The organism is Dictyobacter vulcani (assembly GCF_008974265.1).
Classification (GTDB): Bacteria; Chloroflexota; Ktedonobacteria; order Ktedonobacterales; family Ktedonobacteraceae; genus Dictyobacter; species Dictyobacter vulcani.
On the sequence record NZ_BKZW01000001.1, the window covers coordinates 1,557,132 to 2,479,877 of the forward strand.

Consider the following 922,746-nt stretch of genomic DNA (forward strand, 5'->3'; position numbering starts at 1 on the left):
CGTCGGCCTGCCTCATTTAAATCTGCCAGATTGTTAATCGTCATGCCCAGCGTCGCTTCGGCCTCGGGCTGATTGGGAGTCAAAGCCGTCACACCCTGGAAACGGAAAAGCGAGCCATGCGCATCAACGACGACAACTTTGTTGAGCTCTCTGGCTACAGGTATGCAGATATCAATAATCTCAGGACTGATCATGCCATTTTCATAATCCGAAAGAACCACGGCATCAATCGCTGGCAGCACACGCTTGATATAATCGATGATCTGACCTTTACAAGGGTCGGCAATATCCGACGTATCAACCCGATCCACACGCACAATATGCTGCTGTACAATCTGTGGACTGCCCGCGAGGATACGCGTTTTTGTTGAAGTTGGACGCGTCGGATCTGAGATCACCCCGTCTTGATTCATATGGAGTGCGGCAATCGCCTGCCGTAATTTCTGACCGGCAATATCATTACCAATCACACCAGCCAGAAAGACCTCGGACTTCAAGGCGCAGGCATTGACCGCAACGTTGCTGGCCCCACCAGGAACCGTACGTTCTTCCGCCAGTTCCAGAATAAGTACTGGAGCCTCACGCGAGATCCGTGTCGGACGGCCAATCAAATATTCATCAGCCACCATGTCTCCGATAACCAGCACACGCTTGCCAGCAAATTCCTGAATCAAGGAACGCAGAGCGGCACTGGATGGAAGAGAGGTGGAGGCTTCAAGCTTCATGGGGATTACTTCCTTTTCGTATGACTTGTAGAACGAACTGAGGCAGGGCTAACATGCGTCGCCAGCGCCATGGCTCACGATATAAGCGATAGAGCCACTCAAGACCAATGCGACGCATCCATAGAGGAGCGCGGCGCTGACGTCCCGCGAGAAAATCAAAAGAGCCGCCCACGCCCATCGCGAGAGAGGCCGGGATGCGTTGCAAATTGCGAAAGATCCAGAGATCTTGCGCCGGGGCCCCATAGGCCACACAAACAATATCCGCCTGAGCGCTACGAATACGCTCCAGGATCTCATTCTCTTCTTCAGGGGCAGGTGAACCAGCATAAGTGCCCGCAATTTGCACGCCCGGAACCAGTTCCTGTAAACGGGCTCCAGCGCTCTCTGCCACACCAGGAGCAGCCCCCAGCAAATAAAGGCGATACCCGTGCTCAGCAGCGAGTCTGGCCAACTCCACCAGCGTATCAACACCAGTCACACGTTCAGCAATCGGCTGGCGCAAAAAACGAGCCGCCAGTACGATGCCGATACCATCGGCCAGCACCAGTGCAGCTTGATTAATACATTGACGAAAGACGGTATTCTGTTGAGCAGCCATCACAAATTCGGGATTGACAGTGACGATTTGCTGACAGGATGCATGGGAAGAAGAAAGAACTTCCTTCAGGGCTATAAGTACCTGCGATTGGGTCAGGCGATCCACACGCACCCCAAGCACATATACCGGCGATGGTACATCGAACGGTAAAAAATTGCGCATTTGTGCCATATATTTACCAATGAATTATTTCTTTTTCAAAAGCGGAGATCACCACATCCGGACGCGTCTCTTCAATATAACGTCGGACGTGCTCAAGTACTTCACCAGCATGCTGGCTACTATTGCTAACATAACTCAGTCCGATTTTCGCGATTTGCCAGATGTCATTTTCACCGACTTCAGCAATCGAGACTTCGAACTGATTACGTACACGAGCCATCACAGATTTTATGATTTGCCGTTTATCTTTTAATGAGTGCGCTCCCGGCAAATGTAATGTAATTTCAGCGGCAGCAATAACCATGCGTGTAGTATAGCATAAAGGCCCCTCCCTTTCCCTCAATACTTGACCTATGGACTATTCCCGAGGACTCAATCCTCTAATCAGGCGCATGGAGGTAACAGACTCGACTCCTATAGCTAACTCTGATACAATTCTGAGTAAATTCGCTTTGATATATTAATGAGGTTACAAACATGTTTGGAACAAGTCCACAGGGTGATGGGTCAAAATTACCCATGCAGGGCATACCTCAACCCAGTCGAGAAGAGGTATTGAAACTGCCACGTGTCCACATTTCAACCCACCCAGTCATGGCTCATAAAATGACCTTGCTGCGCAATAAAAATACACCACCACCTCAGTTCTATCAACTGGTCAAAGAAATTGGGGCATTACTCGCCTATGAAGCAACAGAAACACTCTCTTTAGAGAAAAGCATCATTGAAACTCCATTACAGTCAATGACTGGCTATCGCCTGGCTGGTGGCATCGGGGTTACTCCCGTCTTACGTGCGGGTCTCGGTCTGGCCGAGGGATTTCGCCAGGTGATTCCTGATGTGCAGGTCTGGCATCTGGGCCTACGACGGGATGAAGAAACGCTCCAGGCAACCGAGTATTATAATCGCTTGCCTCATCAGGTAGATTTACAGGTTGTTTACGCCGTCGATCCCATGCTGGCCACAGGTGGTTCAGCAATCGATGCCATCAATATTCTGAAACGCCGTGGCATTCCACGACTTTCCTATCTGGGTATCATTGCAGCCCCCTATGGACTCATGAGGCTGGCTCAGGCACATCCCGATATCGATATTTATGTTGCCGAGTTAGATGAGGCACTCAACGATAATGGTTATATTGTTCCGGGTCTGGGAGATGCCGGAGATCGCCAATTTGGGACATTCTAGGTCCTGTTGAATCTGCCCATCGATTGTCATTACAGCAGATGTAAAGGATGAACTTCTGTGTCCACGCCATCAGATTCGTTTTCAGCAGAGGACTCAGCCAGCGAAAGACCACAGCCTGAGCAAGATAATACACCCGCCGGCGATGGTCTCGAACTTGCTGCGACACCCACAGCCGATGCTCCTGAGTCTCCAGGCTCTCAATTGCCACCAGAAGCACAGGGAGAAACCAATGGGGGTCCGCTTGGTTGCTGTCTGGGTACCATGGTTGGTATGCTACTCAGTTTAAGTGTCGCCATCTTTGGCCGCTTTTACGCTGAGTCGCTGGCCGGGTTGCTCCATAGCAGCCTGAGCACAACCATACGTATTGTCATGGTCATTGTTGCCATTATTGCGGTGATCATTTGTGGCTATCTGGGTTGGAAAATAGGGAAACGCCTGTACCGAGAATATGATCCGCCTCCGATCAAGAGGCGTCGTGCACGCGCACGCAGGCGCTAACAGACACGTGCACATTTTTCTTGTGAATGCTTTTTCAAAAGACACTCATGACAGGCAAAGGTTGTACAACACTTTTCTGGTCACCTTCTGGTCGGTCGCACCAGTTAAAAGCGCGGGCATACCTTTGCCTGTCATGATAACACTACATTCAGTGACTACTTTGTCGTATAATTGTAAGTGAATATAGGTCCATTTTTTTCCTGGCAGGTCTCATATATGAAGGTTGGTGGAAGCGATTTGTATGTCTCCTTGTTGTACTTACATGCATGTGTACATTATTTTGCTTATTGATGTTACAATACAGAAGCACAGCCATCCCAACTGCAAGGAGATCGAAATATGAACCAGGATCATACAAATAAAGCTCCGTTAAAAAACATACTGATTGTCGAAGACGATCCAAATAATGGGGAGTTTCTTTCTCTTGTCATCTCACAGGAGACGGACTATACGCCATTTCTCGCCATCAATGCTGAAGAAGCACTCAAGGTGGTCCAGAAAATGACGCCGGACTTATTCATTCTTGATTACTTTCTTCCACCAGGCATCAATGGCTTTGAACTCTACAAACAACTTCACACGACCATCGGCTTGCAGGATGTTCCAACCATTTTCCTGAGTGCCAGTACAGAGAAAGATGTCATCAAACAAAATAATATTCTTTTCTTAGAAAAACCCTTCGAGCTAGATGAACTCTTAAAAACTATTGATGAGCTTGTTCGCACTTCTAGTTCACCTCGTAATGTCAGCGCCGAAGGATAACATGCTGATACACACGCAGATACGCTCGTACTGGCCCGTTGCAATCGAAATATAAAGCACAAAAACATAATTTTCAATATTTTCTACAATTACCATCAACTGAAACGGTCACCCTTCGGATCACGTACCTAATATGACCTTATTTCTTTTATGCGATTCAAAAAAGGGAGTGAACCTATGCCAAATAAGCCAGCAACAACCCCTGACGAATCAGTGGCGAAAAAATCCATCCTTATCGTTGAAGATGATACGGACATCGGGGAATTCATTGTGCATGCCTTTCAACAAGAGACACCGTACCATGCATTTCTTGCGGAAGATGCCTTCAAAGCGCTGGATGTAATCAAAAAGAGCAAACCTGGTATGTTTTTGCTCGATTATCAGCTTCCTGGCATGGATGGCCTTGAACTCTATAATCTGCTTCATACAACCGAAGGCCTTGAGGATACGCCTGTTCTGTTTATGAGCGCCAATTTTTCAGAGAAAGAGTTGGATCGGCTTCGCCTGCCCTATATAGAAAAGCCCTTTGAATTGGATGATCTACTAAAAGAGGTGGACAACATCTTAAACAGGTAAATTTCTCTCTTGCTCAAAAAATAATTTTTCAATGCGCACCATTGGTGCGCGTTTTTTTGTGTAAATATGAGACAAGCTGTCTCATATTTACACACCTAGATCAAACCTGAGCCTCTGCTTACACACCGTATAGGGCTACTAAGGGTACAAAGTACTAGATCCGCTTTATCAGATTTAAGGATAGTAGTATGATACAAAGTAATACATAAAAGAGCGCTGGTAGGGATATTTTTAAACCACATAGATCGTTATTCAAAAAACGTTGTCTCTCAGAAATCACAAACATCAAACTAGCCGATCTGCACTAAGGGAAAGAGAGAAGGCATGCGAGTCGTTATTTTCTGTGATATGGAAGGTATCTCTTGTATTCAAACGTGGGAACAGGTCAACGCGGGAAACGCATTCTACGAAGAGTGCCGCAAACTTTATACCGATGAAATGAATGCAGCGGTCAGGGGAGCACGGGCCGCAGGTGCACGTGAAGTAATTGTCGTGGATTGTCATGGTGCTGGTGGTGCCTATAGTTTTAAAAGTTTCTTGCCTTCGCGTTTAGAATCTGGCGCAGAATATGTCTTTGGTTATCCATGGGCCCGTTATATCGATGCTTTTAAAAAAGGATGTGATGCGATTCTTTTTGTCGGCGCACACGCCATGGCCGGCACACCCAATGGGGTACTTTCTCATACAGTCTCAACTGAAGAGTGGCATAACGCCTGGATCAACGATACCCTCGTTGGTGAGAGTGGTATCCTGGCCGCGATTGCCGGTTGCTGGAATGTTCCAGCTATATTTGCGTCCGGTGATGAAGCTACCTGCCAGGAAGTGAAGGCACTGCTGGGTGAAGAAATTGTCACCGCACAGGTCAAACAAGGCCTGGGCCGCTATAGCGCGAAAAATCTCGCCCCACAAGATGCCTGTTCACTCATTGAAATGGAAGTGGCTCGAGCCTTAAGCCAGAGAGCCCTCTGGCCCCAACCCTATAAACCAGTTGGACCAGTCACATTCCGGGTCGAGCTGGCCACCCCAGAGGATGCTAATAGCTTCATTGGCCGCGAAGGCGTGAAGATTGAGCAAGCACGTATGGTTTCAGCAACCGGAGATACCTTCTGGGAAGCCTGGGACCATTTCTGGTATCGACACTAAGAGACTCGACAATGTAGGATTGGCAGGTTGATCAAACCAGATCAGCGGCACTAAAATAAAAGGAAATAAGGAAAGGGCAACAATGGATAGTATTGCTCTCTCACATAATATGCATGAACTTTATTCATCACTTTTCGCGGCAACAACACATGCGCTGGATGCGATGGAAATAGATACGACCGAAACAGCCTTAAGTGCCTATGAACAGGCTATTACGCTGGCACCACGTGAAGCTGTTTTACATTATCATAAAGGTCAGGTACTCAAACAACTCGGGAGAAATGCAGAAGCCCAAACCGCCTATGAAGCTGCACGCAGCCTGGGCTATGAATGTTAATAGGATGCGAACAGTACTATTGCTCGCGCAAATGGATTAAAGCCAGGCGCGCGCGCAACGTATTGGTATATTCAACCAGACGATTGGTAGATTGCTGCATTTCACGCATATGACGGGTAACATCACCCGTCATACGCAAGATCTCTGTAATGGCTGCAACCACTAATTGTGAACCTTGAGATTGATTTTCAGCGGTTGAACAAATACCATCAATCAAGTGCGTCAACTGATCGGTCACCACTCCAATCGCATCCAGCGCCACCCCCGTCTGCATTACCAGTTCAGTCTGCTTGACTACTTCTTGCGTGCTCTGCTCCACGCGTTGGGATGCTTTAGTTGTCTCTTGTTGAATAACATGAATATAATCGCCCACCTTGCGTGCAACGTCAGAACTACTCATAGCCAGCGCCCGAATCTCCTGCGCGATGACAGTAAAGCCTTGTCCTTGCTCACCAGCACGGGTAGCCTCGATTGCCGCGTTTAAAGCCAGCAAATGCATCCTCATCGTCAGGTCGTTCATGCTGGTAATCGTCGCGTTGATCTCCTGACCGCTCTCACTCAGATTCTTCATCGTACGCGCTGACTGCAACGTTGCTTCACGAACCAGGCTCATACCCTCAACCGTCCGATCCACCGTCGTCTGTGCCTCATTGGTCACATCCACCCCATCCAAAGCCGTGTTCGAGAGATTAGCCGCGCGCTCAGAGATTCTGCTCATCATCTGGGCAAAATCATTAATAGTACGCGAAATCTGATCAACCTGCATTTCCTGAACATGGGTATCATGAACCAGCAATTCTGAATTCTGCTGGACAATTTGTGTATGCCCCTCAACCGCCTCGGCCACAGCCTGCATATTCCATAACAAACCACTGATACGATCAATGGTTGTGTTTAAAGAGTCCGCAATTGGCTGTAAAAGTGGATGTTGAGATGAAATTTGCGGGCGCATGTCTCCCTGAGACAAAAGCTGAATATCTTCACTTAACGCCCGGATTCCTGTCTCCAAGGCTTTATGCTCAGTCTCACGATCATGAAAAAGACGGGCGTTATCAATGGCAATGGATGCCTTATTAGCAAAAAGCTCAATTACCTCGACCGCCTCTTCCGTAGGGACTCTACCATCTTCAGGATCATCTAATGAGAGAAAACCCAGCAATTCTTCTTCACGCGGACTGTACAGCGGCACAAAAAACATATCTTCAGGATGCCATTCTCCTGGTTCATATTGTTCATGGTCCACTTCTCTGACAGATACTATTGGCATATCTGTAGACAGCGAGTACTGACCATGAGGAATATGGTAACTTTGACTAATGCAAAATTCAGGCAACATCATACTGGTAAATGTCTCAATGGAAAAGGGATTTTCACGTAGTATGCGTACATTTTCCTCAGTGGTGCCGGTAACAGCTACTGAAGACAACATTTTGCCACTTTGATCTAGTAAATTTACATTGAGGGCTCGAAATCCTGTACAGGCAGCGGTAGAAGCGACAATCTGCTGCAATGCCTCTTCCAGACTAAGATCGGCGCGCAATAAGCCACATAATCTTACCAGTTCTTTGACCTGCCTGGCATGCCGTTCTTTTTCCCGATCAGGATTAACGGTAGAAATTTGCTCTGGCTTATGATTCACAGAGTGCTCCTGCGTAATACTAGCCGCTTCACGTCCCTGAGAAGGATGATCACTGGTCGGTCGTATTCGGACGCGTAGAGGGCGTAGAGGGATGTATCTTGAATGCATTTTCCGTTCTGACATAATTTGCGCCTTTTTTTGACTGAAAATCAAGGTGATTGTATTCAGCAGGATAACATACCATATTCGGGTCGACAAGGTCCTGTACCAGGCGTAAATATCGCTCGCTTATGATTAGCTTCACTATCGCGATTTTATGACATAGAGCGGCACAATAAAAGAAGCTCAGCACTGGTAATACTGAGCTTGTGCGTACAACATGAATGAACTATGGTTCGGCCGTGGAGTATGAGAGGAAATATCCACGCAATGAGCGATGGATACGCCCCACAATATGCACTCCATCTTCCAGATGCTCTTCTTGTAAAATGTTCCCGCGACGATGAAAAAGTTCTACCAGATCGCCTTTGCGGTAGGGAATCAACACATCCACCAGTTCCATGCTATCGGCCAGTACCTGCGCAATGGTTGTCAGCAGATCATCCAGACCCTGGTTTTTGAGGGCAGATACAGGGACTGCATTCTCATACAGGCTCGTGTCGATATCCTCAGGATTAGCCACCAGGTCAATTTTGTTGAGCGCAGTAACCCTCGGTTTGTCCAGCGCTTCTATCTCATCCAGAATCTCGGTGACGGTCTCGCTTTGCTCGATCGCGTTTTCATGACTGATGTCCACTACTTCGAGCAGCATATCGGCCTCAACCACTTCTTCTAGCGTGGCCCGAAAAGCTGCGATCAGTTTCGTCGGGAGCTTTTGAATGAAGCCAACGGTATCGGTGAACAAAACTTCCTGGTGATTGGGAAGTACAATATAGCGGGTAACTGGATCTAACGTGGCAAACAACATATTCTCTGCCAACACCCCTGCCTCGGTCAGAGTATTAAACAGTGTGGATTTGCCAGCATTCGTATAACCAACCACGGCAACGACAGGCATAGCCTGAGCCTCACGCTGCCTGCGATGGATAGCGCGTTGTTTGCGCACATCCTCAATGGCTTCCTTCAGATCTGAGATCCGACTACGTATTCGACGGCGATCGATCTCGAGTTTCGTTTCACCGGGTCCACGAACACCAATAGCTCCACCAACACCACCCATTGCTCCCCGCGAACCACCGGCCTGCCGTGTAAATTCCACATCCTGATTACTCAAGCGTGGGAGCCGATACTCCATTTGTGCCAACTCTACCTGAAGGATACCTTCACGAGAGCGGGCATGCTGGGCAAAAATGTCGAGGATCAGGGCCGTTCGATCAACAACACGGGCATTAAGAAGCTTTTCCAGATTGCGTTGCTGTGTCGGCGAGAGTTCATCATCAAAGATGACAAGATCACAGTTCAATTGTTTTTCAATATCACTGAGCTCTTGTACGCGACCTTTTCCCAGATAGGTATGTGAATCTGGATGTGGCAAACGCTGCTGCATCGTCCCGACAACCTCGGCACCAGCGGTGCAGGCTAAGGCCCCCAGTTCGCTTAATGAATCTTCGACACTCCAAACACTATCAGTAGAGGTCGAATCCACAGCTACCAGGTAAGCACGTTCAGGACCGCTATGAGCGCCTGTATCAAAAAAACGTTCAGATTTTGTCGTATGAAACCTCCGGTCTTTTGCTAGCACAAACAGCCATATATGTATTGTATGAACTAGACCGAAAGAACGCAAGTTTCATACACAAATCCAAACGTCATCTACAATAGTGGTTATATGGTCCATCAACATTATGGCAGGCTTGGAAGAGATTTGATAAAAAAGCCATTCACTCTGGCGAACACACTGTTCGTCACTGCTTGATTATAAAAATCATGCCAGCCCTGTAATTGATCTATATGAATATTAAAACCTGGAACCAGGCTCGAACCTTGTACGAGAGAGGTCTGCAAGTTTCCTAAAAAAGCTCCCAGAACAATCAGTAAAAAGAGCCAGAGCAACCATGCTTCGACAAAACCAATCGCACCACCTAATAAGGTATCGCCCTGACTGATAAGCGGTATACTCTTTACCGCGCCACGAATAAAATTGCCCACAATATGGACTAAAAACACAGTGCCAAAGAACAAGACGATATACGTGATAAGAGGCGTCGCCGAAATGCCATTTGATGCCAATGTACGCGTAAACTGCGGACCATATGTATACGCAACCCACAAACCCACCGGGAGTCCAAGCAAGCTCACCAGACTAAAGACAGCTCCATTACGAAAACCATTAAACACTAACAACGCCACTGTAGCAAGAAAGAGAATATCAATCCAGCTTAAAGACATCGTTTTATTCCTCCCGGACTCATATTACATACGCTCAACTGCTGGCCTAATATTATACATACTGATACAACGAGCAAAGGTTCCAAATAACAAATAGGATGTGAGCAATTTCACATCCTATTTGTTATTTGGTTGCCGGATAGGATAATGGTTATGCTCCCGTAATACCTGTGAAATTGAAGCTGTCCGTACGCAGTGCGGGCGCAACAATGGTCAGGTAATCAGTGTATTGGATGCGTTCACGCCCAAGCGCTGAGGTGCCACGCAAAACGTCAAGAATACTCTGGGTAAAGCGCAGATTTTTGATGGGACGTGTTAGCTCACCATGCTCAATCAGAAAAGTGCCATCACGGGTCATGCCTGTTAACAGTGTTTTTACTGGATGCAAAGGATTGGTGTAGTGAAAGCGTGTGACATAGATACCATGATCGACCCCTTTGATTAATTCTTCCAGTGTGGCATCTCCAGCAGCTAACATGGTATGCAACGGCATCGGACCTTCGCTATTCGGTGCGGGCATAGCATGGCCGGTATTTGGTTTGCCTTCACGGGCAGCGGTAAAAGAATCATAGACGACAGCATTGGCCACGCCGTTCTCGATGATATTGACGCGCTGCTTCGGCACGCCCTCATAATCAAAGGCCTGTGGCAAGCCAGCACCATCGTGTCCATCATCATAGAGGGTGATTTTGGGATCAACGATCTGCTTGCCGAACTGTCCATTCATAAAGCTGCGTTCTTCCTGGACGGCGGTGGCTGAGATACCCATAAAAATAAGGTTCTGTAACATGTCGGCCACCGCATAAGCATCCAGCACGACTGGATACTCACCCAGCTCGATATCGATCGGATTACGACTGCGCTCCGCTTTATACACAGCTTCACGAGCCATGGCTTCAAAGTCCAGCTTATCCGCGTTGGTCTCCATGCGTTGAGTATAGCCAGAACCATGGGCATCCGCCATAACGACGGCATGGCATTCGGCATCTGTACGTGGCTCGTAAGCAAAGATGCCTAAAGAGTTGGCCACCGCCGCATAGTGCGTATTCGTCGAGAATGCACCGGCGGACTCCAGCTTACGCTCTTTCGCCAATTGGACAATCGTCCCCACGCGCCTGGCCCGCTCCTCAGGAGTAAAGCGGGCGGTGCGCTCACAGTAGCCAGCCGCCGGTGTGATGGGCTGGAAGGTTGGCAGGGAATGAAACTCAGGATTCTCGGGTTGAATACGCGCAATCTCAAGCGCCTGGGCCGTCACACGACGTAAGGATTCCTCATCCAGCCGATTAGTCGTAGCCACCCCTACACGCTTGCCAACCACAGCTCGTATGCGGATCTCATGGTCGCTTTCCGCCACATTCTGGTGGATATGATTGGTCGCGAAACGAGTAAGTGCACTCTCCGTTGCTGTAAATACTACCTCGGTCTGATCCGCCTGGGAATAGTGCAGAACTTTTTCCAACAACGTGCGGACGCTTGCCTCATCAGAATACATACCTATTATCCCTCTCGTATTATGACCAACGACCCACGCCCACCTGAACGTTGCGGAAGCGGGCCGGGGCCGCTCCGTGTCCGGTGCGCATAACTTGCATCGGTTCGCCTTTGCCGCAATTGGGTGTACCCCAGACATTCCAATCATCAGGACCACAGATAGCATCACATGAGCCCAGAACTGTGGTGTGATCCCGGTGTACGTTGCGTTTTTATAGAGCTGCCCGAGCTTGCCATTCTTGATCTCATAAGCCAGCTCAACGCCAAATTGGAAATTCAGGCGGCGATCATCAATACTCCAACTTTTATTGATGCTCATATAGATACCATCATCAGTATCAGCAATCAGATCATCGAATTTCCAGCTACCTGGCTCAAGACTCACATTGGTCATACGAATCATGGGGAGACGATTCCAGCTATCAGCTCGCACACAGCCATTGCTACTCAAACCAATCAAGGGGGCTGTATCCCGCGACATCAAATAGCCGCTAAAAATACCCTGTGCGACAATTGGCGTGCGCTGAGCAGGCACACCCTCATCATCCCAGCCAAAGGTGCCTAACGCGCCTGGAATAGTGGCGTCCGCGGTCAAATTAACCACATCTGATCCATAGCGATAATTGCTTGTCAGTTTGTCGGTGGTTAAAAAGCTTTTGCCCACAAAACCTGCCTCATAACCAAGCACACGATCCAGTTCAATAGGATGACCACAGGACTCATGAATCTGTAGTGCGGTCTGGGGACCATCCAGAATGATGGTTTTGATCCCACTGGGGCACTGTGGGGCCGTAAGCAGACGTACAGCTTCTTCACCAATCCTTGCACCATGGTTCACCAGATCCATTGCCTCGATGAACTCATAACCAACTGTCCCGGCCTGACGCCCAAAGGAATTGGGATAGGAACGTGTCTGGATCTCACTACTGTCAGGATCGACCGCAGTAGCCGAGATGGCAGCACCTGTGTCAAATAATTCTTGCTCAATTTCGCTACCTTCGGAACTGGCAAAAAATTTATGTTCGCGCGAATATTCCATACTCGCACTGGTGATCGCAACACCTTTAACACTTTGCATGGCGGCATCTGCATCTAATAGAAGTTGCACCTTCTGATGAAGTGGAACAGAAAAAGGATCAATCTGCATCGGCGTACGATATGATCCTTTTTGGGGAGGTAAAGCTGAGAGGCGCACAGGAGCACCATCAACAAGGGCGCTGGCACGAGCTATCTGTACTGCCATTTGAGCAATACGCTCAACCTCTGTATTATCCATACGGGCACTGCTAGCAAATCCCCAGGACCCATTAACAAGCACACGGACATTGAAGCCGCTACTCGTCCCATTAGAAACACCCTCGACTCGACCGTTTTTCACCTCTATGCCTTCGGTGGTACGTTCCATTACCCGCACATCAACATAACTCGCACCAAATTGTCGGGCGGCATTGATCGCTCTGATTGCGAGATCACGCATAGGTTGCTCTTTCTTTCTTAAAATGAACGTTGTCGTAGACAATGTGCATAAGGCCAGATTCCTCATACTCATTGTGTTTGATCGGAAGGCAGGATAGCAGGCGCACAGAAAAAAGCACCTGCACAAAGCTTGTTGTTGGATAGTATGGTGGCACCCACACTGTTATCGCAGACAATGTTGCCATGTTACAACCTATTGTACGTATTTTCTCAACCTCTGTCCACTATAACACAGCAACTGGAACAGGATTAAGCCAATTAGTATAAATCTCGATTTTTGTCCACAGGATTGAGATGCATGTTATAATATGCCTATTATTATCGTGTATTTAATCAAAATCAATCATACAAACAGCAATTTCTTCACAGTAAGGATTATAATGGAACACGGACTGGTCAAACAGCCCCAGTATGGGAGTATGCACTTACCCAATGGCACGATTGAGCTCCCGGTTTTTATGCCTGATGCCACTCTGGGCGTGGTACGCGCCACCGATGCCAGCGATCTGCGCAATAGCCGCATCCAGGCCCTCGTAATGAACACATTTCATTTGATGCAGCGCCCCGGTACTTCTACAATTCAAGCTCTGGGTGGTTTACACACCATGAGTGGCTGGACTGGTCCGATTATCACGGATTCTGGTGGCTTCCAGGCGTATTCTCTGATTCAACAAAATGCGAAATTTGGTTCATTGAGCAGTGATGGCATCACATTTAAACCTGAGAGTTCGGATCGTAAATTTCAACTCACCCCCGAAAAAGCTATCCAGTTACAGATGAGCTATGGGTCCGATATCATTATGTGCCTGGATTATTGTACCCACGTTGATGCACCTGCTGAGATTCAAGAGGATGCGGTCAAACATACTATTGCCTGGGCCAGACGCAGTAAAAAGGAATTTGAACACCTGCTTAAACAGAAAAAACTGGCTGAAGACAAACGCCCCTTGCTCTTTGGGGTCATCCAGGGTGGTGGCTCTGAGGAGTTGCGCAAACGTTGTGCCGAGGCGCTCCTGGAAATCGGCTTTGATGGCTTTGGCTATGGTGGCTGGCCATTAGATAAACATGGAAAACTACTCACGGATATCATCACCTACACCCGAGAACTGATACCAGCACAGTATCAGATGCACGCGTTAGGGGTTGGTCATCCAAACAGTATTGTGGAACTGACACGGCTTGGTTATGGTATCTTTGATTGCGCCATGCCAACCCGCGATGCTCGCCATGCCCGCCTGTATACGTTTAGCGATGCGGTCTCTTCTTTCGCTCCGAGCGAAAAATGGTTCAGCTATAGCTACCTTAATGACGATAAATACATCAAGAATGATCGCCCGGTCTCTACTCATTGTGACTGTCTCTGCTGTAGCAATTATTCAGCAGGCTACCTGCATCATTTATTCAAAATTAACGACACGCTCTTTTTCCGCCTGGCAACCATCCATAACCTGCGCTTTATGACGATGCTTACAGAACGCCTGAGAGAGCTTTATTATGCTCAAGACAGATAAGACCCTCGCACTGCCACAGTTGCTTGAGGCAGTGCTGAGCAGTAGCAAATATCAGGATATTTGTCCTGAGCTTGTCAGCGCCATCGGGACCCAGGAACTGGTGAAGCGCCGCAACCTTAAAGAAGCGATTAAGGGTACGAAAAATAAGCTGCATCAGGTTGGTGGCGCGTACCTGGATGGTCATGATAACCAGCGTCTCTGGCTCTCCAGCATCGCAGAAGCGCGCAGGTCAAAAGATCCTGAGACGCTCAAACAGGTTTGTCGCCAGATTATGGCCTACCATGTCTCTACACGAGAACGCCTCCCCATCCTCGACGATTTTTATCGCACTCTTTTTGCTCAACTCCCACCCATCCAAAGTATTATTGACATCGCCTGTGGTCTCAACCCCCTTACCTTACCCTGGATGTCAGTCACAGAAACACTGCCACTTAGCTATTTTGCCTACGATATCTATCAACATATCATGGATTTTCTGGCGCACTATTTCACCCTCCAATCCATCTCTGGCGAGGCCCACGTCTGCGATGTGATTCAATCCTGTCCTACCCGGCGCGTAGATCTGGCCCTGGTACTCAAAGTCCTGCCGTGCCTGGAGCAGATCGATAAACACGCTGCCTATCATCTCCTGCATACACTGAATGCCCAGCATATCATCGTCTCTTACCCCATCCATAGCCTGGGTGGCAGAGACAAAGGTATGGCGAAATATTATCTGGAGCACTTTAAAAATCTGGTGAAAGATGATGATTGGGACATTCAACAGCTGGAGTTTGCCACTGAGCTGGTGTTTATCATCGATACCCGCCGCACTTAACACCAGTCGAAGGAGGATGCGGTTATCCATGGTTCATGGATAACCGCACCCTCCTTTTTACAAGATTTGGCAGCAATAGAGATCAACTCAACCTTCGTCCTCATGATCAGTTCTTTCCGATTGATCTTTCTGCTTCTGCTCTTGTTCGGCTACGGCATTCGCTTTATTCTCATTCACACCTTGAATATAGTGGACGCCCCACCAGCAAAAGGCAAGTAAACTGGCGGCCACAATAAAGATTAAAGGCGTAAAACCAATCAAGGTTGTAAAGGCACCGGCGAACAACAGGACTGGAATAGTGCCGGCGCTATAAATCATAAATTGTAAGGATAAGACACGGGCACGGCCACTCTCGGGCGCTCGCTCTTGCATCAAGGTTTGCGTTGGAATATTCACACAGGCCATCGCGACACCCAGGATGATTAAGACCAGAATGACTCCCAGTAAAATACCTAGAGATTCGGTTCCATGCTTGGGATCAATAAAATGACCTAACCATTGCAGCCCCGGCAGCAAGATAAAACCCGCAGCCAGAGCAATAAAACCGATCACCGTCAAACGAAGACGTCCAACTTTTTCGACAAAGCGGGTCATCAAAATGGAAGCACCAACCAGACCAACAGCCGCTGGTGTCAGGATGATTGACATATCTTCTGGTGGTCGATTGAGCACCTGTTGCACAAATGTACCTGCCAGTTCACCAATCAACTGCATCAACACACCCACCAATGAGAGCTGTATCACGGAGAAAAACAAGAGCCGGTCAGCACGTACAATCCTCCAACCAGTCACCATATCTTTCCAGAGTGTATGCAGTGCCTGACTGGCAGCAGAATAGGCATCATCCTGCTGATGTTTGTGCTTGTGTTTGTGTACATGATCGCCTTGAAAGGCTTTTTTAGGAATGGCCAGAATCAATCCGACACAAACGATATACATCACAGCGACAATCACAAAAAGCATATCCGTTGACTCAACGTGAAAGGTATGTCCTCCAAGCGCGAATGAAAAGGCAGGGAAAAGCTTGGTAACGAGGCTACCCAGCACCAGGAAACCGATGGCTTGCGATAATGTCATGGAGATATTAAACAGGGACAGTGCTGGCATCAATTCTCGCTCACCAACGAGCAACGGAATAGATGAACCTTCGGCAGGAATAAAAAATTGGCCGATCAGCGAAGTCAAGAACATCAGGCCAAAGAGCGGCCAGACATTATTACGGTCGATCAAGACTGATACAAACATCAGCAACATGGTCACCATACGCAATAAGTTACTTACCCAGAGGACCAGACGCTTATCGATGCGATCCACAATCGCACCAGCGATGGCGCTGAAGGGTATAGCTGGTAATGTGAAGGCGATGATCGCCAGACCTGCCATAAACGCTCCATTGGGCGGCTTATTGACAAGGACGATCAATCCAAAATTCGCGGCATTCAAGATGGTCAGTGAAATCAACTGGGCCATCCATAATAACAAGAAATTGCGATTCTTCAAGACATGACGAAAACTCGCCATATTTGCTTGCTGCTCAGAGCTAGCAGGTTTCTCTGTTTGCTCAGTAGGAATAGACATAATGCATCTGGCTCTCTTCCATGATGATCTTGTACCCGGGCTTTTTTATAAATGCCCCCCTCTATTCGGTATACGTATGATTATAAGCAAAAGTAAGACAGGATGGTATGTCAAATGGCCTATCTTTTCTCTATTTCGTATCTTATTGCATTACTTTCCACTTTCGGAAAGCTGTCCTGTATATATAAAAGGAAAAGAAGTTTTGCGGACAGGAGCTTGATTGAGCGTATATTGGAAAGGGTGGAACGATGCCAGACAATAATTACGATGAGTTACGCAATACCTGGATCTATCAGGAAATCCAGCAACATATCCAGACTCAATTACAACAACAGGACCGTGAGAAACAATATCAGGCACTGTACATAATAGTACAGGCACGTTTTCCACGTCTCCTGGCTCTGGTTGAACAAAAAGCTACCACTACACATAATGCCAGACAGTTACAAACTCTGGTGATCCATGTAGCTTCAGCACGGACCGAGAAAGAGGCCCGGCGTCAATTATTGGATGCGGCATCCCCATCATAAGGAGTAAAGCTATTACGAATATAGCCAATTCGTGCTATAATGAAGCCATGACCATGACACCGAATTCATCCACACAACCAAAGACGGATCTCCTCGCCTTAACGTTGCCACAACTACAACAATGGCTTAAAGAACGTGGTGAGGCACCATTCCGCGCTAAACAATTGTTTAACTGGCTTTATCGCCAGCTTGAAAACGACTTCTCGGCGATGTCGAATCTGCCGCTATCGCTACGTGAGCGCCTGGCCGAAGAAGCGTGTATTGGGCCCACGATTATTCGTAGCGAACTGCATTCTAAAGATGATCGCACACGCAAAATTCTGCTAGAGCTGTCTGATGGCAAACTGGTCGAATCGGTGTTGATGTTATATCCGCCGATTGGCGACAGCAGTTCACGGGCAACAGTGTGCGTTTCCAGTCAGGCTGGTTGCGCATATGGCTGTACATTCTGCGCGACAGGCCAGATGGGCTTTGATCGCCACCTCTCAGCGGGAGAAATTGTGGCCCAGGTGCTCTTTTTTGCGCGTGAACTACGCAAAGAACCCTGGACAGCGGCGGGCTTGCCTGGCACAGCGGCCATTGATCATATTACCAATATTGTCCTGATGGGCATGGGAGAGCCACTCCATAACTATACGAATGTGCTCCAGGCCCTGCGGATCCTGAATAGCTCTGATGGCTTTAATCTGGGGGCACGCCACATGACTGTCTCTACGGTTGGATTGGTACCGGCTATTCGCAAGCTGAGTCAGGAGAATCTGCAGGTCAATCTGGCCATCTCGCTGCACGCGCCAACCGATGAACTGCGCAGTCAGACTATGCCGGTGAACCGCAAGTATCCTTTGAGCGAGTTGATGGCTGCCTGTAAAGACTACATCGCCAGTACCCGACGTCAGGTGACATTTGAGTATGTACTACTATCGGGCGTTAACGATACCATGGAATATGGACAAAAACTGGCAGAACTACTGGCGCCACTCAAGCAGTTTGCTCATGTGAACTGTATTCCGGTGAATGTGACGACCGCCAGCTATCAAACACCTGGACCAGATGCAATCCGCGCCTTCCGCAATATTCTGTTTGAGCACGGTATCAGTAATAGCGTTCGGGCTGAGCGTGGAGACGATATCGCGGCCGCCTGTGGACAATTGCGGACGCGTTTTGAAAACAGTCGTAAAAAAACGGAGCTTCCCGTCGTTACGCCATAAGTACTAATTAAAAAAAAAGCAGGGATGCGACAGCACCACTGCTCACACAAGGAAGCCCCCTACAGCAGGTAGTATGTATAACGCCAGTAGAACTGGCAGCTATTAACTTACTGTAGGGGTTTTCCTTAATGCGTATTTCATGCATATGTGAACTAGCGCTCTTTAGGCAGCTTGCTCATGGTTCGTAAGCAGCGGGTGCAAATGTTGACCATGCGGGGTGAACCATTAACCTGAATACGACGGCGCTGTACGTTAAGCACAAAACGACGGCGTGTGCGATGCTGCGAAAAGGGAACATTGTTGCCATACATTGGCTTGCGCTCACAGATATCACAACGTCCTGCTGACATTTCTCTTCTTCCTCCCGGAGAATTGCATTGGACACAAAATAATTCCTTCCTTAGCGGAAGGTGCTTATCATTGCCCTTGTATTCGTTTACTTGATTATCCTCGAAGCCTCTGGTATACTGCATCAAGTAAACTCGTGCGTACACCGCTTGGATAATCCAAACATGTTATGCGAGTATAACCGATATTGGCTATTTTGGCAAGAGAGAAGACACATGCGTATGCCAAAAGCATCTGCGATACAGCCGCAACCCGGCTCACACCCTCTCGGGAAAATAGAAGTATTACCAAATGCAATTCACTCCATTGCAGTTGAAGCAACCCTGACCTGCTATGGCGTTCTGGGTATCGCCTCACCGCACCTACGCAATGGACAAGCAGTACTCCTGACACCCGAGCATAGCAATCAAGGGGTACGAATTCAAATTCTTGACGATCAGCTGACGATTGACGTTTATGTCGCACTTGAATATGGATTGCGTATTTCCGAAATTGCACACAATATTATGAGTACCGTCAAATTCTCAACCGAGAAGATGCTGGGTATTCCGGTCACACAGGTTAACGTTAATGTCCAGGGACTTATACATGGACCAGGATCACCTGAAAAGAAATAAAGGACAGAGGTAGCACAGCGGCTATGGAGGAAAACATACAACGCCCAGCACTACGTCAACGGCCCAGACGCATTAGTGTCTTTGATGGTCAAGATTTACGGAAGGCGATTTTAGCGGGCGCTGCCTGGCTAGATGTCAACCGCGAAACCATTAATGCACTAAATGTTTTTCCGGTTCCCGATGGAGATACAGGCTCAAACATGGCAGCGACGATGAAATCCGCTATTCGGAATATCACCGAAAGTCAGGAGAAGTCGGCGGCGGCTATCGCCAAGCAAGTTGCCCATGATGCATTATTGGGAGCACGTGGTAACTCAGGCGTTATCTTGTCGCAAACACTGCGCGGCATAGCCGCTGGTCTTGAGAATAAGGCCACGTTCAATGCTCAAGATCTGGCCGAGGCTTTTCAGAAAGCTTCACAACTGGCATATCGGGCAGTTATTAAACCGGTTGAAGGCACTATCCTGACGGTTGTGCGTGAGACAGCGGACGCTGCACTCAAGAGTGCGGAACGGCAGAATGATCTTGTCGTAGAAATGCAAGATATTGTAGCTGCCGCCCGTCAGGCGGTTGCGCGCACCCCCGATTTACTTCCAACCCTGAAACAGGCTGGCGTTGTCGACGCTGGTGGTCAGGGCTTCTGCACCATTTTAGAGGGTATCTTACGCTATATGCGTGGCGAGTCCATCAGCAGTACGGCCACCTCACATGAAACATCAACCACTGCCACTCAGATTGCACAGGAAGCTCATACGAAAAAGGGCCGTGTAACCATTGAGGAGGAGTTTGGGTACGAGGTTGTGTTCTTGCTGCGTGGTGCTAACCTGGATGTCGAAGGCATTCGTCAGACCATCATTGATATGGGGGGCGTCTCCACAGTGGTTGCTGGCGATGAGACCATGCTTAAGGTTCATACCCATACGGAAGCCCCTGGAAAAATTCTGGATTATGGGGTTGGCCTGGGCAGCTTGCTCGATATTAATATCGAAAATCTGCAGGAACAAAGCCTGACCTATGCTGCTGAGAGTAAAGCAGAACACGCAGATGATGATGCAAATGAGCAAGAAGCTATCAATAGTGACCAATTAGCTACCGTCGCCGTCGTTTCTGGTGATGGCTTTGAAAAAGTCTTTCGGGGCCTGGGAGTCACCTCAGTGGTCTCCGGCGGACAGACGATGAATCCGAGCATTGAAGAGCTTCTGGATGCAGTCGAAAAAAATCCGGCCCAAAAAATCATTATTTTACCCAACAACAGCAATGTCATCTTAAGTGCCCAGCAAGTAGTAGGTCTGAGCAGTAAAGAAGTGTATGTTGTGCCGTGCAAAACACTTCCACAGGGAATCGCCGCACTGATCAGTATTAACTATGCAGCAGATTTCACCACTAACTGCCAGATGATGACTGAGGCTGCCCGCACCATTCAGACTGCAGAAATCACAACAGCTGTACGTTCAGTACAACTGGGTACTTTGCATGTGCGTGAAGGAGATTTTATTGGTGTTATCAATGGTAATCTCTCGGTCGCCAATCAAAGTATGGAAGCTACGCTGAGCGACACATTACAGCGCATGAACATCGACACGTACGAAATTGTTACTGTCTATTATGGTGAGGATATCACAGAAGAGCAGGCGCAAGAGACAGCCCGGCGCATTAAAACAACCCATTCACAACTGGAAATAGAAGTGGTGAATGGTGGCCAGCCTTACTACGCATATATTATTTCTGTTGAATAAACCCGGGTCTCTTATTCGATACCCGCACATCCATACAGTATCAATTTACGTGGTACAACAGGTACCAGAAAAAGTAGCAATCCGCAGCATCAACAGAACTCTTCTGGCTGCGGATTCACTTTAATAGTTTATATTTTTCCCCAGGAGGCCTGCGATGACCATTCGCCTTGTTACAGATAGCACTGTTGATATTTCGCCAGAGACGGCAGAATCATTAGGGATTACCATGGTCCCGCTGACTGTTTTTTTTGATGAGGAGACATATCAAGATAACGTTGATATTGATAATGCCACCTTCTATCAAAAATTACAGGCAAGCAAGGTGTTACCACGCACCTCACAACCTGCCCCGGCACTTTTTCAGGAAACATATAAGCGCTTGATTCAAGAAGGCGCGACCGGCATTCTGTCAATCCACCTGTCATCTCAACTCAGTGGCACCTACCAATCAGCTTGCACTGCCTGGGAGTCCCTACCTGAAGAGGAACGTACAATCCCTTTTGAGGCTATCGACTCAAAGAACATCAGTGCGGCAATGTTCATCACCCTGAAAAAATTGTCTGAAATGAACAAAGAGGGTAGCAGCCTTGCAGAGCTCAAAGCTTATGCAGAGGATCGCTTCTTCCGTACACATCTTTTAGCAGTTCTCGATACCCTGGAATTTGTGAAGCGCGGCGGCCGCATCGGTGGCGCCAAAGCATTGCTCGGCAATATGCTCAGCGTCAAACCAATCATCACCTTGAATAGAGAAGGTGCAGTGGTTCCGGTTGAACAGCCGCGCACACGCACAAAAGCCTTTGCCCGTATCAGTCAGCTGATAAAAGAAAGTGGACCCATCGAAGAGATGGCCATTGCTGAGTCCAATGAAGAGGTAGGCTTACAACTGGCAGAGGCACTAAAAACAGTCTATACTGGAGAAATTGCTCGCCAGACACTGGGAGCCGCCCTCGGCACCCATACAGGTCCCGGCACAGTCGCGGTTGCGTTTGTGACTGCCAAACAATAAGTAACCCTTCTCACATAAAAAAGATTTAGAGTGTGTCTGAGGTTCACGCTGATTGGGGTGATAACGTTCAGCCACACTCGGGCACTAACGTGCCCATCCTTCTATAAGTGTGTGATGAAAAATATCGCGCGGTGCGCGATATTTTTCATCACACACTTATATTTTTGCCCGCTGCAGGCGCGAATCCTCAGAACGCAAGATTCCCATAGCAGTAAACCTCAAATATATTCTCATCTGAAGCCTGAAAACTCATCTATCCACAGCCACCATAGCTCTTGCAGGGCCTTCCTGTCTATTTACGCAATATATAGTAATAGATGATTGAATGGCCTCCTGACCATTGACTATACACAGGTCGTCACGTACAATAGTAGTACCAACGTGTGTCTTCTTGTATACACAGTTGAAACGCCCGGCGTGTTGTATGTGTTGTATGCGCACGCATATGTCCAGCTTATATAAGGAAGGGCCATAGCACCCTGAGTGCGCAAATATGGCAGACATATGCACAGCAAAACTGAGTTTTGCGTAGTTTGTTAAACTGAACAATAGTAGCTACAAGCATGAAGTAGCGCAGGAAAACAACCGATTTTCGTTGGCATCAGCCATGCAGCAAACATGGCGTAAACTGCGAAGGAGGAACGACTGTGGGAATGTTACGGGTGATGTCACGGCGCGGCGACGACCGCCTCATATGGGATGAGCAAAAAATTCAAGCAGGTGATCCCGAAGCTGTCGCTGCCATCCGCGAAGCGGAACGAATCTTCGAGCAAGAAAAAGCGAAAGGTGCAACAGCTTTTCGCGTCTCCGATGGTAAAGCGGTACAACGCATTGATAAATTCGATGCCACAGCTGAACAAATAGTTTTGGTACCACGAGTCGTTGGCGGATGAACTTCGCGTCCCTGGTCATCTCGATCCTGTGTTGGATGATCATAGCTCTTGCGATCACACCGGTGGTATGGCTGTTCTTACTCCCATACCTCAAAGGATGGTCCCGCGCTGAACGCCGGGCGGCTAATCTGTTACGCGATATGCTAACGCCAGAGCAACTCCGCCAACTCCTCTGGCGTGGCTACCTGGAAATACCCAGCCCGACTGAACCCAAACGAACATATCGCGTACCCAGAAGCAAAGGCTATGTCCAGGTCCTTGAAAATGGCCATGCAATTATGCGTTTATGTCTACAACCTGCCGAGTATCTACCAGATGCTGATGTTGTAGTACTGCATAAGCTCATGATAGAGGCCAACGAAGAGCTGTACTTACAAAAAGCTAATAAGTACACATGCCATGACTGACATAGGAAAGAATGATGTCCGGGGTACGTTGTACCATTTGGTATGCGCCAGACAAAAACACCCCGAGGGGCGTACAATTATACGCCCCTATTCTGGCTTTAGCTGGAACACATACGCGCCCTCTTATCCCTCAGGCTCACCACCTTCAAAATCTTCAATCTGAACGATTTCACGATGCCCGTTCTGTTTAACGCACGCATGAGGTCCTCCGTCCAATGGCGCATGGCATAGAGGACACACAGGGCGACCCGCAGTGATAACGACCTGAATGGCAGTTGAGAGATCCTGCGCCTGCTGCTGGGTGAAAGCACAGGAAATCTGCTCTTCTTCAGCCATGGTCACTTCTGGTTCCCTGTTCAGTTCTTGCTCCACATTGAGTGGGGTAATCAGCAATGTGAAAAAAGCATCCTGCTCATCAAAGCTAAGGCGCATCTGACCGACCTGAGCATCATAAGTGGGATAACGTGGGAAGTCAACCGGTATGGCCTCAATCAGCGGCTCTCCGCCAGCACGAGCCTCTGTACGTAGCACCTGACCTTCAGTAATCAGAGCCAATGTACGGTCCAACGCCTCGGCCAATCCAGCCAGTTGCTCCTTTTCCATCCACATCACCATAGACGCCCAGGTATTGCGGGCAAAAAGCCGAAAGCGCCGCTGTCCAGGCTGACCAACGGCATCAGCGCCCAGCACCGATACGAGTCCTAAATCTGTACTCATTTTTCTACCTCATCAATATCCACGTGCCGGATCATAGCGATTTCGCAGTGGTTCTCCGGCCCGATAGCGTCGTAGATTTTCCGCAAACAACTCGGTCAAACGCTGATCATAGTGCACACTATCGCCAGAGATATGGGGGGTCAGAATGACGTTTGGCAATGAGAACAAAGGACTGTCCGGCGGCAGTGGTTCTTCCTGCGTGACATCCAGGCCAGCTCCAGCGATCCAACCTTCTCGCAACGCACGAATCAACATTTTCTCATCGACAATCTGTCCACGCGCGACATTGACCAGATACGTGTGGGGTCGCATAGCACGCAACTCGGGTTCACCAATCAACTTTTCAGTTTGTGGAGTCAGGGGAACCGCGAGCACCACATAATCACTCTGGCGTAGCATGTCATGCAAACGCTCCATTGGATAGAGCAGATCAACATCAGGATCACGCATGCCCTGGTCAACGTTACGTCTGGTGGCCACGACACGCATGCCAAAGGCGTGTCCTAACTGTGCCACTCGACGCCCAATACTGCCCAGACCGATGATGCCTAAGGTCTGATTGACAAGTTCACGCCCCCTTAGTTTATACCAGTTTGCGCTATGCGGCCAGACATGGCGATCCTGCAGGCGTACCATCTCCGGCCAGGTCCGGTTGAACATGAGCATACTCCCAAAGACATATTCGCCAATGGTCGATGCATGAATACCAACCGCAGTCGTCACGGTAACCACATCGGGTTCATCCAGAATTCCAGTAGGACGTAAACCATCAACACCAGCACCTGAGGCCTGTAGCCAGCGTAGGTGTGGTGCCAGGACTCGCCAGTTATTGGGAACCCAATATGAACAGAGGATCTCAGCTTCCTGCAACCGCGCAAGAAACTCCTCGTTATTGGCAATACAGAGTACGTCTGTCTGGGCGGCCTCGCGTAAGATGGCCTGTGATGTCGGGGTAAACTGGAACGTGCTAATTACTTTCCGATGTTCTGGCATACAGCCTCCTCCTTAAGTTCAGTGCGTTCAGCGGTCTGTGGCTTTTATACCACCAGATTCCGGTTATCTAAAGCTGAAGCTACTAACACTACTATTATAAACCTTAAAATCTTTTTTTAACTATCTTGCTTAACCATTGGTTTATACAAGTCCTATAAACAGGGATGGTGAAACTCGACGAATTTTCTAGATGGCATGCCATTCAATTGTGTGAGCGAAGCCGCTTGCTCTTGTTGTGCTGTGGCGAATTCGCTAGCCGCGAGTGAGCGGCGTTCACAATTGACTTTCAATAGCATGCCATTCAATTGTGTGACAGACACTATGGGAGGCTACATTTTTTGGCTGTCTAAAAAGTGTAGCTACTGTTGCAACCAGAATGTTTCCTGTGCTATAATCCGACTGGTATTATTGAGAAGAACAGAGATGGGACAATAAGGATGAAACAGAGACCGCCTTCCCCTACTGTGTTAAATACGCTGGGAGCGTTGAGCGGCATGGGCTTCACAGTAGCCATCCCCATCGCCCTTGGAGCCATTCTAGGGAATTACCTGGATGGCCTTCTTCATACCGGACCATTGTTTATACTTCTCGGGCTGCTGCTTGGCCTGATTTCGGGGATTTATGGTGCATACCGTTTATATAAGAGTGTCTTTCAGTAAGGCCAAACGGATCCCTTAAGCACATCGAACCAGACCTGGCAGAGCTCGGCATATAGGGAGGACAGCCGAGTGAATCTGTGGAAACTTCCAGCGATCACGATTGCCCCGGAAGTAATTATTCCTGGCACGTGGATCACCAACACTCTGCTATGTACGTGGATATCCATTATTTGCTTACTCGTAGTATTTTTTATTGGTACACGACGGCGCGATCTGGTTCCAGCAGGATTACAAAATGCCCTTGAGTGGCTCGTTGAGTTTCTGCAGAATCTGGTGGAGAGTGTGGCGGGTAAAGAGCGTGGAAAACGCTTCCTACCTCTCGTAGCTACATTCTTTATCTTCATTTTATTCTGCAATTTGCTCGACGTTATTCCTGGTGTCGATACCATCGGTATCGTTCATTTAGATGAGGCGCACGCCAATGCGGTCGTTAATGGCCCATTGTTGTGGGGTGATCTCTCTAATCAAATTATTCCCTGGTTACGTCCTGGTACGACTGACCTGAACCTGACCCTATCGATGGCTCTGGTCTCAGTAGTAGTGACGCAGATTCTGGGTTTCTCGATGCTCGGTTTTAAAGATCAGGCCAGTAAGTATCTGAACTTTAAAGCGATCAAAGACAAAGGTGGCATGGGCCTGGTTGACTTCCTGGTAGGCGTACTTGAAATTATCAGTGAACTCGGACGTTTGATTTCTTTCTCCTTCCGTCTCTTTGGTAATATCTTCGCTGGTAGCGTACTGCTCGCAGTCTTCGCTTATCTGCTGCCTGTAGTCGCCAACGTCATCTTTGTTCCATTCGAGCTTTTTGTTGCCGTCATCCAGGCGTTTGTTTTCGCCTTCTTGACCTTGCTCTTCATGCAAGTTGGTACCACCAGCCACTCACATCACGATGAGGGTGAGCATGAGGTCCATCATGAGTATGAGGGCAGTGCTGTCGCTAGCCACTAGTCACACAGCACACATCACACTTGCTTGCTACTCACAGATATCTATCTGTGATTGCATAAATAAACTGAATCATAATTACACACACATATGTCCTTAAGGAGGATTTTTACACATGAACCTGTCTCCACTCGCAGCAGCTCTCGCTATTGGTATTGGTGCTATCGGACCCGGCCTCGCCATTGGTATTCTGGCTGCTAAAGCCATGGAAGCCATCGGCCGCAATCCTGAGGCTGCTCCTGTTATTCAGACAAATATGATCCTGGCTATCGTGTTCGCTGAAGCTATCGCTATTTATGCTCTGGTAGTCGCCCTGCTGATCAAATTCATCTAAGTAATACTTTTTCATATTGTAATGTGGAGACGTAGCGCGTCCAATCTGCTTTCCTCTTCTTTCTTTCCAACTGTAAAAAAAGGGAGAAACAGGTGATGCCGCGTCTCCGCGTTACGTACGGAACATTGCTTATTACTTTTGACGGAAAGGAAGCGCTATCGTGAACATAACCCTTACCCTGGCTTCAGCCGCGCTCGCCCATGCCGAAGGCGGAAAAAGCGGACTGGACGCATTGGGTATCAATGCAGCCGCATTTCTTTCGCAGCTGGTTACCTTTCTGGTCGTTTTCGTTCTTCTCTGGAAGTATTTCTTGCCCGTAATTCAGCGCACGCTTGAGAAGCGGCAGGCATTAATCCGTGAAGGCATCGAGAACGCAGAGAAGGCCAAGCGCGATCTGGCAGAAGCAACCAGCAACGCCGAGCGTATCATCCTTGACGCCAAGCGTCAGGCCCAGGATACCATTGAGCGTGCGACCAAGAATGCCAGTCAGGTTGCTCAGCAAATCGAAGTCGAAGCTCGTGAACGTGCGGAAAAAATTGGCCAGCAGCAAATTGCTCGTATCCAGCAAGAGGCAAATCGTGCTCGCATGGAACTGAGCCGTGATGTTGTCAATCTTTCCATTGACGCCGCCAGCAAAGTTATCAGCCGGTCAGTTGATAGCAATGACAACCGCCGATTGGTCGAAGAGTTTGTCACGGCTAGTGACCAGGCGAGGAACAACTAATGCTTAAAGGAGCGATCGCACGTCGCTATGCAGGAGCGATCTTTGAGATTGCGCGGAAACAGAACACCATGGACCGCACACTCGAAGATGTCAAAGGTATCGCAGAGGTCTTTGCTCATCGCAAACTGGCCTACTTGTTACGCGAGCCTAAGATCCCTGCTCAGCGCAAAGAGACAGCTTTACGCCAGGCTTTAGCCGCAAAAGTGCTGCCTACGTCGCTCAACCTTGCCCTGCTCATCGTCCAGCGTGAGTTGGTCGATGTTATGCCAAATATTGCAACCGAGTTCGAACACCTCGTGCTTGACTATCGCAATCAGGCAGTCGCAGAGGTCACAACAGCAGCGCAATTAGACGATGCCCAGAAGGCAGTCGTTAAAAGAGCGCTTGAGCAGAAGACTGGCAAAAGCATTTTGATTGAGACTCGGGTTGATCCGAGTATTCTGGGTGGTGTTATCGCACGTGTAGGAGATGAGATCATCGATGGTAGTGTCCGCAATCGCTTGCATGTTTTACAGCAGCAGTTGCTCTCAGGCATTACCGTCACCAACACTGATGAATTTGCTTCTGAAGATGTTGCTGAAGCAGCAAACAGATAGCGACGGCATCTCACCAACACCATAGTCACAACTATCTCGATCTATTGTACAGGTATATCCGGGTCGGGAGCGTAATCTGAACCAGTTGACCCCCGTACCAGAGTCCACCTGAAAAAGCTCTTACGAGAAAAAAACACGTAGATCGATAAAACAAATACAACGACAAACGTAACAAGCCACTAGGAAACACTAGGAGGAACGCGATGGCATCTTGGGCTGATGAAATCAGTGCCATCATAGAGAAAAACATCGCAGGCTTTGGAGCTGATACCACCTCGACCGCGAGTGTCGGTACCGTAATCGCGGTACAAGACGGTGTCGCCCGTATTTATGGCCTGCAAGATGTGAAATATCTTGAGTTGGTAGAATTTCCCCGTACGGGGCTTTATGGCATGGCCTTCAACCTCGAAGAGGAAGCGGTCAGTTGCCCAATTCTGGGTGATTATACTCAGATTCGTGAAGATGATGAAGTTCGCACAACCGGACGCATCATCCAGGTTCCAGTTGGCGATGCACTGCTCGGCCGTGTGGTCAATCCAATTGGTCAACCCCTCGACGATCGTGGTCCGATCGCTACCGAGAAATTCCGCCCGATCGAGCGTGTCGCCCCTGGCGTTATTACTCGTCAGTCGGTGAGCCAGCCAGTACAAACTGGTATTAAAGCGATCGATAGCATGATCCCGGTTGGCCGTGGCCAGCGTGAGCTGATCATTGGTGACCGCCAGACTGGTAAGACCGCTGTCGCAATCGACACGATCATTAACCAGAAGGGCAAAGACCTGATCTGTATCTACGTGGCAATTGGTCAGAAGAATTCTTCGATTGCTCGTACCCGCGCCATCCTGGAAGAGCATGGTGCTATGGATTACACGATCATCGTGGCTTCAAGCGCCTCTGATCCTGCTCCTTTGAAATACATCGCCCCTTACGCCGGTTGTGCGATTGGCGAAGAATTCATGGAGAGCGGGCGCGATGCTATGATCGTTTATGATGATCTGACCAAGCACGCAGAAGCATACCGTAACATTTCACTGATCATTCGCCGCCCTCCTGGACGCGAAGCATATCCCGGTGACGTGTTCTACCTGCACTCCCGTCTGCTGGAGCGCGCTGCTCGCTTGAACAAAGATTACGGCGGTGGTTCTTTGACCGCTCTGCCAATCATTGAGACCAAAGCGAATGACGTTTCGGCTTACATTCCAACCAACCTGATCTCGATCACCGATGGTCAGATCTTCCTGGAAACTGACCTTTTTAACGCTGGTCAGCGCCCTGCTCTGAATACCGGTATCTCGGTATCCCGCGTAGGTAGTAGCGCACAGACAAAAGGTATGAGCCAGGTTGCCGGTACCCTGCGTCTGGACCTCGCCCAGTTCCGTGAATTGGAAGCGTTCTCACAGTTCGCATCCGACCTGGATAGAGCCACCAGGTCCCGTATCGATCGCGGTCGCCGTATCCTGGAAGTCCTGAAACAGCCACAGTATCAGCCTGTCTCAGTTGAGCGCCAGGTTATGATCCTTTACGCAGTCACCAATGGCTACCTGGATGAGGTTCCCCTGAACCAGGTCAGCGCCTGGGAGTCCGGTTTCTATCGTTTCATCGATGCTAATTACCAGGACCTGCAAAACGAGCTTGTCGAGAGCTCGATCACAGGCCGTAACAAAATGAGCAAAGATCTGATGAACAAACTGGGTGCTGCAATCGAAGATTATCAGAAAACAGCCGCACCACGTGAAGAGCAAAAGCGCTAGGAGGCAGATAGATGCCATCAACCCGAGAAATTCGGCAGCGCATACGATCAGTAAAAAATACAGCGAAAATCACTAAAGCCATGCAAATGGTGGCGAGTAGTAAGATGCGTCGGGCGCAGGAGCGAGTGGAACAAGCTCGCCCCTTCGCCGATCAGATCCGCGAACTCGTCTCTCGCCTGGCAACAGCGGCCTCTAATGGCAATGAGGATCTGGCTGAGGATCTGGTATTGCTGAAGCAGCGTCCAGTGAGAAATATTGGCATTGTGCTGATCTCTCCTGATCGCGGCCTCTGCGGTGCCTTACCTTCAAACATTAATCGTCAGGCTGCTTTGACCGCAAGGAATGAGAGTCGCCGTTTGTCAGAGCAGGGCGGTAGCCCAAACGTTGAGTACGTCGCAGTCGGTCGTAAAGGCCGGGATTTCGTCGTACGTAGCGAGCTCGATATGATCGCTGAGTTCACCAATTATGGTGATCGACCCGGCATCGGGGATGCTACGGCCATCGCACAAGTGGCTGTGGATGCCTTCCTGAAAGGGGAGGTCGATGTTGTTTATCTGGTCTATGCAAAATTCGTCAATACGGTGACACAAACACCGGTGACGGTGCAATTGCTGCCTGTACAGCCACCCGAAAAAAAGGAAGGTGACGAGCCGGAAGGCAAGGCAAGTGAATATATTTACGAGCCTGATGAGCAGACGATATTCAAAGCTTTGCTCCCACGCTACGTAGATATTCTGGTCTATCAGGCCCTGCTTGAAGCCGTTGCCAGTCAGCAGTCAGCACAGATGGTTGCGATGAAAAACGCAACCGACAATGCCAACGACCTGATTCAGGATCTCACCTTGACGTATAACAAGGTCCGCCAGGCCGCGATTACCACACAGATTCTTGAGGTGGTAGCGGGTGCTGAGGCGCTCTAAAGAGATATCTGTGCAGGGGGAAGACAAAAGAGATCCCTGCAATGGAGAAATACATGACAGTAACACAAACTGGCGCGAAGGGTAAAGTCGTGCAGGTATTGGGAGCTGTGGTAGACGTTGAGTTTCCCCAGGACCAATTACCAGAAATTTATAACCAGGTGCTGACCCGCCCTGCTGGTGCTACAGAGGACCTCGCCCTTGAGGTTGAGCAGCACCTTGGTAACAACTGGGTCCGCTGCGTTGCCATGGGTCCAACCGATGGTTTGCAGCGTGGTACCGATGCTATCAACACCGGCGCTCCTATTAGCGTTCCTGTCGGTCCTAAAACACTGGGCCGTATCTTCAACGTTCTGGGTCGTGCTATCGATAACAAGCCAGAAGTAGAGGATGTTCCTCGCTATCCAATTCACCGCCATGCTCCTACGCTGGAAGATCAGTCTTCTAACGTTGAGGTTTTCGAGACCGGCATTAAAGTTATTGACCTGATCTGCCCCTTCATGAAAGGTGGTAAGATTGGTGCCTTCGGTGGTGCTGGCGTCGGCAAGACCGTCGTTATTCAGGAACTGATCAATAACATTGCTAAAGGTCACGGTGGTTATAGCGTTTTTGCTGGTGTGGGTGAGCGCACCCGCGAAGGTAATGACCTGTACCATGAGATGCAGGAAGCTAAGGTTATTGACCGTCTGGCCATGGTCTTTGGTCAGATGAATGAGCCTCCCGGATCTCGTCTGCGTGTGGCGCTGAGCGGTCTGGCGATTGCTGAGTACTTCCGCGACGAAGAGCATAAAGACGTTCTGCTCTTCATCGATAACATTTTCCGCTTCACTCAGGCTGGTGCTGAGGTATCTGCTCTGCTCGGTCGTATGCCGTCAGCTGTAGGTTACCAGCCAAACCTGGCTGAAGAGATGGGTGAACTGCAGGAGCGCATTACCTCCACGAAGCAGGGTTCGATCACTTCGATGCAGGCCGTCTACGTGCCCGCTGACGACTACACTGATCCTGCTCCAGCTACAACCTTTGCTCACCTTGACTCAACCATCGTGTTGGAGCGCTCAATCGCGCAGAAGGGTATCTACCCTGCGGTAGATCCACTGAACTCCACCAGCCGTATTCTTGATCCCCAGGTTGTGGGCGAGGAGCATTATGGCGTTACCCGTGGCGTACAGACTGTTCTCCAGCGCTATAAAGAGTTACAGGACATCATCGCCATTCTGGGTGTTGATGAACTGTCTGACGATGATAAGCTGATCGTGGCTCGTGCTCGTAAGTTGGAGCGCTTCTGCTCACAGCCTTTCACCGTTGCTGAGGTCTTCACCGGCCTGCCTGGTAAATATGTGAAGCTGCAGGATACCATTCGTAGCTTTAAAGCTATTCTGGACGGCGAAGTGGACCATATTCCTGAGACATACTTCCTGTCACAGGGAGCAATTGAGGATGTGATTGCAGCGTACGACGCCGATCAGAAGAAGGGTTAAACGATGGCGACACGCAATACACTGCATGTCGAGGTAGTAACCGCGGAGCATGAGCTCTACAATGGTGAGGCCGAAATCGTGGACGCACCTGGAGCAGATGGGCAGTTAGGTATTTTACCTGAACACGCCCCCCTGCTGGCCCTGCTGGGACCGGGACCTTTACAGATTAAATTGCATGGAAATGATAGCATCTTTTTCGTTTCCGGCGGTTTTCTTGAGGTCTCCAACGATCGCGTGACCATTCTGGCTGATACCGCAGAGCAAGCGGAAGAGATTGACGAGGCACGTGCCCAAGCAGCACGCCGCCAGGCCGAAGAGCGCCTGCAAGATGCGCAGTCCCGTACCGAGCGTGCGGAACTCCAGGCAGCTCTGATGCGCGCACTCAGTCGCCTGAAGGTGGTTGAGATCGCACGTCGTAGTGGTCGCGTCCGCTAGCCACCGCATTGATATGCAAACTGCTACTTAGCAGCAAAGAGCAAGGCGCAGGTTTCATTGAGACCTGCGCCTTGCTCTTTGTTCATATCCGGGTATTTTTATATCCTTAACCAGGATGGTCCGCGGTTAGAAGCTAGCGTTAGAAATTGCCACTGGCTCCGCCACCAAAATCTCCACCACCACCGCTGTCTCCGCCTCCGAAGCCTCCATCTCCTCCTCCACCAAAGCCACTGTCTCCGCCTCCGAAGTCGCCGCTGGCACCTCCACCAAAGTCTCCTCCGCCACCACCGCCGAAGCCGCCATCTCCTCCGCCAAAGTCTCCACTGGCGCCGCCACCAAAGTCTCCACCATTATTATCACGTTCACGCTCACCAGCGTTTTTACCTAATTCGTAACCAGCCAGTCCACCCGCGGCAGCACCCAGGCCACCGGCCGCCCAGGGATTCATACCCTGATTCTGAGGGGGATAAGGTCCCTGATAATTGGGAGGATAGTTCCCCTGGTTATAGGGCTGATTGAACGGCGTCTGATTGGGACGGCGATTGAAGAAGCCACCACCAAAGCCACCATTACCAAAACCGCCAGCCATGCCACCACGGCGTCGGCGCAGAATGGCAAAGGCCGCAATCGCCAGCAGTGCAATCAAGCCAACACAACACAATGTGCCAGCACCAAACGAACTACCACCACCACCAACCCCAGGAATAAACGAGCCGCTATTATTACGGCCATTTAATGCCCCATTCAGAGAGTTAATCGCGGCGACAGTTGCATTGGTATAGTTCCTGTCGTTTTTCATTGAGCCAGTGAACGCATTTGTGGCATCTTGATACTGACTGGTAGACAGGCCTACATTTTTGCCGCCAACAATGGCGACATGACCGGAGTTAAATGCGATCACAATCATATCCGCGTTTTTGATACTACGTTTCGCTGTCTGGTCAAATGCAGAGTTTGAAGTGCTTGAATTGACAGCATAGATATCAATCGGCTTTGATAATGATGAGGCCGCGCTCTGGACCTGGGATCTATTTAATACGCCGGCAGTGTCATAAATGTTTACAGAATTCGCCAATGCAGCCGTGGCTGAGATCACGATCAGGCACAAGGCAGCAAAAGTGGCGAGTACCCCTTTGCTTGATCTCCTCATCAAGGAGTCTGAAGATGTCTTGTCCATATAAATCCTTCCGTTGGCAACGTTCTTGAAACATAGGTGCAACCTGCGAAGACCTTCCCTATCGACTTCAAGCACAACTGTTGCGTTAAATAATCTATCTGTAAGTAAGATAAACGTGCCTCAAGTGGCTCTATCCAATCACAACCCGAACATCAACTTCCCGGTAACGCTCTTACGTTATCTCAGCACTGGTCATTGACTCATTATATCTACGATCTACATCGGACATGGTTGTGGGATCTTTATGGTTCAAATTATTCATACAGAGACAGAGAGACGTTTCATCTGTTCTATCAGGAACACGCGACAAACCGTACAATAGATACACAGCCACGGGCCATACGAAGCGACCAGAACACTGTGCTACAATGAAAAGATAAACCATTGTTTGAGCTTATAGCATTGTGGAGTAGAAAAATCACATGAGCACGACACCTTCCGGACGGAAACACCCTTTTGTTCTGATTATTATGGATGGATGGGGTATCAATCCACGCAAGGAGGGCAACGCGATTGCCCTGGCCCGCACGCCTAATATCGATAAAATTGCGCGCGAATGGCCCAATACTGTGGTCAAAACCTCGGGGGCCGCGGTCGGTTTACCAGACGGCCAGATGGGCAACTCGGAGGTAGGACATCAGAATATCGGCGCTGGCAAACGCGTTCTCCAGGACTACACCCGCGTCAGTGAAGCGATCCAGGACGGTAGTTTCTTCGAGAATCCAGCTTTTCTAAAAGCCATTGAACATGTGAAGAAAAATCAATCCCAACTCCATATTTGTGGCTTGCTGGGCAATGGCGGCGTGCATGCCCATGAGACTCATCTGGAAGCGCTCCTGCGCCTGGCAACCAAGCACAATATCGAGCGTGTCTATATTCATGCATTTACCGATGGCCGTGATACCTCTCCCACCGGCGGTATCGAGTTTATGCAGCGTCTACAGGCGCGCGCGCAAGAAATTGGTGGCGAGCATCCAGCTAAAGTGGCAACGGTCACCGGACGCTACTATGCGATGGATCGTGACAACCGCTGGGAGCGTACAGGGGCGACATACTGGGCGATGGTCCGAGGCGAGGCCAAACAGCAGGCAACGTCTCCACTCAGTGCCATCCAACAATCTTATGATGCGGGCGTCACCGACGAATTTATTTTGCCAACTGTCATCATGGAAGATGGACATCCTGTAGCAACTATCGGGGCAGGTGACGCTGTAATCCATTATAACTTCCGACCGGACCGGGCACGGCAATTAACCAAGGCCTTTGTGATGGAAGATCTTCCCCCACAGGCTGAAGGCAAATTTGAGCGTGGATCCCGTATTCCTGATCTGGTGTATGTGATGATGACCCGCTTCGAAGAAGGATTGGAAGCTGAAGTAGCTTATAAAGCGGATGAGGTAGAGATGCCACTGGCACGAGTCATTGCTGACCAGGGCATGGCACAATTCCATACCGCCGAGACAGAAAAATACGCCCACGTGACCTTCTTTATTAATGGTCGCCGTGAGGTACCGTTCAAAGGTGAGGATCGCATTCTGGTTCCTTCACCAAAGGTTCCTACCTATGATCTACAGCCTGAGATGAGCGCCGCGGGTGTTACCAATGCAGCCATCGAACGCATCCAGAGCGGACTGTATGATCTGATTATTATGAACTATGCCAATGCTGATATGGTTGGTCATACTGGCGTTATTGACGCTGCGATTAAGGCCGTGGAAGCCGTGGATACAGGAGTAGGCCGTGTTGTCGAGGCGACATTAGCCGCTGGTGGTAGTGCCTTGATTACCGCCGACCATGGCAATGCAGAAAAACTCATCGATTATGCTACTAACAAACCATTTACGGCCCATACAACCTTCCCGGTGCCGCTCTACTTTGTATCGCCTCGCTTCGCTCAGGCAAAACTACGCAGCGACGGTATTCTGGCCGATGTCTCCCCCACGGTCTTACAGGCCATGAATATTCCACAACCAAAGGATATGCAGGGCCACTCCCTCATTTTACCTTAGCTTAATCAGTCCATTACAGTGCATTAAAGATGTATCGAGGGTTATCCACATTTTTATTGAGGATGTGGATAACCCTCGATAATGTGGATAACTTTATTAGCTGATGCGCTCAATCAAAGTCGATGGCACGACTTCAAAAGATCCATCTTCCAGACGTAATCGTACAGCGCGCGCACGAATACCCGAAGCAAAAGATTGTTCATACGCAAAGAAATAATCAATCACACCCACCATGCCGATCTGCTTACCGGCACAAATACGCACTTGAGAACCAAGCGCCAGAGTGATATCCGGTTGGACCGGCTGCCAACCTTTTTCTAGCTCGCCTAATGGTATCGAAATCGCTAATTCGGGGAATTGTCCATCGCGTAAGGAGAATGCTCCTGACAGCAATGCTATTGATCCTTGATATTGATGCAGAAGACTCAAAATATGGGCAGGCATGATCGCTGAACCAATACCCTCGGTCAGAAGGATTGTCAAAGGTGGCAACTGCTCAAGCATATGTTCACGATTAAAGCTTCTGAGCAATTGTAAATAATCAGTGCGCAAGAAACCTTCGAGATCCCGCAAAGTGATACTGCTGGCAACGACACCAACCACACCAGAGTTCAGTGCCTGGTGCAATAACGCAAAGGTCAGTGAGCCTGGGACAACCAGAATAGCGCCAGGGGGAATTGGCTGAGGACTATAGATACTGGGAGTGCGCCACATGGTTAGTACGCCTGCAACCTGGCGGCCCGCTCCGACTGCACCTTGTAGGAGCGCTGCATGACTCTCAATCACCACTCCCCCACGAGGTGTAAAACCGATCACACGGCCGTGGAGTCCAGATGGAATGTCGATGTCTGAGGAAGGGTTAAAAAGAGTTGGTGAAGAAGAGAAGGACCGCGCATGAGCAGAGTCAGCATTTGCCGCTTTCTGCTCATGCGCTACTATGTTTTCAGGCGTTGATATTCGCAACACAGGTTGATCCGGCACCACTTCCTGCTCGCGATAAACTAACGGGATGCTCTTGCCCGTATATCCCTCTGGCCAACGTTCACGTTTGATGATAGTCCGCGGGAGCACAGGCCACCCTGACGAATAAGTCATGGCAAGAACCTCCCAGTCGAGTAATCTTCCCGATTACGCCCCCAGCGCTTGAGACCATTGAAGTAAACGCGCCTGCCGCTCAGTATCATCAACGGGTAAGGCCAGCGGACGACCGCGGGCATCAATGATAAGTCCGATCAGACCACCATCGATCTCTTCAGCGGCGCGTGCACGTTCTCCAGGTCCAAGCCCAACATCGACCGTTGGAGCCGGGAATAATGTTAACAGAGCTTGTTCGTTCATCTGTAATGGTATTACTTCGATTGAACCACCCATCACATCAACGTTCAATTGTCTGCCATTACTATATTCTACCCCAACGCGCACAGCCAGTTGGCCCTGCTGAACATTACCGAAAGGAATCACGCAGGTCCCGAGTCGATGCGAGACAGCATCATTTTCATTGACCTGCACCGCCATTACGGGAGCCGCCGTAGCAACTGCCCCCAGTTGTGAAATCAACATAGTGCTATCAACAACCAGAGAAGTAACACCACGTGGCTGCAAAGCATCCAGCAGCATCATCGCCACCTGACCATATTTGGGTGCGTGCGAGAGTACACCACCAGTGGCCAGAATAAGATCAGTATCGGGCAATTCCAGCTGGCTACTTTTGCGAGCCGCTTCGACCGTCAGTGCAATTGCTTCACGGGCAAATGCCTGCATCAGGGCCAGTTCCCGCGAATCTGTCGGCAAAGTCTGAGGATGAAGCATATGGTTCAGCACGAATTGGCGAACTTCATCCTCTGTGATCAAGAATGGAAGCCAGCGCGTAATACGCTGTAACCCTACTTTTTGTAAGATATCACCGATATTCGTTCCCACGCCGATGCCTGAATTGACCATGGGAATAAATTCACCCTGCTCACCTGCTAGCATAACAGTGGTGGTACTACCACCAACATCAACCGCGGTAACATTCATCGCGTAATGCTGGGCCAGGAAGCGCACCAGACTACTGAGAGAGGTTGCTGAGGCTACAGGAGTCGTCAGAGACCAGTTACGGAGTCGATCATAGCCAGGCACCTGCTGTAGTCCTTCTTGTTCATGAAGTGAGCCAATGGCGGCACTGACTGCACTGAGTTGCGTGGCACTACTTAAAGGCTCAACCCGTACGATATCCGCGACATTTTGCAGCATGCGGCGCACAGCCTCTACATATTGGGGTGCGCCTGCATAGACAACCGAGTAGCGTTTTGGTGTGCCATCGGCTGCAACCGCATTACCTTGCCTGGCATTCTCCTGGGCAGCACTGATTAACAACTGACAGGCCTCTTGCAAAGGTGCAGGCCCGGCTGGACCATCTGCTGTGCCAACAACTAAGGCTGCTTGCGGCTGCATTTCGCGCAGACGCCCGACCTGACGCTCCCACTCCATCGCCACGCGCTCCTGAGTCCAGGCGGCATTGCCACCAGGTCCTCCAGTGGGCACACCAGCGTTGGCAGAAGTAGTTGCAGCCACATACGAAGGAGAAGGGACCGTTTGTACCTGAGCATACAAGCCAGAAACAGCCTGAGAAGCTAAACTATCTAATTCAGGAGTAACTGCACCCAGGGTAGCTACACGCAGAGGATCACCGGCGCTCACAGTAGCAATAAAAACATCAACACCCTCTCCATCAGGTCTCTCGGGTGAAATAATCTGCTTATCCGCGACGAATTTTCTTCCAGTCACAAATTCAACCACGTTAATGGCTTGAATAATGCCTTCAGAAACATCCTCTAGAGGAGGTTTAACCGTTGATGGCGCTTCCCCACGCGCCATCAAACGATATTGGCCTTCAACCAGGCCAAAGAGCGAGACCTTTGTAAAAACGGCCCCACAATCAGCGACCAGCAGAGAGTTAGGGGTCGCTGAATTCTGTTGAGCTGGACCCTGTCCACCCTCTGGATAGGGTTGTGTATACATTTCCGGTATCCTTCTTCTCTCCGACTAACGAGAAAGCCACTCGCGAATTGCCTCGAACAATCCACGTTTTTTGTTGTTCTTTTGATCAGCCGCAGGATCAGACGACGCTGACGACGCTGCTGATTGAGGATAGGCATTGCTAGAATAGGATGGGGCTGCATTCAATGGTGAGTTCGTGTTAAACGAAGGCTGACCACTCATCGCAGGATTACCTCCCATAGCTGGATTGCCCTGTCCCTGGCCTGGATAATTATTGCCATACCCTCCCGAAAGACTATTGCCTGCGGCATAGTTCTGTGGGAATACTCCACTCATACTCTGAGGAGTATTCGGCATACTACCCATATTTGCCTGTGATCCCATGGATCCAGGTTGATTCATCTGACCATATGCGTTGCCCTGAGCAGATTGCCCAAAGCTATTGCTCTGGTTTGGTTGTCCAAATGGATTATTTGCCTGGCCTGGCTGATTGCTTTGTCCAAATGGATTCCCCTGACCGGGTTGTTCCATCGATGGCTGCTGCTGTTGCTGCTGCGCAGGATAATTAGGAGTTGCTGACGCCACACCAAGCATAGATGCAAAAACGTTAGCCGCCAATTCACTGCTCTCATTAGGATTGACTTCGCCACGCGGTCGGCTTGGGACACGCATGTTCTCTGGACGCGGAGGCACACCATATGCACCAGGTCGGACACCAGAATTCATCCCCTGCTGAGGTGATGACTGGCCAGAAGCCGAGCGCATCCATTCAGGCAATGCATTAGGATCAATAAAGGATGCGGCAGATAGCTGATTACCATCAGGCTGGGCACCCGTTACCGGCGGCGTCTGCATTGGTGGCTGAAGGCCCGCTGCAGGTTGCTGATTACCCTGGGGCCACGCTGCATTAGATGCTGGTGCTGGCCAGGCCGCGCTTTGGGCGGCTGGAGCCGGCGGATTATTTCGCGGCTGTTGACCAGAATTTTTGCCACCCTCCTGTAGCCATTGAGGAAGGGCATCAACATCTAACAAAGATGAAGCCGAAAAACCTGTCTGGCCAGGCACAGGTCCACTCGGTGCTGGCTGGCTCTGATTCATAGGAAAAGAGCTACCGGTATTGCTACCACGCTCATTTTGCGGCTGTGACTGCATCCATGATGGTAATGATTGCTTGTCAATCAGATCTTTTGCCGAAAAACCTGTCTGGCCAGGCGCTGGTGCGCTCGGTGCTGGCTGACTCTGATTCGTGGGAAAAGAGCTACCTATATTGCCACCACGCTCATTTTGTGGCTGTGACTGCATCCATGATGGTAATGATTGCTTGTCGATCAGATCTTGCGCCGAAAAACCCGCTGCAAAAGATGGAGCAGGGGAGGTCGGTGGCTGCGGCTGCTGAGGCGCAACCTGCTGCGGAACAGGATTGACCTTCGGAGCTGGTTGCTGTTGTTGCAGGGTCCGCATCCAGTCAGGCACATTATCTGGTTGAATCAGGCTGGATGCCGCCACACTTCCAGGCGCGGAAGGTTCTGGAGCGGCTTTTGACTTCCCCTCTTGCATCCAGGACGGCAATGATTTCTCATCAATTAAAGATTGGGCTGCAAATCCCTGAGATGGAACCTCTCCACTTGCAGGTATCTGATCCGACTGAGAGGCGGAACGCGCAGATACTGGAGGGTTGGATGCGGTATTATCACGCGAATCCCCACGCTCCGAGCGCATCCAGCTTGGAAAAGCCCCTTCTTCAATCAAATCAGCAGGAGAGAAATTTCCCGGGTTATTGGCAGGTGGCGCCGAGCGCTCACCGGCACGCAACGACTCCAACCAGGCTGGTAATTCTGGTTGGTCTTGAAATCCCATACGTTGGGCTGGCCCATTTTCAACCATGCCAGCGAGTGGTGCGCCACATGCCTGACAAACTGCGCCAGCAGGGGTCATATTTCCACAGCGGTTACACTTGATCACTTTTACTCCTCACTTTCGCCAGGCCTCGTTCTTGGCAGTGTATCACTCTTTCTCCAGCTTGACAACGCTCATGATTTACAAGATAAGACATGGTGATATGATACAATACGCACGGTATCACTTATTCCAAAAGTACTATACAGGCAGGAGAAAGCTATGGATGAGCACAAACAAGCGCAGGGAGGACAGGTTTATCTATCTCCTCCACGGCTCTGTCTGACCCTTCCATTACCACCAAGCATCAATCAACAATATGCGACTGTTAATGGCCACAGGGTTAGTACCCAGGTTGCTCGACGCTTTAAACGCGATGTGCGCAGCCTGTTACGCCAACTCGAACAACAGGGAAAACTCTCTGAAGCATTACGCGTCCAGTTCCAACAAAGTCACCTGGCACTCCTGCTGGATTTTTATTTCGCCACACCGCTTCGCCGGGACCTCGATGGAGGCCTGAAAATCACGCAAGACGCAATCTGTGAAGGATTGGGACTTAACGACAATCGTGTGGTGGACATTCATTTAATGAAACATATCGACCCACTTCATCCTCACCTCTACGTCGAGTTGGAAACGATACTCGACTGGCAGTTTGACAAAGAGTATGTTCTTCTTACATAAAGAGCGATACTTGCTTTGTACTACGCCTTCTTTAAGATAAAACTGATAACAACTGATTTCTGTAACAAAAGTCGTATCAATTTTTGATGAGGTACTATTGTATGTCTACTCTATCCAATTTTCTGCGGCGATTCTCTTCCCTCCGGAAGCCAGCTAGCAGAAACGAAAAACAACAGACAGGACTCCGTTTAGGCCTGGGACTCCTGTTTAGTAGTGGTATTGGTTTACTGGCTTATAAACGACACTCGTTAAGCCGTAGTGGTATCCTGGGTGCGGTTACCACGGGTACCACTACTTTTGGTCTGGGTGGTTCCCCATGGGGATTATCCCTGATCTTCTTTTTTGTCTCCTCAAGCCTCTTTTCACACTTTCGGGCGGCCGACAAAGCAGAGACTGCGGCCGATAAATTTAGCAAAGGGTCACAACGTGATCTGGCACAGGTAACTGCTAATGGTGGCGTGGCCACAGCTATGGCGTTAGGATATGGATTAAGCCAGGCTCCTGCTTTACGTTCTAGTTTTGAAGCGGGCTTCATAGGTGCTCTGGCAACAGCAAATGCAGACACCTGGGCAACGGAAATTGGTGTGCTAAGTCAGCAACCACCACGTCTTATTACTACGGGTCAACCTACTGTACCGGGTACATCGGGTGGTGTAAGTCCTCTGGGTGCTGGCGCGGCTGCCACAGGTGCCTTCACGCTAGGCCTGGTTTTTACATTGCTTAAGCGCCAATCTTCATTCTCCCTTCCTCCCATTGCCCTGGTCAGCGGTCTGGCTGGTAGTATGTTCGATAGCCTGCTCGGTGCCACCGTACAAGCCATTTATTACTGTCCTGTTTGCCAGAAAGAGACCGAACGCCGCGTACATAGCTGCGGCACCACGACCGATCATCTGCGTGGTTGGAACTGGATGGATAATGATGTGGTCAATCTACTCGCCACGCTATGTGGAAGCCTGACAGCTATATTGCTCCATTTACCCTTTCGACCTACGAAAACACGTCACTAGTACACTGTCAACGTTCATGCGAAAGGCAGGGGTGCAGGGGATGAACATCCCCGGACTGGGTTCCAGGGCTGTGCCCTGGCCTCCCTCCCCTCTCCCGCCAGCTGCGGCGAGCCTTTTCAGTGAAGCCTGACAAAGTACTAGAAGAGAACAGGTAACGACCCTTGTTTGAAAAGTGCAGGTGACTTGTTCAACATGGGTGATAAAAAAGGAACCATTATGCTGAATACCATACAAAAACTTATTACACCCACATGGCGTCCTGGAAAAGCGGCCCTAGTTGGTACAGTGGCGACTGCCGCATACAGTATCGCCATGGAGGGTGACAAATTTCTGATTGGCAATCGCTTTAGTGATGTGCGTTTCATCCAGGGGCTGCTGGAAGGGGAAAAGCAAACCCGAGCAATTTCTTTGCTATCGTGGTTCATCCATTTTCTGAATGGCGCTATCCTGGCTGAAATCTATGCCGCAGTACTGAAACGCTTTCTGCCGGGTCCTGACTGGCTTAAAGGGGCCATCTTTGGTGAAATTTTCATTGTCAGCGCCTGGTGGCTTACCCCCCTGGCAGACAAACATCATCCGTTAATCAAGAACAAAGAATTGCCCGAATTAGCCAACTGGACATCTTTCTGGCAAAACATTGTGCGTCATCTCGTATTCGGGCTGACACTGGGACTCCTCTATAAAGAAAACTCATAGGGCCACGCTCGGGCGCTAAAGCATCAAGCTTTCTGTTAATATGGGATGTCAAAGACTAAAATAAATGGTGCGATTGATGAGCAATCGCACCATTTACGTCGATTTAGATCCATTTACTTATAAATGGCAGCCGATAATCCGGCCGAACCCAGGCCATAACCATTAACCAGATCCAGAGGATAAACCATGTCCACATCAGAATGCGTAACAAGAGTCCCAGGCCAAACGAAGTTAAAATACCCAGAAGAGGAATCCATGACAAAGTGGTATTTAACATCGTAACACCAAATATGAGTAACGAGAGTGTGCCAAATGTGATTAAAGATTGCCTCGCATGCCAACGCACATTTTCATTCTTCTCAGCCATTAATAGCACAAATCCCGATACCCAGAATAACGAATACGCCAGAACGCGCTCAATGCGCTCATTGAGTCCAAGTGTCGTCATTCTACGCATCATTCCAATGCCTCTCAGTTCTGCAAAATATGGACCACTACTCACAGCAGGCCCATGGCCCTTTGACCATTATCTCTACAGCTATATATACGTATAAAGCCAGATGACGTTGCAATTTCTCAATAGCTCACAGCTATAGCCATTATATAAAATGTGCCTGTACCACAAATTTTTTGTTTTCCTCATAACAGACAAAGGCAAAAAAATTTGTTATAACAGAATCAGAATAAAGAAGTACTGTCAATGCAACCATTTAAAACCATTAAACGTTTGATCATATGGATAAACCTTAGAATACAATAAGAACGCGATCAGCATGCTCTAAAAATCTTACTTGTCTTGCGTTTATCTATAGGAAGGGGTATCGGGAAATCGGTACTATTCCAAATACATCACACTGTCAGACAAGGTACAATAAGATCAATGGAAATACTTATTCAGGAATCTGATAATATCTTGTAGAGATATAAAAAAACATTGTTTACCAGGGAACTCAATAACCCGGTGAGACGATAAATAAAGTAGAATACTTCGAAATGCTAGTGGCGCCACTGAGGGAGGACATTCACATCATACTTATAATTCTGAGAAATGATGTGATGAATGAAGAACTTTATGCAGACAGAAATGAAACATCCAACAATGAAATCTGATCGCATGCGACATGTGATTCGTTACCTGACCGGTCTTGTCACTGCACTGGTTGGTTTATCGGATATGTTATCAGCCATTGTTCCCAGATTTAGCTGGAGCTTTTTCCTGGGCGCCTGGCCAATTCTAAATCATCGTGTGCCCGCGCAAACCTTTACCGTTGTGGTCGGTTTCTTTCTGATGGTACTTTCTTATGGACTGGCGCGAGGCAAGAAGCATGCCTGGAATATAACGCTTATTCTTTTAATACTTTCAATACTACTCCATATCAGGCGTAGCGGTTCCGTGCTGGCGACAATCATTGCGCTGGTGATGGCGATTGCTCTCTGCTCATTAGCCGGTTTCTTTCGAGCGAAAAGTGATCCACCTTCCGCTCGACGTGGGTATGTTGCACTTTGCCTGGGCTTGGGAATCGTTGTCTTCTATGCTATTGGTGGTTTTATCGCCCTTTATGATGATTTTGCGCCATGGATTGATCGTATTGGTATTCATGGTGTCATCCTGCACATCTTCGCCCATGGTAACTTACGAATTCCTCGTGGTACAGAAGCATTTTTCTTCCAGCACGCCTTACCAGTACTCTGTATTAGCGGCATCCTCTACGGTATGGTTCAGATCTTCCGACCTGTCGCAGCCGTTTTAATACCAGATACAACCACGCGGGACAAAGTAAACGAGATAGTCCAGCTTTATGGTACGAACTCCATCAGTTACTTCGCGCTCAGCGAAGAAAAATCCTACTACTTCTCCGAATCCGGTAAATCTGTCATCAGTTATGTCCTGCGTGGCAGCACGGCGGTTGTGGCTGGGGATCCGATCGGCCCGGAGGCCGAGTTGCCACTGATGATCAAACAATTCGTAAAATTCTGTCACGAACAGGACTGGTCTATTGTCTTCTGGCAGATCCGAGACAAGACAGCGTCCCTGTATCGCGCGGCTGGCTTCCGGTTGCTCAAGATTGGTGAGGACGCGATCATTGATGCTCAAAACTTCACGCTCAAAGGTGGAGCAATGGCAAATGTACGCTCCAGCGCCAAGCGGGCGGAAAAAGACGGCTTGCAGGTCATCTTTTATCGCGGCCACGTCACTGATCACGAACAGTTGAAACAGATGGAACAAATTTCGCAATACTGGCTGGCCGAAAAAGGTGGCTCTGAGATGGGCTTTAGCCTGGGTCACTTTGATGCCCAGGGAGATCCGCAACAGATCTATTCATTGGCTGTCGATGCACAAAACAAGGTCCATGCCTTTGTGTCATTCATTCCTGTCTATGGTCGCCAGGGCTGGGGACTCGACTTAATGCGACGTGCTGAGCAATGCGCGCCTGGTACCATGGAGCTTTTGTTAGCCCGTACCATTGAGCAATTGAAGAGTAATGGGTCCAAGATGATCAGCCTTGGAGTGGCACCATTGAGCAATGCCAATCAGGAAGACGATACCTTCCTGGGTACCAGCATTGACTTCCTGACCGATCGCTTTGGCAATCCCAGCAAAAATCAATCGCTCTTCAACTTCAAAAAGAAGTTCCAACCAACCTGGGAAAGTCGCTATCTGGTCTACTCAGACGCCTTAAGCCTGCCAAAGATTGGCTGGGCCCTCTACAACGCGCACCAAACTGATGCGTCGCTGCTGCACACGCTGCTGAAAACCGTCGCAGAATGGTTACAGACACGCAATGCCGACGAAAAAAATCGCGTCAATGTTCCTGAGGCTGCAAAAGTCTGAATAGAGCAACCAGAACATACATCAGCGATCTAAGAAGGGAGGTTGCAGGCAAGCCCGCTTGTAACCTCCCCTTCTTGTCTACAGTCGGCGGATGTGTTGTCAGAAAAGTTAAAACTGCCGTATAATTAGAACGATATGTGCACTTTATTTCAAAATTATTTATCCTCAGGAGGCTTCACTTACTATGGTCATTAGCGCGCTCTCTTTAGATCAAGTCACCATTGGCGCCTTTTTTGGGCTGCTGATCTCATTGCCCATCGCTCTTTTCCTGGTATTCTGGTTGAGTGCGGTAAAAAATCGCACAGCCGTCATCCTGGGCGGTCTGGCCGGAGCGGTTATTGCGTTCCTGGTTATTCTAGCCTGGGCTGGCACACTCATCCACTCTTCCCCAATGGAGGGAGCCAATGGTGCTTCCGCATTCTTTGGCGGACTCCTACTCTGCTCTGCGGCAGGCCTGGTTGGTGGTATTATTGTTGATCTGATCGTCGCAAGTCGCAATAGCCGCGACTATCGCCGACAGGTTTCACACGAATAATGGTTACTGGCAATGTTCTATCTTTTACATGGTGAAGACGAGTTTACCAGTCGTGAACACTTAAAACAGCTGCGTTCCCAGGGTGACTTTGGCTTTAATCAAGAAGTTTATATGGGAACCGATGTCGATATAAAATCTGTTATTATGACAAGCAATACGCTCCCTTTCTTGAGTGAGCAACGATTACTTGTAATCGATGGCTTACCCAAAAAGAAGCGAGGAGAAAGTGCGACCTCAGTAGAAGATAAGAGCAAAGGTGGCAAAACAAAAAAGGGCCGCAAAAGTAGTAAAAGTGCTACTGGTCGGGCTGGCTTCGAAAAAGAGTTAGCCGAAAATATTGCCACTATGCCAGAAACCACGGTTCTGATTGTCCTTTTAGAAGAGGTGCTTGAAAGTAATAGCCCTCTTTTAAAGGCGGCGGAAAAACACGGCAAGGCGATACAGAGTATGTTGCCCAGGGGTGCAGCATTAGATAAATGGATCACTGGCCGTGCTAAAGCTATCGGTGTGAAGATTGCGCCAGAGGCATTAAGCCTGCTGGGTAACTTCATCGGCAATAACTTGCGTCTCCTGGCGAATGAGTTGGATAAGCTGGCGATGTATGTTGGCATTGGTAATACCATCAATGTTGATGATGTCCGCAAGCTCTCAGCACAGGTTCAGGAGGCGCGCATTTTTGACCTGACAGATGCGTTAGCACAACGCAATCGTAAGCAGGCGCTCAATATTCTGCATGATCTGCTGGCGGATGGTGAGGCGCCACTCAAACTTATCAGTACCATTACATTTCAGGTGCGTTCGTTGCTGCTGGTCAAAGAATTAGCACAAAAAGGAATGCGTGGCGGACAGATTGCCTCAACGCTGGGTATGGCCCCTTTTATCGCAGATAAAGCCTTACGGCAGGTGGGAAACTTTAATCCCGCCCAGCTAGAAAACACCTATCGACAGTTACTGGCAGCCGATGCCGCACTCAAGCGTAGCCGTTTAACACCCGAACTGGCCCTCGATCTACTCGTCGTCAATTTCGGCCTCTAACCAGGATGCAGGCTTTTTTCAGGCCTGCACTCCCCTTGACAGTCCCCAACCCGTTGCCCACAATACAGAGAAGAAATAGCCACGTCATACATCCGATGACGTTGGATCCTGGGAGAGATTTTTTCAGTATGCAAGTATCTTCAGCACTACAACAACGTATTCTTGAACGTATTCAGGACGAGGGACCGATCTCATTTGCGACATATATGCGCATGGCACTCTATGAGCCTGGCTTTGGCTACTATGTAACAGGTGAGGCGAAGATGGGCTGGGAGGGTGATTATTATACCAGTACCGATGTCGCGAACTTTTTTGCCCATAGTATGGGCCGACAATTGCAGCAGATGTGGGAACAACTGGGGCGGCCCGCGCATTTTGGTGTGCTTGAGCAAGGCTCTGGTCGAGGCGATCTGGCCCGACAGATTCAAAAATGGGCAACACAAGAGGCTCCTGATTTTCTAGCAGCCCTACGCTACCAGGTAGCGGATATCAACACGGGAGAAGATGCCCTTACCACCCTGGCCAGTGATTTTGAACCTTCTGTCATTCTATCGAATGAATTGGTCGATGCTTTTCCAGTTCATGTGGTAGAAAAACAGGGTGAGCACCTCTACGAAGTTCATGTTACCAGCCAGAATGGCCGCTTGCGGGAAATAGCTGATGAGTATGAAAATCCCGCCCTGAACACTTATCTGGATAGCTTTAAGATTCCCTGGCGTACATTTGCAGATGGCTGGCGGGCAGAAATTAATCTGGACGCACTGGTCTGGATGAAACGTACCAGCCAGCTCTTACTAGGCACCAATCCCAGACGTAAACGCCGTGGCTTTATCCTCGCCATTGATTATGGAGATACCGCACGTCAACTTTATATTAATGATCGACATCATGGAACGCTGACCTGTTACTATCAACATCAACTCAGCGATCGTCCCCTGGTGCGCCCGGGTGAACAGGATATTACCGCCCACGTCAACTTCACCGCCCTGATACGTACCGCCCGCGAACAGGGATTACGCCTGCAGACCCTCACCACCCAGCGACAATGGCTGATGGATCATGGTATTTATGAGGAATTAGAACGCCTCCACCAGCAGCACTTTGGCAAAATTGATACTGACCGCGCCAGCGATCAAGGACAAATAGCTTTATTGCAGTGGTATAATTTGCGCCAGCGCGTCTCCGTCCTCACGAATCCAATGAGTATGGGAAACTTTAAAGTGCTGATTATGAAACGCTAATCAAGCCAGGCCGAAAACAGTGCCGCTGAAGAACTACTTACTCATATTGCAGCACAAAATTACCCGAACTACGCCTCTGAGGAGTCCTTTTGCTAGTCCTTTCGAAAAGGAACGTCTCATTTAGAAGATAAAAGGAGGACTCCATGGTGCTTAGACGAATTGAACCAGGACCCGGTCAGGAATCAGTATGGGACTATCCCCGTCCTCCACGCCTGGAAGACAGTCAGAAATTGATACAGATAGTTTTTAATGGCATTGTAATTGCTCATACCCAACATGCCAGACGCATTCTGGAAACAAGTCATCCACCGGTCTACTATATTCCACCCGAGGATGTCAAAATGGAATATTTCATCCCTACCAGCAAACATTCTTATTGTGAATGGAAGGGTGAGGCATCCTATTACACCGTCACGGTTAATGACAAATCGATCCCTGACGGTGCCTGGTATTATCCACAGCCCACAAAAGGCTATGAGACCATCGCTAACTATATCGCGATCTACCCCTCCCTCATGGATGCCTGTTACGTCAACGGAGAACAGGTACAGCCACAAGAAGGGGATTTCTATGGCGGATGGATTACCAGTGACATTGTAGGTCCTTTCAAAGGCGGTAGAGGAACATTCGGTTGGTAATAGAGCACGCCTGTGTTGTTCACAGGACGGCTATTATGGATAACAGGCACCGCCTAAGCGTCTCCCCACTTACCCACTCTATCGTGTACCTAAGAAGACAGCCCTATAGGTAGACTGGTAAAAGGAGTGAATATATGAATACAACAGACAACACACCTTCAAATATAGTGAGAAACTTTATGACGGCCCTGGACAGCAATGAGCTCGACACTGCCGCCAACTTCCTGGCAGATGATTTTGTGTTTAGCGGCTGGACACCTAAACCGCTCAATAAACAGGCATTTTTAACCCTGCTAGAAAATATTAAAGAGGGCATCCCTGGCCTGTCTTTTAATATCCACAATGTGCTGGAACAAAACACAAGCATTACCGGGACGATCCAGGTTCAGGGTTATCAGACTGATAGCTTTATTATTCCTGCCCTTGGGACACCACCAATACCTCAGACAGCCAGCAGTGTCTCGCTTCCAATGGAAGAAGTTACCTACCGACTACACGATGACCTGATTACAGCTATGGACGTGGAACATACAACGGGTGGTGGTATATCAGGCTTGTTGAAACAATTAGGCATCGAATTACCACTGGCACAATAATCGATCTTCAGAATAACACTATTCCCCTGATGGTCCTGAAAGAGGCCAGAAGTTGAAGATCAACATAAAATAAAGTAAAGAATACAATATACCTCTTGCCGAGTCTTGCCACAGGACCCGTGAGTTGCCACCAGAGGCCACAAGAGGTATACCGTATTCTTATATAACTACTACATTTATAACTACTACTTAACGCGACCGCGAGCCAGCCACATCTTTCGCATTTTGATCATGATACTGCCTTCCCCGCCAGTCCACACCACGTTTCGTAATCACCCGCCATGCGGATTGCCCCAATATGCCTGTAAAGGTTGCACCTGCCAGCGGATGGGTCAGAGCATAATACCAGGGGACCTGCATCTGGCCGTTAAGCCAGACTCGATACGCCAGCAAAGGACCTAACTCGAGGCCCGTGGCCAGCGCAGCTTCGCGGGATGAGATGCCGGGATGCTGCTTACTGCGTGTGAAGCGAGCGAATAACGGCAATAAAAAGGGGATGATAGAGATCATCGGGAGACCCCACAGTTGAGTCAGAACAAAGGGTATACCACCTCGATTACCAAGATAGGCATTTTTGCGCCAGCCACGCCAGATATCGGCCAGACTACGATACATATGAACATGGACCAGGCCATCGCTATCAATAAAACGCAGGCTATAGTGATGTGACTTTACCAGCTGCGCCAGATCTCGATCATCGAGCAGGGTATTTCTCATCTCTGGCCGATCATAACCACCCAGATCTTCATAAACACTACGGCGAATCAGGATATACTGTCCATTGGCCACTGCCAGAGGACTCGCAGGATCATTGACAAGGCGCGGTGGATACAGCATGCTGATGCCAAGATACGCCATCGGCATCAACACCCGATCCCAGAAGGTTGGCAGCTCTTGTTCAGCACCCAATGTGAAGAGGTCTACCCGTTCGGAGACTGCCTGGGTGATGGCTGAACGCAAACTGTTGGGAGCATGCCAGGTATCGGCATCCGTAAAAAGAAACCAATCACCCTGAGCCTCTTGCACACCACTGTGAATCGCATGTGGCTTTCCAGCCCAACCAGCGGGTAACTCATCCCGCAGTTGCAATACCCATAAACGCTTACCATGGACATGTGTCTGCGCCAGTTCATCCAGGATAGCCGCGGTCTGATCTGTCGAACCATCGTCAACCACAATCACTTCATAGTACGTATAATCTTGTTCGAGCAAAGATTGTACACAACGGCGAATATTGTTCTCTTCATTACGAGCCGGTACGATAACCGACACAAGCGGCTCAGCGATTGGTTCATCAGTACGTTCGCGTCCATCAATCAAATTCTTTTCAAGTGGAGGAAGGACGTGTAAGCGATCCTCTTTTCGCGGTGACGTACGCCACCAGAGAATACCATAAAAACCCACCACCCCGATCACATGTGACCATAAAACAAAGCGTGACCAGCTCTGCCACCAATACTTTTTTTTCATAATTACAACTCTTTATCAGGATAAAATCTGTTTCTATCTATTATAATCAAAAGGGTAGATCGCAACAAATCGGTCGATCGTATGTTGCGAGCACCAGCATGCTGGTGTACAATCAGAGTTATTCATAATGCGCCATTAAGTGGCATGCATGCTATGGAAAAGGCCGCCACCACAGCCCAGTTTTGGATGTTCCACTATGACGCATGTTATCTTAGAACGCAGGCATTTGCAATTTTTAGCATGCTATTGAATAGCAGACAACTCCCTTTTTTATCGAGGCGTGCCATATCTGAAGAAAACATATGCGACAAAGACGATTGCTCATTATTCCCATAGCACTGCTTCTGAGCTTTCTGGGGTATTTCTGCATGACGCTTTTGGTGTCACCAACAGCAGCCCAGGCGCATGCCTACGTCATTGGCTCTGATCCAGTCGATGGGTCTACGATCGGAAAAGTGCCAGCCGAAGTGCATATATATTTTAATGCACCCATTAGCTCTATCAGTAATGCACATATTTACTCAATCCAGAATGGAAATCTGAATGAGGTAAATGCAGCGCCCAGTCGTGTTTCTCCAACCAACGCCCAGGAGTTAATCACCTCTATCAAGACGCCCGATACACAGCCAGAAGGTAGCTATGAAGTAATTTGGACCGCGATAGCCAATAACGATGGCAATACAACCTATGGCATCATTGGCTTTGATGTGGGCTATTCAGGTACAGGCGTAGATGGAACAACCACGCTGGGTCCAGGCAGCAGTAATAATCTGGAAAGCGTGCAGAAAATAGATACAACTGCGATCCTCTCGATAGCCTGGGAGTGGTTTACCATCATGGCACTGACCTTCTGGATCGGGCTCCTGGTGGTTGAACAATTGGTTCTTTCCGCTGGACGGGGTTCAGGAATATTTGCTCAGGTCAGAAAACGGACCTATGCCTTAGAATGGCTTAGTCTCTCTGTGCTATTGTGTGGCGAGATCCTTTCTTTAATTCTGAGGATGGTTCGCCTGGCTAATGCACTGCAGCAACTGGATGTCAGTATACTCTTACGACTGATTCCAGAGACAGCGTATGGCTCGATCTGGCTCCTGCGCGTGCTCCTGATTATTACCGCTATGCTCTTTTTATATTTCACACACCGCCATAAACAGGTACAGTTACCAGAACCTGAGCCAGAACCTATCACCAACTTTGAACGGCTTTCAACGGAAGAAATGAAGGCGATTAATCCAAGAAAAACACGGCTGCTGCTGGAGACATCCACAGCCGAACCGATACCCGCTCCGCGCCATAACCTGATCTGGTTACTCCTGGCGGGTTTGATTACCCTTACATTTGTCTTCACCAGTTCAGTCGTCCAGGTACTTACGCCCCATGCCAGTGCCATTGTTTTTTCCTGGCTGTATCTCATCGCCCAGGGTATCTGGCTGGGAGGCTTTGCATACCTGGCCTACGTTCTTCTGCCGCTTCTGAGTAGCGCTGAACTTGAATATAATACTGAGACACTCACTTTTCTGCTACGCCGTCTGACGCCGATCCTATTAGCAGGAATGGGTATTCAATTAGTCGCCGGTCTTTTCATTGGAGAAGCCAGTATTAATGATCCACAGCAGTTAGTTACCAATCCTTTCGGGCGCACACTCCTGATACAAATTGTTGTGACCGTAATCACAGCTTGCTTAAGCGTGTATGCCATCTGCTGGATTCGTCCAAAGCTCACCCATCAGGCCTTGCTCTTACCTGTCGTCAAAGCTGACCTTCCCGCCAGACGTACACGGCAATCAGAGCTGAATGGTACAAGACGGCAGCTAAAACTCACCGCCAGATCATTGGTCGTGTGCGGCGCGCTTATCTTATTGTGCACAGCCCTGCAACAGTTTTTCGCGCCTCCCATTGAGTTTCCGAATGTGAAGTATGATAGGCAGCCGATAACCCAGCAGAACAGGCCGGTAACATCCCAGACACGGCAAATAGGAGATCTCTCAGTCAATCTGCAGTTATTACCGGGCCGTGTTGGCTATGCACATACAGTAATTATCCTGATTAACGATAACAAAGGCAGACCCGTTACCAATGCTCAGGTCAACCTGACCGTCAATATGCAGTTAATGGACATGGGAGAAGGACAGGCCAGTGTTCAGGGTGGCAATCCTGTTTACATAGCAACCTTTGATAAGCATGCAGCCTTCAGTATGGCGGGATTGTGGGATATTAAAGTGGAGATTCAGCGGCCCAATCAAAAAACGCTGACTGAAACCTTTAAAATCACCCTGACAGCCTGAATCTTTGCAACAAAAAACAGGATCATTATCGAAGTAATAATGATCCTGTTTTATTTTACGCTTGTTCCGCTTGATGTTCCTGAGCCAACTCAACATAATGTTGAGCACTCAATGTTAGAGCAGTCCGCTCATTGTCGTTCAGGCTACGCGCCACACGCGCAGGCATACCAAGGGCCAGCACATGTTCAGGAATATGTTTATGCTCACCCACCAGCGCACTGGCGCCAATCACACTCTCAGCAGCAATGCTGGCATGCGAAAGCACAACCGCGTTCATGCCAATCAGTACCCGAGCACCCAGGGTCGCTCCATGGACCACAGCGTTATGTCCAATCGTGCACTCTTCGCCAATAACCAGAGGAGCATCAGCATCCACATGTAAAGTGCAGTTGTCCTGGATATTGCTGCGGCGTCCAACCACGATTGAGGCGCTATCGGCACGCAAAACCGCGTTATACCAGATACTGACATCATCCTCAAGCACGACATTCCCGATGACCATCGCGCCCGGAGCAATAAAAACATTTTTTCCCAGCTTTGGCCAGATTCCCTTATATGGTAAAACAGGCATATACGCTCCTATCAGGATTGTAGTAATTAGCGCCAGCTATTTGTCACCACAAACATCAGGTTGGCTGGACGCTCAGCCATACGCCGCATGAGGTAGGGATACCAGTGTGAACCATAAGGCACATACACACGCATATTATACCCTTGTCTTACCAGTTTTTCCTGCAGGTCGCGACGGATACCATAAAGCATCTGGAACTCAAAAGAGGTTTTACTGATTCCATGATCGCGCACAAATTTACAGGCGGCATCAATAATCGCTTCGTCATGGGAGGCAATGGCAGGAAAATTACCCCGGGCCAGCAAGATCTGCATTAACTGTATGTAGTTTTTATCAACATCAGCCTTCTCTTGATATGCTACGCTCTGAGGCTCTTTATAGGCACCCTTCACCAGTCGAATCCGCACCCCTTGATCTACCAGTTGATTAATATCATCATGGCTACGGTACAGATAGGATTGTATTACTGTGCCAACTTGCTTATATTGCTCATAGGCGTTCCTGGCCATAGTAACAGTCTGTTCAGTGTAGTCAGAGGCTTCCATATCAATACACACAAAAACATTGTGCTGATGACCGCATTCTAAGATAGTGAGCAGATTTTTTTCACATAAATCGGGAGATATATCCAGACCCAGGGCCGTCAGCTTGATCGAAATATTCGCATCAATCTGCGTCCTGCCAATTAATTCAATTGCATTCATATATGCTTGAGTCGCTTCGGCGGCCTCTTCTTTGAGAGCCACATTCTCACCCAGCAAATCCAGCGCGACCTGAATCCCACGCTCATTGAGGGCACGCGTAGCATGTACGGCATCCTCTAACACCTCACCGGCAACAAAACGACGGGAGGCAGTGCGTGTGATTTTATTCTGGACCACAAAGTCACGCAAACGCTGATTCTGAGCAAGATATAATAACGTATCCTTAATCACCATTGACATCCTTTCGCGAGGGAAGCAAAGAATGAATGATTAGTAGTCTCTCTCGTAGACAACATCATTCCTGGCACCAGTTGCAAAAATATTTACTATAAATATCATAGCACAAGCAAGCATCATCCTAGTATAGGAAGATTACCAATGCATTGTCCGACGAATAAGTCGATCCCATAAAGCATCAGGCACAAAACGCCTGAGCACCATTACGACATTAGTAGATTGGGGAACACCATAGCGAGCGCGAGGATGGGAACTCTCCAGGATGCGTACAACGGTGTCCGCGAATTTCTGTACAGGAAAGCCCTTTTGCATGGATTGGGTTGCCGATTTCTCCGCCATAGTTACCAGACGAGCATAATCGCTGCTACGGCCGGCAGCCCCGATATGCTCTGTTGAACGCTGCAGACTGGTCTTCCAGATACTGGTCGGGCTTGAGGAAGGCTCGATCAAGACCAGGCGCACACCAAAGGGAGCTAGCTCTATCCGCCAGGCATCACTCAATGCTTCCAGCGCATACTTGCTGGCAGAATACACGCCCGTGACCGGAATTGATATCCGACCGGAAATACTGCTGACATTGATAATAGTGCCGCGCGCGGCTTTCAAGAGCGGCAAAAAGGCCTGCGTTACGCCTACATGAGCAATCACATTGATCTCAAACTGCGCACGAATATCTTCCAGAGGCACCAATTCAACCGGCCCTCCATAGGCCGTACCGGCATTGTTCAACAGAGCATCCAATCGGAGTGCTTGTCCTTGTGTCGACTCTGCTTCTGCACGTAGCAATTGCTCCACTTCACTCACCAGATGAGCCACCTGATCATCCTGCGTAATATCACAGAGGAGTGGGATAATATTCGCCTGACACTTTTGCAGTTCTGCTTCTTGCAATAAAGATACTTTATCCGTCTCCTGACGGACCGTGGCGAAAACACGCCAGTTACGACGAGCCAGTTCCAAAGCCGTACAGCGACCAAAGCCACTGGAACAACCAGTAATCACAATTGATTTTTGGGTCATTTCTATGTCCCTTCTTACCCGATACGATTCCATAATCCCAGACGCACAAGCTCATTGCGTGCCTCGAAGCCAAACAACTCAGGATCCATCCCCCGACCATGGCGAAGCACCAATCCACGAAGCATCTCAATTAACTCAGCCTTACATGCGAGATCCCGCTCAAAAGGAATATGCTGCGCCAATTGTTCAATAGCTTGCCTGTTATACCATTGTTCTTGCGTTTCTGCCATAGAACGAAAAAAGGATCCTTTCTACTACAACCTGCTAACACAACATACTTATAAGAGTGTGTCTGACTTCCATCCCCATAGGCGTATGCCAACCTGGGGGTGCTGACGCCCCCAATCTCTTTTTTTATGGTGGTGCATCAGGAGCGTATTGCGCTCCTGATGCACCACCATAAAACACTATGTGAGCGCCGTGTGGCGCGAGACTCATACACAGTGACCAGGATCAAACACTATCTAAAGGTATGGCGCTTTAGTGCCCCGGTACGCCCTGAAGAGATTACCTCTAAGTATGTACATAAAAAGAGCCTGGAAGATGTTATAACTGTTGTAGTAATAAATACGTCAAAAAATCACAAAAATAAGCCTGTCACAAATCCATGGTAGCACCCGGAAAAGAGCAGGCGCAAGTACAAAAATATCCTGCCTTTTTTTGACATATCCTGATGCATAATGGAGAGATGCGGACTATATATAGCCATTTTGCCCTAAAGAAAGCAGCAAAACTTGATCGTAGTGGGAGTTAAATGTTACTGTGATGTAGTATAAATTTGTGTTAACAATAATAGATAGAAGTATATTTGCAAAAACTTCTACGAGGTAGGCGAGGAAAATGTTCTGTACCTTTTGTAAAGCAGCTCGTGTGGCGAATGAAGCACCATGCCCTAATTGTGGAGCTCCATCACCACTACTGGAAAACCCTCAACAAACTGGCTGGGGAACAGGAGCTCCTGGTTCAGCGTCCTGGGGTGGCCCCCAAATGCAAAGCGGCACACCATATGGAGGACAATGGGAGCAGTCACAGGTTCCTCAAATGCCTTTTAACACAGCCGCTGCTCCCTGGCAATCAGATGAGTTAGCCAATGCATCAGCCAATCATGGCTGGCAGGCCGATCCCAATCCGATGCCTTCCTGGCAACAACCTTCTGGAACACAGAATCCTTTACCATCCTGGCAACAACAACCAACCGGACAAACTGGTCCACAAAACAATGATGCCCGATCAAATCAACAGGCCATGCTTCCGGTTCCTTATCAGGGTGGCATGGAGTTGCAACCCGGGGGCCGCCAACCCACAATTTCACTCCAACTGGTACCCCAGCAAGCAGTTGAGCACCTGCTACCAGCAGAGCCGCTCTCACCAGACGTGGTCCATGTTCCACCAATGTTTACCAAGCCACGACCAATCGTGCCAAAATATCGCGTCATCAGTGGACTGTTGAGCGTGATCATTGTCACCGTGTTGCTGTGTACAGGTGCAGGCTACTATGCTAAAGCCAGTGGTACCTGGGATCGCATGGTTGCAATCTACACTGGAGGACCAACCGTCCACGACGTGCCAACATCTAAGGTAAAAATTCAAGATCCACCAGCACTTACAGCAAAGGACAGTGGTCCGGCGCAAGCGATTATTCCATCAGCATCACTGACTTTGAACGTTGATAAAAATCTCCAGCCAATCCAGGGACAACAGGTAATCTTCATGCCAGACCAACAATTTTACCTGACCTTTAGCGCGCAACCACAACAGGGTCAACAAGGAAAAGTAACGACCAAATGGTATACGAATAATAAGCCATATATATCGAAGCCAGTCCAGGATAGGTCAAACAAGGATATCATCATTAAGTATGATCCTCAACGAATACAAAACTTTGACATAACGATGCAATTCCATAACCAGCTATCGGGTTATGTTGAGATTTATTGGAACGATCAGTTTGCGCGGCGGCTCTACTTCGCCGTTCGCTAAAAGCGAAGCAGAAAAGCAAATAAAGAACCCCGGTCAGAAGAGATTATATAATAATACTAGAAAATCTCTGGTCCGGGGTTCTTTATTTGCTCATAATTACAAAGAGCATTATTTACACTGGGTATCGACTGTGACGTCGTCAAAAACCTGTACCTGGCAGGCGAGGCGCATGTTGGGGTTCTTCTTAAGGTCACTGCGCAACCAGAATTTCTCCATAAATGTCAATTCGTTGGTGCTGGTAGCAGGGGAGACCGCGACGCGATCGGTGCCGCAGAAGCCATTGCCATGGCAGTTGGCAAACTTATAGATTCCACAGTAAACGGGAACGTCATTTTCTAACGCTGGATATCGGACGGTATCTCCTTCGGGTACGTCCACCCGTACATTTTCGCGTACATATGTAATGGTTGGCACGACTCTATCCTCCGCAAAAATAATAGCTTATTTATATAGCATACTCTTGAAAAACAATCGTGAACGCCGCTCAATCGCGGCTAGCGCAGTTGCCACAACTCAGCACTTGCAAGTTGATCAGTTGTGCGGAAACGTTGCAGCCTGCCAGGCGACTACACTCACACGATTGAATGGCATAGCGTGATTATGCCTTGTCAGACTATAGCACAGACAGGAAAGAGCGTCAATAAAATACCCAGCATCCCCCTGTAGACGCTGCTCAGGCGCTCCTGGATGCCCTCCAACGCCCAATTTTCTGGGGTTGATAGGAACAGGAAAATCGAGCGTAAAGGTTACTTCGTTTTTTGAGGACTCGCAGTGGAAGTGGGCGTGGGTATGTCCTTATTAAGGATAGTTACCTGGACTTTCTGCTGTAAACTGATAGAGCCGGGCGCGACCGCGTTGATCAGGATGGTTGCAGAGGATAGCTTTAATCCTGCAACCGGGACATGTAATCCGACTGTTAGCGTCGCGCTCTCTCCGGGTTTTAACGTTCCTTTAGCCGGCGTCACCGTAAGGATGCTGCTATCAATACCGGCTATCGTAGCTGACCATTGAAGGTCTGTGTTACCAGTATTATGTAGGGATAGCGTTTGGGCAGGCGGATTCTGACCATTCTGCACCACAAAGCTAAGGTTGGCAGGCTGGACGTTGATCGCAGGGGTTACAGGTGCCGAAACAACCAGTGAGATAGCAATTTGTCGGCTATTGCCACTGGAAGAGGTAAAGGTAACCAGACCCTGATACGAGCCGGGATGAAGTTGTCTGGCGTCAGCACTCACAGTTACGGTGGTTTGCGCACCTCCAACCAACGTGCCCTGTGCAGGGGTCACTTGCAACCATTTTCCCTGGTCAACCATGCTGACATTTCCTTCCCAATTCAAAAGCAGGCCGCCGCTGTTTTGTAGCGTTACTGTCTGGCCTGACGCTGTTTGACCAGCCTGAGCAGTGAGATTCAGCGCTGACGCCGATAGGACCAGATTTCCCGCTTCTACAACGTTCATAGACACACTCACCCGGGCAGTAGAGCCGCCGGCAAATTGAATGCTTCCCTGATACGAACCGACAGCCAGATGATATGAATAGGCCTTGACTGCAATAGTCACGCTGGCATCAGGTGCGATTTGTCCATGGTCAGGGCTCACCGTAAACCAGGCCGCCTTATCACCAGTTTCAAGGGTACTGGACCAATTTGCAGCTTGCGCTCCGCTATTGTGCAAAGTAATATACTGCACTCCTGGATCCTGACTGTTGCTGGCGGAATAATTTAAGGCTGCTACCGAAAGATCCAGGGCGGCCGGGGCGGGCGTCACTTTCATCGCGACATGAAGTGGAACCGTCATTCCCCCTTCCCCCTTCTGGGTAAAGGTTAAATGGCCGCTATAGGACTGTGGAGACAAATGGCCCCGATTTACTGTTACCTGAACGCTCTGGCTGCCAGAGAACGTGCCGCTGGCAGGTGTGGTACTTAACCAATCCTGATCACTGGCGACACTCCAGCTAATCTTTCCGCCACCCTCATTCGAAAGCACAATCGATTGACTGGAAACAATGCCTGGAGCAGCCCCCGGAAAAAGGCATTCTGGCTGTGAAAGCTGTAACATTGGTTTCTGGACAGGTGGTATCTGCACAGTAATCTGTGTCACCGCATTAATACCACGTGTACTATCTACCGCATTTATCTGATGCTGTCCCACATTCCAATCCACAGGAACCTGCACTGAAAACGTGAAGTTTCCATGCTCATCCGTTTGAACCGTTAATGGCTGGTGATTTTCGTCCAGGAAAACCTGATTGTTATCGTGAAAGAAAGAAACCTTACTATGGAACGAGAAGCCTCGGCCAGCTAAGGTAAAGGTATCATTTGCACGCAAAGTCGCGGGCGTCGCTTGAATAACGGCGATCGCAATAGTGGAACGTTGTCCAATAAATGCAAAAGCAATAATGCTTGCCGCCAGCAATAAAAAGATACAGGATATTGTGAGCAGTGATGAGATAGTGCGGTTGGAAAACCAGGGTTTTGACTGTGTTGGAACAGGCCAGCGTGGTTGTACCTGACCGGCACTCGTAGTTTTATGTTGTTGGCGCAAGAGAGCCGCCCGCTGTGCTTTGAGTACTGGCGCTTCCTGGGTAGACGGAAAGACAATCAACTCAGGCACCTGCTTGCCACGATACAGCGCATCCTTTGCATCAGCAAGCGGCCGCTGCTGAGCAGCCAACATACTGGATTGATAGGGTTGATCCTCTGGATGCAAACCAAAGGTATGCCCGGCCCGGTGGGTAGAAGCCTGGATTTGTACTTTCGGCCCAACAGCGCGTGGAACGGGGGCTGATAAATCGTGTCCACAGCGACTGCATCTCTGTGCATCAGCCCGCTGTAAAGCCTCACAATACGCACAACGTCTGGTATCCATAACGCATCTATTGAGATAAGGCTGAGCGCAAAGGGAACTCGCCCTATCTCCTCCTTAACTAGCAATGCTGAACGGCATATAATTGCAAAACAACGATGAATGCCACTCATGCGCGGCTGACTTTGCTCACAAATCGGGTGGCGGTATCAAAAAATTGCTGACTGACCCTCACAGGCACTCTACTTCATTTAGACGTATAAATTATCCACACGTCAAATGCCTGCTTTTTTCTATCCATACTCTCTTACTAAGTATACGTTTGACAAGATGGTAATGCACATATCTATTACGTCAGGCCTATTTTGAATAGCAAAGAGAAAATCTATTATAAACAGCCAGTTCAGATATTCGAAATATCTGAACTGGCTGTTATGACTATAACCACATACAATCAATAACAATCAAGGCGTGGGAGTTGCACTACTTCCAGCAAAGACATTTATACTCGTTGTCACGACGGTTCCCGTCACTGAAATCGAACCATCACCCGAGTATGAAACCTGACCAACATCAGTGCCATTGGCTGTAATCTTATACGTTCCAATTGGAATATTATTAAAGACAGCCACACCATTGGCATCGGCAGTTTTACTGGCGATAAGATTGCCAGATCCATCATAAAGCGAGACCTGAGCACCAGGCAAAACAACAGGCACAGTACAATCCACAACGGCACAGGAATTAATGGTCACATTGACGGTCGCGCCAGTAACGGTTAAGATCACAGGAATCTGTGGCTTCCCATCGACTGGAGCGCCGTTGTTTCCAGCAGGGCTGATAGTAATAATACCGTTATAAGTACCAATACCCAGGCCACTGGCATCTACCGAGACGCCAAGCGTACTCCCCTGTCCATTATCACTCCCCGATGGTGAGGCGATTTGGATCCAACTACTATCTGCCGTCGCGGTCCATCCAACCGGCAAGATGCAGGTTCCAGATAAGCTTAATGGAATGCTTTGACCGCCAGTCCCCTGGCCTTGAGTGACTGAGAAATTCAGTCCCGCAGAGGTAGCCTGAAGCGTACATGGTTGCTGGACCCCCATATCGATACCAAGAGATTGAGGGCTACCTGGAACTGACTGGCCAGTATTATCAGTCGCGGAAATGTTGATCACATCATGATAACTTCCCCCAGCCAGACCAGCATTACTGGGACTCACCATAATAGAAACTGATTGACCACTAGTCGTAAGTGTATATGAGTTAGTCGCATTATCTGAACCCGTATACTTGAGCCAGTTCGCGGACGAACTATGAGCCAGATTTACTGTCAACGGCCAGCTACAATTCCCCGAAGCGCTAAAGGTAAATTGCTGCGCGACAGGATCTGGGGCACCCTGGGTAGTATTAAAGACCAATGATGTGGCTGAAGGTGACACCAATGTACAGGGAGCATACACAGTAAAGGTTACTCCCACTGTCTGCGGACTTCCACCCGCAGGATTGCCATTGGAATCAACACCACTCAATGCGATCTGACCAGAATAAATGCCTGGAGTCAGGCCACTGGCATCCACATTCACCAGCACGTTACCTGTATCGCCAGCGGCCAGTACGCTCTTACTTTGGATCACAGTTAACCAGCTAGATAGTGGCTTAGGAACGACTGTCCAGGTAAGCCCACTATGTCCAGTATTAGCAATCGTAATACTTTGCGCTGGTGGGTTTGGCTGTCCTTTGGTCATACTAAAATTAAGATTTAGCGGCGAGGCACCAAGGATGGGCGCCGAAGGCGACGGCGGAGCCTGCACCAACAACTGTGCCAGCACAGTCTGGGTATTTTGACCCAGGGTGATTGTGATAGTGCCATTATATGTACCTGGCTGCAAGCCAGCCGCATTCACAGTGGCCGTTATGGATCCGGTCGCAGCATCCTGCAATGATCCACTACTTGGAGCCATAGTCAGCCAGTGGACGGAAGAGGTTGCCTGCCAGCTAGCACCACTACTACAACTTGCATTGCCAAACAAATTAATCACCTGACTACTGGAACTCGTTTGACCAGCCACCGCCGTAAATAGCAGACTACCAGTGTTCAATGCAAGACCACAGCGAGGCTGCACTGTCAGGGAGACGCCTACGGTCTGGGGACTATTTAAAGCACCATTGCCAGCAGTAAATGTTAACACCTGATTATAAGTACCTGGCAATAAATTGAAACTATGAACATTAATTTTTACAGAACCCATTCCCCCTGGCGCAACCTGACCAGAAGTGACATCTGGCTTTAACCACTGGGAAGCCATGTTTACCAGATTGTATGTATAAGCTCCGGTGTTAGTCTGCGCAAGCGGCGACTGGCCTTTGATGGCCCAATTCAATGGTTTCTTACCAGGATTAGAAATCGTCAAAGATTGTGAAGCGGGATCTCCCATACCATCAATAGCAGTAAAGGATATCAAGGCTGGAGAAACACTTAAGACGGCACCGACATTGGCAGGCAACGGCAATACTTTCATATGCACAGCCACATCCTGGGGTGCGCTGACATTAGAAGAAAAGGTAATCTTCCCATCATAATCGCCAGCCTTCAATTTGTTACGATCAACCGCAATTTGAATAGTTTGATGATCACTAAACATGCCGTGATTAGGTGTAAGCATTAACCAGGCATCACTACTACTGGCAGCCCATGAGATAATACCCCCACCACCATTACTCAAGGTCAACGTTTTTAAAGAATTGGCTCCCTCCAGTGAGGCACCAAAATCTACATTCAGGGTTTCCAGTTGTAAATGTGCCGGTCGACTCGGATCATTGCCAATCATCAACATAGCACTGGCAGTATAACGTGTCGTCATATCCTCGGCAGTAATAGTATGTGAGCCTGATTCCAAATTGTTATCGATGACAACAACCACATCTTTTGAGCCTTGAGCATCCACATGTACAATACCCTTCTCATTAAGCATGCTTAATGGCTCTTGAATGTCATGTGACAGCACAACGCCTGCCATTGGGGAAAAATCTTTAAGATGAAGCGTGACCTGCTCGCCCTGATCAGCGATACGTGTTGATAGCGTGATCGTCGGTGGCAAACCAGAGGCGAATGGTAGATCGGCATGTCCTGCAAATGTGGCCACAGCTGCGTCGGTAACCAGAGCAACAATTGTCAGTAGACATACCCCAATAAATATGAGCCGCCAGCGATGTCGCGATGAATGCCGCGCCTCCTGGAAGATTCGCCGTAATCCCCGACCAGTTAAAAGTCGTTGCAATTTAGAACCGGTAGGCAATGTACGAGCCAGTAAGGGGTCAGTACGGTCTACCCAATCATCTTTATCCTCATCAATCTCTACCATATGTAACCAGGGCCAGAGATCAGGCAGAGGCTCCTCCTCTTTTAATACATCACGCGTCCCAAATTCAGTACTAAACGCTGTGTTTGGTAGAGGAGTGCTATCTCGACGAATATCGGCAGAAATATCGCGTAATGGAGCCAGCCGAGATGCGCGCGGCCCACGTCCTCCATTCTGAGCAGTCTCACTTTCATCCGCTTCAGCCATCATACGAGCAGCATCATTCAGTAATTGCAAAGACTGAATTGATGAATCTGCATATTTAACTGCATATTTAACTGCATCTTGCGCATCTTGCTCATCGAAGCTTTCTTGGAAGAGATCTTCAGCATCAGGATTCAGGGTTTCCATGGGAACGGTTGCATGAAATGCCTGGGGCTGAGCGTCCTTTACCTTATCCGCTGAAGGCAAAAATAAATCACGCTGCATAAAACGGGCGTCTTCACCCTTCTGATTGACCGCCTTCAACTTCTCAGTAGGAACAAACTCTACATCAGACGGAGCATCCACCCCATCCGCCTCGCCTCGCTGACCTGACTGTTGTAGTTGAGCACGGCATTGATCACATAACATTGCCGAAGCACTACAAGGCCGGTTACAACGTAAACATTGATTCATTCTTTAAGCTCTTCTTGAAAAAATAAGGACCATAACTATACATGCCAATTATTTATTGTCTCGGGTATAGATACAAAGCCTGCTGGCAACCACAACTCTCCACTTTCTTTGATCAAAACATGGCACAATCGTAGTCAACTTCCATTGATTAAACGATGTCCTTGCATGTTGGTCACACAAAGTGAAAAATTAGGTATTTTGATCTATATCTTCCAGATGTCGTTAACCAGTTGCTTCCAATGCACAAAAAGCACTTCAGGTAAAATAGCGGTAATGCAAAGCTGTACAATAAAGAAAGTTATATTTTACAAACATACACACTATAAAATGTTTTCAATGCTAGTTGCAACTATACAAGCTCAAAATTATTTTTATGTAGCCATAAATACCTAAATAAATTATTGACTGATATAAATATAGACATAGAAGATGGATAACTATTCTATACAATAATGAAAAAAGGATCCATGTCGAAAGCATGACCTGCCTTCGACATGGATCCCCTCTACATATCAAAGCTGGAGCTAGCGCAATACCGCTCCAAAATCCTCATTGAGGAGGCGAATGATACGCTCCTGGAGTTCATTAGCCTCGGTATCTTTTAGAGTACGATCCTGGGCCTGATAAACCAGGGTATAGGTCAAATTCTTTTTACCGGCAGGAATGGGATCGCCAGTATAGACATCGAACAAGGCAATCGAGTGCAATAACTTACCAGCATGGCGCACGATAGTATCCTGAATATCCTGAGCGGCAATACGCTGATCAACAACCAGGGCCAGATCACGCGTCAATTCTTGATGCCGTGAAATAGGCTGATAGTTAATCTGTTGCGGTACGGCTGCATAGAGATGCTCCAGATCTAATTCGCACAGATAGGCACGATGAGGCAGATCATAGCGCTGCTGAACCAGAGGGTGTACTTCACCCAGAACTCCAATCGGACTGAAAGCCTCGTCGCCGCTCTCGTTCTCATAGGCCAGTTCCAACAAGGCGCAACGGCCTGGATGGAAGGTTGGATGTTGCGTAGGCGTGAAACGGTAACGGCGTATCTTTAAACCTGAGAGCAGGGCTTCTACTACGCCTTTAAGATCATAGAAATCAGCCGGACGGGCCAGTTCTGGCAGCCAGGTATTTTCTGCCGGACCACACAAAGCAAACGCAGCCGTACGACGCTCATCCGGTAACTGAGATTTCGTTTCCGCCGGCAGATAGCGACGTCCCACTTCGAAGAAGCGCAAACCGGATTTGTTATGCTTGCTGTTTTCCTGAATAATCTCCAGCAAATTACTCATCAAAGTGAGGCGCAATACTTCTTGATCCGCAGTGAGCGGATTGACAAGCGCCACGGCTGGCAGTGTATGCGGATCAAAACTGGTCGTGGCTGTCGATGTGTTGGATGCCTGAATACGAGCCTCTTCCTGGGCCGCCGAGCGATTCGGTGCGCGCAAGAGAACACTCGCAGAGGCCAGATCAGTCTGCGCCAGCAATTTCACCATCCGCGTCCGGCTGATCAGGGTATAGGTCACAATTTCATTCAAACCCGCACCAATCAAGAGGTTACGAATCTGTTGCTCACGCTCAAACCAGCGGTCGATGGTCTGCTCTGGCAGCGGACCGTCAGGAATAGTGCTGGGAATATGTTCGTAGCCGATCAGGCGAATAACCTCTTCAACCAGATCCGCTTCCTGCGTCACATCGGTACGGTACGTTGGAACCGTAACCTGCATCCTTTTCCCGTCTTCAGCCGCAGCCACAGTGAAATTCAGGGCATTTAATGCATCGCTGGCTTCACTCTGAGTCACTTTCATCGAGGTTAGCCATTCGACATCATCCGTCGAGAAATCCAGCACGCGCGGCTGAACCGGGTTGGGATAATGATCCACGACACCAGGATGCGCCAAGCCACCAGCCAGTTCTGTCAACAACTGTACGGCACGATTGGTACCAGCCAGCGCCAACTCTGGATCCAGGCCCTTCTCGAAATGACTGGAAGCATCGGTACGCAAGCCCAGCGTGGACGAGGTACGTCGCACACTACCGCCCTTGAAGTTTGCCGATTCCAGCAGGACCGTGGTGGTCTTGTCGCTCACCTCACTACGGGCTCCTCCCATCACGCCAGCAATAGCGGTCGGGCCGGTTGGATCAGCAATCACCAGCATCTCTGGCGTCAGTTTACGCTTCACATCATCCAGCGTTTTCATCTCTTCGCCAGCATGGGCGCGACGCACAATAATATGATGGTCAGGCACCAGATCATAGTCAAAACTGTGCAATGGTTGACCAAATTCTAACAGAACATAATTGGTGATATCCACCACATTACTGATCGGTCGCAGTCCAGCCGCCAGCAAACGCCGGGCCATCCAGGCAGGTGAAGGACCAACCTGGATATTGCTCAACACGCGAGCAGTATAGCGTGGACAGAGCTCACTGTCCTCAACGCTAACCTTGACCAGATCGCTCGCCGGAGTGCCCTGCTCCTGAAAACGAGGTTCAGGAAGACGTAAAGGCTGTTTGGTCAGGGCCGCAACCTCGCGCGCAATACCAATAATCGAAGATAGATCACCACGATGCGCCTTGATCGAAAAATCCAGGACAATCTCACCCAGCAGATCCATCAGAGGCTGACCTAACTTAGTCTCTGGCTCCAAAATATAGATACCAGAATGATCGTTACCCATGCCTAATTCCCGTGGGGAGCAGAGCATACCCTGTGAAACATAGCCAAATTTGCGCGTCTCACTGATGGTGATATCCCCCACCTGGGCACCAGGCAATGCCAGCGGCACTTTATCACCCAGTTGAATATTGGGTGCGCCACAAATGACATTGATCTGACCGCTACCAGTATTGATTTTGGTGTAATTAAGGTGATCCGATCCCTCAACTTTTTCCAGATGATCAATCTGGGCCGTAATAATCTTGTCGCCCCAGCTTTTACCGATATATTCGATCGCCTCAACCTCTAAACCGGCCATGGTCAGTGTGTGGGCCAGTTCTTCCGGTGACTGCGTAATCTCAACATACTCTTTGAGCCAGCTCAAAGGAACTCTCATTGCGTCTTCTCCTTCTTAAAATCGCCGCGTATACTCCACTTCATACAGTCCACTACAACTGGCGTAAGAAGCGCAGATCATTGCCGGAGAAGAGGCGTATCTCTCCGATGCCATATTTCAACATGGCGATTCGCTCTACACCGACCCCGAAGGCGAAGCCACGATACTTTTTAGGATCATATCCTACATTGCGCAGCACATTGGGATGCACCATACCGGAACCCAATACCTCAAGCCAGCCGCTATACTTACACGAGCGGCAGCCTTTGCCATCGCACAGACCACAGCTAATATCTACTTCAGCGCTTGGCTCAGTGAATGGGAAGTAGCTACCACGGAAACGCAAGCGGCGCTCAGGACCGAACAGCTCATGGACAAAGCGCTCCAGACAGCCTTTAAGGTCAGCCATGGTACATACTTCATCAATCAACAGGCCCTCGATCTGATGGAACATCGCCTCATGCGTCGCATCCACATCCTCATTACGATAGACCTTACCTGGCACCACCACACGCACAGGTGGCTGTAACTGCTCCATCGTCCGGATCTGCATCGGAGACGTCTGGGTGCGCAGCAATACCTCTCCTGGCGAGACCCAGAAGGTATCCTGCATATCACGTGCGGGATGGTCAGTAGGAATGTTGAGTGCTTGGAAATTATGATAATCGGTCTCAACTTCCAATCCCTGCAGCACGCTGAAGCCCATGCGCACAAAGATATCGGTAATCTCTTGAATCGTACGCGACAGCGGATGCATCGTACCAGCCGGCAACATACGCCCCGGTAGTGTCACATCAATGCGCTCTTGTTCCAGAGCCAACAGCAACTCACGCTGCTTTAACTCTTCACGCTTCTCATTTAAGCGGCGCTCTAACTCCGACTTTACCGCATTAATCTTCTGACCAACAATAGGCCGCTCTTCCTTGGACAGCTTTGGCATCACAGAAGAAAGACTCTTCAGCTCGCCACGATTGCGTCCCAGGTAACGCGTATCCCAATCCTCTAGACCTGCAGATGTGTTGATCGGCTCCAGTTCCTCAATCGCTCGCACTCGTAGCGTATCAAGTTGTCCGAGCAACTGTTCGAGTTGTCCAATCATACAACCTCCCAAAAAATCAAAAAACCGACATTCGTCAACAGGGACGAAGTTGTCGGTATAGCAAGCTCCGTGGTACCACCCGTATTGAATGATGAGGGTAGGCCAGAATTCAGTCATACACACGCAAAAGCGCGAGATAACGAATGGCGGATAACTCAACATTCCACTCGGTTTGATCCAATAACGGTGACCGGCCGGGGCTATCTACTATACACCAGGAGTTCAATAGCCAGCTCCGGGGTGAACTTCAGCGAAGCAATACGCAAAAGGGCTTACAGTCGGCGGCCCTCTCTCCCTGAGCGCATCTAAACGCTTACTCTCCCCATCATCGCATTTCACTGCAGCAAGCAGCACAATAAATTTTCTTCTTTAAAGTATAGCAGATGAACGGGCAAAAGTCTATCAAAAAAATTCGTGTAAAAATGCTTGACGTGCCTTTTCCTTTCTGCTATACTTGTGCCTGTTCCAATAAGAACGGCGGGGTGTAGCGCAGCCCGGTAGCGCACTACAATGGGGTTGTAGAGGTCGGAGGTTCAAATCCTCTCACCCCGACCAATCGATAAGGCTGGAAGTTATTCTATATGCTAACTTTCAGCCTTATTTTATTTATTCGATATCAAAAAAAGCGACGAAGCCCATCAAAGCATTTAGAGACAAACAGGAGCACATAATCAGAGCAGGAAAAAGCCAAACTGTAGATCTATCATAGTACCGAACCGTGTTATAATAGAGAAAGCATGAAAGTATGCCGCTAAAAGTCAAAAAGCTTAAAGCAGCCCTGGCACGAGCAGGATTTATACAACGACCATCAAAGGGAAGCCACACTATGTGGGTACATCCTGCACTGCCTGAACATCCTATCACAATCTCAGGTAAAGACGGAGATGATGCGCAGAAATATCAAATCAAAGATGTACGCAACGCCCTCAAAAAGGTAGGTGAAGAGCTATGAATCCTGCACACTATTCACTCCTTATTCAATGGGATGAAGAAGACAAAATCTATGTCGTTACGGTGCCTGAACTTCCAGGAGCAAAAACACACGGTAAAACACAGGAAGAAGCTATCAAAAACGCTTATGAAGTGATTGAATTATGGCTAGAAACAGCTAAAGCGTTAGGCTGGAATATTCCCAAACCTCAAATTATAGCCGCATAGTAAAAACTCAAGAAACTAGTAAAAAAAAGCATAAATTCAAACCCTCTCACCCCGACCAATCGATAAGGCCAGAAGCTTTCATCTACGAGAGCTTCTGGCCTCGTTTTATATCGCCTACATAAAAACACAGCAGATCAAAAAACCACGCATGGAGCAGAACTGGGGGGTATAACAAGGCTTCATGCCCAATCGGGGAATACAAGGCGATAGCACGATTTGAGCACATCAGGATTTTGCCTGTAACAAACCTTGCCACGCCTTGTATGTAGTCAAATGCCACGCGGTGGTTACGCGGCCCAGACGACGATCTGGTTGCTGCTAGCTGAAGACTCGCTAGTGGCTATAGAGCGGCCATCGGGTGACCAGGAGGCTGAGAAGATCGTCCGGTTCTGGCTTATATAGAGCCCAACCTGCGCTCCAGTGTCCGCGTCGAGTATGGTTACTTTGCTGGCTTTTGTCCCGGAGAATGGATTAGCGAAAGGCGAGGTGTACACCGCCAGTTCCTTCCCATCAGGCGACCAGGCGAAGGCCGAAAGCACTTTATAGGTCTTGAGTAGCTTTTGTGCGTTTACGTCCCAGAGCTCAATAGAGGTAAATGTACTTCGCGCCAGGTTATGGGTACCAGGCTGCCACGCAATGGTCATAGCCTGGGCATTGCCCAGCACAAAAACAACTTGTTGCGTAGCAACGCTCCAAACCACAATTTTTGAGTCATTCGAGTAGGACACGGCCAGGTACTTCCCATCGCTGGAAAAGGCCAGCGCGAGCCCGATGGGCGCCGCCTGCGCGCTGAAAGTGGTTTTTACCGCACCGGTCCGCGGATCTAGCAACACAACGTTCCCCGAGGTGATATTGGATACATCGACCGCTAGAGACGCGCCATCCGGGCTCCAGGCCACGGAATAAAAGCCAAACCCGCCACCAAGCGAGACGGCACTGGAAAGTAGGGACTGATGCACGCCAGAGACGTTGAAGGCCGTCGGCTCCTGATAATTGATAGTTTTGACAATCGCACCAGTCTGGCTGTCGACAATCACAATGGTCTGCAGATTGCTCAGCACCAGGTACTTGCCCGTCGGTGACCACAAAACATTACCAAGATCCGCCACGTCTAGAGGAATCGTCATGAGATTCTTTCCACTTGCGGCGTTCCAAATGTACAGCAGCGTCCTGGCAGTTTTCAGATCTATAGCCGACGTGACCATGCGCATGCCATCTGGCGACCACGCGGCTGAGCCGAAATTGGTTCCCGCCGGGGATTTTTGCGTATAGAGTATCGTGCCAACGGACACTGGCGTAGGCCTGGGCGCACTGGTCGCAGTCGCCTTTGCTCTGCTAATACCCTGGCTGCCCTGCTGGCCGCGATTGAGGGTCAGAACCACAGCTAGCGTGCTCACCAGCAGTACGGCTACCAGGACTGCTGCCAGCAAACCGAGGCTGCGAGACAACCTTCTGGCCGTGGACTGCTCCGCTGAATGGGAAGATTGCATCTTACGAGTCCTTTCTTGAGAAAAACGTAGTATAGAGGCGGAATCCATCGGGCTCCGCGCCTGATTAACATCATATTTAGCGAACTGGTGAGCTGCTATCCGCCGCCTGGCGCGCGCAAGGAAAGCTCGGTTTTGCTCGTAATCAGCCTGGTAAACGGCTTGGAGCCTCTTGACCAGACGCGCCGATGCGTCCTGCCCATCCTCGTTCGCTGGCTGGTGCGAGGAAAACTGCTCAATCTGCTCATCCACGCTCTCAGGTGTGAAAAAATCGCGATTCTGTGTCATAAATGAGCCTCTTCCTGCTCCTTTTCGTAGAGCGTGCGCAAGAAATTGAGCGCGCGAGCCATGAGCGAACGCACGCTCCCTTCGCGTTTGCCCATCAACATCGCAATCTCCGAACTGCGCAGGCCATGGGCGAAACGCAGCTGGATAGCCCTTCGCTGGCCAGGAGAAAGCCTATCCAGGTAGGTCTGTAAAAGTGCGGACTCCTCTCGCTGCAGCATAATCAGCTCGGGAGAGCGTTCCTTATCGTCGATATAGTCAGCTACCAGGCTCAGATCAAGCCCACGCCTGATGTGCGAGCGGCGATAAGCGTCCACCGCCTTGTTCCGTGTTACCCGCCAGAGCCAGGACACCTGCTCTTTTCCGCTCATCAGGACAAACTTCTCCGTCTCAAGCGCGGCCACGAATACTTCCACTAGTACATCCTCCGCGACCTCGTGCGAGCCGGTCTGTTGACTCAGATAAGCAAAAAGCGCCGGACCATGTTGCTCATAGAGACGGCCCACCGGCGAGCCATCCGCAGCGACGTTATGTGAGAGTTCCATGCTTTTCCTCTCAGTGTTTTTTGAGATCTCACCTTTCCATCGCACGAAGATAGAAAAACGTTGCATCCCTACCCATCCGTCTTTTTCTTCTGCCAAAAAGAGGAGGCATAAACAGCGACAAATACGCTTCAATGAGGGAATTGGTGAGAGGGAGACAATGCGCGCAAGGGATCGTCATCGCTACATTCCGTACCAACGAGCGGCATTTGAGGCGCTGGGGCGATGCTGCGCACATGCCCCTCTTGTAAATCTTTTTATTGCATGGCTCATGTGCAATTTGGGGGAAATGAAGAGCTTACCGCATGGTTCCCTTTCAGAAATGTGCTCAAGAAATCGATTGGAAAGAGGCCTCATTTAACTAAATTTCCATCCATACTTACCATTCGCCTTTATGGTTTGTCATCTGGAGGAAACACACCGTCCCATGTATACACCACCTCTTTTTGCATAGATGGGAACAGATGCGAATACGTTCGCAGCGTGATCGATATATCGCTATGCCCTAGCAATTCCTGTATAACCTTGATGTTCACCTCCATGCACAACAGGATAGACGCAGCACTGTGGCGAAGATCGTGAAAGCGAATATGAGATAAACCGACCTCTTTTAACAGCTTTCTGAACTTTTCCCCCATGTGATTAGGATGCATATACTCGCCGCTCAAGTTAGGGAACACCAGGTCATTATCTGCCCACTTCTTAGCAACTTCGCGCGCTGCCAATTGCTGAACGCGATGCTTTTCTAGCATATCGAGAAGGAAAGAGGGAAGGCTAATCAAGCGTTTACCCGCTGTCGTCTTGGGCTTATCCTCAATGTAACCATAGTGGGCGATAAAATCAACGGAGTGCATCACCAGTAAACGCCGCCGCTCGAAATCCACATCAGACCAGCGCAAAGACAGCAGTTCGCCACGACGCATACCAGTGACAACGACCATAGCTAGCAAGACCTCCAGGAGATGCCCTGACAATTCCTAATATAGCCTTGCACAAGTTGATAATGTTGCTCATCATATTACAGTCAGAGGTATTATATACTGTAGCTCTGGAGCGGAACCTTGCCAGTAGATAGCGCCGGTATGAGCATTCATGGCATAGATCGTACTTTTGCCATCGCCGCCGATACGCGCAAAATAGAGCACATTATCAACTATTGTTATGGGCGTAAATTCAACGCTCTGGCTGGCACCGAGAGATTGATGCCAGATGACTTTGCCGGTGGCGGCATTAAGGGCATAGGGACCATCTATATTGATATACAAAACGCCGTTCGCACTGGTAGCAGCATTGTACGCTGAAGAAGCAGACTTGTAGCGCCAGCGTAGCGCACCGCTATTGGCTTGCCGCGCATCGAGAGAGTGATCACCCGAACTGACATAGGCCAGATCCTTATACAAACTCACGCCACCATAGTAACTCATCGCAACTTTCCAGCTCAGCGAGCCATTTGCGCTATTGAGTACATATAATCCACCCTGAACTGTCGTATCAGCGGACGACTCCGTGCCAAAGTACACGCGCTTGTTACCTGCAATCAACTTTGCAGTAACGGGAGCAAAGTTTGGTATCTGATAATGCCAGCGAATCGCTCCATCTTTTGCGTTAAGTGCATAGACCTTAACTTCTCCCGCGGCATAGAGTACGCCATCGTCCAGCGCTTGAAACGCAGTGTCAGCCGGAGTGGACCAGAGCAGTTTCCCATCCTGTGTTCGCAGCGCATCTGAACCAGCATAGACGACATTATGATAGACCAGAGGAACGTCATTGCCCATAACTGGATCGGGGGCAGTGGCGCAATTAGACTTTGTGCTCCAGAGCAGGGAGCCATCCCGGGCACGAAAAGCATACATATATCCCTGATAACCTGAAGCACATACATAGGCAACGCCACCAACCACTGCAGGCTCGCCAAAATTCATAAACGGACCAGCAGGACAGGACCCAGGACAGGGAAAATTGCCTGTAATACTCACCTTCTTGCACCAGAGCAGTGCACCATTGCGAGCGCTAAGAGCATAGAGGTTTCCAGAACTGGCTGTATACATCACATGGGTATCAGATGCAGGCAAGGGAGTAGTAACTGAGAAACTGGAGAAATGCTCAGGGCAGTTACTGAGGACAACCGAATGAGGCTGTTGTGTCTGTTGCATGCTCTGACTATTTAAGCCACAAGCGCTCAAAGTAAACAGGAACAGACAACAGAGAAAGGCAGAGAATAGGCGGTACTTCATCGTAAATCCTTTTATCCAGAAGCGAATAATACATATTAACGATAGGTGGTATATCAAACCTCGTCTTATGGAATTAGCGACCTCCAGATCCATTTTTTCACAGGAAAGAAAGTAATCCCGTCTAATGACGTTTTTTTGTTCCTACCACTAATCCCGATGATCTGCACGCTCATAGTATTTAGCTATACTCTTTATCTGAATCGCTCGAAGTTCAGGCGCTAACAATTGCTAGACTTTTCAAGCTTGTCAGTTAAGGGATATCATCCAACTCTAAATAGACTTTTCTGTAAATATCTTTTACGCGGAGAGTTACTTCAATACATTCAAGGTTAATAACATCTTCATCATTCACGTACAATGTGTCTTCCCAGCTACGCATATTCACACGATGATAGTGCTTGATTGAGCGCCGCCTGGAGTCAATTAGTAATATTTCTTGAATGGTGGGATAGCGTTGATATGCGTCAAGTTTCTCCAGTTTATCTGTATTTTCTGTTGTTGGTGAAAGTATTTCTACCACTACGGATGGAGCTTCTATATATTTTCGGCGTGTCCAATCGGCTGGATCACAGGACACCGAGGCATCGGGAAGATAAACACGGCTATCTGAAAGATGCAGGACAACGTCTGAGTTGTATACGACACATTCTGAGTCTATTAAGGCTGAGTCAAGCAATGAAGCGATACGAGCACCGATTTGTGCATGTGCAGGACTACCACCGGTCATCATACGGATATCGCCATCAATATACTCGTACTTACGGCCTGGATGGGCATCAACCAGTGCCCAATACTCATCTGTAGTAAATTTACGCTGTGGATCATACATAGTGCACCTCTACCTCCACCAGAACAACAAAATGACCTTAATAAGCTGTCATGTACACCATACACTACGTCACTATAACATGCAACAAGCAGACGTTTTCTATCCGAGCCTTCCAGGAGAGCGCTGGCTGGCTATTTCAACCAACGCTCTCCTGGTTAAGGGGATCAGCGTTTCTTGACGGCGCTGATCAAGGTGGCTCCTGGGGTAAGCAGGCGGTGTTCGCGGATGTTTTCCATGCCACATTCTTCAAGCCATGCGCGTACTTCGGAGAATGGATAGCAGGTGCCGCCGACGATGGCCATGGTGAGTGCCATGAGCTGGACCATCTGGTTGGCAAGGCGCGAGTAAGGGGTCTGGCCGGTGACCTGGTCGACAAAAAAGATTTGGCCGCCGGGTTTGAGGCTGCGCACTACTTTCTTTAAGAGCAGCAGGTTCTGTTCTGGCTGTAGCAGATGGGCGATCTGAAAGTAGAAGGCAGCATCAAATGTTGCACCAAACTGCTGGTCAAAATCATCTTTGATGATATCTCCACAGACAAAGCGCATACGCTTCTCCAGCTTTTGCTGTTTGGCAGTCCGTACTCCAGCTTCGATGCCCGGCTGAATATCCAGGATGGTGGCCTGGAGGTTGGGATATTTATGGCACAGCATGGCACTGTAAGCGGCGTGTGAGCCTCCTACATCCAATAAGGTGGTAGGGCAAGCGGGAAGCTTAATCTTGCGGATCACTTCCCCTCCCAGCGCGGTTGCCAAGGCCGCCAGACCCGCATAGTGTCGGGCCAATGCGCGCTGCATTTCGGGATCACGGGCATCCTCGTCATAGGGCATGCGCATCGCTTGCTTGTTGGTGCGAATTGTTTCCGGTAGATGTTTCCAGATATCGACAATATCGGGACTGTGAATAATATATGGAGCAACCGAAGCAGGAGATTTCGAGGTGAGCCAGCGCTGCGCCATACGTGAGTTGCGGTACAGTCCTTTGCGCTGACGGACATAGCCTGCGCTGACCAGGAGATTTAATGCCAGCTCTAATCCTCGCGGATGACATTCAAGCTGATCCGCTAGAGCATCCAGTGAAAGCGCTTTTCTATCCAATGCATCAAAGAGACCCAGTTCACAGGTGGTTACCACTACCTGGGCAATACCAGGCACCAGGGGTGTATCAAATAAAGGGATGGGCAAGAGATTAAAGCGAAACAGAACCGAGTCGAGCAGGGACAAGCGTAACGGCATAAACGAGACCTTTCGTCGAGAACACGTGTGTCCAATTCATTTAGAGGGAACAGGCACCATTTCTATGCACAGTCTATCAGACCAGCAAGGTACTTGCCAGCCAGCCACTCGCCAGCACAAGACATGTGCCAACCACCAGGAGAAAATAACGCTTTCCTGCTTGAGGCATACCTGTATGCACAGGCTGGAAAATAATTAATCCGATACCGATCAGGACCAGGCCTGAAGTAAGCCAGAAAATCAATGGCTGAACAAAAACGACATTGGTCAGGGTAAAGATAGCGACCAGCAAGGCGGCCAGAAAGATGAGGAGTGGGCAGAGCAAACGTGTACGCTGCTCACCCAGGGCTACAGCCAGAGTATGAGCCTGGTTGGCTGCGTCTTCGGCTAAATCTGGCAGGGAATTCGCCAGATTTAAAGCAACGCCCAGTAAGGCAGCAACAGGAATCAGACAAAAGATAAAGGGAGAGATGTGTCCGACAGCCACAAAGGCATAGACTGGAATTAATGGTATCGCCAGCGCAAATACAATACCGCTCCAGGGCGTTGATTTGAGTCCCAGATTATAACCCTGACCCAGGATCAGGTAGAGTGTTGAGATCAGGATGGCGAGCCAGTTGAGAGGTAGGAGGAGCAGATACATGAGGACAATCCACAACCAGCCAAAGATCAGAGCTTCACGTGGCGAGACGATGCCACGGGCAAGTGGCTTATCGCGTTTACTCACCATATCCAGTTCCCGATCACAGTAATCATTGAGTACAGCAATAGAGCATTGCATGGCACAGTGAGCTGCGATGACCAGAAATAAGGTTCCCCAGACCAGGTGAGGCCAGGCCGCCAGCAAGGCAAAAATGGAGACGGCCAGGGTATGCAATAAAACAGGACCTGGATGGCAGAGTAAAAAAAAGCCTGGTATTTTGCTGCCAGGCTGACGCTGCTTAAGGGCTCCCATCTCGTCTGCCTCCCTTATAAAGCATGCATTTTTTAATACTGAGATGGTCTACCAGACCGGTAAACGATCAACCACGGCTCGATACCATTGATCACGTACATCGGAACCTGCGACCGCCAGAGTAATCCAGACACCTAGCAGGGTTCCAAGCACCCATAAGCAGGCCATCAATGTATCTGTGTTTGTAGTCGCCAGGGTATTCCAGAAGGAGTACACGAAAAGGGCTATCGGATCATTTCCATTACCAATGGGCAATATTCCCTTGACGGCCGGCTGATCCATGGTGATCACGAACATAGTAAAGGTCGCCAGGACGATGGCAATACATAACTCAGAGAGCAATGGACGAAAGACAGAAAATTCCTGCTTGCGTGCTTTCACCTGTTGAGGGCTAAAAGCCACTCGTTGCATAATATTTGTGGTCAAATCAGCCGGTTCCGCAACCATTTCTATTTGCTGAAGCGACTGCTCAATCTCCTCTAATAAAATATATTCCCGAGAACACGCAGGACAATTAGAGAGATGCATCTCCAGGGCGCGCGTTTGCGTCAGGTTGAGCTGTTTATCAATATACAGCTGCAATTGGTAGGTTGCTTTTGCACAATGCATGACTAACCTCTCGTTTTCCACTCTTGATCAAACGCCTCAAGCCGCTCCTTCAGCAAATTCCGTGCTCGAAAGAGATGCGTTTTTATTGTCCCGATCGGCATAGTCAATATCTCAGCCATTTCCTCATATGTCATTTCTTGCAGATGTCTCAGCACCAGTACAATACGATATTTGGCTGGTAAGGTCGAGATATGCTCACGAACAACAGCTTGTCGATCATGAGCTTCCAGTTCAGCACCGATACGCTCATCGCTATCAACTGCCTCTGCCTGGATAGCAACCTGTAATGCTGCATCCTTTTTCCTTTGTTCTATCTGTTTTAAGGCACAGTTATAGGCAATGCGGTGCAACCAGGTCGAAAATCGAGCATCACCCCGAAAAGAATGTAAGCCTTGCCACGCAGCGAGAAACGCATCCTGCGTTACCTCATTGGCTTCATCATAATTCTGAAGCATGCGATAAACAAGATTAAACACTCTCCGCTGATGCCGTTGGACCAGGATTGCAAAAGCATCCTGGTTCCCTGCCTTGCTTGACATAACAAGTTCGGCGTCGTCCTGTTCAGCAGGTGTAGAATTTATACCTGGGAGCGATATTCCCATGCTGTGTGGTGGCTGCAATAGATACTCACTCATCATAATATTATTAGAGGTTCAATCAAAGCAATATGTTTCATCAATCTGACGAAACATATTGCGCTATTCATGGTATCTTATCATACAGAAAGATATCCCGTATAAAGAGGTAGCCCAAAATGTCATACAATGTTTTAGCACTTTTAATTGGTTGGCTCATAGCCATGGCCATATTCCTGGGATTTATCATCCTGCTACGATACATTCAATATCGTGAACGGATGGCAATGCTCAGACATGGTATCCGTCCACCCATGTCACGTCGACAACGCCGGAATCGCGGCATCCTGCGCGCGGGCTTGATTACCATGATGGTTGGGGTTACCCTGACAATTGGTCTATACCCGGTTGGTTTCCTGTTACCAAATACATTTACTTCAACTCCCTTTCACATTGGACCCTGGCTACTTCCGGGCCTCATTCCATTTGGTGTAGGGGCGGCCTTGACAGGAAGCTATTACCTGGAGCAAAATGCGCAGAGTGATATGGAAGACACACAAAATGAGGATACTCACAAAAAAGACAAGAGCAATGTCATTCCATGGAACGAACGTAAAGAAGGCCCGCATGCCTGATTTTTTTGGATTTTCCAAATTGGTGTAAAAAAGCTTGACAGAAAAGCCGGTCAGTGTTAATATCTCTCTTGCGCCCGACAGCAAAGTCTGAGGCGCCTACATAGCGAAAGCAACTGTAGGAACATGAACAACTGAAGAGTGGTAAGGAAACAGACAAATATTAAGCCAGTCAATTGCTTTGATGAGCTTGCCTGAATAAGAATAGTAAATCTCTTTAGAGGGATTTGCATATATAAAATTTGTATGGCGAGTTTGATCCTGGCTCAGGATAAACGCTGGCGGCGTGCCTAACACATGCAAGTCGAACGCTCTGCGCAAGCAGGGAGTGGCGGACGGGTGAGTAACACGTGGGCAATCTACCATCAGGTGAGGAATACCGGCGAGAAATCGCCGACAATACCGCATAGGCTCGCAAGAGCAAAGCTCGTAAGGGCGCCTGAGGATGAGCCTGCGCTCGATTAGTTAGTTGGTGAGGTAATGGCTTACCAAGACGACGATCGATAGCTGGTCTGAGAGGACGATCAGCCACACTGGGATTGAGAACGGCCCAGACTCCTACGGGGGGCAGCAGTGAGGAATTTTCGTCAATGGGGGCAACCCTGAACGAGCAACGCCGCGTGCAGGATGAAGGTTTTCGGATCGTAAACTGCTTTTCTCTGGGACGAGAACGGACGGTACCAGAGGAATCAGCCCCGGCTAACTACGTGCCAGCAGCCGCGGTAATACGTAGGGGGCAAGCGTTGTCCGGATTTATTGGGCGTAAAGCGCACGCAGGCGGTCAGATTAGTCTGGAGTGACAGTCGTTGGCTCAACCAACGAAGTACTTCGGATACTGTCTGACTTGAGGGCTTCAGAGGGACACGGAATTCCGGGTGGAGTGGTGAAATGCGTAGATATCCGGAGGAACACCGATGGCGAAGGCAGTGTCCTGGGAAGCATCTGACGCTCAGGTGCGAAAGCTAGGGGAGCGAACAGGATTAGATACCCTGGTAGTCCTAGCCGTAAACGATGACCACTAGACGTTGGGGGTATCGACCCCCTCAGTGTCGCAGTTAACACAAGAAGTGGTCCGCCTGGGGAGTACGGTCGCAAGATTAAAACTCAAAGGAATTGACGGGGACCCGCACAAGCAGCGGAGCGTGTGGTTTAATTCGATGCAACGCGAAGAACCTTACCAAGGCTTGACATGGATTTGCACCAACCGTAACTGGTTGTCCCTTCGGGGCGGATCCACAGGTGCTGCATGGCTGTCGTCAGCTCGTGTCGTGAGATGTTGGGTTAAGTCCCGCAACGAGCGCAACCCCTGTCGTTAGTTGAATTTCTCTAGCGAAACTGCCATTTTAAAATGGAGGAAGGCGGGGATGACGTCAAGTCAGCACGGCCCTTACGCTTTGGGCGACACACACGCTACAATGGTCAGGACAAAGAGTCGCGAACTCGCGAGAGGGAGCCAATCTCGTCAAACCTGGCCTCAGTTCAGATTGGAGGCTGCAACCCGCCTCCATGAAGTTGGAGTTGCTAGTAACCGTAGGTCAGCACACTACGGTGAATACGTTCCCGGGTCTTGTACACACCGCCCGTCACACCACGAAAGTTGGCAACACTTGAAGCCGCTGGGCTAACTCGCAAGAGAGGCAAGCGTCGAGGGTGGGGTCAGTGATTGGGGTGAAGTCGTAACAAGGTAGCCGTACCGGAAGGTGCGGCTGGATCACCTCCTTTCTAGGGAGCTTTGATGGGTGTCTTTCACCGAAAGACGTTTATACTCATCACACTTCCAGGTCGGTCTTACTTCACAAAGTAAGAGATCTAGTAAGCTTGTCAAAGACTGGTTATTTGACTGCTCCGCCTTACCACTCTTTAGTTGTTCAGGTTCAGCCAGTAATATGTAGAGGTAAACACATACCGCAGACATGCGGGCTTTTAGCTCAGGTGGTTAGAGCGCAGTCCTGATAAGACTGAGGTCCCTGGTTCGAGTCCAGGAAGGCCCATTTGGGGACGTAGCTTAGTTGGTAGAGCGCCGCCTTTGCACGGCGGAGGTCAGGAGTTCGAATCTCCTCGTCTCCATTCATACTCTCTCACTCGCGTTTGTACACGCGGGTGGGATGGTGACTTTAGCGGAAGAGAAATACCCGTTCCCATCCCGAACACGGAAGTTAAGCCTTCCAGCCCTGATGATACTACGTGGGCAACTGCGTGGGAAAATAAGACGTCGCCGTTCCACCCGCTTGTATAAACCAGACAAGAGATATGCGGGCTTTTAGCTCAGGTGGTTAGAGCGCAGTCCTGATAAGACTGAGGTCCCTGGTTCGAGTCCAGGAAGGCCCATTTTTGACTATCCCGATAAGACGGCTTTGGCGGTCTTATTTTTTTGACCCGATTCTTTATTCGTCAAAAGATAAAGAGTACATATACGGGCTTTTAGCTCAGGTGGTTAGAGCGCAGTCCTGATAAGACTGAGGTCCCTGGTTCGAGTCCAGGAAGGCCCACTTCTCAAAAAAGACAGCTAAAAATTAGCTGTCTTTTTTGTATTATGGAGGTTCGGCTCTTTCTTAAAATTCAAGATGAGTAACTCGCTGCCTGCAGCAGCAGGAAATAAATGAGGATCGAAAAATGTGGGCAACGGCCCACATTTTTCGATCCTCATTTATGGATTGAAGCTACCTACGGCACTTGAGCATATCAAGTCTAACGAAATACGGGTGTCTATTTGCGATAGTGGCGAATACGGTTGTAGATGATGCGCAGGCCTTCAAGGGGGAGATATTGATTTACATATTGGATCTCAGGAATAATCGGAGCCATCTGCTGAGCCATACCGCCATGCGCAATGATCTTGATCTCACTCTCGCTGGTCACATCTGGTATCTCTCTGCACAAACGCGAGATGAGCCCCTGGACCAGTCCGACATGGCCATAGATAATACCAGATTGCATGTTTTCAATAGTATTTTTGCCCAGCGCTGAACGAGGCGGCGTCATATTGACACGATAGAGCTGCGAGGCGGCAGAGCTTAAGGCTTCAGCGGAAATAGCCAGGCCGGGTGCAATCGCTCCACCAAGGAAATCCCCTTCAGCCGAGACAACATCAAAGGTGGTAGCGGTACTAAATGCGATGACGATGGCAGGCCCTCCATACAAATGGTGGGCAGCGATAATCGTCATAATGCGATCTGAACCTACTTCCCAGGGATTATCAACCAGTAATTTAATACCAAGATCAAGCATGTGGTTGACCACTAGTGCTTCTCGATTGCAATAACGCGTCGCCAGGTCCTGAAAAACGGGTGTTAATGGGGGAACCACGCTTGACATGATGATGTCTTCAATATCAGTGAAGGTATAACCAGCATGCCTCAGGAGATCATTTAAGACCATGGCATATTCATCTGTAGTCCGCTGTCTCGCCGTTGAGACAACCCAGCGATGCTTCATTACTTCCTGGTCATACAGACCAAATTTGATATTTGTATTGCTGATATCCAGTGCAAGCAGCATAAATGTATCCCTTCAATGATCTACCAGTACAGGTTATTTTTGCATGACTTCCATGCCACGGACCGCGGCCACATGTTGCTTGAGTACAGCCGCAATCATAAAGGGATCACCAAAAGCATTATCATTGACGACGGTTACTTCAGTATCGGTGCGATCATCGATAAACGCTAATGAGCTTGGCGTACGTACGCGTTTGCGCCTCTGCTTCTGGCCGGATTCTGTGACACCTCGACCAAAGATAAAGCCCATAATATTTTCTGCCGGTCCCTGGATACCTCCCACGCCGTTCTCATCTGCAGATGGATTGCGATCGATTGGAGCACGTCCACGCGCCGTTACATGTCGAATATTCTCCAGCGGCACCTGAGTGATCTTCGCTCCCTCGCGCTTCACAAAATCAGTTTTCGTCAGCACAATTATATGCTGTCCGGCCTGGCGTAAACGCAAGCAATCAATCACGAACATATAAAAACTTCCGATCAGAATAAACACCAGTATGCCAAGCAAAATTGTGGTTAGAATGATCGAAAATGTGCCGCGCTGATAATTAAAAGGGATAACTATCGGGGCGATCAGGGCCAGCAAGACGCTGCCCATCAAAATACCAAAAATCCAACCTACGATACCCGAGATTACTTTTCCTTTCTGTAAAGGGAATGCATACCAGCCTTCGGGAAGTTCCGCGCTCGTGCTCGCCTGTGCGAAAATCTCTTCTGCGTCCATTTTGAATTTCCTCGTTAAAAAATATGGTACCGTCTTATATCAGGCATTATTATACCAGACATTGATCTATTTGGAAAAAGGTCAGCATAATTATGTCTATCGGAAATGTCCCCTCTTGAAAAACAACAGACTGTCAAAAGTCGCAGACAGGTGCCGAATGCGGTATAATAGGGTAAGACATGTTGTAAATAGCAAGCAGATGAGTTGAAATCGCCTCGTCTTCGCTCTAGACGCCGGGAGCGCAATGTGGATAATGTATTACGCCTGAATGTTGAGGCAGCCGCACGCCTTGTTCTTTCCAAATATCGAGCCACCCATCCCACATGGACCGATGATGTAACCCCCATTGATGATTTAGCCTCCTGGCTAGGACTCAATATCGCGACCTTTGATGTTAAGGACTACGCGCACGGCACCTATGGCTTTATGGATCCAGATGAGGATGAAGATCTGATTTGGATCTGTCGTCGACTGGCGGAGACATTTCGGCGCTTTACACTGGCTCATGAAATAGGACACGCCTTACTGCATTGTCGCGAAGGTCGTCGCTTCCAGATATTATCTGCCCGGCAGGATCCTTTACTGGTCGCCCGGGATAAGTATGCCTCTGTTCCTGATCCCTCCCCTACCAATCCCTGTCATGATCAGGATATTCAGGAAGATATGGCCAGCCTGCTTGAGCAAGAACAGGTTCTGGAAAAACTGGGTGGGACACATGGCTATGATCCGCGTAGTGAGCGTGAACTGGCGGCGAATATCTTTGCGGCTGAATTGCTCATGCCAGCCAATCGCCTTTATACACTCTATGTCAATGAAGGATTGCCCGCGCACCAATTGGCGACCCGCTTCTTTGTCTCCCCTACCGCTTTATTGAATCGATTGGCTGGTTTTCTCGATCAAGCACCGATAGAGCCAGAAGTTCAGGTCGAAGACAGTGAGCCGGCAAAAACGACGCCGCCGAACACAATGCCAGCCAAAAAAGCGTATGATGAATTTCAACAGGCTGCTATTGAAACAACCACACCGGCTTTAATAGTCGCCGGACCGGGCAGCGGCAAAACAAGTACGTTGATTGGACGAGTAGACTATCTTGTACGCGTCCAGAACATTGCGCCACAACATATTCTGGCCTTAACCTTTTCACGCAAAGCTACCACTGAAATGGAAGAGCGCTTACAACAATTGCTCTCCGATAGCGAGTATGCGATGCCAAAGGTCAGTACATTTCATGCGTTTTGCGCGGAACTTTTGCGTCGCCATGGTTCATTGGTCGGACTACGCTCGGATTTCACACTGATCGACGAGGCCGAGGGATACGATATTTTATTAAGACAGGCCAACGCCTTGCGCCTGCGTCACTATGGTCCTCTTCCCGCGCCTACCCGCTATTTTCCCGATATCCTCAAAGCAATCTCGCGCGCCAAAGATGAATTGACCAGCCCGGAAGAGTATGCACGTCTGGCCCAAAGCGAACTTGCCCTGGCCAGCGATGAAAAGTCCTTGATTAAAGCACAGCAGGATATGGAGATAGCCCAGGCGTACACACTCTATCAACAAGAATTACAACGACGCGGTGATAGCGATTATGGCGGCTTATTAATATCAGCGATCCAACTTCTTGAAGAACATTCAGATGTGCTGGCAGAGTTGCAGCAGACGTTTGAACAGATTCTGGTTGACGAGTTTCAGGATGTTAATCGTGCCAGTGGTGTGCTACTGCGCGTCCTGGCAGGTGAGGCACGACGGGTCTGGGTGGTTGGCGATGCCAATCAGGCGATCTATGGCTTCCGAGGGGCATCACCCGCGAATATCAGCCAGTTTGAGCAGGATTTTCCTGAGGCCCGCGTGCTGCCACTCAGCCGTAACTATCGCTCGCGCCCCGATCTGGTGGCCCTGGCGGAAGCATTTCGCTGCCAGCAATTAGAGCAGGGACAGGATGTTGGAAAAAATGAACCGGTTCGACTGACCCACCCGGATACCTATGTCACGATTGCGACAGCGCCCGATGGCAATAGTGAAGTCGCTGGCTTGATTGCGGATATCCAGCAGAAGCATGCTCAGGGCTATGCCTATAGAGATATGGCGATTCTCTGTCGTCGCCGTAGTCTGGTCAAAAAGATTACCAATGCCCTCATCCAAGCCAATATTCCTGTCATCGAGCAGGGAGGAATGCTTGATCGCGATTATGTCAAAAATGTGCTGGCGCTCCCACTCTTGATGATTGATCCCAGCAGTATGGGACTCATGAGGGCCGCCCTCCAACCGGAGCATCCTCTGAGCCAGCAGGATATCGAGGCCTTGCTCCTGGCCGCCCGCGAACCCGGTAGTAGTCCACGCTTGCTCCTGATGACTGGCGAAGCGCCATTGGAGATGAGCGTTGAAGGTCGCCGTGCCTTGCTGCACCTTTCCCAGATCCTGCAATCATTGCTCAGAACAACCAATATCTGGTCGTTACTGGCACAATATTTGTTGATCGAAACCTCGCTGATTCGTAATTTACTGGCCCATCCAGAACACAAACAAAATAGCATTCAACTCGCAGACTATCGACAGTTACTGCAACTGGCCAGACATTATGATCAACAACAACTCTTACACCAACAACTTGCCCGTCAGGAGCACCAGAAGACGGAGGGCACGCCCGAACAAGAGGTGGGCGACAGTTCTCCCACCATACCAATTGAAGAACAAGCCAGGGGGTTCCTACAATATATTCGCTTGCTCGCACTCTTGCGTCAGGATAATGCCAATCGTCAGGAAAATACTGAAAGTAGCGCAGAACCCATCGATACAATCAGTGTGATGACGATTCATGCCAGCAAAGGACTCGAGTTCCCGGTGGTCTATATGCCGGAATTGATGGAGCGCCGCTTTCCCGCGCAACGCCAGCATTCACCGGTCACCCCGCCTGAAGGCATGCTGGCAAGTGCTATAAATAGCCATGAAGTTGCCGAGTCTTGCCTGTTTTATGTTGGCGTCACCCGTGCACGCGATCAATTAGTCTTAAGCTATAGTGAACGCTACAAAACTCAGGCCTATAAACGCTCATTGTATCTGGATACGTTGGAGGCTGGCCTGCCCGAGGAACGTATTGTCAAACGCTACTGGCAACCCGCCGCCACGACTATCCAGGAAGACGAGCCAGAGAGTCTGGTAGCACCAGGAGCACAGCCAGGACTGGATTTCATTGCGGCCATGCGCTCACCTACCCTGAGTGCCAGCGCAGTGGAAAACTATATGCGCTGTCCCAGGCAATACGCCTATGGCTCAATCTATCACTTTGAGGATGAGCCTAATGGCTATCGGCTTTTTCGGCAGGCAACACAGAAGACCGAAGAAATTCTGCATCGGGAACTCGGTGGCGCGCAAGATCTCACCCAACTTCCTACGCAGAAAGAGATACAGCAGTTATATACCCAACACTGGCAAGATCTCGGTGGAGACAACGATCCATTTTCATCTATGTATGAAGAGCATGGACATGAGGTCGTGGAGTCGATACGGCGCACACTTACAACCCAGGAAGAGCTAGATTGGAATCTGCGTTCAGGCTATAATATAGATGTTGCCGGCACGAATATCCATGTACGGGTAGATCGCGTAGAGTCGGCTAACGAACAGTCACCTCAACCAGTCAGGTTTGTTCGCACCAGTTATGGGAGCTCAAAAAGCAAACCCGAAGCAAAGGTCAAAGATCTTTTTTATACCTTAGCCTATCGCCAGCAATATCCCGGTCAAAATGTAGAATTACACAGTCATAATATGAGTACTGGCGAGAGCGTTCCAATCACCATCGGCAGCCGCAAGGAAAAAAATCTTTATCAGAAAATAGAGCAAGCGGTCAAAGGTCTGGAGAACAATGAGTATCCAGCCAGACCAGAGGATCAACAAGGCTGTCCTAAGTGTCCATTTTTCTTTATTTGTCCGACTTAAAAGTTGTCAAAACGTATCTATTCATACTGTACATTGCGTGTTATAGATTGTGCAGTATAGAAATTGCAGATCAGCGATAGAGGAAAGCCATGAACGATCAAGAAATTCTTCAACATATTCAGGAACTTGTCAATGAAGAACACCATCTTCTTAAATTAGAAGAAGATGGCAAAATCCAGGGAGACCAGCGTCAACGCGTAAAAGATCTGGAAGTAGGCCTCGATCAGTGCTGGGATCTTCTCCGGCAGAGGCGTGCCCGCAGAAACGCTGGCCAGAATCCTGATGATGCCCAACCACGCGATGCCAGCATAGTAGAAAACTATAAGCAATAAAATTCACAAAGGTACGTTAAAAAGAGAGCCTCCCTGGTCATATATCAGGGAGGCTCTCTTTTTATTTCGGTACTGGTAGCACTCAAGACTGAAACGTGCTTAGTTCACCGAGGTGGTATCAATGGATGGTGGTGTGGTAGCATTATCCGCATATTCACCACGATAGCGCTCAGGCAACATCTCCGCGATACGTTGCATCACCTGTTCGGTCGCATCAGCAATATCTTCACGCGTAATCTTGTTACCTTTGGGCTTTAGCAACATCGGCTCTCCATAAGAGATGGTCACATGGGCGCCAAATTTTTTCAGGGCGTTCTCACTACCCCAGATTGCCACAGGAATTACCGGCACGCCTGAACGCAAGGCAATCATACCCAGGCCAGCGTGTGCTTTTCCTAGTGTATGGGTTTTGCTGCGCGTTCCCTCAGGAAAGATGATAAAGACTTTTTTCTGCTTCAACTGTTCCTGTGCGGCGCGGATCGCCTGGCGATCACCTTCACCACGCTTAACCGGGAAAGCACCGAGAAAGCGAACCAACCAGCCTACCTTGCTATGGAAACTTTCTTCCTTGGCCATGTAGACAACTTTACCAGGAACATAAGAAGGCACCAATGGAACGTCCGTCCATGAAATATGGTTCGAGGCGATAATATATGGACCTTTTTTCGGCAAATTGTAGCGTCCACGCAAATGGACACGTGCTACCAGAAAGAAAACCGCTTTGGCCAGGAAACGAATCGCTTCATACAACACACGTGGGGTTGAATAGGGCTCATATAAGTTTTTTTCTGGCTTCTTTGGTGATTGGTTTTTTGCAGTAGCGGCTGCGTTTGTTGAAGAATCGGCAGCATTTATGTCCTGCTTCATACTGTATCCTCCACATATGGGGCGAGAGTAGCTAATACCTGCGGCACAGTCAAATAATCGGTCTCAATCACGATAGCATCAATCGCAGGCTGCATATTATCATGATCGATAGCATCTCGACGCTCAATATCAGCCATGAGAACTTCCGCCGAGGGAACATTATCAGCGTTGCCACCTGCTCGCTCAACTAGCTCCGCATGCCGCCGCCGTGCCCGTTCAGCCAGACTGGCAGTTAAATAAATTTTGAGTTCAGCATCAGGTAGGACCACCGCGCCGATATCCCGCCCAACCATCACCACTTGTCCTTCCCTGGCCATAGCCTGCTGTTGAGTAATCAACAGTTTGCGTACTTCAGGATGGGAAGAGACAGCCGAGACTGAACGTGTAACATTCGCATCGCGAATATCCCAGGTGATATCTCGTCCATCTACCTGTACGGTATATTGCCGCCCGTCATTGATATGGGGATGGCTAATCACGATATTAGCTTGCTGTGCCAGCTCTCCCAGGGCAGGACCATCATTAATATCCACATCCTTATGAAGCGCAAGCCAGGCCACTGCACGATACATAGCCCCAGTATCTACATAAAGATAGCCCAATTGACGGGCAAGTTGTTCACCTACAGTACTTTTTCCCGAGCCTGCCGGTCCGTCTATTGCTATACATTGTGGCCCAGACATGAATCCTCCGCGTATTGATGATAATCATAACTGAACCGATTATATCATATGTAGCCACGTTGGGAGGGAGGATTATGATTGCTTCTCAGGAACATGTTCTTTTGTCAGCTGGTGTATTTCCGCAGCGGTGAGGTGTCGCCATTGGCCCTGTGCCACGCCTTTAAGGGTCAGATTTCCCACACCGACGCGAATCAATTGCCGCACAGGATATCCTACTGCACGTAACATCCGACGCACCTGGCGTTTATGGCCTTCGTGCAACGTTAAAATCAGGCTGGTCCCTGCTCCACTCTGCCGCAATACCCGTACCTGTGCTGGCGAGGTCTGATAGAGGCTACCATCATCTTCATGGATCGTGACACCCTGGCGCAGAGCTTCCAGTGCTTCTGGCGTTGGATTGCCCTGGACCAGCGCTTCATAGTGTTTCTGGGTTGAATAGCGGGGATGGGTTAATTGTAAGGCAAAGTCCCCATCATTGGTCAACAATAATAACCCACTGGTATCAATATCCAGCCGGCCCACAGGATAGACGCGCAGACGGCGGATCTCAGGCGGTACCAGAGCAAGGACCGTTGGCCGATGCTGCGGATCATGAGCTGTGCTGACATAACCAGCGGGCTTATGGACCAATAGATAAACTTTCTGCGTGGCCGCCTGGATAACTTTGCCATCCACACTGATCTGATCCTGCTCGGGATCAATACGGACACCCTGGGCTGTAATGGTTTGACCGTTAACTTGCACTCGCCCGGCGGTAATTAACTCTTCAGCATGACGACGCGATGCCACGCCGGCATGGGCTAAAAAGCGCGATAGCCGTTCACCGGCTACCGTATTTTCGGACTCGGATTTTTGCTCTGGTTTCTGCTCGCTCATAGACTCAGCTTTCCTATCATGCAGTTATCAGCACGCTTGTTGCGGCAGTTCTGGTGATAGCTTCAAGATATATACAACATTCCAACACACAACCAGAAAGTTGGCGATGGAGCGCTCTTTAAACTACACCATCTCAGCGGATTCGGCAAGTTAGCAGCTATTGGTCCATTGAAGTTGGCTATCCACGCTTGAAATCATCAGGATTCACGAAGAGCTGAACATTCCCACAATTTGTGCAGACCAGAGCTGAAACATTTGAGCCCATGAAGGTATGTGCATCACTCAGTACTCTTAGATGATCGCCATGTCCCGTGATGTTTCGCCATTGCCGAAAACTACCATCTACACTGCATAACGGACAGGGTGGTAACGGTGTTGATTGATTGTTCATTATGATTATCTCGCTTCTATTTATATATTTTTCACGCTTGACAATTAAGATAGACGCAGCGAGATTCCAAAGATAAAGCGAGCTCAAATGCGCTGAATGCCCAACATACAATTGCTACAGAGCTTCTCACGGCAGGTGTGTTGATAGATATAGTGTAATCCTTGCTGCCGGCAACTTCCACGTGGTTCTCTGGATAATCCTAGCTGCAGGCACATACTGCGTGTAATGCGATTGGATGAGAGTCCGGGATGCTGCAGATAGAGGGATTGGACACGCTCAGCCAGGAGCGTATGCTGTTCGAGCAGAGCGACGGCATAGGCAAAAGGCAAGACAGCATTGCACAATACGATATCGGTGCGCGCAAGACTCAGACCCAGTTCACAAAAGCCTGCCCTCAGGTCTGATAACAGAGCTGTATCAGTTTTTGCGACTTCAGGAAGCAAGTTACGACGCAAGGTGTGCCAGATACCAGGCACCCGCCAGCGCTCAAATAGCCTGGACAGCATCTGAAGGCGCGCGCGATCCAGGGGCGAGGGTCGGAGCGTATGTCCTGACGGCTCAGGCAAGGGGACATGTTTCCAGAGGAGTTGGGCTCCCAGTGCACGAAATAGCTCTCGATCGCGACCATAGCCCAGGCTCTCAGCCAGTGCCAGGAAAAGACAGGTATCATAGATATCCAGCTCTGACCTTGCTGAGTACCCTTTGTGCAATTCTTCAAGAAAATGATGGCTCTTTTCTTCGAAACGCAGCAGGCCAGCCCGCTGTAATAAACGCTCTTGCTCCTGAATGCTCAATCCGCTCAATCGGCGCTGGCAGGGCCAACCATCAAGCTGGATGGCGATAGCCGGTAGAGTACGTCTTCTATTGCTGCTGATGACAACGTCAGCCAATGAGCAGACGGGAATCTCCACTCCATCCTGGCGGCGCGTGGGTCTGGCATCATCACAGAAGAGGACCACATGCAGAAGAACGGTATTATACCGGGCATCATATTCATGACGATGGACACGCCAATCGCTGGTATGAACATGAAATTCCACATCCCCAACAACCTGTTCATGAGCACCAGGTTCAGAGTTATTGATATCGACAGGGGCAGGCAGGAAACGTACGATAGCATCTCGTACATCAGGTCCCACGGCTCCCCCTGGCCGGCCAGCAAAGAGAATCTGACACCAGCTACCATTCTGTAGGGGTAGACAGGTTAAACGCGGTATTGCCCACCAACGCTCGACCACCTCACGTTCATATGGCGCTTTGCGCTCATAAATCTGATCTCTGGCCAGGGCCAACCGTACAGGTGGCATCTCAGCCAGAGCGCTATTGCACCTCTGGATCGTGCTCATTATCATCATCTCGCTCTTCTAACCCCTCTTCCACATTCTTGAGCAGGGACCGCGTATGGGTCACTTCCATCTCGGCAGCGCACAAAGCGCGTACCGCATCGTCTCCAGTCAGCGTCCCTTCCTCAACAGCTGCACGAACCAGCGCTAATGTATGCTGCGCCTGCTTGAGCAATGCCTGAATATCCTGTGTATGCTCACGACCAGCCCCTAGTAAAGCCTCAGATTCCGCCGCCTGATCGGCTTCGGCATCTGCGAGGATAAGTGAGGCAACTGCGGCAAAGGCATCTTCGTCTTTATCAATGCTGTCAAACATACCATTGTTCTCCAGTATTTCTTCGTTGCTAATCTCTCCACCAGTAGAAAATTCTTCGACTTCACTGTCTACAAAAATATTATCCCCCTCGGGTACAAAAGTTGAAAGCAGCTGCTCGGTCTCTTCGGCTGCCTGGGCCGTCTCACGGGCAAAAATTTGCGCTCGTTCGGCCTCCGTCTGCATGCGCTCATATTCTTCCCCGAGGTGCCGTCCCATACTGGATTGTTCGAGGCGCAACTCAGCATACTCAGCACGTTCAACAGCCAGACGGGCAGCGTCTTCAGCCAGCAGCGCAATCTCCCGCGCATCGCGGGCCAGGGCTTGAGCCTCCTGCACTATCTCTGCGGCCCGCTCGTTGACGTGCTCTTCATGTACTGATATAGACACAACATCCCCAGCAAATACAGATGATCCACTCCCGATCCGTTCCACAAAAGCCTGCCTATCTTTGCCCTTCCGGTTAGCATTCAGTTCTTGCAGCCGATGCTCTAGCCTCTGTACACGTACTACTTTGACCTGTAATCGTTCCTGCACCAGACGTAAACGCTCCTCGCTTCTTTCTTGCGCGGCACGAGCTTTCTGCAAACGCTCTTCCAAGTGTCGCTTGCGCTTGTTAAACTTTTTCTTGCTGTAAATTGCTTTCTCTTTCGGGGAAGACGAGTGAGAACTGCTCATATAGGCCATCCTCCAGGCGGTGTGTGCAAACTCTACTTCATACAAAGTAGTCAAAGAACGTACCAATACGCCAACCATCAACCAACCTCACTCATTAACACTCCCCGACAACCAGAAGGTAGACGCATTCCAGCATACCATACTTATTCGTACCTTTTCTAAAGATGCTGCCCCTTATTTCCTATGCAAAGCATCTATAAATTTACATTTTTATCGTTCATATACGTCTTAACGTATACCAAAGCGATGGAAACATTTCCTTGAGAGCTAAAAGAAACATGCATGAGTCTCGCGCCACACGGTGCTCTCACAGTGGTTTTTATGGTGTTGCGTCAGGCTCACTACTCCTATTGGGATGGGAGCCAGATATTCTCTGAGAAATTCAGTTGTAAAAGTAGACAAGCGCGATAGACTACGGTATGATGACTTGCAGACAAACAGGAACAATCCAGGAATAAGATACAAAAGAAAGATTTACGCAAGCAAACTTTTTACCCCCATGAGGAAACGACTTTGCAACGCTACAACAGTAGAAGCCAATCTTTCTATGCAGCGAAATGTATGTGCAAATTGGTATGATACATCTTCTCGATATCAATGAGAAGCAAGAGGTCATAATGCGTAACACATTTTTTATGGCACTATTCTATTCAGTAAAAAGAAAAAAACTGGTCCTTTCTCTTTCTATAGTCCTTCTTTCTATTTTCAGCATTCTTCTGGCTCCAGGCCGAGCCCTGGCAGAAACAACACCGGGTGGAGATGTCTCTAATCCAGTTATACGTGCAGTGGATATCGCAAAACCCGCAGTGGTACGCATTATTACCACTCTCGGTGGCCGGTTGACAGTCCATTTTACCGATCAGCAAAGCGCGACATTCCCTCTTAGCGGAGGGAATTATAACCTGAAACTTTCCGGGAGTGGAACGTTTATTAGCTCTCACGGCGATATTCTGACGGCCGACCATGTCATCCAGCCTCCACGTGATAAATCGATGGATGATGTTCTAGAGATGACGGCAGCGAAGGATGTCGCTGACTACGTCAATCAGACATTCCATCCAACTACCCCATACACTGATCAAGATACATATGCAAATATGCATTATGGCATTTTTCGCTCGACGTCCAGCTATAAGAAGCCAACCAGTGAGGTGTATCTCAGCAAAGACTATGCCGGCGTCATAAATGCCACCAAACTCTCTGAGGTTTCACAGAATCTCCATGCAAGTGTCGATCAGATCAAAAAAGAGAGCGCAGTTGATGAGAAAGATGTCGCAATCATTCATATCAATATGGATGATACCCCATCGGTTCACCTTGGCGATTCCTCGAATGTATCACAACAAGATGAGTTAACAATTATTGGCTTTCCTGGCAATGGTGATCTGGGTGATCCTCAGACGCCTGATCCAACATCTTTTCTCACCTCTTCTGTCAATAAAATCTATGTCAGCTCAATTAAAACATCTGGGGGGGTGGTCAGGTTATTCAGGTAGGGGGAAATGTAGAGCATGGCGATAGCGGTGGCCCTGCGCTCGATAAACAGGGAAATATCGTCGGCGTGGTCAGCTTTTACAATCAATTTGCACAGGCACCCATTGGTACGAGCTTCCTACAGGCAGGTAACAGTGCCAACCAGTTATTGACCGGTCTTAATCTGGATCTCAAACCTGGCAAATTTCAACAAGCCTGGGAACAGGCATTCAAAAGCTATACCAGCAATGGCAACAATCACTGGCATCAAGCATATGCGGGTTTCCATAAATTACAACAAGATTATCCTGATTTCCAGGCAGTCAATCCGTTCATGGATTATACGTCCAGCCAATCCTTGCACGAAAAGCTACCAGAAAAATCCACACCCAATAACTATCTGATGCCCCTGATTACTGCGTTAATCATCATCGGTATTGTAATTCTCTTGCTCGCAATCCTGATCTGGTTCGTCTGGTCGCGTCGGCCCAAACCACAACTGGCCTATCAGACCAATACGCAAACGGCACCTACAGGTACTACATATCCAGCCTATCCAACTGGTTACGCAGGCTATACAGGCAATGGAGTACAACCCCAGCCACCACAAGTACCAGGATTTTATCATCAGACAGCTACACCAGCCCGGCCGATGGAGTTTGCTCAGCCACAGGTGCCACAAACTCCACAACCAGTGCCTGGTTGGCAAAATTCACAACAGCATTCTTACCCGGTGCAACCATCAGATGATCATGTAGCGATTGCTGAGCCCACACATTCTTCCAATGAGGCAAATACACAGCAGCAAGCATTTGAGGGCCCCAATAACGCTGATAATCCCGTACAAGCATACTTTCCAACTGGAGAGAGTGAAGGGGATAATGGGATCCACGCGAACAATACTCAGGTTGAAAGAATGGAACAGTGGCCGGTAGAGATACCAGATCAGCACATAGGCCATGAAGATGCTCCTACTATGGCCGCTGCAACCGCTGCTCCGGTGACCGGAAACGAAAAAGATCTGGAACTGACCAACCAACAGGCGCAGCCCGAGAAAATCGAGATGACACAAAAACTTCCCCGGATACGGGTGCCATCTGCAAAGATAACGGGTAATCTCAATCATCAAATTGACTCGCCTCAGCCAACAAATGACTAACAAGAGTATCATTATTCCTTGATGAGGCAGTGGTAGAGATAAAAAGCGTGCGTCTGGTGAAATGCCAGACGCACGCTTTTTATCTCTACCACTATACATATGTCTTTACTCAGACGCCTCGCTCCAGCAGCGCTCACGCTATTTTTGTGTGGGAGCAATTACTTTAATTTGTGCACCGCAACCGCATCGCGCTGGGTGTGGAGAACAATTTGAGCCTGGGGATATCTACCATAACTCAGGTGACCGAAATCATTTGTGACCGGTCCAGTGCTATTATCAAGGATCAAGTGAAAAGCTGCCGTTGATGGTAATGACAGATTGATTGGTCCGTTCGTAGTCGTGAAACGATAGCTGCCGTTTCGCTCAAGGCTCCCATTAAAAGTAATCGCGCCATTGCCAACGACCGCTGAGGATTGATTACTGAGTTGCACCTGATGCTCTTCTACATCTCCCTGGCTCGTTTTCATGATTAATTGGCCTTTGACGTTATGCGCCGCAATAGATCCTGTTTCCGCCTGAAGCGTCATCCGACCACTACTATTCTCTACCTCAATTGAGCCAGTATTTGTCCGAGCAGAAACCTGGCCAACTGTGCCAGTCACAGTAATGGTGCCCGTGATGGTATATGCCTCCACCTCAGCCGTTTGCGGCACAGCTACATCAATATCAATTCCACGCGAACCAGCAAACGCAAAGTCTGGCTGTAAGCGAGCATTGACAATAGTCTTAGCTCCATCCTGGTTGTACGTTACTTCTGAACTGATTAAACCCAGTCCCATGCCCTCAGAATATTTGCTGACCTGAAAGCCAAACGGTCCCGTGAGCTGACCATGGATATGGATCGCGCCGGTATCATTATTGATAATAATTTTCTGACGTGCCTGTGGTTGAAAAAAGTAATTTTCAGTCGCATTTTGGGTACCCATTTTATTGATCAAGCCCACCACAAGCAGTCCAGCAACCAGCGCGATCGCCAGTGTTATCAGCAGAATACGCCCCAGACCGTTCTCCTCTGTTCGTGAGAAACGCCAATCGCGGGCGGGCGGGCGACCAGCAAAACCATATGGGGATGTTATGTTTGCATTCGGTGGAGGTGGTATGGGTGTTCCTGCCTCCATAGCAGCCGGTTGTTCTGCCACTCCATGTTCGGCTGGCTCAATCAGCCCATTTTCTGATGCATCAATCGGTGCGCTCGCAACAGGTTCTATAGCAGCGGCTTCAGCTACCTCTGGTTCAGTCACAACCTCGTCAGAAGCAGGATCATGAGCAATCAGCGGTTCCTGTATTTCCGTCTGCTCTGCCTGATCCTTCGACTGAGAAGCCTTTTTCTGTTGTTTCTGCCTTCTAGTAGCTTTTTCGCCTGTTTCAAGATAAAAGGAATCTGGTTTACTCATTACTTGCCCCTCCATGTGTTTCTAAGCAAGCAGAACTGCAGTTTTCCATAGACTGGATAAGGTTATGCATGTTCTGAATGCCAGACCCACAGCATAATTCGACCCTACAACCTGCGCCCCTACTACCCACAATCGGAGTGGCAAGAACAAAACTAAAGACAACATTGATCAGATGGGGAGCTTAATTATTTTCATTGATCTCCACATTGCCAGATATGGAAACAATCTCAATCTGCGCACGTGGGACAGGGCCGACAAAAGCACTTTCAAAGGCATTATCCACAGCACCACTTCCAGCAAAAATGTGTAAGGCAAAGCTGGCGGTGGAGGGAAGTGAAACCTCGACAGCTCCCGTTCGAGTCCCAAAGCTATAGGTACTTTCAGGATCTACATTGCCATCAAAGGCAATTTTGCCATCCTGGGTATTCATGCGCGAAAGGCCTGTCAGGTGGGCATTGACAACTTCTATATGCCCCTGATATGTCGTGAAAAAAGCCTGACCCCCAAGCTGGTCAACATCGATTGCTCCATCATGCGATTTAAAAGTGATCCGCCCACTGGCGCTATTCACATTTTGCGCGTTAATCGAGCCGCTGGCCTCGATATTCATGGTTCCCCTGACACCTTCAATGTGTACGGAACCATGCTGGACGATAGCTTGAATATCGATTCCTGGCGGCACTGCCACATCCAGATTGATCCCCTGCTCATTCTGTTGAGCATGCTCTTCCGTCCTTGCTACATTGATGAGCACGGTATGACCATTATCAACCACATTCTCATCTACATTCATGCCAGGTCTGGCACCAAAGCTCCAGGCTGGAGTCGCTCTGTTCGTGGTAATGGTAACCATATTTGCACTACCGGTATGAATATGCACCTGACCACGTTGACTACGGATAAGCACACGAGCTGGCAGGCTAATTGGCACATGTTGGACGATGGGTATTTTAGCGAGGACCAGCCCTTTAAGCAGATTACCGCCGCCAGAAAACAGAAAAATGAGGAGAAATATAATCAGGGCCGGAGGAATAAACTTTATACAGGTACTGATAATCGAAGAACGCCGGACAGGAATCAGTTTTTCGCCAGAGGCCTGGTGGTGAGAAAAACCGTCTGCGGAGCCTTTATAGCCATCTGACAATTGAAGAGAAGGGACAGTTTCTTGCTCCTCCCAGTGTAGTTGCCGATAGGAATCAACATTAATGGGATGGGTAGGATCTGCATGTCCCCTGAAAGGTGGCCTGGATTCGGGTGAATCTTCAAATGATGCTTTTTGATTGTCCATGCTTGCTCCCCACTTCTACAACATACCGGAAATCACAATCAAATTGGTAAGCTTCTGTTAACCCACATCCATACATCTCATGTATGATTTTTTGCTACCACTCACTCAAATAAAATATAAGTAGATGTTATGTTTACCAGCAAAACGAGAAGACAAATCCCATCCTGCTTCGTCAGATGTGTTTACCAGTATTGTACTACATTACAACGAAGTAGGATGGGAAAAAGGGACCTTGCCTGACTATTTAGACGCCCTCATGAGCATCGCTCACACAATTGCTTTTCGCTAGCAAATTTATTTTTTCCTGGGAGCCAGCGAGGCCTGAGTATCTTTGGTATGGTTGGTCATAGCAAATGGAATACGCCAGACAAACAAGAAGACCAGATTGGTCACCAATGTGACGAGACCAAAAGTCAGGGCGGATACGACGGTAGGCAGATGTTGCTCAAAAATAAAGTGCAGCACAACACCAAGTGGCCATGCAGCAACCCAGGCCTGACCTGTTTTGCGCGCCATTTGCTTGGGCTCGTTCATGAGTTCACGACGAAAAGCTCCCATAAAAGGAGCAATCAAAAACCAGCTTAACGCAAAAGGCAATGCGGTCCAGATGACGCGCAGGAATGCGCTAAGACCAGTATCTTCCCCATGGCTCTGGCGACCAATTACCGCGAAAATAATAAAGACCAGAATGTCACCAAATACCACTGTCCAGAGGCGGCGTGCCTCTAATTTATTGGTGGGCTTGCTGGCCTGGATCGCCGAGGTAGTTTCACGTGTGTTCTCTTTTACAACCATGTTAATCCTCTTTCTCTTGCTGATACTCGCGTACCAGTTCTTCTACGGCAGCCAGTTCGGTACGGACGCCACGGAGCCGCATGGCTAAGACGGCCAGATAAAGGCAGATGGCCAGCCAGGCAACGATATAAGCAATGATCAAATATGTTTGCACGATTTTTGTCCTCTTTATTTATTCCACACTGGCACGCAATTGCTGCGCCAATGCCTGTAAGCGCTGTAACTGGTAAGCCTGTACCATCATAAATGCATAGAGCAGGGTAATCGCCACCAGTGCAACCAGCAAGGTTATCACGGCCTGCGGTGGAAGATCCCCTTTTGGATTCAACTGGGCAGCTGGATGCTGTCCACGCCACCAGTTGACTGAGAGATAAATAATCGGCACGTCGATGGCTCCGATAATGCCAATCACAGCACCAGCGCGTGCCCCTTCACTGCCAGGTCCCATATAGCTGCGTAACATGATGTAGCCAACGTACATAAACCAGAGAATCAACGTCGCGGTCAGGCGTGCATCCCAGACCCACCAGGCACCCCAGATGGGTTTGCCCCATAATGAGCCAAGGATCAACGTAATCGTCAGAAAAACCACCCCGACTTCTGCCGCCGCCCGTGCCAGCCAGTCCAGTCGCTCGTCTGCTTTGAAGAGATAAATAATGCCGCAAACCGCAAGGATAATAAATGAAAGCATTCCCACCCAGGCCGTTGGCACGTGAAAATAAAAGATGCGCTGAGTCACACCTTGTAGGGCATCCACAGGAGTATAGAAAAAAATCATCCAGAGTGACAGGGACAACGTGATTGCGGTCAGTCCTCCCAGGATGAGCGAAACAAGCGGCCAGCGCGACTGTCCTTGTGCGGATTGGCGACGCTGGACAGGTTGCCCCTTTGCATCAGGTAGCTGATTTGCTAAAGCCATAAAAATGCTCCTCAACAGGACTCCTATGGCCAGATACGACACCGTCTAGAGTCCTCATAGTCTTAGCTTGATTATTCCTCGACAATATATTGAAATAGCAGCGTTGAGACGCTGAGAAAAATCACATCAAAGGCGATCAACAGACCCACCCATGGCGGCTCGTTGACCGATGGCACCAGTAACAGGGTGGTGGCCCGCACAGCGCTGATCACAACAGGCACAACCAGTGGAAAAACCAGAATCGGCAATAATAATTCTTTGGCCTGTGTGGTCGCCGCCATGACCGAAAACAGCGTTCCCACCGCGGCGATGCCCAGGGCTCCAAGCAATACAATCGGGATCAATGCCAGCAAGGTTGTTCCCTGCCAGATGGGCAAATTAAACAGGATCGCGAAAACTGGCAACGCAATAATTTCGACTACTCCGATAAATAGCAAATTTCCCAGTAGTTTCGCAAGATAGATAGCTTTACGATCCACCGGTGTCAACAACAACCGATCCAGCATCCCCTGCTCACGTTCCGCCGCCACTGTCCTCCCCAGGCCTAACAGGCTGGCAAAAATAAAGGCTACCCAGAGTGCCCCGGGAGCGATAGAGGTCACAGTACTGGCATGCAGATCAAAGGTGAAGTTAAAAATCACCAGGACCAACAGGGCGAACATCCCCATCCCGATCCAGGTCTGTTTGCTGCGTAGCTCATAACGAATATCCTTCCACAGGACCGCCCAGAGCTGGCTAAAAAAGAGCCGTGCCATCATCTGACAACCTCCTGATAGCGCTGGACGAGTTCTTCATGGGTCAGGCTGGCAGTCTCATGCTGATAGACGACGCGTCCACCAGCCAGAATAACAATGCGATCACTCCAGGACAGGGCGCGTTCCAGATTATGGGTGGTGAAAAGCATACTCCCACCCCGAGCGGTATGTTCGTCCAGCAAGGCCTGGACCAGCTGGTTACCATTCTGATCCAGTCCGGTATCAGGCTCATCCAACAACAACAGACTCGGCGCATGCAGTAAGGCTCTGGCCCAGGCAACACGCTGTACCTGTCCGCGTGACAGGGCACGAATCCTCTCGTTAGAGCGTCGTTCCATCCCCACACGCTGCAAGAGCATCATGGCTCGCTCGCGTGTCTGCGCGACAGCATAAAGCTGGCCAAAGAACAACAAATTCTCCAGCACCGTCAATTCTTCATACAGATAAGGCTGATGGGCCACAAAACCAATCTGGCGTCGGATCTCCTGTAGCTCATAGCGGCTGTCCAGTCCCTCGATAAAGACCGTACCAGAACCAGCTTTGCTTAATCCAGCCAGGATGCGCAGAAGAGTGGTTTTTCCTGCTCCATTTGCACCCAGCAGAGCCAGCCTTTGGCCACGCGGCAAGACCAGATCAATATTGCGCAACACAGGCTTCAGGGCATAGCTCTTCTTCAGATGAGAAAGCTCAATCGCCATGGCGACCGTAGTTTTCTCATCTGAAGCCGCAAGATCTAATGGCTGGACAGCTGCTGTACCCTTCACAGGCCTGCTCATCGCTGCGCACTCTCCTTTTCGCTCATCAGCGTCCGCAAACGAGCCTTGGTCTTATTGCGCTCTTTTTCATAGCGCTCCTGATTGATTTTGCCAGCTTCATATTCTTTGTCAAGTGCCAGTAGTTCCTGTAACAGGGTCTGTTCAGCACTGCCCTCGGCCTCGGGAGCCTTCGTGTTCGTAATTTTCTGTTGAGCTGGACTGACCTGACGTTTACGTCGAGCTCGTACCAGAAATAAGATCATCACCACCAACGCCACCAGGACCAGCAATCCGACAAATAACCAGATCAAGCCTGCGTTAAATGAAGGCGAATTATCATTAGCGGTGGGCACCACCAATCCATCTAGCGCCAGCGTGACGCGACTATGGGCAGGTAGAACCGAACTTTTAAAGGCATGATAAGCATGATTATCGGCATTGACGACCCCACTAGAGGTCACATCTTTAGAACTGGCATGCAAGCCTGGATCAACGAGCATGGAGAGTACAACCGTTGGATATAAGGTTTGATAGGTAAAGTTATAGGTGGAACTGCTATAAGGTACCTCATACGAATAGGAGAATTCGTTCGTACCGGGCTGCAAGGCTGCATCCGAAGCAAAGCCTTCTGGCACCTGAAGCACCTGGTAGCCGGAGAATCCATTACCCAGCGTGATATTTTTAACGCCAGCTGGTAAGGAGAAAAAGAGCGCGTTGGGCTTGCCTTTACTGGCGTTCAATGATCCAACATAGGTCTTCTTATCCAGATTCTGGAAAGAGAAAAGCTGCGACACATTGAGCACACCCCTGGACGGATCTGCCTGGCGGATCAAAACAGTGGATTGGACAATGGCCACATTAGCAGTACTGGTAGTAGCTTCATAGACCTCAACATCGGCCACCTGACTGGATTTATCATTCAGCGTCACTGCTTTGCTGATATATTGGGCATTCTGAAAACGCGTGTAGAGTACATAACTGATGGTCTGGTCGGTTGCCAGTTTGGTAAAAGAGAATTTTCCCTGTGCATCGGTTTTGACTGAACCCACATCCCGCGAATTGCTCCCCTGTGCCATCTGTAAGGTCACCAGCTGGTTAGCAACCGGAGCGCGTTGATTGGTCAGATCCAGAACCCGACCAGAGATCTGGCCAGTCTCAGCTGCATACGCCACAGGATTCTGCCAGAATACCAGTAAAAGCGAGAGCAGTGAGAGAACAAGCATGCTACTCTTGATCAGTTTTCGCATAGGACTCCTTTAATTTTTGTAACTGCTCTTCAATCTCTGTATCAATCTCCTGCTCTCGCTCATAGCGAGACTTCAAGGCGGTGAGGGCTCGACGCATATAGCGCTCGCGTAAAGAGCGATAATCGGTCTCCTCAATGTTCCCTAGCTGATAATCCAGCTCGACTTCTTGAATAGCCGAACGGGCTGAATGTTCGCGCTCCACCAGCTCGGTCGCGGCTACCGTTGACTCGGCCTCGACGACATCGGCCTGCTTACGTTTCACCGGCAGTCGATATAAGGGATAAAGCACAAAGGCGAGGGCCAGCATACCCAGTACAATTGCGAATATCAACGCCATCAGTTTGCCTCCTTTATGGATCGGCTGAAAAGCGGATCATCGCTAGCAAGTTCTTGTTCCAGTTGTGCACGATAGCGCTCTAGTTCAGCATCTTCCTCACTCAGGGACGCTGAATTTGCGCCGCCAGCAGCCGGTTGTGGCCTGGCTAAACCTGCTGGAGCAAGACCAGGATCTTTGCGCCAATCGCGTACGACCAGGAAGAGGAAGAGAAAGCCGGCCAGCAGCAGTCCAATCGGGACAAGCCAGGCCAGCAGGGTAAAGCCCTGCCATTGTGGTACCCAGACAATATTGCCTTCGCCATAACGGCTGGAAAAATATTGGATAATCTCTGAATCAGATTTGCCCGCCAGGACCTGCTGGCGAATAATGCCACGCATCTGCAACGCCAGTCCTGATGGGGCATCCGCGACCGACTCTCCCTGACAAACCGGACAACGCAACTGGGATGCAATGTCATGCACCCGCTGATCAACTGATGGCTGGCTGGGTGTTGCAAAGAACAACCAGGACCAGACAGCCGCGATCAGAGCCACAGTAGCCAGTAAGAGTAAGAGTGAACGTTTCTGCTGTAAACTATTTCTTGCCTTCATGCGATCACCCCTCCATCTGCAACCTCAGCCGGCTTCTCCACTACTGACTCTGGCTTTTTCGTTTCACGTGTTCGCACCGCGCTAGCCAATCGGCGACGAGCAGGCCACCAGCAAAGGATGCCACCCAGAATCATCAAGAGTCCTCCCCACCAGACAAATGGGACCAGAGGATTAATAAAGACACGGATCGTAGCCTGGGCGGCCCCTTGCCAATCCGCCAGATACACATAGACATCAGTGGCCACAAAGGTCTTGATCTCAATGGCGCTGGTTGGCTGATCAGGATAAGTAGCGTAGATTACACGCCCGGGATACAGATAGCCTTGCAACTGGCCGTCACGCCAGACCTGTACCTGGGACGAGATCGTCTCTTTATCGCTGGCCTTTTCGTCAATATTGCCCAGATAGGTAAAGCGATATCCCGCCACGCTCATATCCTGTCCCGGTTTGAGTGTGGCATCTTTCTGCTGCTGGAAGTAGTGTGAACCGATAATGCCAGCTACCAGGAAGACCAGTCCCAGATGCACAATATAACCACCATAACGCTGCCGATAGCGCTGGAAGAGCATATAGACCGCTTTGGGATAGGATTCACCATGGCGATGGCGTACCCTGGCACCGCGCCAGATTTCATACAGAATAGCCCCACCTGTAAAGGTACAGACGGTAAAGCCAATATTGGCCGCCACATCCGTCACACCCAGCAGAGGTAAGATCAGGGCACACAACGCCGCCAGGATGGCGGGCACGCTGATGTTGCGCCAGAGGGCCGATAGCGAGGTGCGCCGCCAGGCCAGGAGCGGTCCAATCCCCATCGCCAGGACCAGCAGGACAATCATCGGCGCGATCACCTGATTATAGAATGGTGGTCCCATCGTCATGGTCTGGCCTCTGAACGCAGCCGAGATCAGTGGAAAGAGCGTTCCCCATAAAGTTGCGAAAGTGATACCAATCAGCAAGAGATTATTCAGCAGAAACACGCCCTCGCGTGAAACGATGGAGTCAAACTCCTGCTCGGCACGCAAGGCAGGCAGGCGGAAAAAGAAGAGGGCACTCGAAAACAGGATTATCACTGCCAGGAAGCCAAAGAAATAAGCCCCGATATCCGAATAGGCAAACGAGTGGACCGAACTGATCAGGCCACTACGCACCTCAAAGGTACCAAAAATAGAGAGGGCAAAGCAGGCAATGACCAGTGAAAGATTCCAGACCTTTAACATCCCGCGTCGCTCTTGTACCATTGTTGAGTGCAGGAAGGCCGTCGCCGTTAACCATGGCAATAGCGCTGCATTCTCAACCGGATCCCAGCTCCAATAGCCACCCCAACCCAGCACATGATAGGCCCACCAGGCTCCTAGCAGCAATCCAGCAGTCTGCAAGGTCCAGGCAGCCAGCATCCAACGGCGAATCGAACGCAACCACTCAGCATTCAGGCGTCCAGTAATCAGGGCCGCTACAGCAAAGGCAAAAGGCAACGAAAAACTCATGTAGCCCATCAACAGCATCGGCGGATGCACCAGCATACCCGGATCCATCAACAAAGGATTCAAGCCAGCGCCGTCTTTTGGAGCCACGGCCGAACGCACAAAGGGATTCGACAGGGTCGCCAGCATAAATAGGAAGAAGCTTTCAATTCCCATCAAGGTCGCCATGACATAGGGAACAAGCGCCGCTGGTGCCCGTTTAGAAGTGATGACAAATAAGGCAGAGAAGAGCGAGAGTACAAATGCCCAGTAGAGCAGTGAACCTTCCTGCCCGCCATAGAAGGCCGCCGTGACAAAGTACCAGGACATCGAGCTACTCGAATGCTCGGCGACATAGTTCACCCCGAAATCATGCGTTAAAAACGAGACCACCAGGGCACCCGAGGCCAGCAAGAGAAAGAAGGTCACGGCCAGCAGGCTACGCTTTGCACTGGCTACCAATGGTGGCGCAGAACGCATTGCCCCGATAATTGAGGCAATGACAGTGTACAGAGCAAAGCCCAGGGCCAGAATAAGAGCGATAATGCCAAGATCTGAAAAATACACAGTCAATCCTTATTTCGCTGTAGGAGTCGCAGACTGAAACTTCGATGGACACTTGGCCAGCAAGGTCTGAGCCTCGAATGGGCCACTGCCAGTATAATGTCCCTCTACGACCACCTGAACGCCAGGCTTGAAAATGTCTGGCACAACACCGCTATAGGTGACAGGTAACGTCTGATTGCTATCCGTAATAGAGAAAGAGACGCTCTGAGTCTGATCATTCCGTTTAATAGTATTCTTTTCCACGATCCCCGAGACACGCACCGAGCGGGCCACGCAGTCCGCGCAATGATGCAATTCAGGTACCGTCAAATAATAGACAGCGCTACTCTGGGTGTTCGCATACACCAGATAAATCATCGCACCAAGAATAGCGATACCAGCCAGAATAAAGCTAAACGGAACACGCTTACGCGGCTGTGCCGTCTTCTTCTGCCCGTCCGTAGAAACATTTAAAGCAGGCTGCACAATACGACCTCCATCAATGTAATGCTGTTCAATCGTGTGAGCGAAGCTAGCCGCGATAAAGCGGCGTTCACGATTGCTTTTTCATAGTATGTCGTTCAATAGCGCGCAATCGCCAGTTCAAAAAGCGAATTGAGTAGCGCGCCAAGGATAAATACCAGGATGCCCAGGGCTAACATCAGTTGTGGTGCGGCCTTCGAGAGTCGCGTCGTGCGCCGGGCCAGACGCCGGATATTGCTTTGTCCCAGATACATTGCCAGTACAAACAGTCCCAATGCTCCCCAAACCTTGAGGGCCAGCACAATGATATAAGGTAAGCCCAGGTTAGTCTGTGTGAGCCGATCAAAAGCGAGATACACTCCACTCAGCAACAGCACACCGACACAGATATTGACCATGCTCTTAAAGAGTTGCGCGACTTTTGCCGCGACCGCCGGTGCGGGTCCTCCACTACGTAAAGCCGGGATCACCACAACCAGATACATAAAACTACCACCTACCCAGGCGCTTGCAGCCAGAATATGCACAAGGCGCACAAACCACTGTATCTCCCACATATTACCTGTGGCCTCATTTTCCCTGAAGTTTTGCTAATTCTTGTTGCAGACCTGCTGCATCAATCTCGCCAATCCAGTGGGCAACAACCTTACCGTTACGATCAATGAAGAACGTTTCAGGCTTATTTGTAACCCCATAAGAGATAAGTGTATCACCACCTACGGTATCTGCAACATTGGTGTAGCCTACACCATATTTCTGTAAGAATTTGATGCCCGCGCTGCTCGGTTCCCCACCATCCACGCCTAATAACTCTATGCCTTTGGATTGGAGATCAGGCCAGGAGCGCTGCAAGAAAGGCGTCTCACGCACGCAGGGATCGCACCAGGATGCCCAGAAGTTGATGATCACTGGCTTGCCCTTATAGTCGGCCAGACTAACACTTTTATTATTGCCATTAATGGTGGACAATGCAAAAGAGGGAGCCGCCTTACCGATCAAAGGACTCGGGGCATCGCCTGCGCTAATCAACGTATCATCTGGCGATGTATGCCGCGTGGCATTCGATGCGGGTGTGGTTAACTGCGTCCATAGCAAGACCAGCACGCCAATAATTAAAATATTTGTCACGACAAAGACAATAATACTGCGCTTACGCGATTTAGGATTGGTTGTCGCTTGATTTGTTTCCATACAATGTCCGATTCTCGCATACTAAAAAACAACAGTTTGATTATGGTGCTTGAGCCTGATAGTCAACTTGCAAGCCTTCACCAGCACCTTACAAAGACCTGAACGTTTTTGTGCTCAGCCTGCCGTATAAAGAAACAAAAAAAAGAGCTTCACCGTTGTCAATTGACATGGTGAAGCTCTTTTTTTGTTAAGCAGTCATCTCAGGCTGAGATAATATCCTGTGGTGACTGTGTACTGCTCGATGCCGAGATCGCACCCTTCTCTTTGTATTCAGCAAAGAGAGAGACAATCGCCGCATTAAAGGCTGGCAGATCCTGAGGACTGCGACTGGTGACCAGGTTACGGTCACGGACAACCTCTTTATCTACCCAATTAGCGCCTGCATTGCGGATATCATCCTGTATCGTGTAGTAGCTGGTTAAAGTACGTCCTTTGGCACATCCCGATGAGATGAGCAGCCACGGCGCGTGACAGATCACAGCCATGGGCCGACCACTTTTATCTATCTGCTGCACAAAATCCCGCGCTTTCGGCTCCATACGTATAGTGTCTGCATTGATCGCGCCACCAGGAAGGAGGACTGCATCAAAATCGCTGGGATTAGCCTGATCGAGGGTCATATCAACAGGAAAGCTATCTGCTTTCTCGTCATGGTTTACACCTTGTACCTGACCAGCTTTAGGGGCGATAATCTTTGTGGTCGCACCAGCCTGATCAAGTGCCTTACGTGGCTCGGTCATTTCTGCCTGTTCAAAATCATCGGAAACCAGAATAGCCACACGTAATCCATCTAATTTTTTACCACTCGTTTGCATAGTTCTACCTTTCTCCATCTACCTGACTCTACATTGAACTATTGACATGTCTTATACGGGCCATCAAAGAGAAAGGTGTCTCAGCAATATCATTTGTAAAGGTCCTTCACCATATGAAGGAATGGATGCTGATAGATCTGCACCACTTTGTCTTGCTGATAGTTAAGATGCTGGTAGAGACGATAAGCGCGGTAATTGTCTTTGTCTACCAGCAAGGCGATTTTAGCCTCACCATCAGCAGGTCGGACACGCTCCTCAGCGGCCTCGATTAAAGCCGTAGCGATACCGCGACCAGCGTAAGTAGGAGAAACCGAGAGGGTATCAATATACCACTCATCTTCATCAGCCTCTTTATCCAGCGTCAATGAAGGATCCTGCTTCAGCTGACGTAAACGCTCAATCAGCGGACGATCCAAAACGGCTGCCTGGCTGCCGTGATACAAAATCAAGATGCCAACCGCATGCCCATCCTCTTCCGCCACCAGTGTATTTTGATAGCTTAAGCGATTTTCCTCGCCCTCAAAGAAAGAAGTCATGATCTGCAGAATTTCCGGCATCTGGTCACTTCCAGTTAAGGTGGTCGCGATATCACCATTTGCTTGCAATATCAATGGAATCGCCATGGCGGAATCAGCTTTGCGGGCAGGTCGAATCTCCATCCAATATATCCTTTCAAGTCTGCTGGCTACCTATCGCCATCAGCATATCCCAGCGAGAAGTGAAATCGCAACCCGGTATTCATGGCAGCATACATCCAAATTTTGCAGGCTTAAGGCAAGGTTCAAAGAAAGGCCAATGGTTTCTTTATTTGCCAACACTAAAAGCGATCTCGGGGGCTTTCTCGACTTGAGAGTGAGAACCCAGCGTCCAGAGCAGGAGTCCGGTGACGATGATGGCGAGGCCAATTAAGACAATCGCAAACTGCCAGACTAACCCGATAAGCGCCAGAAAGACACCAGCCGCGGTCAGGGCAGGCCAGATGCTGGGAGGGCTATCTTTGTGATATGCCGCCAGTAGCACGGCTTCGGCCTGGGCCAGGCGTTCGTTCTGCTCGCGTATGCGGGCCTGCAAGAGATGATCAACACCCTCGTGCAATGCACGCGCATCAAACGGCTTACTGACACTGACATACTGAGGTGTGGAGGTCAATGCCTCACGCGGCTCCGCCATGGGGGCATCCCAGGAGAGCACAACTGAGGGTAGATCTGAGAGTTCTGGATGGGACTGCACGGCTTCCAGCAGCGTCCAATCACAGGTAACGCCATCATCGACGTCCAGGATCAGTAGATCCAGCGCCTGTAGATCGGTTGAAGAAATAGTTGCTAAAGATGTCGCCTCGATTACCTCTAAACCCCGATGCCGTAAACCAAGTGTAATCAGGCGACGCATCAAAGGGTCAGCTTCCAGCACTAGTACCGTTGCAGCTGATAATTTCTGCCCTTGCGACATATATGCACCTCGATCGCTACAAAGTCAATCAGACAAATAGTGTTGCTTTACTTCCTTAAGCATACGAGGCATACATTACAATATCTTTGCTTCCCGGCAAGATCCCCTTACAACAACCTGAATGTTTTTTAAGTATAGAATAATTTAACTGAATTTACCACCGGGCTAATTTATAACCAACATCAGGTACTGTCAGGATATATTCAGGTCGGCGCGAGTTGGACTCTATTTTACGGCGCAAACGGCTGATATAGACCCAGATAAAATCAATATCGCGATTATATTCAGGTCCCCAGACTTTCTCAAGCAGCAGTTCGTGAGTAACCACCATGCCGACATTCTGGGCCAGTGTACTTAACAGTTTATACTCGGTGCGACTGAGCTGCACAGCGCTCCCACGCACGGTCACCAGATGCTGAGCATAGTCGATGGTCAATTCGCCGGTACTGAAGATGGTCTGGTTCTGTGTATGTTCGGAAGGCGGTGCCTGCCGGCGCAAGATAGCGCGCACACGGGCCAGCAACTCTTTCATACCAAAGGGCTTGAGGACCAGATCATCACCACCCAGGTCTAAAAGCTGGACACGTTCATCTTCTTCACAGGCATCACAAAGCATCATCACAGGAGCATTTGAGAACTCACGCATACGTTGTAGCAGTTCAATACCACTCATATCTGCCAGCCGTGTCGAGAGCAGGATGATATCTGGCTCCTCCATCTCCAGCTGGCGTAAAAACTGGATGCCATGACTGACTACCTGAACACGATATTGTTGTTCTTCCAGATTGGCGCGGATATAGCGGGCCAGGCGACCATCGTTCTCAGCCAGCAAGACACGCACATAGCGTCCCGGATTTAAGGATGAAGTGCGCGTCTTACGTTGCTGCGCAGTGGCTACTTCGGGCTCATCCAGCACTGCTGTCTGTGGCAGGACGCGCTGTGAGGTCAGAGGCAGGGTAAAGGAGAAGGTTGCGCCCTGACCAGGACCAGCCGAGTCAGCCCAGATGCGTCCATGATGGGCCTCGATGGTCGCCCGCGCCGAGGAGAGTCCGAGACCACTGCCATTCTGCTGACCAGCACTGGCTGGCTCGCGACGAGCCGGACCAAAGGTGTGCGCTTTGCTGGCATGTTCGATGCGATAAAAGCGATCAAAAATACGATCCAGATGCTCGCTCGCAATACCGACACCCTCATCGTTGACGCTGATCCGCACCTCTTCCTCATTCGAGTCCAGCAGGATACGAACAATCTTGCCCGCCGCCGAGTATGTGGCCGCATTATTGAGGAGATGATTCAAGACTTGCTCGATACGCAGGGCGTCACAGGTAATGGCAGGCAATCCCTCGGACAGATCCAGCACGAAACGATGGTCTGGAGCCTGGTTCTGCCAGCGCTTGACCAGTTGCATCAACAATTCTGAAAGTTGTACCTGGGAAAGGCGTAAGGGCTGCGTGCCAGCGTCAAAACGCCAGACATCCAGCAAGGTATTCAACACATCATACAGGCGATCAGACTGGGCATCAATCATCTGCAACATCTCACGCTGCATCGCGGGATCCCAGCGAGCGGAGCCTCCCAGCAAAGTGGTGGCGCACCCTTTGATAATGGCCAGTGGGGTCTTAAACTCGTGGGCCGCCATCATCAGTGTCTCGGCACGGGAATCTGAGGCCGAGCGTTCCAGGGTTACATCATCGAGCAGGACACCACGACCCAGCAAGGTACCTTGCTCGTCACGGACAGGAAAACTGCGTACTCGTAGCCAGTTCGCGGCCGCATCGGCCAGTGAAAGATCGGCGGAATATTCTTGATCCAGGTGTTGCCAGACCTGATCCAATTCTGGCTGCGCCTGCTGTGGATCGGCGGCCAGAGACAGCAAATGTTTATGCACATCAAAATGCTGCAAGGTAGCAGGATCAGAGCCCGCGACCCGCAACAAGCGTAACGCGCTTTCATTTGAGTATGTGACACGCTCATGAGGATTCAGCAGCATAAAGCCACTGCTCATACTCGCGCACATTTCGGCAAGCGCTTGATACTCGCGTGTAAATCCTGCCGGAATGCGTTCAGTACTCCTCGCAACATCTTTAGCAAGTGTCAGCGCATTTTCGGCAATCCACAGACCGCCGGAATTTTTATCGTGATTTTGTTCAGTGAAAGAGGACATCCAAAGCAACCCTTTCCCGCCTGGTAATGAAGTGTAACTGGCTCCTCATATTCTAGCAAAAAGAGTCAACCATGTACAACTCAACCAATGGGGCTGAAAGAGCCTGTCAGGACGCTTTAGCATGCTTAAGTGGGGTATTCAGTGTCTTACTATCTGGTACTCAAAGATGCGAGTGCCCTACTTAAGACCTACAATCATGACAACAAGCATGAGGTGAAGCAGCATAGCAATAAAGAGGGAGACGGCAATAAAAATAATCATACGCCGATCATTAATATAGTCGCGCACACGAGTAGAGTAGGCATGAGGCCAGTGTTCGGACGCAACCATACCCATCGCAATCCGCAAACGCAAAGGCGAGCTTACAGGAGAACGCTCCATCTCGGTCTGTAAGAATTGGTGGCAGGATTTACATAATGTCCATGAGAGACGAGGCTCAGGCACACCTTCCGGCTCCCTCACATCTACTGGATCCACCCAGATGCGACTTGTACATATCGAACAGTATTGAGATGCTGAACTTTTCCGTTTGCGCACGTCACTATGCTGAACGGCAACGCCAGGCTCTCCACCGTGCATTGCATCTTTCATACCACTGTCCTTTCTTGCTCAAAAACGGGACGATCTACGGGAAGGCTAGCTTGCTTTCTCATTGTAACATACGTATCTTTGTAACACGGTGATAAAGAAGCTGTGGATCCAGAAAACGGGTAAGAATAATTTGAAGGGTTTTTTATCGTCTATGCGACGATAAAAAACCCTTCAGCAGACACTTCTATCGGAAAGATAGACTTAGCGGAACAATGGCACCAGGTAAACGAGCGTAAACACGAAGACCCAGACCACATCCACGAAGTGCCAGTACATCTCGGCAGCTTCAACGGCGAAGTGATTCTCCTTGGTGAAGTGACCACGCAGAGAGCGTACCAGCACCACCAGCAAGAAGATCGCACCGATCGTTACGTGCAGACCATGGAAGCCCGTCAACGTAAAGAACGCTGATCCGAAAATGCTCGAAGAAATCGTAGTGTGTTCGTTCACAATCAGGTTGGTATACTCATAAGCCTGACAACCCAGGAAGATCGCTCCCAGAATTATCGTGCCAGTCAGGCCAATGATCAGGTTTCTCCGATTGCCTTTGCGAATACCGGAACCCGCCATATGCACAAAGCCACTGCTAGAAAGCAGAAGCGCCGTAGCAAAAAAAGGTATCCAGCTAACTGGCAGTTCCCAGCCCACACCACCATTGCGGATTTCCAGATAGAGGAAAGCAGCGATCAGGTTGGCAAAGATCAGAGCTTCTGAGGCAATGAAGAAAACCATGCCCCACCAGTTGAGGCCGCGTCCAGTCTCCTGGCCATGCTCTTCCAGTATCCTTACCTGCTCGCCATGAGCAGTACTCATACAAGTAACTCCCTAACTCTACAAAGATGAGGCTCGCCCGGCGAGCGACTCATCTTTAGCGACGCTCTAAAATCCAACCCAGACAACAGACAAGCAGAAGGACAACGCCGATCCCAAGAAAAATTGGGCCAGCAATGACACCAAACAAGACAAACGCGATCGAAAACGCCATGCCCAGCGGCCAGATACTTGGTCGCGGCATCACCTCTTCGGCGTTGACCAGCCGGCCTCGGGCCCTGGTCCGTTTCTTGCCTGTTGTGCCACGTTTGGTCGCTCCCTCCGTCGTAGTGGTCCCCTCGGCTGCCACCGGCTCTTTTTCAACTGGCGCAGAGTCGGGGGACGGTGTGCTGTTGAGGGGAGCGGCAGTAACGTCGCTCTCCTCAGCCTGCACTGACTGCTCCACGTGGTCTTTTTGTTCTTGAGACACCTTATACCTCTACTAGTCTTGTTCCACCGGAGTGGATCGTCATTTCGGATTAATGTTCAACGACAGATTTCCAGTCAGCATGTTCTGGATACTTTTTGTCATAGAAGGGACGGCGGCTGCGTACAACCGGAATCTCCAGGAAGTTATATTTCTTCGGAGGAGAGGTAGTATCCCATTCCAATGTAAAGGCATCCCAGGGATCGTCACCTGAGGGCTGTCCATACTTCAAGCTCTTGATGAAGTTGATCATGAACATGATCACGCCAACGCCGATAATCAATGCACCGATCGAAGCCATCAGGTTCAGATCATTCCAACCCAGATTGGCAGGATAGGTGTACACACGGCGAGGCATACCCAGAATTCCCATGATGTGCATTGGGAAGAAGGTCAGGTTCAGACCCAGGAAGGTCACCCAGAAGTGCCACTTACCCAGGCGATCATCCATCAGCTTGCCTGTAAACTTGGGGAACCAGTAATAGATACCCGCGAAGACGGCCAGCGCTGTACCACCAAAGAGTACATAGTGGATGTGTGCCACCACAAAGTAGCTGTCAGTGATCTGATAATCGAATGGAACAACCGCCAGAGCAGCGCCATTCAAACCACCGATCAAGAACATAGCGATAAAGCCCAATGCAAAGAGCATCGGAGTGTAGAGTCGGATCTTACCCTGGAAGATGGTCGCCAGCCAGTTAAAGATTTTTACCGCCGTCGGAATAGCGATCAGCGTTGTGCTGGTAGCAAAGAAGGCCTGAGCGATCGAAGGCAGACCCACAGCGAACATGTGGTGAGCCCATACGGTAAAGCTCAAGAAACCAATTGCCACACCCGACCAGGCGATGAAGGTATAACCGAAAATTGGCTTGCGCGAGAAGACCGGCAAAATTTCAGAGATAATACCAAAGGCTGGTAGGATCAGGATGTACACCTCAGGGTGTCCAAATGACCAGAACAAGTGCTGCCAGAGCAGGGGATCACCACCGTTGCCATACTGATAGAAATGACTGCCCATGTGGCGGTCCAGCAGCAGCAGTACGCTGGCCACAGTCAGACTGGGCAGAGCGAACAGCAACAGGAAGGACATCACCAGGATCATCCATGAGAACAGAGGCATGCGGTTGATGCTCATACCAGGAGCGCGCAATTTGAAGATGGTTACGACAAAGTTGAGCGAACCAGTAATCGATGAGATACCCAGCAGGGTAGTACCCAGCAGCCAGAAGTCGGCATTCATATGCGGGGTCGCCTCGAAGGCATGACCAGCCACCAGTTCACTCAATGGTGCATACATAAACCAGCCGCCGTTTGGTGCCTGACCAATCAGGAAGCTGGACTGCATGAAGATACCACCAAGGAGCAACAGCCAGAAACCAAAGGCATTCATACGTGGATACGCCATATCACGCGCACCCAGCATCAGCGGCACAACATAGTTACCAAATCCCGAGAGTACCGGAATAACGAACAAGAAAATCATGGTCGTACCGTGCATGGTAAAGATCTGGTTATAAACCTGAGGTGACAGAACTTTACCATCCGGCAAGGCCAACTGTGTGCGGATCAGGAGCGCTTCCATACCGCCCACGACAAAGAAAAAGAAGCCGGTGATCAGATACATCAAACCGAGCTGCTTATGGTCGGTCGTTGTGATCCACTCACCAATGTAGCTTTCGCTAAAACGCTTTCGGCGAACACCTGTTGTTGTCACAGTTGTGTGTTCACCGATGGTGCGAGTTGCCATGCGCAAATCCTCCAGTGTCTAGCTCTCAACAAAGAGCAACAGGGCAAGGCAGGTTATTTTAAACCTTCAAGATAAGCAACCAACTGTTGAATCTGGTCATTGGTGAGTTCACCGATGGCCATGTCATTCCCAGGTTTGACGCCCTGAGGATCCTTCAACCATTTTGCCAGGTTACATTCTTGCAGCAAGTTGGGATTATTGGGATTACACTTGTCAGCGTTATTATCCAATACGCCACCTGCAATCAGACTACGGCTACCAAAGTGGGTCAGGTTAGGTCCAAGCTGACACTCTGGAGTGCCATTAGCCTTACCACCAGGAGCATCCGTACATTCTTTCTGCGTATCATAGTATTGTTTGACATTCACACCAACAATACCATGGCAAGAAGCGCACTGATTTTTAAACAGCTCTTGACCCTTCTGAGCAAGAGAATCAGTTGGGCTGACAGCAGCCTGCTGTTGCGTCGACATCCAGGATTTAAAAGCATCACTGGATACTACCTTGACGTTGAAACGCATATTCGCATGCTGGGTACCACAATACTCGGCACAGATACCTAAGTACGTTCCCTCTTTTTCAGCCACGAACCACTTTTTGTTCTCGTGACCAGGTACCAGGTCAGTCTTACCAGTCAGCGCGGGAACCCAGAAACTGTGAATTACGTTGTTTGAGAACAGATTGACATGGATAGTTGCATTAACAGGCACTTCTAATGTATCAGCTGTTGTCACATTGTAATTCGGATAATGGAACTCCCACCACCACTGGTGACCAATTGCAGTCACTTCGATCCTTGGCTGGGCGGCTGTTGGAGCCGGCTCGTTCTCTGGTGCTACCTGTAAAAGACCACGAATGGTAAAGAAAAGGATCACAAAGAGTACGAGTGTCGGAATAACAGTCCAGATCAGCTCTAAAGTCATATTACCGTGGCGCTGGAACGGATTTGGCATCCCAGGGCGCTCACGATAGCGAGCAATAGAGAAAATCAATATACCCTCAACCAGGATAAAGATGACGACCGAAATCCACAGGATAATCCAGAACAAGCCGCTCTCGCTTGCTGCTACGGGCCCTGCAGTATTTAAGATAGAGGGTGAGTTTTCGCCACATGCGGCGAAAAGAATAGAGAACAATGGCAGACAGCCGAGCAGAGCTATCCAGCGCTTTGTTCTGGGAAATACTGGCATCCTCACGTCTAAATCTCTCCTAAAAAATTGATTGACGATGGACGATGATGTCTTGTTTTAAGGCGACATTTTTCCACTGTACTGGTGTAGTGTAGCGATGGAGCCTAACACAAAACTTGCAATTAAAAAAATTAACCTTACAAGCACCTGAACGAAGAGGCAGTGTCCTGCCTGCATTCAGGGATTAAAGGCTGATCGCTTAATTGGATAGTAAGGTCATTAATATTCTTATAAAGACACGTCACCAGCGGGCAATTGTTTAGCCGCCGTTGCCTCTTCTTCAACCTCAGCATCATCTTCGGCTTCAGTGTCGTACAACAGTGCCTCTTCCTGCCTTTGCCTGGCATCCTGAGCTTGCATCCAACGAATAAAAAAGACGCTCGCCACAATAATGTAAGCAATATTGGCTGGTATCCACATAATCAGTCCTCCCAGCTGCTGATCAGTGGCAGGTGAGAGACCCCATGCACGCGGTGCATGAATATAAGGTTCATATAAAGGATTCGTAAATGTCAGTCCGGCTCCCAGTAACACCGTTGGCATGCCGCCCAGAAAGATATACATCAGTTGGCCCACCATCGGGAGCCGCGGCCATCCTTCTGAAAGCGGACTAAAGACTGGCCACCAGTAGATGACGCCAGTGATGATGTACGTTATATGCTCTAAAATGTGGAGATTAGGATCATACAGCGTCGCATCATACAGCGCCGGCGCATGCCAGAGCCAGAAATTAGCATTGAAAAGGACAAAAGCTACCGCTGGATACGTGAAGAATTTACCAATTCGATAGATCAGGCGTTTTTGCAACAAGGGCTGCAATAACCAGTCCGGCAATCCCACGATCAGCAGCGGAGGAGCAACGATGGTGATTAACAGGTGTTGTACCATATGCGCGCTAAAGAGATAGGCATCACCTAGCTCATCTAGTGGTGAGACAAGGGCGAAAAAGATACAGTAGACACCGGCAAAGAATAATACCGCCTGGCGGGTTTTTACCGGTGCTCCCAGGTGATGTTTTTCGCGAAATGGTCCGACCAGATAGACATAGAGGCCAAGGATGATTATGGTCCCCAGAATAATTGATGGCTGCCAGTTCCATTGGGTGAGCCAAAAGTTTAATCCGACATCAGCTCGCATGTTTGATGACCTTTCCAGAAAATCCTCTTACATACTATAGCAGGACTACGAAAGAGCGACAAGTAAATTTTGCTCAGAGTTGGAAGTACTTAACGCCTCGCGCCTGCGGCGCTCGCTTTTTTTTTATGGTGGTTCTGCGGGGCGGCTCAGCCCCCCCGCAGAACCACCATAAATTTTGAGGTGGAGGAATTCACCCACGCCATCCACGATGGTGAGAAACCATCCTAATCCTGGATGAGTGTTTGGACAAACACATGTATATGCCCTTACCAGGAAACGTTCAGGCAATTGTAAGGTAGAAGAAACTGGTTGCAAGGGTGATATCAGGAATGAGGCCGACAATAGGGAGCGTCAAACTTTATAGACTAAAGGGAGCCCATGCATGAAGGTATTAAGCCATAATGAGCTTGAAGAGCCAAAAGAGGTCAGTCCATTTCGTCAGACTCTTTCAGCTTACATCAATTTGATGAAACCGCACGTGACGGTTCTGTTGCTAGGTACGACGGTGGCCGCTATGGCGATTGCTGGTCGTGGCCTTCCCAATCTGGGATTAGTGCTGGCAACGTTGCTGGGTGGCGCGATGGCGGCTGGTAGCGCCAATGCCATTAACTGTTATATTGATCGCGATATCGACCAGATTATGGGCCGCACCCAACGCCGCTCATTACCCTCCGGTCGGGTCCAGCCTACGCAGGCATTGATCTTTGGCGTTGGACTGGGTGTTGCTTCATTCGCCGTCCTGGCCTTGCTGGTCAATCTACTGAGCGCGGCACTGGCGATGGGATTCTGTTCTATGTATTTGTGTATACGCTGGGCTTGAAGCGCACCAGTGCCCAGAATATTGTGATTGGTGGTGCCGCTGGCTCTGTACCCGTCCTCGTGGGCTGGGCCGCTGCAACCAATAGCCTCTCACTGGCCGCCATCTGGCTGTTTGCTATTATCTTTTACTGGACGCCCCCCCACTTCTGGGCCCTCTCCCTCCTGATTAAGAAGGACTACGAGAAGGCGCACGTACCAATGATGCCGGTCGTACTGGGCGAAGCCGAGACACGCCGCCAGATCTTTTTCTACTCACTCTTATTGTTTGCCGTGACCATGATGCTCTTCCTGATGCACACCATGAGCTATCTTTACCTGATCGGTGCCGTAATCCTGGGTGGCATTCTGATTTATATGTCCATTCGCTTACTTACCGACCACAAAAAAAATTGGGCACGCACTATTTTCTGGTACTCTAACTGCTATCTGGCTGCAATCTTCGCAATCATGGTCGTAGATCGAGTCCTTTTCTAGTTATCAGGGTCAAAATATTATGAGTATGCGTATGAGTTGGCGACTTGCTTCACGGTTATCTGTCATCACGCTGGCAATTCTGGTCGTCATTATTGTTACCGTTATCCAACAAAAGCAGAGCCAGCACGTTCAGACAGCCAGCACAGCTGCTACCAGTCCATCTGGCTTGCAAGGAACTGATCTGGGTGGCACACCTGCGCCTAATTTTCAGCTGACAGACCAGTATGGTAAACCTGTTTCGCTGGCACAGTTTCATGGTAAACCTGTGGTAGTCACCTTTCTCTATACCCATTGCCCTGATGTCTGCCCATTAACAGCCGAAAATCTGCATACAACCCTGCAACAGATGGGCAGTGATGCAAAAAACGTTGCCATTATAGCAGTCAGCACAGATCCCAAGCGGGATACAACCGCGGAAGCGCTCAAGTTTTCAACTGAGCATAATATGCAAGCCTACTGGCACTTCCTGACCGGCACGCAAAAAGAGCTTTCTCCCATCTGGTCTAGCTACAGTATCTATGCACAACAGATGCAGCAGAAAGTGAATCACAGTACCGCCCTCTATCTCATTGATAAGCAAGGCAAAGAGCGAGTGTATATGGGTGATGACTTCAAGCCCGCACAGATGGCCGCCAACTTACAACAATTGTTGAAAGAGAAATAACGACTATAGTCCTGGTTTGACATAAAGGATGAGGTCCCGATTTACTCAGGACTTCGTCCTTTTTTGTTTGCTTGCTTATTATACGATGATGACGTGGAGAGGACGCTCTGGAAGCTCACGCAAGCACAGCATTTCTAGTAAAATTGTAGTTGCACGAACCTCATATATTTGGTATGCTTAAATGTACAGGACCACTATTATGAAATACAAATAAGAGTCCTTGCTGATTGTAAACCATTCGCGGAGGAGAGCGAGAGCGTATGGAAACATCTCTTCAAAAAACAAATCTCGCAGTGGACGATGTTAATTCGTCCCTTGAGTCATATCAGGATGTCGAAGAGGCTGAGCACCATATCCATATGCCTGGACCCAGTATGTGGCCATTTGTCTTAAGCGTTGCCATACTGGTTGCCGTGGCCGGTCTGTTGTTTATCCCTGACGCCCCCTGGCTGACACTTGTCGCTGCTGTATTTGTACTCTGGGGTATTTTAGGCTGGGCTCTGGAAGATCCCATGGCCACTTCCCATGATGAGGTTGCTGTGCGAAAGCCGCTGGTCTCACTACCTGCACATGAGGTATTGGATCGTGCACGTGCTACGGCAGAGCAAATTGTCACCCTGGGCAGTACGGCCTTCAGCAATCATCCTGTTAAAGTTGAAATCGAAAACGAGACCCCCGAAGGCGTTGTGCTGGCCCTTTATGGCAAAATCGAACTGGAAGTCCAGCGCGAGCGCCTTGAGGCAGAACTCACCCAACTTCCTGGTGTCGCAGGTGTACGCAACTTCATTGTGGCTGAAGATACCATCTTGAATGCTGCTTATACACGCGTCGAGAATTTGAAGGAACAGGGAAAACTGGATGGCGCCCAGAATATTTCTATCCTGGTAGAGAATTACATCTTGCACCTCTATGGGGATGTACCGAAGACCAGTATGAAGTATGCGCTGGAGCGAGAGGTTGTTGGTATTCCTGGTGTCCGCGTGGTTGTAAACCATATCGGGCTGAACAAGGATATTCCTGGCAATCTGGGTAAGACTCGTAACGCCTAAAGCGAGTCAAACTTTCTCAACCACACAACAAAAACAGCGGGCCGCTTGTGTTAAGCGGCCCGCTGTTTTTGTTGTGCGTAGATTAACGCTTGCGTAAGAAGGCTGGAATGTCGATAACATCACCAGATGGTGTATTACGATTCCCACGCGAAAGTTCAGATGCGGCGCCCCGATCTAAACGTCGTACATGCCGATGAGGTTGACCGTCCGGACGGGGACGTACAGCCTGGTCTTCTAACTCTGGTGCTGGCAGCACATCCATATCGGGGGTGGGCAGACTCTCCATAGAGCGATCCAACACATCCTCGTCACTATCCAGTCCAGCATTATTCATCATGGGCATCGAAGCAGGCGCGGGCGTATACCCTGTACCCGGTACACGTGGCCGACCGGAATCAGAGGCAAATGGTGGCAGCGCGGGATTCGATGCTGAAGCTGGCCTGGCGGCCTGATTGCGCTGACTGGCCGGTGACTGCTGATTACGCTGGCTGGCAGGCGGCTGCTGATTACGTTGAGCCGCTGGCATTGGTCCAGTTGGATGGTTGGCAACCTGGTGTACTGATGGTGTAACCGGTGACTGATAGCCCTGAGATGAGCCTGAGCGGGCCGGTATATTACCAGGAGTGCTACCACTGGCCTGAGCTGGATTAGAGACAGTATAGAGACGACCACGATCGTACTCTGGCCGTGGTGTATTCGTAAACGTATGCACTCCAGTCGCCGAACGGCTTGTTGGAGCCTGATCAAAACCAGTAGCGATAACCGTGATTTTGACTTTCCCTTCGTAATTTGGATCCTGGACCGCTCCAAAGATGATATTAGCCTCTGGATGGGCCGCCTGACTGATAATGTCGGCTGCCTCATTGACCTCAAACAGGGTCATATCCATGCCACCAGTGATATTGAAGAGCACGCCACGAGCACCGCTGATATCGATATCCAGCAAAGGACTGGAGATCGCGATATGCGCGGCATCGGTAGCCCGACTCTCACCATTGGCTTCACCAATTGCCATCAATGCTGAACCGGCCGCCGACATAATCGTCTTAACGTCCGCAAAGTCCAGGTTAATTAACCCGGGCACGGTGATCAAATCACTGATACCCTGGATACCCTGACGCAGGACATCGTCGGCTAACCGGAAGGCGTCGGCAAGCGGTGTACGCTTATCTGCAACCTGCAACAGACGATCATTGGGCACGGTAATCAAAGTATCAACATGTTGTTTCAGATTGTTGATACCCTCTTCAGCTGAAAGCAAGCGCTTCTTGCCCTCAAAGGTAAAGGGGCGGGTGACTACCCCCACGGTTAACGCACCAACCTCACGCGCGATCTGTGCCACAACCGGGCTCGCGCCAGTGCCAGTACCACCACCCATGCCAGCCGTGATAAACACCATATCAGACCCTTTCAGGGCCTCATAGATATCTTCCGCATTCTCCTCTGCGGCCTTCATACCCACGCCAGGGTTGCCGCCTGCGCCAAGGCCACGTGTCAGCTTATCGCCAATACGGATGCGATGCGGTGCCTCTGTAAGCAGTAAGGCCTGGGCATCTGTATTGATAGCGATAAATTCGATACCCGTCATACCGGCCTGAATCATACGGTTCACCGCATTACTGCCACCTCCCCCAACACCGATCACACGGATTTGGGCGAAGCCTTCAAGTTGATGATTTCCCATTGGTAACATTTCCTTCGTGGCCCCCTTTCGAGTTTCTCCTTTATAGATGAACACCTCTTATGTGTACAACGAACGACAAGCGTTTTGTTGCAGTTATGTTCTTTTCCTTAATGCGGCTGTCCGCCTATAAATGAGTCCCATCGCTTAAGGAATAAATGCACGTAGCCAGCGCCCAAACCGAGAGACAAGATTACTGTCAACATCTACATCGGGCAGCTCTTCTTCTTCCATGAGGAGCGAGGTATTACTCAATCCCCATAGCAGCAAACCAACCGCCGTCGAAAAAGCTGGCCGGTTAATAGAGTCAGATAAACCATGGAGTCCCAGAGGAGATCCGATACGAGCCGGTAGATCTAAAATCTGGCCTGCCAGTTCTAAAATACCTGGTAGCTCGGCTGTTCCTCCAGTAATCACAATACCCGCGGGCAATAATCCATCATACCCAGATTTTTTGATCTCTTCATGCACCATACTGAAGATCTCGTCCACACGCGCCTGGATGATTTCAGCCAGCAGCTTGCGTGGCACCAGATCGTCACAGTCTGGCATGAATTGTGACAGATCGATCATATCGTCTTCATCTATAGTTGACGGATCAGAATGTCCATACGTAATTTTGAGTTCCTCAGCCACTCCAACTGGAAGCCGTAGGCCGATGGCGATATCGCTGGTAATCAGATTACCACCGACGGGCAACACGATGGTGTGCCAGATAGCGCCATCCGTATAGACCGCGACATCGGTGGTGCCTCCACCAATATCAACCAGGGCAACCCCCAGATCGGTCTCGCCTTCTTCTAAAACAGCATCGCCGGAAGCCAGGGGCTCCAGCACGAGATCCTCAATCTCAACATGCGCTTTATGCACGCATTTAATCAAATTGTGCATCGAGGACACTGAACCGGTGATGATATGCGCCTCCACCTCCAGGCGGAAACCAGACATACCGATTGGATTTTTGATGCCCTCTTGTCCATCGACAACATAACCCCGCGGAATAACGTGAATCAATTCTCGATTCGCGGGAATAGCGATTGCACGGGCAACCTCGAAGGCACGGCTAATGTCGTTTTGTTCAATATCCCGATTCTTCGGGGAGATAGCGACAAAGCCCTTGCTGTTCTCCGAGGTAATATGGCTCCCGGCAATACCCACATACGCAGAGGTAATCTTCTTACCTGATAAGCGTTCAGCACGATCAAGCGCCGCTGCAATTGAAGTGACGGTCTCTTCAATGTTTACCACCACCCCACGGCGCAACCCCTGTGAAGGGCAGGTGCCAACGCCAACAATATTCAGCTTCCCGTCACGATCCAGTTCGCCGACCAGGACACAGATTTTTGTTGTTCCGACGTCGATACCGACAATCACCCGCTCTTGCACGATCTACGCTCCTATTGGGCGGTACACTTGTGAGACGCACTACGAATACAGTAATTGAGACCTGTCATGTGTATTATTCACGATCTTAGTGTTGTAGAGTAAAGACTGGTCGCAGGCCATAACGTAAATCAATAGTGGCAATATTCATTTGCTGCTGGCGTGCAAGCTTTACAATTTCATTTAATTCTTTGAGCCGATTGTCCAGCGAGTTCGTATCCTGCGAATTGCCTAAATACGCCTTCCAACCGTTCGGACTTTCAATGATATATGATCCGCTACTACTCGCCATGCCATGTGTTGGTCCGGTAGTACTAGCATATATTGTACCATCGTAATACAGTTTGAACGTATCAATACCTGCGACTTTAGGAACTCGCTGCCAAACATTACTTGCAAATACAATATCAATGTTCTTTAAATACGTTCCAGGATGCAATGACGGCACAGTTTGTGCGCTTTTTTGCAAAACAGGTTGTTGTTCGGTAAGGTCGACGACGGTTGCTAGCTGTGTCGTATCCGTCGTCGCACTTACCGGAGCAATCACGATGCCTTGCTGATCAACGCTAAATGTGCCCTGCGCATTCTGCCACAAAACTTTCGCCTGGCGCTCTTTAATGGTTACCAGCAGTTGATCAGGAAATTGCTTTTTGATTTCAACTGCTGCGACCAATGAAGACGTTTGAATACGCTTCTGTAAGCTATCTGTGTCAATCAGGAAAATGTTCTGTCCCTGAGCCCCCATATGTTGGATACTTTGCATCAAGGCTGCGTTCTGGGTACCCACAACTTCAACATGCTTGAGGCGAAAGTAATCACTGGTCAGGGCAAAGTTAATGGCGGCCACGATACAGACAATCGCCGCCAGGGCACCACAAACTTTCCAGAAGAGACCACGGCGAGCGACTCGACGACCGCTACGCCTTGGAATCGATGATTTATAGGGCAGTGGTCGCCGTGGCGTATGAATACGTCCGTTGCTTGCTCGTATGCCCGTCTGAACCAGTGTGCGTGGAACCAGCTTGACCGGCTTTTGGGCTCGCGAGCGTACCTGACGCAGTTGGACCTGACGCTGATCAAACGTATGCCATGCTGCCGAAGGATCTGCCTCTGGGACCGTAACTACACGTTTTGACGAGCGAGAAGAAACCAGCATGTTGCGCGCGGTTCCTTGCTTTACATCTCTACGCGGAGCATAAACTTTTTCCAGCTTATTATAGCTCCGCGTTGCCCGGTGCGACGGTAGCATTTTCCTTTCTGTCATGTCATAGTGCCTTCCACTCCCCGCGCAACTCGACCTCTAACTCTAAATCAATACCAAAGCGCTCATAGACACGCTGGTGCGCTTCTTTAATTAGAGTGGCAACGTCGCCTGCACGTGCTCCACCTACATTGACAATAAAATTGGCATGACGCTCAGAAATCTGGGCTCCCCCCTCAATCGTTCCCTTCAAACCAACGGCTTCGATCAGCCGTCCTGAATAGTCACCTTGTGGATTTTTAAACATCGAGCCTGCGCTCTGTTGCGGTGGCTGGGTACGTTTACGATATTGCTTATGCTCATCGATTGCGGCCCGCAACTTCTGGGGATCTTCCCGGTGCAACCGGATACCCAATTGCATCACAATCTCCGCTGGCTCAATCAACTTGTGTAGAGCGGCAACAGGATTCCCCTCGGCATCAAACTGGACGCGTCGCTGAGCCCGAAAACGGCTATGCCGGTATGTCAGGTCCAGTTCATCGTGTTGATAACGCACCACGGTAGGGGCGATGGCTTGCTCCTCGCACTGGCGTGCGTCAACGATGTCAACCCACTCCAGTACCTGTCCCAGATCGTGACCATGGACACCCGCATTACTGACAACTCCACCACCTAATGTGCCTGGAATGCCAGGGCCAAACTCCAAACCACCCCATCCCATGGGAGTAAGCTCATTGATGATACGTGGCCAGCTGATACCCGCACCTACGGTCAAAAAGGCACTGTCTGGACCACGCTCTTCAATGGTATAGGTATTGATGGCTACTCGCGCGACCACACCGCGCACACCTGCATCAGCATACAGGACGTTGGTGCCATTACCGGTGATCAGCAATGGCCAGCGGTGTTCCGCGCAGAGAGTGACCAGGCCCACAAGATCTTCGGGTTTATCAACTGAGACCCATACATCAGCGGGACCACCGACGCCAAAGGTGCAGTGGCGGGCTAATGGCTCATTCCGGCGCACACGGCTACCGAAGCGGGCGAACAGTTCGTTATAGGCTATCTCAGCATCAAATATCATGTCTTTTCCTCTAGGCCTGTTGTGTATTTTTCAGCAAATTTTCTGTGACGACGTAAATATCTCCCGCACCCATGATCACGGCCATATCGCCTGAGCGCAATGTCTCGGCCAGCAGCGCGCTGGTCTCGGCGACGCTGCCGCCGTGCAGTACCTGTACGCGCCCCTGCACAAAAGCGGGTTGCTGCGCCAGCGCTTCCACCAGATCGCGCGAATGGATTAATCCGGTATCACGTTCACGTGCCGGAAAAATGTCGGCGATAATGACGATATCGGCTGCATCGAAAGCACGTAGAAATTGCTGAAAGAAAGTTTTGGTACGGCTATACATATGCGGCTGATAGACCGCGATAAGACGCTGACCAGGATAACGCCGACGTGTGGCTTCCAGGGTCGCAGCAATGGCGGTAGGATGATGGGCGTAATCATCCACCAGTGTGACATCCAGCACGCGCTCCTGCACCTTTAGCGGACCTTGCTGGCGGATATCAAAGCGCCGCCGGGTACCACGGAATTCGGCCAGCGATCGGGCAATACTCTCAGACTTCACACCGAGCAGATGTGCGGCGCTCAAAGCGGCAAGCGCATTCTCGATATTGTAAGCGCCGGGCAAGGGCAAGCTGAAAACCTGTTCGTCTGGCATCACCGGACCCATTTGGGAACGGACGCGGAACGTGGTCTGACCATCCAGCTTAATATCATATGCTTCAAAGGTGGCTGGACCCTGTTCGGGTGCTGCATGATTACCGACCGAGTACGTCAGGATCCGTCCGGGCCAATCCTGCAGGCGTGCGCGCAGATCCCAACAGCCTGGGCTATCCGCGTTCAGGATGACCGTGGGTGGCACTGGCCACTCGCGCTCCATATCCATGCCGCGAATAAAGTGCTCAAAAGCATTCAGGAAGGCCGCATAGTCGGCAAAGAATTCTGGATGCTCGAACTCGATCGAGGTTACAATCACCAGGCGTGGATGATAATGCCAGAAGTTATGATTAAACTCATCGGCCTCATTCACAAAATAAGCGCTGTTCCCCAGACGATAATTGGCTCCAAAGCGTGGCACCACTGCCCCGATCTCACAGGTGGGATCCAATCCGGCATCTACCAGCATCAGTGAGAGCATGGCGGTAGTTGTACCCTTACCATGCACACCGCTAATTGAGAGCACACATTTGTCCAGCATCAATTCTCCCAGAATTTCCTGCCAGGTCACAACGCGTAAGCCACGCTGCTGAGCGGCCAGCAATTCGGGATTATGAGGATCCAGTGCGGGAACGGCGGGACTGATGACCAGCGTGTCAACATCGGTGAGATGGTCAGCGCTATGTCCAATCTGGATGGCAATCCCTGCCTCGCGTAAGGCACGCACGGTTGCGGATTCGCGTTGATCGCAACCTGTGACAATATCTCCAGCCGCCAGCGCCATCTGCGCAACGGCTGAAATGCCCTGGCCTCCAATACCCATAAAATGCAAGCGTGACTTGTTCAAGCGTTTCTCCCTTTGTGTTCTGGCACGCGCGCTCTTGTGCCTTGTGCCAGCTCTACTACTGCTGCCGCGATATCCTGTGTGGCGTCAGGCCGGGCAAAATCTTTCAACGCCCGCGCCATTTCAAGCAGACTAGCAGAGTTTATATCATGTTGTACACGACTGATCAATAACCCCGGCTTCAATGCATCGTTGCGGATAACCTCTGCAGCGTGTGCACTGCGGAAAGTTTCGGCATTAATCTCCTGTGGCGAACTTCCTAACGCTGGAGGCAGCGGAACCAGGATACTGGGCTTCTCCAGCACTGCCAGTTCACTCAGGGTAGCCGCACCCGCCCGGCAGACTACCAGTTCAGATGCCTGCAAAGCCAGTGGCATCTCATCCGAAAGATAAGGCACCAGGCGATAGCGCTGACGTAATCCTTCTTCTAACTCAGCCATAGTACTTTCAGCCAGCGTCTGTGTTTCAGCAAAGAGCTTCTGGCCGCTGATCTGCAACACCTGGCAGAACTTGAGTAGCTCAGGCAAGGCCCGTGCCACCACTTGATTTAAATGACGCGCCCCCTGACTTCCACCCGTCACCAACAGTAAAGGCAACGCTGGATCCAGTCCCAGTTTACTGCGCGCCTCATGTACACTGACCTGACGCACATCCAGGATCTCTTGCCGAATGGGATTCCCCAGCAGCAATGTCTTGTCGGCTGGAAAATATTTCTGCGAGTCGGCAAAGGCGATCGAGATACGGCTGGCCAATGGTCCAATCAATTTATTCGAGAGATTAGGTGGCACGTCCTGCTGATGCAGCAAGAGTGGAACCCCATTAACCTTCGAAGCCAGTCCTGCAGGCACCGCGACATAACCACCGCTGGTGAAAGTCGCATCAGGCCGGAACTTGCGTACGATACCCAGAGCCTGAACCAGACCAACCGGGACCCGGGCAATGCCCTTGACGGTCTTAACCGAAACATAGCGTTGAAGCTTGCCCGCTTTAATCGTCGCCATCTGAAAACCGGCGGCCGGTACCAGTTGCGTCTCCAGGCCATCATCACTACCTAGATAAAGAATTTCCGCATTATATGTATTGCGCAGGTGGGTCGCCACAGCGAGGGCCGGATAGATATGGCCCCCGGTTCCACCCCCCGAGATAAGAATTCGCATAACTCTGTTCCATGACCGATAAAAGCACCCGAGTAACTCGGAGCTCTATCGGGCTTCTTTCCTTTTTAACCTTTTTGTAGGCAGCCTTTTTGTAATCGTCTGCCGCGACAGCGCAGGATCTTCTGGCTCCTGGCTATAGCGCGAGATATTGAGCAGGACACCGATCCCGGCCAGTGAGATCACCAGCGAGGTACCACCAAAACTGATAAAGGGTAACGGGACGCCCGTATACGGTATTGAACCAGTGGTTGCACCAATATTAATCATGGCCTGCACGACAATCCAGGTAGTGATACCTGTCGCCAATAAAGCACCATACACGTCCTGCGTACGCCGGGCCAGACGAAATCCACGAAAGGCCAGTAGCATAAACAAAACAACCACAACCATACAGCCAATATATCCCATCTCTTCACCAATAATGGCAAATATGGAGTCGATGTAGGGCAAGGGCAGATACCCTGTCTTCTGCCGACTTGCACCCAGGCCAACCCCAAGCCAGGAGCCAGATCCAAGCGCTAGCAGCGATTGATACAGCTGCAAATTAATGTCTGTCGTATACTTAAACGGATTAAGGAAACCAATCAAACGGTAATAGCGATATCCGCTAAATGCCTGGGACAAAAAGATTAAGAAACCACAGCCCATTGCCAGTAAGAATTGTAGAATATTGGCACCGGCAGTGAAAAACATCACGGTGGTCAGGACAGCAATGACGCTGGCCGTTCCCATATCTTTTTGCAGCAGGACAACTCCGATGACCAGACCAACCAGCAGCACAAAGGGGGTTAACCCATAGAGAAATGTGCCTACTTGCTTTCCTTTACGAGCCAGCCAGTCAGCAATATACAAGGCCAGGACTAATTTAATCAACTCACTGGGCTGAAATGAGAAAAAGGACCCAAAGACCAGCCAGCGCGATGCGCCATAGGCGTTCGTCCCGACAAACAGGACCGCCACTAATAAGGGCAGCCCGATGGCTAATCCCAGAAGTGAGAAGCGCCGCCAGATGCGATAATCAATTCGCATCGTCACCAGCATCACCACAACACCCAGTACCATGCCCAGTAACTGCTTTTGAAAGTAGTATGAGGCATCGCCAAAATAGCGCGCAGACGTAAATGAGCTGGCGCTATAGACCATGATCATCCCGATGCAGAGCAAAGCCAGCACTACTACCAGCAAGATGGAATCCGGCTTGCCAGGTACACGCGGCAGGAGCATCTCCAGAGAAGCTAATTTCTGCTGCTCTTCTTCACTGATTACCTGCAGGGGTATACTGGGCCGTACCGGCGGGTGGCGCAGAAGATCAGCCGTCTGTCGGGGTAAAAAGGGCCTTCCCGAGGATCCACGCCTGCCCGCTAAAACTTCTAATGGCTCTTCAGGCGTCACCTGCTCAAGTTCGGATTGCTCTGGCGCTGGCGATGCGGCCGGGCTTAAGGGCTTGCTTCTCAGACGTGGCAAGCTTTTATGCAAATTACTCTTGTCAGCCAGCACATCTTCTGCCGCATAGCTCATCTGGACACGCCGGGCTGGCACCCTGGGTTTTACCAGTTTCGCCCCATGGGTGGGCGGGGGTAAAGCCGCACGGCGCTTTCCCTTCTCAGCCTGTATCCGATTCTTCTGTTCTAACGAGTCAAGCGCAGGGGAACGAAAGGTAGGCGGAGCTAGTTCTCTACGCCGCGTACCTTTGATACTTCTCTCGTCCGCTGGCTTTCCTCGCTTGAGTTTATCTTGTGGCATGAAGCTTCTTTTCTTTATTTCCTGGCGCAAATCCCAAAACCTGACAGCTTATGGCCTTGACATAGAACATATTTTCTAGTACACTGGAAACCAGCAAGGTTCCCAAGTTAGTGCTGCTTTGACGATGAACCCTCGTCATCTTGCTGAGCGGATTGCTCTTGCATAACCTGGAGCATCTGCTCGACTTCTTTATCGCTAATTTGCAAACGGGTTTTGTGTAAATCTACAACTTCAACACCCTTTGCTTGGATTAACGTACTCCAGGGGTCACTTTCGAGGGTTGGGATGCCGGATTCGGCATCTTTTTGTTCCTCAGGGTCTTTTTTGGCTTTTTCTGGCCCGGCGGAAACCCGATGCCCTAAGAGCTCTTGCCAGGTCTCACTCAATTCTGTCTGTTCTATAGATGCATCATCTTGCCGTGAACGCTTCTTTTTATCTTTCATCTCTCACACCTTTTCAACACTCTATATGCCATGCACACAGCCACTTCCACTTATCATGCCATTCAATCGTGTGAGTTATGTTCGCCACAGATGAGCGGCATCACGATTGTTTTTCAATGGCCAGCCAGAACAGGTTAACTGGTCAATCCTCACGCTTGTCACACATTGATCCTTGCCTGTCAGGCGGGATCATCTGGTGGAATACTATATTGCCACATCAGTTGTTGCGCGATGGCTTTCCAGGTCGGTCCAGCTGCACTTCCTCCATAGATAGTCGCTGTCGGGTGATCAATTTTCACCAGAATAACAAATTGTGGGTTTGAAACAGGCAGGAAACCAGCCATTGAGGCGTCGGTATTCGTGTCTGCCAGACTTTGATTGGTTGCGGTTCCTGTCTTGACGGCTGTGCGATAGCCAGGAACTGTGTTGTCATTGAACTTTGCCGTACTCTCCAACATCGATGCCAGAGCTCTGGCTGCCTCTGGACTGATAACCTTGTGCTCCTCCTGGGGCTGAAAGGTTGTTGGATGCTCTTTATCTTGAATCGAGGAGACAAGATAGGGTTTCATCTTGACACCATCATTCGCGATAGCCTGGTAGGCCGACGCCATTTGCAAGGGTGTGACCAGGATGCTCTGGCCAAAGGATTGTCGTGCCAGATCACTGGGTGACCAATCCTTGGAGGTTGGGATTCGATACATACCTGCTGCCTCTGGCTGCAAGACACCTGTTGCTTGCCCAAAGCCAAATTGTTGCAAATAGGGATAGAACCGTTTGGCCCCCAGTTTCTGAGTTGCGACCCAGGCGGCTCCAACATTGGCCGAATGCTCCAACACCTGAGTCATCGATTCAGTACCATAGCCTTTATGCATCCAGTTGGTAACCGCCGGCGTCCCATCCGTAAAAGCCAGATAACCTGGATCCTGGATGGCATCAGTCGGCTTAATCAGATGCTGATCCAGGCCAGCAGCCATGGTAATGGCTTTCATGGTTGAGCCTGGTTCATAAGCACAGTAGAGTGCTGGATTGCTATAAACTTCAAGCTGACCACGGCAACCGGTGCTGGATGCATACTTGCCATAGTCATTGGGATCAAATGAGGGAGCACCTGCCAGCGCAACAATTGCGCCCGTGCGAGCATTGAGTACAACAGCGGTTCCGCTCTCAGCCCCCATCTGCTTGACGCGCTCCTCCAATGCAGTCTGCACTTTATACTGAATAGTGCTATTGATCGTCAGGGTTACATCAGCACCATCAACCATATCTTGCTCAGAGCTTGAGCCGACATTTAAAGGATTGCCATTGAGATCGGTCTCAGCAACAAAACTGCCTGCCTTACCAGAAAGCTGTTTATTATACATTTTTTCAATGCCGTACACCCCTTTGGGAGAAGAGCCTGCGGCATCTTCCTGGACATAACCAATGATCTGGGCCGCCAGATCTCCAGCAGGATACGTCCTCCAGGTACGCGGCTCTAGAAATGTATAAGGCAGATGTAGATCGCGTAGTTTCTGGCTTTGATCTGGCGTAATGGAGGTCGCAATGAGCACAGTTGGCACGGAAGAATTGAAAGCACTCTTCAATTTCTCAGGCGCGATATCATTCAGCACAGCATGCAACTTTTGGACCAGGCTCTCGCGCTCGCTCTGATAGGTATCTGGATAATCGGTCACCAGTTGCGATGGCTCGATATACACGTCGTCACGTACAACGTTGGTTGCCAACAATTGGCCAGTTGCATCGTAAATACGGCCACGCGGCGCGTTAACGGTCTGGGTCTGGATATGTTCAGCATTAGCAGCCTGAGCCAGACGAGGTCCGTTGATGACTTGCCAGTAGTAGAGCCTGCCAGACAGAATAACCATGCCCGCGCAAACCAGCAGAAAGATCACCATCTGGCGGTTACGTGCACGGCGTAATTCTGTACTCATCTACGGCCTCCTCATTCAGACATCGTATAGTTATCTACCTTGATTTTGATCGTGTAGCGGCTGCAAACCTGGAATCTTGATCACTTTCACCCGCGCGGGATCAGCCGGGACCATGCCGGATTTTTTGGCGTGGTCAGTGATATAAGCCGGGGAACGCTCAATAGCAATACTCTGGGCCAGGTCCTGATTTTTTCGCTGCAGGGCTGATTGTTCACTGCGAATTTGTTGTAGCTGCTGATTGGCTACCGCAGCCTGACCTACCTGTGCCAGATAAAGTACCGCCATCAGTGCGACCAGCAGCACGCTGGTGATCGCCAGGGCAGCCGGACCCATATGAAAGAAAAATGGGCGTAGCTGTCGCCTTCTTTTCGCGGCAAAGACCGGCCTGGCTGAGGCCAAACTCACCTGGCGGACATTGTTATTGCGCTTCTTCAGGTCATCCATCATACGTTGCGTTCCTTCGAGATGTTGAAGCATCCATGTGATGCATTCATAGCAGGAACTCCTGCATCCTTACACCCCCTACATATGACGCGCTACGAATCGATAGCTATTTCAGCGGCTCGTAATTTGGCGCTACGAGCGCGAGGATTACGTGTAATCTCCTGCTCACTTGCCACGACAGGCTTATTTGTCAGGTTACGTAATCGTGCCTTATGACCACACATACACACAGGAAGACGAGGGGGGCAAATACAATCCTTTGCCTCACGCCGAATAAATTCTTTGACAATGCGATCTTCTAGCGAATGGAATGCGATAATCACCATCCTCCCCGCACCCATACCATCCTCATCGCTCTTTTTCTCTCGCTCAAGGACATTCACAATCTGAGGTAGCACTGTCTCCAGGCGCTCTAATTCACGATTCACAGCTATACGAAGGGCCTGAAAGGCACGGGTCGCGGGATGGATAGCACCTGGCTTGTGTGGAACGCCAGCCGCGAGCAGCTTCGCCAGTTGGGACGTTCGAGTGATGGCACCTTTTTCGCGTTCACGGACAATACGGCGCGCCATGGGTCGAGAACGGGTCTCTTCACCATAACGCCAGAAAATATCCGCCAGCTCCTGCTCACTGGCACCATTGACCAGATCGGCCGCCGTCAACGGCAAGCTTTGATCAAGACGCATATCTAATGGACCATCCGCACTAAAAGCGAAACCGCGTTCAGGGTTATCCATCTGATCAGATGAGAATCCTAAGTCTAACAGGATGCCCTGGATTGCCTGACCGGCCCCAAAACCGGTTTCATTGACAATGTCCTCTAGATCAGAAAAATTACCATGCGCTAACACCAGACGGCCACTGGCCACAAATTCTGCCAGCCGTTCGCCCACCCGAGCCAGGGCCTGCGTATCGGTATCGATACCCAAAACCTTCCCATCAGGGGCCGACCGCTCTAAGAGAGCTGCAGTATGGCCTCCACCGCCTAATGTACCATCGATGTAGAGTCCTCCTGGCCTGGGCTGAAGATACTCTAACACCTCATCTAACATTACCGACACATGTTGTGTATGTTCCATAGTCATCAATTATTAAAAATTCTAGATATGATTTGGCTTACTTTTTAAAAAGGAATCTTACTTCCTTCAGCATCGAGTCGTTCTTGATACTCCTGCCATGTGACACGATCCCATATTTCAATGTGGTCACGCACACCTGCAATTGTAACTTCACTACGAAGATTGGCATACGCTCTGAGTTTGGCGGGAAGAATCATACGTCCCTGTGCATCTAAATCGATTTCACTGGCACTGGGATAGATGCGTCTCTCAAAGTCGCGTAGCTCATCACTCAACATTCCAGACACTAGCTCGTTCGAACGTTGCTCCCAATGATTGGCAGTATAAATCGACAGACAGGCACCCATGCCTTTACTGACAACAGCACCTTTGTCCATCTGCGCGCGGAACCTGGCTGGAATAGCCATGCGCCCTTTTGCATCGATTGTATGCTCGTATTCACCAAGAAACATAGAGAACGTCCATACTTTCTCAACGTTACGTTGCGAGAATGTCTCCTCTGAAATCAGTGAGATATTTTATGTTCATTTGCAATACATCCCTATCTTCATCCTGAAAATACAACTTCACCAAAATTCCCCACTTTTCCCCACTTCATTGTAACACTTCTTGGGCATGTGCGGAAAGAGTCCTGGCAACCAATTTTGCTCTCATTGGTGGAAAACTTGTGGAAAACTTTTTTCTATCCCTTCCGCGGAATAGGGTGATATGAGTCATCCCGAATTTTCGGGATGCTTTTCTAACACCTTTTATCTGACAAAGACTGTAATGTCTGGATATTGGGAGCCAAAAGGTAGCCAAGGCTTGGACGATAGTCGTCCCACAGACGGCTGATCGCCCAACGTAAGCGGTAAAGCGGTGCAATAGCTTTTTTGCATCGCTTTCCGGTTCTTTTGCACTTCAAATGCAAGATCATTTCAACAAGATCCCCGTGGATAGGAGTGAGTAAATGGAGGAGAAAAGCATAAACAAGTGTCACGATACCTAACAGCTTGAGTCGGTTTTCCATCGCGTACAAACGCGGACTCTCCATCGCCAGCTCACTCTTTCCATAGCGGAATACGAGTTCTATTTGCCAACGTCTCCGATAAGCAAAAACAATCTCCCAAGCCTGCTCTGCAGTTCGAATACGCTCATTAGTTACCAGATACCAGACTTTCTTATTCACGCGAACTTTTACGAGATAAAGTTGATACTCGTATTGCTCATGCCATATCGGCGCCCACCAAACATCACAAGGCATCTTTTCACCAGTATGGCTATCACGTATTTCTTTATGAGATAAATACTTTTTATGTAATCCAATCTGCCATAATTTCTTCTTTTCCCCTTTCTCATTGAAAAAGAAATGCCCTTTTTTCCAGCGAATCACAAAACGCACACGTAATTTCTGTAACACTTGTATCCAAGGGCCTGATGCTGCTCCACGATCAAATATGTGAAGGAGCTGATCCCCCCATTTCCGAACAACTTTTCTCAATAACTTTTCTTGTTGTTCTCTTAACTTTGTCGCATCATCACCTCTGGTAGTCCACCAGCTCATCACTGCTACTTTTACCCTTCCTTCCATTCCTATGATCAATGCTGCTGTCCACTGCATTCCTGCCACTGTAATCGCTTTCTTTGGTGGAAAATTAAAGACCAGGCCTTTTTTTGAGCGCTGCAATCTTTTCGCTTTACTAGAAGTTACTGGACAGATTCCTTCTAATTTCTCGCTTTCTGCTTTTTCTATGACACTCTCATCCCAAGGGCAAATAATCCTTTTCCCTTGTTCTCTCATACGTGTCACCTCTTTATCAGCTTCTTCTAGTAAATAGTGATCTATCTGCAAAAAATTCCATTTTATGGAGCGAAGCAGGTTTCCCACTCTCTTCGTTCCAGCAGTCGCTGTTTTTGATTGCTGCGCATATCCATCGAGGTAGGAACCTAATTCACTCAAAAGTAGTCCCTGCTTGTTATTTCTGAAACGAATAATTGCAACGCATACCTGTACTAACGTTCGCACTAACCTCTTATCTATCAGCCTATCAAGCACAATCAAAAGTGGCATAAGAAATTCTTCAAGCAATTGAGCTAATTCCTGTGATGCTCTCTGCGCATCTTGTTCCTCGGGTTGAAGTATGTCATACTGAAATGGCATGAGTTGGGGGCCTCCTGGTTTTTTGCTGTCAGTTGAATTTTTAACAGTTTAACTCAGGAGACCCCTCTTTGCCTAGTTCTTACTTTTCCGGTTTTCTCTCTTTCTTTCCGGCTAGAAATGTTCCTCAAAAATTCGGGATGACTCATACTGGTATCGTTCAGGGTACTTATCTCGGTAATCCTGGTCCTAGAACGACAAAATAGATAAACAGTGCGACAATACCAAGCCCGATCCAAAACCAGCTACGAGTAGGGGTTAAGGAAATTTCTGGTGTCGTAGCAAGAGGCTTCCGCACAAACAAGTTAATAAACATTAGAAAAGCTGTTCCACCAAAACTTGCGGCTGCCCCCGAAATCAGAATAAGTAGTGGGCTGACGGGGTTAAAGATAGCGGAGAGTGTCAAGGCAGCACTTCCTGCCAGATAGGATGTGAATGTTAACGTGACACGTCGTTTGCGTCGCGCGTCTGGTCCTGTGGTATCACGTCCAGCAAATGGCTCAAGATTGTGCACTCCCAGGTAAAGGCCCAGCAGTGAGATGAGAACACCAAGGAGTGTGAGTCCTATCTTCCATACCAGAGGTGATGTCATTCCCTGGACGAAACTATCCCAATCCCCAAAGCCTGCAAATGTCAAAACCATGAGGTAGCCTCCGGGGATGATAAGATTGATCGTTGAGAAGAGCCAGAGGAAGTAGCGCGTGGCTGCACTGCCTTTTTGTGTCAGGCGCATCAACCCCAGGGTAAGAAGCGCCACCACAAGTTGAGCACCGCACCCTGCTGCATCAACAATTCGTCTCTCCCAGTCAGGAACTCCGACATAGCTGACAGAAAGATCTACAGAGGAAACGTGTTGGATAGGGAGGCCGAGAAGAAAAGCTGCCAGTCCGTGGCCGAGTGCTTCATGGATTATTGAAGCGAGAAGATACGTAAAAATAGCGATTGCCGCAACAGTAATTACATCGATTTTTGCTCGTGCTTCTTGTTGCGCTGCTTTTGTTGAGTCCATCAGGGGTGCTTCCATTGCAAAAATTTCCTTAGAATGTGGCTTAGCCCGAATAACATGCTGATAAAAAAGAATTCACAAGAGACCGATTTGGATAACGTTGTTCCTTAACAAGTGGTATACCTACTAGGCAGTATACCTGCTGTCTATAGAAGAATCAATCGCTTGCAAAGCTGTATCACTGTCTTTCGACCTCCTGAGTCAAAAATTTCATTAACGAACGTTTTCTACCTGCTACCCCCTTTGCAAAAATTTGTAGGCCCCAGAGCACCTCAATCCGGCACCGCAGGCACCAAAAAGAAGCATTAAAAACCATGGAGAAAAAGGGCTGAGATTTGACAGATATCCTTTAGGAAAAATACAATTCAGGAGGATATTGCCATTATTGAATGTTTTATCGATCTGGCCTTTAAGGATTGGACCCTATGACACAACAGCATTCCCTGGAATTAACAGACCAAACTCCTGCCCCTATCGCTCGTAAAGTCGCGGACCATATCTGGCAGCTTACCCTCCCGATCCCTGTTCCATTGAAAACCGTCAATGTTTATGCGCTGGAAGGTAAGACTGGCTGGGTGCTGGTAGATGCTGGTATGGGTGTCCCTGAAACCCGAGACGCTTTTTATACTGGCATGGCCCAGGCTGGCCTGCAACTCCAGGATTTGCAAGCGATTGTGCTTACACATCTGCATCCTGACCATATTGGACTCGCAGGTGAACTCCATGAGCTGACTCAGGCTCCGGTTATGATGCATCCACTGGATGAAGCCGCCTTACATAGAACCTGGGCAGATCAGATACAAACATATATCGAAACCAGTAATCAGTTTCTTGCCCCGCATGGTTTATCGTCTGCGAAACACTGGTCAGCCAATATGTCACCAGAATTGCTGCACTCAATCTTACGTATCCCCCACGCTCAGCTTTTCTTCCAATTGAAGATGGACAACTGGTACAACTCGCCGATGAAACCTATCAGGTACTCTGGGTACCCGGCCATTCCGATGGGCAGATTGGCTTGTTCCGCGAGCGCGATGGAGTCTTTCTTTCTGCGGATCATGTGTTGCCACGCATTACACCAAATATTGGACTCTACTCGCCTCAGGATCGTCCCGATCCACTTGAAGATTTTTTTCAGTCTTTAACGAAAATTTCTTCTTTACCTGCAAAATGTATATTACCCGGACATGGTGAAGCATTCACCGATCTTGCAACCAGAATTACAGAAATTATGGAACACCATCAGCGCAGATTAACACAAATTATAGATTTAATCGCAAAGCAACCACAATCTGCAACTCAACTTACAAAACACCTTTTTGGCCCTCGCCTTAAGAACCATGAGGCCCTGCGTCTTGCAGTTGCAGAGATCCTGGCTCATCTGGAATATTTACGTCTACGGCAACAACTTATGCAACAACAAACCCAAGCAGGCATTCTATATTATGTCGTTTCCACGACATTGCCATGAAAGCAGGTGCTTCTTTTTCTAAGAAGGCTTCGAATAGCAGAGTTTAGCGAATAAAAATGATAAGTACAGTCGCACAATATTCTAGAAAAGAACAACCTTATATAGAGCTATTTCTCAAATTTTTTTGGTCCATAATTATAGGCATAGATGCCCTTCCCAGGCTGTTTCACGCCATATCTCCTACTTTTAGGGATAGTGCGACGCTTGTATTTCTCAAAATCGCGTGCTATACTCCTAATCGGCAGTGAGGTTGTAACGCCGCTCTACAAGCCCGGCAAAGTGCCTTTGGGTAATCAAGCGACGTGTGTTGATAGTTGCAAGGAGGAAATCGAACCTATGGCCGAATCTAAGACCGAACAGGCAGCGGGACAAACCGTTGGTCGGCAAGAGCTTTCTAAGCGCATTGCCAAAGAAGTGAAGCTTTCTCAAAAACAAGCTTCAGAGGTGCTAGAGGCTACACTGACTGCGATTCGCGAAGCACTTCAGAATGGTGACGAGGTCCGTCTAGTAGGCTTTGGCTCCTTTAAGGTCCGTCAAAGTGCTGCGCGCAAAGGTGTAAATCCACGCGACCGCAAACCTATCGAAGTGCCCGCCAAAGAGCGTGTCCGCTTTTTCCCCGGCAAAGAACTCTCGGAAGCTGTTATCAAGAAATAGTAAGTTGTAACTCGTGTCTCACTGCCAAACCAACATAGCCCATTAAGCATCGCTGCTCAAGAGAAACCGGACACTGCAACGCAGGGGTCCCAGAACAATTATTTCTCTGCCTTAAAAGCAACGCGAAGAGGTCTGTTGCCTTCGATGCTTATCAGGGCTATGTTTCATTACAAAAAATAGCCGTCCCATCTTAAACAATCCTCGCGCCCATAAATAATTAGTACACGACGAGTATAATGATCCCCCTAACACGAGATGGATATTTTGATGACAACTCATAAAATTGATGGCGTCACCCTGACCTTACAACAAGGAAATATCGTTGCAGTGGCGGTCGATGCGATTGTCAATGCCGCCAATGCCTCTCTGGCAGGTGGTGGTGGAGTCGATGGAGCAATCCATCGCGCTGGCGGCCCTACCATCATGCAGGAATGCCGCAAGCTCGGGGGCTGTCCTACGGGCAGTGCGGTAGCTACTTCTGCTGGCAATCTCCAGGCTCGCTATATCTTTCATGCCGTTGGACCTATTTATCGAGACCATAGCAATGAAGCACAACTCTTAAAAGGAGCCTATCAAAGCTGCCTGGATCTGGCCGAGCAGTATCAAATCACAAGCCTGGCTTTCCCATCTTTGAGTACAGGTGCTTATGGGTATCCACGGCATCTGGCCGCACCCATCGCGCTACAAACAGTTATTGAGCACCTCCACAAACCTACCAGTCTACAACAGGTCATTTTCGTGCTCTTTGATGAGAAAACTCTGCAAGCTTATCAGAAAGCACTTCAACCGTTACTTGCAGACGACAAACAATAACAAGTCATACAACAACACGTACAACATTGTTCAGGTTGCGCTTTCTCCTCTGACAGAGATAATATTGATGCGTATCTATTATCAATTGCAGTGTGCAGAGGACAGAGAATATATGCAAGATCAGAGACAAAATCTGAAATCTGAAGCAGAAATTGCCTGTATGCGTCAGGCTGGTTTGTTGACCTGGCAGGCTCATCAAGTGGCAGAGTCGATGATCCATCCCGGTATCACTACAGCTGAAATCAATGCAGCCATGGAAGCGTTCATGGATGAACATGACGCTGATCCTCTTTTCAAAGGCGTACCTGACAATACAGGCAACGCACCATTTCCAGCGGTTGCCTGTATCTCTGTGAATGAGCAGGTGGTCCATGGTTTGCCTGGCCCACGCCGTCTTCAGGAAGGCGATATCGTGAGTATTGATACCGGTGTACGCTACCAGGGCTGGTGTGGGGATGCCGCAGTGACCCATGCAGTAGGTAAGATTGACGCAGCCACACAGCGCCTGCTGGATGTGACTGAGGGTACGTTACGTCTGGCTATTGAGCTGATTCCACAGCGCCAGTGGTGGAGCGAGGTGGCACGTGAGCTTGAAGCATATGTCAAACAGGCTGGTTTTGCCGTGGTGGAAGGATTAGTTGGACACAGTATTGGACGCGAGATGTGGGAGTCCCCACAGGTTCCTAATTACTTTACCTTACAATATCAGGCCCTCGGCGATTTTGTGCTGCAACCTGGTGTGGTAATCGCGGTTGAACCAATGGTAGCCATGACCTCCAGACATGTTCAGACACTGGCGGATCACTGGACCATTGTGGCGCAGGATGGTCTGCCAGCAGCGCATTTTGAACATACCCTGGCTATTACCGCCACAGGCGTCCAGATACTCACATCTGGTCCAGATGGTCAGGCCTGGGCGCTACCAGAAAAATAATACTGGCTAAGCACTATTGGCCTGACTATCCAATCCTGCCTGTATCGATTAAGCCACAAGCAAGACTTGTGAGCGCGATACTATATCGCGATATCCTTGCACGATGCATTCCATCGCCTCGTGCCAGGAACGCTCAGCCGCCTGGCTCTCAGCCAACTGACCCATTGAGACACGTTCCGGCGTATTGAGAACCAACTGGGTCAGATACGCACGATAGCCGGCAATCTGTTCATTTTCCTGCAAATTGTCAGCATCTAGCAAGAGTCCTGTCTTCTGATGCTGTACCAGATCACAGACTCCCTCAGAACGTACACCAACCACCGGCAAGCCAGAGGACATCGCTTCCAGCACCACCTGACCAAAAGTTTCTGTATACGAAGGAAAAGCGAAGACATCCGCGGACGCATAAGCCATAGCCAGTTCTTCACCACTCAGGTATCCAGTAAATGTGACCGGAACCTGCTCAAGATCCTGTTGGATCTCATTGTAGGCTGGTCCCTGGCCAACAATGACCAGATGGCAACGCGAATGATCCATCTGGCTATAGGCTTGAATTAACAGGCGCAGATTCTTTTCCCAGGAGACACGTCCAACATACAGTAATATCGTTTTGTCCTCTGGTATCTCACGCTCTCGCAACCATGCGTTACGCACTTCCTGGCTTCGACGGCCTGAGTGAAACAACGTTCGCTCCACCCCACGTGGCCAGAGGCGTAGATGCTCAAAGCCCTGCTTCGCCAACATCGTAGCCGTCGATGCAGAGGGACAAAATGTTAAGGCGCATTGATTATGTACAAAGCGGTTATACAACCACATGGGTTTCGTTAAGAGGGAGAAGCCAAAATGACCGCAGTAGGCCGCCAGATTTGTGTGGTACGATGAGATGATTGGTATATTAAGTACTCTGGCTGCCGCTAAGCCGGTGGCCCCGAGAATTACGGGATCAACCACGTGAATAATATCAGGTCGAAACTCGGCCAGGCGACGCATGAATAACGGGCGAAAGAAATTAAACTTTAATTCAGGATAGAAAGGAAAAGGTAGCCCGGCGGTGCCTATGACCTCTGCGCCTGCATATTCGTCCATACCGCATTCAGGACCCAGCAAGAGAGCCTGGTGCCCATTTGTGTCTAAGTGTTCAAGTAAGCGTGATACTGTTCTGGTGACTCCATCAAGTTTTGGTAAAAAGTTTTCTGTAATTATGGCAACACGCATTGGTTCATCACCTGCTCCAACTACAAATCGCTTGCAGTAAGCAATGCGCTCACGCTCTATATGATACTTTTCAAGCACATAAGCGACATTCACGCTTGCTTTGCAATTGCATGCCATTCAAATATATGAGCGAAAGTCTCCTGAAAAGCGCTAACGTTATCAGCAATATGATCAACGCCAGACTGCTAAACTGAGAGACCACGCTCGCAGCAAGTGAGCAGCATGCCAATCGACAACACGCGATTAGACAAATGGGTGACCGATGTGCCCCTCTTCCACAGTAACACGTTCTATTTAGAGGATAATTAAGGCTTGTTTACAGTTGTGTAAACCAGAGGATAACAGTCTATTAAATAGTCACATTCGCATGCATATAAATAATAATGATCGATATATAAAGAAAACGGTCATCTCCGTGAATATTTACGCTGATATACGTTATACTGACTAGAAAGTGTATCTTTTTGTATCATTCTGCTATAGTATTAATACAATAAAATACCATATTTATAAATGCGGCACTAAAGAGGGGCTGTAGTATAACGGCGAAGGGAAAAGCCCGCAGGGCAATAAGTATATATTTCAAAGAACAAGGAAGCAGGTACAGCAGGTGAAAAATCAATTTGTCAATCGGCCTTCTCAGGAGGGTTCTATCGATCAGCAAAAAGCTTCACCGGGGGCAGCAACAAAACTCACTAACAGTGGTCAGCAGGATGCTGGTAAGACACCTGTTAAAAGTGGACTCGTGACGAAATGGAAGACAGGCCAGCTTCAACCTCCTACGCAGGCCGCCAAAACGGTTCAGACAGGAAACTTGACTGACCACTCGGGTATTGATCCACTCAGTAAACGCCAGATGCCTGGACGCCAATCACCTGTGACGAATCCTTTTTCTATGTACGCGGATGAGGTACCAACGCTTCAACAACCAGCGATGCCTGATAGACCCAGAGCTCTTCACAAGTCACGTATTACCAGAGATCTTAATGGTTGGGGACAACGGCCAGATACAGGTCAATTGGGAAATCCAATGGTCAATGGTGCAGGCTTTGGTTCAGGACAATATAGTAATCCTGGCCCGATGAATGCACAACATTTCAATACAGGTCAACCAGGCAAACCAAAAGCGCCAGGGCATTCCAACTTTCGTAGCTTACTACCTGGCTTGGTACAGATACCAGCCAGCATCTCCACCAGGACGCAATCCAAACGCCACATCCCACTGTGGGCACGCGGAGTAATTGGTCTGCTGGCCTTTTTCATTATTGTTGGTGGAGGAGCCTTTGCCTATTATCAATTTACCTTCGCTGGTTCCGTGGATAGCATTACTGGTCAGGGTGCCATCCACGATAATACATCAAAGTTCGCACCAGAACCAGCCAACATTGATCCTTTAACGCAACGTACCAACATTGTCCTGCTGGGCAGCGATACAGACGGCAAGAACAATGATCCTGAACATGGCCAACCACTGGCACAAACCGTGATTGTGATTACGATTGATCCCACAACCAATAAGGTTGGTATGCTCTCTATTCCACGCGATATGCAGGTCACTGATAGCGTCTATGATGGCACGTATCCCTATTCAAAAATTGATCAGGCTTTTGAACATGCCTGGCAAGGGAAAGATGCACAGGACAAAGCCAGGCGCGCTGCTGGTCATATGATGGATGTGATTGAAGCCAACTATGGTATCCATATCGATCACTATGCCTGGGTGGGATTACAGGGTTTTATTAAAGTCATCGACACGATCGGGGGGTGGATGTGGATATCAGTCATCCTATGTTCGACGATCTGTATCCAGATGATACAGGTAACAGCAAAGACAAATATGACTATAAACGTCTCTCAATTGCTCCAGGTCCCCAACACCTCACAGGACTGCAAGCATTAGAATACGTACGTACCCGCCATGCCGATCTGGGTGGGGACTTCGGTCGTACTGATCGCCAACAACAAGTATTAAGCCAGGTCAAAGTGAAACTGACAAATGCCGATACCATTACGAAAGCACCGGCCTTGCTCAACGATTTAAATGGCTTTTTAATGACCGATTTGAGCCTCAACCAGCTCTATACGTTTGCGCAAATAGCCAAAGGCATTGACATCAACAAGCTTAATCGTGTTTCACTGACCAATAACTATACGACTCCGATAAAATCTAATCCCTACAACAATTTTGCACCAAATTGTAATGTCATTGTCCCAAAAATTCGTGAGATGTTTGGTGTTAAAAATCCCGCCTGTCTATCTCAAGGATCCACACAAAACAATCCAGGCACCAGCGTTGCCAGCGCTCAGCCAGATACTTCAAACAAGGCTACTACAACTCTCTTAACAGATCAACAAACAACTGCAAACAGCATGAAGGTATCCAGCAGCAGCCAGACAACTGTCACACAGGTAAGTAACTCCTCCACCCTCAATAATTTGCTGGATCTGATGTTGCTTACAACGTCTGGATCATTTACTGCCATGCAAAATTAGTGTATTTTCAGGTGTAATGCTTGTACATTGAAAGCAAGCACTATACCTGAAAATATTCCCAACCAGAACCTTATAGCGATGGTTTGACCGTTGCACGCATTATATAGGATAGGTTAAGGCACAACGTCCCTGGTGCGATGTATACCTGCATCGCTCCATTATTTTCTAGATAATTAAGAATGTAGTATGAAAAGATATCCACAATGGCAGCTCTTTCTCCTCTTCATCTTGCTCGCGCTAAGCTTGCAGGGATGTCTGGGGGGAGCTGATGACAATTATCAGAGTGTCACCAAAGGAAAAAATGGTGATGTGAAAATCAACACTCAGCAAGCGGCGTTCAAAGGGAAAATGTATTTCACGTTAGATCGCAATCTCTACATGCTGGATGGAAAAGATAAAGAGCATCCGAAACAATTGACCAGAGGCATGGATATACGTGATCCTGCAGTCTCGCCGGATGGTAAGTGGATAGCTTTTATTATTCGCTATAAAGATTATTCAGATCTGGCGTATATGCCTACCGGTGGGGGAAAACCGGTGATCATTGCAGATGGGTATGGCAAATACATCCCCACGGGAGACACGCCAAAAAGTACTCATCATTGGTTTGCTCAGCCGAGTTGGGATAGTGATAATCAACACATCTACTTCCTGGGGGACAACCAGAAGTATTTCTGGAATCCCAAACTGGTAGGAAACTATGATGCCGCGATTCTGGATATGCAGGTGTTCAGGGTATCTATGCATGATAAATTAAATACAGAGGATACGATAGAGGATGCCCAGCCCGTAGCGTACACAACTATTGGCGCAGGTGGCCTACGGGATCCTGCTTATCGACCCGGCCATAAAAATCAATTGGTCTATACGAGCTATAAATATACGGCACCTGATTATTCTAAACTGGCGGTACAACTCAATCTGATAGATACCAACGCCATACAAGATATCATCACCCAATTTCCTGACCAGTATAACCAGAAATATCATCCAGGGGCATATCAAAGTGAGGTTGATCCTGGAGTCGCGCTGACTCCTGAAAAGGCGGATTTGATGAATATGCAACCAACCTTTTCGCCAGATGGCAATACCATCCTGTATGTGCGTCGCGAGGATGCAACCCATATGAGTTTCTATGCAATGCCCGTCGTCGAGGGTATAACCAGCGATCCGAATAATCCTGCCTTTGATCCCAATAGTAATGCCAATATCACAAAAGGGCTCTCACTGTATGCGAAATCGCAGAAGCTTATGACGGGACAATATCTCAGCCAACCTGTCTGGTCTCCTGATGGCTCACAGATCGCCTACTATGATTATCATGACACCACATTTGATCTGTGGCTGGCCCAGACAGTGAAGGATCCGAAAACCGGCACCTACTCGATTCAGAAGGATAGTCAGGTACAACTTACCCAGGCAAACGGCAGCCTGGACGCTGATTCCCATCCAGTCTGGTCAAACTGATCACCTTGATCCCATTCCAGTTTCTCCACCTCAGGTAGAGAAACTGGAACCCTCTTTCCAGGCACTAATCCCATAAAAAATCTTCTATATTCCCCTCCGGATATGTGAAATAAGAAATAGACGCTGGTCATGTAGCACTCGACGACATAACTCATTAATGGTATACTACCCACTGAAACAGGAATTTCTAAATAAAGTATTCGCCCAGGTCGCTTGAGGTGAGACGTTGAACCAATTTGAAGGCACACTGATCGCTGGACGGTACGAGATTCGTGAGCATATCGCCACTGGCGGTATGGCGAGCGTCTTCAAAACCTGGGATCACCGCGTAGAGCGCATAGTGGCGATCAAAGTGTTACGATCCCTGGATAAAAATGATCTTCGTGCAGTCGAGCGTTTTCGTCGAGAAGCTCGCGCTGCCGCAGCGCTTGCACATCCGAATGCCGTTACTATCTATGACTTTGTTGAGGAAATGGGCCAGTATTTCCTGGTAATGGAATATATTCATGGTCCGACATTAAAACAACTTGTTGCGCAACGCCGGCAGTTACAGCCACGCGAGGCAATCGAAATCGCAGCTCAGGTCTGCGCAGTATTACAAGTTGCACATGCGCGAGGTTTTATCCATCGCGATATCAAACCACAAAATATCATGTTGGCGTGGAGTGGAGGAACAGGGAGCCTCGGTGATGGAGGCGCATGGGTGAAGCTAACCGACTTTGGTATTGTACGTGTGGCAGAGGATGCTGGATTAACAAATAGTGGTATCGTGCTCGGCACTGCCGACTACTTGTCTCCAGAACAGGCTCGTGGCGAGACCTTGACCGCTTCTTCTGATCTTTACTCGCTTGGTGTGGTGATGTTTGAGATGCTCACAGGCCGCCCCCCTTTTGTGGGTCCGACCGCGGTTTCTATCGCGATGCAGCATGCTTCGACCAATCCACCGCCCTTACGTCAATTTAGTCCACAGGTTCCTGCAGTGCTTGAACAACTGGTGAATCGCACTCTGCAGAAAGAGCCTGATGAACGCTTTAATTCAGCTGCTGAGATGCAAAAAGCCTTGCGTGCCTGTGCAAAAGAACTCACGCGCGGCAAGCCTGCATCGCTACCGAGTAACCCATCCTATCAGTCACGTTTTAGTGATGGGAAAGGTCAGTATCCACCTTCGGGACACGGTCAATTCTGATCGCGGTCCTCTGGTATAAAGAATAGACCAGGTAAGGGACACGCAAAAATCATTGGCGTGTCCTTTCACTGTCTCTTCATCACACATAGGATCCTTTTTTACATTCTTTTTTGGCCATATTTAATAAAGAGCGCAAGATAGCATTCGCGTCTACTTGCCCAATGATGGGGAACACACATGGAATATACAAAGATTAGCACCTCCGAAGCACCAGCAGCTATTGGTCCATATAATCAGGCTATGCGTTGCGGACAATTCCTTTACACTTCTGGCCAGATTCCCCTGGATCCAGCTACCGGCGAGATGGTTGGCGACGATGTTAAAACACAGACACATCGTGTATTGCAAAACCTCCAGGCAGTGCTACAGGCCGGAGGCGCATCGCTCAACAGTGTAATTAAAACGACGGTTTTCCTGACCAGCATGGGCGATTTCCAGGCGATGAATGAGGTCTATGCCACCTATTTCAGTCAGGTTGCTCCAGCCCGTTCAACGGTCGCTGTTGTAGAACTTCCTCGTAAATCGCTGGTCGAGATCGAGTGTGTCGCGCTCATCCAGGACTAGGGCATGGGGGAATAACGGTGAATACCGCTACTATCTGGCGTACGACCCTGACACAACTGGATATGACTCCTATTGATGCTCTCACCAAAACATGGTTGCAAGATGCGCATCTCATTGAGCTGCCCGCGAACGCACGCCATGAGCTGGCTCCCGATATTCCAGAGGAGAGTCTGGCTTTCGCTCTACAGGTTCCAAATGATCTGGCCTGCGATGTCATTACAACGCGCTGGCAACATGTATTGGAAGATGTATTGAGCGATATGCTGGGCCAACCGGCAGCGCTGGTCGTCAGAAATTCTACATATACAGCTGTTCCTGCGTCTGAAGCGATACCTCCTCTGCATGAACGGGAGAGTGGACGCGATGCACAGCCAATACGCCCGCCGCATCTACCGGTTCGGCAGCATGCACCACCACAGCAAAATGCCAATGGCTATTATGAGGATACATCACGCCCACCACTGCAAAATGAATTTTCCTATGCCTCACCGAACACACTGGAAGACTGGGAAAATGAGCAGCGCGCTAATATGCTGGCCCATAACCGCTTGAATGCACGTTATACGTTTGATGCGTTTATCGTTGGTAACAGCAATCGACTGGCGCATGCCGCCTCCCTGGCGGTCGCTGAGGCTCCTGGTGAGTCCTATAATCCTCTCTTCCTCTATGGAGGCGTAGGATTGGGAAAGACCCACTTGCTGCATGCTATTGGCCATCAGGGCGTGCAGACAGGTCTGGCAGTGTTGTATGTCTCTTCAGAACAATTTACAAATGAGATTGTAAATGCGATCCGCTATCGCACCACTGAAGAGTTTCGCGCCAAGTATCGCTCGGTCGATATTCTACTGGTGGATGATATTCAATTTATCGCTGGCAAAGAATCAACTGAGGAAGAGTTCTTCCATACTTTTAATAGTTTGTATGAGATGAGCAAGCAGATTGTGATCTGTAGTGATCGTCCCCCAAAGCTATTCTTAGCCTGGAGGAACGCTTACGTTCGCGCTTTGAGTGGGGATTGATCGCGGACATCCAGCCACCTGATCTGGAGACCAGAATGGCGATTTTGCGTGTCAAAGCTGATCTTTTACACTATCATGTGCCTGATGAGATCATCGCCTACATTGCTGGTCGTGTACAGACCAATATTCGTGAGTTAGAGGGCTGTCTGAATCGTTTGATGGCCTATCAGCAGTTGCACCGCGTTGAACTCACCATGGATGTAGCTCGCTCTGCCATCTCTTCCCTGGGTACCGATACACGTGAGCCAACGCTCAACAGTCGTCAGATCGCTCAGGCCGTGGCGGACTACTATCACATTTCGCTCGAAGCGATGTGTGGTAAGCAGCGGGACAAATATATTGTCACGCCGCGCCAGATCGCTATGTATCTTATTCGCCAGGAAACCTCGACCTCGCTGCTGGAGATCGGCCAACTCTTTGGTGGCCGGGACCACAGCACCGTCCTGCATTCCTGCGAAAAGATTGATCGCACCATCAATATCAATCAGACTCTACGCCGCGAAATCGTTGCGATTCGTGACCAGTTGATGCGTGAGTAATCTTTCAACCTTGTACTGGCAGCGCTGGTCGCTGCGACCAGTCGACGCACGAGCATATTCCTGGAAACGATGACCCGTTTCCGTTTGACGCCGCTTCCCCTGTCGGGCTGAGCGTTCCCAGGCAAAGTTATAGAGCTGCGAAGGGAACTCGTGTATGGCTTTGCCTGTTCAGACGCGAACTGATCGCAGCGACCAGCGCTGCCGGTACAAATACAAGAGGAGAAAACAAAGCCACTATGCTACCACATATACAGGATTTGACCACCTACCTGATTGACCTGGATGGCGTTGTCTATCGCGGTGATGCCCTGATCCAGGGGGCTAAAGAATTTATCAACTGGCTGGATGCTAATCAGAAAAAGTATTTGTTTCTGACCAACAACTCCTTTGCCAGCGAGGCTCAGGTAGTGGCCAAATTGGCCAGATTGGGCATTGAGACTGATAAAACCCATGTCATGGGAGCAGCCCAGGCCGCAGTGCAGAGTATCGAGCATCGTTTTCCAGGCGCATCTGTCTATGTGATCGGCGAAGAGCCACTGTTCGATCTGGTCAACGAACATCATCTCAAGGTAGCAAATGAGGATTGGCGTAGCGCCGACGTGGTTTTTGTGGGCCTGGATCGTACCTTTGATTATAAGAAACTGACCGAGGCGGTGCTGGCGATCCGTAAGGGCGCAACATTCATTGCCATCAATCGTGATCCCCTGCTGCCAATAGCCGGTGGTGAATTAACCGCTGGATGCGGTACTATGGTGGCCGCGATCGAGGCTGGCAGCGAAACGGTCCCGGAGGTTATCGGCAAGCCCGAACCTGCTCTACTGCAAGAAGCTATGCGCAAATTGCAGAGTACTCCTGCCGAAACAGTTATGATTGGCGATAATCTGGGGGTAGATATTAAGGCCGGGATCGCGGCCGAAACCCGTACCATGCTGGTCTTCTCGGGCAAAGACACGCCCGCCAGTCTGGAAAAATCTACCCTCAAACCAGATTATGTGTATGAGGATCTTGCGGCAGTTATGCAAGAGCTTAAGAGCTAAGCAGAGATCCTACTGACCTTTGAGGAGCGGATCTCCCCCATCGGGAGGACGATCAACCACAGCCACGGTACAGCGCGAGATACAGATCAGTTTCTCGCGCTCATCGCTGATGCGCACATCCCAGACATGCGTGCTTCGTCCCAGATGAATGGGAGTCGCAACCGCCCGCAATTCACCATCACGCTTCGGACGCAGATGATTGGCATTGATCTCCAGACCAAAAGCCATCTGGCGTGTACTATCAATATGCATGACACTGGCCAGCGAGGCGACGGTCTCTGCCAGTAACACTGAGACTCCACCATGCAGATAGCCGACCAGTTGTAGGTGATTGGGACCAATCGGCATTGAGGCCGCCACTTTTTCTTTGGTCGCCTCCACCACCGTAATATTCAAAGCCTCCAGGACCGTGCCCTGCCCACTGGCATTCAAACGCTCCAATAATTCCTGCTGCGCGGCGTCCATTCCTTGTCCTTCTCTTTCTCAATTCCTACGACACGTCTCACTAAAAGTGAGATAAAAAACTTACTTTGAGATGGTTGGGGCATGCTTTGAAACCGTTGCGCCCTCTGACTCTTCTTCAGTCCGCTCAAGCACAAATGGAGTCTGTTTCGCTTTCCACCAGAACAAAGCAAAGCCGACAAAAAAGGCGACCAGCCACATAACAATGGTTGCAACCACAGAAGCTGGCACATTCTGCCAGACCTGATATGAACCATTGGTCATGCCACCAGAAATATCGCGACAGATGCTGAACAAAGGAACACCAGCCAGCAAGACCCAGGAGAACCAGCGAGCTTTACCGGACCAGAAGCGCCAGATCAGCAGGTAACCAAGGCTACCATAAATAAAAATGGGGGTCAGATAGAATGGCAGAGGTACGTGGAGCACGTTCAGCGACTTCAGAAACAGGTTGGAAAATTGAACCTGAAAGTCATTGGGATTATGCAAACCGGTTTGTACAAATTCGTAGTGCCACCAGCGGCTGGCATAAGCAATAAGGTCAACGAATATATTGATGACGCCCATCACCAATCCGCCCAGCAATGAAGCCAACAAAACAGGCTTCGGCGGACGAATAAATAAAACAAACGCGCCATAAACCATAAGCAAAAATGGCACAACATAAAGCAGGAAGATAAAAGCTTCCATGTGAGACAAACTCCTTGTATGTGTAAAAAAAGATCTCGTATGAATATCATAACGCGAAGAAGCGCCCTTGCCCAGATCAATATGCCATCCGGACTGATACTCAAAAGCTATTATCCCCTATGCTGCAAGTCTATGCCATTCAATCGTGTGAGTAGAGCTAGCCGCGTGTGAGCGGCGTTCACGATTGCTTTTGAAAAAGCCTGCATGCTATTGTTCTTTCAGGCAAATTCTTTGTATCAAACCAGCCAGCAATGGTCCACGCTGGGAAATTGAGGCTACCTGCATATGTTCGCGATCCAGATTATGCATGCCTCCTCCGACAAGACCCAGCGTGTCCAGGGTGGGGATACCAGCAGACATCAGGACGTTGGCATCCGAGACGCCACCTTTGGGTTCGGCTTTGAGCGCGATGTCCAGGGCCTGTCCCTCAAGCACGGCCTTCTCTACCAGCCATTGTACACCAGCAGTTGGTTCATAAGGATGGCGGCCTGGATGACGCGTCAGGGTCGTGTAGGTGTCTGGTATATTATGATTGGAGGCGATATGTTGCAGGGCCGCTGCGGCCGCGTCCAATCCATGTGGACTAAATGAGCGCACAGAGATCGCGCAACTGGCCAGATCGGGGACGACATTGAGTTGTTCATTACTCTGGAGCCTGGTGATGTTGAAGGTGACACCTGGAAATAAGGCGTGCAAATTTTGGATGGCCAGAATTTTATGCGCCAGTTCCACCACGGCCGAGCGCCCCTTGAAAGGTTCGACTCCAGAGTGGGCCGGGATTCCTTGCACTTTCAGTAAATATTTATCGGTCCCCTTGCGCGAATGAGTCAGCGAGGTTGTCTTGCCTGCAGGCTCTAACACCAACGCATAGTCAACCTCGCGCGCAATTTCACGGATCAAAGCTGTACTTCCTGGCGAGCCAATTTCTTCATCATTATTAAAAAGAAAAATCAGTTCGCCATAGTGATCGAAATCAGCTTCCAACAACGCACGCACGGCATAGATACCCAGGATTACGCCAGATTTCATATCCAGTACCCCGGGACCCCAGGCAGATCCATCTCGTATGGCAAATGGCTGCTTGTCTACAGCTCCTGCCGGATACACTGTATCCACATGGCCCACAAGCAAGATACGCTGTTTGCCACGTCCCTTTCGTCGCGCCACCAGGTTATTTCCATATTCAGAGGATGGATGCAATGTGACCGTGAAATCATACTCACTCAACCACTGTTTCAGATGATCCATGATACGGTTCACACCCTCAATCTGTCCTGTGCCCGAATCAATATTGACCAGTGTACTTAAACGCTGCAGGTATTCTTCCTGATAAGCTGCAAAGCTTGAGAGGTAGTTTTGTGCATAGGTAGCAGTCTGTGACATAAATAACAATCCTTCGTCGTGCGTGGTGTAACATCAACAGTGAGGTTAGCCTGCTGCCATTGTATCACAGCGTGTGGGGAGACCCTCTGTGAAAAGACCGGCAGGTAAAACTATCCATGCCGGCCTTCCCCAGGAAGAAAAAGATTTAGAATAATGACGTTACATGAAATCCTGCTCGTGATACTGAAATGTCTGGCGCAACCGCTTGTATGCCATACTCAGTGAGGCAGCATGTCGACTGCGCTCCAGAGGATCACGCGAGAGTGTGCAACGATACGCCCGTAAATCGATGCCGACTGCTTGAAACGCACTCAGTAACTGGCTGGTCTCTCCACTTAGATCCGCATGATTGGCCAGATCAATCAAAAGAGCAGTGCGCTGCTTGATTGGAAAATCCACGATCAGGCGTGCCAGGGCCATGAGTACCGAGATACGCATCAGACTATCCAACGCTATTTCTGAAGGATCAACATCATCCCCATTTGCGAGCAGATAGGAAATCTCACCAATCGGGTTGAGGCATGGACGACCATCAGGCGCAATTTCCGGCGGCGAAGATCACGAAAATGATTGTGCGCCACGGTCCGCCCAAAACACAAGTCATCGAATGAATAGGGCATCCCCACGCCCCATTTTCAGCCCAGTCCGCGTATATTTTAAGTCGAATAACCGCCTCCTTGCAATATATCCCATCCCAGCCAGATATCCAGTTCCTGAACCCATGCCAGGACCGTTACCTTCCCAGAGGGAATATACAACAGAAGTATAAGCCGCAAATGTACTGTAAAAGTTATAGACAAGAATTCGAAACATGAGAAGCCAGAGCGCGATGAACGCCAGGGCGCGCCTGTGCGTCAAAAGACCCTTGATCCCAGCGATCCGCACACGCCGGTTGGCTGCGTATTTTGACGGCTGAATTGAGGCGTGGCTATCGTGCTGGGATGAGCGCCACCCGCCACCGGAGCCAACCGCCGCCGCAAACGGTTCGTCCCAAACAAAGATTTCAATCCAGAATAACGCATCAGACACATCGCTGACTGATTGGCGATCATTGGTCTGCACAACTGGTCGATAAACAGCCATAAGTTGTAACCTCCAGAAAAGATAGGTCAGCCTCAGAAAACCTATCTAAAATGTGGCGCCTCTTTATAATGCTTGCTTCTTGCCACCAGATATTATTCTCTATCTCACCCATACGTGTTGCATTCACACTAATTGTCCTCACCTAAAACTCTTCTCACCGCTCTTATCATCGACTTATCCTTATCAATTTTATAGCATACTAGAGTTAGTAATTCAATGTTTTCTCATGGTTTGACAAATATTTTTATATTTTTGGCCAAAAACGTCAATAAATATAAGCATCCAGGCAACCAAATTATGACCATTATGGTTAGATTACCTTACCACTACATAAGAAAACATGAATATTTCAAAAATTGGTGGTATGGTATAGAACAAGTCTGACCAGACAAGTTGCTTTCTTAGCGAGTAAAGTGATATATAGTAATCTTTTTCAAGCATACACACAGTTTTTTTAATACACCAATCGCCAAAACGTCATATACAGGTGTACAAGCTATTCGAGCATGTGTTATGATAGGCAGGAATTTTGAAATACGTGGGCATTCCCCACCGTATTTTTTTAAGGAAATAATGGTGATGGACGAGCGCAACCTACAACGAATCGCCAGACATCTCAAAGATGAGGCGGCGCAACGACGAGTTCACCACAACATTCTGCGCGGGCGCAACGAAGTCACAGTGACAATTGGAAGGGCATCACGCCTGTTTGGCTTTAGTGAAAGTCAACTACGTGATTGGGAGAAGATGGGGTTGATTAAGCCAATACGCCCAATAGAAGGTACGGATTCGCGCCAGATAACGGGACAGCGTCAGTATTCATTTGCCGAGTTAGATAAACTCGCGATTATCCGTGAATTGCTTGATGAGGCACACTTAACGCCAGGGGCAATTCCAGCGAATATCGATGAAATCTGGTCAACGCTGGCCTCCCCACCTTATGCACCAGAGAATCAGGGGTTGGAAGAGGATAGGGACTATACAACTTCACTGACAACCATTCCAGGCTCACAGTATGACAATATCAATAAGCGCATCACCATTGCTTACCGCGACCTCATGGCCTGGCGTTTCTATGCAGCGCGGGTCCTCTGGCTCGGCTTGCTTTTAATCTATGAGGATGTACCAGGCTTCTATGCAGGCCTGGTTCTACCTGCGCATGAGCATAATCTGGATGAAGCCATACGCGATCCCGGTCAATTACAAATGGTTGGTGAATCATTAGTAGGTTGGCTCGGTCAAACGCGTTCGTTTTTTACCTTTCTTACGCCAGCTCCCACGTTTGAATATCCTAGCGATTATATTGTACTGCCATTATGTCCCCCCGAACTAAGGATGAGGTTTCCTGGTTCAGTCGCCAATCGTACACTGATTGTGGTACAGCGTGATGAAGTCCCGCATGTACGCCGTCAGGAAAAGGCTATACGCACCGTGTTGCGCCTGCTGGAGCCACTCTATCAGGATCAACAGCTATGGCATCACTATCTTGGCGAAGGAATGCAGGATCTGGTTACGCCATCCATGGACTTTACCCCCAAACTTACGGATGCACTGCTCACAGGACTTACTGATATGGTTATACGTCTTGGGGGGAAAGCTTTTGATGGACAAGATCACTGGCAGGATTGTTGCATTCTTTTACCCGGCAATACAAGTCTCCCTCTACAACAGCGTAGCCTGGTTGTTCGCGCCAAGAGCCGCAATGCGCGTCACACTGTTGGTGTAACTTCAGTGGCACCTGAACGCCATGTGACAAACTTGAGTATCCGCGCTTACCAGGGTAGCCATATCATTTATCGGTCCGAACTGGCTCGTGAAGATATTATGGCGATCTCACGCGAAATAGAGGGACCGATCCAGTCGAACATTGCGGTTCCAATTGGGGGTGAGAGCGGCCAACCGCTGGGTGTCCTTTATGTCACATCCTATAATCAGAATGCCTTCAGCGAGGAAGATCAACGCATTTTACGCATTATCGCCAAGATCGCTGAAGAACTACTTTATACCTATCAAATCCGGCAACATATCGCTGATACGCTGCCCGATCTACTGGAAAATCCTAGTATTGTCGATCCTCTTTTTAAAGACTTTGCTTCGGAAAATGATTTTCTCTATGACCTGGGGGAAATCCTGACCACGATCAAAGAGCAGGTGGAACGAAGCCAGGAGAATATCATCCCCACGGAGATGGATGGTCCGGTGAAAGAAATTTCTTTTATCGCGATAGATATCGATAGTAATGTACAAGAATCGATTGCCAATAGTTATGGTGATTCAACGTTGCACAATCTCTCAATGGCCATTGGGTTGCGCATCCACGATCTCTTGCCCGCGCTCTTTTCAAATCATTTGAACTGCAAGCTCTACCATATCTATGGCAGTATATATTGTCTCCTGCTACGTGGTTTTACCCTGGAACGCACAAAGAGCAATGCCGAACGCCTGCGCAAGGCTTTAGAGGGAAGTATCGCGGTCAAACAATCAGAACTACCAGGCGGCACACTCACCCTACCGGATATATCGGTACACCTGGGTGTTACCTGGTATCCTTATGACAAACTTGCAGAATTCCTTGCCCCTCATCATATGCGATCAGTGACCGATGTACGTTCAACCTTGTATCATTCATTGGATTTTGCGCTGAAATTAGGAACAGATACCGGAGGCAATGTCATCTATGGCTGGGATCCTGTAACCCAGACCTATACACCGCATCAATCAGGGGAGGAACAAAAAAAATAGATATATGCTAAGGCACAGATGGAAGATGGAGGAGTGTGATTGATGTTAGTGAAGATATTTGTTTTAGGGCGGCCTGGTAGTGGAAAGACGACTGCAATTCATCATCTTCTTACGTTAGCACGCCAGCACAATTACTCTGCCCAGAGTATAGATGACTATAGTATTCTTTACCGTATGTCACGCGATGAGGCACATCGTGAACAGTTTCGCAGTACGGCCTATGGTGGCTTTGATGTGCTCGATCTCTCAATTTTTGATACTGCCCTCGAGATCCTGGAACAACAGGTTCGCACGATGTCAGATCAGGAGAGCGATGGCATTATCACGATTGAGTTTGCCCGCAATGATTATTGTCAGGCCTTGAGTAAATTTAGTCCCGATTTTTTGAAAGATGCCTATGTCTTTTTTGTCGATGCAGACCTGGATACGTGCATTGAACGCATTTATCAACGCGTGACTTCACCCCTGGCAACCAATAATCACTTTGTCTCGGACTATATTATGCATACTTACTATAGCAATGATAACTGGTCCTATGTGAGTACACAGTTAAAATCCGCTCATCATATCTACAAAGATGTACGGTCATTCCGCAATACTGGCAATCTACCGCAATTATTGAATGCGGTCGAGGATTTTGCAGAGATGATTTTTCACACAGAATTTTGCCAGGAGGTGGAGGCAGATCAAGCCAAACAATTAGCCCACGTTTAAAGCAATAACGAAACGCCCGTGTAACGAGAGGCTCCGTTGCCTCTCGCCCAGCGGGCGTTGAAAAATTCTTTTATGAGCGCAAAGCCAGTACTAGACTTGCACCTCGTGCTTCAGGCGCTTGTAGGCAATGCTACGTAACGCTGCATCTCGTCCCCGGACCGTTGGATCCTCAGGACGAGGTCGTTTATAATCACTGAGCTGAAGTCCAACATCGGATAGGGCTTGCTCTAATAATGATGGCTCTCCATCTAAATCGGACATATTTGCCAGGTCCGTGAGCAGGGCTACTTTTTGTCCGCGTGGGAATCTGGCCACGACCTGGGCAACAGATATGATGATTGAGTCCAGCATTAAATGATCTAGCGCTATTTGGGCAGCATCAACGACATCCGCTGCGCTGATATTGCTATCAAACGTCTGCTGCTCATTTTCATCCAGGGTCGGGCGTACCAGGCACCAATCTTTTTTGCGCCAGTCACGAAAATAATTAAGCGCAATAACACGGCTGAGCGCCTTGAGAGAACCAATCGGCCCTCGATCTTCGCGCTGATGATAACGAAAGGTGCGCATAACCGCTTCATGGGAAATATCTTCTGCAATTTCTCTCTGTTGACCATACCAGGATGACACACGAGAATCACGTACCCATATCTCGACAAGCGGCAAGAGCCAGTTGTAGAGATCGTACCACGCCTGCCCATCAATTACGTCGTATGTATCCAGGCGAGCAGTTGTTGCATCTTTTAGCATAAGATGTACCTCCCAGGCATGTCATCCAATCGTATACATCAAACCTGTCGTGCTCAAATGGCGTTTATGACTGGTTTTCCGCACCTACGGTCTCAATCAGCTTGTGCTACAACACCGACACGACGTATTGCTGAAAATAAACTTGAACCGTTCAAAGAAAATGAACAACCGGGCTCTGCTAAGACGACGGTAGTAAATTTTTTAATCAATAGAAGATTTTTCTGAAGAATGTTTACAATCAAGAAGAAAATTGCTATATTTAATGTATATGGTACCTGAGAAGAAGTTTTTTGTCAATAGTCTGCAAGAAAGTTCCAGATTATTATGAGCGAAAGGTTATCTTTATCAAGTTTCCTCATGACCATATCAACTTTTCTAAGATAACTGTTCTTGTCCTGAGAAAATCTTCTTGCATCGATAGTATTCTATTCAATTCAGCAAAAAACCTCATATGTCTGGTCTAAAATAGGTATACAAACTGATACAATTGTGGTAACATTAAGCCTGTGTTGCATCAGCCCTGAGTTTTTCTGCACTTTTTCAGGGAGGCAAAGATGGATGTGCGAAGTAAGCAATCAATACAAGAACACTTGCAAAAAGCGGATGTACAGCAGCGCATTTTGCAAAATATCCATAGAGGGCGTGATGAAGCGACGGTAACGATCAGTCGAGCCGCCGAATTATTTGGTATTACAGAAAACAAGTTACGCGACTGGGAAGAATATGGATTTCTCAATCCACTTCGCCCTGGTGGTCCTAAGGGACGACGCCTCTATACACCAACTGAATTAGATAAGCTCGCGATTATCCGTGAGCTCATCAATGCAGGCTATTCTGCCAGTGATATTCCCCCGGATATTGATAAACTCTGGCTAACCATTCGCTCTCTTAACGAACTCGTCGCGCCATCCACGGCTGCCATAGGACCCATAAATCCGGCAGACGAACTCTCAATCAATCAACGCATTGCCCGCGGCCGGGATGAGGTTTTCTGGAGTTTTTTTGTGCCTCGAGCGCTACGACTGGCGCTTAAACTGATCAGTGGAGATATGCCCAACACTATGGCTGGACTTATCTTGCCGCTATCATCAGAGGTAAAGTCTGAGGTGATCCATCGCGTTGAGGATCTGGAAATGTTGGGGGAGTCGCTGGTAGGCTGGCTCAGTCAGAGTGGTTCATCGCATACTTTGTTGACCTCGCGCCCCTGGTTCCAATATGCCTCCGACTTTCGCGTTGAGCCGCTTCAGGAGCTGCGGTCCGCTCCATCACAGGACCAGCACAGCCGGGATAATACATTTATCATTTTGCAACGCGAGACAAGTCCACTCACCTTAAGTAATGAGATCGTTGAGACGATACATCGCTTACTCCAACCACTGTATGAGAATGTAGAACATTCCCGCACCTGCCTGGGAACAGGGACACGCGATATTATTGATTCCGCGACCGATCTCTACAATAGCATGAACTATGATGACGCGATCCTCAATGGTCTGGCCGATATGGTCATACGCCTGGGCGGCATCAGTGGTACTGGCCAACCACGCTGGCGCTTTTGTTGGATCTTGCTACCACGAGACATCTCTTATCCGACCAATATGAGTAATATGACGATCCGGGCACAAAATCAAGATACGACCTATACAGGAAAGGTAAGCTTTTCTGTCCTGGATAAACAAATGAGTTACCCGTATATTCGCGCCCTGCATAGTCGCCATACTATTTATGAGCCAAATATTCCGGCTTCAGATACCCAGGCAGTACTGCGTGATCTGGATATACCGCTGCGTTCCTCAATCTCGATGCCTATTTCAGGTGAAGATGGTATTCCACTCGGGGTGCTTTATGTCTCGTCTCATCTGCCCGATGCTTTTACGACAGATGATCAACGCCTCCTGCGCATCATTTGCCGCATGACCGAGGAGTTGCTCAAGACCTATTGGATTCGCCAGCAATCAATCAAACATCTAACCAGTTTAATCAAGAAACCAACCGTGGTTGATACGCTCTTTGAGGGCTTCGCTTCTGAAACTGATTTTAATAAGGATGTTGAGGCTTTACTCAATACCCTGCAAGTTAATCGGCAAACAAAGGGCAAGAAAGAAAAAATACTGGATAAGACGGTCTCCTTTATTGCGCTGGATATCGATAAATATAGTAGCCTGGCCAATAAGTATGGCGAACGCCTGGCTCGCAACCTGACGCGAGAAGTTGGTCTGCGCATTCAGGAACAAATTCGGACCTTCTTCAAGGAATATCCAGAGTGCCAGCTTTATCATATCTATGCCGATCGCTTCTTTATCCTGCTGAGAAATACTTCGCTGGAACAGACACGCGAACATGCTGAACGCCTGCGCGTCGGCGCTATGGGTCCATATAAACTGGATGCGCTGCGCGTCTTCGCCGATCAACAATCACGCCCGGAAAGCCTGATTGAATTGACTGGCATCACGGTTCGCTTTGGGATTACCTCATATGCCTATCTCAAGCTAGATGAAATTCTTCACGAACATACGCCTGAATTCGCTGTGGCCGAAATTCGTTCAATCATCACGTCCGCGCTGGATGTAGCTCTGGTGAAAGGACAGGTCGAAGGGGGCAATGTCGTTGTGAGTTGGGATTATGATCAGCGAAACTTTATTCGCTGGTCGCCACAAAAAACAAAGTAATCTCTTCTGTAAGTTTTACGGCTTTCATTTTCTATCGAGGATATATTTCCTTACATCCCAATAACTCTTATCAATCCTATTTACAGTTACCTCCCATGATATATACGCGTTACGTGTATATTAACAATACCAGCGCCTCTTCCATCCTTCACTTACAACAACGCACATCAATCTATGTATGGATTCATTTATCGTTTGACGAGAGTAAGAGGTGGTATTACAAGATGGGAGAATAGCCTTTATGGCGATCACTATTTTTTTATTAGGACGACCTGGTTCTGGCAAGTCAACGGCGGCTCGATACATACATCTCTTGACCAAAAGATACGGGTGGTCGGCCATGCACATCAATGATTATCCTTTTTTGTTTGCACAGTTTAAGGCTGATATTCACCATCACAAATTCAAACCCTCGGGCTGTGGTGGCTTTGATGTGACGGATTTTTCGGTGCTAGATGTCGCGTTACATGCTATCGAGCAAGAAGCGCAAAAATATTTAGCCCAACCACATAAATTGCTGCTCCTCGAGTTCGCACGCAATGATTATATACAGGCCCTCAAGCAGTTCCAGCCTGCGTTTCTGCGCAATTCTTACTTCATTTTTTTTGAGGCAAATCTCGATATCTGCGTGAATCGCGTCTACGAAAGAGCCTATCATCCGACCAACCGGGATGATCATTTTATTTCTGAGGAGATGATCAGAAGTTACTATCAAGAAGAAAATGATGAGTTGCTTATCTATCAATTACTGGCGCAATATGGTATTAGTAAGAAGAGGATATGCATTATTCAGAATACTGGAACCCGGAAGAAGTTTTATGAACACCTGCGGTACTTTGTCTCTGGCTTCTTGAGTAAGAAATCGGATGAGCCAACGCATACGCAAGAACCTCAATCCGATTGTAAAGAATACTCGATGGTCTATTCGACACCTTCGGCAGCACACCAGGCATACGAATGGCAATCTCAACCTAATGATTCAGATGCATCACAGATTTGACGTGTGTGGTACAGTATGATTGAAGTATCCCCCTAGTAGTTGATAGGAGATCCATGACGAGTGGCATCTACACATACTCCCTTTGAGAAGCTAACTCCGATCCACCCTAATCGTCGTATTACTTTAGAAACTGGGAAACAACCGATAGCGCCACGCATGATTGATCTTCTGGTGCCGCTCGGCTTTGGACAGCGCGCACTGATCGTTGCTCCTCCCCAGGCAGGCAAAACGACGATTCTTCGCCAGATCGCAGCAGCCACGCTTCAGAATTTTCCCGAGGCACGCCTCTACCTTTGCCTGGTCGATGAACGACCCGAGGAGGTGACGGATTGGCGCACAGAGGTACGCGGTTCGCAGGTGCGACTCTATGCCTCTAGTTTTGATCAAGAGTCTTCCCGCCATGGGCGCATTGTGGAACAGGCACTACAAGATGCCAGGCGTGAAGCAGCGCAGGGCCGCGATGTGGTTATTATACTTGATTCTTTGACGCGTCTGGCACGCGCTCATAATCTAAACTCTGATATGTGGCAAATGCCACGTAATCAGCGCGGTGGTGGCTATGGTGGCGGTAGTCGAACACTATCTGGCGGTATTGATGCTCATGCGCTTGAGATCGGTCGTCGTGTATTTGGTGCGGCCAGAGCGCTTGAGGAAGGTGGCAGCCTGACTATTGTAGCCAGTTGTCTGGTTGAAACCGGCAGTCGCCTGGATGAAGTGGTGTATGAGGAATTTAAGAGCACAGGCAATCTAGAGATTCGTCTGTCTCGCGAGATGGCTGACCGCCGCATCTTCCCGGCCATGGATATTACTGCATCCAGTACACGCCAGGAGGAGCGCCTTCTTTCATCCACCGAACTAAATGCCACGTCTATCGTGCGCCGTCGCATGGCGGATATACCCCGTCGCGATGCATCCGAGCAAGTCATCCAACTCTTTGAAAAAACACCTTCTAACACCCAATTGATAGAAGCGATCGTCAAACAAGGATAAGATTGTAAACACGAAAAAACGCCTGAAATTGTCAGGCGTTTTTTCGTGTTTACAGCACTCAGCCGCACGCGGGCACTAAAGTGCCCATACTTCTTTTATTATGTTGTGTCAAAAAGTGTGCGCTGCACACTTTTTGACACAACATAATAAAACCCTTGTTCGCACCGCGGGTGAGAAAGTCCATGGCGAGAAGCTATGGAGCACACGGGAATCAAACACAAACTAAAGATAAAGCTGCGGTAGCGATGTGGTACAATACAGCAAAAAGTGTTTTATTATTCTGGTTCATGCGCATAGCATTGGATATGAATGCGTCAAATCTCGTCATATTTATGTAGCACTCAGTTGATTATAATTTCTGTTTATCTACATCCAGACTGGAGAAAAAACCTATGCGTTGCCCCCATTGCGGTGGACTAAATCCAGATAATACCAGTTACTGCATACGCTGTGGCCGTAATTTTACGCCTCAGCAACAAAATGCCGGTCGCCCTAACCAACAACGAGCCGTCTATCCTCCTAATCCGGCCCGACCTTTTGTTCCATCTACTTCACAGCAACCAGTATATCCTCCTGTACAGCCTCGGCCAGCCGTGACGCCTCCAGCACGCCCGACAGTGACCCCACAACCTCCGCGTCAGACAGCGAATCAACCTGCCTATGCACCACCCTCTGCCTATCCTCCTGTGCAGCCTTACCCTCCTGTACAGCCTTACCCTCCTGTCCGACAGCCTGCCCAACGTCCCACACGGGTGATTCAGGAGAATGGCTGGCCGGTGGAGAAGCCGTTACCGCCTGCTCCAGAGCCACCTGCTCCATTTCCACCACATACCCTGGCTCAGCTCAAAAAATTGGAAGAGGGGGCACTGGATTATAAAGTTTTGCATGAGGATGATGGTTATGGCCAGAAAAAGGTGATCCGCATCCTTTTCCAGCATTGTGTCCAGTGGCAACAGATTGCAACCTTGTCGAAGGCCTTCAGAGAGCTTGACGATAAAAAATTTGAGACAATTGTTATACAGGGTGTGTATAATCAAGAGCGCAACGTCTATGAGTACACCAATGGGCAACTCATTTTCGATCGCAACGTGCGCCTGGGTAGCCAGACCCAGCGACGCTTTCAGCTTGAAACGGATAATGGCTATTCAATGGAAGCGTTGCGCATCGTGCTATCTGAGTAGCTGGCAATAACAATTGGAATAACGGCATATGCAAACGGTTGAACTTATTACCAGGAAGAGGGATGGGGGAACATTCAGTACAGAAGAGATTCGCTGGCTGATTGCGGGATACACGCAGGGAACGATTCCTGATTATCAGATGGCCGCCCTTTTGATGGCGATCTATTTGCGTGGCATGGATGCGCGTGAGACAAGCGATTTGACATTGGCTATGGTCAACTCTGGTGAGCAGCTGCGGGTGAACACGCAGGTATCACCAGTGGTTGATAAACATAGCACCGGTGGCGTTGGCGATAAAGTGACGCTGGCGGTAGCTCCACTGGTGGCTGCTTGCGGTGTCGCTGTGGGCAAGATGACGGGCCGTGGCCTGGGCCATACCGGCGGTACAGTTGATAAACTGGAATCAGTAACAGGGTTTCATGTGGAACTTTCACGTGCTGATTTTATGCGCATCTTACAGGAACATCAGATTGTGCTTGCCGGACAATCCAGTGATCTGGCACCTGCCGATGGTAAATTGTATGCGTTGCGCGATGTAACGGGCACGATCGAGAGTATTCCGCTGATTGCTTCCAGTATCATGAGCAAAAAGATGGCGGTTGGGGCTTCACATCTGTTGCTGGATGTGAAGTTTGGCTCCGGCGCGTTCATGAAAAATAGAGAGCAGGCACGCCAGCTGGCTCTGGCGATGGTTGAGATTGGTCGTGCGGCAAACCTGCATACCGTGGCAGCGATCACGTCAATGGAGCAGCCACTGGGATATGCGATTGGTAACGCGATTGAGTTACGCGAGGCGATTGATATCCTTCATGGCCGTGGTCCTGCAGATGTGTCGGAACTCTGTTATCATGAGGCCGCCGAGCTACTGGTGATGACAGGTAAAGCTGCAGATCTGGAGACAGCTGATCAATTAGTGACCGCTGCTATTCAATCCGGAGCAGCCGTTAAAAAGCTGGCGGAAGTTATTGCCGCTCAGGGTGGCGATGCCCGGCAAATAGAAAATCCAGACCTCCTGCCAACCGCGCCGATCCGTGTTATGGTTCCGGCACCACAAAGCGGCTATATCGCGGCCATCAACGCCGAAGGAATAGGTCTGGCCAGCATGAGTCTGGGAGCTGGACGCTTCAAAAAAGGCGATCCTGTCGACCATCGTACAGGCTTGCTGCTAAAAGCCAAGATCGGCGACTATGTGCAGGCAGGTGCGCCACTGATCGAGATTCATGCCCGCAATCCAGAGGAGGCCCAGAACATTCAATCGGCCCTGCTGGCCTGCTATCAGTGGAGCGAGAGGCCAGTACAGGTTCTGCCATTGATCTGTGATATTATTCGTCCTCAAAAGTAACCAGGAAGGTAATAAAGAAGTCCACCCACTGTCATACTGGTGGACTTCTTTTTGTCGGGCAGAATAATCAATGAAAACACAAAAAAAGCGGAGCTACTTCAGAAGTAACTCCACTTTTTTGCTGGTAGCGCATACGGGATTCGAACCCGTGATCTCCGCCTTGAGAGGGCGATGTCCTAAACCGCTAGACGAATGCGCCTTATGTTATGTCATAGGGGTTCCACACTAAGTCATGCTTGCTTTCCCTACGGCTCATGTATTATGCCATGGCTCTGGTGATTTTGTCAAGAGGGTATTTCCATGATAATGTATCCGTGGCTAAGGGTTGAGATTCCAGACTTCAAAGAAGAGATCGTGAGAGGTTTTCCACCAACTTTCCCCAGTCCATCGAGCATGGAGCCGTCGAACTTGCAGATAGATGGCTACCTCGGCTCCTCTCTGGCTCCCGAAGGTCACTGCCTGAAAGAACTTGCGGCGCAGCTCCCGATTCGTGCGCTCTAAGAGAGAAGTCGTGCGCATCCATTGAGGAGCCAGGCCGATAATCGCATAGAAAACGAGTGTTTGCTCGAAATCACGTTCAAACGTTGCGACCGATTGGGGAGCTCGCTCTCGCCACTGCTTACTCCATTGAACCAGGCGCTTGCAGGCATCACTGGCATTTTCCGCTTGATAGACAGCAGCAGCTTGCTCCATCAATTGCTTTCGCAGATCGTGGTTGTCTTTGCCTTTGAGTTCACTGCGACACTTCGTCGCCACATTCTGCAATTTGTGAAAGATACACCGCTGCTCAGGTACTGTGGCCCCATAAACCAGGGCTAAAGCCTCTCCTAACCCTCCACTGCCATCACGTACAACGAGTTGCAATCCCTGTTCCGGTTGGCATCCACGCTTCCAGAGTCGATGGACCAGCACTTCCCACTTCTGATGGCCTTCGCTCCGCGCTATCTGCCAATCTAGCACCTCCCGTCTGCCATCCAGCCAGAAGCCAATGGCTACCAGGACCACCATCTTTTTGCCGCTTCGTTGACGTCGTTGCCTCTTCCGTGCATCTGGTTTGATCTTCTCCTGTTGGCTTTGGATCGTGATCCAGATGCCATCCAATTGGATGACAGGAGGAACATCGCTGATCGGTTCCGTGTGCACGTGCGCGACCAAAGGCTCGATCTGATTGATCCGTTCATTGAGCGTGCGCAGTCCCACGCTTCCCTCTACCGTAGCGCTCCACCGTTCTTGTAGCTGCCGCAAACTCTGGCAAAAGCCACTCCCGAAGAGTACATCCTGATCCAGATCCATCCAAAACCGTCGATATTTTTCGACAATAGCAAAGTGGCAGACCACATCATGCTGGCATGCTTGGCATTCTAGCATGGGAACACGCACGTCGCTCAGGTGACCCCAGCCCGTTGAGAGACTCCGGCGGTAATGGCCGTCGCGCGTCATCTGATTGGCGTCGATGCATCCGCAGTGGCCGCACTGCCAATCAATTGGGCGCGGTTGCCCGCTGATCCGGCGACTTTCCCCTTTCTCCCGTCCCAGTTTGACGCTCACTTCGGCTTCCAGAAACGCTTCCAGGATTGGCTTGATAGCTGCTCTGGCGGCGGCTCTCGCTTGCTCTTGTACGGTTTGGAGCACCTACCTACGCTCCTGACTCTGTAACTTTCCTTGTGAAAACGGTAGACGCATGGGACTGAAGACTCCTTGGGGTGTAGATAATGTGGGGTGTCAGGGAATTCGGCGTTCGTGTTCTGTTGGCTCTTTCGCGCCAGAGTGCCAGGATGTCAAACCCATCATGACAATCATGAAGCACGCATCGCTGATACTTGAAACACGATGGTCGTGAAGACAGCGGCCAGGGATACATCACGTTTGCCCTGGCCGCTTCTTTTTTAAGAGCGCGTCTGCTCTTGATACCAACGGACAGTGGTATACAGAGCCTCATCCAGCGGAGTGCTGTGCAGACCGAATGTGTGTTCCATTGCACGCGCATCCACGATGTGTGGCTCGGTATATTGATAGAAGAGTTCGCGATACTCTGAAGCAAAGGTCTCGTCGAAAATGCCCAGTTCGCGTGCCTGGTCAATGGAAGTGACGGAGAAAAGGGACAACGGATGCCCCAGTGCTTGCTCAATCAACCGGCTCACTTTACGTGTTGAGATCGCAGGAGCAACGGGCAACAGCCAATCGTGGCCAAGAGCCTCTTCATATTCTCCCAGGACAGCTAGGCCCTTGGCAATATCTGGCATATAACTGTAGCTGTGAGGCAGATCGATATTGCCAAGGGTCAGGATCGGCTGGCTGGAGAGCGCGGCGGGAAAGACATACTGACCCAGCGCTGAATGAAGCACACGCGGGCCGAAGAAATCAGCGGCCCGTCCCAGCGCGACACGAATCTTGCCGGTGCGATGGGCTTGCAGGTAACCCCAGGCGAGCTCGGCACGCAGACGCCCTTTGCGCGATGTCGCTGCGTAAGGCGTCTCTTCTGTCATGGGCTGCCCATGCGTTTCTCCATACACGTAGAGGGTATCGATCACCACCAACTTCGCTCCAGTGGTGGCAGCGCTCTCGATCATATTCTCCTGTAAACGGGGAAGGACCTCCGGCCACTGTTCGTAGGGGGCATGGGTGGCATTGTAGATGACAGATGCGCCTCGACAGAGTTCCTGGGCGATAGCGAGCCTGGAGGCATCACCGGCAACCAGTTCTGCTCCAGCAGGAATTCGTCCCTTTCCACTTCGATTGACGAGGCGAACGCGTTTGCCTCTGGCAAGCAGTTCCTCCGCGAGCGACAGTCCGACCGGACCGGTTCCGAAAATGACATGCAGTTCGTTTGAGCGGTTCATGATAATTCTCCTGTTTCTGATAATACAATGGTTTTTCACATGGTCCGACACGCGAAACATGCCACCGTTAGCCCGCGACGGTGCGTGTTCGCATCTGTGCTCGCAAATGCCTTCCCACGAGAGCCTGAATGACCTCTTCAAGAGTAGCGGCGGCTCCAAACTCCTGACATAAGGTGGAGACCAGACTCGCGGTAGAGGCCAGGGTGGCAGAACGCGCGCGCTTTGGCACGAGCATTTGAAGCGTTTGTAAGGTATGGATATGGCATGCTAACTGTTCAAGCGAGTTGGTACCCATCATGGTGTTCCCTTTCGGTAATGGGCTTCCTTGCTGGCTCTTTCCTGGATCTAACTAACGACAACTAAAAAACCTAACTAAGTTAGATAACAAGCAAATAAAAACAACTAGCTTGCCCGCAAGGAGAAACTCCAGGCTGTCAAAAGACTCTGGATGGTTCGCCAAGCCAGCCGTTCAGCTCGGTGATCCTCTTCCTGGGGACGATCAACAATATACAGGCTGACCACTCCGTGCAGAACGGCCCAGAGCGTCTCCACTGCCTCAGCGGGATCATCCAGCGTGACGCTCCTGGTCTGCGTCCAGAGGGTTAACGCTTCCAAAACGATCTGGCAGATCTCCTGGGCAGCAAGCATCCGCTCTTGTGCATCGAGGGGAACTCCTCCCAGGCCATGCATCATCTGGTACAGCTCAGGATACATATGGGCAAACTGGCAATATGCTTCCCCGATTCTGAGCAATCGTTCTTCGCCATCCTCGGTTGCCTCAAAGGCGCGCTGCATGGCCGCGGCTAACAGACGAAATCCTCCGCGCAAGAGTTCCAGATGCAGATCCTCTTTACTGGCAAAGTACTCATACACCATTGGGGGACTGTACTCGATCTGCTCGGCGATCTTGCGAATCGTGACTGCCGACCAGCCCTCTTGCCGAGCGAGGTGGCGTGCAGCTTCAAGAATTCCCTCCCGCATAGCTTGCTTTTCCCGTTCGCGTCGTTGTTTCAGACCCAACTTCTACCTCCATTCAAAAATCTAACTTTGTTAGAAACACTATACCAGCGAAAGAGCAGAAAGTCAAGCCCATTTTCCTGGCCGATTTCTCCACCTGGTTTCTTCTCCCAACGCGATCCGTCTTGCTCTCTCGTTTGTGAGTTCTCCCTTTTCTCCACCCTTAACCAAGGACACATTACCTTTCCATCAAAAACTGAGGGGTATTTTCCCCTCTCGACGGGTCATTTACAATAGCTGAGAGACACTACTATGAGAGGAAAAAAGGATGCAAGATAATCTTCTATTATTCAGTAATTCGCACACACATGGCATGCGTATGTTTGAACATGCACGTGCTGCGCTCAGCGAGTTTCTCGCGGATCACCACACGGTGTATTTCGCACCCTATGCTGGCTCGGATTATGATGGTTATACCAACACAATCAAGACTGCTCTTGAACCGTTTGGAGTAACAGTAATCGGTCTCCATACCGTTTCTAATCTTCAGCAGACATTACAGGACGCAGAGGTGTTATTTGTAGGTGGCGGCAATAGTTTTCGCCTGTTAAAAACGCTTGAACAATTGGAGATGCTGGCTCCGGTCAGGGCCCGCGTCACCAGTGGAGAGTTGCGCTACATGGGTTCAAGTGCAGGCACCAATATGTCCTGTCCCACCATGCGTACGACCAACGATATGCCGATCGTGCAGCCAGAATCATTCAACGCCTTCAATCTTATTCCTTTCCAGATCAATCCACACTATCAGGATCCTTTATCCAACTCTACGCATATGGGGGAGACGCGTGAGGATCGTATCAGAGAGTTTCTGGAAGAGAATGATGTGCCGGTGCTGGGATTGCGTGAGGGCTCCTGGCTGCGGAAGCGTGGTTCGCAGTTACACCTGGATGGACTGGCAGATGCCAGACTCTTTAGACGCGGGACTGAGCCTCAGGAATACAAACCAGGCACAGATCTTTCCTGGCTACTCACAGAAAAAGCTACCTTCGATCAAAAAGCTTAGTCAAAAAGGCATCAGTCTACCCGGGGCAGACTGATGCCTTTTTCAGATCTCATGTCAGAGAACAGAACCTTATTTGATTCTGGCCTCAAGCGCGCCTAATTGATCGCGCAATTTGCGATTCTCCTCACGGATCTCATCCAGATCGTTGCGTAGCTGTTTAAGCTGCGTTCCGTCTTTGTCTTCCGTGCTGAGTGTCTGAGCAGACAAGCGGAAGCGGCGTTGTATACCTGAATCCAGTTCGGTTTCAGCGCGCTTCTGCAGGATCGATATGGCACGTTTGTCACCAAACTCTGTCAGTCCCATGGCAGCAGTAGATCGGCAAGGTCCCCAGGTATCATGCTCAACGGTATTGATCAGGGCAGTAACGGCATGCTGACGGGCCGCCTGGCTGTACTCACCATGTTGTTGCCCGACAACCAGCAAGCCAGTCAGCGCGGAACGGCGCAGGGTAGGATGGCTCTCTGGATTGCGCGCATACTCTGCCATCAGATCAACCACGCGATCTTCACCGCTGAAAGCCAATCCTCGGAAGATTCCACGCTGAACAATATTGATCCAACTGGGGCGATCTAACTGCTTGATTAAGAAATCAACACTGCCTTCCGTACGTGTGCGCCCCAACGCTTCAGCGGCATTAAATTCAACCAGATAGCTGATATCCCCACGACTGAGCAGGTCGCGCAAGGCCTCTGCGGACCGCTGTGCCAGCTCGCTCTGTACTGGAGTCTGATAGCGACCCAGCGCCAGGGCGATGGCCGCACGGGCTTTAGAGGATTTCGTGGGATCCAGTTCTGCCAGCGCCTTGATCAAGGCTGTCTGAGCCTTCTCATTGCCCAGAGTTGCCAATGCTTTGGCGGCGGTCACCTGTACACCCCAGAAAGGATCTTTGTTCAGTGCGGTCACTAATGCATCCAGGCTACTCTCGTCCTGCTGTTTGCTCAGTTCCTGGGCAGCCTCAACCCGACCCAGGACATCTGGATCGTGAGCTAACTGGTACTGCAACATGCGACTGGAACGCTCAAATTTCAACGTTTTGAGCAGCCAGCCATCTGGATCAATGCGTACCATCACTGGCTCACGCTCCAATGGCAGATAAAAGCTCTGCTCCGCCTGTCCATCTTCACCGAGCTGTACCTGCATCGTAACCGTACGCGTCTGTTTGACCTGCTCTTTCGCGGCTTCTTTATCTGAGGCGGGCAAGGTAAAGGCGATGTCCAGCGGTGTGTAGAAGCAAGCAGTTAAATTATCCACCTTCTGGGTCTGCTTGATTTTCACTCTAGCCAGCTTGCGCTCAGCATCCCAGCTATAGTTCACCTCTAAATCTGGATGTCCACCACCATGAACCCATTGCTGGAAGAAGCGCTCCAGACTACGGCCGGTCACTTCTTCGAGGGTGCGCAGGAGATCAGCGGTCACGACGGCTTTGCCGCGATACGTTTCCACATAGGCTTTCATACCACGGCGGAAACTCTGCTCCCCCAGCTGGTGGCGCAGCATATGCAGTACCCAGGCACCTTTGTTATACAGGTGGCGGTCAAACAGCTCAAAACCACGATCATGATAGACATAATAGACGATCGGACGTCGATAATGGCTGTCCTCATCCAGGTAGCCCAGCTTCTCCTGCAACATCGAGTATTTAAACTCATCATTGCCGAGATCATGCTGTTCCCACATCTGTTCAAAGTAGGTGGCAAAGCCTTCCTTCAGCCAGCCATTCGCCAGATCCCGACAGGTGAGCAGATCGCCAAACCATTGGTGAGCCAGTTCATGGGCCACCACGGGCACCACATCCATATCCAATGCAGCACGCTTATCCGGTAATAATGAAAAGCTGTGTGTGGTGGTTGTGGTATGCTCCATCGCACCGGTGTAGATCTCGACGACGGTCTGGGCATATTTATCATAGGGATAATCTACACCGATGAACTCTGAGAAGAAGCGCATCATCTGTGGTGTTTTGCCCATGAGCAATTGCGCATCTTCCGCACGGTCCTTGCGCACATAGTAGTTGACTGGCTTGCCGTTGTAAGAGTCTTCGATCACCGCAAAGTCGCCGACTACCAGCGAGATAAGATAAGCGGCGTGAGGAACATCGTGCCGCCAGTGGTGGGTTCTGGTTGCGCCATTATCTTTGACGTCGAGCAAGTTGCCATTGGAAATAGTCATAAATTGGGCTGGCACGGTGACGATGATCTCAGTAGTCGCCTGATCATTCAGATCATCATGGCAGGGTAGCCAGTGACTGTTATAACGTGTCTCTCCAAAGGTCCAGGCATGCACTGGCCGGGTTGGATCTTCGGGGACGGGTTTCATAAAATGCAGGCCAATCCGTGGTTTCGCATGATAGGTTACTGCTACTGTGAACTGCTCGCCATGCTTGTATGGCCGATCCAGAATCACCAGGAGCTTGCGGCTGGTTGTGGAATACTCGAGCCGCGTGCCATCCTCAAGTGCGACTTTCTCGATCTGCAATTCTTCAGCATCCAGAGAAATGGTTCGCACCTCTTCATACAGAGCTGCAAAGGTTGTATATGCGGTGCCACTGATGGTCTCCTGGTCAAAGTCCAGCGTGATATCCAATTTCACATGCTGCACATCTGCAGGTCGATCAGGGGCGAACTGCAATTGATCACCAGGCAACTCAAAAGAGCGCGACTTCGGTGATGGGAGTGATTGTTGCTCATTAAAGAACATAAGGCCGTAGCCATTACCCAGTTCAAGGGCTTCCCCACGATGACAGGTAAACAAAATGTTACTCCTACTCTAGTATGAATGTGTCGAACACTGCTATGTATCGATCACAGAGAACATTACCTCTACATCATATTATGATTAGTACTTTTAATCAAACTGAGGCGAAAGCACAGATCATAGAAAGTGGCTGATGCGCAGAATTTAGTGCTTATATGACTGCTCGCAGATACAATCTGGTGAAAAAAGACGCTACCCCAGAGCATGACTCAAGCGTATATGTGTAAAGAAGGAAAAAGAATCCGTCAGGTGGATCTGGCTTTGTTTCCAGCCACTTGCGACAGTGCCATAAAAAAAACTTTGCGAGGCTGATTAATGCAGAAAAAAATACCGCGTGTGAATAGATTTTCGCAGTTCATTCGCTCTTTCAGAGTGGTAAGATTACTGCTCTGGACCCTCTGGGTTATTTATCGCGAACGGCAGCGTGTGGTAAAAGCACGCGAACGCGGAAATTATGAGATCCAGCCCAATACTGATGTTTTAATTGAGGTGCTGGTGGCTTTCCGTCAGACGGCCATTAAACTGGGCGTGTTGATGATTAAGCTGGGACAGTTTATGAGTACCCGCGCCGACCTGCTACCAGAACGTGCACTGGCCGTCCTTACTTCACTACAGGATGAGGTACCCCCGGAATCTTTTGATCACGTGGTGAACGCGATTGAGTCAGAATATAAGAAGCCAGTGGGTGAGTTGTTCAGTCATATAGAGACCGATTGCGCGGCGGCCGCTTCTCTGGGTCAGGTACATAAAGCCGTTCTGGCCAAAACCGGTGAAACAGTGGCGGTGAAAATTCAGCGTCCCAATATTGATCAATTAGTGGCGATGGACTTAAATAGTCTGCGCTTTGTGATCTGGGTGATTACAAAATTTGTCGATACCCGTTTCATCGATCTCAGGGGCTTCTACCGCGAGTTCCGGCGCACAGTCTATGAGGAGATTGATTTTGTCACCGAGGCGACCAATGCCAGACGCTTTAAAGAGATGTTTAAAGATGATCCTACCATCTATATTCCTACTATCTATGAAGAATATATTACGCGCCGTGTGCTGGTCATTGAGTGGATCGATGGAGTCAAGTTAAATGATTACGCAGCCCTGGATGCGGCAAAAATTGATCGTTTACAGGTCGCGAACCGAACCGTCAATGCTTATTTCTATCAATTCTTTGAAGCAGGTTTCTTTCATGCCGATCCACATCCTGGTAATATCTTTGTGAAGGCCGGATCCTCACCAGAGGCACCAGTGATTGCCTTTCTAGATTTTGGCATGGTGGGCTCAATCACCAAAGGTATGAAGCGTTCTATACGCGATATCTTTCTAGGTTTTATTATGCGGGACGCCCATATGATCGTTCAGGCTCTGAGTCGTCTGGGTTTTATCGGCGAGGGAGCCAATCCAGTAGCAATTGAGAAGGCGATTACGCTCTTCATGGAACAATATCATGGGGCAACTCTGGCACAAATGCGCGATTTAGATATGGGCGAAATTGCGCAGGATATGGTTAATCTCCTCTATGACCAACCTTTCCATATTCCCGCTCAGTTCGCTTTTACTGGTCGCGCAGTCAGTACATTGGTGGGTGTCTCAACCGGCCTGGCTCCTGACTTTAATTTTCTTGAGATCGCGACCCCCTATGCACGCTCCTTCCTGGGGCTGGACGCCAACTCGGCACGCGAGACGATGCAAGAAGTATTAACTCAATTATTAGAGAACGGCAAGGTCCTGATGAACCTGCCACGTTCAGTGGAAAACCTGATTACGCGCCTTGATTCGGGACAGGTAGAGGTCAAACTGGCCAATCTGCCTCAAACCAAAACCAGGCGCGGACGCAATGGGAGTATCAGTGTGCAGATAGCTGGTAGCGGCAGCCGCATATCGCTGCTCTTCATGTTTCTGGCATCTATGGGTGGCGGCATCTATCTCACCAATATACACATGGAAGCTCCCGGTTGGTTCTGCCTGGGCCTGGCCGCACTAACAGCCCTGGGCACGCTTTTCAGACGCTAAACGCTTACTAAGTAATATCATCTATACATACACAGCAAAAGTCCAAAAGGGACAAAAAATCGGCGGTACAACATAAGAAGCCAGTTCTTCACCTGAGGCATTACTCTTCAGGTGAAGAACTGGCTTCTTTCCATCTGTATACAGAGTGATGGGCTGTGAGTCACCTGTGGTTCAGGATAAGAAACGCCAGCCTTCGCTATCTATATGTTGTACGCGGCCCTCTCGCTCTAATTTGAGCAGATGGGCAGTAACGGATTGGGCGGCGATTGGATGGAGTTGTGGATCAACGTCCCGATAGATCTGGTCCACAATAGCAGTCAGGCTGATACCAGCAGGATATTGCTGTAGCGTATTGAGGATCTGTTGTTCGCGTTCCAGACGGTGCTCAATATACATGCTTAGCCGCTTCTGTGGATTAGGAATGCGCGGGCCATGCGCAGGAACAATCGCTGCTAGATCCAGCTTTTGGAGCCGCTGCAGGGATTGGAGATAGTCCAGCATATCTCCTTCGGGTGGCGCAATGACAACGGTACCAGTACCCGCTAAGAGATCGCCCCCAAACAGGATACGTTCCTTCTCCAGTAAAAAGCAGAGATGGTCGAAACGATGGCCCGGGGTGTGGATTGCGCGCAAGGTATCATCACCGGCCGGGATGATCACCCCATCCTGTAACTCTTCATCAGCACAGGACACTCCATCACGACTGAATGCATAAATATAAATGTGTAGCATCCGGCGTAGTTCCTCAGCGCCATCCAGATGATCTGGATGACCATGGGTGATCAGGATACGCCGAATGCCCCCACGCTCCTCGCCAGCGCTGATAATCGCCTCTAGATGCTGCTTATCAGCGGATCCTGGATCGATCACTGTGGCACCTTCGATCCCACCACCCAGTACGATGGTATTAGTGCCTGCTCCAGTCATGATTGATGCATTGGGGGCTAGAATAGTTGTAAATGGCTCACTCATAAATTTCTATTCTCCTGTGCCAGTCAGCAAGCTTTCAGGCTAAGATTGAGCCTTCTCTCCCGGTAAAACAATCTGGCTCTCACCGCCTTCTTTCACGATCACGGGCCGATGGGTCTGCACATACTGCTGCCCGGCTGTAGCGAGAGCCTCGGCCACAGAGGTAAAGGCGGCAAGTTCACGCAATTGATAGATGGTGGGAAAAGCCAGGTCAAAAGAACCAGCCTCATGCCGTTCTAAAGCCTGTCCAGCCCCGATCCAGATGCCATCACTGGTCTCGATTTGATCATAGGCCGCCTCCTGTTTGGCTGGACCTGGAGCCAGAAAGAAATGGGTATCATAGCGTTTAGGTGATACTTCAGGCGTAATCCAATGTGAAAAATAATACAATTGATCGGTTGCCAGAACCAGTCGCTCCTCGCGCAATAATTGCTCCATTGATCCCTGCTGCTTATGGAAGGTCTGACGATGCGACTTAAAACGGGAAAGTGCGCTTTCCTCGATAGCTAGCATACGCTGCTCATTGGTATAGGCAAGCAAGATATTCGCTTCTTCAAACAACTCGCGCAGTGCCGCCACCCGCAGGCCAGTCCCCAGCCTGGTTCGTCCCTCTGGATCAGCCCCAGAGTTAGCTACCGGCCAACAAAGTTCTGTCTGGACCTCAATATGGTGATCTTCTTCCGCAACCGCGCCACCTGGAAAGACATAAACGTCTGGCATAAAGGCACTTTTTGACGAACGCCTGACCATAAATATTTCTAAGCCTGATTGGGTATCACGAAGCAGCATCACTGCTGCTGACGGTCTAGGTTGTACGGGCATCCCTGATTCTCCAATTCTTCATCCGCTATGCTAAAAAACCAGACGTATCCAGCAGAGGACATCCAGCGTCCTTTCAGTGTGAGCAAGCGGTTAAACTCAGCAAGATCTATAAAAACCGACCATGCTTATGTATAGTACCATAGAGGCGTTAATCGGATGCTAAAAGCGGGTTTCATCGGATGCGTTTCAACCGTGTGAGTTGCACTGGCCATAATTGAACCACGTTCATACTGAACTTTCAAGAGCATGCAAGCCTGCGGTGTATGCCGGGGAAATAATAGTCCCTGATTGTAGACGTGAATTGAACTATTTCTGGTATAATTTATAGCAGAAGCTATCAGGCGAACTCACGATCGCCTTCAACATATAGAAAATGGTGCATGATGTCTATGAATAAGCAGACGTTAGTGCAAACAGTCCAACAATACCATGTGGGCTTGATTGGTGATCCTGTGGCGCATTCTTTCTCGCCACGCTTTCAGCAGCCCGCTTTTGATGCATTGGGAATTCCAGCACACTACGAGCTCTGGCATACACCCGCCAAACAGCTCGTTGAACGCATACGCTCTCTCTGTGAGCCACAATGCCTGGGAGCCAATGTGACCATACCGCACAAAGAAGCTGTAATGCCTTTGATCGACAAGCTTGATCCTCTGGCAGAACGCATTGGTGCGATCAATACCATCGTTCATCGCGATGACTATCTGTATGGCTATAATACAGATGCGCTGGGACTCCTTTATGCACTGCACGAACATGGTCTGGGCGTGATGCATCAGCAAAAAGTTTCGTTAAAAGGCCATACCGCCATCCTGTTAGGAGCCGGTGGGGCGGCTCGTGCAGCAGCGTTCGCATTGGTCGAGGCAGGAATTGAACAACTTATTATCCTTAATCGCCATATGGAGCGTGCCCAGATGCTGGCGGCTGATCTGCTTCAATACTATGATCGGCCAATCTTTACCTTAAATGATCCTTCCTTCCTGATACCACGTAGCTCGTCGATCATTATTAATGCAACGTCTGTAGGGCTACACGAAGATATCAGTCCATTACCCCCCGAGATCCTCTCGCACTTTGATCCGGATACCTTTATCTATGATATGATCTATAATCCTTCACAGACCTTTTTACTCTGTCAGGCACGCCTGATGGGCTTTGAGACCGCCAATGGACTCTCGATGCTCCTCCACCAGGGAGCCCTGGCCTTTACACTCTGGACCAATCAACCAGCTCCGCTTGAGGTGATGCGCCAATCATTAATCATTTAACGCTCTGGTTCACGTGCGAGTATCCTCGTGGAGGGTAATCTTCTCTTTTTCTGTGAACACTGTCACATTTGTTTATGTTCACTTTGACCTATGCCTTAATTGTCTATGGAATCGTACTGTATGGTTCCATTATTGACGATACTGATCTGATAGATTTTGCGACCGGGAAAAGCTTGATGGAGTTGTGCATATTGGGCGGGCTCACCGGCCAATGCATAGATCACATCGTTGTGCAGAACAGGATCATTAATGGGGAAAAGCACCATCTGATAGAAGACATAGTTGTTGGTCACCACAATGGCATGATGAAATTGAGGTTGATAGATTGCAGCCATGTCAATCTGATAGTTGGCGGGTAATCCATTATAATCTTTATGCACTTCTATCTGACGTGGCAAGAAGTACAACAGGTTGCATGCCAGTAGACTGCCCACCAGCAAGACTGTGCTCAGGCTCCAGCGCGGTGCTGCGAGGGAGACGTGATTGGTGGCGGTATCCTTACTCCACTGAACGATACTATGACCCGGCTTTCGTCCCAGCGCGGCCAGCGTTACAATTCCCCTTGCCGTCAAACCCAGGAGAAACGGTAAGGTCTCAAACAGGTAGCGCGGTCCCAGGTAGATGCCATGATAAAAGTATCCAATATAAGCTCCCGCCATAAGCACCAGACACAGTAACAGCAACCAATCAATTAATCTGGCTTGCCGGGTAAGAAAAGGGATCGCCATAAATGCCAGGGTGGTATAAAAAGGCCAGCCGTAGAGATCAATAGCCAGACTGGTTAAATTCTCGTCAAGATTAACCAGACCAGCCGCCAGGGTATGTTGACCATAAAAACCAATGCCGCTGCCAAATCCCCAGGTATCGGGCGCATAAAACAGGCTCCGTGGTGAGAGCAATGGATCATGGGTGAGCAGTTGATTGAAACCCAGGCTGATACCAACAAAGCAGAGGGCAAGACCCAGAGCAACCAGGAAAGGTAGCCACCAACGCCGCCAGGACAGGCGAACCTGTGACCAACAAAGATAGATGCTGATCGCTGTAACCAGTACGATCCATAAAACACCAACCAGGTCACGTGTTAATGCAGCCAGGCCAAAGCACATGGTGGCTAGCCAGATGTTCCAGGCAGCTCCGCCTTGAAGGAAGCGCAACAATGCCCACCATCCCCAGACCAGATAGAAAAGAGCAATGGCATGGCTGAGATAGCTGGCGGCCAGATAACTATAAAAAGGCGAGAGGGTACCAAGTATCACGGCTAAGGTTGCGACCTGCCGATTATAGAGACGGGCCAGAATCAAGCCAATACCCAGCAAGGACAATGTGCCACACACTGGTTCAACCATCCAGGGATGTCCCAGCCACATACCAGGCATCAGTGTCAGGGCTGTACCTGGTGGATACTGGGCAAACCATTGTCCGCCATATTGCAACATAAAAGGACCTGGAAAAAGTGAGGCCGCCGGTGGTAGTGGAGCACTCAGCTGGCCATGCGCATACATTTTGGCGGCAAAAAAATAGGCATTGGCATCATAGATATGTGGCATGCCATGATATTGCACCCTGGCAATCCACAGGATAAAGCAGAGGGAGCCAATCAGACACAGCAGTCCTGATGGGTGTATAGCGGTGGTCAGGGCCTCCCATACTCTCCTCACGGCATTTTTGTTTTGAACTGATTGACGCAGGATGGCATGTTCATTCTTATATGATCTCAAAAATTGCCAGCGGCCAGTTGCTTGTTTATTCAGAAGGGCAATCACACTATCTCCAACTATGACCAGCATCAATAAAGCCAGGGACCATAACAGGGTGCGAATAATAAAGCTAATCACCATGGCAGCAAAAGGCAAAGGATCTTGCGGAAAATAAGTTCGTCCAATCTCTTTCTCGTTAAACAGATCAGGAGAATTGTGGATTACGTTAATAAAACGATCATTACGATTTAAGGTGATATGCACGCTTGAATGGTCTGCCAGCACCAGATTAAGTGTACGCGGCGTCTCAGGACGTTGTAACTGGACATGGATATTCAAAACCGCCTCGCCTGATAGTGGAATAGGAACCCCTGGTTTCAACGGAATTGTATGTATTTGAGCTTTATGCGGTTGCTCTATTTGTAGATCACGCCATAAACTGGTTCCATCCAGATCTCGCATCCAGGCTTGAAAACGGTAGTAGGGTGAGCTAGCAATATGTTGGAAATAAGTGGGATCCAGGCTGAAATTATTCGTGCTATCGGTCCCATCCATCTGATACTCATGCAGGACCGGATCCTCATCTGCAAAGATAAGATATTGAGGTGTTCCAACCTTCCCAACGTTAAGCGTCGTAGTTCCCACGCGCACTTGCAAAGATTGATGACGTATCTCCAACGTAACAGGAACAGTAATGTGATAACATACCCGATCGAGCAAGCATAAAAATATCGTAAGTAATAGCAGCCCGGCGACCTTCCGCCATCCATACGTTGAAAACCACTGCATATAACATTATTTCTCTAAAATAGATTCCATAATTAAGCCACACAAGCCTGTGATTGAGATCAACTATTCAACCCATCCACATGCGCGCATCATTATATGCATGAATAGTTGAGTCTGTCAAAAAAGGATAGTGAGCATTTTACTGCCGGGGTGTGCTCAAGAGTGACCGCCTCAGATATTGTAGAATGAGTGATACCATTCCTACCTGCCAGGTAGCAACAAGCGTTAAAAGGAGATATGTTTTCGTGAGATTGGTCAGCTTTTTTAATCAGACAAATAACACCATCCGTCCCGGGCTTGTAGAGCAAGAGGTGGTTATCGATATCCAGCATGCTAAAAAACTTCTTCAGCTCACAGTGCCGGATTCGATCCAGGAAATTATTGAACACTATGCCACTGCACACAAGGATTTACAGTTCATTGCTGAAACAGCCAGACAGGGAAGGCTGAATGAGGCTAGTTATACCCTCAAGGATGTGAGTTTAACTGCTCCTATTCCCCGTCCGCGCAAAAATATTATGTGTCTGGCAGTCAACTATACAGAACATGCGAAAGAGACGGCTGCCTTGCGTGAGCATGGTGGTAAAGCCCCAACGCAACCAGTCATGTTTACCAAGGCACCCACCAGCGTCAATGGTCCATATGGCAACATCGTCATTAATCCAGCGGTCTCACAGCAGATTGACTGGGAAGTTGAGCTTGGTGTCATCATCGGAAAAAAAGGCATCAATATTCATGAAGATGAGGCCATGAACTATGTCTTTGGCTATACGGTGCTAAATGATGTGACGGCCCGTGACCTGCAGTCCCGCCATAAGCAGTTCTTTAAAGGCAAAAGCCTGGATGGCTCGTGTCCGATGGGACCCTGTATCGTGACGGCGGACGAGATCAGCGATCCGCACAATCTGGCTTTGCGCTTGCGGGTAAATGGAGAAATCAAACAGGATGGCAATACCACACAGATGATTTTCTCTATTCCTGATATGATTGCTACCCTCTCACTGGGCATGACACTGGAGCCCGGAGATATCATCGCGACTGGTACACCCAGCGGTGTGGGTTTCTCACGCGTCCCACCCGAATTTCTACAGCCCGGCGACATCATGGAATCCGAGGTTGAAGGAATCGGCACGCTACGTAATCCCATTGTAAGTAGCCAGCAGTAGAATAACGCTACAGCAAAAAGAGGTCGTCCGTAGTTGGCGACCTCTTAACAATACTTTTTCTGTACTCTCGGTTAGACCTGGACCTCTTCACGCAGCCATGATGGCAGCATCCCCCAGACATTCAGGGCCATAGCCCGCGTATGCCAGAGACGTGGTGGTGTGGTTACGTCTCGATCATAGTATTGCTGCATACCAGTAGACAATTCAATATGAATGCCATCAGCATCCACACAGCGAATAAAGAGATCACCACTGGCTCCATGGCGTCCAGGACCCCAGACCAGAGGGATCTGCTGTTGACTTAAGCGGTCAGCCCAATGCAATAGCTCGTTGCCATCGGCAACGTTGAAACCGATATGGTCAATGCCTGGTTTGCCTTGCAGCAGCATCAATGTATGGTGGTTTTGATTACAGCGTAACCAGGCGCGCTCACGTAACAACCAGTCTGAAATATCAAAACCCAGAGCTTCCGTATAAAACTCTACCATGGACTCCAGATGGGAAGTGTATAACGCGATATGTTGGAGTCCTTGTGGTCGCCAGCCCGCGCCACGGTTATGGGTTTGGGGAAGCAATGCATCCGCCCGGGCGGCGATTTCGATACGGTTCCCATCAGGATCACTAAACCAGAGCGTATCGCTCAGGTCTGTGTCTCCATCACGTGGCTGCAGGTTTAGATCGACACCAGCCATTTTGAGGCGTGCCGCCAATGCAGCCAGTTCAGCATCACTATCAACTTCAAAGGAAAGGTGATGAAGAGGCGTCTTCTGTACAGGTCGACGACCATTAGTGGCGGTCGGACGGTTATCATTAAAAAATCCCAGGCTATGGAACTCTTCACCCAGACCCAGGAATACGTTTGCGTCCTCTAATTCAACATCATCATCTGTCGTACTCTCAACAGTTGAGCGCACATCCAGCCCCAGGACCTGATGGTAGAAACGTGCCTCTGCGGGCACATCTGTCGTCCATATACCAACATGTGCCAGGCGCTTTACCTTTACCTTCTGTATCTGCTGGTTGCTCACGGGAGCCTCCTCAATTACCTATCTGCTGCTACGTGCATAAAATCTGCCTGTTATCATACTTCTCTCATATAGATAGGTCAATAAAATGAGCCGAAGGTCATAGGTATAGCTTAACCTGACCAGAATACTGACAAATGCGTATTTTTAGTCCACTATAGGGTTGCGATATTTTTGTTTCTTACTCGAGCATCTATATCTTTCGTATTCGTTGCTTGAGGCTTGATATCCAGAAAATGTTTGACATTCGTAGAGGATAAATCTATTGTCTCCAGGACGCGTATGAGTGGCGTATCTGGAATAGGCATTGGCGTCTCAGGAAAACTAAAAAATCCTGAAGCCTGGGTCTGTGGAATACGCTGACCAATATTCGTGGCTTGCAGTGATTGACTGATCTTTGAAATGGGTATACCAGCAAACGATGAATTGACCACATGCATAAATGGCTGAGATGGCTTATGCTGCTGCTTGCGCTCGGTCCTGATATAATCAACCACAGCTGTTGTAGCCACACACAGTGCAGCAAACAAGACAAATGTTATCCAGTGATGGAGTAACATTACCCAATCATAGATAGCTGTCAGCACAAAGGCTACACCAATCACAGTAAAGACAATTCCTCCCTGTACGATACGACTTAACGTCATATATCGGGAGACTACATACATAGCATGTATACGTAAAAGACCAAGCGTATCAATCCAATTGATGCCGGTCATAATCACCAGTCGACGTTGCTGCGCCGCCTGATTCGTGTGCACACAACGCTGCATACTGACAGGCCAGATGGCTTTGCTTGCACCTGGATGGAGCTGATAGCGCCCCTTATGTGTACGGAGCATTCTGGGCTCTCGTAAACCCCTACTCACCACCTTATACCTCGGTAGAAATGACTGAAGCATAGCGACAATTCCTTTCGCAGCCTGTCTCTTCGGTTGATTGAAAGGCGCGTAACCAAAGAATCAAACATTACTGCGCATACCTTTTGCCAGATTTATCACTACACGAACGTAAAACGTCCTGAATGGTACAGATATAATTGCTCTATTAAACGCAAGAGATAGCTATTCATAATGCTCATCGACGGGATAATCCTGCGCGCTCTCATACTATACATCGTAACTAGCTGCATAAGGCTTATTCTCATATCGCTATGGTATTAACTTCCTATCGCGCCAATGAAGTGCCGGCATACACCGGACAACTCCAGTGCCAGGTGTCAAAACATATTCACCATACGCCCGACCCGGCCAGGGGAAAATAGTTGTAGTGCTGTACACAGAACCTTTTCTGTTGCTATAACGCCACTTCCCAACAACCACACTCCATATCACAGTCCTCTTGACGAAGCTGTCCGACTATCACTGATACCACTATCACCACCCAACACTACCAATCAGCAATAGGGCTAGACATCCTGTCAGAAAAACTGGTTATAGAACAAACAGGGATTCACTGTACGCATATACAACAAGCTGGTGAGCTTTGAGAAAGAGGGAAGTTAAAATGGCGACCGGCAAAAACTGGCAGGACATTTCCCCTTCGACTTTCCCATATCAACCCTTGTCCAATGTACGGCTGCAACGTCTCTATCCCGGCACTTCACTGACGCGCTAGCCCGCTGACTTCCAGTTTGCTTTCTCTACAGAGAAATGCTGCATCCAGAAAACAAATCTGTAATCATGTTAGTTATTATACACCGATATACGCATAATACAAGTTAAAAAGCCATAAAGATCAAGATAATGATGAAAAATACAGAAGACTGATTCTTCGTTGCTTATGCACACATCTCAACATCAATATATACAAGATGTACCATATGCAGGTGAAAAGAGGAAAACAAGCTCGGAGAGCGTGGAGCATCCGAAAAGGGTGCCCCCGCGTAGGAGTTGCGCCGTTAGCACAAAAAATTATTGCTTATGCTTGCTCATCGTCTGTCGTATCGACATGCACGGTCCCATGAAGCACATTCGAGTTCGGGGTATGCGAAGGCGGATCCCACTCAAACGTTATTTTTTCGCGTTTGATGGGCATGTTGGCCAATAACTTTTCCGCACCACCTTCATGCGCCAGATTAACCTGCACCTGATCTTCATCAATGGCCAGACGACGTGAAACGACCGACAGAATTTCACCACGAATAAGCTCTAATAATTCAGGATTCAGCTTGAGACGATCATGCGCCAGCACGACCTTCAAACGCTCTTTGGCGACCTCACCAGGGCTGGGCTTTTTCTTGCCAGCCATAAATTCAAAAACACCCATTGTTTGCCCCCTCCTAAGAAGACTGAGAGCGTACAGGTTTCTCGCCCAATGCAGGACCAAATCCCATTAAGCGACGTAGTCGTTCCAGTAGGGATGTTGATTCTACCAGATCATCTAACGGTACCTCTTCACCCAGGATGCGTTGGGCGGCGTGCGTAAAGGCGCGACCGGCCCGGGTACGTTTATCATAGACAGCAGGCTCACCTTTGTTGGTGGCGATGATGATCGCTTCATCCTCTGGTACCACACCCAGTAAGTCGATGCTCAGAACTTCTAACACGTCGGTCACAGCCATCATGTCGCCACGCTTCACCATCTCCGCGCGCAGACGATTCAAGATGAGCCGGGGTTCTGGCTTTCCAGCGGCTTCTACCAGACCAATAATGCGGTCGGCATCGCGCACTGAGGCCATTTCCGGGTTGGCAACAATGATGATCTCATCAGCTCCGACAATCGAGTTACGGAATCCCTGCTCGATGCCAGCAGGCGAATCGATCAGCACAAAATCAAATTCCTGGCGCAACTGTTGGCAAAGTTGCTCCATCTGCACACTATTCACCGCATTTTTATCGCGTGTCTGTGCAGCAGGCAATAAATACAGTTCTTCCTGGCGTTTATCTTTAATTAAAGCTTGACGCAGACGACACTGCCCCTCGACAACATCTACCAGATCATAGACAATGTGATTCTCTAAACCCAGGACGGCATCCAGATTGCGCAATCCGATATCACCGTCGATAACAACGACCTTTTTCCCTTGCATCGCCAAAGCGGTCCCTAAATTCGCAGTCGTTGTGGTTTTGCCCACCCCGCCTTTTCCCGATGTAATAGTGATTACCCGGCTATCCATGCTATACTCCCTCTGAAGAACTTTTCAGGCTGCTGTATTGGCTCATACAGTCTTTTAGTATATCACGAACTTTTGACTGAAGTAGATACGTGTCATCCAACTTCACGAATACAGCATCGGCACATTATTTGCGAGGAGGCCGTCCACTCACCCAGGTCTCAACAACAATTTGTCCCTGGCGAATAGTGGCAACTTCTGGGCGGGGCTGCGCTTCAAAGCCTTCGGGAGGACGAGAGAGCAAATGAGCTATACGCAACTGCACCGGTGATAATTGCAAGGAACAGACAATCGCATTCTCATTATCTGGATAGCCCGCATGTACCATGCCACGCAATACACCCCAGACAATAATATCCCCCCCAGCCACAATCTCCGCACCTGGATTGACATCACCCAGAACAACCACGTTGCTCTGATGATGAATAGCCTGTCCTGAACGCACCGTGCGTCGCAAAAAGAGAGTATCCATAGAGTCACGTGCATCTTTCTGCACCTGCCCATTCTGTTCTACTGGAGTCGGTGCTATTGGAGTTGATGCTATCTGAGTCGGTACTATTGGAGTGGGGGCAATCTCTTTTGTTACGGTTGCTTCTATGCCAGTATCTGGAGAAGGAAGAGAAATTGTCCTGGCTGCGCGACGTTTGTCGGCGACAGTCTCAACCGCGGAAACTGACATGTGGTAACGCGCCAGCAAATCTTCCAGTTGCACACGCTCATTATTGCGTAGAGACCGCTGCGTTGTATCGACGGTAAGAGATGCTCCTCGAAAAAAAGAGGGTGACTCCGCGAGCCGACCTGCCAGCGCAGCAATTAAATCACTAAAGGGGGTCGCTGGTTCTAGCGTTAGAAGCAGGCCATTACGGGTTCCCTTGATTGCTATATGTCCTGTCACAGACTGGATTTCCTCCTTGTGCAGCCTGTCTGTATCTACATATGACCGTGCCGTCGACGCTTCTTTACCTGAATTATCTCCCATACCTTTTGATCCCCATATGTGCCGGAAGCTGGACGAATATAATGATACAGTGGTAACAATGAATATCGTACATATGTGTAGATACATATGCACCCTGATATCATACAGTATAAACACATGACTTTCAAAACACAATAGGTCCTGCCTGCCACTAGCCTGATATGTTCAAGTTGACTTGTTCAACCATTCCAGAATTTTCGCAGTATACTATGCATAAGCAACCGTCAGGACGAGCAATAAGAAAGGAGGAGGAAACTGGAAGAGCTAGAATCTGGTTCCCGCGCCGAATTGGAAACTGTGGCCGAGCTGGTTGAGCACTATGCGCTGGGTGTGGTTCATTCCATCACAGATCTGGGCGGGATGTACAATTTAAATGCGCGCTTACATACTGAGACGGGCGATTATGTGCTACGCATCCATCGACCCTGGGTGACAATGCCACGGCTGGCGTTTGAACAACACATCAAACGGTTGCTGGCCGGTGCCGGCTTTCCAGTTGTGCTCCCCATTCCTACAATCAAAGGTGCCGATGTACTCTCTCATCAGCAACGGCTGATTGAGCTGGAATCATTTATTGCCAATGATACCCCCATCAAGCGCTGGGAGCATTTTCCGGCTATGTTTACCTTGCTGGGTGATCTCCATACCTTTCTGGCGCAGGAGTTCCCACTTTCAAACGTTGTGCCTCCTGTGGTGAGCAATTATGCGACCCCTGTCCAACTGATCGAGCAGGTAGAACAAACGGCAGAGCTCATCGCCAATTCTCCATCGAGCGCTAAAATGATAGAGATACAACAGGCCGGTGAGATCTGTCAGGTCGTATTGCAAATGCTCGCGCAACAATTGCCCTGGTGGTATGCTGAAGGACAACATCTGCCACTCAGGCTGACCCACGGGGATTATGGTATGGACAATGTCCTTTTTTGCGAGGATAGGATTGTGGCACTGCTGGATTTTGATTTTCTGGATGTGCGTGAACGCATCTTTGATCTGGCCTATATGATCTATTGGATCTACTGGCGGCTGGAGGATGTGCGCTATCCTGAATTAGCTCCCTGGCAACGTGTACGCACATTGTTGGATGCTTACAACCAGGCCAGTGATCAACCTTTGTCTACCGAAGAAATACAGGCACTACCACTGGAGCTGATACGTGTCCCGTTGTATTGGATTGCCGAAGCGGGCTTTTTGCCCGATCCTGTGCAGGCGGTATTACAGCAAAAGGATGCTATCGCCTATGCACTCCGGCTGTTTCAGCAACGCGATGCTCTTGGAAAAGCCTTTGCGCTATCCTGATAAATGGATCAGGTATATATACTGGATGATGATGCCCGGCCGATAGCAATACCGGGCTGATAACTATTTTAACCTGGAGTAGTAACGCTATGACGTTTACGCAATTTCCGATGCAACGAGAAATCGTGCTTACAGCGGGCAATACAAAAATAGGAGTAATGCCAGAAATTAGTCTGGTTTCACATTTTCAAGTAGGAGATTGGCCTGTACTCTATCGAGCCAGTGAGACAGGCAATGTCAAACGCTGGGGCATGCCTTTGATGATTCCCAATTTCTCGCGCTTAAAACAGGGCATCTTTCAAGAAAAAGGTACCAGTTTGCCCGCCCATGGTTTTGGACGCAATCTTCCCTGGACAGTGACGCAACAGGATGCCTCAAGCATTACCATTCAATTGATCAGTAATGAGCAGACGCGTTCGCAGTATCCGTATGAATTTGTTTTTACCGCCCATATCGTGGCTGGCGAAGGCACACTTACATATACGCTGACCATGGAAAACCGTAGCGATGAGACCATGCCGATTGCACCTGGTTTCCATCCCTACTTTACCGTTGCTCAGCAGGATAAAGCGCAGATCGGTGTTGAAGGATTACCTGAGGTTGATCCACCAACCATCCAGTGGGCGACCCAACCACCTAATGATCCATATCCTTTTCCGCACAAAGTCACACTCACAATCCCCAAAGGTGGCATCCTGACTATTGCTGAAGAGCCGGTGAATGGTAACTATGCCTTAGCCACCATGCAAGTCTGGTCCGAGCCTTCAACCGCGCCCGATCATGACTTTGTTTGCTTCGAGCCAGTCGTCACCAGCGAAGACGGACTCAATCGCCCCGCCGATCGCTTGAATATCCCACCCCACAGTTCACAACAGCTTATCCTTCAGCTTACAGCCAGGCCCGCATAATCACACAAAAAGTGCCAACCGCTATGTAGTATAGCGGTTGGCACGAGCTGGATAGATGCGTAACATGCACTTTGCAGCACATACTTATTTTGCTGAGCGATCCATCCAACGCTTTTTATAGACGGTATATGTTCGCGTCTGATCAGTCTCTGTATCTTCCAGCGTACATTCCTGCCATTGTGCCTCGATTCCCTGCCCACGCAGGGTCCTGATAGCCACATTGATCAGCGCAGTATCCTGCTTCAGATTCACCCCCGCCAGTTGCTCCGGCGTCAATGTTCCCTCTTGCTCAACTGATTGTTCTTGCCGCACACCACGCAACTTATAATGAATAGCCATACTTCTTTTCTCTCCAATGATCTGGTTTGACCACCACCGTTCTTACTCAACTGGTAGCTCGCTTCTCAATACCTTGTTACAAACAAAAAAAGAAAGCTCGCTTACACTGAACATGGTAATCAACATATAACCCCCATCATAGCATAACCACCATAGATATGTGCGTAGAAACACCGTCGATCCACTACTGCTCTGTCAAAGTTGATGAGAAAGGCAGGGGTGCAACGGGTTACCTTTTGTCATAACGCCAGACAGCATCCGATAGCTTATAATAAACAAGATAGTATATCTGGTAAAACAGCATTCTAAATATTCTATATAACATACAAGCTATTAAGCAGGCGTGACTTGACGCCGACTTATTCCTTAGTTACCCGACCGGCGTGGGAAAGCCCCCCGTCATTTATGCGGGGGATGAGAGCGCAGTTCCTTTGAAGCTGGTTGGGTGGGGTGGACTGAACTGTTGATAATGTACAACATACGTAGTATACTCTTTCAAACGCAGGACAGGTAGGCCAGGATACCATTCAGCAGTCTCTTGAAAGGCAAAGCACACCATGAAGCGAGCTAAGACACCGACCTTTCTCATCGAATTGCCCCTCCAGCTCGATTGGAGCCAGGAAGCCGATCTACGTGCTCACCTGGAAGCGGCTCGGTGTCTGTATAACGCTCTGCTTTCTGAGTGCAATAAGCGGCTCAGAGGTATGCGCCATGATCCGGCATGGGTACAGGCTCGTGCCATCCCTCACGCACACAAACAGGAAAGGGCACATGCCTTTTCTGTGCTGCGTAAAAGGTACCACTTCTCGGAATACGCGTTGCACGAGTATGCAAAGCGTGCCCGTGTCTCGTGGATCGCTGACCATATCGATAGCACGATGGCGCAAACCCTGGCCACACGAGCCTATCAAGCCACCAATCGTGTCTGCACCGGCGGCGGCAAACGGGTACGCTTTCGGAGTAAGGGCCGCGGCATTGATAGCGTGGAGGGCAAGCGGAACAATGTCGGCATGCGCTTTGTGCTCGATCCCAATGCGGGCGATGGCGGCTTTCTGATCTGGAATAAGCACGTCATCCCGGCCCTTATCGACTGGCGTGATCCGGTGGTGCAACATGGCATGCGCCACCCCATCAAGTATGTACGCCTGGTGCGCCGCAAAGCTTCTTCTCCACAAGCTCAGGGGGCCGATAGAAACGGCAACCGCTATTGGGTGCAACTGGTCTTAGAGGGCCATGCTTTCATCAAACCAAAGCACGAAAAGGTGGGGCAGGATACCATCGGCCTGGACATTGGCCCATCCACTCTTGCTCTTGTGCCACGCCAGGGATCAGCGGACCTGGTCACATTCTGCCAAGAAGTCGCGCCCAATACCAGCAAAAAACGCCGATTACAGCGCAAGATGGAGCGCCAAAGACGCGCCACGAACCCCGAGAACTATGACGATGCAGGTCGTGTGAAAAAGGGTCGCTTGCGCTGGAAGGAGAGTAAGCGGTACCAGGCAACCAGGCGACAACACGCCAATACCGAAAGAAGACTCGCCGCTCACCGTAAGAGTCTGCATGGGCATCTGGCTCATCGCGTCGCGCAGATGGGTACGACCATCACCATAGAAAAGACGTCATTCAAAGGATGGCAGAAGCAGTATGGTCGAAGCATGGGTATTCGAGCACCAGGGATGTTTATAGCACATTTGGCCCGCATAGTTGCAAAAACTGGCGGCTCCCTCAACGAAATCTCTGCATTCAAGACAAAACTGAGTCAGTACTGCCATCAGTGTGGGAACTATGTCAAGAAGATGCGATCACAACGCTGGCACGCTTGCTCCTGCGGTTGCGGGCCAGTGCAGCGTGATCTGTACTCGGCCTTCTTGCTTGCCCACCTGGAATCAGAGCAAACCATTCCCTCTATCACTCAGCCTGTCTGGGAAGGTGCGGAACCGCGCCTGTGAGCCGTGATGGAGGGCCTGCAACAACGTGCAAATGAGGGGCAAACCTTGCCTCGAAGCATGGGCTTGTCGGCTTCTCGCAAAGCTGCCCGTGCCGGAGCGCGTCGGCTCAAAAGTCTTGCCTATCCCCACCAAGAGCCGGTTGCTCCTGTGGAGCGAGCGGAAGCGTTGGGTGAGTAACAGGAACCCCCGTGCATGTATGCCGGGGAGGTCTCATATACAATTCAGGTAACATCAACAAGATAGGTAGATAGCAAGTAAAGGGGGGTTGGGTCGCGATGATACCTTCTAAAAATCCATTGACGCTGGAAAATAGTCTGCATGACGGACAAACATTACACAATGGCGAGTATCTCATTAAGCAGTTGCTCATACAGGGAGAAACTGACAACATCTATCTGGCCACTCACACAACGCTTTCGACATCACTAACACTCAAACAAGTACCTGCGGATCAGCCACTGCCCGAAAATGTTCGGGCGGAACTGGATTATATTCTGCATGGGGGTAATATTTCACAACGCGCGGCCCCTGCACATACGCAAGAAATTATGTTTCCAAGCAGCGGTGGCAAATATACAGACCGTTTTCTACGCGAAGCGCTCTTCATGGCGCGCTTGCAACATCCTGCCCTGCCAACGCTCTACGATTATTTTTCCGAGGATGGCTACTGGTATCTGGTGATGGATGCTATGTGTGGTCAATCATTGCAGCACTATCTGCAATGCACTGCCCCGCTGAACTCCCTGGAAGCACTGGGCTATGCCATGCAGTTGTGTGACATACTGGACTACCTCCATCACCAACAACCACCGGTGATTTTTTGTATGCTCCATCCGGATACTATTATGTTACTGCCTGACAAATCCTTGATGCTCTTCAACTTTAGTGGCGCACGCTATTTTAAAGAGCCACGCCCAATCAAACAGCTCTCTGATGATATCCAACCTGTTAACTATGCTGCTCCTGAGCTGTTTATACCACAGGGAACGCTTGATGTACGGGCAGATCTCTATAGCCTGGGCTGTATCCTACGGGAAATGATTATGGGACAGCAAGCAGCGAATGATGATGATGGAAAAGAACAACTGGTCCCCATTTCGACTATGCTCAATGGTCTGATCAAGTTAGCGATTCGGGAAGAGGTCGCTGAACGCTTTCAAAGCGCGCCTGTCTTTTATCTGGCACTGGAACGTGCGTATCGTATTGAGGAGCGTTTACACTATCAACGTCAGCTATTCAATGCGTCATTACAGCCTGCAACCAGACAACACCAGGAGGAGCCAGCGAGTGTTCCTGCCACTGTCGGTGAGCCTGATCCTGATGATGAAACCGAGGTCACGGCCTGCGTACCCGATCTGGAACAACGCCGCCTGACGCGTGAGTCATTACAAAAAACACGCCTGGAACGTTTAGAACAAGAACAATTAGAAGTACATTTTGCGTCGGTGGATGAAAGCCTGCAACGGCGCTCCAGCACCACCCTTTCCCACCTATCCTTGCACACCCTGGAAGCTCCACCTCAACGTCCTGAGCGTGCTCATCTTCTGACAGGCAACCTCTTACACCGCTTGATTCAGGTGTGCTTTATGCTAGCCCTGCTCATCTTTATGTTTTTATCGTCGCTCCTCATCTATACACGTATCCTGCAGCCAGCACAAAAGCATACAGAGATCATCAATTTACCTGCGCAGAAACTGAATACCCCTTTACCAGGCCAGCCCGCAACACTCAGTAATAGCTGGCTGCGGCTTCCCTCACTTCCCCGGGAGCAAGCGGATAACGCTGCGGTCTATGTTGAGGAGCAGGGCCATACGTATGTCTATATGAATGGCGCCTATCACAGTCCCAAACGTCCTTCGTACGATCGCAATCTGTATCGCTACGATGTTGCCACCACTCAATGGGAAGTTGTACCGCTGCAATCTTTTCCAGGTATGATCAATAATGCGGCTGCCGTTGATGAAAAAAATAGTATTTTTTTTACTGCTGGCTATTCATCGGATACCTATACTGTTCCGTCACTACTGTACTGGTATACCTCATTGTAGACTTCGCGTCACTACTTACAGGTATCAGCGACCAACGCCAGATCAAAAAAATTGTGCCCCCACCAACAATCAGCCTTGGTTTTGCCGGCTCGCTTTTTGCGGATAAACAGGGACATCTGTATCTGACACAGGGTTTTATGCAAGCCGGCAATCCCAATACCAGCGCTGGTACTGGCTGGTATCGTTATGATATCGCGACAGAACATTGGCAACGTCTGGCGGATTTACCCGTTGGATTGGGTTATACCGTGCTGGTTGGAGATACGCAGGGACACCTGTTAATTTTTGGCGGATCGGAAGATGCTGGACAGCAGAAGCAAACGAATCACATTTACCGCTATGATATTGCCAGTAACCTCTGGTCCCAGGCACCTACCAGTATGCCTGTGGCTGTCAGTGCTGCCTCCGGCTGTACGGTCATTCCCGGTAAGGTGCTGCTGGTTGGTGGTTATGATAGTACACGTCAACAAGGCAAAGATTCCACCTGGCTGATTGATACACAAACACTTCAGGCTCAGCCCCTGGTACCCTTTACTGCAGGAGGGTCTGTGCTGGGAGCCAGTACCTGTGATGGCCAGGGACGCGCCTACGTGATCCGTGGAGCTGACGATCCACACGTGCCAACCCGTGACTTCTGGCAACTACGGCTTACCGAGCAAAGCCAGACTACTCCCTAGTCTGGCTTCCTCGCTTGCAGCACGTATACCCTTATACGATTTTATGAAAGGTATGCATGCTGCGTATTGAGCTGTTTATCGCTGTTTTTTGTAATGGCTAATCATCATGGTTGTTACTGGCATGTGCAAGCAGATGATTGACACGCTGAAGGTCTAGCTGTGCTTTCTCATTCCTGAAAATGTCACGTGCCTCGTGGAGAGATTGCAGGGCGAGAGCATGGTTTTCAGGAGTGCAAGGACTGGGCCGTAAGAGTATGCCAGCATAACTCTGCAATGAACGCGCATACTCCAGGTTCATTTTGTAATCCCGTGCCTGTTCAATCGAGTAGCGAAGTTGTTCATGGGCTCGCTCATACTGCCCCTGGAAACCCAGGCTACAACCCATAATACAGGTTAAGCGTGGTGTCAGCCAGACAATACCCAGGCGTGCAATCTCTTGCTGGATCGCTGTGGCACCGGCCGCTGCCTGTTCATGCTCTCCTGATAACAATAACACCTCTAACAGGCACACCTGAGCTTCACAATGCGTCTCTGCCTCAATACCATTCATATGTATAACATGCTCAAGGGTATGCCTGGCCCGACTGAGCAAACGCTGCCGCTCATGGGTAAAAAGAGTGGTACCCATAGTACCATAATCCAGTGTTCTGGCCTGCATTAAGCGAATATAACTTAACGTGATCAAGGTTGTTCCTAAATACGGAGGTATGCGCAATGGTCGTACAAGCTTTAAAGAGAGACATAACATTTTTTGTGCCTCAGACAGCTTACCTTGATCCGTCAGAATAAGGGCAAAATAAGAATAAATAAGAACTTTGGCCAGCACAGCATCAAAACGATCGAGCCCTTTCATGGCTTCTTTCATTTCAACTTCAGCATCGCTCAAATCACCACACCTGGCGGCAACCAGGGCCAGATTACATGTGATAAAAGTGGCAAGTGGAAGCTCCTGGATATTCTGAGCTTCAACCAACGCTCTTCTGAATACCTGCATTGCCTGCGTATATTCCGCCCGTCTGAGATAAACATCACCTATATTACAATCCACAATCACCATCTGACGCTTGCAATCGTGTCGTTGAAAAATGCCAGATGCGGCGTGCATATGTCTCAACCCTTCAGTATATTGACCCATCGCACCGGCAATGGTCCCTAAAAGACCATAGATATCCGCCAGATCAATTTCATGTCCGTAGAGAGTGCGTCGCAAAGGAGAGATCTGGGAGTGATTTTTCAGTTCACAGATGGCTTTCTGCTGTTCGAGTACATCTGCCAGGAGTTCACAGGATTGCATGGCGTAAAATTGTGCCTGCTCATAAGAGCCGCTGAGCCTGTAGGCGTAACTATGTTGAAAGTATAGGTGGGCCAGGGCTGCTCCGGCAACTATGCCGTTGGCTTTTAGTAGCAATTCGCCCTGTTCGTAGAAAAGATGTGCTTGCTGGATATTGCCCTGATCATAATTCGCCCGCCCAATGCGGCCCAGCAGGAGAGCTTGAATCTCGATATCCTGTTCTTTTTCTGGACTTGATAACGGTAGCGTCTGCAACTGGTGCAATTCAAGGATGTGAATATAAATAGCACAGGACTCACGAAAGCGCCCTTGCATCCGCAAACATTCGGCCAGATATTCTTGCAACTCAACCATATGCTGCTGATCCGCTTCGGAGGTTTTAAGGCTCTCATTCATACAGAGTTCCAGCTGTTGGATCGCCAGACGATAGTAACGCTCGGCCTCACCATAGGCAAAGAGGGCATAGGCACGATTACCCGCCAGTTGTGCGTAGCGTACAATCAAGGCGGACTCACCACCGCCTTGCTGTAGATGATGAACAATAAGGGCAGCCCCTTCTTCCTCACGATGGGCATATTCACCTATCAGCGCCTGACTGGCACGCTTATGCAGCAATGCTCTTCGAGCAGCAAAGATACTTTCGTAGACGTGATGTGTTAAAAGCGGATGCCAGAAGTGAAAGGTTATATTATGTCCACTACCTTGCTCTGTTAATAAACCAGAGTTCAGGCCTTCCTCCAGAAGCGTCAGCACCTCTTCTTCGTCCAGTTGTTTATCACCAGACTGGAGCATCACCTGGATTGCAACAAATGAGAATGAGCCACCCAGGACTGCACCAGCCCGTAAAAGTTGTAAACAACACGAAGTCAACAATTCCAGACGCTGATTAAAAAGTGCGGTAATGGTCTTGGTCAGAGGAATACGATCAACACTCTTCTGGGAAGCATCTCGCTCTTGCATATTGACCATACGCGCCAGCTCTTCCGCAAAAAAAGGATTACCTGAGGCCAGAGATTGAATCCGTTGTACCAGGACCGGTTCTTTGACTGTCTCTACCAGGCAAGCAATCTGATTGTCCGTCAAAGCGGCGAGGTGGAGTACATTAACCAGCAGTTCTCGATGTAATTGCATCACCTGAGCTCTAAATGGATAGAATGAGGAGAAACTGGTCTCACGGCAGGTACCTAAAAATACCACCGGATGCTCTACCAGGTGGCGGCTAAGATAACTGATCATTTCACAACTGCCCTGGTCAGCCCACTGCAAATCATCCAATACAATCAGGACAGGCCCTTGCTTACTGATATCGGTCAATACAGCCAGTACTGCATCCCAGAGTTTGAGCGGCGCCATATCTGTGTAAGTGGCTGTGCTATCTGACGGCCTCTGAAGGGGAAGTAGAGCGAGTTCAGGTAGCAGAACCATTAAAGGCTGATAAATGGAAGGGATCGATTCTTTTTTGACATCAAACCAGAGATGCTGCTTCATAGCCTGCCGTAAGATATCTATCCACAACTGATAAGGAGCGCCTTCTTGCGCATAGGCCCGGCTCCAGAGGATAAACCAGCCACGTTGATAGGCATCACGGCTGGCCTCTTCAGCCAGTCGGGTCTTGCCAATGCCCACATCACCTGAGAGCACCAGCAATGGTGAGCGCGCCGGTGTGACCCAGGAAAGTCCTGAGGCATAATCTGTGACGGCTTCTGGTGTCCTGGTATAACGCTCAGCGACAAGTAAGGTCTGATGTATGGTACTGAACTCTTGCTGACGCCCAACCAGAGGTCTTTGCCGGGTACGTCCAATGGCAACAATCTCTTCCGAAATAGTATTTTCGGCCTGCTGTGACTCAAGCGCATCTCTGAGGGCAGTGACAAAATCCAGCACATTGGGAAAACGCTCACGTGGATCTTTGGCCAGCGCCTTAAAGACAATTTTCTCTACTCTGGGTGGAATCTCAGGACTGAGCTTACGCAATGAAGGCGGCGCGGCCATCACCTGTTGAACGGCGATACCTGTAGTTGATCCCGTAAATGGCAGTGTACCCGTTAACCACTCATAGATCACAATGCCTAACGCATATTGATCACTGGCAGGACATGGATAGCCCTGTAACTGTTCAGGTGCCATATAGGCAACCGTCCCGGCAATATCTCTTGGACGCGACTGATTTTCACGCGCAAAAACGGCAATGCCAAAATCGCTCAAAAGTAATTCATCACGCGCGCCCAGTAACATATTTTCTGGTTTTACATCTCGATGCACAACACCGTGGGCATGGGCATGTTGTAATGCTTCAGCCACATTTGCACTGTACGTAATAATTTTTTCGGCTGGTAAAGGATGCCCTGGCTTACAGAGGGTGCGCACGCTACCATGAGGAGCATGAGACATAACCAGAAAAGGGGCTCCTTCGTGGATGCCAAAGTCCCACGGGATGCGCAACGAGGTAAACTCAGGCAATGGAATCAATTGAAAACCTCAACAGGAAAAGGAAAGGAAGCAAAAGCCTTGCATCGATAGACTTCGATGAAGAGGTGATGCCCAGCCAGCAGCGCATCGGAAGGGTTGCCAAAGACAGGAAAAAAGGCTTACGCGACGGCTTGAGCAGGAGGGCCAAACGTTTCGAAGAAGCGGACGGGCAGGCCATGTAAAAGAACAGAGAGCCTGGGAGCATCAGCGGAACGGGCATTGCGAGCGAGGCGCTGGGACCAGGAGAGCCGATAATGAGCACGCTGCTCGCGAGTCAGCAGCGTCTCGTCTGGCTTCAGAGGATGTGCTGGCTGTGAGGACTGAGGGCAAGCTTCCCAGGAAAAGGTGGCTGTTTCTCGCCGTAGGAGCTGGGTCCAGTGACGGCGCACAGAGCGACGAGGCCAATCGCGCCAGAGCAAGGGAGCCGACGGAGACACGACGGGAACATGCGGCAAGGATGGCACCGCAGGAGCAGAGAGCGGATCAGGAGGCAGAGGCCAGAAGACGGCACTGACGCGGCGTGGTTTTTTGGTGGAAGGATGTTCTTGACACTGCTCGCGCAAGGGGCAAGCCCGACAGAAGCCAATGCGGCCCGCATACAAGACACGCAGAGAGCCATCATGTTCGGGTCGACGCTCTTGCGCGTACAGCGGATGATCAGCGGGACAGCGCAAGGTACCGTCGGGTTGCAGCGTAAACACTGAGCCAGGAAAACCGCCGGTAAACGAGCGTTTGGCCCACTGCGCAGGACCATAGATTACCGGAGCGGCTGACCCACTGGGAACGGCTGGCTCACTGAGAGCGACTGGCAAAACTGCGTGAGCCGGAGCAAATTCGGTCGTGCGCACTGTTGCGGGAGTCAGATGCAGGCCGAGTTCCATCCGCAGGTTCCAGAGCCACTGAACCAGGATCTGGAAGCATTCCTGTCCCCAGGCCGTGTGAGAGACCCAACGGTCAGCGTCCTGTTCACCATCTTCATCCGCCAGCACGGTTTCAAAAGAACCGCGATGCAGATACACATCCAGGACATCTTTGGCGCTGAAGGCAGGGCAAGGCAGCGTTGAAACAAAGAGCTCGTAGACAGTCTCCGCTCGCTGCTCCCCAACGGAGGGAGGGTCTGAGGTGGCTGGATGGGTCGCCACGATCACGCGTACCAGAGGCCCCGTAGGGGAAAGCGGGACGGCTGGACAATCAAACAGGGTCCGGGTCATCTGGCTTTCGGGGTGCGTACAGGTGGCAGCGGGAGCGGCAGCCAACACGGCCTGCATTTCCGCCACATCCAGCAGGTGGTAATCCTTGTGGCGGGCCACCACTGCCAGGCCCGAGGTGAGGACATCGCAGAGAGGAGCAGCATTGCCATACAGGCCGTCGAGGCGGATGACGATCTGCTGGGCAGGTACACCAACCTGCTTTCCATAGTCGAGCAGAACCTGGATCGCTCGCAGCAGTTCGCCCCGGTAATCGCCGTTGCCCGACCCTCCAAAGGTTCCCAGAAACTGATGGGTATGAGCTTGGAGCACCACGGTCCTGGTGCGTACGACTTCCCCGCGCTTGCGGCCCTGATACCCTTTGGCGCACACCTGGTCAAAGCGACGGCGCGCAGCAGGCAGCGACTCGGCCTGGGGCAAGGCGCGTTGGCGAGCGACCTTTCGGGTGCCATCCACATCCGCGACCAGCCAGCTCTGCCCACACCGATCGATGATCCCGCCGGGATCAGGAAACGACGTGCGGGCCTGCACGTCTTGCTGGAAGAGGGTACGCATGTTTTCGACGCTGGCCTGATCCAGCGCCGCCAAAAAGCGAGAGAGCGCGGAGCGCGAGGGCAAACGCTGGCGGCCAAAGAAGGCCATGAACTCGTCGGCAAACGGCACAAGGCGCTCGTAAAAGGCTTGCAAGGTCGGTTCACCGGAAAGCGCGTAGCCGACGAGGACCACGACAAAATCGATGAGATCGTAGGTCCCCATCCGGGCGCGCGCGAAGCGGACTCGTTGGGTGATAGCCGTGAGAATACCCGTCTGGGTGAGGCTCTGAGCAAAAGCTGCCGCTTCTCCCATCCAATTGGGAGTGGAAGGTTGCGACTCTGGAGTCGTCTGGACGGTGGTGGTCGAATGCGTCATACTAGAAAGGTGTCCTCCTTCTGAGAAAAATTTTGAGGTTTCTTCTCTTATAGGAGACACTTTTTTTTAGCGTTTCGCCAGTCTCTGCGGATCAGTTACAAATCTCGTTGCGCATCCCGTGGGAAAGTCGTGGATCTTAACGATGTTTGGGTGATCCAGATATGCGATAATGCGTGCCTCCGTTAAAAAGCGTTTGCTGTGTTCTTCTGAAAGCTGTATACGTGCTACTTTTAAAGCAGCATGGGTATGCAGATAGATATGTTCTCCCAGATACACATCAGCGAAGCCCCCCTGTCCAAGTAAGCGCATCAGCAGATAATTGCCCAGTTGTTGTTCATACGAAGCATTCATAATCAATCCTCAGATTGTATTACTATAGTTGCCACAAATCTTCTTTCCCACCATGGAAAGATACTCTGACTTTTCCAGGTATTTCAAGAATTCAGGACATTCAGGTATTGATCTTAACCAGCACAGCAATATTTCATAGGGGCAAAAGTCTGGCGGGGAGAGACCTATGCCCTCTCCAAAGGTGGTATACTTATGGTGAGTTTGGGCAATGAGTGAGCCTTAAACCACCAATTCTTCACTAGTAGTAGGGAGTTTTCATGACTGACAATGTAGCACTACAGTTATATACTGTACGAGATGAAACTGCGAAAAATTTCAAAGAGACCCTGCGCGCGGTTGCAGAGATTGGTTATCACGGTGTCGAGTTTGCTGGTTATGGCGATTTCACGTCGAAAGAACTGGCGGCAGTTCTCGCCGAGCTTGGCTTGAAGACGGTTGGTAGCCATGTTGGATTACAACAGGTTGAGCAGGATATTGAACGAGAACTTCATTACTGTCTGGAGATCGGTAGCCCCTATTTGATTATTCCCTGGATCAATAAAGACCTCCTTACCCAGGAAGATTCTTTCAAGAAATTTACTGATCAGCTTAATGAATATGGTCGTGTAACGAAAGAGCATGGCCTGACGTTGGCTTATCACAATCATGATTTCGAGTTTGCCAGAGTTGGTGACGAGACATTGCTCGATCGTATGATCGCTGCGACAGATCCTGCACTGGTCAAATTTGAACTGGATACGTACTGGGCCGCATTTGCGGGGGTTAATCCAATTGCCTTCATTAACAAGCATAGCAGCCGGATCGCGACTTTACATTTGAAAGATATGACTCCCGATCGTAAGTTTACTGAGGTTGGCTCTGGCACACTTGATATTGCTGGCTTCATTGAGGCTGGTCAGGCTGCCGGCGCGACAGCTTTTATTGTTGAGAATGATCAGCCTGCTATTCCATCGCTGGAAAGTGCCCGCCGTTCTTTCGAGAATTTACATAGAAGCTTGACCTAGTTATGCATCTGGAGCGGTATGGGGAGGATTTAGCACACTGAATTTCTTCCTGGCCGCTCCACCAGCGTGCCCACACGGCAGGATGCGGTTCGCCTGTATGGATTTCTGGCACGATAAGGATATCATTCCAGTTCCGTTACATCCTGATATCCATCAAGAGGAGAGCTAAGCATGACTGACCTGACATCGATCCCTGATTTTGATGAAGTGACTGCCTTCATTAAAGAGCGCGTTGAAGCCATGCGCACACCCGCAAGTCAATGGGCGGATCTTGCCAGGCTGGCAATTCAGGGACTCCCACACGATGTACATCGTCTGGCCGAATTGGAGAAGCGCATCAATGCGATTCGTGGCGAACTGCGTCGCGTGGTTCTTGCCGCCTCTGAACATTTCTCAGAAGAACAATTGAATGATCTGCGTAAACGTGTGGGCATGAGCAAGACCGCCTGGCGCGCCGCCAAGTCTAAACGGGCCGTAACTATCAAACATGGTTTTTCACTCGTCATTTATTGAGTATGCATTTTCTAAGTATCACCTTGCCCACAATTAAAGGAAGTAACTGGCATGGAAATTGATGTCGATCGACAGCAAAAGGCTCGTGAATATGCTCGCACGCGCCGCCGTCTCTCGTTTGTAAGTATGGGCATCGGGGTGCTCAGTATTCTGGTTGTGCTAGGGGCAGGACTGGATAAGTGGTTTCGGAACGTTATTGAGGGCGCTGGCAACCAGTTGCCGTTCTTGAGCTGGCAACCACACCCGGATTGGTTTCCCTGGCAAATTGCTGTCTATTGTTTACTGATCACGGTCCTCTATGAAGTACTCACCTTTCCACTGGCATATTACTCCGGTTTTGTACTGCCACGACGCTATGGCATCTCGGTGATGAGTATTGGCGCCTGGTTCCGTGAATTAGGCCTGGGACTGATTTTAAGCCTGATATTTGAGGTCGTTTTCGTCTCACTGATTTATACATTGCTGGCCTTCCAACCACAACTCTGGTGGCTCTGGACCGCGCTACTGATCCTCTTCTTCTCGGTGGTGATGGCTAACCTGGCCCCTATCCTGCTTTATCCTCTCTTCTATAAGTTCACGCCTTTACCTGAGGGTGAGTTGACGCAACGCCTTTTACAGCTGGCGCAACAGGCACACACCAGGGTGCGTGGCGTCTACTCGATGAAGATGAGTAATAAGACTACAGGAACTAATGCCGCCTTGATGGGATTGGGCAATACACGGCGCATCGTGCTGGGCGATACGATGACTGATCGCTATACGGTTGATGAGATTGAGGTGGTACTGGCCCATGAGTTGGGACATCATGTGCATCGTGATATCTGGAAGTTGATTGCCAGCCAGGCATTGTTGATGCTGGTGGGGCTATTTCTGGGGAATCTGGTGCTGCATTGGGTCATTGATCAGCAACATTATTATCGCTCTCTCACTGATCCTGCTACCCTACCTTTCTTTTTTACGCTACTGGGTATCTTTAGCTTTATTATTATGCCACTCAGCAATGGCTATAGCCGTTTGATTGAATATCAGGCAGATGAGTATGCACTCCAATCTACCCATAAAATTGAGGCCTTTAAAAGTGCGATGAGGCGCCTGGCCGATCAGAATTTATCTGAACTTGAGCCGGCGCCTATCGTAGAATTTCTCTTCCACTCACATCCATCGATCAAGAAACGTCTTGAACATGCGGACGAGTTTGCAACACGCCAGGACTATGCTGGTAGCGCATCTTTGAGTGCTGAAAGTTGAGCGGCTGTTTCTTCGGGTGAGCCTTCGGGCATGGTCAACAATGGTTCGTCCACGCCCATGGCCGCCCAGCTAGCAACCTTAGCAGCACACTCGCTGGCAGTTCCGACAATAGTGGTTGTCTCCAGTAAGCGCGGGCTGACTGCCTCAACGGCGGATTTCATGCCTTGCTGCCAGCCAGCCAGCACGGCCTGCACATCTTCCTCGAAACCATTACGTGCCAGCATCTGGGCATAATAGACACCCATTTTACCAATATAGTAGGCCAGCGGTGAGGCAGCCTTAAATTGCGCGGCCCGCCGCTCCTCTTCACTGGCATCATCGCGCAAGATAACGGTAGTGATATAGGGAGCAATGGCAGCACTATGGGCAGGTCGGCCAGCCTTCTGCGAGCCAGCATCCAGTTGTTCACGCAACGCCTGCCATCTGGTCGCTGGCCAGTACACAGGCAGGACACCATCCGCAATCTCACCTGTCTGCAAAATATTTTTCGGTCCCATCGCCGCAACATAAATAGGGAGATCTGGTCGCGTGGCCTTGAACCGCAGCTTAAAGCCACGCTCCAATTGGAAAATCTCGCCCTGATGGACCAATTTCTCGCCCCGCAGGATCGTCCGAATAATCTCGACATACTCACGAGTACGCTGCAGGGGTTTCTCAAAAGGCACACCATGCCAGTGCTCAACCACCTGTGCTCCCGAGGGTCCCAATCCCAGCAAGATACGTCCTTCCGAACGCTCATCCAGGGTCGCCACTGTACTGGCAATTAAGGCTGGACTACGCGAATAAATATTTGCGATTCCGGCACCAATCTTGATGCGTTTGGTGGCTCGCACCAGATCTGACATTGAGGTAAATAGTTCATATCCCCAGGACTCACCCAGCCAGACTGAATCATAGCCCAGTTCATCAGCCAGACGAACTTTTTCAACCACTTGATCCCATGCAGCGGGAAAATTGGGTGAATCCGCGACCAGTCCGATGCGGGAACGATAAGAGGGGGGATTGTGCTCAGCACCATTGCCTGTTTCACTAGCAGTCGTCATATCTGTCCTTCCAGTAGTGTCAATACGCACAATGAACGTGTTTGTTCTTTATTATAGCGTATCTAGCACTAGCTCTGCGTCCGAATCAGATGATTATTGCTCGTATGCCTGCACGCGAGCCCACATAGCACGGATATCATCGTAATCCTCATCACGTACAGCGACCAGGCGCTCTATTTCTCCTGCCTGTAGTAACTCTGCCTGCACAGGATCCAGGTGCATGTGCGTCAAAATATCCTGTAGCTTCTGCTTTAGCTGGCTGGGAAGCCTACGTGCGACCACAATTGGCGGAATAGAGGAAGGTCCCAGATGATCAATACGATGCAGTTGTGAGGCCAGCCCACGATCTTTCTGCAGTATTACCTCTAACACGTGTGAGTCAATGGCGGCAGCATCAGCCAGTCCGGCCAGGACAAGCTGCAAAGATTGCGTATGCGCACCAGATTTCACTGTTCGCCCAAAATAGTTGGTATGGCCTTGCCGCTCCAGTAAACTATACTGTACCAGGTTATACCCTGAATGAGAGACCTCTTCGTTGTATGCCCAGGTACAACCACGCAAATCTGCAAAAGATCGAAAGGGACTATCCCGTCGTACCACCACATCCGAAAAATAGTCTGGCCGCCCTTGATAGCGGCTCCCACGCAATACCGGAGCCGCCAGCAATTCGACAGGATTTTCCTCAGTAGCGCTCAAGCGCACATATAACAGACCACAGAGAAAGCTCACATCGGCATGGCCGGTGCCAAACGCGCTCGCGTCCTGACCGATGGCTAAATCGATTGGTATATCCAATTGTTGGCCTGCATATGTCGCAATGGCCATATAAGTATCCTGTAATAATGGCGAGAGAAAATTAGCAAAATGCAGGCGTGCAGGCACATGAGCGTTCTGTGGCATCAGATATCCTTTAATGATGATTTAGTAGACAGCCTCGTACAGCTGAAAGTTTTTCAGTGTAGCGGTAAAAGCATAGTGCCTGGTCTTGATCAGTTGTGGCGTATTTTTTGCCAGTCCACCCGGGAAGATGCCACTATGGATACGAATCCAATCATAGGCGCGTGGTCCCAGTTGATATGCCGCATGCTGATGCATATCGATCTTCTTCAGGTCTGACTTGACTTCAAAAGACTGCATCACAACCAGATTATACCAGCGACCGGGCTGCAATTCTAGCGAAGAATAAGCCAGCAGACCAGGAATATGTGTTAATTTGGTCAGCATCTGCTGATCAGCCTGCAATAGTTCCGCACTCAGGTCCAGATCAATTGCAGGTTGCCGACCACTGACAAAGCCCACAAAGGAAAGCGTCTCCTCACCAAAGAGTTGCGCAGGTCGATAAAACAACATGCGATGCAAACTTGTATGACGCTCGGTCAGCTGATAGCGTAGCGGAAAAACAGCGTCACTGGCTCCATCAATAGTCAAAAGCGTCAGTCGCAGTTGCCGGGCCATATGGCGCAGGACAATTAAATCAGTCCGGCCTTTCAACACATTATTCTTCTCTAAAGCATGTATCTCTTGTACCTGTACAGGCAATGAATATTGTAACATCTGATACACCATCCACTCTATCATAGTCAACACGTAAAAATAAAAAAGCGCACGTATAAAAGGAGGGCCCGCATAAAAATGATTACCAATAACAAGCAAGCTATGTTTAGAGACAAAGGATAGTAAGGTAGCTCAGCCAGACGTAGCACAGTCCGAAATTGCGGTAGAGCATCCCGGACAATTAATAAACAGGAAAAAAAAGTCTCTATAACAATGGATGCGGGTGGAAAACTCGGAAAAGGAGTTATCGACAGTGAGGACAACACATAGACATGGACATAGGCAGGGGAGAGCCAGTAAAAACAGAGGATGCAATGAGGCAGCCAGAAACATTGTCAGCTATATCACCTGGGATGGTCGTTCGTAGCCGCGACCAATAAACGTGTATTGTTGCCATCTTACAGTAACTCCATATCTCTGTGTAGTAAATTGTTACTTTCCAATTAAAAAGTAACAATGGTTACAGTAGAGTGTAAAATAAAGACCGCCAACTGTCAATAGCTATACGCACTCAATTGGGATACCAGATTGGTATCTGGACAACTTGTCAGGCGAAAGTAACAGTATGCTTATATGCAATAAAACACAGCGGTAGCCTGCTAACTACCGCTGTGTTAGTAAGTAAAGAGCTATATACAGTACTATCAGGTGTTATTTAACAACGATAGTAACAGGCACATCGATAATATGCATGGGGCACATAGCGCCAGGCTTACATATCGGCCGACTACTGAAATGGAGCTGATGGGTGCCAGCTTTATCAGCATTGAAACGCCAGACACATACTTTATCGCTCTTCAATGCATAGCCTGCTGGATGCTGTAAGGTAAGGCCCTCTGGAGCCGCTGTCGGTCCTCCCCATCTTTGGCCAAACGGGAAACGGAGCTCGACGACATCACCGGTATGAGCAGAAACTGTTGGTACGTTTCCATTAGAGGATAGGACTGTAACGTTCGCTTTAGCGGCATTGGTCACAACCGCATCACTTGGACATCCCTGGGCTGTGCCATAACCAGCCACTTGCGTGGGTGTAGAACCAGCGGACTGCGTAGGGGTAGGAGTAGGCTGGGACGCCGTACTGCCGCCAGAGTTTCCATTATTCTGCGATTGAGCATCGCTATTTCCACAACCGGTCAGGAGTAGCAGCGCGATAATAAGCAATAGACCCAACAGACCTACCGTAAATTTATTTTTATCAAAAAGTGTCCGAACCATACACATTATTCACTCCTTTTCAGCAACCCATTCATTCTTTATAAGATTACCTATCAACATGACGCTATATCTATGTCAAAAGTTCCTCAAGCTGAATCCTGGCTAGCTGTAGCAAGCTTTATCCTATAATATTCGAGATTCCTCACAAGAAATACAACTGGATACAACCTCACAAAATACGTTTCAGACTAGTATTTTTGTGCTGGAAACTTTTTAACTTTATTGATCAACTTAAATAGCTAGAATCCCCTTCTCAGGCCCTTCCACCCACTTTTTAACTGGTCCCATGAGATAATTTAACACTTGTATAACAATCGCTTAAAAATACTCATACATAATCGACTTGAGCACATACTAACAATTGTAAAGTAGCTCACTAAAAAACCTCCACGCATTATGGAGAACTTGTCCAAAGGATTATTGTTATGCTATCTAAGAAAGCCCATACCGGACGGCACTCTACAGGTGCACGGAAATTCATGATGGGCGGCACATCTCTGTTTCTCTTTCTCTTTTTAGCTTCTCTCCTAACCGGATGCGCTGGAAATACACAGGACTCGCAAGATTTAAGTGGGAAGTTGAGTATAAGTGGTTCAACAGCACTAAAACCGCTGGTCGATGTGGCGGCTAAAGAGTTTATGCATCAGCATCCTCAGGTGACAATAAAGGTGGCAGGTGGAGGAAGTAAAACAGGACTCAAAAATGTCAATGACAAAGTCTCTGATATCGGAAATTCAGATATTTATGTCGATCCGGCACTGTATCCGGATCCAAATATGACCGATCACATTATTTGCGTTGCGCCATTTGTGATGATTGTCCATCCAGATATTACGGTAAAATCTCTCTCTAAAGAACAACTTATCGATATACTGTCGAATGGAAAAATTACGAATTGGAATCAAATAGAGGGTGGAAAAGATCAGCCAATTCACCCGATTGTCCGACCTGCCACTTCCGGCACACGCGCAACCTTCCGTAAGTATATTTTAGGTGGAGCAGATGAGTTGGTAGGAACACCCCTGAATGCGGACGACACCGATGCTGTTGTGAATAAAGTAGCCACCACCCCTGGAGCTATCGGCTACATTGGCCTTTCAGCCTTAAAACCTACAGTGAAAACTGTTGCCATCGACAATTACACACCAACTGCACAAACTATCAGCGATGGTAAATACAACTTCTGGTCCTATGAGCATATGTACACCCTGGGAGATAATACTCCCTTGCTTACACAATTTTTAGCTTTTATGACCAGTCCGGCGATACAGAAAAAAGCGCATGATTTAAGCTATATCACAACTGAAGAAATAAAGCCTCCCAAAGCAGCAATACTGCCTGAGCAACCATTTAACCGCTCATCCTTAGCGCTCTCGTTCTCTCATGAAAGCGAGGTTACACGCCGTGAATCATACAACTAAGCCAGCTACGTCATCGAGTCCTGGCCCATCTCAATCAGGAACACCAATGTTGCCAAATACCCAGCCCTTTAGAGGAAATGATCAGCTCCGTATCCGCTCCTCGTTCAGACGTGGAGGTTCACTGTTAATTGATCTGCCGATTGGTACCCGCCTCACTCTCGGCTTCCTGACTGCTGCCTTGCTTGCCTCCCTGGTAGTTGGAGCGATCGGATTGCAGCGTTCTCAATCTTTAAGTCGGCAATCTGAATTTTATCGCAGTATTTTAACAACCAATACGAATTTAAATACAGGCACTCAATATTTACAGCTCATCAAAACTGAATCGCAAGCAATTGTAGATCAGTTGCAGGCACCACAACCATCTATTGAGACTTTGAAAAGTGACAAACTTGCACTTAAAAATCTGATCCAACGTTATGATACTCTGTTGACCGGATATCTGAATAAAGATGTTTTAGCGAAACACCCTGAACAGCAGTCAATTCTGGCAATTACCGGACAAGATGCCACGATTACTCATCAGCAAGATGTTTTAGCAGGGAGTGCCCAGCGTACCTGGCTTACCCATAAAACAGCGCTAGTTGAGATTATGCGCTATTTTGATAACAATGATGTGGCAAAAGCCCGATATCTACAGCAGGTTCAGGTTGAACTTACCAATAGCGACGCCTCTAGCGCCACGCGAGCGTTGATTCAGTTCAACGGACGCCTGACGGACTCGATTCAGCAGGCGGAAACAATTGAGTCGCAAAATCAGATTATCACAACCGTCATCGGATCAGTTATTGCCTTTATCTTGATCGTAATTATTGGTCTGGTGATCTCTGGCACGATTATTCGCCGTCTGAAACAATTGCGAGAAGTAACCCAGGCCGTTGAACAGGGACAACTCAATCGTCGTGTTAATGTGATTGGACGTGATGAAATCGCGGATGTATCGGGATCAGTTAACGCTATGTTGGAGGCGATCGTCGGTTTGCTGGATGAAACACGGAATCAGCGTGACGCCCTGACTAATGCCGCCGAACATCTGTTTTCAGATATGCGCGTTGTAAGCGCCGGTGACTTACGTATTAATGCTCCCGTCAGTAATGATCCGATCGGTATGCTGGCTAACGCCTTTAACTTTACCGTGGGTCGCTTCCGGCGTTTCTTGCAGCGTACAAAAACAACAGCAGAGCAGATGGATGTCGTTGCTCGCCAGCAGATTGAGCGCTCAGAAAGCTTTACGCAAGCCCTGCTCCAGTTGAAGTCTGGCAGCAAAACAACATGGTCCCAGCCAGGAAAAGAATTGGAAGTAGCTGGTAATTCAATGGCAGGAATGAAAACCGATAACCAGCAGATTGCTTTACTCAATCAATTGCGCCAGACACGTGAGCGCATTCAGCAGATTGCCAATGAAGAGATTATGCAACGCTTCCAGAACACGTTGATGTTGGCCGAGCAAACAACCAGTACAATTGAGCACTTGACCAACCTACCACAGACAGCCAGTACACTTAATATGCGGCCTAACGATTTGCGTACTCACTTCCAGGATGATTTGCACACATTACATGCGTTAAATCAGCGTATGACCCAGGAGATTCAGCGTTCACAGGAAATGAGCACCCGGGGATTTCAGGAAATTGAGCAAGAAATGACCCGGCTTACAAACAAAACACGACAACTCAAAGCTCAAAATGCTGATATCCCTACACCACGAGCTAACCAGGACATGCTACAGGAAATAATTAAGCAAAGTACCCATTTTGCTAATGACGTCCATGCCATGGGCCGTCAGGTCAATCATATAGCGCAGGAAGTTCGCACAAGTATTGTTAACTTCCAATTGGATACGGTCGATAGTGGAGCCAACCTGCCAGCACTATCACAGCCTGGTTCGGCACAGTCCGGCTCTTCCCCCAATCGTCCTGCATTGCCTAAACGCCAGAATAGCACTGGTCTACTGGAAATGCGGCACTAGCGCTCTGGGAAAGGCAGGGGTGCTGGGGATGCAATCCCCTGATTGGGTTCCAGGGCTGTGCCCTGGCCTCCCCCTCTCCCCGAGAGCAAACATGAGTCATCCCAGATTTTAGGGATGAGCTTGTGAAAGAAGCGAGCATTTCTCCTCAAGAAGTGGAGAAATGCTCGCTTCAGTTCTCTCCAAGAAAAGCGGTTGATGAAGTGCTTCTTGCTGGTGATCTCCTTCTCCTAGAAAACCAACGGGAGAAAAGAGAACAGAACGAAGACGTGTTCACACCAAGAGCATCACCTCGGTTTCCAGCGAGAAAACAGGCATCCATGTTTTGTGTGCGATCGCTCCATATGCTGGTTGCGATCGTTGTGCTGGATGAACACCGGTCACACGCCCCCGCGGTCAGGCAGTCCTGGCCATGGAATGGTTCAGCGGTGGTGCAGGCTCAACGCCTCATCAGAGCATGGTCACCGAGACCGTTGGCTGGCCTCGGCCCGACAGGGACTCCCAGTGCGGAGGCACACTTTGCCACAGCCGGCTCAGCGCCATGCGCATCCGCGCAAAGGGAGCATGAGCCTGTCGGCAATGGCGACCCGTTCGATGACAGTAGCGGCGCAGCAGCCAGCGGCGCAAGAGCGTGTAAAACGGCGCCAGCAAGGTGAGCAGAAATGCGTACGCCAGTGCTGCCAGCAGCAAGAGTTTTTCCCGTGGTTCCCACTCCCACACACGGGGGCTTTGGAAGGCCAACTCACTTTTGTTCTCTTTCCAGGTTAATTCGATTTGCCAGCGACGGGCATACGCAAACATGATCCTCCAAGCATCGTCCGCATTGGCGATCGGCTCAGCGGTGAGCAGATACCAAGGGAGGCCACCTTTGCGTCGGGCTACCACCAACCACAATGGTTGTTCACGATGGTCTGGGTGCGTAACGGGCAAAGCGAGAATGCTGGCCATGACCCACTGGTGACGACGGCAATCCCAGACCAGACGTTGTTGCCATCCCCGTTTGCCACGTGCGATTTTCCAGGCAGCGCGCCGTTGGCCTTGTTCATCCACCAGCTGATAGTCTTTTTTCCAACGCAATACAAAACGAAGCGAGAAGGCCACGAGCAAACCAAGCCAGAAACTGCTGGCGAAGCCTTGGTCAAAGACATGCATCACCTCGCGCCCCCAGAGCAGAACTCCTTGCAGCAACAGCTTGGCTTGCTCATCGCGTTTGAAGGAGGCACGCGCCCCGCGGCTGGTCCACCAGCGCATGCAGGCCAACGCTGGAGGGTCAGCCGACTGGTCGCAGCCCACCAGGACTACCGCTAGCCAATGAAGGCCAGGCACAAAAATGGGGCCACGAGGCGGGGTGTAGTAGCCCTTCTTCACATGGGTAAGTCGAGCCGCCTTACTGGAGCGCACCGGACCAAGATCGTCAGAAGCGATACTTTCCGGCTTCTCCCAAGCGCTCTCATCCCAGAGCGCCAGCGCATCCATTCCAGCCTGTTTCCACGTCGCCAAACGTTGGGTGGCTCGATGCCAGAGATAGGATCGGATCAGCTCGGCAGACCATTTGGAACAATGCAACAGACGCGAAAGGCGCTTGGTGCCAGCTGGGGCTTTGTCTGGCGTGTCGAGATAGCCACCCATTTCTGAGAGGAGCAAGCCATTCACTCGATCACGGAAAGTCAAAATCACCACCACGGTTTGCAACAACGTTCGCACGAGCCGCTTATCAATGCGGGTATCGACTTCGATGAGCAAGGGTGCAAGAAACTGAGCAAGACTCCCATACAATCCCTGGGCCATCTTGTCTGGAGGATATGGTGGAACTTGTGGCTCCTCAAGCCGTGTGAGATACTGAGAAGACATGAAAAACACCTCCTGGATTGACTGAATATTCGTTACTTTCTTCAGTCTCTCTCGGAAGGTGTCTTTTTACAAGCCCGACCTTAAAATTCGGGATGACTCATGTTTGTTATTTGAAGTTGCCTGTCAGGACAAAACCAAGAAAGGATATCAAGCCACACTCATCAACATGGCCAGAAGCTCCTCTGCATCCTGCAGAAAGCGCCCTGGAGCAAGAACCTGGTGTACCAGTCCTAAATGCATTGCTGCCCGCGCCTTGACGGTCTCAGAGCTTTTTATAAGATGCTCCAATTCCTGTTTGCTGATTACAGCTGGCAGGAGTGCCAATGTACGTGAAAAAATACGTTTCTGTTCCTCAGGTAATTGGAACTCGGCATCCTCGCGCGCAAGAACAGTTTCACAGAGCAAGGCCAACTCACAACCAGCATCCAAAGCCGCCCCCTTGACCAGCGCGACAGTTGGAATGCCTTGCTGATGAATTAGTGCGAGCCACTCCTCTATCTTCTGGGCCGCCTGCAACAGCGCCTGCCGTTGAACTGGTGTGCTATCTGCGGGTAAGTCCACCCCTGCACAGAATGCATCTTCACCCATTCCGGTCAGGACAATGAGGCGTGGGGGCTTGTTACTAGCTTTGAGCAGGGCTTCTGAGAGTTGCTCAAGCATCGTTGCGGTCAACATATTTCGTGGATGTCTGTCAAGAATGAGCCAGAGAATGCCATTACGTTGACGGACATGAATATCCGGCATGGGGTGGTGTATCCTTAATGTTAACTTGCCATGATCTGCTGTATTCTATACAAACAGAACAGCGCGTATCCATCGTTTAGCTGCTATATATACAGTGTAGCAACCTACAAAACGATTTACGATTGTTGTAAGTATATCCTCATCTTCGCACAAATTCAAGCAGCCATTTTTCCTGTTTCTCGTTGCCAGGTCTTTCATACCGCCTGAATGCTCAAACAATGCATATTAAAGATACAAAAAAAGCGCCCCGTAGGGCGCTTATGATCGAAAAAGCTTAGCCCATAATTGTATGGACGTAGTTCTGTGTCTCAAGTGGCGTATACGATAACCAGGCAGCACCACCAGCGGCCACTGCATTATTTACATTGCCAGGTCCAGCATTATAGGCTGCCAGAGCTTTGGCATAATCACCACCATATTGATTGGAGAGGTTAGCCATCATACGAGCCGCTCCATAAAGCGCATCAACTGGATCATATGGATTGACACCCATGCCCGCAGCAGTCGAGGGCAAAAACTGTGCAATACCAACGGCACCCACAGGAGACATAGCGTATGGATTAAAACCACTTTCCTGGTTGATCTGGCGCTCAAAATAATATGGACTGATACCATATTTGGCGGCAGCAGCATCGGCGATGGCAACATACTGGCTCTTTGGCAAATTCGTATTGACTGGAGGAGCCGGGACAACCGGAGCAACAGGGGCGGCCGGGTTCGCCTGCTTCACAACTGGTACAGGTCGGCCTGCTGCCATATCCCAGCTGATTTGTTGCGTCTGTACCCACTGTACCGCACCATCAAATAAAGGAATACCACTCTGTCCACTACCCAAAGGGGTCATAGAGAGCATAGTAAACATCAGGACACACAGTGAGGCTGCCATAGCCAGGGCGTGACGCACATGGGGATTAAGACTATGATGCTGCCCCTGCTGTAAACGCATAGCCTCCGTCGTGCGCTCGCGCTTTTTTTCTGCTGGAATGATCAATGGCGCTCGGACACCCTTTTTTACCTGAGGCTGCATAGTCGACTGCAGGGCAAGCACCAGAGATTGGGTTGTCTGCGCATTCTGGATCACGATAGGATTGTAGCTATCGGTATTTCTGGTCTGTAACGCGGGCAACTGTTCAGTGCTGGTAAATCCTGGAAAAGGGGGTGTGTAACCATTCCGGGCGGCATCTTCACCCATCATTGCAGCAATCGTTGTTACACCTGGGACGTGCTCTCCTGTAGATCCGGTCTCATCGTCCTTAAACGATCGCAGGGAGTGAAATTGTGCCATTAACCTTACCTCTTAACCAAAATATTTAATACTGTATTTTACTTACTACATGTGAGTCTAACTAAATAAACTAAAGGTCGTCAATTCGTTACGCACGTCGTAGGCCAAAAGTCATAGAAGGACGTCAATGAATTCTTAACCTTCTATTTTCACTATCTGGTCTTTGAAGTGTGGTCCGACGTTCAGTTGAGGGTCCCATCGCTCCCATTTTTCCCATAAAAAAAGCTCGGCACCCGGTGGGTACCAAGCTTTTTTTATGGGAAGAATGAGGTGATAGATGTTCAGGCGTGACGAGCTACATAGTTGAGCTCTGGCATGCGTTCAATAATAGGTTCTTTGCGCCTGGAATTCTTTCTTTCAGGTTGGCGCAATAAACGTGTCGGGATGTAGGGCTGCATGGCTTTTAAAGCGTTGATATATACTTGCTGCTGCTCATGAATGACACGATCAGGACCTAATCCCCACCATTCATTAGGTGTGAAGTATGCGGAGACTTCGGCCTCTGGACCACTCTTACCGTACCATTGGATTAAATGCAGGTTGTCGGATTGGGTCAGCCAGATGGCCAGGTCGATCAGTTCATCGTTTCCAGTAAGTTGCGCCATACCATACACTTCACCCATCAATTGGAGGATGGTTTTCTGTGCCTCGTTTCCCAGGAAAAACTCCATTCCGCCGCTTCCTGCCCAGGTAGTAGGGAAAACTGGCAGTGGCAAATAATTGGTATGCTCTTGCTGACGATCAATGATTTGACTGGCGGTATAGGTGTTAACTCCCCGCTGTTTCAATTCACCGGGCAAGGCACGCATAAAATCAAAGATTCCACTATCCTGCCGATGGTGTTCACCAAAGGTTTCAAAATCCCAGCCTAACAGGAGCATGTCTCCCCAGGTGTTGGCGATCCAATCGGCATAGGTACTGGCATACAGTGGATAACCCTCCCAACCACGATTGGAGAAGCGATAACCCACATCGTCGCTTAACTCAACATGACGCGTTAGTAAATAGGGACTGTTTGTACGTGGCTCTTGCCCTTCGAACCCTTTGCGGCCTGAACGCCGAACGCGCTTAGCTTCAATTGGCAGTGCATAAGGGCCATCATCACCATTACGATAGAGATGGGTACTCTCACGCCATCCCATCACCCAGGGTCGCCCGTCCATTAAGGCTCCACGAAAACCAGCTACATCCAGTGCATCATAGAGCGAGGCTGACATACACATTTCAGTGGTATCTGTGATCACTGGTCGCTTGCCAAAAATAGACTCCAGGTTGGTCGCCATATCTTGCATCCAGGTGACAAATGCCGGCATGTCTAGCAGGAAAAGAAAGCTATGATATGGTTCTACCCCTATCAATTCAACATTTTCATGCGCAACCAGTTCTCGGAAAAGATCCAACAGGGCGGGATCCCAGGTGGTTGCCTGGCGTACAAATGAAAGCGAGAAACCAATGGATAGTTTCATGCCCTTCCGTACCAGATCCAAAAACATCTGTGCCGCTGGATAATAGCTATATTGCGCCACTTTTCTAAAATAGCGTTCATTCATCCGTTCATCGAACAGACAGTGGGCAATTTCCTTCGGCGTCGCACCACGTGGAATGGGTTGTGCGGGAAGCTTTAAACGCCGGGGTTGATGAACTACTGTGTAGACCGCCAGATCCGCAACCATACTCGTCATCCTCTCATCCTATCTGGCATACAAGCCATTACTGCCAATACCACCCACCTCACACCCCGAGGAGGACTCCATTGTATCTCCACTCTGTATGCTCAAGAGCGATACTATGTTTACTGCAGGCGCTACCATCCACGGCTAACCTATGATTGCATTAAGTGTTCATAGTAATCAACAATCAATACAATCATAAGTAGCTCTTATTGATGGAAGATGTATGCCAGAAAAAGTAGTCTTACAATTAAACAATACTACTATGCTTGGTACCGGCAGCCCTGGACGCTACACCTACCTCTTGCGCGACCGTCTTTTGCACAGGAGCATCAGCCACTACATCCATCATACCGGCTGCGGGCAAAACAATATTTTGCTTCCGCGCCAGGAACTCAAGTTTTCCAACCATATTTTCAATGACACGATCCCATAAGAATTGTTTGGCAGTATACTGACTGGCCTGACGCATCTGCTCTTGTTTCTCTGGATGGCGACGCAGATAGAGGAGATAGCCAACAATCTCATCTGGATCTTCGGTCTCGGTGACAATGGCATTTTCAAAGGAGACCGCATAGTCCTCACCGGTTGAGCCAGTAACAGCAATACCCTGGGCCGCCATCACTTCCAATGCAACCAGCCCAAAAGGCTCGTGTCCGCTATTGGCCAATGTGGCATCAGCTGCAGCATATGTGGTACGTACAAATTCTTCGGGCAAGAAGAAACGCAGATTATAAATATCTGCCGGACCCGCCTGCTCAATCGCGTCCAGACACTGCTCTAAATTGGGACGCTGGGCTACGACATCCTGAATGTGCAGCCCACGGTGATAAGCATGGCGGAACACATCAGCCCCATGCGGCTCAATACCACCACGTACAAACAGCGTAACTGGATGACCGGCTTCTTTTAAACGCGCAACGGCCTCCATGGCCATGATCCAACGCTTATCGGGATCAAAGCGACCAATCTTGAACAGGAAGAAACGATTGGGATCACCACGCCGTGCGATGGTGCGTAGACGCTGCACCGCCTCAGGATCAACTGGATTGAGGTGACGGGCCGGAATACCATTAGGAATTACCAGCGGGTTTACTCCCAGATTCCACATCTTGTGCTTCATGTATTTACTGACAGTACACAGCGTGGTCACAAAATTGAGCCGCCCCCAATCAATCCGCTGGAGCGACATTAAGCTGTTCAAGTTCCATAACATCAAGACCTTCTGACGCACACCAAACCAGTGCAACAAATCAGAGGTACGGCACATCACTTCCGCCGTATGCCAGTCTTCGCCCATCACCACCACGGTCTTACCTTCGGTTACTGCAGGGCGCACGATCTCACTGAAAATATGATAAGGCACACTCTCGTTATAATCGTATAGCTTCTGTTCCTCACCATCATAAACACCATTTGGATAATATTTGCTTACCCACTGCGACCAACGCTTCAAGATCAAACGTCCATCTATCCGATGTTCAACCGCAGGTTTATAAGGGTCGCCAATATAAATAAGATGTGTTGTATAGCCTTGAGTCGCGAGCGCTTCACCCAGTTCCGAGACACGAGTACCCAGACCACCCGCAGTAGAGTAGACATCAGGCCCTTCAAAACAGAGCAGGACAAATAACGTGTTCTCTGGTGAGATTGCTCCGTCTAATTTCATCATGATAAGTCGTCCTCATTCTTTAATTTTTCATTTTGAGAAGGGAAACATAGACACCTTTATTGAACTTTAAGGCCAGCAGAACGCAATGTCTTGAACACTGAGTGTAAGCAGATGCGCGGAACTCCACTCGTTTGGAGGCCACTAACCCTGCAATGCCTGATCGTTGTTCATCACTACCGTTCATGTGTCTACTATCTGGCAAAATGACAGATAGATATCAAATCTTCTACATGAAGTATAGCACGTTGTTCATAACCAACGTCGTTCTGCCATAGAGTATACCATATACTATATGTTTTATGTTTAAATAGACTCAACAATTGCATTCATCCTGACCACTGGCATTAAAGCTTGTACACGCGCTCATGCAGCACCACAAGAGTAGTTAATGGGCTGAACAACGCGGAAATGGGATTTTTTTGAATGTATACTCTATAATTACACTTTGAATATATACAAAAAGAGCATGATTCCTGTAAATCATGTGGCCAGATAACTTTTTCGCTAGAAATTTATGAAATAGTATTCATGATCCATGCTTATGAAAATACGAATATAACCTGCATTTTTTATGATTTATTTAAGGAAAACACAAAGGTGGATTAAAAATAGAACTATCTACACATGAGGTATGTTGCATAGTATATATTTGACTTTATAAACGGAAAGAGGATGTGCCTGATAGCACATCCTCTTTCCGTTTATAAAGTCATTACTAATTCGCATGTATCTATGGAGTCGGCGTCGGCGTTGGTAACACAGGTAGTGTCGGCGTCGGCGTTGGTAACACAGGTAGTGTCGGCGTTGGAGTCGGCGCCGGTACTGGCGTGGCCGTCGGTTTAGGAGCCGGTACCGGTGTTGGCGTGGGCTGTGGTCCAGCAGGAACCGTTGGCGTGGGCGCTGTTCCTGGCTGCCCTGGTGCCGTTGGCGCATCTGTCCAGTTCGTGACATACAACGTCAAAACCTGACCATCTGGCAATGTTTTACCAGGTGCTGGATCTGTCCGTGTAATGGTATTAGGATCGCGATTAGGATCGGTTTTATCCAGGTCATCTACTTTGGGAACAAATTTAATTCCCAGGGCATTTAATTTGGTTTTCGCACCGTCTAATGACATTCCAATCAGGTCCGAAGGCACAACCGTGGTGGCATCCAGCTCAGCCTGAATGGTTGATCCTCGCTGGGCATAGCTGCCCGGTGGAAGGGATTGACGTTTGACAACACCAACTCTGGCATCATTTTGTGTAGAGAACTTAAAACCTTTATCCTCTGCCAGTTTTTTGGCACTCTGATAATTCAGGTTTCGCAGGTCTGGAACCTGAACCTGTTGGTGAGTGGCGGTCGGTGAAGGCCGGTTGTTAGTGGAAAATGGCAGGCTAATAAATTTAAGTTGGCTGGCTAGATAAATACTAAACGCCAGTAATAATACCGTGGCAACCAGAATAAGAATAGCAAACACACCAGCCATCCGACTTCCTCGCTGATCTCGGATGACGCCCGCACGTCCACCATTCATAGCGTCTCTTTGAATAGGGCGCGTAGATCCCGCTTCCATCTCTCCCATGGTGCTCATGGGCACAATCTGTTGCTGTTCCATCGCGGTCGTCGCGCTGGCTGGATCAACGGGAACGGGGGCAAAACCTTGATCAGAATGTAACGCGGTGGCGGCACCATTTTCAGGTACACCATTAGGACCTAAGACAACGGGGTCCAGTTGATGGTTTGGCGAAGAATTTTGCCTGGCCGCCTGACCGGCGCCACTGTTAAAACCACCCGCCTGCCGGAAAGAAGCACCAGAACCTCCGTGGGGTCCTGATCCATTTCCAGGGAGGGAATTTGGCGATTGAACCGTCGGACTATTTTCTTCACCCAACAGCTCGAGTGCCCGCGCCAGCGTATTCCCATCCCGGAAACGCATCTCAGGAATTTTTTCCAGGCAGCGCAGGATAATTTCTTCCAGCGCCGGCGGGATATTTGGATTTAACTGGCTGGGTGGTATTGGTGAATCTTGAATGTGCTGCATGGCCACAGCTACCGGGGTATCTCCATCAAAGGGAGTCCGGCCCGTGACCATCTCATACATCACAATACCTAACGCATAAACGTCAGCCGCCGGGCTGACAATCTCACCCTGCGCCTGCTCTGGTGCATAATATTGTACGGTACCCAGTGTCATACCGGTTGTCGTTAAACGCTCGGCATTAATGTCCTTATACACACTGGCAATACCAAAATCTGTAAGTTTGATAGATCCATCACGACCCACCAGAATATTTTGTGGCTTTACATCACGATGGACAATACTTCGTCGATGGGCCGCTCCCAGACCGAGAGCGACATCGTGCGCGATAATGACCGCCCTATCCATGGCGAGGACACCCCGTGAGCGCAAATAGCGGCGCAGATCCGTGCCTTCAACCAGTTCCATTACGATGAAATAATTGCCATCGCTCTGACCATAGTCGTAGACCTGCACAATATTGGGGTGCTGCAATGCCGATGCAGCTTTCGCCTCTCGCTGAAAGCGCGTCACAAACTTTGGGTCGGTACTATATACTTCGCGCAGCACTTTAATAGCTACGGTTCGGTCCATGCGCATATCATGGCCCCGATAGATCGTAGCCATACCACCACGCCCGATGGGGTCTTGTAATTGGTATCGCTCACCCAAAACTTCGATTTGCATAGCTCTCCGCACTGTTTGGGCGACTGTTTTCAGTGCCCTTCCCCTTGTCTGTTGGACAATCTTCCTGCCACAGTACCTGTTGTCGGCATTGCCAGGAAACTGGCGCTTCCATCAGGTGTCTTCTGGTATCAAGCGAGTGTCAAACAAGGATTACGCATACCTTAACCAGAAACGCAATGTGACGCACCAGCATTAATCAGGTGGTCCATTGCTCTCCCCGTAATCAGGGGAAGGCAAAAACGCATTGCGCAACTATTTTAACTTATTCTACATCAGAATGGAACACTCTACAGAAAAGTAGGAGTTCTCATCGGGTCATTTGCTTTTTGTCTCTGCTTTTCCATCTTAATTGGCCTGCATAGCAAACTAATTTTTTTGAGTACAATATGGCGCTGTGCCTGGGATACGCTCATCGCCCAGACGCTGAGTGAGCCGTAGTGCATCCATATGTTCAAGTAGAGGCAAGATATATTTACGCGTTGTTCCCAATACATCACGCGCCTCGGCAACGGTTATTTTGCCGTGTGCATGCATATAGGATACTATTTTTGAAAGTGCCGTGGTATAAGCGGTGTTTGAAAAGAGCAGACCATCGCCTATTTTTACCAGTTTTCCCTGCTCTAGCAAGGCACCAATTACATCAACACCTGCCATCGCCTCAGCTTCACTGCGCGTAGGCGGCTGATATGGTTGCGCCTGAAAAAGTTGGAGTAACTGGTCAACCTGTCGCTGTTGAACAGGAGTAAAATATGGGATAAAACCGGGTACCCGAATTAACCCGGCGGTTCGAGCAAGCACCTGCCTATCGGTACGCTCATCCCCACCTGCGACCTCCACATTTTCCAGATATTCTTGTTCCAGTAACACTGCAAACACGTCAGCGGCCAGCTTTGGCTGTAAACCAAGGCGCGCACGCCATTCTTCTTTAGAGAGTCCGCTACGCAATGGATACTGCTGATGAAAATCCTGGACAAGGCGGAGGGCCCGATCAATTAATGTGTTCCAGACGGTTTGTGCAAACCAGTATACACCAATTTTATACACTCTTCCTTCTGATAACAACGTCTCTAGTGTCTGTTGCGTCACATCATAAGCCAGATTAGACTGTTTCGTTATTTCTTCGTGCGTATAGCCCATTGGATTATGTGTAGTTCGCGTTACTACTGCTGCTTTTGTCATGAGAGGTCGATCCAGGACAGCGAGCACGAGTTCTTCGGGAGTGCCCTGCTCTAATTGCGCCAGTGCAGCGAGCACGGCGGCCTGATGTCGGCGATGGTAGCGTGGCGTAACATCAATGATCTCTCCTCCCCCGATCGTCATACCGGGGATGGGATACGCAGGATAAAGCGATCGCGCCGGGCTACCACAGCGGCACTGTTCAGACGCAATTGTACCCAGGCACTTTGACCGGGTAGTAACTCATCTGTATCCAGCAAACGCACACGGGCAGCTACTTCCTGCGAGCCGCTGTAAAAATCGACAGCGGTATTATGCACCAGGGACCGAGGGGCCTCTGACCATAAATGCAGGCGAGCATCTATGAGCATGGTAGGATGCAACTGTCCGGGCAAAGCAATCACGTTGCCACGTTCAAGTTCAGTTCGGGCAATACTGGCCAGATTGATAGCGACGCGCCGGCCCGGCACAGTCTCCTCCAGTTGCTGCTTATGAGTCTGCAAGCTACGAATCCGAGACTTCTTGCCCTGGGGCAAAATCTCCACCTCTTGTCCTACTTTCAACACACCATCTAACAACGTTCCTGTGACAATTGTCCCGAATCCTGTTAATGAAAAGACTCGATCAATTGGTAAACGGGGACGCGCGATGTTTTTGCGCTCAGATGCTGTGTGTAGCAGAGTTTCCAGGGTAGAGAGCAGTTCAGGCAGGCCTTGTCCTGTATAAGCCGAGACGGGAATAATTGGAGCATCAGCCAGGATGGTTGGCTTAAGATATTCGGCAACCTCATCCCGTACCAGTTCTAGCCATTCTTCATCTACCAGATCAGCCTTGGTCAAAACCACGATACCACGCGACACGCGCAAAAGATCCAGGATCGCCAGATGCTCACGCGTCTGTGGCATAATACCTTCATCCGCAGCAATGACCAATAAGGCCGCATCGATCCCACCCACGCCTGCGAGCATATTTTTAATAAAGCTCTCATGGCCTGGAACATCCACAATACTGACCTCTTGTCCATCTGGCAGTTTTAACCAGGCAAAACCAAGATCAATGGTCATGCCACGTTCTTTTTCTTCTGTCAGATGATCTGGATCAATACCCGTGAGCGCTTTTACCAGGGTAGATTTTCCATGATCTACATGGCCAGCGGTACCAATACAACTCATTTTAACCAACTAGTATAGATGACTGATGGACAATAACATCTCCAGTATACCGCAAACAACGGCTTCTGGCTATTTAATAAGACAGAAAGAGGACCTCTTCATCTCTCCATCGACACCCATGCTCCAACGCGATATAATAAGAGCACGAAAACACTCTACACTTCAATCAGACATATAACAGCTTGCTTTCCAAGGTTGAATAGATGAACGAAAAAATCCAGTCGGTTCTTAATTCTCTCCCGCATAAGCCTGGCATCTACCTGATGAAGGATGCCGAGGGAACAATCATCTATGTTGGTAAGGCGATCTCGCTTTTCAACCGGGTCAGATCCTATTTTCAGGAATCGACCGATCATAGTCCGAAAAATCGGAGTATGGTCTCAAAAATTGATGATATTGAGTTCCTGGTCGTCCAGAATGAGGTCGAGGCACTGGTTCTGGAAAGCAATTTTATCAAACAGAACCGCCCCAAATATAATGTGCTCTTGCGGGATGATAAGAGCTATCCTTATATCAAGGTTGCCCTGACAGAGGATTTTCCACGCGTCTATCGGGTGCGCAGTTTTCACCACGATGGCAATCGTTACTTTGGTCCTTATACGAATTCAGGCTCTGTCGATGCGACACTGGACCTGCTCAATAAATTGTTTGCATTTCGTACCTGCCGCTATGATGGTAGTGCCTGGGCTCCTCCAGCTAAAGGTGAACCACCTGCCAACTGGAAGCTCAAACTGCTGTCGCGTCCCTGCACTCAATACTATATTCATCGCTGTACCGCCCCCTGTGTGGCCTATACCACACGCGAAGAATATAACGCTATCATTAAGCAGGTGATCCTTTTCCTTGAGGGCCGCCATGAGGAAGTATTGAAAGATCTTCAGGCTCAGATGGAGAAGGCATCGGAGGATCTTAACTTCGAGGAGGCCGCCAGACTACGGGATCGTATTCAAGCGGTTGAGCGCGTGCTGGAGAAGCAACGCATCATCAATACCGATGCACAGGATGATCAGGATGTGATCGCCCTGGCCAGTGAGGATGATGAGACGTGCGCGCAGGTCTTTTTCTTCCGCGGCGGCAAGATGGTTGGCCGGGAGTACTTTATCTTGCAGGGTACCCGCGATTCCAGCGCGAGCGAGGTCATGACTTCGTTTATTCAACAATTTTATCAGAGTTCACCCCATGTGCCACCTGAAATCATTGTTGAGGTTGAACCAGAGGATCGGCAGATTCTGCAAACCTGGCTGAAAGAGAAGCGCAAAGGAGCAGGTGCGACTGGCGGCAAGACTTCTGTGACTATTACGGCACCGCGTCGCGGCGATAAGGTTGAGATGGTCAAAATGGTCAAACATAATGCTCAACTCGTCCTTGAACAGCAGCGCATCAAGTGGCTCACGGATACCCAGAAGACACAACTGGCCCTGGAAGAGTTACAGACGGTGCTGAATTTAGCCACGGTTCCATTGCGTATCGAATGCTATGATATCTCAAATACCCAGGGTACCGACTCGGTTGGAGCCATGGTGGTCTTTGAGGGAGGACGCCCCCAAGAATAGCGAGTATCGCCGTTTTAAAATCAAGCAGGTCGAAGGTCCCAATGACTATGCCAGCCATCAAGAAGTGTTGCGCCGCCGCTTTCGTAAAGCCGCCACGCATGCCACGTCCCTACCAGCCAAACCAGATGATGATATCAGCCTTCCCGTCGGGGAGACGATAGAAGACATCATCCAGGATGACGAACCAGCAACGACCGAAAAACCCGCCGCGGTGACTCAACATGACTGGGCGATGCCGGATCTGGTGATCATCGACGGCGGAAAAGGACATCTGAATGCGGCCCTTGAGGTCATGCGCGAACTGGATCTGGATATTCCAACGATTGGTGTGGCTAAAGAAGAAGGGTCACATAGCAAGCTGAATACCGCCGAGGAAATTTATATTCCAGGTGCCAGTGATCCCATCAGCCTGCCACGCAACTCGCAAGGACTCTATCTCCTCCAGCGTATTCGCGATGAGGCCCATCGCTTTGGCATTACCTATCACCGCAAACTGCGCTCGAACCGCACCTTCAAATCGGTCCTGGATGAGATTCCAGGTATTGGGCCGAAGCGTAAGCAGGCATTGCTCAAGCATTTTGGCTCTGTTCGGGCCATCAGTAATGCCAGCCTGGATGACCTGGCTGCCCTGGATGGTATGTCCCGCGATGCCGCCGAAAAAGTCAAAGAATATATTGGTCGCGTGGAATAAATCACGCTCAAATACTCGTTTAAATGTATAGAAGTTATGTTTGTGAGACTGCTAGCAGTCTCACAAATTGATTGACAACCCGGCCATTTCACGGTACTATTAATGCATAGGACGGCCAGCCCGGTCGCCCTCTTTCTCTATATCAAAATTTCTTCATCATCACAAATACGGACAACTAAAATGGGGATCACCTATAAAGATCACCGCCATCGTCCACAAGGGTGTTGAGCGTGTATAACGCGTTCGATACAATCTAAGAGGTAATTGGTATATGCCAACGTACGAGTATCTTTGTCAAACATGTAGCCACCGCTTCGAGACGTGGCAGAAAATGACCGATGAGCCTTTGACTGTTTGCCCTGAGTGCGGCCAGCATATCCGCCGAGTCCTTTTCCCGGCCGGAGTGGTGTTTAAAGGTTCTGGTTTCTATAAAACCGACTATAGCAATGGCAAAACCCTTGCTCCCACCAATGGAGACACCAAAAAAGCGGAAGGCACCAGTGAGAGCAAACCGTCAACAGAGAGCAAATCTTCCGAAAGCAGCCCCGGCACAACAAATACCAGTTCAACTTCAAGCACGACACCTGCAGCCAGCAAGTAAGATGTGAGGGTGAAACAATGGGAGAATCAGCAATCGCCGCCATTCAACGGCAACAAATAGAGATTGCAATTGGTGAGTTACTTCTCACCTCCGATTACTATATGCGCCAATCTACAGTTGAGCGCCTGCGCCATTTAATCTCTCACGCCGATCCAACACTGGATACCAATAAATTCAGTGAGATGGCCCGAGAAGAACTCAGCGAACTCAATCTTCTGCGAGCCAACTGACAAAAGCGTAACCCGCCGCAAGCCGCTGTGGTTTAAACCCAGGCGGATAGGCGGGTTTCTCGTGGGCTTTAGCCCTTGCTTGTTGCATAGAATGCATGGTTGGATTATACTGCATAGGTGCAACGAAGGCACGACAGCACAGGCTGTACGGCCTTAGGAAGTGTTGCCAGGCAAAATCGTTCAAGAAAAGCCTCCCACTGATGCATGCATCAGTTTTCGAAAGAGAAAGGTGTTCACCCTTTCCAGGTCGCCAAACACCCGACGTTGGCTGCACACCCGCCGGGTACGGCATGAAACGGTGAACAGGCATGGCACCGCCCTTCAAGCGAGCAGATGTGTGGATCTGTGCTTGAGTGTATTCCTCACCCACTACGGTCTTCAACGAGTTGCCTCAACGAGGCACCGACTCAGGGGGCCGACTACGTAGGAGTGCAAGAAGCCGCCGCCCCTTCAGGGCGTGCGGAGTGTCACAAAAGCCAAAAAGCTCATTCCATAAATATCTGGGATGAGCTTTTTTTGTGGACATGGAATGGGGCAAAAGCTCTATTCTACAAAAGGGGAAGAGGATAGACTTATCTTTTCCCCAAAAGTCAGCATTAACATACCCACTTTTCCTATTGGATGGCCATTCACAACCATATGCGCGTCGTACGAGTGTATACTGGTATTACACAATCCCTAAGAATGGCTATGGCTATGCCAGTTGCGAGGAGAGAGAGGTCATGCAGCTTCAAAGCGAAAAAACACAAGAACAGATAATTCAAGAACTTCAACAGCGTGTAGATGATTTAAAGGCGGAAAATCTCCATTTGCAAGATCAGCTGGCACATAAAGAACAGTCGACTGCGATGATCGCACATGATCTACGAGGTCCCCTTTCACCGATTATTAATTATGCTCAGATGATTTCCCGTCATGCCAACCCCTCGAAGAATGGCGAAAAAAGCTCTGCCCAGCAAACAGCTAAGAAACAAGCTGCCATTAAGCGCAACACAAATATTATTATTGGTCAGGCTCAGCGCATGAGCCGTCTGGTTAATGATCTGCTTGACTCTTCTCATCTTGCTTCTGGTAAGTTCTCATTGATCTGCGAAGATTGCGATATTGTACAGCTGGCTACCGAGATGGTGGAACAATTACGTCCGGTCGCCCCTTACCATACGCTTACCATCATCAAACCAGCTAAACCCATTATCGGTCAGTGGGATAAAGGGCGTCTGCAACAGGCGCTGGGCAATTTGTTGGATAATGCTATTAAATATTCTGATGAACATACAACCATTACAGTGACCGTGACCCGGACTGAGAAAAGCGTGCGTGTCAGTGTCCATAATCAGGGAGCCAGTATCCCTTCTGCGGAGATTGGTCAGCTCTTCCGACCGTATACACGGCTGCCAACGGCTAGCTCACGCCGTGGCTCGGGGCTTGGCTTGTTTATCACCAAGTCGATTATTGAGGCTCATCAGGGTAGCTTACAGCTTGAACCCCATGGCGAGGAAAATAGTGGTGAGGAAGCTCGCGGTACCACCTTTACGTTTGAGCTCCCTCTCGCATAATTGAGTAAGATGAGCTGTTACCCAGCTCATCTTAATGGCTGCTAGCGATTCAGGAAATCGTTCAGAGCGGTTACGGAGTGTACAAGCAAGTCTGCACCACGCTGGCGATACAAGTCGATTTCTTGCTCATGCACAACCATTGCTGCCAGGATGGTTGGCTCATTGCTGGTCTTTGTAGCTTTATAGCGTCGCACCAGATCAAAATCATCGGCGGTATCTCCAATATACAATCCACCTCTGGCTCCCACCTGATCGATAGCAAAGCGGAGCGCAGCTGGATCTGGCTTGGCATGAACATCAGCTGGCACAACCACGTCCCACCAGCGCTGACCGCTATAGGCTTCCATGCGCTCGATGGCGATATCGACTTCGGCTCCAACACGACCGGTAATCATACCCAGATGGGCAATACCACGGCGACGCAGGCGCTCGAAGAAATCGGGGGCGTATAACATTTTCTCATTGTGCACATAACCAGGTGCATCTGGCATATAACGGGGCTCGCGACCCAGGCGATTGCGCAGTTCTCTGGCTCCCCAATAACTTTCATTAAAGACGTCTACCACCACTTCATAAGAGGTACGGGCGCTGGCAGGAAATGTCGCATCCACCCACGCACGGCCACCCTGACCCGTCAGAGCCGCCTCATGGGCCAGTACACCCCATTCCCGGGTACTTCGCTCCGCCAATGAGCTATCCCGCCACTCACGCAACCGTGCGGTCGTCAGAGACGATAAGAGATAACACATATCCCAGTCACTATTAAAGCCACCAGCCTGCTTAAAGATCGTGATATCTTCCTGTGTCACCGGACCTTGCTGTTCGTGCTGGTCCCATTCCAGTCCGTTGAGGGTCCCTACAATATATTTAGTTACAGCAATATTTGCTGCTCTAAAGGAAGCTACTGTTTCAATTAAGACACCGTCCACATCAAAGAACAGGGTATCAAAAGGTTTGGGTAATACTAGATCGGGGCGCTGCCAAATTACCGGAGCACTCATCATCACATAGGCCCTTTCAACAAAGAAGGCACTATCAGCTAGTGCCTGCGACAAAATAATCTCTTGCATACCTTTTTATTGTATAACTTTTAGATTAAGAGAATGCAAAATGAAGGAGAGGGGGGAAGCGTCTTTACCAGTTTAGAGGAACCGCAAGCGAAGCCCCCTAAAACCTTATACGTTTAGTCTGGCTTTAAAGTGACTGTGTTTATGCTGTAGATATGTATACTATTGACCACGATGTGTATGTTCTTGCGCGAACGTCTCACGCATGTGAAGCTTGCTTATTTATCTAAAGAGAGTGTTTGATTACCATCCTCATCGGGGAGGGTGCAGCCAGCCACACTCGGGCGCTAAAGCGCCCATATTTCTTTTAAGCGTGCGGTGAAATGGTGCGTTTTGCGCACCATTTCACCGCACGCTTAAAACATGGTATCTATAACACGCGACTTAAGAAGTTGCGTGTGCGTTCGTTTTCACATTCACCAAAGATCTGTTCGGGTGGACCCTGCTCCACAATCTGGGCTTTATCCATGAAGACAACATGGTCGGCCACGTCGCGGGCAAAGCCCATCTCGTGGGTCACAGCAACCATTGTCATGCCTTCTTCTGCTAGCTGACGCATGACTTTCAACACCTCACCGACCAGTTCGGGATCGAGCGCCGAGGTGGCTTCGTCAAATAGCATCAGTTTGGGATTCATGGCCAGGGCACGCGCAATGGCAACACGCTGCTGTTGACCACCAGAGAGGCGGTGTGGATATGCATCCTCTTTGTCGGCCAGACCTACTTTGTCCAATAGCACTCGGGCACGCTCGACGACCTGATCTTTCGGTTGGCGTAGCACATGGATCGGGGCCTCAATAATATTTTCGAGCGCCGTTTTGTGGGCGAAAAGGTTAAAACGCTGGAAGACAAAGCCAATCTGGGAGCGCAAGCGAGCAATATTCGCCTCGCTATCCTCAACCAGTCTGCCTTTTTCCTCCCGGTATCCAACCAGTTGGCCGTCGATGTAAATACGACCGTCATCAATCTTTTCGAGATGATTGAGGCAACGCAGCAACGTGGTCTTACCAGAACCACTCGGTCCGATTACAACCACAGCCTGGCCGCGCTTCACGTGAAAGTCAATACCGTTCAATACTATATTGTCACCAAAACGCTTGACCAATTGCTCGGTGCGTACCATCTCGACGTTCTGGCTGCCCTCAAAATCATTAGTAGTTACATCTGTATTCATTGGCCGTATGTACCTCCTCAATCTTATCTGGCAGTCTGCGCACCTAAACCGGTCAGGCGTTTCATCGTACTTTTCTCTTGTGCGGCAGCGATCGCGACATTGGCACGATCAGGATCAAAACGATTCTCAATCCAACGCTGTACAAATTCCCAGATTGTGGTCAGTACCAGGTAGTAGATCGTGGCTACAATCAAAAGTTCAAAAATGGTAAAGTTTTGAGAACCAAAGTCCCGGGCGGTTCCTGTTAGTTCTTCAACACCAATGACGGTGGCAATCGAGGTGGTTTTAAGCATGTTGTTAAATTCGTTGCCCAGGGGAGGGATAATCACGCGCATAGCTTGAGGAATCACGATACGGCGCATGGCCAGATTATTGCGCATACCCAGCGCCTTAGCTGCTTCCATCTGGCCTGGATCCACCGATCCCAATGCAGCTCGGATGATTTCAGACATGTAGGCCCCTTCGTTCAACGAAAAGGCTACCAGAATACAGGCCCAGGCTGGCAGCAATGCATTTGGAAATATCTTTGGTAGACCAGCCCATAATAACAAGACCTGCACCAACAGAGGACTACCCCGAAAGAACCAGAGATAGGCGCGTGCCGGCCACACCAGAAATACATATTTCGATGTTCGCATCAGCGCTAAAATGAAGCCCAGGACAATTCCTATCGCTTGCGCTACCACAGAGATCCATAAGGTGATCCATGCAGCCTGCAAGAAATAGAGGTTGGGATCCTGAAAAAGATAATACCATACTTGGTCCCAACGAAACATGGCAATCCTCCGAAGAAAACTATGTGCTCCCTACCTCTGTAAAAAAGCAGAGGTAGGGAGCAATAAATGATGATAACTTGATCAGCGGCATGCTTACTTGCATCTACATTTAAGCAAGTGTGGCTTGCTGCTTGATATAAGCAACTTTTTGCTGATCAGAGAAGCCCCATTTTTGAAAGAGATTATTGTAGGTGCCGTCGCTTTTTACAGCGGCAAAAGCTTTCTGCATTGCAGTCAACATCGAGCTGTCGCCCTTGCGAATAGCGATTCCATAGGGGGCTGCATTTACAACTGACCCGCCGACCTCGAACTGACCTGGATTGATTTTGTTATAGTAGTCGGTAACTGGCGAGTCCTGATAGGTTGCGTCAACCCGGCCATTTGCCAGCAATTGTATCACATCTGTTTGCGACTGCAATACTGTCTGCTTGATATCACCCTTGCCAGCCTTCTTACAGTCCTTGGTAGCAGCATCCAGATCATCTTTCTCCACTGTACCTGTCTGCACTCCAATATTGAGGCCACACAGATCGGTGACGGATTTTAAATGTTTGGGATTGCCTTTGGCTACCAGCAAGGACTCACCGGCATTAAAATAAGGCACAAAGTCAAATGTTTGTTTACGCTTATCATTGATAGTGACAGAGGAGATCACCACATCAAAGCGCTTATTTTTCAGGTCGTCGAAAATCGTATCAAAACCCGTTTTCTGAATAACAACATTCAAACCCATACGCTGTCCCATGGCCCGTATCAGGTCGAGATCAAAACCTGTATATTTATTCGTTTGGGTATCAAGGAACTCCATTGGGGTATAGGTGGTATCACTACCAACGGTTAAAGTCCCTTGTTTAATTAATGAGGATGGAGCGGCTACATTTGGTTTTGCTGCTGGGGTACTGGCAGTAGAAGAGGTACCGGGATCACTATTACCACAGGCGGCCAATAATAAGGATAAGAATGAGGCCAGTAACAGCCCTACCAGAGGTAGGCGCTTGATTGGCGTACGAGTAGGTGATGGCATGGAAATTAAACCTCCATTTTACCGATTAAATAGTCCATTCGTGCTGAAAGTACAAAGGGATTCAGGACAGTTTCAACCATGGCTCTCGTAGCAACATCGCTGTTCCTAAAGAAAAAGAGAATGTTCTCTGTCACGATCGAGAAGCTCAGCAAGCAGCTGAGCAGATGCTTATTATGTAATCTACGTTCAATTAAACCTGCTATCTCACAAGAAACAGGGGCTTGTGGAAATTATAACTGAAAAAAAGGGGGAGTGTGGGGAAGATGACGCGTAATCAGCAGCGCGAACAATGGTTTTATTATGTGGTGTCAAAAATGTGTAAAGCACATTTTTGACACCACATAATAAAAGAAGTATGGGCGCTTTTAGCTATGATAGTTTTTGTTGCGGTGAGAAACTCCACTTGCTAAACAGTTTATCGTAAGTTCCGTCACTGCGCACAGCCTTAAAAGCATTAGTAACAGCATTTAGAGTACTGTTATCACCTTTGCGCACCACAATACCATAGGTGGCGGATGTGACCACTGAACCTCCTACTTCAAACTGACCCGGATTAATTTTATTGTAGTAATCAGTAACTGGCGAATCCTGGTAGGTGGCATCAACGCGGCGGTTGGCCAGTAACTGTATCACATCGGTCTGAGATTGCAGCACGGTCTGGGCTATGGTAGCCTTGCCGTTTTTCTGGCAGGTTTTACTGGCAGCGGTCAGATCTGTGTTTTCGACCGTGCCCGTTTGCACACCAACTTTCCGACCACAGAGATCTGCCACTGACTTGATGCTCAGAGGATTCCCTTTCTGGACCAACAGGGATTCTCCCGCACGAAAATAGGGCACAAAATCATACTTGACTTTGCGTTCATCATTGATAGTTACAGCGGCCAGCACTATATCGAAACGCTTGTTAGTCAGATCCTCAAGCAAGGTATCAAAACCGGTACGCTTGACATCTAGCTTGAGCCCCATATGCTGCGCCAGGGTATTCGACATATCGATATCAAAACCAATAAACTGGTTATTGGCGGTATCAAGATATTCCATGGGAATGTATGAAGGATCAGTTCCCACGGTCAATGAGCCAGCCGTGATCAGATTTCCTGGCGCGGCAACCGTTGCGGCAGGTGTAGGTAAAACAGTACCTTGAGGACTGGCGACTCCGCTATTCTGGTTTGGTGTACCACATGCGCTACTCAACAATAAACAACACAAACAGGCTGCCAGACGCAAGATAGATCGTCGACGAAAAACGGATACCATTGGAATAAAACCTCCATGAAAATAGCCTCTCTTTGCTTACCTTCACGTCTCATTGGCACGGTTTGTCACAGCCAGGATCATTCCAACAAAAAAAATGGTACCCCGAATAGCAATGTAATGACTGCTCTCAACACGAGTCACAACGTTTATGCTTGTTCTTCAATATACGCCAGCAGGCAAATTTTCAGGAAGGTTGCTGGTTCACATCGATAGCAATTTCAGGAAATGGATGTTGCTCATCCAGCATATGGATCAACTTCCAGTCCTCCTGCTGCACGTCCTGGCGTGCCTGCTGCATCAGGTCAAGGTGATATTTAATCACCGGTTCACCCACAATGCGTCCGCGTGCCTGATGTTGATCATATTGGAGGCAGGTTTCCAGCGAGATATTAAACATAAAAAGGCAGGTAAAATAATTATGTTGGGCAGCCACATCTAGCAATCGCCGACGAGCATCAGCCTGCAAGGCCGTACTATCCGCAATCGTTAAACGTCCATGATTCATACGCTTATGAATAATATAGTGAAAAAGTTCAAATGTATCTTTATTAACTTGCTGGTTTGTCTCATCATCACAGACAATGGCCCGACAATAGTCAGATGACACAATGGCAGTAGATCGATATCCCAGTTGCTTATGCTGTTCAACAAAGGCCCGGGCAAAAGTACTTTTGCCGGCACCCGCTGGTCCACATAACACCATCAAAGTGCGCTCAGGCAGGAGAATGCGCTGAACCCCATGCGCTGAAACTTTTTCCATAAGACCTCGACTCCTTTACGGCTTGTAATTCTACTAGTAGGTTTTTCCATGGCACCATATCATAATCTTTTGACTAGCTGGCAACTATGGATTTAATAAAGTACCATTCTTCCATACTATATAACCTGAACAGAAAAAATTCCCCCTATTGACGCAATATTCCGACGCTACCACCTCAGAAAAATGGGTTATTTTGTCTCTAATTCTTCTTGCACTACAATATTTCATGTATATAAGAAAAAAAACAATAGGAGCCTATATTCTCTTTTCTTTATCGGAAGTACATTTACAATGAAAACAAGCTACCCGGGCTGCTGGCCGGGCACAAAAAATACAGTAATCCTTATTATGAGGAGTTATCTCTATGCGAAGTTTTCCTGGCATTTCTGATCGCAACAGACGCAACCTATTCTGCTTCTGCCTGTTAAGTCTTTTCGTCAGTGGAGCAACTTTGCTACACACCATACAACCCTCGCTGGCAGGTGGCATACAACAATATAATGAGTTCTGGCAACAGCAAAGTGGCCAGGATTTTCAACACTGGCAACAGCATGGTGTCAGCGTCACAAACGGGATGACAGCAGCCAATGTCCAGTTGGACAGACAAAAAAATCTAGCCTGTAATACCCGGGATATTGATGGTGGATCGGTCAGCTACGTAGAACAGGTTGGACTCTGTCAGGGTAAGGATCCATATCCAGCCAGGGGTTATGTACAGGGACAGAATTATTATAATGGCGGTGCATTCTACTTTGGTACGTTGACATCTCCGATCAATGTGGTACACCAGCCATTTACCAGCCTGGTAGCATCCTGGAATGCCACGACACCGGCAGGAACATGGCTGGAGTTCCATGTTCGCGTATTGGAAAAGCGGTTCTGGACCCATTGGTACAGGCTGCCAATCTGGGCCAGCGATAGCAGTATGATTACCCGCCATAGCAATAGCGGTCAAAGCGACAGGACCGGTGCGGTGGAAACGGATACATTTGTGACCGGAAAACAGCCAGCGCGGGCGTATCAAATAGCGGTAACACTTTTCTCCATGACCGCCAATAACAGTCCACATCTTAAGCGCGTCAGCGTGATTGCCTCATATGATACCAATGCTCAAACCACTCCAGTCATTGCACCTCTCAAAGCGGCCTGGGGCATTAATCTGGCGGTGCCACAACGCTCACAAATGCTTGATGCATATCGACAACTGGGATTTGGCGGTGGAGGCGAGGCCTGGTGTAGTCCTACTTCGACCAGCATGGTGATGGCGTACTGGGCCCAAAAACTGGGGCAAGCTGATCTGCGGCAAGCAGTTCCCGATGCGGCCCGGGCCAGCTTTGATTATACGTACCAGGGTACCGGCAACTGGCCCTTTAACACTGCTTATGCGGGCAGTTATAATTTGAAAAGTTTTGTGACCAGGCTGTACTCTATGAGTCAGGTTGAAAGCTGGATTCAAGCTGGTATACCACTGGTGATCAGCGTTGCATATCAGCCTGGAGCCTTGCCTGACTCACCTATTGCAAGCTCAACAGGACACTTGCTGGTGGTGCGTGGCTTTACCCCTCATGGCGATGTGATTACCAATGATCCCGCTGCCTCCTCCGATGATCACGTACAAATCATTTATTCACGCACCCGTCTGCAAACAGTCTGGCTGAATGCCTCGCATGGGACCGTTTATGTCATCTATCCTGAGAAGTGGCTGATACCGACCCTCAATCGTTTAAATTCCTGGTGAACATCATCAGTAAACATGTACGACCTGGAAAAAAACAACGGTCATGCACCGTAATTATCCCTGCAGGCCGCTATATGATCTTTATTCCTGCTAAATACAGGGATATCTTTTCTGATGCCTTTCTCACCCATTAGCAGAGACGGCAGCGATACGCGCCTTTAAACAAATGCAGAACATGTGGAACAGCTTCATTACTGTAGACATTCTGGTGTAGAAATTGATATACTACCCTGTGGGCAACGCTCAAAAGATTACGCTCCATAGGTATTCTTTTTTTCCCGATCTGGCACTTGCCGCGACCCGTTATTACTAACAGGGCAACGACGAACATTGTTGCCAATCTATTATGCATTACCATATGTGGAATGTCGTCAGGTAACCACATTCCATCCATCATAAACCCATTACCGAGGAGGATGCTGTGTCTGTTGATACGACCCTGACAGGGACCGAAATACGTGCACGTTTCCTGGATTTTTATGCCAGCCAGGATCACGTGAAAATGCCTAGTTCATCTCTCGTGCCGCATAATGACCCCACTGTATTGTTGACCACCGCTGGGATGCAGCAGATGATCCCTTACTTTCTGGGCCGTGAGACTCCTCCTGCGGTACGTATGACTTCTTCGCAGAAATGTTTCCGCACAACGGACATCGATAAAGTAGGCAATCAGCGTACGCTGACCTTTTTTGAGATGCTGGGAAACTTTTCGGTTGGGGATTATTTTAAGCGCGAGGCGATTACTTTTGCCTGGGAGTTCCTCACAAAAGTATTACATCTGCCCGCCGATCGCCTGCATCCAACGGTCCATCCTGAGGATGATGAGGCACCTCAACTCTGGCATGAGATAGCTGGTTACGCTGATGAAGCGATTGTACGTCTGGATGAAAACTGGTGGGGACCTCCGGGAGCCTCTGGTCCTTGTGGTCCTGACTCTGAAATTTATTATGATCGCGGCGTTGAATATGGCTGCGGCGAGGCAGATTGTAAGCCAGGCTGTGAATGTGAGCGTTTCCTGGAGATCTGGAACCTGGTTTTCATGCAATTCTATCAGGATCTCGATGGTAGCCGGACGCCACTGCCACGCCGCAATATCGACACCGGTATGGGCCTGGAGCGTCTGACAATGGTGCTACAGGGCAAGGAGTCGGTGTTCGAGACAGATCTGCTTCGCACGATTATCGACCGCTTTGCCGCTATCACTGAAACTCCCTATGGACAAAATCCGAAAAGTGATGCCTCTCTCCGTGTAATTGCCGACCATGGACGCTCACTGGTCTTCCTGGCCGCCGATGGTGTGCTCCCCAGCAATGAAGGTCGCGGCTATATTTTCCGCCGTATCCTGCGCCGAGCGGTCCGCCATGGCAAACTGCTTGGGCTGGATAAACCATTCCTGGCTGAGGCGGCTAATACGGTCATTGATTTGATGGGCACCTATTACACAGAATTGAAAACACAGCGTGAACGCATCATCGAGGTGTTAAGCCTGGAAGAGAAAAAGTTCAGCCAGACCTTGAATACTGGCCTGAGCCTGCTCAATGAGCGCCTGCAAGATCTAAAGGAACGCCAGCAGACCGTGATTCCTGGCGAGGAAGTTTTCCGCCTGTATGATACCCATGGCTTTCCAGTTGAGTTGACGCAGGAGATCGCGGCAGAACAAGGCTTTAGCATCGATACCGCTGGCTTTGAGCAATCTATGCAACGCCAGCAGGAGCGCAGCCGCGCCGGTGCCAGCAACACGTTCGCGCAGGCTCAGGATGATCGCGCTCTCACCGAGATCCTGAAGCGCCAGGGTACCACCGAGTTTCTCGGCTATGATGGCCTGGTCGGTAGCAGTAAAGTAGTGGCTCTGGTCGTCAATGGCGAAGAGGTTCAGGATATTAGCGCGCCCCAACAAGCCCTCGTAGTGCTGGATAAAACCCCATTCTACGCGGAAAGCGGTGGCCAGATTGGTGACCATGGCGATCTGACCGGTCCGATGGGCAATTTCCAGGTTCAGGACACACGACGTCCACTCAAAGGACTGATCGTGCATTATGGTGAGTTGAACGAAGGCCATCTGCGCGTTGGTGATACGGTGCAAGCGGATGTGATCGAGCAACGCCGGGCCGATACGATGCGCAATCACAGCGCGACCCACCTGTTGCACAAAGCATTGCGGGACCTGCTGGGACCACAGGTACAACAGCGTGGCTCGCTGGTCGAGCCTGAGCGTCTGCGCTTTGACTTCACCAGTCCACGTGCCCTGACCAGTGCTGATCTCTCGCATATTGACGGCCAGATCAATGCATGGATTCGTGCAAATTATCCTGTACAGACCAGAATCATGCCGATCCAGGATGCGATGGAGACGGGTGCGATGGCGCTTTTCGGTGAAAAGTACGATGATATGGTCCGTGTAGTCTCAATGGGAAATAGTATTGAGCTCTGCGGTGGTACACACTGTGCGACCACAGGCCAGATCGGTAGCTATATCACGGTGCAGGAAACCAGTGTCGCCGCCGGTATTCGGCGTATTGAGGCCTTGACGGGTCGGGCAGCTGATGCCTATCTACGCCAACGCCGCGAGACCGTCGATCGTATCGCTTCACTGCTACAGGTCCAGTCAGATCAGGTTGAGACACGAATCGAACAGGTGCTACAGGATCTCGCGGCAGCGCGCCGCCAGATCACGCAATACCAACGCAATGAAGCTCAAACGCAGGCACTCAGCCTGGTCCAGCAAGCACAGGACATCTCTGGCATTCCGGTCGTCGCGGCTATGGTCAGCGCACCGGACGCAAAAGTCCTACGCGACATGGGTGAGATCATTCGCGGCAAACTTCCGCAGGGTGTCGTCGTTCTGGCCAGTGATCTGGGAGAGCGCATCGCTCTTCAAGTGAATATCGATCCTGCTTTAACCAAACGTGGACTCCACGCTGGCAAGATTGCTGGTACCGTTGGAGAGCGACTGGGCGGAAAAGGTGGTGGTCGTCCCGACTCGGCACAGGGTGGTGGCAAGGACAAAACGGCTATAGATTCAGCTTTGGAACTTGCAAAAGCCTTCGTGCGTGATAATCTCAAGTAGGCTTGCTGCCGCAACAGGGGGCGATGCTTGCCATCGCCTCTTATCTCTGTCAATGAGATGGGCTTCTCAGGGCTTTGAAACAAACGGATAGGGACATTTCTACCTGACATACAACGAGATTAGGTGTTTATTCGTTATACAGTCATTGGGCAGTATGTATTTTAATGACTGGCACACTTACCTCTCTCAATGCAATTATACAAACAGAAAACCAGAACTTGACTGGTGTAAAGTCAGTTTTGCTAATAAAGCCATTTTTGTGCTATAAAATAAACGAATGCCTTAGATCGCCCAACACACGAGGAAGCTGCTCTAGCAGAGCTGGCAGCAAGTGGAGCAATAATTTTGGGATGGATACATGAAAAATCTCTTGCAACGTCTGCGTGACATGTTTACGGGGTCACGGGCAGATGACTATGCAGACCTGGAACAAGATTATGCATATGATGAAGAATATGATGAAGAGGATCCAGGTGACATAGATGGCCAGCGTCAGCTCTTTACAGCACTCGATATTGGTACAGCTTTTGCCAAGGCGATGATCGTTGAAGTAAGTGGAGATCACGCAGAAGTACTGGGTGTTGGGCGTCACCCGCAGAGCTACGCACATATGTCTGATGGCATTGTCACTGATATTCCCGGTGTGATCGCCAATTGTAATGAAGCCTTGCTGAAAGCGGAACAGGCCGCGGGTGGTGTGATTGCACCATCGGCGGTGATTGGTATTGCCGGTGAGCTGGTCAAGGGTAGTTCAACGACGGTGAGCAAACAACGAGCTCAGCCTACCAAACAGATTACGGCCGAAGAATTGGAATCCTTGATCACCGCGGCCCAGGAACGCCTACTCAAGATGGCCAAGGAGCGGATTGCTGCTGAGACCGGCTATGGCAATATCGATGTGCGCTTAACCAATGCCGCCGTGATCTCGGTACGTATCGATGGACAACTTGTGACGAATCCCATCGGTTTCCGCGGTCGCCATTTTGCCCTGACGCTCTTCAGTGCCTTCGCACCATTAACCCAGCTGGGCGCAATCGAGACGGTCGCCCAGGGTCTTGATCTGACATTGGTCACGATTGTCGCCGAACCCTATGCCCTGGCCCGTTGCTTAAGTAGCAATGCCAGTGCCGATAGTGGCGCCATCTTTATTGATGTCGGAGGTGGTACCACTGACATCGCCCTGGTTCGTCAGGGTGGTATTGAAGAGACCCGTGTCTTTGCGCTTGGCGGTCGGGCATTTACGCGCCGTATCGCTACCAGCAAGGGTATTCCTATCAAAGAAGCCGAACGACTAAAAATCAGCTATAGTAATGGAGACCTCAATGGGAACAGCCACGATGAAATTCAGGCGATTCTGGCTCCCGAATGCCAGACCTGGATGGACAGTGTCGAGTTGTTAATTGAGGAACTCTCTAAAGGCGAACTTTTGCCGCCTGCTATCTATATCGTTGGTGGTGGATCAGCTCTGATAGATTTGCATCAACGTCTGGAATCCTTTCCCTGGACTGAGCGCTTGCCATTTTCGCGTCAGCCGATTATTCGCGCCGTCCAACCAGAAATGGTGGGCAGTATTCTGGATCATGCGGGCATGCTGGTGAGTGGCCAGGATATTACGCCAATGGCGCTGGCCTACCAGGCCGTTGAGCTCAATAATGATAACAATGTGCTGGAGCGGGCACTCGATCGAGTGATTAACGCAATGCATATTTAAGAAACTCTCATTGTAAAATACGCGGAGCACACAATAAAGTGCTCCTCATTATTATCAATACTATACATACAAAAGGGCAAGTCTGAGAATATGTTTTGCAGGCCTGACAGGCTCTCAGCACGCACAATTGTCTGTCAGACTTCAAACGTTTACAAGCATGATGCGATTCAATCAGCTCAGCCGTACAGCACAAATTGTACTGGCGGCTTTCCTGATTGTAGTTTAGGGGATTGACATGCCATTAGGGGGTGAAAGGGCTTATGAGTGATGAGCAAACAATCTATATTAGCCCGGAAGATGATTTAACAACTGTGCGTGAACGTCTGGAACAAATCCAGACACGTAAAGTAACCCTGGTTGTACCCGCACAGACACAATTGCGCAGTCATGTGGCCTGGAAGCTGTTATATGCTCGTGCACGCGAATTGGGAAAGGATGTCCTGATTGTCAGCTCAGATCCTCAGGTACGTTCGGTAGCTCACGCGGTAAAATTTAATGTTGCCCATTCTCTTGAGTCCTCTCAACAAGGACGCTCACGTCCTACGGGCCGTCCTGTACGCAATGCACCAGCCACCAGTCGTACTAAAACAGCAAATCCAAATCAACGTGCAGCATCCACGCGCTCCACGCGGAGTACCAATGGATTGCGTGAGCGCAAGCCCAATGCACGCCTTTCATCTGAGCTTTCCAATCAGGGGCGCGAACCAGTCAACTATCAGATGCCCGATGCTCAGTTCGAGCATGATGTGGAGGATATTTCCCCATCCACATTCCATTCATCCGAGCATGCTTTTGAGCGCCCATATAATACACCACAGATTCGACCACTGGATCCAGATCAGATTGAAGATCCTGATTTACTGGTTGAGGATTATACGCTGAGTCAAAATATCCGTCAGGCCGCCGGTGAGTCTTCCAGCCAACCTGATTTCATTCCACCAACGCCGCAGACGAAGCCAAGCAAAAAGTCAAAATCACCGAAATCACAGGCAACCTACCAATCATTAGATGACGATGATGATCCTTTTGCTCTACTGGAGGATAAACAACCACCTCCGATGGCAGAGCAGCGAGGCGGGGCGGTCATTGAGCCTCAGGAGCCATATGACCATGTCATTCAGGACGTTGCGGAAATGCCAACCAGCGTCATTGATGGTGATTTTAACTTTGGCGGTGAGGGTGATGAGACTATCCCTCCTCCCCAACGTGGCGCACGCAAGCGCCAGACAACCAAAGGGAAATCTAATCAGCAGACCGCTCAACCCCAACCAGCCGCCGAACGTCCACGCCAGCGGCGCTCTGGAAAAATGGCGCCACCAGCAACTCCTCCAGCAGCACCACGTTTACGGGCCGAGGAGCTAGACGATGATGATTTGCCACCAGTAGAGGATCGTCCAACCAGGATCCAGGATCGCGACACCTTTAGTTATGAACCGACCTCACGTTCCGGCAATAAAAATCCCGATCTGATTTCTCTTCCAGGTGAGCGGCCACGGAATTATGGTGCCCGTAGTGGCTCTACGCAACGCCCGGCTCCTTCGCAGCGTCCTGCTCCTTTACAACGGACCGGAGGTGGATCTTCACAACGTCCCCCCACCCGGCCATCGGGCGTACTCAAACCTGCGCCACGACCCTCACAGGATTTACGCTCACGTAAACAACTACCAGCCGATAGGCAACATAAAAAAAATAACAATGCACTGATCTGGATTATTGCAGCTATCTTCATCTTTATCATGCTTGTACTGGCCCTGGGAGCTTTTTTTGGTCCTACCGCAACCGCGACTATCACGATTGCGGCACGCAATTATTCACATCCCGTCAGTATCCTCGCCAGCAGCAATGCTCAACCCGCCAGTATTCCAGCGCAGGAACTTGTGCATGATTTCACCCGCCAGGCTTCAGAGCCAGCCACCGGTAGTAAGCTCGTGGGAACTGCTAAAGCTACTGGCAATGTCTGCTTTAGCAATGGTAGCGACGCTGCCGTGATTATCCCAACTGGCACCAATGTTTCTTCCACAGGTGCCAATGGGATCCTGTTCAAAACAACTGCAGAGGTATCAATTAACAAACAGACCTCATGTGCAGTCGTTCCTCTGCTGGTTCCAATCGAAGCGCTCAAGCCTGGCGAAACCGGCAATATGCAGGCAGGCACCATCACAATTGTTCCAGATAGCAGTCTGGATAGCATCGCCAAATATAATAACACCACCGCAGCCAAACTCAAGCTGACGGTCGTTAATATTGGCGATGTCAAAGGTGGCGGTATGCAACCGGTACCAACAGTGATGCAAAAAGATCTGGACAATGCCACCAATGATCTACACAAAAAATTACAAGGTGAGATCGATAGCTGGGTAAAAAGTCTGCCTCACGATGGCACATTGGGTCAACTCAACGTCACCGCTGCCCTGGTCAATCCACCAGCCAGAGACTCGATCGTCGAGAACGGCAATACCTTTCCAGCCCAGCTCAAAGTAACGACACGCATCCTCTATGTCTCTCATAATGATTTACAAAATGCTGCTCGCACACAACTCAATGCCGCCATGAAGAACGACAAAGCCTTCGCCAATGATATTGTCCTGAACAATAGCCAGCAAGGTATTATCATAACCAATCTTAAACAAAAAATACCTGATAAAAACTCGCTCAAGTTGGATTTTACGGCTACGGCCAATGTTGCAGGTACCTTCAAAAAAGACGAACTGATAGGAATGATCTCGTTACAAACACCGGATGCAGCCAGCCAGAAGCTCAAAGCTCAGTTCCATAATATTCAAGATGTGAAAATTACGGTCTGGCCAGAATTCATACCCGTGTTACCTGTGAATCATAATAATATTACCATTAACGTTGTCCCTGGTGCTGTTCCAGCTAAACATTAACAATAGCAAACGTTAACACTGTATTGCCTTCTGTCATGCTCATCCGAGCATGACAGAAGGCAATACAGTGTTAACAATTATCAGAAAATGTACCAGATTCTGCTACCAGAACAGGGTAGACTGGACAGAATAAACCAGGCTTAGTTACAATGCTGTATGTTGGATCAATTCTGTCTTGCGCTATGCAACAGAGACAGCATAAGCAAAATTTATACTAGCTTGATGATCCGACAGGAACATAAACGGTCACCATATGGTTGACCAGACGCACAAACAGCAGCGAAAATGTTAGGAATACATGCATGACTCGATTGATAGCTTTGGATGTAGGCGAGGCAAGGATCGGGGTCGCGACCTGTGATACAACAGGTTTTCTGGCCTCCCCCTGCACCACCATCCACGTAACACGCAATGAACAACAAACCTGGGCCGCCATCCAAGAGCTTATCAACGAACTGGACGCAGAAGGCCTTGTAGTAGGTTTACCAATTAGTTTGGATGGTCAAATCCATGCACAGGGAGAGAAAATCCAGGCTTTTGTTGAACGTATGCAAAAATATATTACCCTCCCGGTTACTTTCTGGGATGAACGCCTTTCAACGGTAGAGGCTCAACGCCTGCTTACCCAACGTGGACAGAATGGAGGGGAAAAACGTCAAAAACGCGGTGAGGGTCGGCAAGGCTCTCAGGCCAAAAAACGTCGACGCGGTCAAGAAATTGATGCGTTAGCCGCGACAGTCATTCTCCAGGACTATCTGGATCATCTGGGTAAATAAACCCATGAGGGGAAAAAACGTATGAGACGACCAAGATCACGAGCAGCTATTTTCTCAATCCTTGTGGTGGGCATCTTAATATTTTTAGGGGTACTCTATGCCTGGAATACAGCAAACGATATTTTTCTAAGACCTACTGGCACCAGTAAAACGAATGTGACGGTTGATATTCAACCCGGTGAAACAACCGCTGAAATCGCGGCTGATTTGCAAAAGAAGGGTGTCATCCGCAATGCCTATGCTTTTATTATCTGGGCGCGCGTTAAAGGCCTGGATAAAAAGTTAGAGGCTGGCGTCTATAAAAAAATTAATTCCAGCATGACCATTAGCGATATTATTGATAACCTGCAAAATGGACGCCCAGATGAGATATTGGTCCGGGTGAAAGAAGGCAAGCGTATTGAAGAGATTGCCAATATTGCGGCCGCTGCCAATCTGCCAAATTTCAATAAAGAGCAATTTTTAACCTACGCCAAAAATGTCAATAAATATCCAGATGCTAACAAATATCCGCTCCTGCTGAATAGCGTTCCAGATGGCGGCAGTATGGAAGGTTTGCTCTTCCCCGACACCTATGAACTGGCTCCTACAGCAACGGCACGTGACCTTCTAAAGAGTATGTTAACCGAGATGACCGATAATGTCACCAAAAATCATCTGGACCAGGAAGCCAAAAAACGCAATATGGGGGTCTATGACTTTCTGACACTGGCCTCGATCGTCGAGCGTGAAGCTGGTCTCCACGATGATAAATCTAAAATTGCCAGCGTCTATTGGAATCGCCTTTATACTGATAGTGGAAAAGCCCAGACAGTTGGTAAACTTCAGGCCGATCCAACCGTTCAGTATGCACGCGACAGCGAAAAAACACCGGATAAGTACTGGTTACCCCTGGAAGACAGTGGCGCAAATATCGCTCCTAATAGTAGATGGAATACATATAGTGTCGTTGGACTGCCACCCAGCCCAATCTGCAGTCCAGGACTGGACAGCTTAAAGGCGGCCGCTAATCCAGCCAACACCAATTTTGTCTACTTCTTTACCGCCAAAGATGGGAAAACCTATTATCAGGCAACCTTACAACAGTTCCAGGACGAAATGGCTAAGCATCCACTCCAATAGGACGGCGATTTCTTCTACCAAAAGAGAGTAAAATTATATGGACCTAATGAAATTTATTCAAACCGTAGTGCTGGCTCTGTTGCAGGGTGTAACAGAGCTTTTCCCGATCAGTAGTCTGGGACATACAGTGCTTATTCCTGGCCTGGTAGGTTGGGGAGATTTAAATGCGAGCAAAAACTTCTTACCTGTGATCGTGGCACTTCACCTTGGTACCAGTATTGCATTGATTATTTATTTCTGGCGCGATTGGCTCCAGGTAGTAAAAACCCTGGGCAATACCGTAGTGACACGCAAGATTACCCGTGGCACTGAGGAATGGGTGAGCTGGCTGATTATTGCTGGTACCATCCCAACTGGAATATTGGGAATACTTTTAAAGCACCGTCTGGAGGCGCTTTTCTCTTCACCATTGATCGTCGCGGCTTTCCTCTTCTTAAATGGTTCGGTATTATTTGTTGGTGAGGCCTTGCGTCGGCGCTCAGAGAACAATTTAAAAAACTTATCGCCAATTGAACGCGAATCGCATTTCCGATCACTGAAAACTCTCTCAATCAAAGAGGCTTTATTAGTCGGACTGGCGCAATCGCTGGCCTTGATTCCTGGCTTCTCTCGCTCAGGTACGACTATCGTAGCTGGCTTAGGTGTACGCCTGACCCACGAAGATGCCGCCCGCTTCTCTTTCTTGCTTGGCACACCCATTATTCTGGCGGCGGCTGCCCTTGAAGTACCACTGCTCTTTCATCAGAATGAGTTCCCATTCTGGTTGATCTTATTTGGGATGGCGCTCTCCGGTGTTGCCGCTTATCTAAGCACCATCTTCCTGACCAAATACTTTGAGAAAGGCCGCCTCGATCCATTTGCTTATTATTGCTGGATCGCCGGCATCATTTGTATTATTGTTTTCTCGACTATTCGCGCCTAGGATTTATCAGCCATCAACCCACAAGCAAAGAGAGAACAGGTACTATTAAGCCAGTACCTGCTCTCTCTTTATGCATGATCCAACTCGAACATCCCACCGTACCGACAGCACTTGTAGGCAATACGTTTCGCTTAAGCCCAGGGACGGTTTGATCCCTAGAGGAGATGAACGAAAGTAGGTTCGACCCTTTGGGTCGATTGGTTCCCTTCATACTATCCTTGCTTGACCATGAGCAAGCTATGCCATGTTAGGCACTGCGTTCGTGTGGGGAGAGACAATCGACCCAAAGGGTCGAACCTACCATTTGTATCTCTCTTGATCATTTTTGCATGCGTTGCTTCATGATCATGCCACCATTGTAGCCATTCCATCCATAACCGAAATGTATCCCACATTCCGCAGTTTCAATCTGAAAAAAAATAGAATTGTTGATAGGCTGGTCCCAGTAACGAAAGGATCTTTTGATGCAGTGGCTGCAAGCGGAGGACAACCGACTCCGTTCTGGTTCCTGTGCGGATCTGCAACAATTCAATGCCTTCAAAGCATTGGAACACCCAGCGCATCGTTGGTCGAGCCGTAGGCTTGTTGACTTGATTGGGGATCGTTTGCCCGCTTGCCAGCAATTGCTCACGCAAGCGATGTTCAGCCAGACGGTACACCAACAACGCGAGCACCATGATCAAGCTCAATGCCACAATGCGTTCTGGTTTTTTTACAAAGACCGAGGAGGCCAGAAACAAGGGATCTTTCAAGAAACGGAAGCCCCGTTCTACGCTGCCCTGCTCCAGATACAGGCTGATCACCTCCTCATTGGAGGTGTCCGCTTCATCCACGACATTGGTGGCGATGACAAAACAGGCTTTGCGCTGAGCGTAGGCCAGCAGCTTCGTTTCGTTGAGGATGACCTGCGATGTGACACTCCAGCGCAGCCCGCTTGGCTCCGCATCCCGAGCAGGACGGCCTCGTCCTTCAAAGACCGCCTGGCTCTTGAGTTCCACCGAGACTTCCAGCCACTCCGGCAGGCCTTTCAAGCTCTGCTCCCAGGCCTGTTGCGCATCCTCTCGACAGGCAAACGACTTGGTGCTCACATGCCACAGCTTCTTTGCCCACGCGTCTACCTGCTTGTCAGCTTGCTTGCGAGCCGTCTGCAACGCGCGCTTGACCCCATCGACACTGCGAACCACGATCCAACGCTCCGGTCCTTGCGGCAGATCCATCTGCTGCACAATCATGCTGCGTGTCCCATCAGCGCTGGGCTGCCACGCATCCTCGGCTTGGATCACGGCAGCTTTGGCTTCTTTGCTGGTTTCAGGAACACGACTGACCCACCTCACCCCAGCTTGATTGAGCTGGCGCACATTTGCCGTACTGTAGAGACCACTATCGGAGACGTAGATGGTTTTTTCTTCGGGCTCTTGCTGCCGCAATTGAGCATGCAGATCCGCAATAACCTTAACCAGGCTCTCTTTATCGCTGCTGTTCCCCGAAAGAGGCTGCAAAAAGAGCGGAATATCTCCCTGATGCGTGGTCGCCAGTGCCAACATCCACTGTTTGAGATCTTCGCGATGATCCCGCGAGTAGCCATGGGTAATGGCAATCACGTGCTCGTTTTCCTGGTTGGTTTCGTAGGCTCCATTGACCGAAAAGGAAGTGGTATCCACATGAAGATGCCGTGCTTTCACCCCAAAGCGTTGGCGGGCCTGATGGGCGATGCCAGCGAACACGGTGGTCACATCTTGCGCGTAGAGCCAATCCAGGGTACGTCCCAGGCAATCGTCGTTGAGCATATCAGCGCTGATACCTGCTCCCAGCAGGTGGGCAACCGGCTTGTTCTCGAAGAATTGTGGGACCAGATAGAGTTGGCGATTGGCAAAACCCAAGCCGTTGAGAATCATGGCGACGGTTGCAGTTCCATAACTCACCACACGTTGCTGTTTCGGTTCCAAGGCATCCAACCACGCGGCCAAGCCTATTTCCTGACAGACTCCCGCGACAATACCCAAATGATCCAACCGTTCGTTCTGGTAATCCTCAGCTCGTTGCATGCTCTTTTTCTGCTCCTTTTTGTGCTGAGACTACCTTATCGAATTTTAGATTTCCTGTCAATTACCCTGCGGAATGTGGGATGTATTGGCACTTGTAGGCAATATTTTTCGTTGAAGCGCTTTTGTGGCCATAAAAATAGTGGAGAGGGCGCCACACGCGGAGGCCAGCATGCGGCGTTCTCGTAGAGCGAGGTGCTCAAAGAGCATCGCATGCCTGTGGCGCCTACACCGCGACGGATCCTGTTTCGTGATCCTCTCCGAGAAGGTACGGGGAGGATCCACACGATCCCTGTAGGCGCCACAGCACTGCGAAGTCGTTCTTGCACGCTGGCCTGCGCAAACGCAGCAGTGCGGCCTCCGCGTGTGGCGCCCTCTCCACGTACACATGGCTTGCTGGTCACGTCGAACCATCTCTCAACGTGTCGCTAACCGAAAAGTATTGCCCACAAGTGCTAATACTTTTCGGTTAGCGACACGTTTGGTGGATGATACGATGTACCAGCAACGCTGGTCGCAATCCCAAAGTACCGGCAGCGCTGGTCGCTGCGATCAGTGCACGTCCGAGCCAGCAACACGAAGAGAGGAATGGGTCATCGTTTCCAGGGACATGCTCGTACTCCAACAGATCGCAGCGACCATTCGTACCAGCAGTTTTTTACGTTGTCTGGCGCTTACGCAATGGGGATATCAGCAGCGGTGCAGCAGCCAGCAACATGCCGATGGAGCCGTAGAGCAGGGTTAAGCGTACATCGTTAATGGCCTGGCTACATAAGCCCGCCACAATCGCTCCTAGCGGCCCGATACCGTTCTGTATCAAGTGCATACAGGCATTGATACGCCCCTGGAATTTTTCTGGTACCTGGGTCTGTCGCCAGCTCATTTCATTGACCATGTAAATCGTCAGGGCACAATCCCCTAGCAGTTGCGTCAGCGCTAGCACCACTAGCAACCACCAGACTGGTCCAGCCGCCAAAGGTGTCCCTAAAGCCGTCACTCCAAACAATAATGCACAGGCGATCATCGTTCTACCCCCACCATAGCGACGGGCCACCCGGCTGGCAAGCATAGCTCCCAGCAGGTTTCCAATACCTCCCATGGCTACCATCAAACCATAGGCAATTAGCGGCAAATGCAGGTTACTGATGAGATAAAGCATGTAGAGGGTAGCAAAGCTCCCACCAAAGAAGTTAAAGAGGCCACTGTAGGCCGCCATAGCCCTTAGATAAGGCTGTCGCCACAGAAGTTGTACTCCCTCTAGCAAGTCCTGCCAGAAGCGCTGAGGAGCCTCTGCTGGCTCTAAGAGCCCTTCAGGCGCGTGGATACACCAGATAGAGACGGCAGAGAGCAAAAAGGTGCCTGCATCCAACAGGATCGCTAGTGGGGCGTGCAAGAGTTGGATCAGCCAGGCGGCCGATGGTGGACCGGCAATTTCGGCCAGGGCTTCACTTACTCCAAGCTGGCTATTGCCTTCAATCAAATCTTGTTCCTGCAACAATGCGGGCAACCATGAACGTTGAGCTACCTCGAAAAAGATCGTCAAGATGCTGATCAGGAACGTTACCAGATACAGCAACTCTATGCGCAATCCACCTAGCAGAGCAGCTAGAGGAATCGCCCCTAGCAATAACCCCCGCCCAAAATCTGATAGGATCATAATTGGTCGGCGCGGCCAGCGATCAATCCAGACGCCGGCCAATAAGCTTAGCAGCAAGACAGGCAGCGAGTTGCAGGCTACCAGCAATCCCAGTTGCAGTGAACTGGCTTGCAGCAGTTCAAGCGCCACAATGGGCAAACCGGCCGCAGAAATATGCGAGCCAAAATTTGAAAAGGTCTGTCCAGTCCAGAATAAAGCGAATTGTGGATAACGCCTGAAAAAGAAACGCGCTGGTCGCGAGCCTGACACTTGAGCCTCTGGCACCATCAAAGTCTTTTGATCCATCTGTTTCTCCATAGAAAACATCTGTTGGCACAGCTAAAAACATGCCATTGGTATGGCAAAAATGGGGAGGTTGGAAGGAGGTAAGTGCCGTTAGCAGTATGTTTCTATGCGCACGCGGATAAATTTATAGACAGGTGCTTATGCAATGGCACCTCTATGGCAAGGCCGCGTTTTATAGACCTGAATGAGGAACGATTTCCCACATAAGTGCTACGACACTTATGCGCAAAAGATGATGCTGGTACCCATCGGGGCACCTCCTATATCTTGTAATGAGAGTATTTTATCGTATTCTGCGCTTATTTGCAATGGGATATGCATGTTCTACTTTTTGACGCCTCGCGCCTACGGCGCTCGGAAAGATTAAGTGTGGTGTTGGGAGCCAGGTGGCCGCCTGGCTCCCAACACCACACTTAATCTGATTTGAAGGGCAACTGGCCATCAGGAATGATGATTATTGTAGAATTTCGCCTGAGATCTGAGCGTAGCCGCGTAAAAAATCATCGGCGCTGAGCGCTTTCTTGCCTTCGAGTTGGAGTTGTTGGACCAATAGGAGTCCTGAGCCGGTGGCTACGGCCAGTAATTTGTGGCCGGCCTCCTCACGTATCATGACGGTACCAGGCTCGATAGCAGATTGTAGCTCAACACTCTGAGGATGAGCTGTGATAATTTTGAGTAGTTTGCCACGCCAGTGGGTATAAGCTCCCGGCCAGGGTTGATAGGCACGTATCTTACGGGCCAGTACAGCAGCCGGTCGCGACCAGTCGATGAGCCCATCTTCTTTGGCCAGCATACGAGTATGGGTGGCTCGTTCCGGATCCTGTGGCTCAGGCTTCATTGTACCAGCAATCCAGCGCGGCAACGTTTCCACCAGGGCCTGCGCTCCCAGATCAGCTAGCTTTGCCGTCAGGCTCCCGGTAGTCTCATCGGCACTAATGGGTAGAGGATAACGTGCAAGCACCGGACCTGTATCGATGCCCGCATCCAGTAACATAATTGAAACTCCACTCTCGGGATCTCCCTGCACAATCGATTCAGCGATGGGATCAGGACCGCGATATTTGGGCAGTAATGAGGCATGGATATTGAGTGTGCCATAACGGGGCTGGTCCAGAACTTTTTGTGGCAAAATCTGGCCAAAGGCCGCTACCACATAGAGATCCGCTTGATAGGCTGCCAGCGCCTCACTATTCTCTGCCTTCTTAAACGAGCCAGGCTGCCAGACAGGAATGCCTTGATCTATCGCCAGTTGCTTGACTGGAGAAAAAATCACTCCTCGTCCACGCCCTGCGGGCTTATCAGGACGCGTAATTACTGTAACGATTTCATAGCCTTCCGGCAGGACCGCTCCTGGCTCGGAACCTTTGATTAAAGCTTCTAAGGCCGGCACCGCAAAATATGGTGTCCCCATATAAACAATCCGTAACATACGCTATCCCCTCTACGTAGATAAACATCTGCGCATTACAATGCTTGCATCTCTAAGACTTGACTCTTTTTGGGTAGAGCAAGTAACTTCTACAAAACTCCGTATGAACGCATTTTATGATAACACTTTCCTGTCAGGTTGTGCACTCATCGTCGTGGTGGGCTCAGGCAGGAAGCCCCTTATAACTACCAATAATGTCTTTACGGTGATCCCTCAAATATGGAGGTGCGTCATTATGATTGCTACCTTTTTCCTTTTATCAGATAGAAAAATAAATCTTTAGAGAAATTATTCAACAAAAAATCTTTGTGAGATATCACAAAGTCATAGAGTTTACTGATACTTATATACAAATGTACTACTATTTGCTTGTTAATTGCTGACCAGTGTATAACAAAAATACTAGTTAAGGTTTTTTACAATATAGCAAAATAGTCACACAACGCAACATTGTTTGGTTGATCTATATGAGTTGATGTACTATGATTGCAATGCGGTGTATCCATTATCTACTCAATGAACACATTCGAATAGAGGAAAATTATCGCAATCTAAACCTATACAGTACAATTTGTTTCACCAATACAGTCCAATCAAAGGCTGGCGCAATATACATTATAATATGCAAATGTATATTGTGAGAAAGGCATGGAAGACAAGCATGAAGCGCATCAAACTTATTTCTGGTGCAGCGATCATCATGGCAGGCATTGTCATCGTGACGTCTCTCTTTTTCTTATTTAACAAACCCACAACGTCACGAGCCGACGCAACTTGCATTCAGTATGGAGCATTTTTGCATAACGTCTCTTTCATTGAGGCGCAACAGCAAGGCTTCTTTGCCAAGCAAGGTCTCAATGTTTGCTACAATCAAGTAACCAGCTCAACTCAACAGTTCAACAGCCTCCTCTCTGGTCAATATGACATCGTCGAAACCACCGCTGATAACGCAGTCAATCGCTATGTCAATTCCCAGATCCCCGTCCAGATCGAGTCTGGCATCGATAAAGGTGCTGGCCTTGACCTGATCGTCAATACTGCCAATGGCATTAACAGCATCGCTGACCTCAAAGGCAAATCAATTGCCGTCGATGCACCTGACAGCGGCTACGTTTTCGCCATGGAGAAAATCCTGGCTGCTAACGGCCTCAGCCTGAGCAACGGCGACTACTCCCTGCAGATCATTGGTGGCTCTTTGCAGCGTTTCCAGGCCATCTCTGCTGGTAAGACCAGCACAGGTGATCCGGTCTACGCCACTATCCTCGGCACACCATTTTCCGAGCAGGCGCACTACGTCTCGACACTTAAAGACGTAGCCCAGCTCTCATCGAGCGTGTCTCCCTATCAGGGTGCGACACTGGTGACCACACGTGCTTATGCCCAGGCCAACAAGCAGACGATGACGAACTTTATCGCTGCCATGGCTCAAGGCTATATTTTCGCCGCCAATCCAGCCAATCAGGACACTGTTATTGCTGATATCGCCACCGCCGACAAGGTCTCGACCCAGGTCGCAACTGATGTCTACAACGATTCGATTAAGGACACGGTCCGAGGCGAGGGTGCTTTAAGTAATCAGGGATTGATCAACACGATCAACCTGCGCCAGCAGTTCGGTGGTTTCACAGCACCAGTCAATGCTAAAGATCTGATCAAACCAGGCAAAAACTCACTCTATGACGATGAGTACTGGAATGCTGCCATCAAACAATTAGGCTAAAGCAACTAACCTTTCAGGTTATGATACTGACGAATGTAGTGCCCCGTATAGGGCACTACATTCGCTAAAAAAGATCTTATTTTCATTTAATTATTCTATTTTGCTTATACAGTTAAAAACACATCTAAATCTTCTACAATGCTTTAATTCAACTATGCTGCCCGGTCCCCACGTAACCCATTTACCCGAGCACTAGCAGCTTATTTTTATGTAACTATTTTTATGTAACCGTACTCATTTCAAGGAGAAATAGAGTGTCTACACATCCTTTTCGAGGATTCGGGAAAACGGTAGAGTGCTTTGTCATTCTCCTTCTCCTCCTCGGTAGCTTGAGCGCTTGCACAGACTCAGGCACAACCGCAAACGGGCAAAACCCAATAAAAATCGGGTATTCTGCCTCTCTTACTGGTTCCTTTGCCAACGATGGAAAAGCTCTTGAGCAGGGCTTCCAATTGTGGCGTGACCAGGTCAATCAACATGGTGGCCTGCTTGGACGCCAGGTCCAACTCATTGGCCATGACGATCAAAGTCTCCCGGCACAGGTGAAAACAAATTATATCAACCTGATCACCAAAGATCATGTTGATCTCCTGCTTGGGCCTTATTCCAGTCTTCTGACGATGCCGGCCGTGGCTGTGACCAACGCCCATCAGCGTGTGCTCTTTGCCCCGACAGGTAATGCCCCTGGCGTTTTCAAAAAGCATTATCACAATTATTTTGTCACGGTTCCACCGTCTCAGGACTATCTACGCACCTTTGCGTACTTTATTTTGTCCTTGCCACAAGCCATGCGACCGCAAACAGTGGCCTATGTTTCTGTAGATAGTCCATTCGCAGTTCCTCAGGTAGCAGCAGCCAAACAGATCCTGGGCAACTATATGCAAACTGTGTATGCCCCGGAACCCTATAAGGCCAATTCGAATGTCACGCCGATTGCACAGCAGGTCGCTCATTCACAGGCCGATGTTGTTATCCTTGGAACCAGTGGACTCGGCGACAGCGTTTCATTCACCAAAGCATTTAAAGCGCTCCATTATAATCCCAAAGCCATTGTCGAAACCTCGGGTCCAAATGAAAACATTCAGTATCTTAATGGCGTAGGTGGACCATCCACGGCTGAAGGAATATTTGTACCCGATACCGGTTGGTATCCTGGCGCGACTACCTACCAGAGTGACACGTTCGCACAGGCATATATCGCAAAATACGGCGGCGCTATCCAGGATATCAGTTCTACTACCGCCAAGGCATTTGCGGCTGCTCAGGTGCTGGAACAGGCCGTCAGCCAGACGCAAAGTCTCGACGATGCCAAACTCGCACAACTCCTTCACTCCGGGACATTCGACAGTTTACAGGGACCAATTCGATTTAATGCCGATGGCGCTAATCAGATTGGTACACTCAACATGTTCCAGTGGATTAATGGGAAATTGGTTCTGGTGTATCCCGTTAATAACGCACAGGAAAACCCGGAATATCCAAAGAAGAATTTTAATCGTGCAGAAGGGAGGGTAAGGTCAGGCTTTCCTCCTTTCTATTCTCCTAGCTCAAAAAAAACGCTACAACATTGATCGCGGTCATTGCTCATCAGAGGGGACTGCGCATGAGCCACAACAGGAGAGAGGACAAACAGGGGCATGTTTACATCGATCAGTAATATACGTATATTTCCCAGGCTCATCTTTTTATTTGCAACACTGGTGGTTATTTCAAGTGTTGCCATGATTTCACTGGGTACCGTCTATATAAACGCCGAGCAAACCCATGCACAGGCCGTTAAAACAAGTTTTAATGCACAACAGGTTGCCACAACCGAACAGATCAATCTGCAACGTATGAACGCTCTGCTACAGGCGCGTTTTGCGCAGATCTTTGCTGCAACCGACAATGGAACCATCAAAGGTGATCCATCTCTGGCCGCATCTGGAGGCTTGATCGAAAAAGACATTATCGCTCGTGAAATTAATTTCGATCATACGATTGCCTCGTATGATAAAACATATAATATCGGGTCTTCTGCTGGTATGATTACGATTCGTAACATTCTGCAAAACGACAATATGAATAACCATCTCATTGCGAATCAGCAAGATGCGCTCACCAGTGTAAGACAGACGCAATGGAAACAATATCAGGGGTTTCAGGATCAAGTCCTGGCGGACTTACGCCAGCCAGTTCCACAATATGAACCGGCCTACAACACACTCTATCAAGCAAATCTTACGTTTCTCAATCTTCAGAAAAGCTGGCAAACGGTAGTTGATACCGCCACGACGGTTGGTCAGGCTGTCACAGATATTGGCAACACCGAAATTGTTCCTCTACAAATCGCCACGGCGGTTGCAGTCGCACTTATTCTACTGGTCATCATCCTCACTGCATTGATCGTGAACGCGACCATTTCCCGACCACTCAGACAGCTGGCATCTCTGACCGGTCGTATCGCTGAAGGTGATATGAGTGAACGCGCTCGAGTCCCTGGACGCGACGAAATCAATATGGTTGCCACGTCTATGAACAATATGCTCGACCGCATTGTCCAACTTATTACTGAAGCTGAATCACGCCACAGGACGTTACAGACGCAGGTGGATAAAATGATCAGCGAAGTCAGTGCCGCTGGTGAAGGTGACCTGCGCGTACAGGCAGAAGCGGTTCCAGGTAGCCTGGGCGTGCTGGCATCCTTCTTTAACCACGTTATTGCAGAGCTGGGTTCCCTGGTAATTACCTTCAAAACGCTGGCGAACGAAGTCGAGCGCGCAACCTTGCAGACCTACGACGAGACCGTACAGCTTGTGAGCGAAACAGATAATCAGATTCAGAAAATCGCGGCCGCCAGAAGTAATATCGACGAGATGGCGAATGCAAGTCGCGATGTTGCTCAGCACGCACAAACACTTTCACAGGTGGGAAGCCAGGTGTATCGTACGACGCAGTCAGGACGCAATGCCCTGCAACGCACGGTCGATGGAATGGGACGTATCAATAATCAGGTTCACCTCAGCGCTTCTAGAGTCCAGGCACTTGAAGAGCACTCACAGGAAATCAATAATATCGTGCGCATCATTTCCGGTATCGCACATCAAACCAACCGACTGGCTCTAGACGCATCGATCCAGGCGGCGATGGCTGGTGAAAATGGCAAGGCATTTAGAGCGGTCGCAGACGATATTCGCCGTTCAGCCGAGACCGCTAAAACCCAGACCAATATGATTGAGCGGATCGTGAAACAGATCTTCCTGGATATTGAAGCCGTTACCCACTCTATCCAGGAAACGGAGCAAGAAGCGGCGACCGGTATACAATCATCGCAGGATGCTGGTACTTCCTTCGCGGCTATTGTGAATGCCATTGAGCAACAGAGTAATGAAATCAATACGATTAACCTTGCAGCCAGACAGCAGCAGGCTGCATCCAGTACGGTCGCCCAGATCATACAGGATGTCTATACGTCAACGCTACGCAGTGGTCAGAGTATCCGCGAGGAATCTACCCGCATGGAACGCGTGGCACAACTGGCGGAACAGTTGCTGGGTTCAGCAGATGTATTCAAACTTCGTGAAGATCAGGATATCTTTGCGCAGGCATCTGGCATGACCGAGCAAAATACATTCTCGCAAGACTTCTATCCAGGCGTTAACTCGGGATCACTCCCCAACGGGATGTATCCAGGTCATATAAGCTCACCAGGTAGCTTCTCCCTGCCCCCCCTCTCCCCCAATGGATGGAACGAGAGCAAAGCTGGGATGGAACACAAAACAATAGCCAGCCATTATCAGGGAGACAGGTGAGAGGTACTAATAGTTCACATCTCACTCGTCCATAGCTCTGAAATCTTACTATTGTATAATTTGTCTGCGGAACATGCGCTTCATGCGTGAAACATGCAGTAGCATGTCCGCGATATAATCTCAGCGTACCATAACCAAACATCTGGGCTATCACCGCTACTATCATTTATGTGCAATGATAGTAGCGGTGATCAACTTACAGGTGCTAACCATCGCAAAAGAATAAAAGTATGCATTAACGCGGATATAAAATAGAAATACGATGATGTGGAGAAATATGTGTCGCAGCAACAAGGAAGAGTAACAAACAGCCTGGCAAATATAATCAGGGCTGTACAGGCGGAACGCAGATCTGGAGAAATACAGGCCTTCCGTGGGAATAATACCAGCTCTGAAGCTGGTTCAATTACCTTTATCCATGGACAAATCGTTGCTGCTCGCCTTGGATCATATCAGGGACCACCGGCGTTCAATTTACTCAGTACCTGGGGTCAATGTGTTTTTGTTTTTATTTCATCTACTCCACCACCAGTACAAACACAACAGAGCCCTGCATCAGGTCCCCTTTCGGGTCCTATCAGGACACCGCAAAATCCTACATCAGGTCAGCAATCGGGTCCTATCAGGACACCACCGATGCCCCCTAGAAACGATACCATGCCACGCATGGAAAGGGTTACCGGCTCGAATTCAGGTTCCTTACTTGCATTGACGACGATCCCCTGCGCGACAATGTCAGTGCTTAAAGCTGTTAAGGCAATTGAGATGGCCGGATTGCCACGCCCATATCGCCAGCTTATTTTGCTTATCGATGGTCAGCGCTCACTTGAGGAACTTATTGTGACATTAGGGATGGAGCCTGGAGAAGTGTCTCAGATGCTTCAAACGCTAGAGCAACTCAAAGTTATTCGCCTGCTTAGATAAGTTAAAACCACATTCGCTTTCCTGTTTATCACTAACATGGGATTGTATCTTCGTTCCCTATCAGTATCTGATCGATGAGCACCTTGCTGCTCACCAAACACAATTTTATGCAGAATAGCTGTAACATAGTATTCAACTCTATCTGAGATACTCCACTACGATTTCTCAATGTTTTTCTTACTCATGTAGTTTCTAATATCCTTGCTTTTCATGATCTCTTCAGCAGATTCTTCGTGCCTTCGGCACTCAAAAATGTTGAGTATGTTGTGTTTAGAAATTTGCCTGGCAAATTTCTAAACACAACATACTCAACAAACATGGGCGCCCGGGAGAAACTACCTCAATAAGTGTGAGCTCAAACACTGGCAAAAAAAGGCTTTGGGAGCCTGAATGCTTCTGGAGACGTACTTTCAGGCTATTTTATCACCTGCGAGCATAATTCGGTTATGCTATAGTTGCATTTATCTGTTTACGAGAAGGAGTTTACTATGCAACAGGGGGATCGACAGGGCAACAACATGACCAATCGGAGTCAGGCTCCTTTGCCTTCAACAAACTATAATACAGTACTATCACAGACACCGTTACCAGTTGCTCAAGCTCATGCAGCATCAGCAGCGGCCTGTGGTGTCAATGCAACGACACCACCACCAACTGATCCCCAGACAACAATGCAGCGTGCAGATGAAATCAATACGATTCAACGAATGTTTGGGGATGTGCAGACCAGCGCGGTCCTTGTCATGGGTTCTCCTGGAACAGGCAAATCTACGCTGGCGGCTTTGCTTTTTCGACGTTTACAATTAGCGAAAAATAGCGGGCTTGTAACCCCTAAACATCTTGTCTGGCTTACGCTTGGCACGTATAGCACGTTGCCAGATATCATTGCTTCCATACTGGCCGGAGTAGGTATCCCGGATAACGGTCTGTTCCTCTTAAAACCGGAGCAACAAATATCATCACTACTGCGAGCCTTACGCCGTCCTTCCGAAAATGCATTGATCGTACTGGATCAGTTTGAGCTTCTTCTCCATCCAGAGACCAATCAGGGAGTCGCGGGCCGTGGCGTCCTCCCTCTTTTCCTGGATATGCTGCAGACCGATCTGGGCAAAAGTCGTATCCTACTGACGGGTTACCATTCTCCATATGATGAAAATAAGATTGCTCATCCACGTGTGCGCTCCTATCTGGTTACACGTATCAGTATGCCCGAAGGCGTAGCCTTACTACAACAACGGGGCGTCAAAGGCACGCCTGAAGAGATCTCCTCCGTGTGGCAGCGCTGTGCAGGCCATGCCTATGCACTGGTGCTCTGCAGTGCCTTAATCCAACTTGGTGGCATTCCACTTACCCAACTCTTGAATTCACAGGAATATAGACCAATGTGGTCTGGCGATGTTATGGCCAACCTGATTATCGCCATCCACTACTTTCTAAACTCTACCCAGAATCCTATCGTGCATGCATTAAGCCTGTTTCACAAGCCGATTATAAAAGACGGTATCTTCATGACGATTACGGGTGAGAGCGTGGAGGCACAACACCAACAAGGGAATTTAGAGCTGCTCGGGAGCATTGAGTATGAATTGAACCAGTTAGCACGGCTAGGTATTATTCAGATTGTCACGGACGATGACGATCAACCTGCTTATACACTTCATCCGCTACTACGCCAGTATACGATTGAGCACTTTATGGAGGATATGAGCCAGCATGAGCAGACTCACAATGTTCCCCCCTGGCCCACGAAAAATAAACCACAAATCCAGTCAGAGATGGCCGATGAGCAACGCCAGAGTGCCTTGATCTCTGGCCACATTCAGGTGGCAAGGTACTATGAGCACCTGATTAAAGAGCAATGTCCACCACGAGGACAACGGGCAGGACTACATGACATTGCTCCCATCATTACCACACTACGCCATCTCTGCCTGGGGCACCGCTGGCAACAGGCCTGTGATCTGCTCTTCCAGGAAGGACTTCATGACAGTATGGTGCAATGGGGAGCCTGGAATACCCTGATTGGCTTGTATACCGCCATGCTCCCTCCATTCGGAACGTTAAAGCCACAGGACGAGGGGATGGTGGCCAGCCATGTAGGCACACTGTATGGAAGGATCGGAGAGCAGCAGCAAAGTAAGGTGTATTTTGATCAGGCTCTGGCTTTACAACGGCGCATCGGTGATCAGCATGGTGAAGCGGTCACGTTGACGAATCAGGGTGAGCTATTGCGTATCCGTGGGGATCTCAAACAGGCTCGACAAAACTTTGAGAGCGGACTCTCTTTACTATCCCGGCATCCTGATCTGCAACTTGTCAGCGTGGTCTATCATAATCTGGGCCTGATCTCACAACACGAACGAGATTATAGCAAAGCATATAACTACTATATTGAAGCTCTTAAAATAGCGGCGAAGTTGCATCATCAACAATATACAGGCATGGTGCTCAGCAATCTGGGTATGCTACTATATGAACAACGCCAGCATCAAGAGGCCCTGGCAGTACTGTTTGCCGCCCTGCAAATTCGCCAATCAATGCAAGATCCCACCACATCGCTGTTAGAACGTTTCCTGGTGGCGATTGAGCAAAAGATGGGCTCAGAAAAGTATACGCAATTGTGTATAGAAGCCCTGGAAATCCAACCGCAGGTGCTCGCACGCTTCGTTGAGAAAGATGGACAACAAATACCCAAATAATGCTCTATGCATTAACTCCTCACGCCTGCCTGGGGCGCTGACACCCCCCAATCTCTTTTTATGTAGTTGCATCAGGAGCGCAATTGCGCTCCTGATGCAACTACATAAAAACACTATGAGAGCGCCGCATGGCGCGAGTCCGAGAGATACTACCTCTCAAAAGAAAGAGGAAAACATATAGCTGCGCTTGACCTGATAACGTGGTACACTTAGTGGTAGATTTATCAGTAACCTGGCTGACTAATTTCATTGCAAACGAAAGAGAGTTTCCCTGTATGGCTATCACCACCGGCTCCCAGAAAAGGCAGACCTCCCACGACTCCCTTGAAACGGCACAAACCTCCTCATTCCAGGGCTGGTTAGTGCTGCTGCTGGTATTTGTAGCCGGAGCCGCCTCTCTGTGCGTTGAAATGGCAGCAACACGTAAAATGACACCGTATGTCGGTGACTCTCTATTTGTCTGGGCGAGCGTCATTGGATTGATTTTGTTGTATCTGACCGTTGGATACTATGTGGGTGGCATTCTCTCAGATCGCTATCCCCGACCACTCTATCTTTACTATATTACAGCCCTGGCCTCTCTCTTTATTGCGCTGATTCCTCTACTGGCAGATCCGGTCCTGCGCTGGGTACAGTTAACCTTTGCCGATTATGAGCTAGGAGTCCTCTATGCCTCGCTGATTGCGATCATGCTGCTCTTTGCCATACCAACTATCTTGCTGGGCTGTGTCTCGCCTTACGCCATTCGTATTCGTATCCAACAGATAGGCAGCGCCGGTCGAACCGCCGGGGTGCTCTATGCAATTTCGACGGCTGGCAGTATCCTTGGCACCTTTGTACCCGTACTGGTCTTGTTGCCTTATCTCGGCACAAACCTGACCTTCTTGTTATCAGCACTGGTCCTGTTGCTTCTCTCAGTTGCTGGTATCCTCACCAATCGCAAAGCATAAAATCCACCAGGAAAAGGAAGCAAACCAGCAGGCACTGCTAACAAAATGTTCTTCACAGGCATCAGAGCATTTAAAGCATACTGCCTTTTCCTTGTGGTATACTAACCTTGTTTTCCATGTGCGGCCTCACTCCTGCCCAAGAAAGGATGTCAGATTAGATGAGTGACCAACAGGGGTTACCACCCAACTATTTCTACCATAAACTGCCCAATGGTATTGAGCTGATTGGCCAGCGTATGCCCAGCCTCAGTTCAATTAGCTTTGGCTTCCAATTAGATGCTGCCGTTGTGCATGAGCCTGCCGACAAGCAAGGGCTTGCCCACCTTTTTGAATATATGCTCTTTCAAGGTACAAAAACCAAGGATGCTCGTGCCCTGAACGAGGCATTTGAATCCCTGGGTGCCCGCAAGGGTGCCAGCACCAGCCTGGAAACTGCCATGGTCTGGGGACAAATTGTTAATACGAAATTTGATACGACCCTGAACCTCTTCCGTGATATCTTGCTGACACCCACCTTCCCACGTGAGGAACTGGAACAGATGCGCAATCTGGTTCTACAAGAGATTCGCCGCCGCGATGATGAGCCAATGAGCCGCATTTTCGAGTTGGTGCGGGCAAATTTCTATAAAGGAACTGCACTCAGCCGCCTCGTACTGGGAACAGATGAGGACGTGCGCAAGTTGCAGCGTCAGGATTTACGTGATTTCTGGCAGGCTCGTTATCAACCAAATAATATGCTTTTCTCGATTGCCGGAAACTTTGACTGGGATCATGTGGTAGAACGCATACAGGAACTGTTTGGCGACTGGCAGGGCGATGCTCCACCTTCAGGCGAACAGCTTCCGAATCCCCAGCAAAGTGTTTCGCTGGAGTTCCGTGAGGGTAAGCAAGAGCATATCGGTATGATGGTGCCTTTCCCCAATTATGTGGATCCAGATTACTATGCGGCCATGGTGGTGGCTGAAGTGCTCGGTGGCTCCATGGCCTCACGCCTCTTTGTTGAGGTTCGTGAGAAGCGTGGCCTGGTCTATAGCGTTTCTGCCGGCCTGGCTGGCAATAAACATATCGGCGCCCTGCGCATCTATGCAGGCACAACCCCAGAACAGGCCCACGAATGCTTAGAGGTGATCATCAATGAAATGCGTAAATTAGAGCATGAAGGGATCACCGCCGATGAGTTGGAACGCGCCAAGGTGCAACTGAAGAGCGAAAATGTGATGCGCGGCGAGGGCTCAGGTTCTCGTATGAGCGCAATTTTACGCTCCTGGTGGTATGAGCATAAGATCCAGACGATTCAGGAAGTCAAAGATGCGATTGATGCCGTCACCCAGGAACAGGTCCTGAAAGTCCTGAAGCGCTATTCGCCCGTTCATCCACTGACGATTGCTGCGATTGGACCCCTTTCAGAGAAAGAATTGATCGGCGATACACTGTCCTGAAACCCGGGCATTCGTTGAATGGTGTCTATAACAGAGGCATGAAGATAAAAAACAAGAGCACTTCCCCTGCAGAGGAAATGCTCTTGTCTTTTATCAAAAAATTGGCTACAATTCATACGTCCTTCTATTACATTTAATGGTATACTTCCTCTTAACACAAAATCATCAGATTGGTCCGGTCTGCATTGGCTGACTGATATGCTTCGCTCAAAATAGAAAAATCACTTTTCCAGATACTCCTTTTCTCGGCGTTGATGCTATACAATAGAATCATTCGTTACAGTAGTGCAGACTGACCATTAAAATTATACAATGGAACCCAAAAAGCTCTTCCTGGCTTTTCGCTATAGCAAGTTAAAACAAACAAGCAACTTTCGTATTGACTGAAGCATTGTCAAGAGACTTCAAAAAAAGATAACCTGATACTGTACAGCGAATATCATATCCACAACGGGTCAAAAATAGAAGACGCACCAATTTGTCGACGTTGACAATAGCATAAAAAAGCAATGACGCAAAGGAGCAAATGAGCATGGCAGACAAACGCGGAGACCATACCAGCTATGAGCAAGTCATGGCCACGATCAAAAATGAGCGCATTCGTTTTGTTAATCTGGAATTTACTGATGTGGTTGGAGTAGCAAAATGTGTAACAGTTCCAGTAGAGCAGTTCGCGGATTGTGTGCGGCATGGTAAGTGGTTTGACGGTTCCGCACTTGAGAATATTGCCCGCGTAGCAGAGAGTGATATGTATCTGTATCCTGATCTGGCTACCTTTACTACGCTTCCCGGCAAGGTGCGCCCGGCCCCCAGGATTGGTTCACGTCAGAGTGATTCTGAGAGCGATGGCGATGTCGTAGCTCGTGTCATTTGTGATGTACGTGAACCGGATGGCGAACGCTTTGATGGCGATCCACGGGCCGCCCTGCTGAACGCGATTGAGGAAGCCCGCGCGATGGGCTTTAAGTATCAGGTAGCGCCAGAACTGGAGTTTTTCCTGCTACAGGTTGAAGATAAAAAACCGATCCCTTTGCAGGATGATCCGGGCAGCTATTTTGATCTCTCCACCAAGTTTACGGTGACGATCCGCAGTGAGATGGTGCATGCCTTACAAAGTATGGGCATCAAAATCGAGGGGAGTCATCATGAGGTGGCGGCCGGACAGCATGAGATCGACTTTGAAATTGGCGATGCGCTCCATATCGCAGATAGCTTGCTGACCGCTAAATATGTCATCAAAGCGATTGCCTCCCAGCAAAATCTTTATGCTACCTTTTTGCCCAAACCTTTCTACAAAAAAAATGGCTCTGGACTGCATATTCATCAACAGCTCATCAATATAGAAACAGGTAAAAACGTCTTTGTGGATGAGCATGCCGAATATGCTCTGTCTGAAATCGCGCGTGGCTTTATCGCTGGACAACTGGCCCACGCACGCTCTATGTGTGCGATTCTGGCTCCGCTGGTCAATTCTTATAAGCGCCTGGTACGTGGGTATGAAGCACCGGTCTTTGTCAACTGGGGACGCGTCAATCGCCAGGCTCTGATTCGTGTGCCCCGTCCAGGCACTGATCCACAAACCTCGATGCGCATCGAGCTACGCTGTACAGATCCCAGTTGTAATCCACACCTGGCCCTGGCAGTCATGTTGCGCGCCGGCCTGGATGGCATCCAACGTAAACTCACTCTACCGCCTGCCATGGACGAAAATATTTTCCTCCATGATGAAAGTGAACGTCTGCGTCCACGCGCTCGCCTGCTACCCGCCACGCTGGGAGAAGCCCTGGATAGTATGCGGGAAGATGCCTTGATCCGTGATGTGCTGGGAGATACCATCTATGAAGGCTTTGTCGATGCCAAGAGCATCGAATGGACGGAGTATCGCCAGCAGGTCCATAACTGGGAAATAGAGCGCTACCTCCCAGTATTCTAGTGTATGGCACCCGTAGCTTCGATCCTTGCGATCGAAGCTACGGGCGCAGATAGACTTTTTCGTGGGCTTCCAGCATCCGTTGAAGTGAGAAGTTTTCTCTGGCATGGCAACGGCAACGCTCGCGAGAAATTTCGGACAGGCGTGTGACGGCAGCAACTGCCTGCTCACAATCCCCGGGTGGAACCAGGAAACCGGTCTGCCCATGGACAATGACTTCGCTGGTGGCCCCACGCTCAAAGGCGATCACTGGCGTGCCGGCAGCCATAGCTTCTACCAACGTCAATCCAAAGGGCTCATCCCAGGCAATGGGAAAAAGGAGTCCCTGTACTTCACCCATCAGTTTCCACAGGGCCAGATGATCTAGCTGACCCAGGTAGCTAACCAACTCCTTTTTCTGCTCCAGCAACGGCAGGATACGCTCTGTGTAATAACGCTGATCATAAATACCGCCAGCCACTAGTAAACGCTTTCCAGCCCGTTCAGCGATCTCAATGGCCTGCTCTAAACCCTTCTCAGGTGTAATCCGACCGGCAAATAAGAGTGGAGCAGTAGCGGACACATGGGCAGAGAAAGGGATGGTCTCAATATCCAGGCCATTGTAGATCACATGGTCAAAGGCACAATAAGCGGCATAGTCACGCGCGCAGGCTTGCGAGACGGTTATCAGAGTGAGCGGATGCTGCTGACGCTCTAAAATACTCAGTACCTCATTGATCTCCGGTGAGACAGCAGGAAGATGGATGGTGTGCAGGACCGGAATGGTTGTTACCAGCGTACTGCAAGTCAGGGCCGGCCAATCAAAAGCGTGAGCATGAATGACATCGAATTCATCTGTCCGTTGCCGCAAATGGAGAAACAATTCTAGAAATACATTGGCCTGAGCCATAAAACCTGGATCAAGCGCTTGCTCTTTTCCAGGTTCCGCAAAACTTGAGGGGGCCACGATTTCTGGAACAGTGACTGGCTCGATCTTCACACCAGGTACTACCGAGCCAGCACGGGCGAACAGGGTCACTTGATGTCCACGCTGCGCCAGACCCATTGCCAGATCCGCTACCACCGCCTGTGAGCCGCCAGTAAATGGTTCTGCAATGGTCGTTACCAGAGGCGCGACCAGGGCAATCCTCATGCTCTACCCGCTTCCTTCTGCTCGCCACCACGATACGTGGCAACGTTGTTTTCAGTCTCATGTAGCTTCACTTCATACAGCAAGCCAGGAGGGAAACCGCGTTCCAGGCGCTCCCAGAACATTATAACCAGCATTTCAGCGGTCGGAATCACATCCTCGAGCCAGGGAACATCATAGTTGAGATGTTTATGATCCACCCAATCCACCACCTGCTCATTGGTAATCTTCTTCATATCCGTTAGATTCATTACCATTCCTGTTGTCGGATCAGGATTACCGCTGACCGTCACCTCAAGTATGTAGTTATGGCCATGTCCGTTTGGGTTGGCACATTTGTCGTAGATGCGATAATTTTCTTCTTCAGTTAAGTGCTTGCTCCACAAACGGTGTGCCGCGCTAAAGGTGACGCGCCGGGTCAAATAGACCATAATAGTCTCCTCTATAGTTAGCTTGCTTTAAAGTGCGTCTGATGCTCATGCCTTCCGTGATCTCCCTACCTGCGTTTTCGTGCCTTCGGCACTCAAAAGGTTAAGTATGTTGTGTGAAGAAATGTGCTAAGCGCATTTCTTCACACAACATACTTAAAAAAACATGGGCGCTTTAGCGTCCCAGTGCGCCCAGGAGAGATGACCGCGATAAGAGTGAGAATCAAACATTAACCTATAATCTCATATATAATACGGGCGACAGCCGTGCTCCAGTGACCATCGCCAATATAGTTTTACTATTTTAATGAGGAGTACAGACTTTTCTGCTACCCCCTCGCTTGATGCTGGCATTATGTCAGGCATTGGTAAACAACTCGATGTTGCTACCACTAAACATACGACCGCTATCACCTGCCAGGAAAAAGAGGATATCGGCCAGTTCGTCTGGCGTCATGCCCGCTTTGAGATGTGGAGCGGCTTGCCTGAGCATCTCGGTATCAATCGCTCCAGGACTGACTGCGCAGACACGAATGTTGTGGGGCTTTCCTTCAACCGCCAGGATCTCGGTCAGGCTTGCTACGCCTGACTTTGAGACGTTATAGGCGCTTAATCCGGGGAATTTCTCTACACCTTTCACACCTGAGAGTGATGAAATGTTGATAATCACGCCCTGCTTCTGCTCCATCATCTGCTGAAAGGCAGCCCGACAGCAGAGAAAGGTGCCACGCAGATTAATATTGATCACTTGGTCCCAGAGCGCGGTATCCATGTCAGTGAAAGGTTTTACCGCCACAATGGCAGCACAATTGATCAATATATCAATGCTCCCATAGGATTGCTGCGCACGCTGAAAGAGATTCTGCACGTCCTCTTCGCGTGACACATCACCCACCATAGCCAGGGCCTGACCACCCTCACGAGTGATCTCTGCTACCGCCTCATCCAATTGCGCCCGGGTACGGCTAAAAAGGATCACACGGGCACCTGCTCGGGCCAATAAACGGGCGGTAGAGCGGCCAACGCCCCGACCCGCACCGGTAATGATTGCGACTTTATTATTCATATCCATACTTGATTATATCAGGCGAACACGCCTCCTGAATAATGTCTCACCTCACTTGTTGAATCGCATAAAGCTCTGATATAATGCAAAGCACAGGCATTTTTACTTAGAACACTCACTGTAGATTTTTTAGCAACGCCTGAAGCATATTTCATCGGTATATAACACTATCAATCGATCACGCTGGCACATGGGGGGAGCATGAATACCGACACCGTCTTGTCAGGTAACCTGAAAGATTTTGGTCTCGTGGAAATCCTACAAATTGTAGAGCTTGGGGGCATGACGGGAGCAATTCATCTCAAACAAAGTACCGGGCGCATGGGTATCCTTTACTTCAATGAAGGGAAACTGGCGAACGCGTCTGAACTTGATCCAGGTGCCCTGGCTCTGGGTGATGTCTTACAACAACTGGGTATGACTACCTATCATCACATTGAAGAAGCTTACGCCCAACAACTACAGGATCCTCTGGGCAAGCGTATTGGCGAACGCCTGGTGATGATGAATGTGATCACAGAGCAACAATTGCGCGAAGCTTTACGCATGAAAACACTGTGGACGGCCCGCGAGCTTTCGATGTGGGCAGATGGGCATTATGAGTTTATTGCCAGCGCGAGTGTGCAGAAACTCCTACCTTATGGCGAAACTTCACTGGATATTGAAGTGGTACGTGCCACGATGGAAATGGTGCGCTATAGCGATGAATGGCAAGAGTTGACGAATGTCCTCCCACAGGGTATGCGTACCATGTTACAACTTGCACCTTCAATCCCCTACGCGATGCGCTTCGATATTCGTAGCCTGGAACTATTTACCCACGTAAACCTCTATCGCCGCGTCCGCCGTATCGCCAGTGCACTGCGCCGACCAGAACTGGATGTGGCCCGCGAACTGGGACAACTGGCTCAGCAGCGCTTCCTGGTCGCGGTCTATCAAGAGGCTCAACAACAAAATGGTAGCAAGGTACGCCTGCCAGATCCGGCAGAAAAATTGCGCCTGGAAAATTTTGAGCTCCTCAATCTGATCAGTCGTATGGAACAAGAATGGGAAACCAAACATTCTCCGACTGACCAGTTATCTACAATGGTAATGTTTATTAACTGGACCATGGATGCGCTGGCCGAAACGTGCCGGGTTAATGGCGTGGATCTGGATCCCCAAACCTTGCATAGCTTGATGGTGAATGAGAATCTCTGGCATATGGGTAGCTATGAGTTCCACGTGGATCATAATCATATCGACGTTGAAAATTTCACAGCCCTCTGCTATGAAATCCTCAACGGCGATATCAAGAAAGCGGCTGGCTTCTACGATGAAGCCTCGATGGTGCTACAACGCTTACTCAGTTGCATCTTTGAAATGATCAATAGTCGCGTCGCCAATCCACGTGAGCGCATCGAGAACCAGGATGTCTGGGAGGCAATGTTTGAACAATTTGCCCTCCAGCGTGGCGAAGCCTGATCCTGCAAGCAATAAACACGTCACATACTTTTCAATGATATTATTGCAACAATAAATACATCATGTATGTGTTTATTGTTGCAATAATATCATCTTTTTGTGCGTTTAATGCACAAAAAACCAGGTAGCGAAGTCCTGGAAAGAATAGGCATCAAACGCTGGCTAAAAAGCGTTATCCGTAGTGGGCACCTCATCGGAAACAACTTCTAGCTGTACATCGTCCAGCCAGACCTGTCCTCGACCACCAAGGTGGAGACCAAAGACAATCTGGGTACTGCCCTCGGGCACATCGAGGACAATTTCATAACGCTTCCAGTCACTGGTGCCACCTATCGCGCGGTTGGCCATACCATCAAACTTTAGAGCGCCGTCAGGACTCTCTATGCGCATCCACAGGCCCGCGTATTTTTGTACTTGCTGAGCCTTTACATAGGCGGAGAGGCGGATACGATGCTGGAGATATGCGCTTGCTGCGATGATTTGATGCATGGTACTGAAAACAGTGGGATCGGGATCGGATGATTTGAGATAAGCGCAGGCCTCGCCACTATGGGCAAAGACGGTCTCAATTCCACATTCATGGGTGATGGGGGCGTTATAAAGCCAGTAAGCCAATCCGGACTCAAACATGAGGTTGCGCGGTTGCAGCGAAATGAGCCGAGAAGCCGTTCTGGTATCTTCATCCACTTCATTATCACTGTGTAAGAGGCGGGATGGTGTGGATTCGTTGAGATAAAAGATCAGGTCAAACTCATAGGCCAGTTCTATTGGTGACCAGTGCAGTTTATCTTGCTCGGCCGCATACATAGCCCCGATAGTACGGTGGAGATGGGGCTGCAAGAGCCAGGCACTACGCTGTTCTTCATCTGGAAATCCTTGCATGTCAATCATCATATGCCCTAAACCGGTAGCATGAAAGGCATATTCATAACTATCCTGCGGTGGCAACACCACCAGATGAGGTACAGGCTGCTGTGGTTTCTCACGATCCAATGCATTGCATGCTCCCTGATAAAACAGCATACCCACCGCCAGAAACTCCTCCTGATAGCGCTCGCTCAGATAGGTACCCATAAAGCGCCGTTCTACATTGCCCATAGGCGCGGCCGCATGTCCATTATGGGTCCAGATGAACATTTTGGCCTCAGGTCCGGCTTGCTCCAGCAACCAACTGACGTTTTCCGCCATAAATTCATCACGTTGCTCATAGTTATAAGTGGCAAACATCTCCTCGGCCTGAAGGACAATACGTGCACTCTGTAAAGCAGCTGCAAACTCGGCCGCCGACGATTGGCGCTCATAGATCGGGCGCCGCTGATGCAACAGATCAAAGACACGTTGAAGTTGTAACCAGCAGGTCTGCTTCACGGATAGTGGTTCATCACTGTAGCGGCCTAGATGATCCGCGTACGTCCAGAATGTCTCATACAGTTGTCCGATTTCTTCAACAGCATCAGGATCAACCTTAGCCACATAGTCCAGCACATTCTGCATGGCCAGGTCACAGGACTGCATATCAATGCCACAAAATTGCAGTTCAGGTCGAGAACCACGGCCCTGATTATAGGCCCGCATCCACAGAATAATATCCAGCATCTCCTGAGTCTTCCAGGTCCAGGAGCGCAATCCATTTACGAGACTGACCGGATCACCTTGTCCCGTACGTATAAATGTATTGATTCGCTCTGCCTCATCCCAGCCATCTTCCAGCGCAAAATGCGTAAAGCCAGCCTCTGTGACCAGTATTTCCAGGAGACGATGCGTTAATGTAAAAAACTCATGAGTTCCACGAGTTGCTTCCCCACAAGACACAATACGAGCACTGCCTACAATATCCACAAAAGGTAGAAGGTCGCGATTATTTCCCCCTGGCAACGTACTTCCAAATGCAATCGCGTAATCCTTCAACCACTCAATCACTTCTTCCAACCGGGTCACGTGCTGTTCTTGCATATACCCCTCCCTTATCCGACACATCAACAAGTTCCACTATTATATACGAGCAACCTTAGTATTTGTTCTCATTTCACCCGTAAGTACATTTTTACTTTAAAGTACACAAGCAATAAAGATGACGTTTTTCAGCAATAAAAGAGGACACCTGATAATTTCAGGTGTCCTGAGAAGTAAGGCTAGAAGCAGGGTTAGTGCTTGCGTGGTGGGTATGAGACAAAGACACTCTTCAGTTCAGAGAACTCGTTGACGGCCTCGGTTCCCAGTTCGCGGTGGCCATTACCACTATTTTTCATGCCACCAAATGGCAGGTGAATCTCGGAACCAGTAGTACCAGCGTTGATATAGACGAGTCCAGATTCGATATCGCGCATAGCTCGAAATGCCAGACGTGCATCCTCGGTAAAGATGCCAGTGGAGAGGCCATACTCGGTGTCATTAGCTACGGTAATCGCTTCCTCGTAGGAATCCACGGGCAGCAGCGAGAGGAAGGGTCCAAATACTTCTTCACGTGCAATGCGCATACCAGGCTGTACATCACCAAAGATCGTAGGTTGATAGAAAGCACCTTCCGCGTACGCATCTTCACGCAGAGGAGCGCCACCCAGCAATAAGCGTGCCCCTTCCTGTTTACCGATCTGGGTATAGGCATCTACAGCCTTAACGCGACCGGTATTCACCAGGGGACCAACCTCTGTTTGAGCCTCTAAGCCATCGCCGATACGCAACTTCTCAGCAGATGCCACAATACGATCCACAAAAGCCTGATAGACCGCACGATGGAGGATAACACGACTCGTGGCCGTACAACGCTGTCCCGTGGTTCCAAAGGCCCCCAGAGTGATATTGTTAGCGGCCAGATCCAGGTCAGCATCGTCCATGATAATCACGGCGTTTTTGCCACCCAGTTCAAGAGCGCAACGGCGCAAATCTCGCCCGCACAATTCGGCCACACGGCGTCCAACCTCATTTGATCCGGTGAGAGAGATCATATTGATCTGTTTGTGGCTGGCCAGTGCATCACCAAGCGTCCCACCAGGTCCCGTGATGACATTAAATACACCATCTGGCAGGCCAGCCTGCTGCAAGATTTCGGCCATTTTTAGTGTCAGTAGAGGGGTATCACTGGCTGGTTTGAGGATGACAGCATTACCGGCCAGCAAAGCGGGAAATGTCTTCCAGGCAGGAATAGCCAGCGGGAAATTCCAGGGAGTAATTATGCCGACAATACCCATTGGCTGGCGAATAGTCAGGCAGAATTTATCGGGTAAGCCCGAGGGAATCGTCTCGCCTTCTGCGCGCCGTCCCTCGCCAGCCACAAACTTGGCTACGTCAATAGCTACCTGGACATCTCCACGTGTCTCTTTTAAGATCTTACCCATCTCACGCGTCATCAGAACGGCCAGTTCTTCCTGCTTCTGTTCCAGAATCTGAGCAGTACGCCACAGCACCTCACCACGCACAGGTGCTGGTGTGGCAGCCCATGCGCGCTGCGCCTTTACCGCTGCCGCGACAGCATCTTCGAGATCCTGCGCATCAGACATTTGATACTGCCCGATAACTTCCCGCGTATGGGCTGGATTGGTACTTGTAAATAATTTGCCACTATGAGCATTACGCCATTGACCACCAATAAAATTTTGGTAGACGGAAACGTCAGTTGAGGATGTTTGTGTCATATATATCTCCTGCCAGTTATCCAGATATATCATCAGTGATATTCATTTTGTCAGGTAAGAGACTGACGCGATGAATTTCCAGAGTCATTATAGCAGAGCGAAGAGGCTGACGACACTGAGCACTCAAAACATTCCAGAACAGGAATATTTTGTAATACTCCTTGCACAATAAAAAAGGTCTGCATCTGTTTCCGGAAACAGATGCAGACCTTTTTTATTGTCTTTAGACGTTTTCAATCGTTGGATTGCTGCCGCCTTCAGTCGAAGCAGGTGGCGTAGTCGGAGTTGCCTCAGCCGCGGCTGGAGGAGTCTCCTCAGCATAATCGCTTTCCTGTGCTGGTCGCTTAAACACATAATATGCGGAGTTGGATGTCAGGGGCTGATTACTTGCTAACTCCCAACCTTCACGACCGATGCTATCAAAATAGCGGCGCACAAATGCGCTACGTCGCTCGTTGCCTATCAGCGTCTCGGTCCCTTCACATGAGATACGCCCACGGTAATCGACATATACAACCTTATATGCCCACTGTACCATCGTGCACTCCTTTCCAGGAAAAAAGGTTTTCCTCAACCTATAGACCCGCAATCACTTGCGAGTTTTATACTACCGACCAGACCGCGCCTAACTGGCGATCCAGGCTGCAGATGAGTCACCCACAGTATGGTTCCATTGACACTATATCCGATAGTGCCCTCACTACGGCTTTCATCTTTTGTATTTCATCATCACGCCTCGCCCGCCGACAAATCATACAGTTTAAGCTCGTATGTGAACGATGATAAAACGCCGGGTTCCACAATCAACGCTTTATTTCTCTCTGGGTTCCACACTGGTGGTTCCTCTGCACAGTGGTAGTATAGCTGTCCTTGCAGCTAATAACACCGCTATTTCCACCAGTCTTTGAGGCCGGAGAAATTACCTGCTCCCTACCTGTAGAAATAGACAGGTAAGCATCAGGAAAAATACGCACATAATTTAATAGTGACAAACCCCTATAGCAATGCGTCTATCATAAATAAGATGTACACAGATTGTGCTCAAAATCACTCTTGTTTATGGGCTGCAACAACAAGAACCTGACAACGTAAACACAATACAGGTTTTTTGTAGTGCATAATCTAAACATAGAGAGCGTGTTGCTAGTATCAAGCACGACTATTATCTTTGAAGGGGAGCAACATGACGGAGAAGCATTTATCGTTAACCGAGGTGCAAGAGCAACTTTTAGCCTTACCCCAGTTATTCGAGCAAACGCAGGACCCAATTATCGTCACCGAGGATGATGAACAGGTAATGGCCATTTTACCAATGGCTAACTATCTCCAAATGTGCGAAACTATTGCATCCCTCAGTCAGACATTAGAGATCATACATAACGAGAAATTTATGACCTCATTTCGTCTGGCTCAACGAGGGATGAAAACCGAAGCATTAATACCTCTTGAACAAATTAAACGCGAGTTCGGCTGGGAAGATGAAAAACGTGAGCCATCATGATGGACTTTCTAAGCCCATCACGACTGTTCAGCTTCTCGTCTCTGTGCATCTTCGATCAAATTTACGATTAATTGCAATTTTTTGATGCTATGTTCAACGTTACGCTTATTGCGCGTATAACCATCAGGGGCTAGCTGCTGAAACCAGTAACGGATATCATCTTCAGTAACGTCATACCATTTGGCATCTGCCTGCAAACGCAGATAGACGCGCATCTGTGGATCTTGCTGCTTCCGTGCAGGTTTAGTAACCGCCTCTTCTCCTGCACTCTCCTGTTCATCTTGAGCCACTGCCTCTGCCACCTCAGTAGCCGGGTGCAACTCATTGTAGAGCGCCTCAACATCACCAGAACGGAAAAAGCTGTCCCGCCCTACGCCGCGATGCGTCTTAATGCGGCCTTCCTTCACCCACAGATCCAGCGTCACACGATCAATGCCCAGACGTCGAGCTGCTTCTCCCGCATCTAAAAATGCAAAACGGCCACCAGGTTTACCTACCATGATCTCTTCTCTCCTTTTTTAGCATATGCCTGCTTCTCATACTATCTATAATCCCTTAACCCTATAATCCCTTAACCAGGATTTTCGTACACCCGGCACTCAAAACGGTTTAGTTTTCCAGGATTTTCGTACACCCGGCACTCAAAACGGTTTAGTTTTCCAGGATTTTCGTACACCCGGCACTCAAAACGGTTTAGTTTGTGGTGTGTTAAAAATGTGCTGAGCACATTTTTAACACATCACAAACTAAAAAAGCATGGGCGCTTTAGCGCCCCAGTGCGCCCACGAGAAACTACCTCAAGAGTGAAAAACAAACGCTAACATATATATAGTGAGCAACCTCACAACAACTCTTCAAGCATATGCTTTTGTTTGCATGCCTGTATTATAGCGCATAAAACTGCATCCTTGTTTACACGTATAACACAAGAAATTAAGAATTAAATACCTTTATATAAGATAAAGCTTGTATATGTATTTGAAAAATGCTATGATTGATAAAAGACGCACATTATTTTAACTTTGTTATATCATTGCAAACAAATATACCAATTCCAAATGTAGAAAGGGAAGGTGAATATGTTTGAGAAACACTATTTGCCGTGGCTGTTTTCATTTCCGCACATGCCCCGTGCTCTCTGGCTAACTATTTGTGCTATGAGCACGCCCATCTGCATGATTACCTACATGCTGACATTCAACAGCATCCATTGTGGAAGCCTCCTGATACTGACCATGTTTCTCTGGACCTGGGCATTTTCACAAAAAGGGGTCTATATCTGTTTGCTGAGTTGCCTGGCAGTGTTGGGCATCTATATCCTCTGCCACCTGAATATGCTCAGTTCTCCTCCTACACTCCTGATCTCAATTCTACTCAACCTGACAGTGATGCTGGCCATTGGGCAGGGCATGGTTTTTTTTAAAGCAAAGTGTGTCATCACTGATACTCCCCACGGCGAACAAGAACATCAGCGAAAGGCGGTGGGGGAGCAGCTCCGCCAATTTGAACAGATCAAAACGCAATTTGTGATTAATATCAATCACGAGTTGCGGACGCCATTAACGGCCACATACAGTTATTTTGAATTGCTCAAAATGCTGTTTGAAAGTCATGGCTATCTGGAATATAAAGCTCACGGTGTCTTTCTAAAGGATGCCCTGCGCTACTGTGAGGATTTGCGCGCAATTGTGAATAATATCTTGAACACCATGGACATAGATAACAATCAATCAGCATTGATCAACGAGGAGTGTTCAATTGCACAGGTTGTACTTGAAACCTGTGACAATATAGCGGCGCTACAACAAGAACAATATCGTGTGCATCTACAGCTCTCATCATACCTGCTGGTGCGCGCCAATAAACAATATCTGCGTCATATACTGCATCAGTTGCTGACTAATGCAGTGAGATATACGCCATCTGGCACACCGATTGTGCTACGCGCGGAAGCAGATCCTGATGAGCCACAAACAATTTGTATCAGTATTCAGGATGCGGGACCAGGTATTCCACCGGATGAGCAGGTACATATCTTTGAGCAATTTGCGCGCCTACCACGCGACGTGGCAGGCACGGTCAGGGGTACAGGCCAGGGACTCTATATTTGCCAGAGGCTGGTAGAACGCATGCATGGTCGCATCTGGGTCGAGAGTTCTGGCATAGCAGGCGAGGGTAGCTGTTTCCGCTTCACGCTCCCACGTATTGTTCCGATGCATGCCAATAACTTCACGACCCAGCCTACACAGGCTCACTCAGTCGGGCGACGATAAAACATTAAGAGTGTACTCCCGTAGCGCCGCTCATCGGTCAGCACAAAGTTTTGACTGGCCACCGCAGCTACGCCAGGACGCTCTTTGGGATGTATCTGCACGATGATCAATGTATCATCGGTCCATAATGTTGAGCTTTCCAGTAAGCCCAGCGCACGGGCTGCCATCTCTTCATATTGAGGCGGAGCCACATAAATAATATCGTAGACCCGCTGTTGACCGGCGGGTGCAGCAGGAAAATAGGTACGCTTCTCATGTCCCTGCAAGGCTGAAGATTGTTGGGGCTGAGATTGATGCGCCAGTAAGAACTTAAAAGAATCTCCCTGGAGTGCCTCGGCCCGCTCGGTCAGGCCAGTAATCTGCAGATTCTCGCGGACAAGTTTTACAATTTTAGGGTTCATTTCAATGAAGGTTGCGCGCTGCGCACCACGGCTCAGTGCTTCGATGCCAACGCCACCTGTCCCTGCAAAAAGATCCAGGAAACGAGCATCCGTCACTTCATCCGAAAGAATATCAAACAAGGCGGTCTTCACCCGATCCATAATTGGTCGTGTGCCGATCGTCTTTGGGGATTTTAATTTTTTACCTTTTGCCTCACCGGTTACCACGCGCATTAGCGTTCCTCCTCTAGCACTGCCAGAACAGCTTCTACCTGCTCTATAAAATCATCTTCCAGCTTCGCCCAGGAAATCAACGCTTCTACCTGGTCTACCTTCAGTTTTTTGATGACTGTAATCGTCCAGACACCATTGATCAATGCCCGCAATTGCTCATCTGAGATCTGGGAAAGGACCACGTTGTTCAGAACTTGCAAACGCTGTGGACTGGCCGAGGCTGCCCCCTGTGATTCCCGTAAGGAGCTGATTTTGGTGCGGGCTCGCTCCAACTCTTGCTCGCTAAATTCATCAGGCGGTAGGGGTAAGTCTTCAAGCTCATCAAACGACGGGTCCATTGCGGGTTCACGCTCTAGCTCATCAGGTCCAATCTCTTCATCAAATGCAGGCTCTGAACGTGGAATTCGCATCTCTACAATCGAGGTATCGCGCTCCGGCCGTGAGAGTCGAGGGAGTTGTCCTGATTTCTGCGCGGATGGAGCACCAGTATCCTCGTAGTTGTACTCTGGCCGCGAAGGTGACTCGCCATCTCGTCGCTTCGTTGACTGCAACGAGGTAGGCGCAGGACCCCCCTGGCCAACTTTCTCTTTGAGCTGTTCCAGCGCTTCCCGCAGATTGATACCTGTCGTGAGCGAACGTACGTTGAGCAGTTCCATCGCCTGTTTGGGCGTCAGATCCATATTATCTTTAATGTATTGAATAAATTGAGGCAAAGGCATATTGCTACCCGGCTCACTGGGAGGCAGGCTCAAATTACTTCCTGTCCTGCTACCCTGGTCGCCATTCCGTGCGCTGGACTGCTCCTGAGCCGCCCCATCCCGATTATCTCCGGTCTGGGTCGCCGTGTGAGGAGCCGCTAAAGACGCAGGTCGATTACCAGGCGTTGCTGGTCGTGATGCCACGGACTGTTGCTGGGCGGGAGCAGTTTTTGTACTTGCCTGCGGCTGTGGAGTTGTCCGTGTAGTCTGCTGTCCTTTTTGCTGCTGCGAACGACCAGAGCCCTGTGACAGACGTTGATCCACATGTGTTGACAGCTGCTGCATACCCGCTTCAGCCTCCAGAATCAACTGTTCCCGCTCCTCGGCGCTAGCACCAGGGGGTATGGGTACACTCATTTCAATTGTATGGGCGCGGCCATCCTTTGTATACTGGGTCGCATAGCGTAACCAGATATATGGCCCGGACTCCTCCTGTATCTTCCTGTTGCCATCCATGGAAGTACTCACCTGCTTTCTCCTACAATGCTGCTCTACCTACAATTCCAGGGTCTCTTTGTCGATCATTAACAGCGTACACTATATTATATCAAAAACGTCTTGCAGACACATCCCTTGTGCTTGATCCTCTCCGCATGTATTAAGAGCATTGCAGAGGAAAAAGAGTTTGCTTGTGTTCAAGAAAGTTGAGATAAGCTATCGATGATACCAACACCACGGGTAGCCCCCCTCCCACCACAGGCCGAGCAGGACACCATTGAACCAGCCGGAGTGGCGCTAACGCCAGCGCGCAATAGAATTGGTCAATCCCGACTTGCTCTTGCCATCAAAGCTCTCCTGCGCCCGATCTTTAAGTTTCTCTACTATACCATCCATTGGATGCAATGCAATAAACTTAGCACATTACTGGCCAGCCTCCTCCTGCTGGCAAGTATCTTTGCCACCACGTATTTTGCCAGTGGACAGCTACCCTTTAGTTCCAATTCCGACAACCTGCAACAGTCCGTCCAGCACAATCCTGCGATCAGCTCCGACGTTCAGGCCTGGCTGCTGGCATTACGGGCCGGGGATCTCAATACTATGCTGGCGGTACAAAAATCCATGGATACATCTGTGCGCCCACCGGATAGCTCTTTGTATGTGTTGCAGTTCAGCGAAAAATTTGCTCCGGTCAAATGGACCAATATTGCCGTGACCAGTATGAATAAAGCTCCTGATGGTTTGATTGATACATTTATTGAAACAGATATTAGTACCGCCAGCAATCCTAATGCTGCCAACAAGAGTGTGGTGCTCTGGCATTTTAGCACTACCCCATCTGGCCACATTTTCCTGCTGGACTATGTGTCGGGCCGTACTGTCTGACACGATCCACTGAAAACATTCACAAAAAACGCAATTGGAACGCCACTCACCGCGACTGAGTAGCAGCAGGCAGCGCTGTTCAGATGCATATTGAAGGGATAAGACGGAGTGTCAACAAATACAACACGTACCAGACGCCCACGCAACGATCTGGATAAGGCTATTGATCTGGGTCTGGATCAGTTTGGACGCTTTTTTCGCCGCGCATGGTGGTGGATCGCGCTCAGCATCTTTGCCCTCTGGTTCTTTACATCAGGAGTCACCATTGCAGGTCTGGATGGGGGCACTGCCTTGAGCGGAATCATCCAGATTACCTTTGCCATCTGTTACATTCTCATCCAGTTTGTGGCCCTCTTCTGGTTCCTGGCCCGCCCACGTTTGTACTGGGTAATGCCCGGTGAAACCGGTGTCACGTTCGATGACTACAAAGGCAATCCAGAGGTGCTGGAATCCGCCCGCCGTATCGTGGCTCTGTTGCGTGGCGTCAAAGAATTCCAGCAGATGGGCGGAAATCCAATCCGTGGCCTGCTCCTCTCGGGACCTCCCGGAACTGGTAAGAGCTATCTGGCCCAGTGTATGAGTACTGAGGCAGGCGTGCCGTTCGCTTATGCCAGTGCCGCTAGCTTCAAAGCTATGTTCATGGGTATCGATGTATTGATGATCAGCAAGCTGTATCGCAAAGCACGCCGTCTGGCTCGTGAGTATGGTGGCTGCGTGATTTTCATGGATGAGGTTGATGCGATCGGTGGCTCGCGTGGCGCTACTGGAATGGGTGGTGGCATGGGAATGATGGGCGGGATGATGGGTGGCGGTAGTGGTGGTCTTAATCAGCTCTTGATGGAGATGGATCCCCCCAATATCGAGACCGGCTGGTTCAAAAAGATCCTGCGTACCCTCGGTCTGTATCATGGTCGTGCGCAACAGGAACCGGTTTTGACGATCGGGGCCACTAATATTCCTGATGCCCTGGACCGTGCGTTGCTACGTCCTGGCCGGTTTGATCGGCAGATCAATATTGCTCCACCCACCGATAAATATCGTCCAGAGGTGATTGAATACTATCTGCACAAAGTTGAGCATGAGGAAGACATCTCCATTACAGCGCTCTCGGCTCGCTTTGTCAGTTATACACCGGTCGCGATCAAACACGTTATCAACGAAGCAACGATCATCGCCCATTTTAATCGCCGCGCCAGAGTTACCTACAAAGATTTAACGGAGGCCCAGGATCTGCATGAGTTTGGGTTGCGTCAGATCAGTGAGTTGACCGAGATTGAGCGCCGTCGACTGGCTTATCATGAGGCCGGCCATATCGTCGCCAGTTACTACTTGATGGATCGCTACTTCCCGGCCTATGTAACGATCCATATGCGCGGTGATGTTGAGGGAGCGGCTGCCTTTGCTGCTCCACGCCCGAAGGAAACTATCGTTACCCGCAATCGAGAAGATGTCCTCGCCCGTATTCAAGTCTGCCTGGCTTCCCGCGCTGCGGAAGAATTATTCCTGAATACCAGTCTGAATGGCGTAACGGGAGATTTCAAAACTGCGACCCAGGAAGCAGTCTACTATATTGGCGCATATGGCATGGACACGACCATCACCTCGTTTCTGGCCTTTGGGGATTCTGGAAACGCGCTGAGCGCCGTTCCCCGTTTTGCCGAGCGTGTTGAAGCGTTGCTACAATCACAACTGAATGCGGTGAAGCAGCTTTTTGTGGAACATAGTGAAGCCATGATCGCAGTGGCTGAGGCCCTGATCGACAAAGACGAATTGGTAACGGAAGAAATCAAGGAGTTGATTGATCGCGCGGATGCCCGCTGTGCGTTCCAGAACGTGTTCGGCGCTTTTACACCCATGCTAACAACTGAACATAACAATAATGGACATCACCACCACGCTTATAAACCGACTCGTAGTACAGACCTGGCTCAATCCGATTCCAATATGATGAACTTCAATTTCCAGTTTAATGAGTCAGACATCCAGGCATAAAAACATGAGTATGTGGTGGAAAATATGGCGCGGTGCGCCATATTTTCCACCACATACTCATAGAAAGCGGAGCACTTTAGTGCTCGAGTGAGGCTGCGGGAGACGATCCCCATCAGCAAGGACCTCAAGCACACGCTTCATTTTTGTGGATGGCAATAGGTAAATAGAGCACAGAGGCCTGAATTACTTGAATATTTTACGTTTATTTGCTACTGTGGAGTAGGATCAGGGACAGCCATAAATTATATTTTCCCTATCTTGTATTTTCCCTATCATAGAGGAGACATGCATCTATTATTATGAGTACCGCTCTCTCAAATGCGGCCAGTACGCATACAGATACTTCTACTCCCCTGACCAGTCGTCGTAAGCTTTTGATCGCCGCAGGACTGCTGGCGCTCTTGCTGGTCGCCTTATTGATGCGCCTGTATACATTGGGTGTGCCCTTTGATCGGGACTCATATGATGAGGGAGTTTACTGGCAGACGTTGCGCTCTCTAGGCGCTGGTTACGCTTTATATCATCCGACGTTTTATTCACAGCCACCCATGTTCTTGTTTTCAATCTTTCCCATCTATCTGCTTTTTGGCCAGACACTCTGGTCGGCTCGACTGGGCATTGCGTTGATATCATTAACTGGCCTGGTAGGAATTTTTCTGCTTGGCTATGCCCTGCGCAAATGGATCGGTGCTTTTACTGCCTTGATCCTGCTAATGTTGACTCCCCTGTATCTCTCAGCCTCACAAACTATCCAGGCAGAAGGTCCTCAGGTGGCGTTCTCGATACTGGCAGTGGCTTTTGCGTATCTCTGGTGGCAAAAGCCCACAGGATGGCGTGGTGGCCTCCTGGCAGCTCTGTGTACGTTTACCTTGATGCTGAGTATTTTTAGTAAACTATTTGCACTGGCTACTTTTGTGCCGGTCGCTTTGCTGGCCCTGGCTCAGATCTGGCGCATTACACGTCAGCCAGTTGAGATGCGCTGGCAGAATGCTCGCTCACTCGTCATCGGGATTGGGGTCGGCATCCTGACAGCACTGGTGCTTATGCTACCGTTTCTGGGGTCACTAGCAGATTTCTGGTCCGGTGTGGTGTCGTTTCATAATGCCGCCAAAACCGCCACTCCTCATGTGAGCAATACCAACAAAATAGTTTACTTCTTGCTTGCTCCCCTTGGCTTTGCCGCGCTCTATGGCAGTATTGTCGCCCTGCTCAAGAAAGATTGGCGTGTCCTGCCATTGCTGGCCTGGGCGCTGGTCTCCGCGATCATGCTCTGGCTACAACAACCTCTCTTTGACCATCACCTGGTCATTCTGGTTCCGGTGCTGGTGGCGTTGACGATCATGGGATTCACCGGTCTGCCACTAAACAAAAAAGCTGTGATGCAGCCGTCAGGATGGATCAGTGCTGGCTGTTTGCTCCTGGTCTTAATCACGCTGGTGTTTGGAGCAAGGACAATTCAGCTTAACTATCACAAACTGCAAAACCAGGCCAGTTCGGCCGCGACGAAAGGCTCCCAACGTACAGCCCATGATCTTGAACAGGCGATCCCGGCTGATGCCTTTGTGATTACTGATGGACAATTTGTGGCTGGTCTCGCCGGACGCAATACGCCACCCGAACTGGTCGATACCTCTAGCGTGCGTATTAATACCAACTATCTCACCAGTCAGCAACTGATCCAACAGGCCTCGCAGCCCAAAGTCAAAGCGATCTTGTTCTATACTGGCCGCCTGACCAATCCCAGACTGCAAGAGTTTCGTAGCTGGATACCACAACACTTTCACCAGATCCAGAAATATGGCAAGGATGGTTCTCTGTGGGTTAGAATATAACTGGCACTATTGATAGAACTGTTGATCAAAGTCACTGAGGAGGATTACAAGACATATGCAAAAGAAGAAAACATTCAGTACCATGGAGATTGTCTTAGTTGGCGTATTGCTTGGCTCACTCGTGCTCTCGTTTCTGCAAGCCCGGCAGGATGAAAATAAATAAAGACAGCACCATAAAGCAGCGTGTGGCTACCGGGCTACACGCTGCTTTATTAATCGCGCATATTCTTTTTTAGCTCGCGTACAAAACCCTGGGCTCCTTCTTTCCAGGTCATGCGCGGAGGGCTCTGGCGCAGTCGTTCACGTTGGGTCAAAATAAAGTTGAGGATAACATCGCGCTTCATTTGTTCGAGGCGTTGAATATCGTAGGCCATACGCCTGGTGGGATCTCCCAGGACGCCATAAGCCTCATTGATGCGTTTGATATGACGATCCTCAGCGTCTCTATTCAAGTCTGGATGATGCAAGCGTGCCAGGCGACGATATGCTCGTTTGATATCTTCGAGGCTGGCGGTACTTGTTACTTCAAGGATCGCATAATAATCTGGTAGTACCATAATTTAGCCACCTGTGCTTCCAAAACCTCCGCGTCCATCGCCGACCTGATCCACTTCATTCCATGCAAAACGACCAACAGGAATAAAAATCCCTTGCGCAATTCGTTCTCCACGCAAAACCGTGACAGGCTCATCGCGGAAATTATACACCGATACCATCAATTCGTCGCCATCTCCACAATAATCCTGATCAATAACCCCGACACCATTTGGCATGAGTAGACCTTTACGGCGCGCGGTACTGCTGCGCATTGTCAGCAGTAGCATATATCCCGGCGGGGTCTGCACGATCAGATTGCTGGGAATCAAAGCCAGCGTACGTGGCGCGATTTCAGTAGTTTCTCGACTAAGCAGATCAAAACCTACCGAGCCTGCTGTCACATAGGTCGGCAGCGGCAATTCCGCATCGACTCTTTTAATATTTACCTCTAACGGTTGTACAGTTACGTCCATGTAGGTTATTCTAGAGAATAGAAGATGCTACGTCAAGGGATAGTGTTTTCCTATGGAGATCATACGTTCGCTAGCTAACGTATCACGTTGATGGCTAGCGAAACACGCTTTTTTGTACACAATTTTTGTTTAGCTATCAGGAAGCAGGTATGTGAACACACACACACTTACTATGCCAAAAACAACAATGCGTCAGCGCTTTTGCATCATCATCTTTTTCTTGTTGCTCTCACTTGCAGCAACAATCGTTGTTGCAAATGCAACTATACATGCAGTCCAGGATGTGCACACCCATCAGGTGATGGAACATAAAGGGGATGTACACCTCATTCGGCAATGGATGACGATCCCTTATATTGCCCATGTCTATCGTGTACCCAACTCAATCCTGTATGCAGCGCTCAATTTAAAAGACACTCCTGCTAATCGTCATAGTACATTAGAAACGCTTGCTCTCCAGCATAAACAGTCAGTGGATAGCGTTATTCGCAAAATCCAGCACTGTATTCTAGCGTATCAAAAAGACCATCCCTTTATTCCTTACCCGACACCGGTTGCAGCTAGAGGGGAGAGCAGAATAATTTGAGTACACTTGTCACACTTATGCTCGGCTGGCTGCAAATCTATGGCTATCCAGTTCTCTGGCTCTGTATCTGTATTGCGGCAATGGGCGCACCACTCCCTATTGGCTTGCTTTTACTGGCATCAGGAGCCTTTGCAGCCCTGGGAGACTTTAATCTTGGAATTCTCTTTATTACGGCACTGAGCGCTTCAGTCTGTGGTGATGGGCTGGGATATTTGACTGGACGAAAAGTGGGAACACGCATACTTACCTGGCTAAGCCAGACTCGCCGTATTCGCTTTCTCTCACCCAAAGTTCTTGCTCGTTCACAGGAATACTTTCAACGTCGCGGTATCTGGGCTGTCTTTTTGAGTCGCTGCGTGGTACCGGCCCTCGGTGGCACCATCAACATCTTAGCTGGTGCAGAAGGCTATCCTTATCGTAAATTCGTGGTGGCCGATGTTATTGGTGAAGCCCTCGGTATCGGCCCGGCATTAATCCTTGGTTTTATCTTTGGTGCCAGCTGGGAAGACGTTGGAGAGGTACTCACCACGATCTCAACCCTGACCATACTATTACTCATTGCCGGATATCTTATCGTCTTATTAATGCGCACCCTTAAACGCATGAAAACGGGAAGGGAAGAAATAAAGACAGAAAATTCAGCAGAAATAAAAGCATTACAGATGGATATCGCAGGCACACAACAACAGCAAAAAAAGTCTAACAAGAAGAATAATTTGAAAGCGACTCCATTTCTTGCCACTTTAAGAAGGGTTCAAACGTATAAAAGTACAGATGGATTACACACACCTTACAGTTTTCCCAAGGAAACTACGTCAAATCCAGGTCGTAGGGACTAGAATGAAAGGGTGACTTGCGTTATAATTAAGGAAGGGACGTAGTTCCTTTCACTGATTGGCAACGACATTGTCATTATTGCTTGACCGCCCATGTGACAAAGCCGGCAACATTGTACGCGCATTTGTCTGAAAAATTTGGGGAAACGTCTTTTTTGCCAATGAGTTCTAGGGAATATTTTCCCACCTGGCGATGTTTCTATTAGTAGAAACTGATTGCATGTCATTGATTTTCCTCCCACTCGGCTCGGACAGAACGGTCCGATGATAGGTGTAATGCCTTGAGTGTAGGACCAGACTGACGACGAACAGATATCTTGCTGCTTAGGATATACTACTTTTCATGGAGGGCGCACAATGATAGACACAAAGCGTGCCATGACGGGAACAACGCTTACCTTACATAAATCACATACCGCAGATCTTGAGAAGCCATTCGATATTGTCGAACAGCTTCTTGCTAAAGATCTTGACTATACACCAGAAGATGAAGTAGAGGCTGGAATTGAGAAAGACAGCCCCGAGTTGGAAGATGAGATAGGTGGAATCGATACTGGCTCACTCGATAGTGAGGCAGGTCAATTGGAATTAGAAGATATTTCTGATTCCGAGCAAGAAGACACTCCCCCTACCGATCTTGAATCCGACTCACTTATTCATATTCCCTCTGCTCATCCTGAAGAAGAGCATCCCGCACGTCGCAACACGCAAGTGCGCCGTCGCCGTTCTGAAGATCAGGATGAAAATCAAGTCAATGCAACCGACGCCGGCGAATCAGACGCAGTAATGACTTACTTGCGTGAGATTGGTCGCGTACCTATGATTACCCATGAGCGTGAGGTTGAACTGGCACAGCGTATCGAGTCTGGTGACCGCGATGCGATGAAACAGTTTATTCTGGCAAACCTGCGCCTCGTTGTCAGCATCGCCAAACGCTATGTTGGTAGAGGCTTAACGTTGCTCGATCTCATTCAAGAGGGGAATATTGGTCTTATTCGTGCGGTACAACGCTATGACTGGCGCCGTGGACACCGTTTCTCGACCCATGCAACCTGGTGGATTCGCCAGGCCATCAGTCGAGCCGTCGCGGATAAAGGTCGCACCATTCGCCTGCCAGTGTATGTGAACACGGCTCTTAATCGCATTCGCCGCGAGCGCCAGCGTCTCCTACAGGAGCTTGGACGCGAACCAACCGAGATGGAGTTGGCCGAGGCTACAGGGCTTGATCCTGTGCGCATGGTTGAACTACAATCGGCACCAGGAGCTCCTGTCTCTCTTGAACTACCAGTTGGAGAAGATGAAGAGCAGGAACTGGGCGATGTGCTAGCAGATACCGATTCCGCCTCACCAGAGGAATTGGCAACCACACAAACATTAAAGGACGAGGTACAACGCGTACTGGAATCAGTTTTGACGCCTCGCGAACAGCTGGTACTTCAGCTGCGCTTCGGTCTCGGCAACGGTCAGGCTCATCCCCTCGAACAGGTGGGACGTGAGCTCGGCATTACCCGTGAACGCGTACGTCAAATTGAGGCCGGCGCTCTGGCCAAGTTACGCCAGCCACCTGTGCTAGAACGCTTGCGCGGCTAAATTGCCTCATTGGCATATGACAAAAACATGCGCAAAGTCCCCCGGGAGGGTGCTTTTACAAGAGAAAGCATCCTCCCGGGGGACTTTGTGTCTTTGAGTATAAATTTCAGCGTTTCCAGCGTCTATATAATTGATTTGACAAATATGCCAGATTTCTGAGAATAACGGCAACAAAAACAGGTCATTTGTCTATTTTCATTTGCGCTATTACCATATATGCTAGTAATCTGTCAACGTTGATGCGAAAGGCAGGGGTGCAGGGGATTGCATCCCCTGACTGGGTTCCAGGGCTGTGCCCTGGCTTCCCCCTCTCGCTCGCCCGCGTAGCGGGCGCACAACTCATCACACGAAGTTTGACAAAGTACTAGCAATTTAACCCGATTCGTGTGAGCAAACAGGATTGTTAAGGCGAGCATTTTAACATACATGAGATGGAAGGAAAAACCTGGGATGGATGGAAAACTATGGCCAAAAGAACTGCCACTAAAAACGTGGCGTATCCATTGGACCGCCTATCTGGGTATAAGCTTATGTATCATCTCTGCAATCTGCCTCCTGCTGGATACCTATCTTTCTTTTGTACTTAGACGTTTGCCTCTTGGTTTCGCCCACCTCTCAGTTTACCTGTTTTTGATGTGTCCCCTACCAGCCCTGATCCTGGGCATAGTTGGCCGTTATCTGGCGCGCAAACCTATGTGGAAGCAGGGAAAAATACTGGCGACATTGAGCATGATCATGGGCTGTATTCTGCTGGTCATGGAATTGGCGATCATGGCCTTAGAACTTCCTTGAAGGCAAACATTCAGTACGCGATAAGGAAAGATCCAAAGGCCATGCAAGGACTTATTTGCGCTGTCCCAGATCTCGTGCGATGTGTATCACACCTTTGACCTTCTCAAGTTTGACAAAGAGACGGTGTAGCTGATCCAGTTCAGCAATTTCCAGGGTTGCCATAATCAGTACCGTCTGATGATTGGCACTGACACTTGAGTTAATCGACATCAGGTTGGCACCGGAATCCGAAACCACGGTCGCCACATCACGGATCATTCCGCTACGATCGTGAGCCGTAATGACTATAGGAGCATGATAGCGTTGCTGGCTCATACCTGCCCAGTTGACATGAATCAAGCGCTCACGATCTTGCTCTCCCAAACGAGCAATATTACGGCAATCAGAACGATGTACAATGACACCTTTACCACGGCTGATAAAGCCAACGATCGTATCGTCTGGTAGAGGATAGCAACAGTTCGCCAGGCGGGTCAACAAACCACTGACACCAGCTACCTCCAATTGAGCTGTAGCCTGTCTGGTTGTGGCTGTAGGCAGTGGGAGGACATCTTCGCTCTCTTTCGCATCTTTCGCATCCTTTTGTTCACGATGCCAGTATTCCAGCAACTTCACCACAACGGCGCGTGGGCGCAGATCGTCAGAGCCTATCGCCGCTAGCACATCCTCAAAGGTATTTATCGAAAGATTAGCACAGACCCAGTTCTCGGCATCCTCGGTAAGCGCCTCCAGGCCACGTGGACCCGCGCTCTTAAGCTCACGCTCCAACCGCTCCTCGCCAATCTGCATATTGATCGGGCGCTCATTGATCTTGAGGTAACGGCGGATCTTATTACGGGCTGCGGCTGTGCGGGCAAAATTCAACCAATCCCGGGTCGGATGGGCACTGCGGTTCGTAACGATATCAACAATCTCGCCATTCTTCAACTCATAATCCAGCGCCACCATACGCGAGACCAGACGCTCCCCATTCCCATCTCCATCGGAGGCAATGATACGCGCACCCGCACAGTGATCGCCGACCTTGGTGTGGACACGATAAGCAAAGTCCAGTGGCGTCGAGCCGACCGGAAGATCTTTCACTTCGCCCTTTGGAGTCAGTACAAAGATCTGTTCCTGAAAAATATCATCCTTGACCGCTTCCACAAATTCAGTATCACTGGTATTGGCGATACGCAGATCCTGCTGCCACTCGGCCAGCTGGCGTAGCCAGGTCAGGAGCTCCCTGGCCGAAGATGAAGCATTATCCCCAACATCTTTATAGTGCCAGTGCATGGCAACACCATACTCGGCCGTCTCGTGCATCTCATGGGTACGGATCTGGATCTCTACCAGTTGATCATCCAGGCAGAAGACGGTTGTATGCAAGGCACTATAGCCATTGGGCTTGGGATTGGCAATGAAGTCCTTGATACGTCCCTCTTTTGGTCGCCAGAGGCTATGGACATGGCCAAGTGCGATATAACAATCGGTGGTTGTGTCAACAAGGATCCGAAAGGCCAGTAAATCGTGAATCTGACTGAGATCAACTCCGGCCTTGAGATGTTCAAGATCTTCAAAATCACCGGCGGTACGTGCAATCTTTTTGTAAAAACTATAGGCATGCTTGACGCGTCCAGAAATCTCAGCTTTCACACCAATCGCAGCCATCTCAGCCCGCATGCGCTCGCAGACACGATCCACATATGAACTCCACTGCTTAGTCTCGGTATCCAAAATCTTGCGCACCCAGGCATAACGATCTGGCTGGAGAATCTGGAAAGCCAGATCCTGTAACTCACTCTCAACCCGTGACATACCAAGCCGACCAGCCAATGGCGCATAAATCTCACGTGACTCCTCAGCCAGCGTCAGCATTTCTTGCGCATCGCCCTCTTCCAGCTTCTGGCATATCAGGCGCATAGCATGGAGTCGATACGCCAATTTGAGTAAAACCACACGCGGATCATCAGCCATCGCCACAAACATTTTGCGTACAGTTTCGGCTTGCTGGCGACGCATAGCTTCACGTACACGCGGCTTCTTACTCTCAAATGAAGTGGAAAGGGAATCCTCGTCACGCTCACTATGTGCTTTTTTACTTGAAGAGAGTTGGGAATTCTGAATAGCCAGCATAGCACCAGTCGCGGCACTTTGCTTCTTACGCTCCAAGATATTCAGGCGCAACATACTATCTACCACGCGCGCCGTGGCAGGTCCCAATGTATAATCAACCTGCTCGGAGAGCAATAACTCGGCATCAACAGCTTCATAGACCAGACCCGCCGCAATACCAATTGAATCCACGTGCATCATCTCAGCCATAATGGTTGTCACAGCCAGTGCATGCTCTAATGGTGGGATTGGTCGGATACTGGTACCAGGCACATCCTGGCAGTTCTCTACCATCAAGTGAAAAGCTTTGATTATATGGTCTATTTCAGCGGGCGCCATATATTCGCGAACCAGCGATAGCAATCGTAGCATTGCGGCTGGATAAGGAGGTTCAACAAATTGTTGTTGTACAGACCTATCTATCATAATTATCTATAGCTCTGACAGATCCGATGGAGGATTTGTCGGGTATCATTTACTCCGTCTCATTTATGTTCTTCGCATATATTCGTGACAATATACGATTCTGTACCTACATCAGTATACGTATCAAGAAGCAACATGTTAGATCAAAGCGTACTTTGTTGTGGTCAAATAGAGGCATCCTTCCTGGAACAATATCACATTGCTCTATATATATTGTCGCATATTCCTTGCGAATGCCTCTAATCGGTGAGGGGGCGGATAACTTGCCTTGAAACCAGGATGGGAGCACTCGCCCTCACATCAAGTGATCACACCAGGGGGGGCCTTATTTTCCTATTGCTCTCTCGACACTGACCACTGTTTTAACCTGACGTAGGCGACGAATGATGCGTTCCATCTGATCAAGCAACTCGCCTTCCTCGGACAAAAACTCTAGTGTTGCGGTGATCACGGCCTTCTGAGAAGAAGGATTCATCGTAGAAGTAACCGAAACCATATTAATACCGGCATCCGCCACTACCGCTGCAACGTCTCGCAAGAGTCCTGAGCGGTCATGGGCAACCAGCGAAATGGGAACCAGATAGCTCTCGGGATGCATCTGCCACCAGTTCACCTCAACCAGATTATTCAGGTTTTCCTGGCTACGCCGCAATAGATCGCAATCCGTACGATGCACAACCACGCCCTGATCCGGTCTCAGTTGTCCAACAATGGTGTCTCCGGGAATAGGACAACAACAGCGACCGAGTTGCAGTAAGAGGGCGTTCTCGCCATCCTTATGCAGATACAGACCGGTCTCGTTCTCTGTCGCTCCATTCGTCTGCTCTGGCAAGCGGGCCAGTAAAGGTTCCAGTACCTGGTCGACCTGCAGGTCTTCACGGCCTAAAGCAACATAGATATCTTCGATCGTCGCATATTTCTTAAACACCGTACTTGCCAGAGGTTCCTGGCTACAGAAACGCTGCAGCAGCTCTGCTACCTGCTCATTGACGCCAGTAGTACAGCCAGCCGTTTTCAAAGCAAAATCTAAACGCTCACGGCCTAACTGTAAATTGATTTCACGCTCATAGGTTTTAAGGTAACGCCGAATCTTATTGCGGGCCGCAGCAGTACGTGTAAAGGAAAGCCAATCGCGCGTTGGATGCACAGTCCGATTGACCATGATCTCGACGATCTCACCACCCTTTAATTCATAATCCAACGGCACCAGGCGCGTCACCAGACGACCACTATCATCAGTATTGGTAATAATACGCGCACCCGCACAATGATCGCCAAGGTCGGTGTGAATGCGATAGGCCATATCCAGAGGGGTCGAGCCACGCGGCAAATCCTTCACCTCACCTTGCGGCGTAAAGACAAAGATTTGCTCCTGGAAGATATCACCCTTGACGGCCTCGACAAACTCATCCGCCCCCTGTGGCAAGGACCGCTGCCACTCGCGCAGTTGTTCGATCCATGTTACCATCTCACGATAGGATAGACGCCAGCTGCCGGGAGTCGCATCGTCGTGCTCGCCACGCTCTTTACTGCGATCCGCATTACCCATGCGCTCTTTCAGGAACCAGTAACTGGCAATACCATAATCAGCGGTGCGCTCCATATCGTATGTGCGAATCTGAATTTCGGCCAGACGATTATCTACTCCAAACACAGTCGTGTGCAGCGATTGATAGCCATTCAACTTTGGAGTCGCAATAAAATCTTTAATGCGCCCATCCTTTGGCCGCCAGAGCGCATGGATATGGCCCAGCGCTAAATAGCACTCATAATCGGAATCGACCAGGATACGGAATGAGATCAGGTCATGAATCTGGCTGAGCTCATTCCCATTCAACTGGGATGGCACATCTTCTAATTTGCGATAGATACTGGCCAGATGCTTCTGCCAGGCCAATACATCGGCCCGAATACCCGCGCGCTTCATCTCATCACGCAGGATGCGACAGATCTCATCCACAAAAGGCTGACGGCGTTTCACTTCTTCAGCAACCTGTTTGGCCAGTTGATCATACTTCTCCGGCTCCAGATAGCCAAAGGCCAGATCCTCTAGATCGGCCTGGACCAGAGCCATACCCAGGCGACGCGCCAGGGGAGCATAAATCTCACTGGTTTCACGCGAGGTGTTTTGCTGCTGGGCAGCCGACATCGCACTCAGTGTACGCATATTGTGTAAACGATCCGCCAGTTTTACCACCACGACCCGCGGATCCTCCGCCATCGCCAGCAACATCTTACGTACCGTCTCAGTACGTATGCGCCGCTTATCAACCAATGAAGGAGGGGTAACAATAACCTCTTCATCTTTTCCTGGCTTAGCAGTATCGTCCTGTTCTGCTTTGGCGGGTTTATTGCCGGCCAGTGTATCGAACTTTGTCACCCCATCCACAATATTAGCAACCGCAGGACCAAATTGCTCACTCAGATCTGCCAGCGAATATTCAGTATCTTCAACAACATCATGGAGGAGAGCAGAAACAATACCATCTGCGTCGATACGCATTCCAGCAAGCAGTAGGGCTACCTCCAATGGGTGTTGAATATAAGGCTCGCCTGAGCGTCGCACGGCCCCTTTATGTGCCCGATTTGCAAGATCATAGGCACGCTGAATCTTCTCCATATCCTCTGGAGTGAGATAGCGCTGGGTCTCATCTAATAAGTTCTGGAGTGTCATCCGAGAGGGCGTTACTTTCGTCCCCCATGTTGTGGTTGTACGCACCATGGGGAGGATCGCCTGAGTATCTCTGGATTTGCCAGACTCATCAGCAACTTTGTCGAAATTGGTAGCCATTCTCTAATACCTGCTACTACATGCTGTACCATCTGCCCATATCCTGTTTGGATAGTTGGTTAGCTTTTTACTAATAAAGTGTTCCCCCGAGATAGCTTTCTGCATGTGGGAACACTTACATCTGGGCAAAACTGATGTTACTTCTCTATTATAAGGAGCAAAGTGATACTGTCAAGCAGATACAATGAAACTTACGTTGAAGAAGGGGTAAAAAGGTTACAATCAAGCAGGGAACAGAGGCACAGATTATTTACTTTTTATTCTCATTTATACAATATGAAACATGCAATCAAGCCAGTTTATTCCTTGCTGAGTGGGTAGTACTTTTGACCATAAGATGTAGAAGATGCGGTTAATCATAAGCACGGCACATTTGCAGTTATAAATAAAGCCAAAAAGAAAGGTCTGGTCAGAAACTTGTCCTGACCAGACCTTTTAATTTTTTTGAGAAAATGCAGTAAGTTGCCACCTATTGCATACCCGGGAATGAATTCTAGTATAGAGCTCACACCGAGGAAATACGCATGTGCGTGTACCACTCACCTAACCTGAAGTTAGTCGCGGGCAACACGGACCTTGTCGTAACAGGGACTGCAATAAACGGGGCGATCGTTCTTAGGCAAGAACGGTACCTGCGTTTCAGCACCACACTCGGCACAAATTACTGTGTGCATCTCGCGGGGAGCACGCTCGCGGCTACCAGAGCCACCAGATGCTTGACGACGAGTAGCACGACACGAAGGGCAGCGTCCAGGCTGATTCATCAGACCTTTTTGCTGATAGAACTCTTGTTCTCCGGCGGTGAATACGAAGTCCGTTCCACACTCACGGCACTTTAGGGTTTTGTCAACGAAGTTCAACTAGAGACCTCCTGTGTGATATGTTGGTAATCCTCCGGGTCCATATCCTAGCAGTTGTCACCAGTCATGTTGTTCCCCTAACAGCGTGGGATTCTATACCCTGGACGAGCACTGTATGCGAGACCGAGATTGGATACCGATTGAAAGCATACACTATTGTTTCATGATTTGCAAGTGTTTTTGTGACAAATTGTCGCTATGGTACATATTTTTATGTATCTTTTATATGCAAGAGAATTTGTCGATTTACATATGATGACTATATTTAGCTTTTAAATACAGATTATTAATCATACATAATTATTTTGGCTTGACGCTTATGAGAAAATAGAATGAGTGTGGACACGTTATGCTATTTTTGTAGATGTCCACTGTTGTCAATCCACTTTTGAGAAATGCATGTCATCATTCAACTTTACAATAGATGCTGAATGTCCTGAGACGTGGGCACGTGCCGGGACGATTCAAACTCCCCATGGGACGATTCAAACTCCTATTTTTATGCCTGTCGGGACACAGGCGACGGTCAAAAGTGTTGCCCCCGAAGAACTTCATGCCGCTGGCGCTCAGATTATTCTGGCCAATACCTATCATCTTATGCTGCGGCCCGGATCTGCCTTGATCGATTCCTTTGGCGGCCTGCATTCTTTTATGCAATGGCATGGCCCGATCCTGACGGATAGTGGCGGTTTCCAGGTCTGGAGCCTGGGCCATCTGCGTAAGCTCAATGAGGATGGAGTGGTCTTCAAGTCTCATATCGATGGCTCGCTACATACCCTTACACCTGAGCGGGTCATGCAAATTGAGGCCGAATTAGGTTCGGATATTATTTTGCCACTGGATATCTGTGCTCCTTATCCCTGCTCACCTAAAGAAGCGAAAAAGGCCATGGAATGGACGCATCGTTGGGAGGAACGGGCCCTGGTTGAGAAGGAGAAACAACGACCAGAACAGACGTTGTTTGGTATTGTTCAGGGTGCCTTTGAACCAGAGCTGCGGGCCGAGAGTGCACGCATTATCGGGAATATGCCTTTTCAGGGCCTCTCAATTGGTGGCCTTTCGGTCGGTGAGCCTAAAGAAGAGATGTGGGGCATGCTCAAACATGTGACACCCAATCTACCTCGCGATAAGCCACGTCATCTGCTGGGTGTCGGATCACCAGAGGATCTGGTCATCGGCGTTGGACTGGGTATGGATATGTTTGACTGCGTGTTGCCGACCAGGGTAGCACGCCATGGCGGACTATTCACCCGCGATGGACGCGTGAGCATCAAAGGCGCACGTTTCCGCACGGCGCATGGTCCAATTGAAGAGGGCTGCGACTGCTATACCTGTCAGCATTACAGTGCCGCTTATGTGAATCATCTGGCCCGAGCTGAAGAACAACTGTATTTTCGGTTGGGCAGTATTCACAATATTCGCTTTATGCTCCGACTGGCTGGCGAGTTGCGTGCATCAATTATTAATGGAACCTATCCCGCCTTCCAGGAGGCATTTCTGGCACGCTATGTGCCTGCGTCTGAAAAAGTACGTGTGGCTCAACGTGAAAAATGGAAAATTGCCCGCGATAAACGTGGCTAGCAGGCGAACAAAGTAAGCCTATATTCATAGTATTTATGTGGTTAAAAGGAACCTGGTTATGCAGACAGCACCATATCGTTATGTAAATACAGGCATTCAAGATGCCGCTTTAAACATGGCCATTGACGAGGCTATTCTTCAGCATCATCTTCAAGGCTCCATACCTCCGACCCTGCGCGTCTTCCGCTGGCAGCAGCCCGCGATTTCGCTGGGCCGCTTCCAGAGCATCGAACGTGAGATCGAAGAGGAAGACTGTGCACGCCAGGGGGTACTCCTGGTCCGTCGCCCGACTGGTGGACGGGCGGTCTATCACCGCGATGAATTTACGTATAGCATTGTGATTGGTAAACGCGATGGTGTACCGTCAGGTGTGGTAGCCGCCTATGCTTATCTGTCACAAGGACTGATGACCGCCCTGAACTTGCTGGGTGTACAGGCTGTAATAAGTGATGAACATGTGAGTAAAAGTCCTTCAGCAGCCTGCTTCGCTTCCTCCACCCAGGCTGACCTTACCAGTGGTGGCTTTAAGTTAGTGGGCAGTGCTCAGGTCTGGAAAGATGACGCCTTGCTGCAACAGGGATCCTTACCACTGGATGATCGCGCCGCAGAATTTTTCAGCTTCCTCCGCTTTCCCAGTCCAGAGGCACGTGCAGAGGCGTTACAACTTTATCTGCAGAAGACGACGCCACTACACACCTTTGCGCCGCAGGCAAACTGGGAGGATGTAGCTCAGGCATTCCGCCAGGGCTTTAGTACTTTCTTACATAACGAAATGGTTGAGGAAGAGCTCAGTCCATCTGAGTGGGAACTAGCCCACAGGCTGGTCGAAGAGAAATATAGCAAACTTAACTGGCGCAAAGAACGCATTACCCTGTCGTAACTTATTGGTTGCCAGGTCGTAGATATACAAAGGTCCATCTAGCGCACAGGGACCGGCGAAAGCCAATATTACAGAAACAGAAACGTTGCACATCGGCGGTATTGTATTCAATCGTGCGAGCATAGCTAGCCGCGCGTAGGCAGCGTTCACAATTGCTTATTAATAGCATGTGATGTACAATGAGCAAACGTACACGTCGTTATGTTTTTTTACTTTTTAAGCAGGTGCAAGAAATCAACTTCATCTATCTATAAAAGCAAAAAAGATGGCAGTGGAGAGACACTACCTCGCCAACACTGGAAGATTGGATTATGGAAGTACAGGGAGTGTGCTCTGATCCATGCATGATAGTAGTCTTTAGTAAGGAGTATCTGGGCGTGAGTATATCTATCGAGATGGCACGCAAAGTTCTAGAGGTCAGCAAGCAGCGAGCCCTTGAACTACGAAGTCCAGTGAGCATCGCCATCGTCGATGCCGGGGGACATCTCGTCTTATTTGAGCGTATGATGGCGCCTTATGGTTTCGCCACTGGCAATATTAGTATTGCTAAGGCCCACACGGCAGTGATGTTTAATCAACCAACTGACGACGTTGCGCAATGGGGAGCCGCAATTCCGGGTTTTGCCTCCAGTCTGGCGGCAATGACCAATGGACAATTTATCATGGCAGCAGGCGGCTGGCCTCTACGCGTCAATGGCGTCACTATCGGTGGCATTGGAATCAGCGGCGGGAATGCACCAGGACGAGATGATGAGATTGCACGCGCAGGTATTGGAGCCTTAGAGGCGATGGCACCAGCGGTTAAAGCAACACCTCCCGTTGCTCCACAGCCCCAGCCGGTTGCCTATAAACCAGCCGAGCCATCAGCACCCTATTCACAGCCACTCTACTCGCAACCAGCCTACTATAATAACCAGGGTTACAGCAATCATGGAGTCAACGTCCCCGGCTCAGCCGCGCAGGATCGAGAAAAAAACTCCAATGCGAACTTTTCCCAGGAAAAGCCTGCGGATCATTTTTCGCAAACAAAAACATCAACCAACCAACAAGATCCTTATAATTCATTCCGTTCTCAATCACCCAACCCACCTAACGTGGATCATCCAGGAGACCAAGCATGAGTCAGAATTACAATACTGTTGCTAAAAGACCACGACGTACCCGTGTACCGCGCAATCGACCAGTTCTCGTGACCGAGACAGAGACCCAGACAGAGGGTGTCCCTCCTACGACAGAAGATCTGGCACTGGATACGGTACCGGCGGTTGAACAACCCGTTAGTGAGCCTGTAGCAACAACCCCTAAAGGTTTAGCGCGTCTCCCGAAATTCTTCTCCAAAGTCGAGCGTAATGAGCAGAATGATCCCGCCACTGAGAAAGAGGTTGCAGATGCTCGCCTGGCTCGCGCCAAAAAGAACATGAACGGCAAGAATGCCATTGTAAAGGCAGAAGAAGCCGCTCAGGCCAAAACCAACAAAACAAATGCTACAGGCAAAGCAGCACCACCAAAAAAACTATTCACCACCCGCACATCATTGTCACACACGCATCTATCTGTTTGGTGCCAATATACTACTTCCCTTTGAGCGAACAATAGCTATTAACATGCATATTGAGCGCACATTGTTCGTAGTTCCAGGTATCAACCTGCCGGTGGCGACCTCTTTTTTGATCAATATCATTACCTTACTCGTCTTCCTGTATGCCCTGGTAGCCTTTGATCTGCTGCCAAGCGGCAAACAATTCGCAGCTAGCAAGGTGCAGCCAGCCAAAGGCAAGAACGCAGGTAGCACTCAGAGCGGAGCAGCCACCCCAAAGTAGCGCCACCAGTTATGCGCCAGGGTGTCAAAGGTGAACACGACGAACTCTATCAGGCTTATCGCAGCAGCCAGCGTAAGAAACGCTAGTCATCACACAGCCCATAAATCAGCAAGCAGGAGCCTGGCAATCTTTAGTAATGCCAGGCTCCTGCTTTTTTCTAGCATAGTGTTTGATTCCCATGAAATCCATGGTATGTCTATCATTGTTTTCGCGCCTTTGGCGCTCCAAGGGCACTTTAGGGCCCGAGTGCGGCTGGTAGTATGTCCCCCGATGAGAGTAGGGATCAAACACTATCTATGTTCTGTAGATAAGCTTTACTTTGATACAAATTCCTACACAAAAAACAAAAACTGGACAGTTACCCCTTGACACGAGTCGATAAAGCTCCGTATAATCAGTACAGGAACTGAAGCAAGCAGACTTATTGTAGCCGGTTCCTGAAAAAAAAGAAGCGGAAAACAACACGATGCTCAGCCAGCATATAAAATTCGTACAATCGAGCTTTTATTATTGGTATAGCCCTCCAGCATGATGGTGGGCCCTTTGGGCTGAGCAAAAATACACCACCAGCGTGCTGGAGAAGCAGAGGATAAATCCTCTGCTTTTTTGTTTCTTAAAATTATCCAGATTTTTTCGATTGATGAAAGGGTTACAGAAATGATCATAACTATCCGCAATGCAGCCAACAGTGAAGCCAGAGCTCAGTTGATGGCACTCTTATGTCGCATCACTGGCAGTCAGGGTCCAATCACAACAACACATATGAATGGGCGCGAGGTGGTGGCCATCGACTCAGCACTTATCAATACAGAAGCGCACTCATTATTGAAGTCCCAGCCAGCAGTCGAACAAACCCACTCCCTCAAAACGCCCTACCAGCTAGCCAGTCGAGCCTTCCAGTCAGAGAACACCAGCATCACCATCGGATCAACCAATACCTGCACTCCCGTCACTATTGGTGGCATCAACGCGGATCCTGTAATCATGGCTGGCCCATGTGCCGTCGAGAATCGTGAACAACTCATAACAACTGCACAAGCGGTCAAGCGTGCAGGAGCACAGGTATTGCGTGGAGGAGCATTCAAGCCGCGTACATCACCATACCAGTTCCAGGGACTGGGGATAGAAGGTCTGCACCTGCTGGCGGAAGCACGCAATCTTACCGGCCTGCCAGTTATCACCGAAGTCATGGAACCAGGTATGGTTGAAATCGTTGCCCAACACGCCGATGTACTGCAGATCGGTACCCGCAATGTCCAGAATTTTCCACTTTTACTGGCCACTGGACGTAACAGCAAAAAACTCCCCGTCCTGCTGAAGCGTGGCCTCTCCTCTACATTGGATGAATGGTTACTCGCCGCTGAATACATCATCGCAGCTGGAAACCCCAACGTTATTCTGTGCGAGCGCGGCATTCGTAGCTATGATCCTCAGACCCGCAACGTGCTCGATCTCACCTGCGTCCCTCTGTTGCAACAGCTGACTCATCTCCCCATTGTCGTAGATCCCAGCCATTCCACCGGTCGCCGCGAACTTGTGCCAATTATGTCGCGCGCCAGTATTGCCGCCCAGGCTCAGGGACTGATCATCGAAGTACATCCAGATCCTGATACCGCCCTCTGCGATGGCAAACAATCTATTACACCAGAGCAGTTAGAAAAAATCATTCACGAAACAACCATGATTGCCCATATGATCAGAGGCGAAGCCCGTGTCGCTTAAGCCCATGCTCTCACAAACTCTTAAGAGCAGCCACTCCACTATCGACGCTTGATCCAGTGTTATGATATACTCTTTGTACGTAGAAAGAGTATTTAATTAGATGGGTGGGAATAGACCAAAGGCTTTGAGGAGACACTATGCCAACACGAATTATTATTGCCGATGACGAAGCCATTCAGCGCATGGATCTGAAAGATGTGCTGACAAAACAGGGTTACCTGGTCATTGGAGAAGCTGGCGATGGCCAGAGCGCAGTCAACCTGGCTCGTGAGCTGCGACCGGATCTGGTCATCATGGACATTCGTATGCCCGATATGGACGGCATTGCCGCCGCCGAAACACTCGCACAGGAAAAGATTGCACCAGTGTTGTTGCTCACTGCCTTCGGAGATCAACAGTTGGTCGAGCGCGCCAAAGAAGCTGGCGTGGCCAACTATGTCGTAAAACCTCTGCGCGAGAGTGAAGTTGCACCTGCAATTGAAGTCACTCTGGCACGCTACACTGAGTATCGTGCTATCGAGGAAGAGAATCGTACGCTCTCCGAAAAACTGGAGACCCGCAAAGTCGTCGAGCGTGCCAAAGGTCTTTTGATGGAGAAACAGGGGCTTTCCGAGCAGGAAGCTTTCCGCAAAATCCAAAAGGCCAGCATGAACAATCGCAAATCGATGCGGGAAGTAGCCGAAGCTATTTTATTGACGAACGAAATGTAACGCAAGATAACAGGATGTGGCGGTGCTGCTACATCCTTCAATTGTCTAGCAAGAAATAAAAAATCGATGTCAGTGACAGCGAGCAATATAGAGCAAGATCAAAAAATCATTGTCGTTGGCATTCGTTTTCGTCCAGCAGGTCGAATCTATTATTTCGATCCGGTAGGGCAGACCTTTTCAACGGGTCAATATGTTGTGGTAGAGACAGTTCGTGGCCTGGAGGCCGGCCGGGTAGTTATCGCCTCAAAGAAATTGGCTGAAATCGATCTGAGTGATCCGTTGAAACCTATTCTACATCTGGCAACCGAAGACGAACTGCGCATGATGCTCTCGTTCAAAAGTAAGGAAAAAGATGCGCTGGTACGCTGTCATGAGCGGGTGGTCTACCATAAACTTCCAATGAAGCTTGTGGAAGCCGAGTACACGTTTGATGGCAGTCGCCTGACCTTTTACTTTACAGCAGATGAGCGCGTAGATTTTCGTGCCCTGGTCCGTGACCTGGCAGCAACCTTCAGGACACGCATCGAGCTTCGCCAGATAGGCGCACGCGATCAGGCTAAATTACAAGGTGGTGTCGGCCCCTGCGGCAAGACACTTTGTTGTAGTTCGTGGATTACTGACTTTGGCATTGTCTCCATTAAGATGGCCAAAGAGCAGGGACTCCCTTTAAATCCCTCAAAAATCTCTGGTGTCTGTGGGCGCTTGATGTGTTGTCTCTCCTATGAAAATGACAACTATATTCAAGCCAAGCAGCAGATGCCACAAATCGGGACCTTCCTTGATACCCCTGGTGGGCGAGGCAAGGTCGTAGCAATCAATGTACCGCAAAATTCAGTCGAAGTCATGCTGGAGAGTAGCGTCACTATCCATGTGCCTGTAGAAGAAAAAAAAGCTGCGGGTGGCTGTGGAAGCGGTGGCGCGTGTTGTAGCACAAAAGGTGGCGGCGGAAGCTGCGGCACTGGTGGCGGCTGCGGCAGTTGTGGCTCTGGTGGTAGCTGCGGCACTGGTTCCACCAAAGGTGGTTCAGGCGGTTGCGGATCATGTGGCCTCAAGAAGAAGCCGTAATACAACGACTATCTGGTTGAAGAGATGAGAGGAAGGTGTGTGTATACATGTCGTCGTCAGACGGGAAGGACCCGGGGGACTCCTGGCAAGAACCCCACAACTCAACTTCTAGCTGGCATCAGTTTCCTGAAGAGTTTCCGGTGGTCGAAGGTGAATTGCTTGAGCCTCAGGATGAGCTAGTAGAAGATTACTCCGATACGCCTGTTTCAGCAGAACCTCCAGCGAGTGATCCGCGCCGGGGTGCACCAGTAGCGGCTTCCTCGCCTTTTGAGTTTATCAAACATGTCAGTCAATATATTACGCTAATTCTGATCCCTCTCTTACTCGGTGGCCTGACCTGCCTGTTTGTCTTACCACAGGTGGCAACAGGACATGCCGTTCTACCCCCCGAGGGATTCTGGCCCATCCTGATTGTGATTATCGCGGTAACTATCGCCCAGGCAGTCACGGTCTATTATGCTGGAGCAGATAACGGCGTGTGGACTCTGGCTACGCTGGGAGGATTTTGTCTCCTCCTGCTGGTTGCCTGTTTTTCTGTTTATGGCATCTGGGCTGGTATTCTGGTACTGGTTGTGCTGATTGCTCTTGGAATCGTACTGGCCCGTCGCTGTGTCCATCCTGTTCCAGAGGGCTCTGTCGACATTATCTTTAGCTTCAAAAAATATGCACGTACCCTCTATCCAGGTTTCAATATTCTCTTACCCTGGGAAGAGGTGTCGGCACAGCTCAATGTCGAAGAAGTACAATGGATGTGTCCGGCTCAGATTATCCAGCTCTCGCGTACTGAAGATGTGATGTTACATGGCGTTATGTCTTATCAATTGGTGCAAGAGGATGCGTATCTGGCTGTGACACAGGTCAAAAACTGGGAAGATAGTTTGCGCCAACAGTTCCAAACACGGTTGCAGGAAATCACGACTGTTTTCAGGCCGGATGATTTTCTACCCTGGCCCGATGGCCGACAGCGCAGTTCAATGCAACCAGGAGACGATGATTTTGCGGCCGGCTTTGAACGCCGCGAGCAGATCAATAACTATCTTTTCCAGTTGTTGCGGGATAAAGCCGCGCTCTGGGGTGTGCAGATTAACTGGGTAAGTATCCGCGATATCGAGATCGCCCCCCACGGTTCAATCAAAATTGAGCCGGTGCAAACACCACCACCCGCCCAACCAGCCGTGGCTCCTCAGCCCCAGGCTCCTGCAGTCACCCAGGCCATTCCTGTACCCACGACTACGGCCCCTCGCACATATACCCCGGCACCAGCGAACAATCAGCCTAAACCGGCGGAAGAACCACCGCGACCACAGTATACGGAAAATAAGGCTACGCAGTCCTATGAGCTGACTGAAGAGGTCTTAATCCAGGCTTATACAAATGTGCAAGATGGACGCATCACTGATCCAGCGACTATTCGTGGTATCGCTGCCCGCTTCGATAAAGTAGCAAGCGATCCCAGGGCCAGTCAGAGTGTAAACTTTGATGCCGCCCAGGCCGCCCGTAATCTGTATGAGCAGGCACGTAAACATGAACACGCGTATCAGGGTGAACTCTATCATGATGAAACCCAGCCGGAGTGGGCTGTACGCCGCCCCAGAGATGAGAATCTGATGGCCGGTGGCTGATCCCGTTTTCAATATATAAAAAGAGCAGGCCTGATTGCCTGCTCTTTTTATATATTGAAAACGGAATTATCCTGTAGTTAGTCTCGTTATTTGACAGTTGTGGCAGCAAACTCACGCACCAGATTATTAAACTGGGCCGCCTGCTCATCCTGAATATGCATCGTAGCTTTATCCACAATACGGACATCAATCCGAGGGTTGACACGTTTGAAAGCGCTGCTGGCCTCGGCAGGTGTCAACATACCTTCACGACCCCAGACTCCAATAACTGGCACCTGCAGACGGGCAAATGGCTCGTGTACATCCAGATTCAAATGGCCACTGAGGAAGGCTGCACTGGCATGACGGCTATCTGGCTGATGGGCGGAGGTATAAATGTACTCAACCAGTTCATCCGTGATCAGGCCAGGATTATGATAACCCTGGGCATCATAGTAATTACGAATAGCCCGGCGCGAAGTAAACGTGTTATAGATAAACTGTCCGATAATTGGTGTGCGCAACACAAACTTCTGCAACGCATTCAAAGGACCAGGATAGGACTCCTGTAATATCGATGGAGGTGCTCCCACTAGAATCAGGCGCTCAAACAACTGTGGGCGTCGATAGGCGGCCGCGATAACATAAGCACTGGTCAGGCCATGAGCCACGACAATCGCGGGCTTGCCCACCACCTCACGAATAAAATCATTCAAGAGATCAGTATACGTTTCAGCGTCAAAATCGATCGCCGGATGGTCTGACAGACCAAACCCCAGGAGATCCAGAGCATAAACGCGGAACTGCTCGGAGAGGGTATCGATATTCTTACGCCACTCATAAGAGGAGGCACCAGGTCCAAAGCCATGAATCAACACCACTGGCTTAGCTTCACGATTACCCTTCACCTCATAAAACATATCGCCGTATTTCCATGGATAACGGCGCTCTTCCCCTGTTAGAACAGTGTCAAGCTCGCCTGCCATGGTCTCAGTCACTTTGTTATATAGAGCGAGTGCGCCTAAGGCACCGCCCAGAATCAGGCTGGTATTAAACAATTTTTTTGCAATTGCCATATCTATAACCACTCCTATCCTACTTGCTGTTCCATCAATTTCAATAGAGAAGGCGATGCGTTCATCACCTCAACAATATACTATATTGACTTGCCCTGTGGAAAATATGCATATTTCTGCTACTTTTTACCTATGTATAGAGCCTGGGAGGCTCAAGAAGTAATATAGCATGTGCCAGCAAAATTGCGCAAACGGTACTAGTCCAAATAGTCATATTATGCCTGCATGACCGCTTATCCAACCAATCACCCTCTATTCCTACATCATACCGTCTGTTGAGCTCAACACTCCCGCCTTCGGCGGGAAAAGGAGGAGAGGAGGGAGTTGAGTGGGGACACCCCACACCCCGGCAGGTGGGGCTCGACGCCCCTCCTGCACCACCCCTCTTTCCACCACAACAAAAAAGAAACATGGGCGCTTTAGGGACCGAGTGTACCGAGCGCGACACTCACCTAAAAATATGATAATATAATCCGCGCAAAAGAAAAATGGCTACCATCATAAACTTGATACTGGCCAGACGTTGATTTATTCCGACATAACGACTACAATACGAATACACAAATTTTATTTGTGCATTCACATTGTCCAGTCCTTTTCTTGTAACAAATCCTCCTCGAAAGGAGCCCTATACTGTGAATAGTCCATTGGAGATCCGTAAGGTCATCCTGGGCGTAGTCATGGCGATAGTCTGGATGTGCATCTTCATATTTTTGAAGGACTCTATTGTCATTGACTGGGCCGGAGATGGTTCAAACCTGACCTCTCTTAAACTGGTGCTTGGCGTAATCGGCCTGCTGGTCGTTTTCTGCTACCACCTGTTTGTAAATGCCAGTCCCGAAACCAAAAAATTAAGCGCGACAGCAACCCTGACCATTGTCTGGCTTTCCCTTATTCTCTTTTATCCCTTTAAAGATCCAGCCAATACAAATGGTGGTGCGGTCGGCTTTTTTGCCTTAATTGGTGGTCTGGCCGTTGTGGTGTTGTGGGTGCGCTTCTTCTCAGACGAGCTGGTCGCTGCCTGAAGGTAGTTTTATCAATTCTGAGAAAAGAGGAAGGCTGCTGCTATGTATGTCCAGTATTTCCTCCAGCCTGCATCGACACAAAAACATGAAACCTTTCCAGATGCTGATGTGTCTCTTGAGACGCAAGTTATTTAAGGAAACCTCCTTGAAACATTTGGAAAGGTTTCATGTTTTTGGCCCGTTAATGTCTGAAGTGACGCTTACCGGTAAAGATCATGGCCATGACGTGCTTATTGGCCATGCGAATTGATTCCTCATCCCGCAAAGATCCTCCCGGTTGGATAATTGCGGTCACACCTGCTTTGGCGGCCGCCTCTACTCCGTCTGCAAAGGGAAAGAACGCATCAGATGCCAGTACGGAACCATGCGCTCGATCAGCCGCTTTATACGTAGCGAGCTGTACACTGGTTACACGACTCATCTGTCCTGCCCCAACTCCGACGACCATCAATTTGTGGGCCAGCACAATGGCATTGGATTTCACACTGCGCACAACTTTCCAGGCAAACATTAGATCGGTAATCTCTTCTAAGGTAGGATCACGATCGGTGACCACACGATACTCGGCCTCACCATCACCCACGAAATCCGGCGTCTGCAACAGGAGTCCTCCCCCTACGGTTCTCACTTCTGAACGCCTCATCAGGAGCAACTCGGTATTGATCGTTTTGGGCTCAATCGGACGATGCGTGGCCAGCAGGCGCAGGTTTTTACGCTGGCCCAGAATCTGGAAGGCCTCAGCGCTAAACTCCGGGGCGATAATGGCTTCGTAAAATAGCTGACTGATCTCCTCGGCTGTGGCTCGATCAATGGGTCGATTACTACCAATCACACCACCAAAAGCAGAGACAGGATCACCGGAGTGCGCCTTTTTATACGCCTCCACCAGCAGATCATCACAGGCCAGACCACAGGGATTGGTGTGCTTCACGATCACAATCGTTGGAGCGGTAAAACTCTGGACCGCATTTAAGGCGGTATCAAGATCTAAGAGATTATTATAGGAAAGTTCTTTGCCTTTCAGGATCTCACACTCGGCCAGGGTAGGTAGAATCACAGAGGTGGGAGAGCCCGCCCGGCGATAAAAAGCGGCTTGTTGATGTGGATTCTCACCATAACGTAAAGGCTGGATACGTTCAAGGGAGATCGTCAACTCTTCTGGAAACCGTTCGTCCATGACACCGCGTAAATATTCCGCGACTGCTGTATCATAACAGGCCGTATGCTGGAAAGCTATGGCGGCCAGATGACGGCGCGTTTCCAGACTTACCTCGCCTTGCTCACGCCACTCTTGCAATACATCTATATAATCCTGAGGACGTACCAGCACTACCACATCCTGAAAGTTTTTGGCGGCCGCTCGCACCAGTGCTACCCCGCCAATATCGATCTGCTCCAGGGCCTCGTCGAGCGCGATACTTGGATCGCTGATTTTCTCCACAAAAGGAGACAGATTAACTGCCACAATATCAATTGGTTGAATCTGATGTTTCTTGAGCTCCTTCTCATGCTCTGGAAAACTTCGATGAGCCAGAATTCCCCCAAAGATAGCCGGGTGCAGCGTCTTGACACGTCCACTTAAAATCTCTGGAAACCGGGTTAACTCGTTAACAGACTGCGTAGTAATCCCCTCTTGCTCCAGTGCCTTTTGAGTACCACTGGTCGCAAAGATGGTAACATGATGGCTTAGCAGTTCTTGAGCTAACATAGAGAGTCCCTCATGGTTAGCTACACTAATTATCGCTCTCATTGGTCATCCTTTCAGGATGTATAGGTCAAGAACGAACAACACAGGTGCCAGCTACTGGTGCTGAGATACAAAGATAGTTCACGTAGAATCTCTAGAATATTAGAGGTATCCTCCTTGTATCAGTATATGCCACAAGGCATAGAACAGCGAACGCAACTATTCCTGCGCCTCTATCTAGAAGACTGGCCTGACAACGCTATCAGGATAGGGCCCACTGGCGATGATAAACAAGGAAAAGAAAGAAGGATTGTATGCGTATACTTGTGCTACGACCCGGAGCAATTGGGGATACGCTGGTGACGTTTCCGCTTTTGCAGCGGTTGCAACGGACCATTCCAGATCTTGAGTTGACGTTTGTGGGTAACGCGGCTGTACTTCCACTGCTTCAGGAATTCAAACTGGCACAGGAAGTATCTAATTTTGAGGAACGCCTCTGGAGCCGACTCTTTCTTCCAGCGGACAGTCGAGGCCAGCAACTATTACATAGCAAGTTACAACAGATAGATTGTGCCATCTGCTGGCTAGGCGATCCAGAGGGTACCGTGAAGGCCAACTTGCGATTCGCAGGTGTATCCCAGATCTTTATTATGCCAGGACGACCAGGATCCCGGGTTTCGCTGCCAATTGTAGATTATCTGGCCACGAACATCAGGCATCTGGTGGGTCCAGATATCTCCTGGCAGCCTCCTAATGCATACGCCTGGCCGCCAAACAGTGAGAGCATCCGGAACCATACGATTGCCATTCATCCAGGTAGTGGAGGAGCCGCCAAGTGCTGGCCACTCACACATTTCGTGGAGCTGATTACTGCCCTCTGGCAACAAGCCACGCCGGTCTTGATATGTGTTGGGCCAGCGGAACAGACACGACTCCTGGATTTGCAGAACCTGCTGCCCGAGCCACCAGCACCAGAGTTGCTCCACATGATGCAAGATGCACCCCTGACGCTACTGGCTCAGACGCTTCGCCAGTGTTGTGGCTATGTCGGGAACGACTCGGGTATCACCCATCTAGCCGCTCTACTAGGAATGCCCACGCTGGCCCTTTTCGGTCCCAGCAATCCAACTATCTGGCATCCCATCGGTGAACGCGTCCAGATCATCCACAATCCCTCACTGGATACAATCACTCCCGCCGACGTAATGGCGATTCTGGCACTCGTGCTCTGTCAAAATTGATGAGAAGGGCAGGGGTGCAGGGGTTGGCCATCTCCGGACTGAGTTCCAGGGCTATGCCCTGGCCTCCCTCCCCCTCTCCCGCCCGCGTAGCGGGCGAACCTTTCCCATGAAGCTTGACAAAGTACCAGTAGGCTGTCAGACATCATGTGATGGTGAGGCGGGGATGCAAGGGGCGGCGAGCCCCTTGACTGGGGGATCGGGGGCTGGGCCCCCGACATCTCCCCCCTCCCGCCCGCGTAGCGGGCGCATAACTCATCAAACGAAGTTTGACAAAGCACTAGTGTAAATTTCCGGCAAGAAAAAATATCATCATCCATAATTGCTTTTTCATAGCGTCTATTACACACAGGAAATTAGCACTTTTTACTAGAAATTTTACAGAGACACAAATATCACATATACTCGTTCGTGTTGATCTATTGAGCAATGCGTAGTAGGTGCTGCCAGAGAAGTTTTTCTACTTTTTTCTATTATTTTTACAGGCCTGGCCTGTACGGCAATCGCACAGCCCTTCCCGCATGAGAGAGAGGAGGATGTTTTATGTATGAAGATCCAGCGAATTCACCCTATCAACCAGATGCAGGGGTGCAACATGACGCGCCTACGGAAATGTTTCAGGCTAATTATCCCACGCAACAGGCGCCAGGCAGACCATTTAATCCAGGCCAGCGCCCAACACCCAGCGTTCGGCCGGAGCAATTAATTAATAAAGGGAAAGCTAAAACACTTCCTCCTGGACCATGGTATACCAAGTTGGCATATTTATGGCGCACGGATCCAGCCTATCGTGTGCTCTTCATTGCGATCGGAGCAGTAGTGCTGTGTAGCCTTATCGGCTTAGCCTTGCTCGGAACAGCCTTTTCACAGTGGGGCAATCCTGGCAACTCAACGTCTGCACCCAATCAGGCAAATACACAACCGAACACCCCGACACCAGATGCACAGCAGACCAGTGCCGCCAATGCAACACCTACAGCAACCGCACAACCAACTGCAACACCAACGCTGGCACCCACTCCAGTACCAACACAGCCTCCACCCACGCCTACACCGGTGGTCAACAATGGTCCTTTAACGGCCCAGATCAGTGGCATTCCCGGTGCTGTCAATAATCATACAACAGTTAATGTCACAGTCATGACCAAACCTGGAGCTACCGTTGCCCTGGCAATCAGTTATTCTGCGATCCCTGCGTTTCAACAGACGACGGCAGTGGTCGCCGATGCGAATGGCGTGGCCACGATCCCCTGGACCATCAATGAGCAGGCATTCAGCAAATTCCTCCGCAATGCAACAGCTAACGTCGTGGCGGTAGCACGTGATCAAAACAATCAACAGGTCAATTCACAACCTGCGACCGTGCGCGTCAGGTTGGGCTAATGCTCCTCATCCAGGTGAAGTTTGGGAATCTTTAGACGTATATTCTATGATCACATCAGGAAAGGACGTAAGGATACGTTCTTTCCTGACAAAAATGTTTGCTTACATAATTGAATAGCATAGGTATATATATGGAACAGAACGACGACATTCGCCTCATATGGAGTACAGCCCAGACCATCAGAAATAATGTTGGTCGTGTGATGATTGGAAAAGATGAGGTAATAGAGTTACTGGTGGTAGCTCTACTCTGCGAGGGCCATGTATTATTTGAAGATGTGCCAGGCATTGGAAAAACAACGATGGCGAAGGCACTTTCCCGTTCCCTGGGCTGTAGCTTTCAACGTATCCAATTTACACCCGATCTGCTTCCTTCAGATATCACAGGCATCACCTTCTATAATCAGAAAAAGGGCGATTTTGAATTCCGGCCTGGTCCTTTGTTATCGCAGATTGTACTGGCAGATGAAATCAATCGCGCCACTCCACGTACCCAGTCAGCGCTGTTAGAAGCTATGGAAGAGCGCCAGATCAGCGTTGAGCGTTCTACCTTCCCACTTCCACGCCCCTTTATGGTGGTCGCAACCCAGAATCCAGTCGAGCTTGAAGGAACATTTCCCTTGCCCGAAGCGCAGCTGGACCGCTTTCTCATGCGTCTCCGACTCAACTATCCCACCAAAAATGAAGAACGGCAAATACTGCAACGTTTTAAAGAGCAGCAGCCACTGCAGGAGCTTCATCCAGTAGTGGATGCGGAACAACTGACACGTTTACAGCGGGCGATACGCAAGGTGCATGTCAATGCAAATGTTGAAAACTATATTGTTGAGCTTATTCATGCGACCCGTGAGCATAGCGAAGTAGAGCTTGGTGTAAGTCCACGTGGCACGCTGGCACTTTATCGAGCCAGCCAGGCCATGGCTGCGGTTGAGGGCCGTAATTATGTTATTCCGGACGATGTCAAACGTCTGGCCCCACATGTGTTATCGCATCGGATGATTGCGACCAATCAGTCGCGTTTACATGGCCATGATATGGAACAGGTAATTGTAGATATCTTACAAAGCACAGCCGTACCGGTTGAACAATGAGCAAAGCAAAAGTCTCTTCACGCAAAACAGCCCGACGCGGTGCCATGGACGCGCAGGGTGGCCATGTCCGTCCACAATTATATCTGCTGGGCGGTTTCGTGCTGCTGATCAGCATCGTGACCCATATTCCACTGCTGCTGGTCTGTAGTCTGATCTTTCTGTTAGCGCTTGGTATTACCGATCTCTGGGCCAATTATTGTTTACAAGAGGTGCATTATCAACGACACCTTAGCGAAAAACGGGTCCTCTTCGGTGAAGAGATCACGCTCTCTATCTCGATTGAGAACGCAAAGCTTTTACCGTTACCCGTAATCCAGGTTGATGATGTACTCCCACGAGCCTTACCATTAAAGGGACAGGCCTTCCGCAAGACCATGATCAGTAATATGGTAACACTGGAAGGTCTCTTTAGCTTACGCTGGTATGAGCGTGTAACCAGAACATATACGATTCAGTGTATTAATCGCGGCATCTATACATTTGGTCCCGCCAAACTGTCCAGTAGCGATCCCTTTGGCTTTATCAGCCGCGAGCTACAGGATACCAGCATTAACCACGTCCTGGTATATCCATTGGTGGTGCCACTCGCGAGCTTTCAACTGCCTTCACGACGTCCCTTTGGAGACCTGCGTACAGCGCGCAAACTCTTTGAAGATCCTTCGCGGGTAATTGGGGTGCGCGATTATGTGTATGGCGATAGTATGCGCCGGGTAGACTGGAAGGCGACCGCACGTACACTACAGATGCAAAGTAAGATCTATGAGTCAACTACAACTTACTCGCTGGCAATCTTCTTAAATTCCGCGATTCAGCTTGATAATTACTATAGTATCCATCCAGCCTTGCAGGAACTGTCAATCTGCGCGGCGGCCTCCATCAGCAACTGGGCTCTAGATGAAGGTTACACGGTTGGCGTCTATGCGAATACACCAATGAGCCTGGTCGATGAAGCTTTTTCGGTTGAAACGCTGGACTCCCAGGAACTAGACAAGTCGATCGCGGATCAGCTCAAGCGCCGCACGGTCCATGTTCCGGCCGCAAGCAGTGAGGATCAACGGCAAAGGATTATGGAGACGCTGGCACGCATTCAGCCCCATATGGGAACCCCACTCGAAGATGTGATGCATATACAACGCCCTCATCTGTCGATTGGTACCACGATTGTAGTGATTACAAACCAGATCAATGAACGTATAATGGACATTCTCTTGCATATGCGACGTAGCGGCCATGCTATCTCGCTGCTACTGGTAGGAGACAATCCACCGCCACCACGCTTAGCAGGCATTGCGGTTCATTATCTGGGCGGTGAAGAAGTGTGGGATAGGTTACAAACGACATATGGCCATGTACCAGGAGAAGAGCACGAGGCTAATCAGCAGAGTGTAGGATTTCAGTTATAGCGAAGATCTGACTGGTTCGCTGTTGACTATATGATCCTCAAGCCAGCGTAACCAGTCACCACTACATAAAACAGTAAAGACAAACCTAAATATCAGAGATCCACTCCCTGGCATAAGGTATTTCTGTCACCGTATTCACGACAGTTTCAGCACCATCTTCACTGGTCCGTAAGCGCACGAGGGCTTCCAGCTCAGCCTGCTTATAAAGCCGCCGCTTTTTCATTCCCTGTCGATAACTTTTAAGCACGCCACGACTCACATAGGTGTAGAGCGTGGATAGCTTGATGCCGAGAAAAGTTGAAGCTTCGTGGCCGTCTAAGTAAGGTTCACCATTTAACTCGATCAAAGGTCAGCCCTCCTTCCATTGCTCAGTTAAGACCATTGACTTGCTTATTAGATTCATAATTGCATTTTTTATCGAATATTAAATATCTACGTAACCCTTTTATCATCCCATATTTACCCTGAAAAATCAAGCCTGATCGATAAAAATCAAGGTAAATCAAGTAACATCAAGTTTTGTTGACATTTATCATTGTAAATGATACAACTAGAAAAGATGAATGCATCTGGCAAGTAATCTATGAAAAAGCAAAGGAGCAGATAGACAATGTCAACGATGATACCAGATACAGGTAATACTCCCCAGAAAGAAAACAGCGCTCCCACGGCTGCTAAGCCAAATAAAGGTGGATTAGAAGGAATTGTAGCGGCTACTACCGCGATCAGCCTGGTAGATGGCACAGCCGGCCGCCTGATCTATCGTGGCTATAATATCCACGATCTGGCCCGCACCTGTACCTATGAAGAGGTTGTTCATCTCCTGTGGTTCGGACATCTTCCCACCCAGACAGAGTTATCAGCATTACACGAGAAATTTGTTGCAGAGCGCACCTTACCAGATTTCGTGGTACAAACCATCCGTGAACTCCCCACCACGACTGAGCCAATGGATGTATTGCGTACCGCCGTTTCAGCCTGGGGTGCCGTGAGCGTGTCGGGAAAACCAACCATCGAACAGGCCATTGCAGCGACGGCCCGCTTCCCTTTAATCCTGGCTGCCTTCAATCGCTTCCGCCAGGGCAAAGAAATGCTAGAGTCACGACCAGAACTGGGTCATGCTGCTAATTATCTTTACCTGTTAACTGGTGAGTTGCCTAAAGAAGAGCATGTCCGTGGTTTAAATACCTATCTGGTCCTGCTTGCTGACCATGGCATGAACGCCTCAACCTTTACAGCACGTATTGTTGCCAGCACCGAGTCGGATATCGTCTCGTCGCTCGTGGCAGCCCTGGGAGCCTTGAAGGGTCCATTACATGGTGGAGCCCCTTCGAAAGTACAGGATATGCTGCATGAGATTGGTAGCGTTGATAAAGCCGAAGCCTGGATTCGCGAGGCGATCACCCACGGCGGACGCTTGATGGGCTTTGGCCACCGCGTCTATAAAACCACTGATCCACGTGCCGAGGAGCTACGTGAAATGGCTCGCGTCGCCGATCCAGAGGACTTCAAACTATCCGGCTATGTAGAGCAAAAAGCTCTGGCACTGCTGGATGAGATGAAACCAGGTCGCAAACTCTATACCAACGTGGAATATTATTCGGCCGCCTTGATGAAGGCGGTTGGACTCAGCGGAGATCTTTTCACCCCCACCTTCGCAGTCAGCCGCTGCGCTGGTTGGACCGCGCATATTCTGGAACAGGTCAATAATAACCGCCTGATTCGTCCAGAAGCCGAGTATACTGGTCCACAGAGCGCCACCTTTGTGCCCCTGACAGAGCGCAAATAAACTTTCTGCTCCCCTACAAGGGACAAGACAAAGGAGGAAGCCCACCCGGGTTTCCTCCTTTAGCTTTTCTATGGCATCAGTTACTTGCGATAGCTTCTTTAGCACGCGCCCACAGTTTTTCCCATTCAGGTCTGCTATACGAGGTCAAAGGACGTTCTTCCTCACGGGCCAGGCTCTCCATCGTCTGGAAACGCCGCCGGAATTTGCGGTTCGCCAGGCGCAGGGCCTCTTCCGCGTCGACCTTAAGGAAGCCAGCCAGCTTCGCCACCATAAAGAGCAGATCTCCAATCTCTTCCAATTGCTCCTCAGGAGAGGCCGCCTGCTTGATCTCCTCTAACTCCTCCTCCAATTTTGCATACACATCCTGCAGTGAAGTAAACTCAAAGCCAGTCTTGATTACGCGCTTTTGATATTCCTGCGCCACCATCAGAGCTGGCGTGGCCTGGGGTACGCGGTCCAGCACACTCTCATTATGCACATCCACACCTGCCGAGGCTCGCTCCTGTTTCTTAATCGCTTCCCAGTTCTGGACCACCTGACTGGAATTGTCCACTTCAACCGTACCAAAGACATGAGGATGGCGGCGAATCAACTTGGCGTTCACATGTTCATAGACATCGCCAAGAGTAAACTCATCAGCCTGGCGTGCGACCTCTGAATGTAAGTAGACCTGCAAGAGCAGATCACCTAGTTCTTCGGCCAGTTTGTCCATATCATTCTCTTCCAATGCCTCCACCACCTCATACGTCTCCTCAATCACATAGCGCTTCAGGCTATCATGCGTCTGCTGGCGATCCCAGGGACAGCCATCGGGCTCACGGCGCAGGCGCATCGTGATATAGCGCAGCGTCTCAGGCAAGCGCAGGGCTGAGAGTTCAGGAACCGGTGGCACATAGAGGGTGCTGAGATGGTTGGCAAAATTGTTACGGTCCAACTCATACAGGGGCATCTCAAGTACTGCTTCTTCCTCTCCTACACCGGCAGCACGTACAAGCTTGACCGGCCACTCATCGGGATAGCATTCGCCCAGGGCCAGTTTGACCTCGCTGGCCAGACGACGATTATAGACCTGCACAATCATTAAGGGAATAGTCGGAATAATTTTGCCGGCCACTTCATCTATATGTGAGATTGCCAGATTGGTGGCATCGATAATCTGTGCACCCACCTCAAACGGATCCAGGGCCAGCAGATTGCAGACGGGTTCAATAAACGACAGGCCAGAGACGATACGTGTTGTAATGCCCCGTTTACGGGCCTGCTCAAGTACCAGTTGGACCGAGGTCTCACCAACCAGTGGATGACCTGGTACGACATACACGATTGGATGCTGGAGCGCCAGATCACAGACTTCCGTCGCGATCTGCTGATAGAGCGAACTCCAGTCATCAGATTCATCATAGAGTCTATCGAAAGACTCTATTCGTAATTCAGGTAGATCTTGTTTTAATGGCTCAACCGTGGGATGAATAATCGTGCGAAAGTAGACGGTCTGCTTATCATGAGCAGCCTGCGCCAGTACACGGCGCGCTTCTAGCGTCAAATCATCCATACTACCAGGGCCAAGGCCAACAATAGTAATCGCTGAAACAGGTATCGCGGTCATAGAAAATAGGTCCTCTCCCCTGATTCCACCTTTCCGGTGATTCGGGATAAAATATATCTGCAAAAAATGCAAAGTTTCCAGCATTGTCGAAAAACAAACAAAGTGTTATGCTACTTTTATACAAAACAGCAACGGTTGCTTATTCATTGAATAAGCACGACAAGGAGGTTCTCAATGGCGTCCCTGAAAGCCAAAAAACCACTTGCCCGGTGTGCGATCAAGCAGACCAGGTAAAAACAATGCAAGCAGCTTATAGCTCTGGTGTGGCACGTTGTGCGCCACCGGATATGCCTACCCGCAATGTTTCCATGATGAAACCAATTGTTATTTGCGGCGTTCTGGTTGGTATGTGTATCTTCCTGATTATTACTCTGATTGGTGGCATGGAAAGTGGCCTTCCCGCTTACGTCCAATTAGGCCTGGTAATCATAACCCTTATCTTAATTGTTAGCTCCCTGGTTACGTCCTATATGGCCTTCCAACGCATCGTAAAAGGCGACGACGAAACCACAGTGCTCTTTCCTGCCTGGGACAAAGCTACATCGCAATGGAAGAGTCTATCATACTGTTCTCGCGATGATGTTGTCTTCGATCCAAAGACGAATAGCAAAGTTTCAGATCAGCAATTAGCTACCTTACGCGCCAGTGCCACCCAGGAACTCAAAGGTGAATTACAAGCCGCTGTCCAGCATTAATTATTCCTGCTATCATACAACAGGGGACCGATGATCGGCCCCCTGTTTTTTTGCTTTTTCACCCATGAAAACGATCAATAATTCTTACGAAAACGGCGCTGCTGGGTCTGCAATGAACTCTTGCGCTTTTGTAAGGAGAAACGACGGCGCTGTGGAGTCTGTTTTTCACGGAAACTCAGGATACGCCGGTTCTTCATAAAGCGCACCTTTTTCTGACCTCGATTCAAGCGCAGTGAGCGACGAAGTATCTTAGATCTGGTTTTACCTACTGTCACAATTCGCCCTTCAAGCACATATGGGATCACCACTTCCGCTACTGCGGGGGCCGCCAGCATTGGCGCACTATGATTGGCTGGGATCACCACATCCTGCGGACCCAGATGGCGAGGGCGCGCGATCAAGGCATCACGTCCACCCCAGATGAACAGCGTAGGCACTGAGGGAACAGAAAAAGGCGTCCGTCCCTGACCAGGCATCTCGCACAGCGAACGTACCAGGATATCCAATGGCTGTATTTCAATTTCATTTTTCCAGGCATATGTGTAGTCATGCCGTTGTCCATTAAAACCAAAGGTACGCACCAGACTGTGCAGTCGCCAATCCGAAAAAACCCATTGCATCAAACTCGGAGAGTGAGGAGCATCAAGTAAACGCAGGAAGACAGCCCAGATTTCAAGGATGTACGTTGGACACAGAAAAATAGCGTGGCTCACAGACTGCGGATAGCGTTTTATATATGCTTCAGCGGCACGCGTTCCAGTCGAGTATGCCAGCATCGCCCACTTCTCAATACCTAATTCCTGACGTACCTCTTCGATCGCTTCGGCACAACCTTGATAATAAGGCTCTTGCACAATAACATCAGAAGAGCCACCCAGACCTGGTAGCTCGACCATAATCACCTGAAAGTGCGGTTTAAGTAGCGGGGCCAGATTTTGCCAGATTGCATAGGTCACGCCCCAACCGTGAATGAGGAGGAGAGGCGGTCCACTTCCTTCAAGTCGGTAACGTAGCATAAGGTTCCGTTCTTTCGCTTCCATCAAAGTACCAGAGTGGTACACAGGTTAATAATTTAACGACCTACGACAACTACTTTTTACTATCTATCATATCACCTCATGAAACAATCGGGGTATAGATGTCGTAGTTTAAAGTATATCTTTCCGGTCAGGAACTACTCATATTCCCTCTAACTAGTTGCGAAAGGTAGATACACTATGCCTGAAGGTAATAGCCCCACAACACAATCCCACCGATCAGCGCTCTACAGATGTGATAGGCACAGATATTTTACCATAGCACAACATGCGTGCCAAGGAGCACATCTGCTATGCCAGGGTTTTCCCATTCTGTAGCCCCTGCTATGCCAGGGTTTTCCCATTCTGTAGCCCCTGCTATGCCAGGGTTTTCCCATTCTGTAGCCCCTGCTATGCCAGGGTTTTCCCATTCTGTAGCCCCTGCTATGCCAGGGTTTTCCCATTCTGCAGCAGGAGGTGCAGGAGGACAGCTAGTCCTCCTGCCGGGGTGGGGGGTGTCCCCCAATTTTTCCTCACTTCACCACCGCCGTAGGCGGCAGAAGAGAGAACTGGAAAACCCTGTCTGTAATGCCAGGGCTATGGTGAGGAAGAAAAAAATATGCTATAGTCGAATTGAAAAATAACTCTGCAAAAGCTATGTGCAGAGAGAAAAACCGGGCAGGAGATCATGCGTACAATCTTGATTCTTACATCGAAAACTGGTGGCGGCCATGTCAGCCTGGCAGAGGCTTTACGAGATCGTCTGACAGATGATGCAACCATAGAAATCTTAGATCCACAATCCACCTTTTTCCACTGGCATTATAGATGGGTTAGCCGCTATGCTCTCTGGCTCTGGTCAGCAGAGTTTCAACTCACAGATTCGCCATGGAGAGCACGAGTTGCTCACCAGATCTTTACGTCTCTGGTGGCAAGAAATCTCAAGGCCGCACTACAACGCCTGCAGCCAGATATGGTCATCACAACCTATCCTTTTTTAACTTATGAAGGAATGCAGGTATGCCAAAGGGCAAAACTCGATATTCCTTTTGTGATGCTTTTTACTGATCCCAAAGCGCTCCATGCTTCCTGGCTCACCGAGAAACGAGCCGCCGCCACACTGGCACCGACACGCGAGACCTATCAGATGGCCACCACGGCCGGCTTTGCGCCAGAGCGCTTACACCAGGTTGGATGGCCAGTCAGGACACAATTCACCATCCAGGCCAGGCAGGCAAATGCAACAACGCGCACCGAACTCTTGCAAAGCTTCGGCCTGAATCCGGATTATTTTACGGTCTTCTTGCAAGGTGGTGGTGAGGGTGCAACGCAATTTGGAGCAACAGTAGAGCGTCTGCTCAGCGCCGATGATAGATTACAGATTATTCTGGCCACTGGCACGAATCAAGCGCTTCAGGCTCGTTTCCAGCAGGTGAAAAATGTGTATCCGCTCCCATTTACCAGGGAGATTGCTATACCAATGGCAGCGGCCGATGTGATCATGGGTAAAGCGGGTCCAAATATGCTGTTTGAGGCAGTAACGCTGGGAAAACCATTTATCGCGACAACATATATTCCCGGCCAGGAAGAAGCGAATTTGCAGTTTATTCAGCAGTATGAACTGGGCTGGGTAGCACTAACGCTCAATGAACAATATACATTACTCCAAAAGCTGGTCAAGCAGCCTGCACTGCTTGACCAGATGCAACAGACAGTGGCCGTCTATCAACAATGGAATACCGAACAAACGGCGACAATCGTGCCTATTTTGCAACAGTTACTTCCACAGACTGATGACGGCCAGCAATAGTCACTCAGTTAGCGCAGGTTACCCAGCAGGTTACGAGCAATAACGACACGTTGGATCTGATTGGTGCCCTCAAAGATCTGTGAGACCTTGATATCACGCATATAGCGTTCAACTGGATAGTCACGGACATAGCCAGCGCCACCCAGCACCTGAACGGCGTTGGTCGTGACCTCCATGGCCATATCAGTAGCAAAACACTTGGCCATAGAAGCATACATACTGGCAGGCACACCCTGATCCATTTTGTAGGCGGCCTCATACACCAATAAACGGGCCGCCTCGATTTTCATCGCCATATCGGCCAGCATAAATTGAATTCCCTGGAAGACGCCAATCGATTTTCCAAACTGCTCACGCTCACGAGCATACGCACAGGCCACATCCAGGGCTGCCTGGGCCACACCAACAGCAATCGCGCCAACATTGACACGTCCACCATCCAGGGCGGAGAGCGCCAGTTTCAGTCCCTGCCCTTCTTCCCCGATACGCTGATCATCAGGAACAAAGCAATCCTGAAACAGAAGTTCACGTGTGGGTGAGGAATGCAGTCCCATCTTACGCTCACGCTTCCCAAAGGAAAAGCCTGCGCTCCCCTTCTCAACAACCATGCTGGTAATACCCTTAGGACTGCGGGCCATCAAAAGATAGATATCGGCCTCGCCACCATTGGTCACCCACATCTTGGTGCCGTTGACGAGATAGCCATTGTCCTGTGGCAGTGCCTGGCATTGCAAACTGGCCGCATCTGAGCCTGCGCCCGACTCACTCAATGAAAAGCCACCCAGGATTTCACCAGCCGCCAGGCGTGGTAGCCAGCGCTCGCGCTGCTCCTGCGAGGCAAAGCGTGCCAGCGTGCCAGTGACCATATTATGGACACCCAGACCCACGGCCGTCGCCATATCACCACGAGCCAGTTCTTCATACACCAGCGCGCACGACTGCCGATCCAGCATGATGCCGCCATACTCCTCGGGTGTGGTCATACCCAGCAAGCCAAGTTCCGCCATCTTACCAAACACTTCACGGGGAAAATATTCTTGTTCGTCCCAGTGCTCAGCCTGGGGAGTGATTTCTTGCGCAGTAAAACGACGTACCGTGTCGCGAATATCCGCTTGCTCTTCATTGAGATCGAACTTCATAACCAATGATCCTCATTTCAGCTTATCTAGCATGTATGCAAACTAACAGTGCATATCCATAGCAGTATCATATGTTGAAATAAGCAGCAAAGCAAGAGAGGAAAGACTGAAGAAATTTCATAGGCAGAAACATTATTGAGCTTGCCAGACCTGGACCGTACGGTCCACCCCGGCCGAAGCAACCTTACTTCCATCTGGCGACCAGGCAATACTCATGACATAGCCTGTATGGCCATGATAAATGTAGGTTTCTTTCTTCTGCGCAATATTCCATAAATGGACTAATTTATCGTTGCCTGCGATGGCCAGGTACTGGCCAGAAGGAGACCAGGCAACAGCATTTTTAAGGGTAGCATTATCAATCTTTAAAGCAGTGGAAAAGTAATTTGATTGCAGACCGATCACACGTACCTGGTGATCGCTGGCAGTTACGGCCAGATAACGATTATCGGGCGACCAGGCCAGTGCCAGAATATTTCCACTGTAGCCCCCCAGACTCTTCTGACCGTTGGTGGCAAAGAAAAGAGAACTCAAGAAGGAACGCTTCTGCTGGATCTTAGCGGGTTCCCAGATACGCACCAGATGGTCGTTGCCTGCCGAGGCCACAGCACGGCTATCTGGTGACCAGACCAGCGTCAAAACCGTGGCCGCATGCTCTCGATACGTTACAGAAACAGCGTGCTCGGCCTGGGTAGCCTGCCAGACCAGCACCTGCTGATCATCCCCCCCGGAGGCCAACCATTGGCCATCTGGTGACCAGCATACGGTATTAACGGCCCCACGATGCTGGTCAAAAATATAGTCGGTTCTCCCGGTGAGAGGTTCCCACAAGCGCACAGTCTTATCATCGGATGCTGAAGCGATAAGCTTGCTATCTGGTGACCAGCAGAGAGCATTGATACGAGCCGCGTGGGCCTTATAGGTGAAAAGATGCTGGCCATTGGTCGCCTCCCAGACTTGCACCGTCTTATCGTAACTGGCAGAGGCCAGATATTTGCCATTCGGGGACCAGGAAAGGGCAGTAATACGGGTCGCATGTCCCATACACACATAGAGCATATTGGCCTGCGGATAAATCTGTGGGGTTGCAGGACGCCTGGTACGTTTACCTGTGGGTGTTTTCGCTGGAGCCGCCTGATATGCTGCTGGTGGGTATGCGGGCACCGTAGAGGCTGGTTTTGGGGGCAACGGAGCTAAGGTAGTTGATGACAGGGTCGATGAGTTACCATTCAAAGACAGGCGAGGTAACGTGTTACCCATGGTATATTGCATTGTCACCTGCTGTAACTCCTGACGCACCTCGGCAATCGAGGCTGGCCGCTTCGTTATATCGACATTAACCATACTCATCACCAGTGTTTCCAGGGACTGTAATCGTTCGTCACGCAGGTGGATCATAGAAAACTGGAAAGGGGTTTCAGAAGGATATTCACCCGTCAGGAGTTGATGGAGGGTTGCTCCCAGACTATAGATATCTGCTCGCTCGGTCGTTTGCGATTTGCCATATTGTTCGGGCGGGGCATAGCCATATGATCCCAGTGCGGTCGTATCTTTTTCCTGGCCGGGAGTAAAGTTGCGCGCAATGCCAAAATCGATCAAATAGACGTGTCCTGTGGAGACGATCATGATATTCGCTGGTTTCAGATCGCGAAAAATAATTGGTGGCTGGCGCGTATGCAGATAATCCAATACAGAGCAGAGCTGTAAAGCGATATCCAGGATCTTTTCTATAGGTAGCTTCGCGCCACCCAGGCGCGTCAGCCGATCCTCTAAGGTCTCGCCATCGATAAAATCCATCACCAGATAGGAGCGGCCGTTCTCCATAAATTGATCATAGATGCGCGGCAGATTTGGATGTGTCAGGCCTGCCAGCAGGAGCGCTTCACGATTGAAAGCTGCCAGCGCCTCCTCAAGCTCTTTGGGACTTAATGTGCTCTGGCTCATTTCTTTGATCGCCACCAGTCGATTACCGAATTTCAGATCCGACGCTTTATAGACCGCGCCAAAGCCTCCACGACCGGCCTGACCCAGTATGAGATACTGTTGTTTCAAGAGCGCCTGCGTGTTAAGAAAGCCCGTTAATGTAGAACTCGTCGTCACGGCATTAGCAAGGTGCAACGACTGTCCACAAACCCGACAAAACTGGGCTTGATCACGATTTGCAGCGCCACAATGATCACAAAATAATTGAGCAGAAAGCGACATCCAACTCCCAAACAAAACATTTGTACTAAAGACATCAATATTTAAGTACAGTAGTACAAATGCAAGAGCATTGTCAAGAGGAAACACATGATTCCCCTATGGTCGCATTCTCCATAGACTCAGATAATCAGGAAATCCTCTTTTTGTCCGGTGGTCCAGAGCACAAATTGATAGAGTGCAAAGAGTTCTAACGCAAATGGAAGGTAGCCCAGATAACCCAGCAGAGGCATCTCAAAAATTTTCAAAAAACCGATATAGGGAACCGTATAGTACCATTTAGGCACTGAAAAGTAGTTCCACATCTCCCAGAAGAAACCACAAAAAAGGGCTCCCAGCGGAACAATAAAAAAGTGCCAGTCCCGCACCATAAGATGTGACAACGCCGATTTGCGACCCAGCAAATTATTCAATGGATCCAGCAAAAAGATCAGGCTAAACCAGATCAGGCTAAAACAGTAGTGGGGAAAAATCCAGGGCAACACAAAGCAGAGCAAGCCAAGCACTTCTAGCACAAGAAAGACTGGTATCGACAGACGCGGTCCTTGCTCATAAGCGTGCAAGCGCGGACGTAACAGTTTAAGAGTAAAGAGAAATTCGATCGTCTCAAAGACAGCTGGCAGGACTGTACTAAAGCTTAAACTGGCCAGTACAACATACAATGCCGGACTATATGGCCGATCGACGACATAGTGCCAGTTGCCGATCGGGGCGTTAAGGCCCTCAAAGAGCCACCAGAAGCAGCTAGAGGCCACAAATAACAGGCCATAACGCCAGCGCATACGCTTGAGCAATGAGGTTCCGTGTCGAACAAAGACAAGGGCATCCATAAACAAAATATAGCCCAGCCAGAGCGGAAAAAACATATAGCGGCCAAATGGCTCTAGATGGAGCCAGGAACAGGTCCAGGCAACTAAACAGAGCACCAGAGCCAGCAGGCCGTAGCCTGGAAAAGGTTCTGCATATCTGAAATATTTGGGAGTTACACTCATATATCCCTCCCTCTGATAGTTACTTAAAAAAAGCCATTATGAACGCCGCTCACTCACAACTAACTTCGCTCACACGATTGAATCACAGGCTCTTAAAATAAACCATCGGACTGTTCTCGGCAGTCTATTACTTTTTATAAAACGCCCGGACATGATAGATCGTAGATTGGCTTGAAGGGGCCACGTCCTAAGAAAAGGCAACTATAGCAAATTACCGGAATGAGCACAATCGGAAGAAAAACAGCAAATTTATTTCTGCTCACTCATAATTAATTGGATCTTTGTCATAATCTCCTGTAAATCGCCATTCAGATATATGCCTTCTGGAATAAGTTGTTCTGGATGAGGAAAATGCATAAAGGCTTGTCCGCCAAACACAAAAGCTGGTGGTTTACCCGGCAAACTTTGCAGTTGCCGCCCCAGACCCATCAGGGCTGGCATATATGCGGGTAACGTTAACGAGATACACACAATCACTGGCTCAAGCTTCTTAACCGTGTGGACTAATCCAGTTGTTTCAATGCTTTGTCCCAGATACACGACACGCATGCCGTGACGGCGTAACAACAGTGACAGCATCAACATGGATAGTTCATGTGGCTCACCTGGAGCACAACAAGCCAGTATAATCGGACCCGTCAAGGGACCACGGGTCATATGAAACATGTTGGTGAGCACAGCACGAAAAAAATTGCTGGCAAAATGTTCCACCGAGACCGTCACGCTACCTTCGGCCCAGAGGCGACCAATGTCCCAGAGGGTGGGTACAATCAGGTCACTACAAACCTGTTCGACAGAATAAAAAGATAACATTGTGCCCATCAAGACCTGGGCTGCTTGCTCGTCCATATCCTGAAAAATATCGATCAGTTGTTTGCGGGAAATCTCCATCGTATAACGAGTTGGATAGGGATTGGTGGATGATTGATAGCTATCAGGTAAGGCCAGGGGCTCGGGCAACGGATCTTGAGCACTATTCTGCTCTTCCTCCCGGGCTGTCCGGGTCACTTGCGCAATATCAGGAGCAGGAGAATTCAAGGCCACCTGGAACGCGGGCGGTGGCGTGATATTAAAGTAGATCTCGCTTTCCACCATGTCCGCTGATTGCTGTTGCTGCTCCTCCAGATGACGAAACAGCGCAATCGCATGGCTGATGGACACACCACTATCCACACGGTCTTTGAGCCAGCGAATCAGAGCGACATCACGCTCTGAGTAGAGACGATACGCATTATTTGCCCGCTCAGGTGCAAGCAGCGAATAACGCCGTTCCCAGGCACGCAGGGTAGGAGCAGGTACGCCTGTCTGCTGTACCACCGCTTTGGTATTAAAGACAGGCTGCGCTGAAAATTGTTCTAAGTGGGGCCAATCTATTGATCCATCATAGGTGGTCATACACGTCTCCGATTGTCAAGAAAAAGATTTACTAAGCCAGATTTTCATACCGGCTAACTGCGATAGAAGAGACACGTCTGTTGCGCTATACCATAGCACATCATATCAATCCTGGTCCAGGCTTTGCACAGGATTTGTCGAATCTCTGCTCGCAAATCATAGACGTATTTATTTAGGGCTTCGGGTATGACGGGCAAGCAAATAAGCAATCGCTAAGCGGCTACCCATGCAAAAAAGCCTGAAGTGATCATCAGTAATTACAAACTGCGTCAGATCACGATCCCGAAATTCTGATTTTTTTCTGATCTTTAAAGAATCTTCAGCGATACGTGTAGAAATCAGATCCATGAAAAAAAAGGAAGGCTGAGCATTGCAAGCAATAACTCAGCCTCTATGTTTACTACTGGAATTTGATCTGGTAGTTGAGGGTACCGCTATAGGTATCGCCAGGCTTTACTTCAAGAAGATGAGCCATCTTGCGGCGCTCATCGCCTTGATTGTGCAGATTAATCGCATCAGTTGAACAGGTCTGGTGCTCAAGACAGAAAAAGTCATCTTCAGGCTTCGCGGTATAGATAACTGCGTGGGTAAAATCATCGCTGGCAGAGATGTGTACTTGCAAACCCTGCTGGCGATAATCAATCACTGCAGGCGCGCCCGCTGGCCGATCCATGTACACATGATCCAGTTTCAAGGTACTAATAGCCCTGGGTTGGTGCAGATCAAACATACCATACATGGTGCCAGTGACATCCAACAACCGTCCGGTCGGCAACAGATCTTCATCCGCCTCCATCACCGTACCTGCGGGCAAACTCACATACGTATCCTGTTTCCCTGAGAGCAGCGAAAAATAAGGATGCAGAGCAAAACCAAAAGGTAAAATCTGATTGCCTTTGTTCTGTACCGCATACGTAATCTGTACCCCTGTGCTGGTCAAACGATAGGTTAATGTGAGGCGACTATCAAATGGATAAGACTGATAGTCATGGTCACTCTCCTGATTAATATCTACATAGGTCGTCACACTTGCAGAATCTGGCTTCACGACAGGCTGCTCGAACTGCCACTGCCGATCAAAAACCAGACCATGCACCAGGACATAATTGCCCTCCGGCCGATCAGGAATATCCTTCAAAGAGTATTCCTGGCCGGCAAAAGAATAGCGCCGATCGCGTATACGATTAGGCAGCGGCCAGAGGACAAAATCACCAGTAAACTGCATCTGTTTCAGTAACTCACGTTCGCAGTAAATAACTTCATGCTCACCAACCCGAAAACGAAACAGGTTACTACCAAGATCCGGAGCCACACTGATACTCATACTCTTATTGGGATCCTGAGCATCCTCATACGAGAGCGACAAAATAGTGGAAGCAAGCTCAGGATCATTGCTGATCTCGGCTGCAAAAGCCCCTTGCTGATATTCTGCTGTCATAAAATAGTCCTCATAAATTCGCTAAATGGTTGTCTGATTATCTCTATCTTATCATCCTCAGTCCAAAATGTGAGAAACTCTTGAGCTGTAATCAGCACAATGATTCTAGTAAAAACTCACTCGTTACAAAAAAAAGAACATTGCATTATTTTATCAGGAATATATATACCGGGTAAATAAATAGAGGAACAATAAAAAAGGGTGCTTCTTGTAAGCACCCCATACTCAGAAAAGCGCACTTGCATGCAAGCCTTTCACACCTTATGATTTTAAGCCTGTCATCGCAATACCCTGGATGATATGGCGCTGCGCAATGATATAGACAATCAATACTGGCAGAACAGCAATTACCGCACCAGCCATCACCATTGTCCATTCGGTTGCATATTGACCACGGAACTGGCTCAGCATCAGCGGCACAGTAAATTTCTCGGACGTATTAAGCATGATCAGTGGAATAAAGAAGCTGTTCCACTGTCCCAGGAAAGAAAAGATTCCCAGGGCTGATAATGGAGCACGTAACAGGGGTAGGATGACACGCAGATAAATCGTCCAACGATTCGCGCCATCGACAATAGCCGCTTCTTCCAGTTCAGGCGGAATTCCCATCACAAACTGCCGCATCAAGAAGACACCAAAGGCGCTAAACAGGGCAGGTGGTACAATCAACGCCAGGTGCGAGTCCAGCCAACCCAGGTTACGCATGGTGATAAAAATGGGGATAATGGTCAATTGGAATGGAATCATCATAGTCGCCAGGAACAGCACAAAGACGAGATTGCGCCCTGGAAAATTGATGCGCGCAAAAGCATAGCCCGCCATCGAGCAGGTCAACAGTTGACAGGCAACCACGATCACAGCAATATAGATGCTATTAAAATATGCCAGGTTGAAAGGCAAAGCATTGAAAGAATCTGGATAGTTGCTCCACACAAAAGGATTGGGGATCCAGGTTGGGGGATCGCTAAAAGCCTGACTGGTATCCTTCAGGGAGGTCAACACCATCCAGATAAATGGGGACACCATGATCAATGCCCCGATGCTCAATAAGATATGGAGGATGATCGTAAAAACACGATCACCAGTTTTTCTCTTCTGGTTGCCTGTTTTGGCTTTGCGCTGACTCGCGGTAGAGATGCCAGCCGTCTCAGCATTCACTTCTTGTAACATCTGCTTACTCCTCTTTCTTCTCACACACGCTTCTATACATCATAGGTAACCCAGCGGCGCTGGAACCAGAGTTGTCCTAAAGTCAGGGCCAACAAGATGAAGAACAGGATGACCGCAGCCGAACTGGCTGAGCCGAACTGAGATGTTTCAAAACCCAGGTGATAGATGTGATATACAATCGTATAACTATCCTTACCTGGACCACCACCAGTCAAGACAAAGGTCTGGTCAAAAACCTGGAAGGATGTAATGACTGAGAGTACTGTGGTGAAGAAAATGGTGGGAGTCAACATGGGCAACGTAATACGCCAGAAAAGCTGGAAACGATTGGCACCATCGATACGGGCTGCTTCGGCATAGCCGACAGGAATTCCCTGCAGGCCAGCAAGGAAGATGATCATATTAAAGCCCAGACCACCCCAGATACTTAACATGGCGATAGCGGGAATAACATAATGGGAATCCGTCAACCAGCCTGGGCCAGTAATATGGAACCAATGCTTCAACATCACATTGATCAAACCAAAATCTGTATTCAACAGCCAGCCCCACATGACGGCAATGGCCACACTACTGGTAACAACCGGCATGAAGTAGATGACCCGGTAGACTGTTTTACCGCGCACATTATTTAAGCCCAGGGCCACCAGCAGCGATATAATCAAGCCACCAGGCACGGTCAGAACCGTATAATAGAGGGTATTGATCAGGGCAGTGTGCAGGTCAGGACTATTGAATTGATCAACGTAGTTCTGCAAACCCACGAATGACATTGGCCCCAGGCCGTCCCAGTTATTGACACTATAGACAAATACGGAAACGAGGGGATACAACGCAAAAACGATTAATCCAACGATTTGTGGCAGGATAAAAAAGTAGCCCCAAAATGCATCACTCAGCATTCTTCGACGCTCGTTATTCTTCGATGATCTTTTCTGAGCACCCCCGAGCGAACTAACTTGATATTCCATATCTCGTACCTTAACCCCTATGTTTTCAAAAAGGCTGCGAGGAAATGCAGCCTATAGCGAAGATCGTCAGGGAAAATAGTTTTCTTGTCAGAACTACCTTCCCTGAGATGCTTACGAGGAATATGTACCGCTTGAAAACAAACTAGAAAGACTAATCCAATTTATCCTGACCAGCCTTGATACGGGGTTTAGCCATGGTGGCGATTTCACCCAGAGCAGTGGTCACATCTTTTCCTTGCAACCAGACCGGCTCCAATGCCGTCTTGATGTCATCAGATAGAGCGGCAGCACTACCTTCAGCCGGGAAAAGACCATAACCAATGTTACGGGCATCGAGGAGATATTTTGCGTGCGCAGGAAGATTACCTTCCAACACGACTTTCTCGGTATCAGCTGACTTGATCGAAGGTACAGCGTTACCACCACCACTGAGGCGGAAGGTCTGACCCTCAGGTGAAACGTAGTTGGTCACGAAATCAAAGGCAGCATCCTGGAGTTTGGTCTTCTTGTTGATGACCATATAAGCCAGTGCGACCGGAGCAGGAGCAATGGTACCGCTGGCGGATGGGAAAGGCACACAGTCATATTCCAAGCCAGTGGCGGATTTAAATTCTGGGAGATCCCAGCGACCAACGGCAATAAAGCCAACCTGGTTACCGATAAAGGCCAGATCAGAGCCCTGACCCTTTGGCAGACTACCAGCATAGGTGATGGTTTTCTTCTTGACCTGATCTGCCAGCCATTTAAAGGCCTCCAGGGACTTGGGATCATCCTGAGCGATGAAATCACCATAACCATCCTGGTCATAGATTTTACCGCCCTGTGTGGTACACCAGGCATAAAACTCGAGTGACCAGGCTTCAAGAATAAAGCCTTGTTTACCATTGGCATGGATGCGCTCGATCATGTCCTGGAAAGCTGGTCGTGTCCATTTTCCCTGGTCAAACAGGTCAGTGGGCATGGTCTTGATACCGGCATCAGTTAAAACCTTTTTGTTGAACCAGAGCACCAAAGGATTACAGTCAACTGGCACACCATAAATCTTTCCGCCCTTTGTCTTGGCTGCGCCCCAAAGTCCAGGCAAGAAGTCATCAGCCTTCTCTTTGCTCTTTGAACTGGAAAGCAGACTACCAAGCTCCATTACGGTCTTGTTAGCAACCAATTTCGCAATGTCGCCATCACCAACATAAAATGCATCCGGAGCTACGCCGCCATTCAAAGATGTTGTGATCTTTGTAAAATAGTTATTGTTGGCGGTAGGAACGTAATCGTAGTGGACGTCGGTCTTATGATCCTTGTTGTATTTCTCCGTGAAGGCTTTAAAGCGTGCTAACTCACCTGTATTGGCCCAGTTGGACCACTTGATCGAAGCGCTACCACCACCACTCCCACCGTCGCCACCACAGGCCGCCACAAAGGCTTCAACGCTTGCCAGAGAAATACCAAGCGCTACAGCCCGGCCCATGAATGCACGTCGGCCAATTCTACCTGATAAAAAGTCGTTTACAAGGTTTTGCTGAGGATTCGCCATGTTGATACCTTCTTTCATTCCAGCATTGGAATTAAGATACACCGATGCCTGAAAAACATCTTGAACGATACCAGAGTAAGATAGAAACGCAAAACGATAATTTCACTCACAAAAGAGTATAAAAATACATCTGAGCTACAACTCAGATGCTAAACTCTTTTGAAACACGAACAGCTATGGCTAGAACTGGGTGCAGTAGATTCACTACAATCATAGCATAACCCGGTTTCCAGGAAAAGCTCAATGAGCGATTCCATGTGTAGTACGATCAATTATCAATTTCACAATAATACAAGGTGCGCTGTCCAACAACGTTGAAGTACAAATGCACACACAACCCTTACTTTTTTCTAGAATGTTATTAAGTAGTTAAGTAAATACTATGCATTCTAGATAACATGTATGGAAAATATATAACTGAAAAATCACTTTTTGTCAATATGAAGCGAATGGTATTCAATAAAATATTGACAGATTTTTCCCTCAACAGATATTGAGGCATCATCTTTTATTGAAAATACAATCCGACTACATATCACATAGTAAGGTACGTCGATAGTAACAATAATCTCACAATACTTTCCTATTATTGTGCATACACCCATACATCAATGTAACAACGTTTGTTCGTTCTCTCACTAAGACGAAATATAGCGGGTATTTATGACAAGAAAATCTGGAAAAAAGGGCAGGGAAATTCTTGTGCTCCTTTTTGCCGCCTGCGGCGGCAGGAGGGGGAGGGAGGGAGAGCAATTGGGGCACAGCCCCAAGCCCCGCTTTATTTTCGCCTGCATTTGAATTGCTCTGCGAAATGGGCAAGGAAGCTTGACAGTGCAGGTAATCACTGCTATCATAATGTGGCGCAAATGACGATGGTATCACCATGTCTAAAAGCGTTTAAACACCCTCAAGAGCGACACACCGTATGTGTGCGTCAGCCCCCTACGCTGAATGGCACGTATAGCTACTGTGCCAGCTTGTCAGCTTCGGCTAGACATATCTTTTGAGCAAAAAAAAACATAAGAGAGCATTCAGGAACCAGGAACTGTTAAGGACGGCGAACCACCCATGCCTCCAACGTATCCTCTTGAATCAATGCGTAGGGATCTTATAAGGAGAAAAACAGCATGTTTGCAGTCATTAAAAGTGGTGGACGGCAATATAAGGTTTCCGTAGGCGAGAAGCTTGAAGTAAACCGACTTGCAGTCGAAGATGGTGCCCAGCTTCGCATCGGCGAGGTCTTACTGATCGGTGGCGGAGATAAAACTTTTGTTGGCGCCCCCTTCATTGAAAAAGCCGAGGTTCTGGCAACCGTTGAGCGTCATTCCCGCGGAGAGAAATTGATCGTCTTCAAGTACAAATCCAAGAAACGCTATCGCCATCGCCGCGGCCATCGCCAGGAGCTCACCGTTCTGCGTATTGATGATATTCTCGCTGAAGGCAAGAGCCTGGTTTCAAAAGAGAAGTAAGGCCCTGAGGCGTAAATAACGGAGGAATACTTTCATGGCACATAAAAAAGGTATGGGTAGCTCTCGTAATGGTCGAGATAGCAAACCTAAGATGCTGGGCGTCAAACGCTTTGATGGTCAGTTAGTTACAGCTGGTAGCATCATCGTGCGCCAGCGCGGCACCAAGATTCGTCCAGGTGTCAATATTGGTGTGGGCCGCGATCATACCCTGTTCGCTCTTGAGCACGGCTATGTGAAATTCGGTCATGCAACTCGCGATCGCCGCTCAGTGAGCATCGTCAGCGAGTTCCCCAATCGCCCTTCTATCGCTGAGCTGCTTGCCGGCGAGGAAGTTGCTACGATTGCTGAGTAGCTGATATCCAGCCAGAATAAAAAGCGGTCTCTTTATATGTCATAAAGGGACCGCTTTTTTTGTGCCTTTTCCTGCGCTTTTTGTGCATATCTCTTACCTGAGACAATTTTGCGACAATTATGTAACACATTCAAGACAAAAGAGGCGTATAATCCATTCTTGAAAGTAAGAAACTACTCAAAGCTTTTTATCTGTTATTACATCCGTAATTATTTTTAGTTTATGTATGCACAAATATAAAAAAAATAACATTGTGCAAAAGTGCGAAAGGAATGGTAGAACAGATGGTGTATCGGCCTCCAACAGTGCCCGAAACCTATACTGCCCCTACAGGCACATCACGCTCAGACGAAGCGGTGCTGCGTATAAATAATCTCAGCAAGCAATATGGGCAGCGCATGGCGGTTAATAATCTCAGCCTTGTGTTGCGTAAAGGTGATATCTTTGGTTTTCTGGGTCCCAATGGTGCGGGAAAAACGACCACGATCCGCATGGTACTGGGATTAATCACGCCGACATCCGGCGATATTCAGATTCTCGGTCAGAATCTTGCCAGCCAGCGCGGTAAGGTGCTACCCCGCGTTGGCGCTCTGATTGAGACGCCCGCTCTCTATCTTTATATGTCTGGTCGCGATAATCTGCGGGCAGTTGGCTCGGTATTGGGTGGCGTCTCCAGACAACGTATTGACGAAATTCTAGAGCTGGTTGGCCTCGCCAGTCGGCAAAAGGATCGCGTACGCACATATTCACTGGGTATGAAACAGCGACTGGGAATTGCCATTTCGTTACTACAGGATCCTGATCTGGTCATTCTAGACGAGCCCGCCAATGGACTGGATCCTGCCGGTATCGTTGAGATGCGCGACCTGATGCACCGTCTCTCCGCAGAAGGCAAGACCGTCCTGATTTCCAGTCACCTGCTAACAGAAGTACAGCAGATCTGTAGCCGCGTAGCCATTATCGCGCAGGGTTCTCTGGTGAAAGAAACCACCATCGAGAATCTGGTTCGGGGCGAAGGCGAGTTTAGTGTACACCTGGAGAGGGCGCAACAGGCCCTGCAACTGGTCCGGCAACAAGCCTGGGGCAATGAGGCTCATCTGGATGAAGAAGGAGCCCTGATCACCATGGCACCAGATGGCCTGGGCCGCAACCTCAATCTTTTCCTGGTACAGGCAGGCTTTGTACCAGATACATTGACAGCCGCAACTAAAGATCTGGAAAAGATCTTCCTTGAATTAACCCATAGTGACTCAGGAGAGGTACATTGAGCACAGCAATCATCACCAGTGAGGCAGAACGAGCACGAATGCGCGCCTCCACTCAGAGCTTTTTCGGGATTGTACGCGGTGAACTATTAAAGATGTCCCGTCGCTGGTCCACCTGGATTCCACTCGTCCTGGTACAGCTCTTCATCTGTGCGGGTATGTTAATCCGACTGATTGGTAATGGTACCAAAGAATTCATTACCCAGCATCCATTAAACTTTATGTATTCAGAGATGCAGAACGGTCTGGCCTTTATTCGGATTTTTACCGGGCTCTACTTGCTCGTTCTGGTTGCCTATGTAATTGGCCTGGAATATCAGCAGGGCACGATTCGCATTCTGGTGGCGCGTGGAGTTGGCAAGGTAACCTTGCTGGCAGCTAAAGTGACAAGTGTAGTGATTGCGGCCTTACTGGTCATCATACTGAGCATGATCCTTGTAGTTATCTGTATTGGTATTCTCATGCTGGTCCAAACGGGTAATCTGGATGCCTTGAAAGCACTAACCGGACAATACTGGGCTGATGCAGGCATTTATATGCTTACCGTCCTGGTCAGTACAGGAGTCACCATTCTTTTGGGCACAGCTTTCAGCGTCCTGGGTCGCTCATTAACCATCGGCTTGAGTGCTGGCCTGGCCTGGTTTCCAGTCGATAATATCGGAGCGCAATTTTTGCAACTGGCTTATAGGATTACACAAAACAACTTCTGGAAGGATGTAACCGCCTACTTCCTTGGCCCCAATTTGAATATCATGGCCAGCCAGGTTCTGCCTGCGAAACTAGGTTTCAGTTCCACAGGTATCCCACCTCTGGTCGACGTAGATGGTGCCCATACGCTCTGGGTGACACTGGTGTACGCCGCCATCTTCCTGGTGGTCTCTGTAGTTCTCACCTGGAGACGTGATATCAAAGAATAAACATTTTTGCACTTATCACTCAGTAAGGTAATCCAAAAGTACGGCTCCCGGACTTCAGTCTTAGATGAAGTCCGGGAGCCGTACTTTGCATAGTCTAAGTAAAAAGACTATTTTGTGTTTGTGGTTGGCTGCTGACTACCAGCAGAGGCATTTTGATTCTGCATCTGCTGATTATTCTGCGCATTCGTCTGATTCTGACCAGTTGACTGCTGACTGTTACCATTCTGATTCTGGCCAGTTGACTGCTGACTGTTACCATTCTGATTCTGGCCAGTTGACTGCTGACTGTTACCATCGGTGGTTTTCTGCTTTTTACCATCTTTCGGCTGGGATTTTTTATTATCCTGCTGTGTGATCGGCTTTGCAGTACCCAGGGATGCATCCACAGTGATAGTATCACTCATCTGCAGCTTGATCGGACTTTTTAAATGTAGCAATCCCTGACAATTCAAGCCATCAGCACCCCAGCTGCCATTAAAGCGCTGTGCAAGGAAGGTAAACAGGTTATTCGCAACTGCCGTATCAGGAGAAGGCTTTGCAACTGTAAAAGCCCGATCGGCAAAGATACGAGACGGGGCTTTGTCCAGGTAATTCTGACAATAAGTGGTCGTAGCCGCTTCGGTAGTACTCTGTACCAGAGGCTGGTTGACTCCGGCACGATAGAGATTGAGTTTGCGCAAACTCAGGTTATCCCCGATTTTGACCATCGGATCACCAGCGGGCACCAGAGCCACAGGATCAGCCTGATGTGCGGCGGCCTGAAGCTCATTCAGTGGCAGAGCGGTTACATTATGACCAGGATTAGCCAGATCGGGAGCAGACCAGGATTGACAACCCAGTGCGCTATCTAAGCCTCGTGAGAGCAAACGATTATCACTACCATTAACCTGGAGAACCGAATCTGGCAATGCAGCGGCACTAGCTGTGGTATTCTGAGCCATCAATCCAGTACGCTGATCCACCAGGTATTCGCTATTGACGTTATCACTCTGGTCCATATCAATCAAACCAAAGTCTCGTACAGTAGGACAGGTCATTCCGTCATTGGCCATACCAAGGGCTGGTACAGTTAACTTGCCCGCCGTAATGGCTTGATTGGCGGCACTAAAAAATTGTGGGGCATTACAATAGGCGAACTGACCGAAAATAGATTTTCCCAGCCCATTCCCACAATTGTTGTCCGTTAGATTCTGGTCATCACCTCGGAGGGTCAAATTACCACCGTTAAAACCAAACCAGAGAGCAACTACAGCTCCTTGTGGCAGTTTCGGTACAACCGGCGCAACCGCAGGTTTATCACCTCGATCAACAACCAGAGGATTGTAGATTGAGATCTGATTGGTCTGAGGATCAAAAATCGCACCCTGTACAAAGGCAGCTTGCTTGGCACTGGCCTCATGACATGCCCCCTGATCACGTTGGGTTGCGACTAGTTGATATGGAGTCGCCAGACCCTGGGCCGTCAAAGGATTTGAGGGAACGATCAACGAACAATCTGGATTTAGGGCAGGCGCTTCTTTTGCCTGCGACTGTGACACAGGACGCAGTAAAAATAATGCTCCTGCTCCCAGGATCAAGGCAAGGCTGAGCAATGATCCCAGGAAAAAAAATGGTGAGAAACGGCGCTGGTGCGAAGACTCAGGACCTCTCTCAGGTAACTGTTTGAACATCTGCATACGCGGTACTCTCTTCTATCAGGATTTTCCTGGTAAATTAGCTACGCATCCGTGCGATAGAAGATAGAGCCGCATGACACTGCCATCCGGTTTGCAGATTGTCACGCCTGGCTCTGCAACATAAGGCAGTTCCAGTTAAGATACTGTGAAACTGATCTGGTTAGTTTTAGTAACTTTGAAACATAATAGTTAATAGTGGTACAACCACAAAAATGATGATAGCACAACCCGGATAAGCACAAAAATGTGTTAGTACTTTCCTGCTAAATGGGCTACATTTTGCGGGCGAGTGACAGAACTTCCACCAGGACCATGGCAAAAACAATAATCAGAGCCGTCAGGAGATTCCAACTATGCAGTGAGAGCAGGATTAAGTTGGCGAGGACGATAAAAGAGAGTAAAACAGCCTGCCGAAAGGCCTGACGAGCGGTGGCGCGATAACGTCTGCTGAAGAGCAGGCGCTGCCCGAGCCAATAGGTCAGGGGAAAAAACAGGCTCAGCAATGCAATAGTGAGCAACAAAAAAAAAGCTACAATTGGCAGGGGTGCCGAGGGCGAGACCTGGTAGGTGAACAGAAGCAGACCGCCCCAGGCCAGTGGGGCGATCAGATACATGATAATGAATAAAGAACGTCTTTTCATACTTACCCGCTTTTATCGTAAAAGATTAAAGCCCCGGTTCCCGTTCAATGGGGCATCTGAACGGCGGCGGCTCTCCTGAGTATCCTTGTTGAAGTACTGCTGCCAGAGATCCGGTGCATCTTTACTTTCGCCACCATGCTGAGTATAACGGGTACGCACACGACAAATGACCGGCGTATTGACCGCTGCCCCGGCCACGATAACCTGTCCTTTAGAGAGTGCGGGCAAGTTATCCAGCAGATCGCGACCAACGCCTTCAATCGCGGCCGCCACGCTCTTCTGGTCAATCTCGTTGACAATACGCATAATACACTGCGTCTGACACTGGCTCAGCACGTCCGCATCCAGTTTACCAGGACGCTGGCTGATCAAGCCTACACCAATACCAAATTTACGTCCTTCGGCCAGAACCTGTTTGAGGATGCCCGTTGAAACGACTTCGGTACCCCCGGGAGCAAAGTGGTGAGCCTCTTCTAACAGTACAAACACTGGATACGGCAGATAGGACTCGCCAGAGTGGACTTTACCTCGCTCGGTATCCATACGCGCCTGATTCAGACGGCGCAACAGGGTAGCCACAACGACCTGCTGATCACGTTCGTCGATCTCGTTGAGTTGCAAGACAGTACACTGACCAGGCCGGAAAATCTCGGGGAGGTCCAGATGCTGGGTATCGTCAAATGTGAAGCTATGCTCAAAGCGCTGCTCAATACGCCAGGTCAAAGCATGCACTGTACTGGAGTCGTCCGCCCCTTCACTATCCTCGTCGTTTTTCTGACGCGAGACGGCTTTGATGGCCTGCTTGAGGTCGGCCACGCCCCAGGGATGGCTCCGTTTTGTCTCATGGACTTTACGCAACGCGCGGCTCAATAGATACTGCTGCTTCTCAGTCATCTCAGGCAACAACTGACGCATATCGCCAATATTCAACGTTGAGATACGTACCTTGACCTGATCTGGCTTGTAGACCTGCACCTGAGCTCGATAGCCACGGCCAGTCCCATCACCATCCTCAGAAAACTGCGGATAATTCGCAATCTGATCCAGGGTGCCATACTCACCATGAGGATCGACAATCAACACACAGGCCTTATTCTGGGCCTTCATCAGTTCTTCAATCACTACACTGGCCAGATAACTCTTACCGGCACCTGTGCTGGCTATAATCGCCATGTGGGTACTCACCAGATCTTTGACCGAGAGCACAATCGGTACAGCGTTAGGCGTGCGCGTCAATAAAGATCCAATAGTTGCAGAACCAGGATCCATATGCTGCTTGCGACTCAGAATCTGCGCCAGCATGGCATCATCGGCCAGATAGATCTGTTTACCTGATTGCGGGGGAATCCAGGGATTGATGAATGAGCCGGTGGTGGCATCATAATAACCCATGATCGCGACGTGTAATTCAAATAGCTCGTTGGTGCGCGAATTATAGCCGACCATCGCAGCTACCTGTGCCGGCGGAATCTCCGGTTCACCTAAAAACGTATCGGGATAGAGTTGTACCGGCACGCGCTTAATGACACGGCCCAGCACACGGCGGATCGGAATCGGACCAGTGGTGTTGTTTAAGGCAACGGTCTCAGGATCAGCCAGTTCATAATACACGTATTCGCCGTTTTTGAGCACCTGCTGATCATCGCGCGAGACAAAAGTAAACTCATGTGTCGCCTCGCCAGGTCCTTTGGTAATACCAACCGGTCTACGATAAGCGGGTTGAGCAGGAGACTCAATTATTGATTCTTCAAACATAGTTGGGCACCTCCGCTACCCGGTAGTTTCCACTTTTAGCCGCCAGGCAAAATTGCGTTTGACAATGGAGAGTAATGAAAGATTCTGCGGAAATAAACGCTCCAATTGATCAATAATACGTAACGTCACCATCGGAAGCAGACTACTGCGCTGCGCGATAATATGTGGAATATAGCCCATATGCAAATATGGAGATTGGCTATCAGGACCTCCAGCAGGATCAGAGAAGAAGTGGAATGCACGTACCTCTTCGTCCGTCATCGTCTCGATCTCGCTATCCAATTCCAGGGAAAGTAATGGGACGCCATGCATAACTGAAAGGACCTCTGGCTCACTGCCAAACACAGCACGCTCCTCCATCATGCCTAAAACCATGATGTAGGTCAGCACAGCCTTTTCAGAAATGTAGTCCGGCGAGAACAACTCTACCTGTGTCTCATTTGAGAGGCGTGGACCGAGGGCACCAAAGGCAGGATTCTGCAAAATCGTATCATAAATCACACCGACCGCATATGTTACTGGCTCACGGCTCTGTCCCAGAGCCTCATCTAAGAGCGCATCAGGATCATCCGCACGCTCAGAACGAACTGCAATACGCACAAAACGGCCAAAGGCATAATCCGCCGGGCCGGGCTGAATATCAGCCTCTCGCGGACCAAAAATTTGACAGACATAGTTAATATGCGAATCCGACTTGACTATTTTCCCGATTTTCATTATTCAACCTCTCGGGGGATACTATAAAGAACCAGTAGGCCCGTGATCATTCCCAGGAAAAACAACAATTAGAACAAATGGTTTGGCGGCATTATAACACAGAGATTGAATTTTGTGCGCTTCTTACCGCTAACAGTGGTACCTCTGAGAAAAGAAGTCGTTTCCAGAGCTTGCTTCTTTCTACTGACCAGTTTATTATCTACAATTACTTATACTGTTGATAGCTTAAAAAAGGGAAAGATCAGAACTATGGCACCCTCATCATCTAAACCTAAACAAGCACGTAAGGGGCTTCGCCGACCAGAAGAAGTGGATAAATATGTAGATACATTTTTGTCAACCACCTGCAACACCAGCCGGCGCTATATATTGGAATTACTGGCATGCCCTGAACACGAGGATGGTTCCAGGATGCCTGAAATGCGTTCAGGGGAGATTGCTAAAGCAATCGGACTGGCGGCAGCAACAACCTCAGAACATCTGAGCCAATTGGTGGCAGTAGGTCTGGTCACTTCAAGGCGTGAGGGCAATGTGGTCTATTATCAGTTGCGTAACCATTCGCTGGTTCTGGCTTTCCATGACCTGCTAGAAGCACTCGATCATGACTATGCTCTGAAGAAGGAAATGTAGAGGCAGCAGATTTCTTTCTATACAATAGAATGCTCAGATCAGGAAACAAGATTTTCGATGGCTTGTAAAAATTCATCAAGATCGATAGGCTTGCTCATGCCTTGAATCTTGCGCTGGCGGAGTTCCTGGAGTGGTAGATGGGCACTCATCATCAGGACGGGCACATGTTCCAGCTCTTTTATAGCATGCAGTTGATCGTAGAGTTCAAGGCCATTCATACCTGGCAACTGATAGTCCAGGATAAAGAGGTGGGGCTTGATACCTTTAACTGTTTGTAAAGCTTGAAAACTGTCGGAGGCCAGCGTAACCAGAAAAGATGTTTCCTGGCTTATCGCTTGCTGCAATACTTCTCCGATATTTATATCATCTTCAACCAGAAGAATAATTTTTGCTTCAGATTTTGTGTGTTCGTCAATAGGTGCCGGATGCACTGTGTCGTGAGCCATTTACTGCTCCATACAATTGCTCAAATTCCACAAAAATACACTTGACAATTTCGGTCTTTAACGAAATTGTATTTACACTATACCATGTTTTGCTTGAGAAAGATAGTTTCTTTCCTTAATGCCTTATCATCAGCACGCTAAAAACACTAATCGCTGCGCAGGAGGATGGAGAAGGGAATGTCTCTGTTTGTTTTATGTGATACGTATACTAACATAAGTATAGTGATACAATCAGGGTGTGCAAATGATCCATGCGCATTTTTCAAATTGAGGTGCGCCTCGCCTTGACATTGCCCACCTCTATCGCATACAACTAAACATGTGGACTCTGTCCTCTCGAAATAGCCTGGTATGGATCTTACCAAGCAGGCTCATCGAGACCCCCAATGTCAAATTAGGAGGGAATGTCACCTCCTATTATATTTGAGTAAGGAGAGATGCTTTATGGCTTTTGAGCTTCCTAAGCTTCCGTATGACTACGCCGCGTTAGAGCCTTATATTGATGCTCAGACAATGCAACTGCATCATGATAAGCACCATGCTACCTATGTCAACAATCTGAATGCAGCTCTTGAGGGGCATGAATTTGCAAATCTTTCAATCGAAAATGTGATTAGCCGCCTCAATGAAGTTCCCGAGGCCAAGCGCACGGCTGTCCGTAACAATGGTGGTGGTCACATTAACCATACTATGTTCTGGGAATTGATGACACCAGGTGGCAGCAAAGAGCCAACCGGCGAGCTGGCGACAGCTATCAACGCTAAATTTGGTTCCTTTAGCGCCTTCAAGGATGCCTTCAATGATGCCGGCGTCAAACGCTTTGGTTCCGGTTGGGCCTGGCTGGTGCTGGATAAAGGTGGCAACCTGGCCATCACATCAACCGCCAATCAGGATAGCCCGCTCATCGATGGCAATTTCCCGATCCTCGGTAACGATGTCTGGGAACATGCCTACTACCTGAAGTATCAGAACCGCCGTCCAGAGTACCTGAGTGCCTGGTGGAATGTTTTGAACTGGGATGTAGTAGCTAAACGTTACGCTAAGGCTCGCGGCCTCTAAGATTGCCGCGATTCAATAGCTTCCCGTGAGCAGTCAGTTACCCTTCAAGGGTGACTGGCTGCTTTTATGTCTTCAGCGCTGCTCAATAGGTACGGCTGCACCATGATTCAAGCCAAAACGCAGCAGACCAATGCTGCCACATATAATCATCAGCAGGGCGCAACTACTGATACCTACCAGCACAGAGAAATGCGCAAAGAGTGGCGCGGCCAGCAGCAGTCCCAGCGATGAGCCAACATTGGCCAGCACCATGCGCAAACTATAGACTTTTCCTAACTGGCCAGCTGGCAGTTCGGTTTGCATCATGGTCAGCATGGTGATATCCCCCATTGGACCACCCAGGGCCGCAAAAGCAGATCCAAGAATCGCCATGGGCAATGAATGAGAAAAAGCTAGCAGCAAAAAGCCCAGCCCAACTACAATCTTGCCATAAAAAACAAGTGACACTCCCTGGCGCAAGGGGATACTCCCCATAATCAGGTTGCTGAGCACGTTACCAACGCCATAGGCACCAATAATCAAACCAAGAGCACCCACATCGCTTTTTAAGACGCGCTCCACCAGTAATGGTGCACCAATTAAAAAACTGGCGCTCCAGGCCAGATTCATCACACCATTCAAGGTAATCGACCAGGCCAGCGGCTGATGTTGACCGACCAGCTGGACCGCCCCACGAATATCTTGCCAGATACCTCGAATGCCAGCCGAGGATGTGGATACAGAAGTTTTTACCTGGATAAAGTGCCGTCCCAGAAATAGTATGGCCAGAGCCGAGACCACAAAGCTGAAGGCGTTCAAAGTGAAGAACTGCGGCAACGGCATAAATAATACCAGCAAGCCCGCCATACTGGGTCCGAGGGCACGGGCCAGACGAGCCGTGACATCCATCAATCCATTGACCGCCTGCAAGGTCTTTACATCTCCGGACAGCGCGGGCAGGCTGGCTTGCAAAGCAGGATCAAATAATGAACCCAGGCCACCAATCACAATGGCAGCAATAACCAGATACCAGAATTGGAGTAATCCTGTTAAGGCCAGAATTGCCATCAGCGCCACAGTAGCCGCGCGGAGCACATCCACGGTCACCATGACCAGGCGGCGATTCCAACGATCAGCATAGACTCCTCCCAATAAACCAAAAATCAGCTGTGAACTGGCTTGAGCCGCCGCCACAAGCCCTGCCCCGCTGCCAACCGTCTTGACCGCGATCCATACAACTGCCAGACTATATAAATAATCCCCGATCGCCGACAATACCTGGCTACTCCACAGAAGCGCAATCGCAGGATGCCGTAACGCCTTTAAAAATCCCATGTGCTTGCTTCCCTTTCCTGGACAAGAAACTTTAGCACAAGTGTACGAAAACGCGTGCTATAATACAATCAGATATTGCCTATATGTAGTATTAATAATTTTAATAGTAAGCGAAATAATGATGGATATCGATCAACTTCTGACATTTGAGCGTATTGTGCGCGAAGGAAGCTTTAGTCAGGCCGCCAGAGCCCTCAATCTGTCACAACCGACGATGAGCACCCGTATTCATGCACTCGAAGAAGAAGTCGGAGGCGCTCTCTTTATACGGGGCGGTCGAAAAGTAGCCCTGACTGAGCGTGGCGAAAGCTTCTTGCCCTATGCTCGTCGGGCCATAGAAATACTGAATGAGGGTAAAGAAGTTGCGCAGCTGACGCAAAAAGGCAAAAGGGGACGCGTCACCATTGGTACTCTGGAATCCTATAGCGGCGGTTTTTTGGCAACTACAATCGCGTACTTCCATCGAACACATCCAGATGTAGAAGTATTTGTCCGTACTGGCCATAGCCAGGAAATCGAGCAGATGCTCTATGATGGCGTCATCCGTCTTGGATTATTAAACTGGCCTTTCCTCAATGCAGATTTAACGACCCTGTTACACTTTCGCGAAGCCTTCATTTTTGTCGCCCCCCCACAGCATCCATTAGCGCAGAAAACCTCCGTAAGCGCGGAGGATATTCATATCCTGGCGCAGCCACTCTTAATCGTGCAGAAAACGTTTGCGCTCAGCGAAATACTGGCTCGCATTTATCCTCATCCTGAACGTACAATGGAGTTGCCGGTACAGACAGCCTGTGAACTATTACGGCAAGGCATCGGAGCCGCCTTTATCACGCGGAGCGCCATCGAAAAAGAATTGGCAGCAGGACTAGTAGTAGAGCTAGCAGTTCAGGATATTCCACGCAATTATCGGGAATTTGCCCTGGTACGCCTGAGCCGCCAGCACGCTCTTCCCGCTGCAATCCATGACTTTATCGCTGCCTTAACCAGTCAGACAGGACATATTTTACTTGACAGTCCTTCTTGACATTTTGTACACTGACCCGGTCAAACCAGATACCAGCACAAATACGTATAGATAGATAAACTAAAAAAATGAAAGAAGTTGATCTCTCATTCTTAAGTGAACTGGCACGCAATCCAGAGTATGTGTTGACGGCGCAGCAGCAGGAAAGTCTGCACAACAATCAACAGTTGTTAAAAAGAGCCAACGCGATCGTGATTTTGCTGGGTGGTAAGGCTGGCCGGTTAGGTGAGTGCGTAGTGGGAACGGCCTTCCTGGAAGGAATGCTCCAGCTCCTGCGTGTCCTGCATAAAGAAGGAATATCTGTGCAGGTTATGCTTGATCAAAAATCGCTGGATCTCTTCCAGGAGAAAAGTTATCAGCAAGCATACTGGTCTGAAGTCAGCATTCAAGGCCTGGAAGCGCCACTTGATCCCAGAGTAATTTTATCCCTGCCAGGCTACGCAGATGCAGATGCCCACCTCCTGGTATTGGACTTTCATGGGGCCCAGGATGGCATGCCCTATTGTATCTACAAACAGACTGGTCACGGTTCGGTTACTATTCTGGGGAATCTTTTTCGGATGGGTATGCGCAATTACTCTCAGCGAGGACCAGAACAGCGCTATACAGCGTTTCTCACAGACCTCTTTGCGCTGCCAGAAACCATGCTGACCAGATCCACCGTTCAACCATATCTACGGCTCGCAGTAGAGGATCAACTTCAGATCCAGGAGCTGCAGCACATTTATCCGCTGGATCCTACAGCCATTACGATTATCTGTTTCTTTCAATCGGTCGTGCTAGCCAAATGCTATGAGCTGTGGGACGATGTTATGCAATTGCTCTGCGAGCAGGTGGCCCGCGAGCAACCAGGCCAGAAATTAGAGTTTGTCCTTGCTTGCGGACCCGACGATAATCTACCAGATGGTTTTAAGCAGGCGGATATGGCCGATTGGCTTCAGGATTTCACAGGCGTGGCGAACAATGCTCAGGTGCGCATCTATCGTACCAACACGCTGCGTGATCTGGCTATGCTTACCAGTCGAGCCAGCCTGGCACTCTCAGATGATACAGGACCTGGCCATATTGCCGGAGCATTGAAGATTCCTGTCATCATCCCGTTTCTGCCTGGCAACATCTATGCTAAAGAAATCTGGTCCTCGACCCTCTGGCACCATGGCGTTACCCTGGATCCCAATCCATACAGCAACCAGCAAATCGAAGCCGCAATCATCTGGGGCCGCACCGACATCATCGATAGCATTCCACCTACCAGACTTTATCAAGAAGCCAGCCGTTACTTGCCAGCAAAACACTAGCTTCAATTAGCATTTGCTTCCTGTGTGCTCCATAGGTTCTCTCCCTGATTTCTCGCACCTGCGGCAATAACTATGAGTCATCCCGAATTTTCGGGATGCTTTTCTAACACCTTTTATCTGACAAAGACTGTAATGTCTGGATATTGGGAGCCAAAAGGTAGCCAAGGCTTGGACGATAGTCGTCCCACAGACGGCTGATCGCCCAACGTAAGCGGTAAAGCGGTGCAATAGCTTTTTTGCATCGCTTTCCGGTTCTTTTGCACTTCAAATGCAAGATCATTTCAACAAGATCCCCGTGGATAGGAGTGAGTAAATGGAGGAGAAAAGCATAAACAAGTGTCACGATACCTAACAGCTTGAGTCGGTTTTCCATCGCGTACAAACGCGGACTCTCCATCGCCAGCTCACTCTTTCCATAGCGGAATACGAGTTCTATTTGCCAACGTCTCCGATAAGCAAAAACAATCTCCCAAGCCTGCTCTGCAGTTCGAATACGCTCATTAGTTACCAGATACCAGACTTTCTTATTCACGCGAACTTTTACGAGATAAAGTTGATACTCGTATTGCTCATGCCATATCGGCGCCCACCAAACATCACAAGGCATCTTTTCACCAGTATGGCTATCACGTATTTCTTTATGAGATAAATACTTTTTATGTAATCCAATCTGCCATAATTTCTTCTTTTCCCCTTTCTCATTGAAAAAGAAATGCCCTTTTTTCCAGCGAATCACAAAACGCACACGTAATTTCTGTAACACTTGTATCCAAGGGCCTGATGCTGCTCCACGATCAAATATGTGAAGGAGCTGATCCCCCCATTTCCGAACAACTTTTCTCAATAACTTTTCTTGTTGTTCTCTTAACTTTGTCGCATCATCACCTCTGGTAGTCCACCAGCTCATCACTGCTACTTTTACCCTTCCTTCCATTCCTATGATCAATGCTGCTGTCCACTGCATTCCTGCCACTGTAATCGCTTTCTTTGGTGGAAAATTAAAGACCAGGCCTTTTTTTGAGCGCTGCAATCTTTTCGCTTTACTAGAAGTTACTGGACAGATTCCTTCTAATTTCTCGCTTTCTGCTTTTTCTATGACACTCTCATCCCAAGGGCAAATAATCCTTTTCCCTTGTTCTCTCATACGTGTCACCTCTTTATCAGCTTCTTCTAGTAAATAGTGATCTATCTGCAAAAAATTCCATTTTATGGAGCGAAGCAGGTTTCCCACTCTCTTCGTTCCAGCAGTCGCTGTTTTTGATTGCTGCGCATATCCATCGAGGTAGGAACCTAATTCACTCAAAAGTAGTCCCTGCTTGTTATTTCTGAAACGAATAATTGCAACGCATACCTGTACTAACGTTCGCACTAACCTCTTATCTATCAGCCTATCAAGCACAATCAAAAGTGGCATAAGAAATTCTTCAAGCAATTGAGCTAATTCCTGTGATGCTCTCTGCGCATCTTGTTCCTCGGGTTGAAGTATGTCATACTGAAATGGCATGAGTTGGGGGACTCCTGGTTTTTTGCTGTCAGTTGAATTTTTAACAGTTTAACTCAGGAGACCCCTCTTTGCCTAGTTCTTACTTTTCCGGTTTTCTCTCTTTCTTTCCGGCTAGAAATGTTCCTCAAAAATTCGGGATGACTCATATCTGGGCACTTTAGTGCCCGAGTGCGGCTGCGAGCACGCTCCCCGATAAGAGTGGGAAGCCACCCTCTCGAAGAAACAAATGATGTTGCCCGGACATGCTCCGGGTTTCTTTATAAAATATCTATCCGTTCTATATTGACATACCCATATCGCTCAATCTACACTATAGATACCTCGCGGTGTCGTATTGAAGATGGAGAAGAAGTGAGAAAGGTTGGGGTTATGTTTTCGGCACTCAAACAATATATCAAATACCGAATCATGTGTATCTTATATGATGTAATGAAGACTCGCTACGAAGCACAGAACTGGTCCATCACCACCAATTGTCCCTCGTGCACCCAGCTCATTCCGATTACTGCTCACTTTTGTGCCTATTGTGGGCAAGAAGTACAACTAGCGATTACAAACCAGAAAACGGTACAATTACAAATTACTGGTCCTCTCCAGATCAAGCAAGTAGTCACTATGTTACCACCAGACGCTGCACACGGACGCTTCCTACGCTATGCCCGAACTCAGAAAAATCAGATTGGTCCGGCCACATTGGCTCATCGACAACTACAAGATTTAGAGGGCCCACGCATACCCCACCACAACTATTAGAAGCAGCATCTGAAGCAGCATCTATAGTAGAACCATTATTATCAGTGATGAGAGATATAACTATCACCTATCCCTGGGACATAGTACTTCTAGCAAATACTATTGACTTATCCACAATCAATGTGGATAAGTGTGGATAAATTATGCCTGAATGTGGATAACTCTTAAAAATGCTCAGTTTTTCAGCGCTATCTTCCATAGTGCACTTGAGCATTTAAGGGCAGTGGTATTCAGTTGAAGCATTATTGACAAGTGTGTATCAAGCGCATACAATTTAGCCAAATAAACGCGACAACCTATCTGGCAGAACGCTGAAGCAGCAGATTGCAAGAGAAAGGTCTCCACATGGATACCACCCCACAAAAGTTACCTGATACTGCATCAGAAGAAGGACAGTCGCAGTCAAGTCCGCGTAGTCTGGCCGATGTAATGAGCTGGGGTGAACAATTGCTCCCCCTCACCTACTCGGCGCTAGAGGCATGTTGGATTGCTGTACTGCTCATCGGACTTGGCCGCCTGCATTTCTTGGGTTTAAAACAGCCATTTATGCCACTCTGGGGCCTTTTCTGGTTATGTCAGTGGCAACATGGTGCTCAGTTTGCCTGATCAGGCACTGAACAGCCGACGTAATATTTTCCGCTACCTGCAATCTGGTGGCCTGGCCCTCTTTATTCAATGCATCAGTGTCCTCTGCATAATCTGGGCCAGCCTCTATAGCCAGACCACTCCTCTGTGGAATCCTGTCTGGGTTGGCGATTTGTTGACTGACATTGTCCAACTCGATAATACCTTCCTGCCAATAGTTGGAATTATCCTGGTCTGCTGCATCTTTTGTTATCGCGGCATCCATATCGCTCGCTACATGTTAGAGCCCGGCCAGATAATGCGGGGCGTGCTGACAGGTGGTGTAATCCTGGTATGTGTCAACCTGCTACCACCAGCCTCTACGAACGAAGAAGTCTACCTCTTATTGTTAATCTTGCTCTTCTTTTCCTTCGCACTGCTCGCCCGCGCGCTGGCCTATGCGATATTTATGCGCCAGGAACACCTGATTGGACTTCAAGGCAGCAAATCAACCCAGGATCGCCTGATTATGTCCACGGTCGGCCTGATTTGTCTGGCATTCGCCGTCGTAGCATTGATCCTGGGGGTCACAATCAATCCCACGTTGCTGGCCGCGCTCCAACAATTTCTCTCACCAGTCGGAAAAGTGTATGATGGCATCGCTTATGCGATCGCCTGGATAATGACTATGCTGGTAGCCTGGATTCCACTCGACCCTCATTTCAAGCTCCCTTTACCTAAATTACGAAGAACACGCCCACCAGTCGTACCCCCTGCTCACCAACAGACGCAAGTGCCCGCACAGATTCAATCGCTGGCCAGCATGATATCCATCGTACTTTTGATTGTACTCATAGTCGTATTCATCTGGGTCAGCGTAATCATTATCCGCAGAATCCTCAACATGAAACGCAAAGCCGGCAAAACAGTCAACGCGGACTTGCATGAGAGCCTCTGGTCCTGGCAACTTTTCTGGACCCAGATCAAGGCTATGCTGCTGGCTCTCTGGCGTCGCTGGAGGAGGCCTGAAGAGGCTGTGGCGACACCGCTGGTAGATAATACTGATGCAGAAGAGACGGCGGTCAGACGCGATGTACGTGCCATCTATCGGGCATTCTTGCAGTGGAGTGCTGGGCGCGGTTATGCACGCCAACGCGATGAGACACCATTTGAGTTCAAGCAACGGCTGGGACTGCCCTTAGTGAGCTATGAACCCGAGATGCAGGTGGTCACGGAAGTATATACGGCCACACGCTATGGTCAGGCGTTACCGGATGATGCAGAGGTGGAAAGGATGCAACAGAACTGGATCAGTTTGCAGAGAAAGTCAAATGAGGAAAGAGAATAGGGTTTTCTGCTGGCACGTCTGGCTACCCTATTCGCTTTTCAATACGCCACCGGATACCTGGTACCGATGGGCACGCTGCACCATGTCGGCTGGAAATCCCTCCAGGTCGGTCGAGGTTAACATAACCTGCTCATAGCCAGCAACCTGACACAGCAGGTATTCACGACGTGAAGCATCTAGTTCACTGAACACATCATCCAGCAGTAATATTGGCTGATCACCGGTACTGCTATGCATAAAGGCCAGTTCAGCCAATTTAGCAGAGAGGGCGGCTGTGCGCTGTTGACCACGCGAACCATAGGAGAGCATATTCACCCCATTGACCAGAAACTCCAGGTCGTCCCGATGTGGTCCACGCAGACAGACGCCTTGATGGATCTCTTTCTTACGCGCATCCCGCAACTGCTCTCGATAGTGTTCAGCCGCCTCGGTCAAACCCCAGTCGCCGTCAACCTGGAATGAAGGTCGATAGACAATCTGCAGTTGCTCACGCCCACCACTGATGGCGCGCTGGAACTCATTGGCCCGGTCATTTAACGCATCTATCATTCTCCGGCGCTCATAAATAATCTGGTTCGCAAGTTGGGTCAACTGCTCATCCAGATAATTGAGCATGCCGGGATCTTCCTGATTATCACGGATCCGCTTGAGCAGTGCCGAACGCTGGGTGACAATTTTGCGATATTTGACCAGGGCCACGCTATAACGAGGCTGCACCTGACACAGCGCTCGATCCAGAAAACGCCGCCGTTCCTCTGGTCCACCATCCACCAGATGTAGATCTGAAGGCGCAAACAACACCACCTTCAATTGTCCAATCAGATCAATGGTGCGTTTGGGCACGCCATTCACTTTATAGCGTTTGCGTGGAGCGTGGGCAGGCAACTCGATACTGCGTGGGTTAACCCGTACACCTGCCGCTGCGGCAAAGACAGGAGGCGAAGGATCTACAATCAGCACTTCCAGTTGAATTTTATCCTCAAGTCGCTGCACTGTTCCATCCAGGCGTGCCACATGATCTTGAGCTGACCAGTTAACGACCTCACGATCACTGGAGGCATGAAATGATGTGGCAGTCGCCAGCATACTCACGGCTTCCAGCAGGTTGGTTTTACCCTGGGCATTATCTCCATAAAAAAGGAAAAGGCCAGGTCCCAGGGATAGCTCAAGTTCTTTATAATTTCGAAAATCAGATAAAAAGAGGCGAGAAAGATACATGCACCCATCCGTGGAGATCTACACTAGCGACAAAAAAAGGGTAGGTTGAGGGGCTGCCTCTTCCTGTTTATCTTATTCTTATCAGACCAGGTGATGTGGGAAGTTTGTGTGTTCTGTTCCCACTTTTGTACTGGTGTGGTCTGTGCTGCGCCGCTTGCGGCGGTGGGGAGGAGGGAGTGCCGGGGCATAGCCCCGGACTCCAGGTTAAGGGCGGCGGCCCTTAACAATCCCGCTTCCGCGTTAGCGGTTGGTGCTCATTGGCATGATCACATAGGTGTATTCCGCGGCACTGACAGGTTTAACCACACCAGGGCGAGCGGCTGAGATGACTTCCAGTGCGACCTCGGGCGTATCAAGAATCGCCAGGACATCACCCAGGTATTTGACGTTGAAAATGATTTCCTGGTCAGGACCATCTACGGCTGCGTTGATGGTGGTGACGTTGTTACCGATGTCTTCTGCCGTTGCTTCAAGGGTAAGGGAGCCAGCGCCGCTATCCGCGCCTTCTCCGCTTGCAATTTTGATGCGGGTAATGTTGGCGCTATCGCGCGCAAACGGGGTCACCGTCTTCACCGCTGCCGCGAATTCTTTGGTCTCAACTACGGCCCGCGTGGTATGTTCTTTGGGGATCGCAGCCTTGATATTGGGGAAGGTTCCCTCGATCAAACGTGAGACCAGGTCGATATGCTCGGTATGGAACAGCACCTGGCTACGATTTGGCGTGACCACCATCTGTACAGCACCCTCAGATGGCAGGATACGGGCCAGTTCACTCAGAGTACGGGCAGGAATCAAGATGCTGTTATGGCTCGCGGTATGTCCAGGGAGAGGGGCCAGGCGCAATGCTAAGCGGAAGGCATCCGCAGCGGCAAATGAGACTTGCTCATTGGCAACTTCAACCAGGACACCCGTCAGAACAGGCCGTGAATCATCATCAGCCGCGGCAAACACAACCTGGGCGATCATCTCTTTCAGCGAACCTGCATCCAGAATAATCGGCTCTTCATCACCTTCAGCACTGGGAATCAAAGGGAACTCCGATGGGTCCATACCTTTGATGTTTGCATTGCTTCCTGTGCTCTTCACATTTATATCGTTGGTCTCTTCTGCTACTGACAGTTCAACCTGACCCTGACGCAAGCTATTCACCAGATCAGTAAAGGTTTTGGCAGGGACGGTGGTGGTACCATCTTCTGCGATCTGTGCATCAATCAGGCAGTTGATGCCAATCTCCAAATTTGTTGCCGAAAGCTTTAAACGGCCCTGATCAGTAGACAATAAAATATTCGCCAGGATAGGGAGTGTGCTCCGGCTTGAGACGGCGTGGCTCACAATAGAAAGGCCACGACTCAAATCCTGTTGTTTACATGTGATTTTCACGAAAGAAATTCCTCCAGACACAACCAAAACGCAGACATTTCCACGCTAGTATAGCGCATCTTATGCATAATTGTAAACGCGACAGCGGCAGACCTTTCTGTTCCCTATCTTCGATTGAAGCTAACAGCCAGATGAGACGAGATAGTAAGATAGGCAACACGCAATAAAGAACCATAGTCCTATCAATTCAGAAAAAGCTGAGAACGAATCGTACATACACGGTCCTGTGGTGTTATAATACATTTATCTACGCAGGGAGGCCCATTTCCTCGCGTTCATATTAGTTAGCAGAGGGCCACCGCTGTATGCCGTGTTGTTACTGAGAGATGAGGGGGATGATGCTTCCATGGCAAAAAGAATTCTTATAATGGATGATGATCCAACAATCGCCGATTTACTGACCGAGGCCCTGGCAGATGAAGGTTATGAAACGTTTATGACCACGCAGAGTCTGCGTTTCTTTGACGCGGTTCGCGAGCACAAACCCGACCTCGTTATGTTAGACCTGATGATGCCCTATCTGGATGGACGCGATGAGCTGAAACTGATGACTATGGCTGCTGATCGGCAGATTCCAGTGATTGTGGTTACGGCCTTCCTGGGTGCAGGGAACGAAGAAAAAGAGTTCCGCGAGGCGGGCGTCGCCCATATTGTTTATAAACCGTTTGATCTGGATAAGCTCGTTGAGCTTGTAAAACAAACTATTGGAGAACCTGGGGGAAGAAAAGCATGAGTGCTGCTGTAAGTGCTCCTGTTCGCGTTGCGCTGGATGCTATGGGTGGTGATAATGCACCCGGTGAGATCGTCCTGGGCGCGGTTCAGGCTGCGCGTGAATATGGTATTGGCGTATATCTGGTTGGGCGCGAAGAGCTAATTCGCGCCGAACTTGCCAAACATGACACGACCGGACTGGACCTGCCGATCGTTCACACTGATGAAGTTATTGAGATGGATGATCATGCAGCGACCGCTGTACGCCGTAAGAAAAATGCATCGATGATCCTGGCGTTACAGCTGGTACGCGATGGGAAAGCACTGGGTGCCGTCTCCGCCGGTAATAGTGGCGCGATGATGGCGGCCTCACTCTTTACCCTCAAGCGTCTTCCTGGTGTCGATCGTCCCGCGCTGGGCGGGATTTTCCCCACCAAAGATAAACCATGTCTGGTTATCGACATGGGAGCCAATACCGATTGTAAACCTGAATATCTACAGCAGTTTGCTTTAATGGGGTCTATTTATATGGAGCGTATCTTCAATGTGCGCTCCCCCCGTGTGGGCCTGCTCGCCAATGGTGAAGAGGAATCCAAAGGCAATCAGCAGGTTATCGAAACCCATCGATTGTTAAAACAGAGTGCCTCAACCCTGGGTTTGAATTTTGTCGGCAACGTTGAGGGACGTGACATTCCAGATGGAGCTGTGGATATTGTGGTCTGCGATGGCTTTGTTGGTAATGTCGTGCTCAAACTCAGTGAGGGTCTGGCTGAGACACTATTGGGACTGATCCGCGCTCAGATGACCAGTTCGCTTCTCAATAAACTGGCGGCGGCGATCCTGTTACCTGGATTGCGCAAAGTGTTTAAGCGACTGGATTATGCTGAATATGGCGGAGTACCGCTGCTGGGCATCAATGGCTCAGCGATTATCTCCCATGGTCGTTCAAATGCCAGGGCCATCAAGAACGCGCTGCGTGTAGCTCGACAAACCGCCGAGACGGGCGTTGCCCAGGCTATCGCAGAAGGTCTGACCCGACTTGAGGAAAACCAGCAACCCGAGAAACAACCACAGGCTGAGGTCTAAACACAAAGCCAGCCGTCTATAATGGACGGCTGGCTTTTTATAATCATTCACATACGACTGCGCATGCTGCCCACACTATCTCAGGATCAGGCATTAAAGCAGTATCCAGCCCCACGCACGGTCTGGATAAATTGAGGATGCGCTGGATCTTCTTCTAGCTTTTGCCGCAGCCAGCGCATATGTACATCCACAGTACGCGAACCGTCGGTCTGCTCATAGCCCCATACATGCTTCAAAAGATGCTCCCGCGACAATACCATTCCTGGATGATGAAGCAGATAGAGGAGCAGATCAAACAGGATCGGTTGATGCAACTCGATGGAACGATCGCGATAGCTGACGGTATGCTGGTTCACATCAATGCAAAAGCCATTGATCGTCAGCGGCTGTTCATCGGTATAGATCGTCTTCTTGCGCGTCACCTGGCGTGGCGCAGTTTTCTGTTGGCTTCTACGTTTGCCACTCCGCACCAGCGTATGCACACACGCAAGCAACTCCTCCCACCAGATCGGTTGAGTCACATAATCATCAATATGCACAGCAGAATATTCGATGTGCGTGATCTCAACCACGCTCTTTACCAGCAATAATAAAGCAATCGAACCCAGCTGCGTTTCATTGCGCAATTGCTGGCAACAGGCAAAGCTATCGGCATGACACAAGGCTGACTCAAAAATAATCAGGGATGGCTCAATCTGGCGGGCAAGCTCAACAACCTGAGTAGCCTGCTCCAATGGATGGACCACATAGGTCTCGGCCTGTAGTCTGGTAGTAATATCCAGGCGCATCTGTTCATCTTGCGCAACAACAAAAATAGTTCGTGGCATAGCTCAATTCCTTGCGATACAACTCTCAACGCAGGCAAACCATAGTGGTAGGGGTCAGGACCGGAATACGTAACCCACACCACGTACAGTTTGAATGAGCTTGGGATTAGCAGGATCTTCTTCAAGCTTCTCACGCAACCAGCGCACATGCACGTCAACAGTGCGTGTATCACCAGCGTAGTCATAGCCCCACACATTATGCAACAACTGATCACGAGTCAGAAACAGTACCACGATTACGTACCAGATAGGTCAACAGATCAAACTGCTTGGGCTGCAGTTCTAAATCCTGCCCACGACAATTGACACGTCGACCTGCCTGGTCGATGGTCAAAGGTCCAGCCGGCAATAAACTACGTGGGGGAACTGTTCTCCCGTTATCGATAGAATCGTGCGCAGGAGTAACTTCTACATGTGGTCCTGGATAATCAACTCGACGTAATAAAGCACGCACACGAGCCAGTAATTCACGACGCCCAAACGGCTTCGTCACATAATCGTCCGCCCCAACTTCTAAACCCACCACTTTATCGATCTCATCACCCTTAGCCGTCAACATAATAATCGGGACAGTTGCAGTACGATCCTCGCGCCGCAACTGCCGACAAACCTCTAAACCGTCGATACCAGGTAACATAATATCCAGGACGATCAAATCTGGAGCCTCTTTGCGAGCCAGTTCCAGAGCACTTATCCCGTCCAGTGCAGTCACCACCTGATATCCTGATTGTTCCAGATTATAGGCAATGGCTTCGATTAAGACCGCCTCATCATCCACAACAAGTATTTTACGCGCCACAGCAGCCTCCTGCCCGGTCAATCTTAGCCGAATCGTCCACTGATATAATCTTCCGTTTCTTTTTGACGCGGATGCTCAAAAATATTGACGGTCGATGCGGTTTCAATCAATTTGCCACTCAGGAAGAAACTTGTGAAATGCGAGACACGCGAAGCCTGCTGCATGTTGTGTGTCACAATCACAATTGTGTAATCTTTCACCAGCTCGGTGATCAATTCCTCAATCTTCAACGTCGCAATTGGATCAAGTGCCGAACAGGGCTCGTCCATCAACAAAACTTCGGGCTGAACAGCCAGCGCGCGTGCAATACACAGACGTTGCTGCTGACCACCGGACAGACCCAGTGCCGAGGTATTCAAACGATCCTTCACTTCATCCCAGAGAGCAGCGCCCTGCAAGCTGGCTTCTACGCGCTCTTTAATAAAACTCTGGGACTTTCCCTGGACCCTTAAACCATAAGCGATGTTCTCAAAGATCGATTTTGGAAAAGGATTCGGGCGCTGGAAAACCATTCCGATACGCTGACGTAACAGCACGACGTCTGTTTTCTTAGCATAGATATTACTGCCATCAAAAAGCGCCTCGCCTTCAATGCGCGTGCCTGGAATCAGGTCATTCATGCGATTTAAGGTGCGCAAGAAGGTAGATTTACCACAACCTGAAGGTCCAATAAGCGCGGTGACCTGCTTCTCACGGATCGGTAAGGAGACATCATATAATGCCTGCCTGCTTTGAGCCATAAAAGAAATTGGCGTTGCGTACATCTATCCTGAGATTTGCCTCGGCATTCAGGGTTTTGGTGGGATCAAACTCGCCCATATGCCGGGCTGCATTCGAGACCTCTGGTGTGCTGTTCGCAGGCATCTGTTCCGCGGGTTGCGCGGTCTCCTGCATAGGATTCACCTGGTAACGGCCTGGAGCTAAACGCGTGCCATCCTGGCGTCGATTCTCCATCACTACTCCTTGTTATTTCGTTGAGTATAAAATGTATCCTGTGTCGCTAGACCAGTGGATATTCTTTATGCAATGGAATGGCGGCATCTACAATCAAGCGATCATCAACAACAATCAGTCGAATATAGCGTCCTGCCAGAGCCTTACTGATAAAATAAGGGCGTCCCTCATAAGAGATGTGGCCACTACGAGCAACCTTACGGGAATAGATATTCGCGCCTTCAGGCAGGGTCATGTTTTCAGCCGGGCTACTCACTGAAAGATTTATCATTTTCTGATCCTCGCTTTTCAGGTCTTTTGCATCATAGTTTGTATGAATGTTACTTTTATCGCTAAGCGCTACGCTGCCATAACACGACGCTGGATCAAACGACCAATAGCGCGTGAGCCAAGATTGATTACCAGTAGAATGATAATAAGCAGTGCCGCAGATCCAGCCGAAACAGCATCGGCGACATGTTCTGGGATGTTCCAGCACCAACGTCTTTAAGAACAGATATGGATGGTCAGGTTATCAGTACTGATCATAGATTGAGCGTGTAAACATTCGAATACGAACAGATCGCGCAACTGTCTTTAAGAACCAGATATGGATGGTCAGGTTATCAGTACTGATCATAGGATTGAGCGTGTAAACATTCGAAGGATTAGCAGATCCCACCGTAAAGATGAGCGCGGCCGCCTCAGCGATGACTTTACCAGCCGAGAGGACGACGCCCGTGATAATGCCAGGTAGGGCCGAAGGCAAAACTACCGTGCGGATCATATGCCACTTGCTTGAACCCAGGGCCAGGCCACCTTCGCGCTGCTCACGAGCAACCGAGACCAGAGCATCCTCGAATAAGCGTAAGGCCACAGGAAAATTGAGGCAGAGCAGGGTCAGAATACCAGACAAGCGACTGAGGCCAAAGCCCAGCACACTGGAAAAGACCAGATACCCAAACAGACCCAGAACCAGAGAAGGCACACCAGCCAGCGTCTCAGCCGCAAAATGGATGATTGTTACCAGTGGTCCCTGACGCGCATACTCGACCAGATAGATTGCCGCAGATAGAGCAATCGGGATCAAAATAATTTCTGAGAAGACCAGCAAATAGAGCGTATTGAAAATCTGTGGGCCAACCACACCGGTGCCGTCAGCACCATAAAAATTCGGGTTGATGATATAGGGAACACCATCAACTAACAGCTTGATGATGATCACAAAGAACAACAATGCGCCCAATCCAGTGGCAATGGCCAGAATAGCACTCGCAATGTTATTTCTCACATGGAGCCGACGCGTCAACCGTTGCAACGCATCGACACGCTGTCGATCTTCTGGCGTGCCTTGAGTTGTCGAAATCTGTTGCTGAGCACTCATTTGTACACACTCCTACTGGCAATATAGCGGCTCAAACAGATAAACAAGAACGAAATGATCAGGAGCACAAATCCCAGCATAAAGTAGCCATTGCGCTCAGTTCCCGAGGCTTCGCTAAAGTAGTTCAAAATAGCATTGGTGATGTTGATATTTGGCTGGAAGAACCAACCCAGCGAAAATGGCCCATCGGGCAAATGTGTATCACCTTGCAACACCATACCAACTGCCAGCGCCTCACCAATCGCACGCGTCATACCCAGCACAACTGCCGTCGCCAGACCAGCCGAAGCGGCAGGCAAGACAGCGTTCTTCATCATCTGCCAGCGCGTTGAACCCAGAGCCAGGCTGGCTTCACGTACACTCTCTGGAACCGCGTTCAAGGCATCAATCGAGACACTGACTACAGTCGGCAAAATCATTATAACCAGGATCACCGTGGCTGCACCCCAACCTACACCCGCATTGGCGGCACTCGGAGCAATCGGGGCCGCCAGTTTTGTTAACCAGGGTACCAGCACGATCAAACCGAGAAAACCAATCACCACCGAAGGCATACCCGTAAAGACCTCTAACACTGGTCGCAGCAACGTATTAACCCATCTGGGAGCCATCTCGGTCATGTAGAGGGCCATCGCAAACGCCAGTGGAGTCACAATAATGGTTGAGAGAAGGGTTGTTACTACCGAACCTAAAATGAAGCCAAGCGCTCCATAACTCGGGACATCATCCGTGGGGGCCCAGTTGGTACTGGTAAAAAAGTTTTTCGCTGCAGGATCCTGGAACATGCGTAGACCGTTGAAGCCCAGGAAAATAAAGATGCCAAAGATAATAGCTACAATCAATATTGCACACACTAAGAAAACGCCATGTGCAACCTGATCACTAAAACGACTTCGCCGGGTTCGCTTGCTGCGAGTATCTTTCACAGCCTCGGCATTTACACTGTTTGCCGCCACAATGCACTACTCCTTACCTGAAAAACACTCTTGAAACGATCCGCTATCGCATATGTTCCCTGGAACAGTCACTGAAGGACCATCCCAGGGAGCAGAAAGGTTGGCGATAACTGACTTCAGCTATCCGTGCTTAGGCTTAGGGGTCTTAGCAGCAATTGCATCTGAGGAGATTGCGCTGAGATCCAGGAAGCCAAACTGCTGGCGCAGGGAAGCACCATCAGTACCCTTGACATAATCGATGAAGGATTTTGCCAGGCCGGTTGCGGCACCTTTGGTGTACATGTGCTCGATGTTCCAGAATTTGTAGTCGTTGGTCTTTACGTTGTCTGCAATAGCATCTTTACCATCAATTTTGACGACGGTCAGATTGTTCTTCTTGGCGAAGTCAACGGTATCATAAGCAATTGCGCCAGACTTCTTAGCAACGTTAGTAGCAACGTCGCCAGAGGTTTTGGCTGTGCTGTGGCTGGCGCCGGAGACGCTCTCTTTGGTACCACCCAGAACATATTTCTCGAAGGTGTTGCGGGTACCGGAACCGTCAGGACGGCTGATCACAGAGATCTGCAGGTCAGGACCACCAACGGCTTTCCAGTTGGTTGTTTTACCTGTGTAGATATCTTTGATCTGCGCGGAAGTCAGGTTGGTTACACCAGTGACGTCTTTGTTGATGACAACAGCGAAGACTACAACAGCAACCTGGTTATCGGTCAGATCTTTGTATTCTGGATTTTTTGTCAGGTTAACGAAGCTATCCGAGTTACCAACCTGCAGGCTACCCTCATGGGCGCCTTTCAGACCAGCACCACTACCAGTCAACTGGGTTGTGATGTTAGCACCCGAACATTTATCCTGATAGGCTTTCGCAGCGGCCTGGACCAGGGGTCCCAGAGCTGTCGAACCGCCGGTGCCCAGATTACCTTTTTCGCAAGCCATGTTGCTTGTAGAGGCGGTCGTTGCAGCAGGGGTGCTGCTAGCAGTTGTACCACCTGTATCAGAGCCACATGCAGCCATCAAAACACTCAGCATTGCCAATGCAGTCAATATAATTGCAATGCGCCACTTAGTTAACATAGATACTCCTAACTCTCCAATACGAGCCATGATATTAATTTGCGCAAGAAATAAAGTGAAGGTTCTATCATTAGAATTTCTTCATCTGTAGGTATCGCATACATAAATTATCACTGTTGAATTAACCATGCTTTATGGATATGTTAATTTAATGTTAAAATTCACCCAACCATAAAAATACATCCCTATTCCTTGCGTAGAGAGTAACCGAAAGCAAGGAATAGGGATGTATTGAAGTAATACAGTTAATTTGGTGTTTCTTGAGAGGCTTGTTCAGTCAAAAGTTTTTTCTGGCGTTTGGCGGCTCCGCCTAACTTACCAATGCGGCTGTAAAAATCTGGATCTTGACGCGACTTTGTGGCATTTCCCCCCTTCTTCCCCATCACCGAAAAATGTTTAATACCATATTTGTTAACGTTGGCCTGCCCACCTTTCTGGGCAATCTCACGGTAGTAATCACTGCCACGCTTCTCTTTAAGAGAGATTCCTCCTTTTTTTCCGATACGGCGATAATAGTCTTCACCATAGAGATCGCGTACCGTACTTCCCCCCTTACGACCAGCTTCGGACGTTGACATAGGTACGGGTTTCACATCATCTTCAGGCAACATCACACTAACCCCTTTCCCCGGATCGCTACCAGGCAATATGTAGGCGCTTGCACCATTTACACGACACAGCTTTCACCACACTCAATACATCTACATATGTTAAAGTAAAGCACAAAAAAAAGTGCCTCCAGGTCAACTATGAATCCGCCTTTAGAGTATAATGCATGTTTTATCATTCTGTCAACGAATTAGCAAATCGGCATGCATGATATATGGCTATACATACGATACAATTGGACAAAGAGACAGAAAAACGCTATACTACAAAACAAGTACACCCGGATTTCTTATTGAGGGGAAAGCTTAAGTCGGTTCAGCCTGGCAACGTGTTCCTGTACAGGAGTCATAAAGAGTGGTACATATGCATCACTTGATCAGCATACCTGTATAGCAGCATTGTTTCTTACCCGGCTGCGAGGGAGTCAGCAGCATTGTCTTTCAAAGGTTTATTTCAATCTGGGCAACAAAAATTGCTTCCTGTGCCAGTACGCTTGCACGAGCAGCAAAGCAATCCAGAAACAGCCAATCAGTATTTTTCAGACACCTGGTGGTCACTGTGTACAGCATGGCTCCGCTACCAGCGCATTCAATTGCAATGGGATATTGAGCGCAGCATTGCCAGACGGCTACACCGTCGCTGGGGCAATTCATAAGCACGGGATAAACTGTAACGCCTCACAGAGCAAGCTCGCTCCGGGAAGCGTTATTTATTATGCTTGCGCGGACGGCGCGAAGAGGCAGGACGATCCAGACCAAGATCTCCAGTACGACGAATATGCGGACGCTTCACATTTTTGACTTCATCAGCCATATAACCAGGATATTTCTGGGCCGTCCGCATATGCTGGCGTAAAACTTTCATTTCTTTAAATTCGATCGAGAGACGTCTGTACAGATCTTCCCAGATATCCAAAACCTTGACGCGATCATGGCCGGCGATAATCTGTAAACTCTGCTCACCCATCCTGGCACACCGCTCAGCATCTCCCAGTAGGATATCAATCTGGGCCGCCAGTTCATCGCTATCGCCAGGGGTAAAGAGAAAACCGTTCGCTTCATGATGCACCAGTTCAGGCAAGGCATAGGAATTAGCGGCGATTACAGGAAGGCCACAGGCCATCGCCTCCATCGTAGCCAGACTCTGCAGATCAGCCTCCGAAGGAATGACAAACAGTTGTGAACTCCGACGCAATTCCAGCAGATCCTCATCGCGGACAAAACCCAGAAAACTCACACGATCCCCAATACGTAATGCTTCCACCTGAGCTCTCAATTCAGCCTCAGCAGGACCCGAACTGACCAGGGCCAGATGGGCATCTGTTTTCATCCTGGCAATGGCATCTAATAACACATTGACGCGTTTCTCTTCACTCAAACGATTGACATGCAGGATCAGAGGTCGATCTTCAGGTAAGCCAAAACGCTGTAAAATCTGAGGATTATGCGCACCAGGCGTATATTTTTTTAAATCAATGCCGTTAGAAATAGCCGCAGCCGGTGCCCGTAGTCCATGCTCATAGAGCAGGTTTAACGCAGTCGAGGTTGGCGCGGTTACATACTCACAACGGTTACAAAAATTGATCAGATAAGAATACGTAATATTGCTGATGTGCTTACCAATAAAAGGATCTGTAATCAGTGAGCGGCTCATGTTAATGGGCAAATAATGATTGGTCGCTACCACCGGTTTGCGCAAACCACCAGCCAGTAACTGGGCAATATTTCCCAGCACAACTGGAGAATGGATGTGGATAATATCGGGATCGGTGCGTTTGATCAAGTTGCGTACTGGCATAAAAGGTAGAAAAGGGATACGCAAATCTTTGTATGTGGGCCACTCGAATGAAGAGAAACGATAGACACGTACCTGCTGCTCCAGACGACGCACATCACGCGCACCATAACTAGGAGCCACCACCCATACCTGATGACCACGATTAGCAAAATCGGTCGCCAATCCATGGGTCACCGCTGGTACGCCTCCCACCATCGGAGGATATTGATCAGTCACAATCATTATACGCATAACTATCGCTCACTCCCCACAAAGGACGCTACCGTTTACAATGTTTGACACAGAAGTTAAAAATATACAGCACATGCTTAAGCGATCCAACTATCCATAGTCTTCCCATCTCTTATCAACAAGAGATACTTTGTGGGGTAGAAGCCAGCTGATATCTCTCCAAAGCATAACCATACTCCCTCTAGGATATCACAAATCGTGTCAAAAATGGACAGGAAGAAGGGCCAGCTATACAAAAGACAGGCAACCAGACTGGTTACCTGTCTTTTGTATAGCTGGCCTTACGCCATTACTCTTTTGTTTCTGTTTTAGATTCTGCTGGTGCCTCTTCTTCAGATGCTGCAGGTGCCTCTTCAGCAGCTGTAGTCTCAGGAAGCTCAACACGGGGTGCTGAAATCTTCGCAATCGGCTCTTCAGGATCTGTTATCAGCTTATAGCGAGCTGGCAATTTCACATCCTTTGCGTGCAAGGCCGAATCAATAGCGGTCAGCGGAGCAATATCTACATCCAGATGCTCAACAATATCAGATGCGGCACACTCGACGGCCAGAGCCTCAAGCAGGTGCAACAGCACGCCACCCTCGATCTTCACACCAGGAGCCTCACCAACATAATGCAGAGGCACTTTTACCTCAAGGCGCTCGCGCATACTGACACGGCTAAAGTCCACATGCACAATACCACCAGTAGCTGGATCATGCTGAATGTGGCGTACCAGCACGGTCTGGGCGGGGCCATCGGGTAACTGCAAGGAAAGAATATTGCGAACTCCATGTTTACGGCGCAGATGATCAAAGGCCACTGCATCAAGCTGAATAGGCATTGGCGCTTCTTTGTGTCCATAAACGTTCGCCGGAATAAAGCCAGACTTACGTAAACGCTTATTTGCTTTACCCAATACAGTTCGTGGAGTAGCTTCTAGTATAGTTTTATCTGCCATAACTAACTTCTTCCTCTTTCCATTTTACTCTATATTCAGTCCATGGCCTCAATAGTCAGCCGCACAAACTGTGCGGCCTGAGTCCTTTAAGACCAAACCTTACGTAACGATCAGTCTGATTGCCACGTAAACCCTGGACAGAATTTCGCATACTTCTGACAAATTCTCACCAATCATCCCAAAAAGAGGATGCAAGTATCTTTATCGACTACTCAAAGGGGAGAACTACTTCTTACTTCTTTTTACGTGGAAGAAGGCCATTAACGCTTCAAAATCCAACGTATTGAGGACATCTTGAGCGCGTAACCATCCTTTGCGTGCGATCCCTATACCATAGCGCATATCGTCAATACCTGCAAGTGCGTGGGCGTCTGGATCAATGGGTATCTTGATACCTTTGTCTCTGGCCTTGCGTAGATAACGCCAGTCCAGATCTAGCCGCGATGGATGGGCATTAATTTCTATACACGTTCCATGTTCGGCGGCCGCTTCAATAACCTGGTCCATATCCACGGGATAACCTGGACGACCGAGCAAGATACGTCCGGTCGAATGCCCGATAATATCGACATAGGGATTGGCAATGGCTCGTAGCAGGCGCTGTGTTTGTTCTTCTTGCGAGAGGTTAAAATTGCTATGGATAGAGGCGACCACAAAATCCAGAGTGGCCAGCACCTCATCATCAAAGTCCATTGAACCATCGCGCAGGATATCGCACTCGGTCCCTTTGAGGATATGAAAGCGATCACCAAATTCCTGATTAAGCTGATCAATCTCTTCTGCCTGACGCTTTAGAGCATCTGGATTCAAACCACCAGCATAGGATGCTGCGCGACTGTGGTCGGTGAGGCCCAGATAACTATAGCCACGGGCCATGCAGGCCTCGGCCATCTCACGAATAGTATTCTGACCATCGCTCCAGGTTGAGTGTGCGTGCAAGACACCTTTTAGATCACTCTCCTGTACCAGTCTGGGTAGCTTATGGTTTGCTGCCGCGTCAATCTCACCTGTATCCTCGCGCAATTCAGGCTCGACATAATCCATCTTTAAGGCCTGATAGATGTCCTCCTCAGTCTTACAAGGAATCAGCGTCTCCTGACCATCCTCAACTTTAAACAGGCCATAATCGTTGATCGTCATTCCCATACTCTGAGCCCGGCGTCGTAGTGGAATATGATGCTCACGCGAGCCAGTAAAGTGATGCAAGGTATAGGGAAACTGGCTATCCCCCACCAGGCGCAGATCCATGGCGATACCGCTACTTAAAATAACACTGGATTTGGTCTCGCCCTGGCCGGTAATCGCTTTTACCGATGGCTGACTGGTGAAAAACTCCATAATGGCACGCCGCACATCGCTGCTTGCATGATCATCAACACTCAGCACCATATCAATATCTTTCACCGTTTCACGTCTGCGGCGCAAACTACCCGCCACCTGTAAACGCACCACGCCGGGCTGGGCCGCCAGCGCTTCGCGCATTCGTGCCGCCTCCGCTTCCGCTACATCATATAGATAGCGATCCGCATGCTGGCTCAGAAAACTCAGCCCCTGCAAGATCTTTTCCTGGGTCTTTTTACCAAAGCCTGGCAGATGGGCCACGCGATCGTCCTTACAGGCTTGTTCCAGTTCCGCCAGACTATTCACATGTAATTGCTGATAAATAGTATTGATCCGCTTGGGTCCTACACCCGGAATACGCTTCATATCCAGTTTGACCTGTGGGGTATTAGCCACAAGCTCATCATAGAACTGGATATGCTCGGTCTCAAAGGCCTCCTCGATCCGCTTGATAATCGTAGGTCCAAGGCCAGGCGTGCCCTTTAACTTCCCCTCACGGACCAATGTGGCCAGATCACCTTCCAGAGATCCCAGGGCCCTTGCCGCATTTTCATAGGCACGAATCTCAAAGGTATTACTGCCCTCTTTCAAAGCCAGCAGCACTGCGATTTCTTCCATCAAATTAGTAACTTGATTTTTATCCATTGAATCCTCTCATGTCAGACGCAAATCAAAAAATTCCGGTGGCCGGGCTTCAAGCTCAAAAGGATGCCGCCCTTTCAGATCACGATTCAGGTAGCGCTTGCAGTCAAAATGTGCCAGCAGCCAGCAATACAGGTCCTGAGACACAAAAATGGCATCCCACGGTGGATCTTCTTCCCGCATCGTCAGCACCTGATTACACACAAAGCAGCGCGCCATACCAGCCTCAACCGCCCGTTCAAACCAGGTCAACACAAACTGATTCATATCATCCAGATTCATCATATCTAATGACTCTTCGGGATAACCGAATAAAACTGGATCAAGGCATTCGCGAAAATCGTGACTGGCACGGCTTAAAGCCAGTAATGGTGCTCGTACAGAAACTTTTATTTCATCGTGCTCAGGATCTTCACTCGCTGACTGCACGTGGGTTAGTAACAAGCCTTCCCGGGCAAACCAGGATAATAGTTCGTTCCTCATACTCTATTCTATAACATTGTAACGCTGAAGCCCCATCAATTCTAGCTTCTCCGCAAACAGTAACCAATCTCTTACGTGCATAGCCAGAATCCTCTCGGATAGAGTGCTACGTGCCAGAAGATCAATAAGAATGTATTAAAATAGAAAGGACAGCACTATCAATGTCCTTCACACTAGCAAAGGCGTCAAAAAATGCAGATAACGCAACCAGACAGTAAACCTGGTATCTGGCAACTGTTCCTCATCTGGACCAGCATCGGCCTCCAATCCTTCGGTGGTGGTGCGACCACCAGTCTACTCATTCAACGCGAATTCGTCGAGAAGCATCCATGGATGACCATGGAAGAATATACTCACTATTGGAACCTCTGCTTATTTGCCCCTGGTGTTAACCTGGTTGCATTAACTATTCTGATTGGGAGGAAGTTAGGCGGAAAAACTGGTATTTTTATCTCACTGCTCGGACTGCTTTTTCCCAGTGCCACTATCACCTGCCTGCTGGCCGCCGGTTTTAAAGAAGTGGAACGTGTACATACAGTGCAGGCCATTCTACAGGGCATTGTACCTGCTACGGCAGGTATTATGCTCATGGTTGGTATCAATTTTGCGCAACCACAACTCCAGCGTGCCTACAAAGAAGGGCCGCTGAATCTCATCATCAGCCTGGTACTGATTGCCCTCTGTACGCTGGCCATCATCCTGCAAGTACCGGTCTTTATCGCCCTGAGCGTTACCGCATTCCTGGGAGTACTCTGCTTCACACGCCCACTGTGGCGCAAAAAGAAAGCAGAGGCACAGTAAGATGATTGATCCATTTACCTACTTCATACTCTTCTTAAAAGCTACCGTCTTCTCATCCGGCGGCTTCAGCAATCTTCCCAGCCTGCACCAGGACCTCACCGCCAATCACTGGGCCAAAGAAACAGACTTTGGCGAATCACTCTCCATCGGGCAGATCAGCCCGGGTCCAAATGGATTGTGGGTAATCTGCCTGGGCTATCTGACCTACGGCTTTCTGGGAGCGCTGCTAGCCTTGATTTCGCTGACCATTCCACCTTTTTTTGTGCTGGTGGTCGCCAACGTCTATGGGCGTATCGAAAAGCAAGCCTGGGTACCTGGACTCATGCGTGGCATCTCGCTGGCCGTCATTGGAACCTTCCTGACCGTCTTCTGGACCATCAGTAGCCGCTCTGGATCCGACTGGCGCAGCTGGTTGATCTGTGCTATTGCCTTTGGCCTCGTCTTCAGTCGCCGCGTCAATATCCTGCTGATCCTGGTTATGGCGGCTATTGCGGGCTATTTGATCTATCGCTAAGCGCTACAAACAAGCACTATATGGTGCGCTTCACATCACAGTACATAGCAAAAGAGCAGGTTACGCTGGGAAACCTGCTCTTTTGCTATGTACTGTGTCACATTGCGTCACATTGAACGTGAATGCCGCTCCTTGAGCACCTGCTATTCATCTTTAGTATTATCGCGTTTTTCAAGCCAGCTACGAATACTGGCTTCTTTACCCTGTTTGCCAGGCTCATAAAAGCGCCTGCCAGCTAAACGCTCGGGAAGATATTCCTGTACCTTACCGGAAGGAGGCCGCTCAGGATCTTCAATCTCCATGTCTTTGTAGTAGTCATGGGCATATTTATATTCTTTACCATAGCCCAGCTTCTTCATCAGACCAGTTGGAGCATTACGGATCCAGAGTGGGACCGGATCAATCTGGCCACCGGTAATCTCTGCGCGAATTTGATTGTAGGCATTATAGACCGCATTGCTCTTAGGAGCCGCCGCCAGATAGACTACCGCCTCGGCCAGGATCACACCGGCTTCGGGCATACCAACAAAATGGACCCCCTGCTGCGCTGCCACACAGACCGACAAAGCCTGGGGATCTGCCAGGCCGATGTCCTCAGCCGCCATGCGCACAATACGTCGCGCCAGATAGAGCGGATCCTCGCCCGCTTCCAGCATGCGGATCAACCAGTATAGACTCCCATCAGGATCAGAGCCGCGCACAGCTTTATGCAGGGCGGAGATCATATCATAATGCTGATCGCCACCTTTATCATATTGCAGGGCGCGATGCTGCATCGCGTCTTCAATCATCTCAGTCGTAATCGCGACTGGCTCACCTGTATCCTCCGGATCACCACTACCCAGCACCGCCAGTTCCAGTACATTTAAAGCGGTTCGGGCATCGCCATTCGCAAAGATCGCAATCTGGCGCAGGACAGACTCATCGACCGTGACGCGCCAGCGTCCCAGTCCCCGCTCACTATCCTGCAAAGCTCGCTGCAACAAACCAATCAGTTGATCCTCATTCAAAGCCCGCAATACAAATACACGGGAACGCGATAACAGAGCGGAATTGACTTCAAAGCTAGGATTCTCGGTGGTGGCACCGATCAGGATCACCACGCCGCGTTCAACGTGCGGCAGAATCGCATCTTGCTGGGATTTATTAAAGCGATGAATCTCGTCTACAAACAGGATGGTCCGCTGTCCCGAAAAGCGATATTTTTTGGCTTCTTCGGCGATTTTACGCAGATCAGCAACCCCTGCTGACACAGCATTAAGCCGAAAAAAATGGGCATGGGTCAACTGGGCAATCACCTCGGCCAGCGTCGTTTTACCGCTACCTGGAGGTCCCCATAGAATCATGGAGGAGACTTTATCATTTTCAATCAGGCGTCGTAACAGCTTACCAGGCCCCAGAATATGTTCCTGGCCGACAATCTCGTCCAGAGTCTGGGGGCGCATCCGAGCCGCTAATGGCTCACTGCCAGCCCCAGATTGCGACGTTGCTATATTTTTCTTGTTGCCTGGCTCTGCATCATTTGAGCCAAAAAGAGATCCTTGAAATACCATATTTTTCGCTTTTCATCCATAATAGGAGTTGAACATTCTCTCTACAGAGTATCACATCTTTCAGACTTTCTGACAAGCTATTGAGATACAGTCGTACACACCTTGAGCACATATACCTTACCATTCTGAGGTCAGCGCAACCATTTTGAGACGACACAAAACTGTAACACTTCTGGCATATTCTTGTGAACATCAGCAGGTATGCTTTGAATGTCAAAGAGAACAACACAAAAAAAGCAATCATCCATTGCATACTGTCTAAGGAGTAAAAAAATGGCCGCTTTCCCCATGCAACAGGAATATCAACACAAACAATCAACCAGACAGACACTTGGTAATATGCTTTACCTGCTCTTAGCGTTTCCATTGGGGCTCATCTACTTTGTATTGATGGTCGTTGGTCTATCGGTGGGAGCAAGCACGCTCATCATCTGGATCGGCCTGCCCATCCTGTTGTTAACCATGATTGGTTTACGTGGGGATTGCCGTGTTTGAGCGCGACATGGCTGCCAGCCTGCTGCATATTCCGATGCCTTATATCTCAGCACAACACGAGATCGAAGGCAAAGGCAAACTGCTACGCTGGATCCGCACCTGCCTGCGCGATTCCGTCACCTGGAAAAGTATCGTCTATGTCCTGCTGAAATTTCCGCTGGGTATCATCTCGTTTGTCCTGGTCATCACCTTACCCATAGTATCGCTGGCATTGACGGCAGGACCAGCCATCTACCTGCTAAACACGTATATTGATGGACTCATCCATGCCGCTGGCTATCATACCCATAGCTATATGCTGTTTGCCGAAAGTCACGACGGCATCTTCGATCCAATTATGTTTGCGCGCAGCTTTATCGCTGTTCCCTGTGGCATCTTACTCTGGTGGGGAAGCCGCGCCGTCCTGAATGGATTGGCCCAGATGAGCGGCCTGATGGCACGTGCCATGCTGTGTCCCAGCCAGATCGATGCTGCACCAAAGGACGACTATTATTCAGCCTGAACCCTGGCTAGCAGAACCAGAAATCTCTGTCAGACCAGCGTTCAGCAGTAAAAAACTGATCTGACAGAGATTTCTGATTCTTAAAGATTTACCAGCACAATACCAACAAAGATCACCAGAATGCCCAACCACTGTGTACGTTGCAATCGCTCACGCAAGAAGAGCCAGGCCAGTAAGACCGTCACCGCGCTATAGAGGGAAGAGAGCATGGTTACCAGGGATATTTGACCTGGCTGCATGCCACTGGTATAGGCGATATAGGCCAGGGTATCAAAGAAACCAGTACCCAGTAGCAGCCACCAGACGCTGCCGCGGGGAAAGGTTAAAGGGAGCTTCACAAATGGAGAACACACCAGCAATACGCATGGTGTCAGAACACGAATAAACCAGACGGGTGTAATGCCACCCAGTCCAGGCGTCACAAAAAATCCCAGCACCCAGAAGGTCAGCCCATAGCCAAGCGAGGCCAGCAAGGCCAGCAGAATACCTTGCCTGGAAGCGCCACGCCAGGGTAATGAAAAAAAGAAACGTCCAGGCTGCCGAACGGAAGGAGTTGAGCAAAAGATCACTCCTAACAAGACAAACACAATCGCTACATTTTGGAGTCCTGTTAAGACCTCGCCGCTTAAAAAAGCCAGGATCACGGTTACAACCGCGTAACTGGCAGCAATCGGTGAGACCAATGAGATAGCACCAACCTGAAAGGCGCGATAAAGCGCCAGAGAGCTGGCGATATTTAATAATGTCGCAACCAGTGCCCAGATCCATGGTTGCCAGCTAGCATGCGTAAATACATGTGGTAGTTCACCAGTAACAAGCAAATAGATCGTCAATCCAACAATACCAACACATTGCAGGTAGCAGAGTGTACGATAGGTACCGATACGGTGAGTTGCATAACGCGCCAGAAAATCGCCCAGACCCCAGAAAACAGCCGCCATAAGCCCATAAAATATTCCCATAGAACATATTCTATCATCAATGCATGAGGTCGAAAATTAGCATCGAAGGATGGAATAGAGAATGATATGCAACTGTTTTCTATCAATAGAAGATAGCTGCATTACAGCATTCACCATAGTTTTTCAAGAGTGTATTGAAGAAACGGAGTCAGGTAACATGTTAGATCTCACGCAAACAAAAGATAGCCATATTGATCAGCGACTACGCCAGGAGCTCATCATCTGGCTCGGTAGCGTCAAAAGCAATGGCAACCCCCATCTTGTTCCAGTCTGGTTCTTATGGGATGGCAATCAGATTATTATTTTGAGCCAGCCAGGCAATCAGAAAATTCGCAATATTCAGCACAACTCCCATGTCACCCTGGCGCTGGAAGCTGTCAACGATGGGGATGATATCGTTATGCTTGACGGCGAGGCAAAACTCGTTGACACACCATTAGACGAAAAAACGCTACTTCGTATGTTTGGCCATGCGTCATGCATCCCGGTAGTTCTGGTACTGAAACAACATAGATCTGATCATTGTTATCCCAATGGATAATCATTGAATAATGTTTAGGATTAGGATACATAGCTATTTTCCTGACTTTCTCAAGGCGCTACGCACGAGTGCAACTGAGAACGGCTATGTGCTTTTGTTCTATGCAGCAACTCGCGGGGGTGGAATTTCTTTACCAGTAGCCATGGCATTCACTAGCCATAATTCTATGACTTCCTGGGCATTCTTGATCACTTCCTCATAAGTATCGCCATGAGTAGAACATCCTGGAAGCTCAGGAACTTCAGCAATGAAAGCTTGATCTTCATCACTCCATTGAATAATAACCGAATAGTGAATAGGAATCATAGCTATTCTCCTAATTGAGCTAATGCTTTATGTACTTTCTTTATTTGGTATGGTTTTGCATCTTCTCCGTCATGACCAGAAAGGGTAATGTCGAATTGAGATAAATCTGGGTGGCTCCATACAGTATGGCTACCTTTCCCACTTCTACAACTAAAACCAGCGTGTCGCAATATAGCTTTCAGTTCTCTCATTTTGACAGGCACAGACAGCTCCTTGCGTCTCATTCATCATACCATAAACAAGTATTGATAGGCTCTACTTGATTAATGCCCTTTGTCAGGCTGTTACCGGAAAAACATTGTAGTATCAGGTTCAGGTGATTGATCAGAGATCACTCGCCCGTTTATTTTTGTTGATGGGAAAATAACAGTTATCTAGAAATTTTTAGGGAAAGCATACAAAATCTTGAGCTTTGTACTGTAAAGTTAAAGATAACGATATGTTTTCGGGAATTGCAAAAAGGGGATAGCTATGAAAGGGAAATACTGGACTCTGGCCGGGGCGGTGCTTGCGGCCAGCTTTGTCAGTTTTACCACCACGTATCAAAGCTGGCGGCGTAAAGAAATAGTGCGCCTGACAGCCGGCAGTGCTCTGATTACGACGACATCAGGACCGGTTGAGTATAGTTTGAGTGGCATAGGACCAGTGGTGTTAATCGCTCATGGTTCGCCTGGCGGCTATGATATGGGGCAGGCCTTTGCCAGATTGTTTAATAATCCTGATTACACCTATCTGGCAGTTTCGCGTCCCGGCTATCTACGGACGCCGCTGGAGACTGCACCCACACCAGAGGAACAGGCGGACCTGTATGCCGCGTTACTGGATGAGCTCGACATAGAGCAGGTCAGCATCGTGGGTATTTCTGGTGGCGGCCCTTCGGCAATCCAATTTGCGTTACGCCATCCTCAGCGTTGTACCGGCCTGGTCATGATCAGCGGGGTCGCACAACACTATTCAGAGCAAGAGATCTGGCAACAATACTCCAGGCCCAAGCGCGTCTTCAGACATCTGTATAACAAAATTCTGGCCTTTGATCCTTTTATCTACTTTATGCTGCCCTTAGCCAGGCTCCAGCCCGCTGGCGCGGTTGCCGCGGACCTGGTGCGGACCGCGTTACTCTATCCACAACGTAAACGTGGCTATGACAATGATATGCTGCAATTTGAAAAAATTACCCATTATCCTCTGGCCAATATCCAGGCTCCTACCTTTATCGTGCATGGCACCAGCGACGATGAGGTATTGTTTGCAGACGCTGAGTTACTGATCAGCGAGGTACCACATGCGCAGCTCCTGGCGATTCCCCATGCCAGCCATACAGCTTTCTATACCCATGCCAATATTGTCATGCCTGCATTAAAAAACTTTCTCCAGCACGTTACACCCACACAAACAGCCATCCAGACCAATAATCTAAGCTAGAGCGTACTCACAGGATCAATGTCGATCTGCCAGTCGGGTGCCTCTAAGACCCGCAGTAAGCGATGAAGATCAGGACCACGTACAATCATCTGCCAGTGATACTTACCACGTACACGTTCCATTAAGGCTGGTGCAGGACCTACGACATCGGTATCGGACAGTCCCAAACGCTGAATCCATTGCTGTAAACGCTCATATAATAAAAGAGCTTCGTTCTGACTGCGCTGCCGATTCTCATGACTATAAGTAAATTTCACGAAGCGGCGAAAAGGTGGATACTGGTAGCGATAACGTGAAGCAATTTCGACGCCATAGAATTCATGGTAATCATGGTGTGAAGCGGTTTCAACGCAAAAATGCTGCGGATTAAAGGTCTGGATAATCACCTGTCCGGCTTCAGCCCCACGGCCTGCACGACCCGCCACCTGTGTCAACAAAGTAAAGGCGCGCTCAGTCGTAGAATAGTCAGGCAAGCCAAGCGCAATATCCGCCGAGACCACCCCCACCAGCGTCACACCCGGCAAGTCCAGTCCTTTGGCGATCATCTGTGTTCCAATCAGGATATCAGCCTGCCGACTGGCAAAACGATCCAACAACTGTTCATGAGCCCGCCGATTGCGTGCCGTATCTCGATCCCAGCGTAAGACACGCGCCTCTGGAAAAAGCTTTTCAATCGTCTCCTGAATCTTCTCGGTTCCTAAGCCAAAATAGCGAATACCTGAACTCTTACATTGCGGACAAAATTGCAGGACCTTGCTTTGCAAACCACAATAGTGGCACAACAAAATATGCTCGGTTGAGTGATAGGTCATTGGAATATCACACTGCTCACACATCACGGTATGGCCACAATCCCGGCAGAGCACACAGCTCGCAGCCCCACGACGGTTAAGAAAGAGGATTGCCTGCTGCTTTCTCTCCAGTACATTGGTCAGTTCTTCTTTGAGTCGGCGGCTGATGATGCTGGTATTGCCGGCGTGCAGTTCGCTGCGTAGATCCACGACTTCAACCGGGGGTAGTGAGGAATTAATACGGCCGGGCAATTCCACCAGCCGATAATGTTCCTGCTCGGCAAAATAAAACGATTCGACCGCCGGTGTGGCACTTCCCATCACAACTGGTATATTCAAGATATTGCCCAGCATTAACGCCACCTCACGGGCATGATACGTTGGTCGGCGCTCAGACTGTTTATACGCGGGCTCATGCTCCTCATCGATAATAATCAGACCCAGTTCGGGCAAAGGCGCAAAAAGCGCTGAGCGCGAGCCAATCACGACATCTACCTGGCCTGAACGAATGCGCCGCCACTCATCGTAGCGCTCACCCATGCTTAATTCACTATGGATAATCGCCACGCGATCCGGAAAACGGCCCGCGACGCGCAGCACTGCTTGCGTAGTCAGGGCAATCTCAGGCACCAGGATAATGCCCTGTTTACCCTGGGCAATGATGGTCGCCAGCGCTTGCAAATAGACCTCGGTCTTGCCGCTACCAGTGACTCCATGCAGGAGGATCGGGCGAAGATCATACTCACTGCCAACAATACAATCTACTGCATGCTGTTGATCAGGCGTCAATGGCAGTGGCGTTGATGCCTGCATGGCACGCCCCAGTAACGGATCACGGCGTATCTCGGCATCCTCAATCTCCAGGATATGTTCCCGCAAGAGTTGCTGTAATTGCGCCTGCGTCATACCACTGGCTTTGCACAACGCATTCGGCGACCAGTGCGCCTGAGAGTCGGTATTATGAATCAGGAGGTCGACAGCAGCCAGTTGGTGCTGGGCTCGCAGGCTCTCTTTATCGGTTTTACTCAACGTCAGGGTCGCGGTAGCGCTAACCGCTTCAGGAATAGCCCAGGGATTCTCGACAGCTTTCTGGCTCTTTTTACCGCCGCGTCGGGGCTGCATCACATGATCAGGAATCACCGCGACCGGCACCGGGAGGGCGTTATGCTGAGCTACCTGCTCGGTACGCTGACGCCACTCTTCCAGGACCTCACCCTGAGCAACCAGACGCACGACACGTTTCACTCTGGCTCTGGCGCGTGGAGCATCAAGCTGTGCATCCTGTGAAAAAATCTCAAGTTCACGGGCCTCTTTAAGCACCGCTTTAGCACGTTTAGGACCAAGCAACTCTTTCAGCCGCTCAACGTCAATCGTGCCCTCCGCCAGTAAGAGTCCCATTAAGGCACGCAGTTGGAGAGAGCCACCTTGCATAGCAGCTTCCAGCGCTTCTTCATCGTTAGACGCCAGACGCAAAACCGCCCGGGAGCGTTGCATCAGGCCTGGTGGTAGCATCATCTGTGCCACATAAGCCAGGGGAGTCACATAGTAGTCAGCGATCCATTGCGCCAGCGCCATCTGGTAACCCTGTAAAGCTGGATCAGAATCTAAGATCGTATGAATTGGGCGCAACTCCTGCCCGGCTTCCAGCTCGACCCATTCATCCTGGCTGGTCGTCCACACAATCCCTTCAACCAGCCGTTCTCCATAGGGAACCGCTACCAGTTGTCCCACGCGCAGCTCGGCTACCAGCTCATCAGGCACAACATAGGTGAGCATAGAACGCTCACCTAACCAGCTGGCAGCCGATGTTAAAACATCAGCAAGCATATGTCTTAACGCCTCTCAAACGCACGGGCCAGCGCGTTCATCCCAAAATGCACCATAGTCGGCCGGCCATGGCAGCAGCTAAAAGGCGCTTTCGTCTGTTCCAGTTGCTCCAACATTTCGCGCATCTCGCTGACAGTCAAAAAGTAATTGGCCTTGATTGCAGCCTTACAGGCCACATTAGCCAGCGCACGCTCTTCCCAGGTTTCAGTATCACCCAGGCTTTCGGCCGAGGTCACTTCGATCAACAATTCGTGTAGCGAGCGAGCATTCATTTGTTTGACCAGCACACCAGGTACCGCACGCACTTCTAAAGTGCCATCACCATTATCAGCCGCCAGCTTAAAACCAATCTGTTCCAGCTGTGCCAGATGTTCCTCAATGGCCTCCAACTCATTGGGAGCCAGCTCAAGCTGCAGAGGAGTCAACAAAAGCTGTGAGATCGGTGTACGCGTCTTCAGCGAGGCCACCATACGCTCCAGGAGAATGCGCTCATGGGCAGCATGTTGATCAATCAGATACATACCACCTTCACCCTCGGTGACGATATAGCTCTGGGATACCTGGCCCACTACGCGCAACTTTGGAAAATGACGGGCCAGCTTAGGATCCACCACATCAATCCCTGGCTCAACCGCAGCTTCCGTTGAAGGGAGCATCGCAACCTGTTGTGGCTGGGGTACGGCAACCGGAGGAGGGGCTGCCTGCTCAGAAGCCTGAGCGGCCTCTTTACGAGCCGTATTGCGTTGAGACCATAGTTGCTCAATCGGAGACATAGCCTCATGGGGAGCATCAACTTCCGTCGGCTCGGACTCAGTAGCAATCTCAGCTACTGGTTGTTCCTCAGCAGGAACAGACGGGCGTGATGGCTGGTTTTTAAGTACACCTGAACTTGATCGCTTTGACGGCTCTGGCGCCTGCACATGGCTCTGCCAGAGGCGTCCCAATAGCGGTGGTCGCGTACCATTTTCTTCTTCGGTCACAGTTAACCAGGGATTATCTGCAGGAATAGAACGTCCGGCGGTCGCAGGCATGCCAGGTGCGGGCTGCTGACCTCCACCAGAGGTATAGACCTCACCAGTCTCTTCATCTATATCAAGGTTGCCTAACGACTCTACCGCTTCCTGCTCTTGTTTCAGCGTACGAGCAGCGAACGAACGTACCGGAGCACTGGCCTCCTGTTTGGGATCCCACTGTGGCATCTCAGGCTCTTCCAGTAGGGCATTACGGACCCCGCGCAGGATATTCGCGTAGACGCGCCGCTCTTTCAAAAAGCGGATCTCAGTCTTGGCGGGATGTACATTCACATCCAACACAGAAGGATCAATCTGGATATTAATCACCGCAATGGGATGGCGGCCAGTCAACAGTAAGGAATGATATGCCCCCTCTACTGCCGAGGTCAACATGCGACTTAACACCCAGCGCCGATTCACAAAGAAAGAGATATGCTGACGGTTACTTTTATAGGCGGTTGGTCGACTGGTATAACCTGTCACGATGGGATGGGTGGGATCATCTGGCTTCTCTTCTCCTTGTACCGCGACCATCTGTTCCGCGATCTGTAAACCATATACTTCTACCAGCACGCTTTTGAGTTGGCCATCACCAGGCGTGGAGAAAATCTGCCGCCCCTCGCTAAAAACGTTGAAACGGATCTCAGGATACGCCAGGGCATATTGCTCTAAGAGGTGATGGCAGTGGCTTACCTCAGTATTGCGGCTCTTGATAAATTTGAGGCGAGCCGGCACGGCGCTAAATAAATTACGCACCGTAATCATCGTGCCCTCGGGAGATGCCGCGGCAGTCACATCTGAAATGATGCCATTTTGCGCATTGATCTGGGAGCCCTGATCAGAGCCGCGTGGACGACTCACCAGCGCCACCTCGGCTACGGCAGAGATACTGGCCAGCGCTTCACCACGGAAACCCAGCGAAAGGATATGCTCCAGGTCATCTATATTCGCTACTTTACTGGTGGCGTGGCGGGTTAGAGCAAGAGGAAGCTCTTCAGCGGAGATACCACAGCCGTTATCAGTAATGCGAATCAGCTGTAAGCCACCATGGGTCAAATCAACGCGAATCTGGGTCGCGCCAGCATCAATGCTATTTTCAATTAATTCTTTTACAACGGAGGCCGGCCGCTCTACCACTTCTCCCGCAGCAATTTTGGCAGCTACATCGGGTGCGAGTTGTCGTATGGGCATATCTATCTACTCCACAAATCAGGCGGATGGTGTTTTCCTACAAATTTGGATAAGAACGAGTGTTCACATGGCATTATAGCACAGTCGCCATGCCGCAGAACCATTACTTCATACCAAACGGGACTTTTGCATTCCTCCCGAAATCCTCACAACATAAACCTGCTACAGCCGATTGGATAGCGTTCAAACTCTGGACAATCCTTGCCTGCCCTGTTACCATAACGCAAAATGCAGTAGATTGGAAGGAGAGTTATGAGCCAGATAGAAACCTATATCACTGAGCATCAAAGCCAGTTTGTGGAAGATCTTAAAGCCTGGTTGCGTATCCCCAGCATCAGTACATCGCCCGAACACACAGGTGATGTGTTGCGCGCTGCCGAGTATGCAGTTGAACAATTAAAGCGCCTCGGCATTAGCCATGCAGAACTGATTAAAACCCAGGGACATCCTCTCGTCTATGGAGAGTGGCTGGAGGCCGGTGATAAGCCGACATTGTTGATCTATGGTCATTATGACGTTCAGCCAGTTGATCCGATCGAATTATGGGAGAATGCTCCGTTCGAGCCAACGATTCGCAATGGCAATATCTATAGTCGTGGGGCCGCTGACGACAAAGGACAGGTCATGCTGGTCCTGAAAGCACTGGAAACCTTATTCCAGGTCAATGGCACCCTTCCAATCAACGTCAAAATCCTGATTGAAGGCGAAGAAGAAGCCGGTGGCGAGTCAATCGAGAAATATATCAAGACATATCCAGAGCGTCTGGGCTGTGATGCCGCGTTTATCTGCGATACCCATATGCCTTCACCAGAAACACCAGCCCTGATCACGGGCCTGCGGGGCATTATCTATACCGAGGTAACCGTGCATGGTGCCAAACAGGATCTGCACTCCGGCACCTATGGAGGCGTGGCCCCCAATCCATTGCATGCCCTCTCAATCATCATCAGTCGCCTGAAAGATGCTGATGGACATATCCATATTCCCGGTCTCTATGATAAGCTGCGCAAACCCGACCATGAGGAAAAAGAGTTCTGGCACCGCGATCCACTGCACATGAATGAAGCTTATCTGAAAGAGATGGGCGTCAGTCAGCTCTCTGGTGAGTTGGAATATCCACCTTTGGAGCGCGCCAGTGCACGTCCCACGCTTGAGGTGCATGGTATTGTCGGTGGCTTTACTGGTGAGGGAGCAAAGACCGTCATTCCAGCGGTAGCCAAAGCCAAAATTAGCTTGCGCTTACCACCGGATCTAAAATCCAAAGAAGTCTTTACACTATTCGAGCAAGCTGTCAAAGAGGCGACACCGGCGGGTGTGCGTGTTGAAGTCGCTAACCTCCACGGTGGAGAAGGTGTGCTGGTGTCACCGGAATCCCAGGTAATGCGCGCAGCCTCTGAAGCGCTCAGCGAAGTTTACGGTACAGCACCAGTCCACCTGCGTGAAGGTGGTTCGGTTCCAATTGCCGCCCTCTTCGATGAGGTGCTCAACGTACCGGTTCTGCTCATGGGCTTTGGTCTGCCAGATGATAATCTGCATGCACCCAATGAGAAATACTCGCTACAACAATTCTTCAATGGCATTCGTACCGTTACCAGCCTGTTACAGAAAATGGCCTCAAATTAGTAGCAGGGAGATTATCTCCCTCTACTAACCCACCAGCTAACGGGCCGCCTGAAGTAAAGCCTGATACGATGAATTTTCTTGTTTGAGACCAGGTTATTATCAAATAACGGCACATTATTGTAAAGTCCCTGTACCAGCGATAGAGTGATATACTACGCATATACGATAAAAGCTAATCTACTATGCCGCCACAGGTACACAAAAGATAAGCAACCTTAGCTATAAGGAGATTGACCAACATGGCAGAGTACACCTCTATCCTCATTGAACGCAAAGAGCGCGTGGCCATTATCACGTTGAATCGCCCTCGGGAACTGAATGCCCTGAACTTTCAACTGGTCGCTGAACTGGCCTCAGCTCTAGAGGAATTAGATCGCGATGACGCGATTGGCTGTATTGTGCTCACCGGTGCCGGTGAGAAAGCCTTCGCCGCAGGTGCAGATATCAAGGAAATGGCCGACAAAACGCCGATCGAAATGATGATCGGAGGCTTTGAGTCCTGGGAACGCATCCGCAAGATTCACACACCCATGATCGCGGCCATCAACGGCTACGCCCTGGGTGGGGGCTGCGAATTAGCCATGCATTGCGACATTATTATGGCATCCGAGAATGCTCGCTTTGGTCAGCCAGAGATCCAGTTGGGTGTGATTCCTGGTGCTGGCGGTACACAACGGCTGGCGCGCACCCTGGGCAAGTATCGCACCATGGAAATGGTTCTGACGGGAGCGACTATCAGCGCGAAAGAGTTGGAGGGGCTAGGCCTGGTGAACCATGTTGTTCCACAGGCAGAACTGCTCACGGAGACACTCAAACTGGCCAATAAAGTCGCCAGCCAGGCACCTGTGGCAGCGCGATTGGCCAAGGAATCGGTGCTGGCCGCCTTTGATACATCCCTGCAAGAAGGATTAGAGATCGAGCGCAAAAACTTCTTCCTGCTCTTCTCAACTGAAGATATGCGTGAAGGAATGCAAGCCTTTATCGAGAAACGCAAAGCCAATTTCCAGGGAAAATAATACGCGCTATTTTTAGTAGATTGGATCTGGCTCACTTGAATAGTCAGATCCAGTCCACTCGGAACAAGAACTAAGCGACCGTTTCGCCATGGATGGCCGAAGTATAGGCTTCTTGAAGTTTCGGCACCGTCTGATAATTGCTCAGATCTTTTGGATCAATCCAGCGCATATTTACGGCCTCCCAATCGGTTTGAATATGTTCAGGAGCCAGCACAGCGAAAAGAAAAGGATGAACATAAAAATGTCGGCCTAGCTCTTCATCGATATGCTCAACCACGGCTCCACGCCTCAACATACGCACTTGATCGCGCTGCAAACTGGTCTCCTCCCCAATTTCAACCAATGCTTGCTCATCAGGGGTAACATTCTGTTCCACAAAACCACTAATCCCTGCCCAGTGAGCATGATAGCTACCAACGCGCTGACTGCGCTGTACGATAAGTATCTGGCCATTGTCTTGCGACAAAAAGCATGTAACCACATGTGTAGGCCGTAATGGCCCGGAAAAATGTGTTGAGTTCATTTATGCCTCCTTCATTCACAAGGTGACAAAAGCATTTATTTCTTGTATACTTTTACAATCTGTCAATCATGATAGATCCTAAAGGCATGCAATCTACACAGGAGTCAATCCTCGTATGCAAGCACATGAGATAACAACTGAGATAGAAGAGCCCACTGAGGCCAAAAGTCTGCCAGCGCTCTGGTGGTCCGCACTGCAACCATGGCGTAAGGCCGCTTTCGCAGTACTTCCCACTTTCCTGGCAACGCGCTTTCTTCTGCTCGTTTTAACGTATTTTGGGGCTATCCTTTTCAACTCCCAGGGAGCATCGTCATTTGCCTTTACCGCTAATAGCATACTCTATAACTGGTATCATTGGGATGCTCCACGTAACCTGACCATTGCCACACAGGGCTATACTGATCCCAGCTATACCGCGCTTTTTCCTCTGTACCCGGCTATCGTTCATCTATTCAGTGCCCCCCTGCACATGGATATCCTGCTGGCTGCGATGATCATCTCAAACGTAGCCTTCTTTGCCGCTCTAATGGTGCTCTACCTTTTGGCCGAAGGAGAATTCGATGCTGGCACAGCCAGACGTGCAGTACTCTATCTGGCAGTGTTTCCCACGGCCTTGTTTTTTTTCACAGCCTATAATACCTCCCTGTTTCTTTTTTTTACGTTGCTCTGCATCTATCTCTTGCGGCGAGGTTCCTGGTGGCTGGCAGGCCTCATTGGAGCCCTGGCAGCCCTGACAGATCTACCTGGTAGCGTCCTCTTTATTATTTTCCTGTGTGAATTCTGGCGCCAGCAGGGTCCAACATTCCGCCAGCAATGGCAGGAAAAAGGCATAGGGGGTCGTATTGCACAGGTATTGCCTCTGGTGGCCGCGCTATTCATCCCACTCGGGCTTCTGGTCTATAGTCTGGCCCTCAACAAACCCTTTCATGATCCACTCATCTTTCTGCATCCCCAGCCAACCAGCAATAACAGTGTAGCAGGAGGAGTGATCGCAGCCGTACACATACTGAGCAGCGGCTCCTGGTATACCTATGCGGCAACCCATGCTATCTTTGAACTCCTTATTCTGGCAGGAATGCTGATCCTTTTATTCATGGGTTGGAAGGGACGTGAACGGCTCGCAGCAGGACAATGGCCACTACTGGTGTTTGGTGTGCTGGTCATACTCTATGCCATCTTGCTACCGAATCAACCAGGGTTAACGGCCAGTCCATATGATCCATTACCATCGGTCCAGTATGCTGCATTACTCTTCATTCCAGGCCTACTCGTGTTCGCTCGCCTGGGCCGCTATCCATGGCTACATCAAACCTATCTACTCTTTGCCACGCCGTTCCTGGCTTTGCTGGTCTTTCAACTGTTTAAAGTCCTCTGGGCCATGTAAATGCAGATATCATTCAACGCACTCAACCTGTTACAGCTCAGCAGAAAGTAAAAAAGATGGCAGAGTCAATGGCAAACAATAAACGTTTTATGACAAAATAGAGATCAAGGCAGGTTGTCAAAAGCAGGCCGGAGTAAGGCCTGCATGACTCGCCATTTCATAGCTCATCTGCTCGTATGGTATGTTACGGGTAGATATGCCCGTCACATATTTTGTATTTCATCCAAGTTTTCTTCTTGACGTATAGTTAGCACTCTTATATAGTATGCTTGGCACATAGTGCATTTTTGCCTATTGCCCACAGTAAAAAAAACACACAAATTACACTAAATAGTCATTTTCGAGCCTTTATAGGCCTGATTGTCTTTACAACTGGAGGAGGCCGACGTGTTAAATATTATCGTCTGGGCCATCGTCGTTGCAGCTGTTCTCGTGGGAGCCGTTATTGCTCTCTGGGTGGGTTTTTCACTCGGTTCTTCGCGTAATAAAGTTTCTTTTGAAGAAAAGTTGCGCGCACTGAAAGATGCCAGTGAGCAACGTTTGCTCGCTGTTCAGGATCAACAAAGTCTGGCTTTGCGGGAAGCTCGCGATGAAACCGCGAGTATCCGTACGGTTATCGAACGGGAGAACGCAGAGCGGCGTACAGAACTGCAACGGCAGGAAAAACGCATCGTCCAAAAAGAAGAGAATCTTGAGCGCAAGATGGATGCGTTGGAACTGCGTGAACGTAAATTAACTACGAAAGAGCGGGGGCTTGATCAAAACCGCGAGGAATTGGAAGAGCTTAAACGCCAACAAATTCAGGAAATAGAACGTATCGCGAACTTAACTCAGGAACAAGCACAGGAACTGTTACTGTCTCGCGTGGAACAACAGGTTCGCGTAGAAGCTTCACGGCGAGCGCGCCGGATTGAAGAGCAGGCTCGTGAGGAGGCTGAAGCGAAAGCGCGTGAAATTATTACCCTGGCGATTCAACGCTGTGCTTCGGATCAGGTAGCAGAGGCGGTGGTCTCAGTGGTGCCATTGCCCAATGATGAAATGAAGGGACGTATCATTGGACGTGAGGGACGTAATATTCGTGCCCTGGAGGCTGCGACTGGCGTTGATCTCATCATCGATGATACACCCGAAGCTGTGATCCTCTCCGGCTTTGATCCCGTACGCCGTGAAATCGCACGTGTTGCATTGACAAAGTTAATCATGGATGGGCGTATCCATCCTGCTCGTATCGAAGACGTGGTTGCCAAGGCACGCCAGGAAGTTGATCTGATTGTACGTGAGGCTGGTGAGAATGCTGCTCTGGAAGCCAATATCCATGGCCTGCAAACAGACCTGCTCAAAATCCTGGGCCGCTTACGCTTCCGCACCAGTTATGGACAAAATGTGCTCTCACATTCAGTCGAGGTTTCCATACTTGCAGCCACCATCGCCCACGAACTAGGGGCAGATGTGAATGTCTGTAAGACGGCCGCCCTGCTCCATGATATGGGTAAAGCCATCGACCAGGAAGTTGAAGGGCCTCATGCCATCATTGGTGGCGAAATCGCACGTCGCTTTGGGAAATCCCCCAAAATTGTCCACGCGATGGTGGCTCATCACGCCACCGAGACTGAGCCCCAGACGTTAGAGGCTGCCATTGTGCAGGCCGCTGATGCCATCTCAGCCGCTCGACCTGGAGCTCGCCGCGAGACGATTGATCTGTATATCAAACGGCTGGAAGCATTAGAGCATATCGCCAATTCATTTACCGGGGTCGAAAAATCCTTCGCGATCCAGGCTGGCCGTGAGGTACGCATTATCGTTAAACCTGAAGAGATTGATGAATATGCAGCCGTCCGGCTGGCCAGTGATATCTCTCATAAGATTGAGGAAGATCTGGATTATCCAGGTCAGATCAAAGTCTGTGTTGTACGTGAAACGCGTTCCGTTGATTATGCTAGATAGCTTGATTTAACAGCATGATGTAGAGGTACTCTTGCACACTACACACTGGCTACTAGCGCCGCTGATACACTTGAAAGGCAGGCGTATGGTTGTAATCTACAAGATAGACGTTGTAGATTACAACCATACGCTTTTTTGTTTTGTCGCAGAGGCCAAACCTCTGTTGTATGGCTTAAAGGAAATGTAGAAATTCAATGGCAAATATAGTTGATCTCCATACACACTCTACCGCTTCTGATGGTCTCTATAGTCCAACCAAACTGCTGCAACAGGCTCATGAGGTAGGATTAAAAGTACTGGCACTGACGGATCATGATAGTACCCAGGGCATTGAAGAGGCTTCGGCTGCGGCCGGGGAACTTGGTATTGAGTTAATCCCTGGTATCGAGTTGAATACCGACGTTGGCGGAGGTGAAATTCACGTCCTCGGCTATTTTCTGGAATACCAGCGTCCTGAATTTCAGGCGATCCTGAAAGTGTTGCGCGATGCACGCGAACGCCGCGGTGAGCGCATGGTGGAACTGCTCAATGAAGAGGGCATTGCAATCTCCTGGGAGCGTGTACGCGAGTTAGCACAGGGATCGGTGGGACGTCCGCACGTCGCCAAAGCGCTGATGGAAGTGGGCTATGTACAATCTATCGCCGAGGCATTTGATAAATATATTGGCAAGGGCTGCCCGGCTTATGTACCACGCTATAAGCTCTCACCGGAAGACGCAGTGCGCCTGATCAATAGTGCCAATGGGCTGGCCGTGATGGCCCATCCAATCGGACTGCCAGGACTGGATAAGCTCCGGGAATGGTTGCCTGGCTTACAAAAAGCTGGCATGGTGGGATTAGAGACATACTATGGTCCTTATACACATAAAGATGAACAGGCCTTGCTCTCTCTCGCCAAACAGTATAATCTGATTCCAACAGGAGGCACCGATTTCCATGGGCCTGGCATTCATCCCACTGCGCTTGGTGGCCGTTTTGTCCCCATCGAGGCAGTTGAACGTCTGAAGGCTCTGGCCGCTAAACGCCATGGTGTCACGCCACCTTCCTTTGAGCTACCACCCCCAGCGGAAGAACATTAAACTGGTCATGCTGGAAAAGGTTATGCCCCTTTTCCCACATTTATAATAAGAGAGTGTCTGATCCTCATGGCAACCATGATCACTGTGTATGCGTCTCGCGCCACACGGCGCCCCCAGGCTGGCATACATACACAGATATCACCCGTACAGGAGCGGAAGGTGAATCAAAGAGAACACGTGACCAGAGCACACCTATGGCTACGCCATATTCTCGGAACGATTACACTCGTGCTCTTAATGCTGCTAATTATTCGTCTGACAATACAAGATTTCCATATCAATGGACAGAGCATGGAATCAACTCTACATGATCAGGAATTCATTCTCGTTAATAAAGCAGCATACATGTGGCAACCACCGGCACGCGGCGATATCATTGTCTTCCGCTATCCCAAAAATCCTCAGGAAGATTATATCAAGCGCATCATTGCCATTCCCGGCGATACCATCCAGATTACTCCCAAAGCGGTCACCGTCGATGGGGTAGTCCTGCATGAACGCTATGTGAATAAAGATAAGCTCCATTATTATGATCCAACCATCACCAGACGGACCATTCGTAGCGACCAGTATTTTGTGATGGGCGATAATCGTGGTAACAGTTCTGATTCACGGGATTGGGGTACGGTCCCCCGCCAGAATATTATCGGCAAGGCGATTGTGGTTTACTGGCCGTTTGGCGTAAATAATTTTGGCTTGCTGCCAAATATGAGTGATGTCTTCGCGCAGATTCGTTAACAAAATAGATCGCCAGCCGGAGAAAGAGGAAATTGTTCCTGCTATCCAGCTGGCGATCTATAAAAACGAGGATTTAAAGACGTCGCAAACCGTCTCGGCGTGCGACATCACGCCAACGGTTCTCCTCACCTTGCGTCTGATTCTGGGGATGCCGACGAGCCTGCTCATGCTGACGGTGATCATTAGCCAGCAAGCCTGCAACCAGCGCAGCCAGTTGTTCAGGAGACAACTCTGCAGGTGCGGGGCTGGCACCATTATCCTGCTGCTCGTCCGCTTCTGGCGCTACGCTGCGCACATCAGCAACTTTTTGGTGACCATCCCACTCCTCAGCGATAAAGTCCGTTGAGAAATCAGCGGAGTGGAAACGCGGTTGCTCCATCAGCCAACGTGCAAAAGGTAAAGTCGTACGTACACCAACGAGCTGGTATTCATCCAGTGCCCGTTTGAGACGTGCAATCGCCTGTGTCCGATCCTGACCCCACACAATCAGTTTGGCCAGCAAAGGATCGTAGAACAGCGGTACCTGCAAACCTGGATACAGACTACTATCAACCCGTACGCCCGGACCAGATGGCTCCTGTAGGGCCACCACGGTACCAGTAGCGGGTAGGAAGCGGTTATCTGGATCTTCAGCTGAGATACGACATTCAATGGCCGCACCACGTAAGCGAATATCTTCCTGAGAAAAGGAGAGCGGCAAACCAGCTGCTACTCGTAACTGCTCCTGAACCAGATCAATTCCTGTGCACCACTCGGTCACAGGATGCTCAACCTGGATACGGGCATTCACCTCAAGAAAATAAAAATTATGATCCGGACCCAACAAGAACTCGGCGGTACCGGCATTTACATATTCAATCGAGCTCACCAGATTAACTGCTGACTCGGTTATACGGGCCCGCAAAGCCTCATCTACAACCGGAGAGGGAGATTCTTCAATCAGTTTTTGGTGACGACGCTGAATACTACATTCCCGTTCACCCAGGTGTACCACATGACCATACTGATCCGCGATAAACTGCACCTCAATATGTCGGGCAGGTGTGATCGCTTTTTCAACATACACGCGGCCATCGCCAAAGGCATTCTGGGCCTCACTGCGAGCTGTACGCAAAGAGGACAACAGGTCCCGCTCATCGTGTACCAGTCGAATACCTTTACCACCACCGCCGGCAGCGGCCTTCAGCAAAACGGGATAACCCAGGCGTTGAGCGCTGGCCTTAATTTCTTCGTCATCGGCATTATCGATCATCGCGCCCGGGACAATCGGAACACCCGCAGCCTGAGCCGTACGACGGGCCGCCGTTTTCTCTCCCATGGAGCGCTGGGCCTGCGCAGAAGGTCCAACGAAAATCAGACCAGCCTCCTGACAGGCTTCGACAAAATTGGCATTTTCAGCCAGAAATCCATAGCCTGGATGAACTGCCTGGGCTCCTGAGCGCCGGGCAACGTCAATCAAGGTTGGAATATGTAAATAACTCTTAGCAGCAATCGCCGGACCAATATGGTAGGCCTCATCAGCCATACGCACATGGAGTGCATCCCGGTCCGCATCGCTATAAACAGCCACGCTTTGCAAACCCAGATCGCGGCAGGCTCGAATTACACGTAGCGCAATCTCACCCCGATTGGCTACCAGGACCTTTTGGAATGGCCAATCGGCAGTAATAACTTTCTCCAAAAGAAGGCTCCTTCGACTTCCACAGACAAAATACACAAGACATACATTTTCTCGTCACAGTATAGCACGCTCCTCCGGATGAATAAATATACCTCTTGCCTGCTTAGCTGGTCAGGTCTGAAGAAGGTATGACAAATAGATGCACGCATTTTTAGGAATAAAAGGCTAAAGCGGTACGGGATTTTGGTTTTTTAAAAATGACGAGTACACTGAACTTTGACGGCTACTTCACAATGATGGTAACCAATACCATCATCAGGTCAGTTAGCGTTGCTTCGTGCGGATATGTTGAGGTGTTTTTTGGTGTCTGAGGAGGAGCCGAAGTACCAATGCTTAAGTTTATAACCAGAATGCAGATCGCCCGCCGTCTCTTGCTGGCGTTTTTGCTTACCGCGGTTATCCCCGGTATCGTCATTGCTGTGCTTGGTTTTACATTTTTTAGAGCACAAACAGAGCGTAGTCAGGTCATTCGCACTAACATTAGTGCATTCAAGTCTGCGACAACGGCTGGCACCTATTTGCCTGATCTGAATGCCTTGCTTATCACAACCTATTTAGAGCAGTATCAGAGTCATCCGTTGATCGAGAAGAATCAGTTAACCATTGATCAACAACACATTCAAGAAACAACCAGATTGTTTGATACTGAGGCTAAGCACTATCAGAAAAACTATGAATTACTTACCTCACCACGTATGAGGACAACATATAATGTGTTGAAATATAATCATCTAGATCCTACCTTGCCAGATCAACAGCAAAGAGATCTGGACACTGTGCTAAAAAAATCCTGGCCCGCGTACCTGGCGGCCCAGAACCAGGTACTCGACGCAATCAATAAAAAAGAGTCCAGTACGCATGTACACGATCTGGTGACGCAGGCCAATGTTGCCTATCTCCCATTGGAAAATCAATGGGATGAGATCACCAATATCTCGGAAAAGATCAGCATCCGTATGGTTACCACCAATACGACGCAAACAAATCAGATTGTTTTTCTCACGTTGATTGCTTTCTTTGGTACGATTATGCTGGTCACGGCTATTGGCTATATTGCGTACCGTTCAATTACGGTTCCACTCCACCATCTGGCCCTGCTGACACGCCGCATCGCTCGGGGAGATACAGACGCTCGCGCCGCCATTACTACCCGTGATGAAATTTATCTGGTTGCCCTCTCAATGAATGCGATGCTGGACAATATTGTCGATCTCATGCAGCAAGCCCAGAAGCAACGCGATCAACTCCAGGCCCAGATTGAAAAACTGATTGCGGAGGTTAATGGTATTGGTGAAGGCGACCTGCGCGTCCAGGCTGAGGTTGGGGATAATGCGCTGGGCATCCTGGGTGACTCGTTTAATTATATGATCGAAGAACTTGGTAGCCTGGTTGTGCGCGTTAAAATGGTCTCGGGGCGCGTGACAGGCTCCACGACCACCATCCTGAAGTCTATGACTCAGTTGGTGGAAACCGACAGTAACCAGTTGCAACAGATCGCTACGGCCAGTGCTGAAGTTGAACAGATGGCGGCTTCAAGTCGGAAAGTGGCTGAACGTTCACAGGTGCTGTTCGATGTCGCTCGCATCGCCCGCCATGATGCCCAGCTTGGACGTGAAGCGGTTGAGCAGGCACTCGAAGAGATGAGTCGTATCAATGTCAATGTTCAGAGCACCGCCGGGAAGGTTCATAACCTGGGCGAACATTCACGTGAAATCGATGAGATCATTGAGGTTATCTCAAGTATCGCGCATCAGACGAATCGCCTGGCCCTGGATGCAGCCATTCAGGCCGCGATGGCCGGAGAAAATGGCAAAGGCTTTGGAGCTGTAGCAGCCGATATTCGCCGTCTGGCCGAACGAACTAAAGATCAGGCGAATTTGATTACACGTGTCGTCCGTAGCATCCGCGAAGAGATTGGCACGCTCGCTATCTCCATGCAGGATACTGAACAAGAAGCGTCCATGGGCACGAGCCTGACACAGGAAGCCAGTGTGGCGCTGGAATCCATCTTCACAGCCGTTGAACATCAGGCCAAAGAGATTGAGCATATCAATCGCATGGTCGCCCAGCAGCTAAAATCCTCAAGCTCGGTTGTCAAGATCATGCAAAATGTTGCAACCACAACCAAACAAAGTAGTAGCAGTACCCGTGATGCTTCTCAACATGTCGAACGTCTGGCTCAACAAGTGGAACAGTTGCGTTCCTCGGTCGAGGCCTTTAAATTACGTGAGGGGCACATCTATCAAGTTCCCAAAACAAACGTAAATATAGATTGGAATCTCGAAGCTGAAAGTATCTTGACGATCAGTGGCTCCTTCCGCACGGTCAGCGCAACCCTGCGACCAATACAGGATACCAATAGTACTTCAACATCAGGCATCTACTTTGCTCCACCTGAGTCAGCCGACGACTATAGCGCTTATGCCAGATCACAATCACACCACGAGGAAAACGGTCCAGACTGGCAATCTATCCCACAGTCTGAACGATGGCTGCCAGTTCATCAGAAAAATAGTGCAGAGAAAACTCAGGATAGTGGGGTATCTAACAGTCGTTGAACGACCAGCTTGATAAGCTATAACAAGAGCCATTGGGTATAACCCTCAATGGCTCTGTTTTTTTGTGGATGCCTGTACAGCATTCTGTCGGACCGTCTCATATAAGATGATGCCCGTGGCCATGGCCGCATTTAAAGACTCTACCGCGTTAGCCAGAGGAATACTAATCGGCATAGTGGCCAGTGCATGAGCCTCCGCAGAGGGTCCATGGGCCTCATTCCCGATGATGAGAGCAAAGGGCAGCGTTAGATCCTGCTCATAATACATCTGAGTACTGCCTGCCTCCGCCAGCAAGACACGGGGGGTATCTCCACAGTGGCTTGTGATCCGCTCAGCGATAGGCTCCCAATCCACATTGGTCTCTACCAGTAGCGATATATGCGCGCCAGCCGCTGAACGCACAACCTTGGGACTATAATAATCAACACAGTGGGGAGTCAACAAGATACGTTCAACATCGGCCGCCAGGGCAGTGCGTAGAATGGTTCCCATGTTGCCAGGATCAGCAAGGTCGTCCAGGATCAACAGGCAAGGTCGTACACCTGGCTTGCGCCGCTGCTGGAGCAACTCCACATTCAATGCATCAAGGGGAAGCACGCTGACCACACCTTGCGAGGTCTGGGTCTCACCAAGAGCCTCAATTACGCGCTCGCTCACTTCGATCAATTGCGCTTCTTTTAGAGCCGGGATATGTAACAAACGATCAAGCAAGGCCGCGCCTTCAGCTGTACGCCCGAGTAGCTCTGGCTGATAATACACCTCATGGGGCCAGAGACTTGCATTTAACAGCGTCTCTAATAGGTGTGGACCTTCCAATAAGAAGAGGCCGTTCTTTTTGCGCCCACGGGCGGTGTGCAAGGTCTGTAGCTTGCTGATCCGTGGATTCGCGGGGCTGGTAATAAGCGTCATGATGTCCTCAAAAAAACCAGGGGACCCGCCATATCAAAACTGATCGGCGGGTCCCCTACGTAGAAAAATCTTTTACGCTTTGGTAGCCTCTAAGGCTTGATTTACCAGCACAGTGAAGGCAGGCAGATCATTTACGGCCATCTCGGCCAGGATCTTGCGATCAACTTCAATTTCTGCGACATGGATGGCATGCATCAGCTGGCTATAGCTGAGGCCATGCATGCGAGCAGCTGCGTTGATACGAACGATCCACAGGCGGCGCATGTCACGTTTGCGGTTACGGCGGTCGCGGTACATGTATGCCATTGAACGCATAACTGACTCATGCGCGGGGCGGAATACATTACGACGCGTACCACGGTGTCCTTCCGCAAGTTGGAATACTTTTTTATGCTTTTTGTGGGAGGTTACTCCACGTTTTACTCTTGGCATGTTCGGTCCTTATCTTTTTTTAAATTTCGTGTAATAAACTAGAATGCGTAAGGCAGCAAGCGTTTCAGACGGCGGGTATCAGCAGTTGCCAACGGAAACGTCTTGTCCATGGAACGAACAGCCTGAGGTGATTTGTTACGGCGCAAGTGGTTAATAGCAATCTTACGGCGCAAGAATTTGCCACCAGCGGTCACTTTGACGCGCTTGGCCATAGCCTTGTGTGTTTTTAATTTCTGTTTTGGCATAGCTCTTTCTTTCCTTCATAGGCGGGGTAAAATCTATTTTTTCTGTTCTCTACTACAAATCTATCTGTTGAAGCGCAGTGTGAAGCACACAACGGCTACAGGTGAAGGTAATGTAGATGTGATGATTGAACCTTTCAATCGTATCAGCAACTCTATCAAAGGCGAAGAGAAGCCTTTTTCAAGAAAGTCCCCGCATGCGGGATGAATTATAGCATACCCATCCTCAAGAGGCAAGCATGTCTTTATTTTGCCAGGGTTTTCCCGTTCTCTCTTCTGCCGCCTACGGCGGCGGTGAAGTGAGGGAAAAATTGGGGGACACCCCCACCCCGGCAGGAGGACTAGCCGTCCTCCTGCACCTCCTGCTACAGCGTTGGAAAACCCTGTTATTTTGCAGCCTCGCGCCTGTGGCGCTCGCTTCTATTCTATGGTGTGGTGAGGTGACCATGCGGCCACCCCACCACACCATAGATGGGGACATCACAATAAATGATTAGCGCAGCTGGCGATTGGGTCGGGAGGTCCAGGAGCGACTGAACCAGGGAGGACGTTTGAGTTTTTGGGGGCGACTATCTTCCTGGGGAGATCGTTGGTTGTTGCTCCCGCCACGCAGCATTTGCCAGGTGGAGCGGAAGAAGAGTGCCCAACCCCAGAGCAGACATGGAATACCAATGATGGCCAGACCCTGTCCTTCCCAGACATGGGACCATTGCCAGAAGTAGTAGCTGATCAGGGCACCGATCATTAATAAGGTAGCAGCCAGTACTTCTCGCCGATTAGAGGCGCTAATAGCAATAATAAAGGGTAATAGCATATACCAGGGCCAGTAGGTTGGTTGTAATAGAATCCATAAAAAGAAGAGCCAGCCGCTACACTGTAGTACGATTTCAAAGCTATCTACTATCCATAAGGTAATGAAAAGATAAAGGGACATAATGGCGAGTGCTGCGAGTGACCAGTTGCGGGGCTGAACATAATTGAGCCAGTTTCCAGGCAGGTGCACAGGCATACCCATAACCGCAGCATTCAGCGAGTTAATAGTACCGTCTTGCCAGAATACGCCACGCATGCTCAGCAGGATACCAGTAATGCCCCAGCCTTGCCAGTATGGAATATAGGCCAGAACTAACATGAGAGCAGTAATAGCCAGCATCCCAATAATCCAGAGTAGAAACCAGCCGCAGCCCTGCACCCATCCCTGCCGTAACGCAAAAATGAATAAGAGCGGCAGTAGAATCATAGTATAGAGACTGATCAAGGCTGCCAGCAAGGCAAAAACCCAGCCAAGCAGCGTAGCATCACGTTGGAAACTCAGGAATGCTAATAGCATCACAGAAACCAGGAGTATCTCGGGATGCACAAAGGCCACACCAAACAACAAGACCAGGGGATTCCAGGCATAGAGGAGGGTACCGGAGATACGGTAGAGTGGCTTCTGCACTGAGAGTAGTGACCAGATCAATATGATATTGAATAGATGAGCCAGTAAAGCCAGGACACGCCAGGATAATACGATGGCTCCACTATTAGCGTGCGCAAAAAACGCTATCAGAATACTGATATCCATCCAGACCGGTCCGACCGTTCCAACTGTTACTCCCTCCGAAGGTGGCAAGCGATTAATCAGAACCTGGATTGGATCATGTGCCAGTACAGTCGCGTGCGATAGATAAGGATTGAGATGATAGGTCGCGACAGTTCTTCCATACAGTCCAGATTGCAACATGCTCCTGGCCATTTCATCTAAATGGATGGGCGCAAGGACCATGGTTACGCCCATCAGCATGCTCAAGATCAGTATTGTCCAGAAAATGGGGCGCAGGTATATGCCCGCACGCACCACAATCAGGCGACCTGCACGATTACCCGTGCGAACAGCTAACCAGAGAAAAAACAGTGCCAGCCCTAGCAGTAATAATAAAGGATAAAGATGACCATAGAATGGCGCCGGCCAGTTAAATGTCGAGAGATAGGAAAACCAATCCAGACGCGAATAAACGATGGACCTCATAGGGAGCAGCGCTTCCCAGGATTGGCGCAACGGGTCAAGCGGTGTACGACCAGCTAGCCAGGGATAGAGTGCCAGATAACAACTCTCCAGTCCTATTGCTATTATAATGAGCAAAAAAAGGGTGGAGAGTCTCACCCTTAGCTGTTTGCGTACCGCCTCACTGCGGCCGGGATAGATTGCTTGTGTATCAATAGCAGACATAGAGGCTGCTCCTTATTAATAGATAGAATGGATTGGTTATGCTTTTTGTTTTCTCATTGAATGCCATATGTAATGTATTTTTGGGGATGCGACCTTCTGGCACCGATGCCGGAGCCAGCGCTTCTGCGCGGAGAATATACTAGCATTAGTATGAGCTATTGGACATAACCTGTCAATAAAGCAAACGTATAACAGTACGGTATTTCAAAAATTTCTGTCACTGCTAGTGTTTGATATCCATGTGCTCTAGCGTTTCACTCCATAAGTTTTCGCCCCTGCGGTGCGAAAGAGGATTTTATTATGTGGTGGAATTTTCTAAAAAAGTTGCACATGACGTTATTTCGGAAGGGAAGAGAAAAAATTTCCATTTTTCCAACTTTGTAGGGCATAGAGAGAATAGGAAGATAGAGAAGTAAACATCTGTTTCACCTCAACTCTATTGTCAGACATGGAGAACAGTGTTATAATGCGTGGCATTGATGGCTTCCGCAGGCCCATGAGTAGAGAGAATTATCCATATAATGAACTTGCTCGTTCAGCCTGTCAGCGAAAGAGAAGACATCTTTGTTGCCCACGATTATCGGGGGGCGATTTTTTTACGAGGCCGCGCATAGAAACACTAGATACAAAGCGGCATCTAAGTTTAGCATCAACAATGGGTTGATGCTCCACCTGCTCTGGCAGTATTTTATCTGACCAGTAGCACACCCACAGGAAGGAGGTGGCTTCGTGAGTCGAGATTACGAACTTGGCGTAATTTTCAGTCCTGAAGCCAGCGAAGAGCAGACACGTTCCATTACAGAACGTATCGAGCAGATCGTCGCTACTCATAGCGGTCAAATTGTAAAGGTCAATCAGTGGGGTCGCCGTCGTCTGGCATACCCTATCGATCGTCACCGCGATGGATTCTATGTTTTCTTTGACATGGTTCTGACTCCTGAGACCGTGATCGAAATCGAACGTACTCTGAAAGTCTCGGAGATTGTTCTCCGCGAGATGGTCCGCAAACGCGATCCAAAGGCTGTTCAAAGAGAGCGTGAAGAGCGCGAGGCCCGCGCCGCCGCTGCCGCTGCTGCTCCAGAAGCCAGTGAAGAGGCTCCAGAAGCCCCTACAGCTGAAGCTGAAGTTGCAGAAGAGGCTCCCGCAGCAGAGGAAACTCCTGCTGTAACGACTGCCGAGGAGACCGCTGCCGCCGATACAAGCGCAGAGAATAACGAAGAGCAGATCGAAGCTTAGTTACGCTCAGCGTGCTAAGCGCAATGATGAGACGTTTGGGTGCCTTCATCTGTCTCCATACACCGAGTTGGGGTGGTATAACACGTCGAAAGGACTTTGAGTCATGAACAAGATCATTCTTATTGGTAATCTGGGACGCGAGCCTGAAATGAGCTACACAGCCAACGGTGTAGCTGTGACAAAATTCACGCTAGCCGTTACTCGTCGCTTTGGCAAATCTGCCAGTGGTGAACGTGAGACGGATTGGTTTAACATCGTTGCCTGGAACCAGCTGGCAGAGACGTGTAATAACTACCTGAAAAAGGGCCAGAAAGTCTATGTTGAAGGACGTCTGGAGCAGCGCAAATATACCGATAAAGACGGTAATCCCCGCACTGCAATCGATGTAGTCATCAACGACATGGAAATGCTTACGCCGAAGAATCAGCAGCCTGGCGGCTCTGGCTCCGATAGCTATAGCAACCCCGACGACCTTGGAGAATTGGATGATCACCCCTTCTAGATGAAGGAGAAAGACTGATGCAGAGACCATCAGGTCCACGTCGTGAGCGACGCGAGCGTGGCGAGCGCTCATCTCGCCGCAAAATTTGTCAATTTTGCCACGACCACGTACGAGAAATCGACTACAAAGATGCAAGCCGCTTCATGAAGCGATACATTTCCGATCGCGGAAAGATCGAGCCCCGCCGTAAGACGGGCACCTGCGCCAAGCATCAGCGTGGGTTGAGCACTGCAATCAAGCAGGCCCGCTTTATGGCCCTGCTCCCCTACACTGCAGAACATATGCGTGGGATGTAATAACTATTGTTACTTCCTCGCTTGTAGCTGACAGTGGATCTGGAGGAGAAAGTCACAAGCTTTCCCTCCAGGTGCACCAGGGTCCAAACCTACTCGACATGGTATAGCACGGAATGTCAGTTGCCAGTCTAACTGGCGCTACTGATCTACAGAGATACATGAGATCCTTCAACTCCGACTATCTTGAGCGGAGCCAGAAACCTCCACTCCGGCCAATCAAAGGGTAGCGGTCGGAACAAGGCGAACTGTATCGACCGTGCCAGGGAGATGGTTTCCCGGATGGCACAAGCCTGGGGTATCCACGTTGGAGGTTTTGATGAACAATCAAACGGCGCGTCGGACTGAGAAGCAGCAGCCAGCGCGTTCTGCCCAAACCAAAAATTATACCAGACAAACGGCGCACGTCGAGGCTCGTCGTGACGGCCAACCTCTTATTTTTGGCTGGGGAGGCCACCTCACAAGGACACAGAAGACCCAACTACAACGTTTAGGGATCTGGTCTTTTATTGGCCTCATCATCCTACTGGTCATAGCAGTATTTGTTGGTTACTGGATCAACCTTAATGTCATTATTCCTAATCAACCAATTGCCTCGGTCGATGGAAAATCTATCCCCCAATCTGATTATCATAAACTGGTAGCCCTGCAGGGTCAAATATCCGAAAATCAGATCAAAGGAAAAAATGGTCTGCGTGCACAGGCTGATACAGCCCATACACAATCGACCAATCAGCAGAAAACCGTCGATGACGCAAAAAAAAACGGTCGATAATTTAACCAAACAAATTAAAGCCTTGCCTGCCAATTCCAGTCAGCTCCCTGATCTCCAGAAGCAACTGGATGCAGCTAAGACCAAGCAGACCAATGCCGAGAAACAAAAACTGACCGACGACACACAGTATAATAACCTCAACCAGCAAGAAAGTTTGCAGGAAACACTCTTCACGCAATCCCAGATTGGAACCACCAGCGCCCAATGGTTGCAGGAAGATCTGGTTATCAACAAATGGCTAAGCTCACAAAGCACCGCTCTTCAGAATCAGATTAATCCCACAAGCAGTGCTGTGACGAAAGCGTTGAATGACCTGAAAGCCAACTTGCCAAAGGGAAAATCCTACGACAAATTCCTGAGTGACTCAAATGTGAGTGACGGGGATATGCAGACGATGATGACCCTGAAATTGCGCCGCGATAACACCCAGAATTATCTGGCTTCGCAGATCACTTCACCAGCTCGTCAGGTCAATGCACGCGCCATCACTGTTGCAACTGAAAATGATGGCAATGCTATTCTGAAGCAGTTGAAAGCGGGAGGCGACTTCCACAAAATTGCGACCCAGAAAACATTGGACACCAATACCAAGACCAAAGGTGGCGAGCTTGGCTGGCTGGCAGATGGCCAGTATATGCTGGATTATGGCTCCAATATCGGCGCAACCGTCGATAACTGGTTAATGAATCCAGCCCGACAAAACAATGAGTTCAGCCCGGTCTTGAAAGAGAACGGCACTTTCCATGTGCTACAATTTGAAGGTGCAGATTCTAGCCGTGCGATCAGCGCTGACGAACTCAAGAAATTGAAAGATAATGCGCTGAAACATTGGATTGAGAATCAGAAAGTCAAAGGCGTAAAGTTTGGTGATCCCGACTCTACCAAACTGTTCGATGCCTCGATCATGCCCAGCTGGATCCCAGCTTCACCGCCTAACCAGCAAACCCCAGGCGCGCCTGGTGGTGTTCCCGGAGGAGTACCTGGTGGTGTTCCCGGAGGAGCACCTGGTGGTGCTCCCAGCAGTGGCGTACCCGGCTAAGCCGTAAGTATGTATATGTAGGAACGTTTCCTCAAGACGAACGACCGGCAGAGTTGGGCTCGTAACAACTCTGCCCCAGTCATGTAGCGCGACGCAGCAGTATAATGTATTGAGGAACGTTCCTACATACGTTTTACGCAATCTATTAAGGGATAATACAGCATTCATGACAGCTATTGTCAAAGACACACAAACACACAATCAACTACCACAATCACTATTACAAGCGACTGAACCAATCCAGGATCTCCTGGAGACAGCCTCTCTTTATCTCCATATACCGTTTTGTCATACACGTTGCCATTATTGCGATTTTAATACCTTTGCTGGCCTGCTACCATTGCGTGAACCCTATGTCCGTGCCCTGTTGCATGAAATAGAGATGGCTGGCACAATGGCCCGCCATGAAGACGGACGCCTGCGTCGCTCACGTACACTGTTTCTGGGTGGGGGAACGCCAAGTTTGCTGAGCGTCGATCAAATTACACGGATACTCAACGCCTGTTTCCAATCTTTCGCGCTTGATGCGGACGCCGAAATCACGATGGAGGCCAATCCAGGCACATTGAATCAAGAACAGCTGATTGGCATCCGCAAGGCTGGTATTAATCGTTTGAGCATGGGAGCCCAGAGCTTCGATGCCGAACTCTTGAAAACACTGGGACGCATCCATAGTCCTCAGGAAATCGTGCAAGCGGTCGATTTTGCCCGCGTCGCTGGCTTCACATCTATCAATATAGATTTTATGTTTGGTCTGCCCGGCCAGACGATGCAACACTGGCAAGAAACATTGAAGCGCGCCCTGGAACTGCGTCCGGAACATCTCTCGTTGTATTCGCTCATTGTCGAAGAAGGTACACCCTTCCAGGATTGGGTCAATGATGGCAGTATTACGCCCGGTGATGAGGACCTGTGCGCCGATATGTATGAGTATGCCGACGAGTTGCTGCGCCAGGCCGGTTATATCAACTATGAGATCTCCAACTGGGCCCTACCCGGCCACCATAGCCGCCATAATCTGACCTACTGGCAGAATCTTCCCTATATTGGCATGGGCACAGGAGCCGCCTCAAGCTTTGCTGGACGTCGCTTCTCTAATGAGCGCGAGCCGCTAGACTATATTAAGCTCGTCAAAGCAAATCAGCTCCCAACCGTTGAGAGTGAAGATGTGGAACAGGCACAGGCAATGTCCGAGACCGCCTTTCTTGGTCTGCGCACTGCCATGGGCATCCATTTACCAACGTTTGCAGCCCGGTTTGGCCAACCATTTTCGCAATTCGCAGGCAATCGTCTACAGGATGTAGAAAAAGCTGGCTTATTAGAGTATGAGGACGACTGGCTCCGCTTAAGCACACGCGGCCGTCTCCTTGGCAACGAGGTCTTTTTACGCCTGCTGCCCGATTAAGCCAGATCAAGCAAGAGGAATAGATACTTGGAATCATCATCTCACCTATCGGATATCTGGGAAGTACATCCCGCGCTGAGCAAAGAGCTGTTTCTTAGCGCAAAAACAGCGGGTATTGATCCTATTCAAGCCCAATTGCTCCATAATCGTGGCGTCAAAACCGTGGAAGAGATGAAAACATTCATCCGCGCCGCATATGAGGATATACAGGATCCCCTTAAACTGATTGATATGCCGCGGGCCGTCGAACGTATTCAACAAGCACTCACCAATCAAGAACATATAACTGTCTACGGGGATTACGATGCAGATGGTGTCACGTCATCTGCATTGCTTTATCGCGTCCTGCGCAAACTCAAACAGGCCGATACCATCCTCGACCATCATATTCCACATCGCCTCAGGGATGGGTGTGGCTTGAATCTGGCCGCGCTGGACATGCTCAAGGCACGTGGTACCAGTTTGATCATTACAACCGACTGTGCCAGTTCTGACGTGGCGCAGGTGGCATATGCGAAAACATTAGGGATGGATGTCATCATCACTGACCATCACCATCCACCAGTGGAACTACCGCAGGCATACGCCATGGTCAATCCCTGGCGTCCAGACTGTACCTATGGCGGCCATTATCTTTGTGGAGCCGGTATAGCTTTTAAGCTGGCACAGGCCCTCTATCGCGCTTACAATCTTCCACAGGAGGAAGAACTGGAGCTCCTGGATCTGGTAGCGATTGGGACGGTTGCAGACATTGCTCCTTTGCTTGGAGAGAATCATACCTATGTGCGTCTGGGTTTGGAACGCTTGAATGCCACCAATAAACCTGGCCTCAAAGCCTTGATTCGCAATGCCAATCTTCAATCCAGCAAAATTCGTGAGCGCGACATCGCCTTTGGCATCGCGCCCTGTATCAATGCCGCTGGCCGAATGAAAGAAGCCAGTATCGCCTTTGCATTGATGGTGACAGATGATGTACAAGAAGCCGATAAGATCGCCGAGGAACTGCGCTGGCTTAACACACAACGCCAGCAAGAGACTGAAGCGTTGATGCGCAATGTACGTGATCAGGCAGCACTCCACCCTGAACATGCGGTGGTTCTGGTCAACGGTAAAAACTGGCATGAAGGCATCATTGGACTGGTAGCGGGTAAACTGGCCGAGGAACTGAGTAAGCCTGTCCTGGTCCTGAGTAATGATCCAGCTACCCAACTCAGTCGTGGATCAGCCCGTAGCCAGAAAGGCTTTAATATTATTGAAGCCCTGAGCGCCTTTGGCCCGCAGTTGGAGCGCTACGGTGGTCATGCCCAGGCCGCCGGCTTTACCATTCGCAGCGAACGCATCGAAGGGCTACGCGCCCATGTATTGCTCTGGCAAGAGCATGGCGGTCCTGCCGCGCCAGCTTTAATCGAAGGCACGAATCTACCCGATACGACCGGCATTGTCACCGAACAGGAAGCCAGCGAGACGGCCCCGACATTGATGCCAAAAATGGTTGATCTCACCTTCACCAAAGCCGAATTACTCAACTACGAAACATATAAAAAGATCCGCATACTCGGACCATTTGGAGCTGGCAATCCCGATCCCGTCTTCCAGATGCAACGCGTGAGTTTACTGGAAGCGCGCGCCAGTGGTCCTAATCGCCAAAATTTACTGCTGCGCCTGGGTATACCAAAAAGTAATGGCGAAAAAATAGCACCACACACATTTGCCAGAAGTGAACAGCTACCGCGAGGAACATATACCCATGGAGCCTCTGAGCTTCAACGCTTCAAAAACGTGAAGCAGGTGGATATTATTTTCCGCATTGGATCAGCAGAAGATGATGCCCGACCAGAAATCTGGCTTAAAATTCTGGCGGTCGAACCCTTATCACAAAACACATAACAATACGGCAGGAGAGCCATTGCTGGCCCTCCTGCCGTATTGTTAACAATCACATATATTATTCCAGATGATGAATAAAGCTGCCTGGTTTACGGATAAATACCACGCAGTTCAGTGGCTTCCGCTACCCGACTGACAGCAAGCAAGTAAGCGCCCATGCGTAAATTGGTATCTTGCGATTCTGCTTTTGTCATCACAGCCTTGAAGGCGCGCGACATAATCGCTTCCAACCGCTGATTAATCTCGTTTTCAGACCAGAAGAAATGCTGTAGATCCTGGACCCATTCAAAATAGCTCACTGTAACACCACCGGCATTAGCCAGAATATCTGGCACGACCATGACGCCATTTGCGTTAAGGATACGATCAGCCTCAACATTTGTTGGTCCATTAGCAGCTTCGACCACCAGCCGGGCCTGAACACGACCAGCGTTTTCTTTGGTCAGCTGATTCTCAAGAGCGGCAGGGATCAAAATATCGCAGGGAAGCTCCAGCAACTCACGATTGGTTACCGGTTCGGTACCCGGCATACCACGCAGGCTGCCATGTTCACGCGAGAAGCGCATGGCGGTTGGCACATCAATACCGCGTGGATTATAAATGCCTCCGCTGATATCGCTCAGGCCAACAATTTTACAGCCTGATTCGTGTAAAAGGCGAGCAGTGATACCACCGACATTACCAAAACCCTGGATGACAACCGAACAATTTTCTGGAAGCATGTCAAGGTGGCGCATCGCGGCCTTCGTAACAACCTGTACACCACGAGCCGTAGCGTCCAGGCGTCCTTCACTTCCACCAATGGCCAATGGCTTGCCTGTAATGGCCGCTGGCACCGAGTAACCTTGATGCATAGAATATGTATCCATCATCCAGGCCATTACCTGTGGATTCGTATTCATATCAGGTGCTGGAATATCACTATTCGGGCCCATCAAGATGGAAATTTCAGTCGCATAACGACGGCTGAGACGCTCAAGCTCCCCACGGGACATCTGGTGGGGATCACAAATAACACCGCCTTTAGCGCCTCCAAAAGGGATATCTACCACGGCGCATTTCCAGGTCATCCACATCGCCAGAGCCCGCACCTCATCCAATGAGACTTCAGGACTGAAGCGAATACCGCCCTTGGCAGGGCCGCGGTTGATGTTGTGTTGAACTCGATACCCGGTATACATGCGCACATCCCCATTATCCAGGCGAACGGGAAAATTGACGATGAGTTCGCGTTTGGGGCACGCAGAATATTGCGCATTGACTGGGATAGGCCGAGCCGGTCTGCAGCCTCATCAAACTGAGCTACCGCGACGGCATAAGGATTAACAATATCGACAACCATGATAAAGGTGAACCTCCTCGAACCTGGTTAACATACAACCAGGCTGCTACGCTGCACGAAAAAGCCTCTTTGCTTCCCACACTCCACATGATAAGTTTCAGAATAGTAACATATCATACACGTAATCAGATATAACACCGATACAGCTAGTACCAATGTCACAGAGTGAGGAGGCCTGGAGAGCACCATTTACTCTGAAAAGTTCGCCGTGCTCACTCACCCTGATCAACGTTGAGCACATACGCTTCAGCGATAGTATGTGCCTAACGGTAAAAACCCGCCGATTAGGGGCGGGCTCATATCTGATCTATATGCTACCCAGTATATCACTAATCTTCAAATATGGGCAAGCTAGCAAACAGCAATTTTCTTAAATGTTTCACCACCCACTAAAATTTTTGAGCGCCTTTGGCGCTCCAAGGGCTTTAAGTGTGGGCGCTTTAGGGCCCGAGTGCGGCTGGCAGTATGATCCCCCATGAGAGGGGGAATCAAACACTATGAATAGACAAGCATCATAGACAAAGTTCCACGGCAGTGCATATAATGAAAACAACACCTCCTGCGCTCAACGGCGAGGAGATTTGGAGTGTTTGATTTACGAGCAGTATCGCCAGCATGCAATGGCGAACAGAGGTGCAATTTTCTTATGCGTATCCGTGTTATTGGCGCCCCAATTGACTTAGGCGCAGACCGACGTGGGGTTGATATTGGACCCCGAGCTATCCGTTATGCGGGTCTGATTGACCAGCTACAACAGCTTGGCCATAGTGTCCATGACGTTGGGAACATCAATATTCCACTTCCAGAGAACCAGCCAACTGGCAATCCCCGTTTGAAATATCTTGAACCAATTACTCATCTGGCGGAGGAACTCGCTGATAACGTCAGTGAAGCCCTGCGCGATCAAGAATTTCCATTGATTCTGGGTGGCGACCATAGTATGTCACTGGGTTCCATCACTGGAGTGGCACGCGAGCACAAAAATGTTGGTGTAATCTGGGTGGATGCCCACGCTGATTTTAATGTGGAAGACACCACCCCCTCTGGCAATATCCATGGCATGATCCTGGCGGCTCTGGCAGGCCTGGGTGATCCAAGCCTGGTGAATGTTGATAATTGGGCCCCAAAAATTGATAAAAACAAGATCGTGATCGTCGGTGCCCGCGACCTCGATACAGGCGAACAAAAGCTACTACGCGAACAGAATATCCATGTCTTCACAATGTCAGACCTGGATCGCCGTGGCATCTCCGAAGTAATGCGCCAGGCCATTGAAATCGCCGGAGCCGACAATGGTCCTATTCACCTGAGCCTGGATATGGATTCCCTGGATCCACGTGAGGCTCCTGGCGTAGGAACACCTGTACGTGGTGGTCTAAGCTACCGTGAAGCGCACTTCGCAATGGAGATGCTGGCAGAGAGCCAGCGCCTGGTATCAATGGATGTGGTGGAAGTCAACTCGATTCTGGACCGTGAAAACACGACCGCCCAGTTAGCTGTCGAGCTCACACTCTCAGCACTGGGAAAAAAGATCCTCTAACATTTTTTGGGTATGTAAAAAGACGGTTCCAATATCAGTCTCACTACGTTGTAGTTATATATCCTTGAGGTTGTTGATATCCCATGAGTTCAACAACCTCACATCCAAACATATTATTCAAAAAGGAGGAGAGGTAAGTAGCAGCAGTGCAGCTTATCCACACTGACTATGGATGCAAAAATGCTCTATATGAATGGTGAATTCATTCCCGCTGAGCGTGGCTTTATCTCCGTACGCACCCATGGCTTCTCCTATGGCACGGGTGTCTTTGAGGGCATTCGCGGCTATTGGAATGAAGACCACAAGCAGGTCTACCTGTTCCGTTTACGTGAACACTATGAACGTCTGCTTCGTTCTTGCAAGATCATGCGAATCAACCTGCCCTATAGCGTTGAGAGCCTGATTGAGATCAGTGCAGAACTGGTCAGGCGCAATGAGCAGCACCAGGACGTCTACCTGCGTCCCGTGGCTTACAAGAGCGATGAAATTATCGGCGTACGTTTGCACGGACTGAAAGATGATTATATCTTAACCTCTGAGCCAATGGGCAACTATGTCGAGATCGGTGGCCTGCGCTGCGGCGTCTCTTCCTGGCGACGTATCGACGACAACGCCATTCCGGCTCGTGCTAAAATCTGCGGCAGTTATGTGAATGCGGCCTTCGCCAAAACCGAAGCCATCCAGAATGGCTTTGACGAAGCTATCATGCTCAATCACGATGGCCATGTTTCTGAGGGTAGCGCGGAAAACATCTTCCTGCTCCAGAACGGTGAACTGATCACACCAGCACCATCAGAAAACATCCTGCTGGGTATTACCAGGGACACCGTTATGCAACTGGCTAAGGCCGAACTGGGCATCAACGTCCGTGAACGCCAGATCGACCGCACCGAGCTCTATACCGCCGACGAGATCCTCCTCTGCGGCACAGGAGCCCAGATTGCACCGGTGATTGAGGTAGACCATAATCCCGTTGGCACAGGCACGGTTGGTCCCGTCGCCCAAAAGCTTCAGGACCTCTACTTCGACGTCGTACGCGGCCGCAATCCTAAATACCTGGATTGGTGTACTCCCGCTTACGTTGAAGTCGCTTCACAGCGCTAAGACAATCCTCAAACAGCAACAGACACAAAGAAAGTCCTGTCGGCAATCGTCGACAGGACTTTCTTTGTGTCTGTACCCATGAAAGCGACAACAGGGTCGCCAACCGGTTGAAAACTAACGCTTTGTGTACTGTGGAGCCTTACGAGCGCGTTTCAAGCCTGGTTTCTTTCTTTCTTTCATACGTGGGTCACGTGTCAGGTAGCCAGCTTTACGCAGGGCCAGCTTGAAATCAGGATTCAAGCGTACCAGTGCGCGAGCCAGACCATGACGGATAGCGCCGGCCTGGCCGCTAGCGCCACCACCGACCACACGAACGGTCAGGGTATAGTTATCGCCCAGATCAAGGACACGCAGAGGTGCAGCTACTGCAGCCAGATGTGTGTCGCGCTGCCCAAAATAGTTATGAGCAGTTTTATCATTGATAGTGATGCTACCATCGCCATTTGGGAAGAGGCGTACGCGAGCTACAGCCGTTTTACGCCGTCCCATACCGTAGTAGTATTCACCTTTGGTGGTGTCAGCCAAGGTAGGTTCTCCTTCTTTACTTTGCCTCAGTAGCCTGCTTCAACAATGCCTCAGGGCCCGTCCAGATCACTGGCTTCTGAGCCTCATGTGGATGGGTAGCACCAGCGTAAATCTTCAAGCGTGACATTACCTGGGTACCCAGGCGATTGTGCATCACCATACCGCGAACGGCATGCTCAAGAGCACGCTCTGGATACCTGCCTTCCAGGGTTTGACGCAAAGTTGTCTTTTTCAAGCCGCCAGGATACTGTGAATGGCGATAGTACACCTTCTGTTCCATGCGATTACCAGTAACGGCAATCTTATCGGCATTGATCACGATCACAAAGTCCCCACTATTGAGGTGTGGCGTGAATGTAGGTTTATGTTTACCGCGCAAGATCTGCGCAATCTGAGTCGCGATGCGGCCCAGTACCTGCCCCTCGGCGTCGATGACATACCAACTCGGTTGCAGATCAGCGGCCTTGGCGCTATATGTCTTCATCATCGTTCGTTACTCCAAACTTCTCCAGGATAATCAACCCGTACCAGACACAGCCCATGTGGTGGGGCCGCTGAACCAGGGTGCGTCTTCTCCGCACGTTGCACGATAGTTATAAATTCTTCAAGACAGAGACGCTTCTGTCCTACCAGCAATAACGTGCCAACCATTCTACGAACCTGCCCCGTGAGAAAGGCATCGGCAGTAAAATCACAATATATGAGTTCATTCGCCTCTGGACGTAGACAACGTGCTTCTAACATTGTACGAACACAGGAATGTGGTCCTGGCTTCAATGGATTCGATTTATAGGGACTATGCCCAAAAGCTCCAAAATCCTTGCGCCCTACCAGCACCTCGCAGGCTTGATTCATCAGATCAACATCCAGCTCTTTCGAGCAATGGTAGCTAAATCTGGACCTCAAAGCTGTCGGTGCCAGGTCATTCCAGATCGTATAGCGATAGGAACGACTGCAGGCACTAAAGCGGGCGTGAAACCGTTTGGGGACTTCACGCACCCACCGTACCACCACGGTGTTGGGTAAGACGGCGTTTAATGCGCGTAGCCACACCTCAGGATCGCGCTGCACATGAGCGGTAAAGGTGATTACCTGTCCACTTGCATGCACCCCGGCATCGGTTCGGCCAGCGCCATTAACCACAGAAAAGGCGCCATCAGAGACACGCGAAATTGCTAACTCCAGGGCCCCTTGTACCGTTGCACCATGGCCTTCAGCTTGTCGCTGAAAACCACGGAATTCGGTACCATCATACTCAATACCACAAGCTATGTTCATATGTTATTGTTCAATATCAAAGGGATAGACGCGATACACCAGGTTCCGCGATCAATATATCCCTATACCAGGGCGATCTGCGCGATTTCGGCAGCGTCACCCTTACGGCGGCCGAGCTTCGTAATACGTGTGTAGCCACCAGGACGACCGAGATAGCGAGGTGCCAGTTCTTCAAACAGCTTTTTGACAACCAGCTCATCGGGCAGGGCGCTTAAGATCAAGCGGCGAGCATGCAGCTCAATGACCATTGAATGGTAAGCAGCCTGCAAAGCCTTTTCGGCTTCATTCTCATTTGGGAAGATGGCCAGCAGCTCTTCGCGGCGGGCTTTCAACTTATCTTCCTGGAATTTGCGGCCCTTGTCAGTTAAAGGAGCTTTCTGCACTTTGGCGCGCTCTTCGTTTGAAGCAACGCTATGCTTCAAAGAGAAACGACCCTTACGTGCAAACTCCAGAACCTTCGTAGCCTGCTCTTCATCAGATACAACTGAGGCCAGATGTTTACGGGCATCTTCACGCCCTTTTACAGCCACAGAAATTAACTTTTCAGCCTCACCACGGATCGCGCGTGCGCGTGCTTCAGTGGTCTGAATACGGTCGTAACGGATGAGCCCTGCCATCAAGTTACGGCGCGCAGACCGCCGACGCGGCTCTGGCATATTCATCCGGTTACCGGCAATTCGGTGCCTCACCTTATTCCTCCATTTCGTGATCGCCGTCCAAATCGGCTCCGACGGTGCTCGTGCGCGGATTAGGCAGGAAGTTTCGTGCAAGTAGACGCTCGCGCAGCTCCTGCAAACTCTTCTCGCCGAAATTGCGTACACCCAAAAGATCTTCCTCGTTCATCGAGAGGACCTGACCAACCTTCGTGATATTGCTACGCTTCAAACAGTTGTAAGCGCGCACCGAGAGATCAAGTTCCTCAATCGGAGTATCATAAATCTTCTGAGGGATGGGCAAGCTGCTCAAAGGTGCTTTATCAATCTCAGGCACCTCAGCACGATAATTGGCGAGCAGAGTAAAATGCCGCACCAGAATATCCGCACTTTGCCGCAACGCCTCATCAGGCGTAATCGTTCCATCCGTCGTGATTTCAAGAACAATTTTATCAAAATTTGTCATCTGCCCTACACGTGTGTGCTCAACGGTGTAATTCACCTTTTGCACCGGCGTGTAGATAGCATCAACTGGGATCACCCCGATAGGCTGGTCCTCTTTTGAGTCGGCAGGAACATAGCCTCTACCAGTCTCAACGACCAGCTCCATGTCGAGGCGAGCATTGTCGTTGTCGAGCGTTGCAATATGCAGCTCAGGATTAACAATCTCTACCGTACTGGGAGCGATGATATCAGCTGCAGTCACTTCGCGCTCACCGCTCACTTCCAGACGCATCGATACAGGATGGTCCGAGAAGGAGCGTAGGCGAAGACGTTTGACATTTAGCACAATATCGGTTACATCTTCCATCACATAAGGGACGTCCTGGAACTCGTGTTGCACACCCTCGATCCGAATAGAGGTGACAGCCGCACCAGGCAACGAAGACAGCAACACGCGCCGCAACGAATTACCCAGGGTCATACCATACCCGGCCTCTAACGGTTCAATATCATAGCTCGCATAATTTCCAAGTGTCTTTGTATTTTTAATGCGAGGCAGTGCAATATCTAGCAAGGTTCTAACCTGCCTTTCTTTTTCTACCAGGTTCAGTAGTGCTCACATGACCTAAACAGCCAGGGAGACAAAGGCCAGAACGCTGGTAGTCCAAGAGTTCTTCGCCCTGATGTGATCCTGTGCAGGATCACCCAGGCACGGACCTAACCCTTCTAACACACATGCCAGCGACACTTGGCATCGTACCTTTTGTCGCATCAGCAAAGAGCGCGGGCGTGTGCCATGAAGTCTCCGCCGACTCAACCTATTATCGCTGATAATACTCAACCACCATCTGCTCATCAAAGGGCAACTCGAGGTCTGCTCGTGATGGAATGGTGACAACACGACCTGAAAGGTCATTGGTGTTCAAGCTTAACCAGGTGGGGACACCCTTCTGAGCGAGAAGCAATGCACGTGTTTTGAAGTATTCAGTACCTTTGCTGCGCTCACGAACGGTGATCACGTCATTTGGCTTGGCAATGAAAGAAGGAATATCTGTCTTGCGGCCATTGACTGCGAAGTGACCATGGTTTACCAGCTGGCGAGCCTGTGCGCGCGAATCGGCCAGACCCAGGCGATAGACCAGGTTGTCCAGGCGCATTTCCAGAATCTGCAAGAGATTCTCGCTGGTTTTGCCGGGGCGATTAGCAGCAGCACCAAAGTGTTTTACGAACTGGCGCTCCAGCACACCATAGGTGCGGCGTACGCGCTGTTTCTCGCGCAACTGCTTGGCATAACCCGACTCTTTACGGACACGGCTGGCACCATGCTGTCCAGGACGTGTGTTGCGGCGCTCAAGTGTGCACTTTGTCATGCACTTGTCGCCCTTTAAGAAAAGTTTTACCCCCTCACGTCGGCACAACTTGCAGACGGGGCCGGTATAACGTGCCATCTAGTTCTATCCTCCTCACCGATCAGTCCGGCTATACACGACGACGCTTGGGTGGTCGGCAGCCATTGTGCGGAATAGGTGTAACATCTGTAATTGAAGTGACTGAGAGACCGGCCTGCTGCAATGAGCGGATAGCTGCCTCACGGCCAGAGCCAGGGCCTTTCACGAAGACGTCAATCTGTCGCAGGCCATGCTCCATCGCTTTACGGGCTGCCGTTTCAGCAGTCACCTGGGCGGCGTAAGGAGTGCTCTTACGAGAGCCTTTGAAGCCCTGCCCACCAGAGCTACCCCAGGAAAGCACATTTCCGTTCGGGTCGGTGAGGGTCACAATAGTATTGTTAAATGTGGCCTGGATATGGGCCTGTCCTCGGGGAACGGATTTCCGTTCACGCCGCCTGACCTTGCCAGTTGGTTTCTTTTTGTCTGCCATTTTTACAATCTCTCTCCTGCGTTACTTCTTCGCTGCTTTCTTCTTACCAGCTACTGTTCGTTTTGGACCACGGCGTGTGCGCGCATTTGTACGCGTACGCTGGCCCCGCACCGGCAGGTTGCGGCGGTGGCGCATACCACGATAGCAGTTGATCTCGATCAGCCGTTTGATATTCATATCAACTTCACGGCGCAGGTCGCCTTCAACCTTAAATTCGCGGTCAATTACTTCACGGAGACGATTGACTTCTTCTTCGGTCAGATTCTTTACCCGTGTATCTGGATTAATGCGTGTTCTGTCCAGGATCTTGCGACTTGTTGTCAGCCCAATTCCATAGATGTAGCACAGCGAAATCTCCACACGCTTCTCTCGCGGAATGTCAACGCCGGCGATTCTTGCCATCTTTTCCTCCAGCTTGCGTTTCGACTTTCAATGCTGCTTGCTTACGCTCGAAACTTGAAACCCGAAACTTCTGATTAGCCTTGTTTCTGTTTATGTTTAGGGTCTTTGCTACAAATTACCATGACCACACGATTGCGGCGAATGATTTTGCAGCCATCACAGCGCGGTTTAACTGAGGCGCTTACTTTCATGTCTGCCTCTCCTCTTGTTGGGCATAAAAAAGTTCAAAATTGATGATCACTTCTAGCTTACTCCCACCATCTCATAGGACCTTACAGTCCTCAATGGCTTCAGAAAACAACGAAGTGCAGGACGGAAGTAAAGGATCGCATGAACAGAGATTCGATGCTCCCTCTTATCCGGCCCGTTTACCGAAAAAACACCGATAGGAGAAAAGGAACAATGATGGGTGTGCGTGCAGTCTAACGGACAGACCAGCACACTAACCAGCCAGAGGCTACATCATCGCGCACGCCATGTTATGCGCCCTCGAGTCAGGTCATAGGGGGACAGCACAACCCGCACCTTATCACCTGGAACGATTCGTATGAAATTCATACGCATACGGCCCGATAGGACGGCCAGAACCTGATGGTTTTCGTCGATCTCTACTTTAAACATGGCATTGGGGAGGGACTCCAGTACCTTTCCCTCAACCTCAATTTCATCCTTTTTTGGCATAACATCCTTTCCCTAGCGGTGGGACTACGTTCGCTACAACCTGCATATATCTTAGCCATATGTGCTTCGTGCGGCAGCCTTCGCACGAGCAACTGCGGATTATACTGCAGTTTCGATGCGCTTGAAAGTACAAAAGGGCAGCAGTATTTACTGCTGCAGCCAACTACGGATTATAGCATACTTTCTCTGAGGTGTCGAGTGGGAATTTTTTTCTGGGGCTTCCCCATCATCTAGCACAAGACGTAAGAATATATCCACCTCGCCATCAGTTCCAGCCAGGTATGCATCTGCAGTTGATTAAGAGACTCATCTTCGTTTAAGAACGTATCAAGCCTCGGCTGGTAACCATGATAGCCTGAAGAGCCCTGAATGTCAAAACTGCAGCGCTTTACCCTATATACTACACTAGAAAAAGTACTCCAAGCTATCGCTTTCCACTGAAAGTCGTTGAATAGCGCAGCCTAGTTCCACCCTTGTAGTCATACAGAGTATAACTAACTCATCTGACGTAAAAAAACGCTATAATTTCTGCTGATAGAGGTAGTAAGTTAGCGTTACCACCTCCACCAGCAAGCCCTACAACCTTAGCAACAGTCTTGGACTGCCTCAATAAGGTTGTGTGAGACTTGCTCAATGCCCTGGTTACCATTCACAGTTTTCAGCTTCTGCTGCTGCCCATAGTAGTCCAGTAAGCGGATCGTCTCATTATAGAAAGTATCCAAACGTTTTTGGATTGCGGAACCCTGGTCATCGACCCGTTGATACAACTCACTTCCATCTAGATCACAGATACCTGAGACCTTCGGAGGATTCGTGTCAATGTTATATACATGTTGATTGGCCTGACAGATATAGCGACCGGATAACCGGTGAAGCAGTTCTTCACGAGGGACATCCAGATACACACTACAATTAATCGACCGCCCAACACGTAACAATCCTTGATCAAGTGCTTGCGCCTGCGCAATAGTTCGAGGGAAACCATCCAGGAGGACTCCGTCTCGAACATATTTCTCCTGAGAAATATGTTCTAATACCATAGCCACTGTCAAATCATCAGGAACTAGCTCACCACGATCGAAGTAGGCCTGAGCCTGTTTACCAACCTCAGTGCCAGCTTCAGACGCTTTACGAAACAGGTCACCACTTGAAACATGGTGCATACCCAGGGTCTGCGCCAGGCGTTTAGCCTGTGTTCCCTTTCCTGACCCCTGTGCACCCAAAAGGATAATATTCACGATTTTCCTCCAATGGAAATTCGAGGAAGTGCAGCGTCGCACTCCCTCATGGACAATAGACATTCAAGGGAAACCAGTGAAACAGCCACTTTAAAACCCCTTGTCTAGGAAAGAAAACCTGAATAGTTACGCATCACCATCTGCGACTCCAGCTGCCGCACCGTATCAAGCACAACACCGACAGCAATTAAGAGCGAAGCTGCACCCAACATCTGGCTTCCGCCAACACGAGCGATGAACGGCAAAACCGTAATCACTCCCAGGAACAGAGCTCCTGCCAGGGTGATACGATTCAGGATAGTCAAAAGGTAACGACTGGTAGGCTCACCGGGTCGATACCCTGGAATAAACGCACCTTGTTTTTGAAGGTTCTCGGGAATATTCTGCTGCTGCCACAACACATACGCATAGAAATATGTGAAGGCGACAACAAGTAAGAAGTTAATGATCCAATACCACCATTCGCTCGGATTAATCAAGTAGAGAGAAATCCACAGCGCCACTTCCTTGATCCATGGTGTGGTGCTTGTGCTTAAATAGCGCGCAATCACCGTTGGAAAGAGCAGCATCGAAGAAGCGAAGATAAGAGGAATCATACCCGCGCTATTGATCTGCATCGGAATGTATGTGGTCTGTGCAGAACCAACCTGCATGCCGCGACCGACATTGCGTTTGGTTGGATACTGAACAGGGACACGCCGCTGACCCAGGTAGATGTAGATGATACCCAGAATGGTAATCGCACCGATGATCAAAAAGACACCAATACTGACAACCGCGCCGCTACCGCCGCTCTGAGCTGCTACAGCACCCTGCTGGACGTACTTCGGAAGGTTACTGAGAATATTGGCCAGAATGATAATCGAAATACCATTACCGATACCCTTCTCAGTGATCAACTCACCAAGCCAGACCAGAATCATCGTACCGGCAATCAATGAAGCGATAATCGCAAATGACTGCAGCGCATACTGGGGATCAATCAAACTGAAATTGGTCAGGACCTTCTCCTGCTGGAAAAGTGCACACTGTCCCAATCCTTGAAGGAATGCCAGAGGTACGGTAATGATACGAGTGATCTGACTGAAGCGCAGGCGACCCGACTCACCCTGGGTAGACAAATTCTGCAGCGCTGGAATGATCGGCTGCAAAAGTTGCATCACGATGGTAGCAGTAATATAGGGGTAGACAGAGAAAGCAACGATCGAAAAGTTCTGCAAAGATCCGCCAGAAAATACATCGAGCAAGCCGAGCAGCTGCCCAACCGGATTATCGCCCTTATTGAAGAGACTGTTGAGGTTCTTCTGTTCATCAGGCGACAACGGGACATTGATGTGGGCCAGGATGCGGAATACAAGCAACATCCCTAGCGTGAAGAGGATCTTTTTGCGCAGATCAGGCACTGTCCAGATGCTACGCAGTTTTTCCCACATGGGAGCCTCCTTTTGCGAAGAACGCAAACACAGGATAATTCACATAGACAGTAGGAGATAGAGGCAAGATGCCAGAGAGGATTATAACATCACTCTCTGGCTCTTAACAACTACTGCTCAGCTTCAGCTGTGCCTTTGTTCTCGTCTTTACGACGTTTGGTCTTTTCATAGACCTTAGTTGGGATGATCTCTACGCTACCACCGGCAGCTTCGATCTTGGCCTTCGCGCTTGCAGAAAATTTATGTGCATGCACGGTTAAAGCACGATCGAGCTCACCATCGCCAAGGACCTTGACCAATCCCTTGCCTTGAGCGGCAGTCATCAGACCCTGGGCTGCCAGTTCCTCAGGACGAACCTGAGCACCAGCATCAAACAACTCGAGGTCTACAATGTTAATAATAGTATAGTCATCCCGGAAAACAGAAGTACCATTTCCAAGACCACGTACAAATGGTAAACGCTTGGAGAGACGTGTCTGACCACCATTGAATGAGCGGTTGACATGCCCACCGGAACGTGCCTTTTGTCCTTTGGTACCACGACCAGCGGTTTTACCACGGCCGGAACCGTGTCCACGGCCAACGCGACGGCTAACCTTGGTGGAACCGGGAGCGGGTCGCAAATCAGAGAGTTTCACTGATAATCTCCTCTACTTGAACCAGGTGGCTCACCTTGCGGATCATACCGCGTACTGCGGGCTGATCATTGTGTTCAACAGTATGCTGAAGCTTGCGCAAACCCAGAGCCTGAATCGTTGCTTTCTGATCTTTTGGGTAGCCGATAGAGCTTTTGACCCATTTCACACGTAGCTTTGTCATTTTTAAAACTCCTATCGACGACGATCGCCACCGCGATCGCCACCACCGCGGCGATCACCACCGCGCTCACCGCCACCGCGGCGATCACCACCGCGATCGCGACGGCTGGAAACCGCACGGCTCTCGCGGATCTCTTCCTCACGGGCGGCACGTGCAGCGGCTGCCTGCTCAGCGGCGGCAGCATTAGCAGCGGCAAGCTGCTCAGCACGTTTCTTACCCAAAAGCTCAACAACAGTTTTGCCACGGCGTGCAGCCTCGACGTCAGCGGAGCGCAGCTCGCGCAGACCAGCAATACAAGCCTGAACGGTATTCGCCTTGTTGGTGCTTCCCAGGGTTTTGGTCAGGATGTCACGGACACCAGCTGATTCCATTACCGCGCGAACAGCACCACCAGCGATAACGCCAGTACCAGGGGCGGCTGGCTTCAACAGCACTTCGGATGCGCCGAAATTGCACATAACAGCGAAAGGAATCGTTGTGCCGGTCAGAGGAATTTCTACCAGATGTTTCTTAGCATCCTCTACACCTTTACGAATCGCCTCTGTATATTCACCTGCTTTGCCGAAACCATAACCCACGTGTCCGTTGCGATCACCAACCACAACCAGAGCACGAATGCTAAAGCGACGACCGCCTTTAACCACCTTGGAGACACGGCTCACTTCTACCACTGTCTCTTCAAGGTTCAGTTTTGAAGCATCTATTCTTGCCATTTTTTCTGTCTTACTCCTCTAAATTCATGCGCGTTCTTCTACCGAACTGGATAATTCTCGCCAGACATCACTCGCCATTGTCTGTATGACATTCTTTAGCGTGTGCCTGGCATTGTCCGCTCCGTGCTCACACGCATGAAAGGTTGCCTCGGGGCCTAGAAGTCCAGGCCAACTTCACGAGCGCCTTCAGCCAATGCTGCAACGCGTCCATGATAGGCGTAGCCACCACGATCAAAGACAACCTGGGCAATGCCCTTCTCTTTGGCACGCTGGGCGACAATCTTACCTACTTCGCGTGCAATTGCAACCTTGCGGTTACTGGAGATGCCAGCGAGTTGCTCAACAGGAGACTTCTTTTCTTTTTTGGTAGCGACAGGCTGAGCGTTACGAGGCTGCTTGGCACCTTTACCTTTTTTGGCGGGTGCATCGGTAGCAACTTCGGCTGTCTCAGTTGCAACAGCGGACTGCTCTACTTCGCTTGCCTTTGGTGCGGAGGAAGACTGCTCTGGCTTAAAGTTCTGCAGGCTCTCATCCATGGATGATGCTGCAACCAACGTCTGGCCAATGGAGTCGTCTATAATCTGCGCATAGATATGATGTCCACTGCGGAAGATATTCAAACGTGGACGTGACGAGGTACCCTCGAAGTGGCGTCGTATACGCTGGTGCCGCCGCAGCCGCGCCTTGTTGGCTTCAAATTTCTTAATCATAGTTGCATCGCAAAAGATATACAGGTCGCCCTGGCTAAAATACCAGGAGACTATCCTTTGCAATTCCCCTTTCTTTGGATGCGCGTAATATGAGGGGCGTAAAGGAGCGACGTGGTCGGCACTACGTCTCTCGTGATACATTCTCCCCATTGTCGCGCTTTTGACACATTGCTGGATGATATACTTGCTGGCCGCGGACATGCCGTGGCCTATAGGTATCAAGGGATAGGTCATACATTTGACCCACACCATAGTATCACACTCTGGCTATTGTCGCGAGTTTTACTCAACGACTCCTACACAGAAAGTCGCATCCGCGCACAACCTACCCTAATAGTACTAAGATAGATTGTATCACGGATACGAAGGATTATAACATTACTTTTTCTTGCCGCCGACTTTACCAGCTTTACCAGCTTTACGCCGAATCTTCTCACCTGCATAGCGGATACCTTTACCTTTGTAAGGCTCGGGCTTACGCACGCGGCGGATATCAGCAGCCACTGCACCAACCAGCTGTTTGTCGATACCACTGACACTAATTTTGGTTGCCTTGGTGGCTGCATCTACACCATCAACGGTAAGGGTCACGCCTTCGGGGGCCTGAACCTCAATTGGATGGGAGTAGCCAACCAGGATTACCAGGTTTTTGCCAACTTTGGCGGCACGATAACCAACACCATGGATCTCCAAAGATTTGGTATAGCCTGTGGTCACACCAACCACCATATTGTTGATCAAGGTGCGATACAGACCATGCATTGAGCGATGTTCGCGGTTATCGGAAGGGCGGGATACTGTCAGTTGACCATCCTCAAGCTTCAAATTCAGCTCAGGACTGATCTGCTGGGACAGCTCGCCTTTTGGACCTTTCACGGTCACCAGGTTGCCCTCGGTCCAGTTCAACTGTACCTTTGGTGGGACAACGATTGGAGCACGTCCAATACGAGACATTTGATACCTCCCTCTACCAAACGTAGCAGATGACTTCGCCGCCAAGACCCTGCTTGTAGGCGTTCGAACCGGTCATCAAGCCCTTTGGTGTCGAAAGAATCGCTACACCCAGTCCACCGCGTACGCGAGGAATGTTGGCCTGCTTGGTATAAACACGCAGACCTGGCTTACTCACACGCTTTAACTGTGTTACGACAGGCTTCTTCTCTGCATAACGCAATGTCAGGCGTAGGGTACCCTGTGGATTGTCTTTCAGGATCTCGATGTCCTTAATATAGCCTTCTTCTTTGAGCACGCGCGCAAGACTCAGCTTCATTTTCGATGCTGGGATCAATACGCGAGTATGCCGTGCTGTGGCCGCATTACGAATGCGCGTAAGCATATCCGCAATGGGATCAGTCATATTCATGGATGCTCCTCCATATCATGTAGCAGTCAAAGCTCGCTGGCTTTCTTGCAACATGTCCTTTCATCTTCGCGATTCTACCAGCTCGATTTGGTCACACCGGGCAGCTCACCGCGTAACGCACGCTCGCGGAAGCAGATACGGCAGAGACCGAATTTGCGCATGTATGCACGGGGTCGGCCGCAGACCTGGCAGCGGTTATGCTGCTGCACCTTGAATCGGGGCTTGCGCTGCGACTTCACAATCATTGAAATTTTTGCCATTCCGCCCTCCAGCGTTACTTCTTAAAGGGCATGCCCATCAATGCGAGCAGCCGTCGGCCTTCCTGGTCTGTTGTCGCTGTCGTCACGATGGTGATTTCCATACCGCGCAGCTTGTCAACTTTATCGTAATCGATCTCAGGAAAAACCAGTTGTTCACGCAAGCCCAGTGTATAGTTGCCGCGTCCGTCGAATGCATCCGGGGAAACTCCCTGGAAGTCACGGATACGTGGCAGGGCTACGTTCAATAGTTTGTCAAGGAAGTATTCCATGCGAGCACCGCGCAGGGTCACCATACAACCGATCTGCATGCCTTCACGTAATTTGAAAGCTGCGACCGACTTCTTGGCGCGCGTAATCACAGGGCGCTGCCCTGTGATCGCGGCCAGATCGGCGACGGCAGCATCCATGGCTTTTGCGTTCTGGATGACCTCTCCCATGCCGATATTGACGACAACCTTGTGGATGCCGGGAACCTGCATAGGATTCTTATAGGTGAATTCCTTCTGCAGGGCAGGCACGACTTCCTGGCGATATCGCTCTTTAAATGCTGTTGCCATAATTCTTAACTCCTCGTGTGGTCCGCAATAACCTTATGGCAATGCTTACATACACGCACAGGACGTACCTTCTGGTCGGCCCCAAGAGGTCGACGCTCAATACCCACACGGGTAGCCTTGCCACACTCGGTGCAAAGCAACATGACGTTTGAGACATGCAATGGCATGGCCTTCTCAATCACGCCACCCTGTCGTGTCTGGCCCTGTGGGCGGACATGTTTCTTCACAATGTTCAGGCCTTCAACAATAACCTTGTTGACCTGAGGCAGTGCCCGAGAAACAGTCCCTTCCTTCGTCTTATCCTTGCCAGCCAGAATGACGACTTTGTCGCCCTTCTTAATGTTCATTTTGACAAGGTGCAGAGGCTTTTTATGTTTTAAATGTGTTGCCATCTTCTTCCCCGTTAGAGCACTTCAGGTGCGAGCGAAACGAGTCGCGTAAAGTTCTTTTCACGCAATTCGCGGGCCCGGGCCAAAGATACGCGTGCCACGAGGATTATTACCAGCGGCAATAATCACGGCAGCGTTCTCATCAAAACGAATGTGTGAACCATCGGGGCGTGAATATTCTTTCGATACACGCACCACGACAGCATTAACGACTTCGCCCTTTTTCACCTGTCCATTTGGCGTAGCCTGCTTAACAGAGGCTTTAATAATATCGCCAACTTCGGCATAGCGTTTGGCTGAACCACTCATAACGCGAATGCACATAATTTCTTTTGCGCCGGTGTTGTCGGCGACTTTCAGGCGTGTCTGCGGCTGAATCATCTGTCAATTCTCCCTATTCCGCCGACTCAGCGGACTCGTCCTTCAGGTTAGGATCGACCTCAGCCACTACTTGCTCGACTGGAACAATGCCGGAACCGCGTTTCACGATCTCGACCAGGCGCCAGCGCTTCAATTTACTCAGCGGGCGGCTCTCCTCGATACGAACCAGATCGCCTACCTGACAACTGTTGTTCTCATCATGCGCATGGAAGCGTTTGGTCTGTTTGTACGTACGCTTATAGATGCGATGTTTCTTTAAGGACTCAACGACGACAACAATCGTCTTGTCCGTTTTGTTGCTGACCACACGGCCGACTTTTTGCTGGCGGCGGCTCGTTTTCTGAGCCGCTGCCATAGCCTGTTCGGCTGTGATCGCACTGGATTGCTGTGTCATTATTGCTCATTCTCCAATACGGTTAGGCGATGTAGGAGGCGCGCGATATCTTTACGAGTTTCTGCAAAGACACGGCTATTCTTCACTTCACCACGTTGCTGCTGCAAACGGAGGTTGAACAGTTTCAGGCGCAATTCTTTGATTTCATTCTGCGCCTCACCGGCCGATAATCCTGCAACTTCTTTACGGCGGTCATTAAGCTTCGACACTTTCCGCCTCCCCTCGTGTAATAAAGCGGGTCTTCACGGGCAATTTGTGACCGGCCAGACGCACAGCTTCTTTTGCAATCTCTTCGCTGACGCCGCCGGATTTCAAAAATGATACGGCCAGGTTTTACGACCGCTACCCAGTGATCAACAGCACCCTTACCGCTACCCATGCGGGTCTCAGCAGGTTTTGCGGTGATTGGCTTGTCAGGGAAAACACGGATCCACACTTTACCACCACGCTTCATGAAGCGGGTGAGCGCAATACGTGCGGATTCGATCTGACGAGCCTCCATCCAGCAGGCCTCTAAGGCCTGCAAACCATATTCGCCGAAAGAGATCGTGCTGCCGCGTAAGGCTGTGCCTCTCATGCGTCCACGGTGCTGTCGACGATATTTTGTACGTGATGGTGCCAGTAACATGGCTTAGCTCTCCTCTACTCGCTCTGAGTGGTCCCGCTATCAGGCGTCGGCTTTACGGTCTCGGCAGGAGTCGTGCTCTCGCTGACAGGTGTCTGCTCAGGTCGTGGCTGACGTGGTGGACGCTGTGGTCGGTCGCCTGTTGGGCGTGGACCGCGGTCTCCACCGGGACGTGGACTGCGCTCACCTTGTGGGCGGTCGCCTGCTGGTCTGGGTGGACGCTGTGGTCGGTCCCCTTGAGGACGTGGACCGCGGTCTCCACCACGCGGACGATCTCCTGGTGTACGTGGACCGCGATCTCCCTGTGGGCGATCACTGCGTCCGCGACGCTCACCACCGCGACGATCACCACGATCACGTGATGCATAGTTCTGTTGCGCGGCAGCTTCCACTTGAGCTTCAGCCAGCTCACGGCGTTTGCTAGGCAGAATGTCACCTTTGTAGATCCACACTTTGATGCCGATAACACCAAATGTTGTGTGAGCCTCTGTCTGACCGTAATCGATGTCGGCGCGCAGGGTCTGCAACGGAACACTTCCCTCGACTTCTTTCTCAGTACGAGCGATTTCCGCACCACCCAATCGGCCACCACAGATCACTTTGATTCCTTTAGCATTGGCGCGCATTGATTTCTGCACGGCCTGTTTCATCGCGCGTCGGAATGAAACGCGCTTCTCGAGTTGCTCGGCAATACTACGACCAACGAGGAGAGCATCCAGTTCCGGCTGGCGGATCTCGATGATATCCATGCGCACGCGCTTCTTCTTGGTCTTAGTTTCCAGCAGGTTACGAAGTTTGTCAACTTTTTCGCCACTTTTACCGATTACAATACCAGGTTTCGCTGTATGAACTTTGACCAGCACCTGGTCAGCAGCGGTACGCTCGATCTCAATTTTAGAAACCGAAGCGTTGGCCAGCTCTTTCGTGATGATCTGACGGATTTTGAAATCCTCCGCCAGGATATCTTTATAATCACGCTCGGCATACCAGCGAGATTGCCATCCTCTGACGACGCCGAGTCTGAACCCATTGGGATGCACTTTATGTCCCAAAAGTGTCCTCCTTTTTGTAGTCTCTAACGACCAGCGTCCGCCGGATCATCTGAGACAATCACTGTTACATGACAGAAGCGACGTAAAATACGAGCCGCCCGACCATGTGACCGTGGTTTCACACGTTTAATCCGGAACGAATCATCCGCCACAATATTAAGAATATACAGGTCATCTGGATTGAGATTGTAGTTATTCTCAGCATTTGCCGCGGCCGAAGCCACTACCTTGCTTACTGGTGTCGCACCAGCGTTTGGCAAGAACTGAAGAATAGCCAGAGCCTCATTTACCCGAAGCCCTTTCACCGCGTTCGTAACCAGACGCATCTTGCGCGGCGGAATGCCGACATCTTTTGCAATAGCCCTGACTTGCATCTCTACCTCACAATATACCCCGAGGAAGGGGCACTCTTTGGTCGGCCCCTGGAACAATACATTAGGGTTCCTGCAGTATCCTCGGAGGGCTCACCACTTGCTTGAGCCACTTAACTTACCACTAACGAACGTTGGTGGTTTTTTCGTTTTTGCCGCCAGCATGACCACGATAGTGGCGGGTGGGGGCAAATTCACCTAGTTTATGGCCTACCATGTTTTCACTGATGAAAACCGGTACATGAGTCTTGCCATTGTGGACGCCGATGGTCATCCCTACCATTTCAGGGAAGATCATAGATGCGCGGGACCAGGTTTTGATCACGCGGCGGTCGCCGGTTTTGCGCATAACCAGGACTTTTTTCCTGAGCGACTCATGAATATATGGCCCTTTTTTTCTTGAGCGCGACATATATTACTTCCTCCTCCTGCCTGCATTGCGGCGTCGGACAATGAAGCGATCCGTTCGCTTGTTTCTGCGGGTCTTGAAGCCCATAGCTGGTTTACCCCAGGGTGTCTGTGGCTTACCACCGATAGGTGCGCGACCCTCACCACCACCATGTGGATGGTCTCGTGGGTTCATAACAGATCCACGAACGGTTGGACGGCGACCGAGGTGACGTGCACGTCCGGCCTTACCAAGGCTCTGGTTCTCATGGTCGACATTGCCGACCTGTCCGATGGTGGCCATACACATGATGTGTACCTGGCGCTGCTCACCCGATGGCAAACGCAGAAGAGCATAATTGCCTTCTTTCGCCATCAGCTGGGCACCAACACCAGCACCACGGCAGAGCTGTCCACCACGACCGGGCTCCATCTCGATGTTATGGATCGTTGTACCGGTCGGAATGTTTTTCAGAGGCAAGGCGTTACCAACACGAATGTCGGCTTCCGGACCAGCCTCAATGCGCTCACCAACCTGCAAACCAAGAGGAGCGATAATATAACGTTTCTCGCCGTCCACATAGTGCAATAGAGCAATACGCGCTGTACGATTAGGATCATACTCAATCGCTGCCACGCGGGCAGGAACCCCAAGCTTGTTACGCTTAAAGTCAATGATACGATAGGCACGTTTTGCACCACCGCCATGATGGCGAGTTGTAATCTTACCCTGGTTGTTACGTCCGGCATGCTTTTTCAGCTTTACCGTCAGAGATTTCTCTGGTCGTGACTTGGTGATCTCCTCGAAAGTCGATACCGACATGCCGCGACGTCCAGGAGATGTTGGTCGATACTGTCTAGTTGGCATCTCTCAATCCCCTATGCCTTCAATGCATCGATTGATTCGCCCTCTGCAAGGGTGACAATCGCTTTTTTCCATTCGCGGGCCTCAACAGGTCGAGGAGCAGAACCACGTCGGCGGATCAGCCGAGGTTTGCCAGGCATACGCATGACATTAACCGATACAACTTTTACTTTGAAAAGCTGCTCAACCGCCCGACGGACATCAATTTTGTTGGCAGCCAGTGCCACTTTAAAAGTATACTGGTTTCGCTCTTGCAACTTGACCGATTTCTCAGTCACGATACCCTGGCGCAGTATTTCTGTGATTTCCACAGTCTCTCCTCCTCGCCTTATGCTTCGCTTCCGGCAGTTGTCGAGGCGTCTTCAGCGATCTTTGCGCTCGCTTCTTCCGCACTCAAACCTTCACCGAAAACTAATTCAATCCAGCGCACGGTCTTCACAGGCATTACTACATAATCATGTTTCAGCAACTCCACAACATTAATGGAGGAGACATGCTGCACCTTGGCGTTGGAAATGTTACGTGTGGATAATAACACGTTTTCATCCCGCTGTGGCAATATCATGAGTACTTTTTTACCGTCACTGGCCGGGAACTTGCTTAGAATCGTCAACATATCTTTGGTACGAGGAGTATCCAGGACCAGTTCATTGATGACCATCAAGTTCTCATTAGCTACTTTGTCCGAAAGGACTGAGCGGATCGCCAGGCGACGCATTTTCTTAGGTACATCATGATGATAGATATGTGGTCGAGGACCAAATACAACACCACCGTGACGGAACTGTGGCGAACGGGTGCTACCCTGTCGCGCGCGGCCTGTTCCTTTTTGTCGGTACGGTTTTTTATTACCGCCTCTTACTTCTGCGCGAGTCTTGGTTGAGGCGTTACCCTGTCGGCGATTGACCAGTTGTGCTGTCACAACCTGGTGGAGAACCGCCATATTAGGGGTGACTCCGAACACCTGCTCGCTCAGTTCGAGCTGTTCTACGGCCTCTCCGGCCTGATTATACACTGTAGTCGAGGGCATTTCGGTTACCTCATCACATGCTTTTTAATCATGAGCAAGCCGCCATTGGCACCAGGCACCGAACCTTTGACCACCAGCAGGTTGCGCTCAGGATCAGCCTGTAGTACTTGCAATTTTTTCGCTGTCACGCGCACGTTACCCATTTGTCCAGCCATACGAGTTCCTTTGAGAACTCGACCTGGCGTGGTGCCTGAACCGATGGAGCCTGGAGCGCGGTGCCGGTCTGACTGACCATGAGTCTTGGGGCCGCCGCTAAATCCATGTCGCTTGACACCGCCCTGGAAACCTTTACCTTTGGTGGTTCCCACGATGTCAACTGACTCTCCGTCCCGGAAAAGGCTGACGTCAAAGGCTGCGCCTAACTCAACACCTTCGGTGCCTGTGTCAAGGCCAACTTCGCGCAGAACGCGGAATGGGCCAAGGCTGGGTCCAGGACGACGCTGGCGGTTCGCTTGAACCTTCAACAGCTTCTGGATCTGCTTGCTATTTTTCTTTGTAGCGGTTGCATTCTCTGCTTCCACTGTCTCGGTTGCGCCTTCGGAACGCTGCTCTTGCTGATGTGTCTGCAACGTTTTGCGCTGTGCCTTCAATAATGGCAGGCTGTGTCCGAGATGTCCCAGTTCTGGACGTGTGACGTTTTTGGTGGCCTTCTGTTCAAAACCAAGCTGGACTGCTTCGTAGCCATCACGAGCTACAGTCTTTACCTGGGTAATCACACAAGGGCCAGCCTCGATGATCGTCACTGGAATGGCTGTTCCATTGGGCCCAAATACCTGGGTCATGCCGACCTTCCTGCCCAACAATGCATTCAGCATATTCTTTACCTCTCCTCAACTATAGAGAATTGCATTTGCTTCCGTGGCAATCCCTACAGTTTTACTTCGATATCCACGCCTGCGGGCAGGTTCAAACGTGTCAGGGCTTCAACAGTCTTGTTGGTTGGATCAATGATATCAATCAAACGCTTATGCGTGCGGATCTCGAACTGTTCGCGAGCATCTTTATCAATAAACGGTGACCGCATCACGGTATACTTACCGATTTCTGTTGGCAGTGGCACTGGTCCAGAGACACGTGCACCTGTCTGTTGCGCTGTATCCACGATCTGAATCGCTGACTGATCTAAAATGCGATGATCGTATGCCTTGAGGCGAATGCGGATGCGCTGTTTCACTCCCGTAGCCATTTTTCTCTCCTGATACGGATAGGGTCAGAGGGCGATTTTGCTCACATTGTTTGCTTGAGCTGTGTCCATGACCCTTTTGCGTTGCTTAGTTAATCACCTTTGTGCAGATGCCAGCACCCACGGTACGGCCACCTTCACGAATGGCGAATTTTACGCCTTCTTCCATGGCGACCGGCTGGATGAGCTCCACGGTCATTTCGATGTTGTCACCAGGCATAACCATTTCAACACCCTCTGGCAACTTGATCGAACCAGTTACGTCGGTTGTCCGAACGTAGAACTGTGGGCGATAGCCGTTGAAGAATGGTGTGTGACGGCCGCCCTCTTCTTTGGAGAGGACATAAACCTGGGCCAGGAAGTTTTTGTGTGGCTTGATCGAACCGGGCTTGGCCAATACCTGACCGCGCTCGATATCGGCACGCTCAACACCACGCAGCAGACAACCAACGTTGTCACCAGCCATACCGGAGTCCAGGGTTTTCTGGAACATTTCAACGCCAGTTACAACCACGGAGCGGGTCACGTCCTGAATACCGACGATCTCGATGTTATCGCCAACTTTGACGATACCACGCTCGATACGACCGGTAGCGACAGTACCACGACCTTTAATGCCGAAGACATCTTCAACAGGCATCAAGAATGGCTGATCGGTAGCACGTGGGGGGTGGGGATGTATTCGTCAACCTGATCCATCAGCTCCCAGATGCATTTGGCAGCTGGATCGTTGCGGGACATGTCGCCTTTACCCTCAAGAACACCAAGGGCTGAACCACGGACGACTGGGACGTCATCGCCAGGGAACTGGTATTTGGAGAGAAGTTCGCGAACTTCCAGCTCAACCAGCTCTAGCAGCTCTTCGTCTTCCATCATGTCAACTTTGTTCAAGAAGACAACCATGGCTGGCACTTCTACCTGACGGGCAAGCAGTACGTGCTCACGGGTCTGAGGCATAGGACCATCAGGAGCACTTACAACGAGGATAGCACCGTCCATCTGAGCAGCACCGGTAATCATGTTCTTAATGTAGTCAGCGTGACCTGGGCAGTCAACGTGCGCGTAGTGGCGCTTCTCAGTCTCGTACTCCAGGTGGGCGATTGAGATGGTGATACCACGCTCGCGCTCTTCAGGAGCTTTGTCGATCTGGTCGAATGCTGTATATTTGGCAAGCTGAGCAGCAGACAATACTTTTGTGATTGCTGCAGTCAGGGTAGTCTTGCCATGGTCAATGTGTCCAATGGTTCCAATGTTCACATGCGGCTTTGTCCGCTCGAACTTTTTCTTCGCCATGTCAATTCCTCTTACTTTTTTTTCATCCTGCGAACACGCAGGACACATCTTTTAAGATACTTTCACCCGGTAGGCCTGTTCCCTGAATTCGGCACCGAGCCAGTAAAGTACTTTAATGAATGCTTACTTTATCTCGTACTTCTTCACATTCAGATAGCATACAGCACAAACCACAGAGTGGCGTTTTCTGAATGCATTCAGAAGTTTTTTGTGGACAGGAGGTCGTGGGGGGGAAAATATCATCCCCAGGTTTCCCTATCTCAAGCTGAGGGGATGCCTGTGTGCAGGCATCCCCCGCGATCTTTTTTACCGCTTATCGCGATGTACGCTTGGCGATAATCTCTTCTGACAGGTTCTTTGGCACTGGATCATAGTGCGAGAACTCCATCGTGTAGGCCGCACGTCCGCTGGTCATAGAACGAAGCTCGTTCACGTAGCCGAACATTTCGGAAAGAGGTACATGACCCCGCACCACACTCGTCGCCCCACGGGATTCCATTCCTTGTATGATACCACGCCGACGGTTAAGATCGCCAATGACATCACCGTAGAATTCTTCGGAAGTTGTGACTTCGACTTTCATCATCGGCTCAAGGATGATTGCGCCAGCCTTGGCAACTGCGTTTTTGATACCAATCGAACCAGCAGTTTTAAAGGCCATTTCACTTGAGTCTACATCGTGGAATGAACCATCGTACAGTGTGACTTTGACGTCGATCATCGGGAAGCCAGCAACAATACCGTTTTCCAATGTCTCTCTGACACCATTTTCAACCGGTTTGATGTATTCACGAGGAATAACACCACCGACGATGCCATTGACGAACTCAAAGCCTTTACCTGTCTCGTTTGGCTCAACCCGCAGCCACACATCACCGTACTGTCCATGTCCACCAGTCTGACGGATATGCTTACCTTGTGCCTGTGCTTTCTGCGTGATGGTCTCACGATAGGCTACCTGCGGACGACCAACATTTGCCTCTACTTTGAATTCGCGGAAGAGACGGTCTGTCAATACGTCCAGGTGCAACTCACCCATACCGGCAATAATGGTCTGACCACTCTCTTCGTCCGTATGGACGCGGAAGGTCGGATCTTCTTCTGCCAGCTTACCAAGAGCAACGCCCATCTTTTCCTGGTCGCTACGAGTCTTTGGCTCTACCGCCAACTCGATGACCGGCTCTGGGAACTGAATCGACTCCAGGATGATCGGCTGCTGTGGATCGGAGAGCGTATCACCGGTGAAGGTGTTACGAAGACCAACCGCGGCACAGATATCACCAGCGCGAATCTCATCGATATCTTCGCGATGATTAGCGTGCATTCGCAGCAAACGACCAATGCGCTCGGTTTTACCCTTGGTAGAGTTTTCCATCGAGCCACCTTTAGTCATTGTACCAGAATAGACACGCAGATAGGAAAGTCTACCGACAAATGGGTCAGAGACAATCTTAAACACCAGGGCACTAAATGGTGCCTCGTCTGAAACTTCGCGGGTAATCGTTTCTTCGGTATCAGGGTTAAGACCCGTTGGAAGATCGATATCCAATGGAGAGGGCAAGAAAGCGACCACTGCATCAAGCATAGCTTGAACGCCCTTGTTTTTCAAGGAACTACCACACAGTACTGGCACGATTTTGTTCGCGATGGTGGCTTTGCGCAGGGCTGCAATCAGCTCTTCTTTGGAGATCTCTTCTCCCTCAAGATATTTCAGGGTCAGCTCTTCGTCACTCTCAGCGATGCGCTCAATGAGCGTTTCGCGATGCTGCTCGTAGGAGGCCTGAAGATCCTCAGGAATTTCAACGTGTTTCGACGTTGTACCCAGGTCATCTGTGTAAACAATGGCCTTCTGCTCCAAAAGGTCGATATACCCTTTGAAGTCGGACTCCATACCAATAGGGAGCTGGATAGGAAGTGCATGCTTAGTTAAGCGATCCCCGATCATGTCCACACAGCGCCAGAAATCAGCACCAGTGCGATCGAGCTTGTTCACAAAGCACATCCGTGGGACGTCGTATTTGTCAGCCTGACGCCATACAGTCTCAGACTGTGGCTCTACGCCAGCAACACCGTCGAAGACTACCACGCCACCGTCGAGAACGCGCAATGAGCGCTCGACTTCAGCGGTAAAGTCTACGTGTCCCGGAGTATCAATGATATTGATACGGTGGTCCTGCCAGAAGCAGGTGGTAGCAGCCGAGGTAATCGTGATGCCACGCTCTTGCTCCTGCGCCATCCAGTCCATCGTTGCAGCCCCTTCATGCACCTCACCAATACGGTGAATCTTCTTGGTGTAGAACAGGATACGCTCGGTGGTGGTCGTTTTACCAGCGTCAATATGAGCGATGATACCAATATTTCGTGTTTTCGCGAGTGGATATTCTCTTGCCATGATGTGTTTTTACCAGCGATAATGAGCGAAGGCTTTGTTGGACTCCGCCATCTTGTGGGTCTCCTCACGTTTCTTAATGGTTGCGCCTTGACCCGCTGCTGCATCCATTAACTCGCTAGCCAATTTCTCTGACATCGAGCGACCGTTGCGTGAACGGGACGCTTTGATAAGCCAGCGCATTGCTAACGCATTGCCGCGGTCTTTCCGTACATCAACCGGCACCTGATAGGTCGAGCCACCAACACGACGAGGTTTAACCTCAATGCTGGGGGTGGCATTTCTCAAAGCCTGCTCGAATACCTCGATGGGAGGACGTTTCTGCTTGGCTTCAATAGCTTCGAACGCATCATAGATAATGCGCTCAGAAAGACTGCGTTTGCCATCGATCATCATTTTGTTTACGAAGCGGGCTACATTTCGGCTCTTGTACTTGGCATCTGGTACATCCGGCCTGCGCACCACTCTCTTACGTCTTGGCATGTTCTGCCTCCTCAGTGTCTCATTCGGATCTGCTTGCTTCTGTCAATCATACCCCCACCGCAGGGGCGGGACCTTTAGATCTCTGGTTTTTGCGTTCCCCTCAGGTTCTGGTGGAAGTCTTCTTGCACATCAAACATTCTGATCAATCATAACTGGCTGATGTGTGATAAGCGTCCATCCCCGTGTGAGATACCTGGCGGACACCAGAAAAGGCGTCGATTAGATCACAGGCTTGCGCCCAGACCTTCTTCGAACGCCTACACGCGGGTGCCTTTCCACATCTTCGATAGTTACTATCTCTTCGCTCTGCCGTCGTTATTCTCGTCAACAGATCGAATTGACTAAACCAGGAGAACACCCGACAATTATCGCGTGATGACGGGTACCATACCGTGTTTCTGGCTGTGTACCCATCTACGATAACGTGTGATTTACCGACTTGGTGCAGTATCCTTTTTCCCGTTGTTATAGCTTCAAACAGTGTTACGTCTTGACTATCATTTCGGGCCTTGGCGGAAGGACGACATGCGGTTATTCCTCACCATCCTCCGCAATTACCTACTGCGCTCTACTTCTTACCCTTTGTTGGAGCTGCTGCCTGTCCGGGTTTCGGACGCTTGGCCCCATACTTGGAGCGACCACGACGGCGCTTTGATACGCCTTCGCTGTCCAAGGTGCCGCGTACGATGTGGTAGCGGACACTTGGCAGGTCTTTTACACGACCGCCACGAATGAGCACTACTGAGTGCTCCTGTAAATTATGCCCTTCACCAGGAATGTATGCGGTAACTTCCATCTGGTTTGAAAGACGAACACGGGCAATTTTACGCATTGCTGAATTCGGCTTTTTAGGCGTCATTGTACGTACCTGGGTGCAGACGCCACGCTTCTGGGGCGACCCACGCAGGCGGGAGGTCCTGTTCTTCAGCGCGTTGTACGAATACAACAACGCGGGGGCCTTCACCTTTTTCTGCTTGTTGGAACGGCCCTTTCGGACCAATTGATTAATTGTCGGCAAGGAACAATCCTCCCTGTCCTCGTTGTTCTAAGTTCACGCGGATAGGGCTACTATCCGCGTTATCTCTATCATACATATGCGATTGCATATACTATCACTGATTGTCCTCGGTGTCAAGTGTCAGCCCAAGTGGGGCACTCGCCCCGACCGGAGTACCGGCAATGGCACCTGCAACTACGGGCGCTGCTGCTGCTACCCGCGCTGCTGCTGCTTGTTGGCGAGCTATTTGATCGCGACGGCGCTGGGCAATACCAGAACCAGCCGGGATCAGCTTACCGATGATGACATTCTCTTTCAAACCGATCAGGTGGTCTGTCTGGGCTTCGATCGCGGCTTCGGTCAGCACACGTGTCGTCTCCTGGAAGGAGGCGGCCGCCAGGAAGCTGTCTGTATTCAGGGATGCTTTGGTGACGCCAAGCAGAACTGTTGAGGCTTTGGCGGGCTCTCCACCTTCGGCCAGAACATGTGCATTGGTGTCTGCATACAAGAATCGATCAACCAGATCGTTTGGAAGCATGTCGGTGTCACCAGGCTCATCGACTTTAATACGACGCAGCATTTGTCGCACGATGACCTCGATGTGTTTATCGTGGATGTACACACCAGTGTTACGGTAAACGCGCTGGACTTCTTTAGTCAAGTACAGCTGGACCGCCTCACGTCCCTGGATGCGCAGGACATCCTGTGGGTCTCGCTGACCAGAGGTCATCGGGGTACCCGCTTGAATCTTCTGACCATCCGTGACGACGATGCTACGCGACGCTGCCACTGGATAGTTGCGCTCTTCACGCTCTTCAAAACGAATTGAGATGCCGTCTTCGTTCAGGATGACTTCACCATCGGTACGTGCCATGATCGGCATTGGCTCACTGCCTTTGTCACCGGCAATGAGGGCAATGATCTGATCTTTCTGTACGCGATCGTGTTCATTGACAACAATCTTGGCTTCAACATCCTTTGGCATTGGATATTCGTCAAAGAAGATGCTGGTTGAAACAACTCTGACGGTACGAACGTTGGTTGACTCATCTTTGATGATTTCAACCACACCATCAATTTCGCTGATATCTGCTTTATCCTTCGGAACACGGGCCTCAAAGAGTTCTTCAACACGTGGGAGACCCTGGGTGATGTCACCTTGCGCTCCTGCAATACCTCCAGTGTGGAAGGTACGCATGGTGAGCTGCGTTCCTGGCTCACCAATGGACTGGGCAGCCACAATACCAACAGCGGCTCCAATACGCGCCAGAGCGTTCGCTGCGAGGTCTCGGCCATAACACTTGCGGCAGATACCACGACGAGCAAGACAGTTCAGGGCTGAGCGGACACGTACAGCTTTGATGCCGGCCGAGACGATCTCGTTGACATCTTCATCCGTGAGCTCTTCCCCTGGCTCCAGATGTGGCAGCTCGGGTATCTCTTCTGCCAGCACACGCCCCAACAGACGGCCACGGGAATTCTCCAGTGCCATGTCTTTTGAGTCGTATTCGGTGATCAGAATACCTTCGGTTGTACCACAATCTTCTTCGGTGACAATAACATCCTGCGCGACGTCGATCAAACGACGGGTCAGGTAGCCAGATTCCGCCGTTCGCAGGGCGGTATCGGCCAGACCTTTCCGAGCTCCGTGGGTACTGATAAAGTACTCCAACACGCTCAGGCCTTCACGGAAGTTACCACGTACAGGAATGTCCATGATACGTCCAGAAGGACTGGCCATCAGTCCACGCATACCTGAGAGCTGTCGAATCTGCTGGAACTTCGCTTTCGTTGCACCAGATTCAGCAATGGTATAAATGGAACCAAATGGATCGAGGACTGAACGCACCATTTTCTGGACGTTGTCAGTCGCTTCGTTCCAGACTGAGATTGTCTGCTGGTATTTTTCGTTCTCGGTGATCAGACCATCGTGGAACTGTTCTTCCAGCTCGGCAATCTTGGCATCGGCTTTGGCTAGCTCTTCGGTTTTTCCGCTTGGAACTTTGACGTCACTGATAGCAAAGGTCGCACCGGCTTTGGTCGCAGTAGAAACCAAGGCGCTTGATTTCGTCGGCCAGGTCGGTGGTTTTGGAACGTCCGTATTCTTTGAAGCATTCACCGATAACCTGTTTCAAGTTTTCCTTCTTCATGACGTAGTTCTTGAAACGCAGCCGCTCTGGCAGGGCCTCATTGAAAATGAGACGGCCAACGGTGGTGGTTACAGGCTTGTTCATCGAATGCAGGGTGACCTTTTCAGGGGGCGGCTGATCGTAGACGTCGATCTCACCCATACGGACTTTGATCGGAGCCTGTAGATCGATGACACCATGTTGAAAGGCCAGTAGTGCTTCGCCGATGTCGGTGAAGACACGACCTTCGCCCTTTTTGTTGGGACGCTCTTGTGTCAGATAGAAACAACCCAACACCATATCCTGGCTGGCGCCGATCGATGGTTCACCATGCGCTGGTGAGAGCAGGTTACGGGTTGACATCATAAACTGACGGGCTTCGTCCTGCGCTTTTTCGGACAAGGGGACGTGCACAGCCATCTGGTCACCGTCGAAGTCGGCGTTAAAGGCCGAACAGACGAGCGGATGCAATTGAATGGCACTACCTTCGACCAGCACAGCTTCAAAGGCTTGAATACCAAGTCTGTGCAGCGTGGGGGCGCGGTTCAGGAGCACTGGATGGTCCTTAATGACTTCTTCCAATACATCCCAGACTTCCGGCTTGACACGCTCGACAAAACGTTTGGCACTCTTGATGTTGTGAGCGAAGTTTTGCTCAACCAGTTTACGCATCACGAATGGCTTGAAGAGTTCCAATGCCATACGCTTAGGCAGACCACACTGATGCAATTTCAGGTCAGGTCCAACCACGATAACTGAACGGCCAGAGTAGTCTACACGTTTACCGAGCAGGTTCTGGCGGAAACGTCCCTGCTTACCTTTGAGCATGTCGGAGAGGCTCTTCAACTTGTGGTTACCAGAGCCGGCTACGGCACGTCCACGGCGACCATTATCGATCAGCGCATCACAGGCTTCCTGTAACATACGCTTTTCGTTGCGGATAATGATCTCTGGAGCACCCAGCTCCAGCAAGCGTTTGAGACGATTATTGCGGTTGATCACACGACGATACAGATCGTTCAAGTCCGAGGTCGCGAAACGACCACCATCCAGCTGGACCATTGGACGCAAGTCCGGTGGTAGCACTGGAAGCACGGTCATAATCATCCACTCGGGCGAGGTATGCGACTTGCGGAATGCCTCGACCACTTTCAGACGTTTGGTGGCTTTTTTACGGCGCTGTCCGACGGTGTTGCCGATCTCGTGGCGCAGGTCGTTGGAGAGTTTTTCCAGGTCGATGCCTGCGATTAACTCACGTACGGCCTCAGCACCCATGCCTGCACGGAAGACATCGCTGAAGTTATCTTTTAACTCGCGATAGCGATTCTCCTGCAACAGGTCCATCTTCTTGAGGCCTTCCAGGTCACGGCGTTGCTGCTCGATACGCTGGCGGGACTCATTGCGCTCGCGCTCAAGTTGAGACTGCACGGAATCGATCTGACCCTGGTAATCAAACGAGACTCGGTCGGCCTCGCGTTTACTTTCTGATTGGGCCCCCTCAAGTTCACGGCGTGCTTCCTCAGCAATCGAGTTGCGGGCGACTTCAGAGACGCGCTCTAACACGTCCAGGTGCTTGGATGTGACAGTATCGCCTTTCTTGACGATGATCTGGTCGCTTGGTGCGAAGAAGATATCATCTTCGATCGTCGTCCCCATAGCTTCGCGCAAGACGGTTAAGGTCTCACTTTCAGCTCGGCGGGCTTCTTCCAGACCAGTCTCACGGCGCTGCTCCACTTCCTGACGATCGAAACGCTGATCGTTGTCCTGCAAGGCAGCATCACGCTGGCTACGCAAGTCATTGACGCGCTCAACAACTTTCTCATCAAGATTCTGTTCCAGCCCGACCATCTCTTCGTCCAGGCGCATCAACTCACGTTGGCGAGCCTCTTCATCCACATTAGTAACCACATAGAGAGCGAAGTACAGGACACGCTCAAGGTTACGTGGCGAAAGGTCCAGCAGCAGACCAATACGGCTAGGAGTACCTTTGAAGTACCAGATATGGCTTACAGGTGACGCCAGTTCGATATGTCCCATGCGCTCACGACGCACTTTCGAACGAGCAACTTCGACACCGCACTTATCACAGACGATGCCTTTAAAACGCACTCTTTTATATTTACCGCAGTAACACTCCCAGTCCTTGGTTGGTCCAAAAATGCGCTCACAGAATAGACCGTCTTTTTCTGGCTTGAGGGTACGGTAGTTAATTGTCTCCGGTTTCGTGACCTCTCCATAGCTCCAGCCGCGAATTTGCTCTGGACTGGCGAGGCTGATACGGATAGCGTTAAAATCATTTACTTCGAGCATGCTACCTCTCCTGGGATAGGGGCTAGCGACAAGCAATATTGCCTGCCGCTTCGCAGTCTTTTTTCATACAAAATCTTTTGCTTTCAACAAAAATCTTTGTCGATTGCCCCTATGCTATTGGTCTCCCTCGAAACCGGATAGATTAATACCCAGTTCCGGCATTACATCGTTAGAGGTGTCCTCGACGAATTGGATCTTTTGCTCGTCTTCGTTCAGGACCTCTACATTAATGCCCAGGCTTTGCAATTCTTTTACGAGCACTTTGAAGGATTCTGGAACGCCTGGTTCCATGATGTTTTCGCCCTTAACAATGGCTTCGTATGTTTTGACACGACCTACAACGTCGTCCGATTTGACGGTCAGGATTTCCTGGAGGATGTGGGCTGCGCCATAGGCTTCGAGAGCCCAGACTTCCATTTCTCCGAAACGCTGGCCACCGAATTGGGCTTTACCACCCAGCGGCTGCTGTGTAATCAAGCTGTATGGGCCGGTTGAACGGGCGTGCACTTTGTCTTCTACCAGGTGGGCCAGTTTCAACATGTAGTTGTAACCGACGGTAATTGGATGGTCAAATGGCTCACCAGTTCGGCCATCATACAATTGCACTTTACCGGTTTCAGGCAAGCCTGCACGGCGCAAGAATTCTTCGATGTCTTCCTCGGTCGCACCGTCGAAAACGGGGGTGGCTATTTTAAAGCCTAGCGCTTCGGCAGCCCAGCCAAGGTGGGTTTCCATGATCTGACCGATATTCATACGGTGAGGTACGCCCAGAGGATTTAAGATGATGTCTACTGGTGTACCGTCGGGCAAGAATGGCATATCCTCGATCGGCAGTACGCGGGAGATAACACCTTTATTTCCGTGGCGTCCGGCCATTTTGTCGCCGGCACCAATTTTACGTTTCTGTGCAATGCTGACACGTACCAGCTGGTTGACCCCTGGAGGCAGTTCGTCGCCGGCTTCACGTGCGAAGACTTTGACTTCGACGATCTTACCGCGCTCACCATGGGGAACACGCAGTGAGGTGTCTTTAACTTCACGGGCCTTTTCACCAAAGATGGCGCGCAACAGTTTCTCTTCCGCGGTCAGTTCGGTCTCGCCCTTTGGCGTGATTTTACCAACCAGGATGTCCTGTGGGCCAACCTCGGCACCAACATAGATAATGCCACGCTCATCCAGGTTACGCAGGCCTTCTTCACCAACGTTTGGAATATCGCGAGTAATCTCTTCGGGTCCCAGTTTGGTGTCGCGGGCGTCGATCTCATATTTCTCAATATGGATTGAGGTGAACAGATCCTCATGGACAATACGTTCACTGATCAGGATGGCGTCTTCGAAGTTACCACCTTCCCAGCTCATAAAGGCCACCAGAATGTTCTGCCCTAATGCCAACTCTCCGTCCTGGGTTGAGGTATTGTCAGCCAGGACCTGGCCAGCCACAACATAATCGCCTTTTTTGACGATCGGACGCTGGTTGAGACAGGTGCCGGCGTTTGAACGTACGAACTTACGCAGGCGATGGCTGTAGATCTCACCTTGCTCGTCCATAACTTCGATGCGACGCGCGGTTGAGGAGATCACTTCACCGGTTCCACGGCTCACCACAACCTGGCCGGAGTCGACCGCGATCTGACGCTCGATACCAGTACCGCAGATTGGTGATTGTGGCCGCAACAACGGCACTGCCTGACGCTGCATGTTTGCACCCATCAGAGCTCGGTTGACGTCATCGTGCTCCAGGAAGGGGATCAGTGCGGTTGCAACTGAAACTGTCTGGCGCGGTGAAACGTCCATATAATCAATATTGTCAGAGTTCTCCATAAAGAACTCACCCTGGTAACGTGCCAGGACGCGATCTTCTTCAAACTCATTGATATCGCTCAGGATCGCGTTTGCCTGCGCAATCCAGAAGTTCTCTTCGTCATCGGCCGTATGGTAATCAACCATGTCGGTAACAAAGGGCTTTACGCGTACCTGTGCATCGCCCAGAATGGCCGATAGTTTGTTGAATAATTTTTCATCAATACGCACCTGCTCACGGGCCGGGATCAGAACGGTCCCATCTGTATCCGTGACGGCGTCGCGCTCATGTCCGAAGACACCACGGAACTCGCGTCCAATCAGGTTGCGGTCATTGGCTTTGAGACGCTTGTAAACCTTACGGTACGGAGTCTCGATAAAACCATATGGATTAATCTGCGCATAGGTTGCCAGGTTACCGATCAGACCAATGTTCGGACCTTCAGGAGTCTCAATTGGACAGATACGTCCGTAGTGCGACTCGTGGACGTCACGGACATCAAATCCGGCTCGGTCACGCGAAAGTCCACCAGGACCCAGCGCGGAGAGACGACGCTTGTGGCCAATTTCGGCCAGGGCGTTTGTCTGGTCCATAAACTGGGAGAGCTGGCTACCACCAAAGAATTCTTTCATCGCCGCCACAACCGGACGGATGTTGATGAGGGCATTCGGGGTGGCCTGCCCAGGCTCCTGAATACTCATGCGCTCTTTGACGACACGCTCCATACGCAACAAACCAACGCGGAACTGTGTCTGAATCAGTTCACCGACACAGCGTACACGGCGGTTACCCAGATGGTCGATATCATCTTTACGGCCACGCCCATTGTTTAAGGACACTAACCGGCGAATGATGTTGACCAGATCGTCTTGCGTAATAATACGCTGACTCTGGGGAATAACCAGGTCTAATTTGCGATTGAGTTTGTAACGACCGACGCTACCCAGATCATAACGACGTGGATTAAAAAAGAGGTTCTTTACTAATGAACGTGCATTATCCAGGGTCGCAGGATCACCAGGTCGCAACTTTTTATACAGTTCGAGCAGGGCCTCGTCTTCTTTTTTCACCGGATCACGGTCCAGCGTCGCCTGAATGTAGCGAATAACTGGATCATTGTCGACCCCGGCGAAGGCGTCTAAGATGCCCTGGTCGGTTGAAAGATCTAGATCTTCAGCATGCCACTGATCTTTTGCCAGGCTAGAGATAGCTCGCAACAGGGTGGTGACTGGAATTTTACGTTTACGGTCAATTTTAACGGTCAGCAGGTTTTTGTTGCTGGTCTCAAACTCCAACCAGGCACCGCGACCGGGAATCAACTTGGCTGCGTAGAGCTTTTTACCGGTGGTGGCATCCTCGTCTACGGTAAAGTAGACACCAGGAGAACGCACCAATTGGCTGACTACTACACGTTCAGCACCATTGATGATGAAAGTACCATCTGTTGTCATTAATGGAAAATCACCCATGAAAACATCTTTTTCGATGATTTCACCGGTTTCTTTATTAATCAAGCGAGCTTTCACATTCAGGGGAGCTGAAAACGTGGCATCACGGTCACGGCATTCATCCTCTGAATATTTTGGCTTGCCAAATGGTTCAGGTGGTACAATAAATTCTAAACTCAGGTTTTTACCAGTAAAGTCTTCAATCGGAGAAATTTCTTCGAAAAGCTCTCGTAAACCTTCGTTCTTAAACCATTCAAAGGAGTCAAGTTGAATCTGAATCAGGCCAGGCATAGGCCGTATGTCTGGGATACGTGCAAAGGATACGCGCTCGGGAAGCGCAACGGCCCTTGTGCTTACTGCCATACTTGGTATTCTCCTCTCACCTAGTCGCCCATAGAGGAAATTGAGAGACACGAAAATTCGCACCTCTCAGTGCAACGGAAAACGGAAAAAAACAGATAAATGCTTTATGATAATGCCTGTGTTGTGAAACGGTTTATGACAAGAAAAGTAACCGCTTTCGTTTATGGTAAGCGGTTACTCCTATTTCTCTAGACATACGGATAGTCCGCAAATTGTTGTCAATCATCCACACAACTATCCCCTCCAGTGGAGATAAACAAGCTTAGCCGCCAAGATCACAGGCACTGGCAAATATTGCGAAACAGCAAAAAATACCACATCGTACCCTCTACCCGAAATTTTCTGCTACATTCAGAGCTGAGCTCATGAAAGTGGGCTGAAGGTGCAACTTCATGTGGTTTATGATAGTATCCTCACGTTGTTTGGGGAGTGATGTGTCGTTTCGTAATGTGTCTCGTCTCTTGGTTCTGTCGTTACCTGTGTTATGAATCAGCTATAACACTACTGTTACTAGTATACATACACTGGCAAGTGATAATTATACGTCGTGGTATCAAAGATGTCAATAGTTTTTAACATCTTTATTTTGAGGATCTTCTCTTTTGGCCACGATCAGCTTTAAAGTGGCTCATTTTACATTCATCTACTAATAGTAAACGCAGCGAGATGGAAATTTATTCCATCTCTTTTATCTCAAATATTTTTGTTCAGAGGATGTCTGAAAATCACTTCCATGGGACACATTATCGGTAGACTTTCGCGCCTTTGGCGCTCCAACGGTTATAATTGTGATGTAAAATTGTGCGCAATGCGCACAATTTTACATCACAATTATAAAGAAGTATGGGCGCTAAAGCGCCCGAGTGCGGCGGGTAGCATATTCCCCGATGAGTGTGGAAAGCAAACACTATGTCAGGCGACTTGCATTAAACGCTCGGAAGCTTCAAGCGCTTCGGCAATTTCTTCACCAAGGGCTGGATTCCAGACTTGCTTGGCGTCAACCCAGCGTGTGTGCAGCAAGGCCAGGAGCTGACGCTGATCATCACTTGAGAGCAGATTCAGGTCAACCAGGGACTCTGGCTTGCCAGGATAGCTGATGGTGAGCACAAAATTATCAATGCGCATATTGGCCTGTCCATTGAGTTGATAGGTGTGGGAGGAACCCAGTTTACGGCAGAATGAGACACCACCCAGACAGCCAATCAGAATACACACAACAGCAAGAATACTGACCACGATTCCTGCCAGACTCAGAAGTCCAGCCAGTCCTGTGGTAATCACCATGAGGGTTGGATAGGGGATATGGGTTGTCCAGCCGAGCAGGATTGCCGGTACCAGGCCAACCAGTGCAGTAACGAAACACCAGAAGGCGCTGTTCATAATCCAAAAGATACTTTTCATGTTTTCAGCTGAGAGATCACGCACTGTAACGGTGTCTTTGCCTTCAAAGGTTACCATACCAGCGGTGTGCCCTTCACGTAAAGCATGCAGGAAACGTATGACCAGCACACTACCCAGGAGCGAGACAAAGGAGATGAACCATGAGAGCGCCACCAGCGCATCCTGCCATTTTAAATACAGCGTGAAGTTATGGACATATGTCGTCCATAATCCGATACCACTGAACACGCCAATAACTGCGCATAGAATGAGTCCCAGAAAAAATAACCAACCCAGCCTGCGGATGCGTAGGTATTGCGAATGCGCTAAATCAAAACGATACGTATCTTCTACCGGTTGAATCATGACTCTACCCCTAATTTACAGCGATGACTTTTGCCATATATATCATTCACATGGACAATCCTCTGCTCGCGTTTTTACTATTCTATGCTGTAACGATTCAGACTATACCAATGGTTACAAATATTCATCAGATTTTCTTGTCATGAATCATTTTTACACTGGTGATTTCTTTATTCTTCACCTATCAATGTATTATGACGAATAAACATACGATTGGTTTCTAGTATCTTTATATCACTATGTGTCACAGTATACCAAAAAAGGGATTGAGGCAGAGTGGGGACGAATATTGCTTATTTTTGCCGCTATTATCGTGAATTAGCACGCAAATCGTCGAAGAGGATGGTTTGTAGATAGCGCTCGGCGGCACTGGGAAAAACAGTCACAATCACTTTTCCATGATTCTGCTCTTTACGCGCTTCCTGGAGGGCGGCCCAGGCCACGGCTCCACTACTGATACCGATGGAGATGCCTTCTTTTTTCATGATCTGGATTGCAGTTTCAACGGCATTGTGATCGGTAACTGTGATGACGCGATCAATGAGGTCAACGCGCAAGGTGTCGGGAATAAAACCTGAGCCCAGTCCTTCGATACGGTGCGGGCCAGGACGCCCACCGGAAAGCACGGCACAGGTAGCGGGTTCGACGGCGATAACTTCAAGTTCAGGTTTGTGCGCACGCAAGCCCTCGGCCACACCCGTCAAAGTGCCACCCGTACCAACACCAATAACAACCATATCTACGGTGCCAGCGGTCTGCTCCCAGATCTCGACGGCGGTCCCATCTCGATGGGCACGGGGATTGGCCTGATTGTAGAATTGTTGTGGATACCAGCTATTAGGAAGCGTTGTACGCAGTTCGATAATTTTGTTGATGGCTCCGCGCATCCCTTGTGCCGCAGGAGTCAGGATAATCTCTGCCCCGAAGCGCTGCAAGAGGAGGCGGCGCTCCAGACTCACTGTGTCCGGCATAGTAAGAATGCATTGGTAGCCACGGGCGGCCGCAATGGCGGCGAGGGAGATACCCATATTACCACTGGTCGGTTCTAAGATGGTGCTACCAGGTTTGAGGAGGCCCTGCACCTCGGCCTCAGCGATCATCTGTAAGGCCACCCGATCCTTTGAGCTTCCGCCAGGACTAAACATTTCCAGCTTGGCTAAAATCTTAGCCATGGCTCCTGGCTGTTCACCGGGATTATCTTCCTCAGCAGCAAAGCGCCGCAATTCAATCAGAGGAGTACGACCAACTAATTCAGACGCATTTTTTGCCCAATGCACCATAACTCTTTGCTTGCCTTCTTTCTGCAGAATCACTCCTCTGGTAATAAAGCACGGATGATGCTGACTAATTCTTGCATATTAAATGGTTTGCGTAATAGAATGCCAGCCTGTAAGCCCATACGGTGCAATTCCCAGTCATGGCTACCGGTGATCACAATGATCGGTGTATTTTTTGTGTTGCTATGTCCACGTAAATATTTGTAGAGAGATCCACCATCTAAATTAGGCAGCCCCACATCCAGAAGCACCAGATCCGCTCCGATATGGGGTAGTTGATCTTTAGCTGCCTGGCCGTCTGCAAAAATATGGACCCGCCATTGACCAAACAACTTCAGCATGTCGCAAAACATCTCTGTTAACCGTGGATCATCCTCAACAATAGCGATCAATTTTTGCTGCTCTGCTGCTTCAGCCACGTACGACCATCCCCCCTTTACACACTTTACACACATCCTTATGTTTTTTGCTATCAAGGTATCTGTTTTTTGCTATCAAGGTACAGGAATCACAACATCCCCTATCAGGAGTAAAGAAGGGATCAGGTGAGGACATGACAGCCCCCTCTTTTTCCCTACCTCTTATATAACGTGTGCGCCGCTACCCGGGCGAGAAATCAAGAAGCTACAACGCATTTTTTTATTATATATAGTACATTGTTTCTTCTGTATTACCTGTACGGTGTTTTTGAGCCAATTCCTCGATTGTGGTGGCAGTCAGGATTTGTTGGGTGACAGTGTCTATTTGTTGCCAGACGTCGCGCAAAGCACAGCCGGGAGAAAGCTTGCAAAAATCTGGATTGGGCAAACATTCCATGGGTGGAACGTATCCTTCAAGGGCCTGCATCACCTGTGCCATCGTAACCTGGCTCGGCGCTTTCGCGAGCATGTGCCCACCTTTGGGGCCACGAACGCTCTTCACCAATCCTTCTTTACGTAACACCATGAGGATCTGATCGAGATATTGCTCTGGAATGTGCTGACGACCCGCAATATCCGCGCTTTCAATCGGCCCTTGCCCGTAATAGGCAGCCATATCGAGCATTGCTCGCAGGCCGTAGTCTCCCTTCATCGTTAACTTCATTGTAGGAGCCTTTCAGTTGGGCAAAGTGACTGAGTTTAGATAGCTGTTTATCTAGTGTTTAGAATATATCAGTAGAGAATGCATGTCAATGGTTTTTGCCAGTAAAGTTGACTAAACTGGTAAACTTTCTATTGGCTTAACATATGATAAGCTCGCATCAAAATTGATTAAATTCTGCTGAGAATACTAGTAAACAGAAGCATTAGGCTTGCAGGTGCTGACAGAGATATCTATAATGAAGCGTAGAAACATAGGTGCGATCTTTTCGCTATTCTGATGCCTGCCTGTGTTTATTGGTGGATTACCGGGAGAGAAAAACTATGCAGCAAGGCACTACCTGGCAAACGAACCAGGAGAATCAGCCACAGTTAAAGGTGCTGGTCGTTGATGATGAGGATAACATTATAGAGCTTATTCGACTCGGTCTACGCTATGAGGGATTCCAGGTTGAGGTGGCTTCTGATGGTGAGCAAGGGATTGCGCTCGCGCAGCGCATTGATCCAGATCTGGTGATTCTTGATGTGATGATGCCTGGTATTGACGGACTTGAGGTCTGCCGACGCCTGCGTAGCAATCCTACGACTCGCGATATTCCTGTTTTGATGCTTACCGCTAAAGATGAGGTGGGAGATCGTATTCGGGGACTGCAAACCGGTGCCGATGATTATTTGACTAAACCATTTGATTTTTATGAGTTACTTGAGCGTATTAAGGCTATTTTACGACGGCAAAATCGCTCGAAGTCTTCCCAGAGCGAGACCAGTGGGGAAGATGCAGCCCAGTTACTGCAATTTGGCGATCTGCGCATGAATACTGCTACACGCGAGGTGACACGTTCCGGTCGACAAATTGAGTTAACGGCAACCGAGTATAACTTACTGCATCTTTTTATGAGCCATCCTCGCCAGGTTCTGGATCGCCAGACGATTCTTAATCGGGTCTGGGGCTACGATTTCCTGGGGGAGACGAATATTATTGAGGTGTATGTACGTTACCTGCGAGAAAAAATTGAGGACTCTCCTAGCTCACCACGTTTGATTGTGACCGTCCGTGGTGTTGGCTATGTATTAAAGGGATAAACGTTTTCGACTATCTCTCGTTATTTGTCATGCGGAGTATCAACATCATGCCAGACCATTATGCTATGGGATTACGAAGCAGGTTAACGGCTCGATCTGCTCAGATCAAAGCTGCTTATCTTCCTTTTCTGGGAAATTTGTATTTGACAGGCCCGGCCAGGGATGAAGAGACGACCCAACCACTGAATGCTTCCCTTACGAATGGTGGTGGAGATCGTCGACAACATAATAATGCCCCTTCGTGGTTGCGCCCATTCTTTAGCTTACGTATACAGCTGACGTTTGCGTATGCGTTGCTGCTGATTTTAATGGTGGCATTCGCTGGCCTCTTGCTCAATCAGAGAGTCTCAACTCCCTATATGATGCTGGTGATGCTGGTTCTCGTGGTGGTTGGCTCCGCACTGGCTTATATTGTGACTTCACTTTTGCTGCGACCACTGGCTCGCGTTACGGATGCCGCTCAGGCAATTGCGATGGGCGATCTGGCTCAGCGCGAACGTTTACCTCTACGCTTACCCCCACAAGATGAGATCGATCGCCTGTCTGGGAGCGTCGATGCGATGGTTTCTCGCCTTGAGAAAGCTGAAGAACTGCAACGTGCCTCACAGGATCGCTTTCATCAGTTTTTCTCGGATGCGTCCCATCAGTTGCGTACTCCCCTGACTTCTATTCGCGGCTTCACTGAACTTTTGATGCGTGGTGCCAAGGATGATCCAGAAACGTCACAGCGTATTCTTAAACGTATGAAAAATGAGTCCGAACGCATGACGCTGCTGATCAATGATCTCCTGACACTGGCTCGTCTGGATGATACTCATCCGATGAAATTACAGTATGTCGATATGATCGATATGGCCATTGAGGGCATCGAGCAAACAAAATCACGCGCCAATGACGAACGTAAAATTCGCTTACAACTTGCATATAATGATAAGCTAGGGGTGCAGGCTGATAAAGAACGTGTGAAGCAATTGTTATTCATTCTACTGGATAATGCATTAAAATATGGTCGCCCCGCCCCTACTGGTGAGATTACACTGAAACTGGATAAACAACAGGGACAGGTCACTGTCAGTGTGATTGATAATGGCGATGGAATTCCTAAAGAGGATCTAGAGCATATCTTTGAGGCTTTTTATCGCGGTCGCCATCGCTCTTCGGCTAATCCCACACCCGTCATTGGGACAGGGCTTGGCCTGACTATCGCTTCTGCCATTGTGCGAGCACATAATGGCGCGATTAGTGCGCATAGCGAGCCTGGCAATACTGAATTCAAGGTGCTTTTACCTTGCACAGACTAAATTGATCTTGTATTCAGGTTGAAAGCTCAACTACGCATATTTCCTACACAGATTGACCATCGCTGGTTTACCATGATACACTGCCTTAAGTAAAAATAAGGGTAATATGGTTGTAGGACAATCCTTATAGCCACCCGGATAAAGGTAAGATATTGCTATGTGGACCTCTACGATGGACCTTGACCAGAAGAAGGTGCTGCTAACGCAGCTACTTGGTCACTTTTACCAGAATATCTTTTTTTCTTCTTATTCACCGTTACAAGTCCAAAATTTGCCACGCCAATCTCTACCCGAAAGTAGCTGGGTGCGTGTTCGCAATCGCCTTTCCGGTATCTGTGGCAGTGATTTACATCTGCTTTTTCGAGGTAGCGGCGATCAACGCGTGGCCTCGGCAGCTACTCCCAGCCAGAAAGAATTTTATCCCGGCCATGAGGTGGTGGGTGAGGTAATTGAGGTGGGCGATGATGTGCAACGGGTGCATGTGGGAGATCGCGTTGTGCTGCAATGGCGACCCAATTGTATTACGGCTGGCGTTCAGTCCCTCTGCCATGCCTGCTCGACAGGTAACTATAATCTCTGTGACCATGGCTCTTTTCTGTCTCCCCCACCCCTGGGCGGTGGCTGGAGTGAAGAGATGTTACTGCATGAGCAACAGTTGTTCCGCGTGCCTTCCAGCTTGAGCGATGAGCAGGCAGTCATGTTAGAGCCAACGGCAGTGGCAACCCACGCAGTGCTACGCCATCTTCCTCATCCCGGAGAACGCGTCTTGATTATCGGGGCCGGCACGGTCGGCTTACTGACCCAGCAGGTTATACGAGCGCTGGTACCGCAAATTGAGATCAGTGTGCTGGCCCGCTATCCATTTCAAGTGGAACAGGCGACACGCATGGGCGCGTCCCAGATCATTTATGAAGATGGTGCCTATGAAGGTATCCAACGCGCGACCAATGCCACACTCCATAGAGGCATACTGGGTAATCAGATGCTCCAGGGTGGCTATGATGTCATCTACGATACGATCGGACAGAAGCGTAGCTGGTTCCGTCAAAATACCTTACACCACGCGCTACGCTGGGTACGCTCCCGCGGCTCCATTGTCCTGGTCGGCATGAGTCAACATCCGATGAATATCGATCTGACTCCTCTCTGGAATCAGGAGATCTCGCTACTGGGTAGCAATAGCCATGGACTAGAATATTGGCCCCTGGAAGGTCATGAGCAGACCTCCACATTTCGCGTGGTCTCAGAGCTGATTCAGCAGCGCCGCATTACGCCCGAGCAGTTAATTACCCATCATTTCGCATTGGATAACTATAAGAATGCCTTACTGACAGCGAAAAATAAAGCCGAGAGTCGGGCCACAAAAGTGGTCTTTGATTATTCGCTCTTGCCCGCTTCAGTAGTTCCAAATGTGCGTGCCTCTGCTCCACGCATCCGTCGCCAGTCAACCATTAACTTCATGGAACGCTCAGGCGATGAGGTCAGGCAGTCAGGCGACTATCCACTGAATGTTCCACTGACACCAGGCAAACAGAAAGAAATTCCGTCCGCACAACCGCATACCAAGGAATTGGCCAGAAAACCAAAGGCCACCAAAGCAGCGGAGGAATTCGACGATGATGATACTGCGACAGCACTGCCAGTAATGGGTGGCAGACACGCGACTGGAGACTTCAGGACGTATGTACCGCAATCCCAGATGCAGGGTCATGTTGAGTTTCCTCATATCCAGCAGGAAGAGCCAATCCCGGCCCAGGGACCAATATACCGCTCCGAAGATCTGGAGTTGGAGGACAGGACTCAGCGTGTCTCGCGCTCGCAGTTGATTCCACAAACCGAAACAGAACTCAATCTGGAATCAGATGCAACGACGCTTTTTCCGCGCAGTTCTATTCCTCTTTCCTCCGAACTGGTCTCGGAGTATGAACAACAGGTACCAGAGGAGCCTCGCGCGGCTTCTTCATCCGAGCTTAACTCCATCTCTCATCCAGAACTGGCTTCTGCGGATGATGAGCTTAACTCCATCCCGCATCCAGAACTGGCTTCTGCGGATGATGAGCTTAACTCCATCCCGCATCCAGAACTGGCTTCTGCGGATGATGATGCCACACCATCTATCCTGGATGATATTGAGGAAATGGATCAGGTTGAAGAGGTACAACCGGAAGCACTGGAGATTGAAAGTGTTGCCGTTTCATCTGAGCCAGCATCCCCTATCGCTAGCAATACTGAGGAACCAGCAGGATTTGTTGCTGAGACACCATCGTCAGATCTGGTAGGGACAACGCTGACCGAGCATGAACCTGCACAAGATATAGCTTATGAAGAGATCTCCCCTATTTCTGTAGACGATGAACAGAAACAGGACGTTGAGGAACTCAATGGTGATCCTGAACCTCTGGAACCATATATCATGCACGATGAGAACAGTTATGTACCAGAGCCTCAAGAGCAAGATGGATCATTGGTTGAGGAGAACACCAAAGTACCAGAGCCTCAAAATGCGATTGTAAGCCCCGATAGTGGCTCTGAAGATGCTGAGACATCCACTGAGCAGTCTGAACAGGTCACGCCGGTAGATCAAGCTCAGGAGACCCCTGTGGTGGATGCGCAGGTGGAAACAGAGACGCCATCCACGCATCAAACAGAGTCTGTAGCGGAGGAGGGAGATGCGGCGAGTTCAGCAACCATCTCATCCACTGATACGTTACAAGAGATAGAAGAGGCACAGACACCACGCGTGCAAGCGCAACGACCTCGCAATCGCAAAAAGAGAGCAGGTAGCCGCTAACAGCGTTCAATATACATTCACAGGGCGATAGATTTTGCTAAGCATGCCTGTCTCCAGGTCCATAGTACAGAGGGCTTGCAACATAGTTAGATCTATCGCCTCTTTATTTGCTCGATGATATATGTGAGGGGCTGGAGTAGTTAGCAATAACTGGGAGTAAACAATGGATAACCATGAATCACTATTCGAACACTCAGATGGTGATACAGCACATAAAATTTTTGAGAATCCTTCACCTGGGAAGCTGCAATTTCGCTCCCCGGGCGTGTCACATTCCTCGCCAATAGCCTCACCAGAACAGGAGTCCACTTCCCCATCAGATAAGCCCGCTATACCTGATGCGCCAAAAAGTGTTGTACCTCCTGAAAAGCCAGAACTGGCGAAAAAGCCTGGGCCACGGCGAACATTTCATTGGCGCGTAGCGGTGCCTCTGGCACTACTGGCGGCTCTGGTCATTGTAGGAAGCCTCTTTATCGGCCGACGCCTTATTTTTGGTCAGGTGGCTTTAATCCCATCACCGAAGACCCCTGCTACAGTCGGCAAATTTGTGGCACCGCCTTTAACCAGTCAGCAAATCGATGATTTACGCCATCTTTCAACACATATGAAGGATCGGCAGTTAGCGTATCTTACGGTCTCGAAAATGCCATTGGATCAGGAGATCGGGCAGATTATGATGGTTGAGTACCAGCAAGATGGATATTCACCTACCCTGGATACGATGATCCATATTCTCCATGCCGGTGGCGTGATTATGTACCAACGCCAGATTAATACCCTGGCCCAGACGAAACGGGATACTGCTCATATGCAGCAGCGGGCGGATTTTCCGTTGTTGATCTCGGTGGATGAAGAAGGCTGGAATGTGCATCGCCTGACCAATGTGTATCCACCCCGCCTGTCGGCACGCGATATCCATAATAGTAAGAGTGTCACGGTCGCGACCCATGAAGGAACCAAAGTCGCTCATGACCTTCTTTCACTGGGCATCAATACAAACTTCGCTCCTGATGTGGATGTCTCGACGGATGATGGCTATATTGGCTATGATCAGCGCTCCTTTGGACCTACAGCGGATGATGTGATTACGTATGCAGGCGCTTATACCAGAGCCATGCAGTCTGGAGGGGTCATTGCGAGTATGAAGCACTTTCCCGGCCTCGGCAGTGCCCCCAAATCCACTGATCCACATGCGGTCTTTGTCACGGTTAAACAGACAAAAGAACAGCTGTATCATACTGATCTGGCACCGTTCCAGCATTTTGTTCATTCCAACGATAAGATGGAACAACCCGGTATCATTATGTCAACGGACGAGCTGGTTCCTTCGATTGATCCTACCTATATTGCTGAACTATCACCTACCTTCATGACAAAAATCCTGCGGCAGGAGATGGGCTATGATGGAGTGGCCATAACCGATGCCCTGACCATGCTTGGAGTCCAGGTCAATGGTAAACATATTGGCTTGCCTCAAGCCGGTGTGATGGCGCTGAAAGCTGGCAATGATCTGTTACTGGGCTCCGGCAGTCCTGAGAGTTTACAGGCCATGGTCAACGGCATCAAAGCCGCCCTGAAGGATGGCACGCTCTCGAAGAGCAGGCTGGATGAAGCCGCTACTCGTGTACTGGCCTTAAAAATGGAACGCAATCTGCTTCCTGCGGTTGCGCCCGAAAATGCCTGATAAAAAAAGGGAAGCAGAAGTGGAAACATATTTCCTTCTTCTGCTTCCCTTTTTTTGTAGCAATCGCAGCCAGGCACCCGGTCAATCAGGACTGTGTGCCACGCTGGAGTCGCTCGATGATATCTTTTAAGCGCCGCGTCTCAGTGGCATGCTGCTCACGCATCTTGATCATCTCTTGCTCTATATCTTCCTGCATTCGCTCCATGCGGTCCTTCATGTGCAGGATGGCTTCCACTCCAGCCAGATTAACGCCTAGATCACGCATTAAGCGGCGTATCTGAATCACGCGTTCAATGTCATAATCCGAATACAGGCGCGGGCTGTGTGGACTGGTACCTTTTCGCGCAGGCGAGATCAGTCCTAAACGTTCGTAATGACGCAAAGTTTGTTCGTGAACATCGGCCCGTTGGGCAGCGATACTAATTATGTACCAGGCGCCATCACCATTGTCTAGCATGATTGCTCCACTCTCCTTTTGCTGCGCTATGAATGAGCTTCAACTCCTCGGCTACGCGCTAGCTTCTCAAACAGTTCTCGTTCTTCGGCAGTGAGTTGCATTGGTAATACAACTTTGACGTGGGCATAGAGGTTACCACTGCCTTCACCACGAAGACGCGGCATACCTTTACCAGTCAGGCGGAACTGCCGATCGTTCTGGGTCTCAGACGGAATGGTGAGGAGAAATTTGCGTCCATCAGGTGCGGGGACGGCAACTTCTCCACCGAGCATGGCTTTGACCAGTTCAACATTGACAGCAACATGCAGATCATCACCTTTACGCTCAAAGGTTGGGTCAGGCCTGACGCTAATCACCAGAAAGAGATCACCACGCGGTCCACCACCAATGCCTGGCTGACCCTCGCCAGCCACACGGATCTTTGAACCATTGTCCACGCCTGCTGGAATTTTCACCTGGAGGCGTTTGCTCTTGGGCACCTGTCCTTGACCACCACACGTGGGACAGCTTTTGTTATTGACCTCGCCCGTTCCACGACAACTGGTGCAGACTTCAGTGGATTGAATGTTGAAGGTACGTGAACCACCCATATAAGCTTCTTGCATGCTTACTTCAACGGGTTGCTCAATACTGTCTCCCGCTCGACGCCGGAGATCATCACGCATTCCACCACCCATGCCAGCGCTACGACCGGCAGCATTGCTACGACCAAAGAGGGCCTCGAAGAAATCGGAGAAACCACTGGCCCCACCTGCATCAAAGTCAAAAGGTGAGCGCGCACCACCACCACCGCCGCCATAAGAATAGGTACGACGGCCAGCACCCGAGAAATTGGGACCAAATTGCTCCTGCCAGTTCGGACCAAGCGTATCATAGCGTTTCCGCTTGTCGGCATCGGAGAGCACTTCATAGGCTTCGTTGATCTCTTTAAATTTCTCTTCAGCCTTCTTATCGCCCGGATTGACATCAGGATGATGCTTACGGGCCAGTTTACGGAAAGCTTTCTTGATGTCATCCGAGCTTGCGCCTCGTGCTACCCCCAATATTTTGTAATAATCTTTATAATCCATGTCCCAGCCCTCTTACAGAATATTGTCTACGAGGCACGGTCAGTACCTCCGTCAGTTTGGGTCTTACTTGCTGCCAACACTTACTTTCACACGGGCTGGACGTAGTGTTTCTTCGCCTAAGGTATAGCCTTTACGTAGCTCTTCTAATACCACCCCATCAGGCTGCTCACTACTCTCGACAGCTTCTACCGCCTCATGCATATAAGGATTGAAAGACTCGCCAACGGTAGGCACTGCGTTGAGTCCTTCGCCTCGTAAGACTTCGTTCATTTGCCATTGGAGCATGTGCAGGGTGTGCTGAATTTGTGTTTTATCCATGGTATCTTCATACATCAGTGCACGCTCAACATTGTCCATGACTTCTAATAGTTTATTGAATAAGGCCTTTTTCTGATACAGAACGCGATCAGAGACCAGGCGTTCCTGGCGCTTACGGAAATTATCCCAGTCCGCTCGTTCGCGTAGGTACTTGTTCCAGTTTTCAGTCGATTCTTTCTTGGACTGGGCCAACTGGGCCTCTAAATCAGCGATGCGCTGCTCTACATTCTTTTCTACACCATTTGTATCTTTTTGATCTATTATATTAGCCTGATCAGCTGATTTATCTCTCTGCTCTTCCATCATTAAATTCGTGCGGGTATCCCTGCCGATCACGGCATGGGGAGGGAGCACGCCTCCTTTTTTTAATGTCATTCATCAAGAAAATGCCCCCGAAGGGGAGGGGGAGAAAAGTGCGGTTCCTCCTCCTAACCAGAGATGGCTGGCACCCTTTCCCGCACGAAGTAACGTTTGCCTCGCCAATGATACCGGCCTGCCTATTCTCTCAGCACTGCCTCGAACCCCGTCTGGCTGCTTAACTGAGCGATTATAGAGCCTGGGACTGGCGTGCATCCCAAGGTATGTTCTTGAGCACTACCGATATCGTAGCCCGATAGGGATTCCTCCCCCTGGCTGAGGCTGGTCAAGTCCGGGCTTGCAGAAGACGAGTAGAAGTTACTCCATCTGCAAGCCCCCGCCTTTCAGCGTGGGGTACTTGACAAGGATATGCACAAGCTTTATTGTCTTAACAGTATAAAACTTGAGTCGACTACTGTCAAGTTTCCTGCTCATCGTCAAAGATGTAGCGGCAGACCCATCGTACGTGCAATGTCGGTACGTTGGGTTGATCCAGCCAGCATGGTTCTAGTCGTCGACCATTTCTTGCCATTCCTCGGACCAGCGACCGCCACGGGTGAGCAGGATGGGACCCATGAGGTTGTCCTGCTGGATGTTGATGCGTTCCCACTTCCAGAGTTCGAGCACGGCGATAAATGTGACGATGATGACGAGGCGTGAGGTTTCACTGGCAATAATCTCGTTGAGGGCGACCATGGTGGAGACGCTGAGGCGAGTGCGGATCTCTGTAATGCGTTCGCTGACGCGTACACGGGCAACGGGCATGAGTTCTATTCCCGGGACCACTTTTTTCTCCTGCTGCTCCAGCAGACGTTGAAAGGTTTCCGAGAGAGCGGTAGCTTCCATACCGACCAGCGTCGGCGGGGTCCAGGCTAGCTGGGCTTCGATGCCCGCCAGCAGGCTCGAACGACTGTATGTCTGGAGTCCTTGTTCTTCACGCCGGCGCAGGACCGTGGCGATGTCTTTGGCCAGTTTGTATTCAAAAAGATGTCGCTGCAGTTCGTCAGCCATGGCACCGGCACTATCGGACACACCAGCCTCTTGCTCACGTGGCGTCTGTGGTAGCAAACTCTGCGATTTAATAAAGAGCAGCCGGGCCGCGATAGAGACGAAGGCAGCCATATTTGCCAGAGGCAAGACGTTCTGCTTTTCCCAGAGGCGTAATTGCTCCAGATATTGATCGGTAACTTCGAGGAGTGAGATGGTGGTAATCTCCATCTGGCGCTTTTCGATCAGGTGCAAGAGCAGGTCAAGTGGTCCTTCAAAGACGGGCAAGTGGACGATATAGCGGGCCTGCTCTTCGGCGGTTGCTTCTTCGGAGGAAGGGAACTGCTCTACCACCATCAGGATACCTCGTCGACCAGATAAAGTTCGGCGGCCGGTCCGTGCGGCTGGTGATGAGTACGAATATAGAGCACGGCTCGCTCGGATAGTCCAGCAGCAGCGGCGAGCGAAGCACCAACTTCAGCATGATACCAGGCATAACTGAGGGCACGACGCCAGCGAGGATAACGCGCGTGTTCAATGTGCTCAGGATCAATAACGGAGCGTTGTAAAAGGCTCGGCGTGAACTTCTTGCCCAGAACGATCATGGGGCGCGTCCAGAAAGGAACCCGGCCTTCGGCTTTACCGACATCGTGGAGTAATGCGGCTGCCAGCAAATCATGCTCCTGGCAACCTCTCGCCTGGAGTCCACGACAGACACGCAGACTGTGCTGCTGATCCGCCGGCGTCATAGTCCGAAAAAGGTTGAGGGCCGGCCGGGAAAGCCAGCGCTCAACTTCTCGATAATCTTCGGTGCTCAATGGTGGTACAAATCCAAGCTGTTGACGTACCTGCCGTAAACGATACATGACCGTGGCGACGAAATTCATACTTGCCTTCTATTGAAAGATATAATTTCCATAAATATAATATTGGTCGAGTGGTGTACCAGCCATCAATGAGGCCAGGAATAAGGCCAGCGAGCTAATATAAGAGGCCAGTTTGAACAAAGGAAACTCACGCAGCCCAGGCGTGAATTGGACGATAAAGGGTAAGAAAAAAAACAAAATCAGGATGATAAAAGGTCCGTAGGCCGCTGTGCGTGCGAATTGGACTGCCTGCCGGCTGGGCAAGAATGTATACAATACTTGATAACCATCCAGTGGATAACAGGGAATCAGATTGAAAATGGCCAGGCCGATATTTACGGTGGCAAAGACGCTCAGCAATTTCATGACGAAATGCAGGGCAATATTGTCTCCTGTAATTGGAATAATGACTCGTGTCAGGGCCGCCACTGCCAGTCCAATCAGTAAATTAAACAATGGACCCGCGCATGCTACAAGCAATATACCAGTGTTAGCGCCTACCTTCATTTTCCAGGGATCTGGCTTGATCGGGCGTCCCCATCCTATTCCGAGATAGGCTTGAAAAGCCATGATCACACACAACAAGGTTCCAATTGGATCAATATGCGATCCCAGGCGCAAAGTCTTGCGCTCCAGTGTACCGGGAGTTCGATCTCCTAACTGATAGGCCATTTGTGCATGCGCCCATTCGTGCAGGGGGATGGCTGCAAGAAATGAGACGATTATCATTAGCGATAAGATCACATCTAACATTCACTCACTCATTCTTTCAAGCTAAAAGATCTATCTCCATACCTTCACAGGCGGAGCGCGTCTGCGCAAAGTGCGTCCGGGCTTCTGCTTCCATAAGATCTAGCTGATTATCGTCGTATGTCGGTTCATGGTGAAATAAGATCAGTTGTTTCACGCCCGCAATGCGTGCTACTTCGGTGGCCATAAAAACGGTACTATGGCCGAAACCTTGCTTCTCTTTCTGGTAATCCGGGGTCGTATACTGCGCATCGTGAATCAGCACATCCGCACCCGCCATGAAATCTAGAAACGCTTGCTCGATATCGCTGTTCCACTCTACATCTGTCGCATACACAACACTACGTCCTGCATACTCTACACGATAAATAATAGCACCATTTAAAGGATGGCTGTGTGTGAATCTGGCCAGGATACGAATCTCGTCGGACGCCAGTGTCGGTGCCTTCGCGGCGATTGTCGTCACATCGGGATTTTTTGCGCCTTGCTTCCAACTGATGCATTGGTCATCTACGATGGTGTGAAATGTGCGTTGCGATGGGAGTTGTCGTACATCTACAGGAAAATATGGTGGCGACATGAGCGGTACCATCAATTCTTCTATATTGTGTCCCGCTAGCTGAGGACCAAACAGGTGCAGATTGGTACGGGGATCAAAAAGTGGAGAAAAAAATGGAAAACCTAGCAGATGGTCACTATGCCCATGGGTAATAAACAATGAGACATTGAATTCGGCTCGGTCGTTCATCTTTTGCATGATGGCTGAACTCAAGCCGATAATTCCACTGCCAGCATCAAAAATAAGCGTCTGCCCTCCTGCCCTTATCTCAACACAGGAGGTGTTACCGCCATGGCGCAGCGTACGGGGACCAGGAGTAGGATAGCTGCCACGTACTCCCCAAAATCGAACCAGAAAACGCGATTCCTCGACATTGCCCATATACATATTGCTCCTACGCACCCTACTTTTTATGATAGCCGGCTCACCATATTATAACGTCTGGTGAAAGTATTGAAAAGGTTGCTTCCTCGCTATTTGAAACGATTAAACAAGTTCAACCGTGAACCTATTGTTAAGTAAAGGTTAATTAATGCCTCGGAATAATCCTAATACATCTATCACCTCATATGTAGTTCATATGAGGGAAGCTTGAATCATGGAGGAATAAAAATGACCTCTCTCCGCCAGAATCCAGAACGTGGCCGTTCTACAAACAACGGTGCGAAACAAAAGGCCCAGGATCTCACATCTGATGCCGCAACGAACATTAAGTCCGGCACCAAAACAGCAGGTCAATTTGCGAAGAAGTTTTATCACGATTGGTCTCACCATCTGACCCAGGCGCTTACCTTTGGTCTGGTAACTTCTGTAATCCCATTGGGCATGCTGATCATTGCGATTATTGGTAACGTTATTGGTAGCCTCAATCCTGATGCTCGTACCCAGTTTATTAAACATCTTCAAGGGGTTTTGCCACCGCAGATCTTGCCAGCAGGAATTACGTCGTCTGCGCTCCAGAAATTTTCACAGGGCTCGGGCATCTGGATTTTCGTGAGTGTTCTTACGGCGATCTTCTTTGGCTCACGCCTCTTTACCCTGCTTGAGGCCTGTTTCGATATTATTTATCGTGTACCTCAACGCCCACAGAAACAAAAAAATATCCTGGCCATCATTATGGTCCTTGTTTTTATGGTGTTGACTCCTTTGCTGGTTCTGAGCTCAGTCATCCCTGAACAAATAGTGTCAATCATGCAAAATACGCCACTAACCTCTAACATGAGCATGGTCAACCGCATCATTGGCGTTATCACCAGTCTGCTGGTTTCCTTTGTATTATTCGAGGTTATGTATACCTTCATTCCTAATCGTAAAGGGACCTTAAAAGGACGCCTGCGTGCCAGCGCTCCGGGTGCTATTGCTGCCGCTGTGGTATTGCAGATTGGACTGGTCCTTTTCCCACTCTATATCCGCAACTATACCAGTGGGATCGTGGGACAGATCGCTTTCGCCCTGGTGTTCATGCTTTTCTTCTATGTAATTGCACTGGTCATCTTGATTGGTGCCACAGTAAATGCTTACTTTGTAGAAAATGTTCAACCAACACCTAACGATTTTGTGACCCGCGTCAGTCGTAGTAGCTAATTGCTACTTTCCTGGTAGTCTGTCAGACATCATGTGATAGGGTGGCAGGGATGCAAGCGAGCATGCCGGGGGCATGATCAAGCGGCGAGCCCCTTGACTGGGGGATCGGGGCTGGGCCCCCGGCATCTCCCCCCAGTCCGCCCGCGTAGCGGGCGCACAACCCATCATACCGAGTTTGACAAAATACTAGAAGCGTATCCGGTGATGAATTCATTACCGGATACGCTTTTTTTAACCTGTTCATAGCCAGAAATTGCTTGACCGCTTACGCACATTATTATTAAATATAAGCATGTCGATTAAAATTTGTATCTTGGACGTTGGGGTAGATTGATAGAAGAGGAAGATGAGATGAATATTTTGATCTATATTGCAGTGCCAATTGAGAATGAGCAGACCATATGTGCAGAGCTCAAGCGCTGCTGTGCAGAAACAGGGGATCAATTAATTGGACATCGGGTCTACAAAGAAGTAGGCGAGGTGCTTTTTGTCGTATGTCTGGCACATCAATATCTCCTGACCAAACATGTACATATTCTTAATCAAGCCTTACAGGCTCAACTCATCCTCTCGTTTCAACCCGAACAGGCTCAAGTCATGACTATATCTAGCCAGGGGAACGTATTAGCTCCCCATAATATCACTGCCCTGCTGAAAGGTTTTCCGTTACAGCCCAGTGAATCCTGGTTTCCCGCTATTGAGGATAGTGAGAAGGCATATCTCTGTATAAATACCAGAAAACTCAATCATCAACAGATCTCCTGGCTGAATAGCCGCCACCTAACCTATCTACCTGCATAAGCCCTGAAGCTGTTGCAGGCAGGTGTAGTCCGATGTGACGATATGCTACAATGGATAGGCAGAGTATGTCCTCTCTGTGGTAATCCAGGCTACGAGGAGTTTTCTATCCATGTGGAAACAGGGAAGTCTTTTTCCCCTGCTGGCTTTGCTGCCAGCCCTCTTCCTTGAGGGAAAAAACACCTATGCACTGTCCCAGGAACAGCCAGACAAGCAACTCATTCCCACTTCTCTTGAGCAGGTAATCGGACTCGAAAGCGAGGCAAGCAGTAGCTATGGGCAAAGGAAGAAATAATCATTCTCAAAACGGTTGGCATCCTGAGGATGACGATTATTTTGTTGAGAATCGCTATATTCATGAAGATGATTACGAGGGCTATGAGGATTATCTGGATTATGATGACCCTCCAGCCCGCACTCAGCGTGCTTCTCGTGCCTCTCGTCCTCCGGGTACCCGTCCACGCCGGGCGCGTGAAGGCACTCCCTCACGTCCTTATCAACAACCTCCCAGGCGTGTGGCACGACAGATATATGCTCCACAGAAACGCCGGGTCTGGCCAACGCTCTTACTGGGCTGTATGTTTGGCGTTTTACTGGTCGTGGGTGTACTGGCACTACTGGTTTTTCTGGGCCTCAACTCGATCCAGAATGGCGGTCATCTTAGCGGTCTGCCTGGCTTACCAGGCAAAAAGCCGTTCACTCAGGCGGTAACGCAAGAAGTTAAACTGACCCAGGTTACGCGTATTCAGGTATGCGACAAGATTGGTAATGTCAGTCTCAAGATTGATCCAGCGGCTACTACCACCACCGTGAGTGCTCTGAAAACCGTCCAGGCCACCAGTGATGCTGCAGGTAAAACCCTGCTCAATCAGGTTTCAATCGAGATTCAACCGCTGATGACGTTAACCAAACCGTTGAGCTGTTCCAGCCAGACCACCACTCCGACGACTACGGGGACGCCTACTGCGACACCAGGCGCTGGTGACAATACCAGCGCGCTGGTAATTAACGTGACCTTACCTGAAACAACAGACAATCAGGTTGATCTAACAGTGACGATGCCGCCAGCCGTTGTACAAACAACTGATCGTCCCATGACGCCTATCCAGGTAGATGCTGCAAAGGGCAATATTGCTGTTGATGGACTGAGCGGCATCTTCAATCTGCACGGAGTCGATGGCAATGTCACGGTCTCGCATGCGGTCCTGGCCGATGGCTCCAGACTTGAAACCAGCCAGGGCGATGTGACTTTTGGCGGCTTTCTTCTGCTACCTACCGATCCCCAGGCCAATGCCCGCTATATGTTACGCAATGAAAACGGCAAGATCAACGTCACACTACCAGCCAACAGCAATGTTACGCTGGATGCCAACACCAACATCGGTGCGATCCGTAGCGATTTTCCGATCAAGGTCACCAACAATGGTGGACCCGTTAATTATCACGGACCACTTAATCCCAATGCGAGCACGACCTCGCCAGCAACTCTTGTCCTAGATATCAGCACTGGCGACGTTCATATACTAAAGGCCAGAGAAGCTACACAGTAGCTCCACGTGCTTGTCACTTTAAACCAGCCAAAGTATAATGGCACATGCTCAGGGAACTGCTACAGTTTGGGAAGCAAAATTATCATTATAGGTTACGTCATAATTTTGTGTTTTTTGCGTTTCCTGGCTATCTTATTCCCTGTTACACCAGCCACGCTCACGCAGAAAGGAGGGCCGTAGTGCTTACCTGTCATAACAATAGGAAATGCAACTACGGTAGATTTTCATGAACGCGGTGAACAATCCTACAGTGCTTGGTTCACTTCAATTTTTGACCGGACCATTGGCCGGCAAAACTTTTCCGATTACTAAACCCATTACAAATATGGGCCGTGAACCCGGCAATGATATAGTTATTTCTGATCCATCCGTATCACGCCATCATGCACAGATCATGTGGAATGGCAATGTGTGGTCAATTAAGAAGGCAGCGCCTCAAAATACCATTTTGCTCAATCAGCGCGAGATCAATCAATCGCCCCTCAATGATCGCGATACAATTAGTTTAGGTCAGGGGACAACCTTTCTTTTATTGATTGCAGACAGTGCTCGTCCTACGCCGAACTCGACTGAGCGTGGCGCGAATGTCCCTCCGGCGACGCCACAGGTGCAGGCACCACCTGCGTATCCACCCATGCAGGCGCCAATGGGTAATCAACAGCAACCACCAAATTATGCCGCGGCTCCTCTCAGCAATCCTGGTGTGAGGAATGGTAATGGGCAGCCAGCACCACCGGCATATAATTTTGATGAGGTTCTGCCAACCCAGGCGCAACAGCCGTTTGATATGAGCGGTGGCCGACCAGCTGGCATAGTTGGCACTCCAACCCTTGAGGTCAGTACCAATACTGATCAAGAAAAGCATCAATATCCATTAACACCTGATCGTCAGGTCTTTGATATTGGGCGCGATCCTTCAAATACCATTGTGATTAATCGCCCGACTATTTCCAGTTTCCATGCACAAATTGTGCGCGAAGGCAATCAACTGGTCCTGATTCATCCTCATCCTAAACGCGGTCATACATTGAATGGTTTGACCTTCCAGGGACAAAACATTGCTGGTCAACAACAATTCCGTCGTGTCCTGACCCGCGGAGATGTGTTTCGTATCAGTGATGCTAATGGTACCTTTGTTTCTCTCACCTATAATGATGGAAGCGGTCAGGTACAGGATGCCGTTCCTGAACTACAGCCAATCCAACTGGGGGCACCTGTCATTACATTGGGTCGCGCACCTGATAACATGGTTGTCCTGAAACATCCACAGGTCTCCAGTCATCATGCTCGCCTGGAACAGGTACAGGGCGGCTATCGCCTGGTGGACCTGAATAGTACGAATCATGTCTATGTAAATAGCCAGCGTGCTTCCAATCAAAACCTGACACCAGGCGATATCATTCGTATCGGTCCATTCAAACTCACGTATACAGGTACCGTCCTGACACAACAGGATGAAAGTTATGGTATTCGGATCGATGCGTTGAATCTGAAAAAGGAAGGCAATAAACATGTCGTTCTGCTCAACGATATCTCTTTTGCCATTCCGCCTCGTAAGTTTGTTGCTCTGGTTGGTGGTTCCGGTGCCGGCAAATCGACGCTGATGGATGCGCTGAACGGCCTGCGTCCTGCTCAACAGGGTATGGTCCTCTATAATGGACAGGATTATTATCGCAATCTGGCATCCTTCAGCACTCAACTGGGCTATGTTCCTCAGGATGATATTATTCACCGTGAGTTGTCGGTTGAACGAGCGCTGTACTACGCGGCTAAATTACGCCTGCCACAGGACTTTACAGAGAAGCAGATTAAAGAACGCATCGATGAGGTGCTCGAAGATGTTGAGATGAAGCATCGCCGTGGTCTGCTGGTCAATAAGCTTTCCGGCGGACAACGTAAACGTGTCTCGATTGCATTGGAATTACTGGCGAATCCTAGCGTCTTCTTCCTGGATGAACCAACCTCGGGACTTGATCCGGGTCTGGATCGTAAGATGATGTTGTTGCTGCGTAAACTGGCTGACAAAGGTCACACGATTGTCCTGGTTACGCATGCGACCAACAATATCAATGCCTGTGATTACATCTGTTTCCTCTGTCAGGGTGGACGACTGGCGTACTTTGGACCCCCAAATGATGCTAAAGCGTATTTCGGCAAAACGGACTTTGCTGAGATCTATAGCGCACTTGAACCGACAGATGAAAATCCTAACATTCCTGATGAAGCTGAGGCTAAATTCAAGCAGTCCCCTGATTATACTCGCTATGTGGTGGGCACTATCCAGCAAGGACCGGCCGGTAATGCCAACTTGAGAACACCGGCAGCACCGGTCAAAGCACCGAAGCCTGGCAATCCCTGGAAGCAGTTTATTCTGCTCTCTATGCGCTACATAGAATTAATCTTGAATGACCGGGTCAATCTGGCTATCCTGGTTTTACAGGCACCAATTATTGGTTTACTCTTGCTCGGCCTTGCCGGTAGTGGCTCCTTTAATGAAAATAAGGTCGCTACCTGTGTGGGTCACGTGGTCATGACAGATCCCAACTCGCATAAAACCGATAATTGTCAGGTCGTGGTTGACTTCTTGAAGACCGACCAGGGTAAAATGGCTGCTCAGCAACAAAATCTTACACCAGATGAATTTCTTAAACGCTCTATCCTGCCAGGATCAGGTTCAGATGCGCAAAAGTTACTCTTCATCATGTCCTTTGCCGCCATTATGTTTGGTTGTATTAATGGATCCCGTGAAATTGTGAAAGAGTCGGCTATCTATCGACGGGAGCGTTCCGTCAATCTGGGTATAACGCCATATCTCTTCTCCAAATTTGCGGTACTTGGTATCTTTAGTCTGGTTCAAAGCCTGATTCTGGTCACCATGGTCTCGATCAGCGCGCCTTATAGACATAGTGTCTTTTTACCGCCATTCCTGGAGATTTATATCTCAATGGCACTGACTTCACTCGCGGGACTCATGACTGGACTGCTCATCTCCGCGATCGTTCCTAACAATGATCGCGCCATGAGTATTGTCCCCTTGCCGCTTATCCCGCAAGTTATCTTTGCTGGCGTCATTTTCTCACTCGATAAACCACAATTCCTGCAGGTAATTGGTGCCTTTTTCAGTGCCCGTTGGTCTATGGCCGCTATGGGCACCACAGTCGGACTGCATGGAGACAAACTCGATGCTGATAACTTCTCCTACATCACAAGCTTATTCTCATCCGTCAATAAAAACAATCAGCCAGCTTCATTAGCTCACCTTCTGCTCTGCTGGGGTGCCTTGCTGGTGATGATCCTCATCCAGGGACTTATCATCGCCTGGTGCATCAAACGCAAAGACGTACGAGCATAAGAAAATAAAAGAGATCCTCAAGAACGCCAGTTATGTAGTCCTTGAGGATCTCTTATCACCCGGCAATGATCTTCCATAAGAAGGAAAAAGCAGCAATCATTTGTGTCAATGATTGCTGCTTTTTCCTTCTTTAAATTTAACCCGATGTCTTATGTAAGTTTTTATCTTAAGTAATATATACAGATATATATTTTATACATATTCAACTTAATAAAAAGCTATCATCACAAGCTTAAAATAAGCAAAAATGGTATCTGTAACCAATATACTTATTAATTTATATGGTCATTCATTTTATATTAAAGAATGTCAAAAAACCTTGTAGATCCTGTCTGTATTCAAGTTTTTATGCTCTTCAAGCTATATATCAAGGGTTAAGTAAGCTAGAAAATTAACTTTATCGTACGATAAAGTTAATTTTTATGCTATTGGCTCCCTTACTCTCTGTCATAGAAAAGATCTTATACAATTCACGATTATTCAGCTAATATTTGCCACATGGCCGTAATATTATGTAATTTAAGTTGAATTGATTGTAAAGGCTTTACTTTTATACTTGCATTTAATGATGGTAGGAATATGTGCCAACCATCTAATCAAATATTTAATTGTATCTGCCATTAGGGACCGTTTCTTTAACCTGAAAAAGGAGTTTATTTTGCAGAAACGAGCGATACGATTCTTCTCACTAACAGTATTTTTACTACTGTTATCGGCGCTGTCGCAAGCCAATGCTTTTGCAGCTACGACCGCCAGAGATGGTGCTAGCGCCTCGGCTAGTTCCAACCCTTATTCCCCGACATACCAGCACAGCTATCGACATGGTGCTATTCCCACGATCTCTCAGAACAACAAGATGAAGTCGTACAGCCAGGTACATCCAGCTGTCACAGGTCAAACCCTTGGCTATGGTGGTGGCATCGATGGTATCGGCGTCACCAGCGGTCACGAAAAAGTCTATCTGATTTTCTGGGGCACCCAGTGGGGAACGCAGAGCACCGATAGCGGTGGTAACCTGACCTTCTCCAGCGACACCAGCGGTGGCGCACCCTTGCTGCAGAAAATGTTCAAAGGCCTGGGTACCGGCAACGAGCTGTGGTCCGGTGTGATGACCCAGTACTGTGATGGTTCCGGTGTCTCCACTGGCGCCAGCAGCTGTTCGCCCAGTGCCGCTCACGTTGGCTATCCAACCGGTGGCGCGCTCTCCGGTGTCTGGTATGACAATTCAGCCGCTTCCCCAAGTGCTGCGACTGGTCACCAGATTGGTGTCGAAGCTGTCAATGCTGCTGCCCACTTCGGCAACACCACTGCTGCTTCCAACCGCTACGCACAGTATGTGGTGCTCTCTCCTAAAGGTGCCAACCCCGATAACTACAAAACCGGTGGTTTCTGCGCCTGGCACGACTACAATGGTGACAGTTCACTGACCGGTGGTGCGGTAAGCTCCTCCTATGGTGATATCGCCTTCACCAACATGCCTTATGTCATGGATCAGGGATCCAGCTGTGGTCAGAACTTCGTCAATCCAAGTGGCGGTACCAACGATGGCTACACCATGGTTGAAGGCCACGAGTATGCTGAGACCATCACCGACCAGAATCCTGCCGGTGGTTGGACCGCTTCCAGTGGTCAGGAAAACGCTGACGAGTGCGCCTGGATCAGCTCCGGTCAGGGTGCTTCCGCCAACGTTACCATGGGCAATGGTACCTATGCCGAGCAGTCCACCTGGTCCAATGACACCAACCGCTGTGATATCTCACATACAATCATTGGTGGCGGCGGCGGCGGTAACGACTTCGGTATCAGTGCCAATCCAAGCAGCCTGTCCATCGCTCAGGGTAGCAACGGTTCTTCCACCATCTCAACTTCGGTTACCAGTGGTTCAGCCGCTACCGTCAGCCTGACTGCCAGTGTTTCTCCTACTGGCCCAACAGCTTCTCTTTCCCCAACCTCCGTTACAGCCGGTGGTTCTTCAACCCTGACCGTTTCGGTTGGTTCAGGCGTTGCTTCTGGCAACTACACCGTAACAGTTACTGGTACTGAGGGCAGCGCTGTTCACAGCACATCTGTCAGCGTGACTGTTGGTTCCGGCGGCGGCGGCGGTAACAAAATCACCAATGGTGGATATGAGAGTGGATCGACCGGCTGGACGGAAAGCTCCACTGGCGGTTACGAGATTGTAGATACAAGCAATCCACATAGCGGCACTCATAGCGCCTACCTCTGTGGCTACAATAATTGTACCGACACCATCTACCAGACCGTTTCTATTCCATCCAGTTACACGAGTGTCACACTGACCTACTGGACGTATATCAGCACAAGCGAGTCCGGTAGCACCTGTTATGACTACTTCTATGCACGTCTGCGTACAAGCAGTGGCGCAGTCATCACGACTCCACAAACCCAGTGTAACGCCAATACCCATGGTTGGACTCAGTACAGCTTTAATGTCTCATCAGCTCTGTCAGCCTATAAAGGGCAGCAGGTTCAGGTGTACTTCGCTGGTACCACTGATTCCTCACTCACCACGAACTTCTATGTGGATGATGTTGCATTGAATGTCGCTTAGTTAGTAGGTACAAAAACTCCAGTAGTTTTTGTAACACACTCCTGGTACATTGCATTGCAGCAATGTACCAGGTTTTTTTATGCGCTAGAGTGACGGAGCTACCTATCTTTTTTCTAGCCACTGTTTAATCCGTCAAGGAATTTTTATAAAATGTCTTATGGAAAGACTGGCTGGGGTTTGGTTGGATGGGGTATCATTTAGTATATGCTGGTACTTCTTGGCACTAACCTTGCCGTTAAACATTTCCATATGCTATTGTAGCTATGTTCCAGCACGAATGGTTTATTTTATGAAACAAGTAGGCTAGTCATGTTACTCAATAGGCGCATTATCGTAGGTATCTGTGGAGGAATCGCATCGTACAAGGCAATCGACCTGGTCAGCAAACTGCAACAGGCGGGAGCATTGGTAGATGTGATTATGACCGAGCACGCGGAAGAGTTTGTCCGCCCGCTCACATTCGCAACCATGAGCCATCGGCGCGTGTATAGCGACCTCTGGGAAGCCTCTGGAGAGGCCGCAGAGACGCATATCAAGCTAGCAGAAGAGGCTGAACTACTGGTAATTGTGCCGGCAACCGCCAATACAATTGCTAAATTAGCGCACGGTATGACAGATAATATGCTGACAGCCGTGGCCCTGGCAACCAGGGCTCCTTTGCTCCTGGCACCTGCGATGTACACAAATATGTATACCCATCCAGCGACACAAGCAAACCTGGCTACGTTACGCGAACGAGGTGCTTTTGTCGTAGAGCCAGAAGTGGGCCGACTCGCTTCAGGCGCGATTGGCGTTGGGCGCTTTCCTGAGACGGCTACGTTACTTGGGGCCATTCATCAAGTTTTGGGGCGACATGGGGACCTGGCTGGTCGCCGTGTCATTGTCACAGCTGGTGGGACACAAGAACCAATTGATCCAGTACGATACGTAGGGAATCGCTCATCAGGAAAAATGGGCTATAACCTCGCAGTGGAAGCCAGAGATCGCGGCGCACACGTTATATTAGTATCGGGACCAGTTGCACTCCCTCCACCGTTTGGTGTAGAAATGCATCTGGTTGAAACTGCTATGCAGATGCGTGACGCTGTGAGTGACTTTATTACTGATGCTGATGCTTTGATTATGAGCGCTGCCGTGGCGGATTTCCGTCCAACCAGGGTGGCAGAACAAAAAATCAAGAAGCTCAGAACTGAGGCTACAGGGCAACACAGGGAGGACGAGTTTTCTATTGATCTGGTCGCTAATCCAGATATCCTTGGCGAACTCGCACTGGCACTTAAGGGGGGACATGCCGGAGAACAACATACTGGCATCTCCATTCCCCAGTTGAAGCGACGTTTAATACGCGTTGGCTTTGCGGCCGAAACGGAACACCTTGTTGAGCATGCCCAGGCGAAGTTACAACGCAAACAACTGGACTTGCTGGTCGCGAATGATGTATCGCGTACAGATAGTGGTTTTGGTACCGACACCAATAAAGTGCTCATCTTTCATGCCGATGGTGCAATGGAAGACTTGCCTGTAATGCCCAAAACCGGCGTTGCGGCGGCAATTTGGGATCGAGTTGTGCCGTTGCTAGGCTAGGCCAGGCACAATAAAGTTGGAGGACGTGGCGCTGTGATGGGTGATGTTGTTCTAGATTTAATGGGTACGGAAAGTACGCAGGAGGAGTCCATGATGGATCGTGCTGCTAGCGCTGGTTTTGAAGGCATCGCGCAGATGCTGCTTGAACAGAAAAAATTAATGGATGCATTAGAGGCAGAGAACCGTGAGTTGCGCAGGCAGCTTGCTGATCTCCGCCGTGGTATTGGTATCGCTGTGGTGATTGAGGGCAAGACAATCCAGCTCGCAACCGAGTCTGGATCCTCTAACCAGTCGAGCCAGTCACAGGCCGCTCTTCAGAGCTTACAAGGGATGCAGAATACCCCACCACCTATGCCTTCCTCAACGAGTGGCAGTGGAACATATAGTAACAATGGTCGCCAGACCAATGGCCAGCCTCAGGTGAACCTGAATGGCGATAAACGTGATAATGCGAATAGCAATAATTCTCGTAGCCCTCTGGCTGATAGCTTCGTGCTCTAGGCTTGATCGTTTATTACTATCTCAAAAAGAAAAAATCAGGAAGCGCAAAACCTTTAGAGGTTGCCTTCCTGATTTTTTTTCTTTTGTATTTTTCCTCTTGTATCTTCCGGAAAACACTGTTATTATCACATTAAGAGCAGATACAAGCTTACGCGCTTTCGGCAGGACGTCATGTGCCTGTCGGCTATCTCTCCATCCATTATCTTAGCTGGTCCCTTAAAAGGAGGCGTCAATGATCTGTCCCCGCTGCCATAATACCGTTGCTGATGGAGTAAAATTTTGTGGAACATGCGGAGCTCCGGTGAATGCAGCTCCATTTCCGCAAGGCCAATCTCAACCTGGACCCTATAGTCCGCCACCCTCACAGCCAAATAATTATAATCCACCACCGCCCGCACAGTCAGGGCCTCAACAGGGCGCTTACACGCCTCCCAATCAGTTTGAAGAGTATTCCAATAGTATGTTCGGTAACGCGGTTCCTAAAGCTGAACTGCATAATCCCAAGGGACCATTGCGCATTGCTGATATGACGATCAGTATCGATGGTGAGCTGGTACCCGTGGTAGATATTATGCTGGGGAATCAACTGTCGGTCTATTTCGAGCATCATATCCTGCTCTGGAAACATCCAGGTGTACAGATCGGCTTTAAGTCTCTGAAAGGCGCGGCACGGCGCTTTTTCGCCGGATTGCAGGTCTTTATCAGCGAAGCCCAGGGGCCCGGCAATATTTCGTTCTCACGCGATTCTGTAGGCCAGATTGTAGCCCTCCGACTCCAACCAGGTCAGATGGTTGAGGTACGCGAACATCAATTCCTGGTGGCGACCAGCAACGTAGATTATAACTTCACCTTTGTCCAGGGCGCTGCCAACATCCTCTTCAGTCGTACTGGAATTTTCGTCGATCAATTCACAGCTGTCAATGGTGAAGGAATGCTCCTTCTGCATGGCTATGGTAACGTCTTTGAAAAGGTGCTGGCCCCTGGCGAAGCGATCGATGTTGAACCGGGTGCATGGCTCTGGAAAGATCCATCAGTGCAGATGCAGGTCACAACCGTTGCCGGCTCGCAACGCGGCGGAGGCATCCTGGGAGCAATTGGAGGGCTGATGGCTGGCGCCTCATTTACGCTTAACCGCTTCATCGGCCCTGGCCGGATCGGCATTCAATCCATGACCTACCATCCACCCACAGCCGAAGGTTCTCCCCAGGCGGGTGGACAGAGTAACTTCATGGGCAACTTCTTCGACAACTAGTACACTGTCAATGTTGATGCGAAAGGCAGGGGTGCAGGGGATGCAATCCCCTGACTGGGTTCCAGGGCTGTGCCCTGGCCTCCCTCCCCCGCTCCCGCCCGCGTAGCGGGCTCATCTTTCTTATGAAACCAGGCAAAGCATGAGTATGTTATGCCGGGAAGGTCAAAGGCAAAAAAAGAACTGTAAGCAATGGGGGCGCTGCCCCCAATCTCACAGTCAAAAGGTCAATGGTCTCTTACAAGTTTCTCACGTAATGCTTACCATTATACGCGTACTGCAAGACAGCAATCAAGCAGAAGTGCTATGATTCCCTTTATCTTTATTGATGCGTAGGATCTTTAACATATATTGTTCAGAGTTGAGATAATAGGGATTGCGTTTAATATATTTGCCAACTACCGAAATTGGATGCAACTTTAACATTTCTACGACCAGACTTGGTAATAACTTACTATGGTCATAATGCATTAAGGCAATAATAGGGGCATTCTGGAATGTAAAGACCGCATCAGAGGCCGCTTCATATTTGAGAATTTGTTCGGGGGTGGCAAGGTCTTTGGATAACCAGGTCATATCTATCGATATGCGTACCGCCTGCCAGCCTTCACGTAACGCCTGGGCAATAAATGTTTGATGTGAGGACAAGAGGAAGTAGGGATCAAAACGCTTCCCATTGGCCAGAAACACATCCCGTTCATCGTATAATACGAGTTGGCCGGAAGCAATTAACTCATCTACATCAACCTGGAGTTTCTCTAGCTCTTCGCGGAGTTCTTGAATTTGTGCCGGTGCGGCCGCGAACAAACATTTTTCTTTCAGCGACAAACCAACCCGCAAAAGGCGTGCCGTCACACCAGGAATTTCTGTCACCTTGCTGTAAAGCTGGCAGATATGTGAGCCAGGGGGTATACGCTCTGATTTGCCTTCAACACTAAGATCCATACCTACCTCCGCTGATGTTGCTAGTCCTTGCAGATTTTTGTGCCCTTTGTTGCTGGAATGCACGGGCCGATCGATTGATCATTAAGACCACAAACCAGGCCATCAGGCCGAAAATAACTACCCCTCCCACAAAAACCAGGAGGAGAAAGAGACCGACTTTCTGCAGGGATGCGTTGCTGCTGAATAAAGCCACGAGTGGCAGTGTGCACACCAAAAGGATAATCGGGAAAATGGTAGCCCATGAGAAGATGACTTTGGCTTCTTGAGCACGCGTAAGCGGCTCTTCGCCGGTATAGGGTAAGAGTATGCGCCTTGCGAGCTTAAAGTGGGGTTTATATTCTTCTTGCATACAGCCTTACTTCTGCCCTTCTTGTTGCCGATATTGCAACCAGCGCTGTAGCATTTCTTCTGCCTGATAGAGAATATTCACTTCATTCTGATAGGTCAGGCGACGGCTGGCTTCGTGTAATGAAAACCACTCAACGAGATCATATTCTTGATCGTGTAAAGCGGTGTCCCCACCAACGGCCTCTAATAAGAAATGTCGCACTTGTTTATGATAGCGCACTTGCTCACGTACAAAAGAATACGAGGTGCTACCAATATAAGCAATCAATTCAACTTGCAAACCTGTCTCTTCCTGGGCCTCGCGTAATGCGACCTGCTCAACCGTTTCACCTGGCTGAGGTGTCCCTTTCGGTAAAGCCCAGATCCCAGCACGACTACGCCCCACAAGCACTACTTCCATGGCAGCCATCTCATCAAATCCTTCGTGAATATCGTTGGATCGATGCGGCTGCTGTAAGAAGTTTATGTCAGGAGAACGCATAGGGGCAAGGCGGAATACAACGCCGCCTGCTGAATAGGCTCGCATTGTTCTATATCGCTCCATTGCTCGCGATGTACCCTCTCTAATACAACCAAAGTGCGCTGCGAGTGTGTCAGTCAACAGATTTTTGAGGACACATGCACCAGAATACTCAACACATCCTCTTTACTTCTCCATCCCTGCTGCCAGACAGGGCGATGCATGGTCTTCTCTGCTATTCACTAGATTACTACTATACAACATTTTTTCCCATACCTGGTATAACATGGTTGGCTGATTAGCCAGGATGGTAGAAGTTTGTCGCTCACCCATCACCTTACCACTGATATCCCACACAACTCTTTTCAAGGTTGAGAATTATCAGGAAGTATAACGAATGCATCAGAAAGTGTCAAGATAATACACGGCGAATGGCGTCAAGGTTCTTCGTCGGCGTCTCAGGCGCGATGGCGCAACCTGGTGCCAGCAGCAGTCCCTGACCACCTGTCTGCTCCAGAACCAGACCTATTTCATCCTGCACTTTTCCAGGCGTCCCTTTTTTCAGGGTGCGCTCTTCGCCTAAACCACCCATTACGGCTTTCCCGGAACGCAAGCGGCCATCGCGTAAAGATGGATTTCCTACTTGCTCGGTGGACCAGTTGATGGCATGGACGGGATATGAGGCCAGCAGATCAAAGTAGATCTGGGATCCACAGTTGTGCAGAATGTTGAATTTACTGCGACTTTTAATCGCGTCTAAAAACTCAAGATCATATTGCTCGCCAAATTCCCGATACTGATCCTGGGTCAACATGCCAGCGCTGGCCCAGCCATTGGTGGCGTAGAAGATACCGCTAGCCCCCTGTTCCAGACAGGCAATGGCATAATTGATCAGGGTTTCGGTGATAATTCGTAAAGCGGTATGCAGGGCGGTGCGATCTTCACGCATGGTCAGCAAGACCGGCTGAATTTTATCTCCGGCCAGATAGCGAGCAACACCGAGAGGACAAAAAATGGTCTGGGTGAAGTACGCATCATAGCCAACTTCATGGTTAACCAGTTGCAGGACGCGCAGTTGCTCGCCCAGCGCTCCATGGTCCGGTTCAAGGGGACGGATGCGTTTCCAGTCTGAGGCACTTTTAATCGGGGTATATTCGCACGTCGGAGGCTGAAATTTTTTGCCAGAGGGCTGATATTTAGCCTTCCAACCTTCTACCAGATATGAGGCCCGCGGATTCACTTTGACATAATCCCAGTCGTAACGGTTAAAATTCTCAGCGATCGATTCAGACAGCGATTGTACCCCCCACTCACGCTCATAATCATGCCCCCAGACACTAACAGGCACACGATCAACTTTTTCTCCGCGCAGGGCCGCGTCTACTCGTTCCTTCTTATTCATAGGAATCTATTTCTCCTGTTATTTATGTCCATCAGCTAGCTCTTTAAAACGATATCCGACCCCACGTTCCGTCAGAATATAGTGTGGATGGGCTGGATCTTTTTCCAGCTTCTGGCGTAGATAGGTGATATAGAGACGTAGATAGTGTGACTCGTCGCGATATTCACGGCCCCAGACCTTTGAGAGCAAGGTTTCATGGGTGAGCAGGCGCCCGGCATTGCTGACGAGATGGTAGAGCAAACGATACTCGGTTGGACGTAACACTACTTTGCGGCCACGCACAATCACTTCGCGTCGGGCAAAATCGATCGTCAGATCTGAATCAACTACGATCTCGGTTTTCCGCGATGGTGGGCCATCAGTGAACGGCGTAAAAGGGCGCGAATACGTGAGAGTAGTTCACGAGGACTGAATGGTTTGGCGATATAATCGTCGGCTCCCAGGTCCAGTCCACGAATGCGATCCTGTTCGTTTTGCCGCACAGTCAACATCACAACTGGAACCGTTGAGACCTCACGAATTGCCTTGAGGGTTTCAAAACCATCCATCTCTGGCATCATTACATCTAACACAACAAGATCGGGAAGATTGTCGCGCAACTGATCAAGCGCTTCAATCCCATTGTTGGCTTCCAGCACCCGATAGTGCTCTAGCTCCAGATTCATGCGCACAAAATCGCGGATGCGCGGCTCATCATCGACGATGAGAATCGTCATGTCCCGCTGGTCAAATACTTCCTGTTCCATCATCAAAAAACCACCATCGGTAACGGAGCTTTCTCCTCACGCGGTAAACTAAACGAAAAGGTTGAACCCTGGCGCAATGTGCTCTCCACCCAGATACGTCCTCCATGTGCTTCGATAATTGCTTTACATATATAGAGTCCCAGACCCGCTCCTGGTGTGGACTGTGAAAGGGGCTCGCCTACGCGCTGAAAACGATGAAAGATCTGTTCCTGTTCACGGAGCGCGATCCCCATGCCTGTATCGCTGACACTGACGATCACTTCTTCTCCCGTTACATAACAGGTAACGGTAACTTCGGGCCGGCGCGGCGAATACTTGACGGCATTATCTAATAAATTTTGCAGGACCTCTTCGATCCTTTCGCGATCCGCCATCACAACTGGCAGGTGCTCTGGAATGGAGACCGAGACCTGGACGTCAGGCGTTTTGGCCCGCAAACGGCGAACCATGCCACGTACGACATACTCCAGATCCAGGGCCGTGATGTCCATCTGTAATCCATTGGCCTGAATACGCGAGGCATAGAGCAGGTTGCCTACAAGTTTATTGAGTCGATCTGCCTCTTCCTCAATCGCAACCAGACGCGAACGAATGGTTGCAGGATTAAAATGGGCATCGGTACGTGCTAAAGTGGATGCATAGCCTTTAATAATCGCAATCGGTGTCTGCAATTCATGCGAGATCACAGAGATAAACGTTGACCGTTGTTCCTCTTGCTGATGCTCACTGGTGAGATCATGGACATTAAGAATACCATTCATCGGCTCACCACGCGCTGAGCGCACGCATGAAGCCGTGACGGCGACCGCAAAACGCTGTCCATCACGGGCGCAGATCACCATTTCCCGATTGATCACCTCTTGTCCCGCAAATGCTTGCAGGATCACTGAATCCTGCAGGCCCAGATCATTGCCCTGCCGATCTTTGGGCCGTAAAACCTTGAAATAAAACTGGCCCAGGACCTCGTTTTCACGCCAACCAGTCAGGCGCTGCATCGCAGGATTGAAATCGATAATTCGTAATGCGTTGTCGACTGTCAAAATGCCTTCGGTGCTATACTGAAAAATCGCAGCCAGCCGATCCTGTTCTTTGACTAACGCCTGCGAACGTAAAGCGAAGCGCAGACTGGTCGCTAACTGGGTGACGAATAATTGGAGAGCATTGTATTCCACCTCATCCTCATCGGAAGACTGCCGTTCAAAACAGGAACGCTGCGCACCGAGGCGCAGGAAATACAGTGTTCCCAGCGGCCCCACCTCATCATAGACTGCCAGTGAACACCACTCAACCCCATGTTCAGCAATCACTTCTTCCGCCAGTCCCATCTGTTGCGCCAGATCGGGCGCTAACGTCTCTACAACCAGAGGGTGAAGTGAATTGGGTTGCATACCTTCCTGCACATATGACAGCAGGGCAGGCAAAGCAGCTTTACTCAATTGGTAAAGCGTATACTCGGTACTACTTTGTGGATCAAAGGCCTCATTCGAGACCACAAAGACACCGGATTGGCCACGCAGCAATTGTATCGCACTACCAACCAGAATGGCCATTTGATCATGAGGATCCTCGACTTGCTGCGGCTGGGACCAGGACATAACAAGACTCCGCTGTGGAAATTTTCAACTGACATTTGGAAAAGCTGTATGTGTTCACCATGCAATAGGCTTGCCAGTAAGAGGCAACGGTGTTATTGTAACACATATTTCTAGGGGTAAACACTGTTTATAAGGCCGCTGTATAAAAGCAAGAGTAAATTTGCTTTTATTTTTGTTAATCTTGAGGTGTAGTTGTAAAGTAATGTAAAAGGTCTTTGCTGTCAAACATGCTGTCAATTTGAGTTAGCTGCATCAGACCATTAATATCAAAAAGGAGCACCTGGTAGGCTTTTTTATATTGCTTGTCCAGGTGCTTTTTATATGACCAGGCTCATTGCTGATAGTTCGCGTTTTTCTAATGTAGGCCATTTCTTGAGTCGCTCAAGACCATATTTCTTTCTCGGACGGTGACCACCCAGTTACAGAATCAAATAGTAGCTTAAAAAGCATATATTTGCCAAGCGAGCTTTTGTTGACATTGCTGATAGGCGGTTATATGATGCCAGGAGTATACGGAGGGAGGCCGGACATGACACCACAACCTATCGATGAGAATACATTATTTTATGGGGATAACCTGGATATTTTACGCCAGTATATTGCGGATAATAGCGTAGACCTTGTTTACCTTGATCCACCTTTTAACTCAAGTCGTAATTATAATGTACTATTTAAAGATGAAAGTGGAAAAGATAGCGAAGCTCAGATCACTGCTTTTGAAGATACATGGCATTGGAATCAACTAGCTGAGCAAACTTACAATGAACTGAGGACCGAAGCTCCTGATCATATATCACAAATGATAGAGGCGCTATGTGGTTTCATTGGGCGTAATCAGATGATGGCTTATCTTGTTATGATGGCGACGCGGTTAGTTGAATTACATCGCGTTCTCAAGCAAACCGGAAGTTTATATTTACATTGTGATCCGACTGCAAGCCATTATTTGAAAGTGATGCTGGATACAATCTTTGGTGCACAAAACTTTAAAAATGAAATTATCTGGAAGCGCAAGACTGGACGTGGCGATACAGGTGGTACAAGCCGGAAGTTTGGAAACGCAACTGATATAATTTTGTTTTATGGAAAAAGTAACGCTAATACTTTTACCCATTTGTACAGAGCTAACAATCCAGATTACATTGAGAAATTCTTTAAATTCGTAGATGAAAAAGGTCGTAGATATGCATCTGATAATTTAGGAAGCCCCTCACCTCGTCCAAATTTAACCTATGAGTATAAAGGATATAAACCTCCTCGTTTCGGCTGGGCTATTTCAAGAGAAAAAATGGAAGAGTGGGATGCAGCAGGTAAACTAATTTTTCCAAAGAATAAGGATGGACGCATAAGGCGCAAAAGATACTTAGATGAGCTTGAAGGTGAACCAATACAAAATATTTGGGATGATATCTCACCTATTAGTGCACTGGCAACAGAAAGATTAGGTTATCCTACCCAAAAGCCTCTTGCGCTATTAGAACGGGTTATAAAAGCTAGTAGCAATCCTGGTGATATTGTCCTTGATCCTTTTTGTGGGTGCGGTACTGCCATAGCTGCTGCCCAGAAGTTAGACCGTAAATGGATAGGTATAGATATTACTCATCTAAGTATTGCCTTACAAAAATATCGCCTTGAAGCTATGTTCTCTGGCATTAAATTTAAAGTCCGAGGCGAGCCAACAGATTTGGGGGCAGCTCGCCAACTTGCCCAAGAAGATCGTTACCAGTTCCAATGGTGGGCGCTTTCGTTGATTCGTGCTAAGCCACTTGGTGGCCAGGAAGGCAGTAAGGAAGGTAAGAAGGGCAAGGATAGAGGCATTGATGGTGTGATTGCCTTTATTGATGATGCGACTGGTAAAGCCAAACGCGCCCTTGTCCAGGTAAAGTCAGGGCATGTAAAATCGGGTGATATTCGTGATCTACGGGGAACGGTACAGAGAGAACAGGCAGCTATTGGCGTGTTTATAACGCTGGAAAGCCCTTCCCGCGACATGATTACCGAGAGTGTCAGCGCTGGTTTCTATCACTCAGTTGGTTGGGGCCAGGATTATCCACACATTCAAATACTTACCATTGATGACCTGCTACGCGGTCGCGTCCAGTTGAAGATGCCTCCACAATTCGGAACGTTCAAACAGGCATCAAGAGTAGAAAAGCGCATTGCTGAGCAGCCTGAACTGTTTGGTTAAAAACAATTGTAGATACTGATTTTTCTATCAAAAAGCACCTGGTGAGCTTTATCATATTGCTCGTCCAGGCGCTTTTTATATTGCCAGGTTCATGGTAGCCTAGTGCATTGTGCTAGTGGATTGTTTTAACATCTCTCTATAAGCGTTCATAATAGGTGCACCTGATTTCTTTGGGTCTAGCTCGAATACTCTTGTATCAGATCGAGAGAAAATGATTTCGCTAAAACCGAAATGCTGTAGCAATCTTACACCGCTTTTAGACTCTCCTACGGACACAATTTTTTCAATAATGACGCCATTCCTACCCAGGTTTACGATTGAGTCCATAAAATTAGAGATAATCTTTGCGCCATACTTGCGCCTTAAATCTTTGCTCAGACTTGGCTTAACTCCGATTTCTGCTATGTATAAAAGAATATGGTTACCTGGCGTGTATGCTTCGATATCATCTGGCAAAATGTCGATATCTCCCAGCAGGATAGAAACATCTCCTGTAAGGATATTATTAAATTTTTCTGATTTAGGCTTGAAAGGTAGCATTGTGACAATGCCCACTACTTCATTATTTCTCTTCAAAATTTGAATGATGTCAGGGTTCTTTTGCAACCATGCAGTCCATTTTCTTACCAGAGTATCATTATCGGTATCTACGCTGACTGTAAACAATTCCCTATTCAGTTTGACACATCCTGGTATGTCTGCCTCTGTGGCTGATACAAACTCGGTGCTTTCTACTTCCTCTTCTAAATTCAGAAAAGCATCTAATTCGTTTGACAGCTTGTCTACATCCTTCTGAAGGTAAAAACCCTGCTTTCTTCCTGGGGGAAGAAGGTATTTAATCCTTCCTTTTTGCACATGTGCTCTTACCATTGCATCGCTGATATTAAGTATCTTTTTTACTTCTGTAGCGGTGTAGTAGCCTTTGGGGGTTTCAATTCTAGGCATAATCGCTCTCTCCTCATCCCAGCATGGATATTATCATACCCTCATTGTAACAAATCGACATTAGCTTAACAAGATTAGTAAGATTTGCCTTGACTTTCTCGCTTTGCCTGGTTATAATATTTATAACAATACTAAGGTTTGTAATATTATAAACCTTATAAAAAGAACATTCAACAACTAAATAAGAGACTCACCGAGCAGGCCAGCATGGAAAAGATGGACAAGCCATACACCAGGCGGACGCTTGAAGGTGAGATGAGGGTGGAACTCCCATATGGTCTAAGTTCGAGAATTCGCTGAACCTTGCGAGAAAGGAGCGCTGATGAAGGAGCAAGGCGGACGGCGTACCTTAGACCTGGAAAGATCCGGGACGATCTTCCATTTAATAACACCTAAGGTTGATACTGCTAATCGCGCTTCTGTGGGATTAGCAGCAGTGAGCCTTAGCAATTGGCTTTGGTTTGTAGCTTCAAACAAAGGAGATTCCGTTAATTATGGCTGATGAATTGTCGGTGAAAAATGCCGCTCAGCTGGCGACGTTTGTTCGTGAAGAAGACCTGGAAGACATGGAAAAATTGAGCAAAGACCTGGAAGATTATGCTCACAAAGCCCGCCAGGATGGTCGTATCTATCTGCTCCAGCAGTATATCCGCTTGACCGCCATTATTAACCCAGAGATTGATCGTATTAAGCGCCGCTTTCAGCGTGAGAACCTGGCTTTTTTACGCAAAGAAGAGAAGCGCTTAAAGAAGGAGGCCAAGGACAAAAAAGAAGGGGGTATCTAACCGTTATTCGTTCCGCAGGAGGCGTAAATCATTGCCGATCACCACGAGCGCGTGGTGATGCCGTGGTGAGTCGTGGTGATGCCATGGGCTTGTCGTGAGGCGTCCGAGCATGATTTACGTCTCTTCTTTGTTCGTTCTTGCAGATTAATGATCAAAAAAGCATTAATCATGATGAACTACCACGAAATCACATGACTATTCCACGAAATGAAAGTGAGATATTGCTATGTCATTGAGCGAGTATGAAAAATCACTCATACCACCGCCACCCACTCCGAAATATACCGATACGCAAGAGTTCGCTGACCTGGCCAGGCAAAATCCGGCAGCGGCTTTTTCGAATGGCGTATCCCAGACGATCAAGGAGCGCCGTAAAGAGGCTAGTGCTGATACCTCACAGACGGAACCTTTAGTAAAACAACAAGGCCAATCGAATGGCCACCAGACGATACCAAACACGCCACCACCTCTACCGAAACAAGGCATTTTTGATGGCTTAAAGACCTGGTGGCAACGTGGTGGCAATGGATCATCTAGCAACTCTCAAGGTACAACACAGACAGCGGCTCCACCAAAGAAGGAGAAGGAAGCGCCGCCACCTGATGAGCGCAGCGCCATCGAAAAAATGCGTGATAAAGTCGCCGAGTTCGATGAGGACTATAAGGATATCGGTGAACGTCTTCTAGGTGGCTTTACACAGTTCATTGGATATGCTGTGCTGTTCCTGTTGATGGCCTGGATAGGTTCTGATCTGGGCAAGTTCTTTACCCCAACGATGGACCTGGTGCCAGCGTATGGTCTGGCCTTCACGATTGAAGGTGTGATTGCTGCCTGTACAGTGGCAATGGGCCGCGCCTTTGCTGAGCTATCCTCTGGCAAGCCGAACTTTGGGCGCATGGCCATGGTGGTCCTGATCTGGATTATCTTGAATTCGTCATCTGCTTTTGGTCTGTACCTGGTGATCACTCATAACAACCAGATCACGCAAGGCTCCATTGAGCAATTGAGTATGGTCATTCGTGTGATTGCGGTCGCCCTGGCTGACCTGGGTTGTAGTGCAGTGCTGATGTTCAAAGGCCGCTCACTGCAGAAGCATATTGAGTCCATCCGTAAACGAGCAACGGCAATCGGGGAACTGGCTGATGCGCAGCGGGGTATTGAAGAGGCAGATAAAAACGCCGCGCTGCGTGATCAGATGATGAAATCCACGCTCAAAATTCAAGAGGACCTTTCCGAGAAAATCGGTGAGGCGGTGAGCATGGTGATGACCTCGATCCTTGAGAAGATGGAAAAAGCCCTCAAGGATGAAGAGAAAAATGAACGCGGGTATGGTCGCCGCTAACAGGAAGGAGGGTACACGACCATGACGATGACTGAAAAGGATGTTCTCCGTCTGTTCCTGGCCAGGCGCGAGAATTATGCTATCTCCTCTGTTATGCATCTCAAAGGTCGTGTCTATTCTCTGGTTATGGATGGAGAGCACTACAAAGGTGCCGTGCTTCTGAATTCCTTTCAGTTCTACGAGAAGCGCTATCATGTCGCTAAAGATGTTCCATCCCTGGTGATCTGTTATGAGCATAATACGGTCTTGCCAGTGGCGGTTCTTTCGCTGCGAGCCGGGAACTTTGCAAAGCCATATGAGCTTCCAGCGGAAATTTCTGATGTAGAGGTGCAGCGCTTCACAAAGACCGGAAGCCAGGTGCTCCTGGGCATGTATATCTGTGGCGTTAAGTCAGCGCAAACGCTGATCAATACCCATCTCCCATATACCACACGTCAGCGCTATCTTGCACGTGCAAAAGCGCTCGGCAAACGTAAACGAGGGAAACCAGTCAGCAATGAACCGCTTCTGGCCCCTTCATAAAACATTTCAAGGAGTCGAGATGTCTTCAACCATTTCTTTTCAGCAACATGTTCCAGATTGGTGGCTTGCCCTGGTGGCGATCTTGCAAGGTGGGATGCTTTGCTGCATTCCCCTGATTATGCTGATAATTGCTCTGATTGCTATCTCTGCCATACGATCGAAATCAGGGAGGAAAGACCATGAAGGCAACGATTAAGCTGATGCATCGTCTGGTGGCTTTCCTTGTTCCTTCTGTATTGTGTTCTTGCCAGTACTATACCTGCAGTTACTGTGGAAACTGCCATAATCCCCATTGCGCGTCGTATTATTCTTGTCCACATGCTTCGTAGAAACCTCTTCTCCAAATGAGTGGCGGCCAAGTCACCGCCTTTCTCTGTTCTTTGTGCAATGTGAAAGCAGGTTATTCCTGCGGAAAGGATCCCTATGTCTCCTCTATTGTTAGGTGCAATCAGCATCATCATTATCGTCGCTGTATTCATGACCATGGGAAATAAAAAGGACACTATTAGTTGGATAACGGTGATCCTGGGGATTGGATGTATCGTCCTGGTCGTGCTTCATTTTAGTGACCTCAATCACCTGGTGGTGACCTGGCTCGCAGCGCATCCGTTCTTCTACGCGCTGTTACCAAAAAAATAAAAGCGCGGTTCTCTGTCCAATTTTCCCAAACGTCAGAGAAACCGCGTTGTGCTCATTCAAAGCCCATATGCTTACAGAGAGTATACCATACTGTGTGCATGTGGGCTTTGTTGTGTGGAAATGGAGGTCCACATGCGTTCATTTGGTTCTACGCTCTTGTTTCTTGGTCTGGTGGCTGTGGTTGGATACCTCGTGTTAGGTTCCATGCAGTCATCAAAAGCAGTGACATCTGCTCCTCTTCTTACCCAGACGACTTCTCTCACGTCAGATCGTATTCTTGGCCGTCCCAGTGTATCCGCCGCTTTTATGGATAAGGTGCTTGACCAGGCTGGATCACCGGCAAAGGGTTTAGGAAAAAGCCTGTATGCACTTGGTCAGGAGACAGGCATTGATCCAGTATATGCCCTGGCTTTCTTCCACCATGAAAGTTCGTTCGGGCTCCGTGGTGTGGCGGCGACCACGCATAGTCTGGGGAACATTCGCTGTACGCAAGGGTGGACCTGCGATCCGAGCGGCGGTTATCGCGCTTATGATACCTGGATCCTGGGGGCTGAAGATTGGTTCAATCTGATCAAACACGTCTATGTTGACGCTGGCCGGGACACTGTTACCACAATTATTCCTGTCTACGCCCCATCTGGTGACAACAATGATGAGCACGCCTATATTCAATCTGTCTGTGATGATGTGGCCCGTTGGCGGGCCGGGAGGGTGTAACGATGAAACAACTACCCATGATTGCACAGGCATCCCATCCCTTGTGCTTCCTCTGTCACTCACCACATGAAGGTGATCTAGTTGATCTGTGTCCGTTTCATCGCCTGGTCTTTACCATCCGGCTCTGTGGCTTTCTGATCCGAACTCGTCAGTTAGGGAGGTGGACGCGATGACGCCTTTATTATCTCTGCTCTGGGTGATCCTGTTTCTTCTGGTTCTGGTTGGGCACTGTATTCTCCTCATCTGGTATTTCTGGCCAGAATGGAGTCGCGTGTTCTATTGTCCCTGGTGTTGGCAGGCTTGCCATGTGATGCGCTACTATCCGGCTCGCTGGTCTTCCACCATTTGTGCTCACCATGAGCAATGTATGCGTCAGCAGTCAGCCGCACGGCGGGCACAACATTGTGCACACCCCCAATTGGTTGAGAATTAATCTCTCTCACCTTCTCGATACGCTCTTCATAACGTTCAGAACAATCGTAACGCCTGGCCAACTGTCGAGATCCGTGACGATTGGTGTTTTTACCCATGGCAATCATAACGGATTTGCTCGGCCAACCAGGTGTTACGATTGGTGTTTTTTTGATGCCTTTCTCTGTTAGGAGAAGGCTTTTCGTGAGGTAAATGTACATGACCACTATTCCTGTTATTGTCCAAGCAGTGCTCAACGACCTGCATCAAGAGAAGTCCCTGGGGCCAGTCCAGGGGATAAGTGATCTTCTTGCTCGTCAGCAACGGCGTCAACACCTTCTTAACCAGATACAGCAACTGGAGAAAGAAGCGCAATCGCTCCGTAGCCAGGCTCGTAACCTTCCCACGTTACCACCCCTCAAGAGTATTCAGTGGGCGCAATCAGTACGAGCCATGCCCAATCTGATGTTTTTAGAGGTGGATACAACGGGGCTCCATGAGGATGCGGAAATTATTCGCCTGGTTCTGCTGAACATACATGGGCAGACACTTTTTGATTGTCTGGCCATACCGTCACAACCATTGTCCAAATCTCTTGTGACGATTACGGGGCTGACGAATGCTGAGATACAGGCTGCTGGGATCCCCATTGTTGAGGCGTTGAGCAAACTTTGCAAGGTGATGCAAGGTGCCTATGTCCTCTCCTATAATCTGGACTTCGATCTCGGAAAGCTCAGGGAAGCAACGCAGCGCCACCAACTGAGCGAGATCACCCTCATCGGTGAAGATTTGATGGCCAGAGCCATGAGCTACTTTCACCAGTCCTCGTATCCGAAGCTTGAAGGACTCTGTAAGCAGATAGGGCAGCCGCTTCCATCACAACCACATCAAACAGCGCTGGACCGGGCAAGAGGGCAGATCGCTGTATTGAATGCGATTGCTGATATGTTTGTTTCATTGCCATCTGCTCCGACGCCACAAGATACCCCTGCTGAGGATGAAGATACTGATGATCATCCTTTTTGATTGATATCACAACCAGCCTTGAAGCGCTCATGTACCTCCTGGTCATGAGCGCTTTTGTTTCAAGAAAGAAGAGGGGAGCACTATGACCCAAACACACACCCTTGAAGGGTACAGCCTCTCGTGTCCTGATCCCCAGGAGGTGGCCGCCCTGCTCCAGCCGCTGGCATTTACCTTGCATTTTCAGATAGCGGCACAAATCTATCATTATTCTGCTGATCTACCCGCCCAATATCATTTTCGGGATGAGCATGGTACAGAAGTCATTTACCTGGCCGGAAAGGACACGCCTGAAGACAGGATACCCTTACCCGCGCACCAGTCCCGCTGGTGGATCTATATGGGTGCGAGCCAGGAAGCTTTTTACCAGGTCAGTCGAGTCATTGCGGCTCGCTGGTTTATTGCCTGGCTTGGTGACCAGTCGTCCATACACCATTCTGTTGCGTAAGATTGCGAAAGGAGATCGCGTGATGAATCGTTGCCAGGGCTGTGCCCATATCAAACCATGTCTCAGTTTCCGACGATTTCGGAAAGGCACCGTCATTTTTGTTGTCCTCTGTCGTTCCTGTGCTACCAAGAGAGGAGCCGTGCATGCGTAAACGTGAAATCTTGCCTCGTGACTACCATATGGTGATCGCTGAAATCAATCAGCGCTTCTATCCGGTCCATACACAAACAACTGATGATAGTCAGGAACTCACTGGCTTTTTTGAACTCTTATGGTCGTTTGAAGACAGTGATGGCATTCCCATGGCGGTAGGGCCGCGTCACACTACTGGCCTGGTGTCCTTTCCCACCTATGCTGCTGCGATCAATTACTGCCATCGTCGGTGTGAAGAGTCACAGTTTCTCGTCAACTGGAAAAAGAATGCGGCCCGATGTGAACTCTATCCCGAACGTAATGCCTGGTATACGCAGGAGCTCCAGCAACTGACAGGTAACACCCCTTTCCTGTGCCCCTCACTCTTTGAGGTCCATGCACATGTGGTCTTGTATGATGGCACCGTGCACAGCGTGGATGCAGGCACGATTGATGATGCTATGTGTCAATTGTACGAAGAAGTGGCTGAACTGATCGCGCTGGCACAGACAGAAGAGCACCCGACCCTGCTGATCGAGCAGGAGTATGCATAAGAAATTGTGACGATGCTCCTGCGCAAAAGAAACACGCATGTTATGTCTTTGGAGGTCTCTATGGGAATCATTCACTTTGGTCGAGGACCACACACACAGAAACTGAGCGAAGAACAGTGTGAAGCAGAAATCACGCGACTTGCGGAAAAAGCCAGGCATAACCATATCCCGTTTGCACGACGAGGGAGCAAGATTCACCTTGGTAATGAACAGTCTTCCCGTCACATAGAAATTGACACGTCGTACTACGAGGGTGCTGAAGATGCTATTGCTGATTGGATGGATAGGCGCGGTGGTCAGGCGAGCAATTACATCCGCAATGGCCAACCTCGTAATCCAGGTTTGGAATATTGTCATGTCTGTGAAGGTTATTATCTTCCACATACGCATTAAGAAAGACCATGAGCCCTTATAGCTACTGCTATAAGGGCTTTTTCATGAGAGAGGTGACCGCAATGAAAATGACCTTTCGTCAATTTATCGTGTTTGTCTGTGACGTGATGTTGTGTGTCCTGTTTTTTAGCTTCTACATGCAAAATAAACCGACGCCTACGACCTGGGGAATTCTTGGTTTTAGTGCCTTCCTGGTGATCGTGTTGATCGGCGTCTACTTTTTCGTCAATTTCATGATTGATGTGCTGAGTGATTAGACAGGATGTGTTCTATCACTGCCCTTATAGCAACTGCTATGAGGGCTTTTTTTATAAGAGAGTGTGTATAAATATGTTCGTGTTTCGTGTCCCTGTACGGTGTGATGGAGAGTATGGCCATGTATGATGATCATGATGTGGTGTTGGCAAAGATGCTGCAAGCAGATGGATTACCAGGCGTGCTGGTTTCCAATCGCCCCTGGCGGGAATTGTCTGCCGATGCAATCACGCACCTGGTCAACACTCAAACCGCTATCTATGTACGGGATAGCCAGCTGGTACGTATTCAAGGCAAAGAAAATGGCAGCCCATTTCTTGAGACGTTAACCGAAACAATCTTAAAGGGCATCCTGGCACGGCGCATGAATTTTGTCAGAACGGGTGTGAAAGGGCCCACGCATTGTGCTCCACCTGATGCTATGGTCAAAGATATTCTGGCCCTGGGGAACTGGCCTTTCCCGCCACTGGATAGCATCATTGAGTTTCCAGTAGTGCGACCGGATGGGACGCTGATCACCACACCAGGCTATGACCCTGCAACGCGGCTGTACTATGCGCCGATCCCCTCGCTCCAGGTGCCTCCCATTCCAGAGCATCCCACGGACGAAGATATGATCAATGCTCAAGGACTGATCTATGAAATGATTGGCCAATTCCCGTATGAGAATAAAGCCAGCTATGCCAATACGATCGCGCTGCTCCTGACGCCCCTCGTTCGCCAGGCTATTGCAGGACATGTTCCATTAGCACTCATCGATGCTACACGACCGGGCACCGGGAAAAGCCTGATAGCGGAAACCGTTGCCTTAATTGCCACCGGTCGCAAAGCGACCATGATGACGGCTCCCTATGATGATGATGAATGGCGCAAGCGCATTTTGTCCACCCTGGCGGAAGGGGCGACCATTATCACCATTGATAACATCAAGGCCAAGCTCCAGTCCCCCAGCCTGGATGCCGCTCTTACGGCGCATGTTTTTTCTGATCGTATTCTGGGAGCCAGCCGCAATGGGGCCTATCCGCAACGTGCTACCTGGATGGCCACTGGCAATAACCTTCAGGTCGGTGGTGATCTTCCCCGCCGGTGTTATTGGATCCGTATGGATGCTCGCACCGCCAAACCATGGACGCGTTCTGGCTTTAAGCATGACCTGGAAACCTGGGTACCCGCCCATCGAGGGGAACTCATTGCGGCACTTCTCACCCTCATTCGTGGCTGGTATGATGCCGGGAAACCTGCCATGAAAGTGCCAATTAAGATGGGGAGTTTCCAATCCTGGGTCGACACGATTGGTGGGATCCTGGAGCATTGTTATGTCGAGGATTTCCTGGGGAACATTCAAACGTTACAGGAACAAGACGAAGACGCGCTACAGTGGGCTGCCTTTCTGCATGCCTGGCGTGCCCATTATAAGGATGATCAGATCCTTTCTTCCATCCTGGCCAGAGATATCAAGATTGGATCTACCAGCGACGACGACAGCGCCACCACCATGGCCGGGCTCTATAATGCACTTCCCGATGATCTCACTGACATCCACAAAGGCGATTTCAAACGCCGCCTGGGCAAAGCGTTATCCTATCGTGTGGGCACACGCTTTGATGATAGTGGGTTGTACCTGGTCAAAGGAGAACCGGATAAGCGCAGCGGGGCTGTCTTCTGGTCCGTCGCGGCTCCCCCCTTAGAAGAAACCATTGACCCATCGTAGACATAACGTACAGCAATCGTCACGGCTCGCGACAGCTGGCCAGGCGTTACGATTGCATTGGAAGGATACCACCATGAGTACACAATCCGCATTTCACGATCGCAACGCTGCTATCTATATGGCTAGAGCTGCCATTAAAGAACTCGTAGCAAACCAGGCAGAGCAGGGCCGCCTGCAGGAGATCGCATTAGACCAGAAAAGATATGCGTGCCATCTGGCTTTGACTACCTTACATAAGTACGTCGCAGCTGGTGAAGTCACCATTGCAATGATCTCAAGATGGGTGATGGAAGCAGTGAGTAACCAGGCTCGCCGGGACAAGAAAAATACGCTTACTGGTCAATGTGTGTTTGATCTGTGGATGACCATCTTAATGCCTGGTGAAGAAAAATCCTGGTCAGACTTTGGCAAGGAAGGCCAGGCGCTGTACAGCGAATTGGCCGTTGCCTTGATGGAGCATCTCGGGATCTGCTTTGACTGTGGGCACCATCCGAGCGACGGCCAATTACATGAAGTCGCAGGCCTCCGGATCTGCACAAACTGTTTACGTCCATCTGCTAGTTGATCAGGCACATTTACCATAGTTACAATCGTAACGCCTGGCCACGAATTGCAGCGCGTTACGATTGCTCAGGGGATAGATATGAAGTGTCAATATTCACTTTGTCCCAACGAGGTCGAAATACAATCAGGCCACCGCCCGCGCAAGTATTGCAGCGACTCTTGCAAGCAGAATGCATACAGGGCTCGATTAGATGAGGCAGCGCGCCAGGCAGAAGAATTAGCACGCCAGGAACGGGAGCGGCAAGCCAAAGCATTCTTGCGTCAGGAATATGGCGATCTGCTACCGGATACTATTGAACTTCTCTACCAGCTGCGCCAATCCGGCCACTACAACCTGGTGCAGTCCATTGGGTGGGCGATCGTAGCAGAAAGAGAGCGCGTAACACATGCGCAGGAGCGAGCACGGCTTGCACATGCAATCATGAATCTGGGCGAGCCTGATTATCACTCTATCATTGTCGCAGACGCTGGGCATAGTGAGTTTGTCATCCTGGGCGGGCGCGACGCCTGGCAAGGCTTTACAGAAAAGGCGAGCCTGGAACACCTGAGAACCATTTACGAATTGTACATAGAGCCGATAGAGCGAAATCAGTTGAAACGTGCAAAGCAATCGTAACACCTGGCCAGCTGTCGCGAACCGTGACGATTGCTTCTCACTATCAATTGCTAACGTAACTGATTTGAGTGGCCAACCAGGTGTTACGATTGTTTTTTTCATTCTTAAGCGGCACGCACTCCGTGCGATTTTTAAGAAGGAAAACGATGTGTGTGTGAGCGCAACCCCTATCGTTTTCCTCTCTCTAAAAGAAAAAACGCAGGTTTGCAGGTTTCGCAGGTTCCTATCCCCCAAAAGAAGCAAAATGAGATACTGAAACCCTTATCAGAGCGCTTGAGAAGAGGATTGAGCAGACATTTAGACCACTGCTTCCATGTTCAGAACGCCCCAAAACAAACCTGCAAACCTGCAAACCTGCATCACCTCGATCACCACAAAAATGCCCCACGATGGGATGACAGAGAGGAGTCTTATGGCAATTACACCATACCTATCCAGCTATCAAAACTTGTTTGTGGGTCGCCAGGATGACTACGCGATCCAACTTCCCAACGGCAAGTATCGACGAGCCGGCAAACCACTGACCACCGGCGATGTGTATGATCACCTGGTGGGAAGACGAACCTATGGGACCTATATCATGGATGCCCATGGCCATTGTCGCTTTGCCGTGATCGATGCCGATACTGAGGACGGACTTGACCGGCTCTGGCTGATCCAGGAGCAACTGACAGCCCAACACATTACATCGTATGTTGAATGTTCCCGGCGAGGTGGCCACCTGTGGATTTTCTTCACCAGTCCCGCGCCAGCATCCTGGGTGCGCGCCTGGCTCTTGCCCTACTGTCCATCAGATATGGAGTTCTACCCAAAGCAAGATGAAGGGCAAGGCTACGGCTCGCTGATCCGGCTGCCCTTAGGTGTGCATCGCAAGAGTGGCCAGCGCTATCACTTCATGGAACGTCAACCAGGTAGCCTGGCCACCCTTACCCAAACTGATGAGCAACGGTTGACCTGGTTCGCTTCCATCACCCGTGTGCAGGTTCCCCAGCTGGTGCCGGTGCCGAAACAAACGCCTGCACGACCCACACACACATCGTTTTCCTCTCCCGGGCAGCGCACCACAAACGGACCATCACCGATCCGACAGTGGAACGCAGAGCAAGATCACTATCAGGTGATCAGTCGCTACGTCGATCTGAATGCCAGCGGGGTTGGACAATGTCCCTTCGGTGATCATCATGCCAACGGCAAAGATAGCCAGGCATCATTCAAAGTCTATGATCCTGGTGCTCCTGGTGGCTATTGCTGGTACTGCTACACCTGGCAAAAAGGCGGTTCCCTCTTTGATTTTCTGCGCTACTACTACCACCTGGACACCAAAGAGTTATGGCAACGGATCCAAGAGGACACCAGTATCTAACCAACTATAAAGAAAAAAAGGGCATGTTGCAGGTTTCGTTGCAGGTTTGCCCTTTCTGTGAAGCCGCCTGTAGAGCGGGTCGCAGGTTTGCAGGTTTTAAACCCGACGATCCGAGGAAAAAAACATTGCTTGCGTCAGCTTTTAATAGTAAGGAAATTTGTCATGCAAAAAATTGCTATAAAACCGCCCTCACAAACAGCTGGGGAACTAGAACCACTGCTAACTATTGCACAGGTAGCAGCAATATTAGGTGTCACGCGCCCAACTGTGTACGAGCTTATCTATAAACATGGACTACCAGTGGTCAGACTTCAAAAAAATGTACGTGTTATTCCAACATCATTGACCCAATGGTTGGCTACCAGAGAGCAACTAGAAGTGAGGTAGGGATATGGCTAAACGGGGTCATGGAGATGGTTCAATTTATCAGCGCAAGGATAAACGATGGGTAGCGTGTTTAGTATTGGAAGATCACACACGTAAGTACCTGTATGGAAAAACGCGAAAAGAGGTTCAGGAAAAGCTACGTACCGCTATTGCTGAACAGAAACAAGGCATACTTGCCACGGGGCCGCAGCAAACGCTAGCGGCCTACCTGGACCAGTGGCTTGAAACAGTTCATAAGCATACAATTCGCATAATTACCTATCAGCATTATGAGAGCTTGATCAGAAACCATATAGTACCTGGCATAGGCCATATCACCTTGCAAAAGCTGACGGCACAACATGTGCAATCCTTATATAATGACAAGATCAATGATAATCTAGCACCTCGTACCATAGCTATGATGCATGCTATTCTTCATAGTGCCCTTGATAATGCAGTACGCTGGAGCCTGGTCTCTCGCAATATAACAGATCTTGTTTCCATACCACGTGTAACCCGACGGCATGAAGTAAAAGTGCTAAATCCAGCTGAGGCAAAAAGATTAATAGAAGCTGCTGAAGGTCACAGGCTCAAGTTTTTATTAATCCTGGCTATAACAACTGGCATGAGAAGAGGAGAATTGCTAGCTCTTAGATGGAGTGACATAGACTTTGATCAGCAGATACTGCAAGTGCAGCGCACGGTAAACCGACTAGGCAAATATGGCTTTGTAGAAAACCCACCAAAAACAAAGTCAAGCAGACGTAGAATAGTTCTTTCTTCTATAGCAATCGATGCATTGAAAGAACACCGTAAAATGCAGGATGAAGCGCGTGCCCTGGCTGGTGCTGAATGGGTTGAACAAGGACTAGTGTTTCCTAATATCTTTGGTCGGTTTATGGATCCCAATAGGTTAGGAGAATTGTTTCATGGTCTACTAAAAAAGGCGGACCTTCCCTCTATGCGCTTTCATGATCTGCGTCATAGTGCAGCAACAATTCTTCTATCATTAGGAGTTCATCCTAAAGTAGTGCAAGAACTGCTAGGACATAGTACAATCGTTATGACCATGGATACATATTCACATCTACTACCATCAATGCAAAAAGACGCAATGGATAAGATGGATGATGCACTGCAATAGGCAAGTTTGCTGTCAAATATGCTGTCAAAAGGACTTTTTTTCAGGCTCTATATTTGTGAGGCAGGATATAGAGCCAATCTAGGGGGTATGTTTCCCATTGGGTCTTTACATCACATATACGTAAAGGTGAGTAGACACATGCATTTCGACATTTTCACACTTTTCCCTGCAATGTTTCAGGGACCTTTTACCGAAAGTATCCTTAAACGCGCTCAGGACCGCAATCTTCTGAGTATAGATCTGCATAATATTCGGGATGTGACGACCGATAAACACCATGTGGTGGATGATTATCCTTATGGTGGGGGCGCGGGTATGGTCATGAAACCTGATCCTATTTTTACTGCCATCGAGGCGGTCCATCAGGGTGGCCCGATCATTTATCTGACCCCCCAGGGTCGGCAGTTTAATCAGCAGATCGCCCATGAACTGGCCCTGGAGCCACGCGTTACCTTGCTCTGCGGCCATTATGAAGGCATCGACGAACGCGTCATCGAACACCTCGTTACCGATGAGATATCAATTGGTGACTATGTCCTGACCGGTGGTGAGTTAGCCGCGATGATCCTGGTAGATGCTGTCAGCCGTCTGACACCCGGCGTACTCACCGAGGGGTCCGCCAGCGACGAGTCCCATAGCAACAACCTGCTCGAATATCCCCAATATACCCGCCCGCCCGTTTTCCGTGGCTGGGGCATCCCTGAGACACTCCTCTCGGGTCACCACGCGAATATCGAACGCTGGCGACGTAAAGAAGCCATTCGTCGCACGCGTCAGCGCCGTCCTGATCTCTTCGCTAAACTCGACCTGAGTAGCAAACAGGACAAAAAAATACTGAAAGAGCTTGATGAAGAAGCCAGACAGGCTTTGCGACCACAACCAGAAATGCCTGAAGAATAGAATATTTACCAGGGAGGGATTTTCATGCTTGTAACCACTTATAATGAAGTACAGGATTTTTTGGCCAAAACCCAGCAGATTCTGGAAGCACAGGAGGCCATGAATAATCTGATATTGGGTATCAGCATGCGCCTGCGCGCTCAGCCAGACGCCTATCCCACTCCCCCCTTTCTGGCGACGGTCGAAGATCATGAAGAGTTAGTCATTGCTGCCTGCATGACGCCGCCATATCGTTTGATTCTTTATAGCCATCATCCAGAAAAACAGACAACCGCCCTCAAACTGCTGGCCGATTATCTCCACACCCAGCAGATCACTCTTCCAGGCTGCATTGGTCCCTCACAGGTCGCGGAAGATTTCGCCTGCATCTGGCAGGAGCAGACGGGACATGCGCATCATATCGCAACCAATGAACGCATTTATGAGTTGACGACAGTGACCCAACCGGCGACCACAACGGGACGCTTACGGCAAGCTACTAAACAGGATTATGAGCTGATCCTGCAGTGGATGCTGGCTTTCTTTGCCGAGGCCCATCTCAACGAACCCGTCAGTGAGATTAAACGCACCGTACCATCCAGACTGGAGCGGGGAGATTTCTTTGTCTGGGAGACCGCTGCTGGTGAGATTGTATGTATGGCCGCCAAGAGTCGCGAGATGTCCACCGTCGTCAATATTGGTCCGGTCTATACGCCGCCAGCCGAGCGCGGCAAAGGCTATGGCACAAACTGTGTGGCCGCGCTCAGTCAACACCTGCTGGATAGTGGCTGGCGAGCCTGTAGCCTCTTCACCGATCTCGCCAATCCCACCTCCAATAGCATCTACCAGAAGATCGGCTACCGTCCGCTGGCCGATATGAACGACATTATCTTTACTGAGGTCCAATAATCAGGGCGGTGCTATTGTTTATGCACATGAATAGCACCGCTACCAGTAATAACCGCAACAGGAGCCTGAGGGCTCTTGCCGATGCTATCAGTGTTGAAGTCGTTCTGGATATTGTTGCCTGAGACTGTATGGGTAGTCAACATCAGGTCAGCGTCAGCAGGTACAAACAGCTCAATGTCGCCACTCCCACTATCCAACTTATAGATGCCACTGGTCGCGAAGCCACCATTGAAATGAATGTTGCCGCTTCCTGTGTGCAGCACACTATTGCCCTGTAGCTGCGCATTTTGCAGCATAAGATTGCCTGATCCGGATTGTATATCCGCAGTTCCATTCAGCGTATTAGTCTGGATATCACCTGAGCCTGTTTTTAAGGCGATCGAACCTTGCAGATGGGTGGCTTGAATATCACCGCTACCAGTTTCAGCGCTGATCTGTCCACTGAGATTCGTCAACACAATCGGGCCAGAAGCATTATAGATATCCAGGGCACTACTGGCGGGAACTGAGATATCCAGGTCAATGCTGGCGGAACTAAAGAAAAAAGAGGCACTGCTACCATCAACGTGAACAGTGTTATCGTTACCATTCTGATCATAAGATACGTTTAAGTTATCAGCAAAAGCACCGACTGCCGGCGTATGCTTTGTTGGCGTCACCACGATGGTATTGGTGTTGCCCGGGTGAATATGCACATAGCCATGGGTATTCCTGACGTGCAGGCTGCTTTTGCCCGTAACTACCGCGGTATGTACTGCCAGCGGCTGACTGCTACTTGTTGAGGATAACTGGCCGTTGATAAGTCCACCTACTGCCAGCAGTACAAGCATACATATGAACACCCAGAGATATTTTGGCCGCCGCCAGCGGGAACGGCGCGCTGTAGCTCGATAGTTCTGCCGTGGTTCGGTGTAGTTATATGGGGCAAATGGTCCTGGCGGTGGCTCATCTTTGGGTTGAGGCTCGTAATCGTAACCTACCTGGCGGGGGTAGCTATTTTGTTGCGGATACCGCGACTGTTCAGACTGCATATTTTTCTTCTCTCTCTATAAAGCATGCAAAGGGCATAATCGTTTCAAGCTCACCAGTATTATAGTCAGCGAGTCCGCGACAGTGTGAGTGCTGAAGGAGCTATTTTGGCTCATCCTATCGACCTATGTCGATTGGCTAAGTGGCTAAAGTCAGATGTCCTATTGCACCGCCCGCGGTTTTCTATTATGCTTTTCCACAGGCAATACTTCCCTGGTGGGGGGATCAAGCAGGAGATAAGCATGGACGTAGAACAGTTGCAGACAACCAGTGTAAAGAAAAAGCATGGCCCTATGCCCTCACGGGTAGGATGGCTCATTCCAACCAATCCTTACACATGGAGCACATCGTTTCTCTATCTCTTTGAGCTTGGCTTTGGACTATTCTGGCTCATCACTATTGCGGCCTGGTGGCTGTTACCTATCTTTATCGTGGCGATCCTGGCGCTCTTCTTAATTGATCGTATTGAATACTTGCGCTACGGGGAAAAGACACCTGAGCGGATAGCAGTCCTGCTGCTGATCTTGCGCTTTGTATGTGTTGAGATGGCGATCCTGATTGCTCCCAGTTTAACCCCTATCCTCTATCTACTGTTTCCATTTCGTGCCATGCTCTATTTTGGCCGCAAGGCTGCCTATGCGATGGCGGCATTGATTGTAACAGCTTATTTTGCTTCGTTCTGGCTGGATCCAAGGATGAATCATGATAATATCAGTGTCATCTTCGCCTTTATTTTCTGCGTTGCCTGTATCTTGAGCGTCTCGATGGCGCACACGATGTCACTGGAACGCGAGAGCCGCATGCGCACGGAAGCACTACTGGATGAGGTGCAGCGTTCCCACCAGCAATTGCGCATCTATGCGCAACAGGTCGCAGCGCTGGCGACCATGGAAGAACGTAATCGGGTCGCACGTGACATTCATGATAGCCTGGGACACTCACTGATCGCGATCAATCTGCAACTGGAGAAGGCGCTAGTATACCATGATGCCCATCCTCAAGAAGCCCTCCAGTCCGTTGGAGATGCCAGGATAGTGGCGAAAACTGCCTTGCAGGATGTGCGGCGGTCCGTGCATGCGCTACGTACAGAGGCAGAACATTTTTCCTGCATCCATGAAGTTGCTTCCCTGAGCGAGCAACTCACAAAAAATGGATTGTCCGTGGACTTCACACATGAGGGTGATGAAAGTCGCTTCTCCAGACAAACATTGATGACGCTCTACCGCATTGCTCAAGAAGGCCTCACCAACGTACAGAAGCATGCCCACGCCAGCCATATCCAGGTCCATTTACACTTTGCCACAGAGCAAGCACGCCTGCATATTGTTGATGATGGTATTGGTTTTGATGCCACCACCCCCAAAAAACAGCAGCCTGGACAAGAAAGCTATGGCTTGCGTGGCATGCAGGAACGCCTGACGCTGCTTGGAGGAACCTTTCAACTGATAAGTGCTCCTGGTCAAGGAACACGTCTGACAGCGCTTGTGAAGCGACATCCTGATATCCCGGCCCCTTTCGAAGCCGTAGACACAAGCAGGAAATAACACAGATGGAGAGAGTTTGCATGCGCGATGAGCAAGCACCTGTACGCATACTGGTGGTAGATGATCAGCAATTGGTACGCGATGGCATTATATCTTTATTACGGATCATGGAAGATTTGGAGGTGGTGGGGGCGGCCAGAGATGGCCAGGAAGCCATAACGCAAACGATGACCCTGCAACCGGATGTGGTGCTGATGGATATTCGCATGCCCGGCATGGATGGTGTAGAAGCAACCCGACAAATTCTCCAGCAGCAACCTTCATGCTGCATCCTGATGCTTACCACTTTTGAGGACGATGAATACGTGCGCAATGCCTTACGCGTTGGCGCACGCGGCTATTTGCTCAAAGATATGCCAGTCGCGGACCTGGCCAAAGCTATCTTCGCCGCAGCCAAAGGCATCTACCAACTGGATGCATCGATTATCGAGCGCTTCATCTCACCGTCCAATCAACAACCATCAGTGCAGACAACACAACCGACGCTACCCCCACAGGAAAGTACAGGCAGTGGTTCGAGCCAGCAACCAGGACTCACCAATCGTGAAAGAGAGATTTTGCGCCTGATCGCTACCGGGGCCACCAATCGTGAAGTGGCCAGACAGTTGATCATCAGTGAAGGCACCGTGAAAAACCATCTGGCCCATCTGTTCAGTCGCCTGGGCCTGCGCGATCGAACGCAGGCCGTAATCTATGCACGCGAACACAACCTCATCTAAAGGTTACTTTTGGCCGGTAAGAACTACGGCGCTGGCCGGAACCCAGGCCTGACGATGATTATAGTTGATCTCATACCACAGATTCGTGGTACCATCCTCGACATATGTATAGCCAGAGACGAAGATGGAGCCACTGGGTGCATGACCGATCGTGATCGCCCCGGTCAGGGGTTTACCTGTAATCGGGATATCAGCGCCACTGGCACTGTTCAGCGTTACTGGTGTGCCCAATCCTTCTTTGGCTGCTCCGGGAGGTACATCCAGCCAGGCCAGATGAGCATCCGTCAGCGGACTGGGCGGATTATCCTTGCCATGATCAGATTCTCCATACCAGATCTCGTAAAGGGTATCGCCGGTACCAACCGGATCTTTGACCTTATTGATGTAATAGTAGCTGGTATTCGTCTCAACACTATTGGTCTCATCGGTAATATCGTTGACCCCTAATTGCGTAATTAGCGGCGAATGCGTGCTGGGACCAGTGTGCAGATAGAAGAAATTAAAGTTCGCGGTGGTCTCAGTCCCATTTCTTCCAAAGGGTTTCTCATCTGTTTTAGGCTTCAGCGTGATCACATTGTCGTATTTCTTGCCTTTGGGATAAGCGACACCTTGCTCGTGAATAAGCTTCAGGTAATAGGTCCACAGCCAGTAGGGGCCTGGATCAACATGGTTGGTAGCCAGGAGCGGTGATGGTACTGTTCCATGTGAAACAATATGATCATGGTCCAGCGGAATATTGTACTTTTTGATCAGGTAGGCCGTCAATTTAGCAGAACTCAGATACTGCGCGGCATTATACCAGAGATAACCAGTCGCATCATAACCGATATGCTCAATACCAATCGAGCGCTGATTATACCAGTAGTTACCAACATGGTAGGCGATATCTTTATCATGCAATAGTTGATAGACGGTACCATCAGTATCGATGATATAGTGGATACTCACTCCGCTATTCACGTTTTGAAAGACGCCCAGCGAAGCCTGCAGGTCACCCTCAGTATCATGAATGGTGACATAGTTGACTGGTAACACTGTGGGGCGATCGGTGGACTCATATGTACAGCCCGGATAGGTCGCCTCGGGTGGCGTGCAGTCAAATGACGTGGGAATAATGCAGTCGATTGCACCAGCATAATCCACGTTATTGTCGCGCGTACAACCATTGGGCAAGGGAGCAGTGATGGCGGTTTTCGTCGTCGCAGCGGTCGCGGTATGCGGCTGGACGTTCTGCGGGGCCAGCGTAACCAGCTCGCCGCTCTCGGTCTGCCGTGAGAAACCTGCATTCAAAACCGTGTATAACGCATCGGCATACTGTAATGCAGCGGCCCTCGTAGGAGAATGACTATAGGTAGCCGCGACCCCATACCAATCTGCCAGACTGGCAGGAAGTGTATGCGTGGGAGATTGCTGGAGCGCCTCATCACGGAGTACTGCTGCTCCACCACGAATATTGGTAGCCAGATCCTTCTTCAGCTTGTCGGTAGCAACACCGATATCCATGGCGGCTTCATCCAGAGTATCGCCATGTTTATTTTTGATCAGGTGCATACTGCCATAACCACCATCTACGCTCGGATAACCCTGGTGGTTATTAAATTGGCCCTCCATATAAGCCAGAGCTTTAAGCAGTGGAGCAGGCACACCAGTATCCCTGGAAGCCTGAGTGATCGCCGCATTGGCCGATTGAGATCCTATGGCAGGGCTGGCTTGTGAAATAGTGCCACCTGATAAGGCACTGAGGGTGAATGAAAAGAGTAAAGCCACTACTACAGGAATACCAATACGTTTAGATAAGGATTGTTGTTGCATCCTACTTTGAACCCTCCTAAACAGATACAATATACGTTGAAGGCGCATAGCGAGAAGCAAGTCAAACTGGCATATATCAATAAGCGAACCAGTTTGATAGATGGGGAATGCTTTTCCGCCAGAGCACTATGTTATGCCCTCTTGTAGCATAACATAAAAATTTATTATTTTATATTCTTTGAAGATTTTTTATTACAAGAACAACAAAAAAAGACGCCTTCTCAGTAGTAGCTGGGAAGGCGTCTTTTGGGTTGCGTTGCTTATTCTATCTCGTCCTCATCGTCGATAGGGGCGCGAGATCCAGCGCCGGGTTGGAAGCGGGAAGCCTGGCTGCGCAGGAAGTCGTTACGAGCCTTCTCTTCCGCCATGATGTCATCGGCTTCATCAGCCATACTGTGTCCATCACCGCCGCCGCGCTGTCCATGATCATAGACTTCGCGGGCACGGCCACCGTCAACGGATTGTCCGATAATACCACGCTGTTCCAGCAGGTCGATCAGGCGCGCTGCTCGCGAGTAGCCGACTTTGAGGCGACGCTGCAGGAGCGAGATTGAGGCGCGTCCCTGTTCTCGGACCACGTCTTCAGCACGATCCAACAATTCGTCCTCAAGTTCAAACTCATCATGCTGCTCAACCTTGAGTTCCCAACCTGGCTCAACTTCTGATTGCCGCTGAACCGCATCAGGATCCACACCAAGCTCCAGAGCATGCTGGATGATTTGCTGCCGCCAGAAGTCTGCTAACCGCTGGGCTTCATCATCACTCAGGAACGCGCCCTGAATGCGCTCAGGCCGTCCAGCGTCCGCTGGCAGGTATAACATATCCCCACGGCCCAGTAGCCGCTCAGCACCGCCCATATCAATGATGGTACGCGAGTCAACGGCGGAACTGACCATAAACGAGATACGCGTTGGAATATTGGCTTTAATCAGGCCGGTGATGACATCAACTGATGGACGCTGCGTGGCGACCACCAGGTGGATGCCAGTCGCACGCGCTAGCTGCGCCAGCCGACAGATCATGCCTTCAACTTCTTCAGGTGCGGCCATCATCAGGTCGGCCAACTCGTCGATGATAATCACGATCGCGGGCAGGTTATTCAGGCTAATGTCACCCTGCGCCTGCTTCTGAGCCCGCAACTTACGATATCCATCCAGGTTACGCACACCCAGCTGCGAGAAAAGTCGATAACGACGCTCCATTTCCGCGATAGCATTTTTGAGTAGCGAGACAACTTTTTCAACTTCTACCACAACCGGCGAGAGCAGATGGGGAATACCATTGTACATGTTCAATTCCACCATCTTGGGGTCTACCATCAACAGGCGCACATCATCTGGAGTAGCCTGCATCAAGATACTGGCAATGATGGCATTGATCATCACGCTCTTACCGGCGCCGGTAGCACCCGCAATCAGCAAGTGTGGCATCTTGGCCAGATCACCAACGCGCACCAGGCCAGCCACGTCTTTACCAAGTCCGATTGAGAGTTTGGATTTGATCCGCGCTGCGCCATACTCTTTGCTTTCCAGTACCTCACGCAACGTAACCAGGCGACTATTCTTATTAGGAATTTCGACACCAACGTAGGGACGACCGGGAACCGGGGCTTCCATACGGATGGTTTTGGCTTCCAGTACCAGAGCAAGATCGTTTTGTAAGGCCATGATACGACTGACACGGGTACGCGTCTCATACATAATCTGGCCCGATGAATCCCGCACTGGCACCATTTTGCCACTGTTCTCGTCAATCACCATTTGTGGTCGCCCGGTTGGGCGAATACCAAAACGGATAATGGTAGGTCCAATACTGATATCTTCTTCACGTACCTCAGCTTCAACGCGGAAACTGCGCAACGTATCCTGAATCAATTTGGCCAGGGACTCGGTATCCTCACCAAATAACTGCTGCTTGGCGTTATCGGGTACTTGCAGGACCTCCATTTTTGGCAACTGCCAGCTCGACTTGATATTCTGTAAATTGGCGTTGGACACCGCTTTGGCCACTTTACTATTATTGTTGAGCACGGCTGGCTTTAACGCTGGCGTCGGAGTACGCACAATATCAGGATTTACCTGCCTGACTGGACGAACAGATGGAGGCTCGGAACGCGGCATGGGCTCCAGCAACAAAGGCTCATCATCTATCGGAGGCTGCAATACAAGATCGTCATCCACAATGGTCTCGTCGCGGAACGCAAGGGGCTGCTGCCGCGCTCCACGGGTAGCGCCTGTGTGATCTGTGATATCTAATGGCTGAGGATCATGAACGCCACGTGGCACCAGACTAATCTGCTGCTTGTGCAGATTAATATCATTCATCGGATCCTCATCATCAAAGTAGAAGTTCTCGTCCTCGTAGCCGTATTCTTCTGGCTCGATGGCGATGGTCTTATCACTATAATCATCATAGCTGTTAAAGCCGTCATCATAGTAGATCTCTTCATCTACTAGCGGGGCAGCAACAGGCTGTGGCCTGGCCGCACGTGATGGCATCGAGGCTGGCTGCTTACCTGCACGCGAAGCAGCTTGCCGACGCGGAGGAGCCGGTGGTAGTTCCAATTCTTCCTCTGGCTCATCAAAATCCTGGGAATCATCCAGGGCGGCCCGACTTGAACTATAGCGGCTAAACTGAGGACGCTGACCGAGAAAACGCGATGGCGCTTCTTCTTCTTCTTCCTCCTCCTCCGCTCCACGCGGCACATCGCCAATAATGCGCTCGATAAACTGGTAGACCATCAACACATGAGCAAACGTGATACGGAATGTGAAGATCGTCACCACCAGAATAAGTCCAATTACCAGGACGTGACCAACCGCTGGAGGCCATCCAGAGAAAGGCATGGCCAGCAAATCTGCCAGCACACCTGCTGTCTGGGGTCCCATAATCAGTCGACTCTCAAGCAGGACCAGAAGGCACATGACAATCAGACCCAGCACCATAGAGCCACGCATCAATTTCTCATTGCGCAAGCTCTCGTATAAGCGGGTCACTGCGAACATGACAAAACCAAAGCCCAGCACATAGGCCGACCAGCCCAGAAATGTCAGGAAAAATTTGCCAATGTTGCTCCAAATCGGTGCCGCACTGAGAACAGTTAAAGATGCAAATAAAAGTAAAGATAATACAAGTAATAATGAACTAGAAATGCGCTGCTGCTGATTTGGAGACAAACTATTCCATCTATCCAGTATAAACTGGAAGATTGAAGCATTACCTGCACCCGCTGATGCCGAAGGAGTTCGTGCCGAACGCGCTGAACGCGCTGAGGCACTTTTTTTGCCTGTACTGGCACCAGCATTTTGTCGGCCGCGCGCAGCTTGTCTGGGCGCTGCAGCACCTCCACTATTACGAGAACCTGATCTCGGTGAAGATGAATTTGAGCGCTGTTCGACCCGTTGCGAACTTATCGAACCTTGTCCCCCAACAGCCCGGCTAGCGCGCGAGTAGCCACGATCGAGGCTGGGCACTACTCTATCGCCTTTACGCCTCGCCTCTTGTTTGCGGTCGCTGCCTGCCATGTTGCTGGTTCCCTCCTTTTCTAAGAGTCAGACAAGAGTATAATAGCGCAGATGTTCCATAGGCGCAATAGCGAATAGCTCGCACGTTCAATAGCAGAAATATGTAAAATCTATCTAGAGTGTATATCGATATTTCCAAAGCGAATAACCTATAAGCCTTTTCTAACATATGCGGGATCTACTACCAGGACTCACACATAATTTTTTTTGTTGGTGTGTTATTGTAATTAACTCTTATATATATACGAAAAACAGACGGAGTTCGGTAAGTATTTGCCTACCATATGGCAATATCCTATTATAAAAGCTTTCCCCAGACATAATATAACACCCAATGACCTTTGTCTGTATCGATAGCCCGACAACAAGGCTATTTCATGCGCCTTTTTGCGCGAGCAAGACAAAGAAAAGAGGATGGAGTTGTTTTCCATCCTCTTTTCTTTGTCTTTGTAAATTTATACTTCCATGACCATGGGTAAAATCATTGGACGACGGCGAGTTTGTTCGTAGAGGAACTCGCTGAGTGTGTGTTTGATCTTGTCTTTGACGAAGGACCAGTCAGAGCCACCGTGTCCGCGCTGCTCAATGTGATGGAAGGCATCCAGTACACGTAAGCGAGCGCTCTCCAGCAGTTCTTCAGAGTCACGCATATAGACAAAACCACGGGAGACGATATCGGGTCCTGCCAGAGGTTCTCCGGTCTCTTTGTCGATGGTAAGAACGACCATCAGAATGCCGTCTTGCGATAACACTTTGCGGTCACGCAATACGATCTGGCCAACGTCGCCAACACTGAGTCCATCGACGAAGACATTGCCTGATGAAACATGCTCTTTCAGCTTAATGCCATCTTCGGTGACTTCAACGATGTCTCCATCCTCGGCCACGACGATGTTTTCCTCTGGAATACCCAGCGAATAGGCCAGTTTAGCATGAAGCACCAGTTGACGATATTCACCATGAACGGGTACAAAGAAGCGTGGGCGCAACAGGCTGAGCATGAGTTTTAGCTCTTCCTGCGCACCATGGCCAGAGACGTGGACGTTTGAGATGCCCTGGTAATATACCTCGGCACCCTGGCGGAATAAGCTATTAATGGTGCGATGGACCATCTTTTCATTGCCCGGCACCGGAGTGGCGGATAAAATGACGGAGTCGCCCCGCTGGATGCGAATCTGACGATGATCCTGGTTAGCGATACGGGTCAGGGCCGAGGTTGGCTCGCCCTGGCTACCGGTACACATAATCACGATCTGATCCGGATTGAACTTGTTAATGTCTTCAGGACGAATTAACATACCCTTCGGCATGGTTAAGTAGCCCAGTTCAATCGCCATCTGAACGTTGTTCTGCATACTACGGCCGACAAACGCCACAAAACGTTCGTAGCGCTGAGCGGTATCAATCACCTGCTGTACCCGTGAGATCAGCGAAGCAAAGGTGGCAATTAAGATGCGGCCCGGCGCGTTCGCAAAGATCTTATCAAAGGAGTCATTGATGACTCGCTCTGATGGGGTGTATCCAGGTGACTCAACACGAGTACTGTCGCCCATCATGACCAGCACACCATCGTTGCCGATTTTTCCGAGCAGACCGAGATCGGCTGGTTTGCCATCGACTGGCGTGTAGTCAAATTTGTAGTCGCCCGTATGCACCACTTTACCGATAGGCGTTTGAATGACAATTCCAACCGCATCAGGAATACTGTGGTTGACGCGGAAGAAGTCAGCCGAGCAGATACCAAGATCTACATGGTCTCCAGGAGCAATCGCAGTCACGGATACTTTATCAAGTAACCGATGCTCTTTCAATTTGACATTGATCAGCCCTTGTGTCAGGCGAGTTGCGTAAATGGGGGGGAAATCAAGCATCGGCAAAACATATGGAAGGGCACCGACGTGGTCTTCGTGACCATGAGTAATCAGAATAGCGCGGATACGATCTTTTTTGTCCATCAGATAGGTTGTATCTGGGATAACCAGGTCGACACCAAACATTTCTTCATCGGGGAACATGACCCCTACATCCACAATAATAATATCGTTTCCGTACTCAACGACCATCATATTTTTGCCAACTTCTCCCAATCCACCAAGGGGGATAAGTCGAACTTTTTCTGTTGTCAAGGTATAAACAACCTCCTACCTATAATATAATGCACAATGTGCATGGGTTTGCGGTAATTTTTATATCTATCTCCACTCCTGCCTCTACCACAGGAGTAAAAGCCAAATTCAGGCAATAGTTTGCCATTTAGAGTGTATCATACCAGAGTAAGATGGCACAAGGGAATTGTTTTTATTCTCAGATTTTTCCAATGCTCATTTTTTGCCGCCGCAGGTGGCAAAAAATGAGCGATTTGTCTTACCGGCAGCGCTGGGTTCTCTATATTAGAACAATTGGGCTGCTGTTTTTATGCCATGAGTTTTCTGGTTGCGATAGTTCTTTGTTAGCAGGACTGCGACAACCAGTGCGCAGTCCTGCGGGTTATAGACTGAGTATTAGTGTCCGGTGGCGCGTAAGATGGCAAAAATGGCGATCACTGCAATGAGGATAATGGCCACGGCGGCAATCATCCAGTAGACGCGACGGGGACTGGTATCGATTTTTCCACCGGGGAGCGTCCTTTTGACGTGGGAAAGCTGTTCCTGGCGGCGCTGTTTCAGGCGATCCATGCGTTTCTTGCGCTGATTCTGGGCATTCTGGGCACGGTCGTTTTCGTCTTCATAGCCCATGCGCTCCATACGACGACGCATATCTCTATTTTGGCTTTCGTATTGCTGCTGCTGCTGATTACTACTTTCAGCAATTTGTTTGGGCTGCGTTGATTTCGCTCCCGGTACGGCAGTCCCACCAATGGCGGAGCGGTTACCTTTGCTACCACTACGCTGGTTTTTACGGGAAGGGGAAGGAGTGGTGCCTCCAACCATCTGTGAAATAGGTTGCTGCTTGCTCGTTCCCGACCCCTGCTTGCCTCGCGGTGTGTTCTCTTTTGCCATATGAAAAACCTCTTTTCTGCTCTTGGATTGGATGTGTCGGCTGCTAGGGTGCCGAGATCTCTTCTATGGTTTGCTCGTCAGAGGTATCATCTTCAGAGCTTTGCTTGTCAAAAGGGACATCATTATCATTGAGATGGTCTAACCATCCACTGCCAGCGTCTACGGATATATCATATTCCTGGGCTAAATCACGGCGGATGTATGGAACAATATGCCCTGAGAGTAAACGCCGCTCTTTAATGGACTGCAGATTTGTCTGTGCCTGCTGCCTGAGCACATTCATGGCCGCTTCTGGTTCTCCGAGAAGGCGCTCCAGGCGCTGCCACTCCTGCTGCAGACCCTGATCCATGCTCTGCATATGTGAGGTGGGATCGGTCCGTCCCATGGTCTCAACCACACGGAAAAGCGTGTCTTCATCGGCCAGACCCAGGTGCTCGGCCTGCAACAGGATACGCAAGCCACGCGCCATGGTTGGATGCTGCAAAGCGACATTGATCTCTGCGTCGTCGCGCATGCCGCGATTATTGAGATTGGCCGATCCAATCGTCACCCATTGATCATCTACAATAGCAACTTTAGCATGAATATAAATAGGACGATAATACACAGCCTCGTCCTTCTGTACAGAGGTTGCCAGTGTGTATACTTGCAGTTTGCCTGCCTCGACCGCCTCGGGAGCAAGTTCCCAGAGAAATTTAAGGCCGTCATCGGTAAAGTCACGGCCAACATTCGGATTGTCTGGCAACAACATCGTCACAGTCACCCCGCGATTAAGAGCATCGGCCAGGGATGTAAAAAGTTGCTCCATAACTTCGGTCGGCAGACTGACCAGGGGCGTCTCTAATCCAAGAAAGGTACGACGCCAGAAATATTGGTTTTCTAAATAAATTGAGCGTTGAGCCTGCGCAAAGGCGCGCTGATATGCATCCAGTATGGTCGAGATACCATCCTCAAGTGCAAAGGCATACGTGTTACGAGGAATGGTGCGTACAACCTGCATCTGAATCTTCTCTACCTGAGTATCTGCCTGATGTTCCTGTGGGGATGAAGGTTGTAACAACTCGGTAAAGGCGGCATCGCGCCGAATATGCAACGCATTCCAGCGCTGGCAAAAATTGGCCTCAACATCCGCTACGGCTGGTCCCTCAAAGGTGATATGCATATCATGCCAACCATACGCGAGTTTGCCATTCTTACCCACACGCAAGACATTATCATATACATGACCTTTGGTATCCCAGCGATCATGGTTACCATCTGGTTCAGCCATCAGGTCGATGCCACCCACAAAAGCGAACTGACCATCTACGGTGATGGCTTTCTGGTGTAGTGAAGCAATAGGATGCTCGATGGTCAGTTGACTATCATCAAGGACACACTGGACGCCAACCGCATCCAGCGTCTCTTTCACTTGTTTGGTGCCGGCTTGAAAAGGTACCTTGAGCGTATCCCAGAGTAATATGCGTACATCTACACCCTTAGAAACGGCATACCCAAGTACGTTGACGACACTCAACACTTCACATTTTTGCCAGAATTGTAAATCAGCCTCTGACAGGCCTTTATCTCGTAACCAGGAAAGGAGCACCTCTTGCTCAGGACTTCCATCCGCACCAGCGCGGTGGTGTTTTCCTCGGACCATTGGCAACTCGGGGGTTAAACCCCAACTTGCAATATAAATGGTCTCCTTCGCACTTAGAAATCGATGGCACATTTCCAGCATGGTCATGCGGCCATCAATTAAAAAGGCCAGGCGTTGCATTTCGCGGACCGGAAAGTCCGTTGGCGTCCACCATTCAGAATTAGTTACGAAATCCTTTTCTACACACATAAGCTCATTATCAACTTTCGCTTTACGACTGTTCACTCATCATGTGTCTGGCAATTCTGGTCGCTTCCTCTTTATCATCGGAAGCCAGTTCGCCATCAATAACCAGGCCCAGTAGATGCTCCTTCAATGGTCGCAACCAGGGTCCGGGACCACGGCCAAACATTTCCATGAGTTCGTTTCCATCCAATGGGCTCTTGATAGGAACACGCTTTGCCTCTTCGCTGAGATGCTGGCAACGTTCTGAAAGCTCCTGGACGCGCGCGGCTGCCCGATTGACTTTGTCCGCGCGATAACTGGTAATATCTGCCCGCGAAAGATCCAACAGATCTGGTAAGACGTCTCCGCTGTCGAGCATCAAACGGCGAACCGCTCCATCCGTCCAATCCGATGTATAAGCGTTGGCGCGCATATGCAGTTTGACTACCTGCGAGACATGCTGGATGAACTCACGATCGAAGTGCAGGTGCTTCAGAATGTCACGTGCCATATAGGCCCCGACATCTTCATGCCCAAAAAAATGAATCTTATTGTCCTCAACGCTCTTGGTGCGCGGCTTGGCAATATCGTGCAATAAAGCTCCCCAGCGGGCCACGGGTCGCGGTGAAGAACGCTCAACCACGCGTAAAACATGGGCATAGATATCTTTGGTGGATTTGCCGGTCGTCGCCTTCTGACTGACTCCCCGCAACTCAAGCACCTCAGGAATAATCCATGCCATCAAGCCAAGCTCAACCAGGAGATCGAGCCCCTTGGCGGGATGGTCAGACAATAATAATTTATTCATCTCATCGCGAATACGCTCGCGGCTAATCTTTTGCAGATTACTGGCTTTGCGCACAATCGCGGCCCGCGTCCCGGCTTCGATCTCAAAATCAAGCTGGGCGGCAAAACGGATCGCGCGTAACAGGCGTAATGGATCTTCATCGAAGCGCTTATCAGGCTCATTGCCAACGGCACGCAGAATATGATTCTCAAGATCCTGTCGCCCATTGAACAGATCGTGAATACGTTCGCTTAAAGGGTCCCGCGCCAGAGCATTGATCGTGAAATCCCGCCGCGCGAGATCCTCTTCCAGGCTATCACCAAAACAGACCTCAGGTTTACGGGAATCAGGATTGTAGCGTTCGGAGCGAAATGTCGTGATTTCAATGATGCTGTCATCATAGTGGAGACGCACGGTGCCAAACCGCTCTCCTACCAGGACAACGGCGGTTGGGTGTGTTGGGGCAACAAGGCGCTTGATCTCTTCGGGCCTGGCATCTGTGGCCAGGTCACCATCGCTGGATTGACCGCGCAAGAGCAGGCCGTCGCGTACTGTCCCACCAACTATATAAAGTTGTTTCTGCTGAGCGTGAAAGGTTTCCGCCAGCATTTTAATAATATCAAGCATACTAAAATCTATGTATCCGCTTCGTTTCGTTCGTAACTGCTGTGCCTGTTTTAATGACACAGGTAGCTACGGTCTTAAATTGGACATGGTAATAATCCCATCGCAAATCTTACAATGGGACTATTGTATCATGTTCAGATAGCTTCTTTAAAGTGGTCAGGAAAAAGAAACACGACATGTAGGTTCGACCCTTGCGGTCGATTACCTCGTCTCATTGACAAGGACCAACCGGGATACGATATTTTCACCTGATGGCGTTCCTGTTCGCGAACATCCTTCGTATTGAGGCGAATGGTTTCGTGATGGAACACAATCGACCGCAAAGGTCGAACCTACGATAGGCCATGCTTTAGGAGCTAGAAGGAATAGCACTGATGGTGGGATTGGTCATGGTGTCATCTATATTTAGCTCGAATAGCGGATGGTTGAGAAACCAGTCCTGACAGTCAAAGAGTTCCTCTCCTTCGGCGGGTTCAATCGGGGTATAGCTGCCATCGAAATGCAGTTCATGGGCGTTGGCGTTGTCGGCCAGCACCGGCTTGATCATTTGCTCCATGAGGGCGACTTTCATGCTCTGTGACTCGATGGGGAAGAGCACTTCGACACGATTATTCAGGTTACGCTGCATCATGTCCGCACTACCCAGATAGATCTCAGGTCGACCGTTATTGCCGAAGTAGTAGACGCGACTGTGTTCCAGGAAACGTCCTACCAGACTGCGTACACGAATGGTTTCACTGACACCTGGTACCCCTGGCCGCAGACTACAGACCCCGCGAATGATCAGATCGATTGAGACACCAACCTGCGAGGCCCGATACAGGGTGCGGATCACTTCAGGATCAACCAGGGCATTCATTTTAAAGATCAGGCGGCCGTTGCCTTTTTCCTGATGAATGCTGATCTCACGTTCGATACGGTCAATAATTCCTTTGCGTAGGCTCACCGGAGCAACCAGCAGTTTGCGGTAGGCTCCCTGCCGCGAATAGCCGGTCAATGAATTAAACAATGAGGTTACATCCATACCAATATCATGGCGGCAGGTAAACATACAGAGGTCTTCATAGATTTTGGCGGTTGAGGCATTGTAGTTGCCGGTGCCCAGGTGAATATAGCGGCACAAACCATCATCCTCTTTACGCACAACCATCGCCACTTTGGCATGGGTTTTCAGGCCGACCAATCCATAGACAACGTGCACGCCCATACGCTCTAATTCACGCGCCCAACCGATGTTATTCTCTTCATCGAAGCGTGCTTTCAGTTCCACCAGCACCGCCACCTGTTTGCCATTCTCAACGGCATGCAACAGGGCTTTGACGACCGGTGAATTCGAGCCAACGCGGTAGAGCGTCTGCTTAATAGCCAGTACCTGTGGATCTTCCGCGGCGGCACGGATAAAATCTACGATGGGATTAAAGCTATCATAGGGTTGATGCAGCAGGATATCGTGCTGCTGAATAGCGTCAAAGATACTTTCACTATTGCGCAGGAGTGGCGGCACACGTGGCGTAAACGGCGTATCTTTCAAATCTGGTCGGGTAATACTCTGCAGTTCCATCAGATCGCCCAATCCCAGCGGGCCATCAATCACGGTCAGATCGTCTTCGGTAATCTCAAGATTCTCTAGCAGCAGACTGCGGATGCGCCGTGGCATCGAGGGATTAACATTCAGATCCACGACCACACCAAAGCGGCGCTCCCGTACCTCTTGTTCGATATATTCCAGCAGGTCGGATGCTTCATCTTCCTGCAACTCGATATCAGCATCGCGGAGCACACGGAAAGGATATGATTCCCAGATCTCGAAGCCTGGAAACAACATCGGTAGATTTGCAGCAATCACTTGCTCAAGCCAGACGAAAGCAACCGCCTGAGGTGTGTCTGACGACACGGGAACCGGCAGCAGACGCGGCAACGCCGGCGGCACTTTAATGCGCGCGAACAGGTCTTCCTGCTCCTCATTCGCGGAGGCGATCACAACGGCGAGGTTTAAACTTAAATTTGAGATATGTGGAAATGGATGTCCTTTGTCGACAGCCAGAGGTGTCAGCACCGGAAAAATTTCGTTTTCAAAATAGCGCCGCATCGCCTCCCGCTGGAAGGTGTCCAGTTGCTCGTAATCCAGGACATGAATATGTTCCTGACCCAGTTCTGGCAAAAGCACTTCACGCCAATAGCGCCTGACCTCCTGTATCAAAGGAGCAAGCCGCTGACGCAAAGCCGTCAACTGTTGTTCTGCTGTACGTCCATCAGGACTGCGTGGGGCGGTACGCGAAACGATCTGGTCTTTCAGGCCCGCCAGACGAATCATGATAAATTCATCCAGGTTGGTCTCAAAGATGGAGATGAATTTGACACGCTCTAATAATGGATGGCGTTCGTCTTTAGCTTCTTCAAAGACACGGCGATTAAACTCAATCCAGCTTAACTCTCGGTTAATATAGAGGTCCGGCCTCTCTAGTGATGGGTGGTGGGTTGATCCACTGACTATTTGTTGATCCATAACGTATTCCCCGCTCTGTTGGCTCCAGTACCTGCCATATTTTATCATGTATTCTAAAAAGGTAGCAAACAGGCTTCTTGTTTTTATTGTTTCCTGAGATAACCGCATCGCATAAAAACTCCTGAAGTTATGGTGTATTCGCGCATATAAAAATCACATCATTTCGCGGTCCTACTCAAGAATACGGGTTAGCCTGCCGGTGTGAGACGATAAAGGACTTCGCCAGCATTTGGTACCAGCAGGATTCCTTCAGACTCGCGCTGCGCCCATCCCTGGGGATCTAAGCTGCGATAATCGAGATACCCGAGATTAATACGCCGACAACGCTCTTCTGGAATACCCGTGGCCAGCGTCACCTGAATCCGTGGCTTTTCGATGCCTGTCTCAGGATCATAGGTGCCGGAACCTTTAACATGGGTGCTGTGTGCCAGAATGCCGCCGGGTATATCTTTAAAACGTTCCCATTGCTGTAAGAAGTAGTCACGCACATGGTAACCAATACGGTCAATCAATTCTCCATGAGTATAAGAAACCTCGCTGATATGTGGAGCATAGATAATCACTTCGCCACCATCGGCAATCGCAGGCTCGGTCTTATACATAGCTTTGGCTGCGGTCCACAGGTCATCATAATGCTCAGATGCCATAGAGAGTACACGTTGAAAAGGTCGGTCGGTATAGACAATATTTAGTTGACCCGAAAGGTCGGCGGCCCGCTCAAACGCTTCGCGATAATTGCCACAGTAGAGTCCATGCAATTCCTGCCCTTGCATCACCAGGGCCAGGCAAAGCACAGGCACATCAACAAATTCGGCCGCGCGATGAATGACGCGCCGTACATGGGTATCTTTCACCCCAATGGTAGCCATGCTTGTCTTGCGCGCACCCAACCAGTGCGAGAAATTAATAATATCGGCCCCTGCAATACCAGGAAACAGGTATTTGGCTCCTCCTGAGAAACCGGCGACCTCATGAGGAAAAACCGGACCACAGATCAGCAACTGATCATAATCAAAAATCATCCGGTTGAGGGTCACTGGCACCTCATCGGTCAGGGTACCATCGGTCAATTTCCGGGCCTCTTCAGAGGTAATCACCCCGATAGTTTGCAGCGTGTCGGGATCGGACCACTGATGATTATAGACCTGTACATTTGGATATTGAGCTGCACGCTCCTCTTTACTGACACCCACCAGACGAGTAATCGCCTCCTCGGACATCGGGGGGTGCGTTCCTAACGCGATCAGATAATCTAAACGCGCAACACGCTTGCCTAGCTGAGCATACAATAATTGAAAGAAGGTCGGAAGTGGGGCAGTACGAGTGCCATCAGGAATAATAACCAGAATGCGTTTTCCATCCAGCGCCATCTCAGCAAAGGTCTGAGCCAGAATCTGTTGTATATCCGCCGAGGTCAGGGTTTGTGATAGTGAACCATGTCCATGCATAATCTAACAGCCTTACACTACTTGGATAATAAGTCCTGCGGTAATCGCTATTGTATCACAGCTTCTTAATATACCGGAGAAAGTTGGGACGAGATATCCAGAAACGCAATGCTTCTCTATAAGTGTAACATAAAAAAGGGCCGAACTCGTATGCTTGCAACTTATCTCTGTTTTACCTGTTCCCAGGGATGGGTAACGGAACGTTTCGCCTTCTGTCAACGTGACACATGTAGCGATTGCAATAATTTTTATAGTATTTTTGCAGGAAAGGATATCGTAGCATATGAAGCTCTGGCAGGGTATTACTGTTTCAGTTGTAACTCTTATCACGCTGGGTCTGGCACCGATGTTTACTCGCTCTGGACAGGCCAAATCTCCGTGCACACAACAGGCTAACTATACAGGTACTATCGACAGTATCAATAAGGATTACAACACGATCAAGTTATATGACCCGGAACAAACAGAGGTGGATCCAATCATGGGACGCGTAAGTCTCGTAGCTCATACCAATAAGGACACGCAGGTGTATCGACAAAAAGGGGATAAGTGCGAGAGCGCAAGCTTGCATGATCTCAAGCCCGGACTGAAGCTGAATATATGGACAAAAGACAAAGTGGTGGTTGAAATGTTCCCTCTACCAGTGCGCGCAACCACCATTGTCATTATTGATTAGTCTGGCATGGGAGCCGCATCTGGTTTTTTGATGATCAAACCCAGACTGGCCGTGAAGCTATGCAGAAAGATGCGTCGTCCAACGGGACCAATCTCTCCATTACAGAAAAGTCCGCCCAGGGGTAACTGACCAAATTCACGCGTGATGACGCTGGCGTCGTGATCAGGCATCCCAAACATGCCAATGCCCCGACCATTACAGGTACAGAGGATGCCAGCGATGGGCTGATTCTCACCAAGCTCAGATTTTGTGCGCAACAATAATTCGTGCATATCGAGATCGGCAGAGTTGGCGTCACGCAATTGAAATTGGATGGTCTGGCCAACACGCGGCAGGGCCCCGATCGCCAGTGCGCCACTTTTACGATCAACGCCGAATAACTGGCGAATTAAAAAACTGCCTCGCTCATAATTATCCTGATATTCATCAGCCGCCAGACCCACCAGCAGATTGCGCTGAGCGCGGCGCTGCAACTCTGGACTAAGGGTCTGGAGGGTCTCTACCAGCATGCGGTGGGCGGAACGATTAGAGATGCTATCGATCAAGCCATTATCCAGTACACTGGTAATGGTCCATGCTTCACCAATTGGATCACACCCCTGCGATACCAGCGGCAGAACGCTGTAAGGACCACCAATCGCCAATCCTATCACACCTTCTTCAAAGACCTCATCATTAAGAAAGAGGTGGGTCTGGCGCTCCTCGATATCGCTGGACGCCAGGCCACCAATCATCGGGATACCTGGATAGGCCTGGGACAACTTCTCGGTGAGAAGCTCACAATCCAGATGAAAAGGATCCGCAAAGAGCACCCAGGCGTTGGCATCATCTGGTTCTAATCCCACCTGCCGCCGCAAATCCTGAGGACGCTGGCTCTTTTCGACCATGGTCGGGGTAAGATGAACAGGACGCAGTTCAGCTCCAGGTAGCTCTAAGGCCAGTAAAGACAGAGCCGGCAGGTCTTCCAGTTCTTGATCCGTCCCAATAATACCCTGCCCCGAACATCCTAGCAACAGCGCAACACCTGTTTTACGGCGCACCATCCGCAGCATATCTGCAAAATAGGGCATAAACTCAACATTCGCGAACAGGAAAATAACATCTGCGGCAATATCTTTAATCTGGTCCAGGGCCTGCTCAAGCGCCTGCTCCCAATCTTCATCTATCACAAGCGCACTCAATGCGGCTGGTTGGCGATCATCCATGGATACTCCTCTGTCGGCAATCCAGGATTGAAAGACTGTATCACAAATTGAAAGAGCACCGCTGGTCAACGGTGCCCTTTCTTATCTGGCTTACAGAGCCTTCTCACCCGCCGACATGCATACTCTATGCGGCCGAAATGGCAGAGATTTTGACTACATATTACAGTATCCTTGAAGCGGATCGTGAAGGCACACTCGGTGTGGCTCTTTCACCCTACTTCTAGTGTAGATACGAAGCAAAAAAGGTTTAATGATAAAACAATAGGTCAAAATCTGGTTCCCTATCAGTATCGCATATCGCATCACCGGGTCGCAATTAAGCCTGTGACTGAACAAGCTCGCAGAACGCATCAATATCCTGACGTACGATATCCAGACTGCCACGCCAGAAGGCTTCTGAATGCAGATCGATACCAAAACGGGCCGCCAATGTGGCCGCATCGTCCAGACCAGTCGAAGACAGCAACTCATCATATCCCTGCTTAAACGCCTCAGGATTCTGCTGGTAACGAGCGTAGAGTCCGAGTCCAAAGAGCAGCCCAAACATGTAGGGATAGTTGTAAAAAGAGAGATCGCTACTATAATAGTGACCTTTGACCGCCCACATATAAGGATGCAAGGTCTGCTGGTCGATACCATCGCCATAGGTATCGCGCTGAGACTGCAACATCAGTCCATTCAGCTCTTCTACCGATAGCTCACGCTGCTTGCGCTGCTCAAAGACATTCTGCTCAAACAGGAAGCGGCTGGTGATATCCAGCACTACCTGACAGGCACCTTGAATCGAAGCCTCCAGAATAGCCATACGCTCTTCGCGATCGGCATCCTTCATGGCTGCGTGATTGATAATCGTCTCGCAGAAAATACTGGCTGTCTCTGCCAGGGTCATCGGCAAGAAACTCTGGAGCGCGGTACGCTCCGCCAGATTCAGATTGTGATAGCCATGTCCCAGTTCATGGGCCAGGGTAGAGACACCATCAAAACTGGCTTTATAATTGGTAAAGATGCGTGATTCATCCTTGCGCAAAGGCGTGCAATAGGCACCATCACGCTTGCCCGCCCGGGGCTCGGCATCGATCCAACCTTCACTGAATGCACGGGCAGCATAGTTCGAGAGGCGCTCGGAGAAGGTACCGAACTGCTCCACAATAAAGCGCTCGGCATCGCTATACTCCCACACCCGATCGCTAGAGCCCAGGGGCGCGAAGATATCGTACCAGGCCAGTTGTGGAATCTTCAGAGCCTGAGCCTTGGCACGGAAATAGCGGCGGAAATCCGGGAACGAAGCGCGGGCTGCGCTTAACATAGCATCCAGCGTCTGGCGATCAATACTATTAGCAAACAGAGAAGCATCCAGCGCACTCTCCCACTGCCGCTTATGCGCCAGCGTATTCACCTCGCCTTTGATGCTATTGAGGGCCTGCGCCAATGGCACCGCCACCTCTTTCCAGGCCGCCAACTCAGCTTCAAATGCGCGACGACGCACCTCACGATCCGTACTGGAGGCCTGGTTACGTACCACACTCATCGGTACCTGCTGCGTCTGACCATCCAGTTCCAGGGTCACATTCAGCTGTGAGGTCAGGTTGGCATGCAACTTGGTCCAGGCGGTGCCCGCACTGACATTTAACTCGGATGCCAGTGATTCCTCTCTCGGTGACATCATATGTAAGGACTCGGCTTTAGCCCGGCGGAGCGCATAGGCATGCGCGCTGGCTACTTCAGAGTGGGCAATCAACTGCTCAACATCCATCGAGCCCAGCCAGGCCGTAAAGCGTGTATCCAGTTGCGACAGTTTAACCAGAGAATTTTCCAGCTCACTCTCCCGTGCCTGAGCCACTTCATCCCGCGAATTAGTACTGACAAAACAGCTGATATACACTTCCAGAGTTAACACATGATCCTGTACACTATTGAAGTGTTCCACCGCCGTCTCAAATGTCTTGATCAGCCCGTCATCCACGGTCAATACATCCTGCTTCTCCACATGTGATGCATCAAACAACTGGACCAGAGCCTCGATCTCTTTAACAGTCGCGGCAAATCCCTGTGCAAACTCAGGCGATTGCAGACCAGGATAAACCACATCCATATTCCAGTGGGGCAAGGATTGGGTTGTTGTCACGAATCGCTTCTCCTTTTTGTTTTCCAAATAAGCTTAATGTATGCATTGTAGCACGCGCTTCAATCAAGGATGGAGAGCATCAAGGAGATAGAAATCAAAAGGGGAAAAGGTGGCGGGTCGATGCCCGCCACCGAGGGGACTTACTGCTGATCAGAGGCTTCCTGAGGATTATTTTTTTCCTGCTGGTCGGCTTTTTTCTGTGCCTCCACTTTGTCTGGTGTACGCGAAATCATTGGATCAACCGGCGTATTCTCGATATCACTGTGCTCACGTGGTTTATCTCTATCGCCAGTATTTTTATTGAGCTCACCAGGATTACGCCCACCGAGGGTCCCGTGCTCAGGTTGCCCATTGGCATTTTCCGCACTCGGCAGACCAGTATGTGTACCCGCCGTAGCCGGCGTTGTCTGTCCAGAAACCTCAGTTACACCACTCGCCGTCTCGGGCCGCTTCTCTCCCTTACCCGGAATATTCCCGCCACCAACACTGGCCAGACCACCATTCTCCGGGGCAGATTGCGTATCAACACGCTGCTCTTCGCTATAATGCTGCTCCATCTTTACTCACCCTTTCTGCTCTTCATTTATCTTTTCTATCACGTATCAATTGTAATTCATAGGAATATTTCTATCATAGCACCCGACATATACGCCGGGTCAATAAATAAAACACAGCCATAACAAAGACTCATGGAAATCTAATCTTCCCATCCACCAATACCAAAAGCTTAAGCTACTCAGGCATGATGCAGATCAATGGGACAGATGGAAATCGCCAGTACCGGCAGCGCTGGTCGCCAATACTTTTCGTTTAACGAGTTTTGTGGCGGCGAAAGACGTTGTGGAGAAAAGCAGCGAATCATACGTGGAGAGGGCGCCACACGCGGAGGCCGGCATGCGGCGTGATCGTGGAGCGAGGGGCTCAACGAGCATCGCATGCCTGTGGCGCCTACACCGAGACGGATCCTGTTTCGTGATCCTCTTCGAGAAGGTACGGGGAGGATCCACGCGCTCACCCACCACGTTGCGGTGCGAGCAGGCACACACGAGATATGATCCGTCGCGGTGTAGGCGCCACAGCACTGCGCATCGTGCTTGCACGCTGGCCTGCGCAAACGGCAGCAGTGCGGCCTCCGCGTGTGGCGCCCTCTCCACGTACACCTTGCTTGCTGGTCACGTCGAACCCTCTCTCAACATAGCGCTAAACGAAAAGTATTGGCGCTGGTCGCTGCGACCTCTCGACGTACGAGTAAGGATCTCTATACACGAGGCTCTTCACAGTAGTGTGGCCCTGCCTGGGAGCGTTTACGATCGACATGGATCGCATGCAAACGTCCGGCGTGTCTTTTGATGGGGTTGGTTCGTAGTTAGATGTGCATGTTTTATAGCTAATGTACTGGATTATTTATTTATTGTTAGAAAGGTCTTATCCTATGACGATGGCGGATCAAAATCGTACGATGATTAAGTTCAGAACTGCTGATCATAAGTTTACGTATCGTGTTGGAGGCATAGCGATTCATGAGGGACATGTGCTCTGTCAGAAATCCACGCTTGATCCTCGGGGTATCTTCTGGTTCTTGCCCGGTGGGCGCGCAGAGTTGGGAGAGAGTTCACAGGAAACGTTGCGGCGTGAGGTGTTGGAGGAGTTGGGTGAGGAAGCACAGGTTGGCCGTCTACTCTATATAATGGAAAACTTTTTCTCGGATACGGTGGCTCATCATGAAATCGGGCTGTATTTTGAGCTAACCTTTCCTGCCACTTCATACTTGTATCAGGGCCGTGGCCCCTTTGAACGACCCGAGGAAGAGGAGAACCATCCATTGATCTTTGAATGGCTCCCCATTGCTGAACTACCCGATCGCCTCGATCTGCGTCCACCTTTTTTCCGTCAGGCGCTCAGCAATCTGCCGACAGAAACGCAGCATATCATCCAGCGGCGTTAATCCTCGTTGAGGCGCAGGGTCATGGCCATTGAGGGACTAGAGACGATTCTGACCATCATGCCCAGCGCCAGGATACAGATCGCGACCAGCACGGCCAGACCAATGCCCAGTAGCGCCGGGATGATGATCTGGATGGGTGGTATGTTTTGCGCCAGGAAAAACTGTTCATCCGTCAAGTCTTGTCCCGGTGCGCTGGTAAAGAGTAATGACGGTACAGCCATCCAGGAGAGGAGTGCGCCAAAAATGACGCCCAGGATGATCGAGGTGGCATAGATGATGCTCTGTTCCCAGCTCAGGGTGGTTGCAATATTGCGTGGCGAGGCCCCCAGGGCACGCAATAGCGCAAAGTTGGTCAGGCGATCACGGGCACTTAACCAGGAAGCCACCAGGTTACCAACCAGTACCAGTAAGAGCGCGACGAGCGGACCCAATGCTAGCATCCCCATTACCTGCAAATAGAGTGGCTCTTGATGCAGACTCTCTACCAATAAGCGGCGATCATTTACAACACTGGCTCTGCTCTGTAAGGCAGTACGCAAAGCATGCAGAGCAGTGGGATTATCGCTGGTCAGCAACCAGACGGTCGTTACTTGAAAGGCTGGCCGACCCTGGCGCCTCATGAGCAGGTTATATAGCCCTCCATAACTCTGTAGATCAACCAGAATGCCTGAGGGTGTCTTCTGGGTAGGAATCTGTTGTATCTTTGCCAGCACGCGAAAGTGGAAGGGCGTATCCGTATTGTTTGGATCCGTAAGCGAGAATTTATCGTTGACCTTCAAGTGATAGCGTTGCCAGAAGGTTTCATCGATGATAGCGGGTATCTCTTTTTGGCTGCTCACCCCGGCACGCTGACTGATAAGTTGCTGCATTAAACTATGCAGCGACCGGGTACTGTTGTCCTGTGGCCAGGAGGCAGTGCTGTCATAGCTCTCGGCATCTACCGCCAGCAGATTAACTGTTTCCTGACTATCGCCAATCTCAGTAGTAGTACTGTACCCCAGTGAGGCGCTCTGAACACCCGGTAGCGACTGATATGACGAGAGTATATTCGGCGTACGTTCCAATCCTGTATTCGCTGGCAGCGTCGCCTGGAAGTCTGCTCCCACGGTATGCGCCGCCACATCATTGGCACGCTGGATCTGGGATGCATAGAAGATCAAAGCAAACATTGAGAAGGCGGTCACCAGCGAGAGCAACATGGTCATGCGTACCGCTTGCCGGGGTGAACGCGACAATTGTGCCAGCGCGACCATTGAGGAGGCTCCACGGCTACGCCTGGTCGCAATCCAGGATCCCAGACGCAATAGAGCGGGAAAGCAGCGCAGAAAGACCAGGATGGCCGCCAGAATCGTACAGATCGTGCGCGCTAACACCAGCGGCGAGAGCAGGAGTAGCCGTAATTTAGCATCCAGCACGTTGGTGTTGGTCAGATACATCGAGATCAGATAGCCTATGACCATCAACACGATGGCCACCACATCCAGATTGAAGCGTAGCCAGAATGGCCGCTGACGGCTGCGACTGGACTCGCGCCGGATCGCCAGTACATCCAGTGCGGTAGTGCGATTGATGGCCAGCATCAATACGAGCGCGACCATCAGCACGGTGGCCAGCGCATACCAGCACACAGACAGCAGCAAGGACCAGTTATGCTGCAGCACGATCCCAATCGCAGAATAATCCCGGGGTGCCAGCAGCAAGCGGCCCAGCAGGCGCGCGCCAGGTAAGGCCAACAGTGGCCCTACGATCAACGCCAGCAAGGCCAGGCTACCACCCTGAAGTAGCAAGGCCCCAAAGACCTGGCCACGACTGGCTCCACGGCTGCGCAGGATCGCCAGTGCTCCCGCCTGACGCTCGACCAGCAGGTCTGTCATCAGGGAGACAAAATAGAGCAATAGTAAAAAAATCACCACCATCAGGCCCATCGTAGGCAACTGAGCTATGGCTATCTGGGCTTGATAATGATATAGGCTATCCTGCGGCTCGGTCACATGCACACTGGTCAGACCATAGCGCTGACTGAGAAGATCATTGAAACCGCCGGTGAACTGGTAGCGGCCCAGCGCCGCAATCAGCGGATCCAGATCATCTATTTGCAGAGTATCAGGATTCAACGCATCGTTCCAAGACACATGCAACGGATCGGATAGCGTGGTATAGCTGCCAGTCGTGTTCTGTCCCACCCCAGGCTCATCTGCCAGGGGAATCCAGTGTGCTAATGTGGAGACAAGGGTCTCGTTCGCGGTCAGCGCCGCATAGGTCATGCGTTTATTAACAGCGACATTCGCATCTTGATGCAGCGGATCAAAGGCAATCCCGCGCCAATAAGGATCGTAAACGGGCGTCTGGATAATACCGATCACCTTCAGCGAGATGGTGAGTTCTTTAACCAGAGCATAGTCACGCACCAGATCGACATGGACCTGCAAGCTGGAACCAATCGGAGCATGCAGTGCTTTGGAAGTCGCTTCAGTAATCGCAATCTCAATGGTGGGATCATCCACCTCATGAGCTTTGATGCGCGGCTGTGGTAGACTTCCTGCCAGCAACTTGAGGTGTGGCTGAGCTTGCGCTATATCACTACCATTAATAACCAGATTATCACCATTCACCCGGGGCTGCCTGCTTCCAGGTGATGTGACTAGCAACGGCAACAGACCGCTCGCCACCGTGAAACGCTCTTGTTTTGGATCCTCATAGCGCTTCATCAAAGTACCAGAACCACTGATAACCTCCTGCCAGGCCGCCTGGATGCGTGGCCAGAAAGGTCGGTCGAGATTACTGGTCATCACGAGATCAACATTGCTGGAACTCGCTCGCAGCTCGCTCCGCAGTCCAGCAGTCATGGCGATCTTCGCATAGATCGGAGCCACACAGACAAAGGTCACCGCCACCACAATCCCTAATCCCACCACAAAGAGGAGGCCTTTAGTGCGCCTGAGTTGCCAGAAGGCTAATGTAAACACCGAAGACATAGCTAAAACTCTCTCTCTAATCTTCGCTAATACGCAAGGTCATGGCCAACGAAGGTCTGGTGATCATGCGCAACATCATACCCAGAGCCAGTACACAGATCATAACCAGGATAGCCAGGCCGATCCCTAACAAGGCCGGCACCACAATCTGTACAGGAGGAATACTCTGGGCCAGATAAAACGCGTCGACATCGCTCTGCTGGGGTGGCGAACTGGTAAAGACCAGCACGGGCACCACCATCCATGAGAGGAGGGACCCGAAGATGGCGCCCAGCATAATCGCGACCGCATAGACGATCGCCTGCTCCCAGGCCAGAGTAGAGGTTATATTGCCGGGACTGGCCCCCAGAGCGCGCATAATCGCAAAATTGGTCAGGCGATCGCGGGCCTGCAGCCAGGAAGCGAGCAGACTTCCCATCAGCACCAGTAACAGCGCGACCAGCGGTCCCAGGGCCAGCACACCAATCAACTGCAAATATAATGGCTCTTTCTGCAAGTTATTCATCAGCTGGCGACGATCTGTAAAAGTGGCTAATTGGGTATTGCCACTGATCAACTCATGGCGAATTTCTGTCAGCCTGACAGGATCATCGGTGGTACGTAACCAGAGCTGATTTAATGACAAAGGCTGGCTACCAACAATATTCACCACCCGGTTGTAGGCCTTTTGATAGGCCCGCAAATCAACCAGGACGCCACCAGGAGGGGACTGGGTAGGAATATATTTAACGATCGCAATCACTTTAAAATAGATTACACCCTCCCCGCTGGGCGCGCCATTCAAGCCAAATTTACTGCCAACATTGAGATGATAGCTACTGGCTAGAGACTCATCAATGGCTGCCGGAACCAGCTTTTCGCTTTCCTCAGTCTTTCTTCCTTGCGCCAACTGCTGCATTAATTGTGGTAGCGACATCGAGGTATTATTCTCAGGCCAGTAGGCAACCTTTGGATACGTATCAGCATCCATGGCCAGAAAACGCACATGTATTTCCTGATCCGCTACCTGTAGCTGGTCACTATAGCCAGCTGTGACGCCCTGCACACCTTTTAGCTTGCTATAGGTTTGAAGCTTTGTCGCCAGCGCAGCTGCGTCGGGCAAATCAAGAAAGGTGCCCGAGAAATCAGCGCCGACCGTCTGCGTCGCCACATCACTGGTGCGCTGGAATTGCGAGGAGGAAAAGACCAGCGCGAAAATGGCAAAGGCGGTTGCCAGTGCGAAGAGCAAGGCGATACGCAAGGATTGGCGCGGCGAACGTGCCAGTTGCGCAAAAGCCAGCATCGAAGCGGCCCCGCGACTGTACCGCGTTGCCCACCAGGAACACCAGCGCAACAGATAGGGGAATAAGCGCAGGAAAAGCAAGATAGCAGCGATAATGGTAAAGACAGCTCGCGCCAGCACTAATGGCGAGAGTAATAACAACCGTAGCCGGGGATCAAGCACATCTGAATCGGTTAGATAGATTGAGAGCCCATAACCCACGATCATCACCACGATCGCAAAAAAATCCAGACCAAAACGCAGCCAGAGTGGTTTGTGGGTAGCACGTCCTGACTCGCGTCGTAAAGCCAGGACATCAAACGCGGTCGCTTGATAGATCGCCACCGTCAACGTCAACACCACCACGATAACCGTCAGCACCGCATAGGGCAGGATCAACAACAGTGATTGCGACCAACGCAGCCAGATGTCACTAACCGCAGCATAATCCTGCCTCGGCAACATAATCCAGCTCAGTCCGGTTGCCACAAGCAGTGTGAGCAACGGCCCCAACAGCAAAGCCAGCAGGCACACACCTATGCCCTGACTCAGTAAAGCACCAAAGACCTGCCCCCGACTCCCACCACGGCTACGCACAATAGCCAGGGCAGCCGATTGCCGTTCTACCAGCAGATCAGCCATCAAAGCCACAAAATACAGCAACAGACAAAAGATCGCAATTACCAGGCCCATAGCAGGTATCTGCAAAACGGCTAATTGACTTTGATACGCCGTCAACCCATCCACCGGGACAAACGCATGGGTCTCTGAAATCCCATAATCTAGTAGCAAAATATTCGTGGGATAACGATGATCTTGAAATGTCTGCAACATCTGTACTAAATCCGCGAGTTGGTCGCTACTAATTTTCTGCGGATCTAAGGAAAAATACCAGTTAATTGTCAATGGATCCAGCAGCGGATGTTTGCCCTCTTCCGGCAGTGGATGTGTGGACGCTGGCACGCTATCAATATCACCTGTATCCGGGATCGGAGCGGTCTTAGGTTCATCGCGGGAAGGGATAAAACCAGCATACGTCGAGACCAATGCGTCGTTGGAGGCCAGCGCCTTAAAGATAAAGGGTCCATCAGGCTTGTCAGCCACATAATTTTTATCCAGTGTACTTCCATGCCAGAAAGGATCATGCCCCTCAATGTTCTGGAAGATACCAACCACCTTCAAAGGGATGAGATGCCAGTCTGAACCTATACTACTCGCCGTTATCTTTCGGGTAGAGGCCCGCGTATATAGCATCGAACCAGGCGAAACCTGTAGATCGGCCGCCGTGTCTTTTGATAGCGCTATCTCGATCGTGCTATCGGGATCAGTATAGCTCTTGACCTGGGGAGTCGGCAGCCGACCCTGGAGCAACGTCAGATGCTTCCCACTGGCAGTCTGCACCATATCATTGCCTTCGAGCAACATTGTATCCTGAAGAGGCCTGACGTTACCGGCATCAGGATTGCGCGGATACAGTTGGAGTTGTCCACTCTCGATCTGTAGCTGATCTTTGCTACGGTCCAGCAATTGACTAAATGGCCGCATGCCAATATCTGCAAAACCAGCAGTTACCGCCTGTATGCTTTCCCACCTAGGGACAGCATCCTTGCCGACAATCGAGATACTGCTATTTGCCGGGGTCGCATTAACAGCCTCCTGTAAGCCAGCATTGATTGCCACCTGCGTATACAGCGGAGCCACACAGACAAATACCACGGCCGTTAGCACACCCAGACCAACGATGGTCAGCAACCCTTTAGTGCGCCGCAATTGCCACCAGGCCAATGGCAAAAAGGCCGGCAGCCACAATCGGCGCTCAGAAGTCTTTCCTCTCGGCATAGAGCGAGGCATACAAATATCCTTCCTGGTGTTAAAGCAGATATAAAGATGATATTGCAAAAAAACATATTCACATATATATAATGCATCTTATTGGCAAAAACTCACACAATCCGACTCTCTACCCCAGAAAAGTCTGTTCGCGAACGTTTAGAAAAAGTAGCAAGGACTGCATAATCGACAATGAAAGGTCGAGATTAGTAGATAAGGGAAAAAATCCCTGATGTGCTATGGGGAAAACCGATCTGGCTCGCTACTTGCATATGTAATGGATCCAAAGCAGGTAGAAGTTTACGGAGCAATGTCGGAAGAGTTCGACCTTAGACTTGACGATACAGTGTGAATTCCATACAATCAAGCTACATATTGCGCATTTACTTATCGTCTTAAATAACCCCCATAGTCTCAGGAGGTATCGTGGTGACATCGCACACAGGTGAGGAGTGGCTCAGCTTGCGTGAGGCGGCTGAGTTGCTGGGCATGCATCCGGCAACTGTACGTCTCTGGGCGGATCGCAATGAGATTCCTTCGCGTCGTACCAGTGGCGGCCATCGCCGCTTTCGTCGTGCAGACATTGAGGAACGTGTACGTCAGGAGGCTGTACCCAAGCCAGATCCAGCCTCAGTTCTACTGGTACAGAGCGTGCTTGGACGTGTGCGCTTTGCTTTTACCGATGGCACCCTCGATACCTTCCCCTGGTACCAACATTTTGATACAACGGCCCGCGATGCCTATCGCCGTCTGGGTAGACGTTTGCTGGATTTGATGCTGCGTGCCCTCAACGATGATACCCACCATATTGATGATCTAAAAAAAGAAGCCATCGAACTGGGACGCGAATATGGCTCGATCACCTGGGCCTCACATGTTCCGGTCGCCGACGCTGTGCGGGCCTTCTTATACTTCCGCACCTTGATCGATGAAGGCATCCTTCAACTGGCCGAGGTTCGCAGTGGTCGAGATCATGATATCTTCTGGGTCGCAAGTTTTCAGCAGGTACAGGCCATCACCAATGAAATTTTGCCCGCCCTGATCGAGGCCGCACAAAGCTAAAAAGCATACATCAAAATGTATTTCTGGTACCCACTGTGTTTCATCAAAATTATTCTATTGTTGCGAGACAATTGGCTTTTTCTAACGTCTTATATGTATAGATTAAGAAATAGTATGCCATTCAATTGTGTGAGCGAAGCTAGCCGCGTGTGAGCGGCGTTCACAATTGCTTTTTCATAGTATGGGACATCTTGAGCAAAGCCTGAGCTCCAATTCATAAAGCGCATTCTCTTATAAGACGTTTTTTGACACAGTCATGATCGAAGCGCTGTACAAATCCGCGCCCGTGACGAAAAATTCGTCTTATAAGGCCATATAAATACTCATGAATGCGCACATATAGATAGAATTGTTTGCAACATTTCTTTGAGAGATAAGGGGTACCTCTTATGGCGCTAGAACCACCAAATCCTGGAGATGCAAGACCGCCACGGCAGGGGGATTCAATACCTGATGCAGCGCGTCTGCGTGCATTGAAACGACAGGAACGAGCTGAACGAGCGCAACAGTATCTGGAACAGAAGCGCAGACGCCATGAGCGTCTGGCGGCTCCTTCGCTTCCACCTACTAATAACCGTCAGCCAGGAAGAACAGGCCAGCGTAGGGTACCTCAACATATCGATACCACTGTCACCCCCGCCAGAACATATCCTATCCAGGACGCAGATACGGATCTATATCCTCCTGTATCGCGTGAACTGATACCTGCACCAGGCAAACAGACACACCACAGACACGTCATACAACATATCTCGCGCAAACATCTGCGCAGTGCACGCCATCAAAGCCGACATAGTTTTAATCGTTTCTGGCTGAGCATCTGCGGCATCGTCGGTACACTGTTCTTAATTATGCTCACCATCACGGGCGCAGGCACCTATGCAACCTATCGCTTTTATACCGACACAGGAGCAACGTATCAGCAACAAATCCTGTCCTTACACGATCTCACACCACGCGACAATCTAAAAATGTACGATAGCAAAGGCATCATGCTCTCACAGTTAGCGGACCAGGGACTGCATACGGAAGTTGCACTCAAGCAGGTCTCGCCTCTGTTCATCAATGCGATCGTAGCTACCGAGGATAAAAATTTCTGGAAAAACTCCGGCATTGACATCTTCCGCATCCTGCAGGCCGCGCTTCAAAATCTGCAACATGGTCGCGTCATCGAGGGTGGTAGCACCATCACACAACAGTTAATTAAAAATCTGCTGGTCGGCAGTGAAGCCAGTGTCCTGCGCAAGATGCAGGAAATTGTGCTGACTCCAGAGATCAATAACCACTACAGTAAAAACGATATTCTGGAAATGTATTTGAATACCATCTACTTTGGCCATCAAGCCTATGGCATCGATGCCGCCGCCACCATGTACTTTGGCCTGGTTGATCAACCCGGCAAGCCAGCGGCGGCCCAACTCGATCTGGCTCAGGCCGCCATGCTGGCCGGAATGCCCAGTTCTCCCGCCCTCTACGATCCAGCGCTCCATCCTAAGACAACTTTGAATCGCTTCAGCATCGTGCTGGATCTGATGCTGCGTGAGGGCTATATCACTCAGGTGCAGGCGGATGATGCCATGAAAGAGGCTCAGAAACCTGGTTTCTTCAAAGGTGCGCCGAATCTCGGTGATCGGGCTCCACACTTCACGCAGTATGTGCTGCGCCAACTTGAGCAACAACTTAAATTGACACGGGCGCAACTCTCGCGCTCAGGATTGATGGTGTATACCACGCTGGACATCGGCTTGCAGGATAAAATCCAGCGCATCATGCAGCAACATATTGATGAATTGCAGGGCCATAATATCACCAACGCCGCCGAGGTGCTGATCGATTATCATACCGGCGCGATCCGCTCGCTGCTGGGCAGTATCGATTATAATAGCAAGACCATCGATGGGAAGTTCGATGTCGCGACGATGGGGTATCGCCAACCCGGCTCGTCTTTTAAGCCCTATGTCTATGCGACCGCGCTCGAACAGGGCTATACGCCCGCCCAGGCCATCGCGGATACGCCCCTGGTTATTCAGATGCCACCGGGCTCAAATCCAGCAACCTATGAGCCCAAGAATTATGATCAACTCTATCACGGCCATGTCACTTTACGCTGTGCACTGCAGAACTCGCTGAATATCCCCGCCGTCAAAACGCTCCAGCATGTCGGTATTGCCAACTCGCTGAGAACAGCCAATGCGATGGGCATTACCCATCCCAAAGGCGAGGCTGGCTACTCAATGGTGCTGGGTGGACTGGATGTCAATCTGTTGGAACACACTACAGCTTTTGGTGCCTTCGCCAATGGTGGCAGAACCTTCACGCCTTATGTCATCGAGAAAATCGTCACGACCTATGCGAAGAAAACTTCCAACCACCAGAGCAAAGAAGGCAAGCAGGCGATCTCACCCCAGGTCGCCTATATGATGTCCGATATTCTTAGCGACAATAACTCACGCCTGCCAGAATTCTTTGATTGCAATCCTTTACAGCTCTATGCCAATAGCACCAACCAATGCTATGCTGGCAATCGCGGCGCGATTCGGCCTGCCGCCGCCAAGACAGGCACGACCAACGACTTCCGGGATAACTGGACCATGGGTTATACCACGGATTTTGTTATGGGTGTATGGGCTGGAAACAATAACTATACCCCCATGTATGATGTCACCGGCGTGCAGGGTGCAGCGCCCATCTGGCATGACTCGATGCTCCAGGCCGAGGCGGGAAGACCTATCCGCGACTTTGTCAATCCTGGCGGCCTGGAAAAAGGTGAAATGACCTATCCAGATGGCATTCGGACCACCGATTGGTATCTACCAGGCCACTATCCTAGCTTTATCCAGGCACCTACCGCCTTTCCATCTAACATTGCCACCGTAGTCCCTACGGATCCCGAACACCCGAAAGCAGAAAAACCGCCAGTCATTAACAGTCATCCTTATTGCAGCAACTTTAGCTTTGCCTTCCCAACCCCAAAGACCAGCGGCAGCAATCAAGGCTGGTGGTAAAAAAAGCTGGTAGAAAGAGGGGTGGTGCAGGAGGGGCGTCGAGCCCCTCCTGCCGGGGTTTGGGGTGTCCCCAAAGCTCCCCTCCCTCCCCTCCCGCCTTAGGAGGGAGAGCTTTTTATACCCTCTTTAAAAGTGAAAGATCATAGTACTGCCGGTATGGCGGGCATGAAGCAACAATATTACCGATATACAGGCATAATTGTCGGTAAGATACGAAGAATAGGATGTTTGAATATATTAACATTTATTGTCTTTTATCGAGTTACTATCGCTTCGTTTACAGCGTTATTAGGTACAGATAACTTTTTTAATAGCAGCTATTTTAGCTGTATCATATGCGTAGGTTAGAACCACCAGCAAAACGAATCGAACGCAGGGAAGCTTTGGATGAGCCATAAGTAGTGTAGTTAGCGATGAGTGGATGGAGAAAGAGGTTCAGACATGCAGACCGACAAACATCTTGAGGAGCCCTCGAATACGCCTGGAGAAGCCTCAGAATTAGCTAAAGCGGGAAATATAACCCAGACCCAGACCAGAATACCTGCGAAAATGCCCACGCATAGTCCGGCCGCGGTCGCGCAGAGGATGAATGATGTTCCGGAACGTCCTGCACCTGGAGTGAATTACCTGGTTCCACAACAACCAATTCGGCCTGCTGGCTGGCGCACGCGGCGTCACATCAAGCGCAAAAATCTTCGTCAGACCATTCATAACATTACCAGAAGTGATCGCATCGGCACACGAGCCCTCTTGCCATTGGCAATCAGCATCTTCTCTGTCTTCCTGGTGGTGATGCTTATCTTTGTCACAGTTGTTGGCTTTATCAATGCCACCCATAAAAAGTTTGGTGATAAAATCACGACGCTTGAGGATGTGCTGCCAAAGGACAACACAAAAATTTATGATGCCAGAGGCAATCTGATCTTTCAGTCCCTGGATCAAGGGATGCAGACCAGTGTGCCTCTGGACAAGATTTCACCTCATCTACAACATGCTGAAATCGCCATCGAGGATCAATACTTCTATAATAATCCTGGTTATGATATCACTGGCATCGCACGTGCAGCCATTGAGAATCTGACCACCAAGAAAGTGGTCTCTGGCGGTAGTACGATCACGCAACAGTTGATTAAAAACGCCATTGTAGGCAATCAGGCCACCGTATTACGTAAACTACAAGAAATCATCCTGGCGCCAGATATATCGCGTTACTACACCAAAGAGCAGATTCTCCAGATGTATCTGAATACAACATACTATGGTGAACGCTCTTATGGCGTCGAGGCGGCCGCCCACAGCTACTTTGGTCTGAAGTCTAGCCCTAAACAGACGGCGGCTTCGCAATTGGATATCGCTCAGTCCGCCATGCTGGCCGGTATTCCCAGTTCACCAATTGCTCGTGATCCTTTGTTGCATCCTAAAGCGGCGTTAACGCGCATGCAAGAAGTGCTACAGCAGATGTATATGCAGGGCTATATCACAGCCAAAGAGCGCGCATCCGCGATTGAAGAGGCGCAGAATCCCACCTTCCTCAAGCCTGCGACGTTTCACAATGGCATTGCGCCGCACTTTGCCAATTATACCTTACGCGAACTGGCCAGCGATCTGCATGTCAAGATTGCTGATCTTTCACGTGCCGGTCTGGTCGTAAACACCACGCTGGATCTGAATTTGCAGAACAAAGTACTCAAGGTCGCACAAAAACATATTGCGGAAATGGCTCGCGTCCACAATATGTCCAATGCCGCCGTGGTCGTTCTGGATCACCACACGGGCGGTATTCGTACCCTGATCGGCAATATCGATCCCTCAAATCCCAAATATGGAGCCTTCGATGTGGCATCCCAGGGCTATCGCCAGCCAGGCTCTTCATTTAAACCATTCATTTATGCCACCGCCTTTGATCAAGGCATCAGCCCGGGCGACACGGTAGTGGATGGACCGCTCACCGTCACAATGTGTTGTGGTCTGCCATCCTACACACCCGCCAACTATGATCATAAGTTCCATGGTCTGGTCACCTGGCGCTACGCTTTGCAGAACTCATTTAATATTCCAGCCGTCAAACTGCTACTGAAAACATCAGTAGATAGTGCACTGCATACCGCGCAATCCATGGGAATAAAAACCTATGAAGGCACTCCCAACTACACCATGGTTCTGGGATCACTAAGTATTCATCTGCTGGACAATACGGCGGCCTACTCAACCTTCGCCAATGGTGGCATACGCATGGCGCCTCATGCCATCAATACCGTCAAGGACCAGGATGGGCACATGATCTTCCAGTTTAAGCCGAAAGGGACACGCGTCCTGCGCAAAGAGACGGCCTTTATGATCACCGACGTCTTGAGCGACAACAACTCGCGTATCTACGAGTTCGGTAAATGTAGCTCACTGGTACTCTATGCCAGCACCATGCAACAGTGCTACGCCGGTAAGCCTGGTCCGATCCGCGTCTCGGCCGCCAAAACCGGTACCTCCAATGATTTCCGCGACAACTGGACCATGGGCTTTACGACCGATGTTACCGTTGGCGTCTGGGCGGGTAACAACAATAACCAGCCCATGGTCAACGTGACCGGTGTAGACGGCGCTGGTCCAATCTGGCATGACACCATGTTACTGGCCGAGCGTGGTCAGCCATTGCGCGCCTTCCCCGGACCGCCAAAGACGCTCGTCAAGAGAACCCAGAACAGCGGAGGTAAAATCTCCACCGACTGGCATTTCAAATAAAATCAACAGCCGTAGCGGCAGCGCTCGTCGCTGCCGCTACGGCTTGTCGCAATTTCGCATATGTGTGTCGCCACATAAGATTGTAAAAATGCTGTAGCAGATTGTAGAATTACACTAAACCATTAGTTATCAGTCGCAATTTCAAAGGAGAAGAGTGATGATTCGTGTTGCAATGTTGAGCTTCTGGCATGTCCATGCGCGAGACTATAAGCGACAGGCGCTAGAACATCCGGATACACAAATTGTTGCTGCCTGGGATGAAGAACCTGACAGGGGCCGCCAGCAGGCGCAGGAATTGGGTGTGCCCTTCTACGAAAATTTAGCTGAATTACTGGCTCAGGATGATATAGATGCGGTCATTGTTGATACTCCCACCAATATGCACCGGGACGTGATGATCGCGGCCGCTCAGGCGGGCAAACATATTTTCACCGAGAAGGTTATCGCCACGACACTGCATGAGTGCAATGAGATTATCGCCGCCGTTGAGCAGGCTGGTGTTAAATTGACGGTTTCGCTCCCACGGATGAATGCTGGCTATACCCAGGCGATTCGTAGCGTCATGCAACAACAACAATTGGGACAGGCGACCGAGGTGCGCGTCCGACTTTCTCACAATGGTGCCGTGCCAACCAGCGAGAATACCCAGGGCTGGCTTCCCGCTCATTTCTTTAATGCAGAGCAGTGTGGTGGCGGTGCCATGATCGATCTGGGCTGTCATCCGATGTATCTGACCCGCCTCTTCCTGGGCATGCCTGAAAGTGTCAGCGCATCCTATGGCTATGTGACAGGTCGCGAGGTCGAAGATAATGCGGTCGTGACCCTGCGCTATCCAAATGGCGCGGTCGGCATTGTTGAGGCTGGCTTTGTTAATCGCTTCTCGCCTTTCAGTATTGAGGCTCATGGAACCGAAGGTAGCCTGTTCTTTGGCACGCCAGTAGACACGCTGCTTATTCGCAGCACGCGCTCAGGCACCCCTGGCGGCGACAAATGGCATACCGTCGCCACACTTCCTGAAGACCTGCCTGGAGCGTTCCAGCAATGGGTCGGCCATATTCAACAGGGTACGACCGCCACCGAAAATATTCAGACCGCCATTGAGCTTACAGTTCTGATGGAAGCCGCTAACCTCTCTGCCCACAGTAACCAGGCCGTGCAGCTTGCCTCGCTCAAACAATAAAAACGACCTGCATGCCATTGAAAAACAATCGTGAACGCCGCTCACTCGCGGCTAGCTTCACTCACACGATTGAACGGCAAACTGTCATATTGAGAGGAGATGTGGTGATGACTATAGCCAGGGGGTTGGGGCGATCTCGTTACCAGAGCGCGAAAAAAACGATGGGACCTTCACAATTTCAATTGATGCAGGCGGATCCTCGGGCGCTTGATCGCCTGGATATTCGCTTTCGCTGGGGACAGTATGGTATTCAGGTACTGCGTTGCCATCTGACAACCTTAGAGGCTGGACATGTCATCCAGGCCCATAAACACCGGGACTATGAGTTTCACTTTATTCCCAGTGGTTCCGGATCAGTGCAATTGGAGGATGGTACTTATCCTGTTCATACCGGGATGTTCTATTTAACGGGTCCACAGGTTATTCATCAACAAGAAGCCGATGCCTGCGAGCAATTGGACGAGCTGTGCTTGCATATCGATATAGTTAAACTGGATCAAGCAACGGCGGACACGGACCATGAGGTCCAGTGGGGTGAAAGCTGGGAGGTTGGCGAAGCCGAAGAGTGTATTCGCCAGCTAGACACCATGCAGGCCCATCCCACAATAGATCAGTATGATGCGATGAGCTGGTTTTTGACTGCTTATCGCGCCTGGCATGATCGCGAGTTGGGTGCTTTTTCTACTATTCGGCAGGCGCTGATCCAGATTATGCTCCGGGCCGCACGCGCACACCATGTCACCCAGATCAATACGGCCTTACCGTCACGAGATATGAATGCCTATCGCTATAGCCTGGCAACGCAGTATATTCGTGATAATTATGCCCATCCCTTGACCCTCGAAGAAGTTGCCGAGGAGCTCCATATCTGTGGTCGTCAGCTCCAGCGCATTCTGGATGAACAGGCCCAGGAAACCTTTAGTGGCTACCTGGAGCGCTATCGCTTGACCCAGGTATGTATGACATTGACCCATGACGATAAAACAATTGAGCAGATGGCGCTACAACATGGCTTTTCCAGCGCTAGCTACCTCCATTATGTCTTCAAAAAGCGCATGGGCATGACCCCTTTACAGTATCGTGAACAACAACGACTCAATAAATTTGACGCTGGTGCCACCTCCTCAACGAGGTCCACACCAACTTTTTAAATATTATGTTTAGCTATCAAGGAGGAAAAATAATCATGACGATTAAAGTTGGACTGATTGGTTGCGGGGGCATTACGGCACCGCATATTAAAGGCTATCTGCGTATTCCTGAGCAGGCTAAAGTTACTGCGGTCAGTGATGTGGTGACGGAAAACGCTGAGAAGCGCGCCGCCGAGGTTGGCGGGGCAGAGATCTTTAGCGACTATAATGAAATGCTGGCTAAAGCTGACATTGATGCCGTCGATATTTGTTTGCCTCACCATTTACATAAAGATGCAATTGTAGCTGCCGCCAGAGCCAAAAAGCATATTTTGTGTGAGAAGCCGCTCTGTCTGACAGTCGCGGAAGCAGAGGAAGTACAGAAAGCTGTCAGCGAGAATGGTGTGACTCTGATGTGTGCGCACAATCAGCTGACCATGCCACCAGTCGCCAGAGTCAAACAGCTGATCCAGGAAGGCACCTTTGGCAAGGTCTATGAGATCCGCACCACGGACAGCTTCTACCATACCTTTGATCCTAACAGCATCGGCTGGCGTGGCAATCGCGCCATGATTGGCGGTGGCGAGTTGATCGATACTGGCTATCATCCCACCTATCTACTCCTCTATCTGGCCAGCAGTGAGCCAGTTGAGGTCACCGCCATGTTGAGCAAACATAGACTGGAATTCATGGATGGTGAGGATTCCGCCCAGGTATTGGTGCGCTTTGCCGATGGCGCGGTTGGTAATATCGTGACCAGCTGGGCCTATGAGCCGACCTCAACCACAGAGAAATTCTCACTGGTGGCAGAAAAAGGCTATGCCTATAGCAATGGCAAAGAGCTCTGCTACAAAGTACGCGGTGGTGAGGAGCAGAAAATCTCTTACGAGGGCGTCGACACGTTCTCTGAAGAGATCAAAGATTTCGTCACCTGCCTGCAGGAAGGTCGTCGTCCAGTCAACACCGAAGCCGAAGGCATCAATGTCCTCAAAGTTATTCTGGGCGCCTACAAGTCCGTGGAAGAGAAACGTACCGTCACCTTAGCGGACCTCGTATAAGCCAGTTTTCCATAGGGCGATCCATGTCTGGATGATCGCCCTATGGAGGCCAGTTTACTCATCTTTGCGACGCACAATCCCATGTTCCCAGGCATAGACCGCCGCCTGTGTGCGATCCGCGGTATGCAGTTTCCCCAGAATATTGCTGACATGGCCCTTCACGGTCTTCTCGCTAATCACCAGCCGCTCGGCAATCTCAGCATTACTATGACCTGCGGCAATCAAGCGCAGTACATCCAGCTCGCGCTCGCTTAAATCTTCACCCAGGTTATGGGATTCCTTTTTCACGCCCTGGATTTCCTGTACCACCCGTGCTGCGACCCGGGGATGCAGGACGGATTCCTCACGGGACGCCTTGCGAATAGTATCGGCCAGTTCGTCGGGTCCGACATCTTTCAGGACGTAGGAGATGGCTCCGGCTCTCAAGGCGGGAAAAATATATTCATCGTCGTGAAATGAGGTCAGGATAATGATCCTGGATTGTGGACTGACCTGACGAATGCGCCGTGTGGCCTCGATGCCGTTCATACCCGGCATGATCATGTCCATTAAGACTATCGCTGGCTTGAGCTGGCTCGCCAGTTGAATGGCGACCTCTCCATTATCTGCTTCTGCCAGCACCTGAATATCTGGTTGTAATTCCAGGAATGTGCGTACCCCTTGCCGCACCAGCTTGTGGTCATCCACCAGCAATACTGTGATCGCTGCCTCTTGCATCGCTTGCATCCTTTCTGCTACTCGAATGCTTTTATGGACACAGGTTTGTTGCTACAGCGCACCTGAACCCGTGTGCCCTTGTCAACATTACTGTCAATCTCGATCTTTCCCCCCAGAGCCTGGATGCGCTCTTGCATCGAGAGCAAACCAACACCGCGCTTCTCCAGTTTATCAAGCTGAAAGCCTTTACCATTATCGGTAATCATCAAGACCACCTGCTCATCCCGACAATACAATTGGACATTAACATGGGAGGCATTACTGTGCCGGGCCGCGTTTGAGAGGGCTTCCTGAGTGATGCGAAACAGCGCGTCTTCCAGATCAGCCGAGACGGCACAAGATTCGTCGATCTGCATATCAGTGGCGATCCAGGTCTGATCCTGCCATTGCCTTACATACGCCAGCAGGGCCTGCCCCAATTGTTTACCATCCAGGGCGATCGGGCGCAGTTCACGAATCAATGATGTCAGTTCTTTCTGCACATCACGGACCAGTTGCTCCATATCATTCAGGCGCTGGTTGGCGGCCGCTACGTCTCGTCCCAGCAGGATGCGGATGACACCAACCTGCATGGCCAGCACAAATACCTGCTGCTTCACACTATCATGCAGGTCACGTGCCAATCTATTGCGCTCCTCCAGGGTAGCCAGTTGCTGCCGCGTCTTCAGCAATTGCTGCAGTTTTTCCGCCATCCGATTCAGCTGGCGCATCAACTGTCCCAGTTCATCCTCAGAGCGATCAGTTGCCTGGACCGAGAAATCACCACGACTCCATTGATCCACCACCAATGAGAGACGCTGGAAACGACGTGTAAAGCTGCGCGCCATCAGGTAGCCAGCCACCATGCCTGTGATCGCTGCTAGAATCGTAATCACGACCAGATTAAGGATCAGCAGCGGCAAGAAATTTCCAAGATTAGACGACAGGATCGCGCCAGCCAGTTGATCCGAGCGCAGGATCAGCGCACCTTTAATCTGCGTACCATCCTTGATCGGAGCAACTATCAGGGCCACATGCTCCCCATCCAGTTGTGACCAGTTTGAGCTTGCCAGTTTTCCGTTTAGCAGATCTCGAAGATGCTGCTGCTCCACCGGGGATAATATGACCGACAATTGAGGATTGAGATTGCCGCCCCGCGAGACCAGGACGTTTCCCCGTTGATCAACTATGGCGATAAAACTGTTGGGGGATTGAATATAGGCGGTCGCCATCTGGTTATTGGAGATCTGTAGCCACTTGTTCAGCTCGGCACGATCAGGATGATCATTGACAAAAAAAGGCGTCGCCTGATTGGCCAGGCTCTGCATATTATTTTCCCAGATCCGGGTTGGAAAAGCGAAAAAATAGCTCAGGACGAACAGTACCGTGATGAGTTCGATTAACAAAACCGTGATCACAGTGGTTAGCAGGGCCGAAAGGGTTAATTTCCATTGCAGGCGTTGCCGCAGTCGCTTTAACAGACTCATGAGATATTCTGCTCCAGTACATGCTCTTTTTAGCTCAGCAAATCAGCAATAAATTCCAGTATAACACATTATTTCTGGCTTATAGGTCCTGAGGAGTGCTAATAAAACACGCCTGGAGACGCATCACAAAAGCGGCATTTGCCTTTATGCTTGAGACAGATGAAGAAGCTTGAAGATAAAAAATGTTTTATTGCATACATACATAAAGGAAAAAGCTATGGATAGACAGTTGCTACGCTATGAGCTACGGTTGCTGGGATTGAAGGTGATACTGCCACCGGTACTGGTGGTGTTGCTGTTTGCGTTACTGGGGTTCATCTTACATGTGATGGGTGTCAATGTGTCGCATGCCCTGGTCGCCTGCCAGGAAATGTTCTTGCCGCTGGTGGTAGGCGCCATTGTGGCCGCGACCAGCCTGTATGATCCTGCGCTGGAGCTACAGCTGGCGCTACCAACACGCTATCAAAAGACCGCCATGCGCCGCTTTATGCTGGTCACCATCTGGGCCTGCATCGTCTGCTTTTTAACCAATAGCATCATGTTCTTTTTTCAGCTCGCCTACCAACCTGCACAGCTTCATTCCTGGGCGTTGCCCATGCAATGGCTAGGCGGACAATTGATCTGGCTGGCACCGCTGCTCTGGTTTATGAGTGTCGGCTTTTGTATCACCCTACTCACCCATAGTATCTCTGCCAGCGGTGCCGTCCTGGGAGGACTATGGATCCTGGAGGCGCTGTTCATTAAGAATCTGCTGCCGACCAATCCCTGGCTGCAACCGCTGGTGCTTTTTCCCACAACACTCATGCCCGAGGCTTCATTCTGGCTTAGCAATCGCCTGGAGTTGTTGGTGATGGCGCTGATACTCCTGCCAATCAACTGGTGGTTGCTACGCAACACCGAAAGCTTACTGAAAAGTGCCAGTGCTGAATAAAGCAGTCTGACAACGGGAAAGGAAAAACAAGCGATGTATAAACTTGCAACCTTCTATGGAGCCTGGAAATATGAGTTCCGCATGCAGGTGCGTCGTCCCTGGCTCTGGATTACAATGGGGCTTATTGAGCTGATCATGCTGGGCTTTATGTTTCGGACGCCGGGAGTACTTGATCTGGTGCTCCATCTAAAAAATGCACCGTTACTGGCCACGACAGCCTATTGGACCAACCTTGTCAACTATCTGTTACCAGTAGCGGTCGCCATCATGATTGCCGATCGCCTGCCACGCGACAATCGCATCCACGTCCAGGAGATCCTGAGCACGCTCCCAGGCTCCTCTGGAGCCAGACTGTTTGGTAAGTATCTCGGCAACACATTCGCCACGCTACTGCCAATTGTCATCTTCTACCTGCTGGGCATCCTGGTCATCTTTGCGCAAACCTTGAATGCGCAGGTCTTTCTGCTGGCAATCATGACCTTTGCGACCATTGTCCTGCCTGGCATGCTCTTTGTGGGGGCCATTGCGACAGTCGTGCCTGCACTGATCTGGGTGCCTGTTTTCCAATTTTTGTTCGTTGGTTACTGGTTCTGGGGTAATCTCTATAAACCCAGAGGCATCCCAACCATCAGTGACACCATCCTGACGCCAGCTGGCGGTTATATGAGTCGCGGCTTCTTTGGCGTCACAGTCTTTCCCGTTGATCGTGCCAACGCCTTCCAGGGACTGGCCAGTATGGTGCTTTTATTAGTACTCTCAGTGTTACTGATACTGGCCTTAAACAGCTATCAACGCTGGCAACAGGCCCGACAATAGGTCTGCAGATCACAGACAACAGTACCGCAGACCTATCAGAAGAACAGGGCTCTAGCCGCATCCCATTCACCGCGCTAACCGGTATGCTATAGCTAATACAACAAGAAAAAACGCCTGGTCAGGAAAGGATAGTACGATTATGCAGATTAAAATTGAGAAACTCAACAAAGTCTATCATGGCAATGTACACGCTTTAAATAATCTCTCCCTGGAGATCCCCAATGGGATGTTTGGTCTGCTTGGACCCAATGGAGCTGGTAAGACCACGTTGATGCGTATCCTGGCTGGTATTTTGCAGCCGACAGATGGCTCAATCAGGGTTGGCGAATATGATGCAAGCACCGAGCACGGCCGCCAGTCGATACAGAATATTCTGGGCTACTTACCCCAGGAGCTGGGCGTATATCCTGATCTGAGTGCGCAGGAATTTCTGGATTATGTGGCGCTGCTCAAAGGTCTGCGCGACCCCAAAGCACGTAAACAACGCGTAGAGCAGCTACTGGAAATGGTAGCCTTAAAGCATGTGGCCAACCGTAAATTAAAGACTTATTCTGGTGGTATGAAGCGCCGCGCAGGCATCGCGCAGGCCCTGCTCAACGATCCCAAATTCCTGATCGTCGATGAACCAACAGCCGGCCTGGATCCAGAGGAGCGCATCCGCTTCCGTAACCTGCTCTCAGATCTGGCGGGCGAGCGCACAGTTCTGCTCTCCACCCATATTGTTGAGGATATCGCGCAGACCTGCAGTAATATCGCGATGATGAAAGCGGGCCAGAACATCTTCCAGGGCACCGTCTTCGAGATGCTGCAGCATACACAGGGCCATGTGTGGAATATCACCACTACTGACAAAACACGACCAGAAGGCAACTTTACGATTGTCTCAACCATCCATATGCAGAACAGCAGCCAGTATCGCGTCGTTGGCACACCAGATGCGCACTACCAGGCCACGCCTGCTGAGCCAGGACTTGAAGATGGCTACGTCTGGTTTATGCAGCAAACGGAGCAACAGGGATAGATAATCCTGCCTGAAATAGGTATAATTGACTTTAGAGAATGTGTATACGTTATACATTTCAGGAATGATTAATCGACAAGATTATAGAGCAAAGTTGGTGCACAGGATGGATACCAGGCAGCACGGTGCGTTTCATGAGATCTTAAAATATCAGCGCGAGGTCCGGGGCTGGTCGCAGGCCCGGATGGCCGAGGAACTGGGCACAACACCTAATCGCATCAGTTCCTGGGAACGCAACATCTCGTTCCCTTCCGCCTATTTTCGCGAGAGACTCTGTTCACTACTGGATATGGATGCCCATGAACTGGGGCTGCTCACCCTCACACCGGAACCACCACATCCAGCAGCCACGTCGCTAGAGGATCCGGAAAGTGAAATTCCAACCGTTATAATCAACCGTGAGATCATGCCACAGCAGGCGGAAGTTGCAATTTCTCAGCAGATCATCACCAGACCACCGCGCCGGAGAAAATTCTGGCTCATCGCGCTCCTCCTCTGTGTAAGCCTGATAGGCGCTAGCTTCCTCATCGCATACACGACGGGCTTTATCAGCTTTGGAGCACCAAATCCTTATGTCGCCAATACCGGCCGGTTGGTCCTTGATGATAGCTTACAACGGCAGGACAGTAGCATCAACTGGCAGGAAGGCACCAATGAATTACAGGCCAATTGCCTCTTTAAGAATGGTGAATATGTAGCGTTTCAGCCACAAACAGGCCGCTTCCACGCCTGTATGGCACAAAAAACCGATTACAAAAACTTTGCCTATGAGGTCTATATGACCATTCGGCAAGGTGATTTCGGGGGGATCGTCTTCCGTGCCGAAAATGGTATTGATGGACACTATTATGTTTTCCGCATCCACACCAATGGCAACTACTGGCTCTATCGCTTCACAGACCATAGCATCGAGCATGCCATTTTATTGGATCAGGGGAACAGCCGGAATTTTAATGGTGGATTAAACGCGCACAACTTGCTTGCAGTCGTAGCTCAGGATGATCGCATGGCCATCTATATAAACCACCAACAGCTCACCTCGCTCCAGGATAGTGGTTATACACACGGCGCAATCGGCGTACTGGCCGGATCCCTATACACTGGATCAGGAGAAGCCTCATTTAAAGATGCCCGCGTATGGACATGGCCGTAGCGGCAGCCTTTAAGGCTAATACGTTTCACTTAAGGGATTGAATGGCTGAAATGATAGCATGACGGTGAAGGAATACCTTCTCAAAGGATCAAGAGAGGTAAAACGTGTAGGTTCGACCCTTTGGGTCGAACCTACACGTTTTACCTCTCTTGATCCTTTGAAGTCACTGGGCCTCTGATCGGCTTAGATGCTTTCGTCAATCTCGTCCAGAAAAAGGCTTACGTGAAAAGTATTAGCCTTAAAGGCTGCCGCTACGACGGAAGGTTAATAGCGATGATGTTGCTCCCACCAATCGCGTTCAATCAGGCCGAAGAGTAGGGTTGTCCACCAGCGGCCTTTCATCCATTCGCTCTCGATCTGCGCACCTTCGTAGCGCATGCCGATCTTGTTGAGCACATGGGCGGAAGCAACATTTTCCTGCAAGCAGTAGGCCCAGATGCGATGGAGATGGAGTTGCTCAAAACCATACTGTAGCAGAGCATAAGCGGCCTCAGTCGCATAACCATGGCCCCAGTAGCGGTGGTCCAGTTCATAACCAAGATCGGCTATCCCGGCCTCAGCATAGGTCATCCGCAGGCCACAATTGCCGATCAACTGATTATTTTCCTTCAGGACAATCGCCAGTTGATATTTTTTGCGAGGCCGCTCACGCCCCCAGTTAATAAAGAGGCGTATCAGTGAACGTACATCTAGTTCTGAACGCTGGTTCCATGGATTAAAGCGTAAGAATTCGGGGTCCGATTGATACTCCAGGGTGCGCTGCCAATCTTGCTCATCAAAATCTCGGAGTATCAATCGTTGGGTTGTCAGGATCATAAAAATAATTATATTCTATTTATTATTCAACGCCTAAGTCCCAGGCTTGCTGCAGGTCAGCCCGGGAGAAGCATTTAAAGCCCATCAGGGTATGGGTCTGGGTGATGGTAGTGATTTTCAGCATGTGATCGGTCACCACACTGGCCAGGTCTTCATAATTCTGGAAACGGAGGAGCGTAACCAGATCGTATTCTCCGGTGACGGAGTAAACTTCCGCTACACCATCAACCTCTAATAAGCGCTGGGCCGTCTCATTCACGGTGCCACGCTGCACATTGATCAAGACAAGTGCGGTAACCATTGCAACATTCCCTTTCTGCAAAAACCAACTACTTCTGTGTCTTTATATGGATAGGTCTCCATTATTATATCGCATGCTGGAGTAAATAGGGGAATAAGGGATAGGATGCATAGATGCAAATCGGTTTTTTTACTCACTATGTGCGCGAAAGGTCTGGAGGGCGGCCCTGGCTTGCGTCAGTAGATCTGCTTCGGCATCCAGCCAGATGATGCGTTTGTCGCGCCTGAACCAGCTGAGCTGACGGCGCGTGAAGTCATGGGAGGCATATTTTAGCTTTTGCACCATCTCGGCTTCACTGGCGAACTCACCACGTAGCCAGCGACTGGCGAAGCGATATTCCAATCCAAAGGCATCCAGGCGCTCATGGGTCAGGCCACTGGCCAGTTGATCCTGTACCTCCTTGAGCAATCCTTGCTGCATGCGCTCATCGATCCGGCTATCAATACGCTGATAGAGCACGGTACGAGGCCAGTTGATACCGAGCAGTAAACAGCGATACAGTGGCTGGGAGGTACCGCGCTGTTGTGAAAAAGGTTGGCCGGTTACCAGGCAGACCTCAAGCGCACGAATCACGCGCCGTGGATTTTTGCGATCAATAACAGCGGCGCTTGCTGGATCTAATACGGCTAATTCTGCCAGCAACTGCTCCAGAGGTTGTGCCTCCAGGCGGGCACGCAACTCGGGCTGCGGGGCCACAGTCGGAATATCAAAATGATCAACGACGGTCTGGATATAATGGGGTGACCCTCCAACTAGAAACGGCTGGTGTCCACGCTGTAGAATAGCCTGGATCGCCGCGATGGCCTCTTGCTGAAACTGCGACACGCTATAGATCTCTTGCGGCTCCACCACATCCAATAAATGATGCGGCACCATAGCCCGTTCAGCAGGTGTCACCTTGGCAGTGCCGATATCCAGTCCACGATAGACCTGCCGGGAATCCGCCGAGACAATCTCACCTTTAAACTCCTGTGCCAGCGCAATCCCCAGGGCACTTTTGCCAGAAGCGGTCGGACCCAGTATCACTACCAGGTCTGGCCGCACATTCGTTTCCTTCTCCACAGCAAACCTTCTATAAACGTTTATATTTGACCAGGTAATCGACCCGTTCCACAATCCCCACGGTTATACCTATTGCTAACAGGATACCAAACAGTGTAAAGAAATTGAGGCCAAAACCAAACGTTAAGAAGATACCCAGGATAAAACCGAGCAGGACTGCCAGGATGATCATCATGATGCGCGACTGCCGGGTCGAAGTCTGCACGCTCTTAAGCGAGCCCAGAATAGCACGATTGGGTCGCTCAGAAACACCTATAGTTGCCCCGATGGCCACAAAAGCCAGCATGACTACCAGTTGGATCCAACCCAGTTGGGTGCGAACCGCTATTTGCCAGGTCATTTCTGCCAGGCTCACCACCAGTAAAGAACTGGTCATCCCGGTCAGAAAACGATTATAGAGATCCTGGGGCCGCCAGTTTCGCTTATACTGGAGTACGACCGAACCAACGGTGGCCGCGGGTATGGCGATAAACAGGGTCAGCAAGAAGATGGGATTTATGCCGAGTGGCAAAGGATGCCAGGGAAGCAACCAGATATAGCCCAGGCTGGCCATCATAAATGAGCAGAGCAATGTCAGGATACGTGCCCGCCAGCGCCGCAAGATTGGTCCCATCGGCCAGGGATCCCAATCATTCATATAGGGAGTCCCATACTTCTCTAAGTCTTTACCGTGCCTCTGTAACAGTATCGGCGGAGTCATGACCTGATTGCCACCACTAACTACCGGCATCTCACCCTGGCTATCCAGATCATCATCATCATAATAATCCAGATCAGCGCCGTTAGTGCGGCCAGGATGGCGCTTGTTACGCACGATAAAACCCTCAACGTCCGCCTCGACCTTGACCGAAATCTCGCCCCGATCATCATCATCCAGTTGGATAAAGATCACGCCACTATAATGGCTATGGCGGCTAAGCTGCAAACTATTCACGCGCACATTAACCTCAGTCAGGGGCGCATCAAAATCGGTCTGACTCAATTGGATCCAGGCATCGGAAGTATGGATCGTCCCACTGACAGCATAGCCTGAACTATCGCCAATACTCATCTTCAATGGGGCAGAAATACCCGGATACACCGTTCCAAAGTCCAGGGTACGCGGACTCACTGGAACAGGAATATGACTTTTCTGCGGCTGACGCAAGCGGCTACTGATGCTGGTGGCTTGCGTCACCGGTGGCGGCGTATGGTGGCGCGTGGCTGGATTGCGCAGCTTTACATTGACATTGCTCACTGTGTTACTGGAATTGATGACCGTTTGAGGATTTAAAACTGGTGCATTGCCCTTATTGAGCAGAATCGCCTCAACAAATTGCTCTATGGCATCCACTGGATCCGGCACAGTATGCGCCAGATGGTTGGCAATCTCGGACAACTCATCCTCACCCAGATCCAGTAACCAGGACTCAATCTCTTTATCAAGCAGATATTCGGCCGCTTCCTCTGGATAGGTTGCACAAAGGGTCGCCAGTTCTTCGGGGGTAGAGGCCACTTCCCCGGTGGCAAAGCCAAAGGTACCCACGCCGAGCAACGCGTGGCGGAACATCTCTACGCTCTCGTAGCGATCACTCGGCTTAATAGAGGTTGCCTTCTCCAGCGCACGCGCCACCATCGGAGAAATACGAGGATTAATTTTGCGCACATGCTCCAGGCCGAAACCCTCGTCCGATAAGGTATTGGTTAAAAGGTGGAAGATGGTCATACCAAGTGCATAGATATCGGACCGCTCATCGGTCTGCGCCTTCCCATATTGTTCGGGTGGAGCATAGCCCGGGGTGCCCAGTACCTGCGTATCTTGTGCATGCGAAGAGCGAAAAAAACGCGCAATGCCAAAATCGATCAGCTTAATCTGCCCATTGCGCGTCAGCATAATATTGCCTGGTTTCATATCACGGAAAATAATGGGAGGAGAATGGCTATGCAGATAAGCCAATACATCACAGAGCTGACGGGCCCAATCCAGCACGCGGCGCTCTGGGAATGGTCCCCCATTGCGCTCCAGCAGCTCCTCTAGTGTAGATCCGTCGATATAATCCATTACCAGGAAATAGCGTTCATTCTGGGTAAATACACCATGAACAGTCGGCAGATTGGGATGGTTCAAAGACCACAACATCTTTGCCTCAACCTTAAAGTTGTGGATCGTCTGTTGCTGCTCCGCTGGTAGGATCAAAGAAAGACTGATCTCTTTGATCGCAAAAAGCTCTCCTTGCTTTTTCAGATCCTTTGCCAGATATACCGCACCCATACCACCTTTTCCAATCACCTTTTGGATCTGGTAGCGCTTATGAAGAAAGGTGCCTCGGTCCAGATGACCGGTTAGGTTTTTCGATCGGCCGCTGATTGTGCGCCCCCCATCTTTACTCTGCATTTGTACGGGATCCGACTTGCTCTTAGACTTATATACACAATCGTGAACACCGCCTGGTCGCGGCTAACTTCGCTCACACGATTGAAAAGCGTGCGTTTAAAGACAATCGTGAACGCCGCTCGCTCGCGGCTAGCAGCCTGTCAGACATCATGTGATAGGAAAGCGGGGATCCAAGGGGCGGCGAGCCCCTTGACTGGGGGATCGGGGGCTGTGCCCCCGGCATTTCCCCCCTCCCGCCCGCGTAGCGGGCGCACAACCTGGCACACGAAGTTTGACAAAGTACTAGCTTCGCTCACACGATTGAAAAGCGTGCCCTTCAGTATAGCATACCTCTGTTAGGACATACTACCTACTAGGAAGGTAGTTCATCTCATGAAACGTTGAAGCCTGTTACAATCCACCAGACACATGCCTCCTACTTATATGACTCTGCCTTCATATGAAACGTACACATAATCTGACGTATTTTATTGTCACTATGTTAAACGTACACAACCACAACTTCAGGTAACATTTCAAGGGCACTATAGTACAAATGTTACACAAAGAGAGACGAAAATAAATTAAATCTTTCCAACCGCCTGGAAAAACCAGCTATCAGCATGATAGGATAACCCGTTATAACTACCATCAAGAGAATAAATGGGTACTTTCATGCATAAAATCAGGGAGCTCACAGCAATTATTTCATACCTCTGTTTATACTATCTCTAGCAAATGTTAGTAAGAGAGTTAGGGTTGGTATTTTTGTATGATAACAAAGTTTAGGTTTCGTAACTGGCAAAAAACTTATCTACTGCTCGCGCTGAGTTCGCTGACGATTGTAGCAGGTGGTCTGGCAGGATTTACCTGGCAGACGCCACAAAGTACTAAAGCAGCTGATGAGAGTGTTCTCGGAGGTCCTTCCCTATCAGCCACCACGGTTGACCATATTTTTGCGCAGATGGGGAGTCCGATGACTGGTACGGGAGCTATAGTAGAGCAGGCCTCACGCAGCACCAACATTGATGATGCCTTCGCCATGGCCGTCTGGTGGGCTGAAACCAATGATGGCATGGCCGGCGTTGGACTGGGAGATCGCAATCCTGGTAGTGTTCGTGGCACTGCTGGCTATCCCTCGGGCTACGATGGTTACACGATCTATCCATCCTATGCTGCGGCGATCAGCGACTGGTTTCGTCTGATCAAGAATAGCTATGTAATTGGTCGCGGTACTATTGGCGTCTACAGTATCAGCGTACCATACGTTGGTACCGCTGGAGCAGGCAACTGGGCCTATAAAGTTACCAGCCTGATGGCCAGATATCGCTATTTAGCCCCGCCACCGCCGCCATCAGCATCAATACCAGCGACGACCTCGGCGCAGACAGTTTCCACCCCCTTATCCACACCCCGCATACATTCCCAGATACGCCCCCATACCCATATACGTGCCTATGCGCCCATCGGCAACGAAACAGACTGGGAGCGGCTACTCGCCGAAAAACGCCATCAGTTATGGCTTGCTAAATTGGAAGAGGCTAGCAGCGCTGAAAGATCCGTTGAGGTTCCAATCCACCATACCTCACAACCAGAGCGTAGAGCAGAGAAACTGGCACCAATGTCCTTGCTGCAACAAGAACCCATGTTTGCAGGAGGAGCCGTCCTGATCCTGATAGCCATCCTGACCATCACAGGACTCGAAATAGGCCGGCGCAAACTAGCCAGAAAAGCCATACCCACGCCAGTAGTAGCCACTGCTCCACTCCAGGCAAGCCATACGATAACAGCATCTCGCTTCACTGCCACAGAAGAGCTAACCCGGGTACCCCCTACCCCGATACTCGTCAGCCAGAGAGGAGTCCCACTAACACCCTTCATGCCCAACAGAGCGCCCGGCGTAGCTAATCAGCCAACGGACAGATTAATCCCGCGCATCCGTAAAGAGCAAAAAAATTAGTACTGAAAACAGTTGACAAAGTAGCGTCAGCGGTGTATGATACTTCACGTAATCCGAAAGGAAATGCCCTCGTGGCGGAATGGTATACGCAGCAGCTTGAGGGGCTGTGCCGAGAGGCGTGGTGGTTCGAGTCCACTCGAGGGCATCCAATTTGACATCACAGAAGAGCAATCGATGTGAGCGTTAAATTTTATTCGGGCGATTAGCTCAGCTGGTTAGAGCGGCTGCTTTACACGCAGTAGGTCTGGGGTTCGAATCCCTAATCGCCCACCTCAAAGCGCTTCCAAAGCCCATTCATAGCAAGCAGGCACAAATGCTATGGATGGGCTTTTTGCTATCCCAGACCTACTGTTTCGTCAGAACAGCTAATTTTTTGGGTTTCTCGCAGTCTGCGAAGATTATTGTCAGGTTGAAAGCAGGTTCTTGCTTATGGCTTTTTCTTTTGTAGGCGTGCTAAGCGTTCGTTGTCTTGTTTCAGTCGTGTCTCTGCCTTGACAAGTAGCTCCGCAATTCGCTCCTGAGGCCAGATAACCACGCCGTCGTCATCGGCGATGACCAGGTCTCCATCACGTATCACCTTGCCACCAATCGAGACTGTACCACCAACGATGGCAGGTCCATTTTTCTTTGGCGCAGTTGGGGTGACACCGCGACACCATACCGCGAAGTTCATCTCACGGATCTCACGGGAATCACGTACCAGTCCATCGGTGATCAGGCCGGCGATGCCACCGTTCTTCATTTCCAGGGCCATCAAGCCACCCAGAGTAGCAGTACGTGATGTATTGCCACCAGCGACGACAAGGACCGTGCCTGGCTCTGGTAGATTCTCTAACGCTTTACGGACAGACAGATTATCATCCTGACTCATCAGCACCACATGGGCAGGACCCACAACCAACGAGTTTGCTTGTAGAGGAAGTATATTGTTGGGGAGAACACCTTCACCTTCACTGGCATCGGATGCCAGTGTCGCGTTAAGCCACTCTGGAAATTTTTCCATAAATTTCTACGCCTACCTCTCATAAATTGCTTGTTCAATTGTTCAGTATATCTCTCATCAAATAGAAATACAATGCTGATACCATAACATGAGATATCGAGCTCAAATACATTTATCATCAGGATGGCTTTAGAGATCCATCAGGTATTGCCGTCTCTGGATGCGACATTGTTTTATGCAATTGTTCCACAGTGATATTCCTGGCATTGCGCAGTTCAGCTCCGCTGAGGTTGGCGCCACTGAGATTGGCATTGTTGAGATTGGCATCGTTGAGGTCGGCTCCCTGAAGATCTGCTCCACTGAGATCAGCTCCGCGGAGAAATGCTCCACTGAGATTAGTATTGTTGAGTTGAACGCCGTTGAGGTTAGCTCGGTGAAGGTTGGCATTAATGAGTTGGGCTCCGCTGAGGCTAGCTCGGTGGAGGTTGGCATTAATGAGTTGGGCTTCGCTAAGATTAGTATCACTGAGCCGTGCTCCCTGAAGATCGGCTCCACTGAAGTCGACACCAAATAAGTAGGCTCTGTTGAGGTCAATTCCACGCAGGATTGCACCATTGAGTTTGGAGCCGCGCAGATTGACATCACGGAGGTCAGCTCCGCTGAGATTAGCTCTATGAATATTGATGCCGCGTAGATTGGCCCCGCTGAGGTCGATGTAGCTGAGGTCAGCCTCACGGAGGTCTGCTCCGCGTAGATTAAGAATTGGTTTATCTTTATCTAACAGGTCTGCTTCATAGATAAATTCAATAATACTTCTCTTACGAGCAGGATCTAAACGCGGTAGAATGGTCAGCGTGCGAACCCGCGCGATTTTACGCACCTCATCCTTTTCCTCTGACCCACGTAAATTTCGATCGAGCAGGAGCTCTGACATTTTATCGACATACACTTGCAAAGCGGCCTCCCGTTGATTGTCCGCTGCAATGTCACGCTCGGTTTGGTCCCGTACTTGCGTGCTTTTCTGCTCATTGCGACTGCTTGTAAGATTAAAGACATAGCCCCCAATGGCCAGCACTGCTGGAATAATGAGGAGTTGCAGCCAGTCCCACAGTGTTTTTGCATGTTGCTTCGGATCGCTCGTCTCTGGTCCGAAGCCGGTCCATTGCCATTGAAACAAACTTCCGAGCATAACAAGAGCAATCAGGACAATGAGTCCTAGAAAGAAGAGATTTATAAGAGTGATTGCTAGAGGTCTTCTGGCTTTCTGCCACCAGGAGTGAATTTTTGACATTATGCACTTGCCTCTTGAGATTATGTTTTTACTATCTTAAACGTAGCAGATGCAGTTTTCTTAAATTTACCACTTTGTAAGAAGGATAAATGAATGAGAGTATTTATTTCATTATGTAAGAAACTTAATACTCTTACAATAGAATTACATATTTACAAACAATTATATCCCCAGAATTAACAAATATAATCTGGATATTTCTCAATAGCTAAATTAGCTATATACATTTATTGTTAATATGTGGAATCTACATCATCCAACCTCTTTATCTTTCTAGATTATATAGCTTTAGATAGTGTTCTGATAGATTTTTTTCTATTCTAGCGGTCGCAACCTCTGAGTTAAGCTAGTCAGGGTTGGTAGGAATTATTTTGTTCAACTGAATCTTTTAGATGAGAATGACACAAAGCGTAGCTGCTTGATATAGGATCTCTGTTAGAGTAGATATTTTGTCTATAATTCTAAGAGATAGTCTGAAAAGCTTTGCACGCATGCTCATAGATAATAAGAATTCTTAGCATCATATCAACATAAGTATCTCCAAATATGTGCTGCGACAAAGGAACTTGCAAGATATTTATATGTAAAAATTTAACATAGATTTCATAAATTTAACAATTCCGATAATAATGCACTAAATTAATTTTTGTGAATCTCATCGTGTTCTCATAATTAGCAAGTATTATAGAAGGGCATATATTGAATATGCACATTTTCTTGAAAGGGGGTTAATTTACCAGAAGTAGTTTATACCCGATATATTGTTAGTAGTTATCCGGAAAGGAAAAAGTGTTTCACTATGAGTCAGATTACACACAGAGAGTCCCGTTTCGAGTTCGTTTCCATTGCCATTCTTTTACTCGCCCTTGGTACTGCGTTTGCACACTTATATCTCGCAGCCCAGCCAGATGAAGATCTGCGCTTCTGGTTCATGTTAAACGGTATTGGCTATCTGGGTCTTCTCGGAGCATTCTTCTTGCCAGCACTCAAAGCGTATCAGGGGATAATACGCTGGGCGTTGCTTGGCTACACATTGCTGACGATTGTGCTCTGGTTCTTCCTGGGGAGTCCAAGTGAAGGTGGACCATTGGATCCATTCGATGTCTCAGTCAAAGTGATTGAAGTAGTCCTCTGCCTTCTGCTCATTGTGCACTGGCGCAAGACCGCAACACAACGTGCCTAGACAAGAGGATATACTATTCTTTCGCCCGATGATGGGTTGATATAACTAGCATGGGTGCCAGAATACTATGCAGGGAATTTTTCTCTGCATGGTATTTTTTTTGCTATTCTGGCAGATCGTACCAGGGCTTTCCAATTCTCTTTTTGTCCCGCCTTCGGCGGGAGAAGAGGGAGGAGATGAAGAAAGCCAGATTACCTGACTGGAACTGGCTCTTCTACTTTTTTGACTGTGTATTCCTGGCGCTTTCTGGCAAGTTCTGAGCGCTCGTAGCGGGCGCTGGCGTAGCGGTGCTTTAACTGACGAACCAGATTATAGAGTCGATAGACAGTAAGGTTATACGGCTTCTCCTGGCTACGCATGGCACAGTGTGCCTGTCCACCAAAGCCACGTTTAAAGGTATAGACACCCCAGTTGGGATCCTTAGGACCTTCCGTTTCAGTCAGTACAGCAGGAATACCCATGAAGTTATAATGGGTACAACCATGCTCGCGTCCCCATTGCAGTCCGGTCCATTGTAAAAGATGGTTCGGCATCACGTGGCGGGCCTGGGATGAGGAGGCTCCATAGCGATACCAGCACCAGTCGCCACAGCGCATGACGATGATACCGGCAATAGCTTTCCCTTCATACTCCGCCAGAAAGAGGGCTGCATTATCATCGCGCTCAAACAGACTCAAGATATATTCAAAATGGTCGACCGCATGGATGAAAAACTGGTCGCGTTCACTGGTTTCCTGCAAGAGCGTGTGGAAGAGCTGGATATCTTCAGAACCATGGCCGCGACGAATTTTTACGCCTTTCCGTTGCGCGAGACGGATATTGTAGCGCCACTTCTCTTTCATATTAGCCAGTTGCTGTTTTTCATCGGGATAAATATCGAGTACCCATTCCCCTCGTTCATGAATAAAGCTATCCGTGGCGGCAAAGCCATAACGCTCAAAGGCCTGTAGCGCGGCTATATCATGCTCATGAACCACAGGATCAATTTTGAGCATAAAGGCATTGTGCTTGCGAGCCAGACTATCCACAAAGTGCAGGAGCAACGAGAAGGCAGGTGAAGACAGATCCGCCATGATCGGTCCACGCGGCGCATAAAAATAACTATTGTTAACCTTAGGCAGGCGCATGGCCAGTACCAGCATCGCGGCGCAGAGATTTCCAGCCTCATCGATTACCCCGCAATACAAAGGAATCGAATCGGCCCGCTGTGCCAGCATTCCCCATTCATATGTCTGGGTAATCGCACCAAAGGTCGAGCTAGCAATAAAGGTATTCCATTTGCGTACATCAGTGATCAAACATGCTTCCATTCTACGATCTCTCTTCTTCTTCTTCTAATATGTCAATCAAACTGACTGTCCGATTACAACTGCCAATCGCGAGCTGCTGACTGGTCATTTCCGGCTTTTGCAAAGTCTTCGACCAGGCCAGCGCATTAGCCGTCAGGCCTTCAAGTTGTCCAGCTTTATAAGGATGGGCATACACGTACAGCGGTGTTTTCTGCGGTGGATGCCAGATATGGAGAACATTATCAGTACTGGTGGAGGCGATAAAGCGGCCATCTGGCGACCAGGCGATCTGGTCAATCCAATATTCAGTGGTATTATGCTGTAGATAGATGACCTGACATACGCCTGTCTCAACATCCCAAACGTGAATATTATCAGCACCTGAAGCAATGTATTTCTCATCTGGCGACCAGGCCAGATTAAGCACCCAGTAATCTTCATGTCCTGCATAGCACAAAAGGTTGGCCCCGCTGGTCGCATCCCAGAGATAAACCTGGTTATCATCACCAACGGAAGCAAACTTACTACCGCCAGGTGACCAGGCAATAGCATCAATACCATAGTTGCCTGTTAGCTGTCCGGTATCTATGCTTCGCGCCTCCAGATGGGTCGTATGCAGTAAAGAAATATGATTATCCTCACTACCAGTCGCTAACAAACGACCATCCGGAGACCAAGAAAGCGCCCGAATGACAGGTTGCTCAGTATACAGCAGACGCGTCGTTCCGGTCTCAACATCCCAGATACGCACGGTCCGATCCTCACTGGCGGAAGCCATCAACTGCTGATCGGGAGACCAGGCCAGCGCGGTAATCTCATCGTGATGTTCCTGATAACGCAAACGAGGCACAGGTTTGTCACAATTGCTCATCTCCCATAGCTGAACATCGAACCCGGGCAGAGTACAAGCGATAGACAGGTCCCGCGAATCTTCACCCGGCGCTGTTTTCGCGCTGTAAGAGAGCGCGACAAGTGACGAATAGTGCGGATCCAGTAGTTCACATTCCAACTCAAACGAGGTTATCCGTAACTGTGCCATACACGACTCAGTAGATAGAATGTTCATACACATCTTCCTTGGTGCTTATGACCAGATGATCCAACGCCACTTACGTTGGTATGCACAAAAACGCCTGTAAATGTAGAGTTATCCTCCAACCAATTGTGCTGATAGAGACAATTAAAAAAGCTTAAGAATCAGATGAATATAGTAAGTAGATATTCTATCCAGCTCTTAAGCTCTTTTTTTTAATATAGTAGATCGTGCTTTTGATAATAAAAGTAGAAGATTAGTGAGCCCTACGCAGGCGAATGATGGTGAACGTAACGATAGCAATCAGGGCAACAATCCAGATAGGAATGTTAAAAACAGTTTCACCCGTATCGTCATTTTGCCAGCGTATAAAAGAGATATTTGAAGCTTTTTTAATGACATCCTGTACCATAGTATGTAGTTCCTTCCATGAAAAACAACAATATATATAACAAAAAAGGTAGCATATAACCTGCTTCACATTATAGTACTGCTGATAATGAAAGACTAATTTTCATAGTAAAGGGGGAATATTTTCCCATATATATTCACTAAAGAACATATATGCATGACATCTCGCGCCTATGGTGGTCATAACATTCAGAGGAGGGGTTATGGACAACAAAAAGGCAAGGCATTGATGCCTTGCCGTGAGGGTTCTGTATGGTTAGTCTGCAGAAAGTGGGTTATTTTGCGATTGCTAATACTTCAAGGTTAGCCCAGGGCGATACGGGCTGCTCATAAGAAAAAGGAAGCTCTGATACAGCTTGCATAATACGATCAACCATATCAACTGGTGGCTCAAACTGAGCTAATTGCTCAAAGAGCTCATCAATATCTGAGTCATTATAAAAATCGTTTTCCAGCAGATCCAGTGATATGTTGTTCATAAGAACTCCCTCTACGTTATTCGTATACTTGTCTGTACTTGTCTGGTTTTAACACGAATAACCTTAGAAAGAAGTTTCAGATTTTCCAAGCTTTCTCAGCAAAGTTTCAGATTTCGTTAAGATTAGTTAAGAAACCGCCTCTTCAACCAGCTCTGGCTTCCAGTGTTTAGCCATCGCAGTACGCAGCAATGGACGAGCGCGCTGGAAATAGGTTTTGGCCGTTGCCTCTGGCATACTGAGTGTCTTACCGATCTCGGAGAAGCTCAACTGGCTGGCATAGCGCAACAGAACAACTGAACGGAATTTTGGTGGTAAAGAGTCGATCGCGTCTCGCAGGGCATGCTTCAGATCACTGCGCTCGGCCATCTCGTCTGGCAGCGGCTGTGTGTCTGGCATGATATCTAATGGGGACAGATCATCGTCGTCGTGGCTGGCCTCTAGCTCGGAGAAATGAATGGAGCGTTTGCGGCGCAGTTCATCTAAACAACGATTGCGTGCAACCTGGAATAACCAGGCTTTCAATGGCTCGCCGGTGCGCAGCAGTGTGGGCATAGAAATGTACAGCTGCAAAAATACTTGTTGGGAAACATCACAGGCCAGGTCATAATCTCCCAATAGATGGCAGATAAAGTTGAAGAGAGAAGTATTGTAGCGTTGCACTAATACTTCAAAAGATCCTTGATCACCTGCGAGTGTTTGCGTAACCAACATTCCATCAGTGATTTCATTGCTCTGTAACTTCTGAATTCTAGCGTGTTCTTTAACTTGCATTATTAACAACCTCACTTTCTTTTGACTCCTATAGCATAGGATTTTCAGGTTGAAATTGCAAGCGTTTTTCATGCTTATAAGCTCTACCATACAGCTCTCTAAGCGTAATTTTAATAGATTAACGTAAGCTTGGGGTTAACTTAAAATTCTCTAATTTTTCAATTTCTTATCTAATTTTAATGTAATTCTTATCTAATTTTAAGCCTGGGGATTCTACAGGAGGTTAGCTTAGAGGAAGAGGTCTTCTTTCTTAGAATACGGTTCTAACAGAGGATTCTGATACAATGAGTTTTCCCCAATGTGGATAACTATGTGGACAAGTGTTCTATATTGTGGATAACTTTTGTGGAGACGCTCTTTCTTGCGAACGACTCGCACCATACGGCGCTCGCACGATAATGTATGGTGTTGCATCAGGCGAAAAAAAGCGCCTGATGCAACACCATACATTAGAGATTTTAGTTAATCTTGTGGTATGTCCGGATGATCAAATTGTTTTTTAAGGCGTTGTTGCTGTTCAGCCTGTCTGGCTGCTGCGTCTTTTTGAGGTTGGTCATCAGGATAGATTTCTTGAGCCTGGGGACCATGGGGATCTGGTTTTCCCTCGCTGTCATATTGTCCCTGGCCATATTGTCCCTGGTTACCTTGAGCGCCATATATATCTGCTTTATCAGGCTGCTTCTGCTGTTTATCCTGTTGTTTATCTTGCTCTGCCATGGTTGATGACCTCCTCTAATTTATAAAGCAATTGCGAATACTATGAGAGAGTATTGCAGATGTAAGAAGAGTTTTTTTTAAACTTCTCCTTTTTTAGGGCACGCAGGAGAGCTGAAAAAAGATACTGAACAATAAGGCAATCGAGGGCATGCCTCGAATCCATGGGGGGAATGTTGCATGGGCCGGGACAATCGAGGGCATGCCTCGAATCTACGGGGGCTTGTTGCGTAAGCGGCGTCGTACGTAGGTCGAGGCAATTGTGGAGCATTGGGCTCATTTTTTATTCATCAGGCGTCAAGGATGAAGCTCCTGGAATTAAGGATAGCCTGGGGATCCCATTGCTTTTTGAGGCGTTGCATGACGGCTAAGCTGGATGGTTGATAGCCCCAGCGGTCAAGTTGCTCTTGCCAGTCGGTGGGTTGGGCGATAACAATTGCGTAGCCATGGTGGTTTAAAGCGGGCTGACGTAAACGAGCCAACCATTGTCTGGCGGCCTGGATATCACCAGATGAATGGGTTGCGTAGATAAAGCCACTGCCAAAATCTACGACATAGGGATCGTTCTCTAGCAAGGATGAAAGGTCCTCCAGGTAGGCCGGAACATCTTTGACGGGAATACCAATACGCACAAGCAGGCTATCTGTTCCTGCGGATGCCAGGGTGGATGTCCAGAGTTCGGTACCGCCGGGTGTGTCGGTGGTAATGGGGGTCGGTGCCTGGCAGCGTTGCAGGACCTGGCTCACCTGGGCCAGTTCAGCCTCTACATCTTCCTGTACCCCTTCAGCTGTGTAGGCCAGCCAATATGCACTCTGCATGTTTCCATATGCTGAGCCTGGGATCAACACAATAGCCGAGGCGGTCAGCGCCAGTTGCAGCATCTCCTGGCCCCAGCGCAGTCCTGTGCTCAGGTCATCAACGGGAAACAGCAGGGTCTGTCTGCTACGTGGTTGCGCATACATTTTCAGGGAGATATCAGTGAGCAGGCCCAGGGTACCATGGGAACCAACAAAAGCTTTGGTCAGGTCAAAGCCTGCTACATTTTTGACGATTGGCCGTCCCGTCCGAATCACACGTCCATCGGCGAGCGCGACTGTGGCACAGAGGACATTATCACGGATGGCTCCATAACGCATTCGCAGGGGAGCATTAAGGTTGCTGGCAACCAGATCACCAATGGTGGCCTCAGGCCATGGCGAGACCAGAGGAATATATTTGCCGCGCTCCGCCAGGAAAGACTGGATCTCGGCCAGTGGCGTTCCTGCTCCAACGGTGACATAGAGATCCTCGGGAGCGTATGCTTTGATACCTCGCAAAGCGGTAGTGCTGATAAAGGTTCCAGTTTGTTCATGATGGCTAGAAAGTGGCACACTGGTAATCGTGACCGGGCGGCCTGCCTGTGAAAGGGCCTGGAGTTGTAGCGCTGCCTCCTGCGCCGTGGCTGGCGTATAAGCATGCTCGGAAAGCTCAGCTACCTCCGGGACCAGTTGGGAAAGGGGAACATAGCTACCATATGGACCTGTTTCATCGTGAGCAGGACGCGGAAAAATCTTACCAGGATTTAATAAGCCCCGGGGATCAAAAGCCTGTTTGACGTCCCACATGGCTAACATTTCAGCGGGCCGATGCATCAATGGCATAAAGTCGCGCTTCTCGATTCCGACACCATGCTCACCAGTAATACTGCCACCCATGGCAACGCAGACGCTGGCCATCTCACGGCCACCAGCATGAATGCGCCCCATCAACTCGGCATTATCCGGTTCAGGCACCAGGATCAGAGGATGCAGATTACCATCGCCAGCATGAAAAACATGGCCCATGCGCAGGTCATATGCATCGCCGATACGGTTGGCCTCCGCCAGCATCTCAGCCAGATGACTGCGGGGCACGGTAATATCAACGGTATATTGCGCGGGAGCCTCACGGGCAATCGCGCCAGCAGCACTTTTGCGCGCCAGCCAGATCTTAGAACGTTCCTCTTCATCACGAGCAATACGCATATCCTTGCCACCATGCTGCTCCAGAATAGCAATCACCTCATCTAACTGCCTATCCAGGCTCTCAGGATAGCCATCAAACTCGATGATCAAGACCGCGCCAGCATCCAAAGGGAGATTAGCATGCGCGAAGGGTTCAATGATGCGCACGATCCGCTGGTCCATCATCTCCATAGTCGCGGGCACTAATCCAGCCGTGATAACTGCCGAGACGGCGGTTCCTGCCTGCTCCACGGAATCAAAAATAGCCAGGAGTGTTTTGACAGCCGGGGGTCGGCGTAATAAGCGCAAAGAAAGCGATGTCATCAGGGCCAGCATGCCTTCGCTACCAGTAATCAATCCACAGAAATCATATTCAGGATAATCCAACGCCCGGCCACCCACCTGAATCTGTTCGCCATCAGCCAGCACGACATCCATACCAGTGACATAGTTGGTAGTGACACCATATTTAAAACAATGCGGGCCACCCGAGTTCTCAGCTACATTCCCACCCATTGTAGAGGCACGTTGACTTGAAGGATCCGGTGGAAAATAGAGTCCCATCGTCTGAGCACGTTCATCCAGGCGCAAATTAATCAGCGCAGGCTCAACCAGGGCGCTACGTCCCAGGTGATCTAGTTCACACAAACGCTGCATATGGACAAACTCAATAATAATCCCTCCGCGCTCCGCCACCGCCCCGCCGGAAAGTCCTGTACCAGCGCCACGCGCGATCAGAGGGATATTATGGGCCGCAGCCCAGCGCATCACATGGACCACTTCTTCGGCCGTACGTGGGAAAACCACCCCCTCGGGGATCCCTTTATCCAGTCCTGCATCGACTTCATAAGCGATCAGGGAGGCTCTATCGGTAAATACCTGGCCCGGTGGCAGGACCTTCTTCAATGTATGGAGAACATTCTCTTTTAGCATCGCCCCAAACCTTTCTAGCATTGAAATTATGGTAGCGCTAGAGATAGCAGTGCATGCTCACTCTGCAAAAATATGTGCCATCAAAAAGCGGAAAAGTAGCTACATAACATAGGTGTTTTTGTTATTACAGAGTATAGCATGTTTTTTCTGGCGTTCCCGTAAAAACAGAAAGTTACTCAATGGCAACAGGAGATTTAAACTGAAGAAAATCATATTCAGTCGTCAGAGCCTGTACTTTGGGATGGACCACACAGGGCAGCGTGAAACAGAATGTGCTGCCTTTTCCCTCAATGCCCTCACTCTCAACCCAGATGCGACCATCCATCGCTTCCACAAACTGTTTGCTCAAGAAAAGACCTAAACCAGACCCACGTACACGGCCATATGTGTCGCGACGTAAGCGCACAAACTGGCCGAATAGCAGGGGCATCTCTTCAGGAGGAATACCAGGCCCGACATCTTTCACACAAATACAGATCTCCGGTGACGCATGCAGGGGATGCACCACCATACCATACAGACTGCCACTAATGGAGATAGGGGTGCCAGGAGGAGTGTACTTGAAGGCATTCGCGAGCAAATTGCGCAGCACCTGACGTAAATATTGTGCGTTTGCCAGGACAACCACATAATCGGGCACATCTACATCGATATTATGCCGCTGCACACTTTGAGGATCGAAGCGCTCAAGCACTTCAAAAACGATGTCCCGCACAACCAGTTGCTCGACAGGTAAGGTCTGTAACTCCTTTTCAATACCCATGGAGTCCAGGACGTTATTCACCAATAACTGCAACTCATCACAGCTTTGCATGGCATGCTGCAGAAAAACGGTACGCATCTCGGTATCTAATTGATCGCTATGCTCTAACAGGAGTTCCAGATACCCATAAATGGCCGTCAATGGTGTGCGCAATTCGTGATTGACATTTTGCAGAAACCGATCTTTAATCACATTCAACTCATATTGCTTCTTGCCATAGATCTCCAGGTCCTCGGTCACTTCATCTGAGACATCAGCAGCATCGCGCTGACCAACGACAACTAAACCAACCATCAGCAGAATGCAGGCATTAACCACGATCCCTGGCAGCGTGCTAACTGCAGGAAAGACATTCTGGGTAATCATCGCATTAAAAGACCAGGAGAAGACAGCCAGCAGAAACAGGCATGCATATAAGCCTGGATAGCGAAATGTCCAGGAGACAAGGATGACTGGAACCACAAAAAGAAGAGGATTATGGTCGAGCCAGGGGGTAAAAATGACAAAGAACAGCGAAATAAGCACCGACAAAATTGCCAGGCTTATCTGGGCTAACAATGATATCTCAAGTAGGAAACGAGCTACAGCATTTGAATAACGCACGCTCTCCTCCCCTTCATCGCGTCAGAGTCAGTGCACAACCACTTATACGTTTTCTGATATAGATAAAAATAGCAAACCATTAACTGAAAACAACCTGTTTTTATTCATTATCTTCAATTTATTTTACCATGCGACGCAGAAAAATGAGTACAAATCAATCTTTTAGGCTATCATTCAGATATAACTTCAAGTATGAGTCATCCCGAATTTTTGAGGAACATTTCTAGCCGGAAAGAAAGAGAGAAAACCGGAAAAGTAAGAACTAGGCAAAGAGGGGTCTCCTGAGTTAAACTGTTAAAAATTCAACTGACAGCAAAAAACCAGGAGGCCCCCAACTCATGCCATTTCAGTATGACATACTTCAACCCGAGGAACAAGATGCGCAGAGAGCATCACAGGAATTAGCTCAATTGCTTGAAGAATTTCTTATGCCACTTTTGATTGTGCTTGATAGGCTGATAGATAAGAGGTTAGTGCGAACGTTAGTACAGGTATGCGTTGCAATTATTCGTTTCAGAAATAACAAGCAGGGACTACTTTTGAGTGAATTAGGTTCCTACCTCGATGGATATGCGCAGCAATCAAAAACAGCGACTGCTGGAACGAAGAGAGTGGGAAACCTGCTTCGCTCCATAAAATGGAATTTTTTGCAGATAGATCACTATTTACTAGAAGAAGCTGATAAAGAGGTGACACGTATGAGAGAACAAGGGAAAAGGATTATTTGCCCTTGGGATGAGAGTGTCATAGAAAAAGCAGAAAGCGAGAAATTAGAAGGAATCTGTCCAGTAACTTCTAGTAAAGCGAAAAGATTGCAGCGCTCAAAAAAAGGCCTGGTCTTTAATTTTCCACCAAAGAAAGCGATTACAGTGGCAGGAATGCAGTGGACAGCAGCATTGATCATAGGAATGGAAGGAAGGGTAAAAGTAGCAGTGATGAGCTGGTGGACTACCAGAGGTGATGATGCGACAAAGTTAAGAGAACAACAAGAAAAGTTATTGAGAAAAGTTGTTCGGAAATGGGGGGATCAGCTCCTTCACATATTTGATCGTGGAGCAGCATCAGGCCCTTGGATACAAGTGTTACAGAAATTACGTGTGCGTTTTGTGATTCGCTGGAAAAAAGGGCATTTCTTTTTCAATGAGAAAGGGGAAAAGAAGAAATTATGGCAGATTGGATTACATAAAAAGTATTTATCTCATAAAGAAATACGTGATAGCCATACTGGTGAAAAGATGCCTTGTGATGTTTGGTGGGCGCCGATATGGCATGAGCAATACGAGTATCAACTTTATCTCGTAAAAGTTCGCGTGAATAAGAAAGTCTGGTATCTGGTAACTAATGAGCGTATTCGAACTGCAGAGCAGGCTTGGGAGATTGTTTTTGCTTATCGGAGACGTTGGCAAATAGAACTCGTATTCCGCTATGGAAAGAGTGAGCTGGCGATGGAGAGTCCGCGTTTGTACGCGATGGAAAACCGACTCAAGCTGTTAGGTATCGTGACACTTGTTTATGCTTTTCTCCTCCATTTACTCACTCCTATCCACGGGGATCTTGTTGAAATGATCTTGCATTTGAAGTGCAAAAGAACCGGAAAGCGATGCAAAAAAGCTATTGCACCGCTTTACCGCTTACGTTGGGCGATCAGCCGTCTGTGGGACGACTATCGTCCAAGCCTTGGCTACCTTTTGGCTCCCAATATCCAGACATTACAGTCTTTGTCAGATAAAAGGTGTTAGAAAAGCATCCCGAAAATTCGGGATGACTCATACCTGAGTAGCAGATTATTTCTTTATTTAACGCATAGCTATACGTTACGATAGGGGAGCATAGCAGTAAACGTGCCGGCAACTTTCAGATCACCATTCTGGTCTTTGGCTTGCACTTTACCAGCAATATAGCCCTGACCATCTGTCTCATATTTTTCAGTGATGGTGCCGGTACAGGTAATCACATCATCCAGATGAGTCATGCCTTTAAAGCGCACACCAAACTTACGCAGGCTGGCCGGACCAACATAATCGCTCAGCATCTGGCCCACAAAGCCCATGATCAGCATGCCATGGGCGATGATGCCTCCGGTGCCAATGGCTTCTCCCACCTTTGGATCCGTATGCAATGGATTAAAATCGCCCGAGGCTCCCGCATAGCGTACCAGTTGTTGATGCTTTACTGGTGACTTCACGAGTTGTGGGATCTCTTCCCCCACTTCAACATCCTCAAAATAGCGTCCGGCTGGAATATTGGCATGTGTCGTCATGTCGTATTCTCCTTTATACTCTATACTCTAAAAATAATCGCGAAAGACCACCTCTGAATACCGTATAGGTCTAGACACCCTGAGCCGCCGCTTCACGTACAATAAACATGGTTCTGGCACTCAGCACATGCTGATCATGCTGGTTCGTATAACGGGTCTCGGTCGTCAAAATATCCATCGAGGACCCATCTTTGCCACGCCGACTCTTGCCATCGACAATCGTGGTGATCCCGGTCAGGGTATCATTGGCAGCAATCGGGGCCACATACTCGTATTCCTCTTCACCATGCAGGACACGCATAACATTGATGCCAACGCTGGTCAATTGCTCCCAGATTTGAGTATTGCCCCAAAAAGTAAAAATAGTGGGCGTCGTTGGCGGCAATGGAAGATCTGTATAGCCAGCCGAGCGGGCCGCCGCCAGATCATGGTAGATAGGATTCTCATCCCCGATTGCCAGCGCCAACTCATGGATTTTGGTGCGCTCAATCGTGAGTGAAAAAGCCGGAAAACTATGCCCGATCTTATCTTTATCAAACATTATACAGCTCCTTTATATAAGAGTGTGTCTGAGCTTCACATTGATTGCAAGCTTCGCATGCAGGCGCACTCGGGCACTAAAGTGCCCATACTTCTTTTATACGGTGGTGGAGATGCGTGCGCGATGCACACGCATCTCCACCACCGTATAAATTTTTTGAGCGCCGAAGGCGCGAAATTCTAGCAACCCAGTGCCCCTCGGAAGTGCTTTTCAGATACACTCTAAGTCACAACGCATTCATTATAAGACATCTTGCGCACTCAGTATCAACCTTGCTACCAGGTATGTCAAGATTGAGACTAAAAGAATTCTACCCCCTATCTTCTGTATTTAAGCCTGTGATATAATTGCCTACATCACACCCCTCACAAGGGCATAGAGTGAGAGGAGCAAGGTGAAGCACCCAAAGACGGTCGCTTTGTCTAAATTGCATATGTTTCGTAAGATTTTAATTGCAAACCGTGGTGAAATAGCCTTACGCGTCATTCGCGCATGTCGCGAAATGGGGATCCGTAGTGTCATTGCCCACTCCGAAGCCGACCGCGACTCACTCCCAGTTCAGATGGCAGATGAGCGCATTTGTATCGGACCAGGAGCAAGTGGGAAAAGCTATTTAAATATTCCAAATATTATTAGCGCAGCCTTTATCTCCAACGCTGAAGCAATTCATCCGGGTTATGGTTTCCTTTCAGAGAACACGAGCTTTGCGCAGATCTGTAAGGATGTAAATATCACATTTATTGGCCCCTCGGCCGATGTGATGTCAGTCATGGGTGACAAGGTTTCCGCCCGTCAGGCCATGGTCGAAGCAGGATTGCCAACCCTTCCGGGCACACCCGTCTTGCGCACATTAGCCGAGGCAAAAGATGCTGCCCGCGAGATTGGCTTTCCTTTAATGTTGAAAGCAGTAGCCGGAGGTGGCGGTCGTGGTATTCGCTTGATTAATCATCCAGATGAATTTGAGCGTACATTTACGGTCGCCCAGAATGAGGTCCGTGAAGCCTTCCATGATGATGGCATCTATCTGGAACGCTATCTGGCCAAGGCCCGTCACGTCGAGATTCAAGTGCTGGTAGACAATTACGGTCACGGGGTCCATCTAGGTGAACGTAACTGTTCGTGTCAGCGCCGTAACCAGAAGGTTATTGAGGAATCACCCACACCTATTCTGCCACGCGAATTATGCGAAGAGATGGGTGCGCGGGCCGTGCGAGCCGTCGAAAAGGTCGGATATCGTAATGCGGGCACCCTTGAATTTCTGGTAGATGAACAAAACCGCTATTATTTCATGGAAATGAATACGCGCCTCCAGGTCGAACATCCCGTTACGGAGATGGTCACCAGCCTGGATCTGGTGAAGGAGCAGTTACACATCGCTTCAGGTGAGCCCTTGCGCTTGCGTCAGGAGGACATCGTTCTCCGGGGTCACTCGATCGAATGCCGTATTACTGCTGAAGATGCGGATAAGGACTTCCGACCACAGACTGGTGTTATTGAGAAATATTTGCCACCAGGCGGTCCTGGAGTCCGTGTCGATAGCCATCTCTATACTGGTTATGAAGTGCCCCCACACTATGATTCGCTCCTCGCCAAACTGGTTGTTTGGGCCGAAGATCGGGATCAAGCCATTGCACGTATGCAGCGTGCCCTGGAAGAGTTTGTGATTGAGGGCATTACTACAACCATACCGTTCCATCAGCGCCTATTAAAGCATGAAGGTTTTATTAGCGGAGATACCTATACACGCTTTATTCAAGAACAAGCGGGCGCATTGGGTATCAAGTAATAAAGCTTTGAGCCGGAAATATTCGCTCTCTGTGACATGGAATAGACAGAACAGGCATCTCAGTAAGATGCTTTCGTAGATAAACGGGAGGTGACTTTATGTCTCGCGTAGTTGTAACCGGAATGGGACTGGTTACCTCGTTGGGCAATGATCTGGCGTCATCATGGGAGGCACTGATCCAGGGTAAATCTGGTATTGGGGAGATCACTGCCTATGATACCAGCAGACATCGCGTTCATTTCGGTGGCGAGATCAAGAACTTTGATGCCACTCAATATATGGATCGGAAAGAACTGCGACGCAATGATCCCTATGAGCAACTGGCTATTGCCACCACCAAACAGGCACTGGCACATGCAAAATTAGAGATCACCAGCGATATTGCCGACGATGTTGGTGTCTATATTGGTAGCGGCATTGGTGGTCTGGTAACCTTACATGAGCAGTTTAAGACACTGCACGAGAAGGGTCCAGATCGCATTAGTCCGTTCTTTATCAATATGATGATTATTGATGGTGCCCCGGGCATTGTCTCGATCATGACTGGCGCCAAGGGTCCAAACTGGGCCGCCGTCTCAGCTTGCGCAACCAGTGGCAACACCATTGGTGAGGCCTGGGAGACGATTCGGCGTGGGGATGCACGGGTGATGATCGCAGGTGGATCTGAAAAGGCCATTACTCCGATCTCGATGGCGGCCTTTGATAATATGCACGCCCTTTCACGCCATAACGAAAACTATCAGGAAGCCAGCCGACCCTTTGACGCTGAGCGCGATGGTTTTGTTATGGGTGAGGGTTCAGGCATGCTGATCCTGGAAGATCTAGAATTCGCGAAAGCCCGTGGTGCCAATATTCTGGCCGAACTGGTTGGTTATGGTAGCACAGGCGATGCCAGCCACGTGACCGCCCCCGCCCCTGGTGGCGAAGGTCTGGTCCGGGCCATGCGCCGCGCACTCCAGAAAGCCGGTCTGAATCCTGAGCAGGTTGATTATATCAATGCTCACGGCACAGGAACCGAATTCAACGATAGTACAGAGACCCAGGCAATCAAAACCCTGTTTGGTGCACATGCCCATCGTGTTGCCATCAGTTCTACTAAATCCATGACCGGTCATACGCTGGGTGCCGCAGGAGCTGTCGAGGCCGTGGTCTCCATTCAGTCCATCTTGAATGGGATTATTCCTCCGACCATCAACCTGCATCATCCGGATCCAGCCTGTGATCTGGACTATGTGCCAAACGAAGCCCGGCATGCAACTGTAAATATCGCCATGTCCAACTCAATGGGCTTCGGTGGTCATAATACAAGCCTGGTCTTCAAGCGATACGAAGAGTAGTGTACATGGATAGAGAAAAAGAAGTATCCTGGTTGGAACGCATCGAAGAGATTGCAGCCGTCCTTGAGGGTAGCACCGTCGGTGAGCTAACCTTGACCGAAGAAGGCACAGAAATCACCATTCGCCGGAGTCCCGGCATGGTATTGATGGATGCACCTGTTTCAGGTCCTGTGGCAACCGGTAGCGCAGCACCACAAGCTACGGCTCCAGGCGCTGCTAAGGCGAAGGCAAAGGTTGACAATTCAATCGCGATTGCCGCGCCTCTAACTGGTGTGTACTATTCAGCGGCCTCACCAACAACACCACCCTTTGTAAATATCGGGGATACGGTCCATGTTGGTCAGGTGGTGGCCTTGATTGAAGCCATGAAGGTCTTTAACGAGATCAACGCCGAGGTCTCCGGTCGCGTGGTCGCCATGCCCGCCACCAGTGGCGCGGTTGTGCAAAAGGGCGATGCGCTGGTGCGTATCGAGCCTTTGTAGTCACTGACAGCGACATTCAAAACAAAAAAACACCTTCGTGTTATCGAAGGTGTTTTTTTGTGGATAGGATTAATCAAATGATTGGGCTTCTTCGACCATGTAGCCTTCAGCACGCAGGCGCACCAGCAGGTTTTCACACTGGGCGCGATCACTGGTTTCCATGGTGATCGTTTCTTCACGCTGCATGATCGGCAGGCGACTGGAGATGCGCTGGTGTCGGACATCGATAATATTGATGCGCATATCGGTGATGATCGCCAGCATCCGCATCAGTTCTCCCGGTCGATCCGTCAGGCGCGCATGGACGGCAAAATAACGTCCCGCGCTTGCCAGACCATGCTCAATAAAGCGTCCAACCAGATTAATGTCAATGTTGCCACCGGTCAACGGGACCAGCACTTTCTTGCCTTTGAGGTCAATCTTGCCACTGAGCATAGCAGCCAGTCCGGCGGCCCCCGCTCCCTCAACCAGCATTTTACAACGCTCCATCAGAAGTAAGACCGCGTTAATAATAGCCTCATCTTCCACCAGCACCACCTCGTCCACCATCTGCTGGATAATGGAAAAGGTTAAGGCTCCCGGCCGCTTGACGGCAATACCGTCCGCGATCGTGGTGATCGCAGGCAAAGTAGTTAGCGAGCCAGCATCCAGGGATGCACGACAACTAGGAGCACCGGATGCCTGGACACCAATAATGGTGATGTCGGGTTTAAGCGCACGCGCAGCAATAGCAATACCTGAGATCAGGCCACCACCACCAATGGGAACCACGATCGCATCGGCATCGGGTAGATCATTGAGCATTTCCAATCCGAGCGTGCCCTGGCCGGCGATAACTTTGGGATCATCAAAGGCGTGGATAAAAGTTGCTCCGCTCTCGCGCTGGAGTTCCAGACAGTGTTGATACGCATCATCATAGGTCGCCCCGAACAACACCACCTTAGCACCATAGCCCTCGGTGGCCGTAACTTTGGCCAGCGGAGCACTCTCCGGCATCACAATCGTACAGGCAGTATTATGCTGAGCCGCCGCAATCGCCACACCCTGGGCATGATTGCCGGCAGAGGCCGCGATGACACCAGCTTTATATTGTTCCTTCGTCAGGGTAGAAATTTTATAGCCAGCCCCACGTATCTTGAACGCACCAGAGCGCTGCATATGTTCGCATTTTAAATAAATATCGGCTCCGGTTAACTGGCTCATGGTCCGGGAATGAGAGAGCGCGGTATGATGAATGACCGGCTTGAGGTATTTATAGGCTCGCCAGATATCAGCAATTGTAACAGATTTTGTTACCTCAGAGGTTGAGGTGGAAGTTAGACCATTCTCTACAAGATGCATGGTATTGTGACTCCTTCAAGTCCCGCCCAGGACGCCCCAACCGTCATGGCTAAGATACAGACGGCAACGTCTGAGTGTACTTTTATTGACAGCTGTAGTTTTTCTGCTTTCGGCCTCCTTCTGAAGAACGCAATCAGGTACAGCAAAGGGGCATAACATTTTTGCAATTCATTAGCTTCGTCATTGAGCATAATAAAAATGTTATGAGAAGGATTATAGCGCAATTTGAATAGGCCTGACAACAACATCAAAATATTTTATGCCATAACATTCAATTCAAGCGCGCACATTCGGGCGCTGATTGGGAGCGTCGCATGCAGGCGCACTCGGGCACTAAAGTGCCCATACTTCTTTTTATGATGTGGTGAAAAACACTGCGCCTCGCGCAGTGTTTTTCACCACATCATAAAAATTTTTTGAGCGCCGCAGGCGCGAGATATAAAAAAAGTGGGGATACATCGCTTATGCATCCCCACTGGAATTAGCTGAAACGGCTATTATATTAGTCGCGGGAGCGGAAGATTTTGACACGGCGATGAGGCTCTTTTCCTCGGCTACGCGAGATCAGGTTATAGCGAGTCGCCATTTGATGCTGTAAACGCCGAATGTAAGCATTCGCTGGAGCCAACTCTGCTGTCGTCAGGCCTTTGTTAAGCACCTGATGAATAGCATCTTCGGTCTCAAGCATCGCCTGCTTGGTCGGATCATCAAATTCGGTCTCACTGAGACTCATCCTGGTGTCAGAATGTTCACCATCCTCTTCTGAAGAGACAGCTTCGGGAATATCGAAGATGCGCGCCAGTGCATGTTGCATCTGCATGACGGTATTGTTCTTCAGAATAATGATAAGCTTGCGCTCTTGCTCTGCCTGTTGTAAACGCTCAGGTTGCCGGCGATAGTAATTTTTCAGCGTAATCACTGCGTCAGCTTCGCGCTCGTTATTGGTGATGACAACCGGGACGCGCAACTGGCGCGCGGACTCGGACAACCGATCCCGATTGACACCAAACGGATACACTTTCAGCGTTTTGGGCGGTCGAATTTCGGTCGCGGGCTCATTGGCCTGATAGATGCCCTCAGTGATCTCAGTCACTGATCGGGACTGTGTCAGGACAGTTGCACGGACCTCTCCATCGTGCGGCGAGGTCCCGGTTGGGGCCAGGGCCTGTACCTGTGAAGCAATACGAGCGGTCGATTGATTGCGGCTGCGCATACGCTCACTACCACCACGTGGGTCTAGCGTGGATGGCGGAACGTTATTACGCAACGAACTCAGGTAGTTATAATTGCGATCTGAGTGGCCGCGATCATTGCGATCCGAACGTTCAAACATACTTGTGGTGAAGCCTTGTCCGGGACGAACATTGGGACCACCGAGCCCAACGCCCCATCCGGGAACATCCATGCCACCCGTCGTCACTCGACGGATCGAAACATTGCCATTCTCTTCATCACGTGTTCGCTCTTCAGCCGCAAAGGGTTGACCGCGCAGCATATTATCGACCGTATCAGCTACGTCACGATGTACGACGGCTTCTTCCCAGCTCTGCTGTTCAACCACAACCTCAAAGGTCGGAAGAGATTTACGCTCTTGAATACTTTTCTGCGTATGACGCCGGCGCGCCTCTTCGTCTCCCAGAGTGACGGTCTGAATACCTCCGACCAGATCTGACAGAGTAGGGTTGACAAGCAAGTTTCCTAGCGAATTACCATGAGCCGTTGCGACCAATTGGACACCACGTTCTGCGATAGTACGTGCCGCGGCCGCTTCCAACTCGGTACCAATCTCGTCAATGACGATGACCTGTGGCATATGGTTTTCCACAGCTTCGATCATCACGGCGTGCTGCTCCGCCGTACGCGCAACTTGCATACGTCGGGCCCGACCAATGCCGGGATGGGGAATATCTCCATCGCCTGCAATTTCGTTGGAGGTATCCACAACCACCACACGCTTATTCGCCTCATCTGCAAGCACACGGGCGATCTCACGCAACAGGGTTGTTTTACCCACGCCAGGACGACCAAGAATCAAGATGGATTGGCCCTGTTCGACAATATCACGGATCAGGGCAATACTGCCAAGCACCGCTCGACCAATACGACAGGTTAAACCAACGATTTTCCCTTTACGATTACGCATAGCGCTGATACGGTGGAGGGTCCGTTCGATACCTGCACGATTGTCATCGCCGAATTCCCCTATACGTTCAACCACGTACTCCAGATCGGCATAGGTCACCGGTGTCGTACTAAGGATCACTTCCCCTTCTGGGAACCGGCCCTCAGCCGTACGGCCAAGGTCCATTACGATCTCCAGCAGTTCGCTTCGGTTCTCTAGCCGATTGACCGCGTCGTGGATATCTGGCGGAAGAGTAGCCAGCAGAGCCTCCAGATCGTCAGTGATCACATGTTGCATAGGCAGTTTATCACCTCATTATTTTTTGGCGCGAATTGACCGTCCCCAGGCCTTTCAAGCCATAGACCGCTCGTGGCTCCAGCAGGGGGACCGTGCTCTGCCTCGTGGCCAGTAAGGCCACGTGTCGCACAAGCAGGACCTTGGAGAGGACCTGCTCAAATCCACTATTGCTAAGAGCGGTGTTAACAAAAGAATCGTACTCGCGCACCAGGCAATAGATGCGTCGTACGTCGGCATCCAGTAGTCGCTTGATGCCGAACTGTAGCAATGGTTCGGCAAGGTCGGCATGTTCTGGGTGCACCAGCAATGAGATGCGATGGGGTGTCGAGCCGTGACCCCGGCACAACCGCATCCAGGCCCCAACACGCACACCTACGTCACATACATAATTCTCATTACCCCTTGCAAAAAAGGAAGGTAGTGGTTGTAGTGACCCGGCATGGAGCTTTGCATACTCTTCACTATCCTCGTACAACTCGGCCGTCGAGACACGCTGCGGCGTGATTGCACGATACAACTGATATAATCCCCACACGTGGTGGCGATTCCAGCGGCGTAGCGAAGGGAGCACGGACTCAGCTGAGACGTCTGTAGACCTGGATTTTTGCTGATAAGGATCGTAGACATAGGTCAGCTCGCGTGCATAGCGTTGGAAACCCGAGCGCTGAAACATTTCCAACTCGGGTACTTCATCTTCAACCTTCGCGAAGATCCGGAGAATACCATGTGTTGCAGCCATCTCCACCGCATATTCGAGGAGAGCCGCCAGAATATCATCGCCCGCGAGATTTGCTCCATCGCGGTTTGCCATCGATGCCAGATATGAAAGATCCCATGCCGCATGGGAAGGGCGTTCGCGTACCTGGGCAAAACCCAGTAAACGCCAGTGATCCTCACAGATCCAGGTTCGGATAACTGGAGAGATTGGAAGAACATGCCTCAACAATGGAGGCGAAGGGAGTGCGCTCTCCACCGACTCAAGCCAGCAGACAAAATTTGCGTAGTCATGCTGGTTCCCTCGAGCCCGGTGGTCAATTGCGTAGATGATTCCCGGCAAATCAACATACAGCACCGGTCTTATCATCCACAACTCCTGCGTTGGATAGAAAGATGCGTTTAAAGCACTTCTACCGCTTCACGCTCTGTACTATGCGGAGAAAGTATTGATGAAAACGTGTATCTCCTGATACTTCAGGATGAAATGCAGTGCCTAACAAGGTTCCTTCTCGGACAGCAACGATGGTTCCATCGTCGAGCGTCGCCAACACCTCTACCTCGGGACCTGCCTGTTCGACTAACGGTCCGCGAATGAAGAACGTGTGGAATGGCGCTTCGCCTAGTGCGGGCACTGACAGATCAGTTTCAAAGCTTTCCCGCTGACTGCCAAACGCATTACGGCGGACGCGAATATCCATGCTAGCCAACAAAGGTTGGCCTGCAAGCGCGTTATCCGTCTCCCTTGCTAATAAGATCAAACCTGCGCATGTTCCCCAGACGGGAACGCCCGCTGCGATCTTCTTTTGCAAGATTTCGTGGAGTCCGTAGACGATCATGAGTTTGCCAATCGTCGTACTTTCGCCACCTGGTAATATTATACCATCTATTTCATCGAGATGCTCGGGGAGGCGAACAGCTTTTGCGTCCACCCCCAGCCCTTTTAACATCCTGATGTGGGCCTCAAAATCGCCCTGTAATGCTAATACGCCTATACGTAGAGTAGGGTTGTATTTTTCCATATGTTTTTTCTATTAACCTGATTACCAGCCACGGCGAGCCATGAGATCTTGCTCAGACAACGTGTCCAGATTGATACCAACCATTGGTTCGCCCAGATTACGGGAAATCTCGGCCAGCATGGCAGCATCCTCAAAATGGGTGGTGGCTTTCACGATGGCTTTCGCGCGCAACATTGGATCACCGGATTTAAAGATACCGGACCCAACAAAGATGCCTTCGGCGCCCAGGCGCATCATCAATGCGGCATCAGCTGGTGTGGCAATACCACCGGCCGAGAAGTTCACCACAGGCAGTTTGCCGGTACGAGCGACTTCCAGCACTAACTCATAGGGAGCACCCAGCTCTTTGGCCTCAGCCATTAATTCTTCCTCGGGCAGAGACTGCAGACGGCGCACACCATCCATAACTGTACGCATGTGGCGAACAGCCTCGATCACGTTTCCAGTGCCCGGCTCGCCTTTTGTGCGTAGCATCGCAGCACCTTCACCGACACGGCGCAGGGCCTCGCCCAGATCGCGGGCACCACAGACAAATGGAACCGAGAACTTATGCTTATTCACATGGTAGCGCTCATCGGCCGGTGTCAATACCTCAGATTCATCGATACAATCGATACCCAGAGCCTGCAAGATTTCAGCCTCGACAAAGTGACCAATGCGGCACTTCGCCATCACTGGAATAGTCACGGCCTCTTTAATCTTCACAATCAATTCGGGATCGCTCATGCGCGACACACCGCCCTGAGCTCGAATGTCCGCGGGCACGCGCTCAAGAGCCATTACCGCTGAAGCACCCGCCTCCTCTGCGATCTTCGCTTGCTCAGCGTTCACCACATCGCAGATAACTCCACCTTTTAACATCTCTGGAAAACTACGTTTGACCTGTACGGTCCCGATCTGCTTTTGCATGTATATCTCTCCTGGCGTGCTTATTTACTCTAGGTAGACCAAAAAATAAGTGCTCAAATCTGCTCAAATTTTAACACAGGTAGATAATGAACATCTACAGCCAATTGCAAAACTTCAAGCCATCCATCTTTATGAGCAGCTGTAATTGAGGAAGATACAATGAGGATTGGCCCCCCTGAAAACATCATCTATCCCCACATTGGTATGGTCGATGGCTGTGCTCTCTGCCTATTATAACAAACAGGCGGCCGTATTTATGCCTGCCTGGTCCGCGGGGGTGGGGGAAATAACGCGGGTTTTAGTCGCGTAAGAGATGAAGACTGATGCGTAGAGCTTGATCAACACGATAAAGTTCATCTGCACTAATGGATCCACGACGCCTGATCAGCCGCGACTTTTCAATCGTCATAATCTGCTCACACTTGACATCAGTGTAATCAGTTAAGCCATTGTTTGAAGTAGGTGTAATGCGTACATGCAACGGAAGCTCACGCTCCGTGCGACTCATTGAGGCCACGATCGTTAAAGGATAAGAAGAAGAGGAATTGCCTCGATCGTTTTGTATCACTAACGCCGGGCGGGTACCTTGTTGTTCTGCCCCGCGGCCAGGTGACCAATTAACATCCCAAATCTCGCCCCGGCGAGGATTTGGCGTACTTGCATTCGCATCCTGCTGCTGTTTCAGGCTCGGCAAAGACTGCCTGGCCTCATTACTCATGCAAACATACCTTCACAACCAGCACTAAAACAAAATTGGGCTTCTTCAAGAGTTTCGGGGGAGTTCGCTAAGTATGCGTAGGCTTCATCGAGAGAGTTGTTGAGAGAGGAGAGTTCACGTTCGCGTTTTTCCATTATTACGGACCTCAATTGCTGATAATCATCTTGCCGCATCAGATCCATAATCGCTTCTATCACATCCCCAAGGGAGGAATCGAATTCCACAGCTAGAGCTTTAAGCTCTTTGTGCTGCGTTGAGGGAATCTGAATCGACTTTCGAACGAGGTTCTCATGACGATATAAGTCTGTATGTACAACAGCCATGAAGTTGCCTCCTAGTCATAACAATGACACCATCTCTACTTATTGTACCGGGACGCTCGGTAATTGTCAATAAAGAGATGACTATTTATTCAGAATTCTGCGCATGTATACCCGGGCAAAATGCCTATTTATAACAGCCATATCACCCAGATTAAGGGCTCATACCAGGAATATACGGGACATATCACCCGCTTTTATGTATGCGCTGGCCAAGGCGGAGGGTCAGGAGGATGCCAAAGGAAACAGCCAGTAAAACAACAGCCAGGGCAATGGATTTATCCAGGTCTGATTCAGAGGCGATATAGACAGCAATCGGCATAGTTTGAGTAGTACCAGGAAAATTACCGGCGAAAGTGATCGTCGCCCCAAATTCCCCCAGAGCACGCGCCCAGCAGAGTCCGATGCCGGAAAGCAGAGCAGGTCGGATTAAGGGAAGCGTCACATGCACAAAAGCATACAGCGGTGAGGCACGCAAGGTATAGGCCGCCAGCTCATAGCGCCGATCCAGTTGCTCAAGGCCAGCTTTAGCACTATTCACAAAAAATGGCGCCGCGATAAAGGTCTGCGCCATCACCACCGCGACCGTGGTAAAAGGAATGGTAATGTGCAGAAGCGACAAATAGTGTCCCAGTAGTCCCATACGACCAAATGTCAGCAGCAGCGCCACACCCGCAACCACAGGCGGCAGGACCGTGGGGACCGTAACCAGGGTTTCCAGCAGCCCACGACCGAAGAAACGCTTGCGTGCCAGCAGATAAGCGACTGGCAACCCAAACAGGCATGCCAGCAGAGTACTGAAGGTCGTAGTGACCAGACTCAACTGCAAAGCCTGAAAAATATCCGGCTGCAAGAGTTCCTGCCAGATGGCAGAAGGCGACTCGCGGAATAAGAGTCCGACGAGGGGAATTCCCAGAAAGAGGAAAAAGAGGCTGGTCAGTACGGCCACGCAGCCACTGACCAGCCAGCCTTTTAAGCGCTGTGCTTTCATGCCCTCTCCAACAACGATACGCGTTACTTACTCACACTGATAAAGTGATATTTCGTTAAAATCGCCTGCCCATCTGAAGAGAGCAAGTACGTCAGGAAATGCTGGGCCTCGGTAGCCTGCGCAGAATCTTTAGTGATAGCGATAGGATAGCTGGCAGTGACATTGAATTGATCAGGGATAGTCAATACAGAGACTTTATTTTCGACCGCCGCTGTGACATCGGTCTGATACACGATACCCGCATCAGCCTCACCTAACTGTACTTTCTGCACCACCGCCTTCACGTTTTGCTCCTGCGACACAATATTGGCCTTTACCTGCTTCTCGTAATCAGGTCCATACTGGGAGGACGTTCCCATTTTATCCAGTACCTGTAAACCGTATTTACCGATCGGGACCGCAGGCGCACCCACGACAAGCTTAGTACCCGACTTTGCCAGATCCTTGAGCGTATTAATATGACCGGGATTCGCCTTTGGCAGAATGACTACCAGTTTGTTCTGCGCGAAAACCTTACTCTCGGCTACCACGCCAGCTTTAACAGCCTTCTGCATATTGGTTTGGTCGGCCGACGCAAAAATATCAGCGCTGGCACCATTGGAAAGTTGCTGCACCAGGACCTGCGAGCCATTAAAATTATACGTGATATCCACATTGGGATGCGCGCTATGATAAGACGTTTTCAACTCATTAAAGGATTCCGTCAGGGACGCAGCGGCAAAGATTTTCAAAGAGATCGGGGCTGGCGTAGCTTTCGAGCCAGATGATGTATTACTTGGTGGCGCACTTTCACCACACGCACTGACAATAAGCAATAATACAAATAGCAACAGGGGAAGCACGGAACGAAATAATTTCACCAGGAACCTCCTCAGAACACAACGATACTTTGTGTTTGAATACTCAATAATTGAGTATAGCATAATTTTGCTACCCCTTACATACCTTCATTGCTCAGATTGTCGTGCATGTGAAAGTATAATTTTTGTCCAATCTTGTTTAGTAAAGATCAGTCAGATTTAAGGCTTGTGGTGTCAAATTTGGTGTCAATTATAACCGCACATATTTACTGGATCTCTTTCAGAAAGGAGTTAATTATCTTTACTGGGCGTCTGGTATTTTGTAATACATAGCCTTTTCTTTCGCCATTATGTACAGATACTACCTCACTAAATCCTAACCTTTCGAAAAGGCTTTGACCCTCTTTGGTTGCTCCTATTCCATACCAATTTTTGATATCATACTGCCTGTTTAAATTTAGAGCCCATTTGATCGTTTTTGTTAGCAGATAACGACCATAGCGGCTATCTTTATTGATGTCACCAGTAGGCTTGACAGTGGCACTGCTAACATAAACGCTCAGCCCTGGATCAGTCCATTGGCGGATGGAATCATTAGGTATATCGCGCTCTCTAATCTCATCTCTCAAAAGAGGTAACATGATCTCTTCGTTTAATGGCATTAAGCAGGAATAAGCTACGACCTGGTTACCCTCATCTTTGACGCTCATATGCATCTCATCATTAATTTCACGCCACTGCAATATTTTTTTATAGGGGACTATATCATCTTCTCCATAAAGCTGAATGCCTATCTGGATCTCTTGCCACATATCAGCTGGAGTTGATGATGAAAAATCTATCTTAGGGAGGTGTGTCTTAGGTTTTTTTTCCTCTTCGATTTCTGCTAATGCATCAATGGCTATTTTCGGATAGACCTTACCCCGCCTTTTGCCTTTTTCTAGATGATAGGGTATAAGACCTGAATTAACTTCTCTTATAAAAGTAGAACGAGACTTTCCTAATTTAGCAATAGCTTCCTCTAACGAATAAAAATTGCTTCCCATAATAGTTACCTCCCTTGAATTTAAAAATGGCCTCATTGAGATTATACACTTAAACCTTGAAACTTGAAATAGTAGAATTTGAAATCTATCCAGGCGGCGAGTAGAATTTTCAGGCTAGTTAAAATAAATGAAACTTGACACTTGACATTACACACTTACCTACTGTACAATCTTATTGGTACTTGAAACTTGAAACTTAATACAGCAAGGTTGAACAGTGGTTAAGGCCAGTACGAACCCTGGTAAATAAAATCTAGGTAACCAGGACAAGGCTATCGGGTGATGGGGGTATCTCGCCGTCTAGGGGTACACTCTGGAACAACCAGCAATGCAATTGGAACGCTCGGAGTCACGGCAAACGCAACCTTGTTACAAATCAGATATGGTCAATGAGGATCGTGTCTGCATCGCTTCACGAACAGGGACAAGAAAGGAGGTAGACAGTTCGTTCCTGGCGAGGAAGTATAAAAGAGGACAGTATAAAAATGCTGTCCTCTTTTATTACAAAATTTTTCTGTTTGCACACAAAAATTCGTGAGAATGATGTAAGAGTTTTGCAGCTTTTTACGCTCAAAATTGCGTGCTGTTTCGGTGCTAATTGCGATTTTTGTTTTTGTTTTTTTGTGAAACATTATAGAAAGAACATACAAGCACACCTTTAATGACCTGGAATAAAGCGTAAATCGTTACCAGGGTCCACGTAACCGTGGGCCTTCCGTGGTTAATCGTGGGCCTGCCGTGGGCCTGCCGTGGACCGTCTGAGCTCGAATTACCCCCTGTAAAATTTTTAGTTTGATGATTAAGCATCCTAAAGTGGTTAATCACGATGATCGACCACGAAATGGAAAGGAACGAGATCATGGCGCAGCATATTCGTACTTTAATGGTTTCAGATTTTAGGAAAGGCTTAATGATAGGTAGTCAGGCTGTGCAAGCTGTGGATCAGGAATTTATTGAGGAGGTGAAACACAACCCCTGGAACTTTGTTGAATCAATCTTTGACTTGAATGATCCCAACTTATCAGAGGAACAGCGTGCTGGCTATATAGTGGGTTATCTTACAGAGGTCTTCACACACACACCAATAAAAAGCCTGATGTGAGCCACCACACCAGGCTTAGCGAGCAAACCATTTAACTTGTCTTACAGGTACTTGGTACTCCCTTTAAGGATATGTAGGAGGGAGCCAGGTGTCAAGTTCAGGGAAAGGAACAAGGCATGCAAACTATCTCTTCTACGCACATGATCGATGTTCAAGATCAGTTGTCTATTAGTCCAGAACATGCATCATCGCCATTCTTCATGGAAGGGTATAGCAGTGGCCGCTCCTCGGCTGAAATGGATCGGTATGAAGGTCACGCATTAAAAACAGTACAGGAGATATGGGCCTTTCTTGAAGGTGAGCTATCTCCCAGTCGCGTCACGCAGGAAGCATGCGCATCGCACCATGGGGTACTTTCGATATTGTCCTTAGAACATAGGATAGGTTTTGTCGCTGGGTACTTAACCGAAACCGTGCAACCCCTACAACAGAATCCCCCCAGCTGCTATGCCCCCGTTCCGTTGGTTTGGACGGTTGGCCTTTAGATATGTAAGTGGCTTTTTCCTCTGTCTGGTCAGATGGATTCGGAACAATCGTAACGGTTCGCGGCAGCTGGCCAGGTGTTACGATTGTTGTTGTTTTTTCCATGGCAATCATAACGAATTTGATTGGCCAACCAGGTGTTACGATTGCTAAAAGAAGACGTTCATAAGGAGCACGCCGCGGCGTGTTTTTTAGGATTGAAAACGATTGGTGTGGTGAGCACACACACATCGTTTTCCTTCTAAAAAAACCGTGCGATAGCACGCGCCTATTCTTCTAAAAAAGCCCACAGTATAAAAAAACGCAGGTTTGCAGGTTTCACAGGTTGCTATCCCCCAAAAGAAGTAAAAAGAGAAGGTAAAACCCTATAAAGTCGCCTGGGAAGGGCAGGGAGCACACATTTGCTCGTTTTTCTCATGTCCAGATCGAGCCAAAACAAACCTGCAAACCTGCAAACCTGCAAACCATCAAAGCATATCATCAAGAGCAATCGTAACGCCTGGCCAGGAACTGCAGCGCGTGACGATTGGCATTTCATCGGGGGGGAAAGTATGTCACTCGATCCATGTTGTCTCTACTGCGGTATACCAATACCACAAGCTCCAGGGCACAGAGCACGACAATACTGCACCGACGCCCATAGAAAAGCTGCCTCCAGAACCAGGCATTCAAAGGCACACGTTACCACGCTTCAGCAACAATGGAAAATGTTTCCCGAAGAAGTAAGAGAGAAGCTGGAAACCATTCAAAAACGCTACGGCCTGGAAGCTGCACAACTGGCAACCGATGCCATAAAAGAGTGTTTCATTGATTTGAGCCAGGCGGTACGTATCTCACAACACGTGCGCTTTCCTTCAAATCGTGACGCCTAAGAGGTGTCACGATTTGAAGCAATCGTGACCACATTTGAGCTCACCCCCCTGTCACGATTGATGGTAACCTGCAAAACACAACTATATAAACCCGCCTGTAGAGCGGTTCGCAGGAATGCAGGTTTGCAGGTTTGTTTTCCCTCGTTCCGGACATAAAAAAAGCAGTTCCACCATCATGTTTTTTTCCTTTTGAGAGGGATACGGAACAAAAATCCAATCATCACAGCGGGCGGGAGGCTGTCAAGGCGGGTAGCTCGTAGGGTGCCTTGACAGCCTCCAGACTGATGTGATATCTCACATCGTTCCGTATCCCATCTCAAAGAAGAAAAGCGCTCACAATCTCTTCTGAGAGGCATATGAATAAGGCGCGGCCAAGTGCTCCATTTACAGGCGGCAATCACCGCCAAAAGTGATAGGGCACGGGCTAGTAACACGTGCCCCTCAATGTACATAAGAAAAGCTACTCAAGAGTCTTCTCAAGAGGCTTTATAGCCATTTTCAAAAAATCGTTAATTGCGTTTAATCGTAGACATAATGGAGGTGCTTTATGGTTCGCCGTAAAAAGGTTTCGACTGCTAAACCATTACTTTTGAGTGTGGCCGATGTTGCTATTCAGCTCGGTGTATGCCGCACTACCGTCTATAAGTACATCTATTCTGAGGGCTTACCCTCTATTCTTGTCTGTGGCGTTCGTCGTATTCATCCAGACTCATTACAGGGCTGGTTAAAGCGGATGGAAATAACGACAATCTAATTTGTTGGCTTTTACCCTGGCATCTTTTATGTTTGATGCCAGGGCTTTTTTTATGGAGTTGCATTATGGCTCGACAAAGAAAAAAAAGTGTTCGGGGTGGTGGTTCAGTTTTCCAACGTAAAGACGGCCGTTGGGAAGCAAAATTTAAGGTAGAAGAAACAGGTAAATATAAGTCTCTGTATGCTAGCACCGAAAAAGGAGCATACAAGCTTCTTGAAGAGGCAAAGCTGCAGCAAAGACAGGGAACGCTAGCCACTGGGCCAGATCATACCCTTAAGGATTTTTTAGTCTACTGGTTAGAAGATGTAGAAAAACCTACTGTGGAGGTGAGCACCTATATAGGTAACCGTATCGTTATTCATAAGCACCTGGTGCCAGGGCTAGGACACATCAAGCTTCAAAAATTGACGGCTCGCCAACTACAATCTTTCTATGCACTCAGATTAAAAGAAGGCATGGCTGCTAGCCGTGTGGTGCGATTAAATTCTGTGCTTCATAAAGCACTTAACCACGCCAGGCGCTTAAAACTTGTGGGAGTCAATGTGTCTGAAGATGTAGAATTACCTCGCCCAGTAAAGTATAAAGGCCAGGTGCTAGATGCCCAGCAGGCAAAAATTTTGCTGCAGGTAGCATCCGAGCGTGACTTAGAAGCACTGCTTGCACTGGCAGTTGTAGCAGCAATGAGGCAAGGCGAAATATTAGGGCTACACTGGTCAAATGTTGATTTCACTAAGGGGCAGCTGCACATTGTTGGATCAATGAATTATTACAGTGGTTATGGGTTTGTGGAGGGAAAAGGGAAAACGCAGAACAGCATACGTGTCATAAAGTTACCTTCATTCCTATTGGATCTTCTGAAAAAGCATCGTACTCGCCAGCTTGAAAAGAAATTGAGTGCAGGTTCTACCTGGATAGATCGAGACCTTGTTTTTTGTGGGGCAAATGGTGACTTTATAAGACGCACTACACTACTTTATCACATGAAAAAGTTGCTCAAGGATGCAGAATTACCAGACATCAGATTTCATGATCTGCGCCATAGTGCAGCAACAATACTTATAGCAATGGGTGTACCAGCAAATGTAGTGAAAGAACTCTTGGGCCACGCAGATATCCGTACGACATTAGGAACATACGGACACGTTTTACCTTCTATGGCTCAGGATGCTACCGACAAGATGGATGGTTTATACGGAGAATAAAACGCGATTTAGTGTCAAATCTGGTGTCATTAAGGGCAAAGTAAGATAAATCATAGGCGTAGATAAGCCTGTCAGGCTCGTCTACGCCTAATTTATTTCTAGTACACATTGCTCAATAATTGAGTATAGCATAAACAACGTACCGACGAACAGTGGCACGTCTCCCAGCGCATCGGCCGCTGACCGTTGCTTACGTTGAACGTATTGGCGCTTGTCGCTGCCGGTACTAGGCCAGATCGCGTGAGAGGCTTTCTCGTGCCTGCTGGATGTGCTGCTGCACGGCCTGGATATGTACAGGAAGATGTAAGGCTTGAAAGCCACGCAGGGCGGCTTCGTAGCAGGTCAACGCCTGGTGGAGATTATGCTGCCGTTCACCAAGGGCAAACTCGGCATAAGCCTGTCCCAGAAAGTACTTATTCTGGGTCCATTCGGTTAAGGCGCTTTCGTAGGTCTGAATCTGCAAGGCTTCTTCAAAGCAGGCAATGGCGCGTTCCAGTTGATCTTGTCGCTCACCACCCGCGAGCTTCCAATAGGCCTGGCCCAGATTCCCCTGTGTGGCTGCCCACTCGTCCTGCATATTCTCGCGGGCATAGACCAGCAAGGCCGCTCGATAGCAGGAGATCGCTTGCTGTAGATGTGCCTCAGAGGCATCTGCATGCACATCTTTGTAGGCATTGCCGAGATTGCTCTGCGTCCTGGCCCACTCGTAGGGTGTATCCTTACGGTTATAGACCTGTAAGGCCGATTCAAAGGAAATAATGGCCTTCTGGAGATTGGCCTGTTGCTCGGCTTGATTTTCAGGCTGGACAAGCATATAGACGTGGCCCAGATTATAATGCACGTTGGCCCAGGCTAAGGGATGCTGCGCGAAGGTATAAATATCCAGCACCGCTTCAAAACAGATGATGGCCTGGCGCAACTGAGCCTGCTCATCACCTTCTGGCATATCCAGATAGGTCAGGCCCAGCATATTGATGGTTTTGGCCCATTCCGCGGGATACTCATCGTGGGTATAAACTTCTAGCGCCGCGCGAAAACAGACAACGGCCTGCTCTAAGCGGGACTGCTCATCACCACTCGACATCAAGTTATAGGTGATCCCAAGGTTTGTATAGATAGATGCCCAGTCCAGGGGCATGTGCTCACGGGTGTAGACCTCAAGGGCAGCCTGATAACAATCCACAGCATGTTGCAAGCTGCTTTCACTCTCATCACCTGGCATATTGCGATAGGCGTTGCCCATACTCTGCATTGTGTTGGCCCACAGGTCCGGATGAATCTCATAGGTATTGACCTGCAGGACTGCCTGATAATGCAGGATGGAGCGCTCCAGATTCGTCTGTCGCTCTCCTCCCGGTAGGAAGGCATAGACATTGGCCAGACTGTATTGGGCCATCGCCCATTCTTCAGGTGTCGTTTCACAGGTATACACGCGCAGGGCAGCCTCATAGCAGGCCATAGCCTTGCGCAGTGTGGCATAACGATCATCAGTTGGGAGCAAACAATAGAGATTACCCAGATTATACTGCGTCTGAGCCCACGGCTCGGGGAAATCCTCAAGGGTATAGACCTCTAAACAGGCTTGCAGGCAAGCCAATGCTTTAAAGAGGACAGGCCGTTGATTGCTGCCAATGAGTTGAAGATACGTGAGGGCTAACTCGTATTGGGATTGAGCCCAGTCCGCAGCATAATCCTCGCGAGTGAAGACCTCCAGCGAAGCATGAAAAGCCGCCAGGGACTTATTCAAGTATTGCTGACGACCATTTCCCATCGTCAAATAACGGTATGTGATTCCCAGTTGCTGCTGGGCTCGGGCCCATTCAGTTGGTGTTGTCTGCAATGAATAGAGATTAAGAGCCTTTTGAAAACAGGCAATGGCCTGCTCCAGATTGGCTTGCTGATCTCCGGTAGAAGTATTACGATAGGTCATGCCCAATGTGTACTGGGCATCAGCGGCTGTACGCCACTCATTGTCGTCTTTCATTCCGAAATAACATCCTGCATGTGACGAAAGGGAGGGACCCCTCCAGGTGCGCGTTATGTGCATAAAACTAAAAACTTCTCATATGGATTGTATGTTGTGCCTTGCTGCTTGTCAACCGTGGCGGCTGCATACAGCGGAGCTTAGTTCTGAAAGAGGGTGGCCAACGCTTTGACTCGAGGTTCCTGGCCCCAGATGGCCAGCATGTGCTCATACAACGCATATACCTCACTGAAGACCAGATCGCTATGGATGGTCTGGGCCGCACGGACAGCGGCTTCGAGATATATGCAACACTGGATCATATTGCCCAGCACTAATGAGGTATAGGCCCGATACTTAAGAAACTCAGCGCGCATGCGTTCCGAAGGTACAGGTTTAAGCTCATCAATCTGCGAGAACGCTTCCCAGGCCAGTCTGGGTTGTCCTAATCTGAGAAAGACCAGACCTTGATAAAGATATAACATCGAGTAATCGCAGTGCGCATAGGACATACACGCATCATCCTCGGGCTTCTCAGGAAAGACCGCGATCGCCAGTTTCAAAAACTGTAATGCCTCGGTCTCGCGGCCCATAGTCGCCTGGATCTCGGCCAGGCCGGCAAAAATCCAGCTATGGAGGGCAGGAGAGATCAGATCATTATTCGTATTGATACAGCGCAGTGCTTCATTAAAGGCATTGAGGGCCGAACCAATCCGTTTGTGAGCCGAGTAGATACTGGCCAGGCGAATCTGGGCCGCCACATAGATATTCCAATCTTTCGCTAACTGACTATAGACCAGGGCCTGGGTACCATTGGCCTGTGCTGAAATAAAATCGCCATGTTGTAGATCCAGTAACGCGATTAACTGATAGACCTGCGACATCAGGCTCGCCGCCACCTTTTGCTCGGGTCCTGGTGTCAGGGTCGGCTTGAGTAAACGCGGGATATAGGTTGGTACCAGACTCTCCAACTCGCGTTGTCCACCCGCTATATACCATTGCCAGCACGAAATAATGCCCAGCGACCACGTAGGAAGCGCAGCAGCAAGCTCCTGTTCGGTCGCAATGCTCTCATCATCCCCTTCAAGTTGATCTTCGTTCTGCCCAAATGTAGTGGATGTTGCCTCCATAAGTTGGACAGGCTCCATGCGGGCCGCAAAGCCTAATTCAGCCGGGGACATCCCAAAGATTCGACATAAAGCATGCAATGAAGAATGACGCGGCATCTGCACGCCCGCTTCCCAACGAATATAGGTATGACGCCTAACTCCAACCTGTCTGCTCACAAACTCAGGAGTCCAGCGCTTCTGCATACGCGCAGATTTCAACATACCATTCTCTTTGTCCATAGTTCCCTCAACCACACCTGATTAGTTATCTTTTTTACGAACCTATTTCTTCTATACACCAGGCAGCAAATTGGTCGGTTATATGTACTCTATTATAGTCAAAAGCATGCAGTAGAAAAGTGTGCATGAATACCGCTCCCTCACGGCCAGCAAAGCCGCACGAACAGGTAAATGTGAATGCTACCTGGCTCACATAAGGTCCTATTTAAGTGACGCCATAAAGCACTGATTACAAAAAAATCAGGTACTACAGTAACCTTTTCCTACCAGTCTTACCCGCTAGTACCAGAGCAGACAGTCTCATAGATGTTGTGCTTGATTGTCTGTTTGCACATTTTCTATCATTTCAGGTTAAGAAATCAAAGAAAAAAAAACCAAAGAACTCCTCCTTCATAACCAGATCATTACCAGAAACAGCCAGTCTTACAGGCATTATAAGAACAGCATTGATTGTACTCAAATCGCGTTTGAACGCAATCAATAGTATCTATATCTTTTCACTAAGTGAACCAGTACAACATCAATCATTTTATAGTTTTTTATGCATCGCCAAAGGGGATGGTCGTATGAAGGGTACACAATTCTGTAATACATTTTTTCGACGGTGCGGTCTGCTTATGGTCATGTTCTTCCTGGTTGGACTCTACGCCATAGGAAGTGGGGCTACGCCCAGAGCATTCGCAGATGCGAATACGTCATATGTACGTGTCATTCATGCCTCGCCATATGTAGGGACCGCAGATGTTTTTGTGGATGGAAAATTATTCTTAAACAGCTTTCAATTTGCAGCCATTACAGATTATGCAGCCTTGCCGGCGGGCAATCACAAAGTACAAATTTCACTTGTAGGCAAAGGCATTAACGCCTCCGCACTAACGAAAACCCTGGCGGTACAACCTGGAAACGCGTATACAGTTGCAGCAGTCGGGGATAAACCTGATGCGCTGAATCTTCAGGTATTTGTGGATAATAATCAGGTGGCCAGCCAGCAGGCCAAAGTACGTATCTACCATCTGATCCCTGATGCCAGCAAAGTGGATGTCGCGATTGGTGAAGATGCCAAAATCTCCGATATGACCTATGAGGATGGTAGTCCCTATACCACGGTCGATAGCGGACCCTGTACATTTACGCTGACAGTACCATTTGTCAATGTTAAACTCTCAATACCAAAGACCCTGGAACCAAACACGGTTACCAGTATCTTTGCCGTTGGAATGCTGGACGGCAATCCAAAAGCCCAGCTTATCACAGCAACGACAAAAGGCATTCCCGGCCTACCCCAAACGGGAAGTGATCCTGTCGCAGCCGATTTTGCCACGCCAACCCCAGCACCAGCGCTCTGGCTGGTGGTTCTGCTCCTGCTGTCCCTGATTGGATCTGGAGTGGTACGGTATTCCCGGCATAAAGCATAAGTTTAATTTCTGGGTAGGTTGAATGTTCCCACACCATCCTCCACGAAAACGCAGCGGGGGGATATCGTAGAGGATGGTGGAGTATAGATCAATGCTACCAACAAAAAAGTTGAGAGTGAAAAAAGTAAGCCTGGGGCGTTGAATAATTGGGATCCATAGCAGCAGCAAACAATACTCAGGATGGTAGTTTTTACCCGTTTGGTGTAGAATATACTTCTAAGCTAGAGAGAACATGTATATACATGTGAATAAAATTTATTCAATTGTTTTGCACATGAGAGGTGCTGTGTGCTACAAGAACCACTGACGTTGCCAGTAGGTACGACCATTCAAGATAGCGAGGGCGAACGCTACGTCATAGAAGATTTGCTCGGGCAAGGGGGCTTTAGTGCAGTTTATCTCGTACGAGAACGACGCTCCAAACAAAATTATTATGCTCTTAAAGAAATTATTGATCCTGATGACCAGGAGCGTGAGCAGTTAACCTTTGAAGCAGGCTTGTTACGCCGCCTCGCCCATCGCTCACTTCCTAATGTGTACCAGGTCTTTGAAGATACAGAGCTGAACCGTATATACATGCTCATGGATTATGTGCAGGGTAGAGATTTAGAGCAACTGCGCCGTGATCAACCTGAAAAACGTTTCTCCCTGGCCCTGACACTGACCTTACTTACGCCAATCGTGGATGCATTAACCTATCTACATGCGCAAAAAACGCCGATTATCCATCGGGATATTAAACCATCGAATATCATCGTTCCAATGGGAAAAGGTGAGGCTGTACTGGTAGATTTTGGTCTGGCCAAAGAATATGTTGAGGATAAGACAACCAGTGTCTTTCGCTTTGGGACCCCGGGCTACGCCGCTCCTGAGCAATATGGACAGGGGACCAATATTCGCACCGATATTTATGCTCTGGGTGCGACCATCTATACTTTATTAACGGGTAAAGTACCTACGGATGCCCTGACACGTACCATGGGACAACCAAAGACTGATCCTCTGGTACCCGCGCACCAGATCTGTGACGCGGTCTCTGGCAACGTCTCCACAGTCATCGAGAAAGCGATGAGCTTAAAGGTCGAGGATCGCTTTGAGAATGTTGAAGAATTCTGGCAAGCTTTAAGTATTTCCCTGGTGCAACCAGAGACAGGCCCCATCAGTGAAAAGCCAACCCTGAAACAGCCTGTCGTCCTTTCACAGGAAGATCTAGAGGTGCTCGCCAGCAGCCATCAACCAACCGATAGCAAAAAAAATCCATCCCAATCGCGTCCACAAAGTAGTAAAAAGATTCGTCGAGCCTATGTGTATGTGGACCATAAAGTCCGCGTGCGCCAGAGGATCCTGTTCGGTCTGCTGGCTTTGATTCTGGTTGGCGTGGGTGTGGATATTTTGTTAGCCAGCACCGTCTGGCGCCAGCAGACACCGTCCCCCGCTACCAACACCACACATCCATCTCAAGGCTATCCCGGCGACGGCCATCCACCAGATGGTTACCCCGGCGACGGCCATCCACCAGATGGCCCTCCGCCCGATGGGCAACCACCAGACGGCAATCATAATGGTCCATGCGATCCCGAGTATGCGGCCCCTCCTGGTGTGATCAAAGATAGTGTTGTCCTTGTCTCATGCTATCAGGGAACCATGCATCATATCGGACTGAACCTGGGCAGCCAGAATTTCCAATTTTTCGCTGTGCACCAGTCCCCCCAGGGTTCCATCTATGGTCAGTTTCAAGCTGCTGGCCAGTCTGGTCCATTTACCGGGACCATAAGTAAAGCAGGTAAGTTAAATATTACTGTAAAATTAACCTCCGGCGAGTTTATCGATTTTTCTGGTCATACGGGCAATGCTGGCTATCTGGCCGGTTCGGAATTCAGTGTCTATAATGCGACACAGACTGTTACGGAGGATTATGGAGACTGGACAGCTTCGGTAGGAACGAACATAAAACCGTAAGACGCAAAATTTTTTTTTCTGGTTAGTCCTATCTGTGCCAGATGCATTGGTATGGGCGAACCTCACAAAAGACTTACGGCAACGGGATAAAGCGGCAAAGCTAACAAATAACGGTGATCCGGACAGAATACAGCCAAAATTGTCTTGACATCAGGTGAGCTACTGATGTATTATCCACAAGTGGAGGCCATAGTCTCCTATCCGTAAGTAACAAGGGCGATTGCTGAAACTGGTAGACAGGGCAGACTTAGGATCTGTTGGTGATAAACCGTGAGAGTTCGAGTCTCTCATCGCCCACTTACTAGATGTATTATAATAATGACCAATGCAGTTAAGCGGGAGTGGCTCAGTGGTAGAGCACTTCCTTGCCAAGGAAGATGTCGCGGGTTCGAATCCCGTCTCCCGCTCCAACTTATCTAAGACGGGGGGTGCCCTTACGGAAGCCCTCTATGGTAAGCGCACAAGCAACCTGCATCAGACGTAGATCACAACACGTTTGTAACGTATACAGATAGTTGGTTGATGCGGTTATGCAAGCTTCTGCTGTGGGGTGGTCTATGGATGTGATTTCCCCTTTGCGCTTCCCGCAGTCTAGTATCAATAACGCTATTCCTTTTTTCAACTCAGTGCCGTGCTTTAACCTATGGACGGCATTTCTAAGATCAAAGCGAAGAGCGACTGTGCATACAGTTATATCGACTGTGCATACAGTTATAATAAACACAGTCAAGTGACACAAATACAGCAAAGAATAACCCATTGGAGGAAATGTGAAGGTCTCTGTAGAAAAGTTGCCAACAAGTGAGGCCGTCCTAAATGTAGATGTGACATGGGACGAGATGCAAAAGGCTTCAGACAAGGCATATCGTAAATTAGTGAAGCAATTTGACATACATGGCTTCCGACCTGGTAAAGCACCACGCACAGTATTGGAACGCCGCGTAGGTAAAGAATATATCTATCAAGAGGGTCTTGATGACCTGATCTCAGAGGCCTACCGTAACGCTCTGAAAGAAAATGATCTGACCCCGATTAGCCAGCCCAAGTTGGATGCACCCGTCTTCGAGATGGGCCAGGATTACCACTTCAGCCTGACAGTTCCGGTGATTACACCCGTTGAGCTGGCAGACTATAAGTCGATGCATTTTGACCGTGAAGAGGTCACTGTATCGTCTGAAGAGGTTGAGGAGGAGCTGGCAGGCTTCCAGAATCGCACGGCCGATTGGGAAACTGTTGAGCGTCCAGTTGAGTACGATGATCGCATTAAAGCTGATCTCAAACTCACCTCTGGCGAGCAGCAGATTTCGGATCTTAAAGAGAATACCTTCGAAATCACCAAAGAGCGTCATGGCCTGTTCAGTGGCATGGACGAGCATATCATCGGCATGAAGACTGGTGAGAGCAAATCCTTCACCGCCACGATCCCTGAGGACTACACCAACGAAAAGCTGGCTGGGAAAGAAGCCAACTATGACGTAACGGTGGTCTCGGTCGAGAGCAAACAGGTTCCCGCTTTAGATGATGACTTTGCCAAAAAGGTAAGCGACGACCAGTTCGATAATATGGAAGACCTGCGTAAAGCGATCAGCGACAACATCCTTGAGCGCAAGAAACGTTCGTCAACTGAAGAGTTGCGTGATAAAGCCATCAAGGAAGTTATTGAAAAATCCACGTTTGTCATCCATCCAGCATTGATTGATGAAGAAGTTGCTGAAATGGAGCACCAGTTTGGACATATGCTCGAACAGCAACATATCAACATGAATCAGTACCTGGGCATGGTGAAGAAGACACAAGAAGAGTATCGTGAGGAATTGCGTCCTGAGGCCGAAGAGCGTGTCAAACGTCAGCTCGTCCTGGAGCAAATTGCCAGCGAAGAGCAGATTACGGTTGAGCCCGGCGAGATTGAAGCTCTCTTCAATGCATATGAGCAGATTGGTCAGCCTCTTCCAAAAACTGAAGATCAGATCCGCTCTCTTATGCTGAGCTATCGCCGTGAGAAAACCCTTACACGCTTACTTGAGTTGACAACTGATCCCGATCCCGATGCGGAGAGTGAGGAAGCTGCAGAAGAAGATGCAGCTATAGCAAACGCTGAGGCGGCAGTACTCGCCAGCGAAACCGAGGCAACTGATGACAGTGCCGAGGAATCCGCAGCAGCAACAACTCTATCTGGCGACCAAAAAACTGAGACAGTAGAGTAGCAATGCAACCATTTGGTGCTGTGTTGTACATGCAGGAAAGGTGACAGACGTGGCAAACTCAAAGAATATGCGTACGACATACCGTTGCTCTTTTTGTGGCAAAAGCCAGGACCAGGTTCAGCGCTTAATCGCTGGCCCTGGTGGCGTTTATATCTGCGATGAGTGTATTGACCTCTGTCGAGAAATCATTGAAGAAGAACAAGCCACAGTTGCCAAGCCTCGCCTCCAGACAGGCAAGCTACCCACACCGAAGAAGATCTACGAACAACTCAGTCAGTATGTGATAGGCCAGGAACGAGCCAAGAAGGCGTTATCGGTAGCGGTGTATAACCACTACAAACGTGTTGGCGTCGGAATGCAGGTAGATGATGTTGAGCTTGGCAAGAGTAATATCTTGATGATTGGTCCGACCGGTAGCGGTAAGACCCTCCTCGCTCAGACACTTGCCAAAGTTCTGGATGTGCCCTTCTGTATCGCAGATGCAACGGCCCTGACCGAAGCTGGCTATGTTGGTGAGGATGTTGAAAACATTCTCTTACGTTTGATCCAAACGGCTGATTTTGATGTAGCTCGTGCGGAACGCGGTATCGTATATATCGACGAAATCGACAAGATTTCTCGTAAATCCGATAATCCTTCGATTACGCGCGATGTCTCTGGCGAAGGCGTGCAACAGGCCCTCTTGAAAATTATTGAGGGGACCGTGGCGAACGTTCCACCACAAGGTGGTCGCAAACATCCACATCAAGATTTCATTCAAATCAATACAGCTAATATTCTCTTCATTTGTGGCGGTGCATTTGAGGGCCTGGACAAAATTGTTGAGCAACGTCTCGGCAGTAACAAGTCGATGGGCTTCCGCAATGCCGGCAAGGACGAAAAAGAAAAAGAGACGGCAAACAAAGAAAAAGAAAGCCATGAAACTATCCTTACGCAACTCATCCCTGATGATCTGCTCAAGTATGGTTTGATTCCAGAGTTTGTCGGACGCCTACCAGTCGAGGTTGCACTTGATAGCCTGGACAAAGAGGCGCTCATTCGCATTTTGACCGAGCCGAAAAACGCTATTGTCAAACAATATCAAAAGTTTTTACAGCTTGACCGGGTCGAACTGGTCTTTAGCACCGATGCACTTGAGGCAGCCGCCGAATGTGCCTTGCGGCAAAAGACTGGTGCACGTGGCCTGCGTACAATTATTGAGGATGTCCTCTTAGATATTATGTATGAGATACCTTCTCGTGCCGATGTCAAAAAAGTTATGATTAACGGGGACGTGATAAACCTCCATAATAAGCCGCTACTGGTGACGCGCGGTGAACGAAATACAACGTATTCTGAAGATGAGTCTGCTTAATGCAGACTCATCTGTTTTTCCTGCATATTGTTGTGTAAATCTCTGTGGTTGATCAGTTAGAAGATAGGTGGAAACCAATGAGTGAGCAAGAACGCCTGGAAGTGATAGAAGAGTCGCAAAATAATTATCCTCTTGTGGCGTTAAAAAGCATCGTTGCGTTTCCTCACAATCGTCAGGCGCTCCCCATCGCTCGTGAGAAGACCATACGTGCTATTGAAGAAGCCATGATGCAGCCAGAACATATTCTGGTGGCTGCTACCCAACGCAGTATCGAGATTGATGATCCTCAGCCAAAGGATATCTATCCTGCCGGGACGCTGATTGAGGTTGTGACGATGCATCGTCAGCAAGATGGTAGCCTGCAGGTACTGATCCGCGGTATTAGCCGCGTCACTATTGATGAGTATCTGGATCATGAGCCATTTATTCGTGTCAAAGTAACCGAACAAACAGAACCTGTACAGACAGGACCTCAGGCCGACGCGCTAGTTCGGCATACCACCAGTCTGTTTGAACGCTATGCACAGTTAAACAGGCGCTTTTCGGTTGAAGATATTAATTCAATCGTGGCCCTCAAAACCCCACACATACTCTCTGATACCCTGGCCGCCCATCTGGTCACAGATATGAGCCAGCAACAGGATCTCCTGGAGACGCTTGATCCGATGGAGCGCCTGGAGAAGATTTGTGTGATTATGGGCAATGAGATTGAAATTCTGGAGCTTGAGACCACTATCCGCAGTCGGGTCCGTTCGCAGGTTGATCGTTCACAAAAAGAATTTTATCTGCGCGAGCAGTTGCGGGCAATCCAGGAAGAACTGGGAATGGAAGCGTCGTCCGAGGCGGACGAGTTACGCACCAAGTTAAATAGCAAGCAACTACCACCAGAAGTCGCGACCCGGGTCCGCAAAGAGATCGACCGGTTGGAGCGCACGCCTTCGCAGTCTGCCGAACTTACCGTGATCCGCTCCTACATCGATTGGATGCTGGCCCTCCCCTGGAACGAACGTAGCACTGAAGATTTCAACATCGAGAATGCCCGCGATGTCCTTGATGAGGATCATTACGGACTGGAAGGTATCAAAGAGCGTATCCTGGAGTTTCTGGCGGTGCGCCAGTTACGGATTCAGGCCGCCAATCGCAATGGCAATGCCAAAAACATGAGCCAGGGTCAGATCCTCTGCCTGATTGGACCTCCCGGCGTCGGTAAAACGTCGTTGGGACAATCGATTGCCAAAGCGCTCAATCGCAAATTTGCGCGTATCTCACTGGGCGGTGTTCACGATGAAGCTGAGATTCGTGGTCATCGTCGCACTTACGTAGGCGCGTTACCCGGCCGTATCATCCAGAGTATGAAGACGGTCGGCGTCAGTAATCCAGTCTTCCTGCTCGACGAGATCGACAAGCTCTCGGCTGAGTCCCGGGGAGATCCTGCGGCCGCCCTGCTTGAGGTACTGGATCCACAACAAAATGGTTCTTTTACCGATCACTATCTTGAGCTGCCCTTCGATCTCTCGGAAGTATTCTTCATTTGTACCGGCAACATCAAGTATCAGATTCCACGCCCACTGGCGGACCGCATGGATATCATTGATCTGCCTGGCTATATGCTGGAGGAAAAGGTCAATATCGGCATGCGGCATCTCATGCCAAAGGTGCTGCAGGAACATGGATTGGTAGCCGAGCAGTTAAAGGTGCCACAGACGGTGATGCAGAAGATTGTCACCGAATATACCCGTGAAGCCGGCGTACGTAATCTGGAGCGCCAGCTGGCCCATATCTGCCGCAAGGTTGCTCGCCGCGTGCTTGAAAAACCCAAAACCCATATCCGCCTGACCAGCCATAGTGTGGAGCAATATCTTGGTGCGCCACGCTATACCAATGCACCACCGCTGATGCGTACGCAGATCGGAGCAGCAATGGGACTGGCGTGGACGGAGATGGGCGGTATTCTCTTACCGGTTGAGGTTGTGACGATGGTGGGTAAGGGTGAATTACTCGTTACGGGACAGCTGGGTGATGTGATGCGCGAATCGGTTATGGCGGCACTTTCCTACATCCGTACCAGGGCCGACGAGTTTCATATCGACTCAAGCTTCCAGGATAATACTGATCTGCATATCCATCTACCAGAAAATGCGATTCCTAAAGATGGTCCTTCAGCTGGTATCACGATCGCGACCGCCCTCGTGTCGGCTCTGACACATCGACAAGTCCGCACCGATCTGGCGATGACGGGTGAAGTAACCCTGCTCGGCAGCGTCCTGGCTATTGGTGGCTTGAAAGAAAAAGTGCTGGCCGCCCAACAGGCAAATATCCACAATTTGATTATTCCTGCTGCCAACCAGAAAGATCTACAAGAGATACCAGCCAAGATCCGCCAGCAGATCCATTTTATTCCGGTTGAAAACATGGATCAGGTGATCGAGGCTGCCCTGCTAGCCGCGCCTGCAGAAGAAACGCAGAGTAATGAGCCGCTCTCACTCCATCCTGAAGAGCAGTCCGTCGCCCGACCAGAAAATTTACGGCGTACCGGAATGCCCACCCAGGAAGAAACAGAAGATAATTCCGACCGACCAGAATCCTCTGGCTTTATCATGCCATCCACCGATCAATCAGCACCAAACTTTTATTCTTCCGCACATACCAAACCTGATGATAAAAACATTGGATAAATCCCATCCTTGTTCGTTATAATAGGTAGGAAAAGTTAAAAATACGAAGAGGCATTTTTCACTTGCCTCTTCGTTGCGCTATTCTCTTATCCAGCAACGCATGTTTTTATTATCAGGACTTACATTTTTTATCTATCCCAGAGTTCCCTGTACTGAAAAATATCATTATAGACCACCGCCTTTCTAGTATTCTGTCAGACTACATCGAAAAGGTTTCGCCCGCTACGCGGGCGAGAGGGGAGGAGAGCCAGGGCACAGCCCTGGAACCCAGTCAGGGGATTGCATCCCCTGCACCCCTGCTTTTCGCATGAACGTTGACAGAGTACTAGCAATGAAAATTCAGGTACAAAAGATTCACCTGGCAAGCGTTTATTGGGTTGAGAAAATTGGATACACACGTATCCATGGCGCGGAGCACAAAATCGTACAAAGAGAGGTTGGCATCATGAGTTATCAAGATCCAAATCAACCATCCGAGCAGTATCCAGGATCGGGCCAGTACGGCGGTTACAATCCCAATAATCCCCAGCAGCCACAACCAACTGATCCCTACAGCGGTCAGCAATATGGTCAGCCATCACAGCCACCTTATGGTCAGCAACAGCCTGGGTATGGCCAGCCATCACAGCCTGGTTACGGCCAGCAACAGCCACCATACGGCCAGCAACCATATGGCCAACAGCAGCAGCCACCTTATGGTCAGCAGAATCCATACACCAACAACATGCCTGGCCGTGAAGGTTCGACAATGAACATTGATCCAAATCTGGCAAGCGGTCTGAGCTACCTCTTCTGGTGGGTCAGTGGACTGATCTTTTTCATGATGGAGAAAAAGAATCGCATGGTTCGCTTCCACGCAATGCAGTCAATCATGCTTACTGGTGCCTGGACAGTGGTATGGGTTGTGCTAAGGGTTGGTATGTCGCTTCCAGCCATTGGTCTGGCATTTGGTTGCCTCAGCATTCTGGCTGGAATAGGCTTCTTTGTAGTCTGGCTCATTTGTATGATCAATGCCTTCCAGGGTAAATACTTTAAATTGCCATACATTGGTGAATATGCGGAAAAATACGCGAACCAGACCAATACTTTCTAAGACCTGTGACTCACTCAAAAAAGTCCGACCAGTTAGCTGGCCGGGCTTTTTTGTACTGGCAGCACTGGCCGTTGCGACCCGTGCGTGTCCGAGTAAGCGAAGAGACATTCGGGGTTCGGACGATGATAATTTTGGGCATAAAAAAACACCCGTGTGGGCGGGTGAAACGGCGATGTCCTATTTTCCCACGCAGTTGCCCACGCAGTATCATTGGGGCAGAAGAGCTTAACTTCCGTGTTCGGGATGGGAACGGGTGTGCCTTCTTCGCTAAAATCACCGGTTCACCTGCACATACAGGCGCTTTGTTTCAACAGAGATAATATTACCATAAGCTGAGTCAGAAGTCAAGCTTTTTTGGGAGACTGAAAAATATTCGTCTGAAAAGCCGTGTTCTCGACTGCTATCCGCAAAAACACGGCTTTTTGAACTACTTCATGACAGGATTTGGTTAATGATGATGATGCCCATGTGCTTGCTCGTGTGAATGCTGATGGACTTCCCGGGATAGTCCATAGGTTTCTCCGAGACAGACACGCAGGCAATTGGGCCAGATGACGCGCTTTTTGCCAAAGCCATAACCGACGCGTTCAATGGCAATGGCGGGCATTTCAAAGCGGGCCAGCGTAGCGAGAATAGCTGCGCCAGTGGGAGTAACAAACTCACCTTCTAGCTGCGTGGGGACCCAGGGAGCTTTGACGGCACTCAAGATCTCAAGGGTGGCTGGTGCTGGCACAGGCATCAGGCCATGCGCCATACGCAGGTGTCCACGCGTTAATGGCAAGGGCGAAGCATAGAGCTGCGTGATCCCTAAGGTTTCAATGGCCAGGACATTGCCGACGATATCAACAATCGAATCGACTGCTCCCACCTCATGAAAATGGATCTCTTCCAGGCTTACTCCATGTACCGCCGCCTCGGCTTCTCCCAGGGTACGAAAAATGGCCGTAGCGGTCTTCTGTACCCAGGGTGAAAGCTGAGAATTAGCCAGCAGGTCTGCAATCGCGGTAAAACCACGTGTAGGCTGCGTTTGATCTGACAGCACTACCTCAAAACGCGATCCGGTAATCCCTTGATCACTATATGGCGTCAAGGTAAGCTCATAGCCCTCTACGGGCAATGCCCGCAAGTCTTCACGCAACTTCTCGAATGAGAGTCCTGCATCCAGGAACGCTCCCAGCAACATATCACCACTGACGCCAGAGTGGCAATCCAGATAAGCTATCTTTTGAGACATTATAAGCCTGTCTTTCTCCATAAAAATATCGTCGTGCTCTCTCTAGATTATGCTGCAATGGCCTTGAGATGCAAGCGTAAAGGGAAATGGCTCGGAGGCGAACGGGGCGCTGCGACCCGCGCTGCCGCTACGGGACGTTACGCGAGGTGAAATGGTACATTCCATTCTTTAAGCCAGCTTCTTGAGTTGTGGTCACGGACACGGATAGAGGCGCGGTCAGCATAAATCTGGAAAGAGAAACTGGGAATGACATCGGGGTCGTCTGGTCGATAATTTACTGTCTGGTGATCATCACTCAGCACGGGTCCTTTATGATAGCCTGTATACCAGGGCGACATCAGATTTATAAAGGTCGTAGGGTGATCGCCGAGCTGCTCGGTAACGACGAGGTTGGGAGCTTCCCAGCCGGAATGGGTGTGGCCACTGATGAAGAGGCAAGCATTTTTACGGCGGGCCAGAATCGCACGTACCTCGGCCGAGTTCTCGGGCGCGAAAAAGTGCTCAAGCGAATTGTAGTCCCGTTTCACTCCCTCTCCTCTATCCCGGACAGTATTGTAAAGTGGACAATGCAGAAAAACGATAGCTGGACGATCTTGATATTGGCCCAGGGTATCATCTAAAAAGGTCAATGTTTCCTGTGAAATATAGACGCGTTGGGAATCTTCCAATGTGCGCGGATTGGGATAGTCCAGCATGATGCAAATAGCCCCCTCGATTTCCCAGGAGTAGCGTAGCGGCTTGCCCCAGGTCGCGGTAAAAGTTTCGGCCGTATGGGTGGGATCTTCGCCGTCAGCGGCGTGGTATTCGTGATTGCCAACGCCAGGATACAAAGGGATATCGTCCAACTGGGCCAGCAGGGCTGTTCTGGCAAGCTCGTAATTTTCAGGTGCGCATGTTTCGATCAGGTCGCCTGGCGAGACACAAAAGGCTGGCTGTCCTTCTTCCTGCCAGAGAGCCTGGAGATCATCAAAGAGCGATGATAGGCGCAGGGTATGGCATTCATGCCAGGCTGTAATGGCGCGATAATGCAGGTCTCCGATGCCCCAGAAAGAAAAGATAGGGGAAGCAGAATTACTGTTGTTCTGTTGTGACATAAGCGTAACCCGCCGCAAGCCGCTGTGGTTTGAACCCAGGCGGATAGGCGGGTTTCTCGTGGGCTTTAGCCCTCGCTTGTTGCAATATCGTCTTTTCTCCTGTATACTGCAACAATGGAAAAGACGAGTACATTGCAGTATCAGCGTGACGAGCACCGCGTCCATCTTATTGTGTATCATCTCATCTGGTGTCCTCGTCGTCGCAAAGCCATTCTTACGGGTCCCATCAAAGAACGGTGTCAACAGATACTCGAAGAGAAATGTCTGGAAAAAGGGTGGAGTATTCTCACCCTGGCGATTCAACCTGACCATATTCATCTTTTTATCCGCGTCTGGCCTTCTGAAAGTGCCGCTGATGTGGTGAAAGAACTTAAGGGCATCACGTCCTTTCATTTACGAAGGGAGTTCGCCCCTATCATGAAGAAAATGCCTTCGACCTGGACCCGTTCCTATTTTGCCAGCACGGCTGGTGCAGTGAGTGCTGAGACCATTCAACACTATATCAATGCGCAAAAAGGAATCTAGCGGGGAGGAAGGGAGGGAGTCATCGCATGGCAAAGGCAACGAAAACCATCACACAAGCAATGCAGTATCCATCCCGGTATGCTGCCTGGTTTACGACTACCCAGGCATTGTTCAACACAGTGGCTTCCTTCTACTTTGAGGTCATCACAGCTCATGAGCAGGTGCTGTTGCTTTCCTCACACAAAGCCTTGCATGCCCTTGAGACATTGACCCATGCGACGGAAGAAAACCCCGATCCGGTGATGCCGCTCGATGCCATTGCTCCTCAGGTTCCTGCCCTCTTTCGCCGTGCCGCTATTCACGCGGCTCTTGGCTCCGCCCATGCCTTTGAGACGAGCTTGCAGAAGTGGCGTGCGCGCAAAGAGAAAGCGGCCCTCAAAAAGAAGCGTTTCACCGAGCACCCACCGGTTCCCCCGCGGACCTGGAATCGGTCGCCGACGTTCTACAAGGGCCAGTGGAAAGGGCGCACTGCGTCCTCCATTCTTCTCAAGCTCTGGACAGGGGCGAGGTGGATCTGGGTCAACGTTCGGCTCTTGAGCCGTGACCTGCCCAATGGCTATGAGCCCGGGAGTCCGTCGCTGGTTCGCCATGGCTCACATTGGCGGTTGCATACCCCGGTCGAAAAGACCTTCACCAGTCCGGGGAAGGTGGCTGTGCAACTGGCTCATGCCCAGACACGCATCTGTGCCATTGATCTCAATCTCGACCATCATCTGGCGGTCTGTACCATCCAAACAGCCGACGGCTCGACCGTTGCCACCACCTTTCTCAGTGGCGGCAAACGCGTAAATGGCCGTAGGAAGTGGCTGCTTGGTCGGATCGCCCGCAACCGTCGTAAGACGGGTATCCTGGCCGAGAACCAACACGATAACGTGGCATTATGGGAGAAAATCCGTCATGTGGATGAGCAGGTGGCACACCTGATCAGTGCGCGCATTGTGCACTTTGCTCGTCAGCATCAGGCGAGTGTGCTGGTATTTGAACATCTGGGCAAGCTGAAACCCCAAAAAGGCCGCTACAGTCGCCGAGGGAACAGCAAACGAGCCTTCTGGATGAAGGGGCGTATATTCACCAATGCCAAATATAAAGCGTGGAACGAGGGCATGATCACGAGTCGGGTGAACCCGCGCAACACGAGCCGCGAATGCGCCCGTTGTCATGGCCTGATTGTGCGCTACCATGCCAAGCAGGGGCCCGAGCCAGCAGGCTACACCCCTGGGGCACCATTGGCCTGGTGTCCTGCGTGTGGCATGAAGGGCCATGCCGATCGCAATGCGAGCCTGGTCATTGGTCAGCGCTTGCGTACACGTGCTCACCATCAGGAAAAGCCTCGCGCTCCTCTCCTGGGTACAGGAGAGAGGGATGAGAAATCATCAGGTGTTGTCCGTTCCCAAGACGCCAACAGCAAAGGTGGCCCATCGCGCCGCCGAGCACGGAGGCACGGAACGGGCAAGGGGCATGGCACCGCCCATGAGGATCACGCCAGGATGGTGGCGCCCTCAGCTATTCCTCGCCCATTACCTCTGTTCAGTGAGTCATAGCAACGCTATCTATCTCGAACAGTGGCGTACGCAGGAGTGGAAGAAGCCGCCGCCCCTTCAGGGCGTGCGGAGTGTCACATAGTAAACATTCCTTCTTACTGAAAAAAAACGGGAATCAAACACTACCTTATGTTAACAGTACAGGAAAACATAGAAAAAAACCTGCTATTCAAAAAATGAGTAGCAGGCTATAGGATATAGACCATATATTTTGTTGAATGAATTTAGAACTCACTGCTGCTTTTAGCACGGGTATAGCGATCATTCAATTCAGTTTTTGTGCGTGAATACAGCTCACGACCCTGAACCAGGGCTTCCTGAGCACGAGCGCGAATCTCGTCATTGAAAGCAGTTGAGCGTAATTGAACACCTTGCTCATTCAACTGGGCACGTGTTGCCTCTCCGGACTGTGGAGCAACCAGCAGACCAGCTGCAACGCCTAAGCTAAAACCAAGGAGCATACCGACAAAAAATTTCATAGCTCGATTCCTTTCTCTTTCATAACTTAAGTATAGCAAATAAGCGAAGGCCTGACAGCCACATTCGCTCTTAAGTACTATATTTGGATAGAGTGTGCAAATTTTAAAATCTAGTGGAGATTATAGACTGACGACACAATCAAATACCCTTGCTATGCCCCACATCCCCTCAACTAACAGGTGGATTATTGCTGGCCAGGATGATCTAATAACTCTTCTACTTTATCGAGTAAAGCAGTTAGCTCGAAAGGTTTGCGCAACAGGTGCACATCATTATAGAAATCAGGCTGGCTCTCAATTGATCTGGATACCTCTTCGGCCTCAAGGACCGCAGCAGTATACACAATTACAGGAACATCGGCCGTGGTGGTATCGCTCTTGATCTGTTTCAGCACGTCTTGCCCGGACATATCGCCCAGTTTCAGGTCGAGAATCAACAAATCAGGTAGCATGCTTTTTACGGTCGTAAAAGCATCCTTGCCTTCTTGCAGGATTGAAACCTGGTACTGTTCATCCTCTAATACACGACGCATCAGATGAAGTAGTTCGTTTCTGTCATCGACAACAAGTATGCGTTTTGTCACATCCAATCAGTGCCATATTCCGTGCAATTGCCCGGTAGCACTGCCTCCTGTTATTACTGTTACCGTATGCAGAATTACCCGTCTGGCCAGAGTTCTGCAACAACGTTTTTGCTTGATACTGCCAGTAGTGTATCACGATACAGGTCATGAAAACAAGGGTAGTAGTAGAGTTTACCCAGACCGAATACAAATGTATCCGAGTTCTGTATATAGTACGCTCCAGCAAATCTACATGTGTACAGATTAAAAAAAAACTACGCTGGTACTTTGTTGTGCTCTTGTCACAATCACCAATCAGCCTATCTGGTACAGGCATATTGGAAAGCCAGCGTAGTGTTTATGGTGAGCGTGGTGGGGCTCGAACCCACGGCAACCCGATTAAAAGTCGGATACTCTACCACTGAGTTACACGCTCATCAACATTTGACGTTGCTTATTATAGTGCATATATTAAATCAATGCAAGAGGATTTGGGACCAAATTTGCCTTTTTTTAGCAATTGCTGAAAAATTCATTGCCGCGGGACTGCTTCCCGGGCTCGTGGAAAGAGGTTATTTATGGTCCTACAACTCAGCTACCTTGTTTCCAGTGATCAATCGTCGTATACATAGATCAGTTATTTTCTACGCTATTCAGCCCTATTCAAAAGGAGAAATGCCAGTTATGGCTATCGAAAATTCGCAGACCACCACACCACATCCTTTCGCGTATTTAAAGGGAGAGCAATTTATTTTGTTAAAAACGTTTCGCAAATCCGGTGAAGCGCTGGCTACACCGGTCTGGTTTGTAGAGGACCAGGGAAAACTGTATATTACGACCGTCCAGAACATTGGCAAAGTCAAACGCATTCGCAACAATGGGCGCGTCTTGCTGGCTCCCTGTAATCGGAGCGGCGCTGTCCATGGTACCGAAATAGAGGCACGGGGAAGAGAGTTACCTGCTGCAGAACAACCAGCCGCTCAGAAACTCCTGGCCCTCAAATATGGCTTCTTGTTTAAAGTCATCGCCTTCATCAGCAAGCTACGCAAAACGCAACAAACGATCATTGAAATCCAACCCATGCAGAGCCAGGCATAAAACAGCTATCTGGAAAGCTGCCCTCGCGACTGACCGCGCTTCGTTTTCCTGCCGCCTATGGCAGCAGGAAAACGAATTTTTGCCGCCCAAAAAAATTCCCGGTAAAATGTATTGACAGAACTATTGGCCCGTGCTATTATAAACCACGTCGAAACGAACCGCTTGTATGTGCAGGCGAACCGGTGATTTTAGCGAAGAAGGCACACCCGTTCCCATCCCGAACACGGAAGTTAAGCTCTTCTGCCCCAATGATACTGCGTGGGCAACTGCGTGGGAAAATAGGACATCGCCGTTTCACCTGCCCACACGGGTGGATCAATCGCGGGAGTGGCTCAGTGGTAGAGCACTTCCTTGCCAAGGAAGATGTCGCGGGTTCGAATCCCGTCTCCCGCTCCAGACACCATCAATACAGATGGTGTCTTTTTTTGCGTTCTTTTCCAATATGTTCGTGTTTGATTCCCATGAAATTCGTGATCCACCTGGCGTTATTTTCGCGCCTTTGGCGCTCCAAGGTTTTTAAGTGTGATGTAAAATTGTGCGCCTTGCGCACAATTTTACATCACACTTAAAAGAAGTATGGGCGCTTTAGCGCCCGAGTGTGGCTGGCTGCACGCTTCCCGATCAGAGTAGGAATCAAACACTCTCAATGAGGGGTCTGCAGCCGCGAGCATTAGTACCTATGTATTGGGACTTGTGGGGGATAAGGACAATAACTGATTTATCTCTATTTCTATGTTTCAAGCTGTTTCATCTTTTTGTGGCAATGATCTCACTAGCTCATTGAGGCGTGCAAAGCTATTATGCGGGCTTTATTTCTCTTTGAGTTGTCTTGTAATATATATGTATCTATATTATACTTGGTCCAGATTTCAAGCTTTTCCAGGGATATATTTCTTATTCAATTCTCTAGAATGAAGCGCCATTGAAAATCGTCATGCACCATCCACCTTACTACATATACTCAATTCAGAGCCTTACTGCACTCACACTATTGAGTGGCGTGCTATCCAATTTATGCATTGATTACATATAAAAAATATATATAACAAAGAAAGTATTTGATATAAGTGAGGCAAAGGCGGTATTATAATGAAAACGGAGAGCGAACAACTCTGGTATACCTGGTCTGCGGAGGGGGCCGGGAGCATGGGATTCAAGATTCGTGCGGCCTCACCAGGTTTGATAGCAGAAAATAACGCGGTTAATCTCGATGATGAGCGTATCCAGGCGTTTCTTAAACATGCGCGCTATGTGCTCCCTCAAAACACAAAGGATTCAGGAGATATGCCTTTTCCTCAGGCACCTATCTCACTGGCTTTTGTAAAAGTTCAGCACGAGTATATTTTACTGCAAAAAAGTTATTCTACATCCGATGGAACAGGTCGGTCTGGCAATTTTTTTACTCATCTAGTAAGCGATCTACCTGACATTCCCTCGTCAGCGGGCATGTTGCCCTTTACGGCACGTGAGGCCATTTCGGTCTGGGGCTCAGCCTATTGGAAGATGCGCGATGAACTGGATGCTGAGCAGTTCGAGCTGCCAAGAATAACCTTTCCCACTCTACAGGAACCAGGCCCGACAACGGAAAACAGCGAGAAGGTACGTGGTGGGAGCCTGGATCGAGATGCCTTAAAGAAAGTGTCTCGCGAGCAGTTAGAATTTATCCTGCGTGCCTTTTTGATGCATCAGCCCGGACAAAGGATCTATCTTGCCGCGGAACCAGAAGTGGTGGCGACATTGGTGTGGGGCCTGACCCATAGTTTGCCACGTACCCTCAATATTTTCAGTAATCTAACCTTCAGTACATATGAACGGCTCGATGCTGAACGTGTGGCACCTCTCTATGGCAAGCGCGTAGAGACACATAACTATCCAACGATTACAGGTACCTGCTGGCCCTCCTCCTCTACAGGTGATCTTCCGGCCGCCTGCTATCAGGATCAAGGCATCCATGGCTATGCATTGAATAGCTATAGTGGTCGAAGCACGCCTCTCCTGCCAGATGGGGTGATGGCCCGCTTTGTCCTTTTTGCTGTGGATTGCTTGCTCGATGAAAATAATCACAGCTACCAGGAGCTCACCGATATACTGCAACAGGCGGAGCAGGAGCACTGTCAGGAGCTGGCGCATTTTATGCGCATTTATCTTTCCTATCAGGAAACGCTCTCCCAGAATGATGTACAGGAACTCATACAAATAGTCAAGCAGCGGTTGGATGATATTGTTGATCAAGAAAAAAGCTTGCTCGCTGATCTTGAACGGCTCAGGCGTCCAAATGTGCAGCGCTCTATCGTGCAGTGGATTGCTCGTAACCGGAGCTGGTGGGAAAATATTTGTCGGCAGGATCTGGTGGCTTTTTTTGCTTGCCTGGATAAATATGCCAATTATCCTCTCCCATCTAATATTCAGCATGTCATCGATACCCTGTATGCTACCATGACGGAACTGGGCTCACTGGTGGCGCGGCAGGTGAATGAAGCAATCAGCAACAATACCCTGGACTCAATGTATTTCTGGATGGATATGCTAGATCTGACGGCCCCACTCCATCAGGGTGGGGATATCTGGTTGACGCTGGTACAAGGCCTGAAGGCGGAGGAACTGGATACGCCGATCTTCCAGCCCTGGTGGCAGATTAAAGGTGAGCGCATCTTTATTGCCATCCATCAAACACACAAACGCTCTGGCAATGCAGAACTAGCCACAGCACTGACACCGTTTGGCAAAATAGTGGCGGATAAGATGCTGGCAGCAATTCACGCAGAAGATCGCTGGGGGATTGATAACTGGCAGGAGAAGTTGATCAAGGTTGCACCACCGCGTGAAGAACCGGCGGTCTGGCTCTATTTGTTTGAAAACTTGATCACCAATACCTATAATTCCCTGTACTGGGAGTGGTGGAATGCCTATGGCCGACATGGAGCAGAGGGACTTGGTGTGCTAGGGACTCAGGATACCACGGTCAGGCAGCAGCTCGAAGTATTAGGGGATCTGTTGATCAGCAACATTGTCGCCGTGTTGAAGCAGGAAGATCAGCTCAAAGGCATCCAGTCCTCGACTAGCTGGCCTATCTGGTCACTCTGGAATGAGATGCTCTCGGCAATGATCTCCCTGACGAAAGCCGAGGTCAGTGTCTGCAGCATCTGGCTGGACCTGTGGGGCAATCTCTGGCCGTATATTTTTACTCCTACCTATGAACAGTGGTGGCAACGACAGGGTAGCGAGGTCGCCAATGTGATCCGCCAGTGCGCGGAAAGCCAGCCACAAAGCAGTGTGGCGGAGAATCTTTCTCTCTTTATCTTTGAGTCTATTTTACCTCTGACCTATGACCAGATTGATCTAGTACTGGAACAGGAAGAGGAGCAGGCGTTAAAGGATCCGCGCAATCATCTATTTATCTTGCTGCGGGTACTCCTCAACGCGACCCCCAGACAGCATCAGGAAGCAATCTGGCTGGATACGGAAGGCGGTTTACTGGAATATTTAAGCCAGACGATTCAGATTACCGTTGACGATTTTTATCCCTGGGAAATGCACCGCATCTTGCTGGAAGCCTGGGCTCAGGTGAAAGCGCTACAAACGCATCCCGCTCTCTCTCCCTGGCTCAATGTTTCCTGGGGAAGCATTGGACGACTGATTGATAACGAACATATACCCGCTGGCTGGCGCAAGATAGCCATCGAAAGCGTCTTACTGGCACCAATCACTCTGACTGGTCCCCAGCTCAAACATTTACTCTCGACCAACCAGCGCTGGCATATTTTTGAACCCGTCCTGCAAAGCTCCATCCAAAAAACAGAGACGGCTCCAGTCGTGATGAATTTCTTCCGCCATCTCATCAAAATTCATTATCCCTATCTGACGGACGTGCTGAAAAGTCTGTTACTGGCCAGCAGTCATTTGCCCGAGACGGTCAAAGAGTTGCTAAGCCTGCTTCAGTTGAGCGCTGATGAGCTGGCGGACTTTTTAGAACAGGGCGGACAGATCCTGCTCCAGGAAGCTGATTGGCCAGAATCTTTTATGCCACTTATTTTTGATTATCTCACGGGTCTGGACGCCAGGCGGCTGGAGCAATCCGCCACAAAAAATTTCCTCCAGGAACTGCAACAGCACGAGCAGATCGCCATCCAGCCACTGGACGCGAGCTTAATCAGCTATGTGCATGGCTGGCTCTATATTGAAGAGTTGCTGGCACAACCAGATAGTAGTAAGCAGTGGCTACGGCAGGCCAGATCCAGCTTGAGTGAGATGCTCGACCTCAAACCTGACGCCCGCAACGCATTGAGTAATCTCCTCTGGCCTATCCTGGTCGCTCATCTGACCAGTGAGCTTGATCTTGCCCGCGTACTGGATAATCTCAGCGCAGTTCTGACCGGTACACCATTAGAGCAGGCTGATACGGAAACTGGCACCAGCCTGCTGCTGGCTATGGCTCCGCATGTCCATGCCTGCTATCTGCAACACCAGAACGTGAGTCGCCTGATACCCTATCTGAAAGTGGCCCTTGAACATGCCCAGGAGATCCTGTATCCCGACAATGAAGCCTTCCTGGAAAATTTTTATCAGCACCTGTTTGGTGAAACCGATTTCAATGTCTATAAGCAAATCACGCTTCATAGCGCTCTCTGGCCTGCCGAGTTTAGAGATAACTGGCAAAACTATGCGCAACAGCAGCATGGCAAATATATTGAACAGACGCTGGCAAACTTTCAAGCGGCCATTCAGGGCAGGGATGTTGAGGAGATTACCCGGACGTATCAACAGGTGCTGAAAGAGGTCGAGTATCCAGGTACGCGCGTCAATCAGCAGGAACGGGATATCGCTCTGCTCGCTGGTGATATTGTCAGTGCTTACAAACTACAGGACCAGGCAGCGCTCCAGCAGGCGCATCAGGAAGTTCAGCGCTCGCAGTATAAAGAATATATTCTCTATACGCCAGAGATCGAGCATACCATTGCCAATCTGCCAGAAGTGCTGGTGCCAAAAGCTAAAACGACCCGGCCGCTCCTCAAGCATCGCAATTCCCAGATGCTCTCAAAGATCGCGGGCCAGCCTAATGCGGATATCCTCAAGGCTCTCGAACAGTCAGTGCAAGAAACCAATGCACGCACGAGCATCGGGACGGTTCAGTCCAAATCTATTATGCTTGATCAGCTCAATAAGATGCATGCGCTCAAACGACTGTATATTGGCTATAGGATCAGCATCCTTGAGCAAAAAATCAAGACGGTCCCCTGGAATAGTAAAGATAAGACCTATTTCAAGAAAGAGAAAAAGGATCTTCAGGAGTGGTATCGACAAAACGATCAGTTCTTACGCCAGAGATCGCTGATTGATCTGATCGATAATGTCTTTATTAACGCCGGCATTGAGTCCAGAATCAAGCAGGGCCAGTGTAGTATCGATGAGTTCTTGCTTGAGCCACGGGTATTAGAGCAGTTCCGTCAGTTTGAGCCAGAAGCTTATGATGCATTGATTAAAATGCATAATTTCTCGGAGACCGATGTCAAGCAGGTTTTGCGTATCTTCCGCCGCCGTGAGCAGTTTGCGGAACGGTTGCTTAAAGAACGCGACGATCTGGACAACTGGTTAGAGGACAGAAAAAAGCAGTATAAAGATCAGATCAAAATTGATACTGGCTGGTAAGCCAGTATGTACATCCTGGAGCAAACCAGACAAAAAGGCCCCGATGGTGACCACCGAGGGCCTTTTTGTCTGGTTGTTTATTCCACAAAGTATCTGTAAATATTGTATACTCGCAGCAAGAGTACAGTAAACAGCACAGGTTAGAATGACGCGATCCTATAGCTGAAAGAGCAGTATAAAAGAGCACCATAAATGAATATACTCAGAACCCAGATGAACACTTTTTTCACATCTCTACCAGATGGCGTTATCATCTGTGATCAAGCAGAACGAATTCAGCAGATAAATCCAGCGGCACTGGCCCTTTTTGAAATACCTGCTGATGAGTCATATCGTGGTATGCCTTATCAGGATTTTCTTCACCTTTATCAGGCACGATCCCCCAACAAGGAACGGGTTATAGAGGCACTTGATCAAGAAGTGGGCAATGCCCATCAGCACCACCCTCCATTTAAAGAGTGCCTGCTCTTCACGCTACCATCCGAACGCGATGTGTGCGTCAATGTCAGTAGCGCCGACTTGCCAGATGAACAGGATCAAGCGATTGGCACAGTCTATCTGTTTCATGATTTGACGGACATCTATGAGACGGCTAGCATTTCCGCTAAGGCAAATACCGCCATCTTTACACTGATCAAGGCGATTGCCAGTATTCATGACTGTATCTATCGGCCGTCCAGCGAGGATAATCTGCTCCTACCGGCGTCGATAAATATTGTTGGTCAGCAGATGACCGATCTGATCAGCCAGCTCCTCAAGACTCAGGCGGTCTTACTGATGTCCTTTGGACCGCCGGATAGGCATATCCATTATGTGGCTGTGAGTGGCCTTTCGGATGAACAGGCCCGAGAGCGTAAAGAACAGAGCGGACGCTATACCCTGACAGATTTTCTGGATCAGGACGATATTGAGCTGCTCAAAGCCAATCACAGTGTCTACCTGGAACGGGAAAAGCAGCGCAGTCCGTTTCCTCTATTCAATCCAAAGGCTAAATACATCACCTGGATTCCCTTGTTTACGCAGTCACAACTGGTTGGAATCCTGATTATTGCGAAAGAGCAGGCTTATACGCAGGCCGAAATAGATTTGATTAATGCGGTGGCAACACTGACAACGATGATTATTGAGTGTGTAAAGCTTATCGTTGGTTTCAAAGAAGGCAATACAGAAGAAGTTGTCCTGCAAGAAACAAATCAGATTATCAATGAATTTTTGAATCTGGCCAGCCATGAGCTACGAACGCCACTGACGGTAACTATGGGCAATATACAACTGGCACTCAGGCGGTTGGAGAAACTGAGAGGCCAGCTGGCCGAGCATCCTGGTTTGCTGAGTAAGGAGATCGAGCGGGTGCAAAATCCTTTGGAGTATGCAACCGAAAGCACACGCTTGCATGAACGTATGATCAGCAATATCGTCGATGATTCACGCATCCAGGCCAATGAATTAGAGCTGCATATAAAATCCTGTGATCTCATCCATCTGGTACAATCGGTAACCCATAAATATCAGCAGCGCCATCCCAAACAGAGCATTGAGATTGTGATTGATCCGCCAGCAACACACATAGAACTGATGGCAGATGTTAAGCGCATCAAACAGGTAATCCATACCTATCTGAAAAATGCGATTCAACATTCTCCACAGCATCATCCTGTCACGATACGCATTCAACCGGAACAGCAACAGGTAACGGTCTTTGTCCATGACGATGGGCCAGGCGTGCCGCTCGAAGACCAGCAGCACATCTGGAATCGCTTCTATCGCACCAAGGGAACGGGACTCCAGAACGAACTCGATCTGAGCCAGGGACTCAGCCTCTATCTCTGCCAGGCCCTGGTCCATCTGCATCATGGTATGGTTGGCGTCGAAAGCAATCCTGGTGAGGGAGAAACGTTCTGGTTCTCATTACCACTGCCACCCACCGAAGCAGGATCAGAGACCGATTCCGAAGCCTCGTAAGATCATCTGGAGGGCGATCAGGGCCATAACTGGAATGAAGATGAGGCGTAGCATTTTGTTACTCAGATACGTGAGCAGGCGTGCACCTACAAAGGCTCCGGCCAGGACACCCAGTGCGACTGGAGCCGCGACCAGGGGCAGGATGTCGCCACGGGAAAAATAGATGCCCGCGCTGGCGGCGGCGGTCACACCGATCATGAAATTACTGGTGGTCGTTGAGACCTTCATCGGCAAGCGCATAATCGTATCCATGGCCAGCACTTTAAAGGTTCCGCTACCGATACCCAGCAGTCCTGAGATCAGACCGGCCACATACATCATCGCAAAGCCAGACGAGGTTCTGGTAACCTGGTAATCAACGGTTTTTCCCAGATGGTGATCAGGATAACTACTGGCCAGTTGTAGCCTGGTAGCCAGACGATCATTATGGACTCCCTGCGGCAACTCTTCGCCCAGCTTAAAGATGATCGGCGCGACCGAGATCAAGAGGATGACACCAAAGATAATAAACAGGAGCTGCGGTGCCAGGAAACCAGCCACAAAGGCTCCGCTGATCGCTCCCGCCGTAGTGGCAATCTCTAGAAACATGCCAATACGTATATTCGAAAGATGATCGCGCACATAGGCAGCAGCGGCTCCACTGGAGGTCGCAATCACGGCCACGATACTGGCTCCGATGGCGTATTGAATGGGCAGCCCAAAGGCCAGCGTCAAAAGGGGTACAATCAGGACACCACCACCCAGACCAACCAGAGAACCAAGCACACCGGCCAGCACAGAGCCAGCAAACAATCCCAGCATAGCTAACAAAGAAAGATCCATTATGCGCCTCCTTTTCCCAGCAAGAAGCTCAACAGCAGAATAAGCAGCACAATGGTAGAGATTACCGTAAACTTGCGATTATGCTCAAGTGCAAATGCAAGAATAGAGATAGCAACCCGTACAACAGGAGTAGCGATCAAGATAATCAGTCCCAGCGCAATAATCGCAGCTGGCTGGAGAAGGAGCACACCTTGAAAGACTTGCACCAGCGTATGCGGCATCAGTGTCGTCTGCTGCCGACCAGCGGGATGAAGAAAGTAGAGTCCCATGCCCAGGACAATAATCACTGAGCTAAGAACTACTCCCACCTGAAGCACCCAGCCAATCACAGCGGTCAAACCCGCATCTTCGGCATGCTGGTGATCATTCATTACAGGAGGCACAGCCATAAGATCATGTGTATCAGGATACGTATTTTTCTGCATAATTTTATATTGCTCACATAAGATATTGGGGAAAGACATGGCAAGCATGAACATATTCCGTGTTTCGACCCTCGATAAGAGTATAGATGATATTAATCCATAATTCCAATGAATATATTTGATTGTAAGCATAAAAAAAAGGAATGAATTACATGGGGCAGTGCGCTTTCAGCCGAGAAAAGCACACTGCCGGACAGCAATTATATTGAGAATAGCGGGATGAGCAGACCGGCCAGCAGAGCGGTGCGTTGCGGAATGGGAGAGAGCAAGATATATTCGTTCGAGGTATGGGCTCCTCCGCCTATTGCACCCAGAGCATCAATCGTGGGACAACCTTCGTTGGCAGTATTACAACAATCTGAGGCTCCTCCTCTGATCTCAGGATCAAATGGTACATGGAGCAGTTGTTCAGCCAGGGTTTGTACATGGGCGGCCAGAATGAGGCTCTGCTCGGTTGCAACCATGGGTACCATGCTATTTGGGGCCGGCTCAAGCGTGAGTTTGACGCCGGACACGAGTTGCTGCTGGAGCAGTTCGTACCAGCGCTGCTCGGCATCCACGCGATCTTCTGGCCGCAGAAAGCGCAGGTCAAAAGCTATTTCTGCATAGTCAGAAACAATATTGGGTAGTGAACCGCCTTTAATAGGACCAGCATTGATGGTAAAGCCTTCACGCCAGCCCATAAAGCTCTGGGCCTGCACAATCTGATGCGCCAGTTCCAGGACCGCGTTACGGCCACGCTCAGGATTGCTACCCGCGTGGGCCGCCAGTCCTTCAGCGATCAAACGATAGTGGGCGCAACCTTTACGGCGTGTCACCACGTTCCCAATCGAGCGCGCTCCCTCCAGGCCCAGCACATACGGATGCTCATCACGGGCCAGTTGCCTGATAAAGTCCACGTGATAGCGGGAAGAAATCTCTTCATCCGAGACAGATAAGAAAAAGATCCGCGAAAAATTTTGATACTGCTGTTGCTGAAGAAGCTCTAACGCATAGATTCCCTGAAGCAGGCCAGCCTTCATATCCACTGTACCTGGAGCATACAGTTTGTCGCCCTCGATACGTATCTGTCCAATCGCTGAACCAACGGGATGGACAGTATCGTGGTGACCAATTAATAAACAAGCCGGAGCCGCAGGATTGGTGCCGGTCAGACTGCCCAGAATGGCATTGCCACGCGGATGCTCTATGATCGAGGTCTGCATGCCCACACGCTGCAACAACACAGCCAATGCATCCGCCATCGCATCCAGACCAACTTTATGATCTGACGGAGAATCTATGCGGCACAAGGTGTGAAGATCCTGCAAAAAACGCGGCATGACCTTTTCCATATAGCTCACACCACTGACCACAAGATCCTCAACTACATCCTGCTGCTCTTCTGGATTAAACTCCATCTGCTTTCTCCAATCACTGAAAGTGTGCCTGAGGTTCACACTGATCGGGATAGTCACCCTTCGCCACACTCGGGCACTAAAGTGCCCATGCTTCTTTTTTGTGGTGGTGGAAAATGATGCGTAATGCGCATCATTTTCCACCACCACAAAACCAATGTGTTCGCGCCTGCGGCGCGAAAGCACAACGGGACTGATCCTGGAACTCTTGGTGATCAGACACTCTCTCTGGAACTCTTGGTGATCAGACACTCTCTCTGGAACGTCTACAAAGCCAACACACCCAGGGATGCGTAGCCGTATAAGTAGTATACGTATACACAGCCAAAAGAGGGATAGGGGGCCCGTTCTTGGGGAAGCGTTTTCTCGGGGGATGGTGGAGGGACATCCACATAGATGAGATACCAAAGCGGGGATGCTATATGCGTTGTTGGTGGCAACTGTGTGATATATAATGGAGTAAAATAATACAATTTGAAACATTTTCCTCCAGGGAAGGGGGATCGTGGTATGTCTATCTCGCTAAGCGGAAAACGCTGTGAAACTTGGCCTTCCTGGATGGTTCTCAGGGTGTTTCGGTGGTATGGTCGGTATGTTCTCCTGCGTCTCCACTTTCCTGATCTCGTAAGAGAGAGGAGCAAGCAATATCGATGAATAAGGCAAATACTGAACCCTTTTCGACTCCGATTACACTGGACCGCGATCTGTTTATGCGACGGCTGATTGCCAGCCTGGGACATCTGAATGAAGGTATTCTCGGTAGTGAATTGACGGGCGCATATATCCTCAATGTTGGTCTCTCGATGGGGGCCGCCATCGAGGAAGAGCAATGAAGGGGCGCATCCTAGTGGTAGATGATGATGTGGGTATTCAGGAATGCTTACAAATTGTCCTTGAGACAGAGGGCTATGAAGTATTCATCGCCAGGGATGGGATGCAGGCACTAGAAATGCTGGACGCGACTACGCCCGACCTGATCATCCTCGACCTGATGATGCCACGCATGAATGGCTATGAATTTGTCAAAACCCTGGAGCAACAGGGGCGTCACGCGCATCTGCCGATCATTCTGCTGACAGCAGATCCGCATGTCCGCAAACAAGCCTCCCAAATGGCAGTTGATGCCTACCTCATGAAACCATTTGAACTGCTCGATCTCTTAGATACCGTTGAAAAAACCCTCCCCTGAGCATGTAGTAGATATGTTTACAAGCAGTCTTCTGGATATATATTGGCTATCTATGTATGAGCTTTGCGGCTGCGCATATAATTATTTGTGCATATAAAACAATTCAAGGTACGGTCGCAGCGGCTAGCTGCGCTCACACGATTGCAAGGTAGGGCTGGTCGCTGCGATCAGTTCGCGTAAGCCATGTCCCCCAAACATGAGGGCAAGCGCATCCAGCCACGCTCAGCGTGTGCCTTCGCGTACGCCAACAGGCCGCGCTGGTCGCTGCGGCCGGGACGACAGGTCTCCCCATCTCGATCAGAATGCGCTTCACCGAAAAATATTGGGCTTTGTGGGGTTCGCACTCGTCTCGGGTAGCTACTTACTGCTGTTACGTTTCTTCCTTGCGCGCTCAAAGACCACTGCTGATCAGAAAAAGAAGAGGTAAGACGCATTCCGGTAGAGCAGAGCAGCAGCGAGCGCGGCCGGGACGAATGGGTACCCGGCCACGCTGGCGGTTAATAGGTCTGGCGGTTGCGAATGAATAAGGCAAGACAAAAAAGAAAAAGGACGAAACATACGAGAAATACTAAGTAGAGGAGAGGAATCCTCAGACGCTCTATTTCAGACACCCACAGGATGGCGATGGCTAAGAGCAAGCAGCACAAAGCCGCAATCAGCCAGAGATATGGTCGTCTATGCTTCTGCATCATATCAACTCCCGCATTTATGATAACTCCCAGCTTTTATACGTGGCAAAAGAGGTAATTCGGGAGCTAAGAAATCACGAGCATGGAGACGCTAGCCGCAAGGCGACCTCGATGTGTGTTTACCGCTTATTGGGATTGCTTCTGAGTCCAACGCAACAGCAAAAGAGAAATGATGCTAACAACACAATAGAGGACAACATTTACATAGCCGAGTATACCTCGGTTATACCATATAGTTACAAAAAGCTGCACTACTGAAAAGTAAAAGAATGTGACACTAACAAACACCCAGGGATGCATTTGTTTGAGTTTCCTCATCATTTCATTTACCTCATTTTTCGTCATCATGCCCTATATGTAAGACGTCTGGTGCTTGAATTTATAAATAGAAAAACGTACCCCACGAAATCAGTAACACGTGGGGTGCAAAATACCTGCTCTTCTTCTCGTTTTTCTTTTTATCTATCAGGGGACATGCAATGATCGCAGTCGTCGATCGGTTTGGCCTGCGTTTAAAATAAAATCCGTTGGCACCACAGCATTTTTGATTATTGCAAAGCGGTAACGTTCTATTTACTAGAATATGTTTTAATTGACGTTTAGACTAAAAAGTTCTACCAGAACTCCATGAGAAGTTCCGTTCAAAGAAAGACGATGAATCAATGCGTCATCTCTGCCATCAGGATGGTACAATTTGAGGCAACTTTGGCTTTTTGCGAATGATGGGAAAACGTGGTGCTTTGCCAACTTTTGCTCCTTTCATCCGGCCTTTCGATTTTCCGCGTGGTTGTGGTGGCCGGGCAGGAGTGCCCAAACGTGCCAACAATTTGTGCATCCCGCGCCGCACCTGTTGGGGGGTTGGCTTGCGCTGTTTGCTTTCCCATGGTCGCCGTTCTGCTTCAACCACGTCACGAGCCAAGACCAGATGATTGTGCGCGATCGCCACAATATGGCTCCATCGCTCAAACTGTTCTGGGGTCCGCAAACGTGGTTGTTCCCACAACAAGCATTGCTTGTCAAAACGATAGCCATGCTCTTGCCCAAAGCGCAGCACATAGCCCAGTGCAATCTGGGTGACATCAGCTTCTTGATCCCCAATCCACACAAACCAGCTCACGCGTGGATCACGCTCTTTGTTGGTCGCATGAGGTCGCACCACCCGCAAAACGGTGACGTCCAGGTAGCGTGCCTGCTTGACATGCATGTGTTTCCACCAGGTGACTTCCACCGGACGCTCTTTCTCATCGGTACCTTTCCATACTCCATCTGGATCCTGATGCGTTGCTGGATCTTTCGGTTGCAGTTTGTCACCATCTTTGCGTGGACATCCTTTTTTTCCTGTTGGAGGTGGCGCAGCTCGGTAGAAGCAGCGATTGCTTTTGAGACGACCCAACACCTCAACCTCCAATGCGCTACAACGACACCACAACCAGTTGGAATCATACCCCCGGTCCAATACAACAATGACCTGCTTGGGCAAATAGGGTACCACTTGCCTGAGCTGTTCTTCTGCGACTTCGATGGCGGTGGTCTGCGACGCCACCCGTTGTTGGTCCAGAATATAGGTCCAACTGCTCACTGGCTCTGCCAAAGCCACGACCGTCGAGAATTGCCACCCAAACGTGACTGGCTTCTTGCATTCTGGCAGATTATGCATATGTTGTGCCGTACGATCGGCCGACGTTACAGCAGCCGGGCGTGCAATCTTGCTGGCATCAATGCCAATCCAGAGCCACTTGCCCGCATCGGGTTTGGGCAGATAGCGTGCCAGAATCTCTCGCAGGCGCTTCTCATCGATACGCCCATCTTCAAACGCCTCATACAAACTAGCCCAGGTGCGTTCAAACAAGGGCGATTGCGAGATCTCTGGAAACGATGTCGCCTGTATTTCTGTCATCAGTCCATCAATTGTATTAAACAATGCATCCTTCGCTCGTGGAAAACAGTCATAGATGTCGTGACGAAATTGTCGCAATGTGTTACTGTTAGTCATGCAAGTAAAATTCCTTGTGTTGTAATTATAAGAAGAACTTTACTTGATCAGGCCGCCCGCCGCAAGGTGGGGGGCCTTTTTGTCTGATTTAGTCTAAACGTCAATTTTAACTTTCTTTAGAATAATTAAAAAAAGCTCTTTTACTGACCTATTGCCGGGACTGGTAAAAGAGCTTTTGATTGTCTTCTGGTCAGGGTTTGTATTGTAGAGTTAATGAGGGATGGGGCTGGGCGGACTCGAACCGCCGACGCACGGTGTCGGGTAAGAGGCCAGGTCTTTCGGTGAGTACGAAAGATGCCAACCTCTCCCCGCCGAACCGGACTTGCACCCTTTCAGCGCATCCGGCTCTCCAGGAATAATCTCTATTGTGACTATTAGCGTGGAACATAGGCCAACTGGGATAGGCGCAGGCTATCATAACTTCCTCCGTGTATCTTGCTGTGGCATGTTCTACAAACAGGTATCTGCTTACGATTTAATTTACGTAGTATCTGGTTGAAGCCAGTGGCTATCCTTTTTTCAGACAGTTTGCGAATATGGCGTATGTGGTGCATCTCGATCTGCTCATCGATTGCCGTTTTTCCACATATGCAACATGGCATACCTAGCTTTGACCGTGTACGCTGTCGTATGGCAGATCTTATCAGGTCAACCTCTGTATGTTTACCCTGATGGAACGCATCTCTCTTTTTGGTCCAATCCTGATTCAGATAGAAGGTGACTTTATGGGTTACCTTGCCATCTTTATCTTTGATAATGGTCGTAAAACCTTTACCGAAGCGCTTGAACACCTGGTTCACAGAGATCTGGTATTTACGGGCCAGGGTTCTGGCAAGCGAGATTTCTAGAATGTGCTGGACCATTATTAGCTGTGTCCAGTTATCGACAAATCGATAGTAGTTTTGTATACCTCGGTTTGTACTACTATACAAATTGACAATCTGATCCATATCTAGATAGATCCAACTTGTTTTGGCGATTGGTTTACCATCTGTAGTACAGAAGCCCTTTGCACTTAACCGTTGAATGAGTCTGGAGAGTGGGGCTGCCATATACGTCTCCCAGCCTGTGGAACGCCTTTTGAATTGCTTTCCCCACTTATTGACCGATGGCGTTACTTTCGGTTCCCCATCCCTACCCACTTGCAGTTGTGTACCAAGGAAGAACCCCGTTTCTGTTCTTGCATTCGTGATGCTGGTCTTTTCTTTTTGCAGGGTTAGTTTGAGCCGTGCCTGTAAAAATTGTGCGACCTGAGATTTGATCTCTTCAGCAAGTTGACGGTTTCCACATAAACCAATGATCCAATCGTCAGCATATCTTAAGTATTTAATCCGAATAAAATCCGGATCATTTACCATGGTACTTGGTAGAAGCCTCATGTGCTTTATAATTTGTTGAAACTCTGCGGTTTTGGTTTCACCTCTGGCAACCAGTAAGCTTTTGCGATTGGCAAGCCTATGATAGACAGGGTTAGACCGTTTCTTGTTTCCTTTTTCTAGTTTCATCTTTAGCTGATCAATAAACTCATCGAGTTCATGCAGATAGATATTTGCTAGAATAGGACTGAGAATTCCACCTTGTGGTGTTCCAACTAGACTATCTTTCCGGTTACCCTTAAGGTCCATATATCCTGCATGAAGAAGTTTGCGGATCAGGTTAAGAAAACGCTCATCTTTAATCTTCTTTTGTAAGATAGCCAAGAGCACATTATGATCTATTTCATCGAAGCAGGCTTGAATATCTCCTTCGATGTACCAGTTGACTGCTGACCACTTGCTACGGATCTCCCGTAAGGCTGTGTGACAACTGTGATCTATCCTGAAACCATGGCTGGCATCTGAGAAGAACGATCCAAGGGGGCTATCATAGATGGCAGATAAGATAATATACATCACTTCCTGCACCACTTTATCCCTGGCCGAAGGTATACCCAGTTTTCGCATTTTCCCGTTGGACTTAGGAATATACTGGATCCGCACGGGTTTGAATTGAAACTGCTCAGTACGCATATCCTGAATAATTTTCTGAATCACATTAATGGAATAACCATCGAGTGTTTCCGCATCTATACCAGGACTCATGTTTCCAGGTTTTGACTTAATGCGTTCGTAAGCAACTATATACAGATCTTCCTTGTACATTAGTCGATACAGATCTTTATTAGTCCACTGTTTGTTGCTATTTAGTTTTTGTAGAGTTTCCAATCTCTCCAGGGTCTCATGACTCATCCAAGTCAACCTCCATTGAGTGGAAAATCACTCCCTGTAACCCTTCCCCCTGTTACTAACGGTATTGCAGATATTTTGAGAGCAAAAAAAAGTGCGCCCGGAGAGATTTGAACTCTCGGCCACCCACTTAGGAGGCGGGTGCTCTATCCACTGAGCTACAGGCGCATGTTTTTGGATCTCGTTACTGCATGCCATTAATAGCATACATTGTGTTATCCCTCCGGTTAAAGAGGGCATTCGGGTACTATGGTTACTCCGTCGCCCTATTTCTCACGAAACGTAGGCGATCCCCAGGTTACATAAAAATCTTGGTTCGTACGTAGGTACCCAACTCGTCTTTCTCCCCATCCCTTATGGGTCAGTTCCGACAAAAGCTCTATAGGAATTCCTAAACGCTTCCCATAGTATCGGACTCAGGCATCGGTACTGTTCAGGCCTGAGGGTTACGGTTTAACCACCAGAACTTGGGTTTAAGCAATCCAGCCTTTACCATATACGACCTAACTGGCTGACCTCTGGCTTGTAGTACTCAAGCTTCACCAGCCTTTTCACACCATGCTATTGTCCCCCCATGCCTTTCGGATGAAGGTAAGGTGCTGTTTTAGTCACGTTGCTTTAGTGACATCGTCCTGCGACGATAAAGATTTTTATACCTCGCTGGGCGCACTTAGGAAACCGACGCTCTATCCACTGAGCTACAGCCCCGCTATCTCTTATGATAGCATATCCTTGACGTTCATTCAATCCTCTTGCAGAGCCTGTGAAAGAGTTGTCGCGTCATTTGTCGCCAGGCAATGATGAGATTTTACTGCCGGCACCGGTTATTTACGCGCTTTCCTGGCTTGATTAAACGCATGCACTTCTCGCCAGCGGGTGTAACTTCCAGCATAGGCCGGCGGATCTGTCGCGCCAGTATCTCTCATGCGTTGCACCTGTCGTAGTGGAATTTTGCCACGCTGACTGGCGATTCCGCGTGCAGAGCCGACGTAGCGCACAACGCGAGCGCTGAAACATAATCCTTCATCCCAGCGATCTCCCCAGCGAACTTTCCGATCCAGGGGATCAATTTGATAGACATGCCAGCCTTCTACTACCGCGTTCTCAATGATCGTATAATGCGGCACGTCACTGGACGTAAAATAGACATCACCCTTTCTAGGGGTCCCAAACGACTCTTGCATGGCATGGGCCCCTTTACGAAAAGAGATGCCCGTGAGAATAGTGCCAATATGTAGACGTTTGGGAGTGGCATGATACCATTTTTGTTTCATAAAGCTTCAGGCCTGATATGTATAAATCATCAGCTGGCGGTTGGGCTATCCACGGTCCCCGGTGAGTTGAAAGGCGGGGCGCAAACACGCACGCCTTCCAACTCGGAGGAATGAACATTTACTCTTCGCGGGCCTCGTGTGGGCTGTAGGTGGCGGCGGGATAGTACGCGGGCTGCGGGCGATTGCGTGCATCCAGGTTTTCGAGGACGCCACTCAGCTCGACCAGGCTCTGCTCGATCTCCTGCGATTGGCGCTGCAAGGAGCGGAGCTGGCCGGCCAGCTCATAAACCTGGCGATTCAAGGCTGCCACACTGACATCCTCATCATAGTAGCCTGGCAGGCTCACGGAGTTCGCTGGCCTGGCAGGCTCGGCGCGTTGCGGTCCGATGGGCAGGCCCTGGCCACTGGCAGGAACGGACGCGAGCGGACGCGAAGGACTCTCAGCGCGTGGCAGCTCGACAGTTGGAGCCGATGCGGCAGGAGTCACACGCTCCTCCTGCGCACGGGCAGGTTGCGCGGGAGCCGATTGGCCAGTGCCCGCGCCACGGGCCAGAAAAAAGGCCAGCAGCAGCGCGACAACAGCCACGGCAATAAGTCCACCAATAATAAGCATACTTCTTTACTCCTCTTCTCCCAATTGGCCGGACAGCCAGGGCAGTCCCATGGCGAACCGTGGCCGTCTGCGCGGATTAATGCACATGAATCGTCACCTCGGCACTCATGCCCGGCACCACATTATCGCCGCCAACGCCATCCAGGCTAATCACGACCGGGATGCGCTGCGCCACCTTGGTAAAGTTGCCACTGGCAGTATCGCTACTGGGCAGCAGCGAGAAGGAGCCGGCGGTCGCTGAGACAATATTCTGGACATGGCCTTTATAATTGTTACCACTAAATGCATCGATGGTCACATCCACATCCTGATTGACTTTGATATTGTTGATCTGCCCTTCATCAACATAGGCCATCACCGTCATATTGCTCAGGTCAGCCACCTGGGCCAGCGCGAGGCCGGGCGCAACCGCCTGCCCCTGGATAGCCGGCACCTGGACAATGGTACCCGCGATCGGGCTGGTCACATCCACCGTAGTCTTCGTGCCAGTCGGGGTCAGCGGATTCACCGTCAGCGAAGCAATAACCTGTCCCGCTGTCACTTTATCGCCCAGCTTGACGGACAGCGTAGTCAGTTCGCCAGCCTGCGGGCTACTGACATTGAGGATCTTGCCCGAGATCTGGGCATCATCGGTGCTATAGAAGTAGTAGTTCTCGTACCACCAGTAGCCCACACCCCCGATAACCGCCAGAACAGCAACCAGTAATAACAGGAAAACCAAAATTATTCGACGCATCGTGCGTTCACTCCTTTTATACCATACTGCAAATTGCTGCTATATACAGCACATGTGTTTGCTGAAAAATTGTACTCATAAGGACCAGAGCTCGCCTGGAGCTCCGGGATAGTGATTTAGACGGCCAGCAGTGCCTCTTCACGCGCCGCAGCCTCTTCATCCGTTAAGGGCTCCTGTTCAAGCGGCTGCTTTTTGCTCCGACCCGAACTGACAAAGAACGAGGCGATAATCGCCAGCACCGCCAGCACCAGGCTCAGCCAGAACGCATCCTGCATCGCCAGCACATACGACTGGCGCTGGACCAGGCCCGCGATCGTGCGCACAGCACTGGCATAGGCCGCACTCGTCGAAGCGCCCCGCGAGACGAACAGAGCCTGCAAACGCGGGATCAGTTGTCCCAGTGGGGAGTTGGCCGTGACGCGTTCAGCCAGATGGGCATAGTGCAGCCGCGTCTGGCTCTGCACCAGCGTCGCCACAATCGCCACCGCCAGCGAGCTCCCGACAAAGCGGAGCGTGGTACTGACCGCCGTCGCCTGCGCCAGCATGCGCGGCTGAATCTCGGCCAGCGCCGACACCATCAGCGGCTGGATACATAGTCCGATGCCAAAGCCACGCAGGATCAAGAGCCATTGGAACGAGGTATAGGGAATATAGAGATCCACATAAGCGAAGCGCCACATCGAAATGGCCGTCAGGACCAGGCCAGGAATGACCACGGCGCGTACACCAAAACGATCCACCAGCCGTCCACCAACGACGACCGCGATCATCGAGGCAAACGCCTGTGGCAAGAGCAGCAAGCCAGCCTGGAAGGCACTCAACTGACGCAGATTTTGCAGGTAGACCGGCACCAGGAAGAGTCCACCAAACAGCGTAAAGGTCACCAGCTGACTGGCAAAACTACTGGTAGAGAACGAGCGATTCGCAAACACGCGGATATCCAACAGAGGCTGCTTCTCATGTCGCGCACGATCCAGCTCGACATAGATAAACGCAGCCAGCAACAGCGCACCCGTGATCAGACAGCTCAACACCGTACCCGAAGTCCAGCCGTCCGTACTGGCCGAAGAAAGACCATAGAGCAGCAAGCCCAGTCCAGATGCCGAGAGCAAGAAACCAGGAAGATCAAAGCTGGTACGTGTAGTCACTGGCGCTTCGCGCAGGAAAATCGCCGCCAGGATCAAACCGAGGATGCCCAGCGGCAGATTGATATAGAAGATTAACTGCCAGCCGGCGAAGGTCACAATATAGCCGCCCAGCGTCGGACCAAAAGCCGGAGCCAGCAGGATCGGGATACCCAGTACACCCATCGCCGTACCACGCTCGGCAGGCGTGAACTCGCGATAGATCAGCGTAATCGCCAGCGGCGAAAGAAAGGCACCCGTCATACCCTGGATCAAACGAAACACAATCAGGACCGGCAAGCTCCAGGCCAGTCCACACAGAGCCGAGCCTAGCGTAAAACCCGCCAGGGAAAGCATATAGAAGCGCTTGATCCCAATACGATCCGACAGAAAAGCCGTCAGCGGGGTCGCCACACCCTGGGCCAGCGTATAGCCCGTCAGCACCCACTGCACACTATTGAGATCCGAGCCAAAAGCGCTCTGCAAGCGTGGAATCGCGATATTAACAATTGTGCTATCCAGAATACTCATAAAGATTCCAAACACCACCACGCACGCCACGATCCACTTATACGGTAATCCTCCCCGCCGTTCAACAGCAGGTGCAGCCATCTGCATAGTCAGAAACTCCTTCTGCCATACTCACCAATCGCACACATGCGGACATGCGATAAAGCCAGTATGTGATATTGCCACATGCATATAAAGCGATATAGCAAATAATCGAAACACAGCATCAGATTGTTTCAAGAGTTAGACGTAATCTTTGCAAACAAGCAAGTGACCAGGCGGTTGTCATTTGACTACTACGAGCTATTTTTGACTTGTGCAAAGATTTAATGACTATTCAGTCAATAAGTTACCAGAAGGTCAAAGCAAAGTCAAGGGATAGGAGGAGTTTTTTTTGTGTATGCACACACCCCGCCTTCGGCGGGAGAGAGAGGGGGAAGAATGGTGGGGTCTGTCATGCTCCCAGCATGCCTGCCCCACACCCCGGCAGGAGGGCCTCGCCGGCCCTCCTGCACCTCCCAGCTTATACCAGGCCTGCACACGGAGAGTGGGGGAAGAATGGTGGGCAGTGTCATGCCCACAGCAAGACGCCCCACCAGGATAGATCTGACGGGGCGTCTTGCGTAGGTGTTTGTTTTTATTCGCCGTAGGGCATTGAGGGGATGGATTGGTTGCGGTTGGCGAGGGGATGCGAGTTGTTTTTCTGGCTCTGCATATGCTCGATGACACCGCTCAGATGGATCAGGCCCTGCTCGATATCGCGGGACTGGCGCTGCAGGATATGCAACTGTCCTGCCAGCTCGTATAAGCGGCGATTTAACGAGGCCACATCATGTCCCGTTCGTGGGTTCGCCTGGTCCTGGCCCCAGTAGTCAGTTGGCTGCTCGAAAAGCATCGACTTAGGGCTGCTATTAATCTCAGGCATACCCATGGTACTATCCTGGCTGGCAGCAGCAAATGTAGCCTGCTCAGGAAAATCCAGTTGCTCATCCTGATTCTGACTCTGGTCTGGCTGTTTGAGTTCAGGTGCCGGTATTGTCGCCTTCTTATCAAGCTCTGGCTGCTGTACAGGCGCCTCTGGCTTCACGCTCGCGCTGGCCACCTTAGCCGGCTCCGCCTTCTTCTCACCACGTGCCAGGAAAAAAGCCCCCAGCAAGGCGAGAACCGCAATCGCAATCAGTCCTCCGGGAATCAACATTCTTTCTCTCCTTTATCACACATAGAACTGATGGATAATCCTGATATGAAGTGAGGATTATCCATCAACTGGAAACTGATACTAGTGCAGGTGGATTTTGACTTCAGCACTCATGCCAGGGACGATGTTATTGCTTCCGTTGCTATCCAGGCTAATCACGACCGGGATGCGCTGCGCCACTTTGGTGAAGTTGCCGCTGGCGTTGTCGGAGGATGGTAGCAACGAGAAAGAACCGGCGGTCGCTGAGACGATGTTCTGAACATGGCCTTTGTAAGCAGTGCCGCTAAACGCGTCGATGGTCACATCCACGTCCTGATTGACTTTCACATCGTTGATCGCGCTCTCATCAATATAGGCCATCACGTTGAGGTGAGCCATATCAGCGACCTGAGCCAGGGAAGCGCCAGGAGTTACCGACTGTCCCTCGATAGCGTTGGCCTGAACAACCGTACCATCGATCGGGCTGGTGATATCGATTGTAGCAGGTTTCACACCCGCCACTGTTGGAGCAACCGTGATCGTGCCAAGTACTTCACCCGCGGTAACTTTATCACCCAGTTTGGCGGTCATGGTCTTTAATTGGCCGGCCTGGGGACTACTGACATTCAAGATATGTCCATTCACCTGAGCATCATCGGTATTATAGAATTGATAATTATTTAAGAGCCAGTAACCAACACCACCAGCAATGGCCAGAATGGCAACCATAATCAGAATCGGTACAAAAATCATGCGACGCATTGTGCGTGATCTCCTTCTAAAGACAGAAAGTAAAATTTCAGCTCACAACTATTGTTGTTTTGTATAAGTCAGAGGGAATAAATGATCCATATTCCTCGAAAAATTCAAGCGGATGAGATGGAGGCTAGACAGCCATCATCGCCTCTTCGCGTGCCAGTTGCTCTTCAGCGGTCAGCGGTCGCTCTTCAACTACCTGCTTCTTCTTCTTCTTACCACTGACAAAGCAGGAGGCAATAACCGCCACACCAACCAGGATCAAGGTGAGCCAGAAGGCGTCCTGCATGGCCATCACATAGGATTGCAGTTGCAGCCGGCCCGCGATATAGCGCATGGCGGTCGCATAGGCAGCACTGGCCGATGAACCTTTTGAGATCAGGATCGCCTGCATCTGTGTGATGAATTTGCCGGTGGGCGAGTCGGGCGTGATGCGTTCAGCCATATGCGCAAAGTGTAATTTATTCTGGGATGTCACATAGGTTGAGATCACAGATACGGCCAGCGAGCTCATCACAAAGCGGAACGTGGTATTGACCGCCGAAGCCTGCGAGAGCATCTTAGGCTTGATCTGTGACAGCATCGAGACAGAGAGCGGCTGCATACACAGACCCATGCCGAAACCGCGAATAATCAACGCCATCTGGAAGGTCCCAATCGGTTCGGTCAGATTGATCGAGGTCAGCAGCCACATGGCGAAACCCATGATCAACAGACCAGGAATAACCACCGCCCGTACACCGATTTTGTCGACCAGGCGACCACCAATCAGCACCGCCAGCATCGAAGCAAACGCCTGCGGCAGCAAGACAAGTCCGGATTGATAGGCACTCTCACCACGCAACGACTGCAAGTAGACCGGTACCAGGAAGAGTCCACCATAGAGCGCAAACGTCACCAGCGTACTGGCGATAATACTGGTAGAGAAAACGCCATTCCCGAAGACGCGCAGGTCCAGCAGAACAGCCTTACCCGCTCTGGCCCGTGACAATTCCAGAAACACAAACACAACCAGACAGAACAGCCCACCAACGATACAGCCAAGCACCGTCGCAGACCCCCAGCCATCGGTATTCGCATCCGAGAGACCATAGAGCATAGATGCCAGACCGATACTGGCAAAGACAAATCCCATCAAGTCAAAGTTCACACGGTGCGCCTGACTCTCACGGAGAAAGAAGAAGCCCAGAAGCGTGCCCAGAATACCAATTGGAAGATTAATATAGAAAATCAACTGCCAGTCAGCATAGGTGACCAGATAACCACCCAGCGTCGGACCAAAGGCCGGAGCCAGCAGGATCGGAATACCCAGGAAACCCATCGCCGTACCGCGCTCCTCAGGAGGAAACTCCATATAGAGCAAGGTGATCGCCAACGGAGAAAGGAACGATCCAAACACCGCCTGGATCACACGAAAGAGAATAAGGGTTGAGAGACTCCAGGAGAGTCCGCACAACGCCGAGCCGAGCGTAAAGCCAATTAATGCGACAAGGTATAAACGCTTATTGCCAATGCGGCTCGCCAGATAGGCAGTCAAGGGGGTAGCAACACCCTGAGCTAACGTATAAGCCGTTAACACCCACTGCACACTGGTCAGATCAGCACCGAACGCGTTCTGTAATCGCGGGATGGCCGTATTCACAATTGTGCCATCCAGGATGGTCATAAATAAGCCAAAGATTACAACTATCGCAACTATCCACTTATACGCAAGTCCCCCCGACTTTTCCTGCGGAGATGTTGCAGAAACTTGCATAATGTGTCACTCCTTACAACGCACATTTCAATAGATTTAAACACAGTTATAGAAGAAACAGATACTGTACAACAACATGTGCTGTTGACAGGTCATTCTTTTATAATAAGTGGGAACAGCCAGACTGCCTTAAGAGGCAGGAGCGGCTGTAATCCCATGAAAGTAAATACACTTCAAACTACCCACCAGATCCTCATATTCAAACTTGATACCGTGATGGAGAGTTTTAAACAGGCGGGAGACAATGATCCCAAACAAAGCTTCCAGCATCACCTCAGTTGGTAAAGCCGGATTAAACGCGCCCTCATCCTTGCCTTGATCCAGAATCGTAGCAATATTGTCACGTACAGCGGCAAAAGAATCTTTCACCTCAACATGCAACTCTGTCTCCAGATCGGCGGTATGGCGCAAAATGAAAAACAAAGGATGCTTCTCCGCGATCTGCTGGCACAACGCATCGATAGCCGCAGTCAACTTCACCTGCGCATCCACCGGCATCAGTATTATCTGCTCAATAGCCACCTGCAGATCATGGAACTCGCGCTTAAAGAGGGCGATCATCAAAGCTTCTTTGCTCTCAAAATGCTGATAGAGAGTCCCCTTAGCGACCCCGACACGCGCGGCAATCTCGCCCATCGACGTATCATAGTAGCCGCGCTCCAGCAACAAATCCTGTGTTGCCTGCAGGATCAGACCCTCACGCTCCTGCCGCTGCTTTTCTTTAAGCGACTGGTATATCATTTTGACCAATTCCTCTGCGGAGCCGCTTTCTGGTCACCCCAGTTGATTTCTGACCATCAACATCAAATTTTGACCGGGCAAATTTCTTTATGACTCCACAGTCATCAATTTACCAGAAAGTCACAACAATGTCAAGTAGCGGCAGCCTTCACGGCTGCGCCCGTTCCGCGTACGAGTAAGTCCCGGCCCGTATCGGAAGCGCTTGTCGCTGCCCCTTCTCGACGTATACGTAAGCCGTCTGCCTCCCCGTAGTCGAGTAATCGCAGCAACAAACGCATGTCGCTGCGATCTGCTTCTCGTATTCTCAATTTTCCGCAATTGCATAAAAGCCTGGCATATCTATAACGGGACCCCAAAAAACAACCTCAATAACGAAAGGAAACATTATTATGGAGCACGAAACACTTTCATCTCATAAATATCAAAAGCCGATACGCCTCAAAGGATATGACTATACATCCGACGCAGCCTATGCCATCACCATGCGTGCCAAATATCACTGCTATATCCTTTGCCATCCTCATTTACGTCACATCCTCGAAACAGAATGGACCAACCTGGCCCAGCGTTTTCCGGGTGTCGAGCCAGCAACCTTTATGGTGATGCCCGACCATGTTCATTGCATGCTTATAATCCATGAGGAAGCCAAAGGCACCTTTAGCGTCAGTCAAGTGATTGGTGCCTATAAATCCATCGTCTTTAAGGTCTGGCGAACCCATATTCAAGAAACAGGTATTAATCTACCGATGAGTATCTGGCAGCGCCGTTTCTATGAGCATGTCGTGCGTGACGATAGTGATTTTGCCGCTCAAACGGCTTATATCTTAAATAACCCGATCAAGGCGGCTCTCGATAAACCAAAAAGTTAGATGAGTTGGGGCCGCTTTGGGGCCGCTTTGGGGCTTAGTCATACGTGGAACGGGGGCAGCCTTGAAGGCTGCCGTTACGGGCCGGGACTTACTCATGCGCGGAACGGGCGCAGCCGTGAAGGCTGCCGCTACGGCTGCCGGTACAGTTCGGTGGCGCGTTCGATGGTGAGGTCGAGAGTGTCGAGGATGTTGCGGAGGTCGGTGCCCCAGCGGTCCTGTTTTTTGCTGAGGTCGGCCATGGTCTGGGTGGCATCTTCGAGTAGTTGGATGGAGCGGTCAGTGGAGGCGATGAGATGTTCTTGTTGCTGGGCCAGTTCGACGACGGGGGTTACGAGGTTGCCGGTGTGCAAGGCCAGTTCGCTATTGGTTTCTTTGAGGGTACGGGCGGCTTCACGGACCTGTTCAGCGGTCTGGACGACGCCGGTGGTCAGGTTGCCAAGCTCTTTCAAATACTTATTGCCATCCAGTACCTGTTCCTGCATACGATCGGTGATCTGGCTGATACGCTTCATGATCTGTTGCGACATGCCATCATATCTGGTGGTGACATCTCTGGTGGTGCCTTCAAACTCGTGGGCGACCTCGCGAGTCATGCCAGCAAAGCTCTCTGAGACCTGCTGGATCATGCCCTCCAGGTTCTTTTCGGCTCCGCGATTCATGCTGGCCAGATTCCTGGCGACGTTCTGGGTCATGCCGTCAAATTTGTCGCTGAGATTCTGGGCCATGCCGGAGAAGTTCTCGGTAACATTCTGGGTCATGCCATCAAAGCTCTCGGTGACGTTCTGGGTCATGCCGGTAAATTTGCCGGACATATTCTGGGTCATGCCATCAAAGCGCTGGGTGACGTTCTGTGCCATGCCATCAAACTTATCCACGGACTGCTCAAATCTATCTTCCAGACGGCGTGACATCTCATCGATACGGCGGGCGATCAGCGTGAGGTTATCGGCGACCAGGAGCTTATTTTTGTAGTGGGCCAGATAGAGTGTGGTCAGGGCCAATACTTCGACCAGATCGGCGCGTAATGCCTGTTGCTGCTGTGTGATGATCTGCTGCGCACGCTGGCTGGCACGGTTGGACCAGCGTATGCGCCAGAAGAAGAAGCCAGTACAGACGAGTACGAGAAACAGGTCATAGAGCAGGATATTACTGGGGCTGAGCCAGATGGGCAGTTGGCCGTCAAAGCCCTGTTGCCAGCCATAGAGCAGGGAACTGGCACCACTGCGGGTGTGGGCCAGCAGAAAATGTGGATAGAGCATCAGCGCTCGCGCCAGGCTGAGTATGGTAATAATTACTGGCAAGAGAACCAGGATGATTTGTAGCGGCCCGCTCCAGCGTTGCTCTGATCGGCTACCCGGCGTATTACGGACAAGATGGGCGTGATACTGATCCAGGATCTGGGTGGGGGGGAGCAGTTGATAGAGGTCAGCATCTGCCCAGGCACTGATATCGGCCGTGTCTTCATCTTCAATGGCCGCGACCAGCAAATTGAGGCGCTCGGCACTACTGGTATCAAACGTCTCCAGACGACGGATCAAGGTAGTCAAAAGTGCGGTTATACGCCGGGTATCGATCATGGTTATCCTCGGTAGGCTCTACAGCCCTGTGGTTTTGTCTATTGAATATCACGAAAAAGCAGATAGGACGACGGCACGCTGGGAAGTAGGTTCGTTGCCATCGGCAAAAAACCAGCGCCCCTGCTGATCCCAGGGATCCTGTAAAGCACTATAGCCCTGAATATATATACGTCCGGACAGGTCAGATAGCTGATCCAGAGTGATATCACACTGTCCCCTGGATTGTCCAGCGGCCCGTTTGATCCAGCACGCAGACTTGAGGGCTTCGCGTGGACGATGGTTGGGTAAGCGCGCAGGCCAGTGCTCAGGGCTCCAGACAATAACGGCCTGCTCTACCAGTGAATGGGCCGGCCAATCCCAGGAGACATATAAACGCAACAGGCCATGCTGCTGCCTGATTTCCAGTTCTAAATTGAGTAGATCCTGCTCACGGATAAAGCGCATGGCCGCTTTCTGCAATTTAAATTGATTCAACTTACTAATATATGGACCTGTTATTTCCAGCAGCGTCCGCGCTTTAAGCAGGGCCTGACCATAATCTTTATCCGCCAGGGCTTGCTCAATATCTCTGGCCGCGAACGCCCCTTCGATGCGTCTGTGGTCCTCAGCTGAAAAGCCACGGAAACGCTGCTCTAAGGTCCTTTGATAGGCGTGGCGTATTCTGACATCTTGATCACGGTCGATGCCCTCAAAGACGGTCTGCTGCATGCGTAGATAGGCCTGTGCCTCCCTGAGCAGGGTACGTTGCTCCGTGGTAAGCTGTAGATCGGGTCCCAACAAGCGAGGATCATAGGCGGCGAGCAATTGCTGGGCATCTGGTGGCCGTGTGGTCAGGGCCTGCTGGAAACGCTGGCGGGCAGTCAGACGTTTATGGGCCAGTTCCAGCCGCCGGCGTTCAGCCGCAGGCAACATAAACAGATCAGAATGCTGCTGCCAGTGTTGATAGGCCTCAGCCAGTACATCATCCTCATCCTGCTCCAACGCCTGTGTCAATGTACGCGCCAGGTTCAGTGCCTGCTGCTCCTCCATACTCAGGAGACCAGCCTCCTCAAGGACAGGATCATAGACCACCAGCAGGTTCCATGGATTCCCCTCGGCCAGGATCGTCCGAAAGATGGTCTGTTGCTGTAAATGATGGAGCCGCGTCTGTTCCTGCTCCGAGAACGTAAAGGCACGCGCATATGGCGAGTGCGCAATATTCTCATAGGCGGCGATCAATTCATAGTCCGCTGAACTCTGGTTATAGGCCTGCGCAAACGCACGCGCCAGCGCCAGCAGAGCATGTTCCTGTTCGGTGACATTCTGGCACTCGTTTAAGAGCGGAGCATCATAGGCACCAGCGATCTGTAACGGCCGTTTACTGGCCAGCGCCATACGAAAACGCGCCAGTGCACTACGCCGCTGCTGCGCCAGACGACCACGCTGTACCAGAGCCTCTGGCAATACCTGCGCATCCACATGGCCAAAGTTACTCAACTCTTCATAGGCCGCCGCAATCGCCTCGTCATCCTCGGTCTGGCAGACCTGCTCAAACGCGATAGCCTGCGCGGTCTGGCCGCGTTCAGAAGCACGAATAGAGCGACCGGTGACCGACCAGGAAACAGGACGGCTGGCGATACTTGAAGTCCGGAGCACTGAAGAAGCCGCCACCGATCTGTAGCCTGGCGCAGCAGCAGAACCAACTGGCAAGGATACAGGCAGGGGCCGACCACTGACCGCCACCTGGCCAGCAGCATGCTCCATAAATTGCATAGGAAAATGGACCTGATCAATGGGTTGCTGGCAGGCATGGCGCAAGGCAGATAGCGCCGCGCTCAGGTGAGGATCGTCCAACCGAGCCAGGGTACTGAATAAACCAGATTGAGCCGGATCTTTAAAGTCCAGGCGCGTAAATAAGAGATTGGTATCCAGGAGCCGGCCGCTGGCATCACGCTTGCCATAGGTTTCCCACAGGGTCGGTTGGAGCGTGAGGGCCAGCAAGGCGGTATAGATGACCAGGGCCGAAAAGTCGTCCATGCGAGCGTTGAAGCCACGCTCCTTCATCATGGGATGCTGATAGTCCGGCTGGCCAAGCAACACGCGGCCGAGATTGGCCCCGGTGGGACCGAATTCAGGAATATAGACCCCATCATAATCCACCAGCAACAGTTGTCCGGCCGAGCCCAGCATCACATTGACCCCGGCCAGATCGCCATGGGCCATGCCACATTCCCACATACGGATCAGAAGTTGTAGCCAGCGTTCAGACAGGCGCTGTAAGGCCACCGTATCGTGGCGCTGGCAATAGGCATCGACCGCCTCCAGCAGTGTCAGGCCATCGACCCATTGCATATCAATGACAGGATAGGCGCGTGGCGGCTGAATGCCTTGCTCTTTGACCACAATGCTATCGGCATAATACTGCGCCTCAACCGTGATATCCGGCACATTGGCCGCAAAGAAAGGCCCGATCCGCTCATAGCGATAGCGCATATCCTGATTGATAGGTACACGGAAGCAGCGCAGCGCGCGCGCCTTACCACTCCGCGTAATAAATTTATAGACCACCGCGAAGCCACCCTCAATTCCCCAGGGTCGCTCCACGCTTCCCAGTGCAGTCGTGGTCGTTACAGTCGCAACTTTTCCTTGCTTCAAATCAGGATCCGCTATCTTCAGGCGGGTTGCAGCAAATAGCATCGCCTCATCATAGGCAAGACGATCAGGCATACATTATCCCTTCCACCAGCGTAAACTTATCACCCACGGACAAGCCTGCTCTATACGGTAACGAAACTCCTCAGGACCACAGCCATGCGTAATCTGCAACCAATCCTCCAGTCCGAGGGATTGTTCCCAGAGCAAATAATCCTCAAAAAGTTGACGATTCAGAAATATCAGCAGGATCTCTTTGATCTGTCCATCGCTCAGACCTTGTTCCTGCACCAGGTTCCCATAGTTGATCATCGGATTACTCTTGAAGGCCTGAAAAATATCTGGCAGCAATACTTCGGGCAGCAGTGGCACCGAGCTACCGCTCCGGTTGGCCTGGAGAATCCCATTATGTACCAGCGGAGCATTGACCAGATCATCCAGGGTAATCTGCTCTAGTTCGCTATCGCTCACTTTCTGGTACACCCAGTGCAACAGATAAGCGCGCTTGATCACACAGACTTTTCTAAACCAGTATTCGCTGATCGCCGGTACACCGCTGGACGCTGGCATAGCGGACCTGGACTGAGCTGCAACCGGCGCCATCGCCATGGAAGGCTGGGAAAGAGAGGTGACCGGTGCCATCGAGAGTGATGGCGATGAGAGTGGACCCGATGGTGCGCTTAATTGCTGTGGTTGTTGCGCGGCCTGCCTCTGCCGGAACAATTGTTGCAGGTACGCTTTCTCGCGCTCGCTAAATAACAACAACTCGCTATACGGCGACCGGGCAATCGCTTCAAACGCACGCAACAACGCATTACTATCCTGCAAGCGCCAGGCATCCATCCATTGATGGGCCAGCATGACTAGCTGCTGCTCATGCATGGATAAAAAGCTGAGATCGCGCCCCAATAGATCCGAGGTCATGGAAATCTGTTCGATGTTCTTACTGGCGATCGCATAGCGCAAGCCACGGCGGCTATATTCAAGCTGGACAGCCTGCTGGATGCGCTCCTCAGCACGGTTGGCGGCAATAAACTCGGAGGCATAGGGCAGGGGTTGCAGGGCATCATAAATCTGCACAATCGCGGCATCATCATTGACCCATAAAGCCTGGAGTAAGGCATCTTCCAACTGCACCTGTTGCTGACTCTTCACCACCACCACCATCGGCTGATTCCTGGAAAAGCTGGTGGCGGTCGAAGTGGCGGGTTCCTCCAGAGCTATACCCAGTCGCTGCAAAGTTTTACAGACAGACGCGGCACAATTTTCCCCCAGCAAGAATGGTGCATATTTCCGCCAGACCGGCGTAATCTTCTGGACTGCCAGCGGACTATTAATCTCGCGCCGCATGACTGCCAGCACTTCCCGTAACGCATCGGCAACGTCACGCGCCTGCCGCCATTGATCATCAGGAAAGACCACACCATCATGCGCAAGATCCTGGCCATCGCCATAATAAATCGCGGCCAGCTCTTTATTTTGCTCCTGGACAGCCTGGAGAAAGGCCGTCTTACGCCGGGCGCGCATCTGGGCATGGTGGAGACTGGTCAATCCTAATGGCTCACCGATCTGCTCGGTATCCGCATGCAGCTTGACGAGCAGCGCGGTACAATCATCATCCACCATCGAAGAGGAAGCGCGGCAGGACGCGATAAAGTCCGGCCAGCTCGCCATTGTCTGTTCCGCCACCGCCTGAAAAGCGGAACGTGGATTCTCGCCAGGCCGCTCAGAGGCGCCAACGATCCAACGCGCCACGGCATCGGTCGCCAGCAAAATACGATCGCCGGGCCGCAACAATAAATCTAACGCCATCCCCTTCTGGAAATGGCGATTAAAAACACCCGGCTTCGACGGCAGACTGATCGGCGGTCGATCGAAATCCGCCGCATTCACAATCGGAAAAGAAAAAACTTCCGCCGTAGCCGCCGGCTGCACAAAGATACAGCTATCCCCAAAGGCCAGCAACTTGGCCTGGATAGCCTCTCCATCCAGTGGATGGGCTGAAAAAATACGCAAGGCTGCCAGCGTGGAAAAGCTTCCCTCATTCTGCATTTTCTGTAAAGCATTCCAGGGCAACCCCTCCATACCTGGCAGCAATTTCTGAAAATGCTCCTGTGCCGCGCGCAACCACCATTCGACCTCGAAAGGATCATCGCTAAGCAAAGGGGTCGCTAAGAAATGATCGACGAGGTGCCTGGCCCAGATGTTGGAGAATAGCGTGGTACCAACCCCATCAGCGACCGTCAGCAGACCTTGGGAAAGGCTAAGCGCAAACGCATCCTCGCAGGACTGATCATTGTGCTCTGATTTCCAGCATTGTAACCTGGTTACTTGTGCATACATACAAATTCAGTTTCCTACTCGTATTTTAGTAGTATTTATTGACTGGCATTCAATTGTTGCGTGGCCGGGACACTGGCAAAGACAAACATCTGACGCACCGACGCGGCATCACCATTAAAGATCAAGCCACGCGCACCCGGCTGTACTTCTCGTCCTAACAGAGACTGCAACTGCTGGCGACTATTCTCAGGAATCTCGCTCGACACCTCGAAGAGCAACTGCGCATAAGGATCATCCGGTAGCGCCGCATTCGTGGCAGGATAAGCGATGGGGGCCAGATTATAATCGGTAATATGGACATTGAAAAACAGGGCCCGGCCATCATTTGTCGAGATCTCACCAAGCTCTTGTGCCAGTGCCAGAGGATCGCCATCGCTGGCAACACCATCAGTCACATTAATAATAACGGGCGGATAGCTATCTGGATGACTGGCAGCCCATGCTTTTGCCAGATCTCGTGCCTGCTCCAGCGCCATACACATCGGAGTACCACCGCCAGCCTTCGCCTTCACCCAGACAGGGAACGGGACCGTGATCTCGATCTCCTGACCGATATCATCAATCTCTGTACGTTTACGGCGCTCAATATCCAGTGGATTCATCTGCAACTCGGCCAGACTCACAAACGTGCGGCCAGCCAGATTGCCCTGCAGCACAGGCTCCACCGAGATCCCCTCATAGCCCAGCACCGCCACCTCAGCCCGTGGGCGCACCTCAGTCGTCCCATCCCGTTGAGCCACCGTATTCGCCACAATCAATTCATTTAGAAACCCATTCAGGACCGTCGCCACCATATCACATTTACGCCGCCCTGCTCCAGCCTGAGCCGCCCCGAACGCATCCGCCATCGAACCCGACTGATCCAACAAAAAAATCAAACAACCCGGACGTGAACCAGCCCAGACCTGTGTATATGTATTCATAGCGTTAATAAAATCCCTCTCAAAAATACACCACTAGAATTTTTTAAGACCAACACCAGAATGAGAGTATCTGTAGTATACCTCTTATTTTCATGACTGGTATAATCAATTCATGACTTTACAGTCATCAATTTACCTGACGGTCACCCAAATGTCAAGTAGAGGCAGCGACCCATTCATTAAGAGGGGGGAAAATGCGGGGGCCAGATATCAGCACTGATATCTGGCCGTCATATTATGCATGGGGTCTTTAAACGTTATCACTAGCCCGTCTGTTAGTCTTCTTTAAATATTTGTAAGAAGCTTAAAGAAGGTAAGATCAAGCGGGTCACAAGCAATTAATTACCGACTTACAAACGTGACGCCTGTCCCTACATGGAATGGCGTTGTTATGGCCACTCCAGGAGGACCTCCCCAGTTCATTGAACTGGCGAGCACCGTACCGTTATTGAGAATCTGTTCAACTACAGCCACATGTCCTGCACGGTTCGCGCCTTGCACGCCCCCGCCTAAGACTAGTATCGAGCCTTCCGTAGGAATGCTGGATACATGCCACCCATACTGTGAGGCACGATCGACCCATTGTCCAGCATTTGCGTTCATTGTCCACGGCACAACAACATTGTGCATTTGCAAGTAGCGCATCGCAGCCCACCATGTACATTGGCCATACGGGTATGCACTGGAGATCCTGACTCCCATCGCGAATGGAACAGCCAGGGCTCCAATACCCCTGCGGCCTCTCTGCAAACTTCCATTAAGAGGCAGGGACGACGGACCATATGGGACGGCCTGAAAATCCGGTGCCATTGGTTTATCACGTCTCTCTACACTCTTATGCTTCGCATGTTTCATCTGTACCAATGGGGCTGCCAATCTATGATGATGCCCCTTGAACGGATGCATAACGCTACTCATACCATCTGACGGTGAGCTCGGAATACAAATACGTTGGTTGGCGTATAGCGAATGGGGATTTTTCAGGCGATTATAGGCTGCGATACGCTGTTCGCTAAAACCATAATATGCAGCGATACTCGCCAGTATCTCCCTCCCAATAACAATGTGTGTGCGGTCAGCTTGTAAGCAAGCGACAATTGTCCGCGCGTGCGCAACCTCCACCTTCGCTCGCGACGTTACTCCAGTTAAGCCAAGTCCAAAGACGACGATAAAACAAGTACTCACTACAAAACTCACTACGCTATACCGCTGGAAGATTTTCCAGCATCGTGGTTGTGTTTGCAATGTATCCTCTTTCGAATATACAACTTGCAGACCCCCGCAAACGCCCCGTCTACCGCCGCAAGCGTGGCAATGTGAATTGCTTAACACCTACATTGATAATCACGGACGTATAGTTGCAATATACACTGCCGGTACGAATAACATATTGGCATTTATTATTCGTACCGGCAGGGTCCTTCCGTCATACGTCCTACAGAGGGTTTTGGCGGTCGATAAGTTCGGTGAGGAGGGTGGCATATTTCTGGCGGTCGAGCGGTAATTCGACGGGACTGTTGGTGTAGCTGGAGTAAATGCAGGCGTTGGCCAGTTCGAGGGCTATGATGCCCTGGGCTCCTCCGGAGGTGAAGGGGGTATTGGTGCGAATAGCGGTGTTGAAGGCTTGATAAACGGCGGCATGGTCACCGATCGGACTCTGGTCCAGGACGATGGGCAGTTCCTGGCTGGCAGGGCTGGCCATAGCTTTAGGACAGGTGAGCACAAAATCAGCAATATCAGTTTCGAGACCACGGGCACTGAGTCGACCTGATTGGAGTTCGAGCTGTCCGTGGGTGCCGACGATCTTCAAGTACTCGGATTGATCGGCTTCAGCGGTACTGATATGCAGCGAGCCCAGCGCACCATCTGGCCATTCCAGGGCGGCCTCGACAGTATCCTCGGTCTCGATGGTGTGCAGGAAGCGCCGTGTCCAGGCAAACACGCGGGATGGCTGGCCGACCAGATGGCAGAGGAGGTCCAGTTGATGAGGAGCCTGATTCATCAGGACACCACCACCTTCGCCTTTCCAGGTTCCACGCCAGCCGGCGGACTGATAGTAGCGCGCCGTACGCGTCCAGACGGCGGACATGGTGACATGCTGAATACGACCAATCTGACCGGACTGAAGTAACTGCCGCGCCGCTCGAATCTCGGGGCGAAAACGCTGCTGAAAGATCACACCCAGGAGACGCTGAGCGTGCTCGGCAGCCTTCAACATCGCATCGGCCTCCGCCACCTGGACCGCCATTGGCTTCTCTACCAGTACATGGCTGCCCGCCTCTAAACAATCGATAGCGATGCGCGCATGGTAAGGATGGGGTGTCATCACCACCACCACATCGGGCCGGATCTCGGCCAGCAATTGCTGATGATCAACATAAAAAGGGCAATGCAGTTCATTCGCCCGCCGCTGACCCAGTTCAGGATTAATATCCGCCACCGCCACCACCGCCATATCCGCCAATCCCAGGGCGCTCCGATGCATATTGAACACACCCGCTCCGGCCCCAACCAGCGCATAGCGCAATATAGTATTCTGCTCTGACTGCATAATATAAAAACTCCTTTATTTATATTATTCGGCCCACCATCCAATTGTGTGAGCAAGAAGGTACAACAAAGCCGCTCTCACCAATACACGAGTGAGTTTTTCAGCCCATAGAAAAACCAACTCCTCACGCTGATGACAGCGGCCCGAGCACCAGAAACTATAAACGTTTCTTACGCTTACCTAAAGTATCCTGTCCGGTCGGCTTCTGATCGAAGCTCACAGCATCCTTCAGATCAGGATCAGGCATAGGGCGCATAGGACTGGAATCGCTGGGTTCGCCCGTCTCCTGATTATAGCCAATTTCAGTTACCTGCTCACGGCGAACGCGATTAAATGGACGCATGCCCGCAGGAGCCGGCATTGAGGTTGGTCCGGGCTTGGATGTAGGCCAGCTCGGCCAATTCTGTGGCACAGCCGCTACCACAGGACGCTCCTGTGGAGCTGCAACCGCTACACTCGTAGCCCGTGGTGTCTCCTCAACCGTCTGAGGAGCTGGTTGTACACCAGCTTCAGGTGCCTTTGCCGTAGTCTGGCGTGCTTTATTTTTTGCTTTTTGATCCCGAGCCATAATTACTCCTTTATATAGCAATGTTTTTTATCTAGCGAACAAGAAAAAAAGAAGATAGCTTGATTTATTGTACACCCTTATAGCCATATATGCGATATCAATAATACAAACCGTAGCGGTAGCCTTCATGGCTAATACGTTTCACGTAAGCCTTTTTCTGGACGAGATTGACGAAAGCATCTAAGCCGATCAGAGGCCCAGTGACTTCAAAGGATCAAGAAAAGCGAACAGGTAGGTTCGACCCTTTGAGAAGGTGTTCCTTCACCGTCATGCTATCATTTCAGCCATTCAATCCTTAAGTGAAACGTATTAGCCTTCATGGCTGCGGAAGGGACTCAGGCTCGGTGTAAAAAAGGGACGGCGTGACGGGCGTAAAAGTCGGCGTGCTCTTGCTGTAGCCAGTGTAAAGGGGACAATAAGATGGATGGGATTTTCAGCTCTACGGAGCGTTCAAGGGCGTGCAGGGCTTCTTCGTCCTGTCCCAGGTTGGCGGCGATCATGCCTTTCCAGAAGTAGGCATCCCAGCGATCAGGATCCAGGATCAGGGCATATTCCAGTTCTTGCAGTGCCAGCGTGTGCTGCTGATTCAGGAAATAGGCGACGGCACGGCATAAATAGGCCGCATATGAGGCTGGTTCAGCCGCTGCGATATGTTCCAGACGCACAGGCATGCCAACATCTGGTTGTAGCAAACATAACTCAATCCATTGCGCCAGCCAGCCATGATTGGCATGCGATGAGTCCAGATGCCAGCTACGGCGACAATCCTTGCCCGCCTGACGAATATCGCGCAAGTAGAGATAGGCTTCTCCACGATTCGTATATGCACAGGCAAAATCGGGACGGACTTCAATCGCCCGGTTAAAGTCCTCGATCGCGTCCAGCGGCCGCTCCAGATAAAGATAGGTGGTCCCGCGACTGAAGCGGGCCAGCGCGTCATCAGGTTCATAGGCAAGGACCTGGCTATAATCATCCACGGCATCTTGATAACGTTTCAAGCGCAGATAGGCGTCCGCGCGATCATGATAGACAGATGTGAATGTAGGATTGAGGGAAAGAGCACGCGTATAATCAGCCAGCGCCTGTTGGGTGACCAGCAGGCTATCATAAGCCAGACCGCGATTGTAATATACTATTGATAATGTAGGATCCAGGATCAGAGCATGATCAAAATCAGCAATCGCCTCGGTATAAAGTTCCAGCAAACGATACGCCTCGCCACGGTTATTATAGGTATAAGCCATCTGCGGCTGGCTTTCAAGTGCCCGTTGATAATGCTCCAATGCCTGCTCGGGACGCCCGCTATCAGTATATGCTGCCCCCAGGCGATTCAGCAACACTACATCATCAGGCTTGAAACGCAGCGCCTGATAGAAATCCGCCACCGCCTCATCAAAGCGCTTCTGGGCCGCGTAGGCCTGACCACGATTCCCATACGCGCCCAGACGGCCAGCCGCACGCGCATCCACTGAGATCGCACGATCCAGATTAAGGACGGCCGGTTCATACTCCTCCATCACAATATAGACCAATCCACGGCCAATCAAGGATTGAATATCCAGCGGATTGAGTGCCAGGGCAGTACTGAAATCATAGATCGCGTGTCGATGATCCTGCAGTAAATAATAGGTGATGCCGCGCTGATAATAAGCCTGTCCATAGGTCGGCTGCGTGTCCAGCACACGCGAAAAATCAGCCAGCGCACGTTGATACTCATGAAGATTGCGATATACCAGAGCACGATTATAGTAAGAAGAAGCCTCCTGCGGTTGCAAGAGAATAGCCTCGTTAAATTCCGCCAGCGCACGTTGATAATCACCAGATATTGCATAGTCGGCCCCACGTTTATTATAGTCCGAAACGTCATCGGTGGTCATCGCATCCGTCTCCTTTAACTCTCTAGTGTCTATGTATCCCCTGGGTGATATACGTATTACTAATAATGACGAATAGCGGATGTATTTCTATCATTGGATTAGAGAGTAATATGCCTTAGTTTATCAATGCAGAATAATCACATTATCAAATACTGCCAGCTAGAAGCAGAATAGCTTTCAAACAAGGAAATAATAAAGAACCTGCCATCCAATACGCGATAAGCGAAGGATAGCAGGTCGAGTAGTAAAAAAGGATCAGTTTAGAGCCAGACGAGACTTAACCGCGCGTACGCGTCTCCTTGCCCCGTACAAGCGAAGCCAGCACACCAATACCCGCGATAACAGCGCAGACCAGAAAGGTCTGGTGGAAGCCATTAACAAAGGTTTGCTGTAACTGCTGAGTTTGTGCACCAGCCTTGCCGGAAGACAGTATGAGACCAGCCGTAGCGCCACCCATGCCAGTAAAGATCGCGCCCGCCAGCGCGATACTCAAGCATTGTCCCATCGTACGAGCAGTCGCCAGGAAGCCCGAGGCACTACCCTGATGCTCACGTGGGGCCGCACCCAGCAAAGCGCTATTATTCGGCGATTGGAACAGCGCCTGTCCCACACCCACCATTAACATACGCCACACAATATCCCAGATTGAGCTCTGTGCATTCAAGAAACTAATCGCAATTAAGCCCAGACAACCAATCGTCAGGCCACCAGCGGCCAGCCAGCGCGTCCCAAAGCGGTCCGCCAGCATCCCACTAAACGGCGCAATAAAGGCCAGCGCCAGCGGCAAAGGAGTCAGCAGCACGCCTGATAGCTCGCTGGAAAAGCCCCGTAGTTCTTCCAGATAGAAAGGCAGCATAAAGCTTACCGCGAACAGAGCCAGAAAACTGATGATCAGACTGACCAGGGCCGAAGTAAAGACGCGATCCTTAAGCAGAGAGAGCACAATAGCCGGATTTGGCACCCGCAACTCCACAAACGGCAGAATGATCAGCGCGATGACGCCCACGATCAGCAAGCCTAAAATTATTGGCGAGCTCCAGCCCAGTTCAGTGCCAAAGGAGAGTCCAGCCGTCAGACAAGCCAGTCCAATCGCCAGCAGGCCCGCGCCAAGAGGATCAAAGCGACCCGGACTACGCGTCACCTTTTCCTTAATAAAGATCAAAGTCGCAATTACACCCAGAATGCCAAAGGGCACATTGACAAAAAAGATCCAGCGCCAGGAAAAATAGCCCGTAATAAAGCCACCCAGAATCGGTCCGACGCTGACACCCAGCGAGACATTGATCGCATTCAGACCCAGCGCCCGCCCACGCTCATTATCTGGAAAAGCCGAAGTCAACATCGCTGGACTCACCGCCAGCAGCAGCGCTCCACCTAATCCCTGTAAGGCACGGGCCGCAATTAAAAACGCCAGTCCGGGTGCCAGACCACATAACACCGAACTGACCGTAAAAATCACCAATCCAGTCAGCCAGACAATCTTACGACCAACCATATCCGCCAGTCGACCAGCAGTCAGTAGAATAGCCGCCGTCACCACCAGATAAGCAATAATCACCCACTCGATCGCCCCACTTAACGGCACCCCAAAACTCCTGGCAATCGCCGGCAAACTAATATTAACAATCGAGGAGTCCAGCGTCGCCATAAAAACGCCGATCGCAATTACCAGCAGCGTCGTCCACTTATTTGACTGCTGCTGTACAACCGGAGTCGATGTATCCTCAGATCCCTCCGCACCAGCGCGCGATGGATGTTGATCCATCAATGCATCATCAGTATTTTTTCTCTGTTGCTTCATAAATGATAATCCGTTTTTTTCCATAGAAAAGACAAGTTCGAATAAACTGGAAAGCTCTACGCAAAGCTAGCAGATGAAACCGTTAACCTGCCAGAACCAACGCCCTTAGCCATGACACGTGACAGCCAGTACAAATCGGTACATAGTTAACCCTTGATAAAGAAGAACAGAGTCATCGCGAAACCAACCACAATCACAAATGTACGGATCCAGCGGGGATCCAGTTCGCGGGCATAGTAAGCACCGGCATAGCCACCAATAATCGCTCCGATGATCATCAAAATTGCCTGTGGCCAATAGACTGCCCGCACCACCACAAACGTGATCACCGCCACACCATTAATACAGCTTGCCAGTACCGTCTTCAAACCATTCATCACATGAATGTTTTCCAGTCCCATCAAGGCCAGTGTCGCCAGCATCAGAATGCCAATGCCGCCGCCAAAATAACCGCCATAAACGGCGATCACAAACTGGGCAATTGAAACACCAACTAAATGCTTTGTGGAAAGAGCCGACTTCCCCACCTTCCCCACACGCAAGCGCTTCGTGACCGGACCACTGAACGTAAAGAGTAGCGTAGCGACCAATAGTAGATATGGGAGCAGCATTTTAAAGATCGACGGCGGCGTAATCAGCAACAAAATAGCACCCAGAATACCGCCCACCGCACTGGTAATCACCAGCGCAATCATCAAGCGCCGATCAATCGCCGTCAACTCACGACGATACGCACCCGCACCCGCAATCGAACCCGGCCAGAGCGCAACCGTACTGGTCGCATTCGCCGGAATCGGAGGCACGCCCGCAAAAATCAAAGCCGGAAACGTAAAGAAGCTACCGCCACCAGCAACCGAGTTCAGCGTCCCACCCACTACAGATACCAGCAACAAAAGTAAGATATTTGGAAAAGTCATAGAGGCACCTTTAGCTCATCTAAAAGACAATGTTTACATATATACCATTGTCAAGTATAACATTCAGGCTGGATAGCTGCCCAACCATATGCAGCCTGTCGTAGGTCGAGAGGACAACATAAGAAACATAAGATAAGATAGCATAAGAAAAAAGTAATCCAATATTGTATTTTCATATTTTAGAGGATAGTATCAAATGAGAGATATGTATACGCGAAAATCAAGCTATGTGGTTATCTAGCCTCAGGAAGGATGCTGTTCTTGCCACCTAAAATAAAATATACGCTTTTATTGATCATGATTTTTATTCTTTGCGCCTTAGTCTCTATCGCCATTATTATTCCGGACAACATTTCAACATTGACTGGCCGCTAGTACATTGTCAAACTTCGTTTGATGAGTTGTGCGCCCGCTACGCGGGCGGGATGGGGGGAGATGCCGGGGGCACAGCCCCCGATCCCCCAGTCAGGGGATTGCATCCCCTGCACCCCTGCCTTTCTCATCAACTTTGACAGAGCGCTAGAGCCCGGGTAACAATATATATACAAACAGGGTGCCAGCAACACACCCGGCATGAAACAACGGTAGCCACCATGGTTACTGTTGTTTTTTGTGATGTAGCTGTAACTACGAAGCACTTTTTTTGTGATCTCTTTGAGATATGAGAAGTTTAAGCTCCATACATGTGATCATATATTGATATACACTTCTTGCCACCGCCAAACCATCCATTGAGGATGTAACGCGATGACGCAACGAGGAGGTGGGCATGGCTTATCGTTTTCATGTCAATCAGCAAACATGTATTAACTGCGGTATTTGTATGGACCTGTGTCCGGTACGCTGTCTGGATATGACGCGACCTTCGGGGGCTGGAGAGCCGGCACAGGTGGACGAGTTGCTGAGTCCGATTCCTGGTGAATCAGCCACACGAGCCTGGATGATGCTGGCACCGGTACAGGTATCAACGTGTGTGGGTTGCCAGGTCTGTGTCCAGGAATGTCCAACCAATGCGATTAAGATTGAAAGTAGCATTCAGGAGGTTTCGTACGCTCAGCGAGGCCCATTAACGTATCTACCACCTGAGCAAGGCTGGCAACCACTGGATGCCTATACGCACGCCTCGCCTGAGGAGCCTGGCGATACACCCTGGGGTGAGGGTCACGCCTGGCATGTGGCCGAACGCCAGAATACCTGGCAGAGCTGGCGCAGCTGGCTGGGCGAGCGCAAAGAAGATCTGCGCGCCCCCTGTCAGGCGGCCTGTCCCGTTGGTACCAACGCTGGTCTCTACGTCAGCCTGATCGCCGAAGGACACTATGAGGAAGCGCTGCGCGTGGCCTCAGAGCCAAATCCGTTCCCGGCGATCTGCGGTCGCGTCTGTACAGCTCCCTGTGAAGATGCCTGTCGGCGCGGCGAGTTTGATCTGCCCATCGCGATTCGCGACCTGAAGCGCTTCGCCAGTGATCGCAGCGCATCCAGCTATAAGCGCGTCATTCCACCACCAGCACACCACTACACGGAGACCGTAGCGATCGTTGGCGCGGGCCCTACCGGCTTAAGTGCCGCCTACTATCTGGCCCGCCGGGGCTATAAGGTCACCATCTTTGATGCTATGCCTGTGGCTGGCGGCATGATGGCCATCGGGATCCCGGAATATCGTTTGCCACGCGCCGAATTGAACCGTGATATCGATGCCATGCGTCAGCTAGGAGTGCAGATGCACTTCAACATGGCCATTGGACGCGACATCTCCCTCTTACAGTTGCAGCAAGAATTTGACTCCGTCTTGCTAGCTGTGGGTGCCCAGCGCAGTCAGCGCCTGAATATTCCAGGTGAACAGATGCTGACCGGCGTAATTCCTGCCACCACATTCCTGAAGAACTACAACCTGAATCCCGGCACTAAACTCAGCGGAACCGTGGCGGTCATTGGCGGTGGTAGTACGGCCCTGGATGCGGCCCGCTCAGCTCTACGCGCTGGCGCGGACCATGTCACGATCCTCTATCGACGTACCCGACTTGAGATGCCCGCGCAAATCGAAGAGGTACGCGCCGCCCATGAGGAAGGCATCGACCTACAGGAACTGGTCGCGCCAGTCCAGTTGCTGGGTGAAGCCGGAAAACTAAACGCCATACGTTGTCAGCGCATGCAACTCGCAGAACCGGACGCACAGGGACGACGGCAACCCGAACCTGTACTGGGAACCGAGTTTGATCTGGCGGTGGATACCGTCCTGGTAGCCATTGGTGAAGCACCCGATCCTTCATTCCTGCCGGATGGAACCAGCATAGGCGTAACCACCTGGGGTGGCTTACTGATCAATCCCACAACGCTGGCCACAGGCGCACCCGGTGTATTCGCAGCCGGCGATGTGACGTCGGGTCCAACCGATATTATTCATGCCGCCGCCCACGGACGCAAAGCCGCCCGCTCAATCCATGCTTATCTACGTAAGCTTTCACCGCTGGCGCTGGCCGAGTTGCCGGATGACGAATTCCAGACAGCATCGACCCTACCAGCAGATGGGCAGATAACGCTGGATCTGCGCCCGACTCCACGTGTGGTTATGCCTCTGCGTAACAAACAGGCTGCGCATGATCGTACACTTGAGTTCGCGAAAGGCTTGACCGAGGGCCAGGCCCGCCAGGAGGCCAGTCGCTGTCTACGCTGCGACCTCGCCTACCTATGTCCCAGCATTCATGTCATTAATCCTGTTGTGGAGAAAAAGGCGAGCAGCGCGCTGGCCGAGTCATAAGCTGTTCGAGCACTTGCCCGGACAGCATTTGGAAAAGGGATATCTTTCTATCGATGCCTTTTTCAAGGAGGAGAAGTTTCGATGACTCCCGATCAATTAACTACCGCTATCATCAATGGTGTGAACGCAGGTGGTGAGCAGTTTCTAGAAGGAACACTGGCCGCAACCCTGCCGATTATCTGGCTCGCCATCCTTGGCCTCCACCTGGGACGGCCCTATATCCTGGATATGATCGACCGTTTTACCCTGCGCCTGGGAGCAGATTTGCTCTGGCTGATTTATATCGCCTTGCGGGACATCCTGATAATTTCCGGCGTAATCATGAGCTTTATGTTTCTCTTTCCGGATGTCGTCACGGCCGATCAGCTACCACTCACAGGTGGACTGGCGGCGGTCTGTCTCTTCGGCGTCTTACTGATCAAACTGATGGGTGATCCCGATCACTATATCCGTGATTTCCGCTTCACCACCTATCTACTCGGCCTGGGCGCACTCTTCTACTTCGTACCATATGTGATCGGAGTACAGGCCAACGCCGTGACCAGCGGAACCATAGGCAACATCAGCAAATTCCTGGTGACCAGCAGCAATCCTACCTGGGCAGTCAACCTGGGCTACATCACTATTGTTATACTGGCTATCATGGGAGCGACCGCGGTCGTATACGCATTGAGAACCGGTGGACGCGCGGAGATTGTTGCAGAGTCACAGGACGCATTAGCAAGGAAGTAAAGGGAGAGTTCCAATGAAACCTGAAGATATCACAAATGCGATTACCAACGCTCTGGTACAGGGCGGAGCCCAATGGCTGGTGGCAACCATCGTCGCCTTCCTGCCCGTGCTGTGGACAATGACCCTGATGATGCACCTGGGACGCCCCTATGTGCTCCGCACGCTGCGCCGCTGTGGACTACGACTGGGAGCCGATATCTGGTGGATGTCCTATCTACTGATACGTGACGCGGTTCTGTTAATCACCTTCGCGTTAAGCTGGGTCTTCTTTGCCCCCAATCTGGTTGTCAATAGCGCGCTACCCATCACCGGACCACTGGCCGCTCTGTCTATTGCTGGCCCTGGCCGTCAAACTCTCACGCCGCGTCGACGACGATGTCGCCGCCTATCGCTGGGCCACCGCCTTCCTGGTATTAGGAGCATCACTGTACTATGGTGTACAGGTCTTCGCCGTTGAGGCCGCCAGCCAGGATTATCTGGCTGGCTTTGGAAAAATCTTTACCAGTAACAGCAATCCAACGGTAGCCCTGATTATTATGTGGATCTCGCTAGCGGGCGTCACCGTCATCGCTGGCTGGCTCTTCGTGCGAGCCCTACAATCGGCCAACCGCACCATGACCCAGCGCCTCGCCCCCAGCAAGAGCACATCACAAACCGCCGCCGAACCAACTCCAGCCACCCTATAACACGCATATTGCGCCCACGTTCTCAATTCTAATGGGACGTGGGCGCATCCCGTAGGTTCGGGGCATGCCCCCGAATTTACACGGATCCGTAAACGATGTTGCCGCCAAGGATGGTGGCCTGGACGCCGTTTTCGGAGAGGTGCTGCTGATCAACACGCAGGATGTCATCGCGCAGGATTACGGCATCACCAAGCTTCCCAACGGTCAAGGATCCTTTGCGCTGCTCTTCGGCTCCGGCATAGGCAGCTCCCAGGGTGTAGCCTCCGAGGGCGCTAACGATGGACAGGGCCTGATCGGGCATCCAGGGCGGGCGTTTGGTAGCTGGATCACGACGAATCGTGGCCGCATAGATAATACTCAAAGGATCATAGGTCTCGATCGGAGCATCGGATCCCATGGCGATGGGAATGCCCATGTCGTGCATGGTGCGATAGGCATAGGCGCGGCGAGAACGGCGACCCCAGTAACGCTCGGCAATATCACGATCAGCGACCGCATGGAATGGCTGAATCGAGGCAATTACGCCCAGGCGTCGCATCCGGGTCAGATCTTCAGGCGCGATCAACTGGACGTGTTCCAGGCGATAGCGCACATTTTTTAATGGCATCGCCTTATTGCCCTGGCGCACAAGTGTACGCTGCGCATGCTCAATAGAGTTCAGCGCAACCCGCGCCGCCCGATCTCCGATCGCATGAATCGCAATCATCAGATCCAGTTCAGCCGCCGCCTGGACCGTATCCATCATCTCTTGCTCAGGAAGCGCCAGGATACCACGATTCCCAGGACTCCCCTCAAAGCTATCCAGCATAGCCGCAGTCTGGGATCCCAGGGTGCCATCCGCAAATATTTTGATGCCTCCCACGCGCAACAGATCATTCTCAGCGTTGTTAATGCCCAATCCTGGTAGCTGAGACAGCATCTGCCGTGGCATAATCATTTGTACACGCACGCCCAGCTTCTGCTCATCACGCAGTTGACGAAATATATCCAGTGAGAGATCACCCTCGATATCATGAATCGTGGTAATGCCCCGGCTCTGTAAATGTGCCAGTTCCTGTTCCATTAAACGGCGACTAACCACAGGATCAGGCGGAGTAACCACATCAAATATTAGTTTCGTGGCGTCCGCTTCCTGTAAGACACCAGTGGGCTCACCATTACCAGCACGTAAGATAGAACCCCCCGCTGGATCAGGCGTCTCAGCAGTAATATGGGCCAGTTCCAGGGCTCGTGAGTTAACCCAGAGCATATGGAAATCCTTACTGGCCAGCGCCACAGGATGTTCCGGGGCCGCCGCATCCAGCGAGGCACGCGTCGGGAAACTGCTATTCGGCCAGAGATTATGATCCCAATGACTTCCCTCAATCCACTGTCCCGCCGGAGTCATAGCCGCACGCGCGCGCACCAGATCAGCCACTTCATCCTCACTGATACACGCGGACGCATCCACGCGTTGTCCACGATACCCCGTAGCCAGGAGATGAATATGGGCATCAATAAAACCGGGTATCACCGTTCGACCATGCAAATCCACCAACTCGGCATGCTGCCCCCGACACGCCGCACCTCATCATTTGTACCAACCGCCAGGATACGACCGCTGCGGGTATCAATGGCCATCGCCTGTGCATGTGGTACATGCGCATCCATCGTGTAGATGTTCCCATTCAGGTAGAGCACCGTACTCATCAAGCCACTCACTTTCTATGGTCAAGCCAGCACGCATGTGACGACGTACCAGCGCAGAAATAGGAAAGTGGTATCAGCATCAAGATACCACTTTCTTCAGATTTATTCTTGCAGAAAATTCGCAATCGCGTCAGCAAGCACCTGAGGACGTTGGAGTTGAATATCGTGTGACGTCTCCGGCATCCAGAGCACAGAGCAGCGTTGAATCGCCCGGGCCACCTGAGCCGCCATCTGCCCTTTGGCAGCCGCGAACTCATCCGCATGCTCCAGCCGCTCCGGTAACTCTTCACCGGGCACAGGCCGATCGGCCGCCGGAATCAACAAAACCGGGCAACTTAACTTACTATAATACAGCAACGCCCGATCCTCCCACAGCGACTCGCGGATAGCGCACTGCTGCTCTGGTCGTAAGCGTTCCTGCACCGTCCCATCAGACAACTCCTGTACATACGTCTGCACAATTTCCTCAACCCCGGGACTCCAGTTAAACGGCAGTTCTTTGCGCAAAGCCTGCAAGTACTCCTGCTTTGAAGGATAGATATCATTCGAAATCTTCTCACGAATAAAGCGTTCCCGCGTCATCCCGGGCCAGTGGCGCGGCTCCACATGTGGACAATCTACCAGCACCAGATGACTCACCAGGGCCGGATGACGTGCAGCCAGAACCAGAGCCACGCGTGCGCCCCAGCCGTGGCCAACGACCGCCACTTGCCCCAGGCCTAATTTAGCCATGCCACTGATCACATCCTCAGCAATCGTCACAGGATCATACCCGCTGGCGGGCTGATCGCTCAAGCCATGGCCACGCAGATCAAAGGCCAGCGCGAAATGGCGTGGATATAACGCCTCGGCCGTCAACCGCCAGGTATCAGCCGTTGCCGCCAATCCATGCAGAAGCACCACAGGAATATTATCCATATTCTCATCAGACTCAGGCGCAGCAGCATCAGCCGTCAGCGACTGAGAAATATACTCTGGATCCCACTCAAGGTAGTGAAGACGTAGATTATCCGCATCCACAAAGGAGCTATGAGGTTCCAACATAGACATACCTCTCTCTCAATATATCTTCTTATTCCTGTTTAGAAATTAAGTAGACACTGACGATAATGAGCATACCGCCAAAGATGGTATAAGCTGTAAGTTCTTCTTGCAAAAGCAGCACGCCAAGCAACGGTCCTAATAATGGTTGAATAAACAAGGTCGAAGCGGCCTTCGAGGCATTAACCTTTGTAAGTCCCTGAAACCAGGCCAGATAGGCTACACATGTACACATAATAGCTAACCAGAGCACACTTAGCCAGCCCAGCAGACCCGGCATGCGCCAGCCAGTCGAGATAAATTCCCAGCCGGCCACGGGCAACCAGAAAATCATACTCCCTACAATCGAAGCCGTTGTGATCAATAAAGGCGAATGTTTGCTGAGTAATGCCTTCCCACGCACAGTATACAGTGCCTCCACCAGCAACGCCGCCACCACCACCAGATCCCCAATAATACGCCATCGTCCACCATCCGCCGGAATATTAGGAATGATGCTCCGCTCCACAATCAGGTAGACCCCGACAAAACCAAGCAGTAGCGCCACCAGTGAGCCGCCAGTCACCCGTTCCCGCAACACAATCCAGGATAATGCCGCCGTAAAAATTGACTCGCCAGTAATCAAGAGCGCCACATCCGAAGCCGTCGTCAGCGATAAACCGCCAAATTCCAGCATCTTATTCACCACAAAACCGATCAAGGAGAGCAGCAATATTGTGGAATGTCACGCCGCGTCAAATGCAGTGCGCCCCGTTTGGCCAGCAAAAATGGCAATAGCACCAGACCAGACAGACACATGCGTAACGAAAGCATCAACGGTAGCGACATATCTGACAGCGCATATTTAGCGGCAACATAACTAGTTGCCCATACCACATTTGCACCAATTAAGATCAGCCAGGAAAAGGTATGACGCGATGCAGCGGGGGACGAGAGACGCGAGGAGATAGGCAAAACAGGACTCCTTACCAGGTATCAAAACAGCAGTACATTACCAAAAGTCGTAGAGATTGCATCGCAAACACGCGCCTGTCAGTCACATTGTACCGCATAACAACACTTTTCACATTCCCCTCCCCCCGTGAAGGCTGCCGCTACGGGTTTGGTCGGGTGGCCAGTAAGACTTTATAGCGTGAATTTCCGGCGACTTCTTCTACCTGCTGAAAATATGTGTGCAGCGTCGGTTCATATTTCAGGAAACGATTCGCCACCAGATAGAGGCGTCCAGCGGGCACCAGCACCCGGGCAGCCTGCTGGATAAAACGCTGAGCAATCTCTAGCGTCTGGATACCACCTTGATGAAAAGGAGGATTGGTCGCCACCAGATCAAACTGTTGATCCAGCACAGCCTGGGCTCCATCGCTCGGCAAGACCTGTACATTGGATAGCCCGGCCTGTTCCGCTGCCTGCTGACTGGCATCCACCGCCGCCAGACTGGCATCCACCATCATAACCCGTCCCTCAGAAGCCTGACGCGCCATATGGAGTCCGATATAGCCTGCGCCACAGCCGATATCCAGGCAGCGATCAACAGGCTTCACAGTCAGAGCCGACAACAACAACTGCGTCCCCTCATCCAATTTACTGTCCGCAAAGATACGCAACGCCGTATCCGGCACAGCCTCAAGCGGAAACGCGGTCCGCTTCGTCGAGCACAGCACCCGATGCCCCTTCTGCATCGCCACCGTCTCCACATTACCAAACAACTCCTGCATGCGCTTCGCCACCGTCAGAATCCCACGATCCTTCGCCCCCGCCACATAAAGCCGTCCACCAGTCCGTAAGGCATAGGCCGCTGTACGTAAACCATAGAGCATCCAGACGTTCCCGGGTTGATACAACACATTCATAACCGCAACCTGCACTGTCTCAGCAGGATGATGTAATATATAGTTATGGAACGCCGTCTTATCAATCATCACAGAAGATGAAGAGCCCGGAGCAAGCGCTCCCAGGGTCGCGACATTATCTTCCGCCAGAAGTAACGTCCCGCCCGCCAAACGTTGCTGCGCCAGCGTCACAAATGGATCGGCAGCAGAATTCAGGATCAGGATGTGGTCTGTGGCAGCAAATTGTACAAAATTACATAATAGTTGAGATTGGAGCATCATTATGGCCCTCTATATTGATAGTGCTAACCTGGATGATATCACAGCCGTAGCACAAACTGTACCAATAGCAGGGGTAACAACCAACCCGACCCTGCTTTTAGATGCGCGTCAGCGAGGACAGCAGGCCAGCGTAGAAGAAGTGATCTCCCGCCTCCTACAGAACGTCCACGGCACCATCTTTCTCCAGCCCTCGATCGCCAATGAAGAACGCGCCTATCGCGAAACCATGTCCTACATCCAGATCGACCCGGAAAGAGTGCTGGCCAAGATTCCCATGTGCAAGAACGGCGTGCGCCTGGGACAACGCCTGCATGCCGAAGGCCAGCATATCGCCTTCACTGCCGTCACCACCGTAGCTCAGGCTTATATGGCAGCCATGGTTGGTGCCGACTACATCATTCCTTACTATAATCGTTTACGCCGTAGCGGGGTAGACCCCTGCGCACGAATCGCACAAATGGCCCAGGTCATTGGCAACCGGCCCACGCCTACCCGTATACTCGCCGCCAGTATCAAATCCACCGCCGAAGCAGCCGAAGCATTACTCAGTGGAGCCCACGACCTCACCATCCCACCAGCCATCCTGCTAGAAATGGCAACAGACCCCGAAAGTGAGGAGGCAATTGAACGTTTTGAGCGAGATTCTGCCAGGATGAAAAATTTGTAATATAGTTCTTGTCTATCTTTTCTTGTTTTATGAACATTCTTTCACCATAAAAGAGGATCAATTCATGGCATAGTCATGCATGCATGTTATAGTTATCAATGTAAACGGATAGAGAAACGAAACCTTGGTGGACGCGGGGATGGCAAGGTGGGGGGTAACGAGGTTCGCCATTCTTGTACGGGTTCAGGTGGAAGTGGGGAATGGACAAGAATGGGCTGATGGTAGGGGGAATAGAGTTGAAACGTTCTTGCAGGTGGTCAGGTAGCAAGGTTGGGTTGGCAAGGACGGAAAAGTGGCGGATGTGGGGCAGGGTACCGGCTTACTTGCGATTGGAATGGTGGTTGTAGGGTGGCGGCAAGAGTGATCAGGTACAGGGGGACTTAACAACGTTCTTGAGGTGGTTACGTGGCAGGGTTGGGTTGGCAAGAACGTTCAGGACGCAGGGGACGAACCGACTTCTATCTGGTTGTTACCAGTAACATTCATGCATGGAATTATAACGGTGGTTATGCGGTACGTGTGGCGGTGATGATGGGGCCGGTGTGGCGGTGGCGGTGGAATAGGTGCGGCGGTGGCGGGTGGATGTGTGGTAAGTGTGACGGCAGTGGTTGGGGTGTGGTACGTGTGGTGAGCAGCGGCGGTGGGGGACATAAATGGTGGTGGATGTTGGGCAGGTGTGGTGGTGGCAAACATTCCATACATGACTTTGTGGAGGGGAGAACGTGGACATGGCTGGTGGAGAAGAGAAAGCCTGAAAGGTGTATTTTTACACCTTCAGGCTTCTATGCATCTCCCCTCCGCACACTGGTACTCACAAAGACCTCAAAAACAAATATTTTCTACTTCTTGCTAAATTACTTCTCCAGAATATCTTCCTCAGACCAGGCAGCTTGCCACAATTCCGACATACAATCGTAACAATTCTGCGCTATGCTATACCTATGTAGCGGCAGCGCTGGTCGCTGCGACCTGGCGGCGTACGATCATGTCCCTGGAAACAATGACCCATTCCTCTCTTCGTGTTGCTGGCTCGGACGTGCACTGATCGCAGCGACCAGCGCTACCGGTACGACGCATCTGCCGCCAACCGTTGCTTCACCGAAACGTATTGGCACCAGGGCCAATACGTTTCGGTGAAGCGCTTTTGTGACCATAAAACACATGGTGGAGAAAAGCAGCGAATCATACGTGGAGTGAGCGCCACACGCGGAGGCCGGCATGCGGCGTTCTCGTGGAGCGAGGGGCTCAAAGAGCATCGCATGCCTGTGGCGCCTACACCGAGACGGATCCTGTTTCGTGATCCTCTTTGAGAAGGATCCACGCGATCTCCCACCACGTGGCTGCGCGAGCAGGCGACGGCACACACGATCCCTGTAGGCGCCACAGCACTGCGAGTCGTTCCTGTACACTGGCCTGCGCAAACGCAGCAGTGCGGCCTCCGCGTGTGGCGCCCTCTCCACGTACACGACGCCACGCCATACCGTTGAGGTTATCTCCTTCAACGAAAAGTATTGGGCACCAGGGCTAATACGTTTCACTTAAGGGATTGAATGGCTGAAATGATAGCATGACGGTGAAGGAATACCTTCTCAAAGGATCAAGAGAGGTAAAACGTGTAGATTCGACCCTTTGGGTCGATTCGTGCCTCCACGCTACCCTCACCTCCGCAGGATCACGCAAGTGAAAAAGCGGTGAAGCAAGGCGTGAAGAGGCTTGCTCATGGTCAAGCAAGGATAGTATGCAGGCACGAATCGACCCAAAGGGTCGAACCTACCTGTTCGCTTTTCTTGATCCTTTGAAGTCACTGGGCCTCTGATCGGCTCAGATGCTTTCGTCAATCTCGTCCAGAAAAAGGCTTACGTGAAAAGTATTAGGCACCAGGGCTGCCGCTACAACAGTTTAAATATATGAGGTTGGAACATATGATGCAGGTAGGGTATCGTAAAGTTGCGCAGCAACAGACGTTTCATAATATTAGTTATCTTCTACTGTCACTGCCATTGGGGATCAGCTATTTTGTGCTGGTACTGGTTGGAATAGTATTGACAGTTCTCAACGTATTAATCATTGGTATCCCCTTGATTTTGCTCTTTGTGGCAGGTATCTGGCGCGTGGCGGCCTTTGAACATATGCTATCGCGCAAGTTACTCCATGTGCAGATCGCCCCGATGGCCACACCATTTCCAGCGCAGGCCACCCGTTTACAGCGCTTCTTGATCCACATGCGGCGACCAGTAACCTGGAAAAGTCTAGGCTATCTCTTCCTCAAATTTCCCTTTGGCATCTTCTCATTTGTGATCACCATCGTCTTCCTGGTACTTAGCCTGGCACTCAGTCTTGTGGCCTGCATACTCACAGTTCTGGCCGCGCCATTCTTCCTGATTTATGCCATCGCTACGTCCAATAGCAACTTGAACGGAGCGGCGCTACGGCGCAATCTGCCAGTGATCATCACAATGGGAGGACTGACCCTGCTGCCTATCAGTGTACTCAATATCATCGCCACGCTCTGGGGCCAGTTTGCGCAGACGATGCTGGGGATGAATCAGAACGCTCTGAGACTGGCGGAAGCGACCGCGATGGCGGAGCGAGAACGGGCTAAAGCTGAGCAGGCAGAACAGGGCAGACGTGAACTGATCATGAACGTCTCCCACGATCTACGCACACCCGTTGCCAGCATTAGAGGCCACCTGGAAGCCCTGTTGTTAGCTGACCAGGAAGATCCTGAGACCCAGCACACCTATCTGCAGATCGCCCACCGAGAAACATTACGCCTGGGCACCATGGTTGAAGATCTCCTCGCCCTGGCACGCAATGATAGCCATGAACTGCGCCTGCAGATCGAAACCATCGATGCAGGTATCATCATCGAAGAAGTCTACCAGGCCATGATGCCGCTGGCCAGACGCGAACGCCAGATCAGCCTGGTCCGCGAGTTACCACTACACGTGCCAAAGATTCTGGCCGACAGCCAGCGCCTGCGCCAGGTCCTGCTCAATCTTGTACGGAACGCCATCACGTATACACCCGATGGCGGCATCGTCGCCATCAGTCTGGCACCCACTGAAGACCGCTATGTAGTGATTACAGTAGCCGACACAGGCATTGGGATTGAGCCAGAGGAACAACAGCAGATCTTTGAGCGCTTCTACCGTACTGATAGCTCACGCACACGCAGTTCGGGCGGCTTCGGGCTTGGCCTGGCCATCGTACAGAACTTTGTCAGCGCCATGGGGGGGAGCATCTCGGTTCAAAGCGTCCCCGGCGAAGGAAGTTCCTTCCATATCCAGCTCAAAGCCGCCTGAACAAAAGGATTGAATCCTGGCTAGTATCTGGTGTACACTAATACTAGATTTTAAAGGTAGTAGCAGCAAAGAAGAGAACAGGATCAGGATAATGGCAAGGATACTCGTAGTTGAGGACGAGCTAGATATCTGTAATTTGATTCGCCATGAGCTAGAGGCACAGGGCCATCAGGTCTATCAGGCATTTGATGGCCAGACCGCGCTGGATATTGTCGCGCACCAGCAGCCATTACATCTGATCATCTTAGACTGGATGCTCCCAAAATTGGATGGACTGACGGTGTGTCGGCGCGTACGCGAAAATTATCTGATGCCGATTATTATGCTGACCGCCCGGACCGATGAAGTGGATCGCATTCTTGGCCTGGAAGTCGGGGCCGACGATTATGTCAGTAAACCATTTAGTGTGCGTGAACTGACTGCACGCGTACGGGCCATGTTACGACGGATTGATCTGGATAAGCAAGCAACGCAGGAGGCTATATCGAACACGGCCGCTATGAGCACTTCCACAGTAGCAGCCACAACAGTGGCGGTAGGACAGCCACGACAGGACGCCTCGCTGGCGGTTCCACCACCTATTATCCGAGGCAGCCTGCACATCTCTATCGCCGAACACACTGTCATGATCGAGCAACGAAAAATAGAGCTCACCCCAAAAGAATACGAGCTACTGATCCTGCTCGTCAAAAATCCTGGCCGCGCATTCAGCCGTGAATTTCTCCTGCAGGAACTCTGGGGCTATAACTATGATGGCTTTGACCGTACCGTTGATACACACATGACACGCCTGCGCAAAAAGCTGGGTTCCCTGGGAGAAAAGATCGTCACCGTCTGGGGCGTCGGCTACCGCTTCGTCGCCTGAAAATACGCGTAATTGATAAAGGCCAGTCCAACCTTTGGAGATTGAACCGACCTTTATCAACTATCTGCAATGGAGCACGCTCAGGAAGACAATATTTTTTGGCGTAACAGAGAACGCTCGATGAGCGAGCTGATCTGCTCCAGATATGTCCAGAAAAACTCAGCATGTGGATCTTCATCCTTCAGGGCTATCTGCATAGCTTCCGCATTCGCCAGCCAGGAAACTCCATTAACCACACGTAGATAGAGCACGCACAACTCGCGACGCGCAGACTTAAGCGGAATAAAATGAACCAGCGTCTGTGGTGCATGCTCATCCACCAGCACCGAGCGATTTCCCGTATTAAACACCATCTGCGCCCGGCTCAATTCCTCAGCATTCGGCACAAACTCATCCACACGAATAGGTGCATCAGCCATAGCTTGCAAGTTTCCATGTTGATCTGGAACCAGAATGGCACATTCCTGCACACCAAGCGAAGAAAAGACGCGCTGTGTGGATAAAGCAATGATATCTAACTGGGTATCAAAATCATCAGTGGTGTTATATACACGCATCAACTCATAGAGAATACGCAACTCATGCTCATTCTCACGCTCTACTTCCGCCCGCTGGCGAATCGAGCCTGCCAGTTGTCCGGTAACAATCGCCGTAATCAAGAACACAAATAGCGTCACCCACTGCGCTGGATCAGCCAGCCACAAAGAATAAAGTGGCGGCAACAAAAAGTAGTTAAAGGAAAGGAATGCTGCCAGCGAAGCAACGATTGCCGCATAACGGCTACGCCAGATTGCCAGCACGATAATCCAGATCAACTGAATGATCATGATATCCGAGATACGTGGATAGAGGTGTGAAAAATAAATGATGCCCGTGATCATCAGGGAACCAACAATGGCAATTAAGGCATCATACACATAATAATGCCATTTGTTTTTGAATCCCTTATTTATAGTTGGAATGCGTTCAACCTGCTGCATAGAGCACCTCACCAGATATTAGCTGAGATATGACGACGATCTTTGTGCTTCATCACTAACATACAACTAAAAATATCAAGAGTGCCTAAATAAGTGCAGGGTTCACCTCAAAAATTCCTCAAAAAGATGGGGAATGCTAAAAGTGGTATTTCTGGTTGATGCCTTCTATGCTGCGCCGTGTGGTATTTGATTGCTATGTATACTCAGGGAGTGGTAAGCCGCATGCCAACCTGGGGGCGCTGACGCCCCCAATCTCTATTTATAGTGTGAGAGCGCCGTGTGGCGCGAGCACTCAGAGAGAAAGGTTTCCATGAGCACGCGCCTCAGATTATAGGCTAAGGCGGAAAGAGAATTTAGTTGAGGACGGTGTGGACCAGTACGAGTTGTTGCAATGGCGGACCCGCTGGATTAGCGCAGGTGATCAGATTCAGATACAGACCACTTGTGTCCCGAAAGATGTTGAAGGCCGGGGCTTCATCTGGATGATAGGACTGAACTGCTAAGACATGAAAATGCTGCACAACACCATTCGAGTTCACAACCAGCACCATATCACCTGGATGTAGGGCAGTGAGTCGGCTAAAGACGGCCGGTGTACCATCGGAATGGGTAGTATGGCCATCGATGACAGCGCTACCAGGATCGCCCGGGCGAGGACCACTGAAAAACCAGCCCACGCCATCCTGCCCATGAAGTCCTGGAACATCCATGCGACCGTCAGGACTTGTACCCACGGTCTCGATGGGAGCATCTACCCCGATAGAGGGAATCTGTAAATGGGCGCCTGTATCAAAATGTAATGCCATCATTTTAGGATCAATGCCCAGTGTAGGCGTAATCAACGTATGATCTGGCTCCTTCAGTACAGGGCCCATCGCTGAATTCTGCGACGACACCCGGGCAATTTTTTGATCAAAATTCGTGGAGATTTGATTCGTGGTGCCATCATTTTTTACCGGTTGAGGAATATGCACCTCGACAGGAGTAAAGATTACATTAGGATGGGAAGCCCCTTCCACAATGGCAGAAACAGTAAACATGTTGCGCCATCCCCAGCCAACAAGCACGCCAAATAGCAAAAGCAGTAAAGCCAGAGCAAAGACAGTGCCCGGTTTGGTAGGTGCTGTCTTCAAAAATCGGTGCATCCTAAAAGGTTGCATGAAGTAACTACTCCTCTCAACAGTGCTGATGAACTGGTATTCAAAGGTCAATGAGGCGCATGCCAATACAGATCAAGTATACTCATAGCTATCAACACATATTCATCAATCTATTACTTCCTCTACAGGAACAGCAGCCACAAGAGAGGGATATATCAAAAGAACAATATCAACCAAAAACACGTTATCCCCCCTGTAAAAAACCAGGGGAGATAACGTGTGAACATATCTTTGATGGACAGGCAAAGAGCAAAATGTCAGATCACGCTTGCATGTCCACAATCAGAACGATCAAGCATAGCTAACCTATCTCTTACCAGGATCAGATCCTGTCAGAGGCAGACCAGGATACTTATGATGGTGCTGCTGGTGATGGTTATTTTCATGACTTGCGTTGAAGTTCTCGCTTTCGTTGCCGTTATTATTGTTGTTGTTCACCTCATTGTTATTCCCATGATCATTGTTGTTTCCATGATCATTGTTGTTCTCGTGGTCATTGTTGTTCCCATGATCATTGTTGTTTCCATGATCATTGTTGTTTCCATGATCATTGTTGTTTCCATGATCATTGTTGTTTCCATGATCATTGTTGTTCCCATGATCATTGTTGTTCCCATGATCATTGTTGTTCCCATGATCATGTACGTAGATCGTATAGGTCCTCGAGTTATTATCCATATTTGGATTACCCGGGACATCTACGCTCGCCGTATAGGTCAGAGAAGGCACCGCATCTTCTGTGACTTCACCACTGATGGTGATCACCGGCAAAGTCTGGTTCGCCTTCAAGGGATCTGTGCCCGTATAAGTAGCTTCAATCACCGCAGGGCTGGTGCTGTCGCTGACACTAAACTGCCAATTCTCACCATGGACCTTGATATGCGTAAACCCAACAGGGATGACCCCCTTGAGGGTGATCGTAGTTGGATCCATGACCGGACCAGCATTGCTCTGGTTAGTAATTGCCAGGAAGAAAGTAACTTTATCACCCACCTCATACTGATCACCCTTCAGACTACTGCCAATAATCTGCAGGTCAGGAGGAGTGCCTGTCGTCACCGTCCCGGATGGTGAAGTACCAGCAACCGCCGTTTCGGTCGGGTTCCCAGATCCCGGTGGAGTACCAGCAACCGCTGCCTCAGTCGGGCTACCAGTCGCCGTTGGAGAGCCTGCGGTTGTCCTGATGGAGACCGTAGTCCCCGTGGCGACTGGCGTGCCAGTTCCAGGTCCGGGCTGCATCACGGTCACCGTATCATAACTACTATTCGTGCTCGGGCTCGGATCATCACTGGAGCTCACGATAGCCGTATTGGTGTAGGACGGCATGGCATCGGTTGTGAACACGCCAGTGATCGCGATGGGCGGCAGATTAGCACCTGGAGCCAGCGGATAGGGGCCCGTATAGGTTGCCAGCACCACTGATGGGCTGGTGACATTGATCACACGAATGTTCCAGTTAAAACCCGTGGCCGACACATTGGAGAGACCAAGCGGCAGCAAATCAAACAGCGTGACCGGCTGACTCTCCGGGCCAGAACCAGGCAGATTACTGATACTCAACACATAGGTGATCGACTGACCCACGCTGAACGTGCTGCCCCCACCCAGATGGGTCTTGGAGATGAACCACTGTGGTTTTAAGGGCGGCGTGCCTGTCGCCGTAGGTGTTCCTATTACCACGGCAGTGGCTGTTGGCGTTCCAATTGCTACGACAGTTGGCGTCTCTGTTGGCGTTGCCGTCGGGGTCGCTGCCGGCGTTGGGGTTGGCGTCTCTGCTGCCGTCGGGGTTGGCGTTGCCGTCTCTGTTGCCGTCGGGGTTGGCGTCTCCGCTGCCGTCGGGGTTGGCGTTGGCGTTGGAGTCTCCGCTGCCGTCGGGGTTGGCGTTGGCGTTGGCGTCTCCGTCGGGGTTGGTGTTGGCGTTGCCGTCTCCGCTGCCGTCGGGGTTGGCGTTGGCGTCTCCGCTGCCGTCGGTGTTGGCGTTGCCGTCTCCGTTGCCGTCGGTGTTGGCGTTGCCGTCTCCGTTGCCGTCGGTGTTGGCTCCGCTGCTATCGTAATGGCGACCGACGACATAGGGTTGGGGTTCACATTGCCAGCAATAATCACATTGGCACTATTCGCCAAAGGGCTCAGAGCCTGTATGTTCAGCACCCCGGTGATCGTAATCGTCCCTAACGTGGTCCCTGGTGCGATCGGATATGAGCCGTTATAGTTACCCGTAATCAATGAGGGACTTGTACTGGATGATGAGTTGGTCAGCCAATCGCTCCCACTCGTCACTGTCACATTATCAAATCCCAGTGGCAGCGTGTCGTTGACATTGATCGGTGTACCCGACTCAATAATGCCTGAATCTGGTGCGGTACCAACGGTCAGAGTATAGGTTACGGTATCACCAACGTGAAACGTTGTATTTGAGGCCAGTTTAAGGATACCCACATCCGGTGGCGCTGGGACTGGCGTCGGCGTCTCCGTTGGCGTTGGCGTCGGCGTCGGCGTTGCCGTTGGCGTCGGCGTTGCCGTTGGCGCTGGGGTTGGCGTCGGCGTTGGCGTCTCCGTTGGCGTTGGCGTCGGCGTCGGCGTTGGCGTCTCCGTTGGCGTTGGCGTCTCCGTTGGCGTTGGCGTCGGCGTTGGCGTCTCCATTGGCGTTGGCGTCTCCATTGGCGTTGGCGTCGGAGTCACCGTCGGGGTTGGCGTGCCGATGTCACGTGGTCCTGCTCCAAGCGTAATCGTAACAAATGAAGTGGGATTAGGATGTACATTCCCATCGATAACCACGGTGGCGCTATTTGGCAAAGGACTCACAGCATTGGCATTGAGTTTCCCTGTGATTGTGATGGTACCTAACATGGTACCGGGAACAATTGGATACGCACCATGATAGTAGGCCTCAATCAATGAGGGACTCGTAGCTGCAGTGGAATAAGCAATCCAATCATTGCCACTCGCCACGGTTACATGATCAAAGCCCAATGGCAGGGCATCACTCACTCTGATTGGTGTGCCTGCCTTAATGATGCCTGAGTCAAGCGAGGTGGAAACCCTCAAGGTATAGGTCACTGTATCACCGACTCTAAAATTAGTGCCGGAAGCTGTCTTGACGATTAAAACATCAGGTGCCGCAGACTTTGCCACTGTTGGCGTTGCATGCAAGTTACGACGACCCGGAACAACTGTTTTTATTACCATCCGGGGCGTTGTCACTGGCCTGGATTTGGTTGTTTCCAGGTGTGATCGTGTCGTTCCCAGGTGAGGCTGAGCCAATGCATGAATCATACTTCGACCATGAGAATAGCCCACGGCCTGAGCGCTGGCAAAAAAGCCCGCAAATACGGAAAGTTGACTACCTAACAGTAGTACACACAAAAGAAATGCTCGAAATAACGAGCTAAAGGTTAGAATCTTTCTAACATGAGGAGGTTGATGCATCACTAAGAAACCCTTCTTCCACTATACGATTTACCAATGAAAGTGATGACTGGCACAAATTCACAGATGAAAAGCAATTGAGAACGCTGCTTCATCGAGCGAGCAGCAGGACCTTGAAAAGCTGTCATGTGCAGATTAGCTGTTTTGTGAAGTTCGAGAGAGTAAACCTCGATACAGATCAAGTATATCTACAGTTGCCAACAAATACCCGTCAATACAAACGCTCCCCCTTTCATCCGCCAGCGACGATGAAAGGGGAAGCAGAGACAAAAGTCCAGTATTGATAGATAAACGGCCTGAATAATCCAGGAAAAAATTTCTATGGAGTTAGTTGTTTTGTATACACAACCAGGCGTTCAGTAGTCTGGTGCTCCGCTGGTATCCATACGCCTGCGCAAGTAATCAGATTCAAGAAATTCCCATTTTTCTGACCAAAGATCTGCTCAACCGGAGCCTCATCATGTTTATAACTGGCCACTTTCGTGACTTTAAAACGCACCGTCCGACCAGTTTTCTCCTTGACAGTGACAATATCGCCAATATGTAATTCCCGTAAGCGCCAGAAGACCGCCGGTGCCCCCCCGGGACGATCTAAATGGCCATCAATCACTGCCGAGCCTGTCTGACCCGGTGAGGGACCATCCTTATACCAGCCAGCCCCCTCCCAGCGATTACGGGTTGGCACTTCCATTAATCCATCTGCATTCTTACCCACTAACTCAACGGGAGCATTAATGCCGATTGCTGGAATAATCAAATGGGCGCCAGCAGACATAGAGATGCCCTTTGGGGTAGGTGAAACAGCCGGATGAGGAGAAGGAACGACCTTTTTCACCGTATGCTGTTCCACTGTGTGTTGGACAGAAAGGATACTGCTCCATGCCCAGATTCCCAAACCAATACTTAGCATTACAAACAGAAAAGCCAATAAAAACCAGTAACGCTGTCTTGTATGCATCGTATATGCACTCCTTTGCATCAATTCGCTAATGATTGTAAATAACAACACATCATCACCCCCGGAAAACCAGGGGTGATGATTGTTAGTCCATCACATGGACGGCCAACAGAAAATGCCAGGTGAACATAGATTCATACTGCCAACTTCCATTTGCGCACCCACATGACCCACCATCAATACCATCCAACCTATCTCGTGCCAGGATCAGATCCTGTCAGAGGCAAGCCAGGATAGTTATGATGCTGCTGCTCATGCTGCTGATGATGGTTTTCGGAATGTACGTTCACACTTTCGTTGTTGTTATTGTTGTTGTTGTTAATCTCGTTGTTGTTGTTGTGATGATCATTGTTGTGATGATCATCATTGTTCTGGTGATCATCATTGTTCTGGTGATCATCATTATTGTTCTGACCGCCACCCGGGACATAGATCGTATAGGCCGCCGAGTTATTATCCGTAGTCACATCACCCGGAACATCCACGGTCGCCGTACCGGTCAAGGAAGGCCCAGCATCGTCCGTGATCTCACCAGTGATGGTGATCACCGGCAAGCTCTGGTTCGCATTCAGCGGATCCGTGCCCGTATAATGCGCATCAATCACTGCCGGACTGGTTTTATCACTGATACTAAACTGCCAGTTTTCACCATAAGCATGGATATTCGTGAGCCCCAAAGGAATGACATCCTCAACCGTGATCGTACTGGGATCGCTGACTGGACCTGCATTGCTCTGATTAGTAACCACCAGGAAGAAGGTAACTTTATCACCCACCTCATACTGATCACCCTTCAGACCACTCTTGATAATCTGCAAATCAGGAGGAGTGCTTGTCGGTGCCGTCCCGGATGATGGAGTACCAGCAACCGCTGTCCCATCTGGGCTTCCAGATCCCGTTGGAGTACCAGCAACCGCTGTCCCGTCTGGGCTTCCAGATCCCGTTGGAGTACCAGCAACCGCTGTCCCACTCGGGGTTCCTGATCCCGTTGAAGTACCTACTGGTGTCGCGCTAACCACCGTACTCGTTGCGACTATTGTCGGCGATGGTGTGGTGGCCTCTGTACCCACGGCGACTGGAGTGCCAGATGCGGGCTGGACCACAGTTACCGTATCATAACTACTATTCGTGCTCGGGCTCGGATCATCACTGGAGCTCACAATGGCCGTATTGGTGTACGCCGGCACGGCATCAGCGGTAAACGTGCCAGTGATCGAGATCGGCGGCAGATTGGTGCCTGGAGCCAGCGGATAGGTGCCGGTATAGGTCGCCAGCACCGCTGCCGGGCTGGTGGTGTTAATCGTGCTAATGGTCCAGTTCAAACCCGTGGCCGATACGTTGGTGAGACCAAGGGGCAGCAAATCAAACAGCGTGACCGGCTGACTCTCCGGGCCTGCCCCGGGCAGATTACTGATACTCAGCACATACGTAATTGGCTGACCCACATTGAACGTCGTGCTCCCACCCAGATGGGACTTGGAAATGAACCACTGTGGTTTTAAGCGCGGTGTGCCCGTCGCCGTAGGCGAAACCGACACGGTTGGCGTGGTGGCTACCGTTGTTGGCGTGGTGGCTACCGTTGTTGGCGTGGTGGCTACCGTTGTTGGCGATGGGGTCGTTACCACGGTTGGCGAAGTCTCCGTGGTGGCTACCGTTGTTGGCGATGGGGTCGTTACCACGGTTGGCGAAGTCTCCGTGGTTGCTACCGCTGTTGGCGTGCCGGTACCAGTTCCAGCCTGGCTCACGGCCACCGTATCATAACTGCTATTCAGGCTCGGGCTCGGATCATCACTCGAGCTCACAACAGCTGTATTGGTGTACGACGGAACGGCATCGCTCGTAAACGTGCCAGTGATCGAAATTGGCGGCAGGTTGGTGCCCGGTGCCAGTGGATACGTGCCGGTGTAGGTCGCCAGCACCGCTGATGGGCTGGTGACATTGGTCACGCTAATGGTCCAGTTCAAACCCGTGGCCGACACATTAGTCAGACCAAGTGGCAGCAAATCAAACAGGGTGACCGTCTGGCTCTCAGCGCCCGACCCTGGAAGATTAGTGATACTCAGCACATACGTAATTGGCTGACCCACATTGAACGTGGTACTCCCACCCACATGGGACTTAGAGATAAACAACTGTGGTTTTAGGACTGGTGTGCCTGTCGCCGCTACTGGCGTTGCTGGCGCCGCGGTTGGTGAAGTCTCCGCTGTTGCTCCTACCGTTGGCGATGTCTCCGCTGTTGCTACCGCCGTTGGCGAAGTCTCCGCCGTCGGAGGTGGCGGCGAGGCTACAGCTGTCGCTGTTGGTGTTTCATTCTGAACCGGAATATGCGGAACAAATTTTTTCTTGGGATCCTGGGGTTTTGTCGTTCCCAGATGAGGCTGAGGGAATGCATGAATCATGCCTCGACCATGAGAATAGCCCACGGCCTGGGCACTGGCAAAAAAGCCCGCAAACACAGAAAGCTGACTACCTAAAAGTAGTAAGCACAGCAGGAAAGCTCGAAATAACGAGCCAAACGTAAGATACTTTCTAACACGAGGAGGTTGATGCATCACTAAGAAACCCTTCTTCCACTATACTGATTACCAATGAAAGTGATGACTAGCACGAATTATCATATACCCAATTACACTGCCATTTATACCTATAAAGCAGCTACCCATCATGCTAGGTTCAAATCAAGTATACAGATAACCTCCAAAAAAGGGTCTTTGGGGTACAATACGCAAAGATAATATATTTATATGTATTTCTTGTTTTATCAATGATATTTGGCTTGACGTTTAGACTAAAAAGTTCTACCAGAACTCCATGAGAAGTTCCGTTCAAAGAAAGACGATGAATCAATGCGTCATCTCTGCCATCAGGATGGTACAATTTGAGGCAACTTTGGCTTTTTGCGAATGATGGGAAAACGTGGTGCTTTGCCAACTTTTGCTCCTTTCATCCGGCCTTTCGATTTTCCGCGTGGTTGTGGTGGCCGGGCAGGAGTGCCCAAACGTGCCAACAATTTGTGCATCCCGCGCCGCACCTGTTGGGGGGTTGGCTTGCGCTGTTTGCTTTCCCATGGTCGCCGTTCTGCTTCAACCACGTCACGAGCCAAGACCAGATGATTGTGCGCGATCGCCACAATATGGCTCCATCGCTCAAACTGTTCTGGGGTCCGCAAACGTGGTTGTTCCCACAACAAGCATTGCTTGTCAAAACGATAGCCATGCTCTTGCCCAAAGCGCAGCACATAGCCCAGTGCAATCTGGGTGACATCAGCTTCTTGATCCCCAATCCACACAAACCAGCTCACGCGTGGATCACGCTCTTTGTTGGTCGCATGAGGTCGCACCACCCGCAAAACGGTGACGTCCAGGTAGCGTGCCTGCTTGACATGCATGTGTTTCCACCAGGTGACTTCCACCGGACGCTCTTTCTCATCGGTACCTTTCCATACTCCATCTGGATCCTGATGCGTTGCTGGATCTTTCGGTTGCAGTTTGTCACCATCTTTGCGTGGACATCCTTTTTTTCCTGTTGGAGGTGGCGCAGCTCGGTAGAAGCAGCGATTGCTTTTGAGACGACCCAACACCTCAACCTCCAATGCGCTACAACGACACCACAACCAGTTGGAATCATACCCCCGGTCCAATACAACAATGACCTGCTTGGGCAAATAGGGTACCACTTGCCTGAGCTGTTCTTCTGCGACTTCGATGGCGGTGGTCTGCGACGCCACCCGTTGTTGGTCCAGAATATAGGTCCAACTGCTCACTGGCTCTGCCAAAGCCACGACCGTCGAGAATTGCCACCCAAACGTGACTGGCTTCTTGCATTCTGGCAGATTATGCATATGTTGTGCCGTACGATCGGCCGACGTTACAGCAGCCGGGCGTGCAATCTTGCTGGCATCAATGCCAATCCAGAGCCACTTGCCCGCATCGGGTTTGGGCAGATAGCGTGCCAGAATCTCTCGCAGGCGCTTCTCATCGATACGCCCATCTTCAAACGCCTCATACAAACTAGCCCAGGTGCGTTCAAACAAGGGCGATTGCGAGATCTCTGGAAACGATGTCGCCTGTATTTCTGTCATCAGTCCATCAATTGTATTAAACAATGCATCCTTCGCTCGTGGAAAACAGTCATAGATGTCGTGACGAAATTGTCGCAATGTGTTACTGTTAGTCATGCAAGTAAAATTCCTTGTGTTGTAATTATAAGAAGAACTTTACTTGATCAGGCCGCCCGCCGCAAGGTGGGGGGCCTTTTTGTCTGATTTAGTCTAAACGTCAATTTGGCTATAAATCTGGATAATTCTGTTATTCTGTGCGCATCATTTCGTGCTTTATACACGAGAGGAATGTACGAAGAGAGCAGTCACATGCTCACTTCCCTCTCATAATAAGTAATCGTCCATTTGTAGAGGTCAAAAAAAGGCGCAGTACTATCTGCGTATCGGTGCTGGCAGCCCACTTTGTGCCTTGACATAGGTTGACATGAATGGTATAGTTCTGGTGTCAATAAAAGTGAGAATGATTATCATTATTAGGGTGACCTAATATACAGCAGATAAAGGGGGCAAGACTATGAAGGAGAAATTGAACGCGAACGCGCAGGCGGTCCTGGACATGGTGCGTGCAGCCAATAATCATCCGACGGCCTCCGAGGTGTATGACGCGGTAAAGGTGGTGCGCTCCCACATCGGACTGGCCAGTGTCTACCGTATATTACATAGTCTGGTTGAGCAAAAATATATCAAGGAGCTGAGACATAGTGACGATACCTGTCGCTATGATGGTCATATTTCACGACATGACCATGCAATCTGTACTGAGTGCGGGGCTCTATTAGATGTGCCAGTAGATATTCCGCTCACGCAGGAAATGCTTGAACAGGCGGCCCGGGCGACGGGCATCGAGTTGAGTTCACATGAGCTCAGGCTCTATGGTCGCTGTCCTGCCTGTAGCCAGAAGCAAAAACAATTACTACAAGTATAAAAATAGAGACCTGAACTACTTTCTTATCTTCCATTTGAAGGCAGCGGAGTGATCTTTGCGAAGCTTGCCCTCTAGAAGAGATCATTCCGGTATACAAGGAGATTGTCGCATGGTGCAAGAGAAAAATAATATGGATCGACCAGAGGTACAAATAGAGCAAGCCGAAAAAGTGACAGTGCGAGAAGAGGTTAGTGCGATTATCAGCGCCATCCGCAACAATGACGATACCTCCCATGATTTTCTCCTCCGCGTCGTTCAGCCAGGCTTAGCTGGCCTCATGGATGGCTCGGTCTCAACACTCGCCCCCATCTTCGCCACAGCCTTTGCCACCCATAATCCTTTCACGGCATTCCTGGTCGGCATGGCATCAGCGACCGGAGCAGGCATCAGCATGGCCTTCTCCGAAGGACTATCAGACGACGGCACCCTCACCGGCCGGGGAAGTCCTGTGGTTCGTGGTGGCATTACCGGCATCATGACATTCATTGGCGGAGCCCTGCATACCCTACCCTTCCTGGCAAGCAATATCCAATCCGCACTGATACTGGCCTATGTCGTTGTAGCCGTTGAGCTCGTCGTCATCGCCGCCATTCGCCATCGTTACTTCAAAACCCAGTGGCTCAAATCCATGATCCAGGTTGTCGGAAGCGGAATCCTGGTTTTTATTGCAGCCATGATCTTTGGTAATGCCTGACCAGCACAACATGCAAGAAAGTGCCAGAATATGGTAGCATATAATCAGGGATGTAGATGCATCCCTGTTTTTTATCGCGCATCCCAACGAAACCGCTTGTAGTACCAGTTACGTGTTACACATAACGCATGGCAAAGCCGCTACGCAGAATTCCTGAACACCAAGGAGCATTCTTATATGGCACACGAACAACGCGCACTACCGGCCCTACCCTTTACGTTTCCTTCAATAGTTGGAGCGGCAGCGGGAGGAATAGCCACCATTCCGATGAGCCTCTTTATGCTGGCCGCGCACAAGTTTCTACCAGACTGGCAAAAAGACGCCTTACCACCCGAAAAAGTCACTGGTGAAGTCGCAGAGCGAGCGAATATAGATCTGAACAAGCCAGCCTTACTCGGAACGACCCTGACCGCCCATCTCGGCTACGGTGCCAGCATGGGATCTCTCTATATTACCTTTGCCAGCAAGTTGAAGCTTCCCCCACTGCTCAAAGGCAGTCTTTTCGGCGTAGGGGTCTGGGCAGCAAGCTATATGGGATGGCTACCAGCGGGAAAATTTTTGGCCGCTGGAACCAACGAAACGCAAGAACGTAATATGCTCATGATTATAGCCCATCTTATCTGGGGAGGAGTTACTGGCGTCGTGGCCGATCAGCTAGAGAAACAACTAGGTACAAAGTAAGCAGACCTATTCCATCTTTTATCAATATCTGGAAATTTGCATACTATAAAACTCTTCAACAATGTCAGACGTGCTATATGAGGAGAGAATTATTATAGGCGCAGACCGCCAATAATCAAAGGAAAGAGTGCTAGTGCTATGCAGTTAAACGTGGCAAACAACACCCTCTATCTCAGTATCGAACTGCCTTACCTGATTATTATTATTGTCATCATCATTGTTCTCTCACTTCTGCGAAGAAGATGAGAAAGGGCATATGAGCAAAAATCACATCGTATAGCGCCGAGAAAAGAACTGTCGATGGACAATTCTTTCTAGCGCTATATTTTTTGCTGTCCTGCGTTGCTCAGATTGACCTCAACAGTGCAATAAAATACAATACGAAACAGACATGAATGCTACAGACAACAGGCACATCAGTCTGATTGCCTGTGTTTAACTATAAGGAGGACCAATGCGTATTCGTAAAGCAGTGCTACCAGTGGCAGGTTTAGGGACACGTGTACTCCCAGCGACCAAGGTAGTGCCTAAAGAGCTACTGCCGATTGTCGATAAGCCGACACTGCAATATATCGTAGAAGAAGCCGTAGAAGCTGGAATTGAAGAGATTATTTTCGTCACCAACCGCAACAAACGCGCCATCGAAGATCACTTCGACACCTTTCCCGAACTGGAACAGACCCTGGAGCGTAAAGGCAAAAAGAAGGAGCTGGAAGCGGTCCGTCACGTCCAGGAAATGGCAAAATATGTCTCAATCCGCCAGGCTGAACCGCTGGGACTCGGCCACGCCGTACTCTGCGCCCGCGAAGTGATTGGAGATGAGCCCTTTGTTGTGATGCTGGGAGACGAGATTTTTGCTCCCGAAACGCCCTGCCTCTCAAAACTAATCGAGATCTATGATCAATATCAGACATCCGTGCTCTCACTCTTCTCAACTCCACGCGAGCTCATTTCATCCTATGGAATTGCCTCGGTAAAGGAGAAAGAGCCTTATATCTATCAAGTCAACGACCTGGTAGAGAAACCAGCCCCTGAAGATGCGCCCTCTGATTTCGCGGTTGCGGGCCGCTATCTGGTCACACCGGATATCTTCCCCATCCTTGAAAAAACCAGACCGGGTCGCGGTGGTGAGATCCAATTCACCGATGCCCTGCTGGAACAGGCCCGTGCAGGCAAGTGCCATGGACTTCATTTCACAGGTCTGCGCTACGACATGGGTACCCCCCTTGGATTGCTGACCACCTCGATCGCCTGGGCATTGCGTAATCCAGATATCGCCCCTGCATTACGTGATTATATGCAACAGGCATTACAAGAAAAATAAATACCAATATGCAGGTGGCCTTGTCCTCGATTATTGTTACGATAATCAAGGCCAGGGCCACCTGCGGAGATAATCGACCTCAAGGGCACAGCGGAGATAATCGACCTCAAGGGTCGAACCTACGTCTCGCGTATATTTATGCGTTTTCTATTTTTCATGATCGAAAAATGAGAGGGCTGAACGCACCAGCACTTCGACGCCGATGGGCAGAGCATCCTCATCAATATTAAAGCGAGGATGATGATGGGGATAGCGCGCTCCTTTTTCCTGATTCTGTGCACCCACAATAAAGTAGCAGCCAGGCACGGCATTTAAGAAATAGGCCATATCATCCGCTCCGGTGGTAGGAATCTCATCACCAGTATCAACCGCGGACTCACCAACACTGGCAACGGCAGCCGCATGCACCAGTTCAGTCATAGTCTCATCATTCACGCAAGGTGGACAGCCACCATACACCTCAACATCACAGGAACCGCCCAATGCCACCGCAACCCCATTAGCAACTTCCTGGATGCGCCGGGTCAGATACGCACGATGCTCGGTCGAAAAGCCCGCATGGTGCCACCCAGTTCCGCCGTCTCGGGAATAATATTAAAGGCTGTACCGGCATTGATGGTGCCGATCGTGACCACAGCAGGACTAAAAGGAGAGGTCTCGCGACTGATCAAGGTTTGCAGGGCCGTGATGACATGGGCAGCAATCACAATCGGATCCACCGCACCATGAGGCATAGCCCCATGTCCGCCACTGCCATGGACCGTCAGCTTTAATTTGTCAGCACTGGCAAAAACCGTACCGGCACGCACACCGACGCGACCAATAGGATAATTGCTGATCAAATGCAGTCCGATCACACCATCCACATCATTCATCACGCCAGCCTCAACCATAGGCTCTGCACCCCCGACCACCTCTTCCGCAGGTTGAAAAATAAACTTGATATTACCTCGCAACTCGGAGCGCTTTTTACTCAAAATATCCGCAACCGTCAGACCAATGGACGTATGACCATCATGACCGCAGGCATGCATCTTCCCATCGACCTGAGAACGATACTCAACCGTCGTCAACTCATGAATCGGCAAAGCATCCATATCGGCACGAATAGCCAGCGTCTTCGCATCCGAGCCAGCCTGCTCGCCGCGTAGCAGACCCACCACACCGGTTTTCGCAATACCCGTCTGCACCTCAAAACCCAGAGCACGCAAGCGCTGCTCAACAATACCAGAGGTACGCACCTCCTCAAACGCCATCTCTGGATGCTCATGCAGATCGCGACGCATCGCCACCAGATCAGGTACACGCTCATCAATCTCGCTCTTCAAACTATCGGGTTGAAATACTTGCATGCAAACCTTCTTTCACTCACAGGATAGAATCGTCTGAGATCCTGGCACATTCAAAGCAAGAAGCGGATAGATTGCCAGGATTTTTTGTACTATTATCGTAACATATGAATTGAGATGTTTCCCAGCATTCATACCACAAGCCGCAATTCCCGCACTTGCCCGGAGAAGCTATGAATATTTCACATGATGAGCAACGCCGGGTTGCCGTAGAAGCATCTGTGTCGTCAGTCTTGGAGATAATGACGGGGAAACCCGATTATATGGGGAAATAGCCAATCTGCCAGGAGATAAAAAGAAAGCCAGGGCCAGTGCTACCAATCCAGTAGTTGCCCTGATCATCCCCGGTCACCGCGTCGTAAGAGGAGACGGAGATACAGGAAGATACCGCTGGGGGTATCGAGCGCAAACGCCGTCTCCTCACGCAGGAGAAAACCGATTCCTAGACCAATATCATTCAGTATTGATATATAGTGATAGCGAAATCAGCGAGGGTGGAAAGTCTTCCCATCATTAACGAAGAGGAAATCCCGGTCACCGACATGGACAATCAAATTGATTTTCCCTTGCTGGTTAACAACACTCCCGGTGACGGGAATGAGGTCCTGGCCAGAACCATCTAGAATAGGGCCATTAAAGATACGCATTTTTGAAGTATCGCCGCCCGGAATTTCATAAACTTGAATATGTCCGTGAAGATTAATAAAGACAAAGTGGGTGCGATGCTCAGTACTATCATTATGCCCAACCACAGCATCGAGATGAGCGGTACGAGGATAACCATAGGCCATATCTTGTTGGAAGCCCTGCCACCATGAAATCAGTGAAGTCAAGCCGATCAGAAGAGCCATCGCCACAATCATCCCAAAGATCAACGTAGGATAAAAGCGTTTTTTAGCCGGACGCCGTTTAGGGGCCGGGGCATTGCGAGGCACATCTACCGTTCTGGACGGTCGAACTGCACTGGAAGCAGCGCCACCTGGTTGCCGAGTGGGATACACAGACTGAGTCTTTGTCGTATTTCCACTTGAGCGACGACGTTGAATAGAACTGGTATTCTGGTTTTGATAAACCAGAGGATCATCCATAGTCTCATATGGCTTATAGCGACGAGTGCTACTCGGCATACGAGTCACATAAAGATCATCACGATCCTCAACATCGTAATAGGCGGGCTGCCGGCGGGTATAAGTCGTTCCCATTACGATTCCTCCTTCTAGATAGATTTTTTAGAACAAACGTTCTCATTGATAAGTAGTATAACAGAATAGATGTACTCGTCAAGCGTTGGGATTTGGCTACTCTTGATGAATCAGGTAGAGCAGATATATAAGGTAGATATCATATATGAACCCAGATGAGGACTATCCTGCCTGCCTTGAGCAGGACTTAATAATAGTCTAAATGTATAAAAGAAGCAAATATATCACCAATAAGTCCACTCTCTCTACTGATTACAGATAGTACAAAAGGAAATGAAACTCATAGTGAACTAAAAATGAAGAGGAAAGAATGAAAGAGGGAGATGCCCCGTGATGGATCCACTATCTTTATTATCCTCGCAAAGCCGTTTTCCCTACTAGAAGAGAAACAAGGAGCATCTCTGCTTTTAGTTTAGCACGCCCTAGAAATCAACAAAGTAAATATAGATTTTTTCTACAAAATCGCGCTGACGAATCATGAAGTCAAGAGATAGATACACAGATGCATATCCATCTCTTAAAAAGGATTAAGCAGAGATAAAGGAGACGCCAGGGCCCGGTCTGAACTCAACATTCGTGATCCGTGAATAATCAGGACCCCAGTTCAGATTACTGGCAATCACATGGCCATTACCCTTCACGCTCTCAACCACCGCCACATGGCCAAAGGCAGAGGCACCTTGCACGCCTGGCTGTAAGCTGATAATAGCGCCAACGGAAGGAGTCGCAGAAACGCGCCAACGGAAATCCCGAGCGCGAGCCGTCCACTGATAAGCATTCGCATTTGTGGTCCAGGGAACAAAGATACCATGTAGCTGGTAATAGCGCTGGCTAGCCCACCAGGTACACACACCAGCAGGAAAAGGATTGCCTTTACCATGAATGGCCCCCACAACAACAGGATGATTGCCTGTGGGACCCCCTTTAGCGACCGTGGTATTGCCATGACCCTGTATACAAATATGCTGATTTACAAAAATCCGATTGGGGTCAGACAAATGATTATAGGAAGTCAGTTTCTGCCATGTTGTTTTATGACCAGCGGCGATAGATCCCAGTGTATCACCACCACGTACCACATATGTCTGATCATTCTTTGCGCAAGAGGCCTGAGCCAGAGCACCAAATACTGCGGGTGCAAACGCGCTACTCAGCCAGACCACGCCTAAAACAGCTAACACAATCACATGACCAACAGCAATACTCAACTTACGATGTTGATTCACATACAACCAGATCCGTCGACTCTTTTCAGTAAACAACAAGTGAACATCTCCTCTAATCGACAAAACAACACAGGTGTAGATACCTGCTCCCTTAAATAAATGCGTATCGATATATATAGTACCGCATCTTCAGCCAGTCATCATGAAATACAGTGAAACATAGGAAAAAAGGAGGATACAGGGTGAAGATTTGTCAGTTCTCTTTTATGAGAATTTAATACGGGAAAGAAATGACCGCAAAAAAGCACAAAAAAAAGAGGCCAGACGTTATCTGGCCTCTTTTAGGAGAAATGTCTAGTTGTAACTAATGAAGTATGTACCGGTGCCAGGACCAACACGGAACTGAGAGTAAGAAACAACACCCAGACCACCCCAGTTCATTTGGCTGACCAGAACCAGACCAGGGCCCAGAATTCGCTCAACAACCGTTACGTGACCGACAGCACCCGCACCCTGTGTCCATGGGCTGATCTGCATAATAGCGCCAACGCGAGGAGTAGTAGAAACTTTCCAACCAAACTGATAAGCGCGAGCGGTCCACTGATAGGCATTCGAGTAAATTGTCCAGGGAACATAAATACCATGCAACTGATGATAGCGCATATTAGCCCAATAGGTACACTGGCCCCAGGGGAAAAAGTTTCCCGCACCTCGAATTGCCAGCGCCTGAGTCTGCATAGCCATCGGAGCAGTTTGAACATTACTTACAGTATTGACATTCGCTTTAGCCGTAGCCTGGGTAGCGGTATTGACGTGTGACTTAGCCTCAGTCTGAGCAGTAGTACCAACAATACCACCAAGCAACATCAGAGCAAGAGCAGCAATAATGACAACCTGTCCAGCGACTGTGCGGACGACTCGATGTTGGGATACAAACTGCGAGATGCTATTTGTTTTCGGCATAGATAGTGAATCTCCTTTTAGATAAGTGTAATCTTAAATCACCATACATATATGTAGTATTAATCACCATACATGTGCGTAAATTTAATCACTATACGTGTGTACAATTTCAATTACCAATATGGTTATTTGGAATGTACCGACTTGATGTATTTATATTAGCGCATACTCAGATGAAACACCATGAAACACTATGAAACTTAGTACCAATTAGCTATTAAAAATACGACAAGCAGTCGACATAGCCTCAAAATGGTCATATTGATTGCACTCACAGTGTATACATATAGAGTAATTAAAGTAATTCACAGTAAATAACCCGTGTGGAAATAAAAATCACAACGGGAGAATACATAGAGGGTCATCAACGCAAGAAAAAAAGGTCAACCAAAAAGAACCCCCAGTACCATCAAATTTCCGCGCAACAGAAAAAAGGCCCCCAAAAGGGGTTGACGGGAATTCGAGAACATGCTATATTATTGCCACGCCAAGATAGCTCAGTCGGTAGAGCATAGCACTGAAAATGCTAGTGTCGTCGGTTCGATTCCGTCTCTTGGCATCTGTGAAACATAAAGAAGCGCGTCAATCGGCTCTAATAGCTGATCGACGCGCTTCTCTTTTTGGCAAAAAATGGCATTTGATACCAAAACTGACGCCAAAACAACCAATAATCCACACTTGCTCACAAGGAAGAATATCTCTGAGAAAGAAATATTCTTCCTTTTTCCTGGCTGCGAATAGGAAACAGAGTGATCAAACAGTGTACAGGAAGCGGGATCATTGCTCCTGGTCGTCGTCAAAGAGCAGAGAGGGCTTGCCTGGCAAGGCAGCTCTCACGATGGGTAGCATAGCTCCTCTCGGCTGCGAGGAGTCTAGAGCTGGCATGACCAAAGGGCCAGGGGCAATCAAGAGTGTATCGTTGGCCAGGTTGTTATTAGGGTTGCTATCCCCGGCAATTCCCACGGTCGCAGTCTGAACCAGGAAAGATCCACTGGTGCCATTCACCGTCCCGGTAATTGTAAGCGGTGGCAAGCTTGAGCCTGCCAGCAGGGGAGATGGTCCAATATAGGTCGCGGACACGAGAAGCGGGCTGGTGGTCCCGGTCGTGATAATAGACCAGTTGGTGCCCACCACGGAGACATTCGAGAAGCCCAATGGGATCACGTCGATGACCTGAATTGATGAAGGATGTGCAATCGGGCCTGATTGCGCCGAGGCGGAGACGCGCAGGGTTTCCGTCACCGTTTGCCCGGGCAGAAAACTCCCTCCCCCTGCGTGATTGAGTGTCACCGCTACATCTGGCCATGGCGTGGGCATTGGGCTTGGAGTGGGTGTTGGCGTTGGGCTTGGAGTGGGTGTTGGCGTTGGCGTTGGGCTTGGAGTGGGTGTTGGCGTTGGCGTTGGGCTTGGAGTGGGTGTTGGCGTTGGCGTTGGGCTTGGAGTGGGTGTTGGCGTTGGCGTTGGGGTTTCCGTTGGCGTTGGCGTTGGGCTTGGAGTGGGTGTTGGCGTTGGGGTTTCCGTTGGCGTTGGCGTTGGGGTTTGCTCAAGCTCGAAGGCACCCAGATCGCAGGCTGGCCCTTGTGGACGAGAGACACCACGCTGGTCAGTTGGAACCTGGCAGCTTGCTGGTGGAATACGATCGAGAGCCGGACTACTTGACAGCAGCGCGATGGTCTGGGTTGGCCCTCCATTATCCTGTAAGCCAGCGAGAGCCAATTGTGGATTGGTGTTTTGGAGATCAGTACTGGCAGTAAAGCTACAGTCTGAGCCGTTCTCCAGGTTGTACCCCTGATCAGTCACGGCACCAAGACAATTTTGCTGTCCAGCCGTTGTGGTGAAAATACTTTGCGCTACATTCACCGTACCAGCATAGTTGTAGATACCGCCACCATAGGTAGCAGTGTTGTTAGCTATGGTGCTGGCGCTGATGGTCAGTGGGTCATTGCTATTGTAGATGCCGCCACCACCATAGGTAGCAGTGTTGTTAGCTATGGTGCTGGTGCTGATGGTCAGCGGGCCATCGTTGTAGATGCCGCCACCATCATAGGTAGCAGTGTTGTTGCCTATGGTGCTGGTGCTGATGGTCAGTGTGCCATAGTTGTAGATGCCGCCACCATCGGTGGCAGTGTTGTTGCCTATGCTACTGTTGTTGATGGTCAGTGTGCCATCGTTGTAGATGCCGCCACCATAAGTGGCAGTGTTGTTGCCTATGCTACTGGTGCTGATGGTCAGTGTGCCATAGTTGTAGATACCGCCACCATTGGTGGCAGTGTTGTTGCCTATGCTACTGGTGCTGATGGTCAGTGTGCCACGGTTGTAGATACCGCCACCATCGGTGGAAGCGCCATGGGCAATAGTAAGTGAATTGAGGGTAAAATGGATGCTGGTATTGACATATAATATCCGGGCGGCATTATTCCCGTCGAGGGTGACTGTTTGCCCGGTGCCGTCAAACGTGAGATCTTTAGCGATCGTCACAGTACTGATGAGGACGATAGTTCCATTACACTGAAACTTGATGGTATCGCCAGCCGCAGCGCTGGCAATGGCGGTCTGCAGATGTGCCTGGTCGCACGTGGTCACCGGAATAAAGGCGTGCCGGCGGGCATAGCTGATACTGGTTCCATTCAAGACCCACAACAGATTTATCAGCACTACAAGCATGAGGTGCAGATATCTTACATTACGTTTCTGCCAAAAATTTTTGCTCATGTCAGTTCTCTTCCTCTCCCACATATCAATAAAAAGCTCTTTGCCTCCTCCAGGCAATGCCACTGGTTCCTTTCCTCTGCCATCTCTGATGCAAGCCTCCTGGTACGCTGAACGGGTGTCTGCGTAATATGGGATCAGGCGGTGCGGCGCATAGGGTCCGTTTGTTGTCGTTCGCGCTGACACATCAACCATACTACAAATCTCAACAGCAACGATATAAATAGTTGGAGGTCTCATTTCTGGTCCTGTTCATTCAGGCAATGCTGCCCCTTTTCAATATAGTGCTGTGATTAAATGATCGCTTTCAATCGGACATTTTCTGTTTTATTGTATAGAGACATTGGTGCGCACACCCCCAGCTCGATCATCCTCAACCCGAAGGTGGGGATTGGGACTTGCCATTAGTAAAGAGATCGTTGAACGACATGAGGGACAAATGTGGGTGGAATCGGTGGAGGGAAAAGGCACAATTTTTTTTGTCAGCCTTCCCGCTCAATGTGAGCCGGAAAAAAGTCCGTAGGGATACGGGATACGTAAGTAGAAGTAGAAACATAGGACATCTAACACGAGAGCAATGAAAGGATGCATTATCAAATGCAAGAGCGCGAATTGAAACCGTGCCCGGAATGCGGAGGTCAACGCGTACCCGCCTCTGTTCTGGGCAATGCCGCAGTAGGAGTAATGCCCGGCAATCCTCCTACGATAAGAGATGTGTTGATTAACAATCCTCCGGCAGGCACCTCAAAATAGCGAATAAAATTTATGGCTCGTACAACCCGTAAGGACCCCCGTTTCGATCAACCTATGATCCCGAATACGCATCGCTCTAAACTCCGAGCTATAGTCTGCGTTGATTGTGGTTATACAACGCTTCATGCAACGAACCCGGACAATCTCTTGAAAGGTTAAGCGTGCCTGCACTTATCTCAAAACAATAAGTCTGCTCACAAGCTGTTCAGAAAAACAATCCAGAGCAAGTGATCCAAAAATGCGCTGGGGGCGTAGTACCCAATAGAAAAATGAAAGGAGCCATTAAATACAATGGTAAACATTCAGAAAAATGCTGCATTAGCTATTGGTATTGTTTTTCTCTTAATTGGTATCCTCGGCTTTATTCCAGCTTTAACGCCTGGTGGGGCATTATTGGGCATCTTTATGGTCCATGGACTCCATAACATCGTTCACCTTCTATTCGGTGTGCTGGGTATTGCCGCAGCCTTGCTCGGAGCAGGTCGCCTCTACAATAGAGCTGTAGGTATTATCTACCTGCTGCTAGCCGTCCTCGGCTTCATTCCAGCACTTGTCCCAAATGGTATGCTGCTCGGTCTGGTGATGATCAACCTTGCCGACAACATTCTTCACCTGGTAATCGGTGCGGCACTGGCATACGTCGGATTTGCCCTGCAATCCCGCCGTGCAGCAGTTCAAAACGCCTGAAAAGCATATTGCTGATCACGCATCCGCAGCAACTACAAAATGGAAGCATCAGGAGAAACATCTCTGCTCAAGAGATGTTTCTCTTTTTTTCTGATTAATAAAAACACAGAGGTCAAGCAATACAAAGCAAGTAGCATACATCTATTTACACAAATACGCCTGTTATTTGTTATACTAAAAGCAATAAAAGGAGATAAATATATATGCCATATCTGGAGACACTAGAGTTAGTGAAACCTTCCCCCGAATATGGACCTCAATATCTTGCTATGGTTGATGAGCATATAGAAACGGGTGAAGAGTATGGGTACAACAATATTGCGCTGGCACGAGAAAACTTTGCCGCATTTGTGCAGGAATTGGAAAGAAGAGGCCCGAGGCACTGGCTCCCGCAGGGATTCCAGCCCAGCAGACCTACTTCTTAGTTAAAGATAAACAGATGGTCATTGGAGAAATTCGCTTCCGGCCAGCAATAACAACGCCTTACGAGAAATATTCCGGCATATCGCTTATAATATTCGTCCAACACAGCGTGGCAAGGCCATGCCACCTACCAGCTTGCACAGGTCTTACAAGAAGCCAGGAAGTTGAGTCTTCCATTTGTCACATTGACCGTCGAGAACGAAAATCCTGCGTCAGTCCGTGTGATTCAAAACAATGGTGGCAAACTGCTACGGCTAATTGAGGATCCTCTCGGTATACGGGTAAAAGAACAGGACGGTAAATGGGTCGTAGAAGATTTCACGCAAACAGGTGTCAGAGCTAGCCCTCTATGTAATCGGAACTCACCCCTTCCTTCTCGTAATCATTCATTCAGGTGATCCCTGCCATCTCGTTGATAGATGGCAAGCACCGTTAAAAGACAGATCCAGAAAGAGTGTGGGAATATTATTGTGGAGCGGGCATAAAAAAAGAGCCGCAAAATATGTGGCTCTTTGTAGTGACATAATAAAATTATAACATATTCTCTCGCAGATTTTCAAGGCAATTTGCCAGCAATTTTTCCACTTTTTGATTTGCATCAACCATTAGATGCACTCCGTATACTCATGGTGATAGGATTTTTACTGTCAGGGATGGCAGAAGTATTAGTAAGCGGTGTATGCAGTTGCATACAACGTAGAGAGAAGGTTCCTGACATGAATATCAGTAATGGACAAGTAGACCAGCTTCTCAATTCACTTCCCTATCAATTGACAAAGACAAAACTGGTAGAGATAGCTCGTCAGCGTGGTGTGAACGACCAGGTCATTAGCATGATGGATAAATTACCAGATAAAAAATTCAATTCAGCTGATGAAGTTAAAAGCGCCGTCAGCGGAATTGGTAATCTGGGAGGATTCAAACTTTAACTTTTCTACTGCCATAGCGAATAGCAAAGAGAAAAAAGTTAAAGTTAAAGTTCAGGGCGCGAGATCGATAGAGATGAGTGTAGCCTGGCAACACTCAACATCTTCCACCTCAAGGCTACTAACCTTCCGTTAAAAGGAGAGCGAAAACCCCTTTCGCTCCTCCTTTTTTTCTGGCACGCTTTAACTCCCCTCAGCCTGCCAGAGTTCAGATCTGGCAAGAAGCAGACGCGCAAGTTCACGGGCCGCAGATGAAGTATGTTGTTCCTGGCTAAGCCAGGCTGAGCATCTTCAACTGGGACTAAGAATAAAAGGCAACAGAACAGCAGGTAAACGCAACAGGTGGAAGGGCATCATGCCAGGTCGTAATTCCTCCAGGGAGAATACTGGAGGGGCAACCACATAACTACCTCGCCATAGGTAACAATCCCCTGCCCCAATTTATCAGTGGTCGTACACAGGGTTAAAGTCCGGGTACAGGTAAAGTAAAGTTGCCAGCGACCATGCTCCGTTCTTACCATCGCAGTTCAGGGACACGACATAGAGGCTTGTCGCGAATAATGTTCAAGGGAGCCACCACGCAGAGGATCAATCTCAATGACCAGCAACCCATCTCGGTCGCGATACCAATATTAACGTGTTCATCCTCCTCATACCAACGCCGCACAATTGTGAAATCACTAGTTGCCAGTCGAACATCTTCCTGATGCTGAATATGTTGTCCTGGGCGAATACAACGTACATGGCCACACAGACAAGAACCAGAAGCCGTCACGCCATAAAGAGGAGGACACGCCAAACCACTACTATGCATGTAGTTCCATGCAGCGTCCTGTAAGCGACATACCGGTGGATAAATGTATGTGTTGTGGGTGTGTGAGACGCACAGTCTGTCGCATTTATTCTCTCCTTTTTCAAAACCTTGAGAGAAGACACTCCGAATTCCACCCGTACAAGTAAGCCGTATAGGAAAAGAGCCCATACTTGCATTTAGTATAGATCAGCGCACCAAATTTGCTCGCAATTTTTCACCCTTCGGCGCTCTCCGCTTAACGCCTCAAAGGTGCCTGGAGCTCGAATACAGCAATCTCAGGGCGGCAATTCAGACGTAACTGCGGCGCCACCATCCCGAGTCCTCGATTGGTATAATGTTGCAAATTTCCAATCTGATACATTATACATACCAGCGGGATATTTATGGGCGAGAGGAGGAAGTTGCAAGGAACCATAAAAAGGCAGGCGTACCTGTCCACCATGCGAGTGGCCAGACAATTGCAGATCAATACGTCGATGGTGAGCCGTCACATCAGCAAAGTCAGGTTCATGGACCATCAATAGAGCCGCCCCCTGTGCGGGCATCGCATTCAGCAAACGCACAAAGCGCCCTTCATGGGTCCAGGCAGTCATACCCAGACCATCATCGGACCATAGATCATCCATACCCACCACCTGTAAAACAGCGTTTCCACCTCCACGATCAATCGTATGCCAGGCATCATTGAGTTCATGAATATTATTGAACGCCAGGATCATACGAATCTGTTCTGGATTCGCCCAATGGTCATGATTGCCCAGCACACCAAACACACCATCCCGAGCCCGCAAATGCCGCAATTCAGCCAGAGTCGTCGCCGAGCTAGTGAGGAAACGCGTCACAAAATCGCCCGTAATCAAGATCAGATCCGCATCCTGCTCATTCACCACCTGTACCACCTCAGCCAGGCGCGCGGCCGTCATAAAGGTCTCATCGGTATGTAAGTCAGTGATATGAGCAATGCGATACCCATTAAAAACCGGATGGAGATGAGGAAGTACGAGACGTTGATAATGAATATCCAGCCAGGCCGGCTCAATGGAACGAGCATAAAGCATCGTTCCTCCACCAACCACCATAGTACCAGTCGCAGTCGCCAGTGTATTGCGCAAAAATGTCCGACGCCTCATCCAATCCTCACCCTTCCTATCTATACATCCACCACCCAGATTGGTAATGAAAAAGTTGCACAGTGCATTAGTTGAAATATATTGCTATTGAAAAGCAATCGTGAATAGCATGCCATAAAAGGAATCTTATATATACATACGTAGTAGGATCAATTTTAGAACGGACACGAGAGGAGTAGAACAAAGGGGATCATTGGCAAAAGAAGAGACAAATATGTCCTTTTGTTTATGCTTAAAAGATTGGGTAATCAAGATATTTCTGGCCAACAAGACACAAAGATAGCCCTGCTATGGATAGACAGATGCATGAAACAGCCTGGAAGCTTGCTTCTGAGTGCACATAAAGATCAGGATTACGAAAGAGCTTCCTGTACACCATCCATAGCCAGAATTTCATCAACCTGCTTGATCAAGCTCTGCGCGTTGGTAAAGCCATAGTTCACAGCATAGGTCTTGCCATGTGTATCCAGCATAACTGTGGTTGGAACCGTCAATACATGATAGCGCTCAGCCAGCTCAGGCGAAGCGGGCATATCGATGTTCACCACAGAGACGACATTCCCCTTGGCCTCAACCACACGCCGCAAGACAGGAGCCTGCAACACCCGGCATTGCCGATCTTCTTCGCTACCAAAAGCCAGAATGCGCACCCTGGCAGTTGTTGTGGGTATGCTTGCCTGCTCTACATCTTCATCTGCAGATATGTCAATACCGGGGAGAGGATGAAGATCCTCAACATGGGCCGGAACATGTGCATGTCTGCGATACTCAGCAAAGAAAGAGCGAGCCGCCAGAACAAAGATAGCCAGAAAGACAACAATCAACACGACAGCAGCCAGTTGTAAAACCAGATCAGACATAACAATCACACTCCCCGCCGAAAGAATCCGCCATCATAGCGAATGCAAAACAACCATCCCTGGAGCCATTGGCCCTCATTGAAACCAGCCTATCTGCTTATCTATAGTCCTAAAAAGCACGAGACGCGAGACAAGGAACAAGCAAGACAATCAAGAGCAACCACACTTTAACACGGAGAACATAGGATTGTACAGGTTTATTCCTTCTAATAACATAACGTATACCATTACAAGTAGCAACTTATACAGGCGGAAGTAAACTTGCTCGTTTTTCACGTAAGAACTGAGCAATCTGCTCTACATCATCCTTACGCAGTGCAGAAGACTTGAGGTCGCTCAAGACGGTACTCCACTGCTCTTTAGCGGGCAAATAGCGGCTATCGAGGCCCACCAGTTCCTCAAAGATACGTCGCTCTAACTCATGCCACATTGAGCGATCACGTCCATCGATATCGCCATCATCAGGCACATAATCCTGATCATTGGTTGTATTATCAACGCGTACATGGATTGGCTCAAAGGCCCGGCGTACCATGTCCTCCATACGTTGTAGATCTAAAGAACCAGCATCAAAAGCCAGCGTACCGGTCAGATGGATCTGCACAACTGGTTGAACGCCCAGATAAGCAGGACCCTCACGGTGACAATAATCCTCAAGACGTTTATACAATGCCTCTGGTTCTACCAGACCATCCACTCGTAAATCATAACGTACGAAGGGGCGTCGTCGACTCACTAAACGGACCGCATGATGGAAACGTTCTTTACGCTCAGGATCAATAATGCGCTCAGGCGCATCGGTATCGATCTCGACGTAATAATACCCACGATCCTCCCACTGTGATTCTTCCGCGCCACAGGTTTCAGTTGAACCAGGATTATACATCCAGCCATCAAACTCATAAGGCTTATGCACATGGCCCAGAGCCAGATAATTAATCTGATCCGCAAGTCCCTGAAACTGAGCCATAGTAGGCAAACCATGGACTCGCGGCACAATGCCATCCACCCCGGTATGCATCATCAATAAGCGATAAGCAATACCCTGATCCTGCTCCTCGCTCCTGGCCTCCTGCAGTGCTTCAGTCATGCCCTCCAGAGAGCGAGAAGTGGCTGCCCCTTGCCATGGCAAACCATAGACGCGCAACTGCCCATCTAACAGGTCAATATAGCTACCCAGCATCGTATCTTTATCCCAGGCAGTCAGTTGAGGTGAACCATTCTGCATCACCGGAGCCAGCAATTTAATATAGCCCTGATAACACAAAAACTGCAGCCAGGAAATACCATCCCGATAATAGCTCCGATCATGATTACCCTCAATCGCAATCACCGGAATATTGCGATCATGCAGCTTCTTCAATCCTTCAATGGCATGAATAAGCGTCAAAGCATCAATAGCCCGCTTATTAAAGAGATCCCCGGCAATCACCAGGAAATCCACCTGACGCTCAATAGCCGCATCAATCACATCCCAAAAAGCCCGGCTAAAATCATTGAAACGCTCACGTACACCATACTGTTCATAACCCAGATGGGTATCAGCAACATGAATAAAAGAAGCTCGCATATCTATTCCTGATTTCTGAAAATTGATTGACGGCATTATTAAAGCGGATGGTATCATGATGGACCCAATCGACCGCAAGGTCTTTTATTTTTTAATCAGGTACAAAATATCTCTTGTATTCCCGCCTGCGGCGGGAGAGGGAGGAGGGGATTGGTGGGGGACACCCCCACACCCCCGGCAGGAGGGGCTAGACGCCCCTCCTGCACCACCCCTCTTTATACCAGCTTTATTTGTGAAAGACCATAGGGTCGGAACCTACGCGGGACCGGTCATCCAGGCGCGTACGGCGACGATGGCGATGATAAGGGCGGCCACGCTATAGATTAAGAGGTCGCGGCGCTTGTCTTTGCCATTGGTAGTGAAGCTCAGCCAGACCAGGGGAATGCCAAGCGCAACAATACCACCATAGACATAGTGCAAATAATAGAGTTTTACACCCCCACCTGGTTTCAGTCCCACCGCGACCATGATCAGTCCAAACAGGCCCTGTAGCACGCCAAAGCCAAATGCTACCAGCAGCGCAATACGCCAGGACTTCAGATTATCGCTCTTCTGAAAATAAAGGATAAGACCCCAGATGCCCGCAACAAGGGAAGATAAAAGGACCAGATAGAGATTATAACTATGCAACAGATGAATAAAGTCGACCACAATACTGCCCCTTCAGGTTGTCGGATAAGAACAATCGTCTTATCGAACTATTCTTTTTTTTGATTGGGAAAATTGAAATTCCCTGGCCTTACTATAGCGTGTACGTCGCCAGATGACAATGGAATGTGCAGACATGTTCAGGGCATGTAGGTCTGGATGATGCGCATAATGTCATCTACCACAAATGGTTTGGGCATAGTTTGATCAACCTGCAAAGATTGGGCCTGAGCCAACTGATCGAGAGCCGACATAATCACAATAGTATGACGCTGTCGACGAACAGGGTCCGCGCTCAGAGCACGGCAAAATTCATAGCCATCCATGACAGGCATCATCAGATCCAGAAAAATCAAATAGCCGGTCTGAGGATCGGAACTGGATACGATGTCAAGCGCTTCTTTTCCATTACGAGCTACCTGGATGGGATAACCTTCGAGATCAAGAATATCGCTCATCATATCGCGGATCACAGCCTCATCATCCACAACCAGAATATTTTGAGGTCGTTGGCGCTGTGTAGAATTATGTGTATGCATTGTTTCCTTTTTACTTATTCCCCAGTATCAACAGGAGAAGCTACCTGTGGCAAATAAAAACTAAAGATCGAACCCTCATTCGCGATGCTTTGCTCTAACCAGAGTTTCCCACCCATGGCCTCGACAAAACGGCGACAGATATATAAGCCCAGGCCAGAGCCCCGAACTGGCGTCGTTAAAGAACGAGGGGCACGCACAAACTTCTCAAAGATCTTTTGTTGATCCTGTGGCAGGATACCCTCGCCCTGATCCTTCACACGCACCACAACCACCGGAATATCATCGTGATCGATCAATAGCGTTGGATCCAATTGATCTTCAGTCAGCAGAGGCTCTGTATCGGACAGTAACATTGGCGTGGCCGTCACTTGAATCTGGGTGCCGGGCGGAGAATATTTAGTAGCATTCTCAATCAAGTTCGTAAGCACCTGCCGCACCCGTGGCGCATCACCATTAATCCAGATATCGCGATCAATATCCAGCGTAATCATGTGTTCAGAATGATGGGTAATCATATTCAACGCCATCTCAGTCGCGGCCAGCATCTGCACATTCTCGGTCTGAATATCCATCTTACGATCGCCGGGTCCAATCTGGGCCGCCTCGGTAATATTCGCAACCAGGTCACTCAACTGCTGGGCCGCCACGGAAATCTTCGTCGCGAAACGCAAGACCGTTTGCGGTGTGGCACGCGCACTCTGACGCTTTAACTGGCTGGAATACCCACTGATCGCCGTCAACGGTGTGCGCAACTCATGGGAAGCCGTCACCAGAAACTCATCCTTGAGCTTATCCATACGCTCAAGGCGTGCATAGGCCTCCTCACGCTGCTCAAAAAGATGAGCATTACGGATCGCGCTGGCCGCCTGCGCACAAATCGCCAGGACCGTCCCAACGTCCTTGGGACGAAAGAAACGATTGCCATTAGGCGTCGGAACAGCCAGGAAACCAATAAACACCGCCTGATATGAAACAGGCACCATCAGCATATGCTCCACGCCGATCTCACGCAAGAAAATCACGCCACCTTCATTACTTCCGCGCGCCAATTCATCCAACTTGGGGGGATCCAGATAGAAAAAACCTTCATCAGCCATATGTTCCAGAAAAGTTCCTTTAAAAGGCAACTGAATCATATTAATGAATTTATCTGGCTCCCCTTTATTGGGAGGAGTAATCACCGGCATACCACTGCCATCATCCACCATTTTGACGCTTGAGGGAGCATAGAGCGCGTGCGCAATCAACTCTTCGGATGAAGGGGACGGCTCAAAAAAGACACACATATCAACGTTCGCAATTAAAGCCACCGACTCAACCAGGCTATTTAAAAGCTCGGTCACATTCAGGACTGAACTAATCGACTGGAGCGCGCTATTGATCGCCGCCAACTGCGCCTCGCGCTGGCGAGCATCATTGAGAATAGCCCGATCACGCTCATAGAGCTTGGTATTCTCAATACTCACCGTCACAATTTGTGCCATCGCCTCCAACACCTGAATCTCCTCAGGAGGATAAGCGTCAGGCTGCATGCTTGTCAGGCAGATAGTACCAACGACACGATTAAACATCTTCATTGGCAACAACAAAAAGGTAGCGGTATAGCGCTGATCACCCCAGACACCCGTCAGGAGTTCTTGATAGGCCTGCGTCTTCTCATAATCGCGAGCCGGAGAAAAGAGCAGCGAACGTTTCTCATGTTGCGTTTCACGCCACCAGACCGGACGTTCGGACTTCAGTTGAACCGCCGGCTTCTCAGCCAGACCATTGACGCGCACGCCATTATGCATGGCAAAGACATCATATAAACGATCCAGATCACGATCATAAATCGTCAACAACATGCCAGAGACATCCACTACCCGTGCCACAAACTGGTAAATATGCTCCACCAGATCGGATAGTTTGACCGAAGTGGGAAAAACCGAGCTGATACTCTGAAGGAGTTGCAGATAATCACTGGTACGCTGCTGCTTGAGACAGAGATTCTCATTCTGTGCTCGCAGTGCCTCATTTTGCAGATAGAGGGCGATGCGTTCCACATATTTCGGGGCCTCAACGCGCACCTTCTGGAGATTAAGCGTAGGATTTCCTAGATAATACAGCACAATCACACCCAGCACAGTCGTAGGATGGGGGTGTCCCAGCGACTCATCTACAAGCGTAGCTTCCCGGATAGGGATCGTCAGATAATATGAAGGCGTCACATCTGTATGTAGAGCGGTAGTTTGATTGGTACGCACAAGCGCCAGATAATCCTCATGGCGCATCGTATAAGCCTCATTTTTATGCCATGTATACCCAATCAAATCCTGGCCTGGAGAATAGGTTGAACCGACCGCAAACAGATCACACTGTTCAGGAGTTATGTCGATGACTCCATCAACAGGCAAAGCCTGAGAGCGAGAGCGAAGAGAGGCATTGACCGAAGCAACATGTTGAGTTTCTTCTTCACCTGTATCCAACTGCACGGTTTTGCGCCGACCTGGAGTATCTTGCTGCGGAGAAGAATGATTCAAACCAACCAGAGGAAGTTCAGAAGAAGGCTGCGCATTTGTCGCGCGCACATGCAACTGCACTCTCATCTGGCCGATGGTCTCATCATGTAATGCCATACAGGCACCCTGGGCACCAAATTGGCCCATCGTCTCTTTTAAGAGCAAGCGAAGTAAAGATAAAGGGTAATGCTCTTCGGCACTCGAATTTGGTCCTCCCCAAGTAGAGGCAGACATCCACAACTCCTCTTCTAGCCAAAAGCACTTGGAAGTGCAAGGAAAAGTTGTCTAGCTGACAGCGAGCAGATGCTACAGTAAATTTTCTACAGCGTAGCATATCACACACATTAGCCATATTCAACATGACAGGTAGAACGGCTGTATGAATAGAAAGTTGATGCATAATGTCAGCACGCATCAATGCATATTATTCATTATAGTTTTGCTGTTTTTAAGTTGGTGGGCTGGCAGTTTTTTTGCTTGAATTGTGTTCCTATGACCCAGCCACACTCGGGCACTAAAGTGCCCATATTTCTTTTTAGTGTGTGGTGAAAAAGTGCGCGATGCGCACTATTTTTCACCACACACTAAAGTTACTGAGCGCCGGTGGCGCGTAAATCTATTGCGTGCCGTTTCTTTTGAGCGTGAGGTTTAGACACGCTCTTACCTTGTACGGTATTGATCACTTTATTACTATATCACCTGATGACATAGCAAACAACATAATATTACAGGCTGGTATATAGTTAACTGATCAAGTGATTTGACAAGCTATCCATGGTGGGGCTATGATGCTATTAACAAGGAAACCAAGCACAACGCCTGTAAAGATAAATAACATGCCTGCTACAGCACGGTAGGCAGGTAGACAACGCCTTGCACACTGGAGGAGCAAGTTATGTCAGAAACCACAGCGAATGAAACTGTGTTTCGCACCCACACGCTCAGTAATGGCCTGCAAATTGTTGGCCAGCCAATGCCTGATTTTGAATCGGTGGCTGTATCCTATTATGTACGTACAGGCTCCCGTGACGAGTATGATCCCGGTATTGCAGGCGTCTCTCACTTCTTAGAGCATATGGTCTTCAAGGGTACAAAAACCCTGGATTGGCAAGAGATCACACTGGCATTCAATCAAATTGGCGCTGAACTCAACGCCTTTACCTCACATGAATCGACAGTCTACTATGCCCGTGTCCTGGGTGAATATCTGGATCGTGCCTTCGAGTTGCTCAGCGATATGATGTATCCCCGCCTGGATGAAACCGACTTTACCATGGAGAAAGAGGTTATCATCAATGAGATTGCGCGTTCAGAAGATCAGCCCTATAACCTGACCTACCGACGCATGATGCAAGATTATTTCGCTGACCATCCCCTGGGCCACGATGTATTGGGAACCCGTGAGAGCATCCGCAATCTAAAAGCTGAGCAGATGCGCGATTACTGGAAACGCCGTTATGCCGCCAATAACCTCATTCTGGCCGTTGCCGGTAACTTTGATTGGGACCATATTGTCGAGATGGCTGAAAAGCACTGCAGCGACTGGCGCACCGGAGATAGCGGACGCGATGTGTCTCATTATGAGCCTGCCAAATCTGCCAATCACATCATGGTCGACAAAAACCTCAAGCAGCAGATCATGATCATTGCCATGCCGGCCGTGGATATCAAACATCCAGACTACTATGCGGCCGTCCTGGGTGGCAGTATCCTGGGTGATAGCGACGGCTCACGTCTCTACTGGAACATCTATCAGCGCGGCCTCGCGGAATCTGCCAGTGCTGGACTCTGGGCAATGGAAGGGACTGGCATTATGCTGATGGAAGCCAATTCCACACCAGAAAATGCTCCACGCGTCCTCAAAATGCTCAATCAGGAACTGGAAAGCCTGCTCAACGACGGCGTCTTTGAAGATGAGCTACGGCGCGCCAAAGACAAATGGATCAGTGGCATCGTCCTCAGCAGCGAATCTACCTTCTCGCGCATGCGCTCCCTGGCCAACGACTGGGTCACCGAAGGGCGACTGATCAGTGTCGAGGAAGAGATTGAACGCATTGAGAAGATCACTCCGGAAGATGTTATGCGTGCGCTCAAACATTTTCCTTTACGTGATAAACAGATTATCACCAGCCTTGGACCTTTGAGCGAAGCAGAGCTTTTTGCTTAAACATTTCCAGTGGATAACAGCAGATGATACTACCGCTTAGATAGTCTGCTGTTGTCCACGTTCCGCAAACAATGCATGATCCTCAATAATCTGCTGCACAATCGCCTCTACAGAACCATAGCGCGAATCAATTGGCCAATGCGTAGTCTCTCCATCAGCTTTCTGCACATCTAACCAGACCCGCGTCTGTCGGGAGTCATCATTCGCATGCAGTTGCAAAGCCAGACTCTGTACCTCAGCAAAATCTAACACGTTAAATTTGCGACGCTCAGAAGTATGGTTAATGCATTCAAGCACACCTTCAGGAGTCAGGATCAGCAGGGAATTACGCACCCTGTTACCACGTCGGAATGACAGCAAGGCAACCAGTAACGCCCCCAGAACAGGTAAGATCCAGAAGTAGATGCTCAGGTGCAGTAGAGAAGGCACAAAATCATGAAAATTGCTGGACTTGATAGCAGGTTCAATACCGGATGGTATATTTCCCGGAGCTTCAACCAACCAGCGTAAAACGCTAAAAGGTCCCAGGAAGAAAAGGAGAGCAAATTGCAATAGTCCGATAAAGATAAAAGTGGACAGGCAAGAAAAAATTGCCAGGCTCACAGGTTTACCTTTACCATCAAATACGCGCCATCTCTCTGGTAAAGGCTGTTGCTGAGCTTGTTCGAGTATGGCCATCGGATTGATCATAAAGAACATCCTTTCGTCAATAGGATAAGTGCGATAATCCTCATTACTTATACTCATCAGGCAGATGATCTGGATGCATATGTCAGTAATACAGGTAGCCAGGCTAGTACATTGTCAAACTTCGTGTGATGAGTTGTGCGCCCGCTACGCGGGCGGGATGGGGGGGAGATGACGGGGGCACAGCCCCCGATCCCCCAGTCAAGGGGCTCGCCGCTTGATCATGCCCCCGGCATGCTCGCTTGCATCCCCACCTCCCCATCACATGATTTCTGACAGACTACTAGTGTTTAAGGCTTACGCCTATCGGGATCAGGGGATACAGCCACACTCGGGCACTAAAGTGCCCATGATTTTTTTTATGTTGTCGTGTTAAATAATGCGCCATGGCGCATTATTTAACACGACAACATAAAAAGGGGAAATTTTGGCGCCATAGGTGCATAAGCTCGGGTGAAGAAGCTATTGAATGCATGAGGAGCCGACACACACTAACCTCAACCAGCAGGAGGGCTAGCTGGATCCTCCTGCTGGTTGAGGTTAGCGGTCGGCGAGCTGGCAGATAGCCTGCACGCCAAGGCGTAGATCGTGCTCTGAGGCGGCGAGGGAGATGCGCACGTATTCATCTGAGATCATTCCAAAGCCCTGTCCCGGGGTTACGGTCACGTTACTGACACGAATAAGATCAAGTGCAAACTGGCGGCCTCCACTGGACTCACCATTACGGCCTGCGACATTGATGAGGGTATAAAAGGCACCATGGGGAATATAGCTATAGCGGCCAGAAGCCTTAAGTTGCTCAAGCACCAGATCGCGCCGACGGCGATAGCTTTCCCGCATCGTCGCCACGCATTCCTGAGGTCCGGTAAGCGCCGCCTGAGCCGCTCGTTGAATGGGGGTGCTAATATTGGTCAGATTAGCATTCAGGACATCCACAATCGTTTTTAAGAGTTGTGTGCCAGCCACCACATATCCGATCCGCCAGCCAGTCATAGCATAGGTTTTAGAAAAGGTATAGATCCCGATAAAGCGACCATCCTCAAACTCTTGTCTGGAAAGCAGGCAAGCAGGACTGAGATGCTCACCCTCAAAGATCAGCTGATCATAGCACTCATCGGAAAGCAGATACAAATCATGGCGATGAGCAAAATCCAACAAGCCAGCAATGATTGGACGAGGAAAAACCGCGCCAGTAGGATTGCCCGGGGTATTGATCAGCAGCATACGTGTACGCGGCGTAACCTGCTCCTCCAACCGACCCAGATCCGGCAACCAGTCATTGTCAGGATCCAATGGATAGCGCACACCAATCGCGCCCGCAATCTGGAGCTGTGGTAGATAGATCGGCCAGCAGGGATCAGGAATAAGCACCTCATCGCCAGGATTGAGCGTGGCCAATAATGTCGCGAGCAGCCCCCCTGTGCCCCCATAGAAACCGCGATATTCGTTGGATCCACGTGATAGCCATTGATACGGCTAACTTTCTCGGCCAGCAACTCACGCAGCCAGGGCCAACCACCAGCAGGCCCATACGTCTGCACCTCGCTGGCAATACTTGCAATCGCCGCCAGACGAATATGCTCAGGAGTTCGAAAATCCGGCTCCCCAATCTGAAGCCGGATCGGAGCCGGAAGCAGCTCACCGCGTGCCTCGGCCTCGCGCTGCAACTGGTCCGCATAAGAACCTAACGAAACAATATCGGGTACAGGAAGTTCATGTAGTTCTGGTTTGCCATATTTCATAAGCTCAGTCCACTCTGATAGTATTCACATAACCGTTGTATCAAACCGCAGATCAGCGCGATGCGCACAGGCAAAGGCTCAATCTCAATATATTCATCGGGATTATGGGCCAGTCCTCCTGTGGCTCCCAGGCCATCAAGCGTAGGTATGCCCAGGCCAGCAGTTGTATTGGCATCCGAAGCCCCACCACTGGAAACATCCTCAATCGCCAGCCCCAGTGTTGTCCCGGCTTCCCGCACCAGTTGCACCAGACGCTGGCCGGACTCCGTTCGCTCGAAAGGTGAATTCTTAACGCCAGTAGAGAGCGTAATCGTTGTACCATCCAGTATAGGTTGCTTTGTCACCTGCTGCATCGCGGCCTCAATCGCCGCCAGACCAGCGCGATCACTGACCCGCACATCGATCTCGCAATAAGCGTAATCAGGAACAATATTCGTCCGTTCACCGCCACGAATAATACCCACATTCAACGTGGCCCCGGGAATTGTTCCATTAATAGCCTGTAAGGCCACCACCTGATGCGCCAGCTCAACAATCGCATTGCGTCCTTTATCCGGCTCTACGCCAGCATGCGAAGAGAGACCCTGAACTTCAACCCGATAATTCGCAATCCCTTTGCGCGCCGCCACAACGCGATTAAGCATCCGACCCGGCTCAAACACCAGTACCGCATCCGCCTCACGCGCCAGCTTACTAATCAAGGAACGGCTAGAAGGAGAGCCAATCTCCTCATCACTATTACACACAAACGTCACCGTCTGGTAGTCTGTTAGATGCGACTCAAGCAGCAATTGAATGGCATAGAAACCCATCAACAGGCCAGACTTCATATCCAGCACACCAGGTCCCTTAGCAATGGGTACGCCCTTCAAATGGGCACGCGAAAATGGGCGACGCATTGCCTCACCGTCCGGAAAGACCGTATCCATGTGTCCAACCAATAGTAACCGAGGTCCCCGTGGATTCGTGCCATTATGTACCGCCACAAGATGATTGCCATACTCAGGCTGCTCATCAAAATACGTCTGAAAACCCAGATGCTGAAAACGTTGCTGCAAATAGATCCCAACCTGGTCAACACCAGACTTGAGATACGTACCCGAATCAATATTCACAATCGTTTGCAGGTCAGCAAGAAAAGGCTCCAGCACCGACTCGGCCCGCCCCACAAAAAAGTTCTTCGGCATGCAAAGATCCCTTCATCATTCAAATGCCAATGACACATTATCCACATACAACAGCGATACAATTAAAAAGCCATCTTGATTGCCAGTGTTCTGTCAGTCTGCATGGGAAATGTAAGCCCCCTACGCGGGCGGGAGAGGGGAGGGAAGCCAGGGCACAGCCCTGGAGCCCAGTCAGGGGATTGCCATCCCCTGCACCCCTGCTTTTCCTGGCAAGTTTGACAGAATACCAGTCACACGCAACTATCCGCATCACTCACACAATTACAGTTCAAGAGACAGTCACTCGTAGGGTAGCAGCCACAAGCAAGCCTTGTCAATGGAACAACTTGCCATAAGTTCAGGGTGATATAGTATATGAGTAGTATGCCTGATAAAATAATAGTGAACGCCGTCCATTTGCGGCTCATTTTGTACTTATGATTGAATGGTATACAATACATCCCACAAAAAAAGAAAAGGAAATGGCGACCCTCTATGTCAATTGCGATTATAGTTCATGGTGGAGCTGGCAATATCAGTCCTGAACGCAGTGCTGGTGCCAAAGCCGGTTGTAAGGAAGCCGCCAGCATTGGCTGGCAGATGCTCCAAAACGGAGGCAGTGCACTGGATGCCGTGGAAGCAGCGGTACGCGCGCTCGAAGATAACCCTCAATTCAATGCTGGCCGTGGAGCGTGCCTGAATAAAGAAGGCAAGATTGAACTTGACGCCGGCATTATGGATGGCAACACCCTCACAGTTGGAGCCATCGCTGGTGTGCAGTTTATTCAGAATCCCATCTCTTTAGCCCGGCGCGTACAAGAAAGCGAGCATGCGTTCTTGATTGGTGCAGGCGCGGAATTTTTCGCCAGAGAACAGGGCTTCGATTTCTGCCGCTATGAAGACCTGCTCACCGAACACCAATATAATGCCTGGAAACATCATGACAGTACTGCATTAACCTATGAGGCAAAAGAGTCCAGCGAAAAACCCAAAAAACACGGTACAGTGGGTGCAGTAGCCATTGACAGTGAGGGACATCTAGCCGCCGCCACCTCAACTGGTGGCATCCTCAACAAATATCCTGGCCGGGTTGGTGATTCTCCTCTGGTAGGTTGTGGCTTCTATGCCGATGAGCACGCCGCGATCTCATGCACGGGCTATGGTGAAGACTTTACGCGCCTGATGATCGCCCAGAGGACCGCCAGTAACGTAGCACAGGGGCACACGGCACAGGAAGCAGCTGAAGCCTCTATCCGCTTCCTCTCCGAACATGCCGAAGGCGATGGTGGTTTAATCGTCGTTGATCGCAATGGGAATGTGGGAAAAGCGCGCAATAGTGAGCATATTGCCCATGCCTATATCACCGAGCAGATGGCAGAACCAAGTGCAGATATTTTTTAGCAACGGGTAGCACAAACAAGTGCAACCAACTATAAAAAGCCTCGTGAGAAGATTTTCTCACGAGGCTTTTTATAGTTGGTGATCTAATGAATCAAGATAGTTGAAAGATAATAGCCGATTCCAAAGAATAAAGCAAAAAGAACCAGACCAAATAAAATCACCAGGGGCATATTCACACGTTTAACAGGAACCTCAGGAGCATAAGCCGCCTGACGAGCGGCCGCCAATTTGGCACTCATCGAAGCATCAAAGGCAGTTGAAGCATTACTCGCATCTAAAGTCATCATACGCCCATTTGTATCCGAGCGGGCTGCATATTCGCCATCCGCTGAACGCACACCAGATCCTAGTGGCTGGCTTAACAAGCTACCTGAGCGAGCAGGAGCAAACTGTGCCTGCGGCGCCCTTGCCATGGGATCCTCCACCGCTTGATATGCAGGTGCCAGTTGGCCAGAAATTGGTGGGGGCGGTGGCTCTAACGCCTCAGCCAGCACTTTAAGTTCCGCATGCAGAGCCTCAGGGGTAGCAATATATTGAGGATGCTGCCGAATAACAGTGCGCGCAACAAGCTCACAGACCTCAGCAGGAGCATTACGCATAAAGCGCAGGCGACCATCAGCCGACGGCTCTACCATGCGAGCATCGGGAGTACGCCCCGCCAGCAACTGATAGAGCAAGAGTCCTACCGCTCGCGTATCATCCGCGCGGCGACTATCGCTCATCTGGCCTGCCGGCAAATCAGGATCGGAAAAAACCGGTCCACCGGTAGCCCCAATAACATTCCAGGCAGAAAAATAGGCCGCATCCCCGGGGAGCGCAAAATTATTAATGCGAACCAGACCCCGTCGATCACGGATAATTGCAGATGGAGTCAAATCACCATGGGATACCTTACGGACAGGAGTGCTGGCATACATTAAAGCCTGGCAGACCTGAACGCCTAAATCAACCACGTGATAAGGGGAGAGTTGCGACTGCAGCAACGTGCCAAAATCATCGCCATCCACATATTCCTGCACAATATATAAAGCATCTGGTTCCACAATGAGATCATAGATGCCAATAATATTAGGATGTGCAAATTGAGCGGTAGCACGAATCGCAGCGCGATATGCTGGAATGTGCTCGACTGCCGCCGCTTTTATCGCGACAGTACGTTGCAATACCTGGTCGAACCCCTGATAGACAGCACAGGTTTGCCCCTGCTGTACCAAACGCTGTAGCAGGTAGCGTCGTTGAATGACCCGGCCTGTTTCCACTGTAAGCCTCTCAAGATTACGCACTTATACTTCCTTGCATCCAGATGAGTGCTCAAGCACGAAGCACACCGTCGCCCCTCTGAATGTCATAAGCATTATAGGTCTTGTAACGCTAATGTAACTGCGCCGACAAGATTAGCCTCCGAACCAAGGCCGCTCTGGACGACTCGTAAAGACTGCCTTGCCTCAGGAAGACATAATTCCTGAATCCGTTCCCGCAAAGGTGCGATCAACAACTCACCAGCACTGGCACCAGGTCCACCCAAAATAATCATCCCGGGATTCACCAGATGTACAATGTTAGTCAGCGCAATACCCAGATAGGTAAGTACATCTTGCACCACCCGCTGAGCAATCTGATCGCCTTCCGCAGCTAAACAAAAGATTTGCTCAACTGTAATACGTTCAGCGCGACCATCAGTCACCCGTTGGATTGCCGCCTCGGTCTCAGGATATTCTATAGAGAGGCCAATCATGGTGCGAACAATTGCCTGTGCTGACGCGATCGCTTCTAAATGTCCGTATCCGCCACAGGAGCAAAGTGGTCCATTCTCTTTCACAAAGAAGTGGCCAATTTCACCGGCTGTCCCTGTTGTGCCATGATAGACGCGCCCATTCACTGCCAATCCACCACCGATACCGCGCCCCAGGCCAACATATAAAGCCACGCGTTCCTTCTGAGCGACGCCATGTACGACCTCGCCCAGAGCGGCCGCATTTGCATTATTATCAATAATACACGGCACGCCTAACTTTTCAGCAAAATAATCCTGTAACGGAAAATTATCCCAGCCATGAGCATGATGGAGCCGCTTCACAATACCAGATTTCGCATCGACCAGACCACCGACCGCCACCCCAACGCGCAAAATCCGGCCATTACGTAGTCGATCCTGCTGAGTCACCTCGGCAATCATCGTATCCAGCAGTGCCAGAACAGATTGAGTGTCGGGAACATACTCCAGAGGACGACGAATGCGATGCAAAATCTTGCCGTTCAGATCTGCGAGCGCCACCGATTGGCGGGCGCCGCTACCACTCATTTCAATGCCAACAACATATCCTTGCGTAGCTAACAAATTACCACTGCTCCGTGGCACATTATGTAGACCTGAAGTACCTTCATTCCCCGTGGGTAAATCTGAAGTAGGCTGTGTAGTCACGGCTCGCTCTCCCTTCAACTCTGAACCAGAAACGCATGATCAGATAGCTAAATTTGCTGCCATTGAGGCAAAAAACAAGATCATGATCCCATACAAGCTGGCCTATCAAATATCCTGAGATATCCAGCCGGGGTAGTCAGAATGTAGATGATCCCATACTAAGGATTGAGCATTACTGGGACAACGGGTTTAGTATATCATACAGAATTAGTAACGCAAAGCTCGCTAGGATGCTAGTCCCAGTTTTTACCAATCCGGGCACCTTTTTACTAAAGCTGAGTATTTACATTCATTGATCCCTGGCGTATAGTTGACGTTAGAGATAGCAAACCACGCCAATACAACCCGGTTTAGCTCAAATTGATCACTACCGTTATTCCCCATAACCCATTTGAGAGCAGCCATCTCACTAATTAACTAAAAAATCATTACATATCCCGGTAAGAAATTCTACACATAACATATCAATGGGGATAGAAAGGGCCAAACTCATGGCAGATCTACGCTTAGAGAAACTGGCAAAAGTACTGGTAAACTATTCACTTGCAATCCAACCTGGAGAAACATTCTTATTGAAGGGGCCAGCGGTCGCCGCACCACTGATTAAAGAAATTTATCGTGAAGCACTACGTGCCGGTGCCCACGTCACTACCCTTATTTCAATTGAAGGTACAAAAGAGATTTTCTTCAATGAGGCCAATGAAGAGCAGTTACAATATGTATCACCCTTCGCCGAATTTCAAATCAATCATTACGATACGCAACTCATGATCATCGCAGACGAAAACACTAAAGCACTCAGTGGCACCGATCCCAAGAAACAGGCAGCACATAGCGCAGCCCAGGCGGGCATCTCAAAGCGCTTTATGGAACGCTCAGCCAGTAACGAACTCCGTTGGTCGCTCACGCTTTATCCGACGCAAGCTCATGCCATGGACGCAGGTATGTCACTAAGTGAATACGAAGACTTTGTCTTTAGTGCAGGCTACCTTGATCAGGAAGATCCCGTGGCGGCCTGGGAAAAAGTCCAGCAAGAACAACAGCGCATTGCAGACTATCTGGATAAACATCATGAAATCCACATCGTTGCCCCTGGAACCGATATTACCTACCATGTTGGTGGACGCAAATGGATCAGTTGTTCCGGTGACAAAAACTTCCCGGATGGTGAAGTCTTCACGGGTCCGATTGAGGACTCGGCTAATGGCTATGTCAACTTCAGCTATCCTGCCGTATACAATGGGAACGAAGTAGAAAATGTACGCCTGGTCTTCAAAGATGGCAAAGTTGTCGAGAGCAGTGCCGATCGTGGTGAAGATTTCCTCAATGCGATGCTCAATATGGATGCCGGCTCCCGCTACCTTGGCGAGGTAGCATTTGGCCTCAACTATAATGTGAAACGTTTCACCAAGGAGATTCTTTTCGACGAAAAGATCGGTGGTACCATGCATATGGCTCTGGGCGCTGGTTTTCCCGAAACAGGCTCGACCAATGATTCTGGACTGCACTGGGACATGGTTTGTGATCTGCATGAAGGAAAAGTTTATGCTGATGGTGAGCTGTGTTATGAAAATGGAAAGTTTATTATCTAACTTCATGCCTACATGTTGGGAGACGGCTGGACCGTCTCCCAACATCATTTTAAAAAGCTAGCTTGCAGTGTTAGCCAGGCATTGACGAAGAGGTTTACGCTATTACGGTTCGATCAAGGATTGCAGGTGGGAGTTGGGCAGGAAACTCTGGCAGCCAGTTATGTAACTGTGCCAGATCATCTTCATCTACATCCACTGCCCCCAGATGGGTATGCGCTAGTTGAGCGCCTTCCAGGTGTGCACCGTAGAGGTTGGCGCCTGCCAGGAAAGTTCCCGACAGATCAGCCAGTTCTAGATGGGTACCACGTAGATCTGCGCCATATAAACAGACACGGGCAAGGTTGGCGCCTTCTAGATGAGCTCCACGTAGATCTGCACCTTCCAGGTGGGCAGGATAACGCCCGGTCAGCGACACCAGTTCCAGATGTGCGCGAATCAAGGTCGCTCCCTCTAGATGTACACCACCCATATCGCTCCCCGTCAGCGAGGCGCCTGAAAGATCGGCTCCCTGCATGTATGCGCCACCAAAATTGGTTTCGGCCGCATATATGGCACTCAAATCGGCATACTCAAAATGCACATAACTAAAATCAGCGTCAGAAACCGTGGCATGGCTGAGATCAGCTCCCCGTAAGTGGGCACCAATCAGATATGCACCAGTCAGATCAGCCCCACTGAAACATGTCGCATTCATATGGCTACCAATCAGATTGGCTGACTGGAGCAATGCCTGTTTCAAACTGGCCCCCTCAAGTAGAGCACCACCGATCTCAGCCTGAGCAAGGGATGCACCATTCAAACTGGCACCATTCAGATACGCCCCATTCAGAGCAGCGGCCTGTAAAGACGCAGTATCTAAACGGACACCCTCAAGATGAGCTCGGGCCATATCCCGTTCTTCAACACTGGCCGGCAACCAGTCAGTCCAGGAAAGGCCAAAAGAAACACGAGCCAGCGGCAGATCACACAAATCTACATCCTGCAGCTGTGCCCCGCGCAGATCCAGCCCAACGCGCTCTTTCTGTGTCACATCCTGCCAATCCACCGGCCCACGTCCATCCTCATGGCTGGACAGCAACCACTCTACATCGGCCCGCGTCAGAGACTGATCACGAAAAGGATAGGCTCCTAGAGTAATATCGGGTACTACAGTGAGGCGCTCCCGTAAAAATTGCTGACGTTCCTGGCTAATTAAAGGCTCACGGCGCCAGGCTTGTTGCTGCTCTTGCCAGTACAAGAGCCAATCTAAAGACATATGCGATTCAGGTAAGGTCATACGATATTTCACACACTTCCACTTATAGGCGTTGAAAGACCAGGTAGATTACAGGCGTTGAAAGACCAGACAGATAAAATCTATCGTGGTAGATAAAGAGTTCAGCGCCTCCATGCGGGCACGAATCTCCTCGGACAAATGCCAGTAATTAGGCGTCATCATCACAAGCTGCGCAATCTCGGCCTGCTGTAAAGCCAGCTCATAACTCAATTCACGTGTTTCCAGTAATGTGAAGGAGCCTGAAAACTGCTCCACCACATGTTGCTGTTTATTTTCCTCAATATTGAGTAAATGTAAAGACTGACGTAACTCCTGTATATGTCTGGGTCCTGGAATAATAATCAATAGTGGCGCGCCAGGAGCCAGCACACGAGCATATTCAGCTACATTGCGCGGAGCAAATATATTAAGCATGCCAGCAAGAGCCTGATCAGCCAGCGGCAAGGGCTCATTCAGATTGGCAACCATAAAAAAGGTGTCTGGATAACGCTTCGCCGCCATACGAATCGCATCTTTAGAGATATCGATACCCAGCCCATAGACCTGCCCAAAACGCTGAGCCAGTTGCGCCTGCAGATTACCCAGATAGTAGCCCTCGCCACAACCAGCATCCAGTAGACGGACAGGACCCTCCTGAACCGGGGCCAGGTGAGCCTGCAGCAGTTCATTTAGCAAAGAAGCCAGGGGCTGATAGTATCCTTTATCAAAGAAAGCACGGCGCGCCAGCAGCATCTCTCTGGTATCGCCCGGCAACTTCTTACGTAGCAGATTAACGTAACCTTCTTTAGCCATATCGAACGCATGCGCCTGCTCGCAACGCCATGTACCCTGCTGAAAAGAGATCGGGAGGCTACACACAGGGCAGCGCAATATCTCCTCAACAGCCGTAGAAACCATCATATCATCCACTCAACTTTTCTTTTCGATCTTATTATCCACATCATATGACAAGCAGGCGGATTACTCAAATAGTCATATTTATATCCACCTGATTAAAGCGTTATGGTAGAATGATAACAGAACACCATTGTGCTCACAATGTGAGTCTATACAGTCTATATTATTTTTCACAGAACAAAAGAAAAAAGCGTAACGAGGATAAAAAAGCATGGAATACGCGGTGCTCGGTGGCGGTGCTCTTGGACTGATGGCAGCATATCGCTTAACGCAGGCTGGTCATTCGGTAATGGTCTTTGAGCGAGAAGCAATGGCTGGTGGTCTGGCGTCAGGATTTCAAGTCGGGGATAACTGGTTAGAGAAATTTTACCATCATATTTTCCGCTCTGACAAAATGGCAATTCGAGTCATAGAAGAGTTAGGCCTGGGGGATCGCCTGGAGTGGCAACATCCGCGCACTGTAAGTCTGGTTGGAGGCGAAAACCATCAACTGGATGATCCTATTTCGCTGCTCAAGTTTACCCCGCTAAATATCTATGAGCGTTTACGCGTAGGTGCCACCCTGGCTTTCCTGAAAGTAGCGAATCCTGAATGGTTAGAAGGAAAGACAGCAGACGATTGGTTACGGCGCTGGATGGGGAAGCGACCCTACCAGATGATCTTTGAGACATTGTTTATGGGCAAGTTTGGCAAGCTTTATGATAAGATCGCGCTACCATGGTTCTGGGCGCGTATCCATGATCGGTCGGCACAGCTAGGCTATGTACGTGGTGGCTTCCAGCTCGTCTATGAGCGCCTGGTAGAGCGCATCACACAGGGAAATGGCAAAGTGCTGCTGAATACCACCGTAGAGGCGGTAGAGCAAGATGGCGAAGGCTGGAACGTCAAAACCGATCAAGGGAGTTGGAAATTCGATCGCGTTATCTCTACCCTGCCAACCCGACTCAGTTGCAAACTTATTCCTGCCCTGCCTGCAGACTATCGCCAGAAGTACGACTGGGGCCAGGCCTATGGTGCCCACTGTCTGATCCTGGCCCTGGACCGTAAACTCACCGATAGTTATTGGATTAACCTGTGTGATCATGGTTATCCATTTACCGGTATTTTTGAGCATACCAACTTCAGGGACCCAAAAGAATATGGTGGACGGCACCTGGTCTATCTCGGCAATTATCGGCCAATGGATGATCCCCTCTTCAAGCAGAGTAAAGAAGAGCTGATAAAAGAATTCACGCCGGCTATCCAGAAACTGGCTCCCGACTTTAGTCAGGACTGGATACAGGAGAGTTGGATCTTTTCGGCGCCCTATGCGCAGCCAATCGTTACTACTGACTATAGACAGCATATTCCTACGCTGGAACCACCGCTGCCCAATCTATGGATTGCCAATATGTTTCAGATTTATCCCCATGACCGTGGACAAAATTATTCGCTGGAACTTGCGGATAAACTCGTACAGCAGATCCTTTAGTCTCGCCACACGCGGGCACTAAAGTGCCCATATTTCTTTTATGAGGTGGTGAAAATATTGCGCGATGCGCAATATTTTCACCACCTCATAATTTTAGAGCACCACCTCATAATTTTTCAGAGCACCGCCTCATAATTTTAGAGCACCACCTCATAATTTTTCAGAGCACCGCCTCATAATTTTAGAGCACCACCTCATAATTTTTCAGAGCACCACCTCATAATTTTTCAGAGCACCACCTCATAATTTTAGAGCACCACCTCATAATTTTAGAGCACCACCTCATAATTTTTCAGAGCACCACCTCATAATTTTAGAGCGCCGCAGGCATTAAATTACAGAGAACCGAAGGCGCGAAAAGTGAGAGTGATTTTTGGTCATTCTCGAAGCAGGGTAAAAAAAATATGCTGTTTTTCGAAAAGCTCGCTGAAAAGCCCAGGGCTTTCCAATTCTTGTTGCAAGCTGGGATGCAAGGGGCGGCCAGCCCCTTGCATCCCAGCTTGCAACAAGAATTGGAAAGCCCTGGAAAAGCCTGCTTAAGGCTTGTCAAAGCTTTGTGGGATGTGTTATAATATCCGTGAGCAGAGTAAAAGCTCATGGTCGTTATAGCCAGCAATGTGCTATTTGTCAACTATGAACGAACTCAGCTCACGGATAAGTTCGGCAATCTATTGCATGAATGTCACCGGGGTGTAGCGCAGTCGGCTAGCGCGCAGCGTTCGGGACGCTGAGGTCGGAGGTTCAAGTCCTCTCACCCCGACCAGGATGACACATACTTCTCCCTTTGCAGGGAGTCAGGAGCATCACAATCCAATAGGATCGTTAGTGCATACAGACAGAAGTATGTGTCATAATTTTTTTTCCAGGCACAAAGGAGATCATAGAATGCAGGGATATCAGATATACACCACAGCCAGCATAAGCGGCTGTTATCTGGTAAGTCTGCGTACCATCGTAAGTACCGAAAGTACCCAACCGGTGGTGGGCAGGAGAGTTCCTGCTGTGCCTGTTTCTCCTGGACATGCAATGCATTCCCACCTTTATCCACCAAGTCGTTGCAGGCGGCGTTAGAAGCTGAAGGACTGACTTTTCGATTCGAATCCATCCTCTCTCAGCCTTCTCCTCGCTGTCTGTGTGTGTCATTCATCGACTCTGACAGAGAGGAAGGAAAGCCATTCATGCCTGTTCTTGTGTTGAATTCCTCATTACAGCCTCTCTCGGTCATACCAGAGCGTCGCCTCATCGTATTATTGTCAAAGCAAAAAGTGACATTTGTAGATGAGACGGTTCGAGAACTGATCGAAGAGAGCATTCAACTTCGTCGGCTGGAGTCGGAGCGTCCCGTTATTGTACAGCTATTAGCCAATGTACGCGTGCCGCGGGTAGCCCTTCAACCGACACGTACCAATATACTGTTACGCGATGATGAAACATGTCAGTACTGTGGCAAACGTAGCCGTGATCTAACGCTCGACCACATCATTCCACGTTCACGTGGTGGGCAAAGCACATGGGAGAATCTCGTCGCTTGCTGCAAACACTGTAATGGAAAAAAAGGGAATCGCCTCCTGAAGGATGTGAACATGCATCTCTTACGGCAACCACGTGCATTGACGCAAGAATATGCTGGATTCTTCTTGCTTCGCTATCCAAAGCTACGCGAAGCGTATGAGCAGTTTCTGTTAAGCGCCATGGGAGTTCCCATGCCACATATGCATACCAATCGTGGCATAAGTGCATAAGGTCCACCTATAAAATATTATTGGCACCGTAATTATTCTCTTCATCTGGGTGTAAGCTGTCAGTGGTAACCAGAAAACGGAACTACTGACAACTTACACCCAACTTTTATTATCCTCCATTGTGAATAAGCCTCAAAAGGATCTGCGAATATGAATAGGGACAGGTATTAAAATGTATTAAGGAGGATATAAAAAATGTTTATCGCGACCAACCGCATACAGATACCTGTTGAACAGCAGCAGAAAATGATAGAAGCCTTTCGCAGATCGGTACCTGCTCTGCATCAATTTGAGGGCTTTCAAAGCTTTGAGATCCTTGTCAGCGAGGATAGAAGCCATATGATCGCTATGTCGCACTGGGCATCCAGGGAAGCCTATGATGCTTATGTCAACAGTGAAGCGTTTCGCAAGCACCATGGCGGAGCCAGCAGCGAACAGATGCATCCTCATGCCAGCATCACATACTATACAGGAGAGCTGTTAAGCTAACCTTACACTGAATCTGAATGCTGCGGCAAAGAATGGAAAAATGTCGTCAAAAAGGCTTGACAAAAGCGCAAAGACATTGTAATATAGCAAGTATCAAGAACACCTGTATGTGCAGGCGAGCTGGTGACTGTAGCGAAGAGGGCACACCCGTTCCCATCCCGAACACGGAAGTTAAGCTCTTCATCCCCGATGATACTACGTGGGCAACTGCGTGGGAAAATAGGAAGTCGCCGTCTCACCCGCCCACACGGGTGTTTTTTTATGCCTTTTTATAAAAATGATCCACCATAAAGAACAGGACCGCAACCTATAAAGGCTGCGGTCCTGTTCTTTATGGTGGAGACAAGAAGATTCGAACTCCTGACCTTCGCTATGCAAAAGCGACGCTCTACCAGCTAAGCTATGTCCCCATAACTTGACTACTGCAATACCGTTTATCCTCAATTTTGCCGAGCGCCTCTGCCAGCCGATGAGCTGAAGCCGAGTGCACTCACGCGAGTGTCCACGATGAAGATACTATGTGAAACAAGCCGTACGATCATTAGGGCGACTTCGCTGCGCCTGTTACCAGGTGTCCACGTGTCGTCTATCTACCAGGTCGTCTTCCTGGGATCTTGATCACACGAAGTGATGGGAAAACTCGTCTTGGGTGCGGCTTCGCGCTTAGATGCCTTCAGCGCTTATCCTTTCTCGACATAGCTATCCAGCTCTGGCCTGGGCAGGCCAACTGGCACACCAGCGGTCGAGCCATCTCGGTCCTCTCGTACTGGAGATGACGCCCCTCAATTTTCCTACGCCCACGACGGATAGAGACCGAACTGTCTCGCGACGTTCTGAACCCAGCTCGCGTGCCGCTTTCATGGGCGAACAGCCCAACCCTTGGGACCTACTCCAGCCCCAGGATGCGACGAGCCGACATCGAGGTGCCAAACCTTGCCGTCGATATGAACTCTTGGGCAAGATAAGCCTGTTATCCCCGGGGTAGCTTTTATCCGTTGAGCCACACTCCTTCCACTCGGGAATGTGGGATCACTAAGCCCGACTTTCGTCCCTGCTCGACCTGTCCGTCTTGCAGTCAAGCTCCCTTCTGCCTTTGCACTCTTATGGGTGATGTCCATCCACCCTGAGGGAACCTTTGGGCGCCTCCGTTACTCTTTGGGAGGCGACCGCCCCAGTCAAACTACCCGCCTGATCTTGTCTACGTCCCGGATCACGGTGACGTATGAGAAACAAACCGCAACGAGAGTGGTATTTCACTGTTGTCTCCCCTACCCCCACAGGGATAGGTTCTCCGACTCCCACCTATGCTACGCACGCTTCAACTCGTTTCCAGGTCAAGGTGTAGTAAAGCTCCACGGGGTCTTTTTGTCCTGTCGTGGGTAACCCGTATCTTCACGGGTACTTCAATTTCGCCGAGTCCTCTGTCGAGACAGCGCTCAACTCGTTACTCCTTTCGTGCGGGTCGGAACTTACCCGACAAGGAATTTCGCTACCTTAGGACCGTTATAGTTACGGCCGCCGTTCACCGGGGCTTAGATTCGCAGCTACGATCACCGCTCCTCGTAACCTTCCGGCACTGGGCAGGAGTCAGCCCCTATACTTCCGCTTTCGCGTTCGCAGAGACCTGTGTTTTTGGTAAACAGTCGGTTGAGCCAATTTCTTGCAACCCCCTCACGCCGCTCCGAAGAGCCTCGCTACTAGGGCACCCCTTCTTCCGAAGGTACGGGGTTAATTTGCCGAGTTCCTTAACAGAGGGTCGCTCGATCACCTGGGGAGATTTCCCCCTGCCTACCAGTGTCGGTTTGCGGTACGGGCGGAGAAGCATTCTGGCGAGAGGCTTTTCTCGGCGGCGTAGGGGCCAATGACTTCCGCGAACTGACGTCCGCTCGCTGCACGTGTCATGCACAGGAAACCGGGATTTTCCTCGGTTTCGCACTTCGCCGTACAGACCCATCCTGTCCAATCGATGGGCTCACCTTCCTTACCGCGTCCCCCCATTGCTCATAACAAATGTCTCCGGTGCAGGAATGTCCAACCTGCTTGCCATCGCCTACGACTATAACGTCCTCGGCTTAGGACCCGACTCACCCTGGGACGATTGACGGTGCCCAGGAACCCTCAGGCATTCGGTGTGTCTGGTTATCACAGACATGACGCTACTCATTCCGGCATTCTCACTTCTCTTCGCTCCACCAGTCCTCACGGTCTGGCTTCTCTGCTTGAGAACGCTCCCCTACCAACCCTATCAAATGATAGAATTCCATGGCTTCGGTATGATGCTTGAGCCTCGATACGTTGTCGGTGCCACTACACTCGACCAGTGAGCTATTACGCACTCTTTAAATGATGGCTGCTTCTAAGCCAACATCCTGGCTGTTTGGGCGTACTGACTCCCTTTTACACTAAGCATCAATTTTGAGACCTTAGCCGATGGTCTGGGCTGTTTCCCTTTTGACGACGAAGCTTAGCCCCCGCCGTCTCACTTGCATGCATGCTGTCCTGGCATTCGGAGTTTGGTTGAGTTTGGTAACCAGCACGTGGCCCCTAGCTCATTCAGTGCTCTACCTCCAGGATAGTGTTTCATACAGCTGTACCTCAATACATTTCGGGGAGAACCAGCTATCTCCGTGTTCGATTGGAATTTCTCCCCTATCCACAAGTCATCCCCCAGTTTTGCAACACTGGTGGGTTCGAGCCTCGACGGACTGTCACATCCGCTTCACTCTGCTCATGGATAGCTCACACGGTTTCGGGTCGCATCGCCGCAACATTCGCCTTGTTCAGACTCGGTTGCCCTGGGGCTCCCCAGCTTTATCGCTGGTTAACCAGGCTACGACGATGCACTCGCCGGATCATTCTACAAAAGGCACGCCATCAGCCCTTGGTTCCGCAACGGAACAGTGGCCTCTGACTGCTGGTGAGTACGTGGTTTCAGGGTCTCTTTCATCCCCCTCTCGGGGTGCTTTTCACCTTTCCCTCACGGTACTTGTTCGCTATCGGTCGCTAAAGATGTGTAGCCTTGGAGGGTGGTCCCCCCAGCTTCCCACAAGGTTTCACGTGCCTCGTGGTACTCAGGATACTGGCCGATTCGAGCTTTCCGTCCTCTACGGGACTGTCACCCGCTCTGGTCACGCTTTCCAACGTGTTCAAGTAAAATGCTCTCCTGTGTTGCCAGTCCTACAACCCCGATCATCTCGAAAGATGGTCGGTTTGGGCTCCTCCCGGTTCGCTCGCCACTACTACGGGAATCTCGGTTGATTTCTTTTCGTCGAGTTACTGAGATGTTTCAGTTCACCCGCTGCCCCCCGTCACTGCCTATGTGTTCAGCAGGCGGTCTCCAGACATCACTCTGGAGGAGTTGCCTCATTCGGAATCTCGGGGTTCATCGCTTGCATGCAGCTCCCCCGAACGTTTCGCCGGTCTCCGCGTCCTTCTTCGGTCTTTAGCGCCAAGGCATCCACCTCGTACTCTGTGTAGCTTGTTCTCTGATTCTTCATCATGTGTGTCTGTGAATGCTTGATCTCTTGATTTTTTTCGCAAAAAATTGCGATCCTCTGCTTCAACTCTGGCTGACATAAATCGCTCAGCAAAATTGAAGATAAACAGTATTCAGTTGTCAAGGTGCGATGCTGGCAGGCCACACACCGGAGCGTGTGTCTGTTGACCCCAACATCTGGAGAGTGGAAACCAGTCCAACGGCTGGCACAAATACGTTCTTGTCCTGGTCGACCTGGAAGTGTGACATCATGGTGGCCATGATGGATCATGACCGATGTCAAAGCTCCCTAGAAAGGAGGTGATCCAGCCGCACCTTCCGGTACGGCTACCTTGTTACGACTTCACCCCAATCACTGACCCCACCCTCGACGCTTGCCCCTCTTGCGAGTTAGCCCAGCGGCTTCAAGTGTTGCCAACTTTCGTGGTGTGACGGGCGGTGTGTACAAGACCCGGGAACGTATTCACCGTAGTGTGCTGACCTACGGTTACTAGCAACTCCAACTTCATGGAGGCGGGTTGCAGCCTCCAATCTGAACTGAGGCCAGGTTTGACGAGATTGGCTCCCTCTCGCGAGTTCGCGACTCTTTGTCCTGACCATTGTAGCGTGTGTGTCGCCCAAAGCGTAAGGGCCGTGCTGACTTGACGTCATCCCCGCCTTCCTCCATTTTAAAATGGCAGTTTCGCTAGAGAAATTCAACTAACGACAGGGGTTGCGCTCGTTGCGGGACTTAACCCAACATCTCACGACACGAGCTGACGACAGCCATGCAGCACCTGTGGATCCGCCCCGAAGAGACAGCCAATTACGGCTGGTGCAAATCCATGTCAAGCCTTGGTAAGGTTCTTCGCGTTGCATCGAATTAAACCACACGCTCCGCTGCTTGTGCGGGTCCCCGTCAATTCCTTTGAGTTTTAATCTTGCGACCGTACTCCCCAGGCGGACCACTTCTTGTGTTAACTGCGACACTGAGGGGGTCGATACCCCCAACGTCTAGTGGTCATCGTTTACGGCTAGGACTACCAGGGTATCTAATCCTGTTCGCTCCCCTAGCTTTCGCACCTGAGCGTCAGATGCTTCCCAGGACACTGCCTTCGCCATCGGTGTTCCTCCGGATATCTACGCATTTCACCACTCCACCCGGAATTCCGTGTCCCTCTGAAGCCCTCAAGTCAGACAGTATCCGAAGTACTTCGTCGGTTGAGCCGACGACTGTCACTCCAGACTAATCTGACCGCCTGCGTGCGCTTTACGCCCAATAAATCCGGACAACGCTTGCCCCCTACGTATTACCGCGGCTGCTGGCACGTAGTTAGCCGGGGCTGATTCCTCTGGTACCGTCCGTTCTCGTCCCAGAGAAAAGCAGTTTACGATCCGAAAACCTTCATCCTGCACGCGGCGTTGCTCGTTCAGGGTTGCCCCCATTGACGAAAATTCCTCACTGCTGCCCCCGTAGGAGTCTGGGCCGTTCTCAATCCCAGTGTGGCTGATCGTCCTCTCAGACCAGCTATCGATCGTCGTCTTGGTAAGCCATTACCTCACCAACTAACTAATCGAGCGCAGGCTCATCCTCAGGCGCCCTTGCGAGCTTTGCTCTTGCGAGCCTATGCGGTATTGTCGGCGATTTCTCGCCGGTATTCCTCACCTGATGGTAGATTGCCCACGTGTTACTCACCCGTCCGCCACTCCCTGCTTGCGCAGAGCGTTCGACTTGCATGTGTTAGGCACGCCGCCAGCGTTTATCCTGAGCCAGGATCAAACTCGCCATCCAATTGTTGCGTTTATACAAACATACACTCACATGGAGGTATGTCAATTGCATGTGAATTGCGATCAAGGCCAAGTCTTACAACATTGGCTGTAATTGTTCGCAGATTATTGTTGTGATCACTACTATACTTGCATACAGTAGGATCGAATTGACAGGAAACTAGAAACGATTCATGTTGTTCCAGTTGCTGTTCTGCTTTCCACTCTTCAGTTGTCAAGGTGCCCACGAACCGCAGTTCGTGTGGAACGATCAAGCGCTGCATTTCTGCTTGCTTGTCTCGTGTGGCTGTAGTATCGCAGATCTGTTGTGCTTTGTCAAGTACTTTTCCGACCACTTTTTCAGGTCCGCCGAAATCTCGTTGTTCTGACTCGCCAGAGCCAGAAACACGACGACATCCTGCGTCAAAAAAGGGCAGAGCCTTCCTCTTCTCAACAAACATGGTTGGGAAAACACAGGAGATCGAAGATCTCGGGGAGAGCCACCTTAGCGTGGCACAACGGATGCGAAGGGACAGGAGCACCCCGGCTTGTTAAGCCTGGTGATTGTCGTCTTTCTGCAGCTCGATGATTATGCCATACCTGCTATGCGTATGTCAAGCACTTTTCATACGTATTTTAACTCGACCACAAAATTTTGGTTTCATTTTCCCCATGTAAAAAACATCATGCTCACAAAAGCCATGTTCGATAGTCCTGATAAGATTATCTCGCGAGCCTCCGCATCAGACGATATCGCTAACATGGATAAAAGCCTGTAAATAGGGGGTTGACAAAGCCATATAGCTGTAGTATTATTCATCAAGTCAAGAACACCTGTATGTGCAGGTGAGCTGGTGACTGTAGCGAAGAGGGTACACCCGTTCCCATCCCGAACACGGAAGTTAAGCTCTTCATCCCCGATGATACTACGTGGGCAACTGCGTGGGAAAATAGGAAGTCGCCGTCTCACCCGCCCACACGGGTGTTTTTTTATGTGCCAATAACAGACAAAAAGAGAAGGGCCAATTATCGAGATAATCGACCCTTCTTAAAAAAGCTACATGCTTAAACGGCATTGATATTATTGGTTCAGCAAGGTAGCCTTCAACTGGATATCTGTAGCGGCCAGCGCTTTAGAAACTGGACAATTCTTTTTGGCTTCCTGGGCAAACTTTTGGAAGGTGGCATCGTCGATACCCGGTACGACGGCTTCAGTTACCAGTTCAATCGGATTAATAGCAAAGCCACCTTCGACCTGATTGAAATGTACATTGGCTGTTGTATGCACACGGGTCGGTGTATGACCTGCACCAGCCAGACTGGCCGATAATGCCATGGAATAACAACCAGCATGGGCGGCAGCGATCAATTCCTCAGGATTAGTTCCACCGGAACCATCACCCATACGTGAGCGGAAAGAATATTGTCCTTCAAAAGCGCCGCTTCCCAGGCTCACTTTTCCCTGACCTTGTTTAAGATCACCATTCCATTCAGCGTCTGCTTTACGAATTGCCATAAGAATGTCTCCTTCTTCAGTAACAATAGCAAAGATAGAATCTTACTATGTCCCTCTATCGTAAACTTTTCACAGCTATGAGCATCATTTAAGTACACTCATGTACCTGTACACTATACAACCATAATACGTTTAGAAACAAGCAAGCAAGAAATTTCAGATAATTCTGGCTCTAAGGACGGTGCTCAGATTCGAGCATCTTTAAAACTTCTGCTTCATCTTTATCGCTAACCATGTAATCAACCGCAGCACGCTCAATACGCCAGACAGAGCCTTTGAGAATAACAAAACGCCATTCAAGCTGTGGGCTGTTATTAAAATCGGCTGGCGTGGCTGTTTTTAAGAAATCCAGCACATCATCCGGGACAGGAGCATGAATCTCATCAAGATTATTCTGGATCTGCTCTATGTAGCGGGGAATAATCCCTTCTGGATCTTCTCGATAAATTATGCGATGCAAATTACTTAAATTGCTTAAACCCGCCTCCCGATGTTCGGGTATAGCCAGATCATTGATAATCCGCAGTCGTAACGCCTCAAAAAAACTATACTGGACCAGGCCGCTACAGATAAAATGCAGCATGGACTGCGCAGAGTCGTCCTTTTCATCCCATTTCTTGAAGATATTGGCAACCCCAGCCGCAGCATCGGCGATGGCTGGCACCGCGCCCAGATGGCGTTTAGCAACCCGTTCTGCATACAGGGCTGCCAACTCATAAACAGTCTTGTGATCATATAAACCATTAATCTGGTCAATGGCAATACCACGCACATGACGCAAATAACCAATACCATGGATATCTTCTGGATCATAAACATTATGCCGGGACTGCTCATAAGGATTTTCCACATACCAATCCAGGCAAGGACGTTTGATGCCGACGGTAAATTTATCAAAAGGTATGACTTCATTACGCCAGCTGGCAAGATGAATGCCTTTTGTTTTCGCCTCCACTAGAAAGGTATTATTAAAGCCCTGGCGGGGATCACTAATCAAATAGAAAATGGCAGAATGGCTCCATTCACTATCCGTCGCTATACGGATCAAATGGGCAAATACTTCTTTGGGATCCTTGTTTTTGCGCAACATCACATCTGCAACTTGTAAGAAAGGTCCTCCATTGTCATGTTGCAGGAAATAGTTCAATGGATCTTGCTCAATACGGCTGGCTCGATATTTCATACCTGTATTCCTCAAAAAATTTAGCGTTCTCCTCTTTAAATTATGCATTCCAACTCAACCAATCAACAAGACCAAAAAGGGATAAGTTTACATCTCTATTCCCAAATTGTCTCCGTAAATTTTCAAACAATGATATTAGATCATCCAATAGGAGTACTGGATATAATAGGTGTATTTTCCTATGCAATGCGATTTATTTGACCTTATAGATGCATTTATGTACAGTAGTATCTGACACATAATGAGATAATCTGGATTATTTTTTACTGTAGGTGGAGTAAGTAAAGGTTAGTAACTATGCCATTAAAGGGACGTCATACGTTTGTGGGATTTGATGTACAGAGAAACGAAGCAGTGCCCCTGGCAACAAGTGGGCAGCAACAGCCGCACACAACACATGCAGCAATGTCAAATAATACTCCACCAAAGACAGGAACTCAGGAGACAAACTTGATCAGTTCAAGGATGCCTGAGAATCACACAGAGGAAATTCAACTTTCGCTTATCTCGATACCGGGGCGCAACAATGGACCCGACACAGCCCGGCTACCTCTTGTGATTCCAGGCAACGGAGCCAGAAATATAGCCACGGCTCCCCTGCGTAAGAGAAAAAGTCCTCTCGTCCATATCTGGATCGGGATTATGATCATTGCTATCATTACAGGCGCACTTTTAGCCTTTATACCAACCGGTGATAGCAGTGGCAAAAATATCACAACAGGCATCTTTCATCCTACGACCAATATGAAAGCCAGTCAGAAAAATGAGACGGCTCTCATTTCAGCCCAGGCAGCTACGGCGACCGCTGTCATGCAGGATGGTTTCGGGCAACCAATTTCTGTAAAGGTTACACCGCCAGCGGCATCCAAGGATTTTGTGCCCGATGCAAGTTTTGATAATCGCTATCTCATGGGGCAGTGTACCTACTGGGCAGACTTCCGCTATCATCAGTTGACTGGCTATGCCGTACCATGGATGTATGACGCTAAAGGCTGGGCATATGGAGCTTCTCAGAGTCCTGGTTGGGTAGTTTCTTCCACACCTAAGGTGCCATCAATTCTGGTCTTACAGCCAGGTACGCAGGGAGCTGGATTGCAATATGGGCATGTTGCCATTGTCGAACGTATCAATTCAGATGGCACGCTCTATACGAGTGCCTGGAACGTTGTGGGGCCAGGCATCCTCACCTATATGACCTATCACATTACTCCTGGTGTAAGTTTTGTCTGGCACTCTTGATGGTTAGTACGACGCACCACATCACGAATGATTACCAGTCCGCGCCGCGCCAATTTCCATTTTTGGTTCCAATAATAGACTGCACAAAATGGTTGGTATCAACAAACACGACAACTTTATTTCCTTGTGACAGCCAATCATAACCCACCAGCCCCGTATCACTGGCAAGTGGAGCAGAGGCTTGCTGCGTTAGATCGATCCCTTGCCAGCGCTCACCAGGAGGCAGAGAAAGCTCCTGGATATGTTTGTTCTCATCCACATAGATAATGACACGCTTATTCCCCTGTTGCCAATCGTAAGCAGCCAGCGAATTTCCGCTGGCCAATGGTCGGTTGGTTAAAGTAGTCAGATCACGCTGCTCCCATGCATTGGAAGTAGTGCTTAGTAATTCTTGAATATGCTGCTTGTCATCAATATAATTAATCAACAAAGTACCAGTAACCTGCCATTCATAACCAACAATAACATTCCCATTAGCCAGTGGGGCTCCGTATAATTGGGTCAAATCATATCCCCGCCAGGATCCATCACCCGTGCTATTTAATTCCATCACATGTTTATTTGCAGCGACATAAGCAATATGCTGGCTCTGATCTTTGGACCAATAAAAGGCACTCACGGCATTGCCCGCAGGGGTTGGAGCATTCGTCAACCTGGTGAGATCAGTCGCTTGCCAGGCTATACCATCTACACTTACGAGTTCTTGAATATGCTTTTGCTGATCAAGATAAACAATGTGTTGCGAGTCATTTACTGACCATACGTAACTCAACAGGCTCTTCCCATCTGAAAGAGGAGCCCCGGCACGCTGAGTTAGATCCAGCACCTGCCAATGACTGTTATCTCCAGACCATAATAAATGGATATGACCGAGCACATCAATATAGGCTATTTGCCAGCTGGACCCTTTCTCCCAACTATAGCTGGTCAGGATCTCACCGTTGGCTATCGCGGCTCCTGTAGCCCGCGTAAGATCCGTTTGCCGCCAGTTCGTGCCATCTTTCGTCGCTAATTGCTGTATATGGCCGGCGGCATCAATATACACAGTTTCAATAGAACCATCTTGTATCCATTGGGACGAAGCAATCGCTCCATGCTCGACTGGTAGCGTTGGTATGGAAGCAAGCACAGGGGTACTCGAAACAGATGACCGTGGTGAGACAATCGTGGGTCTATTCCCGCTTGCATGGGTCATATTCATCCCGACATAAAAAAAGCCTGCGCTCCCCCCGATGAGTAAAATAATAGTAGAGGCCAGGGGTAGAGCCACCTTTGTTGGTCGTAAATGCCTGCGTCGCCCGGGTGCGACAGCCCATTGCCGTTGGGCCACAAAGCCAGTTTTCTTGTCCTTCGGCGATTGGGGTTCTTTATACTTAGATATCACCGCATGCATCTTTCGAGACGCAACAGGGAATGGTAAAATCAGTTCTTGTTCAATAGGCTCATCCAGATGCTGCTGCGCTATTTTTTGCACCAAAGAAATATTTTCTGCATTTTCTCCAGCAGTCCTATTTGGTACATCTTGCTGATTTAAATCCATGCTTTACCCCCCAGACAAATAATTCCTTTGTATTATCACCATTATCATTTTACTAAACTACCTATAAACAAAGAAACTTTTTTACCTACCTATCCCCGCCAAAATACAGTGACATTATTAATTACGAATGACTATACAATATGTTTCATTTGTCTGAAAAAAGCATAATATAGCTGCGTATATAAATATATTATAACAACCCATATAAAATCTTTCTTTTTTCTCTAATTTTATATACTATGGTAAAAATACACACAAATGTAGCCATCAAATGCCAATAACACACAGTGGTTCGAGAAGAAAAAAGCATAATACATATGCTATACTCCAAAAAAGGTGGAAAATTGCATCTTCGCTAGCGAGAAAACGAATATTCATATGACAACACCGCTTCACACGCGAGAACATCAATGTCCCCCGGACAAAATAGCAATAATAGAGCAAATAAATACAGCCGTGCATAGTGTCTATGGACTGGCGATTCTACGCGACCTGCTCTCTAAAGATGCGGGACAGGCAGTTCTACAGCTGCTAAAAACGCTGACACTTCCTCAACCAGATCCGATCAAGACTGTTGAAATATACAGTGAGGCTTTTTATCAATTGGCGCAGGCAATGGATAAGGATCCAGGATCTTCGATTACTGATGCCTGGCAGGCCTATCTGGTTAACTGTTTGCTTGATACGCGCACGCTATGGAATAAACAGGTTGAACAGAGGGGCAGTCAGCACATCTCTCCTGCTCTACGCGCCCAGGTTCAACGTGAGTTGCAAGCCATACAACGTCTGTTCGCGCTGGATGCACAACTCATCTGGGAAGAAGTTTGCGCAATAGCTACACCGACTATGCCAGTCATAAAGCAGGCCTGGGCACCCTGGCAGGCGCTACAGCCCCAACAATCCACTATCCAGATGCCGATGCGCACCAGGCTTGTAGAGACCATCGTAACGTGCCCTGATTGGGGTGAGCTGGTGCTGCCACTTGAACGCTATTGGTCCCACGCTGGAGCCGGACCACTGGCTCGCTATCATGTATTACGCTGGCAAAGCAATCCTCAACAACTCACTGGTATTGATCATCCAGATATGATTGAGTTGAGTGGTTTAATCGGTCATGAACGTCAGCAAGCTCGCATTACAACCAATATCGAACGCTTTATTGCGGGTCTACCAGCACACGATATGCTGCTGTACGGTCCTCCAGGGACAGGCAAATCTTCAACAATCAAAGCTATTGCAAACATGTATGCGGTGCAGAATCTCTGTCTGGTAGAGGTAGACAAAGCAGACATACATGACTTGCCACAGATTGTGGCAGCGCTACGGAACCGCGCCCCTCGTTACCTGCTCTTCATTGATGATCTTTCGTTTGAGGAACATGAAACTTCCTATAAAAGATTGAAAGTTCTCTTAGAGGGAACGGCTGAAGCACGTCCTGATAATATCTTGATCTGTGCAACCTCCAATCGAATGAACCTGGTGAAAGAGAATTTTTATGAGCGCGGCAATCCGAATGAAGATGTTAATTGGCGCGATACCATGGATGAGAAACAGTCCCTGGCTCACCGCTTTGGCCTGCGTATTAGCTTCCTGCTACCTGACCAGAAACAATATCTAGATATTGTCAGTCAACTCTCTCAACAGCGTGGACTGATGATAGACGAGGAAGTTTTATCTGCGCGAGCACTGGCCTGGGAACGGCAACACGCTGGTCGCTCGGGCCGCAGCGCACGACAATTTGTAGATGATATTGAAGGTGAAATACGATCTGAGCAGCACCATACATTGCCATAATAATCACGCCAGGGGGCATACTCCTGGCGTATAAGTAGAAGAACTGATTCCGATTATTTTTTCTTGTACAGTCACAGATAAGAGAGTGATTTCTAGCCAGACCTCTAGCCATATGCAACATAGAAATCACTATAGCTATGGTACTGCTCATACTCCTGTAAAGAAATATCTACGATATAATCATATTCTCTCGCTGAGATACCTGCATGGGTCATAACAAACGGGCGGGTAGCTTTAGTAATCGAAAGTATATCCTGTCGTAACATGCTTCCAACACGTCCACCCCAAAGTCCAATCGGAATAGATATTCGCTGTGTCGAAACATTTACTAAACCAACTTGTTTGAGCTGAGTACCCAGGATTTTCGGGATGGATGCATCGATACCTCGTTTAATCGATATCTCCTGCACCCATTTTGCCAGCCTTTTTGTTTCTGGCCCCAGGCGTTGGCAGGTCAAATTGGTCTCAATAAGCTCTACCCATCCTCCAGGCCTGGTGATGCGCACCAGATCACGTAGCAAACCGGGCCAGATCTTAGCTTGAATACCCAATATTAACAATCGTTGATGCACAAAATCAAAGGTCTTATCCATAAAAGGGAGGCCGTCGGCTACGTCGCTAGCTGTAAAAATACAATTGCGGGGGAAAGATACAGTGGACTGTTTCTGCAGGGGAGTTACCAGATCAAGGCCAAGGATATTCGCCTGAGGAAAAACACTGGCGATCTCAAACATCCAGCGTCCTGTACCACAAGCTACATCCAAAATATTTTTAGGGTCTTTAACTGGTGCCAGATAATTGCCTTTGAAAGCATAGCGCAACATATAATGTTGAAAATCTAAACGTTGTCCTTCTGCCAGATCATGCGGTAGCATGTATGGGACATTTGCTACTCGTCTACGTCCATCATCCCAACGAAAGTTGGGTTCTTCATGTCCTGCTGAATCGGCTTGTCTGCTACTATTAGAGCGTGTAAAACCAGCAGAACCAGTTAAATTGGTAGGCTTCTCTTCAGAATTATTCATGAATACCATACCTCAATAGTTTCTACGTACTTTAACTTATTGTATGGCCGTATATAGAGATGCGTCAAGATTATCTATTAAGAAACATGAAAAATGAATAGAATTAAAAGTGGAGGAAAACAAACAAAAAAGACCTTCCCTATAAAGGGAAAGCCTCATAATGTCTATGACTACTGCAATACCGTATATCCTCAATTTTGCCGAGCGCCTCTGCCAGCCGATGAGCTGAAGCCGAGTGCACTCACGCGAGTGTCCACGATGAAGATACATGTGTGAAACAAGCCGTACGATCATTAGGGCGACTTCGCTGCGCCTGTTACCAGGTGTCCACGTGTCGTCTATCTACCAGGTCGTCTTCCTGGGATCTTGATCACACGAAGTGATGGGAAAACTCGTCTTGGGTGCGGCTTCGCGCTTAGATGCCTTCAGCGCTTATCCTTTCTCGACATAGCTATCCAGCTCTGGCCCGGGCAGGCCAACTGGCACACCAGCGGTCGAGCCATCTCGGTCCTCTCGTACTGGAGATGACGCCCCTCAATTTTCCTACGCCCACGACGGATAGAGACCGAACTGTCTCGCGACGTTCTGAACCCAGCTCGCGTGCCGCTTTCATGGGCGAACAGCCCAACCCTTGGGACCTACTCCAGCCCCAGGATGCGACGAGCCGACATCGAGGTGCCAAACCTTGCCGTCGATATGAACTCTTGGGCAAGATAAGCCTGTTATCCCCGGGGTAGCTTTTATCCGTTGAGCCACACTCCTTCCACTCGGGAATGTGGGATCACTAAGCCCGACTTTCGTCCCTGCTCGACCTGTCCGTCTTGCAGTCAAGCTCCCTTCTGCCTTTGCACTCTTACGGGTGATGTCCATCCACCCTGAGGGAACCTTTGGGCGCCTCCGTTACTCTTTGGGAGGCGACCGCCCCAGTCAAACTACCCGCCTGATCTTGTCTACGTCCCGGATCACGGTGACGTATGAGAAACAAACCGCAACGAGAGTGGTATTTCACTGCTGTCTCCCCTACCCCCACAGGGATAGGTTCTCCGACTCCCACCTATGCTACGCACGCTTCAACTCGTTTCCAGGTCAAGGTGTAGTAAAGCTCCACGGGGTCTTTTTGTCCTGTCGTGGGTAACCCGTATCTTCACGGGTACTTCAATTTCGCCGAGTCCTCTGTCGAGACAGCGCTCAACTCGTTACTCCTTTCGTGCGGGTCGGAACTTACCCGACAAGGAATTTCGCTACCTTAGGACCGTTATAGTTACGGCCGCCGTTCACCGGGGCTTAGATTCGCAGCTACGATCACCGCTCCTCGTAACCTTCCGGCACTGGGCAGGAGTCAGCCCCTATACTTCCGCTTTCGCGTTCGCAGAGACCTGTGTTTTTGGTAAACAGTCGGTTGAGCCAATTTCTTGCAACCCCCTCACGCCACTCCGAAGAGCCTCGCTACTAGGGCACCCCTTCTTCCGAAGGTACGGGGTTAATTTGCCGAGTTCCTTAACAGAGGGTCGCTCGATCACCTGGGGAGATTTCCCCCTGCCTACCAGTGTCGGTTTGCGGTACGGGCGGAGAAGCATTCTGGCGAGAGGCTTTTCTCGGCGGCGTAGGGGCCAATGACTTCCGCGAACTGACGTCCGCTCGCTGCACGTGTCATGCACAGGAAACCGGGATTTTCCTCGGTTTCGCACTTCGCCGTACAGACCCATCCTGTCCAATCGATGGGCTCACCTTCCTTACCGCGTCCCCCATTGCTCATAACAAATGTCTCCGGTGCAGGAATGTCCAACCTGCTTGCCATCGCCTACGACTATAACGTCCTCGGCTTAGGACCCGACTCACCCTGGGACGATTGACGGTGCCCAGGAACCCTCAGGCATTCGGTGTGTCTGGTTATCACAGACATGACGCTACTCATTCCGGCATTCTCACTTCTCTTCGCTCCACCAGTCCTCACGGTCTGGCTTCTCTGCTTGAGAACGCTCCCCTACCAATCCTGTAAAAACAGGATTCCATGGCTTCGGTATGATGCTTGAGCCTCGGTACGTTGTCGGTGCCACTACACTCGACCAGTGAGCTATTACGCACTCTTTAAATGATGGCTGCTTCTAAGCCAACATCCTGGCTGTTTGGGCGTACTGACTCCCTTTTACACTAAGCATCAATTTGGAGACCTTAGCCGATGGTCTGGGCTGTTTCCCTTTTGACGACGAAGCTTAGCCCCCGCCGTCTCACTTGCATGCATGCTGTCCTGGCATTCGGAGTTTGGTTGAGTTTGGTAACCAGCACGTGGCCCCTAGCTCATTCAGTGCTCTACCTCCAGGATAGTGTTTCATACAGCTGTACCTCAATACATTTCGGGGAGAACCAGCTATCTCCGTGTTCGATTGGAATTTCTCCCCTATCCACAAGTCATCCCCCAGTTTTGCAACACTGGTGGGTTCGAGCCTCGACGGACTGTCACATCCGCTTCACTCTGCTCATGGATAGCTCACACGGTTTCGGGTCGCATCGCCGCAACCGCTCGCCTTGTTCAGACTCGGTTGCCCTGGGGCTCCCCAGCTTTACCACTGGTTAACCAGGCTACGACGATGCACTCGCCGGATCATTCTACAAAAGGCACGCCATCAGCCCTTAGTTCCGCAACGGAACAGTGGCCTCTGACTGCTGGTGAGTACGTGGTTTCAGGGTCTCTTTCATCCCCCTCTCGGGGTGCTTTTCACCTTTCCCTCACGGTACTTGTTCGCTATCGGTCGCTAAAGATGTGTAGCCTTGGAGGGTGGTCCCCCAGCTTCCCACAAGGTTTCACGTGCCTCGTGGTACTCAGGATACCGACCCACGCTTCTCGCTCGTCCTCTACGGGACTGTCACCCGCTCTGGTTCTGCTTTCCAACAGATTCAAGTAAGCAAAAATTGTTTGTTGTCGGTCCTACAACCCCGATCATCTCGAAAGATGGTCGGTTTGGGCTCCTCCCGGTTCGCTCGCCACTACTACGGGAATCTCGGTTGATTTCTTTTCGTCGAGTTACTGAGATGTTTCAGTTCACCCGCTGCCCCCCGTCACTGCCTATGTGTTCAGCAGGCGGTCTCCAGACATCACTCTGGAGGAGTTGCCTCATTCGGAATCTCGGGGTTCATCGCTTGCATGCAGCTCCCCCCGAACGTTTCGCCGGTCTCCGCGTCCTTCTTCGGTCTTTAGCGCCAAGGCATCCACCTCGTACTCTGTGTAGCTTGTTCTCTGATTCTTCATCATGTGTGTCTGTGAATGCTTGATCTCTTGATTTTTTTCGCAAAAAATTGCGATCCTCTGCTTCAACTCTGGCTGGCATAAATCGCTCAGCAAAATTGAAGATATACGTTATTTAGTTGTCAAGGTGCGATGCTGGCAGGCCACACACCGGAGCGTGTGTCTGTTGACCCCAACATCTGGAGAGTGGAAACCAGTCCAACGGCTGGCACAAATGCGTTCTCGTCCTGTTCGACCTGGAAGTGTGATGAGTATAAACGTCTTTCGGTGAAAGACACCCATCAAAGCTCCCTAGAAAGGAGGTGATCCAGCCGCACCTTCCGGTACGGCTACCTTGTTACGACTTCACCCCAATCACTGACCCCACCCTCGACGCTTGCCCCTCTTGCGAGTTAGCCCAGCGGCTTCAAGTGTTGCCAACTTTCGTGGTGTGACGGGCGGTGTGTACAAGACCCGGGAACGTATTCACCGTAGTGTGCTGACCTACGGTTACTAGCAACTCCAACTTCATGGAGGCGGGTTGCAGCCTCCAATCTGAACTGAGGCCAGGTTTGACGAGATTGGCTCCCTCTCGCGAGTTCGCGACTCTTTGTCCTGACCATTGTAGCGTGTGTGTCGCCCAAAGCGTAAGGGCCGTGCTGACTTGACGTCATCCCCGCCTTCCTCCATTTTAAAATGGCAGTTTCGCTAGAGAAATTCAACTAACGACAGGGGTTGCGCTCGTTGCGGGACTTAACCCAACATCTCACGACACGAGCTGACGACAGCCATGCAGCACCTGTGGATCCGCCCCGAAGGGACAACCAGTTACGGTTGGTGCAAATCCATGTCAAGCCTTGGTAAGGTTCTTCGCGTTGCATCGAATTAAACCACACGCTCCGCTGCTTGTGCGGGTCCCCGTCAATTCCTTTGAGTTTTAATCTTGCGACCGTACTCCCCAGGCGGACCACTTCTTGTGTTAACTGCGACACTGAGGGGGTCGATACCCCCAACGTCTAGTGGTCATCGTTTACGGCTAGGACTACCAGGGTATCTAATCCTGTTCGCTCCCCTAGCTTTCGCACCTGAGCGTCAGATGCTTCCCAGGACACTGCCTTCGCCATCGGTGTTCCTCCGGATATCTACGCATTTCACCACTCCACCCGGAATTCCGTGTCCCTCTGAAGCCCTCAAGTCAGACAGTATCCGAAGTACTTCGTCAGTTGAGCTGACGACTGTCACTCCAGACTAATCTGACCGCCTGCGTGCGCTTTACGCCCAATAAATCCGGACAACGCTTGCCCCCTACGTATTACCGCGGCTGCTGGCACGTAGTTAGCCGGGGCTGATTCCTCTGGTACCGTCCGTTCTCGTCCCAGAGAAAAGCAGTTTACGATCCGAAAACCTTCATCCTGCACGCGGCGTTGCTCGTTCAGGGTTGCCCCCATTGACGAAAATTCCTCACTGCTGCCCCCCGTAGGAGTCTGGGCCGTTCTCAATCCCAGTGTGGCTGATCGTCCTCTCAGACCAGCTATCGATCGTCGTCTTGGTAAGCCATTACCTCACCAACTAACTAATCGAGCGCAGGCTCATCCTCAGGCGCCCTTACGAGCTTTGCTCTTGCGAGCCTATGCGGTATTGTCGGCGATTTCTCGCCGGTATTCCTCACCTGATGGTAGATTGCCCACGTGTTACTCACCCGTCCGCCACTCCCTGCTTGCGCAGAGCGTTCGACTTGCATGTGTTAGGCACGCCGCCAGCGTTTATCCTGAGCCAGGATCAAACTCGCCATCCAATTGTTGCGTTTATACAAACATACACTCACGCGGAGGTATGTCAATTGCATGTGAATTGCGATCAAGGCCAAGTCTTACAACATTGGCTGTAATTGTTCGCAGATTATTGTTGTGATCACTACTATACTTGCATACAGTAGGATCGAATTGACAGGAAACTAGAAACGATTCATGTTGTTCCAGTTGCTGTTCTGCTTTCCACTCTTCAGTTGTCAAGGTGCCCACGAACCGCAGTTCGTGTGGAACGATCAAGCGCTGCATTTCTGCTTGCTTGTCTCTTGTGGCTGTAGTATCGCAGATCTGTTGTGCTTTGTCAAGTACTTTTCCGACCACTTTTTCAGGTCCGCCGAAATCTCGTTGTTCTGACTCGCCAGAGCCAGAAACACGGCGACATCCTGCGTCAAAAAAGGGCAGAGCCTTCCTCTTCTCAACAAACATGGTTGGGAAAACACAGGAGATCGAAGATCTCGGGGAGAGCCACCTTAGCGTGGCACAACGGATGCGAAGGGACAGGAGCACCCCGGCTCGTCGAGCCTGGTGATTGTCGTCTTTCTGCAGCTCGATGATTATGCCATAGCTCCATGGCTTTGTCAAGCACTTTCAGGCTAAAAAATGAGATTGTGTAAAAATTAGTCCACGGAGTGCTAAAGTAAGCTCTGCACATAAGTTATAGGGGTAAGCATAACCATTTGAAGATTTGCAGAAACGAAAACAGGGAGCCAAAAGCATGATGCTTTCAGCTCCCTGATGGCTAGCATAGTACAGCATTACTAGCGATAGTTTTGCGTGCGACGTCCTTGCACAACATAGTTTACCAGCGACATAAGAAGATTGAAATTTGGCAACTCAGAAACTTTCACGCCACCAAGCGTCTGCACCCGGCCATTTTGCCGTAAAGCTACCTTGTTCTGATGCACTTCAATAGTGTCAATCTGCTCCCATGGAATAATCTTTTTACCATCATTAAGACCCTGACGGCTAACATTAAGCAATCCAAAGGGTAGTTGAGCTCCACCATTAAAGGCCTCAATCACTCTCGGTAACTGAACTCTGGTCACAGATTCCTGGATAATGGTACCTAATTCGCCAACCTCTTTAATAGCACTACCATATTTCAATAGAGTCCCATCGTTGCGGCGCACCTGAAATGTTAATTTGACGCCAGAACGAGAACGGGTCTGCACGATATGCACATAGACCGCCTGGATCTGATCCCAGCGGAAGATATCAAACTGACTACCACGGGTATGGATATAGCCTTCAGCGAAAACATAAATGCGCCAGTTGGCATGCTTAAAGGCATTAATTGCCCATATCAAAACAATGATTGGTATAGCTAAAAGGTAAAATGAGATACGGTTCAGGGCTATTGCTAACCATATCAGGACCGCGATATCCAGAACGATCGATCCAACCAGGATACCTGCAATAACCAGGGGATTTGAGAATGCTGGAAGATATTCTTTTCGGAAGTTACCCAGTTGATATTGTGCTGCTTGCTGCATCACGTTATCTGGCAAGGATGATTGGGGAAGAGTATAGGGTGCCTGAGCCATAATGAGTCCTTTCTGTACAGTCAACATATATTATAAAAAGCAGTCGTGAATACAACTTTTATACAGTCAGCATGCTCTTAAGGAAAAATGAAAATAAGAACATGTATAATTCACAAGATGCCAGGAGAGTGCATAGCATGAAATCTTTTGTTCTCTCTAAATATTAGTTCAGCTAACTATTCTGAATGAGGGAGCTTCAAACGGTTATTTTTATGTCGATAATTTTTCTCACAGTAAAAACATTATAAATCTATCCTGAGGATTAATTTATCAACTTATCCAAAATTTCAAGTATTATAACAGGTTCTCTTAGACAAAGACAAGCTCTTTTCCATATAAAAGAAGTGGCCAGGACACTTATTTCTAAGTATCCTGGCCACTTCTTTTATGTAATAATTTATCGTGATCGGTTATAAATTACCGCACAAAGCATATCTTTATGCAGAGTAATTATTGAGCTGTGCCAAAGACTGTAGCTGGATTATCAGTTGGAGTCGCATTAGCGGGAACGTTAATGGTTACAGGCTGGTCAAATTTGCTCAGATCCACTACGGTGTTTGTTGAAGTATTAACCAGTCCTGGAGCCTCTTTTGAGACACCACTTGTGTCTGCAGCAATGTCCATCTTCAACTGAGTGCGATGGACATAAAAATTAGTTTCGTCGATCCAAACATCTAAAACAGTAACGAATTGCTTGGCATTAGCTAAAGCGGTATCGATATTCTGCTGGCCTAAAGAACCTTTGAGGTTAGGATTCTGTGTCAAGATCTGCTTCAAAGCTTCTTTATCCATGGTTGCAGTCAGGTGACGCAAGCTCTGGCCATTCAGATTATCAGCACCGTGATCAACTAATTTAACATTCTGCATAATTCCGAGCAGGCTATTCTGATCCAGAGTCATACCTGAGAATAAATTGGTGTTTGATTTTGCCATCTGGGATTTGCTTACAACAAACCATTTACCCTGTGCATTCTGGATATATACTTTATCGCCTTTGGCAATTTCCGCAAGTTTGACATTCTGCTGAGCGGATTGAAGTGTCAGGTTAAATTGCTGCTGATCTACACCCTGCTGATCACCCGATCCATTCATAGAGATTTTAACGTTAGTAGCAACAGGGGTTGCTTTATTGACGGAGGTGGTGCTATTTTTTGCTGCCACGGCCTGCACGCTCGAATCAGATTTAAATTCAATGTGCGAGGACTTCAGCTTTTTCATGGCATCCGAGCTTTTTTGCAACACTTGCTGTACAGTAAGATCACTGGGCTTGGTTTTTGCTCCAGTCCCTGGAGTAGATTGGCCTCCACAGGCACTTACCAGTAAGACCAGAACAATCATGAATAGAAACATGAAAGAAAAATTTTTTCGCGCTTTCATGATTACGCTCCCTTTACAATGTATTAGTTGTATTAAATTACTTAAATGCGATTCCTCTTATTAGATACGCTTCATGACCACCATAAAGTTTCTAAAAAAGGTAAAGCAGAACAAAAATTAAGGAAAAACTAATAAAGCTTACTCAGAATGGGCTGCATCGTGATAACATAATGGATAGCGGAGGTTTTTTAACTGTATATCCTCAAATCGCTAAAAATAAAGGATTTTTCAGATGACACGAAAACCGTTTCAGATGAAACTGGATGAATCCCTCGAATTAAAATCTGTAGCTGAGCGAGATGCGAGGGCACTTTTTCAGTTAGTGGACACGAATCGTTTGTATCTACGTCAGTGGCTCCCCTGGATTGATTACACACAGACAGTGGAAGATGAACTAGCTTATATCCGCAGTGTTACGATGCAATTTCAGGATAATCAAAGTATCTCTTGCGCGATCCTTTATAAGGGATCGATCGCAGGTACGATCAGCTATCATCCAATTGATTGGGCAAATCGAAAAGTGGAGATTGGCTATTGGCTGGGCGCACAATTTCAGGGCAAAGGTCTGATGAGCGCAGCTTGCAAGGCTCTGACTGCATATGCTTTTGAGAATTTGAAGCTAAATAAAGTTGAAATTCGTTGTGCTACTGGTAACATACGCAGTTGTGCAATACCACAAAGGCTGGGATTTGTGGAAGAGGGCACGATTCGCCAGGCTGAATGGCTCTATGATCACTTTGTTGATTTACGCCTCTATGGCTTGCTGGTAAGTGAGTGGAAACATCAGCAGAAGCGTTCTTAAAGTAGGATGGTTAACGTCATTAAGTAAAACAGTGCAACCCTGCTACACTCAAAACGTATTTTTGCTGTAGAGAGATAGAGCGCCAGCAACACGTTTTCTATCTCTACAAATAGGGATGGAATACAAAAATATGCATCAGAAAAACAATACATTCACAAATAATCCTATATGCCTCTATCTACTGATAATTGCGGGAATCTCTCTGGCCTTTATCATGACCAGTCAACCTGCACTGGCCGATAGTATGCCAGGAGGAAATGTGAAAGATCCAACGGTCCGAGCGGTGGATCTGGCACAGCCAGCAGTAGTACGTATTATTACGACAGTTCCAGGACAATTGTCAGTACACTTTCCACCATCAACGGATGTGAACTTTCCACAGAAAAGTACTGATAGCTACGAAATAAGCCTCTCTGGTACAGGAGCTTTTATCACATCTCAAGGCGATATTTTGACCGCTGACCATGTAGTTAATCCTCCCAGGAATCAGCAATTGAGTGAAGCTCTGTATGGAAAAGCGGCTCAGGATGTCGCTGATTATATGAATAAGAATGTGCAAAAAGGTTCTGATTCAGTCACTGCTGACCAGGTGCTGCAACAACTTACCAGTGGTCAGTTAAAATCGACGTCTACATTTCAAAAACCTGGTAGCTCTGTTTTTTTAAGTACTTCTTATACAGGACTGACCAACGCATCTAATTTTCAAAGCTTGCCCGCAGGTGCCGGGGTTAATGTCGATCAGATTAAGAAAGAGAGTCCTTCTGATCAACAGGATACGGCTATTGTGCATGTTCCCATGACGGATACTTTGAGCGTTTCTATTGGGGACTCGACGAATGTGCATCCTCAGGATAAATTGACAATTGTTGGATTTCCAGGCAATGCGGATGTTGGTAAATCGCCGGATAGTTTGTTGACGTCATCGCTCAATCAGATTTATGTCAGTTCGCTTAAAACCAGCGACGCAGGTGCTCCGCTTATTCAGGTTGGAGGAAATGTTGAGCATGGAGATAGCGGCGGACCAGCCCTGGATAATCAGGGCACGATCGTTGGCATTGTTAGCTTTGGAGTCGACAATAATTCCAATGGCCCAAATGGCACCAGCTTTTTGCAAGCCAGTAGTAGCGCTCAGGCCATGGTTAAATCGTTGAATCTGGATACCAAATCCGGCAAACAACAGACCCTCTGGGGACAGGCGTTCAATGCTTATGCGGCTACTGATGCCGGACATTGGGGCCAGGCTCAACAAAATTTTGCGAGCCTACAAAAGGGATATCCACTGTTTAAGGCAAGCCAGCAATTTTATGATTATGCACAAAAGCAAGCTAAAAATGGTCCGATTACAACCCCTTCACCTCAGAAGAAACCATCTTCACAACCGTCTGCCCAGGCAAGCACAAGCTGGCAAGCAATTGCCCTGACAGTAGGTTCTATCTTGCTAGTAATCGTGTTAGTTGGTGCCGTCCTGGCCTCTGCGCTCCGCCCACGAAATAAAATAAAAAAACAGCAGCCAGTTGCATCGGCAAATCGAAAACCGCTGGCAGCTACAGCAACCCCAGGCGATAAGTCTCAGCCAGATCCTGCTAATCGAGTAGCAGCGAGCCCTTCCCCGCAAAAAACACCGGGAGGAGCACCATCACCAGTAGGACAGAATACGCTATCCTTAAAAATCTGGCCATGCGGCCATATGAACCGTCCAGGCGCACGCTTCTGTACTATTTGCGGTGAGCCGGCTCCATTGTCTCCAGACGATGCCTGAACCAATAAAACATGAGTCATCCCGAATTTTAAGGTCGGGCTTGTAAAAAGACACCTCCCGAGAGAGACTGAAGAAAGTAACGAATATTCAGTCAATCCAGGAGGTGTTTTTCATGTCTTCTCAGTATCTCACACGGCTTGAGGAGCCACAAGTTCCACCATATCCTCCAGACAAGATGGCCCAGGGATTGTATGGGAGTCTTGCTCAGTTTCTTGCACCCTTGCTCATCGAAGTCGATACCCGCATTGATAAGCGGCTCGTGCGAACGTTGTTGCAAACCGTGGTGGTGATTTTGACTTTCCGTGATCGAGTGAATGGCTTGCTCCTCTCAGAAATGGGTGGCTATCTCGACACGCCAGACAAAGCCCCAGCTGGCACCAAGCGCCTTTCGCGTCTGTTGCATTGTTCCAAATGGTCTGCCGAGCTGATCCGATCCTATCTCTGGCATCGAGCCACCCAACGTTTGGCGACGTGGAAACAGGCTGGAATGGATGCGCTGGCGCTCTGGGATGAGAGCGCTTGGGAGAAGCCGGAAAGTATCGCTTCTGACGATCTTGGTCCGGTGCGCTCCAGTAAGGCGGCTCGACTTACCCATGTGAAGAAGGGCTACTACACCCCGCCTCGTGGCCCCATTTTTGTGCCTGGCCTTCATTGGCTAGCGGTAGTCCTGGTGGGCTGCGACCAGTCGGCTGACCCTCCAGCGTTGGCCTGCATGCGCTGGTGGACCAGCCGCGGGGCGCGTGCCTCCTTCAAACGCGATGAGCAAGCCAAGCTGTTGCTGCAAGGAGTTCTGCTCTGGGGGCGCGAGGTGATGCATGTCTTTGACCAAGGCTTCGCCAGCAGTTTCTGGCTTGGTTTGCTCGTGGCCTTCTCGCTTCGTTTTGTATTGCGTTGGAAAAAAGACTATCAGCTGGTGGATGAACAAGGCCAACGGCGCGCTGCCTGGAAAATCGCACGTGGCAAACGGGGATGGCAACAACGTCTGGTCTGGGATTGCCGTCGTCACCAGTGGGTCATGGCCAGCATTCTCGCTTTGCCCGTTACGCACCCAGACCATCGTGAACAACCATTGTGGTTGGTGGTAGCCCGACGCAAAGGTGGCCTCCCTTGGTATCTGCTCACCGCTGAGCCGATCGCCAATGCGGACGATGCTTGGAGGATCATGTTTGCGTATGCCCGTCGCTGGCAAATCGAATTAACCTGGAAAGAGAACAAAAGTGAGTTGGCCTTCCAAAGCCCCCGTGTGTGGGAGTGGGAACCACGGGAAAAACTCTTGCTGCTGGCAGCACTGGCGTACGCATTTCTGCTCACCTTGCTGGCGCCGTTTTACACGCTCTTGCGCCGCTGGCTGCTGCGCCGCTACTGTCATCGAACGGGTCGCCATTGCCGACAGGCTCATGCTCCCTTTGCGCGGATGCGCATGGCGCTGAGCCGGCTGTGGCAAAGTGTGCCTCCGCACTGGGAGTCCCTGTCGGGCCGAGGCCAGCCAACGGTCTCGGTGACCATGCTCTGATGAGGCGTTGAGCCTGCACCACCGCTGAACCATTCCATGGCCAGGACTGCCTGACCGCGGGGGCGTGTGACCGGTGTTCATCCAGCACAACGATCGCAACCAGCATATGGAGCGATCGCACACAAAACATGGATGCCTGTTTTCTCGCTGGAAACCGAGGTGATGCTCTTGGTGTGAACACGTCTTCGTTCTGTTCTCTTTTCTCCCGTTGGTTTTCTAGGAGAAGGAGATCACCAGCAAGAAGCACTTCATCAACCGCTTTTCTTGGAGAGAACTGAAGCGAGCATTTCTCCACTTCTTGAGGAGAAATGCTCGCTTCTTTCACAAGCTCATCCCTAAAATCTGGGATGACTCATGTTTCGTCTTACAACAGATTTTCTGTCACACTTCAGGTTGATTACGTGCCTACGCTAGCTTTACCAGCTGCTTACCAAAGTTCTCACCTTTTAACATACCGATGAAAGCTTTTGGCGCATTGTCCAGGCCTTCGGCAACCGTTTCACGATATTTGATTTTTCCACTGGCTACCAGTTCGCTCAATTCTTTCATCGCCTGAGGGAACAGCTCAGCGTGCTCACCAACAATAAAACCTTGCAGTTTCACACGGTTGATCAATAGTGCACCAAAGTTACGTACAGGATGGGCTGTGGTGGCATTATACTGTGAGACAAAACCGCAGAGAGGAATGCGTGCATGTGCATTTAAGCGATCCAACACCGCCTCAAGGATTTCACCACCGACATTTTCGAAATAAACGTCGATACCATCAGGGGTTGCAGCGGTCAGATCTTCAACCAGCTTTCCTGCTTTGTAATCAACACAGGCATCAAAGCCCAGTTCGTTGACAACATAATCGCATTTGGCTTTGCCACCAGCAAGACCAACCACACGACAACCATGCGCTTTTGCTAACTGTCCTACGACACTACCAACCGCACCTGAAGCAGCCGAGACCACAACCGTCTCACCGGCTTTTGGCTGGCCAATACTCATCAATCCTACCCAGGCAGTCAGACCAGGCATGCCCAGCACGCCCAGATAAGCGGATGCAGGAACCTGCTGTGATACGGATACCTTCTGCAGGCCTTTGCCGTCAGAGACACCATATTCCTGCCATCCAAAGTAACCCAGTACATTGTCATCGACCTGGAACTTTGGATTCTTTGACTCGGTAACCACCCCGATCGTTCCACCAACCATCACCTCGTCCAATTTAGAACTGGCTGCATAGGATTTCCCTTCGTTCATACGCCCACGCATATAAGGATCGAGAGATAGATAAAGATTCTTTACCAATACTTCGCCATCCTTTAAGGCGGGCACATCTGTCTCTACCAGTTTAAAATCACTTTCCTGCACCCATCCTTTTGGACGGTTGGCGAGGAGTACCTGTTTATTCTTCGTTGTCATTATATATATATCCTTTCAAATTCTGGCATTTTTAGATGCCGATTTCGATAACACCCCTGACACGTAAATTATTTCATCTGGTTGACAACAAGCTCGAGATAGCGGCAAAATTGCCGAATATGTTTCTGTCCACCTGCAATATGACGAAAACAAAATCTTAAATGGGGCAATGTTTCACGTGAAACAACTGATATAAAAATCTAGCAACAAGGCATAAAAAAAGTGGACACTCCGCAAGGAATGTCCACCTGATCAGCTATGTATTTATGCACCCATGATATTATAGCCAGCATCCACGAACATAATCTCACCAGTGATACCACGTGAGAGATCACTGCTCAAGAAAAGGGCGGTATCACCAACTTCGCTCTGCTCAATGTTGCGGCGCAGAGGGGCGGCATGTGCGACCTGCTCACGGAAACCGGAGAGACCAGAAACACCACGAGCGGCCAGTGTATTCAATGGACCTGCCGAGATGGCATTAACACGGATGTTGTGCTCGCCCATCTCATAGGCCAGATAGCGAACACTACACTCCAGGGCAGCTTTGGCTACGGCCATGACATTATATTTCGGCATGACGCGCTCACTGGCCATATAGGTCAGAGCCAGCACACTACCACCGTGCTCTTTCATCAGAGGCTCTGCACGCTTGGCCAGGGCTACCAATGAATAGGCGCTGATATCAAGGGCGGTATGGAAACCTTCACGTGTGGTCTGGATGAAAGGATTTTCCAGCTCACTGGCAGGGGCGAAGGCTACACAATGGACCAGGATGTCAAGGCGGCCATCCAACAGCTCGCCCGCTTTTGCAAAGGCAGCATCCAGGTCAGCATCGTTTTGCACATCACAAGGAATAAGTTCTGTTCCGGGAATTTTAGCAGCCAGGTCACGGACATATTTTTCCATGCGCTCCTGGTATGTGAGTACGAGTTGAGCCCCTTCACGTGCCAGGGCCTGTGCAATCGCCCAGGCAATCGAACGATGATTTGCAACACCAAAAATAAGAGCTTTTTTGCCTTCTAATAAGGGCATAGTTATATCTCCTCTCAAAATACACTCGTTGCTTTTTACAACAGTCCACTATATAGCGCATCCTGAATCAGGACACTTAGCGCTCAATTGGATAGCCACGATTGACCCATCCATTCATGCCGCGCGCGAGATTATATACTTTTTTAAAACCCATTAGAGATGCAATTTCAGAGGCCGTGGCACTCCGCTGTCCCGCAGCACACACAAAAATCACTTCCTCATCAAGAGGTAAATTCTTTTCTTGCAAAGCCTTACCGAAAGAATAAATACCTTGAATCGGAACCAGAGTTGCTTCAGCGATATGCCCATAATTCCATTCATCAGGCATGCGCACATCCACAATTCGTGTGCCGGCTTCGATCATGCGCTTAGCATCATCAGTGCCAATTGTTGTGTATGGCAGCACTTCATCATCATAATCATATGCCATTGCTAGCTTCTCCTGTTTCGTATTGCTCCAGCCAGAGACGGCCTAATAAGGTAGGAACAATCATATATTCGTCACCACTAAAAGCCATAGTGATGTATCCCTGATCTTCCATTTCGCGAAAATCATCTGTGATGAGGAAATAGTTATGTAGCATACGCGAAACGTCACTTTCAGGTAACTGTTTCCAGGTCAGTAACACACGCATAATGGCAGCATATTTGGGCCTGCTATCATCTACGGCTCGCATATACCTACCTCTTTTCATCTACTTATGCTGTTTGATTCAATGCCCCTCACAGTGTAGCAAATTCGACAGTAGACAGCAAGAGCAGATATAACCATGACATTTTACGTATACTTTAACTTTTAGCGAATGTCACAGCCATGATTAGCACTATAGATCAACTTAAAAATATCACCAACTAAAACTCCCCCTGTACATATCAATCCTGACAACCCATTCTCTTTTGATGTTTCACGTGAAACATTGTAACCGAAAAACTTCATTGTATACTGAATTGAAAGAGCTTTATATCTATTATCTCTTGGGGATCTTTTCAATAGTATGTTTCACGTGAAACATACCTTAGTTAAACAGAGAAAGCCACCTCCACCTCAGCAAATAAGCAGGAGCCCCCGCTGTAGCGGCAGGTCTTGAGCCTAATACGTTTCGGTTAGCGAGACGTGGAGAGATAGTTCGACGTGACCAGCAAGCAAGGTGTACGTGGAGAGGGCGCCACACGCGGAGGCCGCACTGCTACGTTTGCGCAGGCCAGCGTGCAAGCACGACTTCGCAGTGCTGTGGCGCCTATAGGGATCGTGTGCATCCTCCCCGTACCTTCTCGGAGAGGATCACGAAACAGGATCCGTCTCGGTGTAGGCGCCACAGGCATGCGATGCTCGTTGAGCCCCTCGCTCCACCATCACGCCGCATGCCGGCCTCCGCGTGTGGCGCCCTCTCCACGTACTATTTTTATGGCCACAAAAGCGCTTCAACGAAAAATATTGGGTCTTGAGCCCGCGACCACTTCACGTCCGACAAGACACCATCCTGACGTGGGACACGCTTTGATATGCTCTCCTCTGCACAACCACGTGTGTGAGGGACCTATCATACGTGAACTGTTTGCAGGCCCAAGACCTGCCGTTACGCGGAGAGACCTGCTCATGGGTCCTGACGTCGCAGTTACCGAATCTGTTACGTTGAACGTAGCCTTCACAGCTAATACTTTTCACTTAAGGGATTGAATGGCTGAAATGATAGCATGACGGTGAAGGAATACCTTCTCAAAGGATCAAGAGAGGTAAAACGTGTAGGTTCGCTTTTCTTGATCCGTAACTGCTCAGGACCCAGCTTCCCAAGCAATGGGAAGCGGGGAACCTTGAAAGACAGCAGCAAGGGCGTCGAGCATGGAATGCCCTTGCTTACGCATGGTGCTCAAATAACTGCGAATGGTACAGAAGGCAGTGGCACCCGCATCGCTGCGAAAGGTCCCGGAAATCTTTTGCTGCACCTTGATCATGCGTAAGTCGCGCTCCGCTAGATTGTTGGTAAAGGGCACGGTCAAGTCATCCACAAAAGCGAGCACTTGATCGGCGCGGTGGAGGAAGGCATCAAGGAGATTTTTGCCAGGATCTTGTTTGGGACGACCCCGTTTGCGGGCGGCGGTGGGCTCCGGTGGCGGGTGCGCCTCATCCCAGGCACGATAGCCACGCCCAATCACCTCAAAATACGCAGCCAACCAGCGTGTGCGGATCGCTGGATCAAGGGTCTTTTGACCACAGGCGCGCGCCTGCTTGGTCGCCTCACTTAGTTCAAGCAAGACAATGTACATCTCTTGCGCCCATGGTTGTTTTTCTTCTTCTGCAACAAACAAGCAATCACGCAACAGATGGGCTCCACACAGGCTATGCTCACAGCGATACTGATCATAGCTTTTCCAGCGATCGTGCACGAGCCGACCCGTGTAAAGAGGCAGCAGTCCCATCTCATTCATGGCCTCATGCCCTCGCTTGCGATGCCAGTGGTAGATCGTAAGAGCACGTGTGCTCACAACGTGAAACCAATGCAAGATCCCCTCAATACGACCACCCGTCTCGTCCACATGGGCCAGTCGGCTCTGCAGCACGAGTCGTTCAAGGGCTTGCTGCGTCAAGGACAAGTTCTTGGCTGCCTCACGCACCCAATTGACGATGCTCCCTTCACTCACGGTGCCTAAATGCAGATCAGCAAAGAGTTCGGTGATCCTTTCGAGAGGCAAGAGCTGGAATTGGGAAAGATAGACGGCCAACCCTCGCACATTGGGACCATACTGGGCTGCTGCATCCACTCCTGGGGGAAAGTTCCCGCAGGATCGCCCACCACATCTGGGACAGATCTGCTCGATCTGCTGATGTTCCCTCACCTGCAAACGCAGGGGTGGCAACTCATGCACTTGACGACGTTCCTTCAGCACCCCTACTGTCTGCGATAAGGGGTGCTGACAGTGCTGGCAGTCTCTGGCTCGGTGCTCAATCACCTCATCTGGCGTTTCCACCTGAGCCAATTGATGACCGCTGTGACCCTTTTGCCCTCCACTCTTTTTCTGGCTTTTCTCTCGCCGTTTTTGCTGGCGCTTGTACCCATCGCTGGAAGGAGGTTTACTACTATTGCGGCTGTCTTTGGCCAACCGTTTTTCCAGTTCCAGATTGCGCAGACGCTCTTTGAGCAACTGCCCTCGCAGTTCCTCGATGTGCTGATCTTGCTGTTTCACCTTCTCTTGCAGTTCGCTGTATGCGATTTTCAACTCGCGAAATGCGCTTTGTAGCTCCCTAACGTCTTCTTCTCTCATGTTCACATTTTATCAGCTTTTCCCTTTGTGGAAAAGGGGTTCTGAGTAGTTACCTTGATCCTTTGAAGTCACTGGGCCTCTGATCGGCTCAGATGCTTTCGTCAATCTCGTCCAGAAAAAGGCTTAAGTGAAAAGTATTAGCCTTCACAGCTGCCACTACGGTGGGGGCTTTGATTGGGCGCCAACCATGCATGAGCATAATAGGTAGCATCAAGGAATAACAATCAGCGATGATCCAAATCCGGGAGATTCGCTATCTATATCAGATTTCTTGACACCACAATCTAACCACCAGTACACTGAACCATCACCAGCACCAAAAGCATAGAGTCTATCGATCGCGGCGCAGTAGAGATAAAATATTCCATGTTTCACGTGAAACGTACTTGCCTGCAAAGCTAAATTTCGAAACCACCTGAGCTCTCCCGTATGACGGTCCAGGGCCACCAGTGAACATTGCTTTATTTGAGAATCATCTTCCTCAAATTCTTCTTGTTGATATGCTCCAGCTAAACAGAGGTACAGCATATCATTTTCAATACATGGCTTTAATCCAGCAGTCCTACCAACAAAATGCTCCCATCGCAACTCTCCATTTTGCGCATTTAATGCGTACACTGTAGTTGCTCCCATGCAATATGTCGTATCTTTATCACAAACGGGTGCGTCAAAGATAGGATCAGGCAATAAATCAGAGCGCCAGTTTTGCTGTCCAGTATCAGCGGCGAAGGCATAAACATAACTACCTTCTGGATCTAAATCAGCGATTGTGTAGATTGCTTTATTGCTCAGGGTATAAGCCAGAATTTTTTGTGGCATCTGTATTGATGTCTTCCATTGTGGCCTGGTAGTCTGCAAGTTCAAAGCATAAAGATTATTCTGATCACTACCATATAAAATGCCATCAGCAATAATGAGTTCTATCGAGCCCAGGGGTATATCCTGGAGAGGAGGAATCTCGTATGTTGCAAGTAGGACACCAGTGGTCGTATTCAGTGCATAGAGGGTTCCTTGAAATGACAACACGTACAGGACGGTATCTATCAAGGTCATGGCCATCAATTCATTAACTTGCATTCCAGCTTTGACAAGATAAGGTGAAATACACATAGACCAGATTTCCTGGCCTGTGCTGGCTTGCAGTGCATAGACAATACCGTCGCGCTGGGATGCATATACATAGACAACACCTTTATCAAAGATCAGGTCGGGTCCTAATCCAGCTATTTCTCGTTGCCAGAGGATAGTTCGCTCGTTCATACTGGCTTTATAGATTGATGAATGCCAGGTAATATAAATGCCACGATCAGTTAATTTAGTGCTCTTTGTGAATAGCGTTTTCATCCAATGTACTCACCTGTCTCTTGTTTTTTTTTCCTGTCTACTCCTTGATACGTTGCCTGGCTGACAAAATGTACATTCTTTATATCCGCTCTGCCAGCAGGCTTCAACCAGGAAAATGTGTCACAAGATTTTTTACATCTGTCAAAAGATTATCTATCCGTCTTTACGTATTTATATATCCATGGGTAGCAGACAGGCATGGACTAACGCATAATTTCACCACCATTGATCAGCAATGTCTGTCCAGTCATAAATGAGGCCACCGGCGATGCCAGAAACAGGGCTGTTTGTAATATATCGTCAGCAGTTCCCCAGCGTTGCATGGGAATATCCTTGACGGCTTTTTGACGCGATGTTTCGGAGAGGGTCTGGGACCATTCGTTTTCTATCCGACCAGGGGCAATGCAATTAACACGCACCTGAGGGGCGAACTCGCTGGCCAGACAACGTGTCAGGGACATAATAGCGCCTTTGCTGATGGCATACATCTGATTCGGCAATCCTGGTGCACCATCCAGTGCACGATCCCAGCCAGTGGTTAAAATACACCCTCCCTCACGCATATAGGGTTGAACTTCCCGGCAACTGCGCCAGGTTCCCATGATATCGACGCCGACCATACGCTCAAACACTTCAATCTCGGTCATCCCCTGAATTTCGTCTGTGTTGGCACTGGCTCCGGCATTATTGATCCATACGTCGATTAATCCTAGCTGCTCATATGCGTTTTTCACCAGTTGAGCTACTTCTTCGGGGCGGCGTAAATCGGCCTGGGCTAAAAATGCTTTGCCTCCCTGTGCTTCAATCTGTTGGACCACTTCTTCAGCACCTTGTCTGGCATGTCCATAATGTACCAGTACTGTCGCTCCTTGCTCCGCAAAGCCAAGAGCTAATCTACGCCCGATACTGCGCCCCGCTCCTGTCACAACAACCGTTTTTCCCGTGAACATCTTACACCTTCCTTTTTATGAATAACCTATGGCTACATTAAACAACATGCCGTTCAATCGTGTGAGCTGTGAGTAGACAGGCATAGTTATAGGATTTCCCCTGAAATCTTTGCGTGAATAAACATAAGTGTTACACTAGTAGGGTCAAACTGTTCAATGTTGATCAGTATTCTTCACGTGAGAAGGTATCCAGTGTGGAGTGCAGCGATGCACAACATGAAAGGAGTTACACTACCTGTGAGCCAATCTACCTCTTCAACAGATTCATCAACTCCAGCGGGCTTATCTATGGATGAACAGCTTGCTCTTCTTCGCCGCTTGCGCAGCGATATCCTTATAGCCTATCGTCCCCATATTCAAGAGGGTGCGGGCCCTATTCGTGTCATGGCGCGTATTGTGGCTGAGTTAGAACAGGCCTGCCGGGAACATGCTATCTCAGATGAACTTATCCGTGCCGAAGTTGTTAATCGCACTATTGGTGATATCGATCTACGCCAGGTAGTAGAATGCGAAGGCGAACCTGGTGGACCCTGGGATTATCGTATGCTGGCCGATGAGTTAGGTATTGCTTTACCTGGTGAGCAACTACATGGCTATACAGCTACGGGTGAGACATATCTCTGGCTGCGTGAACAAATGCAAACATGCGAGCGCCACTTACTCAGTCAGGGCTTTGATCCACGCGTTTATGATATCTATGGCATTGGCAATCCAGTTCTGCGCGGCTGGTTAGCCGGAGAAATGGGCCGCTGGGGTATCGAGGTCACACATCGGAATATTCATCTCAGCCTGGGTGCTATGGATGGGATTGATAACGTTTTGCGTGGTCTGGCCCATCTGGCTCGTACACAGAAGAAAGAGTCGATCGCGATTCTTTTTCCTGAACCAGGTTTCGGTGTTCCCGAGTGGCAGGCCCTCAGCTATGGCTATCACATTTATCGCTATAGTACGGCTGCGGAAAACCATTTTAAATTGACTGGTGAGCAGTTGGATCAGATCCTTACCGAGCGCCAGGATATTTCTGTGCTGTATCTGACAATTACAAATAATCCGACTGCATTTGCTTATACGCCTGAGGAGTTGAATGATCTTCACGCGGTACTACGTCGCTATCGCGAGCATGGCCGTAAGGTCTTTATCCTGGCTGATCTTGCCTATATTGGAACGGGCAAACCAGAGGAGGATCAGGCGCGTATGGCTACGTTCACACAGCCTGATGTACTTAAACATACGATCTTTGTGAGCAGCTTTTCTAAAACCTATACCTTGACTGGTGAGCGTCTGGGTTGGGTCACATGTGGTGATCCTGATATTGCGGCTGGCATCTCTGTCAGCTGGTCTAATGGTCTGGCTGCACTTCCAGGTGAATGGCAGTTGCGCTTTATGGCCTATTATCGTCTCTTCCAGGAACGCCCCTTACTTGCAGAAAAACTGCGTCGCTTTTATCGTTTAAGGCGTACACAATTACTCGCACAACTACGCTCTATCGATGAACAGTTTCATCTCTTCGATCAGATTTACATAGATGATGATGCCACAGTCTATAATTGGAGCAAGCTCAAGGAAGGAGTAGATGCATTTGCGCTGTTTGAAAAAACAGGTATTGCTGGCGTTCCAGGAACTGGATTTGGTTACGATGATGCCTATATCCGTTTTTCTATCGGTGTAATCCCTATCATTCCAAAAGAAATCCTATAAGAAAAAAATATGTATAGTGAAATGGGTAACTGCACCACGCAAAATGCCCACTTCACTATATACCATGTACCGACAACGCTTGTCGCTGCAACCTCGTACCGGCAGCGCTTGTCGCTGCGATCAGTACACGTATGACCAGGCCCCACCACAACCGCAAAGCATCATATACAGACATATAACCATTTAGCAATAACACTATAACCGCAACTAACTAAATCCCCAATATTAACCTCTCGTTTCAAACCTTCCATAACACAGGCAAAAATAGTATCTATAATTTTATTAGAGTGCGATTTTCTCCTCATTTTTCTTCTATAGTTACTTTACACACAGCAGCTAAAACACTACTATTTCTTTTGTCTGCTAAGCTCGTAACTCAGACATATTGCTAGTTTCGTCTGCAGGTGATAATCTTGTAGTTAGAGAAATGAAGGTGACGGGACTATTTGGTGGATTCCCATGTGGACTGTAAGAGTACCGGCAAACCATCATTGAAGTATTTCAAGGCCGAAATGCGCCAGCAGTTCATCTCTCAGGAGTCTGAAAACAAATAGCAATAGCCGGTGTATCATATATCGGCCAGGCTAAACTGTGGTCAATCATAGTATAGAACGTGTTCCAGTGCTGCAACCGTCATTGATTTTTGACACACTATAAGCCCTCTATCATCAGGAGATGAATTGATTGTTGGAGGCAGGACTGTAAGTCTGCTTTCCTGGGCAATTTTTACACAGGGTTACAACAATATTATAAGGAGAAAACGCATGGCAACCCGCGTAGGCATTAATGGCTTCGGGCGTATTGGACGTCAGTCGCTCAAAGCAATCCTTGAAAATCACTCCAGCGAATTAGAAGTTGTTGCTGTCAACGACCTCACTGATACTAAAACAAATGCCCACCTTCTAAAATATGATTCCACCTATGGACGTTTCCCGGGCGAGGTTGAAGCTACGGCAGAAAGCTTGATTGTAAATGGTCATGAGATCAAGGTTATCGCCCAGCGCGATCCATCTCAAATTCCCTGGGGCGATCTGGGTGTCGATATTGTAGTTGAGTCGACAGGCCTTTTCACAGATGCAGACAAGGCGGCCGCTCACTTAAAAGGTGGCGCCAAAAAAGTTATTATCTCGGCTCCTGCTAAAGGTGAGGATCTGACGATTGTTCTGGGTGTCAACCAGCATATGTATGATCCAGCCAAACATAATATTATTTCTAATGCTTCCTGTACGACAAACTGTCTGGCTCCTACTGCGAAGATTCTTAATGATACCTTTGGTATTGAGCGTGGTCTGATGAATACGATCCACTCTTATACCAACGATCAGCGTATCCTTGATCAGGTGCATAAGGATCTGCGCCGCGCTCGTGCTGCTGGTAGCAACATTATCCCGACCACAACTGGCGCTGCCCGCGCTCTGGCTCTGGTTATTCCTGAGTTGAAGGGTCGCTTTGATGGTATGTCACTTCGCGTTCCTACGGTTACCGTTTCGGTAGTAGATTTCGTGATTACGACACGCAAGGAAGCTTCGATTGAAGCTGTTAATGATGCCTTCAAAGAGGCTGCAGCCGGCTCACTGAAGGGTATTCTGGAATACACAGAGGAGCCTCTGGTCTCTACTGATTTCCGTGGCGATCCTCATTCCTCTATTGTTGATGGTCTTTCCACCATGGTGCTTGGCGGCAATATGATTAAGGTTCTGGCCTGGTACGATAACGAGTGGGGTTATTCAAACCGCGTTTCTGACCTGGCGGCCTTTATTGCTGAAAAAGGCTTCTAATTGCGTAGTTCTCGATGGCGTATGTTGCACAAAAATGTGTAGCTACGCCATTTTATGTGTCCAGGCATATTAATATATTGCTTGAACTAGTTATAGGACAAAGCGATGAATAAAAAGACCGTTCGGGATATTGATGTTGCAGGCAAGCGCGTACTGGTTCGAGTTGATTTCAATGTTCCTCTGACTGCAGAGCAGAAAATTACCGACGATACGCGTATTGCGGCTGCCTTGCCAACCATAGAGTACTTGCTGGAAAATGGGGCCGCGGTTATTCTTATGTCCCATCTGGGCCGCCCTAAGGGTCAGGTGGTTGAGGAAATGCGTTTACAGCCTGTTGCTGAACGCCTGGCTACACTCTTAAAGCGTCCCGTCCAGACGACAACGGATGCGATTGGTTCTGAAGCTGAGGCAAAAGCGAAAGCATTACAGCCGGGGCAGGTTCTGTTACTTGAGAATCTGCGCTTCCATAAAGAAGAGGAAAAGAACGATCCTGCGTTTGCTCATCGGCTGGCTTCACTGGGCGATATTTATGTGAATGATGCGTTCGGTACCGCCCATCGCGCCCATGCTTCAACCGAGGGCGTTACCCATTATCTTCCAGGTGTTTCGGGCTTTCTGGTGGAGAAAGAGCTGAATTTTCTGGGACATACACTGGAAAATCCAAAACGTCCTTTTGCTGCCCTGGTCGGCGGTGCCAAGGTCTCTGATAAGATCGCTGTGCTGGAACGTTTGATCAGTATCTCCGATGTTATCTTGATCGGTGGAGGTATGGCCAATACGTTTCTCAAGGCCCAGGGATTGGAGATCGGCGATTCGTTGTATGAGGAAGCGAAGGTGGCTGTGGCCAGAGATCTGCTGGCTCAGGCTCAACAACAGGGAAAAAAATTTCTGCTTCCTTCGGATGTGGTGATTGCTGATCGCTTTGCAGCTGATGCGGACCATAAAGTGGTTCCAGCTATAGATGTGCCGCAGGGCTGGCGCATTCTGGATATTGGGCCAGCTACTATTAAAGCGTTTCGTCAGGCACTTGCCGATGCTCAGACCATTATTTGGAATGGTACGATGGGTGTGGCTGAGATGCCTGCCTTCGCTAAAGGCACCAATGCGCTGGTTGGCATCTTAAGCGAACGTACCCAACAGGGCGCAACCACGATTATCGGTGGTGGTGACTCTGCTGCTGCTGTTGAGCAGGCGGGCGCGGCCAGACAGATGACGCATGTTTCAACTGGCGGTGGGGCCTCACTAGAATTCTTAGAGGGCCGCGTTCTACCTGGAGTTGCAGCTTTGCAGGATGCTTAAGACTAAAGATGATACAATTGGGTATCATCCCAATAAGTTATAAACTGTATAGGGAGCGGCCAGCCTGGTCGCTCCTTCTCAATTCGATAACGATATACGATAATGGATCTCTGACGATCCTCATTGGTAAAGGAGCAACGTATGACGACCGTTCGTACCGCTATTATTGCTGGTAACTGGAAAATGAATCTTGGACCTCAACAGGCATCACGCTTTGTTGCTGAAATTCTTCCAGAGCTTGGCAAAATTGTTCAGCAGCATTCTCATATTATGAGTATTCTCTGTCCGCCTGCTATTTCTCTGGCTGCTGTTCATCAAGTCATGCAGTCGGTTCCTACCCCTGGAGTTGAACTAGGGGCACAGAATATGTACTTTGAGGATAAAGGGGCCTTTACAGGAGAAATCGCTCCTGGAATGGTGAAGGAGTTGTGTTCGGCTGTTATTCTGGGCCACTCTGAGCGTCGAGGTTATTTCCATGAGACCGATGAGCTCGTCAATAAAAAGGTTCATGCCGCTTTACATTATGACTTGCTTCCTATTGTGTGTATAGGGGAAAATACTGATCAGTATGAATCGGGCGAGACACAGGCGGTAATCAAAGCACAGGTTGAACAGAGTCTGGCTGGACTGAATGAAGAACAGGCTGGCAAGATTGTCATCGCCTATGAACCTATCTGGGCTATCGGCACTGGCAAAGCTGCTTCCGCTACTGAAGCTGGCCATGTTATTCATCTTATTCGCCATATCTATGCGGAAATATATGGGGATACGGCGGCGCAAGCAATTCGTATTTTATATGGTGGTAGTGTAACTTCCGCTAACATTGGCGAGTTTATCGCTCATCCTGATATTGATGGTGGCTTGATCGGTGGAGCAAGCATCAAATCAGATTTCGTAGAAATAGTGCGTAAATCTGCTGAAGTTATAAACAGTTAATATTAACAATAAAAGCAATATTTTTTAGAGAGAAAGTATAGATTATGCTTTCTCTTTATTTTTTAACTTTCATTATTATTCTTCAATTTATTGAGTACACAAGAAATAACTGCACTACGCTACAAAATAAAGCAGTATGCCCACTAACAAAAGCTCTTGAGGTGGTCAGTGAATGGCTTATAGATGTCTCAAGCACTCATTATACTAGCGAGAACAGCAAAGCCCTTTCCTCGTCCTTAGAATTCATTCTGGATGGTTTCATATTTATGTTGTTGGTATGAATGGCCTGAAGATTACTATTTGAATTTTATGGCTCTATCTTTCCACAGTGTGGATAACTTTTCCACATATGTAGGGATCAGGAAAAAACACGAAAGATGTGGAAAAGTTATCCACATTCTCCCTGTTGTTTTTCAGAATCTGACAATGTGGCTATTTCTTTGCTTGTTATACTTTTTATCTGAAGGTGGAAGCCATTCTACAGCGATACATAAAAAAAAGTGAGCCGTTGGATAAACGACTCACTCTAGAGCTTATTCACAAAGTTATCCACATATGCACAGACTTATACACATGTGGATAAAAAACAGTTAGTCCAGATAATCTTTAAGCTTACGGCTGCGACTTGGATGCCGCAATTTGCGCAGTGCCTTGGCTTCAATCTGACGAATACGTTCACGTGTGACATGAAACTCTTTGCCAACTTCTTCCAGTGTACGGCTGCGCCCATCATCCAGTCCAAAACGCAGTTGCAGCACTTTTCGTTCGCGCTCCGTTAAACTATCCAGCACGTCTTCGACCTGCTCTTTGAGTAACTGGTGGCTGGCGGCTTCAGCTGGTGCCAGAGCAGTCTGGTCTTCCAGAAAGTCACCAAGATGGCTGTCGTCTTCTTCACCAATGGGTGTCTCCAGACTGACTGGTTCCTGGCTGACTTTGATGATCTCACGTACTTTTTCAGCACTGATCTCCATCTGCTCGGCAATTTCTTCCGAGGTAGGTTCGCGTCCGAGATCCTGTAGCAGTCGGCGGCTGATACGGATCAAGCGATTGATGGTTTCAACCATGTGTACCGGAATACGGATGGTACGTGCTTGATCGGCAATTGCACGTGTGATTGCCTGTCGGATCCACCAGGTGGCATAGGTGCTGAATTTGAAGCCTTTGGTGTAGTCGAATTTTTCGACCGCACGAATCAGGCCGATATTTCCTTCCTGGATCAGGTCCAGCAGGTTCATTCCACGGCCAATGTATTTTTTAGCGACGCTAACAACCAGACGCAGATTAGCCTCGGTCAGACGACGCTGGGCCTCTTCACCATCTTCGACGTATTTGCGGTTCGGCTTAACCTTGAGACGCTCTGCACGCAGACGCTCTTGCTTGCCACGCTCCATCAAGTGGGCCAGGCGCACTTCTTCTTCGGCGTTTAACAAGGGCACACGGCCAATCTCACGCAAGTACATACGCACAGGATCATCCAGGCTGCTCTCAAGGTCAGCTACGACAATCCCCAGGTTCTCTCCGAGCTCATCCCATTTCGGATCTGCCAGGATTTCTGCATCCACTGCTGCAACTTCTTCGGGACCAGGCTCCCAGTCGGCTGGTGGCTCTTTGGTCGGATCCAGGGCATCCATAGGTTCTTCGTCCTGCAATTTAAACAGGTCAAATGCCTCGCTGTCTCCAACGGGTGCCGGTGGGTTTGCCGCTGGAACGTGAGCATGATGACCGACGGTGTCAATATTAAAGACATCTGCCGTATCACTTAACATGGTTTGATCCATATTAAAATGTTCAAGTTCAAAAACATTATTCAATGGCCCTGTACTGATTGTACTGACGTTACCACGGTCATTTTGTACTCGATCCATTACTTCTTGGTCCCGATTAACCATTCTGGCATCCCCCTTCAGAAAACAGGCCTAATAGATAAACGATAAATGATAACAATTCCTGCTCTCTGGTCCGATTTGGTAAAAATGATTTTTTATTGCCGCTCAGTTAGATCACGGCGAGTGTTTTGTCTGTTCGTTGTGCTCGACAGGCGGTTTACCCTTGTAACCGCGTAGCTGTATTCAGGGTCAATATTTGTCTCTGAATCGCCACAGATTGCAGCTGAAGCTGCCTGACAGCACTTCTATCCCCGGCCGCGGCGGCTTCTTGTAAGAGAAATTTTAGTTCTGTATTTAATTGTTCCAGGCTCTTTTTCTTGAGACGTGTGGCGCACTGGGTCGCTTCTTTTATCAGCACATCCGCGTCTCGTGGAGACATCGCCTTAACGCTCTCAAGAACTCTAGCTACTGCGGGCATCAGTGCCGAAGGCACGAGTTGTTCTAAGGATTGGTATGAAGGGGAAGATTCACGTTGATACACAGAGTTGAGTAAGTGGTACAACTCCCGCGTGTCTGTCCCGGCGAAGTCATCTTCGTTAATTATAACACAAACATGTGGACATAGGCCTGGATTTTGCAAGAGTAGCCCGATAAGGTAGTCTTCCCATTTTAGCGTACTCCGATCAGTTCTGTCAAGCCCGATCCTTGTTTGTGTCATCTCACTCTTTTTATCAGTATTACCCTTTCCACTTACTGCTACCGGTCTGTCTTCTTCATCTTCAAGGATTGATTTTTCTTTGCTCGAAGGCTGAGATTGTCCTGCCTGCCAACCTTTTCCACTAAAATCTGCGGTCACACCTGCGATTTGTTGACCACGCATGGTTCTTTGCAATTCAGCATATAAATTGCGCTCGTCGATGCTGATCATGCTGGCTAACTTGCGAATATAAGCGTCACGCTTGATGCGGTCGCTTATCATTCCAATTACGGGCAGGAGTCTTCTGGCTGCTTCTGTTTTTCCCTCTGGCTCCCGCATATTAAGATCAACTGTCTTGACTGTAAAGTAGTAATCAATCAGCGATAGTGGATGGTTGACGGCGTAAAACCAGGTGGGGAAATCACGTCGGATTACTTCGTCTGGATCTTCACCTGGCGGGAGCTGCAGGACGTTGATTTCAGCGTCTACTTGCTCCTCAAGGCGAATTATGCCACGCGTTTGCGGTTGCTTGTTGAATTTTTGCTGGCCTTTTTGACTCGGCTGACGTGAAGCATGATTGGTACTTCCACCAGCAAGTGGCACTGGTACCATCGTACGATCAAATCCCTTGAGCGCTTCTTTGATACCTTGCTCTGTCGCTGCATTGCCTGCGGCATCCGGATCAAGCGCCAGTGTAACTTGCCTAGTGAGCTTTTTTAGTTTTTGAATGTGCTTCTCGGTAATTGCGCTACCAATACAGGCCACGGTCTGTTTGGTTCCGTATTGATGAGCAATAACAGCATCTACGTACCCTTCTACTATAACAACCTGTCCAACTTGCTTTATTGCATCTTTCGCCATATCAATTGCATATAAGACTGTATTTTTCTCAAATAACATTGTCTGAGGCGAATTAAGATACTTTGGCTTGCTTTCCCCTAGCGCACGTCCTCCAAATCCAATCACACGCCCGCGATCATCTCGTATGGGAAAGATCAGTCGGTTGCGAAAGTAGTCATAGATGCCGTTGCGTTCACCTCCAAAGTTTTCATTCTCGCGCCAACGTGCTAATCCACCGATTACCAGCTCTTGTTCAGTGTAGCCACGACTCAAGAGGTAACGGGATAAACCATCCCAGTGCTCACCAGCATAACCCAGACTAAATGAAAGAACACTCTCGGATGAGACCCCTCGACTCTCAACGTAGGCTCTTGCGCCTTCGGCTTCTTTGGATCTTAAGAGCATCTGATGAAACCAGAGTAACGCGTCTTCGTTGAGCTTCCGTAAACGCTCCCTGGCCGCACTCGCTTCTCTTTCTTCTTCTGGATTACTTCCATTATGCTCTTCAACAGCTACTCCGGCTTTCTCAGCTAGATAGAGTAGCGCTTCATGAAAGTCAAGTCCTTGCTGTTTTTGTACGAAGGAAAATATGTCTCCTCCTTCGTTACACCCAAAACAGTGCCAGGTCTGGGACTCCCTGAATACGTAGAATGATGGTGTGCGCTCATTGTGGAAAGGGCAGAGTCCCTTCATGGACTTGCCTGATTTCTGTAATGTCACAACCGCACTTATTTCATCCACCACGTCTATCTTTGCTTTGATTGTCTCAATTGCTGCTGTCATTGCTTAATCTTTGCACGTTTAGGGAACACTGCTCCCTCTATAGGTTTCTCTGTTTCCATTGCTGCTGTTACACCCTTACGCTTGGACAAAACGACACCAGGCTCGGGCTGAGATTGCTTTCGCGGAGTTGTATTTCAACAATAGAACGTGCGATCTTGCTAAAAGTCGCGTGTATAGCTATTCCGATCCACATTTGTGCCATGTTTTGCCGATTTACACTGCGTTGGTCAGATTAAAAGTATATGCACAAATATACGAAACTTCTGAAGGTGTTATACCTATTGTACTACTTGTAACGATAGGAGCTACGTGATGATGGTGAAGATAGGACATCTGGGCATGTTTACGCAGTTTTCGATTTCCTCTGTTTTCTTTTCCAGGACTTTTTGTTTCAAGACCATTGTATAACTAAATAGCCTCTCCTTGCTAATCCTTTTGTCCTCTCTTCTTAAACCTGACTCCATCTGGTTGGATGTATTCTGGTGGCTCCTGGCTTCGATGATTGTCATACTCCTGGATTTAGAGCAGATGTTCTTCAAATCCTTTTTTTTCGGTCCCACGCCAAAGTTATCCACAGCACTATACTACTAAGAATATATATATTTTTAAAAAAATTTATAAAACAGTAGTAGTAGGGGATGTGGAAAAGTGGATAACTTTTTTTTTGACCCTTTTTTTGAGATATTTTGATTCTCCATAAAGTGGCTTCCAGGGCGGGCTAAAGGCACTGAAAAAAAGTTATCCACACAGACGTTCAGGCAGCAGAATTTATGTGGATAGACGGTGGATAACCTGGGGATAACTTTTCCACATATGAATAACTGTTCAGAAACGAAGCATACTTATCCACAGGTTATCCACAGGTTATCCACAACTTATCCACAGGTTATCCACCGCTTTTTTTTCCGGTGGATAAGTTTTCCACACCGAGTGTGGAAAAGTAAGATCGTTGTGGATAAATCCCCGTTTTCTGACAATCTATACATTTTTGGCAGCCTGGATTGAATATATTCGATAGATTATTGTCAAAAAATTGACATTTTTGTCCCTTTTATTCAGGATGCTTGCTTAAGAAATGTCATGACATCCTGGTTCCAGAAGTATATTGATGATGACAACTTGGTTCCGACAAACGATGAGCGATGACATCTTGGCTCCAGAAAAAAAAGTTATCCACAGAAAATGTGGATAACTTGATGCTTTTTTCGTCTGACTTGTCCGTACCTGTGGATAATGTGGAAAAGTTATCCACAGAAAATGTGGATAAGTCTGCCAGTTATATGGCTTATGTAACTTTATCTCTATGCTGTGGATAAGTTATCCACAGCGATTGTGGATAACTTTTTTTCTGTGAGGATTTCGGGAGGTTTATGTGACATATATAACCAGTTATATAGCAGGCTATAGATAATGTGGATAATGTGGAAAACTTATCCACAGAAAATGTGGATAAGTTGATGCACTGTTAGGATCCTGTGAGTTTTTGTGAGGATCTCGGGAGGTTTATGGGATCTGTTATATAGCCTGCTATATAACTTGATAACTGGCTATATAGCAGGCTATAGATAATGTGGATAATGTGGATAACTTTTCCACAGCGATTGTGGATAAGTTAGATTTATGTCGAGTTGATAGCAAGACACTCAATGCTAGTTATATAACTGGTTATATGGATTGATAGTACCCCTGTCAACTAGACATAACAAATGTGGATAATGTGGATAACTTTTCCACATTTTTTGTGGAAAACTTTTTGATGTGAAAATAGTGTGAAATGTTTATAACCAGTTATATAACTAGCTATGTGGAATTGTGAGGATCTCGGGAGGTTGGTGAGAGGTTTTCCACAGTGTTTGTGCAAAAACTATGTTTATAGGAAAAATACATGAAAAATGTGTCTACATTGACTTTTTTGTCAGAAAACAACTTGCGAAATGACTCGTTGTTCATTTCTAGCGATGAGGTAGATTGCTACGGATCGATGCTCTTTCTGGGTGGAGAAACGCAATAGTTATCCACAAAAAATGTGGATAACTATTGTATAAATGTGCAGAACTTTGTTTTGAGCTCGCTTGAATGCTCTTTATTGATGGAGTAACATGCTTTCTGGACGCTCTATTCGCATTTGTACGAGCCTGTTGTAGATGCGTAGCAACTCTGCGGTGCTTAGCAGTCCTGCACTTTGTGGACCTGGATGTTGAGGGTTGTCTCCGTCAAAGATGTTTTCACATGTTCCTAGTAGGCCTACGCTAAATCGTTCTCGGATTGGTTCCAGGAGTTGCATGCCTTTACGCCATAAGTATTCTTGAAACAGCTGACTGTCTTGTTCGATTTCCGGTTCTCCCCATTGCGTGAGCATCGCGTCTATATATGGTCCTATGAGCCAGATCCAACTGCTTCCTTGGTGTAAGGAATGGTGTTGTTTGTCTGGCTGTCTGGCGTCTATCTCGAGGTGGCCTTGATAGCCAGGTTCGTGTGGTGCAAGTGTGCGCAGACCATAGGGAGTGACCAGGTGCTGAGTGATGGTTTCAAAGACCTGCCGCCGATAGGATTGTTCCAGCATGCTATGTGGAAGTGCTATGGCAAACAATTGATTTACTCTCAGGCTGTCATCGTCTCCGTTTGGACCGTCAATAACGTCGTAGAGGTAGTTACGATCGGGATTCCAATAGCGTTGTTGAAAGTTGTGCTTGCAATGGTTGGCGTGTTGCTGATAGGTGCTGGCGTCGTAACCAATGTGCCCTATGTATCCAAGCCGCTCGGACCAGCCCTGCATGAGTATGAGTGCATAATACCAGAGGGCGTTGAGCTCTACTGGTTTACCTGCTCTCGGGGTGACTGGTTTGCCATTATGATATTCATTCATCCAGGTTAAGGCTTTTCCTGTTTTCTCTGCCCTGAGTAGGCCGTCGGCTCTATCTAGTTGGATTCCATGGTGGGTTCCTTGAATATAACGATTAATGCTTTCTGCTAGCCGTGGAAACAGCTCTTCTAAAAATTCGTAATGGTGCGTTGCCTTCAGGTACTGGTCCAGTGCATAGAAATACCAGAGGGTAATATCGGCACTGCTATAATCATGATCTGTCAGAGCTTGCTGCTCTGCAGGTAAACGGTCGGGAAGCATGCCTCCTATAAAGTAGCTGGCGAGTTCTTTCAGGTAGTGATGGGCTTCCTGATAGTGTCCTGTTACCAGGAGGATTCCTGGAATGGCGATTAATGCGTCACGTGTCCTGTATTCCAGGTTAAAGTAGTCAGATAACAGGCGTATTGCGCCTGCTGTTTCTCTCTTGATATTACTGGCATGAGTTGATGGGCGACTTGCTTTGCCTGACTCTAGACGTTCTGTGGTCTGGCTGTATCGTGCGATAAAATGCTCACTGGCATGAAGAAGTTGTTGGAGATAACTTTGCCCTCCTGCGTATGTATCTGAAGTGGTTGTGAGTGGGAGCAGGTGAAGCTGACGATCTTGCTTACTGTCTGACTCTCCTGCCATTGTGGACTGTGGCTGGAGCGCTTTTTGTAGTGTGCTCTGGCGTTGCTCTATGTTCTTCTTATATAGTAGCGTAATTGTTTCTGGTTGGTAGAGCTGACTACTGAGCTCTTCTGCACTGACGATGATGGTCAGGCTGGAGCTGCTGTCTGGATAGAGTGTTGCTCGTATGACACCTGGTAGATAGAGGTCGTCGGTGTCTGGTTGTCCCGCTACTGTATTGCAGCGTCTCAGGAAGTTCCAGTACCAGACTCCTGTTGGTATGAAGGTGGCTTGCGCTTCTGGCTTTCCAATGGCCAATAGGTGATAAGGGCTGGTTGCTGCTTCTGTAAAGATGCTGCATCCAGCTGTGCCGGTGGGAAGAATTGTTTGACTGGCGCTTTCTGCCGTTGATGTTTCCGAGCTATGCATTTGAATGTGGAAGCGGGCTGCTGTATTGCCACGCTGGGGGCTGTCATAAGGACGATAGGCCACCAATGGTAAGAGGGTCAGCATAAGTGGTTCTGGCTTGTCGGGCTCGCTCGCATACTTTAATCGCCCACTGTTATTTGTGGGTGGACTTGTGGTGGGATTGACTTTGTGGGCGGTTTTAGCACTCCGGGTTGGTTTTATGATTCGATATTGAATGTAGGTGGTGTTGAAGCCTTGTGCCATCCAGATATGTTTCTCTAAGATCATTCCATCTATCCCACCCAGCCGATAGGTAAAGATGGGAAAGCCGTTTTCCAGTCGGAAGGCTTCGAGATGCACAAATCCTGAGGGATTGAATGTTCCGTCTCGGTATTCGTTGGTGCCCAGGTAGTAGGTTCGCTGATCATAGCTGATCTCTTCATCAATTTTTGCCAGTAAAAGTTGTGGCTTTGTTGCCAGTGGTGGGGTTGCTATCAGTAGCCCATGTTGTATTCGTGTAAGCACGCCTGCAACTGTCCCTGCTGCGTATCCTCCCAGACCATTTGTGACGAGCCATTCACGTGAGATGGTTTCGTTGAGATCACAGCAGATGCTGCGATCAAAGCTGATGGCCATGCTAGACCCTCCAAGCCCTCTCAATGTAAATTCTGTGACTACGAATGGACAGCAGTATTGTCGTGTTTTTTTGAATTTGAGTTTATACCTGGCCATTTGATAGTGTATCACACTATCCTCTGGTAATCTTTACCAGACAAGGTATTTTTACGGTATTTTTATTTTAGGTGTAATTTCTTACTTCTCCTCTACTCAAAAATCTGTTGGTGTGATATGAGGCGTTCGCTTAACGTAATTATTGCATAGACGTAGGCATCGTTTGGTGCGCATCTGGTTTGGGTTGGTAAAGGATGAGAAGATGTGTGGTTGCCACATCTGTCTGTGTTGTAGTGAGAGGAGTTTTTATTTCTCATGATGTTTCCTTTTCGGGGGGGCGGTCGGCGCTATCGATGGCTGTATGTCTTCCTTTCTGGTTGGTTTTGTCTGATTTTCCTGGCTGGTTGCGATGTGGGTATGGCTTATCAACGCCTGACTCCTACTTCGCTTCCTTCTCATATTGAGACACCTCATGTTTTGACTCCCCAGGTGCTGACTGTTGGAAGTTATACGAATTATGCTCCACAGGAGTTTTTAGATCCTTCCAGTCAGCGGCCGGTGGGTTTTGATGTTGATTTGATTACTTCAATTGCTCAACGGCTTCATCTGCAGGTTCATATCGTCTCGAATGATTTTCAGTCGCTGTTTGATGGTCTGGTTGCCAGGCGTTTTGATGTGGTTATTTCTGCGGTGAGTGTGACTCCTGAGTTGCAACGGAAGGTGAACTTTATTCCGTATTTTCGCGGTGGGAAGTCGTTACTGGTCCTTCAAGGCAATCCTTCTCATATTCATACTCTCCACGATCTTTGTGGTTTTCCGGTGGCTGTTAAGGATATGACGTTTGAGTGGCATGAGTTGTTGAGCATGACCGAGGTTTGTCAGCGCGATGGTAAGCCTGCTATCAAGGTGTTGGTGGTGAAACAGTATTCTGATGCGGCTTTGCTGCTACAACACAAACAGGTGGTGGCGGTCTATGAGGATGCTTCGGTGGCCGATTATGCTATTAAACTTCATCCGACTTCTTTTCAGTTGGCTGGAGATATGATTGGGCCTACGATGGAGGGGATTATGGTGCGTAAGGATGATGGGGCGATGTTGTCTTCTGTACAACTGGCTCTGCAGGCGTTGACGAAGGATGGTAGCTATCATGCGCTTATCCAAAAATGGGGCCTCTATAGCGGTGATGTGACGGTTCCCGCTAATTATAATCTTTCACCACAGATGAAACCTTCACATGCGTGAAAAGCGGTCCGTTGTTTCTCTGGTGGGGGTGAACTCTATAACAAAGGCTGGTCGATGGAAAAAGACCAGTCTTTGTTTTTTGGGGCACTGTTTATCTGTATATCTTTGCAGCCTGACTGTTGAAATATCAGGAACCGGCTATAAACATATTATAAAAGGTTGGCTGCTGGATATTTTTGAGGTTGATGCCACATACGTGTTGCGATAAGGTGAAATCTGGCGTAACGTCTATCAGGTGTACAAAGGCTTGTAGAACGGTCGGATCAAAGTTGGTTCCTGATCCTGCGAGCAGCCGTTCTCTTGCTTCATCTATGGTTAGCGGTGCTTTGTAGGGACGCTGGGAGGTTAGTACATCGTAAACATCTGCTACGGTGAGTATCCTGGCGCTGAGTGGAATTTCTTCACCTTTAAGTTTTGCGGGATATCCTTGCCCGTTCCAGGATTCATGATGATATAGCACCGCTTCTACATAAAAAGGGTGTACTTCATATCCAATCAATATTCTTGCTCCTGTAACCGGGTGGCGCTCCATTTTTCGTCTCTCTTCAGTGGATAGGGCCGCTGATTTGTTCAGGATGTCGTTTCCTATCCAGGTCTTTCCGAGATCGTGGACGAGGGCCGCTAATGCTAGATCCCTGGCTTCCCTTCGGCTCCAGCCGATGTAACGGGCCAGTCTTTGAGCATAGACAGCTACCCGACGCGAGTGCTCGTATGTGACGATGTCGCGCTCTTGAATGCTCTGGGCTAATGAGAGGAGCACTTTTCTTGTTTCTTTGTCTCTCTCTAAATGTGTCAAATATTTTACTGCCACCACTCTGCTCTCCCACATGTCTGTTCCAACCCACATTCCGCAGTTCAATATGATACTTTTTTGAATAACAAGGATAGCCATGAACTTTTACTCTTATTGCTTGTTATAATTCTTTTGCGAAAGAGAGGAAAAAGTAAAATGAACCAATTTGGATCAAACGTTCTTGTTTCTCGTCTTTTATCTACTATGAAAAAGATGCAAAAGCGTCATTTGTTGATATCAAAAAAGTCGTTTTTTAGGGTGCGGAATGTGGGTTCCAATATGGTAGGTCAAATTTTTTACTACCACTAACGAATACGAATAAATGGCTCTAATGTAAATGATAATAATACCAATTGGCTATCATCTACTGACGTTCGGGTCGTTGAACGTATTTTGATGATCACCTGCGCTGCTTTTTTTCTTTATGTTTGGGTGGGTTGCTATCATATTAATATTTCATTTTTCATACTGTCTATCCCAGAGGGATAATAAGTACTTTTGTATTACTTTGTATAGCTCCTTTTATTCCCCAAATAGTCCCTCTTACTATGATGATTCGTTTTTAATCGTCTGCTTTTGTGATAGACTCACCTTGAGAAAAGAGTATTAGCATCAAAGCGTTCGTTTATAGAGACGGAAGCCATTGCTCGGGAGAATTTATTTTGAAACATGACCTGGAACCGGTTGCAACCCCTGACTCTGATCAGCAACGTGAGGGTGTCGTTACGGTGGTGCTGACTGCTGATAATCATCTCGGTTATACTGGTTTTGGCCAACCTCCACGTAAGCGTGAGGAGCGACAGCGGCGGTTGCGCCATGCCTTTCAACAGGCGACGGATTTTGCCATTGTACAGGGGGTCGATCTCTTTATTCAAGCTGGCGATCTTTTTGATACAACTATTCCGGATGAACGAGACCGCAGTTTTGTGGCGGAGCGGCTGGCTCAGTTGAAACAGGCTGGGGTTCAGACTTTTGCTCTCGGTGGGGTACATGATACTCCTACTTCAGCTCAGTCTTTGCTGGGGGATACGACCCCCGCTCCTCAGATGAGTTATTCTCAGTTGGGGGCCCTCCATTATCTTTCCCCAACTCAGCGCGATGAGTCACAACAACTTGAGCCGGTGATGATAGATGTACGTGGTACGACTGTGGGCGTGTGTGGATTGGGGGTGCTACCCGGACAGGTCGGTGATCCATTGGCCGATGTACGTGTTCAGTTGGAGATTGAGCGGGCTTCGGTTCCTCTCCTGGTCCTTCATGTTCCTATTGAGGGGCTGACGACCGGTTCTTCCCTGCTGGATACACGCGCTGTGGTGACTCAGAATAGTCTTCGCAAGCAGTCGGTATTTCCTTATATTCTGGCTGGTTATCATCATAGCCATAGTCAGTTGCATCTGGACCAGACCGAGGTGATTGTGGCGGGCGCTACTCAGTATATCGATTTTAGTGCTCCTGAGCAGGCCCCGGGCTTTGTTTTTTTGGGATTGGCTGCCGATGGTGTGCGTTGGTGTAATCACATCAGTGTTGATTCATTTTCTATGCATGAAGTGGTCATCTCCACGTCGGAACTCTGGCCCGAGGATTCGGCTCAGTCCCCGACTGAGATTATGCTGGCACGTTTGAACCCTCTATGTAGTGATGATGCGATGATCCTCTTGCGCTTACAGGGTGAGCTGACGCGTAGTGCCTATCACCAGTTGGATTTAAATCAAATACGCCATTATGGCGAGGAGCATTGTTTTGCTCTGGCGATTGATGATAGTGCCCTTTCTGTCTTGAATGAAGATGCTTCTGGCTCAACTGAAGCCGGTGAGCGTCTCTCTCTTCGCGAGGAGTTGGCCACTGCGGCCGATGAATGGATTGCGTCTACAACTGATGAGTCTGAGCAGAAGGCGTTGCACTTCACAAAAGAGGAATTATTGTTGGCGATTGATGAGATGAAAAGTAGGCAGTAGCTGCAGCATTCACGATTGCTATTTCAATAGTATGCAGTTGAGCCCGCTGGTCTGGTACTGGCGAACGGAGTAGACCCATGATAATTCTAAAACATTTAACGATTGAACGATTCAGGCTCTTGCGCTCTATGAACTTGCACTTCCCACAGCGTGGCAGTATCTTGATTCAGGGTCCAAACGAGGCTGGGAAGTCGGCACTCATCGAAAGTATTTATTTTGCCTTGTATGGCGAACCCCTCGCTTCCCGTCGGGGTCAGCGCTCTCTAGATGATTTGATCCTTTATGGTTCTACGAGCGCTGTTGTTACCCTGACTATTTCTGTTGGCGCAACTGAGTTGACGATTGCTCGCACGATTGAACGGGGTCGCGGTCAGTCTGTATCTTTGCTGATTCATTCTCTTGGCTCACCTGATGAGGAGCTGGTTACTGATCTGGATGAGGCGAATGCGCGTATTATCCGGGAGTTGGGGAACCTGGATGGCGAGACGTTGCGCGATTCGGGGTTGATTGAACAAAAGGGATTGACGCGTCTGGAGTCGATTTCAGGCTCTGCCCGCGAAAAAACGGTCCGTAATCTGCTGGGATTAGATACTCTGGCTGCCCTCTCTGAGCAATTTCAGGTGCTACCGGAAGATGAGGAGCGCCTTAATCTGTGTTCTGAGCGTTTCTCTCTGGCTGAGGTTCAAGCTCGTATCCCACAAATTCGCTCACAGCTTTCACAACTTGATACAGCTCTGGATACTGTTCAAGTTCATACGTATCTGGCTGATATCGAGCAACAAGAACGTGATATTAAGGATCTGGAGCAGGCTCTTGATCAGGTTGATGCTCAACGCCTTGAGCTGAAGAGCAGACAGGGACGTGTTTCGCAGTTAAAGAAGGCCGATGCTACGCTTTCTGAAATTATTAGTTCCTATGAAGATATCGCTGATGCTCGCCGCGAGTTGCCAGTGCTTGAACAACGTATCGCGGATCTGGAGAGCCGTGAGCGTGAGGAACTTCCTAAAGCTGAACAACGAGTGAGCGATCTGGCTGAATTGACTCGCTCGTTCGGAACACTGCAGCGCATGTCGAATGATTTGCTGACTGCCGTGGATTCTATTAAGGATTTAGAGCAAGATTTGAAGGCTCATACTGAGGCTCAGCAGGATTTGCGGGCTCTGGATGAGCAAATGTCTCAAGTCCGCTCGCGCCTGGCTGATACTCAGCGACGCTGGCAGGAACTGGATGAGCATCGGCGCTCGCAACGTCCTCAGTTGGAGGAGCGTTTGCAGCGTCTGCAGTATTTGTCTGATCGCTTAACTCATCTTGGACAATTAGAGGAAAGCTATACCCGTCGCGTTTCTGGCCAGTCTCAGGCTGAGGAAAATGCTCAACAGCTGCAAAAAGTGATCCAGGATATACATGATGCTGAACAAGAGCATGAATTGATCGAGCAAGAGGAAAAACAGCTAAAACAACAGGCTGATGCTTCAGAACAGGCCTGGCGGCAACTGAATATCCGCCGCCAGGTGGAAGAGTGGCATCGCTTAAAAGGATTAGCTCAGGGATTGGCTCAGGCGGAACAGAATGTCTATCAGGCTCAACAGCAACAGGGCGATGCGACACGCCTGGCTATGGATGCCCGTGCTACGACGATTAAATTTATAGTATTGCTGGCTTCCTGCATCGTTGCCGCTATCGTTTTTCTGATTGTGGCACTTTCCTTATTTGCTAGTAATGTTCCACTGGCTTTGGTTGTCTTGCTTGTTGCCTTGCTTGCCGGGGCCCCGGCGTATTTTTTCTTTCAAAAGTATCGCCAATCTCGTGTGCATGCAAGTGCTTTGAAATTGCAAGAGCACGAGGCTAGTAGCCGCGTGAGTACGATGGTGACTGCTCGCGAGGCTGCTTTGCGCATGGCTGGTAATGAGGATGCTTTGCGCACGACTGAGAATGAGATTCGCTCTCTCGGTGGCTCTGTTCCTCCTTCTATTGAGGAAGCTCAACTGTTCCTGGATCGCACGCGCGATCAGGGAGATCTCAATGATGCTCAGCAGAAAATGCAGGCCAGATTGGATGAGGTCAAGGCGGCACATGATCGCACGAAGACGATGCTGGATCGCGTAACTGCTCTACGTCAGGAGCAGGCGAGTTTAGAGGCCCTGCGAACCCAGGAGCAATGGGATAATATTGAGGAGCATCTGCAAAATGAGCAGGTCTCTGTTGAGCATATGCACCAGGAGATTACGCTGCTGGCTGCTCAAGAGGGCCTGCCTATGCCCAGTATTAATGCACGCGTCCAGAGGAGTCCTGTTCCACCGTCTCAACCTTCTTTCCTTTCAGGCGCGCTTGAGCCTGTGATGCCTGGGGAAGATACTGCCGGTGTTCCTGAACTTGAGATCCTGGTTGATAGCACGATTAAAGCGACTGAGCATGAGATCGTTTCACTTGATGGCAAACTGGATATGTTGAATGATCTCGCTAATCAGTCGAAGTCCCATCAGGATTCTTTGGCTAATCTGGCTGAGCGTAAACAGTCGCTTGAGGAGCGTAATTCTCGCTATTATCAGCATGATCCTGCTCAGCAAATTGAGCAGGCCCGCGAGCAACAGATGGCTCTGCGCAGTGCTCTTCAGTCGTTGCAAGATTCGCTCCGTCAACGTGTCAAGCCGCTTGGGGTGGCCTTTGGACAGTCTGCGGTTGGTTCGGCTGAAGTTTCGGCTCGTAAGGTCCTGGAAGAGTTGCATATTACTCTTGGCAATAAGATTATGCTCCAGGAACGTCATGAGCACTATACTGAGTTGCTTCATGAGCGCCAGGAGTCTTTATCTGAGCATTATAAGCAGTTAGCCAAGTTTAGTAATACTCTGGGCAGCTGGATTGTCCCACTGAATCCTTTTGCTGAGGCGCTGGTGGCTCTGCGCTCTCGCTGCCAGAAGGAATTGCATGAGGCCAATGAAGAGGGGATCTTGCGGGAACTAGAGTCACTGCAAAATCAGGAACGTGCTTCGCGGATGAGGATTGAGCTTTGTCTGCAGGAGATTCGTGGCGATCAGGCTTCTATCTCGAATTTGTTGGCCGCTCATGATTACGAAGTGGGTGACAATTATTCTCGCTCTGCTCTGGTTGCACTCTGGCCATTACTTGATGCGTATGGGGTTGATGATAATGAGCGCCTTGAGGATGAGGTTTCGCTGCGTGACCAGGAGTTGCAGGATCTTTTACAGCAGGAGCAGTCGCTGGCTCAGAAGTTAGCTGTTGCTGATGAGACTCTGGATCTGGAACTGGCGCGCTCGCAGATGGAGCAAGAGGAGCGTGCTTATCTGGTTAAGAAGCAAGGCCATCAGCTGTTGACTGAGGTTGAGCAACGGCTTCTGCGTAAGGTTCAGCCACGCACTCAGCATTATATGCAGCAGATCTTGCCTCTGTTGACTGGTGGACGCTATCAGGATGTCCATGTAACGACTGAGCCTGATGATGCTTCTGTGAGCGGTGGCTCTTTCCAGATTGAAGTCTGGGATAGTGCGGCTGGTGAGTATGTGCCTACTTCGGTTCTTTCGGGTGGCGCGGCTGATCTGCTCTCGCTCTCATTGCGATTGGCTTTTGCGATTGCGACCTTACCTGCTGATTTAAATATTGCTCCCGGCTTTGTGCTCCTGGATGAGCCACTTAGCTCTTTCGATCGTGGACGCGCTCAGGCTCTGGTTGATGTTGTTACTGGCGATATTCTCAGTCAGCATTTTGAACAGATTATTCTCCTCTCCCATAGTAACGCTTTTGATCCTGCGATGTTTCCTTATCATCTGTATATGGACAATGGCTTGATGGTTGAAAGCAATTTGCCTATTGTTCCTTTGGAGACTGTCTCTCCAGTGTTTTCTTCTGGATCTGAAGAGATGGTGGACTCTGAAGAGACACCCGATGCTGAGGCGTTAGAAGCCTCTGAGGAGAAGCATGAGGCTACAGAGGTTCCTGTGACCCCTGAGCCTGATGACTTTGATGAAGAGGCTTTTGATGAGGATGATGATGGGGCAACGGTTGCTGTGGCTGCTATTAAACTACCGCCACAAACAAAATAATCTCTTTGACTATCTCTTGTCATTTTAGCTGGTTTTGGTTGCCCTCCTACAACTTTGTAGGAGGGCTTTTTTTTAGAGGATCCAGGATAGTTTGAAGCGATCGAGGAGACGTCGAATCGGTCCCATCTCTTCTATACCAAAGAGTTTTGCCAGGCGTAGATAGATGATCGATCCAATCATCAGTTCGATGCTCAATTTAAGGACGGCTATGCCGATCTCGGGGATACCGGTGAACATAAAGCGGTTGGTGTCTGTGGTGTTCAGACTGAGATCAAGCAGCCATCGCGTGATGAAGACTGCAATACTCATACCTGAAGATGCAGCCAGGACCCGTAAAGCAAAGACTCCCAGGGATTTTTCGATGAGTCCTCTTACCCGCTTGCTGAGCAGGAGGAAGAGGGCAATGGCTTCTAGTATGCTGGCGATGGTGGTCGATAAGGCCAGTGAACTCATACCCCATAAGACTCCTCCAAATGCGGTAAATGGCGTAATCAGGAGGATGCTCAGGACGATCTTGAGGATGAATTGCGCGACGCTGATGATGACTGGCGTTTTGCTGTCCCTCATGGCATAAAATGATCGCGTGAGAATCTCGATGGTGGCAAAGGCTGGTAGGCCGATGGCGAACATGTTGAGGGCCAGCACTGTGGCGTTGGCTTTCTCCAGGGTGAAATGCCCAGCTTTGTCTGTGATGTAGCTTCCATGTGCTAATAATGCCTGTACGATAGGCAACCCCAGCAGTATTAAGCCCAGACATGATGGTATTGATAGAAAGAGGATGCCGCGTAGCGTTTCCTGGATCAAGCCTCGGACTTTGTCCATTTTTCCTCGGGTGACGTATTCGGCCAGGGTTGGGAAGGTGGCGGTGGCCAGGGCCATACCGAAGACTCCTAATGGGAGTTGCATGAGCTGCATTGCCTGGATGGATTCGGTTTTCAGCCCGTTGATCAGATCACTATCCGTGGTGACCAGTCCCAGTCTGCCAATCAGGATACTGTCTACAAACACCGATGAAGAGAGCATGGCGGCGTTGAAGATGCGCGGGAGCATCTGGCGACCTATCTGCATGACGGCTGGATGCCGCCAGTTGATTGAGGGGCGGTAGTGCATTCCTACTCTGGCTAATCCTGGTATTTGGATGCCTACCTGAATGAGTGCTCCCAGGATGATGCCTGCGCTGGCTGCGTAAACGGCAAATTGAGGATCTCCATGGCCAGTGGCTTTGAGGATCACGCCTGGCATGAGTCCGATGATCGATCCTGCGTTGTAGAGAACAGTGCCGATAGCAGGTAGGAAAAAATTTTGGCGCGCATTGAGTACTGCGTTGGTGATTGAGCCTGCTCCCAGGATGATGGATTGTAAGAGCATGATACGTACCAGCGTGACGATGATCGGGATGGTTGCGGCTCTTTCAGGTGTTGTCGGTGGATTATAGAGTGGAACAATTTTGTCGGCAAAAATTGCCGCTATAAGTGCGATGACGACCATGATGATGGTGGCCAGGGTCAGGGATGCGTTGGCGACATGCCAGGCTGTTTTTTCGTCTTTTTCTTTGCTCATGTAGCGGGTGAAGACGGGAATAAAGGCTGAACTGAGTGCTCCCCCTGCTACGATGTTGAAGATGGTGTCCGGGATGGTAAAGGCCTGGTAGAAGGCATCTGAGAAGATGGTGGCTCCTAATATATAGGCGGTGAGACTGGTTTTTACCAGACCCAGTACCCGGCTGGCGATGAATGATCCGCTCAAGATAAATGTGGCCTGACCGACGCGGATCTTTCGCATGACCCCTGTGTCTGGCTTGATGGCGCTGTCGCTCTCTTCCTCAAGGGCTACGAGCGGGGTGACTTCTTCAGCCGGCATCAGTGAGTACAATGGTGTGGTTGTACGGGTAATTTTGGGTTTCTTGAAGGTCTGGGTGATTTCTTGCTTGCCTTGTAACTGTTGGCGAATCTGTTGGTAGCGCTGTTGCTGGAGTTTTTCCAGCCGCAATTGTGGCATTGGCAACGAAGGTTGCGGCACATCCGAATACTGATATTCCATTCCTTGCCCATAACCTAAAGAGGTTCCCATGTCTTGAATGGATTTATTATAGTTGGGTGGCATGGTGATCTGGCTTGCTGGCGATAGCTCTTCAGGTTCAATGGGTGGTGTGGGCGGTGTGGTTTGGGTCTGCGGTTCTTCGGGATGTGGACGCGTTGTATTTTTGCCTTGCGATTGCGACCAGCTCATGCTTTCTTCCTGACTGGTGTCTCCATTGGCAGGCAATGAAGCTGGCTGTCGTTCGTTTTCCATTTATTCTTCTGCTTCTATGTCTTTAGCAATACATGGAAAGCTCTAGACGCTATAAAACGAAATATTGTAAGTTTACGGTCTATTTCAGAGAAATGCCCGTTGGCAAGCATAGCATATCTATGAGCTTTCTGCTAGCATATTTTTGTTCTATAGCCCTATCGGGCATCTGGAAGCATTTGACCCCTGGTGGGCCTCTAGAAGTTAGAATGGATTGAACGCCATGCCCCGGGCTTGTCGGTCGCTACCGCAGGCATCCAGCCTGGTTCTCCAAATAAGTGTGTGCCATCCCAATTTTCGTTCTTACGGTAGTAACAATAGCGGATTTGCCAGTGCTGGCCTACTCTCTTTTTTTCATAACAGGCGGTCTCTACACCCAGTCGAAAGGCAAGTAATTGAGCATAGTATGGCTGTAAATTGTATTCGATTGTGTCGGTGTCTAGTTCATGTTCTGTAAAGGACATCTGAATATCAAAACTATATTCGTAATCTTTGACTTCTGGATCGCGGTCTTCTTCTGCTGCTTTACGAATGAGGACTAACATACCAAGCATGTCAAATTGACAATAGGGCTCTTCGGCAAAAGAATCAAGGGTAAATGGGGGTAGCGATAAGAGGTCGCGTATCTCCGTAGCCAGTTGCTGTAGCGATTTGCCTGTCTTGATACAGATTTGAGATGACATATAGACCCCTCCTTGCGGGTACGGGAGGTTTGTGTAAAAATCTAGTCTTCATCTTACCTGTGTAGAGTTAGCCTGTTCTGAGTGATTTAGATGTGATCATAGCCATATGGTATTGCAACTATAGAGTGATTATTGTGTTTCGACTTTGGTTATATTTCCTTTCCTCTTGCATGCACGTTTTTTGCTTGATATACTGGTAGTACAACTATGTGTTAGTGTGTGTCTGATGTTACTCTCATTAGCAACATATGAAGCCTTTTTTTGCGTGCTGTTATCATTATATTTGCGCTGTCTATTTTTCAGGCGTCTATCTATACACTTTGTTTTTCCTACACCATTTTTATAAGGCTTTTATTGCCTTTGACTGGCTGCGCTGCTTATCTAATTGTGTGATTATAGAGTAAATACGCCTCTCATGGCTACAACGCGTCGATCTTCTCGTTCTCGTGCGGCTTTTCCTGCACCTCCTCCTATTCAGGATGGACCTGTTATTCATGGCGATCAGCCTGTACTTGAGCATTGGCTGCTGCATTACTGGTCTAAGTTGGGCCTTCCTGATCTTGAGTTACCATTACTGGCTCTTACTCAGGATCGCCAGGAGTATAAGTATTGGACGGGGAAGCGGCTCAATACAATGGCTCTGGGTTGTTATTGCTATATTCCGGCTTCGGCAACGATGTCGCGGGGCGCTTCACCTGCACCTGATGCTCTGCGTCATCGCCATCTTATTTTTATTGATCCTGCTATGCAGTCTAAATCGATAGAGGTAACCGTTGCGCATGAGTTGATACATCTTTCGGACCGTGTTCAGGGGACGCCTCGCCGCCATCGGCATCATGGGTATGATTCTATTGCGGCTGATGAGGCGGCGATTACTGGCTATGCGGTGGAGGATTTACGCGTTTTGTTGCGTGAGGAGAGTGTTCGGCGTGAGTCTTTTCGGCGTCAACGCCGTCCTATTCGTTATGTCTATCAGTGTCCGGGCTGCGGTAAAGAATATCCTCGTACGCGGCGCTATTCTCAGGCGGTCTCGTGCAGTAGTTGCGATAAGGTCTATAATCCACGTTTTAGTTTGTTGCTGACTTCTACGACTGGCGATGGTTCCACTCATAAGGCTTGATGGGTGGCATCTGTTCCTCTGCTGGTGGTTGACCTAACGGCATCTGTTGTGTCTCGGTTTGTAATTCATGCAACCATTCAAGGAGTGCGCGGGTCTGGTGGATGCGACTACTTAAAACTACTTTATCAAAGAATTGGGCGTCCGCACTGTGGATGCCGGGATTCTCCTGCTTGCTTTTCAGGTGTTGTAGAAATTGTTGGCAGGCATCAATCTGTTGCTCTAAAAGTGAATGTATCTGTGCAGGTTGTAAGTTTTGTACAAAGTAGAGTTTGATCAGGAAAAGGATACGGATATCTCTGGGTTTCTCGACTGGTTTGCCGACCCATTGTAAAAAGGTCTCATGGCCTTGCTCGGTCAGCTGAAAAATTTTACGTGGCGGCCGGGCTCCCTGCGCTTCGATTTTTGCCTCAATATAGTGGAGCCGTTCTAATTTCTTTAAAAAAGCATACATCTGGCTCATTTCAAGATGTATAATCTGGCCTAATGTTCCTCCTTCGATCAATTGAAACATCTCGTAACCATGCATGGCGTGCGTATTCAAAAGCCCGAGGATGACATATTCTGCTGGTTCGCTGATTTGCATAGACCCTTTCCCTGTTTTGATCTTGTAAAACATCATCATTATAGAATAACTAATCCCACCCGGGCAATCATCACCTGAAAAACATGAGTAACTCGTGTGAAGTCAGGAAATATATTTGATTATTCTACAGTTTATGAATGTAGAATGAGTGTGTTGTAGATGGGGACCATGGATACCTATTTGCTTGCTACTTTGCTCCCATTTTTGTAAGAGTGTATCTGAAGCTCGCTTCTATGGAGCATTTTATCGCCAGGCTTTCGCGCCTGCGGCGCTCAAAAATTTTTATGCTGTGGTGGAAAATACGGCGCCTCGCGCCGTATTTTCCACCACAGCATAAAAGAAGGATGGGCACTTCAGTGCCCGAGTACGGCTGAATGAGATGCTCCCGATCAGTGTGAATCAAACATTAACTAAAGAGAGGCTTTGGTATGAGTACCTATCCTCATGAACAATTATTGCATATATTAAGCACTCTGCTGATTGAACTTCATACATTGCATCTGTTAGTCCGACCTGAAGAGCAGTCAGGGACACTCGATCTTGATGCTGTGCGTGCGGGTATTTCTGATGTAGAGTTGCTGGCCTATGAGGCCCTGGCGATCGCTCGTACTGCTCTTGAGGAGATTCCTATCCCGGAGTTGGATGGTGTGGCACTGCCTGAGGCTCTTTCTCGCGCGGTTGAGGAGACGGCTGAACAGTTGCATCTGGCGAGCCGCATTTCTTTTTCTGGTGAGGATGAGCAGCGCGCTCCGGATCGTGCTTTGTCTGCTGAGTCTGAACGGCTGCTCTATTTGTTGACGCGCGAAGTTCTGTATCAGGTGAGTCGGCATCGGGATGCTCACCGTGTACGGTTCACTTTTAACTATCGACAGGATGATGTCCACTTGAGTCTGGAGGATGATGGATTGCCGGAGGGCGGTTCTGAACAGGATCCCGATGAGGCTCCTGCTCCTCCTTTTGATTTTGTGCCTGTGGCTGCTGATATGACTTTGACTCCTGTGATGAGGGATCTGCGTTCTCGGCTCGAACGTCTGGGTGGCTCACTAGTGATTACTGTGTTGCAGGAACGCGGTGTACGGGTACAGGTGGTTCTTCCTTATCATTTGCCTTCACAGGCTTCTGAGGACTCTCCTATCACCCCTGTCGCGCTTTCGACTGGTGATGGCACCGCGACGCATGACAGGGTGACGATTTTGCTTGTGGATGCGCTGGCTGTGACACGGGCTGGTTTGCATCGTTTGCTGGAGGTTTATCCTGGCTTATCGGTGATTGGGGAGGCTGTCGATGGTGTACAGGCGGTAAGTGAGACGCTTGAACTGGGTCCCCAGGTTGTTTTGATGGATACGCAATTGCCCAATGGACAAAGTCTGGAGGCTTTGCGGCAGATCAAGCAGTTGAATCTGAATACCCGGGTGCTGTTGCTGGCGACTCAGGATCATGAGGAGTATTTGTATGAGACGTTGCGGGCGGGTGCGGATGGTTATGTGCTGAAGGATATTGCTCCTGATGATCTGGCTCAGGCTGTGCGGATGGTGGCCCGGGGTGAGGTGCTGGTTCAGCCACAGTTAGCTGGTCGTTTGCTGTCACGTTTTGGCCGCCAGGGACGCGGTAATGCCCCTTATGAGACGCTGACTGCTCGTGAGTTGGAGGTACTACGCCTGCTGGTCCGTGGTCTGCGTAATAAAGAGATCGCAGCTCGTCTGTCTGTCAGCGAACGGACGGTAAACTTCCATCTGGCCAATATCTATCAAAAACTGGGCGTCTCTGGCCGTACCGAGGCCTTAAGTAAGGCTCTGGAACAGGGATTGATCAGTACATCGTGAAATGTCTTTGGGATTTATAATGGGAAAGCGGGGATGCAAGGGGCGGCGAGCCCCTTGACTGGGGGATCGGGGGCTGTGCCCCCGGCACATTCCCCCCCCCATCCCGCCCGCGTAGCGGGCGCACAACTCATCAAACGAAGATGGACAAAGTACTAGAATGCTGGAGCTACCATACTTTTTTTACTTAATATGATTTGATTGTCTGATTTATAGCACTCCTGCTCGCCAACTATCAATTGAAGCCTTCAAGGAACTTATATATGCTGCCTCATTATTGTTGTCGGAACTTGGCGCATATGTCGGAATGATTTTTTCAATGGTATCTTTGTGCATGTCAATGACATAGAAGTTACGGATGAGGGAATACCAGGTCTTGATGCCATCATCCCAACTGTCCATCTGGGCATAGCCATCTCCACTGGCATTTTTATCTACACACTCATGATTTTGTATGCAGCGCAAGTTACCAATTGAAAGGGTTTTTCTGGCTTCTCCTCGGGTACCAAAGGTGCTTTCATGTTGAAAAAAGGCCAGCGCAAAGACTGGGTCAATGCCATATTGAACGCCCAGGTCATAGAACACTTGCCCCTTTCCCGCAGCCGGTGATCCTGCATTTGACAAGACTTTGTTAATGAAGTCTGCATTTACTGTGGGTTTGCCCATCACTGCGTAAGGACCAGTAGCCGGCTTGATGGTTTTTTTGATCGGCTCTGGCTGCGTTTTTTGCCAGTCTTTGGCCTGGCTGCCACCCACCTGGATGCTGTATGTCTGTCCTACCCCGAAATTAAAGCTAACGGTGTTTTCGCGTTGCAAGATGCCTGCTGAGATTAATACCAGAAGCGAGATGATCGCGAAGGTAAAGCAGACGAGCCATGGGTTTAACCAGGATTTATGCTTTTCTAGTTGCTTGATTGTAGGTGTGTCATGGATCAGGGCTCGGTCTATATCTACCGTCCTGGCAATTTTGGTGTTGGGAAGTATTCTGGTATTGTGCTCTGTTCTCAGGTTGTCTAACACCTGGGTGCTGTTGGTGTCTCTTAACTCCCTGGTCAGCACGCGCGTAGCTTCCGCAGCTCGGACATCGGTAGAGAGTACTCTGGTTGGCGGAGCCCCGGCCTTGCCGCTACTGGTAATTCTGGTTGTGGCTCCGGTTTTGCCACCATTGGTAATTCTGGTCGTGGCTGTTTTACCTGTCCGATTGGGATTACCCTCTGTTCGCACGGGAGCTTTAACAGATGCACTTTCTCGGGTGAAGGTGTATGTTTCTGCGGTAAGTGGTTCGTCTCCAGCGGTATCGATTACTGCCGACAAATCCCGGGTCGCACGGGCTGGAATTGCCGAACGAATTTCTGTGGTCGCTGGTGATACCGATTTTTTGGCGTAGTTGCCACTCGCCATGAACATGACCTCCTTTAATGGGTTCGAACTTTTGTTCTAATTATAGCACACCTCTACAATCCTCCTTGCTAAGCAGCTTTTATGCAACTTGACGCATAGAAATACAGCTAGCTACAAACTATCATATCACCCTAAAAGCGGCTAAAGAATAAGAAAAAAGTCCTGTTAGCAAGAACTAGATTAGAATTTCCTTTACCATAGAAAGTGAATATGAATTTTTAATCTTTGAAAAGTAATGGTGCTCTTTTAAGAACTGCAAAAAGTAATGTATTTTGTTTGTTCCTCTACTTATCCTGATTAATGTCGATGATATGAGATGAAGGTTCCTACTTTGTTTTGAATGTGTCTTTGTTTTGTCAGGATTGGAGGTATCATGTATAGTAGGATGCAGATGAGCTACCGCAACGTTGCCCTCTGGTAATTGTGGTTCTCGCTCGTTTCTTACGAGTGCAGGCTTGAAATGCGGGCTTGTTCTACTCCTGTATATCTTACGGATGTGCATGCTACCATCGATGCAATGTTTACCTGTGGATATAGGGAGTCTCAGGCACATTTTCCTGCTGAAGGTCATTCTGTAGCATGACAAATATACCTTGAGAGTTGCGGGTAAAAGCAAATCATGGCAAACTAGTACTCTGCCAAAGATCATGCGAAAAGCAGGGGTGCAGGGGGATGCAATCCCCTGACTGGGTTCCAGGGCTGTGCCCTGACCTCCTCTCTTTTCTCGCCTGCGTAGCGGGGAACCTTGCTAGTGGCGCCTGACAGAGTATGATCTGAGAAATATGTTCTGGATACCATGACATATAGTCCTAGGTTGTCATCGAGGGGCCTGCCTGAACGTTGTACATTGCAGTGTATGTAATTTAAAAAACAAAGTGGGCGCAATACCTTGTGCTTAAAATGAGTAAGTAATGAATTTTCTATGCTGAAAGGGGCGTTTGTCCTGTGAATTTTTCATTGGTGCTGCTGGCAACTAACCCTGTTAAGGGATCGTCGCCAGATTATATGGCAACTATTCAGGGTCTGCTTGGACCTATTATCGGCTGTCTGGTCATGTTCTTGGTGATCTTTTCACTGAGCTTGATTATCTGGACTTTCCGCGATATCCGTGCACGTACGCAAGATTTCGTGTCCCAGATCCTGGCCACTGTTCTTGTTGCTCTCTTTAATGTAGGTGGTTTATTTATCTATCTGATCTTGCGGCCTCGTCAAACCCTGGCTGAAATCTATGAGCGCCAATTGGAAGAAGAGTCTCTGTTGGCTGAGATGACTGAGCGGCAGACTTGCACCAATTGTCATGCTCGCGTTGAGTCGGATTTCCAGGTTTGCCCTTCTTGTGGACAGAAGCTGAAACGTTCTTGCCCCAAATGTGAGCGTTTGCTTGAGTTGCGCTGGACGTATTGCCCTTACTGTGCGAATAATGTTGGTGGCGCTCCGATGCCAGGAAATATGCCCGGCATTTCGATGCAAGGTGTCCCTCCCAGTTCTTCTTTACAAGGTAATTCTAGCATGCCTGTTAGTGGTAATCGCTATTAAACGTGCGCTTGCTCGCGCTGTTTCAGGTAGGTTCAGGCTCTCTTCCACGTTGATTTTTGCTTCTATAGTAATGGAATGAGAGCCTCCCTGCTGGAGATGCCTGTTTCGCTTCTGTTTTTCCACTTTTCTCTTCCTCGTTTGGAACTTTTTCATAGAGACGTAAAATGGCCTGTCTCGCTGTTTTATCAGGCTTGTACGTTCATCCTATCTGCTTTGTTTGTCAAGCGAAATGTGATATAATTATGTGACGAAATGTGGCATTCGTTTCCGCATTTTGACTATTCTGTCAGAATGTTTTTCATATAAGTAAGGCATGCCTCCACAAAAATTTTGCTTCGTAATACGCCTGTATGTGCTCCCAAAGCGTGTGCAGTATTTATCGTATACCCCATTGAAGCCGCTTTGTGGATGGTTGGTTGTGTCCCTTTAAGCGGATGTTTGTCTAGGAGCCAGACGGTCTGTTGTCCTTTCGGTCAGAAAATATATGTTTTTCTCTTTACCAGAGGCCTCATTAGATCGTGCTCTTTGCAATAGCCCCGTTGATGAAACGGTTACGTATAACGAGGATTTTATCCTTGATGTTGTGTGACCCAAGCCTGCCTGGCAGGGTTCCTTATTGGAGTGTTTTTGATGGCAAAGACGAGAGAATCGATAATGTCAGAGCAACTCCCTGATGATTCTAATGATGCTCTACTCACTGAACATGCGAATTCAAGTGGGAATGGTGAGGGGAAAGTGAACGACAACGGTAATAATAATAGTTATAGCGGACAGAATATTCAGATTCTCGAAGGCTTAGAAGCCGTCCGTGTACGCCCTGGTATGTACATTGGCGCAACCGATCAGCGTGGACTCCATCATCTTATTCAAGAGGTTGTTGACAATAGCGTCGATGAGGTGATGGCCGGTTATGCGGATACTGTGAAGGTTGTTATCCATGCCGATGAATCTGTGACTATCGAAGATAATGGTCGTGGTATTCCTGTCGATGAGCATCATCAGCGTCCCGGTATGTCTACCCTTGAGGTGGTCATGACTGTGTTGCATGCAGGTGGTAAGTTTGGCGGCGGTGGCTATCAGATTAGTAGTGGTCTGCATGGTGTGGGTGTGTCGGTAGTCAATGCTTTGTCCGAGTGGTGTCAGGTAGATGTGAAACATGATGGTTATATCTATCGCCAGCGCTATGAGAAGGGTGTTCCAGTTACTCCTCTGGAAAAAGTGGGGCGGACTGATGGCACTGGCACGATTACGACGTTTATGGCTGATCTGTCGGTGATGGAGACGCGGGATTATAGTTTTGATACTCTGGCTCAGCGTTTTCGTGAGATGGCGTATCTGAACCGCGGTCTGACAATTGTTCTGGTTGATGAACGGACCGACCGCGAGGCGACTTTCTACTTTGAGGGTGGTCTGGCTTCTTTTGTGCGTTACCTCAATAAGAATCGCAATACGTTGTCTCGTCCGGTCAGTGTTCTGCGCGATATTGATAATGTCAAGGTCGAGGTGGCGCTACAATATAACGATAGCTGGACTCCAACTGAGTATTCCTTTGCGAATGGTATTAACACGGTGGATGGTGGTATGCATATCACTGGCTTCCGCAGTGCTCTGACGCGTACGCTGAATGATTATGCGCGTAAGGCTAATTTGCTGAAGGAGAAGGATGGCAATCTGACTGGTGATGATGTGCGCCAGGGTTTGACGGCTGTGATCAGTGTCAAGATTCCTAATCCACAGTTTGAGGCACAGACGAAATCGAAGCTGAATAATGCTGAGGTACGTCCAGCCGTTGAAATGGTCACCGCCGAGGCACTCAATCAATATCTGGAGACAACTCCCAGTGAGGCCAAGTCGATTATCGATAAATGTCTGATGTCTGCCCGGGCTCGTGAGGCGGCTCGTGCGGCCCGTGATCTTATTCAGCGTAAGAATGCACTGGATAATACGTTGCCTGGTAAACTGGCTGACTGTAGTGAGCGTCGGGCTGATCGCTGTGAACTCTACCTGGTTGAGGGTGATTCCGCTGGCGGTTCTGCTAAACAGGGCCGCGATCGACACTTCCAGGCGATCCTGCCATTGCGCGGTAAGATCCTGAACGTTGAACGCGTTGGCCTGGATACGGTGCTGAAGAGCGAGGAAATCAAGAATATTATCACCGCTATCGGTGTTGGTATCGATGAGCATTTCAACATGGCCCGCTTGCGCTATGGCCGCATCGTCATTATGTGCGACGCTGATGTTGATGGTGCCCATATCCGCACTTTGCTGTTGACCTTCTTTTATCGCCACATGCAGCAGCTGATCAGTGATGGTCACCTGTTTATTGCACAGCCACCACTCTTCCTGGTGAAGATGGGCAAACAAGTCCATTATGTCTACACCGAAGAAGAACGCGATCAACTGATCAATGATTACAAAGCTTCCCACAATGGAAAAGAGCCTGAGGTTGGACGCTTTAAAGGTCTGGGTGAAATGAATCCTGAGACTCTGTGGGATACTACTATGGATCCTGGAAAGCGTACGATTTTGCGGGTAAATATTGATGAGGCGGTTGAGGCTGATAAAGTCTTTAGCATGTTGATGGGTAGCGAAGTAATGCCCCGTAAACGCTTTATCGAGAGCCATGCAAAGAGCGCTAACCTGGATGTATAGAGCTTGCTGATCAAGCTCTATGCTTGTGTTCCTGACTTTACGTGTCTGGTAAATCGAACGAGTACTACGTCTGATTGCTAACTGTTCTGAAAAAGGGTCCTGATATCATCTGCAAGCTCATGCAATGGTGTCAGGACCCTTTTCTTTGTGTTCGTGCTGCGAACGTCCCCAGAGACTATATGCCCGATCCCATAATCCTCTGAGATATTATTTGTATATATTAACAATTTATGTAACTACTCAGAACCCCTTTTCCACAAAGGGAAAAGCTGATAAAATGTGAACATGAGAGAAGAAGACGTTAGGGAGCTACAAAGCGCATTTCGCGAGTTGAAAATCGCATACAGCGAACTGCAAGAGAAGGTGAAACAGCAAGATCAGCACATCGAGGAACTGCGAGGGCAGTTGCTCAAAGAGCGTCTGCGCAATCTGGAACTGGAAAAACGGTTGGCCAAAGACAGCCGCAATAGTAGTAAACCTCCTTCCAGCGATGGGTACAAGCGCCAGCAAAAACGGCGAGAGAAAAGCCAGAAAAAGAGTGGAGGGCAAAAGGGTCACAGCGGTCATCAATTGGCTCAGGTGGAAACGCCAGATGAGGTGATTGAGCACCGAGCCAGAGACTGCCAGCACTGTCAGCACCCCTTATCGCAGACAGTAGGGGTGCTGAAGGAACGTCGTCAAGTGCATGAGTTGCCACCCCTGCGTTTGCAGGTGAGGGAACATCAGCAGATCGAGCAGATCTGTCCCAGATGTGGTGGGCGATCCTGCGGGAACTTTCCCCCAGGAGTGGATGCAGCAGCCCAGTATGGTCCCAATGTGCGAGGGTTGGCCGTCTATCTTTCCCAATTCCAGCTCTTGCCTCTCGAAAGGATCACCGAACTCTTTGCTGATCTGCATTTAGGCACCGTGAGTGAAGGGAGCATCGTCAATTGGGTGCGTGAGGCAGCCAAGAACTTGTCCTTGACGCAGCAAGCCCTTGAACGACTCGTGCTGCAGAGCCGACTGGCCCATGTGGACGAGACGGGTGGTCGTATTGAGGGGATCTTGCATTGGTTTCACGTTGTGAGCACACGTGCTCTTACGATCTACCACTGGCATCGCAAGCGAGGGCATGAGGCCATGAATGAGATGGGACTGCTGCCTCTTTACACGGGTCGGCTCGTGCACGATCGCTGGAAAAGCTATGATCAGTATCGCTGTGAGCATAGCCTGTGTGGAGCCCATCTGTTGCGTGATTGCTTGTTTGTTGCAGAAGAAGAAAAACAACCATGGGCGCAAGAGATGTACATTGTCTTGCTTGAACTAAGTGAGGCGACCAAGCAGGCGCGCGCCTGTGGTCAAAAGACCCTTGATCCAGCGATCCGCACACGCTGGTTGGCTGCGTATTTTGAGGTGATTGGGCGTGGCTATCGTGCCTGGGATGAGGCGCACCCGCCACCGGAGCCCACCGCCGCCCGCAAACGGGGTCGTCCCAAACAAGATCCTGGCAAAAATCTCCTTGATGCCTTCCTCCACCGCGCCGATCAAGTGCTCGCTTTTGTGGATGACTTGACCGTGCCCTTTACCAACAATCTAGCGGAGCGCGACTTACGCATGATCAAGGTGCAGCAAAAGATTTCCGGGACCTTTCGCAGCGATGCGGGTGCCACTGCCTTCTGTACCATTCGCAGTTATTTGAGCACCATGCGTAAGCAAGGGCATTCCATGCTCGACGCCCTTGCTGCTGTCTTTCAAGGTTCCCCGCTTCCCATTGCTTGGGAAGCTGGGTCCTGAGCAGTTACCAATTTATGTTAACCTACTTTATAGTATTCCCTTATATATCTATTTGTGCCAGAAATGGATCTAGTGGGGAGATATCAGTAATGAGATCACTGCGGCGGCTAGGAATATTTTCCTCTGCATTTTCCTCTCTGGCTTTGTGTGTAACTCCCGTTTCTTTATTTAGTGGATACCTGGTTTATAGGGAATACATCGGATGTGTATTTTGTATTGAAAGGAATCGATATGTACGGACGGGCAAAACTGTTATCAGGTCTTGCTGGCATTCTTCTCCTGGTTTTTAGCCTCGTAACTTTGATGGGTGTTGAGACTCTTTCCGTTTCTTCTGCTCAGGCTGCTACCTCCTGGCCGACGGTACAGCAGGGGAGTGTGGGTGAAAATGTTGATAGTATCCAGTTATTTTTGAATGCTCGTGGTTCTTCATTGACGGTGGATGGCGATTTTGGTCCGGCTACGGCTTCAGCGGTCAAGTCTTTTCAAACCTCTAATGGATTAAGTGCGAGTGGTATTGTGGATTCCCTGACCTGGCCGGTGCTGGTTATCAGTACAAGCCAGGGAAGTAGTGGCTCCGCGGTGAAAGCTTTACAGCGGCAGCTTAATGCTCATGGATCTGCTTTGACGGTAGATGGTGCTTTTGGTCCGGCTACGGATAGTGCGGTCCGAAGTTTTCAGAGTAGCAATGGGCTGACTGCTGATGGGGTTGCTGGCACTGGGACCTGGAATGCCCTGGTTGGTGGACAATCAACACCTCCGCCACCCCCGGGTGATACTAACGCCAAAATTGTTGCTTACGCTCAGGCTATTGAGAATGGCCAGGCTGAACCTGGTTGGGGCGGAGGCCGCATTCCTTATTCCTGGGGTGGCGGTCACCGCAGTAGCGTTGGACCTTCTCTTGGTACCTGTTCTGGCTATACCGGTTCGATTCAACCTTGTCCGGCCAGTTCAACGGTTGGATTGGATTGTTCTGGTTTCTCACGCTGGGTCTATGATCTGGCTTATGGCTCTGATGTTCTTGGTAGCGGCAATACTGATAACCAGCTCAGCCGGATGCATCGGGTCAGCGCCAGTAGCGCCGTGCCCGGAAACCTTGTTTTCTTTGGTACCCTCTCCAATACGCACCATGTCGGTGTCTATATTGGCAATGGTCAGATCATCAATGCCTATGCTACAGGTACTTATATCCAGACGAATAACCTCAGTGGTTTTTCTGATCTGGTTGGTTACTATACCTATTAGTAAGGCGGCCTGATCTACATACCTGGCTATAGTATAAATGCACTGTTTGCTCAGACTCAGGTAGATCAGGTAATGAGTACATGCGGGGATGAGAGGTGTGTTGCATCTGGTTGTCAGAGGCTTCTCTTCCCCTTCAGTCTTCAATAGCTGGTTTCTACGCTTGTTCACGTTAGTGGATAATAGCTGTCAGGTGAGTTTATTCTTCTTCTTCGTATAGCTCCCCAAAATTCCATTCGCTTGCTGGTAGAGGTCGTTCTTTTTTGCGTTCGAGGTGGCGTGGAAAGTTTTGTCCGCTATAAATGCCTAGCGCATAGAGGATCTCTTCGATTGGATGGCTGATGCTTTCTTCTTCGGTGATGGTACGACCATAGAATGTGCCATATTCTCTTCTTTCTACGCTGGCTTGCCCGCGGATCTGTTGGATATGCTTGGCTGGTAGAAATGCTTCGGCGGTCCGATATGGGAGGTGGAATGTGTAGTTGGCGGTTTCACTTTCATAGTGAAAACTTAGCAGACTGAGCCCTTCTGGATCGAGTTTGCGCAGGTCTCCTTCTCTGAGTGTATCCCAACTGTACAGGTAGCGGCTGGTGGTATTGAGGAGATCCATGGGATAGACCAGGAGCTCTTCTAGCTGTTGATAGGGAATCGGTTGTCGGCTCTCGAGGGCGTGCTGGATGAGTGTTTCCAGTTCTCGTTGGATGAGTTCTTCGGCTTGCGTCCGATCCAGGATCTCCTGGTTTTCCTGTGGTTTGTATGGCTGTCCGGTGATGCGTTGAAACAGTTTTTTGGCTGGCTCTGCCTGCTGGTTGTCCTCTATGTCGTTGAGTGTTTCCAGTATTGTTTCGGTTGCCATGGTGGTGGCATAGTCGACCATCAGATGGAAGGGAAAGGCCGGACTGCCATCTATATAGCCTGTGAGCTGGATGGTGCCGTTTTGATAGGCCTCACTGAGAAACAGGGTTTTGATGGCGTAGAGGCCTTGCCTGTCCTCATAGTAGAGCAGGTCGCGCGCTTTGGCCCAGTGGTTGAAGTGGCTGAGTAGCGATAAGGTGTTTTCGATGTTTTCGGTTCGACAGAGCCACGTCAGGCGTGCCGGGAGTATTCCGCCAGCGTGGTCTATATGTGGTGGATATTCTGGATGGTTGGCGGTTTCCCAGGTTTTCAGGCATTGCACCGGGGGTTCCGGCTCCTGTTTGTGCTGGCTTTCGCTGAGCATCTGGTGCAATTGCAGTCCCAGTAAGTAGAGCTCTTCACGAAAGCGCAGGTTGTTTCCCGTGGAACGTAAGATGATGCCATTGGTGAAGTTACAGGGTATGCGCTCAGTTGTAATGGCGGTGAATTGTTGCAGGCGCGCACTGATGGCATCATGGATCAGGTAGCTTATGCTGCTGAATGAGATGGAGGCGAACTCTTCATGGGGGGTGATGGCCAGGAGCTCGTATCCGTCCAGTTTGATTTTTCCACTGACTCCCTGACATGAATAGCGGATGGTTACTCCTGGCAGCGATTTATAGAGGTCGATGGCGGGTCGCAGGCTGATGTCGCTTTCGTGGGTGCTGGTTCTGTCGATGGCGTCCAGTTTGCTCAGACGCTGGTATTCAGGATCTTGCAGTACATCTTCCAGATGCAGATCCAGCCAGCGGAAAAATTCGCGGGCCAGACGCATGTAGCTACTGTCATTGGCCAGAAGGGCCTGTTCTCCTACGACTGAGAGCAGGTTGCGGGTGTAGAGAGCGTTACGCTTGATCCAGCGACCTTCACGAGACGCTACAATGGCCCGTGTTGTTGCGTTGGTGGCAAAGTCATGACAAAATTTGCGGATGTTTTCATAGGTGGCTTCTTCAAAGAAAAAGTCGCGGAGAAATTTCCATTCACCATAGATCTGATAGTCTTTTTCAATCGCGGTCAGGTCAAAGCAGTCTCGCTCTAAGGTTAAGACTTCCTGTTGCATAAATTGTGACTCTAATTGCTCAAGCGTTTGTTGGATTTTGGCGCGAATCCGTTTAACCTTGCGTTTGATTTCTCCCGGGAGCTTCTGGCTTGAGAAGGGTTTTAAGATCTCTCCCATTTCGTGCTCAAAGGTTTGTTTGTGGTTGTGCTTGATCTCTTCTAAATATGGTAGTAACAGGGATTTATGGGGCTCTTTGAGTGCTTTGAGCAGTAGTTCTGTATTGAGTTGGGCTAATGATAGGGCGTCCAGCGCGACCTTTTCACAGTACCAGAGCGTGAGCTGATTTTCTCCGACTTCTGCCCCTGTATCAATCTCAGCGGTAAATTTATAGTTTTCATAGGAAATTTTATACATTTCTACGCGCATAATAACTTCTCACCTTTCTACCTTTCTCAAGTTCTTATGTTCTTAACCACGTTTACTATGCGACTGCAATCAGTGTTTGTGTCGAGTGGCGGGGTGTCGTTCTGTATGTGGCACTTTTTTCGCGGACCTTGCAGTTGTTTTGTAACTGGTGCGCGAGCTCGCGGGTATAATAGGCTGGCTCTTTTTCTAGTTCTTGCAAAATCTGGGTTGAGTAGTTGTAGATCGTGAGTGCTTCTTGTCGTCTCCCTTGCTCAACCAGTAAATGCATCAAGTGGCAGAGCGCATCCTCGTCTTCTGGATGGTGCTGCAAAAAGGTAAAAAGTAACTCTTCAGCCCGCCGTTGCTGGTCATTTGCCGTGTAGATGGCTACTAAGTGATAGAGGATGCGGCGTTTGGCTCCTTCAATTGTTTGACGCCGCAGTTGTGTCCATGAACAATGGAGGTCGTCTTCCAGAAATTCCCCTTTGATTAAAGCATGAGCGGCTTCTAGATATGGTAATGGATCTACCTGCTGCCGCTCATGGCGCAGTGCGGTACTGGCCAGATTGACCAGTGCATCTGCATCAACCCAGAGCCATGGTTGGCCCGCGAGCATAAAATACGTCTCGCCATTCAGACGTTGCGTTTGAAGCAGGCTATCCCTGGTTGGCAGCGCGAGAATATGTCGGCGCAGGGTTGAGGCTGCGGTATCTAAGGCGTGATTGGCATGCTCGCTGGCACGTGTGGGCCAGAGCAATTTTATAATTTCTGTCTTTGTGCTTCGTCGGTGAGGACTACAGATCAAGATTTTTAGCATCAGCAGCGCTGCCTTACGGCTGCCTAACTCACTATTGGAGATCAAGCGATAACGTGGACGCTCACCAGTTGTCGCTAACGCATGCGCTACAGTAAACTCTCCTAACGTAGTGACCCGCATCAGAGGATAGCGCGGTTTATCGCGCTCTTCAACGATATCCTTTGGTAGTAGCATTCTTTTCCCCCCTCATCATCACATGCAACTTCTTTCACCACTATTTACAGGTTCACACTCTTTGTTTAACGTATCCAACATCTCATAAAGCAGATGCACCTAAAGCATACCATAAGTAATCGCACCGCTTTGTGAGGTTTTCGGGAGGTTTTCGGGAGGTTTTAGCAACCCCAAAAACCCCTTTATCTCTTGATACCCCTTCAACAAGTAAAAGAGGAAAGATTTTTAGCTGGAACATCGCACAAAGAAACGTCAAACACCCCTGGTTTTTATCATGTGCACCTCAACAATTAAGGGCTCACCATAAAAAAACACTCTCGCAATGCACAGCGCGAGAGTGTTAAAAACAATCAGCTATCTAGGGGAGCGAGGGCTCGTCTTCTGCTCGTGGTAACTCCAGGGTATCGGTATACTCAGTTGATAGTAACTGATCGGACTCATCAGGATTATGCCACCATAATCTCTGTGTGACTTCTTTTTTCTCTTGATCCCAACAAAAGTTGATCTCTCCAAGGTTGTTGTAACCAACTATCAGGTTGCCGGCTTTCCAACGGCTTAACCATTGATCATAGTTCATGACTGTGTTCACAATCCCCGTTTTTGGCTGCTCAAGTTTCTGATTTATTTTGTCGGTCTGTTCAATCGCTTCGTCCAGGATATTCTCTCGGGTATTCCTGCCAAAGGTGGTTGTACTGTCTGCTATGTCTTTGTTGCGTGCGCGCAGTTTGCCTCCCAGTCTGCGTGTGAGTATTTGTAAGATGTTGATGCTTTGCAGGGCCCCCCGCAATGGTCGCAGGCTGAAGCGGGTCAGATGGGTATGGGGACTGTGTTCGTTCTCAACGTCTTGATTACGTGTGTTGGTCAGGTAGCGGATGCGATAGCTGCGGCTGGGCGGAATATTATCAAAGGTCCCTTTGACCCAGCCAGCGGCTGGCATGACAATCTCGCTTGATGAACGGTGGGCGGCAATCAGGCGCGGGATGGCCCACCAGAAGCGGAATAGTTGTTTCCTGATCGTTTTGAGAAGGTAATTTAGTGTGTGGTGATCCCCTTTTGTGATGTCCCACGCGAAGAAGTCTAATTTTGGCTCTTTACCTCGTTGTAACAGGCTACGTAGACTTGGATAGCCGATGGCGAGGACGGATATTTGTGAGCCTGATCCTTCATTACAATAGGGACTGGAGGTGAAGTTGATGAATTTTGCGCTTTGTTTGGTTTTGACGTCCCAGTATTCCAGGCTTGAGCCAAACGCGTAATGCACGTCTCCGGATAAAAAGACGACGCGCTTGAGGTCACTGAGGGTACGCAGAAATTGTTGAAATGTTCCCCAATCGAGGGCCCAGGCTTCACGGTCAAAGCGGTAGTTTTCTTTGACTCGCCAGCGACTCCAGAATTGGACGCTTTCGACGAAATCAATTCCGATCACGGGGGCGGCCGAGATGATCAGAGTGACTTCCGCTTCTTCACGTTCGATGTTATCAATCTGGCTTTTCATGGCCTCGGACGAGAGGAGTCCTGGAAAGTCTTTGGGATTGCGGTAATAACGATGGGTCCGAGTGTCCATGACGATGATCTGATAGTTTGGACCTTCGTAGCTGTAGTTCCAGGTTAATGCCTGCGGTGGATGGGGCAGGCTGCCTTTCCCACTGAAGGATTCTGGTACTCCTAGCGCTTTGATGATTGTTGTGGTTTGTGCCGCTTGCTCGTCTCCATGCCAGCTATCCAGCGCTTCGAGCAGGGCTTTACCGTGTGGCTTTGTGAATTGTTCAGGGGTGTTTCCCCAGGCCTGACACAGGGCGTAGGCGAGGAGTCCGTTGCGGATGATGCGTCGGCCCAGGGGCTTTTTCAGGACATTGTGGCACCATGCTCCATCGAGAAACCAGTCGTCGGTAATGTCGTGATCGTCGCAGATCATGTAGGTGGCGATGTTGGCCAGGGCTCTTCTGACTTGCGGTAGGGCGCTGCGAAAGCTGTTGAGCTGTTCTAGCTCTTCGCGATAGTGTCGCTGCTCTTTGGTCTGGGTGACGCTTTCGGCATGCACACCGGGATAGAGCCAGGCCCAGAAGTCTTCGACGCTGAGGAGTTCTTCGGGCCAGAGGGTATCTGACCAGTTGAATAAATACATGGTGATGTATTCGGCAAATGAGATCAGGTGGTTGTCCGTTTTGCTGCTGGTGAATTTTGTCTGGTTGGCAATGACGCTTCTGCGTGTGCCGGGTAGTAATTTATCTGCGGGCAGATTGAGGGTGGGGAGGATCTCTCGTTGATTACCTGCCAGTAAGGTGTTGCCCGCGTCTGTGAGTGCGTGTAGTAGGGGGGTGGCTACATCGTCGGCGTAGATCTGGTCGCCGGTCATGTAGAGTTGCTGGGGACGCCCTGTGCCGCCGTTTTCCTCGGCTCTGGCGATGAGTGTATCTACACTGGATAAAATTTCTTTTCCCAGTCCGTGGGTTTTGCGACAGGAGCCGTGGATGATGCGCAGGTCGTGAATATGTTGAGCAGGTAGTAGAAAGCCTGGTAATGGATGTCCTGGATAGACAATGCGCTGGATCGGTTCTGTCTCATTTGGATCTGTTGTGAGTACTCCAGGGCTGGCTAGCGTGGTTTGTTGTCCTGCCTGCTTGCTACTAAAGGTAAGATTGTAGTAGTAGAGTTGTCCCCATTGGAGGGCTGCTGCTTCATGCTCAACTCTGGCCGTCACGGCTACCATATGCAGATTATCTCCGACACGGATGGTACGCTGACTACCTCTGCATTCTTCATGTAGCTGGTTGTCTTCAGCTCTGGTATAAACACTGAGTTCGACAGCGCGGGACTCTTTTAGCGCCAGCCAGATTGTGACGGTGTGTGGCTCGACCCTTCTGACGATGGGTCCGGCTAAAATAAGGGGTAGCTGATGGATACGTTGTGCCAGTGGGGTCCAGGACATAAAAAATAGTTCTCCATGGATATGTGCGTTAAAATTGTTTTAATATAAGCTCAAACATTCAATATTCTATACGGTTGACCTTGAGATTTAGCCACAGTCTGACCATTTTATAGCCCTCTTTTCGGCGGGCGCTCGAAAGTGATAACATGGCTCTCGTTATCATGATTAATAAATTTCGTTTGCATGGTGCGAAGCTATTCTCTTCGCAGGTAGGAGCCTATGACACAAGCTCAAAAAAATGACAAACCTGAATTGGCGATAGAGCAAGAATATATTTCCGGGTCGTATCGTTGGTTTACGTATGCTCCTGATGTGACCGGTCTGCGCCTGATTTGTCTGGAGGATCAGGACACCGGTACGGTGGTGACGACGACTGTGGCTAATCCTGAGAAGCGGACGGCTGCCCATAAGGCCTGGGCCGGTGCGCGCCAGTCGCGGGCTGCTGGCATGCCCTGGGATATTTTACGTGAGATGGGTGAGAAGGGGGTTGATCCGGATCAGAAGATCGAGGAGACTTTCCGGGGCTATGGCCATGCTTCAGTGGGGGATATGGCGCGCTTGAGTGTGGATATGGGCAAGATCCCGATGCATCTGTGCCTGGCTTTGTTCAATGAGGGATCTCTGAATTCGGGCCAGGAGAAGTCGACACGCTATCAACCACGCTTTGGGAAGGCTGTCCTGCATCAGTTGCGTAATTATTTGTCGGATGAAATTCCAGCGACTGAACTGGCAGCGTTGGAGGATCAGTATCAGGCATTTGGGGCCTTGTCTCTGGCTTTGTTTGCTCAGCATCGTGAGAGTCTGCTACAGGCTTTTACGCAGTATTATCAGGCGGATACGACGCAACAGGATCAGAAAAGTGCTTTGACTTCGCGGGTACTGGATTGTGTGCGCTCTTTCTTGCTGTTTGGCCAATGGAGCGGGATGTCGTTTGAGACTTCGGCACGCGATTGGTCAAGAATTATTGCGGAGTTGAAGGCAGCTCCTGTGCCGTATTATCATCGTGTGGCGGCACAGATTGAGCGCTTGCTTGCTCCTACACCGGAGGAAGAGGTGGCCCTGGGATATAAGGCTGAGGCTCCGGGCCTGGTGCGCCATACGCATCCGATAACGACGGTGAATACGAATCTGCAGGCTTTGCGGCGATTTTTTATGGAGCAGACAGATCTTTTAAAGGTGGTGCCTGTTCGACTGGCTTTTCCGGGTCGCGTTGAGCAACATGTGCGCTTGCTGGATGCTGAGTGGACTCCTGGTGATCGCTTGATTGCTGAGTATGCGCTGCTGCTCTGGCCTGGTCTGGAGCGTGAGAAGCTGCTGAGCTGGGTTCATAATCAGGATGTAGAAACAAAGAAGGCGTTGAGTCAGTTACTGTTTGCGGAACATACTAATTATCGAGAATTGCCCGGTTTAGCGCGTACAACGACGATGACGCTGGCGGTTGAGAGCTTCCTGGGTGAGTTGCGGGACTTTAATCGCCATCGCGCCTGGGGCCGCTTCTTTCCTTTGCCGCTGGTGTTTGGTGAGCGGATAAGTCAGGATACGATTCAGCAGATTCTGGCGCGTGGTTTTGGTCTGCCGCTTTATCTGTCCGAGATTGCTGAGTTCGCGGAGCAGCGCGTGGCTTTTGAGCGTGATCTGGCGGATTATTATCAGCGCCTGCAGACGTTTCTGGGACAAGTGGCAGGCCGCTATGGCGAGTCGATTGATTATGCTTTTATGCTGAATCTGTTGCCGCTGGCTCATCAGGTCGATCTGTGGATGCATGGTGATCCCAAGCAGGCGCTCTATCTGACGATGCAGCGTGTCCGACCAGGCGGGCATATCAATTATCGCGCTCTGGCTTATGAGGCGAATCAGTTATTAGCCGCTTCTGATCCTTATCTGGCCGCGCTGGCATTACAGGATAAACCGGATCCTGCCAGCCGCGATGAGTTTTTCGACCGAAGCTAGTAGCTTCGACCCTTGCGGTCGATTGTCTTGACCTACGATCTCGCATATCAAGAGAGAAGTTGGAGGCCTGACCTCCAACTTCTCTCTTGCTGGTTGTTCTTCATACAGGTGACTTTGAACGTCACATACGGCTTAATAGCGACGATCGCGATAGCCACCACCACCGCCGGAGTCACGTCGTGGGTAGCCGCCGCCCCCGCCGCCACGGTTGTCGCGTTTCTCCTGGGCTTCGTTTACTATAATGGTACGACCTTCAAGGCTGGAATTATTGAGCTGGCTCATGGCACTTTGAGCTTCTTCGTCGTTGCTCATTTCTACAAAACCAAATCCTTTGCTGCGTCCAGTCTCACGATCCATGATGATCGTGGCTGAAAGTACCTGGCCATACTGACCAAAAAGATCGTTGAGATCCTGGTCGGTTGTGCGGTAGGGCAGCTTGCCTACATAGAGTTTCACTATCTGTTCTCCAATCGACGCCATCAAGCCTATCTCGGTCCGTGAACTAGCATTTTCACAAACTTGAAACCGCGATATGTGTCGTCGCTTTCTATTATATCAATATACACCATAGTGTAGATAGTTGTACAAATTTTTATACTGATGTGTCTTTATAAATAAACTGTTCCTTTTGAGTATTATTTATAAAGACACATTTTATTTACTTTTATCTCATGCGACGGCTGCGCCTTCAGCGCTTTTCATTTCTAGTTTGCCGTTGGAGACATCAAAGGTGATGTGTGAGCCGTCGCGTACGGTGCCTGCTAGTATTCCCTGTGCTATACGGTTTTCTATCTCCTTCTGGATGACGCGCTTCAATGGTCGCGCGCCAAATTGTGGATCATAGCCTTCTTCGGCGAGGTATGCTTTGGCGGCGTCGGTGAGCTGGATGGTGGCATGGCGCTCTTCGAGGCGCGGACGAATACGGTTGATCTGGATTTCGACGATGTCTTTGACGTTGTCTTTGCCGATGGGATGGAAGATGATGATCTCGTCGATGCGGTTGATGAATTCTGGCCGCAGGCCTTCTTCGCGTAGTTTCTGGCGGATGTCGCGCTGGATGGTGTCTTCGTCCTGGTTGGCGTAGGTGTGCAGCCAGCGGTCACCAATATTGCTGGTCATAATGATGACGGTGTTTCTGAAGTCTACGGTCCGGCCCTGGCCATCGGTGAGGCGTCCGTCGTCGAGGACCTGGAGGAGGATGTTGAAGACTTCGGGGGCGGCTTTTTCGATTTCGTCAAGGAGGATGACGCTGTATGGATGCCTCCGTACGGCTTCGGTGAGTTGTCCGCCTTCTTCATAGCCCACATAGCCTGGAGGGGCTCCGATCAAGCGGGAGACGCTGTGCTTCTCCATGTACTCTGACATGTCGATGCGGATCATGGCACGTTCGTCGTCGAAGAGGAAGTCTGCGAGGGCGCGCGCCAGCTCTGTTTTGCCGACTCCGGTGGGTCCGAGGAAGAGGAAGCTGGCGAGGGGCCGATTGGGACTGCAGTCCGGCTCGGGAGCGGCGTACGGCGTCGGCGACGGCGGCAAGGGCGGGATCCTGGCCGACGACGCGTTGGCGCAGGCGTTCTTCCATGTGGAGGAGTTTCTGGATCTCTCCTTCCATCATGCGGGACACCGGAATGTGTGTCCATTTGGAGACGATTTCGGCGATGTCTTCAGCATCTACTTCTTCTTTGAACATGCGGCCACTCTGCAGGTTGCCGAGCTGGGCTTCCTGTTCTTGGATGCGCTGTTCTAGTTCCTGGAGCTTGACGTAGCGTAGCCGGGCCATCTCTTCGTAGTTGTATTCACGCTCGGCTTTGTCATAAGCGATCTGGGCTTCGTCCAGTTCTTTCTTCAGCTTGCGCAGTTCTTCTACGGGCTGGCGCTGGGTGTCGAGGGTGAGTTGCATGATGCGCAGCTGCTCGCTCAGGTTGGCGATCTCTTGCTCGCCTTTTTGCCGTCGCTCTTTACTGGCTTCGTCGGTCTCCTTTTTCAGGGCCTCGTGTTCGACCTGGAGCTGCTGGATGCGGCGCTTGAGGGCGTCCATCTCGCTGGGCGTGCTGTCAAGTTCGACGCGGCGATGGCTGGCGGCTTCGTCGACCAGATCGATGGCTTTGTCGGGGAGAAAACGGTCGGTGATATAGCGATCAGAGAGCACAGCGGCGGCGACGAGGGCGCTATCCTGGATGCGTACGCCGTGGTGGAGCTCGTAGCGCGGCTTCAGGCCACGGAGAATACTGATGGTGTCTTCAACGCTGGGTGGTTCGATCATCACAGGTTGGAAGCGGCGTTCGAGGGCGGCGTCTTTCTCGATGTATTTGCGGTACTCGCTGAGCGTGGTGGCACCGATACAGTGGAGTTCGCCACGGGCGAGCATGGGCTTGAGCATGTTAGAGGCGTCCATCGAACCTTCGGCGGCTCCTGCTCCGACGAGGGTGTGGAGCTCATCGATAAAGAGGATGATCCTGCCGGCAGCGCTGGTGACTTCTTTGAGGACGGCTTTGAGTCGCTCTTCAAATTCTCCCCGGTATTTGGCTCCGGCGACGAGGGCACCGAGATCGAGTGTGACGACCTGTTTATCGATCAGGCCTTTGGGTACGTCACCACGGACGATGCGCTGGGCCAGGCCTTCGACGATGGCGGTTTTTCCGACGCCAGGCTCACCGATTAAAACTGGATTATTCTTGGTGCGGCGGCTGAGGACCTGGATGACGCGGCGGATCTCTTCGTCGCGGCCGATGACCGGATCCAGTTTGCCTTGTTGGGCCAGTTCGGTCAGGTTGCGCCCATATTTTTCTAGCGCCTGGTACTTACCCTCTGGATTCTGGTCTGTGACGCGTTGTGAGCCGCGTATGGAGGTCAGTGCTTGCATGACCTGCTCGCGGTTGAGTCCTGCTGCTTTGAGGGCACGTTGGGCGGCTCCGTCGGTATTTAAGAGGGCCAGGAGGAGATGTTCAACACTGAGGTACTCGTCTTTGAAGTTGCTCATCTCTTTCCAGGCTTCTTCAAGGATTTTTCGGAGCTGGGGGGAGATGCCAGGCTCACTGCCACCATAGACATGGGGCATGCGCTCGATGTCGTTTTCGATCATGGTCTGGGCGGTCTGGCTGTTGCCGCCAGCTTTTTGCATCACTTGCTGGGTTACGCCGCCTTCTTGCGTGAGCAGGGCGTCCAGTAGATGTTCAGGTTCTACCTGACCATTGCTGTGCTCTTTTGCTTTTTCCTGTGCTTCTTGAATGGCTTCACGGGCTTTATCGGTAAAACGTTCTATCTTCATTGCTCACCTCCAGAGCTTGTTTGCATGAGCTTTGTCGCTTTTGCTATTTCTACTATACCACATCCAGGTGCGCGAGCTTGTTAACTTTTAGTCCAGTATTGTCAAGTTTAATGATAGGATTTATGTTAAAATGAGGATCGGGCACGGAAAATTGCAGCACAAAATGCAGAACATTTGAGCATTTGATTTCACCCTACAACACGACGTGATATAATGTGTTCCAATATGATAAAATGGCAAATTTGAATAAAAGAAGCTAGTAATTGTGGAACGAGGAAATAAGCCAGTTTAGCCAAGCCGCCACCCAAGCCAATCTATACCATACAAGCCCATATTTTATGTTGATTTTAAAAAAATAATGGTGCCCAATCATCCAATATTGAGCACCATTATCAGGACAGAAACTTTTCATTTTCTTCTCTGTGAGCGCAACTTACCACCTTTAACCAATCCAGCAATCGGCGAAAATGAAGCATGATCCTTCCTGGCATCAGTACTAGAAAAATCTTCCAGGTAAGTTTTAGTAATCTGTATATCACTATGCCCCATTTCACGGGAGAGTTTAAAAAGTTCGCCCCCTTGTTGAAGATACATCTTAGCAAAAGTGTGACGAAAAGTATGGGCAGACAAACGGATATCAACAATACCCGTCTCTATCTTCAACCGTTTAAGAATGCTTTTAACACCTTCTCTGTTTAGTGCAGACCCATGACTTCGCTTGCTGCAATCAATAAAAAGCATAGGCTCATTCAGTTTAGCAGGATGACGAAACTTATGAATATACTTCCAGATTAACTTACTAACCTCAGGATGCAGACCGACCTCGCGCTCTTTACGGCCCTTACCATAAACCTTGATATAATTATCGTGGACATCAGATAATTTTAGCAAACTAATCTCACCAAGGCGTATCCCAGTATCCAGGAGCAACAACAAAATCACATAGTCTCTATAACCCATATCAGTAGTCAGATCAAAAGTTGAGAGCATCAGCTGGATATGATCCATAGTGAAAGTCGGCACAATCTTCTTTGTTGGCCGAGGAGCCGCCAAACGAGAAGCCGGATTTTTTTCTATCAACTCCTCTTGATAGCACCAGCTAAAAAACACCTTCCAGACGCGAATATAACCCCGAACAGATGACACCGACAATGCCCTGGCAGCTTCTATATCTGAAGTGCCCAGCAAGTGCTGCACACATTTCCTCAAATGCAGTACAGTCACCTTCTCAAGTTCTGTGACACCACTAAGAGTGCTAAGAAGCTCAGCCAGGACACGCAAATGATGTTTGTAAGATGTTAGCGTATGATTAGAGCGATCCCTAGCAACGCAATCCATAATGAAATGAGCTATAACCCCATCAGAACCTGAAAGGATCATAAAGCACCCCTTTTCCTCAGAGAAGCCCAAATTTTCCAACAATCAGAACAAAGCAAAAGGACATTCCACTTTCCACGCTGATCCTGCCATGTTAAAGGCTTACAATGTGCCTTTTCCTTGCAACCGTGACAATAGGTATGAAACAGATCCATCATCGCCTACTTTCTACCAACTTGCAGGCGACCAGCTGGCACCGCAGAATGTTCTTGACGATCAACAAAAGGAACCAATAACGGAGTGACCAGGCCAGCCATCACAGCCAGACCTGCATAAGCTTCACGCGATTGTGAAACCTTGAGTCCAGAGAGGAAACCGACCACCGCACCGATACGAAACGTCAGAGGAATAAGCACAGCTAGATAGCGATCTGGAATGCGGATGAACACATCAACCACGTCCAGTACCTCTTGTAATGGCAGCGGTTCAGGAGAACGCAGGATATTATGATGAGCATCCAGGCTATGAAGATAGTCCCGATAACACAAACGACCTGCCAGCAGACCAACCTGATATAACGGATCATCAGCAATATGAGTTATATTCTTTGGAAGCGTCATATAACTCAATTTTTGCGCCTTAATGACATGCATCCCTATCAGAAAAGACTCCTTCACATCAGGTGTGAGGCCCATTTCATACCACAAGGGAGGAGCATCATCATACAGATAAAACGGCTCGATTTCATGACCACTCATAGCAAACTCCTTATAACTGCTATAACTAGAAAAGAGAAATGGTATTTTGCACCCCACGTGTTACTGGTTTCGTGGGGTGCGATCCCATAGCCAGCGTGAGAGAACGAATAGCAAGAGAGGACGAGCAGCGTGTCGTGTGACTAGCGTCTCCACCTGGACACTCTGTGCAGTGCATTCCATGCCGACGGTGCCAAGGTGATAAACTCAGATGCATCCTTAGCACCGTCGCCATTCCAATTCTGGCACAGGTATCCAGGTAGTACGCTTGCTTCGCACCGTCACAGAGCAACGGCATCAAACGTGAACGTTTGTGCCTCTGGAAGCCAGATAATGCCTCAGTTGTTTTTGTTGGGCGCGTCATGGAGTTGGGCGCGTGGCGGTTGGCGCTAAAAGATTGAAGAGAAAAGAGCCAGGAGAGAGAAGAGAAAACAGGGAGGGTAACGACTCTCGCCGACCTGGTCACATAGCGCGTAAGGCGTACAGGCGTACAGGCGTGCAAGAAGCAGCCAAGGCGGAATAGGTGGGCGACCAGGCGTAAGATATCGCGGCCAGGCGCATCATTGCAGAGAAAAGCGGAAGGCCCGACGTGAAAAGTCGGGCGTTGTACAGACAGAGCCAGGCGCAGCGATTGTCCCATCAGACCAGATGGAGCGATACCCATTAGGCGCACTCCTTTTAACCATTGCTCAGGCGAGCATAATTGCGCTGAACCGATATATGAACCAGAGCCAGCAGTGATTGATAAGCAGCCGCAGCTATGTCTGGTTTATAGAGAGACAGAGCAGATAAACGACCTAAAGCGCAACCAACACTCACTTCAAAAGGCAAATCATCAGCATTGAAGTAATGATCAAGAATGTCATGGTACATATCCTCAAGAACTACTTGGAGTGTGTAGAAGCGATGTTCATAGTTACCGGATTGAGCATCCAACACGTCATCAAAGAAACAGGTAAAGCCCCATTTACAAGCCTCAGCGAAAGACCGACTACAAACAATCTGGCGATCCAGGCCAGCATCACTCAAAAGCAATGAAGGCGAATAATCTGGTATTTCATTCTCACAAGTTGGAACTACAAAACTAATTGTAGGAAGAGCATCAGTTGTTCGAGCAGGTTTTAACATGTGAATGACCTTTCTGGTTTAATATGGGAATCCCCCAAAGTCTCAAAATCTATCAGACACCTTTGTATCTAGTCTATAAGTATCATTGTAAACTTATATTATTGATAAGTCAATAGCAAATCTTTAAATATTTTAGTCTCATAATATTGTAGACAAAAATAAACCATAAGTATATACTATTACTAGTATCTTTTTTATAATCAAAGTTATCTCACAGTCTCAAGGAGCCATAATATGGAAGCGACATACTATAAGCCTGAAGAAATCATGAAGCTCCTAAGCATATCCAGAGCTAAATTTTATAGAGATGTAGAAGAAGGCATCATTCCTAGTGAACTAGAAGAAGGCAAGAGGAGAGGTAGAAAATTTCCTAAGGAAGCTATTGATGCTCATATTGCAGTCATGCGCAAAGCTAAGGAGGTCAAATTGACATTCGGACCTACAACTAATAGCGAACTATGGGCAGGCTATACCAACTCAAGAAAAATCTATGATGATGAAGACGTTGTAGACTACCAAACCTTACTAGAATGGCGATCCAGAAACACTGACATTTTTATGACGGCCAGGGAGGGAGATGAACGAGCTGGAGGGATAACAATCTTACCCTTAGCTGAAGAAATCATCCAATGCCTGATAGACGACAAAATTCGAGAGAAAGATATTCCTCTATGGTCAATTAGAAAATGGACTGATGACCAGCTATCCGTTTACATTCCCAGCATATCAATAACTCACACTGGGAACAAGCAGCGTGATGCTGAAAGAGGACAATTTATCATCAGGAATACAATCAGATGGGCTTACACCCTGAACAAGCTATATGACATCAAAAATTGGTACGCAATAGCAGCTTCAGATGCAGGCAGAAAAATTGTTACCCATCTAGGATTTACAAAAATTGCCGGAAAAAGAGACGCCTACATACTTGACGACATGAACAAATTCAACACAACAATCAAGTTATTCTTAGAAAAAATTGATAACGGAGAGCCGATAGAGTTCCCCCCTGAAAAAATCACAACATTAAAAACCAAAGCAAGGAGCCGGTAAAATTTATTCTATGATCATTTATAGTTCTGAAAGGCAGCATGGACAAAATTTCATAAGTGAAACCATGTTGCCTACTTCATTTACCAGGACTGACCAACCCCCAAAAAAACCTGTACATCCCTATACAACAAAGTGATAAAAAGGTATTATCTTTGTAACATACCAAGAAGTCAGCCAGGATAACACTAAAAGGCATGAATAGACAGTAAAGAGCAAAATAATGTGTTCCAATGCTGAAAATGTCGCGTCGATTGGCTTTACACCTAATGCCACCTATAATCATGACGTGATATAATAGGTGCCAAATTGGCACGTTTTCGCTTGGCGGAAAGAGGAAAAGAGCACCGTTATGGCAATGTTTGAGAATTTATCTAAACGTCTTGAAGGTATATTTAATAATCTCGGTGGACAGGGCACGCTGACCGAGGAGGATGTAAACGCGGCACTGCGTGAGGTCCGATTGGCGCTCATTGAAGCTGACGTCAACCTGAAAGTGGCACGTCAATTTGTCGATCGTGTGAAAGAGAAGGCGATTGGCGCGAATGTGACGGGTAACCTTTCGTCGTCTCAGCAGGTGCTTGCGATTGTGAATGATGAGCTGGTCGAAGTTCTGGGTGGCGAGGATGGTAATAATAAATTAGATCTGGGCGGGACGCCTCCACAGATTATTATGTTGGTCGGGTTGCAGGGTTCTGGTAAGACAACTTCTGCCGCCAAGCTGGCGAACTATTTGCGTAAACAGGGACAGCGGCCTTTGCTGGTGGCGGCTGATATGTATCGTCCAGCGGCTGTGAATCAGTTGAAGGCGCTGGGTCGCCAGTTGACGATTCCGGTTTATTCTGAGCCCGCTGGCGCTGATCCTGTCGATATCTGCGCGAATTCGCTGGCATATGCGCGTGAGCAGGCTTGCTCGGTGGTGATCCTGGATACCGCTGGCCGCTTGAATATCGATGAGCGCATGATGAATGAGGTGATCAATATTCGCCACCGCTTGCAGCCGCGTGAGGTGTTGTTGGTCGCTGATGCTATGACCGGTCAAGAAGCGGTCCGTGTTGCCGATGATTTTAATAGGGCTGTTTCGCTCACTGGTATGATCTTAACGAAAATGGATGGCGATGCCCGTGGCGGTGCTGCTCTCTCGATTCGTACTGTCACCGGTGTGCCGGTGAAGTTCATGGGTATCGGCGAGAAAACGGACGCTTTAGAGCCGTTCTATCCAGATCGTTTGGCTTCACGTATACTGGGAATGGGCGACGTTCTTTCACTGATCGAGCGTGCTCAGGAAAGCATCGATCAGGAAGAGGCGTTAAAGGCGCAGCAGAAACTGCAACAGGGTAAGTTTGATCTTGAGGACTTCCTGAATGCGATGCGCCAGCTGAAGCGTATGGGTCCATTGCGTAACGTGATGGAGATGTTGCCTGGCTTTAATAAGCTGGCGGCTATGCCAGAAATGGAAGAGGCGCTGGAAGGTGATCAGCTGAAGTATGTTGAGGCTATGATCCTGTCGATGACCCATGAGGAGCGCCGTAATCCGGATGTGATGAATGGCAGCCGCCGCAAGCGTATCGCTCGCGGTAGTGGTACCACGGTTCAGGAAGTTAACCAGTTGCTGGAACAGTTTAATGAGATGCGGACTATGATCCGCCAGATGAGTTCCGGTAAGGGTCCCTGGGCCCAGATGGCTCGCCAGTATGGTGGCGGCGGTGGCATCCCTGGAATGCCGAGTATGCCTGCTCTTCCAGGTGCCGGACGATCCGGCGGTAAGAAAACTGGTAAGTCTGTCCGCAAGGAGAAGCGCAAACAGCAGAAATCGAAGTCTCGCGGCGGAAAGAGGTAAGTCGATGGGTGTGTCGTATCCTGTGTTAGGACGCGCACGGATGTTGCGGTTGGTAGTTGGGCTTGTGTTGGTGATGGCGGTTCTTTCATTCAGCTCTTGCGAGGGCGATGCACAGGTACGACAACGGGCTATGGAGAGTGAGCAGCGCTTTGTGCAACTTCTCCATAGCGCCCGTCAGCTTGGTTTTCCGCAGGCTGTTTTGCAGCCTATTTTACAGCAGGATGCTTTTCTTCGTTCCACCCAACCCCCCTTTAGTCTCTTTAGCAGTCAGCCCCTTAATGCATATTATCAGGGCCGCGAGCAGCGTTATGCGCTCTTACACCTGCAATTACAGGGCCTGATGGCGACGACCACGCAGCGGTTGCGCTCCGATGATGTCCATGAGCTACAGTCTGTACGCTCGCTACTGACCAGGGAGAATAAGGCTGGTTTGCCAGCCGCAAATTTCTCTGTCCAGGTGGATCAACTCCAGCATTCTCTGGCGGATGGACAGAGCTTTACGGCGTATACACGCGTCCATCAGGACGTCCAACATGTAGCCCGGGCTTTGCAGATGTTGCAGGCGACTTCGCTACACTTACAGACTCTACAAGGGCTGGTGGATCTGACGCAGCGCTCCCGGTTGGATACTGCTTTGATTCCTTTGCAGGCTGCTTACCAGGACAATAAGCTGCTCTTCCAACATGCTGCCAGGATTGAAGACTTGCAACTTGTGGATCATAAAATCGCCGTTCAACAGCAGCAAGCTGAGGCGACACTGCTGCTGGCGATGCCGGCTGTGACTGGCTTGCGCGTGCATGAGTTGGATGAAGGTATACAGCAACTTCCGGCGGTTCATCTGGATGCTAAGCCTTATCAGGTGAAGTTGGCGGGCTATAAAAAACGTTCAGCGGCTGCCATGAGTCTGCCGGATTTCCGCCAGTTTCTCCGCCAGGTGGATGGCGATATTTTCGCGGTCAAGGCGGATGCTTTACGGGAAGATGCCAATCAGGCGATCAGCGCCTTCCATCAGGATGTGAATGCCTGGAGCGGCAGCCATTTGTATTATGATGATTATGATGGCAATAGCTATGCGCTGGATATCAGTTATTTAAATCAGAATTTTGGCCTGAATGCCGATGTTCTGCTGGAGCAGGCGACGACGCTGGATGCTTTACAGAATGCCAGGGATGTGGCGAAGACGCTGCTCTTTAATCATCGCTTGATGGAACTGGATGCGGTCGATCCTACTCCATATTATCAGGTGCATCAGGCCGATCTGCAGGCGTTGCAGCACTATCAGTTACAACTGGGCCAGGTGATTGTGATTTCTCTGAGCAGGCAGTCGCTGCGCCTGTATCAGGATGGACGCCTGGTGCAAGCTTTCCTGGTCACGACAGGGCGTCCGGAACGTCCATCGCCTCCAGGTGTCTGGACGGTGCTCAATCGCCTTTCGCCGACGTTATTCAAGTCGAATGATCCTCCCACATCTCCTTTCTGGTATCCTAAAACGATCATTCAGACGGCCGTGCTCTTCCGCGAGGGCGGCTACTTCATCCATGATAGCTGGTGGCGGGCGAATTATGGTCCTGGTACTGAGTTTCCGCATTATGATGATAGCGGCGACCAACGTTCATCGGGTAATGGGAGCCATGGCTGCGTCAATCTTCCCCCAGATCAGGCGGCCTGGATCTACTATAATACCGGCTGGAGTACGAGTATTGTCATTTATTAATACCGGCGGAACTCTATTGATTCCCTCAGACCTGAACGATATAAGTAGCATAGGGACGTTTATCTCTATGAATTGTTTTTTTTAGATTGCTTTTTCGACGATAGATATTTTTGTGATCAAGGACTTTTACAAATTATTGTATGCCTGTAAAATTCGGCCCGCAAAACAGGGAGGGAGTGCCGCTTTTTGATATATAATTATGATTGAATATGATAGAGAGCCGTTATAATCAACGTATTATTCTCGCCACTACTGCTCGTTCAAGTATGTAACGCTGGCATGTATGGAAGCGCCACTAGTACGAAGATAACGGAGCCTGCTGATGCGTCTGACTTCCGAAAAGCAAATACCTCTGAAAATCCAGACATGCGCACATGCGCATCAACTTGGCGTGCCTCGTATTATCTATGCCTCACAACAGGTGTCGCGCTTACCCTTTGTGTTAGGCCCGCTGGCCATTGGTGTTTGTGCGCTGATTCTGGGTGCCTATAGCTCGCTCTATGACCGCATCTTTAGCTGGTGGCCGCTCTGGCAGGCGTGGCTGGTGCCTGGTATTGGCATTGCCTGGTTGTTGATTGGCTTATGGATCCTGCTGCCGCCGCTACTCTTTCCTATTCCACGCGTCTTTTTGTGTCCCAGGGGCTTGATTTATGTGCGTCGTAACTGTGAGGTGGTGCGCTGGGATCAGATCGTACAACTGACCAAGGAGTTGCAGACGGATCAGAAAGCTGTCTCGCTGGCAAAATATACCCTGCTGCGTGCCGATGGCTTTCAACTGGCGCTGGAGAATGATCTGCCACACCTGGATCGCCTGGGTGGCTTTATGGAGCGCGAGATTACGCGCCATCTATTGCCACAGATGATTGCTAAATATGAGGCTGGCGCGCTGATTACTTTTGGTTCGCTGGAGATCACGGGCCTGGGACTATGGTTATCGGCTTCGCAACGCCTCTTACCCTGGTCCGAATTTGAGCGCCTCAGCCTGGACGATACGTCGTTTAGCCTCTATCGCCGCTATGAAGATCGGGCCTGGCAGACTTTGAGTCTCTCCGGTTTCCCGAATGTCTGGGTCTGTAAAGGACTGATCGAGCACATCACGAAACCTGCTCCTGTATCCGTGGTTGAAGAACTGGTTGCCGTGGCTCCAACCCGCCCTGCCCAGTGTGACCTCTATGATGCTGGTATCGCCATTCCCTTTGGTGCGCTTACCATCAGTCGCGAAGGGATTGCACTCCAGTCTGGCACCCGCTTCATGCCCTGGGAAATCATTGCCAGCATCGGTGTCGGCGAACAAGAAGTCATCATCAAACCCATCGATTCTGACGAATGGCATATCCTCCCCATCTGGTCGATTACCGACCCCGCTAAACTCTCCCAACTCATCGACTATGCCTTGTATCAACACTACTTCGTTGAGGGATCATTGTCATAGGGCGAGGCAATCGTGGGCAAGCCACGAATCTACGGTGTGATCATGTTGAGGGATCATTGTCATAAGGGGAGGCAATCGTGGGCAAGCCACGAAGCTACGGCGTGATCATGTTGAGGGATCATTGTCATAAGGGGAGGCTAAGATCCGAGCTGGATTGTATGCACGACAGGAGCATTTCTGGCGTGCATACAATCGCATTATTTCCGCCTCTCTATGAGAAAAGGGAAATTACTTTCCTATGTTTTCAGCCAGTGCATCATTATAGCCCCAGGCATCGAGGGCAGGTAGCTCGATCCCTTGCAGGCTCATCATTGTGGCTATCTGCGAACGATGATCAACGCCGTGGTTGATGGCCTGGATCGCTACAATGACGGCGGCACATTTATAGGTTCCCCCGTCAAGATAGAAAATCTGACTCAGGTCTTCCTGCTCAGCGATTGTGATCAGCGCTGTGCCTGACATCTCGGCGCGGCGTCGTAGCTCGTCGAAGCCAGCAAAGGTGCTGAACTCTTTCAGGGGAAGGGATGGTTTGATTTTCGTAAAAGACCACGCGTAACCTTCTTCTGAAGCAAACATGTGCATCAGGGTCTCGCGTATACTGCCAAAGGTTCCTATCATCGTGGCGTCCAGTTGGGCGTCGGACAACTCTGCACAGGCGTCGAGCAGACGCAGGTTTGCCCAGAGGTTATGCTTAAAAAAATCGGGAAGTCCAGTGCTCATTGCTCTAATCTCCTTGTATCATCTTATTTGCTAATAACATTTCAATTGTGTTCCCACACGGTGTCTCTCAGGCACAGCCCACACCCCATAGCGCACAAATCAGGCTATGTGACATAGCAGGCAAACAAATCCTGAGCGCTCATTTTTAATGAGAGCCATGCAAGAAACCAGGACAAGAATGATGATGGTTGTTCCCTATTTGAACAGGAAACAATATGGAGTTAGCGGCACACTGGCATAACTATCAAAACCTCCCCAAGATGTGTATTTGTTGTCTTCGATAGTATACAAATGCACAAAAGATGCTGTCAAGCAAAAAGCATAGCCACCACCACAAACATACATTGTGGGGTACGCTTCTTACGTTCTTACGTTCTTATGTTTGTGTGTGCCCATTCACGTAGGTTCGGAGCTTGCCTCCGATTGTCTCCCCTCACGATACCCGGGGGTTTCCTCTTTGCCGGGATGGGATTAGAATAGGATAGAATATGGTGTTTTATCTGTGAGGGAGTAGGTTGAAAGGAGGTCTGTTGAGGATGGGGATGCGTATTACAGGCTTGCAGCCACAGGCGAATAATCCTGAGCGGACGAGTGTTTTTGTGGATGGGCGCTTTTTTATGGGCGTGAGTACGTTGATTGTGTTGAAGCTGGGCTTGCGCATCAATCAGGTGCTGTCTTCAGCTCAGGTGCAGCAGTTGGAGCAGGAGGAGGCGCTACAGAAGGCGGTGGATCGGGGAATGAATTTTCTTTCGTTTCGGCCACGGAGTCGGGAGGAGGTGCGGCGCTATCTCAAGCGTAAGGAGACTCCGGCTGAGTTGATCGATACGGTGCTGGAGCGCTTAACGCAAATGGATTTGATCAATGATGAGACGTTCGCCGAGTTCTGGATTGAGTCCCGCGAGCGCTTTCGTCCTAAGGGGGCGCAGGCGATTAAGAGTGAGCTGAAAATGAAGGGCATTAAGCGTGAGGTGATCGATGAGGTGGTGACGGGCGAACAGGATGAGGATCTGGCGTTGCGCGCGGGTCGTAAAAAAGCCGAGTCGTTGCTACGACAGCCTGAGATGGATCATACTACCTTTCGGACCAGGCTTGGACCGTTTTTACAGCGCCGTGGCTTTAGCTATGCGGTGACAAAGCATGCGGTGCAACAGCTCTGGGATGAACTTGAGGGTGAGGCCGCTGACGATGATTTTTTTGAGGAATAGTTGTTAGCAGTGCTGGTAATAAACAAAGAAGCAGCTCTTTTGAGCTGCCTCCTGTTATGTTCCGCTCGGTTTGGGGACCGCCGGGAGTTGAATGGTTGGAACATTCGTGGGATCCACGGTGATGATCTTGATTTGCTGGATGTTGGTGGGCACGTTATTGCCATACGATAGATGGACCGCCAGCGTGGTGGCATCCAGGTTGCTGTGCTTCAGAAGTGCCGCACGTGCATCCTTGACGCTCATTCCTTTGATTTGATTCTTGATGGTCGTCATTTCTGTCTCGGAGATCTGATAGCGCGAGACGCCAGCAGCGGCTATCGCTACTTTGACCTCACCATTCGCATTGACGCTTTGTACTACGGGTTGGCCTACACGGGTCATCGAATCAATCAATGTATAATTGCTCAGGAGCTTGCGTTTCAACATCTGTAGAGCCAGACTCTGGACATCCTTCGACTTGACGTATTCCATGCTGCCCTGTTCAGTCATCGTCACGGTGACGGTTTTACTGACCGTGCCTACTGGAGGATTAGCAGTAATCGTTCCATCAGAATAAAAGATGTCCCCAACGGTGGTCGCACCAGCCAGATTGGCTTGCTTATGCAGGTCCTGGGAAATCTGATATTTGAGTGAAGGCCGCAGTTGCGCTGAGATCGCGCTCACGTCCATCAGCGAGACGGTTTGCTTACACTCAAAGATACCCAGCACACAACCACTGACACCGGTGGGACGCCCTGAACGGGAATCTTTTTGTGAACTGGTGAATACACTCGCGGGTATCACGCCAGTCGCGCTGTTCACAGACTTGACTCCAGGCCGGGCCACAAAGGTAAACACACCATTCACGCTTTGCACCTTTGGTGAAAGCGTTACATTGGCTGTAACTGAGGCCTGGATAATCAGATAGCTGATACCCAGAATCAAGAGCAGTACCGCACCAATTAAAATGAAGGTGACTACCAGCGCGGAACCGCGTCGCTTGCGCTTTTTCGTCTGTGTCGCTGGAGCAGCCGCAACTTTAGATGAGCGCTTCGCCACTTTAGGAATTGGTGCCGAGCTACGCCGGGGTATGCTCTCAGGCTCGAACTCAGTGGTCGGGGCATCATAATCAATCGGACCAAAGTTATCCCCTTTCTGAGCTACACGCGGAAGGACTGTACCACCACTGGTGGCGGGCGCAGCCGATGTGGCACGCGAACGAATAGCCTGCGTAAAACTTTTGCCGGTCGCGGCCAGTGTTGCTTTATGTTCTCCGGTCTCAACCTTGCGTCCATTGTTTGACAACACAGGTTGCTCACCCGAGCCCATTCTTCTTCCCGTACGCGAAACAGCATCCTGAGCACCTGCCCCACGTGTTGGTGGTCGCGATGTACTTTCAGTACTACTACCACGTACCGGAGGACGTGAGGTGCTTTCCGCACCGCTGCCACGTACTGGCGGTCGTGAGGTTATTTCCTTACTGATACCGTTGATAGGAGAGCGAACCGTCTTGTCGGCGGCCCGTTTGATCGGGACTTCGGTAGAAGCATCATCATCAAAGTCGTCATCCAGGGCCGGCCTGGATGTCTCAACTGCTGGCCGTGCAGGCGGAGTAGCAGGTACGGCGATTGGCTGGACACTACTCATCTGTTGGGAAGCGGTCAATGATTTATAGGCATGCTCAAATGCCAGCAACAAGTCGTCTACACTGAGAAAACGCTCGTCGGGCTCAACTTCCAGACAGCGGTCAATCACGCTCATTAAGGGAATGGGTAACTGTTGCGTGGCCTCTGGATGGGGGAGTTCGCCGGTGAGCATGACATGCAGGATCACACCTAATGAAAAGATATCATTGCTGGGGGCCGCCACACCTAACAAACGCTCCGGGGCCATATAATCGGCCGTGCCAAATTCACGCGTCGAGGTGTTCAGCGGTCCACTGGTCAAGACGCCCTGGGAGGATGCAATACCAAAATCAATCAAGCGCACATAGACCCGACCACTATCCTCTTCTTTATCCAGGAGAATATTTGCGGGTTTAAGATCGCGGTGTACGATGCCGCGTTTATGGAGATACGAGACGGCACGACAAAGCGCGCTAAACAGCTCATGTACCTCAGTGACGGGCAATGAGCCAAGCGCCAGACGTTGGGCGAGATCGCCATCCTTGATATAAGGAGTCACAATAAACAGGCGGCCCTGTTCCTCGCCGAATTCGAGCAAGGGTAGGATATGATCATGTTTAAGATAGGAAGCGACCTCGGCCTCGCGCAAGAAGCGCTGGCGGGCCGTCGCATCATTAACCAGATCGGGCCGGATAATTTTTACCGCAACTTCCCGTCCGAATGCGGTACGTTGACGCGCCAGATAGACCTCACCCATGCCACCCACATCAATGCGCCGTACCAGATCATAATTAGCAAAGTGTTGCAGGTCAAGCCCCTCTTCTAACTCAGGACGCTTGCGCTCCGAAATGAAACCATACTGTTCGTTCATATGTGTGTTTCTGCTATCGTCCTACCGGTAAATGTTCCACCATAGCACGCTCTAAAAAAACAATCGTGAATACGCTCACGCGCGCTAGTTTTGTTGACACGATTGATCAGGATGTTGAATACCGCTCACGCGCTAGTTGGACACGATGATCAGGATTTGCGCACCAGTACATAACTGAAAGACGTCTTACATGCAGAAAAATGGAATGTGAATTGAGTCAAGACATTGGAAAGGTTTGGCATAATTTACATGCTATGTGCAGTATAGCACCTGCGTAGCCATAAGTGAAGGGTCAGGCTAGAAGGTCATGGTGACATCTCCACTCGCCGCCTGCGGCGGCAAAGGGAGAGGAGGAGGAGGAACCAGGGCGCAGCCCTGGAACCCAGTCAGGGGCTCGCCGCCCCTGCACCCCGCTTGGGTTTGCCCTGCCGCCCCTGCACCCCGCTTGGGTTTGCCCTGCCGCCCCTGCACCCCGCTTGGGTTTGCCCTGCCGCCCCTGCACCCCGCTTGGGTTTGCCCTGCCCCCCCACTCGCGTCTTCGCTGCGTCTTGAGCGGGATTGTTAAGGGCTGCGGCCCTTAACCTGGGGTCCGGGGCTGCGCCCCGGTTCTCTTTCCTCCCTCCCGCCGCCGCAGGCGGCGAGTGATATGAAGTGAGCCAGCCCACCAACCGCTATCATATTAAGCTGAATTTTTTATAAAGATAGAGAGGTTTATGCATAATTACGCGGTCTTCCCCTTGCGAATTGGGAGCCTATGTTGTATTATATAGCCGGTTCGCACTCTCTGAATTAGAGTGCTAAAACAGTGGAGGGTGAGGACTACCTTACCTTCTTGAACATATATAAAGTTGAACAGGGAGGAATGGAGTATGTCAGCCAAACTTCAGCCACTAGGCGATCGTGTGGTGGTTAAAGGCCTGGCGCGTGAGACAGTTACGCGCAGTGGCATTGTACTACCAGATACAGCAACAAAAGAAAAGCCCCAGGAGGGCGAGATTCTGGCAGTAGGCCCTGGTAAAGTTCTGGATAACGGCAAGCGCTCAGTGTTAGAAGTAACCGTCGGGCAGCGTGTCTTATTCGCTAAATATGCCGGTACCGAAATCAAAATCGACGGCCAAGAGTATTTGATCCTCCGCGAAAGCGACATCATGGGAATCGTGGAATAAGGTTTATATAGTAGTTAGGTTGTATCAGAGGAGTAAATTTCGTGGCAAAACGAGTACAGTTTGATGAGCAGGCACGCCACTCCCTGAAAAAGGGAATGGATACGGTGGCTAATGCAGTCCGCGTTACAATTGGACCAAAGGGACGCAATGTTGTGCTAGACAAAAAGTTTGGCGCTCCTACAATCACGAACGATGGCGTCAGCATCGCTCGCGAAATTGAGCTACCTGATCCATTTGAGAATATGGGTGCACAGCTGTTAAAAGAAGCTGCCACCAAGACTAACGATGTCGCCGGTGATGGTACCACTACTGCAACCGTGCTGGCTCACGCAGTTGTCAACGAAGGTTTGAAGAACCTGGCCGCAGGCGCCAACCCAATGATTCTGCGCCGTGGTTTAGAGAAGGGTGTTGAGGCCGTTATCGCCGAGATCAAATCCCTGGCCAAACCCGTTGAGACCCGTGAAGAGATTGCTCAGGTTGCCTCAATTTCAGCCGGTGACGCTGAGATCGGAAACCTGATTGCTGAGGTGATGGAGAAAGTCGGAAAAGACGGAGTCATCACTGTCGAAGAGGGTCGCGGTATCACAACTGAGAAAGAATACACGGAAGGCATGCAGTTCGACCGTGGTTATATCTCACCATACATGGCTACCAATCCTGAGCATACAGTTGCCGAATTGAGCGATGCTTACATCCTCATCACCGACAAAAAGATCAGCGCCATTGCTGACATCCTGCCAATCCTTGAGGCTGTCCTGCAGACTGGCCGCAAAGATCTGGTGATCATCGCCGAGGATGTCGACGGTGAGGCCCTGGCAACCCTGGTTGTCAACAAAATGCGTGGTGCCTTCAACGTTCTGGGTATTAAAGCTCCAGGCTTTGGCGATCGCCGCGACGCAATGCTGGAAGATATCGCTACCCTGACCGGTGCGACCGTCATCACAGAGAAGACCGGCTTGAAGCTGGAAAATGCTACTCTGGAAGATCTGGGTACCGCTCGTACAGTTACCTCTAACAAAGAGACAACCACCATTGTTGAGGGTTCTGGCGACCATCAGGGCATCCAGGCTCGCGTTAACCAGATTCGCATGCTCATCAATGAGACCACCAGCGACTACGACCGCGAGAAGCTCCAGGAGCGCCTGGCCAAACTGGCCGGTGGTGTTGGTGTGATCCGTGTCGGTGCCGCCACCGAAGTTGAGATGAAAGAGAAGAAGCACCGCGTTGAGGATGCTCTCTCAGCCACCCGCGCAGCTATCGAAGAAGGTATCGTCCCAGGCGGTGGCTCGGTTCTGGTCTCCGCTATTCCTGCGTTGGATACCGTTCAGGCTCAGGCTGGTGACGAGGCAACAGGTGTCAACATCCTGCGTCGCGCTCTCGAAGAGCCCCTGCGCCAGATCGCTCAAAACGCTGGTAAAGACGGCGCCGTCATCGTTGCAGGCGTGCTCAATAGCCCACGTGGCTATGGCTTCAACGCCCTCACCAACGAGTATGTCGACATGGTCAAAGCTGGTATCATCGATCCTGTAAAAGTGACCCGTTCCGCACTGCAGAACGCCGTCAGCATCGCCAGCATGGTCCTTTCGACCGACACTCTGATCAGCGATATTCCTGAAGAGAATCCAGCTCCAGCTGGTGGCGCTCCAGGAATGGGCGGAATGCCAGGCATGGGAATGATGTAAGCTCTCGTAAGAGACTTATCCCTGTTGTATAAACAATAAAAAAGGCCTATGTTTCCAGTCAGGTCAATGACTGTGAAACGTGGGCCTTTTTTCTTAACATTCAATAGCCAATCTGTCCCCATAAATTTTCATTCCAGCGTCTTATTTTTGGTGCGATTTCCAACGCTACAGGTAGGATACAAGTACGATTGGGCAATCTTAGAAATGGTAAAAAAGATATAAGATGCATATCTTGCGTGGTAAGGATGTGATAGAATAGCCCATTGAATAGACCGGCTCGGAGACATATGCATAAAGGTCACAAGAGAGCCGTGTAAAGATAAGTCCAAGGCCTTAGCCGCTCAATAGAGTGGGAATGAAAGGGGAACGATTACGCCAATCAACTTTCACGCCGAAGAAATTCGCCAAACGTATGCAACGCGCCAGGCCACTGGTAGCTGGAAATCCCTGATCAATCAGATTATTGATGTTCAGGGTCGCAGTGTCGCTGACATCGGCTGCGGTGGTGGCATCTATGCTAAAGCCCTCCTCGATATGGGAGCCGCCAACATTACCTGTGTTGATTCCTCCGAAGTTATGCTTGAAGATGCTCAGAGCAAATTAAAAGCCCAGAGTAACGTCAATTATGTCCAGGGAGATGCCGCCCATACCATCCTGGCGGACAAACAATGCGATGTTGTCCTGGAACGCGCGCTGATTCATCATATTCCACGTGAAGAACTCGCTGCTTGCTTTGCTGAAGCCTTACGCATCCTCCGACCTGGTGGCACGTTGATCATCCAGGATCGCACACCTGAAGATTGCCTGTTGGCCGGTAGCCAGACCAATATTCGCGGCTACTTTTTTGCTCGCTATCCCAAACTGGCGAAACAGGAAGTGGAGCGCCGCCATGATAATGCTACCGTGATGAGTGCGTTGCATCAGGCTGGCTTCCGTGTGGTACAGAAAAGACAACTCTGGGAGACACGGCAGATTCATACGAACTTTGCTGCTCTGGAACGGGATCTCAAAGCTCGTACGGGCCGCTCGATTTTGCATGAATTAAGCGAGGCAGAGTTAAGTGATCTTAATGAATATATCCGTCGTCAACTCGATAGCGATTATCAAGCCATTGTAGAACAGGATCGCTGGACGATCTGGAGTGCTATGCGCTAACAGGCCTCGCTCGTCAGAAGCTTTTTTTCTGACGAACGGGACCCGATAAAAAAGGTTACAAACAAGACTACGCCAGCAGTGCAGCCTGTTGAGTCAATTCTAACAACTCAGGAGGCAGGCCAGGGGCAAACTCTTCGGGACGTATAGGACCCAACTTAACGGGGGTTCCTTCAGGCGGTTTTGAGGTTGTATGCAACTCGCCAGGGCCGGACGGAGAAGGCCCACGGAATATCTTCTCCATCTCCGAGCCATCTAAGCGCCAATGATGCTGCTCAAGATGCACCCCTTTCTCCATCAACACACGAACCTCAGGCAGTTTCATCGCATCATACTTCGGGATCGGCAAGACCTTGCCCCAATTCACGCCCAGTGATTCCAATGCCTTCGCGTAAGCATTCTCATGTGCGTGATCGCGCACAATCAAGTACGAGATCGTCGAGCGAGCCGTCTTATTCTTGGTCATTTCATATAAACGGCACTTCTGCAAGCGTCCAGTTGACTCCAGCATCAGATTATAGAGCAGATCCAGCACCAGGTTGCCGCTATTATAGACATAAGAGCCGGACCATGGATTGCCTGTGGAATCAACGGGCATGGCTCCCTGTGCGCCAACTAGAAAATGCTGAATATTGCCATGGGTAAGCGCAACATTAAGTGGGGTTGCCCCTTTCTCGCCAGGCACACTACCATTTTTTCCTTGATAGCGAGGAGAGCCATCCAGCAGACGATTAATCGTGGTGGCAATAAGTTCGACATGGCTGATTTCTTCTATGCCAATTCCTTGAATCAAATCAAAGTATGGCTTGGCATCGCCACGGAAATTAAAGCTCTGGAAGAGATACTGCATCATCGTGCGCATTTCGCCAAACTGTCCTCCCAGGCCTTCCTGTAACGCGTTAGCCGCCTCTGGATCGGGCTCATCTGGCACAATCTGATTGATGAGTTTTTGTACGTGAAAAAACATAAGGATGCTCCTTTAGCGCATTTATGGATACATTTTGATGTAGCTGGCCGTGTTATGGTTATTTCATATCTATAATTCGTCAGGAGTTGAAAATTATTTAACTGCTAAGGGGCTCACGCTTCTTATGTGGGGGCGGGCATAGGGTCGCAGAGGAAGGTGCTTGCTGGATGCCAACTGGCTTCGCTCCTGGGGCGACGGTCGCAGCCATGAAGGCTGCCGGTACGACGAGATCATTCTTTAGCTTATAAAGAATGATCTCATTGGTTGATAACGGTTAGAGGTTTTCGATCAGGACGGGTTCGATTGGGTCAGCGAGGTCGAAACCGAAGATTTTTGAGTAGAAGTAGAGTTCGGCTTCGAGGGAGCGCTTGATGTTTTCGGCGCGGCGGAAGCCGTGCTGTTCTCCTTCAAAGGGTAGGTAGGCGACCGGGAGCTTTTTGGCTCGCAGGGCTTCTACCATGACTTCGGCCTGACTCGGTGGGACGATCTTGTCTTCGAGTCCCTGGAAGAAGATGACGGGACATGAGAGTTGGTCTGTATGGTTGATGGCTGAGCGCTGATCATACAGGTCTTTGCGTTCAGGATAGGGACCAATCAGACCGTCCATGTAGCGCGACTCGAATTTATGGGTGTCATGGACAAAGATGTTGAGGTCGCTGACGCCGAAATGGCTGGCACCGGCCTTGAAGGTGTCTCGGAAGGTCAGGGCGCACAGGGTGGTATAGCCACCGGCGCTACCGCCCTGGATGGTCAGGCGTTCTCCATCTGCCAGGCCGCGCTGGACGAGGTATTTGGCGGCGTTGACACAATCATCAACGTCGACGATACCCCATTGGCCTTTGAGGCGATCCCGATAGGCACGGCCATAACCGCTACTACCGCCATAGTTCACGTCAACTACGGCAAAACCACGGCTGGTCCAGAACTGTGTGCTGAGATCCAGTTTACTTGAGGCTGCGCTGGTAGGTCCGCCATGGCTGATTACCAGGAGCGGAGGAAGTTCGCCCTCCGGGGCCACAAAGTCAACGTTTTTCGGCGCATAATAATAGGCATAAGCGCTCAAGCCGTGTTCCGTGGGGAACTCGATCAACTCGGCATCCGAGATATAGCCGGTATCAATTACCGTATTCTGACTGCGGCGCAAAATCTCTACCTGTCCGGAAGGGATATCCAGGCGTACCAGGGAACCCGAAGAGGTTGGCGAGGTCGCCAGGAAGAGTATCTGCTTCTCGTTGGCACGAATACCCGTGGCCGAGGAAAATGGAATGGAGATCGGGGTCAGCGTTTTGGTTTTTGTGTCCAGGTAGGCCAGGCCAGACTCAGTGGGACCAGCATACCAGCAAATGATCTGCTCGGCTGAGACAAATGAGTAGGTGGACATGCCAAAGACCCACTGTGGTGTTCCGAACTCGGCTTCTTTCGGGCATATAGCCTCAATCTGATTATCTACCAGACGATAGAGGTTCCACCAGTTGGTGCGATCAGAGACAAAGTACAGGGTGCCATCGGGCGACCATGAAGGCTGGAAGATTGACTCCTCAGGACCACCTGCGACGCGCTGAGCGTTAGTAATAGCGCCCTGGGCATCTATATCAGCCACCCATAGCTCAGTGCCGTCCCAGGGCATGTTGGGATGATTCCAGGTAAGCCAGCATAGCCGCGAACCATCAGGACTCAGGCGCGGATCGGCATAGAAATCATTGCCCGATTGCAAGACCTGTATATCATTCGTATGACCATCACTGTTCAAAGGAATACTTACCAGCAGGTTGGCGGCCTCACGCTCAACATTGGTATGATCCTCACAGACACAAATCAAGCGCTGGCGTGGCTGATCTACGATCATATCTGCATAACGGCGCTCGATGGCGGGCGTCATAGGCACGGGATCTGAGCCAGGTGTCAGGCGATAAAGGCGCTGATCAGCATAGTTTGAGAAATAGATTGTTCCCTGACTGACTGCATAGTCGCTACCGCCATACTCATGCACCCGTGTGCGAGCATTAAACGGTTGAGGATTCATGTCGGTCAAAGTGCCATCGGCCGAGCGCCGCACAATCACATTGCGACCACCTTCCGCCGGACGCCCCTCAATCCAATAAATATCATCCCCATCCAAAGCGGACAAACCAAAACGGATCGTCTCTGAGACAATCAGATCAGTAGTCACCGGAGACTTCCAGGAACCATACGGAGCTGTTTTTACGTTTGACATAGCATTCCTTTCATCCACAAAAATTCACAGGCGCACTGCTATATTTGTGGATCCAGACGCAATTTATACTATTGAAATTGCCCATTGAGGGCAAAATGAAAACACCATGCGCTGATGTTGGTGGCACCCTGCACATCTAAATGCCCCTCATTATACCACCGACACGTGTACCGCCATTGGTCAGACTTCTTATGTTCTTATTCTTATGTTATATGTGGCAAAAAAACACGATTTGTAGGTTCGACCCTCGCGGTCGATTGGTGCCCTCACGTCCAGGCGGCCCCAACATGAGCAAGAAAATGGGAATTGGTCTCTTTTGGGGTAAGATCGATGCGGGGGAAGGAAATCGACCGCGAGGGTCGAACCTACATTTACGACTTTATTGAGCTTTTGAGTTAATGGCACGTTTTATCGGCGTATATATAATTTTTGCAACCATATCAAAGGGGGCAACCTGCGCTTTGCAGGTTGCCCCCTTTGATAGAAGGTTTGGTTATTTGAGCAGGCTTTGGGCGGCTTGCTGGAGTTGTGGGAGCCAGAAGGGTAGGATGACTCCGACGAGCAGGGTGCCGAGGCCTGCGATGATCAGGGCTAGCCAGGACCAGCCTTCGAGTTCGTGGGTGTTTTCGTTTTCTATCACGGCGGCGGCCGGAACAGGGAGGTCTGCAACTCTGGCGGTTGCTGGCTTCTCTGCGACGGCGGTGCCACCACGTGAGGATGGGAGTGGCCGCGATAGGCTGCCAGAGACTCTGGTGCGCGGCGTGGTTGGTATCTTGCCGGATGTTGTGGGAATGGTTCCAACACGGGGGGTGTCGCGACCTTCCATGAACATGACGGCGATGAAGCGCAGGTAGTAGTAGATACCTAGCACACTGGCGATGACACCAATGACCAGAAGTTCGGGATGTCCACCGACGAGGGCGGAATAGAACAGGTAGTATTTACCGGCAAAGCCTGCCATGGGTGGGAAGCCAGCCAATGCGAGTAGGAAGAAGGCGAGCATTCCGGCCAGTACAGGACGGCGATACCAGAGGCCACGCAGATCAGCGAGATCATAACCTGAGTTGTCGCTGCGCTCCAGCATGGAGATGACACCGAAGGCACCAATATTCATGAACAGGTAGCAGGTCAGGTAGAACAGGATGGCGGATGCGCCGATATGGTTCTGCTGGGCCTGGCCACTGATGACGATGCCGATCAAGAGATAGCCACCGTGGGCGACGCTGGAGTAGGCCAGCATACGCTTGATGTTGCTCTGGCTGATGGCCATCAGGTTACCAGCAAGCACTGTCAGGACTGCCAGTGTCCAGATGATAGGCAACCAGTCGTTCTGCACTGATGAGAGTACGAAGCCAAAGACGCGTACAAAGGCCAGCAGCGCGGCGACTTTGGTGCCGATGGACATGAAGGCCGTGACCGGTGCTGGTGCGCCCTGATAGACATCAGGAGTCCAGGTCTGGAAGGGTACGGCCGAGACTTTGAAGGCAAAGCCAACCGTTAGCAAGCCCAGTCCAACCAGTAACAGGATCGGTGCATGGCCACCCTGTTTGAGCACGAACTGCTGTACATCGACAAAACTGGTGCGGCCGGATGCCGCATAGATTAAGGCGATACCGTAGAGCAAGAAGGCGGATGCGAATGAACTGAGCAGGAAATATTTCATGCCCGATTCCTGTGACATCTGCCGTTGCTCAATAAAGCTACAGAGAATGTACAGGGCCAGCGAGAACATTTCCAGTCCGACAAAGACAATCAAGAAGCTTAGGGCACTTGCCATCAGCATCATGCCGGTCATGGCCAGCAGCATCAGGGCATAATATTCGCCCTGATGTACTAACCGCAAGCGCTTCAAGTAGGCTGGCGAGAGTAAGATGCCCAGGCCACCGGCGCTCAGCACCAGTAGATCAGCATACAACGTACCATTGTCCGCACCCACCATTTGATTAAAGACAGCGGCTCGATGCTGTACAAAGAACAGGACAATCGCCGCAGCCATCGCTGCCAGGATACCCAGAAAGGTAACCGCTGGAAGTACCGTGAAATTAGCAGGACCGCTATGCTTGGAGCGTTGTCCTTCGTGGGGTAAGACCAGATCAACCAGCATTACCACCAGAGCCATGACAACCAGCACCACGATAGGCGCAATTCCTAACCAATCATCGGGACTGACAGAATAATTAAATGTCATAGCAAGGTCCCCTATTTGACAAAAGCACTGCTCAGCACCTGCATCGTATTCGCCACCGATGGATCAATGATCCCGGTCAGTACGGCAGGCTGCACGCCAATGTAAAAGATCAAGATAATAAGTGGGATGATCACGCCTAATTCACCGAGGCTGAGATCACGTATGCCACCTTTGCGCAGGTTGGCACTGACAGCACCCTCGGTTGCTGGTACTCCCCACATCAAGCCGATGAAGAAGCGCAACATATACCAGGCCGCCGGCACAACTACCAGCGTACCAAGCACGCCCAGCGTGACGTTGGCCCGGAAGGCTCCCAGTAAGGATAAGAACTCACCGGTAAAGCTGTTGAGTCCGGGTAGGCCCAGCGATGAGAGGGCCGCGATAAACATCATGACCGCCAACCAGGGAATACGCGCGGCCAGACCGCCATAATCCTGTAAACGGCGCGTGCCTGTACGGTATTCCAGGAAGCCAGCGATCAAGAAGAGGACTGCGGTGGTGATACCGTGGTTTACCATCTGCAAGACCGAGCCGGTCATACCCTGCGCGGTAAACGAGAACAGACCCAGCATAATCACACCCAGGTGACTGATACTGGAATATCCTAGCAGGCGTTTCAGGTCTGTCTGCATCAGTGCCAGGACCGCACAATACAGGATACCCACGACTGCTAACACGTTGATATATGGTGCCAGCGTGTGGATGGCCTGTGGGAACAGGGGTATACATAGGCGCAGGAAGCCGTAGACACCGGTCTTGGACATGGCACCGGCCAGTAGCGCCGTCACGGGAGCAGGTGCCTCGCTATAAGCGTCTGGCAGCCAGCTATGGAAGGGAATCAGCGGAACTTTGACCGCGAAGGCGGCGGCAAATGCCAGCAATAACCACAACTGGGTAGTGCCATCCAGGACGCCATGGCAGGTTGCGCTGGTATTCAATAACTGCGACAGTTCCAGCGTATAACCACAGGAGGTACCGCCGGCGGCCACGGCGGCCAGTTGGTGATAATAACCGATGGCGATGATGCCAACCAGCATCAAGAAGCTACCGACCGAGGTATAGATGACAAACTTGAACGCGGCATAAATGCGGCGCTCGCCACCCCAGGTACCCAACAGGAAATACGCAGGGATCAGCATGACTTCCCAGAAGATATAGAACAGGAACAGGTTCGAGGCCAGAAACACGCCCAGCATGCCGCTCTCGAACAGGAGCATAAAGGCCATGTAGTTCTTGACCTTGCTCTCAATGCGGAACGAAGCCCCGATACAGATTGCTGTCAGCAAGGCAGTCAGGCTTACCAGTACCAGGCTAATGCCATCCATGCCCAGACTATAATTGATCCCTAAATCCGGAAACCATCTCCAACTCTCATGTAGGAACGAAGAGCTAAACAGGCTCACACTATTCTGTAGATAGGCCAGGTCCAAACCCAGCACCAGCAGCAACTCAATCAGCGCCAGGCCGAGCGCGGTCATTCGGATCGCCCGCACCTGTTCACGTGGAAAGAAGAGCAGCGCCAGTCCTCCCAACAGGGGAAAAAGAATGACAGCCGAGAGAAAAAACATAGCTGCTACCCCCTCACCGCATAATAGACAATAATAACAACAACACCTAAGAGAATACCGAGCGCATAGTTACGCATGTAGCCAGTCTGCACGCGGCGCATGAATGTACTGGTGCCCCGGAAGAGTGTCGAGATACCACGGCTACCACCATCCAGTACATCACCTTCCAGATAGCGGGATAATGTACGGCTCAGTGCCAGCACGGGGATGATCAGGACCGCGTTCAGGATCTCGTCCACATAATATTTATGGAAGACCAGTTGATAGAGCGGGTTGGAGTTCTGCTTAAAGGCAAAACCCTTGCCATAGAGCCGCCAGGCCATACCAATACCCAGTACACCCGCCAGCAGGCTCAGTCCGGTGGAGATCCATTCCAGGGTTAATGAACCTTCAGCAGCATGGTTATGCATGGCAGCGGGCAGGAAGTTGGCGAGCGGTGACCAGTTGGGAAGACCGAAGAGGGCCATTGAGCCAATAAAGCCACCAATAACTGATAGGATCGCCAGAATGATCAATGGAATCGACATCACTGGTGCCACATCATGGATGCTGTTATAGCGGACCGGGCCAGCATGATGATGACCAGCGGCGGCGGCTTCTTGCTCTTCTACATCGCCATTAGTATTATCATTGACCGCCACGCTAGCGCCACGATAGTCGCCAGCGAAGATGCCAAAGAAGAGGCGGAACATATAGAAGGCCGTCATGCCAGCAGTCAGAATACCAATAGCCCACAGGATATAGTACCAGACATTGCCGGTCTGATTTCCATAGGCCAGTACTGAACCGAGGATCTCATCTTTACTCCAGAAACCAGCAAACGGAATGATACCGCTGATGGCCAGCGAGGCAATCAAGAAGGTGAGTCCCGTCACACGCAGGCGACCCCACAGGCCACCCATCTTGCGCATGTCCTGCTCGCCAGCCAGCGCGTGAATGACGGCGCCAGCACCCAGGAAGAGTAAGGCTTTGAAGAAGGCATGGGTTACCAGATGGAAGATTCCGGCGGAATAATTGTGCACACCTTCGGCCATAAACATGTAGCCGAGTTGGCTGATGGTTGAGTAGGCCAGCACACGCTTAATGTCCAGTTGGAAGAGCGCAATTGTCGCCGCGAACAGGGCGGTGGCACCGCCGATACCGGCTACTACAGCCAGGGCCGCAGGAGACTGCTCAAAGAGCGGATAGGCACGCGCGACCAGATAGACACCGGCCGTTACCATGGTGGCGGCGTGGATCAGTGCGCTGACAGGTGTCGGGCCTTCCATGGCGTCCGGTAACCACATATACAGTGGTAACTGAGCGGACTTGGCGGCACAGGCGACGAAGAGTAAGAGCGCAATCGCCGTGGCGGTGGCGGCTGGAAATGTATGCGTGAGAACGCCTGCGTAATCCAGACGACCAGCACCCTGGAAGATCAAGAAGATCGCCAGCATTAAGCCGAAGTCGCCGATGACATTGATCACAAACGCCTTCTGCGCGGCGGCAACGGCGGAACGGCGCTGGTACCAGAAACCGATCAGTAAATATGATGCCAGACCAACCAATCCCCAGCCTACGAGGAGGAACAGGAAGTTGTTGGCAATCACCAGCATGACCATGGCGAAAATGAAGAAGTTCAGGTAGGCAAAGAAGCGCCAGAAACTGGGATCGTCCGCCATATAGCCCGCCGAATAGATATGGATCAGCAAACCAACGCCGGTGACGACCAGTAACATGGTCATCGACAATGGATCCAGTAGCAGGCCGAAATCCAGTGAGAAGGTGCCGGCACTGATCCAGTGGTAGACGACTTGATCACTGGTGCGCTGGGCGGCTGGCGTCGCCAGCATCGAGAAGAAGCTGATGGCCGCACAGAGAAAGGCCAGACCGCACGCGCCCCAGCCAACGGCCAGGATGGCTGTACGCGGCATAAACCTGCCTGCCAGGCCCAGGATAATAAATCCGAGCAATGGCAACAGGAGTACCCATAGACTTAGATTTGTCATAACAACTAGCCTCGCATAATGTTCATCTCGTCAACGTCAATGTTGTGGCGTCGGCGATAGATGGAGACGATTAAGGCCAGTCCGACCACGACTTCGGCGGCGGCGACCGTGAGCACTAAGAAAACGAACATTTGTCCATCGGCTGAGTCCAGAAAGTGTGATAGGGCTACAAATGATAGGTTGACGGCGTTGAGCATGAGTTCGATTGACATAAAGATAATGAGTGGGTTTCGTCGGATTAGTACGCCGATGACGCCGATGGTGAACAATAGTGCGCTCATTATCAAATAAGCAGATAATGGCATTGTTCTCTCCTTTATTCCGGTACCGTCTCCGGTACGATGTTTATTATGGTTTCGTTTATTTGTGTTGCCGCCTGACGGCGGCGGGTAAAGGGGGGATATCGGGGGACACCCCCGACCCCCGGCAGGGAGAACCCTGCACCCCTTTTGTGTTGCCGCCTGACGACGGCGGGTAAAGGGGAGTTATCGGGGGACACCCCCGACCCCCGGCAGGGAGAACCCTGCACCCCTTTTAGTTTGCGCGACGGCCGAAGACGAGGGCACCCAGGATGGCTACGATGATGAGCAGGCTGGTGACCTCAAACGGGAACAGGAAGCCGTGGAAGAGGGCCATGCCGAAGGCCTGGGTGTCTCCATGGTAGGCTGTTACTGCTTGTGTGAGGCTGTTGCCTGCGGCGGCTTTGGGTCCGGTGATCTGGGCTCCTGTGAATAGTTCGTAGCTCAGGGCCGCGACAAGCACGAGGCCGAGTAGGCCGCCGACGATGCGTTGCCAGGGTATGGCGTCTTTCAGGTCGCTTTCGTTCTGGTCGGGGGCTAGCATGGTGACTACAAATAGGAAGAGTACCATGATGGCTCCGGCGTAAATGAGTATCTGGACAACTGCGATAAACATGGCTTGCAGTTGCAGGTAGAATAAGGCCAGAAACAGCAGCGTGAGGATGAGACTCAGGGCACTGTGCACGGCATTCTTGAAGGCGATGACGCCTAGTGCGGTGGCGGTTGTGGCAACCGCGAGCACAATAAACGATACGATGTCGAATGTCATATCATTTTTCCTCTATGATCCAACTCGGGGTCCAGCGCGGTGGCGGTTGTTACCGCTTCCTGGCCGGATCCAGAGGAGGATCATTTTTTACTGCTTTCTTCTATCCTCGTCCTGCTCTGCATTGGTGAGCAGGTTGTCACGTTCAATATTGATGTTGCCAAGGCCGACGGCGGATGCGCTGGCACGGGAACCATCAAAGACTTTGCTGTCCTGGGGCACTGGCTGGATGGCGTCCTCAGGGGCTGGCTCGGCCCAGACGGCGTTGGAGCCGACGGTCGATTGTCCTGTGGCTTCCAGCAGTTGCTCTTTATGGTAGACGAGATCTTCTGGATAATAGGAGGCTAGCTTGTATTCCTTTTCCAGCGTGATGGCGCCGGTCGGGCAGGCGGCCTGACAGTATCCACAGAAGATACAGCGTAGCATGTTGACGTCAAAGACTTTGGCGTGGCGCTCACCCGGTGAGACGCGATGCTCTTCGGTGTTCTCTTCGGCCTCGATATAGATGGCGTCAGCGGGACAGGCTCCAGCGCACAGGTAGCAGCCGACGCAGCGCTCCAGGCCGTTGTCATAGCGATGTAGCACGTGTCGACCACGGAAGCGAGCGGGCAGATCGCGCTCTTCCTCTGGATAGGAAACGGTGGTAGGCTTGCGACCAATATTCTTGAGCGTGGTGGCCATGCCCTTAACGATATCAAAAGACATCCAATTAACTCCTTATACCCGTACCGCAGTGGAATCCTGTGCCTCGGGCTCTTTCTCTATAGCAGCTGGAAGGGTTGTATTTTCAAAGGTGGCCAGCCGGACCGATGTGGGCAGGTGGGTCTTGCCCTCTTTATCCTTAAGCGCATCGGTAAAACGTGTGCCTTCGAGAATACCCTTACGGCGCATAACGAATAGCATGATGACGATCACGATCAGTCCACCAAGTCCACTGACGATCCAGCTCCAGTGTAGTGCTACCGCGAAAGCGGTAATCACGATGTTGAGTACTGAGAGTGGGAGCAGCACCTGCCAGCCGAAGCGCATCAAGCGGTCATAACGGATACGTGGCAGTGTGGCGCGCAGCCAGATGAATAGGAAAAGGAAGAGTGCGACTTTGAGCACGAAGATGACCAGTGAGAGTACAGGAATGCCATCGGTCAGTCCAAAGAAGCTCCAGCCACCAAGGAAGAGGGTGGAGGCAATGGCACTGACGGTGATCATGTTGATGTACTCGGCCATCTGGTACAGGCTCCAGCGGAGACCGCTATACTCGGTGAGATAACCGGCGGTGAGTTCCTGTTCGGCTTCTGGCAGGTCAAAGGGGGCGCGGTTCACTTCGGCGACACCGGCGATCAGGTAGATCACAAAGCCGAGTGGCTGGGCCAGAATAAACCAGATCCCCATATCCTGCTGTCTGGTGACGATATCGACCATACTCAGGGAGCCGGTCCACATCAATACACCACTTAATGCCAGGCCGAGACTTGTTTCATATGAAACCATCTGGGCGGCACTACGCAGGGCACCCAATAGCGAATAGCGGTTACCGGATGCCCAGCCACCGAGCACGATGCCATAGACGGCCAGCGACGAGATGGCCAGGATCCAGAGTATGCCGACGTTGATGTTGCCGATCATGGGATCCCAGATGCTATGCACGTTGCGGCTACCGCTCCAGTTGTTGCCGATCGGCACGACGGCGAAGGCGCAGAGTGCTACGACTACCGAGATTACCGGGGCGACCAGGTAGATAGCTTTTTTGGCTTGCGTTGGTACGATCTGCTCTTTAAAGGCCATCTTCAAAGCGTCGGCCACGGGCTGCAATAGACCCAGGGGACCGGCACGGTTGGGGCCGATACGGCCCTGCATCTTCGCGACCACACGGCGCTCAATCAGGGTCATGTAGGCGAAGGCGGTCAGCAGCACGACGATCAGGATTGCGCCCTTGACAATGGTGGCCACGATCAGAGCTACGGTTGGATCATTCATAAAATCAAACACGGGCCGCCTCCTGCTCTTCCAGGCTACGTACGCCCTGTTTCCCCAGGTCTTCCCAGGTCAGGCCGGCATAGAAAGGATTCTGCTCGGCGATCTCCAGGAGGATGTCGCGTGGACTGGCGTAGGTCCAGGTCTCGCCCAGATATTGGGCCAGGGCGACCAGGATCTCCCAGTCGGCTTTGGCTCCCGGTAGGGGGCGCAAGGCGCGGCGGATCGCCTGTACATGATGGTCGACGTTGGTCATGCTACCGTCTTTCTCCGCGAAGGAGAGGGCTGGGAGCACAACATCAGCCTGCTGTGCTGTTTCAGTGAGCAGCAGTTCCTGTACCACTACAAATTCCAGTGAGCCAGGTAGTTTTCCATCGGCTATATGGCGGGCGGGATTCGCGCCCATGACCAGTAAGGCTTTGACCTGTGCGTTGCCAAGGATCTCGTCATAGGCCAGTCCAGCCTTGTCAATGGCCTGATAGCCAGGGAAGGCATCCGGGAGGAGACCCATGTCACGAGCGCCGAGGGAGTTGGCATCCTCAAATAAGGGTCCAACGCCGGCACCGGGCTTGTTGATGTTGCCTGTTAGGACGGCCAGTGCCTGCGCATCAGCCGCCAGATCCTGGTTGCCGGTGGTGAGGGTCGCCATCTCATCATAGAGGATAACCGCGCCCTTCGCTGTCAGTAAGGCGTCCGCCAGGCTCTGTAACCGGGTCGTCATCTGGGCTCCAAAGGTGTCTTCGGCGGCGCGAATGGCCTGTTCCTCACGCTGGATGTGCGTTCGTACATCTTCAGCAGCAGGCAGTTCCGCAGACGCATTCTGTAAGAGCTGTTTAAGCATAACTTTGACGGCCATGCCCTCGGAACCGCTCGGGACCTGCAACTTCAGGGTCGCCAGACGATCCAGTTCGGTTTCAGCGGAATTGACGATATAGATCTGTGCTCCCTTACTCAGGGCTTTTTTCATGCGCAGATTCAGGATCGGCTGGCGCTGATAGGGATCAGAGGCGATCAGGACGATATGCGAGGCGCGCTCGATATCGACGATGCTATTGGTCATCATCCATGGCTTGCCGGTCAACTGGTCGCGTACACCGGGGAAGGCACCGTGATGGTGATCCACGTTGTTGCTGCCGAGTACCTGACGCAACAATTTCTGGAAGAGATAAGCTTCCTCGTTGGTGGTGCGTGTGGAGCCGATACCGGCGATAGCCTGAGCACCATGCTGGTTCTTGATCTCTTTCAAGCGCGTGGCGATGTGTGTCAGCGCCTCATCCCAACTGGCGCGGGTCAGTTGACCATTGCGGCGGATCAGCGGGGTGCGCAGGCGCTGGGGACTATTGACATAATCAAATTCCCAGCGACCACGGTTACACAGCCAGCCATCATCCACGGCATCATTATTGCGGGACATCAGGCGCACGACGCGATCTACACGCGTATCGACGCGGGCATTACAACCAACGCTACAGTTGTTACAGACGCTGGCGGTGTGCTTTAGTTCCCAGGGTCGGGCTTTGAAGCGATAGGTTGAAGCCGTCAACGCACCCACCGGACAAATCTCGGTGGTATTGCCAGAGAAAACCGAGTCAAAGGCCTCACCAGGTGCTGTGCCAACCTCCATTTTATAGCCACGGGAAATCATCACCAGGCCATTGTCCATGGAAATCTCAGAGCTAAAGCGCGTACAACGCTGACATAAGATACAGCGCTCACGGTCCAGCATCACGTCATTGCTGACGGGAATCGGTTTCTCATAATGGCGTTTGTGCAGATCGAAACGCGTATTGCCGGGTCCGTGGCGCAGCGTGAAATCCTGGAGATCGCACTCGCCGGCCTTGTCACAGATCGGACAATCCAACGGATGGTTCAGCAATAAGAACTCAAGCGTTCCCTTACGTGCCTTCAAGACCTTTTCGGTTTTTGTGTGCACGACCATACCCTCGGCGACCGGTGTCGTACACGAGGTTTGTGGTGGCTTGGGCATCTTCTCAATCTCAACAAAGCACATCCGGCAGGCACCCAGTGGCGGCATCTTCTCATGGTAGCAATAGATCGGAATCTCAATGCCAGCCTGTTTTGCCGCCGCCCATACCAGCGTTCCGGGAGGAACTTCTACCGGCATGCCATCTATCGTTAGATGTACAAGTTCTTCTTTTTTCTCTTCAGACATATCAAAACGTCCTCTATTCATATCAAAAAGCAATCGTGCATGCCGCTAGCGTGTCTAGCCAGGCGCACACGATTTTGAGCGGCTTAGTGTGTGCCAACAGGCTCACTGGCTGTCGTGGGCTGTTGCTGCTTCTTCTCGTTAGAACTAACCATACAACAACCATATCTGGCATGATACTCAAACTCTTCACGGAACTGACGAATACCACTGGTAATCGAACTGGTGGCGGCATCACCCAGCGGGCAAAACGACTTACCAGCCAGGTTATCGCAAATATCCATGAGCAGATCCACATCCTTTAAGTGGCCATGGCCATGCTCAAGGCGCTCCAGGATCTCCGTCATCCAGAAGGTACCCTCACGGCAGGGTGTACACTTGCCACAGGACTCATCCCGATAGAATTCTGTCATGCGTAATATCGCTCCGACGATACAGGTTGCATCTGAGATGACAATCACGCCACCTGATCCGAGCATCGAGCCGGCCGCCGCGATGGACTCATAATCCAGCGGGGTATCGACTTTATCGGGTGAGAGAATAAAGGTCGAGGAACCGCCGGGGATAATCGCTTTAAGTTTGCGATCATCGAGGATGCCGCCGCCATATTGCTCGTCATAGATCAACGTGCTCAGCGGAACTCCCAGTGGCAGTTCGTAGTTACCAGGCTTCTTGACCTGTCCACTCAAACAGAAGATACGTGTGCCTTTACTTTTCTCGGTCCCAAAGGAGGCGTACCAGTCACCACCGCCAGCGATAATGGCTGGAACTGTGGCCAGCGTCTCGCAGTTATTAATAACCGTGGGACCGCCATAGAGGCCGACGACTGCGGGGAACGGAGGCTTCAGGCGTGGATAGCCACGGCGGCCCTCCAGCGATTCCATTAAAGCGCTCTCTTCACCACAAATATAGGCACCGGCACCACGATGGACGATCACGTCCAGGCTGAAGTCGCTCCCCAGAATGTTTTTGCCGAGGAGACCAGCGGCGTAGGCTTCATCAACCGCACGCTCGACTTCGCGACCAGCTTTGGCCAGTTCGCCACGTACATAAATAAACGCCGTATGGACTTTACAGGCATAGCTGGTGATGATTACGCCTTCAACCAGACGGTGTGGGATCTGCTCCATCAGGACGCGATCCTTACAGGTGCCCGGTTCGCTTTCATCGGCGTTGCAGCATAGATAGCGCGGCTTATCGTTCTTGGCCAGGAAACTCCACTTCATTCCAGTGGGGAAGCCTGCGCCTCCACGGCCACGGAGCCCGGAGGTCTTGATCAGCTCGATAATATCGTCGGGTTGATACTCGCGCAGCGCCTTCGCCAGAGCCTCATAGCCGCCATTCTGTCGATAGACATCTAATTTATCTATACCAGGTACATCAAGATTTTTTGTGATTATCATTTCTGGCATAATGCATTACATCCTTTGTGCAGGTAGGGTGTACCCACATATGCATCGGATTGGAGATGACCTGCTCACATGGATAAAGATGAGGCAGGCGGTGTGTGTTCTACACGCGCTTCTCGACTCCAAGTTCGCGATCTAACTGATCGATGAGGGCGTCGGCACTTTCCTGGGTGAGATTCTCATAGAACTCCCCATTCACTTGTAGAGCAGGTGCTGAGCTACAGGAAGCGATGCACTCAACGGTATTTAAGGTGTAGTTGCCATCTGCGGTTGTCTCGCCGCGTTTAATCCCGAGGCGTTTCTCCAGGTGAGAGACCAGGCTGTCACAGTTGCGCAGATAGCAAGAGATACTGGTACACACATTAATAATCTTCTTGCCCTGAGGTTTCTGATAATACATAGTATAGAAAGTGGCGACACTCTCTACATCAGCGACCGTCAGGTTAATCGCTTCAGCCACTGCGCGCAGCCCCTCAGGGGTAATATAGCCCTCTTCTTGCTGGGCGATATGTAACGAAGGCATCACCGCAGAACGTGCCATGGGATAGCGGGAGGCCAGTTCCCGCATGCGTTGTTTGGCCTGCTCAGAAATCATCGGTCTACTTCTCCTAGCACGATATCGATACTGCCAATGCCCGCCACTACGTCCGCCAGGAAACCGCCTTCGATCATGAGTGGTAGCACCTGGAGATTGGCGAAGGAAGCGCCGCGTACATGCATGCGATACGGTTGTGGACCGCCATCGCTGACGATGTAGAAGGCCAGTTCTCCCTTGGGAGATTCGGTACGCACGCAGACTTCACCCTTCGGTGGACGATAGCCCTCGGTAAACAGCTTAAAGTGATGGATCAGTGATTCCATACTGCCAGTAATCTGCCACTTGGGTGGCGGCACAATTTTGGGTCCACCGACGCGATACGCGCCCGCTGGCAGTCCTTCAAGGGCCTGATTAATAATCTTCAGGCTCTGGTCCATCTCAAGCATGCGGACCATGTAGCGGTCATAGACATCGCCATTGGAACCGACCGGTATATCGAAATCAAACTGCTCATAGCCGGAATATGGGAAGGCTTTGCGGATATCCCAGACGACACCGCTACCGCGCAGCACTGCGCCACTCGCCCCATATGCGATCGCATCTTCCTTACTCAGGAGACTGATGCCCTTGGTCCGTTCGAGCCAGAGCTGATTGTTAGAGAGCAGATCATGGTATTCCTGCAAACGCGCTGGAAAGACCGAGGTAAAGGCGCGCACCGTCTTCTCAAACTGTGGTGGCAACTCGGCCTGCAGTCCACCCGGACAAATAAAGCTGGTCATCATACGCACACCTGAGATCAGCTCAAACACATCCAGGATCAACTCGCGTTCACGGAAACAATAGAGAAACATACTCATCGCGCCCAGGTCGAGCGCGTGGGTTCCCAGCCAGACCAGATGGCTGGCGATACGCTGCAATTCGGCCAGAATGACACGCGTATATTTAATCTTATCGTTGATCTCTCCCTCAATGCCGAGCAAGCGCTCAACGGAGAGAGAGTAAGCCAGATTATTGTTTAGAGGAGCCAGGTAATCCATCCGATCGGTCAGGACCAGCGCCTGGTGATAGCTTTTCGACTCGGCCGTCTTCTCGATGCCGGTATGCAGAAAGCCAATATCAGGAATCGCCTTGATGACTGTCTCGCCCTCGATCGTCAGGAGCAGGCGCAACACACCATGGGTACTCGGATGTTGAGGACCCATATTGATCGTCATCGTATCGGAGCGCTGACCACCATCTAGCGGCTGACTATCCTCAATGGTATAGGTATTCTTCTCAATCTCTTGCTGCTTCATTGATTATCCTTTACGCTTGTCAGCCCGGGAAGTCTGTCCATTCACCGAGGGAGAAGAGTTTGTGGTATCCCGTTCAGTGGTAGGAGAGAACGTACCGGGCTCCTGAGAAGGATTCAGCTGCACTCGACTCTCATTCAGGCCACGGCCCTCAGAGGTTCGCAGTGTCTGTTGATAATAATCGCCAACTCCAGGATCAACATCATAAGGAACCTGACCGCCCCAGTGGGGTTCGGGCAGTTCAAAGCCAGAGAGAGGATAATCCTTCCGCAGTGGATGTGTGGTCCAATCGGGAGGCATCAGCAAGCGTCGCAAATCAGGATGATGCGTAAAAGTGATCCCAAACAGATCAAAGACTTCACGCTCATACCAATTGGCTCCGGGCCAGATATCAATGACAGACGGGACCGCGGGATGTTCTTCGCGGCGTTGTCCCACCCGTACCTTCAGGCGCAGATAGCACCGATGAGGTAAAGAAAGAAGATGATAAACGACATCGAAACGGGGTAGACGTTCCGGCCAGTCAACCGCGGTTACTGTTTCCAGGAAATTATATTCTAACTCCTTTTTAAGATAAGCACATACTTCAACCAGGGACTCTGGCTGCAGCACTATTGTCTGCTCATCCCGAAACTCAACCACTTCCACGATTGCCTGTGGGAACCTACTTTGCACCATCTCGACCGTCGATGCTGCTGTTATGACCATACTATTAAGCATTCCTTCAACGTGTAGAACACCAGTTATGCCGACACCACTGTCGTTTAATTGTAATAAGTCCTTGAAGAGCGAACAGCAAAGTTTAAAGATTAGCCTTTATGGGAAAATAAACCAGGCGCCACCACTCCATCCGCCACCACTCTAATCCAAACATCATCGTCCGCTCAGATTTATCCGTTGTGAAAAGGCAACCAGGGGCAACAAAAAAAGCCCCGCAACCAGCACCAGCGTCGCGGCTAGGCTTCGTCCTGAACAGGACCAGCCAGCTTCAAACCACTATCCTTCAAAGGATCAGGAGGATTGGGAATACCTTCGCGAATCTTGCGCTGTAATTCATTGAAACCGAAAAGCAACATATCAGGCGTCGGCGGGCAACCCGGCACAAATACATCGACGGGCACAATCTTATCCACGCCCTGAACAATGGCATAATTATTAAATACGCCACCACAAGAGGCGCACGCGCCCATCGAAATCACCCATTTCGGCTCAGGCATCTGATCATAGATCTGCCGCAAAACTGGCGCCATTTTGATTGAGCAGCGACCAGCTACAATCATCAGATCCGCCTGTCGTGGCGAGGCCCGAAAGACTTCCGCGCCAAAGCGCGACATATCAAAGCGACTACCCTGCGCAGACATCATCTCAATCGCGCAACAAGCCAGGCCGAAGGTTACAGGCCAGAGGGAAGAACTTCGTCCCCAGCCTAACACCTTACTTACCTGGGTCGTCAAAATACCGAAGCCCCCATCCTTTTCATGCACCGGCAAATCGCGGCGCATCCGAGGCGTCTGAGTATTTGAGTATGTCTGTACAGGCTCCCAGGGATTTTTTACTCCCATGTAAAGGCTCCCTTCCGCCAAACATAGACATAACCCACCATCAAAACGACCAAAAAGACAAGTAATTCGATTAATCCGAATAATTGCAACTTATTGAGCAAGATGGCGAGAGGATAAAAAGAAACAATTTCAATATCGAACGCGATAAAAAGCATACCAGTGAGAAGATACTTCACAGGAAACCGCCGCTTCGGCGCAGCGATCTCTTGAATACCGCATTCATAAGGGGCTAATTTCTCCGGCGAGGGCTTTTTTGGCCCAAGGATAGCGGTGACCGCCATTACCAGGAGGCCGAAGAGGACAGCTAACGTTACATAAATGAAAACGGGGAGTGCTGTTCCCATAGACGGGGGCCCTTCATTTCTACAAAATATACACGTATAGACACACATTATGAGGTGTCCAAAGTACACTTCCTCATTAAGTATCGTAGCATAGAGAAGGTGATAAAGTCAAACTCTAAGGGCATTCAACCACTGCGCACAACACCCGTACCGGCAGCGCTCGTCGCCAATATGTTTCGTTGAAGCGCTTTTGTGGCGCCCTCTCCACGTACATATGGCTTGCTGGTCACGTCCAACCATCTCTCAACGTCTCGCTAACCGAAAAGTATTAGCGCCTGTCGCTGCGACCACTCGACGTACGCCGCTACTACTCAACATAAGAACATAAGAACATAAGAACATAAGATATTTGCGTAAATGTCTTATGTTCTTATGTTTGTGGCAGCGAGACGAGGGTCACCAGGGAACCTGTTCATGCGCGAAGTGATCGCAGCGACCGGCGCTGCCGGTACGAGGCGGTTTGTTTAATGCACACAAAAAAGTCCTGGTAGTCTTATAAGGCTACCAGGACGATAAACAATATGTATCAGCATAACTTTTTTTATATCTTTTATTTCCTCTATGTATCACAAAAAGGCATAATTATACGCGCTCAGATGTGCATTTGGGAGAGTTACTACCAGGTTGAGGAAATTTCATTACGCTAACTAACGTTTGTTAGGTGGAAGGTAAGTAGTAATTCATCCAACCCATCAGGCCGAATGAACTAGACTACTTTGAAGCTCCTATGAGAGGACAGCTTCAACTTCAGGTGTCAATTGATCAGCAAATTCGGTCAACATTTCGATCAAAGGCACATCTTTTTTCTCGGTCAGGCGATTCTCATCATCAACGAAGGCGATCTGTGGCACCAGGCTACGAATCTCTGCCTCGTCATACTGGGCATAACTGATGATAATAACTTTGTCACCTTCGGCGGTCATACGTGCGGCTGCACCATTCAAACAAATGACACCGGAACCACGAGCACCTGCGATTGTGTAGGTCTCCAAACGTGAGCCATTGTTGATGTTTACCACTTGCACTTTTTCATAAGGGTAAATGTTGGCGGCATCCAGCAAATCCTGGTCAATCGTAATGCTACCGATATAGTTCAGATTGGCCTGGGTGACAGTGGCTCGATGGATCTTCCCTTTGCACATGGTACGTTGCATAAGTGTAACGGTTCCTTTCCCGTAGTAGAATAATCAAAAATCAGTGGATGTATTCTTATTTTTCTCCACCTAATAATATTAAACGATATTGATACCAAAATGGAAACAGTATAGGAACAAGGTAACGGTATATGAGAAATAGTACTGATTGTTTCTTTGCTGATTAGTCGGTCTCAGACTGCTCGTTGGGCGTATCCTGGTTTGCCGTGGCTTGTTGGAGCATGGCCAGAATTGCCCGGGCATAGGCTTCAGGAACACTCTGGGCGTCATACATATTATCCTTCATCATCAGGCGGTACTGGCATTTCCAGCGCCGCGCTGGCCATTCGGCGAGCTTGATCAAGGTATAGGTCGCGACATACTGCTCTAACGTCTGGCGTAGCGTTACTTCATCTGTCTGAGTGATACCGTGCTGCTGGAGCTGCTCACACAGCTCAGCTGCTATTTCTCTTACCACCATTCTCTCTTTCCATACCAGCTATCGTACAAGGTCTTATAATGGCGTTTACAAGCCAATTCTGGCGGTAAACTGCTTTTTATTATATGAGAGAGTGCTGATGAATAACAAGTCCCTATTACTTTGTTCTGGACATGATTGGCAGAATGCAAAAAAAGGGAGAGGAGACTTCAGTGAAGTCCCCTCTCCCTTTTGGCTAGCTACGCGCTATGACTAGCGCGTGGCGACCGAGAAAATGTGCAGGTGTGAATTGTTTGGTAGCGTAATGCTCTTCACGGATACTTTGTAGTTTGTTAAGGTGATCTCACCATAGAACACGTAGTTTTTCATCGTTTGCCGGCCCGCTGAATTGTTGCGGTAAGGCATGGTGCTGACAACACGGTTACCATAGGATGGTGACTGATTTCCTCCACCCAGTGCCCAGTCACTCATGCCGAGGTTTTCTGTCTGGGTTGTACCATCGGTATAGGTGATAACAACCGTGCCGGCAGAAGGTCCAAGTGTAGAGGAGCCAAGGAATGCCAGGGTACTGGCTCCATAGATCGCATTCACTGGAACAATCTGGCCGTTGGCCTCATAGTTATTATTGTGTCCGATGCCGGAAGGCCAGATAAAGCTGGTTCCGTTTACGATAACTGAGCCACCCGGCTTCAGACCAGCTGCGGCCAGGGCCTGGGCTGAATAACTATAATTGCTCTGGAGATTTGCGCCTGCCGGATTGTTGTCATCTGAGCTGCCAGCGTTGTTGTAGGCTACGGTTGGGTTAGCTGCTGTACTTGTGGTTGCGATAGCGAATACATGCATCTGCCCGCCCGTTGTGCTACCAGGCAGGGTAACTGACTGGATCATTTTTCCTGCTTGTAAGCTAACTTCAGCATAGAAGACAAAGTTGTTGATGCTCTGTTTTCCACCGGCAAAGTTACGATAGGGCATGGTAACTGCTATCTGATTACCATAAGCCGGCGACTGATTATCACCACCCAGGGTCCAGTCACTGAAACCTAACGAGAATGCCTGGGTTGATCCATCTGTATAGGTTATCGTTGTTGACCCCTGTGAATTGCCAACGGTTGACGAGCCCAGGAATGCCAGGGTTTGCGCTCCATCTACTGGTGTGACTGGAATAACCTGTCCCTGAACCAGATAGTTGTTTGGCGTGCCTGGATTTGCGGCTGGCCAGACAAAGGTCGCCCCATATGCATTGACGGACGCGCCTGGAATGAGTCCTGCCAGCTGGGTTGCCTGTGCTGAGTAGCTATATTTGCTATCCAGTGCGGCTCCCCCGGGATTTGTATCGTCGCTGGTGCCAGTGTTGTTGTACGGCACTGTTGGTGTCGGGTTTGTCGTAACTGTGCCTTGTTTGGTGGCGATTGCGAAGACGTGGAGGGCACCGCCAGTGGTCTTACCAGGTAAGGTCACGCTTTGTACCGTTTTGCCCGTCTGCATAACCACATCGGCATAGAAAATGTAGTTTGTAACAGGCTGGAAACCATTTGGCGTGTCGCGATAATTAAGCGTGGCCATTTTGCCATTACCAAAGGAAATGGGTGCATTCCCTCCACCCAGGGTCCAGTCGCTGAAACCCAGTGTGAAGTTTTGATGGCTGCCATCAGTGTAGTTGATAGTCGCCGTGCCATACGAAGTTCCGCCAGCTGCTGATCCCAGGAAACCGAGAATATTCGCATTGCTCACTGAAGTAACATTGACTGTTTGTCCATTGGCAACATAGTTATCGGGTGAACCTGAGGTGATATCTGGCCAGGTAAAGACCATGTTGTTATAGAAGGCATTGTCACCGGCGTTAATGCCATTGTACTGTAGCTCTTGTTTGGAATAGCTGTTGTGCAGGCCGTCAAAGTTCGAGCCACCTGGATTGGTGTCATCAGCAATGCCCGCGTTATTGAAGCCGGAACCTCCAGTCACTGGTGTACCGGTTGGTTGTGGGGTCGGGGTTACTGTTGAGATTGGTGTGGGGGTTGGTTGTGGCACGTTGTCAAGCAAGCCATAGATGGTCAAGCTTGTTTTGGTTCCCGCAAAAACCTGCCCATTGGCCACTGTCGGCGTTGTGAATTTCACATAACTGTCAAGCCCATCACGAGCTGAATTTTGGCTGCTATTGTAAATTTCATGGTAGATGTTATTCGCATCATACGCTCTCAAAATTCCCAATGGATCAATAGCCCAGAGGATACCAGTTCCGATGGTGGTGCCATTACTTGAGAGTACTGCATCTCCACCGGTAAACTTAAAGGTTTCTGGCGATTGAGCGTATGGAGCGGTCTCTAATTTGTCGGTGCTAAAGTTGTATTTGAATGCTTTGATGTGATCATTAACACCATTGAAGTAGACGGTTCCGTTCCAATAGACCGGAGAACTGAACATACCACCAATGCTTGCAGGCGGTAATTCTTGATGGACTTTGTCGATGTCTGTGCGTTTGCGATCATTTGATGTCGCACCACAGTTGAGACCCGGCAGGCTGGTATATTTGCCCATATTGTTTCTGTCTATGACATAGACACGACCTTCTTTACCCGCTCCAACCATCATATTGGTATTAGGAATAAGGACTGGCCCGCCTGATCCCAGATCGGCGTCGGCTTGTTGTAGGCAGGATTGATTGAAAGGAGTAAAGTAGTTGTTGGCATTGGTGGAGAGATCGGGTCCCAGTTTGATAAAGGAGTCGCCACCATTTCTCCCACCGGCTTGATTTAAGTTGAAGTCACCATTTCCGCTGACAGTGTAGATGTTGCCTGCGCTATCGGCGGTCAGAGCACCACCGGCACCCCAGATACCACCACCGATGCCATCGGGTGTATTATTGTATATATGCGTTTGTTGGAGGCTTGAGCTATCATAGCTCATGATCCAGCCATGGTAAGAACCAACATCACAGAATGAGGCAAAGGCAATATAGACTTGCCCATTGGAGAGCAACAAAGCTGAACGCTGGCGCTCAACCAGAGGTGTAAAGGTTAGTGTTCCGTTGACATTCCCTCGCCCGCTCCCTTTCACGGAGCCGCTGATGACGGTGGGACTACCGGTCTTCTCCGCCCCACTGGTGAAGTCAAGCGCATGCAGGCGGTAGATCAGGTTGCCGTTTTCTTTTGTCAGGGCCACAACATACATAGTGCTGGTGGCAGGATCCAGGACAGGCGTTCCGGTGATGCCTGTTTCTGGGATCATATCGTTACAAGAGACATCCAGGTTCGAGGCCGTGGTTGCTCCATTGATTAAGAATGATTTTTTCCAGAGAGGATTGGTTGGTGTTGTCTGGTCGGCGTCAAATGCATAGACAGAGTCATGTTCGGTTTCGACAAAGACAACGTTATGAGCCTGACCATTGATCGTTAAATTTGGTACGTACAGAGGTTCTGAATAGATCTGTCCATCGACCGGATAGGTTACGCGTTTCCCAAATTGATTTTGTGTTACATTTTTGGTAGTTAATATCGTTTCATTTGGGTTTTGACCTGTACGCGCATTGTTCCCTTTGTACGTGGTGATCGCGCTACTGTCAGAAGCTGCATGAGCAAATCTGGGATTAGCCAGGTTGAGTGTAAGGAAACTTCCTCCTGCTACACCAAATACCACCAAAAAGCTGAGGGCTAAAAATAGCTGTCGGCGTTTCATTGATAGTGTTGGTCTGAACGGTTTAAAAGTGGAGTCGTGATTTTGAGCAGATGAATCCTGGGAAATCATCCTTAATCTCCTTAATACCATTTTTACGGCTATGCTTTCTTATAGATAATAATAAGTATCAGGTTTCTCATTTCTTCTGCATGTCATATGCAAAATAATGCATGCATATTATATAAAAATCCTCACCCCCCTCTATCTGGTACAGCCACACTAAACGGTGGATGAGCTCAAAATGACTTTACGAGGTCGCCCCCTCGGCCGTTTTGGCTGATTGGGATCAGGCAACGGTCGAAGACGAGGTCTCCCTCGTGGTCGCTTTGACTGATTAGGATCAGGCAACGGTTTGATCCGTTTGCGTCCTCGTTTTTTCGGTTCGTGCCAGGGTTCGGGCACGACCTTGTACGTTAACAACTCAACAATACTCCACAGATGATCGGTTAAACCGCTGGCCATCGCCGGACTGATCTGCTGCTGATTTGTGCTCAACTGTTGATGGGACCAACAGAGATTGTAGGTGACACCCAACAGATACATGCCGTGATGCAAGCTCTCAAGCCGACATGCGGCATGTCGGCATTTCCGGGTTAACTGTGCCAAACGCTCTCGCATGGTGCCATTCAATCGTTCAATGTACGCCGTATTGAGAATCGTGCATCCTGGTGTCGTTTGTAACAATGCGGATCCCCACGTAGCAAACGCCGTTCCACTTCAACCACACGATGCTTGTATTGACGCTTGATCACTTGTCCAATCACCAATCCCGACCACATTTCCAGACAACAGCGTCCTCTTCCAGCTGTGCGCTTGATTTTTGAGCGAAAGGCTCGCTCAATACTGTGTGGATAGGCTGGCCAGCCATCCACGCAGACCAGGATCGCACTGATGTGCTTGGTCCACTGACGAACCTGCTCAAACAACCGATCGGCTAACGGAGTATCGCGAGTTGGCTGCACCACGCCTGCCAACCACAATCTCGTAGGAACCAGCATCGCCAGGGCCATCCAGATGACCTTTTTTCTTCCTTTGACTCGAATTTCATCGGCTTGCACATGACTCAGAGTGAGGTCAGCCTGCTGCATCATTTGTTCATGGACCCGTTGGCAATGTGCTCCAGAGCGATCTCGCCAGTTGGCAATGGTTCTTTCATCTAAACGAAAGGCTTTGACAATCGCTTGCACCGGACAGCCATAGGCAAGCAAAGTTACCACAATGACAATGAGCTCGGTTGGTTTGCGGAGCCCTTCGAACATGGTTCCTGTTCGGGATGTAAACGTTTTTTTGCAGACCTTACAACGATAGCGTTCACGTTGACGATCATGAACCACAATAGTTCCTTGCCCTTTTTGACCCCTTGCGGAACACGTCAAATTAGGGCAAAATTGAGAAGACGTGTTCATTGGCGCTTTCTGTTGTTTTTTCATACAAACAGTGTGCCGTGTAATACGTCATTTTTCAAGTCCCTTTTTCAACGCATCCACCACTTAGTGTAGCTGTACCCTCTATCTTCGCACTATGTTTTTATGGTTATATATTGTAATATATAAATCATTAGTTTGTAAATAACAAATTACCGTCTTACAAATAGGTATAAAGTACTTAAATGTGAGATTATTAATATTTTTTAATGTTATATGTGTGTGAGTGCTATACGGGCAAGAAATTCTTGCTGTTTGGATAATGTAATTGTATGCTCTATCAGAGGTCAGATGGTTCGGTTAATTCTGATAGACAATTGCTATTTTATATGTTATACATAGGAAGCATAAAGAGGAGATAAGTTATGAAGCGATATGTATTGTTGGGCTTATTTACGGCTATTCTGGCTATCTATCTGGTAGCATGTAATGATCCGGTCAGTCCTGCCCTGTGACCAAAGTTTCTACCCCTATCACTACACCTACCCGACTCCAACTCCGGTAGTAGAGCCGAAAACTGCCATTTTGAGTATTCCAGTCGTCGCCGACTATTGTCAGGCGGTCAAAGCCAAAAATTATGTGAAAGCCTATACTTTTCTAGATCCGAGCGCCGCTACTGATAGAGGGCAAAAATTGACGCAGGACACCTACATCCAGATGGCAAAGACTTCTGATGTCGAGAATGGTTCTATTGTTGACATGCAGATAGACCCTGCCTCCACTGATTCAACCCGGGTCATCTTAACCATTGATCGCAGTTCCAGTATTCACTACCACGTTCACCTGACATTGAAAAAAGTCGCAAAAACGTGGAAGATCACTGTCTTAGATCGCGTATAGGCCTTGCCCGTATGCCTCTTATCCCCTGGCATAGCTATCCTTTCATAGCTATGCTTTTTTATTTGTGTTATTGAATGAACGACGCCTGCAACCTTTTTTTGTCCATATAATTCAAATCTAGGGGAAAATGGGGAATAAAATCTACCTGTTTTGTTTTCCTTGATCATTTGATGTGGAAATTCTCTGCAGGACACTTCTGGCCTCATGTGCATCGAGCGTTTCAAAATCTGTGCGTGGGAGTTGCCGTGGAATTTTCTCAAAAGGTCCCGTCCATTGCGTCGCCTGTTCTTCCAACCAATCGAGGGCTTCAAAAGATTGCTGGCGAGACTGCTCTACAATGGGATAAGCTCTGGCGGCCCTCTCAAATACTTCTTGATCTTTGGTGTAGACACTGTAATCCTCGCGGACAACCACATCAACGTAAAGGTCCGTGTAGATAAGTTCTTTAGCCGTATTGGTATAGCCTGTCTGTGGCAAAACCACATCGCAATAAGCGCTGATGCACTTTCCCTGTTCATCATAGCCTGCGTGTATGGTGTACCACTTGCCCGGCCAGAAATAACTCAATTGATGCTTATGGGCCAGCCAGGTACCGGGTTTCCAGTGCATCGGTGTCCCGATGGGGGTCCAGATGACAAAGTATTGCTCGCTTACAGGAATATGATAGCCCTGCCAGCTGGCCCATTGATCTCCATCTACCAGCATTTTGCGTATAACTGCCTCAAGTAACATATATTGCAACCTCCCTTTATACAGCTAGCCGAGTTTATACCTACGATTATAAATGAATAGTACACAAAGAAACAAGTTAAATCCCTTCTTATTGCGCATCTCTCTGACTACTTACAGCAGACCGTCCTGGATATTTGCCCTGCAGATAGGAGTTACGTATCGAAACTTTTTTCCGCCTTGTTGCGCGTACCTGAGTAAATATGTGGATACGTGTAACACATGTTTACTTAGTAGTTTTCTTTTCTGCATGGATCAGCTTGTGTCAAAAAGCCAGCATCTTGCAGTGTATCAGCATGCTAATTAATCGTGTGAGCGCCGCTCACGAATGTGTTTCAAGCTTATAGAGTGTGAAGATTGGAGATGAAATAATGGTACAACTTGGTTGGAAAGCAGGCCCCGAACAGTATCCTCCTGTTGAATTGATGGAATACGCTGTTAGCGCCGATAAAGCGGGCTATGATTGGATTGATGTGAGCGATCATTTTCATCCATGGAGCGAAGCCGGACAGTCTCCTTTTACCTGGACCTGGCTGGGCGCGGTGGCTCCGCAGACCGAGCGCATTAAATTAAGTACCGGTGTGACCTGCCCGATCTTACGGTATCATCCTTCGATTATCGCCCAGGCGGCTGCGACCGTCTCGCATTTTGCGCCCAACCGTACCGGACTTGGCCTGGGAACCGGTGAGGCGCTGAATGAGTTTGCCGCGATCGGCGAATGGCCTAGTTATGCGGAGCGACGTGACCGTCTGGCCGAGTCGATCGAGATTATTCGTGGACTGTGGACTGGTGAAGAATTGAGTTATGAGGGCAAGTATTATAAGACGCGTAAAGCTAAACTTTATACGCCTCCAACCTCACCAATTCCCATCATCATCTCATCCCTTGTACCACACAGTGCCCAGTTCGCGGGCCACTATGGTGATGGTATCTGGTCGGTTGGTGGTAAAAAGCCTGATCTCTATAAAGAGATTATCGGTAATTTTGAAGAATCTGCCCGTAAGGCAGGCAAAGATCCATCCAAAATGGTGCGCATCATCGAGCTGAATGTTGCTTATGGACAGGACATCGACGCAGCCGTTCAGGCAAATTTAAAATACTGGGCCGGGACATATATCCCAGCGCTGTTTGATCAGAACATCTATACCCCTACGATGTCGCAGGAAAATGGTGAAGTCGTTGGTGCTGATACAGTCAAGAGCACTGGTTGCTTCTCCACCAGTATTGATGACCATGTGCAATTCGCGCAGCAATACATCGACATGGGCTTTGATTGCCTGATCTTCCACAACGCAGGACCCGATCAAAAAGCCTTTATCAACGCCTATGCCAGAGATGTCTTGCCACGCATTCGCGCCAAAAACGCCCGTTAACCCCCCGTCACCGTAGCGGCGGCAAGCGCTACCGGTACGGTGATATAATATTTGCGTGATAAAACAGGCTCGAAGAGGAGGTTCTATGTCGCAAATAGTTCAGGGCACCCGTGTCGAACGCGATTCTATGGGTGAGATGCAGGTACCCGTTGATGCTTATTATGGCGCCAGCACACAGCGTGCCGTGCTTAATTTTCCGATTAGCGATCTGCGCTTTCCGCGTGCGTTTATTCGTGCGTTAGGACAGATCAAGCAGGTGGCCGCACAGATAAATGGTGAACTCGGCCATATCGATACCGCGATTGCTAGCGCGATTGTTCAGGCTAGCCAGGAGGTTATCGATGGCAAGTTAGATGACCATTTTGTGCTGGATATTTTTCAGACCGGATCTGGTACGTCTACCAATATGAATGCCAATGAAGTCATCGCGAACCGTGCCAGTGAACTTATGGGCGGCTCACGTGGCTCCCGTAAGGTCCATCCTAATGATCATGTGAATTTTGGTCAGTCATCTAATGACGTTATCCCCAGTGCGATCCATCTTTCAGCCGTGCTCAGCATTGAGCAAAAGCTTATTCCTGCCCTCCTTGAGTTGCAGCAGGAGTTATCCGCTAAAGCTGAAGAGTTTATGCCGGTGATTAAGACCGGGCGCACCCATTTGCAAGATGCGACTCCGATCCGTCTGGGACAGGAGTTTGAGGGCTACGCGGGCCAGATTCAGCGGGCGATTATCCGTTTGAATCATGCTCAGAGTGAGTTGTCTGAACTGGCTCTTGGCGGAACTGCGGTGGGAACCGGTGTCAATACTGATCCTGCGTTTGCCTCGCGGGTGTGTGCTCGTCTGTCCCAGATCAATGGCGTGGATGTATCTGAGACCAGTAATCACTTCCAGGCTCAGAGTACGCTGGACAATATCGTTGAGGCCAGCGGTGTGCTGAATACGATCGCGGTCAGCCTGATGAAAATTGCCAACGATGTGCGCTGGCTGGGCTCCGGTCCACGGTCCGGTATTGGCGAGATAGAACTGCCTGCGGTACAACCGGGTAGCTCGATTATGCCGGGCAAAGTCAATCCGGTGATCGCGGAATCCGTATGTATGGCCTGCGCCCAGGTGATGGGCAATCATACGACGATTACCGTGGCTGGTCAGTCTGGTAATTTTGAGATCAATGTGATGATGCCGGTTAGCGCCTATAACATCTTGCAGTCCATCAGCCTGTTAGCGTCCGTCGCCACAAATTTCTCGCGCCAATGCATCAAGGACCTGAAAGCGACCACACGTGGACCCGAGATGGTCGAGCGCGGTCTGGCGATCTGTACCTCACTTGCGCCTGTCATCGGTTATGATGCTGCCGCTGATATTTCCAAACATGCCCATAAGACTGGTCGTACTGTGCGCGAAGTTGCACGCGAAAAAACCAGCTTAACTGAAGAAGAACTTGAGCGTATCCTCAATCCCGAAAGCATGACTAAACCCGGTCTGGAAGGTGGTCCGGCCGGGGGCTAGTCATCATCCCTCGACTATTTTTGCCGAATTTTTCAGAAAATAGAAAAATTCGGCAAAAATAGCCCCTAAACCCCTTGAAATAGTTCAACAAATAGGGTATAGTTATATCTCGTAAGCGACAAATACACAGACATGGGCTTGTGGCACAGTTGGTAGCGCGCCTCCATGGCATGGAGGAGGTCAGGGGTTCGAATCCCCTCAGGTCCACCAGAAAAAAATCCATCATCTGACGAGATGATGGATTTTTTGTTGTCTTTTTTGGGAGATTTTAAGGGATGGTGCCAGGGTGTCTGGCACCATCCTTTAGTTGCTGGTTATGTTTAGGGAACTAGCCGGTTCATGTCACGTGGGAATGTGGTGGTTAATTTGACGTTTTGCGTACCTAGCAACTGCATCAACAGCCGTTCAGAGCCAATCGCAAAGCCTCCATGTGGGGGCATGCCATATTTAAAGGCTTCCAGATAGTGCTCAAACGGTTCAACTGGCAACTTTGCCTTTTCCAGCGCTGTCAGATAGTCCTGATAGCGGTGCAGGCGTTGTCCTCCAGTCACTAACTCTGTACCCCTGAAGAGCAGGTCAAAGGAGTTTGAGTACTCTGGCCGTTCGGGATCTGGATAGGTATAGAATGGGCGTTTGCGCATTGGATAGCCGGTGACAAACAAAAAGTCGCTATTGAATTCCTGTTTCGCCCATTCGCCCAGCCAGCGCTCGTCCTGTGGTGAGAGGTCTGGCTCGCCCCGGACATCGACCTTATGCAGCTTCAGGATCAATTCCTGGGCGTCCGCAAAATGAATGGCGGGTACTTCCTCCGGCATTCTGGGCATCTCGACTTTGAGTAGTTCCAGCTCGGCGCGATAGTCTTCATGCAGGGTGTTCAGGATGTGGGCAAGCACATCTCGCAGCAAGGCCATGACCGTGTGGTGGTTCTCGATAAAACCGAATTCCGCGTCCAGGCTCACATACTCATTGAGGTGCCGTGTTGTGTCATGGGGCTCAGCTCGGAAGACGGGTCCGACCTCAAAGACACGCTCAAAGACACCAACCATAATCTGCTTATAGAACTGTGGACTCTGAGCCAGATAGGCCGGGCGTCCAAAGTAGTCCAGTTGGAAGACATTGGCTCCGCTTTCCGTGGCGGCGGCGACAATCTTGGGTGTCTGGATCTCAGTAAATGCTCTGGATGTCAAGATGTCCCGAAAACTGGCCATGATGCCTGCTGAAAGCCGTAGCGTGGCCCGTCGTAAAGGATGACGGTTGGTCACGACCGCATGATCAAGTAGCGTACCAGGCTGGGCGTTGAGTTTGCGCTTGTTGAGCGAGATCGGTGGCGTTTCTGACACAGGATTGAGTAGTTCGATTTTCAGGTCGTGTAGCTCTACTCCACCAGGTGCCTGCGTTTCACTGTTGACCACGCCTTCAACCACGATGATACTTTCTGTTCCCACGCTTTCTGGGAGCAGGACAGCGATCTCCTCTTCTGTCTCAGCGACCGCCTGTATCAGGCCCCAGCCATCGCGAATAAGCAGAAAGTTGATGCCTCCTAAGCGGCGTAATGAGTGTAGCCAGCCAGCGACACGAATGCGTTGGCCAATGTGAGCTGTAACTTCGGTTGTACGAATACGTTCCATCGAAAAAGACTCCTTTTACTATCTATAATCGTGGCAGGCTTGCCAATCTACGGGGTTATGGGGAAGGACACCCGGCAAGCCTGCGTGAACATTACAGATGCTCAGTGCCTTCCTCGCGATCATTATCGTCGCCGTCGTTATTCATTTTCTCTGGGCCTTTCTTCCTGTTGTCTTTTCTGGCTATGCAGGTATTTAGAGACAACAAAAAACCCTCATCCTATCAGGAGGACGAGGGCGCATTTCTTCGCCTATCGTGGTACCACCACCGTTTATCCCAGCATTTACCGGGACCTTTCAAGGTCTTGTTTCTCTCTAAAAAGAGAAACATAAACCGCTGCGCTATAACGGGCGCTCTCCCGAAAACCGACTACTACCTCATGGTTCACCGGTTGGCTCATAGGTGTCATTGGTGCAGGGCTAATGGCAATGCTTTCAGCCTGGACATCGCTCTCTGTCTATTAGCTTATCTACCCAACATGCCCTATTCAAGGCCTGTATCTTTTTTACTGATACTACCACTATAACATATGCTTAAAAGCTGAGTCAAGCATGAATGTAAGCCATCCAGAGTTTTCCAATTCTGTAGCAGGAGGTGCAGGAGGACGGCTATTAGTCTGTCAGACATCAATTGATGGGAAAGCGGGGATGCAAGCGAGCATGCCGGGGGCATGATCAAGCGGCGAGCCCCTTGACTGGGGGATCGGGGGCTGTGCCCCGGCATCTTCCCACGCGCGCCCGCGTAGCGGACGCACAACTCATCAAACGCAGTTTGACAGAGTATTAGTTGTGTTTGATAATTCAAGTAACATAAAAGAAAAAGTAGAAGGAGTATGCTCTGATCATGGCAAGAATCGACGGAGTGAATCCAGAAGAGGTAGAAACATATATCAAAAAAGTCCTGGAGTCACAGGAAAAAACATGGGGGGCGCCATTACTCAATCATCTGGTTTATGCGCGGCGCCCCTCGATCTTCCGGGGGCAAGGGCGATGTGGACTGGTATCAGTACCTCGGGCTTGATCGATGAGAAGTTACAGTGCTTGCTCAATCGGCGTGTGGCCATGCTGAATAGATGCGAGTTTTGACAGGATATTAATGCTGCCGTGGGCAGTAATCTGGGCCTCTCGGACGAGAAAATCCTCGCACTGGCAGACTATGCCACCAGTCCTCTCTATGATGACATCGAGCGCGTTACCCTCGAATATGCTGACTGCATGACGATTACAGAACAAGAGGTGGGTGATGAACTCTTCGCTCGCCTGCGCCAATATTATGACGATGATGAATTAGTTGAGTTGACCGAGATAATTGCCTGGGAAAACGCTTCCAGCAAATTTAATCGCGCCTTACGTATTCCTTCTCAAGGTCTATGGAAGCGGAAGGTACGCGAATGTTGAGAGAGCGAATATGTTGTTGGCAAAGGAGACGATATCTATGCTTGCTGTAATTTTTGAAGTTCAGCCGAAAGATGGGCAGAAACAGGCATATCTTGATATTGCTGCTCACTTGCGTCCGCAACTCGATGAAATTGATGGCTTCATCTCGATCGAGCGTTTTGAGAGCCTGTCGAGCCCGGGTAAAATTCTCTCCCTCTCATTCTGGCGTGATGAGCAAGCCATCAAGACCTGGAGGCTGATGGAAGAGCATCGCGAAGCGCAGATCCAGGGACGAACCACCATTTTCACCAATTATCGACTACGAATTGCCGGTGTGATCAGGGATTATGGTATGTCCGAGCGCGAACAAGCCCCGCCCGACAGCCAAACCTTTCATGGCCACCCCACCCCGTAGCGGCAGCCCTGGTGGCCAATACTTTTCACTTAAGGGATTGAATGGCTGAAATGATAGCATGACGGTGAAGGAATACCTTCTCAAAGGATCAAGAGAGGTAAAACGTGTATATTCGACCCTTTGGGTCGATTCGTGCCTCCACGATACCCTCACCTCCGCAGGATCACGCAAGTGAAAAAGCGGTGAAGCAAGGCGTGAAGAGGCTTGCTCATGGTCAAGCAAGGATATTATGCAGGCACGAATCGACCCAAAGGGTCGAACCTACCTGTTCGCTTTTCTTGATCCTTTGAAGTCACTGGGCCTCTGATCAGCTCAGATGCTTTCGTCAATCTCGTCCAGAAAAAGGCTTAAGTGAAAAGTATTAGCGCTGGTGGCCAATACTTTTCGTTTAACGAGTTTTGTGGCGGCGAAAGACGTTGTGGAGAAAAGCAGCGAATCATACGTGGAGAGGGCGCCACACGCGGAGGCCGGCATGCGGCGTTCTCGTGGAGCGAGGTGCTCAAAGAGCCTCGCATGCCTGTGGCGCCCACACCGAGACGGATCCTGTTTCGTGATCCTCTCCGCACCGGTACGGGGAGGATCCACGCGCTCACCCACCACGTTGCTGTGCGAGCAGGCCACGGCACCCACGATCCCTGTAGGCGCCACAGCACTGCGCGTCGTGCTTGCACGCTGGCCTGCGCAAACGCAGCAGTGCGGCCTCCGCGTGTGGCGCCCTCTCCACGTACACGACGCCGCGCCATACCGTTGAGGTTATCTCCTTCAACGAAACGTATTGGCGACCAGCGCTGCCGGTACGACAGGTCTCCCCATCTCGATCAGGATGCGTCCAAAATACATGGGCGGCCAGAGATTTTCTGGCCGCCCATGTATTGAAACTATATATCTAGCGTACCGGTTGTGGCTGTTGATCAGGTGTATAGTTTCTTGCCGGATCATAGGGCTGTTGATCATTTGCTGGTCCGGGAGAATTCCTGGATCTTTTAAAGATATTCTTGCCGTTCAGTTTGCCTGTGACAAACAGGAAGAAGATTACCATTAACGTTGTCCAGACTGCATAAATGATTAAGATGGCCGGCAATGGATAGCTGCCAATCATGATCGTCCCTTTATCAAGGTAAGGACCAATCGGCGCTGGCAGTATCTGGAAGACAAACGAGCCGTTCCAGATGGCGTGTTGCAAGATCGCATAGAGCCCACAACCAAGTCCAATCAAGATACGTCTCTTTTTGAGTGAGTCAGAATGGGTCAGATAATACCAACCCAGGGCCGTCATGCCAGCGCCAAAGCTATGCAGTAGTCCTGCTGAACTACGCTGAATGGCGACATCGACCCAGCTACTATAACCCATGCTGATATAGCCAGCGGTCTCCACCAGATCAAAGCCGATACCACAGGCCATACCTAGCAGGAAGGCTTCTTTCGCGCTACCAATACGACCGATTAAGGCTACGACACCGAGTGGTTTCACACCCTCTTCAACCAGTGGTGCGACGACCGCGACAACCAGGAAGAGATAGATGATGGCCCGTACATCATTAGGAATAGGCATATTTGGATCATCTAACTTGAGTGTGCTGATTTGAAGTCCAGCTCCAATGATCAGTCCCAGGATCGTTTCGAAGATCAGGGCAAATAAGATAGCAGAGGTGGCTCCACTGGTCATTGCAACTGCTACGCGTCGCCAGGTGGTAATCCCACGCTCGTCATTCTTATTATGCAGTCTCCATGCTGCCAGGGCAAAGATGGTCAGAGCAGGCAATATACCCGCCAGCCCGACCAGGAAAATGGTGAGCAAGGTATTGGACGCGATCTGGTCGTTGCCACGAATAATCAAGCCTATGATGATCATGACAATGTACAGTGCCAGCCAGAGTACAAACCAGGGAAGCTTAAACTTGCCAAGCGGGATGGATTTTACCTTGAATGCGTGTGATTTCTTGCGACGCAGGGCTTGTATACTATGGTAGAGACTAAATGCGCCACCACCAAGGCCTGCCAGCGTCAGGGCAGTAAGCATGGTGATGCTACTAAACATTTGTCCCGGCTTGGTCTGCGCAAGGCTGTTATACGGCATCATGATTACACTAAACAGGAGAAAGAAACCACAGATAAGGCCTGTCAGAAGGACGATACTGGAACAGATTGTTGCGATAATGGCCATCACAAATTGGTAGGTATCGCGGTGTGGCCTGGCCGGTGCCCAGGCAAATGGTGGATATCCATACGGCGGATACCCGTATGGCGGATACCCATAGGGAGCATAACCAGTGTATTGTGGTTGGTATGTTCCTGGTTGAGGCGCATAAGGATATTGTGGCTGGCCTGGATAAGGCTGTCCCCACCCCTGAGCAACTGGCGGCTGGTTTTGGGGTCTGTGTCCATTATGACCAGGCGCTGGATAGCCAGGTTGTGGCTGCCCATATGGCTGATAGGGTTGTCCATAGGCTGGTGCCGGTGGCTGATATGGCGGCTTATATCCTGGCTGCTGGTTCTGCGCCGGATAATATGGTGTCTGCGCAGCTGATTGCGGTGTACGAGGTGGTGGCTCCGGAAATCTCAGGGGTCCTGAGACGTGTTCACGATACTGTGGTTCCTCGTAACGCTCTAATCTCTCGGCAGACAGGCTCTCAGCCGATCTTCCGGGTTGCCCTGCATTATTACGCTCGGATGGGTTGGCATTCGGAGAGGGCTTTTTTTGTGTGTCGGGGTCTGGTGCAGAACCCTTGTATTCGAAACCCACAATATATAACCTTTTCTGCTTTTTTTAATGGTATCAATCAATGTATTTGCTAGTGAATATACGAGTGAGGAAATGCCTAGGTTTCTTCTCAGTATAACGAGTATTGTGCGGAACTGTCAAAAAAGGATGAATAGTATTGGTATTAGTAGGCTTTGAGAGAGGAAAGATAGTGTTTGTGGATGCTTTACTATCTTTCCTCGGTTTGACATGGTATACGCGATAGGAGCAGGATCTCAGGCGAGCACTTTGGCTTCGATCGTGCCTGCTCCAAGCTCTTCTTCAAGTTTAGCGCGTAGCTCTTCACTATAGAATATGGTGTCGTCCTGCGGTGTCAGGCGCATTTCCCATTCCCCATTGGCGACCAGGATCTCGTAATGGTCTCTGCCTGGTTTCTCACTCAGGTAGCGTTTGATGTTTTGTACCTTCATGATGTCGTTGGAGATGGATAGTTCGTCGTTGCCGGTTAACTGCAGTTTGACCCAGACCATATATTGTTTGCGGTTCATCTCTTCTTCGACCGCCTGGAAGGCGCTGACACTATTACAGAGGATACCCGGTTCGTCACGCCGGACCTGCACCTCTCCACGTACGATGACAACGCTCTCTTCAACCCATTTGTCGGCGGTCTCTTCGTAGGTACGTGGGAAGACAGTGACGCCGATGGTGCCAAACATATCCTCTAATTGAACAATACACATCGTGTCACCTTTTTTAGTGGTGATGCGTCGGGCCTCTTTAATCGTGCCACAGATCACGACTTTTTGTTTGTCGAGCTCTTCGGTGATATCCGCAGTGGTATGTGATGCCTTATCTTTGATCAGATCGATGATATAGGACAGCGGGTGCTTGGAGATATAGATCCCGATCAGTTCTTTTTCCCAGGCCAGGAGTTGTTTGCGTGGTACCTCATCGACATTCTGATTGAGGGCAAAGCTTAACGAACTGCTGATCTCTTCCAGGTCCCCGAACAGACTGAGCATGCCGCGCTCTTTGGCGTTGCGCTCACTTTTGCCGAATTGCATGGCCCGCTCAACGGATGCCAGCATCTGGTGGCGTTTGGACTCGCCTTCGATGGAGTCCATCGCGCCCGCCTTGATCAAGGTTTCGATCGCTCCCTTGCCTACCGCTTTAGGATCCACACGGGTGCAGAAGTCGGCCATGGACTTGAAGGGACCGCCTTCTTTGCGCGCCCGGACGATCTCATTGATTGGTCCGTCGCCGATACCTTTGATGGCCAGGAGTCCGAAGCGTACTCCGTCGTTCTCAATGGCGAAGCCGCTCTCAGAGGCATTGACATCCGGACCCGAGACCTCGACCCCCATGCGTTTACATTCGGCGACCGCGTTGGCGATCTTGGTGGCGTCTGCGGCCTCGGCAGTCATGGTTGCCGCCATGAATTCTGCGGTGTAGTTGGCTTTCAGATAGGCGGTATAGAATGAGACCACGGCGTAACTGGCGGCGTGGGCTTTGTTGAATCCATAACCACCGAATGGCAGGATCAAGGTAAAGAGCTGATCGGCCACTTCAGGAGCCACACCGTTTTTGATACAGCCCTGAATAAAGTCGTTTTTGTAGCTCTCAACTTCGTGCATGATCTTTTTGCTGAGCGCTTTACGGAACTTGTTGACCTTACCCCAGGAGAAGCCAGCCAGGTTAACTGCGATCAGCAACACCTGGTCCTGGTAAACGATGATACCATAGGATTCCGCCAGCCATTGTTCCAGGCGTGGATCCAGATAGGTGATTTTCTTACGGCCGTGTTTGGCGTCAACAAAGTCTGGAATACTATCCATCGGACCCGGACGGTAGAGGGCGACCATGGCGGTCACGTCTTCGATGCAGGTTGGCCCGAGCATTTTGATGTACTCGCGCATCTTCGCACCTTCTAACTGGAAGACGCCTGTGGTTTCTCCGGCCGCCAGCAGCTTAAAGGCTTTTTCGCGTTTCGCGTTCTGCTCTTCATTGCCCTCAATCGGATCCAGTGGTAGCTTTTCCAGGTTGATATCTTCGCCGCGTGCTTCTTTAATAAACTTCAGGGCGTTATCGATGATGGTCAGGTTGGAGAGACCCAGAATATCATATTTGATCAGTCCCAGTTCTTCCAGATGGGAGTGCTCATACTGGGTGGAGTAACGACCCTCACGGATTTGCAGGGGCACAAAGTTGTGTAGTGCCTCGTTGGCGACCAGTACGCCAGCCGCGTGGACACCGGTACCACGGACCGAACCTTCCAGTTGCAGTGCCAGATCCAGCAGTTCTTTGGCTTCAGGATCCTGGTTTTGCAGGTCGCTCAACTCTTTGACGGACTCCAGAGAACCCTTTAAGGTGATCTTTGGTCCTGTTGGTAGCATGCGTGCGATACGGTCCCCCAGGGTCTGTTTCTCGAGCACACGGGCCACATCGCGCACAGCGCCTTTGGCGGCCATGGTCATAAAGGTGGCCATCTGGGCGACGCATTCGTGACCATATTTATTGGCCAGGTAGTTGATGACTTCTTCACGACGGTCGTCGGGGAAGTCCATATCGATATCGGGCATGTCATCGCGTTCAGGATTGAGGAAGCGCTCAAAGAGGAGCTGGTAGCGCAATGGATCGACGTTAGTGATACCCAGGGAATAGGCTACGACACTTCCCGCGGCTGATCCTCTGGCCAGACAACGAATGCCGTGGTCGCGGGCCCATCCCACATAGTCGGCGACGACCAGGAAGTAAGGCACAAAGCCTTTTTGGATGATGATGCTGAGCTCATAATCCAGTTGTCGTTTAATCGGTTCGGTCATCTCGCCATAGCGATAGGCGATGCCTTGCTCACAGAGGGCGTAGAGGTATTCATCGGGCGTGCGATACTGGGATGGCACGTCGACCGCAGGTAGCTGTGCTTTATAGGCAAAAGGATCGACTTCGCAGCGTTCAGCCAGGCGGACTGTATTCAACAGGGCGTCGCCCAATTCTGGGAAGAGCAGTTGCATCTGGTCTGGACTGCGCAAAAAGAACTCGTCACTCTCGAATTTGAAGCGCTTGGGATTATTCAGGCTGCTTTGCGTCTGTACACAGAGCAGTACCTCGTGGGCGTGCGCGTCATCATGGGCCACATAGTGCAGGTCATTGGTGGCGAGCAGGGGCATCTGGAGCTCTTTGGCCATGTTAAAGAGATGCTGATTGACTCCGGCCTGATCGGGATACCCATCATGATCCTGGATCTCTAAATAAAAGTTGTTGGGACCCAGCGTGTCGCGGAACCAGCGTGCTGTATTACGGGCTTCGTCGATTTTTCCTTCCATCAACAACTGTGGAATCTCTCCACCCAGGCAAGAAGAGGTAGCAATGATGCCTTCACCGTATTGCTCCAGCAACTTTTTGTCGATGCGAGCCCGGTTGGCGTGCATCCCATCTGTGTTGGCATGGGTCATCAATTTCATCAGATTGCGATAGCCGGTATTGCTTTCCGCCAGCAGGAGCAGGTGATAGTAGCGTTTATCCCCTTGTTTGAACTTTGGTTTGTCTTTATGGTCGGGAACAAGATAGCTTTCGACACCCAGGATAGGATGAACACCGCCCTTGCGACATTCCTTGTAGAATTCCAGGGCTCCGTACATCGCCCCGTGATCAGTAATCGCCAGGTGGTCCATGCCCAGATCTTTAGACTGCTTTACAAGCTTCTTGATGCGGCTAAAACCGTCCAGAAGTGAATATTCTGTGTGAACATGTAGATGCGCGAAATCCGCCCCCATTAAAGTATCCTCCGTCCAAAAAAACTCAAAAAAATAGTAGAGTCGATGGGCAAGCATTGATGAATTGGTGTTATATATAGTCAGCCTTATAAGTATGCATAGTTTTGCGCGAGAAGGCAATATCTCTCTGGAACACCTGTTTTTGTCCTAGCCTTTTTGGCAGACCTTTCCGCCGCTTTGTCTGTCTTTTGTTAGTGTATAAAATCTGCGAAATCACGCCTACCATTTTGCTACATCTGTAAATAGAGGCTGTAAAAATCGTGTTCTCTAGGAAATGGGTAATGGTATTTATCTGAAGATGCTTACTTTTATTGTTTTCTCTGGTAAGATGAAGGTTGAATAGTAGATACAGCATGTTTCAATAAATATATCGAGATATGTGTCTTTAGCTATGTCAGTGTGTCCAATGCTGATAGTGGGAGGTTGTATGTGGTTGCGTGGGCTGCATGGCTTGCATGGATCTGTCTCTCTCCAGGTTTGTGACGGAGTGCACTGTCTGCCCGTTTTGAGTTGTCCGCTTCGCAGAGTTTTCATGGATCCTGAGGATAGATAGGCATGACTGATCAGATTTCATTTTTGATTATTGGAAATGGTATTGCCGGCCTGACTGCGGCTGAGACGCTGCGCAATGAGTCCCCACAGGCGACTATTGGTGTGATTGCGGCTGATGCACTGGCGGCCTATTTCCGTCCTGCTTTGAAGGATTATCTGGCTGGACGCGTGGCTGAAGAAAAATTGTGGGCTCGTCCGGATCAGTATTTTCAATCTCAGCGCATTCATTTTCTGCCCAGGCAGGTAGTGCATATCCAGGCTGACCAGCGCCTGGTTTTTCTTGAAGGCGGTGGTCAGGTGAAATACGAAAAGCTTTTACTGGCCAGTGGGGCTCAGCCCGCTCGCTTGAAATGTCCAGGTGTTGATCTGGCAGGTGTGGCAACCTTGCGCACCGTAGAGGATTACCGGGAGGTGCTGGAGCGCCTGCCATCTGCGCGCCGTGTGGTTGTTTGTGGCAGTGGGACCCTGGCTCTGGAGACGGTTGAGACGTTACGGCACCGTGGATTGCAGATCTCGCACTTGATTCGTAAGCATACGCTCTGGTCTGAGGTATTGGATGCGACGGCCTCCGATCTGGTTATTCAGGAGGAACGGCGGGCCGGTGTGGATGTGCAGTTAGAGACTGAGATTCAAGAAATTATCGGCTCGCGTGGCGCGGTCTCGGCGGTCAAGACGACGACGGGGGAGCGTATCCCCTGTGATCTGGTCCTGATTGCTATCGGTATCGAGCCAAATGTGGACTTTGTGCGCTCCAGTGGTATTACTTGTCGCCGTGGTGTCCTGGTGGACGCCAATATGCGTACCAACATCGCTAATATCTATGCCGCCGGTGATACTGTAGAGACGGTGTCTGCCACGACCGGAAGGGGCCGGGTCATCGGTCAGTGGTACCCTGCGATTCAGCAGGCGCGTGCCGCGGCCTATAGTATGCTGGGTATTCTGGATACTACCCAGGCTTTTCAGGCCGAGACATTCTATAATGCCACGTTTCTCTATGGCCTGCCCTTTGCTTCGGCTGGTTTGACGAATGTCAAAGGCTATCGCGAACTGGTAGCTGATCCAAAACCGCGTTCATATCGTAAGGTATTGTTGTGTGATGGTATTCCGGTCGGCATACTGGCTCTGGGGGATCGTAAGCATACGCTGGCGTTTAAACGCGCCATTGATTATAAGGTGAATCTGGAGCCTGTCGCAGCACGCTTACTGCAAGAAGGCTTTGATCTTGCCGCCTACCTGGATCAACAAGGGGTGCCACCATTACAACTTGGTGTTCAGACAGTAAGTGCAGCCGCAGCGCGTAAAAATATTGCCGTTCAAGATAAGGTGCATACCGTACAAGCGGGGGAAGGTCCTATGTTAGATGAGCTATCTGCTTCTAAACGTACTGAGGCGTTATTAGTGCATGTGGCCGATTCGCGTATCCCATTGCATATCGCCGAAACTCCGTTGAGCCGCGATAAAATTCTGACAGTTGGCCGGCAGCCGGGGGTGCATCTGGTAATCAATGAAGGTTCTATTTCCCGCCATCATGCTGAGATTGCTTATCGCAATGGTCAGTATGTGCTTAAGGATCTGGAGAGTCTGAATGGCACCTTCTTAAACGGTCAACGCCTGGATGCCGGACGTGAGTATCCATTATCCATTAACAATAAGCTACGCTTTGGCAACGTGGTCACCTTCAATTTCTTCTTACGTCCGTTGGATTTTGATAATCTGACGACGCCAGCGACGAAAAGCCAGACCCCGGCCGCGCCAAATCCTGCTGGCAGAGAGTTAGATGGAAATTTATTACCGGCTGGAGCTGCTCGACCGTTACCGCCAGCGGTGATTAATGCGTTAAAAGTCACTCCCGCTCTGATTATTCTGTCTGTCGGCGCAAAGGGCGAGCGCAAACCGTCACCCCAGGTCCATCTTTTGCAAGATGGTAGAGCTGCGACCATTGGCCGTGACGCCAACAACAGTATTGTACTGACTGACATGGTTGCCTCGCGCCGCCATGCTGAAGTGTACTCTGCCCCGGATGGTTTTTACATTCGGGATATGGGGAGCAGTAATGGTATTGTGGTAAACCAGACGCAGATTCAACGGCCGTGTCGCTTATCGCATGGCGATCATATTACGCTGGGCAATACCTTGATTTTCTTTGTTGATGTGCAATCGGGTCAGGAGAATACCTCCAGGTTACAGTCAATGCGTGTTGCCCCTGTGCGCTCGCGTAATGGACAACCGGGATCAAGCCCTGTTGCGATCCAGCCTCCATTAACTGGTGCAGAGACTCGTGCCAGGATACCTGCTGCGCCCTTTAACGGGCAAGCACAAACAGAGAAGCGACCAGCACAGGTCGTGACCTGCCCAAAATGTGGCGTGGTCAACATGGCTGTCGCACGTTTCTGTGCCGGCTGTAGTTCACTACTCAGTGTATCCTGACGTCCAGGCATGGCTCGGGGAGGGAAGCGGATTGCATTGGTTTTCCCTCCTTCCCTGTTGAGCGCTTAATGTAATCCTTTATTTATGGGAGGGGAATAGGAAAAGTACTATGCAGGTACAAACAACCCAAAAGTTATTTAAGGTTGGTATGACTCATCGTACAGACATGCAACCATTAACATCGGAAGAGATCAATTTTGAAATCGACATGTGCGTTGGCTGTGATCGCTGTATGCGTGCTTGCCCTATCCCTTTATCTGCCCAGGTATCTATTGCCGATCTGAATCGCGCCACGGTCTCAAATGATGTCGTGCCGCATGTGGCCCGCTTTACTGATGAATGCGTGATGTGTGGTTCCTGTGTGCCTGTGTGCCCTGTCGATAATCACCGCGATCTCTTGATGCTCTCGTTGAAACAGCGCCTGGGAATCTCCTGGGATGGTCAGGTGGATCTCTCTAAGGTAGCTGGCAATCTGCCTCAAGGCTGGACTCTGCAACGCATTCTGGGTTGTTTGCGCGAACAATCTTTGTTCCAGAATGCACAACTGGTGCCTGATAATTATCTGTTACATTTCATGGCTACCTCACAACTCCAGCTTCTCAAGGCAGGCACTGAAGTGATGCGCGAAGGTGAGTTTGGACGCGATATATTTTTTATTTTAGATGGCCAATGTGAGGTTTTTTCCCATGGCACCGATCAGGCTAATCTTCCGCAGGCTATTGTACGCCGTGGTGAGTATGTTGGTGAACAGGGTATGTTGACGGGGCAGCCGCGTAACCTAACTGTGCGTGCTCAGAGTCCAACGGTTGTCTTGAAGGTGCCTGAGCAGGTGATGCAGCGCTTGATTGAAGTCGTGCCAGCGGTTGAAGAATTCTTTGTACAACTGAGTAATGCTCGCGCGGTTGAACGCATTCTTTCCAGTCTGGAGCTGTTTGAGGGAGTCTCAAAGGAAGATCTACGACAAATGGCGGGACAGGCGGCGATCCGGCGTTATGAGCGTGATGGCCAGTTGTTTAGTGAGGATCAAAAAGGACGACCTGTACGTGAGTCGTTCCATCTATTGCTGGATGGTTTTGTGAAGGTGGCGCGTAAGACTGGGCGTAGCGAACCGCCTGAACGCATTATCGCGTACCGGCAGCGTGGCGATTATTTCGTGGGTGGTCTGGATATGCTTGGCGATCAGCGTGCGGTCACAGTGGCGGCGATTACACGTGTCACAGTGGCGGAGATTTCGCGCGCGCAACTAAAAGATCTCTTGATGCGCTATCCAGTTTTCAGACAACGTCTACAGGAGCGTCTGACGCTCTATCAGGAAGCCAAAACGGCGGCCAATAGTGCGGTCTTTGAGCCGTTTGATCGCGCGGAATTACAGCAGATGGCGGCCAAACTGCAATCCAATGTAGAAGGCCGGGCCGGGCTGCATGCGCTGGTTAGCGATGGCGTCGTTGAAGGAACCGATGTCCTGGTCATTGATCTGGATAAGTGTATCCATTGTAATGAGTGTGAAGAGGCGTGTGAGCGCCGCCATGGCCGTTCGCGGATGAATCGTGAAGGTATGGTGGTTGGCAATATAAGTATCGTGACCGCGTGCCGCCAATGTCAGGATCCGGTGTGTATGCTTTGTAGCCGTGCTGGTATCGCCCGCAAGCCGAGCGGCGAGGTGTATATCACTGAAAGCTGTATTGGCTGTGGTATCTGTGCTGAACGCTGTCCCTATGACAACATCTCCATTGTTTCTTTGACGGATGATGATGCAGCGGCACAGCCACAAAGCTGGCAGCGCTTCAGTCGCTTTTTCGGGAAAGGTCCTGCGAAAGAGCGCGGCAGACAGTTGCTACCGATGGCCCAGGCCCCGGATGGGGGTCCTTTACAGCCGGATCCTATTGAGGATATTCGTAAGAAGATCGCTATCAAGTGTGACCTCTGTGCGGGTTATAACAATCAAGCTTGCGTACAGGCTTGTCCGACAGGTGCGGCGATCCGTGTTAATCCCGTAAGTTTCTTCGGTACAACGGAAGATATCTTGAATATACGCGGCAGATAATACACTTGTCTCCTCTTTTGAGATACACGTGTTTGTAGCAGTAAAGGAAAATGATTTATGTCGGTGACTACGAAACAGCCACAAGTTTCTCAGCCCCGCGGCTGGCGACGTCTGTGGAAGTCTCCAACTTCGCGGGCGCGCTGGTTCTGGCTGATCCTCAGTGGATTATTATATGCGGGCTTGCTGGCCTGGTATTATTACGCTCTGCGTACCCAGATGTATCCAGGACCTATTAACGATCCACTGCGTCTGTTTGGTATTGTGGCCTATGTGCTGGTCCTGGTGACCGCCACGTATTCGCTGCGCCGACGTTTTGTGCGTGTTTTGCCTGGTAAGGTGCAAAGCTGGCTGTGGATGCATACCTGGCTGGGTGTGATTACTATTTTGATCGCGCTGCTGCATGATAATTATGTGCGTGTCACCCACGATTTTTGTGACAATTTTAGTTGTTTGACTGAGACCTATTGGGCCAGTAGCGCGCTATTTGCTTTGATTTTTCTGGTGGTCAGTGGTATTTTTGGCCGTCTCCTGGATCGATGGCAGACCAGGGTGATCGCGCGCGAGGCAAGTTCTAATGGGGTTGGCATTGAGCGTTCGCTTGAGGAGCGTCTACGCACACTGGCATACACGGTTGAACGCTATAGCGCGGGTAAGTCTGATGAATTTAAACTGGCTTGTGCCGAGGCCCTGGAGTCCCGTGGACGCACGATTGCTTCTTCTGAAGCATTGGCCACCCATGAGCGTGCTGATTGGCAGAAAGTGCAGCCAACTTTGCAGGAACATGGACGACTGACACACTCTTTACAGCGTCAGCGGCGAGCCCGTGGTATTATTCAGACGTGGCGTTCCCTGCATATGATCCTGGCAACACTGGCACTGATCATAATCTCCTACCATGGTATCATGGAACTGCTGACAAACGTACTGCATATAATAGCGTCTCCCGAGTAGGCTCTATGTCGAGATGTCGGCGAACCGTCGTACCGGCAGCGCTGGTCGCTGCAACTACTCGACGTTCTTAATTGTATTGAATAAAAAAAAGTAGTAACTGTATAGAAAAATCTGGTAGCATATTGTCTCTCGGTATAAAACGAGTATAATTTGAGTGTAGCTGTGTTGGTTGTAGTAGTTGTATGTATGTATGGCTTTCAGATGAAACATCATCTGAAACATATTGAAAAAAAATGATGTCTATTTAAGAGGAAAATGATAATGCTTTGTCCAAGTTGTCAGGCACCAATCGAGGCTGATGCTGTATTTTGTGGCCATTGTGGCACCCCACTTCCTCCCGTCCATTTACGGGAAGCCGAGGCCGATGAGGCTGCTCAAATACAACAACTGGATCAATGGCCAGATGATTCTACCAGTGATATCGCTGAGGAGACCACCCAAAAGTTTATACCTCCCCGGTCGTATCCATTGACACCTGCACCTGTGAATAAATCAAAAGTATCAACATCATCGCCCGGCTCCTCTATCTTATCCCTTTCAGCCGCCCGGCCAGGTCATAAGTCAGGGGCCCCTTCAACAGGACGAAATCTGGCTTTTATTGCGGTTATTCTGGCTATTCTTGGCATTGGAATTGCAGCCGGCTTTTTTGCTTTATGGCAAAATAAACATATCCCTTCTGGTGATCACACTGCCAGTGCACCATTCAGATTGGAGGGTGTGGTTACATTTCACGACACTTCTAGCACGCAATCAGGTACTAATACTGTCTCACTTACAGCGAATGGACTCAAAAATCTGACTGCTCCTGCTCATTATGCAGCCTGGTTAGTGGATGAGAATGAGGCCCATATACAGCCTTTAGGCACTCTGGCTTACACTGGTGGGAGTTATAAATTGGATTTTAATCGTCAGGGTGGCAATATCCTGGCGGTGGGAAGTATTGTGCAGGTGACGCAAGAAACAACCCAGGCTACGTTACCAACTGGCCGCGTGGTGTTGAACGCCCATCTTCCTCTCATGGCTCTGATGCATGTCAAACACTTGCTGGTAAGCTTTCCAAGCACTCCGAACCATATGGCTTTATTGCCTGGTTTACTCGATCAGACTCGTCAACTTTCTGCTCAATCTCAGTTACTGAGCAAAGCCAAAAGTAAAAAGGAAGTTCGCTGTGTCACCCAGAATATCTTTACTTTATTGGATGGCCAGCATCTGGCCAGACCGATGGTAAAACCTCAAGATTGCGCGGCCGCCCATGTTTCCCAGCTTTCGAGTGAATTCGGTATCTTAGGCACTGACAACAATGGCTACATTAGTACGGTTGGTGCCCATGCATCGTTGGCGGCTACCCAGACTGATAGTACCGATACCATCAGAAAATATGCACAGCAGGTTATATTTTCCAGTGAGAATTTGAAAACCTGGCTCTCAACTCTGCGCCACGATGCCCAGGATGTGCTGGCACACCCTGAAGATAGCGGGAAAATTAAAGAGATTCTCTCCCTTTCTGATTATGCTCTCAATGGTGTCGATAGTAACAATAGTGGCAATGTGGATCCTGTTCGAGGTGAGGCAGGAGCTTTACAGGCATATCTCTATGGACAATCGATGGCAACTTTAAAGCTATCTACAACAAATCAATAAGTAACTATCCGTATCGTGCTTTGAAGATGCCTCTGGCGATCGCATAAATAAGCAATATTTCTCACGATTATTTCTGGCTTTTTCCCTCGTTTACGCTACTGATGATAGTACAAATGGAGCTTATCAGAGCTTGAGCAGCAATGCGGAGGCACTACTAGGGGGAAATGTCAGGCATGGGGACACCCGGCATTTTAGTAATACCTCCTATCAATAGTGTACGCTATTATAGGTGGTTTTGGTGCCATTGATTTTAATAGCATGCCATTCAATCGTGTGAGCGCAGCTAGCCGCGGGTGAGCGGCGTTCACGATTGCTTTTTCATAGCCGTCCGTCGCTATTCGTAACCCTAGGCTGGGAGGAGTATTGTGGAGCATGATGACATTTCGGTTCGAAATACGCTAAATGAGTTGACGGGAGCTGAGTGGCTCTATTTTACCAAAAGTATTCTCACTACTGCTTATCCATCCGAATATGGGCATAAGTTGAGGAAAGCACATGGGGCCAATAAGCCTCCCCAGCTTATGTGTCAACTGATCGAGTTTTTTACCAAGGCGGATGGCAAGGTACTGGATCCTTTTGCTGGTGTGGGTGGGACGTTGATTGGCGCTTCTATCTGTAAAAAGCCACGGCAGGCCCTGGGGATTGAGATTAATCAGAAGTGGCTGGCCATTTATCAGCAGATTCTGGCGGAGAGTAATGGCTCGCTTTTGCCCCAGCCGTGTATTCATGGTGATTGTTTGCAGGTGCTGAAAACCCTGGAACCGGCTTCGTTTGACTTTATTGCCACCGATCCTCCGTACAACATCCATCTGGAAAAAACGATGGCTACCGAGCGTTATGCATCCACCTATACGAATCGGCGTACTGATTATGATATGCGCTCGGCTGATCCTGCTGATCTGGCCAATCTCGCCGACTATGATGCTTACCTCGATGCAATGGAAGAGGTTTTTGCACTCTGCTCACATGTGCTCAAACCACAGAAGTACATGGTGGTGATTGTGCGCAATGCGTATCAACATGGTGAGTATATGTTTACACATGTTGATCTTGCTCGTAGAGCCAGGCTGCACGGATTTATCCCCAAGGGAGAAATTATCTGGTATCAGGCGGGTACACGCCTCCGACCGTATGGTTATCCCTTCGCTTATATCCCTAACATCGCCCATCAATATATAATTGTTTTACAAAAGCCGAAACAATTTAGCTGATTATCAGCTAAATTTCTCCCCAATATGTTGGTGGACGCGCTATAATAGATGGAAATATTGATGACAAGCCTCGGAGCAGAGGGATACATTTATGCCACACAAACAAAAACAAGATGATCCGCATAACAATGGTATGCAGCCATTGAAACACATTCTTCAAGATGATCCATCTCTGGCCATGCAATCTGACGATGAGATGTTAGACAAGTATGATCAGCAACCTACCGCTTTGGCCCCCAGTTTAGAGCATGGCGAGAAGTACCACATTGCCGGAAAGCGTGATGTTGAGCTCTATATCCGGACATACAATACGTTGCTGCGTAGCTCTGGTGAGATTAGTCTGAAGGCCCTGGTGCAAGCACATTATAATATTGATTCGAGCTTGCATCCTGATGCTCGTAAAGCTTATCCTGATATGTCGGCCTTCATTTATAGTGTCCTGCGCTTGCCGGATATCATTAACCAATGTGAGTTGGTTTTATTGGGACAATCCGAGGAAGTTTTTCTGCAGCGTGGCTTCCATGTCAATAAATGGGAAGCGGTGACGGCCTCGGCGCGCCGACGCAAGTGGTTTTATAATGGTAAGAAGACCCTGGCAGCCTATGTGGCCAGCGTCAGTGATACTGATGATATTGTTCCTGTTCTGGTGGCATTCCAGATTGAGTGGAATAAGATGTATTATCTGTTGAATGCCGATCCTACAACCATGCAGTTGCTGGAGACACGTGTTGATCCTAGCTCACCTGTCTTTTCTGAGATCAGTAAGGTCTTGCGTCAACGTTTACATATTGAGGCCGATGACTGGCAGCGCCTGCAGGTGATCTGGGGTGAGAAGCTATGGGAGAAGCTACATCAGATTGGGGCGCAGCGCAAAAGTTTTAATTTGCGTATGCTGGGTGGTTCGCATGTGGGATACGTCAAGGCGACGCGCCAGTGGTGGGCTCCGGTCAGAAGTTTGTTAGATACTCTGGGTTTACCTGATCGACCGGTCTACTTTGTTTCCAGTAATACCCATAGTCTGATCAATCTACTCTCGGGTTTTTCGTTACGCCATGAAAAAGCCCTGACCGACTTTGCCCGTAGCGGCATGGATCCCTATCTGGCTGAAGAATGTCAGAAGATTCAGGAAGGTACTGTGCCTGGCAACTGGCAAAATTTCCTGTACTTTGCGACTCGTGAATGGGCGCATACTCCGGAAGGTAAAGAGGCAACACGCTCACGTTTGCAGGAGTCGCAGGATCGTGGCATCTGGCATCTGGGTGCTCGCCATGGCCTGGAGATTGATGCTCAGGTCTTTGAGCTCTCCAAGTTGTTGCCCACTGAGATTGATCCTCGTTGCCGTATGTCCAATATGGAGACTCTGGCTAAGAGCGATGCCGTCATCCTCAATATTGACTATCCCCTGGGCATGGCGGCCTATCGCATGATGCGCGAGATTATGGAGAACCTCTCGCAGATTTGTGGCATTTATGTTTTGGGTAAGGCCGCCACGCTCAATGGCAGCATCGGTGATGTGATGGTCTCAAATGTGGTGATGGATGAGCATAGTCAGAATACCTATTGGTTTGATAATACCTTCCGTGTCAGCGAGGTGCAGCCTTACTTGATTTATGGTTCGGTGCTGGACAATCAGAAGGCGGTTTCGGCTAAAGGTACCTATTTGCAGAATCGCCAATATCTGGACTTCTATTATCACTCAAATTATACCGTGGTTGAGATGGAAGGTGGCCCTTACCTGAATGCGATTTATGAAGATCAATACCTGACGCGTTATCCGGCCGGTGAGAATATCAATCTGCTCAGCCTGCCGTATGATTTTGGTATCCTGCATTATGCGTCGGATACTCCATATACGCGTGGAAAAAACCTGGGGGCGGGCAGTCTGTCTTACTTTGGCATGGACTCTACCTACGCCAGTAGTGTCGCCATTTTACGTAGAATCTTCGCTAATGAGATCGCTACAATCCAGCGCCGCCTGACCCATCCACTCAGCGAGAGCGTTGCGCCTGTTCCTGATGAAGGCATCGCTATGGCGGAGACGCGCTCCAAAAAGACTAAAACCGTGTAAATGCTAGCTGGCGTCCTTGTATGGATCTATACAAGGACGCTATTTTTTTTTGTGCACACAATTTGTATGCTATGAAAAAGCATGCCATGAAGTGATGCAGGGAGAGCACTAATGATTCGTGTACTGTTGTTTGATGTCGATGGCGTGCTGGCCAATGGTGAGGCGTTCTCCAGCCATTTAGAACGTGATTATGGTATTTCTCCGCAGATGACCGCGTCTTTCTTTCAAGAAAAATTTATGGCCTGCCTGACTGGCTCAGCTGACCTGAAAACGGAACTTGCTGCTTATCTTGTAGCATGGGGCTGGAGCAAATCCGTAGAGGCTTTCCTGGACTATTGGTTCACCTGTGAACATATCATTGATCAACCACTGGTAGAATATGTTCAGCAGCTACGCCAGCAGGGTGTACGCTGTTATATAGCCACGCAGCAGGAGAAATATCGCACCGCTTACATCCTTGAGCAGATGGGCTTTGCCCAAGCCTTCGATGGTATGTTTTCCTCCGCGCAGCTTGGAGTACTCAAGAACGACCAGACTTTCTTTACGCAGATCTTGCAGACTTTAGACAATATCGCTGCTGAAGAAATACTCTTCTGGGATGATACAGCGCGCAATGTCACTGTTGCCAGACAAACCGGTATGCATGCAGAGCTTTATACCGATTTTCCGCATTTCCAGCAGACAATACTCCACTACGACCTCGCTACGCATTGATTATTTCATGCAATAGAACCGCATGAAATAATCAATAAAATCGTCCATGTAGGTTCGACCCTTTGGGTCGATTTGTACCCTCATGAGATCTTTGCTTGACCACGAGCAAGCTGCGACGTGTTAGGCGAGGCGTTATGGTGGGGGTAGGAAATCGACCCAAAGGGTCGAACCTACCGAAAAATATATCAAGCCAGGTCGATGATAGGTGCAATCTCTTCCCACTCAACGCTGGTCTGACGCCCTGTATCAAATTCGTGGAGGAGCCAGGCATAGGCCTTTTGCAATTGGACATCGTCTTTGGGCAACTCGCGACCTGTATGCTGGCGTACCAGGAAAATGAGACCGGCCAGACCGCTTTCCTTGGTGAGGGAGACCTCAAGTGGTCTGTCAAGTAGCTCAGGTACGTTGAATGGAGCATACATCCACCAGAATTTGTTGAGTCCGTCGGCATGAACGCCGGCTCTGGTGCGATGCGCATCACGGCCATAGAGGGGATATTTCGGTGGAATTGGCTCATTCATCTCGTCATAAAGACTTACAAGCTCATTCAGGGCCGGAAAGTGTGGCTGTTTGTCCTGATAATAACCCATGCCAATCAGGTGCATTAAGATAGCTTCGAGTGGCGCATTGCCAGTTCTCTCGCCTTTGCCAAGTGAGGTACCATTAATGACGCTACAGCCAGCCCGAATCGCTGCCAGACAATTTGCTACGACGAGCCAGGTATCGTTGTGCGGATGGAATTCGAGATCGCTGGATTGCAGACCCAGCTTGTGCAGTTCCTGAAAGATGCGTGGGATACTGCGTGGCAACGCTACATCCTCGAATGGCAGGCCGAGTCCCATGGTATCGCAAACCCGAAATTTCGGGCGCAGCTCAGGTCCATAGGACGCGCTAATCTCCTGTACATTCTGAATAAAAGGGCGTAAAAAATCCATTGAGGCACGTGTGGCATCTTCCAGATGAAGTCGAGGGCGAATGCCCGCATCCAAAGCCATTTTTACTGCATCCAGGTATGTTTGCGCAGCCTGGTTTCTGCCACCAGGTTTGAACTTATGGAATGTATGATAGTCCGAAGCCGAAGCCAGCATTCCTGTCTCACGCACCCCCAGACTCTGAATGAGCACGACATCTTTGGCGGTTGCTCGTATCCATGTTGTTGGCTCGATGGGAGCACCACTATGGTAGCGCTCAAGTGCACCTTCAAGCGCAGCTCGGTCAGATGCACGATAGACAAAAAACTCTGCCTGTCTGATTGCCCTTGAGGTGGCAGTGAAGCGGCAGAGGATATCATAGATCTTCAAGCTCTGCTCGGTTGACAGTGGGAGCCCGCCCTGCTGGCCATCGCGATGGGTTGTCTCAGTGGTCCAGGCATCCTCAGGCAACGTCGCAGGTCGCTCTGCCCAATCATAAACGGGAAATCCATCACGTGGGAAACTCGTCAGAAAATATTCAGGCTCTACTGGCTCAGGAATGGTATGCATCTTCTCTCTCCTTTGATAAGCAAGTTGCAGGATAAACCGTCTTCTATTTCTTTCTTGTCTATTATGTTGTACGCGATAGCTCGACAAAAGTCAACTATCTTTGATGAAACTTGATTATACTCGATTTATATTGATTCCCGGGCCAAAAATCACAAAAGGATCCATAATTGTGTGTATTTGCGTACTATGGGCTTGAGTTTGCTGTGTTTTAGCGCCAGATCAAGGTATCTTCATTGCCAGGAATGCGCTCGCTCTCCGCCGGGGATGCCTGACGCCAGGCGCAGCGCACTTCCTGTTGGACTATCAATTGCTGGATGCATTGATCATATTCCTGCTGGGTGAAGCGTCCAAAGCTGTTGAGTAACAGGTGCTGGCGCAGATCTGGCCAGCGGCGAATCCGTAGCGCTACTCCTTGCTGGGGGATTTCCCGACCGAGCTCTTGTAAATCTTCCTCGTGATGTTTTTGTTCCTGCTGAGCAAACCATTCCTCGCTGAGGACACCCTGATAGCTTTGCTGATAGACACTGCGGCTGTAATGACAGAGGGCATCGTTCATAATCAACAGGCTTTCTGGCCGCCTGGTCGCATACACCAGCGTGTAGGGCAAGCTGGCGGTGCTGGCAGGACCATTTTGGAATGGTAATGTGATGGTCTGGGGTGACCAGAGGAAGTGTCGCCGCATTGAGGTGATAAAAAGTTTTAAGAAGCCTTTGCTGGCTTCTTCTCCTGTGCTGGGCAGACCTTTCCAGCGATCACTCCGCAGGAGGGCAGTCAGCAGCGCCGCCTGGTCCGTTTTTTTGCGCGCTTCCTGAAGCCGAAGCTCTATCTGTTTATGCGCAAGCAGAAAAATAAGCTCGGTTGGCACGGTGCGCTTATAGAGCGGTAGCAGATCATCATAGCTAAAGGTGATCGGACCAAGTGGATCCAGCAGAAAGATGGCCGGTGCCTGTTCCAGTTCTTTAAGCAAAACGGGTGCATGCTCAAGCCAGCTGCCTGGCAGAATGCCTCCCTCTTTGGGGATGAAGAGGGCCTGATCGCTGGTCTTCTGGTCTTTTCCTGTACGACGGCTGTTGCTGCCAGCGGCCAGAAGCAGGCCCTGTAACGCGATGGGACGGCTCTCCTGGGCCAGTATCTGAGCCAGGTTAGCAACGGGTTGGAGGGCAACTGGCACCGCGGCAGGCTCGTTTTTCTGCCGTTTCTTGCCCGAGGTTGCAGTCTTCTCATTTGAGATGGATGGAACTCGCAGGTTTCCAGGGGTATATCCTCCCAGAGCATCAATCCAATAGCAGCGCCGGAAGATGCGCATATTACCGAGTGAGCGACAATAATTTGCTGTATACTCGGTTAATAGCCACTGACGCAGCAACGACAAAATGGCGCGATCGGTAAGGCGGCGTGTACTGCGTACGGCAGCTAGCTGGCCCTGCTCCATTGCACCTGTTAGCGTTTCATCGTATTCGTCTTTGTGTGTCCATAGTTCCATCTTGTGCGTATTTTATCACAAAGGCCTATGTTTTTTTCGTGTATCTCGCCCTCGGCTATTGTTGATGTTAAAATGGTTCCCTTGACAAGATTCCAGGACTGTGGTAAATTATCACTAACAAAATAAAAGTAACTATTAACAAGATAGTGATAAGATAAAGGTTGTCACCTTTGCAATGGGGCGCAGGCCCCGGGGAGAAATAGAGTGGAAAATCAAGTTCTCGGTATTCATCACGTGACTGCAATCACGGATGAACCACAGCGAAACGTCGATTTTTATGCAGGAATTTTAGGGTTGCGCTTTGTAAAAAAGACGGTGAACACCAACCAAACAGTTTTGACGAAGCGTAATCCTCTGTAGATAATCCCTTTGACGCAAGGTACAATCTGTCGTTCCAGCTTAAATGTCCGTCCTTTACCATTCCTTTTGAATTTTCCCAATGCATGCTTATTCTTTCTCGCTTAAGCTTCAAATCGTGTGCTATGTGCTTAATTGTCTTCCATGACCTTGTAGGAATTGCTTGCATAACCACAAAGCGGTCTGTTTCTGTTGCATAGAGTGCTTTTAGCGTTTCTATCTCTTCTTCTGTCCAGGCTATGCGTCCTCCTGTTTTATGCTCCCAATGCCTTTCTTCAGTTCCCCACTCCTTGTACGCCCACTCTACCTTAACAGTGTAGAAGTGAGGTGAAATCTGGTCAATTACAACCCTGTCTATGACTAGTTGCATGAAACTTCGTTTAAATTCATATGTTTTTTTCTCCCATGATTCTTCCAGGTCTTCTAGCTCCTCTTCCAATGTTTTTTGCCCTACTAGGCCAATCGTATTGTTAATAGCTTTATATTCTTCCTCTGTTTCGGTTTTACGTGCCAAAACCTTGCACATGGTATTTTCTAATCTCTCGACAACAGCAGGGGTTTTAACTCGCGACATATTTTCCTCTAAGGTAACTAACTCCTCTTCAATCGCTTCCAAATCTCTTTTTAGCTTCTTCGCTTGATTTTCTAATTTTTGCCGCTGCTGTTTGTGCCTTTCTTTGAGGTCCAAGAGATTTGTTGCGCGGATATGTGCGAACATGCGCTTGACTATTGCCTCTTCAATTGGCTTCGCCTGGGCGCTAAGCAGATTAGAATCTCTGAGTCTTTTGCTGCATTCGTTTAGTTGATAATAGGCTACCGTTTGCCCTCGATATGACTTCCAAACATAATAAATAGAGACATCTTCGTGGCTGGATATAGGTTTAAGCAGGGGTTTTATATCTCCTTCATAACGCCTTTGTATGTATCTGACCTGCTTATTTCTTCCTGTTGGTGTACCATCAGGTCTAGTGTTCTGTAGATGATCGTACACGAGCCAGAAGCGTGCTTCATCGATGATAGGTTCATGGTTGTTCCAGATGATGTGTTCTTTGCCGTGCTTTTCGACCTGGAGTGCCCCTATGTTATTAATGTTACAGAGCATATGTATAAGCCCGGAGCGACTTATTAAAAATCCTTTACCAGAGGGGGCGGGTTTAAGCCGTGTCTTTATTTCAAAGTCTTTGTATACCCAGTCTTCAAAATCTGGATAGATATATGGACGCTTGGCCAGTTCTTCACAAAGAGCGGTTACTTCGAATCCTAATTCAATGAATCTGTCATATATCTCAATAGAGATTTTTGCATTTGGTGCGTATGGGACAAACTTACCGTATGTTGGACTGCCTTCTCTTTTGTCTACCAGATAATTAATGGGAATGGAACCGAAGCCAGCCCAATAGCCTTCTGCCCGTTTCTGCCGCCTTCTTCCATGCATTGTTCCCCGTACATGGTTCTCAATATAGGCAGCAGCCATCTGCACTTCCATCCTGAACATTTCCGCGTGTTGGGGATTGATGAAATTGTATGTCATGCGTTTGGAGCTGATATGCACATAGCAACCGTGTTCCTTACATATTTTGATAAAGATGTTGCTATCGATTCTGTCCTCGTCTCGAAATAGGCGATCGACGAATTCTGCGATGACAAGCTTGACTCTTCCTTCTTCTATCATGTCTAAGATTGCCTTCAAACCAGGGCGTCTATCGATAGGCCACGTGCCGGAAGAATTTTTAATTTCCCCATCTTCGCTGATTTGATTTTCTACGAACAGAATAGCTGTCCCTGTGCTTCCATCGTTCTTGTATCCCAGGACCTCTTGCGTGTATTTCAGCATATAGATAGTCTGTGCTTTATGGCTTTCAGGATTGTTTACGACTTGCTCTGCTGTACTTTGACGGGCGTATAGGCAGGCATCGTAGTTTAAACGTGGCTGTGGATTGTACAGTTCATCTGTCGTATAGTTGTGTTTCCGTTTGGTGACCATGGTTTTAAATCCTTATGTGAACTTTGTTCGTTTACCTTTACTTATTAATGGCTAGCTAGCAAACCAGCACATTTTGTAGCGGTATCAACATCGCATCCTGCTAAATGCAAAGAGGCTTCCGTTCTCTTTTCTTTCTTCCATGCCAGTTAACTATTGTTTGCTCTCATATAATCAATATTACACATGTTGTAACAAATAATCAAGATCTAAAGCAAACTGAGTCATGTTTACACTGGTTTAAACTGGTTTATAAGCACGTGATTGACTACCAACTAAGTAAGCGTTACAATGTCAAAAAATGTGAATGGGGGCCAGCTTATGCAAGAAGAAGAACCCTTAACAGTGGAAGAGGTTGCAAAGCGGCTACGAGTAAGTATTGAAACGGTTCGCACCTGGATACGCTCGGGCGAGCTTAATGCCATAGATGTAGGGAAATATCTTATTTACCCTGCTGATCTCGAGGACTTCAAGCAACGGCGCAGTACAAGACGAAAAAAGCAAAAAGAAAGCTAACAACTCTTGTGATTCCTTTGTTCGGTGATATACACAAATTTTTGTGGAGAGAAAAATAGCAGCAGCAGCTTTCTCATTTTTTGCTTCTCTCGATAAAGAATCTTAATTTCTAGCTGCTGCTTCTTTATTACTCTTAATTACTATCTTTATTACTCTTACTCTTGTGCTCCCAAAAATGAGGCTTTCAGCCAGCTTCCAAAGAGCCCTGAACCCTGTTTTTGATAACGGAACTATTGCCTTTTTTTGTGGAACCATTGCCGTTTTACCTCGGAAGTATTGCCGATCCTGGCCGGAACCATTGCCGCTTTATCTCGGAAGTATTGCCGTTTCTGGTCGGAACTGTTTCTGCTTTACCTCGGAAGTTTTGTTGGTCATAGGCAGTTTTTCCGGAACCGTTACTGCTCCATACTGCAATCATTCCCCTTCTCTCGAAATAGCCTTCGATGTTTTCTAAAGGCATTTCGATCTTTAATCAGGTCATATAGTTTCGGCAAAACGTCTTCTCGTTTGGGAGGATTATTAATACCGGTTTGTATCTGAGGCATATGAATGGTATAGCTATTTGTTTTATCGGATGTATCAATGTCAATATAACCAAGGGCGATCAATAGAGGGATTGCGGTATCTCGTAATGTGCGATCACTGAATTCATCATTCATTCCCTGGATAATCTCTTGTTGAGTTTTGTAGATGGTAATGTCTCCATCAAATCCAGGCACATCTTCATTGGCGCAACCATATTGTTGCTTGTAGAGTTTCGTATAGTTTCTAAACTCCTTACTAATACTCGCCTGATAAAGCAAATAACTGAGGAATAACCCGGCAATATGGTTGCCCAGGCATGCTCTTCTCAAACATGGTCGTGCAATCAGGAACTCTTCTTGTGGAAAATCGATGGCCCACTCCATAATAATATGTCTCTTCTTTCGTAACTGCTCAGGACCCAGCTTCCCAAGCAATGGGAAGCGGGGAACCTTGAAAGACAGCAGCAAGGGCGTCGAGCATGGAATGCCCTTGCTTACGCATGGTGCTCAAATAACTGCGAATGGTACAGAAGGCAGTGGCACCCGCATCGCTGCGAAAGGTCCCGGAAATCTTTTGCTGCACCTTGATCATGCGTAAGTCGCGCTCCGCTAGATTGTTGGTAAAGGGCACGGTCAAGTCATCCACAAAAGCGAGCACTTGATCGGCGCGGTGGAGGAAGGCATCAAGGAGATTTTTGCCAGGATCTTGTTTGGGACGACCCCGTTTGCGGGCGGCGGTGGGCTCCGGTGGCGGGTGCGCCTCATCCCAGGCACGATAGCCACGCCCAATCACCTCAAAATACGCAGCCAACCAGCGTGTGCGGATCGCTGGATCAAGGGTCTTTTGACCACAGGCGCGCGCCTGCTTGGTCGCCTCACTTAGTTCAAGCAAGACAATGTACATCTCTTGCGCCCATGGTTGTTTTTCTTCTTCTGCAACAAACAAGCAATCACGCAACAGATGGGCTCCACACAGGCTATGCTCACAGCGATACTGATCATAGCTTTTCCAGCGATCGTGCACGAGCCGACCCGTGTAAAGAGGCAGCAGTCCCATCTCATTCATGGCCTCATGCCCTCGCTTGCGATGCCAGTGGTAGATCGTAAGAGCACGTGTGCTCACAACGTGAAACCAATGCAAGATCCCCTCAATACGACCACCCGTCTCGTCCACATGGGCCAGTCGGCTCTGCAGCACGAGTCGTTCAAGGGCTTGCTGCGTCAAGGACAAGTTCTTGGCTGCCTCACGCACCCAATTGACGATGCTCCCTTCACTCACGGTGCCTAAATGCAGATCAGCAAAGAGTTCGGTGATCCTTTCGAGAGGCAAGAGCTGGAATTGGGAAAGATAGACGGCCAACCCTCGCACATTGGGACCATACTGGGCTGCTGCATCCACTCCTGGGGGAAAGTTCCCGGCAGGAGAGTCTGTCAAGTACTTTGACTCTTCCTCACTTTCCGTGCTACTCTCTACTATGTTGCTTTCAAAACACGTTGGCGCAGTAATGAGAAGCCCCCTCGGCCATACATGGAACGCTTAATATACTTCAGTTTATTGATTTTTCCTTCGACTGGTCCATTACTATACGGGAGGGTCAGCGCCGCCTGAAGAGCAGAGGTTTCCTTTTGCAACCCTTGAGCGAAATTTTCCAACTCACTGATCCCACTGGTAAGACAGGTCAAAAGCCATGTATCCAATTGTTGGGCGCTTCGTTCCTTCATCATCGTGACAAACTGCTGGACTAATTCATAGGCAAGAGTGATCGACGGGTCATGGCGAATGAAGGTGAGCGTCTGTCGCTCTTCTTCATCTAAGCGTTCCAAATCACGAATGAGCAGCCAGGCGAGATGGCGAGGAGCTGGCAGATTCGGTGATGGCTTCGCCTGGGTTGAGGACTGGCTGGTAGCAGCAGAGGCTGCCTCTTCTTGAAGCTGAACCCAACGATAGATCATCATCCGACTCCCGGAAAATTCACGTGTTTGTGCTTCCTGCCATAATTGACTGACGGTGTGACACCCTTGTTGCCAGCGTTGTTGCAGATAGGTCCGGTAGGGGTCGAGGGCGCTTGTGGTGCGGGTGGCTCTTGCTCGTTCGGGAAATGTGGGAGCTTGCACAAATTTTCGGACCGTTTGTCGGCTGATCTTGAATTGCTTAGCGGTGCCCAGAATACTTCCACCCTGTTTGTAGTGTTCAACAACTTGCTCATAGAGAGCGTGACGTCGCAATCGTGATCCGTCGGCGAGCATTTTCTCAGTGCTCGTTCGTTTTTGGCGTAAAACAGGCTTTTCTGGGTTGTCTGCCAACGCCTTAAGTTGGGAGTGAATACGGTTAAGAAAGCGCTCGACAGCTTCACGAAGATTTTTGAGAACATGCCACCGATCGATGATTTGTTGCGCCTGAGGAGCGCCTTCCGTCGCCCCACGTAGGTACTCAGTAGAACGATCACGGCTAATGATTTCGACACCGGGATGGTGTCTCAACCATTCAGCAAGCGTTTCTGCCCGCCGATCCTCTAGGAGATCGACTGGCTGGTGACTCTCTAAATCTAAGAGAAGCGTGCCATAGGTTCGTCCTCGCCGAAAGGCAAAATCATCTACCCCCAGGACTCTTGGGGTAGGTCGAGATGGAGTTGCAGCTTTTTTCGCTCGTCGCAGAAGCGTGTCTGCGCTGACTGGCATGGCTAATTGATCGGTCAGGCGTGACCCCGCTTGCCCACTGAGAACCACTGCGATCGCGTCCAGAATCGTTCCTAATCGGGCCGTTTGCCGAGCCGAGACGGGAAGGGCTGACAACCGTTCCGCAAAGGTTTGTCGTTGACACTGCTGATTCTGGCAACGAAAACGACGTACCTGTAAGGCGAGCTGAGCGATGCAACCACTGATCGGTAAGTCTTGTGGTGAACGTGTGTAATAACTATGGACCCGATATGAGATCTGCTGACAAGATGGGCAAACTGCAGTTGGGCTGGTCGCAAAAGCAGTGATCTTCAGGATCGTTTCATCACTGGAAATCTGCTGGATCTCAAAACCGGATAACAAGAATGGAAGCGTATGCAAGAAGAAGCACCTCACACATGATTTGTTGGAATCGAAAATATTTCTCTTCTTCTTTTTCTACGAAGATGGGTTGCAAAATCAGCACGGAAAGTGCGGAAGAGCCAGTACTTTGTGTATGTCATTTCATTTAGTGAGGAAATCTCTCCCCAAATTCAATCGCAAAACAATTTAATGCAGGTATCCAATTACGGATCGGCATGGTCCACTTCTTGGCAATGTTGTGCATAGCTAGATAGACCACTTTGTAGACGGCCTCATCTGAGGGAAAAATGCGGTGATTGCGCGTGACTTTGCGTAACGACATGTTCACTGACTCGATCGCATTGGTGGTGTAGATCACCTTGCGAATGTCCTCGGGAAAGGCAAACAGCGGGACGACATGACTCCAGTTGGTTCTCCACATTTTGCTGATGCTTGCGTACTGCCGATCCCATTTCTCGGCAAAGAGATCCAGGTAGACCTGCGCTTCACTTTCCGTGGCAGCTGAGTAGATCAATTTCAAGTCTGCCGCGACCTCCTTGCGATGTTTGTAGGACACATATTTGAGTGAATTACGCACCATATGAACCATGCAGAGCTGGACTCGTGCGTGAGGATAGAGTGTTTCAATCGCTTCGGGTAAGCCGGTCAAACCATCGACACAGGCGATGAAAATGTCTTTAAGTCCCCGGTTCTGCAGTTCGGTGAAGACTGACAACCAGAATTTGGCTCCTTCATTGTGACCCAGCCACATTCCCAGTAACTCTTTTTGTCCGTGCATATCCACGCCCAAAGCCAGGTAGAGGGCTCGATTGATGATCCGCTGATTTTCGCGCACTTTGACGACCAGGCAATCCACATAGATAATGGGATAGAGGGTCTCTAAGGGTCGATGCTGCCATTGACGAACCTCGTCCAGGACGGCTTCCGTCACATTGGAAATGAACGTGGGTGAGACCTCAACCCCATAGAGTTCCTGGATCTGCGCTTGAATGTCGCGTGTGGTCATGCCACGAGCATACAAGGCCAGGATCTTCTCGTCAAAGCCTTCCAGTCGTGTTTCGTGCTTGGGGATCAAGAGTGGTTCGAAGCTGGCATGCCGATCGCGGGGGACGACGATATCAATCTCTCCCTGTGAGCCCTTGAGCGTCTTGCGGCTGCTGCCATTGCGGACATTGCCAGTCGTTTCATCACGTTTCCCATGTTTGGGATAGCCCAGGTGCACGTCCATCTCCGCTTGCAAACACCGTTCCACGAGGGCGCCTGTCAGCTGCTTGAGGAAACCGCCTTCGGCCAACAATTGGGTAGGATCGGTACATTCTTTGAGTAATTCGTCAATCAATTCAGGTCGAATGCTCATATGCTTGCCTCCGTCTTCCATCTTCTTCTTCATCATTCACTCCTTATTGTAGGATCACTTACACAAAGTATTGTACACCCTCGACTGGGATGGCTTTGGTGGTTGTGGTGCGTTCATATATCCCTCCTATAATTAAATAACATAATTAAATAACATAATTGAATAACATAATTAAATTGAGTTCTGCCATTATAGAAACGCACATACTTATTAATAGTAACAATCATTTAAATACCGTTATCTGATTGTAAGGGCGAAAAAAGGGACATAATTATTTTTAGCACGGTAAGAGGATAATGAAGGGCTGAATGCCTTTGGGGCTTCCTTAGATCCTTTAGACATAGTAAAGGCTTCGATTCGAAGGTTTTTTGTTACAAGAGGGAGCATTTTTATAGGACAATCAGCCAAAAATCTTCCTTATTGTTGAAAGCTATTTCTGTTACGCTACATGCACTGTTCTGAGGAAGAGCAGATACCGATGAAAGTTGCAGGGGTCCCACCTGCTAGCACTTGTAAGGGGTAGAATGGAAATGGCTCAAGAACAAAAAGGTTTTTCTGATATTGATATTTTGACGAGTATCGCTGATGCTTTAAGAAAGCTTATCTTAGAACAACGACAAACGTTAGTAAAGCAGCAATCTCGTAAATAGATGAACTTAAAAAGCCAGGCTCTTAAGGGTCTGGCTTTTTTCATGCCTTTTGTGGTTACCAAGACAAAGGGCTACTTCTTTTATCACCTATTCTGTTCATGTAGAGATGTTAAATAAGTGGGTTACCACGTTTATTCTGCTGTTGTTTCTGTTAAAATCCAATCAAGATAGCCTTTGCTTCCTGCCACAATAAGGTGTGCAACAATTTCAGGTTCCTCATAACTATGGGCGACACGAATAGCCTGTTCAACGGCGCTATACAAATCTTTTCTTGTCTTTGCTGTGCATGTCCACTCTTGCGCTGTTTCTATCTGGCCCTTCCACCAATACGTGCTAGTAATGGGGCCTGATACCTGCACACATGCAGCCAGGTGGCTTCCAACAAGCGACTCGGCAATCTTTTGTGCACCCTCTCTTGTGTCTATGGTTGTGTGAACCTCGATACACTCTCTATCCATTATTAAATCCTTCCTGGCACCTGCCTGAATAAATCTTTTCCTAGCTGTTTTATCTGCTGCTCTTGTTTCCATTTTTCAGGAGTCTTCTTGAAGACTTCAAAAGCCTCACTATAGCGTTTTTTGCTTCCCAACGATATCGCCATTTGTGTCCCTTCTCGTAACAACTTTGTATATAACTCTAGATCCTCTAAGCCTCTAGCCGCATCGGCGTGATAGATAATTGTTTCGTTGTTGCTATAGGCAGATAGAGACTGAATGTTTTCACCCTCTTCAAAAGCATTCCAGGCTCTTTGCTGATAATCTTTGTTGGGATAATGTGCAGCAAGATCTAAGTACATTTTCCCTTCCCATTGATAGAGGATACTTAAGTCACATCCTGCATATACATAACTTGCATCTTGTTCAGGATGCATCGGGAATTGAAGTTGTGCTTGTTCGATATACTTATGTGCTTGCTTCTCCTCAGAACACTGTGCATAAACATCAGCTAAGCCCATACAAATGTCACTTTTTAGTAGAGCGTCTTCATCTTTCAGTACGTGTAGTGCTTCTAAGAAGGTGTTTACTGCTTTTTTGGGCTGTAAGGGTTTACAGAAAGAATATGTATACCCTAGATACATCAATGCTGCCGCGTGGAGCTTGTTGTCCCCTGATAGACGCCCATTGCGTATCGCTTCCAGGCAATAGGTTTCTCGCGCTGAAAAATTCAGTTTATGCATGGCAATACTTGCATAGATGATATTGGCCTGGGTCCCGATCTGTGCGGCTATTCGCTGGTACTTTGATGGTTGGTTAATTATTTTATTGAGAGCTGGAATTGTTGAAGATAATATCCCTTCAGCAATTAAAAGACCATTATCTTTTGATATATGCCAGCAAGCCTTGATACTAGCATCCGACTGTGACAAAAAATCTTCAATCGTGACAGATGATGAAGGCATTTGCTGCATATCCAAAAGTGGTAAAGCCAGAGGGGAGAGTAAAACGACTCCAGCCCCTTCAATTATTTCTTTCATCAATTGGCGACGTAGCTGATCCATGTTCTGACCTTCTCCTAGATGGTCTAATGTTGATAATAGAACTTCAGAAATCGCACTCGTGACCTGGGACAGTATCGTACTATTTTGAGGCAAGACAGGTTCTAAAGTATGTATTACTTCGTGAGTTTCAATCATTGATGGCTGTAGAAATCCTAAATCTTCGGCAGTTTTACCATAAACCTCACAAAGCTTAAGCACATTATATTCCCTGGGTGTTGTCTTTCCAACTTCCCACCTGTAGAGGGTGTTAAGATCGATTCCTATCTTCTCAGCGGCTATTGCCCTGGTCCAATGTTTATTTGTCCTTGCCTCTTCCAACTTATTGCGTTTCATCACATCCCTCTGCACATTTATGGTGATTTTATGTTCTATTTATCATCACTATGATTATAGAGCCATAGCTAGTAATGTGTCTAGTTTTGAGACTGAATGCAGTATGCAGTAGAAGAGACGATAAATGCAGTGTTCTTATCATCCTCTATTGGTTAAGCTCTAAAAGATGATATTAGCCATAGGCACAGCCGAATAGTTCAGACATAGTTATTGTTTTCTAAGTGCCATCAAGGAGAGCAGCGAGCTATTTGTGAAACCTGGGTTGTTCGGCGGTGTCTGTGGCTGAGCCTGCAACAGGAGACATAGGACGAGTATTTTTTTGTCATTGATCTGCTCCTTTGTTCAAAAGGATCGTAGCCTACCCATCAAGTGGAGGAGGATAGAAAGTGTTTTGTGCAATTGATATCGATGGAACGATTGCTATGGGCGGTATACCTGGGGATCTCAGGGCTAATATGAATTATTTCAAAGAGTTGGGGATTCCATTGCCTGATGATATTACTGACTTCCCCACCCTGTTGCATCATCCCTATGTCATTCCGCTGCATAGTGCTCTTCCTGGTGCCATTTGGGGCGTAGCACATGTAGCAACGATGGGGAGCGTTGGGTATTTTACGGTACGCAAGCATGCAGATAGCCAGCAACAAAGCCTTATTTATGAAGCAACTCAACAGTGGTTACGGCAAAAAGCATTTCCTAATCCCATGCAGGTTGTTCTTTGCAACAGTGTTTTACACAAACTGATCAAGCTCTACGAACAAGAAAAGGACAATCAGGAGCCCTTTGTCCTTATTGATGATAAGTGGAGCCAGGTTGTACAGCACTTTGATGCGGTTTTCTCTGAGGATCATCGGCAGATGGGGCAAGCGATTAAAGAGCGTTTAACCCTCCTGGCCTATGGGGTTAGCGTCGTTCCTGCTGTCACCAATGGCCTCAGGCTCGTACCGTTACCATCCTGGGATCACATTGTTGATATACATTTCTGTTCTTAGCGAGTTACCAACGAAAAGGAGTTCACATTATGGTTACTGCTCTTAAAGTTACCAGTAAGTCAGTAGACAATACGCAAAGAAAGTCAGCACAAGAGATGTTAGCCTCCATTCAAAGCTGGCAACATTGGGATGAAATCGGGTTAGTGGTTGCGAAGGAATATTATGTTACATCCAAAGATTTTGCTGTCGCGCTGCCTGAATATCAAAAGTTTCTCTGCCTGGCTGTAATGGGTTATGAGGGACTGGGCATGTACAGTAATCTTGTCGATATGCTCTGGCATGGACACATATTGACCACTGTTTTATATGCGGAGTTTTGTACTTCAATTCTTGGCAAGTTTGTCCATCACATTCCCAACACAGCCGTGATGGTAAGCGAAGAAGAGTGGAAAACCTGCCGATCTTGCCGAAATTGTAGTATCAGTTGCAAGTTTTGTAGTGGCGGCGGTAGTGGCGGAAGTAAAGAAACATTTATCGCCGCCTATCAGGCTGCCTTTGGCCCAATTTCTCCCGTGTGGGAGCTTTCCCAGTCTGATGGAATAGCCTGCTAGTTATGGAACCTCAATGGAACCAGGCTAATGGCTTAGAGGGGCCTGGTTCCGTTGGATATCATGGATAACAAAGGTAGCACTATATGAGCACAAATGTTGGCAAGCCAAGCAAGTTGAGATTCTATTCAATGTGTGTCGCTATGAATATAACAAAGCAGGATTTGTATTTTAAGACACTGATGAATCCTTGCTTTATTGACTGCCTCTTTGTTGGGATAGCCATCCCTGAACCAATAGCCCTAAAGCTTGTAGATGCCTTTAACCAGATCGCACACACTCATTATTTGTTGAGTGACTTTACGATTGAACTTTGCAAAGAGAGTGTGCTCTTATGAACTCAGGCGGCAATTGGGTAAACACCAACATCTTTACCTGTTACAAGATGAGCCATGGTCTATCAAGTGAGGCACAAGAAGGGCTAGAGCGAATCAGTATGTATACTTTCCGATTTTATGATGATCAAGGCGGCGTACAGATCCAACGGAATATCTTTGGTCGGATCGAAAAGACATGGAATATACACAATCCTGAGCTAGGCTCTAAAGAGACTGCCGTCAAATACCATGGGTACATCTTAGAAAAGATGGCTGTCAATAAGACAACTACTGTAGAGGAATATTTAGACCGATTGGCAAACAGCTAGCAAGATCCTTTGCACTAGAGAGGTCGGCATTATCATGACGCGTATGTACTACCTGCTATCAGGACGTAGGCAACTCCTCGACAAGATCATCATGCCCCCTTTTATCGCTGAATTAACAGAAGTTGTAACCAAACATTTGGAGGCCCATGGGATTAGCATAAAACCCTTGGGGGAAAACATCTCTATAACGTTGCCTGAGGGCACCTATCAAGAAGAGCTGCTACCCTTTGTCGAGAGCTCACGTTATACCGTGACACTACCAGATGGTTATCAGTTCACGCACATTCAAACACGCTGGGGTCAAAGTACCATAATGTTTCCTCTAAACGATCTGCCTAAAGAGTTCTGGGATAGCCACCAGGAGCTTTATCGATACATGCGAAAGCAGTAACAGGAGGTCAAAACCCATCCATTTCTCCCTTGTTACCACTATAAATTCTTTCTTATCCTATTGCCAGCTTATCTTCCTGGTTCATATTGGCTTTCTCTTCTTGGGCTGTAATGAATAGAGCGAGTAATGATATAGGGAATACGATAGCGGCCCATATAGGCAAAGCTCTTATTGGTTGTATTTACTCCTCCGCTGTATGTTCCTCCCTGAATTTAGCGTCAATCAAGGTTACGGATACTTTATACAATTTAGAATTTTTTAATCTAATCAAGCTAAAAGGAGCATTATATGCCTGTTTTCTTATCAGGTTATAGCGCTTTTTCACTTTGTAATGCTGATACATTGGACGATATTTTTCTCTACTGCCATTGTGTTCCTTTCAACTCTATAGTTATTTATTTATCAAATAACAGGTAAAGAGCAAGCAATATGACGAAAATAGGTGATAATATATAGATGGGTTTATAATTATCATGATAATATATGGATTTGCATGGACAGAACAATAAAATAAACCTTATGTCGGGTTATTTCTTGAAAGGAAGAGCACAAATAGATGAAATTTGTAACCACAAAAGCGCCCTACACTGTGTATCTTGAAGATGATGATGTTTTATATGCCAACAAAGGCCGTAAACCTTTGTGGTCTATCCCCTGTTCTAAAATAACAAACTTTGAAGCGAAGACAAAAAATGTTCCCTTCTTGAAAAATGTGAAAGTACATACAGATAGCGGATTCGAATTTATTAAAATTATTAACGCCGAAGACTATGAAATACTCCTGACATTCTTTTCAGCATTGGGAAGCAAGCCAGTAAGAAACGCAGCTACACGATGGTATCACGTCACCACAGAGCCTACACACGTAAAAGAATACACAAACTTACGACTAATGGAACGTGAAATAACAGAATCTAGCAAGTTTGGTTGGAAGATAGAAGCTGTTTCTGCCACAGCAGGCCACACCGTTGGTACAGTGAGGGTGGGCCATATGGCTAGCACCTTCAGAAGCAGAGATAAGCAAACTGTCATATTTAGACGCTAGGGTTACATACAGACGATATAAGTAGGGCTAGATTTTTTGCTAGCCCGTTTTTTATGTCCTTTTTTAGTAGCATTGTCCGTTACAAATTCTTTTACATTATAGGTACACCATTGAGAAGCAAGAAAAGCAAGAAAAGCAATAAAACAATTCCCGGGTGATACAGTTTCTATCAGGCCCAACAGAATAAAGAAAAAGGTAACTGCTCAGGACCCAGCTTCCCAAGCAATGGGAAGCGGGGAACCTTGAAAGACAGCAGCAAGGGCGTCGAGCATGGAATGCCCTTGCTTACGCATGGTGCTCAAATAACTGCGAATGGTACAGAAGGCAGTGGCACCCGCATCGCTGCGAAAGGTCCCGGAAATCTTTTGCTGCACCTTGATCATGCGTAAGTCGCGCTCCGCTAGATTGTTGGTAAAGGGCACGGTCAAGTCATCCACAAAAGCGAGCACTTGATCGGCGCGGTGGAGGAAGGCATCAAGGAGATTTTTGCCAGGATCTTGTTTGGGACGACCCCGTTTGCGGGCGGCGGTGGGCTCCGGTGGCGGGTGCGCCTCATCCCAGGCACGATAGCCACGCCCAATCACCTCAAAATACGCAGCCAACCAGCGTGTGCGGATCGCTGGATCAAGGGTCTTTTGACCACAGGCGCGCGCCTGCTTGGTCGCCTCACTTAGTTCAAGCAAGACAATGTACATCTCTTGCGCCCATGGTTGTTTTTCTTCTTCTGCAACAAACAAGCAATCACGCAACAGATGGGCTCCACACAGGCTATGCTCACAGCGATACTGATCATAGCTTTTCCAGCGATCGTGCACGAGCCGACCCGTGTAAAGAGGCAGCAGTCCCATCTCATTCATGGCCTCATGCCCTCGCTTGCGATGCCAGTGGTAGATCGTAAGAGCACGTGTGCTCACAACGTGAAACCAATGCAAGATCCCCTCAATACGACCACCCGTCTCGTCCACATGGGCCAGTCGGCTCTGCAGCACGAGTCGTTCAAGGGCTTGCTGCGTCAAGGACAAGTTCTTGGCTGCCTCACGCACCCAATTGACGATGCTCCCTTCACTCACGGTGCCTAAATGCAGATCAGCAAAGAGTTCGGTGATCCTTTCGAGAGGCAAGAGCTGGAATTGGGAAAGATAGACGGCCAACCCTCGCACATTGGGACCATACTGGGCTGCTGCATCCACTCCTGGGGGAAAGTTCCCGCAGGATCGCCCACCACATCTGGGACAGATCTGCTCGATCTGCTGATGTTCCCTCACCTGCAAACGCAGGGGTGGCAACTCATGCACTTGACGACGTTCCTTCAGCACCCCTACTGTCTGCGATAAGGGGTGCTGACAGTGCTGGCAGTCTCTGGCTCGGTGCTCAATCACCTCATCTGGCGTTTCCACCTGAGCCAATTGATGACCGCTGTGACCCTTTTGCCCTCCACTCTTTTTCTGGCTTTTCTCTCGCCGTTTTTGCTGGCGCTTGTACCCATCGCTGGAAGGAGGTTTACTACTATTGCGGCTGTCTTTGGCCAACCGTTTTTCCAGTTCCAGATTGCGCAGACGCTCTTTGAGCAACTGCCCTCGCAGTTCCTCGATGTGCTGATCTTGCTGTTTCACCTTCTCTTGCAGTTCGCTGTATGCGATTTTCAACTCGCGAAATGCGCTTTGTAGCTCCCTAACGTCTTCTTCTCTCATGTTCACATTTTATCAGCTTTTCCCTTTGTGGAAAAGGGGTTCTGAGTAGTTACAGAAAAAGCTAGGTTGGAGTGAAGCCAAATAGCCAGACCACAAACAAAATCAATTGGTGGTAGACTGGTCAGAGAGCTTGGCTATTTGGCTTCACTCCATATAATTAATTCAGGTAACTACTCTTCTTTGTCTGATGTCGCCTTTTCTTCCAGTCGTTTTTCAAGTGCATCTATCTGTCTCATGACGTTGATTAATTGCTTTTGATAATGGTCTACAGCGATTTTATAGCTTTCTACTGAACTGGTGAAGATAGATTGGGTATTCTTTACACTACCATCAAGCCGTTGTTCTGCATCAGAAATAGCTTCCATGCATTGTCGTTTCAATTCCTCTGTACTCTCCCTGTGTTCTTTATCGCTCTGTCTAGAAAAGTCCACCGCCCAGTCATCCCAGCGGAATCGTTCATTATTAAAATAGCTTTCCCAGCGTTGTATGAACTTTTGATATTCCACTTGAGTGGAAGCGCGCTCTTTGTTGTATTGCTCCTGAAACCTCTGTCTTGTTTTGATACTATATAGGACAAAGAAAACAGTTATTGCAAACATCCCGCACCCCAGAATAATCATCAGCCAGCTGAAATCTATGATATGTGTTGTGCCAAGAATGATAGCAGCAATTATTGAACCAAGTATTGTGCCAAGTAAAGTAGCGATGACAATGATGATAGGCCAACCAAGCTCTTTCATTTTATCAGGCTTGCTTGGTGGCTCTAACTGTGGAAGCATTTGTTGCATTTATTACCCTCACCAAGAATAGATGATCTACTATTTAAGAACGGATAGGCGTTCAAAGGGTAAAACGATTTGCCTGTCTAGGTTATACATAGATGATTTCTGACATGCTTGTGGGTCGCGATATAGAAATGCTTACTATGTAGAGGCACATAGTAAGCATTTAAAACCGTGAAGTTGAAGAGAACAAAGGAGTTTAGGCAAATGAATAGCTACTTTATCCCCGTTTCTGCATTGGTGTATATGGTGGTATCACTTTATCTAAGGCACAATTTTTTAAGAAGCAATTAAAGTCAGGCTTTTTTGTGGTACTCTATGATTAGTTCTTTTTTAATAATATACGTACCTTGTGCAGTAGTTTTTCGAAGTGTACCTTTTGTGAAACTGATAAGGTCAGTGAATTTCGATGCCCCTGATACATATCACTTCTATTATGGGGATGAACTTGGACGGCCTGGCACTATTCTGACCTTCTTTTCATGGCCTGGCTATCCTAAAGGACGAGCTGGATCTGGTCAGGTGTCGGCGATCTCTTTCTCGATTCCTGAGTCTGCGCTGGCATACTGGCAGGACCGTTTATCACGTAATGGTGTCTCAGTCGAGGGACCTATTCCACGTTTTGATGATCAAGTATTGCTTTTCCAGGATCCAGATGGATTGTCGTTGGAGCTCATTGCTCATCGTGGTGGTGATGCAGGCTCTGCCTGGGCTGATGGTCCAATTCCTGTTGAATATGCGACGCAGGGTTTTCATAGTGTGACGCTCTCGGTTGCATATGCGGAGACCACAGCCAAAGTTCTGACTCAGGTACTGGGTTTTCATGAGACGGGCCAACTGGGAAATCGCCGGCGTTATGCGGTTGGGGATGCTGGTCTGGCCACGCTGGTTGATGTGTTGGATGTACCCGATCAGCGGCGTGGACAGGAAGCTGTCGGGTCGGTTCACCATGTGGCCTGGCGTACGGCAACCGATGAAAATCAGGTGGCCTGGCGGGAGCGTGTTGCTGATGTTGGTTTGCATGTAACCGAGATCCTGGATCGTAACTACTTCCACTCCATCTACTTCCGTGAGCCCAGTGGTGTCTTGTTTGAGATCGCAACCGATCAGCCGGGCTTCGCGGTCGATGAGGATCCTGCTGAATTGGGTACGCATCTGAAGTTGCCTGAATGGTTTGAGTCACGGCGTGCCGAGCTTGAGCGTAAGCTACCTCCAATCACCCTGCCAGCATCTGCACAAGGTAAATAAGGCCATACAAATGAATACAAACTCTATTCCTGCATTCACTGATTTTGTGCACCGTTTTGTACCAGCCAGTGCTCCAGAGGGGATTTCACCCTCGACGCTACCAACTCTCTTGCTGTTGCATGGGACCGGAGGGAACGAAAATGATCTGCTGGATCTGGGACGCATGCTGGTTCCTGGTGCGGCACTGCTGAGTCCACGTGGCAAGGTACTGGAAAATGGGATGTCCCGCTTCTTTCGTCGGCTGGCGGAAGGGGTCTTTGATGTCGAGGATTTGCAGCGGCGCACGCATGAACTGGCCGATTTTGTACAGGCTGCCAGTGAGGCATATCATTTTGATGCTACCAATGTTATTGCGATCGGCTATTCTAATGGAGCAAATATCGCGGCCAGTATGCTGCTATTGAGGCCTGGAGTCTTGCGAGGAGCTATCTTGCTCCGTCCAATGGTTCCTTTTGTCCTGGATGAATTGCCTGATCTCGCAACTACGCCTGTTTTTATCGGCGCGGGCCGTGCCGATCCGATCGTGCCTGCAAAACAGACCGAACAATTGATACAACTACTCCAGCAGGCTGGCGCGACAGTAACGGCGCACTGGCTCAATGTCGGTCATGGCTTGAGTCACGAGGATATTCGTGGAGCGAGATCCTGGCTGGATCAACTTCAGCGATAGCTTCATTTTTTATACAAAAAGGGATTTCCCGGTAAGTGACTACCAGGAAATCCCTTTTTGTGATGGTATTGTTTTCTAGCCTTGAATGTCCCAGATTTTAGCGTGGCTAAAGACGGCTGTGGTGATGGTATTGTCGGCAGTATCAACTCCGGTATCATTGCCTCCGGTGGCCATGACGCCAATATCTCCGGTGTCAAAGGGAGCACCGAATGGATCGGTGACTGTACTGACCTTTTGCTTGTTAAGGTAGAGAGAAATGCTCGTACCCTGCGCCACAACTGCCAGGACATTGGTAACGTTGTTGCCTTGTTTAAAGGTGGTCAGGGCCTGCTTACCATTTTTGTAGCCATCTATATAGTTGATGCAGCCTATCGTGTAACATTTTTGTAGTGAGTAGTTGCCACTACCAAATATTTCAAAGAAATAGTATTGTTTGGTATCACTATTGGCACGGAAGATAATGCCGGCTCCGCTAAAACGCTGACCAATGTTGGTGATGTTCATATTAACCTGATAGGTAAAGTTGCTGTGAGGATGCTGCGGTAGAAAACAGGGCGTTGGTGCCAGGTTTGACCCGTCGACTTGATAGCCCTTGTCTGTGATGGTGCATTTTCCTCCAGTTACACCAGTTGGATCAACGCCTTCTTGCCAGTTATTGCGGTTGTTGGTCAATGGATCATCCAGAACAAGTTTGCTGGTCCCGTTTGGAAGATACGTATTGGTCATGTCTATTTTGGCTTGCGCGGTCTGGGTGGCCTGGATAGATTGCTTTGCCTGTGCCGTTGCCAGGGCGTGAGAAGCGATACGGGTGGCTCTGGCATTTTGACGTTCGAGTGCCGTCTCGTGTGAACCATTGAACATTGAGATTGCGAAGATGCTGCCGATAATAAGTAGTATCACAAAGGCCACAATAATAATGTTCCTGGTACTGAGATTAAATTTTGCTTTTGTTTGTGCTAGCGACCTGAAGGTGTTTTTACTGGAATTCGCCGCTGGTTGTTTGTCACCAGAATTGATAGCTCCCGGAAGTTGTCCGCTGCCTGTCAATGGTTTGGATTGAAAACCTGTTTCAGTCCTGTTCGCTTGAAAAGGCACTCCAGTAAAACTGGTTTGATTGGATGCCATAACTTTCCTGGTAGCTTCTGTGGAATGTATTGGTTTGGCGGGTGTTGGATGAATACCTGCGAGCGTCATATGGCTTCCCTGAGGAAGGGGACGTGATCCGCCTGACAGAGGTTGCGAGGATGAAGGCGTGGGCATATTAGCCTGTGATCCAGTTCCTGCCGGGAATATTGGCATATTTGTCTGGGATACCTGGCTGGGAGAGAACTGCCGCGCTGCCTGGCTGGGAGAGAACTGCCGTGCTGACTGGCTGGGAGAGAACTGCCGAGTTGTATTGGGATTGGCTGATGGCGCTGGAGGTTGAGCGGATACCGGGTAGCCAGACATACTGGGCTGGGAATTAGCTCCGGGCGGGATGATACGTACGCCTGACAACGATTGGTGTGTGGTCGACGAGACATTGGGATTGGATGCTGGAAACGTTGGTAGATTGGTCAGCGAGTTGGATTGCATTGGTGTTTTGTTTGGTTGGGCTGGCCGCGGAAATGCATTAGAGCGCCTGTCTGCAAGTAATCTTGCATCCATTGATGTACTGCTTCCCTTATGGCTGGCAGTTGCGCGCGAAGGATAATGTTGATTAGACATAGAGGCTTCTTCCAGGGCCTGGGCAAAGTCGCGTACATGTAAAAAGCGTTTCTGGGGATCTTTATCAAGCGCCTGCATCACTACCGCTGCAACTTGTTTTGATGTTTGCGGTGCTTTCTCAAATATTGATGGAGGTGGTGCGAGGACCTGTTGACTGGCGACTTCAAAGAAAGAACCCTCAAATGGACAGGTACCTGTAAGCCATTCATAGGCGATGACGCCCAGCGCATATTGATCGCTGGCGGGACGTGGTTTTCCTTGTAGCTGTTCCGGAGCCATATATGCGGCGGTGCCAGCGGTCTCGGTTGGTGAGCGGGAGATAGTATTGTATGCGATTAAGGCCAGCCCAAAATCTGCCAGTAAGATTTCATCGTTCGTGCTTAAAAGCATATTTTCGGGTTTGACATCGCGATGGACGAGTTTTTTATCATGCCCGTATTGTAGTGCCGCCGCTGTTTGCTTGATGTATGGGACAAGCATAGCCGCTGGCAGTGGACTACCTTGCAGGAAGCGTTGCCGAAACGTTCCACGTGGAGCATAGTCCATGACCAGGAAAGGAGTATTATCCTGGACGCCGAAGTCGAGCACACGGATGATTGAAGGATGGACCAGATGCGCAATGGTCCGGGCTTCATTGAGAAAGTTTTGAATGCTGCTTTCTCCCAGGCGAACCTGCAGAATTTTGATCGCAGCCTGGGTGCGCAGGTGGATATGTTCGCCCAGATAGACGTCGGCGAATCCTCCTTGCCCAAGTAAACGTAATAATTTATAATTACCTAATTGTTGACCAATGCGGTCTTCCATACATATCTCCTTCGGCGCGTCACACATGATTGTCGTCTCATCCTACTATAAAACGAATTTGTCACCAGTTAGTAGCTCATCCGTTATATATGCAGTACGTAAAGGCTATCTTATTCCACATAGGTGTTATTCGGATAGATAATATGCGATTTTTGTCCATTTGGTGCGTTATGATAAGTAGAGTTGACAGTGTTCATCTTCTTCCGTACACTTCATATATAGGGCTGCGTGCCTTTTAATGTGAGGTAAGGGGGCGACAACTTTTGAATAAAATGTATTGTCCACACTGTTCTGCGCCATTGCCTAAGAAAACATCTGCGTATTGTGCTTTGTGTGGTGAGGCTTTTTTGCCCACCATGGCATTTGATGATGCTCTCGATGTCACTGAGGCTGTTACCAGACATGGAAGTTCAGCTCCTGCGTTTCATACTCATGGTGAGGGATTTTCGCCTGTGCAGGAAGATGTGGACCAGATAAACACACAGAAATACCCGCGCCCTTTGCCGTCTTCGCACTCTCTACTCTATGGAACGAGTGAGGAGTCACGTCGTCAACTTACCTGGCAAAAAGTAGTTGAAACCCCCCGCCGACCAATGCCTACTTATCCGCCACGGCCTCCCTTGCCGCCTCAGTCTTTGCCGATCTTACGCCATATTCCTTATGGCTGGTTTGTTATTCCCCGAATGCTATTTGGGCCTAGATTAATATTCTGGGTCTCGCTGGTTCTGGTGTTGCTCTTAATTGGTGGTGGCACATTGGGAATGGTTGAGGCTTTTAAAAATAGTTCGGATGCCACTGGACTGCCCTCGGGACCCAGCCTGCAGGTGAGTCCATCAAGTGCTGATCTGGGGACTATTTTGTCCCTGAGTGGTACGGGTCTGTCTCCTCGTACGCAAATCGGCCTCTTTCGCGATAATGCCATTCCTATTATGGATACCAATAATGCCGCTGCTCTTTTTACAGATGATGATGGGGCGATCAATGATACGGTAATTATTGGTTCGGATTGGGGTGGGGGTCTGCATACCATCACCTTAGAGGATGCACATACCCATCGCTATATCTCTACTCCTGTACAGGTGACGGGCAATATTGGACCATTGCGGCCCGCTCATTTCAAAATATCTGCTGATGCCATTGATTTTACGGCTGGAGATCAAGCGACCAATACATTAAAGAAGATCTCATTATCAAATAGTGGGGCCGGCCAGATAGCCTGGCAGGCGACAACTACTCAGCCCTGGTTAATGTTGAGTCCTCCGAGTGGCATGCTGTCGAGCGATATGCCACCAACCGATATAATAGTGGCCGCCACGCGTGCGAACTTACAACCCGGAGATTATGCTGCTCAGGTGGTCTTTTCTTCCAGCGCAGGTGATCTCCGTGTGCCAGTTAAGATGCAAGTCTTGCCACTAGAAGCCAGTCACCAACCTGTGCTGCAATTATCACCAGCCGTGCTTTCGTTTACCGGTACCGATGGTGGTAAGAATCCTGATCCACAGGCCATTACGGTCAGTAATCCAGGTGCGCTCCCGTTGAATTGGAAGGCCGCTGCGGATGTACCATGGCTAAAGGTTGAGCCACAAAATGATCAGGTCCAACCATCTATGAGCTCATCCGCAACCGTGAACATTGATACCAGTTCGCTCTTACCGGGAACCCATAGTGCCCATCTGACCTTTAAGGCCACCGGACCTGATGCGGTGCTCCACAGTCCTCAGACTGTCTATGTTAGTGTGACGATTACCCCTAACTGTGGAGTACTTGTCTCGCCGGGATTGCTGAATTTGTCCAGTACGCAGCAGCAAGGCCGGGTTTCGCAAGCGCTTTCTCTGGGTCAAACTGCCAGCTGTTCTGGCTCCGTGGCCTGGAAAGCAAAGAGCAATACCAGCTGGCTGACAATTGATCAGAGTCAGGGAAAGACCCCTTCATCCCCGTCTGTTACTGCAAATGTTGCGACATTAAGTCCGGGTACGTACAATGGCTCGATTACGTTTACGTCTGGTCATGGTAGTCAGGTATTGCTGGTCAGTTTGAGTGTGTTGCCAGCTAATGCCCCGGTTTTGAGTCTGGGTCTCTCAAATTTCTCTTTTAGCGCCAATGCTGGCGGCAGTAATCCACCTGCTCAACAACTCGTCCTGACGAACACAGGTGGGACCGCACTTTCCTGGTCGGCGTCTGCCGCCGCACTTTCCGGGGGATCCTGGCTTTCTTTGGATAAAACTACAGGACAACTGGGCGCGCATCAATCGACGACGGTAAGAGTACAGGCGGGCTTGCTGAATACATTGACCGCGAATACCTATACTGGAATGATCCGTATCTCTGCTGTCGATGCGTCAGGTCATCCGCTGTCAAAGAATGCGCAGGTTGTGCCGGTGAGTTTTGCGGTTGGCGCTGCCTGTTCTCTGCAGGTGCCTGCTCAGGCATTAACTTTCTATGGATATGCAGGTCAGGCCAATGGAAGGGTGCAAAATAATGCCAAAACTACCCAGGCGCTGACTATGACGGCGGGTAGCTCATGTAAGCAGGCTTTGAATTGGAAGGCAAGTGTGAGTACCCTTGCTGGCGGCTCCTGGCTCCATGTCGCGCCGGCTACGGGACGACTGGCTCCAAATGCGTCGGCGGCAACGCAGGTGAGCGTGTCTTTGACAGGAATGAAGGCAGGAACCTATGCTGGCAAGCTACAGATTGTGGCTATGGATAGTGGCAATCAGAATAAAGTCCTGAATACTCAGACCATTGATATCTATCTGAATGTGCAGCCGCCATGTACGTTGCAAGCGCCTTCCGTGCCATCTTTGAATTTCTCTACGCCGGGAAACGTTGCATCTGCTACACAGACCATCAAAATCGGTGTCATCGGGACCTGTGCGGGTGGCAATGTTTCAATTGTGCCTACCACCGTTTCTTTATTGACGAAACCCTGGTTGACGATTTCGCCCGCAAGTGCTGTGATTCAAAGTGGTGGTAGTGCTACTTTTACCGTGACTGCGAATACAGCTGGACTGGCCAGGGGCAGTCAATACACCAGTTCAGTCTCTTTTGCGGCCCTGGATGCGGGTATCGCGATTGTGGGGAGTCCTCAGTCTCTTCCGGTTAGCCTGAGTCTGGGTGGGACCCCTAAGCTTACGGTGGGTCCTTCGACGTTAAATGTGAATGTTTTACCTGGCAAGGCGACACAACCGATTGCCATCAACAATGAGGGAGACGCGGCCCTGGATTGGACGGCGTCGTTACAGGCTGGCACGGCTGCCTATTTTTCGCTCTCGAATTCTGCGGGCCAACATTTAGCGGCTGGTAGCAGTACTACCATTGCCCTATTGATGGATACGACCAATGCCGCGCCTGACAATTATGTCGCCAATGTTCTGGTCAGCGCTACCAATAGTGTGACTGGAGAAGATGCTGGTAGTGTGAAGCTTCCTGTCACGATTACTGTCGTCGCTCCCCCGGCTATGCAGATTGATCGCACGCGTCTTGATTTTAATGCTATCGAGGGGAATGATCCTGCCGATCAGTCCATCACGATTAGTAACAGTGGTGGTGGCACGATTAACTGGACCGCTTCTGCTCCTGATCAAGCCTGGTTGAAGCTGGGCTCTAGCACAGGAGTCGCGAATGGCAGTACTACTTCAACGCTGGTCTTCAAGGTCAGTACGAGTGGCTTGACCGCAAGCACGCAGGCGTATACTGCATCTGTGCTGCTTACACCATCGTCAGGTAATGCTGTCACGATCCTGGTGAATTTGACTCTGAGCTCGCCCCCCCCGCAGCCTGATCCTACTCAGCCGCCAGCTGGAACTCCGCAGGCACAGATTACGCCCACTGTGCCTGTGACCTATGCAGCAACCCCTACTATCATAGCTTTTACTACCCCCATAGCGATCCAGTCACCCGCTGGCTCACTCCAGACGCCTGCTTCGCGTCCCTTGATTAGTAATGGAACGAAAAAACGCTAAGGCATCAAGATGAGAAAATGTAACTGATCAAGATTTCTGGAGGGTTGCTGACGTTCCTCAGAGATCCTGTATAGCAAAGAATAATAAGATAGAGAAAGAGTGAGGCGTGGGCCGATATATCTAATCTGGAACAAATAAGCTCACAATCAGAAGCAAAATACCAAGAGCAAGACTAATTCCTAATATCGCAAGAGCGTAGACAACCACAGCAAAACGTTGCAAGTCAAGAGAACCAGGGAGTCGAATAGCTAGATAGATGATCGATATGATTATGCCTGAGAGGATAACTCCAAGGCCCGAGCGAAAGAGAAATGTTTTCATCGAATCTTTCTCCAGAATGTTGCTCGAAGTTGTTGTAAATATACCTGTTAACTTTCAGGCATGAGTGGGTAGCCTGCTAGCTCCCTGGCTTTGGCGATCTCTCCGCTATCATGGAGCCAGTCTTCTTTGCCTTGTTCATCCAGTTTGATGGGTGTTTCCATGAGAACCGCCACATGGGCCAGGCGGGGATCCTGCAGGAGGGTGCGGAGTCCTTCTTGTCCGATAATGCCTTCGCCCAGCCGCGCATGCACATCGCGATGACTGCCAAGAGCTTTTTCGGTGTCGTTAAGGTGGAGGACCTTGAGGCGCTCTAATCCAAATGTGTCGCTACATTGTTGCAGCACATGCCGCGCCGCAGGAGTCGTGGAGATATCATGACCGGCTCCCCAGAGATGCGCAGTATCCAGACAGACACCGAGGCGCTCTTGATACTGTGGTAATGCCGCCAGAACGGTGCTCAGATGCTCGAAGCTGTGTCCCAGTGAATTGCCAGCTCCGACATCATTCTCCAGCAGCAGCATGACCTCTTCAGGCGTCTCTGGCAGGATGCGTTCAATTGCCTGAATAATACGGGCTAATCCAGCCTCAATGCCAGCTCCACGATGGCTACCTGTATGGAAGACGATATAGCGGGCTCCCAGTAAGGATCCACGCTGGAGTGTCCAGGTTAATAAGGCAATCGATTTTTCCCAGATAATATCATCGGTTGTGCCCAGGTTAATCAGGTATGGAGCATGCAGCACCACAGGATCTAACTGGTGGATACGTGCGGCTTCGGCAAAGGCTGCGCATAGCTTTGCATCATCGGCTGGCGGTCGCCAACCGGTGGGATTACTGGCGAAAATCTGGATGGCTTCACAGCCAATCTCCCGGGCTGTCTGGGCAGCCTTAACCATCTTAGAATTTGTCGGCATATGGCGACCAATACGCATGGATCTTTGTTCCTTATGTTATTTTTTATAATTCACGAATTTATCAACTCACGGCTGCTTCTCTGTGTTTACCGCCGCCGCTTGCTCGGTCTCTGGCCTGGTTATCTGTACTCCTGGTAGCTCCTGTAAAGATGTCAGACCGAATTGCTGGAGGAAGTCTGTGGTGGTTGCAAAGAGGGCTGGACGACCAACGGTAGGGGCACGCCCAATCTCTTCAACCAGTCCCTGTTGAAGCAAACTGATCAACGCTCGATCGCTATTGACGCCACGGATCCCTTCGATCTGGCTCCGCGTGATTGGTTGTCGATAAGCAATAACTGAGAGCGTTTCTAATGCTGCCGCAGTCAGCCTGGCAGATAGTGGGAGCCCTAGTAAAGCCGCCACATAGCGTGCATTCTCAGGCGCCGTCACCAGCTGAATCTGCTCTCCCAATTGTTGCAACCGGATCCCCCGGCGTTGCTGCGCCAGTTCAAGTGCTAATACCTGGAGTGCGTCATTTAATTGTTCATCATTCAGCGCCAGCAACTTCCGCAGTTCGCTACGTTCCAGGGGCCTGCCTGCGACAAACAACAAACTCTCAATAGCGGCCGGAAACTCTTTGCGCCGCTCTTCTACCTGCTTATCCTCATCCCGCATCTGCTGTTCCATTGTAAGGGAAAGTATATCACGCCAGACAAGCCATCCATGAGTTGAATCTCAAGCGTTAAATTGATTGTAGGCTATATTATTGGTGTTCTTTTTTATAGAAAAGTGGTGCTTATAGCAAAAAAAAGTGGAAGTATCTAAACCTGTATCGTAACACTGGTTTTATGGGCAATATTGATATATTATTATTCATGTATGTATTGACCTATCTATGCTAATCAAAAAAATTCTGTAAGAACTTTTATTAAGCCTTCGGAAAGGATGCCGATGAACAAACAACTTTTGCACCGTTTTGGTGGTTTTGCTTTGCTCTTTCTGATCTTGAGTAGTGTGATGCTGGTTATGCAACCTGCCATCGCTCAAGCTGCCTCCTGGCCTGCTTACAGTCGCGGAAGCAATGGTGAAAATGTGCGGAGTCTGCAATATATGCTCCGTCAACATGGTTATAACATTGCCGCCGATGGTGATTTTGGTCCAAATACTGAGTCTGCTGTCAGGAGTTTTCAGAGTTCTCATGGATTAGGAGTTGACGGTGTGGTTGGCTCGCAGACATGGCCACGACTGATTGTGAACACGCAACAGGGGAGCAAAGGGAACGCGGTGTTCGCACTGCAACGCCAGCTTAACGCCCATGGTTTTAGTCTAAGTATTGATGGCGATTTCGGTTCTCATACAGGCGCGGCAGTCAGACAATACCAGAGTTCTCATGGTCTGACTGTGGATGGAGTTGCCGGACCCAATACCTGGCTTAGCCTATTGGGTGGCGGTAGCAATGGCGGAGGTGGTGGAGGTGGATCCTATAATGTGTCGCATAGCCCGACCATTTCTGCAGGTTTCATTAATCAGGTGCTGGCCTACTATGGTTCCCCGGCTCAGGGTACAGGACAGGCACTCTATAACTATGGGGTGTCCTATAATATTGATCCGGTTTACGCTCTGGCCTTCTTCCGCATTGAGAGTTCCTTTGGTAAAACCGGTGTTGCCCGTGTGACTAAATCTCTGGGCAATATCCGCTGTGCCTCGGGCTACACTTGTTACCAGGGGTTCCGCAAATATTCGAGCTGGGAAGCTGGCTATGCTGATTACTATAGCCTTATTCGCAACTATTATATTAATAGACGCGGCCTGACCACAGTCGATCAGATTGTGCCGGTTTATGCTCCTGCCAGTGAAAATAATGTGAGTAACTATATTCATGAGGTCAAAAAGGCTGTTGATACCTGGCGCGCTGGCCGCATCCAGGTTTGATGCAGAACTCCAGTCTGAAACCCGTTTAACGTTATACTTTTCATGGTTACAAAAAGAGAAGATAGACATACTTGCAATGAGGCAGGTCCATCTATCTTCTCTTTTTGTTATCAAAATAGCGTACGGCAATTTTTAACTACTTAAATAAACGTATTACATATAATGACAATAAATTAATCATAGAACAGGATTGAGTGATTCATGTTGACTAATGTAATATAGAATGCTATAGTGATCTATGAAAAGTTCTTTAATCTGCGTTTACTTGTTGAGAGAAACGCAGGATGGACGTAGATATGTCGTAGTGTTGAATCAGGGAGGGAATATGTCCTCAGTAACAAATACACCTGTAACGGTAAACGGAGCCGGGGGCTCAATCAATATTATGGATCTTAATGGGTTGCATTATTCATTAAATCAGTTGATCAGTATTCATGGTGAACTGCAATCATTGATTGAGCATGGTCTGCCTACATTAAATAATGCGCTTACAGCTTCAGTGCATGGCACGACTGTAGATTCTTATGTGCACAATTATTCAACATGGCTGCACTCGCTCAATAGCATTTCGAGTGATATGCAGGCTTTGTTCACGTACCTCAATCCGATTGTGTCGGCCGTTGACCATACCCTTGGTATGTAATAGGGGATCCTGACCCACTTCAAACGAAGTGGGTCATTCCACTAAATGGTTGCCGAAATTATTGTTTTGACTGGCTCTGCTGAATCTGTTGCACTGCATATTTTAACTGCTCATAGCGCTCCGTTTCGCTGGCACCACTTACGGGCAGGGCTAATTGGATATGGTGTGCCTGTCTATCCTGGGTGACGAGGAGCCCACGTCCTGGTATAGGATCCATGGGATAGATGCGCCCGAAGAACTCTGCGCGTTGCTGCTCGTTAATAAAGAGACTGATCCGGGTGCTAATTTTATTTAACAGGTCGGCTGGTAAATGGCGCATGCCGCTTTCCGCGGCGGTGATAACGGTATAGGCTCCCAGGGATCGTGCTTCGGCGATGGCAAAAATCAGTTTTTTCAATGCCTGGCTGGCTATGGGGCGCTCGGTAAAGCGTTGGTACTGGCTGACAATCAGTAGCAGCATCGGCAGATCTTCCCCGGTCGTCCAGAGATGGCTGAAGGTATCATCGGTCCAGTGTTGATGGTTGTAGCGTTTGCGGCGTTGAACCAGCAGGTCGGTGCAGTGCTGAGCGAGCTGGACAATCTCTTCGTCTGTGGCTCCATCAGTCCATAGATTATTGCCTGCGTGATCGTATACATGTGGCAATGTGCGGAACAGGTCCAGATCATGGTTGGGATCGACGATGGCACAGATAAGTTGTGAGGCCCGGTAGCGTGTGGTCAGCCAGAGTAGTAATGTCTGTAGCGCACTCCCCTTTCCACTATTCAGCGTCCCTAGCAGCAATAGTGGCCCACCAGTTAATGCTCCTCCACTCCCATGGAGATCCACTATCAGCGTCTCTTGCTGTTGATTTTCGGGTTTATCAATCAATCCCAGCGGTATTTGCATCGATGGCCTTTGCTTCTCCTGTGGAGCTTGTTGCAGCATTTCTTGTATGCTTAAGGGAACCAATGCCTGGCGCGAACTGGTTCCTGGCTGTGATTCATGCTGAAAGAGCACCAGTGGATCAGGCAGGATGCGAACCTCGGGTGCTGGTAGTGGCTGAGGCCAGTAATAGATCCCGTCGCGTCTGGCGTCGTTCGCTGTATAGGTCTGGCAGATTTGCTCGATCAGGATATCAGCAGCTTTCAGTGGCTTTTGTTGCTGGTACATAGGTAGATGTGGTGTTGGCTGGATATGAATGTCCATAGTTTTTGTTCCATCACTATTCTTTGCTGGCTACGTAGATACTTTTTTGTTGCTTTGTGGTATAGAGATTCTGGACAAATGGCGTGGTCGGCAGCGAAATGCGGGCTGCCTGAAAAAGGTCCAGTTGATTGTCTCCATGAAGTAGATAACCCCGGCCTGGAATACTGGCTGGTAGCGTTGCGGCGTCAACTCTCCGTAATACCTCGCGGCTATCTTCTGGCGAGGCACAGCGCAGACACAAACGATACTGCACATAGTCACGCATCTTACTCCCGATAACTCCTTCTGGTCGCTGGGCGGCTAATAACAGATGCATGCCGATCTCACGACCGACACGGGTGATGGTGAAGAGTTCTTCAAGTACGTTCTCAGTACGCTTTGCCATCTCCGCAAACTCATCAATGATGATAATCAGTCGAGGTGTGTGTTGGTCTTCTTTCAAACGGATCTCACGTCTTTTCGCTTCAGCTTTGAGCATGGTAATAAAGCGTTGTATCAGCGCCTCTGAGGAGACATTAGACAGAAAGCCGATAGTATGGGGCAGATGACTGAATGGTTCTAAGGCCAGGCCTGCTTTATAGTCGATCAACAAAAAATTCACTTCTCCAGGTGGATATGCTATCGCCAGTGCCGCGATAATCGTTTGTAGTAACTCGCTCTTACCTGATCCCGTCTGGCCGATCAGTAAGCCATGTGGCCCGTCCTTGAGCAGATCCAGATATTGAATCTCGTCCGCCATTTTGAGTCCAATCGGGATACGCATCAGGGGAGTTCCGTCCGGGGTGCGCAGGGCGGGATCGCGCCAGTAGGAAGTGGGATTATACCTGGTGAGATCGAGTTGGGGCTCGAAAAGGGTACAGAGATCAACCTGGGTGCGTAGCTCCAGGCGTTTGGGGGTGGTGGGACGAAGTTGATGAAGCTTGCGAGCAAAGTAGTGTAATGCTTCACGTGAAACATAATCCAACCATTGACATTGGAGCGCGGGTGGGGCATCAGGTTCAAGATAGCGGATCTGCGCCTGGAGCTGATCGCTATGATCCAGTGCGCTACATATCTCTACCAGCGTGGTTGTGCCTGGTGGTATCTCGCTCTGTTCTTCACAGATCGTGATGACTGATACTCCGAGTTGCCGTGTGGCATTCAGGGCCAGGGTCATTTCTGGACGTTGTAATGGCTCGACGCTCTGGCGGCCATGGTTGGTTGTATCTGAGGCGGTGGGCCTGGATGGAATTCTGGCCAGTGGAAGAAACGCAGGGGGTTGATATAGATCGCTTGTATGGTCAAAGTGATCCACTATGATGACCAGCCGTGGCAGGATAGCGCTGGCTTTTTCTTGCAGGTGCGGTTGAATATCTCCTGCTAACAGTTCGCGCCGACTCACCTCGCGTGAAATACGTGGCAGGAGGTTGAGTACCGCTGTGTTGCCGATAGCTACGGCGTGCTCTTGCAGGGTGTTCGCATTCTCTTCACTGCTGAGTCTGGGATCATAGAGTTGTGTATGTGGTAAATATTCTGCCCAGCTCCAGGCTTCACGCTGGCTTTCCGGGGTCAGGATCATGATACGCACGTCTTCTGGCGAGTGGTGGTATGCCAGGTGTGCAACCATGAGCATGGCTTGCTGACGAGCTTCTGAGAGCCATATATCTGTACCTGAGATGGCCATTGTGCCCTGCCCGTCCAATGGAATTGTAATGGGAGCGATCAGCGAGGTATACTGCCTGGCTAATTCTTCAAGTTCGTTCCATTGTCTGGTTTGTATCGGTCCGGATATGTCATTCGATGGTGTGGACGTGCGTCGGATGGTAAAACCTGGTGCTACCTCACCCATGCCGATACGCACCGCGAGAAAGTCCGGATCATCGGGTCGGCGTGCCCAGAGTTGTACATCCTGATTATTGAAGCTTCTTTGCAATATGGTTGTGTATTGGAGCTGATCATAGATGTGGTCAGGCATGGGAGTTGGCATGACCAGGGGTGGATCTAAGCTGAGGCGTCCTTGCCTTTCTTGCAGGCTTAACCGGTGAAGTTGTTTTTTGACGGCAGCGATTTTTTGTGCATAACTATGGCTTAACCGCCGTTTTTGTCGCCGTGCTGGTATCCAGCGAAACAGGAAGTTGAGGAGCGTTCCGATCATGACACAGCTACTCATGATAAAGATGCCTATGATGAAAAAGCCATTGCTGCCGAACCGGGGCATGATAATGATGTAAGCACACATCCCGGCCATACTACAGAGGATGGTGATCAGCGTGAGTGGACTGGTGGCGTTGTGGTTTTGGGGTGGATTGGGCAGCTCGATGGTTGTCCGGCTAATCTCTGGCCAGATACGCGCTTTCCGCGTAATCGTAGATAATGGTTGTTTGGACACGCCCGCCCCTCCTCAACATAACCCTGCACAAATCGTTGTAGTATCGTATGCCATCTTAACAAAAATTAGCTGTCCAGGCAAATTTCATCTAAATATCCCTATTGGCTTTGCCCATGGGTACTGCATCTGGTATATTGAATTTGTCAGTTATGGATAAGGGTGTGTCTGAAAATCACTGCTATGGGGCACTTCGTCGACAGACTTTCGCGCCTGCGGCGCTCAAAATCATGAGTTATCCCGAATTTTGAGAACGGACGTTCAACCCTTGATGGAAGGCTGTTGAGGGTTGAACATTCCAGGCAAATAAAAATACAGGTCGGATCTCTTGAAAGAAGCGGCTTAAAGCCCATCTGAGACGATAGATGGGAACTTTCGCTTCTTTCTGCTTTTTCACTGTTCGATGACAATACTCACGGAAAATCCATGTAATGATATCTCTGTAATCATCATCTAAAAGATGCAAAAGCAATGAATGGACGAGCGATATGATATGAAAAAACTTGTTACGCTTCTCCTTCTTCCAGATGCGAATCGTTTCAATCGCCAATTCACTCTTTTCATAGCGAAACACGGTTTCTACTTGCCATCTTCTGCAGTAGGCTTTGTAGATCTTCCATGCTTGCTCTTCCGTCTCAATGCATCGATTCGTCACTAAATACCATGGTTCTCCTCCTCTTCTTACAATCACAACCCATAATGTTTCTGAATAGGATGCATGTCGTACCTGCATCCAGGTAATCCCTGTCTTGCGATTCTCATGCTTTACTGCATCCCAAATCATACGATGATCTCTTGATCTTTTCTTCTTTCCTAATTGACCTAATGAGTTCTCTTCCCCATTTTCATCAAAAAAATGATGCCCTTTCTTCCATCGAATCACGAAATCAACGTGCCGCCTCCACATCATCTCTAACCATGGACCACCAGCGTATCCCCGATCAAACACGTGCAATACATTTCTTCCCCACTCCCTCGCTACTTTCGCTAACATTTTTTCCTCTTCCTCTTTGGTCGTTTGAGCATCTGGACCTCTTCTACTCCAAAAGTCCATCATTGCCAGTGATGGCTTCCCTTTCTCTCCTACAACCACACACGCTGTCCACTCGTATCCTTGCACAATGATCGGTTTTCCTCCTGGCTGATTAAATATTCCCTTCCGCGATTTTTTTCGCCTTGCTGCTTTACTTGACCGAACTGCACACAAATCTTCTGCTTTTTGGCTCTCTGGCTTTTCTATCTCACTTCCGTCCCAAACGACGAGAATCTCCTCTCCCTCTCTCTTTAACTCTTCATATCGCTCTTGGGCCTGATTCCATTGGAAGATCCTGATCAGCTCTTCACTCCATTTTTCCGATGTGAGCAGGCGATGAATCCTCTTTTCTCCTGCTGTCGCTTGTCTCCCGCTGAGCATGGTTGACCCTAATTCGCTGACCATCAATCCTGTTGACTGATTTCTAGCTTCGATAATGGTTCGGATCAGCTGGAAGAATGTCCGCACTAACCGCTTATCCACATACGCGTCTAGCGGCCTGGCAAGCGGCTCCAGATATTCTTCCATCAAGCTGGTAACTCGCTGCAATTTTTCCTGCGCCTCTTGCCGCTTTGTTCCTGCTATGGCATACTTGAGTGACATCGATGTTCAAAGACCTCCTGCTTGCGTTTTTTTTTGGTAGTGCAAGTATAATTCAGGAGGTCTTTGTTTTCTTCTTTTCACCCCTTTTTTCTTACTCGAACACATGTTCTCAAAATTCGGGATAACTCATGGAAGTATGGGCATTTTAGTGCCCGAGTACGGCTGATCGCGACGTTCCCGATCAGCATGCACCCTGAATGAAAGCAGGTTACATATGTCGCAACGGACACAGGTACCTTCTCAGAATGAGATTTTTTCTGACTATGGATGGTATGAACAAAGAAATTTGCTTTATCGCCTGACTGCGGATCGCTGTAATTATATTGAGTCACGCATCGAGCGTGTCTTTGGCTGTTCTGCCCTGGCCCAACAGGAAATATTAGAGGTTGGTTGTGGCGGTGGTTTGATTTGTCGCGAGTTAGCACGCCGGGGTGCCGTCATGACAGGATTGGATCCCTCTGAACCATCTTTAATTGGTGCGCGTCGCTATGTACAACAGGGACAGCTGGGACACAATGTGTCTTTTGATCTGGGTTCCGCTGAAGCCTTACCCTATGCGGATGGGAGTTTTTCCGCGATTGTCTGCCTGGATGTTTTAGAACATGTTCAGAATCTGCCCGCCACTATCCATGAGATTGCTCGTGTGCTGGCTCCCGGCGGTATTTTTATCTTTGACACTATCAATCGGACTTTCCTGGCACAACTGGTATTGATCTGGATTGGTGAGCGCTTCTTCCAGAAACAAGGCCTGGTACCAGGACTTCATCAGTATGCTTCTTTTATTAAGCCAGACGAGCTCCGAGCTCTGTTGACGCAGAACGCATTGCAGATTCATGAACTGACTGGCTTTATGCCAAAGCTGGTTGAGGGACGCTTGACCCTTGCTCCTGGTTGGTTTAAGGGCGTTTCTTATATCGGGTATGCCACAAAAGGAAGGTCGGAACGGAGCGACTCTTAATGAGGCGCTGCCATTATTCTAACCAGAACTGCTGATCTTCTTTGGACATGGTACTGCGTGCGATGGCGTCAGAAAAGCTCTGCTTGTGTGGTCCTTGCTGGGCATGGCGGGCGGCTTCACGGGTCTGACGACGATTCAAGGTGATCGCTGGCTGACTTTCCGTCAGCGAGCCACTAAATTGTTCGATACTGACCTGGAAAAACTGGGCCAGCCGCTCTAATTGACGCTGGCTTAAGCTGACCAGCTCAATCGCGCCGCTTTCAAATTTGTTCCAGACATCAACGCTCAGGCGTAGCCCTTTGGCAGTTTCAATTTTACTCAGACTGCGACTTTTGCGTAATTCGGTCAGGGTCGCGAAGGCAGGATCCATGTCAAAAACACGTTCAAGGGCACTATTCAGAGCACGCTCAGTCAGCGGTAGCAGGCTTACCTGTGGATCGATCGGCTCATTGCCGCCGGTAGCCTGATAGCCCGCGATAAAATCGATCAGTTCATCCTGTTGTGTGGGATGCTCCTGTAGGAGGCGCATCTGGGCCCGGGTGTCGCCGGATTCCTTTGCAGCGATCCAGGCCATTTTTAAGTGTCGTAATTCGGGAGTGTTCATTTGAGTACTCCTTTCCGTTTCCTTTGTGGTTGGTATTATGATTGCTGCGATAGTGCTGATGAATATGGATTATGACCTTCTCTTATCACACATTCCCGTAGATAGCCGCGTGCGCGCTCATACCGCAGACGTACTGTGCGCTCGGTCTTTTTACAGACGCCAGCAATATCATCCCACTTGAGACCTTCAATCGCTCGCAGGATCATAATCTGGCGATCGAGCGGATCGCGCAGGTATGTTAAAATGCGCTGACTTTCATCCTCGGCATGCAGTTCTTCATACTGGTCGCGTGGATCTGCAACATCCGAAGTGGGCTGATTTTCATCATCCGCCGCCGCTGGTCGCAGGGTTTCCACCAGTGCGCGTGGCACATGCTGTGGTCGGCCCGCTGGACGCCCTTCCGCATCGCGACGATAGCCCAGTCCTTCTTGACGCAGGACACGGTTAAATTCGTCGACACAGAGACAGCGTAGATAATGGATAAAATTCTGTGTGATAAATATTTCGTCAGGATCTTGCGCCTCGCGTAACAGGTGCTCACCCATGTTCGCGATCGCTTCTTCCCGTAATTCCGGTCGATGGCGCAGTCCCTGAGTGTGACGCTGAAACGCTGGTGCACAACGTTGCAACAACACTTCACAGAGAAAACGCAATCCAGCTCTATTGTTCGCAACCTTCAATGCGCGAATATTTTTAACAAGCTCACTTTCACCAATCTCATAGCGTCCCTCTGCTGTCCGACGGTGTAAGCGCTCCTGAAGCGCAGGATCACTCAGGTCGATCATTCAGTCCCCCAAAAGTAGTACTACGGTGGTTCGCTTTAGTGGCTCCTACCAGGTCTATTCTTCTTGAATCATCAAAAGCGGAAATCTTCGTTATGTGTCTTGTTCTAGGATAACAGAAATTGCGGAGCGTGAAAACCCATTGCGTAGCGGCAGCGCTGGTCGCTGCGACCTATTTCGCGTATGAGCAAGCAACGCCATACACAAAATCCCCTCGTGCGTTTTAGACGCGAACGGGTCATTGCTACCAGGGATATGTTTGTACGCCGAGAGGTAGCAGCGGTTAGCGCTGCTGTTATGGCTCATACGCGGAACGGGGGCAACCGTGAAGGCTGCCGTTACGTCGGGGTTGCTTATTCATACGTGGAACTAGCGCAGCGACCAGCGCTGCCGCTACGGGACGGGAGGGGGTGAGCTCCGAACCATGCATCATGCTGGTTCGGAGCTCATGGGTTAGATGGTGTTGTCGAATAAGCTGCTGACCGATTCTCCATTGTGATTGCGGCGAATGGTTTCCGCGATCAGGGGAGCCATGGACAGGACTTTCATGTTGGGGAGGCGCTTCTCTGCGGGTATGGGGACTGTGTTGGTGGTGACAATTTCTTCGATATCGGGCTGGCTTTTGAGGCGCTCGATGGCTTTTCCGGTGAATAGTCCATGCGTACAGGCGACGAAGATGCGGCCGACACCACGGCTACGTACATGCTGCAGGATCTCCATAATGGTACCACCATTGGCGATCTCGTCGTCAATAATAATCACATCTCGGTTGCTGACATCGCCGACGATGCTATCAATCACCACTTTATCGTCGCTCAAGCGCTTTTTACTGCCGGCGGCGACTGGTAGGTTGAGGAGACGGGCGAAATAAGTAGCCGATTTGGCGTTACCCAGGTCCGGCGAAACGACAATGCCGTTGGTTAAATGGTATTGGCGGAAATGTTGCGCCAGGACGTTGAGGGCGTTAAGATGGTCCGTGGGAACACTGAAGAAGCCATGGACCTGCGGAGCATGCAGGGCAACGGTGATAACACGATTCGCTCCTGCTGTTTGGAGCAGATCGGCGACCAGTCTACCTGCAATCGAGATACGCGGAGCGTCCTTTTTATCCGAGCGGGCGTAGGCGTAGTAAGGGATGACTGCTGTCAGACGTGCCGCGGACGCACCACGGGCTGCATCTAGCATAAATAGCAGCTCCATCAGGTTCTCTTGTACAGGGGTAACAAGTGGTTGGACCAAGTAGACATCACTTTCACGGCAGTTCTCATTCATTTGAACATAGAGGCAGTCGTTACTGAAATGTTGGATGTGGGTTGGTGAAAGCTGAAGACCCAGATATGCGCTGATCTCCCGTGCTAGATCGGGGTGCGCATTGCCGCTAAAAATAGTAATGTCACGCATAGACTTTATCCTTATACTCCTACTCAAGGTGTGCAATGAAGTCAACAGGGCACAGAATATCGAAGAAAAGTATCTGACGATTCTTCTCTTTTCGTTTGCGTTCGGTGGAACTTACCTTTGCTATTGTGACACTTGTATTATTGTAACGTCAAGGTGCGCGCCGTAAAGTCCTTGATGGATTCAACATATGCATATGTTGCTGCTTTTGTTTGTTAAAGCAGCAACATGGCGTCGCCAAAGCTGAAGAAGCGATAACGTTCCTGGATAGCTTCTTGATAAGCACGCTCCATTAATCCTTTTCCCATAAATGCACTGACCAGCAGGAGCAGGGTTGAGCGTGGAAGATGGAAATTGGTGATCATGGCATCGACGGCCTGGAATCTGGTGCCGGGAGTGATAAACAGGCGTGTATCACCTTTGTAGGCGGCGATCTTTCCGTCGTGGAAACTGGCCACGCTTTCCAGTACCCGGACCGAGGTGGTACCAACGGCGATCACACGGCCACCGGCTTTCTTTGTTTCGTTGATCAGCTCGGCAGTCGCGCTATCCAGCTCGATTTGCTCACTATGCATTTTATGTTCACTGACATTCTCGTGCTCAACCGGTCGGAATGTATCCAGTCCAACATGGAGTGTGACGAAGCCTGTGCGTACACCTTGCTGACGCAGGCGCTCCAGGAGTTCCGGCGTAAAGTGCAGACCCGCGGTGGGTGCGGCAGCCGAACCTTGAATACGCGCATAGACGGTCTGGTAGCGTTCCTGATCCTCTAGCGTCTCATGAATATAGGGTGGTAGCGGCATGCGACCGATCTCGTCGATACGCTGGCGTACCGTCAGGATTTGATAAGGATCATCAGGATTGCTGTTTTCCTGCCCAGGTACCTGGAAATGGACGATGCGTCCACCGGCCTCGGTGCGTTGCAGGATTTCGCCAATCAGGCGCGGTGATTGATCCTGGGCTCCGAAGTAGATGCGGGCCCCTTCACGCAGGCGACGGCCCGGTCGGACCAGGGTTTCCCAATGGTCTGGACCCAGATCACTCCGCTCGGCGAGCAGGAGTACCTCGGCCGCTCCTTTTGTTTCAGCTCGATAACCCAGCAGACGTGCTGGAATAACCCGGCTCTGGTTGGCGATCAACAGATCACCTGGTTTAAGATAGTCACCGAGATCGCGAAAATGGCGATGTTCCAGTGCCTCTGTTTGGCGCTGGACCACCAGGAGCCGTGAGGCGTCTCGCGGCTCGATGGGGGTCTGCGCAATTAACTCTAATGGTAGCTCGTAATCAAAATCACTTATTTTCAGGGTGTTATCCACGAAGTTAGTCCACCTTCTCCACCTGGTGGCGTAATGCCTAGATGCTGATATGCGGCCCGCATGGCGATACGGCCACGTGGGGTGCGCGCAATAAAACCTAATTGTAACAGATAAGGCTCATAGACGTCTTCAATCGTTTCTGAATCCTCGCTGGTACTGGCGGCCAGCGTATCTAATCCAACCGGACCACCATTAAATTTCTGGATAATTGTCAGAAGCATGTTGCGGTCGGTCTGATCGAGTCCGATCTCGTCGACTTCCATGGCGTCCAGAGCGGCTTTGGAGATTTCTCCAGTGATGACACCGTCACCGCGCACCTGAGCATAGTCACGGACACGCTTAAGCAAACGGTTCACAATACGCGGAGTACCTCGGGCACGTCCGGCGATCTCGTTAATACCCTCTGCTTCCGCTGCGACCTTCAAGATGCGGGCCGAACGGCCTACGATCAGTCTTAAGGCATCGATATCGTAATATTCCATCCGATAAATCGCACCAAAACGATCACGCAGGGGAGCGGTCAATGAACCGACCCTGGTCGTCGCCCCTACTACGGTAAAAGGAGGCAGGGAGAGCCGCAAAGATTTCGCGCTTGGACCTTTGCCAATCATAACATCCAGGGCAAAGTCTTCCATAGCGGAGTAGAGTCGCTCTTCGACGGCGCGTGCCAGACGATGAATCTCGTCGATGAAGAGAATTTCTCCGGGTTGCAGGGAGGTCAGAATTGAGGCTAGATCACCGGCATGCTCGATGGCTGGACCCGAGGTTGTACGCAGGTTGACACCCATCTCGGCGGCGATAATATTACACAGAGTTGTTTTTCCCAGTCCGGGTGGACCATAGAGCAACACGTGGTCCACCGATTCATTACGGCGACGTGCGGCTTCCAACAAAATACTCAGATTATCTTTGATTTTTTCTTGACCGACGTATTCAGACAGGCGTCGAGGACGCAAGCTTCCTTCGATCAGTTGCTCCTCTTCGCTAATGTTTGGCGAAACGAGGCGGTCCCCCATATCTCTCTCCGATATGAAACTAGTGTTCTACAACGTGTGATTGCCATTATATCAGAGTTAACCATGCACGTCGAGTAGGTTCGGCCCTCGCGGCCGATTGCGTGAAGCCCCAGTTCCCGCGTAGGTTCGGCCCTCGCGGCCGATTGCGTGGAGCCCCGGTTCCCGCGTAGGTTCGGCCCTCGCGGCCGATTGCGTGAAGGAAACCAATCGACCGCGAGGGTCGAACCTACATTATTTTTGATAAGCGTTGAGCTTGCTTTCCAGGGTTTGATTCTGGGTCGCTACGCGGCGTTTGCGTTTTTCGGCATAGGCCTGGAGCCGTTGTTTGATGGTGGGCTCTCCGATGGCCAGTTCTTTGGCGGCATGGATGGCGGCATTGACGGCACCGGCATCACCGATCGCCATCACCGCGACCGGAGCACCTTCGGGCATCTGTACCATTGAAAGTAGGGCATCAATCCCTTTGAGGGCTCCCAGATCGCGTGGCACACCGATCACTGGTAGATCTGCGCGCAGGTCGGCGATATTGCCGGGCAGGTGGGCGGCACCGCCGGCGCAGGCGATAATCACCTGGACCGAGTCTGGCAGATTGTCGATATGCTCTACAACGGTGCGCAGGTCGCGATGGACCGAGTTGATTTGCACCAGGCAGGGAATGCCAAACTCATGGCGTAATGTATCGACCGCCTTCATCATCAAGGGCAGGTCCGAGTCACTACCCATGGTAATTAATACTTTAGGCTCGCCTTGCGCACTGCTGCCAACACCCTCGGGAGACACCAGCACGCCATGTTCCTGGTTGATAGCTGCAAGTACCGCTTTTTGATCCTCTGACATATGCTACTTATATCGAGAGCGCTGCCCTCGCCTCCTTTGCTTGTCTGTAAACCTGGTCGAGCCCATCTCCCACTACCGTGATATGTCCCATTTTGCGATCAATTTTTGTCTCACGCTTGCCATAGATATGTGGGAAGACATGCTCATGATCGTAATCCTGTGCCCAATGTACTTCCGCTGGTCCGTTGCGTTCACCCAGAATATTCTCCATGACGGCGGCTGGATACAACATGGTGGTGGGCGTAAGGGAAAGATTGGTGACGGCGCGCAGGTGTTGTTCAAATTGCGAGGTCTGGCAGCCTTCAATGGTATAGTGACCGGAGTTATGCGGGCGGGGCGCGATCTCGTTCAGCCAGATCTTTCCCTCTTTATCCAGAAACATTTCGACGCCGAAGATGCCGATACCTGCCAGCTTATCAATGGTCTCGCTGGCGATTTTTTGCGCTTCTTGCTGAATATCTTTTGTGACTGGTGCTGGTGCCAGGACGCTCAGGCAGATATCGCGCTCATGCAGCATCTCCACGACCGGGAATGTCGAGGTTTCTCCTCGTTCGTTACGAGCAATCATGATACCAAGCTCTTTATCCAGATCCAGGCACTTTTCAATATACAGTTCACGATCCCCGAGCCGGGCCAGCGCGCTCGCGATATCGGCGGGTCCATTGATGCGGGCATTACCACGTCCATCATACGCATCTTTCTTTGCCTTCAGGACCAGTGGATAGCCCCATTGTCGGGCGGCTTGCTCGATATCTGCGGTCGATGAGACCGAGAGGTAGGGAGCAACAGGAATATTATGGCGGGCCAGAAATTCTTTTTGCTCAAATTTATTCTGGATGATGGCGAGTAATTCCGGCGAAGGATAAATTTTCATACCCTCATCCTGCAAGTCCTGCAAGGCCTGGGTATTGATATGTTCTATTTCATAGGTCAAAATATCCGTACGGTCGGCCAGTTGACGGAGGGCAACAGGATCCTTCAAGCTGCCGACAATCTGTTCAGCTACCGTGGAGGCTGGACAGGCAGGGGTTGGATCAAGAACAACGACCGAGGCAAAGCCTAGCTTACGGGCCGCTTCACTGATCATCAATCCCAACTGGCCACCACCAATAATGCCAATCCGGGTTCGGGCAATAAAATCTGCTTCTTGAGTAGGTTGTGCTATATTCACAGGTCTGATCTCCTTTGCGTCGCTCATTCATTGTAGACATGAGTGCGGAATAGTGTCAATCCACACTACTACCCCCCCTTTTTTCTGGATCACTCCTGCTTGCGCACAACTGATATGTTTCATAGAATAGATAGGGATTGTCTATCTTGATTTTGTGAGGAGGTTGTCGATGCCGCGCATCCAACCTGATGACTCGGTTCAGTTACCCGCGTTTGCTACGGCTGGTAGTTCTACGATGACGTCTCTTTTTCAAACCATGGCGCATCGTCCAGATATTATGCAGAGCTCAATGCAGTTAGTGGAAGCGGCTATGCGGGGCGGTACTGTCGAGCCACAGTTAAAAGAATTACTTGCTATTCGCGTCTCTCAGGTGAACTCTTGCTTCTATTGAGAGACCGCACATACTGCCTTGGCAAGGCAGATGGGATTGGACGAGGCGCTGCTTGACGCTCTTTATCATATCGATCAAAATCGACATTTGTTTACTGAGCGCGAGTTGATTGCCTTGCGTTATGCGGAGATTGTTACGACCAGCGCTCGCGATGTTGATGAAGAATTGTGGGATGAACTCCAGTCGTATTTCGATGATGGCGAAATTGTTGAACTTACTACTGTGATTGGAATCTTTAATTTCTTTAATCGCTTTGCGGATGCTTTAAAACTAGATGAAGGCCAGGAGCGTGCGCCAGGAAAATAAGTTGTGTTGCACGTGGCCATTGAGGAGCTGAGACGAATGCCTACTACTGAAGAAAAATATCAGGCACTTTTAAAAGATTTGAATGAGCTGGGGGTATATTTACATGGGCGTGGCGATAAGACGAATGCCTTATCTCAGCAGTTTGCTGATAACGCGAAAAAGGATTCCTCCAATCGCGAGTTTGATTTGAGCCAATCGCGGATGCTGGATTATCAACACCACCTCTGGCACGAGATCGGGAATCTCGTCGATAAATTAATTAAACAATACGATTAAGCGCACACCTCGCGCCTGCGGCGCTCGCCATTAAAATAATGGGGGTGTTGGTGGTCGGGGCAACTACCCCGACCACCAACACCCCCATTATTTAGAAAGAGATGACTGGATTTATTTGCCGACGTTGAAGCGGAAGTGGGCGATATCGCCGTCTTTGACGATGTATTCTTTACCTTCCAGGCGCAGGACGCCTTTTTTGGTGGCGGCGGCAAATGAGCCACACTCGATGAAGTCGTTGAAATGGACGACTTCGGCGCGAATAAAGCCGCGCTCGATGTCCGAGTGGATTTTGCCGGCGGCTTCAGGGGCTTTGGCTCCCTGCGTAACGGTCCAGGCTCGTACCTCGTCTTCACCGGCGGTCAGGAAGGTGATGAGATTGAGCAGGCGGTAGCCAACCTGGATCACGCGGTCTGCACCGAGTTTTGGCAGTCCCAGCGATTCCAGATATTCTTGCGCATCCTCTTCTGGTAGCTCTGATAGTTCAGCTTCAAGACTGGCTGAGACGGCGGCTACTTCGGAGCCCTCGGTTTTGGCGCGTCTGGCTACTTTTGCGATGCCTTTTAGTTCTTCACTTAACTTGTCCTCTGCAAACTCTTCGCCTGCGTTAATCTTGTCCAGCAGGTCGTTGGCTTCGCCCAGAACCCCTTCGCTGACATTGAGTACATACATGCGTGGTTTCATGGTTAAAAGGAAGAGTTCTTTGAGCAAGGTATGCTCAGGCTGACCCAGTTCCAGTTCTTTAACCAGTTTAAATTCTTCCAGTGCTTCCTGAAAACGTTTGAGAATCTCTACCTCTTGCTGATATTTTTTATCACCGGACTTGGCGGCCCGCGCTGTACGCTCCAGGCGGCGTTCAACGGATGAGAGATCGGTGATCATCAGTTCGGCGTTCAGGCTTTCCAGGTCGCGATAAGGGTCGATGCTCTCATTGATATGGGTTACGTTATCATTGGCAAAGGTTCTCAGTACGACTGCCAGCGCATCGGCATTGCGAATATGTCCCAGAAATTCGGCGCTCAGCCCTTCTTTTTTTTCTTTGGCGACCTGGGAGGCCTGACCCATGCCGGCCACGTCTACAAATTCTACCGTGGTCGGTGTGACTTTCTTTGGCTGAAAGATGTCGGCTAGCGGCTGCAAGCGGGCATCAGGAACCTGAACTACGCCCACGTTTGCCTGTACAGTGCTGGTGGCATAGCCCCCGATTGGCGCGCCTGCCTGGGTTAAAGCATTAAATAAACTCGTTTTGCCACTCTGCGGCAAACCGATAATTCCTATTGTCAGAGCCATATGCTGTCTTCCTTCTCCTTAAGTATCTATCGCTGGCACATATTGTACCTCAAGTAGTAATCATCATAAGTAGGACTACAAAGATATCTTTTTTATCCTCTCATCCATGCCGCAGGAGGCGATAAAGAGACCGGACTCCATTATAGCTGACTTGACGTGGTCACAGCCAGACACTACAATATTCTTTGATATAGAGCGTTTTCCATAAAATGGAGGTAACTTTTTATGCCCTTGTTTGAGTACTATTGCTCAGACTGCAAGACGAAGTTTGAGCTACTGGTCAGCCATAAACATGCTGATGATGTTGTTTGTATGAAATGCCATAGCGAAAAAGTTCGCCGCCTGCTTTCTGTCTTTGCATCCCCCACTGGTCGTGGCGAAGATTTATCTTTTGATGGTCTGCCCGATGCCGGTGGAAGTTGCGGTTGCGGCGGCGGTTCCTGCGGTTGTAACTAACGGTTCATCTTACACTATGTACTTGTTTCTTCTATCATTTTTTTCATAAGACGAAATCAGGTTTGTCTTTATGCTATTCAATAAAGTGAGCTATCGCCGCGGCATTATTGAAGGGGTTATCATTTACGCCCTGGGTCGGCTCGGAGCTTTGATTACGCCCGCTTTCTTTCCCGATTGGACATTCGTTGCCATACCCCTGCTGTTTTTAGTATTCCAGTATATTCTACCACCAGTGTGGGCAGCGCGCCGTATGACTTCTACGAAGCGGGAACGTCTCAGTAAGCGTTTCTGGCTATTGGGACCCAGAATAGCGGCCATTTGTCTGGCGTTTGATATTGTGATCAGTCTCTGTTGTGGTTTGCCTTTGACGATGTTTGAGGTGCAGCAGGGTCCTGTTCTGGTGCGCTTGTTTGCCCATGATGCCAGTCATTTGAGCTTGCTTGATTATGGCCTTTATGAAATGCGGACCGCGGTATTTTTGTTTGTATTCTATACAATTGCCGTGCTGTGTACCCGCCTGGCTGGTGGTGGCTTTCTGCGTTTTACTATGCCTTCCGGTGGTAATCGCGTCACCTTATAGTCCTGGTCGCAGTCATAAGGGTTCATACGATAGATGATGAACCCTCTTTGTCATGTGGTCTATAATGTGGCAGACGCATGTTTTTTGTTCTTTTAATTGTTTTTATTGGTTTATATAAACTTCTATCCATGACTGACTATGCTGATATATTCTTTATACACATAGATTGTCATGCGCTCAAACGGATAAATTCTCACCATGGCGATAACTCATGTTGCTTCTCTTTGATACATTTGTTACAATGTCGGTGAAGCGGAGCTTTATGGTCTTCAGCATGGAAGAGGAAAGGCATGGTAGGATTCTGTGTCAAAAGTATACGCAATTACCAACCAAAAAGGCGGCGTCGGAGTGCGTCCGTAAGGCGCACTTTGCATTGCTCTGAGAAGAGCTACGGGTAGAGAGGACCCGTATGGTTAACTAACTTACCGGAGGTGGAAACACCGTAAGGGAACATAGCATGTTAGGAAAGCACCATATCTCCAAGTTTGCAAAAAGATAGTGGTGCAAGACCAAGAGTGACATGGTCAAAGCTGAATTGCTTTAAACCCAGTTTCTTCGCCTTAACCCGCCGGGGTATCCGTAAGCAAACTAAACACGGATACAAGGGTAGCTTACAGAGGTATTTTCCTACGACTTCTGTACTCTCTAGCAAGCCCTTCAGCGTATCGGAGATACGTTAAAGAAACGAACGGGAACCTAAATCACTCATATATGCAAAGTGAAAGCTAAACGGAGATAGTCTAAGTCAGGATGCCCATAAAGGCTATGAGCGCAAGGCTCTGAAAACCTGATATGACTACGGAGCTTCCATAGTAGTCCGAGGTAGATAACACCTACCACATGGCGAAGGGAAGCAGGTCATTCAATTGATAGTTTTACAAAGGTATGCGCAATGCAGAACGCTGAAGTAGTACTGTCAATGCTAGCTCAAAAGTCAAGCCAGAACAGCTTGTACGTTTTCGATAGACTGTACAGAAATCTGTTCAACCCGGACTTCTATGTGTTAGCGTACAGTAATATCTATGCCAGAGAAGGAAATATGACGCAGGGAGTGGATGGAAAGACCATCGATGGCTTCAACATGGCAAAAGTGCATGGAGTCATTGAGAAGCTAAAAACTGAAAACTACTCCCCAAAACCAGTAAGAAGAGTCTCCATTCCCAAAAAGAATGGTAGCCTCCGGCCACTGGGTATTCCCTCATTCATAGATAAGCTGGTACAAGAAGTCATACGGCTCATGTTAGAAGCAATATACGAACCAGTGTTTAGTGATAGCTCGCACGGGTTTCGACCCGAAAGAAGCTGTCATACAGCACTCACTCAAATCAAGACAACGTGTAAAGGCACAAATTGGGTAGTTGAAGGGGATATCAAAGGATTCTTTGAGAACATTTCACATATAAAGCTCCGCGAACTTCTCTCAAAGAAAATCAGTGATGGACGTTTTATCAACCTGATTGAAAAATTCTTGAAAGCAGGATATCTGGAATTTAACCAGAAGCATCCAACGCTCTCAGGAACGCCTCAAGGGGGAATAGTGAGTCCGATACTCGCCAACATTTACCTCAATGAGCTGGATATGTTCATAGAGAACCTCTGTCAACAAGAGACTAGAGGAACAACGAGGCGAAAAAATCAAGCGTACCAGGATCTAAACATGGCACGCTTCCTGGCGAGAAAAAATGGCGAACAAGAAAGAGCGCGGGACCTCCTCAAATCAATGAGGACCTTGCACACTAAGGACCCCTTCGACAAAGCATACACCAGAGTAAAATACACGAGATATGCAGATGACTTTGTTGTCATGATCATTGGAAGCAAGAACCTGGCGGAAAATATAAGGGAAAAGATCAGGGATTTCCTGGGAGAAGAGTTACAACTCGAACTCAACATGGACAAAACTGTCATCACCAACCTTAGTGACCGACGAGTACGATTTCTTGGATATGAAATATCCAAAACCAGGGAAGATGCGCAACTTACCAAAAACACCCTGGGAATCAAAAAGCGTGCAGCCAATGAAACGATCCAGTTACTCGTGCCATCTGATGTAATCACGGAAAAGTTGAAGCCGTTCATGGTAAGAGGGAAAGCCACACACCATAATGCGCGTATCAACCAACCACTCTTAGACACGTTGCAACAATACAATTCAGAAATCAGAGGATTGTATCAGTACTATTGCCTGGCAACTGATGTGAGTAAAAAAATTGGTAGATTCAGACACTACCACTACGACAGTCTATTGAAAACGGTCGCCCGAAAAGAAAAAAGCTCGCTACCAAAAGTCATTGAGAAATACGGTGTGGAAGTCAAGCTCAAACAACAAGCGGGAACAAGAAGGATCTTTGGTGTAACATACCAGACAAAAGAAGGTATGAAAACCATGACCTACTTCAATGATTCAATCAAGAAAAAGGATAAGCCCCTCACAGGAGCAACAGCTAATGGAGCCTTATTCAATGGTGTCCCAAATAGGCACCAGATAATTGAACGAATTAACGCAAAAAAGTGTGAGTTATGTGAACAGGAACTACCCAACCGGGATAGCTACGAAGTTCACCACATCCGAAAACTCAAGGACATCAAGCAAGAGTATGCAAGACGAGGCGACAGTCTCCCAACATGGAAGCTGACAATGTGTAGCATGAACAGGAAGACTCTGGTGGTCTGTATCGCTTGCCACGACGCAATTCATGCAGGCCGCAATGTGCAAAGCATAAAGAAAGCTGTAAAGGCAAAAACAATTGAACTAGGAATGGCTGGAGAGCCGGATACGCAGAAATGTGTACGTCCGGTTCGGAGGGGGGTTCAATGAAACCTAATCTTGGAAAAGATCAAGGCGCACGGTTCCTACCCTACAAAACGACCACGGCCATTAACCTGGCAACATATCTGGCTGCTGCCGGGCGCAGGGTTTTGCTGGTTGATATGGACCCCCAGGCTAATGCATCAAGCGGGATCGGCGTTTTAAAAAGTAAGCGTACCCATACTATTTATGACTTACTGGTACAAGAGAATAATGAAATTTCTATATTTGATGTGATCGTACCCACCCCACGCCGTGAGTTGGTGGTGGCTCCGTGTACTGTGGATCTGGCTGCCGCTGAGATTGAGTTGGTTGGAGCGATGGCTCGTGAGCATCGTCTACGCCAGATTCTTGAGCCGATTCGTGAGCGTTGCGATTATGTGATCATTGATTGTCCTCCTTCTCTTGGTTTGCTGACTATTAATGCTCTGGTGGCGTCTGATGGAATTGTGATTCCGATCCAGTGTGAATATCTGGCCTGGAAGGGTTGAGTCAGTTGTTGAACACGGTCAATATTGTGAAGTCGAAGTTGAATTCTGCTCTGTATATTGTCGGGGTGGTGATGACAATGTTTGACTCGCGTACCCGTCTGGCAGCCGATATCGTACGTGAGGTTCGCACCCACTTCCCGGAAGAGATTTTTGAAACCATTATTAATCGAAATGTCCGTCTCAGTGAGGCTCCCAGCTTTGGTCAGTCAATCCTTGATTACGATCCTAATTCTCCTGGGGGTCTGGCATATCGTGCACTTGCCGAGGAGGTATTAGCTCGTGGTTAAACCGAAAGCCGGCTTGGGACGTGGTCTGAATGCGCTTTTGCCAGGCGCGTCCGATGTGATGTCTGCCCAACAACCAGTAAAAGGTTCAACTGACACTTTGCCGATTGTCCCGATTGAGAGCATCATTCCTAATCCTCGCCAGCCACGGCGTATTTTCCGTGAGGATGATCCCAGATTACTCGAGTTGCGTGATTCCATTAAAGAGCATGGTTTGATTCAGCCCATTGTGGTGACGCGCCTGGATGGAGTTGATAAGGCTCAATCCAGTCAGACGGCCAATGATTGGTTTGGTGTGCCGGAACCCACGGCAGAGGTCACGGTCGTCCAGTTTCAGATTATTGCCGGTGAGCGGCGCTGGCGTGCTTCGCGCCTGGCTGGTCTGACAAAGGTGCCGGTGGTCATTAAGGATGTGACTCCGCAACAGATGCTGGAAATGGCGTTGATCGAAAATATTCAGCGCGCGGACCTGAATCCGATTGAGGAGGCGATGGCTTATCAGTCGTTGATTCAGGAATTTGGGCTGACTCAGGAGTCGGTGGCGAAACAGGTTGGTAAGGACCGGGCGACCGTTACTAATTCGTTGCGCTTGCTTCAATTGCCGGCCCGTGTACGCGATATGCTGGTGAGCCAGGTGGATAATTTTACGGCCGGTCATGCGCGTGCCTTGATTAACATTACACGTGAAGAGGATCAGGTCAAGGCGATGGAACAGATTATTGCTTTGCACTTGAATGTTCGCCAGGCGGAAGAGCTGGCGACCCGCATTAAGGGATCTGAGAATGTCGAGGCTGCCATTGCGCAGGTCGCACAGCCTCCCGTTCGCTCACCTGAAGTGAAGAGCCTGGAAGATCACTTTCGCGAGGCTTTGCAGGTCAAGGTTGATTTGAAGTGTAATCCTAAAGGCAAGGGCACCCTGGTCCTGCATTTTAATAATCAGGATCAATTGGATGGCTTATATAGTCGTCTGGTAAAGCAGCAAGAAGACTAGCTGTGAAGCGATATGGGGAGGCGATATGGCGGGGATTGAGAGTCCTTTTGTCAAGGTACGGCGCAAATTAGTCATGGCTCGTATCGAGTTTATGGGCCAATTGGCCGCTTTTCAACATGAGGATTTTGCCCGCCCTCTCACGGCTGCTGGTGAGTCTCCGTTGCTGATTGCCCATCATCTTTCCACGATTGAAGGGCTGGCCCTGGAGCAGTTGCGGCGCATTCAAGCAGAAGATAATCCACAGCTAGAGGTCTTGCTGCAATTAGTGCCGGTCAGCGTTAAAGCTGTTGCATCCCCTCTTACCCTTGAGATGGTGCTTGAAGAGATGTCTGTGCAGCGTAATGAGCTTTTCTCTTATCTCACCCGGCTTCCTCTTGATTGCTGGGAACGTCCTTTTATTTTTGCTTCATGGGGGCCACGCAGGTTCTATCAGCTTGTAAACATGCTTCCGTTACATGATCGGCAACATAGCCGACAATTAATCACGATGCGTTCCAGTATGACGCGTTAAGATTCATGTTTCTCCTTTTTTATGGCTCTTAGCCGCTTGCCAGTCCACTGTACCGGTCTTGTAGGTATAATGCACCCTGCTTAACTCAGGTAGGCCCCTCTAGCACTTTCCTGTATGTTTTTAGCGGCAATTGAGCAGTGTTTCCCATTGATTTTCAATCGTATGCAGAGCATTACCCCATTTGTTCACAGGCTATACTGAGATTATGGCAGTGTATGAAGCAAGCAAGTTTGGCCGCAGCAGGCGAGTCATTGACAATTTGCTATTCTGTTCAGGTTGGAAGGAGTCTTTTTATGCGCTATCCTGATACTGAGGATCATCGCTTACATACAACGGTGGCTACAGAGTCGGTGACTCTCCCTTCTCCGGTTTTTATAGGCAATGATGGACAGTCCCTGGCTACTGGTGTTGGAGATGGTTGGAATAGTATAGGTGTGCCGCCTACCAGTCAGGTCCGGGTTCTGATTGTGGATGATCATGCTTTGATCCGCGAAGGGCTGAGCCAGCTTTTTTCTCTAGAGGATGATATTGAGGTGGTGGGGGAGGCGATAGATGGCTTTACGGCAATGGAGCAGATTCGGCAGTTGCATCCCGATGTGGTGTTGATGGATATTAATTTACCGGTGGTGGATGGTATTGCAATTACACGTCAGGTGACCCAACAGTTTCCGGCTGTGGCAGTGATTATGTTGACGATGCATCGTCAGAATCAGCAGATCGTTGAGGCGATGCGTAATGGCGCACGTGGTTATCTCCTCAAGAATGCATCTGCGCGGGACGTGGCTCAGGCGATTCGGACGGTTCATGCTGGTGGAGTGGCGATCTCTCCTTCTTTGACTGGTGTACTGGTCAATGAATTGCGCCGCCAACCAGATTCCTCTGCTCCTGTTGGACAACACATGGCCCAGCTTTCAGAAAAAGAAGTTGAGATTATTCGTTACCTGGCGGCTGGCATGAGCAATAAGGAGATCGCGGAACGTCTGGCATATTCGGAGAAGACCGTCAAAAATTATCTCTCTATTATCTTCCAGAAATTACACCTGCGTGATCGTACCCAGGTGGCTATCTTCGCTTTGCGGCAGGGACTTCTACCCGACGAAGACATGTAGATAACTTGTTTGTTTGCTCGGGGGCGATACGTTCCGGGTACATTGAGAATTTTTTAAATCCAGCCCTGGGTAGCGGCTACCAGGGCTATCTGGGTGCGCTCTTTGACTTGTAGCTTTTGCATCATATGGTGTACATGTGTTTTTACAGTTTCGCGACTGATGGCCAGTTTTTTGGCAATCTCCCGATTGGTTAAGCCTTCAGCAATCAGAGGTAATATTTCTTGCTCGCGTGGAGTTAATGCGGCGATCGGGCCGGCAAGCGGAAAGTATACTTTAATACTTGTCCCTTTGCCTGGCTGACTATGCAACTTCCAGCTTCCACCTGCCTCCTGAACTCGTGTGCGCATAGTCTTTAATCCCATCTGCGCTGAGGTGCTCTCCTGTTCTGGTGCCATTTCTGCTACGTGTGGTTGTTGGGTCGATATACCTTTGCCATTATCCTGAATAGTAATGAACAGTAGATTGCCTTGCGTGTGCATCTGAACCTGGATAATGCTGGCATGGGCATGCTTGCGAATATTGGCCAATGCCTCTTGTAGCAGGCGCAAAATTGGTACTTCTAACTGTTCTGGTATGGGCTGGAGTACTGTAATGTTTTGTTGGATGCTGGTGCCAGGATCATCCATAGCATATTGGTCGAGTAGTTGGGCAATGGCATCCTGGATGCCTTGTTCCTCTAACAGGGGTGGGGGAAGGGCGTGGATGCTGGCGCGTAGCTCCTGAAGGCTTTCTTCCAGGATCGCTCTGGCGCGTATGATTTCCTGATTGGATTCCTGAATCTTTTGCTGTTCTAGCAAGCGTTGAATCAACTCTAATTTATAGAAGGTAAAGGTAATTTGTTGGACCACACTATCATGGAGGTCGCGCGCTATGCGCAGGCGTTCGTGCTCGATTGCTGCCTGACGTTCGTCATCCCATTGTTGCCGGGTATAGAGGATCTGGCCCGCTACGTTTCCCATGTAGGTTAAGAGCAGACCCCTGGAATCCAGCAGGGTGTTTTTATCTACCAGTGAGAGGGCAACCAGACCAATCAACGTTTTATGATAATTCAGTGTGACCAGTAAAATGGTCTGGTGATTGATCTCCCTGGTGTCGAGGGTTGCTCCTGGACCGCGTAAGGATAGCCGCTCGATCTCTTGTCCGTTGAGGCTGGTTGAAAGCTGACCACAGGGGAGTTTTTCTCCCTGACTGCTCACTGGAATGAAATGTTGTTGGGCCGCATGATATAGCAAAAGACAGGCTCCCGTAGCTTGAATGGACCGACGCATATGTGTGAGAATATGCTGACGTAGTTCATCGGAATCCATCTTCATGCCCAGCACAAATCCCATTTCATAAAGATCTGTCAGGCTCCCAAGACTATACATAACCTCTGGTAAGGTACTTGCATGAGTCGCTGGCGAGGATGGATTTGTTGGCTTGTCTGCTGTCCCCATTATTTGTTTCTCCAGTGGACTGGAATCGGTATTAGCTTTTCTCCTTTCATCATACTCCGCCAACAAAGAAGCGCTTTTGTCACCTGGAACGTGACTCATTCGTAAGAATAGTAGCACTTCTATATAACGACAAAAAAACCTGCATGTACGCCTTGATCTGATATGGAAGCATGAAGGTGCGTTATCTTTTGTACAATTCTCACTGGAATTATTTTGATGGGTATCCATCAAAAATGGATCATGAGATGGAACAATAAGAACATTTTTGTTATAGCGTGAAACAACCATTTGACACAGCTTTCAGTTTGATAGTATGATAGCTTTCGATACAGTTTTAACCCTAAACTGTGATATCTTCCTGTATTATTGGCAGGTAAGCCATACAGCAAGAGAAAGGATTACTCATGGCGGCCGATGGTGAACAGTCAGCGTCGCGACGACGCGGAAGAGGAACGACAAGCAGTCAGGCTCCTCATGCATCGGTATATCCACAAAGACAGGCAAATCGTGAGAGACCGATGAGCAGAGCCGATGCATCACCACATACTGATGGATATCGTTTTGACGAAGGGATGATTGATCCTCCTCGTTCAAGTTCGAGTGTTGTCCGTTTTACGAATACCCAGACACCGCGTTATCCTACTTCACAACCGGTTAATTCTACTGTACCGACCAGACGTCAGGGTATGACGAGAGATTTACCGCCGCAAATGCGTCAGACTGGCCATACAGGGCGGCAACCACGTCTACCTGTGCAGCCACCTCCTGTCTATACCACGACATCTCCTAGAAGCACACGACCATCCAAACCACCAGTTAAAGAGAAGCCACAACGTCGTGTTCATTGGCTTTTACCGGCTGGCGTTGGTATGGTGGCGATGCTGGTATTGTGGGTCTTAGGTAGTACCGCATTGTCATGGGGTATTAATCGTTATAATGATTTCAAGTATGGCTACCCCCGTACATTTCACACGGATGCAGTTGTTGGTCATGGTGATAGCGATCAACATAAAAGTCATTTTATGGCGATAAATTATAATCATCAGGCGGTCATCTTTGAAATGATGGGTGGCGATACTGGAGCAGGTAAATCGATCAGTTATGTAGTGAATTTTATTAGCAGCGAGAATGATGATCTGGCACCCGTTACGTTGGATTTCAAAGACTTAAATGCCGATAAAAAACCAGATATGATTGTGCACGTCCACCTGTCTAATCAGGATCAGGTCGTTGTCTTTATTAATGATGGCAAGAAATTCCGACCCGCGACTCCTAACGATAAACTTACGTCACCTAATTAACTGAGGATCCAGTACTCTGAAGCTATGGCATGTGCTTGCTAGCAGGCTTTGCTCAGGAAAGCAAGTTCCCTTTTTCTCTTTAATCTGCGCGATTAATTGAGTGATATATAGACTTTTATCTATATAAAAAGGTTGAAATGGACTTGCTATGGGGGGGTATTGCTTTTCGGGTGTAAAACTACTGCATAGTTTGTGGTGGAGACTGTAATAGAAAATCCCCCATGAAGTCCTGGCCGTAAGCGTTGATAGAACGCTTTAATGTATTATCGGCCAATATACAACTGGGGGATAATGGCTTATCTCTGCGCGTGCGTCCGCACGTATTTATGCAAAAATGCGACCATAATGTTCTGAAACTACCTCGGCGGGAAAGTAGCGTAAGAGATTCACCGCTACCACTGATAGGGCTATCCAATCAAATCCCGCATCCAATGGCACTCCCAGAACGGTTCCTACAAAAGGTAATGCTGCGCTCAAAACGGTCTCATTAATAGCGTCTGGAAAAAGCAGAATTGCTATGATTCCAGCTATTGAAGCAATAAAAAGTCCTTTTTTAAAGGTTGATATTCTTCCATCTGTCATTAATGCTTTGACTAATTTAAGTGTTTTAAAGCCATGCAAGAAAAGTTGGTGCCGTTTGGGTTGGGCAAAATCGTTCACGAGTCGGTCGCTATGATAATCTTTTTTGGCTGATTGCTGTAGCATATATGTTTCCTCCTGCTAAACGCCATGTATGTAATACGAGCAAGAGCGTGTCCTGGTTGTGCATTGTGTTTCAAAATGGCAAATCTTTGAAACTCTGGCATGACGATCACTCTACTATTGAAAAACAATCGTGAACGCCGCTCTGTCGCGGCTAGCTTCGCTCACACGATTGAATGGCATGATCTCTTCTTTTCCGGTGGCTTAATGTCGGAAAAATGTCGGGATCAAAAGTTGTCCCGCATAGACAAGGTGCCAGATGGTGAGACCAAAGGTGAGCAGGACCAGCAGGATGTGGAAGACGCGCCAGTAACGAATCAGGGCGCGGTAGAATTGTTCTCGCTGTAAGGCATGCTGTACGTTTTGTAGTTGTTCGATCTGCTGATTATAGCCTGGCATCAATGCGCCTGGTGTTGCAAGCGCACTTTTTTTATCTGGAACAAAGCGATATTGCTGGCTGTAACGACTGATTTCCTGCGGCGTTTCTTCCAGTGAAATATAAGCGATATCCCACGAACCAGGTAAAGATGTTCCTCTAATACTGATGGGATTCGAAGCTGCTACTGTGTTTGGCAGGGGACGCGTGGCTTTTGTTGGGGCGGGCGCGTTGGCTGGAAAAGCACTGAGATTTTGTGTGTTGTAGCTGACGATATCTTGTACATTGCGGGAAATGAGTTCTATGCGGTCATCGCCTTGTTCGGTTAAGGCTTTTTTTACTTCCTGGGTGATCTGGCGGGGGACAAAGCGATCGATCTGACGTCCAATAAAGCCGCTCAGTACCAGGCCAATCATGCCATAAAGAGCATAGGTTCCGCTGCGAGGATTAAAGTTGCCGAAGGAGTGCAGGAACAGTATAAACATGGCAACGATACCAAAGCAGATGTGCCAGTTGAGTGATGCATTCAGTTGTCCTATTTTGCGCCGATGCGATTTGCGGGTGCGCGTGTATAGAAAGGTGGCCAGCAGCATGAACGTGCTGCCAATGATCGCATAACTATAGCCGGCCAGACTATCTGGAGACAGGTCGGTGCTGAAACGTGAATAGACAAAGAGGCTCAGAGCGCACACGAGAATAATGCATATGGTGACTGTCCATGTGTTGATCCAGGATGGCATTGCATCCAGGAAAAACCAGGGGTAGCCTTTTTTATCGCTTAATTTATTCATCTTTTTTTGCCTCTCTTTTGCTGCTTTTGTTCTATTCCGATCATCTATTCCTCTGCACCCATGCTGAGAAGCCGCACTTTTAACCAGAGCATCATGGCATCACGATGCAGTCCAACCGGGCATGGCGCAACGCAGGCACCGCACTGGTAGCAAGCGCGTGCAAAGCGTGCGATGGGTGCGGAGATAGAGCCTGAGAGCGTTTCACGGTTGAGCATATCGATGGTAATGGGTTCCGCTACTGCCGGACAGGCCAGGATACACTCGTTACAACCGATGCACGCCTGGATCTCTTGTCCGACCTGGGGGCGCGTTTTATGAAGGATGATGGCATTTGGTTTTAGCATTCTTAGCATTTAGTATCGTTCTCCTTCATGGATATTCTGCCTTCTGCCAGTGTTGTCCTCAGGTTCTGCATTGACATAGGCCCACAATTTGTAGGACGCCTCTTTTTTATTGGGGGTGGCCTTCTGTTCAGTTCTACCATTGATTAGCCCGGAACGTGGCTGCGGCTGCATTGGTGGTGGTGTGGCTGGTCCCGGCCGTGGCTGCATAAATTTGCCTTGTGAATATAGTCCGGTTCCATCAAGTCCTGAAAATGAGACATCGGGCAGGTTACCGCTAAATGGATTAATCTCATCAATGTCAAAAGGCATGACTGCCATCGGCGCCAATTGATCCGTTTGTGGTTCATTTAGCTGGTGATTTGGATGGCTAGCCGCTACATAATTGGTCTGGCTTTGTGCCGCTACTTGTCGTAACTCGCCTGTATTTGGTAGCTTTCTGGTTGGCGTAGCCTCCTCGCGTTTGAGGGGCGCCGCGGGTTGATTCAAGAGCAGCATATTTCTGGCAGCATGCGAACGCTGGTTTGAAAGATATGAGCGCGAATCAAATTGTCCTTTTAAGAGCGACCTGGTGACATCTTTGATCGAGACAGCTTCGTCAATCAGGCGTTTGATGGCCAGGCTGTCTGGCTGACTGCTACCCAGGGAGAGGTAGCCAACCAATCGATCCTCTAAGATGCTCATGCGGCGATAACCACCCTGGCTGGTGTCGGTTAAGGTGGTCAGGCGAGGATCTGAACTGATGGGCTCACCGACTGTGAGCATGGAGAGCTCTCCAAGGTGAGTGGCATGCCAGGGTACTCCAAATGGTTGCATAGCCAGCTCGCTATGACCGACCATCATGGATCCGGCGATGCGTCCTTGTGCCACGGCTGCATACCATTGGGCCCGTGGTTCATAGTTGCCTGTCTGTGGATTTTTCAAGGCGGCGACGTCTCCGGCCGCATAGATGCCGCGAACACTGGTGCGCAATTTGTCGTCAACCATGATGCCATTTTTATGCATCATGGGCACTGTACAACTTCGGGCCAGGGAAGTGGCGGCCCGGGTGCCTGTGCAGCTTAACACGATCTGACAGGGGATCATTTCCTGCTGATTGGTTATTGCGCCGGCTACTGCTCCTACGCGTCCAATGATGCCGGCGACTTCAGTTTCCAGATGGACGATGGCGCCCGCTCGGCGCACGTTGTTCAGCACGATCTCAGAGGCGGGATCGTCCAGAACGCGCCCCATAAATGTTTTGCCACGGATCAACCAGTGCGTTCGAATTCCCCAGTAGAGAAGACCCATCACGGTTTCAATGGCGTGGACGCCTCCACCGATCACAATGGCCTCATTTACCTCTCCCAGGCGGCGACGCAGATCCAGGTAGTCCTGTAGTCGATGCAGTGTCAGCACACCATCAAAATTGCGGCCAGGGATGTTCTCAGGCAATCCTTGTGGGGTACTACCGGTGGCGATTAAAAGCGATTCATATCCAAACCCACGTTTGTTGCTCAGGGTAACATACTTACTCTGGGCGTGGATCTCTGTTACTCGCGAACTCACAACGTGGATACGTTCGGCTCGTTCGGTGCCTGCAGGATACGCCAGTAGTTGCTCCCTTGTCAGTTTTGCGATCGCAAATTGTTTGAGGGCAGGAGTATTGATTGTTGGATGTATTTGATCTGTCACGATCACAATACGTTTTTCGGGAGCGAGACGGCGTGCTTCCACCGCAGCAGTGAGGCCTGCGATGCCGTTACCAATGATGACGATATCTGCCTGGTCATGCGTTGGTTTGCCCTTTTGTTGACCGGGTACAATTTTTTTATCCGACTCGTTGTTCACAATCTCACATCCTGACGACATATGAAGAAAATGCCTGTATAATTGTCCATTGTTTTGCTGATCAAAGAGTAGACATAAACCAATGTTTGTACTATTTCTTGTCCTTTAATCTACGTCTACGGCTATCAACGTTCCGTTCGCTGTTTGCATGTAATAAATATCTGTATTGGCACGTTCATTGACGTGACGTTGCATATGGGGTATGGCATTGGAACAGCGTTCGCTGCACTGAAAATGCTCAATGACCCCTTTAGCTGTTTTAATGGTAAAGCTTTTATCAGGAGCTATGTTGGTGATAACCCCTGAAACATGGTCCATGTTGGGACCATGCGTCATAGCTGTTCCTACGCCATTGGTAATTCCGATGATTACCAGTGAGAGTATGCCAATAAGTAAGAGTACAGAGATAAAAGCTGTTGAGCGCGGTAGTTTCATCTGTATTCGTCCTGATGAGCTCTATCATCAATAGGATGATTTATTGGAATATTCAAATATTCTATTGTATCAAGAGCAAAAAAATTATTCCCTGACGGTTTCATACTATGTTGTATTGTATATCAGGCTGTTTCGGTCTTCGGGTATTCAGGCTAAAACTAGCCTAAATTTCTTATGGTCCGGTTAATCTATTCATGTGCAGGGAGGCTTTAAAATTACTAAAACCGTCAATAAATCGTTACACGATATTTTTATTGTCTGCATATTTTTGCGGTCTGATGGGTTTTATGCTAGCAAGAATTTATTGCTCATTGAGATTAATAAGTCCACGTTGTGCGGCCAGCGCAACTGCTTCTGTACGATTAGTGGCCCCTAGCTTGCTCATAATGGAGCTGACATGAAATTTGGCTGTGCGCTCACTGATAATAAGCTGAGCCGCGATCTCTTTGTTGGGCATACCTTGCGCGAGCAGGCGCAGGACTTCTAATTCGCGTTCGGTAAGCTCTTCAACTGGTGGTAGGGCGCTGGAGGCACGCGCGGTGTTTTTTTGTTGACCAACGTGGCGTAGGAGCTTTGAGGCTACGATTGGTTGCAACATGGAGCCACCACTCATAGTAATGCGAATAGACTTAAAGATTTCTTCGCGTGGTGCTTCTTTGAGTAGATAGCCATCTGCACCTGCCTGCAGGGCATGAATGATGCGTTCATCATCATCAAAGGCAGTAAAGATAATGACGCGTGGACGTTGCGCTCGTAGGGCGAGCTGGCGCATAGTCTCTACTCCATCTTTTACGGGCATTTCGAGATCCAGTAAGAGCATATCTGGTTGCAACTGTGCCGTCGTACGTAGTGCTTCATCTCCATTGGTACACTCGGCAATTACTTCAAAGTCCGGCTGTGTTTCCAGCAAGGTATGCAATCCTTCGCGGACGATAGGATGATCATCGGCCAGTATGATGCGGATCATGGTTTGCGCCTTTCAGATAGGAAATCAGGCTGATGTTTCAGGTTATGCTTATTAGTAAGGCACTGAGATTTCAATGCATGTGCCAGCGTCTTTCTCACTGAGTATGCACATGTTGCCACCCAGGATGTGTACGCGTTCTCCCATACCAGTGAGTCCAAAATGGCCTGTGTTGGGGCCACTTTGTTGGAGCGTCGTATCCGCATCAAAGCCGATGCCATCGTCCTGGATACTCAGACTGATCCAGGTTTCTTCAGCTGTCAGGTGCATTTCAATCTGCTGAGCATGAGCATGTTTGCGGGCATTGGTCAGTGCTTCCTGCGCGATGCGATAGAGGCTTGCTTCAATACGTGCTGGCAGCGCTGGAAATCCTATCATGGGAGTATAGCTGTATTGTACAACAGGAAGAGGCTCTGCTGCAGCCATGGAGGCCAGCGCTTCTGGTAGCGTATGTTCCTGGAGAGATGCGGCTCGCAGATCCATGACGGAGCGTCGAGCTTCTTCCAGATTATGACGCGTCAGGACCAGCGCGCGTTGAATCAATTCATGAGCCCGTTCGGGTCGTGACTCGATGATGGCGTCGGCGGTTTCTAGTTGTAAGGCAATCGCGGCGAGACCCTGGGCCATCGTATCATGAATCTCGCGGGCCAGGCGATTGCGCTCTTCCGTGGTTGCCAGCCGCGCGGCCGCCCTGGTATGCTCGGCTGAGAGGAGGGCGCGTTGCATCGCCAGACCAATCTGATCACTGATGATATGCAGGAGTTGTAGTTCATCGGGCCGTAATTCGCGCCAGTCCTCGCTGGCCACATTGAGTACCGCCAGCATTGTTGAGCCTGCATAGATGGGGACGCTTGAGTGAAAGCGTAGTCCCAGAGCCGTAGGATCACTGTCCCGCTCGGCGTTTTTGAGCCGACTACAGCGCAGGACATTGATATTGGATGCTTCCTCTACGGCTCCCTCCCTGTAGGTATCCAGGCACACACAGGAGCCGCACATGCGTTCGGAATGGTCTGCGAGATAGGGAGGGAGCGATTGGGCAGCGGCCACCACTGGATCGCCTTTGTCATCAAAGATCCAGACCCAGCCTGTACGCAGACCGAGCAATTGGGTAACATGCGTCAGCACCTCCTGGAGTGCATCATGCACATCAACCTGGCGGTTCAGATAACTGGCAATGGTATAGAGCACCGCTAGCTCGCGATTGCCATCGAGTAGCGAGGGTGCTTCTGGTTGTTCTTGTGGCTCGTGTTGCATGGTTCCTTGCTTCTTTAGAGTTTTTCCAGACGGGCAAAGTCAAGGCTGAGGCGCTTCTTGCCATGTTTGCCTGGAAACTGGACTTCGACGAACTCTGTGCCTGATTCCATTTCGCTTTTCAGGATAATACCATCCCCAAAGATGTTATGGCGTACACGATCGCCTGGTTTGAAGCGTTGTACTTTGGGTTTGGCCGGCTCAGGACTTTTAAAGTTGCCCGTTGAGGACATGCTACCTTGACCCCTGGGAGCCGATGGGAGCGATGAGTAGTTGCGTGAGGGGGTGCTGGATTTTCCGCTGCTACCACGGCCAAAGACACGTCCGCCAGTATCACCGTAGGGATCTTGATTAAAGTCGTCTTCCCAGTTGTATTGACGTTGTTGCGAGCGGTTTTGATTTCCCCCTCTGGTAGCACTGGACTGATTTTGAGCTATCGCGCCACCTCGTTTGGTCAGTAGCTTTGCTGGAATGTCGTCCAGGAAGCGTGAGGGCTCGGTATATTGGGTTTCGCCAAAGACAGAGCGACGGCGGGCGCGTACCAGATAAAGACGGCTCATGGCTCGGGTAAAGCCCACATAGGCCAGACGGCGCTCTTCTTCCACCTGCTCTGGCTTGTCGATTGAGCGTGAATGGGGGAGCGAGCCTTCGTCCATGCCGACGATAAAGACCACAGGATACTCCAGACCTTTGGCCGCATGCAGCGTGATCAACGTCACGGCATCGGTGGTCTCCTCACGGATCAATGAGCCGTCCTCACCGGATTGTACGGTGTCGGCGCCACCGACCAGGGCGACATTCTCCAGGAACAGTTCCAGGGCACTGCGTGTCTCGATCTCAGCGTAATCCTCGGCCACGCGCCGCAATTCCAGTACGTTCCCCCAGCGATCCAGTTCTTCCCCCTCTGAGGCGGCTCGTAGCTCTGGACCATAGCCGCTGCGCTCAGCGATGCGGTCAAGCAGTTCTGGCAGATGCAGTTCGTCAAGTGCGCCACGCAGGTCACTGACCAGTTTGTGGAAGCTTTCCAGGGCGCTTTTTGCGGCCTTGCCCAGCGTCGGGTGCGTCTGAATAGTGTCCAGGGCGCCATAGAGGGAGGTATTGTGTTGGGCGGCCCACTGTTGTAGTTCTCCAACGGTCTTAGGACCGACTTTACGGTTAGGTACATTGACAACGCGTAACAGACTCAGGTCATCATTCGGATTGGCGAGCAGGCGCATGTAGGCCAGCATATCTTTGATCTCTTTACGGTCATAGAATTTGCGGCTACCAATAACCTTATAGGGAATATTCATGCGCAGGAATTGCTCTTCCAGTGCGCGGGACTGCGCGTTGGTGCGATACATGACGGCTACTTCGCTACGCTTGTCAATCTCTCCGCGTGCGAGCAGGCGCACAATCTCTTGTGCGGTGTAGAGACCTTCCTGTTCCTCATTATAGGCCTCATGGATGATGATCTTCTCGCCATTCCCCTGCGCGGTCCAGAGTTTTTTGTTTTTACGCAGACTATTGCGCTTCACAATTCCCTGCGCGGCATCCAGGATGGTCTGGGTTGAACGATAATTTTGTTCCAGCAAGAGTATGCGGGTCTGTGGAAAGTCGCGCTCGAAGCGCAGGACGTTCTCCGCGCTGGCACCACGCCAGGTATAAATCATCTGGTCGTCATCACCAACCACACACACATTGCCGACCCCCTCATGCTCACTGTCTGTGCCATAGCCAAGCAGGCGGATCAGTTTGTATTGCGGCAGATTGCAGTCCTGGAACTCGTCCACATGCACATATTGCCAGCGGCGCTGGTAGCGCTTCAATACTTCTGGCTCGTTTCTCCATAAGCGCTCTGTCAACATGATCAGATCGTCAAAGTCGACACTATTATTTTTGCGCATCAACTTCTGGTAGACTTTGTAGACACGGGCTGCTACTTCTTCGACATATTTGGTGGCCAGTTCAGCCATCTGATCTGGACCCTGCATATCGTTTTTGGCGCGTGAGATCAGCGCCTGAATAGTGGCTGGCCGATACTGTTTTTCATCCAGATTGAGTTCTTTGATTGCCTGTTTTAGCAGGGTATTCTGATCGTCGGTATCCAGAATCACAAAAGAGCGGGAGAGTCCCAGAGGAGCCAGGTGATCGGCTTCTATGCGCAGGACACGGGCACAGATCGCATGGAAGGTGCCGATCATCATCTCTTTGGATTCATTGACGCCAACCAGTTTTTCCAGACGCTCACGCATCTCGCGCGCTGCTTTATTGGTAAATGTGACGGCCATGATGCGCCAGGGAGAGACCTCTTCGTGCTGTACGAGATACGCAATACGATGGGTGATCACGCGTGTCTTGCCGCTACCAGGTCCCGCCAGGATTAACACTGGTCCTTCTGTTGTGGTTACGGCCTCTTGCTGCGGTTGGTTGAGGCCTGCTAATAAATCTTGTCGTTCCAACATCATCACCCTCCGTATCACGAATTAGCAGAAATGTATAAATAGTAAGTTTATATCGCTAAAGAATAGTATTATATTATGTAACTGGTCGTTGTTGTCTGTAGATCGACGCTATTGTACCACAGATAGGAGTCCTCTATGGCTAAACAGGGACCTGTAGTTAGCGCTCTCCATTATGTGAGATGCGTACAAAATGGTCGCTAAAAAGACCAGGACATGGTTGCTTTTGTTGTGTTATAGTTGTTGTGAGACGTGTCTTTTGCTGATTGAACACGATGTTCGCTGTTGAAAGGTTCTGGTGTGCAACAGATTAATGTGGGGCGACAACAACGCCTGCGTATCTACCGAGATGCTCGGCGCACCCTTGTGTGTTTGTTCGCTATCCCTTTTCTGCTCGTAATTGGTAGCCTCTTTTGTATCTATCCAGGGCATGCTTTGAGTTTGATTGGCCTGACGAATGCTCTCTGGCATCGCAGCATGATTCCTTTTCTCTCTGGCAGCCGCTCCCTGGCTGGTATCCTCTGCCTGTGCTGTTCGGCTATCTCCTCTGCGTCTGCTGCTTCGAAGTGCTATATATTCCGCTCTTTTGTTATCTGGACTATGATCTGAAGCGCTATCATCAATTGCCGACCTCGTCTCTGCGTGACTGTCTATGGCGTCACTGCCGGATCCAGGGTCGGTTACTATTGAGGTGGGCGCTATGGGTGCAACTTATTTACCTGCTGGAAGCATCTCTCCAGATGTGGTGGGTTTGTGTTTTTGCCGCTCTTCAGTTACTCGTAGATATTTTTATCGCGCAGCGCAAGCCAGCTACTTTATCACACACATATACTATGACTCGCCTGGAGGATGGTGAGTTGGTCCAGCGTTTACAATTGTTGATGCAGCGCCTCTCAACTTCTGTAACAGGCATTTATATCCTGGCTAAACCAGGTGCCAGGATCGCCCCCAACGCGTTCGTGATTGGTTGGGGACGGACACGTTCTATCTGCATTGCGCACACTATGCTGGAACGCTTTTCTCCCGATGAGATTGAGGTGATACTGGCGCATGAACTGGCTCATTATGTCCATGCGGATGCCTGGAAGTATGTCTTTGCCCGAACCGGTGTGCGGATGATGGTGTATAGCTTACTGGCGCTGCTGCTGGGTGATCTGACAGACATCCCTGTCTATCTGTTTGATGGTGTCTCGGATAGCGCCACCATGCCGTTTCTTTTAAGCTTTTTTGTGCTATCCTGGTTGTTAACAGGTATTATTATGAACAGGTACAGTCGCCTGACGGAATATCGGGCCGATGAATTCGCGCTGCGCCAGACTGGTAAGCACCTGGCTTTTAAGAGCACCATGGTCAAACTGGCCAATATCAATGAGATTCTGGCTCATAAGGATGGGTATTCGAGCCATCCTTCTATTATGAGTCGTATCCAGCATGCAGAAGAGTTTGCGACCCGCAGTATATAGCATATTTTTTTTATATAATGTTTGATTCCTCCTCTTGTTGGGGAGTGTACAGCTAGC

The 922,746-nt window shown here is 49.6% G+C and carries 751 protein-coding genes, 17 tRNA genes, 10 rRNA genes and 17 pseudogenes (1 of these 795 cut by a window edge); 340 read left to right on the forward strand and 455 right to left on the reverse strand.

The features are described from left to right. The 3 genes in view from KDW_RS06395 to KDW_RS06405 are tightly spaced (at most 4 nt apart) and all read right to left on the reverse strand, a layout consistent with a single transcriptional unit that may run on beyond the window. Positions 1-725, reverse strand: the 5' portion of a protein-coding gene (locus tag KDW_RS06395; RefSeq protein WP_151755188.1) for a bifunctional heptose 7-phosphate kinase/heptose 1-phosphate adenyltransferase. It extends 304 nt beyond the left edge of the window; 725 of the gene's 1,029 nt are visible here — the first part of the coding sequence; the start codon lies at positions 723-725; its stop codon lies beyond the left edge, outside the window. Beyond that, on the reverse strand, positions 715-1,494 hold the full coding sequence (locus KDW_RS06400) for a WecB/TagA/CpsF family glycosyltransferase (RefSeq protein ID WP_198925209.1): 780 nt from the start codon (positions 1,492-1,494) through the stop codon (positions 715-717). The genes KDW_RS06395 and KDW_RS06400 overlap by 11 nt, the downstream gene beginning before the upstream one ends. Before the next feature lie 4 nt (positions 1,495-1,498). Beyond that, complete coding sequence (locus KDW_RS06405; RefSeq protein ID WP_151755189.1) at positions 1,499-1,789, reverse strand: DUF503 domain-containing protein; 291 nt, start codon at positions 1,787-1,789, stop codon at positions 1,499-1,501. Positions 1,790-2,004: 215 nt separating this feature from the next. Here KDW_RS06405 and upp point away from each other — a divergent pair, with 215 nt between their 5' ends. From upp to KDW_RS06435, 6 genes are all read left to right on the forward strand, one after another. Continuing rightward, positions 2,005-2,673 carry a uracil phosphoribosyltransferase gene (upp, locus tag KDW_RS06410; protein ID WP_151757310.1) on the forward strand — a complete coding sequence of 223 codons (669 nt, stop codon included), beginning with the start codon at positions 2,005-2,007 and terminating at the stop codon, positions 2,671-2,673. A gap of 57 nt (positions 2,674-2,730) precedes the next feature. Continuing rightward, positions 2,731-3,171 (forward strand): hypothetical protein, encoded by a 441-nt coding sequence (locus KDW_RS06415; protein ID WP_151755190.1) that lies wholly within the window; start codon positions 2,731-2,733, stop codon positions 3,169-3,171. A gap of 339 nt (positions 3,172-3,510) precedes the next feature. Next, positions 3,511-3,933, forward strand: coding sequence for a response regulator (locus KDW_RS06420; RefSeq protein ID WP_151755191.1), 423 nt, complete (start codon positions 3,511-3,513; stop codon positions 3,931-3,933). A gap of 177 nt (positions 3,934-4,110) precedes the next feature. Beyond that, entirely contained in the window at positions 4,111-4,509 is a 399-nt protein-coding gene (locus KDW_RS06425; RefSeq protein WP_162005005.1) for a response regulator, read from the forward strand. Between the two features lie 324 nt (positions 4,510-4,833). Beyond that, on the forward strand, positions 4,834-5,652 hold the full coding sequence (locus tag KDW_RS06430) for a M55 family metallopeptidase (protein WP_151755193.1): 819 nt from the start codon (positions 4,834-4,836) through the stop codon (positions 5,650-5,652). 82 nt (positions 5,653-5,734) lie between these two features. Then, positions 5,735-5,989 (forward strand): hypothetical protein, encoded by a 255-nt coding sequence (locus KDW_RS06435; protein WP_151755194.1) that lies wholly within the window; start codon positions 5,735-5,737, stop codon positions 5,987-5,989. A 16-nt stretch (positions 5,990-6,005) separates the two neighbouring features. Here KDW_RS06435 and KDW_RS06440 read toward each other — a convergent pair whose 3' ends face one another. From KDW_RS06440 to KDW_RS32690, 4 genes are all read right to left on the reverse strand, one after another. After that, positions 6,006-7,751 carry a methyl-accepting chemotaxis protein gene (locus KDW_RS06440; RefSeq protein WP_151755195.1) on the reverse strand — a complete coding sequence of 582 codons (1,746 nt, stop codon included), beginning with the start codon at positions 7,749-7,751 and terminating at the stop codon, positions 6,006-6,008. Positions 7,752-7,956: 205 nt separating this feature from the next. Beyond that, positions 7,957-9,309: a GTPase HflX gene (gene hflX / locus KDW_RS06445; protein ID WP_151755196.1), complete on the reverse strand. Its 1,353-nt coding sequence runs from the start codon at positions 9,307-9,309 to the stop codon at positions 7,957-7,959. Between the two features lie 101 nt (positions 9,310-9,410). After that, on the reverse strand, positions 9,411-9,956 hold the full coding sequence (locus KDW_RS06450; RefSeq protein WP_151755197.1) for a CvpA family protein: 546 nt from the start codon (positions 9,954-9,956) through the stop codon (positions 9,411-9,413). Between the two features lie 151 nt (positions 9,957-10,107). Continuing rightward, positions 10,108-12,924 (reverse strand): TldD/PmbA family protein, encoded by a 2,817-nt coding sequence (locus tag KDW_RS32690; protein ID WP_198925210.1) that lies wholly within the window; start codon positions 12,922-12,924, stop codon positions 10,108-10,110. A gap of 379 nt (positions 12,925-13,303) precedes the next feature. On the opposite strand from KDW_RS32690, the gene tgt (KDW_RS06465) reads away from it, so the two are divergent. After that, a complete protein-coding gene (tgt, locus tag KDW_RS06465; RefSeq protein WP_151755199.1) occupies positions 13,304-14,434 on the forward strand; it encodes a tRNA guanosine(34) transglycosylase Tgt in 1,131 nt (376 codons plus the stop codon). Then, positions 14,418-15,251 carry a class I SAM-dependent methyltransferase gene (locus tag KDW_RS06470; protein WP_151755200.1) on the forward strand — a complete coding sequence of 278 codons (834 nt, stop codon included), beginning with the start codon at positions 14,418-14,420 and terminating at the stop codon, positions 15,249-15,251. The genes tgt (KDW_RS06465) and KDW_RS06470 overlap by 17 nt, the downstream gene beginning before the upstream one ends. A gap of 87 nt (positions 15,252-15,338) precedes the next feature. Here the strand turns inward: KDW_RS06470 and KDW_RS06475 are convergent, their stop codons facing one another. After that, on the reverse strand, positions 15,339-16,829 hold the full coding sequence (locus KDW_RS06475; protein WP_151755201.1) for an MFS transporter: 1,491 nt from the start codon (positions 16,827-16,829) through the stop codon (positions 15,339-15,341). A 248-nt stretch (positions 16,830-17,077) separates the two neighbouring features. On the opposite strand from KDW_RS06475, the gene KDW_RS06480 reads away from it, so the two are divergent. Together KDW_RS06480 and rlmN are read left to right on the forward strand one after the other, a co-directional pair. Further along, on the forward strand, positions 17,078-17,359 hold the full coding sequence (locus tag KDW_RS06480; protein ID WP_151755202.1) for a hypothetical protein: 282 nt from the start codon (positions 17,078-17,080) through the stop codon (positions 17,357-17,359). Between the two features lie 53 nt (positions 17,360-17,412). Continuing rightward, positions 17,413-18,567 (forward strand): dual-specificity RNA methyltransferase RlmN, encoded by a 1,155-nt coding sequence (rlmN, locus tag KDW_RS06485; protein ID WP_198925211.1) that lies wholly within the window; start codon positions 17,413-17,415, stop codon positions 18,565-18,567. 152 nt (positions 18,568-18,719) lie between these two features. Here the strand turns inward: rlmN and rpmB are convergent, their stop codons facing one another. Beyond that, a complete protein-coding gene (gene rpmB, locus KDW_RS06490) occupies positions 18,720-18,917 on the reverse strand; it encodes a 50S ribosomal protein L28 (RefSeq protein WP_126626348.1) in 198 nt (65 codons plus the stop codon). 219 nt (positions 18,918-19,136) lie between these two features. On the opposite strand from rpmB, the gene KDW_RS06495 reads away from it, so the two are divergent. The 5 genes from KDW_RS06495 to KDW_RS06515 all read left to right on the forward strand — a co-directional run bounded on the left by KDW_RS06495 (position 19,137) and on the right by KDW_RS06515 (position 23,574). After that, on the forward strand, positions 19,137-19,532 hold the full coding sequence (locus KDW_RS06495; RefSeq protein WP_162005007.1) for an Asp23/Gls24 family envelope stress response protein: 396 nt from the start codon (positions 19,137-19,139) through the stop codon (positions 19,530-19,532). Between the two features lie 23 nt (positions 19,533-19,555). Continuing rightward, the gene (locus KDW_RS06500) at positions 19,556-21,268 is read left to right on the forward strand and encodes a DAK2 domain-containing protein (RefSeq protein ID WP_151755205.1); all 1,713 of its coding nucleotides are present in this window, start codon (positions 19,556-19,558) and stop codon (positions 21,266-21,268) included. A gap of 154 nt (positions 21,269-21,422) precedes the next feature. Further along, positions 21,423-22,274 (forward strand): DegV family protein, encoded by an 852-nt coding sequence (locus tag KDW_RS06505; RefSeq protein WP_151755206.1) that lies wholly within the window; start codon positions 21,423-21,425, stop codon positions 22,272-22,274. Positions 22,275-22,927: 653 nt separating this feature from the next. After that, a complete protein-coding gene (locus tag KDW_RS06510) occupies positions 22,928-23,167 on the forward strand; it encodes a hypothetical protein (RefSeq protein WP_233097769.1) in 240 nt (79 codons plus the stop codon). Beyond that, complete coding sequence (locus KDW_RS06515) at positions 23,164-23,574, forward strand: hypothetical protein (RefSeq protein WP_151755208.1); 411 nt, start codon at positions 23,164-23,166, stop codon at positions 23,572-23,574. Before KDW_RS06510 ends, KDW_RS06515 begins: the two co-directional genes overlap by 4 nt. A 123-nt stretch (positions 23,575-23,697) precedes the next feature. Here the strand turns inward: KDW_RS06515 and KDW_RS06520 are convergent, their stop codons facing one another. Both KDW_RS06520 and KDW_RS06525 read right to left on the reverse strand, forming a co-directional pair. Beyond that, positions 23,698-24,291 (reverse strand): DUF3090 family protein, encoded by a 594-nt coding sequence (locus tag KDW_RS06520; protein ID WP_151755209.1) that lies wholly within the window; start codon positions 24,289-24,291, stop codon positions 23,698-23,700. Positions 24,292-24,303: 12 nt separating this feature from the next. Then, a complete protein-coding gene (locus KDW_RS06525; protein ID WP_151755210.1) occupies positions 24,304-25,284 on the reverse strand; it encodes a D-2-hydroxyacid dehydrogenase in 981 nt (326 codons plus the stop codon). 437 nt (positions 25,285-25,721) lie between these two features. Between KDW_RS06525 and KDW_RS06530 the strand changes: the two genes are divergently transcribed. The 9 genes from KDW_RS06530 to KDW_RS06570 all read left to right on the forward strand — a co-directional run bounded on the left by KDW_RS06530 (position 25,722) and on the right by KDW_RS06570 (position 33,123). Beyond that, the gene (locus KDW_RS06530; protein ID WP_151755211.1) at positions 25,722-25,943 is read left to right on the forward strand and encodes an AtpZ/AtpI family protein; all 222 of its coding nucleotides are present in this window, start codon (positions 25,722-25,724) and stop codon (positions 25,941-25,943) included. A gap of 69 nt (positions 25,944-26,012) precedes the next feature. Continuing rightward, on the forward strand, positions 26,013-26,891 hold the full coding sequence (atpB, locus tag KDW_RS06535) for a F0F1 ATP synthase subunit A (protein ID WP_151755212.1): 879 nt from the start codon (positions 26,013-26,015) through the stop codon (positions 26,889-26,891). 112 nt (positions 26,892-27,003) lie between these two features. Continuing rightward, entirely contained in the window at positions 27,004-27,222 is a 219-nt protein-coding gene (gene atpE, locus KDW_RS06540) for an ATP synthase F0 subunit C (protein WP_151755213.1), read from the forward strand. Positions 27,223-27,382: 160 nt separating this feature from the next. Further along, the gene (gene atpF, locus KDW_RS06545) at positions 27,383-27,946 is read left to right on the forward strand and encodes a F0F1 ATP synthase subunit B (RefSeq protein ID WP_162005008.1); all 564 of its coding nucleotides are present in this window, start codon (positions 27,383-27,385) and stop codon (positions 27,944-27,946) included. After that, positions 27,946-28,542: an ATP synthase F1 subunit delta gene (gene atpH, locus KDW_RS06550; RefSeq protein ID WP_151755215.1), complete on the forward strand. Its 597-nt coding sequence runs from the start codon at positions 27,946-27,948 to the stop codon at positions 28,540-28,542. Before atpF ends, atpH begins: the two co-directional genes overlap by 1 nt. A gap of 203 nt (positions 28,543-28,745) precedes the next feature. Then, positions 28,746-30,293, forward strand: a complete 1,548-nt coding sequence (gene atpA / locus KDW_RS06555) for a F0F1 ATP synthase subunit alpha (protein ID WP_151755216.1) — start codon at positions 28,746-28,748, stop codon at positions 30,291-30,293. A gap of 11 nt (positions 30,294-30,304) precedes the next feature. Next, positions 30,305-31,213 carry an ATP synthase F1 subunit gamma gene (atpG, locus tag KDW_RS06560; protein WP_151755217.1) on the forward strand — a complete coding sequence of 303 codons (909 nt, stop codon included), beginning with the start codon at positions 30,305-30,307 and terminating at the stop codon, positions 31,211-31,213. A 53-nt stretch (positions 31,214-31,266) separates the two neighbouring features. Further along, positions 31,267-32,688, forward strand: a complete 1,422-nt coding sequence (gene atpD / locus KDW_RS06565) for a F0F1 ATP synthase subunit beta (RefSeq protein ID WP_151755218.1) — start codon at positions 31,267-31,269, stop codon at positions 32,686-32,688. A 3-nt stretch (positions 32,689-32,691) separates the two neighbouring features. Then, complete coding sequence (locus KDW_RS06570) at positions 32,692-33,123, forward strand: F0F1 ATP synthase subunit epsilon (protein WP_151755219.1); 432 nt, start codon at positions 32,692-32,694, stop codon at positions 33,121-33,123. Positions 33,124-33,262: 139 nt separating this feature from the next. Here the strand turns inward: KDW_RS06570 and KDW_RS06575 are convergent, their stop codons facing one another. After that, entirely contained in the window at positions 33,263-34,300 is a 1,038-nt protein-coding gene (locus tag KDW_RS06575) for a hypothetical protein (protein ID WP_151755220.1), read from the reverse strand. Positions 34,301-34,722: 422 nt separating this feature from the next. Here KDW_RS06575 and gpmI point away from each other — a divergent pair, with 422 nt between their 5' ends. Next, positions 34,723-36,309 carry a 2,3-bisphosphoglycerate-independent phosphoglycerate mutase gene (gpmI, locus tag KDW_RS06580; protein ID WP_151755221.1) on the forward strand — a complete coding sequence of 529 codons (1,587 nt, stop codon included), beginning with the start codon at positions 34,723-34,725 and terminating at the stop codon, positions 36,307-36,309. A 96-nt stretch (positions 36,310-36,405) separates the two neighbouring features. Here the strand turns inward: gpmI and KDW_RS06585 are convergent, their stop codons facing one another. The 3 genes from KDW_RS06585 to KDW_RS06595 are packed head-to-tail and all read right to left on the reverse strand — an operon-like array spanning position 36,406 to position 41,253. Continuing rightward, positions 36,406-37,404 (reverse strand): hypothetical protein, encoded by a 999-nt coding sequence (locus KDW_RS06585; protein ID WP_151755222.1) that lies wholly within the window; start codon positions 37,402-37,404, stop codon positions 36,406-36,408. Between the two features lie 33 nt (positions 37,405-37,437). Then, positions 37,438-39,312 (reverse strand): glutamate mutase L, encoded by a 1,875-nt coding sequence (locus tag KDW_RS06590; RefSeq protein WP_151755223.1) that lies wholly within the window; start codon positions 39,310-39,312, stop codon positions 37,438-37,440. A gap of 24 nt (positions 39,313-39,336) precedes the next feature. After that, positions 39,337-41,253 (reverse strand): hypothetical protein, encoded by a 1,917-nt coding sequence (locus tag KDW_RS06595; RefSeq protein WP_151755224.1) that lies wholly within the window; start codon positions 41,251-41,253, stop codon positions 39,337-39,339. Between the two features lie 156 nt (positions 41,254-41,409). Between KDW_RS06595 and KDW_RS06600 the strand changes: the two genes are divergently transcribed. From KDW_RS06600 to KDW_RS06610, 3 genes are all read left to right on the forward strand, one after another. Beyond that, positions 41,410-41,871 (forward strand): RusA family crossover junction endodeoxyribonuclease, encoded by a 462-nt coding sequence (locus KDW_RS06600; protein ID WP_151755225.1) that lies wholly within the window; start codon positions 41,410-41,412, stop codon positions 41,869-41,871. A gap of 101 nt (positions 41,872-41,972) precedes the next feature. Continuing rightward, positions 41,973-42,878 (forward strand): DUF92 domain-containing protein, encoded by a 906-nt coding sequence (locus KDW_RS06605; protein WP_151755226.1) that lies wholly within the window; start codon positions 41,973-41,975, stop codon positions 42,876-42,878. Between the two features lie 216 nt (positions 42,879-43,094). Next, a complete protein-coding gene (locus tag KDW_RS06610) occupies positions 43,095-43,574 on the forward strand; it encodes a DUF6789 family protein (RefSeq protein WP_151755227.1) in 480 nt (159 codons plus the stop codon). Positions 43,575-43,677: 103 nt separating this feature from the next. Here KDW_RS06610 and KDW_RS06615 read toward each other — a convergent pair whose 3' ends face one another. Continuing rightward, positions 43,678-44,034, reverse strand: coding sequence for a DUF4870 domain-containing protein (locus KDW_RS06615; RefSeq protein ID WP_151755228.1), 357 nt, complete (start codon positions 44,032-44,034; stop codon positions 43,678-43,680). 624 nt (positions 44,035-44,658) lie between these two features. On the opposite strand from KDW_RS06615, the gene KDW_RS06620 reads away from it, so the two are divergent. From KDW_RS06620 to KDW_RS06645, 6 genes are all read left to right on the forward strand, one after another. Beyond that, positions 44,659-46,407, forward strand: a complete 1,749-nt coding sequence (locus KDW_RS06620; RefSeq protein WP_162005009.1) for a bifunctional lysylphosphatidylglycerol flippase/synthetase MprF — start codon at positions 44,659-44,661, stop codon at positions 46,405-46,407. A 184-nt stretch (positions 46,408-46,591) separates the two neighbouring features. Then, on the forward strand, positions 46,592-46,942 hold the full coding sequence (locus KDW_RS06625) for a PTS sucrose transporter subunit IIBC (RefSeq protein WP_151755230.1): 351 nt from the start codon (positions 46,592-46,594) through the stop codon (positions 46,940-46,942). 12 nt (positions 46,943-46,954) lie between these two features. Further along, positions 46,955-47,977, forward strand: a complete 1,023-nt coding sequence (gene holA, locus KDW_RS06630) for a DNA polymerase III subunit delta (protein WP_151755231.1) — start codon at positions 46,955-46,957, stop codon at positions 47,975-47,977. 128 nt (positions 47,978-48,105) lie between these two features. Further along, complete coding sequence (locus KDW_RS06635) at positions 48,106-49,218, forward strand: class I SAM-dependent methyltransferase (RefSeq protein WP_162005010.1); 1,113 nt, start codon at positions 48,106-48,108, stop codon at positions 49,216-49,218. Positions 49,219-49,361: 143 nt separating this feature from the next. Further along, entirely contained in the window at positions 49,362-49,856 is a 495-nt protein-coding gene (locus tag KDW_RS06640; protein WP_151755233.1) for a DUF427 domain-containing protein, read from the forward strand. A gap of 134 nt (positions 49,857-49,990) precedes the next feature. Beyond that, positions 49,991-50,452, forward strand: coding sequence for a nuclear transport factor 2 family protein (locus KDW_RS06645; protein ID WP_151755234.1), 462 nt, complete (start codon positions 49,991-49,993; stop codon positions 50,450-50,452). A gap of 189 nt (positions 50,453-50,641) precedes the next feature. Here KDW_RS06645 and KDW_RS06650 read toward each other — a convergent pair whose 3' ends face one another. Then, entirely contained in the window at positions 50,642-51,922 is a 1,281-nt protein-coding gene (locus KDW_RS06650) for a glycosyltransferase (protein ID WP_151755235.1), read from the reverse strand. 368 nt (positions 51,923-52,290) lie between these two features. Between KDW_RS06650 and KDW_RS06655 the strand changes: the two genes are divergently transcribed. Continuing rightward, positions 52,291-54,207: a copper resistance CopC/CopD family protein gene (locus KDW_RS06655; RefSeq protein WP_162005011.1), complete on the forward strand. Its 1,917-nt coding sequence runs from the start codon at positions 52,291-52,293 to the stop codon at positions 54,205-54,207. Between the two features lie 55 nt (positions 54,208-54,262). On the opposite strand, the gene KDW_RS06660 is transcribed toward KDW_RS06655, so the two are convergent. The 4 genes from KDW_RS06660 to KDW_RS06675 all read right to left on the reverse strand — a co-directional run bounded on the left by KDW_RS06660 (position 54,263) and on the right by KDW_RS06675 (position 56,969). Next, complete coding sequence (locus KDW_RS06660; RefSeq protein ID WP_151755237.1) at positions 54,263-54,778, reverse strand: gamma carbonic anhydrase family protein; 516 nt, start codon at positions 54,776-54,778, stop codon at positions 54,263-54,265. 26 nt (positions 54,779-54,804) lie between these two features. Further along, positions 54,805-55,716, reverse strand: a complete 912-nt coding sequence (locus KDW_RS06665) for a proline dehydrogenase family protein (protein ID WP_233097645.1) — start codon at positions 55,714-55,716, stop codon at positions 54,805-54,807. Positions 55,717-55,854: 138 nt separating this feature from the next. Next, positions 55,855-56,739, reverse strand: coding sequence for an SDR family oxidoreductase (locus KDW_RS06670; RefSeq protein WP_162005012.1), 885 nt, complete (start codon positions 56,737-56,739; stop codon positions 55,855-55,857). 14 nt (positions 56,740-56,753) lie between these two features. Beyond that, positions 56,754-56,969: a hypothetical protein gene (locus KDW_RS06675; RefSeq protein WP_151755239.1), complete on the reverse strand. Its 216-nt coding sequence runs from the start codon at positions 56,967-56,969 to the stop codon at positions 56,754-56,756. A gap of 640 nt (positions 56,970-57,609) precedes the next feature. Here KDW_RS06675 and KDW_RS06680 point away from each other — a divergent pair. Beyond that, positions 57,610-58,719: a polyadenylate binding domain-containing protein gene (locus tag KDW_RS06680; protein WP_151755240.1), complete on the forward strand. Its 1,110-nt coding sequence runs from the start codon at positions 57,610-57,612 to the stop codon at positions 58,717-58,719. 108 nt (positions 58,720-58,827) lie between these two features. Here the strand turns inward: KDW_RS06680 and KDW_RS06685 are convergent, their stop codons facing one another. The 5 genes from KDW_RS06685 to pheS all read right to left on the reverse strand — a co-directional run bounded on the left by KDW_RS06685 (position 58,828) and on the right by pheS (position 69,664). Then, on the reverse strand, positions 58,828-59,133 hold the full coding sequence (locus KDW_RS06685) for a 2Fe-2S iron-sulfur cluster-binding protein (protein ID WP_162005013.1): 306 nt from the start codon (positions 59,131-59,133) through the stop codon (positions 58,828-58,830). 332 nt (positions 59,134-59,465) lie between these two features. Next, positions 59,466-61,586: a BACON domain-containing protein gene (locus KDW_RS06690; protein ID WP_151755242.1), complete on the reverse strand. Its 2,121-nt coding sequence runs from the start codon at positions 61,584-61,586 to the stop codon at positions 59,466-59,468. Positions 61,587-61,987: 401 nt separating this feature from the next. Then, positions 61,988-65,506: a BACON domain-containing protein gene (locus tag KDW_RS06695; RefSeq protein WP_162005014.1), complete on the reverse strand. Its 3,519-nt coding sequence runs from the start codon at positions 65,504-65,506 to the stop codon at positions 61,988-61,990. A gap of 524 nt (positions 65,507-66,030) precedes the next feature. Further along, positions 66,031-68,565: a phenylalanine--tRNA ligase subunit beta gene (pheT, locus tag KDW_RS06700; protein WP_151755244.1), complete on the reverse strand. Its 2,535-nt coding sequence runs from the start codon at positions 68,563-68,565 to the stop codon at positions 66,031-66,033. 52 nt (positions 68,566-68,617) lie between these two features. Continuing rightward, on the reverse strand, positions 68,618-69,664 hold the full coding sequence (pheS, locus tag KDW_RS06705) for a phenylalanine--tRNA ligase subunit alpha (protein WP_269822433.1): 1,047 nt from the start codon (positions 69,662-69,664) through the stop codon (positions 68,618-68,620). A gap of 478 nt (positions 69,665-70,142) precedes the next feature. Between pheS and KDW_RS06710 the strand changes: the two genes are divergently transcribed. The 3 genes from KDW_RS06710 (at position 70,143) to KDW_RS06720 (ending at position 70,822) form a co-directional block, all read left to right on the forward strand. Beyond that, positions 70,143-70,219: transfer RNA gene (locus KDW_RS06710), tRNA-Pro, on the forward strand. A gap of 190 nt (positions 70,220-70,409) precedes the next feature. Further along, positions 70,410-70,616: a type II toxin-antitoxin system HicA family toxin gene (locus tag KDW_RS06715; protein WP_151755245.1), complete on the forward strand. Its 207-nt coding sequence runs from the start codon at positions 70,410-70,412 to the stop codon at positions 70,614-70,616. Then, on the forward strand, positions 70,613-70,822 hold the full coding sequence (locus KDW_RS06720; protein ID WP_151755246.1) for a type II toxin-antitoxin system HicB family antitoxin: 210 nt from the start codon (positions 70,613-70,615) through the stop codon (positions 70,820-70,822). The genes KDW_RS06715 and KDW_RS06720 overlap by 4 nt, the downstream gene beginning before the upstream one ends. Positions 70,823-71,109: 287 nt before the next feature. On the opposite strand, the gene KDW_RS06725 is transcribed toward KDW_RS06720, so the two are convergent. From KDW_RS06725 to KDW_RS06765, 9 genes are all read right to left on the reverse strand, one after another. Continuing rightward, entirely contained in the window at positions 71,110-72,597 is a 1,488-nt protein-coding gene (locus KDW_RS06725; RefSeq protein WP_151757313.1) for a WD40 repeat domain-containing protein, read from the reverse strand. Continuing rightward, positions 72,594-73,139 carry an RNA polymerase sigma factor gene (locus tag KDW_RS06730; protein ID WP_162005015.1) on the reverse strand — a complete coding sequence of 182 codons (546 nt, stop codon included), beginning with the start codon at positions 73,137-73,139 and terminating at the stop codon, positions 72,594-72,596. Before KDW_RS06730 ends, KDW_RS06725 begins: the two co-directional genes overlap by 4 nt. 389 nt (positions 73,140-73,528) lie before the next feature. Beyond that, positions 73,529-74,077 (reverse strand): site-specific integrase, encoded by a 549-nt coding sequence (locus KDW_RS06735; protein WP_151755248.1) that lies wholly within the window; start codon positions 74,075-74,077, stop codon positions 73,529-73,531. Positions 74,078-74,149: 72 nt separating this feature from the next. Next, complete coding sequence (locus KDW_RS06740) at positions 74,150-75,370, reverse strand: outer membrane protein assembly factor BamB family protein (RefSeq protein ID WP_162005016.1); 1,221 nt, start codon at positions 75,368-75,370, stop codon at positions 74,150-74,152. Positions 75,371-75,620: 250 nt separating this feature from the next. Then, on the reverse strand, positions 75,621-76,199 hold the full coding sequence (locus tag KDW_RS06745; RefSeq protein WP_151755250.1) for a Uma2 family endonuclease: 579 nt from the start codon (positions 76,197-76,199) through the stop codon (positions 75,621-75,623). A gap of 164 nt (positions 76,200-76,363) precedes the next feature. After that, positions 76,364-77,431 carry a methyltransferase gene (locus KDW_RS06750; protein ID WP_151755251.1) on the reverse strand — a complete coding sequence of 356 codons (1,068 nt, stop codon included), beginning with the start codon at positions 77,429-77,431 and terminating at the stop codon, positions 76,364-76,366. 76 nt (positions 77,432-77,507) lie between these two features. Beyond that, positions 77,508-78,386 carry a UbiA family prenyltransferase gene (locus tag KDW_RS06755; protein ID WP_151755252.1) on the reverse strand — a complete coding sequence of 293 codons (879 nt, stop codon included), beginning with the start codon at positions 78,384-78,386 and terminating at the stop codon, positions 77,508-77,510. 48 nt (positions 78,387-78,434) lie between these two features. After that, positions 78,435-78,995 (reverse strand): anti-sigma factor family protein, encoded by a 561-nt coding sequence (locus KDW_RS06760; protein WP_151755253.1) that lies wholly within the window; start codon positions 78,993-78,995, stop codon positions 78,435-78,437. Positions 78,996-78,997: 2 nt separating this feature from the next. Next, positions 78,998-79,534 carry an RNA polymerase sigma factor gene (locus KDW_RS06765; protein WP_162005017.1) on the reverse strand — a complete coding sequence of 179 codons (537 nt, stop codon included), beginning with the start codon at positions 79,532-79,534 and terminating at the stop codon, positions 78,998-79,000. Between the two features lie 215 nt (positions 79,535-79,749). Between KDW_RS06765 and KDW_RS06770 the strand changes: the two genes are divergently transcribed. The 7 genes from KDW_RS06770 (at position 79,750) to KDW_RS06800 (ending at position 82,691) form a co-directional block, all read left to right on the forward strand. Beyond that, on the forward strand, positions 79,750-80,205 hold the full coding sequence (locus KDW_RS06770) for a hypothetical protein (RefSeq protein ID WP_151755255.1): 456 nt from the start codon (positions 79,750-79,752) through the stop codon (positions 80,203-80,205). A 240-nt stretch (positions 80,206-80,445) separates the two neighbouring features. Beyond that, a 16S ribosomal RNA gene (locus tag KDW_RS06775) occupies positions 80,446-81,924 on the forward strand. A gap of 195 nt (positions 81,925-82,119) precedes the next feature. After that, positions 82,120-82,193 (forward strand) — tRNA-Ile (locus KDW_RS06780). Between the two features lie 3 nt (positions 82,194-82,196). Continuing rightward, positions 82,197-82,269, forward strand: a tRNA-Ala gene (locus tag KDW_RS06785). 37 nt (positions 82,270-82,306) lie between these two features. Beyond that, positions 82,307-82,423, forward strand: a 5S ribosomal RNA gene (rrf, locus tag KDW_RS06790). Positions 82,424-82,456: 33 nt separating this feature from the next. Further along, positions 82,457-82,530 (forward strand) — tRNA-Ile (locus tag KDW_RS06795). Between the two features lie 87 nt (positions 82,531-82,617). Next, positions 82,618-82,691: transfer RNA gene (locus tag KDW_RS06800), tRNA-Ile, on the forward strand. A 217-nt stretch (positions 82,692-82,908) separates the two neighbouring features. Here KDW_RS06800 and KDW_RS06805 read toward each other — a convergent pair. Both KDW_RS06805 and KDW_RS06810 read right to left on the reverse strand, forming a co-directional pair. Next, positions 82,909-83,700, reverse strand: coding sequence for a type III pantothenate kinase (locus KDW_RS06805; protein WP_151755256.1), 792 nt, complete (start codon positions 83,698-83,700; stop codon positions 82,909-82,911). Between the two features lie 33 nt (positions 83,701-83,733). Continuing rightward, a complete protein-coding gene (locus tag KDW_RS06810; RefSeq protein WP_151755257.1) occupies positions 83,734-84,423 on the reverse strand; it encodes a hypothetical protein in 690 nt (229 codons plus the stop codon). Positions 84,424-84,669: 246 nt separating this feature from the next. On the opposite strand from KDW_RS06810, the gene KDW_RS06815 reads away from it, so the two are divergent. Both KDW_RS06815 and KDW_RS06820 read left to right on the forward strand, forming a co-directional pair. Beyond that, positions 84,670-88,356 carry a UvrD-helicase domain-containing protein gene (locus KDW_RS06815; RefSeq protein ID WP_151755258.1) on the forward strand — a complete coding sequence of 1,229 codons (3,687 nt, stop codon included), beginning with the start codon at positions 84,670-84,672 and terminating at the stop codon, positions 88,354-88,356. Between the two features lie 89 nt (positions 88,357-88,445). Further along, positions 88,446-88,688: a DUF2630 family protein gene (locus KDW_RS06820; RefSeq protein ID WP_151755259.1), complete on the forward strand. Its 243-nt coding sequence runs from the start codon at positions 88,446-88,448 to the stop codon at positions 88,686-88,688. A 99-nt stretch (positions 88,689-88,787) separates the two neighbouring features. On the opposite strand, the gene KDW_RS06825 is transcribed toward KDW_RS06820, so the two are convergent. The 5 genes from KDW_RS06825 to KDW_RS06850 all read right to left on the reverse strand — a co-directional run bounded on the left by KDW_RS06825 (position 88,788) and on the right by KDW_RS06850 (position 93,839). Continuing rightward, complete coding sequence (locus KDW_RS06825) at positions 88,788-89,555, reverse strand: lysophospholipid acyltransferase family protein (protein WP_151755260.1); 768 nt, start codon at positions 89,553-89,555, stop codon at positions 88,788-88,790. Further along, a complete protein-coding gene (gene cmk, locus KDW_RS06830; RefSeq protein ID WP_151755261.1) occupies positions 89,552-90,238 on the reverse strand; it encodes a (d)CMP kinase in 687 nt (228 codons plus the stop codon). The genes KDW_RS06825 and cmk overlap by 4 nt, the downstream gene beginning before the upstream one ends. A gap of 72 nt (positions 90,239-90,310) precedes the next feature. After that, positions 90,311-91,114, reverse strand: coding sequence for a pseudouridine synthase (locus KDW_RS06835; protein ID WP_151755262.1), 804 nt, complete (start codon positions 91,112-91,114; stop codon positions 90,311-90,313). 474 nt (positions 91,115-91,588) lie between these two features. After that, positions 91,589-92,860: a DUF2851 family protein gene (locus tag KDW_RS06845; protein ID WP_151755264.1), complete on the reverse strand. Its 1,272-nt coding sequence runs from the start codon at positions 92,858-92,860 to the stop codon at positions 91,589-91,591. Beyond that, positions 92,826-93,839, reverse strand: a complete 1,014-nt coding sequence (locus KDW_RS06850; protein ID WP_162005018.1) for a hypothetical protein — start codon at positions 93,837-93,839, stop codon at positions 92,826-92,828. The genes KDW_RS06845 and KDW_RS06850 overlap by 35 nt, the downstream gene beginning before the upstream one ends. A 617-nt stretch (positions 93,840-94,456) precedes the next feature. On the opposite strand from KDW_RS06850, the gene KDW_RS06855 reads away from it, so the two are divergent. Together KDW_RS06855 and KDW_RS06860 are read left to right on the forward strand one after the other, a co-directional pair. Continuing rightward, on the forward strand, positions 94,457-95,335 hold the full coding sequence (locus tag KDW_RS06855; RefSeq protein ID WP_162005019.1) for a trypsin-like peptidase domain-containing protein: 879 nt from the start codon (positions 94,457-94,459) through the stop codon (positions 95,333-95,335). Between the two features lie 65 nt (positions 95,336-95,400). Beyond that, on the forward strand, positions 95,401-96,471 hold the full coding sequence (locus KDW_RS06860) for a hypothetical protein (RefSeq protein WP_151755267.1): 1,071 nt from the start codon (positions 95,401-95,403) through the stop codon (positions 96,469-96,471). Positions 96,472-96,629: 158 nt separating this feature from the next. Here the strand turns inward: KDW_RS06860 and KDW_RS06865 are convergent, their stop codons facing one another. The 24 genes from KDW_RS06865 to KDW_RS06980 all read right to left on the reverse strand — a co-directional run bounded on the left by KDW_RS06865 (position 96,630) and on the right by KDW_RS06980 (position 118,564). Then, positions 96,630-97,865: a DUF4097 family beta strand repeat-containing protein gene (locus KDW_RS06865; protein ID WP_151755268.1), complete on the reverse strand. Its 1,236-nt coding sequence runs from the start codon at positions 97,863-97,865 to the stop codon at positions 96,630-96,632. A 181-nt stretch (positions 97,866-98,046) separates the two neighbouring features. Further along, the gene (locus tag KDW_RS06870; RefSeq protein ID WP_151755269.1) at positions 98,047-99,153 is read right to left on the reverse strand and encodes a DUF4097 family beta strand repeat-containing protein; all 1,107 of its coding nucleotides are present in this window, start codon (positions 99,151-99,153) and stop codon (positions 98,047-98,049) included. 294 nt (positions 99,154-99,447) lie between these two features. Beyond that, positions 99,448-99,948: a DUF3054 domain-containing protein gene (locus KDW_RS06875; RefSeq protein ID WP_151755270.1), complete on the reverse strand. Its 501-nt coding sequence runs from the start codon at positions 99,946-99,948 to the stop codon at positions 99,448-99,450. Position 99,949: 1 nt separating this feature from the next. Continuing rightward, positions 99,950-100,102, reverse strand: a complete 153-nt coding sequence (locus KDW_RS06880) for a CcmD family protein (RefSeq protein ID WP_198925212.1) — start codon at positions 100,100-100,102, stop codon at positions 99,950-99,952. A gap of 18 nt (positions 100,103-100,120) precedes the next feature. Continuing rightward, positions 100,121-100,867: a cytochrome c biogenesis protein gene (locus KDW_RS06885; protein WP_151755272.1), complete on the reverse strand. Its 747-nt coding sequence runs from the start codon at positions 100,865-100,867 to the stop codon at positions 100,121-100,123. A gap of 71 nt (positions 100,868-100,938) precedes the next feature. Next, the gene (locus KDW_RS06890) at positions 100,939-101,625 is read right to left on the reverse strand and encodes a heme exporter protein CcmB (protein ID WP_151755273.1); all 687 of its coding nucleotides are present in this window, start codon (positions 101,623-101,625) and stop codon (positions 100,939-100,941) included. Further along, a complete protein-coding gene (gene ccmA / locus KDW_RS06895) occupies positions 101,622-102,398 on the reverse strand; it encodes a heme ABC exporter ATP-binding protein CcmA (protein ID WP_233097646.1) in 777 nt (258 codons plus the stop codon). The genes KDW_RS06890 and ccmA overlap by 4 nt, the downstream gene beginning before the upstream one ends. Further along, positions 102,395-103,624, reverse strand: coding sequence for a carboxypeptidase-like regulatory domain-containing protein (locus KDW_RS06900; RefSeq protein WP_151755274.1), 1,230 nt, complete (start codon positions 103,622-103,624; stop codon positions 102,395-102,397). The genes ccmA and KDW_RS06900 overlap by 4 nt, the downstream gene beginning before the upstream one ends. Further along, complete coding sequence (locus tag KDW_RS06905) at positions 103,602-103,961, reverse strand: hypothetical protein (RefSeq protein WP_151755275.1); 360 nt, start codon at positions 103,959-103,961, stop codon at positions 103,602-103,604. The genes KDW_RS06900 and KDW_RS06905 overlap by 23 nt, the downstream gene beginning before the upstream one ends. Further along, positions 103,961-104,551: a cytochrome c-type biogenesis protein gene (locus tag KDW_RS06910; protein ID WP_151755276.1), complete on the reverse strand. Its 591-nt coding sequence runs from the start codon at positions 104,549-104,551 to the stop codon at positions 103,961-103,963. The genes KDW_RS06905 and KDW_RS06910 overlap by 1 nt, the downstream gene beginning before the upstream one ends. Continuing rightward, positions 104,548-106,581, reverse strand: a complete 2,034-nt coding sequence (locus KDW_RS06915; protein WP_151755277.1) for a heme lyase CcmF/NrfE family subunit — start codon at positions 106,579-106,581, stop codon at positions 104,548-104,550. The genes KDW_RS06910 and KDW_RS06915 overlap by 4 nt, the downstream gene beginning before the upstream one ends. 9 nt (positions 106,582-106,590) lie before the next feature. Next, positions 106,591-107,046, reverse strand: coding sequence for a cytochrome c maturation protein CcmE (locus KDW_RS06920; protein WP_151755278.1), 456 nt, complete (start codon positions 107,044-107,046; stop codon positions 106,591-106,593). A gap of 95 nt (positions 107,047-107,141) precedes the next feature. Continuing rightward, on the reverse strand, positions 107,142-107,600 hold the full coding sequence (locus KDW_RS06925) for a hypothetical protein (protein WP_151755279.1): 459 nt from the start codon (positions 107,598-107,600) through the stop codon (positions 107,142-107,144). A gap of 13 nt (positions 107,601-107,613) precedes the next feature. Further along, positions 107,614-108,234, reverse strand: coding sequence for a TlpA family protein disulfide reductase (locus KDW_RS06930; RefSeq protein ID WP_151755280.1), 621 nt, complete (start codon positions 108,232-108,234; stop codon positions 107,614-107,616). 200 nt (positions 108,235-108,434) lie between these two features. Beyond that, positions 108,435-109,049, reverse strand: a complete 615-nt coding sequence (locus KDW_RS06935; protein ID WP_151755281.1) for a type 1 glutamine amidotransferase domain-containing protein — start codon at positions 109,047-109,049, stop codon at positions 108,435-108,437. A gap of 89 nt (positions 109,050-109,138) precedes the next feature. Continuing rightward, complete coding sequence (locus KDW_RS06940; protein WP_151755282.1) at positions 109,139-109,708, reverse strand: GNAT family N-acetyltransferase; 570 nt, start codon at positions 109,706-109,708, stop codon at positions 109,139-109,141. 145 nt (positions 109,709-109,853) lie between these two features. Next, entirely contained in the window at positions 109,854-110,498 is a 645-nt protein-coding gene (locus tag KDW_RS06945) for a response regulator (RefSeq protein ID WP_151755283.1), read from the reverse strand. Between the two features lie 154 nt (positions 110,499-110,652). Further along, on the reverse strand, positions 110,653-112,662 hold the full coding sequence (locus tag KDW_RS06950; protein ID WP_151755284.1) for an ATP-binding protein: 2,010 nt from the start codon (positions 112,660-112,662) through the stop codon (positions 110,653-110,655). A 177-nt stretch (positions 112,663-112,839) separates the two neighbouring features. After that, positions 112,840-113,253, reverse strand: coding sequence for a hypothetical protein (locus KDW_RS06955; RefSeq protein WP_151755285.1), 414 nt, complete (start codon positions 113,251-113,253; stop codon positions 112,840-112,842). Positions 113,254-113,454: 201 nt separating this feature from the next. Beyond that, the gene (locus tag KDW_RS06960; RefSeq protein WP_151755286.1) at positions 113,455-114,066 is read right to left on the reverse strand and encodes a cytochrome c oxidase subunit 3; all 612 of its coding nucleotides are present in this window, start codon (positions 114,064-114,066) and stop codon (positions 113,455-113,457) included. Positions 114,067-114,121: 55 nt separating this feature from the next. Further along, positions 114,122-114,493: a hypothetical protein gene (locus tag KDW_RS06965; protein WP_151755287.1), complete on the reverse strand. Its 372-nt coding sequence runs from the start codon at positions 114,491-114,493 to the stop codon at positions 114,122-114,124. 49 nt (positions 114,494-114,542) lie between these two features. Then, complete coding sequence (gene ctaD / locus KDW_RS06970; RefSeq protein WP_151755288.1) at positions 114,543-116,237, reverse strand: cytochrome c oxidase subunit I; 1,695 nt, start codon at positions 116,235-116,237, stop codon at positions 114,543-114,545. Between the two features lie 53 nt (positions 116,238-116,290). Beyond that, the gene (gene coxB / locus KDW_RS06975) at positions 116,291-117,427 is read right to left on the reverse strand and encodes a cytochrome c oxidase subunit II (protein ID WP_151755289.1); all 1,137 of its coding nucleotides are present in this window, start codon (positions 117,425-117,427) and stop codon (positions 116,291-116,293) included. 228 nt (positions 117,428-117,655) lie between these two features. Then, entirely contained in the window at positions 117,656-118,564 is a 909-nt protein-coding gene (locus KDW_RS06980; RefSeq protein ID WP_151755290.1) for a cytochrome c oxidase assembly protein, read from the reverse strand. 514 nt (positions 118,565-119,078) lie between these two features. Between KDW_RS06980 and KDW_RS33675 the strand changes: the two are divergent. The 3 genes and pseudogenes from KDW_RS33675 to KDW_RS06995 all read left to right on the forward strand — a co-directional run bounded on the left by KDW_RS33675 (position 119,079) and on the right by KDW_RS06995 (position 121,570). Then, positions 119,079-119,857, forward strand: a pseudogene (locus KDW_RS33675) (heme o synthase). 31 nt (positions 119,858-119,888) lie between these two features. Further along, positions 119,889-120,521: an SCO family protein gene (locus KDW_RS06990; RefSeq protein ID WP_162005021.1), complete on the forward strand. Its 633-nt coding sequence runs from the start codon at positions 119,889-119,891 to the stop codon at positions 120,519-120,521. Between the two features lie 260 nt (positions 120,522-120,781). After that, complete coding sequence (locus KDW_RS06995) at positions 120,782-121,570, forward strand: BON domain-containing protein (RefSeq protein ID WP_151755292.1); 789 nt, start codon at positions 120,782-120,784, stop codon at positions 121,568-121,570. A 724-nt stretch (positions 121,571-122,294) separates the two neighbouring features. On the opposite strand, the pseudogene ftsZ reads toward KDW_RS06995, so the two are convergent. From ftsZ to KDW_RS07065, 14 genes and pseudogenes are all read right to left on the reverse strand, one after another. Further along, positions 122,295-123,254 (reverse strand): annotated as a pseudogene (ftsZ, locus tag KDW_RS35795) (cell division protein FtsZ); the annotation flags it as partial. A gap of 144 nt (positions 123,255-123,398) precedes the next feature. Continuing rightward, complete coding sequence (gene ftsA / locus KDW_RS07005) at positions 123,399-124,637, reverse strand: cell division protein FtsA (RefSeq protein WP_151755294.1); 1,239 nt, start codon at positions 124,635-124,637, stop codon at positions 123,399-123,401. Between the two features lie 85 nt (positions 124,638-124,722). Further along, positions 124,723-125,790, reverse strand: a complete 1,068-nt coding sequence (locus KDW_RS07010) for a cell division protein FtsQ/DivIB (RefSeq protein WP_162005022.1) — start codon at positions 125,788-125,790, stop codon at positions 124,723-124,725. A gap of 109 nt (positions 125,791-125,899) precedes the next feature. Continuing rightward, on the reverse strand, positions 125,900-126,919 hold the full coding sequence (murB, locus tag KDW_RS07015) for a UDP-N-acetylmuramate dehydrogenase (protein ID WP_151755296.1): 1,020 nt from the start codon (positions 126,917-126,919) through the stop codon (positions 125,900-125,902). A gap of 10 nt (positions 126,920-126,929) precedes the next feature. Beyond that, positions 126,930-128,405 carry a UDP-N-acetylmuramate--L-alanine ligase gene (murC, locus tag KDW_RS07020; RefSeq protein ID WP_151755297.1) on the reverse strand — a complete coding sequence of 492 codons (1,476 nt, stop codon included), beginning with the start codon at positions 128,403-128,405 and terminating at the stop codon, positions 126,930-126,932. Next, positions 128,402-129,559 carry an undecaprenyldiphospho-muramoylpentapeptide beta-N-acetylglucosaminyltransferase gene (gene murG / locus KDW_RS07025; RefSeq protein ID WP_151755298.1) on the reverse strand — a complete coding sequence of 386 codons (1,158 nt, stop codon included), beginning with the start codon at positions 129,557-129,559 and terminating at the stop codon, positions 128,402-128,404. The genes murC and murG overlap by 4 nt, the downstream gene beginning before the upstream one ends. Positions 129,560-129,604: 45 nt before the next feature. Continuing rightward, positions 129,605-131,302 carry a putative lipid II flippase FtsW gene (gene ftsW, locus KDW_RS07030; protein ID WP_151755299.1) on the reverse strand — a complete coding sequence of 566 codons (1,698 nt, stop codon included), beginning with the start codon at positions 131,300-131,302 and terminating at the stop codon, positions 129,605-129,607. A 107-nt stretch (positions 131,303-131,409) separates the two neighbouring features. After that, positions 131,410-131,745: a hypothetical protein gene (locus KDW_RS07035; protein ID WP_151755300.1), complete on the reverse strand. Its 336-nt coding sequence runs from the start codon at positions 131,743-131,745 to the stop codon at positions 131,410-131,412. Positions 131,746-131,924: 179 nt separating this feature from the next. Further along, a complete protein-coding gene (locus KDW_RS07040) occupies positions 131,925-133,676 on the reverse strand; it encodes a peptidoglycan D,D-transpeptidase FtsI family protein (protein WP_151755301.1) in 1,752 nt (583 codons plus the stop codon). Positions 133,677-133,706: 30 nt separating this feature from the next. Then, positions 133,707-134,123, reverse strand: coding sequence for a hypothetical protein (locus KDW_RS07045; protein ID WP_151755302.1), 417 nt, complete (start codon positions 134,121-134,123; stop codon positions 133,707-133,709). Positions 134,124-134,212: 89 nt separating this feature from the next. After that, positions 134,213-135,205 (reverse strand): 16S rRNA (cytosine(1402)-N(4))-methyltransferase RsmH, encoded by a 993-nt coding sequence (gene rsmH, locus KDW_RS07050; protein WP_151755303.1) that lies wholly within the window; start codon positions 135,203-135,205, stop codon positions 134,213-134,215. 38 nt (positions 135,206-135,243) lie between these two features. Further along, positions 135,244-135,651 carry a division/cell wall cluster transcriptional repressor MraZ gene (gene mraZ / locus KDW_RS07055; RefSeq protein WP_151755304.1) on the reverse strand — a complete coding sequence of 136 codons (408 nt, stop codon included), beginning with the start codon at positions 135,649-135,651 and terminating at the stop codon, positions 135,244-135,246. Between the two features lie 287 nt (positions 135,652-135,938). Beyond that, positions 135,939-137,339, reverse strand: a complete 1,401-nt coding sequence (locus KDW_RS07060) for a transposase (protein WP_151754717.1) — start codon at positions 137,337-137,339, stop codon at positions 135,939-135,941. A gap of 166 nt (positions 137,340-137,505) precedes the next feature. After that, entirely contained in the window at positions 137,506-138,360 is an 855-nt protein-coding gene (locus KDW_RS07065) for a hypothetical protein (RefSeq protein WP_151755305.1), read from the reverse strand. A 407-nt stretch (positions 138,361-138,767) separates the two neighbouring features. Here KDW_RS07065 and KDW_RS35800 point away from each other — a divergent pair. The 5 genes and pseudogenes from KDW_RS35800 to map form a co-directional block, all read left to right on the forward strand. Then, positions 138,768-139,145: pseudogene (locus KDW_RS35800) on the forward strand (MBL fold metallo-hydrolase); the annotation flags it as partial. 146 nt (positions 139,146-139,291) lie between these two features. Beyond that, complete coding sequence (locus KDW_RS35805; RefSeq protein WP_371876248.1) at positions 139,292-139,813, forward strand: MBL fold metallo-hydrolase; 522 nt, start codon at positions 139,292-139,294, stop codon at positions 139,811-139,813. Positions 139,814-140,149: 336 nt separating this feature from the next. After that, positions 140,150-140,467, forward strand: a complete 318-nt coding sequence (locus KDW_RS07080) for an HU family DNA-binding protein (RefSeq protein WP_151755307.1) — start codon at positions 140,150-140,152, stop codon at positions 140,465-140,467. 267 nt (positions 140,468-140,734) lie between these two features. After that, positions 140,735-141,280, forward strand: coding sequence for an O-acetyl-ADP-ribose deacetylase (locus KDW_RS07085; protein WP_151755308.1), 546 nt, complete (start codon positions 140,735-140,737; stop codon positions 141,278-141,280). Positions 141,281-141,392: 112 nt separating this feature from the next. Then, positions 141,393-142,214 carry a type I methionyl aminopeptidase gene (map, locus tag KDW_RS07090; RefSeq protein WP_151755309.1) on the forward strand — a complete coding sequence of 274 codons (822 nt, stop codon included), beginning with the start codon at positions 141,393-141,395 and terminating at the stop codon, positions 142,212-142,214. Between the two features lie 48 nt (positions 142,215-142,262). On the opposite strand, the gene KDW_RS07095 is transcribed toward map, so the two are convergent. Beyond that, positions 142,263-143,429 (reverse strand): glycosyltransferase family 4 protein, encoded by a 1,167-nt coding sequence (locus KDW_RS07095; protein WP_162005023.1) that lies wholly within the window; start codon positions 143,427-143,429, stop codon positions 142,263-142,265. Positions 143,430-144,510: 1,081 nt separating this feature from the next. On the opposite strand from KDW_RS07095, the pseudogene KDW_RS07105 reads away from it, so the two are divergent. The 7 genes and pseudogenes from KDW_RS07105 to KDW_RS07130 all read left to right on the forward strand — a co-directional run bounded on the left by KDW_RS07105 (position 144,511) and on the right by KDW_RS07130 (position 151,734). After that, positions 144,511-145,922 (forward strand): annotated as a pseudogene (locus KDW_RS07105) (LCP family protein). Between the two features lie 186 nt (positions 145,923-146,108). Beyond that, positions 146,109-147,389 (forward strand): TolB family protein, encoded by a 1,281-nt coding sequence (locus KDW_RS07110; protein WP_151755313.1) that lies wholly within the window; start codon positions 146,109-146,111, stop codon positions 147,387-147,389. A 226-nt stretch (positions 147,390-147,615) separates the two neighbouring features. Next, positions 147,616-148,575, forward strand: coding sequence for a protein kinase domain-containing protein (locus KDW_RS07115; protein WP_151755314.1), 960 nt, complete (start codon positions 147,616-147,618; stop codon positions 148,573-148,575). A 177-nt stretch (positions 148,576-148,752) separates the two neighbouring features. Then, a complete protein-coding gene (locus tag KDW_RS07120; protein WP_151755315.1) occupies positions 148,753-149,139 on the forward strand; it encodes a RidA family protein in 387 nt (128 codons plus the stop codon). A gap of 17 nt (positions 149,140-149,156) precedes the next feature. Then, positions 149,157-150,158: a DnaA ATPase domain-containing protein gene (locus KDW_RS36415; protein WP_198925215.1), complete on the forward strand. Its 1,002-nt coding sequence runs from the start codon at positions 149,157-149,159 to the stop codon at positions 150,156-150,158. A gap of 35 nt (positions 150,159-150,193) precedes the next feature. Beyond that, a complete protein-coding gene (locus tag KDW_RS33685; protein WP_198925216.1) occupies positions 150,194-150,697 on the forward strand; it encodes a helix-turn-helix domain-containing protein in 504 nt (167 codons plus the stop codon). Positions 150,698-150,933: 236 nt separating this feature from the next. Next, positions 150,934-151,734 (forward strand): HAD-IIA family hydrolase, encoded by an 801-nt coding sequence (locus KDW_RS07130; protein ID WP_151755316.1) that lies wholly within the window; start codon positions 150,934-150,936, stop codon positions 151,732-151,734. Between the two features lie 9 nt (positions 151,735-151,743). On the opposite strand, the gene KDW_RS07135 is transcribed toward KDW_RS07130, so the two are convergent. The 5 genes from KDW_RS07135 to KDW_RS07155 form a co-directional block, all read right to left on the reverse strand. Then, on the reverse strand, positions 151,744-152,199 hold the full coding sequence (locus KDW_RS07135; protein ID WP_151755317.1) for a hotdog fold thioesterase: 456 nt from the start codon (positions 152,197-152,199) through the stop codon (positions 151,744-151,746). A gap of 60 nt (positions 152,200-152,259) precedes the next feature. Next, complete coding sequence (locus KDW_RS07140; RefSeq protein WP_151755318.1) at positions 152,260-152,886, reverse strand: hypothetical protein; 627 nt, start codon at positions 152,884-152,886, stop codon at positions 152,260-152,262. A 207-nt stretch (positions 152,887-153,093) separates the two neighbouring features. Further along, positions 153,094-154,269, reverse strand: a complete 1,176-nt coding sequence (locus KDW_RS07145; RefSeq protein WP_151755319.1) for a M20 family metallopeptidase — start codon at positions 154,267-154,269, stop codon at positions 153,094-153,096. A 159-nt stretch (positions 154,270-154,428) separates the two neighbouring features. Continuing rightward, positions 154,429-154,707, reverse strand: coding sequence for a hypothetical protein (locus tag KDW_RS07150; protein ID WP_151755320.1), 279 nt, complete (start codon positions 154,705-154,707; stop codon positions 154,429-154,431). Positions 154,708-154,869: 162 nt separating this feature from the next. Further along, positions 154,870-155,352 (reverse strand): hypothetical protein, encoded by a 483-nt coding sequence (locus tag KDW_RS07155; RefSeq protein ID WP_151755321.1) that lies wholly within the window; start codon positions 155,350-155,352, stop codon positions 154,870-154,872. 579 nt (positions 155,353-155,931) lie between these two features. On the opposite strand from KDW_RS07155, the gene KDW_RS07160 reads away from it, so the two are divergent. Continuing rightward, positions 155,932-158,094, forward strand: coding sequence for a MerR family transcriptional regulator (locus KDW_RS07160; protein WP_162005024.1), 2,163 nt, complete (start codon positions 155,932-155,934; stop codon positions 158,092-158,094). A 42-nt stretch (positions 158,095-158,136) separates the two neighbouring features. Continuing rightward, positions 158,137-158,808 carry a DEAD/DEAH box helicase family protein gene (locus KDW_RS07165; RefSeq protein ID WP_151755323.1) on the forward strand — a complete coding sequence of 224 codons (672 nt, stop codon included), beginning with the start codon at positions 158,137-158,139 and terminating at the stop codon, positions 158,806-158,808. 90 nt (positions 158,809-158,898) lie between these two features. Here the strand turns inward: KDW_RS07165 and KDW_RS07170 are convergent, their stop codons facing one another. Next, positions 158,899-159,558, reverse strand: coding sequence for an RNA polymerase sigma factor (locus KDW_RS07170; protein WP_151755324.1), 660 nt, complete (start codon positions 159,556-159,558; stop codon positions 158,899-158,901). Between the two features lie 554 nt (positions 159,559-160,112). Here KDW_RS07170 and KDW_RS07175 point away from each other — a divergent pair. The 5 genes from KDW_RS07175 to KDW_RS07195 all read left to right on the forward strand — a co-directional run bounded on the left by KDW_RS07175 (position 160,113) and on the right by KDW_RS07195 (position 166,740). Then, entirely contained in the window at positions 160,113-162,227 is a 2,115-nt protein-coding gene (locus tag KDW_RS07175; protein WP_151755325.1) for a MerR family transcriptional regulator, read from the forward strand. A gap of 241 nt (positions 162,228-162,468) precedes the next feature. Beyond that, positions 162,469-163,227, forward strand: a complete 759-nt coding sequence (locus KDW_RS07180) for a hypothetical protein (RefSeq protein WP_151755326.1) — start codon at positions 162,469-162,471, stop codon at positions 163,225-163,227. Between the two features lie 60 nt (positions 163,228-163,287). Beyond that, positions 163,288-164,217, forward strand: a complete 930-nt coding sequence (gene rho / locus KDW_RS07185) for a transcription termination factor Rho (protein ID WP_151755327.1) — start codon at positions 163,288-163,290, stop codon at positions 164,215-164,217. Between the two features lie 392 nt (positions 164,218-164,609). Then, the gene (locus tag KDW_RS07190; RefSeq protein WP_151755328.1) at positions 164,610-165,398 is read left to right on the forward strand and encodes a hypothetical protein; all 789 of its coding nucleotides are present in this window, start codon (positions 164,610-164,612) and stop codon (positions 165,396-165,398) included. A gap of 28 nt (positions 165,399-165,426) precedes the next feature. Continuing rightward, the gene (locus tag KDW_RS07195; protein ID WP_151755329.1) at positions 165,427-166,740 is read left to right on the forward strand and encodes a thymidine phosphorylase; all 1,314 of its coding nucleotides are present in this window, start codon (positions 165,427-165,429) and stop codon (positions 166,738-166,740) included. 122 nt (positions 166,741-166,862) lie between these two features. Here the strand turns inward: KDW_RS07195 and KDW_RS07200 are convergent. The 5 genes from KDW_RS07200 to KDW_RS07220 form a co-directional block, all read right to left on the reverse strand. Next, positions 166,863-166,939: transfer RNA gene (locus tag KDW_RS07200), tRNA-Glu, on the reverse strand. A gap of 119 nt (positions 166,940-167,058) precedes the next feature. After that, positions 167,059-168,372 (reverse strand): transposase, encoded by a 1,314-nt coding sequence (locus KDW_RS07205; RefSeq protein ID WP_151755330.1) that lies wholly within the window; start codon positions 168,370-168,372, stop codon positions 167,059-167,061. A 254-nt stretch (positions 168,373-168,626) separates the two neighbouring features. After that, positions 168,627-169,580 (reverse strand): NAD-dependent epimerase/dehydratase family protein, encoded by a 954-nt coding sequence (locus KDW_RS07210; protein ID WP_151755331.1) that lies wholly within the window; start codon positions 169,578-169,580, stop codon positions 168,627-168,629. A gap of 67 nt (positions 169,581-169,647) precedes the next feature. Beyond that, positions 169,648-169,878, reverse strand: coding sequence for a hypothetical protein (locus KDW_RS07215; protein WP_151755332.1), 231 nt, complete (start codon positions 169,876-169,878; stop codon positions 169,648-169,650). Positions 169,879-169,982: 104 nt separating this feature from the next. Continuing rightward, positions 169,983-170,600, reverse strand: a complete 618-nt coding sequence (locus KDW_RS07220) for a TetR/AcrR family transcriptional regulator (protein WP_151755333.1) — start codon at positions 170,598-170,600, stop codon at positions 169,983-169,985. 265 nt (positions 170,601-170,865) lie between these two features. Here KDW_RS07220 and pepE point away from each other — a divergent pair, with 265 nt between their 5' ends. Beyond that, positions 170,866-171,600 (forward strand): dipeptidase PepE, encoded by a 735-nt coding sequence (gene pepE / locus KDW_RS07225; protein WP_151755334.1) that lies wholly within the window; start codon positions 170,866-170,868, stop codon positions 171,598-171,600. 69 nt (positions 171,601-171,669) lie between these two features. On the opposite strand, the gene KDW_RS07230 is transcribed toward pepE, so the two are convergent. Continuing rightward, on the reverse strand, positions 171,670-174,351 hold the full coding sequence (locus tag KDW_RS07230) for a M1 family metallopeptidase (protein ID WP_151755335.1): 2,682 nt from the start codon (positions 174,349-174,351) through the stop codon (positions 171,670-171,672). 339 nt (positions 174,352-174,690) lie between these two features. On the opposite strand from KDW_RS07230, the gene KDW_RS07235 reads away from it, so the two are divergent. Beyond that, positions 174,691-176,361 carry an ABC1 kinase family protein gene (locus KDW_RS07235; protein WP_162005025.1) on the forward strand — a complete coding sequence of 557 codons (1,671 nt, stop codon included), beginning with the start codon at positions 174,691-174,693 and terminating at the stop codon, positions 176,359-176,361. Between the two features lie 171 nt (positions 176,362-176,532). Here the strand turns inward: KDW_RS07235 and KDW_RS07240 are convergent, their stop codons facing one another. Both KDW_RS07240 and KDW_RS07245 read right to left on the reverse strand, forming a co-directional pair. Beyond that, positions 176,533-177,333 (reverse strand): MBL fold metallo-hydrolase, encoded by an 801-nt coding sequence (locus tag KDW_RS07240; protein ID WP_151755337.1) that lies wholly within the window; start codon positions 177,331-177,333, stop codon positions 176,533-176,535. Between the two features lie 39 nt (positions 177,334-177,372). Then, the gene (locus KDW_RS07245) at positions 177,373-178,050 is read right to left on the reverse strand and encodes an NUDIX hydrolase (RefSeq protein WP_371876234.1); all 678 of its coding nucleotides are present in this window, start codon (positions 178,048-178,050) and stop codon (positions 177,373-177,375) included. A gap of 491 nt (positions 178,051-178,541) precedes the next feature. Between KDW_RS07245 and aroE the strand changes: the two genes are divergently transcribed. After that, on the forward strand, positions 178,542-179,420 hold the full coding sequence (gene aroE / locus KDW_RS07250; protein ID WP_151757316.1) for a shikimate dehydrogenase: 879 nt from the start codon (positions 178,542-178,544) through the stop codon (positions 179,418-179,420). Positions 179,421-179,515: 95 nt separating this feature from the next. Here the strand turns inward: aroE and KDW_RS07255 are convergent, their stop codons facing one another. Then, positions 179,516-181,906 carry an ArnT family glycosyltransferase gene (locus KDW_RS07255; RefSeq protein ID WP_151755339.1) on the reverse strand — a complete coding sequence of 797 codons (2,391 nt, stop codon included), beginning with the start codon at positions 181,904-181,906 and terminating at the stop codon, positions 179,516-179,518. A gap of 245 nt (positions 181,907-182,151) precedes the next feature. Between KDW_RS07255 and KDW_RS07260 the strand changes: the two genes are divergently transcribed. Continuing rightward, positions 182,152-183,072, forward strand: a complete 921-nt coding sequence (locus KDW_RS07260) for a fumarylacetoacetate hydrolase family protein (RefSeq protein ID WP_233097648.1) — start codon at positions 182,152-182,154, stop codon at positions 183,070-183,072. Positions 183,073-183,143: 71 nt separating this feature from the next. Here the strand turns inward: KDW_RS07260 and KDW_RS07265 are convergent, their stop codons facing one another. The 5 genes from KDW_RS07265 to minC form a co-directional block, all read right to left on the reverse strand. Then, positions 183,144-184,100, reverse strand: a complete 957-nt coding sequence (locus KDW_RS07265; RefSeq protein ID WP_151755341.1) for a VOC family protein — start codon at positions 184,098-184,100, stop codon at positions 183,144-183,146. A 152-nt stretch (positions 184,101-184,252) separates the two neighbouring features. After that, positions 184,253-184,939, reverse strand: coding sequence for a hypothetical protein (locus KDW_RS07270; RefSeq protein ID WP_151755342.1), 687 nt, complete (start codon positions 184,937-184,939; stop codon positions 184,253-184,255). 1,078 nt (positions 184,940-186,017) lie between these two features. Next, positions 186,018-186,365: a cell division topological specificity factor MinE gene (gene minE / locus KDW_RS07275; RefSeq protein ID WP_151755343.1), complete on the reverse strand. Its 348-nt coding sequence runs from the start codon at positions 186,363-186,365 to the stop codon at positions 186,018-186,020. Positions 186,366-186,378: 13 nt separating this feature from the next. Then, positions 186,379-187,215, reverse strand: coding sequence for a septum site-determining protein MinD (gene minD / locus KDW_RS07280; protein WP_151755344.1), 837 nt, complete (start codon positions 187,213-187,215; stop codon positions 186,379-186,381). A 124-nt stretch (positions 187,216-187,339) separates the two neighbouring features. Next, positions 187,340-188,107: a septum site-determining protein MinC gene (gene minC / locus KDW_RS07285; protein ID WP_162005026.1), complete on the reverse strand. Its 768-nt coding sequence runs from the start codon at positions 188,105-188,107 to the stop codon at positions 187,340-187,342. 381 nt (positions 188,108-188,488) lie between these two features. Here minC and KDW_RS07290 point away from each other — a divergent pair, with 381 nt between their 5' ends. Beyond that, the gene (locus KDW_RS07290; RefSeq protein WP_151755346.1) at positions 188,489-189,487 is read left to right on the forward strand and encodes a phosphotransferase enzyme family protein; all 999 of its coding nucleotides are present in this window, start codon (positions 188,489-188,491) and stop codon (positions 189,485-189,487) included. Between the two features lie 89 nt (positions 189,488-189,576). Further along, positions 189,577-190,395: an aldose epimerase family protein gene (locus KDW_RS07295; RefSeq protein WP_151755347.1), complete on the forward strand. Its 819-nt coding sequence runs from the start codon at positions 189,577-189,579 to the stop codon at positions 190,393-190,395. A gap of 84 nt (positions 190,396-190,479) precedes the next feature. Here KDW_RS07295 and KDW_RS07300 read toward each other — a convergent pair whose 3' ends face one another. Next, a complete protein-coding gene (locus tag KDW_RS07300) occupies positions 190,480-190,734 on the reverse strand; it encodes a hypothetical protein (RefSeq protein ID WP_151755348.1) in 255 nt (84 codons plus the stop codon). A gap of 557 nt (positions 190,735-191,291) precedes the next feature. Between KDW_RS07300 and KDW_RS07305 the strand changes: the two are divergent. The 3 genes and pseudogenes from KDW_RS07305 to KDW_RS07315 all read left to right on the forward strand — a co-directional run bounded on the left by KDW_RS07305 (position 191,292) and on the right by KDW_RS07315 (position 195,408). Continuing rightward, a pseudogene (locus KDW_RS07305) lies at positions 191,292-192,860 on the forward strand (nuclease/transposase family protein). Between the two features lie 98 nt (positions 192,861-192,958). Then, on the forward strand, positions 192,959-194,731 hold the full coding sequence (locus KDW_RS07310) for a protein kinase domain-containing protein (RefSeq protein ID WP_151755349.1): 1,773 nt from the start codon (positions 192,959-192,961) through the stop codon (positions 194,729-194,731). A gap of 53 nt (positions 194,732-194,784) precedes the next feature. Next, entirely contained in the window at positions 194,785-195,408 is a 624-nt protein-coding gene (locus tag KDW_RS07315) for a Kelch repeat-containing protein (protein ID WP_151755350.1), read from the forward strand. A 97-nt stretch (positions 195,409-195,505) separates the two neighbouring features. Here the strand turns inward: KDW_RS07315 and KDW_RS07320 are convergent, their stop codons facing one another. The 3 genes from KDW_RS07320 to KDW_RS07330 form a co-directional block, all read right to left on the reverse strand. Next, positions 195,506-199,168, reverse strand: a complete 3,663-nt coding sequence (locus KDW_RS07320; protein ID WP_307767733.1) for an ATP-binding protein — start codon at positions 199,166-199,168, stop codon at positions 195,506-195,508. Positions 199,169-199,287: 119 nt separating this feature from the next. Next, positions 199,288-201,285, reverse strand: coding sequence for a hypothetical protein (locus KDW_RS07325; RefSeq protein ID WP_151754490.1), 1,998 nt, complete (start codon positions 201,283-201,285; stop codon positions 199,288-199,290). A gap of 66 nt (positions 201,286-201,351) precedes the next feature. Then, the gene (locus KDW_RS07330; RefSeq protein ID WP_151755352.1) at positions 201,352-201,636 is read right to left on the reverse strand and encodes a protein kinase domain-containing protein; all 285 of its coding nucleotides are present in this window, start codon (positions 201,634-201,636) and stop codon (positions 201,352-201,354) included. A 257-nt stretch (positions 201,637-201,893) separates the two neighbouring features. Between KDW_RS07330 and KDW_RS07335 the strand changes: the two genes are divergently transcribed. The 3 genes from KDW_RS07335 to KDW_RS07345 all read left to right on the forward strand — a co-directional run bounded on the left by KDW_RS07335 (position 201,894) and on the right by KDW_RS07345 (position 204,401). Next, positions 201,894-202,640 (forward strand): sugar phosphate isomerase/epimerase family protein, encoded by a 747-nt coding sequence (locus KDW_RS07335; RefSeq protein ID WP_151755353.1) that lies wholly within the window; start codon positions 201,894-201,896, stop codon positions 202,638-202,640. Between the two features lie 171 nt (positions 202,641-202,811). After that, positions 202,812-203,153: a hypothetical protein gene (locus KDW_RS07340; protein ID WP_151755354.1), complete on the forward strand. Its 342-nt coding sequence runs from the start codon at positions 202,812-202,814 to the stop codon at positions 203,151-203,153. A 51-nt stretch (positions 203,154-203,204) separates the two neighbouring features. After that, positions 203,205-204,401: a M48 family metallopeptidase gene (locus KDW_RS07345; RefSeq protein ID WP_151755355.1), complete on the forward strand. Its 1,197-nt coding sequence runs from the start codon at positions 203,205-203,207 to the stop codon at positions 204,399-204,401. Here KDW_RS07345 and KDW_RS07350 read toward each other — a convergent pair. From KDW_RS07350 to KDW_RS07365, 4 genes are all read right to left on the reverse strand, one after another. Next, on the reverse strand, positions 204,365-205,444 hold the full coding sequence (locus KDW_RS07350; RefSeq protein WP_151755356.1) for an LLM class flavin-dependent oxidoreductase: 1,080 nt from the start codon (positions 205,442-205,444) through the stop codon (positions 204,365-204,367). The two genes, KDW_RS07345 and KDW_RS07350, sit on opposite strands and share 37 nt — an antisense overlap. Positions 205,445-205,537: 93 nt before the next feature. Then, complete coding sequence (locus tag KDW_RS07355) at positions 205,538-206,344, reverse strand: PhnD/SsuA/transferrin family substrate-binding protein (protein ID WP_151755357.1); 807 nt, start codon at positions 206,342-206,344, stop codon at positions 205,538-205,540. A 21-nt stretch (positions 206,345-206,365) separates the two neighbouring features. After that, positions 206,366-206,998 (reverse strand): hypothetical protein, encoded by a 633-nt coding sequence (locus KDW_RS07360; protein ID WP_151755358.1) that lies wholly within the window; start codon positions 206,996-206,998, stop codon positions 206,366-206,368. Positions 206,999-207,649: 651 nt separating this feature from the next. Next, the gene (locus KDW_RS07365) at positions 207,650-208,213 is read right to left on the reverse strand and encodes a hypothetical protein (protein ID WP_151755359.1); all 564 of its coding nucleotides are present in this window, start codon (positions 208,211-208,213) and stop codon (positions 207,650-207,652) included. A gap of 425 nt (positions 208,214-208,638) precedes the next feature. On the opposite strand from KDW_RS07365, the gene KDW_RS07370 reads away from it, so the two are divergent. Beyond that, positions 208,639-209,634, forward strand: coding sequence for a phosphate ABC transporter substrate-binding protein (locus tag KDW_RS07370; protein ID WP_151755360.1), 996 nt, complete (start codon positions 208,639-208,641; stop codon positions 209,632-209,634). Continuing rightward, positions 209,618-211,600, forward strand: coding sequence for a HAMP domain-containing protein (locus KDW_RS07375; protein ID WP_162005027.1), 1,983 nt, complete (start codon positions 209,618-209,620; stop codon positions 211,598-211,600). Before KDW_RS07370 ends, KDW_RS07375 begins: the two co-directional genes overlap by 17 nt. 447 nt (positions 211,601-212,047) lie before the next feature. Here KDW_RS07375 and KDW_RS07380 read toward each other — a convergent pair whose 3' ends face one another. The 8 genes from KDW_RS07380 to selB all read right to left on the reverse strand — a co-directional run bounded on the left by KDW_RS07380 (position 212,048) and on the right by selB (position 223,853). Beyond that, entirely contained in the window at positions 212,048-213,448 is a 1,401-nt protein-coding gene (locus tag KDW_RS07380; protein WP_151755362.1) for a hypothetical protein, read from the reverse strand. Positions 213,449-213,595: 147 nt separating this feature from the next. After that, the gene (locus KDW_RS07385) at positions 213,596-214,192 is read right to left on the reverse strand and encodes an enoyl-CoA hydratase/isomerase family protein (RefSeq protein WP_151755363.1); all 597 of its coding nucleotides are present in this window, start codon (positions 214,190-214,192) and stop codon (positions 213,596-213,598) included. Between the two features lie 274 nt (positions 214,193-214,466). Next, positions 214,467-215,477, reverse strand: a complete 1,011-nt coding sequence (locus KDW_RS07390; protein WP_151755364.1) for a lytic transglycosylase domain-containing protein — start codon at positions 215,475-215,477, stop codon at positions 214,467-214,469. Positions 215,478-215,758: 281 nt separating this feature from the next. Then, positions 215,759-217,159 carry a glycoside hydrolase family 57 protein gene (locus tag KDW_RS07395; RefSeq protein WP_151755365.1) on the reverse strand — a complete coding sequence of 467 codons (1,401 nt, stop codon included), beginning with the start codon at positions 217,157-217,159 and terminating at the stop codon, positions 215,759-215,761. A gap of 238 nt (positions 217,160-217,397) precedes the next feature. Continuing rightward, the gene (locus KDW_RS07400; RefSeq protein ID WP_151755366.1) at positions 217,398-218,819 is read right to left on the reverse strand and encodes a glycosyltransferase family 4 protein; all 1,422 of its coding nucleotides are present in this window, start codon (positions 218,817-218,819) and stop codon (positions 217,398-217,400) included. Between the two features lie 730 nt (positions 218,820-219,549). Then, the gene (locus KDW_RS07405) at positions 219,550-221,505 is read right to left on the reverse strand and encodes a protein kinase domain-containing protein (protein WP_151755367.1); all 1,956 of its coding nucleotides are present in this window, start codon (positions 221,503-221,505) and stop codon (positions 219,550-219,552) included. Positions 221,506-221,871: 366 nt separating this feature from the next. After that, entirely contained in the window at positions 221,872-222,825 is a 954-nt protein-coding gene (locus KDW_RS32715; RefSeq protein WP_198925217.1) for a SelB domain-containing protein, read from the reverse strand. Then, the gene (gene selB, locus KDW_RS32720; RefSeq protein ID WP_198925218.1) at positions 222,822-223,853 is read right to left on the reverse strand and encodes a selenocysteine-specific translation elongation factor; all 1,032 of its coding nucleotides are present in this window, start codon (positions 223,851-223,853) and stop codon (positions 222,822-222,824) included. The genes KDW_RS32715 and selB overlap by 4 nt, the downstream gene beginning before the upstream one ends. 203 nt (positions 223,854-224,056) lie before the next feature. Here selB and uvrC point away from each other — a divergent pair, with 203 nt between their 5' ends. The 5 genes from uvrC to KDW_RS07430 all read left to right on the forward strand — a co-directional run bounded on the left by uvrC (position 224,057) and on the right by KDW_RS07430 (position 228,484). Beyond that, the gene (uvrC, locus tag KDW_RS07415; protein WP_198925219.1) at positions 224,057-225,406 is read left to right on the forward strand and encodes an excinuclease ABC subunit UvrC; all 1,350 of its coding nucleotides are present in this window, start codon (positions 224,057-224,059) and stop codon (positions 225,404-225,406) included. After that, positions 225,381-226,097 (forward strand): helix-hairpin-helix domain-containing protein, encoded by a 717-nt coding sequence (locus KDW_RS32725; RefSeq protein WP_198925220.1) that lies wholly within the window; start codon positions 225,381-225,383, stop codon positions 226,095-226,097. The genes uvrC and KDW_RS32725 overlap by 26 nt, the downstream gene beginning before the upstream one ends. A 271-nt stretch (positions 226,098-226,368) precedes the next feature. Beyond that, the gene (locus tag KDW_RS07420) at positions 226,369-226,698 is read left to right on the forward strand and encodes an FmdB family zinc ribbon protein (protein WP_151755368.1); all 330 of its coding nucleotides are present in this window, start codon (positions 226,369-226,371) and stop codon (positions 226,696-226,698) included. A gap of 17 nt (positions 226,699-226,715) precedes the next feature. Continuing rightward, on the forward strand, positions 226,716-226,928 hold the full coding sequence (locus KDW_RS07425; protein WP_151755369.1) for a hypothetical protein: 213 nt from the start codon (positions 226,716-226,718) through the stop codon (positions 226,926-226,928). 722 nt (positions 226,929-227,650) lie between these two features. Further along, on the forward strand, positions 227,651-228,484 hold the full coding sequence (locus tag KDW_RS07430; RefSeq protein WP_162005028.1) for a sensor histidine kinase: 834 nt from the start codon (positions 227,651-227,653) through the stop codon (positions 228,482-228,484). A gap of 41 nt (positions 228,485-228,525) precedes the next feature. Here KDW_RS07430 and KDW_RS07435 read toward each other — a convergent pair whose 3' ends face one another. The 6 genes from KDW_RS07435 to KDW_RS07460 form a co-directional block, all read right to left on the reverse strand. Continuing rightward, positions 228,526-229,539: an HAD family hydrolase gene (locus KDW_RS07435; RefSeq protein WP_162005029.1), complete on the reverse strand. Its 1,014-nt coding sequence runs from the start codon at positions 229,537-229,539 to the stop codon at positions 228,526-228,528. Positions 229,540-229,921: 382 nt separating this feature from the next. Beyond that, positions 229,922-230,725 (reverse strand): amino acid ABC transporter ATP-binding protein, encoded by an 804-nt coding sequence (locus KDW_RS07440; protein ID WP_269822434.1) that lies wholly within the window; start codon positions 230,723-230,725, stop codon positions 229,922-229,924. A gap of 23 nt (positions 230,726-230,748) precedes the next feature. Next, on the reverse strand, positions 230,749-231,501 hold the full coding sequence (locus KDW_RS07445) for an amino acid ABC transporter permease (protein WP_151755372.1): 753 nt from the start codon (positions 231,499-231,501) through the stop codon (positions 230,749-230,751). Positions 231,502-231,610: 109 nt separating this feature from the next. Next, entirely contained in the window at positions 231,611-232,525 is a 915-nt protein-coding gene (locus KDW_RS07450) for an ABC transporter substrate-binding protein (RefSeq protein WP_151755373.1), read from the reverse strand. Between the two features lie 369 nt (positions 232,526-232,894). After that, positions 232,895-233,782 carry an ABC transporter substrate-binding protein gene (locus KDW_RS07455; protein WP_151755374.1) on the reverse strand — a complete coding sequence of 296 codons (888 nt, stop codon included), beginning with the start codon at positions 233,780-233,782 and terminating at the stop codon, positions 232,895-232,897. A 184-nt stretch (positions 233,783-233,966) separates the two neighbouring features. After that, a complete protein-coding gene (locus tag KDW_RS07460) occupies positions 233,967-234,542 on the reverse strand; it encodes an AAA family ATPase (RefSeq protein WP_151755375.1) in 576 nt (191 codons plus the stop codon). A 364-nt stretch (positions 234,543-234,906) separates the two neighbouring features. Here KDW_RS07460 and KDW_RS07465 point away from each other — a divergent pair, with 364 nt between their 5' ends. The 7 genes from KDW_RS07465 (at position 234,907) to KDW_RS07495 (ending at position 246,766) form a co-directional block, all read left to right on the forward strand. Beyond that, entirely contained in the window at positions 234,907-236,280 is a 1,374-nt protein-coding gene (locus KDW_RS07465) for a C39 family peptidase (protein WP_151755376.1), read from the forward strand. Between the two features lie 421 nt (positions 236,281-236,701). Further along, positions 236,702-239,347 carry an alanine--tRNA ligase gene (gene alaS / locus KDW_RS07470; RefSeq protein WP_151755377.1) on the forward strand — a complete coding sequence of 882 codons (2,646 nt, stop codon included), beginning with the start codon at positions 236,702-236,704 and terminating at the stop codon, positions 239,345-239,347. A gap of 358 nt (positions 239,348-239,705) precedes the next feature. Continuing rightward, a complete protein-coding gene (locus KDW_RS07475) occupies positions 239,706-241,058 on the forward strand; it encodes a cell division FtsA domain-containing protein (RefSeq protein ID WP_151755378.1) in 1,353 nt (450 codons plus the stop codon). 260 nt (positions 241,059-241,318) lie between these two features. Continuing rightward, positions 241,319-243,946 carry a baseplate J/gp47 family protein gene (locus KDW_RS07480; protein WP_151755379.1) on the forward strand — a complete coding sequence of 876 codons (2,628 nt, stop codon included), beginning with the start codon at positions 241,319-241,321 and terminating at the stop codon, positions 243,944-243,946. Positions 243,947-244,248: 302 nt separating this feature from the next. Beyond that, positions 244,249-244,722 (forward strand): Holliday junction resolvase RuvX, encoded by a 474-nt coding sequence (gene ruvX / locus KDW_RS07485; protein ID WP_151755380.1) that lies wholly within the window; start codon positions 244,249-244,251, stop codon positions 244,720-244,722. 21 nt (positions 244,723-244,743) lie between these two features. After that, complete coding sequence (gene mltG / locus KDW_RS07490; protein WP_151755381.1) at positions 244,744-245,844, forward strand: endolytic transglycosylase MltG; 1,101 nt, start codon at positions 244,744-244,746, stop codon at positions 245,842-245,844. Positions 245,845-245,881: 37 nt separating this feature from the next. After that, positions 245,882-246,766 carry an undecaprenyl-diphosphate phosphatase gene (locus KDW_RS07495; protein ID WP_151755382.1) on the forward strand — a complete coding sequence of 295 codons (885 nt, stop codon included), beginning with the start codon at positions 245,882-245,884 and terminating at the stop codon, positions 246,764-246,766. A gap of 404 nt (positions 246,767-247,170) precedes the next feature. Here KDW_RS07495 and KDW_RS07500 read toward each other — a convergent pair whose 3' ends face one another. After that, complete coding sequence (locus KDW_RS07500) at positions 247,171-248,811, reverse strand: IS1634 family transposase (RefSeq protein ID WP_151754429.1); 1,641 nt, start codon at positions 248,809-248,811, stop codon at positions 247,171-247,173. A gap of 210 nt (positions 248,812-249,021) precedes the next feature. Here KDW_RS07500 and KDW_RS07505 point away from each other — a divergent pair, with 210 nt between their 5' ends. Further along, the gene (locus KDW_RS07505) at positions 249,022-249,240 is read left to right on the forward strand and encodes a hypothetical protein (protein ID WP_151755383.1); all 219 of its coding nucleotides are present in this window, start codon (positions 249,022-249,024) and stop codon (positions 249,238-249,240) included. Between the two features lie 226 nt (positions 249,241-249,466). Here KDW_RS07505 and KDW_RS07510 read toward each other — a convergent pair whose 3' ends face one another. Next, complete coding sequence (locus tag KDW_RS07510; RefSeq protein WP_162005030.1) at positions 249,467-250,750, reverse strand: MFS transporter; 1,284 nt, start codon at positions 250,748-250,750, stop codon at positions 249,467-249,469. Between the two features lie 454 nt (positions 250,751-251,204). Continuing rightward, positions 251,205-252,179 (reverse strand): methionyl-tRNA formyltransferase, encoded by a 975-nt coding sequence (gene fmt / locus KDW_RS07515; RefSeq protein ID WP_151755385.1) that lies wholly within the window; start codon positions 252,177-252,179, stop codon positions 251,205-251,207. Positions 252,180-252,840: 661 nt separating this feature from the next. Between fmt and KDW_RS07520 the strand changes: the two genes are divergently transcribed. The 8 genes from KDW_RS07520 to KDW_RS07555 all read left to right on the forward strand — a co-directional run bounded on the left by KDW_RS07520 (position 252,841) and on the right by KDW_RS07555 (position 265,635). Further along, positions 252,841-253,899: an ABC transporter substrate-binding protein gene (locus KDW_RS07520; RefSeq protein ID WP_162005031.1), complete on the forward strand. Its 1,059-nt coding sequence runs from the start codon at positions 252,841-252,843 to the stop codon at positions 253,897-253,899. A gap of 254 nt (positions 253,900-254,153) precedes the next feature. Beyond that, a complete protein-coding gene (locus tag KDW_RS07525; RefSeq protein ID WP_162005032.1) occupies positions 254,154-255,470 on the forward strand; it encodes an amino acid ABC transporter substrate-binding protein in 1,317 nt (438 codons plus the stop codon). 66 nt (positions 255,471-255,536) lie between these two features. After that, entirely contained in the window at positions 255,537-257,690 is a 2,154-nt protein-coding gene (locus KDW_RS07530) for a methyl-accepting chemotaxis protein (protein WP_151755388.1), read from the forward strand. 279 nt (positions 257,691-257,969) lie between these two features. Further along, positions 257,970-258,614, forward strand: a complete 645-nt coding sequence (locus KDW_RS07535) for a DUF4388 domain-containing protein (RefSeq protein WP_151755389.1) — start codon at positions 257,970-257,972, stop codon at positions 258,612-258,614. Between the two features lie 488 nt (positions 258,615-259,102). Further along, complete coding sequence (locus KDW_RS07540; RefSeq protein WP_151755390.1) at positions 259,103-261,313, forward strand: tetratricopeptide repeat protein; 2,211 nt, start codon at positions 259,103-259,105, stop codon at positions 261,311-261,313. 275 nt (positions 261,314-261,588) lie between these two features. Beyond that, a complete protein-coding gene (locus KDW_RS07545; protein WP_151755391.1) occupies positions 261,589-262,263 on the forward strand; it encodes a fused MFS/spermidine synthase in 675 nt (224 codons plus the stop codon). Positions 262,264-262,421: 158 nt separating this feature from the next. Then, positions 262,422-263,702, forward strand: a complete 1,281-nt coding sequence (locus KDW_RS07550) for a M16 family metallopeptidase (RefSeq protein WP_151755392.1) — start codon at positions 262,422-262,424, stop codon at positions 263,700-263,702. Positions 263,703-264,234: 532 nt separating this feature from the next. Beyond that, the gene (locus KDW_RS07555) at positions 264,235-265,635 is read left to right on the forward strand and encodes a glutamine synthetase family protein (RefSeq protein WP_151755393.1); all 1,401 of its coding nucleotides are present in this window, start codon (positions 264,235-264,237) and stop codon (positions 265,633-265,635) included. Between the two features lie 37 nt (positions 265,636-265,672). Here KDW_RS07555 and KDW_RS07560 read toward each other — a convergent pair whose 3' ends face one another. The 3 genes from KDW_RS07560 to KDW_RS07570 form a co-directional block, all read right to left on the reverse strand. Continuing rightward, positions 265,673-266,764 carry a glycosyltransferase family 4 protein gene (locus KDW_RS07560; protein ID WP_151755394.1) on the reverse strand — a complete coding sequence of 364 codons (1,092 nt, stop codon included), beginning with the start codon at positions 266,762-266,764 and terminating at the stop codon, positions 265,673-265,675. Beyond that, the gene (locus tag KDW_RS07565; protein WP_151755395.1) at positions 266,761-267,192 is read right to left on the reverse strand and encodes a 6-carboxytetrahydropterin synthase; all 432 of its coding nucleotides are present in this window, start codon (positions 267,190-267,192) and stop codon (positions 266,761-266,763) included. The genes KDW_RS07560 and KDW_RS07565 overlap by 4 nt, the downstream gene beginning before the upstream one ends. A 355-nt stretch (positions 267,193-267,547) precedes the next feature. Beyond that, positions 267,548-268,255, reverse strand: coding sequence for an SDR family NAD(P)-dependent oxidoreductase (locus KDW_RS07570; protein WP_162005033.1), 708 nt, complete (start codon positions 268,253-268,255; stop codon positions 267,548-267,550). Positions 268,256-268,456: 201 nt separating this feature from the next. Between KDW_RS07570 and KDW_RS07575 the strand changes: the two genes are divergently transcribed. Then, complete coding sequence (locus KDW_RS07575) at positions 268,457-269,719, forward strand: DUF4388 domain-containing protein (protein WP_151755397.1); 1,263 nt, start codon at positions 268,457-268,459, stop codon at positions 269,717-269,719. 162 nt (positions 269,720-269,881) lie between these two features. On the opposite strand, the gene KDW_RS07580 is transcribed toward KDW_RS07575, so the two are convergent. The 3 genes from KDW_RS07580 to KDW_RS07590 form a co-directional block, all read right to left on the reverse strand. After that, entirely contained in the window at positions 269,882-271,672 is a 1,791-nt protein-coding gene (locus tag KDW_RS07580) for an erythromycin esterase family protein (protein WP_162005034.1), read from the reverse strand. Positions 271,673-271,863: 191 nt separating this feature from the next. After that, positions 271,864-273,351, reverse strand: a complete 1,488-nt coding sequence (locus KDW_RS07585) for an aldehyde dehydrogenase family protein (RefSeq protein WP_151755399.1) — start codon at positions 273,349-273,351, stop codon at positions 271,864-271,866. A gap of 223 nt (positions 273,352-273,574) precedes the next feature. Further along, on the reverse strand, positions 273,575-273,889 hold the full coding sequence (locus KDW_RS07590) for a hypothetical protein (protein WP_151755400.1): 315 nt from the start codon (positions 273,887-273,889) through the stop codon (positions 273,575-273,577). A gap of 645 nt (positions 273,890-274,534) precedes the next feature. On the opposite strand from KDW_RS07590, the gene KDW_RS07595 reads away from it, so the two are divergent. Continuing rightward, a complete protein-coding gene (locus tag KDW_RS07595) occupies positions 274,535-274,852 on the forward strand; it encodes a hypothetical protein (protein ID WP_151755401.1) in 318 nt (105 codons plus the stop codon). Positions 274,853-274,869: 17 nt separating this feature from the next. Here the strand turns inward: KDW_RS07595 and KDW_RS07600 are convergent, their stop codons facing one another. Further along, positions 274,870-275,352, reverse strand: coding sequence for a helix-turn-helix domain-containing protein (locus KDW_RS07600; protein ID WP_151755402.1), 483 nt, complete (start codon positions 275,350-275,352; stop codon positions 274,870-274,872). A 579-nt stretch (positions 275,353-275,931) separates the two neighbouring features. Between KDW_RS07600 and KDW_RS07605 the strand changes: the two genes are divergently transcribed. After that, positions 275,932-277,125 (forward strand): ATP-binding protein, encoded by a 1,194-nt coding sequence (locus KDW_RS07605; RefSeq protein ID WP_151755403.1) that lies wholly within the window; start codon positions 275,932-275,934, stop codon positions 277,123-277,125. Here KDW_RS07605 and KDW_RS07610 read toward each other — a convergent pair. Together KDW_RS07610 and KDW_RS07615 are read right to left on the reverse strand one after the other, a co-directional pair. Beyond that, complete coding sequence (locus tag KDW_RS07610) at positions 277,104-277,739, reverse strand: RsmD family RNA methyltransferase (protein WP_151755404.1); 636 nt, start codon at positions 277,737-277,739, stop codon at positions 277,104-277,106. The two genes, KDW_RS07605 and KDW_RS07610, sit on opposite strands and share 22 nt — an antisense overlap. Then, entirely contained in the window at positions 277,739-278,965 is a 1,227-nt protein-coding gene (locus tag KDW_RS07615) for a hypothetical protein (RefSeq protein WP_151755405.1), read from the reverse strand. Before KDW_RS07615 ends, KDW_RS07610 begins: the two co-directional genes overlap by 1 nt. A gap of 192 nt (positions 278,966-279,157) precedes the next feature. On the opposite strand from KDW_RS07615, the gene KDW_RS07620 reads away from it, so the two are divergent. The 3 genes from KDW_RS07620 (at position 279,158) to KDW_RS07630 (ending at position 283,644) form a co-directional block, all read left to right on the forward strand. Then, positions 279,158-279,820, forward strand: coding sequence for a hypothetical protein (locus KDW_RS07620; RefSeq protein ID WP_151755406.1), 663 nt, complete (start codon positions 279,158-279,160; stop codon positions 279,818-279,820). 108 nt (positions 279,821-279,928) lie between these two features. Next, positions 279,929-281,812, forward strand: a complete 1,884-nt coding sequence (locus KDW_RS07625) for an AAA family ATPase (protein ID WP_151755407.1) — start codon at positions 279,929-279,931, stop codon at positions 281,810-281,812. A gap of 299 nt (positions 281,813-282,111) precedes the next feature. After that, positions 282,112-283,644: an ArnT family glycosyltransferase gene (locus KDW_RS07630; RefSeq protein WP_151755408.1), complete on the forward strand. Its 1,533-nt coding sequence runs from the start codon at positions 282,112-282,114 to the stop codon at positions 283,642-283,644. 347 nt (positions 283,645-283,991) lie between these two features. On the opposite strand, the pseudogene KDW_RS35810 reads toward KDW_RS07630, so the two are convergent. Beyond that, a pseudogene (locus KDW_RS35810) lies at positions 283,992-284,201 on the reverse strand (DnaJ domain-containing protein); the annotation flags it as partial. Between the two features lie 3 nt (positions 284,202-284,204). Then, the gene (gene dut, locus KDW_RS07640; protein WP_151755410.1) at positions 284,205-284,654 is read right to left on the reverse strand and encodes a dUTP diphosphatase; all 450 of its coding nucleotides are present in this window, start codon (positions 284,652-284,654) and stop codon (positions 284,205-284,207) included. A gap of 151 nt (positions 284,655-284,805) precedes the next feature. Between dut and KDW_RS07645 the strand changes: the two genes are divergently transcribed. The 4 genes from KDW_RS07645 (at position 284,806) to KDW_RS07660 (ending at position 288,458) form a co-directional block, all read left to right on the forward strand. Then, entirely contained in the window at positions 284,806-285,240 is a 435-nt protein-coding gene (locus tag KDW_RS07645) for a hypothetical protein (RefSeq protein ID WP_162005035.1), read from the forward strand. Continuing rightward, a complete protein-coding gene (locus KDW_RS07650; RefSeq protein WP_151755412.1) occupies positions 285,237-286,079 on the forward strand; it encodes a DedA family protein in 843 nt (280 codons plus the stop codon). Before KDW_RS07645 ends, KDW_RS07650 begins: the two co-directional genes overlap by 4 nt. Positions 286,080-286,433: 354 nt before the next feature. Further along, positions 286,434-287,666: a sigma-70 family RNA polymerase sigma factor gene (locus tag KDW_RS07655; protein ID WP_151755413.1), complete on the forward strand. Its 1,233-nt coding sequence runs from the start codon at positions 286,434-286,436 to the stop codon at positions 287,664-287,666. A gap of 450 nt (positions 287,667-288,116) precedes the next feature. Next, positions 288,117-288,458 carry a hypothetical protein gene (locus KDW_RS07660; protein ID WP_151755414.1) on the forward strand — a complete coding sequence of 114 codons (342 nt, stop codon included), beginning with the start codon at positions 288,117-288,119 and terminating at the stop codon, positions 288,456-288,458. A 51-nt stretch (positions 288,459-288,509) separates the two neighbouring features. On the opposite strand, the gene KDW_RS07665 is transcribed toward KDW_RS07660, so the two are convergent. The 3 genes from KDW_RS07665 to KDW_RS07675 form a co-directional block, all read right to left on the reverse strand. After that, positions 288,510-290,978, reverse strand: coding sequence for a RelA/SpoT family protein (locus KDW_RS07665; protein ID WP_151755415.1), 2,469 nt, complete (start codon positions 290,976-290,978; stop codon positions 288,510-288,512). A 325-nt stretch (positions 290,979-291,303) separates the two neighbouring features. Then, entirely contained in the window at positions 291,304-293,769 is a 2,466-nt protein-coding gene (locus KDW_RS07670; protein WP_151755416.1) for a RelA/SpoT family protein, read from the reverse strand. Positions 293,770-294,323: 554 nt separating this feature from the next. Continuing rightward, positions 294,324-294,629 (reverse strand): zinc-ribbon domain containing protein, encoded by a 306-nt coding sequence (locus tag KDW_RS07675; protein WP_151755417.1) that lies wholly within the window; start codon positions 294,627-294,629, stop codon positions 294,324-294,326. Positions 294,630-295,028: 399 nt separating this feature from the next. On the opposite strand from KDW_RS07675, the gene tgt (KDW_RS07680) reads away from it, so the two are divergent. From tgt (KDW_RS07680) to KDW_RS07725, 9 genes are all read left to right on the forward strand, one after another. Next, positions 295,029-296,210 (forward strand): tRNA guanosine(34) transglycosylase Tgt, encoded by a 1,182-nt coding sequence (tgt, locus tag KDW_RS07680; RefSeq protein WP_151755418.1) that lies wholly within the window; start codon positions 295,029-295,031, stop codon positions 296,208-296,210. 58 nt (positions 296,211-296,268) lie between these two features. Beyond that, positions 296,269-297,090, forward strand: coding sequence for a lipoate--protein ligase family protein (locus KDW_RS07685; protein WP_151755419.1), 822 nt, complete (start codon positions 296,269-296,271; stop codon positions 297,088-297,090). A 377-nt stretch (positions 297,091-297,467) separates the two neighbouring features. Then, on the forward strand, positions 297,468-298,211 hold the full coding sequence (locus tag KDW_RS07690) for a GlcG/HbpS family heme-binding protein (RefSeq protein WP_162005036.1): 744 nt from the start codon (positions 297,468-297,470) through the stop codon (positions 298,209-298,211). After that, on the forward strand, positions 298,208-298,675 hold the full coding sequence (locus KDW_RS07695) for a hypothetical protein (RefSeq protein WP_151755421.1): 468 nt from the start codon (positions 298,208-298,210) through the stop codon (positions 298,673-298,675). The genes KDW_RS07690 and KDW_RS07695 overlap by 4 nt, the downstream gene beginning before the upstream one ends. A gap of 19 nt (positions 298,676-298,694) precedes the next feature. Beyond that, on the forward strand, positions 298,695-298,910 hold the full coding sequence (locus tag KDW_RS07700) for a hypothetical protein (protein WP_151755422.1): 216 nt from the start codon (positions 298,695-298,697) through the stop codon (positions 298,908-298,910). A 657-nt stretch (positions 298,911-299,567) separates the two neighbouring features. Next, a complete protein-coding gene (gene aroF, locus KDW_RS07710; RefSeq protein ID WP_151755424.1) occupies positions 299,568-300,632 on the forward strand; it encodes a 3-deoxy-7-phosphoheptulonate synthase in 1,065 nt (354 codons plus the stop codon). A 137-nt stretch (positions 300,633-300,769) separates the two neighbouring features. Then, on the forward strand, positions 300,770-301,342 hold the full coding sequence (locus tag KDW_RS07715) for an ANTAR domain-containing response regulator (RefSeq protein ID WP_151755425.1): 573 nt from the start codon (positions 300,770-300,772) through the stop codon (positions 301,340-301,342). 66 nt (positions 301,343-301,408) lie between these two features. Beyond that, positions 301,409-302,407 carry a PSP1 domain-containing protein gene (locus KDW_RS07720; protein WP_151755426.1) on the forward strand — a complete coding sequence of 333 codons (999 nt, stop codon included), beginning with the start codon at positions 301,409-301,411 and terminating at the stop codon, positions 302,405-302,407. A 47-nt stretch (positions 302,408-302,454) separates the two neighbouring features. Beyond that, complete coding sequence (locus KDW_RS07725; RefSeq protein WP_151755427.1) at positions 302,455-304,029, forward strand: SPFH domain-containing protein; 1,575 nt, start codon at positions 302,455-302,457, stop codon at positions 304,027-304,029. 86 nt (positions 304,030-304,115) lie between these two features. Here the strand turns inward: KDW_RS07725 and KDW_RS07730 are convergent, their stop codons facing one another. Then, entirely contained in the window at positions 304,116-305,084 is a 969-nt protein-coding gene (locus KDW_RS07730) for an alpha/beta fold hydrolase (protein ID WP_151755428.1), read from the reverse strand. 635 nt (positions 305,085-305,719) lie between these two features. Between KDW_RS07730 and KDW_RS07735 the strand changes: the two genes are divergently transcribed. After that, positions 305,720-306,109 carry a hypothetical protein gene (locus KDW_RS07735; protein ID WP_151755429.1) on the forward strand — a complete coding sequence of 130 codons (390 nt, stop codon included), beginning with the start codon at positions 305,720-305,722 and terminating at the stop codon, positions 306,107-306,109. A gap of 181 nt (positions 306,110-306,290) precedes the next feature. Here KDW_RS07735 and purH read toward each other — a convergent pair whose 3' ends face one another. Then, entirely contained in the window at positions 306,291-307,859 is a 1,569-nt protein-coding gene (purH, locus tag KDW_RS07740; RefSeq protein ID WP_151755430.1) for a bifunctional phosphoribosylaminoimidazolecarboxamide formyltransferase/IMP cyclohydrolase, read from the reverse strand. A gap of 251 nt (positions 307,860-308,110) precedes the next feature. Here purH and KDW_RS07745 point away from each other — a divergent pair, with 251 nt between their 5' ends. From KDW_RS07745 to KDW_RS07760, 4 genes are all read left to right on the forward strand, one after another. Then, the gene (locus KDW_RS07745; RefSeq protein WP_151755431.1) at positions 308,111-309,037 is read left to right on the forward strand and encodes a glycosyltransferase family 9 protein; all 927 of its coding nucleotides are present in this window, start codon (positions 308,111-308,113) and stop codon (positions 309,035-309,037) included. A gap of 540 nt (positions 309,038-309,577) precedes the next feature. Beyond that, positions 309,578-310,417 carry a hypothetical protein gene (locus tag KDW_RS32230; RefSeq protein ID WP_151755432.1) on the forward strand — a complete coding sequence of 280 codons (840 nt, stop codon included), beginning with the start codon at positions 309,578-309,580 and terminating at the stop codon, positions 310,415-310,417. A gap of 131 nt (positions 310,418-310,548) precedes the next feature. Then, positions 310,549-311,508 (forward strand): AAA family ATPase, encoded by a 960-nt coding sequence (locus KDW_RS07755; protein ID WP_151755433.1) that lies wholly within the window; start codon positions 310,549-310,551, stop codon positions 311,506-311,508. Continuing rightward, positions 311,505-312,911, forward strand: coding sequence for a DUF58 domain-containing protein (locus tag KDW_RS07760; RefSeq protein ID WP_151755434.1), 1,407 nt, complete (start codon positions 311,505-311,507; stop codon positions 312,909-312,911). Before KDW_RS07755 ends, KDW_RS07760 begins: the two co-directional genes overlap by 4 nt. Positions 312,912-312,996: 85 nt before the next feature. Here the strand turns inward: KDW_RS07760 and KDW_RS07765 are convergent, their stop codons facing one another. Further along, positions 312,997-313,257, reverse strand: a complete 261-nt coding sequence (locus KDW_RS07765) for a helix-turn-helix domain-containing protein (RefSeq protein WP_151755435.1) — start codon at positions 313,255-313,257, stop codon at positions 312,997-312,999. A gap of 264 nt (positions 313,258-313,521) precedes the next feature. Here KDW_RS07765 and KDW_RS07770 point away from each other — a divergent pair, with 264 nt between their 5' ends. Continuing rightward, entirely contained in the window at positions 313,522-314,700 is a 1,179-nt protein-coding gene (locus KDW_RS07770; RefSeq protein ID WP_233097649.1) for a citrate synthase, read from the forward strand. Between the two features lie 76 nt (positions 314,701-314,776). Here KDW_RS07770 and yabN read toward each other — a convergent pair whose 3' ends face one another. Next, a complete protein-coding gene (gene yabN / locus KDW_RS07775; RefSeq protein WP_162005037.1) occupies positions 314,777-316,306 on the reverse strand; it encodes a bifunctional methyltransferase/pyrophosphohydrolase YabN in 1,530 nt (509 codons plus the stop codon). Positions 316,307-316,545: 239 nt separating this feature from the next. On the opposite strand from yabN, the gene KDW_RS07780 reads away from it, so the two are divergent. Then, positions 316,546-317,001: a hypothetical protein gene (locus KDW_RS07780; RefSeq protein WP_162005038.1), complete on the forward strand. Its 456-nt coding sequence runs from the start codon at positions 316,546-316,548 to the stop codon at positions 316,999-317,001. A 74-nt stretch (positions 317,002-317,075) separates the two neighbouring features. Here KDW_RS07780 and KDW_RS07785 read toward each other — a convergent pair whose 3' ends face one another. Continuing rightward, entirely contained in the window at positions 317,076-318,017 is a 942-nt protein-coding gene (locus KDW_RS07785) for an alpha/beta fold hydrolase (protein WP_162005039.1), read from the reverse strand. A gap of 688 nt (positions 318,018-318,705) precedes the next feature. Here KDW_RS07785 and KDW_RS07790 point away from each other — a divergent pair. After that, complete coding sequence (locus KDW_RS07790; protein ID WP_151755439.1) at positions 318,706-319,827, forward strand: MGDG synthase family glycosyltransferase; 1,122 nt, start codon at positions 318,706-318,708, stop codon at positions 319,825-319,827. 8 nt (positions 319,828-319,835) lie between these two features. Here KDW_RS07790 and KDW_RS07795 read toward each other — a convergent pair whose 3' ends face one another. From KDW_RS07795 to KDW_RS07830, 8 genes are all read right to left on the reverse strand, one after another. Continuing rightward, positions 319,836-320,966: an acyl-CoA dehydrogenase family protein gene (locus tag KDW_RS07795; RefSeq protein ID WP_151755440.1), complete on the reverse strand. Its 1,131-nt coding sequence runs from the start codon at positions 320,964-320,966 to the stop codon at positions 319,836-319,838. A gap of 132 nt (positions 320,967-321,098) precedes the next feature. After that, complete coding sequence (locus KDW_RS07800; RefSeq protein ID WP_151755441.1) at positions 321,099-323,171, reverse strand: serine/threonine-protein kinase; 2,073 nt, start codon at positions 323,169-323,171, stop codon at positions 321,099-321,101. Between the two features lie 119 nt (positions 323,172-323,290). After that, positions 323,291-324,160 carry a hypothetical protein gene (locus tag KDW_RS07805; RefSeq protein WP_151755442.1) on the reverse strand — a complete coding sequence of 290 codons (870 nt, stop codon included), beginning with the start codon at positions 324,158-324,160 and terminating at the stop codon, positions 323,291-323,293. Between the two features lie 249 nt (positions 324,161-324,409). Next, positions 324,410-325,555 (reverse strand): MerR family transcriptional regulator, encoded by a 1,146-nt coding sequence (locus KDW_RS07810; protein ID WP_151755443.1) that lies wholly within the window; start codon positions 325,553-325,555, stop codon positions 324,410-324,412. Between the two features lie 400 nt (positions 325,556-325,955). Next, positions 325,956-326,993: an aldose 1-epimerase gene (locus tag KDW_RS07815; RefSeq protein WP_151755444.1), complete on the reverse strand. Its 1,038-nt coding sequence runs from the start codon at positions 326,991-326,993 to the stop codon at positions 325,956-325,958. 261 nt (positions 326,994-327,254) lie between these two features. Beyond that, positions 327,255-328,163, reverse strand: a complete 909-nt coding sequence (locus tag KDW_RS07820; protein ID WP_151755445.1) for a carbohydrate ABC transporter permease — start codon at positions 328,161-328,163, stop codon at positions 327,255-327,257. 32 nt (positions 328,164-328,195) lie between these two features. Next, positions 328,196-329,134 carry a carbohydrate ABC transporter permease gene (locus tag KDW_RS07825; RefSeq protein ID WP_151755446.1) on the reverse strand — a complete coding sequence of 313 codons (939 nt, stop codon included), beginning with the start codon at positions 329,132-329,134 and terminating at the stop codon, positions 328,196-328,198. Between the two features lie 151 nt (positions 329,135-329,285). Beyond that, complete coding sequence (locus KDW_RS07830; protein WP_151755447.1) at positions 329,286-330,665, reverse strand: extracellular solute-binding protein; 1,380 nt, start codon at positions 330,663-330,665, stop codon at positions 329,286-329,288. Between the two features lie 1,127 nt (positions 330,666-331,792). Between KDW_RS07830 and rplU the strand changes: the two genes are divergently transcribed. The 4 genes from rplU (at position 331,793) to KDW_RS07850 (ending at position 334,668) form a co-directional block, all read left to right on the forward strand. Then, positions 331,793-332,134 carry a 50S ribosomal protein L21 gene (gene rplU / locus KDW_RS07835; protein WP_151755448.1) on the forward strand — a complete coding sequence of 114 codons (342 nt, stop codon included), beginning with the start codon at positions 331,793-331,795 and terminating at the stop codon, positions 332,132-332,134. Positions 332,135-332,168: 34 nt separating this feature from the next. Further along, positions 332,169-332,486, forward strand: a complete 318-nt coding sequence (gene rpmA, locus KDW_RS07840) for a 50S ribosomal protein L27 (RefSeq protein ID WP_151755449.1) — start codon at positions 332,169-332,171, stop codon at positions 332,484-332,486. 284 nt (positions 332,487-332,770) lie between these two features. Further along, on the forward strand, positions 332,771-333,754 hold the full coding sequence (locus tag KDW_RS07845) for an ABC transporter ATP-binding protein (protein ID WP_162005040.1): 984 nt from the start codon (positions 332,771-332,773) through the stop codon (positions 333,752-333,754). Then, positions 333,751-334,668, forward strand: a complete 918-nt coding sequence (locus KDW_RS07850; RefSeq protein WP_151755451.1) for an ABC transporter permease — start codon at positions 333,751-333,753, stop codon at positions 334,666-334,668. Before KDW_RS07845 ends, KDW_RS07850 begins: the two co-directional genes overlap by 4 nt. Before the next feature lie 107 nt (positions 334,669-334,775). On the opposite strand, the gene KDW_RS07855 is transcribed toward KDW_RS07850, so the two are convergent. The 4 genes from KDW_RS07855 to KDW_RS07870 form a co-directional block, all read right to left on the reverse strand. Continuing rightward, complete coding sequence (locus KDW_RS07855; RefSeq protein WP_151755452.1) at positions 334,776-336,344, reverse strand: hypothetical protein; 1,569 nt, start codon at positions 336,342-336,344, stop codon at positions 334,776-334,778. 272 nt (positions 336,345-336,616) lie between these two features. Further along, positions 336,617-336,985 (reverse strand): hypothetical protein, encoded by a 369-nt coding sequence (locus KDW_RS07860; RefSeq protein WP_151755453.1) that lies wholly within the window; start codon positions 336,983-336,985, stop codon positions 336,617-336,619. A 12-nt stretch (positions 336,986-336,997) separates the two neighbouring features. Next, entirely contained in the window at positions 336,998-338,740 is a 1,743-nt protein-coding gene (locus KDW_RS07865; RefSeq protein WP_151755454.1) for an ATP-binding protein, read from the reverse strand. 15 nt (positions 338,741-338,755) lie between these two features. Beyond that, complete coding sequence (locus KDW_RS07870) at positions 338,756-339,457, reverse strand: DUF8166 family protein (RefSeq protein ID WP_151755455.1); 702 nt, start codon at positions 339,455-339,457, stop codon at positions 338,756-338,758. Between the two features lie 249 nt (positions 339,458-339,706). Between KDW_RS07870 and KDW_RS07875 the strand changes: the two genes are divergently transcribed. Beyond that, positions 339,707-340,087 (forward strand): ArsR/SmtB family transcription factor, encoded by a 381-nt coding sequence (locus KDW_RS07875; protein WP_151755456.1) that lies wholly within the window; start codon positions 339,707-339,709, stop codon positions 340,085-340,087. A 38-nt stretch (positions 340,088-340,125) separates the two neighbouring features. On the opposite strand, the gene KDW_RS07880 is transcribed toward KDW_RS07875, so the two are convergent. Further along, a complete protein-coding gene (locus KDW_RS07880; RefSeq protein WP_151755457.1) occupies positions 340,126-340,533 on the reverse strand; it encodes a response regulator in 408 nt (135 codons plus the stop codon). Between the two features lie 444 nt (positions 340,534-340,977). On the opposite strand from KDW_RS07880, the gene KDW_RS07885 reads away from it, so the two are divergent. Beyond that, positions 340,978-341,592, forward strand: coding sequence for a superoxide dismutase (locus KDW_RS07885; protein ID WP_151755458.1), 615 nt, complete (start codon positions 340,978-340,980; stop codon positions 341,590-341,592). Positions 341,593-341,664: 72 nt separating this feature from the next. On the opposite strand, the gene KDW_RS07890 is transcribed toward KDW_RS07885, so the two are convergent. After that, entirely contained in the window at positions 341,665-342,906 is a 1,242-nt protein-coding gene (locus KDW_RS07890) for an MFS transporter (RefSeq protein WP_151755459.1), read from the reverse strand. Between the two features lie 118 nt (positions 342,907-343,024). On the opposite strand from KDW_RS07890, the gene KDW_RS07895 reads away from it, so the two are divergent. Both KDW_RS07895 and KDW_RS07900 read left to right on the forward strand, forming a co-directional pair. Beyond that, positions 343,025-343,933 carry a LysR family transcriptional regulator gene (locus KDW_RS07895; RefSeq protein WP_162005041.1) on the forward strand — a complete coding sequence of 303 codons (909 nt, stop codon included), beginning with the start codon at positions 343,025-343,027 and terminating at the stop codon, positions 343,931-343,933. Positions 343,934-344,001: 68 nt separating this feature from the next. Continuing rightward, positions 344,002-345,231: a glycosyltransferase family 9 protein gene (locus KDW_RS07900; protein WP_151755461.1), complete on the forward strand. Its 1,230-nt coding sequence runs from the start codon at positions 344,002-344,004 to the stop codon at positions 345,229-345,231. A gap of 103 nt (positions 345,232-345,334) precedes the next feature. On the opposite strand, the gene KDW_RS07905 is transcribed toward KDW_RS07900, so the two are convergent. Then, on the reverse strand, positions 345,335-346,735 hold the full coding sequence (locus KDW_RS07905) for a transposase (protein WP_151754717.1): 1,401 nt from the start codon (positions 346,733-346,735) through the stop codon (positions 345,335-345,337). 369 nt (positions 346,736-347,104) lie between these two features. On the opposite strand from KDW_RS07905, the gene KDW_RS07910 reads away from it, so the two are divergent. From KDW_RS07910 to KDW_RS07920, 3 genes are all read left to right on the forward strand, one after another. After that, positions 347,105-347,488, forward strand: coding sequence for a hypothetical protein (locus tag KDW_RS07910; RefSeq protein WP_162005042.1), 384 nt, complete (start codon positions 347,105-347,107; stop codon positions 347,486-347,488). 345 nt (positions 347,489-347,833) lie between these two features. Then, positions 347,834-348,094: a hypothetical protein gene (locus KDW_RS07915; RefSeq protein WP_151755463.1), complete on the forward strand. Its 261-nt coding sequence runs from the start codon at positions 347,834-347,836 to the stop codon at positions 348,092-348,094. Further along, the gene (locus KDW_RS07920; protein WP_162005043.1) at positions 348,087-349,400 is read left to right on the forward strand and encodes a DUF4129 domain-containing protein; all 1,314 of its coding nucleotides are present in this window, start codon (positions 348,087-348,089) and stop codon (positions 349,398-349,400) included. Before KDW_RS07915 ends, KDW_RS07920 begins: the two co-directional genes overlap by 8 nt. 27 nt (positions 349,401-349,427) lie before the next feature. On the opposite strand, the gene recF is transcribed toward KDW_RS07920, so the two are convergent. Together recF and dnaN are read right to left on the reverse strand one after the other, a co-directional pair. Beyond that, positions 349,428-350,618, reverse strand: a complete 1,191-nt coding sequence (recF, locus tag KDW_RS07925) for a DNA replication/repair protein RecF (protein WP_151755465.1) — start codon at positions 350,616-350,618, stop codon at positions 349,428-349,430. Between the two features lie 240 nt (positions 350,619-350,858). Beyond that, on the reverse strand, positions 350,859-351,998 hold the full coding sequence (gene dnaN, locus KDW_RS07930; RefSeq protein WP_162005044.1) for a DNA polymerase III subunit beta: 1,140 nt from the start codon (positions 351,996-351,998) through the stop codon (positions 350,859-350,861). A 367-nt stretch (positions 351,999-352,365) separates the two neighbouring features. Here dnaN and KDW_RS07935 point away from each other — a divergent pair, with 367 nt between their 5' ends. Both KDW_RS07935 and plsX read left to right on the forward strand, forming a co-directional pair. Then, complete coding sequence (locus tag KDW_RS07935; protein WP_162005045.1) at positions 352,366-352,731, forward strand: response regulator; 366 nt, start codon at positions 352,366-352,368, stop codon at positions 352,729-352,731. After that, on the forward strand, positions 352,728-353,795 hold the full coding sequence (gene plsX / locus KDW_RS07940; RefSeq protein ID WP_151755468.1) for a phosphate acyltransferase PlsX: 1,068 nt from the start codon (positions 352,728-352,730) through the stop codon (positions 353,793-353,795). Before KDW_RS07935 ends, plsX begins: the two co-directional genes overlap by 4 nt. A gap of 86 nt (positions 353,796-353,881) precedes the next feature. Here plsX and KDW_RS07945 read toward each other — a convergent pair whose 3' ends face one another. The 9 genes and pseudogenes from KDW_RS07945 to KDW_RS07985 all read right to left on the reverse strand — a co-directional run bounded on the left by KDW_RS07945 (position 353,882) and on the right by KDW_RS07985 (position 360,376). Then, a complete protein-coding gene (locus KDW_RS07945; protein ID WP_151755469.1) occupies positions 353,882-354,622 on the reverse strand; it encodes a winged helix-turn-helix domain-containing protein in 741 nt (246 codons plus the stop codon). A 54-nt stretch (positions 354,623-354,676) separates the two neighbouring features. Further along, positions 354,677-355,421, reverse strand: a pseudogene (locus KDW_RS07950) (response regulator). 23 nt (positions 355,422-355,444) lie between these two features. Further along, positions 355,445-356,185 (reverse strand): phosphate ABC transporter ATP-binding protein PstB, encoded by a 741-nt coding sequence (gene pstB, locus KDW_RS07955; RefSeq protein ID WP_151755470.1) that lies wholly within the window; start codon positions 356,183-356,185, stop codon positions 355,445-355,447. Further along, on the reverse strand, positions 356,133-356,375 hold the full coding sequence (locus KDW_RS35815) for a hypothetical protein (protein WP_151755471.1): 243 nt from the start codon (positions 356,373-356,375) through the stop codon (positions 356,133-356,135). Before KDW_RS35815 ends, pstB begins: the two co-directional genes overlap by 53 nt. A 46-nt stretch (positions 356,376-356,421) precedes the next feature. Next, complete coding sequence (locus KDW_RS07965; RefSeq protein ID WP_151755472.1) at positions 356,422-356,646, reverse strand: hypothetical protein; 225 nt, start codon at positions 356,644-356,646, stop codon at positions 356,422-356,424. A 243-nt stretch (positions 356,647-356,889) separates the two neighbouring features. Further along, entirely contained in the window at positions 356,890-357,738 is an 849-nt protein-coding gene (locus KDW_RS07970; RefSeq protein WP_151755473.1) for a PstA family ABC transporter permease, read from the reverse strand. After that, positions 357,735-358,694, reverse strand: coding sequence for a phosphate ABC transporter permease subunit PstC (gene pstC / locus KDW_RS07975; protein WP_162005046.1), 960 nt, complete (start codon positions 358,692-358,694; stop codon positions 357,735-357,737). Before pstC ends, KDW_RS07970 begins: the two co-directional genes overlap by 4 nt. A gap of 120 nt (positions 358,695-358,814) precedes the next feature. Continuing rightward, positions 358,815-359,765, reverse strand: a complete 951-nt coding sequence (locus KDW_RS07980) for a substrate-binding domain-containing protein (RefSeq protein ID WP_162005047.1) — start codon at positions 359,763-359,765, stop codon at positions 358,815-358,817. 245 nt (positions 359,766-360,010) lie between these two features. Beyond that, positions 360,011-360,376, reverse strand: coding sequence for a general stress protein (locus KDW_RS07985; RefSeq protein ID WP_151755476.1), 366 nt, complete (start codon positions 360,374-360,376; stop codon positions 360,011-360,013). Between the two features lie 431 nt (positions 360,377-360,807). Between KDW_RS07985 and KDW_RS07990 the strand changes: the two genes are divergently transcribed. Then, a complete protein-coding gene (locus KDW_RS07990) occupies positions 360,808-361,029 on the forward strand; it encodes a hypothetical protein (protein ID WP_151755477.1) in 222 nt (73 codons plus the stop codon). Between the two features lie 50 nt (positions 361,030-361,079). Here the strand turns inward: KDW_RS07990 and KDW_RS07995 are convergent, their stop codons facing one another. The 4 genes from KDW_RS07995 to KDW_RS08010 form a co-directional block, all read right to left on the reverse strand. After that, on the reverse strand, positions 361,080-362,402 hold the full coding sequence (locus KDW_RS07995) for a glycosyltransferase (RefSeq protein ID WP_151755478.1): 1,323 nt from the start codon (positions 362,400-362,402) through the stop codon (positions 361,080-361,082). Positions 362,403-362,691: 289 nt separating this feature from the next. Further along, positions 362,692-363,342 (reverse strand): 50S ribosomal protein L25, encoded by a 651-nt coding sequence (locus KDW_RS08000; protein ID WP_151755479.1) that lies wholly within the window; start codon positions 363,340-363,342, stop codon positions 362,692-362,694. A 225-nt stretch (positions 363,343-363,567) separates the two neighbouring features. Next, positions 363,568-365,328 (reverse strand): DNA polymerase/3'-5' exonuclease PolX, encoded by a 1,761-nt coding sequence (gene polX / locus KDW_RS08005; protein ID WP_151755480.1) that lies wholly within the window; start codon positions 365,326-365,328, stop codon positions 363,568-363,570. Between the two features lie 9 nt (positions 365,329-365,337). Continuing rightward, positions 365,338-365,808: a hypothetical protein gene (locus KDW_RS08010; RefSeq protein WP_151755481.1), complete on the reverse strand. Its 471-nt coding sequence runs from the start codon at positions 365,806-365,808 to the stop codon at positions 365,338-365,340. Between the two features lie 192 nt (positions 365,809-366,000). Between KDW_RS08010 and KDW_RS08015 the strand changes: the two genes are divergently transcribed. Next, positions 366,001-366,609: a chromate transporter gene (locus KDW_RS08015; protein ID WP_151755482.1), complete on the forward strand. Its 609-nt coding sequence runs from the start codon at positions 366,001-366,003 to the stop codon at positions 366,607-366,609. A 1-nt stretch (position 366,610) separates the two neighbouring features. Beyond that, on the forward strand, positions 366,611-367,123 hold the full coding sequence (locus KDW_RS08020; protein ID WP_151755483.1) for a chromate transporter: 513 nt from the start codon (positions 366,611-366,613) through the stop codon (positions 367,121-367,123). A gap of 143 nt (positions 367,124-367,266) precedes the next feature. Here the strand turns inward: KDW_RS08020 and KDW_RS08025 are convergent, their stop codons facing one another. Next, positions 367,267-368,568, reverse strand: coding sequence for a replication-associated recombination protein A (locus tag KDW_RS08025; RefSeq protein WP_371876249.1), 1,302 nt, complete (start codon positions 368,566-368,568; stop codon positions 367,267-367,269). A gap of 381 nt (positions 368,569-368,949) precedes the next feature. Between KDW_RS08025 and KDW_RS34860 the strand changes: the two genes are divergently transcribed. Together KDW_RS34860 and KDW_RS08035 are read left to right on the forward strand one after the other, a co-directional pair. Continuing rightward, the gene (locus tag KDW_RS34860; protein ID WP_151755485.1) at positions 368,950-369,171 is read left to right on the forward strand and encodes a sensor domain-containing protein; all 222 of its coding nucleotides are present in this window, start codon (positions 368,950-368,952) and stop codon (positions 369,169-369,171) included. Beyond that, positions 369,164-369,673, forward strand: a complete 510-nt coding sequence (locus KDW_RS08035) for a sensor domain-containing protein (protein ID WP_151755486.1) — start codon at positions 369,164-369,166, stop codon at positions 369,671-369,673. Before KDW_RS34860 ends, KDW_RS08035 begins: the two co-directional genes overlap by 8 nt. A gap of 80 nt (positions 369,674-369,753) precedes the next feature. On the opposite strand, the gene KDW_RS08040 is transcribed toward KDW_RS08035, so the two are convergent. Beyond that, positions 369,754-370,635 carry a DMT family transporter gene (locus KDW_RS08040; RefSeq protein ID WP_151755487.1) on the reverse strand — a complete coding sequence of 294 codons (882 nt, stop codon included), beginning with the start codon at positions 370,633-370,635 and terminating at the stop codon, positions 369,754-369,756. Between the two features lie 157 nt (positions 370,636-370,792). Here KDW_RS08040 and KDW_RS08045 point away from each other — a divergent pair, with 157 nt between their 5' ends. Beyond that, on the forward strand, positions 370,793-371,176 hold the full coding sequence (locus tag KDW_RS08045; protein ID WP_162005048.1) for a pyridoxamine 5'-phosphate oxidase family protein: 384 nt from the start codon (positions 370,793-370,795) through the stop codon (positions 371,174-371,176). Between the two features lie 99 nt (positions 371,177-371,275). Here KDW_RS08045 and KDW_RS08050 read toward each other — a convergent pair whose 3' ends face one another. Next, positions 371,276-371,482, reverse strand: a complete 207-nt coding sequence (locus KDW_RS08050; protein WP_151755489.1) for a type II toxin-antitoxin system HicB family antitoxin — start codon at positions 371,480-371,482, stop codon at positions 371,276-371,278. Between the two features lie 2 nt (positions 371,483-371,484). After that, positions 371,485-371,685, reverse strand: coding sequence for a type II toxin-antitoxin system HicA family toxin (locus KDW_RS08055; protein ID WP_151755490.1), 201 nt, complete (start codon positions 371,683-371,685; stop codon positions 371,485-371,487). Positions 371,686-371,953: 268 nt separating this feature from the next. Here KDW_RS08055 and KDW_RS08060 point away from each other — a divergent pair, with 268 nt between their 5' ends. Further along, positions 371,954-372,904, forward strand: coding sequence for an alpha/beta fold hydrolase (locus KDW_RS08060; protein WP_151755491.1), 951 nt, complete (start codon positions 371,954-371,956; stop codon positions 372,902-372,904). Here the strand turns inward: KDW_RS08060 and priA are convergent. Both priA and mutL read right to left on the reverse strand, forming a co-directional pair. Next, on the reverse strand, positions 372,901-375,522 hold the full coding sequence (gene priA, locus KDW_RS08065; RefSeq protein ID WP_151755492.1) for a primosomal protein N': 2,622 nt from the start codon (positions 375,520-375,522) through the stop codon (positions 372,901-372,903). The genes KDW_RS08060 and priA overlap by 4 nt on opposite strands. 5 nt (positions 375,523-375,527) lie before the next feature. Beyond that, positions 375,528-377,726 carry a DNA mismatch repair endonuclease MutL gene (gene mutL / locus KDW_RS08070; RefSeq protein WP_151755493.1) on the reverse strand — a complete coding sequence of 733 codons (2,199 nt, stop codon included), beginning with the start codon at positions 377,724-377,726 and terminating at the stop codon, positions 375,528-375,530. A gap of 252 nt (positions 377,727-377,978) precedes the next feature. On the opposite strand from mutL, the gene KDW_RS08075 reads away from it, so the two are divergent. Next, positions 377,979-379,349: a dipeptidase gene (locus KDW_RS08075; protein ID WP_151755494.1), complete on the forward strand. Its 1,371-nt coding sequence runs from the start codon at positions 377,979-377,981 to the stop codon at positions 379,347-379,349. A 239-nt stretch (positions 379,350-379,588) separates the two neighbouring features. Beyond that, positions 379,589-380,365, forward strand: coding sequence for an enoyl-CoA hydratase-related protein (locus KDW_RS08080; protein ID WP_151755495.1), 777 nt, complete (start codon positions 379,589-379,591; stop codon positions 380,363-380,365). A 70-nt stretch (positions 380,366-380,435) separates the two neighbouring features. Here KDW_RS08080 and KDW_RS08085 read toward each other — a convergent pair whose 3' ends face one another. Further along, on the reverse strand, positions 380,436-380,888 hold the full coding sequence (locus KDW_RS08085; protein ID WP_151755496.1) for an NUDIX domain-containing protein: 453 nt from the start codon (positions 380,886-380,888) through the stop codon (positions 380,436-380,438). A 115-nt stretch (positions 380,889-381,003) separates the two neighbouring features. Here KDW_RS08085 and KDW_RS08090 point away from each other — a divergent pair, with 115 nt between their 5' ends. The 4 genes from KDW_RS08090 (at position 381,004) to lepB (ending at position 386,033) form a co-directional block, all read left to right on the forward strand. Continuing rightward, a complete protein-coding gene (locus tag KDW_RS08090) occupies positions 381,004-382,272 on the forward strand; it encodes a mannosyltransferase family protein (RefSeq protein ID WP_151755497.1) in 1,269 nt (422 codons plus the stop codon). A gap of 360 nt (positions 382,273-382,632) precedes the next feature. Beyond that, positions 382,633-384,216, forward strand: coding sequence for a ribonuclease Y (rny, locus tag KDW_RS08095; protein ID WP_151755498.1), 1,584 nt, complete (start codon positions 382,633-382,635; stop codon positions 384,214-384,216). A 194-nt stretch (positions 384,217-384,410) separates the two neighbouring features. Next, entirely contained in the window at positions 384,411-385,295 is an 885-nt protein-coding gene (locus KDW_RS08100) for a PHP domain-containing protein (RefSeq protein ID WP_151755499.1), read from the forward strand. Between the two features lie 159 nt (positions 385,296-385,454). Then, the gene (gene lepB, locus KDW_RS08105) at positions 385,455-386,033 is read left to right on the forward strand and encodes a signal peptidase I (RefSeq protein WP_162005049.1); all 579 of its coding nucleotides are present in this window, start codon (positions 385,455-385,457) and stop codon (positions 386,031-386,033) included. 73 nt (positions 386,034-386,106) lie between these two features. Here the strand turns inward: lepB and KDW_RS08110 are convergent, their stop codons facing one another. After that, entirely contained in the window at positions 386,107-387,714 is a 1,608-nt protein-coding gene (locus KDW_RS08110) for an acetyl-CoA carboxylase biotin carboxylase subunit (RefSeq protein WP_233097651.1), read from the reverse strand. Between the two features lie 329 nt (positions 387,715-388,043). Here KDW_RS08110 and KDW_RS08115 point away from each other — a divergent pair, with 329 nt between their 5' ends. Then, entirely contained in the window at positions 388,044-390,272 is a 2,229-nt protein-coding gene (locus KDW_RS08115) for a methyl-accepting chemotaxis protein (RefSeq protein ID WP_151755501.1), read from the forward strand. Positions 390,273-390,317: 45 nt separating this feature from the next. Here KDW_RS08115 and KDW_RS08120 read toward each other — a convergent pair whose 3' ends face one another. From KDW_RS08120 to KDW_RS08135, 4 genes are all read right to left on the reverse strand, one after another. Continuing rightward, positions 390,318-391,181 carry a TrmH family RNA methyltransferase gene (locus tag KDW_RS08120; protein WP_151755502.1) on the reverse strand — a complete coding sequence of 288 codons (864 nt, stop codon included), beginning with the start codon at positions 391,179-391,181 and terminating at the stop codon, positions 390,318-390,320. 72 nt (positions 391,182-391,253) lie between these two features. Continuing rightward, a complete protein-coding gene (gene rplT / locus KDW_RS08125) occupies positions 391,254-391,613 on the reverse strand; it encodes a 50S ribosomal protein L20 (protein WP_151755503.1) in 360 nt (119 codons plus the stop codon). A gap of 38 nt (positions 391,614-391,651) precedes the next feature. Then, the gene (gene rpmI, locus KDW_RS08130) at positions 391,652-391,858 is read right to left on the reverse strand and encodes a 50S ribosomal protein L35 (RefSeq protein WP_126626642.1); all 207 of its coding nucleotides are present in this window, start codon (positions 391,856-391,858) and stop codon (positions 391,652-391,654) included. Positions 391,859-392,348: 490 nt separating this feature from the next. Continuing rightward, positions 392,349-394,067, reverse strand: a complete 1,719-nt coding sequence (locus KDW_RS08135; RefSeq protein ID WP_151755504.1) for a hypothetical protein — start codon at positions 394,065-394,067, stop codon at positions 392,349-392,351. 729 nt (positions 394,068-394,796) lie between these two features. Here KDW_RS08135 and rpsF point away from each other — a divergent pair. The 7 genes from rpsF (at position 394,797) to recJ (ending at position 401,204) form a co-directional block, all read left to right on the forward strand. Continuing rightward, complete coding sequence (rpsF, locus tag KDW_RS08140) at positions 394,797-395,303, forward strand: 30S ribosomal protein S6 (protein WP_151755505.1); 507 nt, start codon at positions 394,797-394,799, stop codon at positions 395,301-395,303. A gap of 103 nt (positions 395,304-395,406) precedes the next feature. Beyond that, positions 395,407-395,805, forward strand: coding sequence for a single-stranded DNA-binding protein (locus tag KDW_RS08145; protein WP_151755506.1), 399 nt, complete (start codon positions 395,407-395,409; stop codon positions 395,803-395,805). 17 nt (positions 395,806-395,822) lie between these two features. Then, the gene (gene rpsR, locus KDW_RS08150) at positions 395,823-396,101 is read left to right on the forward strand and encodes a 30S ribosomal protein S18 (RefSeq protein ID WP_126549923.1); all 279 of its coding nucleotides are present in this window, start codon (positions 395,823-395,825) and stop codon (positions 396,099-396,101) included. A gap of 316 nt (positions 396,102-396,417) precedes the next feature. Beyond that, positions 396,418-396,873: a hypothetical protein gene (locus KDW_RS08155; protein ID WP_151755507.1), complete on the forward strand. Its 456-nt coding sequence runs from the start codon at positions 396,418-396,420 to the stop codon at positions 396,871-396,873. Next, positions 396,848-397,912 carry a peptidylprolyl isomerase gene (locus KDW_RS08160; RefSeq protein WP_162005050.1) on the forward strand — a complete coding sequence of 355 codons (1,065 nt, stop codon included), beginning with the start codon at positions 396,848-396,850 and terminating at the stop codon, positions 397,910-397,912. Before KDW_RS08155 ends, KDW_RS08160 begins: the two co-directional genes overlap by 26 nt. Before the next feature lie 166 nt (positions 397,913-398,078). After that, a complete protein-coding gene (gene hemW, locus KDW_RS08165; protein WP_151755509.1) occupies positions 398,079-399,317 on the forward strand; it encodes a radical SAM family heme chaperone HemW in 1,239 nt (412 codons plus the stop codon). A gap of 27 nt (positions 399,318-399,344) precedes the next feature. Next, complete coding sequence (gene recJ, locus KDW_RS08170) at positions 399,345-401,204, forward strand: single-stranded-DNA-specific exonuclease RecJ (RefSeq protein ID WP_151755510.1); 1,860 nt, start codon at positions 399,345-399,347, stop codon at positions 401,202-401,204. Positions 401,205-401,293: 89 nt separating this feature from the next. On the opposite strand, the gene KDW_RS08175 is transcribed toward recJ, so the two are convergent. Continuing rightward, positions 401,294-402,385, reverse strand: a complete 1,092-nt coding sequence (locus KDW_RS08175) for a Glu/Leu/Phe/Val family dehydrogenase (RefSeq protein ID WP_233097652.1) — start codon at positions 402,383-402,385, stop codon at positions 401,294-401,296. Between the two features lie 807 nt (positions 402,386-403,192). Here KDW_RS08175 and rocF point away from each other — a divergent pair. Together rocF and KDW_RS08185 are read left to right on the forward strand one after the other, a co-directional pair. Beyond that, a complete protein-coding gene (gene rocF / locus KDW_RS08180; RefSeq protein WP_151755511.1) occupies positions 403,193-404,086 on the forward strand; it encodes an arginase in 894 nt (297 codons plus the stop codon). A 168-nt stretch (positions 404,087-404,254) separates the two neighbouring features. Next, entirely contained in the window at positions 404,255-405,190 is a 936-nt protein-coding gene (locus tag KDW_RS08185; RefSeq protein ID WP_151755512.1) for a branched-chain amino acid transaminase, read from the forward strand. Between the two features lie 114 nt (positions 405,191-405,304). Here KDW_RS08185 and rpsI read toward each other — a convergent pair whose 3' ends face one another. The 44 genes and pseudogenes from rpsI to KDW_RS08405 form a co-directional block, all read right to left on the reverse strand. After that, complete coding sequence (rpsI, locus tag KDW_RS08190; protein ID WP_151757320.1) at positions 405,305-405,679, reverse strand: 30S ribosomal protein S9; 375 nt, start codon at positions 405,677-405,679, stop codon at positions 405,305-405,307. Between the two features lie 52 nt (positions 405,680-405,731). Next, a complete protein-coding gene (gene rplM / locus KDW_RS08195) occupies positions 405,732-406,199 on the reverse strand; it encodes a 50S ribosomal protein L13 (RefSeq protein ID WP_151757321.1) in 468 nt (155 codons plus the stop codon). Next, a complete protein-coding gene (gene truA / locus KDW_RS08200) occupies positions 406,199-406,993 on the reverse strand; it encodes a tRNA pseudouridine(38-40) synthase TruA (RefSeq protein WP_151755513.1) in 795 nt (264 codons plus the stop codon). The genes rplM and truA overlap by 1 nt, the downstream gene beginning before the upstream one ends. Before the next feature lie 62 nt (positions 406,994-407,055). Further along, entirely contained in the window at positions 407,056-407,682 is a 627-nt protein-coding gene (locus tag KDW_RS08205; protein WP_151755514.1) for a bL17 family ribosomal protein, read from the reverse strand. A gap of 1 nt (position 407,683) precedes the next feature. After that, the gene (locus tag KDW_RS08210) at positions 407,684-408,664 is read right to left on the reverse strand and encodes a DNA-directed RNA polymerase subunit alpha (RefSeq protein ID WP_151755515.1); all 981 of its coding nucleotides are present in this window, start codon (positions 408,662-408,664) and stop codon (positions 407,684-407,686) included. A 247-nt stretch (positions 408,665-408,911) separates the two neighbouring features. Beyond that, positions 408,912-409,538 (reverse strand): 30S ribosomal protein S4, encoded by a 627-nt coding sequence (gene rpsD / locus KDW_RS08215; RefSeq protein WP_151755516.1) that lies wholly within the window; start codon positions 409,536-409,538, stop codon positions 408,912-408,914. 31 nt (positions 409,539-409,569) lie between these two features. Further along, positions 409,570-409,968 carry a 30S ribosomal protein S11 gene (rpsK, locus tag KDW_RS08220; protein ID WP_151755517.1) on the reverse strand — a complete coding sequence of 133 codons (399 nt, stop codon included), beginning with the start codon at positions 409,966-409,968 and terminating at the stop codon, positions 409,570-409,572. 21 nt (positions 409,969-409,989) lie between these two features. Continuing rightward, positions 409,990-410,370: a 30S ribosomal protein S13 gene (rpsM, locus tag KDW_RS08225; RefSeq protein ID WP_151755518.1), complete on the reverse strand. Its 381-nt coding sequence runs from the start codon at positions 410,368-410,370 to the stop codon at positions 409,990-409,992. Between the two features lie 74 nt (positions 410,371-410,444). Continuing rightward, positions 410,445-410,561, reverse strand: coding sequence for a 50S ribosomal protein L36 (rpmJ, locus tag KDW_RS08230; protein ID WP_151755519.1), 117 nt, complete (start codon positions 410,559-410,561; stop codon positions 410,445-410,447). Between the two features lie 271 nt (positions 410,562-410,832). Next, a complete protein-coding gene (gene infA / locus KDW_RS08235; protein WP_126549936.1) occupies positions 410,833-411,051 on the reverse strand; it encodes a translation initiation factor IF-1 in 219 nt (72 codons plus the stop codon). Positions 411,052-411,635: 584 nt separating this feature from the next. Further along, entirely contained in the window at positions 411,636-412,289 is a 654-nt protein-coding gene (locus KDW_RS08240) for an adenylate kinase (RefSeq protein WP_151755520.1), read from the reverse strand. 104 nt (positions 412,290-412,393) lie between these two features. After that, a complete protein-coding gene (gene secY, locus KDW_RS08245) occupies positions 412,394-413,722 on the reverse strand; it encodes a preprotein translocase subunit SecY (protein ID WP_151755521.1) in 1,329 nt (442 codons plus the stop codon). Positions 413,723-413,832: 110 nt separating this feature from the next. Then, positions 413,833-414,360, reverse strand: a complete 528-nt coding sequence (gene rplO, locus KDW_RS08250) for a 50S ribosomal protein L15 (protein WP_151755522.1) — start codon at positions 414,358-414,360, stop codon at positions 413,833-413,835. After that, complete coding sequence (gene rpmD / locus KDW_RS08255) at positions 414,347-414,541, reverse strand: 50S ribosomal protein L30 (RefSeq protein ID WP_151755523.1); 195 nt, start codon at positions 414,539-414,541, stop codon at positions 414,347-414,349. Before rpmD ends, rplO begins: the two co-directional genes overlap by 14 nt. Before the next feature lie 215 nt (positions 414,542-414,756). Further along, a pseudogene (gene rpsE, locus KDW_RS08260) lies at positions 414,757-415,254 on the reverse strand (30S ribosomal protein S5); the annotation flags it as partial. 155 nt (positions 415,255-415,409) lie between these two features. Next, positions 415,410-416,027 carry a 50S ribosomal protein L18 gene (locus KDW_RS36420; protein WP_198925222.1) on the reverse strand — a complete coding sequence of 206 codons (618 nt, stop codon included), beginning with the start codon at positions 416,025-416,027 and terminating at the stop codon, positions 415,410-415,412. A 315-nt stretch (positions 416,028-416,342) separates the two neighbouring features. Continuing rightward, positions 416,343-416,918 (reverse strand): 50S ribosomal protein L6, encoded by a 576-nt coding sequence (rplF, locus tag KDW_RS08275; RefSeq protein ID WP_151755525.1) that lies wholly within the window; start codon positions 416,916-416,918, stop codon positions 416,343-416,345. A gap of 13 nt (positions 416,919-416,931) precedes the next feature. Continuing rightward, positions 416,932-417,327 (reverse strand): 30S ribosomal protein S8, encoded by a 396-nt coding sequence (gene rpsH / locus KDW_RS08280; RefSeq protein ID WP_126626671.1) that lies wholly within the window; start codon positions 417,325-417,327, stop codon positions 416,932-416,934. A gap of 74 nt (positions 417,328-417,401) precedes the next feature. Next, entirely contained in the window at positions 417,402-417,587 is a 186-nt protein-coding gene (locus tag KDW_RS08285; RefSeq protein WP_126549944.1) for a type Z 30S ribosomal protein S14, read from the reverse strand. A gap of 14 nt (positions 417,588-417,601) precedes the next feature. Next, the gene (rplE, locus tag KDW_RS08290; RefSeq protein WP_151755526.1) at positions 417,602-418,144 is read right to left on the reverse strand and encodes a 50S ribosomal protein L5; all 543 of its coding nucleotides are present in this window, start codon (positions 418,142-418,144) and stop codon (positions 417,602-417,604) included. Positions 418,145-418,149: 5 nt separating this feature from the next. Then, positions 418,150-418,491: a 50S ribosomal protein L24 gene (gene rplX, locus KDW_RS08295; RefSeq protein ID WP_151755527.1), complete on the reverse strand. Its 342-nt coding sequence runs from the start codon at positions 418,489-418,491 to the stop codon at positions 418,150-418,152. Positions 418,492-418,547: 56 nt separating this feature from the next. Next, positions 418,548-418,914: pseudogene (gene rplN, locus KDW_RS08300) on the reverse strand (50S ribosomal protein L14). A gap of 13 nt (positions 418,915-418,927) precedes the next feature. Next, positions 418,928-419,308: a 30S ribosomal protein S17 gene (rpsQ, locus tag KDW_RS08305; protein WP_151755528.1), complete on the reverse strand. Its 381-nt coding sequence runs from the start codon at positions 419,306-419,308 to the stop codon at positions 418,928-418,930. Beyond that, positions 419,308-419,517: a 50S ribosomal protein L29 gene (rpmC, locus tag KDW_RS08310; RefSeq protein WP_151755529.1), complete on the reverse strand. Its 210-nt coding sequence runs from the start codon at positions 419,515-419,517 to the stop codon at positions 419,308-419,310. The genes rpsQ and rpmC overlap by 1 nt, the downstream gene beginning before the upstream one ends. Then, a pseudogene (gene rplP, locus KDW_RS08315) lies at positions 419,504-419,936 on the reverse strand (50S ribosomal protein L16). The gene rpmC and the pseudogene rplP overlap by 14 nt, the downstream one beginning before the upstream one ends. 14 nt (positions 419,937-419,950) lie before the next feature. Then, the gene (gene rpsC, locus KDW_RS35830; RefSeq protein WP_151755530.1) at positions 419,951-420,985 is read right to left on the reverse strand and encodes a 30S ribosomal protein S3; all 1,035 of its coding nucleotides are present in this window, start codon (positions 420,983-420,985) and stop codon (positions 419,951-419,953) included. A 23-nt stretch (positions 420,986-421,008) separates the two neighbouring features. Beyond that, positions 421,009-421,359, reverse strand: a complete 351-nt coding sequence (gene rplV / locus KDW_RS08325) for a 50S ribosomal protein L22 (protein WP_126626677.1) — start codon at positions 421,357-421,359, stop codon at positions 421,009-421,011. 121 nt (positions 421,360-421,480) lie between these two features. Then, the gene (gene rpsS / locus KDW_RS08330; RefSeq protein ID WP_126626678.1) at positions 421,481-421,768 is read right to left on the reverse strand and encodes a 30S ribosomal protein S19; all 288 of its coding nucleotides are present in this window, start codon (positions 421,766-421,768) and stop codon (positions 421,481-421,483) included. 3 nt (positions 421,769-421,771) lie between these two features. Further along, on the reverse strand, positions 421,772-422,611 hold the full coding sequence (gene rplB / locus KDW_RS08335; RefSeq protein WP_151755531.1) for a 50S ribosomal protein L2: 840 nt from the start codon (positions 422,609-422,611) through the stop codon (positions 421,772-421,774). An 11-nt stretch (positions 422,612-422,622) separates the two neighbouring features. Continuing rightward, positions 422,623-422,919: a 50S ribosomal protein L23 gene (gene rplW, locus KDW_RS08340; protein WP_151755532.1), complete on the reverse strand. Its 297-nt coding sequence runs from the start codon at positions 422,917-422,919 to the stop codon at positions 422,623-422,625. 17 nt (positions 422,920-422,936) lie between these two features. Continuing rightward, on the reverse strand, positions 422,937-423,638 hold the full coding sequence (gene rplD / locus KDW_RS08345) for a 50S ribosomal protein L4 (protein WP_151755533.1): 702 nt from the start codon (positions 423,636-423,638) through the stop codon (positions 422,937-422,939). A 5-nt stretch (positions 423,639-423,643) separates the two neighbouring features. Beyond that, positions 423,644-424,453 carry a 50S ribosomal protein L3 gene (rplC, locus tag KDW_RS08350; RefSeq protein WP_151755534.1) on the reverse strand — a complete coding sequence of 270 codons (810 nt, stop codon included), beginning with the start codon at positions 424,451-424,453 and terminating at the stop codon, positions 423,644-423,646. Positions 424,454-424,506: 53 nt separating this feature from the next. After that, positions 424,507-424,824, reverse strand: coding sequence for a 30S ribosomal protein S10 (rpsJ, locus tag KDW_RS08355; RefSeq protein WP_151755535.1), 318 nt, complete (start codon positions 424,822-424,824; stop codon positions 424,507-424,509). An 85-nt stretch (positions 424,825-424,909) separates the two neighbouring features. Further along, positions 424,910-426,114: pseudogene (gene tuf, locus KDW_RS08360) on the reverse strand (elongation factor Tu). A 313-nt stretch (positions 426,115-426,427) separates the two neighbouring features. Further along, positions 426,428-428,506 carry an elongation factor G gene (gene fusA, locus KDW_RS08365; RefSeq protein ID WP_151755536.1) on the reverse strand — a complete coding sequence of 693 codons (2,079 nt, stop codon included), beginning with the start codon at positions 428,504-428,506 and terminating at the stop codon, positions 426,428-426,430. Positions 428,507-428,515: 9 nt separating this feature from the next. Beyond that, positions 428,516-428,986 (reverse strand): 30S ribosomal protein S7, encoded by a 471-nt coding sequence (rpsG, locus tag KDW_RS08370; RefSeq protein ID WP_151755537.1) that lies wholly within the window; start codon positions 428,984-428,986, stop codon positions 428,516-428,518. Between the two features lie 568 nt (positions 428,987-429,554). Continuing rightward, positions 429,555-430,004 carry a 30S ribosomal protein S12 gene (rpsL, locus tag KDW_RS08375; protein ID WP_126549961.1) on the reverse strand — a complete coding sequence of 150 codons (450 nt, stop codon included), beginning with the start codon at positions 430,002-430,004 and terminating at the stop codon, positions 429,555-429,557. A gap of 94 nt (positions 430,005-430,098) precedes the next feature. After that, positions 430,099-432,039: a DNA-directed RNA polymerase subunit beta' gene (locus KDW_RS36425; protein ID WP_198925223.1), complete on the reverse strand. Its 1,941-nt coding sequence runs from the start codon at positions 432,037-432,039 to the stop codon at positions 430,099-430,101. Beyond that, positions 431,993-434,422 (reverse strand): DNA-directed RNA polymerase subunit beta', encoded by a 2,430-nt coding sequence (locus tag KDW_RS36430; protein ID WP_198925224.1) that lies wholly within the window; start codon positions 434,420-434,422, stop codon positions 431,993-431,995. Before KDW_RS36430 ends, KDW_RS36425 begins: the two co-directional genes overlap by 47 nt. A 114-nt stretch (positions 434,423-434,536) precedes the next feature. Beyond that, a complete protein-coding gene (rpoB, locus tag KDW_RS08385; RefSeq protein ID WP_151755538.1) occupies positions 434,537-438,034 on the reverse strand; it encodes a DNA-directed RNA polymerase subunit beta in 3,498 nt (1,165 codons plus the stop codon). Positions 438,035-438,946: 912 nt separating this feature from the next. Then, positions 438,947-439,780 (reverse strand): hypothetical protein, encoded by an 834-nt coding sequence (locus KDW_RS08390; RefSeq protein ID WP_151755539.1) that lies wholly within the window; start codon positions 439,778-439,780, stop codon positions 438,947-438,949. 308 nt (positions 439,781-440,088) lie between these two features. Then, positions 440,089-441,060: a cysteine synthase A gene (gene cysK / locus KDW_RS08395; RefSeq protein WP_151755540.1), complete on the reverse strand. Its 972-nt coding sequence runs from the start codon at positions 441,058-441,060 to the stop codon at positions 440,089-440,091. 29 nt (positions 441,061-441,089) lie between these two features. Beyond that, positions 441,090-441,476 carry a response regulator transcription factor gene (locus tag KDW_RS08400; protein WP_162005051.1) on the reverse strand — a complete coding sequence of 129 codons (387 nt, stop codon included), beginning with the start codon at positions 441,474-441,476 and terminating at the stop codon, positions 441,090-441,092. Positions 441,477-441,699: 223 nt separating this feature from the next. Then, the gene (locus KDW_RS08405) at positions 441,700-442,140 is read right to left on the reverse strand and encodes an RrF2 family transcriptional regulator (RefSeq protein ID WP_151755542.1); all 441 of its coding nucleotides are present in this window, start codon (positions 442,138-442,140) and stop codon (positions 441,700-441,702) included. A gap of 320 nt (positions 442,141-442,460) precedes the next feature. Between KDW_RS08405 and KDW_RS08410 the strand changes: the two genes are divergently transcribed. From KDW_RS08410 to KDW_RS08425, 4 genes are all read left to right on the forward strand, one after another. After that, positions 442,461-443,219, forward strand: coding sequence for a response regulator transcription factor (locus tag KDW_RS08410; protein WP_151755543.1), 759 nt, complete (start codon positions 442,461-442,463; stop codon positions 443,217-443,219). Positions 443,220-443,266: 47 nt separating this feature from the next. After that, a complete protein-coding gene (locus KDW_RS08415) occupies positions 443,267-444,520 on the forward strand; it encodes a sensor histidine kinase (RefSeq protein ID WP_162005052.1) in 1,254 nt (417 codons plus the stop codon). Between the two features lie 157 nt (positions 444,521-444,677). After that, positions 444,678-447,311: an MDR/zinc-dependent alcohol dehydrogenase-like family protein gene (locus KDW_RS08420; protein WP_151755545.1), complete on the forward strand. Its 2,634-nt coding sequence runs from the start codon at positions 444,678-444,680 to the stop codon at positions 447,309-447,311. A 163-nt stretch (positions 447,312-447,474) separates the two neighbouring features. Further along, a complete protein-coding gene (locus tag KDW_RS08425) occupies positions 447,475-448,995 on the forward strand; it encodes a glycoside hydrolase family 3 N-terminal domain-containing protein (protein ID WP_151755546.1) in 1,521 nt (506 codons plus the stop codon). An 85-nt stretch (positions 448,996-449,080) separates the two neighbouring features. Here the strand turns inward: KDW_RS08425 and KDW_RS08430 are convergent, their stop codons facing one another. From KDW_RS08430 to KDW_RS08460, 7 genes are all read right to left on the reverse strand, one after another. Next, a complete protein-coding gene (locus KDW_RS08430; protein WP_151755547.1) occupies positions 449,081-449,452 on the reverse strand; it encodes a MerR family transcriptional regulator in 372 nt (123 codons plus the stop codon). 26 nt (positions 449,453-449,478) lie between these two features. Beyond that, positions 449,479-450,522 (reverse strand): DnaJ C-terminal domain-containing protein, encoded by a 1,044-nt coding sequence (locus KDW_RS08435; RefSeq protein WP_151755548.1) that lies wholly within the window; start codon positions 450,520-450,522, stop codon positions 449,479-449,481. Positions 450,523-450,585: 63 nt separating this feature from the next. Next, on the reverse strand, positions 450,586-451,215 hold the full coding sequence (locus KDW_RS08440; RefSeq protein ID WP_151755549.1) for a nucleotide exchange factor GrpE: 630 nt from the start codon (positions 451,213-451,215) through the stop codon (positions 450,586-450,588). 489 nt (positions 451,216-451,704) lie between these two features. Next, complete coding sequence (locus KDW_RS08445; RefSeq protein ID WP_151755550.1) at positions 451,705-452,541, reverse strand: segregation and condensation protein A; 837 nt, start codon at positions 452,539-452,541, stop codon at positions 451,705-451,707. Further along, entirely contained in the window at positions 452,541-453,071 is a 531-nt protein-coding gene (locus KDW_RS08450) for an HD domain-containing protein (protein WP_151755551.1), read from the reverse strand. Before KDW_RS08450 ends, KDW_RS08445 begins: the two co-directional genes overlap by 1 nt. A 9-nt stretch (positions 453,072-453,080) precedes the next feature. Continuing rightward, positions 453,081-453,803 carry a site-2 protease family protein gene (locus tag KDW_RS08455; RefSeq protein WP_151755552.1) on the reverse strand — a complete coding sequence of 241 codons (723 nt, stop codon included), beginning with the start codon at positions 453,801-453,803 and terminating at the stop codon, positions 453,081-453,083. Between the two features lie 16 nt (positions 453,804-453,819). Further along, positions 453,820-454,740, reverse strand: a complete 921-nt coding sequence (locus tag KDW_RS08460) for an MBL fold metallo-hydrolase (RefSeq protein ID WP_162005053.1) — start codon at positions 454,738-454,740, stop codon at positions 453,820-453,822. A 231-nt stretch (positions 454,741-454,971) separates the two neighbouring features. Here KDW_RS08460 and KDW_RS08465 point away from each other — a divergent pair, with 231 nt between their 5' ends. From KDW_RS08465 to KDW_RS08505, 9 genes are all read left to right on the forward strand, one after another. Next, positions 454,972-455,943, forward strand: a complete 972-nt coding sequence (locus KDW_RS08465; RefSeq protein WP_151755554.1) for a YihY/virulence factor BrkB family protein — start codon at positions 454,972-454,974, stop codon at positions 455,941-455,943. Between the two features lie 351 nt (positions 455,944-456,294). Continuing rightward, complete coding sequence (locus KDW_RS08470; RefSeq protein WP_151755555.1) at positions 456,295-456,744, forward strand: hypothetical protein; 450 nt, start codon at positions 456,295-456,297, stop codon at positions 456,742-456,744. A gap of 109 nt (positions 456,745-456,853) precedes the next feature. Next, positions 456,854-457,036: a hypothetical protein gene (locus KDW_RS08475; protein WP_151755556.1), complete on the forward strand. Its 183-nt coding sequence runs from the start codon at positions 456,854-456,856 to the stop codon at positions 457,034-457,036. Further along, a complete protein-coding gene (locus KDW_RS08480) occupies positions 457,017-458,291 on the forward strand; it encodes a DUF4097 family beta strand repeat-containing protein (RefSeq protein ID WP_151755557.1) in 1,275 nt (424 codons plus the stop codon). The genes KDW_RS08475 and KDW_RS08480 overlap by 20 nt, the downstream gene beginning before the upstream one ends. Positions 458,292-458,517: 226 nt before the next feature. Continuing rightward, positions 458,518-461,643 (forward strand): FHA domain-containing protein, encoded by a 3,126-nt coding sequence (locus tag KDW_RS08485; protein ID WP_151755558.1) that lies wholly within the window; start codon positions 458,518-458,520, stop codon positions 461,641-461,643. A 658-nt stretch (positions 461,644-462,301) separates the two neighbouring features. Next, on the forward strand, positions 462,302-464,215 hold the full coding sequence (locus tag KDW_RS32745) for a hypothetical protein (protein WP_198925225.1): 1,914 nt from the start codon (positions 462,302-462,304) through the stop codon (positions 464,213-464,215). A gap of 309 nt (positions 464,216-464,524) precedes the next feature. Further along, positions 464,525-465,799 (forward strand): bifunctional phosphopantothenoylcysteine decarboxylase/phosphopantothenate--cysteine ligase CoaBC, encoded by a 1,275-nt coding sequence (gene coaBC / locus KDW_RS08495; RefSeq protein ID WP_151755559.1) that lies wholly within the window; start codon positions 464,525-464,527, stop codon positions 465,797-465,799. Positions 465,800-465,835: 36 nt separating this feature from the next. Next, a complete protein-coding gene (locus KDW_RS08500; RefSeq protein ID WP_151755560.1) occupies positions 465,836-466,300 on the forward strand; it encodes a hypothetical protein in 465 nt (154 codons plus the stop codon). A 232-nt stretch (positions 466,301-466,532) separates the two neighbouring features. Then, complete coding sequence (locus tag KDW_RS08505; protein WP_151755561.1) at positions 466,533-467,552, forward strand: AIM24 family protein; 1,020 nt, start codon at positions 466,533-466,535, stop codon at positions 467,550-467,552. A gap of 288 nt (positions 467,553-467,840) precedes the next feature. On the opposite strand, the gene KDW_RS08510 is transcribed toward KDW_RS08505, so the two are convergent. From KDW_RS08510 to KDW_RS08540, 6 genes and pseudogenes are all read right to left on the reverse strand, one after another. After that, complete coding sequence (locus KDW_RS08510; RefSeq protein WP_151755562.1) at positions 467,841-468,494, reverse strand: MEDS domain-containing protein; 654 nt, start codon at positions 468,492-468,494, stop codon at positions 467,841-467,843. Continuing rightward, positions 468,484-468,843, reverse strand: a complete 360-nt coding sequence (locus KDW_RS08515) for a hypothetical protein (protein ID WP_151755563.1) — start codon at positions 468,841-468,843, stop codon at positions 468,484-468,486. Before KDW_RS08515 ends, KDW_RS08510 begins: the two co-directional genes overlap by 11 nt. A 6-nt stretch (positions 468,844-468,849) precedes the next feature. After that, positions 468,850-469,368 (reverse strand): NUDIX hydrolase, encoded by a 519-nt coding sequence (locus KDW_RS08520; protein WP_162005054.1) that lies wholly within the window; start codon positions 469,366-469,368, stop codon positions 468,850-468,852. Positions 469,369-469,714: 346 nt separating this feature from the next. After that, positions 469,715-470,704: a uroporphyrinogen decarboxylase family protein gene (locus tag KDW_RS08530; RefSeq protein WP_151755566.1), complete on the reverse strand. Its 990-nt coding sequence runs from the start codon at positions 470,702-470,704 to the stop codon at positions 469,715-469,717. Positions 470,705-470,722: 18 nt separating this feature from the next. Further along, positions 470,723-471,450, reverse strand: a pseudogene (locus tag KDW_RS35840) (response regulator transcription factor). 2 nt (positions 471,451-471,452) lie between these two features. Continuing rightward, complete coding sequence (locus tag KDW_RS08540) at positions 471,453-473,045, reverse strand: sensor histidine kinase (RefSeq protein ID WP_151755567.1); 1,593 nt, start codon at positions 473,043-473,045, stop codon at positions 471,453-471,455. A 529-nt stretch (positions 473,046-473,574) separates the two neighbouring features. Here KDW_RS08540 and KDW_RS34865 point away from each other — a divergent pair. Next, complete coding sequence (locus tag KDW_RS34865) at positions 473,575-475,233, forward strand: site-specific DNA-methyltransferase (protein ID WP_151755568.1); 1,659 nt, start codon at positions 473,575-473,577, stop codon at positions 475,231-475,233. A 99-nt stretch (positions 475,234-475,332) separates the two neighbouring features. Here the strand turns inward: KDW_RS34865 and KDW_RS08550 are convergent, their stop codons facing one another. Then, positions 475,333-476,178 carry a helix-turn-helix domain-containing protein gene (locus KDW_RS08550; RefSeq protein ID WP_151755569.1) on the reverse strand — a complete coding sequence of 282 codons (846 nt, stop codon included), beginning with the start codon at positions 476,176-476,178 and terminating at the stop codon, positions 475,333-475,335. A gap of 494 nt (positions 476,179-476,672) precedes the next feature. Between KDW_RS08550 and KDW_RS08555 the strand changes: the two genes are divergently transcribed. The 6 genes from KDW_RS08555 to KDW_RS08575 all read left to right on the forward strand — a co-directional run bounded on the left by KDW_RS08555 (position 476,673) and on the right by KDW_RS08575 (position 480,183). Then, complete coding sequence (locus KDW_RS08555; protein WP_151755570.1) at positions 476,673-476,963, forward strand: hypothetical protein; 291 nt, start codon at positions 476,673-476,675, stop codon at positions 476,961-476,963. 226 nt (positions 476,964-477,189) lie between these two features. Next, positions 477,190-478,305, forward strand: a complete 1,116-nt coding sequence (locus tag KDW_RS08560) for a hypothetical protein (protein WP_151755571.1) — start codon at positions 477,190-477,192, stop codon at positions 478,303-478,305. 21 nt (positions 478,306-478,326) lie between these two features. Continuing rightward, the gene (locus KDW_RS08565; protein WP_151755572.1) at positions 478,327-478,827 is read left to right on the forward strand and encodes a hypothetical protein; all 501 of its coding nucleotides are present in this window, start codon (positions 478,327-478,329) and stop codon (positions 478,825-478,827) included. 19 nt (positions 478,828-478,846) lie between these two features. Further along, positions 478,847-479,023 (forward strand): hypothetical protein, encoded by a 177-nt coding sequence (locus KDW_RS31590; RefSeq protein WP_162005055.1) that lies wholly within the window; start codon positions 478,847-478,849, stop codon positions 479,021-479,023. A 227-nt stretch (positions 479,024-479,250) separates the two neighbouring features. Beyond that, a complete protein-coding gene (locus KDW_RS08570) occupies positions 479,251-479,466 on the forward strand; it encodes a hypothetical protein (RefSeq protein ID WP_151755573.1) in 216 nt (71 codons plus the stop codon). Between the two features lie 132 nt (positions 479,467-479,598). Then, on the forward strand, positions 479,599-480,183 hold the full coding sequence (locus tag KDW_RS08575; RefSeq protein ID WP_162005056.1) for a glucosaminidase domain-containing protein: 585 nt from the start codon (positions 479,599-479,601) through the stop codon (positions 480,181-480,183). 239 nt (positions 480,184-480,422) lie between these two features. Here KDW_RS08575 and KDW_RS08580 read toward each other — a convergent pair whose 3' ends face one another. Further along, on the reverse strand, positions 480,423-480,722 hold the full coding sequence (locus KDW_RS08580; protein WP_151755575.1) for a hypothetical protein: 300 nt from the start codon (positions 480,720-480,722) through the stop codon (positions 480,423-480,425). 91 nt (positions 480,723-480,813) lie between these two features. On the opposite strand from KDW_RS08580, the gene KDW_RS08585 reads away from it, so the two are divergent. The 13 genes from KDW_RS08585 to KDW_RS08645 all read left to right on the forward strand — a co-directional run bounded on the left by KDW_RS08585 (position 480,814) and on the right by KDW_RS08645 (position 490,954). Beyond that, complete coding sequence (locus KDW_RS08585; RefSeq protein WP_151755576.1) at positions 480,814-481,620, forward strand: hypothetical protein; 807 nt, start codon at positions 480,814-480,816, stop codon at positions 481,618-481,620. Between the two features lie 82 nt (positions 481,621-481,702). After that, entirely contained in the window at positions 481,703-482,065 is a 363-nt protein-coding gene (locus KDW_RS08590; protein WP_151755577.1) for a hypothetical protein, read from the forward strand. 143 nt (positions 482,066-482,208) lie between these two features. Further along, positions 482,209-482,751: a hypothetical protein gene (locus tag KDW_RS08595; RefSeq protein ID WP_151755578.1), complete on the forward strand. Its 543-nt coding sequence runs from the start codon at positions 482,209-482,211 to the stop codon at positions 482,749-482,751. Positions 482,752-482,811: 60 nt separating this feature from the next. Then, a complete protein-coding gene (locus tag KDW_RS08600) occupies positions 482,812-483,144 on the forward strand; it encodes a hypothetical protein (RefSeq protein WP_162005057.1) in 333 nt (110 codons plus the stop codon). 62 nt (positions 483,145-483,206) lie between these two features. Continuing rightward, positions 483,207-483,401, forward strand: coding sequence for a hypothetical protein (locus tag KDW_RS08605; RefSeq protein WP_162005058.1), 195 nt, complete (start codon positions 483,207-483,209; stop codon positions 483,399-483,401). A gap of 119 nt (positions 483,402-483,520) precedes the next feature. After that, entirely contained in the window at positions 483,521-485,110 is a 1,590-nt protein-coding gene (locus KDW_RS08610; protein WP_151755581.1) for a hypothetical protein, read from the forward strand. A 73-nt stretch (positions 485,111-485,183) separates the two neighbouring features. Further along, entirely contained in the window at positions 485,184-485,675 is a 492-nt protein-coding gene (locus tag KDW_RS08615; protein WP_151755582.1) for a hypothetical protein, read from the forward strand. Between the two features lie 78 nt (positions 485,676-485,753). Next, positions 485,754-486,290, forward strand: coding sequence for a hypothetical protein (locus KDW_RS08620; protein WP_151755583.1), 537 nt, complete (start codon positions 485,754-485,756; stop codon positions 486,288-486,290). A gap of 412 nt (positions 486,291-486,702) precedes the next feature. After that, positions 486,703-487,653 (forward strand): TOTE conflict system archaeo-eukaryotic primase domain-containing protein, encoded by a 951-nt coding sequence (locus tag KDW_RS08625; RefSeq protein ID WP_151755584.1) that lies wholly within the window; start codon positions 486,703-486,705, stop codon positions 487,651-487,653. A gap of 162 nt (positions 487,654-487,815) precedes the next feature. After that, complete coding sequence (locus KDW_RS35845; protein ID WP_151755585.1) at positions 487,816-488,040, forward strand: helix-turn-helix domain-containing protein; 225 nt, start codon at positions 487,816-487,818, stop codon at positions 488,038-488,040. A gap of 4 nt (positions 488,041-488,044) precedes the next feature. Then, positions 488,045-489,166 (forward strand): tyrosine-type recombinase/integrase, encoded by a 1,122-nt coding sequence (locus KDW_RS08635; RefSeq protein ID WP_151755586.1) that lies wholly within the window; start codon positions 488,045-488,047, stop codon positions 489,164-489,166. A gap of 138 nt (positions 489,167-489,304) precedes the next feature. Further along, positions 489,305-490,066, forward strand: coding sequence for a tRNA (guanosine(37)-N1)-methyltransferase TrmD (trmD, locus tag KDW_RS08640; protein WP_151755587.1), 762 nt, complete (start codon positions 489,305-489,307; stop codon positions 490,064-490,066). A gap of 24 nt (positions 490,067-490,090) precedes the next feature. After that, entirely contained in the window at positions 490,091-490,954 is an 864-nt protein-coding gene (locus tag KDW_RS08645; protein WP_151755588.1) for a GNAT family N-acetyltransferase, read from the forward strand. Positions 490,955-490,965: 11 nt separating this feature from the next. Here KDW_RS08645 and KDW_RS08650 read toward each other — a convergent pair whose 3' ends face one another. Then, the gene (locus KDW_RS08650) at positions 490,966-491,985 is read right to left on the reverse strand and encodes a DUF4097 family beta strand repeat-containing protein (RefSeq protein WP_151755589.1); all 1,020 of its coding nucleotides are present in this window, start codon (positions 491,983-491,985) and stop codon (positions 490,966-490,968) included. A 240-nt stretch (positions 491,986-492,225) separates the two neighbouring features. Here KDW_RS08650 and KDW_RS08655 point away from each other — a divergent pair, with 240 nt between their 5' ends. Together KDW_RS08655 and KDW_RS08660 are read left to right on the forward strand one after the other, a co-directional pair. Continuing rightward, the gene (locus tag KDW_RS08655) at positions 492,226-493,527 is read left to right on the forward strand and encodes a sensor histidine kinase (protein ID WP_162005059.1); all 1,302 of its coding nucleotides are present in this window, start codon (positions 492,226-492,228) and stop codon (positions 493,525-493,527) included. Positions 493,528-493,547: 20 nt separating this feature from the next. Next, positions 493,548-494,246 carry a response regulator gene (locus KDW_RS08660; RefSeq protein ID WP_151755591.1) on the forward strand — a complete coding sequence of 233 codons (699 nt, stop codon included), beginning with the start codon at positions 493,548-493,550 and terminating at the stop codon, positions 494,244-494,246. A 3-nt stretch (positions 494,247-494,249) separates the two neighbouring features. Here the strand turns inward: KDW_RS08660 and KDW_RS08665 are convergent, their stop codons facing one another. The 8 genes from KDW_RS08665 to KDW_RS08700 form a co-directional block, all read right to left on the reverse strand. Continuing rightward, complete coding sequence (locus KDW_RS08665; protein WP_151755592.1) at positions 494,250-496,058, reverse strand: N-acetylmuramoyl-L-alanine amidase; 1,809 nt, start codon at positions 496,056-496,058, stop codon at positions 494,250-494,252. A 260-nt stretch (positions 496,059-496,318) separates the two neighbouring features. Beyond that, positions 496,319-499,582, reverse strand: coding sequence for an FtsK/SpoIIIE family DNA translocase (locus KDW_RS08670; RefSeq protein WP_151755593.1), 3,264 nt, complete (start codon positions 499,580-499,582; stop codon positions 496,319-496,321). Between the two features lie 455 nt (positions 499,583-500,037). After that, positions 500,038-501,708: a ribonuclease J gene (locus tag KDW_RS08675; RefSeq protein WP_151755594.1), complete on the reverse strand. Its 1,671-nt coding sequence runs from the start codon at positions 501,706-501,708 to the stop codon at positions 500,038-500,040. Positions 501,709-502,083: 375 nt separating this feature from the next. Then, a complete protein-coding gene (locus tag KDW_RS08680) occupies positions 502,084-502,581 on the reverse strand; it encodes a hypothetical protein (protein WP_151755595.1) in 498 nt (165 codons plus the stop codon). A 43-nt stretch (positions 502,582-502,624) separates the two neighbouring features. Next, positions 502,625-504,412 carry a phospholipase D-like domain-containing protein gene (locus KDW_RS08685; RefSeq protein WP_162005060.1) on the reverse strand — a complete coding sequence of 596 codons (1,788 nt, stop codon included), beginning with the start codon at positions 504,410-504,412 and terminating at the stop codon, positions 502,625-502,627. Positions 504,413-504,434: 22 nt separating this feature from the next. Further along, on the reverse strand, positions 504,435-505,802 hold the full coding sequence (locus KDW_RS08690; protein ID WP_151755597.1) for a CCA tRNA nucleotidyltransferase: 1,368 nt from the start codon (positions 505,800-505,802) through the stop codon (positions 504,435-504,437). Positions 505,803-506,151: 349 nt separating this feature from the next. Then, the gene (gene ppk1, locus KDW_RS08695; protein WP_151755598.1) at positions 506,152-508,308 is read right to left on the reverse strand and encodes a polyphosphate kinase 1; all 2,157 of its coding nucleotides are present in this window, start codon (positions 508,306-508,308) and stop codon (positions 506,152-506,154) included. A gap of 188 nt (positions 508,309-508,496) precedes the next feature. After that, positions 508,497-509,756 carry a lactate racemase domain-containing protein gene (locus KDW_RS08700; protein ID WP_151755599.1) on the reverse strand — a complete coding sequence of 420 codons (1,260 nt, stop codon included), beginning with the start codon at positions 509,754-509,756 and terminating at the stop codon, positions 508,497-508,499. 283 nt (positions 509,757-510,039) lie between these two features. Between KDW_RS08700 and KDW_RS08705 the strand changes: the two genes are divergently transcribed. Beyond that, complete coding sequence (locus KDW_RS08705) at positions 510,040-510,432, forward strand: hypothetical protein (RefSeq protein WP_151755600.1); 393 nt, start codon at positions 510,040-510,042, stop codon at positions 510,430-510,432. Here KDW_RS08705 and KDW_RS08710 read toward each other — a convergent pair. The 3 genes from KDW_RS08710 to KDW_RS08720 form a co-directional block, all read right to left on the reverse strand. Then, entirely contained in the window at positions 510,429-511,637 is a 1,209-nt protein-coding gene (locus tag KDW_RS08710; protein ID WP_151755601.1) for an FIST signal transduction protein, read from the reverse strand. The two genes, KDW_RS08705 and KDW_RS08710, sit on opposite strands and share 4 nt — an antisense overlap. 316 nt (positions 511,638-511,953) lie before the next feature. Continuing rightward, a complete protein-coding gene (locus KDW_RS08715; RefSeq protein WP_151755602.1) occupies positions 511,954-513,762 on the reverse strand; it encodes a M3 family oligoendopeptidase in 1,809 nt (602 codons plus the stop codon). A gap of 140 nt (positions 513,763-513,902) precedes the next feature. Next, the gene (locus KDW_RS08720) at positions 513,903-514,319 is read right to left on the reverse strand and encodes a hypothetical protein (protein ID WP_151755603.1); all 417 of its coding nucleotides are present in this window, start codon (positions 514,317-514,319) and stop codon (positions 513,903-513,905) included. 494 nt (positions 514,320-514,813) lie between these two features. Between KDW_RS08720 and KDW_RS31595 the strand changes: the two genes are divergently transcribed. After that, positions 514,814-514,960, forward strand: a complete 147-nt coding sequence (locus tag KDW_RS31595) for a hypothetical protein (RefSeq protein WP_162005061.1) — start codon at positions 514,814-514,816, stop codon at positions 514,958-514,960. Positions 514,961-515,194: 234 nt separating this feature from the next. Continuing rightward, positions 515,195-515,707 carry an NUDIX hydrolase gene (locus tag KDW_RS08730; protein ID WP_162005062.1) on the forward strand — a complete coding sequence of 171 codons (513 nt, stop codon included), beginning with the start codon at positions 515,195-515,197 and terminating at the stop codon, positions 515,705-515,707. On the opposite strand, the gene KDW_RS08735 is transcribed toward KDW_RS08730, so the two are convergent. Then, positions 515,704-518,682, reverse strand: coding sequence for an FtsX-like permease family protein (locus KDW_RS08735; protein ID WP_151755606.1), 2,979 nt, complete (start codon positions 518,680-518,682; stop codon positions 515,704-515,706). The two genes, KDW_RS08730 and KDW_RS08735, sit on opposite strands and share 4 nt — an antisense overlap. Before the next feature lie 16 nt (positions 518,683-518,698). Next, positions 518,699-521,794, reverse strand: coding sequence for an ABC transporter permease (locus tag KDW_RS08740; RefSeq protein WP_151755607.1), 3,096 nt, complete (start codon positions 521,792-521,794; stop codon positions 518,699-518,701). Between the two features lie 408 nt (positions 521,795-522,202). Here KDW_RS08740 and KDW_RS08745 point away from each other — a divergent pair, with 408 nt between their 5' ends. The 6 genes from KDW_RS08745 (at position 522,203) to KDW_RS08770 (ending at position 531,944) form a co-directional block, all read left to right on the forward strand. Further along, entirely contained in the window at positions 522,203-522,835 is a 633-nt protein-coding gene (locus KDW_RS08745) for a helix-turn-helix domain-containing protein (RefSeq protein ID WP_151755608.1), read from the forward strand. Positions 522,836-523,224: 389 nt separating this feature from the next. Then, a complete protein-coding gene (locus KDW_RS08750) occupies positions 523,225-525,840 on the forward strand; it encodes a transglycosylase domain-containing protein (protein ID WP_151755609.1) in 2,616 nt (871 codons plus the stop codon). Positions 525,841-526,281: 441 nt separating this feature from the next. Next, complete coding sequence (locus KDW_RS08755) at positions 526,282-528,576, forward strand: transglycosylase domain-containing protein (protein ID WP_151755610.1); 2,295 nt, start codon at positions 526,282-526,284, stop codon at positions 528,574-528,576. Between the two features lie 157 nt (positions 528,577-528,733). Continuing rightward, positions 528,734-529,756 carry a Gfo/Idh/MocA family protein gene (locus tag KDW_RS08760; protein ID WP_151755611.1) on the forward strand — a complete coding sequence of 341 codons (1,023 nt, stop codon included), beginning with the start codon at positions 528,734-528,736 and terminating at the stop codon, positions 529,754-529,756. A gap of 107 nt (positions 529,757-529,863) precedes the next feature. Next, positions 529,864-530,907, forward strand: coding sequence for a helix-turn-helix transcriptional regulator (locus KDW_RS08765; RefSeq protein WP_151755612.1), 1,044 nt, complete (start codon positions 529,864-529,866; stop codon positions 530,905-530,907). 35 nt (positions 530,908-530,942) lie between these two features. Continuing rightward, positions 530,943-531,944: a Gfo/Idh/MocA family protein gene (locus KDW_RS08770; RefSeq protein ID WP_151755613.1), complete on the forward strand. Its 1,002-nt coding sequence runs from the start codon at positions 530,943-530,945 to the stop codon at positions 531,942-531,944. A 54-nt stretch (positions 531,945-531,998) separates the two neighbouring features. On the opposite strand, the gene KDW_RS08775 is transcribed toward KDW_RS08770, so the two are convergent. Further along, positions 531,999-532,661 carry a response regulator gene (locus tag KDW_RS08775; protein ID WP_151755614.1) on the reverse strand — a complete coding sequence of 221 codons (663 nt, stop codon included), beginning with the start codon at positions 532,659-532,661 and terminating at the stop codon, positions 531,999-532,001. Between the two features lie 17 nt (positions 532,662-532,678). Next, positions 532,679-534,127, reverse strand: a complete 1,449-nt coding sequence (locus tag KDW_RS08780; RefSeq protein WP_151755615.1) for a sensor histidine kinase — start codon at positions 534,125-534,127, stop codon at positions 532,679-532,681. A gap of 217 nt (positions 534,128-534,344) precedes the next feature. On the opposite strand from KDW_RS08780, the gene KDW_RS08785 reads away from it, so the two are divergent. The 4 genes from KDW_RS08785 to KDW_RS08800 all read left to right on the forward strand — a co-directional run bounded on the left by KDW_RS08785 (position 534,345) and on the right by KDW_RS08800 (position 538,048). Further along, positions 534,345-535,058 (forward strand): hypothetical protein, encoded by a 714-nt coding sequence (locus KDW_RS08785; RefSeq protein ID WP_151755616.1) that lies wholly within the window; start codon positions 534,345-534,347, stop codon positions 535,056-535,058. Between the two features lie 33 nt (positions 535,059-535,091). Beyond that, positions 535,092-535,874: an ABC transporter permease gene (locus tag KDW_RS08790; protein WP_151755617.1), complete on the forward strand. Its 783-nt coding sequence runs from the start codon at positions 535,092-535,094 to the stop codon at positions 535,872-535,874. Between the two features lie 139 nt (positions 535,875-536,013). Further along, on the forward strand, positions 536,014-536,895 hold the full coding sequence (locus KDW_RS08795) for an ABC transporter ATP-binding protein (RefSeq protein ID WP_151755618.1): 882 nt from the start codon (positions 536,014-536,016) through the stop codon (positions 536,893-536,895). A gap of 106 nt (positions 536,896-537,001) precedes the next feature. Next, complete coding sequence (locus KDW_RS08800; protein WP_162005063.1) at positions 537,002-538,048, forward strand: helix-turn-helix domain-containing protein; 1,047 nt, start codon at positions 537,002-537,004, stop codon at positions 538,046-538,048. 264 nt (positions 538,049-538,312) lie between these two features. Here KDW_RS08800 and KDW_RS08805 read toward each other — a convergent pair whose 3' ends face one another. The 4 genes from KDW_RS08805 to KDW_RS08820 all read right to left on the reverse strand — a co-directional run bounded on the left by KDW_RS08805 (position 538,313) and on the right by KDW_RS08820 (position 542,601). After that, positions 538,313-538,864, reverse strand: coding sequence for a GNAT family N-acetyltransferase (locus tag KDW_RS08805; RefSeq protein WP_151755620.1), 552 nt, complete (start codon positions 538,862-538,864; stop codon positions 538,313-538,315). 22 nt (positions 538,865-538,886) lie between these two features. After that, complete coding sequence (locus KDW_RS08810) at positions 538,887-539,165, reverse strand: Lrp/AsnC family transcriptional regulator (RefSeq protein ID WP_151755621.1); 279 nt, start codon at positions 539,163-539,165, stop codon at positions 538,887-538,889. A gap of 129 nt (positions 539,166-539,294) precedes the next feature. After that, positions 539,295-540,227 carry a tRNA (adenosine(37)-N6)-dimethylallyltransferase MiaA gene (gene miaA / locus KDW_RS08815; protein ID WP_198925226.1) on the reverse strand — a complete coding sequence of 311 codons (933 nt, stop codon included), beginning with the start codon at positions 540,225-540,227 and terminating at the stop codon, positions 539,295-539,297. Between the two features lie 10 nt (positions 540,228-540,237). After that, complete coding sequence (locus KDW_RS08820; RefSeq protein ID WP_151755622.1) at positions 540,238-542,601, reverse strand: protein kinase domain-containing protein; 2,364 nt, start codon at positions 542,599-542,601, stop codon at positions 540,238-540,240. A 751-nt stretch (positions 542,602-543,352) separates the two neighbouring features. Between KDW_RS08820 and KDW_RS08825 the strand changes: the two genes are divergently transcribed. The 3 genes from KDW_RS08825 (at position 543,353) to KDW_RS08835 (ending at position 544,810) form a co-directional block, all read left to right on the forward strand. Further along, positions 543,353-544,540, forward strand: coding sequence for a glucosaminidase domain-containing protein (locus KDW_RS08825; protein WP_151755623.1), 1,188 nt, complete (start codon positions 543,353-543,355; stop codon positions 544,538-544,540). A 65-nt stretch (positions 544,541-544,605) separates the two neighbouring features. Continuing rightward, positions 544,606-544,685, forward strand: a tRNA-Leu gene (locus KDW_RS08830). Positions 544,686-544,736: 51 nt separating this feature from the next. Further along, positions 544,737-544,810, forward strand: a tRNA-Val gene (locus KDW_RS08835). Positions 544,811-544,967: 157 nt separating this feature from the next. Here KDW_RS08835 and KDW_RS08840 read toward each other — a convergent pair. Both KDW_RS08840 and KDW_RS08845 read right to left on the reverse strand, forming a co-directional pair. After that, positions 544,968-545,543, reverse strand: coding sequence for an RraA family protein (locus tag KDW_RS08840; RefSeq protein ID WP_151755624.1), 576 nt, complete (start codon positions 545,541-545,543; stop codon positions 544,968-544,970). A gap of 118 nt (positions 545,544-545,661) precedes the next feature. Next, a complete protein-coding gene (locus KDW_RS08845; RefSeq protein ID WP_151755625.1) occupies positions 545,662-546,774 on the reverse strand; it encodes a pentapeptide repeat-containing protein in 1,113 nt (370 codons plus the stop codon). A 799-nt stretch (positions 546,775-547,573) separates the two neighbouring features. Between KDW_RS08845 and KDW_RS08850 the strand changes: the two genes are divergently transcribed. After that, positions 547,574-547,957, forward strand: a complete 384-nt coding sequence (locus tag KDW_RS08850) for a hypothetical protein (protein WP_151755626.1) — start codon at positions 547,574-547,576, stop codon at positions 547,955-547,957. A 191-nt stretch (positions 547,958-548,148) separates the two neighbouring features. Here KDW_RS08850 and KDW_RS08855 read toward each other — a convergent pair whose 3' ends face one another. The 8 genes from KDW_RS08855 to KDW_RS08885 all read right to left on the reverse strand — a co-directional run bounded on the left by KDW_RS08855 (position 548,149) and on the right by KDW_RS08885 (position 556,935). Continuing rightward, complete coding sequence (locus tag KDW_RS08855) at positions 548,149-549,267, reverse strand: lipid II:glycine glycyltransferase FemX (protein ID WP_151755627.1); 1,119 nt, start codon at positions 549,265-549,267, stop codon at positions 548,149-548,151. Position 549,268: 1 nt separating this feature from the next. After that, entirely contained in the window at positions 549,269-550,312 is a 1,044-nt protein-coding gene (locus tag KDW_RS08860; RefSeq protein WP_162005064.1) for a WD40 repeat domain-containing protein, read from the reverse strand. Positions 550,313-550,535: 223 nt separating this feature from the next. Then, positions 550,536-550,691 (reverse strand): hypothetical protein, encoded by a 156-nt coding sequence (locus KDW_RS31600; RefSeq protein WP_162005065.1) that lies wholly within the window; start codon positions 550,689-550,691, stop codon positions 550,536-550,538. Between the two features lie 274 nt (positions 550,692-550,965). Beyond that, positions 550,966-551,169 (reverse strand): hypothetical protein, encoded by a 204-nt coding sequence (locus KDW_RS08865; protein ID WP_151755629.1) that lies wholly within the window; start codon positions 551,167-551,169, stop codon positions 550,966-550,968. Positions 551,170-551,295: 126 nt separating this feature from the next. Next, a complete protein-coding gene (locus tag KDW_RS08870) occupies positions 551,296-551,940 on the reverse strand; it encodes an RNA polymerase sigma factor (RefSeq protein ID WP_151755630.1) in 645 nt (214 codons plus the stop codon). 462 nt (positions 551,941-552,402) lie between these two features. Further along, a complete protein-coding gene (locus KDW_RS08875; protein WP_151755631.1) occupies positions 552,403-552,657 on the reverse strand; it encodes a hypothetical protein in 255 nt (84 codons plus the stop codon). A 287-nt stretch (positions 552,658-552,944) separates the two neighbouring features. Continuing rightward, on the reverse strand, positions 552,945-555,569 hold the full coding sequence (locus tag KDW_RS08880) for an FAD-binding oxidoreductase (protein ID WP_151755632.1): 2,625 nt from the start codon (positions 555,567-555,569) through the stop codon (positions 552,945-552,947). A gap of 172 nt (positions 555,570-555,741) precedes the next feature. Continuing rightward, a complete protein-coding gene (locus tag KDW_RS08885; RefSeq protein WP_151755633.1) occupies positions 555,742-556,935 on the reverse strand; it encodes a sensor histidine kinase in 1,194 nt (397 codons plus the stop codon). Positions 556,936-557,273: 338 nt separating this feature from the next. Between KDW_RS08885 and KDW_RS08890 the strand changes: the two genes are divergently transcribed. Further along, positions 557,274-558,674, forward strand: a complete 1,401-nt coding sequence (locus KDW_RS08890) for a transposase (RefSeq protein ID WP_151754717.1) — start codon at positions 557,274-557,276, stop codon at positions 558,672-558,674. A gap of 68 nt (positions 558,675-558,742) precedes the next feature. Here KDW_RS08890 and KDW_RS08895 read toward each other — a convergent pair whose 3' ends face one another. Together KDW_RS08895 and KDW_RS08900 are read right to left on the reverse strand one after the other, a co-directional pair. Continuing rightward, a complete protein-coding gene (locus KDW_RS08895) occupies positions 558,743-559,195 on the reverse strand; it encodes a MaoC/PaaZ C-terminal domain-containing protein (RefSeq protein ID WP_151755634.1) in 453 nt (150 codons plus the stop codon). A 70-nt stretch (positions 559,196-559,265) separates the two neighbouring features. Then, on the reverse strand, positions 559,266-559,736 hold the full coding sequence (locus KDW_RS08900) for an FAS1-like dehydratase domain-containing protein (protein ID WP_151755635.1): 471 nt from the start codon (positions 559,734-559,736) through the stop codon (positions 559,266-559,268). 433 nt (positions 559,737-560,169) lie between these two features. Here KDW_RS08900 and accC point away from each other — a divergent pair, with 433 nt between their 5' ends. From accC to KDW_RS08915, 3 genes are all read left to right on the forward strand, one after another. Continuing rightward, positions 560,170-561,522: an acetyl-CoA carboxylase biotin carboxylase subunit gene (gene accC / locus KDW_RS08905; RefSeq protein ID WP_151757324.1), complete on the forward strand. Its 1,353-nt coding sequence runs from the start codon at positions 560,170-560,172 to the stop codon at positions 561,520-561,522. 98 nt (positions 561,523-561,620) lie between these two features. Continuing rightward, entirely contained in the window at positions 561,621-562,859 is a 1,239-nt protein-coding gene (gene fabF / locus KDW_RS08910) for a beta-ketoacyl-ACP synthase II (protein WP_151755636.1), read from the forward strand. Between the two features lie 5 nt (positions 562,860-562,864). After that, the gene (locus KDW_RS08915; protein WP_151755637.1) at positions 562,865-563,341 is read left to right on the forward strand and encodes an acetyl-CoA carboxylase biotin carboxyl carrier protein; all 477 of its coding nucleotides are present in this window, start codon (positions 562,865-562,867) and stop codon (positions 563,339-563,341) included. Between the two features lie 69 nt (positions 563,342-563,410). Here the strand turns inward: KDW_RS08915 and ilvA are convergent, their stop codons facing one another. From ilvA to KDW_RS08965, 10 genes are all read right to left on the reverse strand, one after another. Next, positions 563,411-564,682: a threonine ammonia-lyase gene (ilvA, locus tag KDW_RS08920; protein ID WP_151755638.1), complete on the reverse strand. Its 1,272-nt coding sequence runs from the start codon at positions 564,680-564,682 to the stop codon at positions 563,411-563,413. A gap of 502 nt (positions 564,683-565,184) precedes the next feature. After that, positions 565,185-567,101 carry an AAA ATPase domain-containing protein gene (locus KDW_RS08925; protein WP_151755639.1) on the reverse strand — a complete coding sequence of 639 codons (1,917 nt, stop codon included), beginning with the start codon at positions 567,099-567,101 and terminating at the stop codon, positions 565,185-565,187. Between the two features lie 10 nt (positions 567,102-567,111). Continuing rightward, positions 567,112-568,185: a hypothetical protein gene (locus tag KDW_RS08930; RefSeq protein ID WP_151755640.1), complete on the reverse strand. Its 1,074-nt coding sequence runs from the start codon at positions 568,183-568,185 to the stop codon at positions 567,112-567,114. A gap of 43 nt (positions 568,186-568,228) precedes the next feature. After that, positions 568,229-568,837, reverse strand: coding sequence for a pyridoxal 5'-phosphate synthase glutaminase subunit PdxT (gene pdxT, locus KDW_RS08935; protein WP_151755641.1), 609 nt, complete (start codon positions 568,835-568,837; stop codon positions 568,229-568,231). Positions 568,838-568,858: 21 nt separating this feature from the next. Beyond that, positions 568,859-569,746, reverse strand: coding sequence for a pyridoxal 5'-phosphate synthase lyase subunit PdxS (pdxS, locus tag KDW_RS08940; protein WP_151755642.1), 888 nt, complete (start codon positions 569,744-569,746; stop codon positions 568,859-568,861). 298 nt (positions 569,747-570,044) lie between these two features. Next, positions 570,045-570,464, reverse strand: a complete 420-nt coding sequence (locus KDW_RS08945; RefSeq protein ID WP_151755643.1) for a type II toxin-antitoxin system PemK/MazF family toxin — start codon at positions 570,462-570,464, stop codon at positions 570,045-570,047. Further along, positions 570,461-570,787 (reverse strand): hypothetical protein, encoded by a 327-nt coding sequence (locus KDW_RS08950; RefSeq protein WP_151755644.1) that lies wholly within the window; start codon positions 570,785-570,787, stop codon positions 570,461-570,463. The genes KDW_RS08945 and KDW_RS08950 overlap by 4 nt, the downstream gene beginning before the upstream one ends. A 184-nt stretch (positions 570,788-570,971) precedes the next feature. Continuing rightward, a complete protein-coding gene (locus KDW_RS08955) occupies positions 570,972-571,775 on the reverse strand; it encodes an ABC transporter permease (protein ID WP_151755645.1) in 804 nt (267 codons plus the stop codon). Positions 571,776-571,798: 23 nt separating this feature from the next. Further along, positions 571,799-572,635 (reverse strand): molybdate ABC transporter substrate-binding protein, encoded by an 837-nt coding sequence (gene modA / locus KDW_RS08960; RefSeq protein ID WP_162005066.1) that lies wholly within the window; start codon positions 572,633-572,635, stop codon positions 571,799-571,801. A gap of 206 nt (positions 572,636-572,841) precedes the next feature. Continuing rightward, on the reverse strand, positions 572,842-573,621 hold the full coding sequence (locus tag KDW_RS08965; protein ID WP_151755647.1) for a helix-turn-helix domain-containing protein: 780 nt from the start codon (positions 573,619-573,621) through the stop codon (positions 572,842-572,844). An 859-nt stretch (positions 573,622-574,480) separates the two neighbouring features. Here KDW_RS08965 and KDW_RS08970 point away from each other — a divergent pair. The 4 genes from KDW_RS08970 (at position 574,481) to KDW_RS08980 (ending at position 578,034) form a co-directional block, all read left to right on the forward strand. After that, on the forward strand, positions 574,481-574,723 hold the full coding sequence (locus tag KDW_RS08970) for a hypothetical protein (RefSeq protein WP_151755648.1): 243 nt from the start codon (positions 574,481-574,483) through the stop codon (positions 574,721-574,723). Positions 574,724-575,913: 1,190 nt separating this feature from the next. Continuing rightward, positions 575,914-576,078, forward strand: a complete 165-nt coding sequence (locus KDW_RS31605; RefSeq protein WP_162005067.1) for a hypothetical protein — start codon at positions 575,914-575,916, stop codon at positions 576,076-576,078. Between the two features lie 547 nt (positions 576,079-576,625). Continuing rightward, positions 576,626-576,832: a helix-turn-helix domain-containing protein gene (locus KDW_RS08975; protein WP_151755649.1), complete on the forward strand. Its 207-nt coding sequence runs from the start codon at positions 576,626-576,628 to the stop codon at positions 576,830-576,832. Between the two features lie 65 nt (positions 576,833-576,897). Beyond that, positions 576,898-578,034: a tyrosine-type recombinase/integrase gene (locus tag KDW_RS08980; RefSeq protein ID WP_162005068.1), complete on the forward strand. Its 1,137-nt coding sequence runs from the start codon at positions 576,898-576,900 to the stop codon at positions 578,032-578,034. A gap of 226 nt (positions 578,035-578,260) precedes the next feature. Here KDW_RS08980 and KDW_RS08985 read toward each other — a convergent pair whose 3' ends face one another. Together KDW_RS08985 and KDW_RS08990 are read right to left on the reverse strand one after the other, a co-directional pair. Beyond that, on the reverse strand, positions 578,261-580,018 hold the full coding sequence (locus tag KDW_RS08985; RefSeq protein WP_162005069.1) for a tetratricopeptide repeat protein: 1,758 nt from the start codon (positions 580,016-580,018) through the stop codon (positions 578,261-578,263). 140 nt (positions 580,019-580,158) lie between these two features. Further along, positions 580,159-581,328: a helix-turn-helix domain-containing protein gene (locus KDW_RS08990; RefSeq protein WP_162005070.1), complete on the reverse strand. Its 1,170-nt coding sequence runs from the start codon at positions 581,326-581,328 to the stop codon at positions 580,159-580,161. A gap of 584 nt (positions 581,329-581,912) precedes the next feature. Here KDW_RS08990 and KDW_RS08995 point away from each other — a divergent pair. From KDW_RS08995 to KDW_RS32750, 8 genes are all read left to right on the forward strand, one after another. Next, positions 581,913-582,761, forward strand: a complete 849-nt coding sequence (locus KDW_RS08995; protein WP_151755653.1) for a DUF4397 domain-containing protein — start codon at positions 581,913-581,915, stop codon at positions 582,759-582,761. Between the two features lie 288 nt (positions 582,762-583,049). Continuing rightward, positions 583,050-584,720, forward strand: a complete 1,671-nt coding sequence (locus tag KDW_RS09000) for a serine/threonine protein kinase (protein ID WP_151755654.1) — start codon at positions 583,050-583,052, stop codon at positions 584,718-584,720. 214 nt (positions 584,721-584,934) lie between these two features. Continuing rightward, a tRNA-Leu gene (locus KDW_RS09005) sits at positions 584,935-585,017 on the forward strand. A 38-nt stretch (positions 585,018-585,055) separates the two neighbouring features. Further along, positions 585,056-585,130 (forward strand) — tRNA-Gly (locus KDW_RS09010). 360 nt (positions 585,131-585,490) lie between these two features. Further along, positions 585,491-586,924 carry a trigger factor gene (gene tig, locus KDW_RS09015; RefSeq protein WP_162005071.1) on the forward strand — a complete coding sequence of 478 codons (1,434 nt, stop codon included), beginning with the start codon at positions 585,491-585,493 and terminating at the stop codon, positions 586,922-586,924. 49 nt (positions 586,925-586,973) lie between these two features. After that, positions 586,974-588,278 carry an ATP-dependent Clp protease ATP-binding subunit ClpX gene (gene clpX / locus KDW_RS09020; RefSeq protein ID WP_269822436.1) on the forward strand — a complete coding sequence of 435 codons (1,305 nt, stop codon included), beginning with the start codon at positions 586,974-586,976 and terminating at the stop codon, positions 588,276-588,278. A 77-nt stretch (positions 588,279-588,355) separates the two neighbouring features. Further along, positions 588,356-590,953, forward strand: coding sequence for an endopeptidase La (gene lon / locus KDW_RS09025; protein ID WP_151755656.1), 2,598 nt, complete (start codon positions 588,356-588,358; stop codon positions 590,951-590,953). 445 nt (positions 590,954-591,398) lie between these two features. Next, positions 591,399-592,046: a DUF4870 domain-containing protein gene (locus tag KDW_RS32750; protein WP_198925227.1), complete on the forward strand. Its 648-nt coding sequence runs from the start codon at positions 591,399-591,401 to the stop codon at positions 592,044-592,046. Positions 592,047-592,210: 164 nt separating this feature from the next. On the opposite strand, the gene rrf (KDW_RS09035) is transcribed toward KDW_RS32750, so the two are convergent. The 3 genes from rrf (KDW_RS09035) to KDW_RS09045 form a co-directional block, all read right to left on the reverse strand. Further along, positions 592,211-592,327: ribosomal RNA gene (gene rrf, locus KDW_RS09035) — 5S ribosomal RNA — on the reverse strand. A 167-nt stretch (positions 592,328-592,494) separates the two neighbouring features. Beyond that, positions 592,495-593,280, reverse strand: coding sequence for a nickel pincer cofactor biosynthesis protein LarC (gene larC / locus KDW_RS09040; RefSeq protein ID WP_162005072.1), 786 nt, complete (start codon positions 593,278-593,280; stop codon positions 592,495-592,497). A gap of 137 nt (positions 593,281-593,417) precedes the next feature. Then, positions 593,418-594,374 (reverse strand): metallophosphoesterase family protein, encoded by a 957-nt coding sequence (locus KDW_RS09045; RefSeq protein WP_162005073.1) that lies wholly within the window; start codon positions 594,372-594,374, stop codon positions 593,418-593,420. A gap of 114 nt (positions 594,375-594,488) precedes the next feature. On the opposite strand from KDW_RS09045, the gene tnpA reads away from it, so the two are divergent. Further along, the gene (gene tnpA / locus KDW_RS09050) at positions 594,489-594,899 is read left to right on the forward strand and encodes an IS200/IS605 family transposase (protein ID WP_151755659.1); all 411 of its coding nucleotides are present in this window, start codon (positions 594,489-594,491) and stop codon (positions 594,897-594,899) included. 26 nt (positions 594,900-594,925) lie between these two features. Further along, on the forward strand, positions 594,926-596,440 hold the full coding sequence (locus tag KDW_RS09055; protein ID WP_233097658.1) for a zinc ribbon domain-containing protein: 1,515 nt from the start codon (positions 594,926-594,928) through the stop codon (positions 596,438-596,440). A gap of 224 nt (positions 596,441-596,664) precedes the next feature. Here KDW_RS09055 and KDW_RS09060 read toward each other — a convergent pair whose 3' ends face one another. From KDW_RS09060 to KDW_RS09070, 3 genes are all read right to left on the reverse strand, one after another. Further along, entirely contained in the window at positions 596,665-596,919 is a 255-nt protein-coding gene (locus tag KDW_RS09060; protein WP_151755660.1) for a YtxH domain-containing protein, read from the reverse strand. A 185-nt stretch (positions 596,920-597,104) separates the two neighbouring features. Beyond that, the gene (locus KDW_RS09065; protein ID WP_162005074.1) at positions 597,105-597,503 is read right to left on the reverse strand and encodes a response regulator; all 399 of its coding nucleotides are present in this window, start codon (positions 597,501-597,503) and stop codon (positions 597,105-597,107) included. A 340-nt stretch (positions 597,504-597,843) separates the two neighbouring features. Continuing rightward, positions 597,844-597,918 (reverse strand) — tRNA-Lys (locus tag KDW_RS09070). 248 nt (positions 597,919-598,166) lie between these two features. Here KDW_RS09070 and KDW_RS09075 point away from each other — a divergent pair. The 5 genes from KDW_RS09075 (at position 598,167) to KDW_RS09095 (ending at position 606,188) form a co-directional block, all read left to right on the forward strand. Then, entirely contained in the window at positions 598,167-598,580 is a 414-nt protein-coding gene (locus KDW_RS09075) for a PPOX class F420-dependent oxidoreductase (RefSeq protein ID WP_162005075.1), read from the forward strand. Positions 598,581-598,758: 178 nt separating this feature from the next. Then, positions 598,759-598,875, forward strand: a 5S ribosomal RNA gene (gene rrf, locus KDW_RS09080). 26 nt (positions 598,876-598,901) lie between these two features. Beyond that, positions 598,902-598,976 (forward strand) — tRNA-Gly (locus KDW_RS09085). Positions 598,977-599,669: 693 nt separating this feature from the next. Beyond that, complete coding sequence (locus tag KDW_RS09090; protein WP_151755663.1) at positions 599,670-604,226, forward strand: GAP1-N2 domain-containing protein; 4,557 nt, start codon at positions 599,670-599,672, stop codon at positions 604,224-604,226. Positions 604,227-604,418: 192 nt separating this feature from the next. After that, a complete protein-coding gene (locus KDW_RS09095) occupies positions 604,419-606,188 on the forward strand; it encodes a sensor histidine kinase (RefSeq protein ID WP_151755664.1) in 1,770 nt (589 codons plus the stop codon). Here the strand turns inward: KDW_RS09095 and KDW_RS09100 are convergent. The 3 genes from KDW_RS09100 to KDW_RS09110 form a co-directional block, all read right to left on the reverse strand. After that, on the reverse strand, positions 606,162-607,010 hold the full coding sequence (locus tag KDW_RS09100) for a sulfite exporter TauE/SafE family protein (RefSeq protein ID WP_151755665.1): 849 nt from the start codon (positions 607,008-607,010) through the stop codon (positions 606,162-606,164). The two genes, KDW_RS09095 and KDW_RS09100, sit on opposite strands and share 27 nt — an antisense overlap. After that, on the reverse strand, positions 607,010-607,435 hold the full coding sequence (locus KDW_RS09105; RefSeq protein WP_162005076.1) for a DUF1634 domain-containing protein: 426 nt from the start codon (positions 607,433-607,435) through the stop codon (positions 607,010-607,012). The genes KDW_RS09100 and KDW_RS09105 overlap by 1 nt, the downstream gene beginning before the upstream one ends. 200 nt (positions 607,436-607,635) lie before the next feature. Then, the gene (locus tag KDW_RS09110) at positions 607,636-608,835 is read right to left on the reverse strand and encodes a M20/M25/M40 family metallo-hydrolase (RefSeq protein WP_162005077.1); all 1,200 of its coding nucleotides are present in this window, start codon (positions 608,833-608,835) and stop codon (positions 607,636-607,638) included. A 647-nt stretch (positions 608,836-609,482) separates the two neighbouring features. Between KDW_RS09110 and KDW_RS09115 the strand changes: the two genes are divergently transcribed. Both KDW_RS09115 and KDW_RS09120 read left to right on the forward strand, forming a co-directional pair. Further along, the gene (locus KDW_RS09115) at positions 609,483-609,665 is read left to right on the forward strand and encodes a hypothetical protein (RefSeq protein ID WP_151755668.1); all 183 of its coding nucleotides are present in this window, start codon (positions 609,483-609,485) and stop codon (positions 609,663-609,665) included. Further along, the gene (locus KDW_RS09120) at positions 609,662-610,021 is read left to right on the forward strand and encodes a response regulator (protein ID WP_198925228.1); all 360 of its coding nucleotides are present in this window, start codon (positions 609,662-609,664) and stop codon (positions 610,019-610,021) included. Before KDW_RS09115 ends, KDW_RS09120 begins: the two co-directional genes overlap by 4 nt. Positions 610,022-611,389: 1,368 nt before the next feature. Here the strand turns inward: KDW_RS09120 and KDW_RS09130 are convergent. The 12 genes from KDW_RS09130 to KDW_RS31610 all read right to left on the reverse strand — a co-directional run bounded on the left by KDW_RS09130 (position 611,390) and on the right by KDW_RS31610 (position 623,893). Further along, positions 611,390-612,703 carry an NF041680 family putative transposase gene (locus KDW_RS09130; protein WP_151754673.1) on the reverse strand — a complete coding sequence of 438 codons (1,314 nt, stop codon included), beginning with the start codon at positions 612,701-612,703 and terminating at the stop codon, positions 611,390-611,392. A 374-nt stretch (positions 612,704-613,077) separates the two neighbouring features. Beyond that, a complete protein-coding gene (locus KDW_RS09135; RefSeq protein ID WP_151755670.1) occupies positions 613,078-614,931 on the reverse strand; it encodes a group II intron reverse transcriptase/maturase in 1,854 nt (617 codons plus the stop codon). 92 nt (positions 614,932-615,023) lie between these two features. Then, a tRNA-Arg gene (locus tag KDW_RS09140) sits at positions 615,024-615,096 on the reverse strand. A 656-nt stretch (positions 615,097-615,752) separates the two neighbouring features. After that, on the reverse strand, positions 615,753-616,202 hold the full coding sequence (locus KDW_RS09145) for a hypothetical protein (RefSeq protein ID WP_151755671.1): 450 nt from the start codon (positions 616,200-616,202) through the stop codon (positions 615,753-615,755). Between the two features lie 118 nt (positions 616,203-616,320). After that, positions 616,321-616,815, reverse strand: coding sequence for a hypothetical protein (locus tag KDW_RS09150; protein WP_151755672.1), 495 nt, complete (start codon positions 616,813-616,815; stop codon positions 616,321-616,323). 76 nt (positions 616,816-616,891) lie between these two features. After that, entirely contained in the window at positions 616,892-617,551 is a 660-nt protein-coding gene (locus tag KDW_RS09155) for a biotin/lipoyl-containing protein (protein ID WP_151755673.1), read from the reverse strand. Positions 617,552-617,667: 116 nt separating this feature from the next. After that, entirely contained in the window at positions 617,668-619,293 is a 1,626-nt protein-coding gene (locus KDW_RS09160; RefSeq protein ID WP_151755674.1) for an MDR family MFS transporter, read from the reverse strand. A 529-nt stretch (positions 619,294-619,822) separates the two neighbouring features. Then, positions 619,823-620,383, reverse strand: a complete 561-nt coding sequence (locus KDW_RS09165) for a hypothetical protein (protein WP_151755675.1) — start codon at positions 620,381-620,383, stop codon at positions 619,823-619,825. Positions 620,384-620,464: 81 nt separating this feature from the next. Continuing rightward, complete coding sequence (locus tag KDW_RS09170; protein ID WP_151755676.1) at positions 620,465-621,124, reverse strand: HlyD family secretion protein; 660 nt, start codon at positions 621,122-621,124, stop codon at positions 620,465-620,467. Between the two features lie 124 nt (positions 621,125-621,248). Next, positions 621,249-622,874: a DHA2 family efflux MFS transporter permease subunit gene (locus KDW_RS09175; RefSeq protein WP_151755677.1), complete on the reverse strand. Its 1,626-nt coding sequence runs from the start codon at positions 622,872-622,874 to the stop codon at positions 621,249-621,251. A gap of 129 nt (positions 622,875-623,003) precedes the next feature. Further along, on the reverse strand, positions 623,004-623,615 hold the full coding sequence (locus tag KDW_RS09180) for a TetR/AcrR family transcriptional regulator (protein WP_151755678.1): 612 nt from the start codon (positions 623,613-623,615) through the stop codon (positions 623,004-623,006). Between the two features lie 131 nt (positions 623,616-623,746). Next, a complete protein-coding gene (locus KDW_RS31610) occupies positions 623,747-623,893 on the reverse strand; it encodes a hypothetical protein (protein WP_162005078.1) in 147 nt (48 codons plus the stop codon). Positions 623,894-624,004: 111 nt separating this feature from the next. Here KDW_RS31610 and KDW_RS09185 point away from each other — a divergent pair, with 111 nt between their 5' ends. Continuing rightward, on the forward strand, positions 624,005-624,484 hold the full coding sequence (locus KDW_RS09185) for a transposase (RefSeq protein ID WP_151755679.1): 480 nt from the start codon (positions 624,005-624,007) through the stop codon (positions 624,482-624,484). Between the two features lie 128 nt (positions 624,485-624,612). Here KDW_RS09185 and KDW_RS09190 read toward each other — a convergent pair whose 3' ends face one another. The 10 genes from KDW_RS09190 to KDW_RS09235 all read right to left on the reverse strand — a co-directional run bounded on the left by KDW_RS09190 (position 624,613) and on the right by KDW_RS09235 (position 639,672). Beyond that, positions 624,613-626,061, reverse strand: a complete 1,449-nt coding sequence (locus KDW_RS09190) for a hypothetical protein (protein ID WP_151755680.1) — start codon at positions 626,059-626,061, stop codon at positions 624,613-624,615. 48 nt (positions 626,062-626,109) lie between these two features. Further along, entirely contained in the window at positions 626,110-628,767 is a 2,658-nt protein-coding gene (locus tag KDW_RS09195; protein ID WP_151755681.1) for a hypothetical protein, read from the reverse strand. Between the two features lie 3 nt (positions 628,768-628,770). Then, positions 628,771-631,035, reverse strand: coding sequence for a PP2C family serine/threonine-protein phosphatase (locus KDW_RS09200; RefSeq protein WP_151755682.1), 2,265 nt, complete (start codon positions 631,033-631,035; stop codon positions 628,771-628,773). 35 nt (positions 631,036-631,070) lie between these two features. Next, positions 631,071-631,958, reverse strand: coding sequence for a vWA domain-containing protein (locus KDW_RS09205; RefSeq protein ID WP_151755683.1), 888 nt, complete (start codon positions 631,956-631,958; stop codon positions 631,071-631,073). 342 nt (positions 631,959-632,300) lie between these two features. After that, on the reverse strand, positions 632,301-633,203 hold the full coding sequence (locus tag KDW_RS09210; RefSeq protein ID WP_162005079.1) for a CHAP domain-containing protein: 903 nt from the start codon (positions 633,201-633,203) through the stop codon (positions 632,301-632,303). Positions 633,204-633,393: 190 nt separating this feature from the next. Next, entirely contained in the window at positions 633,394-634,509 is a 1,116-nt protein-coding gene (locus tag KDW_RS09215; protein ID WP_151755685.1) for a Gfo/Idh/MocA family protein, read from the reverse strand. Positions 634,510-634,666: 157 nt separating this feature from the next. After that, on the reverse strand, positions 634,667-635,077 hold the full coding sequence (locus KDW_RS09220) for a hypothetical protein (protein WP_151755686.1): 411 nt from the start codon (positions 635,075-635,077) through the stop codon (positions 634,667-634,669). 335 nt (positions 635,078-635,412) lie between these two features. Beyond that, the gene (locus tag KDW_RS09225; protein WP_151755687.1) at positions 635,413-636,954 is read right to left on the reverse strand and encodes a tetratricopeptide repeat protein; all 1,542 of its coding nucleotides are present in this window, start codon (positions 636,952-636,954) and stop codon (positions 635,413-635,415) included. A gap of 277 nt (positions 636,955-637,231) precedes the next feature. Continuing rightward, complete coding sequence (locus KDW_RS09230; protein ID WP_233097659.1) at positions 637,232-638,755, reverse strand: MFS transporter; 1,524 nt, start codon at positions 638,753-638,755, stop codon at positions 637,232-637,234. Between the two features lie 146 nt (positions 638,756-638,901). Further along, positions 638,902-639,672, reverse strand: coding sequence for a sulfite exporter TauE/SafE family protein (locus KDW_RS09235; RefSeq protein ID WP_151755689.1), 771 nt, complete (start codon positions 639,670-639,672; stop codon positions 638,902-638,904). Between the two features lie 769 nt (positions 639,673-640,441). Between KDW_RS09235 and KDW_RS09240 the strand changes: the two genes are divergently transcribed. The 3 genes from KDW_RS09240 to KDW_RS09250 all read left to right on the forward strand — a co-directional run bounded on the left by KDW_RS09240 (position 640,442) and on the right by KDW_RS09250 (position 643,845). Further along, a complete protein-coding gene (locus KDW_RS09240) occupies positions 640,442-642,427 on the forward strand; it encodes an FAD-dependent oxidoreductase (RefSeq protein ID WP_151755690.1) in 1,986 nt (661 codons plus the stop codon). Positions 642,428-642,508: 81 nt separating this feature from the next. Further along, positions 642,509-643,159 (forward strand): hypothetical protein, encoded by a 651-nt coding sequence (locus KDW_RS09245; RefSeq protein WP_151755691.1) that lies wholly within the window; start codon positions 642,509-642,511, stop codon positions 643,157-643,159. 269 nt (positions 643,160-643,428) lie between these two features. Next, positions 643,429-643,845, forward strand: coding sequence for a hypothetical protein (locus KDW_RS09250; protein WP_151755692.1), 417 nt, complete (start codon positions 643,429-643,431; stop codon positions 643,843-643,845). 76 nt (positions 643,846-643,921) lie between these two features. On the opposite strand, the gene KDW_RS09255 is transcribed toward KDW_RS09250, so the two are convergent. From KDW_RS09255 to KDW_RS09280, 6 genes are all read right to left on the reverse strand, one after another. After that, positions 643,922-645,379 carry an amidohydrolase gene (locus KDW_RS09255; RefSeq protein ID WP_233097776.1) on the reverse strand — a complete coding sequence of 486 codons (1,458 nt, stop codon included), beginning with the start codon at positions 645,377-645,379 and terminating at the stop codon, positions 643,922-643,924. Next, a complete protein-coding gene (locus tag KDW_RS09260) occupies positions 645,355-645,534 on the reverse strand; it encodes a hypothetical protein (RefSeq protein WP_162005080.1) in 180 nt (59 codons plus the stop codon). Before KDW_RS09260 ends, KDW_RS09255 begins: the two co-directional genes overlap by 25 nt. Before the next feature lie 102 nt (positions 645,535-645,636). Further along, complete coding sequence (locus KDW_RS09265; RefSeq protein ID WP_162005081.1) at positions 645,637-646,578, reverse strand: alpha/beta fold hydrolase; 942 nt, start codon at positions 646,576-646,578, stop codon at positions 645,637-645,639. Between the two features lie 28 nt (positions 646,579-646,606). Continuing rightward, the gene (locus KDW_RS34870; protein WP_151755696.1) at positions 646,607-647,251 is read right to left on the reverse strand and encodes a DMT family transporter; all 645 of its coding nucleotides are present in this window, start codon (positions 647,249-647,251) and stop codon (positions 646,607-646,609) included. 20 nt (positions 647,252-647,271) lie between these two features. Next, positions 647,272-647,529: an EamA family transporter gene (locus tag KDW_RS34875; protein WP_162005082.1), complete on the reverse strand. Its 258-nt coding sequence runs from the start codon at positions 647,527-647,529 to the stop codon at positions 647,272-647,274. A gap of 140 nt (positions 647,530-647,669) precedes the next feature. Then, positions 647,670-648,686, reverse strand: coding sequence for a methyltransferase (locus KDW_RS09280; RefSeq protein WP_151755698.1), 1,017 nt, complete (start codon positions 648,684-648,686; stop codon positions 647,670-647,672). Between the two features lies 1 nt (position 648,687). Here KDW_RS09280 and KDW_RS09285 point away from each other — a divergent pair, with 1 nt between their 5' ends. Both KDW_RS09285 and KDW_RS09290 read left to right on the forward strand, forming a co-directional pair. Beyond that, a complete protein-coding gene (locus KDW_RS09285; RefSeq protein ID WP_151755699.1) occupies positions 648,688-649,353 on the forward strand; it encodes a transaldolase family protein in 666 nt (221 codons plus the stop codon). Positions 649,354-649,758: 405 nt separating this feature from the next. Continuing rightward, positions 649,759-650,271, forward strand: a complete 513-nt coding sequence (locus KDW_RS09290) for a hypothetical protein (RefSeq protein WP_151755700.1) — start codon at positions 649,759-649,761, stop codon at positions 650,269-650,271. A 21-nt stretch (positions 650,272-650,292) separates the two neighbouring features. On the opposite strand, the gene KDW_RS31615 is transcribed toward KDW_RS09290, so the two are convergent. Beyond that, complete coding sequence (locus KDW_RS31615) at positions 650,293-650,430, reverse strand: hypothetical protein (RefSeq protein ID WP_162005083.1); 138 nt, start codon at positions 650,428-650,430, stop codon at positions 650,293-650,295. Positions 650,431-650,625: 195 nt separating this feature from the next. Continuing rightward, complete coding sequence (locus tag KDW_RS09300; RefSeq protein WP_151755702.1) at positions 650,626-650,832, reverse strand: hypothetical protein; 207 nt, start codon at positions 650,830-650,832, stop codon at positions 650,626-650,628. Positions 650,833-651,275: 443 nt separating this feature from the next. Between KDW_RS09300 and KDW_RS09305 the strand changes: the two genes are divergently transcribed. Together KDW_RS09305 and KDW_RS09310 are read left to right on the forward strand one after the other, a co-directional pair. Continuing rightward, entirely contained in the window at positions 651,276-652,658 is a 1,383-nt protein-coding gene (locus tag KDW_RS09305; RefSeq protein WP_162005084.1) for a sensor histidine kinase, read from the forward strand. A gap of 91 nt (positions 652,659-652,749) precedes the next feature. Beyond that, positions 652,750-653,523 carry a response regulator transcription factor gene (locus KDW_RS09310; RefSeq protein ID WP_151755704.1) on the forward strand — a complete coding sequence of 258 codons (774 nt, stop codon included), beginning with the start codon at positions 652,750-652,752 and terminating at the stop codon, positions 653,521-653,523. 80 nt (positions 653,524-653,603) lie between these two features. On the opposite strand, the gene KDW_RS09315 is transcribed toward KDW_RS09310, so the two are convergent. From KDW_RS09315 to KDW_RS09360, 6 genes are all read right to left on the reverse strand, one after another. Next, a complete protein-coding gene (locus KDW_RS09315; RefSeq protein ID WP_151755705.1) occupies positions 653,604-654,503 on the reverse strand; it encodes a DUF4118 domain-containing protein in 900 nt (299 codons plus the stop codon). 353 nt (positions 654,504-654,856) lie between these two features. Then, the gene (locus KDW_RS09320) at positions 654,857-655,636 is read right to left on the reverse strand and encodes a class F sortase (protein ID WP_162005085.1); all 780 of its coding nucleotides are present in this window, start codon (positions 655,634-655,636) and stop codon (positions 654,857-654,859) included. Between the two features lie 333 nt (positions 655,637-655,969). Further along, positions 655,970-658,936: a hypothetical protein gene (locus KDW_RS34880; protein ID WP_198925229.1), complete on the reverse strand. Its 2,967-nt coding sequence runs from the start codon at positions 658,934-658,936 to the stop codon at positions 655,970-655,972. Between the two features lie 472 nt (positions 658,937-659,408). After that, positions 659,409-660,047 carry a class F sortase gene (locus KDW_RS09350; protein ID WP_162005086.1) on the reverse strand — a complete coding sequence of 213 codons (639 nt, stop codon included), beginning with the start codon at positions 660,045-660,047 and terminating at the stop codon, positions 659,409-659,411. Positions 660,048-660,238: 191 nt separating this feature from the next. After that, positions 660,239-662,599, reverse strand: a complete 2,361-nt coding sequence (locus KDW_RS09355; protein ID WP_151755708.1) for a hypothetical protein — start codon at positions 662,597-662,599, stop codon at positions 660,239-660,241. Positions 662,600-662,910: 311 nt separating this feature from the next. Beyond that, a complete protein-coding gene (locus tag KDW_RS09360; protein WP_151754673.1) occupies positions 662,911-664,224 on the reverse strand; it encodes an NF041680 family putative transposase in 1,314 nt (437 codons plus the stop codon). Between the two features lie 397 nt (positions 664,225-664,621). On the opposite strand from KDW_RS09360, the gene KDW_RS09365 reads away from it, so the two are divergent. The 4 genes from KDW_RS09365 to galU all read left to right on the forward strand — a co-directional run bounded on the left by KDW_RS09365 (position 664,622) and on the right by galU (position 667,731). Then, positions 664,622-665,032, forward strand: coding sequence for a Fur family transcriptional regulator (locus KDW_RS09365; protein WP_151755709.1), 411 nt, complete (start codon positions 664,622-664,624; stop codon positions 665,030-665,032). A gap of 109 nt (positions 665,033-665,141) precedes the next feature. Continuing rightward, entirely contained in the window at positions 665,142-665,726 is a 585-nt protein-coding gene (locus KDW_RS09370) for a VIT1/CCC1 transporter family protein (RefSeq protein WP_151755710.1), read from the forward strand. A gap of 177 nt (positions 665,727-665,903) precedes the next feature. Continuing rightward, positions 665,904-666,407, forward strand: a complete 504-nt coding sequence (locus tag KDW_RS09375; RefSeq protein WP_151755711.1) for a DUF1440 domain-containing protein — start codon at positions 665,904-665,906, stop codon at positions 666,405-666,407. A 454-nt stretch (positions 666,408-666,861) separates the two neighbouring features. Further along, entirely contained in the window at positions 666,862-667,731 is an 870-nt protein-coding gene (galU, locus tag KDW_RS09380; protein ID WP_151755712.1) for a UTP--glucose-1-phosphate uridylyltransferase GalU, read from the forward strand. A gap of 147 nt (positions 667,732-667,878) precedes the next feature. Here the strand turns inward: galU and KDW_RS32760 are convergent, their stop codons facing one another. Together KDW_RS32760 and KDW_RS09385 are read right to left on the reverse strand one after the other, a co-directional pair. After that, a complete protein-coding gene (locus KDW_RS32760) occupies positions 667,879-668,220 on the reverse strand; it encodes a M20/M25/M40 family metallo-hydrolase (RefSeq protein ID WP_198925230.1) in 342 nt (113 codons plus the stop codon). Between the two features lie 35 nt (positions 668,221-668,255). After that, positions 668,256-669,083 (reverse strand): M20 metallopeptidase family protein, encoded by an 828-nt coding sequence (locus KDW_RS09385; RefSeq protein WP_198925231.1) that lies wholly within the window; start codon positions 669,081-669,083, stop codon positions 668,256-668,258. A gap of 277 nt (positions 669,084-669,360) precedes the next feature. On the opposite strand from KDW_RS09385, the gene KDW_RS35850 reads away from it, so the two are divergent. Further along, positions 669,361-669,597, forward strand: a complete 237-nt coding sequence (locus KDW_RS35850; protein WP_371876250.1) for a hypothetical protein — start codon at positions 669,361-669,363, stop codon at positions 669,595-669,597. On the opposite strand, the gene KDW_RS09395 is transcribed toward KDW_RS35850, so the two are convergent. The 3 genes from KDW_RS09395 to KDW_RS09405 form a co-directional block, all read right to left on the reverse strand. Further along, a complete protein-coding gene (locus KDW_RS09395) occupies positions 669,566-670,282 on the reverse strand; it encodes a hypothetical protein (RefSeq protein ID WP_151755713.1) in 717 nt (238 codons plus the stop codon). The genes KDW_RS35850 and KDW_RS09395 overlap by 32 nt on opposite strands. A 527-nt stretch (positions 670,283-670,809) precedes the next feature. Then, on the reverse strand, positions 670,810-671,547 hold the full coding sequence (locus KDW_RS09400) for a COG3942 and LysM peptidoglycan-binding domain-containing protein (RefSeq protein ID WP_151755714.1): 738 nt from the start codon (positions 671,545-671,547) through the stop codon (positions 670,810-670,812). Positions 671,548-671,802: 255 nt separating this feature from the next. Then, positions 671,803-672,411, reverse strand: a complete 609-nt coding sequence (locus KDW_RS09405) for a CHAP domain-containing protein (RefSeq protein ID WP_151755715.1) — start codon at positions 672,409-672,411, stop codon at positions 671,803-671,805. 486 nt (positions 672,412-672,897) lie between these two features. On the opposite strand from KDW_RS09405, the gene KDW_RS09410 reads away from it, so the two are divergent. After that, a tRNA-Phe gene (locus KDW_RS09410) sits at positions 672,898-672,970 on the forward strand. A gap of 218 nt (positions 672,971-673,188) precedes the next feature. Here the strand turns inward: KDW_RS09410 and KDW_RS32765 are convergent. Beyond that, positions 673,189-675,123 (reverse strand): choice-of-anchor Q domain-containing protein, encoded by a 1,935-nt coding sequence (locus tag KDW_RS32765; protein ID WP_198925232.1) that lies wholly within the window; start codon positions 675,121-675,123, stop codon positions 673,189-673,191. 343 nt (positions 675,124-675,466) lie between these two features. Here KDW_RS32765 and KDW_RS09420 point away from each other — a divergent pair, with 343 nt between their 5' ends. The 5 genes from KDW_RS09420 to KDW_RS31625 all read left to right on the forward strand — a co-directional run bounded on the left by KDW_RS09420 (position 675,467) and on the right by KDW_RS31625 (position 677,912). Continuing rightward, on the forward strand, positions 675,467-675,643 hold the full coding sequence (locus tag KDW_RS09420; protein WP_233097661.1) for an ATP-binding protein: 177 nt from the start codon (positions 675,467-675,469) through the stop codon (positions 675,641-675,643). A 74-nt stretch (positions 675,644-675,717) separates the two neighbouring features. Further along, positions 675,718-675,873 carry a hypothetical protein gene (locus tag KDW_RS31620; RefSeq protein WP_162005088.1) on the forward strand — a complete coding sequence of 52 codons (156 nt, stop codon included), beginning with the start codon at positions 675,718-675,720 and terminating at the stop codon, positions 675,871-675,873. Positions 675,874-676,164: 291 nt separating this feature from the next. Beyond that, a complete protein-coding gene (locus KDW_RS09425; protein WP_151755716.1) occupies positions 676,165-676,560 on the forward strand; it encodes a DUF4383 domain-containing protein in 396 nt (131 codons plus the stop codon). Between the two features lie 203 nt (positions 676,561-676,763). Further along, positions 676,764-676,985, forward strand: coding sequence for a hypothetical protein (locus tag KDW_RS09430; protein WP_151755717.1), 222 nt, complete (start codon positions 676,764-676,766; stop codon positions 676,983-676,985). A gap of 714 nt (positions 676,986-677,699) precedes the next feature. After that, entirely contained in the window at positions 677,700-677,912 is a 213-nt protein-coding gene (locus KDW_RS31625; protein ID WP_162005089.1) for a DUF2795 domain-containing protein, read from the forward strand. A 511-nt stretch (positions 677,913-678,423) separates the two neighbouring features. Here the strand turns inward: KDW_RS31625 and KDW_RS09440 are convergent. The 7 genes from KDW_RS09440 to KDW_RS09470 form a co-directional block, all read right to left on the reverse strand. Next, positions 678,424-678,723: a hypothetical protein gene (locus KDW_RS09440; RefSeq protein ID WP_151755719.1), complete on the reverse strand. Its 300-nt coding sequence runs from the start codon at positions 678,721-678,723 to the stop codon at positions 678,424-678,426. Positions 678,724-678,998: 275 nt separating this feature from the next. Next, entirely contained in the window at positions 678,999-679,853 is an 855-nt protein-coding gene (locus tag KDW_RS09445) for a metallophosphoesterase (RefSeq protein ID WP_151755720.1), read from the reverse strand. Positions 679,854-680,206: 353 nt separating this feature from the next. Beyond that, positions 680,207-680,713: a conjugal transfer protein TraF gene (gene traF, locus KDW_RS09450; RefSeq protein ID WP_151755721.1), complete on the reverse strand. Its 507-nt coding sequence runs from the start codon at positions 680,711-680,713 to the stop codon at positions 680,207-680,209. Positions 680,714-680,954: 241 nt separating this feature from the next. Next, the gene (locus KDW_RS09455) at positions 680,955-682,283 is read right to left on the reverse strand and encodes a metallophosphoesterase family protein (protein WP_162005090.1); all 1,329 of its coding nucleotides are present in this window, start codon (positions 682,281-682,283) and stop codon (positions 680,955-680,957) included. Positions 682,284-682,538: 255 nt separating this feature from the next. Next, positions 682,539-682,934: a hypothetical protein gene (locus KDW_RS09460; RefSeq protein ID WP_151755723.1), complete on the reverse strand. Its 396-nt coding sequence runs from the start codon at positions 682,932-682,934 to the stop codon at positions 682,539-682,541. A 137-nt stretch (positions 682,935-683,071) separates the two neighbouring features. Beyond that, entirely contained in the window at positions 683,072-683,470 is a 399-nt protein-coding gene (locus KDW_RS09465; RefSeq protein ID WP_151755724.1) for a response regulator, read from the reverse strand. Positions 683,471-683,484: 14 nt separating this feature from the next. Next, positions 683,485-686,202 carry a GAF domain-containing sensor histidine kinase gene (locus tag KDW_RS09470; RefSeq protein WP_151755725.1) on the reverse strand — a complete coding sequence of 906 codons (2,718 nt, stop codon included), beginning with the start codon at positions 686,200-686,202 and terminating at the stop codon, positions 683,485-683,487. A 661-nt stretch (positions 686,203-686,863) separates the two neighbouring features. On the opposite strand from KDW_RS09470, the gene KDW_RS09475 reads away from it, so the two are divergent. Then, complete coding sequence (locus KDW_RS09475) at positions 686,864-688,135, forward strand: M16 family metallopeptidase (protein WP_151755726.1); 1,272 nt, start codon at positions 686,864-686,866, stop codon at positions 688,133-688,135. Between the two features lie 36 nt (positions 688,136-688,171). On the opposite strand, the gene KDW_RS09480 is transcribed toward KDW_RS09475, so the two are convergent. The 3 genes from KDW_RS09480 to KDW_RS09490 form a co-directional block, all read right to left on the reverse strand. Next, positions 688,172-688,825 (reverse strand): hypothetical protein, encoded by a 654-nt coding sequence (locus tag KDW_RS09480; RefSeq protein ID WP_162005091.1) that lies wholly within the window; start codon positions 688,823-688,825, stop codon positions 688,172-688,174. A 537-nt stretch (positions 688,826-689,362) separates the two neighbouring features. Then, positions 689,363-690,193: a pyridoxal phosphate-dependent aminotransferase gene (locus KDW_RS09485; protein ID WP_233097662.1), complete on the reverse strand. Its 831-nt coding sequence runs from the start codon at positions 690,191-690,193 to the stop codon at positions 689,363-689,365. Between the two features lie 367 nt (positions 690,194-690,560). Further along, complete coding sequence (locus tag KDW_RS09490; RefSeq protein ID WP_151755729.1) at positions 690,561-691,751, reverse strand: M20 family metallopeptidase; 1,191 nt, start codon at positions 691,749-691,751, stop codon at positions 690,561-690,563. A gap of 474 nt (positions 691,752-692,225) precedes the next feature. Between KDW_RS09490 and KDW_RS09495 the strand changes: the two genes are divergently transcribed. Continuing rightward, positions 692,226-693,131, forward strand: a complete 906-nt coding sequence (locus KDW_RS09495) for an isoaspartyl peptidase/L-asparaginase family protein (protein WP_151755730.1) — start codon at positions 692,226-692,228, stop codon at positions 693,129-693,131. An 83-nt stretch (positions 693,132-693,214) separates the two neighbouring features. On the opposite strand, the gene KDW_RS09500 is transcribed toward KDW_RS09495, so the two are convergent. Then, positions 693,215-694,414, reverse strand: coding sequence for a protein kinase domain-containing protein (locus KDW_RS09500; RefSeq protein WP_151755731.1), 1,200 nt, complete (start codon positions 694,412-694,414; stop codon positions 693,215-693,217). 71 nt (positions 694,415-694,485) lie between these two features. Continuing rightward, positions 694,486-695,553, reverse strand: coding sequence for an ROK family protein (locus KDW_RS09505; protein WP_151755732.1), 1,068 nt, complete (start codon positions 695,551-695,553; stop codon positions 694,486-694,488). 491 nt (positions 695,554-696,044) lie between these two features. Here KDW_RS09505 and KDW_RS09510 point away from each other — a divergent pair, with 491 nt between their 5' ends. Then, entirely contained in the window at positions 696,045-697,145 is a 1,101-nt protein-coding gene (locus KDW_RS09510; RefSeq protein ID WP_151755733.1) for an aminopeptidase, read from the forward strand. 94 nt (positions 697,146-697,239) lie between these two features. Here KDW_RS09510 and KDW_RS09515 read toward each other — a convergent pair whose 3' ends face one another. After that, positions 697,240-698,421 (reverse strand): pentapeptide repeat-containing protein, encoded by a 1,182-nt coding sequence (locus KDW_RS09515; protein WP_151755734.1) that lies wholly within the window; start codon positions 698,419-698,421, stop codon positions 697,240-697,242. A 48-nt stretch (positions 698,422-698,469) separates the two neighbouring features. Next, positions 698,470-699,321, reverse strand: coding sequence for a putative RNA methyltransferase (locus KDW_RS09520; protein ID WP_151755735.1), 852 nt, complete (start codon positions 699,319-699,321; stop codon positions 698,470-698,472). A gap of 208 nt (positions 699,322-699,529) precedes the next feature. Here KDW_RS09520 and KDW_RS09525 point away from each other — a divergent pair, with 208 nt between their 5' ends. The 5 genes from KDW_RS09525 (at position 699,530) to rrf (KDW_RS09545) (ending at position 703,256) form a co-directional block, all read left to right on the forward strand. Further along, positions 699,530-700,789, forward strand: coding sequence for an NAD(P)/FAD-dependent oxidoreductase (locus tag KDW_RS09525; protein WP_151755736.1), 1,260 nt, complete (start codon positions 699,530-699,532; stop codon positions 700,787-700,789). A 686-nt stretch (positions 700,790-701,475) separates the two neighbouring features. Beyond that, a tRNA-Pro gene (locus KDW_RS09530) sits at positions 701,476-701,552 on the forward strand. Positions 701,553-701,967: 415 nt separating this feature from the next. Next, positions 701,968-702,531, forward strand: coding sequence for an HNH endonuclease (locus KDW_RS09535; protein ID WP_151755737.1), 564 nt, complete (start codon positions 701,968-701,970; stop codon positions 702,529-702,531). Positions 702,532-702,726: 195 nt separating this feature from the next. Beyond that, complete coding sequence (locus KDW_RS09540) at positions 702,727-703,020, forward strand: antibiotic biosynthesis monooxygenase family protein (RefSeq protein WP_151755738.1); 294 nt, start codon at positions 702,727-702,729, stop codon at positions 703,018-703,020. Between the two features lie 119 nt (positions 703,021-703,139). After that, positions 703,140-703,256, forward strand: a 5S ribosomal RNA gene (gene rrf / locus KDW_RS09545). A gap of 98 nt (positions 703,257-703,354) precedes the next feature. Here the strand turns inward: rrf (KDW_RS09545) and KDW_RS09550 are convergent. The 4 genes from KDW_RS09550 to KDW_RS09565 all read right to left on the reverse strand — a co-directional run bounded on the left by KDW_RS09550 (position 703,355) and on the right by KDW_RS09565 (position 708,726). Then, positions 703,355-703,430, reverse strand: a tRNA-Ala gene (locus KDW_RS09550). 111 nt (positions 703,431-703,541) lie between these two features. After that, positions 703,542-706,504: ribosomal RNA gene (locus tag KDW_RS09555) — 23S ribosomal RNA — on the reverse strand. A gap of 305 nt (positions 706,505-706,809) precedes the next feature. Continuing rightward, positions 706,810-708,287: ribosomal RNA gene (locus tag KDW_RS09560) — 16S ribosomal RNA — on the reverse strand. Between the two features lie 10 nt (positions 708,288-708,297). Continuing rightward, positions 708,298-708,726, reverse strand: a complete 429-nt coding sequence (locus tag KDW_RS09565) for a hypothetical protein (protein WP_151755739.1) — start codon at positions 708,724-708,726, stop codon at positions 708,298-708,300. A 389-nt stretch (positions 708,727-709,115) separates the two neighbouring features. On the opposite strand from KDW_RS09565, the gene rrf (KDW_RS09570) reads away from it, so the two are divergent. Beyond that, positions 709,116-709,232: ribosomal RNA gene (gene rrf / locus KDW_RS09570) — 5S ribosomal RNA — on the forward strand. 114 nt (positions 709,233-709,346) lie between these two features. On the opposite strand, the gene KDW_RS09575 is transcribed toward rrf (KDW_RS09570), so the two are convergent. Continuing rightward, positions 709,347-709,781, reverse strand: a complete 435-nt coding sequence (locus KDW_RS09575) for an OsmC family protein (RefSeq protein ID WP_151755740.1) — start codon at positions 709,779-709,781, stop codon at positions 709,347-709,349. 172 nt (positions 709,782-709,953) lie between these two features. Beyond that, complete coding sequence (locus KDW_RS09580) at positions 709,954-710,964, reverse strand: hypothetical protein (protein WP_151755741.1); 1,011 nt, start codon at positions 710,962-710,964, stop codon at positions 709,954-709,956. A gap of 297 nt (positions 710,965-711,261) precedes the next feature. Here KDW_RS09580 and KDW_RS09585 point away from each other — a divergent pair, with 297 nt between their 5' ends. Next, positions 711,262-712,203: a CHAP domain-containing protein gene (locus tag KDW_RS09585; RefSeq protein WP_151755742.1), complete on the forward strand. Its 942-nt coding sequence runs from the start codon at positions 711,262-711,264 to the stop codon at positions 712,201-712,203. A gap of 31 nt (positions 712,204-712,234) precedes the next feature. On the opposite strand, the gene KDW_RS09590 is transcribed toward KDW_RS09585, so the two are convergent. Next, positions 712,235-713,587, reverse strand: a complete 1,353-nt coding sequence (locus KDW_RS09590; RefSeq protein ID WP_162005095.1) for a hypothetical protein — start codon at positions 713,585-713,587, stop codon at positions 712,235-712,237. A gap of 534 nt (positions 713,588-714,121) precedes the next feature. On the opposite strand from KDW_RS09590, the gene KDW_RS09595 reads away from it, so the two are divergent. After that, a complete protein-coding gene (locus KDW_RS09595) occupies positions 714,122-715,537 on the forward strand; it encodes an ATP-binding protein (RefSeq protein WP_151755744.1) in 1,416 nt (471 codons plus the stop codon). Between the two features lie 104 nt (positions 715,538-715,641). On the opposite strand, the gene KDW_RS09600 is transcribed toward KDW_RS09595, so the two are convergent. The 7 genes from KDW_RS09600 to KDW_RS09625 form a co-directional block, all read right to left on the reverse strand. After that, positions 715,642-716,562, reverse strand: a complete 921-nt coding sequence (locus tag KDW_RS09600) for a class I SAM-dependent methyltransferase (protein ID WP_162005096.1) — start codon at positions 716,560-716,562, stop codon at positions 715,642-715,644. Between the two features lie 273 nt (positions 716,563-716,835). Next, positions 716,836-719,796, reverse strand: a 23S ribosomal RNA gene (locus KDW_RS09605). Between the two features lie 132 nt (positions 719,797-719,928). Further along, positions 719,929-720,084, reverse strand: a complete 156-nt coding sequence (locus KDW_RS31630) for a hypothetical protein (RefSeq protein ID WP_162004971.1) — start codon at positions 720,082-720,084, stop codon at positions 719,929-719,931. 17 nt (positions 720,085-720,101) lie between these two features. Then, positions 720,102-721,580, reverse strand: a 16S ribosomal RNA gene (locus KDW_RS09610). A gap of 10 nt (positions 721,581-721,590) precedes the next feature. Beyond that, positions 721,591-722,019 carry a hypothetical protein gene (locus KDW_RS09615; RefSeq protein WP_151755746.1) on the reverse strand — a complete coding sequence of 143 codons (429 nt, stop codon included), beginning with the start codon at positions 722,017-722,019 and terminating at the stop codon, positions 721,591-721,593. A 332-nt stretch (positions 722,020-722,351) separates the two neighbouring features. Further along, positions 722,352-723,137: a DUF6585 family protein gene (locus KDW_RS09620; RefSeq protein WP_162005097.1), complete on the reverse strand. Its 786-nt coding sequence runs from the start codon at positions 723,135-723,137 to the stop codon at positions 722,352-722,354. Between the two features lie 450 nt (positions 723,138-723,587). After that, positions 723,588-724,514, reverse strand: coding sequence for a DUF6612 family protein (locus KDW_RS09625; protein ID WP_151755748.1), 927 nt, complete (start codon positions 724,512-724,514; stop codon positions 723,588-723,590). A gap of 232 nt (positions 724,515-724,746) precedes the next feature. Here KDW_RS09625 and KDW_RS09630 point away from each other — a divergent pair, with 232 nt between their 5' ends. The 3 genes from KDW_RS09630 (at position 724,747) to KDW_RS09640 (ending at position 728,588) form a co-directional block, all read left to right on the forward strand. Further along, the gene (locus KDW_RS09630) at positions 724,747-725,316 is read left to right on the forward strand and encodes a GNAT family N-acetyltransferase (protein WP_198925233.1); all 570 of its coding nucleotides are present in this window, start codon (positions 724,747-724,749) and stop codon (positions 725,314-725,316) included. Between the two features lie 130 nt (positions 725,317-725,446). Further along, positions 725,447-727,075, forward strand: coding sequence for a trypsin-like peptidase domain-containing protein (locus KDW_RS09635; RefSeq protein WP_162005098.1), 1,629 nt, complete (start codon positions 725,447-725,449; stop codon positions 727,073-727,075). Positions 727,076-727,187: 112 nt separating this feature from the next. Then, the gene (locus KDW_RS09640; protein WP_151755362.1) at positions 727,188-728,588 is read left to right on the forward strand and encodes a hypothetical protein; all 1,401 of its coding nucleotides are present in this window, start codon (positions 727,188-727,190) and stop codon (positions 728,586-728,588) included. 405 nt (positions 728,589-728,993) lie between these two features. On the opposite strand, the gene curA is transcribed toward KDW_RS09640, so the two are convergent. From curA to KDW_RS09680, 7 genes are all read right to left on the reverse strand, one after another. After that, positions 728,994-729,998 carry an NADPH-dependent curcumin/dihydrocurcumin reductase gene (curA, locus tag KDW_RS09645; RefSeq protein ID WP_151755750.1) on the reverse strand — a complete coding sequence of 335 codons (1,005 nt, stop codon included), beginning with the start codon at positions 729,996-729,998 and terminating at the stop codon, positions 728,994-728,996. Between the two features lie 264 nt (positions 729,999-730,262). After that, positions 730,263-731,033: an enoyl-ACP reductase FabI gene (locus KDW_RS09650; protein ID WP_151755751.1), complete on the reverse strand. Its 771-nt coding sequence runs from the start codon at positions 731,031-731,033 to the stop codon at positions 730,263-730,265. A 76-nt stretch (positions 731,034-731,109) separates the two neighbouring features. Then, the gene (locus KDW_RS09655) at positions 731,110-731,463 is read right to left on the reverse strand and encodes a rhodanese-like domain-containing protein (RefSeq protein ID WP_151755752.1); all 354 of its coding nucleotides are present in this window, start codon (positions 731,461-731,463) and stop codon (positions 731,110-731,112) included. Beyond that, complete coding sequence (locus KDW_RS09660) at positions 731,453-731,710, reverse strand: hypothetical protein (protein WP_151755753.1); 258 nt, start codon at positions 731,708-731,710, stop codon at positions 731,453-731,455. The genes KDW_RS09655 and KDW_RS09660 overlap by 11 nt, the downstream gene beginning before the upstream one ends. A 1,096-nt stretch (positions 731,711-732,806) precedes the next feature. Further along, on the reverse strand, positions 732,807-734,294 hold the full coding sequence (gene tnpC / locus KDW_RS09670; protein WP_151754426.1) for an IS66 family transposase: 1,488 nt from the start codon (positions 734,292-734,294) through the stop codon (positions 732,807-732,809). 210 nt (positions 734,295-734,504) lie between these two features. After that, positions 734,505-735,638 (reverse strand): outer membrane protein assembly factor BamB family protein, encoded by a 1,134-nt coding sequence (locus tag KDW_RS09675; protein ID WP_151755755.1) that lies wholly within the window; start codon positions 735,636-735,638, stop codon positions 734,505-734,507. A gap of 203 nt (positions 735,639-735,841) precedes the next feature. Continuing rightward, a complete protein-coding gene (locus KDW_RS09680; RefSeq protein ID WP_151755756.1) occupies positions 735,842-736,588 on the reverse strand; it encodes an SDR family NAD(P)-dependent oxidoreductase in 747 nt (248 codons plus the stop codon). A 237-nt stretch (positions 736,589-736,825) separates the two neighbouring features. Between KDW_RS09680 and KDW_RS09685 the strand changes: the two genes are divergently transcribed. From KDW_RS09685 to tpiA, 4 genes are all read left to right on the forward strand, one after another. Continuing rightward, the gene (locus tag KDW_RS09685) at positions 736,826-738,286 is read left to right on the forward strand and encodes a pyridoxal phosphate-dependent aminotransferase (RefSeq protein ID WP_162005099.1); all 1,461 of its coding nucleotides are present in this window, start codon (positions 736,826-736,828) and stop codon (positions 738,284-738,286) included. Between the two features lie 764 nt (positions 738,287-739,050). After that, positions 739,051-740,064, forward strand: coding sequence for a type I glyceraldehyde-3-phosphate dehydrogenase (gene gap, locus KDW_RS09690; protein WP_151755758.1), 1,014 nt, complete (start codon positions 739,051-739,053; stop codon positions 740,062-740,064). Positions 740,065-740,169: 105 nt separating this feature from the next. Then, the gene (locus KDW_RS09695; RefSeq protein WP_151755759.1) at positions 740,170-741,363 is read left to right on the forward strand and encodes a phosphoglycerate kinase; all 1,194 of its coding nucleotides are present in this window, start codon (positions 740,170-740,172) and stop codon (positions 741,361-741,363) included. Between the two features lie 141 nt (positions 741,364-741,504). Continuing rightward, the gene (gene tpiA / locus KDW_RS09700; RefSeq protein ID WP_151755760.1) at positions 741,505-742,299 is read left to right on the forward strand and encodes a triose-phosphate isomerase; all 795 of its coding nucleotides are present in this window, start codon (positions 741,505-741,507) and stop codon (positions 742,297-742,299) included. Positions 742,300-742,889: 590 nt separating this feature from the next. On the opposite strand, the gene rpoD is transcribed toward tpiA, so the two are convergent. The 3 genes from rpoD to KDW_RS09715 all read right to left on the reverse strand — a co-directional run bounded on the left by rpoD (position 742,890) and on the right by KDW_RS09715 (position 750,961). Then, positions 742,890-743,930, reverse strand: coding sequence for an RNA polymerase sigma factor RpoD (gene rpoD / locus KDW_RS09705; RefSeq protein ID WP_371876251.1), 1,041 nt, complete (start codon positions 743,928-743,930; stop codon positions 742,890-742,892). 412 nt (positions 743,931-744,342) lie between these two features. Then, on the reverse strand, positions 744,343-746,445 hold the full coding sequence (gene dnaG, locus KDW_RS09710) for a DNA primase (RefSeq protein WP_151755762.1): 2,103 nt from the start codon (positions 746,443-746,445) through the stop codon (positions 744,343-744,345). A 2,083-nt stretch (positions 746,446-748,528) separates the two neighbouring features. Further along, on the reverse strand, positions 748,529-750,961 hold the full coding sequence (locus KDW_RS09715) for an amylo-alpha-1,6-glucosidase (RefSeq protein WP_162005100.1): 2,433 nt from the start codon (positions 750,959-750,961) through the stop codon (positions 748,529-748,531). Positions 750,962-751,312: 351 nt separating this feature from the next. Here KDW_RS09715 and KDW_RS09720 point away from each other — a divergent pair, with 351 nt between their 5' ends. Continuing rightward, complete coding sequence (locus KDW_RS09720; RefSeq protein ID WP_151755764.1) at positions 751,313-752,239, forward strand: ABC transporter substrate-binding protein; 927 nt, start codon at positions 751,313-751,315, stop codon at positions 752,237-752,239. Between the two features lie 127 nt (positions 752,240-752,366). Here the strand turns inward: KDW_RS09720 and KDW_RS09725 are convergent, their stop codons facing one another. Continuing rightward, a complete protein-coding gene (locus KDW_RS09725; RefSeq protein ID WP_151755765.1) occupies positions 752,367-753,131 on the reverse strand; it encodes an HD-GYP domain-containing protein in 765 nt (254 codons plus the stop codon). A gap of 563 nt (positions 753,132-753,694) precedes the next feature. Between KDW_RS09725 and KDW_RS09730 the strand changes: the two genes are divergently transcribed. After that, positions 753,695-754,987, forward strand: coding sequence for a metallophosphoesterase family protein (locus KDW_RS09730; RefSeq protein ID WP_162005101.1), 1,293 nt, complete (start codon positions 753,695-753,697; stop codon positions 754,985-754,987). Between the two features lie 77 nt (positions 754,988-755,064). Then, positions 755,065-759,045: an AAA family ATPase gene (locus tag KDW_RS09735; RefSeq protein ID WP_151755767.1), complete on the forward strand. Its 3,981-nt coding sequence runs from the start codon at positions 755,065-755,067 to the stop codon at positions 759,043-759,045. Between the two features lie 72 nt (positions 759,046-759,117). On the opposite strand, the gene murJ is transcribed toward KDW_RS09735, so the two are convergent. Next, entirely contained in the window at positions 759,118-761,337 is a 2,220-nt protein-coding gene (murJ, locus tag KDW_RS09740) for a murein biosynthesis integral membrane protein MurJ (RefSeq protein WP_151755768.1), read from the reverse strand. A 194-nt stretch (positions 761,338-761,531) separates the two neighbouring features. Further along, a complete protein-coding gene (locus KDW_RS09745; protein ID WP_151755769.1) occupies positions 761,532-762,017 on the reverse strand; it encodes a hypothetical protein in 486 nt (161 codons plus the stop codon). Positions 762,018-762,432: 415 nt separating this feature from the next. On the opposite strand from KDW_RS09745, the gene KDW_RS09750 reads away from it, so the two are divergent. Further along, positions 762,433-763,137, forward strand: a complete 705-nt coding sequence (locus KDW_RS09750; RefSeq protein ID WP_151755770.1) for a hypothetical protein — start codon at positions 762,433-762,435, stop codon at positions 763,135-763,137. Here the strand turns inward: KDW_RS09750 and KDW_RS09755 are convergent. After that, positions 763,103-763,720: a PadR family transcriptional regulator gene (locus KDW_RS09755; RefSeq protein WP_162005102.1), complete on the reverse strand. Its 618-nt coding sequence runs from the start codon at positions 763,718-763,720 to the stop codon at positions 763,103-763,105. The genes KDW_RS09750 and KDW_RS09755 overlap by 35 nt on opposite strands. A 428-nt stretch (positions 763,721-764,148) precedes the next feature. Between KDW_RS09755 and KDW_RS09760 the strand changes: the two genes are divergently transcribed. After that, the gene (locus KDW_RS09760) at positions 764,149-765,543 is read left to right on the forward strand and encodes a helix-turn-helix transcriptional regulator (RefSeq protein ID WP_151755772.1); all 1,395 of its coding nucleotides are present in this window, start codon (positions 764,149-764,151) and stop codon (positions 765,541-765,543) included. Between the two features lie 207 nt (positions 765,544-765,750). Here KDW_RS09760 and KDW_RS09765 read toward each other — a convergent pair whose 3' ends face one another. Further along, entirely contained in the window at positions 765,751-766,941 is a 1,191-nt protein-coding gene (locus KDW_RS09765; RefSeq protein WP_162005103.1) for a glucosaminidase domain-containing protein, read from the reverse strand. A 945-nt stretch (positions 766,942-767,886) separates the two neighbouring features. On the opposite strand from KDW_RS09765, the gene KDW_RS09770 reads away from it, so the two are divergent. From KDW_RS09770 to KDW_RS31635, 4 genes are all read left to right on the forward strand, one after another. Continuing rightward, complete coding sequence (locus tag KDW_RS09770) at positions 767,887-768,477, forward strand: zinc ribbon domain-containing protein (protein WP_151755774.1); 591 nt, start codon at positions 767,887-767,889, stop codon at positions 768,475-768,477. A 654-nt stretch (positions 768,478-769,131) separates the two neighbouring features. Continuing rightward, positions 769,132-771,129: a DNA topoisomerase (ATP-hydrolyzing) subunit B gene (gene gyrB / locus KDW_RS09775; protein ID WP_151755775.1), complete on the forward strand. Its 1,998-nt coding sequence runs from the start codon at positions 769,132-769,134 to the stop codon at positions 771,127-771,129. Positions 771,130-771,414: 285 nt separating this feature from the next. Then, positions 771,415-772,902 carry an IS66 family transposase gene (gene tnpC, locus KDW_RS09780; protein ID WP_151754426.1) on the forward strand — a complete coding sequence of 496 codons (1,488 nt, stop codon included), beginning with the start codon at positions 771,415-771,417 and terminating at the stop codon, positions 772,900-772,902. A 231-nt stretch (positions 772,903-773,133) separates the two neighbouring features. After that, positions 773,134-774,144 carry an NlpC/P60 family protein gene (locus KDW_RS31635; RefSeq protein ID WP_162005104.1) on the forward strand — a complete coding sequence of 337 codons (1,011 nt, stop codon included), beginning with the start codon at positions 773,134-773,136 and terminating at the stop codon, positions 774,142-774,144. A 196-nt stretch (positions 774,145-774,340) separates the two neighbouring features. Here the strand turns inward: KDW_RS31635 and KDW_RS09790 are convergent, their stop codons facing one another. From KDW_RS09790 to KDW_RS09800, 3 genes are all read right to left on the reverse strand, one after another. Then, positions 774,341-776,461, reverse strand: a complete 2,121-nt coding sequence (locus KDW_RS09790; protein WP_162005105.1) for a VHS/ENTH/ANTH domain-containing protein — start codon at positions 776,459-776,461, stop codon at positions 774,341-774,343. Between the two features lie 55 nt (positions 776,462-776,516). Continuing rightward, on the reverse strand, positions 776,517-777,431 hold the full coding sequence (locus tag KDW_RS09795; protein ID WP_151755777.1) for an AfsR/SARP family transcriptional regulator: 915 nt from the start codon (positions 777,429-777,431) through the stop codon (positions 776,517-776,519). Positions 777,432-777,789: 358 nt separating this feature from the next. Further along, a complete protein-coding gene (locus tag KDW_RS09800) occupies positions 777,790-780,360 on the reverse strand; it encodes a metallophosphoesterase family protein (protein ID WP_151755778.1) in 2,571 nt (856 codons plus the stop codon). Positions 780,361-780,579: 219 nt separating this feature from the next. Here KDW_RS09800 and KDW_RS09805 point away from each other — a divergent pair, with 219 nt between their 5' ends. Then, the gene (locus tag KDW_RS09805; protein ID WP_151755779.1) at positions 780,580-782,310 is read left to right on the forward strand and encodes a hypothetical protein; all 1,731 of its coding nucleotides are present in this window, start codon (positions 780,580-780,582) and stop codon (positions 782,308-782,310) included. A 132-nt stretch (positions 782,311-782,442) separates the two neighbouring features. On the opposite strand, the gene rbp is transcribed toward KDW_RS09805, so the two are convergent. The 6 genes and pseudogenes from rbp to KDW_RS09835 form a co-directional block, all read right to left on the reverse strand. After that, positions 782,443-782,766, reverse strand: a complete 324-nt coding sequence (gene rbp, locus KDW_RS09810; RefSeq protein ID WP_151755780.1) for an RNA-binding regulator — start codon at positions 782,764-782,766, stop codon at positions 782,443-782,445. 213 nt (positions 782,767-782,979) lie between these two features. Further along, positions 782,980-785,575 (reverse strand): annotated as a pseudogene (clpB, locus tag KDW_RS35855) (ATP-dependent chaperone ClpB). 408 nt (positions 785,576-785,983) lie between these two features. After that, positions 785,984-786,955 (reverse strand): tyrosine-type recombinase/integrase, encoded by a 972-nt coding sequence (locus tag KDW_RS09820; protein ID WP_151755781.1) that lies wholly within the window; start codon positions 786,953-786,955, stop codon positions 785,984-785,986. A gap of 158 nt (positions 786,956-787,113) precedes the next feature. After that, positions 787,114-787,650, reverse strand: coding sequence for a hypothetical protein (locus KDW_RS09825; RefSeq protein WP_151755782.1), 537 nt, complete (start codon positions 787,648-787,650; stop codon positions 787,114-787,116). Positions 787,651-787,675: 25 nt separating this feature from the next. Continuing rightward, entirely contained in the window at positions 787,676-788,311 is a 636-nt protein-coding gene (locus KDW_RS09830; protein WP_151755783.1) for a hypothetical protein, read from the reverse strand. Between the two features lie 14 nt (positions 788,312-788,325). Beyond that, positions 788,326-788,775: a hypothetical protein gene (locus KDW_RS09835; protein ID WP_151755784.1), complete on the reverse strand. Its 450-nt coding sequence runs from the start codon at positions 788,773-788,775 to the stop codon at positions 788,326-788,328. Between the two features lie 234 nt (positions 788,776-789,009). Here KDW_RS09835 and KDW_RS09840 point away from each other — a divergent pair, with 234 nt between their 5' ends. The 4 genes from KDW_RS09840 to KDW_RS09855 all read left to right on the forward strand — a co-directional run bounded on the left by KDW_RS09840 (position 789,010) and on the right by KDW_RS09855 (position 794,811). Further along, entirely contained in the window at positions 789,010-789,828 is an 819-nt protein-coding gene (locus KDW_RS09840; protein WP_151755785.1) for a helix-turn-helix domain-containing protein, read from the forward strand. A 355-nt stretch (positions 789,829-790,183) separates the two neighbouring features. Beyond that, complete coding sequence (gene ffh / locus KDW_RS09845; protein ID WP_151755786.1) at positions 790,184-791,665, forward strand: signal recognition particle protein; 1,482 nt, start codon at positions 790,184-790,186, stop codon at positions 791,663-791,665. A 4-nt stretch (positions 791,666-791,669) separates the two neighbouring features. Then, the gene (locus KDW_RS09850; RefSeq protein ID WP_151755787.1) at positions 791,670-793,379 is read left to right on the forward strand and encodes a L,D-transpeptidase; all 1,710 of its coding nucleotides are present in this window, start codon (positions 791,670-791,672) and stop codon (positions 793,377-793,379) included. A gap of 322 nt (positions 793,380-793,701) precedes the next feature. Further along, positions 793,702-794,811, forward strand: a complete 1,110-nt coding sequence (locus KDW_RS09855) for a DUF6585 family protein (RefSeq protein WP_151755788.1) — start codon at positions 793,702-793,704, stop codon at positions 794,809-794,811. Between the two features lie 228 nt (positions 794,812-795,039). Here KDW_RS09855 and KDW_RS09860 read toward each other — a convergent pair whose 3' ends face one another. Continuing rightward, positions 795,040-795,531 carry a DinB family protein gene (locus tag KDW_RS09860; protein ID WP_151755789.1) on the reverse strand — a complete coding sequence of 164 codons (492 nt, stop codon included), beginning with the start codon at positions 795,529-795,531 and terminating at the stop codon, positions 795,040-795,042. Between the two features lie 536 nt (positions 795,532-796,067). Between KDW_RS09860 and KDW_RS09865 the strand changes: the two genes are divergently transcribed. Continuing rightward, entirely contained in the window at positions 796,068-796,736 is a 669-nt protein-coding gene (locus KDW_RS09865; RefSeq protein ID WP_151755790.1) for a regulatory protein RecX, read from the forward strand. Between the two features lie 54 nt (positions 796,737-796,790). On the opposite strand, the gene KDW_RS09870 is transcribed toward KDW_RS09865, so the two are convergent. Continuing rightward, entirely contained in the window at positions 796,791-799,211 is a 2,421-nt protein-coding gene (locus tag KDW_RS09870) for a serine/threonine protein kinase (RefSeq protein WP_151755791.1), read from the reverse strand. 869 nt (positions 799,212-800,080) lie between these two features. On the opposite strand from KDW_RS09870, the gene groES reads away from it, so the two are divergent. From groES to KDW_RS09885, 3 genes are all read left to right on the forward strand, one after another. Further along, entirely contained in the window at positions 800,081-800,377 is a 297-nt protein-coding gene (gene groES / locus KDW_RS09875) for a co-chaperone GroES (RefSeq protein WP_126626987.1), read from the forward strand. A gap of 41 nt (positions 800,378-800,418) precedes the next feature. Continuing rightward, positions 800,419-802,059 carry a chaperonin GroEL gene (groL, locus tag KDW_RS09880; RefSeq protein WP_151755792.1) on the forward strand — a complete coding sequence of 547 codons (1,641 nt, stop codon included), beginning with the start codon at positions 800,419-800,421 and terminating at the stop codon, positions 802,057-802,059. A 399-nt stretch (positions 802,060-802,458) separates the two neighbouring features. Continuing rightward, entirely contained in the window at positions 802,459-803,214 is a 756-nt protein-coding gene (locus tag KDW_RS09885; RefSeq protein WP_269822472.1) for a class I SAM-dependent methyltransferase, read from the forward strand. A gap of 67 nt (positions 803,215-803,281) precedes the next feature. Here the strand turns inward: KDW_RS09885 and KDW_RS09890 are convergent, their stop codons facing one another. The 21 genes from KDW_RS09890 to KDW_RS09990 form a co-directional block, all read right to left on the reverse strand. Continuing rightward, on the reverse strand, positions 803,282-804,178 hold the full coding sequence (locus KDW_RS09890; RefSeq protein WP_151755794.1) for a manganese catalase family protein: 897 nt from the start codon (positions 804,176-804,178) through the stop codon (positions 803,282-803,284). Between the two features lie 274 nt (positions 804,179-804,452). Beyond that, positions 804,453-806,393 carry a S9 family peptidase gene (locus tag KDW_RS09895; RefSeq protein WP_151755795.1) on the reverse strand — a complete coding sequence of 647 codons (1,941 nt, stop codon included), beginning with the start codon at positions 806,391-806,393 and terminating at the stop codon, positions 804,453-804,455. A gap of 493 nt (positions 806,394-806,886) precedes the next feature. Continuing rightward, positions 806,887-808,581 carry an NADH-quinone oxidoreductase subunit N gene (locus KDW_RS09900; RefSeq protein ID WP_151755796.1) on the reverse strand — a complete coding sequence of 565 codons (1,695 nt, stop codon included), beginning with the start codon at positions 808,579-808,581 and terminating at the stop codon, positions 806,887-806,889. A gap of 11 nt (positions 808,582-808,592) precedes the next feature. Further along, positions 808,593-810,149 carry a complex I subunit 4 family protein gene (locus tag KDW_RS09905; RefSeq protein WP_151755797.1) on the reverse strand — a complete coding sequence of 519 codons (1,557 nt, stop codon included), beginning with the start codon at positions 810,147-810,149 and terminating at the stop codon, positions 808,593-808,595. Between the two features lie 5 nt (positions 810,150-810,154). Then, positions 810,155-812,137: an NADH-quinone oxidoreductase subunit L gene (gene nuoL, locus KDW_RS09910; RefSeq protein ID WP_151755798.1), complete on the reverse strand. Its 1,983-nt coding sequence runs from the start codon at positions 812,135-812,137 to the stop codon at positions 810,155-810,157. Between the two features lie 5 nt (positions 812,138-812,142). Beyond that, the gene (gene nuoK / locus KDW_RS09915; protein WP_126627001.1) at positions 812,143-812,442 is read right to left on the reverse strand and encodes an NADH-quinone oxidoreductase subunit NuoK; all 300 of its coding nucleotides are present in this window, start codon (positions 812,440-812,442) and stop codon (positions 812,143-812,145) included. Positions 812,443-812,671: 229 nt separating this feature from the next. Then, positions 812,672-813,205, reverse strand: a complete 534-nt coding sequence (locus KDW_RS09920) for an NADH-quinone oxidoreductase subunit J (protein ID WP_151755799.1) — start codon at positions 813,203-813,205, stop codon at positions 812,672-812,674. 87 nt (positions 813,206-813,292) lie between these two features. Beyond that, on the reverse strand, positions 813,293-813,907 hold the full coding sequence (gene nuoI, locus KDW_RS09925; RefSeq protein WP_151755800.1) for an NADH-quinone oxidoreductase subunit NuoI: 615 nt from the start codon (positions 813,905-813,907) through the stop codon (positions 813,293-813,295). A gap of 12 nt (positions 813,908-813,919) precedes the next feature. Continuing rightward, positions 813,920-815,188 carry an NADH-quinone oxidoreductase subunit NuoH gene (gene nuoH, locus KDW_RS09930; protein ID WP_151755801.1) on the reverse strand — a complete coding sequence of 423 codons (1,269 nt, stop codon included), beginning with the start codon at positions 815,186-815,188 and terminating at the stop codon, positions 813,920-813,922. After that, a complete protein-coding gene (nuoG, locus tag KDW_RS09935) occupies positions 815,181-817,346 on the reverse strand; it encodes an NADH-quinone oxidoreductase subunit NuoG (RefSeq protein ID WP_162005106.1) in 2,166 nt (721 codons plus the stop codon). The genes nuoH and nuoG overlap by 8 nt, the downstream gene beginning before the upstream one ends. Positions 817,347-817,429: 83 nt before the next feature. Continuing rightward, positions 817,430-818,755, reverse strand: coding sequence for an NADH-quinone oxidoreductase subunit NuoF (gene nuoF, locus KDW_RS09940; RefSeq protein ID WP_151755803.1), 1,326 nt, complete (start codon positions 818,753-818,755; stop codon positions 817,430-817,432). Between the two features lie 100 nt (positions 818,756-818,855). Further along, a complete protein-coding gene (gene nuoE / locus KDW_RS09945) occupies positions 818,856-819,347 on the reverse strand; it encodes an NADH-quinone oxidoreductase subunit NuoE (RefSeq protein WP_151755804.1) in 492 nt (163 codons plus the stop codon). Beyond that, positions 819,344-820,504 (reverse strand): NADH dehydrogenase (quinone) subunit D, encoded by a 1,161-nt coding sequence (gene nuoD, locus KDW_RS09950; protein ID WP_371876252.1) that lies wholly within the window; start codon positions 820,502-820,504, stop codon positions 819,344-819,346. The genes nuoE and nuoD overlap by 4 nt, the downstream gene beginning before the upstream one ends. Before the next feature lie 84 nt (positions 820,505-820,588). Then, positions 820,589-821,290, reverse strand: coding sequence for an NADH-quinone oxidoreductase subunit C (locus tag KDW_RS09955; protein WP_151755806.1), 702 nt, complete (start codon positions 821,288-821,290; stop codon positions 820,589-820,591). A 248-nt stretch (positions 821,291-821,538) separates the two neighbouring features. Further along, entirely contained in the window at positions 821,539-822,084 is a 546-nt protein-coding gene (locus KDW_RS09960) for an NADH-quinone oxidoreductase subunit B (RefSeq protein ID WP_198925347.1), read from the reverse strand. A gap of 50 nt (positions 822,085-822,134) precedes the next feature. Then, positions 822,135-822,488, reverse strand: coding sequence for an NADH-quinone oxidoreductase subunit A (locus KDW_RS09965; protein ID WP_151755808.1), 354 nt, complete (start codon positions 822,486-822,488; stop codon positions 822,135-822,137). A 725-nt stretch (positions 822,489-823,213) separates the two neighbouring features. Further along, positions 823,214-823,642, reverse strand: a complete 429-nt coding sequence (gene panD / locus KDW_RS09970; protein ID WP_151755809.1) for an aspartate 1-decarboxylase — start codon at positions 823,640-823,642, stop codon at positions 823,214-823,216. Between the two features lie 163 nt (positions 823,643-823,805). Beyond that, on the reverse strand, positions 823,806-824,102 hold the full coding sequence (locus KDW_RS09975; protein WP_151755810.1) for a hypothetical protein: 297 nt from the start codon (positions 824,100-824,102) through the stop codon (positions 823,806-823,808). Between the two features lie 210 nt (positions 824,103-824,312). After that, a complete protein-coding gene (locus tag KDW_RS09980; RefSeq protein ID WP_162005107.1) occupies positions 824,313-827,801 on the reverse strand; it encodes a beta-sandwich domain-containing protein in 3,489 nt (1,162 codons plus the stop codon). Positions 827,802-827,951: 150 nt separating this feature from the next. Beyond that, positions 827,952-828,350, reverse strand: a complete 399-nt coding sequence (locus KDW_RS09985) for a hypothetical protein (RefSeq protein ID WP_151755812.1) — start codon at positions 828,348-828,350, stop codon at positions 827,952-827,954. Positions 828,351-828,358: 8 nt separating this feature from the next. After that, positions 828,359-829,066, reverse strand: a complete 708-nt coding sequence (locus KDW_RS09990) for a hypothetical protein (protein ID WP_151755813.1) — start codon at positions 829,064-829,066, stop codon at positions 828,359-828,361. 519 nt (positions 829,067-829,585) lie between these two features. On the opposite strand from KDW_RS09990, the gene KDW_RS09995 reads away from it, so the two are divergent. Further along, positions 829,586-829,996 (forward strand): hypothetical protein, encoded by a 411-nt coding sequence (locus KDW_RS09995; protein ID WP_162005108.1) that lies wholly within the window; start codon positions 829,586-829,588, stop codon positions 829,994-829,996. Between the two features lie 141 nt (positions 829,997-830,137). On the opposite strand, the gene KDW_RS10000 is transcribed toward KDW_RS09995, so the two are convergent. Continuing rightward, a complete protein-coding gene (locus tag KDW_RS10000) occupies positions 830,138-830,728 on the reverse strand; it encodes a ribonuclease FAU-1 family protein (protein WP_151755815.1) in 591 nt (196 codons plus the stop codon). 368 nt (positions 830,729-831,096) lie between these two features. Here KDW_RS10000 and KDW_RS10005 point away from each other — a divergent pair, with 368 nt between their 5' ends. The 3 genes from KDW_RS10005 (at position 831,097) to KDW_RS10015 (ending at position 833,815) form a co-directional block, all read left to right on the forward strand. Continuing rightward, a complete protein-coding gene (locus KDW_RS10005) occupies positions 831,097-832,098 on the forward strand; it encodes a TIGR03557 family F420-dependent LLM class oxidoreductase (protein WP_151755816.1) in 1,002 nt (333 codons plus the stop codon). Between the two features lie 85 nt (positions 832,099-832,183). Continuing rightward, complete coding sequence (locus KDW_RS10010) at positions 832,184-833,605, forward strand: class II fumarate hydratase (RefSeq protein WP_151755817.1); 1,422 nt, start codon at positions 832,184-832,186, stop codon at positions 833,603-833,605. A 134-nt stretch (positions 833,606-833,739) separates the two neighbouring features. Further along, positions 833,740-833,815, forward strand: a tRNA-Ala gene (locus KDW_RS10015). 110 nt (positions 833,816-833,925) lie between these two features. Here the strand turns inward: KDW_RS10015 and aspS are convergent. Further along, the gene (aspS, locus tag KDW_RS10020; protein ID WP_151755818.1) at positions 833,926-835,233 is read right to left on the reverse strand and encodes an aspartate--tRNA(Asn) ligase; all 1,308 of its coding nucleotides are present in this window, start codon (positions 835,231-835,233) and stop codon (positions 833,926-833,928) included. An 841-nt stretch (positions 835,234-836,074) separates the two neighbouring features. Between aspS and KDW_RS36505 the strand changes: the two are divergent. From KDW_RS36505 to KDW_RS10035, 3 genes and pseudogenes are all read left to right on the forward strand, one after another. Continuing rightward, a pseudogene (locus tag KDW_RS36505) lies at positions 836,075-836,628 on the forward strand (YciW-related (seleno)protein). A gap of 37 nt (positions 836,629-836,665) precedes the next feature. After that, on the forward strand, positions 836,666-837,022 hold the full coding sequence (locus tag KDW_RS10030) for an antibiotic biosynthesis monooxygenase family protein (RefSeq protein WP_151755820.1): 357 nt from the start codon (positions 836,666-836,668) through the stop codon (positions 837,020-837,022). Between the two features lie 550 nt (positions 837,023-837,572). Then, positions 837,573-837,773 carry a hypothetical protein gene (locus tag KDW_RS10035; RefSeq protein ID WP_151755821.1) on the forward strand — a complete coding sequence of 67 codons (201 nt, stop codon included), beginning with the start codon at positions 837,573-837,575 and terminating at the stop codon, positions 837,771-837,773. A gap of 135 nt (positions 837,774-837,908) precedes the next feature. On the opposite strand, the gene KDW_RS10040 is transcribed toward KDW_RS10035, so the two are convergent. Both KDW_RS10040 and KDW_RS10045 read right to left on the reverse strand, forming a co-directional pair. Continuing rightward, positions 837,909-839,765: a PrsW family glutamic-type intramembrane protease gene (locus KDW_RS10040; protein ID WP_151755822.1), complete on the reverse strand. Its 1,857-nt coding sequence runs from the start codon at positions 839,763-839,765 to the stop codon at positions 837,909-837,911. Positions 839,766-839,998: 233 nt separating this feature from the next. Beyond that, the gene (locus tag KDW_RS10045) at positions 839,999-843,496 is read right to left on the reverse strand and encodes a DNA polymerase III subunit alpha (protein ID WP_151755823.1); all 3,498 of its coding nucleotides are present in this window, start codon (positions 843,494-843,496) and stop codon (positions 839,999-840,001) included. 555 nt (positions 843,497-844,051) lie between these two features. Here KDW_RS10045 and KDW_RS10050 point away from each other — a divergent pair. The 7 genes from KDW_RS10050 (at position 844,052) to KDW_RS10080 (ending at position 855,104) form a co-directional block, all read left to right on the forward strand. Next, positions 844,052-846,475: an FAD-dependent oxidoreductase gene (locus tag KDW_RS10050; RefSeq protein ID WP_151755824.1), complete on the forward strand. Its 2,424-nt coding sequence runs from the start codon at positions 844,052-844,054 to the stop codon at positions 846,473-846,475. Positions 846,476-846,584: 109 nt separating this feature from the next. Continuing rightward, on the forward strand, positions 846,585-848,519 hold the full coding sequence (locus KDW_RS10055) for a cyclic nucleotide-binding domain-containing protein (protein ID WP_151755825.1): 1,935 nt from the start codon (positions 846,585-846,587) through the stop codon (positions 848,517-848,519). A gap of 57 nt (positions 848,520-848,576) precedes the next feature. Then, positions 848,577-849,470, forward strand: a complete 894-nt coding sequence (locus KDW_RS10060; RefSeq protein WP_151755826.1) for a hypothetical protein — start codon at positions 848,577-848,579, stop codon at positions 849,468-849,470. Between the two features lie 261 nt (positions 849,471-849,731). Next, positions 849,732-851,111 (forward strand): zinc ribbon domain-containing protein, encoded by a 1,380-nt coding sequence (locus KDW_RS10065; RefSeq protein ID WP_162005110.1) that lies wholly within the window; start codon positions 849,732-849,734, stop codon positions 851,109-851,111. 365 nt (positions 851,112-851,476) lie between these two features. Next, a complete protein-coding gene (locus tag KDW_RS10070; protein ID WP_162005111.1) occupies positions 851,477-852,322 on the forward strand; it encodes a DNA methyltransferase in 846 nt (281 codons plus the stop codon). A gap of 91 nt (positions 852,323-852,413) precedes the next feature. After that, positions 852,414-854,390, forward strand: a complete 1,977-nt coding sequence (locus KDW_RS10075) for a DUF6909 family protein (protein WP_198925237.1) — start codon at positions 852,414-852,416, stop codon at positions 854,388-854,390. A 111-nt stretch (positions 854,391-854,501) separates the two neighbouring features. Further along, positions 854,502-855,104, forward strand: a complete 603-nt coding sequence (locus KDW_RS10080) for an HAD-IA family hydrolase (protein WP_151755829.1) — start codon at positions 854,502-854,504, stop codon at positions 855,102-855,104. A 185-nt stretch (positions 855,105-855,289) separates the two neighbouring features. On the opposite strand, the gene KDW_RS10085 is transcribed toward KDW_RS10080, so the two are convergent. Then, positions 855,290-856,585 carry a hydroxymethylglutaryl-CoA lyase-like TIM-barrel protein gene (locus KDW_RS10085; RefSeq protein WP_151755830.1) on the reverse strand — a complete coding sequence of 432 codons (1,296 nt, stop codon included), beginning with the start codon at positions 856,583-856,585 and terminating at the stop codon, positions 855,290-855,292. A 208-nt stretch (positions 856,586-856,793) separates the two neighbouring features. After that, complete coding sequence (locus KDW_RS10090; protein WP_151755831.1) at positions 856,794-858,068, reverse strand: hypothetical protein; 1,275 nt, start codon at positions 858,066-858,068, stop codon at positions 856,794-856,796. A gap of 204 nt (positions 858,069-858,272) precedes the next feature. On the opposite strand from KDW_RS10090, the pseudogene KDW_RS10095 reads away from it, so the two are divergent. Next, positions 858,273-858,389: pseudogene (locus tag KDW_RS10095) on the forward strand (VOC family protein); the annotation flags it as partial. Between the two features lie 1,450 nt (positions 858,390-859,839). On the opposite strand, the pseudogene KDW_RS33750 reads toward KDW_RS10095, so the two are convergent. Then, positions 859,840-860,409, reverse strand: a pseudogene (locus KDW_RS33750) (recombinase family protein); the annotation flags it as partial. Between the two features lie 318 nt (positions 860,410-860,727). On the opposite strand from KDW_RS33750, the gene KDW_RS10105 reads away from it, so the two are divergent. Further along, a complete protein-coding gene (locus tag KDW_RS10105; RefSeq protein ID WP_151755833.1) occupies positions 860,728-860,922 on the forward strand; it encodes a helix-turn-helix domain-containing protein in 195 nt (64 codons plus the stop codon). Between the two features lie 395 nt (positions 860,923-861,317). Here KDW_RS10105 and KDW_RS10110 read toward each other — a convergent pair whose 3' ends face one another. The 6 genes from KDW_RS10110 to KDW_RS10135 form a co-directional block, all read right to left on the reverse strand. Next, on the reverse strand, positions 861,318-861,830 hold the full coding sequence (locus tag KDW_RS10110; protein ID WP_151755834.1) for a hypothetical protein: 513 nt from the start codon (positions 861,828-861,830) through the stop codon (positions 861,318-861,320). A gap of 28 nt (positions 861,831-861,858) precedes the next feature. After that, a complete protein-coding gene (gene tnpC / locus KDW_RS10115) occupies positions 861,859-862,881 on the reverse strand; it encodes an IS66 family transposase (protein ID WP_162005112.1) in 1,023 nt (340 codons plus the stop codon). Between the two features lie 38 nt (positions 862,882-862,919). Continuing rightward, a complete protein-coding gene (locus KDW_RS10120) occupies positions 862,920-864,503 on the reverse strand; it encodes an ISL3 family transposase (RefSeq protein WP_162005113.1) in 1,584 nt (527 codons plus the stop codon). 127 nt (positions 864,504-864,630) lie between these two features. After that, positions 864,631-865,842 (reverse strand): IS256 family transposase, encoded by a 1,212-nt coding sequence (locus tag KDW_RS10125; protein ID WP_162005352.1) that lies wholly within the window; start codon positions 865,840-865,842, stop codon positions 864,631-864,633. Between the two features lie 781 nt (positions 865,843-866,623). Continuing rightward, complete coding sequence (gene cutA / locus KDW_RS10130) at positions 866,624-867,022, reverse strand: divalent-cation tolerance protein CutA (RefSeq protein ID WP_198925239.1); 399 nt, start codon at positions 867,020-867,022, stop codon at positions 866,624-866,626. After that, complete coding sequence (locus KDW_RS10135; protein ID WP_151755837.1) at positions 866,953-868,323, reverse strand: helix-turn-helix transcriptional regulator; 1,371 nt, start codon at positions 868,321-868,323, stop codon at positions 866,953-866,955. Before KDW_RS10135 ends, cutA begins: the two co-directional genes overlap by 70 nt. Before the next feature lie 386 nt (positions 868,324-868,709). On the opposite strand from KDW_RS10135, the gene KDW_RS10140 reads away from it, so the two are divergent. The 3 genes from KDW_RS10140 (at position 868,710) to KDW_RS10155 (ending at position 871,945) form a co-directional block, all read left to right on the forward strand. Then, positions 868,710-869,315, forward strand: a complete 606-nt coding sequence (locus KDW_RS10140; RefSeq protein WP_151755838.1) for a hypothetical protein — start codon at positions 868,710-868,712, stop codon at positions 869,313-869,315. Between the two features lie 29 nt (positions 869,316-869,344). After that, a complete protein-coding gene (locus KDW_RS10145; RefSeq protein ID WP_151755839.1) occupies positions 869,345-869,866 on the forward strand; it encodes a UCP032817 domain-containing protein in 522 nt (173 codons plus the stop codon). 1,590 nt (positions 869,867-871,456) lie between these two features. Beyond that, entirely contained in the window at positions 871,457-871,945 is a 489-nt protein-coding gene (locus KDW_RS10155; protein WP_151755841.1) for a hypothetical protein, read from the forward strand. 203 nt (positions 871,946-872,148) lie between these two features. On the opposite strand, the gene tnpC (KDW_RS10160) is transcribed toward KDW_RS10155, so the two are convergent. Continuing rightward, positions 872,149-873,636, reverse strand: a complete 1,488-nt coding sequence (gene tnpC, locus KDW_RS10160) for an IS66 family transposase (protein ID WP_151754426.1) — start codon at positions 873,634-873,636, stop codon at positions 872,149-872,151. A gap of 170 nt (positions 873,637-873,806) precedes the next feature. Further along, entirely contained in the window at positions 873,807-874,424 is a 618-nt protein-coding gene (locus tag KDW_RS10165; RefSeq protein WP_151755842.1) for a hypothetical protein, read from the reverse strand. Between the two features lie 375 nt (positions 874,425-874,799). On the opposite strand from KDW_RS10165, the gene KDW_RS10170 reads away from it, so the two are divergent. Together KDW_RS10170 and KDW_RS10175 are read left to right on the forward strand one after the other, a co-directional pair. Beyond that, positions 874,800-875,666, forward strand: a complete 867-nt coding sequence (locus KDW_RS10170; RefSeq protein ID WP_233097665.1) for a ring-cleaving dioxygenase — start codon at positions 874,800-874,802, stop codon at positions 875,664-875,666. A gap of 10 nt (positions 875,667-875,676) precedes the next feature. After that, the gene (locus KDW_RS10175; protein ID WP_151755844.1) at positions 875,677-876,336 is read left to right on the forward strand and encodes an alpha/beta hydrolase; all 660 of its coding nucleotides are present in this window, start codon (positions 875,677-875,679) and stop codon (positions 876,334-876,336) included. Positions 876,337-876,411: 75 nt separating this feature from the next. On the opposite strand, the gene KDW_RS10180 is transcribed toward KDW_RS10175, so the two are convergent. Next, positions 876,412-878,847, reverse strand: coding sequence for a serine/threonine protein kinase (locus KDW_RS10180; RefSeq protein ID WP_162005115.1), 2,436 nt, complete (start codon positions 878,845-878,847; stop codon positions 876,412-876,414). A gap of 356 nt (positions 878,848-879,203) precedes the next feature. Here KDW_RS10180 and KDW_RS10185 point away from each other — a divergent pair, with 356 nt between their 5' ends. Continuing rightward, positions 879,204-882,809, forward strand: coding sequence for a BACON domain-containing protein (locus tag KDW_RS10185; protein WP_162005116.1), 3,606 nt, complete (start codon positions 879,204-879,206; stop codon positions 882,807-882,809). A gap of 368 nt (positions 882,810-883,177) precedes the next feature. Here KDW_RS10185 and KDW_RS10190 read toward each other — a convergent pair whose 3' ends face one another. Together KDW_RS10190 and scpB are read right to left on the reverse strand one after the other, a co-directional pair. Next, complete coding sequence (locus KDW_RS10190) at positions 883,178-884,062, reverse strand: deoxyribonuclease IV (protein ID WP_151755847.1); 885 nt, start codon at positions 884,060-884,062, stop codon at positions 883,178-883,180. A 48-nt stretch (positions 884,063-884,110) separates the two neighbouring features. Next, on the reverse strand, positions 884,111-884,698 hold the full coding sequence (scpB, locus tag KDW_RS10195; protein WP_151755848.1) for an SMC-Scp complex subunit ScpB: 588 nt from the start codon (positions 884,696-884,698) through the stop codon (positions 884,111-884,113). 276 nt (positions 884,699-884,974) lie between these two features. Here scpB and KDW_RS33755 point away from each other — a divergent pair, with 276 nt between their 5' ends. Both KDW_RS33755 and KDW_RS10205 read left to right on the forward strand, forming a co-directional pair. Further along, complete coding sequence (locus KDW_RS33755) at positions 884,975-885,955, forward strand: peptidoglycan-binding protein (protein WP_233097666.1); 981 nt, start codon at positions 884,975-884,977, stop codon at positions 885,953-885,955. A 325-nt stretch (positions 885,956-886,280) separates the two neighbouring features. Further along, a complete protein-coding gene (locus tag KDW_RS10205) occupies positions 886,281-886,598 on the forward strand; it encodes a hypothetical protein (RefSeq protein WP_151755849.1) in 318 nt (105 codons plus the stop codon). 58 nt (positions 886,599-886,656) lie between these two features. Here the strand turns inward: KDW_RS10205 and KDW_RS10210 are convergent, their stop codons facing one another. From KDW_RS10210 to KDW_RS10220, 3 genes are all read right to left on the reverse strand, one after another. Continuing rightward, positions 886,657-887,784: an FtsK/SpoIIIE domain-containing protein gene (locus KDW_RS10210; protein WP_151755850.1), complete on the reverse strand. Its 1,128-nt coding sequence runs from the start codon at positions 887,782-887,784 to the stop codon at positions 886,657-886,659. 16 nt (positions 887,785-887,800) lie between these two features. Then, complete coding sequence (locus tag KDW_RS10215) at positions 887,801-890,152, reverse strand: FtsK/SpoIIIE domain-containing protein (protein ID WP_151755851.1); 2,352 nt, start codon at positions 890,150-890,152, stop codon at positions 887,801-887,803. A gap of 232 nt (positions 890,153-890,384) precedes the next feature. Then, on the reverse strand, positions 890,385-891,785 hold the full coding sequence (locus KDW_RS10220) for a transposase (RefSeq protein ID WP_151755852.1): 1,401 nt from the start codon (positions 891,783-891,785) through the stop codon (positions 890,385-890,387). A 214-nt stretch (positions 891,786-891,999) separates the two neighbouring features. Here KDW_RS10220 and ubiG point away from each other — a divergent pair, with 214 nt between their 5' ends. Further along, positions 892,000-892,743, forward strand: a complete 744-nt coding sequence (ubiG, locus tag KDW_RS10225) for a bifunctional 2-polyprenyl-6-hydroxyphenol methylase/3-demethylubiquinol 3-O-methyltransferase UbiG (RefSeq protein WP_151755853.1) — start codon at positions 892,000-892,002, stop codon at positions 892,741-892,743. A 13-nt stretch (positions 892,744-892,756) separates the two neighbouring features. On the opposite strand, the gene KDW_RS10230 is transcribed toward ubiG, so the two are convergent. The 7 genes from KDW_RS10230 to KDW_RS10265 all read right to left on the reverse strand — a co-directional run bounded on the left by KDW_RS10230 (position 892,757) and on the right by KDW_RS10265 (position 899,867). Next, a complete protein-coding gene (locus KDW_RS10230) occupies positions 892,757-893,347 on the reverse strand; it encodes a helix-turn-helix domain-containing protein (protein WP_151755854.1) in 591 nt (196 codons plus the stop codon). 35 nt (positions 893,348-893,382) lie between these two features. Further along, complete coding sequence (locus tag KDW_RS10235) at positions 893,383-894,132, reverse strand: RNA polymerase sigma factor (protein WP_151755855.1); 750 nt, start codon at positions 894,130-894,132, stop codon at positions 893,383-893,385. A gap of 450 nt (positions 894,133-894,582) precedes the next feature. After that, positions 894,583-895,530: a ribose-phosphate diphosphokinase gene (locus tag KDW_RS10245; protein ID WP_151755857.1), complete on the reverse strand. Its 948-nt coding sequence runs from the start codon at positions 895,528-895,530 to the stop codon at positions 894,583-894,585. A gap of 212 nt (positions 895,531-895,742) precedes the next feature. Then, positions 895,743-896,831, reverse strand: coding sequence for a tRNA preQ1(34) S-adenosylmethionine ribosyltransferase-isomerase QueA (gene queA / locus KDW_RS10250; protein WP_151757331.1), 1,089 nt, complete (start codon positions 896,829-896,831; stop codon positions 895,743-895,745). Then, a complete protein-coding gene (ruvB, locus tag KDW_RS10255) occupies positions 896,828-897,859 on the reverse strand; it encodes a Holliday junction branch migration DNA helicase RuvB (protein ID WP_151755858.1) in 1,032 nt (343 codons plus the stop codon). The genes queA and ruvB overlap by 4 nt, the downstream gene beginning before the upstream one ends. A 231-nt stretch (positions 897,860-898,090) precedes the next feature. After that, positions 898,091-898,696: a 5-(carboxyamino)imidazole ribonucleotide mutase gene (locus KDW_RS10260; protein WP_151755859.1), complete on the reverse strand. Its 606-nt coding sequence runs from the start codon at positions 898,694-898,696 to the stop codon at positions 898,091-898,093. Positions 898,697-898,703: 7 nt separating this feature from the next. Then, on the reverse strand, positions 898,704-899,867 hold the full coding sequence (locus KDW_RS10265; RefSeq protein WP_198925240.1) for a 5-(carboxyamino)imidazole ribonucleotide synthase: 1,164 nt from the start codon (positions 899,865-899,867) through the stop codon (positions 898,704-898,706). Positions 899,868-900,036: 169 nt separating this feature from the next. On the opposite strand from KDW_RS10265, the gene KDW_RS10270 reads away from it, so the two are divergent. From KDW_RS10270 to KDW_RS10280, 3 genes are read left to right on the forward strand one after another with little or no spacing between them, the layout of a single operon-like run. Beyond that, on the forward strand, positions 900,037-900,258 hold the full coding sequence (locus KDW_RS10270; protein ID WP_151755861.1) for a carboxymuconolactone decarboxylase family protein: 222 nt from the start codon (positions 900,037-900,039) through the stop codon (positions 900,256-900,258). 36 nt (positions 900,259-900,294) lie between these two features. Next, positions 900,295-900,564, forward strand: a complete 270-nt coding sequence (locus KDW_RS10275) for a carboxymuconolactone decarboxylase family protein (protein WP_162005117.1) — start codon at positions 900,295-900,297, stop codon at positions 900,562-900,564. A 36-nt stretch (positions 900,565-900,600) separates the two neighbouring features. After that, entirely contained in the window at positions 900,601-900,840 is a 240-nt protein-coding gene (locus KDW_RS10280) for a hypothetical protein (protein WP_151755863.1), read from the forward strand. Between the two features lie 111 nt (positions 900,841-900,951). Here the strand turns inward: KDW_RS10280 and ychF are convergent, their stop codons facing one another. Then, the gene (gene ychF, locus KDW_RS10285) at positions 900,952-902,121 is read right to left on the reverse strand and encodes a redox-regulated ATPase YchF (RefSeq protein ID WP_151757332.1); all 1,170 of its coding nucleotides are present in this window, start codon (positions 902,119-902,121) and stop codon (positions 900,952-900,954) included. 231 nt (positions 902,122-902,352) lie between these two features. On the opposite strand from ychF, the gene KDW_RS10290 reads away from it, so the two are divergent. From KDW_RS10290 to KDW_RS10320, 7 genes and pseudogenes are all read left to right on the forward strand, one after another. Next, complete coding sequence (locus tag KDW_RS10290; protein WP_151755864.1) at positions 902,353-902,583, forward strand: FmdB family zinc ribbon protein; 231 nt, start codon at positions 902,353-902,355, stop codon at positions 902,581-902,583. 70 nt (positions 902,584-902,653) lie between these two features. Beyond that, positions 902,654-903,163 (forward strand): hypothetical protein, encoded by a 510-nt coding sequence (locus KDW_RS10295; RefSeq protein ID WP_151755865.1) that lies wholly within the window; start codon positions 902,654-902,656, stop codon positions 903,161-903,163. An 892-nt stretch (positions 903,164-904,055) separates the two neighbouring features. Then, complete coding sequence (gene ltrA, locus KDW_RS10300; RefSeq protein WP_151755866.1) at positions 904,056-905,981, forward strand: group II intron reverse transcriptase/maturase; 1,926 nt, start codon at positions 904,056-904,058, stop codon at positions 905,979-905,981. Then, positions 905,978-906,750 (forward strand): annotated as a pseudogene (locus tag KDW_RS10305) (ParA family protein). Before ltrA ends, KDW_RS10305 begins: the two are co-directional and overlap by 4 nt. Then, a complete protein-coding gene (locus KDW_RS10310) occupies positions 906,743-907,738 on the forward strand; it encodes a ParB/RepB/Spo0J family partition protein (protein WP_151755867.1) in 996 nt (331 codons plus the stop codon). Before KDW_RS10305 ends, KDW_RS10310 begins: the two are co-directional and overlap by 8 nt. A 25-nt stretch (positions 907,739-907,763) precedes the next feature. Further along, the gene (locus KDW_RS10315; RefSeq protein WP_151755868.1) at positions 907,764-908,249 is read left to right on the forward strand and encodes a DinB family protein; all 486 of its coding nucleotides are present in this window, start codon (positions 907,764-907,766) and stop codon (positions 908,247-908,249) included. A gap of 293 nt (positions 908,250-908,542) precedes the next feature. Continuing rightward, entirely contained in the window at positions 908,543-909,358 is an 816-nt protein-coding gene (locus KDW_RS10320) for a response regulator (RefSeq protein ID WP_162005118.1), read from the forward strand. A gap of 53 nt (positions 909,359-909,411) precedes the next feature. Here KDW_RS10320 and KDW_RS10325 read toward each other — a convergent pair whose 3' ends face one another. Beyond that, on the reverse strand, positions 909,412-910,794 hold the full coding sequence (locus KDW_RS10325) for a helix-turn-helix transcriptional regulator (protein WP_162005119.1): 1,383 nt from the start codon (positions 910,792-910,794) through the stop codon (positions 909,412-909,414). A gap of 404 nt (positions 910,795-911,198) precedes the next feature. On the opposite strand from KDW_RS10325, the gene KDW_RS10330 reads away from it, so the two are divergent. Next, positions 911,199-912,095 carry a hypothetical protein gene (locus tag KDW_RS10330; RefSeq protein WP_151755871.1) on the forward strand — a complete coding sequence of 299 codons (897 nt, stop codon included), beginning with the start codon at positions 911,199-911,201 and terminating at the stop codon, positions 912,093-912,095. A gap of 324 nt (positions 912,096-912,419) precedes the next feature. On the opposite strand, the gene KDW_RS10335 is transcribed toward KDW_RS10330, so the two are convergent. The 8 genes from KDW_RS10335 to KDW_RS10370 all read right to left on the reverse strand — a co-directional run bounded on the left by KDW_RS10335 (position 912,420) and on the right by KDW_RS10370 (position 921,232). After that, positions 912,420-912,800: a hypothetical protein gene (locus KDW_RS10335; RefSeq protein WP_151755872.1), complete on the reverse strand. Its 381-nt coding sequence runs from the start codon at positions 912,798-912,800 to the stop codon at positions 912,420-912,422. Positions 912,801-913,001: 201 nt separating this feature from the next. Beyond that, positions 913,002-913,964, reverse strand: a complete 963-nt coding sequence (locus tag KDW_RS10340) for a hypothetical protein (RefSeq protein WP_151755873.1) — start codon at positions 913,962-913,964, stop codon at positions 913,002-913,004. 44 nt (positions 913,965-914,008) lie between these two features. Then, complete coding sequence (locus tag KDW_RS10345) at positions 914,009-914,317, reverse strand: 4Fe-4S dicluster domain-containing protein (protein WP_151755874.1); 309 nt, start codon at positions 914,315-914,317, stop codon at positions 914,009-914,011. After that, entirely contained in the window at positions 914,318-916,135 is a 1,818-nt protein-coding gene (locus KDW_RS10350; protein WP_162005120.1) for an NAD(P)/FAD-dependent oxidoreductase, read from the reverse strand. Positions 916,136-916,240: 105 nt separating this feature from the next. Beyond that, positions 916,241-916,570, reverse strand: a complete 330-nt coding sequence (locus tag KDW_RS10355; protein ID WP_151755876.1) for a hypothetical protein — start codon at positions 916,568-916,570, stop codon at positions 916,241-916,243. 301 nt (positions 916,571-916,871) lie between these two features. After that, positions 916,872-917,537 carry a response regulator gene (locus KDW_RS10360; protein WP_151755877.1) on the reverse strand — a complete coding sequence of 222 codons (666 nt, stop codon included), beginning with the start codon at positions 917,535-917,537 and terminating at the stop codon, positions 916,872-916,874. A 51-nt stretch (positions 917,538-917,588) separates the two neighbouring features. Then, complete coding sequence (locus KDW_RS10365) at positions 917,589-918,788, reverse strand: GAF domain-containing sensor histidine kinase (protein ID WP_151755878.1); 1,200 nt, start codon at positions 918,786-918,788, stop codon at positions 917,589-917,591. 14 nt (positions 918,789-918,802) lie between these two features. Next, a complete protein-coding gene (locus tag KDW_RS10370; protein WP_151755879.1) occupies positions 918,803-921,232 on the reverse strand; it encodes an ATP-dependent helicase in 2,430 nt (809 codons plus the stop codon). A 294-nt stretch (positions 921,233-921,526) separates the two neighbouring features. Here KDW_RS10370 and KDW_RS10375 point away from each other — a divergent pair, with 294 nt between their 5' ends. Then, positions 921,527-921,835 (forward strand): hypothetical protein, encoded by a 309-nt coding sequence (locus KDW_RS10375; protein ID WP_151755880.1) that lies wholly within the window; start codon positions 921,527-921,529, stop codon positions 921,833-921,835. 95 nt (positions 921,836-921,930) lie between these two features. Beyond that, the gene (locus tag KDW_RS10380) at positions 921,931-922,689 is read left to right on the forward strand and encodes a M48 family metalloprotease (RefSeq protein ID WP_151755881.1); all 759 of its coding nucleotides are present in this window, start codon (positions 921,931-921,933) and stop codon (positions 922,687-922,689) included. Positions 922,690-922,746 lie beyond the last annotated feature (57 nt).

Bases quoted from the DNA above. Each gene is read 5' to 3' on its own strand.
- aroF (WP_151755424.1), top strand. From the start codon at position 299,568: ATGATCATAACTATCCGCAATGCAGCCAACAGTGAAGCCAGAGCTCAG.
- KDW_RS09760 (WP_151755772.1), top strand. From the start codon at position 764,149: ATGAGTACCTATCCTCATGAACAATTATTGCATATATTAAGCACTCTG.
- KDW_RS07240 (WP_151755337.1), bottom strand. From the start codon at position 177,333: ATGAGTGAGCCATTTACAACTATTCTAGCCCCCAATGCATCAATCATG.
- coxB (WP_151755289.1), bottom strand. From the start codon at position 117,427: ATGCCAGTATTTCCCAGAACAAAGCGCTGGATAGCTCTGCTCGGCTGT.
- KDW_RS06660 (WP_151755237.1), bottom strand. From the start codon at position 54,778: ATGCCTGTTTTACCATATAAGGGAATCTGGCCAAAGCTGGGAAAAAAT.
- KDW_RS08975 (WP_151755649.1), top strand. From the start codon at position 576,626: ATGGTTCGCCGTAAAAAGGTTTCGACTGCTAAACCATTACTTTTGAGT.
- KDW_RS06475 (WP_151755201.1), bottom strand. From the start codon at position 16,829: ATGTCTATTCCTACTGAGCAAACAGAGAAACCTGCTAGCTCTGAGCAG.
- rpmJ (WP_151755519.1), bottom strand. From the start codon at position 410,561: ATGAAAGTAAGCGCCTCAGTTAAACCGCGCTGTGATGGCTGCAAAATC.
- KDW_RS31590 (WP_162005055.1), top strand. From the start codon at position 478,847: ATGTCTTCAACCATTTCTTTTCAGCAACATGTTCCAGATTGGTGGCTT.
- KDW_RS09405 (WP_151755715.1), bottom strand. From the start codon at position 672,411: ATGCCGAAAACAAATAGCATCTCGCAGTTTGTATCCCAACATCGAGTC.
- KDW_RS06645 (WP_151755234.1), top strand. From the start codon at position 49,991: ATGAATACAACAGACAACACACCTTCAAATATAGTGAGAAACTTTATG.
- KDW_RS06610 (WP_151755227.1), top strand. From the start codon at position 43,095: ATGCTGAATACCATACAAAAACTTATTACACCCACATGGCGTCCTGGA.
- KDW_RS09520 (WP_151755735.1), bottom strand. From the start codon at position 699,321: ATGATGGTTTCTACGGCTGTTGAGGAGATATTGCGCTGCCCTGTGTGT.
- KDW_RS10340 (WP_151755873.1), bottom strand. From the start codon at position 913,964: ATGAATAAATTAAGCGATAAAAAAGGCTACCCCTGGTTTTTCCTGGAT.
- KDW_RS07420 (WP_151755368.1), top strand. From the start codon at position 226,369: ATGCCAACGTACGAGTATCTTTGTCAAACATGTAGCCACCGCTTCGAG.
- KDW_RS08595 (WP_151755578.1), top strand. From the start codon at position 482,209: ATGCGTAAACGTGAAATCTTGCCTCGTGACTACCATATGGTGATCGCT.
- KDW_RS07865 (WP_151755454.1), bottom strand. From the start codon at position 338,740: ATGTTTGAAGAATCAATAATTGAGTCTCCTGCTCAACCCGCTTATCGT.
- ruvX (WP_151755380.1), top strand. From the start codon at position 244,249: ATGACTCGATTGATAGCTTTGGATGTAGGCGAGGCAAGGATCGGGGTC.
- larC (WP_162005072.1), bottom strand. From the start codon at position 593,280: ATGTCTCAAAAGATAGCTTATCTGGATTGCCACTCTGGCGTCAGTGGT.
- KDW_RS08415 (WP_162005052.1), top strand. From the start codon at position 443,267: ATGCCAGACCATTATGCTATGGGATTACGAAGCAGGTTAACGGCTCGA.
- atpE (WP_151755213.1), top strand. From the start codon at position 27,004: ATGAACCTGTCTCCACTCGCAGCAGCTCTCGCTATTGGTATTGGTGCT.
- KDW_RS06890 (WP_151755273.1), bottom strand. From the start codon at position 101,625: ATGATGGCACGGCTCTTTTTTAGCCAGCTCTGGGCGGTCCTGTGGAAG.
- KDW_RS09095 (WP_151755664.1), top strand. From the start codon at position 604,419: ATGAATATACTCAGAACCCAGATGAACACTTTTTTCACATCTCTACCA.
- KDW_RS07985 (WP_151755476.1), bottom strand. From the start codon at position 360,376: ATGTTGCCTGAAGATGATGTGAAACCCGTACCTATGTCAACGTCCGAA.
- KDW_RS08500 (WP_151755560.1), top strand. From the start codon at position 465,836: ATGGGTGATGTTGTTCTAGATTTAATGGGTACGGAAAGTACGCAGGAG.
- KDW_RS08565 (WP_151755572.1), top strand. From the start codon at position 478,327: ATGACGATGACTGAAAAGGATGTTCTCCGTCTGTTCCTGGCCAGGCGC.
- KDW_RS09215 (WP_151755685.1), bottom strand. From the start codon at position 634,509: ATGCAGTCAGAGCAGAATACTATATTGCGCTATGCGCTGGTTGGGGCC.
- KDW_RS10360 (WP_151755877.1), bottom strand. From the start codon at position 917,537: ATGATCCGCATCATACTGGCCGATGATCATCCTATCGTCCGCGAAGGA.
- KDW_RS09965 (WP_151755808.1), bottom strand. From the start codon at position 822,488: ATGGGAACAGCACTCCCCGTTTTCATTTATGTAACGTTAGCTGTCCTC.
- KDW_RS07175 (WP_151755325.1), top strand. From the start codon at position 160,113: ATGGATGTGCGAAGTAAGCAATCAATACAAGAACACTTGCAAAAAGCG.
- rplD (WP_151755533.1), bottom strand. From the start codon at position 423,638: ATGCCCTCGACTACAGTGTATAATCAGGCCGGAGAGGCCGTAGAACAG.
- KDW_RS09075 (WP_162005075.1), top strand. From the start codon at position 598,167: ATGGCTATCGAAAATTCGCAGACCACCACACCACATCCTTTCGCGTAT.
- KDW_RS06740 (WP_162005016.1), bottom strand. From the start codon at position 75,370: ATGAAGTACCGCCTATTCTCTGCCTTTCTCTGTTGTCTGTTCCTGTTT.
- rplE (WP_151755526.1), bottom strand. From the start codon at position 418,144: ATGGCAACAGCATTTAAAGAGCGATATCGCCAGGAAGTCGTGCCTGCC.
- KDW_RS07620 (WP_151755406.1), top strand. From the start codon at position 279,158: ATGATACCAACACCACGGGTAGCCCCCCTCCCACCACAGGCCGAGCAG.
- priA (WP_151755492.1), bottom strand. From the start codon at position 375,522: ATGCTTGCTGATGTTTTAACATCGGCTGCCAGCTGGTTAGGTGAGCGT.
- KDW_RS10205 (WP_151755849.1), top strand. From the start codon at position 886,281: ATGTCCTCAGTAACAAATACACCTGTAACGGTAAACGGAGCCGGGGGC.
- KDW_RS10185 (WP_162005116.1), top strand. From the start codon at position 879,204: ATGGCATTTGATGATGCTCTCGATGTCACTGAGGCTGTTACCAGACAT.
- KDW_RS08705 (WP_151755600.1), top strand. From the start codon at position 510,040: ATGAAGCTCTGGCAGGGTATTACTGTTTCAGTTGTAACTCTTATCACG.
- KDW_RS07510 (WP_162005030.1), bottom strand. From the start codon at position 250,750: ATGGATCAAAAGACTTTGATGGTGCCAGAGGCTCAAGTGTCAGGCTCG.
- coaBC (WP_151755559.1), top strand. From the start codon at position 464,525: ATGTTACTCAATAGGCGCATTATCGTAGGTATCTGTGGAGGAATCGCA.
- KDW_RS32690 (WP_198925210.1), bottom strand. From the start codon at position 12,924: ATGCGTGATCTCGCAATCAGAGCGATCAATGCCGCCCGACAATTTGGT.
- KDW_RS08985 (WP_162005069.1), bottom strand. From the start codon at position 580,018: ATGAAAGACGACAATGAGTGGCGTACAGCCGCTGATGCCCAGTACACA.
- accC (WP_151757324.1), top strand. From the start codon at position 560,170: ATGTTTCGTAAGATTTTAATTGCAAACCGTGGTGAAATAGCCTTACGC.
- rocF (WP_151755511.1), top strand. From the start codon at position 403,193: ATGCGTATCCGTGTTATTGGCGCCCCAATTGACTTAGGCGCAGACCGA.
- rplF (WP_151755525.1), bottom strand. From the start codon at position 416,918: ATGTCTCGTATTGGACGTGCTCCAATCGTTGTCCCACCAAAGGTACAG.
- tgt (WP_151755418.1), top strand. From the start codon at position 295,029: ATGTCATCATTCAACTTTACAATAGATGCTGAATGTCCTGAGACGTGG.
- KDW_RS07385 (WP_151755363.1), bottom strand. From the start codon at position 214,192: ATGCCGGATATTCATGTCCGTCAACGTAATGGCATTCTCTGGCTCATT.
- KDW_RS08410 (WP_151755543.1), top strand. From the start codon at position 442,461: ATGCAGCAAGGCACTACCTGGCAAACGAACCAGGAGAATCAGCCACAG.
- KDW_RS06480 (WP_151755202.1), top strand. From the start codon at position 17,078: ATGCCAGACAATAATTACGATGAGTTACGCAATACCTGGATCTATCAG.
- KDW_RS10245 (WP_151755857.1), bottom strand. From the start codon at position 895,530: ATGCGTGACATTACTATTTTTAGCGGCAATGCGCACCCCGATCTAGCA.
- KDW_RS09750 (WP_151755770.1), top strand. From the start codon at position 762,433: ATGGCTACAACGCGTCGATCTTCTCGTTCTCGTGCGGCTTTTCCTGCA.
- KDW_RS09745 (WP_151755769.1), bottom strand. From the start codon at position 762,017: ATGTCATCTCAAATCTGTATCAAGACAGGCAAATCGCTACAGCAACTG.
- KDW_RS07455 (WP_151755374.1), bottom strand. From the start codon at position 233,782: ATGGTATCCGTTTTTCGTCGACGATCTATCTTGCGTCTGGCAGCCTGT.
- KDW_RS06750 (WP_151755251.1), bottom strand. From the start codon at position 77,431: ATGCCGTTACGCTTGTCCCTGCTCGACTCGGTTCTGTTTCGCTTTAAT.
- tnpC (WP_151754426.1), bottom strand. From the start codon at position 873,636: ATGAGAGAAGAAGACGTTAGGGAGCTACAAAGCGCATTTCGCGAGTTG.
- KDW_RS08720 (WP_151755603.1), bottom strand. From the start codon at position 514,319: ATGGAGCAGCATTATAGCGAAGAGCAGCGTGTTGATACGCAATCTGCC.
- KDW_RS07795 (WP_151755440.1), bottom strand. From the start codon at position 320,966: ATGAAGTTCGATCTCAATGAAGAGCAAGCGGATATTCGCGACACGGTA.
- KDW_RS08620 (WP_151755583.1), top strand. From the start codon at position 485,754: ATGAAGTGTCAATATTCACTTTGTCCCAACGAGGTCGAAATACAATCA.
- atpG (WP_151755217.1), top strand. From the start codon at position 30,305: ATGCCATCAACCCGAGAAATTCGGCAGCGCATACGATCAGTAAAAAAT.
- KDW_RS10055 (WP_151755825.1), top strand. From the start codon at position 846,585: ATGCAGGTACAAACAACCCAAAAGTTATTTAAGGTTGGTATGACTCAT.
- KDW_RS09680 (WP_151755756.1), bottom strand. From the start codon at position 736,588: ATGTTCACGGGAAAAACGGTTGTTGTGACAGGAGCGGGGCGCAGTATC.
- KDW_RS09980 (WP_162005107.1), bottom strand. From the start codon at position 827,801: ATGATTTCCCAGGATTCATCTGCTCAAAATCACGACTCCACTTTTAAA.
- KDW_RS06615 (WP_151755228.1), bottom strand. From the start codon at position 44,034: ATGATGCGTAGAATGACGACACTTGGACTCAATGAGCGCATTGAGCGC.
- rpsQ (WP_151755528.1), bottom strand. From the start codon at position 419,308: ATGACACAGCAATCCAGTGCGATCACAGCCGAACAGGCTATGGCAGCG.
- KDW_RS06810 (WP_151755257.1), bottom strand. From the start codon at position 84,423: ATGGACGCAGAAGAGATTTTCGCACAGGCGAGCACGAGCGCGGAACTT.
- KDW_RS09360 (WP_151754673.1), bottom strand. From the start codon at position 664,224: ATGACTAACAGTAACACATTGCGACAATTTCGTCACGACATCTATGAC.
- KDW_RS08735 (WP_151755606.1), bottom strand. From the start codon at position 518,682: ATGTCTTCGGTGTTTACATTAGCCTTCTGGCAACTCAGGCGCACTAAA.
- KDW_RS09150 (WP_151755672.1), bottom strand. From the start codon at position 616,815: ATGCTTATTATTGGTGGACTTATTGCCGTGGCTGTTGTCGCGCTGCTG.
- KDW_RS09300 (WP_151755702.1), bottom strand. From the start codon at position 650,832: ATGGCGTGGCGTCGTGTACGTGGAGAGGGCGCCACACGCGGAGGCCGC.
- KDW_RS08730 (WP_162005062.1), top strand. From the start codon at position 515,195: ATGACGATGGCGGATCAAAATCGTACGATGATTAAGTTCAGAACTGCT.
- panD (WP_151755809.1), bottom strand. From the start codon at position 823,642: ATGCAACGTACCATGTGCAAAGGGAAGATCCATCGAGCCACTGTCACC.
- KDW_RS06420 (WP_151755191.1), top strand. From the start codon at position 3,511: ATGAACCAGGATCATACAAATAAAGCTCCGTTAAAAAACATACTGATT.
- KDW_RS09615 (WP_151755746.1), bottom strand. From the start codon at position 722,019: ATGTTTGTTGAGAAGAGGAAGGCTCTGCCCTTTTTTGACGCAGGATGT.
- KDW_RS09205 (WP_151755683.1), bottom strand. From the start codon at position 631,958: ATGAATACATATACACAGGTCTGGGCTGGTTCACGTCCGGGTTGTTTG.
- KDW_RS10290 (WP_151755864.1), top strand. From the start codon at position 902,353: ATGCCCTTGTTTGAGTACTATTGCTCAGACTGCAAGACGAAGTTTGAG.
- KDW_RS09600 (WP_162005096.1), bottom strand. From the start codon at position 716,562: ATGAATAATTCTGAAGAGAAGCCTACCAATTTAACTGGTTCTGCTGGT.
- minD (WP_151755344.1), bottom strand. From the start codon at position 187,215: ATGGATAGCCGGGTAATCACTATTACATCGGGAAAAGGCGGGGTGGGC.
- nuoK (WP_126627001.1), bottom strand. From the start codon at position 812,442: ATGCCATTATCTGCTTATTTGATAATGAGCGCACTATTGTTCACCATC.
- KDW_RS08475 (WP_151755556.1), top strand. From the start codon at position 456,854: ATGTGGAAACAGGGAAGTCTTTTTCCCCTGCTGGCTTTGCTGCCAGCC.
- KDW_RS08285 (WP_126549944.1), bottom strand. From the start codon at position 417,587: ATGGCAAAAATTTCAATGATTGTGAAGTCGCAGCGCAAGCCCCGATTC.
- KDW_RS09790 (WP_162005105.1), bottom strand. From the start codon at position 776,461: ATGCGCGTAGAAATGTATAAAATTTCCTATGAAAACTATAAATTTACC.
- KDW_RS09955 (WP_151755806.1), bottom strand. From the start codon at position 821,290: ATGGTCATAACAGCAGCATCGACGGTCGAGATGGTGCAAAGTAGGTTC.
- KDW_RS08945 (WP_151755643.1), bottom strand. From the start codon at position 570,464: ATGAGTAATGAGGCCAGGCAGTCTTTGCCGAGCCTGAAACAGCAGCAG.
- KDW_RS09995 (WP_162005108.1), top strand. From the start codon at position 829,586: ATGATCCGGTCAGTCCTGCCCTGTGACCAAAGTTTCTACCCCTATCAC.
- KDW_RS08575 (WP_162005056.1), top strand. From the start codon at position 479,599: ATGCGTTCATTTGGTTCTACGCTCTTGTTTCTTGGTCTGGTGGCTGTG.
- KDW_RS35845 (WP_151755585.1), top strand. From the start codon at position 487,816: ATGCAAAAAATTGCTATAAAACCGCCCTCACAAACAGCTGGGGAACTA.
- KDW_RS07980 (WP_162005047.1), bottom strand. From the start codon at position 359,765: ATGTTAACTAAGTGGCGCATTGCAATTATATTGACTGCATTGGCAATG.
- KDW_RS07160 (WP_162005024.1), top strand. From the start codon at position 155,932: ATGGACGAGCGCAACCTACAACGAATCGCCAGACATCTCAAAGATGAG.
- KDW_RS10090 (WP_151755831.1), bottom strand. From the start codon at position 858,068: ATGGAACTATGGACACACAAAGACGAATACGATGAAACGCTAACAGGT.
- KDW_RS08460 (WP_162005053.1), bottom strand. From the start codon at position 454,740: ATGGGCAATGTCGAGGAATCGCGTTTTCTGGTTCGATTTTGGGGAGTA.
- rsmH (WP_151755303.1), bottom strand. From the start codon at position 135,205: ATGACTATGGAACATACACAACATGTGTCGGTAATGTTAGATGAGGTG.
- KDW_RS32230 (WP_151755432.1), top strand. From the start codon at position 309,578: ATGTATGAAGATCCAGCGAATTCACCCTATCAACCAGATGCAGGGGTG.
- curA (WP_151755750.1), bottom strand. From the start codon at position 729,998: ATGACAACGAAGAATAAACAGGTACTCCTCGCCAACCGTCCAAAAGGA.
- KDW_RS06655 (WP_162005011.1), top strand. From the start codon at position 52,291: ATGACGCTTTTGGTGTCACCAACAGCAGCCCAGGCGCATGCCTACGTC.
- KDW_RS06690 (WP_151755242.1), bottom strand. From the start codon at position 61,586: ATGGATACCAGACGTTGTGCGTATTGTGAGGCTTTACAGCGGGCTGAT.
- KDW_RS09445 (WP_151755720.1), bottom strand. From the start codon at position 679,853: ATGAGGCGTCGGACATTTTTGCGCAATACACTGGCGACTGCGACTGGT.
- KDW_RS07445 (WP_151755372.1), bottom strand. From the start codon at position 231,501: ATGTTTCGTTGGGACCAAGTATGGTATTATCTTTTTCAGGATCCCAAC.
- tgt (WP_151755199.1), top strand. From the start codon at position 13,304: ATGGAACACGGACTGGTCAAACAGCCCCAGTATGGGAGTATGCACTTA.
- KDW_RS08875 (WP_151755631.1), bottom strand. From the start codon at position 552,657: ATGGCAGAGCAAGATAAACAACAGGATAAACAGCAGAAGCAGCCTGAT.
- KDW_RS09475 (WP_151755726.1), top strand. From the start codon at position 686,864: ATGTCAGAAACCACAGCGAATGAAACTGTGTTTCGCACCCACACGCTC.
- KDW_RS07545 (WP_151755391.1), top strand. From the start codon at position 261,589: ATGGCTATCACCACCGGCTCCCAGAAAAGGCAGACCTCCCACGACTCC.
- KDW_RS07310 (WP_151755349.1), top strand. From the start codon at position 192,959: ATGATACCTTCTAAAAATCCATTGACGCTGGAAAATAGTCTGCATGAC.
- KDW_RS10175 (WP_151755844.1), top strand. From the start codon at position 875,677: ATGAATACAAACTCTATTCCTGCATTCACTGATTTTGTGCACCGTTTT.
- KDW_RS08505 (WP_151755561.1), top strand. From the start codon at position 466,533: ATGATCTGTCCCCGCTGCCATAATACCGTTGCTGATGGAGTAAAATTT.
- KDW_RS08010 (WP_151755481.1), bottom strand. From the start codon at position 365,808: ATGAGGAACGAACTATTATCCTGGTTTGCCCGGGAAGGCTTGTTACTA.
- KDW_RS07380 (WP_151755362.1), bottom strand. From the start codon at position 213,448: ATGTCTTCTCAGTATCTCACACGGCTTGAGGAGCCACAAGTTCCACCA.
- KDW_RS09305 (WP_162005084.1), top strand. From the start codon at position 651,276: ATGATGCAGGTAGGGTATCGTAAAGTTGCGCAGCAACAGACGTTTCAT.
- KDW_RS31600 (WP_162005065.1), bottom strand. From the start codon at position 550,691: ATGGTACAGGATGTCATTAAAAAAGCTTCAAATATCTCTTTTATACGC.
- KDW_RS31595 (WP_162005061.1), top strand. From the start codon at position 514,814: ATGATCCGTCGCGGTGTAGGCGCCACAGCACTGCGCATCGTGCTTGCA.
- KDW_RS06515 (WP_151755208.1), top strand. From the start codon at position 23,164: ATGAACTTCGCGTCCCTGGTCATCTCGATCCTGTGTTGGATGATCATA.
- gyrB (WP_151755775.1), top strand. From the start codon at position 769,132: ATGTCAGAGCAACTCCCTGATGATTCTAATGATGCTCTACTCACTGAA.
- KDW_RS08770 (WP_151755613.1), top strand. From the start codon at position 530,943: ATGACGATTAAAGTTGGACTGATTGGTTGCGGGGGCATTACGGCACCG.
- KDW_RS07465 (WP_151755376.1), top strand. From the start codon at position 234,907: ATGCGAAGTTTTCCTGGCATTTCTGATCGCAACAGACGCAACCTATTC.
- KDW_RS09370 (WP_151755710.1), top strand. From the start codon at position 665,142: ATGGTGCAAGAGAAAAATAATATGGATCGACCAGAGGTACAAATAGAG.
- fabF (WP_151755636.1), top strand. From the start codon at position 561,621: ATGTCTCGCGTAGTTGTAACCGGAATGGGACTGGTTACCTCGTTGGGC.
- KDW_RS06935 (WP_151755281.1), bottom strand. From the start codon at position 109,049: ATGCAAACGAGTGGTAAAAAATTAGATGGATTACGTGTGGCTATTCTG.
- KDW_RS08405 (WP_151755542.1), bottom strand. From the start codon at position 442,140: ATGAAGTTAACGATGAAGGGAGACTACGGCCTGCGAGCAATGCTCGAT.
- KDW_RS06620 (WP_162005009.1), top strand. From the start codon at position 44,659: ATGAAACATCCAACAATGAAATCTGATCGCATGCGACATGTGATTCGT.
- KDW_RS09385 (WP_198925231.1), bottom strand. From the start codon at position 669,083: ATGCAAGTATTTCAACCCGATAGTTTGAAGAGCGAGATTGATGAGCGT.
- KDW_RS07010 (WP_162005022.1), bottom strand. From the start codon at position 125,790: ATGCTGGTTTCTTCTCGCTCGTCAAAACGTGTAGTTACGGTCCCAGAG.
- KDW_RS09115 (WP_151755668.1), top strand. From the start codon at position 609,483: ATGAATAAGGCAAATACTGAACCCTTTTCGACTCCGATTACACTGGAC.
- KDW_RS08470 (WP_151755555.1), top strand. From the start codon at position 456,295: ATGAATATTTTGATCTATATTGCAGTGCCAATTGAGAATGAGCAGACC.
- KDW_RS09465 (WP_151755724.1), bottom strand. From the start codon at position 683,470: ATGCATACACATAATTCTACACAGCGCCAACGACCTCAAAATATTCTG.
- KDW_RS09130 (WP_151754673.1), bottom strand. From the start codon at position 612,703: ATGACTAACAGTAACACATTGCGACAATTTCGTCACGACATCTATGAC.
- KDW_RS08540 (WP_151755567.1), bottom strand. From the start codon at position 473,045: ATGTCCTGGTCCCAGCCGCAGCAAGTCGAGGATCCTCATGATCAAATG.
- KDW_RS09105 (WP_162005076.1), bottom strand. From the start codon at position 607,435: ATGCAGAAAAATACGTATCCTGATACACATGATCTTATGGCTGTGCCT.
- KDW_RS08605 (WP_162005058.1), top strand. From the start codon at position 483,207: ATGAAAATGACCTTTCGTCAATTTATCGTGTTTGTCTGTGACGTGATG.
- KDW_RS10065 (WP_162005110.1), top strand. From the start codon at position 849,732: ATGCTTTGTCCAAGTTGTCAGGCACCAATCGAGGCTGATGCTGTATTT.
- KDW_RS08000 (WP_151755479.1), bottom strand. From the start codon at position 363,342: ATGGCAGATAAAACTATACTAGAAGCTACTCCACGAACTGTATTGGGT.
- KDW_RS08825 (WP_151755623.1), top strand. From the start codon at position 543,353: ATGATAACAAAGTTTAGGTTTCGTAACTGGCAAAAAACTTATCTACTG.
- KDW_RS10235 (WP_151755855.1), bottom strand. From the start codon at position 894,132: ATGATCGACCTGAGTGATCCTGCGCTTCAGGAGCGCTTACACCGTCGG.
- dnaG (WP_151755762.1), bottom strand. From the start codon at position 746,445: ATGACAGCAGCAATTGAGACAATCAAAGCAAAGATAGACGTGGTGGAT.
- KDW_RS08060 (WP_151755491.1), top strand. From the start codon at position 371,954: ATGAAAGGGAAATACTGGACTCTGGCCGGGGCGGTGCTTGCGGCCAGC.
- KDW_RS09180 (WP_151755678.1), bottom strand. From the start codon at position 623,615: ATGATATACCAGTCGCTTAAAGAAAAGCAGCGGCAGGAGCGTGAGGGT.
- KDW_RS08085 (WP_151755496.1), bottom strand. From the start codon at position 380,888: ATGAACTCAACACATTTTTCCGGGCCATTACGGCCTACACATGTGGTT.
- KDW_RS08915 (WP_151755637.1), top strand. From the start codon at position 562,865: ATGGATAGAGAAAAAGAAGTATCCTGGTTGGAACGCATCGAAGAGATT.
- KDW_RS06505 (WP_151755206.1), top strand. From the start codon at position 21,423: ATGACCATTCGCCTTGTTACAGATAGCACTGTTGATATTTCGCCAGAG.
- KDW_RS10270 (WP_151755861.1), top strand. From the start codon at position 900,037: ATGCCGCGCATCCAACCTGATGACTCGGTTCAGTTACCCGCGTTTGCT.
- ubiG (WP_151755853.1), top strand. From the start codon at position 892,000: ATGTCGCAACGGACACAGGTACCTTCTCAGAATGAGATTTTTTCTGAC.
- rpsI (WP_151757320.1), bottom strand. From the start codon at position 405,679: ATGGGACGGCGTAAAACGGCTGTAGCTCGCGTACGCCTCTTCCCAAAT.
- KDW_RS10050 (WP_151755824.1), top strand. From the start codon at position 844,052: ATGACTGATCAGATTTCATTTTTGATTATTGGAAATGGTATTGCCGGC.
- KDW_RS09155 (WP_151755673.1), bottom strand. From the start codon at position 617,551: ATGCGTCGAATAATTTTGGTTTTCCTGTTATTACTGGTTGCTGTTCTG.
- KDW_RS07390 (WP_151755364.1), bottom strand. From the start codon at position 215,477: ATGGCACAATTTCACTCCCTGCGATCGTTTAAGGACGATGAGACCGGA.
- KDW_RS08435 (WP_151755548.1), bottom strand. From the start codon at position 450,522: ATGGATTATAAAGATTATTACAAAATATTGGGGGTAGCACGAGGCGCA.
- KDW_RS08645 (WP_151755588.1), top strand. From the start codon at position 490,091: ATGCTTGTAACCACTTATAATGAAGTACAGGATTTTTTGGCCAAAACC.
- KDW_RS07730 (WP_151755428.1), bottom strand. From the start codon at position 305,084: ATGGCAATTGCAAAAAAATTGTTTAATACCAGCCTGATTCTGGGCGGT.
- KDW_RS09540 (WP_151755738.1), top strand. From the start codon at position 702,727: ATGTTTATCGCGACCAACCGCATACAGATACCTGTTGAACAGCAGCAG.
- KDW_RS06730 (WP_162005015.1), bottom strand. From the start codon at position 73,139: ATGGAACTCTCACATAACGTCGCTGCGGATGGCTCGCCGGTGGGCCGT.
- KDW_RS07605 (WP_151755403.1), top strand. From the start codon at position 275,932: ATGTTTGAGAAACACTATTTGCCGTGGCTGTTTTCATTTCCGCACATG.
- KDW_RS10075 (WP_198925237.1), top strand. From the start codon at position 852,414: ATGCCACACAAACAAAAACAAGATGATCCGCATAACAATGGTATGCAG.
- KDW_RS09985 (WP_151755812.1), bottom strand. From the start codon at position 828,350: ATGCGAGAGCGTTTGGCACAGTTAACCCGGAAATGCCGACATGCCGCA.
- map (WP_151755309.1), top strand. From the start codon at position 141,393: ATGCAAGATCAGAGACAAAATCTGAAATCTGAAGCAGAAATTGCCTGT.
- rpmB (WP_126626348.1), bottom strand. From the start codon at position 18,917: ATGTCAGCAGGACGTTGTGATATCTGTGAGCGCAAGCCAATGTATGGC.
- KDW_RS06910 (WP_151755276.1), bottom strand. From the start codon at position 104,551: ATGAAGGCAAGAAATAGTTTACAGCAGAAACGTTCACTCTTACTCTTA.
- KDW_RS31625 (WP_162005089.1), top strand. From the start codon at position 677,700: ATGAATATCAGTAATGGACAAGTAGACCAGCTTCTCAATTCACTTCCC.
- KDW_RS08790 (WP_151755617.1), top strand. From the start codon at position 535,092: ATGTATAAACTTGCAACCTTCTATGGAGCCTGGAAATATGAGTTCCGC.
- KDW_RS08855 (WP_151755627.1), bottom strand. From the start codon at position 549,267: ATGGAAGCATGTTTGATCACTGATGTACGCAAATGGAATACCTTTATT.
- KDW_RS07570 (WP_162005033.1), bottom strand. From the start codon at position 268,255: ATGAATAATAAAGTCGCAATCATTACCGGTGCGGGTCGGGGCGTTGGC.
- atpD (WP_151755218.1), top strand. From the start codon at position 31,267: ATGACAGTAACACAAACTGGCGCGAAGGGTAAAGTCGTGCAGGTATTG.
- KDW_RS06865 (WP_151755268.1), bottom strand. From the start codon at position 97,865: ATGAGTAAACCAGATTCCTTTTATCTTGAAACAGGCGAAAAAGCTACT.
- KDW_RS08860 (WP_162005064.1), bottom strand. From the start codon at position 550,312: ATGAACATTCTATCTACTGAGTCGTGTATGGCACAGTTACGGATAACC.
- KDW_RS06430 (WP_151755193.1), top strand. From the start codon at position 4,834: ATGCGAGTCGTTATTTTCTGTGATATGGAAGGTATCTCTTGTATTCAA.
- KDW_RS07655 (WP_151755413.1), top strand. From the start codon at position 286,434: ATGATAGACACAAAGCGTGCCATGACGGGAACAACGCTTACCTTACAT.
- rpmA (WP_151755449.1), top strand. From the start codon at position 332,169: ATGGCACATAAAAAAGGTATGGGTAGCTCTCGTAATGGTCGAGATAGC.
- KDW_RS08850 (WP_151755626.1), top strand. From the start codon at position 547,574: ATGAGTCAGATTACACACAGAGAGTCCCGTTTCGAGTTCGTTTCCATT.
- KDW_RS10190 (WP_151755847.1), bottom strand. From the start codon at position 884,062: ATGCGTATTGGTCGCCATATGCCGACAAATTCTAAGATGGTTAAGGCT.
- KDW_RS10210 (WP_151755850.1), bottom strand. From the start codon at position 887,784: ATGGACATTCATATCCAGCCAACACCACATCTACCTATGTACCAGCAA.
- KDW_RS08585 (WP_151755576.1), top strand. From the start codon at position 480,814: ATGACCACTATTCCTGTTATTGTCCAAGCAGTGCTCAACGACCTGCAT.
- KDW_RS06930 (WP_151755280.1), bottom strand. From the start codon at position 108,234: ATGGAAACAAATCAAGCGACAACCAATCCTAAATCGCGTAAGCGCAGT.
- KDW_RS07215 (WP_151755332.1), bottom strand. From the start codon at position 169,878: ATGATGGGTACCAACTCGCTTGAACAGTTAGCATGCCATATCCATACC.
- KDW_RS06520 (WP_151755209.1), bottom strand. From the start codon at position 24,291: ATGAGTACAGATTTAGGACTCGTATCGGTGCTGGGCGCTGATGCCGTT.
- aroE (WP_151757316.1), top strand. From the start codon at position 178,542: ATGAATAAGCAGACGTTAGTGCAAACAGTCCAACAATACCATGTGGGC.
- KDW_RS07695 (WP_151755421.1), top strand. From the start codon at position 298,208: ATGAGTCAGAATTACAATACTGTTGCTAAAAGACCACGACGTACCCGT.
- pdxT (WP_151755641.1), bottom strand. From the start codon at position 568,837: ATGGAAAAATACAACCCTACTCTACGTATAGGCGTATTAGCATTACAG.
- KDW_RS07270 (WP_151755342.1), bottom strand. From the start codon at position 184,939: ATGCTCCGTACACATAAGGGGCGCTATCAGCTCCATCCAGGTGCAAGC.
- KDW_RS07195 (WP_151755329.1), top strand. From the start codon at position 165,427: ATGCAAACGGTTGAACTTATTACCAGGAAGAGGGATGGGGGAACATTC.
- KDW_RS06600 (WP_151755225.1), top strand. From the start codon at position 41,410: ATGGATGAGCACAAACAAGCGCAGGGAGGACAGGTTTATCTATCTCCT.
- KDW_RS09840 (WP_151755785.1), top strand. From the start codon at position 789,010: ATGGAAGCGACATACTATAAGCCTGAAGAAATCATGAAGCTCCTAAGC.
- KDW_RS07715 (WP_151755425.1), top strand. From the start codon at position 300,770: ATGCCAACACGAATTATTATTGCCGATGACGAAGCCATTCAGCGCATG.
- KDW_RS08580 (WP_151755575.1), bottom strand. From the start codon at position 480,722: ATGATTGCCATGGGTAAAAACACCAATCGTCACGGATCTCGACAGTTG.
- KDW_RS08660 (WP_151755591.1), top strand. From the start codon at position 493,548: ATGCGCGATGAGCAAGCACCTGTACGCATACTGGTGGTAGATGATCAG.
- pstB (WP_151755470.1), bottom strand. From the start codon at position 356,185: ATGTACGCAACGCCAATTTCTTTTATGGCTCAAAGCAGGCAGGCATTA.
- KDW_RS08610 (WP_151755581.1), top strand. From the start codon at position 483,521: ATGTATGATGATCATGATGTGGTGTTGGCAAAGATGCTGCAAGCAGAT.
- KDW_RS10005 (WP_151755816.1), top strand. From the start codon at position 831,097: ATGGTACAACTTGGTTGGAAAGCAGGCCCCGAACAGTATCCTCCTGTT.
- KDW_RS09860 (WP_151755789.1), bottom strand. From the start codon at position 795,531: ATGAGCACTGGACTTCCCGATTTTTTTAAGCATAACCTCTGGGCAAAC.
- KDW_RS10165 (WP_151755842.1), bottom strand. From the start codon at position 874,424: ATGCAACAAATGCTTCCACAGTTAGAGCCACCAAGCAAGCCTGATAAA.
- KDW_RS10180 (WP_162005115.1), bottom strand. From the start codon at position 878,847: ATGGAAGACCGCATTGGTCAACAATTAGGTAATTATAAATTATTACGT.
- KDW_RS09395 (WP_151755713.1), bottom strand. From the start codon at position 670,282: ATGGGAACGACTTATACCCGCCGGCAGCCCGCCTATTACGATGTTGAG.
- tnpC (WP_151754426.1), top strand. From the start codon at position 771,415: ATGAGAGAAGAAGACGTTAGGGAGCTACAAAGCGCATTTCGCGAGTTG.
- KDW_RS07355 (WP_151755357.1), bottom strand. From the start codon at position 206,344: ATGCCACAGAACGCTCATGTGCCTGCACGCCTGCATTTTGCTAATTTT.
- KDW_RS07700 (WP_151755422.1), top strand. From the start codon at position 298,695: ATGCATATTGAGCGCACATTGTTCGTAGTTCCAGGTATCAACCTGCCG.
- KDW_RS31605 (WP_162005067.1), top strand. From the start codon at position 575,914: ATGTTTCCCGAAGAAGTAAGAGAGAAGCTGGAAACCATTCAAAAACGC.
- KDW_RS08900 (WP_151755635.1), bottom strand. From the start codon at position 559,736: ATGTTTGATAAAGATAAGATCGGGCATAGTTTTCCGGCTTTTTCACTC.
- KDW_RS07360 (WP_151755358.1), bottom strand. From the start codon at position 206,998: ATGTTACAATATTCATTGCCTGTACAGGTACAAGAGATACATGCTTTA.
- KDW_RS07370 (WP_151755360.1), top strand. From the start codon at position 208,639: ATGCTATCTAAGAAAGCCCATACCGGACGGCACTCTACAGGTGCACGG.
- mltG (WP_151755381.1), top strand. From the start codon at position 244,744: ATGAGACGACCAAGATCACGAGCAGCTATTTTCTCAATCCTTGTGGTG.
- KDW_RS08670 (WP_151755593.1), bottom strand. From the start codon at position 499,582: ATGGCAGGCAGCGACCGCAAACAAGAGGCGAGGCGTAAAGGCGATAGA.
- KDW_RS10295 (WP_151755865.1), top strand. From the start codon at position 902,654: ATGCTATTCAATAAAGTGAGCTATCGCCGCGGCATTATTGAAGGGGTT.
- KDW_RS07395 (WP_151755365.1), bottom strand. From the start codon at position 217,159: ATGACGAGTATGGTTGCGGATCTGGCGGTCTACACAGTAGTTCATCAA.
- ctaD (WP_151755288.1), bottom strand. From the start codon at position 116,237: ATGGCAACTCGCACCATCGGTGAACACACAACTGTGACAACAACAGGT.
- KDW_RS08040 (WP_151755487.1), bottom strand. From the start codon at position 370,635: ATGGGAATATTTTATGGGCTTATGGCGGCTGTTTTCTGGGGTCTGGGC.
- KDW_RS07150 (WP_151755320.1), bottom strand. From the start codon at position 154,707: ATGCGTATCTCGGTACTCATGGCCCTGGCACGCCTGATCGTGGATTTT.
- KDW_RS08690 (WP_151755597.1), bottom strand. From the start codon at position 505,802: ATGCTTGATATTATTAAAATGCTGGCGGAAACCTTTCACGCTCAGCAG.
- KDW_RS07815 (WP_151755444.1), bottom strand. From the start codon at position 326,993: ATGACAGCAGAATATCAGCAAGGGGCTTTTGCAGCCGAGATCAGCAAT.
- plsX (WP_151755468.1), top strand. From the start codon at position 352,728: ATGAGTGCTGCTGTAAGTGCTCCTGTTCGCGTTGCGCTGGATGCTATG.
- KDW_RS35815 (WP_151755471.1), bottom strand. From the start codon at position 356,375: ATGGAGAATCGACGCCAGGATGGCACGCGTTTAGCTCCAGGCCGTTAC.
- KDW_RS08570 (WP_151755573.1), top strand. From the start codon at position 479,251: ATGTCTCCTCTATTGTTAGGTGCAATCAGCATCATCATTATCGTCGCT.
- KDW_RS34880 (WP_198925229.1), bottom strand. From the start codon at position 658,936: ATGATTCATGCATTGGCTCAGCCTCACCTGGGAACGACACGATCACAC.
- KDW_RS10010 (WP_151755817.1), top strand. From the start codon at position 832,184: ATGTCGCAAATAGTTCAGGGCACCCGTGTCGAACGCGATTCTATGGGT.
- KDW_RS09315 (WP_151755705.1), bottom strand. From the start codon at position 654,503: ATGCAGCAGGTTGAACGCATTCCAACTATAAATAAGGGATTCAAAAAC.
- KDW_RS06470 (WP_151755200.1), top strand. From the start codon at position 14,418: ATGCTCAAGACAGATAAGACCCTCGCACTGCCACAGTTGCTTGAGGCA.
- KDW_RS07560 (WP_151755394.1), bottom strand. From the start codon at position 266,764: ATGAGGATTGCCCTGGTCGCGCCTCTGGTAACGACCATTGCAGAACCA.
- KDW_RS10230 (WP_151755854.1), bottom strand. From the start codon at position 893,347: ATGAACACTCCCGAATTACGACACTTAAAAATGGCCTGGATCGCTGCA.
- KDW_RS09960 (WP_198925347.1), bottom strand. From the start codon at position 822,084: ATGCGCCGCGATTTGCCGGTGCATGAAAAGGATGGGGGCTTCGGTATT.
- KDW_RS07945 (WP_151755469.1), bottom strand. From the start codon at position 354,622: ATGCCACGAACTATTTTTGTTGTTGCGCAAGATGAACAGATGCGCCTG.
- KDW_RS06755 (WP_151755252.1), bottom strand. From the start codon at position 78,386: ATGGGAGCCCTTAAGCAGCGTCAGCCTGGCAGCAAAATACCAGGCTTT.
- rplB (WP_151755531.1), bottom strand. From the start codon at position 422,611: ATGCCAACTAGACAGTATCGACCAACATCTCCTGGACGTCGCGGCATG.
- KDW_RS10330 (WP_151755871.1), top strand. From the start codon at position 911,199: ATGGCGGCCGATGGTGAACAGTCAGCGTCGCGACGACGCGGAAGAGGA.
- KDW_RS09165 (WP_151755675.1), bottom strand. From the start codon at position 620,383: ATGTTGATTCCCGGAGGACTGATTGCGATTGCGGTTCTCGCCTTGCTG.
- KDW_RS09795 (WP_151755777.1), bottom strand. From the start codon at position 777,431: ATGCTACTACCAAAGGATATCGTTGAAGAGCGCGATAAACCGCGCTAT.
- tnpA (WP_151755659.1), top strand. From the start codon at position 594,489: ATGGAAAAGACGAGTACATTGCAGTATCAGCGTGACGAGCACCGCGTC.
- KDW_RS08755 (WP_151755610.1), top strand. From the start codon at position 526,282: ATGCAGACCGACAAACATCTTGAGGAGCCCTCGAATACGCCTGGAGAA.
- KDW_RS07610 (WP_151755404.1), bottom strand. From the start codon at position 277,739: ATGCGCGTGGTAACCGGTGAGGCAAAAGGTAAAAAATTAAAATCCCCA.
- selB (WP_198925218.1), bottom strand. From the start codon at position 223,853: ATGAGTTGTATTGGTACCGCTGGCCATGTAGATCATGGAAAATCTACC.
- KDW_RS10155 (WP_151755841.1), top strand. From the start codon at position 871,457: ATGAAATTTGTAACCACAAAAGCGCCCTACACTGTGTATCTTGAAGAT.
- KDW_RS31620 (WP_162005088.1), top strand. From the start codon at position 675,718: ATGCAAGAGCGCGAATTGAAACCGTGCCCGGAATGCGGAGGTCAACGC.
- ffh (WP_151755786.1), top strand. From the start codon at position 790,184: ATGTTTGAGAATTTATCTAAACGTCTTGAAGGTATATTTAATAATCTC.
- KDW_RS07295 (WP_151755347.1), top strand. From the start codon at position 189,577: ATGACGTTTACGCAATTTCCGATGCAACGAGAAATCGTGCTTACAGCG.
- KDW_RS09280 (WP_151755698.1), bottom strand. From the start codon at position 648,686: ATGATGCTCCAATCTCAACTATTATGTAATTTTGTACAATTTGCTGCC.
- KDW_RS07565 (WP_151755395.1), bottom strand. From the start codon at position 267,192: ATGGTCTATTTGACCCGGCGCGTCACCTTTAGCGCGGCACACCGTTTG.
- fmt (WP_151755385.1), bottom strand. From the start codon at position 252,179: ATGTTACGGATTGTTTATATGGGGACACCATATTTTGCGGTGCCGGCC.
- KDW_RS06850 (WP_162005018.1), bottom strand. From the start codon at position 93,839: ATGAGCAGTTCTCACTCGTCTTCCCCGAAAGAGAAAGCAATTTACAGC.
- KDW_RS09660 (WP_151755753.1), bottom strand. From the start codon at position 731,710: ATGCGAGCCGTAGATGATAGCAGGCCCAAATATGCTGCCATTATGCGT.
- KDW_RS10085 (WP_151755830.1), bottom strand. From the start codon at position 856,585: ATGCATACCATTCCTGAGCCAGTAGAGCCTGAATATTTTCTGACGAGT.
- ppk1 (WP_151755598.1), bottom strand. From the start codon at position 508,308: ATGGATCAACAAATAGTCAGTGGATCAACCCACCACCCATCACTAGAG.
- KDW_RS34870 (WP_151755696.1), bottom strand. From the start codon at position 647,251: ATGCTGGAATTTGGCGGTTTATCGCTGACGACGGCTTCGGATGTGGCG.
- KDW_RS08890 (WP_151754717.1), top strand. From the start codon at position 557,274: ATGCCATTTCAGTATGACATACTTCAACCCGAGGAACAAGATGCGCAG.
- rpsK (WP_151755517.1), bottom strand. From the start codon at position 409,968: ATGGCAGACAAAAAGAAACCAACTGGCAAGGTCAGGCGGCGTGAACGG.
- KDW_RS07995 (WP_151755478.1), bottom strand. From the start codon at position 362,402: ATGCGTATAATGATTGTGACTGATCAATATCCTCCGATGGTGGGAGGC.
- KDW_RS07155 (WP_151755321.1), bottom strand. From the start codon at position 155,352: ATGGCTGTTTATCGACCAGTTGTGCAGACCAATGATCGCCAATCAGTC.
- KDW_RS08045 (WP_162005048.1), top strand. From the start codon at position 370,793: ATGTTAGATCTCACGCAAACAAAAGATAGCCATATTGATCAGCGACTA.
- KDW_RS09765 (WP_162005103.1), bottom strand. From the start codon at position 766,941: ATGGCGAGTGGCAACTACGCCAAAAAATCGGTATCACCAGCGACCACA.
- KDW_RS06825 (WP_151755260.1), bottom strand. From the start codon at position 89,555: ATGAAGCAGGACATAAATGCTGCCGATTCTTCAACAAACGCAGCCGCT.
- KDW_RS10345 (WP_151755874.1), bottom strand. From the start codon at position 914,317: ATGCTAAGAATGCTAAAACCAAATGCCATCATCCTTCATAAAACGCGC.
- KDW_RS09515 (WP_151755734.1), bottom strand. From the start codon at position 698,421: ATGACCTTACCTGAATCGCATATGTCTTTAGATTGGCTCTTGTACTGG.
- pheT (WP_151755244.1), bottom strand. From the start codon at position 68,565: ATGAGAGTTCCTTTGAGCTGGCTCAAAGAGTATGTTGAGATTACGCAG.
- KDW_RS07870 (WP_151755455.1), bottom strand. From the start codon at position 339,457: ATGAAAATCGGGAAAATAGTCAAGTCGGATTCGCATATTAACTATGTC.
- KDW_RS06715 (WP_151755245.1), top strand. From the start codon at position 70,410: ATGCCGCTAAAAGTCAAAAAGCTTAAAGCAGCCCTGGCACGAGCAGGA.
- murB (WP_151755296.1), bottom strand. From the start codon at position 126,919: ATGATATTTGATGCTGAGATAGCCTATAACGAACTGTTCGCCCGCTTC.
- cysK (WP_151755540.1), bottom strand. From the start codon at position 441,060: ATGGTGCATTGGGCAAAAAATGCGTCTGAATTAGTTGGTCGTACTCCT.
- KDW_RS09045 (WP_162005073.1), bottom strand. From the start codon at position 594,374: ATGTCACAACAGAACAACAGTAATTCTGCTTCCCCTATCTTTTCTTTC.
- KDW_RS06640 (WP_151755233.1), top strand. From the start codon at position 49,362: ATGGTGCTTAGACGAATTGAACCAGGACCCGGTCAGGAATCAGTATGG.
- KDW_RS06870 (WP_151755269.1), bottom strand. From the start codon at position 99,153: ATGGACAATCAAAAAGCATCATTTGAAGATTCACCCGAATCCAGGCCA.
- KDW_RS09640 (WP_151755362.1), top strand. From the start codon at position 727,188: ATGTCTTCTCAGTATCTCACACGGCTTGAGGAGCCACAAGTTCCACCA.
- KDW_RS10370 (WP_151755879.1), bottom strand. From the start codon at position 921,232: ATGATGTTGGAACGACAAGATTTATTAGCAGGCCTCAACCAACCGCAG.
- ltrA (WP_151755866.1), top strand. From the start codon at position 904,056: ATGCAGAACGCTGAAGTAGTACTGTCAATGCTAGCTCAAAAGTCAAGC.
- KDW_RS08930 (WP_151755640.1), bottom strand. From the start codon at position 568,185: ATGATAAGACCGGTGCTGTATGTTGATTTGCCGGGAATCATCTACGCA.
- KDW_RS07530 (WP_151755388.1), top strand. From the start codon at position 255,537: ATGTTTACATCGATCAGTAATATACGTATATTTCCCAGGCTCATCTTT.
- KDW_RS09185 (WP_151755679.1), top strand. From the start codon at position 624,005: ATGGAGCACGAAACACTTTCATCTCATAAATATCAAAAGCCGATACGC.
- KDW_RS06670 (WP_162005012.1), bottom strand. From the start codon at position 56,739: ATGACCCAAAAATCAATTGTGATTACTGGTTGTTCCAGTGGCTTTGGT.
- KDW_RS09245 (WP_151755691.1), top strand. From the start codon at position 642,509: ATGACTCCCGATCAATTAACTACCGCTATCATCAATGGTGTGAACGCA.
- murJ (WP_151755768.1), bottom strand. From the start codon at position 761,337: ATGGAAAACGAACGACAGCCAGCTTCATTGCCTGCCAATGGAGACACC.
- KDW_RS07860 (WP_151755453.1), bottom strand. From the start codon at position 336,985: ATGAAAAGACGTTCTTTATTCATTATCATGTATCTGATCGCCCCACTG.
- KDW_RS08555 (WP_151755570.1), top strand. From the start codon at position 476,673: ATGGCTGATGAATTGTCGGTGAAAAATGCCGCTCAGCTGGCGACGTTT.
- KDW_RS06405 (WP_151755189.1), bottom strand. From the start codon at position 1,789: ATGGTTATTGCTGCCGCTGAAATTACATTACATTTGCCGGGAGCGCAC.
- rplM (WP_151757321.1), bottom strand. From the start codon at position 406,199: ATGAAGACATATAGCGCCAAGGCCGCTGATCTGCAACCGAGTTGGTAT.
- KDW_RS32715 (WP_198925217.1), bottom strand. From the start codon at position 222,825: ATGACGATCGGGGGAGGAGAGATCATTGATGTTACGCCACGCTACCAT.
- KDW_RS10325 (WP_162005119.1), bottom strand. From the start codon at position 910,794: ATGGGGACAGCAGACAAGCCAACAAATCCATCCTCGCCAGCGACTCAT.
- scpB (WP_151755848.1), bottom strand. From the start codon at position 884,698: ATGCGGGATGAGGATAAGCAGGTAGAAGAGCGGCGCAAAGAGTTTCCG.
- KDW_RS08655 (WP_162005059.1), top strand. From the start codon at position 492,226: ATGGACGTAGAACAGTTGCAGACAACCAGTGTAAAGAAAAAGCATGGC.
- KDW_RS07575 (WP_151755397.1), top strand. From the start codon at position 268,457: ATGAATACCGACACCGTCTTGTCAGGTAACCTGAAAGATTTTGGTCTC.
- KDW_RS07820 (WP_151755445.1), bottom strand. From the start codon at position 328,163: ATGTTACAAGAAGTGAATGCTGAGACGGCTGGCATCTCTACCGCGAGT.
- KDW_RS07790 (WP_151755439.1), top strand. From the start codon at position 318,706: ATGCGTACAATCTTGATTCTTACATCGAAAACTGGTGGCGGCCATGTC.
- KDW_RS06720 (WP_151755246.1), top strand. From the start codon at position 70,613: ATGAATCCTGCACACTATTCACTCCTTATTCAATGGGATGAAGAAGAC.
- KDW_RS09425 (WP_151755716.1), top strand. From the start codon at position 676,165: ATGGTAAACATTCAGAAAAATGCTGCATTAGCTATTGGTATTGTTTTT.
- KDW_RS08080 (WP_151755495.1), top strand. From the start codon at position 379,589: ATGGCAGAGTACACCTCTATCCTCATTGAACGCAAAGAGCGCGTGGCC.
- KDW_RS07745 (WP_151755431.1), top strand. From the start codon at position 308,111: ATGCGTATACTTGTGCTACGACCCGGAGCAATTGGGGATACGCTGGTG.
- KDW_RS09480 (WP_162005091.1), bottom strand. From the start codon at position 688,825: ATGATCAATCCGATGGCCATACTCGAACAAGCTCAGCAACAGCCTTTA.
- KDW_RS07785 (WP_162005039.1), bottom strand. From the start codon at position 318,017: ATGCTACGTTACCGACTTGAAGGAAGTGGACCGCCTCTCCTCCTCATT.
- KDW_RS08025 (WP_371876249.1), bottom strand. From the start codon at position 368,568: ATGCGCCCCCAGACTCTGGACGAGATTGTCGGCCAGGAACATATTCTG.
- KDW_RS08390 (WP_151755539.1), bottom strand. From the start codon at position 439,780: ATGATTCAACCGGTAGAAGATACGTATCGTTTTGATTTAGCGCATTCG.
- KDW_RS07430 (WP_162005028.1), top strand. From the start codon at position 227,651: ATGCAGCTTCAAAGCGAAAAAACACAAGAACAGATAATTCAAGAACTT.
- KDW_RS07480 (WP_151755379.1), top strand. From the start codon at position 241,319: ATGAGTGATGAGCAAACAATCTATATTAGCCCGGAAGATGATTTAACA.
- KDW_RS08425 (WP_151755546.1), top strand. From the start codon at position 447,475: ATGGATAACCATGAATCACTATTCGAACACTCAGATGGTGATACAGCA.
- KDW_RS09495 (WP_151755730.1), top strand. From the start codon at position 692,226: ATGTCAATTGCGATTATAGTTCATGGTGGAGCTGGCAATATCAGTCCT.
- KDW_RS31635 (WP_162005104.1), top strand. From the start codon at position 773,134: ATGTACGGACGGGCAAAACTGTTATCAGGTCTTGCTGGCATTCTTCTC.
- KDW_RS09720 (WP_151755764.1), top strand. From the start codon at position 751,313: ATGATGTTTCCTTTTCGGGGGGGCGGTCGGCGCTATCGATGGCTGTAT.
- KDW_RS09100 (WP_151755665.1), bottom strand. From the start codon at position 607,010: ATGGATCTTTCTTTGTTAGCTATGCTGGGATTGTTTGCTGGCTCTGTG.
- KDW_RS07095 (WP_162005023.1), bottom strand. From the start codon at position 143,429: ATGCGTGTTGCCATAATTACAGAAAACTTTTTACCAAAACTTGATGGA.
- KDW_RS08135 (WP_151755504.1), bottom strand. From the start codon at position 394,067: ATGTCTGCTATTGATACACAAGCAATCTATCCCGGCCGCAGTGAGGCG.
- KDW_RS09755 (WP_162005102.1), bottom strand. From the start codon at position 763,720: ATGCAAATCAGCGAACCAGCAGAATATGTCATCCTCGGGCTTTTGAAT.
- KDW_RS07830 (WP_151755447.1), bottom strand. From the start codon at position 330,665: ATGGCGAATCCTCAGCAAAACCTTGTAAACGACTTTTTATCAGGTAGA.
- KDW_RS06770 (WP_151755255.1), top strand. From the start codon at position 79,750: ATGTCATACAATGTTTTAGCACTTTTAATTGGTTGGCTCATAGCCATG.
- KDW_RS07500 (WP_151754429.1), bottom strand. From the start codon at position 248,811: ATGCAACGAGCTGAGGATTACCAGAACGAACGGTTGGATCATTTGGGT.
- KDW_RS09695 (WP_151755759.1), top strand. From the start codon at position 740,170: ATGAATAAAAAGACCGTTCGGGATATTGATGTTGCAGGCAAGCGCGTA.
- nuoI (WP_151755800.1), bottom strand. From the start codon at position 813,907: ATGTCTTTTGATATCGTTAAGGGCATGGCCACCACGCTCAAGAATATT.
- KDW_RS08185 (WP_151755512.1), top strand. From the start codon at position 404,255: ATGGATGCAAAAATGCTCTATATGAATGGTGAATTCATTCCCGCTGAG.
- KDW_RS08075 (WP_151755494.1), top strand. From the start codon at position 377,979: ATGAGCCAGATAGAAACCTATATCACTGAGCATCAAAGCCAGTTTGTG.
- KDW_RS09265 (WP_162005081.1), bottom strand. From the start codon at position 646,578: ATGTTGGAACCTCATAGCTCCTTTGTGGATGCGGATAATCTACGTCTT.
- KDW_RS06495 (WP_162005007.1), top strand. From the start codon at position 19,137: ATGCCAAAAGCATCTGCGATACAGCCGCAACCCGGCTCACACCCTCTC.
- KDW_RS10320 (WP_162005118.1), top strand. From the start codon at position 908,543: ATGCGCTATCCTGATACTGAGGATCATCGCTTACATACAACGGTGGCT.
- pheS (WP_269822433.1), bottom strand. From the start codon at position 69,664: ATGATTGGACAACTCGAACAGTTGCTCGGACAACTTGATACGCTACGA.
- KDW_RS06805 (WP_151755256.1), bottom strand. From the start codon at position 83,700: ATGCTGCTTGCACTGGATATCAGCAATACAAATATCAAATTTGGTCTG.
- truA (WP_151755513.1), bottom strand. From the start codon at position 406,993: ATGAACATAGCTTGTGGTATTGAGTATGATGGTACCGAATTCCGTGGT.
- KDW_RS33685 (WP_198925216.1), top strand. From the start codon at position 150,194: ATGGCGATTTTGCGTGTCAAAGCTGATCTTTTACACTATCATGTGCCT.
- KDW_RS07600 (WP_151755402.1), bottom strand. From the start codon at position 275,352: ATGGTAGGTAAACCTGGTGGCCGTTTTGCATTTTTAGATGCGGGAGAA.
- KDW_RS07550 (WP_151755392.1), top strand. From the start codon at position 262,422: ATGAGTGACCAACAGGGGTTACCACCCAACTATTTCTACCATAAACTG.
- KDW_RS06695 (WP_162005014.1), bottom strand. From the start codon at position 65,506: ATGAATCAATGTTTACGTTGTAACCGGCCTTGTAGTGCTTCGGCAATG.
- tpiA (WP_151755760.1), top strand. From the start codon at position 741,505: ATGACGACCGTTCGTACCGCTATTATTGCTGGTAACTGGAAAATGAAT.
- KDW_RS08480 (WP_151755557.1), top strand. From the start codon at position 457,017: ATGGGCAAAGGAAGAAATAATCATTCTCAAAACGGTTGGCATCCTGAG.
- KDW_RS09900 (WP_151755796.1), bottom strand. From the start codon at position 808,581: ATGACATTTAATTATTCTGTCAGTCCCGATGATTGGTTAGGAATTGCG.
- KDW_RS06625 (WP_151755230.1), top strand. From the start codon at position 46,592: ATGGTCATTAGCGCGCTCTCTTTAGATCAAGTCACCATTGGCGCCTTT.
- KDW_RS09655 (WP_151755752.1), bottom strand. From the start codon at position 731,463: ATGGCATATGATTATGATGATGAAGTGCTGCCATACACAACAATTGGC.
- KDW_RS09175 (WP_151755677.1), bottom strand. From the start codon at position 622,874: ATGCAAGTTTCTGCAACATCTCCGCAGGAAAAGTCGGGGGGACTTGCG.
- hemW (WP_151755509.1), top strand. From the start codon at position 398,079: ATGACAGCTATTGTCAAAGACACACAAACACACAATCAACTACCACAA.
- KDW_RS07495 (WP_151755382.1), top strand. From the start codon at position 245,882: ATGGACCTAATGAAATTTATTCAAACCGTAGTGCTGGCTCTGTTGCAG.
- KDW_RS07900 (WP_151755461.1), top strand. From the start codon at position 344,002: ATGAAAGAAGTTGATCTCTCATTCTTAAGTGAACTGGCACGCAATCCA.
- KDW_RS08880 (WP_151755632.1), bottom strand. From the start codon at position 555,569: ATGCTAAAAGAGAATGTTCTCCATACATTGAAGAAGGTCCTGCCACCG.
- KDW_RS09595 (WP_151755744.1), top strand. From the start codon at position 714,122: ATGACAACACCGCTTCACACGCGAGAACATCAATGTCCCCCGGACAAA.
- KDW_RS09825 (WP_151755782.1), bottom strand. From the start codon at position 787,650: ATGAGTGGTCATGAAATCGAGCCGTTTTATCTGTATGATGATGCTCCT.
- KDW_RS09800 (WP_151755778.1), bottom strand. From the start codon at position 780,360: ATGTCCTGGACCCCACTGGCACAACGTATCCATCAGCTACCCCTTATT.
- KDW_RS07720 (WP_151755426.1), top strand. From the start codon at position 301,409: ATGTCAGTGACAGCGAGCAATATAGAGCAAGATCAAAAAATCATTGTC.
- KDW_RS08840 (WP_151755624.1), bottom strand. From the start codon at position 545,543: ATGGAAAAATTTCCAGAGTGGCTTAACGCGACACTGGCATCCGATGCC.
- rpsG (WP_151755537.1), bottom strand. From the start codon at position 428,986: ATGCCAAGACGTAAGAGAGTGGTGCGCAGGCCGGATGTACCAGATGCC.
- KDW_RS07665 (WP_151755415.1), bottom strand. From the start codon at position 290,978: ATGATAGATAGGTCTGTACAACAACAATTTGTTGAACCTCCTTATCCA.
- rpoB (WP_151755538.1), bottom strand. From the start codon at position 438,034: ATGGCAGTAAGCACAAGGGCCGTTGCGCTTCCCGAGCGCGTATCCTTT.
- KDW_RS08780 (WP_151755615.1), bottom strand. From the start codon at position 534,127: ATGAGTCTGTTAAAGCGACTGCGGCAACGCCTGCAATGGAAATTAACC.
- KDW_RS07170 (WP_151755324.1), bottom strand. From the start codon at position 159,558: ATGCTAAAAGATGCAACAACTGCTCGCCTGGATACATACGACGTAATT.
- KDW_RS08950 (WP_151755644.1), bottom strand. From the start codon at position 570,787: ATGGCTGTTGTACATACAGACTTATATCGTCATGAGAACCTCGTTCGA.
- KDW_RS36430 (WP_198925224.1), bottom strand. From the start codon at position 434,422: ATGCTCGAAGTAAATGATTTTAACGCTATCCGTATCAGCCTCGCCAGT.
- KDW_RS07505 (WP_151755383.1), top strand. From the start codon at position 249,022: ATGCCTGTGGCGCCTACACCGCGACGGATCCTGTTTCGTGATCCTCTC.
- KDW_RS09230 (WP_233097659.1), bottom strand. From the start codon at position 638,755: ATGAAGCAACAGAGAAAAAATACTGATGATGCATTGATGGATCAACAT.
- KDW_RS07035 (WP_151755300.1), bottom strand. From the start codon at position 131,745: ATGAAAGATAAAAAGAAGCGTTCACGGCAAGATGATGCATCTATAGAA.
- rplX (WP_151755527.1), bottom strand. From the start codon at position 418,491: ATGAACATTAAGAAGGGCGACAAAGTCGTCATTCTGGCTGGCAAGGAT.
- KDW_RS08685 (WP_162005060.1), bottom strand. From the start codon at position 504,412: ATGTGTGTAGAAAAGGATTTCGTAACTAATTCTGAATGGTGGACGCCA.
- KDW_RS07810 (WP_151755443.1), bottom strand. From the start codon at position 325,555: ATGACCACCTATGATGGATCAATAGATTGGCCCCACTTAGAACAATTT.
- KDW_RS09715 (WP_162005100.1), bottom strand. From the start codon at position 750,961: ATGGCCATCAGCTTTGATCGCAGCATCTGCTGTGATCTCAACGAAACC.
- KDW_RS07450 (WP_151755373.1), bottom strand. From the start codon at position 232,525: ATGCCATCACCTACTCGTACGCCAATCAAGCGCCTACCTCTGGTAGGG.
- polX (WP_151755480.1), bottom strand. From the start codon at position 365,328: ATGGATAAAAATCAAGTTACTAATTTGATGGAAGAAATCGCAGTGCTG.
- KDW_RS09850 (WP_151755787.1), top strand. From the start codon at position 791,670: ATGGGTGTGTCGTATCCTGTGTTAGGACGCGCACGGATGTTGCGGTTG.
- KDW_RS08440 (WP_151755549.1), bottom strand. From the start codon at position 451,215: ATGACATTAAAAAAAGGAGGCGTGCTCCCTCCCCATGCCGTGATCGGC.
- KDW_RS08765 (WP_151755612.1), top strand. From the start codon at position 529,864: ATGACTATAGCCAGGGGGTTGGGGCGATCTCGTTACCAGAGCGCGAAA.
- KDW_RS08710 (WP_151755601.1), bottom strand. From the start codon at position 511,637: ATGGATGATCGCCAACCAGCCGCATTGAGTGCGCTTGTGATAGATGAA.
- KDW_RS08820 (WP_151755622.1), bottom strand. From the start codon at position 542,601: ATGCAGAGTAAAGATGGGGGGCGCACAATCAGCGGCCGATCGAAAAAC.
- KDW_RS09235 (WP_151755689.1), bottom strand. From the start codon at position 639,672: ATGACTTTTCCAAATATCTTACTTTTGTTGCTGGTATCTGTAGTGGGT.
- KDW_RS07135 (WP_151755317.1), bottom strand. From the start codon at position 152,199: ATGGACGCCGCGCAGCAGGAATTATTGGAGCGTTTGAATGCCAGTGGG.
- KDW_RS09365 (WP_151755709.1), top strand. From the start codon at position 664,622: ATGAAGGAGAAATTGAACGCGAACGCGCAGGCGGTCCTGGACATGGTG.
- KDW_RS07180 (WP_151755326.1), top strand. From the start codon at position 162,469: ATGGCGATCACTATTTTTTTATTAGGACGACCTGGTTCTGGCAAGTCA.
- KDW_RS08015 (WP_151755482.1), top strand. From the start codon at position 366,001: ATGCAGATAACGCAACCAGACAGTAAACCTGGTATCTGGCAACTGTTC.
- KDW_RS08895 (WP_151755634.1), bottom strand. From the start codon at position 559,195: ATGACGACACATGCCAATATTCCAGCCGGACGCTATTTTGAGGATGTT.
- KDW_RS08515 (WP_151755563.1), bottom strand. From the start codon at position 468,843: ATGCAAGAAGAATATAAACCCCACTTTAAGCTCGCAAGGCGCATACTC.
- KDW_RS07970 (WP_151755473.1), bottom strand. From the start codon at position 357,738: ATGAGTGCTCAGCAACAGATTTCGACAACTCAAGGCACGCCAGAAGAT.
- upp (WP_151757310.1), top strand. From the start codon at position 2,005: ATGCAGGGCATACCTCAACCCAGTCGAGAAGAGGTATTGAAACTGCCA.
- gpmI (WP_151755221.1), top strand. From the start codon at position 34,723: ATGAGCACGACACCTTCCGGACGGAAACACCCTTTTGTTCTGATTATT.
- uvrC (WP_198925219.1), top strand. From the start codon at position 224,057: ATGAACGAAAAAATCCAGTCGGTTCTTAATTCTCTCCCGCATAAGCCT.
- KDW_RS07905 (WP_151754717.1), bottom strand. From the start codon at position 346,735: ATGCCATTTCAGTATGACATACTTCAACCCGAGGAACAAGATGCGCAG.
- mraZ (WP_151755304.1), bottom strand. From the start codon at position 135,651: ATGTTTCTTGGTGAATACGAGCATACAATCGATGCAAAAGGGCGCATG.
- KDW_RS09135 (WP_151755670.1), bottom strand. From the start codon at position 614,931: ATGAGTCATGAGACCCTGGAGAGATTGGAAACTCTACAAAAACTAAAT.
- KDW_RS09430 (WP_151755717.1), top strand. From the start codon at position 676,764: ATGCCATATCTGGAGACACTAGAGTTAGTGAAACCTTCCCCCGAATAT.
- KDW_RS08155 (WP_151755507.1), top strand. From the start codon at position 396,418: ATGAACAATCAAACGGCGCGTCGGACTGAGAAGCAGCAGCCAGCGCGT.
- KDW_RS09440 (WP_151755719.1), bottom strand. From the start codon at position 678,723: ATGCATAGTAGTGGTTTGGCGTGTCCTCCTCTTTATGGCGTGACGGCT.
- KDW_RS07365 (WP_151755359.1), bottom strand. From the start codon at position 208,213: ATGGTTCGGACACTTTTTGATAAAAATAAATTTACGGTAGGTCTGTTG.
- KDW_RS07780 (WP_162005038.1), top strand. From the start codon at position 316,546: ATGCAAGCAGCTTATAGCTCTGGTGTGGCACGTTGTGCGCCACCGGAT.
- KDW_RS09630 (WP_198925233.1), top strand. From the start codon at position 724,747: ATGACACGAAAACCGTTTCAGATGAAACTGGATGAATCCCTCGAATTA.
- KDW_RS06575 (WP_151755220.1), bottom strand. From the start codon at position 34,300: ATGGACAAGACATCTTCAGACTCCTTGATGAGGAGATCAAGCAAAGGG.
- KDW_RS08445 (WP_151755550.1), bottom strand. From the start codon at position 452,541: ATGGTGGTAGAGCAGTTCCCTTCCTCCGAAGAAGCAACCGCCGAAGAG.
- KDW_RS07255 (WP_151755339.1), bottom strand. From the start codon at position 181,906: ATGCAGTGGTTTTCAACGTATGGATGGCGGAAGGTCGCCGGGCTGCTA.
- pepE (WP_151755334.1), top strand. From the start codon at position 170,866: ATGCAAGATAATCTTCTATTATTCAGTAATTCGCACACACATGGCATG.
- KDW_RS10110 (WP_151755834.1), bottom strand. From the start codon at position 861,830: ATGGAGTGGGCCATCGATTTTCCACAAGAAGAGTTCCTGATTGCACGA.
- purH (WP_151755430.1), bottom strand. From the start codon at position 307,859: ATGAGAGCGATAATTAGTGTAGCTAACCATGAGGGACTCTCTATGTTA.
- nuoE (WP_151755804.1), bottom strand. From the start codon at position 819,347: ATGATTTCTGAGCAGGCCAAACAACGCATGCGGGAACTGGCCTCCCGC.
- KDW_RS07440 (WP_269822434.1), bottom strand. From the start codon at position 230,725: ATGAATACAGATGTAACTACTAATGATTTTGAGGGCAGCCAGAACGTC.
- rplC (WP_151755534.1), bottom strand. From the start codon at position 424,453: ATGCTGAATGCATTGTTGGGCAGGAAGGTCGGCATGACCCAGGTATTT.
- rpsD (WP_151755516.1), bottom strand. From the start codon at position 409,538: ATGGCACGTTATACCGGCCCCGTCTGCAAGTTGTGCCGACGTGAGGGG.
- minE (WP_151755343.1), bottom strand. From the start codon at position 186,365: ATGGGTGTTTTTGAATTTATGGCTGGCAAGAAAAAGCCCAGCCCTGGT.
- KDW_RS07460 (WP_151755375.1), bottom strand. From the start codon at position 234,542: ATGGAAAAAGTTTCAGCGCATGGGGTTCAGCGCATTCTCCTGCCTGAG.
- KDW_RS09805 (WP_151755779.1), top strand. From the start codon at position 780,580: ATGACACAAGCTCAAAAAAATGACAAACCTGAATTGGCGATAGAGCAA.
- atpH (WP_151755215.1), top strand. From the start codon at position 27,946: ATGCTTAAAGGAGCGATCGCACGTCGCTATGCAGGAGCGATCTTTGAG.
- KDW_RS08750 (WP_151755609.1), top strand. From the start codon at position 523,225: ATGGCGCTAGAACCACCAAATCCTGGAGATGCAAGACCGCCACGGCAG.
- KDW_RS10030 (WP_151755820.1), top strand. From the start codon at position 836,666: ATGCTTGCTGTAATTTTTGAAGTTCAGCCGAAAGATGGGCAGAAACAG.
- KDW_RS10145 (WP_151755839.1), top strand. From the start codon at position 869,345: ATGGTTACTGCTCTTAAAGTTACCAGTAAGTCAGTAGACAATACGCAA.
- KDW_RS07885 (WP_151755458.1), top strand. From the start codon at position 340,978: ATGGCTTTTGAGCTTCCTAAGCTTCCGTATGACTACGCCGCGTTAGAG.
- mutL (WP_151755493.1), bottom strand. From the start codon at position 377,726: ATGCCCATACGACAACTCGCACCCGATGTAGCTGCCAAAATTGCTGCG.
- KDW_RS09535 (WP_151755737.1), top strand. From the start codon at position 701,968: ATGCCTGTTCTTGTGTTGAATTCCTCATTACAGCCTCTCTCGGTCATA.
- KDW_RS09470 (WP_151755725.1), bottom strand. From the start codon at position 686,202: ATGTCTGCCTCTACTTGGGGAGGACCAAATTCGAGTGCCGAAGAGCAT.
- KDW_RS08635 (WP_151755586.1), top strand. From the start codon at position 488,045: ATGGCTAAACGGGGTCATGGAGATGGTTCAATTTATCAGCGCAAGGAT.
- KDW_RS08810 (WP_151755621.1), bottom strand. From the start codon at position 539,165: ATGGTTACCGCACTTGTCTTGATCAATGTGCAGCGTGGCACCGTGAAT.
- infA (WP_126549936.1), bottom strand. From the start codon at position 411,051: ATGCCAAAAAAGGATGAAATTGAGGTTGAGGGAAAGGTACTGGAGTCC.
- KDW_RS07670 (WP_151755416.1), bottom strand. From the start codon at position 293,769: ATGGCTACCAATTTCGACAAAGTTGCTGATGAGTCTGGCAAATCCAGA.
- KDW_RS08465 (WP_151755554.1), top strand. From the start codon at position 454,972: ATGACCTCTCTCCGCCAGAATCCAGAACGTGGCCGTTCTACAAACAAC.
- KDW_RS06950 (WP_151755284.1), bottom strand. From the start codon at position 112,662: ATGTCCTCTTTCACTGAACAAAATCACGATAAAAATTCCGGCGGTCTG.
- KDW_RS08160 (WP_162005050.1), top strand. From the start codon at position 396,848: ATGACGCAAAAAAAAACGGTCGATAATTTAACCAAACAAATTAAAGCC.
- KDW_RS06760 (WP_151755253.1), bottom strand. From the start codon at position 78,995: ATGCATTGTGCAAAAGCAACCTACCAATTGCAGCTGTATATTGATAAA.
- KDW_RS09635 (WP_162005098.1), top strand. From the start codon at position 725,447: ATGCATCAGAAAAACAATACATTCACAAATAATCCTATATGCCTCTAT.
- KDW_RS10280 (WP_151755863.1), top strand. From the start codon at position 900,601: ATGCCTACTACTGAAGAAAAATATCAGGCACTTTTAAAAGATTTGAAT.
- KDW_RS08800 (WP_162005063.1), top strand. From the start codon at position 537,002: ATGGATACCAGGCAGCACGGTGCGTTTCATGAGATCTTAAAATATCAG.
- rplV (WP_126626677.1), bottom strand. From the start codon at position 421,359: ATGCAAGTCAGGGCTATTGCAAAAGATGTCGGCATTCCGCCGCGCAAG.
- KDW_RS08530 (WP_151755566.1), bottom strand. From the start codon at position 470,704: ATGAATAAGAAGGAACGAGTAGACGCGGCCCTGCGCGGAGAAAAAGTT.
- KDW_RS09510 (WP_151755733.1), top strand. From the start codon at position 696,045: ATGGCAGATCTACGCTTAGAGAAACTGGCAAAAGTACTGGTAAACTAT.
- KDW_RS08430 (WP_151755547.1), bottom strand. From the start codon at position 449,452: ATGCTAGACAATGGTGATGGCGCCTGGTACATAATTAGTATCGCTGCC.
- KDW_RS09625 (WP_151755748.1), bottom strand. From the start codon at position 724,514: ATGAAAGCGCGAAAAAATTTTTCTTTCATGTTTCTATTCATGATTGTT.
- KDW_RS09835 (WP_151755784.1), bottom strand. From the start codon at position 788,775: ATGTTAAAACCTGCTCGAACAACTGATGCTCTTCCTACAATTAGTTTT.
- KDW_RS07300 (WP_151755348.1), bottom strand. From the start codon at position 190,734: ATGGCTATTCATTATAAGTTGCGTGGTGTGCGGCAAGAACAATCAGTT.
- KDW_RS09120 (WP_198925228.1), top strand. From the start codon at position 609,662: ATGAAGGGGCGCATCCTAGTGGTAGATGATGATGTGGGTATTCAGGAA.
- KDW_RS07405 (WP_151755367.1), bottom strand. From the start codon at position 221,505: ATGCAAATCGAAGTTTTGGGTGAGCGATACCAATTACAAGACCCCATC.
- gap (WP_151755758.1), top strand. From the start codon at position 739,051: ATGGCAACCCGCGTAGGCATTAATGGCTTCGGGCGTATTGGACGTCAG.
- KDW_RS08925 (WP_151755639.1), bottom strand. From the start codon at position 567,101: ATGCAACATGTGATCACTGACGATCTGGAGGCTCTGCTGGCTACTCTT.
- galU (WP_151755712.1), top strand. From the start codon at position 666,862: ATGCGTATTCGTAAAGCAGTGCTACCAGTGGCAGGTTTAGGGACACGT.
- KDW_RS07145 (WP_151755319.1), bottom strand. From the start codon at position 154,269: ATGTCACAGACTGCTACCTATGCACAAAACTACCTCTCAAGCTTTGCA.
- KDW_RS09170 (WP_151755676.1), bottom strand. From the start codon at position 621,124: ATGCGTCGCATGATTTTTGTACCGATTCTGATTATGGTTGCCATTCTG.
- KDW_RS08520 (WP_162005054.1), bottom strand. From the start codon at position 469,368: ATGCGAGCCTATTCAGCAGGCGGCGTTGTATTCCGCCTTGCCCCTATG.
- KDW_RS07335 (WP_151755353.1), top strand. From the start codon at position 201,894: ATGACTGACAATGTAGCACTACAGTTATATACTGTACGAGATGAAACT.
- KDW_RS06665 (WP_233097645.1), bottom strand. From the start codon at position 55,716: ATGGTGATTAAGGATACGTTATTATATCTTGCTCAGAATCAGCGTTTG.
- KDW_RS07660 (WP_151755414.1), top strand. From the start codon at position 288,117: ATGGATGGAAAACTATGGCCAAAAGAACTGCCACTAAAAACGTGGCGT.
- KDW_RS07890 (WP_151755459.1), bottom strand. From the start codon at position 342,906: ATGGGATTTTTAAAGGCGTTACGGCATCCTGCGATTGCGCTTCTGTGG.
- KDW_RS07590 (WP_151755400.1), bottom strand. From the start codon at position 273,889: ATGGTACAGTGGGCATATAAGGTTGTATATGTCGATTACCGTGGGCGT.
- KDW_RS07540 (WP_151755390.1), top strand. From the start codon at position 259,103: ATGCAACAGGGGGATCGACAGGGCAACAACATGACCAATCGGAGTCAG.
- KDW_RS09675 (WP_151755755.1), bottom strand. From the start codon at position 735,638: ATGAAAACGCTATTCACAAAGAGCACTAAATTAACTGATCGTGGCATT.
- KDW_RS09725 (WP_151755765.1), bottom strand. From the start codon at position 753,131: ATGGCTATCCTTGTTATTCAAAAAAGTATCATATTGAACTGCGGAATG.
- KDW_RS09285 (WP_151755699.1), top strand. From the start codon at position 648,688: ATGGCCCTCTATATTGATAGTGCTAACCTGGATGATATCACAGCCGTA.
- KDW_RS09060 (WP_151755660.1), bottom strand. From the start codon at position 596,919: ATGAAATTTTTTGTCGGTATGCTCCTTGGTTTTAGCTTAGGCGTTGCA.
- KDW_RS06500 (WP_151755205.1), top strand. From the start codon at position 19,556: ATGGAGGAAAACATACAACGCCCAGCACTACGTCAACGGCCCAGACGC.
- KDW_RS06875 (WP_151755270.1), bottom strand. From the start codon at position 99,948: ATGGTTGTAAAAGAGAACACACGTGAAACTACCTCGGCGATCCAGGCC.
- KDW_RS08760 (WP_151755611.1), top strand. From the start codon at position 528,734: ATGATTCGTGTTGCAATGTTGAGCTTCTGGCATGTCCATGCGCGAGAC.
- KDW_RS10060 (WP_151755826.1), top strand. From the start codon at position 848,577: ATGTCGGTGACTACGAAACAGCCACAAGTTTCTCAGCCCCGCGGCTGG.
- KDW_RS07760 (WP_151755434.1), top strand. From the start codon at position 311,505: ATGAGCAAAGCAAAAGTCTCTTCACGCAAAACAGCCCGACGCGGTGCC.
- KDW_RS34865 (WP_151755568.1), top strand. From the start codon at position 473,575: ATGACACCACAACCTATCGATGAGAATACATTATTTTATGGGGATAAC.
- KDW_RS09905 (WP_151755797.1), bottom strand. From the start codon at position 810,149: ATGTTTTTTCTCTCGGCTGTCATTCTTTTTCCCCTGTTGGGAGGACTG.
- KDW_RS06435 (WP_151755194.1), top strand. From the start codon at position 5,735: ATGGATAGTATTGCTCTCTCACATAATATGCATGAACTTTATTCATCA.
- KDW_RS08590 (WP_151755577.1), top strand. From the start codon at position 481,703: ATGACCCAAACACACACCCTTGAAGGGTACAGCCTCTCGTGTCCTGAT.
- KDW_RS07400 (WP_151755366.1), bottom strand. From the start codon at position 218,819: ATGATGAAATTAGACGGAGCAATCTCACCAGAGAACACGTTATTTGTC.
- KDW_RS06745 (WP_151755250.1), bottom strand. From the start codon at position 76,199: ATGTATGATCCACAGCGTAAATTTACTACAGATGAGTATTGGGCACTG.
- KDW_RS08120 (WP_151755502.1), bottom strand. From the start codon at position 391,181: ATGACGCTTATTACCAGCCCCGCGAATCCACGGATCAGCAAGCTACAG.
- KDW_RS09195 (WP_151755681.1), bottom strand. From the start codon at position 628,767: ATGCCTGATCGTCTTGCCTATGATGAGGCGATGCTATTTGCTGCAACC.
- traF (WP_151755721.1), bottom strand. From the start codon at position 680,713: ATGTCTGATCTGGTTTTACAACTGGCTGCTGTCGTGTTGATTGTTGTC.
- rplU (WP_151755448.1), top strand. From the start codon at position 331,793: ATGTTTGCAGTCATTAAAAGTGGTGGACGGCAATATAAGGTTTCCGTA.
- KDW_RS07085 (WP_151755308.1), top strand. From the start codon at position 140,735: ATGACAACTCATAAAATTGATGGCGTCACCCTGACCTTACAACAAGGA.
- KDW_RS07340 (WP_151755354.1), top strand. From the start codon at position 202,812: ATGACTGACCTGACATCGATCCCTGATTTTGATGAAGTGACTGCCTTC.
- KDW_RS07965 (WP_151755472.1), bottom strand. From the start codon at position 356,646: ATGATAAATCTTTCAGTGAGTAGCCCGGCTGAAAACATGACCCTGCCT.
- KDW_RS06635 (WP_162005010.1), top strand. From the start codon at position 48,106: ATGCAAGTATCTTCAGCACTACAACAACGTATTCTTGAACGTATTCAG.
- nuoF (WP_151755803.1), bottom strand. From the start codon at position 818,755: ATGCCAGAAATGATAATCACAAAAAATCTTGATGTACCTGGTATAGAT.
- KDW_RS06885 (WP_151755272.1), bottom strand. From the start codon at position 100,867: ATGGCTTTAGCAAATCAGCTACCTGATGCAAAGGGGCAACCTGTCCAG.
- KDW_RS06905 (WP_151755275.1), bottom strand. From the start codon at position 103,961: ATGGCGTTGATATTCGCAATTGTACTGGGTATGCTGGCCCTCGCCTTT.
- KDW_RS10365 (WP_151755878.1), bottom strand. From the start codon at position 918,788: ATGCAACACGAGCCACAAGAACAACCAGAAGCACCCTCGCTACTCGAT.
- ftsW (WP_151755299.1), bottom strand. From the start codon at position 131,302: ATGCCACAAGATAAACTCAAGCGAGGAAAGCCAGCGGACGAGAGAAGT.
- KDW_RS08625 (WP_151755584.1), top strand. From the start codon at position 486,703: ATGGCAATTACACCATACCTATCCAGCTATCAAAACTTGTTTGTGGGT.
- lon (WP_151755656.1), top strand. From the start codon at position 588,356: ATGAGTGAGCAAGAACGCCTGGAAGTGATAGAAGAGTCGCAAAATAAT.
- KDW_RS09575 (WP_151755740.1), bottom strand. From the start codon at position 709,781: ATGGCAATTCGTAAAGCAGACGCTGAATGGAATGGTGATCTTAAACAA.
- KDW_RS08420 (WP_151755545.1), top strand. From the start codon at position 444,678: ATGTGGACCTCTACGATGGACCTTGACCAGAAGAAGGTGCTGCTAACG.
- KDW_RS06450 (WP_151755197.1), bottom strand. From the start codon at position 9,956: ATGTCTTTAAGCTGGATTGATATTCTCTTTCTTGCTACAGTGGCGTTG.
- KDW_RS07630 (WP_151755408.1), top strand. From the start codon at position 282,112: ATGAGTACCGCTCTCTCAAATGCGGCCAGTACGCATACAGATACTTCT.
- secY (WP_151755521.1), bottom strand. From the start codon at position 413,722: ATGTGGGAAAAACTGCGTAGCATCTGGACAGTGCCTGATCTGCGCAAA.
- KDW_RS09735 (WP_151755767.1), top strand. From the start codon at position 755,065: ATGATAATTCTAAAACATTTAACGATTGAACGATTCAGGCTCTTGCGC.
- KDW_RS07935 (WP_162005045.1), top strand. From the start codon at position 352,366: ATGGATGATGATCCAACAATCGCCGATTTACTGACCGAGGCCCTGGCA.
- KDW_RS06510 (WP_233097769.1), top strand. From the start codon at position 22,928: ATGTTACGGGTGATGTCACGGCGCGGCGACGACCGCCTCATATGGGAT.
- KDW_RS06440 (WP_151755195.1), bottom strand. From the start codon at position 7,751: ATGTCAGAACGGAAAATGCATTCAAGATACATCCCTCTACGCCCTCTA.
- KDW_RS08680 (WP_151755595.1), bottom strand. From the start codon at position 502,581: ATGGCAAAAGAGAACACACCGCGAGGCAAGCAGGGGTCGGGAACGAGC.
- KDW_RS09240 (WP_151755690.1), top strand. From the start codon at position 640,442: ATGGCTTATCGTTTTCATGTCAATCAGCAAACATGTATTAACTGCGGT.
- KDW_RS08795 (WP_151755618.1), top strand. From the start codon at position 536,014: ATGCAGATTAAAATTGAGAAACTCAACAAAGTCTATCATGGCAATGTA.
- KDW_RS08865 (WP_151755629.1), bottom strand. From the start codon at position 551,169: ATGAACAACATATCACTGGATCTGCTGGAAAACGATTTTTATAATGAC.
- tnpC (WP_151754426.1), bottom strand. From the start codon at position 734,294: ATGAGAGAAGAAGACGTTAGGGAGCTACAAAGCGCATTTCGCGAGTTG.
- KDW_RS07060 (WP_151754717.1), bottom strand. From the start codon at position 137,339: ATGCCATTTCAGTATGACATACTTCAACCCGAGGAACAAGATGCGCAG.
- KDW_RS08845 (WP_151755625.1), bottom strand. From the start codon at position 546,774: ATGTCAAAAATTCACTCCTGGTGGCAGAAAGCCAGAAGACCTCTAGCA.
- KDW_RS09585 (WP_151755742.1), top strand. From the start codon at position 711,262: ATGCCATTAAAGGGACGTCATACGTTTGTGGGATTTGATGTACAGAGA.
- KDW_RS08700 (WP_151755599.1), bottom strand. From the start codon at position 509,756: ATGCATGGACATGGTTCACTATCACAAACCCTGACCTCGGCGGATATA.
- ruvB (WP_151755858.1), bottom strand. From the start codon at position 897,859: ATGGGGGACCGCCTCGTTTCGCCAAACATTAGCGAAGAGGAGCAACTG.
- KDW_RS08775 (WP_151755614.1), bottom strand. From the start codon at position 532,661: ATGCAAGAGGCAGCGATCACAGTATTGCTGGTGGATGACCACAAGCTG.
- KDW_RS07585 (WP_151755399.1), bottom strand. From the start codon at position 273,351: ATGACACAAACATCCTCAACTGACGTTTCCGTCTACCAAAATTTTATT.
- KDW_RS09190 (WP_151755680.1), bottom strand. From the start codon at position 626,061: ATGATCGATACCCGGCGTATAACCGCACTTTTGACTACCTTGATCCGT.
- KDW_RS06940 (WP_151755282.1), bottom strand. From the start codon at position 109,708: ATGGAGATTCGACCTGCCCGCAAAGCTGATTCCGCCATGGCGATTCCA.
- KDW_RS08450 (WP_151755551.1), bottom strand. From the start codon at position 453,071: ATGAATTTCGTCGCCACGGTCATGTATCGTTTACGGCAGGTACGTCAA.
- KDW_RS10220 (WP_151755852.1), bottom strand. From the start codon at position 891,785: ATGTCACTCAAGTATGCCATAGCAGGAACAAAGCGGCAAGAGGCGCAG.
- KDW_RS06835 (WP_151755262.1), bottom strand. From the start codon at position 91,114: ATGAGCGAGCAGAAACCAGAGCAAAAATCCGAGTCCGAAAATACGGTA.
- KDW_RS09855 (WP_151755788.1), top strand. From the start codon at position 793,702: ATGCGTCTGACTTCCGAAAAGCAAATACCTCTGAAAATCCAGACATGC.
- KDW_RS06990 (WP_162005021.1), top strand. From the start codon at position 119,889: ATGAGTTGGCGACTTGCTTCACGGTTATCTGTCATCACGCTGGCAATT.
- KDW_RS09200 (WP_151755682.1), bottom strand. From the start codon at position 631,035: ATGTATGCACAAGTAACCAGGTTACAATGCTGGAAATCAGAGCACAAT.
- KDW_RS09865 (WP_151755790.1), top strand. From the start codon at position 796,068: ATGGGGATGCGTATTACAGGCTTGCAGCCACAGGCGAATAATCCTGAG.
- KDW_RS08970 (WP_151755648.1), top strand. From the start codon at position 574,481: ATGGCGCAGCATATTCGTACTTTAATGGTTTCAGATTTTAGGAAAGGC.
- KDW_RS09355 (WP_151755708.1), bottom strand. From the start codon at position 662,599: ATGCATCAACCTCCTCGTGTTAGAAAGTATCTTACGTTTGGCTCGTTA.
- KDW_RS07110 (WP_151755313.1), top strand. From the start codon at position 146,109: ATGAAAAGATATCCACAATGGCAGCTCTTTCTCCTCTTCATCTTGCTC.
- KDW_RS07875 (WP_151755456.1), top strand. From the start codon at position 339,707: ATGGCACCCTCATCATCTAAACCTAAACAAGCACGTAAGGGGCTTCGC.
- KDW_RS10105 (WP_151755833.1), top strand. From the start codon at position 860,728: ATGCAAGAAGAAGAACCCTTAACAGTGGAAGAGGTTGCAAAGCGGCTA.
- KDW_RS07880 (WP_151755457.1), bottom strand. From the start codon at position 340,533: ATGGCTCACGACACAGTGCATCCGGCACCTATTGACGAACACACAAAA.
- murG (WP_151755298.1), bottom strand. From the start codon at position 129,559: ATGCGAATTCTTATCTCGGGGGGTGGAACCGGGGGCCATATCTATCCG.
- rpsS (WP_126626678.1), bottom strand. From the start codon at position 421,768: ATGTCGCGCTCAAGAAAAAAAGGGCCATATATTCATGAGTCGCTCAGG.
- rpsR (WP_126549923.1), top strand. From the start codon at position 395,823: ATGCAGAGACCATCAGGTCCACGTCGTGAGCGACGCGAGCGTGGCGAG.
- KDW_RS07080 (WP_151755307.1), top strand. From the start codon at position 140,150: ATGGCCGAATCTAAGACCGAACAGGCAGCGGGACAAACCGTTGGTCGG.
- KDW_RS32765 (WP_198925232.1), bottom strand. From the start codon at position 675,123: ATGAGCAAAAATTTTTGGCAGAAACGTAATGTAAGATATCTGCACCTC.
- KDW_RS06425 (WP_162005005.1), top strand. From the start codon at position 4,111: ATGCCAAATAAGCCAGCAACAACCCCTGACGAATCAGTGGCGAAAAAA.
- ccmA (WP_233097646.1), bottom strand. From the start codon at position 102,398: ATGAGCAGGCCTGTGAAGGGTACAGCAGCTGTCCAGCCATTAGATCTT.
- KDW_RS06570 (WP_151755219.1), top strand. From the start codon at position 32,692: ATGGCGACACGCAATACACTGCATGTCGAGGTAGTAACCGCGGAGCAT.
- recF (WP_151755465.1), bottom strand. From the start codon at position 350,618: ATGTATCTTTCTCGCCTCTTTTTATCTGATTTTCGAAATTATAAAGAA.
- KDW_RS06925 (WP_151755279.1), bottom strand. From the start codon at position 107,600: ATGTGGGAGATACAGTGGTTTGTGCGCCTTGTGCATATTCTGGCTGCA.
- KDW_RS08665 (WP_151755592.1), bottom strand. From the start codon at position 496,058: ATGCAACAACAATCCTTATCTAAACGTATTGGTATTCCTGTAGTAGTG.
- KDW_RS07325 (WP_151754490.1), bottom strand. From the start codon at position 201,285: ATGACGCATTCGACCACCACCGTCCAGACGACTCCAGAGTCGCAACCT.
- KDW_RS06845 (WP_151755264.1), bottom strand. From the start codon at position 92,860: ATGATGATAATGAGCACGATCCAGAGGTGCAATAGCGCTCTGGCTGAG.
- cutA (WP_198925239.1), bottom strand. From the start codon at position 867,022: ATGGAAACAAGAGCAGCAGATAAAACAGCTAGGAAAAGATTTATTCAG.
- KDW_RS09160 (WP_151755674.1), bottom strand. From the start codon at position 619,293: ATGCAGATGGCTGCACCTGCTGTTGAACGGCGGGGAGGATTACCGTAT.
- KDW_RS34860 (WP_151755485.1), top strand. From the start codon at position 368,950: ATGGCCGCTTTCCCCATGCAACAGGAATATCAACACAAACAATCAACC.
- KDW_RS07130 (WP_151755316.1), top strand. From the start codon at position 150,934: ATGCTACCACATATACAGGATTTGACCACCTACCTGATTGACCTGGAT.
- KDW_RS09455 (WP_162005090.1), bottom strand. From the start codon at position 682,283: ATGCGAGCTTCTTTTATTCATGTTGCTGATACCCATCTGGGTTATGAA.
- KDW_RS09525 (WP_151755736.1), top strand. From the start codon at position 699,530: ATGGAATACGCGGTGCTCGGTGGCGGTGCTCTTGGACTGATGGCAGCA.
- KDW_RS07040 (WP_151755301.1), bottom strand. From the start codon at position 133,676: ATGAGTACAGAATTACGCCGTGCACGTAACCGCCAGATGGTGATCTTT.
- nuoL (WP_151755798.1), bottom strand. From the start codon at position 812,137: ATGACAAATCTAAGTCTATGGGTACTCCTGTTGCCATTGCTCGGATTT.
- KDW_RS10135 (WP_151755837.1), bottom strand. From the start codon at position 868,323: ATGAAACGCAATAAGTTGGAAGAGGCAAGGACAAATAAACATTGGACC.
- rplT (WP_151755503.1), bottom strand. From the start codon at position 391,613: ATGCCAAGAGTAAAACGTGGAGTAACCTCCCACAAAAAGCATAAAAAA.
- KDW_RS09110 (WP_162005077.1), bottom strand. From the start codon at position 608,835: ATGGAGTTTAATCCAGAAGAGCAGCAGGATGTAGTTGAGGATCTTGTG.
- KDW_RS07895 (WP_162005041.1), top strand. From the start codon at position 343,025: ATGATGGATATCGATCAACTTCTGACATTTGAGCGTATTGTGCGCGAA.
- KDW_RS06675 (WP_151755239.1), bottom strand. From the start codon at position 56,969: ATGGCAGAAACGCAAGAACAATGGTATAACAGGCAAGCTATTGAACAA.
- KDW_RS07520 (WP_162005031.1), top strand. From the start codon at position 252,841: ATGAAGCGCATCAAACTTATTTCTGGTGCAGCGATCATCATGGCAGGC.
- KDW_RS09975 (WP_151755810.1), bottom strand. From the start codon at position 824,102: ATGGTGGTAAGAGAAATAGCAGCTGAGCTGTGTGAGCAGCTCCAGCAG.
- KDW_RS09890 (WP_151755794.1), bottom strand. From the start codon at position 804,178: ATGTTTTTTCACGTACAAAAACTCATCAATCAGATTGTGCCAGATGAG.
- KDW_RS07210 (WP_151755331.1), bottom strand. From the start codon at position 169,580: ATGAACCGCTCAAACGAACTGCATGTCATTTTCGGAACCGGTCCGGTC.
- KDW_RS08510 (WP_151755562.1), bottom strand. From the start codon at position 468,494: ATGGATCTTAGTGTTGAAGGCAAATCAGAGCGTATACCCCCTGGCTCA.
- KDW_RS08955 (WP_151755645.1), bottom strand. From the start codon at position 571,775: ATGAAAGCACAGCGCTTAAAAGGCTGGCTGGTCAGTGGCTGCGTGGCC.
- KDW_RS06980 (WP_151755290.1), bottom strand. From the start codon at position 118,564: ATGCGAGCTGATGTCGGATTAAACTTTTGGCTCACCCAATGGAACTGG.
- KDW_RS31615 (WP_162005083.1), bottom strand. From the start codon at position 650,430: ATGCGTCGTACCGGTAGCGCTGGTCGCTGCGATCAGTGCACGTCCGAG.
- KDW_RS08455 (WP_151755552.1), bottom strand. From the start codon at position 453,803: ATGTTAGATGTGATCTTATCGCTAATGATAATCGTCTCATTTCTTGCA.
- KDW_RS33755 (WP_233097666.1), top strand. From the start codon at position 884,975: ATGAACAAACAACTTTTGCACCGTTTTGGTGGTTTTGCTTTGCTCTTT.
- KDW_RS07910 (WP_162005042.1), top strand. From the start codon at position 347,105: ATGTTTTCGGCACTCAAACAATATATCAAATACCGAATCATGTGTATC.
- KDW_RS08560 (WP_151755571.1), top strand. From the start codon at position 477,190: ATGTCATTGAGCGAGTATGAAAAATCACTCATACCACCGCCACCCACT.
- trmD (WP_151755587.1), top strand. From the start codon at position 489,305: ATGCATTTCGACATTTTCACACTTTTCCCTGCAATGTTTCAGGGACCT.
- KDW_RS08550 (WP_151755569.1), bottom strand. From the start codon at position 476,178: ATGCCTAGAATTGAAACCCCCAAAGGCTACTACACCGCTACAGAAGTA.
- KDW_RS09220 (WP_151755686.1), bottom strand. From the start codon at position 635,077: ATGGCTCGGGATCAAAAAGCAAAAAATAAAGCACGCCAGACTACGGCA.
- KDW_RS32750 (WP_198925227.1), top strand. From the start codon at position 591,399: ATGAGTTATCAAGATCCAAATCAACCATCCGAGCAGTATCCAGGATCG.
- KDW_RS07345 (WP_151755355.1), top strand. From the start codon at position 203,205: ATGGAAATTGATGTCGATCGACAGCAAAAGGCTCGTGAATATGCTCGC.
- KDW_RS10355 (WP_151755876.1), bottom strand. From the start codon at position 916,570: ATGAAACTACCGCGCTCAACAGCTTTTATCTCTGTACTCTTACTTATT.
- KDW_RS07065 (WP_151755305.1), bottom strand. From the start codon at position 138,360: ATGGAAGCACCCCTGATGGACTCAACAAAAGCAGCGCAACAAGAAGCA.
- KDW_RS07475 (WP_151755378.1), top strand. From the start codon at position 239,706: ATGAAAAATCTCTTGCAACGTCTGCGTGACATGTTTACGGGGTCACGG.
- KDW_RS07425 (WP_151755369.1), top strand. From the start codon at position 226,716: ATGGGAGAATCAGCAATCGCCGCCATTCAACGGCAACAAATAGAGATT.
- KDW_RS07725 (WP_151755427.1), top strand. From the start codon at position 302,455: ATGTCGTCGTCAGACGGGAAGGACCCGGGGGACTCCTGGCAAGAACCC.
- KDW_RS07045 (WP_151755302.1), bottom strand. From the start codon at position 134,123: ATGATGGATGACCTGAAGAAGCGCAATAACAATGTCCGCCAGGTGAGT.
- KDW_RS07330 (WP_151755352.1), bottom strand. From the start codon at position 201,636: ATGAATGCTTCGTATGAACAACAACTGGGCAATTATCTGCTGATGCGC.
- KDW_RS06995 (WP_151755292.1), top strand. From the start codon at position 120,782: ATGGAAACATCTCTTCAAAAAACAAATCTCGCAGTGGACGATGTTAAT.
- KDW_RS09895 (WP_151755795.1), bottom strand. From the start codon at position 806,393: ATGTCAAACGTAAAAACAGCTCCGTATGGTTCCTGGAAGTCTCCGGTG.
- KDW_RS07595 (WP_151755401.1), top strand. From the start codon at position 274,535: ATGACGGAGAAGCATTTATCGTTAACCGAGGTGCAAGAGCAACTTTTA.
- KDW_RS09145 (WP_151755671.1), bottom strand. From the start codon at position 616,202: ATGAAACAAAAATGGTATCATGCCACTCCCAAACGTCTACATATTGGC.
- rpsM (WP_151755518.1), bottom strand. From the start codon at position 410,370: ATGGCAAGAATCGCCGGCGTTGACATTCCGCGAGAGAAGCGTGTGGAG.
- KDW_RS08980 (WP_162005068.1), top strand. From the start codon at position 576,898: ATGGCTCGACAAAGAAAAAAAAGTGTTCGGGGTGGTGGTTCAGTTTTC.
- KDW_RS08615 (WP_151755582.1), top strand. From the start codon at position 485,184: ATGAGTACACAATCCGCATTTCACGATCGCAACGCTGCTATCTATATG.
- rpoD (WP_371876251.1), bottom strand. From the start codon at position 743,930: ATGGATGCCCTGGATCCGACCAAAGAGCCACCAGCCGACTGGGAGCCT.
- KDW_RS06855 (WP_162005019.1), top strand. From the start codon at position 94,457: ATGCGTAACACATTTTTTATGGCACTATTCTATTCAGTAAAAAGAAAA.
- KDW_RS06525 (WP_151755210.1), bottom strand. From the start codon at position 25,284: ATGCCAGAACATCGGAAAGTAATTAGCACGTTCCAGTTTACCCCGACA.
- fusA (WP_151755536.1), bottom strand. From the start codon at position 428,506: ATGGCAAGAGAATATCCACTCGCGAAAACACGAAATATTGGTATCATC.
- KDW_RS09870 (WP_151755791.1), bottom strand. From the start codon at position 799,211: ATGAACGAACAGTATGGTTTCATTTCGGAGCGCAAGCGTCCTGAGTTA.
- KDW_RS09090 (WP_151755663.1), top strand. From the start codon at position 599,670: ATGAAAACGGAGAGCGAACAACTCTGGTATACCTGGTCTGCGGAGGGG.
- KDW_RS07190 (WP_151755328.1), top strand. From the start codon at position 164,610: ATGCGTTGCCCCCATTGCGGTGGACTAAATCCAGATAATACCAGTTAC.
- nuoG (WP_162005106.1), bottom strand. From the start codon at position 817,346: ATGTCTGAAGAGAAAAAAGAAGAACTTGTACATCTAACGATAGATGGC.
- KDW_RS10315 (WP_151755868.1), top strand. From the start codon at position 907,764: ATGGCGGGGATTGAGAGTCCTTTTGTCAAGGTACGGCGCAAATTAGTC.
- KDW_RS08740 (WP_151755607.1), bottom strand. From the start codon at position 521,794: ATGCCTCGCTCTATGCCGAGAGGAAAGACTTCTGAGCGCCGATTGTGG.
- KDW_RS10000 (WP_151755815.1), bottom strand. From the start codon at position 830,728: ATGTTACTTGAGGCAGTTATACGCAAAATGCTGGTAGATGGAGATCAA.
- KDW_RS08600 (WP_162005057.1), top strand. From the start codon at position 482,812: ATGGGAATCATTCACTTTGGTCGAGGACCACACACACAGAAACTGAGC.
- KDW_RS10045 (WP_151755823.1), bottom strand. From the start codon at position 843,496: ATGGGGGCGGATTTCGCGCATCTACATGTTCACACAGAATATTCACTT.
- pdxS (WP_151755642.1), bottom strand. From the start codon at position 569,746: ATGCAAAAGCAGATCGGGACCGTACAGGTCAAACGTAGTTTTCCAGAG.
- KDW_RS08100 (WP_151755499.1), top strand. From the start codon at position 384,411: ATGGCAAATATAGTTGATCTCCATACACACTCTACCGCTTCTGATGGT.
- KDW_RS10125 (WP_162005352.1), bottom strand. From the start codon at position 865,842: ATGAGCATTCGACCTGAATTGATTGACGAATTACTCAAAGAATGTACC.
- KDW_RS09375 (WP_151755711.1), top strand. From the start codon at position 665,904: ATGGCACACGAACAACGCGCACTACCGGCCCTACCCTTTACGTTTCCT.
- KDW_RS07855 (WP_151755452.1), bottom strand. From the start codon at position 336,344: ATGCAGATGTTCAAACAGTTACCTGAGAGAGGTCCTGAGTCTTCGCAC.
- KDW_RS08020 (WP_151755483.1), top strand. From the start codon at position 366,611: ATGATTGATCCATTTACCTACTTCATACTCTTCTTAAAAGCTACCGTC.
- atpA (WP_151755216.1), top strand. From the start codon at position 28,746: ATGGCATCTTGGGCTGATGAAATCAGTGCCATCATAGAGAAAAACATC.
- KDW_RS06900 (WP_151755274.1), bottom strand. From the start codon at position 103,624: ATGCGAAAACTGATCAAGAGTAGCATGCTTGTTCTCTCACTGCTCTCG.
- KDW_RS08995 (WP_151755653.1), top strand. From the start codon at position 581,913: ATGAAGGGTACACAATTCTGTAATACATTTTTTCGACGGTGCGGTCTG.
- KDW_RS07800 (WP_151755441.1), bottom strand. From the start codon at position 323,171: ATGTCGCTTTCTGCTCAATTATTTTGTGATCATTGTGGCGCTGCAAAT.
- cmk (WP_151755261.1), bottom strand. From the start codon at position 90,238: ATGTCTGGGCCACAATGTATAGCAATAGACGGACCGGCAGGCTCGGGA.
- KDW_RS06590 (WP_151755223.1), bottom strand. From the start codon at position 39,312: ATGTATACACAACCCTATCCAGAGGGTGGACAGGGTCCAGCTCAACAG.
- KDW_RS07915 (WP_151755463.1), top strand. From the start codon at position 347,834: ATGGATACCACCCCACAAAAGTTACCTGATACTGCATCAGAAGAAGGA.
- KDW_RS06650 (WP_151755235.1), bottom strand. From the start codon at position 51,922: ATGAAAAAAAAGTATTGGTGGCAGAGCTGGTCACGCTTTGTTTTATGG.
- KDW_RS07555 (WP_151755393.1), top strand. From the start codon at position 264,235: ATGGCAGACAAACGCGGAGACCATACCAGCTATGAGCAAGTCATGGCC.
- nuoD (WP_371876252.1), bottom strand. From the start codon at position 820,504: ATGACGATCAATATGGGTCCTCAACATCCGAGTACCCATGGTGTGTTG.
- KDW_RS08805 (WP_151755620.1), bottom strand. From the start codon at position 538,864: ATGATCCTGACAACCCAACGATTGATACTCCGAGATTTTGATGAGCAA.
- KDW_RS07755 (WP_151755433.1), top strand. From the start codon at position 310,549: ATGGAACAGAACGACGACATTCGCCTCATATGGAGTACAGCCCAGACC.
- KDW_RS09055 (WP_233097658.1), top strand. From the start codon at position 594,926: ATGGCAAAGGCAACGAAAACCATCACACAAGCAATGCAGTATCCATCC.
- KDW_RS08050 (WP_151755489.1), bottom strand. From the start codon at position 371,482: ATGATTCCTATTCACTATTCGGTTATTATTCAATGGAGTGATGAAGAT.
- KDW_RS09225 (WP_151755687.1), bottom strand. From the start codon at position 636,954: ATGACCACCGATGACGTTTCGGACTATAATAAACGTGGGGCCGACTAT.
- KDW_RS08115 (WP_151755501.1), top strand. From the start codon at position 388,044: ATGCTTAAGTTTATAACCAGAATGCAGATCGCCCGCCGTCTCTTGCTG.
- rpsJ (WP_151755535.1), bottom strand. From the start codon at position 424,824: ATGGCTACGGGAGTGAAACAGCGCATCCGCATTCGCCTCAAGGCATAC.
- KDW_RS07685 (WP_151755419.1), top strand. From the start codon at position 296,269: ATGCAGACAGCACCATATCGTTATGTAAATACAGGCATTCAAGATGCC.
- rpsH (WP_126626671.1), bottom strand. From the start codon at position 417,327: ATGAATATGACTGATCCCATTGCGGATATGCTTACGCGCATTCGTAAT.
- KDW_RS08990 (WP_162005070.1), bottom strand. From the start codon at position 581,328: ATGTTGAAATCTGCGCGTATGCAGAAGCGCTGGACTCCTGAGTTTGTG.
- KDW_RS10080 (WP_151755829.1), top strand. From the start codon at position 854,502: ATGATTCGTGTACTGTTGTTTGATGTCGATGGCGTGCTGGCCAATGGT.
- KDW_RS08965 (WP_151755647.1), bottom strand. From the start codon at position 573,621: ATGGGAAGCAATTTTTATTCGTTAGAGGAAGCTATTGCTAAATTAGGA.
- KDW_RS06725 (WP_151757313.1), bottom strand. From the start codon at position 72,597: ATGACACAGAATCGCGATTTTTTCACACCTGAGAGCGTGGATGAGCAG.
- KDW_RS06765 (WP_162005017.1), bottom strand. From the start codon at position 79,534: ATGTCAAGCAAGGCAGGGAACCAGGATGCTTTTGCAATCCTGGTCCAA.
- KDW_RS31610 (WP_162005078.1), bottom strand. From the start codon at position 623,893: ATGCGTTTGTTGCTGCGATTACTCGACTACGGGGAGGCAGACGGCTTA.
- rlmN (WP_198925211.1), top strand. From the start codon at position 17,413: ATGACACCGAATTCATCCACACAACCAAAGACGGATCTCCTCGCCTTA.
- KDW_RS07245 (WP_371876234.1), bottom strand. From the start codon at position 178,050: ATGCCAGACGTTTATGTCTTTCCAGGTGGCGCGGTTGCGGAAGAAGAT.
- KDW_RS07120 (WP_151755315.1), top strand. From the start codon at position 148,753: ATGGAATATACAAAGATTAGCACCTCCGAAGCACCAGCAGCTATTGGT.
- KDW_RS07580 (WP_162005034.1), bottom strand. From the start codon at position 271,672: ATGCAAGAACAGCACGTGACCCGGTTGGAAGAAGTGATTGAGTGGTTG.
- rpmI (WP_126626642.1), bottom strand. From the start codon at position 391,858: ATGCCAAAACAGAAATTAAAAACACACAAGGCTATGGCCAAGCGCGTC.
- KDW_RS08175 (WP_233097652.1), bottom strand. From the start codon at position 402,385: ATGTATACCGGGTATCGAGTTCAACACAACATCAACCGCGGCCCTGCC.
- KDW_RS06735 (WP_151755248.1), bottom strand. From the start codon at position 74,077: ATGGTCGTTGTCACTGGTATGCGTCGTGGCGAACTGCTGTCTTTGCGC.
- KDW_RS06530 (WP_151755211.1), top strand. From the start codon at position 25,722: ATGAAACAGAGACCGCCTTCCCCTACTGTGTTAAATACGCTGGGAGCG.
- KDW_RS09920 (WP_151755799.1), bottom strand. From the start codon at position 813,205: ATGACATTCGACATCGTATCGTTTATTGTGCTCGCGGTTGCCACAACC.
- aspS (WP_151755818.1), bottom strand. From the start codon at position 835,233: ATGGAACGTATTCGTACAACCGAAGTTACAGCTCACATTGGCCAACGC.
- KDW_RS09830 (WP_151755783.1), bottom strand. From the start codon at position 788,311: ATGGGTATCGCTCCATCTGGTCTGATGGGACAATCGCTGCGCCTGGCT.
- KDW_RS09565 (WP_151755739.1), bottom strand. From the start codon at position 708,726: ATGTTTGTTGAGAAGAGGAAGGCTCTGCCCTTTTTTGACGCAGGATGT.
- holA (WP_151755231.1), top strand. From the start codon at position 46,955: ATGTTCTATCTTTTACATGGTGAAGACGAGTTTACCAGTCGTGAACAC.
- groES (WP_126626987.1), top strand. From the start codon at position 800,081: ATGTCAGCCAAACTTCAGCCACTAGGCGATCGTGTGGTGGTTAAAGGC.
- KDW_RS08785 (WP_151755616.1), top strand. From the start codon at position 534,345: ATGGATAGACAGTTGCTACGCTATGAGCTACGGTTGCTGGGATTGAAG.
- KDW_RS08485 (WP_151755558.1), top strand. From the start codon at position 458,518: ATGAACGCGGTGAACAATCCTACAGTGCTTGGTTCACTTCAATTTTTG.
- yabN (WP_162005037.1), bottom strand. From the start codon at position 316,306: ATGACCGCGATACCTGTTTCAGCGATTACTATTGTTGGCCTTGGCCCT.
- KDW_RS06955 (WP_151755285.1), bottom strand. From the start codon at position 113,253: ATGAAAGATGCAATGCACGGTGGAGAGCCTGGCGTTGCCGTTCAGCAT.
- KDW_RS10335 (WP_151755872.1), bottom strand. From the start codon at position 912,800: ATGCTACAGCAATCAGCCAAAAAAGATTATCATAGCGACCGACTCGTG.
- KDW_RS06945 (WP_151755283.1), bottom strand. From the start codon at position 110,498: ATGTCGCAAGGGCAGAAATTATCAGCTGCAACGGTACTAGTGCTGGAA.
- KDW_RS09650 (WP_151755751.1), bottom strand. From the start codon at position 731,033: ATGCCCTTATTAGAAGGCAAAAAAGCTCTTATTTTTGGTGTTGCAAAT.
- KDW_RS06585 (WP_151755222.1), bottom strand. From the start codon at position 37,404: ATGACTTATTCGTCAGGGTGGCCTGTGCTCCCGCGGACTATCATCAAA.
- KDW_RS06820 (WP_151755259.1), top strand. From the start codon at position 88,446: ATGAACGATCAAGAAATTCTTCAACATATTCAGGAACTTGTCAATGAA.
- rpmD (WP_151755523.1), bottom strand. From the start codon at position 414,541: ATGACAAAGCTACGTGTGAAATGGGTCAAAAGCTCTATCGGCTACCCA.
- KDW_RS09260 (WP_162005080.1), bottom strand. From the start codon at position 645,534: ATGAGTACGGTGCTCTACCTGAATGGGAACATCTACACGATGGATGCG.
- KDW_RS08650 (WP_151755589.1), bottom strand. From the start codon at position 491,985: ATGCAGTCTGAACAGTCGCGGTATCCGCAACAAAATAGCTACCCCCGC.
- KDW_RS09350 (WP_162005086.1), bottom strand. From the start codon at position 660,047: ATGCATACAAGACAGCGTTACTGGTTTTTATTGGCTTTTCTGTTTGTA.
- KDW_RS09580 (WP_151755741.1), bottom strand. From the start codon at position 710,964: ATGAAATATCGAGCCAGCCGTATTGAGCAAGATCCATTGAACTATTTC.
- KDW_RS07165 (WP_151755323.1), top strand. From the start codon at position 158,137: ATGTTAGTGAAGATATTTGTTTTAGGGCGGCCTGGTAGTGGAAAGACG.
- KDW_RS06605 (WP_151755226.1), top strand. From the start codon at position 41,973: ATGTCTACTCTATCCAATTTTCTGCGGCGATTCTCTTCCCTCCGGAAG.
- KDW_RS09490 (WP_151755729.1), bottom strand. From the start codon at position 691,751: ATGCCGAAGAACTTTTTTGTGGGGCGGGCCGAGTCGGTGCTGGAGCCT.
- KDW_RS08870 (WP_151755630.1), bottom strand. From the start codon at position 551,940: ATGCAAGTTAAAGAACACGCTAGAATTCAGAAGTTACAGAGCAATGAA.
- KDW_RS09310 (WP_151755704.1), top strand. From the start codon at position 652,750: ATGGCAAGGATACTCGTAGTTGAGGACGAGCTAGATATCTGTAATTTG.
- dut (WP_151755410.1), bottom strand. From the start codon at position 284,654: ATGGACGTAACTGTACAACCGTTAGAGGTAAATATTAAAAGAGTCGAT.
- KDW_RS07350 (WP_151755356.1), bottom strand. From the start codon at position 205,444: ATGACGACTGCTAGTGAAACAGGCAATGGTGCTGAGCACAATCCCCCC.
- ilvA (WP_151755638.1), bottom strand. From the start codon at position 564,682: ATGCATCTTGTAGAGAATGGTCTAACTTCCACCTCAACCTCTGAGGTA.
- KDW_RS10260 (WP_151755859.1), bottom strand. From the start codon at position 898,696: ATGTCAGAGGATCAAAAAGCGGTACTTGCAGCTATCAACCAGGAACAT.
- KDW_RS07770 (WP_233097649.1), top strand. From the start codon at position 313,522: ATGTCAACGATGATACCAGATACAGGTAATACTCCCCAGAAAGAAAAC.
- KDW_RS07140 (WP_151755318.1), bottom strand. From the start codon at position 152,886: ATGGAAGCTTTTATCTTCCTGCTTTATGTTGTGCCATTTTTGCTTATG.
- KDW_RS08145 (WP_151755506.1), top strand. From the start codon at position 395,407: ATGAACAAGATCATTCTTATTGGTAATCTGGGACGCGAGCCTGAAATG.
- KDW_RS08090 (WP_151755497.1), top strand. From the start codon at position 381,004: ATGCAAGCACATGAGATAACAACTGAGATAGAAGAGCCCACTGAGGCC.
- KDW_RS07845 (WP_162005040.1), top strand. From the start codon at position 332,771: ATGGTGTATCGGCCTCCAACAGTGCCCGAAACCTATACTGCCCCTACA.
- KDW_RS07825 (WP_151755446.1), bottom strand. From the start codon at position 329,134: ATGGAATATCAAGTTAGTTCGCTCGGGGGTGCTCAGAAAAGATCATCG.
- KDW_RS07805 (WP_151755442.1), bottom strand. From the start codon at position 324,160: ATGAGTGTAACTCCCAAATATTTCAGATATGCAGAACCTTTTCCAGGC.
- KDW_RS09820 (WP_151755781.1), bottom strand. From the start codon at position 786,955: ATGATCCTTTCAGGTTCTGATGGGGTTATAGCTCATTTCATTATGGAT.
- KDW_RS06960 (WP_151755286.1), bottom strand. From the start codon at position 114,066: ATGAGTACTGCTCATGGCGAGCAGGTAAGGATACTGGAAGAGCATGGC.
- KDW_RS09620 (WP_162005097.1), bottom strand. From the start codon at position 723,137: ATGGCTCAGGCACCCTATACTCTTCCCCAATCATCCTTGCCAGATAAC.
- KDW_RS06400 (WP_198925209.1), bottom strand. From the start codon at position 1,494: ATGGCACAAATGCGCAATTTTTTACCGTTCGATGTACCATCGCCGGTA.